At 43.8% G+C, this 922,746-nt stretch carries 796 protein-coding genes, 25 tRNA genes, 6 rRNA genes, 1 other RNA gene, 8 pseudogenes and 1 riboswitch (1 of these 837 only partly in view); of the genes and pseudogenes, 501 read left to right on the forward strand and 335 right to left on the reverse strand.

From position 1 onward, the window contains the following. Window positions 1-330: 330 nt before the first annotated feature. On the reverse strand, window positions 331-1,758 hold the full coding sequence (locus H9W84_RS00005) for a tyrosine-type recombinase/integrase (RefSeq protein WP_239741123.1): 1,428 nt from the start codon (window positions 1,756-1,758) through the stop codon (window positions 331-333). A 174-nt stretch (window positions 1,759-1,932) separates the two neighbouring features. Next, window positions 1,933-2,008: transfer RNA gene (locus H9W84_RS00010), tRNA-Gly, on the reverse strand. A 358-nt stretch (window positions 2,009-2,366) separates the two neighbouring features. On the opposite strand from H9W84_RS00010, the gene H9W84_RS00015 reads away from it, so the two are divergent. From H9W84_RS00015 to H9W84_RS00065, 11 genes are all read left to right on the forward strand, one after another. Then, window positions 2,367-3,191 carry a M48 family metallopeptidase gene (locus tag H9W84_RS00015; protein WP_420846640.1) on the forward strand — a complete coding sequence of 275 codons (825 nt, stop codon included), beginning with the start codon at window positions 2,367-2,369 and terminating at the stop codon, window positions 3,189-3,191. 277 nt (window positions 3,192-3,468) lie between these two features. After that, window positions 3,469-3,924 carry a DUF441 domain-containing protein gene (locus tag H9W84_RS00020; RefSeq protein WP_128681148.1) on the forward strand — a complete coding sequence of 152 codons (456 nt, stop codon included), beginning with the start codon at window positions 3,469-3,471 and terminating at the stop codon, window positions 3,922-3,924. Between the two features lie 203 nt (window positions 3,925-4,127). Then, window positions 4,128-4,463 (forward strand): BolA family protein, encoded by a 336-nt coding sequence (locus tag H9W84_RS00025; protein WP_239741124.1) that lies wholly within the window; start codon window positions 4,128-4,130, stop codon window positions 4,461-4,463. Window positions 4,464-4,552: 89 nt separating this feature from the next. Beyond that, the gene (locus H9W84_RS00030; protein ID WP_050325259.1) at window positions 4,553-4,918 is read left to right on the forward strand and encodes a SirB2 family protein; all 366 of its coding nucleotides are present in this window, start codon (window positions 4,553-4,555) and stop codon (window positions 4,916-4,918) included. A 32-nt stretch (window positions 4,919-4,950) separates the two neighbouring features. Then, a complete protein-coding gene (locus H9W84_RS00035) occupies window positions 4,951-5,343 on the forward strand; it encodes a hypothetical protein (RefSeq protein ID WP_239741125.1) in 393 nt (130 codons plus the stop codon). Window positions 5,344-5,786: 443 nt separating this feature from the next. Further along, window positions 5,787-7,523, forward strand: coding sequence for an AMP-binding protein (locus H9W84_RS00040; RefSeq protein WP_275579702.1), 1,737 nt, complete (start codon window positions 5,787-5,789; stop codon window positions 7,521-7,523). A gap of 88 nt (window positions 7,524-7,611) precedes the next feature. Then, window positions 7,612-9,228 (forward strand): carboxyl transferase domain-containing protein, encoded by a 1,617-nt coding sequence (locus H9W84_RS00045; protein WP_239741126.1) that lies wholly within the window; start codon window positions 7,612-7,614, stop codon window positions 9,226-9,228. Between the two features lie 103 nt (window positions 9,229-9,331). Further along, on the forward strand, window positions 9,332-10,126 hold the full coding sequence (locus H9W84_RS00050) for an enoyl-CoA hydratase/isomerase family protein (RefSeq protein WP_239741127.1): 795 nt from the start codon (window positions 9,332-9,334) through the stop codon (window positions 10,124-10,126). A gap of 109 nt (window positions 10,127-10,235) precedes the next feature. Further along, window positions 10,236-12,344, forward strand: a complete 2,109-nt coding sequence (locus H9W84_RS00055) for an acetyl/propionyl/methylcrotonyl-CoA carboxylase subunit alpha (RefSeq protein ID WP_239741128.1) — start codon at window positions 10,236-10,238, stop codon at window positions 12,342-12,344. Then, a complete protein-coding gene (locus H9W84_RS00060; protein ID WP_239741129.1) occupies window positions 12,341-13,273 on the forward strand; it encodes a hydroxymethylglutaryl-CoA lyase in 933 nt (310 codons plus the stop codon). The genes H9W84_RS00055 and H9W84_RS00060 overlap by 4 nt, the downstream gene beginning before the upstream one ends. A gap of 16 nt (window positions 13,274-13,289) precedes the next feature. Continuing rightward, on the forward strand, window positions 13,290-14,465 hold the full coding sequence (locus H9W84_RS00065) for an isovaleryl-CoA dehydrogenase (protein WP_239741130.1): 1,176 nt from the start codon (window positions 13,290-13,292) through the stop codon (window positions 14,463-14,465). 96 nt (window positions 14,466-14,561) lie between these two features. Here the strand turns inward: H9W84_RS00065 and H9W84_RS00070 are convergent, their stop codons facing one another. Continuing rightward, on the reverse strand, window positions 14,562-15,575 hold the full coding sequence (locus H9W84_RS00070; RefSeq protein ID WP_138018192.1) for an adenosine kinase: 1,014 nt from the start codon (window positions 15,573-15,575) through the stop codon (window positions 14,562-14,564). 284 nt (window positions 15,576-15,859) lie between these two features. Between H9W84_RS00070 and H9W84_RS00075 the strand changes: the two genes are divergently transcribed. Beyond that, the gene (locus H9W84_RS00075) at window positions 15,860-18,826 is read left to right on the forward strand and encodes an insulinase family protein (protein WP_239741131.1); all 2,967 of its coding nucleotides are present in this window, start codon (window positions 15,860-15,862) and stop codon (window positions 18,824-18,826) included. A gap of 82 nt (window positions 18,827-18,908) precedes the next feature. On the opposite strand, the gene H9W84_RS00080 is transcribed toward H9W84_RS00075, so the two are convergent. From H9W84_RS00080 to cysM, 3 genes are read right to left on the reverse strand one after another with little or no spacing between them, the layout of a single operon-like run. Continuing rightward, window positions 18,909-19,613 carry a fumarylacetoacetate hydrolase family protein gene (locus tag H9W84_RS00080; protein ID WP_239741132.1) on the reverse strand — a complete coding sequence of 235 codons (705 nt, stop codon included), beginning with the start codon at window positions 19,611-19,613 and terminating at the stop codon, window positions 18,909-18,911. Beyond that, window positions 19,610-20,479, reverse strand: coding sequence for a 3'-5' exonuclease (locus tag H9W84_RS00085; protein ID WP_239741133.1), 870 nt, complete (start codon window positions 20,477-20,479; stop codon window positions 19,610-19,612). The genes H9W84_RS00080 and H9W84_RS00085 overlap by 4 nt, the downstream gene beginning before the upstream one ends. 39 nt (window positions 20,480-20,518) lie before the next feature. Beyond that, on the reverse strand, window positions 20,519-21,442 hold the full coding sequence (gene cysM / locus H9W84_RS00090) for a cysteine synthase CysM (RefSeq protein WP_239741134.1): 924 nt from the start codon (window positions 21,440-21,442) through the stop codon (window positions 20,519-20,521). Between the two features lie 378 nt (window positions 21,443-21,820). On the opposite strand from cysM, the gene H9W84_RS00095 reads away from it, so the two are divergent. From H9W84_RS00095 to H9W84_RS00105, 3 genes are all read left to right on the forward strand, one after another. Then, window positions 21,821-25,117 (forward strand): ATP-binding protein, encoded by a 3,297-nt coding sequence (locus H9W84_RS00095; RefSeq protein WP_239741135.1) that lies wholly within the window; start codon window positions 21,821-21,823, stop codon window positions 25,115-25,117. A gap of 192 nt (window positions 25,118-25,309) precedes the next feature. Further along, window positions 25,310-26,215: a crotonase/enoyl-CoA hydratase family protein gene (locus H9W84_RS00100; protein ID WP_239741136.1), complete on the forward strand. Its 906-nt coding sequence runs from the start codon at window positions 25,310-25,312 to the stop codon at window positions 26,213-26,215. A gap of 38 nt (window positions 26,216-26,253) precedes the next feature. After that, a complete protein-coding gene (locus H9W84_RS00105) occupies window positions 26,254-27,912 on the forward strand; it encodes a phospholipase D family protein (protein ID WP_239741137.1) in 1,659 nt (552 codons plus the stop codon). 38 nt (window positions 27,913-27,950) lie between these two features. Here H9W84_RS00105 and H9W84_RS00110 read toward each other — a convergent pair whose 3' ends face one another. The 4 genes from H9W84_RS00110 to ubiG form a co-directional block, all read right to left on the reverse strand. Continuing rightward, a complete protein-coding gene (locus H9W84_RS00110) occupies window positions 27,951-28,217 on the reverse strand; it encodes a DksA/TraR family C4-type zinc finger protein (protein ID WP_065253892.1) in 267 nt (88 codons plus the stop codon). An 89-nt stretch (window positions 28,218-28,306) separates the two neighbouring features. Then, window positions 28,307-29,077, reverse strand: a complete 771-nt coding sequence (locus tag H9W84_RS00115) for a YciK family oxidoreductase (RefSeq protein WP_239741138.1) — start codon at window positions 29,075-29,077, stop codon at window positions 28,307-28,309. Window positions 29,078-29,189: 112 nt separating this feature from the next. Further along, on the reverse strand, window positions 29,190-29,900 hold the full coding sequence (locus H9W84_RS00120) for an HAD family hydrolase (RefSeq protein ID WP_239741139.1): 711 nt from the start codon (window positions 29,898-29,900) through the stop codon (window positions 29,190-29,192). Between the two features lie 40 nt (window positions 29,901-29,940). After that, window positions 29,941-30,675 (reverse strand): bifunctional 2-polyprenyl-6-hydroxyphenol methylase/3-demethylubiquinol 3-O-methyltransferase UbiG, encoded by a 735-nt coding sequence (ubiG, locus tag H9W84_RS00125; protein ID WP_239741140.1) that lies wholly within the window; start codon window positions 30,673-30,675, stop codon window positions 29,941-29,943. A gap of 529 nt (window positions 30,676-31,204) precedes the next feature. Here ubiG and H9W84_RS00130 point away from each other — a divergent pair. Beyond that, window positions 31,205-31,828: a thiol:disulfide interchange protein DsbA/DsbL gene (locus H9W84_RS00130; RefSeq protein WP_239741141.1), complete on the forward strand. Its 624-nt coding sequence runs from the start codon at window positions 31,205-31,207 to the stop codon at window positions 31,826-31,828. A gap of 137 nt (window positions 31,829-31,965) precedes the next feature. Here H9W84_RS00130 and H9W84_RS00135 read toward each other — a convergent pair whose 3' ends face one another. Next, complete coding sequence (locus H9W84_RS00135; RefSeq protein WP_239741142.1) at window positions 31,966-33,420, reverse strand: phosphohexomutase domain-containing protein; 1,455 nt, start codon at window positions 33,418-33,420, stop codon at window positions 31,966-31,968. An 83-nt stretch (window positions 33,421-33,503) separates the two neighbouring features. Then, a complete protein-coding gene (locus H9W84_RS00140) occupies window positions 33,504-34,703 on the reverse strand; it encodes a nucleotide sugar dehydrogenase (protein WP_239741143.1) in 1,200 nt (399 codons plus the stop codon). A gap of 327 nt (window positions 34,704-35,030) precedes the next feature. Between H9W84_RS00140 and mazG the strand changes: the two genes are divergently transcribed. The 10 genes from mazG to H9W84_RS00190 all read left to right on the forward strand — a co-directional run bounded on the left by mazG (window position 35,031) and on the right by H9W84_RS00190 (window position 44,860). Then, the gene (gene mazG, locus H9W84_RS00145; protein WP_076775558.1) at window positions 35,031-35,855 is read left to right on the forward strand and encodes a nucleoside triphosphate pyrophosphohydrolase; all 825 of its coding nucleotides are present in this window, start codon (window positions 35,031-35,033) and stop codon (window positions 35,853-35,855) included. A 307-nt stretch (window positions 35,856-36,162) separates the two neighbouring features. After that, window positions 36,163-36,477, forward strand: a complete 315-nt coding sequence (locus tag H9W84_RS00150; protein ID WP_239741144.1) for a hypothetical protein — start codon at window positions 36,163-36,165, stop codon at window positions 36,475-36,477. 142 nt (window positions 36,478-36,619) lie between these two features. Beyond that, window positions 36,620-37,018, forward strand: a complete 399-nt coding sequence (locus H9W84_RS00155) for a ComEA family DNA-binding protein (protein WP_239741145.1) — start codon at window positions 36,620-36,622, stop codon at window positions 37,016-37,018. Window positions 37,019-37,255: 237 nt separating this feature from the next. Further along, complete coding sequence (pcnB, locus tag H9W84_RS00160) at window positions 37,256-39,478, forward strand: polynucleotide adenylyltransferase PcnB (RefSeq protein WP_239741146.1); 2,223 nt, start codon at window positions 37,256-37,258, stop codon at window positions 39,476-39,478. Next, on the forward strand, window positions 39,475-39,969 hold the full coding sequence (gene folK, locus H9W84_RS00165) for a 2-amino-4-hydroxy-6-hydroxymethyldihydropteridine diphosphokinase (RefSeq protein WP_239741147.1): 495 nt from the start codon (window positions 39,475-39,477) through the stop codon (window positions 39,967-39,969). Before pcnB ends, folK begins: the two co-directional genes overlap by 4 nt. A 206-nt stretch (window positions 39,970-40,175) precedes the next feature. Beyond that, window positions 40,176-41,045, forward strand: coding sequence for a 3-methyl-2-oxobutanoate hydroxymethyltransferase (gene panB / locus H9W84_RS00170; protein ID WP_239741148.1), 870 nt, complete (start codon window positions 40,176-40,178; stop codon window positions 41,043-41,045). A 19-nt stretch (window positions 41,046-41,064) separates the two neighbouring features. Then, window positions 41,065-42,009, forward strand: a complete 945-nt coding sequence (gene panC, locus H9W84_RS00175; protein ID WP_239741149.1) for a pantoate--beta-alanine ligase — start codon at window positions 41,065-41,067, stop codon at window positions 42,007-42,009. A gap of 2 nt (window positions 42,010-42,011) precedes the next feature. Beyond that, entirely contained in the window at window positions 42,012-42,887 is an 876-nt protein-coding gene (rapZ, locus tag H9W84_RS00180) for an RNase adapter RapZ (protein ID WP_128681119.1), read from the forward strand. Window positions 42,888-42,938: 51 nt separating this feature from the next. Further along, the gene (gene yjgA / locus H9W84_RS00185; RefSeq protein ID WP_065253902.1) at window positions 42,939-43,448 is read left to right on the forward strand and encodes a ribosome biogenesis factor YjgA; all 510 of its coding nucleotides are present in this window, start codon (window positions 42,939-42,941) and stop codon (window positions 43,446-43,448) included. 179 nt (window positions 43,449-43,627) lie between these two features. Beyond that, entirely contained in the window at window positions 43,628-44,860 is a 1,233-nt protein-coding gene (locus tag H9W84_RS00190; RefSeq protein ID WP_007116565.1) for a sugar transporter, read from the forward strand. A gap of 84 nt (window positions 44,861-44,944) precedes the next feature. On the opposite strand, the gene glnD is transcribed toward H9W84_RS00190, so the two are convergent. Both glnD and hemA read right to left on the reverse strand, forming a co-directional pair. Then, a complete protein-coding gene (glnD, locus tag H9W84_RS00195; protein WP_239741150.1) occupies window positions 44,945-47,623 on the reverse strand; it encodes a [protein-PII] uridylyltransferase in 2,679 nt (892 codons plus the stop codon). Window positions 47,624-47,779: 156 nt separating this feature from the next. Further along, the gene (gene hemA, locus H9W84_RS00200; RefSeq protein ID WP_239741151.1) at window positions 47,780-49,138 is read right to left on the reverse strand and encodes a glutamyl-tRNA reductase; all 1,359 of its coding nucleotides are present in this window, start codon (window positions 49,136-49,138) and stop codon (window positions 47,780-47,782) included. Window positions 49,139-49,676: 538 nt separating this feature from the next. Between hemA and H9W84_RS00205 the strand changes: the two genes are divergently transcribed. Further along, the gene (locus tag H9W84_RS00205) at window positions 49,677-51,572 is read left to right on the forward strand and encodes a tetratricopeptide repeat protein (protein ID WP_239741152.1); all 1,896 of its coding nucleotides are present in this window, start codon (window positions 49,677-49,679) and stop codon (window positions 51,570-51,572) included. A 306-nt stretch (window positions 51,573-51,878) separates the two neighbouring features. Continuing rightward, window positions 51,879-52,490, forward strand: a complete 612-nt coding sequence (gene lolB, locus H9W84_RS00210; protein ID WP_420846662.1) for a lipoprotein insertase outer membrane protein LolB — start codon at window positions 51,879-51,881, stop codon at window positions 52,488-52,490. Window positions 52,491-52,554: 64 nt separating this feature from the next. On the opposite strand, the gene H9W84_RS00215 is transcribed toward lolB, so the two are convergent. From H9W84_RS00215 to H9W84_RS00225, 3 genes are all read right to left on the reverse strand, one after another. Further along, window positions 52,555-53,316 carry a PAP2 family lipid A phosphatase gene (locus H9W84_RS00215; RefSeq protein WP_239741154.1) on the reverse strand — a complete coding sequence of 254 codons (762 nt, stop codon included), beginning with the start codon at window positions 53,314-53,316 and terminating at the stop codon, window positions 52,555-52,557. Window positions 53,317-53,426: 110 nt separating this feature from the next. After that, window positions 53,427-55,103 carry a phosphoethanolamine transferase gene (locus H9W84_RS00220; RefSeq protein ID WP_275579703.1) on the reverse strand — a complete coding sequence of 559 codons (1,677 nt, stop codon included), beginning with the start codon at window positions 55,101-55,103 and terminating at the stop codon, window positions 53,427-53,429. Window positions 55,104-55,294: 191 nt separating this feature from the next. Further along, entirely contained in the window at window positions 55,295-55,759 is a 465-nt protein-coding gene (locus H9W84_RS00225; protein ID WP_239741157.1) for a type IV secretion protein Rhs, read from the reverse strand. Between the two features lie 183 nt (window positions 55,760-55,942). Between H9W84_RS00225 and H9W84_RS00230 the strand changes: the two genes are divergently transcribed. After that, on the forward strand, window positions 55,943-56,341 hold the full coding sequence (locus H9W84_RS00230) for a hypothetical protein (protein ID WP_007116574.1): 399 nt from the start codon (window positions 55,943-55,945) through the stop codon (window positions 56,339-56,341). Between the two features lie 112 nt (window positions 56,342-56,453). After that, a tRNA-Phe gene (locus tag H9W84_RS00235) sits at window positions 56,454-56,529 on the forward strand. Between the two features lie 104 nt (window positions 56,530-56,633). Here H9W84_RS00235 and H9W84_RS00240 read toward each other — a convergent pair. The 6 genes from H9W84_RS00240 to tyrS form a co-directional block, all read right to left on the reverse strand. After that, window positions 56,634-56,855: a DUF1653 domain-containing protein gene (locus tag H9W84_RS00240; protein WP_100285376.1), complete on the reverse strand. Its 222-nt coding sequence runs from the start codon at window positions 56,853-56,855 to the stop codon at window positions 56,634-56,636. Then, window positions 56,851-57,249 carry an FKBP-type peptidyl-prolyl cis-trans isomerase gene (locus tag H9W84_RS00245; RefSeq protein WP_239741158.1) on the reverse strand — a complete coding sequence of 133 codons (399 nt, stop codon included), beginning with the start codon at window positions 57,247-57,249 and terminating at the stop codon, window positions 56,851-56,853. Before H9W84_RS00245 ends, H9W84_RS00240 begins: the two co-directional genes overlap by 5 nt. 22 nt (window positions 57,250-57,271) lie before the next feature. Further along, window positions 57,272-58,225, reverse strand: coding sequence for a D-2-hydroxyacid dehydrogenase (locus H9W84_RS00250; RefSeq protein WP_239741160.1), 954 nt, complete (start codon window positions 58,223-58,225; stop codon window positions 57,272-57,274). Window positions 58,226-58,239: 14 nt separating this feature from the next. Further along, window positions 58,240-58,569: a type II toxin-antitoxin system YafQ family toxin gene (locus tag H9W84_RS00255; protein WP_062333171.1), complete on the reverse strand. Its 330-nt coding sequence runs from the start codon at window positions 58,567-58,569 to the stop codon at window positions 58,240-58,242. Next, window positions 58,547-58,819, reverse strand: coding sequence for a type II toxin-antitoxin system RelB/DinJ family antitoxin (locus H9W84_RS00260; RefSeq protein WP_239741162.1), 273 nt, complete (start codon window positions 58,817-58,819; stop codon window positions 58,547-58,549). Before H9W84_RS00260 ends, H9W84_RS00255 begins: the two co-directional genes overlap by 23 nt. Before the next feature lie 83 nt (window positions 58,820-58,902). Beyond that, window positions 58,903-60,123, reverse strand: coding sequence for a tyrosine--tRNA ligase (gene tyrS, locus H9W84_RS00265; protein WP_239741163.1), 1,221 nt, complete (start codon window positions 60,121-60,123; stop codon window positions 58,903-58,905). Window positions 60,124-60,347: 224 nt separating this feature from the next. Between tyrS and H9W84_RS00270 the strand changes: the two genes are divergently transcribed. Continuing rightward, window positions 60,348-61,577, forward strand: coding sequence for an anhydro-N-acetylmuramic acid kinase (locus H9W84_RS00270; protein ID WP_239743569.1), 1,230 nt, complete (start codon window positions 60,348-60,350; stop codon window positions 61,575-61,577). Between the two features lie 170 nt (window positions 61,578-61,747). On the opposite strand, the gene H9W84_RS00275 is transcribed toward H9W84_RS00270, so the two are convergent. Continuing rightward, window positions 61,748-62,503: a DUF3800 domain-containing protein gene (locus tag H9W84_RS00275; protein ID WP_239741165.1), complete on the reverse strand. Its 756-nt coding sequence runs from the start codon at window positions 62,501-62,503 to the stop codon at window positions 61,748-61,750. Window positions 62,504-62,656: 153 nt separating this feature from the next. Here H9W84_RS00275 and fabF point away from each other — a divergent pair, with 153 nt between their 5' ends. Continuing rightward, a complete protein-coding gene (fabF, locus tag H9W84_RS00280) occupies window positions 62,657-63,964 on the forward strand; it encodes a beta-ketoacyl-ACP synthase II (protein ID WP_239741167.1) in 1,308 nt (435 codons plus the stop codon). 128 nt (window positions 63,965-64,092) lie between these two features. Then, complete coding sequence (locus H9W84_RS00285; RefSeq protein ID WP_239741169.1) at window positions 64,093-65,052, forward strand: hypothetical protein; 960 nt, start codon at window positions 64,093-64,095, stop codon at window positions 65,050-65,052. Here the strand turns inward: H9W84_RS00285 and H9W84_RS00290 are convergent. Beyond that, entirely contained in the window at window positions 65,049-65,405 is a 357-nt protein-coding gene (locus H9W84_RS00290) for a YkgJ family cysteine cluster protein (RefSeq protein ID WP_239741171.1), read from the reverse strand. The two genes, H9W84_RS00285 and H9W84_RS00290, sit on opposite strands and share 4 nt — an antisense overlap. 67 nt (window positions 65,406-65,472) lie before the next feature. Beyond that, the gene (uvrC, locus tag H9W84_RS00295) at window positions 65,473-67,350 is read right to left on the reverse strand and encodes an excinuclease ABC subunit UvrC (RefSeq protein WP_239741172.1); all 1,878 of its coding nucleotides are present in this window, start codon (window positions 67,348-67,350) and stop codon (window positions 65,473-65,475) included. Between the two features lie 410 nt (window positions 67,351-67,760). Between uvrC and H9W84_RS00300 the strand changes: the two genes are divergently transcribed. Continuing rightward, a complete protein-coding gene (locus tag H9W84_RS00300; RefSeq protein WP_239741174.1) occupies window positions 67,761-68,366 on the forward strand; it encodes a putative antibiotic biosynthesis monooxygenase in 606 nt (201 codons plus the stop codon). On the opposite strand, the gene H9W84_RS00305 is transcribed toward H9W84_RS00300, so the two are convergent. Beyond that, a complete protein-coding gene (locus H9W84_RS00305) occupies window positions 68,363-68,746 on the reverse strand; it encodes an HNH endonuclease (protein ID WP_239741176.1) in 384 nt (127 codons plus the stop codon). The genes H9W84_RS00300 and H9W84_RS00305 overlap by 4 nt on opposite strands. 106 nt (window positions 68,747-68,852) lie before the next feature. Between H9W84_RS00305 and H9W84_RS00310 the strand changes: the two genes are divergently transcribed. Next, entirely contained in the window at window positions 68,853-69,416 is a 564-nt protein-coding gene (locus tag H9W84_RS00310; protein ID WP_239741178.1) for a DUF4442 domain-containing protein, read from the forward strand. A 10-nt stretch (window positions 69,417-69,426) separates the two neighbouring features. On the opposite strand, the gene H9W84_RS00315 is transcribed toward H9W84_RS00310, so the two are convergent. From H9W84_RS00315 to hemN, 3 genes are all read right to left on the reverse strand, one after another. Further along, window positions 69,427-70,032, reverse strand: a complete 606-nt coding sequence (locus H9W84_RS00315; RefSeq protein ID WP_239741180.1) for a class I SAM-dependent methyltransferase — start codon at window positions 70,030-70,032, stop codon at window positions 69,427-69,429. Between the two features lie 17 nt (window positions 70,033-70,049). After that, window positions 70,050-70,712 carry an Abi family protein gene (locus H9W84_RS00320; protein ID WP_239741181.1) on the reverse strand — a complete coding sequence of 221 codons (663 nt, stop codon included), beginning with the start codon at window positions 70,710-70,712 and terminating at the stop codon, window positions 70,050-70,052. A gap of 113 nt (window positions 70,713-70,825) precedes the next feature. After that, on the reverse strand, window positions 70,826-72,304 hold the full coding sequence (gene hemN, locus H9W84_RS00325) for an oxygen-independent coproporphyrinogen III oxidase (protein WP_239741183.1): 1,479 nt from the start codon (window positions 72,302-72,304) through the stop codon (window positions 70,826-70,828). 207 nt (window positions 72,305-72,511) lie between these two features. Between hemN and H9W84_RS00330 the strand changes: the two genes are divergently transcribed. Then, a complete protein-coding gene (locus tag H9W84_RS00330; RefSeq protein WP_239741185.1) occupies window positions 72,512-74,005 on the forward strand; it encodes a YifB family Mg chelatase-like AAA ATPase in 1,494 nt (497 codons plus the stop codon). A gap of 29 nt (window positions 74,006-74,034) precedes the next feature. Here H9W84_RS00330 and H9W84_RS00335 read toward each other — a convergent pair whose 3' ends face one another. The 3 genes from H9W84_RS00335 to phoU form a co-directional block, all read right to left on the reverse strand. Further along, window positions 74,035-74,595, reverse strand: coding sequence for a DUF4385 domain-containing protein (locus tag H9W84_RS00335; RefSeq protein ID WP_239741186.1), 561 nt, complete (start codon window positions 74,593-74,595; stop codon window positions 74,035-74,037). After that, window positions 74,582-75,316 (reverse strand): phosphoglycolate phosphatase, encoded by a 735-nt coding sequence (locus H9W84_RS00340; RefSeq protein WP_239741188.1) that lies wholly within the window; start codon window positions 75,314-75,316, stop codon window positions 74,582-74,584. Before H9W84_RS00340 ends, H9W84_RS00335 begins: the two co-directional genes overlap by 14 nt. A 140-nt stretch (window positions 75,317-75,456) precedes the next feature. Then, on the reverse strand, window positions 75,457-76,227 hold the full coding sequence (gene phoU, locus H9W84_RS00345; RefSeq protein WP_239741190.1) for a phosphate signaling complex protein PhoU: 771 nt from the start codon (window positions 76,225-76,227) through the stop codon (window positions 75,457-75,459). 347 nt (window positions 76,228-76,574) lie between these two features. Between phoU and pstS the strand changes: the two genes are divergently transcribed. Beyond that, window positions 76,575-77,579, forward strand: a complete 1,005-nt coding sequence (gene pstS / locus H9W84_RS00350) for a phosphate ABC transporter substrate-binding protein PstS (RefSeq protein WP_239741192.1) — start codon at window positions 76,575-76,577, stop codon at window positions 77,577-77,579. Between the two features lie 80 nt (window positions 77,580-77,659). On the opposite strand, the gene H9W84_RS00355 is transcribed toward pstS, so the two are convergent. After that, window positions 77,660-79,000 carry a TolC family protein gene (locus H9W84_RS00355; RefSeq protein WP_239741193.1) on the reverse strand — a complete coding sequence of 447 codons (1,341 nt, stop codon included), beginning with the start codon at window positions 78,998-79,000 and terminating at the stop codon, window positions 77,660-77,662. A 161-nt stretch (window positions 79,001-79,161) separates the two neighbouring features. Next, a riboswitch (TPP riboswitch) is annotated at window positions 79,162-79,264 on the forward strand. Window positions 79,265-79,386: 122 nt separating this feature from the next. On the opposite strand from H9W84_RS00355, the gene thiC reads away from it, so the two are divergent. Continuing rightward, window positions 79,387-81,405 carry a phosphomethylpyrimidine synthase ThiC gene (gene thiC, locus H9W84_RS00360; RefSeq protein WP_239741194.1) on the forward strand — a complete coding sequence of 673 codons (2,019 nt, stop codon included), beginning with the start codon at window positions 79,387-79,389 and terminating at the stop codon, window positions 81,403-81,405. Between the two features lie 42 nt (window positions 81,406-81,447). Here thiC and H9W84_RS00365 read toward each other — a convergent pair whose 3' ends face one another. The 3 genes from H9W84_RS00365 to dnaJ all read right to left on the reverse strand — a co-directional run bounded on the left by H9W84_RS00365 (window position 81,448) and on the right by dnaJ (window position 84,840). Next, window positions 81,448-82,587, reverse strand: a complete 1,140-nt coding sequence (locus H9W84_RS00365; RefSeq protein ID WP_007116600.1) for a restriction endonuclease — start codon at window positions 82,585-82,587, stop codon at window positions 81,448-81,450. 59 nt (window positions 82,588-82,646) lie between these two features. Further along, window positions 82,647-83,453 carry a 4-hydroxy-tetrahydrodipicolinate reductase gene (dapB, locus tag H9W84_RS00370; RefSeq protein ID WP_239741196.1) on the reverse strand — a complete coding sequence of 269 codons (807 nt, stop codon included), beginning with the start codon at window positions 83,451-83,453 and terminating at the stop codon, window positions 82,647-82,649. Window positions 83,454-83,673: 220 nt separating this feature from the next. Beyond that, window positions 83,674-84,840: a molecular chaperone DnaJ gene (dnaJ, locus tag H9W84_RS00375; RefSeq protein WP_239741198.1), complete on the reverse strand. Its 1,167-nt coding sequence runs from the start codon at window positions 84,838-84,840 to the stop codon at window positions 83,674-83,676. 253 nt (window positions 84,841-85,093) lie between these two features. On the opposite strand from dnaJ, the gene H9W84_RS00380 reads away from it, so the two are divergent. After that, a complete protein-coding gene (locus tag H9W84_RS00380) occupies window positions 85,094-85,753 on the forward strand; it encodes a DUF2939 domain-containing protein (RefSeq protein ID WP_095356262.1) in 660 nt (219 codons plus the stop codon). On the opposite strand, the gene H9W84_RS00385 is transcribed toward H9W84_RS00380, so the two are convergent. Beyond that, complete coding sequence (locus H9W84_RS00385; RefSeq protein ID WP_095356261.1) at window positions 85,750-86,454, reverse strand: pseudouridine synthase; 705 nt, start codon at window positions 86,452-86,454, stop codon at window positions 85,750-85,752. The two genes, H9W84_RS00380 and H9W84_RS00385, sit on opposite strands and share 4 nt — an antisense overlap. A gap of 49 nt (window positions 86,455-86,503) precedes the next feature. Here H9W84_RS00385 and H9W84_RS00390 point away from each other — a divergent pair, with 49 nt between their 5' ends. Both H9W84_RS00390 and H9W84_RS00395 read left to right on the forward strand, forming a co-directional pair. Continuing rightward, window positions 86,504-87,100, forward strand: coding sequence for a YigZ family protein (locus tag H9W84_RS00390; RefSeq protein WP_239741199.1), 597 nt, complete (start codon window positions 86,504-86,506; stop codon window positions 87,098-87,100). A 162-nt stretch (window positions 87,101-87,262) separates the two neighbouring features. Next, window positions 87,263-88,246 carry a YheT family hydrolase gene (locus H9W84_RS00395; protein WP_239741202.1) on the forward strand — a complete coding sequence of 328 codons (984 nt, stop codon included), beginning with the start codon at window positions 87,263-87,265 and terminating at the stop codon, window positions 88,244-88,246. A gap of 79 nt (window positions 88,247-88,325) precedes the next feature. Here the strand turns inward: H9W84_RS00395 and gdhA are convergent, their stop codons facing one another. Then, a complete protein-coding gene (gdhA, locus tag H9W84_RS00400; protein WP_239741204.1) occupies window positions 88,326-89,660 on the reverse strand; it encodes an NADP-specific glutamate dehydrogenase in 1,335 nt (444 codons plus the stop codon). Window positions 89,661-89,942: 282 nt separating this feature from the next. Here gdhA and mpl point away from each other — a divergent pair, with 282 nt between their 5' ends. The 4 genes from mpl to H9W84_RS00420 all read left to right on the forward strand — a co-directional run bounded on the left by mpl (window position 89,943) and on the right by H9W84_RS00420 (window position 93,847). Beyond that, window positions 89,943-91,376, forward strand: a complete 1,434-nt coding sequence (gene mpl / locus H9W84_RS00405; RefSeq protein WP_239741206.1) for a UDP-N-acetylmuramate:L-alanyl-gamma-D-glutamyl-meso-diaminopimelate ligase — start codon at window positions 89,943-89,945, stop codon at window positions 91,374-91,376. A gap of 84 nt (window positions 91,377-91,460) precedes the next feature. Then, window positions 91,461-92,303, forward strand: coding sequence for a ParA family protein (locus H9W84_RS00410; protein ID WP_239741208.1), 843 nt, complete (start codon window positions 91,461-91,463; stop codon window positions 92,301-92,303). Window positions 92,304-92,562: 259 nt separating this feature from the next. Further along, complete coding sequence (locus H9W84_RS00415; protein WP_036601338.1) at window positions 92,563-92,820, forward strand: GlsB/YeaQ/YmgE family stress response membrane protein; 258 nt, start codon at window positions 92,563-92,565, stop codon at window positions 92,818-92,820. Between the two features lie 280 nt (window positions 92,821-93,100). Then, complete coding sequence (locus H9W84_RS00420; RefSeq protein ID WP_239741210.1) at window positions 93,101-93,847, forward strand: enoyl-CoA hydratase-related protein; 747 nt, start codon at window positions 93,101-93,103, stop codon at window positions 93,845-93,847. A 65-nt stretch (window positions 93,848-93,912) separates the two neighbouring features. On the opposite strand, the gene thrC is transcribed toward H9W84_RS00420, so the two are convergent. From thrC to fmt, 3 genes are all read right to left on the reverse strand, one after another. Next, a complete protein-coding gene (gene thrC / locus H9W84_RS00425) occupies window positions 93,913-95,328 on the reverse strand; it encodes a threonine synthase (protein ID WP_239741211.1) in 1,416 nt (471 codons plus the stop codon). A gap of 68 nt (window positions 95,329-95,396) precedes the next feature. After that, window positions 95,397-96,749, reverse strand: a complete 1,353-nt coding sequence (gene rsmB, locus H9W84_RS00430; RefSeq protein WP_239741213.1) for a 16S rRNA (cytosine(967)-C(5))-methyltransferase RsmB — start codon at window positions 96,747-96,749, stop codon at window positions 95,397-95,399. A gap of 15 nt (window positions 96,750-96,764) precedes the next feature. Next, window positions 96,765-97,781, reverse strand: coding sequence for a methionyl-tRNA formyltransferase (gene fmt, locus H9W84_RS00435; RefSeq protein WP_239741215.1), 1,017 nt, complete (start codon window positions 97,779-97,781; stop codon window positions 96,765-96,767). A gap of 136 nt (window positions 97,782-97,917) precedes the next feature. Here fmt and H9W84_RS12170 point away from each other — a divergent pair, with 136 nt between their 5' ends. Then, window positions 97,918-100,740 carry a response regulator gene (locus tag H9W84_RS12170; RefSeq protein ID WP_239741217.1) on the forward strand — a complete coding sequence of 941 codons (2,823 nt, stop codon included), beginning with the start codon at window positions 97,918-97,920 and terminating at the stop codon, window positions 100,738-100,740. Window positions 100,741-100,863: 123 nt separating this feature from the next. Here the strand turns inward: H9W84_RS12170 and H9W84_RS00445 are convergent, their stop codons facing one another. The 8 genes from H9W84_RS00445 to rpmH form a co-directional block, all read right to left on the reverse strand. After that, window positions 100,864-101,532, reverse strand: coding sequence for a riboflavin synthase (locus tag H9W84_RS00445; protein WP_239741218.1), 669 nt, complete (start codon window positions 101,530-101,532; stop codon window positions 100,864-100,866). A 466-nt stretch (window positions 101,533-101,998) separates the two neighbouring features. Beyond that, a complete protein-coding gene (gene ribD, locus H9W84_RS00450; protein ID WP_239741220.1) occupies window positions 101,999-103,078 on the reverse strand; it encodes a bifunctional diaminohydroxyphosphoribosylaminopyrimidine deaminase/5-amino-6-(5-phosphoribosylamino)uracil reductase RibD in 1,080 nt (359 codons plus the stop codon). 8 nt (window positions 103,079-103,086) lie between these two features. Next, a complete protein-coding gene (gene nrdR, locus H9W84_RS00455) occupies window positions 103,087-103,611 on the reverse strand; it encodes a transcriptional regulator NrdR (RefSeq protein WP_007116619.1) in 525 nt (174 codons plus the stop codon). 32 nt (window positions 103,612-103,643) lie between these two features. Further along, window positions 103,644-105,035, reverse strand: coding sequence for a tRNA uridine-5-carboxymethylaminomethyl(34) synthesis GTPase MnmE (gene mnmE, locus H9W84_RS00460; RefSeq protein ID WP_239741221.1), 1,392 nt, complete (start codon window positions 105,033-105,035; stop codon window positions 103,644-103,646). Window positions 105,036-105,187: 152 nt separating this feature from the next. Further along, window positions 105,188-106,879: a membrane protein insertase YidC gene (gene yidC / locus H9W84_RS00465; RefSeq protein WP_219299866.1), complete on the reverse strand. Its 1,692-nt coding sequence runs from the start codon at window positions 106,877-106,879 to the stop codon at window positions 105,188-105,190. Between the two features lie 181 nt (window positions 106,880-107,060). Beyond that, window positions 107,061-107,360: a membrane protein insertion efficiency factor YidD gene (gene yidD / locus H9W84_RS00470; RefSeq protein ID WP_219299868.1), complete on the reverse strand. Its 300-nt coding sequence runs from the start codon at window positions 107,358-107,360 to the stop codon at window positions 107,061-107,063. Between the two features lie 63 nt (window positions 107,361-107,423). Further along, window positions 107,424-107,861, reverse strand: coding sequence for a ribonuclease P protein component (gene rnpA, locus H9W84_RS00475; protein ID WP_239741223.1), 438 nt, complete (start codon window positions 107,859-107,861; stop codon window positions 107,424-107,426). Window positions 107,862-108,085: 224 nt separating this feature from the next. Beyond that, a complete protein-coding gene (rpmH, locus tag H9W84_RS00480) occupies window positions 108,086-108,220 on the reverse strand; it encodes a 50S ribosomal protein L34 (protein ID WP_050326012.1) in 135 nt (44 codons plus the stop codon). Window positions 108,221-108,722: 502 nt separating this feature from the next. On the opposite strand from rpmH, the gene dnaA reads away from it, so the two are divergent. The 5 genes from dnaA to H9W84_RS00505 all read left to right on the forward strand — a co-directional run bounded on the left by dnaA (window position 108,723) and on the right by H9W84_RS00505 (window position 116,007). Then, window positions 108,723-110,063, forward strand: a complete 1,341-nt coding sequence (gene dnaA, locus H9W84_RS00485; RefSeq protein ID WP_239741225.1) for a chromosomal replication initiator protein DnaA — start codon at window positions 108,723-108,725, stop codon at window positions 110,061-110,063. Between the two features lie 103 nt (window positions 110,064-110,166). Beyond that, window positions 110,167-111,342, forward strand: coding sequence for a DNA polymerase III subunit beta (dnaN, locus tag H9W84_RS00490; protein ID WP_065253946.1), 1,176 nt, complete (start codon window positions 110,167-110,169; stop codon window positions 111,340-111,342). Between the two features lie 52 nt (window positions 111,343-111,394). Then, window positions 111,395-112,567 carry a DNA replication/repair protein RecF gene (gene recF, locus H9W84_RS00495; RefSeq protein ID WP_239741227.1) on the forward strand — a complete coding sequence of 391 codons (1,173 nt, stop codon included), beginning with the start codon at window positions 111,395-111,397 and terminating at the stop codon, window positions 112,565-112,567. 261 nt (window positions 112,568-112,828) lie between these two features. Beyond that, complete coding sequence (gene gyrB, locus H9W84_RS00500) at window positions 112,829-115,321, forward strand: DNA topoisomerase (ATP-hydrolyzing) subunit B (RefSeq protein WP_239741230.1); 2,493 nt, start codon at window positions 112,829-112,831, stop codon at window positions 115,319-115,321. A gap of 95 nt (window positions 115,322-115,416) precedes the next feature. Then, window positions 115,417-116,007 (forward strand): manganese efflux pump MntP, encoded by a 591-nt coding sequence (locus tag H9W84_RS00505; protein WP_239741232.1) that lies wholly within the window; start codon window positions 115,417-115,419, stop codon window positions 116,005-116,007. Between the two features lie 540 nt (window positions 116,008-116,547). On the opposite strand, the pseudogene H9W84_RS12185 reads toward H9W84_RS00505, so the two are convergent. After that, window positions 116,548-116,910: pseudogene (locus tag H9W84_RS12185) on the reverse strand (glycine zipper domain-containing protein); the annotation flags it as partial. A 66-nt stretch (window positions 116,911-116,976) separates the two neighbouring features. Then, window positions 116,977-117,441 (reverse strand): annotated as a pseudogene (locus tag H9W84_RS12190) (hypothetical protein); the annotation flags it as partial. Window positions 117,442-117,933: 492 nt separating this feature from the next. Here H9W84_RS12190 and guaA point away from each other — a divergent pair. Next, window positions 117,934-119,517, forward strand: a complete 1,584-nt coding sequence (gene guaA / locus H9W84_RS00520; RefSeq protein WP_239741234.1) for a glutamine-hydrolyzing GMP synthase — start codon at window positions 117,934-117,936, stop codon at window positions 119,515-119,517. A 75-nt stretch (window positions 119,518-119,592) separates the two neighbouring features. Here guaA and H9W84_RS00525 read toward each other — a convergent pair whose 3' ends face one another. From H9W84_RS00525 to erpA, 4 genes are all read right to left on the reverse strand, one after another. Next, window positions 119,593-120,117 carry a disulfide bond formation protein B gene (locus H9W84_RS00525; RefSeq protein ID WP_239741236.1) on the reverse strand — a complete coding sequence of 175 codons (525 nt, stop codon included), beginning with the start codon at window positions 120,115-120,117 and terminating at the stop codon, window positions 119,593-119,595. A 119-nt stretch (window positions 120,118-120,236) separates the two neighbouring features. After that, entirely contained in the window at window positions 120,237-121,802 is a 1,566-nt protein-coding gene (gshA, locus tag H9W84_RS00530) for a glutamate--cysteine ligase (RefSeq protein ID WP_239741238.1), read from the reverse strand. Window positions 121,803-122,019: 217 nt separating this feature from the next. Then, window positions 122,020-122,376, reverse strand: coding sequence for a roadblock/LC7 domain-containing protein (locus H9W84_RS00535; RefSeq protein ID WP_050326054.1), 357 nt, complete (start codon window positions 122,374-122,376; stop codon window positions 122,020-122,022). Window positions 122,377-122,759: 383 nt separating this feature from the next. Then, window positions 122,760-123,092, reverse strand: a complete 333-nt coding sequence (gene erpA / locus H9W84_RS00540; protein WP_050326059.1) for an iron-sulfur cluster insertion protein ErpA — start codon at window positions 123,090-123,092, stop codon at window positions 122,760-122,762. A 132-nt stretch (window positions 123,093-123,224) separates the two neighbouring features. On the opposite strand from erpA, the gene H9W84_RS00545 reads away from it, so the two are divergent. After that, entirely contained in the window at window positions 123,225-125,198 is a 1,974-nt protein-coding gene (locus tag H9W84_RS00545) for an ATP-binding cassette domain-containing protein (RefSeq protein WP_239741239.1), read from the forward strand. A 49-nt stretch (window positions 125,199-125,247) separates the two neighbouring features. Here the strand turns inward: H9W84_RS00545 and H9W84_RS00550 are convergent, their stop codons facing one another. Continuing rightward, window positions 125,248-125,994 (reverse strand): glutathione peroxidase, encoded by a 747-nt coding sequence (locus H9W84_RS00550; protein ID WP_144918610.1) that lies wholly within the window; start codon window positions 125,992-125,994, stop codon window positions 125,248-125,250. A 279-nt stretch (window positions 125,995-126,273) separates the two neighbouring features. Here H9W84_RS00550 and H9W84_RS00555 point away from each other — a divergent pair, with 279 nt between their 5' ends. After that, a complete protein-coding gene (locus H9W84_RS00555) occupies window positions 126,274-126,762 on the forward strand; it encodes a YajQ family cyclic di-GMP-binding protein (RefSeq protein WP_036591734.1) in 489 nt (162 codons plus the stop codon). A gap of 79 nt (window positions 126,763-126,841) precedes the next feature. On the opposite strand, the gene hisB is transcribed toward H9W84_RS00555, so the two are convergent. Both hisB and def read right to left on the reverse strand, forming a co-directional pair. Continuing rightward, window positions 126,842-127,444 carry an imidazoleglycerol-phosphate dehydratase HisB gene (gene hisB / locus H9W84_RS00560; protein WP_007117432.1) on the reverse strand — a complete coding sequence of 201 codons (603 nt, stop codon included), beginning with the start codon at window positions 127,442-127,444 and terminating at the stop codon, window positions 126,842-126,844. A 22-nt stretch (window positions 127,445-127,466) separates the two neighbouring features. Then, a complete protein-coding gene (def, locus tag H9W84_RS00565; RefSeq protein WP_050326050.1) occupies window positions 127,467-127,997 on the reverse strand; it encodes a peptide deformylase in 531 nt (176 codons plus the stop codon). A 383-nt stretch (window positions 127,998-128,380) separates the two neighbouring features. On the opposite strand from def, the gene H9W84_RS00570 reads away from it, so the two are divergent. The 11 genes from H9W84_RS00570 (at window position 128,381) to H9W84_RS00620 (ending at window position 142,518) form a co-directional block, all read left to right on the forward strand. Next, window positions 128,381-129,484 (forward strand): LysM peptidoglycan-binding domain-containing protein, encoded by a 1,104-nt coding sequence (locus tag H9W84_RS00570; RefSeq protein ID WP_239741241.1) that lies wholly within the window; start codon window positions 128,381-128,383, stop codon window positions 129,482-129,484. Window positions 129,485-129,653: 169 nt separating this feature from the next. Beyond that, window positions 129,654-130,883, forward strand: a complete 1,230-nt coding sequence (gene dprA / locus H9W84_RS00575) for a DNA-processing protein DprA (RefSeq protein ID WP_096488247.1) — start codon at window positions 129,654-129,656, stop codon at window positions 130,881-130,883. A 49-nt stretch (window positions 130,884-130,932) separates the two neighbouring features. Then, window positions 130,933-131,538, forward strand: coding sequence for an L-threonylcarbamoyladenylate synthase (locus tag H9W84_RS00580; RefSeq protein WP_096488249.1), 606 nt, complete (start codon window positions 130,933-130,935; stop codon window positions 131,536-131,538). Window positions 131,539-131,777: 239 nt separating this feature from the next. Then, window positions 131,778-132,359: a nucleotide exchange factor GrpE gene (gene grpE / locus H9W84_RS00585; RefSeq protein WP_096488251.1), complete on the forward strand. Its 582-nt coding sequence runs from the start codon at window positions 131,778-131,780 to the stop codon at window positions 132,357-132,359. Between the two features lie 161 nt (window positions 132,360-132,520). After that, window positions 132,521-134,443 (forward strand): molecular chaperone DnaK, encoded by a 1,923-nt coding sequence (dnaK, locus tag H9W84_RS00590; RefSeq protein WP_203171263.1) that lies wholly within the window; start codon window positions 132,521-132,523, stop codon window positions 134,441-134,443. Window positions 134,444-134,889: 446 nt separating this feature from the next. Next, window positions 134,890-136,421, forward strand: a 16S ribosomal RNA gene (locus tag H9W84_RS00595). 136 nt (window positions 136,422-136,557) lie between these two features. Beyond that, a tRNA-Ile gene (locus tag H9W84_RS00600) sits at window positions 136,558-136,634 on the forward strand. An 85-nt stretch (window positions 136,635-136,719) separates the two neighbouring features. Then, window positions 136,720-136,795: transfer RNA gene (locus H9W84_RS00605), tRNA-Ala, on the forward strand. A gap of 298 nt (window positions 136,796-137,093) precedes the next feature. Further along, window positions 137,094-139,952: ribosomal RNA gene (locus H9W84_RS00610) — 23S ribosomal RNA — on the forward strand. Between the two features lie 96 nt (window positions 139,953-140,048). Further along, window positions 140,049-140,162: ribosomal RNA gene (gene rrf / locus H9W84_RS00615) — 5S ribosomal RNA — on the forward strand. The 16S, 23S and 5S rRNA genes sit together here with 2 tRNA genes alongside, the layout of an rRNA operon. A 259-nt stretch (window positions 140,163-140,421) precedes the next feature. Continuing rightward, window positions 140,422-142,518, forward strand: coding sequence for a catalase (locus tag H9W84_RS00620; protein WP_239741243.1), 2,097 nt, complete (start codon window positions 140,422-140,424; stop codon window positions 142,516-142,518). Window positions 142,519-142,575: 57 nt separating this feature from the next. On the opposite strand, the gene H9W84_RS00625 is transcribed toward H9W84_RS00620, so the two are convergent. Next, a tRNA-Ser gene (locus H9W84_RS00625) sits at window positions 142,576-142,666 on the reverse strand. A 126-nt stretch (window positions 142,667-142,792) separates the two neighbouring features. On the opposite strand from H9W84_RS00625, the gene H9W84_RS00630 reads away from it, so the two are divergent. Then, window positions 142,793-143,728, forward strand: coding sequence for a DNA/RNA non-specific endonuclease (locus tag H9W84_RS00630; protein WP_239741244.1), 936 nt, complete (start codon window positions 142,793-142,795; stop codon window positions 143,726-143,728). 256 nt (window positions 143,729-143,984) lie between these two features. Then, window positions 143,985-144,359 (forward strand): DUF2147 domain-containing protein, encoded by a 375-nt coding sequence (locus H9W84_RS00635; protein ID WP_007115807.1) that lies wholly within the window; start codon window positions 143,985-143,987, stop codon window positions 144,357-144,359. Window positions 144,360-144,503: 144 nt separating this feature from the next. Here H9W84_RS00635 and H9W84_RS00640 read toward each other — a convergent pair whose 3' ends face one another. Both H9W84_RS00640 and H9W84_RS00645 read right to left on the reverse strand, forming a co-directional pair. Next, the gene (locus tag H9W84_RS00640; RefSeq protein ID WP_099833311.1) at window positions 144,504-145,829 is read right to left on the reverse strand and encodes an ammonium transporter; all 1,326 of its coding nucleotides are present in this window, start codon (window positions 145,827-145,829) and stop codon (window positions 144,504-144,506) included. A gap of 122 nt (window positions 145,830-145,951) precedes the next feature. Beyond that, window positions 145,952-146,290 (reverse strand): P-II family nitrogen regulator, encoded by a 339-nt coding sequence (locus H9W84_RS00645; RefSeq protein ID WP_007115809.1) that lies wholly within the window; start codon window positions 146,288-146,290, stop codon window positions 145,952-145,954. A gap of 742 nt (window positions 146,291-147,032) precedes the next feature. On the opposite strand from H9W84_RS00645, the gene murD reads away from it, so the two are divergent. Beyond that, complete coding sequence (murD, locus tag H9W84_RS00650; protein WP_239743574.1) at window positions 147,033-148,418, forward strand: UDP-N-acetylmuramoyl-L-alanine--D-glutamate ligase; 1,386 nt, start codon at window positions 147,033-147,035, stop codon at window positions 148,416-148,418. Between the two features lie 37 nt (window positions 148,419-148,455). After that, window positions 148,456-149,664, forward strand: coding sequence for a putative lipid II flippase FtsW (ftsW, locus tag H9W84_RS00655; protein ID WP_007115813.1), 1,209 nt, complete (start codon window positions 148,456-148,458; stop codon window positions 149,662-149,664). Here the strand turns inward: ftsW and gluQRS are convergent. The 4 genes from gluQRS to H9W84_RS00675 form a co-directional block, all read right to left on the reverse strand. Then, entirely contained in the window at window positions 149,661-150,623 is a 963-nt protein-coding gene (gene gluQRS / locus H9W84_RS00660; RefSeq protein WP_095356430.1) for a tRNA glutamyl-Q(34) synthetase GluQRS, read from the reverse strand. The genes ftsW and gluQRS overlap by 4 nt on opposite strands. Further along, window positions 150,616-151,053, reverse strand: a complete 438-nt coding sequence (gene dksA, locus H9W84_RS00665; RefSeq protein ID WP_007115815.1) for an RNA polymerase-binding protein DksA — start codon at window positions 151,051-151,053, stop codon at window positions 150,616-150,618. The genes gluQRS and dksA overlap by 8 nt, the downstream gene beginning before the upstream one ends. A gap of 225 nt (window positions 151,054-151,278) precedes the next feature. Further along, complete coding sequence (locus H9W84_RS00670; RefSeq protein ID WP_219300288.1) at window positions 151,279-152,106, reverse strand: metallophosphoesterase; 828 nt, start codon at window positions 152,104-152,106, stop codon at window positions 151,279-151,281. Window positions 152,107-152,272: 166 nt separating this feature from the next. After that, complete coding sequence (locus H9W84_RS00675) at window positions 152,273-152,725, reverse strand: Fur family transcriptional regulator (RefSeq protein ID WP_239741246.1); 453 nt, start codon at window positions 152,723-152,725, stop codon at window positions 152,273-152,275. Window positions 152,726-153,068: 343 nt separating this feature from the next. Here H9W84_RS00675 and H9W84_RS00680 point away from each other — a divergent pair, with 343 nt between their 5' ends. From H9W84_RS00680 to H9W84_RS00735, 12 genes are all read left to right on the forward strand, one after another. Further along, window positions 153,069-153,470 (forward strand): ATP synthase subunit I, encoded by a 402-nt coding sequence (locus tag H9W84_RS00680; protein ID WP_007115818.1) that lies wholly within the window; start codon window positions 153,069-153,071, stop codon window positions 153,468-153,470. Window positions 153,471-153,937: 467 nt separating this feature from the next. Beyond that, window positions 153,938-154,813, forward strand: a complete 876-nt coding sequence (atpB, locus tag H9W84_RS00685) for a F0F1 ATP synthase subunit A (protein WP_219300284.1) — start codon at window positions 153,938-153,940, stop codon at window positions 154,811-154,813. 27 nt (window positions 154,814-154,840) lie between these two features. After that, a complete protein-coding gene (atpE, locus tag H9W84_RS00690) occupies window positions 154,841-155,083 on the forward strand; it encodes a F0F1 ATP synthase subunit C (protein WP_007115820.1) in 243 nt (80 codons plus the stop codon). A gap of 79 nt (window positions 155,084-155,162) precedes the next feature. Continuing rightward, window positions 155,163-155,633 carry a F0F1 ATP synthase subunit B gene (locus tag H9W84_RS00695; protein ID WP_239741248.1) on the forward strand — a complete coding sequence of 157 codons (471 nt, stop codon included), beginning with the start codon at window positions 155,163-155,165 and terminating at the stop codon, window positions 155,631-155,633. Between the two features lie 25 nt (window positions 155,634-155,658). Continuing rightward, a complete protein-coding gene (locus tag H9W84_RS00700) occupies window positions 155,659-156,261 on the forward strand; it encodes a F0F1 ATP synthase subunit delta (RefSeq protein WP_007115822.1) in 603 nt (200 codons plus the stop codon). Between the two features lie 47 nt (window positions 156,262-156,308). Further along, entirely contained in the window at window positions 156,309-157,853 is a 1,545-nt protein-coding gene (gene atpA / locus H9W84_RS00705; RefSeq protein WP_144918688.1) for a F0F1 ATP synthase subunit alpha, read from the forward strand. 141 nt (window positions 157,854-157,994) lie between these two features. Continuing rightward, window positions 157,995-158,873, forward strand: a complete 879-nt coding sequence (gene atpG, locus H9W84_RS00710; RefSeq protein ID WP_239741250.1) for a F0F1 ATP synthase subunit gamma — start codon at window positions 157,995-157,997, stop codon at window positions 158,871-158,873. A gap of 25 nt (window positions 158,874-158,898) precedes the next feature. After that, window positions 158,899-160,299 (forward strand): F0F1 ATP synthase subunit beta, encoded by a 1,401-nt coding sequence (gene atpD, locus H9W84_RS00715; protein ID WP_007115825.1) that lies wholly within the window; start codon window positions 158,899-158,901, stop codon window positions 160,297-160,299. Window positions 160,300-160,380: 81 nt separating this feature from the next. Further along, window positions 160,381-160,797 carry a F0F1 ATP synthase subunit epsilon gene (locus tag H9W84_RS00720; protein ID WP_050325149.1) on the forward strand — a complete coding sequence of 139 codons (417 nt, stop codon included), beginning with the start codon at window positions 160,381-160,383 and terminating at the stop codon, window positions 160,795-160,797. Between the two features lie 368 nt (window positions 160,798-161,165). After that, complete coding sequence (locus H9W84_RS00725) at window positions 161,166-161,873, forward strand: response regulator (RefSeq protein ID WP_007115827.1); 708 nt, start codon at window positions 161,166-161,168, stop codon at window positions 161,871-161,873. A gap of 209 nt (window positions 161,874-162,082) precedes the next feature. Continuing rightward, window positions 162,083-163,777, forward strand: coding sequence for an ATP-binding protein (locus H9W84_RS00730; protein WP_239741252.1), 1,695 nt, complete (start codon window positions 162,083-162,085; stop codon window positions 163,775-163,777). Window positions 163,778-163,904: 127 nt separating this feature from the next. Beyond that, window positions 163,905-164,084: a hypothetical protein gene (locus tag H9W84_RS00735; RefSeq protein ID WP_159373956.1), complete on the forward strand. Its 180-nt coding sequence runs from the start codon at window positions 163,905-163,907 to the stop codon at window positions 164,082-164,084. 109 nt (window positions 164,085-164,193) lie between these two features. On the opposite strand, the gene H9W84_RS00740 is transcribed toward H9W84_RS00735, so the two are convergent. Next, window positions 164,194-165,570, reverse strand: coding sequence for an ATP-binding protein (locus H9W84_RS00740; protein ID WP_239741254.1), 1,377 nt, complete (start codon window positions 165,568-165,570; stop codon window positions 164,194-164,196). Window positions 165,571-165,674: 104 nt separating this feature from the next. Between H9W84_RS00740 and H9W84_RS00745 the strand changes: the two genes are divergently transcribed. The 3 genes from H9W84_RS00745 (at window position 165,675) to H9W84_RS00755 (ending at window position 168,786) form a co-directional block, all read left to right on the forward strand. Beyond that, window positions 165,675-166,985: a valine--pyruvate transaminase gene (locus tag H9W84_RS00745; protein WP_239741256.1), complete on the forward strand. Its 1,311-nt coding sequence runs from the start codon at window positions 165,675-165,677 to the stop codon at window positions 166,983-166,985. Between the two features lie 67 nt (window positions 166,986-167,052). Further along, a complete protein-coding gene (locus H9W84_RS00750; RefSeq protein ID WP_060995378.1) occupies window positions 167,053-168,264 on the forward strand; it encodes an AAA family ATPase in 1,212 nt (403 codons plus the stop codon). Between the two features lie 9 nt (window positions 168,265-168,273). After that, window positions 168,274-168,786, forward strand: a complete 513-nt coding sequence (locus H9W84_RS00755; RefSeq protein ID WP_060995377.1) for an OLD family protein — start codon at window positions 168,274-168,276, stop codon at window positions 168,784-168,786. Here H9W84_RS00755 and hisH read toward each other — a convergent pair. Beyond that, complete coding sequence (gene hisH / locus H9W84_RS00760) at window positions 168,783-169,418, reverse strand: imidazole glycerol phosphate synthase subunit HisH (RefSeq protein ID WP_065253555.1); 636 nt, start codon at window positions 169,416-169,418, stop codon at window positions 168,783-168,785. The genes H9W84_RS00755 and hisH overlap by 4 nt on opposite strands. Window positions 169,419-169,593: 175 nt before the next feature. On the opposite strand from hisH, the gene H9W84_RS00765 reads away from it, so the two are divergent. Both H9W84_RS00765 and H9W84_RS00770 read left to right on the forward strand, forming a co-directional pair. Next, complete coding sequence (locus tag H9W84_RS00765) at window positions 169,594-170,610, forward strand: DnaJ C-terminal domain-containing protein (protein ID WP_239741258.1); 1,017 nt, start codon at window positions 169,594-169,596, stop codon at window positions 170,608-170,610. Window positions 170,611-170,722: 112 nt separating this feature from the next. Further along, window positions 170,723-171,049, forward strand: a complete 327-nt coding sequence (locus H9W84_RS00770) for a chaperone modulator CbpM (RefSeq protein WP_050325155.1) — start codon at window positions 170,723-170,725, stop codon at window positions 171,047-171,049. A 101-nt stretch (window positions 171,050-171,150) separates the two neighbouring features. Here the strand turns inward: H9W84_RS00770 and H9W84_RS00775 are convergent, their stop codons facing one another. The 4 genes from H9W84_RS00775 to lptF all read right to left on the reverse strand — a co-directional run bounded on the left by H9W84_RS00775 (window position 171,151) and on the right by lptF (window position 175,028). After that, window positions 171,151-171,972 (reverse strand): DUF305 domain-containing protein, encoded by an 822-nt coding sequence (locus tag H9W84_RS00775; RefSeq protein ID WP_239741259.1) that lies wholly within the window; start codon window positions 171,970-171,972, stop codon window positions 171,151-171,153. Window positions 171,973-172,175: 203 nt separating this feature from the next. Next, the gene (locus H9W84_RS00780) at window positions 172,176-172,841 is read right to left on the reverse strand and encodes a hypothetical protein (RefSeq protein WP_007115837.1); all 666 of its coding nucleotides are present in this window, start codon (window positions 172,839-172,841) and stop codon (window positions 172,176-172,178) included. 1 nt (window position 172,842) lies between these two features. Beyond that, the gene (gene lptG / locus H9W84_RS00785) at window positions 172,843-173,916 is read right to left on the reverse strand and encodes an LPS export ABC transporter permease LptG (RefSeq protein WP_239741261.1); all 1,074 of its coding nucleotides are present in this window, start codon (window positions 173,914-173,916) and stop codon (window positions 172,843-172,845) included. Further along, on the reverse strand, window positions 173,913-175,028 hold the full coding sequence (gene lptF, locus H9W84_RS00790; protein ID WP_239741263.1) for an LPS export ABC transporter permease LptF: 1,116 nt from the start codon (window positions 175,026-175,028) through the stop codon (window positions 173,913-173,915). The genes lptG and lptF overlap by 4 nt, the downstream gene beginning before the upstream one ends. Window positions 175,029-175,407: 379 nt before the next feature. Between lptF and H9W84_RS00795 the strand changes: the two genes are divergently transcribed. The 3 genes from H9W84_RS00795 to sstT all read left to right on the forward strand — a co-directional run bounded on the left by H9W84_RS00795 (window position 175,408) and on the right by sstT (window position 178,772). Next, complete coding sequence (locus H9W84_RS00795) at window positions 175,408-176,922, forward strand: leucyl aminopeptidase (protein WP_239741265.1); 1,515 nt, start codon at window positions 175,408-175,410, stop codon at window positions 176,920-176,922. 21 nt (window positions 176,923-176,943) lie between these two features. Beyond that, window positions 176,944-177,411 carry a DNA polymerase III subunit chi gene (locus tag H9W84_RS00800; protein WP_239741268.1) on the forward strand — a complete coding sequence of 156 codons (468 nt, stop codon included), beginning with the start codon at window positions 176,944-176,946 and terminating at the stop codon, window positions 177,409-177,411. A gap of 125 nt (window positions 177,412-177,536) precedes the next feature. Further along, the gene (gene sstT / locus H9W84_RS00805) at window positions 177,537-178,772 is read left to right on the forward strand and encodes a serine/threonine transporter SstT (protein WP_239741270.1); all 1,236 of its coding nucleotides are present in this window, start codon (window positions 177,537-177,539) and stop codon (window positions 178,770-178,772) included. Between the two features lie 163 nt (window positions 178,773-178,935). Here the strand turns inward: sstT and H9W84_RS00810 are convergent, their stop codons facing one another. Continuing rightward, a complete protein-coding gene (locus H9W84_RS00810; protein WP_239741272.1) occupies window positions 178,936-179,427 on the reverse strand; it encodes a hypothetical protein in 492 nt (163 codons plus the stop codon). A 565-nt stretch (window positions 179,428-179,992) separates the two neighbouring features. On the opposite strand from H9W84_RS00810, the gene H9W84_RS00815 reads away from it, so the two are divergent. Continuing rightward, window positions 179,993-180,148 (forward strand): DUF1328 domain-containing protein, encoded by a 156-nt coding sequence (locus H9W84_RS00815; protein ID WP_065253562.1) that lies wholly within the window; start codon window positions 179,993-179,995, stop codon window positions 180,146-180,148. Window positions 180,149-180,300: 152 nt separating this feature from the next. Here the strand turns inward: H9W84_RS00815 and H9W84_RS00820 are convergent, their stop codons facing one another. Beyond that, window positions 180,301-181,287, reverse strand: coding sequence for a putative bifunctional lysylphosphatidylglycerol flippase/synthetase (locus H9W84_RS00820; RefSeq protein ID WP_239741275.1), 987 nt, complete (start codon window positions 181,285-181,287; stop codon window positions 180,301-180,303). Between the two features lie 47 nt (window positions 181,288-181,334). Then, window positions 181,335-181,640: a DUF1289 domain-containing protein gene (locus tag H9W84_RS00825; protein WP_227716709.1), complete on the reverse strand. Its 306-nt coding sequence runs from the start codon at window positions 181,638-181,640 to the stop codon at window positions 181,335-181,337. A 234-nt stretch (window positions 181,641-181,874) separates the two neighbouring features. Here H9W84_RS00825 and H9W84_RS00830 point away from each other — a divergent pair, with 234 nt between their 5' ends. The 8 genes from H9W84_RS00830 to H9W84_RS00865 all read left to right on the forward strand — a co-directional run bounded on the left by H9W84_RS00830 (window position 181,875) and on the right by H9W84_RS00865 (window position 188,596). Beyond that, complete coding sequence (locus H9W84_RS00830; protein WP_239741277.1) at window positions 181,875-182,504, forward strand: YqiA/YcfP family alpha/beta fold hydrolase; 630 nt, start codon at window positions 181,875-181,877, stop codon at window positions 182,502-182,504. Continuing rightward, entirely contained in the window at window positions 182,501-182,977 is a 477-nt protein-coding gene (locus H9W84_RS00835; RefSeq protein WP_239741280.1) for a GNAT family N-acetyltransferase, read from the forward strand. Before H9W84_RS00830 ends, H9W84_RS00835 begins: the two co-directional genes overlap by 4 nt. An 11-nt stretch (window positions 182,978-182,988) precedes the next feature. After that, window positions 182,989-183,276, forward strand: coding sequence for a barstar family protein (locus H9W84_RS00840; RefSeq protein WP_204155144.1), 288 nt, complete (start codon window positions 182,989-182,991; stop codon window positions 183,274-183,276). Window positions 183,277-183,343: 67 nt separating this feature from the next. Continuing rightward, window positions 183,344-185,230: a DNA topoisomerase IV subunit B gene (gene parE / locus H9W84_RS00845; protein WP_239741282.1), complete on the forward strand. Its 1,887-nt coding sequence runs from the start codon at window positions 183,344-183,346 to the stop codon at window positions 185,228-185,230. 202 nt (window positions 185,231-185,432) lie between these two features. Next, window positions 185,433-185,771, forward strand: coding sequence for a YnfA family protein (locus H9W84_RS00850; protein ID WP_201665105.1), 339 nt, complete (start codon window positions 185,433-185,435; stop codon window positions 185,769-185,771). Window positions 185,772-185,868: 97 nt separating this feature from the next. Next, window positions 185,869-186,504 (forward strand): lysophospholipid acyltransferase family protein, encoded by a 636-nt coding sequence (locus tag H9W84_RS00855; RefSeq protein WP_138017853.1) that lies wholly within the window; start codon window positions 185,869-185,871, stop codon window positions 186,502-186,504. Window positions 186,505-186,855: 351 nt separating this feature from the next. Then, on the forward strand, window positions 186,856-187,701 hold the full coding sequence (locus tag H9W84_RS00860; protein ID WP_239741284.1) for a BamJ family beta-barrel-assembly machinery protein: 846 nt from the start codon (window positions 186,856-186,858) through the stop codon (window positions 187,699-187,701). 100 nt (window positions 187,702-187,801) lie between these two features. Then, on the forward strand, window positions 187,802-188,596 hold the full coding sequence (locus H9W84_RS00865; protein ID WP_239741286.1) for a BamJ family beta-barrel-assembly machinery protein: 795 nt from the start codon (window positions 187,802-187,804) through the stop codon (window positions 188,594-188,596). Window positions 188,597-188,677: 81 nt separating this feature from the next. Here H9W84_RS00865 and argA read toward each other — a convergent pair whose 3' ends face one another. Continuing rightward, a complete protein-coding gene (gene argA / locus H9W84_RS00870; protein WP_065262875.1) occupies window positions 188,678-190,036 on the reverse strand; it encodes an amino-acid N-acetyltransferase in 1,359 nt (452 codons plus the stop codon). Between the two features lie 502 nt (window positions 190,037-190,538). On the opposite strand from argA, the gene H9W84_RS00875 reads away from it, so the two are divergent. Next, the gene (locus H9W84_RS00875; protein ID WP_239741288.1) at window positions 190,539-191,072 is read left to right on the forward strand and encodes a hypothetical protein; all 534 of its coding nucleotides are present in this window, start codon (window positions 190,539-190,541) and stop codon (window positions 191,070-191,072) included. 95 nt (window positions 191,073-191,167) lie between these two features. On the opposite strand, the gene H9W84_RS00880 is transcribed toward H9W84_RS00875, so the two are convergent. Then, entirely contained in the window at window positions 191,168-192,064 is an 897-nt protein-coding gene (locus tag H9W84_RS00880) for a patatin-like phospholipase family protein (protein WP_239741290.1), read from the reverse strand. Between the two features lie 155 nt (window positions 192,065-192,219). On the opposite strand from H9W84_RS00880, the gene recG reads away from it, so the two are divergent. The 3 genes from recG (at window position 192,220) to H9W84_RS00895 (ending at window position 196,807) form a co-directional block, all read left to right on the forward strand. Continuing rightward, window positions 192,220-194,373, forward strand: a complete 2,154-nt coding sequence (gene recG / locus H9W84_RS00885; RefSeq protein ID WP_239741292.1) for an ATP-dependent DNA helicase RecG — start codon at window positions 192,220-192,222, stop codon at window positions 194,371-194,373. Between the two features lie 208 nt (window positions 194,374-194,581). Beyond that, window positions 194,582-194,761, forward strand: a complete 180-nt coding sequence (locus H9W84_RS00890) for a hypothetical protein (protein WP_095356461.1) — start codon at window positions 194,582-194,584, stop codon at window positions 194,759-194,761. A 228-nt stretch (window positions 194,762-194,989) separates the two neighbouring features. Beyond that, window positions 194,990-196,807, forward strand: coding sequence for an alkaline phosphatase D family protein (locus H9W84_RS00895; protein ID WP_239741294.1), 1,818 nt, complete (start codon window positions 194,990-194,992; stop codon window positions 196,805-196,807). Between the two features lie 62 nt (window positions 196,808-196,869). Here the strand turns inward: H9W84_RS00895 and H9W84_RS00900 are convergent, their stop codons facing one another. After that, the gene (locus H9W84_RS00900; protein WP_050325177.1) at window positions 196,870-198,531 is read right to left on the reverse strand and encodes an electron transfer flavoprotein-ubiquinone oxidoreductase; all 1,662 of its coding nucleotides are present in this window, start codon (window positions 198,529-198,531) and stop codon (window positions 196,870-196,872) included. Window positions 198,532-199,078: 547 nt separating this feature from the next. Here H9W84_RS00900 and H9W84_RS00905 point away from each other — a divergent pair. From H9W84_RS00905 to H9W84_RS00920, 4 genes are all read left to right on the forward strand, one after another. After that, window positions 199,079-199,792, forward strand: a complete 714-nt coding sequence (locus H9W84_RS00905; protein WP_239741296.1) for a DUF1285 domain-containing protein — start codon at window positions 199,079-199,081, stop codon at window positions 199,790-199,792. Between the two features lie 187 nt (window positions 199,793-199,979). Next, window positions 199,980-200,849, forward strand: a complete 870-nt coding sequence (gene murI, locus H9W84_RS00910; protein WP_239741297.1) for a glutamate racemase — start codon at window positions 199,980-199,982, stop codon at window positions 200,847-200,849. Window positions 200,850-200,978: 129 nt separating this feature from the next. Continuing rightward, complete coding sequence (locus tag H9W84_RS00915; RefSeq protein WP_239741299.1) at window positions 200,979-201,986, forward strand: DUF4062 domain-containing protein; 1,008 nt, start codon at window positions 200,979-200,981, stop codon at window positions 201,984-201,986. Between the two features lie 199 nt (window positions 201,987-202,185). Then, the gene (locus H9W84_RS00920) at window positions 202,186-202,446 is read left to right on the forward strand and encodes a hypothetical protein (RefSeq protein ID WP_099833334.1); all 261 of its coding nucleotides are present in this window, start codon (window positions 202,186-202,188) and stop codon (window positions 202,444-202,446) included. A 189-nt stretch (window positions 202,447-202,635) separates the two neighbouring features. On the opposite strand, the gene H9W84_RS00925 is transcribed toward H9W84_RS00920, so the two are convergent. Together H9W84_RS00925 and msrA are read right to left on the reverse strand one after the other, a co-directional pair. Beyond that, complete coding sequence (locus tag H9W84_RS00925) at window positions 202,636-204,021, reverse strand: lytic murein transglycosylase (protein ID WP_239741301.1); 1,386 nt, start codon at window positions 204,019-204,021, stop codon at window positions 202,636-202,638. Between the two features lie 253 nt (window positions 204,022-204,274). After that, window positions 204,275-204,805, reverse strand: a complete 531-nt coding sequence (gene msrA, locus H9W84_RS00930) for a peptide-methionine (S)-S-oxide reductase MsrA (protein ID WP_065262829.1) — start codon at window positions 204,803-204,805, stop codon at window positions 204,275-204,277. Between the two features lie 268 nt (window positions 204,806-205,073). Between msrA and cmoA the strand changes: the two genes are divergently transcribed. After that, entirely contained in the window at window positions 205,074-205,847 is a 774-nt protein-coding gene (gene cmoA, locus H9W84_RS00935) for a carboxy-S-adenosyl-L-methionine synthase CmoA (RefSeq protein WP_050325184.1), read from the forward strand. Between the two features lie 48 nt (window positions 205,848-205,895). Beyond that, a complete protein-coding gene (cmoB, locus tag H9W84_RS00940; RefSeq protein ID WP_239741303.1) occupies window positions 205,896-206,948 on the forward strand; it encodes a tRNA 5-methoxyuridine(34)/uridine 5-oxyacetic acid(34) synthase CmoB in 1,053 nt (350 codons plus the stop codon). A gap of 79 nt (window positions 206,949-207,027) precedes the next feature. Here the strand turns inward: cmoB and H9W84_RS00945 are convergent, their stop codons facing one another. After that, window positions 207,028-207,246: a DUF2788 domain-containing protein gene (locus H9W84_RS00945; protein WP_007117392.1), complete on the reverse strand. Its 219-nt coding sequence runs from the start codon at window positions 207,244-207,246 to the stop codon at window positions 207,028-207,030. 266 nt (window positions 207,247-207,512) lie between these two features. Here H9W84_RS00945 and argS point away from each other — a divergent pair, with 266 nt between their 5' ends. Continuing rightward, the gene (gene argS, locus H9W84_RS00950) at window positions 207,513-209,330 is read left to right on the forward strand and encodes an arginine--tRNA ligase (protein ID WP_239741305.1); all 1,818 of its coding nucleotides are present in this window, start codon (window positions 207,513-207,515) and stop codon (window positions 209,328-209,330) included. A 62-nt stretch (window positions 209,331-209,392) separates the two neighbouring features. Beyond that, a complete protein-coding gene (locus H9W84_RS00955) occupies window positions 209,393-210,118 on the forward strand; it encodes an SPOR domain-containing protein (RefSeq protein WP_096488321.1) in 726 nt (241 codons plus the stop codon). A 60-nt stretch (window positions 210,119-210,178) separates the two neighbouring features. Here H9W84_RS00955 and plsB read toward each other — a convergent pair whose 3' ends face one another. Then, window positions 210,179-212,944 (reverse strand): glycerol-3-phosphate 1-O-acyltransferase PlsB, encoded by a 2,766-nt coding sequence (gene plsB, locus H9W84_RS00960; protein WP_239741307.1) that lies wholly within the window; start codon window positions 212,942-212,944, stop codon window positions 210,179-210,181. A gap of 183 nt (window positions 212,945-213,127) precedes the next feature. Here plsB and H9W84_RS00965 point away from each other — a divergent pair, with 183 nt between their 5' ends. Both H9W84_RS00965 and H9W84_RS00970 read left to right on the forward strand, forming a co-directional pair. Then, on the forward strand, window positions 213,128-214,102 hold the full coding sequence (locus H9W84_RS00965; protein WP_239741309.1) for an acyl-CoA thioesterase: 975 nt from the start codon (window positions 213,128-213,130) through the stop codon (window positions 214,100-214,102). A 53-nt stretch (window positions 214,103-214,155) separates the two neighbouring features. Beyond that, the gene (locus H9W84_RS00970) at window positions 214,156-214,629 is read left to right on the forward strand and encodes an acyl-CoA thioesterase (protein ID WP_239741310.1); all 474 of its coding nucleotides are present in this window, start codon (window positions 214,156-214,158) and stop codon (window positions 214,627-214,629) included. Window positions 214,630-214,696: 67 nt separating this feature from the next. Here H9W84_RS00970 and ribBA read toward each other — a convergent pair whose 3' ends face one another. After that, complete coding sequence (ribBA, locus tag H9W84_RS00975; RefSeq protein ID WP_239741312.1) at window positions 214,697-215,809, reverse strand: bifunctional 3,4-dihydroxy-2-butanone-4-phosphate synthase/GTP cyclohydrolase II; 1,113 nt, start codon at window positions 215,807-215,809, stop codon at window positions 214,697-214,699. A gap of 450 nt (window positions 215,810-216,259) precedes the next feature. Between ribBA and H9W84_RS00980 the strand changes: the two genes are divergently transcribed. Next, window positions 216,260-216,913: a BLUF domain-containing protein gene (locus H9W84_RS00980; RefSeq protein ID WP_239741314.1), complete on the forward strand. Its 654-nt coding sequence runs from the start codon at window positions 216,260-216,262 to the stop codon at window positions 216,911-216,913. 10 nt (window positions 216,914-216,923) lie between these two features. Here the strand turns inward: H9W84_RS00980 and H9W84_RS00985 are convergent, their stop codons facing one another. After that, the gene (locus H9W84_RS00985; protein WP_239743578.1) at window positions 216,924-218,207 is read right to left on the reverse strand and encodes a replication-associated recombination protein A; all 1,284 of its coding nucleotides are present in this window, start codon (window positions 218,205-218,207) and stop codon (window positions 216,924-216,926) included. 580 nt (window positions 218,208-218,787) lie between these two features. On the opposite strand from H9W84_RS00985, the gene H9W84_RS00990 reads away from it, so the two are divergent. The 5 genes from H9W84_RS00990 to H9W84_RS01010 all read left to right on the forward strand — a co-directional run bounded on the left by H9W84_RS00990 (window position 218,788) and on the right by H9W84_RS01010 (window position 226,363). Next, window positions 218,788-220,779, forward strand: a complete 1,992-nt coding sequence (locus tag H9W84_RS00990) for a TolC family protein (protein ID WP_095356477.1) — start codon at window positions 218,788-218,790, stop codon at window positions 220,777-220,779. 46 nt (window positions 220,780-220,825) lie between these two features. Further along, a complete protein-coding gene (locus H9W84_RS00995) occupies window positions 220,826-222,043 on the forward strand; it encodes an HlyD family secretion protein (protein WP_239741316.1) in 1,218 nt (405 codons plus the stop codon). 8 nt (window positions 222,044-222,051) lie between these two features. Continuing rightward, the gene (locus tag H9W84_RS01000; RefSeq protein ID WP_239741318.1) at window positions 222,052-223,518 is read left to right on the forward strand and encodes an ABC transporter permease; all 1,467 of its coding nucleotides are present in this window, start codon (window positions 222,052-222,054) and stop codon (window positions 223,516-223,518) included. After that, on the forward strand, window positions 223,518-224,705 hold the full coding sequence (locus H9W84_RS01005; RefSeq protein WP_239741319.1) for an ABC transporter permease: 1,188 nt from the start codon (window positions 223,518-223,520) through the stop codon (window positions 224,703-224,705). Before H9W84_RS01000 ends, H9W84_RS01005 begins: the two co-directional genes overlap by 1 nt. 212 nt (window positions 224,706-224,917) lie before the next feature. Then, window positions 224,918-226,363 (forward strand): L-serine ammonia-lyase, encoded by a 1,446-nt coding sequence (locus tag H9W84_RS01010; RefSeq protein WP_239741321.1) that lies wholly within the window; start codon window positions 224,918-224,920, stop codon window positions 226,361-226,363. 51 nt (window positions 226,364-226,414) lie between these two features. On the opposite strand, the gene H9W84_RS01015 is transcribed toward H9W84_RS01010, so the two are convergent. Then, window positions 226,415-227,974, reverse strand: coding sequence for a pyridoxal phosphate-dependent decarboxylase family protein (locus H9W84_RS01015; RefSeq protein WP_239741323.1), 1,560 nt, complete (start codon window positions 227,972-227,974; stop codon window positions 226,415-226,417). Window positions 227,975-228,209: 235 nt separating this feature from the next. Then, entirely contained in the window at window positions 228,210-229,574 is a 1,365-nt protein-coding gene (locus H9W84_RS01020) for a diaminobutyrate--2-oxoglutarate transaminase (RefSeq protein ID WP_239741325.1), read from the reverse strand. Window positions 229,575-230,373: 799 nt separating this feature from the next. Between H9W84_RS01020 and H9W84_RS01025 the strand changes: the two genes are divergently transcribed. The 21 genes from H9W84_RS01025 to pgsA all read left to right on the forward strand — a co-directional run bounded on the left by H9W84_RS01025 (window position 230,374) and on the right by pgsA (window position 251,557). Then, window positions 230,374-230,988 (forward strand): 2Fe-2S iron-sulfur cluster-binding protein, encoded by a 615-nt coding sequence (locus tag H9W84_RS01025; protein WP_099807437.1) that lies wholly within the window; start codon window positions 230,374-230,376, stop codon window positions 230,986-230,988. Continuing rightward, entirely contained in the window at window positions 230,985-232,028 is a 1,044-nt protein-coding gene (locus H9W84_RS01030) for an FAD binding domain-containing protein (protein WP_239741327.1), read from the forward strand. Before H9W84_RS01025 ends, H9W84_RS01030 begins: the two co-directional genes overlap by 4 nt. Continuing rightward, window positions 232,025-234,448, forward strand: coding sequence for a xanthine dehydrogenase family protein molybdopterin-binding subunit (locus H9W84_RS01035; RefSeq protein WP_239741329.1), 2,424 nt, complete (start codon window positions 232,025-232,027; stop codon window positions 234,446-234,448). Before H9W84_RS01030 ends, H9W84_RS01035 begins: the two co-directional genes overlap by 4 nt. A 21-nt stretch (window positions 234,449-234,469) precedes the next feature. Further along, on the forward strand, window positions 234,470-235,564 hold the full coding sequence (locus H9W84_RS01040) for an XdhC family protein (RefSeq protein ID WP_239741331.1): 1,095 nt from the start codon (window positions 234,470-234,472) through the stop codon (window positions 235,562-235,564). Next, window positions 235,548-236,237: a nucleotidyltransferase family protein gene (locus H9W84_RS01045; protein WP_239741334.1), complete on the forward strand. Its 690-nt coding sequence runs from the start codon at window positions 235,548-235,550 to the stop codon at window positions 236,235-236,237. The genes H9W84_RS01040 and H9W84_RS01045 overlap by 17 nt, the downstream gene beginning before the upstream one ends. Before the next feature lie 7 nt (window positions 236,238-236,244). Continuing rightward, a complete protein-coding gene (locus tag H9W84_RS01050) occupies window positions 236,245-237,531 on the forward strand; it encodes a molybdopterin molybdotransferase MoeA (protein WP_239743580.1) in 1,287 nt (428 codons plus the stop codon). A 2-nt stretch (window positions 237,532-237,533) separates the two neighbouring features. After that, window positions 237,534-238,538 (forward strand): GTP 3',8-cyclase MoaA, encoded by a 1,005-nt coding sequence (gene moaA, locus H9W84_RS01055; RefSeq protein WP_239741336.1) that lies wholly within the window; start codon window positions 237,534-237,536, stop codon window positions 238,536-238,538. 129 nt (window positions 238,539-238,667) lie between these two features. Continuing rightward, on the forward strand, window positions 238,668-239,165 hold the full coding sequence (moaC, locus tag H9W84_RS01060) for a cyclic pyranopterin monophosphate synthase MoaC (RefSeq protein ID WP_095356491.1): 498 nt from the start codon (window positions 238,668-238,670) through the stop codon (window positions 239,163-239,165). Next, entirely contained in the window at window positions 239,152-239,415 is a 264-nt protein-coding gene (gene moaD / locus H9W84_RS01065) for a molybdopterin converting factor subunit 1 (protein WP_050325208.1), read from the forward strand. The genes moaC and moaD overlap by 14 nt, the downstream gene beginning before the upstream one ends. Before the next feature lie 37 nt (window positions 239,416-239,452). Then, the gene (locus H9W84_RS01070; protein WP_239741338.1) at window positions 239,453-239,944 is read left to right on the forward strand and encodes a molybdenum cofactor biosynthesis protein MoaE; all 492 of its coding nucleotides are present in this window, start codon (window positions 239,453-239,455) and stop codon (window positions 239,942-239,944) included. 24 nt (window positions 239,945-239,968) lie between these two features. Continuing rightward, window positions 239,969-240,706 carry a sulfite exporter TauE/SafE family protein gene (locus H9W84_RS01075; RefSeq protein ID WP_096488345.1) on the forward strand — a complete coding sequence of 246 codons (738 nt, stop codon included), beginning with the start codon at window positions 239,969-239,971 and terminating at the stop codon, window positions 240,704-240,706. Between the two features lie 295 nt (window positions 240,707-241,001). Beyond that, window positions 241,002-242,372 (forward strand): tyrosine-type recombinase/integrase, encoded by a 1,371-nt coding sequence (locus H9W84_RS01080; protein WP_239741340.1) that lies wholly within the window; start codon window positions 241,002-241,004, stop codon window positions 242,370-242,372. A gap of 159 nt (window positions 242,373-242,531) precedes the next feature. Next, window positions 242,532-243,500, forward strand: a complete 969-nt coding sequence (locus H9W84_RS01085; protein WP_239741343.1) for a cell division protein ZapB — start codon at window positions 242,532-242,534, stop codon at window positions 243,498-243,500. A gap of 170 nt (window positions 243,501-243,670) precedes the next feature. Next, window positions 243,671-243,910, forward strand: a complete 240-nt coding sequence (locus tag H9W84_RS01090) for a helix-turn-helix transcriptional regulator (protein ID WP_239741345.1) — start codon at window positions 243,671-243,673, stop codon at window positions 243,908-243,910. 9 nt (window positions 243,911-243,919) lie between these two features. After that, window positions 243,920-244,138, forward strand: a complete 219-nt coding sequence (locus H9W84_RS01095) for a helix-turn-helix domain-containing protein (RefSeq protein WP_138017888.1) — start codon at window positions 243,920-243,922, stop codon at window positions 244,136-244,138. Between the two features lie 10 nt (window positions 244,139-244,148). Beyond that, window positions 244,149-244,487, forward strand: a complete 339-nt coding sequence (locus H9W84_RS01100) for a hypothetical protein (protein WP_239741347.1) — start codon at window positions 244,149-244,151, stop codon at window positions 244,485-244,487. Between the two features lie 8 nt (window positions 244,488-244,495). Beyond that, window positions 244,496-244,708 carry a hypothetical protein gene (locus H9W84_RS01105; RefSeq protein WP_239741350.1) on the forward strand — a complete coding sequence of 71 codons (213 nt, stop codon included), beginning with the start codon at window positions 244,496-244,498 and terminating at the stop codon, window positions 244,706-244,708. Between the two features lie 235 nt (window positions 244,709-244,943). Further along, window positions 244,944-245,228: a hypothetical protein gene (locus H9W84_RS01110; protein WP_239741352.1), complete on the forward strand. Its 285-nt coding sequence runs from the start codon at window positions 244,944-244,946 to the stop codon at window positions 245,226-245,228. A 132-nt stretch (window positions 245,229-245,360) separates the two neighbouring features. Then, on the forward strand, window positions 245,361-247,460 hold the full coding sequence (locus H9W84_RS01115; RefSeq protein WP_239741354.1) for a DUF3987 domain-containing protein: 2,100 nt from the start codon (window positions 245,361-245,363) through the stop codon (window positions 247,458-247,460). A 293-nt stretch (window positions 247,461-247,753) separates the two neighbouring features. Next, window positions 247,754-248,416 (forward strand): hypothetical protein, encoded by a 663-nt coding sequence (locus H9W84_RS01120; protein WP_239741356.1) that lies wholly within the window; start codon window positions 247,754-247,756, stop codon window positions 248,414-248,416. Between the two features lie 2,466 nt (window positions 248,417-250,882). Continuing rightward, window positions 250,883-251,557 (forward strand): CDP-diacylglycerol--glycerol-3-phosphate 3-phosphatidyltransferase, encoded by a 675-nt coding sequence (gene pgsA, locus H9W84_RS01125; protein WP_239741359.1) that lies wholly within the window; start codon window positions 250,883-250,885, stop codon window positions 251,555-251,557. 125 nt (window positions 251,558-251,682) lie between these two features. Here pgsA and H9W84_RS01130 read toward each other — a convergent pair whose 3' ends face one another. After that, window positions 251,683-252,189 (reverse strand): pyridoxamine 5'-phosphate oxidase family protein, encoded by a 507-nt coding sequence (locus tag H9W84_RS01130; protein ID WP_239741360.1) that lies wholly within the window; start codon window positions 252,187-252,189, stop codon window positions 251,683-251,685. A 350-nt stretch (window positions 252,190-252,539) separates the two neighbouring features. Here H9W84_RS01130 and purL point away from each other — a divergent pair, with 350 nt between their 5' ends. From purL to H9W84_RS01170, 8 genes are all read left to right on the forward strand, one after another. Further along, window positions 252,540-256,523: a phosphoribosylformylglycinamidine synthase gene (purL, locus tag H9W84_RS01135; protein ID WP_239741362.1), complete on the forward strand. Its 3,984-nt coding sequence runs from the start codon at window positions 252,540-252,542 to the stop codon at window positions 256,521-256,523. A 263-nt stretch (window positions 256,524-256,786) separates the two neighbouring features. Further along, window positions 256,787-257,482, forward strand: coding sequence for a YceI family protein (locus H9W84_RS01140; RefSeq protein ID WP_239741363.1), 696 nt, complete (start codon window positions 256,787-256,789; stop codon window positions 257,480-257,482). Between the two features lie 176 nt (window positions 257,483-257,658). Then, window positions 257,659-258,309, forward strand: a complete 651-nt coding sequence (locus tag H9W84_RS01145) for a YceI family protein (protein ID WP_239741364.1) — start codon at window positions 257,659-257,661, stop codon at window positions 258,307-258,309. A gap of 266 nt (window positions 258,310-258,575) precedes the next feature. Beyond that, window positions 258,576-259,301 (forward strand): LemA family protein, encoded by a 726-nt coding sequence (locus tag H9W84_RS01150; RefSeq protein ID WP_239741365.1) that lies wholly within the window; start codon window positions 258,576-258,578, stop codon window positions 259,299-259,301. Between the two features lie 192 nt (window positions 259,302-259,493). Next, window positions 259,494-260,789, forward strand: coding sequence for a TPM domain-containing protein (locus tag H9W84_RS01155; RefSeq protein ID WP_239741366.1), 1,296 nt, complete (start codon window positions 259,494-259,496; stop codon window positions 260,787-260,789). A gap of 92 nt (window positions 260,790-260,881) precedes the next feature. Then, entirely contained in the window at window positions 260,882-261,475 is a 594-nt protein-coding gene (locus tag H9W84_RS01160; protein WP_227715528.1) for a TPM domain-containing protein, read from the forward strand. A 337-nt stretch (window positions 261,476-261,812) separates the two neighbouring features. Next, a complete protein-coding gene (locus H9W84_RS01165; RefSeq protein WP_239741367.1) occupies window positions 261,813-264,206 on the forward strand; it encodes an ATP-binding protein in 2,394 nt (797 codons plus the stop codon). 390 nt (window positions 264,207-264,596) lie between these two features. Beyond that, complete coding sequence (locus tag H9W84_RS01170; protein ID WP_239741368.1) at window positions 264,597-265,247, forward strand: LOG family protein; 651 nt, start codon at window positions 264,597-264,599, stop codon at window positions 265,245-265,247. 70 nt (window positions 265,248-265,317) lie between these two features. On the opposite strand, the gene H9W84_RS01175 is transcribed toward H9W84_RS01170, so the two are convergent. Then, entirely contained in the window at window positions 265,318-266,727 is a 1,410-nt protein-coding gene (locus tag H9W84_RS01175; RefSeq protein WP_198510965.1) for an FAD-binding oxidoreductase, read from the reverse strand. A gap of 220 nt (window positions 266,728-266,947) precedes the next feature. Between H9W84_RS01175 and serA the strand changes: the two genes are divergently transcribed. After that, window positions 266,948-268,180, forward strand: coding sequence for a phosphoglycerate dehydrogenase (gene serA / locus H9W84_RS01180; protein ID WP_239741369.1), 1,233 nt, complete (start codon window positions 266,948-266,950; stop codon window positions 268,178-268,180). 63 nt (window positions 268,181-268,243) lie between these two features. On the opposite strand, the gene H9W84_RS01185 is transcribed toward serA, so the two are convergent. The 3 genes from H9W84_RS01185 to ettA all read right to left on the reverse strand — a co-directional run bounded on the left by H9W84_RS01185 (window position 268,244) and on the right by ettA (window position 271,830). Further along, the gene (locus H9W84_RS01185; RefSeq protein WP_239741370.1) at window positions 268,244-269,347 is read right to left on the reverse strand and encodes a DNA cytosine methyltransferase; all 1,104 of its coding nucleotides are present in this window, start codon (window positions 269,345-269,347) and stop codon (window positions 268,244-268,246) included. Continuing rightward, window positions 269,341-270,096 (reverse strand): Eco47II family restriction endonuclease, encoded by a 756-nt coding sequence (locus tag H9W84_RS01190; protein WP_239741371.1) that lies wholly within the window; start codon window positions 270,094-270,096, stop codon window positions 269,341-269,343. Before H9W84_RS01190 ends, H9W84_RS01185 begins: the two co-directional genes overlap by 7 nt. Before the next feature lie 72 nt (window positions 270,097-270,168). Further along, complete coding sequence (ettA, locus tag H9W84_RS01195; protein ID WP_060995255.1) at window positions 270,169-271,830, reverse strand: energy-dependent translational throttle protein EttA; 1,662 nt, start codon at window positions 271,828-271,830, stop codon at window positions 270,169-270,171. 286 nt (window positions 271,831-272,116) lie between these two features. Here ettA and H9W84_RS01200 point away from each other — a divergent pair, with 286 nt between their 5' ends. Further along, entirely contained in the window at window positions 272,117-272,401 is a 285-nt protein-coding gene (locus tag H9W84_RS01200) for a GNAT family N-acetyltransferase (RefSeq protein WP_239741372.1), read from the forward strand. Window positions 272,402-272,480: 79 nt separating this feature from the next. Here H9W84_RS01200 and infC read toward each other — a convergent pair whose 3' ends face one another. Both infC and thrS read right to left on the reverse strand, forming a co-directional pair. Further along, the gene (infC, locus tag H9W84_RS01205) at window positions 272,481-272,978 is read right to left on the reverse strand and encodes a translation initiation factor IF-3 (protein WP_172460503.1); all 498 of its coding nucleotides are present in this window, start codon (window positions 272,976-272,978) and stop codon (window positions 272,481-272,483) included. 35 nt (window positions 272,979-273,013) lie between these two features. Then, complete coding sequence (thrS, locus tag H9W84_RS01210; protein WP_239741373.1) at window positions 273,014-274,942, reverse strand: threonine--tRNA ligase; 1,929 nt, start codon at window positions 274,940-274,942, stop codon at window positions 273,014-273,016. Between the two features lie 130 nt (window positions 274,943-275,072). Between thrS and H9W84_RS01215 the strand changes: the two genes are divergently transcribed. Together H9W84_RS01215 and H9W84_RS01220 are read left to right on the forward strand one after the other, a co-directional pair. Then, window positions 275,073-275,396, forward strand: coding sequence for a hypothetical protein (locus tag H9W84_RS01215; RefSeq protein WP_239741374.1), 324 nt, complete (start codon window positions 275,073-275,075; stop codon window positions 275,394-275,396). Window positions 275,397-275,406: 10 nt separating this feature from the next. Further along, window positions 275,407-276,426: a 5'-nucleotidase gene (locus H9W84_RS01220; protein WP_239741375.1), complete on the forward strand. Its 1,020-nt coding sequence runs from the start codon at window positions 275,407-275,409 to the stop codon at window positions 276,424-276,426. A gap of 77 nt (window positions 276,427-276,503) precedes the next feature. Here H9W84_RS01220 and H9W84_RS01225 read toward each other — a convergent pair whose 3' ends face one another. From H9W84_RS01225 to H9W84_RS01250, 6 genes are all read right to left on the reverse strand, one after another. Then, on the reverse strand, window positions 276,504-278,147 hold the full coding sequence (locus H9W84_RS01225) for a cation acetate symporter (RefSeq protein WP_275579735.1): 1,644 nt from the start codon (window positions 278,145-278,147) through the stop codon (window positions 276,504-276,506). A 184-nt stretch (window positions 278,148-278,331) separates the two neighbouring features. Continuing rightward, window positions 278,332-278,652, reverse strand: a complete 321-nt coding sequence (locus tag H9W84_RS01230) for a DUF485 domain-containing protein (RefSeq protein WP_099807461.1) — start codon at window positions 278,650-278,652, stop codon at window positions 278,332-278,334. A 468-nt stretch (window positions 278,653-279,120) separates the two neighbouring features. After that, the gene (locus tag H9W84_RS01235) at window positions 279,121-279,525 is read right to left on the reverse strand and encodes a thiol-disulfide oxidoreductase DCC family protein (protein WP_239741376.1); all 405 of its coding nucleotides are present in this window, start codon (window positions 279,523-279,525) and stop codon (window positions 279,121-279,123) included. Between the two features lie 18 nt (window positions 279,526-279,543). Next, window positions 279,544-280,491 carry a TIGR01777 family oxidoreductase gene (locus H9W84_RS01240; protein WP_239741377.1) on the reverse strand — a complete coding sequence of 316 codons (948 nt, stop codon included), beginning with the start codon at window positions 280,489-280,491 and terminating at the stop codon, window positions 279,544-279,546. A gap of 48 nt (window positions 280,492-280,539) precedes the next feature. Then, on the reverse strand, window positions 280,540-280,779 hold the full coding sequence (locus tag H9W84_RS01245) for a hypothetical protein (protein WP_239741378.1): 240 nt from the start codon (window positions 280,777-280,779) through the stop codon (window positions 280,540-280,542). A gap of 12 nt (window positions 280,780-280,791) precedes the next feature. Further along, window positions 280,792-281,310 carry a MarR family transcriptional regulator gene (locus H9W84_RS01250; RefSeq protein ID WP_239741379.1) on the reverse strand — a complete coding sequence of 173 codons (519 nt, stop codon included), beginning with the start codon at window positions 281,308-281,310 and terminating at the stop codon, window positions 280,792-280,794. A 239-nt stretch (window positions 281,311-281,549) separates the two neighbouring features. On the opposite strand from H9W84_RS01250, the gene H9W84_RS01255 reads away from it, so the two are divergent. After that, on the forward strand, window positions 281,550-282,371 hold the full coding sequence (locus H9W84_RS01255; protein ID WP_007117335.1) for an enoyl-CoA hydratase/isomerase family protein: 822 nt from the start codon (window positions 281,550-281,552) through the stop codon (window positions 282,369-282,371). A 51-nt stretch (window positions 282,372-282,422) separates the two neighbouring features. Here H9W84_RS01255 and H9W84_RS01260 read toward each other — a convergent pair whose 3' ends face one another. Next, on the reverse strand, window positions 282,423-283,157 hold the full coding sequence (locus tag H9W84_RS01260) for a glycosyltransferase (protein ID WP_239741380.1): 735 nt from the start codon (window positions 283,155-283,157) through the stop codon (window positions 282,423-282,425). A 185-nt stretch (window positions 283,158-283,342) separates the two neighbouring features. On the opposite strand from H9W84_RS01260, the gene H9W84_RS01265 reads away from it, so the two are divergent. After that, complete coding sequence (locus H9W84_RS01265) at window positions 283,343-284,155, forward strand: NRDE family protein (protein ID WP_239741381.1); 813 nt, start codon at window positions 283,343-283,345, stop codon at window positions 284,153-284,155. Window positions 284,156-284,223: 68 nt separating this feature from the next. Here H9W84_RS01265 and H9W84_RS01270 read toward each other — a convergent pair whose 3' ends face one another. Next, the gene (locus tag H9W84_RS01270; RefSeq protein WP_239741382.1) at window positions 284,224-285,306 is read right to left on the reverse strand and encodes a CobW family GTP-binding protein; all 1,083 of its coding nucleotides are present in this window, start codon (window positions 285,304-285,306) and stop codon (window positions 284,224-284,226) included. A 60-nt stretch (window positions 285,307-285,366) separates the two neighbouring features. Further along, on the reverse strand, window positions 285,367-286,140 hold the full coding sequence (gene ompR, locus H9W84_RS01275) for an osmolarity response regulator transcription factor OmpR (RefSeq protein ID WP_239741383.1): 774 nt from the start codon (window positions 286,138-286,140) through the stop codon (window positions 285,367-285,369). 584 nt (window positions 286,141-286,724) lie between these two features. Between ompR and H9W84_RS01280 the strand changes: the two genes are divergently transcribed. The 7 genes from H9W84_RS01280 to rrf (H9W84_RS01310) all read left to right on the forward strand — a co-directional run bounded on the left by H9W84_RS01280 (window position 286,725) and on the right by rrf (H9W84_RS01310) (window position 295,988). Continuing rightward, complete coding sequence (locus tag H9W84_RS01280) at window positions 286,725-289,274, forward strand: Tex family protein (RefSeq protein WP_275579706.1); 2,550 nt, start codon at window positions 286,725-286,727, stop codon at window positions 289,272-289,274. Between the two features lie 77 nt (window positions 289,275-289,351). Further along, window positions 289,352-290,290, forward strand: coding sequence for a 1,4-dihydroxy-2-naphthoate octaprenyltransferase (gene menA / locus H9W84_RS01285; RefSeq protein WP_239741384.1), 939 nt, complete (start codon window positions 289,352-289,354; stop codon window positions 290,288-290,290). A 423-nt stretch (window positions 290,291-290,713) separates the two neighbouring features. Next, a 16S ribosomal RNA gene (locus H9W84_RS01290) occupies window positions 290,714-292,245 on the forward strand. Window positions 292,246-292,381: 136 nt separating this feature from the next. Continuing rightward, a tRNA-Ile gene (locus tag H9W84_RS01295) sits at window positions 292,382-292,458 on the forward strand. Between the two features lie 85 nt (window positions 292,459-292,543). Next, window positions 292,544-292,619, forward strand: a tRNA-Ala gene (locus tag H9W84_RS01300). A 298-nt stretch (window positions 292,620-292,917) separates the two neighbouring features. Then, window positions 292,918-295,776 (forward strand): 23S ribosomal RNA (locus H9W84_RS01305). Between the two features lie 98 nt (window positions 295,777-295,874). Beyond that, a 5S ribosomal RNA gene (rrf, locus tag H9W84_RS01310) occupies window positions 295,875-295,988 on the forward strand. Between the two features lie 295 nt (window positions 295,989-296,283). Here rrf (H9W84_RS01310) and H9W84_RS01315 read toward each other — a convergent pair. The 8 genes from H9W84_RS01315 to H9W84_RS01350 form a co-directional block, all read right to left on the reverse strand. Further along, complete coding sequence (locus tag H9W84_RS01315; protein ID WP_239741385.1) at window positions 296,284-298,350, reverse strand: bifunctional 2',3'-cyclic-nucleotide 2'-phosphodiesterase/3'-nucleotidase; 2,067 nt, start codon at window positions 298,348-298,350, stop codon at window positions 296,284-296,286. Between the two features lie 206 nt (window positions 298,351-298,556). Next, complete coding sequence (locus tag H9W84_RS01320) at window positions 298,557-299,651, reverse strand: SIP domain-containing protein (protein WP_239741386.1); 1,095 nt, start codon at window positions 299,649-299,651, stop codon at window positions 298,557-298,559. Window positions 299,652-299,728: 77 nt separating this feature from the next. Further along, window positions 299,729-301,879 carry a TonB-dependent siderophore receptor gene (locus H9W84_RS01325; RefSeq protein ID WP_239741387.1) on the reverse strand — a complete coding sequence of 717 codons (2,151 nt, stop codon included), beginning with the start codon at window positions 301,877-301,879 and terminating at the stop codon, window positions 299,729-299,731. 138 nt (window positions 301,880-302,017) lie between these two features. Then, a complete protein-coding gene (locus H9W84_RS01330) occupies window positions 302,018-303,712 on the reverse strand; it encodes a multidrug ABC transporter permease/ATP-binding protein (protein ID WP_275579707.1) in 1,695 nt (564 codons plus the stop codon). 95 nt (window positions 303,713-303,807) lie between these two features. Continuing rightward, window positions 303,808-306,054, reverse strand: coding sequence for a TonB-dependent receptor (locus H9W84_RS01335; protein WP_239741388.1), 2,247 nt, complete (start codon window positions 306,052-306,054; stop codon window positions 303,808-303,810). Between the two features lie 105 nt (window positions 306,055-306,159). Beyond that, the gene (gene fhuB, locus H9W84_RS01340; RefSeq protein ID WP_239741389.1) at window positions 306,160-308,235 is read right to left on the reverse strand and encodes a Fe(3+)-hydroxamate ABC transporter permease FhuB; all 2,076 of its coding nucleotides are present in this window, start codon (window positions 308,233-308,235) and stop codon (window positions 306,160-306,162) included. Further along, window positions 308,228-309,172, reverse strand: coding sequence for an ABC transporter substrate-binding protein (locus H9W84_RS01345; protein WP_239741390.1), 945 nt, complete (start codon window positions 309,170-309,172; stop codon window positions 308,228-308,230). Before H9W84_RS01345 ends, fhuB begins: the two co-directional genes overlap by 8 nt. Further along, the gene (locus tag H9W84_RS01350; RefSeq protein ID WP_007117267.1) at window positions 309,172-309,945 is read right to left on the reverse strand and encodes an ABC transporter ATP-binding protein; all 774 of its coding nucleotides are present in this window, start codon (window positions 309,943-309,945) and stop codon (window positions 309,172-309,174) included. The genes H9W84_RS01345 and H9W84_RS01350 overlap by 1 nt, the downstream gene beginning before the upstream one ends. Window positions 309,946-310,116: 171 nt before the next feature. On the opposite strand from H9W84_RS01350, the gene H9W84_RS01355 reads away from it, so the two are divergent. Continuing rightward, complete coding sequence (locus H9W84_RS01355) at window positions 310,117-311,208, forward strand: TonB family protein (protein WP_239741391.1); 1,092 nt, start codon at window positions 310,117-310,119, stop codon at window positions 311,206-311,208. A 150-nt stretch (window positions 311,209-311,358) separates the two neighbouring features. Here the strand turns inward: H9W84_RS01355 and H9W84_RS01360 are convergent, their stop codons facing one another. The 3 genes from H9W84_RS01360 to H9W84_RS01370 all read right to left on the reverse strand — a co-directional run bounded on the left by H9W84_RS01360 (window position 311,359) and on the right by H9W84_RS01370 (window position 313,384). Next, on the reverse strand, window positions 311,359-311,994 hold the full coding sequence (locus H9W84_RS01360) for a nitroreductase family protein (protein ID WP_239741392.1): 636 nt from the start codon (window positions 311,992-311,994) through the stop codon (window positions 311,359-311,361). 227 nt (window positions 311,995-312,221) lie between these two features. Next, window positions 312,222-312,638 carry an Ohr family peroxiredoxin gene (locus tag H9W84_RS01365; protein WP_007117263.1) on the reverse strand — a complete coding sequence of 139 codons (417 nt, stop codon included), beginning with the start codon at window positions 312,636-312,638 and terminating at the stop codon, window positions 312,222-312,224. Window positions 312,639-312,919: 281 nt separating this feature from the next. Continuing rightward, a complete protein-coding gene (locus tag H9W84_RS01370) occupies window positions 312,920-313,384 on the reverse strand; it encodes a MarR family winged helix-turn-helix transcriptional regulator (protein ID WP_239741393.1) in 465 nt (154 codons plus the stop codon). A gap of 223 nt (window positions 313,385-313,607) precedes the next feature. On the opposite strand from H9W84_RS01370, the gene H9W84_RS01375 reads away from it, so the two are divergent. The 8 genes from H9W84_RS01375 to H9W84_RS01410 all read left to right on the forward strand — a co-directional run bounded on the left by H9W84_RS01375 (window position 313,608) and on the right by H9W84_RS01410 (window position 319,478). Next, complete coding sequence (locus H9W84_RS01375; protein WP_239741394.1) at window positions 313,608-314,066, forward strand: NfeD family protein; 459 nt, start codon at window positions 313,608-313,610, stop codon at window positions 314,064-314,066. A 30-nt stretch (window positions 314,067-314,096) separates the two neighbouring features. After that, a complete protein-coding gene (locus H9W84_RS01380) occupies window positions 314,097-314,969 on the forward strand; it encodes an SPFH domain-containing protein (RefSeq protein ID WP_036603224.1) in 873 nt (290 codons plus the stop codon). 120 nt (window positions 314,970-315,089) lie between these two features. Beyond that, a complete protein-coding gene (locus H9W84_RS01385; protein ID WP_239741395.1) occupies window positions 315,090-315,560 on the forward strand; it encodes a flavodoxin family protein in 471 nt (156 codons plus the stop codon). A gap of 110 nt (window positions 315,561-315,670) precedes the next feature. Beyond that, on the forward strand, window positions 315,671-317,116 hold the full coding sequence (gene trhP, locus H9W84_RS01390; RefSeq protein ID WP_239741396.1) for a prephenate-dependent tRNA uridine(34) hydroxylase TrhP: 1,446 nt from the start codon (window positions 315,671-315,673) through the stop codon (window positions 317,114-317,116). Window positions 317,117-317,260: 144 nt separating this feature from the next. Then, window positions 317,261-317,518, forward strand: coding sequence for a YfhL family 4Fe-4S dicluster ferredoxin (locus H9W84_RS01395; protein WP_050324926.1), 258 nt, complete (start codon window positions 317,261-317,263; stop codon window positions 317,516-317,518). Window positions 317,519-317,645: 127 nt separating this feature from the next. Next, window positions 317,646-318,188: a hypothetical protein gene (locus H9W84_RS01400; RefSeq protein ID WP_239741397.1), complete on the forward strand. Its 543-nt coding sequence runs from the start codon at window positions 317,646-317,648 to the stop codon at window positions 318,186-318,188. Window positions 318,189-318,278: 90 nt separating this feature from the next. Further along, a complete protein-coding gene (locus H9W84_RS01405) occupies window positions 318,279-318,854 on the forward strand; it encodes a hydrolase (protein WP_239741398.1) in 576 nt (191 codons plus the stop codon). Window positions 318,855-318,890: 36 nt separating this feature from the next. Beyond that, entirely contained in the window at window positions 318,891-319,478 is a 588-nt protein-coding gene (locus tag H9W84_RS01410; protein WP_096488391.1) for an HD domain-containing protein, read from the forward strand. Between the two features lie 63 nt (window positions 319,479-319,541). Here the strand turns inward: H9W84_RS01410 and clpX are convergent, their stop codons facing one another. The 4 genes from clpX to rdgB form a co-directional block, all read right to left on the reverse strand. After that, window positions 319,542-320,825 carry an ATP-dependent protease ATP-binding subunit ClpX gene (clpX, locus tag H9W84_RS01415; RefSeq protein WP_096488392.1) on the reverse strand — a complete coding sequence of 428 codons (1,284 nt, stop codon included), beginning with the start codon at window positions 320,823-320,825 and terminating at the stop codon, window positions 319,542-319,544. 56 nt (window positions 320,826-320,881) lie between these two features. After that, the gene (gene clpP, locus H9W84_RS01420) at window positions 320,882-321,556 is read right to left on the reverse strand and encodes an ATP-dependent Clp endopeptidase proteolytic subunit ClpP (RefSeq protein WP_256999118.1); all 675 of its coding nucleotides are present in this window, start codon (window positions 321,554-321,556) and stop codon (window positions 320,882-320,884) included. Window positions 321,557-321,693: 137 nt separating this feature from the next. Beyond that, window positions 321,694-323,058: a trigger factor gene (tig, locus tag H9W84_RS01425; protein WP_007117250.1), complete on the reverse strand. Its 1,365-nt coding sequence runs from the start codon at window positions 323,056-323,058 to the stop codon at window positions 321,694-321,696. 303 nt (window positions 323,059-323,361) lie between these two features. Then, window positions 323,362-324,012, reverse strand: a complete 651-nt coding sequence (gene rdgB / locus H9W84_RS01430) for an RdgB/HAM1 family non-canonical purine NTP pyrophosphatase (RefSeq protein WP_239741399.1) — start codon at window positions 324,010-324,012, stop codon at window positions 323,362-323,364. A gap of 539 nt (window positions 324,013-324,551) precedes the next feature. Here rdgB and H9W84_RS01435 point away from each other — a divergent pair. Then, a complete protein-coding gene (locus tag H9W84_RS01435) occupies window positions 324,552-325,178 on the forward strand; it encodes a superoxide dismutase (protein ID WP_060994448.1) in 627 nt (208 codons plus the stop codon). A gap of 323 nt (window positions 325,179-325,501) precedes the next feature. On the opposite strand, the gene panD is transcribed toward H9W84_RS01435, so the two are convergent. From panD to ispE, 7 genes are all read right to left on the reverse strand, one after another. After that, window positions 325,502-325,882: an aspartate 1-decarboxylase gene (panD, locus tag H9W84_RS01440; protein ID WP_036589204.1), complete on the reverse strand. Its 381-nt coding sequence runs from the start codon at window positions 325,880-325,882 to the stop codon at window positions 325,502-325,504. 214 nt (window positions 325,883-326,096) lie between these two features. After that, entirely contained in the window at window positions 326,097-326,684 is a 588-nt protein-coding gene (gene pth / locus H9W84_RS01445; RefSeq protein WP_095356732.1) for an aminoacyl-tRNA hydrolase, read from the reverse strand. Window positions 326,685-326,721: 37 nt separating this feature from the next. Further along, on the reverse strand, window positions 326,722-327,447 hold the full coding sequence (locus H9W84_RS01450; protein ID WP_239741401.1) for a 50S ribosomal protein L25/general stress protein Ctc: 726 nt from the start codon (window positions 327,445-327,447) through the stop codon (window positions 326,722-326,724). Window positions 327,448-327,636: 189 nt separating this feature from the next. Then, window positions 327,637-328,587 (reverse strand): ribose-phosphate pyrophosphokinase, encoded by a 951-nt coding sequence (locus H9W84_RS01455; protein WP_095356733.1) that lies wholly within the window; start codon window positions 328,585-328,587, stop codon window positions 327,637-327,639. Between the two features lie 128 nt (window positions 328,588-328,715). Beyond that, window positions 328,716-328,791 (reverse strand) — tRNA-Gln (locus H9W84_RS01460). 123 nt (window positions 328,792-328,914) lie between these two features. Then, a tRNA-Gln gene (locus tag H9W84_RS01465) sits at window positions 328,915-328,990 on the reverse strand. A gap of 99 nt (window positions 328,991-329,089) precedes the next feature. Beyond that, on the reverse strand, window positions 329,090-329,995 hold the full coding sequence (ispE, locus tag H9W84_RS01470) for a 4-(cytidine 5'-diphospho)-2-C-methyl-D-erythritol kinase (RefSeq protein WP_275579739.1): 906 nt from the start codon (window positions 329,993-329,995) through the stop codon (window positions 329,090-329,092). A gap of 129 nt (window positions 329,996-330,124) precedes the next feature. Here ispE and H9W84_RS01475 point away from each other — a divergent pair, with 129 nt between their 5' ends. Continuing rightward, window positions 330,125-331,015 carry a DNA adenine methylase gene (locus H9W84_RS01475; protein WP_144918227.1) on the forward strand — a complete coding sequence of 297 codons (891 nt, stop codon included), beginning with the start codon at window positions 330,125-330,127 and terminating at the stop codon, window positions 331,013-331,015. 2 nt (window positions 331,016-331,017) lie between these two features. Next, window positions 331,018-331,905 (forward strand): type II restriction endonuclease, encoded by an 888-nt coding sequence (locus tag H9W84_RS01480; RefSeq protein WP_239741405.1) that lies wholly within the window; start codon window positions 331,018-331,020, stop codon window positions 331,903-331,905. On the opposite strand, the gene H9W84_RS01485 is transcribed toward H9W84_RS01480, so the two are convergent. Then, window positions 331,897-332,445 (reverse strand): hypothetical protein, encoded by a 549-nt coding sequence (locus tag H9W84_RS01485; protein WP_099833400.1) that lies wholly within the window; start codon window positions 332,443-332,445, stop codon window positions 331,897-331,899. The two genes, H9W84_RS01480 and H9W84_RS01485, sit on opposite strands and share 9 nt — an antisense overlap. A gap of 9 nt (window positions 332,446-332,454) precedes the next feature. Then, a complete protein-coding gene (locus H9W84_RS01490) occupies window positions 332,455-332,667 on the reverse strand; it encodes a helix-turn-helix domain-containing protein (protein WP_239741408.1) in 213 nt (70 codons plus the stop codon). A gap of 66 nt (window positions 332,668-332,733) precedes the next feature. On the opposite strand from H9W84_RS01490, the gene H9W84_RS01495 reads away from it, so the two are divergent. Continuing rightward, entirely contained in the window at window positions 332,734-332,949 is a 216-nt protein-coding gene (locus H9W84_RS01495; RefSeq protein ID WP_007117237.1) for a hypothetical protein, read from the forward strand. Next, window positions 332,946-333,755, forward strand: coding sequence for a DNA-methyltransferase (locus tag H9W84_RS01500; RefSeq protein ID WP_239741409.1), 810 nt, complete (start codon window positions 332,946-332,948; stop codon window positions 333,753-333,755). The genes H9W84_RS01495 and H9W84_RS01500 overlap by 4 nt, the downstream gene beginning before the upstream one ends. Here H9W84_RS01500 and H9W84_RS01505 read toward each other — a convergent pair. The 4 genes from H9W84_RS01505 to metX all read right to left on the reverse strand — a co-directional run bounded on the left by H9W84_RS01505 (window position 333,745) and on the right by metX (window position 337,992). Next, a complete protein-coding gene (locus H9W84_RS01505) occupies window positions 333,745-334,992 on the reverse strand; it encodes an MFS transporter (RefSeq protein ID WP_062332628.1) in 1,248 nt (415 codons plus the stop codon). The two genes, H9W84_RS01500 and H9W84_RS01505, sit on opposite strands and share 11 nt — an antisense overlap. Window positions 334,993-335,231: 239 nt before the next feature. Next, window positions 335,232-335,813, reverse strand: coding sequence for a tetratricopeptide repeat protein (locus H9W84_RS01510; RefSeq protein WP_050324939.1), 582 nt, complete (start codon window positions 335,811-335,813; stop codon window positions 335,232-335,234). A 358-nt stretch (window positions 335,814-336,171) separates the two neighbouring features. After that, window positions 336,172-336,780 carry a methionine biosynthesis protein MetW gene (gene metW, locus H9W84_RS01515; RefSeq protein ID WP_062332622.1) on the reverse strand — a complete coding sequence of 203 codons (609 nt, stop codon included), beginning with the start codon at window positions 336,778-336,780 and terminating at the stop codon, window positions 336,172-336,174. A gap of 45 nt (window positions 336,781-336,825) precedes the next feature. Beyond that, the gene (gene metX / locus H9W84_RS01520; protein ID WP_239743588.1) at window positions 336,826-337,992 is read right to left on the reverse strand and encodes a homoserine O-succinyltransferase MetX; all 1,167 of its coding nucleotides are present in this window, start codon (window positions 337,990-337,992) and stop codon (window positions 336,826-336,828) included. Window positions 337,993-338,167: 175 nt separating this feature from the next. Here metX and H9W84_RS01525 point away from each other — a divergent pair, with 175 nt between their 5' ends. Both H9W84_RS01525 and hemH read left to right on the forward strand, forming a co-directional pair. Further along, complete coding sequence (locus H9W84_RS01525; RefSeq protein ID WP_239741410.1) at window positions 338,168-338,551, forward strand: hypothetical protein; 384 nt, start codon at window positions 338,168-338,170, stop codon at window positions 338,549-338,551. Window positions 338,552-338,676: 125 nt separating this feature from the next. Further along, window positions 338,677-339,696 (forward strand): ferrochelatase, encoded by a 1,020-nt coding sequence (hemH, locus tag H9W84_RS01530; protein WP_239741411.1) that lies wholly within the window; start codon window positions 338,677-338,679, stop codon window positions 339,694-339,696. Window positions 339,697-339,849: 153 nt separating this feature from the next. Here hemH and H9W84_RS01535 read toward each other — a convergent pair whose 3' ends face one another. Further along, on the reverse strand, window positions 339,850-340,104 hold the full coding sequence (locus tag H9W84_RS01535; protein ID WP_239741413.1) for a hypothetical protein: 255 nt from the start codon (window positions 340,102-340,104) through the stop codon (window positions 339,850-339,852). 173 nt (window positions 340,105-340,277) lie between these two features. Here H9W84_RS01535 and H9W84_RS01540 point away from each other — a divergent pair, with 173 nt between their 5' ends. Both H9W84_RS01540 and H9W84_RS01545 read left to right on the forward strand, forming a co-directional pair. Continuing rightward, entirely contained in the window at window positions 340,278-340,901 is a 624-nt protein-coding gene (locus H9W84_RS01540) for a PH domain-containing protein (protein WP_203171379.1), read from the forward strand. 12 nt (window positions 340,902-340,913) lie between these two features. After that, window positions 340,914-341,630 (forward strand): M48 family metallopeptidase, encoded by a 717-nt coding sequence (locus H9W84_RS01545; RefSeq protein ID WP_239741416.1) that lies wholly within the window; start codon window positions 340,914-340,916, stop codon window positions 341,628-341,630. 302 nt (window positions 341,631-341,932) lie between these two features. On the opposite strand, the gene H9W84_RS01550 is transcribed toward H9W84_RS01545, so the two are convergent. Then, the gene (locus tag H9W84_RS01550; RefSeq protein ID WP_007117225.1) at window positions 341,933-342,298 is read right to left on the reverse strand and encodes a hypothetical protein; all 366 of its coding nucleotides are present in this window, start codon (window positions 342,296-342,298) and stop codon (window positions 341,933-341,935) included. Window positions 342,299-342,460: 162 nt separating this feature from the next. Between H9W84_RS01550 and H9W84_RS01555 the strand changes: the two genes are divergently transcribed. Both H9W84_RS01555 and H9W84_RS01560 read left to right on the forward strand, forming a co-directional pair. Further along, window positions 342,461-344,257 carry a M61 family metallopeptidase gene (locus tag H9W84_RS01555; RefSeq protein ID WP_239741418.1) on the forward strand — a complete coding sequence of 599 codons (1,797 nt, stop codon included), beginning with the start codon at window positions 342,461-342,463 and terminating at the stop codon, window positions 344,255-344,257. A 169-nt stretch (window positions 344,258-344,426) separates the two neighbouring features. Next, window positions 344,427-344,687, forward strand: a complete 261-nt coding sequence (locus tag H9W84_RS01560) for a type B 50S ribosomal protein L31 (protein WP_007117222.1) — start codon at window positions 344,427-344,429, stop codon at window positions 344,685-344,687. A gap of 141 nt (window positions 344,688-344,828) precedes the next feature. Here the strand turns inward: H9W84_RS01560 and H9W84_RS01565 are convergent, their stop codons facing one another. Continuing rightward, a complete protein-coding gene (locus H9W84_RS01565; RefSeq protein WP_036596083.1) occupies window positions 344,829-345,347 on the reverse strand; it encodes an RNA pyrophosphohydrolase in 519 nt (172 codons plus the stop codon). Window positions 345,348-345,692: 345 nt separating this feature from the next. Between H9W84_RS01565 and H9W84_RS01570 the strand changes: the two genes are divergently transcribed. Beyond that, entirely contained in the window at window positions 345,693-346,139 is a 447-nt protein-coding gene (locus H9W84_RS01570) for an OsmC family protein (RefSeq protein WP_239741420.1), read from the forward strand. 11 nt (window positions 346,140-346,150) lie between these two features. Continuing rightward, complete coding sequence (locus tag H9W84_RS01575; protein WP_239741422.1) at window positions 346,151-346,573, forward strand: MAPEG family protein; 423 nt, start codon at window positions 346,151-346,153, stop codon at window positions 346,571-346,573. 4 nt (window positions 346,574-346,577) lie between these two features. Here H9W84_RS01575 and H9W84_RS01580 read toward each other — a convergent pair whose 3' ends face one another. From H9W84_RS01580 to H9W84_RS01610, 7 genes are all read right to left on the reverse strand, one after another. Then, the gene (locus tag H9W84_RS01580) at window positions 346,578-347,591 is read right to left on the reverse strand and encodes a tRNA dihydrouridine synthase (protein ID WP_239741424.1); all 1,014 of its coding nucleotides are present in this window, start codon (window positions 347,589-347,591) and stop codon (window positions 346,578-346,580) included. Continuing rightward, window positions 347,584-349,098 carry a UvrD-helicase domain-containing protein gene (locus H9W84_RS01585; RefSeq protein ID WP_239741425.1) on the reverse strand — a complete coding sequence of 505 codons (1,515 nt, stop codon included), beginning with the start codon at window positions 349,096-349,098 and terminating at the stop codon, window positions 347,584-347,586. Before H9W84_RS01585 ends, H9W84_RS01580 begins: the two co-directional genes overlap by 8 nt. Before the next feature lie 153 nt (window positions 349,099-349,251). Then, window positions 349,252-349,977 (reverse strand): twin-arginine translocase subunit TatC, encoded by a 726-nt coding sequence (gene tatC, locus H9W84_RS01590; protein ID WP_275579741.1) that lies wholly within the window; start codon window positions 349,975-349,977, stop codon window positions 349,252-349,254. A 92-nt stretch (window positions 349,978-350,069) separates the two neighbouring features. Further along, on the reverse strand, window positions 350,070-350,807 hold the full coding sequence (tatB, locus tag H9W84_RS01595; protein WP_239741427.1) for a Sec-independent protein translocase protein TatB: 738 nt from the start codon (window positions 350,805-350,807) through the stop codon (window positions 350,070-350,072). A 54-nt stretch (window positions 350,808-350,861) separates the two neighbouring features. Then, window positions 350,862-351,092 carry a Sec-independent protein translocase subunit TatA gene (gene tatA / locus H9W84_RS01600; protein WP_007117213.1) on the reverse strand — a complete coding sequence of 77 codons (231 nt, stop codon included), beginning with the start codon at window positions 351,090-351,092 and terminating at the stop codon, window positions 350,862-350,864. 202 nt (window positions 351,093-351,294) lie between these two features. After that, the gene (gene hisIE / locus H9W84_RS01605; protein ID WP_239741428.1) at window positions 351,295-352,152 is read right to left on the reverse strand and encodes a bifunctional phosphoribosyl-AMP cyclohydrolase/phosphoribosyl-ATP diphosphatase HisIE; all 858 of its coding nucleotides are present in this window, start codon (window positions 352,150-352,152) and stop codon (window positions 351,295-351,297) included. 88 nt (window positions 352,153-352,240) lie between these two features. Continuing rightward, window positions 352,241-352,684 carry an acyl-CoA thioesterase gene (locus H9W84_RS01610; RefSeq protein WP_099807506.1) on the reverse strand — a complete coding sequence of 148 codons (444 nt, stop codon included), beginning with the start codon at window positions 352,682-352,684 and terminating at the stop codon, window positions 352,241-352,243. Between the two features lie 498 nt (window positions 352,685-353,182). Between H9W84_RS01610 and rpmI the strand changes: the two genes are divergently transcribed. The 5 genes from rpmI to H9W84_RS01635 all read left to right on the forward strand — a co-directional run bounded on the left by rpmI (window position 353,183) and on the right by H9W84_RS01635 (window position 357,835). Beyond that, complete coding sequence (rpmI, locus tag H9W84_RS01615) at window positions 353,183-353,377, forward strand: 50S ribosomal protein L35 (protein WP_036604595.1); 195 nt, start codon at window positions 353,183-353,185, stop codon at window positions 353,375-353,377. Between the two features lie 48 nt (window positions 353,378-353,425). Then, window positions 353,426-353,785 (forward strand): 50S ribosomal protein L20, encoded by a 360-nt coding sequence (gene rplT, locus H9W84_RS01620; protein ID WP_239741429.1) that lies wholly within the window; start codon window positions 353,426-353,428, stop codon window positions 353,783-353,785. A 114-nt stretch (window positions 353,786-353,899) separates the two neighbouring features. After that, window positions 353,900-354,970, forward strand: a complete 1,071-nt coding sequence (gene pheS, locus H9W84_RS01625) for a phenylalanine--tRNA ligase subunit alpha (RefSeq protein ID WP_065262705.1) — start codon at window positions 353,900-353,902, stop codon at window positions 354,968-354,970. 9 nt (window positions 354,971-354,979) lie between these two features. Further along, window positions 354,980-357,394, forward strand: coding sequence for a phenylalanine--tRNA ligase subunit beta (gene pheT, locus H9W84_RS01630; RefSeq protein ID WP_239741430.1), 2,415 nt, complete (start codon window positions 354,980-354,982; stop codon window positions 357,392-357,394). Between the two features lie 129 nt (window positions 357,395-357,523). Continuing rightward, entirely contained in the window at window positions 357,524-357,835 is a 312-nt protein-coding gene (locus H9W84_RS01635) for an integration host factor subunit alpha (RefSeq protein WP_036598711.1), read from the forward strand. A gap of 146 nt (window positions 357,836-357,981) precedes the next feature. Here H9W84_RS01635 and H9W84_RS01640 read toward each other — a convergent pair whose 3' ends face one another. The 7 genes from H9W84_RS01640 to H9W84_RS01670 all read right to left on the reverse strand — a co-directional run bounded on the left by H9W84_RS01640 (window position 357,982) and on the right by H9W84_RS01670 (window position 368,118). Next, window positions 357,982-358,959: a MetQ/NlpA family ABC transporter substrate-binding protein gene (locus H9W84_RS01640; protein ID WP_050324972.1), complete on the reverse strand. Its 978-nt coding sequence runs from the start codon at window positions 358,957-358,959 to the stop codon at window positions 357,982-357,984. 162 nt (window positions 358,960-359,121) lie between these two features. Next, the gene (locus H9W84_RS01645) at window positions 359,122-359,811 is read right to left on the reverse strand and encodes a methionine ABC transporter permease (protein ID WP_239741431.1); all 690 of its coding nucleotides are present in this window, start codon (window positions 359,809-359,811) and stop codon (window positions 359,122-359,124) included. A gap of 67 nt (window positions 359,812-359,878) precedes the next feature. Beyond that, window positions 359,879-360,616: a methionine ABC transporter ATP-binding protein gene (locus H9W84_RS01650; protein ID WP_239741432.1), complete on the reverse strand. Its 738-nt coding sequence runs from the start codon at window positions 360,614-360,616 to the stop codon at window positions 359,879-359,881. 170 nt (window positions 360,617-360,786) lie between these two features. Further along, window positions 360,787-362,418, reverse strand: coding sequence for a sensor histidine kinase (locus H9W84_RS01655; RefSeq protein ID WP_239741433.1), 1,632 nt, complete (start codon window positions 362,416-362,418; stop codon window positions 360,787-360,789). A 169-nt stretch (window positions 362,419-362,587) separates the two neighbouring features. Beyond that, the gene (locus H9W84_RS01660; RefSeq protein WP_007115400.1) at window positions 362,588-363,325 is read right to left on the reverse strand and encodes a response regulator transcription factor; all 738 of its coding nucleotides are present in this window, start codon (window positions 363,323-363,325) and stop codon (window positions 362,588-362,590) included. Between the two features lie 310 nt (window positions 363,326-363,635). Beyond that, complete coding sequence (locus H9W84_RS01665; protein ID WP_239741434.1) at window positions 363,636-366,818, reverse strand: efflux RND transporter permease subunit; 3,183 nt, start codon at window positions 366,816-366,818, stop codon at window positions 363,636-363,638. A 79-nt stretch (window positions 366,819-366,897) separates the two neighbouring features. Then, on the reverse strand, window positions 366,898-368,118 hold the full coding sequence (locus H9W84_RS01670; protein ID WP_239741435.1) for an efflux RND transporter periplasmic adaptor subunit: 1,221 nt from the start codon (window positions 368,116-368,118) through the stop codon (window positions 366,898-366,900). 489 nt (window positions 368,119-368,607) lie between these two features. Between H9W84_RS01670 and pilG the strand changes: the two genes are divergently transcribed. The 9 genes and pseudogenes from pilG to H9W84_RS01715 all read left to right on the forward strand — a co-directional run bounded on the left by pilG (window position 368,608) and on the right by H9W84_RS01715 (window position 381,105). Beyond that, on the forward strand, window positions 368,608-368,994 hold the full coding sequence (pilG, locus tag H9W84_RS01675; RefSeq protein ID WP_050324978.1) for a twitching motility response regulator PilG: 387 nt from the start codon (window positions 368,608-368,610) through the stop codon (window positions 368,992-368,994). Between the two features lie 246 nt (window positions 368,995-369,240). Next, the gene (locus H9W84_RS01680) at window positions 369,241-369,603 is read left to right on the forward strand and encodes a response regulator (RefSeq protein ID WP_076775056.1); all 363 of its coding nucleotides are present in this window, start codon (window positions 369,241-369,243) and stop codon (window positions 369,601-369,603) included. 5 nt (window positions 369,604-369,608) lie between these two features. Beyond that, the gene (locus H9W84_RS01685; protein WP_239741436.1) at window positions 369,609-370,145 is read left to right on the forward strand and encodes a chemotaxis protein CheW; all 537 of its coding nucleotides are present in this window, start codon (window positions 369,609-369,611) and stop codon (window positions 370,143-370,145) included. A gap of 419 nt (window positions 370,146-370,564) precedes the next feature. Beyond that, window positions 370,565-371,599 (forward strand): annotated as a pseudogene (locus H9W84_RS01690) (methyl-accepting chemotaxis protein); the annotation flags it as partial. An 89-nt stretch (window positions 371,600-371,688) separates the two neighbouring features. Next, the gene (locus H9W84_RS01695; protein ID WP_239741437.1) at window positions 371,689-372,054 is read left to right on the forward strand and encodes a CheR family methyltransferase; all 366 of its coding nucleotides are present in this window, start codon (window positions 371,689-371,691) and stop codon (window positions 372,052-372,054) included. Between the two features lie 105 nt (window positions 372,055-372,159). Beyond that, window positions 372,160-378,840: an Hpt domain-containing protein gene (locus H9W84_RS01700; RefSeq protein WP_239741438.1), complete on the forward strand. Its 6,681-nt coding sequence runs from the start codon at window positions 372,160-372,162 to the stop codon at window positions 378,838-378,840. 32 nt (window positions 378,841-378,872) lie between these two features. Next, on the forward strand, window positions 378,873-379,823 hold the full coding sequence (locus H9W84_RS01705; protein WP_239741439.1) for a chemotaxis protein CheB: 951 nt from the start codon (window positions 378,873-378,875) through the stop codon (window positions 379,821-379,823). A gap of 56 nt (window positions 379,824-379,879) precedes the next feature. Then, window positions 379,880-380,443 (forward strand): hypothetical protein, encoded by a 564-nt coding sequence (locus H9W84_RS01710; RefSeq protein WP_239741440.1) that lies wholly within the window; start codon window positions 379,880-379,882, stop codon window positions 380,441-380,443. 104 nt (window positions 380,444-380,547) lie between these two features. Next, window positions 380,548-381,105, forward strand: a complete 558-nt coding sequence (locus tag H9W84_RS01715) for a cytochrome b (RefSeq protein WP_062332532.1) — start codon at window positions 380,548-380,550, stop codon at window positions 381,103-381,105. A gap of 88 nt (window positions 381,106-381,193) precedes the next feature. Here H9W84_RS01715 and minE read toward each other — a convergent pair whose 3' ends face one another. The 5 genes from minE to H9W84_RS01740 form a co-directional block, all read right to left on the reverse strand. Then, a complete protein-coding gene (minE, locus tag H9W84_RS01720) occupies window positions 381,194-381,469 on the reverse strand; it encodes a cell division topological specificity factor MinE (protein ID WP_007115412.1) in 276 nt (91 codons plus the stop codon). 3 nt (window positions 381,470-381,472) lie between these two features. Beyond that, window positions 381,473-382,285 (reverse strand): septum site-determining protein MinD, encoded by an 813-nt coding sequence (gene minD / locus H9W84_RS01725; protein ID WP_036592750.1) that lies wholly within the window; start codon window positions 382,283-382,285, stop codon window positions 381,473-381,475. A 257-nt stretch (window positions 382,286-382,542) separates the two neighbouring features. Next, a complete protein-coding gene (gene minC / locus H9W84_RS01730) occupies window positions 382,543-383,550 on the reverse strand; it encodes a septum site-determining protein MinC (protein WP_239741441.1) in 1,008 nt (335 codons plus the stop codon). Window positions 383,551-383,731: 181 nt separating this feature from the next. After that, on the reverse strand, window positions 383,732-384,793 hold the full coding sequence (locus tag H9W84_RS01735; protein ID WP_239741442.1) for a hypothetical protein: 1,062 nt from the start codon (window positions 384,791-384,793) through the stop codon (window positions 383,732-383,734). Window positions 384,794-384,941: 148 nt separating this feature from the next. Next, window positions 384,942-385,910, reverse strand: coding sequence for an acyltransferase (locus tag H9W84_RS01740; RefSeq protein WP_007115416.1), 969 nt, complete (start codon window positions 385,908-385,910; stop codon window positions 384,942-384,944). A 568-nt stretch (window positions 385,911-386,478) separates the two neighbouring features. Between H9W84_RS01740 and H9W84_RS01745 the strand changes: the two genes are divergently transcribed. Then, the gene (locus H9W84_RS01745; RefSeq protein WP_239741443.1) at window positions 386,479-387,129 is read left to right on the forward strand and encodes an OmpA family protein; all 651 of its coding nucleotides are present in this window, start codon (window positions 386,479-386,481) and stop codon (window positions 387,127-387,129) included. 119 nt (window positions 387,130-387,248) lie between these two features. On the opposite strand, the gene H9W84_RS01750 is transcribed toward H9W84_RS01745, so the two are convergent. The 3 genes from H9W84_RS01750 to H9W84_RS01760 form a co-directional block, all read right to left on the reverse strand. Further along, the gene (locus H9W84_RS01750) at window positions 387,249-387,749 is read right to left on the reverse strand and encodes a YfbM family protein (protein WP_007115418.1); all 501 of its coding nucleotides are present in this window, start codon (window positions 387,747-387,749) and stop codon (window positions 387,249-387,251) included. Window positions 387,750-387,933: 184 nt separating this feature from the next. Next, window positions 387,934-388,641 (reverse strand): DUF1345 domain-containing protein, encoded by a 708-nt coding sequence (locus H9W84_RS01755; RefSeq protein WP_239741444.1) that lies wholly within the window; start codon window positions 388,639-388,641, stop codon window positions 387,934-387,936. A 10-nt stretch (window positions 388,642-388,651) separates the two neighbouring features. Further along, window positions 388,652-389,359 (reverse strand): pseudouridine synthase, encoded by a 708-nt coding sequence (locus H9W84_RS01760; RefSeq protein ID WP_188874683.1) that lies wholly within the window; start codon window positions 389,357-389,359, stop codon window positions 388,652-388,654. 251 nt (window positions 389,360-389,610) lie between these two features. On the opposite strand from H9W84_RS01760, the gene H9W84_RS01765 reads away from it, so the two are divergent. The 3 genes from H9W84_RS01765 to glyA all read left to right on the forward strand — a co-directional run bounded on the left by H9W84_RS01765 (window position 389,611) and on the right by glyA (window position 393,029). Beyond that, window positions 389,611-390,837: a GNAT family N-acetyltransferase gene (locus H9W84_RS01765; RefSeq protein ID WP_239741445.1), complete on the forward strand. Its 1,227-nt coding sequence runs from the start codon at window positions 389,611-389,613 to the stop codon at window positions 390,835-390,837. Next, window positions 390,837-391,442: a chorismate--pyruvate lyase family protein gene (locus H9W84_RS01770; protein WP_239741446.1), complete on the forward strand. Its 606-nt coding sequence runs from the start codon at window positions 390,837-390,839 to the stop codon at window positions 391,440-391,442. Before H9W84_RS01765 ends, H9W84_RS01770 begins: the two co-directional genes overlap by 1 nt. A 327-nt stretch (window positions 391,443-391,769) precedes the next feature. Continuing rightward, window positions 391,770-393,029: a serine hydroxymethyltransferase gene (gene glyA / locus H9W84_RS01775; protein WP_239741447.1), complete on the forward strand. Its 1,260-nt coding sequence runs from the start codon at window positions 391,770-391,772 to the stop codon at window positions 393,027-393,029. A gap of 124 nt (window positions 393,030-393,153) precedes the next feature. On the opposite strand, the gene H9W84_RS01780 is transcribed toward glyA, so the two are convergent. From H9W84_RS01780 to H9W84_RS01795, 4 genes are all read right to left on the reverse strand, one after another. Continuing rightward, window positions 393,154-394,083 carry a response regulator gene (locus H9W84_RS01780; protein ID WP_239741448.1) on the reverse strand — a complete coding sequence of 310 codons (930 nt, stop codon included), beginning with the start codon at window positions 394,081-394,083 and terminating at the stop codon, window positions 393,154-393,156. Window positions 394,084-394,222: 139 nt separating this feature from the next. After that, a complete protein-coding gene (locus H9W84_RS01785; RefSeq protein WP_239741449.1) occupies window positions 394,223-396,628 on the reverse strand; it encodes a sensor histidine kinase in 2,406 nt (801 codons plus the stop codon). 887 nt (window positions 396,629-397,515) lie between these two features. Continuing rightward, the gene (locus H9W84_RS01790) at window positions 397,516-397,986 is read right to left on the reverse strand and encodes a hypothetical protein (RefSeq protein WP_239741450.1); all 471 of its coding nucleotides are present in this window, start codon (window positions 397,984-397,986) and stop codon (window positions 397,516-397,518) included. Between the two features lie 338 nt (window positions 397,987-398,324). Further along, the gene (locus H9W84_RS01795; protein ID WP_239741451.1) at window positions 398,325-399,029 is read right to left on the reverse strand and encodes a DUF4230 domain-containing protein; all 705 of its coding nucleotides are present in this window, start codon (window positions 399,027-399,029) and stop codon (window positions 398,325-398,327) included. Between the two features lie 283 nt (window positions 399,030-399,312). Between H9W84_RS01795 and H9W84_RS01800 the strand changes: the two genes are divergently transcribed. Continuing rightward, window positions 399,313-401,085 (forward strand): proline--tRNA ligase, encoded by a 1,773-nt coding sequence (locus H9W84_RS01800; protein WP_239741452.1) that lies wholly within the window; start codon window positions 399,313-399,315, stop codon window positions 401,083-401,085. Between the two features lie 155 nt (window positions 401,086-401,240). Continuing rightward, complete coding sequence (locus H9W84_RS01805) at window positions 401,241-403,424, forward strand: carboxy terminal-processing peptidase (RefSeq protein ID WP_239741453.1); 2,184 nt, start codon at window positions 401,241-401,243, stop codon at window positions 403,422-403,424. 328 nt (window positions 403,425-403,752) lie between these two features. Here the strand turns inward: H9W84_RS01805 and H9W84_RS01810 are convergent, their stop codons facing one another. From H9W84_RS01810 to H9W84_RS01820, 3 genes are all read right to left on the reverse strand, one after another. Continuing rightward, window positions 403,753-403,962 (reverse strand): CsbD family protein, encoded by a 210-nt coding sequence (locus tag H9W84_RS01810; RefSeq protein ID WP_036593367.1) that lies wholly within the window; start codon window positions 403,960-403,962, stop codon window positions 403,753-403,755. Between the two features lie 317 nt (window positions 403,963-404,279). Beyond that, window positions 404,280-404,768, reverse strand: coding sequence for an FKBP-type peptidyl-prolyl cis-trans isomerase (locus tag H9W84_RS01815; protein WP_239741454.1), 489 nt, complete (start codon window positions 404,766-404,768; stop codon window positions 404,280-404,282). A 331-nt stretch (window positions 404,769-405,099) separates the two neighbouring features. Next, the gene (locus H9W84_RS01820; protein WP_227522668.1) at window positions 405,100-406,182 is read right to left on the reverse strand and encodes an AI-2E family transporter; all 1,083 of its coding nucleotides are present in this window, start codon (window positions 406,180-406,182) and stop codon (window positions 405,100-405,102) included. A gap of 287 nt (window positions 406,183-406,469) precedes the next feature. Here H9W84_RS01820 and H9W84_RS01825 point away from each other — a divergent pair, with 287 nt between their 5' ends. The 7 genes from H9W84_RS01825 to H9W84_RS01855 all read left to right on the forward strand — a co-directional run bounded on the left by H9W84_RS01825 (window position 406,470) and on the right by H9W84_RS01855 (window position 414,137). Next, window positions 406,470-408,050 carry a peptide chain release factor 3 gene (locus H9W84_RS01825; RefSeq protein WP_239741455.1) on the forward strand — a complete coding sequence of 527 codons (1,581 nt, stop codon included), beginning with the start codon at window positions 406,470-406,472 and terminating at the stop codon, window positions 408,048-408,050. A gap of 224 nt (window positions 408,051-408,274) precedes the next feature. Further along, window positions 408,275-408,526, forward strand: a complete 252-nt coding sequence (locus H9W84_RS01830) for a hypothetical protein (protein WP_159675832.1) — start codon at window positions 408,275-408,277, stop codon at window positions 408,524-408,526. Between the two features lie 169 nt (window positions 408,527-408,695). After that, entirely contained in the window at window positions 408,696-408,884 is a 189-nt protein-coding gene (locus tag H9W84_RS01835; protein ID WP_239741456.1) for a hypothetical protein, read from the forward strand. 125 nt (window positions 408,885-409,009) lie between these two features. Beyond that, on the forward strand, window positions 409,010-409,924 hold the full coding sequence (locus tag H9W84_RS01840) for a TatD family hydrolase (RefSeq protein WP_239741457.1): 915 nt from the start codon (window positions 409,010-409,012) through the stop codon (window positions 409,922-409,924). A 20-nt stretch (window positions 409,925-409,944) separates the two neighbouring features. Next, window positions 409,945-410,745 (forward strand): tRNA threonylcarbamoyladenosine dehydratase, encoded by an 801-nt coding sequence (locus H9W84_RS01845; RefSeq protein ID WP_420846641.1) that lies wholly within the window; start codon window positions 409,945-409,947, stop codon window positions 410,743-410,745. Between the two features lie 45 nt (window positions 410,746-410,790). After that, the gene (locus tag H9W84_RS01850; protein ID WP_239741458.1) at window positions 410,791-412,458 is read left to right on the forward strand and encodes a GAF domain-containing hybrid sensor histidine kinase/response regulator; all 1,668 of its coding nucleotides are present in this window, start codon (window positions 410,791-410,793) and stop codon (window positions 412,456-412,458) included. Window positions 412,459-412,628: 170 nt separating this feature from the next. Then, on the forward strand, window positions 412,629-414,137 hold the full coding sequence (locus tag H9W84_RS01855; protein ID WP_099833439.1) for a cation:proton antiporter: 1,509 nt from the start codon (window positions 412,629-412,631) through the stop codon (window positions 414,135-414,137). Between the two features lie 57 nt (window positions 414,138-414,194). Here the strand turns inward: H9W84_RS01855 and H9W84_RS01860 are convergent, their stop codons facing one another. Further along, window positions 414,195-415,373, reverse strand: a complete 1,179-nt coding sequence (locus H9W84_RS01860; protein WP_239741459.1) for an iron-containing alcohol dehydrogenase — start codon at window positions 415,371-415,373, stop codon at window positions 414,195-414,197. A 394-nt stretch (window positions 415,374-415,767) separates the two neighbouring features. Between H9W84_RS01860 and nemA the strand changes: the two genes are divergently transcribed. Beyond that, a complete protein-coding gene (gene nemA / locus H9W84_RS01865; protein WP_239741460.1) occupies window positions 415,768-416,892 on the forward strand; it encodes an N-ethylmaleimide reductase in 1,125 nt (374 codons plus the stop codon). Window positions 416,893-417,087: 195 nt separating this feature from the next. Here the strand turns inward: nemA and H9W84_RS01870 are convergent, their stop codons facing one another. Further along, window positions 417,088-417,999 (reverse strand): LysO family transporter, encoded by a 912-nt coding sequence (locus tag H9W84_RS01870; RefSeq protein ID WP_239741461.1) that lies wholly within the window; start codon window positions 417,997-417,999, stop codon window positions 417,088-417,090. A gap of 274 nt (window positions 418,000-418,273) precedes the next feature. Between H9W84_RS01870 and H9W84_RS01875 the strand changes: the two genes are divergently transcribed. From H9W84_RS01875 to H9W84_RS01900, 6 genes are all read left to right on the forward strand, one after another. After that, window positions 418,274-419,347, forward strand: a complete 1,074-nt coding sequence (locus H9W84_RS01875) for a DUF475 domain-containing protein (protein ID WP_050325434.1) — start codon at window positions 418,274-418,276, stop codon at window positions 419,345-419,347. Window positions 419,348-419,677: 330 nt separating this feature from the next. Beyond that, window positions 419,678-420,253 carry a TerD family protein gene (locus H9W84_RS01880; protein WP_239741462.1) on the forward strand — a complete coding sequence of 192 codons (576 nt, stop codon included), beginning with the start codon at window positions 419,678-419,680 and terminating at the stop codon, window positions 420,251-420,253. A gap of 185 nt (window positions 420,254-420,438) precedes the next feature. Beyond that, complete coding sequence (locus tag H9W84_RS01885; RefSeq protein ID WP_100270627.1) at window positions 420,439-421,191, forward strand: TIGR00266 family protein; 753 nt, start codon at window positions 420,439-420,441, stop codon at window positions 421,189-421,191. Between the two features lie 79 nt (window positions 421,192-421,270). Next, window positions 421,271-421,879: a TerD family protein gene (locus H9W84_RS01890; RefSeq protein ID WP_007115781.1), complete on the forward strand. Its 609-nt coding sequence runs from the start codon at window positions 421,271-421,273 to the stop codon at window positions 421,877-421,879. Between the two features lie 264 nt (window positions 421,880-422,143). Next, the gene (locus tag H9W84_RS01895) at window positions 422,144-423,235 is read left to right on the forward strand and encodes a hypothetical protein (protein WP_239741463.1); all 1,092 of its coding nucleotides are present in this window, start codon (window positions 422,144-422,146) and stop codon (window positions 423,233-423,235) included. Further along, window positions 423,232-423,507 carry an RnfH family protein gene (locus H9W84_RS01900; protein WP_050325438.1) on the forward strand — a complete coding sequence of 92 codons (276 nt, stop codon included), beginning with the start codon at window positions 423,232-423,234 and terminating at the stop codon, window positions 423,505-423,507. The genes H9W84_RS01895 and H9W84_RS01900 overlap by 4 nt, the downstream gene beginning before the upstream one ends. Before the next feature lie 85 nt (window positions 423,508-423,592). Here H9W84_RS01900 and H9W84_RS01905 read toward each other — a convergent pair whose 3' ends face one another. Continuing rightward, window positions 423,593-423,976, reverse strand: a complete 384-nt coding sequence (locus H9W84_RS01905; RefSeq protein WP_007115778.1) for an outer membrane protein assembly factor BamE — start codon at window positions 423,974-423,976, stop codon at window positions 423,593-423,595. Window positions 423,977-424,298: 322 nt separating this feature from the next. Between H9W84_RS01905 and fur the strand changes: the two genes are divergently transcribed. Further along, on the forward strand, window positions 424,299-424,736 hold the full coding sequence (gene fur, locus H9W84_RS01910; RefSeq protein ID WP_050325439.1) for a ferric iron uptake transcriptional regulator: 438 nt from the start codon (window positions 424,299-424,301) through the stop codon (window positions 424,734-424,736). Between the two features lie 152 nt (window positions 424,737-424,888). Here fur and murJ read toward each other — a convergent pair whose 3' ends face one another. Next, window positions 424,889-426,475, reverse strand: a complete 1,587-nt coding sequence (gene murJ, locus H9W84_RS01915; protein WP_239741464.1) for a murein biosynthesis integral membrane protein MurJ — start codon at window positions 426,473-426,475, stop codon at window positions 424,889-424,891. Between the two features lie 161 nt (window positions 426,476-426,636). Beyond that, entirely contained in the window at window positions 426,637-427,242 is a 606-nt protein-coding gene (gene ampD, locus H9W84_RS01920; RefSeq protein ID WP_420846642.1) for a 1,6-anhydro-N-acetylmuramyl-L-alanine amidase AmpD, read from the reverse strand. Window positions 427,243-427,422: 180 nt separating this feature from the next. Here ampD and H9W84_RS01925 point away from each other — a divergent pair, with 180 nt between their 5' ends. The 8 genes from H9W84_RS01925 to gshB all read left to right on the forward strand — a co-directional run bounded on the left by H9W84_RS01925 (window position 427,423) and on the right by gshB (window position 438,157). After that, a complete protein-coding gene (locus tag H9W84_RS01925) occupies window positions 427,423-430,539 on the forward strand; it encodes a DUF2339 domain-containing protein (protein ID WP_239741466.1) in 3,117 nt (1,038 codons plus the stop codon). Window positions 430,540-431,100: 561 nt separating this feature from the next. Continuing rightward, window positions 431,101-432,795, forward strand: coding sequence for a DUF3999 family protein (locus H9W84_RS01930; RefSeq protein WP_239741467.1), 1,695 nt, complete (start codon window positions 431,101-431,103; stop codon window positions 432,793-432,795). Window positions 432,796-432,857: 62 nt separating this feature from the next. Beyond that, window positions 432,858-433,751, forward strand: a complete 894-nt coding sequence (gene nadC, locus H9W84_RS01935; protein ID WP_239741468.1) for a carboxylating nicotinate-nucleotide diphosphorylase — start codon at window positions 432,858-432,860, stop codon at window positions 433,749-433,751. Window positions 433,752-433,817: 66 nt separating this feature from the next. Continuing rightward, on the forward strand, window positions 433,818-434,729 hold the full coding sequence (locus H9W84_RS01940) for an NAD-dependent epimerase/dehydratase family protein (protein ID WP_239741469.1): 912 nt from the start codon (window positions 433,818-433,820) through the stop codon (window positions 434,727-434,729). Window positions 434,730-434,799: 70 nt separating this feature from the next. After that, window positions 434,800-435,732, forward strand: coding sequence for a hypothetical protein (locus tag H9W84_RS01945; RefSeq protein WP_239741470.1), 933 nt, complete (start codon window positions 434,800-434,802; stop codon window positions 435,730-435,732). A 36-nt stretch (window positions 435,733-435,768) separates the two neighbouring features. Continuing rightward, window positions 435,769-436,491, forward strand: coding sequence for an orotate phosphoribosyltransferase (gene pyrE, locus H9W84_RS01950; protein WP_239741471.1), 723 nt, complete (start codon window positions 435,769-435,771; stop codon window positions 436,489-436,491). Window positions 436,492-436,558: 67 nt separating this feature from the next. Beyond that, window positions 436,559-437,140, forward strand: a complete 582-nt coding sequence (locus H9W84_RS01955; RefSeq protein ID WP_239741472.1) for a hypothetical protein — start codon at window positions 436,559-436,561, stop codon at window positions 437,138-437,140. Between the two features lie 54 nt (window positions 437,141-437,194). Beyond that, entirely contained in the window at window positions 437,195-438,157 is a 963-nt protein-coding gene (gshB, locus tag H9W84_RS01960; RefSeq protein WP_239741473.1) for a glutathione synthase, read from the forward strand. A gap of 71 nt (window positions 438,158-438,228) precedes the next feature. Here the strand turns inward: gshB and H9W84_RS01965 are convergent, their stop codons facing one another. Together H9W84_RS01965 and H9W84_RS01970 are read right to left on the reverse strand one after the other, a co-directional pair. After that, the gene (locus tag H9W84_RS01965) at window positions 438,229-440,202 is read right to left on the reverse strand and encodes a PhoX family protein (RefSeq protein WP_239741474.1); all 1,974 of its coding nucleotides are present in this window, start codon (window positions 440,200-440,202) and stop codon (window positions 438,229-438,231) included. Window positions 440,203-440,490: 288 nt separating this feature from the next. After that, on the reverse strand, window positions 440,491-441,744 hold the full coding sequence (locus tag H9W84_RS01970; protein ID WP_239741475.1) for an IS256 family transposase: 1,254 nt from the start codon (window positions 441,742-441,744) through the stop codon (window positions 440,491-440,493). A gap of 481 nt (window positions 441,745-442,225) precedes the next feature. On the opposite strand from H9W84_RS01970, the gene H9W84_RS01975 reads away from it, so the two are divergent. From H9W84_RS01975 to lpxC, 15 genes and pseudogenes are all read left to right on the forward strand, one after another. After that, a complete protein-coding gene (locus tag H9W84_RS01975; RefSeq protein ID WP_197931452.1) occupies window positions 442,226-442,636 on the forward strand; it encodes a cation efflux protein, CzcI-like in 411 nt (136 codons plus the stop codon). Window positions 442,637-442,759: 123 nt separating this feature from the next. Continuing rightward, window positions 442,760-443,351: pseudogene (locus H9W84_RS01980) on the forward strand (transposase family protein). A 32-nt stretch (window positions 443,352-443,383) separates the two neighbouring features. Then, window positions 443,384-444,709, forward strand: a complete 1,326-nt coding sequence (locus H9W84_RS01985; RefSeq protein WP_040403790.1) for a TolC family protein — start codon at window positions 443,384-443,386, stop codon at window positions 444,707-444,709. A 1-nt stretch (window position 444,710) separates the two neighbouring features. Then, complete coding sequence (locus H9W84_RS01990) at window positions 444,711-445,940, forward strand: efflux RND transporter periplasmic adaptor subunit (RefSeq protein ID WP_219298948.1); 1,230 nt, start codon at window positions 444,711-444,713, stop codon at window positions 445,938-445,940. Next, a complete protein-coding gene (locus tag H9W84_RS01995; RefSeq protein WP_007116547.1) occupies window positions 445,930-449,070 on the forward strand; it encodes an efflux RND transporter permease subunit in 3,141 nt (1,046 codons plus the stop codon). The genes H9W84_RS01990 and H9W84_RS01995 overlap by 11 nt, the downstream gene beginning before the upstream one ends. A gap of 86 nt (window positions 449,071-449,156) precedes the next feature. Then, window positions 449,157-450,059, forward strand: coding sequence for a cation diffusion facilitator family transporter (locus H9W84_RS02000; RefSeq protein WP_065263189.1), 903 nt, complete (start codon window positions 449,157-449,159; stop codon window positions 450,057-450,059). A gap of 32 nt (window positions 450,060-450,091) precedes the next feature. Then, window positions 450,092-450,592, forward strand: a pseudogene (locus H9W84_RS02005) (transposase); the annotation flags it as partial. 4 nt (window positions 450,593-450,596) lie between these two features. Beyond that, a pseudogene (locus H9W84_RS02010) lies at window positions 450,597-451,466 on the forward strand (PhoX family protein); the annotation flags it as partial. Window positions 451,467-451,663: 197 nt separating this feature from the next. Then, complete coding sequence (murG, locus tag H9W84_RS02015) at window positions 451,664-452,782, forward strand: undecaprenyldiphospho-muramoylpentapeptide beta-N-acetylglucosaminyltransferase (protein WP_239741476.1); 1,119 nt, start codon at window positions 451,664-451,666, stop codon at window positions 452,780-452,782. Window positions 452,783-452,938: 156 nt separating this feature from the next. Beyond that, a complete protein-coding gene (gene murC / locus H9W84_RS02020; RefSeq protein WP_060995614.1) occupies window positions 452,939-454,348 on the forward strand; it encodes a UDP-N-acetylmuramate--L-alanine ligase in 1,410 nt (469 codons plus the stop codon). A 213-nt stretch (window positions 454,349-454,561) separates the two neighbouring features. Continuing rightward, window positions 454,562-455,485 carry a D-alanine--D-alanine ligase gene (locus H9W84_RS02025; RefSeq protein ID WP_160002520.1) on the forward strand — a complete coding sequence of 308 codons (924 nt, stop codon included), beginning with the start codon at window positions 454,562-454,564 and terminating at the stop codon, window positions 455,483-455,485. A 197-nt stretch (window positions 455,486-455,682) separates the two neighbouring features. Beyond that, complete coding sequence (locus H9W84_RS02030) at window positions 455,683-456,561, forward strand: cell division protein FtsQ/DivIB (RefSeq protein ID WP_239741477.1); 879 nt, start codon at window positions 455,683-455,685, stop codon at window positions 456,559-456,561. A 25-nt stretch (window positions 456,562-456,586) separates the two neighbouring features. Next, window positions 456,587-457,867: a cell division protein FtsA gene (ftsA, locus tag H9W84_RS02035; RefSeq protein ID WP_060995575.1), complete on the forward strand. Its 1,281-nt coding sequence runs from the start codon at window positions 456,587-456,589 to the stop codon at window positions 457,865-457,867. Window positions 457,868-458,016: 149 nt separating this feature from the next. Further along, window positions 458,017-459,234: a cell division protein FtsZ gene (gene ftsZ / locus H9W84_RS02040; protein WP_201664829.1), complete on the forward strand. Its 1,218-nt coding sequence runs from the start codon at window positions 458,017-458,019 to the stop codon at window positions 459,232-459,234. A gap of 195 nt (window positions 459,235-459,429) precedes the next feature. Further along, window positions 459,430-460,308 carry a UDP-3-O-acyl-N-acetylglucosamine deacetylase gene (lpxC, locus tag H9W84_RS02045; RefSeq protein WP_239743593.1) on the forward strand — a complete coding sequence of 293 codons (879 nt, stop codon included), beginning with the start codon at window positions 459,430-459,432 and terminating at the stop codon, window positions 460,306-460,308. Window positions 460,309-460,646: 338 nt separating this feature from the next. On the opposite strand, the gene H9W84_RS02050 is transcribed toward lpxC, so the two are convergent. After that, window positions 460,647-461,135 carry a DciA family protein gene (locus tag H9W84_RS02050; RefSeq protein WP_050325457.1) on the reverse strand — a complete coding sequence of 163 codons (489 nt, stop codon included), beginning with the start codon at window positions 461,133-461,135 and terminating at the stop codon, window positions 460,647-460,649. Between the two features lie 185 nt (window positions 461,136-461,320). On the opposite strand from H9W84_RS02050, the gene H9W84_RS02055 reads away from it, so the two are divergent. Next, window positions 461,321-462,016 carry a M23 family metallopeptidase gene (locus H9W84_RS02055; RefSeq protein WP_159675855.1) on the forward strand — a complete coding sequence of 232 codons (696 nt, stop codon included), beginning with the start codon at window positions 461,321-461,323 and terminating at the stop codon, window positions 462,014-462,016. A gap of 96 nt (window positions 462,017-462,112) precedes the next feature. Here H9W84_RS02055 and H9W84_RS02060 read toward each other — a convergent pair whose 3' ends face one another. Together H9W84_RS02060 and H9W84_RS02065 are read right to left on the reverse strand one after the other, a co-directional pair. Further along, entirely contained in the window at window positions 462,113-462,883 is a 771-nt protein-coding gene (locus H9W84_RS02060; RefSeq protein ID WP_060995234.1) for a DOMON domain-containing protein, read from the reverse strand. A 7-nt stretch (window positions 462,884-462,890) separates the two neighbouring features. Then, a complete protein-coding gene (locus H9W84_RS02065) occupies window positions 462,891-463,208 on the reverse strand; it encodes a YhbY family RNA-binding protein (protein WP_239741478.1) in 318 nt (105 codons plus the stop codon). A 330-nt stretch (window positions 463,209-463,538) separates the two neighbouring features. On the opposite strand from H9W84_RS02065, the gene rlmE reads away from it, so the two are divergent. The 6 genes from rlmE to H9W84_RS02095 all read left to right on the forward strand — a co-directional run bounded on the left by rlmE (window position 463,539) and on the right by H9W84_RS02095 (window position 469,032). After that, the gene (gene rlmE / locus H9W84_RS02070; RefSeq protein ID WP_239741479.1) at window positions 463,539-464,171 is read left to right on the forward strand and encodes a 23S rRNA (uridine(2552)-2'-O)-methyltransferase RlmE; all 633 of its coding nucleotides are present in this window, start codon (window positions 463,539-463,541) and stop codon (window positions 464,169-464,171) included. A 243-nt stretch (window positions 464,172-464,414) separates the two neighbouring features. Further along, the gene (ftsH, locus tag H9W84_RS02075) at window positions 464,415-466,316 is read left to right on the forward strand and encodes an ATP-dependent zinc metalloprotease FtsH (RefSeq protein ID WP_065262657.1); all 1,902 of its coding nucleotides are present in this window, start codon (window positions 464,415-464,417) and stop codon (window positions 466,314-466,316) included. A 104-nt stretch (window positions 466,317-466,420) separates the two neighbouring features. After that, a complete protein-coding gene (folP, locus tag H9W84_RS02080) occupies window positions 466,421-467,299 on the forward strand; it encodes a dihydropteroate synthase (RefSeq protein WP_239741480.1) in 879 nt (292 codons plus the stop codon). Window positions 467,300-467,349: 50 nt separating this feature from the next. Further along, window positions 467,350-467,616 (forward strand): FAD assembly factor SdhE, encoded by a 267-nt coding sequence (locus tag H9W84_RS02085; protein ID WP_065253600.1) that lies wholly within the window; start codon window positions 467,350-467,352, stop codon window positions 467,614-467,616. Window positions 467,617-467,640: 24 nt separating this feature from the next. Continuing rightward, on the forward strand, window positions 467,641-468,147 hold the full coding sequence (locus tag H9W84_RS02090) for a hypothetical protein (protein WP_239741481.1): 507 nt from the start codon (window positions 467,641-467,643) through the stop codon (window positions 468,145-468,147). A 162-nt stretch (window positions 468,148-468,309) separates the two neighbouring features. Next, window positions 468,310-469,032, forward strand: a complete 723-nt coding sequence (locus H9W84_RS02095) for a YidB family protein (protein ID WP_239741482.1) — start codon at window positions 468,310-468,312, stop codon at window positions 469,030-469,032. 135 nt (window positions 469,033-469,167) lie between these two features. Here H9W84_RS02095 and aroE read toward each other — a convergent pair whose 3' ends face one another. Beyond that, a complete protein-coding gene (gene aroE, locus H9W84_RS02100) occupies window positions 469,168-469,986 on the reverse strand; it encodes a shikimate dehydrogenase (RefSeq protein ID WP_007116164.1) in 819 nt (272 codons plus the stop codon). A 254-nt stretch (window positions 469,987-470,240) separates the two neighbouring features. On the opposite strand from aroE, the gene H9W84_RS02105 reads away from it, so the two are divergent. The 4 genes from H9W84_RS02105 (at window position 470,241) to tmk (ending at window position 474,055) form a co-directional block, all read left to right on the forward strand. Continuing rightward, on the forward strand, window positions 470,241-471,002 hold the full coding sequence (locus H9W84_RS02105; protein WP_239741483.1) for a hypothetical protein: 762 nt from the start codon (window positions 470,241-470,243) through the stop codon (window positions 471,000-471,002). A 60-nt stretch (window positions 471,003-471,062) separates the two neighbouring features. After that, window positions 471,063-472,013, forward strand: coding sequence for an aminotransferase class IV (locus H9W84_RS02110; protein WP_239741484.1), 951 nt, complete (start codon window positions 471,063-471,065; stop codon window positions 472,011-472,013). An 86-nt stretch (window positions 472,014-472,099) separates the two neighbouring features. After that, on the forward strand, window positions 472,100-473,401 hold the full coding sequence (gene mltG / locus H9W84_RS02115) for an endolytic transglycosylase MltG (protein WP_239741485.1): 1,302 nt from the start codon (window positions 472,100-472,102) through the stop codon (window positions 473,399-473,401). A 12-nt stretch (window positions 473,402-473,413) separates the two neighbouring features. Beyond that, window positions 473,414-474,055 carry a dTMP kinase gene (gene tmk, locus H9W84_RS02120; protein WP_239741486.1) on the forward strand — a complete coding sequence of 214 codons (642 nt, stop codon included), beginning with the start codon at window positions 473,414-473,416 and terminating at the stop codon, window positions 474,053-474,055. A gap of 83 nt (window positions 474,056-474,138) precedes the next feature. On the opposite strand, the gene nadB is transcribed toward tmk, so the two are convergent. After that, window positions 474,139-475,836, reverse strand: a complete 1,698-nt coding sequence (gene nadB / locus H9W84_RS02125) for an L-aspartate oxidase (protein WP_007116158.1) — start codon at window positions 475,834-475,836, stop codon at window positions 474,139-474,141. A gap of 507 nt (window positions 475,837-476,343) precedes the next feature. Between nadB and H9W84_RS02130 the strand changes: the two genes are divergently transcribed. The 5 genes from H9W84_RS02130 (at window position 476,344) to H9W84_RS02150 (ending at window position 481,048) form a co-directional block, all read left to right on the forward strand. Beyond that, window positions 476,344-477,504 (forward strand): metallophosphoesterase, encoded by a 1,161-nt coding sequence (locus tag H9W84_RS02130; protein WP_099833475.1) that lies wholly within the window; start codon window positions 476,344-476,346, stop codon window positions 477,502-477,504. A 225-nt stretch (window positions 477,505-477,729) separates the two neighbouring features. After that, on the forward strand, window positions 477,730-478,623 hold the full coding sequence (gene dapA / locus H9W84_RS02135; RefSeq protein WP_239741487.1) for a 4-hydroxy-tetrahydrodipicolinate synthase: 894 nt from the start codon (window positions 477,730-477,732) through the stop codon (window positions 478,621-478,623). After that, a complete protein-coding gene (locus H9W84_RS02140) occupies window positions 478,620-478,919 on the forward strand; it encodes a hypothetical protein (RefSeq protein ID WP_007116155.1) in 300 nt (99 codons plus the stop codon). The genes dapA and H9W84_RS02140 overlap by 4 nt, the downstream gene beginning before the upstream one ends. A gap of 134 nt (window positions 478,920-479,053) precedes the next feature. After that, entirely contained in the window at window positions 479,054-479,782 is a 729-nt protein-coding gene (purC, locus tag H9W84_RS02145; protein ID WP_076774876.1) for a phosphoribosylaminoimidazolesuccinocarboxamide synthase, read from the forward strand. 165 nt (window positions 479,783-479,947) lie between these two features. Beyond that, on the forward strand, window positions 479,948-481,048 hold the full coding sequence (locus H9W84_RS02150; RefSeq protein ID WP_076774878.1) for an FUSC family protein: 1,101 nt from the start codon (window positions 479,948-479,950) through the stop codon (window positions 481,046-481,048). Window positions 481,049-481,147: 99 nt separating this feature from the next. On the opposite strand, the gene serB is transcribed toward H9W84_RS02150, so the two are convergent. Next, a complete protein-coding gene (gene serB, locus H9W84_RS02155) occupies window positions 481,148-482,149 on the reverse strand; it encodes a phosphoserine phosphatase SerB (RefSeq protein WP_239741488.1) in 1,002 nt (333 codons plus the stop codon). A gap of 81 nt (window positions 482,150-482,230) precedes the next feature. On the opposite strand from serB, the gene H9W84_RS02160 reads away from it, so the two are divergent. The 3 genes from H9W84_RS02160 to H9W84_RS02170 all read left to right on the forward strand — a co-directional run bounded on the left by H9W84_RS02160 (window position 482,231) and on the right by H9W84_RS02170 (window position 484,580). Continuing rightward, a complete protein-coding gene (locus H9W84_RS02160) occupies window positions 482,231-483,613 on the forward strand; it encodes a hypothetical protein (RefSeq protein WP_239741489.1) in 1,383 nt (460 codons plus the stop codon). 109 nt (window positions 483,614-483,722) lie between these two features. Further along, window positions 483,723-483,959: a PA3496 family putative envelope integrity protein gene (locus H9W84_RS02165; protein ID WP_007116151.1), complete on the forward strand. Its 237-nt coding sequence runs from the start codon at window positions 483,723-483,725 to the stop codon at window positions 483,957-483,959. Window positions 483,960-484,040: 81 nt separating this feature from the next. Then, entirely contained in the window at window positions 484,041-484,580 is a 540-nt protein-coding gene (locus H9W84_RS02170; RefSeq protein ID WP_065253615.1) for a YecA/YgfB family protein, read from the forward strand. Window positions 484,581-484,634: 54 nt separating this feature from the next. Here H9W84_RS02170 and argG read toward each other — a convergent pair whose 3' ends face one another. The 8 genes from argG to H9W84_RS02210 form a co-directional block, all read right to left on the reverse strand. After that, complete coding sequence (gene argG, locus H9W84_RS02175; RefSeq protein ID WP_128680969.1) at window positions 484,635-485,999, reverse strand: argininosuccinate synthase; 1,365 nt, start codon at window positions 485,997-485,999, stop codon at window positions 484,635-484,637. Between the two features lie 162 nt (window positions 486,000-486,161). Beyond that, window positions 486,162-486,638 carry a transcription elongation factor GreA gene (greA, locus tag H9W84_RS02180; RefSeq protein WP_007116148.1) on the reverse strand — a complete coding sequence of 159 codons (477 nt, stop codon included), beginning with the start codon at window positions 486,636-486,638 and terminating at the stop codon, window positions 486,162-486,164. A gap of 261 nt (window positions 486,639-486,899) precedes the next feature. Beyond that, entirely contained in the window at window positions 486,900-487,451 is a 552-nt protein-coding gene (locus H9W84_RS02185; protein ID WP_239741490.1) for a phosphatase PAP2 family protein, read from the reverse strand. A gap of 154 nt (window positions 487,452-487,605) precedes the next feature. Beyond that, on the reverse strand, window positions 487,606-490,845 hold the full coding sequence (gene carB / locus H9W84_RS02190) for a carbamoyl-phosphate synthase large subunit (protein ID WP_239741491.1): 3,240 nt from the start codon (window positions 490,843-490,845) through the stop codon (window positions 487,606-487,608). A 39-nt stretch (window positions 490,846-490,884) separates the two neighbouring features. After that, the gene (locus tag H9W84_RS02195; protein ID WP_050325490.1) at window positions 490,885-491,289 is read right to left on the reverse strand and encodes a PIN domain-containing protein; all 405 of its coding nucleotides are present in this window, start codon (window positions 491,287-491,289) and stop codon (window positions 490,885-490,887) included. Then, entirely contained in the window at window positions 491,289-492,395 is a 1,107-nt protein-coding gene (locus tag H9W84_RS02200; protein ID WP_239741492.1) for an AAA family ATPase, read from the reverse strand. Before H9W84_RS02200 ends, H9W84_RS02195 begins: the two co-directional genes overlap by 1 nt. A gap of 50 nt (window positions 492,396-492,445) precedes the next feature. Beyond that, window positions 492,446-493,639 (reverse strand): glutamine-hydrolyzing carbamoyl-phosphate synthase small subunit, encoded by a 1,194-nt coding sequence (gene carA / locus H9W84_RS02205; RefSeq protein ID WP_239741493.1) that lies wholly within the window; start codon window positions 493,637-493,639, stop codon window positions 492,446-492,448. 256 nt (window positions 493,640-493,895) lie between these two features. Next, the gene (locus tag H9W84_RS02210) at window positions 493,896-494,129 is read right to left on the reverse strand and encodes a hypothetical protein (RefSeq protein ID WP_101964885.1); all 234 of its coding nucleotides are present in this window, start codon (window positions 494,127-494,129) and stop codon (window positions 493,896-493,898) included. 134 nt (window positions 494,130-494,263) lie between these two features. On the opposite strand from H9W84_RS02210, the gene H9W84_RS02215 reads away from it, so the two are divergent. Both H9W84_RS02215 and H9W84_RS02220 read left to right on the forward strand, forming a co-directional pair. After that, window positions 494,264-495,535, forward strand: a complete 1,272-nt coding sequence (locus H9W84_RS02215; protein WP_239741494.1) for an FAD-dependent monooxygenase — start codon at window positions 494,264-494,266, stop codon at window positions 495,533-495,535. Further along, window positions 495,532-496,779, forward strand: a complete 1,248-nt coding sequence (locus tag H9W84_RS02220; protein WP_239741495.1) for an FAD-dependent monooxygenase — start codon at window positions 495,532-495,534, stop codon at window positions 496,777-496,779. The genes H9W84_RS02215 and H9W84_RS02220 overlap by 4 nt, the downstream gene beginning before the upstream one ends. Before the next feature lie 74 nt (window positions 496,780-496,853). Here H9W84_RS02220 and H9W84_RS02225 read toward each other — a convergent pair whose 3' ends face one another. Beyond that, window positions 496,854-498,068: an OmpA family protein gene (locus H9W84_RS02225; RefSeq protein WP_239741496.1), complete on the reverse strand. Its 1,215-nt coding sequence runs from the start codon at window positions 498,066-498,068 to the stop codon at window positions 496,854-496,856. A 518-nt stretch (window positions 498,069-498,586) separates the two neighbouring features. On the opposite strand from H9W84_RS02225, the gene H9W84_RS02230 reads away from it, so the two are divergent. The 4 genes from H9W84_RS02230 (at window position 498,587) to purE (ending at window position 501,986) form a co-directional block, all read left to right on the forward strand. Next, window positions 498,587-499,216 carry a rhomboid family intramembrane serine protease gene (locus H9W84_RS02230; RefSeq protein WP_060995078.1) on the forward strand — a complete coding sequence of 210 codons (630 nt, stop codon included), beginning with the start codon at window positions 498,587-498,589 and terminating at the stop codon, window positions 499,214-499,216. A 143-nt stretch (window positions 499,217-499,359) separates the two neighbouring features. Beyond that, window positions 499,360-500,295, forward strand: a complete 936-nt coding sequence (locus tag H9W84_RS02235) for a metallophosphoesterase (protein WP_239741497.1) — start codon at window positions 499,360-499,362, stop codon at window positions 500,293-500,295. Window positions 500,296-500,393: 98 nt separating this feature from the next. Beyond that, window positions 500,394-501,308 (forward strand): bestrophin family protein, encoded by a 915-nt coding sequence (locus H9W84_RS02240; protein WP_239741498.1) that lies wholly within the window; start codon window positions 500,394-500,396, stop codon window positions 501,306-501,308. Between the two features lie 120 nt (window positions 501,309-501,428). Beyond that, a complete protein-coding gene (purE, locus tag H9W84_RS02245) occupies window positions 501,429-501,986 on the forward strand; it encodes a 5-(carboxyamino)imidazole ribonucleotide mutase (protein WP_095356172.1) in 558 nt (185 codons plus the stop codon). Window positions 501,987-502,026: 40 nt separating this feature from the next. Here the strand turns inward: purE and H9W84_RS02250 are convergent, their stop codons facing one another. Both H9W84_RS02250 and H9W84_RS02255 read right to left on the reverse strand, forming a co-directional pair. Then, a complete protein-coding gene (locus tag H9W84_RS02250) occupies window positions 502,027-502,689 on the reverse strand; it encodes a DUF3226 domain-containing protein (RefSeq protein WP_060995081.1) in 663 nt (220 codons plus the stop codon). Further along, window positions 502,689-503,762, reverse strand: coding sequence for an AAA family ATPase (locus H9W84_RS02255; protein ID WP_050325498.1), 1,074 nt, complete (start codon window positions 503,760-503,762; stop codon window positions 502,689-502,691). The genes H9W84_RS02250 and H9W84_RS02255 overlap by 1 nt, the downstream gene beginning before the upstream one ends. A gap of 151 nt (window positions 503,763-503,913) precedes the next feature. Between H9W84_RS02255 and H9W84_RS02260 the strand changes: the two genes are divergently transcribed. The 4 genes from H9W84_RS02260 (at window position 503,914) to H9W84_RS02275 (ending at window position 508,715) form a co-directional block, all read left to right on the forward strand. Continuing rightward, complete coding sequence (locus H9W84_RS02260) at window positions 503,914-506,979, forward strand: valine--tRNA ligase (RefSeq protein ID WP_239741499.1); 3,066 nt, start codon at window positions 503,914-503,916, stop codon at window positions 506,977-506,979. Window positions 506,980-507,050: 71 nt separating this feature from the next. Further along, the gene (locus H9W84_RS02265; RefSeq protein ID WP_099807589.1) at window positions 507,051-507,803 is read left to right on the forward strand and encodes a hypothetical protein; all 753 of its coding nucleotides are present in this window, start codon (window positions 507,051-507,053) and stop codon (window positions 507,801-507,803) included. A 171-nt stretch (window positions 507,804-507,974) separates the two neighbouring features. Continuing rightward, a complete protein-coding gene (locus H9W84_RS02270; protein WP_157819353.1) occupies window positions 507,975-508,430 on the forward strand; it encodes a hypothetical protein in 456 nt (151 codons plus the stop codon). Between the two features lie 30 nt (window positions 508,431-508,460). Further along, on the forward strand, window positions 508,461-508,715 hold the full coding sequence (locus H9W84_RS02275) for a hypothetical protein (protein ID WP_099807591.1): 255 nt from the start codon (window positions 508,461-508,463) through the stop codon (window positions 508,713-508,715). A gap of 59 nt (window positions 508,716-508,774) precedes the next feature. Here the strand turns inward: H9W84_RS02275 and H9W84_RS02280 are convergent, their stop codons facing one another. Next, window positions 508,775-509,005 (reverse strand): hypothetical protein, encoded by a 231-nt coding sequence (locus H9W84_RS02280; RefSeq protein WP_099807592.1) that lies wholly within the window; start codon window positions 509,003-509,005, stop codon window positions 508,775-508,777. 83 nt (window positions 509,006-509,088) lie between these two features. Continuing rightward, window positions 509,089-511,935: a DNA polymerase I gene (gene polA, locus H9W84_RS02285; protein WP_239741500.1), complete on the reverse strand. Its 2,847-nt coding sequence runs from the start codon at window positions 511,933-511,935 to the stop codon at window positions 509,089-509,091. A gap of 390 nt (window positions 511,936-512,325) precedes the next feature. On the opposite strand from polA, the gene H9W84_RS02290 reads away from it, so the two are divergent. Both H9W84_RS02290 and H9W84_RS02295 read left to right on the forward strand, forming a co-directional pair. Continuing rightward, window positions 512,326-513,105 carry a thioesterase family protein gene (locus H9W84_RS02290; RefSeq protein WP_409418191.1) on the forward strand — a complete coding sequence of 260 codons (780 nt, stop codon included), beginning with the start codon at window positions 512,326-512,328 and terminating at the stop codon, window positions 513,103-513,105. A gap of 22 nt (window positions 513,106-513,127) precedes the next feature. After that, window positions 513,128-513,781: a methyltransferase domain-containing protein gene (locus H9W84_RS02295; protein ID WP_239741501.1), complete on the forward strand. Its 654-nt coding sequence runs from the start codon at window positions 513,128-513,130 to the stop codon at window positions 513,779-513,781. Between the two features lie 245 nt (window positions 513,782-514,026). Here H9W84_RS02295 and H9W84_RS02300 read toward each other — a convergent pair whose 3' ends face one another. After that, window positions 514,027-514,314 (reverse strand): glutaredoxin family protein, encoded by a 288-nt coding sequence (locus H9W84_RS02300; RefSeq protein ID WP_239741502.1) that lies wholly within the window; start codon window positions 514,312-514,314, stop codon window positions 514,027-514,029. A gap of 129 nt (window positions 514,315-514,443) precedes the next feature. Here H9W84_RS02300 and mtgA point away from each other — a divergent pair, with 129 nt between their 5' ends. The 5 genes from mtgA to H9W84_RS02325 all read left to right on the forward strand — a co-directional run bounded on the left by mtgA (window position 514,444) and on the right by H9W84_RS02325 (window position 518,809). Beyond that, window positions 514,444-515,184: a monofunctional biosynthetic peptidoglycan transglycosylase gene (gene mtgA / locus H9W84_RS02305; protein WP_275579744.1), complete on the forward strand. Its 741-nt coding sequence runs from the start codon at window positions 514,444-514,446 to the stop codon at window positions 515,182-515,184. Window positions 515,185-515,259: 75 nt separating this feature from the next. Then, a complete protein-coding gene (gene ppk1 / locus H9W84_RS02310; RefSeq protein WP_239741504.1) occupies window positions 515,260-517,458 on the forward strand; it encodes a polyphosphate kinase 1 in 2,199 nt (732 codons plus the stop codon). Between the two features lie 351 nt (window positions 517,459-517,809). Further along, window positions 517,810-518,013 (forward strand): hypothetical protein, encoded by a 204-nt coding sequence (locus tag H9W84_RS02315; RefSeq protein WP_076774916.1) that lies wholly within the window; start codon window positions 517,810-517,812, stop codon window positions 518,011-518,013. A gap of 127 nt (window positions 518,014-518,140) precedes the next feature. Continuing rightward, complete coding sequence (locus H9W84_RS02320) at window positions 518,141-518,491, forward strand: hypothetical protein (RefSeq protein WP_096488495.1); 351 nt, start codon at window positions 518,141-518,143, stop codon at window positions 518,489-518,491. Between the two features lie 63 nt (window positions 518,492-518,554). Further along, on the forward strand, window positions 518,555-518,809 hold the full coding sequence (locus H9W84_RS02325) for a hypothetical protein (RefSeq protein ID WP_007116118.1): 255 nt from the start codon (window positions 518,555-518,557) through the stop codon (window positions 518,807-518,809). 129 nt (window positions 518,810-518,938) lie between these two features. Here H9W84_RS02325 and H9W84_RS02330 read toward each other — a convergent pair whose 3' ends face one another. Next, the gene (locus H9W84_RS02330) at window positions 518,939-519,586 is read right to left on the reverse strand and encodes a MiaE family protein (protein ID WP_275579745.1); all 648 of its coding nucleotides are present in this window, start codon (window positions 519,584-519,586) and stop codon (window positions 518,939-518,941) included. Window positions 519,587-519,855: 269 nt separating this feature from the next. Here H9W84_RS02330 and H9W84_RS02335 point away from each other — a divergent pair, with 269 nt between their 5' ends. The 7 genes from H9W84_RS02335 (at window position 519,856) to H9W84_RS02365 (ending at window position 529,475) form a co-directional block, all read left to right on the forward strand. After that, on the forward strand, window positions 519,856-522,033 hold the full coding sequence (locus tag H9W84_RS02335; protein ID WP_239741505.1) for a malate synthase G: 2,178 nt from the start codon (window positions 519,856-519,858) through the stop codon (window positions 522,031-522,033). A gap of 240 nt (window positions 522,034-522,273) precedes the next feature. Beyond that, complete coding sequence (locus H9W84_RS02340; RefSeq protein WP_239741506.1) at window positions 522,274-523,359, forward strand: porin; 1,086 nt, start codon at window positions 522,274-522,276, stop codon at window positions 523,357-523,359. 400 nt (window positions 523,360-523,759) lie between these two features. Beyond that, on the forward strand, window positions 523,760-524,791 hold the full coding sequence (locus tag H9W84_RS02345; protein WP_239741507.1) for a porin: 1,032 nt from the start codon (window positions 523,760-523,762) through the stop codon (window positions 524,789-524,791). A gap of 394 nt (window positions 524,792-525,185) precedes the next feature. Continuing rightward, entirely contained in the window at window positions 525,186-526,271 is a 1,086-nt protein-coding gene (locus H9W84_RS02350) for a porin (RefSeq protein ID WP_239741508.1), read from the forward strand. A 147-nt stretch (window positions 526,272-526,418) separates the two neighbouring features. Further along, window positions 526,419-528,047, forward strand: a complete 1,629-nt coding sequence (locus H9W84_RS02355; RefSeq protein ID WP_239741509.1) for a CTP synthase — start codon at window positions 526,419-526,421, stop codon at window positions 528,045-528,047. 120 nt (window positions 528,048-528,167) lie between these two features. Continuing rightward, the gene (gene kdsA, locus H9W84_RS02360; RefSeq protein WP_007116110.1) at window positions 528,168-529,031 is read left to right on the forward strand and encodes a 3-deoxy-8-phosphooctulonate synthase; all 864 of its coding nucleotides are present in this window, start codon (window positions 528,168-528,170) and stop codon (window positions 529,029-529,031) included. Window positions 529,032-529,181: 150 nt separating this feature from the next. After that, window positions 529,182-529,475 (forward strand): heavy-metal-associated domain-containing protein, encoded by a 294-nt coding sequence (locus tag H9W84_RS02365; RefSeq protein WP_007116109.1) that lies wholly within the window; start codon window positions 529,182-529,184, stop codon window positions 529,473-529,475. Window positions 529,476-529,484: 9 nt separating this feature from the next. On the opposite strand, the gene H9W84_RS02370 is transcribed toward H9W84_RS02365, so the two are convergent. After that, entirely contained in the window at window positions 529,485-529,937 is a 453-nt protein-coding gene (locus H9W84_RS02370) for a MerR family DNA-binding protein (protein ID WP_065253197.1), read from the reverse strand. 106 nt (window positions 529,938-530,043) lie between these two features. Between H9W84_RS02370 and copM the strand changes: the two genes are divergently transcribed. The 6 genes from copM to H9W84_RS02400 all read left to right on the forward strand — a co-directional run bounded on the left by copM (window position 530,044) and on the right by H9W84_RS02400 (window position 536,322). Further along, a complete protein-coding gene (gene copM / locus H9W84_RS02375) occupies window positions 530,044-530,787 on the forward strand; it encodes a CopM family metallochaperone (protein ID WP_239741510.1) in 744 nt (247 codons plus the stop codon). 44 nt (window positions 530,788-530,831) lie between these two features. Further along, the gene (locus tag H9W84_RS02380; protein WP_007116106.1) at window positions 530,832-531,044 is read left to right on the forward strand and encodes a heavy-metal-associated domain-containing protein; all 213 of its coding nucleotides are present in this window, start codon (window positions 530,832-530,834) and stop codon (window positions 531,042-531,044) included. Between the two features lie 52 nt (window positions 531,045-531,096). After that, window positions 531,097-533,391, forward strand: a complete 2,295-nt coding sequence (locus tag H9W84_RS02385) for a heavy metal translocating P-type ATPase (protein ID WP_239741511.1) — start codon at window positions 531,097-531,099, stop codon at window positions 533,389-533,391. A gap of 179 nt (window positions 533,392-533,570) precedes the next feature. After that, window positions 533,571-534,911, forward strand: a complete 1,341-nt coding sequence (gene eno, locus H9W84_RS02390; protein WP_159675890.1) for a phosphopyruvate hydratase — start codon at window positions 533,571-533,573, stop codon at window positions 534,909-534,911. A 174-nt stretch (window positions 534,912-535,085) separates the two neighbouring features. After that, the gene (locus H9W84_RS02395; protein WP_239741512.1) at window positions 535,086-535,436 is read left to right on the forward strand and encodes a septum formation initiator family protein; all 351 of its coding nucleotides are present in this window, start codon (window positions 535,086-535,088) and stop codon (window positions 535,434-535,436) included. A 76-nt stretch (window positions 535,437-535,512) separates the two neighbouring features. Then, window positions 535,513-536,322 carry an IspD/TarI family cytidylyltransferase gene (locus H9W84_RS02400; protein WP_239741513.1) on the forward strand — a complete coding sequence of 270 codons (810 nt, stop codon included), beginning with the start codon at window positions 535,513-535,515 and terminating at the stop codon, window positions 536,320-536,322. Window positions 536,323-536,506: 184 nt separating this feature from the next. Here H9W84_RS02400 and H9W84_RS02405 read toward each other — a convergent pair. The 3 genes from H9W84_RS02405 to H9W84_RS02415 all read right to left on the reverse strand — a co-directional run bounded on the left by H9W84_RS02405 (window position 536,507) and on the right by H9W84_RS02415 (window position 537,231). Further along, a tRNA-Glu gene (locus H9W84_RS02405) sits at window positions 536,507-536,582 on the reverse strand. A gap of 248 nt (window positions 536,583-536,830) precedes the next feature. Continuing rightward, complete coding sequence (locus tag H9W84_RS02410) at window positions 536,831-537,016, reverse strand: hypothetical protein (protein WP_062333798.1); 186 nt, start codon at window positions 537,014-537,016, stop codon at window positions 536,831-536,833. A gap of 26 nt (window positions 537,017-537,042) precedes the next feature. Further along, entirely contained in the window at window positions 537,043-537,231 is a 189-nt protein-coding gene (locus H9W84_RS02415) for a hypothetical protein (protein WP_007116099.1), read from the reverse strand. Window positions 537,232-537,454: 223 nt separating this feature from the next. Here H9W84_RS02415 and speC point away from each other — a divergent pair, with 223 nt between their 5' ends. Further along, window positions 537,455-539,608 carry an ornithine decarboxylase gene (gene speC, locus H9W84_RS02420; RefSeq protein WP_239741514.1) on the forward strand — a complete coding sequence of 718 codons (2,154 nt, stop codon included), beginning with the start codon at window positions 537,455-537,457 and terminating at the stop codon, window positions 539,606-539,608. A gap of 199 nt (window positions 539,609-539,807) precedes the next feature. After that, window positions 539,808-540,320: a hypothetical protein gene (locus H9W84_RS02425; protein WP_239741515.1), complete on the forward strand. Its 513-nt coding sequence runs from the start codon at window positions 539,808-539,810 to the stop codon at window positions 540,318-540,320. Between the two features lies 1 nt (window position 540,321). Here the strand turns inward: H9W84_RS02425 and H9W84_RS02430 are convergent, their stop codons facing one another. The 3 genes from H9W84_RS02430 to H9W84_RS02440 all read right to left on the reverse strand — a co-directional run bounded on the left by H9W84_RS02430 (window position 540,322) and on the right by H9W84_RS02440 (window position 543,063). Continuing rightward, window positions 540,322-540,960 carry an anthranilate synthase component II gene (locus tag H9W84_RS02430; protein ID WP_239741516.1) on the reverse strand — a complete coding sequence of 213 codons (639 nt, stop codon included), beginning with the start codon at window positions 540,958-540,960 and terminating at the stop codon, window positions 540,322-540,324. 110 nt (window positions 540,961-541,070) lie between these two features. After that, a complete protein-coding gene (locus tag H9W84_RS02435; RefSeq protein ID WP_404935900.1) occupies window positions 541,071-542,483 on the reverse strand; it encodes an anthranilate synthase component I family protein in 1,413 nt (470 codons plus the stop codon). 283 nt (window positions 542,484-542,766) lie between these two features. Further along, window positions 542,767-543,063, reverse strand: coding sequence for a Trp family transcriptional regulator (locus H9W84_RS02440; protein ID WP_060996241.1), 297 nt, complete (start codon window positions 543,061-543,063; stop codon window positions 542,767-542,769). A 459-nt stretch (window positions 543,064-543,522) separates the two neighbouring features. Here H9W84_RS02440 and H9W84_RS02445 point away from each other — a divergent pair, with 459 nt between their 5' ends. Then, window positions 543,523-545,523 (forward strand): oleate hydratase, encoded by a 2,001-nt coding sequence (locus tag H9W84_RS02445; RefSeq protein WP_239741517.1) that lies wholly within the window; start codon window positions 543,523-543,525, stop codon window positions 545,521-545,523. A 155-nt stretch (window positions 545,524-545,678) separates the two neighbouring features. Further along, window positions 545,679-546,317 carry a glutathione S-transferase family protein gene (locus H9W84_RS02450; protein ID WP_239741518.1) on the forward strand — a complete coding sequence of 213 codons (639 nt, stop codon included), beginning with the start codon at window positions 545,679-545,681 and terminating at the stop codon, window positions 546,315-546,317. Between the two features lie 129 nt (window positions 546,318-546,446). On the opposite strand, the gene H9W84_RS02455 is transcribed toward H9W84_RS02450, so the two are convergent. Continuing rightward, window positions 546,447-547,403 carry a ketopantoate reductase family protein gene (locus tag H9W84_RS02455; protein WP_239741519.1) on the reverse strand — a complete coding sequence of 319 codons (957 nt, stop codon included), beginning with the start codon at window positions 547,401-547,403 and terminating at the stop codon, window positions 546,447-546,449. 134 nt (window positions 547,404-547,537) lie between these two features. On the opposite strand from H9W84_RS02455, the gene H9W84_RS12095 reads away from it, so the two are divergent. The 4 genes from H9W84_RS12095 to rpmG all read left to right on the forward strand — a co-directional run bounded on the left by H9W84_RS12095 (window position 547,538) and on the right by rpmG (window position 549,090). Next, window positions 547,538-547,660, forward strand: coding sequence for a hypothetical protein (locus tag H9W84_RS12095; RefSeq protein WP_257621660.1), 123 nt, complete (start codon window positions 547,538-547,540; stop codon window positions 547,658-547,660). Beyond that, the gene (gene bioD / locus H9W84_RS02460) at window positions 547,660-548,361 is read left to right on the forward strand and encodes a dethiobiotin synthase (RefSeq protein ID WP_239741520.1); all 702 of its coding nucleotides are present in this window, start codon (window positions 547,660-547,662) and stop codon (window positions 548,359-548,361) included. The genes H9W84_RS12095 and bioD overlap by 1 nt, the downstream gene beginning before the upstream one ends. Before the next feature lie 301 nt (window positions 548,362-548,662). Continuing rightward, a complete protein-coding gene (gene rpmB, locus H9W84_RS02465; RefSeq protein WP_007116088.1) occupies window positions 548,663-548,899 on the forward strand; it encodes a 50S ribosomal protein L28 in 237 nt (78 codons plus the stop codon). A gap of 35 nt (window positions 548,900-548,934) precedes the next feature. Beyond that, window positions 548,935-549,090, forward strand: a complete 156-nt coding sequence (rpmG, locus tag H9W84_RS02470; protein ID WP_007116087.1) for a 50S ribosomal protein L33 — start codon at window positions 548,935-548,937, stop codon at window positions 549,088-549,090. 198 nt (window positions 549,091-549,288) lie between these two features. Here rpmG and H9W84_RS02475 read toward each other — a convergent pair whose 3' ends face one another. Next, window positions 549,289-550,746 carry a C13 family peptidase gene (locus H9W84_RS02475; RefSeq protein ID WP_239741521.1) on the reverse strand — a complete coding sequence of 486 codons (1,458 nt, stop codon included), beginning with the start codon at window positions 550,744-550,746 and terminating at the stop codon, window positions 549,289-549,291. A gap of 346 nt (window positions 550,747-551,092) precedes the next feature. On the opposite strand from H9W84_RS02475, the gene nhaA reads away from it, so the two are divergent. Next, window positions 551,093-552,310 (forward strand): Na+/H+ antiporter NhaA, encoded by a 1,218-nt coding sequence (gene nhaA, locus H9W84_RS02480; RefSeq protein WP_420846663.1) that lies wholly within the window; start codon window positions 551,093-551,095, stop codon window positions 552,308-552,310. A gap of 113 nt (window positions 552,311-552,423) precedes the next feature. Further along, window positions 552,424-552,828 (forward strand): tellurite resistance TerB family protein, encoded by a 405-nt coding sequence (locus H9W84_RS02485; RefSeq protein WP_007116084.1) that lies wholly within the window; start codon window positions 552,424-552,426, stop codon window positions 552,826-552,828. Window positions 552,829-552,863: 35 nt separating this feature from the next. Here H9W84_RS02485 and H9W84_RS02490 read toward each other — a convergent pair whose 3' ends face one another. Continuing rightward, the gene (locus H9W84_RS02490; protein ID WP_007116083.1) at window positions 552,864-553,901 is read right to left on the reverse strand and encodes a LysR family transcriptional regulator; all 1,038 of its coding nucleotides are present in this window, start codon (window positions 553,899-553,901) and stop codon (window positions 552,864-552,866) included. Window positions 553,902-554,352: 451 nt separating this feature from the next. Here H9W84_RS02490 and H9W84_RS02495 point away from each other — a divergent pair, with 451 nt between their 5' ends. Continuing rightward, window positions 554,353-555,942, forward strand: a complete 1,590-nt coding sequence (locus tag H9W84_RS02495) for an isocitrate lyase (RefSeq protein WP_239741523.1) — start codon at window positions 554,353-554,355, stop codon at window positions 555,940-555,942. A 74-nt stretch (window positions 555,943-556,016) separates the two neighbouring features. Here the strand turns inward: H9W84_RS02495 and H9W84_RS02500 are convergent, their stop codons facing one another. From H9W84_RS02500 to uvrA, 3 genes are all read right to left on the reverse strand, one after another. Beyond that, complete coding sequence (locus H9W84_RS02500; RefSeq protein ID WP_239741524.1) at window positions 556,017-557,117, reverse strand: potassium channel family protein; 1,101 nt, start codon at window positions 557,115-557,117, stop codon at window positions 556,017-556,019. A 396-nt stretch (window positions 557,118-557,513) separates the two neighbouring features. Beyond that, complete coding sequence (locus H9W84_RS02505; RefSeq protein ID WP_219330816.1) at window positions 557,514-558,047, reverse strand: chalcone isomerase family protein; 534 nt, start codon at window positions 558,045-558,047, stop codon at window positions 557,514-557,516. Between the two features lie 216 nt (window positions 558,048-558,263). Continuing rightward, window positions 558,264-561,218 (reverse strand): excinuclease ABC subunit UvrA, encoded by a 2,955-nt coding sequence (gene uvrA / locus H9W84_RS02510; RefSeq protein ID WP_239741525.1) that lies wholly within the window; start codon window positions 561,216-561,218, stop codon window positions 558,264-558,266. Between the two features lie 198 nt (window positions 561,219-561,416). On the opposite strand from uvrA, the gene H9W84_RS02515 reads away from it, so the two are divergent. From H9W84_RS02515 to ssb, 5 genes are all read left to right on the forward strand, one after another. Next, window positions 561,417-562,727 (forward strand): nucleotide-binding domain-containing protein, encoded by a 1,311-nt coding sequence (locus tag H9W84_RS02515; protein WP_239741526.1) that lies wholly within the window; start codon window positions 561,417-561,419, stop codon window positions 562,725-562,727. Beyond that, entirely contained in the window at window positions 562,727-563,320 is a 594-nt protein-coding gene (locus H9W84_RS02520; protein WP_239741527.1) for an SLATT domain-containing protein, read from the forward strand. Before H9W84_RS02515 ends, H9W84_RS02520 begins: the two co-directional genes overlap by 1 nt. A gap of 72 nt (window positions 563,321-563,392) precedes the next feature. Next, window positions 563,393-564,382, forward strand: a complete 990-nt coding sequence (locus tag H9W84_RS02525) for a hypothetical protein (protein ID WP_239741528.1) — start codon at window positions 563,393-563,395, stop codon at window positions 564,380-564,382. A 180-nt stretch (window positions 564,383-564,562) separates the two neighbouring features. Then, window positions 564,563-565,927, forward strand: coding sequence for an MFS transporter (locus H9W84_RS02530; RefSeq protein ID WP_239741529.1), 1,365 nt, complete (start codon window positions 564,563-564,565; stop codon window positions 565,925-565,927). Between the two features lie 125 nt (window positions 565,928-566,052). After that, entirely contained in the window at window positions 566,053-566,745 is a 693-nt protein-coding gene (gene ssb / locus H9W84_RS02535) for a single-stranded DNA-binding protein (RefSeq protein ID WP_239741530.1), read from the forward strand. A 112-nt stretch (window positions 566,746-566,857) separates the two neighbouring features. Here ssb and H9W84_RS02540 read toward each other — a convergent pair whose 3' ends face one another. Continuing rightward, complete coding sequence (locus H9W84_RS02540) at window positions 566,858-567,898, reverse strand: NADP(H)-dependent aldo-keto reductase (protein WP_239741531.1); 1,041 nt, start codon at window positions 567,896-567,898, stop codon at window positions 566,858-566,860. Window positions 567,899-568,267: 369 nt separating this feature from the next. Between H9W84_RS02540 and gspN the strand changes: the two genes are divergently transcribed. The 10 genes from gspN to rimI all read left to right on the forward strand — a co-directional run bounded on the left by gspN (window position 568,268) and on the right by rimI (window position 576,228). After that, window positions 568,268-569,089 carry a type II secretion system protein N gene (gene gspN / locus H9W84_RS02545; RefSeq protein ID WP_239741532.1) on the forward strand — a complete coding sequence of 274 codons (822 nt, stop codon included), beginning with the start codon at window positions 568,268-568,270 and terminating at the stop codon, window positions 569,087-569,089. A gap of 10 nt (window positions 569,090-569,099) precedes the next feature. After that, complete coding sequence (locus H9W84_RS02550) at window positions 569,100-570,125, forward strand: type II secretion system protein N (RefSeq protein ID WP_239741533.1); 1,026 nt, start codon at window positions 569,100-569,102, stop codon at window positions 570,123-570,125. Window positions 570,126-570,208: 83 nt separating this feature from the next. Continuing rightward, window positions 570,209-572,650, forward strand: a complete 2,442-nt coding sequence (gspD, locus tag H9W84_RS02555) for a type II secretion system secretin GspD (RefSeq protein WP_239741534.1) — start codon at window positions 570,209-570,211, stop codon at window positions 572,648-572,650. Between the two features lie 63 nt (window positions 572,651-572,713). Then, window positions 572,714-573,604 (forward strand): FHA domain-containing protein, encoded by an 891-nt coding sequence (locus H9W84_RS02560; RefSeq protein WP_239741535.1) that lies wholly within the window; start codon window positions 572,714-572,716, stop codon window positions 573,602-573,604. A gap of 151 nt (window positions 573,605-573,755) precedes the next feature. After that, window positions 573,756-573,831: transfer RNA gene (locus tag H9W84_RS02565), tRNA-Thr, on the forward strand. A gap of 43 nt (window positions 573,832-573,874) precedes the next feature. Beyond that, window positions 573,875-573,958: transfer RNA gene (locus tag H9W84_RS02570), tRNA-Tyr, on the forward strand. A gap of 75 nt (window positions 573,959-574,033) precedes the next feature. After that, window positions 574,034-574,107, forward strand: a tRNA-Gly gene (locus tag H9W84_RS02575). A gap of 20 nt (window positions 574,108-574,127) precedes the next feature. Then, window positions 574,128-574,202 (forward strand) — tRNA-Thr (locus H9W84_RS02580). A 267-nt stretch (window positions 574,203-574,469) separates the two neighbouring features. After that, window positions 574,470-575,660, forward strand: coding sequence for an elongation factor Tu (tuf, locus tag H9W84_RS02585; protein ID WP_007117403.1), 1,191 nt, complete (start codon window positions 574,470-574,472; stop codon window positions 575,658-575,660). 58 nt (window positions 575,661-575,718) lie between these two features. Beyond that, entirely contained in the window at window positions 575,719-576,228 is a 510-nt protein-coding gene (rimI, locus tag H9W84_RS02590) for a ribosomal protein S18-alanine N-acetyltransferase (protein WP_239741536.1), read from the forward strand. Here rimI and H9W84_RS02595 read toward each other — a convergent pair. The 3 genes from H9W84_RS02595 to trxB are packed head-to-tail and all read right to left on the reverse strand — an operon-like array spanning window position 576,221 to window position 578,872. Further along, window positions 576,221-577,039 carry an arginyltransferase gene (locus H9W84_RS02595; RefSeq protein ID WP_239741537.1) on the reverse strand — a complete coding sequence of 273 codons (819 nt, stop codon included), beginning with the start codon at window positions 577,037-577,039 and terminating at the stop codon, window positions 576,221-576,223. The genes rimI and H9W84_RS02595 overlap by 8 nt on opposite strands. A 27-nt stretch (window positions 577,040-577,066) precedes the next feature. After that, the gene (gene aat / locus H9W84_RS02600; protein ID WP_239741538.1) at window positions 577,067-577,858 is read right to left on the reverse strand and encodes a leucyl/phenylalanyl-tRNA--protein transferase; all 792 of its coding nucleotides are present in this window, start codon (window positions 577,856-577,858) and stop codon (window positions 577,067-577,069) included. A 15-nt stretch (window positions 577,859-577,873) separates the two neighbouring features. Then, window positions 577,874-578,872: a thioredoxin-disulfide reductase gene (gene trxB, locus H9W84_RS02605; protein WP_007115964.1), complete on the reverse strand. Its 999-nt coding sequence runs from the start codon at window positions 578,870-578,872 to the stop codon at window positions 577,874-577,876. Between the two features lie 430 nt (window positions 578,873-579,302). On the opposite strand from trxB, the gene H9W84_RS02610 reads away from it, so the two are divergent. Then, a complete protein-coding gene (locus H9W84_RS02610; RefSeq protein ID WP_275579709.1) occupies window positions 579,303-582,401 on the forward strand; it encodes a DNA translocase FtsK in 3,099 nt (1,032 codons plus the stop codon). Window positions 582,402-582,474: 73 nt separating this feature from the next. On the opposite strand, the gene H9W84_RS02615 is transcribed toward H9W84_RS02610, so the two are convergent. Both H9W84_RS02615 and H9W84_RS02620 read right to left on the reverse strand, forming a co-directional pair. Further along, window positions 582,475-582,840, reverse strand: a complete 366-nt coding sequence (locus H9W84_RS02615) for a RidA family protein (RefSeq protein ID WP_239741539.1) — start codon at window positions 582,838-582,840, stop codon at window positions 582,475-582,477. A gap of 73 nt (window positions 582,841-582,913) precedes the next feature. Next, window positions 582,914-584,167: a D-amino acid dehydrogenase gene (locus H9W84_RS02620; protein ID WP_239741540.1), complete on the reverse strand. Its 1,254-nt coding sequence runs from the start codon at window positions 584,165-584,167 to the stop codon at window positions 582,914-582,916. A 150-nt stretch (window positions 584,168-584,317) separates the two neighbouring features. Between H9W84_RS02620 and H9W84_RS02625 the strand changes: the two genes are divergently transcribed. After that, window positions 584,318-584,788, forward strand: a complete 471-nt coding sequence (locus tag H9W84_RS02625) for a winged helix-turn-helix transcriptional regulator (RefSeq protein ID WP_076775290.1) — start codon at window positions 584,318-584,320, stop codon at window positions 584,786-584,788. Window positions 584,789-584,901: 113 nt separating this feature from the next. Here the strand turns inward: H9W84_RS02625 and H9W84_RS02630 are convergent, their stop codons facing one another. Beyond that, on the reverse strand, window positions 584,902-586,548 hold the full coding sequence (locus H9W84_RS02630) for an NAD+ synthase (RefSeq protein ID WP_239743601.1): 1,647 nt from the start codon (window positions 586,546-586,548) through the stop codon (window positions 584,902-584,904). Between the two features lie 595 nt (window positions 586,549-587,143). On the opposite strand from H9W84_RS02630, the gene H9W84_RS02635 reads away from it, so the two are divergent. Then, a complete protein-coding gene (locus tag H9W84_RS02635) occupies window positions 587,144-587,398 on the forward strand; it encodes a hypothetical protein (RefSeq protein WP_065264155.1) in 255 nt (84 codons plus the stop codon). A 26-nt stretch (window positions 587,399-587,424) separates the two neighbouring features. On the opposite strand, the gene H9W84_RS02640 is transcribed toward H9W84_RS02635, so the two are convergent. Both H9W84_RS02640 and H9W84_RS02645 read right to left on the reverse strand, forming a co-directional pair. Next, window positions 587,425-587,718, reverse strand: a complete 294-nt coding sequence (locus H9W84_RS02640) for a cell division protein ZapA (protein WP_007115956.1) — start codon at window positions 587,716-587,718, stop codon at window positions 587,425-587,427. A gap of 68 nt (window positions 587,719-587,786) precedes the next feature. After that, entirely contained in the window at window positions 587,787-588,191 is a 405-nt protein-coding gene (locus H9W84_RS02645; RefSeq protein ID WP_060996064.1) for a hypothetical protein, read from the reverse strand. 236 nt (window positions 588,192-588,427) lie between these two features. Between H9W84_RS02645 and H9W84_RS02650 the strand changes: the two genes are divergently transcribed. The 3 genes from H9W84_RS02650 to H9W84_RS02660 all read left to right on the forward strand — a co-directional run bounded on the left by H9W84_RS02650 (window position 588,428) and on the right by H9W84_RS02660 (window position 591,807). Then, on the forward strand, window positions 588,428-589,168 hold the full coding sequence (locus H9W84_RS02650; RefSeq protein WP_239741541.1) for a UPF0149 family protein: 741 nt from the start codon (window positions 588,428-588,430) through the stop codon (window positions 589,166-589,168). 78 nt (window positions 589,169-589,246) lie between these two features. Beyond that, on the forward strand, window positions 589,247-590,440 hold the full coding sequence (gene argE / locus H9W84_RS02655) for an acetylornithine deacetylase (RefSeq protein WP_239741542.1): 1,194 nt from the start codon (window positions 589,247-589,249) through the stop codon (window positions 590,438-590,440). 17 nt (window positions 590,441-590,457) lie between these two features. Beyond that, the gene (locus H9W84_RS02660; RefSeq protein WP_239741543.1) at window positions 590,458-591,807 is read left to right on the forward strand and encodes an aminopeptidase P N-terminal domain-containing protein; all 1,350 of its coding nucleotides are present in this window, start codon (window positions 590,458-590,460) and stop codon (window positions 591,805-591,807) included. Window positions 591,808-591,896: 89 nt separating this feature from the next. On the opposite strand, the gene H9W84_RS02665 is transcribed toward H9W84_RS02660, so the two are convergent. Next, window positions 591,897-592,370, reverse strand: a complete 474-nt coding sequence (locus H9W84_RS02665; protein ID WP_239741544.1) for an arsenate reductase ArsC — start codon at window positions 592,368-592,370, stop codon at window positions 591,897-591,899. 436 nt (window positions 592,371-592,806) lie between these two features. On the opposite strand from H9W84_RS02665, the gene H9W84_RS02670 reads away from it, so the two are divergent. Beyond that, window positions 592,807-594,201, forward strand: coding sequence for a sodium-dependent transporter (locus H9W84_RS02670; RefSeq protein ID WP_095356904.1), 1,395 nt, complete (start codon window positions 592,807-592,809; stop codon window positions 594,199-594,201). A 91-nt stretch (window positions 594,202-594,292) separates the two neighbouring features. Here the strand turns inward: H9W84_RS02670 and H9W84_RS02675 are convergent, their stop codons facing one another. Beyond that, a complete protein-coding gene (locus H9W84_RS02675; protein ID WP_275579710.1) occupies window positions 594,293-595,978 on the reverse strand; it encodes an aminotransferase class I/II-fold pyridoxal phosphate-dependent enzyme in 1,686 nt (561 codons plus the stop codon). 188 nt (window positions 595,979-596,166) lie between these two features. Here H9W84_RS02675 and H9W84_RS02685 point away from each other — a divergent pair, with 188 nt between their 5' ends. The 7 genes from H9W84_RS02685 (at window position 596,167) to cobA (ending at window position 601,879) form a co-directional block, all read left to right on the forward strand. Then, complete coding sequence (locus tag H9W84_RS02685; RefSeq protein ID WP_239741545.1) at window positions 596,167-596,658, forward strand: glutathione peroxidase; 492 nt, start codon at window positions 596,167-596,169, stop codon at window positions 596,656-596,658. A gap of 263 nt (window positions 596,659-596,921) precedes the next feature. Continuing rightward, window positions 596,922-596,997 (forward strand) — tRNA-Val (locus H9W84_RS02690). A gap of 36 nt (window positions 596,998-597,033) precedes the next feature. Then, a tRNA-Asp gene (locus H9W84_RS02695) sits at window positions 597,034-597,110 on the forward strand. Window positions 597,111-597,907: 797 nt separating this feature from the next. Further along, window positions 597,908-599,536 carry a BCCT family transporter gene (locus H9W84_RS02700; protein WP_239741546.1) on the forward strand — a complete coding sequence of 543 codons (1,629 nt, stop codon included), beginning with the start codon at window positions 597,908-597,910 and terminating at the stop codon, window positions 599,534-599,536. Window positions 599,537-599,743: 207 nt separating this feature from the next. Further along, entirely contained in the window at window positions 599,744-600,277 is a 534-nt protein-coding gene (moaB, locus tag H9W84_RS02705) for a molybdenum cofactor biosynthesis protein B (RefSeq protein ID WP_007115945.1), read from the forward strand. Beyond that, entirely contained in the window at window positions 600,267-600,878 is a 612-nt protein-coding gene (gene mobA / locus H9W84_RS02710; RefSeq protein WP_239741547.1) for a molybdenum cofactor guanylyltransferase, read from the forward strand. Before moaB ends, mobA begins: the two co-directional genes overlap by 11 nt. A 134-nt stretch (window positions 600,879-601,012) precedes the next feature. Beyond that, window positions 601,013-601,879: a uroporphyrinogen-III C-methyltransferase gene (gene cobA / locus H9W84_RS02715; RefSeq protein WP_239741548.1), complete on the forward strand. Its 867-nt coding sequence runs from the start codon at window positions 601,013-601,015 to the stop codon at window positions 601,877-601,879. Between the two features lie 64 nt (window positions 601,880-601,943). Here the strand turns inward: cobA and nirD are convergent, their stop codons facing one another. The 4 genes from nirD to H9W84_RS02735 all read right to left on the reverse strand — a co-directional run bounded on the left by nirD (window position 601,944) and on the right by H9W84_RS02735 (window position 608,641). Beyond that, entirely contained in the window at window positions 601,944-602,264 is a 321-nt protein-coding gene (gene nirD / locus H9W84_RS02720) for a nitrite reductase small subunit NirD (protein WP_239741549.1), read from the reverse strand. 70 nt (window positions 602,265-602,334) lie between these two features. Then, window positions 602,335-604,902 carry a nitrite reductase large subunit NirB gene (gene nirB / locus H9W84_RS02725; RefSeq protein ID WP_239741550.1) on the reverse strand — a complete coding sequence of 856 codons (2,568 nt, stop codon included), beginning with the start codon at window positions 604,900-604,902 and terminating at the stop codon, window positions 602,335-602,337. Between the two features lie 190 nt (window positions 604,903-605,092). Further along, the gene (locus H9W84_RS02730; protein WP_239741551.1) at window positions 605,093-607,036 is read right to left on the reverse strand and encodes a bifunctional protein-serine/threonine kinase/phosphatase; all 1,944 of its coding nucleotides are present in this window, start codon (window positions 607,034-607,036) and stop codon (window positions 605,093-605,095) included. A gap of 132 nt (window positions 607,037-607,168) precedes the next feature. Then, a complete protein-coding gene (locus H9W84_RS02735; RefSeq protein ID WP_188874491.1) occupies window positions 607,169-608,641 on the reverse strand; it encodes an MFS transporter in 1,473 nt (490 codons plus the stop codon). 494 nt (window positions 608,642-609,135) lie between these two features. On the opposite strand from H9W84_RS02735, the gene H9W84_RS02740 reads away from it, so the two are divergent. The 8 genes from H9W84_RS02740 to bfr (H9W84_RS02775) all read left to right on the forward strand — a co-directional run bounded on the left by H9W84_RS02740 (window position 609,136) and on the right by bfr (H9W84_RS02775) (window position 618,583). After that, window positions 609,136-610,461, forward strand: a complete 1,326-nt coding sequence (locus tag H9W84_RS02740; protein ID WP_239741552.1) for an NAD(P)/FAD-dependent oxidoreductase — start codon at window positions 609,136-609,138, stop codon at window positions 610,459-610,461. A gap of 39 nt (window positions 610,462-610,500) precedes the next feature. Continuing rightward, window positions 610,501-613,272, forward strand: coding sequence for a molybdopterin-dependent oxidoreductase (locus tag H9W84_RS02745; protein ID WP_239741553.1), 2,772 nt, complete (start codon window positions 610,501-610,503; stop codon window positions 613,270-613,272). 220 nt (window positions 613,273-613,492) lie between these two features. After that, window positions 613,493-615,517 (forward strand): TonB-dependent receptor domain-containing protein, encoded by a 2,025-nt coding sequence (locus tag H9W84_RS02750; protein WP_239741554.1) that lies wholly within the window; start codon window positions 613,493-613,495, stop codon window positions 615,515-615,517. A gap of 470 nt (window positions 615,518-615,987) precedes the next feature. After that, entirely contained in the window at window positions 615,988-616,653 is a 666-nt protein-coding gene (locus H9W84_RS02755) for a MotA/TolQ/ExbB proton channel family protein (RefSeq protein WP_239741555.1), read from the forward strand. 60 nt (window positions 616,654-616,713) lie between these two features. Further along, window positions 616,714-617,115, forward strand: a complete 402-nt coding sequence (locus H9W84_RS02760) for an ExbD/TolR family protein (RefSeq protein ID WP_007116453.1) — start codon at window positions 616,714-616,716, stop codon at window positions 617,113-617,115. A gap of 76 nt (window positions 617,116-617,191) precedes the next feature. After that, window positions 617,192-617,395: a (2Fe-2S)-binding protein gene (locus H9W84_RS02765; RefSeq protein WP_007116452.1), complete on the forward strand. Its 204-nt coding sequence runs from the start codon at window positions 617,192-617,194 to the stop codon at window positions 617,393-617,395. Between the two features lie 202 nt (window positions 617,396-617,597). Continuing rightward, window positions 617,598-618,077: a bacterioferritin gene (gene bfr, locus H9W84_RS02770; RefSeq protein ID WP_007116451.1), complete on the forward strand. Its 480-nt coding sequence runs from the start codon at window positions 617,598-617,600 to the stop codon at window positions 618,075-618,077. Window positions 618,078-618,112: 35 nt separating this feature from the next. Further along, entirely contained in the window at window positions 618,113-618,583 is a 471-nt protein-coding gene (gene bfr / locus H9W84_RS02775) for a bacterioferritin (RefSeq protein ID WP_239741556.1), read from the forward strand. A 262-nt stretch (window positions 618,584-618,845) separates the two neighbouring features. Here bfr (H9W84_RS02775) and H9W84_RS02780 read toward each other — a convergent pair whose 3' ends face one another. Next, window positions 618,846-619,844: a zinc-binding alcohol dehydrogenase family protein gene (locus tag H9W84_RS02780; RefSeq protein ID WP_239741557.1), complete on the reverse strand. Its 999-nt coding sequence runs from the start codon at window positions 619,842-619,844 to the stop codon at window positions 618,846-618,848. A 583-nt stretch (window positions 619,845-620,427) separates the two neighbouring features. Here H9W84_RS02780 and H9W84_RS02785 point away from each other — a divergent pair. The 3 genes from H9W84_RS02785 to H9W84_RS02795 all read left to right on the forward strand — a co-directional run bounded on the left by H9W84_RS02785 (window position 620,428) and on the right by H9W84_RS02795 (window position 622,121). Further along, window positions 620,428-620,730 carry a putative quinol monooxygenase gene (locus H9W84_RS02785; RefSeq protein ID WP_065253682.1) on the forward strand — a complete coding sequence of 101 codons (303 nt, stop codon included), beginning with the start codon at window positions 620,428-620,430 and terminating at the stop codon, window positions 620,728-620,730. 404 nt (window positions 620,731-621,134) lie between these two features. Then, window positions 621,135-621,818, forward strand: coding sequence for a type 1 glutamine amidotransferase domain-containing protein (locus tag H9W84_RS02790; protein ID WP_065253683.1), 684 nt, complete (start codon window positions 621,135-621,137; stop codon window positions 621,816-621,818). Window positions 621,819-621,821: 3 nt separating this feature from the next. Then, window positions 621,822-622,121, forward strand: a complete 300-nt coding sequence (locus H9W84_RS02795) for a DUF1330 domain-containing protein (RefSeq protein ID WP_239741558.1) — start codon at window positions 621,822-621,824, stop codon at window positions 622,119-622,121. Between the two features lie 237 nt (window positions 622,122-622,358). Here the strand turns inward: H9W84_RS02795 and H9W84_RS02800 are convergent. Both H9W84_RS02800 and H9W84_RS02805 read right to left on the reverse strand, forming a co-directional pair. After that, window positions 622,359-622,435, reverse strand: a tRNA-Ile gene (locus tag H9W84_RS02800). Between the two features lie 150 nt (window positions 622,436-622,585). After that, a complete protein-coding gene (locus H9W84_RS02805) occupies window positions 622,586-623,401 on the reverse strand; it encodes a phosphodiester glycosidase family protein (protein ID WP_239741559.1) in 816 nt (271 codons plus the stop codon). 301 nt (window positions 623,402-623,702) lie between these two features. On the opposite strand from H9W84_RS02805, the gene ndk reads away from it, so the two are divergent. From ndk to H9W84_RS02830, 5 genes are all read left to right on the forward strand, one after another. Further along, entirely contained in the window at window positions 623,703-624,134 is a 432-nt protein-coding gene (ndk, locus tag H9W84_RS02810) for a nucleoside-diphosphate kinase (protein ID WP_007116442.1), read from the forward strand. Between the two features lie 742 nt (window positions 624,135-624,876). Beyond that, window positions 624,877-625,377, forward strand: a complete 501-nt coding sequence (gene ispF, locus H9W84_RS02815) for a 2-C-methyl-D-erythritol 2,4-cyclodiphosphate synthase (RefSeq protein ID WP_239741560.1) — start codon at window positions 624,877-624,879, stop codon at window positions 625,375-625,377. Window positions 625,378-625,548: 171 nt separating this feature from the next. Beyond that, window positions 625,549-625,887, forward strand: coding sequence for a Grx4 family monothiol glutaredoxin (grxD, locus tag H9W84_RS02820; RefSeq protein ID WP_239741561.1), 339 nt, complete (start codon window positions 625,549-625,551; stop codon window positions 625,885-625,887). Between the two features lie 65 nt (window positions 625,888-625,952). Continuing rightward, window positions 625,953-628,043 carry a DNA polymerase III subunit gamma/tau gene (gene dnaX, locus H9W84_RS02825; protein ID WP_239741562.1) on the forward strand — a complete coding sequence of 697 codons (2,091 nt, stop codon included), beginning with the start codon at window positions 625,953-625,955 and terminating at the stop codon, window positions 628,041-628,043. A gap of 227 nt (window positions 628,044-628,270) precedes the next feature. After that, window positions 628,271-629,170, forward strand: coding sequence for a LysR family transcriptional regulator (locus tag H9W84_RS02830; protein WP_007116438.1), 900 nt, complete (start codon window positions 628,271-628,273; stop codon window positions 629,168-629,170). 122 nt (window positions 629,171-629,292) lie between these two features. Here H9W84_RS02830 and H9W84_RS02835 read toward each other — a convergent pair whose 3' ends face one another. The 10 genes from H9W84_RS02835 to H9W84_RS02880 form a co-directional block, all read right to left on the reverse strand. Beyond that, on the reverse strand, window positions 629,293-631,608 hold the full coding sequence (locus tag H9W84_RS02835; protein WP_239741563.1) for a lipase family alpha/beta hydrolase: 2,316 nt from the start codon (window positions 631,606-631,608) through the stop codon (window positions 629,293-629,295). A gap of 171 nt (window positions 631,609-631,779) precedes the next feature. After that, on the reverse strand, window positions 631,780-632,820 hold the full coding sequence (locus tag H9W84_RS02840) for a tetratricopeptide repeat protein (RefSeq protein ID WP_239741564.1): 1,041 nt from the start codon (window positions 632,818-632,820) through the stop codon (window positions 631,780-631,782). A gap of 231 nt (window positions 632,821-633,051) precedes the next feature. Beyond that, window positions 633,052-633,714 (reverse strand): 2-polyprenyl-3-methyl-6-methoxy-1,4-benzoquinone monooxygenase, encoded by a 663-nt coding sequence (coq7, locus tag H9W84_RS02845; protein ID WP_239741565.1) that lies wholly within the window; start codon window positions 633,712-633,714, stop codon window positions 633,052-633,054. 175 nt (window positions 633,715-633,889) lie between these two features. Continuing rightward, entirely contained in the window at window positions 633,890-636,028 is a 2,139-nt protein-coding gene (phaC, locus tag H9W84_RS02850; RefSeq protein ID WP_239741566.1) for a class I poly(R)-hydroxyalkanoic acid synthase, read from the reverse strand. A gap of 201 nt (window positions 636,029-636,229) precedes the next feature. Then, window positions 636,230-636,826, reverse strand: coding sequence for a phasin family protein (locus tag H9W84_RS02855; protein ID WP_239741567.1), 597 nt, complete (start codon window positions 636,824-636,826; stop codon window positions 636,230-636,232). Between the two features lie 311 nt (window positions 636,827-637,137). After that, window positions 637,138-638,352 carry an acetate/propionate family kinase gene (locus tag H9W84_RS02860; protein WP_239741568.1) on the reverse strand — a complete coding sequence of 405 codons (1,215 nt, stop codon included), beginning with the start codon at window positions 638,350-638,352 and terminating at the stop codon, window positions 637,138-637,140. Between the two features lie 55 nt (window positions 638,353-638,407). Beyond that, window positions 638,408-639,322: a bifunctional enoyl-CoA hydratase/phosphate acetyltransferase gene (locus H9W84_RS02865; protein ID WP_239741569.1), complete on the reverse strand. Its 915-nt coding sequence runs from the start codon at window positions 639,320-639,322 to the stop codon at window positions 638,408-638,410. Between the two features lie 314 nt (window positions 639,323-639,636). Then, window positions 639,637-643,422, reverse strand: coding sequence for an AAA family ATPase (locus H9W84_RS02870; RefSeq protein ID WP_239741570.1), 3,786 nt, complete (start codon window positions 643,420-643,422; stop codon window positions 639,637-639,639). Next, a complete protein-coding gene (locus tag H9W84_RS02875; protein WP_239741571.1) occupies window positions 643,419-644,942 on the reverse strand; it encodes an exonuclease SbcCD subunit D C-terminal domain-containing protein in 1,524 nt (507 codons plus the stop codon). Before H9W84_RS02875 ends, H9W84_RS02870 begins: the two co-directional genes overlap by 4 nt. 6 nt (window positions 644,943-644,948) lie before the next feature. Then, window positions 644,949-645,914 (reverse strand): hydrogen peroxide-inducible genes activator, encoded by a 966-nt coding sequence (locus H9W84_RS02880; protein ID WP_239741572.1) that lies wholly within the window; start codon window positions 645,912-645,914, stop codon window positions 644,949-644,951. A gap of 571 nt (window positions 645,915-646,485) precedes the next feature. Between H9W84_RS02880 and ahpC the strand changes: the two genes are divergently transcribed. After that, entirely contained in the window at window positions 646,486-647,052 is a 567-nt protein-coding gene (gene ahpC, locus H9W84_RS02885) for an alkyl hydroperoxide reductase subunit C (RefSeq protein ID WP_239741573.1), read from the forward strand. 53 nt (window positions 647,053-647,105) lie between these two features. On the opposite strand, the gene H9W84_RS02890 is transcribed toward ahpC, so the two are convergent. Beyond that, window positions 647,106-648,212 (reverse strand): RNA-guided endonuclease InsQ/TnpB family protein, encoded by a 1,107-nt coding sequence (locus H9W84_RS02890; RefSeq protein WP_239741574.1) that lies wholly within the window; start codon window positions 648,210-648,212, stop codon window positions 647,106-647,108. 206 nt (window positions 648,213-648,418) lie between these two features. Between H9W84_RS02890 and H9W84_RS02895 the strand changes: the two genes are divergently transcribed. Then, entirely contained in the window at window positions 648,419-648,772 is a 354-nt protein-coding gene (locus H9W84_RS02895) for a purine-cytosine permease family protein (protein ID WP_239741575.1), read from the forward strand. A gap of 153 nt (window positions 648,773-648,925) precedes the next feature. Here the strand turns inward: H9W84_RS02895 and H9W84_RS02900 are convergent, their stop codons facing one another. Further along, window positions 648,926-649,150, reverse strand: a complete 225-nt coding sequence (locus H9W84_RS02900) for an HP1242/YdcH family protein (RefSeq protein WP_007116424.1) — start codon at window positions 649,148-649,150, stop codon at window positions 648,926-648,928. A gap of 336 nt (window positions 649,151-649,486) precedes the next feature. On the opposite strand from H9W84_RS02900, the gene ahpF reads away from it, so the two are divergent. From ahpF to H9W84_RS02935, 7 genes are all read left to right on the forward strand, one after another. Beyond that, complete coding sequence (gene ahpF / locus H9W84_RS02905; RefSeq protein WP_239741576.1) at window positions 649,487-651,070, forward strand: alkyl hydroperoxide reductase subunit F; 1,584 nt, start codon at window positions 649,487-649,489, stop codon at window positions 651,068-651,070. Between the two features lie 162 nt (window positions 651,071-651,232). Then, on the forward strand, window positions 651,233-652,135 hold the full coding sequence (locus H9W84_RS02910) for a 3-hydroxyacyl-CoA dehydrogenase (protein ID WP_239741577.1): 903 nt from the start codon (window positions 651,233-651,235) through the stop codon (window positions 652,133-652,135). Between the two features lie 172 nt (window positions 652,136-652,307). After that, a complete protein-coding gene (locus tag H9W84_RS02915) occupies window positions 652,308-655,232 on the forward strand; it encodes a hypothetical protein (RefSeq protein WP_239741578.1) in 2,925 nt (974 codons plus the stop codon). Between the two features lie 108 nt (window positions 655,233-655,340). After that, a complete protein-coding gene (locus tag H9W84_RS02920; RefSeq protein ID WP_239741579.1) occupies window positions 655,341-656,444 on the forward strand; it encodes an RNA-guided endonuclease InsQ/TnpB family protein in 1,104 nt (367 codons plus the stop codon). Window positions 656,445-656,562: 118 nt separating this feature from the next. Beyond that, a complete protein-coding gene (locus tag H9W84_RS02925; protein WP_159769057.1) occupies window positions 656,563-657,666 on the forward strand; it encodes a 4-phosphoerythronate dehydrogenase in 1,104 nt (367 codons plus the stop codon). A gap of 108 nt (window positions 657,667-657,774) precedes the next feature. Further along, entirely contained in the window at window positions 657,775-658,740 is a 966-nt protein-coding gene (gene epmA, locus H9W84_RS02930) for an EF-P lysine aminoacylase EpmA (protein ID WP_239741580.1), read from the forward strand. A 30-nt stretch (window positions 658,741-658,770) separates the two neighbouring features. Further along, on the forward strand, window positions 658,771-659,250 hold the full coding sequence (locus H9W84_RS02935; RefSeq protein WP_239741581.1) for a DMT family transporter: 480 nt from the start codon (window positions 658,771-658,773) through the stop codon (window positions 659,248-659,250). 13 nt (window positions 659,251-659,263) lie between these two features. Here H9W84_RS02935 and H9W84_RS02940 read toward each other — a convergent pair whose 3' ends face one another. The 5 genes from H9W84_RS02940 to H9W84_RS02960 form a co-directional block, all read right to left on the reverse strand. After that, window positions 659,264-659,938, reverse strand: a complete 675-nt coding sequence (locus tag H9W84_RS02940) for a hypothetical protein (RefSeq protein WP_239741582.1) — start codon at window positions 659,936-659,938, stop codon at window positions 659,264-659,266. A gap of 6 nt (window positions 659,939-659,944) precedes the next feature. Continuing rightward, window positions 659,945-660,394: a YaiI/YqxD family protein gene (locus tag H9W84_RS02945; protein WP_239743605.1), complete on the reverse strand. Its 450-nt coding sequence runs from the start codon at window positions 660,392-660,394 to the stop codon at window positions 659,945-659,947. Window positions 660,395-660,424: 30 nt separating this feature from the next. Beyond that, window positions 660,425-660,757, reverse strand: coding sequence for a protein tyrosine phosphatase family protein (locus tag H9W84_RS02950; protein WP_128680659.1), 333 nt, complete (start codon window positions 660,755-660,757; stop codon window positions 660,425-660,427). A 67-nt stretch (window positions 660,758-660,824) separates the two neighbouring features. Then, window positions 660,825-662,633 (reverse strand): SulP family inorganic anion transporter, encoded by a 1,809-nt coding sequence (locus H9W84_RS02955; protein ID WP_239741583.1) that lies wholly within the window; start codon window positions 662,631-662,633, stop codon window positions 660,825-660,827. Further along, window positions 662,618-662,926: an ArsR/SmtB family transcription factor gene (locus tag H9W84_RS02960; RefSeq protein WP_218833445.1), complete on the reverse strand. Its 309-nt coding sequence runs from the start codon at window positions 662,924-662,926 to the stop codon at window positions 662,618-662,620. Before H9W84_RS02960 ends, H9W84_RS02955 begins: the two co-directional genes overlap by 16 nt. Before the next feature lie 299 nt (window positions 662,927-663,225). Between H9W84_RS02960 and H9W84_RS02965 the strand changes: the two genes are divergently transcribed. The 22 genes from H9W84_RS02965 to H9W84_RS03070 all read left to right on the forward strand — a co-directional run bounded on the left by H9W84_RS02965 (window position 663,226) and on the right by H9W84_RS03070 (window position 687,599). Then, a complete protein-coding gene (locus tag H9W84_RS02965; protein WP_239741584.1) occupies window positions 663,226-664,107 on the forward strand; it encodes an MBL fold metallo-hydrolase in 882 nt (293 codons plus the stop codon). Window positions 664,108-664,125: 18 nt separating this feature from the next. Then, complete coding sequence (locus tag H9W84_RS02970) at window positions 664,126-664,569, forward strand: YgaP family membrane protein (RefSeq protein WP_239741585.1); 444 nt, start codon at window positions 664,126-664,128, stop codon at window positions 664,567-664,569. Between the two features lie 129 nt (window positions 664,570-664,698). Next, on the forward strand, window positions 664,699-665,343 hold the full coding sequence (locus H9W84_RS02975) for a phosphoribosylanthranilate isomerase (protein ID WP_239741586.1): 645 nt from the start codon (window positions 664,699-664,701) through the stop codon (window positions 665,341-665,343). Next, window positions 665,344-665,997, forward strand: coding sequence for a cold shock domain-containing protein (locus H9W84_RS02980; RefSeq protein WP_239741587.1), 654 nt, complete (start codon window positions 665,344-665,346; stop codon window positions 665,995-665,997). Window positions 665,998-666,091: 94 nt separating this feature from the next. Further along, window positions 666,092-666,844: an SDR family NAD(P)-dependent oxidoreductase gene (locus tag H9W84_RS02985; protein ID WP_239741588.1), complete on the forward strand. Its 753-nt coding sequence runs from the start codon at window positions 666,092-666,094 to the stop codon at window positions 666,842-666,844. Window positions 666,845-666,860: 16 nt separating this feature from the next. Next, window positions 666,861-668,090 carry a tryptophan synthase subunit beta gene (gene trpB, locus H9W84_RS02990; RefSeq protein ID WP_239741589.1) on the forward strand — a complete coding sequence of 410 codons (1,230 nt, stop codon included), beginning with the start codon at window positions 666,861-666,863 and terminating at the stop codon, window positions 668,088-668,090. A 6-nt stretch (window positions 668,091-668,096) separates the two neighbouring features. Further along, complete coding sequence (locus H9W84_RS02995; RefSeq protein ID WP_239741590.1) at window positions 668,097-668,588, forward strand: HNH endonuclease; 492 nt, start codon at window positions 668,097-668,099, stop codon at window positions 668,586-668,588. A 12-nt stretch (window positions 668,589-668,600) separates the two neighbouring features. Further along, the gene (gene trpA / locus H9W84_RS03000) at window positions 668,601-669,422 is read left to right on the forward strand and encodes a tryptophan synthase subunit alpha (protein ID WP_239741591.1); all 822 of its coding nucleotides are present in this window, start codon (window positions 668,601-668,603) and stop codon (window positions 669,420-669,422) included. A 148-nt stretch (window positions 669,423-669,570) separates the two neighbouring features. Beyond that, the gene (gene accD, locus H9W84_RS03005) at window positions 669,571-670,476 is read left to right on the forward strand and encodes an acetyl-CoA carboxylase, carboxyltransferase subunit beta (protein ID WP_239741592.1); all 906 of its coding nucleotides are present in this window, start codon (window positions 669,571-669,573) and stop codon (window positions 670,474-670,476) included. Between the two features lie 24 nt (window positions 670,477-670,500). Further along, on the forward strand, window positions 670,501-671,850 hold the full coding sequence (gene folC / locus H9W84_RS03010; RefSeq protein WP_239741593.1) for a bifunctional tetrahydrofolate synthase/dihydrofolate synthase: 1,350 nt from the start codon (window positions 670,501-670,503) through the stop codon (window positions 671,848-671,850). Between the two features lie 162 nt (window positions 671,851-672,012). Further along, window positions 672,013-673,353, forward strand: coding sequence for an SPOR and LysM peptidoglycan-binding domain-containing protein (locus tag H9W84_RS03015; RefSeq protein ID WP_239741594.1), 1,341 nt, complete (start codon window positions 672,013-672,015; stop codon window positions 673,351-673,353). Between the two features lie 165 nt (window positions 673,354-673,518). Then, complete coding sequence (locus H9W84_RS03020) at window positions 673,519-674,031, forward strand: DUF2726 domain-containing protein (RefSeq protein ID WP_239741595.1); 513 nt, start codon at window positions 673,519-673,521, stop codon at window positions 674,029-674,031. 73 nt (window positions 674,032-674,104) lie between these two features. Then, window positions 674,105-674,180 (forward strand) — tRNA-Trp (locus H9W84_RS03025). A gap of 73 nt (window positions 674,181-674,253) precedes the next feature. Continuing rightward, a complete protein-coding gene (gene secE, locus H9W84_RS03030) occupies window positions 674,254-674,721 on the forward strand; it encodes a preprotein translocase subunit SecE (protein ID WP_239741596.1) in 468 nt (155 codons plus the stop codon). Between the two features lie 139 nt (window positions 674,722-674,860). Beyond that, window positions 674,861-675,391, forward strand: coding sequence for a transcription termination/antitermination protein NusG (gene nusG, locus H9W84_RS03035; RefSeq protein WP_007116399.1), 531 nt, complete (start codon window positions 674,861-674,863; stop codon window positions 675,389-675,391). Window positions 675,392-675,605: 214 nt separating this feature from the next. After that, window positions 675,606-676,037, forward strand: coding sequence for a 50S ribosomal protein L11 (gene rplK / locus H9W84_RS03040; protein WP_007116398.1), 432 nt, complete (start codon window positions 675,606-675,608; stop codon window positions 676,035-676,037). Further along, on the forward strand, window positions 676,038-676,736 hold the full coding sequence (gene rplA, locus H9W84_RS03045; RefSeq protein ID WP_065253715.1) for a 50S ribosomal protein L1: 699 nt from the start codon (window positions 676,038-676,040) through the stop codon (window positions 676,734-676,736). Between the two features lie 278 nt (window positions 676,737-677,014). Next, window positions 677,015-677,518: a 50S ribosomal protein L10 gene (gene rplJ, locus H9W84_RS03050; RefSeq protein WP_065253716.1), complete on the forward strand. Its 504-nt coding sequence runs from the start codon at window positions 677,015-677,017 to the stop codon at window positions 677,516-677,518. Window positions 677,519-677,587: 69 nt separating this feature from the next. Beyond that, window positions 677,588-677,959, forward strand: coding sequence for a 50S ribosomal protein L7/L12 (gene rplL, locus H9W84_RS03055; RefSeq protein WP_007116395.1), 372 nt, complete (start codon window positions 677,588-677,590; stop codon window positions 677,957-677,959). A 538-nt stretch (window positions 677,960-678,497) separates the two neighbouring features. Beyond that, on the forward strand, window positions 678,498-682,616 hold the full coding sequence (gene rpoB, locus H9W84_RS03060) for a DNA-directed RNA polymerase subunit beta (RefSeq protein ID WP_239741597.1): 4,119 nt from the start codon (window positions 678,498-678,500) through the stop codon (window positions 682,614-682,616). Window positions 682,617-682,761: 145 nt separating this feature from the next. After that, a complete protein-coding gene (gene rpoC, locus H9W84_RS03065) occupies window positions 682,762-686,994 on the forward strand; it encodes a DNA-directed RNA polymerase subunit beta' (protein WP_239741598.1) in 4,233 nt (1,410 codons plus the stop codon). Between the two features lie 86 nt (window positions 686,995-687,080). Beyond that, the gene (locus H9W84_RS03070; RefSeq protein WP_096488583.1) at window positions 687,081-687,599 is read left to right on the forward strand and encodes a DUF6586 family protein; all 519 of its coding nucleotides are present in this window, start codon (window positions 687,081-687,083) and stop codon (window positions 687,597-687,599) included. 105 nt (window positions 687,600-687,704) lie between these two features. Here the strand turns inward: H9W84_RS03070 and H9W84_RS03075 are convergent, their stop codons facing one another. Beyond that, entirely contained in the window at window positions 687,705-690,434 is a 2,730-nt protein-coding gene (locus H9W84_RS03075) for a penicillin-binding protein 1A (protein WP_239741599.1), read from the reverse strand. A 201-nt stretch (window positions 690,435-690,635) separates the two neighbouring features. Here H9W84_RS03075 and H9W84_RS03080 point away from each other — a divergent pair, with 201 nt between their 5' ends. From H9W84_RS03080 to H9W84_RS03155, 16 genes are all read left to right on the forward strand, one after another. Then, a complete protein-coding gene (locus H9W84_RS03080) occupies window positions 690,636-691,688 on the forward strand; it encodes a type IV pilus assembly protein PilM (RefSeq protein WP_239741600.1) in 1,053 nt (350 codons plus the stop codon). Beyond that, entirely contained in the window at window positions 691,688-692,359 is a 672-nt protein-coding gene (locus H9W84_RS03085) for a PilN domain-containing protein (RefSeq protein ID WP_239741601.1), read from the forward strand. The genes H9W84_RS03080 and H9W84_RS03085 overlap by 1 nt, the downstream gene beginning before the upstream one ends. Before the next feature lie 2 nt (window positions 692,360-692,361). Then, a complete protein-coding gene (locus H9W84_RS03090; RefSeq protein WP_007116388.1) occupies window positions 692,362-693,120 on the forward strand; it encodes a type IV pilus inner membrane component PilO in 759 nt (252 codons plus the stop codon). Further along, window positions 693,110-693,643, forward strand: coding sequence for a pilus assembly protein PilP (locus H9W84_RS03095; protein ID WP_239741602.1), 534 nt, complete (start codon window positions 693,110-693,112; stop codon window positions 693,641-693,643). The genes H9W84_RS03090 and H9W84_RS03095 overlap by 11 nt, the downstream gene beginning before the upstream one ends. A 17-nt stretch (window positions 693,644-693,660) precedes the next feature. After that, complete coding sequence (locus tag H9W84_RS03100) at window positions 693,661-695,991, forward strand: type IV pilus secretin PilQ (protein WP_239741603.1); 2,331 nt, start codon at window positions 693,661-693,663, stop codon at window positions 695,989-695,991. Window positions 695,992-696,098: 107 nt separating this feature from the next. Next, window positions 696,099-696,635, forward strand: coding sequence for a shikimate kinase (locus tag H9W84_RS03105; protein WP_062334134.1), 537 nt, complete (start codon window positions 696,099-696,101; stop codon window positions 696,633-696,635). Between the two features lie 68 nt (window positions 696,636-696,703). Continuing rightward, a complete protein-coding gene (gene aroB, locus H9W84_RS03110) occupies window positions 696,704-697,801 on the forward strand; it encodes a 3-dehydroquinate synthase (RefSeq protein WP_239741604.1) in 1,098 nt (365 codons plus the stop codon). 69 nt (window positions 697,802-697,870) lie between these two features. After that, window positions 697,871-698,854: a hypothetical protein gene (locus H9W84_RS03115; protein ID WP_239741605.1), complete on the forward strand. Its 984-nt coding sequence runs from the start codon at window positions 697,871-697,873 to the stop codon at window positions 698,852-698,854. A gap of 222 nt (window positions 698,855-699,076) precedes the next feature. Beyond that, window positions 699,077-703,546, forward strand: a complete 4,470-nt coding sequence (gltB, locus tag H9W84_RS03120; protein ID WP_239741606.1) for a glutamate synthase large subunit — start codon at window positions 699,077-699,079, stop codon at window positions 703,544-703,546. Between the two features lie 150 nt (window positions 703,547-703,696). Next, window positions 703,697-705,118, forward strand: a complete 1,422-nt coding sequence (locus H9W84_RS03125; protein WP_201664564.1) for an FAD-dependent oxidoreductase — start codon at window positions 703,697-703,699, stop codon at window positions 705,116-705,118. A gap of 149 nt (window positions 705,119-705,267) precedes the next feature. After that, window positions 705,268-705,816, forward strand: a complete 549-nt coding sequence (locus tag H9W84_RS03130; protein WP_239741607.1) for a tyrosine-protein phosphatase — start codon at window positions 705,268-705,270, stop codon at window positions 705,814-705,816. A 33-nt stretch (window positions 705,817-705,849) separates the two neighbouring features. Next, window positions 705,850-707,292, forward strand: coding sequence for a lipopolysaccharide biosynthesis protein (locus H9W84_RS03135; RefSeq protein ID WP_179286577.1), 1,443 nt, complete (start codon window positions 705,850-705,852; stop codon window positions 707,290-707,292). A gap of 187 nt (window positions 707,293-707,479) precedes the next feature. Next, window positions 707,480-708,616, forward strand: a complete 1,137-nt coding sequence (nadA, locus tag H9W84_RS03140) for a quinolinate synthase NadA (RefSeq protein WP_239741608.1) — start codon at window positions 707,480-707,482, stop codon at window positions 708,614-708,616. A gap of 153 nt (window positions 708,617-708,769) precedes the next feature. Continuing rightward, window positions 708,770-708,846 (forward strand) — tRNA-Pro (locus H9W84_RS03145). A gap of 62 nt (window positions 708,847-708,908) precedes the next feature. After that, window positions 708,909-708,982, forward strand: a tRNA-Arg gene (locus H9W84_RS03150). Between the two features lie 31 nt (window positions 708,983-709,013). Beyond that, window positions 709,014-709,089: transfer RNA gene (locus H9W84_RS03155), tRNA-His, on the forward strand. Window positions 709,090-709,283: 194 nt separating this feature from the next. Here H9W84_RS03155 and H9W84_RS03160 read toward each other — a convergent pair. Then, a complete protein-coding gene (locus H9W84_RS03160; protein ID WP_100274270.1) occupies window positions 709,284-709,838 on the reverse strand; it encodes an IS630 family transposase in 555 nt (184 codons plus the stop codon). Continuing rightward, a complete protein-coding gene (locus tag H9W84_RS03165) occupies window positions 709,835-710,326 on the reverse strand; it encodes a winged helix-turn-helix domain-containing protein (protein WP_100274271.1) in 492 nt (163 codons plus the stop codon). The genes H9W84_RS03160 and H9W84_RS03165 overlap by 4 nt, the downstream gene beginning before the upstream one ends. Window positions 710,327-710,425: 99 nt before the next feature. On the opposite strand from H9W84_RS03165, the gene H9W84_RS03170 reads away from it, so the two are divergent. After that, window positions 710,426-710,986 carry a hypothetical protein gene (locus H9W84_RS03170; protein WP_239741609.1) on the forward strand — a complete coding sequence of 187 codons (561 nt, stop codon included), beginning with the start codon at window positions 710,426-710,428 and terminating at the stop codon, window positions 710,984-710,986. Between the two features lie 143 nt (window positions 710,987-711,129). On the opposite strand, the gene nagZ is transcribed toward H9W84_RS03170, so the two are convergent. The 5 genes from nagZ to H9W84_RS03195 form a co-directional block, all read right to left on the reverse strand. Beyond that, on the reverse strand, window positions 711,130-712,170 hold the full coding sequence (nagZ, locus tag H9W84_RS03175; RefSeq protein WP_239741610.1) for a beta-N-acetylhexosaminidase: 1,041 nt from the start codon (window positions 712,168-712,170) through the stop codon (window positions 711,130-711,132). A 135-nt stretch (window positions 712,171-712,305) separates the two neighbouring features. Beyond that, window positions 712,306-713,157, reverse strand: a complete 852-nt coding sequence (gene queF / locus H9W84_RS03180) for an NADPH-dependent 7-cyano-7-deazaguanine reductase QueF (protein WP_239741611.1) — start codon at window positions 713,155-713,157, stop codon at window positions 712,306-712,308. A 29-nt stretch (window positions 713,158-713,186) separates the two neighbouring features. After that, the gene (locus H9W84_RS03185; protein WP_050324015.1) at window positions 713,187-713,960 is read right to left on the reverse strand and encodes an ABC transporter permease; all 774 of its coding nucleotides are present in this window, start codon (window positions 713,958-713,960) and stop codon (window positions 713,187-713,189) included. Between the two features lies 1 nt (window position 713,961). Continuing rightward, window positions 713,962-714,921 carry an ABC transporter ATP-binding protein gene (locus H9W84_RS03190; protein WP_050324016.1) on the reverse strand — a complete coding sequence of 320 codons (960 nt, stop codon included), beginning with the start codon at window positions 714,919-714,921 and terminating at the stop codon, window positions 713,962-713,964. A gap of 149 nt (window positions 714,922-715,070) precedes the next feature. Further along, window positions 715,071-715,664: a c-type cytochrome gene (locus H9W84_RS03195; RefSeq protein ID WP_007116371.1), complete on the reverse strand. Its 594-nt coding sequence runs from the start codon at window positions 715,662-715,664 to the stop codon at window positions 715,071-715,073. A 290-nt stretch (window positions 715,665-715,954) separates the two neighbouring features. Between H9W84_RS03195 and H9W84_RS03200 the strand changes: the two genes are divergently transcribed. Further along, window positions 715,955-716,030 (forward strand) — tRNA-Arg (locus H9W84_RS03200). A gap of 126 nt (window positions 716,031-716,156) precedes the next feature. Here the strand turns inward: H9W84_RS03200 and H9W84_RS03205 are convergent. Next, window positions 716,157-716,666 carry a hypothetical protein gene (locus tag H9W84_RS03205; protein ID WP_239741612.1) on the reverse strand — a complete coding sequence of 170 codons (510 nt, stop codon included), beginning with the start codon at window positions 716,664-716,666 and terminating at the stop codon, window positions 716,157-716,159. Between the two features lie 519 nt (window positions 716,667-717,185). Between H9W84_RS03205 and H9W84_RS03210 the strand changes: the two genes are divergently transcribed. Together H9W84_RS03210 and H9W84_RS03215 are read left to right on the forward strand one after the other, a co-directional pair. Beyond that, a complete protein-coding gene (locus tag H9W84_RS03210) occupies window positions 717,186-717,488 on the forward strand; it encodes an IS630 transposase-related protein (protein ID WP_065253243.1) in 303 nt (100 codons plus the stop codon). Between the two features lie 37 nt (window positions 717,489-717,525). Next, the gene (locus H9W84_RS03215; RefSeq protein WP_239743609.1) at window positions 717,526-718,023 is read left to right on the forward strand and encodes an IS630 family transposase; all 498 of its coding nucleotides are present in this window, start codon (window positions 717,526-717,528) and stop codon (window positions 718,021-718,023) included. Here the strand turns inward: H9W84_RS03215 and H9W84_RS03220 are convergent. Continuing rightward, on the reverse strand, window positions 717,998-718,321 hold the full coding sequence (locus tag H9W84_RS03220) for a hypothetical protein (protein ID WP_239741613.1): 324 nt from the start codon (window positions 718,319-718,321) through the stop codon (window positions 717,998-718,000). The genes H9W84_RS03215 and H9W84_RS03220 overlap by 26 nt on opposite strands. Window positions 718,322-719,043: 722 nt before the next feature. Here H9W84_RS03220 and H9W84_RS03225 point away from each other — a divergent pair. The 21 genes from H9W84_RS03225 to H9W84_RS03320 all read left to right on the forward strand — a co-directional run bounded on the left by H9W84_RS03225 (window position 719,044) and on the right by H9W84_RS03320 (window position 743,764). Continuing rightward, on the forward strand, window positions 719,044-719,949 hold the full coding sequence (locus tag H9W84_RS03225; RefSeq protein WP_239741614.1) for a YagK/YfjJ domain-containing protein: 906 nt from the start codon (window positions 719,044-719,046) through the stop codon (window positions 719,947-719,949). Between the two features lie 75 nt (window positions 719,950-720,024). After that, window positions 720,025-720,672: a hypothetical protein gene (locus H9W84_RS03230; protein WP_239741615.1), complete on the forward strand. Its 648-nt coding sequence runs from the start codon at window positions 720,025-720,027 to the stop codon at window positions 720,670-720,672. A gap of 364 nt (window positions 720,673-721,036) precedes the next feature. After that, on the forward strand, window positions 721,037-721,375 hold the full coding sequence (locus H9W84_RS03235) for a hypothetical protein (protein ID WP_239741616.1): 339 nt from the start codon (window positions 721,037-721,039) through the stop codon (window positions 721,373-721,375). Window positions 721,376-721,410: 35 nt separating this feature from the next. Next, window positions 721,411-722,403 (forward strand): DUF932 domain-containing protein, encoded by a 993-nt coding sequence (locus tag H9W84_RS03240; protein ID WP_239741617.1) that lies wholly within the window; start codon window positions 721,411-721,413, stop codon window positions 722,401-722,403. 130 nt (window positions 722,404-722,533) lie between these two features. Next, complete coding sequence (locus H9W84_RS03245) at window positions 722,534-723,583, forward strand: YqaJ viral recombinase family nuclease (RefSeq protein ID WP_239741618.1); 1,050 nt, start codon at window positions 722,534-722,536, stop codon at window positions 723,581-723,583. A gap of 111 nt (window positions 723,584-723,694) precedes the next feature. Further along, complete coding sequence (locus tag H9W84_RS03250) at window positions 723,695-724,597, forward strand: recombination directionality factor (RefSeq protein WP_239741619.1); 903 nt, start codon at window positions 723,695-723,697, stop codon at window positions 724,595-724,597. 80 nt (window positions 724,598-724,677) lie between these two features. Continuing rightward, window positions 724,678-724,926, forward strand: a complete 249-nt coding sequence (locus H9W84_RS03255) for a helix-turn-helix transcriptional regulator (RefSeq protein ID WP_239741620.1) — start codon at window positions 724,678-724,680, stop codon at window positions 724,924-724,926. Window positions 724,927-725,056: 130 nt separating this feature from the next. After that, window positions 725,057-726,325, forward strand: coding sequence for a type I restriction endonuclease (locus tag H9W84_RS12100; protein WP_275579712.1), 1,269 nt, complete (start codon window positions 725,057-725,059; stop codon window positions 726,323-726,325). After that, window positions 726,303-728,135 (forward strand): type I restriction enzyme subunit R domain-containing protein, encoded by a 1,833-nt coding sequence (locus H9W84_RS12105; RefSeq protein WP_275579713.1) that lies wholly within the window; start codon window positions 726,303-726,305, stop codon window positions 728,133-728,135. Before H9W84_RS12100 ends, H9W84_RS12105 begins: the two co-directional genes overlap by 23 nt. A gap of 18 nt (window positions 728,136-728,153) precedes the next feature. After that, window positions 728,154-729,407, forward strand: coding sequence for a restriction endonuclease subunit S (locus H9W84_RS03265; protein WP_239741621.1), 1,254 nt, complete (start codon window positions 728,154-728,156; stop codon window positions 729,405-729,407). Window positions 729,408-729,427: 20 nt separating this feature from the next. Then, on the forward strand, window positions 729,428-729,718 hold the full coding sequence (locus H9W84_RS03270) for a nucleotidyltransferase family protein (RefSeq protein WP_239741622.1): 291 nt from the start codon (window positions 729,428-729,430) through the stop codon (window positions 729,716-729,718). A gap of 14 nt (window positions 729,719-729,732) precedes the next feature. Continuing rightward, window positions 729,733-730,077 carry a HepT-like ribonuclease domain-containing protein gene (locus tag H9W84_RS03275; RefSeq protein ID WP_065252302.1) on the forward strand — a complete coding sequence of 115 codons (345 nt, stop codon included), beginning with the start codon at window positions 729,733-729,735 and terminating at the stop codon, window positions 730,075-730,077. Between the two features lie 8 nt (window positions 730,078-730,085). Then, window positions 730,086-731,717: an HsdM family class I SAM-dependent methyltransferase gene (locus H9W84_RS03280; protein WP_239741623.1), complete on the forward strand. Its 1,632-nt coding sequence runs from the start codon at window positions 730,086-730,088 to the stop codon at window positions 731,715-731,717. A gap of 65 nt (window positions 731,718-731,782) precedes the next feature. Further along, entirely contained in the window at window positions 731,783-733,564 is a 1,782-nt protein-coding gene (locus tag H9W84_RS03285; protein ID WP_239741624.1) for a GmrSD restriction endonuclease domain-containing protein, read from the forward strand. 824 nt (window positions 733,565-734,388) lie between these two features. Next, window positions 734,389-735,036 carry a hypothetical protein gene (locus H9W84_RS03290; protein ID WP_239741625.1) on the forward strand — a complete coding sequence of 216 codons (648 nt, stop codon included), beginning with the start codon at window positions 734,389-734,391 and terminating at the stop codon, window positions 735,034-735,036. A 31-nt stretch (window positions 735,037-735,067) separates the two neighbouring features. Then, window positions 735,068-736,744, forward strand: coding sequence for a dynamin family protein (locus tag H9W84_RS03295; RefSeq protein WP_239741626.1), 1,677 nt, complete (start codon window positions 735,068-735,070; stop codon window positions 736,742-736,744). A 26-nt stretch (window positions 736,745-736,770) separates the two neighbouring features. Beyond that, window positions 736,771-738,255, forward strand: a complete 1,485-nt coding sequence (locus tag H9W84_RS03300; protein ID WP_239741629.1) for a dynamin family protein — start codon at window positions 736,771-736,773, stop codon at window positions 738,253-738,255. Between the two features lie 26 nt (window positions 738,256-738,281). After that, window positions 738,282-739,892 (forward strand): hypothetical protein, encoded by a 1,611-nt coding sequence (locus H9W84_RS03305; RefSeq protein WP_239741630.1) that lies wholly within the window; start codon window positions 738,282-738,284, stop codon window positions 739,890-739,892. Window positions 739,893-739,894: 2 nt separating this feature from the next. Next, window positions 739,895-740,752: an MAGE domain-containing protein gene (locus H9W84_RS03310; RefSeq protein ID WP_239741632.1), complete on the forward strand. Its 858-nt coding sequence runs from the start codon at window positions 739,895-739,897 to the stop codon at window positions 740,750-740,752. Window positions 740,753-740,764: 12 nt separating this feature from the next. After that, window positions 740,765-741,616 carry a hypothetical protein gene (locus H9W84_RS03315; RefSeq protein ID WP_239741634.1) on the forward strand — a complete coding sequence of 284 codons (852 nt, stop codon included), beginning with the start codon at window positions 740,765-740,767 and terminating at the stop codon, window positions 741,614-741,616. A gap of 33 nt (window positions 741,617-741,649) precedes the next feature. Then, window positions 741,650-743,764: a dynamin family protein gene (locus H9W84_RS03320; RefSeq protein ID WP_239741636.1), complete on the forward strand. Its 2,115-nt coding sequence runs from the start codon at window positions 741,650-741,652 to the stop codon at window positions 743,762-743,764. Between the two features lie 97 nt (window positions 743,765-743,861). Here H9W84_RS03320 and H9W84_RS03325 read toward each other — a convergent pair whose 3' ends face one another. From H9W84_RS03325 to H9W84_RS03335, 3 genes are all read right to left on the reverse strand, one after another. Next, on the reverse strand, window positions 743,862-745,214 hold the full coding sequence (locus H9W84_RS03325) for a tyrosine-type recombinase/integrase (protein ID WP_239741638.1): 1,353 nt from the start codon (window positions 745,212-745,214) through the stop codon (window positions 743,862-743,864). Window positions 745,215-745,718: 504 nt separating this feature from the next. After that, a complete protein-coding gene (locus H9W84_RS03330) occupies window positions 745,719-746,795 on the reverse strand; it encodes an ABC transporter ATP-binding protein (RefSeq protein ID WP_239741640.1) in 1,077 nt (358 codons plus the stop codon). Then, window positions 746,792-748,393, reverse strand: a complete 1,602-nt coding sequence (locus H9W84_RS03335; protein WP_239741642.1) for an ABC transporter permease — start codon at window positions 748,391-748,393, stop codon at window positions 746,792-746,794. The genes H9W84_RS03330 and H9W84_RS03335 overlap by 4 nt, the downstream gene beginning before the upstream one ends. 182 nt (window positions 748,394-748,575) lie before the next feature. Here H9W84_RS03335 and H9W84_RS03340 point away from each other — a divergent pair, with 182 nt between their 5' ends. Beyond that, window positions 748,576-749,565 carry an extracellular solute-binding protein gene (locus H9W84_RS03340; RefSeq protein WP_144917243.1) on the forward strand — a complete coding sequence of 330 codons (990 nt, stop codon included), beginning with the start codon at window positions 748,576-748,578 and terminating at the stop codon, window positions 749,563-749,565. Here H9W84_RS03340 and H9W84_RS03345 read toward each other — a convergent pair. Continuing rightward, window positions 749,534-749,716: a hypothetical protein gene (locus H9W84_RS03345; RefSeq protein ID WP_239741645.1), complete on the reverse strand. Its 183-nt coding sequence runs from the start codon at window positions 749,714-749,716 to the stop codon at window positions 749,534-749,536. The two genes, H9W84_RS03340 and H9W84_RS03345, sit on opposite strands and share 32 nt — an antisense overlap. A gap of 228 nt (window positions 749,717-749,944) precedes the next feature. On the opposite strand from H9W84_RS03345, the gene H9W84_RS03350 reads away from it, so the two are divergent. Next, window positions 749,945-751,459 (forward strand): aminoacyl-histidine dipeptidase, encoded by a 1,515-nt coding sequence (locus tag H9W84_RS03350; RefSeq protein ID WP_239741647.1) that lies wholly within the window; start codon window positions 749,945-749,947, stop codon window positions 751,457-751,459. Between the two features lie 195 nt (window positions 751,460-751,654). Here the strand turns inward: H9W84_RS03350 and H9W84_RS03355 are convergent, their stop codons facing one another. Further along, window positions 751,655-753,706, reverse strand: a complete 2,052-nt coding sequence (locus H9W84_RS03355; protein ID WP_239741649.1) for an OPT family oligopeptide transporter — start codon at window positions 753,704-753,706, stop codon at window positions 751,655-751,657. Window positions 753,707-754,158: 452 nt separating this feature from the next. On the opposite strand from H9W84_RS03355, the gene H9W84_RS03360 reads away from it, so the two are divergent. The 6 genes from H9W84_RS03360 (at window position 754,159) to H9W84_RS03385 (ending at window position 760,809) form a co-directional block, all read left to right on the forward strand. Then, window positions 754,159-755,241, forward strand: a complete 1,083-nt coding sequence (locus H9W84_RS03360; RefSeq protein ID WP_239741651.1) for an ATP-grasp domain-containing protein — start codon at window positions 754,159-754,161, stop codon at window positions 755,239-755,241. Between the two features lie 27 nt (window positions 755,242-755,268). After that, window positions 755,269-756,456, forward strand: coding sequence for a phosphoribosyltransferase domain-containing protein (locus tag H9W84_RS03365; RefSeq protein WP_239741653.1), 1,188 nt, complete (start codon window positions 755,269-755,271; stop codon window positions 756,454-756,456). Between the two features lie 96 nt (window positions 756,457-756,552). Then, complete coding sequence (locus H9W84_RS03370) at window positions 756,553-757,383, forward strand: HAD family hydrolase (protein ID WP_239741655.1); 831 nt, start codon at window positions 756,553-756,555, stop codon at window positions 757,381-757,383. Window positions 757,384-757,385: 2 nt separating this feature from the next. Next, the gene (locus tag H9W84_RS03375) at window positions 757,386-758,522 is read left to right on the forward strand and encodes a cysteine protease StiP domain-containing protein (RefSeq protein WP_239741657.1); all 1,137 of its coding nucleotides are present in this window, start codon (window positions 757,386-757,388) and stop codon (window positions 758,520-758,522) included. A 78-nt stretch (window positions 758,523-758,600) separates the two neighbouring features. Next, window positions 758,601-759,572 (forward strand): HpcH/HpaI aldolase/citrate lyase family protein, encoded by a 972-nt coding sequence (locus tag H9W84_RS03380; protein WP_275579714.1) that lies wholly within the window; start codon window positions 758,601-758,603, stop codon window positions 759,570-759,572. A gap of 160 nt (window positions 759,573-759,732) precedes the next feature. After that, entirely contained in the window at window positions 759,733-760,809 is a 1,077-nt protein-coding gene (locus H9W84_RS03385) for a WavE lipopolysaccharide synthesis family protein (RefSeq protein ID WP_239741660.1), read from the forward strand. A 101-nt stretch (window positions 760,810-760,910) separates the two neighbouring features. Here the strand turns inward: H9W84_RS03385 and H9W84_RS03390 are convergent, their stop codons facing one another. From H9W84_RS03390 to nadR, 7 genes are all read right to left on the reverse strand, one after another. After that, complete coding sequence (locus H9W84_RS03390; protein ID WP_203171586.1) at window positions 760,911-761,666, reverse strand: glycosyltransferase family 2 protein; 756 nt, start codon at window positions 761,664-761,666, stop codon at window positions 760,911-760,913. After that, window positions 761,657-763,231, reverse strand: coding sequence for an aminoglycoside phosphotransferase family protein (locus H9W84_RS03395; protein ID WP_239741662.1), 1,575 nt, complete (start codon window positions 763,229-763,231; stop codon window positions 761,657-761,659). The genes H9W84_RS03390 and H9W84_RS03395 overlap by 10 nt, the downstream gene beginning before the upstream one ends. Window positions 763,232-763,274: 43 nt before the next feature. Further along, window positions 763,275-763,646 (reverse strand): HAD-IIIC family phosphatase, encoded by a 372-nt coding sequence (locus H9W84_RS03400; RefSeq protein WP_062334198.1) that lies wholly within the window; start codon window positions 763,644-763,646, stop codon window positions 763,275-763,277. Between the two features lie 432 nt (window positions 763,647-764,078). Further along, on the reverse strand, window positions 764,079-765,269 hold the full coding sequence (locus H9W84_RS03405; RefSeq protein WP_239741664.1) for a hypothetical protein: 1,191 nt from the start codon (window positions 765,267-765,269) through the stop codon (window positions 764,079-764,081). A gap of 153 nt (window positions 765,270-765,422) precedes the next feature. Beyond that, the gene (locus H9W84_RS03410) at window positions 765,423-765,878 is read right to left on the reverse strand and encodes an Mpo1 family 2-hydroxy fatty acid dioxygenase (protein ID WP_239741665.1); all 456 of its coding nucleotides are present in this window, start codon (window positions 765,876-765,878) and stop codon (window positions 765,423-765,425) included. Between the two features lie 183 nt (window positions 765,879-766,061). Beyond that, window positions 766,062-766,808 (reverse strand): nicotinamide riboside transporter PnuC, encoded by a 747-nt coding sequence (gene pnuC, locus H9W84_RS03415; protein ID WP_239741668.1) that lies wholly within the window; start codon window positions 766,806-766,808, stop codon window positions 766,062-766,064. A 121-nt stretch (window positions 766,809-766,929) separates the two neighbouring features. Next, window positions 766,930-768,003, reverse strand: coding sequence for a multifunctional transcriptional regulator/nicotinamide-nucleotide adenylyltransferase/ribosylnicotinamide kinase NadR (nadR, locus tag H9W84_RS03420; protein ID WP_338106427.1), 1,074 nt, complete (start codon window positions 768,001-768,003; stop codon window positions 766,930-766,932). A gap of 448 nt (window positions 768,004-768,451) precedes the next feature. Here nadR and H9W84_RS03425 point away from each other — a divergent pair. Then, window positions 768,452-768,672, forward strand: a pseudogene (locus H9W84_RS03425) (PspC domain-containing protein). A 208-nt stretch (window positions 768,673-768,880) separates the two neighbouring features. Here the strand turns inward: H9W84_RS03425 and H9W84_RS03430 are convergent. Together H9W84_RS03430 and H9W84_RS03435 are read right to left on the reverse strand one after the other, a co-directional pair. Continuing rightward, a complete protein-coding gene (locus tag H9W84_RS03430; RefSeq protein WP_239741670.1) occupies window positions 768,881-770,419 on the reverse strand; it encodes a fumarate hydratase in 1,539 nt (512 codons plus the stop codon). Between the two features lie 150 nt (window positions 770,420-770,569). Continuing rightward, window positions 770,570-771,442 (reverse strand): rhomboid family intramembrane serine protease, encoded by an 873-nt coding sequence (locus tag H9W84_RS03435; protein WP_239741673.1) that lies wholly within the window; start codon window positions 771,440-771,442, stop codon window positions 770,570-770,572. Between the two features lie 228 nt (window positions 771,443-771,670). On the opposite strand from H9W84_RS03435, the gene H9W84_RS03440 reads away from it, so the two are divergent. After that, window positions 771,671-772,351: an alpha/beta fold hydrolase gene (locus H9W84_RS03440; RefSeq protein WP_239741674.1), complete on the forward strand. Its 681-nt coding sequence runs from the start codon at window positions 771,671-771,673 to the stop codon at window positions 772,349-772,351. A 167-nt stretch (window positions 772,352-772,518) separates the two neighbouring features. Then, the gene (locus H9W84_RS03445; protein ID WP_239741676.1) at window positions 772,519-773,721 is read left to right on the forward strand and encodes an extracellular solute-binding protein; all 1,203 of its coding nucleotides are present in this window, start codon (window positions 772,519-772,521) and stop codon (window positions 773,719-773,721) included. On the opposite strand, the gene H9W84_RS03450 is transcribed toward H9W84_RS03445, so the two are convergent. Both H9W84_RS03450 and smpB read right to left on the reverse strand, forming a co-directional pair. Continuing rightward, window positions 773,718-774,509, reverse strand: coding sequence for a methyltransferase domain-containing protein (locus H9W84_RS03450; RefSeq protein ID WP_239741678.1), 792 nt, complete (start codon window positions 774,507-774,509; stop codon window positions 773,718-773,720). The genes H9W84_RS03445 and H9W84_RS03450 overlap by 4 nt on opposite strands. Continuing rightward, window positions 774,506-774,976: an SsrA-binding protein SmpB gene (smpB, locus tag H9W84_RS03455; RefSeq protein ID WP_007115442.1), complete on the reverse strand. Its 471-nt coding sequence runs from the start codon at window positions 774,974-774,976 to the stop codon at window positions 774,506-774,508. Before smpB ends, H9W84_RS03450 begins: the two co-directional genes overlap by 4 nt. A gap of 435 nt (window positions 774,977-775,411) precedes the next feature. On the opposite strand from smpB, the gene coaD reads away from it, so the two are divergent. From coaD to rnpB, 4 genes are all read left to right on the forward strand, one after another. Then, window positions 775,412-775,936, forward strand: coding sequence for a pantetheine-phosphate adenylyltransferase (coaD, locus tag H9W84_RS03460; protein WP_219298921.1), 525 nt, complete (start codon window positions 775,412-775,414; stop codon window positions 775,934-775,936). A gap of 43 nt (window positions 775,937-775,979) precedes the next feature. Beyond that, window positions 775,980-776,243: a YfhL family 4Fe-4S dicluster ferredoxin gene (locus H9W84_RS03465; protein ID WP_095356403.1), complete on the forward strand. Its 264-nt coding sequence runs from the start codon at window positions 775,980-775,982 to the stop codon at window positions 776,241-776,243. 82 nt (window positions 776,244-776,325) lie between these two features. Next, complete coding sequence (locus H9W84_RS03470) at window positions 776,326-776,739, forward strand: PaaI family thioesterase (RefSeq protein ID WP_007115445.1); 414 nt, start codon at window positions 776,326-776,328, stop codon at window positions 776,737-776,739. Between the two features lie 28 nt (window positions 776,740-776,767). Next, window positions 776,768-777,122, forward strand: an RNA gene (rnpB, locus tag H9W84_RS03475) — RNase P RNA component class A. Window positions 777,123-777,384: 262 nt separating this feature from the next. Here the strand turns inward: rnpB and H9W84_RS03480 are convergent. The 13 genes from H9W84_RS03480 to hemB all read right to left on the reverse strand — a co-directional run bounded on the left by H9W84_RS03480 (window position 777,385) and on the right by hemB (window position 791,558). Then, complete coding sequence (locus H9W84_RS03480) at window positions 777,385-778,419, reverse strand: hypothetical protein (protein WP_239741680.1); 1,035 nt, start codon at window positions 778,417-778,419, stop codon at window positions 777,385-777,387. After that, the gene (locus H9W84_RS03485) at window positions 778,388-779,023 is read right to left on the reverse strand and encodes a hypothetical protein (protein ID WP_239741682.1); all 636 of its coding nucleotides are present in this window, start codon (window positions 779,021-779,023) and stop codon (window positions 778,388-778,390) included. Before H9W84_RS03485 ends, H9W84_RS03480 begins: the two co-directional genes overlap by 32 nt. A gap of 362 nt (window positions 779,024-779,385) precedes the next feature. Continuing rightward, window positions 779,386-780,321, reverse strand: coding sequence for a phage/plasmid replication protein, II/X family (locus tag H9W84_RS03490; protein WP_239741684.1), 936 nt, complete (start codon window positions 780,319-780,321; stop codon window positions 779,386-779,388). Window positions 780,322-780,456: 135 nt separating this feature from the next. After that, entirely contained in the window at window positions 780,457-780,711 is a 255-nt protein-coding gene (locus H9W84_RS03495) for a helix-turn-helix transcriptional regulator (protein ID WP_239741686.1), read from the reverse strand. Between the two features lie 293 nt (window positions 780,712-781,004). Continuing rightward, window positions 781,005-782,276 carry a tyrosine-type recombinase/integrase gene (locus H9W84_RS03500; protein WP_239741688.1) on the reverse strand — a complete coding sequence of 424 codons (1,272 nt, stop codon included), beginning with the start codon at window positions 782,274-782,276 and terminating at the stop codon, window positions 781,005-781,007. 320 nt (window positions 782,277-782,596) lie between these two features. Then, entirely contained in the window at window positions 782,597-783,103 is a 507-nt protein-coding gene (locus H9W84_RS03505) for a BLUF domain-containing protein (protein WP_158523498.1), read from the reverse strand. Window positions 783,104-783,371: 268 nt separating this feature from the next. Next, a complete protein-coding gene (gene argB / locus H9W84_RS03510; RefSeq protein WP_239741691.1) occupies window positions 783,372-784,268 on the reverse strand; it encodes an acetylglutamate kinase in 897 nt (298 codons plus the stop codon). Window positions 784,269-784,329: 61 nt separating this feature from the next. Further along, window positions 784,330-785,898, reverse strand: a complete 1,569-nt coding sequence (locus tag H9W84_RS03515; RefSeq protein ID WP_239741693.1) for a phosphomannomutase/phosphoglucomutase — start codon at window positions 785,896-785,898, stop codon at window positions 784,330-784,332. Window positions 785,899-786,008: 110 nt separating this feature from the next. Next, a complete protein-coding gene (gene dut, locus H9W84_RS03520; protein ID WP_239741695.1) occupies window positions 786,009-786,473 on the reverse strand; it encodes a dUTP diphosphatase in 465 nt (154 codons plus the stop codon). 194 nt (window positions 786,474-786,667) lie between these two features. Next, window positions 786,668-787,237: a porin family protein gene (locus H9W84_RS03525; protein WP_099833662.1), complete on the reverse strand. Its 570-nt coding sequence runs from the start codon at window positions 787,235-787,237 to the stop codon at window positions 786,668-786,670. A 399-nt stretch (window positions 787,238-787,636) separates the two neighbouring features. Next, window positions 787,637-789,676: a UvrD-helicase domain-containing protein gene (locus H9W84_RS03530; protein ID WP_239741697.1), complete on the reverse strand. Its 2,040-nt coding sequence runs from the start codon at window positions 789,674-789,676 to the stop codon at window positions 787,637-787,639. Window positions 789,677-789,883: 207 nt separating this feature from the next. Further along, window positions 789,884-790,096, reverse strand: coding sequence for a hypothetical protein (locus H9W84_RS03535; RefSeq protein ID WP_239741699.1), 213 nt, complete (start codon window positions 790,094-790,096; stop codon window positions 789,884-789,886). Between the two features lie 457 nt (window positions 790,097-790,553). Then, window positions 790,554-791,558: a porphobilinogen synthase gene (gene hemB, locus H9W84_RS03540; protein ID WP_239741701.1), complete on the reverse strand. Its 1,005-nt coding sequence runs from the start codon at window positions 791,556-791,558 to the stop codon at window positions 790,554-790,556. Between the two features lie 150 nt (window positions 791,559-791,708). On the opposite strand from hemB, the gene H9W84_RS03545 reads away from it, so the two are divergent. Continuing rightward, window positions 791,709-792,317 (forward strand): thioesterase family protein, encoded by a 609-nt coding sequence (locus H9W84_RS03545; protein WP_239741703.1) that lies wholly within the window; start codon window positions 791,709-791,711, stop codon window positions 792,315-792,317. A gap of 91 nt (window positions 792,318-792,408) precedes the next feature. Here H9W84_RS03545 and H9W84_RS03550 read toward each other — a convergent pair whose 3' ends face one another. The 3 genes from H9W84_RS03550 to H9W84_RS03560 all read right to left on the reverse strand — a co-directional run bounded on the left by H9W84_RS03550 (window position 792,409) and on the right by H9W84_RS03560 (window position 798,741). Then, window positions 792,409-794,001, reverse strand: a complete 1,593-nt coding sequence (locus H9W84_RS03550; protein WP_239741705.1) for an efflux transporter outer membrane subunit — start codon at window positions 793,999-794,001, stop codon at window positions 792,409-792,411. A gap of 76 nt (window positions 794,002-794,077) precedes the next feature. Further along, entirely contained in the window at window positions 794,078-797,341 is a 3,264-nt protein-coding gene (locus H9W84_RS03555) for an efflux RND transporter permease subunit (protein ID WP_239741707.1), read from the reverse strand. A gap of 14 nt (window positions 797,342-797,355) precedes the next feature. Continuing rightward, on the reverse strand, window positions 797,356-798,741 hold the full coding sequence (locus H9W84_RS03560) for an efflux RND transporter periplasmic adaptor subunit (RefSeq protein WP_239741708.1): 1,386 nt from the start codon (window positions 798,739-798,741) through the stop codon (window positions 797,356-797,358). A gap of 287 nt (window positions 798,742-799,028) precedes the next feature. Between H9W84_RS03560 and H9W84_RS03565 the strand changes: the two genes are divergently transcribed. After that, window positions 799,029-799,607, forward strand: a complete 579-nt coding sequence (locus H9W84_RS03565) for a TetR/AcrR family transcriptional regulator (RefSeq protein WP_239741710.1) — start codon at window positions 799,029-799,031, stop codon at window positions 799,605-799,607. A gap of 14 nt (window positions 799,608-799,621) precedes the next feature. On the opposite strand, the gene H9W84_RS03570 is transcribed toward H9W84_RS03565, so the two are convergent. Then, on the reverse strand, window positions 799,622-800,602 hold the full coding sequence (locus H9W84_RS03570) for an alpha/beta fold hydrolase (protein ID WP_239741712.1): 981 nt from the start codon (window positions 800,600-800,602) through the stop codon (window positions 799,622-799,624). A 57-nt stretch (window positions 800,603-800,659) separates the two neighbouring features. After that, entirely contained in the window at window positions 800,660-801,580 is a 921-nt protein-coding gene (locus H9W84_RS03575; protein ID WP_239743617.1) for a polyprenyl synthetase family protein, read from the reverse strand. Between the two features lie 440 nt (window positions 801,581-802,020). Between H9W84_RS03575 and rplU the strand changes: the two genes are divergently transcribed. From rplU to H9W84_RS03660, 17 genes are all read left to right on the forward strand, one after another. Then, window positions 802,021-802,332: a 50S ribosomal protein L21 gene (gene rplU / locus H9W84_RS03580; protein ID WP_062334263.1), complete on the forward strand. Its 312-nt coding sequence runs from the start codon at window positions 802,021-802,023 to the stop codon at window positions 802,330-802,332. 40 nt (window positions 802,333-802,372) lie between these two features. Next, window positions 802,373-802,636, forward strand: coding sequence for a 50S ribosomal protein L27 (gene rpmA, locus H9W84_RS03585; protein ID WP_036591251.1), 264 nt, complete (start codon window positions 802,373-802,375; stop codon window positions 802,634-802,636). Between the two features lie 372 nt (window positions 802,637-803,008). After that, on the forward strand, window positions 803,009-803,698 hold the full coding sequence (gene lolA, locus H9W84_RS03590) for an outer membrane lipoprotein periplasmic chaperone LolA (protein ID WP_239741714.1): 690 nt from the start codon (window positions 803,009-803,011) through the stop codon (window positions 803,696-803,698). Between the two features lie 529 nt (window positions 803,699-804,227). Next, entirely contained in the window at window positions 804,228-804,761 is a 534-nt protein-coding gene (gene ndhC, locus H9W84_RS03595) for an NADH-quinone oxidoreductase subunit A (RefSeq protein WP_275579715.1), read from the forward strand. A 93-nt stretch (window positions 804,762-804,854) separates the two neighbouring features. Then, window positions 804,855-805,517 carry a NuoB/complex I 20 kDa subunit family protein gene (locus tag H9W84_RS03600; protein WP_239741716.1) on the forward strand — a complete coding sequence of 221 codons (663 nt, stop codon included), beginning with the start codon at window positions 804,855-804,857 and terminating at the stop codon, window positions 805,515-805,517. Between the two features lie 127 nt (window positions 805,518-805,644). Then, entirely contained in the window at window positions 805,645-807,447 is a 1,803-nt protein-coding gene (gene nuoC, locus H9W84_RS03605) for an NADH-quinone oxidoreductase subunit C/D (RefSeq protein WP_404935798.1), read from the forward strand. Window positions 807,448-807,460: 13 nt separating this feature from the next. Then, window positions 807,461-807,970 (forward strand): NADH-quinone oxidoreductase subunit NuoE, encoded by a 510-nt coding sequence (nuoE, locus tag H9W84_RS03610; RefSeq protein WP_138019186.1) that lies wholly within the window; start codon window positions 807,461-807,463, stop codon window positions 807,968-807,970. Next, window positions 807,967-809,439 carry an NADH-quinone oxidoreductase subunit NuoF gene (gene nuoF / locus H9W84_RS03615; protein WP_239741718.1) on the forward strand — a complete coding sequence of 491 codons (1,473 nt, stop codon included), beginning with the start codon at window positions 807,967-807,969 and terminating at the stop codon, window positions 809,437-809,439. Before nuoE ends, nuoF begins: the two co-directional genes overlap by 4 nt. Window positions 809,440-809,448: 9 nt before the next feature. Beyond that, complete coding sequence (nuoG, locus tag H9W84_RS03620; RefSeq protein WP_239741721.1) at window positions 809,449-812,451, forward strand: NADH-quinone oxidoreductase subunit NuoG; 3,003 nt, start codon at window positions 809,449-809,451, stop codon at window positions 812,449-812,451. Continuing rightward, on the forward strand, window positions 812,451-813,506 hold the full coding sequence (nuoH, locus tag H9W84_RS03625) for an NADH-quinone oxidoreductase subunit NuoH (RefSeq protein WP_007115473.1): 1,056 nt from the start codon (window positions 812,451-812,453) through the stop codon (window positions 813,504-813,506). The genes nuoG and nuoH overlap by 1 nt, the downstream gene beginning before the upstream one ends. 15 nt (window positions 813,507-813,521) lie before the next feature. Beyond that, complete coding sequence (gene nuoI / locus H9W84_RS03630) at window positions 813,522-814,073, forward strand: NADH-quinone oxidoreductase subunit NuoI (RefSeq protein ID WP_007115474.1); 552 nt, start codon at window positions 813,522-813,524, stop codon at window positions 814,071-814,073. Continuing rightward, on the forward strand, window positions 814,070-814,714 hold the full coding sequence (nuoJ, locus tag H9W84_RS03635; protein WP_239741723.1) for an NADH-quinone oxidoreductase subunit J: 645 nt from the start codon (window positions 814,070-814,072) through the stop codon (window positions 814,712-814,714). Before nuoI ends, nuoJ begins: the two co-directional genes overlap by 4 nt. Further along, window positions 814,714-815,037, forward strand: coding sequence for an NADH-quinone oxidoreductase subunit NuoK (nuoK, locus tag H9W84_RS03640; protein WP_007115476.1), 324 nt, complete (start codon window positions 814,714-814,716; stop codon window positions 815,035-815,037). Before nuoJ ends, nuoK begins: the two co-directional genes overlap by 1 nt. 7 nt (window positions 815,038-815,044) lie before the next feature. Beyond that, window positions 815,045-816,946: an NADH-quinone oxidoreductase subunit L gene (gene nuoL, locus H9W84_RS03645; RefSeq protein WP_239741725.1), complete on the forward strand. Its 1,902-nt coding sequence runs from the start codon at window positions 815,045-815,047 to the stop codon at window positions 816,944-816,946. Window positions 816,947-816,951: 5 nt separating this feature from the next. Next, window positions 816,952-818,538 (forward strand): NADH-quinone oxidoreductase subunit M, encoded by a 1,587-nt coding sequence (nuoM, locus tag H9W84_RS03650; protein WP_239741727.1) that lies wholly within the window; start codon window positions 816,952-816,954, stop codon window positions 818,536-818,538. Further along, a complete protein-coding gene (locus H9W84_RS03655; protein WP_239741729.1) occupies window positions 818,539-820,059 on the forward strand; it encodes an NADH-quinone oxidoreductase subunit N in 1,521 nt (506 codons plus the stop codon). Between the two features lie 94 nt (window positions 820,060-820,153). Next, window positions 820,154-821,023: a ferredoxin--NADP reductase gene (locus tag H9W84_RS03660; RefSeq protein ID WP_239741730.1), complete on the forward strand. Its 870-nt coding sequence runs from the start codon at window positions 820,154-820,156 to the stop codon at window positions 821,021-821,023. Between the two features lie 87 nt (window positions 821,024-821,110). Here the strand turns inward: H9W84_RS03660 and H9W84_RS03665 are convergent, their stop codons facing one another. Beyond that, on the reverse strand, window positions 821,111-821,827 hold the full coding sequence (locus H9W84_RS03665) for a hypothetical protein (protein WP_239741733.1): 717 nt from the start codon (window positions 821,825-821,827) through the stop codon (window positions 821,111-821,113). Window positions 821,828-822,194: 367 nt separating this feature from the next. Between H9W84_RS03665 and H9W84_RS03670 the strand changes: the two genes are divergently transcribed. From H9W84_RS03670 to H9W84_RS03685, 4 genes are all read left to right on the forward strand, one after another. Further along, a complete protein-coding gene (locus H9W84_RS03670; RefSeq protein WP_239741735.1) occupies window positions 822,195-823,064 on the forward strand; it encodes an energy transducer TonB in 870 nt (289 codons plus the stop codon). A gap of 30 nt (window positions 823,065-823,094) precedes the next feature. Then, window positions 823,095-823,802 (forward strand): HAD family hydrolase, encoded by a 708-nt coding sequence (locus tag H9W84_RS03675; protein WP_239741736.1) that lies wholly within the window; start codon window positions 823,095-823,097, stop codon window positions 823,800-823,802. Window positions 823,803-823,881: 79 nt separating this feature from the next. Next, a protein-coding gene (gene prfB, locus H9W84_RS03680; protein WP_159374384.1) for a peptide chain release factor 2 occupies window positions 823,882-824,977 on the forward strand; the annotation gives its coding sequence in 2 pieces (ribosomal slippage) (window positions 823,882-823,953 and window positions 823,955-824,977; 1,095 coding nt in all). Between the two features lie 106 nt (window positions 824,978-825,083). Beyond that, the gene (locus tag H9W84_RS03685) at window positions 825,084-825,620 is read left to right on the forward strand and encodes a gamma carbonic anhydrase family protein (protein ID WP_239741738.1); all 537 of its coding nucleotides are present in this window, start codon (window positions 825,084-825,086) and stop codon (window positions 825,618-825,620) included. Between the two features lie 97 nt (window positions 825,621-825,717). Here H9W84_RS03685 and H9W84_RS03690 read toward each other — a convergent pair whose 3' ends face one another. From H9W84_RS03690 to asd, 4 genes are all read right to left on the reverse strand, one after another. Further along, complete coding sequence (locus tag H9W84_RS03690; RefSeq protein WP_239741740.1) at window positions 825,718-827,436, reverse strand: tetratricopeptide repeat protein; 1,719 nt, start codon at window positions 827,434-827,436, stop codon at window positions 825,718-825,720. Between the two features lie 157 nt (window positions 827,437-827,593). Next, complete coding sequence (locus tag H9W84_RS03695; protein WP_239741743.1) at window positions 827,594-829,036, reverse strand: type IV pilus assembly protein FimV; 1,443 nt, start codon at window positions 829,034-829,036, stop codon at window positions 827,594-827,596. 186 nt (window positions 829,037-829,222) lie between these two features. After that, window positions 829,223-829,375 carry a hypothetical protein gene (locus tag H9W84_RS03700; protein WP_239741744.1) on the reverse strand — a complete coding sequence of 51 codons (153 nt, stop codon included), beginning with the start codon at window positions 829,373-829,375 and terminating at the stop codon, window positions 829,223-829,225. Window positions 829,376-829,477: 102 nt separating this feature from the next. Further along, complete coding sequence (gene asd, locus H9W84_RS03705; RefSeq protein ID WP_239741746.1) at window positions 829,478-830,620, reverse strand: aspartate-semialdehyde dehydrogenase; 1,143 nt, start codon at window positions 830,618-830,620, stop codon at window positions 829,478-829,480. A 317-nt stretch (window positions 830,621-830,937) separates the two neighbouring features. Between asd and H9W84_RS03710 the strand changes: the two genes are divergently transcribed. The 5 genes from H9W84_RS03710 to H9W84_RS03730 all read left to right on the forward strand — a co-directional run bounded on the left by H9W84_RS03710 (window position 830,938) and on the right by H9W84_RS03730 (window position 835,024). Continuing rightward, the gene (locus tag H9W84_RS03710) at window positions 830,938-832,068 is read left to right on the forward strand and encodes an endonuclease/exonuclease/phosphatase family protein (RefSeq protein WP_239741748.1); all 1,131 of its coding nucleotides are present in this window, start codon (window positions 830,938-830,940) and stop codon (window positions 832,066-832,068) included. 496 nt (window positions 832,069-832,564) lie between these two features. Then, window positions 832,565-833,323: a ribulose-phosphate 3-epimerase gene (rpe, locus tag H9W84_RS03715; protein ID WP_420846643.1), complete on the forward strand. Its 759-nt coding sequence runs from the start codon at window positions 832,565-832,567 to the stop codon at window positions 833,321-833,323. A 35-nt stretch (window positions 833,324-833,358) separates the two neighbouring features. Continuing rightward, on the forward strand, window positions 833,359-833,667 hold the full coding sequence (locus H9W84_RS03720) for a hypothetical protein (protein WP_239741750.1): 309 nt from the start codon (window positions 833,359-833,361) through the stop codon (window positions 833,665-833,667). A gap of 109 nt (window positions 833,668-833,776) precedes the next feature. Further along, the gene (locus tag H9W84_RS03725) at window positions 833,777-834,097 is read left to right on the forward strand and encodes a hypothetical protein (RefSeq protein WP_007115494.1); all 321 of its coding nucleotides are present in this window, start codon (window positions 833,777-833,779) and stop codon (window positions 834,095-834,097) included. Window positions 834,098-834,301: 204 nt separating this feature from the next. Further along, the gene (locus H9W84_RS03730) at window positions 834,302-835,024 is read left to right on the forward strand and encodes a hypothetical protein (protein WP_239741752.1); all 723 of its coding nucleotides are present in this window, start codon (window positions 834,302-834,304) and stop codon (window positions 835,022-835,024) included. Between the two features lie 96 nt (window positions 835,025-835,120). Here the strand turns inward: H9W84_RS03730 and rluB are convergent, their stop codons facing one another. Next, window positions 835,121-835,984, reverse strand: coding sequence for a 23S rRNA pseudouridine(2605) synthase RluB (gene rluB / locus H9W84_RS03735; protein ID WP_036591148.1), 864 nt, complete (start codon window positions 835,982-835,984; stop codon window positions 835,121-835,123). A gap of 234 nt (window positions 835,985-836,218) precedes the next feature. Here rluB and H9W84_RS03740 point away from each other — a divergent pair, with 234 nt between their 5' ends. Then, window positions 836,219-836,917 (forward strand): DUF805 domain-containing protein, encoded by a 699-nt coding sequence (locus H9W84_RS03740; protein ID WP_239741754.1) that lies wholly within the window; start codon window positions 836,219-836,221, stop codon window positions 836,915-836,917. Window positions 836,918-836,979: 62 nt separating this feature from the next. On the opposite strand, the gene scpB is transcribed toward H9W84_RS03740, so the two are convergent. From scpB to H9W84_RS03770, 6 genes are all read right to left on the reverse strand, one after another. Continuing rightward, the gene (scpB, locus tag H9W84_RS03745) at window positions 836,980-837,525 is read right to left on the reverse strand and encodes an SMC-Scp complex subunit ScpB (protein WP_060994756.1); all 546 of its coding nucleotides are present in this window, start codon (window positions 837,523-837,525) and stop codon (window positions 836,980-836,982) included. Further along, window positions 837,522-838,310, reverse strand: coding sequence for a segregation and condensation protein A (locus H9W84_RS03750; RefSeq protein ID WP_239741756.1), 789 nt, complete (start codon window positions 838,308-838,310; stop codon window positions 837,522-837,524). Before H9W84_RS03750 ends, scpB begins: the two co-directional genes overlap by 4 nt. Further along, a complete protein-coding gene (locus H9W84_RS03755) occupies window positions 838,307-838,933 on the reverse strand; it encodes a nuclease-related domain-containing protein (protein ID WP_275579716.1) in 627 nt (208 codons plus the stop codon). Before H9W84_RS03755 ends, H9W84_RS03750 begins: the two co-directional genes overlap by 4 nt. 7 nt (window positions 838,934-838,940) lie before the next feature. Further along, the gene (locus H9W84_RS03760; RefSeq protein WP_239741760.1) at window positions 838,941-839,555 is read right to left on the reverse strand and encodes an O-methyltransferase; all 615 of its coding nucleotides are present in this window, start codon (window positions 839,553-839,555) and stop codon (window positions 838,941-838,943) included. A gap of 10 nt (window positions 839,556-839,565) precedes the next feature. Next, window positions 839,566-840,657, reverse strand: coding sequence for a tryptophan--tRNA ligase (gene trpS, locus H9W84_RS03765; protein ID WP_239741762.1), 1,092 nt, complete (start codon window positions 840,655-840,657; stop codon window positions 839,566-839,568). A 127-nt stretch (window positions 840,658-840,784) separates the two neighbouring features. Beyond that, entirely contained in the window at window positions 840,785-841,774 is a 990-nt protein-coding gene (locus tag H9W84_RS03770; RefSeq protein ID WP_239743624.1) for an LpxL/LpxP family acyltransferase, read from the reverse strand. Between the two features lie 511 nt (window positions 841,775-842,285). Here H9W84_RS03770 and H9W84_RS03775 point away from each other — a divergent pair. From H9W84_RS03775 to H9W84_RS03785, 3 genes and pseudogenes are all read left to right on the forward strand, one after another. Further along, window positions 842,286-844,376 (forward strand): carbon starvation CstA family protein, encoded by a 2,091-nt coding sequence (locus H9W84_RS03775; protein WP_413816270.1) that lies wholly within the window; start codon window positions 842,286-842,288, stop codon window positions 844,374-844,376. Between the two features lie 89 nt (window positions 844,377-844,465). Further along, window positions 844,466-844,750, forward strand: coding sequence for a YbdD/YjiX family protein (locus tag H9W84_RS03780; RefSeq protein ID WP_239741764.1), 285 nt, complete (start codon window positions 844,466-844,468; stop codon window positions 844,748-844,750). Window positions 844,751-844,836: 86 nt separating this feature from the next. Next, a pseudogene (locus tag H9W84_RS03785) lies at window positions 844,837-844,923 on the forward strand (hypothetical protein); the annotation flags it as partial. 124 nt (window positions 844,924-845,047) lie between these two features. On the opposite strand, the gene H9W84_RS03790 reads toward H9W84_RS03785, so the two are convergent. The 16 genes from H9W84_RS03790 to ychF form a co-directional block, all read right to left on the reverse strand. Further along, a complete protein-coding gene (locus H9W84_RS03790) occupies window positions 845,048-845,575 on the reverse strand; it encodes an O-acetyl-ADP-ribose deacetylase (protein WP_095355714.1) in 528 nt (175 codons plus the stop codon). Window positions 845,576-845,637: 62 nt separating this feature from the next. Then, window positions 845,638-847,506, reverse strand: a complete 1,869-nt coding sequence (locus H9W84_RS03795; protein WP_239741766.1) for a monovalent cation:proton antiporter-2 (CPA2) family protein — start codon at window positions 847,504-847,506, stop codon at window positions 845,638-845,640. Window positions 847,507-847,524: 18 nt separating this feature from the next. Continuing rightward, complete coding sequence (locus H9W84_RS03800) at window positions 847,525-848,280, reverse strand: hypothetical protein (RefSeq protein WP_239741768.1); 756 nt, start codon at window positions 848,278-848,280, stop codon at window positions 847,525-847,527. Between the two features lie 292 nt (window positions 848,281-848,572). Next, on the reverse strand, window positions 848,573-849,649 hold the full coding sequence (locus tag H9W84_RS03805; protein ID WP_239741770.1) for a cation diffusion facilitator family transporter: 1,077 nt from the start codon (window positions 849,647-849,649) through the stop codon (window positions 848,573-848,575). 131 nt (window positions 849,650-849,780) lie between these two features. After that, window positions 849,781-852,021, reverse strand: coding sequence for a primosomal protein N' (locus H9W84_RS03810; RefSeq protein ID WP_239741772.1), 2,241 nt, complete (start codon window positions 852,019-852,021; stop codon window positions 849,781-849,783). Window positions 852,022-852,169: 148 nt separating this feature from the next. Beyond that, on the reverse strand, window positions 852,170-852,550 hold the full coding sequence (locus H9W84_RS03815) for a Rid family detoxifying hydrolase (protein WP_239741774.1): 381 nt from the start codon (window positions 852,548-852,550) through the stop codon (window positions 852,170-852,172). 27 nt (window positions 852,551-852,577) lie between these two features. Further along, the gene (locus tag H9W84_RS03820) at window positions 852,578-854,743 is read right to left on the reverse strand and encodes an HD domain-containing protein (RefSeq protein WP_239743627.1); all 2,166 of its coding nucleotides are present in this window, start codon (window positions 854,741-854,743) and stop codon (window positions 852,578-852,580) included. A gap of 368 nt (window positions 854,744-855,111) precedes the next feature. Further along, entirely contained in the window at window positions 855,112-855,378 is a 267-nt protein-coding gene (rpoZ, locus tag H9W84_RS03825; RefSeq protein WP_036601878.1) for a DNA-directed RNA polymerase subunit omega, read from the reverse strand. Window positions 855,379-855,459: 81 nt separating this feature from the next. Next, window positions 855,460-855,897 (reverse strand): ClpXP protease specificity-enhancing factor, encoded by a 438-nt coding sequence (locus tag H9W84_RS03830; RefSeq protein ID WP_476739039.1) that lies wholly within the window; start codon window positions 855,895-855,897, stop codon window positions 855,460-855,462. Window positions 855,898-855,919: 22 nt separating this feature from the next. Continuing rightward, window positions 855,920-856,531, reverse strand: coding sequence for a glutathione S-transferase N-terminal domain-containing protein (locus H9W84_RS03835; RefSeq protein WP_239741778.1), 612 nt, complete (start codon window positions 856,529-856,531; stop codon window positions 855,920-855,922). A gap of 148 nt (window positions 856,532-856,679) precedes the next feature. Continuing rightward, the gene (locus H9W84_RS03840) at window positions 856,680-857,393 is read right to left on the reverse strand and encodes a cytochrome c1 (protein WP_007116514.1); all 714 of its coding nucleotides are present in this window, start codon (window positions 857,391-857,393) and stop codon (window positions 856,680-856,682) included. Continuing rightward, on the reverse strand, window positions 857,393-858,610 hold the full coding sequence (locus H9W84_RS03845; RefSeq protein ID WP_239743629.1) for a cytochrome b: 1,218 nt from the start codon (window positions 858,608-858,610) through the stop codon (window positions 857,393-857,395). Before H9W84_RS03845 ends, H9W84_RS03840 begins: the two co-directional genes overlap by 1 nt. A 19-nt stretch (window positions 858,611-858,629) precedes the next feature. Then, window positions 858,630-859,214 (reverse strand): ubiquinol-cytochrome c reductase iron-sulfur subunit, encoded by a 585-nt coding sequence (gene petA, locus H9W84_RS03850; protein ID WP_007116512.1) that lies wholly within the window; start codon window positions 859,212-859,214, stop codon window positions 858,630-858,632. A gap of 250 nt (window positions 859,215-859,464) precedes the next feature. Continuing rightward, entirely contained in the window at window positions 859,465-859,851 is a 387-nt protein-coding gene (gene rpsI / locus H9W84_RS03855; protein ID WP_007116510.1) for a 30S ribosomal protein S9, read from the reverse strand. A 10-nt stretch (window positions 859,852-859,861) separates the two neighbouring features. Beyond that, the gene (gene rplM, locus H9W84_RS03860; RefSeq protein ID WP_007116509.1) at window positions 859,862-860,290 is read right to left on the reverse strand and encodes a 50S ribosomal protein L13; all 429 of its coding nucleotides are present in this window, start codon (window positions 860,288-860,290) and stop codon (window positions 859,862-859,864) included. 193 nt (window positions 860,291-860,483) lie between these two features. After that, the gene (gene ychF, locus H9W84_RS03865; RefSeq protein WP_062334373.1) at window positions 860,484-861,575 is read right to left on the reverse strand and encodes a redox-regulated ATPase YchF; all 1,092 of its coding nucleotides are present in this window, start codon (window positions 861,573-861,575) and stop codon (window positions 860,484-860,486) included. A 336-nt stretch (window positions 861,576-861,911) separates the two neighbouring features. Between ychF and rsmA the strand changes: the two genes are divergently transcribed. Together rsmA and H9W84_RS03875 are read left to right on the forward strand one after the other, a co-directional pair. Next, entirely contained in the window at window positions 861,912-862,781 is an 870-nt protein-coding gene (gene rsmA / locus H9W84_RS03870) for a 16S rRNA (adenine(1518)-N(6)/adenine(1519)-N(6))-dimethyltransferase RsmA (RefSeq protein WP_239741780.1), read from the forward strand. A gap of 48 nt (window positions 862,782-862,829) precedes the next feature. Next, window positions 862,830-863,660: a symmetrical bis(5'-nucleosyl)-tetraphosphatase gene (locus H9W84_RS03875; RefSeq protein WP_239741782.1), complete on the forward strand. Its 831-nt coding sequence runs from the start codon at window positions 862,830-862,832 to the stop codon at window positions 863,658-863,660. Between the two features lie 8 nt (window positions 863,661-863,668). On the opposite strand, the gene H9W84_RS03880 is transcribed toward H9W84_RS03875, so the two are convergent. The 4 genes from H9W84_RS03880 to H9W84_RS03895 form a co-directional block, all read right to left on the reverse strand. Then, complete coding sequence (locus H9W84_RS03880; RefSeq protein WP_239741784.1) at window positions 863,669-864,190, reverse strand: thioesterase family protein; 522 nt, start codon at window positions 864,188-864,190, stop codon at window positions 863,669-863,671. 132 nt (window positions 864,191-864,322) lie between these two features. Beyond that, complete coding sequence (locus H9W84_RS03885; protein WP_239741787.1) at window positions 864,323-865,786, reverse strand: transglycosylase SLT domain-containing protein; 1,464 nt, start codon at window positions 865,784-865,786, stop codon at window positions 864,323-864,325. 665 nt (window positions 865,787-866,451) lie between these two features. Next, window positions 866,452-867,228, reverse strand: a complete 777-nt coding sequence (locus H9W84_RS03890; RefSeq protein WP_420846644.1) for a Nif3-like dinuclear metal center hexameric protein — start codon at window positions 867,226-867,228, stop codon at window positions 866,452-866,454. A 148-nt stretch (window positions 867,229-867,376) separates the two neighbouring features. Then, window positions 867,377-869,764 (reverse strand): site-specific recombinase, encoded by a 2,388-nt coding sequence (locus tag H9W84_RS03895; RefSeq protein WP_239741789.1) that lies wholly within the window; start codon window positions 869,762-869,764, stop codon window positions 867,377-867,379. A 299-nt stretch (window positions 869,765-870,063) separates the two neighbouring features. Between H9W84_RS03895 and H9W84_RS03900 the strand changes: the two genes are divergently transcribed. From H9W84_RS03900 to H9W84_RS03940, 9 genes are all read left to right on the forward strand, one after another. After that, complete coding sequence (locus H9W84_RS03900) at window positions 870,064-871,227, forward strand: DNA polymerase III subunit delta' (protein WP_239741792.1); 1,164 nt, start codon at window positions 870,064-870,066, stop codon at window positions 871,225-871,227. 93 nt (window positions 871,228-871,320) lie between these two features. Continuing rightward, a complete protein-coding gene (locus H9W84_RS03905) occupies window positions 871,321-871,668 on the forward strand; it encodes a PilZ domain-containing protein (RefSeq protein WP_007116499.1) in 348 nt (115 codons plus the stop codon). A 298-nt stretch (window positions 871,669-871,966) separates the two neighbouring features. Further along, entirely contained in the window at window positions 871,967-872,716 is a 750-nt protein-coding gene (gene cmk / locus H9W84_RS03910) for a (d)CMP kinase (protein ID WP_239741794.1), read from the forward strand. 137 nt (window positions 872,717-872,853) lie between these two features. Then, complete coding sequence (gene rpsA / locus H9W84_RS03915) at window positions 872,854-874,524, forward strand: 30S ribosomal protein S1 (protein WP_239743634.1); 1,671 nt, start codon at window positions 872,854-872,856, stop codon at window positions 874,522-874,524. A gap of 270 nt (window positions 874,525-874,794) precedes the next feature. Beyond that, window positions 874,795-875,091 (forward strand): integration host factor subunit beta, encoded by a 297-nt coding sequence (locus H9W84_RS03920; protein WP_036603685.1) that lies wholly within the window; start codon window positions 874,795-874,797, stop codon window positions 875,089-875,091. 161 nt (window positions 875,092-875,252) lie between these two features. After that, complete coding sequence (locus H9W84_RS03925) at window positions 875,253-875,612, forward strand: lipopolysaccharide assembly protein LapA domain-containing protein (protein ID WP_007116364.1); 360 nt, start codon at window positions 875,253-875,255, stop codon at window positions 875,610-875,612. Window positions 875,613-875,689: 77 nt separating this feature from the next. Further along, window positions 875,690-876,391, forward strand: coding sequence for an orotidine-5'-phosphate decarboxylase (pyrF, locus tag H9W84_RS03930; protein WP_239743637.1), 702 nt, complete (start codon window positions 875,690-875,692; stop codon window positions 876,389-876,391). A 17-nt stretch (window positions 876,392-876,408) separates the two neighbouring features. Beyond that, window positions 876,409-877,200 carry a metallophosphoesterase gene (locus H9W84_RS03935; RefSeq protein ID WP_239741796.1) on the forward strand — a complete coding sequence of 264 codons (792 nt, stop codon included), beginning with the start codon at window positions 876,409-876,411 and terminating at the stop codon, window positions 877,198-877,200. Window positions 877,201-877,314: 114 nt separating this feature from the next. Then, complete coding sequence (locus H9W84_RS03940) at window positions 877,315-878,064, forward strand: histidine phosphatase family protein (protein ID WP_239741798.1); 750 nt, start codon at window positions 877,315-877,317, stop codon at window positions 878,062-878,064. An 89-nt stretch (window positions 878,065-878,153) separates the two neighbouring features. Here the strand turns inward: H9W84_RS03940 and H9W84_RS03945 are convergent, their stop codons facing one another. From H9W84_RS03945 to H9W84_RS03955, 3 genes are all read right to left on the reverse strand, one after another. Further along, window positions 878,154-879,320 carry an acyl-CoA desaturase gene (locus tag H9W84_RS03945; protein WP_007116360.1) on the reverse strand — a complete coding sequence of 389 codons (1,167 nt, stop codon included), beginning with the start codon at window positions 879,318-879,320 and terminating at the stop codon, window positions 878,154-878,156. A 204-nt stretch (window positions 879,321-879,524) separates the two neighbouring features. Further along, complete coding sequence (locus H9W84_RS03950; RefSeq protein WP_239741801.1) at window positions 879,525-881,168, reverse strand: sensor histidine kinase; 1,644 nt, start codon at window positions 881,166-881,168, stop codon at window positions 879,525-879,527. 3 nt (window positions 881,169-881,171) lie between these two features. Next, complete coding sequence (locus H9W84_RS03955; protein ID WP_040403691.1) at window positions 881,172-881,807, reverse strand: response regulator; 636 nt, start codon at window positions 881,805-881,807, stop codon at window positions 881,172-881,174. 325 nt (window positions 881,808-882,132) lie between these two features. On the opposite strand from H9W84_RS03955, the gene H9W84_RS03960 reads away from it, so the two are divergent. The 12 genes from H9W84_RS03960 to radA all read left to right on the forward strand — a co-directional run bounded on the left by H9W84_RS03960 (window position 882,133) and on the right by radA (window position 892,679). Continuing rightward, window positions 882,133-882,726 carry a 6-pyruvoyl trahydropterin synthase family protein gene (locus tag H9W84_RS03960; RefSeq protein ID WP_203171646.1) on the forward strand — a complete coding sequence of 198 codons (594 nt, stop codon included), beginning with the start codon at window positions 882,133-882,135 and terminating at the stop codon, window positions 882,724-882,726. 75 nt (window positions 882,727-882,801) lie between these two features. Beyond that, a complete protein-coding gene (gene tsaE, locus H9W84_RS03965) occupies window positions 882,802-883,239 on the forward strand; it encodes a tRNA (adenosine(37)-N6)-threonylcarbamoyltransferase complex ATPase subunit type 1 TsaE (RefSeq protein ID WP_239741803.1) in 438 nt (145 codons plus the stop codon). Continuing rightward, window positions 883,232-884,809 carry a DNA mismatch repair endonuclease MutL gene (mutL, locus tag H9W84_RS03970; protein WP_239741805.1) on the forward strand — a complete coding sequence of 526 codons (1,578 nt, stop codon included), beginning with the start codon at window positions 883,232-883,234 and terminating at the stop codon, window positions 884,807-884,809. The genes tsaE and mutL overlap by 8 nt, the downstream gene beginning before the upstream one ends. A gap of 39 nt (window positions 884,810-884,848) precedes the next feature. Continuing rightward, window positions 884,849-885,901: a tRNA (adenosine(37)-N6)-dimethylallyltransferase MiaA gene (gene miaA / locus H9W84_RS03975; RefSeq protein WP_060994786.1), complete on the forward strand. Its 1,053-nt coding sequence runs from the start codon at window positions 884,849-884,851 to the stop codon at window positions 885,899-885,901. 148 nt (window positions 885,902-886,049) lie between these two features. After that, window positions 886,050-886,595: an RNA chaperone Hfq gene (gene hfq / locus H9W84_RS03980; RefSeq protein ID WP_065252404.1), complete on the forward strand. Its 546-nt coding sequence runs from the start codon at window positions 886,050-886,052 to the stop codon at window positions 886,593-886,595. A gap of 290 nt (window positions 886,596-886,885) precedes the next feature. Next, entirely contained in the window at window positions 886,886-887,854 is a 969-nt protein-coding gene (locus H9W84_RS03985; RefSeq protein WP_239741807.1) for a KpsF/GutQ family sugar-phosphate isomerase, read from the forward strand. A 42-nt stretch (window positions 887,855-887,896) separates the two neighbouring features. Beyond that, window positions 887,897-888,421, forward strand: coding sequence for a KdsC family phosphatase (locus H9W84_RS03990; protein ID WP_239741809.1), 525 nt, complete (start codon window positions 887,897-887,899; stop codon window positions 888,419-888,421). 135 nt (window positions 888,422-888,556) lie between these two features. Continuing rightward, window positions 888,557-889,129, forward strand: coding sequence for an LPS export ABC transporter periplasmic protein LptC (lptC, locus tag H9W84_RS03995; protein WP_050324506.1), 573 nt, complete (start codon window positions 888,557-888,559; stop codon window positions 889,127-889,129). Window positions 889,130-889,312: 183 nt separating this feature from the next. Further along, window positions 889,313-889,822 (forward strand): lipopolysaccharide transport periplasmic protein LptA, encoded by a 510-nt coding sequence (lptA, locus tag H9W84_RS04000; RefSeq protein WP_239743641.1) that lies wholly within the window; start codon window positions 889,313-889,315, stop codon window positions 889,820-889,822. A gap of 57 nt (window positions 889,823-889,879) precedes the next feature. Next, complete coding sequence (lptB, locus tag H9W84_RS04005) at window positions 889,880-890,623, forward strand: LPS export ABC transporter ATP-binding protein (RefSeq protein ID WP_135889063.1); 744 nt, start codon at window positions 889,880-889,882, stop codon at window positions 890,621-890,623. A gap of 38 nt (window positions 890,624-890,661) precedes the next feature. Continuing rightward, a complete protein-coding gene (locus tag H9W84_RS04010) occupies window positions 890,662-891,096 on the forward strand; it encodes a PACE efflux transporter (RefSeq protein ID WP_239741811.1) in 435 nt (144 codons plus the stop codon). A gap of 185 nt (window positions 891,097-891,281) precedes the next feature. Beyond that, complete coding sequence (radA, locus tag H9W84_RS04015) at window positions 891,282-892,679, forward strand: DNA repair protein RadA (protein ID WP_065252407.1); 1,398 nt, start codon at window positions 891,282-891,284, stop codon at window positions 892,677-892,679. 58 nt (window positions 892,680-892,737) lie between these two features. Here radA and H9W84_RS04020 read toward each other — a convergent pair whose 3' ends face one another. The 4 genes from H9W84_RS04020 to H9W84_RS04035 form a co-directional block, all read right to left on the reverse strand. Further along, on the reverse strand, window positions 892,738-893,070 hold the full coding sequence (locus H9W84_RS04020; RefSeq protein WP_007116343.1) for a hypothetical protein: 333 nt from the start codon (window positions 893,068-893,070) through the stop codon (window positions 892,738-892,740). A gap of 228 nt (window positions 893,071-893,298) precedes the next feature. Beyond that, window positions 893,299-894,093: an ABC transporter ATP-binding protein gene (locus H9W84_RS04025; protein WP_036593505.1), complete on the reverse strand. Its 795-nt coding sequence runs from the start codon at window positions 894,091-894,093 to the stop codon at window positions 893,299-893,301. Window positions 894,094-894,165: 72 nt separating this feature from the next. Beyond that, window positions 894,166-895,071: an ABC transporter permease gene (locus H9W84_RS04030; protein ID WP_159676072.1), complete on the reverse strand. Its 906-nt coding sequence runs from the start codon at window positions 895,069-895,071 to the stop codon at window positions 894,166-894,168. 180 nt (window positions 895,072-895,251) lie between these two features. Beyond that, a complete protein-coding gene (locus tag H9W84_RS04035; RefSeq protein WP_409520104.1) occupies window positions 895,252-896,280 on the reverse strand; it encodes an ABC transporter substrate-binding protein in 1,029 nt (342 codons plus the stop codon). A gap of 485 nt (window positions 896,281-896,765) precedes the next feature. Here H9W84_RS04035 and H9W84_RS04040 point away from each other — a divergent pair, with 485 nt between their 5' ends. Continuing rightward, the gene (locus tag H9W84_RS04040) at window positions 896,766-897,275 is read left to right on the forward strand and encodes a hypothetical protein (RefSeq protein WP_239741813.1); all 510 of its coding nucleotides are present in this window, start codon (window positions 896,766-896,768) and stop codon (window positions 897,273-897,275) included. Window positions 897,276-897,348: 73 nt separating this feature from the next. On the opposite strand, the gene H9W84_RS04045 is transcribed toward H9W84_RS04040, so the two are convergent. After that, window positions 897,349-898,407, reverse strand: a complete 1,059-nt coding sequence (locus H9W84_RS04045; RefSeq protein ID WP_239741815.1) for an ABC transporter substrate-binding protein — start codon at window positions 898,405-898,407, stop codon at window positions 897,349-897,351. Between the two features lie 454 nt (window positions 898,408-898,861). Between H9W84_RS04045 and H9W84_RS04050 the strand changes: the two genes are divergently transcribed. Continuing rightward, a complete protein-coding gene (locus tag H9W84_RS04050; RefSeq protein ID WP_007116336.1) occupies window positions 898,862-899,023 on the forward strand; it encodes a hypothetical protein in 162 nt (53 codons plus the stop codon). A gap of 158 nt (window positions 899,024-899,181) precedes the next feature. Here H9W84_RS04050 and metG read toward each other — a convergent pair whose 3' ends face one another. Further along, the gene (metG, locus tag H9W84_RS04055; RefSeq protein ID WP_239741816.1) at window positions 899,182-901,272 is read right to left on the reverse strand and encodes a methionine--tRNA ligase; all 2,091 of its coding nucleotides are present in this window, start codon (window positions 901,270-901,272) and stop codon (window positions 899,182-899,184) included. A 212-nt stretch (window positions 901,273-901,484) separates the two neighbouring features. On the opposite strand from metG, the gene apbC reads away from it, so the two are divergent. After that, the gene (gene apbC / locus H9W84_RS04060) at window positions 901,485-902,711 is read left to right on the forward strand and encodes an iron-sulfur cluster carrier protein ApbC (RefSeq protein ID WP_239741818.1); all 1,227 of its coding nucleotides are present in this window, start codon (window positions 901,485-901,487) and stop codon (window positions 902,709-902,711) included. 123 nt (window positions 902,712-902,834) lie between these two features. Next, window positions 902,835-903,644 (forward strand): cation efflux transmembrane domain-containing protein, encoded by an 810-nt coding sequence (locus tag H9W84_RS04065; RefSeq protein WP_219331000.1) that lies wholly within the window; start codon window positions 902,835-902,837, stop codon window positions 903,642-903,644. A 39-nt stretch (window positions 903,645-903,683) separates the two neighbouring features. Here H9W84_RS04065 and H9W84_RS04070 read toward each other — a convergent pair whose 3' ends face one another. The 3 genes from H9W84_RS04070 to H9W84_RS04080 all read right to left on the reverse strand — a co-directional run bounded on the left by H9W84_RS04070 (window position 903,684) and on the right by H9W84_RS04080 (window position 906,014). Next, window positions 903,684-905,009 (reverse strand): LD-carboxypeptidase, encoded by a 1,326-nt coding sequence (locus H9W84_RS04070; protein ID WP_239741820.1) that lies wholly within the window; start codon window positions 905,007-905,009, stop codon window positions 903,684-903,686. 61 nt (window positions 905,010-905,070) lie between these two features. Then, window positions 905,071-905,358 carry a hypothetical protein gene (locus H9W84_RS04075; RefSeq protein WP_095355681.1) on the reverse strand — a complete coding sequence of 96 codons (288 nt, stop codon included), beginning with the start codon at window positions 905,356-905,358 and terminating at the stop codon, window positions 905,071-905,073. 110 nt (window positions 905,359-905,468) lie between these two features. Continuing rightward, the gene (locus H9W84_RS04080) at window positions 905,469-906,014 is read right to left on the reverse strand and encodes a hypothetical protein (protein WP_239741822.1); all 546 of its coding nucleotides are present in this window, start codon (window positions 906,012-906,014) and stop codon (window positions 905,469-905,471) included. Window positions 906,015-906,149: 135 nt separating this feature from the next. Here H9W84_RS04080 and dnaQ point away from each other — a divergent pair, with 135 nt between their 5' ends. The 5 genes from dnaQ (at window position 906,150) to nth (ending at window position 912,237) form a co-directional block, all read left to right on the forward strand. Beyond that, entirely contained in the window at window positions 906,150-907,862 is a 1,713-nt protein-coding gene (dnaQ, locus tag H9W84_RS04085; RefSeq protein WP_239741824.1) for a DNA polymerase III subunit epsilon, read from the forward strand. Window positions 907,863-908,055: 193 nt separating this feature from the next. After that, a complete protein-coding gene (locus tag H9W84_RS04090; RefSeq protein ID WP_239741827.1) occupies window positions 908,056-909,747 on the forward strand; it encodes a hypothetical protein in 1,692 nt (563 codons plus the stop codon). A gap of 18 nt (window positions 909,748-909,765) precedes the next feature. Beyond that, window positions 909,766-910,575 (forward strand): NAD(+) diphosphatase, encoded by an 810-nt coding sequence (gene nudC / locus H9W84_RS04095; RefSeq protein WP_239741829.1) that lies wholly within the window; start codon window positions 909,766-909,768, stop codon window positions 910,573-910,575. A 126-nt stretch (window positions 910,576-910,701) separates the two neighbouring features. Beyond that, window positions 910,702-911,511: an RnfABCDGE type electron transport complex subunit B gene (locus tag H9W84_RS04100; protein WP_239741831.1), complete on the forward strand. Its 810-nt coding sequence runs from the start codon at window positions 910,702-910,704 to the stop codon at window positions 911,509-911,511. An 81-nt stretch (window positions 911,512-911,592) separates the two neighbouring features. Next, on the forward strand, window positions 911,593-912,237 hold the full coding sequence (gene nth / locus H9W84_RS04105) for an endonuclease III (protein WP_239743646.1): 645 nt from the start codon (window positions 911,593-911,595) through the stop codon (window positions 912,235-912,237). A gap of 1 nt (window position 912,238) precedes the next feature. Here nth and H9W84_RS04110 read toward each other — a convergent pair whose 3' ends face one another. Next, complete coding sequence (locus tag H9W84_RS04110) at window positions 912,239-912,721, reverse strand: hypothetical protein (protein ID WP_239741832.1); 483 nt, start codon at window positions 912,719-912,721, stop codon at window positions 912,239-912,241. Between the two features lie 274 nt (window positions 912,722-912,995). On the opposite strand from H9W84_RS04110, the gene H9W84_RS04115 reads away from it, so the two are divergent. Both H9W84_RS04115 and H9W84_RS04120 read left to right on the forward strand, forming a co-directional pair. Next, window positions 912,996-913,529 carry an inorganic diphosphatase gene (locus H9W84_RS04115; RefSeq protein ID WP_096488682.1) on the forward strand — a complete coding sequence of 178 codons (534 nt, stop codon included), beginning with the start codon at window positions 912,996-912,998 and terminating at the stop codon, window positions 913,527-913,529. A gap of 131 nt (window positions 913,530-913,660) precedes the next feature. Beyond that, window positions 913,661-915,034: a 3-deoxy-D-manno-octulosonic acid transferase gene (locus H9W84_RS04120; RefSeq protein ID WP_239741834.1), complete on the forward strand. Its 1,374-nt coding sequence runs from the start codon at window positions 913,661-913,663 to the stop codon at window positions 915,032-915,034. 143 nt (window positions 915,035-915,177) lie between these two features. Here the strand turns inward: H9W84_RS04120 and H9W84_RS04125 are convergent, their stop codons facing one another. From H9W84_RS04125 to H9W84_RS04140, 4 genes are all read right to left on the reverse strand, one after another. Beyond that, window positions 915,178-915,978 carry a 3-hydroxybutyrate dehydrogenase gene (locus tag H9W84_RS04125; protein WP_036589350.1) on the reverse strand — a complete coding sequence of 267 codons (801 nt, stop codon included), beginning with the start codon at window positions 915,976-915,978 and terminating at the stop codon, window positions 915,178-915,180. Window positions 915,979-916,058: 80 nt separating this feature from the next. Beyond that, entirely contained in the window at window positions 916,059-916,841 is a 783-nt protein-coding gene (locus tag H9W84_RS04130) for an acetoacetate decarboxylase (protein ID WP_239741836.1), read from the reverse strand. Window positions 916,842-917,072: 231 nt separating this feature from the next. Further along, the gene (locus tag H9W84_RS04135) at window positions 917,073-917,789 is read right to left on the reverse strand and encodes a 16S rRNA (uracil(1498)-N(3))-methyltransferase (protein ID WP_239741838.1); all 717 of its coding nucleotides are present in this window, start codon (window positions 917,787-917,789) and stop codon (window positions 917,073-917,075) included. A gap of 63 nt (window positions 917,790-917,852) precedes the next feature. After that, window positions 917,853-917,942, reverse strand: a tRNA-Ser gene (locus H9W84_RS04140). 466 nt (window positions 917,943-918,408) lie between these two features. Between H9W84_RS04140 and H9W84_RS04145 the strand changes: the two genes are divergently transcribed. After that, window positions 918,409-919,746: a dicarboxylate/amino acid:cation symporter gene (locus tag H9W84_RS04145; RefSeq protein WP_007116316.1), complete on the forward strand. Its 1,338-nt coding sequence runs from the start codon at window positions 918,409-918,411 to the stop codon at window positions 919,744-919,746. A 106-nt stretch (window positions 919,747-919,852) separates the two neighbouring features. On the opposite strand, the gene H9W84_RS04150 is transcribed toward H9W84_RS04145, so the two are convergent. The 4 genes from H9W84_RS04150 to H9W84_RS04165 form a co-directional block, all read right to left on the reverse strand. Beyond that, a complete protein-coding gene (locus tag H9W84_RS04150) occupies window positions 919,853-920,158 on the reverse strand; it encodes a CopG family transcriptional regulator (RefSeq protein ID WP_144917390.1) in 306 nt (101 codons plus the stop codon). A 223-nt stretch (window positions 920,159-920,381) separates the two neighbouring features. Further along, window positions 920,382-920,870 carry a hypothetical protein gene (locus H9W84_RS04155; RefSeq protein WP_239741841.1) on the reverse strand — a complete coding sequence of 163 codons (489 nt, stop codon included), beginning with the start codon at window positions 920,868-920,870 and terminating at the stop codon, window positions 920,382-920,384. Between the two features lie 158 nt (window positions 920,871-921,028). Further along, window positions 921,029-921,104: transfer RNA gene (locus H9W84_RS04160), tRNA-Asn, on the reverse strand. 193 nt (window positions 921,105-921,297) lie between these two features. Then, window positions 921,298-921,373: transfer RNA gene (locus tag H9W84_RS04165), tRNA-Asn, on the reverse strand. A 428-nt stretch (window positions 921,374-921,801) separates the two neighbouring features. Between H9W84_RS04165 and H9W84_RS04170 the strand changes: the two genes are divergently transcribed. Then, complete coding sequence (locus H9W84_RS04170; RefSeq protein WP_050772869.1) at window positions 921,802-922,251, forward strand: acyl-CoA thioesterase; 450 nt, start codon at window positions 921,802-921,804, stop codon at window positions 922,249-922,251. 8 nt (window positions 922,252-922,259) lie between these two features. Next, on the forward strand, window positions 922,260-922,746 hold the 5' portion of the coding sequence (locus H9W84_RS04175) for a DUF2059 domain-containing protein (RefSeq protein ID WP_239741843.1). 188 nt of this gene lie beyond the right edge of the window; 487 of the gene's 675 nt are visible here — the first part of the coding sequence; it begins with the start codon at window positions 922,260-922,262; its stop codon lies beyond the right edge, outside the window.

Genomic DNA, 922,746 nt, shown 5'->3' on the forward strand with positions numbered 1-922,746 from the left:
CATTAAGTAATTGTTGGACTTGCATCTCTGTCCAACGATAACCACGCTGATAATTGGGTATAAAAAATTGTTTGTCATTAATATCTTGGATTGGCAAAGGTTTTAGGATGGATGTTATCGTCATGAATAATACCTTTATTTATTAGAAATAATTTAATAAGATTGATGCGGCTAATAAGCCTTGTACAGCCAAAATTTTAGATAACTTCCCATTGTTCCCAATTATAAGAAAAGTTGGGATATATCCAATAACACTTATATTATCTCTATTCCCCAGTTTCCCATAGTTCCCCATCATTTTTTTGAACAATTTATTTCATAAATTATTTTCTATATTTTAACCAATAAATCTTCAAGTAACCCTTCTGATTTTAACTGTCTTAATCTTACAATGAGACTTGCTTCATTGCGGTCTGATTTAAGCTTGATTAACTCATCAGGTGTCATTAAATCAAATGATTTAGTTTTTCCTTGTCTTAACTCATCGAGGTAGTTTGCCCATTCATTCATCATTAGCTGTCGTTCAGCAAGCATACTAGATGTGTCATAGCGACGTTTTACACTAGTCTCGTCAAGGTGAGCAAGCTGTAGCTCAATCATATCGCTATCAAATCTCAATTCATTCAAGCCTGTACTAGCGAGTTGCCGAAAGCCATGACCTGTCATATTAGACGATTGTTTGCCATTATAGCCCATTAGATTTAATGCTTGGTTCAGCCAAGCTTCACTAAAAACCTTTTTACGGCTAAAGTTATAGAAAACATAATTCAAATGACCGGTCAGAGGTTTTAGGCTTTCAATGATGCTCATTGCTTGTGGAGAGAGCGGAATAATATGCTCACGACCCATTTTCATTTTATGAGCGGGGATTCGCCACACATGGTGAATATAATCAATTTCTGACCATTCAAAATGCCGTAGTTCTTTAGTACGGACAAAACAAAGGGCTATAAGCTTCATGCCAGCCATTGTTTGTACATCTGCATTCGGATGGTCAATACAATAATTATCTATTCTATTCAGTAGCTCGGGAAAATGTTGTTGTTCAATGACGGGCATCCTTTTTGGTTTATGCTTTTCTAGTGCAGATGTCCGTCCTTGTGCAACATTAGTTATATTAAAGTTTAGCTTGTTGATTGCATAGTCGAATACACTTTTTAAAAATCCACCACAATCATGAGCAGTACTGCTTGAAGCTTTACCTTGGTCAATAGCTTTTTTTTCAATAGCTTGTAGCGTGAGATTTATGTCTTGGACAGTAATAGATTGAATTGGATAATTACCAATTAGTGGAGCAATATGGTTATTGAGAAAATTTTTAAGTTTTCCAATGTTTTTCGGCGTGGTTTTACTTCGGCTCTCGATGTATTTTTCTGCAATCGTGATAAATCTATCACCCTCATTAAAACTAAGTTTATTTTCTTTTTTTTGTTCGCTAGGATCAATCCCTTGTTTAACTAATGTTTTTAAACGATCTCTTTCCTGTCGAGCTTCTTTAATACTCATTTCAGGTTTAAAAGTTTGGGAAAAGAGAGTACTAGTAGATTTATAGATACCAATGCGATAATCTTTGTCTTTTTTGCGGATATCTTTAGCAGTTTGGAAGCGATACTTGAATACCCAATAAATACCATCATTAGGCATATGAATAAGATATAGGCTATCACCGTCGCCGTGACGAGTGGTTTTAGCTGGCGTTTCACTACACAGTGATTTGATCAACCTATCACTAAGCTTATAATTTTGTCTTTCTGCCATAAAAATCCCCCTTAAAATCAGTAACACCAAAAATAACACCTTTTTTGTGGTGCTTTCGGGTAATAATAGGGGTAATTTAGGGTAATGACAAGTAACAAAAAACCCTTGAAAGCTTTAGCTTCAAGGGTTCAATTTGTGGCTTGGTAATTAAAGGTAATTACTAAAACCGATATTTGGAGCGGGAAACGAGATTCGAACTCGCGACCCCGACCTTGGCAAGGTCGTGCTCTACCAACTGAGCTATTCCCGCATTAGGTGGTCAACTAGCAATTTTGAATGTTTGTTGCGTCGTTGTGGATGCGTATTATAAGGATTTTTGACACTGCGTCAAGCATTTTTGCAAAAAAAATTCAAAAAAATGCGTTTTTTTTAATTTTAACTATTTTTTATTGCAAAGTAGCTTTTTTAGCTGCCTATTCTCGTATGACCTTTTTTCTTTCTACCCATAGTTATTAGCTTGTTTTATCACACTCTGAAACACACCACGTATCTATCGTTACGCAATTACTGCAAATCTCAGCAGATTGTTTTTTAGCGACTTCGCTATAATGCGTCTAAACCTCATATTTCTCTTGGTTCTTTTTGCTGTATTTGGAGATAACAATAAGATGAAAATTTCAAAAAAACTCATGATGTCAAGTTTGGCGGCATCGGTCATTGCGGTAGGTGCCACAGGTTGCTCAACCACCACTGATACGGGGGCGATTGGCGTTGACCGTAATCAGTTGTTGGTAGTATCCGACCAACAAGTGCAACAACTTTCCAAGCAAGCTTTTCAACAAGAAATTGCCGCTGCCCGTGCCAAAGGTCTGCTTGATACCAATCCTGCCCAGTTGGCGCGTTTACAGAAAATTTCTCAGCGTTTGATTGCACAGACAGGTGCCTATCGCAGCGATGCAAGACAATGGCCGTGGGAAGTGCATGTCATTAAGAGTAATGAGCTCAATGCGCACGTATTACCCGGCGGTAAAATTGTCTTTTACTCAGGTATTATCGATCGCTTGAGTCTAACCGATGCTGAGATTGCTGCGATTATGGGTCATGAGATGGCGCACGCATTGCGTGAGCATACCCGTGAGCGCCTATCGCGTGATGTGGCGACCCAAACAGGGATTGGTATTGCCGCGAGCGTCTTAGGCTTATCTCAAGGTCAGGCACAGTTAGCAGGCTTAGCTGGAGATTTGGGTATTTCTCGTCCCAATAGCCGTACCCAAGAAACGGAAGCTGATTTGATGGGGCTAGAGTTGATGGCACGGGCAGGTTACGACCCTAATGCAGCAGTTAGCCTATGGCGTAAAATGCAGAGTGCGGGCGGTCGCGGCGAGCCACCTCAGTTTTTAAGTACCCACCCGGTGAGCTCAACACGTATTGCCACTATTCAATCATTATTGCCACGTGTGATGCCATTGTACCAACAAAGCCGTTACCGTTAATGTTAACTTCGTATGTCATAAGCCAATATTGAGTTGATATTGGCTTTTTTAGTGAGCAAATTTAGTAATCAAAATAAGGGGTTGATTAAAAATTTGCTGATACCTAATAATCCACCGCCCATCAATTTACTCAACAATCTACCTACCCATCAATTTATCTAGCAAGCCTAACAAGTTGTCAAAAAACCGATTGATTGAAGTTTTTTAAATATCTCAACAGCACAGCGGCATTGTCAGTGGCATAATAAGCGTTTGGTCACAGTTATAGGGTAAATTCATGAATCAGCTTGATATTAATTTGCTAGTCTTGTTCGTCATTTTGGGCTGCGGTATTTTTGTGCACAATCCCACGATTTGGGTCAGTGCGACTGCGCTAATTATCATCAAGTTTTTACCCCATAACCAACCTATTTTTTCTTATATCCAGCAATATGGACTCAACTTGGGTATTTTGCTGCTCACCATTGCCGTCATTGCGCCCATCGCCTCCGAGCAAGTCAGTAGCAAAGCCTTGATGACATCTTTTGCCAGTTGGCGCTCATTATTGGCCATCGCCGTGGGATTGCTGGTGACTTGGCTGGGCGCAAGAGGGGTGAATTTAATGAAAATTGACCCCAATGTAGTCACCGGGCTGATGATTGGCACAGTAGCCGGGGTGGTATTGTTTCGCGGGGTGGCGGTGGGTCCGTTAATTGCCGCGGGGATTTTATCCTTGCTATATTGGTCGAAGTGAATCATATAAGCTAGTAAGCCATCAAAGATAGAGAAAATTTGAGCGGTATTGACACAAGATTATTTTTGCCAGTCGAGCCAATTTGATAGATTAGGCTACCTTAAAACTATGCTAAAATGGCTAAAATGCGGTAAGTGGTGACCAGTTAGGTTTGTCATTGGCTACCCATTTTTGATGAATAAAATCAGTGAACCGAGGACGACATGAGTCAACTTGCTACCCCGATTGCCGATGCCGTGACAGCGCGTTTGCAAACGTTACAGCCCAGTGTCTATCAGCTAGAAAATGAGTCGATGCGCCATGCTGGCTATTTTGAGGGCAAAGAAACCCATTTTAAGCTGACCATTGTCAGTGAGGCATTTGTAGGCAAACGCTTGTTACAGCGTCATCAGTTGGTGTATGGACTCATTCATACGTTACTGTCACAAGGCGATGGGCAAATTCACGCGTTTTCAATTCATGCTTATACACAAGCAGAATGGCAAGCGGTTGGACAATCTCCCGAAAGTCCCAATTGCGCAGGACAAAACGCAGGGTAATATACAGATAAAAAAGAGTGTCAACATAAGCTAAAACCACAGACCTCTTGAGTTAATTTACGCTATATTATTATAAAAAAGGTTGATGTATGAAACACGCACATATGCTGATGGCATTGATTTTAATTGCCTTATTCTTGTGGCAAGCCGTGTTGGTATTTACCGCACCAAAAGGACAAGGCTTGCCAAAATCTGCCAAAATCGGCGCACACCTGATGTATGCCTTGGTGATTTTAACAGGCGCGGTGACGGCGATGCCATTGTTTGGCGCAGGTATAGTGCCGCACTGGTTGATTGCCAAGATGGTATTACTCATTGTTGCCATTTCGGCGACTGTCAAAGCCACGCGCCAGACGACTACGCCCAATCAAGCCAAAATAGGTATGTTGATTGCTTTTATTGCCTATATAGGTATTTTGACATTGGCATTTGTTAAGCCGCTCAATCTATTTTAAGGCTAAAGCAGTGAACATAAGGGAGTAGGATAATGAAAAAATTAGCTATCTCAATACTTTTAGCGACGGCCGCCACGGCAGGTTTGACAGGGTGTATGACCACGCCTACCCCTGAATACGTATCTGCCAACAATTACCAAAGCTATGACTGTGTTGCGCTTGCCAATGAGTACACGCGCGTCAATCAATACATTGATGCCAATGCCAATCAGCGCACCGGTTTGCAAGCTTCAGGCATTGGGATTGGCGTATCGGGCAATCGCCATGGTATTTATCCTACCGTGAGTGTCGGCTTAGGCTCAATCAATGGCGGCAACCGTCATAATCTATCGATTGCTATGGGACAACGTGATGCGATGGTACAAGCCGCGCGCTTAAAACAATGCTCCTTTGCTACCGGCATCAAACTCTATAGCGAAAAATAATTTATCCCATTTTACCCTGTTAAGTGTAGAACCCATCTTTACATAGTGAGATGGGTTTTTTTATGGTCAGCCAAATCAGTGGCTGGGTTAGGGGTATTCAGTGTCATTGAATACCTATTGAATATGTATCGAATATTTTTTTAGCCTAAAGATAATTTTTATTTCGATAAAGATTGTCTCGTTTTAGATTGACAAGTCCATAATTTATTGATTAATATGTCACATATTGATGGTTAAACACGGTAAAAATTTTAAAAAAATGAATTAAAATGAGCGTTATAACAATACTTTAAGTCAAGGAATACTTGGGTATTAATCAGTGGGTAAAAATTTTTACTCAGGTAAGCACGAAGTTTTCACTAGCTTTCGTATAAACCCTTAGTAAACACCCCCAAAAAACGATAGAAAAACACGATAAAAAACACGATAGTAAGGATGCTACCATGACCAAAGACGTGCTAACCCTGCCACGCATCGTAATGGGTGCGAAATCTGCCAACGCCCCACTCACCCAAAGCTATGATAAAGGACCGGTCACGCCACTGATAGAACTGACCATTGGTGATTTTTTTGATCAGATGGTGGAACAAAATCCCGATAAAGACGCCTTAATTTCCGCGCACCAAAACATTCGTCTCACCTACCGCGAGCTACAGCGTAAAGTCAATCAGCTAGCCAGCAGCATGATTCGTATGGGTCTGCAAAAAGGTGATCGCGTGGGTATTTGGTCACACAACAACGTTGAATGGGTCATCATGCAATTGGCGACAGCCAAAGCCGGTATCATACTGGTCAACATCAACCCAGCGTATCGTATCTTTGAGCTTGAATACGCCATCAACAAAGTCGACTGCCAAGTGCTGGTATTGATGCGTCACTTCAGATCTAGCGACTATGCGGTGATGCTGCAAGAACTTGCCCCTGAAGCGCGTCACCAAAGCTACCAAAATTTAGAGCTCGTGCAATTACCCAATCTCAAACGGGTCATCTGGATTGACAGCCCAGAGTCCACTGAGGATTTTAGCTATATGCAAAAATTCTCCGCATGGATTGCCGAAGGCGATGCCGATGATCCGGCAGTGGCGGAACGTGCCAAAAAGCTCAACCCCAATAACCCGATCAATATCCAATTTACCAGTGGCACCACAGGCACGCCCAAAGGCGCGACGCTTACCCACCGCAATATTTTAAACAACGGTTATTTCATCGGTGAAGCCATGAGCCTCACTGCCGATGACCGTCTGTGTATCCCTGTCCCGCTTTACCACTGTTTTGGAATGGTACTGGGCAACCTTGCCATCTTGACCCACGGTGGCACGATTGTGTATCCCAATGATGGCTTCGACCCCATCACCGTACTTGAAACCGTGCAAAAAGAACAATGTACAGGTCTGCATGGTGTCCCGACCATGTTTATCGCCGAGCTTGACCATCCAGACTTTGCTAATTATGACTTATCGACTTTGCGTACCGGCATCATGGCAGGCTCAAGCTGTCCGATTGAGGTCATGCGCCGCGTGATTGACCAAATGCACATGAAAGAAGTCACCATTGCCTATGGCATGACCGAAACATCGCCCGTATCTTGTCAAACCAACCAGCACACACCACTTGAAAAACAAGTCTCAACCGTAGGTCTAGTACAGCCTAACCTAGAAGTCAAAATCGTCAACCCAGAGACAGGCGAAACGCTTGGCATCGGTGAGACAGGTGAGCTGTGTACCAAAGGTTACTCAATCATGCTCGGCTATTGGAATGACACCAATAAAACGGCGGAAGCCATTGTCGATGGCTGGATGTATACCGGTGACTTGGCAACCATGGACGAAGAAGGCTATGTCAAAATCGTCGGACGTAGTAAAGACATGGTGATTCGCGGTGGTGAAAACATTTACCCTGTTGAAATCGAAAACTACCTATATCGCCACCCAAAAATCCGTGACGTCCAAATCGTGGGCGTACCTGACAAGAAATTTGGTGAAGTCCTTGCCGCTTGGATTATCCCCAAAAAAGACAGCAACTTAACCGAACAAGACATTCGCGATTTCTGTAAAGATCATATTGCACACTATAAAGTGCCAACTTACATGAAGTTTGTCGACGAGTTCCCAATGACCGTCACGGGTAAAATTCAAAAATTCAAAATCGTGGAAGCGATGACACAAGAATTGGGACTCTAAATTTTCAACTTCAGCAAAAACTTAACATAAATACAGAGGGCATCTAATAGCAATTTAGCTGCACCCTTTGACAGAATTAGGATTTACAATGACGGTTATCCAAAGTAAATTAAGCCCAAATGGCGCGGAATTTCAAGCCAATGCCGCTGCCATGCAAACTATCGTTGATGACCTTAAAGCCAAACTTGCGGTCATTGCTCAGGGCGGCTCTAAGTCTGCTCGCGCCAAACATGTGGCTCGGGGTAAGCTATTGCCGCGTGAGCGTGTCGAGCGCTTGCTAGATGCCGGTACGCCATTTTTGGAAGTCTCACCGATGGCAGCGTATGGCATGTATGATGCCGATATCCCTGCCGCAGGCGTGATTGCTGGCATCGGTCGTGTCGCTGGCATTGATTGTATGATTGTGTGTAACGATGCCACCGTCAAAGGCGGCACTTACTATCCGATGACGGTCAAAAAACATTTACGGGCGCAAGAAATCGCGCGAGAAAACCGCTTGCCATGTATCTATTTGGTCGACTCTGGCGGCGCGAACTTGCCCAACCAAGATGAAGTATTCCCAGATAAAGACCACTTTGGTCGTATCTTTTTTAACCAAGCCAATATGAGCGCCGAAGGCATTCCCCAAATCGCCGTCGTGATGGGTAGCTGTACCGCAGGTGGTGCCTATGTACCCGCCATGAGTGATGAGTCGATTATCGTCAAAGATCAAGGGACGATTTTTTTGGGTGGACCGCCGCTGGTCAAAGCTGCCACAGGTGAAGAAGTGACCGCCGAAGACTTAGGCGGTGGCGATGTACATACCCGTCTGTCAGGCGTGGTTGACCACCTTGCCCAAAATGATTTACACGCGTTATCACTGGCGCGCAACATCATCGGCAATTTAAACCAACAAAAAACACCCATCCACCACGCTACCGCGCAAATAACCCCGCGCCCCCCCAAATACGACGCCAAAGAATTGTACGGCATCATCCCAACTGACACCCGTAAGCCCTTTGATATCCGTGAAATCATCGCGCGTATCGTCGATGGCAGTGAGTTTGATGAGTTTAAAGCCCGTTTTGGCACGACGCTGGTGTGTGGTTTTGCGCATATTGAAGGTATGCCAGTGGGTATTATCGCTAACAACGGTATTTTATTTAGCGAATCAGCCCAAAAAGCCACCCATTTTATCGAGCTATGCTGCAAACGTAAAATTCCGCTGGTGTTTTTGCAAAATATCACAGGCTTTATGGTGGGGCGCAAATACGAAAATGAAGGGATTGCCCGTCATGGTGCCAAAATGGTGATGGCGGTTGCCAATGCCAAAGTGCCGAAGTTTACTGTGATTGTCGGCGGTTCATTCGGCGCGGGTAACTACGGTATGTGTGGTCGTGCGTACAGTCCACGTTTCTTGTGGATGTGGCCTAATGCACGTATCTCGGTGATGGGTGGCGAGCAAGCGGCGTCGGTATTAGCAACGGTCAAACGCAGCCAGTACCATGCCAAAGGTGAGCACTGGTCAAGCGAGGACGAAGAAGCGTTCAAAGCGCCAGTGCGTCAGCAATTTGATGAGCAAGGTCATCCGTATTATGCCTCGGCTAGACTGTGGGATGATGGCGTGATTGACCCAGCCGATACCCGTCAAGTATTGGCACTCGGCTTAAGTGCGGCCTACAACGCACCGATTGAAGACACCACCTTTGGTGTATTTAGAATGTAATTTTCAGCGTGTAAAATCGGAAGTCTTGGTTGGTTGTTCTATCACCATTGAGCAAGCATCAAAAATACTCCCACATTACCCAATAAAAAAAAGGAAAAACACGATGAAATTACCGACTTATGATAGTTTACTGTTAGACATTGACCAGCACGTGGCGACCATTACCCTCAATCACCCCGACAAACGCAATGCCTTTAATGACGATGTCATCCAAGAACTGACCGATGTGTTTCAATTTTGCGCTGAGCAAGACGAAGTACGTGTGGTGGTATTGACTGCCAATGGCAAAGCCTTCTGTGCCGGTGCAGACTTGAACTGGATGCGCGCGATGGCGGATTATAGCCACGATGAAAACTTGGCAGACGCTGGCAAGCTTGCGCAAATGCTAGCCACCATCTACCACTGTCCAAAACCCACCGTCGCTGCCATTCAAGGCGATGTATATGCAGGCGGTATGGGTCTAGTCGCCGCTTGTGATATCGCCATTAGCGTAAAAAACGCCAATTTTTGCTTAAGTGAGGTCAAACTTGGCTTGATTCCTGCGACCATTAGCCCGTATGTGATTCGTGCGATGGGTGCACGAGCCGCGCATCGGTACTTCTTAACCGCTGAAATATTTGATGCCAAAGAAGCCAAAAAAATCGGTTTTATCCATGAGCGGGTGGATGAAGAAGAGTTTTCACAAACCCTTGATAATTTGGTCAAACACTTGGTCAACGCCAGCCCAAATGCCGTTAAGGTGTGTAAAAAACTGGTGCAAGATGTGGCGTATACCGAGATTAATGAGCAGTTAATCAAAGATACCGTTGCAGGCATTGCCGATATTCGTGCATCTGCCGAGGGTAAAGAAGGCGTACAGTCATTTTTGCAAAAACGTAAACCAAGCTGGCTTGAATGACCTAGGTAAAATAACTGAGGTAAAAAGCTGGATTTTATAAGCCAAATTTTATAAGTATGCCAAGTTAGATCCGCGGTGATGCGGTCTTGAAAAATAAAAAGGGACGATTATGTTTTCAAAAATCTTAATAGCCAACCGTGGTGAGATTGCTTGCCGCGTGGCAGCCACCGCCAAAAAACTGGGTGTGCGCACCGTTGCGGTATATTCAGACGCTGACCGCTTTGCCAAGCACGTAGCCGTGTGTGATGAAGCCGTTTATATAGGCGGCTCTGCGCCCAAAGACAGCTACCTGCGTTGGGAGCGCATCTTGGAGGCTGCCAAGCAGACAGGCGCACAAGCGATTCACCCAGGCTATGGGTTTTTGAGTGAAAACGACGAATTTGCCCAAGCGTGCGTGGATGCGGGTTTGGTGTTCATTGGCCCCCCTGCGTCTGCCATTACCGCGATGGGGCTTAAAGCCGAGTCCAAACGCTTGATGGAAGCTGCCAATGTACCGCTCATTCCAGGGTATCATGGCACCAACCAAGACCCCGAATTTTTGCATAGCGAAGCCGACAAAATTGGCTACCCTGTGCTAATCAAAGCCAGCTCTGGTGGTGGCGGCAAAGGGATGCGGTTAGTTGAAAAAACCGAAGACTTTATTGACGCCTTGGGCTCATGTCAACGTGAAGCCATTAGCAGCTTTGGCAATGACAGCGTATTGATTGAAAAATACGCCCTGCGTCCCCGCCATATCGAAATTCAAGTCTTTGGCGACAGCCACGGCAACTATGTGTATTTATTTGAGCGTGATTGTTCGGTACAGCGCCGCCACCAAAAAGTGCTCGAAGAAGCCCCTGCCCCCGATGTCAGCGTGGCAATGCGTGAAGCGATGGGCGAGGCGGCGATCGCGGCGGCAAAAGCGGTCAATTATGTGGGGGCGGGTACGGTTGAATTTATCGTAGAGCAACGTGACCCTTCACCCGAAGATAAATTTGGCGGCATGAATTTCTACTTTATGGAAATGAACACCCGCCTGCAAGTAGAACACCCCGTCACTGAAGCGATTACCGGCACTGACCTGGTCGAGTGGCAACTGCGTGTTGCTAGCGGTGAGCCGTTACCCAAACAACAAGCAGACTTGACCATCAACGGTCATGCGATTGAAGCACGTATCAATGCTGAAAACCCAGACAACAATTTCTTGCCCGCCACAGGTACGCTAAATATTTACCGCACGCCAACTCACAGCGAGTTTAGGGTGTCAGATGTGCGTATAGATGATGGGGTACGCGAAGGCGATGTCATTAGTCCTTACTATGACTCGATGATTGCCAAACTCATCGTCCATGCGCCAACCCGTGAGCAGGCGCTTGCCAAATTAGACAAAGCACTTGCAGAAACCCGTATTGTCGGTCTGCCCAACAACGTGGCGTTTTTACGTCACGTGGTGCAATCAGATTCGTTCAAATATGCCAATCTTGATACCGCATTGATTGAACGTGAAAAAGACGTACTGTTTGGACAGCAGCGTGGTGAATTGCCTTGGCTGGTGGCGACCGCAATTGTCAACGAGCTTGCCCAAGAAGCGCAAACCCAAAACCACGACCCTTTTAGCAAAACCGATGCATGGCGCGCGTATAGCCATTATGAGCGTCCGTTTGATTTGGTGTATCACGATAAGCCATTGCGGGCGGTTATCAGCCAAATTCAGGGGCAAGTTCAGGGGCAAGCCAAGGAACAAGCATTTCATCTAACGATTAACGCCATTGTCAAAGCCGAAAAACAAGGCGCGGACGTTGTCACGCCCATCTATCAAGGCGATGTTCGTTATTTGCCCACTGCCGATGATACTTTTACCCTATGGCTAAGTGGCGGAGAAACAGCCGGTAAGCGCCAACAGATGCAGGCATGGCGACACAATGAGCAAGTATATGTGTTCTCAAATCATGCCAGTGATGTCATCACCTTGGTGGATAGCATGGCGCATGTGGGCATCGAGCCTCAAGATGGCGGCAGTTTAAAATCGCCCATGCCGGGTCAAGTGGTGGCGTTTCGGGTCAATGTGGGCGATGAAGTGAAAAAAGGTCAAGCTTTGGCAGTGATTGAAGCGATGAAAATTGAGCATACCATCAATGCCCCTACTGATGGTACGGTGGCAGAGTTGCTGTTTAAGGCAGGGGATTTGGTATCCGATGGCGATGAGCTATTAAAACTTGATACGGGCAGCCAATCATGAACTATCCAAATTTTGTCAAAATCATCGACGTGGGCGCAAGAGACGGACTACAAAACGAAAAACAAACCGTACCCAGCGACGTCAAAATTGAGTTGATTAACGGCTTGATTGATGCAGGGGTGCGCAAGCTTGAAGCCACCAGTTTTGTGTCGCCAAAGTGGGTACCACAAATGGCAGACAATGATGCGGTATTAGATGGCATTAGCAAGCGCGATGACGTGGTCTATTCGGTGCTCACACCTAATATGAAAGGCTTTGATGCCGCCCTTGCCCACCGTGACCAATTTGCCAATTATGAAGTGGTGATTTTTGGCTCAGCGAGTGAAGCCTTTAGCCAAAAAAACATCAACTGTAGCATCGCTGAGAGTATCGAGCGTTTTGCCCCGGTTGCTGACGCCGCCAAAGCACATGGCATCAAAGTGCGCGGTGTCATCTCTTGCACCGTGGGCTGTCCGTATGAAGGGGATATTTCAACCGATAAAGTCGCCTATGTGACAGAAAAACTCGTTGCCATTGGCGCTGAACATATTGGCATTGCTGAAACCATCGGCGTGGGCACGCCTATCAAGGTACAAAAAGCGTTGGATGCTGCCTTGCGTTATATTGATATCGACAATATCTCTGGGCATTTTCATGACACCTATGGTCAAGCGCTTAGCAATACCTTAGCAGCATTACAAATGGGGGTATGGCAGTTTGATACCTCGGTGGCAGGGCTTGGCGGCTGTCCGTATGCCAAAGGCGCAACCGGCAATGTCGCCACCGAAGATGTGGTATATCTGCTACATGGCATGGGTATTGAAACGGGTATTGATCTCGACAAACTGGTCGATGTCGGACAAAAAATTAGCGCGTTTTTGGGCAGACAAAATGGCTCAAAGGTGGCAACAGCGATTTTAAATAAACGTAAAGCTTTAACAGTCAGTTAATCAACAAGGAATGACTATGAACTTAGGACTCGATTACCAACTTGGCGATGACATCAACGCCCTACGCGAAACCGTCAAAGCCTTTGCCGATGCTGAAATCGCCCCACGCGCTGCTGAGCTTGACCGCACCGACCAATTCCCGATGGACTTGTGGCAAAAAATGGGTGAGCTTGGGCTACACGGCATCACCGTACCCGAAACTTACGGCGGCGTGGACATGGGCTATGTGGCGCACATGGTCGCCATGGAAGAAATCAGCCGCGCATCAGGCTCAGTGGCGCTAAGCTATGGGGCACACTCCAACTTATGTATCAACCAAATCAAACGCAACGGCACAGAAGCCCAAAAACAAAAATACTTGCCAAAGCTCATCAGCGGTGAATTCATTGGTGCCTTAGCCATGAGTGAGCCCGGTGCAGGCTCAGACGTGACCAGCATGAAACTACGTGCCGAAGACAAAGGTGGCGTGTATGTATTAAACGGCTCAAAAATGTGGATTACCAATGGACCGGATGCCGATGTGATGGTGGTGTATGCCAAAACCAACCCAGAGCTTGGGGCAAAAGGCATCACCGCTTTTTTGGTAGAAAAAGGCATGAAAGGCTTTTACACCGCGCAAAAACTCGACAAGCTCGGTATGCGCGGCAGTCACACAGGCGAGATGGTGTTTGACAATGTCGAAGTGCCAAGCGACAACATTCTGGGTGGTCTTAACAACGGCGTCAAAGTCTTGATGAGTGGCTTGGACTACGAGCGTGCGGTACTCGCTGCAGGTCCCATCGGGCTTATGCAAGCAGTCATGGACAACGTCATTCCCTACATCCACGATCGCAAGCAATTTGGTCAAGCCATCGGTGAATTCCAGTTGATTCAAGGTAAAGTGGCGGACATGTATACCACCTTACAGGCAGGGCGCAGCTTTCTTTACACCGTGGGCAAAAACTTGGATATGTTAGGCTCAGACCATGTGCGCCAAGTACGCAAAGATTGCGCCAGCGTGATTTTGTGGACAGCGGAAAAAGCCACTTGGATGGCAGGGGAAGGTATTCAAATCTTTGGCGGCAATGGCTATACCAATGAGTACCCACTGGGGCGTATTTGGCGTGATGCCAAGCTATATGAGATTGGCGCAGGTACTAGCGAAGTACGGCGTATGCTGATTGGTCGTGAGCTGTTCAGCGAAACCGCTTAATTGATTAGCTTTATCAGCACAAGCCCTAGCTAAAACTAGGGCTTTTTTATTAGATTGTCAAAATAGGTTGTCAAAATCCGCCTTATTAGCTGTGCGCTATGTTAAGGTTGATTGTAAAATCGCTTGGTATTGCGCCGGTTTGAGACGGGGTCCGAACTGCTGAATGATTTGGCTTGCGACGCTACTGGCTAATTTGCCACAATCTGCCAACGCATGACCATGCGATAGCGCGTATAAAAAACTGCCCGCAAAATTATCGCCTGCCCCATTGGTATCTAGCACTTGGTCAACGGGTAGCGATGCCACGTCAATCAATTTTGTTTCACGTGAAACATCGTCCCGTACCGCAATGATTGACCCTGCTGCACCATTGGTCACCACTGCCATATTGGCAACTGACAATAACGCTGCTGCGGCTTGCGAATGACTGGTTTGGTTGGTAAATAGCTGCGCTTCATCACAGTTACAAAACACCGCATCCACGCCACCTTCTAGCATTGCATCAAGTCCTTCGCGACCAAACTTGACCACGGCAGGGTCGGCAAAACTGACCGCGATTTTAGCCCCTTTGTCTTTGGCTTGTTGTTTTAGCTGAGCAATTGCCTGTTGTACCGATGGTGACATAGCAAGATAACCTTCAAGATACAACCAATCAGCATCATTGAGCGCATCAAACTCAATATCCGCTTCACTGATTTCTGCTGAAGTGCCCAAATGTGTTTGCATGGTGCGCTCGCCATCTGGGGTCACCATCACCATACAGCTACCTGTGGTACCATCAGCAAATGACTTGGTAGATGTTTTGATACCTGCGGCGTTTAAATCCGCCAAATAAAAACGCCCTGCCTCGTCTTCACCCACTCGGCAAGCGTAAAAAGTATCGCCGCCAAGGCTTGCTGCGGCATAAATACTGTTGGCAGCCGAGCCGCCGCCGGCTTGTTTGGTCGCGGTGATGTTTTGCGTGGTGAGCGAGGCGATGAGGTCAGCTTGCTCACTGTGACTGGCTAGGGTCATGTTACCTTTGGTCAGGCCTGTGGCGTTAAGCTGTGCATCGGTGACGACAAATTCACTGTCAACTAACGCATTGCCGATGGCGACGATTTTTGCCATTGTGATTCCTTTTTAACGATTTTGGAAAAAATAGGTGAGTTAAATTCAATGTGGTGTCATTGTAAATTAAAACCGTCAAAGTTAATATCTGAAAATTGGCTGACACGGGCAAATGATTGGCACTGTGTTATCTGTGGTATCTGTGTTTTTTTGCCTTTATAAAGCAGGTTTTGACCCCATTTAACTCAAAATAAATCCGACAAAACTGCTATACTTTCTGTTTTTTTACAGTTAGTTTTGCTGATAAATTCTGACAAATATTATTATGACACACAGGTAACTTCATGCCCGCAACTTCTCACGACTCTACTTTAGATTTGACCCTACACCCTGATTTTACCCTACGCTCACATGAGCGCATCGATGCGTTATCGCTTGATGTGCTGGTGAGCGAACATAACGCCACTGGGTTGATTCATTATCACCTCGCCCACCCCAGTGATGAAAATGCCTTTATGATTGGCTTTCGCACCCAGCCGATGACCGACCGCGGCGAAGCGCATATTTTGGAGCATACCAGTCTATGTGGCTCTGAAAAATACCCCGTGCGCGACCCGTTTTTTAGCATGATTAAGCGCTCGCTCAATACTTTTATGAATGCGTTTACTGCGGCAGATTGGACGGCGTATCCGTTTGCCACCCAAAACCGTCAAGATTATTTTAATTTGTTGTCGGTGTACCTAGATGCGACATTTTTCCCAAGTTTAAATCCGCTCGATTTTGCCCAAGAAGGGATTCGTGTGGAGCTTGATGAAGACGGCAAACCCCAGTATAAAGGCATTGTGTTTAATGAAATGAAAGGCGCGATGAGTGGCGAGATTGACCAGTTGTATCATACGCTAGCGCGTCATTTATTCCCCACAACCACTTATCACTACAATTCTGGTGGTGAGCCTGCTGCCATTACTGAGCTTAACCACGCTGATTTGGTCAATTTTCATCAAAGTCACTATCATCCAAGCAATGCGATGGTAATGAGCTTTGGCAATATCCCTGTGGCAGAGACCCAAGCCCGTATCCATGAGGATGCATTGGCGGTGGCAGGCAAAGCGTTTGCTAAAGGGCAAAAACACGCCTCACGACTCGAAAAATCATTGACCGCGCCAATCAGCGTGACGGACACTTACAGTGTCGATACGGTGAAACCCAAACAAACCCATCACGTCATGGCATGGTTATTACCATCGATTTTAGACGGTAAGCAGCGTCTGGCTATGCGACTTCTTGAAGGCGTATTGGTTGAGCATGCCGGTTCGCCGCTGCGGGCGTATCTTGATAGCCATCCGCTGGCATCTGCCCCAACGCCGCTACTGGGCTTGGATGACAGCCATTATCAGATGGTGTTTTATGCGGGTGTCCGTGGCTCCGAGCCTGAGCATGGCGATGCCATTGAGCAAGGGATTTTGGACTTACTCAAACAAGTGGCAGACCAGCCTGTGGACAGTGAAGCGATTGAAACCATTTTGCACCAAATTGAAATCGACCAACGTCATATCGGTGGCGATAGTATGCCATATGGTCTAAATTTGATGCTTGAAGGCTTTAGTACTGCTATCCACGACGGCGACCCCATGCATGTGTGGGACATCGATGAAAACCTAAACTGGCTACGTGAGCAAGTACAAAACCCTGATTTTATCGCCGATTTGATTCGCAGCTTTTTGCTCGACAATCCGCATCGCGTGCGCTTGACACTCATCCCTGATGCGAGCAAATCTGAGCAACAAGCCAAGGATGAGCAAGCCAAACTTGACACCATTGAAGCGGCACTGACCGATGACACCCGTAATGCGCTCGTCACCCAAGCCAAAGCCCTTGCCGAACGCCAAGCTACGCCTGATGATGTGGATTTGCTACCCAAAGTGGGATTGGCGGATATTCCTGCCCAAATTCAATTTAAAACAGGTACAAAACGCGATATCACTTTAAGTGGTGTGCCAAGTACGTTGTATGAATATGAAGCAGGCACCAACGGTCTGTACTATTATCAAGTGATTATGCCCCTAGAGGGTCATGAAGCGCTCATCAATCACCCAGACTTACCAACGTATCTGAGCTTGATCAGCGAAGTGGGCACGCGCAAACATGATGCCTTGGCATTTCAAGCGCGACAAGCACGCCATTCAAGCGGTGTGACTGTCAGAATCAGCCAGCGCACGTCACCTGATAATCCCGAAAAAATGGATAGCTTCTTGGTGGTCGCTACCCGCTCATTGTCACGTAAATTTGAAGCGATTGAGCTGCTTAAAGAAGTGCTCAACGACACTATTTTTACTGAATATGCGCGGATGGAAGAGCTACTGACCCAAAAACAAATGGGCTGGCAATCGCGCCTTGCCAATGCAGGTCATGCGTATGCCATGCAAACAGCGAGCCGTAACACCAGTAAAATCGCCCGTCTTGAATATGTACGCGGTGGTTTGCCTGCATTAAATAGCTTAACTGAATTTTTGCAGCAAGCGGAGCAAGATAGCAATGCGTGGCAAAAGCTGGGAGAGCGATTAGCCAATTTACATAGCTACATCAAAGCCCTGCCAAAACAAGCGCTCATCATCGCCGAAGCAGAGATATTACCGACGCTGCAGCAAGCGATTAGTGAGAGCTGGCAAGCGCCTGTTGACGAGCCTACCGCTACCTTAATCGAATCGCCCATTACCACTGACGGTAGCGATATCGCGTGGCTTGCGCAAACCAATGTGTTTCATCATGCGCTTGTCTTTGATGCCGTGCCGACCAACCATCCCGATGCCCCTGCCTTGATGGTGCTCTCAAGCGTGCTACGCAACAACTATCTGCATCGTACCATTCGTGAGCAAGGCGGTGCGTATGGCGGCGGCGCGAGCTATGATAGCAATGCTTGCTCTTTCAAGTTTTATAGCTACCGCGACCCACGTGACCAAGCCACGTTTGATGATTTTTTGGGTAGTATTGATTGGTTACTCGCGCAAACTACAGGCGAAAAAACCGATGCTTGGATTGAAGAAGCGATTTTAGGATTGATGGCAGGCATGGATAAGCCCGCAAGTCCTGCGGGTGAAGCGGTCAAGGCACTGTTTGCTGAGTTACATGGTCGCGGCAAAGAGTGGCAACAAGCGATGCGTGCCAAAATCTTGTCGGTCAGCCTTGATGACTTACAGCGGGTGACAAGAACTTATCTTAAAGACAAGCCTTACACACGCGCAAGCCTTGCGCCGTTTGATAAAGCTGAACTCATGCAAAAAATGGGTTTTCAGATTGAAAAAGTGCTATAACAAACGTAACAATAAAATTAATCATTTTAATAATTAAGGCGCTATTATTAGCGCCTTTTTTTCATCTTTTACACTACCCGTTTTACACAACCAGCAATTCAATTTTACCCAGTCCGTCAATTTGCGCCAGTATGGTATCGCCTTTGACCACCGCACCGACGCCCGCTGGCGTGCCTGTAAAAATCAAATCCCCTGCTTTGAGCTCAAAAAACTCAGATAAATTGGCAATGGTCTCTGCCACATTCCAGATTAACTGATTGATATTGCCTTGTTGTTTGGGCTCGCCATTCACCGCCAGTGAAATATTCGCTTGTTGTATCTCAGCAACGCTAGCAACGGGATAAATTTCGCCAATGGGTGCCGAATAGTCAAACGCTTTGCCAATCTCCCACGGGCGACCCGATTTTTTCATTTCGTTTTGCAAGTCGCGGCGCGTCATATCGAGCCCCACGGCATAGCCAAAAATCAGCTCGTGAGCCTGTGCTACACTCACATTGGCACCTTCTTTGCCAATCGCAACCACCAATTCTACTTCATAATGTAGCGCTTGCGTTTTAGTCGGATAAGGCAATTGGGCAACGCTATCGGGTCGAACTGCAATAATCGACTCACTGTCACCGGCTTTACAAAAGAAAAATGGCGGCTCACGGTCTGGGTCACTGCCCATTTCTCGGGCGTGGTCGGCATAGTTGCGCCCCACGCAATATACACGGCGGACAGGAAAGGTTTGCTCGAATTGATGGATGGGCAGTGCCACCACTTGGCTGGGTGGAAAAATGGTATTCATGGTGATTCTACTTGGTTGGTTGGGGTATCAGATGGCGGCTGGGTGATGGCGATATCAGTGACATGTTGGTCAGCGGCTAAATTGCTAGCAGGTTGCCACGCTTGCAAAAACTTATCATGGCGCAGGCTATTGTCTTGATTGGTGAACGATTGCAGATAGTCTCGGGTGGTGGACTCCCATTGCTCACTTTGCTCAGCTGAAAACTGTCCCGTCAGTCGTTGATAGCGCAAAAAAATCAGCCAAGTATTGAGCACATCACTTTCACAATAAGTGGTGAGCTTATCCCATGCTTCTGCTTGCACCATAGGCACCACATCATAGCCGTCCAACGCTTGCTTGCCTGCAAAGCCGCATAAGGATGCCACGACATCGAGTTTTTGCGACGTGCTATTCATGGCAAGCTTCACCATCAAATCGGTATGACGGTCATGATAGCGGTTGATATAGTTGTTGTATCTCATCTCACCGGTTTGGCTAAACAGCTTGGGCGCGGTTAAACCATGCTGTAACGCCCGATATACCATGACGGGTATATCAAAGCCCTTGCCATTCCAGCTCACCAACAACGGATTTTTTTCGATGGCATTAAAAAAGGTTTGAATCATTTGCGCTTCGCTATGGTCAGCCAGCGACAGCGATTTGAGGGTCATTTTGCCACCCGCCACCCACAACACCGAAAGACAGGCGATTTGGTGCAAAGGCAGTGGCATAAAAGGATGCCCAACATCTTGCTCACGCAGTGCCATAAGCTTGGTCATGGCATCGTTATCCGATAACCCAGCCAACTCAGAGTATAGCCGCTTGCCTGTGGCAACATCGGGTATGGTTTCGATATCAAATACTAAAATCGGCGCTAGCGTAGCCATAATACTTCCTTGTTAGTTTCTGCTTTAGGTTATTGGGTATTAAGCATCATCTTTAACACCAAACAACCCTGTTGATAGATAACGATCGCCACGGTCACAGACGATAAATGCAATCACCGCATCCGGGTGTTCTTTAGCGATTTGGTACGCTGCCCACGCCGCACCACCTGATGATACCCCCGCAAAAATCCCTTCTTCGCGGGCAAGCTTACGCATAAACACTTCCGCATCGTGCTGATCGATGTCCATCACCCTATCCACCAAACTTGGCTCAAAAATCTTTGGCAAATAGGCGGCTGGCCATCGGCGAATCCCTGCGATATTAGCGCCTTCAGCAGGTTGTAAACCAATAATTTGCACTTTTGGGTTTTGTTCTTTTAGGTATTTGGACACGCCCATGATGGTGCCTGTGGTACCCATTGAGCTAATAAAATGGGTAATCGTGCCATTCGTTTGCTGCCAAATCTCAGGACCTGTGGTCAGATAATGCGCTTGTTTGTTGTCAGGGTTGTTAAACTGGTCGAGTACGATGCCTTTGCCTTCTGCCTGCATTTGCTGGGCGAGGTCGCGTGCCGACTCCATGTTATCGACTTCAATCAATGTCGCCCCATAGGCTGCCATCGCGTCTTTACGCTCTTGGGTAGAGTTGCTAGGCATAATCAGCGTCATGGCATAGCCGCGCATTGCTGCGACCATGGCTAGGGCGATGCCTGTATTGCCACTGGTGGCCTCAATGATGGTGTCGCCTGGCTTGATAGTGCCACGCTTTTCTGCTTGATAAAACATATTGTAGGCAGGGCGGTCTTTCACTGAGCCCGCTGGATTGTTACCTTCAAGTTTGGCAAGCAGAGTAGCTGTGCCTTGGTCAGTTTGCGGTGCAAATCGCGCCAGCTTGACCAGTGGGGTATGTCCAATGCAGTCATTGAGCGTGCTGTTTTCAGTGATGAAATTATTATGGGTCATAAGACAACCTTAGTTTTTGGCCATGAACTTTTGATAATACGAGTTTTGAGCAGACGCATTTAGTCTAGCTTATAGATTAGCTAGCGTTGATTAGTTCTTTTAACAGTAAATTTTTTGGATTGCGCGCGTAGTTTAGCAAAATTCGTATCACCCGTCAGTGGTGAATCATGATTATTGTGCAAGTCATTTTCCCACCGCTACCCCATCTGATTTTATCTCGGTTGTTTGCTGGGGTATAGACTTGTCAAAAATTTACTTGCGACAAAAACCCCAGCGACACAAGCAAAATTGGCTAAAATCCTATAAAATGAAACGCTATACCCCAAAACCCTGATAAAAAATCTGATGCCTAAATTAGGCTGATGCAAGGCTAGCAATGTGAGCAAACGATTTCACTTGGATTTTTCCACCGCTTATGGACAGTTGATACTGTTGGTGTTTTTGCCGATTAGCGCACTCGCCTTGACGGGTGGTTTTTTGGTGTTATCAGATACCAGCCGTGCTGCGCGTACCATTCAGCAATCAACCGCCGATAATTTGCTGGTGACTCTGCAGCCAGTCGTCGCTTCCATGCAGACGAATCTGATTAAAATCAACCAAGCGCTATCTACAACTACCACTCAGCCTAATAGCAATAATGGCTCAAATAAAGGCAGCGCAAATAAAGCTGAACTATCGCCCAAAGAATTGGCGACACTGCAAGCCAATGTGAAATTTGCCCTACAAAATGCCATCAACGACAAACACTTGCAAGGTGTGGCGATTGTCAACGAACAAAGCAAAGTGTTGGTCAGTTTTGGTGATTTGTCACAACAGCCCAATCCGCGCTTGTTGCCTTTTTTGGGACGACACCTTGAAGCGCAAAGCAATACGCAGCAAACTTATTTATTGACGCAGCTTAACACCCAATCCAACAGCCTGTTTAATAGCAAGGGTAGTAGTTTATTTGGTCGAAAATTGGTACTCAGCCCGCCCGCAAATACGACTGCCCCACTACCGACGTTGTGGCTTATTGTCAATATTGATAATGAGCCGCTACAAGTGGCTCGGTATCAAGTGATGTTGGCGTTAGCGATTACTGGACTCTTTACCATTTTGCTGCTACTATTGACCACCCACATATATGCTAGACGCTGGATTGCGCCGATTTATGAGATGCGGTTACATTTGCAGCGCACCAACGCCAACAACCTGTATAAACCGATGACCATCAACGCCAGTGGTGAAATCAACCAACTGCAACAGGACTTGGTCAAGACCTTAAGACGTCTGCATAAAAGTTTCCAAGAACTCAAAAATCACGCCGAGCAAACCGAAGATGATTTGCGCTTGGCTTTTGACGAGATGGAAATGCAAAACATCTCAATTCGCAATGCGCGTGATGCCGCGGTTTCAGCCAGTCAAACCAAATCGGCATTTTTAGCCAATATCAGTCACGAATTACGCACCCCACTTAACAGTATTGATGGGTTTATCAACCTATTATCCCGTCATGGCGGCTTAAACGCCGAGCAAGACTTGTACGTGCAAACGATTCGTAAGTCTTCAGCGCACCTATTAGCATTGGTCAATGACGTGCTTGATTTTTCTAAGATTGAAGCCGGTAAACTGGTACTAGATAGTCATGAATTTGACCTGTATGCCAGTATCTACGATGTGGTGGATATGCTATCGCCACTGGCGGCAGAGAAAGATTTACGCCTGGCGGTGTTCTTCTATGACGATGTGCCACATTATCTAGTAGGGGATGCGTTACGCACCAAGCAGGTTTTGACCAATCTTGTTAACAACGCCATCAAATTTACCGATGATGGCGAGGTCATTGTGCGGGTCAGTTTGGATGATGACATCGATGATTTAATTCATATCAGTGTGCAAGACACAGGGCGCGGGATTTCACCTGAGCATCAAAAAGTGCTGTTTCAAAGTTTTTCCCAAGGCGATCCTTCGATTACTCGCCAGTACGGTGGTACAGGGTTGGGATTGGTGATTTCAAAACAGCTTACCTATCTGATGGGCGGCAATATTGGTTTTTATGACAACGCCACTGAGCAAGTGGGTGATGCGAGCCAATCGCACAAAATCAAAGGCACGACGTTTTGGTTTACCTTGCCGATGACCATCAGTAACCAAGAGCAGCAGCGGCTGCTTATCCATGAGCCCATTTGGCAGTTACCTGCCATCATCGCGCCAAAAACTGATGCCGGTTATGTGGCGGCTGATGCTATCGCTGTGGTAAATATCTTGGTATGGATTGACCATCCTGCAAGCTTACAAGTGTTAAAAGGCTCGCTGCGCGAATTGCCGATTGCCATTACTACCGCAAGCACGCTAGCCAGCCTACTTGAATCGCTCAAAGAAACAGGCAATCATTGGGATTGGGTCATCGTGGACAATGGTACCACTGAGGATACCACGTCGCTGCTCAAACAAGTACGCTTACATTATGCCGGTAAGTTGCTACTATTTGGCTATCAAGTCAATCTTGAGCCAGAATTGTTGTCGCGTTACCAAGCACAAGCCTTGTATCAGCCGCTCGATCGTCGCCAACTTTATCAGCTGCTCGATAGCAATTCTGCCAGTAGCCAAGAGCCCACACTGCCGCAGTGGCATGGCTTTACTGTGCTTGCCGTGGATGACCATCTACCCAATTTATTGGTACTAGAAGCCTTATTAGCTGAGCTGAGCATTAATGTGGTGACGGTTAATAGTGGGTTTGATGCCATTGAATACATCACTACCCACCAGTCACAAAGCGATACTGCCGTGGATTTGATCTTTATGGACATTCAAATGCCAAGAATGTCAGGCAGTGAAGCCGCCATCCAAATCCGTAAGGTTGAAACGCAAGCAGGACATCAACATATTCCGATTATTGCCCTGACCGCACATAGTCTATCGGATGAACGCGATACATTATTGGCATCTGGGATTGATGACTATGTGGGCAAGCCAATCAGCCAAGCCCAGTTATTGCAAATCCTGCAACGCTGGTTGGGTAAACACAGCACGTCCGTATCCGCTGATGTGACTTTTGACTCAACCGCTGATGTGGCTTCTGACAAATCGGCTATCAACTCACCCATCTCGGCGCGGTCGATAACGTCTGTGGCAAATAACCTGCGTACTGCATCTATAGCCCCCAAAGAGAGTGCCGTATTTGCTCATACGCCATTAGCCGTCTCAGCGACTACTACCGATGACAACACTAATCTACCAAGCCTACCATCAGTCAGCAGTCAGCATAGCGCTGAGTCACTAGCAAGTCTTGCTGTCATTGATTGGGATGATGCGGTGATGCGGGTAGCAGGTAAGCCTGATTTGGCAGCCAACTTGATTACCTTGCTGATTGAGTCGATTGAGCAGGAAAAAAGTGACTTGCAGCAGGCTTGGCAGCGCCACGACAGGCAAGCCTTGTCCCACGCGGCGCATCGCATTTTAGGGGCGAGTCGTTATACGGGCGTACCACAGCTCCGCCAAGCCAGTCAAAATCTTGAAGACAAGTGCTTGCTAAATATCAACAATAGCTCGCCTGCGCAATTTGCCATTTTGGCACCTTATTATGAGCAAATGCTACAAGCGCTCGATAACTTGGCACAGGCTGATTTGAGCCAATTCCCTGCACTCAAATATGCCCAGCTCAAAGAAAACGACATGACTTGGAAGATGATTTGACACCCATCAGCACAATGTCTCCTAGGTTTGGCATACTTGCTATCCCACGTTACCTTTCTTAAACGTATCGTCCGATATCGCCTCTTGTGCCTAACCAACAAAATCAGTAAAGTGAGATTAATGATTGCAAATCTTCGCGTTCTTGCAACATTTTTTTAAGTTTATTGGGTTGGTCAAATTTTAAGGATGCGTATGTCGGTTTTGTCGGTATCAAAAATATTGCCGGGTGTAGGGTTTTTGCCATTTTCTCAGCGTGCTACTGCTTCATCTTTAGCGCAGCGTATCAAAGCGGCAAACGATAACCTTGCGCCCGATGTGCGGTTGGAACTTAGCGGTGATGATAGCGTCATTGTTTGGCTGACACGGATTGACAAGCGCAATGCGTTAAGTTTTGCGTTGATGGATAAACTCATTGATTTAGCCCACCTGCTCACCACATGGACGGACGTGCGGGCGGTGATTTTGGCAGGTGAAGGTAAAAGCTTTTCTACCGGCATCGATTTGGCGGATTTAAACAACCCAAAAAATCTAAAGCAGGTCGCTTGGGAGCTTATCAAACCGTTCCAAAGTAAATTTCAAAAAGTGTGCCTTGTGTGGCGAGAACTGCCGATGCCTGTCATCAGTATACTGCATGGACATTGCCTTGGCGCAGGACTACAGTTGGCACTGGCGACCGATATCCGTATCGCCACAGCGGATTGCCAATTTGCCATTATGGAAGCCAAATGGGGACTGGTAGCGGATATGGGACTGACCCAGTCTGCGATAGGGGTGCTACGCGCCGATATCGTCAAGGAATTAGCGATGACGGCACGGGTTTTTGACGGTCAGCAAGCCTTTGACTACGGTGTGGTCAGCCATCTAAGCGATACACCGATGGAAGTTGCGAAGAATTTGGTCACAGAATTAAGCAGTCGCTCCCCAGATGCCGTGCTGGCGAGCAAACGCATCATCAATGCCATGTATCACACGCCTGCAACAACCTTGTATCAAGAAAAACTGTGGCAAATCAAATTACTGCTGGGACAAAACCGCAAGCTTGCCGTCAAAAAAGCCAAGGATGAAACCGTCAAATTTATTGGGCGTCAATTTAACTAATTTAACCCATGGCTTAATTGACCTTGGTGAGTGCCATCATGCTAAGACCCCTGTTCAAACGTCGTCTTATTTTTTTAGCCAGCCTATTTTTGGTATGTATGGCGATTTTGTTTTTTATCGCCTGGTGGGGTCGCCTGCCTGCCAACACGAGCAAATCCAGCACCTATCAAACTGCCGTCATTACCAAAGACCATCAAAAAACGGTGGCAACCGATATGCCACCTGATGAGCCCTCCAGTCGTTTTCGCCAATTTGGCTCGCAAAGCATGGCTGATGGCATCGCAGAGTTGGTTAAAAGCAATCCACAAAAAACGGGCGTTTATCCCTTGCCCGATGGCATGGATGCGTTTGCCGCACGTATGCTGCTCATTAGCACCGCAGAAAAAACGCTAGATGTGCAGTATTATATTTGGAATAACGACATCACTGGCAATCTGATGTTCCAAGCCATTAAAGAAGCGGCAGAGCGCGGTGTGCGCGTGCGATTGTTAATAGATGACAACAATACCCGTGGTCTCGACCCAACACTGTGGGTACTTAATGAGCACCCCAATATTGAAGTAAGATTGATGAACCCCAATCGTTTTCGCTCGTGGCGCTGGCTAGGGTTTGTGGGCGATTTTGAGCGGCTCAATCATCGTATGCACAACAAATCCATCACCGCTGATAGCCAAATCACCATCACAGGCGGGCGCAATATCGGGGATGAGTATTTTTCTTTAAACCAAGAGATGGTATTTTCTGACCTAGATGTGCTGATGGTTGGGCATATTGTGCCGCAGATGTCACAAGCATTTGACCAATATTGGAACCATAAACTGGCTTTTCCTATCACCGATTTGGTCAAAAAACCTGAGCCATCCGCCCTGAACCAAGTGTTTATTCCAAAAACCCAAAAAGCCGATAAACCCGCGTCACAACAACTCGACCCTGTGCTAAAGCTGAAAAACGACTATCTAAAGCGCTTGGTGGCAATCGACTTTGTCAACCAAATCAAACAACAAAAATTGCCGCTCTACTGGGCAAGCGTGCAGCTATTGACGGACAATCCCGACAAACTGGGCAGCAAAGCCAATACCCAAGGGTTAGACATCAACCAAAGCTTAGGTAAAATCAGCCGTGAACTCAATTTAATCTCTGCGTATTTTGTCCCCACGGAGCAAGGCAAAGACTATTTTATCAACCTTGCAAAAAAAGGCGTAGCGGTGAATATTTTGACCAATGCCATGAGCGCCACCGATGTCAAGCTTGTGCATTCTGGCTATGCCAAACACCGCAAAGACTTACTCAAAGCTGGGGTCAAGCTATATGAACTAAAACCCAACGCCATCAAAGACAATCTGCGTGATTCATACTTGACGGGAAGCTCTGCCACCAGCTTGCATGCCAAAACGTTTGAAAGCGATGGTGAAAAGGTGTATATCGGCTCGTTCAACTTTGATCCGCGTTCAGCCTTGACCAATACCGAACTCGGCGTTGCCATCGCCCACCCTGTACTTGCCAACAAAATCCGCAATGAATTTTTGCAGGCCTTGCCAACAACTAGCTACACCTTGTCGCTCAAAGATGACAATATTCAGTGGTCAACGCTCGAGAACGGTCAAATCGTCACGTATGATGAAGAGCCACAAACCAAGGCTTGGCAGCGTACGCTAGTATGGATGCTATCGCACCTACCGCTTGAAAAATTTTTATAAGCTGTAATTATTATGAACTACAGCATTCACCAATACGCTTAGCGCAATTGGCTATCTTTACTACCACGGCGATTAAATAGCTCAACTTTTTTCTGATGCTGTTCTAGCGATTGTTGACAACGCACGCACAAGTGCACCCCTGGCATCGCAAGACGCCGTGCTTCGGGGATTGGGGCATCGCACTCCTCACAATGCGTTAGGCTCTCGCCCTGTGGCAATGCCCGTTTTGCCCGTTCAATCGCATCATTAATAGTCGCTTCAATTTGCTCGTTTTCTGCGCCATCCGCAGCCCAACCACTTGCCATATTTTTCCTTAGGTTTTAATAGGTTAACCATAATATGGTAGTGATTTTGTCAAATTTCAATAGCGTATTAAAGCCGTCATCGCGCCATTTTATTGTGGCTGTAAATCAATTACCTGACCTTTGATACCTGCCGCCTCATCACTCATCAAGGCAACATACGCACTCATCAAGTCTTCGGGCGCAAGCAAGGTGTTGGGATTTTCGCTCGGATAGGCAGCAGCCCGCATTTGGGTACGCGTGGCACCGGGATTGATGCAGTTAAAGCGCAGGGTGGTGGTTTTTTGGGTTTCTTGGGTGAAAATATCGCTCATCCCCTCTACCGCCAATTTTGACAGCGCATATGCCCCCCAAAACGCGCGTGGACGGCTGCCGACACTACTAGAGGTAAACACCACTGAGCCACTTTGCGCAGATTTGAGTAGCGGTAGCAAAGCTTGGGTAAGGGTAAAGGTAGCATTAAAATTGACTTTCATCACTTGCTCAAAAATAATCGGGTCATACATTTCAAGTGGGGTCAATACACCGAGCAACCCTGCATTGTGTAAAACACCGTCCAAATGCCCGACTTCACGCTCAATCAAAATCGCCAATTGCTGCATTTCTGTGTAGCTGGCGCTCTCTAAATTCATCAGTAACATGGCAGGCTGTGCACCGCCTTCTGCTTCAATTAGGTCATACACGGCTTCAAGCTTGCTCGCGGTTTTGCCAAGTAGTAGCACGGTCGCGCCATATTTTGCATAGCTTAGCGCTGCTGCTTTGCCGATGCCATCACCTGCCCCTGTGACCAAAATATTTTTACCTTTTAGACAATCGGTAGGTGGGATAAAGTTACGGATATCATCATGCGTTGCTAAAGTCATAGTTTCCTCAAAATTTTTCTCAAAAGCTTGCTAAAAAATTCCCTAAAAATTGGGCAAATTGTTAACACCTTGTCTATGCATCAAGCGCCTAGTCGCTTGTTCAGGTATCCACTCAAGCATCCGTCCAATCGCTAAGCAAAGCGGTCAATTCAGCGACGCTATGGATTATGTTATCTGCACCCCAACTGCCCAAATCCGCTTGGTCTTCAGGGGGAATGTAGCCATAAGCTGCCAAAATCGTGCGCATATTCGCCGCATTGCCCGCTTGAATGTCACGGATATGGTCACCGACATACACACAATTTTCAGGCTGTAGCTGACGCCCGAGTTGTTCGTTCAACCGCGCGACTGCCAAATACATGGGCTCTGGGTCAGGTTTGGTGTGTTTCACATCATCAGGGCATACCAGAACCGCACAGCGCTCAGTTAGCTGCAGCTTGTCTAACAAATTTTCCGCCAAATAACGCGGCTTATTGGTGACAATGCCCCATACAATGCCACGTGATTCCAAGTGTGTTAACAGCGAATCAAGCCCATCAAACAAGCGACTATCGACACAGATATCGGCCTCATAGGTGTCCAAAAACTCTTGCCGATAAGCGAGCAAGGTTGGGTCATCCTCAGTCACATCGGCAAGCTCGCCAAACATCAGCTTGACCATCGCTCTGGCGCCCGCAGAAACTTGCTCACGAATCGCTGCATCGCTAGGCGCAGGATGATTGTGTCTGGCGCACATCACCTTAATAATCCGGATAAAATCAGGCGCTGTATCTATCAAGGTACCATCAAGGTCAAACAATACAGCTTGGCATTTTTCAGTCATTTTTTGCTCAAATCAACGATTAATATTTTAGTAAAGCCAACTACTGAGGTTTGTAGACTGCCATCATGTAGTTAACGTCAACATTTTGTGCTAGCCAATAGTGCTTGATAAGTGGATTGTAATGTAAACCAATTAAATCTTGGCGCTTGCAGCCTGCACGCTGAGCAAAACGATCTAGCTCGGCTGGGGTGATGAATTTTTCATAATCATGTGTGCCGCGTGGCAGCAAGCGTAATAGGTATTCAGCGCCAATCACCGCAAACAGGTAGGATTTTGGGTTGCGATTGATGGTCGATAGTACCAATACGCCATTGGGTTTGAGCAGGGTAAAACAAGCATTGATAATGGATTGCGGGTCTGGCACGTGCTCGAGCATTTCCATACAAGTCACCACATCAAACTCACCAGCGTGCGCTTTGGCAAAATCTTCTACAGCAACACAAGCAAAATTAATCGCTTGGCTAGTTTGCTCGGCATGGATCTGTGCTGCCTTGATGTTCGCCTCTCCCAAATCAATACCCGTCACTGTGGCGCCGCGCACCGCCATGCTATACGACAAAATACCACCACCACAGCCGACATCTAATACTTTTTTGCCCGTTAATCCTGATTGCTGGCGGGCGATGGTTTGCTGTTCAATCCAGTTTAAGCGTAGCGGATTGATTTGGTGCAAGGTGGCAAACGCGCCTGATTTGTCCCACCATTCATTGGCAAGGTCGGTGAATTTTTGTACTTCTTGTAAGTCGACGTTTTGCTGTAAGTTCGGTTGTGTCATGATGATAGTTCCGTTTGATTTTTACTTCGCTATTTTTTTAATTCGATACTTTTTACTTTAATAGCGTTACTTCAATAGCGTGTTATCGCGTTTTTTGAAATACGGTTGCTTGCTAACCACAATTGCTATCAAAAATAGCCTTATTCTAACAGTTTTTAGCCCATGCGCTGTAGAATTTATGTGGCAGGCTGATAGCGTAAAATTGTAGGATAAATTTGTAGGGTAAAATAGCTTATCACTACCCAGCCGCATAACCACCTAATTTTGGGCATTACTGATAAAATAAACTTAAAAATTATACTTTGTAATTTAGAAAATTTAATTAACATATTGCTTATGTTTTTCACCACTGTAGTTTTTTTTAGTTTACAAAGGATTACACTTAGGCGCTTCTTCAATTTATGATAGTATAACGCGCAGGTATTTTCGTATTTTGAGCCCTGCTAGCAAGCGATTTTCTATAAGATACTATTCTTTATAAGATATTAGCCGTGCTAGACCCTATGATTTGACTGTTAATGAGGCAACCATGAAAAAATTAGCAATGACCGCAATCGCCGCCGCTATCGGCTTGACCAGTTTACCAACCCAAGCTGCAGATTTTGTAGCGGGTCAAGACTATAAGGTGCTTGCAAACCCAGAGAAAATTGAAGGCAATAAAATCATTGTTCGCGAATTTTTTTGGTATGGTTGCCCTCACTGCTACAAATTAGAACCTTACATGGCACAGTGGTCAAAAAAATTGCCAGCTGATGTGGTGTTTATGCAGACGCCAGCTGCGATGAACCCTGTGTGGGAACAAAACGCGCGCGGTTTTTATGCCGCACAGTTGTTAGGTTATCAAGGCAAAACCCACCAAGCGATGTTTGACGCCATTCAAAAAGACCGCCAAAAATTGTTTGACCAAGCCTCTATCGGCCAATGGTACGCATCAAAAGGCGTGGATATCAATAAATTTAACAGCATGTACAATTCTTTTGCGGTGAATACCCGTATCGCGCGTTCAAAAGATGCGGCGCAGCGCTTCCAACTGTCAGGGGTACCTGCGGTTGTCGTTGATGGCAAATACGTTGTTGAGGGTGAGGATGGTAAAGTGCCACAAGTGGTTAATTATCTTATCAATAAAGCCCGTGCTGAGCGTGGTGGTAAATAATCTGACAGCCATTTGCTGAGCATCAATGGTTTTAGCCTAGAGGGTTTTAGCTTAAATAATAAAAAAGCCGCTTTAATGATAATTCATTGAAACGGCTTTTTTGTAGCAGCGGCTTTTTGTATGTTAGTTAATAAAACCTAGTGGTCGGCTGGCGTGCCGCCTTTTGCCACAATCCAATTTTCTAGCTGTTTGGTTTTTTCATCCAGTAGCGTTTTATCACCGCTTGCTTCAACATTGAGACGAATCAGTGGCTCAGTGTTAGAGGCGCGAACATTAAAGCGCCAGCGTGGAAAATTGACCGACAAGCCATCGAGTTTATCGAGGGTCGCCGTTTGGCTATCAAATTGTTGGTAGCTTTCTTCAAGTTTTGCCAATACCGCAGGCGCAGTGATACCGTCTAATTTAAAGTTAATCTCGCCTGAGATAGGAAAAGCGGCAATCATCTCATCAACCAGTTGCGACAGTTTTTTTGGCGCTTCTGTTTTGCCTGATTTTGATAGCAATTCAATCACCAATAACCAAGGAATCATGCCACTATCGCAGTAGTTAAAATCGCGGAAATAATGATGCGCAGACATCTCGCCGCCATACACTGCATTGTTTTCACGCATGACTTGTTTGATAAAAGAATGCCCTGACTTACTGATGGTCGCTTTGCCACCGGCCGCCGCGATGACGCTTTCGGTATTTAAGATATTGCGCGGGTCATAAACAATCGCCTCGGCAGGGTTTTTATCCAAGAAAGCTTTGGCAAGCACCCCCACTACATAAGTGCCTTCTAAAAATCGAGCGTTTTCATCAAAGAAAAAACAGCGGTCAAAATCGCCATCAAACGCAATCGCTAAGTCCGCTTTCTCTGCCAACAGCTTGTCTGCTGTCACTTTACGGTTGGCAATAATCATGGGATTGGGAATACCATTGGGAAAACTGCCATCAGGCGCATGATTGATTTTGATAAAATTAATAGGCGCGTTGGCAGCTTGTAGACGCTGCTCAAGCAAATCAATTGTTGGCGCGGCACTACCGTTGCCACAGTTGACGACCACTGTCAAAGGTCGTAACGCGTTGACGTCAATATAGCTTATGAGATGGTCGATATAGGCGGTTTTGTCTTCTTTTAACTGATACTCGCCCTTACTGGCTGCCGCTTTGAACGCGCCTTTTTCTGCGATTTGTTGAATGTCTGCCAAGCCGGTATCTGCGCTAATGGGTTTGGACTGTTCACGCACCAATTTTAGCCCGTTATAATTAATGGGGTTGTGACTGGCGGTCACTTCAATACCGCCAATCGCGCCATAGTGGCTGGTGGCAAAATACACTTCTTCAGTGCCTGTCATGCCCAAATCAATCACATCAATACCTGCATCTAATATGCCTTGTATGGCGGCTTTTTTAAGGGCTTCACTACTGGGGCGGATATCACAGCCAATCACAATCGCTGGTTTTTGCTGATTTGATAGCGGTGCACTCAAAAATTGGGCGAAAGCACGTCCGATACGGTAGGCAATGTCCTCGTCAAGATTTTTACCGAGTTCGCCGCGGATGTCATAGGCTTTAAAAGACGAAATTGTGATGGGAGAAAAATCATTCATATACGTGGCTCATGGGATTAAGAATTAAGAATGTCATTCAATTAACTGTTAATTACTCAAAATCAGTTATTCACTAGCAATGATCAGCTATCACCAAATACATCGCGGCTATACACTTTTGCCTTGACGTGCGCTAATTCGGGATGTAATCGGTTCGCGACAATCACGTCGCTGGTTTGTAAAAAACTTGCTAAATCATTGACTACGGGACAATCCATAAACTGCGCTGACGACAGACTGGGCTCATAGATTTGTACATCAATGGCATGTTGTTTGAGCAGTTCAATAATGTCCAAAATTGCAGAATCTCTAAAGTTATCGGCATCTTTTTTCATGCTCAAGCGGTACACACCCACGGTATTAGGCTGCTTGGCGATAATTTGACGGGCGATAAAGCGTTTGCGGGTATTGTTGGCATCCACCACCGCATGAATCACATTGGCAGGAATCCCTTCATAATTGGCTTTAAGCTGTTGGGTGTCTTTGGGTAGACAGTAACCACCATAGCCAAATGATGGGTTGTTGTAATGCATGCCAATCCGCGGGTCTAAGCTCACACCGGTGATAATCGACTCACTATCAAGCCCCATGCTTTCGGCAAAGCTATCTAACTCGTTAAAAAATGCAATGCGTGTGGCAAGGTAGCTATTGGCAAATAGTTTGACCGCCTCTGCCTCAGTAGGCGGCATGATTTGGCTTGGGGTGTGGGTTTGTTCGCTGGCGGTTTGGTATTGGACGATTAGTTGGTGACAAACATCTTGCAGCGCTGGCACATGGTTTATATCACAGCCAACGATAATACGTGACGGATGCAGGTTGTCATATAACGCTTTGCCTTCCCGCAAAAACTCCGGCATAAATAAAATACGCGTATCAAATTTTGCCTGCATGTCACGGGTAAATCCAATCGGCACAGTCGATTTGATCACAATCGGTACTTGTGCGTTATGAGTGCGTACCGTTTGGATACTGGTCTCCACCGATGAGGTATCAAATTTACCCGTGGCGACATCGTAATTGGTCGGTGTGGCAATAATCACCAAATCTGCGGTTGAAAAATCCGCCTCACTCACCAACTGCGCTGCTAAATTCAAGGACTGGGTTACCAAGAACTGCGCAATCAACGCATCGTCAATCGGCGACGCTTGCTGTTGTAATTGGACAATTTTTTGGGCATCGATATCGACCAAGGTGACTTGGTTAGCAAGTTTAGGCTGGGCTAATAAGACAGCATTGGACAGGCCGACATAGCCTGCCCCAATGACAAAGATGGTTGTAATCATGGGTGATGGAACCTTACAAATCGCAGCAAAAATTGGCGACACCGTCGCGTATTTTTAGCCTTGATATTTCTTGTATTTTTAAATTAGGTAAGTTTTTGCCAATATCACTATAGTTTGACAAAATGGCATAGCAATGACAACGATTATTTTGCAGCCTCTGTGTTTTAGGTATTTGTATTTGAAGCCTCTGTATTTTAGGCATCTAGACTGTCAAGGTAAATACTCACCAATGGGCTTAGATTGCCATGTCAAATGCGCTAAAATAGCTAGGTCAATTATATTGTGAATTTTTCATCATTTACTATCAATCACCCTTCAGAGATAACGATGCAACCGACTTCCAATTTTGCCGACCTCATTGCCTTAATGGCACGACTGCGCCAAGACTGCCCTTGGGATAAAAAACAAACCAACGACAGCCTCATTCCCTACGCCCTAGAAGAAACCTATGAGCTTGTCGAAGCCATACAATCGGGTGACATTGACGACATCAAGGGTGAGCTTGGCGATGTGCTGTTACAAGTGGTTTTTCACGCTTGTCTATATGAAGAACAGCAGCAGTTTGATATCAGCGAGGTGATTTTCACCTTGCAACAAAAACTCATTCGCCGTCACCCGCATGTGTTCGACAAAGAAAATCTAAAAACCGATGAAGATGTCAAAAAACGCTGGGATGAAATCAAAGCCTTGGAAAATGCCGAAAAAGCCAAACAGGGTAAACTGATAAACCATCGCCGCACCCTTGATGCGGTCAAGGCAGGCTCAGCGTTAATGCAAGCGCAAGAACTACAAAAAACTGCCAATAAAGTCGGTTTTGATTGGGATGTGGTGTCAGGTGCGGTGGACAAATTGGATGAAGAAGTGGCAGAGCTCAAAGAAATCTTACCAATCGATGGTCAAAAACCGACGCCTGAGCAAAAAGCGCTGCTAGAAAAAGAACTGGGGGATTGTTTTTTTGCCCTAGTCAATATTGCCCGCAAATTGGGCATTGATAGCGAAAAAGCGACTTTGACCACCGTGCATAAATTTCGCTCTCGTTTTGGCTTTATTGAAGATGAGCTCGCCAAAATGGGTAAAACCCCTGAAACTGCTAGCTTAGCCGAAATGGATAACTTGTGGGATTTGGCAAAACAGCATGAAAAACTTATATAAGGGGTTTTGAGCACGAGCTAGGTTTTAGGGTCTAGTATTATTGACAGCTAATACCCTGTTTACATGCCATGTACATTTTTTTGGTAAAACAGTTTTTTAGCTAAGTTTGTACTAAGTTTGGGGTGGCATAATAGCTCACATCAACTCATTAAACCTATGTATTAAACCAATTTGGTTAATAGCATTGATTTAATAGCTTTGATTTAACACAAGGTTTGATTCGTTTGTCATTGAATCTATCTTGTTTATTCAATCTTGTTGATCCATTACATAAATCGGTATAACAATAATATTTTAAGAGACGACTATGAAAAAAACACTATTTGCATCCGCCCTAGCTTTGGTATTTGCTTCAACAACCGCTTTTGCAGCACCGGCTGTACCACCTGTACCTGCCCATAACGCACCTAGCCAAAACGTAACTCACAAAAAAGTGACTCATAAAAACGTGCGTCATAAAAAAGAGGCTCACAAAAATGAGTTACGCCATAAACCTGTTAAAAAAATTGTCAAAAAACCTGTTAGAAAACAGGTGAAAAAACATTATGTCAAAAAACAGGTCAAAGTAAACCGTGGTCACCCTCATATAAAAGGAGAGCATGCAAAAGGTCAGCCAAGATAATTTCTCGTTATCGCCACAAGACTTTAGTGCATAGCAAAAGCCGAAACCTGACTGGGTTTTGGCTTTTTTATTGCCCAAGATTTATTGTTCCAAAGGCGTTGGCAAGGTATACTGAGTCAACAGGGATTTGACCGTTAAAGCAATGATTTTTCGATTATTAGTTGGCTCAATTTTTGCCATTTTAGTTCTAGCCATTTTATTTCTAGCCCTGTGGGCAATGCCCGCACAGGCGCAAGTATGTACCCCAACCATGACGCCCGAGCAGGCTTTTTTGGCAGTGACAAATTTGACGGGGACTAACGGTAATACCAAAAAATCCTCTGCAAATATCCTTGCCAATTCGCCCAAAGTGATTAATATCAATACCGCCAGTGAAGCACAGCTTACACAGCTTGATGGTATCGGCGCCAAAAAAGCCCAGCAAATTATTTTATACCGGCAAATGATAGCGCCGTTTGCCACAGCGGATGACCTAGCCAACGTCAAAGGTATCGGTAAAGCGACTGTCGATAAAAATCGCCACCGCATTACCACCCAATAGTGATAGCAAAGCATGGGCAATTATCACAAGCCTATTCTCATCTTTTATATATTCTGTACTAGCAAGCAAACCGTCTCATCCTGTAGCGCTCACGTCCTACAGATAATCAATCAGTAGACAATATTTTCGCTCACTGGATTTTTTGTAACCGTGAATTAATATCCCTAGTTAGGCAGAAATTTGGTACACTAACCGCTAATAAATTTCTGCCGTTTTCATGGATTTTGGTTACTATACATGGCAAAAAAAACTCGCAAATCACCTAGCACGGCAACCGCTGCTGGCAATATCCCAACCGATTATATTTTAGATAGACAGTCGGCTCGGCGTGATGCCAAAAAACTGGGCTTAAACAAAGCTGATTTACCTAACTCCATCAAAGAAGTGATTAGCACACTGACGCAGGCGGGTTTTGAAGCCTACATCGTCGGTGGTGGGGTGCGTGATGCCTTGTTAGGCTTAAAGCCCAAAGACTTTGATGCTGTGACCAACGCCACCCCCAACCAAATCAAAGAAGTATTTGGCAAACGCTGCCGCATCATCGGAAGGCGTTTTCAGCTGTGTCATGTGTATTCTGGTCGCGATATGATTGAAGTTGCCACCTTTCGCGCGCCGCCTAAGGACAACAATCATCTCACCGAAGACGGCATGATCATGCGTGACAATGTGTGGGGTGATATCTATCAAGATGTGGTGCGCCGCGATTTTAGTATCAATGCCCTGTACTATCAGCCATTTGACGACATCGTTTATGATTTTTGTGGTGGGCTAAAAGATGTTGAAAACCGCACCATTCGTCTGCTCGGTGACACCCAAAAACGGGTGGAAGAAGACCCTGTACGTCTACTACGAGCGCTGCGTTTTAAAGCAAAATTGCAGTTTGATTTTGACAATGCCTTAAACCAACAATTCAACGCGCAAAACTGGGCATTATTGGCGCAAGTATCCCCTCACCGCTTGTACGATGAAACGCAAAAAATGTTTACAGGCGGCTACTTGGTGCCGATGTTACCACTGCTATTTGATTATGGTGCGTTTTCCCAGTTGTTGTTTTACCCACCGACAAGCGTGACACCGCTACTCAATCAAGTCACCATCAATACCGATAGGCGCATAGGTAGTGGTAAAAGCATTAACCCTGCGTTCTTTTATGCGACTATTTTGTGGGAAAACTATCTGTATCTATTGGATAAGTTTAAAAAGAACACACCGTTTAGCGATGCGCAAAACCAAGCCGCCAATAAAGTGTTGGACAAGCAGCGCCAGCACACGGCGATGCCCAAGTTTGCCGAGCAGTTTATTAAAGATATTTGGCTCATGCAGCCAAGACTTGCCCAGCCGCGCAAAAAAAATCTACAAAAGCTGTTTGAAAATCCGCGTTTTCGGGCTGCCTATGACTTTTTGATGATGCGTGAGCAAGTGGAAGCCAAAAACCAAGCACTTGCCAAACAACATGGCGCAGCGATTACGTTGGATGATGAAAGCACCAATGGCATGGGACATTGGTGGGCGTGGTTTCAAACCCTAGGTGCCAAACAGCAGCAACAAGCGATTGATGAATTTGACCTTGAATCAGTACGTTTGCGCTTTGCCAATATTGTCAATCAAACCAGTTTTGAGGATGACAGTGTTGCTTACCAAACTAGCGATGCGGTGCATGATAATGAAGTAGAGATGGGTAGCGATTTTAGTCATGGAAAGCACCGCAGTGAACGACGCCGCTTGCCGTTTGCAGCAAGCAGCCAAATCGAACGTGAACTGTTACCAGATACGGCACTATCTACCAAAGCGCACAAACTAACGCAGCAGCAGCAACTTGAAAAAGCCCAACTGCAGCAGTTATCGCTTGCCAGTCACACCAACTCAGCACCGGCTAAGTCACTTATCGTAGCGCCAATCACAGCGCAAAAAGATGATGACCAACCTTATCAGCCGACAGTTTCTAATTCAGCATCAGCTTATGCTGAGACAAGTGCACACCCAAATAGTTCACACCCAAATAATTCACAACTAAGTCGCTCACGCAAACGCGACAAAGCTTATTTATCGGTAGCCAGTGTACCTGCCAAACGTGCGCGACGTACCCCTAGCTCAAACTGGTCGATTTTGGAGCAACGTCAGCAAGCGGATATCACGACATCCGCTAGTGATTTGCGTGGCGAATCTGTCAGCCCAACACCCGTCAGACAAAGCATTGACAATCAGGCGGTGACTCATACCGATATTGATATTGGCTCTAGCACTGACATTGGCACTGGCACGGTCAATCATTCGGCACTCAATGAATCAATGATTGATGGTGGCGTGGTACAGCCAAAGCCAAAGCGAGCGCCACGGACGCGTAAAAAAGCGGTTGCTGATAGCAAAGTCTCAGCAGAAGGGGTGACTAAGGACGAGGCACCGGCAGCGCCAAAACGCACTCGCAAACGCGCGGTCAAAATCGACGGTCATCTGCCATGATTACGTGCTATATCGGTTTGGGTGGCAATATCGCAAACGCGCTTGGTACGCCAAGGCAGCATATAGCCAACGCCATTGCGGCGTTTTACGCATCGCCGCATTTTGCCAATGTTACAGCATCATCATTGTATCAATCCAAAGCCTTTGGGGTCACCGACCAGCCCGATTTTTTTAATGCGGCCGTAAAAGCTGATACCGATTTGGCACCCTTAGCGCTGTTGGATTTTTGCCAAAGTTTGGAGAGCGCTGCCAAGCGCACACGTTTGCGCCACTGGGGTGAACGTAGTTTGGATGTCGATGTACTGTTGTATGGCGATGACACAATCAACCATGCGCGTTTAACAGTGCCACATGAGGGCTTATTTGCGCGTAATTTTGTGCTGATTCCGATGCTAGAGCTTGACCCAACCCTAATGGTAAATGGGCAAAAATTGGCAGACTTACCGACCAGTCAACAGTGGCAGGGCTTGGAAAAATTAACCGTGCTTTAACTTATATCGGTTAACATTGGTTTTTGTAAAAATTAACAAATTATTGGTGCTATGGGTTTGAAATCGCAGAAAATTAAACCATTGATAAAGTAACGTTTTTTGTTTTTCCTATTTCTTGTTTTTGCCTGTTTCTTTTGCCCTTGCTTCTTTTAGCTTTACTTCTTTTACCCTTGATTCTTTTAACCTTGCTTTTTAAAGGAAACCGCATGAGCTACGTTAGCAACCTAGAATCTAACTCTGATTCAACAACTGCCGCAGCGACGACCAAGCCTAAATTACCTGTGACTTTGTCCACCTTAAACAAACTCAAAGCCAATGGCGAGACGTTCTCGTGCTTGACATGTTATGACGCCAGTTTTGCCGCAGCCATGCAAGTTGCAGGGATTGATACGATTTTGATTGGCGACAGCCTTGGCATGGTGGTGCAAGGACAAACCTCAACCTTGCCGGTGACAATCGCAGACATGGTGTATCATACCCAAAACGTGGCTCGTGCCAACAGTCATGCACTGATTTTATGTGATTTACCTTTTATGAGTGTCGCCACGCTTGAGCGCGCACTCGATGCCAGCCAAGCGGTGATGCAAGCAGGCGCGCATGTGGTCAAAATCGAAGGCGGTGCCGAGCTTGCCGAAATCGTGTCAGTGCTTGCCAACAACGGCGTGCCGACCTGCGTGCATTTAGGTTTGACGCCGCAATCCGTGAATGTGTTTGGTGGCTACAAAGTACAAGGCAAAACCGATGCCCAAGCGGAAAAACTCATGGCTGACTGTCAAGCAGTGGTAGAGGCGGGCGCCGCCATTTTACTACTCGAATGCGTCCCTGCTGAGCTTGCCAAAAAAGTGCGTGACACTTTCCCAGTGCCTGTGATTGGTATCGGTGCGGGCGTGGATTGTGATGGTCAAGTGCTGGTCATGCACGATATGCTTGGGGTATATACCCGTAAACCTGCCAAATTTGTCAAAGACTTTTTGACCGACGAGCATAACGAAACCAAAGATATCACGGGGGCGTTTAAAGCCTATCATAAAGCGGTTAAAGAGCGTACGTTCCCAACGCCAGCGCATAGTTTTTAGTAATCATAAAGGCAAAAAAATGCAAGTATTTCATACCATCAGCGCATTACGTGACACCTTAAAACCTTTACGCCATCAAGCGGCTGCGCCAAAGATAGCGCTGGTTCCCACGATGGGTAATTTGCACAGTGGTCACGTGACCCTCGTCAAAAAAGCCAAGGAACTTGCCGATATCGTAGTGGTCAGTGTGTTTGTTAACCCAACCCAATTTGGCGTGGGTGAAGACTTTGATACCTACCCACGCACGCTAGAGGCTGATGTGGCAAAACTTACCGAAGCAGGGGCAAATTTTGTATTTGCCCCAAGCGTGGAAGAAATGTATCCAACCTACCCTAACAACGTGCAAGTGCTGTCAGGCGATATTAGCAAAATCTTGTGTGCCAACACTCGCCCCACCCACTTTGATGGTGTCGGCTTGGTGGTGAGTAAACTGTTTAATATCGTCCAACCTGACATCGCTGTTTTTGGAAAAAAAGACTATCAACAACTTGCGATTATCCGCCAGTTGGTGGCTGAGCTAAATTTCCCGATTGAGATTGTCGGGGTGGATATCGTGCGGGCTTATGACGGGTTGGCATTATCGTCTCGTAATCAATACCTAAGCGAAGCAGAACGTCAACTCGCCCCCACCTTACAAAAAAGCTTGCAACAGCTTGCCAATGAGTTAACAACTGCCAATTTTGCCGATTTTGACAAGATTATTGCCGGCGCAATCGATAAGTTAAATCGCGTAATGGTGGCTGATTCAGGCTTTAAAGTGGATTATTTGGAAGTTAAAAATCGCTTCTTACAACCGCCGAAGCCCACTGATAAAGACTTGGTAATTTTGACCGCCGCTTTTTTGGGCAAGAAAACACGGCTTTTAGATAACCTAGAGTTTAGCCGGGAGGTGAATCAGGAACTGAATCAAGAATTGGGTAGCGATTTTAATCAACAACCTACTACCGCATCTGTAAAGGATTAACTATGTCAACGCTACAAGTTATCATTGTGTCAGGACGTTCAGGCTCGGGTAAGACATCGGTTCTCAATATCATGGAAGACTTCGGCTATTATCCAATTGATAATTTGCCACTCTCGCTAGTCCCTAGCGCCATTGATAAACTTGTACATGACAGCCAAATTTATAAAATCGCCATTGGTGTCGATGTACGCTCGCCACAAGCGGACTTATCGCGGTTTGCTGAGGTCTATCATAAGCTTATAGAAACTTATAGCAAACCGGCGATTAAAATACTGTATGTGACTGCCCAAGAAAGCGTCCTGGTGGCACGGTTTGACGCCACGCGCCGTCTGCATCCGTTAATGGCGGTTTCGGGTAATCTACCCAATGCCATCAAAAAAGAAATCGATATTTTAGAGCCGATTGCTATTCGCGCTGATATCAAAATTGACACCAGCCTACTTAATATCCACCAACTCAAAGAAGTCATCCGCGATCACTTGGGTGTGGATAATGCGGTAACCGTTAATATTTTATCCTTTGGGTTTAAATATGGGGCACCGATTGATGCCGATTTTATTTTTGATGTGCGTACCCTACCAAACCCCCATTGGAAGATTGAACTGCGCAACCAGACAGGGCTAGATGATGATGTCAAAGCATTTTTTGATGACTATAGCGAAGTAGATGACATGGCGAATGATATTATCGCTTTTTTTAAAAAATGGCTGCCGCCTTTTTTGCACAACAATCGCCATACCGTGACCATCGCTATCGGCTGTACTGGGGGCAAACACCGCTCTGTGTATATCGCAGAGAAATTGGGCGAATCACTGACCCAGTCGCTACCCAAAGAGATGGTAGTACGTATCAAGCACCGTGAAAAAAATCGCTGGTAGTGCGTTCTGAATCAACTTTATACTTATGATTGATAACTTTGAGATTGATAAATGATTAATTTTGCTGAAATGGATATGGCAGTTAGCCGTACCGAACTAAAAAAAGCCCATGAACGCCTACAGCGACTGGCTGAGCCGCTTGCCAATTTGTCAAAAAAACAGATGAAGGCACTGCCTGCCAGTGAGTTTTTTTTGGATGACTTGCTGCAGCTTGCCGATATCACCAGCCATGAAGCACGTAAACGTCACATTAAGCGTTTGGGCAAATTGCTGGCTGAAGAAGAACCGCATGCGATTGTCGAATTTTTATTTCGCCATACCTTTAGCCCTGAGCAACAAGCCAAAATTGAAAGTTGGCAAACGCGCCTAAATTTGCAAGATGACAATACCTTAAAACAATTTACCAAAACTTTTTTTGACAGTGAATTCAACACCATCAAGCAGCTGCTGATTTGGATTGCCTATGCTGAATACACCCAAGATGATGAATTGATGGAAGAAAGCGTGGCTGATTTACACACTTATATCCGCCAAGTGGCGATTTTGTCCAAAGGTAAATAGTTGGACTGACTGCCAGTTTTCTAACCCCTTATCCCTATGTGGCTTGGCTAGTGAGTATTGCTTTTTTGGTGAGTTGGGGTTGGCGCGCTAGCCTATGAGTCGATTTTTTACTACCAAAGCTATTTTCATCATAAAATAACGTAAAATTGCTTTTATTTTATAGAGTGAGCCGCTAAGGTATGCCATCAGCCTTAGCCATCCTGTCCGCAATGAGTCATTTTCACCAGTTACGTCAACACACCCAGTCCAATCCCAACTATCCCAACCAAATTCGCCAGTGGCGCGTGATTGTCATGGCGATTTCGGCATTTATTTTTAATACCACCGAATTTGTGCCGATTGCGCTGCTGTCTGACATTGGTCATAGCTTTGCCATGCCGGTAGAAACGGTGGGGCATATGATAACCATTTATGCTTGGATTGTGGCTATTTTGTCGCTCCCTGCGATGCTTGTCACTGCCCGTATCGAACGCCGTAAGCTATTGATAGCATTATTTGTTATTTTTATCGGGGGGCATGCGGTGTCGGTGATGGCGCAAAGTTTTGCCATGCTGCTGGTTGGGCGGGCATTGATTGCGCTAGCGCATGCGGTGTTTTGGTCAATTACCGCAAGCCTTGTGGTGCGTGTGGCGCCCAAAGATCGTCAAACCAAAGCCTTGGGGCTATTGTCGATGGGTAGCGCGCTGGCGACGGTGCTTGGGCTGCCGTTGGGTCGGATGATTGGGCAGTGGCTTGGGTGGCGGATGACGTTTGGTACGATTGGCGCGGCTGCGCTCTTGGCAATGATTATGGTGTGGTGGATTTTACCAAAACTGCCGAGCAAAGATGTCGGCTCAGCCGCAAGTCTACCCAGTATTTTTAATAATATTCCCTTGCTCACTGTCTATACACTCACTGTGCTATGTGTGACGGCACACTTTACAGCATACAGTTATATTGAGCCTTATATGCTGACGATTAGTCAGTTTAGTCAGCAATTTGCCACAGTGATTTTGCTGAGTTTTGGGGTGGCAGGGTTGCTAGCGAGCTGGCTATTTGGGCACTTTTACGACCGTTTCCCACGGGCGTTTTTGATTAGCGCGATGGCAACGCTGCTGTTTTCGTTGTTGGCATCCGCTTGGCTGCCCCATGTGCCAATCTTGTGGCTTGCCCTAGCCTTGCTGTGGGGCTTAGCAATTACGGCGATTAGCCTTGCTTTGCAGCTACGCGTATTGCAGCTTGCGCCCAATGCCACTGATGTAGCGATGTCAATTTTTTCAGGAATTTATAACATCGGTATCGGCGGCGGCGCGTTCGTCGGTGGACTGGTGATTGCAAGCTTAGGACTGGCTATGGTGGGTTATGTGGGGGCAGGTATCGCGCTCATTGCCATGGTTTGTTTAATGGTGTATTTGGCGCGCACCCAAAAGTAATCAAACCCGGAGCTTACTTGTAATTAGGCTTGCGCTTAGACTTACGATTGGGTTTGCTTGCAGCCGACTTTTCCCACTGACAAATTAACTGATATTCAGCGTTTCTACCAATGCCTGTTTGAGTTTTTCGAGGCGCTCATCCGATAGCGGTTTGTCCTCATGGTCAGTGATAAAGAACATATCTTCGGCGCGCTCACCCAATGTGGTAATGCGGGCAAAATGCACTTCAATATCATGCGCCAAAAACACCTGCCCCACACGCGCAAGCAAGGCTGGCTGGTCAAGGGTTTCCAAAATCATCATATGCTGATTGGATTGCGGGTTAAAATTAAAAGACACTTTGGTGGGCACATGAAAATGCTTGAGCTGTCTGGGCATGCGTCGCTGCGCTACCTCAGGCAACGTTGGACTAATAAAGGCTTGTTTTAGACGCTCAACGAGCTCTGTTTGGCGCTCGGTATCGGTGAGTAGCGTGCCATGTCGGTCAAGCAGTACGTAAGAATCTAGAGCAAAATCTCGCGAAGCGGTGATGACGCGCGCATCGAGTACGTCCAAATCCATTTGGTCAAACACGGTCATGGTCACCGCAAATAAATTGGATTGGTCATGAGTGTAGATAAATACTTGCACGGCATCGAGTGCCAACTCGCGATGTTCACGCAAAATAATCAGTGGCTCAGGTTGCTCGCTCTCTGTGCGTTGTTTTTGTACCTCATCATGCGCCATGATGGCTTTGGAATGCCAAACAATATCGCTTGGGACTTCACGCAAAAAATACTCTTCCCCTAGCCCATCCCACAGGCTTTCAATGTCAGCCAAGCCATTATCACCCGCTAGCAAATCACGGGCACTTTGCTTGTTACTGGCAATCATGTCTTGGCGGTTCATCGGCGCATCGATATCAGCTCGCAGGATACGGCGGGTTTGGGTATATAGTTGACGCATCAAGGTTGCGCGCCAACTGTTCCAAAGCTGCGGGTTGGTGGCATTCATATCGGCAACGGTGAGCACATACAAATAATTCAAATAAGTCACATTCCCGACTTTATCGGCAAATTCTGCGACAACTTCGGGGTCAGAGATGTCTTTTTTCTGCGCGGTCATCGACATCAATAAATGCTGAGACACCAACCAGCCGACAAGTTCAGCATCGGCTTGGCTTAAACCATGTGACAAGCAAAACTTGATGGCATCTTGCTCGCCAAGTTCACTGTGGTCACCGCCCCGACCTTTGGCAATATCATGGAAAATCGCTGCTAACACCAGCATTTCTTTACGGTCAATACGGCGGTAGATACCACTGACAAGCGGATAGGTATCAACATAATTGTCATCGGTAAAGCGGTGCAACATACGTATCAACATCAAAATATGGGCATCTACCGTATAACGGTGGAATAAGTCATATTGCATCAACCCAGTAATTTGCCCAAAAGCAGGCAAATAGCTACCTAGCACGCCATAACGCTTCATGACTCGCAGTCGCCAAAATAGCAGATTTTGCTCTTTGATATTGTCCATAAACATGGCTTTGTTGGCGGGGTCATTGCGAAAATGCTCATCAATGCCGCGCGCGGCGATTTTCAAAATCCGTAGCGTGCGGGTACGAATATGGCGAATATTTTGCTGACCCATCAACAAAAACATTTCTAAAATCGCGGTCGGATGTTGGGCAAACACACGGCTATGCGTCACCGCAATGCGATCACCGACCAGTTTAAAACGCTCATTAATCACCTTTCTCACGGGGCGCTGTTCATCGGGTAGACGCGCCTCAATCAAGGTTTCATAGTAGTGCTGGGTGAGCATTTCAGACAATGTTGAGTTTGACATGGCATAACGGTAATAATCGCGCATAAACTGCTCAACTGCGGCATTGGGATGCGAATTGTCACGGTAACCGATACGCTCAGCAATTAGGCGCTGATAGTCAAATAAAACACGGTTTTCATTGCGTTTGGCAATTTTGTGCAAATGATGGCGAATCAACCACAAAAAATCTTCCGCTTGTTGCAGCTCATCAAATTCTTTTTCGGTAATAAATTCTTGCTGCACCAGTCCAAACAAGTTTGTCACGCGAAAATAGCGCTTACTAATCCAGCCGACAGTATGAATATCTCGCAAGCCCCCAGGCGCGTTTTTCAGGTCAGGCTCTAGGTTATACTCCGTCGAATTATGTTTAACATAGCGCTCTTTGGCTTCTGCCATTTTGGCCTCATAAAACTTGGTTTGTGACCAGTTTTTATTGAGTAGCTGCATCGGCAACCCAGCTTGGGCAACGTTGCCCGCCAAAATTCGTGCTTCTAACAGACTTGTTGCGACCGTGATATCATCGTGACAAGCCTTATCACATTCTTCAACGGAGCGCACCACCAAAGCAGGATCAATCCCAATATCCCAGAGCTTAGCGACGAACGGGGAAATTTTTTGGTTCAAGGCCTCATCAATCGGGTTTGGACTTAACAGCAATAAATCCACATCGGAAAACGGGTGTAACTCCCCACGCCCATACCCCCCTGTGGCAAACAGCGTCAAATCGGTTTGATCAAGTTCATACAACTCAAATAAGGCTTCCATCATGCTATCAATCGCACAGCAGCGCCCCATGACGACTTGGCGAATCGGTATGCCAGATGCCAGCGCCTTATCCAAGTCCGCTTCCACTGCGGCTAACCAAGCGGGTATGCCAAGATTGGCTTCGCCTTGCAGGCTAAGCGCAGGCAGTGGGGTAAAATACGGTAGTATCGGTGGGCAAGTAAACATAGCAAATCCTAATCGACGCCATTGTTATCAGAGTTAGCAGAGCAATTTAAGTATTACAAATTTGATGCAAAAAAGCTAGCCGCCGCTTGTAGCGAAAACTTGCGCTTAAAAACTTGGGCTTAAAAGCTTAGCAATAGGAAAATTATTGCTTGTTAATTATTGATTGTCAAAAGACGGTGACGCTGGCTCATCATCAAGCAGGGTGTTGTTATGGGTGAGATAGGGACATTTGTCTTTGCGAAAGGCATGGGTCAGATGTTGTGCCACAAAATTGACAGTTTCTACGGGCTGTTCGCTAGCCGTTTCTCGCAATAGTTTGGACGGTGCATGGGTTAACGTTTGGGTGAGTTTACGGGTCAGTTCGGTTAACACGGCTTCGGCTGCATGACCGTCGGCAAGCTGCTGTAAGGATTGGCTTAAAATCATATCCGCATGGTGTTTGGCTTGCTCACGGTACTGCTGAATATCCTGACCCACTTGGCGTACCAAGTATTTGCGCTCAATCGCCACCACGATTTGGCTCACCAATAATTCTGCTTCTACGGCAGCTTGGCGACGCTGTTCAAGGTTGCCTGCAATCACATGTTGTAAGTCATCGATTGAGTATAAATACACGTCATCTAGCTCACTGACGATAGGGTCAATATCGCGAGGCACGGCCAAATCAATCATTAACATGGGCTGATGACGGCGCTGTTTTAACGCCTGTTTCACCATGGTTTTATCAATCAAGGTATATAAGCTACCGCTACAGCTGGTCACAATATCCGCTTGCGGCAACACGCTAGGTAATTGATCAAGCGGGGTAATCTCAATCTGCGGTACAATCGTTTCAAGCTCAGAGGCAAGCAGCGCGGCACGCTCAGGACTGCGATTACAGATGATGACTTTGCCGACACCAAGACCTGCGATATTGGTCGCAACCAGCCGATTCATCTCACCTGCCGCGACCACCAGCAAAGTGTTGTTGCTAGGTTTTTGAAAAATTTGGGTAACCAATTTGGCAGCGGCAAAGCCTAACGATACCGCTTGTGAGCCTACCCGCGTTTCGTTACGCACTTGTTTGGCGGCAGCAAATACCTGCTGAATCACCCAGCTAAGCTTACTCGAGATACCTTCTTTGGCACGGGATTGGCGCACCGCCTGTTTGATTTGTCCCAAAATCTGCGGCTCGCCTAAAATCATCGAGTCTAGCCCAGACGCTACCCGCACCCAATGTAGCAGTGCGTGGTTATTTTGATATTGATACAGGTGTGGCACGATTTTTTGCATGGGCGTGTTTTTAAAAGCCGCTAGCCATTCAATCACTTGTGACATCGTGCTAGTAAGGGTCTGTCCTTCGGGGGCTAGCGCATAGATTTCAGTGCGGTTGCAGGTCGATAAAATCACCGCGCCTTGGGTGATCGCTTTGAGCGAATCTAGGGCAATCGGCAAATCTTCAGCAGCAAACGCCAATTGCTCACGCATGGCAACTGGCGCTGTTTTATGATTTAACCCAATAACCAGAAGCTGCATATAACGTACTGACCTTAAAAATGACCGCGTTTATCAAAGCCGATTTTTGTGAACCTAACTGGTGCTAGCTAAGCGACATCCAGCCCATATCAGCCTATCGACATTTGTCATGTTTGATAACACAGGGGGAAAAGTGGCAATATAAAGAAACCTAAAGCAACTTAATAATAAACACTTAATAAAAGTAAAGTAGAAAAGTGGATTATTATACCATTGCTAATAACAAATGAAAAACATCCGGCTTTTTTGATTCAGGAAAATTCTTTAACCACGTTTTAAAGCATTACAATCTAAGGCATTAACATGCCTAGCATTTTGGACAGTCATTCGAGCTATCATCATATTTTTTTACTTAACTCTGCCACATCTGCTCGTTTGGTTGCTATTTACCCATACGATTTAACCATAATTCTACATAGTTTAATCCGTCGCAGCCTTATAATTCAATTTTATTTATGAACATTTTGTTACATCTTACTTGTCATTGACTGTAATACTGACTGTAATTTTTAGGTACGTTACTGTCCAAGCGAGCTAAATGCGAAAGTTGTTTCCAGCGGTTATTTCATCGGCTTGTTGCGCTGTGCGTGGTTGTCCCCTCAATCCACGCTTTTTTGCATCGAAATATGTCAAGCCTTATTGTTTATCGATTTATTTGCCGATGCAGTTATCCACGCCGCAGCAACTTTTTGTCAATCTAAAGCCCAATCTGAAATCTAACCTAAAACCGCTTGATGTATTTAAGCCTTTTACCGCTTTAGGTAAAAATGTAGTCGCGACTACGCTCACGTTGGCAAGTTTATTGTTTAGCCCAGCGGTTTTTAGTGCCGGGGCAAATTTTGCATCCGCTAGTCAGTCTGTTAATCAGCCGAGCGCTGTGGTCAGCACCCAGCCCAGCCTGTATGCGATTTTGATGGCAGAGTTTGCCGCAGATCGGGGTCGTATCGATCAGGCGTTAGCGACCTACAAGCAGCAGTCTTTTTTGGCGGATGCGGCCCCCGTATTTGAACGCGCACTGGGTTTATCTTTACAAAATGAACCGCCACAGTTGTCGCTCGCTTTTGCCAATGCGTGGCAGCAGCAAAACCCTGACCATGTGCCGGCAATTTTTTATGTGACCCATTTGGCACTCAAAGCGCACGAGTATGAATTAGCCGGTGAAAAGCTCAATCAAATTTTGCAGTACGACCCTGACGCTGATTTAAGTCAGATTTTGATTGGGATTTATCCCACCGAAACCCGTGACCAAGCTGAATTGCTTGCTACGCTCAATCGATTAGATATCAAAAACAACCCTTCACTACTGGTGATGAAAGCAGGTCTGCTGCTACAGTTTCAACAGCCCAAAGCCGCGTTAGTGGCGATTAATCGGGCGCTTAAAACCAACCCAAAAAGCCCGGCTTTTTTGACGTTAAAAGCAGATATCTTACAAGCCTTATCGCCTAGTAATCAAGTGATTGCGTTTATTGCGCAGGCGCGTAAAACCGTCCCTGACAATAAAGCGCTATTTGTCTATCAAATTCGCTATATGCTCAAACAAGGCAAAAGCACGCAAGTATGGCAACAGCTTAATGCCCGTGCTAATCAGCAGTTTTTGGCAGATGAAGAAATCAAACTGCTGGCCGCTTTGGTGGGTATTGATTTAAAAAAATACGCCGCAGCAGATCGCTTGCTCAAAGCGTTGATTGCCAGCCCCAACTTTAAGGACCAAGCCAATTATTATTTGGCTGTCAGTGCCGAACGCCAGAACCTAATTAATGATGCGATTGGCTACTATGGCAAAGTGATGCAACCTGACTTGGTGCTCAAAGCCAGACAGCAACAGATTGATTTGTTAATCTCGCAAAGTCGTTTTGATGAAGCGATTGCCAGTAGCATCAAATTACGGGAGCAATTTGACAGTTTTGCGCCGCAAAGCTACATCATGCAAGCCAATATTTTGCAAAAAAACAACCAAACCGCGCAAGCGTTAGCCTTGCTTAATAGCGCACAAACCAATTTACCCAATAATACCGATATCTTATTTGCCAAAGTGTTGTTACTGCCCGATGATGATGACGCCAGTAAACTGCGACTGTTAAAAGAGTTGATTCGCCTTGCACCGGCAAACGTGGATTATCAACTCGAATATGCGCAAACCTTGGTCAATTTAAAACAAAATAATGAAGAAGTGACCGCCCTACTGACGGCATTAATCAATGACAAAGAAGTCGGTTTAAAGGCGCGGCAAATATTGTCGCAACAAGCGCTGCATCAGGCTAATAACGCCACCGTCATTAGTCTGTTATCAGATAATTTTGATATCGTACCCGATGTGATTAGTGGCCTGCTGCTGCAACAAGCCTACTTAAATTTGGGCAACCAAAAAGAAGCGGCTCGCATCAACCAAATCTTGGTCCATGAACTCGGTTATCAACCCAAAAATCTGCAATAGCGCTGCCTAAAATCGTCTCTAAGCGTGACGACTAGCAAGTAATGACGGTTGTAAGGCAGATAAACAACAGATAAATAATAACCGCTTTTTCACCAATTTGAGCAGTTAAGCAAAACAGGCTTAACAATGGCTATTTATAGTTTACCCATCAGTTTTTTAAACCATTATACTTGAGCGCAACCAGTTAACATTTGATGAAAACTTGATTAACAAATTTGATTAACATTTGAGGATATTATGCATTTATTACCAGCGGTCACCAGCAAAGTCACGGTGTTAAGTATTGCCTGTTTGGGCATCAGTAGCATGCTGCTAACAGGCTGTCAGTCCGTACAGGCAACAACTAAGCCCATCGCAGCCAAGCCTGTCGCAACAGTGATGACAACTCCTGTGGTCAATACCCAAACAACCACGGCGCCATCGACCACATCTACTGAGCAAGCGGCTGCAAGTACGCTACCAAGCGCGCAATTTACCATCAATGGTAAAATTGGCATGACCACGCCGCAGCAGGCAGGCAGCGCGTTTTATATTTGGACACAGCAAGGACAAAACTTTGCCATTGAGATTGCCGGTGCGATGAATGCAGGTCAAACCAAAATCAGCTACAATGGTCAATCTGCGACGTTAACTAATGAAAAAGGCACCATTAATGCCGCTACCCCTGAAGAATTGCTATTACGTGCAACCGGTTGGCAAGCGCCCATTTCACAGCTGCCTTACTGGATTCAAGGTCAGCCAGCACCGAGTGATGCCAATGGTAAAAAAGACAGCACTAATCGCCTAGTGAGTGCCCAAAATGGCGATTGGACAGCCACCTTTAGCTATAGCAACAGTAACGATAAACTGCCTTCTCGCTTAACTGCCAGTCATCCGGGTGGCTATAAAGTGGTGATGACCATCAATCGGTTAAGCTAGTCATGCAACCGAAAAGAGGCGTGAGGTGTTCCTCAACGCTTTTTTATACCATTAACTGTTAGCATTATGAATTTTTTGCGGACGCAGCTTTGGCATACAACCGACACCAAGCCCATGCCACCGCCGCGCAAATCCCCCATGCCAAGTTCATAGATACCAGGGTATGACTGAAAAAATGGTCACCTATCAACATTTTGTACCCACCCATTAGCCAAGCTATCACCGTCACCATCGCTGCGATTTGCCAGCGCTTGTGCCAAAGACTTGGGATAAACGCCCAAGCATACAGGGCGAACCCAGCACTGGCATGCGCTGCAGGGAAGCATTTTGAGCGGGTGCCGGCTTGGATGTCTTCTAGTATCGTGAGATAGGGATATTCACCGCCAAAAATTTGCAAGTGATTGGGACACACCACATGCGTCACCCCTTTAAGCGATGCGATAATCAAAGGTACCAACACCATCACGACGAATAGATAGCCCATTTCGGTCAGTGATAGTCGCTTAAAAGGCTTAAACCATGCCTGTTGCTTGGCAAGCCAGTGACTTGATGGGCGGCGTTGTAATAAGTAGCGTTGTAGCCATGCGATTGCTATATACACTTCAAACGCAATTAATAATCTTTTGGGAATGGTATAAAAAATTAAGTTAGGGAGTAGTGATTCTTTGGCAAGCAGCCAGCCATCTGTGGGGGAATAAAAATACTGGCTGATAGCTACATCGATGGCACTGTGCTCCAGCGTTAGCGTAAAGATAATCGCCAGCACCAGTCCGAGCACGGTCTGCCTACTGGCAAAATTTTTTAATTTAGCGATCTGTATACTCATCTATTTTGAACCATCTATCTTGCCGTCACTGTCGCTGGAGTTGGACGCACTTGTTAGGTCTAACATTACTTAAATGGCTCTAATTACCCAAATAGCTTTACTGGATAACTTTACTTGATAAATAATGGTTTGCCTTGTACGGTTTGCGCACGCACATCAAACAGTTTTAACAAAGTTGGGGTAATAGCATCATGGGTAAGCTCAGTATTAGATGGCACTGCTTGAATGCCTGAGTGCTTACCTGCCCAAAACATCGATGCGACGTGTTTTTGCGCTTTAGGCGCGATTTTATAAGGCATGCCATGTAAATAGATGCCGTTTTCGCCCAGACTTTCACCGTGGTCACTGACATACAGCATCGCTACTTGGTGGGTGCTGTCGTATTTGTCTAACCAGTTCACCGTTTTTGCCAAAAAGTCATCGGTGGCAAGTAGCGCATTGTCAAAGGCATTAATCACGCTTTGTGGGTCGCATTTGGCAAGTTCATTGGTTTGGCAGACTGGGGTGAATTTTTCAAATTGCTTATCATATCGTTTAAAATACGCAGGTCCGTGATTACCCATTTGGTGCAGCACAATTAGGGTGTCCTGGTTAAGCGTATTCTGGTTAGCTAGTTGTTTGACGTAGTCATCTAAGCCTACTAGCATACCCACATCGCGGCACTCGCCATAGGGGTTGGTATTACACATCGTATTGTTGCGCGCGGTTTTATAATCGACAAAATCTGCCGCGGGCAAACGATTAGTGACGCCTTTTGAGCTTGAGTTGTTATCACGCCACAAGATATTGACCTTTAGGCGATGTAAGGTATCAAGTACGTTTTCTTGGTAGTTGGCGGTATCCACATCGTAGTCTTTCATACCGACATAACTAAACATACAGGGCACCGAATAAGCGGTTGAGGTACCGCAGGCGATGACTTGGTTAAAATTAGTTACCCCAGCCGTCGCTGCCATCTGCGGGAAGGTGGTTCGGTTATACCCATTTAGCTGCACATGGTCGCCGCGCGCGGTTTCCCCGACTACAAATACCACCAGTTTTGGCTTACGGGTGGTGGGGTTGCTCACCTGCACCGCATCGGTTGCATGCATGATTTGGGTTTTGGGTGCCTGTGCTTGTTTGAGCTGGATACTGGCAAGTTTACCCAGTGCATATACAGGGGTTGCAGGATTGGTATAGCTACGAAGCTGTTTATGTTCACGGAAAAAACTGGCGTAATTTTTACTCATCGCCAAAATCGGTAACACCACCAAGCCAATGCTGACCAAATACGTCAAGCCGCGCTGCAATATGCTGCGCTTGATGGGGGGAAATGTGACCTTTTGCCACGCCACCCATACACTAGGCAATACCCCAAGCAATAAAATGCGTAAGATAAAATTGACGTTAAACAAATCAGCGCTTTCTGCTTTATCGGTTTGTAGCGCATTTTGTAGCATATTGACATCATAGACAGTGCCATAGGTATCTGTAAAATACGCCGTGACTGCCGCGGTCAATAGCAAAAAAATCAATACCACTTTAAGGGTATAACGATAGCTAAGCAGCACAATAACCAGTAGCATCACACCGCATAGCACCAACGGCAATGAGCCTATAAAGCCAATATGCTGGGCAAACGGATAGACTGCCGTGGCTTTATCAAAGAAAGTAATATTGGCGGTTAGGGTCAAAAATAGCGCGACAATACCCATCATCACATAAGCATTGACACCTTGAGTACTAACACCTTTAGTATTAATACCTTGTTGACGCCATGCTAACCATCGAGAGTTATTCACTGACATACGATTACTTACCTTATCTAAATGCACCAAAAAATAGCCATTATATAATAACCAAATTTAGGATGAGGCTATCATACAGATTTAGCTTAACTGAACCTTAAGACACCCATCTATCAAGCAATTATGCTAAAAAAACCACCGCAATCGCTACAAACATTGGGTGGTGACAGCGACACAGAGAGTTGATAACGCTAAGCGGTGGCAGACTGTAAACTGGCAAACGGAATAAAGGCGAGTAATGGCTCATAATCCTGTTTGAGCTCACGTTTTCGATAATAATCTTCCACCATATGTGCTTGCTGCTCTATGCCATAACGACCAAATGGCTTATTGGCTTGCAGCTCGTAGCTATAGCGCCGATTGAGCAGGGCGCGGCGAAACACCTTAACGCCTTGTTGGATTTGCCAGACATGGGTCAATTCATGCACAAGCCACGCGCGCAGATAGACATTTTGCTGACTAAAATCATCACAAAAATCTGCTGGATGAAAATACACATGACCATTGGGACTGACCGCATAACCTTTGAGTACCCACCATGCGGTTTTTAGGCGTATACTATCAAGCTGTAACGTATCACCAAAGACGCTACCCGCGATGGCCTTTTCGCCCTCGGTTAGTGGACGGCATCGAGCAGGTTGTTTTGAAAAACACATCATCATTTCACAGAGTTTGTCCAAGATTTGGTTAAGCCAAAAAAGCCATCGTGCCTTACCAGCTTTTATTTGTAGCAAAAAATACGGGATAACAAATACAAGTTTGTTGTTATCCTAGTGACTATTTTATACTAAATCAACATGCGCTAATTAAAACGTGAGCTAATTAACAAGGAGGGCTTTATGCCATTAGAATCTGTTGCCATCAATAACTTTGAAAACAATAGCATTGACGATCCTGAACTCAAATTGCGGGTGGAAAAATTGTACGACAGCTCGCCTGAGTTTGCGACAGGTCGTGATGCTGTGGCGTTTTTTGAAAAGGCCTTTGCCAAGGGTGATATCCTGTATTTGGGGATGTTTAATGAAAAACCGATTGCCGCGATGGGCTGCTTCAATGAAGGCATCGAGTCTAGCCGCTTGCTACAGTACATTGTACTACATCCCGCCAATCGCGGGCGCGGTCTTGCCCCCAAATTCGTCAAACAAGTCACTGACATTGAGCGCAAAAAAGGCAATACCAAATTTGTACCTGGCTGCGGTGCCATTCATCGTATTTTAGCCATGTACGAGTTGATATAAATTCAGATTTTGCCAGTTACTAGCAACTTTTTGCAAAAATTTTGAAATAGTGCTTGACACCTTTGGCGATTTTTAGTTTAATAGCCGCTCAAATACTGATGCTGACAAACATGGCGCGGTAGCTCAGTCGGTAGAGCAACGGATTGAAAATCCGTGTGTCGGCAGTTCGATCCTGCCCCACGCCACCATCATTTGTCTTAGGTATAAATCGATTAACCCCAAGCTTATTAGTTTGGGGTTTTTTGTTGTCAGTCATTTTTATATCACTGCCCCCTATCAACTACCGCCAGACTTAACTGTCTAGCGGTTTTATCAGCTTAAATCTTGGCACAGCTTCGCCATTGACTTCCACCGTTTCGGCAAACATCGCAAGCGGTCGCACCCACACCCCATAATCGCCATAAAGGGCACGATAGACAATCAGTTCTTCTTCAGTCTCGCTATGCTTGGCAAGATGTAATACTTGATACAAATTGCCTTTGTAATGCTGATAAATACCCAATTTAATCTCAATCACGAGTTTTGACATCCAATAATTCAATTTCAAAGGTTAAGTCTGAATTTGGCGGGATTTTCCCGATTTGGCGCTCACCATAAGCCAAGTGACTTGGCACGATGAGTTTGCGCTTACCACCAACTTGCATGGCTATGAGATTGGCAGGGTCTTCAATTTGGCTGTCGTAGCCAATTTTTTGGGCATATTCGCCACCCAAAACGCCCACGTCCCAACCTTTAATCACCCGCCCTGTGCCAATCACGGCTTCAAACGGTTGCCCACGATGATGCGATGAGTCAAATACCGTGCCATCTGGCAAATAGCCTGTATAATGGGCAGTAATCAGCGCCCCACGCTCGGCAGTTTTACCTGTGCCGATAATTAGGTCTTGGAATTGCAGTTTACTTGTCATATTTATTTTCCGTTATTTTTCATTATTTTCCCTTATGGGATAGTTGGGTAAACTCTTGTACTTGCTGACACAGTATATCCCATAGGTTAATCTGGGCATTGACGCTGCCCCACGCATTATGGGGGGTAAAAATCACTCTTGGGTGGTCTTTAAGTGTGAGTAATGGGTCGTTGTCTTTAATCGGTTCATGTTCAAACACATCTGCCCCATAGCCTAATAATTTACCTTGTGTAACGGCATCAGCCACCGCCTGACTATCGACCACGCCACCGCGCGCGACATTGATAATCAATGGTTTTTTTGTCATCTTGGCAATGCTATCGGCATTCACTAAATGCTGCGTTTGCTCCGTCAATGGACAATGCAAGGTAATGACATCGGACTGAGCAAGCACATCATCAAACGCACTATAGTCGCTATTTCTTGGCGGTTTGTTTTGGTGTTCGGCTATCAATACCGTCATACCAAAGACTTTGGCAATTTCCCCAACCCGTTTGCCAATCGTGCCATAGCCAATAATGCCCAGCGTTTTGCTTTCAAGGTCAATGAGTGGTGTATCGAGCAGACAAAAGCGACCATCTTTTTGCCAGTCACCCTTGACCACTTCATGATGATAGTGGCGAGCCGCTCGCATGGCTGAGAGTATCAGCATAAAGGTATGCTCGGGGACGCTTTTGACCGCATAGCCTGCCACGTTTTTAACAGTAATGCCGTGCTTGTCACAAGCGTCTTTATCGACGTTGTTCATCCCTGTGGCGGTCAGTTGGATGAGTTTGAGCTTTGGGAGCTGCGCGATAATTTCGGCGGTAAGCTCAACTTTATTGGTGATGACAATATCCGCGTCTTGGCAACGCTCAATGATGATTTTGGGGTCATTGGGCGTTTGCGCATAGACTTGATAGTCGCTCAGTCCGTGTGGGGTTGTTAATTCTAAATCAGCGGAAAAGGTGGCTCGGTCGAGGAAGATGGCTTTCATTTTTAAATCCCTTTTTATTCAAATAGTTCGCTATGTGTTCCTGCACGAGTAAAATAAACTGTTTCAAATTTTGTGATGGTTTGAATTTTGTAGATTAATAAAAAATCGCCACCCACATGTAACTCTCGAAATCCTGCCCAATTTCCTTTTAGTTCATGGTCTTTCCACTCTGCCCCTAACGGCTCATTATTGGCAATTAATAACAGCATGACTTCTTTGAGCCTGACCATGTCATAACGTCCTGTTTTCACTAGCCTTTGCCAATCATTCAAAAAATCTTTGGTAAAATCTGAGGCTCTTGGTAAATTCGTGCGTTTTGAATTAATCGGCTTTTTCGAGGGCATCAAACAATTCCTTGTCACTGCTAAATCGGGCTTGCTTGTCTGCAATCATGGCGTCAACGTCTTGCATCGCACGTTGCGTGGTGGCGTTAGGAATTGCGACGTCAAACGGAATAGACTTTGTTGCCGTAACTTGACGTAAAAATAGACGAATCGCTTGCGCAGGCTTAATACCTAGTTCGTCAAACACTTCAAAGGCTTGGCGCTTTTCATTGGCATCAAGTCGAAATTGATACATAGTTGATTGTGTCATAGCTACTGACCTCTATAAAAAGCAAAAATGTAGTGATATTATCACTACATTTTAAAATAAAACCATTGGTTAAGCAATAGACTTTAGGAAATCATCACTTTGGCATAAGCTTTTTTACCTGCTTGAATCACCACAGTTTGTCCTGCAGTGAGGGCAAATCCTGCATCCACGACCTGCCCATCCACTTTCACCGATTGGTTTTTCAAAAAGTCTTTGGCTTGCGCTGAGTTTTTTACCAAATTGGCTTGGTTTAACACTTGGGTGATAAATAACTGCGCTTGCCCATCAAGGCTAATCGTCACCTCTGGCAAATCCACTGGCAACTCACCATCTACCAAGCGATTGCCCGCTGATTTGTGCGCGTTTTCGGCGGCTTCTTTGTCATGGAAACGCTCAATCAGCTCTAGTGCCAAAATACGTTTGACTTCTTGCGGATTGCGCCCGTTTTCGATGTCCTTTAGCAAGGCTTCGACTTCATCCATAGGTTTGAAGCTAAGTAGCTCAAAATAACGCGCAATCAAAGTGTCTGGCATGGACAAGATTTTTTGGTACATTGAGCCTGCGCTGTCATAAATGCCGATATAATTGCCAAGCGATTTACTCATTTTTTGTACGCCGTCTAAACCTTCCAAAATCGGCACGGTGATACAGACTTGTGGTACTTGACCGTAGCGAGATTGCAGGGTACGACCCATGAGTAGGTTAAAGGTTTGGTCAGTACCACCTAGCTCAACATCGGCTTGCATGGCGACTGAGTCATAACCTTGCACCAGTGGATACAAAAATTCGTGAATCGAAATCGGCGTTTGTGAGGCATAGCGTTTTGAGAAGTCATCGCGCTCGAGCATACGAGACACGGTTTGCTGGCTTGCCAAACCAATCATGTCGCCTGCCGACATTTTGCTAAACCAATCGGAGTTAAACATCACTTGGGTTTTGGCGGGGTCAAGGATTTTAAATACTTGCTCTTTATAAGTTTGGGCATTCTCCAAGATTTTTTCTTCAGACAACGGCGGACGAGTGGTATTTTTACCCGTTGGGTCGCCAATGCGAGCGGTGTAATCCCCAATCAAAAACAACACTTGGTGTCCCAAATCCTGAAAATGCTTGAGTTTATTGATTAAAACCGTATGACCCAAGTGCAAATCGGGTGCGGTCGGGTCAAACCCTGCTTTGACTCGCAGTGGGCGGTTTTCTTTAAGTTTTTTAATTAAATCGTCTTGCGAAATAATTTCGTGCGTACCACGTTGGATGAGTTTGAGTTGTTCTTCTGCTGCTAAAAATCCATGAGTAGAATCGGTCATGCTTACCTCGAAAAAAGCGCGGGTTAAAACGGCTAAAAAAAAGTGAAGTTTAGCCATTATAGCAAATTTGCAGATAAAATAAGGCAGGCTTTTAGTATGCTATAATCAAGGCACTCTCTACTTTGACAGCCCGAACGAGAATAATTATGAGCCAAATGTTGCCGACTGGACTACCTGCCAACCTGCCTTTTGATGAAGGATTTTTTAGCCATTTTACCGACATCATGGATGATATGATGACAACCAAAGAAAACCCGCTTGCCGACTCGCCGTATGTGATTGGCATGATGAGTGGCACCAGCCTTGATGGACTCGATGCGGTGCTGTGCCAGTTTTATGAGATTGATGAGGACAATGATGAGCCTGTCGAGATTTTGGCGACGGTAAGCGAGCCGTTTCCCGATGATTTACGCGCCGTGTTGTTAGCGCTCACCCAACCAAACGGGGTGGCACAACTCATCGCTGATGATAATTTGGCGTTCGAGAGCGAACTTGATGTATATGGTTGGGCGAGTGTGTTTTATGCTGAATTTGCCGCAAATTTGGTCAATCAATTGCTCGAGAAAGCGCAGGTCACCCCTGATGAAGTAACCGCGATTGGTTGTCATGGGCAAACCGTGCGTCATCGCCCACAGTGGTCATTTAGCTTGCAACTGCTTGACCCGAATGTACTCGCTGAGCGCACAGGCATTGCAGTGGTGAGTGATTTTCGGCGCCGTGATATGGCAGTGGGTGGGCAAGGCGCGCCACTCGTGCCTGCGTTTCACCAAGCCATGTTTGCCACACCGCCTTATCATGCCGATAAAGTTATGCCAAAAGTGATTTTAAATTTAGGCGGTATCGCCAATATCACGGTACTTGATGGCAGCGATGATGTGATTGGATTTGATACAGGGGTGGCAAATTTGCTCATTGATGCTTGGTGTCAACGTCATACTGAGCAAAGCTATGATCACAATGGGGACTGGGGAAAATCGGGGCAAGTGATTGAGCCGTTATTAAATTTGCTTTTGACCCACCCATTTTTTGCCAAGCCATTCCCAAAAAGCACCGGGCGAGAGGAGTTTAATTTGGCTTGGCTTGACGCTATGCTAGAACAATTGAGTCAGCAATTCCCCAATTTGGCGTATTCACCTGCCGATGTGCAAGCGACGTTGGTGGCGCTTACTGCTAAATCCGTCAGCGATGCCATTGTGTCCGTCACTGATGGGGCACAAGGCGAGTTGTTTGTCTGTGGTGGTGGGGCGTTAAATGCCTATTTAATGAGCCGTTTACAAGATAATTTAGTCACTTGGACCATACAAACTACCGACAAAATTGGGTTGTCGCCGTTGTGGGTCGAAGCCGTAGCGTTTGCGTGGCTGGCTCAGCAGACGATTTTGAACGTACCGAGTAACTTGCCAAGCGTGACCGGGGCAAATAAAAAAGTGGTGCTTGGGCAGGTGTGTTTCTAGAACAATTGGTTTTAAGTTGAAAGTTAAATCAATTGTTTTAAAGCGATAATTATGTTATAGTTTTAGCTATAAATGGATTGGGGGTGCCCAGTCGGCGTTATAGTCTCGGTGGATTCATCGGGACTTTTCGCTTTTTAGGAGTATGGGTTTTTAGTTTACTATCTCTCTACTTATGGAAAATGCTTTAACCCCACTTGGTCAAATTCTCTGCCAACTTGGTTTCGCCCACCTTTACAATAAAATTTTGCTTTCAAAATTTCAAATGCACGATTAGCTTGATCTGGTTGATACACATAACGACCAATCGGGCGAGCTACCAAATCCACCAATTGTAAACCCACAGAGTTAGTCATTTTTGAAACGAATTTGACCTTGAAAGGCAAAGGGATTTTAAAACGATTTTCACCATTGCAAATTCGCAAAAATTCCAACTCTAATTCGTTATCTTCTTTTGCACCACGACTCTCTACTGCCACAAACGTGATTTTATCCTGTTGAGATTTTTCAATCATCAATTCATAAAGTGTTTCGATACAATGCTTTAGGGAATAGTGATAAGCGTGTAATTCTTTGATTTGCTCAGCTTTAATTTTATGCTTTTCAATTACATGAGCGATTAAAATAAAGTTACTTTCACTCATGATTTGATTCAACTTTTCTAAAAATTGACGCTTTTCTTCAGCTGATTTAAAAATATTGAAATCGCCTTTTTCTTTTCGAATTTCATGTTCATGTAAAACCACGAAATCATGTCCAAAAGTATCAAACTTTAAACGTTGGACTTTGGGTACAACTTTATTTAAGTAATGCGATTTATAAAACACACAGAAAGCGAGAGCGAAAATTGGATAACTCTTATCAATAGACGTTAAGCTATGGTCGCCACTTTCGTCCACATACACCATAAAATCGCTAAATTGTGGCATTTATAACCCTTAAAAACATTGTTTAATTTATCAGATATTATATACAATCAACCTAAAGACGTTAAAGTTATTGTGTTTACACTCGTACACTATTTTTGCTAAACTTTCATAAAATGTTATTCAAAAAATATTATTCAAAAATTCGAGCATAAAATGACCACAAAATTTAGCCCAAAAAAGCCCCGCTACGACGAACGCCCCGACCATGAGCGTATTGTCATCACAGGCATGGGAGCCATTACCCCGCTAGGACTGGATGTAGAGAGCACTTGGCAACGGCTCATTAATGGCGAAAGCGGTATCAAAGCGATTAGCCATTTTGACGCCACTGACTACCGCGCACAAATCGCAGGCACAGTGGATGGGTTTGATATCGGCTTGTACATGAATGCCAAAGACGCGCGGCGGTATGACACCTTTGTGCAATATGGCGTTGCCGCAGCAGCGCAAGCCTTGAAGCAAGCAGGCTTTATCAGTGAGTTGCAAGCCGCGCCTGTACAGCAGGTTGACCCCGACCGTATCGGAGTGATTATCGGCTCAGGGATTGGCGGTATCACCACCATTGAAGATACAGCGGTAAAACTTAATAGCGAAGGTCCGCGTAAAATCTCGCCGTTTTTTGTGCCCTCAGCCATTGTGAATATGGCAGCTGGGCAAGTGGCGATTCGTCATGGGATTAAAGGGTTAAATCTTGCCACTTCTACCGCTTGTACCACAGCGACTCATGCGATTGGCTTGGCTGCAAGGTTGATTGCGTATGGCGATGCCGATGTGATTGTAGCGGGCGGCTGTGAAAAAGCCTCAAGCCAGCTCGGTATCGGTGGCTTCTCAGCAATGCAAGCATTATCAACGCGCAACGATGCACCGACCAAAGCCAGTCGTCCATTTGACAAAGACCGTGATGGTTTTGTGCTGGGTGATGGTGCAGGCGTGCTAGTAATGGAAAGCCTTGCCCACGCCAAAGCACGCGGTGCGACGATTCTGGCAGAGTTTGTCGGCTTTGGCATGAGTGATGATGCTAGTCACATCACTGCGCCACCGGAAAATGGCGAAGGTGCGGCTATGGCGATGCGTCACGCCTTGAGTGATGCTGGCATTGCACCCAGTGACGTTGGCTACATCAATACCCATGGCACCAGTACCCCAGCGGGTGATGTGGCAGAGAGCCGCGCGATTGCGGGTATCTTTGGTGAGAACATGGTAGCAAGTTCTACCAAATCGATGACCGGTCATCTACTGGGCGCTGCAGGCGGTATCGAAGCGATTTTCACTGTTAAGGCGCTGCAACAACAAATATTGCCACCGACCATCAATTTGGATCATCAAGACCCTGAGTGCAAGCTTGACTATGTACCGCATACTGCCCGTAAAGTTGACCACTTAACCCATGCGATTTCTAATAGTTTTGGGTTTGGTGGTACCAACGGCTCGCTGCTGTTTGCCAAATGGCAGTCACGATAAATAGCAATCACTGTGATGATAGCATTAATCTTTTAACGGTGTGAATTTTGAAAACGGCTATTGAAATTGTAGCCGTTTTTTCGTTAAATGAAGCTATCCTATTTCATCCTTAACGCTGGACACCATTCATGTCAGGATTTGCCTTTTCCCACCAATTTTCAAAGCGCTGGCTTGCCACCCCTACCCCTGTCAAACACGCCATTATTCAAGAACTCGATGATATCGTTACCTTGCTTTATCCCGATACCGACCTTGATGGGTATCAGTTTAGCGTGCCTAATCTGCATGATAAAGTCGAGGAATTACTGGCTATCGAGCGTGACCACCAAGAAAAATTACAAGCGCAGCTACGTGAGCGCGAGCTTGAAGAACAACGCCTAGAACAAGAAAGATTGGAACAACACAGACTGGAACAAGAGCGGTTAGAAACTGAACGCTTAGAAATCGAGCGCTTGGAAAAAGAGCGCCTTGAGCAACAACGACTTGAACAACAGCGCCTTGAACAAGCACAGTTAACACAAGAAAACGAAAAAGCACGCCAAGCGCAAAAAGAACGTCTACAACGCGAACGCCAAGCACAAGATGACGCAGCCATTGCGCTACTCGAGCAAGAACGCGCCATTGCCAAACAAGCGCATCTGGCAAAACAAAGCAATCCTCCCCAACCAGCGACGCAACTATCAACTGGCTCAATCGAGGGTGCAAATCACCAGCTAGATGAACAAGCTAAATCCACGAATGCCGCAACTAGCGATGTCACGATTGAGCGCCATCGCAGTGAGATGGTCTATGCCATTGATCACACTGATACCGCTGATAACACTGCTGAGCCGTTAGCTGATGACCCAACAGCGGCCGTGGTGACCTATGAAACGCGCGTTACTGACCCACTTGCCGATACTGACAACCCATCTATCGCCACCACGCCCGCTATTGAACAAATCAAACAAGATATCGTCAAACAGCTACAAGGCTATATCGACAACTATTTGCTCGAATCAATGACGCTGATGAATGAGGATTTGAATCAATGGCTCAAAACCGAAGTGGAAAAACAGCTGACTGTTCGTTTATCACAAAGCCATTAAACAGGCACTTGACTAAAGATATCGTTAGATAACCCATAGTGATGACGGGCTTTGATACATTGTTCGTCACCTACTTGCACCGATTGGCAGGTGCTTGAGCGTTTATCATAGATTTGGCAGGCCACCGAGTTACCGACTTCGCCCGCTAATGCAATACATCTGACCGGCTTTGTTTCGGTACCTTTCATACAGGTATAAAAATCATTGACTTTGACCGTCATCTCCTCGGGGATACCGAGTGCCTCGCCTTCTGCCCAATAAAAAGACACCCGATAGTTAGCGCAACATGCACCACAGTGCATGCAGATATCGCTATCTGCATTTGCGCTTGATTTAAAAAAAATTTCTGTCATTGTTACAATGCCATGTCATTACCATTGTTAATTACCCGTTTCATCCAAAACGGCTAAAAATTTAATATCAGCCATGCAACACTTTATAAATGGTATTGGCCATCACCTTGCCAATACCATTTACTTGCCCAATTTCATCTTGTGATGCGCCAAGCAGCTGCTGCAAGCCGCCAAAATGATTGAGTAATTCCCGGCGGCGTTTTTCCCCCAACCCAGGGATGGCTTCTAGCACTGAGCTTGAGCGGCGTTTATCGCGTTTTTTGCGGTGTGCGGTAATCGCAAAGCGGTGCGCTTCATCACGGATATGCATAATCAAATGCAGTGCTTTGCTATCAGCCGGCAAATCGAGTGGCTCACGGTCAATAAAATGCAGTACCTCAAGCCCAGCCTTGCGACCTTCGCCTTTTGCCACCCCGACGAGCAAGGTTTGGGGTAAAATCCCCAGCTCGCTCAGTACGTCTTTTGCCATATTGAGCTGCCCTTTACCGCCATCAATCAGCAATAAATCTGGCAGCGGCTGTTTGCTATAGCGGCGGTTTAATACTTGCTTCATGGCGGCATAGTCGTCACCACCCGTGATGCCATGAATGGCATATTGGCGATAGTCGCGTTTGCGCAGTCCGCCTTGGTCAGCGACCACACAGCTGGCGATGGTGGCTTCGCCCATGGTGTGCGAGATATCAAAACATTCGATACGGTCGAGCGATTTGCCTTGTAGCGCCTCTTTTAATACTACATTGAGTGCGTTAAAGCGAGATTTGACTTCCAAATAATCGCCCAATTTGGTTTGCAGGGCGTTGTTGGCATTCATTTGGGCAAGGGTGAGCCATTCGCTCCGCTGCTCTCGAACTTTGGTTTTTATCGTCACCTTTTTGCCAAAGGTTTCAGTTAAGGCTTCTGTCATCGCGGTTTGGTCGGACAACTCATGACTTATAATCAGCTCTTCGGGCAAATCATCACTGACTTGAAAATAAAACGAGCTGACAAACTCAGACAAGTTATCCGCTATGTCATTTTCACTATCCACATCAGGAAAATAATTGTTGCCACCCAAAACCTGCCCATTACGCACATTCATGACATGCACACAGGTAATACCCGCTTGACTGGCGATGGCGATGATATCGGCTTCACCTTTGACGGTATACACCGCTTGCTTGGCTTGTACTTCGCGTAGCATCGAGAGTTGGTCGCGATACAAGGCGGCTTGCTCAAAGTTCATGTCTTCAGCCGCTTGCTCCATTTTACCCACCAATTTGACTTGCAAATCCGTGCCTTCACCTTTTAAAAATCGAATGGTGTTATTGACGTCATCGGCATAATCTTCGGGTGATACCAGCCCGACACACGGCGCTTTACAGCGTTTGATTTGGTACTCTAGGCAAGGGCGTTGACGCTGGGCAAAAAATGCATTCGTACATTGGCGCACCATAAACATTTTTTGCATCATTAACAAGGTTTGCTTGGCGGCATGCGCCGAAGGAAAAGGTCCAAAAAATCTGCCTTTTTGGTGTTGCCCTTTGCCGCGCCCATAGGCAAGTCTTGGATAAGGTTTATCGGCTGAGATAAACACGTATAGATAGGATTTATCATCACGCAGTAGCACGTTATAAGGCGGGCGATGCAGCTTGATGAGGTTTTGCTCAAGCAGCAGCGCTTCGGTCTCTGAGCGGGTTATGATGGTTTCGATGTTGTCGATACGTTGCACCAGCGCCCGCGTTTTGGGGTGGTCGATGGTTTTGGCAAAGTAGCTATTGACGCGGCTTTTGAGCGATTTGGCTTTGCCCACATAGATGATGTCGCCATTTTTGCCCAGCATTTTGTACACGCCTGGCAAGTTAGGCAGGCGCTTAATCAAGTGATCCAATCGCGCTTTGCGGTCGGCAGTCGCTGCAGCAATTTCAATGGTTGCAGGGTCGATACTGGGCGTTTTGTTTTTGGGCATTGCTTGTTTACTATTTCACGATTTTTATACTATATTAAGTTAATTCAATCACTTTTCAATCTTTAAAGTAACTAAACTTTTGCATTGAACATTAAACTTTATCCACTTTATGAATCATAGAAATTTAAAGGATATTATGTCCGCGCTGTCAGCAAAGTAAAATACTTAAAGTCTGGATAAAAAAATTGTCGAAACAAGCTTTTTTATGTGATGAATGCAAAGCTTTATGGTTTGAAAAAGATAACATCAATAAACTTACCTTGATTGACTATGGTAGCTATATGATGACTGTAAATTTACTGCCAATATTTGATGAAATAGATATACTGTCAGAGAAATTATAAACATAAACTAGTTAGAATTTCTGAATCGCAATTTTACAATTAACTCAATTTATCAAGGCAAAATTTATGTCGTCGACCGCGAACGCATTACATTCTGTCCACCAAGGCGCGACGGCAATCATTAGTCATCGGGTCAAGCCTGAGCACCATGTGCATTATCAAATGTGGCTCGAAAAGGTTGATACTCTTTCAAAGCCGTTTGCAGGGTTTATCGATCGCCATGTCATCACCCCGATAGCGGGCAAGACCCAAACCTTTACCGTGATTTTGCGATTTGATACGGCTGAGCATTTGCACACATGGCTGACTTCATCTGAACGCCGCCAGTTGATTGATGAGGTCAAACCTTATTTGCTAGATGATGACAACTATCACGTGCAAAGCGGGTTAGAATTTTTATTTCAGCCACTGCCGACACAAAACCCACACTTGGTCAACGTTTCGCCCCCACCCACGCCAAAACTTTGGAAACAGTTTTTACTGACTTGGTCAGCGATTTTTCCACTGGTCACGGTAATTTTTTGGCTGTATGAACAAGTTGTTAACGCTTTAAATGTTCACCCTACACCGTTACTTGCCAAACTGATTATCACCGGACTTGTAGTGTTTATGATGGTGTATGTGGTGATGCCGCGCTATACTAAGTTGGTTAAAAAGTGGTTATTGTCTTAATCCGAACCGCCACTTTTGACACGAATAGTTTGTCCTGCAGGGCGTTTTTTTACCCAATTGATAAATTTTTGCATCTCGGTATGTTCTTTTAGCCGCTCAACCGTATGGTAGTAGCTGGATAATTCTTGGTTGCTAAACACTTCATGCACCTGCGCATGACAAGCAGGACACAGCATGGCGATGTCGTTTTTCATTTCCTCACGGCTAAATTCGCGTTTGGTACGGGCTTTGTCGTGGCGGGATTTGGGAATCAGATGATGTTGCGTTAGTTCAACTTCATCACGTCCACACAATTCACACGGTGGCGATGGCGCTTTTTCAGCCAAAATCGCCTCCCAGAATGCTGCATCTTCGTTATTTTTTGCTTTACCTTTTGCCATTAGTTTGTCACGCTTTGCTATTAGTTGTATCCATCATACAATAGCATTGTTGCTTTGCCAATGGCGTGTTTTGCAATGCTTTTTTCATATTAAAAACGAGTCTGCCATGTTATCCAATTTACCCAATTTATCCAAGCTATCTAAGCTAAGCCAAACCTTTCAATCTCAAGCCAAAGACTACCTTAATCCGTTTCATAACCCGAAGCTGTTAAAGCAGTTTTTTAACCTTTATCCGCCATATTTTGGGGCGGGTATCCGTGTTGAAAGCCTTGATTTCGCCAACCATCATATTCGGGTGCGTTTACCCTTAAACAAACTCAATCAAAACATCGTCGGCACCCAGTTTGGGGGCAGTTTGTATTCGATGACTGACCCATTTTTGATGATTTTGTTGATGCAAGCGTTGGGCAATGCGTACGTGGTATGGGATAAGTCGGCGAGCATTGATTTTGTTAAAGCGGGCAAAAGCGATGTGTTTGCCGATTTTCACCTGGATGACACCGAAATCGATACCATCAAAGCCTTAGCAAAGGCTGGTAAAGCGGTATTCCGCAACTATGAGGTACAGGTGGTTGATGACCAAAATGAGGTGGTCGCCACTGTCACCAAGACCCTATACATCCGGTTACGAGCCTACAGTAAATCAAAAACCCAAACGGTGAGAATTTAGCTGAAGGGCGTTAGTCTTTGACCGCCATGGTGATGGTATAAGTTTTACCTTGCTTGATTTTATCTGAGTTACCAAAAACTTCGGTAAATGAGCGTTTCATAAAGTCTCGCAAGCCGTTGATGGTTACCACGTAAAACCGTGCGCCACTCTCCATCGCATTGTAGGCATCGAGCAAATACAGATAATGCTGTTCTTTACTGGCTTTGGCAGGTAAGTTACTCATCACTAGGCTAAATTTTTTGTCTTTTTCAACATCCCGAAAGCCATTGGATAGCTGAACTTGGGCATTATTTAAATGATTTTTTTGGCAGTTTATTTTGGCATATTCTACCGCCACAAAGTCTTTGTCGATGAGCAAATGCTGTCCGTTTGGGCATTCACGGGCGGCCGTCATACCCAGTACGCCATAGCCACAGCCTAGGTCGATTGAGTGGTCATCGTCTTTGAACTCGATATAATCAAGCAGCATCAGGCTACCCTCGTCGAGTTTTTCGGGCGAGAAAATTCCCCAAGTGCTGGTAAAGTGAAACGGCTTACCGAGTACGTCTTGGGAGAACTGGATGTCTTCGCGCCAGTGGGCAGATTTTTTGAGTAAGTCGGCGGGGATTTGATGCATGGGGTTTCCTTTAAAGGTTATATTTTAGGCTTTTGAGTAATAAGTGTGGTAACGGTTTGATGACTAGCAACCCAGTTGGCAGTTTCTTGACAACGATAACCAATAATTTTGATAATTTTGTTATAAATGCTTAATAGTTTTTCATCAAAAATCGGCTCATGATGGGCAATGCGATTGCGTAATCGGCGAACGATATCTAAATCATTATGCAAATGCTCACGATTTTTTTGCACAGATCTTGATAGATTAGCATGGGGAAAAATAAGTTGGAATTGGCTATTCCAAAGCCTAGTATCGTGGCGCTGTGTAAGCATGGCTTGCCAAAATACAAAGTTTAATTCGGGTATAATTTTTGGGATATAATTAAGGGTATGTTGTTTCGTTGCTTTATCTAAATCTGTTCTTTGATTATATTTTGGTTTTGGATGATTAGGTAAACTATTAATAAACACATGATTATTGACCCAATTACTACCGTATTGCGCATAGAGTATTTCAGCAATGGCATTGCGAATCGTGACTTCACAAATATGTAATGGAAACAAAAATGCCCCCGAAATTTGAGCATTCCAAAGGTACAATTCAACGGCTTGCTCTCTTGTTTTGGTCTTATTTTCATAAGTTTGCATTCTTTCAAAAGAAAGCGTCTGGAAAATTTGATTAAGCTGTGTTGAATTCATTCAATAAAATCCGTATAATACGTACTATGTGAGCTAGAGGATACGTGAGCGAAAGCTTCCACCTTTAGTATAGTAAAACACCTGTCATTTTGGCAGGTGTTTTGCTTTTTAGGCTATATCACCTTACTAAAGCGATTGCCTTCTTTACTCGCCAAATAAGTATCAAACACCATCGCCACATTGCGTCCAAGCAGTCGCCCTTTTGGTAGCACCCGAATCCCTTTGGCATCCATATCAACGAGTTTATCCGCCTGCATCTCGCCCAGTTGGCGGATTTCATCAATAAAATAGGTCATCGGGTCAATGCTAAATCGCGCATTCACATCTTTAAAGTCAATATAATCATGGCATAGCAGATTCATAATCACATAACGGCGCAGCAAGTCAGGCAAGCGCGCAGAAATCACCTTCACCGCAGGCAATTTTCCCGCATTGATGAGATTCTGGTAATCGCTCAAATCCGTTGGATTTTGCAAAATATGCAGACCGATTTGGCTAATCGACGACACCCCAAATCCCAGTAAATCACAATTGCCATGCGTGGTATAGCCTTGAAAATTGCGGTGCAATTTGCCCTCACGTTGCGCAATCGCCAGCTCATCATCAGGCTTGGCAAAGTGGTCAATGCCGATATATTGATAGCCTGCGTCAGTCAGCGCATGGATGGTATTACCGAGCATGGTCAATTTGTCGGCAGGGCTTGGCAAATCCGCTTCATTAATCTGACGCTGACCTTTAAATCGCTCTGGCAAATGGGCATAGTTAAAAACAGACAGACGGTCTGGCGAGATAGCGATGATGCGCTCAACCGTATTGCGCATGCTATCCACCGTTTGGTGCGGCAACCCATAAATCAAGTCAATATTGATAGAATGAAACCCAAGGCGGCGAGCTTCCGTCATCACGCCTCGAATCATTTCTTCTGACTGCACGCGATTGACGGCAATTTGTACTTTTTCTTGCAAATCCTGCACACCAAAACTCACCCGATTAAACCCAAGTCCACGCAATATCTCAAGCGTGGTCGGGCGCAATTCGCGTGGGTCAATTTCAATCGAATAATCAGCGGTAGGTTTATCGCTAAAAGTAAATTGGGTTTGCAAAAAGTTCCACAATTTGACCAGCTCATCATCGGTCAAAAAGGTGGGTGTGCCGCCGCCAAAATGCACTTGTTCGACGATAGGGTCCCCTTGCATCAAGCTGCGTTTATGCCGAATTTCAGCAAAAAGATACGCTAAATAGTCGCCTGAATCACTGTTTTTCTTAGTGATGATTTTATTGCAGCCGCAGTAATAGCACAGATGGCGGCAAAACGGGATATGAAAATATAAGGACACTGGCACCCGTGGGTCTTTTTCTGCCAAAACGCGGGCTTCCATGCCTTCAGTAATGGGGGCAAATTCTAGTGCGGTTGGGTACGAGGTATAACGGGGACCTGAGCGGTTATATTTATTGATGATAGCTTCATTAAACAAATGGGTTTGGGTCGTGTAGCTACGATTGGCATTGGCATACGGATTTTCGATGATTTCGACAGGACGATCAAAGGTGGGCAGTTCGCTGTCAGATAAAGGGCGAGTTTGGTCTGTCATAATAGCCTCGTATAGCGTGTAGCGTAAAATTCTCGGAATATGGGTTGTGATTATACCATAGTCGTCATAGATAGCCGATTATGAGAAAATAGATGAATTATGCTATGATTTAGCCGTTTTTTATCAAAAATTGTCTAGTTGCTGCCATAAAAAACTGCCTGTCTTGTGTCAAGGTAGCCGCCAAGTGGTTGGAAAAGGATTTTAAGAATGTCGTTTGCTCAAGTATATACACGCTCGGTGGTGGGTTTAAACGCGCCAAGCGTGATGGTTGAAGTACATTTATCGCAAGGATTGCCTGCAGTCACCATGGTCGGCTTACCCGAAGCAGCGGTACGCGAGAGTAAAGATAGGGTGCGCTCTGCCATTATCAACTCGGGTTTTCAATTTCCCAATCGCAGATTAACTATCAACCTTGCGCCCGCGGATTTACCCAAAGATGGCGCACGGCTTGATTTACCCATTGCTATAGGTATCTTGGCAGCGAGTGGTCAAATTGATGAAACCGTGCTTGCGCAGTACGAGTTTATTGGCGAATTGGCGCTCAATGGGGATTTACGAGGCATTGCTGGGGCGTTGGCAGTGTCACGTGCACTCAAGGCGGAGCAGCGCACCTTGATTGTTCCCAAAGACAATGCCGATGAAGCGGTGAAAGTCGATGGCGTGAAGGTGTTGCAAGCCGATACCCTCAAAGCTGTGTGCCAACACTTGATGAACGAGCAACAACTCAGCCAAGCCGAGCATAAGACATCTTACCAATCAGCCAATTATCAGCTAGATTTAGCCGATGTCAAAGGACAACACCAAGCCAGACGTGCGCTAGAGATTGCGGCAGCAGGCGGACATTCCCTACTATTTTGTGGCTCACCTGGGACAGGCAAAACCTTGATGGCATCTCGCCTACCCACCATTTTGCCACCGCTCAACGACCATGAAGCACTCGAAGTTGCCAGTATTTACTCGATTGCCAACAGTGATTATGACTACGGTACACGCCCCTTTCGCCAAGTCCATCATACTACTTCAGCGGTGGCGCTAGTGGGCGGCGGCTCATCGCCCAAACCTGGTGAAATCACGCTCGCCAATCGGGGGGTGTTATTTTTGGATGAGATTCCAGAGTTTGATCGCAAGGTGCTTGAGGTACTCAGACAGCCCATTGAGAACAAAGAAATTGTCATCAGCCGTGCCAACTCTCAAGTACGCTTTCCCGCCAATTTTCAGCTGGTAGCAGCGATGAATCCCTGCCCCTGCGGCTACTATGGGGATAAATCAGGTCGCTGCCAGTGCCGACCCGAGCAAATCAAACGCTACCAAGAAAAGCTATCAGGACCTTTGCTGGACCGTATTGATTTGCATATTACCGTGCCTGCCCTGCCTGCCAGTGATTTGCAGTCAGCACAGAGGGGTGAGTCTTCTGCGGTAGTGCGTGAGCGGGTGATACAAGCCTATCAGCGTCAGCAAGCCAGACAGGGCAAAGCCAATAATGAACTCTCCCCCAGTGAACTTGACCAATTTGCGCCGCTTGGCGATGCAGAAAGTCGTATTTTGGCAATGGCACAAAGTCGGTTGAATCTGTCCGCGCGCGGCTATCATCGCGTCCTTCGCGTCGCCCGCACGATTGCGGACTTGGCAGGTAGTGAAGCAATCCAAACCGCGCATTTAACTGAGGCATTAAGTTATCGTAGTCAATTAACGAATGCTTAATTTTCGTGCTAACTCACCATCCAACTAGCCTATAAAAACGGATGCTCGCGGAAAAACGTGGGCGGCAGGTTATCGTATTGGGTATCGTTGACGTATTTGGCTTCAAACTGTTTTTTTAGCGCTTTATAATCCGCATTGGCTCGGCATTCATCCCACTTTTGCTTAAAAATTTGCGCGGATTGGGCTTTGATTTGGGCGGATTCAAGCTGCTGTGATTGCTGTGGCAATTGATCACGCCCATGCGCGCCACTTTGTCCTTTTTTAGCGTCAGGGACAGCGCCGTCATATTTTTTGCCCCCTTTGTGATTGGCATAACGACGTGAGCGCGTATAACCCATTTGGATAAATTTACGCGCCATATCAGCACCGACAAAATCCCCTTGGGCAAGGTAGTCCAAAAACATCGCATAGATGGTATCACTGCTCTCACGCGCAAGTTCCGGCGTAGCAAATCGCCAATGCGGCAAAATCTCGGATTTATACGGCTCTACCAATAACACGCCTTGCTCACCGCGCCCCACCCGATACAACCCTGGATGCTCGCGAAAATTCAGCGTGTCAAAGTTGAGATGATAGTTAAACTCGTGCATGACTCAAAAACTCAGTCAGCGTGGCAAAGTCATCAAAAGTATGGGTCGGATGATAATCACGAATATCCTGCCCATAGTTATAGCCATACGATAACCCTAAGGTATCCATGCCCGCATTTTGCCCTGCCAAAATATCGTTTTTGGAATCACCAATCATATAGCTTTGAGCGATGCTAAAGCCTAATTGGTCACAGACGTGCAGTAGCGGCATCGGGTCAGGTTTTTTGGCAGGCAAGCTATCGCCACCCAAAATATAAGCAAAAAGGGCTTGCCAACCCAATTTTTCAACAATCGCAGGAACAAAATCAATGGGTTTATTGGTGGCGATAGCGAGGGTATAGCCTTGCTCTTTAAGCTCACGCAACCCCTCGCTCACCCCTGCGTAAGGCTGGGTTCTGACGCAGGTTTTTTGATGGTAGTAGTCAAAAAAGAGGGCAAGCGCCTGATTGGTATCGTCTTCAGTGAGATTGGGGTCAATGGTTTGTGAGCCGGATAAGGCACGTTGCACCAGTACTTTGCCCCCATTGCCCACCCAGTTGCGGATGACATCTTCGCTAAAGTTGGCTTTGCCAAGCGTGGTTAGCATCGCATTGACGGCGTCCGCCAAATCTGGGACGCTATCAATCAACGTACCGTCCAAGTCAAAAATAAGTAATGATTTTTGGGTGATATTTTCCCCAGTGGATGTGGGGATTGGGGTGTTAAGTGATTCGCTAGACATGGTGTTTCCTATCGTTTTTTCACCAAAAGTTGATAGGCTACAGTGTAGCAGAATCACTTAAAAATACCATGCAACCGTCCATTAAAATAACCTAACCCTGACAACCAATTCCGCCTAAGAGCAGGTTTGACTAAAAAACGTTAGTTTTCGCCATTGCTCGGTTGATAATCTAGTGAGGCATCGGTAATTTCATGGCTAGCTGCCGGATTCAGCGCGCTGTCCTTTTTGGCACCCAGTTTTTGATAACGCACATCTTCACCGGTAATACAAAAAATCAATTGCTCAGCGATATTACGCGCATGCGCACCAATACGCTCTATCGAACGCAGCACCCATAAAATATCAATGACTTTTGCTACATAGCGACCATCTTCCATGATGTATGTCATCATCGCGCGTGACGCAGATTTGTACATCGCATCAATTTCACTATCCTGCTCTATCACTTGGTAAGCACCTGTTGCATCAAACTTGGCAAAGGCTTCTAGCGCATTTTTTAGCATCATCTGCACAAAATTACCCATTTGATGCGCTTCATGATACCCAATCGGTGATTGACCTTCACGGGTGGCACGGCGCGCCATCTTGGCGATTTTTTTGGCTTCATCACCAATACGCTCAATGTCAGCACTGCATTTGCTCACTGCCATGATTAGGCGTAAGTCGGTAGCAGCAGGTTGACGACGTGCCAATACTTTGACCACCGAATCATCAAGCTGCTGCTCAGTAAAGTTGATTTCTTTGTCACCATCAATGACATCTTCGGCAAGCGCCACATCACTTTTTACCAAAGATTCAATTGCTTTGGTGAGATTGGCTTCTGCCATGCCACCCATTTTTAAAAATAAATTGACCAAGTTTTGTAAATCTTGGTCATAACTTTTTGATAAATGCTCACCAATTAAATTCATATTTCCCTTCCTAACTCATGGATTGTGACTCATGGACTGTGCAAAATTGTGATTAAAAAAGACGTTAAAGAAAAGCTAACTATAACTAAAAATTACGACAAAATGATGAAAAGTACGCCCCATGTCCGCCGATACGCCATCATGTAGGTCTAGTCAATACCAAACAAAATTTTTAATGTCATCAAACTTTAACATAACCGTAACAGATTTGACATTTTGTTACATTAACATGGTAACAATTTTTCAAGCTTTGGGTGATTTAAAACGCGACACATTAGTTGGCGACATCCTAAGCTAATTTACCATCTTCCCTGACAATCACCTCATTTGTCCATCAAGGAAACATTATGAAATTATCACATTTAATCGTCAGTGTGGCATTCGCTGCTGTAGGCGTACAAGCCAATGCTGTCAACATCACAGGTGCTGGTGCAACTTTCCCACAACCTGTTTACTCAAAATGGGCAAGCGACTACCAAAAAGCAACGGGTAACCAAGTAAACTATCAAGGTATCGGTTCTTCAGGCGGTATCAAACAAATCCAAGCAAAAACGGTTGATTTTGGTGCCACTGATGCGCCCATGAGCCCAGCAGAGCTAAATGCCAGCGGCTTAATCCAATTCCCCGCAGTCATTGGCGGTATCGTACCTGTGGTCAACATCGCTGGCGTCAAACCCGGTCAATTAAAACTATCAGGCCCCGTCCTTGCTGACATCTATATGGGCAAAATCACTACTTGGAACGATGCACGTATCCAAGCATTAAACCCAGGTGTTGCCCTACCTGCCGCTAAGATTACCACCGTTAACCGCTCAGACGGTTCAGGTACTACTTTCGTATTTACTAACTACCTAAGCCAAGTATCAAGCGATTGGAAAGCAAAAGTAGGCGCGGACAAAACCGTTAAATGGCCCAATGCTTCAGCAAGCGTAGGCGGTAAAGGTAACGAAGGCGTATCAAGCAACGTACAACGTGTTGCAAACTCCATCGGTTATGTTGAGTATGCTTACGCAAAACAAAACCGTTTAGCTTATACCCAACTTCAAAACCGCGCCGGTAAATTTGTACTACCAGACGATTCAACGTTTGCAGCCGCATCAAACATTAACTGGGCACAATACCCTGGTTTTGCGGTGACGATTACTAACATGCCAGCAGCCAACGCTTGGCCAATCTCTGCAGCGACGTTCATCCTCGTACCTCGTACGGGCGGTGCAAAAGCCAAAGAAGCGCTTAAATTCTTTGACTGGGCATTTACTAACGGCAATGCACAAGCAACCGCTCTTGACTACGTTCCGCTACCTGCCGACACCAAAGCTGCGGTTCGTAAAGAATGGACGAAAGTTAAATAGTCATTTGCGTCAGCTTACTAGATTAACCAACCCTGCCGATTGGCGGGGTTTTTTAGCTTAAAATTTTGCCAAAAAAAGCATCAAATCAGCTGATTATCTAGCACTTTGACCGTGTCATCGGTCAGATTGCCCGCAGCTTTTTGTAGGTCAATGTAGGCATTTAAATAATCAAAATACGCATTAATCAAATCGCGTTTGGCAGCGTGATATTGGCGTTCTGCCAGTAGTGTATCTACCATCGAGCGCACCCCCAAATCATAGCCTGTTTTTGACGCTTGGGCGACGCGGCGATTAGCCTCCACGGCAACTTGCTGGGCTTTAATCGTGGCACGCTGTGCGATCAAATTTAGATACGCTTGGCTAGTCTGAGTCATCGCGGCTTGGTACACATAGGCGAGGCGACTTTTTGCCGCTTGCGCCTGCAAATTGCCTTGCTCAACGCCTGCGCGTGTCCGCCCACCGGTATAAAACGGAAAATCCACTTCCACCCCAAAGCTATAATTGGTGCCATCAATAGCGCTAACATTATTATGGGTATAGTCTTGCCACCCCACATTGCCTACCAAATCGACACGGGGATAGGTATTGGCTTTGAGATAATCGACTTGTTTGTTAGCAATCGCCACTTGGGTTTGTGCTAGCTGAATATCGAGATTATTATTTTGTGACTGCTGCATCCAGTTGTCGATACTTTGACTTGCCACAAGATTCAAATCAGGCGGTAACTTGATACTGTCTAGCTGATTGATTGGTTGACCGGTGAGCAGTGATAACTGCTGTTTGGCATTTACGATTGCCACGTCATTGTTGGCGATAGAGGCGCTGACGCTTTCAAGCCTTGCACGGCTTTCTTCGGTATCTACCCGCGCCGCTACCCCTTGTGCGAGTCTCGCTTGCATCATGTCATTTTGTGCTTTGAGTGCGGTGAACTCGGCATTAAGGCTATCTGTCATCGCTTCAGCGCGCAATACATTGAGATAGGCTTTGCTGATTTGCTCGATGAGTTGTTGATGCTGCTGTAATAGCTGGATGTCATTGGCTTGACTGGCGAGCACGGCTTTTTCATAGTTTGCCCATTTATCAGCACGAAACAAGGCTTGGCGCAGTCCGATACCAATTTGGCTTGCGGTATTGCCCGTGTCAGGGATGTTATCGTCTTTGGGATAAAACTGGTTATGTTTGACACTGCCTTGCAGCCCCACTTGCGGCAGCATATCGCCAAACGCTAGCTGCACATTTTTTTGCGTTGCCAAATAGTCATATTGCTGCCCTGCCCAATTGCCATTGGTGCGCTGGGCTGCACTATACAATTCCCACAAATCTTTTGCCATCGCGGCTGGGCTGAGGGACATCGACCCTATCAATGACACTACCATCGCCCCTAACCGCCATCGGGCGCCAGTTGTTTTACGATTCCACAAACAGATGCATTCCATATCAATAATTACAACATTTTCAACAACCAAGGAGCCTCTATCATACCGATAGTTGTCAAAAAAATCAGTAATTTAGTTGAGTAAATCATCGGTACAAAATGGCTAAAAATCTATTAGGTAAAGCTGTGAGTTTTTGTTAATATGGAGGTATTGACTCGGGGTGCAGTTGGATGACATACCAACGGCTGAGACATACCCGTCGAACCTGACACGGTTAATACCGTCGTAGGGAAGTCGTCTATTAGGTTAGTTAGACCAGTATTTTTCTAGAATTAGTTTTTTCTAGAATCAGTTTTTTAGAAACAGTCATACTCACCTATCTTCGCCCGAGTCCAGCAAACCATAACTTCATAACATAACATGGACTCGCTATGAACCAACTTACCAACGCTACTCACAAAACCCCTGCCCACCGTGACCCTACCGACGACCGCTTTGAAGAAGAAGCGCGTGATTTGACGCGCGCCTTGCCGGCATCTCGCAAAGTCTACATCCAAGGCTCACGCCCTGACATTCAAGTGCCGATGCGGGAAATCACCTTGACCGATACCCCGGTGGGCGGTTTTGGCAAGGCAGAAGGCGAAAAAAACCCACCGTTTTATGTGTATGACACCTCAGGGGTATATACTGACCCCAATGTCGAGATTGACTTGACTAAAGGCTTACCAAAACTGCGTCAAGCTTGGATAGAAGCGCGCGGCGACACCGAGCAGCTTGCTAAACTTTCAAGCCAATACGGCAATGAACGTGCCAATGACATCGCCACGGCTAACCTGCGCTTTGGGCATATCGACAAGCCAAGACGGGCGATCAATGGCAAAAACGTCACCCAAATGCACTACGCCAAACAAGGCATCATCACCCCAGAGATGGAATACATCGCCATCCGTGAAACCCAAAAGCAGCATGAACTGACAGATTTGCGTCAGCACGCTGGTAACAACTTTGGTGCCAATACCCCCAAAATTATCACCCCAGAATTTGTGCGTGCCGAAGTCGCTGCGGGACGGGCGATTATTCCCAATAATATCAACCACCCCGAATCAGAGCCGATGATTATTGGGCGCAATTTTTTGGTTAAAATCAATGCCAATATCGGTAATTCAGCGCTGGGCTCTAGCATTGATGAAGAAGTTGCCAAGATGACCTGGGCTACCCGTTGGGGCGCCGACACCATCATGGACTTATCAACCGGTAAGCATATCCATGAAACCCGTGAATGGATTATCCGTAACTCCCCCGTGCCCATCGGTACCGTACCGATTTATCAAGCGCTAGAAAAAGTGGATGGCGTTGCCGAAGATTTGACATGGGACATCTTTAAAGACACCTTGATTGAACAAGCCGAGCAAGGTGTTGATTACTTTACCATTCACGCGGGCGTACTACTGCGCTACGTACCGGTGACCGCCAATCGTTTGACAGGCATCGTCAGCCGTGGCGGCTCGATTATGGCGCAGTGGTGTCTTGCCCATCATAAAGAGAATTTTCTTTATACCCACTTTGAAGAAATTTGCGAGATTATGAAAGCCTACGATGTGGCGTTTAGTCTGGGTGATGGTTTGCGCCCCGGTTGCCTACAAGACGCCAACGATGATGCGCAGTTTGGTGAGCTCAAAACCTTGGGCGAGCTGACCCAAGTGGCATGGCAACATGACGTGCAGGTCATGATTGAAGGTCCAGGGCATGTTGCCATGAACCGTATCAAAGAAAACATGGATTTACAGCTTGAAGTCTGTAAAGAAGCGCCTTTTTATACACTTGGACCTTTGACGACGGATATCGCGCCAGGCTACGACCATATCACATCCGCCATTGGTGCGGCGATGATTGGTTGGTATGGTACGGCCATGCTGTGCTATGTCACGCCAAAAGAGCATTTAGGTCTGCCCAATAAAAAGGATGTCAAAGACGGTATCATCACTTACAAAATCGCCGCACATGCAGCAGATTTGGCAAAAGGACACCCAGGTGCCCAAGCGCGGGATAACGCCTTGTCAAAAGCACGTTTTGAGTTTCGCTGGGATGACCAGTTTAATCTGAGCCTAGACCCAGACACGGCTCGTGAATTCCATGATGAAACCTTGCCAAAAGAAGCGCATAAATCAGCGCATTTTTGCTCGATGTGCGGTCCAAAATTCTGCTCGATGAAAATCACCCAAAACGTGCGGGATTATGCAGCAGGACTTGAATTTAATAAACCACAGCTTGGGCAAGACATCACCCCTGATACAGGTGAGTTATCGGATGCCAGCCACGCTATCAAGCAGGTGGATACTGAATTGGTCGGTCAAGTGGGTGAAGCGTCTGCCGATGAAGTCCGCCTGGGCATGGAGCAGATGAAGCAAAAATTCATTGAAGAAGGTAAACAGCTGTATAAAGAAGTTTAAATTTTTTGGTAAAAAATAGGGTAGTTAATCTACCTTATTTTTTTAATACCGCTTAATTTTTTCAAAAAAATCATTGTCCAGTACAAGCTTTGGCTTAGAATCTACTTGCTTTAACCCCACTTCATGCTCCATCATCAGCTCAATTAGTGCCATTTGGTCAATCAAGATTAAACTATGCGACTCAAGGTTTTCGAAATAATCGAGCGCGGGTTTGGTAAAGCTAGTTGTGGTAATAAAAATACCATGATGGCTGTCTTTCTGCGGTGGATAGCCGCCCACAAAGTTTCTTAATTCGCGATTTGAAATATTATTACCTTGGGAGTAAAGTTTTGCTTGAATATAGTACGTATGCCGTTCTTCATTAGAAAATATTTGAGTAATCATACCGTCAATACCGCCGTCATTGGCTTTTCCTGTATGGTGCGAACTTAAGTTACTTTCTGGACTTTCATTCTCTAGTGAACGCTCTACCAATTTCACGCAAAACCATTCAAATTGTAATGGTGTTAAATTATCAAGTTGGGTCAATATCATGTCTGGGGTAACTTTTACATTGCCATCGCTGACCATGGCATCTTGATAGTTATTCATAAATAATGACGTGCGGCGCGTTGTCTCATTGATAAAATAGTTAATCAATGGGTCACCACGTTTGCCATATGCCACTTGATTAACTTTTTTAAGATCTTGAAAAGACTTTTCATCAAAGCGTTTTAAGTTTGCGATATAATCATTATTTGGGATACCTTTCATAAGATATTGTGAAAAATTTTCATTGGCTAACCAAAAAAATATCTTGCCAAGTGGATCTATCCTAACGAGATTTTTTATGGTTACTTTTTCATCAAAGGTAATTAAGCTTGCAAACTCTTTACCAATATTTGGCTGCAAACTAAAACAGTTCTCTTTGATAACACCCATGGCAGATAAGCACATTAATATCAAATTAGTCAGTGGCTCGTAACAAGGTGTCCCTTCCTCATATTCATTTTGAATGTCAAATTGGCTTAAGTAGCTAATACTTTTTTGATCGTCACTTAATTGGGCAACCTTATCAAACTCACGAAAAAATAAGTTTTGACTAATACTGCTACGCCCACTAAGATTCTTTAGCGTTTGAATCCCTGAATTTAGTAAATCACCAAATGGGGGTAATTTGGTGATATTTGCTGTTTCGCCCATTATTGTTTCCTTCAATACATTAGCCTTATCTAGTAAGCATCGAACCCATATGCGTTAATTTAGTCTTTCAGCCCAAGCACATCTTGCATATCAAACTGTCCTGTTTGCTGCTCATTGACCCACACCGCAGCACGCACCGCCCCTGCGGCAAAGGTCATGCGCTCACGGGCTTTATGGGTGATTTCAACTATCTCGCCATCGGCGATAAACATCACGGTATGGTCGCCGACAATCTCGCCACCACGAATGGCATGGATACCAATCTCGCCTGCTTTGCGCGCCCCAGTTTGACCTTCGCGGCCATAAATCGCCACGTCTTTTAGGTTTTGACCGCGTCCTTTGGCAACCGCTTCAGCCATCATATAAGCGGTGCCCGATGGCGCATCAATTTTGTGTTTATGATGGGCTTCGATGACTTCGACATCGGCGCTGTCGCCAAATGCTTTGGCAGCCATTTCAAGCAGTTTAAGGGTTAAATTCACCCCAGTTGAGTAGTTGCCTGCATATACGATGGCGATTTTTTCACTTGCCTGTTTTAAGATGGCGTTTTGCTCATCATTTAGGCCTGTTGTCCCAATGACCATATTGACGCCTTGATCAGCACAAAGCTGTAAGTTTTTGGCAGTCGACTCAGGCAAGCTAAAATCTATGAGTACATCAATATCATGAATGACCCCTGCCAAGTCATCGACCAAAGCGACATTAGTTTTGTCGAGATTAACTAGCTCGCCCGCATCCACGCCCAACAAGCTTGAGCCTTGACGCTCTATCGCCCCTGCAAGGGTAGTTTGTGGATTTTGTGCCACTGCTTGAATCAGCATACGTCCCATGCGCCCACCTGCGCCTATGACCCCGATTTTTACCATTTGCTTATCCTTTATCTCGCCCAATTACCTAGTGTAACTTGCTAATCTGATTTTCTAGCCTGATTTTCTAGTATAACTTTCTAAGTTCAAATCATAACAGCTTGTCTCGCTGAATCCTAGCTTAGCTCAATATTGCCTTATACAAAAAAACCCTTGCAATCATTACAAGGGTTTAATGTTTCACGTGAAACATCTATACAACACTATAAACCAATAAAACCTAGTCAAACAAATCTTTGACATCTTCTTTGAGTTTATCAAAGAAGGATTTTTTTTGGGGCGATTGTTGATGATCACCCATGGATGATTGTAGCTGACGAAGTAGCTCTTTTTGTTCATTGTTGAGATTGGTCGGTGTCTCCACCACCACACGGCATAACAAGTCACCTTTCATCGTCGTGCGCACAGGGGTAACGCCTTTGCCTTTGATACGGAATACTTTGTGGCTTTGGGTGCCTTCGGGAATGCGTAAATTGATACGTCCTTCAAGTGTTGGTACTTCCACCTCACGGCCTAAGGCTGCATCCGCAAAGCTGATTGGCACATCCATGTATAAGTCAGCGCCTTCACGGGTAAAAATAGGGTGCTGTGCCACACGGATTTCAACATACAAGTCACCGCTTTCACCGCCTGTAATCGCCTCACCTTCGCCCGTTAAACGTACCCGATCGCCATTGTCGATACCCGCAGGGATGGTGACTTCAAGGGTGCGTGATTTTTCTTTAACACCCGAGCCATGACAGTCACTGCAAGGATTTTTGATTTGTTTACCTGAGCCGCCACAGTTGGGGCAGGTTTGTTGCACAGCAAAAAATCCTTGCTGCATACGTACCACACCCGCACCACCACAAGTTGCACAGGTGACGATATCGCTGCTGTCTTTGGCGCCCTTACCATCACAAGTTTCACAAGGGGCAGGTGCGGTAAAGGTAATTTCTTTTTTTGTCCCTTGCACCGCTTCTTCAAGCGTCAAATCAAGCATATAGCGTAAATCCGAGCCGCGTCTGCTACGTCCACCCCCTGTGCGACCCCCAAAAATGTCGCCAAAAATGTCTTGGAAGCCGCCCGCACTGCCACCACGACCGCCGCCCATGCCGCCAAAAATATCGCCAAAAATGTCTTGGAAGTTTCCACCGCCAAAGCCGCCACCGCCCATGCCATTCTCAAACGCGGCATGCCCCATACGGTCATACACTGAACGTTTGCTGTCATCACTTAGCACTTCGTATGCCATTGAGGCTTCTTTGAATTTTTCTTCGGCGGCAGGGTCATCAGGGTTACGGTCTGGATGATATTTCATTGCAAGTTTGCGGTAGGCTTTTTTGATTTCTTGCTCATTAGCGGTTTTATCTACCCCTAATACTTCATAAAAATCGCGTTTTGACATAGTAACTCCTTTGGCAGCATAGTTTTGACAGTACGGAAGAGTGGATTCGACCGGTAGCAACGTTTAACAGCTGCCAAACCTTTGAAAGACTAAAATTTAAAAATATGCAATATAGTGGCGATTTTTGTTAAATAATCAAGCGAATAATCGGCAATCAGCGTAAAAATATTTTCCTTTTTTTGCAAGAAAAATACGCAACAGCCTAGCCCATTGTTTTAAACTAATTAGCAAACTATAACTCTAATCGTGATTTATGAAAAAAGTATTATCTTTGCTAATCATCCTTGCACTGATTGTCGTCGCATGGGTATTTGCATCCCCTTATTGGGCAGTGTATCAACTGAAAAAAGCCTATGATGCACAACAAGCAGACACCATCAGTGCAGCGATTGAATTTACGCAACTGCAGCAAAGTATCAAATCGCAGCTAAGCCCTGTATTAATAGAAAAAGCCAATCATGTGGCAAAATCCCCTATTTTGCAGATGCTCAATATCGCGCTAAACCCTGATGACCTAGTGAATAAAATGGTCAATCAAGCCGTAGATAATACCGTCACGCCAGAGGGCGTACAGTATGCGCTGACAGGACAAGCGACCACCGAGCTGCTCAAAACAAATGTCAAACTGCTAGGAGGCTTGGTGGCAGTAGCGATGGATAAGATTGATATCAAAGACTTGATTTTGGCGCGCAATTCAGCTGAGCTTAATCAAAAAATTAAACAACAACTACAATCGCCTAATCCCAACGCCACCACAGCAACGTCACAGACCCAACCGACCACACACTATTGTGGTTTTAACTGTTTTGAAGTCAGCGGACAGGTGCGTGGCTACCCGTTAACGCTCCACTTGCAGCGCCAAGGGCTTATTCATTGGAAAATCGTGGGTGTGACGCTGCCGCTAAATGATTAAAACTGGTCAATTTCTTCAGCGGTCAAAAATCGGCTTTCGCCTTTTTCTAATCCTTCCAAGGTAATGTTACCGATGCTGGCACGGTGTAACTCAATGACTTTATTGCCAAAGTAGCCCATCATGCGTTTGACTTGGTGATATTTGCCTTCCGTGAGTACCAACTTGGCATGGGTAGCATCAGAAAAACTTAACTCAGCGGGTTTGGTTTTATCATACTCGTCCTCAAGCATGATGCCTTTTGCCAATTCTTGGATAGCAAATGCCTGTTGTGCTTCAGTCATTGGGTCGGCAAGGGTCAACTCATACACCTTTGCCACATGATGTTTGGGGCTGGTGACGCGGTGCAAAAAGCCCCCATCATCACTAAGCAGCAGCGCACCTGTGGTGTCGACATCGAGTCGCCCTGCAATCCGCAAACTACCTAGCTGGGGTACATCAATCAAGTCTGTGACAATCGGCCACTCTTTTGGCTTTAGGGTGCACTCAAAGCCTTCTGGCTTATATAGCAGTAAGTAGCGATTGCCCATCGCAACTGATAATGGCTCACCCGCCCATTCGATATCGTCATCCACTTCATCAATATGTAGGCTTGAATCTTTGACCACCTCGCCATTGACAGTGACTTCGCCTGCGTGCAAGATTTTTTTGCAGTCTTTACGCGATAGCTCGGTGGCTTTGCTTAAAAATTTGTCTAAACGCATTTTTTTGTTATCCTAGTGCTTGTTTTGTTTATTGTAACATAGATTAACCATGACCTATTACACGCTTAGCGACCCATGTACTGCCACACTTGAGATTAAAAAAAGCCAATTTTTGGGCTTTGGCTTTGCCATTGATAGCCGCGAGCAATTAATGTTTCACGTGGAACAATTACGCAACCAATATCCCGATGCGCGCCATGTCTGCTATGGCTATATTATTGGCGACCCGCACAACACCACCTCGGCAGGTTTTGATGATGATGGTGAGCCCAGTGGTACAGCAGGTAAGCCGATTTTAAACGTGTTACAACACAAGGGCATTGGTAACTGCGTGGTCATTGTGGTGCGTTACTTTGGCGGTATCAAACTTGGTGCAGGTGGGCTGACACGTGCCTATAGTAGCACCGCACAAGCCGTGGTTGATAATATGAATTTGCACGAGTTTGTGCCGTTAAGCGTGATAATAATTGAAACCGATTTTGCCAATGAATCCTTTGTCAGACATACATTAGATGGCTTTAATGCCACGATTTTAAAGGTTGATTATGGTAAAAATGTCGTTTTGACCGTAGAGGCTGAGCAAAAGTCGGTTCAAGTCCTCAGCGAAAAAATCGGCTTTTACGGGACTGTGAAAGCCAGTGAATAACCAAAAGCAAATAACCACAGCAGTAGCGTAAAAGTGATAGCCTAGGAAAATTGTTCTCAAAAAAACCTACAAAATACCCCAAACTTAGCTCATAAGTCGCCATGAAAAAACTGTCAAAAAGCCGTAAAATAGTCAAAAATCATAACAATCACTAGGTATATTATGAACATTCATCAACTACCCCTAACGCCATTTCGCACCCCGTTTTTCTTAGCCAACCCCCACGTTCAAACCATTTTACCCAAGTTTATCAAACTGCCAAAACCCAATTATCAGCGTCACCTTCACCCTGACCGTACCGGCACCACCCAAGTGGCTTATGACTTTGTGTTTGCCAATACCGATAATCAGCCAACCCTTGATAAGCCATTGGCGGTGATGTTTCATGGGCTTGAAGGCAGCAGTGATAGCCATTATGCCATTGCCTTTGCCCACCAAGCGCACCGATTGGGGTATGATGCGGTTATCGTCCATTTTCGCGGCTGCGGCGGGGTGGATAATACCTCAGAATTGGACTATAACGCGGGTGATACTGCCGAAGCGGTGCATATGTTTGACCTGCTAAAAACTCAGTACGGTTATACCCAAATTGTAGCCAGTGGCGTGTCGCTCGGCGCCAATATGCTGGCTCGTTATATGGGTGAGCAAGGCGATGCAGCTGCCTGTGAAGCAGCGGTGGTGATTTCTGCGCCTGTCGATTTGACGACTTCGGCAAAAGCCATGCATCGTTTTGTCGCCAAACGCGTGTATACGCCTTATTTGCTCAATCCTTTATTGCAAAAAGCCTTAAAAAAGGTCGATGAGCCAGCACTAATCAACGCATTAAAAAATATCAAGATGATTGATGAGTTTGATGAGTTATATACCGCGCCGCGCCATGGTTTTGGTACGGGGGCGAATTATTATATCCAAGCCTCTGCCCTACCTGTACTCAAAAACATTACTAAACCTACGCTGATTATCACTGCCAAAGACGACCCATTTTTGGGCATTCTTGCCACCCAAGCCGATGTGTCACCTTGCGTGCGCTTACTGTACAGCCAGCATGGTGGACATGTGGGCTTTGTACAATTACAAAACAAGAAACTCAATGTAAATTGGCTGCCTAGCACCAGCTTTAAATTTTTTCAGGCTTGTGCTGACTGATTGCTATGGCTTCAATAAAAAACGCCATCACAATGACGGCGCTTTTTATTTATTAAAGTTAATGAGGGGTTTTTTAACATTATAAAATGCCGTAATTCACCATGGCCTTAGCAATCTTGTTAAAACCTGCTAGGTTGGCGCCTTTTTTATAATCAATGCGCCCATCCGCTTGTTTACCATGGTTAAAACAATCGTCATGGATATTTTTCATGATGGTTTTTAATTGCTCATCAAGCACCGCAAAGGTTGCGTATTGACGTACCGAGTTTTGCGACATCTCAAGACCTGACACCGCGACCCCACCGGCATTCGAGGCTTTTCCCGGCGCATAGATGACGCCATTACTTTGGAAGATGGCGATGGCATCGGCATCACTGGGCATGTTGGCACCTTCTGCCACGTATTTAACGCCATGATTGACCAGATTTTGCGCATCTTGCCCGTTGATTTCGTTTTGGGTGGCGCAAGGTAGGGCAATATCGGCTTTGATATGCCATGGACGGCTACCGTCGATCCATTCTGCGTCATCACTGGTGCCGACGAAGTCTTTTAAACGTTTGTCTTGCGCTTTATAAGTTTTGAGCGCTTCAATTTGCTCTAAGGTAAAGCCATGCTTGAGATATAAGGTACCTTTTGAGTCTGATAATGTCAGTACCTGTGCGCCAAGCTCAATACATTTTTGTGCCGCATGTAGCGATACATTGCCCGCACCTGAGACCAAGACAGTCTTAGCCATCAAATCGTCATGATGGGCTTCTAGCATGTTTTGTAAAAAATACACAAGACCAAACCCCGTTGCCTCGGTACGAATCAAGCTACCACCTTGTCCCACCGTCTTACCGGTTAATACCCCGGTAAACTCACGATTAAGCGTCTTATACATGGCGAACATATAATTAATTTCACGGCCACCGACACCGATATCACCCGCAGGTACGTCTATATCTGCACCAATATAAGGCGCTAATTCGCGCATAAAGGCATAGCAAAATCGACGGATTTCGGCGTCTGATTTACCTTTTGGGTCAAAGTCTGAACCGCCTTTACCCCCACCCATGGGCAGACCGGTCAATGCGTTTTTAAAGATTTGTTCAAACCCTAAAAATTTTAGTACCGAAAGATTCACACTGGGATGAAAACGGATACCGCCTTTGTAAGGCCCTAATGCATTGTTAAATTGCACACGCCAACCGCGGTTGACTTGAACATTGCCTTGGTCATCTTCCCAGTTGATACGAAATTGAATAACACGGTCAGGGTTGGTTAAGCGGTCAAATAGATTAAGGTGTTGATAAACAGTGGATTGGTCATAAACCGCTGCGATATCTTCCCAGAATTCTTCGACCGCTTGGATAAACTCTGGCTCATTACTATGACACTGCTTTAAAATGCTTAATAACTCACTGCTTTTCATACCACTCCTCAATTCTTTAACTTCATAAAAATAGTGCAAAAACACTATTTTGGTGAATTTATAGTAACTTAGCACTGTCATAGTAATTTGTAAAACTATTTTTCTGTACCCCTTTGGCATGATGCGTTGCCAAAAACTAGACATGGGTGTTTGTGAGCAAGTTAACTTGCAACTGGATTTAATAGCTGACAAAGCATGATTTGTCCTTTAAAATTGTTAATTTTTAGCAAGGTTTAGCGGCTTTGGTTAGCCGCTAATGCGTATTTGACCTAAGGCAAACTTATGCACATTCATATTCTTGGTATTTGTGGTACCTTCATGGGTTCGTTGGCGCTGCTTGCGCGTGACCTAGGACATACCGTGACAGGCTCAGACGCCAATGTCTATCCACCAATGTCCACCCAACTTGAAAATGCGGGTGTTGAGATTATGCAAGGGTACGCCGCTAGTCATTTACGACCTGCACCTGACTTGGTGATTGTCGGCAATGCCATGAAGCGCGGCATCGAAGCGGTTGAATATATGCTCAATGAGCGTATTCCTTATACCTCAGGCCCGCAGTTTTTGGCAGAGCAGGTATTGCAATACCGTCATGTATTAGCCGTCGCAGGGACGCATGGCAAAACCACCACTACCACGATGCTAGCGTGGATTTTACACTATGCAGGCATTGATGCCGGCTTTTTGATTGGTGGTGTGCCACTTGTTAATACCCAAGATGAACGCCTAAAAAAAGCGTTTGCCCACAGTAGTTATTTGGGGAGTGATAAAACTGCGGATCATGAAGGTTACTTTGTCATCGAAGCGGATGAATATGACAGTGCTTTTTTTGATAAACGCTCTAAGTTTGTCCACTATCGCCCAACCACCGCAATTTTAAACAACCTTGAATACGACCACGCCGATATTTTCCCCAACCTTGCCGCCATCCAAACCCAGTTTCATCACATGGTACGCATGATACCGTCACATGGCAAAATCATCATGCCAGCAGATACCGAAAGCTTGGAGGAAACCCTTAAAAAAGGCTGTTGGACACCGATTTGGCGGACAGCGATTGCTGGCACTAATTCCCACGCCGATTGGCGAGCCAAGCTAGTGAAACAAGACGGAAGCCAATATGAAGTCATGTTTGATGGTCACAAAGGACAAGTCAATTGGCAGATGAGCGGGCTACATAGCGTCAATAATGGTTTAGTGGCAATTGCGGCAGCCTACAATGTTGGCGTATCGGTTGCACAAGCCTGTGAAGCCTTATCCAATTTTGCGGGTATCAAACGCCGTATGGAGCTGGTCGGCACAATTGATGACAACGGCAAACAGATAGAAGTTTATGACGACTTTGCCCACCACCCAACCGCCATTGAAACCACGCTTGATGGTGCCAAAAAACGTTTTGCGGATAACCCAAAGCGTAAAATCTGGGCAGTGATTGAACCGCGTTCAAACACCATGAAACTCGGTACCCACCAAGGTTTGCTTGCGCCGTCAGCGAGTATCGCCGACCAAGTCATTTGGTATCAACCTGCCAATCTAGATTGGTCAGTCGCCGATGCGATTGGCAATGCTGCCAACCAACAAGTAATGACATCGACCGATGCGATTATTGAGCATATTGCAGCGCACATTGGCGATGACGATGCGGTGATTGTGATGTCAAATGGCGGCTTTGAAGGTATTCATGGTCGACTGGTGAAGGCACTGCAGCAAGCCTAACTGTTTTAACCTTGTAAATTTGCTAGCAAAAGTCGTGATTTTTTAGCATACTCATGATTACTTGTACAAATATTAGGTTACACAATGCTTACCCGAGTCATTTTTAATCAAAAAGGCGGTGTTGGTAAATCCAGCATTGCTGTCAATCTTGCCGCGATGAGTGCCCATCAAGGTTTGCGTACCTTACTCATTGACCTTGATCCACAGTGCAACGCTACCCAATATATCATCGGCGATGCTGCCACAGATATTCATCCCGCGCATATCACAGAGCCCAATATTGAAAATTTCTTTTCGCAAACCCTGCAAGCGACGTCTAGCCCCATGCCGATGATGTTTGCATTTCCATTTGGCGGTATGACGGGTAGTCGCAATCAGGGGTTGGAGCACTGTATTCACACTACCCGATTTGATAATTTATCACTGATTCCAGCCAGCCCGATGCTTGCCGATATTTTGCAGCCCCTTGAAAGCAAACATAAAATTTATAAATTAAAAGACGGCTTAAACCTTTTAAGTCAGCAGTTTGATCGGGTGTACATTGATACACCACCGGCGTTTAACTTTTTTACTTTGTCGGCATTGATCGCGGCTGATCGTGTCATCGTCCCGTTTGATTGTGATATTTTCTCTAAACGCGCGCTGCAAACCTTGGTGCAAAACATCTTAGAGACGCGCCAAGACCATAATAGTGACTTGTTAATTGAAGGCATTATCGTCAATCAGTTTGACCCACGTGCCAATTTACCCAAAGAAGTGGTACAAACGTTGGTCAATGAAGGCTATCCTGTGTATGATACCAAACTTAGCCCTTCAATTATCATGAAACAATCCCACCATCAAAGCTTACCGCTGATTTATTTGGACGCTAAACATAAACTCACCCAACAATATGCTGCGCTGTATCAAGAAATCGAATCCAGATAACGGAACTTACATTTAATCGTGTCTACTGACATAGCATTACATTAAATAAAAAATCCTCTTAATACTTCAAAGAGAACTTACATAATTAACAAACCAACATTTTAACTGCTGATAGCTTGGCTATAAAATGACAGTCATCAGAGAGGCAGTTATTAGTTAAAACCATAAATATAATAATTTAGCCCTGTAACGCCTGCCAATCGATTAGGCAACAAAATAAGTTAAAAATTAGACAAGTTAAAAAATTAGGAGTGTTAAAATGAGCTTTATTTATATGATTATCATGGGTCTTATCGTTGGTGTTATCGCACGTGCTATTAAGCCAGGTGCCGACGCAATGGGTTGGATTCTTACCATTGTACTGGGCATCATTGGTGCATTAGTGGGCGGTTTCTTAGCAGGTATGCTAGGCATGAATGCCAATGGTGGCTTTACTGGTCTAATTTTCTCAGTAATTGGTGCCATTATTGTGCTATTCGTTTATGAACTAGCCACTGGTAAACGCCGTATTGGTTAATGTTGTATGAGTTAATTAAGCAATCAATTTAGAAAATCAATTTATAAAAGGCATTTAATTTAAATGCCTTTTTTATTGGCTAAAATTTTCTGAACGTATGGTAGCTAACACTTGGCATTTTGGCTTTAAATTTTTTCAGTTTCATTTTTTTTGCCGTCATTGTCTTACTAATTTTAGAATCTCAGCTTAGAATAATGCTATATTGTTGACTTGGTTTTTAGCACTAGATATCTACTAGACCCCTATTAGACACTGATGAGATACTAAGGTAAACACTTTCATGGAACAACTTGTCAATTTTCACACGCAAAATGGCGTTTTAGAAATCCAATTTAATCGTGCCGATAAAAAAAATGCCCTAACCAATGCCATGTACCAATCCGTACAAACCGCGATGGAACAGGCAAAAAGTGACGATAATATTCGAGTGATTTTGTTTACGTCAACCGGTGATTTTTTTACCGCAGGTAATGATCTTGTCGATTTTTTAACCAAAGCAGAAAATGATGATGCTGAGCTTAATGCGTTAGATTTCGTGCAGTTTTTGGGCGATTATCCTAAACCCATCGTGGCAGCGGTGACAGGCTCAGGCATTGGCATTGGCTTGACGCTGCTACTTCATTGTGATTTGGTGTATATCGTAGAAAACGCTAAATTATTAGCCCCCTTTGTGGATTTATCTTTGGTGCCAGAAGCAGGTTCGACGCTTTTGCTAACGCATAGAATTGGTTATCAGCGTGCCTTTGAGGTGTTTGTGATGGGTGAAAAAATCACAGGCAAACAGGCAGTTGAATTGGGCTTAGCCAACCAAGCTTTTGCTAGTAGCGATGAAGTACTAAGCACGGCGCGCCAAAAAGCAGAAATACTCGCCAAAAAATCGGTGCCATCGGTAAGACAAACCAAAGACTTGATGCGTAATGCCACGGAAATCCTAGCGCGTATCCAACAAGAAAACATTCACTTTAGTAACCGTCTACAGACGGATGAAGTCAAAGCGATACTGCGCAAATTTGTCCATAAACAGTAAAGCAAAAAAGCCTTTTAACTAGCAAATTAAAAGGCTTTTATTTGAGTCAATTTATTAGATAGCTATTATTTGGCTACCACAAACTGTTCAATTTGCGCCCGCACCAAATTTGCATCGTTATCAAGCACAGTCACATACTGTGCCAAGCTTTCGATATTATCGGTATGTTTGGGACGGGGAATGTCAAGTTGACCAACAGCTTCGGTGATGGTCTCGGCAAATTTGGCTGGCAATGCGGTTTCGGCGCAGACAATGACCTCACCCTCTTTGCGTACTTCACGAGCCACTTTTATCCCATCAGCGGTATGCGGGTCAATTAGCTGGTTGTCTTCGGCATACACTTGTTTGATCGTGGCGATACGGTCGGCATGCGTTGATTTACCCGATGCAAAGCCATATTTGCCATTGATATTTGCCATCAAATCCGACATATCAAAGCCTTTACCTGCGTTGACATCCTGCCAAAGCGTATTAATTTTTTCGCCATTTTTCTCAGCGAGCAGGTACACAAAACGCTCAAAATTCGACGCTTTTGAAATATCCATCGATGGACTTGATGTCACATAAGTCTTGTCAGCAGTACGGGGGCTATATTTGCCAGTAGTAAAAAAGTCGTGCAGAACGTCGTTTTCGTTGGTGGCAACGATTAACCGCTCGATGGGTAATCCCATTTCACGGGCAATATGTCCCGCGCAGATATTACCAAAGTTACCCGATGGCACGCAGAAACTCACCTTTTGGCTGTTGTCGGTGGTGCTGGCAAAGTAACCTTTAAAATAGTAGACGATTTGCGCGAGGATACGACCCCAGTTAATGGAGTTGACAGTCCCAAGGCTGTATTTGGCTTTAAATTCGGCATCTTGCTGCAGGGCTTTTACGATGTCTTGGCAGTCATCGAACATACCTTTGATGGCGATGTTATGGATATTTTTGTCATCAAGGCTATACATTTGTGCGCGCTGGAATTCACTCATTTTGCCATGGGGTGACATCATGAACACTTCGATATTGTCTTTGCCACGCAGCGCATATTCAGCAGCTGAGCCTGTATCGCCTGATGTGGCACCGATGATGGTCAGACGCTCATTTTTTTTCTTTAACACATATTCAAAAGCATTGCCCAAAAACTGCATGGCAATATCTTTAAATGCCAGTGTTGGGCCGTTTGATAACTCGATGATTTTGATGCCATCTTTGAGTGTACGAACAGGGGTGATATCGGGATTGCCAAATGCCTGCACGGTGTAAGTTTTATCAATCAATGTTTTTAAATCATCTTTTGGGATATCGGTGGCGAATAATTGCATGATTTCAAAGGCAAGCTCAGGGTAGCTTAAAGTGCGCCATTGGGTGAGGGTTGCTTCATCAATTTGTGGATATTCTTCAGGTAGCATTAAGCCGCCGTCTGGGGCAAGTCCCATTAGTAACACATCACTAAATTGCATAGGGGCTGTTTTGCCACGGGTGCTGATATAGTTCATCTTTCCATCCATTTAATCAATTTGATGCAGTTTAGCATAAACCTAGCATTGCGATGAATGCCAATTTTTTAACCACGTTTTTGCAGTAAGGCATAATAAAAGCCATCGCCATCGTTTTGATGAAGCGGCAAGCATTGATAACCGATGTCCCGTTTGATTTGGTTAGGTAAATTAAGGCTAAAATCCACGATTTGCGCCTCTTTGTGTGTGGCTAAAAACGCTTGTAATTGGTCTTCATTCTCTGCTTTTAACATCGAGCAGGTAATGTAGAGTAGATAACCATTATCGGCTAAATTATGCCAACAGTTGGCTAAAATATTGGCTTGTAACGCGGCAGTTTGCCCCACATCTTCTTCGGTGCGTAGCAGTGCGATATCAGGATGGCGGCGAATTACACCCGTTGCGGTACAAGGTGCGTCAAGCACTATCACATCAAATTGGGTATCTACTTGAAACGTTGTGGCATTCTCACATACTAATTGTACATTCTCTTGGTTTAACTGCAAACGCTCAAGGTTTTGGCTTACCCGTTGTAAACGTTTTTCATCGTTGTCCAAAGCGATTACATGCGCGATATTTTGATGTTTCACGTGAAACGTTTTTGACTCATCAAGCTCCAATAAATGCGCCAGTTTACCCCCAGGCGCAGTACAAGCATCTAGTACCGTCAATGATTTATCCAAGGCGAGGCTTGCCAAAATATGCGCTGATAACTGGGCATGTCTGTCTTGCACACTGACCCATCCTTCGGCAAATTTAGGCAAATCGGTGATTCTTATAGCGTCAGTGAGTTGAATGGTTTGCACCTTCTCAATGCCAATTGACACTAGGTCAAAACCGATGCCTTGTTGGGTTAATATATCGGCATAATCCTCTACACTACAAAATTTGCGATTGACGCGTAAGAATATGGGCGCAGGTTGGCGAAGCGCTTGTCCAAGCTCGGCATAGTATTCACCCCAATCCTGTTTGAGCTGTTTGGCAAGCCAATTGGGTAGACTGTGATTTTTCTCAATTTTTTTGGCAAATTTGGCAGGGTTTTTTTGCACCTTTCGCAGTATGGCATTGATGAGTCCAGCACCGTAACCTTTATCCAGTTGTTTGACTGCTTCGACCGTTTCACCAATTGCCGCGTAATCTGGCGTGTCCATGTACAGCAGTTGGTACAGTCCGATATTGAGGGCTGCCCATACGCCTTTGTCAGTGACTTCATGCTCAATCAAGCTTTCACCAATACGAGCGAGTGCCCACCATTGACGCAGCGTGCCAAGCAATAATTCATGGGCAAAGCCTTTGTCTTTGTCGCTCACTTGGTTGAGTAGTGGCTCAAGCAAGCTAGCTAAGGACTCACCTTGTTGGATACGCTCGAGGGTGGCGACAACTTTGGCGCGAGTGTTAAGCTGAGAATGTAATTGGGTCATGATGTGCCTAATTGATTATGAGTGAAAAATATCACCATCGTTGAGTTTATCTCCATTGGCAATTTGCTCAGCGGTTAACGGCTTACCCCCTGGCCACTGCATTTGGGTGATATTAATCAAATGTTGTGCACCCTGATGTTGGTGGTTGGTCGCGTTTTTACCACAGGCGACCAAAATCGCGTTACGACCCACACTGACGATTTTACCTGCGGGTTCATGGGTTTGTTGATCAAGTTTAATGGGGGCTGCTTCTATTATTTTGATACGCTGATTGGGGTCTTTGTTTTCATCAAGATAGGTAAAGGCATTTAACGCACGGATTTGACGTTGAATACTGATAGCATCATTTTGCCAGTTAATTTCACCCTCTGCTGTGGTGATTTTCTCGGCATAATTAGCTAAAGCGTCGTCTTGTTTTTCGGCTTTTTGTTGATAATTTTCTAAATCAGACAACACCGTCACAATGGCTTCACCGCCTAATTTGGCTAATTTATCATGCAATAGTTGGGTGGTATCTGTGTCAGTGATTGGGCACGCTATTTTATACAGCATATTGCCCGTATCGAGTCCCTGCGCCATTTGCATAATGGTAATGCCTGTAGTGTCGTCACCTGCTAAAATCGCACGCTGAATGGGTGCTGCACCGCGCCAGCGTGGCAATAATGAGCCATGAATATTGATACAGCCAAATTTTGGGGTATGTAGCACGCCAAGTGGTAAAATCAATCCATAAGCCGCCACCACCATAACATCGGGTCGATAGTGTTTAAGTGTTTCACGTGAAACACTCCCATTGGTTGATTTTAAGCTAAAGCTTTCGGGTTGTTCCACCGCAATGTTATTTGCTAAGGCAAGGGCTTTCACGGGCGATGCGCTAATTTTTTGTCCACGACCAGATTTGCGGTCAGGTTGTGTATAGACTGCCACAACGTCAATATTAAGGGCTTTTTGGTGACTGATGAGCGCTTGTAAGGCGACTTTAGCAAATTCGGGCGTACCAGCAAATACGACCCTAAGCGGGGTTTGAGACATGATAAATTTCGTCTTAAATACAATAAATTTCTGCTATTATAATATGAATTGGCACAATACTTAAATCTAGCATTGTGATGATGGGTTTTTTTCTTCTACCTTCATTGACCGTTTTCTTTATTGGGTATATCACGCTGTGTCAAACCAGTTTTCTCTCTACAATCGCCCAGCAGCTCGGCGACTCATCATAACCTTAGTGGCTATCGAACTGATACTGATAGTGGCAGGTTATGGGTTGCTAGGTTTTTATGCGTTGCATCAGCAACAGCAGCTTGGTGAAAGTTGCCTCGTTGAGCTGGTTGATAAACTCAATCATAAAATTAGCTATCATGAGTACGATTGGAGCCAAATCACTTTAGATCACCATGCGGTGATTAAAAATTATCAGTTGATTATCGTTGAGCCAACGGGTGCTACTACCGTTGTCAAAAACAACCATGACGATTTTTCTGTCCCCTTACCCAATTGGACGCTATCTAACAAACAAAGCAATAAAATGTTTTATGATATTCATGGCTTTGAAGTTTGGCAGAATCTGGCAGAGGGTTACCGCTTATACGTTAAAGTACAATATTTGCCACTTTGGCGTAATTTTGCCAACCCTATCTATTTGCTGCCGCTGCTATTGGGGTTTTGCCTATTTTTATATATGATGATTCAGCTGCGAAAAGTTTATGATGTTTGGGATAAATTTCTCGATAATGCCCAAAATTTGCAATTGCAAATTAGTCAAGGTTATCAGCCTGCCAAGCTTCATGAGTTTCGTGACCACCCTGAATTACGCTATTTATCTCAGCTGTTTAATCGTCATGCTTATAAGATGGGGCAATATTATGATAAGGTTCGCGAGTTAACCTATCGACAAAATATTTTGATTGATACTTCACCAATTTTGCTATTTATCATGAGCAGAAATGGTCGGATTGTTTACTTTAATCATAAATTTTCACAAGTGTTTTATACCCCGTTTCAACCGGGGTCGATGTATATTCTCAGTGACTTTATCACCGGTGCCAATAAAACCACGCAGCAGTTACTAAATTCGCTCGAGAATATTCAGACTTATGCGACCTTACCCGTGACCAATCTACAGCGAAATCTGTATTTTGATTTACGCATTACCCCGTATTATAACCGTTTTGGTCAACTACAAGGTTATAGCTGCGGCTTACAAGATACCACCGATTATCACGATAAGCTGCAAAAAGCGTGGGTCGAGGATAAATTTACTACTGATAAACTAACCAATTTTAATAAAATGTGGGCGGTAGTGGGGCATGAATTGCGTACTCCACTCAGTGGTCTAGTCGGCATGATAGATCTACTTGCTGAAGATAAAGCACAGTTTAATAGCGAGCAACAAGAAACCATCGCTACCCTACAACAATCTAGCTATACTATGATTCAACTGCTCAATGATATGCTTGATGTGGCCAAATTAGACGCAGGCAGGCTACAAACCAATGTCACGTCTATTGATCTCTTGCAGTTACTACGCCAAACCACTGGACTGATGGTTGGTAACGCCCGACGCCAAAAAATTAGTCTGTATATTTTTGTGGACCCCTTTACCCCACGTTTTATTGATTGTGATGAGGGCAAATTACGCCAAATTATTTTAAACTTATTGACCAATGCGGTAAAATTTACCAAAGAGGGCTACGTGGCTATCACGGTTGATAAAACCGATAGCCGTCACCCATTAATCGCGGCTAAAACCAGCCAAAATACGACTGTCAGCAAAGATTGGTTAAAAATAACGGTAAAAGATACCGGTTTAGGTATTAGCGAAAAAGACCAACAAAAATTATTTTCCTACTTTGAACAAGCCAATGATTCCATTAGTCGGCAGTTTGGCGGTACAGGACTTGGTTTAGCTATTTCCAATAGTTTTTCACATTTATTGGGTGGCTTTATTCATTTAGAAAGTCAATTTGGTCAAGGCAGTGAATTCCAACTATTTTTACCGATTCCAAAGTTTAGTCTGCAACCTGTTTACCAACATAAAACCAGGAATTTAAGGGTAACACTGATTCTTATCTCGCCATTTTCTATCTTTGAGCGAGCGAATAAAGTTTTAAGTTATGTGGAATTATCGCACCATATCTTCACAACTATTGATGAAACCGTTATCAATACGATTAATAACCTTAATTTGCAAGGCTTGATGCCTGTCTTTGTGATTGATGATGCAGCACTCAAAGCCAACAACCATTTATTAAATAATATTCATTTTTATAATGATGCGATTAAAATTATTTTAAGTATTGAATCACCTAAAACTCTGCCACCCGAGCTGCAATTACAATTTGATGGGTATTTGCAAAAACCTGCGTCTTTAAGCCTGTTGATTGCTGAGGTGAATCATCTATATGAGTTAAAAATCAAAAAAGAAAAAACCAATACCCATCTGCCCGTACAACTAGCCTTTAAGCAATTTTTGCAGCAGTACCCCCGCCCCTCTAATTCTAGCGTTAACGTAGCATCCACAACGCCCCCCGTTAATAATTCTAATCTGTTATTGGATGGACCAATTCAAGTGGTTGATGAGGGCCACACCAATCTTGAGAGCCCAAACGATGCGCATCCTTCTAGCCAAAAATTGATATTGATAGCAGAAGACAACCCGGTTAATCAAAAAATTGCCAAAAAGCATTTGGAAGCCTTGGGTTATCGCTATCTTGTAGCATCCGATGGCGAGCAAGCAGTTAAGTTACTCAGTGAAAATCGTCAGCAAATCGGACTTGTGTTGATGGACTGTCGCATGCCAATTCTAGATGGTATTGAAGCGACGCGTATTATTCGCCTCAATAAAGATAGTGTGCCGATTGTTGCCTTAACCGCCAACGATTCTGATGATGATAGAAATATCTGTTTAGAAGCGGGGATGGACAGTTTTTTGACCAAACCTATCAACAAGCAAAAACTCATCGAAGCCATCAATCATTACATGGTCTGAGACAATAAAAAAAGACCAGGTTAACTTGGTCTTTTTTTGTTTGAAGTAAAACGTTATGAGGGTCGAGTTTTAAAAGTAAATTGGTTGGTGGTTCTTTGTCCATCATTATAAAGCAGTTGCGCTCTATTTGCTAAACCCATTTTGTTGTAGGAAGCTTAGTGTAATGCCTTCATGATTAGAATTTGACATGTTGTCGGGTGTTGACATAAGAAGTTTTTCTAAATATCTGGCTACCACATCCACCTCGATGTTGACTTTTGTTGCTACTTTCCAATGTCTGCTTATGTTGGTGACCTGCGCTGTATGCGGGATGATATTTAAACTAATCACATTACCTTCCACCAAATTACTGGTCAGGCTAATACCATCGACTGTTACAGAACCCTTGGTAGCGACATATTTGGTAAACTCGCTTGGAATCTCAATTTCTATATAAATCGAGCGCGAATCATTTTTTATCAGTTTAACCGTACCCGTGGTATCAACATGACCGGTGACAATGTGCCCGCCAAATCGTGTAGTAGGCAACATGGCTTTTTCAAGGTTTACTACATCGCCAACTTGCCATTGTTGCATCGCTGTTTTATTGAGTGTTTCACGTGAAACATCAACAGCGTACCAGTCTTTACCTTGTTCTACAACAGTGAGACAAATCCCATTACTTGCTATCGAGTCACCCAATTTAACATCAGCAAAGTCTAAATAGTCAGATTGAATTTTTAAGCGCACATCACCTTGCGTCGGCGTAATGGCAACAATTTTTCCAGTCGCTTCAATAATACCTGTGAACATTGTTTATCCTTGTTTTTTATGATATCAATGCATTTTAATGTACTTTTACGACTATCACAAATATAAAATATTATTTAGAATAATTAAATTATAATTGCTGCTCAACTCTAACTCAAATCGAGCATCAAGCGTTCAAAAAATTAACATGATAGAGGTAGCTTTTGGTGGATAACTTACCATCATAGACTACTTATGACCTTGTTTATCTACTTATCCACTGGTCTTAATTGTGATAGATTACGGGTGTTTTGTGCTATGTTTCATGTGAAACACCGCTTATATTCTAGTAGTGCAGTAAAATATAGCTTTAATGACTGTTTCATGTGAAACACTTATCCACAAAGAAAATCTACTTTCAACGCTTTCATTAAATTTAGCTAACGATGTGGATAAGTTTTAAAAAGCGAAAAATATAATAATTTAACTATTTATTTTCAGCGAGATTTATCCAACCCATTATGTGGATTTACTTATCAAAACGATAGGTTAATTTGATATCAGTTCCCATTGTTTCATGTGAAACTAACGAAGCGATAATTTGCTGGTGGATATGCTGTGCATTAAAGTTAATCATGGGCTTAGCACTGTTACCCAAAAAGCATGGCGCTTGATACACGACTAATTTATCTACCAAACCTTGTTGTAAGAAACTAGCAGCGACCGTTGCACCTGCTTCAACCAACACATCATTGATTTGGTAATTGTCTTTTAGACTGGTGAGTAGTTGGGTTAAGCTCATAGTTGAATCTTGGATAAGCAAAACAGGACGCTTGTTGATTTGACTTTGATACCATGCATCCGTCATTTTGATGCGTTGACGACGGTCAAGCACGACCAGTAACGGCTGGGGTATATCGTCTAAATTTATCCCTAATTGCTGACTACGGATATTTAGCGCAGGATGGTCTTGCAGGATGGTTTCGCTACCCGTGATAATCGCCCCTGCTTGCGCTCGTAAACGCTGTACATCCTCGCGTGATTGGTCGCTGGTTATCCATTTTGACTCACCATTTGCCATCGCGGTGCGTCCATCTAGACTTGTCGCTATCTTTAAGCGCACAAAAGGCAAGCCGCCACGCATGACCTTAAAAAAGCCTTCATTTAATTGATAAGCCGCTTGCTCACAAATGCCAGTAATGACTTCGACACCCGCTCGCTGCAGTTTGGCAATACCACCACCATCGACTTTAGGATTAGGATCGACAACAGCAATCACCACACGGCTAATACCCGCTTGGATTAGCGCATCAGCACAGGGCGGGGTACGTCCATGATGGCTACAAGGTTCAAGCGTGACATAAGCTGTTGCCCCTTGCAAATGCTTAGCATAACGCTCATACGCTTGGCGAAGGGCAAACACTTCGGCGTGGGGTTGTCCTGCTTGATAGTGAAAACCTTCGCCAATGATTTGATTATCTTTGACAATGACGCAGCCGACATTAGGATTGGGACGGGTGGTGAAACGTCCTTTTTTAGCCAGCTGAATGGCGCGTGACATGTAGTATTGGTGCTGATAGCGCTCAGCGGATGATAAAGTTGCCGTCATAATAAAACTTAGGATTGTAGATGTTTGAGCTTGTGTGGGTGAGTCAAATCTTCGATACGTTGATTGATTTCTTGTTTGTTGGTGTCCGTGGTGAGGTTTGACACCATGTGTTTAAACGCTTCAATATCTTGAAAATCTCGATACACGCTAGCAAATCGAACGTAGGCGACATCATCAATTTGGCTCAACTCTTTCATGACGATTTCACCTAAAATTTTACTTGGCACCTCACGCTCCCCGAGCTGTCTGAGCTGTTTTTCAATCCGGCTAATCATGGCTTCAATGTTATCGGTCGATATTGGACGTTTTTGTAATGGTAGCTGCACTGAGCGACGCAGTTTTTGCCCATCATAGGGCTCAATACGACCATTGGATTTGATGATACGAGGCATGACCGCTTCGATAATTTCAAAGGTGGTAAATCGCTCTTGGCACGCGGCACACTGACGACGACGTCGTACTTGCGCACCTTCTGCCGCGAGTCTTGAATCAATGACTTTAGTATCTTCAGCATTACAAAATGGACAGTGCATGCGATTTCCTAGCTAAGTTTAAACCTATTACGTTATTTACCAATACAAAAACTGCCAAAAATCTTGCCCAATAAATCATCGGCGGTAAATTCACCGGTGATTTCGTTGAGGCTAATCTGTGCTTGGCGTAGGCTTTCCGCCACCAATTCACCGGCATGAAATAAATGCAGTTGCTCATCGGCTTCATGCAGCGCCATTTGGGTACGGCGCAGCGCATCAAGATGGCGGGTTCGTGCAATCAAGCTATTTTCAGGGGGATGAAAACCGACTTTATCACAGATTTGATTGACCAATTCCTCAAGCCCGGTATCATATTTACAAGACACATAGACGGGGTGGTAAATCTGATCTTGTGATTGAAATTGCTTGGGTAAATTTTGGTGATTGTCGGATAAATCAATTTTGTTGGCAATCATTAATATTGAATTGGCATTGGGCAGGCTACCAAATAATTCGGTCGCCAATCGTAACGGCTCATGCTCACGGTGCGCATCATACACCATAAGCAGTAAATCAGCTTGGGTAATGGCTTGTCGTGCTCGCTCAATACCGGCCTGTTCCACAATATCATCAGTCTGACGCAGCCCCGCGGTATCGGTCAAATTTAGCGTTAGACCGTTTAACACAATGGTTTCTTGCAAAATATCGCGGGTGGTCCCGGCAATATCGGTCACAATGGCACGCTCTTGCCCTGCTAAGCGATTGAGCAAGCTAGATTTTCCCGCATTGGGTCGCCCGGCAATCACAACTGAGACACCATCTCGCAGCAGCTGCCCTTGTTTGGCAGTGGCTAACACATTGTTTAATTGCTCACAAACTTGGCGTAATTGCTTGGCGATATGCTCATCTGCCAAAAAATCAACCCCTTCTTCATCTGGGAAATCAATAGCGGCTTCAACATACAGCCGTAGCTGAATTAACTGCTCAAGCAGCGCATTAATTTTTTGTGAAAACTCACCGGTCAATGAGCGCATGGCACTTTTTGCGGCAGCCACACTGGTGGCATCAATGGCATCAGCAATCGCTTCTGCTTGTACCAAATCAAGCTTATCATTATCAAAAGCCCGCGCCGAAAACTCGCCGGCTACCGCTTGATTTGCACCCAATTCAAACACACGGGTCAAAAGCTGCTGCTGCAAAATCATGCCACCGTGACCTTGCAACTCAATCACATCTTCACCGGTAAAAGAATGGGGGGCAGGGAAATATAACACCAATCCTTCATCAATCACCGTATTATCACTATCATAAAATCGGCAAAAATGGGCAAATCGCGGTTTGAAAGCTTGACGACCGGTTAACGCCAAGGCAATTTGGTAACTGTTTGGACCTGATAGGCGTATCACGCCAACCCCGCCACGACCCATTGGCGTTGCAATGGCGGCAATGGTTGAAGTAAGCGCTGTTTGAGAGTTATTTAACATAATTTTTTACAATCTAACATTTTGGGTAGTCAGCATTGACTTAATGCTGATATTTTAACATCCGTTCACTGATTACAACATGATTATTTTTTGCCAATAAAAAACCCTTTAAACAACTGTTTAAAGGGCGGTTAACTTACTGATTGATGAATTTAGACTACGTTGCGTGCTGCCTCTTTTGCTGCTTGCTCACGCTCAACTTTTTTATTGATAAAGTATTGCTGCGCCATACTAAACAAGTTGTTGACTGTCCAATAAAGCACTAGACCCGCTGGGAAGAATAGCATAAACACGGTGAAAATAATCGGCATAAATTTCATCACACGAGCCTGCATAGGATCTTGCGGCTGCGGGTTTAGCATCTGCTGGAAAAACATCGCCGCGCCCATAATCAGTGGCAAGATAAACAATGGATCCATAGATGATAAGTCGCGAATCCAACCAATCCAAGGGGCATGGCGTAATTGTACTGATTCCACCAGTACCCAATACAACGCCAAGAAAATCGGCATTTGCAGTAATACAGGTAAACAACCTGCCATTGGGTTGACTTTTTCTTCTTTGTAGATGCGCATCATCTCTTGTGACATACGCATACGGTCATCACCATATTCTTCTTTTAAGGCTTGCAACCTTGGGGCAACTGCGCGCATTTTTGCCATCGAGTGATAGCTTTTATTGGCAATTGGCATTAACGCGATTTTAACCAATAAAGTAAGTACAATAATTGACCAACCCCAGTTGCCCAAGACTTTATGTACATTATCCAAAATCCAAAATAGCACTTTTGAAATCGGCCATAAAATACCGTAATCAACAGTTTTATCTAACCCCTCTGCCAAAGGTTTTAAGTTGGTTTGAATTTTTGGACCGGCATACAAGGCAGACGTTAATGTCACTTGTTTGTTGGGAGCAACTGACACAGGGTTACTGGTAAACCCGATGATGTGATCTTTGCCAGCTTCACGGCTATAAAAATTTGCTGTGTAATCCTTTGGCATCCAAGCGGTGACAAAATAGTGCTGTACCATGCCAATCCAGCCTTTATCACTGCTGGCTTTTAAACCCTCATTGAAATTACCAAACTTGAGTTTGTTATAAGGCTGATCTGGTGTACCCCATGCGCCCCCTAGGTAAGTCGATAGGCTAATTGCGCCTTTGTCACCTTTACCCGGGTCTTCACTATTATCACGTTTTAACTGCGCATACATTTGTCCTTGCCAAGGCTGCGTGCCGTTATTGGTGATGTTATAGCTAACGTTGATAGGATATTGACCTTTGGTAAACTTATACGATTTGATGATAGTTACACCATCTTTTTGATAAGTTAAAGGAACGACCAATTCGGCTTGATTGGGCTGCATGACAAATTGGTTACTAGGTGCGGTAAAAGTCGCACGACCATTGCTATTATCAATACCATTGGCGCCAATCAACCCTGACTGAGCCACATATACGCGATTACTATCTTCTTCAAGGAGTACAAATGGCTGGTTGCTATCTAATGTTTGAGTCTGCTCTCGAAGCGCGGCGTACACCACATCGCCACCGACTGGATTAATACGAATATCGTATTTATCCGTCATCACGCTAATGAGCTGTGCGCCCGTTTGCTGGGTAGTAGCAGCTGGGGTTGACGTGGTTGCTGTTGCGGTTGGAACATCGCCCGTTGGCGTACTTGAAGTCCCCGCCACTGGCACATCATTGCTACTGACCGCTGTGGTTGTTGGGGTTATCGCCACGGGTTTATTTACATTGGTATAATCATCCCGCCATGCCAGAATCAGCAAATAACCCGTAATCAACATTGCGATAATAATCAATGTCCGTAAAATTTTTTGCATATATAGCTATCCTATCTAATGATATTGCTTGAAATCACTAGTTGCTAATAAAGGAAAAACAATTAAAAAATAGAAGACATTCTACTAAAAAAAAGTTAAAAAAGATATTCCATAAATAGTTGACTCAATTACGCTATTTAAGACTCGCAACAAGTTTTTATAATTTCATCAACCCAATAAATTAATGATAGTGATAAGCATATACCAAAAAGTAAGACGGCAATGTGTCAATATAATGATAACGGTAGCGATATAATGGCTTAGGGACAAAATCAATGCCATGCCCACCCCAAGGATGACAACGTGCGATACGCTTGGCTGTTAATAATCCCCCTCGATACCCGCCATGTAATCTTATCGCCTCTAAACCATAACTAGAACACGTTGGATAAAAGCGGCAACGAGGTGCCAACCATGGACTAATCAAACGCTGATAAAATATAATCATAAACAGCAAAAATTTTGCTAATAATTTATCCATGGATTAAACCCAGATTTTTTATCACCTTCATTTGAGTAAAGATATTACGAACTGCCGCTAAAATTAATTCCGCTTCAACTTTCCAATCTTATCATTGATTAAGTTAAAGCCCATCGCTAATTGCTGGACAATTGCTTGATTTTGCATATCATCGGAAAACTGCTTGATAGTTAATAAAATATCAACTTGGGCATTTAGCTGGTGCTGATGCAACCGAAAATACTCTCGCGTTAATCGCTTAATACGATTTCGTTCATGGGCACGTTTGACTTTCTTTTTAGTAATCGCAAGACCCAACCGATTTACTGCAGCTTGTCTTTGGCTATCAGCTAAAACCACTTTGATGAATAACAACAGATTAGGTTGATGAATTTTAAAAACGACAACATGCTGTGACTGATCTTCACCAGTTTTGGTATGACGACCCGACATCGCTTTAAAATCTTTGGGCGTTAGCAGCCGCTGTGATTTATCAAATTTAAAAGGTTTGTCTGCAGTCATGAGGATAAGTCCAAATCAATACCAAAGCACCATTAAAAGCTATCAAGATTTGATGGATAGGGTAAAAATAGGCTGAAATAATAGAGTAGAGGAGTACGCTAAGCGTAGGTTACGAACGGACTTCGGGTATAACAATAAAAAAAGCGATATAAGAAGTATATCGCTTTTTACTATAACCTGTTTTAATGTCAACATTATCATTAAATCAAGTTAAGAAATAGACATTACACCGTTAAACGATGACGGCCTTTAGCGCGACGACGAGCTAAAACTTGACGGCCATTCTTAGTAGCCATACGAGCACGGAAACCGTGAGTACGTTTACGTTTGATTACGCTTGGTTGGAAAGTGCGTTTCATGCGATTCACCTTGGCTAAATTTACGTGATATTTAACCGATAGCGGTTAAAATACAAAATTTCAAAACAGTTAATCTAGTATTATCCTTAATTTTAACCAATAGGTCAAGGATAACTAAGACTATTGGTTAATTTCTTTCTTTAAATCACAGACACAATCAATTATTTTGTTTATTTAAAATAACATTTTTGTATAACAAATACCATTCAATAAAAAGTTATCCACAAAAAATTATTTTATTATTATATATTTAATAAGTATTATTTATTATTATTAAGCAGGTCTATTTCTGTGGATATTTAACTAAAAATCCTAAAAAAACAAATATTTGCCATGTTGATAAGTATGTATATAAACCGTTGATAGCTTGTTAGTAATTTCCTGTTTTTACTTATCAACAATTATATCCACATTGTTATCCACAATAATTTTATTTGTAAAATCGCTGTTTTATGATACATTACACCAATTTTGAAGATGCTTGGATTAGGAAAGCAAAGTTATGGCTGATGCATTATGGCTTAAGTGCGTTGACGAATTAAAATATCAAGTACCTGATAATATTTTTAGCATGTGGATTCGCCCATTATCCGCCTCGATGCATAATAACACGATGGTTGTCAATGTACCTAACCAGTACTTTGCCAGTTATGTTGAAAAAAATCATTTAAGTCAAATTCAAACGATTTTACAACAGCTTGAGCCCACCTTACCGATTCAGGTGCAAATTCAAATTGATAAGGGTAACGCAATCACCGACGCCGTTAGTAAACAAGAGTTTGGTGAGCAAAAAGTGACACTGGTAAAAACTGAGCAGCAACGCTCCTTTCAGTATATCGATCCGCATTTTACGTTTGACCAATTCGTAACCGCAAAATCCAATCAAATTGCTTATAGTATTTGCCGAGAGACTGCTAACAACTTGGGTCAATCTAAAAATAATCCGCTGTTTATTTATGGTGCGACAGGTTTGGGAAAAACCCATTTGATGCAAGCAATTGCCCATGAGATTTTAAAGCAAGGCAAAAGTTTTTATTACTTTACTTCCGATAAGTTTGTCAACCAGCTGGTGCATTCATTAAGAACACAAAAAATCGATGAGTTCAAAGATAAAATTAAAAAAGCCGATTTGTTGATTATTGATGATATTCATGTGATTGCGGGCAAACAAAAAAGTAGCGAGCAGTTTTTGCTATTGCTCAATGACTTTATGAGCAAAAATAAACAGGTGATTTTGGCATCCGATAAACACCCGAGTGCACTGACTGATTTTGACGAGCGTTTAAAGTCACGTCTAGCTTGGGGGGTGGCCGTGGCGTTAGAGCCGCCAGAGCTAGAAACCCGTATTCAAATTTTGCAAAAAAAATCCAAGGCGCAAGAGGTGATTTTGCCAAAAGAGTGCGCTATTTTTATCGCTCAGCATATCATCGCCAATGTGCGAGAATTGGAAGGCGCGCTCAACAAAGTTTTAGCCATTTCCCGTCTGCTCAATCAGCCTATCCATTTAGAACTGGTACAAATGGCGTTAAAAGATTTGATTGCCATGCGTGTACAAGCGGTCAGTATGGATAATATTCGTAAAGTTGTTGCTGAGTTTTATGATATCTCAGTCAAAGACTTAATGGGTAAAAAGCGTTTACGTCATATCGCTCGTCCGCGGCAAGTGGCTATGAGTTTAGCACGTGAACTAACCAACAACAGCTTTACAGAAATTGGTCAATCATTTGGCGGTCGCGACCATACCACGGTGATGCACGCCTGTGAGAAAGTTCAAGAACTTTGTGTCAGCGATCTGATGTTTGATAAGGATTATCGCTCATTAAAATTAATGTTACAGACCTAGTATTTTGTTAACTCGATTAAAAAGATTTTTAGTTAATTACCCCGTATAATAGATTGTAATTTTTCCATTTGTTAAACCATTCATTTTGATTTGAGGCGGTGCCATGCAATTAGTAATCTCTCGCGATTTGTTACTACAAGCGATTAATTTAATTTCAAAAGCCGCTGACAAACGCCATAACATGGTGATTTTGGGGAATATGAAATTGGCGTTAACCGACTCTCAATTGGTGATGGTAGCGTCAGATTTGGAGCTTGAATTACAAGCCACCCTTAATTTGCCAGCATCGGCGTGCAAACAACCAGGTGAAATCACCGTTCCTGCCAACAAATTCAAAGATATCGTAAAATTATTGCCCGACGGTTTACCGGTCTCTATCACTGTCGCTAACGACAATCAGTGTTTAATTGTCTGCGGTAGTAGTCGTTTTAAACTCAGCACTTTGCCTGCCCAAGACTTTCCCCTATTGGGTGAGCCCGAGCAAGTCACGCCTATCCAATTGGGCCGTGAAGACCTAGTCGATTTGCTCGATAAAACGCATTTTGCGATGGCAGTGCAAGACGTGCGTTACTATCTCACCGGTATGCTGTTTGAGGTTAAAGAGCGGCAATTGGCGACAGTATCGACCGATGGTCACCGTTTGGCATTGGCACGTACTGTGATAGCGTGTGATGAGAGCGTGGCACTTGATGCAATTTTACCAAGAAAAGCTGTACTTGAATTACAACGTTTGTTAGCAGAGCTTAAACGCATGCTACCGAATCAAGACAATAAAATCACCCTCAATGTTGGCCGTGAATTTTTACAAGTCTTACTACCCTTTGGGGAAGTCGATAGCACAGGTCAGCTAAAAAATGCCATCATGGTGGCTTTTACCGCACGCTTAATTGATGGTAAGTTTCCCGATTATCGCCGCGTCATGCCGTCGTCAACCAACAAACTTGCCCGTATCAGCCAAGAGCAGCTGGCGAATGTGCTTCGCCGCGTGGCTATTTTGAGTAATGAGAAATCGCGTGGCGTGATTTTTGATTTTTCAGGTGATAACAATTTGATGGTGCGTGCTAGCAATGCTGAGCAAGATGAAGCGAGTGAGCAGCTTGAGGTTAAGTATCAAGGTGAGCCATTAGAAATATCATTCAATGTGGCTTATTTGCTAGATGTACTTAATGTATTGCAAGGGGAAATTGACTTTCATATGAGCCAAGCCAATGCTTCGGTATTGGTACAGCAAGTCAACGATAGCAAACACGAGTTTGTAGTTATGCCAATGCGTATTTAGTCAGCGGGCAAATTTTTTTCAATTTAGTGATGAGTAGTCAAGTAGATAAATCATGCAAATTATTGAATTAGCTATTCATCATTTTCGCAATCTTCACACGATTGAATTACAACCCAGCAGTTGTAATGTGTTCTTGGGTCAAAATGGCAGCGGGAAAACGTCGCTATTAGAAAGCATCTATTTATTATCGCGCGGCAAAAGTTTTCGCCATCATCAACCGAGGCATTATATTGAGCATGGTTTTAGCGATACGACGGTTTTTGCTAGGCTCAATCATGATCAAACAGTCGCTATTGCCAAATCCCAAGACGCTACCACGCAATTGCGACTCAATGGGCAGTCGCTTGTCACCCAAAGCCCACTTGCGCAGCTGCTACCCACACTATTACTCGAGCCTGTGAGCCTTGCCCAACTAGAGGACGGTAGTCAAGCAAGGCGTGAAATGTTAGATTGGTTAGGGTTTCACGTGGAACCATCGTTTCATCCCAATTGGCTGTCTTATCAGCGTCTATTAAAACAGCGCAATAGCTTATTAAAGCAAAATTTTGGTAATGCCTCATTGACTAGCCTGCAACAGCAAGAACTGTCAGCTTGGGACTATCAGCTAAGCCAACATGCAGAAAAAATTCACCAAGCAAGGGCCGACATCATTGAACAATGGCAGCCCCATTTTTTGGCGCAAGTACAAAAATTTTTACCCCAGTATGCCGAAAAATTACGATTGCGTTATATACCGGGGTTTGATATTGAAGTTGGCTTAGCAACGACCTTAGCCAATCGTTTAGCGTCTGACATTGAGCTGGGCTATACGCGTATGGGATGCCATCGGGCTGATATCAATGTCGTGCTAGATTTAGTGCATACTGATGCAGCAGGGCATAAACACAAGCAGACATTGCTTGCCACCGATATGCTGTCACGGGGTGAAAAAAAATTATTGGTCATGGCGCTTCGCTTATCGCAGTTGCCGTTACTTAACCAGGTCGATAAAGTACCTTTGGTATTGGTGGACGATATCACAGCAGAATTGGATAGTGACGCACTTATGCTGTTATTAACTGGCTTAAAACAAGTGAATTCACAGCTGTTTGTCACCAGTCTTACCCAAGATATCGTAGAGAGTATTCAAAAGATTTGGCAGGATAAGGTCAAACTGTTTCACGTGGAACAGGGAAGCGTTAGACAATTATCCCTTGAAGCACAAGGTATTCAAAATGGCTTATAAAAACCAATAATATTTTTAGGTGACTAAGTTTAAATGATTAAGTATTTTTTCAAACTGATGTAACTTAAACTCCCTCTTTTTTAGCTCTGCTAAATCACTATTTTGCCTCTCATAAGCAGGGATATTCAGTGACTTTTCCCCTAAAATTTGCTACAATAAACCCTTTATTTTCGCCAAAAAACTAAGAAAAAAATCAACGATTTTGACCATAAAATCGAGTATATTCTGACGTTTTTGCCATGCAAAACTTATGGAGTCATCATGACTGATACATCTGCGAATGTAGCCGATCAGACACAACAATCTATTACCCAATCAAGTCATCAAGAAAATAAAGCCTATGGTTCTGACAGTATCCGCGTACTTCGTGGCTTAGAAGCCGTGCGTGTACGCCCTGGTATGTACATTGGCGATACCGACGATGGCACAGGTTTGCATCATATGGTGTTTGAAGTGGTAGATAACGCCATTGATGAAGCCTTGGCGGGTCACTGTGATCAAATTGACATCATCATCCATGAAGATGAATCGGTCAGCGTTAAAGACAATGGACGCGGTATTCCTGTCGATATTCACCCAGAAGAGGGGGTGTCAGCCGCGCAGGTTATCATGACAGTACTGCATGCGGGCGGTAAATTTGACGACAACAGTTATAAAGTCTCAGGTGGTTTGCACGGTGTCGGTGTGTCAGTGGTTAATGCGTTATCAAAAAAACTGGTGCTCGATATTTGGCGTGACGGTTACCACTATAGCCAAACGTATGCTGATGGTGAGCCCGTATCGCCTATCGAGCAGCTTGAAGCCACCCAGCAAACAGGCACCCAAGTGCGTTTTTATCCAAGCGATGATATTTTTACAGGCACGATTTTTGATTTTGAAATTCTCGCCAAGCGTTTACGCGAATTGTCGTTTTTAAACTCGGGTGTACGCATCGTATTGACGGATGAGCGCGATGACAAACGCCATGAGTTTGAGCACGTTGGCGGTCTATCTGAGTTCGTCCATTACATCAATGCGGGCAAAACTGGGCTAAATGAGGTGTTTCATTTTACCAGTGAAGAAAATGACGGTATCAGCGTCGAAGTGGCATTGCAATGGACAGATAGCTACAACGAAAAAGTATTATGCTTCACCAATAATATCCCGCAAAAAGATGGCGGTACCCATCTTTCTGGTTTTCGTTCGGCGTTAACACGCTGCCTAAATAGCTATATGGATAGCGAAAACTTGATGAAAAAAGAAAAAGTTGCGGTAACAGGTGACGATGCGCGGGAAGGTTTAACCGCGATTATTTCTGTCAAAGTACCTGACCCAAAATTCTCAAGCCAAACCAAAGACAAACTGGTATCAAGTGAAGTCAAACCCGCGGTTGAATCAGCCATGCACGATAAGTTTAGCGCTTACTTGCTTGAAAATCCCAATGCTGCCAAAGGGATTGCTAGTAAAATCATCGATGCCGCCCGTGCAAGAGAAGCGGCGCGTAAAGCTCGTGAAATGACTCGCCGTAAAACCACCCTGGATATCGCAGGTCTGCCAGGCAAACTTGCTGATTGCCAAGAAAAAGACCCTGCGATGTCAGAGCTGTACATTGTGGAAGGGGACTCGGCAGGCGGTTCTGCCAAACAAGGTCGTAACCGTAAGATGCAGGCGATTTTGCCGCTGAAAGGTAAAATTCTAAACGTAGAACGTGCGCGTTTTGATAAGATGCTATCGTCGCAGGAAGTAGGTACCTTGATTACCGCATTGGGTACAGGCATCGGACCTGATGAGTACAATCCTGATAAATTACGCTATCACAAAATTATCATCATGACCGATGCGGACGTGGATGGTTCACATATTCGCACCTTGCTCCTGACGTTCTTTTTCCGTCAAACCCCAGAGCTATTAGAACGTGGTCATATTTATATTGCGCAGCCACCGCTGTATAAAGTGAAAAAAGGTCGTCAAGAATTGTATGTCAAAGACGATGAAGCGTTAAAGGCCTATTTGTTGTCGTCAACCATTGACGATACCCAGTTGCATTTGAGTGAAGGTACGCCTGCGGTCACAGGCCAAGCGCTAGAAACCTTGCTCAATGATTATAACCAAACTCAGACCATCAAAAACCGTTTGCAAATCAAATATCCAAGCGCCGTATTGGATGCGTTGGCAATCACCAGTAAGCTTAGCATGCCAATGATTGAAGATGAAGCGCAAATGCGAAATTGGGTAGAAGCGTTAGCGCAGAATCTAGCCGTGACGGCAGACGGATTACACCCACAAATTGAATTAGAGCCCTTTAGCAAACAAGAAGGTGATCATCAAAAAACCTATTATCTACCGCGCGTGACGATTTTTATCCATCAGTTGCCACACGCATACTTGTTAGATACCGCATTTATTGGTTCAGGTGAGTATAGCCGTTTGCATCGCTTGACCAGCCAGTGGAAAGATATGTTGTCAGATACCGCTTATGTCGCTAAAGGCGATAAAAAACTGCCGATCAAAGACATGGGTTATCTATGGCAATTTATCATGAGTGATGCGCGCCGTGGTTTAGCGATTCAGCGTTACAAAGGGTTAGGAGAGATGAACGCTGATCAATTGTGGGAAACCACGATGGATCCAGAAAACCGCCATATGCTAAAAGTCACCATTGAAGATGCGATTGCTGCTGACCATTTATTCTCGTGTCTGATGGGGGATGATGTAGAGCCGCGTCGTGCCTTCATTGAGGAGAATGCGTTAACGGTGACCAACTTGGATATTTAACCCAATTTTAGAGTCGTGTTTTAATACAATGGAAACCACCTTATGTTGTAATAAGGTGGTTTTATTTCAGCTTGAATTTTTAAAAGAGATATCACATGATTGCTTTATTACTGCTAGCGATAGCCTTATCAATGGATGCCTTTGCTGTAGCGATTGGATTGGGTGCCAAACATCGCCAAGATACGACCAAAATTGCGGTTATGGCAGGCGTATATTTTGGCGTCTTTCAAGGTTTGATGCCTTTGATTGGTTATCTCGGTGGACGTTCAATCTTAGGATTTATCGCAAATTGGGCGCCTTGGATCGCGTGCATTATTTTAGTCGGGCTTGGTGGAAAAATGCTGTATGAAGCCTTATCTAGCGATGATGAAGATGCCACATCACAAGAAACAACGCCTCATAATGTTGCTTTAGACATCGCTAATGATGCCAATGTCGCTATCACCCATAAAACCATGACTACTTTAGCGATTGCAACCAGTATTGATGCAATGGCAGCCGGATTTACCTTAAATTTAATCCCAGTCAATCCTTATGTATCCTGTGCAGTAATTGCGATAGTAACAGGGATTTTTAGCTTTATTGGCGTATTTATGGGCAAGCAATCAGGCACGTGGCTAGAGAGTAAGGCTGAAATTTTTGGTGGGCTAGTGTTAATCGGTATTGGCATCAAAATGGTAATTTAATAGACCAGCTTATTTGTCTTTGATTTTAATGGTTTAAATAAAAAAGACTTTCAAATTAATGAAAGTCTTTTTTTATGTTAAGCTAACTTAATCGAAAGATTAACGTTCAATACGATACCAGGCATCACGTGCTGCTAGGCGAGCTTGGTCCCAAGTCAAACGTGAATTACCTTTGAATTGTTCCCAATCATTGCGTAAATCATTTTCAACACTTTCAAACTCATTAGCAGTATTAAAATGATGACGTGCACGGTAACCATAATCATACGCTGAGCGATAGTCAGTATCGTAATCATAGCCTTGGCTATAGTAAGTCGTCGTATTGTAGTTATTGCGCCAGTAGGTATCTTCTTCAGTATTACCTTCAAGCGTATTTGCTACAGCGTTACCCGTGGCTGCGCCTGCTACAGCACCAATTGCACCACCCACCACTGAACCTACGGGACCACCTACTGCACCAATTGCTGCGCCTGTAGCAGCACCGGCTGCCATACCTGTACCACTGGCAACAGGGTTAGCTTCTTTACGCTGTTCACCTGCTTCAGTTGGATTAACTGCTTCACCGACTTCATGACCTGCTGCACCGCCGGCTACAGCGCCAATCGCGCCACCCACTAAGGTACCAACAGGACCCGCTACTGAACCAACGGCTGCACCGGCTGCGGCGCCACCTAGTGCTCCAGAACCACTGGCAACTGGATGAGGTTTTTCGTAAGCATCTTCAGCGGTGGTAGGGTTGACTGCTTCACCGACTTCATGACCTGCTGCGCTACCCGCTACAGCGCCGATAGCGCCACCCACTAAGGTACCAACAGGACCGGCTACTGAACCAACGGCTGCACCTGCTGCGGCCCCACCTAATGCACCTGTACCAGTAGCAACAGGATGGCCTTTTTCTTCACCTTCTGCATAGCCATCCACCGTACGAAGACGTGGTGAATATTCCTGACCAGCAATACGCGCGTCTGTTCTATCCCAACCATCACGAATGGCTTCTTTGGCATCTTCCCATGCAAGACGCGAATTACCTTTTACTTCATGCCAGCTACGTTCAAGGTCTGATTCAACACTGTCAAACGTTGTACCGGCTGGGTATTTTGCACGATTGGCATAACCGACGGCATAAGCTGGTTGATAGTCAGTGGTATAATCATAACCATCTTTATAGTAGGTTGTTTGTGAATAGGTATCGTTCCAATAAGTATCTTCAATAGTTGGGTCAATCGCTTCACCTGCAGCGTGACCTGCAGCACCACCCGCGATTGCACCAATTGCGCCACCGATTAACATACCTAATGGACCACCAATAGCACCAATAGCTGCACCCGCAGCTGCACCACCCATACCGCCTACTGCAGTACCGATTGGATGTGAGCCTGGTTCACCAGTGATAGGGTCGCGGTTTAAATCTGAATTATTAATATTATCTACCATGATTGTATCCTCAGTTGAAGTTTTTTTATCCAAGCCATACTAGTATTTAGAAAAAATTTTTAATATGACTGTTATTTTTATTGTCGAAAAACGATTAAACGTGACATTAACTTAAAATGCCTAAATTAAAATCAATTTTTTCGTAAAACCGTTTTCGGTTATTACTGTTTCATAATAATAAATTTTTGCGGCCAGTCTGTAGCAGTATGAGCAATTTTTTCGTAGAGTTTGGTAAATCTAAAGCCTATTAGATGATGTTTGTGTAACAAAGATAATCAATTGGTGAAAGCGATACAAAAAAACGTAATTAAAGACCGTTTATTATAGAAATTTTCTAGGAAAAATTTCTACTTAAAACATTCATATAGCTATTTTCACCCTATAAAAATCAGCAGATAAAGCCATTAATTGATACAATAACCAACCATGAATTTTTGAAACCTGTTAGCATCGGTTCAGTTAAGCTATTTACCTAAATTTAAAGAGGCTTGTATGTCAACATCCAACAACTCAATCAAACAAGACCGTATCTTGGTATTGGATTATGGTTCACAGTACAGTCAACTGATTGCGCGCCGCGTGCGTGAAGCAGGGGTATTCTGTGAAATGTACCCATACGATATTGACGCACAGCGCATTCACGACTTTGGTGCAAAAGGGGTTATTTTATCGGGCGGTCCAGAGAGCGTGTATGCAGAAAATAGCCCAAAAATTAATGACGCCGTATTTGATATCAATGTGCCTGTACTAGGCATTTGCTATGGTATGCAGGTGATGGCAGATCGGTTTGGTGGCAAAATTGAAGCCAGCAGTCACCAAGAGTTTGGCGCTGCTATCATTGAAAAAACCGCTCAAGATAGCTTCTTTAAAGGCATTGAAGATGAGCCTAACAAATTACAAGTTTGGATGAGTCATGGCGATAAAGTCGTTGAGTTACCTGCAGGCTTTGAAGTGACTGCCAGAACCCCAAGCTGCCCAATTGCTGCAATGGCAAATGAAAGCAAGCATTATTATGGGGTGCAGTTTCATCCAGAAGTGACCCATACGCTGCAAGGTGAAGCATTGATTAGCCGATTTGTGCACCAAATCTGTGGCTGTGCCAATGCGTGGACGCCGGATAACATCATTGAGATGCGTGTGGCGCAGTTAAAAGAAAAAATTGGCGATGAGCAAGTGTTGTTGGGACTTTCGGGCGGCGTTGATAGCTCGGTGGTAGCCGCACTGCTTCACAAAGCGATTGGCGAGCAGCTAACTTGCGTGTTTGTTGATAATGGTTTGTTACGCCTACATGAAGGCGACCAAGTGATGCGAATCTTTGCTGAAAACATGGGCGTTAAAGTCATTCGCGTGGATGCTGAGGAACGTTTTTTGACCGCATTAGCCGGTGTTAGCGATCCAGAAGCCAAACGTAAAATCATTGGCAAAACCTTCATCGATGTGTTTGCAGATACCGCACGTGAACTGTCGGGTGAGGGCAGAGGCATTCAATTCTTGGCACAAGGGACCATTTATCCCGATGTCATTGAATCTGCAAAAAGTCACCAAGGCAAAGCGCATGTAATCAAGTCGCACCACAATGTGGGTGGCTTGCCAGACGATTTGCAGTTCAAACTCGTTGAACCCTTACGTGATTTGTTTAAAGATGAAGTGCGTAAGCTCGGTGTGACATTAGGGCTACCTGAAAAAATGATTTATCGTCATCCTTTTCCAGGTCCAGGTCTAGGCGTGCGTATCTTGGGTGAAGTGAAAAAAGAATATGCCGATATTTTGCGTCAAGCCGATGCCATCTTTATGCAAGAGTTGGAAAAATCTGGTTGGTATGAGAAAACCGCACAAGCGTTTGCCGTGTTCCAACCGGTAAAATCAGTGGGCGTGGTCGGTGATGGTCGCCGCTATGCGTGGGTGATTGCGTTACGGGCGGTTGAAACCATCGACTTTATGACAGCGCGTTTTGCCCATTTACCGTATGATTTGATTGAAACAGTGTCCAATCGCATCATGAATGAAATCAAAGAAGTATCACGAGTGACCTACGATATCTCAAGTAAGCCACCAGCGACCATTGAATGGGAATAAAGCGACTAAAAAAGCTAATAAAAAAAGGCGATTAATTATCGCCTTTTTTATGGTTTTAAACCACGACCGATAGTGTTATCGAGTATTGCTTTTACGGATCGCCAAAACAATCATTACCAATAAAATGCTAAAAAACCCCAATGATAATTCTGGGATACTAAAGCCTAAAAACGTCCAGTCAATCACCGCGCACTCGCCAGAACCTTTAAATACTTCTTTCAACACTTGGGCAATCGGCAGCGTATCCATCCAATAGTCTAACCCAGGACCACACGACGGGACTTGGTCAGGTGGCAAATGTTGAATCCATACATGGCGAATCGCCACAGCAATTGACCACAAAATGCCGAGCAGCGCGCCGAACATCAACAAAATCTTTGACCAAGCTTGTTTCGGATTGAGCAAAAAGGCGATAAACGCAAAAATCCCCATCACAATCAAACCCACTCGCTGAAAAATACATAGCGGACATGGGTCTAATTTTACCACCCCTTGCAAATAAAAATAGGCGAAACTCATGCCAATAATGCTGGCTAACGTCAATAGTCCTGCCAGTCCCCGATAACTTAACAAGCTGTGGGTCAATGAAGCATCACGCATAAAAAAACCATCAAACAATTTATGAAAAAGAATAAACCAAACAATAGCGCTTAGAATTTTAGAAATTTAACCCTACAAAATAATTAGCCCAACAGTACCTGATTACTAGCACTTGCTAACTAGCGAAATTGACTCACATAGGCATAAAAATCTTGTGTGTCATTCTGCTCGATATCGGCTTGCTCACGCACAGAGTCTTTGGCAAGCTGCTCAAAGTAAGCCATTTGCTCAGGGACTAATCCTTGATGTCTTAAGCGATTAGCATGCATTTGCGCCAGTGACTTACCAAACTGCCAGCTACTATCAAAGCGTTCGGTATCGGCTAACACTTGCGCTGATAGGGTATTGTCTGGATTTTGCGCTTTTGCCATCATCGATTGCCACGCGTTGCGGTAGTCATTGCTACCATAGGTGACATCCATGAGTTCAGATAGCTTACGCATACCTAGCAAATGCTGTAGTAGCCAGTCTTTAAATGCGACTTGCCCCGACATTGTATCAATCATTAAGTTTGGCTCGCGCCCTTGATTGACAATTTTTTCTTGGTTTTGAGCAAGCAGGGCATCTTCATCGGGCAATAAGTCAGGACTATCCAGCAATAGGCAGTACAATGCCAAAATTTCCATAAAACAGGCGGTATTTAAGCTGATACCGATTTCGCTGTACGGATCTAAGTCAATCGCTCGCAGTTCCACATAAGCGATACCGCGCTTGGCTAACGCATCACTGGGGTTTTCGCCAGGTTGGGTAATTTGTTTGGGGCGAATCGGGCTGTAGTATTCGTTTTCAATCTGCAAAATATGGTCATTGATTTGAATGGGATAGCCATTGTCGTCATCGAGTCCCAACGCGGTAAAATTAGGATGCGGCGTGTGAATGGCATTACGCAAACCTGCGACATATTCATCGAGACTGTTATAGCGGATATCTAAATTATCTTGTACGCTATTTTGGTAACCTAGTTTGCCCATACGCAGAGAGGTAGCATTGGGTAAATAGTAAGTTGATGCGTTCATTGGCTGTAGCGGATGCTCGCGACCCTTTAAAAAACACGCGCACACGGCAGGACTTGCACCAACCAAGTACAGCACCATACCACTTAGACGCTTGAAGTTACGAATCAGACCCAAGTATTTTTCATTTTTAAATTCAGTTAATGACTGGGTATCACCTAACTGCTGTTGCCAAGCGGTGAATAAATTATCACCAAATGATAAATTATAATGTAATCCAGCAATGGTCTGCATACGGCGACCATAGCGGATGCCTAGACCGTGACGATATAGGGTTTTTAGTCTACCTGAGTTTGAGGTGCCATAGTCGGCCAGCAAAATATCTTCATCACCCGAAATCATACAAGGCATGGACATCGACCAAAACAGCTCGTCATCGGTCAAAGCATTTTGTAACACAATATGCAAATCACGCAGCATATCAAGCGCTTCTTTCACCGTGGGTTTTGGCTCAGTAATCAGCTCTAACAAGCTTTCGGCGTAGTCAGTAGTGATAAAAGGATGAGTGAGTTTTGAGCCAAGCTTTGCCGGGTGTGGGGTAGTGGCGATATATCCCTCAGGGCTCATACGTAAGCCTTCTTTTTCAATACCCCGAAGCATGCCATGAATGTTTTCAGCGGTCAGCCAAGTAGGTAGCTGCAAAGAAGTACAAGTTTGAGGCGCTTGAGTCATAGTTATCCTAATATTATTTTTAATTGTGTGAAATTATGCCACCAAATTTAGGCAAACACTATCAAAATATCGTGATGACGAAATTACCCATTGCGATATTCGCCAAACGTAAAAAACCCACAGTAATAATACCGTGGGTATGATAAAAACTATCGTATTACTCGATTAACTGGTAATTTTTACTTGACATCTGTCACTTGTAATTAGAAGCAAGGCATTAAGAGAAATCCAATTCAGTCTCAAACCCTTTTAATTCATGACGTGCCATGGCTAAGTTTGATTTTTGGCGATCAAGTACTAGGTACAAGAATAGGTTTTCGTTACGGACTAGCGGACGGATTAAGTGATATTGTTTACTTAATGTGATTAGGATGTCTTCGATATTATCATTAAGGTTTAAAGCTTTAGAAGCTTTACGTTTTGCACGTACTACTTCAGTGTTTCCCGCTGCTGCAACTTCAAGGTCGATACCATTACCCGTTGTGGCAAGGGCTAGACCTGATTCGCTGTCAACCAATGCAGCTGCAATAAAACCATCGATGTTATTGAGTGAATCTAAAGATAATTTAGCCATGATAAGCTCCTTGGTATTATTAAATTAATAATAAAGATTGCTTAATAATCATTGCTTAGCTAACAAACTTAAATCATTAACACATTTAACATTAAGTAATTAACAAGAATAAATTAATGTCAACCTATATTAGGGTACTTGATGATAACACTTAGGTGTTATTACGCTGTAGATCACACCATTATTATGGATAAAGGCTGACAACACAAATAAAATCTGATAAACGCTGAAAAAATGTAGATGATTTTGTTCAAAGGTAACAAATACAGGATAAACGAAAATTAAAAGGCTAAACTTAACAGTTACTGGCTATATTTAAGCTAAAGCCTTTTAATCATTCAAATAAACTAGGTAAAGAATCCCAGTAAAATTAGCCAGTAAAGCTAGATAGAAAATGACGAACCACAACCACAAGTCGTGGTGGCGTTTGGATTGTTGACGGTAAAACGCGAGCCTTCCAAGCCTTCCACATAATCAATGGTTGAGCCATGTAAATATTGGTAGCTCAAACTATCAACGACCAATGCTACGTCATCGTTGCTAAAGGTAGCATCATCATCGCCCAAGTTTTCTTCAAAATTAAAACCATACGAAAAACCCGAGCAGCCACCACCCGTCACATATACGCGTAGCATCAAGTCGTTATTGCCTTCTGAATCACGTAGGCTACGCACTTTTTTAGCAGCATTGTCGGTCAAGGTCATGCCATCAACCATACTATCAGTTACGGTATCGCTCATCGGAGTATTCCTTATAAAAACTTTTTTCTTATTATGGGGTGCTTGCTTTATACTATCAAGAATTTTCCCATTTAATTTTAGTCAAATTTTTTGAGTTTTGAGCCGATTATGATAGAACTAAAAGATGCCAGTATTCGCCGTGATGGGCGGGTATTATTCAAAGATGTTAATTTGCAAATCCATCCAGGTTGGAAAATCGGGTTAACAGGCAACAATGGCACAGGTAAATCCAGTTTTTTTGCGACGCTATTGAGCCAAAAGGGCGAAGGCGAATTGGCACTCGATACAGGCAGTCTATCGGTTCCAAGCAGTTGGCAAATCGGTCATATGGCGCAAGAGATTGAAAGCACTGACCAGTCGGCAATAGATTTTGTGTTGAGTGGCGACAAAGAATACTTTGAGCTGCAAGATAAGATTAACCATCCAGATACTTTGTCAGAAGATGAGCTTGCCCATGTGCACGCGCGCTTCGATGATATCCATGGTTATAGTACCCCTGCAAAAGCCTCCCAAACCATGACAGGACTTGGATTTAATGTCGCCCAAGAAAGCCAACCTGTGAGTAGTTTTTCAGGGGGCTGGCGTATGCGCCTAAACCTTGCCAAAACCTTAATGAGCCGAGCAGATTTATTGCTGCTTGATGAACCGACCAATCACTTGGATTTGGATGCCATCTTGTGGCTTGAAGAATGGCTCAAAGCCTATGACGGCACGCTACTCATGATTTCGCATGACCAAGCGTTTTTGGATAATGTGGTGAGCAATATCTTGCACATTGAAAACCAGCAAATGACCCTTTATACAGGCAATTACAGCACCTTTGTGCGTACCCGCAGTGAGCGCTTAGCCCAGCAACAGCAACAGTTTGAAAAACAACAAGAAACCCGCGCCCACCTTGAAGATTTTATCCGCCGTTTTAAAGCCAAGGCCTCCAAAGCCAAACAAGCGCAAGCCCGTGTCAAACAGCTGGAACGGATGACTGAATTGGCGCCCATCATGGCCGACAATCCGTTTCAATTTCGGTTCAAATCCCCTGTGCAATTAACATCGCCATTATTGGTGCTAGATAATGCCAGTGTCGGCTACAACGGTGTAGCACTCATCGAGAACATTCGCCTACAAATTACCCCTGACAGCCGCATCGGTCTGCTAGGGATGAATGGCGCAGGCAAATCAACGGTTATTAAAGGCTTGGTGGGTGAGTTGCCTACCTTGTCTGGGACGCGTAAAGCCGCGGATAGTTTGGTACTAGGGTATTTTAACCAACACCAAATGGATAGCCTCGATGGCGAAGCATCACCCATGTTGATGCTACAGCGTCTCGCAGGCAAAACCTCAGACGCTGATTTACGCGCGTTTTTAGGGAGTTTTGACTTTCGCGGTGAGCGCATTGATACCAAAAGCAAGTTGTTCTCTGGCGGCGAGCGGGCAAGACTCACCCTTGCGCTCATCGTATGGCAGCGTCCCAATGTTTTGGTATTAGACGAGCCGACCAACCACCTAGATTTGGAGATGCGGCAAGCATTGAGCATGGCCTTACAAGAATTTGAAGGGGCAGTCATTCTGGTGTCACATGACCGAGAAATGATAGCCAATGTTTGCGATGAGCTATATTTGGTGCATGACGGGCAATGTAATATCTTTGACAATGACATCGCTCATTATAGTCAGTGGTTATCACAGACCCGTAAACAGCAAGCCAAACAAGCGAACGACAATAAAAAGCTCGAAGACAAAAAATTAGCCGACCATAAAACAGATGTTTCACGTGAAACGTCTAGCGTAACTAATGCATTATCCAAAGAAGAACAACGCAAAAAATCCGCTGAACAGCGTAAACTCACCGCGCCCATCCGTAAAAAAATCGAAAACGAGGAAAAGCAACTAGAAAAATTGGGCGAAAAACTGGCGAAAATTGAAGAACAGTTAGGCGATACCAGTCTGTACGAGGATAGCCGAAAAGCCGATTTACTGAAACTACTCGATGAACAAACCCATCTAAAAGGACAAATTGAAGCAGTCGAAGAGCAGGTGATAAATTTGATGATGGCACTCGAAGACATCGAAAATAATTTTAACTAGACAATAAAAAAAGACAGCCTAGACTGTCTTTTTTTTATTTAATCAAACATTATTTTGCATCAGCAAAGTATTGTTGCAAGTCATCATTACCACCGATGTGCTTGCCACCGATAAATACTTGCGGGGTAGTTTCACGACCCGTAATGGCTCGCACTGAGGTAATACTCGCATCTTTACCAAGTACAATTTCTTCAAACTGAAAGCCTTTTTGTGTTAACGTTTCTTTGGCTTTGGTACAATGTGGGCAACCAGGTTTGGTAAAAATAGAGACAGAGGGCTTGTCTTGCCAGTTTGGGTCAATATATTTAATCATGGTATCGGCATCTGATACTTCGTATGGGTCATCACTGCCGCTGTCTTGGGGTTCGTCAAAGATTTTGACGATTTTACCATCATCGACCAGCATTGAATAACGCCATGAACGTTTGCCAAACCCAATTGCTGAGTCATCAATTAAGCGTCCCATCGCTTCAGTAAACTCACCGTTACCATCTGGAATCACGGTTACATTGCTACAGTCTTGGTCTTTTGCCCAAGCATTCATAACAAACGTATCGTTGACCGAGACACACACGATGTCATCAACGCCTAGTTTAGCAAATTCAGTTGCCAATTCATTATAGCGCGGTAAATGCAGTGATGAACACGTTGGTGTAAATGCCCCGGGTAAGGCGAATAATACTACTTTTTTGCCTTTAAATAATTCATCCGTACTAATATCTACCCATTTACCTTGCTGTTGGGTATGAAAAGTCACGCTTGGCACTTGTTTGCCAATCATATCGCTAAACGCCATGTCCTACTCCTTATTATCGTAAATTGTTATACTACATTTTTTAGTAAATCACCTATTTGCTGACTCATTATACAAACAAATAAGGTAAAAAACTGTAATCAGCATTATTAAAAAGTTAATTATTTTAATCAGTATTTTAAATCATTATATAATTTATGATTTATTTTATATTATTAACTGTGGTGATAACAGTCCGCGAATTGTTAAAAATTGACAAAATCAGTTATGATAGGGCAGATTTTTTAGATTTTATTCAACAAATTTGATAAGGAAAACCTCATGCCATCATTTGACGTGGTTTCAGAATTACAGTTATTTGAAGTTAAACATGCCGTGCAAAACACCGAGAAAGAAATCGCCACCCGTTTTGACTTTAAGGGCAGTGATATTAAAGTAGAACTCAATGAGAAAGACAAAAAAATCACCATCACCGCAGACAATGAGTTGCAGATGGAAAACGTGTATGCCATGCTTGAGAAAAACATGATTAAACGTGGGGTGGATTTGCAGTCGCTCGACCCACAGGATAATCAAGGTTCGGGCAAACAAATGAAAAAGGTGGTCAATCTCAAAGATGGACTTGATGGCGATACCGCCAAAAAAATCAGTAAGGCATTAAAAGAGTCGGATTTGAAAGTATCGGCAGCGATTCAAGGCGATAAAGTACGAGTCAATGATAAGAAAAAAGACACGCTACAGCAAGCGATGGCGTTTTTGAAAGAAAAGCAATTTGGTGTGCCCCTGCAATTTAATAATTTTAAGGACTAACACCCGAAAATTAGTACAAAACAACTAGCATAAAAAAAGCCCTCGTCTCAAACAGGGCTTTTATTTTTACAGTTTGCTATTAAAGACTTTCTTTTGTACTCGGCAATCTATCGAGTGCGCGTTCATCATATTCCACCGCCATCCGCAGCGCACGAGCAAAGGCTTTAAACGTACTTTCAATTTGGTGATGGCTGTTTTTGCCTTTCAAGTTATCCAAATGAATAGTTATCATGGCATGATTGACAAAGCCATAAAAAAATTCACTGAACAAATCCACATCAAACCCACCAATCATCGCACGAGTAAACGGGATATCCATGTGCAGTCCAGGGCGACCTGAAATATCCACTACCGCACGGCTAAGGCTTTCATCAAGTGGGGCATAAAAATGTCCATAACGCACGATGCCTTTTTTATCGCCAATCGCTTGTTTGAAGGCTTGACCTAGCGTAATACCGACATCTTCGACGCTATGATGGTCGTCAATGTGGGTGTCGCCGTTACAGGTAATATCCATGTCAATTAAGCCATGACGTTTGATTTGGTCAAGCATATGGTCAAGAAATGGCACACCCGTGTCAATGCTGCCTTGACCGGTACCGTCAAGGTTGATAGACACGGTGATTTGGGTTTCGGCAGTATTTCGTGTTACGGTGGCGATACGCGATGGGCGAGTGGTCATGGTTTTCCCTTACAGTTAAAAATCACAATCTTTTATGTTCAGCATCTTTTTCACGTTGTTTGACAACTTTACGCACCTTATCACGTGCACGGTCTTGTTTGAGCTTGGATAAATAATCCACAAAAATTTTACCATTTAAGTGGTCAATTTCATGTTGGATACATACGGCAAGTAGGCCTTGTGCTTCTTCAACAAACGGGTTGCCCTGCGCGTCGACAGCCTCAATTCTGACATGTTTGGGTCTATCGACTTTGTCATAATACTCGGGCACAGACAAACACCCTTCTTCGTAGCTATATAATTCATCGGCTAACGGGGTCACAATGGGATTGATAAACACCCGAGGCTGGCTGCCATCTTCAGATAAGTCCATCACTACCAATTGAATGTGCTCATCCACTTGCGTTGCCGCCAGACCTATACCTTTGGCGGCATACATGGTTTCGAACATATCATCAATCAAGGTTTTTAGGTCATCATCAAAGTGGGTAACAGGCTTGGCAAGGGTACGAAGCCTCGGGTCTGGGTAGTTTAAAATAGTACGTAAGGCCATAATGGGTCAACTTTTAATTTGGTTAATCTGGCAAAAATTCTCTAAAAAAATTGGCATAGGGTAACGCAAACGCTAAAGTTTGGCTACTATAACCTATATATAGGTGCAATCCAATCGCTTCACAATAGCAAATAATCAATGATAATTATTGAGTGATTAAAATCTACCAAAAACCAATTATTTAAAAAAACTATTTAAAGAGAATTAAAGAGAAAATTTATGAAGCCCCAATTATTTTATGCTATGCTAACCAAAATTTACATAGTGCAAATTATGGGTGATTTTGCGACACATAACACAACATTCGGCTATGATTTTTTATAAGTGATGGTAAAGCGTATGCCATTTTAAAGCGTTAAGCCGTTGACCTTGAGTATTGGGCTATGACAAACTATAACACCACGACAATGAAAAAATTATCCTTCGCTTTGTTGGCAACCCTTGGTATGACAGTGAGTTCGCTAGCCGCTGCTAATAATCCGCCACCTCGTATCAAAGCCGATGCGCCCAACCGTTATGTGGTGAAAAAAGGTGATACGCTTTGGGATATCTCCGGTAAATTCTTAGAAAGTCCGTGGCGCTGGAAAGAAATTTGGGCGACCAATAAGCAGATTCGTAATCCGCATCTGATTTATCCAAAAGATGTGATTATCTTATGTGTGATTAAAGGGCAAAAATTGGTCGGTGTAGACACGGGGGAAGGCTGTGCAGGCATTGAAAAAGCCATGAGCGCGCCAACCACTACGACCACGGTGGTGAGTGCCGCAGGTAGTATCCCTGCGATTCCTTTGACTGCCATTGAAACATGGCTTGAACGCAATATCATCGTATCGCCTGATGACTTTAAAACTACCCCCTATGTGCTGGCTTCAAAAGATAAAAACATTATCACAGGTGTCGGTAACAAAATATATGCTAAAGGCGTGCCACTCATTGTGGGACAACGCTATGGCGTGTATCGTGAGGGCGAACCGTATGTTGACCCAACCACCCGTAAAGTCATCGGTCTTGAAGTCACCCAAGTTGCCGCAGGTATCGTCACTAGCGTAGCATCAAACGGTGTTTCTAGTATCGAGCTTAAAAAATCGTATGGTCAAGAAGTGCGCGAAGGGGACCGTGTGTTTGTCGAAGTCGGTCAGTACTTGCCACCCGCGTTTTATCCAAAACCTGCCAGCGTTACTCGTGGCGGTCGCGTGATTCGTATTTTAAATTCCATTAGTAGTGCGGGTCGAGATGGGGTGATTGCCATTAATTTGGGTACCAGCCAAGGCGCTGAGCCAGGCGATGTGTTGACGGTTTATCAAAAAGGCGCCTTAGTCTTGGACGACTATTCATCCGTGAAAGGTGGGGCAGTACGGTTGCCAAGTGAGCAAATCGGTCATGTGATGGTATTTAAAGCATTTAACGATATTAGCTACGCTTATGTACTCGATGCTGAATCACCAATTCATGAGCAAGATTTTTTATTGCCTGCGGTCGGCAACTAACGCTTTCGCTTACCTTTGCTTGCTTGCCCTTGGTTATGCTTGATTGGTAAGCGATTGTTCAAAAGCCAGTCACCTTGACTGGCTTTGCTGTCTTTAAAGTTTTTATCGTGAGAAAAATTTATAATAGCAAACATTTATAAGCCCTATACATGCCTAAGGAATATACGTGATGCAGGACTATCAGCCTAACCTAAACCCGGCGCAGCAGGCTGCCTTATTGTTATGGCATTTAGTGAACTTATCGGTGCCTGTTTATAATAAGCTTGTAGCGCGTTTTGGTAGCGCTGAACAAGCGATTCAAGCCACGCTGGCAGATTGGCAAGCACTGGGCTTGCATGATAATCACCATAAACGCTTTGCTGAGTTTATCAGCGCCAGTCGAACCAGCCAATTTTTGAATGATACGCTATTAGAACTATCACAAGGGCAGTATGGTGTGGTGTTTGATAATGACCCTTTATATCCGAGTCAGTTAAAAAACATCTATGACCCACCCCCTTTGCTATTGTACCAAGGCAACTTATCTGCCTTAAGCCAACCACAATTGGCGATCGTTGGAAGTCGTAAACCTAGCCCACATGCCGAAAAAATTGCCTTTGATATGGCGCAATATTTGGCGCACGAAGGCTTATGGATCACCAGTGGCATGGCAGAAGGAATTGACAAACAAGCACATTTAGGTGCGTTAAGTTTACAGATGACGGCCACACAAGGTGGTACTATTGCGGTACTGGGCAATGGTATTAAACACTGTTACCCAAAAAATCACGCCAGCCTTAAAGCCCATATTATTGCGTCAGGTGGCTGCGTCATTAGTGAATTATTGCCTGATATGCCGAGCAATCGCTACCATTTTCCAAGGCGCAATCGTCTCGTCGCTGGGCTAAGTTTAGCAACTTTGGTTGTAGAAGCGGCTGCAAAAAGTGGCTCGCTCATCACGGCCAGAGAAGCCAACGAGCAAGGCAAACAAGTTTTTGCTATTCCTAGTCATATTGATAACCTCAACGCCAAAGGTTGCCACCAATTGATTCGTGAAGGTGCGACCTTGGTCGATCATCCATCACAAATTTTGGAAGATTTATCAATTTTTAAATCACCGATTGTCAAAGCCACCGAGGTTGAAACAGCGCCGATAGTTGCACAGGCAGTGAGCAATAGCCCTCAATTACCGTCCGAATCAGCACCAAAAACCCAGCCGCACCAAGCGACATTGGCGATGGATGTGCCCCCGCATTTGCAGACACTACTTAATCAACTCGATTGGGTCGGGCAAGATTTAGACAGCTTGGTCGATAAGACCCGCACCGATATTGCGACACTTATGGGCTGGCTGATTGAGCTTGAGCTAATGGGATTGGTGATGCAGCGCGGCGGTCTGTATATGCGCTGCCGCCCTTAATTTTGATAAGCGATAAGCAAAAAAAACTACAAAATAATCGAGGTATATAATGCAATTTAATGACACCCAGCTCGATGCAGTTCAGCAATTTCTACAAGCCGGCAATCTGCTCGCTTATCCAACCGAAGCGGTGTGGGGAATCGGCTGTGACCCATTTAACGAAACCGCAGTGAAACAGATTTTAGCGATTAAACAACGTCCAATCGAAAAAGGTATGATTGTTATCACAGGCGATATCGCCCATATTCAGCCATTCTTACAGCCGTTACCACAGCAAGTAGTCGATAGCATTGCGGCAAGTTGGCAGTCTAGCGATGCACAAGCCACCACTTGGTTGTTACCGATTCCTGCATCATTGCAAGGCAAAATCCCCGAGTGGGTCACAGGTGGGCGAGATAGCTTAGCCATACGAGTGATTAGCCATCCGATGATTGCCGAACTTTGCAATCACATCGCACACGCAGACAACAATAACCCGTTTGGATTTTTGGTATCCACAAGTTGTAACCTATCGGGGCTAACACCTGCTACTGATTTCGCGGCTGCTTATCATTACTTTGGTGATGCCATCGGTTATTTACTTGGCGACACCCTTGGATTTGTTCGACCTAGCCAGATTTTTGATGCATTAACCCAACAACAAGTACGCGCTTAATGCCTTGTTTTTAGCAATGTTGTTTTTAACCATGTTTCTAGCGATTTTTAATCCCTAATTTCATAAATACGCAAATTTAGTGTGGATTTCATAGGAAAAACGTCATTTTGACCCGCAAATAATGCGAATCACTCTTGAAATCAAAGAGATTCACCATTATCAAAGCCAATAACTTTAACTGTTTTAATGTGTAACTGTTACCTTGGTGACGGTTACTTTGATAATAGGAGTGATGATTGATGAATTCAGCTGATAACAACCAAAATACGCAACCGCAAAATCAAACTGACGCCGTCTCAACGGAGTTAAAAGATGCCATGGAACAGTTTGAGCCAAGTAACGAGCAAAAAACCATTCCTAGCGACATTAATTTGAGCACTTACGAGCAGCGTATTGCCGAGCTTGAAGGTCAAGTCAAAGAAGCCAAAGAAGCCCATGCCCGTGCCAATGCTGAAGCCTACAATGCGCGCAACCGCATGGAGCAAGAAACCGAAAAAACCAAAAAATTTGCCTTAGAAAAGTTTGCCAAAGACCTATTAGAAACCGTGGATAACCTTGAACGTGCAATTGAAAGTAGCCAATCTGACAATGATCCCGTGCTTGAAGGCGTCAAACTTACCCACAAATCGCTGCTTACGGTGCTAGAAAGATACGGCGTAAAAGTGGTCGATCCACAAGGCGAAACATTCAATGCTGACCTGCATGAAGCCGTGGGTATCGACCCAGAGGCAAGCGCCAACCAAGTCGGTCAAGTACTACAAAAAGGTTATACGCTAAATGAGCGTTTATTGCGCCCAGCCATGGTTCGCGTGGGCAGCTAGTAGGCAAGCAGTCAACAACGGATTGACCGATTGGTAACAAGTGTAGCAAAAAACTTTTGCTAACTGCTTGAAAAAAACCATCGTTAAACCGATATAAAAATACAAGACAACGTGGTGCTCATCACCACTTACCATCAAAATAAAAATTGGAGAATTTAATCATGGCTAAAATTATTGGTATTGACTTAGGTACAACCAACTCATGTGTTGCAGTGATGGAAGGTGACAAAGTTAAAGTTATCGACAATGCTGAAGGTGCACGCACTACCCCATCTATCGTTGCTTATAAAGATGACGGCGAAATCCTAGTCGGTCAATCAGCCAAACGCCAAGCGGTAACCAACCCACAAAATACCTTATTTGCTATCAAGCGTTTAATTGGTCGTAAGTTTGAAGACAAAGTCGTGCAAAAAGACATCGGCATGGTGCCATACAAAATTGTCAAAGCTGACAATGGCGATGCCTGGGTTGATATCAACAATAAAAAATTAGCACCACCTCAAATTTCTGCTGAAGTTTTGAAAAAAATGAAAAAAACTGCAGAAGATTATCTGGGTGAAAACGTCACCGAAGCGGTAGTAACGGTACCTGCTTATTTTAATGATAGCCAACGTCAAGCCACTAAAGACGCAGGTAAAATCGCCGGTCTTGATGTCAAACGTATCATCAACGAACCTACAGCGGCAGCCTTAGCTTACGGCATGGACAAAAAAGGCGGGGCAGACCGTAAGATTGCAGTTTATGACTTAGGTGGTGGTACTTTCGATATTTCAATCATCGAAATCGCAGACGTTGATGGCGAGCAACAATTTGAAGTGCTTTCAACCAATGGTGACACCTTCTTAGGCGGTGAAGACTTTGACTTAACCTTAATCGACTATTTGGTTGAAGAATTCAAAAAAGAAAACAGTGTGAACCTAAAAGGTGACCCGCTAGCAATGCAGCGCCTAAAAGAAGCGGCAGAGAAAGCGAAAATCGAACTTTCAAGCTCGCAAAGCACCGATATTAACTTACCGTATATCACTGCCGATGCCACAGGTCCAAAACACTTAGTGGTAAACGTAACCCGTGCCAAGTTAGAAAGCTTAACTGAAGCGCTTGTCAACCGTACCATTGAGCCTTGTAAAATCGCACTGAGCGACGCGGGCTTAAAAGCGTCTGATATTGATGACGTTATCTTGGTGGGTGGTCAAAGCCGTATGCCACTGGTGCAACAGCGTGTTCAAGAATTCTTTGGTAAAGAACCTCGTAAAGATGTGAACCCTGATGAAGCCGTAGCGATGGGTGCAGCGATTCAAGGTGCGGTACTGTCTGGTGACAAAACTGACGTACTACTGCTTGATGTGACACCGTTAACCCTAGGCATCGAAACCATGGGCGGTGTGTTGACGCCAATCATCGAGAAAAACACCATGATTCCAACCAAGAAATCACAAGTGTTCTCTACAGCGGATGACAACCAACCAGCAGTAACTATTCAGGTCTACCAAGGTGAGCGTAAAATTGCCGCACAAAACAAATTGCTTGGACGTTTCGATTTGACCGATATTCCACCCGCACCGCGTGGCGTACCGCAAATTGAAGTTACCTTTGACATCAACGCTGATGGCATCATGAATATCTCAGCTAAAGACAAAGGGACTGGTAAAGCACAAAGTATCCAAATTAAAGCCGATTCAGGTCTATCAGATGCTGAAATTGAGCAGATGATTCGTGATGCTGAAGCTAATGCCGCTGAAGATGCCAAATTTGCTGAACTTGCGCAAGTACGTAACGAAGCAGATGGTCGTATTCATGGCGTGCAAAAAGCCATGAAAGATGCGGCTGACAAAGTAACCGATAGCGACAAAACCGCAGTAGAAGAAGCTATCAAAGCGCTAGAATTGGCTGTCAAAGAAGATAATCTAGAAGACATCAAGTCAAAACTTGAAGCCCTAGACAATGCCTTCTTACCGGTTAGTCAAAAAATCTACGCTGACGCAGGCGCTACTGCAGAAACGGGTGATGCACAGCCACAACAAACCCAGCAAGATGATGGGGTTGTCGATGCAGAATTCACCGAAGTAAAAGATGACAACAAATAATCAATTTACTGATTAGAGCATCAATAAAAATACCGCCGCAAGGCGGTATTTTTATTTTATTTAAAAATTTTAAGAAAAAGGTGTTGACACCCATTTAGATTCACGTATAATACGCCACCACTGAGCGACGAAGAGTTTACAAACAAGTAAAACAAATTACGAAGCTTAGCAAGAATTAAATAAAGCTTGACAGCGTAAAACAAAACGTATTACAATATCAAGCTCACTATATGATAGACGATATCTTTGGTACACTAAATAACAACGAACACAAGAACAACTTGTGTGGATTTTCACTTAGGGCGATAAAATTAAGACTTTAATTAATTGTATTGTCACAGTGAAGATACTCGTAAGTTTATTTGAGCAAAGACAGTATAAATAATTGAGTCAACAAATTAATAACTTAATAACTGCGCAAGTGGATATTAAGATATAGAAAGATTAAACTGAAGAGTTTGATCATGGCTCAGATTGAACGCTGGCGGCAGGCTTAACACATGCAAGTCGAACGATGATTATCTAGCTTGCTAGATATGATTAGTGGCGGACGGGTGAGTAACATTTAGGAATCTGCCTAGTAGTGGGGGATAGCTCGGGGAAACTCGAATTAATACCGCATACGACCTACGGGTGAAAGGGGGCGCAAGCTCTTGCTATTAGATGAGCCTAAATCAGATTAGCTAGTTGGTGGGGTAAAGGCCCACCAAGGCGACGATCTGTAACTGGTCTGAGAGGATGATCAGTCACACCGGAACTGAGACACGGTCCGGACTCCTACGGGAGGCAGCAGTGGGGAATATTGGACAATGGGGGCAACCCTGATCCAGCCATGCCGCGTGTGTGAAGAAGGCCTTTTGGTTGTAAAGCACTTTAAGCAGGGAGGAGAGGCTAATGGTTAATACCCATTAGATTAGACGTTACCTGCAGAATAAGCACCGGCTAACTCTGTGCCAGCAGCCGCGGTAATACAGAGGGTGCGAGCGTTAATCGGAATTACTGGGCGTAAAGCGAGTGTAGGTGGCTCATTAAGTCACATGTGAAATCCCCGGGCTTAACCTGGGAACTGCATGTGATACTGGTGGTGCTAGAATATGTGAGAGGGAAGTAGAATTCCAGGTGTAGCGGTGAAATGCGTAGAGATCTGGAGGAATACCGATGGCGAAGGCAGCTTCCTGGCATAATATTGACACTGAGATTCGAAAGCGTGGGTAGCAAACAGGATTAGATACCCTGGTAGTCCACGCCGTAAACGATGTCTACTAGCCGTTGGGGTCCTTGAGACTTTAGTGGCGCAGTTAACGCGATAAGTAGACCGCCTGGGGAGTACGGCCGCAAGGTTAAAACTCAAATGAATTGACGGGGGCCCGCACAAGCGGTGGAGCATGTGGTTTAATTCGATGCAACGCGAAGAACCTTACCTGGTCTTGACATAGTGAGAATCCTGCAGAGATGCGGGAGTGCCTTCGGGAATTCACATACAGGTGCTGCATGGCTGTCGTCAGCTCGTGTCGTGAGATGTTGGGTTAAGTCCCGCAACGAGCGCAACCCTTTTCCTTATTTGCCAGCGGGTTAAGCCGGGAACTTTAAGGATACTGCCAGTGACAAACTGGAGGAAGGCGGGGACGACGTCAAGTCATCATGGCCCTTACGACCAGGGCTACACACGTGCTACAATGGTAGGTACAGAGGGTTGCTACACAGCGATGTGATGCTAATCTCAAAAAGCCTATCGTAGTCCGGATTGGAGTCTGCAACTCGACTCCATGAAGTCGGAATCGCTAGTAATCGCAGATCAGAATGCTGCGGTGAATACGTTCCCGGGCCTTGTACACACCGCCCGTCACACCATGGGAGTCTATTGCACCAGAAGTAGGTAGCCTAACGCAAGAGGGCGCTTACCACGGTGTGGTCGATGACTGGGGTGAAGTCGTAACAAGGTAGCCGTAGGGGAACCTGCGGCTGGATCACCTCCTTAACTAAAGCACTAAGTGAGAATTCACAGCAAGTTGTTCTTGTGTATAAATAAGCTAATTCGAGGGTTACGGCTTTAGAATTTACTTCGTAAATTCTCTTGCACTCGGGCAAAGCGATGCTTTGCTAATCCTCGTTCAGGGTCTATAGCTCAGTTGGTTAGAGCACTGCCTTGATAAGGCAGGGGTCATAAGTTCAAGTCTTATTAGACCCACCATTTAACCAGAGGTTAAATGCTTTAGAATTTACTTCGTAAATTCTCTTGCGCTCGGGCAAAGCGATGCTTTGCTGATCCTTGCTCAGGGGCCATAGCTCAGTTGGTAGAGCGCCTGCCTTGCACGCAGGAGGTCAGGAGTTCGACTCTCCTTGGCTCCACCATAATTAGCTTAACGTAATAAAGCAGACAGAGTAATTTAGTAAGTATTAAGAGATTACTTCAATCTGTTTTATCAGAAATCACGACCTGACGAGGGTCTGATAATTCAATAACAACATAGAGAAATGAGTCTGGGTTAATTATCAAGTTCCAACGAAGATAATTAACCTTAGTAATCAGCCAATCAGACCCAAAGAAATGATTGGAATAACTGATTACTTAAAAGTAAAGAGAACTGAATCAAGCGTAAACATAGGTGAAGATCGTTACCATTACCTATACGACCCTTTAGGGTTGTATAGTCAAGTAATGAAGTGCACATGGTGGATGCCTTGGCAGTCAGAGGCGATGAAAGACGTGACAGCCTGCGAAAAGCGTCGGGGAGGCGGCAATATCCTGTGATCCGGCGATATCTGAATGGGGAAACCCACTTGTCATAAGACAGGTATCGTAAATTTATTTACGAGGCAAACCGGGAGAAGTGAAACATCTCAGTAACCCGAGGAAAAGACATCAATAGAGATTCCCCTAGTAGCGGCGAGCGAACGGGGAGGAGCCGACTGATTATAATTTAGAGGAATGACTTGGAAAGGTCAATCGTAGAGGGTGATAATCCCGTACTCGAAAGGTTATAAGAAGCATATTAAGTAGGGCGGAACACGAGAAATTCTGTCTGAAGATGGGGGGACCATCCTCCAAGGCTAAATACTCCTGACTGACCGATAGTGAACCAGTACCGTGAGGGAAAGGCGAAAAGAACCCCTGTGAGGGGAGTGAAATAGAACCTGAAACCGTGTGCATACAAGCAGTCGGAGCGGACATGTTCCGTGACGGCGTACCTTTTGTATAATGGGTCAGCGACTTATATTCTGTAGCAAGGTTAACCGAATAGGGGAGCCGTAGGGAAACCGAGTCTTAATAGGGCGTCTAGTTGCAGGGTATAGACCCGAAACCGAGTGATCTATCCATGAGCAGGTTGAAAGTGACGTAACAGTTACCGGAGGACCGAACCCACTGTCGTTGAAAAGCCAGGGGATGACTTGTGGATAGGGGTGAAAGGCTAATCAAACTCGGTGATAGCTGGTTCTCCCCGAAAGCTATTTAGGTAGCGCCTCGGACGAACACCATTGGGGGTAGAGCACTGTTTCGGCTAGGGGGTCATCCCGACTTACCAAACCGATGCAAACTCCGAATACCGATGAGTGATATCCGGGAGACAGACGGCGGGTGCTAACGTCCGTCGTCAAGAGGGAAACAACCCAGACCGCCAGCTAAGGCCCCAAATTCCTAGTTAAGTGGGAAACGATGTGGGAAGGCACAGACAGCTAGGAGGTTGGCTTAGAAGCAGCCATCCTTTAAAGAAAGCGTAATAGCTCACTAGTCGAGTCGGCCTGCGCGGAAGATGTAACGGGGCTCAAACTAGGAGCCGAAGCTGCGGATTTAATTGTTTCAATTAAGTGGTAGGGGAGCATTGTGTAAGCCTGTGAAGGTGTGTTGTAAAGCATGCTGGAGGTATCACAAGAGCGAATGCTGACGTGAGTAACGACAAAACGGGTGAAAAGCCCGTTCGCCGGAAGACCAAGGGTTCCAGTCCAACGTTAATCGGGGCTGGGTGAGTCGACCCCTAAGGCGAGGCCGAAAGGCGTAGTCGATGGGAAATCGGTTAATATTCCGATACTTGTTTATGATGCGATGGAGGGACGGAGAAGGTTATGCCAGCTTGGCGATGGTTGTCCAAGTGGAAGGATGTAGTTAGGTTTAGTAGGCAAATCCGCTAGACTATTAATGAGATCTGATAGCAAGCTGTACTTGTACAGCGAAGTGGCAAATACCCTGCTTCCAGGAAAAGCTTCTAAGCGATAGTCATAAAGAAATCGTACCCGAAACCGACACAGGTGGTCAGGTAGAGAATACCAAGGCGCTTGAGAGAACTCTGCTGAAGGAACTAGGCAAAATGGTACCGTAACTTCGGGAGAAGGTACGCTGCCGATGGTGAGTAGTCACGCACTACAAAGCTATTGGCAGTCGCAGATACCAGGCCGCTGCAACTGTTTATTAAAAACACAGCACTCTGCAAACACGAAAGTGGACGTATAGGGTGTGATGCCTGCCCGGTGCTGGAAGGTTAATTGATGGGGTTAGCGTAAGCGAAGCTCTTGATCGAAGCCCCAGTAAACGGCGGCCGTAACTATAACGGTCCTAAGGTAGCGAAATTCCTTGTCGGGTAAGTTCCGACCTGCACGAATGGCATAATGATGGCGGCGCTGTCTCCAGCAGAGACTCAGTGAAATCGAAATCGCAGTGAAGATGCTGTGTACCCGCGGCTAGACGGAAAGACCCCGTGAACCTTTACTACAGCTTTACATTGAACTTTGACCTTACCTGTGTAGGATAGGTGGGAGGCTTTGAAGCAGGCACGCCAGTGTCTGTGGAGCCATCCTTGAAATACCACCCTGGTAATGTTGGGGTTCTAACTCAAGCTTAACAGAGCTGAGGACAATGTATGGTGGGTAGTTTGACTGGGGCGGTCTCCTCCTAAAGAGTAACGGAGGAGTACGAAGGTGCGCTCAGAACGGTCGGAAATCGTTCGAAGAGTATAAAGGCAAAAGCGCGCTTAACTGCGAGACCCACAAGTCGAGCAGATACGAAAGTAGGTCTTAGTGATCCGGTGGTTCTGTATGGAAGGGCCATCGCTCAACGGATAAAAGGTACTCTGGGGATAACAGGCTGATACCGCCCAAGAGTTCATATCGACGGCGGTGTTTGGCACCTCGATGTCGGCTCATCTCATCCTGGGGCTGAAGCAGGTCCCAAGGGTATGGCTGTTCGCCATTTAAAGAGGTACGCGAGCTGGGTTTAGAACGTCGTGAGACAGTTCGGTCCCTATCTACCGTGGGCGTTGGAAATTTGAGAGGATCTGCTCCTAGTACGAGAGGACCAGAGTGGACGAACCTCTGGTGTTTCGGTTGTGACGCCAGTCGCATTGCCGAGTAGCTATGTTCGGATGGGATAACCGCTGAAAGCATCTAAGCGGGAAGCCCACCTTAAGATTAGATTTCCCTAAAGAGCCGTTGTAGACTACGACGTTGATAGGTTGGGTGTGGAAGCATAGTGATATGTGTAGCTAACCAATACTAATTGCTCGTTTGGCTTGACTATACAACGCCTAAATGGCTTTGTAGGTAATAACGATATTCACCTCGCTTGATATAGCTGATACTTTACTTTTAATAACTCATTCCTCTATCCCCCTTTGCTGACGATAATAGCTTGGAGGTCCCACCTGATCCCTTCCCGAACTCAGAAGTGAAACTCCAATGCGCCAATGGTAGTGTGGTTCGCCCATGTGAGAGTAGGTCATCGTCAGCTCCCTATTCCAAAACACCCCCTTACATTAGTAAGGGGGTGTTTTTATTGTCAAAATAACATGCAGTATTATGATGTTAGTTTTATTCTTTTTATATGCTGCATTAATAACCTATTTGTTACATAGCTTTACGCATTTTCACACTGTAAATTTTTGAATCCTATATACTGATTACATCAATGTCGATCCTTTTTTAACCTTAGGTGAACATTTGATGTTTTCTAAAAAATTACAAATATAATTAAATATCTAGGATAAAAAATGACACAAAAGCCCGTTAAACCAGAGCCAAATATGAATGTTCAGCAAGGCAATGCTGGTGAAACTCATCAGCAGGCTGATAATAATTCAACCAATTTAACTACGCAGCAAGGTATTGTTATTGCAGATAATCAGAATTCGCTAAAGGCAGGTCGCCGGGGGCCTGTATTGCTGGAAGATTTTATTTTACGCGAGAAAATTACCCATTTTGACCATGAACGTATTCCTGAGCGTGTTGTACATGCTCGTGGTACGGCAGCCCATGGTTATTTTGAATTAACTAAATCATTAGAGCAATTTACTACAGCTAAGGTATTAACAGAGGTGGGCAAACAAACCCCATTATTTGCTCGTTTTTCAACGGTAGCCGGTGGTGCGGGATCGATTGATACGCCGCGTGATATTCGCGGTTTTGCCGTCAAAATCTATACAGAGGAAGGTAACTGGGATTTAGTGGGTAATAATACCCCTGTGTTCTTTATTCAAGATGCGATTAAATTTCCCGATATTATTCATGCTGTAAAAATGGAGCCTGATCGTGGTTTCCCACAAGCGGCATCAGCGCATGATACCTTTTATGATTTTATCTCGTTAAACCCTGAAACCCTACATAACTACCTATGGGCGATGAGTGATCGCGCTATTCCTCGCAGTTTACGCATGATTGAAGGCTTTGGTATCCATAGCTATCGCTTTATTAATGCCCAAGGCGAAAGTGTATTCTTCCGTTATCACTGGCGTCCACGTTTGCAGCTTCAATCACATGTGTGGGATGAGGCCGTGAAAGTTGCCGGTGCTGATCCAGACTATCATCGTCGTGATCTATTTGAAACTTTGTTTGAAAATGGTGACGAAGTTGTTTGGGACTTTGGTGTGCAGATCTTTACCCAAGAACAAGCAGAAAAATTCCCATTTGATCATTTGGATGCAACCAAATTAATTCCAGAAGAATTAGTTCCTGTTGAAATCGTAGGTAAAATGGTATTAAACCGTTATCCCGATAACTTCTTTGCGGAAACAGAGCAAGTGGCTTTCTGCCCAGCAAACATCGTACCAGGTATCGACTTTAGTAATGATCCGTTGCTACAAGGTCGTTTATTTAGTTACCTAGATACCCAGTTGTCACGTTTGGGCTCACCAAATTTTGCCCAGCTACCAATTAATGCGCCAAAATGTCCATTCCATAATATGCAGCGTGATGGCCATATGCAGATGCAAATTCCTAAAGGTCGCGTCGCTTATGAACCACAAAGTTTGGAACCAGAAAAACCGCGTGAAAATCCGTCAATTGGGTTTAAATCATTTACAGATGATTTAACTCAAAATAACGATGCGGTTAAAGGTCGTATCCGTGCAGAAAGCTTTGCAGACTTTTATAGTCAGCCGCGTATGTTCTATCGTAGTCAAACCCCTATTGAGCAGGCGCATATCGCTTCAGCGATTGTGTTTGAGCTTTCTAAAGTTGAGACACCCTATATCCGTGAGCGCATGGTTGCCCAGCTGCTAACGGTTGATGAAACATTGGGTAAACGCGTTGCTGATGGTTTAGGGATGAAATCAGTGCCAAAACCGATTGAGCCAACGGTTCCAGTGCAAGATTTGCCATTATCGCCGGCTTTGCAGTTGATTGGCAAAGCCAAGCCAACGCTTGAAGGTCGTAAAGTGGCTATTTTAGTTGCAGATGATTCAAATGCAGAAATGCTTGAAAAATATAAAGCAGCGATTACAGCAGCAAAGGCAACCCCCTTTATTGTAGCGCCAAAAATTAGTATTACGTTAAACAATGGTGAAACCATTGCGGCTGACGGTCAATTGGCGGGTTCACCTTCTGTCTTGTTTGATGCAATCGTTAGTATCATTATGCCAGAGCAAGCGAAAAAACTAGCCAAAGTGAGTGAGGCGATTGCGTGGTTTAAAGACGCGCACGCCCATCTAAAAGCGATTGCTTATTGTGGTGCGACGGATGAATTTATTCTGATTCCCCAGCATATTGAGAAAGATGCCAGTGTGGTGGCTTTAAAGGAAATAGAGACCTTTATCGAGAAGGCCAAATCGCGTGAATGGGATCGTGAACCTAATGTGCGTGATTTAGCGTAATTCATCAACCCCGCAACAAAAAAGCTAGCTTAATAATAAGCTAGCTTTTTGTTTATTTGGCGGAAACGGAGGGATTCGAACCCTCGATACGCTATTAACGTATACACACTTTCCAGGCGTGCGCTTTCGACCACTCAGCCACGTTTCCAATCGAGTTGCAACTCCAAAATATAGGTAATCGCAAAACGGACGCCTATTTTACCCAAAATAATGCCAAATGTCATGTATAATTAATCAATTTTCATCAATGGCTAGAGTTGGTATTTTATAGCGTATGAGTGGTTATCAGCGTTTTTCACACAAATCACTGTCACAGAGCTTGGTAGTGATAGCTTTATCCTTATTGCCCTTATGGGCACATTCAAGCAGCTCTTTAGATTATCGCAAACAGCACCTCAATCAATGTGGCAATACCTATGCTAACCAACAAAGTCCACAGCCACTCTCAAATCAACCAATTGAGATTTATTATCTATGTCTAAATGGCTTTGCTGTGGGGTATTCGTCACTGAGTAAAACCGCCTTGTGGTCAGCGGAGTATTTGACGCGAGCGCGTATTGAAAAAGCGAGTGAACTATCTAGGGTTGATAATTTTCACGAAGAAAGTCAGCTGCCTAATCGGCTTAAAGGCTATTTAGCTGATTATCGTAACGTACCTTATGATCGTGGACATTTGGCGCCCAATGCAGATATGAGTACGCTTGAATCACAATATGACAGCTTTAGCCTTGCCAACATTGTACCGCAAAATCCCGTCAATAATCGTAGCACTTGGCGAGACATTGAGTCCCGTACTCGTTACCTAGCGATCAAACACAATCGTATCTATGTGGTGACAGGGGTAGCTTTTATCAGTAACCGGGTTAAGAAAATTAATAATAATATATTAGTACCCAGTCATCTATATAAAGCGATTTATATTCCAAGTCTACAACAAGCAGGGGTCTATTTTGCACCTAATGATGATAGTCAGCGAGTGGAAATCATTAGTCTAGATGAACTTGCGGTAAGAATAGGCGTGGATGCTATGCCAGGGTTGTCAGGGAAGGTACAAAAAACGGCAATGACGCTGCCTATCGATGACTATTCGAGCACTACAGAAAACAAAAACCCCAAAAAATCAGAACCTGATAACCAGCAAATTTTATTAGTCTTAGTTAATTTAGTCTTGACTATTTTTGAATGGATAATCAGCCTATTTAAGTCCTAAAAATGGTAATTATACACAAATGACTGATTAGTCAGTTTAAGCTTTTGGGATTTTTGAAAAAAATAATTATTTATAAATCAATTATTTATTATATAAAAAACTAGAAATTTTGCCCTGTAACGATATAGAAAACTATTAGTAACTTTTGTGTATTAAAAAATATCTTTACCTCAAAACCATTTTGGCTATAATGATTGTCAATGGCACTGCATCTCACTTCCCTTACTTTTTGCAGTGCGCTACAGAAGGAACTGTTATGAAAATTTCTCTTAAATCAATCAGCGTTGGTGTTGCTCTTTCTACTTTAAGTGTTGCTGCTATGGCTGCCGATCCAATCGTGGGTACCTGGCAAACTTATGAAGACAATCAACCAAAAGCGCAAGTTCAAATCTCACAAACAGGTGCTACTTTCACCGGTAAAATCGTTGCGGGCAATACTGAAAAAGCAAAATCTTTTGTTGGTAAAACTGTGTTAACAGGCGTTAAAGCAGCGGGTAATGGCAAATATTCAGGTAAAGCCAAAGACCCACGTTGGGGCTTTGGGTTAGGTGCAGATATTTCATTAAGCGGTTCAACCTTGACTTTATCTGTTCCAGTCAAAGGCAGCCAAACTTGGAAAAAAATTAAATAATCGTTACTGATTTGAAATCTCAAAAAAGCTAGATATGACTATCTAGCTTTTTTATTTGTCCAATCGCAAGTTTTGTAGAGTCTTTTAGTATGCTTATATAAAAAAATAGGCTGATTGAATCAGCCTATGTTTATCATTCTTTGTCTATTCGATACGTTCGCCATGTACGGCTAAGTCAAGACCGGTGTATTCATCTTCATCAGTGACACGTAAGCCCATGGTTAATTGAATCACTTTGGCAATAATGAAAGTCACAATCGCGCAGTAGATGATAACCGCGAACACGCCTTCTAATTGCACCCACACTTGACCCATAGTCGATAAAGCCAGTGGTTTGCCAGTGATAGCAGGACTCACAAAGACACCTGTCAATATGGCACCGACGATGCCACCAACGCCATGCAATCCAAACGCATCCAAGCTATCATCGATTTTTAACAGACGTTTGAGATAGTTGACTGCATAAAAGCAAACCAATGAGGTGATGATACCAATCGCTAATGCGCCTGCTACCGTCACAAAACCTGCCGCTGGGGTAATACCGACTAGACCTGCTACTGCACCTGATGCACCGCCCAGTACAGAGGCTTTACCACGGACTAATTTTTCGATGGCAAACCAAGTTAATGCCCCTGCCGCTGCCGCTACTTGCGTGACGAGTAGGGCATTACCTGCCAATGCATTTGCCGCTAACGCACTACCGCCATTGAAGCCAAACCAACCTACCCAAATCAAACCCGTACCAATTAAGGTTAAAGCCAAGTTTGAAGGTGCCATTGGGTCACGGTTATAGCCATTACGTTTACCTAGAACAGCCGCCAACACAATACCTGCCACACCGGCATTAATGTGCACGACCGTACCGCCTGCAAAGTCTAGCGCACCATCTGCCATCAACCAGCCGCCGCCCCAAACCCAGTGGCAAATCGGTGCATACACCAATAATACCCAAAGGGCAGTAAACACCATAAAGCTACTGAATTTAATACGTTCAGCAATTGAGCCTGCTAAGATTGCCACAGTGATAATGGCAAAGGTCATTTGAAAAGTGACAAATAACAGGGTTGGTACGGTACCGGTTAAATCACCTAGCCCAATATTAGATAACAATGCATTATCAAAACCGCCAACAAATTGATTAAAATCGCTGCTACCAAACGCCAGCGAATAACCCAACACAATCCAAACAATAGATACTAATGCTGTGGCACCATAACTGTGTGCCATTGTCCCTAAAATATTCTTTTTGCGCACCATGCCTGAGTAAAACAATGCCAACCCTGGAATAGTCATTAGTAGCACTAATGCAGTCGAAATTAATACCCAAGCGGTGTCGCCCGCATTTAGCGTAGGCGTGTCAGCAGCATGAGCCACCAATGGAGATAACAACAATAACGATAAAATTGATTTAGTAGATACTAGTGGCTGTAAAAATTTGGCAAAAGCTGCCCTTGTAATGACGGCATTCATCGTAACCCCCTTAAAATTATTTGAGATAGTCGTTAAGCTGCTTGATAGGTCTACGTTAATGTTTAAAGGATGGTCGACTTTAAAATTTAACAAGCCCTGCCACAACGACAGTCATGATAGTGTTAGATAGCATTAGCGCCTGTTTCACCAGTACGGATACGAATCACTTGTTCTAATGGTGATACAAAGATTTTGCCATCACCGATTTTGCCCGTGCTAGCCACGCGAGTGATAGCTTCAATCGCTGCATCAACCATTTCGTCAGTCACCGCAATTTCTAACTTAACCTTCGGTAAGAAATCAACCACATACTCAGCACCACGATACAATTCAGTATGACCTTTTTGACGGCCAAAACCTTTTACTTCGGTAACAGTGATACCTTGAACACCAATCTCAGAGAGTGACTCACGTACATCATCTAGTTTGAACGGTTTTAAAATAGCCGTAATTAATTTCATAATAATTTCCTTTTAAGTGCCGCTTATGGTTGGGTTAGTTACTATCTGCTGTAGTGGCTTAATAGCGATTACCCTAAACAGCATTCGTAAAGCATGTTGAAAATGGTAGTTTCGATAATTCAAAAGCTATGCCAACTTTCATAAATGTCCTATTTTTAAGGGGGTAAAAAATACAACCTATTGAAAATAAAGCAAAAACTTTTTGGTGGTTTCAATGCGACCATCACACAGAAAGCGTAATTTTATTATAACCAAAAAATAAAAATTCCTCTAATGTAAATCAGTTATTGCACCAAAAAGGTTATTTGGGCGCCATTAACGATTTTGTAGATAATTTTTAGAGTTATTTTAATAATTGGCGATAAAAACAAAATAATTGCACCAAAAAAGTGCATTTTACTGCCTAAAATCGTTAAATTTGTTGAGTAATACAGATCAAAAGTATATCTTCATCGCAAAAATCGTAGCATTTAAACCGCCTTTTATTGCGGTCACTACAAAACATGAAAACTCACATTTAATCGCAAAACTTTTTGTCATAAAATGGTATGATAGAAAACGTTTTTTAGCTTATGCGGCAAGTATTGTTATTGCCTTAGTTAGCGGTACCCTTATTTAAGTGCTACAAGTTTAAGTATTATAAGTTTAAGTGTTACAAGGAATTCTCGTGAGCCAACTCTCTGCCACTCAATCAGCCGTTTCACCTGCTTCAACCAACCAAAGCATGCCATCAGCATCGAGCATGATTCAACGTGGCAATGGCTTACAAGTGGTGGTTGGACTTGGCAAATCAGGCTTGTCGGCAGTCAACTATTTACACGCGCTTGGCTACCCCGTAGCTGTCACCGATGCCGGTCTGCCCAAACTTGCCGAGCATTTGCCAACTGATATAGTGACCAAGTTTGGGGCAATAGATGGCGAACTGTTAGCAGTGGCAGATCGCATTATCATCAGTCCTGGTATCGACCCTTATTTGCCGGTGTTTGATGGCGCACGTGCGAAAAAAATCGCGATTGTCAGTGATATTCAATTGTTCCATGAGGTAGCTAAACAGCGAGATATTCCGATTATTGCGATTACCGGCTCTAATGCCAAAAGCACTGTCACCACCCTGGTTGGCCAGATGGTCAAAAATGCGGGGTTTAAAGTCGGTGTCGGTGGTAACTTAGGAACGCCCGCGCTTGATTTGTTACTTGAGCCCATACAGATGGCGGTGCTTGAGTTATCCAGTTTTCAACTACAGACCACTACCAATTTAGCCGCCAAAGTAGCCACCGTGCTTAACATGTCGCCTGACCATCTAGATCGCCATGGCAATATGCTCGGCTATCACCAAGCCAAACACCGAATTTTCCAAGGCGTGCAATCCATTGTGGTTAACCGCGAGGACTTGCTTAGTCGCCCGTTGGTAGCCGATGATATGCCCACCATTAGCTTTGGTAGTAACGCACCTGATATGAATCAGTACGGATTGATAAAAGATAGCGATGGTAAAATCTGGTTAGCACGGGGTCGTGAGCGGTTGCTCAATGAAAAAGACGTGCCGATCAAAGGTGAGCATAACTTGATGAATGCGCTGTCAGCCTTAGCAATTGGCGAACTAGCAGGTCTGCCGCTAGAGAGTATGTTAACAACATTAAAAAACTTTGTCGGGCTGCCACATCGCTGTGAATTTATCACAACTACCCATCAGCTTGATTGTTTTGACGACTCTAAAGGCACTAACATTGGCTCGACCATCGCCGCAATTTTGGGGCTAGGTAAAGTATATGCGCCCAAAGGCAAAAAACTCGCTGTGATTTTGGGCGGGCAAGGTAAAGGTCAAAACTTTGCTGAACTGGCAAAACCCTTGATGGATTATGCGCAAGTGGTATACTTTATTGGAGAAGATGCCGATAAAATCGCGGCTGATTTGGCATCAGCGGGTTTAGATGCTCACAATCCTGCAGGGATTGTGTTAACCAAATGCCAAACCCTAGAACAAGCGGTCAATCAAGCTTGGCAAGACCAGCCAACATTCCCCGCTTTAGGCGTATTATTGCTATCACCTGCTTGTGCAAGTTTTGATCAGTTTAGTGGCTATGTGGAACGTGGACAAGTTTTTCAACGCTTAGTCAAACCCCAATAATCATTCGCTAGTGTATTTTTAATATTTAGGTTGTGTTATGCCCGCGCCCCATTCGACTTCTTCGTCACTTTCTTCATCCCTCTCAGCTAACAGTGTTTCTGCTAAGAAAAGCCGCCAGTGGATTCCGCCCATTAATTCGGTGCTATTGACCACGGTAGCAACCATCATGGTATTTAGTCTGTTGATGGTGGCGTCCGCGTCAATACCTTTTGCACAAACCAAAAAACTGGGTGATTTCTACTTTTTTTACCACCAATTGGCGTACATGGGAATCGGTGCAGTTCTTGGTTTACTGGTATATTTTATCCCGCTTCGCAAGACGTTTCGCTTAGATTTTATTATGTATGCGCTGCTGGCTTGTCTTTTGCTGATTATTTATACCCTAATCGGTGGGTCAGTGATTAACGGCAGTAAACGCTGGATTGAATTGGGTGGTATCAATTTTCAGCCCTCTGAACTGGCAAAATTGTTGATGATTTTGTACACCTCAGATTATCTAGTGCGCCGATCGGAAGAGATTCGTAACCATTGGAAAGGCTTTTTGCGGCTAACACTGATAGCCATGGGGCTGATCTTATTTATCATGTTGCAGCCTGACTTTGGCTCGGTGGTGATTATTGCGACCTGTATTGCGGCGATGATTTTTGTCGGCGGCTTACCCATGCGCCAGTTTTTTATCATCATGGGGGCCATGTTTTTGGCGGGCACCATGGCGATTATGGGGGCAAGTTACCGACTAAAACGGGTAACCTCGTTTTTAGATCCGTTTGATGACTTGAAAAATAGTGACTATCAGCTAGGTCGCAGTATTGTAGCCTTTGCCCGCGGTGAGTGGTTTGGTGTCGGTTATGGGGAAAGTATCCAAAAACTCTCCCATTTGCCGGAGGCGCATACCGACTTTTTACTGGCGATTACCGGTGAAGAGTTAGGCTTAGTGGGTGTGTCGTTTTTACTGGTGTTACAAATTATTTTGGTCACTACGGTTATGCGCATTAGCTACCAAGCGCTAGCACGGCACCAAACACGCTTAAGCTACTTTGCGTTTGGGGTTGGGATTTTGTTCTTTGGGCAAATTTTCGTCAACGCCGGCATGACCATGGGGATGCTACCTACCAAAGGATTGACCATGCCATTTTTTAGCTATGGGGGTTCTTCTATGGTAGTTAATCTGATTATCGTCGGATTGTTGATGCGAATTATTAAAGAAAGCCCAACGATTCCTGCCAATCAATGTCGTTATTATTAATGGGTTGCCAAAAGATTTTGTAAACTATCGACTTTTATACGCTGTTTGCCTTGCAGCGGCGTATGATTCCATTGGCAAACCGCCTGCTCAAGCATCGTGGTTGGTTTATCCATATCAACCGGTGGCTGTTGTAATAATTGCAGTGCGGTCTTAATAAGTTGTGGTGCAGGGTAGGATTGAATCGGCTCTGCTAGCGTTTGTTTAGACAGCTTTTGCCCGTGTGCATTCACCAAAATGGGTAAGTGATAGTAGTGTTGGTTAGGGGGAAAATTTAAATAATCCGCAATCACCATTTGCGGTATCGTCAATGGCAATATATCCAAACCCCGCACGATTTGATTGACACTTTGTTGCGCGTCATCAATTACCACTGCAAGCATGTAATTAATCATGCCTTTGTTGGCGGTTGGCGTATTTGAGCAAGACCGCACAATGCGCCGTCTTCTGACCACAATATCACCCTGTTCTCGTTGCGGATTGCCTGAAATCACCCCTTGCAGCTGATCGAAAAAAAGCATTGGGTTATCTGGCATCACTAAGCGAATGGCATGATCGCGCGATAGCCGCTTATGGACACAGATTCTAGGATAAGGGTATTGGGTATTGGGGTGGGCGAGTTGATAAGTTTGCAGGGATTTACGACTGCAATCACAGCCATAACTGACTGCTTTTAGTTGCTCATCCAATAACGCGTGATACGTGTCTAGGTTTTGTGACTGGTAGCGAACGTTACCATCCCAGTGCAAGCCTAATCGATCCAAATCTGCTAAAATCAAATCGCTAAATTTTGGATGACAGCGCTCCGTATCAGTATCTTCAATGCGTACTAGCCACTTGCCTTGCGCCTGCTTAGCGATACAGTAACTGGCAATAGCCGTCACCAGTGACCCCAAATGCAAAGCTCCCGTCGGAGAGGGAGCAAAGCGACCAATAACAGGAGACGTTGATAAATTAAGCATGACCCCATGCTTGTTTTTCTTTAATCTCTGATAAGGTTTTGCAGTCGATACATTGGGTCGCGGTTGGACGGGCTTCTAAACGACGCACACCAATCTCTACACCGCAAGTCTCACAAAAACCGTAGTCGCCACTGTCAATCTCGGCAATCGATTTATCAATCTTGCGAATCAGTTTACGCTCACGGTCACGCGTGCGTAGTGCCAACGCAAACTCTTCTTCTTGGGTGGCGCGGTCATTAATATCAGGCATCGCCGTTGATTCATCTTGAATATAAGATTTGGTTGATTCAGCTTCGCTAATTAACTGCTCTTTCCAATCTAATAAAATTTTTCTAAAATGCGCAAGTTGTGCGTCATTCATATATTCTTCTTCAGCCGCTGGCTGATATGGGGTAAAGCTTAATTCACGTTCATTTTGGGCAGATGCCATAGCTAATTCCTTTAAAAACCGATAGTGATACAATTTTAAGTTTACAATTTCATTACGAGTTCAGCACTTAAGCCAATGACATCGCGTTATTAACGCTTTAAACACTGCAATTCGCCAGTATATGAAATCAAACTAAAATAAACGCTAAAACCTTAATAAACAAGCTAATCAAACTTTCACGACATTAAGTTTATGAACATAAGTTCAACAACCATGAAAAATTAGTCAGATAGTATCTGTTCTTTTGATACCAGTTGCAAGTAACCCATTGTTATATAAATTTATCCAACGTAAACCAGGCGCAATTTCATCAATGGTATAATCTTTACACAAGGGTTTAAACTGTAGGCTGGTCGATGGGCAGCCAAACACAGATGTCCCATAAGTAATCTTATGCATTTCTTGGTGAATATGACCGACAAATATAGCCTTAATACGGTCTAGATACGGCATTACCACTTCCCAAAAACGCTCAGAATTTATTATAGTGTACTTATCAAGCCATGCTGAATCGATTAATACCATCGGATGATGACAAAAAATTGCACAAGGCCGATCGGCATTCGCTAACTGCTGCGCTAGCCACCGCAATGACTGCTCATCAAACTCCCCATGACTGTGCCCCTCACAAGAAGAGTCTAATAACAATAAGTCCCAATAATCGGTGGCAATACTATAGCGGGTTTGCAGGCGAGAATCTGCTTTGACTGGCAAATGACGGCGTTGGGCAAAAGGTAGATGATGATCAAGCTCTAGGGTCACATCATGATTGCCCGGGATAGCTACAAAAGGAATATTGATGTCGTCTAAGGCTGCAAATAAACGGTCATAATTTTGCTGAGTAGGTTCTTGACATAAATCCCCCGTCAGTACCAACAAATCAACATTATCGCGCTGTTGTCGAACCAAGGATAATACCGATTCAAATGTGTCTGCGGTATTAACACCATTCATTAACTTATTAGGGTCATCAAAGAGATGCAGATCACTTAATTCAATAATTGAAAAATAATCGGCATGGTGTTGTGATATCGAACTTGGCAGTAACGTCACTCAGTTATCCTTAGAATAATGACGGTAATCGTGGCAGTACAACTTTATCAAACAACGGTTAATTAAATAAGGCATGTTTTATATCACAAATACTCATAATTGACAAACACAATAGCAAAATAATTTTTAGCCTATCTTCATTCAAATAATTGGATAAAATAGGGAACTATTGGCAGCGCTCACAAACACCTGAAAGCTCAATAATACTCGATTGGGTGGCAAAATTGGTCGATTGCTCAACCTCAGTTAGCATGGTCTGGATAGATGGATGGCTAAACTCTTGTACCTCACCACAGCATCGACAGACCAAAAAAGCGGCAACATGGCGATCGGTGGGCTGAGAGCAGGCAAAAAATGCCTTGCTGGAATTTAATTGATGAACCAAGCCATGCCTGAGCAAAAACTCTAAACTACGATATACAGTTGGCGGTGCGACGACTTTTTCGCTCGCTGATTGCAGTAAATCCAATAATTCATACGCCCCAATGGGCTGAGCGGCAAGTAGAATCAAACGATACACCTGCTCTCGCAGCGCAGTAAAACGTAAACCTTGCGCTTGGCAATCTTGTTTTATCTGAGTAATCTGTGCTTCAATCTGCTCGGCGGTCATTTGTTGCATACACATGGACATAGATATAGATAGGTGGTGACAATTTGCGTCATAATTATTAGCTGACTGAATAGAACTTCCAGCTGATTGAATAGAACGTTGGGTCATATCACATAAAATCATTAATAACTCTCAACTTACTTTAGCATGAAAACCGCATAATTTGTCTGAGAAATTAGCGATTCAGCTATAAACATACCCGACAATATAACAAGTCTAACAATACACTATTCATAATGACTGGCGATTAACGTCAGCATAGATAAAACAACCTTTAGCCAAATTTTTAATCAAGATTCTGCTATACTGCTTTTATTATTCCTGCCCACAATCAGCTAGCCCTTATTTTGCTATGTCAAAACCAGCCAAGCCATTTGACCCACAATCTATCCAACAATCCATCAACAAGCAGTCTTGGCTGATACTTGGGCTAGTTGCCATCGGTATTGTATTAGATGTTTGGCAAGGCAATAGCCAGTATGTGGTGAGTAAAAATTTGCTAGCCGGTAGTGTGTTAGGGTGGGTGAGCCAAATCATCTTTGCTAAAATTTCCTTGAGCAAATCGGGCTATCAGCAGCGTCGTCAAATTGTTCATCGTTTTTACCAAGCGCATATGGCAAAGTGGGTATTGACCATTATTGGATTTGCACTGATTTTTCTGCTGTTAAAACCGCTAAACGCCATTGCGGTATTCGCGGGCTACTTAATTTTGCAAATGAGTTACCTCATTATCACTTACCGAAATCCTTGGTAAAAAAAGGCTATTTACATTTATCTCGTAATCCTGGAAATAACCTAAACTAAATCACAAATAAATCTATTTAATCCTTTACAAAAAGGTAACAGTTGAATTAATATAGTGAAAATTTTTTGAAGGTGCGATTGCTCAGCGCTAATTGGCTAAAAAGAATTAGTTTTCAAGCAATTGCATATATGTTTTACTGATGACCCACTTATTTGAGTCAAGCAAAACACAGTAGGTCGATAGCCTATATTATTACGTTGATAAACAAGTTGTTTATTCACGGTTCATCACCTTAGTTAAGCAGATTGCTTAAACGCCTCGATGTGCCTTTGACGTCATGTTTGCACTTCTCATTGAGTATCATCAGCTCAGTTAGATACGATTATAGTGTTAAGTTACAAATTTTTGTGATTAGACAAAATATCTGACGCTAACTCCCTCTATTATCGGCTCAATATAAAAAAGAAGTTAAGATTATGGCAGAAGCAAACGCAGAAATTACTTCAAATGAGTATATCAATCACCACTTGACAAACTGGACTTTCGGTAATCACCCAACAGAAGGTTGGATAGTTGCCGAAACCAAACAGCAAGCTTCTGAAATGGGTTTTAATGCGATTCATTTAGACTCAATGCTGTGGTCGATTGGTTTAGGGGTTCTTTTTTGTGCCATTTTTTATATGGTGGCAAAAAAAGCAACCTCGGGTGTACCCGGCAAAATGCAAGCTTTTATTGAAATGATTGTGGAGTTTGTTGATAGTAACGTTCGTGATACTTATCATGGCACATCAAAAGTTATTGCGCCATTGGCATTGACAATTTTTGTGTGGATTTTCTTGATGAACTTCATGGATCTTCTGCCAGTTGATTATTTGCCTGTAATTGCACAAAAAATTGGTGGTTTGCTAGGACATAACCCACACCATGTTTACATGAAAGTCGTACCAAGTACTGACCCAAATGTGACGCTTGGTATGTCGTTCTCAGTATTTGCACTGATCATTTTTTATAGTATTAAAGAAAAAGGTTTTGGCGGTTTTATTGGTGAATTAACCCTTCATCCATTTAGCGCAAAAAACCCAATCGCTAAAATCTTATTGATTCCAGTGAACTTTATCCTAGAGTTTGTAACTCTAATCGCAAAACCTATCTCACTTGGCTTACGACTTTTTGGTAACATGTATGCAGGTGAATTAATTTTTGTGTTAATCGCCCTTATGCCATTTTGGATTCAATGGGTGTTATCAGTACCGTGGGCAATCTTCCACATTTTAGTAATCACTTTGCAAGCGTTCGTTTTCATGATGCTAACCATTGTCTATCTTAGCCTTGCATCACAAACTGAACATTAATTTCAAAACAGTAATGAGGATACATCAATGACTCTAGAAGGTATGACCGTTCTTGCCGTTGCTTTGCTAATCGGTTTAGGTGCACTAGGCACAGGTATTGGCTTTGCAATCTTAGGTGGCAAATTCTTAGAGGGCGTCGCTCGTCAACCAGAACTAGGTTCACAATTGCAAACTCGTATGTTCATCGTGGCAGGTCTTCTTGACGCCGTACCGATGATCGGTGTTGGTATTGCAATGTTATTGTTATTCGCAAATCCTTTAGCAGGTTAATAGGTACACTATCAGTACAATGTCCACATCATCTTATGTGGACAAGGATTGAAGAAACTTAATTAACGAGGGATTCTAAGTGAATATCAATGCAACCCTAATTGGACAATCGATTGCATTCGCCATCTTCGTGATGTTTTGCATGAAGTTTGTGTGGCCGCCTTTGGTTGCTGCTATTTCGGATCGCCAACGTAAAATCGCAGATGGCCTAAATGCTGCCGAAAAAGCCAAAGCAGACTTAGCAACTGCATCACAAGCTGCAGAGCAAGAGCTTATCGCAGCAAAAGCAAAAGCCGCTTCACTCATTGAGCAAGCGAACAAAAGCGCCAATCAAATGATTGAAGATGCCAGAGTGCAAGCACAAGTGGAAGGCGAACGTATTCGTCAGCAAGCGCGTGAAGCAATTGATCAAGAAATTAATAAAGCCCGTGAAGGTTTACGCGCGCAGGTTGCAGAACTTGCCGTACTCGGTGCCGAAAAAATCTTACAAGAAAAGGTCAATCCAGAAACTCATGCCAATATGTTAAACCAATTGGCAGCCAAGTTATAAGTAGCAACCGTACAGTGAGGATATGATGGCTGATTTATCAACCTTAGCAAGACCCTATGCAAAAGCAGCATTTGATTATGCTAAAGAGCACACGTCAGTCAATGAGTGGCAAGATTACTTAAACGTGATGAATGCCATCGTTAGTGATAAAGCATTTGCCGATTATATCAATAATCCAGCAGTTGCTGCACAAGCTAAAGTCGCTACTTTAAAAGACCTTTATAACCAAAGTTCACCTGAAGATAGCAATACCGTGTTTAAAACTTTAAGCACCGCTATTGAGGGTGGGGCACAAGCAGATTCCAATGCTTTTGTTAATTTTTTGACGCAACTTGCAGAGCAAGATCGTTTGGCATTATTACCCAGTATCAATGAGCGTTTTGGTTTATTAAAAGCCGCTGATGCAAAAGAAGTTCATGCATATGTCACGTCGGCATATCCATTAACGCAAGTGCAAGAGCAACTCATTGAACACCGACTTGCTACCTCCCTAGGCGCGAAGGTCGTACTACATGTCAATGTAGACCCTGCCCTAATTGCAGGTGTGACGATCAAGGTCGGTGACAAAGTAATCGATGACTCTGTACGTGGCAAATTAAAACAGTTAAAAACACAGCTGACGGCATAAATTTCAACAAAATTGATTCTAGTCAGTAAAAATTAAGGAACAGTGCAATGCAACAATTGAATCCAGCGGAAATCAGTAATCTGATTAAGCAGCGAATTCAAGACCTGACTGCGGGTGCCACAGCAAAGAACGAAGGCACTATTGTCATGGTATCTGACGGTATCGTACAGATTCATGGTCTTGAAGATGCCATGTACGGCGAAATGATTGAGTTTGAAGGTGGCGTATATGGTATGGCGCTAAACCTTGAACAAGACTCAGTCGGCGCGGTTGTTCTAGGTGAATACTTGAATCTCCAAGAAGGACAAAAAGCTTACTGTACTGGTCGTATTTTAGAAGTACCAGTGGGTCCTGAGCTTTTAGGTCGTGTGGTAGATGCACTGGGTAATCCTATCGATGGTAAAGGCCCAATTAACGCCAAATTAACGGATAAAGTTGAAAAAATCGCCCCAGGCGTTATCGACCGTCAATCAGTTGATGAGCCAGTAATGACAGGTTATAAAGCTGTTGATACTATGATTCCAATCGGACGTGGTCAACGTGAGCTTATTATTGGTGACCGCCAAACTGGTAAAACAGCCATGGCAATCGATGCGATCATCGCGCAAAAACACTCGGGCATTAAATGTGTATACGTAGCCGTTGGTCAAAAACGTTCAACAATCGCAAACGTGGTACGTAAACTAGAAGAAACGGGCGCATTAGCTTATACAACGGTTGTGGTTGCATCTGCTTCTGAACCAGCAGCACTGCAGTACATCGCGCCATACTCTGGTTGTACTATGGGTGAATACTTCCGTGACCGCGGTGAAGATGCGCTTATCATTTATGATGATTTATCAAAACAAGCCGTAGCCTATCGTCAAATTTCATTGCTTTTACGTCGTCCACCAGGACGTGAAGCTTACCCAGGTGACGTATTCTACCTTCACTCACGTCTATTAGAGCGCGCTTCACGTGTAAGCGCTGAGTATGTAGAAAAATTCACCAACGGTGCGGTAACAGGTAAAACAGGTTCGTTAACTGCCTTACCAATTATCGAAACCCAAGCAGGTGACGTATCAGCATTCGTACCAACCAACGTGATTTCAATCACCGACGGTCAGATATTCCTAGAGTCAAGCTTGTTTAACTCAGGTATCCGTCCAGCGGTGAATGCGGGTATTTCAGTTTCTCGTGTGGGTGGTGCAGCGCAAACTAAAATCATCAAAAAATTGTCAGGTGGTATCCGTACCGCATTGGCACAGTATCGTGAATTGGCAGCTTTTGCACAGTTTGCTTCTGACTTAGATGACGCGACCCGTAAACAGCTTGACCATGGTCAACGTGTGACTGAATTGATGAAACAAAATCAATACGCACCAATGAGCATCGCTGAACAAGCTGCGGTAATTTATGCTTCTAACGAAGGTTATCTAGCTGATGTCCCAGTGAACAAAGTGGGTGCATTTGAAGCAGGTTTGTTACGTTACCTACGTGACCAACATGGTGATTTTATGGCAGACATTGATAACACTGCCAACTATAATGATGATATCGCAAACCAATTCAAATCAGCGATTGAAAACTATAAGCAAAATCATTCATTCTAAGATTTACTGAAATTTTAGAACTGCATTGTCATAGAACAAATGAACAAAGGGGTTATGATTACTTTGTTCATTTTTCCAAATTTCGTCCATGTTACATCAATGGGCGTGGACTGAAACTAAACATGGCTGTATGGATTATTTATGGCAAGTTTAAAAGAAATTCGAGCAAAAGTTGCTAGTATTAAAAGTACCCAGAAAATTACTCGCGCCATGCAAATGGTTGCAGCGAGTAAGATGCGACGTGCCCAAGAACGTATGCAACTAGGTCGTCCTTATGCTGATAGCATGCGTCGAGTGGTTTCTCATCTAGTTAAAGCTTCACCAGACTACAAACATCCTTACCTAGTACCTCGTCCGGTTAATCGTGTTGGCTATATTGTAGTCAGTTCTGACCGTGGTCTTGCAGGTGGTTTGAATATCAACTTATTCAAAAGATTGATGCAGCACGTTAAACAACAAAAGAGCCAAGCGGTTGAAACGCGTTTTGCGGTGATTGGTCAAAAAGGCGTGAGCTTCTTTAAAACATTCGGTGGTACGGTGATTGCTGCGGAAACTCACTATGGTGATAACCCAAGCTTTGAGCAACTTAGTGTGCCAGTTCAAGTAATGCTTGATGCGTATAATCGTGGCGAAATTGATGAGATTTACCTGGTATATAACGAATTCGTTAATGCCATGACCCAAAATCCTAGTGTGCAACGCTTATTACCGATTGCGGCTGAGCCTTTGGTTGATGAAACCATGGAAAATCGTGAATACAGCTGGGACTACATCTATGAGCCAACTACCAAAGAGCTGCTTGATGGTTTGATGGGACGTTATGTTGAATCAATCGTCTATCAAGGTGTGGTAGAAAATATTGCTTCTGAACAGTCTGCACGTATGGTTGCTATGAAAGCAGCAACGGATAACGCAGGTAACTTAATTAACGAATTACAATTGGTTTACAACAAGCTGCGTCAAGCGGCGATTACCCGAGAAATTTCGGAAATCGTTGGCGGTGCTGCTGCTGTTTCATAATTGACCTACATTCAAGGAGAGCGTAATGAGTAGCGGTCGTATTGTACAGATTATTGGCGCGGTTATTGACGTTGAATTTGACCGTCAAAGCGTACCAAGAATTTATGATGCCTTAAAAGTTGAAGGCACAGAAACTACATTAGAAGTACAACAACAATTGGGTGATGGTATCGTACGTACTATTGCCATGGGTTCTACTGAAGGTCTAAAACGTGGTCTACCAGTTAGCAATACTGGCGCACCAATCTCTGTACCTGTGGGTAAAGGTACCCTAGGTCGTATCATGGACGTTTTAGGACGTCCAATCGACGAAGCAGGGCCGGTAGAGCATAGCAACACTTGGGCGATTCACCGTGAAGCGCCAAGCTACGACGAACAATCAAACTCTACTGAACTTTTAGAAACCGGTATTAAAGTAATTGACTTATTATGCCCATTTGCTAAAGGCGGTAAAGTCGGTCTGTTCGGTGGCGCAGGTGTTGGTAAAACCGTTAACATGATGGAACTTATCAATAACATCGCAAAAGCACACTCAGGTTTATCGGTATTTGCTGGTGTAGGTGAGCGTACCCGTGAAGGTAATGACTTCTACCACGAGATGAAAGATTCAAACGTACTTGATAAAGTTGCGATGGTGTATGGTCAGATGAATGAGCCACCAGGAAACCGTTTACGTGTTGCCTTGACCGGTTTGACCATGGCGGAATACTTCCGTGACGAAAAAGATGAGAACGGTAAGGGTCGTGACGTATTATTGTTTGTTGATAATATTTATCGTTATACACTAGCGGGTACCGAAGTATCAGCATTATTAGGTCGTATGCCATCTGCGGTAGGTTATCAGCCAACGCTTGCAGAAGAGATGGGTGTATTACAAGAACGTATTACTTCAACCCAATCAGGCTCTATTACTTCTGTTCAAGCGGTATACGTTCCTGCCGATGACTTGACTGACCCATCACCCGCGACAACCTTTGCTCACTTAGACGCAACAGTGGTATTGAGCCGTGATATTGCCTCACAAGGTATTTACCCAGCGGTTGACCCACTCGACTCAACGTCGCGTCAGTTAGACCCACTGGTCATTGGTGAAGAGCACTATGCCGTTGCTCGCGGTGTTCAAGAAGTGTTACAACGCTTTAAAGAGTTGAAAGACATTATTGCGATTTTGGGTATGGACGAATTATCAGAAGATGATAAATTAGTGGTGTACCGTGCACGTAAAATCCAACGTTTCTTGTCACAACCTTTCCATGTTGCAGAGGTATTCACCGGCTCACCAGGTAAATACGTACCAATCCGTGAAACTATTCAAAGTTTTAAAGCAATCTTAAATGGTGAGTATGATGACTTACCAGAACAAGCATTCTACATGAAAGGTGGTATTGAAGAAGTGGTTGCTGCAGCAGAAAAACTACGCGGCTAATTTCTCAATCAAACCCTGTTAATTTAAACTATATTAACAGGGTTTTATCAACCTAATTTTGCGATACCATAGGAGAGAACTGTGGCAACTTTACAATGTAATGTCGTCAGTACGAAAGAAACTATCTACTCTGGTGAGATTAGTATGTTAATTGCTACTGGTGTAGAAGGTGAAGTCGGTATTTTGCCAGGACATATTCCTTTTATTACGCTATTAAAACCAGGTACCATGCAGATCAAAACCAGCAATGGCAATGATGAAATGGTGTATGTATCAGGTGGTGTTTTAGAAGTACAACCGCATTTAGTGACGGTATTGGCAGATACGGCAGTGCGTGCAAATGACTTAGATGAAGCCAAAATTTTGGAAGCACGTCGTCATGCAGAACAAACTTTGCAAAATCAAAAAGCTGATATTGACACCTCTGCGGCTTCGGCAGCATTGGCAGAATCTTTGGCACAATTGCAAACCTTACAGAAATTCAAAAACCGTGCCTAATTTTGATGTGGACGTGTTTAAAGACAGTGGCTATGACCACTGTTTTTTTTATGGGTGCTTAAAAAAAGAGTGCTTAAAAATTTGCTAACTACCTTTTAAACAAAAGTTAACAAAAAATTTTATCAGTTATTGAACAGACAACATTATATCGTATGCTTTTGCATCTTATTAAATGTGGTATTTATACTTTTTTATGTTTAGTTACGTTTTAACAATATTAAATTGGCTATTTTTTCGCTAAATTAATTCAATTATATTGTAGTAGTACAGGCAATGCGTAAACTTTCATTACCTATTGCTGATAGATAAATAAAGATATATTCTGATATAAGTATTAAGAGTATGTATAAAATTTTTTGGAGGAAATTATGTCAGAAGAAGAGTTGATACCCCGCGTATTGATTGTAGAGGATGATGAGCGTCTTGCCACCTTGACCCAAGATTATTTGCGTAAAAATGGTCTAGATGTGGCAATTGAAACTGACGGTAACCGTGCCATTCGTCGTATCGTGGCTGAGCAGCCTGACATGGTGGTGCTTGATGTGATGCTGCCAGGTAGTGACGGTCTGACGGTATGCCGTGAAGTACGTCCTCATTTTCATAACCCTATCTTAATGCTAACCGCGCGTACTGAAGATATGGACCAAGTATTAGGTCTAGAAATGGGTGCGGATGACTATGTGGCAAAACCGGTTCAACCGCGTGTGTTATTAGCGCGTATTCGTGCGCTATTGCGCCGCTCTGATACCGCTCCAACTGATGAAGTGCCGCAGCGTCTTGAGTTTGGCGATTTAGTTATTGATAACGGCGGTCGTTCGGTTACTTTGAACGATGAGCTTGTTGACTTCACCAGTGCGGAATATGATTTGTTGTGGTTGTTGGCCTCGAATGCGGGTCGTATCTTATCGCGTGAAGACATTTTCGAACGTCTGCGTGGTATCGAGTATGATGGTCAAGACCGCTCGATTGATGTACGTATTTCTCGTATCCGTCCAAAAATTGGTGATGATCCAGAAAACCCAAAACGTATCAAAACCGTTCGCAGTAAAGGCTATCTGTTTGTCAAAGAAAACTAACATAGTATTGATAAACACAGTATCGATAAAAAAGTCAGCATCAAGCTGGCTTTTTTTGTCGCTGTGTATTTTGCTACTTAGCGATTGAAAAGTTTTGGACAACAATTTACTACGTTACTAGACAGTCGCTTCATGAATTTTACATTGTAATATTAATTTTGCTAGGTAATAATACGGCTATTATCTATTGAACTTAACCCTAGATTTTTATGCCGCTATTATCGTCCTTAAACCAGTCTATTTTTCTGCGAATTTATGCAGGTCTGTTACTTATTTGTTTGTTGGTTGCATTTTTTGCGCAACTGCTTATCACCACTATCAATGCAGAGCGGGTACAGACTTATCGCGAGGATATGGCATCAGCGGCATTTTATCTCATTGATTCAGGCTTATCGCGCCAAGTCACTGCCCAAGAGCGTAATTTTTGGCTCTCTGATGTCAGTACTTTATTTGATACCAAGTTTAATATCGAACCGACCTCAAAAGCGGATTTTAGAACCAGCGAAATCAATCGACTCAATAAACAACAAGCCGTAGTACGTTTTAATAGCGATACCAATACGGCTGAGATTTATCATAAAGTCTCGGGCGAGAACAACGTCTTGCATGTAAGTTTTAATAAACTCAATGAGCAACAAATCAAAGGGGTAGGCGTGTTGCTGCTCGATGATTTGTCTTACTATCGCACCTTGGCAGAAAAACAGCAACGCTTGCAACAAATTCAAAAATTTTTCCCTTTTAAGCTCACCTTGCAATCCGTTAATAAACTGCAACTTGATACCGACCAAAAAGCGCGACTGTATCGCAAAGATATCGTGATTATGTTCCGTGACAATACCAGTGTAGAGAATTCATCGATTCGGGTACTAGCGCCGACTGAACTCCAAGATACTGTGGTGGATTTGGGACCCATTCCACTGTTTAACTGGTTTCCGCTTAATCTGATTATTAGTATCACGCTCATTAGTATGTTCTTAATCAGTCTAGGGGTGTATGCGCTGATTTTCCCATTAGAGCGTAAACTGCAGCTCATTCAAAGCGGTATCACCAAAGTGCGCGAAGGTAAGCTCAATACCAAAGTAAAAGTCGTGGGCGAAGATGAAATTGCCCATCTAGCGGCAACCTTTAATAGTATGACTGAGCACATCCGCCGTTTGATTGAATCCCAGCGCGAGTTGACCCGTGCCGTATCCCATGAGCTGCGTACCCCAGTAGCACGTATTCGCTTTGCTGTGGATATGCTGGCTGATACGGATGATTATGACGATCGGATGAGTCAGCGTGATTATATCGACCAAGATATCGAATCGCTCAATGGCTTGATTGATGAAATTTTGACCTATGCCAAGCTTGAAGAAGGCTCACCTAAAATGGACTGGGAAGATGTCGATTTGCAAGAACTCGTTTCGCAGATTGTCCGCGAGACCAATGCGCTTGGTAAACCTGTCACCGTCAAAGTAGGTAAGGTGCAAAAAGGTGCGTTTGCACAAGCCGATAGACGCTATTTACACCGCGTGTTGCAAAACTTGGCAGGTAATGCCACCCGGTATGCCGAAAGCACCATTATCATCTCAGCCGGCTTAGAAAAAAACGAAGCTTTTATCAGTGTGGAAGATGATGGACAGGGTATTCCAGAAAAAGACCGTGAAAAAGTCTTTATCCCGTTTGCGCGTCTGGATGATAGTCGTACCCGTGCCTCGGGTGGTTATGGTCTCGGCTTATCAATCGTGTCTCGAATTGCGTTTTGGTTTAATGGTCGCATGTCAGTGGATGAAAGCCCTACCTTGGGTGGGGCGCGATTTATCATGACTTGGCCGAAAAGCCAGCTAGCGTCAAGTATTGAAGCCGATGAAATTACCCAAAAAAGTAGCGAGAAAAAATACACGCAAGTGCAAGGGTCATAAGCTCGTTACCAGTGATGCTTGCAAATTTGCTCAGACTGGGCTAAATTTTAGTGAGTAACTCAATGGTTTAGCGAAATTTGCGCACATCAATTAACCGATGAGCGAAATCATCACAAGCGAGGATGGCATGCGTTACTTATTTTTAGCCTTGGTGGCACTCAACATGGCGGTTTTTGGTTATTATAGTTTTTTGCGCAAACCTACTGAAAGCCAGTCCGTCTCACAGGCGCGTGCAGCATTGGTTCACCCTGTCACAGCCACCAATGTGTCAAATGAATTACCCCCCATGATTGGTACTAAAAAGTAAAAATTGGTATCAAAAATCAAGGCTACCAAAACCAAAGCTACCAAAGAATCAGGGCTAGCACTCACCTATAAAATAACCAATCCGTATGTTATCTTTACTCTATAATCATTCATTCTATAATCGGAATATTCACCACCACTACTAAACCGCCGCCATTGGGCTGATTGCGAGCGATGACGCTACCATTGTGTAGGTGAGTAATTCGGCTTACAATCGCAAGCCCAAGTCCACTCCCTTGCGTGGTACGTGCCGTTTCGCCCCGCTCAAACGGCTGCATAATCCGCTCAAGCTGATCTTCGGCAACGCCTTGCCCTTCATCGCTAACTTTGATGGTTAAGTATTTTTGTCTAGAGGTTATCTCTGGCGTTAGACTTTCATTAGTGACCACTTGCTCGGTAGGCTGTAGAGCATTATCAATGCTAATCTCAATATGAATGGGCGGCTGACCATAGCGACAAGCATTATTGACCAAATTAACAATGAGACGTTTAATGGATAAAGGTCGCAATGGCACACTGGGCAAATCGTCTTGGATATCGATAATAAATGGGGTGGGGGCAAACTGCACCACAATCTCGTTAATGATGGGGCGCAGGTTGGTCAATCTTACCGCTTCATCTGAGCCATCTTTCATAAATGAAATAAACTGCTCTAAAATCGCGTCCATGTCCTCAATGTCATACACTAGCCCTTCCCGCAAAAACTCATCGGGTAGCATCTCAGCTGTGAGTCGCATCCGCGTCAGTGGCGTGCGCAAATCATGGGAAATACCAGCGAGCATAATATTGCGTTCTTTTTGGGTTTGGGTCAGGTTATGAAACAGTCGGTTAAATGCCAAATTCACCTGACGAATCTCTGTTGAGCCTTCATTGGTTGCCAAATTGTTGGCGTGCCCAAGGGTGATGTAATCAATCGCCACTTTTTGTAAGCGTTTGAGCGGGCGATTTAATTGTCTGACCAAAAACAAAATAGTCAGCAACGTGGCAAGCGGAATCCCCAATAAGAAAAAATAAATCGACGTTGGGCTATATTTGGCATAAAACTTGACAGGCTCTTGCAGCCAAACATCCGGATGCGCGCTGTCTTGAATATACAAAATCGGTATGGGTTTGAATTTAAAATTGACCGATACAGGACGCTGCATCACGCTTTCCATCTGTGTTGCCATTCGCTGGGTAAAGTAATCTACCAAGGTTTTTTCTTGAAAAGAGGGTATCTGTTGTGGGTCAGTAATCACGTTAATATGTGAGGCGTCAATAATCCAATTTTTAAGCTCGGGATTGTTTTTAAAATCTTTATCCGCTTTATCAATCATCAACAGCTGATTGGCAAGATAAGTCGCATGGTTTTGTAGCTCTGGTAAATACAGACTGCGCCAAAAAAACCACAGCGACAATGCCACGCTCACCAGCACCATCAACATCACCATCAAGGTGGTTTGCCAAGTGTGGCTATAGCCTTTGAGTTTGGGTAAATGCGGTTTCATGCTGGGGTATCCTGATGGTGGCTGTACAGCTGAGTCAAAACGGGCAACGGCACTGGCATCCTGTTATAATACGCAGATAGCTTGGCAAAATTAAAGGGGCAATCATGCAGTTTTCAAAGTTTGGTGAAAAGTTTATCAAAAACAGCGGTATTTTGCAGTTAATGGATGATTTGGGCAACGCGCTTAACAGCGAACAACCGATTAATATGCTCGGCGGTGGCAATCCAGCACGTATTGATACAGTTAACCAAACCTATTGGTCGGTGTTTAAAACCCTAGCCGAAGGTGAGATGGGCTCAATGGCCATCGAAAATATCGGAAACTACTCAACGCCGCAGGGCGATGCCAAGTTTATTGCAGCATTGGTAGATTTTTTTAATCGCCATTATAACTGGGGACTTACCACAGACAATATCGCCCTGACCAATGGCTCACAAAACGCATTTTTTTATTTATTTAATTTGTTTGGTGGGCAGTTTGACGATACCACACAAGGCAGCCTGGATAAGAAAATTCTATTACCACTTGCTCCAGAATATGTGGGTTATGCCGATGCCCATGTGGATGGGCAGCATTTTATCGCAGTGCCACCCAGCATCGAATTTGTGCAACATCAAGGTGAAGACGGCTTTTTTAAATACCGAGTCGATTTTGATACGCTAGAAAATTTGGCTGAATTGCACAACGGCGAAATCGGGGCAATTTGTTGCTCACGCCCCACCAACCCAACAGGCAACGTGCTGACCGATGACGAAATGGCGCGCCTTGAAGCGATTGCCAAGCGCTTTGATATCCCACTGATTATCGATAATGCGTATGGGATGCCGTTTCCCAATATCATCTATAGCCAAGCCACACTCAATTGGAATGAGCAAATTATTTTGTGCTTCAGCCTATCAAAAATCGGTTTGCCTGGGGTGCGTACAGGGATTGTGGTCGCCAATCCGCAGGTGGTCAAAGCGATTAGCAGCCTAAACGCCATTGTCAATCTAGCGCCGACCCGTTTTGGTGCGGCGATTGCAACGCCACTACTACAAGATGATCGTCTAAAAGATTTGTCAGACAATCATATTCGTCCGTTTTATCAAGGACAAGCCAAATTAGCGGTGCAGCTGCTAAAACAAGAACTGGGCGACTTGCCAAATGATGCGATGAAAATCCACAAGCCTGAAGGCGCGATTTTCTTGTGGGTATGGTTTAAAGATTTGCCGATAACCACGGTGGAATTGTATGAGCGATTAAAAGCTAAAGGCACATTGATTATCCCCAGTGAGCATTTCTTTGTTGGCGTGGATACTGAAAACTTTAAACACGCCCATGAGTGCATCCGCTTAAGCATCGCCCAAGATGATGACACGCTGAAAAAAGGGATTGCCACGATTGGGGAAGTGGTGAGGGCAGTTTACAATTCTTAAATTGCTACGGAAAAAATTGTGCTATATTAATCAATAAATCACAAATTTATGTGACATTTGGAATTTTATGATTAAATATATCCGATTTAATAATTTTTATTCGTATCTTGATGAGACAGACTTGTCGTTTGAACTCGGCAAACAGGCGACAGCTTCTGCCTATGATTTTACCGTCAAAACAACCCAAGATAACATTCGCTTAAATAAAATTATGGCGGTAGTTGGAGCCAATGGGTCGGGGAAAACTCAATTCCTTAAACCATTGTCTTTTTTGACTTGGTATATATGTACTTCTGCTAAAACATTTGATAGTGATAAACAAATAGTTATACAAACCCATATATTAAGTGAGTCTGAAGATGCCACATTTCATATGGGTTTTTTGCTAAAAAACTTAGAAAATAATTTTGAAGAATACAGGTATGAACTAGTTATTAATAGGGAACAAATTGTAAAAGAAAATCTTTACAAAAAATCTAGTAGTCAATTCAGTTACATTTTCAAACGTTCATACGTTAACGGTGTTCTAGATTACAGGCATAATGGTTTCATTAGACCCTCTTTAGCAAATGATGCTCAAAAAAATGTTTCATTAATTAGTTACGCAGAAATTTTTGAAAATGAAATTGCTAAGAAAATTATTAATTCCTTAATGAATAATGAGTCAAATGTTGTCGCTGGCGGTAGACTAAGTCAAAATGCGAATTCTATTGTTAAAGCTACTAAATTGTTTAACGAGAATGAAAAGCTTAAGAAAACAGCAGAGGATTTGCTATGCAAATTTGATACAGGGATACAGGAAATAGTTATCAAGGAAATCACTGCTTTGGCAAAAGACTCGTCAGAAACACAAGAAATATTATTGCCTTTTGGTATACATAGAACTATAGACGGGAAAACTTTTGAACTTAATTTTTTCCAAGAGTCTAATGGTACACAGTCAGCTTTTAACTTACTAAGTTTAATCTTACCTGTCTTACAAAATGGCGGTATTGCTATTATTGACGAACTCGACAACGACTTACATCCGCATTTACTTCCAGAGATTTTTAATTTATTCCGTTCCGAACACACCAATCCCCACAATGCCCAACTTATCTTTACTTGCCATACGCCTGAAGTATTTAATATTCTCAACAAGCATCAAATTTATTTGGTAGAAAAAATCGACCAAAAATCAGAAGCATGGCGATTAGATGAAGTGGAAGGTATACGCAATGACGATAACCTTTATGCCAAATACATGGCAGGGGCTTTTTCTGCCGTACCGAATTTGTAAGGGATAGGCATGGCGAAGAAAAAAATACGCAATCAACAACAAACCACCTTAATTATCGTGGGTGAAGGCGAGCATGAGCAAGCATTCTTGCAACACATGAAGTCGATTTATGATAATCGGTTGTCAGGTAAAAAAGTTACGCTAGACTTTGCAGGAGGTGGCTCACCGCATGACGTCATCAAATATACAGTCAAACAGACCCAACACCGAGCGTTTGATTATATCTATATTTTGATGGATTCAGATGTAGCGATTGAAGCAAAAGACACCAAAACCGCTAAAGAGAAAAATTTTATCCTACTGCAATCTGAGCCATTGTGCCTTGAAGGAATGTTGTTAGAGGTGTTAAAACAGGCAGCACTACCGACATCCCAAGCTTGCAAAAATAAATTACATCCGCAACTATCAGGCAGTCCAACTGAAGCCAGTAGCTATTCACCGTTATTTGATAAACCTGTTTTGGATAAGACAACCAAAATGACCATTGTCACGTTGCGAGAAATCTTGAAAAAAAGCTACTAGATTCTCCACTCCACAAAATTCTTCAATAGCTGCAATCCTGCAGTATGGCTTTTTTCGGGGTGAAACTGGGTCGCAAACAAATTATCTTTAATCACACTGGCACAAAATTCGACGCCATAATCACAGGTTGCCGCTACAATCGAAGTATCAGACGGCACACAATAAAAACTATGCACAAAATAAAAATGGGTATTATCTTCAATCCCTTGCCATAGCGGATGCGCCAAATCCATATGGGTGATAGTATTCCAGCCCATATGCGGCACTTTAATGCGTTCGTTTTTGTCATCTAGCCAATGATCATCAAAGCGTTTGACGTCACCACCCAGTACCCCTAGACAGTCTACCCCGTCATTTTCTTCTGAGCGCTCAAACAACGCCTGCATCCCGACACAAATCGCCATCACAGGTTTATTAAATACAGCCGTTTTGACAGCATCAGCAATACCTGCTGCCTGCATCTCTGCCATACAGTCGCGCATTGCCCCTACGCCAGGAAAGACAATTTTGTCCGCTGCCGCAATCACCGCCGGGTCACGCGTGATCGACACATCAGCGCCCACTGCCGTCAAGGCTTTACCTGCCGAATGTAAATTACCCATGCCATAATCTAACAATGCAACCTTTGTCATCTGTCATCCTGTTGTCAAAAAAAGCCCAAAACCGCGATTAAACGCTGATATCACTTGGCGCTCATCATCGTCAATTACCAAAGAAGTTTTGAAAAATGCCAAAATAGCCATTATATTAATATCATCACATTGCTGCGCAAATAGCACTATTCGCAAAATTGTAAGGACAATAATAATGGCAGAAAAAAACTATTATGACATTTTAGGCGTCGATAAAAAAGCCAGTGAAGCAGATATTAAAAAAGCCTATCGCAAACTGGTGCGACAATATCACCCTGATATCAACGACTCACCCGATGCCGACGCCAAAATGGGTGAAATCAATAACGCCTATGAAACGCTCAAGGACGCTGAAAAACGCGCCCAATACGACATGATGCTCGACAACCCTTATATGGGTCAAGGCTTTGGCGGTATGGGGGGCGGCATGAGCGGCGGTCAGGGCTTTAATGCCAATATGAGCCAAGCGGATTTGGATGAAATCCTCCGTCAGTTTGGTGGTGCCGGTGGGTTTGGCGGTCGTCAATCGCAAGGCGGAGGTGCGGGTGGCTTTAGATTTGATGATATTTTCTCGACATTCGGGGGCGGGGCAGGCGGGTTTTCAGACGGATTTGGTGGCAGACAGTCGCAACGCTCGACCAAAGGCGACGATCAGCATGCCGAGTTATCAATTGATTTGAAAGCCACTTATGAAGGCGATACCCGTAAAATCAGCCTAAATTTACCCGTACAAACCGCGACAGGGCTGGATTATCAAACCAAAACCATTGAAGTCAAAATCCCTAAAGGTATTGCTGAAGGGCAACAAATTCGCTTGGCAAAACAAGGTAATCCAAGCCCGTATGGCGGTGATAATGGCGATTTGTACCTAAAAATTAAATTTAATCACCCAGACAATATCCGTGTAGAAGGCAAAGACGTTTTTCAAACGGTAGACGTTGCGCCTTGGGAAGCAGCTATGGGCGGTCAAATCACGGTCAACACGCCTGCTGGCAAGGTCAATGTCAATGTCCCAAAAAATAGCCGTACTGGTACCAACCTGCGCCTTAAAGGTAAAGGTATCCCAGCCAAAGAAGCTGGTGATTTATATTTAAGTTTAAATATCGTGTTGCCAAAAATCGATACAGACGCAGATATCCAAGCGTTTGAAGCGTTCAAATCGGCATTTGCCTCATTTGTCCCAACGCGCTAATCTATTGATAATTAAGCTCTATTGATAACTAAGCAAAAAAAATAGGCAGTACAATAAAAAAAATGACAAACAAGCACCAAACATAACTATAGAGACACTACAGGAGTGCAACATGGCTCAAACCACCAATACGGATTTATCATTACGGTTAACCTTAGATGATTTGATTATGGCGAGTAGTTGGGATAAAAGCTGGGTATTAGCGCTAATGGATGAAGATATTATTTATGCTGAAACACCTGCTATCGACAGCCAGCCCTATTTTAATAGCGCACAATTGACAACAGTGCGCCTTGCCTCACGCCTACGCCGCGATTTTGATGCCAGTCCACAAGCGATTGGCTTGATACTATCGCTGCTTGATGAGCTAAGACCGCTTCGACAGTTACAGCGGCAAATCACGCTCACGCGAATGGTTCATGATGTGGATGACAGCTAGCAAACATCAAGTTAACCAACATCAATTTGGGTGAATTTAATGCTAAAAAAGGGCGGGTTATGGCGCGATAACCTGCCCTTTTTATTTGCTACAGCAAACGATTATTGGGCATAACCGTGGTTACGGAGCCAATTTTGTAGAAGTTGAATTTCGGCTTGTTGGGTATCGATTAGGGTATTGGTAAGGCTACGCACTTTGTCATCGTTACCATATTTGGCAACCACTTGTGAGAACGCAATCGCGCCTTTATGATGAATCAGCACGGTTTGGGCAAATGCTTGGTCGGCATTTTTAGTCATGACCGTGTCCACCATTTCTTGCTGCATATCATCGATAATGCTATCGATTTCTTGCTGTGCTGCTACACTATCTGCCATCGGCTGATTAGGGTCCGCGGTGTTTTGAATCAGTTGCATGGCAAGCCAATTCTGTAATATTTGTGATTCATTTTGGCGTGAGCTGATAATGTCTCGGGCTAAACCTAGCAGTTCAGGGTTTTTGCCGTATCGCTGCTCAATACTGGCAAGTGCGATGGTTTCATCAAAATGACTCAGCATAGCTTTGACAAAAATCATATCAGGCGAGATGGGTATATAGTCAAATTGATTGAGGGCAGTTGGGTCACTCGCTGCAGCCGCATCTATGCTTGGCTGCTTGATGACAGTAAAATACGCTTCTTGATAGTCGTTGATGGTACTTGATGCCGGCATCACGTAGCCTTGCGCCAATTGACTGACGGTAAGCATGTTGTTATTGATTGCCTGGGTGTCTAATACCTGGGGCAATGGTTTATCATCAAATTCTTGGGGCGCGCTCACGGTGGCAGCCATCGGGGGTACTGGCTGCTGAGAATCAGATTGCTCACAACCAATCATGCTGATAACTGCGATGACAAGCAAGATTGATGGTGCGGTGTTGGCCATGCATCGGCTCCCATGCCTTGATTTTATACGGTGTGTTTTGAAATGATGATTGTAAGCATTAACGGTAAGCGTTGACTGTCAGCATTGATTAGGCGTCATTAGGCAAGAGTATAAAGTAGGGTCATCACAGTGACTATATCAATTGTGTCATGGCAGCTTGCTTATCATTTGCTAACTGCTGATTGTGCTAACTGGCGATTGTGCTAACTGCCGCTTGCGAGCAATATCCCCGCCAAAGTAAAAAACGCGCGATAAGCGGCTACTTTTTTCTCCAAGCTTTGCGGGTAAGCGCGCGAGGTCGATGGCAACCGATAAATACCAAATACTCGCCCAAAAGCGTTAACTTCAAGAAACTGATTGGTTTTTGGCAGTTTATAGGGTGTTTGGCTGGGATTAAAATAGGGTGACGCGGGGTCACTGATACTTTGGTTCACCAGCGCTATCAGCACTTCTGTGGCTTTGCCACCGGTGGTGTAAATCCACTTGACCTGCTCAAGCTGTGCCAAAACTTTACCCAAATCAACCGTCGCAACCACGGTCAAATGTTCGTCAGCCGCATTGCCTTTTTCGCGGATGACGTGAGTGACTGAAGGACATTCACCGATGTTATAAGCCTGTAAAAATGCTTTGATTTTTTCGGCATCAAAGCGTTTTTCATCACCGACTCGAAAATAATCAATATCATCAAAAAACACCTTACCCATGATACGCCACATATCATTATAAAAATTGGGATAATGAAATGCCATGCACCATTTATCAGGTGTGGGCGGCATTGTACCCATCATCAAGACTTTGGTATCAGCAAAAAAGAAGTTACCAAACGGATGGGCTTCGACACGCGGGTCAGTCAATAAATCAGCAGACATATCAGTTTTTATTTCTAATTAAATACACGCCAAGCGCGGCACTGGCAATAATCGGTAATAACACCATAAAAAAAGGTGAAAATCCCGTGCTTAGACTGACAAACCCGACCAAATCTTGCAGATAACTAAATACCAAGCCAAATAAAAGAGCGATCACAATACGATAGCCCAAGCTTTGGTTACGCAAGGAGCCAAATACAAATGAACAAGCAACCAACACTAGCGATAGCATGGCAAGAGGCGCCAATAGCTTTTTCCAAAAGGCAACTTCATGCTCCAGTGAGCGGCGTTTGTCTTTGGCTAAGAGCTGTTGGTGTTGCCATAATTCGGTCACTGACATGTTATCAGGGCTGCGTGTTAACAGATAAATCGCTGACGGCTCAATGGGTAATTGCAGCGTCATAGTCGGTATGGTAGTCAATTGACTGTGCCCATCGGCGGCGATGGTTAATTGTTTGATTTGTTGCAGCTGCCAGCCCGATGTCTTATCAGCGGTATTTTGACTGACAAAGCTGCCGGTATCGGCCTGCAGCACTTGCTGGATATGGGCAGTGTCGTCTAGCTGCCAAACTTTGATATTTTTGAGCTCGCCTTTGGTATTGGCATGGTCAATATTGATGATGCGGTTGGCTTGTTTGTCCCAATAACCGTTGATGGCACTTGATAGCAAAGGTTTGTCATGCTTGACTTGGTGCGCTAACTGATTGCTAGTTGGCACTACATACTGCCCAAGCAACAAACGGATAATGACAAAAATAATCGCTGGTTGCATCACCCAACCGACTATTTTAAAGCGGCTGATGCCTGCTGCTTGAATCACCGTCAACTCACTGGTGTTGGCAAGCAAGCCTAGCCCTACCACTGCGCCTAATAGTGTGCCAAATGGCATATAGTCGAGTAAATCACGGGGTGCACTATAGGCAATAAAACGCAAGGCATCTAAATAATTGTAATGGTCATTGAGATCCTGCAACTCTGCCAGATAATCAAAGACGACTTTAAGTAGCCAAAGACCAATGATAGCCCCTGTCATGGCAAAAAGCGCTTGTTTTTTAACGTAACGAGATAAAATCATGGCTGACCGCCTGCGGACAACTGACGACTTTGGCGACGATAGCGGACACGATGTACCACGCGGCTTTGCCAATTTAACAACAATGCAAATGCGATAAAACCAACGATTAGCCAAATATACGCGTACTCACTAATGCGCTCTTTACCAATGGCAGTGCGTAGCGAAATGATACTAATCGCACAGCTAGCAAATATGAGCACTGAAGGTAACAGACGAAGCCAGCGTCCTTGACGGGGGCGTACTTGTGCAAGCGGGGTAGCAAGCATCGCCGCAATGATAATCAGCCACGGCATGGTAAAGCGATAGCCAAGCTCGGCTTTGACTTCGGGTTTTTGGGTATGGGCGAGCAGTTTGGCAGTGGTTTGGGTTTCAACATTGGTTTCGGTAATTTTTTCGCTAGCAGGTTTTTCTAGGGTAATGCGATATTTTTCAAAACTGGCTTGGTTGTATTTGGCGTTGTTGGTGCCAAGCTCATAGCGACGACCCTGAAACAAATCCAGCTGCATTGAGCTATCCGTGTCTTTACTGGGTACTTGATAGGCGCGCGTGGCGGTGATGATAACATCGTTTTTGGCGATTTTGCCGCTTTTGTCGGTTTGCTGTTGCACCACGTATAGGTTTTTGAGTTCACGTTTTTCTTTATTAAACTCATCGACATACAGGTGATAGTTGCCACTGCTGATAAAGGTTTTTGGACGCACTAAATCAAGCAAACTACCGAGCGACTGGGTTTGCCAAATCTGCTTACTGTTAGACAGTCCCCATGGTTTTGCCAAAAGACTAATTCCCATTTGAAATATAAATAACCCAGTAATCAGCGGAATCATCAAACGCGTCAGACGACCGCGACTGATACCACTGGCAAACAGGACGCTCATCTCCTGATCCACGTACATACGACCGAGCACGAGCATCAGTGCGATAAAAAATGACAGCGGTAAAATTAGCTCAAGAAAGGTTGGAATGTTATAGCCAATAATGGCAAATAGCAAACCCACATCCAGCCTGCCTTCTGCAGCGATACCAAAATAGCGTATTAAGCGACCGCCAAGCATCAGCGCCATCAGAAATAACAGCACAATCGCAGTATTAGCGGCGACTTGTTGCGTCATATAGCGTCGTAATATCACAAGTAACCACCTAATATTACTCAAAAATTAATCAATTCAAACAGCTAGGGAAGTAAATGCCAATATTGTACGACATCATACCATTGAGCGCATCTGTTAATCGGCTATTTTAGCGCGTTGCCGAGAGATTATGAATATGAATACTGTAAGGTAACATTTCACAATGACTTTTCACCACCACTTTTTACAGCCGCTTTATCAAAGCCAATTTTTACAAAGACTTTTTACAACCGCATTTTACCCTACACAATGACGCCTGCTATTCCATCACGCAGTGATAACCCAATGCTATAACCCAAATACCATAATAGGTATGCTATGATAATAGTTATTTCTTGATAACAATAATTAAGGAGCTTAAATGAGTTTGACATTGACACTAGCGACCGCGCTTAAAAAAACGGTCAAGAACAGCTATCACGTGGTATTGGTAGATGACAATAGCCAAACTATGGGGCAACTAACGAGCGAACTACAAACCGCTGTCAGTCGCTTGATTGAAGCGAGTCGTTTTAAGGGTAAGCTTGCCGATACCGCAATCAATTATGGTACTGACAACAATGTGGGTTTATTGTTGGTTGGCGTGGGCAGTCAAGATAAATTAAACGGCGGTAGCTTGCAAAAAATTGCCAAAGCAATTTATGCAAGTTTGAGTCGTCTTACCAAATCTGCGGTGATTAGTTTAGGCGATAGTATGGATGAAGTGAGTTTTGGTCAGTTGGCATTAGCCCTGTTAAATCAAAGCTATACCTTTGATATTTATAAATCGCAAAAAGCGGATAAACCGACGCTAAAAGACGTGACCTTATTGGTCAGCGCAGACAACCAAGCCGCGTTTGACGCCCTGCTACAGCTGCAACAGGCAACTGCCCAAGGTCAATCACTCACCAAAGATTTGGCAAATCAGCCACCGAATGTATGTTTCCCTGCCTATCTTGCAGAGCAAGCGCAAAACTTGGCAAATCAATACCCAGAGCTATTGACGGTCAAAGTACTGGGTGAAAAAGACATGCAGCAATTAGGGATGAACTGCTTTTTGGCAGTCGCTCGCGGCTCCGCGCATGAAGCTAAGCTAGTATTACTTGAGTACAATGGCAAAGCCGCCAAAAAAGACAAAACCAGCAAAACCAAAGGCAAAAAATCAAGCCTAGAGCAACCGATTGTACTTGTAGGTAAAGGCATCACCTTTGACAGTGGTGGTATCTCACTCAAACCAGGTCTGGGCATGGGTGAGATGAAATACGACATGGGCGGTGCAGCGGCAGTCATGGGCATGATTAAAGCGCTATGTGAAGCGCGTCTACCGCTGCAAGTCGTTGGCGCACTCGCTTGTGCGGAGAATATGCCATCAGGAACAGCGACTCGCCCTGGCGATATCGTCACCGCCATGAATGGTAAAACCGTCGAAATCCTCAATACTGATGCCGAAGGTCGTTTGGTACTATGCGACACCTTGGTATATGTACAGCGCTATCAGCCAAAAGTGATTATCGACATGGCAACCTTGACTGGGGCATGTATCGTGGCGCTGGGTTATGTGCGCTCAGGTTTATACAGTAACAATGAAGATGTGATTTTTGAGCTTGAACAAGCTAGCGAATCAGCGTATGACCGTGTTTGGCACATGCCACTGGATGATGACTACCAAGAGCAGCTTAAATCCAACATGGCAGATATGCAAAACATTGGCGGTATGCCGGCAGGGTCAGTCACAGCGGCGTGTTTTTTATCGAAGTTTGTCGAAGATATCCCTTGGGCGCACTTGGATATTGCAGGGACAGCGTGGCAGTCGGGCAAAGAGCCAACCGCAACGGGTCGTCCAGTACCGCTATTGATGCATTATCTTTATCGCCAAGCTGCCCAAGATGCGGTCTAGGTGATAGGACGCTGACCCCTAATGATGGCATCACAAATTAGTTTTTATATTTTGTCCCCGCAAAAAAAACAGCTGGCGTTCGTCTGCCAGCTGATTTCAACTGTGCTGACCAAAAGCGAGGATAGCATTATCGTGGTGGCAGCGTCCGAGCTACTACCCACACTTGATGACCGATTATGGTCATTGAGTGATGTGGCGTTTATTCCCCATCAAATTATCCAGCAACTTGATGCCTTTTATCACCAAAAACTCCCTGCCAGTGTGGTACTTACTGATAATATCGAACTTGTCACCCAATTTGATGGCGTCGTCATCAATCTCACTAACGAAGCAATTGTAGATACCCAAGCTAGCCGCCTGCTAGAAGTCATCGACGCCGCCCCCGAACAGGTTGAAAGTGGTCGTCACAAATACCGCGTTTATCAAGCGAAATTACAAGCCCTAGCAACCAGCAGCCAGGCTACCATCCAAGTTTTTCAAATCCGATAACTTCTCTACCCAACACTTTGATAGCTTTAAATTAACAAGTTGACGATTTTAAAAATCATTTATGCAAATTGTTAAAAAATGTTAATATATCAGCCATTTTTGCGGTGAAATATTAAGAGGTTATTATGTTAAAACTTATCCAAGCGTATCAGCGCGTGGGGTTGGTGCCTTTGATTGTGATTGGATTGATACTTGGTATCTTAGTCGGTTCACTAGCCAATCCAACTATCATCGGCGGTTTATCGATGAGTGTGGCGCAAACCATCTCAATTTTGGGTGCGTTGTTTGTCGGTGCGTTAAAAGCGATTGCACCGTTGTTGGTGTTTATCTTAATCATTGCCGCTATCAGTCAGCATAAATCAGGCACTCAGGTCAATGTCCGCTCAACCTTGGTACTGTATATGGCAGGTACGTTCTTGGCAGCTTTGACGGCGGTAGTAGCAAGCTTTTTATTCCCAACCGAATTGATTTTAAAAGCCGGTGAAGTTGGTCAGACGCCACCGTCATCTTTAGCAGAAGTGATAAAAGCACTATTGACCAACATGGTGGAAAATCCTGTCAAATCGATCGTCAATGCCAACTACATGGGCGTGCTTTCTTGGGCGGCGATTTTGGGTCTTGCCTTGCGCCATGCCTCAGACCATACCAAGCAAATGATTAACGATTTGGCAGAAGCGGTCTCAAGCGTGGTCAAATGGGTAATTTGGTTTGCGCCATTTGGCGTTTTTGGCTTGGTGACACAAACCATCGCTGAAACGGGTCTGTCGGTGTTATTAAGTTATGCCCGTTTGTTAGCGGTGTTGGTCGGCTCTATGGTGTTTATCGCTTTAGTTGTAAACCCATTAATTGTATTTGTCAAAACCCGCAAAAATCCTTATCCACTGGTATTTACCTGTCTTAAAGAAAGTGGCATTACCGCCTTCTTTACTCGCAGTTCAGCCGCCAATATTCCTGTGAATCTAAACCTTGCGCATAAGTTGGGTTTGCATGAAGATACCTATTCAATCACTATTCCGTTAGGTGCCACCATTAATATGGCAGGGGCGGCGATTACCATCAATGTCATGACATTGGCAGCGGCACATACGTTAGGTATTCATGTGGACTTCGGGTCTGCGCTGTTGTTAGCGGTGGTATCTACCTTAGCTGCGGCGGGGGCATCGGGTGTTGCAGGGGGTTCATTGCTATTGATACCATTGGCCTGTAGTTTCTTTAATATTCCTGATACCATTGCCATGCAGGTAGTCGCGATTGGCTTTATTATTGGGGTGGTACAAGACTCGGTTGAGACAGCACTCAACTCGTCAACGGACGTGTTATTCACCGCGGCCGCGGATCCTAAATACGCTTATCATCGTTAACGGTTGCTAAAGATTTTGAGCCATATAACGATAAAAAAGGAACAATAACAAAGGGTATCAAGCGTGTCTTTTTTATTGACCAAATAATCAATCCACTAATTAGCCACAAAAAAAGATGCCACGCAGGCATCTTTTTTTATAAAAATTGTTTAACAATTAGCGATTATGGGTTTACTACAACGGGTACAGTTTGTACGTCAACAGGTACAGTTGTCGTTGTTGAGGCAATCGCTGTATTGTCATCAACCGGTTGCACGGTGACCGATTGAACCGCAGGACCTGTTTGGGTAACTTGCGCTACAGGCACCACCCTAGGATTTGACTGGGCATTTCTAGGCGCAGCGGGCGCAACAGATTTGTTGCTGCTTTCGTCGATTTTTAGTTCAGCTGGGATATCAATGTTTACTTCGCTCGTTCTTTTAGTCGCTTTGGTGCCTTTTTTAGCCGTGGCTGAAGCTTTTGCGCTGTGAGTATTTTTCGATGCTTTTGTTGATTTTTGAGTGGTGGCTTTTTGTGGTTTTGCTTTTGCCGTGGCTACATTTTTGTGTGTGGTCGTCGATTTGGTCGTAGTCGTTACTTTGGTCGCTGCTTGGGCACTCACGGTAAGACCTGTTGCTATGACTAATGCAGTAAGTGTTGTGGCTAACTTTTTCATAATTTTTTCCTCATTGTTGATTGCTATACTTGTGTCTATAGTTATTCTATAGTTATATAGGTAGTTAGTATAATTCCCAAATATGACAGTATTATAAAGAGAATCACTGTTAAGGGAATACTAAAAGCCTAGATGCCATTATAAAACAATCATCGGCCGCAACAATGTAAGGATTAGGGACAAAATGTTGAGAATACGTAAACAAATCCTAATGCCATTAAGGAAGTCATTCGGTGGCGTTAACAATCAGTGAGATTGTCAATGCAAGCTACAGCTACATTAACACAGCATTGCAATACTTACTAATGCTTACCAGAAGCATGAACATCATTAACCATGCATGGTTTTTTTTGCACTTTGTTATACACAGGCTATGAGAAAGCCACAAACCTTACAAAAGTGCTCGTTACAACGCTATAGAATTATTTTAATATGTACTCATGCAATAAAGCATAGGTTAACAGGCTTTAACTAAAACTAAAATGTAAAGTGTTAAAGTATCTAAATGCAAAATGTCTAACTGCAGCGCATGACATTTAAAACAATAAAAAAAAGGAGAGTTATCATGTTTCGTTGGGCTATTATTTTTGCGGTAATCGCACTCATTGCGAGTTTCTTAGGGTTTGGTGGTGTCGCAGGACTATCAGCAAACTTGGCATATGTATTCTTGGCAGTGGCGGTGATTTTATTCATTGTCGCCTTTATTAGCCGAAAAGTTTAAATCCGACGTTGCAAAATCGCAAAGTTTCACAACGTTTTAATAAGTTAAGATAGGTCGATTTAACTGGGTATGGTTTTATCGAATACGCTTAAAATAACCTTTTAATAGATAAAAACACGTTTGTTTGATGCAACGTGTTAAAAATTAAAAGGTTATTTTTTTTTATCAGAATTTTCATTCAAATATAGCTTTGCCTCGTACGCCAGCAATGCCAGTAAGGCAACCAAAAATGGCATGATGTAATACAGTAATCTAAAAATCAATAATACCGCCAGCATCTGCGTCCGATCGACTTTTGGCAAAGCCGTAATCATGACCACTTCAAATACGCCCAATCCCCCAGGGACATGACTTAAGATGCCGATTGCCATTGATTGAATAAACGCAGAAAAGGTCGCCCAATAGCTGATATGCTCAGAAGGTGGCAACAGTAAGTACAGTACCAACGCCACGGTACTTAAATCTAAAATGGCAATCGCAATCTGTTGCAGCACAATTTTGGCGGGCGGTAAGTCAAAGCGCCAACCGCGAATCACCACATGTTTGCCTTGCCTGCCAGCATATACAATAATCGCAGCAATCATACTTAACATGGTGATGCCAAGCACCCGTACATAAAAAGTATGCTCAAAGATGCCAAGGGATTTATCCAGTTCAGATAATAGTTGAATGGTAATCTCTGGATGGCTAGTCAAAGACGCCCCAATCAACGTGGTAATACCAAAGGTAAATGCCATTGACACCATCCAGACGATGTTGGCAATTTCATTATGAGTCAGATTAAAACGGCGATAGTTACGATAACGGATACCACTCGCGGTGACAAGATTGAGTCCAATGGTGTGACTAATGGCATAAGCGGTAAAAGAGGTGAGGGCGACATGGCGGTAATCAAGTTTTTTGCCGATTTGGCGGAGCGCAATAAAATCATAAATGGTGAGTACTAAATAACCAAAAGCCACCACGATGGCGGCGATAATAAGATGGAAGGTAGGAATATGCGCGATAGCGTCTAGAACGTCTTGATAGTGCACAGTTTTGGTCAAATGATAAAGCGCACGAATTGCCATAAAGAAAATCAATACCGTAATCGCTGTTAATGCAAGTCGCCAAACCTGCTTAAACCAAGAGCTATTCATGCATTCAACCTAATTTTTTTTAGTAGACATTACAATCATTTAATCAATTAATCGTCAACATTACTTTCATTATCTTCAAACAATGTTAAATTCAGCTCGTCATCTTGCGCAGTAGGGGTTTGGTGCGCCAAACGCTCGGCACGCAGTCGTTTGAGTCTTCGAATAGTCAATAACTTAAGTACTTGCCGCTTTTGCGAGTCATTCATCATTAGCCAAAGGTCACGCTCGGTACGATTGCGCAAACAGCCTTTACAATACCCTTGTTTATCTAGCTCGCAGACTTGAATACAAGGACTGGCAATCTCAAATAACTCTTGCTGCTCCATCGCGGTGATAACTCCTGACGACGCCATGCAAATGGACGAGTAATCCACCTATGCAGAGATAGGGTTAACTGGGCTGAAAATCAAATAACACAGACAAAAAAGTACCACCAAACACGGCTATCTAACTAACACGACAAATTTTAACGTGTTGAAACCTCGCATCATGGCTATTTTAGCCAAGCAATGCTAAGATTAAATGTTAGCCAAACCAACAACAGTCGATATGATAATTTACTATAATTAAAAAATAGCGAGAAAACCATGCAAATTGTGTATATTCACGGACTTGATAGCAATCCAAATGCCGAAAAAGCGCAAAAACTCAAAGATTTTTGTGCCAAAAATTTCCCACAAATCAAAGTTGTTGCGCCCGATTTGAATCGTTCACCCAATGAGTCGATTGCTTTAATCCAAGAAATTATTGCCAAAGACCCCAATACAGGTTTGGTCGGTAGTTCGCTCGGTGGATTTTATGGCAATATTTTGGCAAATTTGACAGGTAAAAAAACGGTATTGCTCAATCCAAGTGTGCACAGTGGCACAAGTCTCAAGCGTTTTTTTGGGGAAGATTTTGACGGTTTGCCCGATGATTATATCGGTCACGTGACCCCCGATGGTTGGCATATTAGTAAAAAAGATATTGAGTGGCTGGTAGCAAATCGCCCCGAACAATCGCTCAATCCGCAGAATTTATTGGTAATCTTGAAAAAAGGCGATGAGTTGCTCAATTTCCAAGATGCGGTCAATTATTTTAGTCAAAGCGCTTTGGAAAAAAGCAATGCCCAAAGCCATATCATTGTGGAAGAGGGTGGCGACCATGTGATGAGTGATTTTGAAACCAAACTACCGCAAATCATACTGTTCTTGTTCGGCTTGCCGCTGATTAAATGATAATTATTCGAGATTATCATCCACAAGATAGTAAAGCATTAGCCAAAATTTTTGAAAATGCGATTTTGGCAATCGATAATCGTATTTATTCAACCAGTCAAAAACAATCATGGATTGGCAATCATTCAGATGAGTTTTGGCAACATCGATTTGAAAAGACGTTGCCATTTATGGCTGTGATTGGCGATAGGGTAGTAGGGTTTATTGAGTTTGGTTTTGATGATGGGATTGGTGAGATTGATTGTTTTTATATCGAGCCAAAATTTCAACAGCAAGGTGTCGGGCAAGCGTTGTTTGAAAAGGTTTTAAGCGTTGCCAAAGGAAATAATGTCTATCAGATTAACGTGAGTGCTTCACATATCGCTAAGCCGTTTTTTGAGAAACAAGGGTTTAAAACGGTTCAAAAAAATTCGGTCGAAAGGTCAGGCGTTATCCTAGAAAATTGGTTGATGGTTTTACAGTTTCTTGATTAAAAGGTTAGTCGATGGAAATAGAAATTCGTGGTAATGAAATTTTTTCAGATAAAGATTTTCACAATCAATTAGCTAAAGCATTAAATGTTGAACAGTATTATGGTAAAAATTTAGATGCACTCTGGGATTTATTAAGTTTTAATATTGAAAGACCACTAATTATTATTTGGCAAAATTCTGATATATCCAAACACAATATAGGCGAAGATTTTGAAAAAATTACTGATGTTTTACAAAGAGTTAAAGACCATGATGAAAAGTTAGATTGGCAACAAAAATTTGATTTTATTTTGCAGTAAGTCATTTAATTAATTGATTTTTTTAATAGATTAAAAATCTAAATCTGAAATTTTATAAGAGTAAAAGATGTCATACACCAGCCAAAGTTTAGAAGTATTAGAAGGTCTTGACCCGGTACGCCGCCGCCCCGGCATGTACACTGACACCACCCGCCCCAACCACTTGGCACAAGAAGTCATCGACAATTCGGTGGACGAAGCGCTTGCAGGTCACGCCAAAAACATTACTGTCATTCTACACACCGACGGCTCTCTGTCAGTCGAAGATGACGGACGTGGCATGCCGACCGACATTCACCCCGAATTTAACCAATCGGGCATTGAATTGATTCTGACACGCCTACACGCAGGCGGTAAATTTTCTACCGACAACTACCAAGTCTCAGGCGGTCTGCATGGCGTGGGGATTTCAGTCGTCAATGCCTTATCGCACAAAGTCGATGTCACGGTGTGGCGAAATGGCGAAGCATTCACCATGCAATTTGTTGATGGTAATGCGGTTGCTCCGCTTGCCATTGCTCAAGCTAGCAACAAGAAAAAACGTGGCACACTCGTGCGGTTTTGGGTCAATGAAACATACTTTGATTCACCAAAATTCAACATCAAACAACTCAAACACCATCTTAAAGCCAAAGCCGTGTTATCGGCAGGGCTGACCATCACTTTTATCAATGACATTGACGGCGACAAAGACGTTTGGCAATTTACCGATGGGCTATCGCAATATCTCACCGAGCAACTGTTCGAAGAAATCACCCTGCCAGAACAGCCATTCGTGTTTAATTACGACGCCAAAAAAGGCGAGCGAGCAGGCTTAAGTTTTGCCATTTGTTGGCTTAGCGAGGGTGGTACGCCTGTACAAGAAAGCTACGTTAACTTGATTCCTACAGCACAAGGTGGCACCCACGTCAATGGACTACGCACAGGCATTACTGACGCGTTAAAAGAATTTTGTGAACTGCACAATCTACTGCCGCGCAATGTCAAACTCGCTCCTGAAGATGTGTGGGATGGGGTCAATTATATTTTATCGCTAAAATTCTCCGAACCGCAATTTAGCGGACAGACCAAAGAGCGCTTATCGAGCCGAGAAGCGGCGGGCGTGGTACAAGCCTTTGCCAAAGATGGCTTTAGCTTGTGGCTCAATCAAAACTCAGAGATTGCCAAACAAATCGCTGAATTGGCGATTAACAAAGCGGGCAAACGGCTAAAATCTGCCAAAAAAGTTGAGCGTAAAAAAATCACCCAAGGACCGGCACTGCCAGGCAAATTGGCGGATTGTCGCGGTGATTTGCGAGATGGCGCAGAGCTGTTTTTGGTGGAAGGGGACTCGGCAGGTGGCTCGGCAAAACAAGCCCGTGACCGTCACTTCCAAGCGATTATGCCCCTGCGAGGCAAGATTTTAAACACGTGGGAAGTGTCGCCCGATACGGTGCTTGCCAGTGAAGAAATCCACAACATCGCCATTGCCATTGGCGTTGATCCTGATTCGGACGATTTGAGCGAACTGCGTTATGATAAAATCTGTATTTTGGCAGATGCCGATTCGGATGGACTGCATATTGCTACGCTGCTGTGTGCGCTGTTTGTCAAACACTTTAAAGCAGTCGTTGATGCTGGGCATTTGTATGTCGCTATGCCACCACTATACCGCATTGATATTGGTAAAGAGGTGGAGTACGCCCTTGATAATGACGAGCTTGAGCAAATCTTGAAAAAAGTGGCAAAAAATAAAAAGCCGCAAATTACCCGTTTTAAAGGGTTGGGCGAGATGAGTGCCGAACAGCTACGTGAAACCACGATGAATCCTGATACGCGACGTTTGGTGCAGCTAGACCTTGATGACCCAACTGCGACCGATAGCGTGATGGATATGCTGCTTGCCAAAAAACGCGCCAGCGACCGTAAAACATGGCTTGAGCAAAAAGGCGATTTGGCGGAAATTGGGGTTTAATGGCTAGGCAAAAATGATTGATGTTAAGCCTACAATGATAGCGCGTACATTTGAAGGTGTATGGCTATAAGCTACATTTGCACATTATCAAGTAGATAAATCCTATGACGCTTTAGACTTTTCAAAAGAAAATGACGCTCGTGATGCGATTTATCAACTTTCTCCTTCAGCCTAACATCTAACATGGGGCAAATCCGCGAATATGACTAAACTGTTGATTACCCTGCTTTTATTCTTTATCACCGCCATTGCCGAGATTGTCAGTTGTTATCTTGGCTATCTGATGCTCAAACAGCACAAACCGCTTTGGCTCATTGTACCTATGACCATCACGCTTGCTCTGTTCGTATGGTTACTGACCCTTCATCCCACCGCGACAGGACGAGTGTATGCCGCATATGGTGGCATCTATATCGCGACGGCTTTGATATGGCTAAAATTTGTCGATGGCGTTTCTCTGACACACTGGGACAGCATTGGCGGTTTAGTAATATTGTTGGGCGCAACTGTTATTATCCTGCAGCCCAAAAGTTTATTATAAATTCCTCCAATCAACAAATTTGCTAATTTCAGTGAACTAATGTAAACTGAAAATTTTAGCCTAGTATCTTAATTTTAGTATCTCAAAGAGTATATTCATGGATATCAACCAAACGCCAGTAGACCCTAGCCAATTTGGGTCTAACGTGCCGCGCCGTCATGACCCCAAAATTGCCAAACTTGCCGCAAAATACTTACAAATAACAGGTTGGCAAGTGGTCGGTGACGTACCTGATGTCAAACAACTGGTGATGCTCGCTGCCCCGCACACCTCCAATGAAGATGGCTGGAATGCGGTCATGGGTATTTTATCGGTTGGCATTGATTTTAAATTGATGGGTAAAAAAGAGCTGTTTCGTCTCCCCCTCATCGGGTCTTTCTTAAAATGGGGTGGGATGATTTCGATTGACCGTCAGAAAAAAGGTTCAACTTTGCAGGCGGCCATTGAGCAATTTAACCAACAAGAGCAGCTTTGGTTAGGGTTGGCACCTGAAGGGACACGCAGTTATACCGAAAAATGGAAAACAGGGTTTTATCATATTGCTGTAGGGGCGGGCGTACCCATTTTACCGATTGCGATGGACTATAACACCAAGCAAATGCGCTTTATGCCCTTGTTTTACCCAACAGGCGACTATGACGCCGATTTACCCAAAATTTTAGAAAATTATCGCGGCGTCAAAGGCAAATACTTTGAGAAAATGTCACAGCCGTTACAAGATTTGCATGGCTAACTGTCTTAGCTACCCCATAAATTTCTCATGCTGTTTTTATGTTGAGCTACTTTTAGTTAAGGTAGCTTTATGCCAACGGCTTAACAAGCCTGCTGTCACATTCATCCCATTTATCATTAGCGGGCTGATAGGGTAAAAAAAGGGTAAAAATGCGGTATGAAAGTCCTTCTGCTGCCGATACGGTCAATAAAAGGGTATCGAGGTAAAGACCGTTTTGCTATCGCCGCTATTTGCCCACAAAAAAACCTAAACCTGACGATGCCATAGGTTTTACAAACTATTTCTGCTATGATAGATACAATTTTTTAGTAGTTATTAGACCTTAATTGGACATATCAGATAGGAAATTTTATGAGCAATAATACAGTTCCCGTATTGGCAGCAGTTGTGTTAGGTGCTTTGGCATTATCACCCGTTTTTATCAAAAGTTTTGGCAATGACCCACAAGTAGCCGCCATTGGTAGCCGTCAGTTGGCGGGTAATTCAGCCGCTATCAATGCCCAAAGCAGTGAAGTGGCAAAAGTAGGTTATAGCCTAGGTTATATGATGGGTCAAAACGTCAAAAAAGACGCCAAAGACCTCAATCCTGCTGATATCAATCAAGGTATCAATGACGGTTTCAATGGCAAAACATCGACCATGACCCGTGAAGAAATGATTAAAGTGGTACAAACCTATGAGCAAAACCAAATCCAAAAACGCCTACAAGACAACCAAAGCAAAGGTGAGGCTTTCTTAGCGCAAAATGCTAAAAAAGCGGGTGTCAAAACTACCGCGTCTGGCTTGCAGTATGAAGTGCTTAAAGAAGGTACCGGCGCGCAGCCAAAAGCCACAGATATCGTAGCAGTACAATATGAAGGTAAATTGCTAGACGGTAACGTGTTTGATAGCACCGCTCAGCATGGCGGTCAACCTGCGGTATTCCCGCTTAACCAAGTTATCCCGGGTTGGACTGAAGGCTTACAATTGATGAAAGAAGGCGGCAAATATCGCTTCTACATTCCATCAAAACTCGCTTACGGTGAGCAAGGTGCCCCCCAAGGTGGGATTGAGCCAAATAGTGTGCTCATCTTTGATGTTGATTTGCTAAAAGTCAATCCACCGGCTGATGCCGCACAGCCTGCCGCAGCAGATATCCAAGCCCAATTACAACAACAAATTGAATCCATGCAGTCAGCTTCTCAACCTGCTCAATAGGTGGGGTTGGTATCAGATAGGTGATCTCAATCAGCTGGGCAAGCGCAACTATCGAATTCGCTCGCCCTACTCATCGGCACGATGGCAAAGGAACATCACAATGATTTTAGGATATAAAAAAGTAAGTTTAGAGACTGGCATCGCTACTGGCATGCTGTTAGCGGTTACGTCAATCAGTGCAAATGCCGCACCGGCCAGCACTGGTACAAACAAAGTTGCGTCCTCTGTTTATGTACCAAAATCAACAGTAACGGCAACTAGCCCAGCATTGGCACAAGTCGGCTATAGCTTTGGCTATCTGATGGGTGAGAGCAACAAAGACAGTATTGATGACTTAAATCTTGATGCGTTTTTTCAGGGATTTCGAGATGCCTACTCAGCGCAGTCGCCCAATCTTGACAAAAAGCAAATGCAAAAAGTATTGCTAGACTATCAAAAAAACAAAGAAATTGCCTATGCCAAAGAAGTACAAGCGTTAGCAGCTAGCAATGCGGCAAAAGGCAAACAGTTCTTGTTAGAAAACGGCAAAAAATCAGGCGTGAAGACTACCGCGTCGGGTCTACAATACCAAGTGCTAACACAAGGGAAGGGCAAATCGCCTAAAGCGACGGACAAAGTCAAAGTCCACTATGAAGGTCGCTTGATTGACGGTACAATTTTTGACAGCTCTTATAAACGCGGCGAACCTGTGACTTTCCCACTCAACCAAGTGATTAAAGGTTGGACAGAAGGGCTACAGTTGATGAAAGAAGGGGGTAAATACCGTCTGTTTGTCCCCGCTAATTTGGGGTATGGCGAAGCAGGTAATGCTGATATTGAACCCAACAGCGTGTTGATTTTTGATATTGAGCTGTTACAAGTCAACCCAACTGTGACCCAACCCGTCAAACTTTAAGAAGTTTTCTCCAGTTGGCTATAAAAAAACGCTCATATTTCTATTGAGCGTTTTTTATGGGATGGCTTGAAAAGCGTACCTTTAAAGTACCTTTTTTAATACTTTAGAATTGCGAGTATTGTCATAAAAGGCATAGCGGTCAGCCGGTAGCGATTCAGCAGGGACTTCCATAAACCCATGCTCGACAAACCAATGCGCGGTGCGAGTAGTCAAGACATAGAGTTCATGAATGCCGCGGCTACGCGCTTGTTGCTCTAAGAATGCGATCAAATCTGCGCCACGGCTACCATTGCGATAATCGGGATGGACAGCCACACAAGCCACTTCCGCGGCTTGGTCGTTGAGTGGGTATAAAGCCGCGCAGCCTAATACCATGCCATCACGCTCAATCACGCTAAAGTTTTCGATATCGCTCTCTAAACGCTCACGTGAACGACGGACCAAAATACCTTGTTCTTCGAGTGGCTCTAGCAGTTCAATCAAACCTACCACATCATCGATATCGGCACGGCGAATTTCTTCATACGGGTCATGGGATATCAGCGTCCCTGAGCCATCACGGGTAAATAACTCTTCAAGCAGTGCGCCATCTTTGGCATAGGAGATGATATGGGTACGGTGGATACCGTATTGACAAGCATCGCTGGCTGCCCGTAAGAAACGCGCGATTTCTGAGCTTTCAGGAACATCACGTAAGAAGCGTGTCACTTCATGCGGAATCATCTCTTTAAGCAGGTGAGTGCCATCTTTATAGATACCTGTTTGCTCACCCAAGAAAATTAATTTATCCGCTTTTAGGCTAATCGCCGCTTGTAGCGCCACATCTTCAGCTAACAGGTTAAATACTTCGCCTGTCGCAGAATAGCCCATACTGCCCAAAATCACCACATGGTCATGGATTAAATTATTGTGGATGGCTTCGGCATCAATCGCGCGGACTTCTCCAGTAAATTGATAATCGATGCCATTACGGATACCGTAAGGACGGGCGGTGACGAAGTTGCCTGAGATTGCATCAATACGAGAGCCATACATCGGCGAGTTGGCAAGTCCCATCGATAGCTGCGCTTCAATTTGCAGGCGAATTGAGCCAACGGCTTTTAGGATGTACGGCATGGCTTCTTTTGTGGTGATGCGCACATCATCTGCCATCGGTGTTTCGATATGGTTCTCGGCAAGATTGGCGTCAATTTGCGGACGCGCACCGTGGACGAGTACGAGCTTAATACCAAGACTATGCAGCAGCGCAAAATCATGAATCAAATGGCTAAAATTGTCGTGATTAACTGCTTCGCCATTGAACATAATGACAAAGGTCTTGCCACGATGGGTGTTGATATAGGGCGCAAAGTTACGAAACCATAATACATAAGGCGGGGTAACATAAGCAGGGGTTGTGGCAGCGGCATTTTGTTGGGCAGTATTGGGTAAATCAATCATAGCGTGATAGGCAAGTATAGGGTTATTATCAGTCATGGTTTCGCCATCGGCAAGCGGTGCATTGCCATGGGTAAAACTTGCTGAAGTATCGGTTGAAGTTGGCATGATAACAGTAGACATGATAAAAAAAAGTAGACGTACAAACAGCGCACGATAAAGTTTTTGTCTCTTTTAATTAAACATACATGTAAGTTTAACAGCGTGATTGCGATACATCGCTCAGAGACTAACGATAAGGCTATCAATAAACCTTACAAAATACAATAGTTAATCTTACTGATTTTGGCTGCGCTGTTTGTATTTAGTAAATTCATCGCGCAACTTTCAACTTGCTAGTGAGTTAAATTGTAAAGTTTGTTATGCTAATCTATAGTCGAGCCTTAACCTATTTGACCACCCAATCAGCGGTGTATGCCAACCTGCCAAAAAAAGAGAATACGCTAGCACCCGCTGACACAACAATTTTGAACATTTGAAAATCATGATTTAATGGAGAATATTCATGCAAAAGCTTTCAGTATTCGCGCTAATGACCGCCTCACTTGGCGCATCAGCCACCGCAATGGCTGTGCTACCAACGGTGGCATTAGACCCTGTTGATAGTAGTCAAGCAGCGCCTATCTCAGCGTCAGTTGCTGGTCAAGTTCAAACCCGCATTTTAGCCTCTGTTGTTGGTCAGGATCCACAAGGTCAAGAAGTATTAAGCCCCGTCAATGCACAAACGCGCCTTGCATCTGGCAACGTCGTAGAGTATCGCGGCTACTTAACCAATAACAGCCCTGACCGTATCCGCAACATGAAAGTAACCATGAACATCCCAGCCAATATGGAATTAGTGAGCACGAGCGATGTGGAGCCAACCCGTGCGTTTGGTAGTATGGACGGTGCCAATTTTCAATATATGCCACTAAAGACCAACATGAATGGCGTGCTACAGAACCTACCGATGGCTTACTATAAAGCCATACAATGGGATGTACCAGGTTTGGGTCTTAATGAGGTAGCGATGGTAAAGTATCGTTTAAAAGTAAAATAATAAGCGCTCAATACCTAGAAGCAATGCCTAGAAGGGCTCAACGCATAAAACCGCTCGAAGCGTAGCACTGCTCAATGAATGAGCGGTTTTTTTATTTACAATTTTTGAAACTTGCCGATTTTTTGCTCAATATCGCTGAGCTTTGCTAAGGTTGCAATTTCCCCTGCTTTTATCGTCGCCTCTCTGGCTACGGTATTGGTCGTGCCAATATCACCAACGGCTGGGCGTATCACCACGTCCGCCAATTTGATTTCAGCAGCATTTGCTTGATTGGGGATGACGGCAAATGTCTTATCCAGTAGCGCCCAAAAATCTTGTGGATGGCTGTTTTTTGGCGGGCTTGAAACATCTACCGCGATGATAATATCTGCGCCCATTTGTTTGGCAGTTTGCACAGGCACAAGGCTTGTCAGACCGCCATCGCCATAGCGTTTATTGTTGATACGTGGCGGTACAAAAACGCCATACACGCTACTGGACGCACGCACAGCAAGACCGGTATTGCCTTTATCAAAGACGGCTTTTTGCTTGGTGGTTAAATCGGTGGCGACACTGGCAAAACGGATGGGGAGTTTTTCAATCGGTTTATTATCGACTTGGGTATTGACCCAGTTTTGTAATTTGATGCCTTCGATAAAGCCTTGTTTGCTCCAGCTATAATCGAGCAATTCATTATTGCTAACATGGGTCGCGATGTCTTCAAGTTCGCTAGCGGACTTGCCACTGGCGTATAAACTACCGACTAGACTGCCGCTACTGGTACCGACAATTAAGTCGGGGGTGATGCCATTTTTTTCCAGTACCTTGATGACGCCGACATGAGCAAAACCTTTGGCACCGCCACCGCCTAATACAAGGGCGATTTTGGGTTTTGTTGATGGTTGAACGGGTGGTTTTATAGGTTGAGTGGGTATCACTGGCGTTTGGGTGCAGGCGGGGAGTGTAAAGTAAATGCTAGTAGTTATCAGGGCAAAAAAAGAAAGCGGTTTCATAGCAAGCCTAATCAATCAAAACAGCAATATTATTAAATGATAAATTTGTTGAGTTCATCGGTTATAAAGCGTAAATTGTGTCGCTATGTATTCTAACTTAATTTGGTGTTTTTTCATGCTATTTTTATTATAGGCAGATAAGCTAACTTTATAATATGACGCTAAAACCTGACATCTTTAACCTCCCTGTCACTGCGCTTGCTGGCGTGGGTAGCAAAATCGCTGAACAGCTTAACCAACTTGGTATTGAGCGCGTGTTTGATTTGTTGCTACATTTGCCGCGTGATTATGAAGATCGCAGCCGACTGGTCAACATGTGTGATGTCGTCGATGGACAATCGGCATTGCTACAAGGCACCGTTGTCCGCGTCGACAACAAAAAGATGGGCCTCAGCGTGACATTGCAAGATAGGACAGCGCAAACAACATTACGCTTTTTCAAAGTCTATCGTGGACTGACCGAAACCATGGCGGTGGGCAATACCTTGCGTGTCTTTGGTGAAATCAGTATCAGTAAGTATGGCACCCAAATCAGCCACCCTGAATATGAAATTATTACTGGACATCAACCCTTGACTAATACAGGGCTGATACCTGTTTATCCAACGGTCAAAAACTTGCATCAAAATAAACTGCGTAGCTTGATTCGACTTGCGCTGCAGACGGTTAAACAAGCCGATCCTGTGATGGCTACTATCAGTGATGCTGAGTGGCAAATCGTACAAAGTGCGCTGAGCCAACAGTTTCCGTTACTGGCAGGTAGCCACAACCCATTTGGGGAATTTAGCTTACTAGAAGCCATTAGCTTTATCCATCAGCCACCGATTTATACCGATTTGAACAAGCAAATTTTGGTATTAGAGGCGTTAAAAAATCGCAGTCATCCGACGTGTCAGCGGCTCATTATCGAAGAAATGCTCGCGCACCAGCTGAGTCTACTGTACCGCAAACAACAACTTTATCAGCACAAAGCACCGCGCTGCGATGCCACAAGCGCGCTTGCCAATCGGCTGTTAGCCAATTTACCTTTTACCCCGACCCATGCCCAAAATCGGGTCGTGGCGGAAATCGTCAAAGATTTGTCAACGTCAGTGCCCATGCTGCGACTCGTGCAAGGCGATGTTGGTGCAGGCAAAACCTTGGTGGCAGCTTTGGCGGCGTGCTATGCGCTTGATAGCGGCTGGCAAGTGGCGGTAATGGCACCGACAGAGATTTTGGCGGAGCAACATCTTAATAACTTTAAAAACTGGTTTGAACCGCTTGGCATCGGTGTGGGTTGGCTGGCGGGCAAACAAACAGCCAAAGCGCGTGAAAAAGCCTTGCAACAAGTACAAGACAACGAGGTGCAAATCGTGGTCGGTACGCATGCGCTATTTCAAGAACATGTCAGTTTTGCCAAGTTGGGCTTGGTGATTATCGATGAGCAGCACCGTTTTGGGGTGGAGCAGCGAATGGCACTGGTCGATAAAGGCTTGGCGCATACCACACCGCATCAGCTGATTATGACAGCTACACCCATACCGCGTACCCTTGCCATGAGTGCATTTGGTGATATGGATACGTCCATTATTGATGAACTGCCGCCCAACCGTACCCCCATCACCACCGTCACCATAAGCCGTGACCGACGTGATGAAGTGATTGAGCGTATCGCTGCCAACTGCGAGCAAGGCAAACAAGCTTACTGGGTGTGCCCACTGGTCGAAGAGTCAACCATGCTTGATGCGCAAGCCGCTGAAGCGACTTATGCCGATTTGAATGACAGGCTCAATCTGAACATTGGTTTGGTGCATGGCAAAATGAAACCGAATGACAAACAAGCGGTCATGGCGGATTTTAAAGCGGGTAAAACCGCTTTGCTAGTGGCTACCACCGTGATTGAAGTCGGGGTCGATGTGCCCAATGCTTCGCTGATGGTGATTGAAAATGCTGAGCGATTAGGGTTATCGCAATTGCACCAACTACGCGGACGCGTGGGGCGTGGCACCCAAAAAAGCTTTTGCGTATTGCTTTATCAAACGCCACTGTCAGAAACGGGTATCGAGCGGCTCAATGTGCTGCGAGATAGCAATGATGGCTTTGTGATTGCGCAAAAAGATTTGGAACTACGCGGTGCAGGCGAGCTTTTGGGTAAACGGCAGACAGGGTTTGATAGCTACTATGTCAGTGACCTAGCGAGGGATGAAAGCTTGCTAATCGTGGCGCAAGCGATTGCTAAATGCCTAATTGCTGATGAAAATCGCAAATCACAAGTGCAGCAATATATCAGTCATTGGACACCCGATGCCATCAAATACATTAACGCATGATAGCCCATAGTAGAGGCTTAAATTCTGATAGAGCGCTATTTTTACAGATAAAGCGCCTATTCACATCTGCAATTTTTTGTTATTTTATGCCATATGACTGATGGATGAATGGACACTTGCATGGCTATTGGTTTTAGTTGATTTTTTATACATGGGGCAATATCACAGTTATTAATTTAGAATTATCAATATTTTAAGGATATATGTTATGCCACAAACCAAATATGATGTACCTATCGCAGACAAAGCGCATGCGGATGAAATCATCAAAAAAACCGAAGACATCAAAGGGGTCAAGTTTGTCAATGTTAACCCTAATGGTACCATCGTTGTGACCCATGGTGACGATTTTGATGAGGCTGCATTTAAAGCGGCTGCAGGTATTTAGCTACTATTCTTGATAAGCGACTAGGTTTTATGCCTAGTTTCATTAAAGCTGACTTCGGTCAGCTTTTTTATTGGCTAAAATTTGCCGTAAATTGTTCATTCAATCGTCATACGGTTGTCACCTTCGTCAGCTAATGTTTCCTAGCGATAGCGTATCTTTTTATTACAATTTGACTTATCACAATTTGACTTTTCATATTGTGGCTTTGCCTAACCTTGAGGAAATCCCATGACTGACCAACCCGCTGAGCAAACTTCTCCTATCCACAATTTGATTAAAGACACCCAGCCATCAACCCCAAGTATCAACCGTCGCCGTTTTTTACAATCAACATCGCTTGCGACTGTCGCAGGTGCATCGATGATGCTAGCGGGCTGTAATAATGACAACGATGATAATGATAACACAGCGCAGGTTAGCTTTTTACATGGCGTGGCCAGTGGCGACCCGCTTGCTGACAAAGTGATTTTATGGACTCGCGTGACACCGGTGAGCAGTGGCAGCAGCCTTGATGTCGATTGGCAAATTGCCAGTGATAATACGTTTAACACCATCATCAATAAAGGCACGAGCAAAACAAACGGTGGGCAAGATTATACGGTCAAGGTGGATGCCACGGGTTTACAGCCAAACACCCCTTACTTTTATCGATTTATATGTGGTGGTGTCACCAGTCCGATTGGCAAAACCAAAACCCTACCTGTCACGAATGTCAATCAAGTGAAACTTGCGGTGGTGAGCTGTTCAAACTATCCTGCAGGGTATTTTCATGCGTATGCCGATATTGCCAAGCGCAGCGACGTTGATGTGCTGCTGCATTTAGGCGATTATATCTACGAATATGGTCGTCATACCATCGATGACCAAGGTAAAACGGTACCTGCCTATGCTTCAAGCCAGGCCGCACAGCTCAAGCGCGAAGTCATCCCAGTTGAGGAGTTACTCACCATTACTGGCTATCGCTTGCGCTATGCCCAATATCGTACCGATAAAGATTTGCAAGCGGTACATGCCGCCATGCCAATGATTGCGGTGTGGGACGACCACGAGATTAGTAATGACACCTACAAAGAAGGTGCCGAAAATCACCAATCTAATGAAGGCGACTGGAATCAGCGCAAGATGGACGCGATGAAAGCCTATCATGAATGGATGCCCACGCGTAATAGTGTGATGACGCAAATTTATCGTAGTTTTGATTTTGGTAATTTACTCAGTCTACATATGCTAGACACCCGTGTCATTGCCCGGGACAAACAGCTAGATTACAATAAATTTTTAATTAAAGACGCCAATGGTCAGCTCACTTTAGATAGCGCAAAATTCACCGCAGCAATGCAAGATACCAGCCGCCAAATGATCGGTTTGCCACAACAAAACTGGCTAGCAGGTCAATTGCAAGCGTCAAAGTCGACTTGGCAAATTTTGGGTCAGCAAGTGGTGATGGGGCAGATGTTTATTCCTGCACCCGTACTGCTCAATTTTATGAATCCTGCCTTGGGCGTAGATGCCGTCACTTATCTGACCCTAATGCAAAAAGCGCAGACCGCCCCCACGACCTTGACGCCGCAAGAGCAGAGTATGGTACAACAGTTGCAGCAAGCCCCATTCATCCCTTATAACCTGGATGCGTGGGATGGTTATTCGGTGGCACGCGAGATGATTTATGGTATTGCCAACGCGATGCAAAAAAACTTAGTGGTATTGGCAGGCGATACCCATAACGCTTGGGCGAATAATCTAGTCAATGTCAAAGGCGAACCCGTTGGGGTGGAGTTTGCGGTACAGTCAGTGACATCGCCAGGTTTTGAAGAATACTTAGCAACAGTTGACCCAAAACAGTTAGCACTGGGGTTACCTATGCTGGTCAAAGGTGGTACGTTAAAATGGTGTGACACCTCTCAGCGCGGTTATATGATTGTGACAGTGACCCCTGAGCAATGCACCAGCGAGTGGGTATTTGTCAGCGATATCACCAAGCCCACTTATTCAAGTAGTGTTGGTAAAACCATGCGTGTCAAAGTGGGTGAGCCTTATTTGGTTTAAACAACTTTGACAAAACCCAATAAAAAAGCCGCTAACGTTAGCGGCTTTTTTTTGATACATCATTACATATTTGGGTAGTTTGGACCACCACCGCCTTCTGGCGTGACCCACGTGATGTTTTGTGAGGGGTCTTTGATATCACAAGTTTTACAGTGCACACAGTTTTGTGAGTTGATGACAAATTTTGCGCCGCTGTCACTTTGTACCACTTCATATACCCCTGCTGGGCAGTAACGCTGGGCAGGCTCAGCAAAGATTTTGAGGTTACGCTTAATTGGCACGTCTGGATCGGTTAATTTTAGGTGACAAGGTTGATCTTCAGCGTGGTTGGTATTGGAGATAAACACGGAAGATAATTTATCAAAGGTCAGCTTACCATCGGGCTTTGGATACTCAGGGATATAAGCGTGGTCTGCGCGCTCAAGCACATCGTAGTCTGGCATTCTGTCACGAATAGTCAGAGGCATTTTACCCTTAAATATATTTTGCTCTAGGAAGTTGAAGGCACCGCCCATCCAGATACCCATGCGGTGCATCGCATTTGCGAAGTTACGCGCTTGGTACATGTCGTTGTAGAGCCATGATGCTTTGAATTTTTGCTCATAGGTTGGCACTTCGTCATGTTGACGACCAGCCGCAATCGCTTCATACACGGCTTCAGCGGCTAACATACCTGATTTGATGGCGGTATGAGTACCTTTGATTTTTGCTGGGTTTAGGAAACCTGCATCGTCACCCACTAATACACCACCGGCAAAATACAGTTTTGGTAATGAGTTTAAACCACCTTTGGTCAAGGCACGCGCACCGTAAGATAAGCGTTTACCGCCTTCTAAAATATTGCGAATGAGCGGGTGGGTTTTTAAGCGTTGTAACTCATCAAATGGCGATAGGTAAGGGTTGTGATAAGACAAGTCAATCACCATACCAAATGACACTTGGTTGTTTTCATCAAAGTATAACCACCAACCACCGTTACTATGCGTCTCGCTAAGTGGCCAACCTGAACCGTGCAGCACCATGCCTTCTTGGTGTTTGGCAGGGTCAATTTCCCAAAGCTCTTTTAAGCCAATACCGTAGTGCTGCGGGTCTTTGCCTTCTGATAGGTTAAAACGGCTGATTAAGCGTTTACCTAAGTGACCACGGCAACCTTCAGCAAAAATGGTGTATTTCGCCAGTAGCTCATAGCCTGGCTCATAGCCTGATTTTGGTTGACCTTCGGCATTGACGCCCATGTCACCCGTCAATACGCCACGAACAGAACCATCTTCGTTATAGAGAATTTCAGCGGCAGAAAAACCTGGGAACATCATCACTTCAAGCTCTTCGGCTTGGGTGGCTAACCAACGTACAAGGTTACCCAACGAGATAATGTAGTTGCCGTGGTTGTGCATCAAGCTTGGGACGATTTTTTCTGGCAATTCGCGGTATTTGGTCTCATTTTTGAGCATGTAGACGCGGTCACCTTTGGTTTGCACGCGAACGGGCGCACCTTTTTCTTTCCAATCAGGAATCAGTTCAGTCAGTGCGTTAGGCTCCATAACCGCACCTGATAAGATATGGGCACCAAATTCTGACCCTTTTTCAACGATACACACGCTAAAATCAGGATTGCCAGCAGCAATGGCAAGTTGACGTAGACGAATTGCCGCAGATAGACCTGAAGGTCCGCCACCTACGATAACTACGTCAAACTCCATTTGCTCGCGTTCGATGTCTTGCATACAAACTCCTTAGAAAAATAAAATTCAGTGATGATAACTTGCTTAACCTTGTGTGCATTGTTTAATCCAATGCGCTTCTTCAGCTTACATCTGACAATACACATAAGTTGCATCACGATGATTTTTGCAAGGCTAGTGATTGGGAAGGTTAGCCTTTGATTATCAGTTCATCAAATAATTGCTGGCACAGGCTGGCAATGTTATCAATGGTTTTCTTGATTTTAACATATAATGAATCGTTATATGAATTCAGAAAAAATACTACTTAGTATAATAGATTAACCGTTTAACCACCTAATAATTTTGCAGGAGAAAATGACTGCCGGGCTTAATTTATCGCATCCAATTTGGCTTGTCTTATGCTATCTGTCACCTTTATATACAATAAATCGACACAGGTACTAACAGCGACTATTTGAAACCCAGCGTTGAATTGACTACTATGTACCACAAAGTGATGTCAACACAGCGCATCATGGCATTCATAAACCCATACAATACTCTAAATCCTAATCTAAATAAAAACTACCATAATACGAGCTATAAAATGACTAATACTGATACTAATAATGTAGCATCTAAACCCAATTTTGATAATAGCTTTGATATAGGCGAGCTAAGCCAACAAATCGAGCAATCGGTCGCTTCGCAAGCAGTAGCAACCGCAAACCATCCGACACGCCAAATTCCACCGCTTGAAAAATGGCAACCCAAACTCAGCGGTGCGATGGATATGGTGGTCAAAGCCAATGGCGAGTGGTGGCATGAAGGCAGTCAAATCACCCGTCCACTGCTCATTGATCTGTTTGCCAAAGTGTTATGGTCAGAGGTTGATGACAACCACCACGTTCAGTATTTTTTAAAAACCCCTGTTGAGAAATGGCAAATTCAAGTAGAAGACGCGCCACTGCTAGTCAATCAAGTGGACGTCATTAACGAGCAATTTGGTGGTACTAGCAAACCTGTGTTGCAGTTCACCACCACGCAAGGCGATGTGGTGATTGCTGACGAGCAGCATCCGATTTGCTTGGGTCTGCCATTTACCCATGCTAGCCAGCATGATGCTGGCTTACAGCAAAAACAAGCCAGCCAGCCTTATCTGTTGGTGCGCCAAAACGGTGACTCAGCATTATACGCACTCATTCATCGCAATGTGTTTTACCATTTGATTAAGTTGGGTGAGTTGGCAGAGGGTGAAGAGGGGACGTCATTGATTTTGCACAGTGGTGATAGCACTTTTACCTTGACGATGACCCTCTAACCAGCCGCTTTAGCCAAATTTTGATAGCTTGTGAACCAGCAAGGTGACGAATTTGCTGTCAAATTCGGCAACTGCATTTTTTTGTAGTGAGCGTCTAAAAATTGGTATAAGATAGTGGTCTATTTTATGGGTACAGTTATTTTGCGGTTTAAAATAGCAACACCCTGCGAGTTGGACTGATTAGGCTATGGTAGATTTGGCAAGCGCGCCGATAGGCGTATTTGATTCTGGGTTGGGCGGATTGTCGGTATTGACCCATTTGCAGCGACGCTTGCCATTTGAACGTTATATCTATCTTGCCGATACCCTGCATGTACCCTATGGCTCACGCAGTGAAGTACAGATTCGTGAACTTACCTTGCAGGCCGTGGCATGGCTACATTCGCAAGGCTGTAAACTTATTGTGATAGCTTGCAATAGTGCCTCTGCGCATGGATTACAGGCGGCAAGGCGGCAGTATCCTCAAGTGCCGATTGTCGGCTTAGTCCCCGCATTAAAACCTGCGGTGATGCAGTCGGTCACCAAGCAAGTTGCGGTGTTGGCAACCCCAGCGACCTTGCACGGATATTTACTCAATGAAGTCATTGAACAAGTCGCCAAACCGCAGCAAGTGACTGTCCACAAATATAGCTTTAACAGCCTAGTGCCTTGGGTAGAATTGGGTATGCCAAGCCATCACCCAGCCGTGACTGATTTAGATCACTTGCTAAGTGAGTTACAGGCTAAAAAGGTAGACCAATTGGTACTGGGCTGTACCCATTTTCCTTTTTTTAAAGTCTATTTGGCACAGCGTATCGATGAGCTTATAACCCATCAAGGTATGGGGCAAGTGGCATTGATTGATTCGGGGGATGCCATTGCCAAACGGGTGCATGATTTGCTTGAGCAAGCCCATCAGCTTGCCTCTCATAAAGAGCGACCACGGTTACAGTTTTATGCCACTGCCAACTTACCCACTACTGAGCAGACGGCAACGCGTTTGTTGCAGCGGTTTTTGCCAGAGTTGGGGATTGATTTTTTTACCTTGTGTGTGACTCAACATGGTGCAGTGTATTGAGCTTGTTGGTTAGTCAGCATGGCTTTTTACCCTTTTAGTTTTTAACGATTTAGCTTTTAACGATTGAGCTTTTAATCCTTTATTTTTTTTAATTAATTGCGTTCATTAGAGCGTTATGGAGAAGATAGCATGTCTCAAAAGAAACGTTATCATATTCATATCTCTTTGGTGAGAAATGAAAATCTCTACCTAGAGAACGCGCTAGAGTACGCGTTATCGACGGATTATTTTTTGACTTGGGATTTGCTTGCCACCAATACCAATTTTGTTGAGTACAGCCGCCAACAAATCGACCAATGCGATTATATGATTTTTATTTTGGGCAATGATTACGGTCATTTAAGCCTATCTGGTGTCAGTTATCTGCACTTATCTTATATCTATGCGTCTTCAAAACGCGTCCCGATGATTGCGCTAGTCAATACCCAGCTGAACCAAAATGAGCTATTACGCCAACGGTTGGATTTGTTTAATTTGGTGATTAAAGAACAGGGTTTGCGGGTAATTCACTTCGGTCAGACCCATGATGGCGTGTCAGACTGTGTGCGTATGCTTGGGGAAATCAAAGAGAAATTTCCGCGATTAGGTTGGGTCAAAGACACCCGTTCATTGAGCACGCTACCGGCAGCTGCTAGTGGCGATTTAAAGTCGATGTTTGTCTCGGATAGATTTCATATCCGTAATGGCGTGCAACCCGCCTTAACTGATAGCAGTCTAGATGGCACTCAACAGTCCCCTGAAGCTGAAGCCAGACCGACCCAGGTTACGCCAAAAGAGCTCAATGAGGCGTTATTGGTCAACTATACTGCACACGCGTTTGAAGGCGGCAATTTGCAAGAAATCAGCGCAACTTACACCTTTAGCTGGGGTAATATTGTGCAAACGCTACAAGCATTACCACAGCCCTTTACCAGTAATATGATGTTGACCCAAATTAATGATTCCCTCAAAGATGCTGCAATGGCAGAAGCGCTCAAAATCTCACCCAATATCCATGCGGTCTCGCGCTGTCAAATCAGTAGTATCGATTATCAATGGATAAAAAGCCAACTGGTGAAAAAACGATGGTTGTTCTCGGTCAAAGAAGAGCGAAGTATCCGCGAGCTGTGGCAGATTAACATCATTGTACACGCCTAATCGGCCGTTTCTAACACGCATTTTTTATGGTTTTATGCGCGTTTTATCCCAGCATTTTATACCAGCTTTGACCAAACCATGATTTACTCATGTCATGACAATATTATACAGACCTGCTATCTAGCGTCACATTTGTTTGTGTTATGATAATCTCACAACATACATAACGATAACATTGAGAATAAAAGAGGATAAAATTATGAGCAATCATGTGACCCAACAAGCGGACGATCTTGAAAACAACATCAACCAACTTGAAGATACCATGCACGAAGCGCAGCAGTTTCGCACCCTCGAAGAGCAAGTCGAAGACATGAAACGCCGTGGCATCAACCCACGCGATAACTTCAAAAAATGGGATGAAGACGAAGAGGACAATTGGGGCAGCAATTCAAAAGGCGAAGTCAAACCGATCCAAATGGATGATGGTGAAGAGCCCACCCCGCCACCTTTTGTATAAGGTTGTCCCATGTGGGGATATTAACAAAACCCTGTCACTATCAACAAAAAACCCTTAATCTCAGCATTAAGGGTTTTTTATTGGGTAATGAAAAATTGATGAACATTGTAGATGACTACGGCTTAAATAACTCAGGTTTAAATCATTTAAGGTTTAATGCCTAACACTGAAACACTAAGGTTTCAATGACTAGGGCGTTGTCACCCCACCTTGCCCATTGTCGATACGATAGTAACTCGTGCGCCCATTGGCGTCGCGTATCACTTTAGTCGGCGTGGCAGTAATCGTTGAATTCGGTACAGACTGGTATCGAACGGGCGTTTGGGTCGGGTATTGGGTTGGATACTGAGCATTGCCTGTTGGCTGAGTCATTAGCATACGGTAGAGTTTCATACCCGCACGACCATCAGGGTTGACACCTTGCTGCCGCTGAAAGTCTTGAATCGCATAGCGCGTTTTATCGCCAATCATGCCGTCAGCTTGACCAATATCATAACCACGATTAAGCAGTGCTTGCTGAATTTCACGGGCTTGACGGCGACTAATACCGGCATCATCCGTGGGCCAAGGCGTGACAAAGCCGACATTGCTAGTACGGTTTTGGCTAATCATATCGGACAAATGCGCAATCGCTAGCGCGTAGTTCTCTGACGCATTGTAACTATAAAACGCATCGAAGTTTTTACCCACTAAGAACGCAGGGCCTTTAATACCTGCCGGTAATAGCAAACCTGCACTATCAAGGCTAAAGGGTAGCGGCTGACCATTAGCAAGGGTCAGACCTTGGCTGCGCCAGTAGCTCATCGGTTTTTTGGCTTTGCGGTTGCTATCTGCCCAAAACCCTGCGGGCAGCTTGACCTCAAATCCCCAAGGCTCGCCCGTGCGATAACCGGCTTTATCCAAGAAATTGGCCGTTGACGCGAGCGCATCAGCTTGGCTGTTGACCAAATCTTTACGTCCATCGCCATCAAAATCTTGCGCCAAGCGTAAAAAGGTACTTGGCATAAACTGGGTTTGCCCAAACGCCCCTGCCCATGAGCCAGTCATATCATCACGGCGGATGTCACCATTTTGTAAGATACGCAGCGCGTTGGCGTATTCCGTGCGAAAGTACGACTGACGACGGTCAAAGCAAGACAAGGTCGCTAATGACTGGATTAAGTCTTTTTTACCCAGCTGCTTACCAAAGTTCGACTCTACTCCCCAGACGCCCAGTACATCCGTTCCTTTCACGCCGTAGCGCTGCTCGATACGGTTTAGCGTGCTTTGCAGTTGGTTTTTGGCATTGATACCGTCTTGCACACGTTCTTCATCGACCAGACCTGAGAGATAGTCCCACACTTCTTTTTGAAACTCAGGTTGATAGTTGAGTGAGACAATCACGCTAGGGTCAGGCTCACTTGGGCGATATTGTTCTAAAGTGCTGGCTACACCGCGAAAGGTGCTGCTATTTTTGAGATTGGATAAACACTGTTGAAATTGGGCATTGCTAAGATTAGGCGGTGTCGGTGCGGCATTGGCTTGGCTAATCATTGCCACGCCTGCCAGCGCCATAAAAATCGGAAGTAAACGCATAACAAACCTTGAATAGTGACAGAAAAAACATCAACAAACGGGGTGAATTTTGACTAATTCAAGGGTATAAAAAAAGCTTGCTTAGTGAAAGGAGTAAATGCATTTAATTACATTTTTTCACATTGGGTGATAAAGCGTTAATTTTTGCACTTCTATGGTAAGTCCAATTATTTAACGCGAAAAAATTGGGCATTAACGCGGTAAAGCCCAATTTTGGAAAGACTAATAAGTATCAATAAAATCACAATACGCGTTATTGTTCGATCATAAAACCACTAAAATATTGTTTAAGCTTAGCAAGCTTGGGCGGAATCACAAAGTTGCAATAGCTTTGGGTCGGGTTGTTGGCGTAATAATCTTGGTGGTAGTCTTCGGCAACGAAAAACTGCGCAGCAGGGTGAACTTCGGTCACCACTTTGATGCCTTGCTCATCACGAAGCTCACCAATCACACGGTCAATGGTCGGTTTTTGCTGTGCTTCATCGGTGTAAAACACCACAGAGGCATATTGTCTGCCGACATCATTACCTTGACGGTCTTGTGTCGTTGGATCATGGGTGGCAAAGAAAATATCCAATACCGTCTCAAGCGGAATAATGGTCTCATCAAAATCGACTTTAATCACTTCGATATGACCGGTATCGCCGCCACAGACGGCTTTGTAGTTGGCGGTTACTTCATCACCGCCCATATACCCTGATGTGACATCGGTCACACCTTTGACATGGCTAAATACTGATTCGGTACACCAAAAACAGCCACCGCCTAAAATAATCGTTTGCATACTAATACCTTTTTATGGTTATCTCATTGGTTTTATATAAGGGTTAAAATAAATTATTAAAAGTAAAACGGGTGAAAATGTTAGAATAGCAAAGTTTACTCGCCATTCAAGTTAGGCAATGTAAACCAAGTTTCCGCTATCTAAAAACCTGACAGTTTAAGCGTTCCTTAAGCGTTTCCTCATTGAAGCGAGCATAAAACTGTCAGCGATACTAAGTCAGCGATACTGAGTCTTAGTAACGCTCAATCAGCCATAGTGAGTCAGCCGCATGAGTCAGCCCCAAGCCAAACCACCCCACGATACTTTATTTACCACGCCGCTAGATGCCAATGCGCGGTTTAGCTTTGATGAGCAAGTGGTGGCTTGTTTTCCCGATATGATTCGCCGCAGTGTGCCTGGGTATGGGCAGATGCTCGCCATGTTGCCGATTTTTGCCAAACGCCATTGCCAGTTTCGCCAAACCAATAGCGACGGCAATAAAGTCAGCCGCGTCTATGACTTGGGCTGTTCACTCGGGGCGGTGAGTTTTGCGCTCGCAGGCGAGTTTGCGCCGCAAGATTTGCAAATCAAAGCCATTGATATCTCAGAGCCGATGATCGCCAAAGCGCAAAGTGTACTGATGCAGCATTATCCTGAGCATGATATTGAGCTGATTTGCGCTGATGTGTGTGAGGTAGCGTTTGAGCGGTGCGATATGATTGTGCTTAATTTAACCTTGCAGTTTTTATCTCCTGACAAGCGCGAGCAGTTACTCAAACGCTGTTATGATGCGTTGGTTGAAGGCGGTATTTTGATTTTGACCGAAAAAACCCATTTGCTCGATGAAGCGGACGATGCCTGGCGCGTTGAGCGGTATTATGATTTTAAACGCGCCAATGGCTATAGTGAGATGGAAATCAGTGGTAAACGCAATGCACTGGAGAATGTACTTATCACCGATACCCTCGATTTTCATCATCAGCGTTTAGCAACGGTGGGGTTTGACCGCCATTTGACGTGGTTTCAGTTTTTAAACTTTGCGTCGATTATTGCGTTTAAGTGATGATTGCCCTTAAACAATGAAAACCTGTCAATCCTAAAAGAGTCAACCATGAATGCTACCATCAAAACTGCCGAAACCGACGTCTATCTTACCTTGCTGCAATTGGCGGAAAAATACCCAGTTGCCAATGAATGGCTTGCCCAGTTGCCTAATTGGCTGGCTACCATCAAAGACAAATCACGCTACGCCCATGCGCCATTTTATCAATCGCTCATTGAGCGCTTGCCCGTAGTTGACAACGCGCAAGTAGAGTTGAATCAACCCTGTATCACCGCAGCATTTGATTGGCAAGAGAATGAATACAAGCAAACCCATGCGCTACTCAAACGTTTGATGCCGTGGCGCAAAGGCGGTTTTTTACTGGGTCGAGATGACCTGCAAATCCATATTGATACCGAATGGCGCAGTGACTGGAAATGGGATAGGGTACTGCCGCATATCAGCCCACTTTACGGCAAACGCGTGCTAGACGTGGGTGGCGGTTCGGGTTATCACGGCTGGCGTATGGCGGGCGCAGGGGCAAGCACGGTGATTGTGATTGACCCATCGTGTCTGTTTTATCACCAGTTTATGGCGATTCGGCATTTCGTCAGAGACGCTGACCGTAACGATTTTGGACGCAACAGGGTGCACTATGTGCCCGTACCGCTTGAAGCTTTGCCCAATCCTAGCTTGACTAGCGGGCAAGCAGGGCTGTTTCATACCGTGTTTAGTATGGGCGTGCTATATCACCGCGCATCACCGTTTGAGCATCTTGAGCAACTATACAATCAGCTAGCAAAAGGCGGAGAATTGGTACTAGAAACCCTGGTGATTGAAGGGGATGCAACATCCGTGCTAGTGCCAAGTGAGCGTTATGCACAGATGAATAACGTGTATTTTATTCCATCGGTTGCGGCACTGTCGCTATGGCTATACAAAGTAGGCTTTGTGGCGGTGCGCTGTGTCGATGTGGATGTGACATCGACGGATGAACAACGCAAAACCGACTGGATGGATTATCAATCTTTAAGCGATTTTCTTGACCCCAATGATAGCAGCAAAACCATCGAGGGCTATCAACGCCCGACCCGTGCAGTGATGATAGCCAAACGACCGTAACGGTACATGAACAAGTAACAAGGGTAATGCAGTTTGAGGTAATGGCGTTTTAGGCTAGTAAGGTTTAGAGTAGGAGACTTTAAAGCGTCCTACTAAAATACCACTCCAAGACCATTTTGATGAGAAAGCCAAAAAAACCGCCGCCCAGTGCCAAAAAAATCCAAAATGTGCCTTGTTTGCCTGCATTGTTTTTCTTGGAAATATCGTACATGATAAAAAATAAAAACGCGATAAAGATAGGCAGCAGCACATACATGCCAAGTTTGGTGATTAACTCACTAGAGACTAAAACAAACATGTTATTATCCTATGATTGTCATCAGACATTAAAAAATTTTAGCACATATTATACGCCAAAAAACCGCGTTTCCTTGTAATGGCATGTATCTTTTGACAGGATTATAATGAAAAAACCATCAAAAATTGGTATATTGAACGCCAAAATCAATGCCCATCGATTGTGAGCGAGTGATAGCGTCAAATCGATGGTGATTCATTGATTTATCGTGCTTTTTTAGCTATCAATCCTGCAACAAAACCTGTGAGCCAACAAAGAGAATTTCCATGTCAGAACAACAACCCGTCATTTCGCAAGCCTTAGCATTAGTGGTGGAATCACTAAAACAACAGCAAATTTTGCCAATCGATTGGGTTGATAACAGTACCATCAGCCGCACCAAAGACCAAGCGCACGGCGATTTTGCTAGTAACCTTGCCATGATAGCTGCCAAGACTGCCAAGAAAAACCCGCGTGAACTGGCGCAAACCATCGTGGCGATGTTGCCTGCCTCGGACATGATTAGCAAAGTTGAGATTGCAGGACCGGGGTTTATTAACTTTTTCTTAGATGATAACGCGCGTTTTGCTATCTTAGACACCATCATGCAGCAAAAAGGCGACTTTGGTACATCCGAAGAATTTGCCGGTCAAAAAATCCAAGTTGAGTTTGTCTCTGCCAACCCAACCTCAAGCCTACACGTGGGTCACGGTCGAGGCGCTGCGTTTGGCATGAGCGTGGCCAATTTACTAGAGGCGGTTGGCTACCAAGTCGGGCGGGAATATTATGTCAATGATGCGGGTCGTCAGATGGATATTTTGGCAACCAGTACCTATTTGCGCTACCTTGAGCTGTGCGGTGAGCCAATTGTATTTCCCACCAATGCGTACCAAGGCGATTATGTCAAAGATATTGCCAAACCCATCAAAAAACAGCATGGCGATAGCCTAAAAACCGCCTGGGAACATATGCTACTCAATGTACCTGCCGATGCCCAGTACCAAATCGATGCCAACGGCGAAAAAGTATGTGTGTCAGGTGATAAAGAAGCCCATATTGACGGGCTGATTGCCAATGCCAAAGCCAATTTGGGCGATAACTATCAGATTTTTCATGAAGCCGCACTTAGTACCATCTTGGCAGATATCCAAGATGATTTGGCGGATTTTAATGTCCATTTTGACCAATGGTTTAGCGAAAAATCAATCCAAGATGCCATTGTGCCTGCTTTGGAATTATTAGAGCAGCGGGGTTTTTTATACCAAAAAGATGGCAATTTGTGGTTTAAATCCACCGAATTTGGCGATGAAAAAGACCGTGTCGTCCGCCGTGCCAATGGTCAATTTACTTATTTTGCCTCGGATATCGCCTACCACAAAGACAAGCTTGACCGCGGCTATGATAAGATTATTGATGTGTGGGGCTCAGACCACCACGGTTACATCAAACGCGTGAAAGCGGCATTGACGGCGATGGGCTACGATGCCCAGCGTATGGATGTGATTTTGGTGCAGTTTGTCACCCTATGGCGCGGTACAGAGCAAATCCAGATGTCATCACGCTCAGGTCAGTTTGTGACCTTACGTGAACTGCGTCAAGAAGTCGGCAATGATGCCGCGCGCTTTTATTATGTTGCGCGTAAACCAGAACAGCACATTGACTTTGACTTAGAACTTGCCAAATCCCATACCAAAGATAATGCAGTGTATTATATTCAATATGCGCATGCGCGTATTTGCCGTGTGCTTGAGCGTACTGAAGAGCGCGGTATTAAGGTCGATGACAAAGCCGGCAAAGCACACCAGCATCTGCTGACCCAACCGGTTGAAACGGATTTATTGAGCTTACTGGCTTCTTACCCTGAAGTGCTACGCCGTGCTGCGGTCAACTATGAGCCGCATTTATTGACCAATTACCTCAAAGATTTGGCAAGCTTGTTCCACGGTTGGTACAACGACAACCGTATCTTACCCAAAGATGGCGAAACCCCGACCCAAGACGAACTCAACTTGATGCAGGCGCGTCTGCGTTTATCAAAGTCGGTACGCCAAGTGATTCAAAACGGCTTAATTTTGCTCGGATTAACGGCACCAACCAGTATGTGATATGATTAAGATACGCTAAAAACGCTGTAATATTACCGTATCCCATGTCGTAGGAGATGATGATGGCAAGACCCAAAGGAGCGACCCCGCGTAAAGCGCCAAGCACGATGTCGTTTTTTGCTGCCATGTTGGTGGGCATGATATTGACCGTGGGGATTGGTCTGTTTGTTTATTTGTGGAATCCATTTAACCAAGGCAAAACCACGAGCAGCGATGAAACGCCGATGGTGCAGCCAAAGGTGCAAGACAAACCCAAAACCAATAACTACGAGTTCTATGACTTACTCAAAGAACAGCAGGTCAGTGCCGTCCCCGACGAGGCCGCTGCCAGTCAGCCAGTCTCGGCGCAGCCTGATGTGGTGTTGACCCAAGCTGACAGCACCAGTGCGTCCAAATCAGCGAATGTCAGTGTGGTCGATAATCCGTTGTTGTCTGATGATAATGGTACCAAACCACGCACTTCAGCCAACAATAGTACGATAGACACCAGCACCGCTGCCGATGACAAAAGCAGTGCCGATGCCATTGTCATTGGCAATGAAGAGCCTACGCGGACATATATCTTGCAAATCAATAGCTTTGATAATGCTGATGATGCCGATAGACGCCGTGCTGAAGTGCTAATGGCGGGGGTGGATGCCCAAATCGTCAAAAAACGCTTAAGCAATGACCAAACTGTCTATCAAGTTATCTCTCGCGCCATGAGTAGCCCAGAGATGGCGGCACAAGCCCAGCGCCAACTACAAAATAGCCGCATTGATTCACTGATTGTCGAGCAGCGTCGCTAGGCTGATTTGCATGCAAAAAAACCGTGTTGTGATAACACGGTTTTTTATTTTTTGGTGGCATTAAGCTTTTTTACGGCTAAATTTGCGTTGCTTTTTATTTTGCAGTTCAGTCAAGGTGCGTTTGATTTCCTCATCAGTCAGTTGTGAGATTTGCTGTAAGATATGCATCACGTCCATATTAAGAATAAATCGCGCGCTTTTTGCCATGGTATGAATGCGAGCATCAAACTCAATCACCCCGCTGGCCGACACCGTAATATAACCAAGACGCTCTAGCGCATCCATAAAGCTAGTAAACAAGGCACGGTCAAAAAAATCTGGCATGTCATCTTCATATAGCACGGATAGACGCTGACCGAGCAGATGACCCAAATCAATCACTTGATCTTTGGTGAGTTTGCCTGAGCCTTGCTGACTCAGCAGCGCAAGTACCATAAAGTAGCGCTCTAGACTTTGCTCAACTGAGTTGGCAAGTACTGTCAACTGCTGATAGCTACGGGTATTCGGCTCTGGCGTGGTCAGCATGCGATGACCGTCCGCATTCACTCCTTTATCCACGATGATGTTTTCTTCGACCAACGTATCGATATGCTCTCGCAAAGTGTCATTTAGGGTGCGCAGTGGGTATTTCAAAAACAACTCTGCTTGCAAGAAGGGGTACATGATACCTACCACCCGCTCAATGGTGTTTAGGCTCATGGTGCCATTACGCTGTATCAATGATGCGCACAGTGACGCGATGATATAAATATGCAAAATATTGTTGCGAAAATAGCTCAGTAGCGGCGCTTGACCGTCCGCAATACGAATCAAATCACCGAGCACATGTGGGGTGCGCTCGATGAGTTTAAGCTTGACACCATAATTGATAATGGCTTCTGGGCTTTGCTGGGTGATTGACACATCATCATCATACGGGATTTTTTCTGCAATACGTTGATACAGTGCCAACTGTTCACGACAGCTTTGCTCATCGAGCGCGCCATGGGGCGTGTCGAGCAGTACCAAAGCTAGCAAAGTGACTGGGTTAAGCACCGCAGAGCGGTTGATACGCTGCATGATTTTGATGCCCAAATTGTCAATCATGTGAGTGACATTGGCGGGCATATCACTATCAGTACGATCTTTGGGTAGGGTGTTTGGGGCAACGTCAAATTTTTTCATAAAATCAGCTAGATACAGCGGCTGACCAAAACTGACGTGCACATGACCAAAGATACGCTCGATTTTTCGGCTAGCTTTTAACAGACCGAGTAGCGACTCAGATTCTTTGGGCTTACCTTTAAGCTCACCGACATAAGTGCCGCCTTCCATAATACGTTCATAACCGATGTAGGTCGGGATAAAGACAATCGGTTTGCCTGCTTGGCGCAGATGGCTTTGTACCGTCATCGCTAGCATCCCTTTTTTGGGCGGTAACAAGCGACCTGAGCGCGAGCGACCGCCTTCGATGAAGTACTCAATCGGCGTGTTGCGCATCAACATACTATGCACGTATTCACGAAACACCGCAGAGTACAGCGGATTGCCTTTAAAACTGCGACGCATAAAGAAAGCGCCGCCATTGCGTAGTATTTGACCTAGCACGGGGATGTTTAGGTTCTCGCCTGCGGCAACGTAGGGCACACGCAGCCCACGTTTATAAATCACGTATGACAGCAACAGATAGTCCATGTGACTGCGGTGGCAAGGCACATAGATGATTTCATGGTCGGATGCCAGTTCGCGTACCCGCTCAAAGTGCGCCACCTCAACCCCGTCATACAACTGTGTCCACAGCCAGGTCAAAAACCGGTCAAAAAAGCGCACGGTTGCAGACGAATAGTCACTGGCAATCTCGTTCAAATAGCCACGTGCCAATTTTCGGCTTTTGGCGAGTTCACGCGAGTTTTCTTTGCTATCGATATTGATGGCGTGCTGAATGGCAGGCGTATACAGAATTTTATCGACCACATTGCGACGGTCTGATAAGTCAGGGCCCAAGATGGCTTCTTGTTGTTTATCCAGATAACCTTCTAAACGCTGCTGTACCCGTGCAGTGATGGTGTGTAAATGCTGGCGGTCTTCACTAGCATCATCAGTGGATGCTAGGCTACCTGATTGCAGCGCAGGGTTTTTGCTAATCTCATCTTCGATGATGCCACGCAGGTCTTTGGGCGCGTGAAACTGCACATAGGTATCTCGCCCTTTGACCCCGATATTAAATAGCTGTTTGCTGATGGTGGGTACTTGCCATTCATCAGCGGTGAGGAGGTTAAACAGCGAATCTTCTTTTTCTGGGGCGCGCCCCCACAAGATAGTGACAGGAATAAAATCAATGTGTAGCGTTGAGTATTTCTCGACGGCTTCAATCAAGCGTAATAGGCGAGGTGAAAATACGGCGCTGTCATGAGACAGTTTTTCTGTTTTATGGTGATGCAAAAAAATCATTGCGGTATTTTCATCAATACCATGCGCCCGATCGATGACATTGGCTAGGGCAGGGGGTAAGTCGTATTGTTTGGTTTCTAGGTCAATTAAAATACTGTTGCTACGAGAATACTCTTTGAGCACATAAAAGGTGAGGCGCTGGCTTGAGGTGTCGCTATCCATATTGTTATTGGCGCTTGCTAAGCTATCGCTAGCTGGCGGTAGCTTATCATCGCTAACATGGGTGCTAGCTTGGCTAATATTGGGGATGTCGCCGATAAGTTTGGATTTGACGGCGAGCCCCAATAATTTGCCAGAGACTTGTCGGTATAGATTTTTTAACAGCGGGGTCGCAGCAGGATGGGTACCTTTGTTATTCGCTTCGGTAGTGCCTGAATTTTTCCCTACGTGATTCATAGTATGCCTAGTGATTGCGTGATTTTTTCGTGAGTTTTTAAAGATAAATACAAGGTTTAAAATATGTCTTATCATGCCATAGATTGATGAATTTCTAAACCTTATCACGCAAAAATTCTTGTATAATGAGTGACTTTAATCCATTTTATCTACCCAAAAATAACGTTAATCATAAGAGTGTCTATGGCAAACCAGCAAGATATAAACCATACCCATACCATTGATATCACTCACCAACCACAGGTGCCGGTAACAGCCGTAACGCAGCAGCTTGAGCAGCAAGCGAGTTGGCAGCAATTGGTCTCGCAGTTATTAGAAACCTTAACCCTCGTGCCGTATCAAGACAATGTATTTATTGGGCAAAGCCACGATTATGTCGGCGCGCGTATTTTTGGTGGGCAAGTACTGGGACAAGCATTGATGGCCGCCAGCCATACCGTGGAGCATGCAAAACCTTGCCACTCATTTCATGGCTATTTTTTGCGCGGTGGCGATATCAATAAGCCTGTATATTACCAAGTCGAGAAATTACGTGATGGTCGTAGCCTTGCTTCACGTCAAGTGACAGCACGCCAATATGATGACGATAATCAACCGAGCATTATTTTTACCATGATGGCGTCTTTTTCACCGTTTGAAGAAGGGCTTGAGTATCAACAAGCGATGCCAACGTATCCTGCGCCAGATGTGTTGCTGACCGAGCAGCAGCTCAAAGACCAAGTGGTAGGCAAAATCCCCGATGCGCTCAAAGCGCGCTTTATGCGCCAGCGTCATATCGAAATCAAGCCAGTACAGCCGCGTGACCCGATTCATCCAAAAATCATGCAACCTAGCCAAGCTAATTGGCTACGTATTCCGCAGCTGGGTAAACAGTCAATTCAAGTGCAACAAGCACTGCTCGCATTTTCTTCTGATTTTTATTTGATTGGTACAGGGCTGATGCCACACGGGATTAGCTTTATGACCAAAGGATTGCAAGCGGCAAGTATCGACCATAGTATGCATTTTCACCGCCCATTTGATATGAATGATTGGTTACTCTACAACATGTGGTGCGATACCACGTCACAGTCAAAAAGCCTAAACCACGGTCAATTTTGGCAAAATGGTAAATTGGTCGCCACAACCCAGCAGCAAGGGCTAATGCGACTGCGCTAGTGATTCAATAATTTTACCTTGTATTAAATAGTAGCCGTATAAGAGAGAGAAATATGTCCAATCCCCCAATGAGTGATGCCGTTCGCCAGAACATCGCCCAACAAGACAATCACCCATTAAAAGGCTTTGCTGTTATCTATGAGCAAAAAGTCGAATGGGGCGATATGGACGCGTTCAATCACGTCAATAACGTGGTGTATTACAACTATGCCCAGCGCGCACGTATCCACTACCTTGAACAAGTCGATATGTTTAACTTACAAACTTATACCGTGCTCGCTTCGTCATCTTGCCAGTATTTAAATTCGGTCACTTTCCCCGATGTGCTTTGGATTGGTATTCGTGCCAAAAAAATAGGCAATACCAGTCTGACCCATGACTATGTTTACTTTAGCACGGCCCAGCAAAAAGTCGTCGCTACCGCCTCCTCAGTCATTGTATTTTTTGACCAATCCGGTAAAAACAAGCAACCGATTTCTGATGGTCAACGCCAACAATTTGCCGAGTTAGAAAGTCATACGGTTTAACTGTTACTAAAATTGTTAAAAAAGCCACAAGCTGCAATGCTCGTGGCTTTTTTTGTCTAGTGAATTGCTATTTGTGGTCTGGGTTGGCAACGGTTTCGACCAAGTTTAGGTCAAATCCTGATAACGCGTTGAATTTGAGCGGTGATGACAGCAAACGCATATCACGCACGCCCAGATAACGTAAAATCTGTGAACCAACCCCAATGCTGCGGTAGGGTTGGTGTTTAAGCGGTGAGTTGGGTTTGTCAGCCACAAAGTTATCGAGCGCTTCGCCCATATCAATCGCTTGCTGATGCCCAATCCAGACAAACACGCCACGCTCGGATTGGCTAATTTCTTTGAGTGAGGCATGGATATCCCAGTTACTCTTACCGCTGTTGGGTAGCTGCACGGTGAATAAATCGCGCAATGGCTGGAAGCTATGCACCCGCACAGTGCTCACGCCTTCTTGTGGGTTGCCCTTGACCAGTGCCAAATGGGTATCCTCTGAATTTTTTTCTTTAAAACGATAAGCAGTAAACTCACCAAACTCAGTTTGCATAGGATAATTGGCAATGGTTTCTACCGTTTGCTCATTGGCAATACGGTAATTAATCAAATCGGCGATGGTACCGATTTTTAAGCCATGTTCTTTGGCAAAAATCTCTAGGTCATCACGGCGCGCCATTTCGCCATCTTCTTTGATAATTTCACAAATCACCGCCGCAGGTTCAAGTCCTGCCAAGCGTGTTAGGTCACAGCCGGCTTCAGTATGACCGGCACGGTGTAGCACACCGCCATTTTGTGCCACGATCGGGAATACATGTCCCGGTTGTACGATGTCTTCGGGTTTGGCAGTCGAAGACACCGCTGTTTGGATGGTTCTGGCGCGATCCGCTGCTGAGATACCTGTGGTGACCCCTTCTGCCGCTTCAATCGATACCGTGAAGTTGGTGCTAAATTTAGCGCCATTTTTATCCGACATAAGCGGTAAATTGAGCTGTTCACTGCGGTCAGCGGTGATGGTCAAACACACCAAGCCACGCGCATGGGTAATCATAAAGTTAATATCTTCTGGGCGTACATGGGTGGCGGCCATCACCAAGTCGCCTTCGTTCTCACGGTCTTCATCATCCATCAAAACGACCATTTTGCCTGCACGGATGTCATCGATAATTTCTGCCGTTGTATTAAATGCCATAAAAGTGCCTTTGTTAGCGATTTATTAAAATAACATTGATTAAAAAACTGATTGAAAAATAGGGACAGAAAATAAGCGCTATCAGCTAGTATGTATTGTTCAAACTATTGTCTAAATTAATCTTAACAATCACTTCATTAAATTGGGTGAAGCTAGCACAGGCGCTCATTTTTTATTAGATCGCTATTATAGCATTAACTCAGTTAGTCTAAGCAGCGAAATATTGATAGCCATAGACGTTGGTAGCGCATTCAGATAAAACATGCGGATAAATTAGTTGAAAAATTTAACAAAAAGTGCTGATTTTGTATAATTTTTGAGCAAAAATTAAAAAAAACTGATATATTATTACTTAATAATTAATAAAAATTACATTCTTAATACGTTTGAAGAAAACGTTATTAAAAAGTCATAGACGTCTAACCGATTTATTTATCTAAGGATCCTGTGATGTCAGTCTTTTATCTTATTTATACGAGCAAAATTACCTTGCAAGCAAGTCTGCATACGATGACGTTGCCTGATATCTATCGTCAGTCATTCGCGCGCAACACTCAGGCAAATGTCAATAGCGTACTATTTCTCAAGCAAGGCAACTTTCTACACTATATGGAAGGTAGTGAGCGCACTATCACCCAACTATTTGACAAAATCAAAGCCGATAAAAGACACAAAAATATTCACGTCATTGCGCAGGGACAGGCGCCCAATGCGCTATTTGGACACTGGAAAATGCACTGCATCAATTTAGATAGCGTCAGTGATATGGATGATGTCGATGATATCAGCCCCCTGCTAGATTATTTTGAAACTGCGCAATTTGATAGCGCCAGTGTCCCAAGGTTACTTGCGGATGTAGAAAACTATTATCGTTCGGGCAAATGGCAAAGGCATCAACATACCAACTTTGATAAGGGCAGTTATAGCCATGCCACGCTGCGCCGATTGGGCTTTAAGCATCGCTATTTTTTGTGGATTCAGCTTGGGTTTTTATTGGTGTTTTTATTGCTGGTGATATACTGGGTATTACAGAATAGGGTTCATTGGGCTGCGCTAAATCATCCATTGTCTGCTTTGACGGGTTTTTTAGCCGCCGCGCTTTAATCACCGCTGTTCAATGATTGCCCTTTAACCACTGTATAAAGGCATAGGTTTGCTGTTCTTTGGCATTATCAGCAAAGTCAAACAACCGCGTGCCCAGCAAATTATCAGGCAGATACTGCTGTGGGTGGTAATGGTTAGGGTAGTCATGCGGATAGATATAATTGGCGCCATAACCTTCGGCGCGCATCAGTTTGGTGACGCCATTACGCAAATGTAGCGGTACGGGCGATTGGTCATTTTCGGCCAGTCGCATCGCTTTATTGATCGCCTGATAACTAGAATTGGACTTCGGCGATGTCGCCAAATACACCACCGCTTGCCCCAAAATAATCCGCGCTTCAGGCATACCGATGCTCTGCACGCTTCGCAGGGCGGTATCGGCAAGGAGTAACGCATTGGGATTGGCAAGTCCGATATCTTCACTTGCCAAAATCACCAACCGCCGCGCAATAAAGGCAGGGTCTTCGCCCGCTGTCAGCATCCGCGCCATCCAATACAGTGCCGCATCAGCGTCGCTACCACGGACTGACTTAATCATCGCTGACACTAGGTCATAATGGCCATCACCTGATTTGTCGTAGCGTACCAGGCTTGCACCTGCCACCGCGATGACATTGTCATCAGTCACCACAATCGCTGACTGGCTGCCTTGCTTAAAATTGGGGCTTGATTGAATGGCGAGTTCAAGTAAATTTAACGCCTTACGCGCATCGCCTTGCGATAGCGCAAAAATCGCTTGGCTTGATTGTATTTCAATCTTAAATTTTTTAAAAACTGCATCATCGCCAATGGCACGTTGTAGTACTTGGCTGATTTCATCTTCGCTCAAGGGGTTGAGCCGATACACTTGGCAACGAGACAATAGCGCATTGTTGACACTAAACGAGGGGTTTTCGGTGGTCGCACCAATTAAAGTAATGTCCCCTGACTCAACCGCGCCGAGGAGTGCATCTTGCTGGGCTTTGTTAAACCGATGAATCTCATCGACAAATACCACCGGCGGCTCGCCAAACAAGCCGTCATCTTTTGCCAGTACTTCACGCAGTTCTTTGACCCCTGCATTGATAGCAGAGAGCGGGCGAAAAGGACGACCCACTGCATCGGCTAATAGCATGGCTAGGGTGGTTTTGCCAATGCCTGCTTCCCCATGCAAAATAATCGAGGGCAAGTAACTTTGCTCAACAATACGGCGAATCGGTGCGTTGGCATCGAGCAAATGGGTTTGTCCGATTACCTCGTCAAGCGATTTTGGGCGGACACGTTGGGCAAGGGGGATTTGAGCGAGTTGATTCATCATTAAGGTATAAGTTTAACTGGATTACTTAGTCGAAGGTCTTCAGCGATTTCACTATTTTTTAAATTGGAATTGTAGCTAAGTGCGGTACTTATTTGGTAAAAGTAATTTAGTGAAAGTAGCTTGGCAAAAATAACTTGGTAAAAGTAACTGCATTAAAAACAACGAGGGTTTTTTAAGAATTTTAGCATGCCTAAACGATAGCGGTAGGCTAACTTGTTTGATTTGTGTGACTACTTGGATTGAGAAATATTTTTACTTTGTTAAATAAAAATAAACAGTAATGATGTGAGGCTTAATGAGCCATATTATTAAAAAAACTACAATATTGTTAATATGACAAGTGTAGATTGACGGGTCATTTTTTTCTTTTTACAATCTTATACTTTAGTTAATATACAAAATGACAGTTAGTGCTCACTTTGGTATTTCATTATTATTTAATTAGGCATTATTTAATAAGACAGTTTTTTGGTAATACGGGCATCATAACAGCGACCGCATCAATTACTAGGGTAATTGACGGCTTGCGGGGTTGTTATGTTGCGGCAAAGCCATAGGCAAGTTATTAGCGAGTCGTATGAAATTACATCAATCCATCAAACCATCGACTTACTCAGTAAGCCATCATCCACAGCCACTATCACGCGTGCTTACCCTGTCTGCGTTTACGATGGCAATGGTTTCGTTGAATTTGTCCTTATCTTTGGCAGCGACGGCTGCGACCACGGTCACCAAACCTAGCACTACCAAAACGACCCCAACAAAAACTACAACAAAAACCACCACCACGACCACGACAAAAACCACCAAAACGACCAGTAGTCCCACTAAAAATGCTAACAAGCCGCCTGTTAAAACATCAGCTAAAACATCGGCTAAAAATTCTGTTAAAACATTGGCTAAAACCACACCAGCAGCGCCAACCACAAAGCCCACTAGCAGATTGCAGCCCAGTACCAGTGGCGATACCGCGGAGTTTACGCCGATAATCAATACCCCGCCCAATCCTGAGCCTGTACTCAATGCTAGCCCTGCCACCGACGCACCATCAGCAGACACGCCATCGAAAAAAACCGCGACCCGCGCCAATGAAGTCAAAGGGGGGAAAGCAGCTGGGCTCAGCTACGATCCTACTATCAATAATGGGGTGCCTTATCCGCCAAGTTATGGCCTAGATGTGCCCAGTAATTTGACACTGGCACAAGCGCAGCAGTACCTAGTCAAAGTATCACCCAAAGTCGCGGCTGACAATGCGGCAATCGTGAGTAATGAGCTGCGAGCTGAGTCGACCAAAGGCTTAAACAAACCGATTGTGTATCTGGGTGCCAGTGCCACGCATGTACATGTGGATAACAATATAGATACCACGGGCATTAAAAACAACCTAGCCATTGACAACGCAGTCAATAACAATATTGGCAATTTGCCCATCACTTTGCCACTGCCTACTACGGCAGTAGATATCGGTGGTTTAATCACCGACCCGATTCCCAATAGCATCCCTGCCAATGTCGACAAAAATAGAACAGGCGCAAATGTCACCGTGCTGTGGTCTGCTTATAACGGACATAAAACCGAAGCAGTGACCAGTTTGCTCAATGGTATGACCGATGAAAGCCGTGCCGATGCTGACTTGTCACTGGATGAACAATACACCACGCTTACCAAACGCTATTTTCAAACCCAGCTTGCCATCATGGCAGCGTATCTACGCGCCGATGCGCTCAATGCGATTCGTGCCACCGACCATGCCGCACAGCGCGCACTCGATGTGGGGCTGATTTCAAAAGTCGAGCGTTTGGAAGCCAAAAAAGCCTTAGCCGATGCCGAATACGAAAATAGCAAAGCGCTGAACGATGCTGAGCTTGCCATGACCGCGCTACAGCGGTTACTGCGCACGCCGTATTTTATCAAACCAACATCGCCTTTATTTGTATCCACCAAGCCGTTGCCGCCGCTGAGTTATTTTCAGCAGCAGGCTAAAATGCATCACCCAGGTTTTGATAAGGTCGCCGCCAAGTACAACCAAGCCAAAGCGCTGCATGAATTTAGTGAATCCGCCTACAAACCCAATGTCACCGTCTTTGGTCGCTCTGAAATCGACGCTGACCCAAATTGGATTGCTGGGGTGTCTGCCAACTGGAAATTGTGGGGTGGGGTAGATCGCCGTACTAGCACCCAATCGAGCCTTGCCAAGCTGCACCAAGCCGAATTTAGCCAAGTGGATGTCAATGATAATATTATGTTATTGGTAGAAAAAAATTGGCAAACAGTCAACAATGCACGCGATAATTTTATTGCCTTAAATACCAATATTGAGCTTGCCAGTGAGATGCTACGCTTTCGTCAGCTTGGATTTAAAGAAGGCGTCAACACGGCCGTAGAAGTGATGCAAGCCGAAGCCAATTTGGAAAAAGCCAAAACCGAGCAGGCCAAAGCGGCAAATGATTATGTACAGGCAATGGCAGACTTGATGCAAAGCTGCGGTACGCCGCTAGAGTTTAACCGTTATATGCAGGCAGCGGACGTCAAGCTACCCGCGATTTATTTTGAACATCGTAAGAACTAATCAATTATTTTAACCCGTGTCTTTATTTCACCAGTAGGCTTACCGTATGGCTGATCCACAAAACCCAACACCAGACAATGCGATGGACAACGCTAAAGACAACGACAACACTTTGGACAGCGCTGCGGATAATGCTAATGCAGCGATGAACGCCCAAGCTGCCGATGAGCCGCACGCAGAGGACAGCCTGTCAGCCGCTGCGACGGATAGCCGCTACGTGCCGCCTACCAAAAAACCCAATAAAATCCGCACCATCATTATTGCTTTGATTATCCTTGGGCTGATTGGACTGGTCGCATGGGGGCTAATCAAAGACAAGCGCGAAACGCGCAGCGCGCCTGTGACCATCCAAGGGCATATGGAAGTAGAGCAAACGCCTGTCGCTGCCAAAGTTGCCGGTCGTATTGCCAATATTTATGTCAAAGAAGGCGATGAAATTAGCGTGGGCACACGCTTGATTGATATGGATAGCCCAGAAATCAATGCCAAGGTCGAAGAAGCACAAGCAGGCAAAGAATTAGCCCAAAGCCAACTGGACAAAGCCAACAATGGCGCAAGACCGCAAGAGATTGAAATGGCAAAATATCAGTACAATTCTGCCCAATCCGCGGCTGACCTTGCCAAAGTCACCTACGAGCGTATCAACCGACTCGCGGCAGAAGGCTTGATGTCACGGCAAAAACGTGACGAAGCCTATACCAACTATGTCGCCAGTGTCGATAAAGCTAAAATCGCCAAAGCGCAATATGAGTTAGCCAAAACAGGCGCGCGCAGTGAAGATAAAACCGCTGCCCAAGCACAAGTCAGCCAAGTAGAAGGCAAGCTTAAAGAAGCGATGGTTGCCAAAGAAGAAGCCAATCTTAAAAGCCCGATTGCGGGTATCGTGGACAACGTGATTGTCAAACCAGGTCAAGTGGTGGGACAGGGCGTACCACTGATGACCATTGTCGACCCCAAAGACCAATGGGTCGTGCTTAACGTTACCGAAAACAATCTAAACCATTTTGCAGTCGGTAGTGAATTTAGCGGTACGGTTCCTGCATTATCGGTCAACAATCAGCCTTACCGCCAAGTGTTTAAAGTTTACGCAAGTTCCGTACTATCAGATTTTGCCACGTGGCGCCCCACCAATAGCAAAGACGGCTTTGATATGCGTACCTTTGAGATTCGTGCGCGCCCGAGCCAGTCAGATACACGCCTAAGACAGGGCATGACCGTATTGGTTGATATACCGGCAAGCCAGCAGCCAACCCAAACAAAATGAAGTCAATTATGACATCAAAACTGACATCAAAATTGACCTCAAACAAGGGCTCTAAACCGTCACCGATATCGTCCACTGTGCCAAATGCTAGTGACAGTGACAGTGTCAGTGCTAGTGACAGCGCTAGGGCTAGTGATAATGACCATGAGCGTCATGCGTATTCGCAGTTTGATAACCGCTCAGGCTTTGTGCAATTCTTTGCGGCGTTTTGGTACAGTGCGCGCCGTGAATGGGATTTTTTGGTGCAAAATCGCTGGGATTTTTCCTTGATGTTTTGGATGCCCATTGTGCTGATATTTTTGGTTTGGTGGATTTTTAGCAAAGGCATGGCAGTCGGGATTCCGATTGCGGTCATAGACAATGACCACTCCGCGCAATCTGCGACGATTATCCGGTATATTGATGCGACGCCTGAAGTTGCGGTGGTTAAAAGTCTTCATAGTGCCGCTGCCGCTCAGCAAGCCATCGAGACTACCGATGTCATGGCGGTGGTTGAAATCCCAGAGAATTTTTCAACCAATCTACTGGCTGGCAAAACCTCGCGCTTGCTACTCAATGTCAATGCCCAATATGGCACGCATTCAGGCATGATACAAAAAGCGGTACAGACAGCAGTTAGTACATTTTCGGCAGGCGCAGAGATGCAGCGGCGAGTCGCCATTGGCGAAGATGTCACGCTGACCAAAACCAGTTATGCACCGATACAATCGCAAAGTGTGGCACTGTTTAATACTGCCAATAATTATCAGCAATTTTTGGCGGTCACGGTGGTACCAGCCTTACTACATATTTTGTCGATGGTGATTGGGGCTTCAACTGTCGGGCGAGAGTTGGTCGACAAGACGTTAGGTGAGTGGTATCAGTCGCTAACATCCCCCAAATTTGCCAGTAACCATGCCAGTAATCATGCCAGTAACTATGCCTTTAACCGCCTCTCTAACCCCAGCCATCCTGTGACCCTGGGGCACGAAAAACCCAAACTATCGCTGATTATCGCAGGGCTCAATGGCAAACTAATTTGGGCGATGTTTGCCTATACGCTTTGGGCGGCGGTGGCATTGACCTTGGTGATGCAAATTTTCCCCATTCGTTTGGCATCCGTAGCGATTACTTATCTGATATTTTTAATGTTTATGATGGTGTCGTTCTGGCTTGGGGTGATTGTCACGGTCGGTACGTTTTCGTATCGTCAAGGCTTGTCATTTACCGGATTTATCTCCGCGCCGTCATTTGCTTTTTCAGGGGTGACATTTCCATTTTTGGCGATGAGTCCTGCCGCGCAGCGTTGGGCAAATGCCCTGCCATTAACCCATTATCTCAACTTGCAAACCGCCCAATTACAAATGGGTGCACCGCCATCGTTTGCCTATAGCAGCTTTATCGGATTTTTTATTGCCGTCATGATTACCTTGTTGTTAGCCGCCTTGTTGACCAAAAAGGCCTTGCTGAAGCCTGAAAAATGGGGGCAACGCTGATGCCCACCCAGACAACGCCCGGCAAAATCGACGTAAGCAAATCTGCAAACATTTGGGAGCGCGGTTTTTTGCTGCAAGTTTTGCATGTATGGCGCAGCGTGTTTCAAGATAAAGGGGTGCTCACTATGCTACTGATTGCCCCGATTATTTATGGCTTTTTTTATCCTTGGCCGTATTCAAAAGAAGTGGTGCGTCATGTCCCTGTGGCAGTGGTGGATTATGACCATTCAAGTCTATCGCAGACCATTATCAGCTACGCCCAAGCCAATCCACGCATCCAAAGCACCATTGTAAACGATGAAAACAGTGCCAAGCAGCTGATGTGGCAAGGCAAGATTGCAGGCTACATGGTGATACCCTCAGGGCTGTATCAAAAAGTGACCACAGGACAACCTGCCAAGGTGAGTATCCTTGCCAACGGTAACTATTTTTTGCTCAATAAACAAGTACAATCTGGGTTTTTAGAAGTCATCGGCACCGTGTCCGCCGGGGCGAAAGTACAAAAAAATGTTGCCATCGGGCAAGACATCACGGTTGCCAAAAACAATATTTCCCCTGTTGTGCTGACGATTAATCCGTTATACAACCGTACCGAAGGCTATGGTAGCTACATTGTCCCTGCGGTTGCGATATTGATTCTGCAGCAGATGTTTTTGATGGGCACGGCAATGCTAGTGGGTACTTGGGCAGAGCAAGACATGCACCGCGCTTCGATGAAAACGTGGCTTGCGCGAATATTGGGCTTAGCGTGTTTTGGTTTTGTGCTCGGCTGTTTTTATTATGGCTGGGTATTTTCCAACAATGACTATATCCGTAACCAAAATCTGACGGGTTCACTGGTACTGCTTGCCCTGTTTTTCCCCGCGGTAACGGCACTGGGCTGTCTACTTGGGGTGTGGTTTGGGGCGCGAGAACGGGCGATGCAAATCTTGGTCGCAAGTTCAATGCCGATGCTGTTTGTCTCAGGGATTTCATGGCCGTATCAAATGCTGCCTGAGCCCCTGCAATATTTGCGCTGGGTATTGCCTAGCACCTCGGGGATGAATGCCTCTGTGATGCTGAACCAAATGGGCGTGCCACTGGCGTATGTCAACGTGTATCTCATGGCACTCATAATGATTTTCTTGGTTTGTTTATTGCTGTTACTTTTATTAGCGAGTAAAGAAAGTGAATCGTTAGCAGATTAATCCTTGCCAACGGTTATTTTCTTCCTCATGCGCTTACACAGGTGGTTATTTGCCAAATTTGCGATGCGTGTAGCGAGCATCTATCATCCATCATCTGTCATTTGATAAACTTTTCGATAGCACATTGACACAGATGGGCAATCCGTGTTTATCTAGCACAATGAATACAACATAATTGAATTTTTCAACTGATTGGCATATAGGATTTATCAGTGATCAGTATTTTTGATTTATTTAAAATTGGGATTGGACCTTCAAGTTCGCATACCGTCGGACCGATGAAAGCGGCGAATCTGTTCGTTAGCGCATTATCACAGCAGCAGCTACTGACGCAGGTGGATAGGGTGCAAGTCGAGCTGTTTGGTTCGCTTGGTGCGACGGGTAAAGGGCACGGTAGTGATATAGCGGTGATGCTAGGTTTGATGGGAGAGCAACCACAGACGACGGATGTCGCCGCTATTTCACAAAAAATTGCCGATATCCAAGCGCAAAACACGCTATATCTAAATCAGCAGCATAAGATTAACTTTGTTGCTGACAAGGATTTAATCCTAAATGGTAGGGTATCGCTGCCCCATCATCCCAATGCCCTGACTATTACTGCTTTTACAGGCAATGACATTGTTTACCAAAATACGTATTATTCAATCGGCGGCGGGTTCGTGCAGACCGAGCAAGAAGCCCAAGCAAAAGAACCGGTGATTGAAAGCGTTAAAAAACCGGTACCTTATCCGTTTAACAACGCCAAAGAATTATTACAAATTTGCCAACACAATCAACTGTCAATCGCCCAGGTCGTTCGAGCCAATGAACTGGCTAACTTGGGTGAAGATGAGCTGCTGGGTGGACTTAACGATATTTGGCAAGTCATGCAAGACTGTGTCAATGATGGTTGTCGCCACGATGGTATTTTGCCAGGGGGCTTACAAGTACAGCGCCGCGCCAAGGCGATTTATCAGCAGTTATCCGCTGCCGATAGCCGAAAAGCATTTAATGATGCTCTTGCCGTGATGGATTGGGTGAATCTGTATGCGTTGGCAGTTAATGAAGAAAACGCCAGTGGCGGACGTGTGGTGACTGCACCCACCAATGGTGCGGCAGGCGTGATACCTGCAGTTATGCATTATTATCGAGATTTTTGTCCAAGTTATACGCTGCAAGGTTTACATGATTTTCTGCTAACCGCTGCGGCGATTGGTATCATTATCAAAGAAAACGCCAGCATCTCAGGCGCCGAAGTGGGCTGTCAAGGGGAGGTCGGCTCGGCATGTGCGATGGCGGCGGCAGGGTTAACCTATGTGCTTGGTGGTAGTCCTGCCCAATGTGCCAACGCTGCCGAAATTGGCATCGAACATCACCTTGGCATGACGTGTGACCCGATTGCGGGGTTGGTCCAAGTACCTTGTATCGAACGCAATGCCATGGCGGCAGTAAAAGCGATTAATGCCTCAAGGCTTGCGCTTAAAGGCAATGGGCAACATGTGGTATCACTTGATAAAGCCATCAAGACCATGAAAGAGACAGGCAGAGATATGATGTCAAAATATAAAGAAACCGCAATGGGCGGGCTTGCTATCAATGTCCTAGACGAGGATGTTGCCGCCCAGTCAAATCTGATTCCGACGCTAGATGTGACGGTCAATTACAGTCAATGTTAGTGCTACAGTAAAAAAAACCGATTCGCCAAGGAATCGGTTTTTTTGTGCTTATCAATCAATCGCAGGCTGATAATCCCCTGTAATAATACCGTCTTTGATGTCATCGGCTTGCGCCAACACTTGCGCCAATAAGGCTTTGACATTGTCAAGCGTGGCGATGGGGCTTAACGTGGTCATTTTAAGCGATTGCATATCTTGGTGAGCATCCCCTTGCTTTTGGTAACTGACGCGCGTCACGCCGATATTGGCTTCACCTTTGGCAAATAGCTCATCGGCGACATTTTGGTTCAAGCTATCAATCAACTCAGCCGGGTAATCTTTGGGTACCACGCGAAATAGTACGGAGGCAAACTGTGGCTCTACCAACAATTCAAGCCCATCAGTGGCTTTGATGTAATCAGCAACTTCGCGGGTCAAATCAACGCCATGGTCAATCATCGAGCCGTATAATTCTTCGCCCAAGGCTTCCACCGTCAGCCATAATTTTAGCGCATCAAAACGGCGCGTGGTTTGTAGCGACTTAGAGACTAGGTTGGGTACGCCATGTTCTTCGTCATACGCAGAGTTTAAATACTCAGCTTCATAATGCATGAAGCGATAGTTAGCTTCATCTTTGAGCAAAAATGCCCCGCAAGAGATGCTTTGGAAGTAGTGTTTGTGGAAGTCGAGGGTGATAGAGTCGGCTTGCTCAATGCCTGCAAGTTTATCGCGGTAGTTATTCGATAAAATCAGCGCACCGCCCCAAGCGGCATCAATATGAAGCCATGCACCGTACTCATGGGTAAGCTTACGAATCGCAGGGATTGGGTCAATCGCGCCCGCGTCGGTAGTGCCTGCGGTAGCGACCACACAGGCGATGATTTTGCCTTCAGCTTGCAATTGCGCCATGGTGTTTTCAAGTGCGGCAACATCCATCTGCGCTTGGTCATTGACTGGCACAGTGACCACTGATTGAAAACCCATGCCCATCATTGCCATGTTTTTTTGCACGCTAAAATGCGCGTTTTCTGAGCAGATGACTTTCACTTTTTGCATGGCATCGGCTGGGATACCGTCACGCTGTACTGACCATTCAGACCCATCGTCATTTTTATAGTTTTTAGCGATACACCAATCACGGGCGAGTAACACGCCCATCAAGTTGGATTGGGTGCCCCCTGAGGTGAATACGCCCGCTTGTCCGCTACCAAAACCGACTTTTTGACGTAGCCAATCAATCAGTTGTACTTCCATCAGTGACCCTGCTGGGCTTTGATCCCAAGAGTCCATCGATTGGTTGGTGGCATTAATCAGCACTTCGGCGATTTGGCTTGTGACCATCGTTGGGCAATGCAAATGCGCAAGCGAGTGGGGGTGATGCACCTTTAAGCTTTTATTAAGGAATAATTCGACTGAACGTTTTAATGCGTCTTCCAAGCCAAGTCCTTCTTTAGAAGGTTGAAAGGCAATCTCAGCGCGCAGCTGCTTGATACTACCGCCGGTGTACATTTTGTCATTTTTGAGCCAATCGGTGACGGCTTGTACAGCGGTGTGCATATTTTTTTGGTAATCGGCAATGGATTGGCTGTCATTACAAAATAACGCTTGGCGGTGCTGTGATAAGTTTGACATTATGGTTCCTTTTAAATTTTTACGGTCAATTATTTGACGCACTCACGTTTATAGCATGGATTTTATAGCATAGATGACGGCGACTATGGGCGTGAGTAGGGTTAATCTCACGGATTAGCCGTTCGGTTTTGGCGATATTATTTTGTCTATTTTATCCAAAACGGGCTGATTAAAATGACACAAAAAACGGCAAAGCCACGTCAGTAACTTTACCGTCTTGATAGGCAATAATCAATTACCCACGCACTTTTTGCACGGCTTCAGCCACTGCCTTTTTAAAGCGTTCAAGCACCGCATCACATTCTTCTTGAGTGATGTTAATCGGGCAAAGCAAGCGAATCACTGTACCGCCACGACCGCCTTTTTCCAGCAGTAACTTGTTGTCAAAACACGCTCTTTGAATCGCATTTGCCATGTCAATGTCAGCAGGATACGAGCCGATACGGTCAGCAGGTTTACGCTCATCGACAATCTCAATACCGGTCATCAAGCCGCGACCGCGCACGTTACCGATACAAGGAAATTCTTGGGCGATTTTTTTGAGTTCATCACGCAAAAATTCACCACGGATGCGCGCATTTTCCGCCAAGTTTTTGCTGCGGATTTCATCCAATACTTGAATCGATGCCGCCATCGCAAGCTGATTGCCACGGAAAGTACCGGTGTGACCGGCTGGTGCCCATGCGTCGAATTTTTTGTTGATGGCAAGTACGCATAGTGGCAAACCACCCCCGACCGCTTTACTCATCACCACCACGTCAGGCACGATGTCGGCATGTTCGAAGGCAAACATTTTGCCTGAGCGCGCAAACCCAGCTTGCACTTCATCCAAAATCAATACGATATCATGCTTAGCGGTCACTTCACGGATTTTTTGTAGCCATTTTTTGGGCGCAGGGACGACACCGCCTTCCCCTTGAATCGCTTCTAGGATGACCGCAGCAGGTTTGACCACGCCGCTTTCAACATCCTCAATAAAGTTTTCAAAGTAGTAAGTCAGCGCATCAACACCCGCTTCACCACCAAGCCCAAGTGGGCAGCGGTATTCATGCGGATAGGGCATAAACTGTACCCCTGGCATCAAATTGCCCACTTTTTCTTTGGCAGACAGATTGCCAGTCATGGCAAGCGCGCCATGGGTCATACCGTGATAACCACCGCTAAATGCGATAACGTTGTCACGCCCTGTATAAGTTTTTGCTAATTTAATTGCCGCTTCTGTACCGTCAGCACCGGTCGGACCGCAAAATTGCAATACAAAATCTTTTGGGAAAAAAGACAGCAAGGATTCGGTAAATGCATCTTTGACAGGTGTAGTGATATCTAGGGTGTGCAGTGGCAGACCACTTTGTAACACATCATATAAGGCTTGTTTGACGGCTGGGTGGTTGTGACCCAAAGCTAATGTACCAGCACCGGCTAGGCAATCAAGGTAATCATTGCCTTCAACATCGGTGACCCAAATACCTTGGGCTTTAGCTATAGCTAGCGGTAGTTTGCGGGGATAACTACGAACATTAGATTCCATCGTGCTTTGACGAGTTAAGTAATATTCGTTAGTGGCATGAGAAATAGGGTGTACAGGGGTTTGAACGCTCATATCGGATTACCATCTCAGATAAGGGTTTAAGAAAATTTGCTTGTGGCTATCTTTCTCGAACTTGTGAATAACATATCAGTCAGGATGACTGACACCAAAACAAAAACGTTATACCGCAGAACCCCAAAATGCCATAACACTGCACCCAAGACCTAACAATATAACGTTCAAAATTTATGGGGGCATAATACCCTTTTTTTGTGAAAAATACAGTCTTTTTTGCAAAAAATCGCCTCAATCTTTCAAATTGATAACACAGGCTATATTTTGCGATGGCAAAGGCAAAAAATCACGGTAAGCGGTGAGCAATGAGCGGCACAACACTACGAAGCAGGGTGGAAATTCTAACAATCGTTGACAGTCAATGCAGTTTATCAAAACGATTCAATCACTATCTCAATAAAAAATTACTTAGTTAATACCATATTAATGAATTATTTGGTACAAAATAGCCAAGTGTCAGCACGCCTAATAATATCCAAGCTTACACCATCAAAATTTTATAAAAGCTAAATACGGCTTAGTATTGAGACCTTTACATGAATAAACATACAAAAGCTTATTAAAAAATATAATAAAATCAATTAAATAGAAAAATAGACTGGCAAAAAAACTAGTAAAAAAATTACCAAAAAAAAGGATGGCTACATACGCAAAAATAACAAACCCTCCTAATGTTAGCATCATCCTTGCGTAGGCAAGGCATAGCGAATTTTTAGAAATAAGTTTGATAACAGGCGTCAATCCTAGATAACACACTTACCAATAAACCCATAACAACTAGACGAGAAGCAACTTTATGCCACAATCCTTAACACTTACTATCAATCAGCAACAACACACGTTGACGAATCTAGATGTACGTACCACGGTGCTAGATGTCTGTCGCAATCATCTTGGCTTGACAGGCAGCAAAAAAGGCTGTGACCACGGTCAGTGTGGCGCGTGCACCATGCTGATTAACGGTCAGCGGGTCAACAGCTGTCTAACCCTGGCAGTCATGCACGAAGGCGATAGCATCGAAACCATTGAAGGCATTGGCTCACCTGAGGCGCTTGACCCGATTCAACAAGCATTTTTGGAACATGACGCCTTTCAATGTGGTTATTGTACGCCTGGGCAGATTTGCTCGACCAAAGCGATGATTGAAGAACTCCGCCAAAACTGGGCAAGTCATGTGTCGGATGATTTGATGCAGCCTTTATCAAACGATACAGCACAATTTAAACAACAATTAGATAAAGAAATCTCTGAGCGTATGAGTGGCAATATTTGTCGCTGCTCGGCATACCCCAACATCGTGCGAGCTATTAAACAGGTATTACAAGAAACCGATTTTTCGGCAGAGACAGATAAGGTAACTACTCAGACAGCTCAAACAGCAGCTACTCAGGCTACAGGAGTGTCGCTATGAAAACTTTTGATTATCAGCGCGCCAACTCGGTGGATGACGCCATCAAAATAGCCACGTTAACTGAGGGGGATTTAGCTGAGGCGCAGCGCCCGTTTTTTATCGCTGGGGGTACCAATTTACTTGACTTGATGAAACTCGAAATCGAACAGCCAACACAGCTGATTGATATTTCACGTTTGCCGCTTAATACAATTGAAGCCACGCCAGAAGGTGGGTTAAAAATTGGCGCTATGGTCAGTAATAGTGAATTAGCGGCTCACCCTGTTATTCGTCAAGATTATGCAGTGCTTGCCCGTGCCTTGTTGTCGGGTGCATCGCCGCAACTGCGTAATAAAGCCAGTACCGGTGGCAATCTGCTACAGCGTACCCGTTGTTACTATTTTTATCAGCCTGATAGTCCGTGTAATAAGCGTGAGCCTAATTCTGGCTGCGGGGCAAAGGCAGGTCTTCATCAGAACTTAGCAATTTTAGGCACAAGCGAGCAGTGTATTGCCACCCATCCATCGGATATGGCGGTGGCAATGCGATTGCTCGATGCCGTCATTGTTATCCAGCAAGCGGACGGGCAAACCCGCCAAGTGCCTATCGCTGAATTTTATCGCTTACCTGAGCAAACCCCTCATATTGAAACTTGTTTGAATCTAGGTGATTTGATTACCCATATTATTTTACCGCCACCCTTAAAAGGCGTGCATAGCTATGACAAAGTGCGTGACCGTGCGTCGTATGCCTTTGCTTTAGTGTCCGTCGCTGCCGTGATTGAGCATGATAATGATACACTCACCAATGTGCGACTTGCATTTGGCGGTATTGGCAGTCAGCCTTGGCGAAATGACGAAATTGAAAAAATACTGATCGGTAGCACAGGCGATGCCGTGAGTATTGAGCTTGCGGTGGCGACCTTATTCAAAGAAGCAAAAACCGATGAACAAACTGAGTACAAGACCGTGCTAGTACAACGTCTTTTACACCATATTGTGCAGCGGGCGTTACAACAACCCAATCAATCAAGTCCTTTAAGTAGTGGAGTGAGTGCATGAGCCTAACACAAATTTTTGGCGAATCGCCCCTTGAAAAAAAACTGACCATGGACAAGCCTGTCGAGTCACGACTAGATACGACCGATAGCAAACTCGTTGGCAAACCACTGAGCCGTATCGAAGGACACCTAAAAGTCGCAGGCAAAGCCACCTATACTGCTGAGCACCAATTTGACGACTTGTGTCACGGTGTCATGGTCGGCGCTACCATCGGTAAAGGCAAGGTAAAAAAAGTACATAAAGATACCGCCTTACAAGTTGCGGGTGTGATTGGGGTGTTTCATGACCCGCTGTTTTTACGCAACCCGCAACAAGGCGGTGTCAAAATGGCGCCTGTACAAGGGGCAAGCGAAGTTTTTTATCATGGACAGCCGATTGCTTTGGTGGTCGCAGAAACCCTAGAGGCAGCTCAAGAAGGCGCGAAGGCGTTACAAATTGACTATGAAAATGATGAAAAACACGGGCATTTTGACTTTAACAAGCAAAAAAAGCATACCCAGTTTATTGATTGGGTAACCGATAAAAGTGACGACATTGGCAAGCCTGAAAAAACGCTTGAGCAAGCAGAAGTCAAAGTCGATGTGACTTATACCACACCTAGCCAAAGTAACATGCCGATGGAACCGCACAGTTCGTTGGCGCGTTGGTTTGAGGGTAAGCTAACCCTTCATACTTCTAACCAAATGCTTGCCTCTTCCAAAATACAACTTGCCAGAGCCTTAGATATACCGGAAGACGATGTCCGTTTGCTATCGCCCTATGTTGGTGGCGGGTTTGGCTCAAAACTGGGTATTTCGCCAGAGTCAGTGATGGCAGCCATTGCGGCTAAAGACTTAAAACGCCCCGTACTGGTGAACATGACCCGACCGCAAGTCATGGAAACTACCGTGAGACGCACCAACACCGAACAACGAGTAGCATTGGGGGCGGATAAAGATGGCAAAATCCATACCATTATTCATAATAGCATTGTCACCAATTTACCTTCAGAAACGTTTTTTGAGCCAGTGGCGGTCTCTACCCACTTTTTGTATGGCGGTGACAATCGCCAAATCAAATACGAAATGGCGCGCATGAATTTTACCTTAACAGGTTCTATGCGTGCCCCTGGCGAAGCAGTGGGTCAGTTGGCACTCGAATGTGCCATGGACGAACTGGCGCATGCGTTAAAGCTGTGCCCAATCGAACTGCGAAAACGCAATGAACCGAGCGAAGACCCAAGCAAAAAAATTCCCTACAGCACCCGAAAATTGCTGGCGTGTATGGAGCAGGGGGCAAAAGCCTTTGGATGGGATGAACGCCCACAAACGCCCGCAAGTCGCCTTGAAGGCGATTGGCTGATTGGCTATGGGATGGCGTGCGCCGCGCGTAGCAACGAATTAAAACCCTCACAAGCCCGTGTGAGCCTGTTGCCCTCTGACAAACCGCTTGGGGTCATGGCTCGTATCGAAACTGACATGACTGATATCGGTACAGGTAGCTATACTATTTTTGCGCAAGTGGTTGCCGATATGCTGGGCTTACCGATTGACCATGTCGAGGTCAAACTTGGCGATACCGATCTGCCCCCTGCTGCAGGGTCAGGCGGTAGCTGGGGAGCTTCAAGCGCTGGTAGTTCAATTTATCTGGCATGTGAAGCGCTACGAGAAAAGATTGCCCAGAGTGTGGGGCTGCATGCCGATAGCATTGGCTTTAAACAAGGCAATCTATATAGACAATTTGAGCATGACCCTAGCCTAGCTGAAAAAATTGGCGAAAAAATTAACCATACGTTAACCGATACGTTGGATAAACTAGCAGAAAAAACAGGGCTTAATTCTGAGGTCTCTGTAGACTACCAAGATAATGTACTCGATTGGGAACAAGTCGATACCCAGTTATCGCTGAGCAGTTTTTTGCAGCAATATGCCCCTCATGGCTTGGTAGCTAATGGTGAAATCGAACCTGGTAAAACCAAAAAAGAGTACCGCCACGCAGGCTATGGCGCACAGTTCGCTGAAGTCGCGGTACATCGGGTAACCGGTGAAATTCGGGTTCGCCGTATGCAAGGCACATTTGCCGCAGGGCGTATCTTAAACGAAAAAACAGCGCGCTCGCAGTGCTTTGGTGGTATGGTATTTGGTATAGGGGCTGCCTTGATGGAGCAAATTCACCATGACAAACGTGACGGTCGTCTATGTAATCACGATTTAGCCGAATATCAAGTGTGTGTGAATGCCGATGTGCCTGACTTAGAGGTAATAATGTTACCCGAAACTGACCCTTATGCCAATCCGCTCCACAGCAAAGGTATAGGTGAATTGGCGTTATCAGGGGCAGGGGCAGCCATTGCCAATGCGATCTTTAATGCCACAGGCGTTAGAGTACGAGACTACCCCATTACCCTGGATAAACTGCTGTACCAGTTGCCATTACTATAATCGGGTACGCTGTCATTTGCTATGAACCACTTGTTTGATATCTTAGATACCCTTGAGCAGTTACCGCCCAACAGTGAAGCGGTACTAGCCACGGTGGTGAGTGTCGAAGGGTCAGCCTATCGGCAACCTGGTGCTAGAATGTTGATTTTAGCCGATGGTCAATCCATAGGCATGGTGAGTGGCGGTTGTCTTGAAAAGCACTTGGTACAGCGAGCCTTCTGGCTCACGCGAGATGGGGCAACGCTCAAAACCTATCATACCGCAACCGATAGTCAGTTATCACAAGATGGGGTAGCTGATGACAGTGATGAGCAGGAAGGCTTTGGGCTCGGCTGTCAAGGCGTCATTCAAGTATTATTTGAACGTCTGGTTTTGAATGAGCAATCTGTATTATTTGCCTGTTTTCAGCAATTAAAACAGACAAAACAGCCACAAATACTGGCTACAGTTATCACCTCAAACTCAGATGAGTTTGTGGTTGGACAGCATCTGCCTTTGACACAGTTGTCGCAATTGGGTCAACAAGACTGGCAATTGGTTAATCAAAGCGCTGCCAGCCGTAAAAGTCGCTTTATGCTGCATGTTTATCAAAAACAAGCGCAACAACTGAGCATCTTTGTAGAAACGCTACAACCACCGCTACAATTATTAATTTTTGGCGCGGGGCAAGATTGTTTACCTTTGATGACCATGGCAAATTTGCAAGGTTGGCAGGTGACGGTGATTGATAGTCGTTTGGATGTGATTACCCGTTATCGCGGGCAGGCTCACGCCAATTTTGTGCAGATTGCCCTTGAAAAAGCCGAGTCTGTGCAGACTTTTTTTGAGTCACCGCAGCCGACCGCTGTGGTGATAATGACCCATAGTCTGAGTCAAGATAGAGTATGGCTCAGCCAAGCCTTTAAAGCCCAAAACTCGCCTTTTTTTATTGGGCAATTAGGGCCCACATATCGCACTGAGCAGTTGCTTGGTGAGATTGAGGATGGTTATCAACTGGTGAAATCTGCTAATTTGTTCTATCCTGTGGGTTTAGCGCTCGGTGGGGATACGCCCGAAGCGGTGGCTTTATCTATCACTGCCCAAATTCAACAGGTATATCATGACCGTCACGCCTAGCAATTTAACCGTGGTGATTTTGGCGGCAGGATTGAGCCAGCGTCTTGGTTTTGCCAAACAGCTGATTGTAAAAAATCATCAAACCTTGCTGGCTGAAAAAATTCAACTGGCACGCCAATTGCAGCCTTATCAAGTGTTGGTGGTTTTGCCAAAACTTGATAACCCAATATCTAAAGCGTTATACAACGAAGTTGCACCATTTGCCGTCACAGTCGTTGATAATCCAACGCCGCAAACAGGGATGGCGCAATCGATTCAGTATGCAATGAAAACATTACAACAACAGCAATTAAGTGCTACGATGCGGATTTTGTTTTTGACTATTGACCAAGTGGCGGTAACCCTCGATGATTTGAGGCTATTAAGCCAAAACGTTGAAGACCACCAGCTGATTGTGAGTGAGTATGGTAACAACAATCGACCAATTTGGGGGATTCCCGTCAATTTACCTTGGGGTTTTTTGCGAGCATTTGGTCATCAGTTGCAAGGCGATAAAGGTTTTCGGGCGTTATGGCAACATCAAACCGCTATCGTTTCACCCACCGACGGTACGGTTTATCAGCTTTATCCGATACCGCTGCCACATTTAAGCCAAGATATTGATACCTTAAAACAATTTGAGCAGCTAAAAACAGCCTATCACCTTTTGCCGCCGACCCAACATTTTAATTGAGATAATGATGATTTCTGTCAATGAACTAAAACAAGCGATTAATGAGCGCCTAGAGAACTATTTAACGTCGCGTCTGGGCGAAATAAAGACGACAACAGTGGGTTTGTTAGAGGCGCAAAACCACATTTTAGCCCAAGATATTGCCGCATCCTTTGATATTCCCCGCCAAAATCTATCATCCATGGACGGTTTTGCGATTGCTATGAGTAGCTATCTTGACCACGATAGCCAACTTGAAATCATCGGTGAATCGGGGGCAGGTAAACCTTTTAACGGTCGTTTGCGACCCAATCAAGGCGTGCGAATTTTTACCGGCGCGGTGGTGCCAAATGACTGCGACACGGTGGTAATGCAGGAAGACACCAACCTTAGCGACATTCAGCACAGCTTGGATAATAGCCACGCCTATCACATTCGCTTGATCCAAACCGCTAAAGTGGGCGCAAATATTCGCAGCCAAGGCGAGGAAGTGCAAGCAGGCGAAACTGTTTTAACGATTGGTAAACGCCTAAACCCCAGTGATATCAGCTTACTTGCCAATTTAGGCGTGGATAGCGTGCAGGTATTTCAGCCACTCACGGTTGGCATTATTGCCACCGGCGATGAGCTGGTTGAGGTGGGGCAGCCGCTGGCAACGCTCGCCCAAATTTATAATTCCAACACGCCCACGCTAAAAGCGTTATTAAAACAGTTGCCGATTGCGATTCAAGATTATGGCATTGTCCCTGACAACCTTGAGACCACTCGCCGCACTGTTCAGCAAGCGATAGCCGAATGTGATGTGATTATTTCTACTGCGGGTGTATCGGTGGGCGATTATGATTTTTTAACCCAAGTTATTCAGGCGCTTGGCAAAATTCACCATTACAAAGTGGCGATGAAACCAGGTAAACCTTTTATATTTGGGGAATTTGAGCAAGATAAAAAAACGGTCATGTATTTTGGGTTACCCGGCAATCCGCTATCTACCGTGGTGTGCTGCCTTAATTTTGTCCAACCTGCGCTGTGGCAACTATCGGGCGTGATACAATCAGATATCCCAAAACCGCTGCAATTGTTTGCTAAAACCACCCACGACATCAAAAAGCGAGCAGGACGCCAAGATTATCAGCGAGCGGTTTTTTGCCAAAATGAAGACGGCAGTTTTAGCGTCACCCCTTTATCTGCCCAAGACTCCCACCGTGTAAAACAGCTTAGCCACGCCAATTGCTTGCTTGTATTACCCAAAGATAATGCAGGGGTAAAAGCAGGCGAAATAGTGACAGTGCAGCCGTTTAGTTGGAATTTTAGCTGACGATGACTCCGCAACCTTCTTCATTAAATTTGGTGGACAATTTCCATCGCCAGTTAAGCTATTTACGCCTGTCGATTACCGATTTTTGTAACTTTCGCTGTCACTACTGTCTGCCCGATGGCTATACTGCCAACGCGGGTAAACGCCCTGACAACGAGCTTTCTGTATCCGAAATCGATGTTTTAATACAAGCCTTTGCCAAACTAGGTACCACCAAAGTGCGGCTGACGGGGGGTGAGCCATCGATTCGACAAGATTTACCGCGCATCATCGAACTTGCCAAACAGACCCAAGGCATCCAAACAGTGGCGGTTAGCTCCAATGGCTATCGCCTTGCCAAGCATTTATCCGATTGGCAAACGGCAGGGCTAAATCAGCTTAACATCAGTATCGACAGCTTTGACCCCACCATTTTTAAACAAATCACCGGCTTTGATATATTGCCAACGCTGTTACAAGACATCGATACATTGCTAGCAACCACCGATATTAAGCTAAAACTCAACGGTATTTTGATGGCAGACACCGCTTTTGATAACTTGCAATCCGTGTTAAGTTTTGTCAAAAATCGCCCTGTCACTTACCGTTTTATTGAGTTTATGCAAACCTCGGATAATAAAGCTTTGTTTTTTGCCCAACATAGCAGTGGTCAGCGTATCAAAGATTTTTTGCTAGAAAATGGTTGGCAATCCCAACGCCGAGCAAGCGATGCAGGCCCTGCGATTGAATATCGCCATGCCGATTATGTCGGTGGCATTGGGCTGATTGAGCCTTACGCCCCGCAGTTCTGCGACAGTTGCAATCGCCTGAGAGTGAGTAGCCAAGGCAAAGTACATTTGTGTTTGTTTGATAATGGCAGTTATGATGTGCGAGCGTTTTTGGCAAATGGCGATGTCGATGGATTGGTTCATGCCTTGCAAAGCTTAATGCCGATTAAGCCCGAGCATCATTTACTTAAGCAAAACGACAGTGGTATCATGGCGAATTTGTCGATGATTGGCGGCTAATCGATGACGAGTGATTTTTAAAATATAAAATAGGCAAATTTAAGAAAAATTGACTCATTCAAGCGCCGCTTGATAAGCGTATATGTTGATGTAATTTTGTGCCACATTTGAGGGGTGAAAATCCAAAACATGACAACACAATTAACTCCCTTAGACCTGACACATTTAGACGCACACGGCGATATCGCCATGGTCGATGTGTCGGGCAAAGCGATAACCCAACGCACCGCCACCGCCGTAGGGCAAGTCATTTTCCCTAGCTACAGTTACCAAGTGATAAAATCCGCCGATGGTATCACCAAAAAAGGTTCAATCACCCAGACCGCGCATATCGCAGGGATCATGGCAAGCAAACGCACCCACGAGCTGATTCCGCTTTGCCACCAGCTGCCACTCGATGGGGTAAAAATCGGCTTTGAGTATGATGATAACAACTGCTCAATCCACGTCACTGCCACTGTCAAAGTCACCCACAAAACAGGCGTGGAAATGGAAGCCTTAACCGCTGTGTCGGTGGCTTGCCTAACGATTTACGACATGACCAAAGCATTATCTCACGACATCACCATCAGCGATATCAAGCTACTCACCAAAACAGGGGGCAAATCCGACTATGCCAACACCTAGCGCGTCTGAGAAAAATTTAGCCATCTTATACTTTGCAAGCCTTGCTGAACAAGCAGGGAAAGACGAAGAAACGATCCGCTTTGACGGTGATAACTTGACCGAGCTTTACCAAACGTTAAGCGCACACTACGGGTTTAAACTCGCCCAAACCAAACTTGCTGTGGCAATCAATCACCATATTACCAACTGGCAAACGCCGCTTCAAGATGGTGATATCGTCGCCTTTATTCCGCCTGTAGCAGGTGGTTGAATATCACGTACGCCCTTTAAACAATATAGAGAAAACCATGAATGCATTGCATAAAGGCTCAGCCACCATTAGCATCAGTGAAGACCAAGCCTACCACACCGTGATTACTAGCGGCTTTGCATTGACTGACCGAGCCATTGACGACAGACGGCTTAAACACGCTTTAATGAGCGATACTTGCGGGGCGTTAGCGACATTTGAAGGCTGGGTACGTAATCATAATAATGCTCGCCCTGTTAGCAAACTCACTTACTACGGCTACGATCAGCTAGCACTCAATCAAGGCAAAAAACTGATTGAACAAGCCAAAGCCCAGTTTGACATCGAAAACGCCATTGCCATCCACCGTATTGGCGACCTTGCGATTGGTGAGATGGCGGTGTGGATTGGGGTAGTGGCTGCCCACCGTTATCCTGCATTTGATGCGTGTCGTTGGCTACTAGATGCGATTAAAGCAGATATTCCTGTGTGGAAACAAGAATTTTATGCCGACAGCACTGAGAGTCTGTGGCTTTCTAATAATGGTTAATACTCTAATAATGGTTAACAAGCAATGACAACTACCCTATTAAGCGTGCTGTTTTTTATTTCTGCCTTGCTCTATTCATCAGTCGGGCATGGGGGCGCATCGGGCTATCTAGCGATGATGGGATTAGTCGGCGTTGCGCCAAGTATGATGAAACCTACTGCGCTATGTCTTAATATTTTGGTGTCCATCATTGCGTTTTGGCGATTTTATTCTGCAAAAAACTTTTCTTGGCAAATTTTTATTCCCCTTGCTATTGCCGCGGTACCGATGGCGTTTATCGGGGGAATGACCCATTTACCCAGTCATTTATATAAGCCGATTGTTGGGACGGTACTGATTTTTTCGGCTATTTATTCATTTATCTTTGCCAAAAAACTCACCAGCGAGCAACCATTAAAACAGGTGTCAAAATGGCTTTTGGCAATCGTGGGGGCGGTTTTAGGGTTGCTTTCGGGATTGACGGGGGTGGGTGGTGGTGTGTTTTTAAGTCCAATTCTATTGTTTAACCGTTGGGCAAGCCCTAAAGTTGTCGCAGGCGTAGCGTCGGGGTTTATTTTGGTGAATTCAATTTCAGGCTTGTTTGGTGTGTTATCGACAGGGGCAAAACTGCCAAATCAACTACCAATCTGGCTTGTGGCGGTGTGTGTAGGGGGTTTTATTGGCGCAACTTATGGTAGCAAACGCCTTGCCGACCCCATGCTCAATAAATTATTATCTCTGGTATTAGTCATTGCAGGGCTGAAAATGCTGGCAAATTTTTAATGCTTAGGTAGATACCAACCGCTGCCTCTAGTACCAACCTAAAAAATGTGATGAATTGCAACATCTAATCATTTCAAAGCTTAAGCTATAAAAAAAACCCATTGCAGGCGAACATTTATAAATAACAACAGAAAACATAAAATTACTTTAGATTGCTAAAACCCTTGATACAAGCCTATTTCATGCTATTATACTAACTATAGTTATGCAAAGTTATTTATTGTTAGCATCAAAAAATGGCTACCAAAATGGCTACCAAAAATTATAGGTTAAATTGGGTATCAAGGGTTAAATTATGGCTAAAGTATCAATTGCAAATGTTAGTCAGATAGAACGGCATATCAAAGAAAGTATTGCTACTAATCAAGAGTTAATCTTACCGATTGCAGGTTTTAAGGGTTTAGAGATTAGAATAAGACCCTCACAGAAAACCGATAAAGCAACCACAGATTTTAGACACCGTTACACGCACCCTATCACAGGCAAACGCCCTTATTTATCATTAGGCAATTATCCAGCCTTCTCACTTGCCCAAGCCAAACAAGCCTATACCGATAATCTAGTGTTATTAGAGCAGGGCATTGACCCTAAAGAACATAGAGAGCAGGAACGAGAGCAAAAAGCCCATTCATTAGATAGTACATTCAAAGCAGTAGCAGATGATTGGTTGGCAGAGCAAACTAATAACCCCGACCACGTTTTAGCAGAGCAAACTTTGAAAAATTGGGGATTTTTACTTGAGCCTTTACTAAATGAATTTGCAGAAACGCCAATAGATACTATTACCACTCCTCAAGTATTAAGGCTATTCAAACAGGTACAAAAAACGCATATCCAAAAGGGCAACCGAGTAAAAGGCATTGCAAGCCGAATTTTTGCCCATGCGGTAATTAATGGATTGATAGAACACAATCCAGTTACTGCAGTAAAAGAGGCTAGAGCCTTAAAACCAACCCGCCAAAAACATCACCCCGCTATTATTGAGCCTCAAGAATTAGCCTTGTTATTGAATGAGATTGATAGCTTACCTAGTGGGAGTGGCAACTTTAACAAAGAGATTCTACAGTTATTAGCCCTGACCTTTGCCCGAATTGGTGATATTTGTACTATGAAATGGGCAGAGATAGATATGAGCGCAAAGCAATGGGAATTTGAGCCACAAAAAGGCGTTAATCGTAATGATATGGTAGATAGCTTAGTGATTCCACTAGCACCGCAAACAATCGCTATATTAGAGCGTATGCGAGAAATAACAGGCAGTATGGAATACGTTTTTTACAATGGCAGACGAAAAGCCAAACCTTATGCAGATGGGCAACAGGTTAATAAATTGCTCAATAGTCAGTCTATGAACAAGGCAAAGATTGGCAAAGATTTTTGCAATAGGGGTTATTTTGGTGTACATAGCCCGCATGGATTTAGAGCAACAGCTAGAACCATATTAGAGGAACGCCTTAATTATGATTATCGCCTTATCGAGATGCAGTTAGGACACAATGTAAGAGATAGTAACGGCAGGGCATACAACCGCGTTAAGTGGCTTGATAAACGCCATAAAATGATGACAGATTGGGCTAGTTATTTAGACAAGCTGAAAGCGGGCAAGGTGGATAATGTTATTTACTTTGATAAGGTCAAAGACAAATTGCAGGCAAATGAAAAATAACCATTAAGGAAAATTGCTAAAGTTGCTAAAGTTAGCCCAAACCTAGACAGAGCAAGGACTAGAGATTAGCAAGCAGTTGCTAAAGCATTGCTAAAGTTGCTAAAGAACTGCTAAAGATAAAAAATTGATGTAATAACAGTTTTGCAAGGCTAGGAAGTCATGAGCCGAAAGGCGGGAATAATCGCACCAAGCCCGCCACCGCCTTGCACCCTCTTTGAATTGGTGCGTATGGTGCGAGTGATGGAACTTATTAAGGAATATTTATCCATAGATGAAACGATATCTTATTTAAAAGGTAATGGGGTTATACAAGCTGATTTTGACTTTTTGCAAGATTTAGAGCGTGAGAGAAAATTAACACCTTTAATTTACTTACAAACAAATTTTTTAACAAACGAAAATTTATTTCTTAGTAATGGCAAACCCAAATATTACCGATTAACAGGATATTTTAAACCTACAGATTTCATCTTATTAGATTGTTATGGTTATGATGAAAGATATTGTGAAAATCGCTTATTCTTATACGGTATGGGTGGAAGTTTTAAAGTTGAAAAAATAATATTTTCAGATACAACGGATTATTTGATGGATAAAACAGGTCAATTATGCGGATTTAGTCGAGATGAAAAAGCCCCTGATTTTTTTGTGAGCATATATGAGTTTGATTTAAACTGTATTAGGTTTAAAAAGACGGATTTAGAAAATTTATTTTACCTACAATCTCAAACTGATAACAATGAAATACTGGAAACTCTAAAAAAGCAAGATAGGCATATAAAAGCATTAATTGATAAAGGCGAAGATTATGATTTACTAGTAGGCAGATTAGAAAGCCTAACCCAACAGCTACAACAGCTAAAGGCAGAAAATAAGAAACTTCAAGAACAGCTTGAGCAACAGGCAACCCAGCCAAGCGACACGGCAGCAGATGATGAAATTTTAAATTATGATGAAGTCAAAGCAATACAAGCAATCAAAAATGAATTTTGGTTAGATTATGACCCGAAAAATAAGCCAGTTTTAAAACTTGTCGTAACAGAATGGATAACCCAAAATTATCCATCAATTAACCCTAGTATGGCGTCATGGTTAGATAAAATAGTACGTCAAAAATATATAAAATAAACTTTTTGCGTTACGCTTTAAGCCCTTATTAATTAAGGGCTTTTTTATTGTTTCAGCTACCGTAATGCCTTTGTCGTTACGCATTATGATATTTTCGTAACGGTATATAAGCCTATTTAATACGCATTAACGAACTTTACGTTACTTTCATAACTAAGGAGTTAATGCAAATGTCATTAAACAACACACCACCCACCACCAGTGACAAACTTGTCACCTTTACCGATTTAGCGAATGACCCCGCAGGCATTACCCCACGCCTGACCCTTGCCCGCCTCACAAATAAGCACCCCATCACAATCACAAGATGGGTGAGAAAGGGCTTATTGCCTAAACCCTTGACTATCAACAAAACCCAGTATTTTAGAAATTCTGACATATTGGCGTTTATCAACAGTCAATCAGAATAAGGGGCAGGCATGAACAACAAGCAATCAAACCAAATTACCCACGCTGATGCAGTCATGGCAGAACTAGCCAAAGGCAGACATATAAGCTATCGAGAAATGATTATCGAGTTAGGTATCAATCACCCTAAAGATATCATTTTGAAATTACGCAAAGCAGGGCAACCCATTGAGCGTTACCGAGTTAATCACGCCAACGGCAAACACCACTACAATTTTTATTTAGCATAGGAAAAACTGTATGAATGAGCCAATAAACCCAGCGTTTTTCACTGAATTTGATAAGTATAAAAGTATCGTAGAAAAGCATGGCGAGGACAGCGACCAAGCCATTAAACAGTTTATGAAAGTATTTGAGATATCACCCGAGTATATCAAGCAAGAAGCCCACGCAAAGGCTAAAGAATTGGACTTGATACCACCCACAAGCGGTTACAGTGATGATGGTGAACCGCTTTATAGTGTCGCTGATGTTGCTAATCATTTTGGGGTAAGTGAAAGCGAAGTTATCGCCCATTTAGATAAGTTAGAACATGGCAGCGATTACATTTATCACGGCAATATTAACCGCATACAGTGAGCCAAGCTATGAAACAACATAACGATAACCAAAACGATTTTTATGCCATTTTTGCAGATGGTGAATTAATCGTTAGCAAAGAATTAGGGTTTTTGCATACGTTAGATTTTGCAGAAAACGCAGCCGAACTACTTAGAGCCGTTAACCCTAATAAATTCATTCTAATTCAACGAGCCATTATTGCGGGTGATACCGTAACAGGCTATGAAAACGTGATGTAAGGGGCTTTACTATGAACCAGTATAAAGACACTACCCACAAACCAAACACGCTAAAAACGCAAAATAAACGGCATAGCGAGCGTTTTATAAATGCTTTATTAGATTGTTTGTTAGTGGCGGGCATGATGTTGTTTTCATTGTTGGTAGTAACAAGTTATCAACCAGCATAAAGAAAGGCTTGCCAAGTTATTACACCTCACAAGCCAAAATCACCCATTTAAAAGAGTATCTTATCATGAAAAATCAAAACAATACCCAAGCCGACCTACAAAATCAGATTGATAGCTTAAACGGTGATATTTACGACAATCTAACCTTGCATAGTAGCCATTTAGAAATGCTATTCAAAATGGTAAGAACTGCTATTGATGATTTAACCAACGATAACGCACCCCATCACGCCATTTCACAGGCTAAACAATCGTTACTCATTGCCCAATACTTAATTGATGAATTTGATTATTGTATTCAAAGCATGATTGAAGCCCACCCATTGTATAAAGCGGAGGGCAAAGTTTGAATAAAACCAACGATAACAGCAGTAAAAATAAGGCGCGTCATGCGCTTTATTTGCTTAAGTGGTGCAGATATGTACCAGCCACGACACAGAACGCTCACAGCGCAAAATTAAAGCCATTAGCAAGGGGATTTTATGAGTATTGAAACATCAACCGCACTACAAAACGAAAAAGCCCAAACCGAGCAGGAAATGGGCTTTTTTGAGTTTTTAGCCAGTGACTTGCTGACTAAGAACGTATTTGACAATGAGCAACTAGCAAACAATCAAACAGCCGATATTTTAACCGAATTTTTTAAACCTGAACAGTTAAGCCTAGTAACGGATAATTTAACGATTGGGGATAGTGACAAAGCAACTGCAGGCGAGTTGGCAATAAGGTTATATGATAGTAATTTCGAGCCTTCAAACCTTGCTATCATGCCAGCAGATGGCAAACCCTACCTAACAGAGCAATATAAACATGATGCCTTTATTATTGGTGACGGTAGCGAATTTATCGCAGTAAATAAATTTAATGATGCTTTGCGCTTAAAAGCCGTTTTAGGGCTTGATTCAGACAATTACACCATACTTGCAACCCTTGACGATTGGCAATTTGAACGCATGGCAAAAGCCCACGCCAAGCAAAGAACATTAACCATATTTTGCACCTATACCGAACGGCAAAAGTATAGTGATATGTTTAATGACTATCATGTTAGATTGATTGTGACCATTGAGCCTATCACCGATATGCTACTTGATTATAGGCTAGATGAGATTATCAGCGATAAGCCAAACGATACAAAGATATACCAGCTAGGGGCAATCGAATGGGCAAAGCCTGAAACGATTAGCACCGCACCCGCTACCCCTTATCCTATCCACGCATGGCAAGGCGTTTTAAGAGATGCAGTAGAGGCTATTGCTTATCATGCGCAGGTACCGCAGGCAATCGCAGGACAAGTAATTTTAGGCGCATTATCGACCATATTACAGGGTAGCATAAACGCCCCTTATGCTGATGGCGTTAAATTCATGCCAGTGGCTTTATTTCTACTTAGTATTTATCCAAGTGGCGAAGGCAAAACATTAGCTAACTCAATCGCCTATCAACAAATTGATTTTTACCAAGATGAGTTAGACAGACAATTTACCCAACTTAAACATGAATGGCAATTAGCCAAAGCCAGCGTAAAGCGAAGTGAACTAGAAACCTTTTTATTAGAAAATCCACCACCAACCGAAAAAACGCTATATATGAGCAGTGGAACACTGCAAGGCATTTTAGACAGAATGTTAATGAACAACCTTAAAAATATTACATGGGTAACGGCAGATTGTGGGCAATTTTTTGGCGGGCATAGTATGAAAGCCGATAATATGCTTTTTGTTATTTCATGCCTTAGCGATATATGGAGTAAAGGCGTTTTTGACCGCATATTATCGCCAAGAGCCAAGAATGCTATTGAGCAGACACGAACCAAAGGCGTTAGATTCACCGTAGATTTAGCAGGGCAAGATGAAGTAATAAGACCCGCTTTAAATGATGCTACTATGAACGGACAAGGATTTTTACCACGCTTTTTATTTACCGCGCCTGATGTGATAAATAGAGTATATAACACGCCTGAACGTATGAATAATTATTCAGATAGTGACCCTAGATTATTGAAATTTTGGGATAGATGCAGGGATTTACTTGACCCCTTGCCAAACCCTGAAAACCAACAGCCAAGCGACAATAACGCACCGCATGAGCGTATTAATATAAATTTTGCAGACCAACAAGCCCGCCAAGCCTTAGCCGATTATCAACAGTATGCTCAAGATAGAAAAGCTAAGGGCAGAGAATTGGAACATTACCCAGCGTATGCCAACCGATTAGCCGAAAATGCGAGCCGTATCGCCTCATTGATGGCATTTTTTGAAGGCAGAACCTTATTAAATGCTGATGATATCCAAAGGGCTAGTATGCTCACTGAATATTCAATTCATGAACGTATGCGATACACCGATACACCGCAGGCAAGTATGAATGACAGTGATAAGCTATTGAATTGGTTAATTGAGCAGACAAGCAACAAGCAACCGCCACTAATTAATGAAGGACTAATAGGACAATACGCACCGAATGCCCTAAGAAGGCAAAAGGATAGCCTACTTGATGACTTAGAAAGCATAGGACTAGTGATGCGAAAAAAACAGGGCAAGCAAAAACTTGTTTATATCAATGAATACTTATTCAAATAGTGCAAAATTGCCAAGCTATGCCTCTGTGATGCAGAGGCTTTTTTACTTTAGCAGGTTTAGCAACTTTAGCAGAACTTTAGCAGGTAGTTGCTAAGTCACAAACTAGACAGGGCAAGGGATAGAGCTAACTTTAGCAACTTTAGCAGGTTTATATATAGTGATTTTGATTAATTCAATTATGCAAAAATATATCATCAAATTAGCTAACATGAGAATATTTTAAGAAACACAAATTAACATAACTGTAACTTTGTTTGATTTATAGTTAGAATTTTACAAACAAAGGAGTGGTTATGAGAAAACTATTGTTAGGTTGCGTGTTGGCTTTGGTTGCGGTTAGTGCGAGTGCTGAAAATGGCAAAATAAGTAATGAAATAATGACAACACCAAATATAGGTGAAATTAATACAAGTAGCATTGGGGATAGCATACTTGAACAAATGCCAGCTACAAAAGCAGAAGCTATTTACTTTAGTGAGCCACAGAGTATTAATAAGACTACTATAACAAGGGGTTTTTATAGAAAGTCTATTGATAGTGGTGATTACGTCCAGTATGACAGTTATAGAGCACCAAACGGAGGGCAAATAGGCTCGCTTGGGTCGTTACCTTGGTTTTTTGTTAGAAAATCTGATAACTTTGTCTGTCTAAGCTCAGAGTGGAAAGTAAAACCTAATGAAAAAACATGTACGCCTTTAAAATTTGAAGCTAAGGATTGGGTGTATCCAGCGAGAGATGCCATTGAGCAACGCTTAATATATAATGGCAAATCTGGAAGTAAAATAAAAATTGGCTATCGTGAGTTCATTAACGGCATGGCTAGACCGTCATTTAGCAATGATATTGAGTATGATTTATCTGATTCTAAACAAATTGGATATAAAGGCGCGTTGATTGAGGTTACTGATGCTAACAATCAAGATATTAAATATAAGGTTTTGAAGGGCTTTAAATAATAAATTACGCCACAAGAAAACCCACTCAAATAGTGGGTTTTTAATTTCTAAGCACTTAAAAGGAAAGTATTATTAAAGTAGTGATTTTTAGTAACGCCCTTTTCTTTGGTCACCACTTAAAAGCCAGTATTATCAAGGGTTTAAGCCTAAAAACACCCCAAAAAAGGCTAATATTGGTCAACACCTCATTAAGCACACCACCACGCCCACCGATTGCCACATATCGCTATATTAAGCCATTGGACAGGCAAACCTACCACCGACACCACAGGAAAGCTAGAGAAACCGCCCACGCCAAAAATGGCGAAAGGATATTTTGCCTTTCGTTATCAACCATAGGCGCATAGGTAGTTTTTCATAAATTTGTGAAAAACCTAAATATAGGACTATCGAAAATTCGACATTCATAGAGGCATAGTCATTTTCACCATACCCAAAACTGAACACTACCGCCAACAGCAAGCCAGCAATAACAAGCCATTGGCAAAAAGTGAACAGCGAATTGAACGCTTAACCGCTTTATATTTAACTTAAAAGCGGAGCAGTTAGACAAACTCAAATATAGGATATTCAAAGCGTTATGATGTTTCACAGGTAAAGTGGAGCAGTTAACGGAGTAGGCAAAAACCGAACACCCAGCAACACGCCAAACCGCTAATTATGGGGTATTGGTGAGAACCGAACACCAAACCGAACAGCAAAGCCGAACGATAGGCGGGCATGATTGATTTTATTTATTGTAATTGGTTCACATTAGATAGGTTCACACTATAACCCCATTGTTAGGCATGACCCAAAACGCAACACCTAGCTAAACATAATGCCAGTCATATCAAGCTTTGAGAATAGAAAGCAACACTAAACGCAACAGCAAAAAGCAACAAGTAATTACCACCCAAAGATTTTTTAGGAATCACTAGCCTAGTGAAACTTAGTTTTCTGCACAGTACGAGCAAGGACTTTTTAGGCACGTTAGGCGGGCATGATTTTTCGGAAGTCAAAAACAGGTGAAAACGCTTGTAAAACAGCCATGCAAGCATAATACACAACCACAGGCGATTATAGAACCAAGCCCGCCTATATTGAGATGATAATGGCTAGATTATGGCAAGGTTTTCTTGGAATCAGTAACGGTAAGATTACGGTAAGGAATTGGACAAGGATAGCTATGGCAATACCATGATTTAACTTTACTTAGCTTTACTGAATACAAAATCTAAAAATGCGCCTAACCCTTGCCAGTCATTGAATAAGACCATTTTTGCATTGGTAGGTTGTAAAGAAAAAAGAAGTTTTCGGACAACTTAGAAAGTAGTTTTTGAGCACGTTAGAAAATGACTTTTGCGATAAGTGAATCCTACTTTTTACACACGTTAGGCGGGCATTTAATCCAGTAAGCAAAATTATTGACCACATAAGACAGATTAAAAAAGTCAAAACCCACCAAAGCCACACAGGGCAAAGCATAAGGCTATTTTTGCATTGTGGCTTGTCTATATTTTTTTCATTGGTGAAATTAAAGGGAGGTATGAACCATTTAGTAAAATTTGAGTTTTGCGGACTGCTATAAAAAGATTGTACCAGTAGGAAAAACTTAGTTTTTTGGCATTATAAAAAAGAGTTTTCCGCCCAATATGAGCAGGAATTTTTGCATACGTTAGGCAAGAAAAGGCAAAAGCAGAATTTGAGCAGATAGCCAAAGAAGTTTTAGCTATGGTTTAACTTGTCGCTTTTTCGATTGGTTAAAACAACAAGATTGCAACAAGATAAACCCCAAGATTACCCCAAGATTTTTTTACCCTTGCCCATTTTCGGACAGGGGCATTTTTTAGCAGTTACAAAAAATATTTTTGTTGAGAAATAAGGGGGATTTTGAATAAATGGCTACCAAAACGGCTACCAATTTTATATTAATAACTATTAACTTTAATAGAATCAATAATTTGAGAGAATAAAAAAAACCCATTGCAGGAGGTGAGCAATGGGCTGAGGAAAAGCACAAGTAAGTGTTAAAGGTCTGAAAATTTTTGACAATAAACGCGATTTATCAAAATTGTCCAAGTACTATATTAATAAAAAATTGATAAAAAAATACGCAAGTTGATACGCTATGATTAATAAATTGGGTGCAAAATAATCAACTTTCAAGAAACCTAACAATAGCAAAATTTGCTAATAGTGAAATAATTCTTATTATTGTTGTCGGACGTTATGATAACAATAAAGGTCTAAATTTTTGACTAGCTAATTACACCCTGTTACTTTTGAAGTGTTTTCTATACAATGACATATTTAGTAAAAAATACCATAAAATCAATACGGTAAAGTGGCTTAATTGTTGAAAAATATGACAAAAACAAGCACTATTGGCAAAAAATAATGACATTGCTTTGAGAACCGTTATAATTATTTCAACTAAAATTAGCGTTACGCCGCGCCCTACAACAAGAATGAATGAAAAATCCCATGACTGATAAGCCAGTGACTGACGAGACAGCCCATCCCCCTGTTGCCTCGGGCAGTATTTTTAACTTGCCTAACAACTTGACCATTGCGCGCATCGTGATGATTCCGCTGTTTGTGGCGATTGCTTATTGGCCGCCTGCGATGGGGATTGGGCAGAGCGCCATTAGTGACAATGTGATTGCCAACATCGGTATGTATCAGTTTAGCGATAGTTTACTGCGCCACTTTTTATTGACGGCTGTATTTATTTTGGCGGCAATTACCGATTGGTTAGATGGCTACTTTGCCCGCAAGCTTAATATGACATCGGCATTTGGGCGGTTTCTTGACCCTGTGGCGGATAAACTGATGGTTGCTGCCGCGCTAATTATTTTGGTGCAGTGGCACCCTGATATTGTCATGGCGATTTCAGCGATTGTTATCATCTCACGTGAGATTGCCGTCTCAGCCTTGCGTGAGTGGATGGCAGAGCTGGGCAATCGTACGAGCGTTGCAGTGTCATATGTGGGCAAGATGAAAACCACTTTTCAAATGGTGGCAATTACGGTGTTACTGCTCAATTGGGAATCACTTGAAATGACGGGGTATTTACTATTAGTGATTTCAGTGGTGTTGACGTTATGGTCAATGTTTATTTATCTAAAAGCGGCATGGCCCTATTTAAAACAGCCTTAATCAATAACTTTAAAAAAAGCTGATAACGTTAAAATAATGGATTATTCTAAAAAATTGTTAGTTAAAGATTTACCATAAAAAACCCCAGTTAAAAAACTGGGGTGATATTTTTTTAAAGCCAATAATTAAAACGTCACTGAATGGTTTTCACCCATATTTTCTGCAGTTTTACCTTCTTGGACAGCCGCGGATACCATTTTAAACATATCCACCACCGTGTTACCGCTTAACCAATACTGCGCACCGTTACATTCAATACAAATCACTTGCACGTTAGGATCTTCTTTACCTTTTTCATAGAACGCTGCATAGATTGGGCTCCAAAGCTCATCTAGTTTGGCTTTGTCATTAACCAGTTTAGCCGTACCATTAATAGATACAAAGTCTTTTTGGTCGCTTGAGGTATAAGATAAGTTGACTTGTGAGTTTTTTTCCAAGTCTTTGATAGTTTCTGATTTGCGATCGCCGATGAACCAAATTTTACCATTTTCTAATTCATTTTTATTGGTGGTCATTGGGCACGCATGTAAATGTTTCTCGTCTGCAGTAATGGTGGTCATCATTGCATATTTGACGCCTTCAATCACTTTATTAATATTTTCAATATGTTGCGCTTTGGTGAGATCTTCCATGAGAATGTCCTTGTTATTATATGGTTCTTATACGTCTCAAAGTTAATGCTAAAAAATTTATTGCTAACTGGTTAAAAAGTTACGTTAAAACTGGGTTAAAGTCACTAACTTGGATGATAATATCGGCTTTTGTTGTTTAAGTCTGTCGAAAAGCTGCAAATAAATGGTATAAAACCGTTAACGATGTTATCGCAAGGTAACGCAATTGAAAGGCACTTTAGAAAAAACACATTGTGAAATGACAGTCTATCGCCATCAAGACAAGTGATAAGCCCGTGGGTTTAATGTTATAATAGCCGCAAATTTTTCTGTTATTTTCCCAACTTTTCCCGAAGCAAGCGGAACTTTCTATGACTATCATCGCTGGACACCCATTTTTAACCGATTTTCAAACCACCAAACTGCTAAATTCCCTTAGCCAAAAAACCAATCTCAAAATCACTCACTTAAAAAGCCAGCAAGTTTATATTTTTTCTAAGGATTTGGCAGAACACGATTATAAGAAAGCGGTAGATTTGCTCAATCACGGTGACGAAATCGCGCTCAATCAAGCAAGCCCAGATGACAATAAAGAGGTGCTGCAAATCATCGTCAGCCCACGTTTTGGTACGATTAGCCCTTGGGCAAGTAAAGCGACGGATATTTTTAACAATTGTGAGATAGCGATTGAGCGTGTTGAGCGCTTGGTGGTGTATACGCTCATCGGCGAAAATTTGCCTGAAAAGCTCCCGCATGATATCGAGATGATGTTGTACGACCGTATGACCCAAAGCCTATTTTATGACTTGGCAAAGGCTCAGCACTTATTCGATGACCACGAGCCAGCACCGCTCAACCATGTCGATGTGATGGGCAAAGGGCGTGAAGCGTTAGAATCTGCCAACCGTGAGTTTGGTTTTGCGTTATCGAGCCAAGATATTGACTACTTGATGGATGCCTACGTTCATGTGCTGAAGCGCAATCCGACCGATGTTGAGCTCATGATGTTTGCCCAAGCCAACTCCGAGCATTGCCGCCACAAGATTTTTAATGCCCAATGGACGATTGATGGCGAAGTACAGCCAAAATCCTTGTTTGGCATGATTAAAAATACCTTCGAGCAAAATCCCAACGACATTTTATCCGCCTATAAAGACAATGCCGCGGTGGTAAAAGGGCATGAAGGACAGCGTTTTTATCCGCTATTAAACAGCGACAACAATCATTTAGCCTACGATTTTCACCAAGAGCCGATTGATATCTTGATGAAAGTCGAAACCCACAATCACCCAACGGCGATTGCACCGTATGCAGGCGCGGCAACAGGCTCTGGCGGCGAAATCCGTGACGAAGGCGCGACAGGTCGTGGCGGTAAACCCAAAGCAGGCTTGGCAGGATTCCATGTGTCGCATTTGCAGCTGCCTGATATGCCAGAAAAATGGGAGCACAGCGGAAAAATCTCGACGGCTGACTACGGCAAGCCAGCGCGTATGGCGTCCGCATTAGAAATCATGACCCAAGCACCGCTTGGTAGTGCGGCGTTTTCCAATGAATTTGGTCGTCCAAATCTGGTCGGTTATTTTCGCTCATTTCAATTGGACACCTCAAAAGACCAAGATGGCAGCCAAATGCGGGGCTATCACAAACCCATTATGATTGCCGGTGGTTACGGTAATATCAAACGCAACTTGGTCGAAAAAAATCCGATTCAGCAAGGCGATTTGCTGATTGTGCTAGGGGGTCCTGCCATGCAAATCGGCTTGGGCGGTGGCGCAGCAAGTTCGGTGGATAGTGGTGAGCTTGATGAAGGCCTGGATTTTGCGTCAGTGCAACGTGACAATGCCGAGATGGAACGCCGCTGTCAAGAAGTCATTGACCGCTGTTGGGCGATGGCAGGAAATCAGCCAGATGAAGATAACAATCCGATTGTGTCGATTCATGACGTGGGGGCAGGGGGTTTGTCAAACGCCATGCCCGAGCTTGTGAATGACCATGAACTTGGTGCTGTGTTAAATTTGCGTAAAGTGCCGTCGCTTGAGCATGGCATGTCGCCAATGGCGATTTGGTCAAATGAAGCCCAAGAGCGCTATGTGTTGGCAATCCGTCCACAAAGCCGTGAGCTATTTGATAGTATCTGTGAGCGTGAGCGTTGTCCGTATGCGATTTTGGGTGAAGCGACTGACGTGCGTGAATTGGTGGTTAATGACCCACTACTCAACACCAAAGGCGACCAACAACCGGTGGATATGCCCCTACAAGTGCTACTTGGTGGCACGCCAAAAATGCAGCGTAGCTTTAGCCGTAGCACGCCAGATTTGACAGCGTTAAATCTTGATAAAGTCGATTTGGCTGAAGCGGTCAAAGACGTCCTGCGTCACCCAACGGTTGCCAGCAAATCTTTCTTAATCAGCATTGGCGATCGTTCCATTACGGGTATGGTAGTACGTGACCAATATGTTGGACGTTACCAAGTGCCAGTGGCGGACTGTGCTGTTACTGCTTCTGCTCTCATCCCTGTCGATGGCAAGCCGATGACAGGCGAGGCCATGAGTATGGGCGAGCGTACCCCAGTTGCTTTGATTAATCCTGCCGCATCTGCTCGCCTTGCCGTTGCCGAAGCCATTACCAATATCGCAGGGGCAAATATCGCCAAGCTATCAGACATTACCTTGTCGGCGAACTGGATGGCAGCCTGTGGTGAAGATAAAGAAGACCAAGCCTTGTTTGATGCGGTGTATGCCGTGGGCGAAGCGCTTTGTCCGGCACTTGGCATTGCCATTCCTGTGGGTAAAGACAGCTTGTCGATGCGGGCGAATTGGTCAGATGAGCAAGCAAACAAGTCTGTGGTGTCACCGATGTCGCTCATTATCACTGCCTTTGCCCCTGTGCAAGATGTCACCAAAACCCTAACCCCAGAATTGCTAACCAGCTCGGCGCTTGGCGAAACTGCCTTTTATCGCTTAGACTTATCAAAAGGTCAGTTCCGCTTGGGTGGCTCAATCCTTGCCCAAACCCTAAGCCAACTTGGTGATACTTGCCCAGACCTGGATAATCCGCAAGATTTAATCAACTTTTTTGACTTTATCCAGCAAGCCAACAACCAAGGCTTAATCACCGCATATCATGACATTGGTGATGGGGGTTTGCTTGCCACCATCGCTGAGATGCAATTCACCAGTCGCCAAGGCGTGAAATTGGTGTTAACTGATGACAATTTACTCGGTCAATTGTTTGCTGAGGAACTCGGTGCGGTGATTCAAGTTAAAAGCCATCAGGTGGCTCAATTGCTTGAATTAGCCGAAACCACAGGCGTCAGCGAGTTGTTAAGCCTAGTCGGTCAAAGCACCGATGAAGACAGTTTACTCATCCAAACAGCCACGCAAAATTTACGTTTTGAGCGTAGCGAGCTTGAGCAAGAATGGAGCAAAGTGGGCTACCATATCGCTAAAAACCGTGACAATCCCGAATGCGTACAACAGGCCTTTGATTTGATTGGCGATAACTCACATCAAGGCTTAATCGCCCAAGCCAATTATGATCTCAACCAAGCGATTGAAGCCCCATACATTAACAGTCGCACGGTGCAGCCGAAGGTGGCGGTACTACGTGAACAAGGCGTCAATGGTCAGCTAGAAATGGCCGCAGGCTTTAAACGCGCAGGGCTAGAAGCCGTCGATGTGCATATGAGTGACTTGCTCAAAGGGCGTGTCAACTTGCGTGACTTTGATGGGCTCGTGGCTTGCGGCGGCTTTAGTTATGGCGATGTGCTTGGCGCTGGCGCTGGCTGGGCAAAATCGGTACTGTTCCATGATGAACTACGCATGCAATTTGTGCGATTCTTTAACCGACCAGAAACCTTCTCGCTTGGCGTGTGTAACGGCTGTCAGATGATGAGCCAGCTTAAAGACTTGATACCGGGCGCAGAGAATTTCCCCCGTTTTATCGCCAATAAATCGGCACGCTTTGAAGCGCGCACGGTGAATGTGAAAATTGAACGTACCAAGTCGGTGCTGTTAAAAGGCATGCAAGAGAGCATTCTACCGATTGCGGTGGCACATGGCGAAGGCTTTGCGACGTTGAGCGATACCGATATCGCAGGGATGAGCGCACATGGGCAAATCGTGATGCGTTATGTGGACAGTCTCGGCACAGCAACCGAGCATTATCCGCTCAATCCAAATGGCTCACCGCAAGGGGTGACAGGGATTTGTAGTACCGATGGGCGTGTGACCTTGATGATGCCACACCCAGAGCGCAATTTGATGGCATATAACCACAGCTGGAAGCCTGAAGCTTGGGACAATGACGGGGCGTGGATGCGGATGTTTAGAAATGCTCGGGCATTCTTAAGATAAAAGTTAATATAGATGATTTTTTTATAAAAGGATGGCAAAAGCTGTCCTTTTTTAATAACGTAACTTAACCAGACTAAGGCAATAAAGGCTGTCACGGTGAAAGTTTTGGCTCGGTCAAAAACTAGCAACAATTTACAAACAATACACGATAACAAGGGAAAGGTATATGTTATAATAACTTAATCCTACATAGACTAAGTTAAGTTTCATTAACAATTTTTTGTAAGCCCACACAGCTCTTATAATGTATCGAGGAAAATCCCATGAATAGCAAACTTTTAGCCACTGCCGCTATCACAGCGTTGTTAGCCACACAATTTGCCAATGCAGAATTGGTTATCTCGCAAAACGGTGAAACGCAAAAAGTTGGTGAAACCGCGGCTCAACCTGCAGCGGTCACAAAAGCGCCTAAAACCGCCAAAGTAGAAAAAGTTAAGCCAAGCAACAGCACCAGCTACAAACTAGACCCAAACCACGCCAATGTACGTTTTGCGATTGATCACTTCGGTACAACGACCAACCAAGGTGGTTTCTACGGCGTAACGGGTGACTTGAACTACAACCCCGCCAAAAATACAGGCAGCATCAACGTTGACATTCCTGTCAATAGTCTTGACACGGGTAACGAACATTTTACCAACCATTTAAAATCAGCTGAATTCTTTAACGCTGAAAAATACCCAACGGCTAATTTCAAATCAACCAAATTCCATTTCAAAAATGGCAAAGTAACGAAAGTTGACGGTAACTTGACGCTATTGGGCAAAACCAACCCAGTCAGCCTAAAAGCCACTAAATTTAATTGCTACAACAGCCCAATGCTGAAAAATGCGCAAGTATGTGGCGGTGATTTTGAGACTACCATTGACCGCACCAAATGGGGCATGGATACCTATGTCAAAATGGGTTTTGCTAAAGACGTGAAACTCAACATCCAAGTTGAAGCCGTACAACAATAAGCTTGCTTAGCGTTACCTAGAAGCCAATGTTAACGCATTGGCTTTTTTACGTTTCTACGATAGATAATTTCACAAACACTGAACTTTGCCAACACTCTTTGCACAGCTTGATTCAATTGATAAGTTAAAATGTTCAAACTCATGCAATTTTTAACGACTAATAATAAGGAAAGTTCATGACAGATAAAACTAACAACTTAGGGACACTTGCCAAACTTGCAGGCATGGCAACCACTGCCATTTTGACCAAAAAAGCCTTGGCTAAAACTTTCAGCTTAGGCGCAAAAGCAGTAAGCAAAGAAATCGTCAAATCTGATTCAATCAACTATAAACTCGACCCGATGCACACCAATGTGCGATTTAGTATTGACCATTTTGGTACCTCAACCAATCATGGTGGGTTTTATGGCTTGGAAGGCGACATGGTATTTGACCCCGACAATCAAACAGGGCAAATTGATCTTGATATTCCGTTGGAAAAATTGCAAACAGGTCATAAGAAATTTGATGAAGACTTAAAAAGTAAAGACTTTTTTAATGCAGATAAATATCCAACTGCCCACTTTACCTCTACCAAATTTATCTTTAAAAAGGGTAAATTACACCAAATTAAAGGCAATTTAACTTTGCTCAAAAAAACTCGCCCTATTACATTGACAGCGAGCAAATTTAATAGCTATCCAAGTCCGTTACTCATGGCATATGTGTACGGTGGTGATTTTGAAACCACGATTGACCGTACCGATTGGGGGATTGATGGTTATGTCAAAATGGGTGTGAGTAAAAAAGTGAAGTTAGTCATTCAAATTGAAGCTGCCCAGCAATAATTTTTTAGCAGATAATGAAGGTAATCAAAAAGATCAGCGTTGGCTGGTCTTTTTTTGGTAAGCTGATTGCAAATTTTTAACTATTCAATTTTTAGCTATTCGATATTTAACTATTCTAAGCCGTTAAGCCGGCTTTAATAAGTCTGCAGTTTGATACAAAACCATACAGCACTATACAAAACGTAAATTTACAGTATACGCACATAGCTTCATAATTTTCAAAAACCTAGACATCGCTTTATTTAATTTATTTTTGAGGAAAACTTATGAAACCATTCAATACGACAGTAAAAAACACCTTATTAGCCGCAGCCTTGGTGGTAGGTTCTGCTAATCTGACCGGTTGTGGCTATAACTCTATGCAAGCGCAAGATGAGCAAATCAACGCCTCATGGTCAGAAGTGGTCAACCAGTATCAGCGCCGTGCTGACTTGATTCCAAACTTGGTCAAAGTCGTTGAGCGTTATGCCCAGCACGAACAAGCGACCTTAACCCAAGTCACACAAGCGCGTTCACAAGCGACGACTATCAATGTGAGTGCCGATGTACTCAATGACCCAGCGGCTTTCCAACGCTATCAACAAGCGCAAGATCAATTGGGCGGTGCGTTATCGCGCTTGATGGCAGTCTCAGAGCGCTATCCTGATCTAAAAGCGGACAAACAATTCCAAGAGTTACAAGCACAGCTTGAAGGTACCGAAAACCGCATTACCGTGGCACGGGGTCGTTATATCCAAGACGTTCAAACTTATAACACTACCGTACGCCAATTCCCAACTAATGTCACCGCAAAAGTGTTTGGTATGCATACCCGTCCAAATTTTACCGTGGCCAATGAGGCGCAAATCTCCACTGCACCAACTGTTGATTTTGGCAATAACAATACCAATACCGCAAATGCCGGCGGTCAGCCAGTGCAAAACAATGGGAACACTGCCAATGCCGGTGGTCAGCCTGTAAATAATTCGGCTACCGCGGCAGCGAAACCTTAATTCACCATTGTTAATGTTAACTGTATAGTTAAAGTTTGAGAGTTAAGAAGATTTTTTTAAATAGTCTGCCATCAGTCGGTGGCAGGCTCATTAGATAAAATTTGAATAAATTGTGAGACTGATTGTTTAAATTAGTTTTAGAATTGACTACATCATCATAATAAAAAAATTGCATACTTTGAGGAAACACAGGTGTCATTGAATATTGTACAGACACAGCCCAATTTACAGCGCTCGCATAAACAGCCGCATAAATTGTCGTCTCGTTTATTAGCCAAGCGGTTGGTAGTGAGTACGTTTACTGCACTGACCATGGGCATTGGGCTTGCGATGCCTATGGCAGCCGTTGCAGAAACTGCCACAGCGACAGCCAATTCCGCAACCGTTACCGCTAAGCCCACACTACAAGATCATAGTGTTGAGGACATGGTTGCGATTGCCAAAACCGCACAAACCAATGAAGCGCTTAATGATGCTGTACTCAATAATGATGCAATTAAAGAGACGTTGGGCAATGATGCACTGCCGATACCAGGTGTCAATACTCAAGCAACTGGCAATCAGGCCAATAACAATCAGGCAACAGCTACCGCCAATACCCAGACTACTAAGACGCCTAAACAGTCAACCCAAGCCCCTGTTGCCGCTGATAAACTAATCCTAAATAACCCTGTCATTGATGAAGCAAAAATTCTATCGGCTAGTGATAAACAGGCGATTGAAACCAAACTGCGTAGTCTTAATGACCGCGGCTTGGCGCAAGCAGCCGTGGTCATTGTGCCAACCACCAATGGCGAGGATATTTTTGACTATTCAATGAAAGTTGCTGATCGCTGGAAACTGGGCAAAAAAGACACCGATCAAGGTCTGTTGATGGTTGTTGCTGTCAATGACCGTAAAATGTACATTTTAACGGGCTATGGTCTTGAAGGTACCATTCCTGATGCCGTCGCTAAACGCATTATTAGCGATGACATAACCCCAAGATTTAAACAAGGCGATTATGCCGGTGGTATCACGGCGGGAATTAATCGCATTGAAGAACGCTTGACAACCGATCCGGCTATTTTAAAGCAAGCAGATGCCAATCGAGTCAATACCAATGCCAATAGCAATGCTCAGTCAAATCAAGAGGGCGGAATACCGCTTATCTTCCTAGGCTTTTTTGGCTTTGTCGCTGGTATGATTTTGACCAGTATATTAGGGCGCTTTTTTGGTTCGATTGCTACGGCAGGTGGCATTGTAACGCTTGGTACAATCTTTGGTGCAGGGTTACTAGGCAGTATATTTGTGGCATTTATTGTCTTTTTATTTTTGCTATTTCGAGGTGGCGGTGGTGGTCGCGGTGGCAGAGGCGGCGGTGGGGTTGTCTTCCTACCGGGTGGCGGATTTGGTGGAGGCGGTTTTGGCGGCGGTGGATTTGGTGGTGGTGGCTTTGGTGGCGGCGGTGGTGGCTTTGGCGGTGGTGGCGCTGGGGGCGATTGGTAATCAATAGTCAGTAATCGGCTAGTTATTAAAAATTATTTTAAATTTACCCCTTATCATCAACTATATACTTCATTATTTTTTATGGAATTTTCATGAGCACAAATGACCCAATAACTGCAACGAATGGTGCCAACGAAGAAACCATTGCTTACACCTCACCGATGGCGACAGTGACTTCCACTGTGCCAAGTTGGGCTAGATGGTGGCGTCAAGTTGCGTTTATACCTAGCCTGCACAATCGCTGGTTAACGCCCAGCGCCCAACAGCAGTTAAATCAAGCAATTACCGAAGCTGAGCAAGGGCATCGCGGTGAAGTGGTGCTAGTGATTGAGAATCATTTGCCCATTTCGTCCGCACGGCTACAAAACAGCCGAGACAGAGCGATCGAAGTTTTTGGAGATTATCGCGTCTGGGATACGCAGGATAATACCGGGGTGTTGGTGTATCTTAATATCTGTGAGCGGCGTCTGGAGATTGTCGCGGATAGAGGCATCAATAGCCATGTGATGCCAACCATGTGGCAAGCGATGTGCGACAAGGCTATCGAAGGTATTAAAGCTAATCGACACATTGATAGCTTGGTTGCGCTATTGGGTGATGTGGGGCAATTGCTTCGTCAATATTACCAATTAGACAATGACCCAAGCGGCAACGAAATCGCTGACAGGATGATTTTTATAAAGTAGTTTTAAACTTAATTAGTATAGTGCGATGATGCAATCCCACCAAAAGCGATGTCACCCATCGCTTTTTTTATTGCTCAGCTTTTAATACCCAACAGTAAGCGGGTAAACTTCAAAATTTGGTAGCAAGCATTATCTTTTTGGCGCTAAAAAATTGTGTTAAGTCTCGACAAAAGAATCGACAAATTTTGCTAGGCGAAATGATAAAATTTTACCTATAATGAAACCGACATACCGCCACTCAGTTTGTTAGACAATTAGGCAGTTAAACAATTAGGCAATTAGACCAGTCGTCATGTTGGCGATAAATCATTACTTATAAAAATTTTGAGGGAATTCCATGCTAACGCTCACCAATAATATTGCTGATAGTATCGGTCAATTTTATCTCGGTCAAGACGTGTACCCAGAGTCTACACAAGGTCAAGCAACCCTGTATGATGCAGCTGACTTAACAACCCATGCGGTGATTATCGGGATGACAGGCTCGGGTAAGACGGGTTTGGGGATTAGCTTACTGGAAGAAGCTGCGCTGGATAATATTCCGGTGATTGCGATTGACCCCAAAGGTGACTTGGGCAATTTGGCATTGACGTTCCCAAATTTGGCAGCCAGTGACTTTGAGCCATGGATTGATAGCGGCATGGCAAATCAAGCGGGTATGAGCGTGGCAGAGTTTGCCAAGCAAACCGCAGACAACTGGCAACAAGGGCTTGGCAACAGTTTTCAAACCCCGGAGCGTGTGCAAGCACTCAAAGCCGCCAATCGTGTCAGTGTCTATACCCCAGGTAGCGAGAATGGCTTACCGATTGCCCTGCTTGGCAATCTCGTCCCGCCGCCCGAGAGTGTCAAAAATGATGGCGAAGGTTATGCTGAGTATATCGATGCGACAGTGTCGGCACTGTTGGTGCTATTAAAAGTCGATGGGGATAACCTTGCTCCAGAGCATGTGTTTTTAGCACAGCTACTTAAAAACGCCTGGGACAATAACCAAACTTTAACCTTAGTGGATTTGATTACCCAAATCCAAACGCCAGCGTTTGACAAAATCGGCATCCTGCCGCTGTCACAAGTATTTGCGGATAAAGACCGTAGCGCACTGGCGATGAAGCTCAATACGCTTTTGGCATCACCGAGTTTTGCTAGCTGGCTTAAAGGCATGCCGCTGGATGCTGGCGCACTGTTTTATGATAAAAACGGCAAAGCGCAAACCAGTGTGCTCAATATTGCCCATCTATCTGATGACGAGCGTTTATTTTTTGTTACCTTGTTACTCACCAATTTATTGGGCTGGATGCGCCGTCAGCAAGGCACCTCAACCTTGCGGGCAATTTTGTACATGGATGAAGTGTTTGGCTATTTACCGCCAATTGGCAATCCACCGACCAAAGTATTGCTGTTGACCCTGCTAAAACAAGCACGTGCATTTGGTTTGGGGATTGTATTATCAACCCAAAACCCAGTGGACTTGGACTACAAAGCATTATCCAACGCGGGTACTTGGTTTATCGGACGGTTGCAGACTGCGCAAGACCGTGAACGGGTGATGGATGGCTTGCTCTCTGCCAGCGGCAGCAGTGGACTGGACAAAGCGGCGCTCAATGCGTGGTTTGATAAACTCGGTAAACGCCAATTTTTGCTGCAAAATGTGCATGACGCCAGCCCTGTGATTTTTAGCACCCGCTTCACGCTCAACTACTTATCAGGACCGCTTAGCAAACAGGCCATAGCACAGCTCAAAGCCAATAGCCAAGCCGCTGCCCCTACCGACCCAGCGCAAGCTCAAGCCACCACCCCTGCCATCAATCCATTAGCAAGTACCATGAGTCAGCCGCCTGCCTTGCCCAAGGATGTGGGCTTGTATTATGCACCCAAAGACATGGCGGGCGATGGGCAAACCTTCTATGAGCCTACTGCCTTTGCCTATGCGCGGGTATTTTTTAATGACAAAAAATCAGGCGCCCAAAGTCAGCAGCAGCTATTATTAACCACAGCATTTGGTGAGCCGCCGTTGGTGGTAGATTGGCATCAAGCGATTTTAAGTGATTTGACCTTTGAGCAGTTACAATCGGCTCCGCACCAACCCGCTGTGCTCAAACAACTGCCTACCCAAGCGCTCGACAAGGCATCATGGAAAACTTGGGAAAAAGCGGTGAAAGAAGCCATCCGTCAGCAGCAAGTGTTAAATCTGTGGTATGTCGATAGTTTAAAGCTGTATAGCGAAGTGGCAGAGAGCGAAGACGCCTTCCGCAATCGGCTCATCGTACCGCTGCATGAACAGCGTGATATCGCCATTGCCCAACTGCGTGATAGCTTTGCTAAAAAACAAGACGCGCTAGCCAAAAAACTGCAAGCCGCCAATGAAAAATACCAACAACAAGCCGCTGAATCGAGCAAAGGCTGGCTTGATGCAGGGGTCAGTATTGGCTCTGCGGTCTTAGGCGCGTTTATGGGGCGTAAAGCGTTGTCACAGACCAATATCAATAACGTCAAACGTGCCATGAACTCGGTGGGCGATATCAATGCCAACAAACAAACCGTCGCAGAGCTTGATGTGATTCGTCAGCAGCTGCAGCAGAAGTTAGACAGCATTGGGCAGCAGTTACAAAGCCAAATCGACACCTTAGCAACCACGTATGATGCTCAGTCAATAGCACTTGATACGGTACAGATTGCCCCAGCAGCGAAGGATATCACGGTGTTGTTGGTCGGCGTGTTGTATCAGCCGCTATAAACAGACGCAATGTAAACCTTTTGACTCTATCAAATTTCGCGGAATGCGGTATGACCTTAACGTCTGAATACCAACAGCAAGCCCAATATTTTCTCGCCAACATCTATGCCAGTGGCAATGGCATCGCTGATGCCCATCATACTTATTAGGATATCTACTTGATGGTTTTTGATAGCCTTATTTTATTATCAAGCCTTTCTTATCAAAGCTATCTTGTGCAGCCTTTCATTGATGGCTTTTTAACAGCCATTGCTTTATTTTTCGCCAACTGCACCAATTATAATGCCTATGCGCCAAATGTAGCCAAAATGAGATACGCTGCGCCTAGGATGCGTTCACGAATTTGTAGGATGATTGACCTATAATGACAACACATTAAAAGGAAAATGCATGACACCCGTAGATATTATTACTAGTAAAGAAATGAGCGATATTGCACAAATTGTCAAACTTCATGATATTGATGTTCCCTTAGTCGCTGTGTATTGCGGCTCTCGCAAAGGCAATGACCCTGTCTATGTCCAATCGGCGCATGAACTGGGCAGGGCATTGGTTGAAGCGGGATTAGGTCTGGTATATGGTGGTGCGGTGATTGGCTGTATGGGCGCGGTTGCCGATGGTGTAATTGAAAAAAACGGCATTGCCGTGGGCGTGATTCCTGAATTTATGATGGATAGAGAAGTGGCGCATGGTGGGCTGACGCGTCTGCATTTGACCGATACCATGCATACCCGTAAAGCCATCATGGCAGAGTACGCCAGTGCCTTTATCACCTTGCCAGGTGGGCTTGGCACCCTTGAGGAAATCATGGAAATTGCCACTTGGCGACAGCTATATCAACATGAAAAACCGATGATTATTCTCAATATCAATGGTTTTTATGACAAATTGGTTGAACATTTACACTTTACCGCTGAGCAAGGTTTTATGAAACCAGAAGATTTACAGCGATTAATCGTTTGTAATACTGTCGCCGAGGCCATTGAACTACTCAAACCGATTGTCAATATGCCGGACACGCTGAATGTGAATAAAATCTAACCTTGTTAGCGACAAAAAAAAGACCTCAATTAAAGGTCTTTTTTTGTATCTTTTTTTTTATCAATCTTGTCTAGTCGAAAATCTTACCACGATTCATAATCCCATTGGGGTCAAAGACTTGCTTGATGGCGCGTAAATAATCAATTTCTTCATCAGGACGAGTGTAATTAAGATACGGCTTTTTGGTCATACCCACGCCATGCTCCGCTGAGATAGAGCCGTTGTATTTTTGCACCGTTTCAAACACGTACTTGTTGACCACTTGGCATTTTTCAAAAAATTCGTCTTTGCTAAGGTTCTCTGGTTTTAAAATATTTAAGTGTAAATTACCATCGCCGATATGCCCAAACCAGCACACTTGAAAATCCGGATAGTTTTGGCTAACAATGGCATCGATATCGGCGATAAACTCTGGCACGCGGCTGATGAGCACAGAGATGTCATTTTTGTATGGGGTAAATACCGAGATGGTCTCAGAGATATACTCGCGCAGTTTCCATAGCTCTTGGGCTTGGTGAATCGATTGGCTCATCACCCCATCAAGCACCCAGCCTTCGCTCATACAGTCTTCAAAAATCTGCATCGCCATGTCCATAATCGGCTCGTAGGGCGCTTCAAATTCGAGTAGCGCATAAAACGGCGCATCGGTTTCAAACGGTTTTTGCACATGCCCTGTAGCAAGTAACTTGTCAACCGCGACATCATCAAAAAATTCAAACGCGGTCAAATCCATTTTGCTTTGAAAGGCTGACAGGATTTGCATGATATTGGCAAACTCTGGCACACCAAGCACCATGACGGTTAGGTTCTTGGGCTGACGCTCTAGCTTGACTTGCACTTCAGTGACAATCCCAAGCGTACCTTCTGCCCCGATAAACAAATGACGCAGGTCATAACCTGTGGCGTTTTTTATCATGCCTTTATTGAGGTGCAAAATATCGCCTTTACCTGTCACCACGGTAAGACCTAATATCCAGTTGCGGGTCATGCCGTATTTGATGACTTTGATGCCGCCGGCATTGGTGCCAATATTGCCACCAAGCTGGCTAGAACCGGCTGACGCAAAGTCCACGGGATAGTATAACCCTTGCTGCTGGGCAAAGTCTTGCAGCGCTTTGGTGACGATACCGGCTTCCACTTCCACCATACGGTCAGCAGGGTAGAAGCCCAATACCTGGTGCATTTTATCCAGGCTAATCACTACCTCGCCATTGGCGGCAACCGCCCCTGCAGATAGCCCTGTCCGTCCACCGCTTGGGGTAATGACGATGTTAAGCTCATTACATAGCTTGACGATGGCTTGCACTTGCTGGGTGGATTTTGGGAAGACAATGGCGCTGGCATTGGGCTCAAAATGCTTGGTCCAATCTTTGCCCCAAAAGCCCAAACTGTCCGCGTCGGTTTTGATTTGGTGTTCGTCAAATCCTTGCTGGCGTAGTTGTTCAATGAGCGTATTGATGGCGGTCTGATTAGCAGTCATGGTGTGGCTTTTACCCATATGTTTATACAGATTGAAAAGGTTTTTGAGGCTCTATCATAGCATAACTAACGGCATAAATTTTGACAAAAACACTGGCGATTGATGAAGAATTTTTTACCCATAAGACAAAAAAATCATGCCATCTTGCTGGAATTTCACCACAAAAAACCCAGCAAGTGTGATAGGATAATTGACTAAAAATACTGACTAGGGGTTTGTTATGGCACAAAATCTATCACTTGAGAAAGACAAAATCCGCTTTTTGATGCTTGAAGGCTTGCATGACAATGCCTTTAAAGTGCTGTCAGAGGCGGGCTATCACAATGTTGAGAATATCAAAACCGCCTTAGACCCCGAAGAGCTTAGCGAAAAAATCAAAGACGCCCATTTTATCGGCATTCGTTCTCGCACCCATTTGACCCGCGATATTTTAGAAAAAGCTGAAAAGCTCATCGCCATTGGCTGTTTTTGTATTGGCACCAACCAAGTGGACTTGGAAGCTGCCCGTGAGTTGGGTATCCCTGTCTTTAATGCCCCTTACTCTAACACCCGCTCTGTGGCAGAATTGGTACTTGCCGAAATCATTATGCTGATGCGCGGTATTCCTGAAAAAAACGCAGTGGTACATCGTGGCGGCTGGAACAAATCTGCCAAAGACAGCTATGAAGTGCGCGGCAAAACTTTGGGTATCGTGGGTTATGGCTCTATTGGTACTCAGTTATCGGTACTCGCTGAAAGCCTTGGTATGAAAGTCATCTATCATGATGTGGTCACCAAATTGCCATTGGGCAACGCCACCCAAGTGGGTAGCCTAGAAGAACTGCTTGGTAAAGCCGATGTGGTCACCCTGCATGTGCCAGATTTGCCAAGTACGCGTAATATGATTACCGCCACAGAATTGGCGGCCATGAAGCCAGGCGCGCATCTTATTAATGCGGCGCGTGGCAAATGTGTGGATATTGATGCGCTGGCAGCAGCCCTGCAAAGCGGTCATATCTTGGGCGCGGCGATTGACGTGTTCCCCAAAGAGCCAAAATCAGCGGATGACGAGTTTGAATCACCACTGCGCGCCTTTGACAATGTGATTTTGACACCGCATATCGGCGGCTCAACCCAAGAAGCCCAAGCCAATATCGGTCTTGAAGTGGCAGAAAAATTTGTGCGTTACTCTGATATGGGTGATACCGCAACCTCAGTGAACTTCCCAAATGTTAGTATGCCGCAAAAAGAAGGCACGCATCGTCTGCTACATATTCACCAAAACGTGCCTGGTGTGTTGTCACAGATTAACAAATCGTTTGCAGATGCCAATATCAATATTTTTGCCCAAAGTCTGATGACGGAAGAAGATGTGGGCTATTTGGTGATGGATGTGGGTAGCGGCGATTCTGCGCAAGCGGTTGATGCCTTAAAAAACATCCCAGAAACTATCCGTGTGCGGGTGTTGTTTTAATTTTTAAATCTGAATAAAAAAACCAACTTTAAGAGTTGGTTTTTTTCTGTGTAAACATAAAGGTCAGTTAATTAAGCTAAAAAGCGATTGATATAACGAATCACCCAACGCTTTTGCTAAGTTAACAGGCACAGCATTACCAATTTGCTTATATTGTTGATTCATACTACCACAAAACTCCCACTCATCGGGAAAGGTTTGGATTCGTGCATATTCACGCACGGTCAAAGGGCGTGTTTCATCGGGATGACAACGTTCTGTTTGGTTTTGAGCAGGTGAACAGGTTAAAGTAAGGCTTGGCTCATCCCATGATAAACGCCTTGCAAGTCCCGTTTTTCCGCCACCTAAGAAATAGCTACCTTTCATATATTCTCTTGCTATATGGTCGGGTAAATCACGCCAATAGCCACCTGCTGGCACTAAGTCAAGCACCGCTTTTTTCTTGGCAGGATACACTTGCCCTTGTGATTTGGGCACATTACAACCAAATAAACGCCCTTTTTTTAACGCATCTTTTAGTACATATTCTTGGCTTTCAGGAGTGGGCCAATGAAAATCTATTTTACCCACTAAATCATTTCTAATAGCTATTAGAATTAGACGCTCTCTTTTTTGCGGTACTCGATAAAATTTAGCGTGTAAAACTTTGGGTTCAAGCAGATGATAGCCTAAATCTGCAATTGCTTGTTTAATGGTAGCCAGCGTTTTACCTTTATCGTGGTTTAATAAGCCACGCACATTTTCACCAACCATGATTTTTGGCTGTATTTCTTTAACCGCTCTTGCAAATTCAAAAAATAATGTACCACGAGTATCTTCAAAACCGCCTTTATTGCCTGCATACGAGAATGCTTGACATGGAAAGCCACCAGTTACAATATCAACTTTATCTTTATAAGCAGTAAAATCAACTTCGGTAATTGATTGTTCTAACACTTTCCAATTTGGGCGGTTATGCCGTAACGTTTGACATGCCCATTTATCCACTTCGTTAAGCAAGATATGGTCAAAACCTGCTTGCTCCAAGCCTAAAGCTAAACCACCTGCCCCTGCAAATAGCTCAATCGTTGTGAATTGTCGTCTAGAATGATTTGACGTAGAATTTTGTGCTTTGTGGATGCTATCATCAGATTCTAGCCCACCAAATAAAGAGGGTTGCATTAACATGGCTTTCCCCAAGAAAAATTTGAAAAGCCTTGATACGTTGTAAAAGACGTTTTGAAAATACTTTTTAGAATATCATCGCCTGCAATATCTGATAATTCTTTTAATACGGTGTTTTGAATAATATTATCTAAGTCAGTAGAAGTTAATACATCATCAATGATTTGTGGTAACTGTTGGCATAGTCGATAAAAACTATCGGATTGACCTGTTGCAATTTCATAAAATTTATCAATAGATACCCTGCGGATTTGTTCATTTTTGAAATTTTGACCATTAACATTGACTTGCCATGCGATGTTCTGGCTGCGTTTGGCAATGACTTCCACTAACATGCAAGTAGCCATTGGATTGCTAATAATTTTTGCCTGCATATTCATGTAGGTTTTTTGTGAAGATGAAGAATTCATCGTATTGTGTTTGTTTTTCATTTCAACAAATACGCTTTCATCATCGTTAATGATATCAAAACCATGGACTGGCACAAGCCAGCCGTTAATATAATGGAAAATATTTTGATGAAAATAGCCAATATGATTGTTATTTGATTTATCTAACTGACGAATGACTTCACCTTCAATAATTTCTTTCCAATCTTGACGATAGATTTTGGCATCAAACGTGAGTTTTATAGGGTCAATAATATTTTTTTGAAATTCTTTTAGCGTGATTAAAGAACGGTATTTTTCGACCGTATCTTTAACATGATTAAAAATATCCTCATCGCTGATAAAACCAAGATTATAGCCCATTAACTTCCCCCATAAAAAACCCACCGCAACTTAGGTCACGATGGGCTATTTTAACAAAGTTTAGCCATTAAATCATTTCGCAATCTTTTTATATTTCATGCGTTTTGGCTCGGCATCTGCGCCCAACTGTTTCTTGCGATATGTTTCAAACTCTGAGTAGTTACCATCAAACCAAATCGGACCCTCATCCTCAAACGCCAAAATATGGGTGGCAATACGGTCTAAGAACCAGCGGTCATGCGATACCACCATCACCGTACCGGGAAACACTTCCACCGCATCTTCAAGCGCGCGCAACGTCTCAACATCAAGGTCATTCGATGGCTCATCGAGTAATAGCACGTTTGCCCCTTGTTTTAAGGTTTTGGCAAGTTGCAGACGGTTACGCTCACCACCCGACAGGCTGCCGACCAGTTTTTGTTGGTCTTGACCTTTAAAGTTAAAGCGTCCGATATAGGCACGGCTAGGCGTGGTGTATTCGCCCACGGTAATCATATCAAGACCGTCGGAGACTTCTTCCCATACGGTTTTTTTGTCGTCCAGCTCATCACGTACCTGTCCGACATACGCCACTTTTACCGATTCACCGACTTCAACCGTGCCCGTGTCTGGCTTGTCTTTACCCGTAATCATATTAAATAGCGTGGTTTTACCCGCACCGTTGGGTCCGATAATCCCCACAATCGCCATCGGTGGCACAGTGAAGGATAGGTTTTCGTATAGCAAACGGTCACCAAATGATTTTGAGATATTGTTGACTTCAATCACTTTATTACCAAGACGTGGTCCTGGTGGAATGTAGATTTCAGCGGTTTCGTTACGCTGTTGGAACTCTTTGGAGTTTAATTCCTCAAAACGTTGCAAGCGAGATTTTGATTTGGCTTGCTGGCCTTTTTGGTTTTTACGCACCCATTCAAGCTCTTGTTTCAGCGCTTTGGCAAAGGCTTCTTCTTGTTTTTGCTCTTGCTCTAGGCGTTTATTTTTTTGCTCAAGCCATTCTGTGTAGTTACCTTGGTAAGGGTAGCCATAACCACGGTCAAGCTCCAAAATCCACTCGGCAACGTTATCAAGGAAATAGCGGTCATGGGTAATCGCCACGATGGTGCCGCTATAGTCTTTTAGGAAATGCTCAAGCCAAGCGACTGATTCAGCGTCCAAATGGTTGGTCGGTTCGTCCAATAGCAACATATCGGGTTTGGATAGCAATAGACGGCAAAGGGCGACGCGGCGTTTTTCACCACCCGATAATTTACTCACATCGGCATCCCACGCGGGTAGGCGCAGCGCATCGGCGGCTTTTTCTAGTTGGTTGTTGAGGTTATGGGCATCCCACGCTTGGATGATGTCTTCCATTTTGCCTTGTTCGGCGGCAAGTTTGTCAAAGTCGGCATCGGGTAGCGCATATTCACCGTAAATTTCATCAAGGCGGGCAAGGGCATCTAGGGCTTCACGCACACCATCTTCCACATTGCCACGCACATCTTTGGCAGGGTCTAGCTGCGGTTCTTGGGCAAGGTAGCCAATCTTGATACCCGCTTGCGCGCGCGCTTCACCGTTATACTCGGTGTCCACGCCTGCCATGATTTTAAGAAGTGTTGATTTACCGGCACCGTTGAGACCCAGTACACCGATTTTTGCACCGGGGAAAAAAGACAAGCTAATGTCTTTTAGGATTTCCCGTTTGGGTGGAACAATTTTTGATACCTTGTTCATGGTATAAATATATTGAGCCATGTTTTTCCTGTTTAAGTTAGCTAATAGCAAGTGAAGGTAAGGCGTATCATCCACGCCAAAAAATTTGAAAAATGGTAAGATTTAACCGCTTATTATCGCATTGTTAACAGGGTGGGGCAAGGCAAAAGCCTAGCTAAAAATCATTTGCAAACCCCATACCGAATAGGCAAAAACTTTTACAAGTCATGGATAGTGGTTGTGCTACTATCTAACGGCAAATAACCAAGCGACAAATAACCAAGTCACAGATAGCATAGTAAAAAAAAGAATACACAAGGAGACAACCATGTCGGATTTACAATTATCGATTCACCATAACGAACAATCACAACGCTTTGAAACCACCGTTGATGGCACTACTGCCTATATAAGCTATGTGGATAATGGTGATGTCATCGTATATGACCATACCATTGTGCCAGACGCGATTGGCGGGCGCGGCATTGCAGGGGAGCTCACCAAGCATGCGTTAGACTATGCGCGTGAACAAGGTAAAAAAGTAGTCCCAGCCTGCTCTTACGTGGCAAGCTATCTGCAAAAGCACCCCGAATACAATGATTTAAAAGCTTAAAATTTTATCAATGCGTCATTACGCCAATAAAAAAACCACATAGGTTGATGTGGTTTTTTTATCGATTAGGGTTTGCTGATTATTTTTTCTTGGTAGGTCCAAGTAGCATACCCATTTGACGACCTTCAACTTTCGGTTGTTGTTCAACATTGGCAACATCGGTTGTATCGGCAATGACTTTTTCAAGTTGCTGCAAGCCAATTTGTTGGTGAGCCATCTCACGACCACGGAAGCGAATGGTGACTTTGACTTTGTCTTGGTCTTCCAAAAACTCACGGATTTTACGAAGTTTGACTTGATAGTCGGCTTCTTCCGTACCAGGACGCAATTTGATTTCTTTAAGCTGCGTTTGTTTTTGGTTCTTTTTGGCTTCTTTGGCTTTTTGTTTTTGGTCGTACAGATATTTTCTGTAGTCCATCACTTTGGCAACAGGAGGCTGAGCGTCTGGTACTATCTCGACCAAATCCAACTCAGCATCACGGGCGGCCTGCAAAGCCGTTTTTATATCCACAACACCAACTTGTTCGCCGTCTTCTTTGACTAAGCGTACCTCTTTGGCACGAATTTCCTCGTTGATGTCTAATCGGTTTGAACTCTTAATAATACTTACTCCTACGCTGTTTTTGATTTGACGCGCCCTTTTTGGGCGGTCGCTTGGTTAACCAAGTCAATAAAGGCATCGATACTCATCACGCCAAGGTTGTCACCTTCACGAGTACGGACGTTAACTTGGTTGCTTTCTACTTCTTTATCACCCATGACAATCATATAAGGAATGCGTTCAAGGGTGCGTTCTCTAATTTTAAAGCCAATTTTCTCATTACGCAAATCGGTGATGACACGAAGTCCGGCTTGATTCAATTGTTCGGCGACTTTTTGACAGGCTGCCGCTTGGTTGTCGGTAATATTCATCACCACGACTTGCTGCGGTGCAAGCCAGACTGGCATCCAGCCGGCGTAATGCTCAATGAGCATCCCAATAAAGCGTTCAAATGACCCCAAAATCGCACGGTGTAGCATCACAGGGCGCTCACGTTCGCCTTGCTCATTGACAAACTCCGCACCTAGTCGCTCTGGCAGGTTAAAGTCAAGCTGCAGTGTACCGCATTGCCATACGCGGCCAAGACAGTCTTTAAGGCTAAATTCGATTTTGGGTCCATAAAATGCGCCTTCCCCTGGCAGATACTGCCAGTCAAGCCCGGCATTATCCAACGCGTCTGCTAAGTCTTTTTCTGCCAAGTCCCACAGTTCATCAGCACCGACCCGTTTTTCTGGACGAGTCGAGAGTTTCATTTGCACGTCATCAAAACCAAAGTCTTTATACACATCAAGGGTAAGCTTGATAAAGTCTTGGGCTTCTTGTTTGATTTGCTCATTACTACAAAAAATATGGGCGTCATCTTGGGTAAAGCCACGCACCCGCATGATGCCATGGAGTGAACCTGACGGCTCATTACGGTGGCATGAGCCAAACTCAGCAAGACGCAATGGCAAGTCACGGTAAGATTTTAACCCTTGATTGAACACTTGCACATGACACGGGCAGTTCATCGGCTTGATGGCATAGTCACGTTTTTCACTGTGGGTGGTGAACATCATGTCGCCATAATTTTCCCAGTGACCTGATTTTTCCCATAGGCTTCTATCGACGATTTGCGGGGTTTTGATTTCAAGATAGCCGTTATCTTTTTGTACTTTGCGCATATACTGCTCAAGCACTTGCCACATCGTCCAGCCATTGGGATGCCAAAACACCATACCAGGCGCTTCTTCTTGCATGTGAAATAAATCAAGCGCTTTACCGATTTTACGATGGTCGCGTTTCTCCGCTTCTTCGATGCGCTGGATATAGGCTTTTAGGTCTTTTTTATCTGCCCAAGCGGTACCGTAGATACGTTGTAGTTGCTCGTTTTTGGCATCACCGCGCCAGTAGGCACCACTCATTTTGGTGAGTTTAAAGGCTTTTAAGAAACGGGTATTGGGCACGTGAGGTCCACGGCACATATCAACATATTCTTGGTGATAGTATAAACCCATTTGAGTTTCATTCGGCATATCTTCGATAAGACGTAATTTATAAGTCTCGCCACGGTCTTGGAATACTTTGATAACCTCGTCACGTGGTGTCATTTTTTTGATAACATCGTAATCTTGGTTAATCAATTGCGTCATGCGCGCTTCGATTTTTTCCATGTCTTCTGGCGTAAATGGGCGCTCGCTATAGATATCGTAATAAAAACCCTCTTCAATCACAGGACCGATAACCATCTTCACTTCAGGATACAGCTGTTTGACAGCATGACCCAGTAAGTGAGCGGTCGAGTGGCGAATGATTTCCACACCTTCCTCGTCTTTTGGCGTGATGATTTGAACGGTCGCGTCTTCGCTAATCGGGTCACACGCATCCACTAATTTGCCGTTGACACGTCCTGCAACGGTGGCTTTGGCAAGCCCTGCGCCGATGCTTTGCGCCACTTCCATGACTGACGTTTGCCCATCAAATTGTTTAATATCGCCGTTTGGTAAGGTAATGGCTACCATAATTGCTCCTGTTGTCCTTTGGCAGTGATGACCGTTACTATCGGTCATGTAACCGTGAGAGATGGGAATAAAAAAAGGGAAAAACTTTGCCCATCCAGACTTACCGTGTCTCGATAGGCATTACAATCCCATGAATTCGTCGCTTTGCAAAAAGCGTAAACGAGATATTATAGCAAATTGCGGTGATGAAACCAACTTGCTGATAGAATTGCTTGCATTTATGACAGAAAATGAGGCAGCTCATGATAGCCGTGTAAAAAACACTGCAATAGACGACAGCCAATGCTTGGTATCTACAATTTGGCTGGGCGTCCTTAATTCGACTGGGTGTCTTGACACTAAGCTGTTTGTCTTTACACCAACAAGTTACAGGAATAATCTAGATTACCCGTGGCAAAACTTATATAACTACAGCATAGTGAGTGCTATGCTTCATAACAACACGATTGATTAAGGGCATTTTTATGTCAGTTGATTTTTCCAATACATTAATTGTGGCGGTCTCTGCCACGGCATTGTTTGACCTATCGGAGTCTGAGCGGTTTTTTCAACAAGCGTTAACCGAAGATCCAGAAACGGCGATTGATAAATTTCGCAGCTATATGATTGAACGCGAAAATGATCCCTTGCAAACCGGGACGGGTTATCCGCTTATCAAAGCCTTACTCAATCTCAATCAGCATTGTGCAACCGATGACAAGGGCGAGGGCATAGCTGCGCCCATGGTTGAAGTGGTGATTATGTCAAAAAACAGCCCAGATACTGGTATTCAAGTATTAAATGCGCTGCGTAGTCATGGACTACCGATTAGTCGCTCGGCATTTACCTCAGGCGAAGGGGTGGCAGATTATGTGGCAGATTTTAAGGTGGATTTGTTTTTGACCACCAATCATGAAGATGCCCAGCAAGTCACCGATGCAGGCGTGTGTGCCTGCGCGATTTTGGATGCGCCGCCCATTGATATGAAAGAGCTAGACACCAATCAGCTACGCATTGCATTTGATGGCGATGCTGTGTTATTTGATGAAGCAGGGGAACTATTGTCGCGCCAGCAAGGACTCAAAGCGTTTCATGATTATGAAGCCAAAATGAGTGATGTGCCGATGAATAAAGGCCCGTATGCGGATTTTTTAATTAAACTCTCTAAACTACAAAAACGCCTGCCTGCTAAAATCAAGCATCCACCGATTCAAATTGCACTGGTGACCGCGCGCAATGCGCCTGCTGATTTGCGCGCGATTAAGACATTGCGTGATTGGGGCGTCAATGTGGATTTGGCGTTTTTTTTAGGTGGCTTAGATAAACGCCATGTACTGCAAACCTTTGCCCCACATATTTTCTTCGATGACTCCATTCATAATTACGAATCTGCTAAAGGCGTAGTACCCTCAGGGCTAGTGCCTTATAGCTCAAAATCAAAATTGTATGTCAAACAAACTGATGCCACGGCAACCCAAAACCTTGTTGAGATTCATCAAGGATAAAATTAATAGGTTTTATAAAAAATCCCATATAAAAAAATACCGCTTATTGCAAGCGGTATTTGTTATTGAACATTGGATTAGTGGTCAGATGCACCTGACGCACCGATACCGGTTAATGAACGTACATACTGTGCATCAAAGCCTTTTCTATCTAACTCAGCGCGTGGTGAGTTATCAGTGATAGATGCGATCCACGCTAGAATGAAGGTCACAGGCATACTAAATAACGCCACGTTTTTGTAGGGGAAAGCGGGTGATTCGTGTTTCATGATATCTACCCAAACCGCAGGTCCTAAGATAATCAGTAACACTGCGACTGCTAAGCCTGCAAACCCACCGATTACCGCACCACGCGTGGTTAGACCACGCCAGAACATCGCTAAGAAAAGAATCGGGAAGTTGGCGGATGCCGCGACCGCAAATACCAAACTTGCAATGAACGCAAGGTTTTGGTTTTCAAAGATAATACCGGTCACGATTGACAATAGACTTAACGCAACCACGGTAATTTTTGATGCACGCATCTCTTCTTCAGGTCTCGCTTGACCTTTTCTGATAACACTAGCATACAAGTCATGGCTGACCGCTGAGGCGCCTGATAACGTCAAACCTGCCACAACCGCTAGGATAGTCGCAAAAGCAACCGCCGAGATAAAGCCTAAGAATAGGTTACCACCCACGGCATGGGACAAGTGAATCGCTGCCATGTTGGCACCACCGATGAGTGCTTGTGAGCTTACGCCATCTTTAACCACTGTCGTGAAATAATCTGGATGTTCAGCTAAGATAACGATGGCACCCAAGCCAATAATGACAATTAAGAAGAATACGTATGAAATACAGCTTGCTGCCACCAACACTGATTTACGCGCAGCTTTGGCATCTGGCACCGTAAAGAAACGCATCAATACGTGTGGTAAACCTGCTGTACCAAACAATAGACCCAAACCTAATGAGATAGATTCAATGGGGTTATTGACCAACTTACCAGGCGACAAAATTGATTCGTGTTTGCTATGGGCAGCGACGGCTGACTTGAATAAATTTTCAAAACTAAAGCCAACATGGTTCATTACCATAAGGGCCATGAAAGTCGCACCCGACATCAATAAAACTGCTTTGATAATCTGCACCCAAGTGGTGGCTAGCATACCGCCAAACAATACATAAACCATCATTAACACACCAACGATGATTACTGCGTAAATATAATCTAATCCAAATAATAATTGAACCAATTTACCCGCACCAACCATCTGCGCAACCAAGTATAGCGCGACGACGACCAAGGTACCGGATGCCGCAAAAATACGTACTGGGGTTTGGGAAAAACGATAAGATGCCACATCTGCGAAGGTAAATTTACCCAAGTTACGTAGCCGCTCAGCGATTAAGAATAAAATAATTGGCCAGCCAATCAAGAAGGCTAGCGTATAAATCATGCCATCATAACCGACGGTAAAAACCATACTCGATAACCCCAAAAAGGTTACCGCTGACATATAGTCCCCTGCAATAGCAATCCCGTTTTTGGTACCTGAGATACCGCCGCCCGCGGTATAGAAGTCGCTAGCGGTTTTGTTTTGTTTTGATGCCCAGTAAGTAATACCGAGTGTTGCAAAAACGAAAATCAAGAACATGATAATGGCTGAGATATTCAGCGGTTGTTTTTTTACTTCGCCTTCTAGGGCGCCCGCTGCCCATGCTGGCATCTGTGCCATCAGACCCACTAGCGTCAAGCTTACGGCAGTTGAAACCTTGCCGATACGCTTGTGCAAGCCTTTAACAGCCAGGCCGTTATATTGTTGTTGTAACATGCCACCCTCCATGGTGTCAAAAATGATGTCAAAATTGTTATAAAAAGCACAATTTTAAAATTGAAAACCCAACACAATCCCTGTGAGGTTATACTTTACCACTGTTGATATCATCGATTACTTTACGAGTCATCGTGTCAAATTCGCCGTTTGCTTTGCTGACATATATCCAAGTGATGACTGGTACAAAAATCATAATGGCAACAACAATGTAAAAGCCAACAGGGACAGTCGAGCCTGCTGACAGTGGCGCAGCAAACATTTCAGGATCAAAGCCCACGAGTAACAGATAGCCAAACCACACAATTAAAGTAATGATAGAAAAAGTAAGTCCTAGGCTTGTTTTTCTCTTTGCCATGCTTTGGAACTCAGAATGATTAATGATACGCTGAATTTGTGCCTCATCCATGATAACGCTCCTTGTAAATGAATGAAAAAGACAACTCATTGATGATTAATTCAACAATCAGTGTCAAAACCGACAAGGAAGATAGCGATTGGGTGACAATAACAGTAGACAAAATATGGTGAAGCAAATCCGCTATGCTAAACGTAATAGATTGTCTTAAATGATACAAACAATCTCATCTTCCTGATTAGTTGCTATTATTAAATGAAAATTGTTAAAAAATCTAGCTGTTTTTTCTCAAACTGTAAAAAAATTGTAGAATGTTAGTTGAAAATTAGTGACAAGGTTATCAACGTACCCAAAATTATTAGATATAACTTGATACTCATAAGCGTGACTAATAATCATTGTGCCTAATCATGATTGCACCATCATGACTGTAACGCCCAATGACCATTAAAAATTATCAAGCTATCCATGATAAATAAATCATTGAGCGTACATACCGCCATTTAAACCAAACGGCATTTATTTGCCTCGTGTTCTACACATACCGTCTTTGCAGTCTTCTGCGACTTTACCATAGGCAAGTTGTGTCATCCAGTTGGGTACACGGTTGCGATGTCGCGCAAAAATAGGGTAAATCATATCGCTGGCTTGTTTCACCACAGGCCATTCAAACACGTTTGCAAACGGCAGTTGTGCGGTTTTGTACAGCAGTCGTACAGCATCCATGCCTTTTTGCATGTTCCCTTGTTTATCTTGCACACACAGATAAGTCATCGCCTCATCTTCGCTAATACCAAATTTGGCAAGTTCGTCCCGTGCGTCATCAATCGGAACGATGCGAATGGCGTCAGGTTTTTTCTCTGCCATATGCAAGGCTTCGGTACGGCAGACAGGGCAGGTATCATCATAGTACATGGTAATCATATTAACAGTCTCCGAAGATTAGCTTTTTAGGGCATCTAATACGGTCAAGTCGTTAAATTCAAAACCTTTATCCAGTAGCGCTGTGGGCACAACGCGCTGCCCATCCAACAGTAACGTCGACATTTCACCAAACATGGTCTTGACCACAAAGGCGGGCAGGGTCATCACAGTAGGGCGGTGCAACCAAGTGCCCATCGCATCGGTAAATGCAGCATTGCTAATAGGCGTTGGATTGGTCAAATTGTAAATTTGCTGAGTGGGCAGAATGTGAGTCAGGTTTTGTTCAATGATAAAAATCACCGCACGCACCCAATCAGTACGGCTAATCCAGCTCATGATTTGCTGACCATTGCCAAGCTTACCACCTGTGCCCATTTTAAATGGGGTAATCAGTCGCCCAACCATACCCCCCTCAGGCGCAATCACCACCCCTGTGCGCACAATCGCAACTGGCACAGCGTCTGTTACGGCATCTGTTACAGCATCTTGGGCAGTCAAAGCTAGCTGCTCCCACGCCTGACAAATTTCGTGAGCGAAGTCGGTTTTTGTCATGGGGCTGGTTTCATCAAGCGCGGTTGGGTCGTTTTCCTTTTGGATACCGTACCAACCGATGGCTGAGCCGCTAATCAATAGTTTTGGTTTGTTGCCGATTCGCTCAATATAATTAATTACCGCTTGTGTGGGTTTTAGTCGGCTATCGAACAATTCTTGCTTACGTGCCTCCGTCCAACGGCTGTCGGCAATACCCGCACCTGCTAGATTGATGATGACATCATACGTCTCATTGGTGCTGGCAAGATCGTCATAGCTAATAACGTCATCTGCGATATTTTTGGTTTTCTCTTTTTCTACAGAACGAGATACCCAAGTGACTGACGCAGTGTCACCTTTTACGCCATAGGTTTTTAACGATTGTGTTAATGCTGTGCCTAAAAATCCTGAACCGCCTGTGATAAGTATTTTCATTATTTATTTCCTTTTTTCTGTCAAAACTGAAATTTATGGGTAAAATTTTTAGCTTTTTGGTAAAACCAATTTGCCAACGATTACACTATTTAAACCGCCAAATATTGCAAGTCTGCCGTTAAACACCAAGATGCCTAACCATGTTAATAAAGTATTAGAACTAAATAATCTATTAATATCATGAAAGGCTATTACAAAGATAAAAAATGTCACAACACAGCCAATGAGAAATAATTTAAAATATTGCCAAACGCTAGAAAGTACTGTTTTTCTCAATGTTGCAGTCATTATCCCAATCCATCATTTCAAAAACTTCTGAATCGTCGCCCCAAGTTTTAAGATACGATTGAGCGTAGTGGAAGAAAGTTTTAGCATCTCGTTCGCCCAACTCGTCAGCGTATCGACAAATTGGTGGGTGTCTTTGATACGTTGTTGTATGTCTTTGCTTTCTGCGGCAAATTCTGGCTCATTGATTAAATCCGCCAAGAATCCAACCGTCGGCGCAAGCTCTCGGCGATAGCGTTCTTCGACAATCACCTTAGCCAATTCCCACACATCCGTGCCCGTGGTGAAATAATCGCGCCTATCACCGAGCGTATGGACCGTTTGTACCAGATTTAAGCTCTGCAATTCCTTGATACTATTGCTCACATTTGACCGCGCCACGCCTAAGGTCTCTTGGATTTCTTCGGCATTCATCGGCTTGGCTGCCAAAAATAACAAGGCATGAATCTGGGCAACGGTACGGTTTACGCCCCATTTATTGCCCATTTCGCCCCAATGTAAGACAAATTTTTCCATGGTAGGTGTGAGTTGCACTTTTTAGCCCTGTATGTAAGTCAATGGATATAAATTAATCAATTTTTAATTATTTTGAGATTTTTATATATTTCTGTCAATACAGAAATTTTGAAAATTGTAAAAATTTTGTGGTTGGGTTTGGATTGTTGACCTTACAAGTCGCGTTTTATTTCCCAAAAAAAAATAATTTCGGTAAGATGAAGGGGTTCATTATTTTTATTTTTTTGGTATTTATTTCTTTGGTAAAAGGATGACCCATGACGGCAACCCAAACACAACAACCCACCTTTCAAAAAGTCACGTATGATGTTGCAGATAGTGTTGCGACGATTACCCTCAATGATCCAGCATCACTCAATGCGCTAAATAGCGTGATGAAATCCGAGCTTTATCAAGCCCTTGATTACGCCCAATACGACACAGCCGCCAAAGTGATTGTCATCACAGGCGCGGGCAAGGGATTTTCTAGCGGTGGTGATATTCGCGAGATGCTATCAGGCGCAGATAACCGCGAAAACCTACTAAAAATGTCGCATAGTCTGACCATTGGGATTGCGGATATCACGCGGCGTATCCGCAAAATCAGCAAGCCGATTATCGCGCGTATTAATGGCGCGTGTGCGGGCGCAGGCATGAATATCGCGTTAGCGTGTGATTTTCGCGTCGCAAGTGATAATGCTAAATTTTTACAAGCCTTTGTCAATATCGGGCTAGTGCCTGATGGTGGTGGTATTTATCTGTTATCGCAGTTGATTGGTGCCGCCAAAACCACTGAGCTTGTGATGTTGGGTGAGCAAATCACCGCGCAAAAAGCAGAAGATTTGGGACTGGTGAATGCGCTGGTGAGTCAAGATGCGCTTGATGCGGCAGTGAAAAAACTGACCGACCGCCTCACAAGCTTGCCAACCCTAGCACTGGCGGCAATGAAGCAATCGATTAATCAAGTGGCATTTGCAGGATTGGATATCGCGCTAGACCAAGAGGTAATTTACCAAATGCAAATGGCGACCAGTGAAGACTTTAAAGAAGGGATTACCGCCTTTATGCAAAAGCGTCCTGCTGAGTTTAAAGGGCGATAAAGCATAGGGCAAGCTCCTAAAACCTTGCAAAAAATAGCGTCACCACCGACGCTATTTTTTTTGCGTACCATAATGCCCAAACTGGTAACGGATTTTGTTATCGCGGATTTCACCAACAAAGAAACGATATAAATTGGCGTGAAGATATTTCCAGCCTGTATTAAAATAGCCATCTTGCTGCAAGCGGCGTGGGTCAAAGCGAAAGGTGAGCGGTAGCATCTGATAACGGGTGATTTTTTTGGCGCGATTGACATAGTCACAATCTTCACACAAAGTTATAGACTCATCAAAGCCGCCCAATTGGTCATGCACGGATTTACTGGAAAAAATACACGCACCGACCGCCGTTGGCGATAAAAATTGGCTAACAAAAATACCTATGTTAAATAGCAGATAACCCACTGTAAACCAAGGTTTTAGGTGGTCAGCATTCATGTACACGCCGGCTACTTTTAGGGATTTTTTATCCAATAATTGACTGGCTTTTTGCAAAAAGTCTGCATCCAACCGCACATCGGCATCTAAGAACAGTATTCGTTCATTTTTGGCTAGGTTTGCCCCTGTATTACGACCCAAGCTGACGCCACGCTTTGGCATTTTATGTACGCTTATCGCGGGCAATTGATGGCGAAAACTGGCTGCAATTTGACAGGTGTCATCTTCGCTGTTGGAATCCACCACAATGACTTCAAAATTTTGGTAGCTTTGCTGAGCTAAGTCACGCAAAATATTGCCGATACGTTCGGCTTCGTTTAGGGTAATAATCACGATGCTAATTGGCGTCATAAGCTTATTCACAAGGGCAACAATCGTTTAAAACGGCAGTTTTTTAGATTTTTTATCATAAATGAACAATATGACGATTTGGTGATTGCCAAAAAAGTTTTGGCTGCTAAGCTATTGAATGAGCAATCGAGCTGATGCAGAATTCAATGGGCGATGGCATGGTAACCAGTTAGAAGGAATAAAGTATGTGCATTGTGGCGTTGGCTTGGCAGCTGTTTGAGGATAAACCCTTGGTGCTATTATCCAATCGCGATGAATTTTTGCAGCGTCCTACGCGCGCACTACATGAATGGCAATTGCCGAATGGAAAAAAAATCATCGCGGGGCAAGATGCGCAAGCAGGGGGCACTTGGTTGGGTATCGATCCTGTGCATGGGCGCTGGGGGGTGATTTTAAACTACCGAGAGATTATCAAAGATAAGCCTGTCTTTGCCACGTCCCGCGGTCAGTTAATCCTTGATTATTTAAGTGGTGAGTGGTCGCCGCTAGCTTTCGCAAGGCAAATTGATTTGCCCTGCTACGATGGGTTCAATCTAGTCATCGGCGATCGGCAGCAAGCGGTGCTGCTTAATAATAAAGGGTATGGCATCGAGGTATTGGCAAAAGGCTTATACGTATTATCCAATGGTCAACCAAATACGGCATGGTTTAAAACGCAGAAACTGCGCAAGCGAGTACGACAAAAGTTGTTGCCGCTGCTTGCTGGGCATGAGGATTGGCAAACAGCCAATTGGAAAAACGTGGCATTTGAGATATTGCAAGACCGTGAACAAGCGCCTATCACCCAGCTACCTGATACAGGTTTAGGTATCAAGACAGAGTTGGCGTTGTCTTCCGTCTTTATTCCTGCCAACCGCCTCGATAATTTGCTAGGAAGTAGCTATGGGACACGCGTGAGTACCTTGCTCACCATCACGCATACAGGGTTTGATATGCAAGAAAAAAACCTGGAAAATGACACTATCATCCGTATCACGCCCGATGTTAACGCCACATAATCAATGAAAAAAACAGCCGAAAAATCAAAAAAATAGACAATAAAATGGGCTATCCATCAACCGCAAGCTTAATGGATATGCCCAAACATCATCATCAGCTCAGTATCGAGCCTATCAAAATCCAATTCGATAGTGTTATCCAAAAAAATCACTTCAATACGGTTATCGGTTTGTGGCTCACAGGCCACCAAATCGAGCGAATCAGGGGTAAAATTCATGGTTTGCCATTGCTCATCATGCGTATGTTTGATATGAACCACCGATTTAATACGTTGCCAGTTGGGCAGTGTCAACAGCCATTCCATCAGCACAGTCATATCAATGGTCCAGTCGGCTGACAGCCGCCAGCCGATGATTTGATAGCCGTTTTGTACATCATGATAGCGAAATGGCAAGTCATCATTGGCAGCTGTTGGTGATTGGGTCGGGTCGGCTTGGGTGGTGGATAGAGCGGGGGACTGAGCAAAACTTGTTAAGCTAATTTTTTGGTAATGGCTACGCTCGGCAAGCACTTGGCTTGATTGCTTGAGCGCTTGTTGCAATTGCCGCAGATTGTCTTCGCTCAGCGTTTGTTCTGCTTGCCAAATCAATTTTGCTTTAGGGTTTAAGCCTTTTACCCATGCGGTTAGTTGGGTTTTTTGGCTGTCATCCAACCCATGAAAGCGATTAATCACCACCACATCACAAAATCGCACATGCGCTTGGTAGCCTTCATTGTCACGATAACGGGCATCTTGCCAATGACGCGCATTGACGATACTGATGGCAGATTTTAGCGACAGCGCAGTTTGCCAATGCGGTGCAGATAGTTGCTCAATCAGCTCTCGCGGGTGTGCAAGCCCTGTTGGCTCAATCCATAATCGGTCAGGTCTATATTCAGACGTCAAGCGAGCGAGTGCAATTTGTAGCGGCAGTTGCGACGTACAGCAGATACAGCCACCAGATACTTGGCGAATCGCTAAATCATGGCTAGAACTACCCGTCAATAGCTTTTCATCAATACCGATTTGACCCGCTTCATTGACCAAAATCGCCCACTTTTCTTGGTGCTGAAAATGTGTGATACAGGCATTGATAAAACTGGTTTTTCCAGAACCTAAAAAGCCCATCACCAGGTGACAGGCTGTATTTACAATCAACGGTTTTATCATAACAATTTCTTAACTCTGTTAACTTGGCTTTTTTAATCCGCTCTGTTAAATAGCGCTTGTTTAGCTTTCTGCCCCATCGGGTACAAACACGTACCCCACGCCCCAAACGGTTTGGATATAGCGCGCTTGCGAAGGGTTATCTTCGATGAGACGGCGTAAACGCGATACTTGCACATCAATTGAGCGCTCCATTGCGCCCCATTCACGGCCGCGTGCCAGATTCATCAGTTTATCACGGGTTAAGGGCTCACGGGGATGTTGTACCAAAGCCTTTAATACACTAAATTCACCTGTGGTTAAGGTCACGATATTGCCATCACGTTTTAGGGTACGTGTTGATAAATCTAATGTCCATGAGCCAAATTCGACCACTTCCATTTGCTGACTGGGTGCACCTGGCAATTCACGCGTTTGCCGACGCAACACGGCTTTAATACGTGCCAATAATTCTTTGGGGTTAAAGGGTTTTGGCAGATAATCATCCGCGCCTGCTTCAAGTCCTGCGATACGATCGGCATCGGAACCTTTAGCGGTCAACATAATAATCGGGATATCGGAGTTTTCTGCGCGTAAGCGATGGCAAATACTGATACCGTCTTCGTTAGGTAGCATCAAATCAAGCACAATCAGCGAAAATAACTCGCGCTGCATCAATTTGTCCATTTGGCTACCATCATGCGCAGTACGTACGATATAACCATCGTCTTCTAAGAAACGTTGCAGCAAAGTGCGAAGGCGCGCATCATCATCAACGACCAAAATGCGCTGATTCATATCGCCGGCGGCTGATGGATTGGGGGTAGATTCTACAGTGGGGTTAATGTCATCACTCATTGATTATTTTCCTCATTTTTATCGTCGATATTCCTATCACCAATATTCCTATCATTAATGTTATTTTCACTCGAATGTTATTTTCACTCGAATGTTATTTTCACTACACAGTTTTTATAAATACCCAATTGTTTTTATAAACGCTAAATATCTTCCATTAGCGTGCTGAACTGAACCTTATAATTAATAGTTAGGACAGGTAATGTTATAAAATATATGGGTATAAAAATTTTTATTAGGGACTGATAAGGGTATTTTGAAACGATTGGTTACAACTTGCAAGCATTATCAATCTTATTATTTAGCTAAATTTGCTTGGTTATGCGGTTATTAAAGCAAAAAAATGTGTCGATTGCTGTAGTGATTTTGCTAAAAATGCGACGTTAGCTTGTAGGGTGGCCACCTATTATATAGTCATCAGTTAGCAAAATTTTAGTTTAACAACAGGGGTATCGATGGTAAGGTAAAAATTCACTAAAGATTTTTGTTAAAATAGCGTTTACCTATTATCTTTGTGTATTGTTTTGTTATAATGCGTGAACTCTGAAGTTATGAGTTCATCCTTATAAGTGTTAGGCAAAAATATGACTACAAACGTTACTGCCATTGCGGCTAATCCAGCGGTAGATGTACTCTCTGAGCAAGTCCAGCAAGCCATTTATCAAAAATTAGCTGCCAATCTTGGTATCAAACTCAACCAAATGATGGCATTCGTCAAACTCTATGATGATGGGGCGACGATTCCGTTTATTGCCCGCTATCGTAAAGACCAAACCGGCGGGCTCGATGACGTACAATTGCGTAGTCTGGAAAAATCGCTCAGCTATGAACGAGATATGGCCATTCGCCGCCAAAAAATCATTGAGCTGTTGACCTCACAAAATAAGCTAACCGATGAATTGAGTGAACGCATTAATCAGGCGGCATCCAAACTTGAGCTAGAAGACATTTATTTGCCGTATCGTCCGCGTCGCCGCTCACTGGCAACCCAAGCGCGTGAAGCAGGACTTGAGCCAATTGCCTTGGCGGTTTTAAATGAGTCGGTAAGCCCAGAGACAGCCTTATCAGATTATCAAGCGCCAGCGCCTGTTCAAGATGACAACGGCGAAGCCGAAGCGTCAATTTTTGAAGATAAAGAAAAACAGTTATCAGGTATCGGTGCCATTATTATCGATGAGTGGACACAGCAGCTTGATCTACTCGACAAACTGCGCGTCGGCTTTGGTAAAATTGCCCAAATTCATAGCCGTCTAGTGGGCGAAGAAAAACGGGAAGTCGGCGAAAAATACAAAGACTATTTTGACCACGCTGAAAGCTTGGCACGTCTACCCAATCATCGATTATTAGCGATGCTACGCGGCCGCCAAGACAACGTACTGACGATTGCGATTGAAGGCGATGATGCACCATTTACCCAGCAAATTAATCAGGCATTTAACTTAACGGCTGCTGAGCCTAGTGAGCGTCAACAATTTTTATTGTCACTGGGCAAAAAACTGTGGTTGGATAAATGGCGTCCGCATATTGAGCATCGTTTGCTCACAGAAAAACGCTTAACGGCTGAATCAGCAGCAATTGACGTGTTTGCAAACAATTTACAGCATTTATTAATGGCAGCGCCAGCGGGTCAAAAAACGATTCTAGGCGTCGATCCGGGTATCCGTCATGGGGTTAAAATGGCCGTGGTTGATAGCCTAGGTCATGTTGCCAAAAATAGCGATGATAGTTTTGCGATTGCAACAGTGTATCCATTTGCCCCAGACAATAAGGTCGATGAAGCCAAACAAACCATTGCAGATTTACTCAAAAATCACCATGTGCATTTAATCGCCATTGGTAATGGTACGGCTAGCCGTGAGACAGATGCTTTAATCAAAGAAATTTTGGCAGAAAACAGCGCTCAAGGAAACGGCGATATCAAAGCCGTGCCTGTGGTAGTCAATGAGTCTGGTGCGTCTGTGTACTCAGCCAGCGAACTGGCATCGCAAGAATTACAAGAGCTTGATGTATCCATTCGTGGGGCAGTATCGATTGCCCGTCGTTTGCAAGATCCCTTGTCTGAGCTGGTTAAAGTCGATCCCAAAGCCATTGGCGTGGGTCAATATCAGCATGACGTCAACCAAACGCAGCTGGCTGATAGTTTAACCAAAGTCACGCAAGACTGTGTGAATGCGGTGGGCGTAGATGTCAATACTGCAAGTCCTGCGATTTTATCTTATATTGCAGGTCTCAATGTCAATGTAGCACAGCAAATTGTCAACTACCGCAACGAACATGGCGCCTTTGCCAACCGTGAACAGCTCAAAAATGTGCCAAGATTGGGTGCCAAAACTTTTGAACAAGCGGCAGGTTTTTTACGCATTCGTGGCGGTGATGAGCCGTTAGATGCAACAGGCTTACACCCAGAAAACTACGAGATGGTCAAACAATGGCTGGCCTCAACCGACAACAACCTCAACGATGTGCTAGGTGACGAGTCAGCGCTTAACAATCTGACCGCTTCACTTATCGCTGCCGCAAACGATGAGGTTAATGATGCCGAGCAAGCAACGCTGAAAGCCGCTGCCATCAAACAAGAATTAGCCAAACCTGCCCACGATCCAAGACCGAGCTTTAAAACAGCGCAGTTTCGTGACGATGTCAATAGCCTCAACGATTTAACCGAAGGCATGACGCTTGAAGGCGTGGTCACCAATGTGACAAGTTTTGGTTGTTTTGTTGATGTTGGCGTACATCAAGATGGCTTGGTACATATCTCAGAGATGGGTAACGAGTTTATCGCCGATCCGTTAAATCATGTCAAACCAGGTGATATCGTCACCGTTCGCGTGATTTCAGTGGATGCAGAGCGTAAACGCGTGGGCTTTAGCATGAAGTCAGATACCCCAATGGCAGCCAAACCTGCTGAAAAAGCACCCGCTAGTAAAGCAAAAAATACCAACCAATCAATGGCTGGTACGGCGAAAAAATACGCAGACCCTACCGAGCGCAGCAGCAAATCAGCCAAACATTCGGGCAAAGCCCAACGTAGTGACAAAGCCGCTAAACCGCAAAACCAAGGAGCCGACAAACCGCAAAAAATTGGTAGCTTAGGTGCATTGTTGGCGCAAGCAGGTCTAAAAAAATCAACATAAACCCCGCATCATTGGTAAACGTGCATCCAAATGGCTAAATCCATTTAGATGTTGCGATTGGTGATACAAGGTTTCGAGTGAGTGATGGTCAAATTTTTACAAGCATTTTGGCAAGCGACTCGCCCACGCACTTATCCACTAGCGGTGGCTGGCATATAGTAGCCAATGCGTTGGCATACTCGCGTATTGGCAGCTTTACCAGCAAAAATTGGCAAATCTTTTTGCTAAGCCTTTGGGTTGCCTTAGGCTTACAAATTTTATCCAATTTAGCCAACGACTACGGCGATGGCATACGGGGCACTGATGCCCATCGACTCGACAGACAGACTGCCCAAGGGACAATCAACCCCAAGACCCTCAAGAACTTAATCATAAGTTGGGCACTGTTTATTTTTGGCTGTGGTATTGGCTTACTTTGGCTGAGCTTTAACAGTCTGACCGATTTCTTCACCTTCTTAGCATTGGGCATCATCGCCATTATCGCCGCAGTGACCTATACCATGGGTAAAAACCCCTATGGGTACAATGCGAAAGGCGAAATAGCAGTATTTTTATTCTTCGGCTTAGTTAATGTACTAGGGGGCGTGTACCTACAAACACAATTTATCCGTGTGAGGGATATTATTGCTGCCGTGGTGATCGGCCTGCTATGCACTTGCGTATTGATGATTAACAATATGCGGGATTTTGACACAGATACAAGCGCTGGAAAAAATACCCTTACCACCACCTTAGGCAAAGAAAGCATGAGCCACCTGTATCGGTTTATATTGTTGGGTGCTTACTTTTTACTAATTACCTTTGTGACCTTGCGACAAAATTTTTATCTATTAAGTCTACTTATTCTAGTCTCTCCGATTGCCAAGCATCTAAAAATGATTCGCCATTATAGTGATGAAAATATCCCCTCAAACGCACTAGCGCCAGAACTAGCCAAAATTGTCTTAATCACTCTGGCAACCATTATATTGATGAGTGTAAGTATTCTTATCTTTAACTATAAAAAACTAATTTGAAAATAAATCAAAAAACTTTTCCCATTAGTATTGACAGGTAAAAAGAAAAGCGTATAATACGCACTCACTGGCAGCGACTACAGCCACAAACTGTAGTAAAAACAACAACTTAAATTAATATAGATATAAGTTGAGCGGTCATAAAAAATTAAAGAAAAAAGTTATTGACAACACAAAATAAGCTGTTAAAATAGCGACCTTCTTAACGACATCAGCCGATGATGTTGTGAACTAAATAACAACGAACACAAGAACAACTTGTGTGGATTTTCACTTAGGGCGATAAAATTAAGACTTTAATTAATTGTATTGTCACAGTGAAGATACTCGTAAGTTTATTTGAGCAAAGACAGTATAAATAATTGAGTCAACAAATTAATAACTTAATAACTGCGCAAGTGGATATTAAGATATAGAAAGATTAAACTGAAGAGTTTGATCATGGCTCAGATTGAACGCTGGCGGCAGGCTTAACACATGCAAGTCGAACGATGATTATCTAGCTTGCTAGATATGATTAGTGGCGGACGGGTGAGTAACATTTAGGAATCTGCCTAGTAGTGGGGGATAGCTCGGGGAAACTCGAATTAATACCGCATACGACCTACGGGTGAAAGGGGGCGCAAGCTCTTGCTATTAGATGAGCCTAAATCAGATTAGCTAGTTGGTGGGGTAAAGGCCCACCAAGGCGACGATCTGTAACTGGTCTGAGAGGATGATCAGTCACACCGGAACTGAGACACGGTCCGGACTCCTACGGGAGGCAGCAGTGGGGAATATTGGACAATGGGGGCAACCCTGATCCAGCCATGCCGCGTGTGTGAAGAAGGCCTTTTGGTTGTAAAGCACTTTAAGCAGGGAGGAGAGGCTAATGGTTAATACCCATTAGATTAGACGTTACCTGCAGAATAAGCACCGGCTAACTCTGTGCCAGCAGCCGCGGTAATACAGAGGGTGCGAGCGTTAATCGGAATTACTGGGCGTAAAGCGAGTGTAGGTGGCTCATTAAGTCACATGTGAAATCCCCGGGCTTAACCTGGGAACTGCATGTGATACTGGTGGTGCTAGAATATGTGAGAGGGAAGTAGAATTCCAGGTGTAGCGGTGAAATGCGTAGAGATCTGGAGGAATACCGATGGCGAAGGCAGCTTCCTGGCATAATATTGACACTGAGATTCGAAAGCGTGGGTAGCAAACAGGATTAGATACCCTGGTAGTCCACGCCGTAAACGATGTCTACTAGCCGTTGGGGTCCTTGAGACTTTAGTGGCGCAGTTAACGCGATAAGTAGACCGCCTGGGGAGTACGGCCGCAAGGTTAAAACTCAAATGAATTGACGGGGGCCCGCACAAGCGGTGGAGCATGTGGTTTAATTCGATGCAACGCGAAGAACCTTACCTGGTCTTGACATAGTGAGAATCCTGCAGAGATGCGGGAGTGCCTTCGGGAATTCACATACAGGTGCTGCATGGCTGTCGTCAGCTCGTGTCGTGAGATGTTGGGTTAAGTCCCGCAACGAGCGCAACCCTTTTCCTTATTTGCCAGCGGGTTAAGCCGGGAACTTTAAGGATACTGCCAGTGACAAACTGGAGGAAGGCGGGGACGACGTCAAGTCATCATGGCCCTTACGACCAGGGCTACACACGTGCTACAATGGTAGGTACAGAGGGTTGCTACACAGCGATGTGATGCTAATCTCAAAAAGCCTATCGTAGTCCGGATTGGAGTCTGCAACTCGACTCCATGAAGTCGGAATCGCTAGTAATCGCAGATCAGAATGCTGCGGTGAATACGTTCCCGGGCCTTGTACACACCGCCCGTCACACCATGGGAGTCTATTGCACCAGAAGTAGGTAGCCTAACGCAAGAGGGCGCTTACCACGGTGTGGTCGATGACTGGGGTGAAGTCGTAACAAGGTAGCCGTAGGGGAACCTGCGGCTGGATCACCTCCTTAACTAAAGCACTAAGTGAGAATTCACAGCAAGTTGTTCTTGTGTATAAATAAGCTAATTCGAGGGTTACGGCTTTAGAATTTACTTCGTAAATTCTCTTGCACTCGGGCAAAGCGATGCTTTGCTAATCCTCGTTCAGGGTCTATAGCTCAGTTGGTTAGAGCACTGCCTTGATAAGGCAGGGGTCATAAGTTCAAGTCTTATTAGACCCACCATTTAACCAGAGGTTAAATGCTTTAGAATTTACTTCGTAAATTCTCTTGCGCTCGGGCAAAGCGATGCTTTGCTGATCCTTGCTCAGGGGCCATAGCTCAGTTGGTAGAGCGCCTGCCTTGCACGCAGGAGGTCAGGAGTTCGACTCTCCTTGGCTCCACCATAATTAGCTTAACGTAATAAAGCAGACAGAGTAATTTAGTAAGTATTAAGAGATTACTTCAATCTGTTTTATCAGAAATCACGACCTGACGAGGGTCTGATAATTCAATAACAACATAGAGAAATGAGTCTGGGTTAATTATCAAGTTCCAACGAAGATAATTAACCTTAGTAATCAGCCAATCAGACCCAAAGAAATGATTGGAATAACTGATTACTTAAAAGTAAAGAGAACTGAATCAAGCGTAAACATAGGTGAAGATCGTTACCATTACCTATACGACCCTTTAGGGTTGTATAGTCAAGTAATGAAGTGCACATGGTGGATGCCTTGGCAGTCAGAGGCGATGAAAGACGTGACAGCCTGCGAAAAGCGTCGGGGAGGCGGCAATATCCTGTGATCCGGCGATATCTGAATGGGGAAACCCACTTGTCATAAGACAGGTATCGTAAATTTATTTACGAGGCAAACCGGGAGAAGTGAAACATCTCAGTAACCCGAGGAAAAGACATCAATAGAGATTCCCCTAGTAGCGGCGAGCGAACGGGGAGGAGCCGACTGATTATAATTTAGAGGAATGACTTGGAAAGGTCAATCGTAGAGGGTGATAATCCCGTACTCGAAAGGTTATAAGAAGCATATTAAGTAGGGCGGAACACGAGAAATTCTGTCTGAAGATGGGGGGACCATCCTCCAAGGCTAAATACTCCTGACTGACCGATAGTGAACCAGTACCGTGAGGGAAAGGCGAAAAGAACCCCTGTGAGGGGAGTGAAATAGAACCTGAAACCGTGTGCATACAAGCAGTCGGAGCGGACATGTTCCGTGACGGCGTACCTTTTGTATAATGGGTCAGCGACTTATATTCTGTAGCAAGGTTAACCGAATAGGGGAGCCGTAGGGAAACCGAGTCTTAATAGGGCGTCTAGTTGCAGGGTATAGACCCGAAACCGAGTGATCTATCCATGAGCAGGTTGAAAGTGACGTAACAGTTACCGGAGGACCGAACCCACTGTCGTTGAAAAGCCAGGGGATGACTTGTGGATAGGGGTGAAAGGCTAATCAAACTCGGTGATAGCTGGTTCTCCCCGAAAGCTATTTAGGTAGCGCCTCGGACGAACACCATTGGGGGTAGAGCACTGTTTCGGCTAGGGGGTCATCCCGACTTACCAAACCGATGCAAACTCCGAATACCGATGAGTGATATCCGGGAGACAGACGGCGGGTGCTAACGTCCGTCGTCAAGAGGGAAACAACCCAGACCGCCAGCTAAGGCCCCAAATTCCTAGTTAAGTGGGAAACGATGTGGGAAGGCACAGACAGCTAGGAGGTTGGCTTAGAAGCAGCCATCCTTTAAAGAAAGCGTAATAGCTCACTAGTCGAGTCGGCCTGCGCGGAAGATGTAACGGGGCTCAAACTAGGAGCCGAAGCTGCGGATTTAATTGTTTCAATTAAGTGGTAGGGGAGCATTGTGTAAGCCTGTGAAGGTGTGTTGTAAAGCATGCTGGAGGTATCACAAGAGCGAATGCTGACGTGAGTAACGACAAAACGGGTGAAAAGCCCGTTCGCCGGAAGACCAAGGGTTCCAGTCCAACGTTAATCGGGGCTGGGTGAGTCGACCCCTAAGGCGAGGCCGAAAGGCGTAGTCGATGGGAAATCGGTTAATATTCCGATACTTGTTTATGATGCGATGGAGGGACGGAGAAGGTTATGCCAGCTTGGCGATGGTTGTCCAAGTGGAAGGATGTAGTTAGGTTTAGTAGGCAAATCCGCTAGACTATTAATGAGATCTGATAGCAAGCTGTACTTGTACAGCGAAGTGGCAAATACCCTGCTTCCAGGAAAAGCTTCTAAGCGATAGTCATAAAGAAATCGTACCCGAAACCGACACAGGTGGTCAGGTAGAGAATACCAAGGCGCTTGAGAGAACTCTGCTGAAGGAACTAGGCAAAATGGTACCGTAACTTCGGGAGAAGGTACGCTGCCGATGGTGAGTAGTCACGCACTACAAAGCTATTGGCAGTCGCAGATACCAGGCCGCTGCAACTGTTTATTAAAAACACAGCACTCTGCAAACACGAAAGTGGACGTATAGGGTGTGATGCCTGCCCGGTGCTGGAAGGTTAATTGATGGGGTTAGCGTAAGCGAAGCTCTTGATCGAAGCCCCAGTAAACGGCGGCCGTAACTATAACGGTCCTAAGGTAGCGAAATTCCTTGTCGGGTAAGTTCCGACCTGCACGAATGGCATAATGATGGCGGCGCTGTCTCCAGCAGAGACTCAGTGAAATCGAAATCGCAGTGAAGATGCTGTGTACCCGCGGCTAGACGGAAAGACCCCGTGAACCTTTACTACAGCTTTACATTGAACTTTGACCTTACCTGTGTAGGATAGGTGGGAGGCTTTGAAGCAGGCACGCCAGTGTCTGTGGAGCCATCCTTGAAATACCACCCTGGTAATGTTGGGGTTCTAACTCAAGCTTAACAGAGCTGAGGACAATGTATGGTGGGTAGTTTGACTGGGGCGGTCTCCTCCTAAAGAGTAACGGAGGAGTACGAAGGTGCGCTCAGAACGGTCGGAAATCGTTCGAAGAGTATAAAGGCAAAAGCGCGCTTAACTGCGAGACCCACAAGTCGAGCAGATACGAAAGTAGGTCTTAGTGATCCGGTGGTTCTGTATGGAAGGGCCATCGCTCAACGGATAAAAGGTACTCTGGGGATAACAGGCTGATACCGCCCAAGAGTTCATATCGACGGCGGTGTTTGGCACCTCGATGTCGGCTCATCTCATCCTGGGGCTGAAGCAGGTCCCAAGGGTATGGCTGTTCGCCATTTAAAGAGGTACGCGAGCTGGGTTTAGAACGTCGTGAGACAGTTCGGTCCCTATCTACCGTGGGCGTTGGAAATTTGAGAGGATCTGCTCCTAGTACGAGAGGACCAGAGTGGACGAACCTCTGGTGTTTCGGTTGTGACGCCAGTCGCATTGCCGAGTAGCTATGTTCGGATGGGATAACCGCTGAAAGCATCTAAGCGGGAAGCCCACCTTAAGATTAGATTTCCCTAAAGAGCCGTTGTAGACTACGACGTTGATAGGTTGGGTGTGGAAGCATAGTGATATGTGTAGCTAACCAATACTAATTGCTCGTTTGGCTTGACTATACAACGCCTAAATGGCTTTGTAGGTAATAACGATTATCACCTCGCTTGATATAGCTGATACTTTACTTCTAAAATAACTCATTCCTCTATCCCCCTTTGCTGACGATAATAGCTTGGAGGTCCCACCTGATCCCTTCCCGAACTCAGAAGTGAAACTCCAATGCGCCAATGGTAGTGTGGTTCGCCCATGTGAGAGTAGGTCATCGTCAGCTCCCTATTCCAAATCACCCTCTTTATTCGTTTAAAGGGGGTGTTTTTTTGCTTTGTAGTTTCTCAAGATGTTTTATATTTGGTATTATCAGAAACTTAAAATGCTAAGACACTACCTTTATGAAAACCAAACCACAAAACAGAAGTGTCGTAAAATCCGGTATAAACGTAAGAAGGATGGCATGTCAAAGCTTGTCCGCCGTACCTTTTAAATTAAAGCTTAATAAAATAGAAAAAGAAAAAGTGTGGCAACTACCACACTTTTTAACGATAAATAAAATACAAGTTTTTTGGCGATTATTTTGATAAATCTATCGCATAATCTGCCAAGCCTTTATTTGAACCGTCGTCATTATTTACGATGCTAATATTGGTTAATCCTGCTTTTTGGGCAAAGTCAATTTTGTTTGCACTCGATTTAAAGGTTACAGGACCCGCTGTTTTTACTTTGACAAACCGCCAGCTACGACTGCTACCATTATTGGTTAATGATAAATTCTTAGCCGCTTTGATGTAATTAATCAGCACATCACGATTGGCATCCGGTGATTCAACTACATTGGTACTATTGATGCTGTAGTACTCCTTTAGACCTGATGCACGATAGTTATTGGTTGCGATGATAAATGGTGCGTTGTCTTCAATCGGCTTGCCTTTGTAGGTTAAGTTTTGGATACGGCTACCGATAGGTTTAGTCACATCAATTTCATATTGCACATCGGGTGAGGTAAACATATCAAAGTTATACCCAGGAAAAGTGCTGATTAACGCTTGTGGCGTAGTAAGGCTTGGGTTTATTTGATTAAAGCGTTTGGCAGAATTCTCTAGCCATTTTTTGATATCACTGCCTTGTATTTTTACTGCAAACACGGTATTTGGATACAGGTACAAATCAGCCGCATTGTTAATGGCGATATTGCCTTGCGCGACATCCGTATAATCTGAACCCCCTGCAAATCCGCTTTTAAATGGGGCACTCACCGATAAGACAGGGATATCTTTATATTGTGGCAAATTGGCGTTAATGTAATCGCTGATATAATTGGCTTGGGCTTGGTTGACCACTTGAATCGCTGACACATCACCCACATCAGCAAAGTAAGAAGTCATTGAGAAATCGGATGTACCGATTGGGGTTTTGACATAATTAATAGTGGCATTATGTTCTGCCTGAATTAATTGAGCCACTCGCGGGTTGGCTGCTACAAAAGTTTTATCAGCATTTTGGATAGTACGCACTTCCACTTTGGTATTGTTTTTATTGACGACCCATTTTTTGCCATCAAAGGTTAAATTCAATTTGATGACCCCTAACCCTTTGCCCCAAAAACTTGGCATGACAGCAGGTACGTTGTTTAATAAGCCATTAACTTTATCAATACCTGCCTGGTCTAAGCGGGTGTCTTTGCTACTAGCATCAGGAAACACTTGATGTGTGTGTCCCATCAAAATCGCATCAATACCTGCCACTTGCGATAGATGCCAACTGGCGTTTTCCATCGTTGGGCTGTATGGGGATGTATCAATCCCACCATGCGACAAGGCGACAATGACATCTGCACCTTCAGTTTTCATTTGTGGCACGTATTTTTCTGCCATTTCTTTCGCACCGGCGGTGGTGACTTTGCCGTCTAGCCATTTTTTGTCCCATTGCATAATACCGGGTGTGGTAAAGCCAATGATGCCAATTTTTAGCGGTACGGTAACCGTCTTACCCTCTGGTGTGGTTGCCGTAAAGGTTTTGGTAATGATTTTATAAGGCTTAAACAGTGGCTGATTATTGCGAGCGCTAATGACATTGGATAAAACCAAGGGGAAGTTAGGTCCTTTACAAGCACTAGCACTTGCGGTTATGCCATCAACATTAAACTGACTGCCTGTAATTTGATTAAGATAGTTCAACCCATAGTTAAATTCATGGTTACCAATCGTACCTGCATCATATTTTAGGTCATTCATAACCTTATAAATGCCTAGTGTTTCGTTGCATTTGACAGGGTTCACCGTTGCTTGATAGTCACCTAAAGCACTACCTTGAATGGTATCACCGTTGTCTAGCAAGATATTATTGGCAGATTCACTACGAGCGTTATTGATAAGCGTTGCCGTTCGCTCAAGCCCAAAACTTTTGTCTTCTGTCAACTTGTAATAATCATAACTCATGACATTATTATGCAAATCTGACGTTTCAAGAATAGTAAAGTTAAGGTTCGTATTGGTAGCGATTTGCTGTGGTTTAGGGTCATTACTATCATTATCATTGTTATTACAAGCAACAAGTGACATGCTTGCTACAATCATGGATGTGGTAAGACAAATGCGCTTGATTTGCGTATTTTTATAATGATGGTTTTTATAGTTCATGATCGCTCACTAAATTAGGCTCAAATAAGAGCGTTGATAAATTTGTGAAATATCATAGAAAGGTTGCGTGACAAAATGATGAATAGTGAGGGGCTAATAAAATTCGCTACCCACTCCCTAGTCTTAAGCGACCCTGCAAACAACCAATTGTTACGACTAAGCAGCCAAAGACGCATCTGATTGTTTGCCCAATTCTGGGATAACCCTTAGCTTGCTCGCCAATACACTTTTAGTACGCTATTATCGCGACTTAACTGTAATAACTCATCCAATAGCAAACGCAGCTTTTTCGTTGTTGTCGCTTCAAGACCACCCCAGATGTGTTCAATTTGGCAAGGATGTTGTTGTAAAAAATCTTGTAGGGTCGTAAAAATCTGCGTATGGGGCAGTTGGTTATCATTCGCCACAATTGGCAACACCGTTGCAGGATACTGGGTTAAAACGTCTTCTAAATAAGCCAAATCTTGCTGGCTTTGCAAAAAGGTCAGTATAATCGGCGGTGTTGTCTGCTCGGTCATTGGCCACTGCTCTAACAGGCTGGCTACGGTTGGTAGTGAGGTTTCATCAGCGATTAATAGATTTTGTCCCTGTGGCTGATTAACATCGAGATGGTCGATTTTTTCGGGGAATTCTCGCTCACTGGTAAAAATATCGCCTATTTTTAACGATTTTACCCAAGTTTCGCCAAGACTGATTTCGCCGTTTTTTTCTCCATGACAATAGATATCTATCCAAGCCAAGTTTTGCGTTTCACCGTTTTCATCCACGGTTTGCCATGCCTTGCGAAGCGTATAATAACGGTAGGGGCGGGGGTATTTTTTTAGGTCGGTGTCGGGCAGTTTGACATCAAACAAAAACGCATAACCTGCCGGTAAATCGGATAAATCGCTATCGGTTTGCACTGTCAAACGATACATATGGTGACTGACCGTTTCCACGCTTTGTAGACAAAATTGACGCTGCTTGATGTCAATGGTTTTTTTACCTTGTTTGCGGTCGCTGCGCTGCAATAAGGCGACATATTGGTCGTTAAATTTTTCAAGGGTTTGGGCCGGCTCACTAAATGCCAAAAGCTGATTGTCTAAGTGCTGCTCGCTTTGCGCAAATTTCAAATCCAACAGTAAGCCTTGTTGATAGATTTGGCGCAAGGTCACATTTTGCAAGGTTTTTTGCTGAACCTTGGTTAAGTTTAGCAAGCCTAACGCCATGTGCTTCATATCATCGCTGTGGTCTTCGTTGATGTGATCGATGATGTCGGCAATTTCGGGGTCATCAAATAAAGTCAGATTTTCTGGGTGCATAGAATGTAATTTTTGTTAAAGGGTGATAAGAAAAGGACTTGGGGTAACAAGTCCTTTGTTTAAATTTATGAACCTGATTAAAACTTCGCGGTTAAGCTAACACTGGCTTGTCGCTCTGCGCCCATCCAGCAATTATTGCGGTCATAACAACTACCCACGTAGGTTTTGTCAAAAAGATTGCTGACATTTAGCCCTGCAGTCAAGGTCGGGGAAATTTGGTAACTGCCCGATACATCCACTAAGGTCACGCTAGGCAAGGTGTCAGAATTTGCCTGATTGATTTGCATGCCTGACTGATAGCGAACGCCTAGATTGAGTATGGTCTTGTTATTTGGGGTGATGCCTGCCCAGAGACTGGCTTTGTGCTTGGCGACTTGTTGTGGCATCTTACCGACATATTCTGGGTGAAATTCGTCTTTGGTAATTTCGGCATCGACATAGCCGTAGCCTAGCCCGACATTAAGCCATTTGTTAAAGCGATGGTCGGCTGAGATTTCAAAGCCTTTTGAGGTGATTTCGCCGGTTTGGGTGACGGTGAGCCAGTCGCTAGAATTGAGAGGTTCGTTCTTTTTCTTGATGTCATAGGCGGCAAAGGTGGCTTTGGTCGCTTTATCGGGCGAAACGTATTTAACCCCTGCTTCGATTTGGTTGGCGGTGGTGGGTTTTAGCGGTTCATTTGTGTTATAAAACATACTTACCACAGGCTGAAATGATTGCGAAAAGCTGGCATATGGGGCAAAGCCATTGTCAAATTGGTACATGCTCGACAACCGTCCTGATGTGTGTTTGGCGGTGTAGTCAATAGTATTGTCGGCCACACCTGGACTTTTGGCAATAGTGGTATTTTTATAGTTATCATGGCGTAATCCTGCGACCACCGTCCATTTTTTCCATTGTATTTCGTCTTGTAAATACACACCTAACTGAGATTGTTCGATATCGTTGCTGAGTTGGTAGCCTGTGAGATTGAGGTCAATCTTACTAAATTGGTCGTAGTCGGGGTCAGCAAGGTCAATCGTTGGCACGCCACTATAAATCGCATCCGCATATTTGGCGGTACTATCTGTTTTTTGATAATCCACACCCAATAGCAAGTTGTGTGAACTATTCTTGGTAAACAGGCTATACGCCAACTGGTTATCCGTCGCCCAGTTGGTCATTTTTTCATCGGTGGTGTAAGCAGTACGGGTGAGAATGCTGTCCGAACCATCGATAAAAGGCGAATCTGTGTCAGTTTTGGGATGATAGGTGTTTTTTTGTTGAGCATCGGCATCGGTATAACGCAAGCTGTGTTTAAACTTTAAAAAGTCGTTGATTTTCCAGTTAATCGTTTCACTCGGCATAAAGACTTTTTTGCTAAAATCGTTCCATTTATCGCCGGCATAGGCGTCGGCTTTCAGCTTGCCATAACTGGCGTTATACACCGTACCCACCCCAGGTAGCGGCGTAGAAGGGACTTGGTGTGGGTCATCTTGGTAATAAATGTTGGCAAGTACCGAAACATTTTTGTTAGGTTTCCATACGATAGAAGGATTGATTAATACCCGTTTTTCTTCGGTCGTTTGCATTTGTCCGTCTTTTTCACGGGCTAATGCCACCATGCGATAATTGGTGGTATCGTTAATAGGACCTGTGCTGTCAATGGCGATTTCTTTAAGATTATTGGTGCCCGCCCGTAGTCTAATTTCGTTTTCGGGGGTGTTTTTTGGGGTTTTGGCGATTTGATTGACCATGCCACCCGGCTCATTATAGCCATATAGTGATGAAGCAGGTCCCTTGAGTACTTCCACAGCTTCGGTGGCATAGGCATCGACTTGGGGCATTAAATTCCAAGTTCCATCATACGGCAGCCGCATCCCGTCATAAAAGTTGGAATAATTCTTAAAACCACGCAGGGTGTATTCATCAAAAATGCCAACCGTCCCACGACTTTCGCTACTGACACCTGGTTCATAACGCAGCGCACTCGCCACACTGTCTGCTTGGCGTTGCTGCAATGTCTCTTGCTCGATACGAGAATAACTCATGGGGGTTTTTTCGGGGTCAAGGGCGGTCTTGGTAGCGGTGGTGCGGTAAGCATCACTACGAATGACCAAGGTATCTAATGTGGTTTCAGGTGCTTCTTCGCTATTGGCTGCAACGTCTGCCAGCACTTGACTCGCAAAAACATGGCTAATACCCACCGCTAAACTAGCCCGTATTGCTACTGATAAAAAAGATAAACGCATAAGTGACCCCGTCACAATAAATGATTACAGAAATTTACAGTATGGTAAAATTAATGAAAATAATAACAATAATCATTCTTATTTGCAATTATATTTAATCAGCTGTTACGAGGTTTTAGCGCAGTCCATGTCGACTGTTTAATGCTCACCAATCACTGTAATGGCATCTAGACTGGCTTTTTCGCGTTGCAAACCGGTCAGCTCGCTGAGTTCGCCATTTTTCATCATCAACAATCTATCCGCTTTTTCAAAATAGCTGTCATCATGACTGATAATAAACAGCGTTTTGCCCATTTTTTGCAACATGGGAATAATAGTGTGATAAAACACACGGCGATAGGCAGGGTCTTGGTCGGCAGCCCATTCATCAAGCAATAAAATAGACTTTTCTTCGGCGACAGCAAGCAGCATGGCAAGGCGTTTACGCTGCCCTTGCGAAAGTTCGGTGGCGCTCAGTTGGTTATCGGTGACGCTGACTTTTTCTTTGATGGCTAAGATATCAAGCCAATTGTCGATTAACTCAGCATTGGGCGTATTTTGCGCGCTTCCCATCACAGTGTTAAACAGATAAAAATCGCTATAAATCGCTGAAAATAACTGGCGATAATGGGGGTAATGTTCTGAGGCGACAGGCTGGTTATCGATAAAAATACCGGAATTTTCCGCAAATTTAGGCTGATATAACCCTGTGATGAGCTTGGCAAGTGTGGATTTTCCGCTACCATTGGCGCCAATTAAGAACACCACTTCGCCCCGTTTTAACGTAAAGTTGATATGTTTTAAGCCAAAATTTGCGCTATTGTCATAGTGATAATTTATATTTTTAAAAGTAATGACTTGCCAATTTGGGGTTAAAATTTGGGTATCAAAATCGGGGCTATAGTCGGCAAGCTGTAATGACTGTATTTTTTCCAAGGCAACTTTAGCCGTTTGCACGGTGGGAAATGCCCCAATCGCCATCAGTAAAGGCGACTGGATAAACAGTACGGTGAGGGCAAACGTGGTAGCGGTTGCAGTATCTACCCAATGATAAATATTGGCTAAGGCATAAATCACCCCAATTACGGCAAACATCATAATATTTGACCAGCTTACGGCTGATAAATGAAAAGTATCGGCTTTGACAATATGGTTGAAATAGTCGCTTGCATGGCGTTGATAATCATGGGTAAATAGACGGTTGGCACGTTCACGATTTAACGCAAGTTCTTTTCGTCCATCAATCACCGCTTGATAATCTTGATACAGTGCATCATTGATCTCTCGTAATGTGGCTAAATGGGCATATACATGACCAACGAGTTTACTGCTGATAAAAATGGTCAGCGTAATACACCCCATGACCACAAGCAGCATTGGCAGAGATAAAAACCCCAAATAAACCGCAGTTGCTGTACAGATAATCACCCCTTGCACCAGCTCAGGCAAGCGTACAAACGCCACGGTAATCGACTGTACATCGGTAGTTAGGCTGGCTAACAGCTTGGCACTACCGATTTTCTCGATTTGAGCGATTGCAGTGTCTAAGATACGTTTTATCAGTTGCGAACGTAATTCAAATACAAAGCGATGCCCTAACTTGGTCAAGGCAAGCTGTGACATAAACGTTGTCGCTAATAAACCCATAATCGCTACCAAAAATACCGCTAATATCTGCCAACTGCCTAAGAGGGGATTATCAGTGCCGACTGCTGCGATTAAAAAACGGTTAATAAAGGCGATAATAGCGACATTCACCAAGGCATTAAGCAGATTGAGCAAGATGACTTTGATAAAGGCAAAGCGGTGCTGTTGCCAGATAAGGGTCATAAGGGGCATGGTAGTGGGGAACATGTATTTCCTGTTTAGTTTTTATTTTTTAGGCAGTCTCAAATAAAAATCGGACAAAGCAAGCTTCATCCGATGGCAAACGTTAACAATGGGTAAAATTAAAAATCAAAGGTCGCTGACAGCTTCAATGTGCGTGGCTCACCTAAGGTAAGATAGCCTGCACCGTTGTCACCTGCCGTATTTTCATAACCGCCCACCGATGACCAGTAGTCTTTATCGGTGACGTTAGCAATCACCCCTTTGAGCGTGACTGCTTTACCAGCAAGTTGGGTTTTATATCTTGCGCCCAAATCCACAGTGGTGTAGCCATCGACTGTTAGGGTGTTGGCATCATTGGCGTAACGTTTGCCGGTATGGATGACATCGCCTGTTAAGGTTAAGCCATCTACTTGTGGTAAATCATATTCTAGCCCTAGGTTCAACAGGTGTTTTGCCGCACCGATAACTTGCTTCCCTTCAGTGGCATCGCTACCGGTGTCTTTTTGTTGGGTATCAAGGAAAGTCACGCCGCCTAGCACTCGCATATTGGCGGTGGGTTGTCCATATACATTGAGTTCAACGCCTTTATGTTGGTTTTTGCCGTGCGCTTCAAAGGTGGTATCAACGGTAGTATAACGCGGCTTGTTGGTTTGAAAAGCGGTGAGACCTGCACCGATAACGCCGCGGTCGTATTTCACGCCGATTTCGCTTTGTTTGGTGACGTACGGTGACATGGCTTGATCTGCATTGGTCAGCTCAGTTGTTACGCCATCGATGGTGGTGGTGAGAGGGGCAGTTTCGCCTTTGCTAAGGCTTTGCATATAGTTAGCAAAGACTGACCATTCATTGCTAGGGCGATATAATAGGGCAAACGCAGGCGTGGTTTTACTTTCTTTATATTTGCCATTACTGGCTTGGGTGGTGGGGTCAAAACTTTCATCTTCAATGGTTTGGTGTCTTGCCCCCAAGGTCACTTGAAGTTTATCATCCATGAAGGCTAGGGTGTCTGCCAATGCCATACTGGTGAGCGTGGTTTCGCCTGTCTTAGTAGGATGGTCGATATCGCCACCTGCCAACGCCGCTGCTGACCAGCTGGGTTTGGCGTACGAGGTTGGGTGATATAGATTGGTCGTTAGTGTGTTTTGCCAATCAAATTGATAAGGCGCTTTTATCTGTGATTTATAGATATTGCCAGACACTACCCAGTTATGGTTGATTTTGCCTGAGGTCAGTTTGCCACGAATACCGATTTCACCTGTGTTGATGTCGTCTTCACGGGCATTGTCAAAGCGGTAGGTGGTGCCATCGCCATTTAAATTGGTGACCGTCAAGTTAGCGAGCGAGTTCTCTTCTTCGCCATGACGAAAGCCATACGCGCCATACGCAGTCAAATTTGGGCTAAGGTCATATTCAGCCCGTAATGTACCAAACACATCTTTTTCATTTGAATAACTCCACGGTTGCGACCAGTTGCTTTTGGCATCAGCGGCCTTGGGTACACGGGTCAAACCTGACAAGGTGACATTGGTGCGCGTTTTTTGCAGTTCGTTATTTTGATAGCCCAAATCTGCCGATAACCGCATGTTATCTTGGCGATAATCTAAGCCCAAACCGACCAAACCCAATTTGGCTTTTTCATCATCGACTGCTGTACCGCCATCTTGATAAGCGACATTGGCACGCACACCGTACGCTTGATTTGCGCCAAACCGTTGTCCGACGTCTAGGGCAATTTTACCATTTTCGGCATTTTCGCTGCTGATAGTGACTTTACGAATCGGCGTTTGAGTGGCACGCTTTGGCAGTAAATTGACTGTGCCCCCTTTATTACTACCCCCGGGTGCCATGCCATTTAGGAAGGTGCTAGCGCCACGTTGTACTTCGACCCGCTCAAATAGCTCACTTGCGATAAATTGACGAGGCATAATGCCGTATAAGCCATTCATCATGGTATCGTCAGAGTTGGTGACAAATCCGCGAATCAGATAAGCTTCTTGAAAGTTACCAAAGCCACGAGCCACACGCACCGTTGAATCTTTTTTTAGGATATCGCCAACAGAATCCGCTTGTTTATTTAAAATAAAGTCATTGGTATAGGCCGTGGTCGAAAAAGGCGTTTCCATGGTCGATTTATTACCCAACATACCGATACGGCTACCGGTGGCGACTTGCCCACCTTGATAGGCGGGCGGCAAACCAGTTTTTGACGCATCCGCACTTGCAGTCACCACGATTTCATCGAGTAGGGTTTCTGTGGCAGCATCCGTGGTATTTGCTTCTTCTGCCATCGCCACGGTTGATAATAAGCCAACCGTACTTGCTGCCAAAGACGAACGCACGGCTAAAGATAATAGGGATAAACGCATATTCAATCACTCAAAAGACAATAGATAAAACATTTTTGCGAATGATAACAATTATTATTTCTATTTACAATAAGTAATGATAGCGTAACCAAAGAAGTTATGTTTTTAATTTTTCATACCTTTCATCAACCATAAAAAATATAAACCGCCTACGATGGAAGCGATGGTGCCCGCAGGTATTTCATAGGGAAAAATCGCATAACGTCCCACCCAATCAGCAATCAACATCAGTCCTGCGCCCAGTAGCGCTGACAAGGCTAATTGGTGGGGTAACTGCACTGCCCCAAGTGTCTTGGCTAAATGCGGCGTCATCAATCCAATAAAGCTTAGCGGTCCAACCGCCAGTGTCGAAACAGTGCTTAACACTGCTACAAGACTAAAAATCAGTATTTCGCTACGTTTTACTGATACGCCCAAACTGCGAGCCATCGTTTCATCTAGGCTAATCACCCTAAGTGGCTTTAGTAGCAAAAAACTGAGCAAAAATAACACTGTACCAATGACCATTAATGCCCACGCCGTCACAGGATAAGCATGGTATGTTGTACCCGATAGCCAATTAAGCATCGCTTGTAAGCGAGGGTCGCCTGACAGTTTGATTAAAGTTAACATACCACCCATTAATGCAGAAATCGCCACACCCACGAGTAACAAATAACTGGAGGATAGCCGACGAGCAAGCCACAAAACCAACAGTAACACCAAACCCGCACCTAACAGCCCACCCAATAAAGGCAATCCCAATGCCCAAAAAGAATCGGTTGCCAGTCCCAGTGTGCCTAATATTACTGGACTGAACACGAACACCAATACCACCCCCAATGCCGCACCTGAACTGATGCCCATCACTTCAGGACTTGCCATCGGATTTCGAGTCAAGTTTTGTAATAGTACCCCTGCCGTAGCCAGCATCAGACCTGTTGCCATTGCCGATAGCGTACGCGGTAGGCGAAAATTTTCGATAAAACTTGCCTCGGTATGCCACCCAAAACTGCCCATCGCATCAGGGGAAACACCTAATACACCTACTGTCACAAGCAGCAACAACCCGACCGCAACCGCCCAAAAACCGCCACCAAAATATCGGCGTTTGCTGACCAACAGGCTAGGGCTTTGTTCGGCAATCATGGGCTGTTTACTTTGTCGAATGACCAACCAAATAATCAACCCGGCACCTAATATCCCTGTGACCGACCCCACAGGCAGCGTTATGTTAAGTAATGGTTTGAACCAGGGTGACAGCAGCGTCACAATGTTATTAGTGAGCCATAACAACATCGCCCCAAAGGCAAATCCTGCCAGTAATCGTTGTCCAATCGGGCGAATCGCTACTACATTAACGACACTTGCCGCAGCCAAACCGACAAAACTTAAAACGCCCACGCGGCTTACCACGCTTGCCGTGACTACTGCAACAAGGATTACTACCAACATACGCACGGCAGCCACAGGTACTCCCAAGGCTTTGGCTTGGCGTTCATCAAGGCTCATGATGGTTAAAGGTTTGACCAAAAACAACAAGATAACGGGCAAGATTAGGCTTATTAGCACAAAAAACTGGCTGTTTTGCCAACTGGTTTGGGTTAAGTTACCGCTTTCCCATGCCATAACGCCCATTACCCTTTCTGAGAAAAAAATCATCAACAGTGAGGATATAGCAGAAAACAAAATATTGACCACCAAACCACCCAAAATGAGCACCACAGGATTCATCCGACTGTTGGCAGCAATTGCAAACACCAAGCCCATACTCAGCAATGCGCCAACAAATGCCACCCAAAAGCTACCATACAAGCCAAAACTGGGAAAAAACAGCGTCACAATTAATAAAGCCAATTGTGCCCCTGTCCCTACCGCAAGCGTACTATCTGAAGCAAGGGTATTTTTGACCAATTGCTGTAGCAAGACACTGACTACGCCCAGTAATCCCCCGGCAAATATCGCCACTAGCATAGTCGGCAAAATTTGTAACTGCGCCACCATTTGCGCTAAGGTTAGCGACTGTGAACTGGCAAATAATAACCCCAATGAATCATGCCAAGTGGTTTTAACAACCAAAGCCGTGGTCATTAAAACTAGCGACAATAAGCCACTAAAAAGCCAAAGGGCAGGGGCATTAAAGGGTTTGGTAATTCGCTGGTTATCTCGCTGGTTATGTTGTAGCCTAGTTTTATTACCCATGCGCCTTGCCCCCTAACCAATGAGCCTGATTTAATCGCTCGCCAAATACCACCATAGAAGACACACCGCCATACAGCCAAATCGGCGGTAAGACTGCCATACAGCGGCTATTGTTAGCCGTTGCGCCATAGCCTAGACGCTGCCACAGCAAATTTTTGGCTAATTCTTGACGTAGCATAGGACTAAACGGCTCAACCACTACCAAACAGGTATCATCATCAAGTTTTGCCAAATCACTCAATGCCAGCGAATTAAATCCCCAAAGATTGCCTTTACCCATCTGATCTTCAAGGGTAATCAAATTTAACCCCATCACCTCAAAGGTCGGTCGAAACAGGCTATTGTTGGTATAAATCCGCAAATTATTGCTATCGGCAAACTGCACCACCGCAATTTTTTTGATGTGGGGATACTTTTGGCGAAATGTGGCACCAAGCTCGCCAAGCTGTTTTTTTGACTGGGTTAAAAATTGCTGGGCGCGCTGCGGCTGATGAATAATTTCACCCAGCTGAAGAGTCGGTTCAGCATAGTCCTGCCAAGTCGCTACCGCGTTTTTTGACATAAAACTCACCGACTTATGGGGTGTGTTGCCGTAAGCAGGTCTTAGATGGGCATAAAAATCATTATCAATAATCACAATATTGTTAGAAGATGAGGTGAGTTGGGCAAGCCGTTCAAAGTTTGGGGTGAATCGCTCGCCAATATCGATGATATCACTTGGCAGCGAGGGTGTACCCACCCATTCACGGTAGCTTTTGGTATCGCCTGTGGCAATCGGTGGATAGCCTAGGGCGGTGAGTGTCGAAGCCACCGCCCAATCAGGGGTGATGACTTTGACGCTGTGAGCATCTGCAGGCGGTGCTTCAAGCTTTAAAGCCCCCTGAGGCTGGCAAGCTGTCAAAAAAAACAAAACAATCAGCAAGCAAAAAGCTCTCATCACACCACCGCCACTTTATTTCCGGTGACTGGGTGACTTAATAAATGCAAATTGATACCAAAAATCTGGTCAAGCACTTGCGGTTGCATGGTACTGGCGATATCACCCACATGACAAAGCTTGCCGTTTTTTAACGCAATAAACTCATCACAAAACTGTGCCGCAAGATTAATATCATGAATAATAATCACAATCGCCTTGTTTTTCTGCCGTGCCAAATCACGAATGAGACGCAGTATTTCAACTTGATAGACGATGTCGAGCGGGGCAAGTGGTTCATCAAGTAGCAAATAGGGCGTATCTTGGGCGATACACATGGCAAGCCATGCCCTGGCGCGCTCCCCTCCGGATAGCGTTGCCACTGATTGCTCGGCAAACGGCGTGACTTGGGTCAGCGCCATTGCTTCACGCACCTTAGTATGGTCTTGTGGCGTAGGCTTTTGTAGCCATTTTTGATAAGGGTATCGCCCTAACATCACCAGTTCGGCAACGGTAAATTGACTGGCATCAGGCAATTTTTGCGGTAAATAGGCGACTTGTTGGGCGAGGGTTTTTGGCGGTAAATCAAAGATTGATTTGTCAGCAAAATCCGGTAATAAAATCTGTCCGCTAGTGGGGGTGGTTTCCCCTGCCAAAGCTTTAATCAATGTCGATTTACCCGAACCGTTATGCCCAATTAAGGCATAGATTTTTCCCTTCTCAATGGTAACATTGATGTTGTTTAAGAGGGTTTTTTGTTGGCGCATGACGGTAAGCGATTGGGTGGTTAGCATGAGTTGACCCGGGTCAAAGTTTTAAAATAGCAAATCATAGCATTGATGATAATAATTATCATTAATTTTTATAAATAAGAATTAATATCATTTAAGATATTGATAACGATTATCATTCACACTATAATACAGCGATTTCAAAAGTTTCCCTAAACATACAGCGCTATAACTATGTCTATCCAACGTCACGCTAACTTTAGTCCAGCCCATTTCTCAAATGATATTAGCAGCATATTCGATAAAAAGTCGGGCACGTTGGCACTGATTGGTGTATTGAGCTTACATGGTATCGTAGCGATTAGCTTGGCAAATATGGCAACGCCTGATATCAAACCGCCCAAAGTCACGCCACCGTTAGAAATTAGCTTTATCGCGCCACCACCTGCGCCAACCAAGCCTGAAGAGATGACGGTAACAGCCGAGCAACAACCGATAAAACAACTACCTAAAACCGTAGAAAAACTAGCAGAAAAGCCAAAAGAAAAGCCGATAGAAAAACCCATCAGCAAGCCTGTTGAGAAAACAGTCGAAAAACCGATTGCTAAGAAACCTGTAGAACAACCGATTAAACCATTACCCGAACCGTCGAAACCAGCTGAAAAAACTATCGTCAAGCCGCCACAGGTTGACCAAAACATTGTCATGGCAAGGCAACTAGCCCTCGCCAATGAGCGAGCCGAACAGGCGCAAAAACAACAATTTGAGCGCCAACAAGCACTCGCCAGACAGCAAGACTTAAAACAACAACAAGAATTGGAACGGCAACAAGAATTGGAACGCCAACAAGCGCTTGCACGGCAAAAAGCGTTGGACAACCAATTAATTGAACAACAAGAGCGTGAGCGCAAACAAGCAGAAATAGATCGTCAAAAAGCGCTAGCTGATGCCAAAGCCAGACAAGCAGATGAAGCTAGGGCGAAAGCCGAAAAGGCAAAACAACAACAAGCCGACAAGGATAAAGAAGCCCAACAAGCGCAAAATAATTCACCTGTGAGCTTTTCGGCAGGGCAAGCAAGTTGGCGGCGGCAACCTAGCTTTAGCTGTCATAGTGAAGACCTGGAAAACGGCGCATTGACGGCGATTATTCGCTACACAGTGGACAAACAAGGCAATCCAACCAGCGTCACTTTAGCCAAATCGACCGGCAATGTCAGAGTCGATAGACAACTGTCTATGCAGGCTAAGAGCGGCAAATTTAACCCCTTTACCAAAAATGGCGTACCGGTGGTAGGTATTGTCAATCTACCGGTTCGCTGCCAATAACTATGATTATTAAAAAAATCCGTTTTTCATAAAGCTTATCCCCGTACAAATTGCTTTAACCAATATCACTTGCCCATTGTAGATATAAAAAACCCTCTAAATAAGCTATTTAGAGGGTTTTTCTTAGAGATTTTTTTGCTAGCTAATGAATTAGTTGTATTCAATAACAAAATCTTCTGTGGCTACGCGTACTTTTGCCATAGGCGCAATCCAATCACGTGCTGGATCTGAGACACCCACGTACATGATTACGATACTTTTTAGCCCAAATTTCTCTAAACCTAATACCTCGTCAATCAGCTTAGGATCAAAGCCTTCGGCAGGGCAACTGTCTACTTTAAGCTCTGCTGCTTGTGCCAACGCAAGTCCCAAGCCAATGTAAGCTTGGCGAGCGATATGTTCAAAGTTTTCGTCTGCACTTTTTTTGGCCACACTTGCTTTGAGCATGGAAGTATAACTATCAAAACGTCCTCTAGGTAAGCCACGCTCATCTGTGGTCATGTCATACACGGTATCAATTTTTTCGGCGCTATAATCCTGCCAACCTGCAAAAACAAGCACGTGAGAACATTCTTTCATGCAGTCAGGATTGAGCGCACCGGCGACTAGCTGCGCTTTGATGGCTTGGTTTTTTACCACGATAACTTTAAATGGTTGCAATCCCGATGAGGTGGGCGCCAGTCGAGCGGCTTCGATGATTTTGTCGATATTTTCTTGACTCACGCTTTGGTTTGGATCAAAGGCTTTGACGGCATGGCGCCATTGTAAGTTTTCAATCAGTGACATGAAATATTCCTAATCTAGTGATAAAACTATAATGATAATAGTAGAGCGATAAAAGTTATTGTCCGAGCCTTTAAACAAAGCTAAAGAAAGCTCGATGTTACCAATTTTGTCATTGGCTGTTAGAACGCTTGAAAGGCTTTCAACTTGCTCAACAAAACGGTAAATGTGCCCAAATGAGTCTTTGACATTTGAGCACGCCGCTTGCAATGGAAATTATGTTAAATTGATTATGCCACTACTTGGGTATGCAGACGTACGTCAACATTGCCACGCACCGCATTGGAATACGGGCAGACTTTGTCCGTCGTTTCCACCAAGTCTTTCGCTTGTTCTTCGCTGACGCCGCTAAGTTCAATATACAAATCGATGTCAAGCGCATAACCGCCTTGGGTATTCATGCCAAGCCCAACCACTGCTGAGGTTTTTGAGCTGACCCCTTCTAGCTTCATGCGCTGTGCCACATGAGTCAACGCATTGTCAAAACAAGCGGCATAACCCATGGCAAATAATTTTTCTGGGTTGACGCCTGTGCTATTTTGCTCAGGGGATTGTAAATCAAAGCCCAGTGAACCATCTTCTAGTGCAACGTGACCTGAGCGGCCGCCTGTTGAGGTAGCAGTTGGGGTTTTATAAAAAATTTTCATAAGAGTACCTTTTTTTGAATAATTAACTTGCGTGAATAAATGAAAAAATCGGCGATAGGCGTTATAACATTCGCCACAGTATTTAGGTTTTAATGTTTAGTTTGAAACAATTATATTTTACACAATATAATTTTCAGTGCCTAGACAAGGTAATAAAATTCTCACACGCTGCATACAAACTAATAACAAATGACTAAAAATGCTAAATCTAACGATACCCTAACAAGACGCATGATAATAGATAAGATATAGGCACATAGCGCTTAAAGATGAAAATTTGTTTAATGGTTTTTAGGTGAAATATTGTGGCGGCACTCGCCTGTATGAGTCGGGCAGAGTTTCTGTGCTAGTCGTTGTAGCAGATCTATGGCTTCATCATCTAATTGCATGGCAGCTAACATAGCACTAGGAATGGACGCAGCTTGAACTTTTAGGGCATCCCCTTTGGCAGTGAGCGATATCTGTACCACCCGTTCGTCTTGCGTGGCACGCTCACGATGCACGAAGCCTTTGGCTTCAAGTCTTTTAAGTAAAGGGGTTAGGGTGCCGGTATCAAGGTCTAAAAAATCGCCCAAAGTGCCGACAGTTTGTGGACTTTTTTCCCATAGCACCAGCATGACAAGGTACTGTGGATAGGTCAAATCCAAGGCTTTTAGCAGGGGACGATAGTGGTTAGTGATACTTTTTGACAGTGAATAAATAGGAAAACATAACTGGTTACTCAGTTTGAGGGCATCAAGGCTCATCGTATTTTTTGGGACTCTAGAGATGAAAGGGTCATTGACCACTATAGGAAAAAACGCATCTTTGTGCAATCATTAACCACAATTAGCGGTCTGTGCGGTCAAGCAGTTGATAGCCGATGAGAGTGCATAATGTGACAAAGATAGCGGGTTAAATGACGGCATTTGTTTTTAAATTCATAATCTTGCATAATGGGTTTGGTATACTAAAAATCAAGGTGGGGATATGCTAATTGAGCCTTGGCACTGGCTAATTTTGGGGTTAGTGCTGATTATTCTTGAACTATTCTTGACCAGTTTTGTGAGTTTATCGATTGGTATGGCGGCGATTGTGGTGGCGGCTTTGTCATGGTTATTACCGTTTAGCTGGTTTTTTTGGCTGATGGTATGGCTGATGCTGTCGGTGATTTTTACTATCATTGGCTTTAAATTTATCAAGCCGTATATGCAAAATCGTACCACAGCAGGATTGGGTTCGGGGGTTATCATTGGGGAAACAGGCATGATTGTTCAAAGTCCGCAAGCAGATAAATTGGGCAAGATTCGTTTTAGTGTGCCAATTTTTGGGGCGGATGAATGGGTGTGTCGTAGCTACCAAAGCGCACCGCTGGCAGTTGGCGATAGAGCCATTGTCGTGGATGTCATTGGAAATGAGTTGCTTGTAGAATCCACCAAGCATCAATAAGTATTAATAAGCATCTATAAAGGAATTGTCATGGAAGCGTTGAGCGGTATTGGTATTTTTTTGGTCGCCTTTGTGCTATTTACCCTTTATAAAGGGGTAAAAATCGTACCACAAGGGTTTAAATGGATTGTACAGCGTTTGGGTAAGTACCATCAGACCTTAGAGCCTGGGTTGAATTTTATCATTCCTTATGTCGATAACGTGGCATATAAAGTAACCACCAAAGACATAGTGCTTGATATTCCATCGCAAGAGGTCATCACCCGTGATAACGTCGTGATTATCGCCAATGCGGTGGCGTATATCAATATCGTGCATCCAGAGCGTGCCGTGTATGGTATTGAGAATTATGAGCAGGGCATTCGTAATTTGGTACAAACCTCACTACGTTCTATCATTGGTGACATGGATTTTGACAGTGCGTTATCATCGCGTGACCAAATCAAAGCCGCGCTAAAAATGTCAATTTCTGATGATATTGCCGATTGGGGAATTACCCTAAAAACCGTGGAAATTCAAGATATTAGCCCATCACCTACCATGCAAATGGCGATGGAAGAACAGGCGGCTGCAGAGCGTCAACGCCGTGCTACAGTGACCAAAGCGGACGGTCAGCGCCAAGCGGCGATTGCAGAAGCCGATGGACGTCTTGAGGCTTCACGGCGTGATGCCGAAGCGCAAGTGGTACTGGCGCGAGGCAGTGAGCAATCAATTCGCTTGATTAGTGAAGCGGTGGGCGAGCGCGAGATTCCGTTGCTATATCTACTAGGTGAGCAGTACATCAAAGCCATGACTGATATGTCAAAATCACCCAATGCCAAAACCGTGGTACTGCCTGCTGATATCTTAAATACGGTGCGCGGTATGATGGGGGAAGTGGGCGATAAAATCCACCGTCCTTAACATTGGGCGTGACTCACCTGCTGATTAAAACGCTGACTGAAGCCGCTGACTGAAACCGCATCACCTTGCGGTTTTTTATTCGCCAAAATTGGGTAATCATGACATTTTAGGATGTAAAATATGCGTGAAATGAAAAATTTACTATTGGTATTACATACCCCATCAGATAATACCCAGCGATTAGCAGAAGTTGCAAAATCCGCCACACAGCTAGCGGATATTGATAACGTCACTGTGATTGTTAAAACACCGTTACAAACCCAAGTGGAAGATGTGTTAAAAGCCGATGCCATTATCATTGGCACAACCGAAAATTTTGGTTATATGGCGGGGCTGACCAAGGATTTTTTTGAGCGAATTTATTACCCGGTCCTTGAGCAAAAACAAGGACTGCCTGTGGCGTGTTATATCCGTGCTGGGCTCGACGGTACAGGTAGCAAGCGCGCGGTAGAGAGTATCGTCACGGGATTGCGTTGGCGCTGGATACAACCGCCCTTGGTATTAAAAGGTGAATGGTCAAGCGCATTTGATGAGCAAGTCGGAGAGCTTACCATGGCAGTCTGTGCAGGTTTATCATTGAATATTTTATAACCGCTTTATCATGATTTCCGAGTAAATTACTCAAGTTTTTTTCCGCGTGATTAGCAAGTTTGTTATAATATCAACAATTTCACATTGTATGACACGCTGTAAGGATAGTTATGACCCGTAAGCCTGAACTTTTATGCCCTGCTGGCACTTTTCGTAATATGCAATATGCGTTTGCCTATGGCGCAGATGCCGTATATGCGGGACAAGCACGCTATAGCTTGCGGGTGCGCAATAATGATTTTGATGAGGAAAATCTTGCCAAAGGAATTGCCTACGCCCATTCACTCGGCAAGCAGTTTTATGTCGTGGTCAATATCCAAGCGCATAATGCCAAACTTAAAACCTTTATCGAAGACATCCGCCCTGTGATTGAGATGAAACCCGATGCGCTGATTATGTCAGATGCTGGGATGATTATGATGGTGCGTGAAGCCTTTCCAGAGCAGGTAATTCACCTATCGGTGCAGGCGAATGCGGTAAACTGGGCAACGGTCAAGTTTTGGAAACAAATGGGCGTCAGCCGCGTGATTTTGAGTCGCGAGTTGTCACTCAAAGAAATCGAGCAAATCATCGCTGAAGTGCCTGATATGGAAATTGAGGTATTTGTGCATGGGGCACTTTGTATGGCCTATTCGGGTCGTTGCTTGCTCTCTGGCTATATCAATAAACGTGATGCCAACCAAGGCACTTGTACCAATGCCTGTCGCTGGTCATACAACACCTATAAAGCAGAAGAAAACGAAACAGGCGATATCGTGCCAACACAGCCTATCAGCCAACCTATCAGCCAACCTATCAATAGCCCCGAAGTTTTTGTTCCTACTCAAGCCACGCAAGAAGATGCTATTCAAACTGTCAATCTAAATGGTGATGTGGTGATGGGCGATGACTATGTACAGCAGCCATCGGATGAAGTGGTACTGATTGAAGAACAAGGTCGACCAGGCGAATTGATGGCGATGTTTGAAGATGAACATGGCACTTATATTATGAATTCTAAAGACTTACGTGCCGTTGAGCTAGTGCCTGAGCTAACCCATATGGGGGTGCACTCACTCAAAATCGAAGGCCGTACCAAGTCGCATTATTATGTGGCGCGCACCGCGCAAGTGTACCGCCAAGCGATTGATGATGCCGCCGCTGGCAAACCATTTGATACAGGTTTAATCACCGCACTCGATGGGCTAGCCAATCGCGGCTATACCGAAGGCTTTTTACGTCGCCACGTGCATAGTGATTACCAAAACTATGAATATGGGTCATCAAAAACTGATCATCAGCAGTTTGTTGCCGAGATTAGCGACATTACCCCAACGCGCTTAACCTTAATAATTAAGAATAAATTGATGGTGGGTGATACCATCGAAATCATGACACCGCAGGGTAATTTGAGTTACCTACTCAAAGAAATGTGGAATAAACAAGGTGAGCCGATTGATGGCGCTTTAGGCTCTGGCTGGGTGTGTCAAATCGCCAATCCGTTTAAAGAGATGCAAGATGATGTGTTGCAATTTGCGCTAATCATGAAAAGCGTCAGCGAGCCGATTTTCACCTAAGGTGATTTTGCTGTCGCGGTATCAGGCAGGAATTGTGGATGCAAGATGACAGTGTATGGTATATGAGGTATGGCGCCTAAGTGCGGTGTCAATCGTTAATCGCTAAAGGTATTAATTGCTAAAGGTAAAAACAGACTACAAGACATGGCATTAAAAATCACTTCCGACTGTATCAATTGCGACATTTGTGAGCCTGAATGCCCAAATGAAGCCATTAGCTACGACAATAAAGTACAAAAAACTTACGTCATCAATCCTGACTTGTGCACCGAATGCATCGGGTTCTATGATGAGCCAACCTGCGATAAGGTCTGTCCGATTGATTGCATCATCAAAGACGATGAGCATCCTGAATCGCCCGAACAGCTACTTGCAAAATATAAGCAAATTTGGCAAAAATAATACTAACAAAAAGTTGCGGTAAATGTTGCCAAAACATTTTACTATAAGTTAATCAATTTTTTTTGAAGTGATTACTGGCATTTTTTATCAAAAAACAACATTCAAAGTAACATTTAAAGTGACATTCATGGTTAAAAAAAATAACAAAGCGACTGAGCCTCAAGCACAGCAATCGAAGTGCTCAGCACAGCCTCGCAAACAAAAAAACAAAGCTAAAAAGCGTCACGTTGTCGCGAAACTCATTGGCGTCGGTGTGACAGCCACAGCGGCAACAGGGGTAACTGCTGTCCTAGGTAGTTATGGCGCATGGCAATATGTCAAGCAGCAATATAGGGCGCGCCGTTTGTATACCCCTGCATTTAGTGGGGTTGTTACCAATCAGCATTTTAAAGGTAAGGTGCACAAGGTCGGTGAGTATTTGACCTTTGTCACCGATGGCGCTACCTATGCGCTCAATGACCCATTACTGCGTATCCAATCACTGTATCAGTCCAATAAAACACCTACTGACAATCAAGCCAGTCATCAAACCAAGCTTATGGATCAGGTGCATTGTGATGATGTCACTATTGTTGCGGAACTCAGTGAAAAAGGACATTATGGTTATTTAGGACATTTGGACTACCAGTTAACCGTGGTGGACACCGCAGATGATGCCATGAATTTTTAATGGCATTTTTTTAATAGAGTATAGTATAGCTTTCGTGACATACGAATGATTATAACCACCCAAGTTGAACCATCATCAAAGGAGCTGAAGATGACAACAAAATTTATCCCAAAACCTTATCGTATCGAGCGCAATGACTGCCAAGCCATGCTGATTGATATACAAGAAAAACTTGCGCCCCATATTGCCGAACATCGAAAATTACTCAAAAAAACAGCGATTTTGATTCAAGGTCTACAAACGCTCAATATTCCCATTATGGTTAATGAGCAATATCCCAAAGGACTGGGGCATACTTTGCCAGAGTTGACGCAGTTACTATCTGAAAAAAATACGCCAGTTTTTGAAAAAACAACCTTTAGCGCCTGTGATACGCCAACCTCTTGGCATCATATCGCCCAGCAAAATCGCAACAATGTGATTTTATTTGGTACAGAAGCTCATGTCTGTGTCATGCAGACGGCGTTAGATTTACTCGATAACGGTATGCAGCCCATCATTATCACCGATGCGGTGGGCTCGCGAGACCTGTATGACCGTAAAATTGCGATTCGTCGTATGCGCCGTGCCGGTGCCGTCGTCACCACCACCGAAGCGATTTTATTTGAGCTGTGTCGTAGCTCAGAAGATCCCGCGTTTAAAACGATTTCAGCGCTAGTCAAGTGAATACGACTCAGACCATGCATGATTAAGAGGTATTTGATGCAACCACTTATTGATTATCTGTTGGCATTGGATGCCTTAAAATCAGTCAACCGCCGCAACTATACCACCCAACTGTCTAAAGACACGCCACGACGTCTTGAAAATTCTGCCGAGCATTCATGGCATTTGGCGATGGCGTGTTGGGCAGTCGCGCAGCATTTCAAACTGGATGTCAATCATGAAAAACTGCTCAAACTGGCACTGGTTCATGACTTGGGCGAAATTGAGGCGGGTGACACGTTCTTATACGCTGATAAACGCTCGCAGGCGCATGTTGATGAGCGTATCGGCGTTGAAAAAATGGCAGCGATGATGGGCAACCCCGTTTCAGAATTGTTAACGCTGTGGGATGAGCAAGAAATAGGTCATAGTGCTGAAAGCAAACTACTTAAAGTAGTGGATAGGCTATTGCCCTTTATGCTTAATATGGTGACAGATGGCGGTGCGTGGACAGACCATCAGGTCAAGCGCTCCCAAGTCGAAGCCGCCCAAGCCTTTATCAGACAGGATTTTCCCATCATTCACGACTGGATAACCGAGCAAATTGCCATTGCGGTACAACAGGGTTGGTTGATTGAAGATTAAACATAAAAAAACGTGCGACATAGGCACGTTTTTTTAACTCGCTATTTTTAAAATCACTAACAGTTAAACAATCTCTGGCGATTGGTTATTATCAATAACCGCCTCATTGACTGTGACGGTTTTGCCGGGTGTCATCGAGGGTAATTCATACATGGTATCGAGCAGGGCATTTTCAATAATGGAGCGTAGGCCACGCGCGCCGGTACGACGCTTTAAGGCTTGTTTGGCAATCGCAACTAGCGCATCATCGGTAAACGATAACGTCGCATTTTCCATCTCAAACAAGTATTCGTATTGTTTGACCAGCGCATTTTTTGGCTCGGTTAAGATTTGTACCAATGCTTCTTCGTCCAGTTCTTCCAGTGTCGCGACCACAGGCAGACGACCAATTAACTCTGGAATCAGACCAAATTTAATCAAATCTTCTGGCTCGACTTGCTTGAATAATTCACCGGTTTTCTTGCCGCTGTCTTTGGCTTTTACCTCAGCGTTAAAACCGATACCGGTTTTTTCGGTACGCTGTTGAATGACATTGTCTAGACCAGCAAACGCACCGCCACAAATCACCAAGATATTACTGGTATCGACCTGAATCATCTCTTGGTTTGGGTGCTTACGACCACCTTGCGGTGGGATATTGGCAACCGTACCTTCAATCAATTTCAACAGCGCTTGCTGTACGCCTTCACCCGACACATCACGGGTAATCGAAGGGTTTTCGCTTTTACGGCTGATTTTATCAATTTCATCGATATAAATAATGCCTTTTTGCGCTCTCTCGACATCAAACTCTGCCGCTTGTAACAGTTTTTGTACGATGTTTTCCACGTCTTCACCGACATAACCCGCTTCGGTCAAGGTAGTGGCATCGGCGAGCGCAAATGGGACATCAAGTAGGCGTGCCAGGGTCTGCGCCAGTAAGGTTTTGCCCGAGCCCGTTGGACCAATCAGCAAAATATTACTTTTTGATAGCTCAACCATCGCATCTTCAGCGCCAAGTGTCGTCAGCGCCTTATCTTCACTCAGCTTTTCACTGACCTTTAAGCGTTTGTAATGGTTGTAAACCGCTACTGCCAAAGTTTTTTTGGCTTTATCTTGACCGATGACATACTCATCTAAGTGGCTGCGGATTTCTTTGGGCGTTGGCAATTTGCGCGCTGCCCAGTTTTCACGCTCATTGGTATCACTACCGTCGCTGCCCGATGACTTTGATTCGGCGATTAAATCATCGCACAGTTCAATACACTCATTACAGATATTGGCGTCTTGACCTGCAATTAGCTTTTTGACTTCGTGTTTGGCTTTACCACAAAACGAGCAGTGTGGCTCAATGTCATTTTTTGACATAAAAAAACGCTCCTAAAATTATGCTTGTTTTAATTGCTTTGTGATTGTGTAACCTATTAAGCAATGCTTGGACGTTTTTCTAATACTTCATCAATCAGACCGTATTCTTTGGCTTCTTGGGCATCTAGCCAATAGTCACGCTCGACATCACGGGCGATTTTTTCAAGTGGCTGACCGGTACGTTCTGCCAAGATTCTATTTAAGCGTTCACGGATTTTTAGGATTTCACGCGCATTGATTTCAATATCGGTCGCTTGACCTTGTGCCCCACCTGACGGTTGGTGAATCATCACACGCGCATTGGCTAAGGCATAGCGTTTACCTTTTTCACCCGCAGCCAATAAGAATGAACCCATACTATAAGCACCGCCCATACAAATCGTTGACACTTGTGGCTGGATAAAGTTCATGGTGTCAAACACCGCAAGACCCGCACTCACAGAGCCACCTGGTGAATTGATGTACAAGTTAATGTCTTTTTCTGGATTTTCCGCTTCTAGGAACAACAACTGGGCGACAATTAAATTCGCCATGTGGTCTTCAACTTGACCGGCTAAGAACACCACACGCTCACGCAATAAGCGAGAATAGATGTCAAATGAGCGCTCACCGCGAGCCGATTGCTCGACCACCATAGGTACTAAAGCACTTTGTGGTGACAACACGTCACGGGTTACGGTATTTTGGATTTGACTCGTCGCGAAAGGCGAGTCCAAGAATTTTTCTAACATGTTATTGTCCTTTTTAAATATGCAAAAGCCCTTATCGTTTATAAGGGCAATTGGCATAAAAACAAGTTACTAAGCTGACTAAAAATACATTCTTAAATGCTTAAGCTTAAATGCCTAAGAATGGATTAAGCCAATTATTACATCATCGCTTGTTGTTGGCTAGCCAGTAAATCTTGGTAAGATACTTCAGTATCAGTCACTTTACCTTGAGACAAGATATGATCGACCACTTGATCTTCTAACACTACCGCTTCGATGTTGGCACGTTCTTGCGCATTGTTGGTGTAATAGTCGATAACTTCGTTTGGATCTTCGTAGTTTTCTGCCATTTCGTTGATGTATGTGGTCACACGTTCTTGGTCAACTTCAAGTTTGTTTGACTCAATCAGGCTTGAGACGATGATACCAAGGCGGGCAGCGCGCAGGGCTTGCTCTTCAAATAATTCGTTTGGTAGCATATCTTTGTTAAAAGTTTTAGGATCTGCACCAAATTGCTGGGCAAAACGGTTTAACATCATGCTGCGTTGGCGATCGATTTCTTGCTCAAGCATCGATGCAGGTACGTCGATTTCATTTTTTTCAAGTAGGGCGTTAAATGCCGCTTCTTTCACTTGGTTACGGGCAGCGCTTTTTACTTCGCGCTCCATGTTTTTACGCACGTCTGCTTTAAGTTTGTCTAAGCCGCCTTCTGTTACCCCAAATGCTTCAAGGAACTCATCGTTTAATTCTGGTAATTGTGATTGCTCAACTGATTTGACGTTGATTTTGAACTGTGCTTGTTTGCCTTGTAGGTTTTCAGCTTGGTAATCTTCTGGGAACGTCACGTCGATGGTTTTTTCTTCGCCTGCTTTCATGCCTTTGATACCATCTTCAAAGCCTGGAATCATACGACCACTGCCTAAGACTAGGCTAAAGTCTTGTGCGCTACCACCTTCAAATTTTTCACCGTCGATTGAACCTTCAAAGTCAAACTTGACTTGGTCGCCTTCATCTGCGGCATCATCTTTGGCAACGTAAGTTTGGCGTTGCTTTTGTAGGTTTTCAATCATGGTGTCAACATCTGCGTCGCCCACGTTGGCAACTTGACGCTCAACTTCGATGTCTGATAACCCTTGAACTTCTACTTCTGGGAATACTTCAACCGTTGCTTGATAAACCAAAAAGTCGTTTTCAAGTTTCACGTCATCAATGTTTGGCATACCCACAGCGCGGATGTTTTCTTGACGAATCGCATCAAATACGGTATCGCGAATCACATCATTGATGACTTCTTGTTGGATACCTGCGCCATATTGGGCGCGAATGTGTGATACGGGCACTTTACCTTTACGGAAACCGTCGATTTTAGCGGTTTTTGCCACTTGGTTGATGCGTTTTTCCACGCGACCTTGAATGGTTGACACAGGTACTTTAACCGTGAGTTGGGTTTCAAGATTTGATTTTTTGTTGGTAGTTACTTCTAAGTTAGTAACTGTTGAATCTGACACATTTGAATTTGACATAACAAAACCTTCCATAAAATATCAAAAAAGAGCAGCGTGGGTGCCACTCATAAGGGTAAATAGCGATAAGTTATCAGGCTTTTAAGGTGATTGAAAAAAGCCTATAAAATACGCAATCCAAAATCTGTTGGTTAACGCATGCTAAAAGGCAAAAATTAACCGAAAGTGGTATAGTATAAATTAATCATCTAGTAAAGTAAAAAAATTGTTGCTGTAAAATCTCTGTATCGGCTACCTTAGCAGTCACACCCTGTCTATCTGCAAGAGTGTGAGTTGAAAACCTTTACTTTACCAATTGCACTTTTACTTCATCAATTGCATTAGCAGTTGCTGCATCGCTTGCCCGCGATGACTAATGCGGTTTTTATCGCTCTTTTGCATCTCGGCAGCGCTTTTTTGTACGCTTGGCACCCAAAATAGCGGGTCATAACCAAAACCAAGCTCACCTTGCGGGGCGGGCAAGATTTCACCTTGCCAAATCCCTTGTGCAATGATGGGTAGTGGGTCATCGGCATGGCGCACGAGTGCCAACACGCAAACAAACTGCCCGATAATCGGTTCATTCGCGTGTCTGTGGGGTTCAAGCAGCCGCAATAATTTTTGGTTATTGGCTAAGTCTTTATGCTCGCTAAAGCTGGCTTCATCTTGGGCAAAACGCGCAGAATAAATCCCAGGTTGACCGCCTAGTATGGGTACACATAAACCCGAATCATCAGCAATCGCAGGCAGTCCGCTAATACGGCTGGCATGCCGGGCTTTAATCAGCGCATTTTCAATAAAGCTCAGTCCATCTTCGACTGCGTCCTCGATGCCCAATTGCCCTTGCGGGATGAGGGTTATCTCAAGATTGGCTTGTTCAAATAATTGCTTGAATTCCGCGAGTTTGCCTTGGTTATTACTGGCGAGGACTAACTGGCGGGTAGGAAATAGTTGATTAAGGATAGAAACTGACATACAGACCCACTGTGTGTATTTTGCATAAAAAACTTGACCTTATCATAGCATAGTTAACAGTGGCTCGCGCTGCAAATACTCACATTGTAAAAGCCTTATACCAAACCACTACAGTTTTTTTTGAATAATTTGCTATCATCAAATAGCAAGTAACGGGTTAAAAATCAGCTTATTAGCATGCACTCATTGATTTTTACCCCACAAGATAATAAATCCCCACTATAGAAACGGTTAAATTCTGCCAATTTTTATGGCAAAATAACCCATGTGTTATGAGGATATTATCAAGGCTAATGATAGCAAGGTTAATAAACAAAGCTAACGATAGCAAAGTTAGTGAGGGGTTTTAACCCTTGATAAAGCTTGATGAAGCATAGATAAATAATATAAACTAAATAACATCAACCCAGCCAACTTGCCATTTCGGATATGGTTTTGATATATGCGCTTTTAATACAAAGCTTTTATCACACAAATGGCATGTGGTTACTTTTATTATAAAGTCATCACAACAATAGCGAAGGAAAAAGGAAAATAATATGTCACACATTACATTACCAGATTTACCATACGCCAAAAACGCGCTTGAGCCACATATCAGCGCAGAAACCCTAGAATTTCACCATGACAAACACCATGCAGCGTATGTCAACAAACTAAATGAGCTACTACCAGGTTCAGGTCTTGAAGGTAAAGAGCTAGATGAAATCATCAAAGCCACCGCAGGTGATAGCAGCAAAGCGACCATCTTTAACCAAGCGGCGCAGGTTTGGAACCACACTTTCTATTGGAACTGCTTGACAGCCAATGGTGGCGGTGAGCCAACAGGCGATCTAAAAGCCAAAATCGAAGAAGCGTTTGGTTCGTATGCAAAATTCCGTGAAGAATTCAAAAACGCGGCTGTAAGCCAATTTGGTTCAGGTTGGGCATGGTTAGTGGCTGACAGCGTGGGTGGTCAATTATCAATCACCAAAACGGCAAACGCAGACACCCCATTAGCCCATAACCAAGTTGCAGTATTAACATGTGACGTGTGGGAGCATGCTTACTACATCGACTATCGTAATCGTCGTCCAGATTACGTTGACACTTTCCTAGACAAACTGGTCAACTGGGATTACGCAAACGCCAAATACAAAGGTCAAGAAGCTGGCGTAGAAAAATAATCGCCTATTTTTGCTTCTTTAAGCCTTTTAATTTTTTAAAAAAGCCGAATCAACTTCGGCTTTTTTTATTATTTTTTTTTATTAATAGGCACTAAAAGTAAAATGTTATTAATCCTATATCAAGCCTTTCGTTATCTGCCACATTGGTGCTAATTAACCTATCGCAAGCAGATTACCAACGTGCAATTTACGGTTGACCCGCTCATTCATTTACGCATCAGCCAAACGCATTGTCTTAAAGGTAAAAATGCAGACAACAAAAAGGCGAGTATTCAATGACTCGCCTAATTTATTTGCACATTTGTGGTAAAGATAAAGCAGTGTTAAGAAACTTGTACAGGAATCACGTTGGCAGTGTCTTTAACGATATTACCTTCATCAAGGTAAACCAAGCGTGGATGATGGTTGTCGGCTTCTTTCTCATCCATTTGCGCGTAAGCAGCGATAATTACCACATCGCCTAAATCCGCCATGTGAGCGGCTGCCCCGTTTAGCGAAATCATTTTTGAGCCTGCTTCTGCACGAATCGCATAGGTGCGAAAACGTTTACCGTTGTTGACATTGTAAATGTCGATTGATTCGTTCTCACGGATGCCCGCCAAGTCGAGTAACTCGCTATCAATGCCACATGAACCTTCGTAGTGAAGCTCACAATGGGTCACACGCGCGCGGTGAAGTTTGGCTTTTAATAGGGTTAATAACATGATCGTTCCTTACCTTGTCAGGTTAACGCGATGCGCGTCATTGTGGTAAAAGTGAGCAGGCTAGTCATGAGAGGCTATTAACCAACTCGATAAAAGTTAAACATGATTGAAATATCAGGTGAGAAATTCATCCATCTTGCAATCAATATATGGAAGGAAAATAAAAGTTCAAGGATAGACCCTAAGATTTATCAATCTTGTCCTTTGGTTAACGTTAGGCATTGGGTAGTTTAAAACTATTGATGGCTTGCTGGGCTTTGGCTAAGTCACCTGTCACCAAATCGGGCAGGGTACGCATGGCAGCATCTAGCATACTGTCAAATGCGATTTGCTCATCAGCGGTCGGTTTGCCAAGCACATAACCCGATACTTTGGACTTATGTCCTGGATGACCAATCCCCAAACGTAAACGATGAAAATCTGCACCGATATGCGGCACGATATCACGCAGTCCATTATGACCGCCATGACCACCGCCTGTTTTTAAGCGCATACGACCCACATCAAGGTCAAGCTCATCATGAACAATCAGCAGTTCGTCATTGTGGATGCCATAAAAATTCACCATCGGCACCACCGCTTCCCCTGATTTATTCATAAAAGTATGCGGTAACAATAAGCGTATATCCATGCCATACACTACGCCACGTCCAACCAAACCATGAAATTTTTTATCCAACGTCATGGTGATGTTAAACGTCTCGCTCATACGCTCCACAAACCAAAAGCCAGCATTATGCCGTGTTTGGGCATACTGCTGACCTGGGTTGCCAAGTCCGACAATCAGTTTCAGTTTTGACACGCTGATTATTCCAACTTAAGCGGCAAATGACAAATGATTATTCATCATCAGATTTTGGGGCATCATGGGTGTCATCTTGTGCTTGAAGCTTACGTGCTTCTTCGTCACCTTCAGGATCACGAGTACCGGCAGCTTCTTCATTTGCTTCTGGCTCGATTGGCTCTTCAACTTCTACTGTTGGCGCTTGCATAGTAGCCACAGTACGGTTAAACGGTTCAGTCACTTCAAGCTCACGAATGGCAACGCCTTCAGGTAACTGGATATCTAACAAGTGAATCGAATCACCGACGTTCATGCCAGATACATCGACTGTCAAGTATTCTGGGATTTTTGAAGGAATGGCAGTGATTTCAAGTTCAGTGGCATTTGATACAAAGATACCGCCTGCTTTATGACCTGGTGCATCTTCAGCGCCTACATAGTGTACAGGAACAGTGATGTGCATCGCTTGACCACGGACGATACGTTGGAAGTCAGCGTGCATTGGGGTGTTTTTGGCTGGATGACGTTGTAATGCTTTAATCACCACTTCTTCCGTACCTTGACCTTCTACGTTGATGGTCAAAATGTGAGAGAAGAAACTTTCTGTTTCAAGTGATTTAATCAATTCATTGTAACGAATAGCAATAGAGGCTGGCTCTTTGTCTGCACCGTATACGATTGCTGGTACTAGGTTTTGTTTACGAAGGCGGCGGCTCGCACCTTTACCTTGTAACTCGTCGCCACGTAAGACAGCGTTTAATTCAAAAGTTTGGTTACTCATAGGAGTTTCCTTGGGTTAGGCTAGTTAAGGATACCTTGTCAGTATGACTTGGCTTTTTGCCTTTACTTACAAAGCTCTACTTACAAAGCTTTAGTTAAAAAGATTGGCAAGTGACTAGCGAGTGAAAAAAAGCATAAATTTGCGACCAATTTATGCGTTATGCGCCACTTTTTTAAAAAATGGCAAAACTTATATAATATCAAACATCGCACTCAATGATTCTTCATTGTTGATACGACGTAGCGCTTCAGCCAGCATAGGGGCAATGGTCACTTGGCGAATTTTGCCCGTGTTTTTTGCGGCATCTGACAGTGGAATGGTATCGGTTACGACAAGCTCATCAAGCACTGACGCTGCAATTGTTTGGATTGCTTTACCTGACAATACTGGGTGAGTGATGTAACCCACCACCCGGCGCGCGCCACGTTCTTTTAATGCGGCAGCGGCTTTGCACAGGGTACCTGCGGTATCCACCATATCATCGATAATCACGCAATCACGGTCTTTAACATCACCGATGATATGCATCACTTCTGATTCGTTGGCTTTGGCGCGGCGTTTATCGATAATTGCCATGTCGGCATCGCCTAACTGTTTTGCCATTGCACGGGCACGCACCACACCGCCCACGTCAGGGGATACCACCATCAAGTTATCGTATTTTTGCTCACGCAAATCTTTAAATAAAACCGGCGTACCGTAAATATTGTCTACAGGGATATCAAAGAAACCTTGAATCTGGTCTGAGTGCAAATCCACGGTAACCACACGGTCAATGCTCACAATATTGAGCATATCAGCGACCACTTTTGCTGAGATAGGCACACGCGCTGAGCGAGGACGACGGTCTTGACGCGCATAACCAAAATAGGGCATCACTGCCGTAATACGACCTGCACTGGCACGGCGCAAGGCATCTGCCATTACCATGATTTCCATCAAATTGTCATTGGTCGGTGAGCAAGTTGATTGTAGGATAAAGACGTCTTTACCACGTACATTCTCTTGGATTTCAACCGCGACTTCACCATCCGAAAAACGCGTCACATCGGCACGTCCTAGCGGAATATGTAAGTGATTGGTGACATTTTTTGCCAATTCTGGATGGGCATTTCCGGTAAAAATTGCCAAATAAGGCATATGCGAGTCCTATTTTTCTAGACCAACGACGGTTTCATCAAACAAAAAAAACCCATCAACTAACTTTTACAATTAGGATGAGAAAAACGTCATTACGTCAACTACTAAAAATGGGTTAGTAAAGAAAATGGCAGGGGTAGCTGGACTCGAACCAACGAATGCCAGGATCAAAACCTGGTGCCTTACCAACTTGGCGATACCCCTGTGACGGTGCGAACTATACCGATTTTAGGCAATTTTGTCAATGTAAAATGTCTTGAACAGCGCAGATTTTATGACAAAATTTTTACTACGTGATGCACAAAAAAATCTGTACATCTTTGAATATGGCAGGGGTAGCTGGACTCGAACCAACGGATGCCAGGATCAAAACCTGGTGCCTTACCAACTTGGCGATACCCCTATATTGGAAGCGATATTTTAACCAAAAAACATAAAATTGCAAGCTTTTTTTGGGCATAAACATCAAAATTTTTGCAATTGTTGATTTTCCAAAATTTTGTTACAGCGTATGCACCCAATACGCCTGAAAAGGTGAGGATTGTAACCAGTGTTTGATGCTATTTTTATCAAAATCGCTGGGTACTGGCAAAAACACACAACTGCCTGAGCCCGTCATGCGCGGTGTGGTGTGGGTGTTGGCGGCAAGCGTCATTAAAACATTCATCGCGGCGTTGACGTCTGCAGATAAGGCACATACTACAGGTTCAAAAACATTGGTAAAGCCATCGGTTAACTCATTGGTAAAGGCATGACAATGGCTTTGCAAATAGTCATGAGAAAGGCTTGCGCAATCCCGTTTTAACAGCGGATGGACGAAAAGTTCAGCCGTGCTGATATGGGCATCGGGTTTTAGCAATAAAAATTGCTGCGCAGGCAAGTCAATCGGCGTTAAAATCTCGCCAATGCCTTCAGCAATGGCATCTTTGCCAAAAATAAATATCGGTACATCCGCGCCCAGTTTTGCGCCAATGAGGCGTAGCTGCTCATTTCTCAATCCCAGTCGCCATAAGGTATTGAGCGTCATCAGGGCTGTCGCACAATTAGACGAACCCCCGCCCAAGCCTGCCCCCATCGGAATGTGTTTATCGAGGTGAATATCAACAATCGGTAATTGGGCGATTTGCGAGTCACTCAAAATTTGATGATTTTTGGCAAAGGCTAATAAGGCAATGGCCGCTTTAATAATCAGATTGTCGGCAGGGGTGTCGGTGACGTGCTCGGCATTGGACAGGGTGACGGGTAAATTATCGCCAATGGTTTTATCTGTATGGCTAAAAGTGAGCGTATCGTACAAATCTATCAGCCGAAATACGGTTTGTAGATTGTGATAGCCGTCGGGGCGTTTACCGGTAATATGTAAAAATAAATTGATTTTGGCAGGGGATTGTTGGGTAAGGGTCGGCATATTTTTATAATGAGTCACAGGTTTGCTTAAAATTCTAACACATCAATTTGCATTGAAGTTCATTGAAAGGATAAAAATCGGCTGTGCTATAATGCCTATCCTTTTTGATTCGATGTTCAAATTTAAAAAATGTCTCAACTTAAACCTTTTCTAAAATGGGCTGGCGGTAAATCACAACTCATCGGTGATATACAAGCACGTTTGCCAAATTATACAGCCAATCAAGATTTCTGTATGATTGAGCCATTTCTGGGCGGGGGTGCGGTCAGTTTTTGGGCATTATCTAACTTAAAGTATCTAAAAAAACTTATTATTAATGACTTTAATGAAGATCTAATAAATGTCTATCAGGTTATCAAGGCAGATGTTCAACAATTAATGATTGAGTTAGATAACTTGCAAAGAGATTATGATAAGTTGTTAGATAAAGATGCAAAAACGCCTTATTTTTATGCTAAACGTGCAAGTTTCAATCAAAGAAATCTTGATCCAGTGAAGCAAGCCAGTTTATTTATATTTTTGAATAAATCCAGTTTTAATGGGCTATATCGAGTTAATAAAAAAAATCAGTTTAATGTGCCAATAGGTAGTTATAAAAGACCGATTTTTTTGGATAAAGCATTATTACTTGCAGTCTCTGACGCGTTGCAAAAAGTCGTGATTTTACAGGGTGACTACGAGCAAACGATTAAAGCGCTACCAAACGACTTACCTTGCTGGTTTTATCTTGATCCACCTTATCGCCCGATTAGCGAAACAGCAAGTTTTACTGCTTATTCTCATCAAGTTTTTGATGACAGTGAGCAACGTCGGCTGCATGGGTTTTGCCAAAAAATTGATAAATTGGGACATCAGTTTTTATTAAGTAATTCCGACCCAACGACGCACAGCAAGTATGATGATTTTTTTGATAATCTTTATCAAGATTTTAATATAGAGCGAGTAACCGCTAATCGTGCTATTGGGGCAAAATCAACCAGTCGTCAAGCCGTCAATGAATTGTTAATACGGAATTATTAATTATGGATAGTCAATTGTTTGCAGATGAACATTTTGAGAAGTTCATTGAGACACTAAATTTAAAAGGTATCACTCAGTTTGATTATTTTGTGAACTGGGGAAAGGTGTTTAAAAATATTACCCCAATCGAAAAAGAGCTGAATTTGTTAAACACTGCCATTGGTAAAGAAGATATCGAAGCGGCATTGTTCGATATTCTTAAGACTTATCCGAAGACAATTAAGACAGTACCCACTCTTTTGGCAATTCGAGATAAATCAGTTGAAGTTTTGATTGATAGCACGGCTTTTATTTATAAAAATTTTGACTTCAATTTAAAAGAAGTCACAGATGAAAAAATTCACGATGTGGTAAATCTCTTGATTGAGAGTGGTTTTGCGGAATTGATCAAAACCAAGCAAATTAAAAGTATCCCTGACTATTGTATTGGTGTAGAAGTTGGACTTGATTCCAACGGTCGAAAAAATCGTGGTGGTACATCGATGGAAAAACTCGTTGAATCCTTTGTCGCCATATTTTGTCATGAGCACAATTTAGCTTATTTGGCTCAAGCCAATGCCAAAAAGATTAAAGAAGTTTGGGACATGGATATTGCTGTTGATAAATCTTCGAGAATCATTGATTTTGTAATCAAAAAAGGTGAACAGTTATTTTTTATTGAGTGCAATTTTTATGGCGGTGGTGGCTCAAAGCTCAAATCGACTGCTACTGAGTACATTGAAATGAGCCGTTTTTGGCAGGCTCAAAATATTACGTTTATTTGGGTGACCGATGGCAAGGGTTGGCTCACCACCAAAAATCCACTACAAGATTATTTTGACCGCAACAATATTTTGCTTAATATCGAAATGTTAAAAGATGATTTTCTTGAAAAAATAGTTCTAAGCTAAACCTTGATTTACAAGTGCATTGAATAACTTAGCTCTACCTGAATACCCCCAATAAGTTATATCTTGCTCTATGAACAACCACTTCAAGGCTAAACAAGTTTCTTCAATAGTTAATAGTCCAACGTTGACGTTAATAGTTCTTAGAAACGACTGTATATGGGTAGAGGGTACACAATTATAGATGTTGTGGATTGCAGGAATAATATTTGTATTATAAACATTAGGATCTGAGTTTTTTTTCATTAAAAGCTCATGAAAAATATGTTCGTGTGAAGGATTTCGAGTTCTTCTATTAGCACCTTGAAAATAAATATCCTTAAACATTACTCTAAAATCCATACCTTTATTTAAATTAGTTTGTCTAGCAATATAGATATTTCTAGAAACACATTCTTCAACAAAATATTCATATCTTTCTATTCGTGTTTCATCCCCTGCTAGCTCTTCAAGAAAAGTCATTACTACAAAATCTCTAATTTCCTTACGTGTATTCAAATTATCTGGTATAACCAAACGTGGTTGATGAAGATTAACGGGCACTAAATACTCCTAAAAATCAAATAATTCACTAAGCGACAAATCAAACGCTTTGGCAAAAATCTCAATATTGTTTAGTGCAGGATTTCGCTCGCCACGTTCGACCATCCCAATATAGTTACGATGAAACCCTGTCAGTTCTGCTAACTGCTCTTGACTGAGATTTTTAGCTTTGCGCAGTTGGCGAATTTTTTGCCCAAACTTGATTAAAATGTCATTTTCCATTGCGTTATTCTCACTGATTGATTAAAATTAACCACACACAATAAGTGTTATTTTGGAATTATTGACATGCATGTTGCTTACAAGTTCAATGATGATTGTGAATGGCTAGCGGATGAAGGCATCAAAGGCAAAATTGTGAATACCTTGCGAATGCTTAGCTTGGATAGTCGGTTAGAAAACCAGACGGTTTTCATTCCTGATGGTTGTGAAGAAATGGGGTTTTTAGAAGGGAGTTATGATATCGCGTCAATGTTGCACTTTATTGCGGATATGATGGAATGATTTTTTATCAATCAGAACTACAAGATTTCACGCTGCTGCAAGGTGATTGCTTACACATTTTGCCGACAATCGATGATAAATCTATCAATATGATTCTTGCCGATCCGCCTTATTTTTTATCCAATGACGGATTAACGGTAAAAAATGGCATGGTGCAATCTGTTAATAAGGGCGAATGGGATAAATTTAGTGATGATAATGAAGTCTATATTTTTACTTATGATTGGCTAAGCCAAGCAAAGCGAATGTTGGCAGATAATGGCACGATTTGGATGAGTGGAACCCACCACAATATTTTTACGCTAGGGCGAGTATTATCACAACTCAATTTTAAAATCTTAAACATGATAACTTGGGAAAAACCCAATCCACCGCCAAATTTTTCTTGTCGCTATTTCACCTATTCAACTGAATGGATAATCTGGGCAAGAAAAAACCCAAAAATTCCGCATTACTTTGATTATGAATTAATGAAGTCGCTCAATGGTGACAAACAAATGAAAGATGTTTGGCGTCTGCCTGCGGTATCAAGCTGGGAAAAGCAATTTGGCAAACATCCTACGCAAAAACCGTTAGGATTGTTGTCAAGGATTGTTTTGGCGTCTACCAAAGCCAATGATCTCGTGCTTGACCCATTTACAGGCTCATCGACAACAGGTATTGCTGCCAATTTATTTGGTAGAAAATTTATCGGAGTTGACCAAGATAGTAATTTTTTAACCTTAAGCAAAAATCGCTATCTTGGGTTGGATGAAAAATCACGCCAATATTTTAAAGAGAGAGTAAAGCAACAGATTAGCTTGTAGCTTTCATTATTTTCGGCTCTTGAATCGGCAGATTGAGCACAGCAGCTAAGGCAGCCAGTGCCATATCGGCATACCACATATACTGATAATTACCAAATTTATCGACCACAATTCCCCCCAAGTAGGCGCCCAAAAACCCACCAACTTGGTGACTAAATAACACCAATCCAAACAAGGTCGCCAAATATTTGACCCCATACAACTTGCCGACGGTTGCCGCAGTCGGGGGTACCGTGGCAAGCCAAGTTAGACCCAAGCTAACCGCAAATATAAAAAAAGTCGTTGCGGTTTTGGGTGCCATCAAGAAAATCGCAATCAAGATAGTACGGCTCAAATACATCCAAAACAAAATATATTTACTGCGAAAATGACCCACACACCAGCCGACAAACAAACTGCCGACCACATTTGATAAGCCAATCAACGCGAGCGACCAAGAGGCAACATTGCTACCGAGACCCGCCAACGTTACTTCCATCGGCAAATGAGTGACCAAAAACGCAATATGAAAACCACAGGTAAAAAAGCCGATATGCAGCAGCCAATAGTTACGATCGCTAAGCGCGCGTCGGATGGCTTGTGATAGCGTTTCGTGGACTTGGTCATGAGCAACCGCCGACGAAGCGGCAGGCGCATGTTTACCAACATTTTTACCGTGCGTGAGATAATAGGCCAACGGCAAACACAGCAAACTTGTCCCTGCCATAAAATACATTGCCCCTGTCCAACCTATCAATGGCAGAGCAATTAACCCTTGTAAAATCGGCGCAAATAAAAATTGTCCAAACGAGCTACCTGCATTAATAATACCCGATGCAGTGCCGCGCATATGGGGTGGGGTTTGATTCGCCACTTGTCCCATCAGCACTGAAAAACTACCCGCCCCTGTCCCAAATGCGACCAAAATCCCAAGCGTGACCACCAAACCAGCGGCACTGACAAAATAGGGCACACTAAAACAGCCAATCGCCAGTAGCAAGGTACCGAACAATAGTACCTGCCATGCGCCAAACTTATCCGCCAGTGCCCCTGTCACAGGCTGTGACACGCCCCACATCAGCTGTGTCACCGCTAAGGCAAAACTGATTTGCACAATGCCGATATGCGCGCTAGCATCAATCGGTTTGATAAATAACCCAAGCGATAGGCGAATCCCAGACGTTATCAATAAAATAGCCGCAGCGGCGGCAACTAACAGCCAAAGCTGATTTTTTGACGGTAGGGCAGGGCTTGACATAGGGCATATCCAAAAAAAGGTAGCAAAAACTGGGGTGGCAACTACTTGGCTAACGCGCTAGTATCTGACGCATAAAACTGTTCAAAAAAATCCATGAATGCGCGATTTCATACAATCAATGTGCGCCGAGCAATCTTGATTAATTTAACCCATAAAAACAAAAAACCCTAGTAAATACTAGGGTCTCAGGGATTTTAATGGTTAGGTTAACACTTAACCAAACATTCGTTGTATTAAATTTACTTGCTTTGGAACCAAGAATCCGCACGGCTACGTGCAGTGGCAATATCTTGTGATGACAAGTTTAATGCCAATTGACCGATTTTGCTTTGCGCGCGGGTGCGTACTTGGTCTGATAGCATGCCGTCACGAGCCGCTAGGTCATACCATTTGTAGGCATCGACCAATTTTTTTTCTTTTTCATCTAGCATGGCTAGGGTATAGCTGGCACGGTTATCACCCAGTTTTGCCGCTTTTTCTAACCAATAACGCGCTTGCCCAGCATTAGGCTGCACGCCTTCGCCACGAATATACATCATGGCAAGATTTAATTGTGCAGGTGCAATGTCTTGTTTGGCGGCGGTGGTGTACCACTGGATGGCTTGTTGGAAGTTTTGCTGAATGCCGAGACCTTTTTGGTAGCGTTTGGCTAGGAAGAATTGGGCTTGTTGATTGCCAGTTTTAGCTTGGCTTAGTAATGCCATCGGTTCCATGCTGTCATAGCGTGAGCCATTGAGTGGAATATTGGCAACCAGTTCAGCGCTTGCAACGCCTGATAAGCTTAAAAATGCAGTTAATACGGTGACTTTTAATAATTTCATAACCAACTCCGAGTATCAAGCTGCAGCCATCGCAAGCTTGCCTAGGTTTAGATAAAATAAACTTAATAAATAGGTAAACGAATTAACAGAAAATCTTAAATTTTACAATGATTTAGCCATTCGTTATGTTTTAATAGGATAACGCAATCTTTTGATTGTTTTAGGTTAACACTGTTTGCTTTGCGTTTCAAATATTTAAGTGAAAATGTAAACAGTTGTTACAATATTTCACAGGGGAAACAAGGCTTGCGATACTTGGTGTCGTGTAGGGCTTTACTTTTGTGACATATTGTTAGATTAGACGATAATTTATCGGCTCACCAAATCTTCATAGGCATAGAATCAGCGATAAAATAGCTTAGTTTTTGGTAACCCGATAGATTGCCACATCGGCAAGTAAGTTGGGGTTTTTGCGGATAATTTGTGCAAGTGCCCAAGGATAGGGCTTTTCACTTTCTTGTACCGCAAAACGATTGATGATACGGATGTCATTGTCATCACACAGCTTTTCAAAGTCTTTAAAGGTACACAAGTGAATATTGGGCGTGTTGTACCAAGCAAACGGCAGGGCTTCAGACATTGGCATCATGCCTTTGATACCCAAGTGAATACGGTTTTGCCAATGCGCAAAATTAGGGAAAGTGACAATCACTTCTTTGCCAACCCGTACCATATCGAGAAGTAGTTGGTCGGGCTCTTTGACCGCTTGTAGGGCGCGCGCCATCACCACCGTGTCAAAGCTTGCGTCGGCAAACCGCGCTAACCCATCATTTAAGTCTTGCTCAATGACGTTGACGCCTTTGGTAATACAGTCATTGATTTTAGTTTGGTCGATTTCGATACCATAGCCAAACACGCCCAATTTGTTTTGTAAATGCGCGAGTAAATCACCGTTACCACAGCCTAAATCCAAGACTTTGGCATTGGGTTTGATCCAGCGTTCAGCAAGTTGATGGTCAATTTTCATTCAATTCTCGTTAAATCTAAAGTTAAATCCAAAATTAAATCTAAATTAAGCGGTTAAAAAATTAAATACCGATTGACGATAGGTCGGGATATCAAACAAAAACGAATCATGCCCATAGGCGGCATCGATATTGATATAGCTTACGGGCTTACCATTGGCAATTAGCGCATCCACAATTTCTTGTGAGCGCTCTGGGCTAAACCGCCAATCGGTGGTAAAGGATATAATTAAAAACTTACACTGGGTATTTGCCAATGCCAACCGTAGCGCATCGGTATCACTCAAACTATCATTGAGACTGTCATCCTCAATCGCGCCGCGCGCCGGGTCAAAATAATCTAAGGCTTTGGTCATCAGCAAATAGGTATTGGCATCAAAACGTTCACTAAACTGCTCACCTTGATAGCGTAAATAACTTTCCACTTGAAATTCTACATCGTAGTTGAACATCAGCTTGCCGGCTTTCAAATCGCGTCCAAATTTTACCCGCATCGCTTCATCGGTGAGATAAGTGATATGACCGACCATACGCGCCAAAATCAAGCCGCGTTTGGGAATTTTGCCTTGCTCGATATAGCGTCCTTCACAAAAATCAGGATCGGATAAAATCGATTGGCGTGCCACTTCGTTAAAGGCAATATTTTGCGCAGACAGCTTCGGCGTGCTGGCAATGACCACACATTTTTTTAGCCGACTCGGATAGTCAATTGACCACTGCATGGCTTGCATGCCACCCATTGAGCCACCAACAATCGCATGCCAAATATCAATGCCGAGATAGTCAGAGAGCATGACTTGGGTTTTTACCCAGTCTTTGATGGTGACCAAGGGAAAATCTGGACCATATGGCTTGCCGGTTTCTGGATTGGTACTGGTTGGACCCGTCGAGCCGTAGCAGCTGCCAATGTTATTAAGACATACCACAAAAAAACGCGTGGTATCGATTGCTTTGCCAGGACCGATAAATGTATCCCACCAGCCTGCTTTTTTATCATCGCTGCTATGATAGCCAGCCGCATGATGACTGCCCGATAGCGCATGACAAATCAATATCGCATTGGATTTATCGGCGTTGAGCTCGCCATAAGTTTCCACCATTAAATCAAAAAATGGCAGCGTGCGATTGCATTCTAACGTCAGTGGGGTATCAAAATGAATTTTTTGCGGTGTGACGATACCCACAGATTTGCCACCAGATTTGGCAAAACTAATAGGATGATCGTCGTCAAAATTTTTGGGGACAGTCAATTCAGCTTCAGGTAAAATCTTGGTATGTGGTTTGTGTTGCTGTGTACTCACCCGCTTTCTCACTAATTTTTGATTGATAACGCATTAAAAGTATAGCTATTGTAAGGGTTTATATGGGTTATCACAACTTGGAATTCAAATGCCAAATTTAGCATCATCACCACACCATACACTCCTATCGCTCACAGGATTGTCGCTCACGGGGTTTTTGGCATTGACGTATTTAGCATTTCATCAGCCAATATCGGTTTTGGCTGCCAATGCTATTACAGTCACAAGCGCCACGATGGTCAGCCATCATCAAAGCCATCACTCCGTCAGTCATCTAAACAGCCACCAAAACCACTATCAAAACCAACAGCCCAAACAGCATAACCACCAAGCAGACGGTGAATTGGCTAACACTCCATCACAAAACGCAATCTTTAAAAGTAAAAGTCCTGCTAAAAGCCCCGTACCCTCTGAACAAAATTCCCGCCTAGTGGATGCGCTATTGGTCATGGGTGGGATAGGTTGTCATTGATTCAAATATAGCTTAAAAAATGCAATAATTGAGCAATTTCAGATAATTATCCAGTACGCGCACCCTAGTAAATATGCTAATCTTAACCCCACTTTTTTTATGATTTTTTGGATTAAAGATAAATTATGAAGCCAAGCAATCCACCTGAAATTGCCGTTGTTCTTGTGAATTTGGGAACACCCGATGCACCAACTGAAGCAGCGGTGCGCCGCTATCTCAAACAATTTTTGTCCGATCCGCGCGTGATTGAAATTCCGCAGTTTATTTGGCAAATCATTTTAAACTTGTTTGTGCTACGCAGTCGCCCCAAACGGGTTGCCCACGCCTATGCTAGCGTGTGGGACGGTGATTCTCCGCTGCGTAAAATCACGCTTGCCCAAGTGGACTTGTTGCAGCAGCGTTTTGACCAACATCAACTACCTTGCAAAGTAAGCGTCCATGCTGCCATGACCTATGGCAAACCTGCGTTAACGGATGTGCTATCGGCATTAACTGCCAGAAAAGTAGAGCAAATCGTGATGTTGCCAGCTTATCCACAGTATTCTGGTTCCACCACTGGCGCGGTGTTTGACGTAGTCGCCAAATGGGGGCTTAAGCAGCGTAATTTACCCAGCATTAGCTTTGTTAAAGATTATTTTGCTCATCCGCAATACATCCACGCCTTGGCCCAGAGCGTCAAACGCTTCCAAGCTGAACATGGCAAACCTGAAAAATTGCTATTGAGTTTTCACGGGATTCCAGAGCCGTATGAGCAAAAAGGCGATCCGTATGCCAGACGTTGTCGCTGTACCGCAGCGCATTTGGCGCAAGTGCTGGGACTTGAGCGTCATGAGTGGGAATGTAGTTTTCAATCACGCTTTGGTAAGCAAGAATGGGTCAAACCTTATACCGATGCCACCTTAACCGAGTGGGGCAAGCAAGGCATCAAGTCAGTACAGGTACTGAGTCCAGCATTTTCGGCAGATTGCTTAGAGACGCTAGAAGAGTTGGCAGTCGAAAATCGACAGACATTCCAGTCCAATGGCGGTGGGGACTATCATTATATCCCTGCACTCAATGTGGATGCTGCGCATATTGATTTGTTTGAGTCACTGGCATTGCCACATGTGCAAGCGTGGCAACAAAATCTGCAAGGATGGTATTAACATTTATTGTTAAAGCTTGGGCTTAAAGTAGGTTATTAAGCGCATTAATAGCAAGCCTTATTAACTGCAAGCCGATAAAAAAGGTTGGTAACTTACCAACCTTTTTGGCGTTTCTTTTTGACATTTAAATACAAAAAATTTCAGAACAGAAAATCAGTCTTTATAACTTTCATCTGCGGCATCAGGGTCAGCGATATCACCAATAGTCGGATAGTCGTCTTCGCTAAAGCTATCCTCAACCAATAATTCATCAATCCGCTGCTCATCAATATTTTGGCGATGAATCGGGGTCAAACCACTTTCACCCGCTTCAATATGGCTTGATGACAAGGATTCATCATCCAATTGCACAGTAAAACTATCCGAATCAATATCGGTCAAATTGCTAGATGTTGGTTTGGCTTTCATTGTTGTTCCTTCATTTTCATTTATTGTTTATTATCAGTGTTATGTCGGTATCATAGCCAGTAATCAGCATGACATCTATGTTGCCAATGTGATATTTGTGTTATGTTATCGAAAACAGTTTTTCGCACAGACAGCGTTTTTAACAATTTTTATGGATAAAACAGGAAGTGACTATGTTTAAAAATCTTGCCTCAGATGCATTGGGTTTAAGTGACATCGGTAAAATCATCCCAGCCAGTCAGTTTAACCAAACCGATATTGATGACTATATTTTTCATGAAGATAACGAGCGCATTTATTTTGTGATTAAGTCAAAAATGGACGAATATTGCTTTACCAATGTCGCCTTTATCCACCTTGATGGGCAGTCGGCGACCAGTAAAAAACGCTTGCTAAAACGCTATCCGTACCGCAATTTTCAGCCCGCCAATATCATGATTGAGACCGCAGGCACGATGGATATGGATGCTGAGCTAAAATTTAGCTTGGGCGGTGTGGCGTTTTCGATTGATATCGACAAAAATCAAATCGAGCAAATCCGTGATATCTATAAGGCGCTGACTGCGATTAGCGAGCAGTGCAAACGCATTGCCCATGAAGAAACGGTGCTAGAAAAATCCTTTAATACCGTCACCAATATGTTTAGCTTACGCGAACTGTCAGAAAACGTGGTGCTCAACTTGCCTGATGTCATCAACCAAACTGTCGCACAAGTAGAAAATGCCTATGGCGAGCGTTTAAAGACCATTCGTAATTATGACTTTGGCGCGATTTTTGAGCATTATTTGCGTCAATAATTGCTAAAACTTATGCAAACTGTACTCACCGCCTACGCTGAGCAAGGGATTAAACTTGCGATTGAAAGCAAACGAGTCAAACATATCAACTTTCGTATCAAATCGATTGATGAAGCACCGTTTACCAGCTTGCTCAGCGTGTCTTATCCCATGCGTATGCCACAACATCTGCTGAGGCAATCGCTCGAGCATCGCCTTGCATGGGCAATCGACTGCCAGCAAAAACAACGAAAACTCAAAGAACTTCAAGCCAAAAAACCTGCCTATATCAATGATGTTAAAGATTTGGCAAATTTGACCCTTGAAAGCAATATTTACTTTGAAGGGCAAAAAATGACAGTGCAAGCCTTATTTGAACGCCACTTTGACAACTCGGATTTTTCAAAAACGGATATTCCACGCACCTTAACGATTCTTTATAAAGCTTGGCTCACTCAATTTATTCAAAACCGCCAAGCGTTTTGGCAAGACAAAGTGGGTCAATTTGCCAGCAAAATCACGCCCTACACCATGAAGACCCGATGGGGCAGTTGTAGCACCCAAGCCAAAACCATTCGCTTGTCCGTTTGGCTGGCGCAATTCCCGCCAGACTGCGCGGATTATGGGTTGGTGCATGAGCTGTGTCATCTGATTGAGCCCAATCATTCGGCACGATTTTGGGCGCAGGTGGCACGAGTCATGCCCGATTACAAACATTGGCATGATAAGTTGAAATTTGGGGATTTATAAATGAAAAAAGCCATATCGCTTTGATATGGCTTTTTTGCAAGCATAAAAATATAATAGCAGAGTTTGGCGTGACGTTATGCTAAACGAGCCGTTAAGCTTGGACTTAACACTTAACGGAGTAAAGAACGATGAAACGCTGTTTAATCATCATCGTTCTTGTTGTCCTAATGCTGTTAAGCAGTAACGCTTATTAGACGGACGCAAGACAGCGTGGCAGTTGCTGGAACAACTAAAACGCTGGGGCTTTCGGGAAACCGTTAGCCCACTCCTTGTCTTTATTATAAAGTTGCAAATCCTCAAAATCAATCTGTTAAAATGTAATCAGATTGCATTTTTTCACGAAACCCATCTTTTTCACGATACCATTGATGACGGCGTTTAGAATTGTGTTTCCAACTTTTTGCATATTTGAACGCATAAGTTGGTTTGTCATCCCAAATATGCGGTAAATGCTTACCACGCTTGGGGCGTAGCTTGATGTTATAGTCCCAATATTCCGCTTTGTGCAAATAATGAAATGAGCGTTCTTGTTGCGTTCTAAAGTAGCTATAAATCTGATTGCGTAAATTTGGATAACGACAACTTTCCCACGGAAAATAGATTTTCTTACGCCCAGAACTGCGATATTGAACTTTGGTTTTTTTGTGAGTTTTTTCAAGTTTTTGCATAATAGATTTTTCCTAAGTTAAAAAACTTAGAAAAAATCCAATTTGTAATAATTCATCGTTGATTGCCTGTAGAAAATTCGGTCTAAAAACAAAATTTGGGTTAAAATTTTGTTTTATCCTAGCATCTATTTAAAATTTCGTAAAATTGAAAAAGAAAATATCATGAACAAAATTCATTATCAATTCGACTTTAAACGCTTCCGCGAACACCTTGTCGATGTCACGCTTACGTTTACTGCGGACAACGACAACCCAATCGTTTGGCTACCTGCTTGGATTGCGGGTAGTTATATGATTCGAGAATTTAGCAAACACATTACGGCAGTCACTGCCACCATCCATGACCCCAACGCCAAGAACAATCAACGCCTTAAAAAACTTGATAAAAACCACTGGCAAATCCACGCCAAACAAGGCGACCGCATTAGCGTCACTTATGAAGTCTATGCTTATGACTTATCCGTGCGTGGGGCATATGTCGATGAAACTCGCCTGTACGGCAACTTCACCTCCCTAGCATTAGCGGTACAAGGGCAAGAAAACCAAGCGATTAAAGCCGAACTCATTTGCCCGCAAGACTTTTATGAGGTAAACGGCGTGGAAGTCAGCCTAGCCACTGTTTTACCCGAAAAAATGCACCAACAAGCCGAACAAACCATCTATCAGCTAACTGCCGACAACTACGAGCAACTCACCGACAGCCCGTTTGAAATCGCTGAGCAAGATGAATTTTGGTTCGATGTAAAAAGTGGCGAAAACACCATTCCCCACCGATTTGTGATTTCTGGCGTACACCACAGCGACCTTGAACGGCTAGAAACTGACCTTAGCAAAATTTGTCAAAGCTATGTCGATTGGCTCGGTGATACGCCGTTTGATGATTATCTGTTTATGACCATAGCAACTTCAAGCGACTATGGCGGGCTTGAGCACCTTGCCAGTACCAGTTTGATTACCCCACGAGATGACCTACCCACATTTTTTGAACAAGCTGAGCCAAGCGAGAGTTATCAACGCTTTTTGGGCTTGTGTAGCCATGAATATTTTCATGCGTGGTGGGTTAAAACCGTGCGTCCCGAAGTCTTTTTAACCGCCAATTTTAACCAAGAGACTTACACCACCTTGCTATGGGTGTTTGAAGGCTTTACCAGTTATGTGGATGATTTTATGCTACAAAAAAGCGGGGTTATTTCGCAACATAGCTATCTGAAGCTGCTTGCTGAACAAATCAATCGCTACTATCAAACCCACGGGCGCGCCTTGCAAAGCGTGGCAGAATCAAGCTTTGATGCGTGGATAAAACTATATCGTAGCGATGAGAACACCGCCAATGCCGGGATTAGCTACTACAACAAAGGCGCGCTGGTGGCGTTATGTTTAGACTTGACTTTGATAAACCATGGCAAACGTATTTTTGATGTGATAAAAGTTTTTTATGATAAAGCCAAAGCCCAAGATAATCGCCGTTTTGGTATGACGGACGCCAATCTAGATGACGTCATGAATGAATGTTTACCCAAAGAGGTTTGGCAAGATTTTAGAGCCAATTATATCGACGGCACCACAGAATTACCGCTATTTGAACTGTTGTCAGAACAGGGTGTGAGTATTGAGCAAAAAGACGATGATATTACTTGGGGCATGAAATATATGAGCGAGCCTACTGGGTTAAAAGTGCAACGTGTTGTGCGAAATAGCCAAGCCGCCGCTGCAGGGATTTCTGCTAATGACGTCATCGTGGCAATTGATGGGTTAAAGGCGAGCGAAAAATGGCTAAAATCTACGGCTAAAACCCAAACAATTAGTGAAGACCCTGCCGTGTGTCATGTATTTCGCCGTGATGAGCTGCTGGTGCTTGAAGTGCCACCCGTGAGCGACTCGCATGTTAAACAACCGCTAATATGGACGCTGTTAGCGGGTGAAAATACAAGCCTCACCAAATGGCTGCAGTGGAAATAACTTGCAAAAATAAAGCAAATCTAGTAAAATTCGGCTTCCAATTTTATCAATCCATCCTGTGTTGGCTTTAATCGGTTGGGTGTTTGGGTGAATTTTTAGCAAAATAAAGATTCATGCCACGCATACTAACTGCAGACCAAAGGGCAGGATAATGACTAGAGACCTAACCATGCGCGCAGATATCCATCCAGCTTATCAAGAAGTTCTATTCCACGACACCAACGCTGACGTTTACTTTTTAACTCGCTCGACTATCAAATCAAAAGTAACTCGCGAATACGAAGGTAAAGAATACCCATACGTCGCACTCGATATTTCAAGTGCCTCACACCCATTCTATACCGGCGAACAACGTAAAACCCAAAACGAAGGTCGTGTGGCAAGCTTCAACAAACGTTTCGGTGCATTTGCAGGTCGTAACAAAAAATAAGTTTAATCGCTTATTATCAAAAACCCTTTGCAACTGCGAAGGGTTTTTTATTGGCTGGAATGGGACATACTAGACAGTCACTAACAATACGCCAAAAAAAGCCCACCGAAGTGAGCTTTTTTTGGGTTTATTTGTTTAGGTTTAATAGGAATGAATTTTTACGTTTTTCGGTAGTAACAATTCTTTTTTGAGTGGCAACTGCGGTGATAACTCAAACAAGGCGCGGCGATATACATTACGTTTAAATGCCACCACTTGGTTAAGTGGATACCAGTAACTGACCCATTCCCAGCGGTCAAATTCAGGTTTTGCCGTATCAAAACGGATATGTTCTACATTGTTCTCATCTAGCTGGAGCAAAAACCATTTTTGTTTTTGCCCAATACACAAAGGATATTGTCCTTGTCGTACAAAACGTTTTGGCAACCGATAACGCAGCCAATTTTGGGTTTGTGACAACACTTTGACATGCTGAGGGTACAATCCGACTTCTTCCCACAATTCCCGATACATTGCATCAAGCGGCGTTTCACCAAAATCAATGCCGCCTTGTGGAAATTGCCAAGCATCGTGACCCACGCGTTTTGCCCACAGTACTTGTCCGTGTGTATTTGCCAAGATGATACCTACGTTGGCTCGAAAGCCGTCTGCATCAATCATGACGATTACCTTCAATTTAATGGTTAAAATTGGCAGGCAATCACATTATCAAGTTTTTTGGGTCGCAAGGTTTACACACATCCTTGCAGACCATTATTAAAGTTTTGGTCAATCAAATCATCGGGCATAAACCCATCTCATACCAACAGACGCTTATTTTATTATTATTGCTAAAAAACATGGACAATGTAATCACTGCCTTTATTACCCACTATTAAACCAGTTTTTATGTCAAAAGTGTAATGTTTATTTGCTATAAATTGTTTCACGGACATAAAAAGCGCATAATATCGCTTGATTTTATACAAAATATTTTTTTAAAAATTATAAGCATCTGGGGATAGTATGAAAGCAACAGTAAATTGGTTAAAAAACGAAGACATTAATTTTGAAGCCGTGACCGAAAACGGCAATAAAATTATCATGGATTCAACGGAAAAATTGGGTGCCAAACCCATGGAAATGGTTTTGATGGGGCTTGGCGGCTGTGCCAGTTATGATGTGGTCAGTATCCTGCAAAAAGCCCGTCAAGCTGTAAGCGATGTTGAGTGTCAGCTATCGGCTAAGCGTGCCGACACGATTCCTGCGGTATTTACTGATATTCATTTGCATTTTGTGGTCAAAGGCAGCGCCATCAAAGAAGCGCAGGTTAAAAAAGCCATCGAGTTATCGGCAGAAAAATACTGCTCAGCCAGTCGTATGCTAGAAAATGGCGGTGTCAAAATCACCCATGATTACGAAATCATTGATGAAACATTTGATGAAATTACTAATGAAACGGTTAAAGGGTAGGGAATAACGGCATGTTTCCCTATCTAAGTGCTGTCCCTGCCACCAATAGCAGCGTGGTGCTGGCAATGATGGTTGCCAGTTTATTGCCCTTGGTGTTTGCGATATTGGCAAAGCTCTTTGGCGGATTTAAAAGCAAAGACAATGCCAATCCGCGCGAGTTTTTGGGTAAACAAACGGGCGCGGCAGCGCGTGCCAATGCCGCGCAGCAAAATAGCTATGAAACCTTGCCGGTATTTTTGGCAGCGGTGATTGTGGCGTTGTTATTTTTTGTACCGCTGTCAGTGGTGACCCAGTTGGCATGGTTGTATGTGATATTACGGATTATTTATGGGTTGGCGTATATTGCCAATTGGGCAACTTTTCGCTCAATTATTTGGTCGCTTAGCCTCGCCTGTCCACTGATGTTGTTTTATTTAGCGATACGATTGAGCTAATTTGCTATGAGCAATCGCCAGCTTGGGATTGTGCTTGTAACATCGCAACAATGGTCTTAAGCTGTTTTTGTCTTTTTACGTTTTGCCAAAGCTCGCTGGCTTCTTCATAGCCTTGGGTCAACATTCCCAGCCATTGTTTGTAACGTCCCACCAGCATATTGTCGCTACGGGCATGTCCTTGCAAAAACGCAATTTGTAGCTTAAGTAGCGCTTGCCAAGCCATGTTTTTTACCGTGTCATTTTTATCCATCGCTTTGATTTGATTGACTAAGTCAGGATGAGTAACTGCACCACGTCCGAGCATGATATGTGGGGTGTTTGCTTGTTTGCGGCAACGCATGGCTTGTTCAGTCTGCCAAATTTCGCCATTGGCAATAATCGGTAAGCTTAACCGCTGCGTCAGGGGTGCGATTAACTCCCAATAGGCAGGGGGTTTATAGCCTTGGGTTTTGGTACGGGCGTGGATAGTCAGCCAACTGGCATTGGCTGATTGCACCGCATCGCCGATTTCTTGGGTTAGAGAGGTATCTTCATAGCCGAGTCGGATTTTTGCTGATACAGGCGTATCCGATGGCACGGCTTGGCGTACTGCATGGATGATTTGATACAAGGTTTCAGGTTCGGTGAGCAACACCGAGCCACCGCGGTGACTATTGACAGTTTTAGCAGGGCAACCAAAGTTAATATCAATGGCTAACGCACCAAGCTCGACCGCCCTGACGGCATTACCTGCCATCAGGTCGGGCTCACTGCCCAGTAACTGTACATGTACTGGCGTGCCGTGAATGGTTTTGCCTTTTAAACCATCTTTATGCAAAAGTTCGGGTACGAATTTATAAAACACATGCGCGGGTAGGACGTGCTGGGTGACGCGAATAAACTCACTCACCGTCCAGTCGTAATGTCCGATACTGGTTAAAATATCCCGCATCAATGGGTCGGTCAGTCCTTCCATCGGCGCAAGGACAATTTGCGGCTGGGTAAAATCGGGGCTAAACTGCGATAAGTGACTAGCCATAAATCACCTTTTTATCTTTGAGTCCGTGAATCAAATCTTGAATATTAAAAATATCCAAATTTACCTTGGCGCGCGTACAGGCAACATACAGCAGTCGCAACTCTTCGGGGGAGATTTTTACCGCCTGAGAAGTCACATCATAATAAAAATCATTGTCAATTTGCACCCGTGACCATTCCAACCCTTTGGCTTTATGTGCGGTAGAAATGATGTAGTCGGCTTTATCCAGTGTGGTCAAGCTGTTAATTGCTTGGTTTAGCGTTTCGGTGCCATGTTCATCGACCAATTTGACGAGGGTTTTTAAATCGCTGCCTTCGTTCGTCTCGCTATAATCCTGCACGTCGCGCCAATTGTTAAAGTAGGCAAGCTCAGGCACGCCATATGCCGCTTGTCCTTTTTTTAGGCGTTCGGCAGATTGACTAAATTTGAGCAAACGCTCTGTATCGGCTTGTAGCGCAACTTTATGTCCCATTTTAAGCCCAGATAACAGATTGACCATCGCACTGGCATTGGTACGGCAAAGAATGGCATCTTTTTGACCATGCACCATACTTTTGCCTAAGGTAGACGCCATCGCAGGATTGCCGCGCAGTGGTACCTCTTCTTGTAGCGCTTTTAAAAACCCATTCGCCACATCAGCAATTTGGTCGCCAAATCGAAACGATTGGGTGAGCAAGGTTTGTGGTAGCGGCAGGCGCTTCATGGCATTGACAGCGCCGCGCCATTCATAAATTTGCTGATGCGCGTCACCCACATAGATAACTTGGTTGGGCTGATTGGACAAAATCCCCATCATCAAGGGGTCGGCATCTTGCGCTTCATCAAATAAGATAAAATCCGCAGGAATTACCGGTTTGGATAGCGCCCAAAGTTTAAGGTAAATATCATGCCCAATCCCCGCAGGGTGGCGCGGGTCAATCGACTGTTGCCAGCGGCGCTCTACATACGGGTATAAGGTGTCGCGCAGCTGCTCAGCTTCACTGGCAACCAACCAGTCAGGAAACTGCAAATGGCGCGGCGCGGGGTAACTGGCATGGGTACTACAAAACGTGCTCACGGCATCGGAGACAAATCGTGCCTGTCGCTCTGGCGTTAAGGTCACAAACTGGCTTTTGCCTTCAATTTGGCGTTTGACTTGCACAGGGGTCAACCCCAAATCTGAGGCGAGGCGACTGGGAGAAAAACGCGGTAGTTGCAGCTTTGCGGTGATATCGCGAGCAGTATGACGAAATGCCAATGAGTGAAAAGTGCGACAGTCGACATGGTGGGGGAATTTGCGCTGCGCTTCTGAAGCAATCGCTTTGTTAAATGCCAAATAAATCCCGCGACCACGTAGCTGATTGCCAATCAGGTTAAGCGTGGTGGTCTTACCTGCGCCGGCATACGCTACCACCTTAAACGACTGGCGCGTGAGTGCCATATCGACAGCCTGCTGCTGCTCACCCGTTGGGCGTTGGGTCGGGCTGTTGACAAGGGGTTGGGTGGGGATAACGCTGGGGTTTGACATAAGGCCATTGCTAACAGAAAAGTGAGCTATTTTAGCAAAATTTGGCAAGTTTTGCTCAGTTTCCTTTATTTACTCAACCTGTATTTACTAGCCTTTATTTACTAAGTGGGGATGAATGAGAGGTTGACTAGGCTTTAGCTTTATCCAGCTAGATTAGCGGTCTTTCTGTAATAACGCTTTTTCTTTAACCAATACCCGTGCCATGACCAGACCGAGTTCAAACAATAACCACATCGGGATAGCCAGCATAATCATGGATAGCCCATCTGGCGGTGTCACCAATGCCGCAATAGCAAAACAACCCACGATGATGTAACGGCGTTTTTGCGCCAAGCTATCCACTGTCACCACCCCAGCCAACACCAGTAGCAGCGTCAACACAGGAATCTCAAAGGTTGCCCCAAACACCAAAAATAGCTTGAGTACAAAATTTAGATAGCTTTCGATATCGGTCATCGGTAGCACATTGTCGGGCGAGAATTTGATAAAAAAAGCTAGCACGCTTTTGAGCACGACATAATAGGCAAACGCAATCCCCAGATAAAACAATATCACCGATGACAATAGCACGGGTAGGGCGATACGTTTTTCATGCTTATATAGCCCTGGTGCAATAAAGGACCAAATCTGGTACAAAATATACGGCATCGCCAAGATAACAGCCAGATACAGCGTCAATTTAATCGGTGCCAAAAATGATGAGGTGATATCCGTTGCAATCATAGAAGAATTGACTGGCAACAATGCTGTTAACGGCGCTGAAAAAATATCGTAGATTTCTCGCGAAAAGCCCGCCAATGCCAAAAAAATCACCAACACCGCCGCAAAACCGTGAATCAAATGACGGCGCAGTTCAATCAAATGCTCAGTGATGGGCATATCTACCAAAGTATCGTTTTGCGATGGTTTATCATCTTTAGCTTGTTCAATGGCTAATTGTTCAGGCGTTTTTTTGGTTTTGATAAGCTTAATCACTGGGCACCTCCACCCAAACTTGGCAATTGGTGCAGTAGCGGATCGGCTTGATAATTGGGTAAAAAAGGCGGATTGGGAAGACGTCTGACACGGTCATAATCACTGAGTAAAAACCAACGATAATACATTGGCTCAGTGGCAGCGAATAGCGCTTCATGTAAGTCTTTAGCCACTGCATCGGCTTCGACATCAGCCTCTAGACTCAGCAAATAATCGTCTGCTTTGGTTTCTACCAGAGAAGACTCGTCAGATGGCTTGTCTAGTAAAAGCGCGGTGCTATCATTTGTTGGCTCAGCTAAATGATTGGGTGCTTCACGACTGGATGGTTCATGACTGGGTGGTTCAAGGCTGAGTGGTTCAGTAGGCAGACTAACTGCGTTAGTATCATGACCAAGATTAGGGGTTGTATCAGCCGACTGGGTATTGTGAGCTTGCATCGAAGGTGCTTTGCCATGTTGCTGTAATTCGCTCACACTGCTGCGAAGGGCTTCCATCTCGCGCTTCATATCAACTTCAGCTTGGCGGATTTTTTCCAGCTCAAGCTGCATTTGCTTGCGCGTTTCGGCAAGGTCAAGCTCAGCTTCAATTTCTGACTGCAGCGTTGCAACCGTACGGCGGAATTTGGCATACCACTGACCTGCAGTACGCGCCGCTTGGGGGAGTTTTTCAGGGCCCAGCACAATCAGTGCAATCGCCCCAAATAACAGTAGTTCGGAGAAACCTATATCAAACATAACAACCGTGGCAGTTAAGGATTAAAAAACCAAAGAAAAAGTAACGACTAGGGTTTAAACGTTATGTTTATCTTGTTGGGTCTGCGTGGTATTGAGCTCAGCTTTTTCGTGTTCAAGGACACGGTTTTTGTTCAGATGCTGTTCGTTTTCATCTTTGACCGCATCTTTAAAGCCTTTAACGGCACCACCCAAATCTTTACCGGCATTTTTCAGTTTTGAGGTGCCAAAAATGACCACAACAACAACCAGTAAAATTAACCAATGTGTGATTGAGAAACTACCCATGAGAATATCCTTTGATTAACCTTGACAATAGGGGTGAGGACAATATGAATTTGCAGTGTAACACATAACCATTGCGTTGACATAACTGTGCAAAAAACTGTGTAAAACACGGCGAATTTTTCGCAATTTTAGCCAGCAATATTCAGGAATTATCGACTGTTTAGTGGCGTTTACTTAAGGGCGCTCACTTAAGGGCTATTACTTAAGAGATTTGACGTGCGGCTTTTTCGTCGATACCCGATAAGCCAAAACGTCTTGCCAATTCATTGGTGACAGCCCAAGACGGTATATTAAACCATGCCAATGTGACCATTGTGTGAAACCAAACATCAGCAATTTCATACACCAAATCTTTCACTGCGGTATCATCGGCGACGGCCTCATAGGGGGTATCATTGGCAATGTTGATATCTTTGGCAGCGATAATGGCTTCGGTGGTTTCTTCACCGACTTTTTCTAAGATTTTGTTGATACCTTTATGGTATAAGCTTGCCACGTATGAGCTATTAGGATTGGCATTTTTACGCCCAATCAATACTTCATCTAACGCGGTTAAAATATCCGCTGACGTCGTAGCGGTTGGTGTTGGATTGCTTGTTGGTGTCGGATTGCTTGTTTGTGTCGCATGGCTTGCAAGCGGCGAGTGTTCATGAGTCGGTTTGGCGTTGTCACCATAAATCGCATCAGGATCTTTGATGACCGCATCAGTAATTTGCCATTGTAGCTGTCCGTGGTCATCGGCAAGCAGACGGTAAAAACAAGACTGCCGACCCGTATGGCAAGCAATCCCACCCACTTGGGTGACTGACAGCACAATCACATCAGCATCGCAGTCTAAGCGGATTTCATGGACTTGCTGAAAATGCCCAGAGCTTTCGCCTTTGTGCCATAATTTACCGCGAGAGCGTGACCAATACACTGCTTGCATTTTTTCGGCAGTCAGGCGTAATGACTCGCGATTCATCCATGCCATCATCAAAATGCGCCCTGTATGAAAATCTTGAGCGACTGCAGGCATGAGCCCATTGTCATCAAATTTTAGTGTATCTAGCCAATTCATATTCACGCCCTGTATCATACTATGCAAGCCCTAACCAAAAAAAAGCACCCATCAAGCGATGCGTGCATTTATCATAATTCATCAAGCCCTAAATCTCAAAGGGTTTCACATCTAAGGCTTCTTTAATGGTAGCTGATAACGCGATTTCTTGGCTTTGACGATAGTCATACGCCACAAAGCCCATTTTGGCATACGCTACCAATGACCCATCAAACATTCGCGAGACTTTAAACACAAAATCACCACCTAAATCGGTTAAATGCTGTACGCCAACCTCAAACAATAGTTCTTCACGCGCCCGTGCCCGATCAAGGATTTGGGTCTCGATATGATTAATGACCAAGCCTTGGTACTCAGCATTAACCTCCTTAATGCTTTTTGAATATAAAAAACGAAAACGGGCTTCGGTAAGCAATGCCACCAAATTTTCAACCGTTAAGTGTTGTCCTAATCCAATTTCGGTATTGCGCACGCGCATGACGGTCTCAAACACGAAATGGGCAACTTCAATATTTGTGCTTAACGTTGACAAGAATTCTAACCTCATGATGTTGATGTTGATAAGAGAGTATTACACATTAAACTTTTCAGAAGCTTAAGAGCCCGATAAATACCTTAAGGCTAAACAAACTAACGCGAACTGTGTTCAAAATAGGGCTTACTTATCACTTTTAGCCAATTTAACCGCAGTTTTCATAAACTCAGTTGTTAACTTAATTAATGTAATTCCGTGATAGATTTACCAAGTATTTATGCTAAGTAATTGATATAATTTATTTTTTAAAAATTCTACAAACAGCCCTTAATAATAATTTATCTATTATAGTAGAGAAATATTAAAGTAACATCAATAAAATGGATGTCAAAGAAAAATTAGTGATAACATTAGCGTGCATTCACGAATGATTTTTGATAAAATACCGCCTCCCACCTCAAGGCAAAAAATCCAGTGTGATGAGGATTTTTTGACAAACAGGTTAACTTCACTTGATAAAGATTTTTAATCTCTGTCAAAAACGAACAAGAGGCTATCATGAAATTAAAAACTCGCCGTGGTGCTGCCAAGCGTTTTAAAAAAACTGGTAACGGTATCAAACGCAAACAAGCATTCAAACGCCACATTTTGACCAAAAAATCTCCTAAGCGTATCCGTCAATTACGTGGATGCAAATTGGTACACGTGTCTGATGAGAAACGTGTTTACCGTATGTGTCCTTACCTATAATTTATAGGTATTCAATCAACTGATATTACAAAACTTTAGGAGTAAATTATGGCTCGTGTAAAACGTGGTGTACAGGCAAATCGCCGTCATAAAAAAGTATTGGCTCGTGCAAAAGGTTATTACGGTGCGCGTTCTCGTGTGTTCCGTGTTGCTGTACAAGCAGTTACCAAAGCTGGTCAATATGCGTATCGTGACCGTCGTAACAAAAAACGTTCATTCCGCCGTCTGTGGATTGCACGTATCAACGCGGGTGCGCGCTTAAATGGCTTAAGCTACAGCCGTATGATTAACGGTCTGAAAAAAGCCAGCATCGAAATCGACCGCCGTGTATTAGCAGACATCGCTATGCATGATGCGCAAGGTTTTACGGCATTGGCAGAAAAAGCAAAACAAGCACTGGTTGCTTAGTTTGTTTTAAAGCGATTTTTCAAAAAGCCATTAAGTGCAAGCTTAATGGCTTTTTTTATCGCCATATTTTAGTTAAAATGCCTATCACTATTGATAACCAAGATTGCAACGCTCATGACAGAAATAACGACTGACAAACTTATCCAATATTCTGAAAATTTAACCGATATCACCCAAGACCAATTCACCCAATTTGTTCAAGATGCCAAAGCTTTAATCAGCACCGCACAAAACCCCCAAGACCTACAAAACATCCGCGTGACTTTAACCGGCAAAAAAAGCCATTTGACCACCTGGTCAAAACAGCTGGGCGGACTCGATGCCGACGGCAAAAAGACCATCGGTGGCATGCTGCATCAAGTACGCACCCAAATCAATGACAGCCTACAACAAGCGCAAAGCGATTTAGAAGCCAAAGCTTTGGCTGCCAAACTTGCCAGTGAATCCATTGACATCACCTTGCCAGCACGTGGACAACAAGCAGGTAATTTGCACCCTGTCACCATGACCGCTGAGCGTATGCAAGGGTTTTTTCGTCAAGCAGGCTTTGAAGTCGCAACAGGTCCGGAAGTTGAGAGCGACTACTATAACTTTGAAGCGCTAAACATTCCAAGCCATCACCCAGCACGCGCCATGCACGATACCTTTTATTTTGAAAAGCAGCATTTTAATGCCAATTATGTGCTACGCACCCATACCAGCTCGGTGCAAATTCGCACGATGGAAAAAGGCAACCTGCCGATTCGTATCATCTGTCCAGGACGTGTGTATCGTAACGATAGCGACCAAACTCACTCACCTATGTTCCACCAGCTTGAAGGTTTGTATGTCAGTGAATCGACCAATTTTGCTGAGCTAAAAGGCTTGATTCATGAGTTTTTGCAGGCGTTTTTTGGTCGCAAGCTCACGGTGCGTTTTCGCCCGTCGTATTTTCCATTTACTGAGCCGTCTGCAGAAGTGGATATCCTTGCCGATACTTATGCAGGTGGGGGCAAGTGGCTAGAAGTGATGGGCTGCGGTATGGTGCATCCAAAAGTGTTGTCCGATAGCGGTATTGACCCGACCAAATACCAAGGCTTTGCATTTGGGATGGGGATTGAGCGCTTTGCCATGCTGTATTATGGGGTGAATGATTTACGCTTGTTCTATCAAAATGATGTCAGATTTTTAAAGCAGTTTGCTTAGGGGAAAACAATGAAAATTAGCGAAAACTGGTTACGCCAATGGGCAAACCCAAACTTAAGCGCTGAGCAAATTGGCGAACAACTGACGATGGCAGGCTTAGAGCTTGATAGCTTGGATAAAGTCGCCAAAGACTTTAGTGGTGTGGTGGTCGGTGAAGTGATTGACGTCACCCAACACCCCGATGCCGATAAACTGCGCGTTGCCAAAGTGAATGTCGGTGAGCATAGCGAAGCACCGCTACAAATCGTTTGCGGTGCACCCAATGTCGCCGTTGGCGTGCGTGTACCTGTGGCACTGGTGGGCGCCAAACTGCCACCTGCGCAAGGGGATGAACCCTTTAACATTAAAAAAGGTAAACTGCGCGGCGTAGAATCGCACGGTATGCTGTGTGGTGGTAGTGAGATTGACTGTGATGATGGTGTTGATGGCTTGTTAATTTTGCCACAAGACGCCCCGATTGGCATGGATATCCGAGCGTATCTTGGCTTAGATAATCATGTGCTAGATATTTCAATCACCCCAAACCGGGGGGATTGTTTTAGTGTGCGCGGTATCGCCCGTGAGCTTGCAGTACTCAATGATTTAACATTTCAACTGCCCTTTGACAACATCACCGCAGCTGTGACTGACAACGATAGCCAAGCGGTTAGCGTGGAGACCACGGACTGCCCGCGTTATTACGCGCAATTGGTCAGTGGGCTGACAGGCACCACGCCATCACCTGATTGGATGAAACAAGCCCTGAATGCCTCAGGCGTCAAGCCACGTAATCTACTGGTGGATGTTACCAATTACGTATTACTTGAGCTCGGTCAGCCGCTGCATGCGTTTGATGCCGACAAGTTGGTGGGCGCAATTATTGTGCGCCATGCCCAACAAGGCGAAACCCTTGAGCTTTTAAATGAGCAAACCATTACCTTACAAGGTGATGAGCTGGTGATTGCCGATGAACAAGGTGTCATTGCGTTAGCAGGGATTATGGGTGGGCTTCGCACCGCAGTGACCGATAGCACGACCCGAGTGGTAATCGAGAGCGCATTTTTCAAACAGTTGGCGATTGCAGGTAAAGCACGCCGTTTCGGCTTGCATACCGATGCGTCACAGCGTTTTGAGCGGGGTGTTGATTTTGAATTGCCAAAATTGGCACTCGACCGCGCGGTCAATCTATTGGCAACATTTGGCAAGGGCTCAAGTGAGGTTAAGGTCGGTCAAATCACGCTAGTTGAAAACACCGCTGAACTGCCAAAACGTACGCCAGTGACGCTACCGATTGTCAGTATCAACAAATTGTTAGGCGCGGATATCGCCACCGACAAAGCCATTGAGATTTTAGAGAGTCTACAAATCAGCACCGAGGTACAAGGCGAAAATCTGGTTGCCACGCCGCCGAGCCATCGTTTTGATATCAGCTTACCCGAAGATTTGATTGAAGAAATCGCCCGCATTTATGGCTATAACAATATTGCCAACAAACTGCCGGCGTTTACCAGTAACTTGTTTGACAATAAACGCCAAAATGATCTGCATAACTTAAAAATGAGCTTGGTCAATCAAGGTTATTTTGAAGCGGTGAGTTTTAGTTTTAGTGATGCCAAAGTCGAAGCTTTGTTTGATGGGGCGCATTTTGCTGCACCACTCGCGCTTGCCAATCCAATCTCAAGTGACTTAGCGGTCATGCGTCGTACCTTGCTGTCTAGTTTGTTGCCTTGTGTGCAATATAACTTAAACCGTCAACAAAACCGCGTGCGTCTGTTTGAGACGGGTCTGCGTTTTGATGGCAGTGATATCGCAAGCTTAAACCAAGTTGAGACATTGGCGATGGTGGCAGTCGGCAGCACTCATCCAGAGCAGCATCATGACAGCCGTGTGATGGATTTTTACGACCTAAAAAATGACGTCGAATCGGTTTTTCCGCGGTTTGCCCAGTCTGCTATCAGTTATCAACGTAGCCAGCAGCCGTTTTTACACCCTGGTCAAAGTGCCGATGTACACTATCAAGGCAAGGTGATTGGCTGGTTAGGTCAGTTGCACCCACAGATTGCCAAAGCCTTGGATTTGCCGACCACTTGGGTGGCGCAGCTGAATTTACAGGCAGTGATTGACATGCACCAACAGGCATTGACCATTCTGACGCCAAGTAAATTCCCACAAGTACGCCGTGATATCGCTGTGGTGGTAGACAAGTCGATTGCTATGCAATCCATGCGAGATACTATCAAACAAGTCGGGGGCGAGTTATTAAAAGAGGTGTGGTTATTTGATGTATATGCTGGCAGCAACTTACCTGAAAACCAACAATCGCTTGCTTTTGCACTGGTGTGGCAAGACCTCGATGCCACGCTTTCTGACGAGCGTATCAATGCGCAAATGGAAGCTGTTATCGCTGCGCTACATGAGCAGTATCACGCAACGCTACGTATGTAATCTTGGACTAGCAAATTATACCAGTCGATACAATGTTTTTCTTTGATTTTAAAGTAAAAATAACTATCGACTGTATTTGCTAGAATCGCTAGAATAGGAACATTTAGTAGGGTGGGTATGATAATGAATATGCAAGTTGAAGGAAAAACCTTAACCAAATTAGAAATGATCAATCATTTGATGGAAAATTTGGGCATGACGCGCCAAGACAGCCGCGCATTTGTAGAGAATTTTTTTTCAGAGTTGTCAGAAACGTTGACCAAAGGTCACCAAGTCAAGCTATCGGGTTTTGGTAACTTTGAGATTAAGGATAAAAGCCAGCGTCCAGGTCGCAACCCAAAGACTGGCGAGATGGTTCATGTCACAGCGCGCCGCGTTGTTACCTTTAAAGCGGGGCAAAAAATGCGTCGCAGTATTGAAGATAAACTGTTCACAGAATAACGCCTTTATTATTTTTAGATTATTTCCAGTTAATTTAGGCGTTTTAAAATCAGTTGCTGCATTTTGACCGTAAAACATTCTGTCCATAAATTTTAACCATAAAAAAAAGAAGCTTAATGCTTCTTTTTTTTATACCAATGATGCCACTATTTGGCAGCAGAGGCGGCTGCACTGGCAGCTGCTGGTGTCGCAGGGTTTTCACCCCAGATAGCTGGGTATTTATAACCTGGGAAAGTTTTGTGGGCGTATTGTTTAAATTCTTCTGAATTATACGCATTGGTCACGTCTTTTACCCATTGTGTGTCTTTGTCTTTGGTGCGAATCGCTGACCAGTTGACATACGCATAGCTGGGTTCTTGGAACAGCGCTTCAGTCAATTTGATACCTGAGCTGGTCGCATAGTTACCGTTGATGACTGCAAAGTCAACGTCAGAACGCGCACGTGGTAATTGTGCGGCTTCTAGCTCTACTAGTTTGATATTTTTTGGGTTTTCTGCGATATCATTTTTTGATGCGGTCAATGGGTCGATATTGTCTTTAAGTTTTACCCAGCCTAGTTCGTTGAGCATTACTAGCGCACGCGCAAAGTTGCTTGGATCGTTGGGTGCAGCCACGGTGGTACCGTCTTTGACTTGTTTTAGGTCATTTAATTTACCAGGATAGATGCCAAGCGGTGCGGTAGGCACTTGGAAGGCTTCAACGATATCTAAGTTGTTGTCTTTTTTGAAGGTGTCGAGATAAGGTTTGTGTTGGAACACGTTGATATCAATATCGCCATCGGCTAAGGCTTTATTTGGGCGCACATAGTCAGAGAATTCAACCAGTCTGACTTTATAGCCTTGTTTTTCTAACTGCGGTTTGACGGAGTTTTTGACCATGTCACCAAAGTCGCCCACAGTAGTACCAATCACAATTTCAGATTTATTCGGGTCGATACCTGTACTTGCCGCTGCCGTGGTCGTTGTTGAGCTTGCGGTAGTCGTGGTCGTAGTTGTGGTGGTGCTGGCTTGTGCTGTGGTTTCGGTTTTGCTTTCAGGTTTGCTACAACCGACTAGGGCAATCCCTGCCACCCCTACGGTTGCTAGCAGCTGCGCAATATGGCTTGATAAATGCGTTAATTTCATACCTTCCTCCAAAAATGAAAAAATAAACGGACAAAACAATCAGTTTACCTTAACATATTCATAAAAAAAATGTTATTGAGAGTTAACCTATGGATATGAAATTTTTTCATAATTCCTAGAAAAACCATCAATAACAATTTTTTAAACAGCCATCAGCTAAAATTAACGTTTATCCAGACGGTGCGCCAAAATATTACCGACTGATTGGATGATAATCACCATCACCACCAATAAAATCACCATAAAAATCATCACGTCATTTTGGTAGCGGTTATAACCATAGCGAATCGCCAAATCACCGAGACCGCCACCCCCAATCATACCCGCTGCCGCACTATAAGAGAGTAAACTAATCATCAAGGTAGTGATACTTAAAATCAAACTTGAGCGTGATTCGACTAATAACACGTTACGAATAATCGTCCCTGTACTTGCACCCATTGATAACGCCGCTTCGATGATACCTTTTGGCACATCACGCAGATTTTGCTCAACGAGCCTAGCAAAGTAGAAAATACCGGCGACACTCAAAGCAAGCGATGCCGCGATTGGACCAATGGTGGTACCGACAATGAGGCGCGTGACAGGAATAATCACAATCATCAAAATCACAAACGGAAAAGCACGCATGATATTGGTAAAGTTACCAAGCCCTGCATACAGCGATTTGTTGTCGGCGAGCTGATTTTTACTGGTCAAAAATAGCGCGACGCCGAGCAATGTACCAAAGATGACGGACGCAATCGTTGAGATACCCACCATAATCAGCGTTTCCCAAAACGCTTGCCAAATTTCTGCTTTCATCCCCAAAAGATTATCAACCGCGCTTTGCCAAGTTAATGTATTTGCCATGAAATTACCCAACGATTCAATTTAAAACTTAAAAAATTATCCAGTCGTCAACGATGTTTTTGCGCCGTTAATCATCACTAATCAGCAGTTGCCCAATCGGCGTGGTGGCATGAATTTGCCCCGAATGTACGTCAGCGACCTCCAGCAATCTGCCCTTATCAAGTAGGGCGACGCGGTTACACAGCTTGCGAATCACAGACATTTCATGGGTCACAATCACGATAGTGACGTTAAACTTGTCATTAATATCCTTGAGACAGGCTAACACCGATTTTGTTGTTGCAGGGTCGAGTGCAGAGGTAGGCTCATCGGCGAGCATTACATGAGGCTTGGGTGCTAACGCCCGTGCGATACCTGCCCGCTGTTTTTGACCACCAGAGAGCTGGGCGGGATAGTGGTTGGCGCGATTGACCAAATCAACAATTTCAAGACATTCCATCACCCGCGGCATGATGGTCGCTTTTTCCCACCCGGCAATCTCTAGGGCAAAGGCAATGTTTTGTGCCACCGTGCGATTTGCCATCAGATTAAACTGCTGAAAAATCATACCGATATTTTGACGGGCATGGCGCAAATCGTGGGTGGACAGCGAGGTCAGCTCCTTGCCATCAATGGTGACAGTGCCGCTATCTGGGCGTTCAAGTAAATTAATCAAGCGTAGCAAAGTAGATTTGCCTGCGCCCGAATAACCCATCAAGCCAAAAATCTCGCCTTGTTGGATTGAGAGCGATGTCGGCTCTACCGCGGTAAACCAGTTGCCATCTTGGGTTTGGAAGCGTTTGGTAACGTTATCAATGGTAATCATGATAATAAAAAATTTTGCAGTGGCTAAAAGAAGGTAATTTTAGCACAGCTCGTCGTCAGCGTTTAGTCGCTTTAACGAATAAATAAATGCCGAATGGTATGTTTAATTAAATAATAGAGGAGAAAAGCAAAAAAAATTTGTGATAAAACTATAGGCAGAGATAAAAGCGGTTACGATTGGGTGATAGGTAATGTGACCAAAAAGCGGGTATGACCATGCACTGTGTCGGTGATGATACTACCGCCATGGGCTTTGACAATCTGCGCGACCAAAGATAGCCCGAGACCTGAACCTTTTTTCTCTTGTTGTAGCCGTACAAATGGACTGAAAATATCGGTGCGTTTGTCTTCAGGAATGCCTGTGCCTTGGTCGATAACCGCAATACATACCTGATGAAATTCTGGCAGGTGCACAATGTCAGATTTTTTACGTGAAAAAATAGACGATTTATTTTTTGGTTTGTTAGCCAGTTTGCTCGAAGTTGCTTCGCTATCTAATGTGACCGTTGCGGCGGGACTATTTGTCGATGACATTTCAGCGTCAACGGTGATGTTATCGCCGTTTGTGGGATCACTGGTGGTATCTTTTATAGAGGAGGGCATGGCGGGCAAAGCCACTTTATCTTTTTGAACATCGGTATGTTTTTGAGTATCGGTATCTTTTGTACTCTCTTGGATGGTAGGTAGAGCATCAATTGCCAGCTGATTACCCGCATCATCAATGGCATATAACTGTACGCTCACAGGTGGGACGCCATGAAGATGGGCATTGTCGAGCAAATTACGCACGAGGTGGGTGAGAAGTTTGGCTTGCCCTTGGATGATAATATGACCACCCGCAAAGCTAGCTTGTGGGTAGTGCTGAATCTCGTTTTTAATTAACTCATATAAATCGACATCTTCTACTTTTTCTATCGCATGACCGGCATCCATACGACTGACCAGCAAAATACTTTCCACCAAATCATTAAGACCCGTTAAATCACGGTTGATGGCATCAGCACGTTTTTGTACTTTATCTTGTATCGTTTTGTCAAACTGACTTGCCAGCATCGTCATCATTTCAACTTGTAGACGAATACGGGTAATCGGTGTACGAATCTCATGTGAGGCATGGGCTAACAGCAGTTTATTGGCATTCATCAAGGTTTCGATGCGTTCGGCGGTTTGGTTAAAACCACGTGCCAAAATGGTAATTTCATCATTGCCTACAGGCGTGACACGGGCAGAGAAATCGCCATCACCCAGTTGGGTGATTTGCCGACTTAGCTGATTAATACGCCATGTCATGGTGCGCGCAATCATCCATAACATGCCCGACATGATGAGCAGCAGTAGCAAGGTGCCTGTCAATAAATTAATCGCGGGCGAAATCGCACGGCGGTTACTAAGTTTTGATTGGTATAATAGCACATAACCTGATTGGCTATTAACTTGAATTTCGGTCGGGTGTTTTGGATCATCTCTAGGAAATAGAGATAAAAAAAATGGCGGATTTGGCGGTAAGGTGGCAGGCAGCCCACGCATGATCATAATCGCTTCGCCACTTTTGCCATCATATAGACCAAATTTGGCGTTGAGTGAATCGCTATAAATATTAAAACTACGCCGTACGAGGGCAAGTAGATAACGGGTTTCGAGATTTTTTTGTTGGTCTTGAGCGGTACGCAGTTCAACTAGTAACGGGTCTAACTGCTGGGTGACTTGGCTGGCAATGACTTGATGACGAGTATTGGCAGAGGTATCGTGTACCAAATGGCTTAAAACTACCATTGCCCCAGCAAAAATGACCAATGCCAGCATAACGCTGGCAAATAACTTGCTAAATACACTGTTAAATTTTATGCCGCTCAATCGCACACAGAATCCAGAAATCGTGGGTCATCACAGGGTATTATAATAGCTTTGCTAACATAAATGACCAAGTATGATGACCTTTTGCGTGTTAAATTTGTCAACTAAGCTTACACTGTTACACTTGGTCAGTGGCAAACTGATAGCCGACACCACGCACCGTGATAATGCGTTTTGGCTGGCGAGGATTGTCTTCAATCAGCGCACGCAGACGTGAAATATGCACATCAATGGCACGGTCGATGTTATCACTGCTGTCATCGTTTGGCATCGCATGCCACAGCTGTTCACGGCTCAGTACTTTACCTGAGTGGGTAGCAAAGTAATGTAATAACTGAAACTGATGAGTAGTCAAACGCACCGGCTCATCATCAATCGTCACTTCATGGCTGTCTGGATAAACCTTTAAGCGACCAAATACTAAGTTATCTTCTTTTTGCTGGTGAAGCGGCAGGTCGTGACGGCGCATCACCGCACGGATACGCGCCAATAGTTCACGCGGTTCAAATGGTTTTGAGACATAATCATCCGCGCCCATCTCAAGACCCAACACACGGTCAGTGGTGTCACCCTTAGCAGTGAGCATGATAATCGCCGTTTGCGCCAGACGGCTATCTTTGTGCTGACGAATACGTTGACACACTTGCATGCCATCCATATCCGGCAACATCAAATCTAAAATCACCAAATCAATGGATTTGGCAGGGTTAAATAGCGTCTCTAACCCTTCTGTCGCGGTTGGGGCATGCTGAACTTCATAGTAGTTCATGCCCAAATATTCGCTAATTAACTCGGCTAAATCTGGATCATCCTCAATTAATAGTACGGTTTTAGTACCACTATTATTATCTTCCATCACCAACTCCAAAAAATCTCTAAAAATAAATCAGTTGTTATTATTGCTTTTGCTCATCAAAGCTAGGCTTCTATCTTTAATCAAGAACCTATTATCGTAAAGTAAGATACTATTATCATAAAGCAAGAGAGTGCCAATATGATAGTGTCTTATACAGATTTATAAAACTTCTTAGCTGCCAATCATACAGCTATCAATCATACAGCTATCAATCACACAGCCCAATTAATGCATAGCCCAATTTAAAATTGTACTGGGCTACTCATTCTTAAGTTTCTTTACACTGTATAAAATTGTAATGAATTATTGCTTAAAGTGAGTCGTGGCGCTCTATCGCAGGGGTTTTTGCTTTCTTTTTAGCAAATAACCGAAAAAACCGCTGTTTGCCATCATCTAAATAGGTATAAATCACAGGCACCACAATCAAGGTCAATAAGGTTGAAGTAATCACCCCGCCAATAATAGCGTGTGCCATCGGTGCTTGTTGCTCCGACCCTTCACCAATGCCCAGTGCCAGCGGTATCATCCCCATCACCATGGCAGCGGTAGTCATCAAAATTGGGCGCAGGCGCGTTTGACCCGCGAGCATAATAGCTTCATTTCGGCTCAAACCGTTTGATAAAGATTCTTTAATAAAATCAATGAGCAAAATCGCATTTTTACATACCAATCCCATTAACATGATAATGCCGATGATAGAAAACATATTAAGACTAGAGCCGAATAAAAATAACGCAAAGAACACCCCAATTAGCGATAACGGCAGCGATGCCATAATCGCCACAGGGTATAAAAAGCTATTAAACTGTGACCCTAACAACATATAAATAAACACAATTGCCAGTCCAAGTGCGGTTGTTGCGTAGCCAATGGATTCGGCCATGTCCTTGTTAGAGCCTTGTACCGCAAAGCTGTAACCAGGTGGCAGTTTCATTTCGTTTTGGATTTTTGTGATATCCGCGCCGATATCACCTGCCGGTCTGCCGTCTGTGTTGGCTTGGACTACCACCTCACGAAACAGCGAACGGCGGTTGATTTGCGGTGCACCCAAGGTTTCACTAAAATTCGCCACTTGCGATAGCGGCACTAGCACTGGCTGACCATTTTGATCCATACGGCTTGATGACAAGTACATGGATTGTAGCTGCGAGATGGTCTGGCGGTTGTCATCATTTAGGCGCACGTTGACATCGATATTGTTGCCATTGTCATCTTTAAAGGTGCTCACATTATCACCGGCCAGCAGTGGGCGTAATGCTTGTCCGATTTGTCCAATCGAAAGACCGGCATCATTTGCTGCTTCCCGGTTAATGGTGACATTGACCATTGATTTGGGCTGTTTAAGGGTACTTTCCAAATCTACCAAGCCATTGACGTTTGAGAGTTTTTGCATAAACTCATTGGATAAACGTTGCAGCTCAGTTAAATCATTGCCTTTGATGGATATCATAATCGGCTTAAGACCACCGCTGACCGCCATGGCAGCGGCTGCCACTGAGGTAACTTTAATACCGCCTACCTGCTGCAATTGCTCACGCATGGCACGGTTTAAGGCATCTAGTCCGCGCGTGCGCTCATCTTTAGGTACTAACGACACATTCACTTGTACCCGATTGTTACCGCTATAGGACATCGCATTAACCGTGGCATAAGTATTGGTAACTTCAGGAAAACTTTGTAATACCGCGTTGACTTGTGCTGCTTTTTGTTGGGTGTAGTCAAGATTGGCATTGACAGGTGTTTCAAATTTGACTTTGATTTCATTCATATCCGCTTGCGGGACAAATTCTTTGCCCACCAACCCCACGGCAAAAAACGCTGCAACCAGTGAGCCAATTGCGATGAGCACAGTTATCAAACGATGGCGTAAACTCCATGCAAGAATATGGCTATATAGATTGGTCAGCCGATCTAACAGGCGCTGAAACCCATCTAATAGCCAAGCAATCGGTCGCTTGCGAAATGAAACCCGTTCATTGACGCGGTCATGTTGGTGCGCGGCATCTGGGTCTGGCCAAATCGAAGACAACATCGGGTCAAGCGTGAAGCTAACAAATAACGACAGCAATACAGCGGTAGAAACAGTCACACCAAACTGATAAAAAAAGCGTCCGATAATCCCGCCCATAAAAGCCACAGGTAAAAATACCGCCACAATCACCAGCGTCGTCGCTAGCACGGCAAGCCCGATTTCTTGGGTGCCATCAAGCGCCGCTTGGCGGTGATGTTTGCCCATACCCACATGGCGCACGATGTTTTCCCGCACCACAATCGCATCATCAATCAGCAGTCCGATACATAATGCCAGCGCTAGTAGGGTCATCATGTTGATGGAAAAACCAAACGTCCAAATCGCCGCTAAAGTACCGAGCAGCGAAATGGGCAGCGTCAATCCTGTGATAATGGTCGAGCGCCACGACCCTAAGAACAACCAAACAATAAACACCGCCAATATCGCCCCTTCAATCAAGGTACGCACCACATTATTTAACGAGCCACGAATACTTTTGGAGCTATCAGCGACCACCGTCATGGTGACACCTGGGGGTAGGGTCGCTTGGATTTCTGCCAGACGCTGCTGGGTTTTATCAACCACATCAATCACATTGGCGTCCGACATTTTGATAATATCCATTGCCACCGCAGGTTGACCATTTTGTAGCGACGCTGACTCAGCCTCGGCTTGTCCATCAACGACTTGGGCAACTTGCGATAAATACACAGGCACGGTAGCACCCGTGCTTGAACGATTTTGGGCGACAATGATTTGGTTAAACTCATTGGGTGTTTTGACCAACCCGTTAACTTGAATCACCATTTCTTGATTTTGATTATTGATAGTGCCGACAGGTAATTCGACGTTCTCTGAGCGTAGTGCATTGCTAATTTGATTGACTGAGACTTTATAGGCATTCATTTGGGTGGGATTGAGCAGCACACGGATTTGACGCTGCCGACCCCCCAAGATATCAACACGACCCACCCCTGTGACTGTTTGTAGCTGTTTTTTGACCGTGTTGTCTAAGTAAGTGGATAACTCCCGAAGCGACATTTTGTCAGAGCGAAACGTGACGGACACCACAGGCGCATCGGCAGGATTGTACTGCGCAACGATAGGCGTGGTGACTTCATCCCGAAAGGTGGGGGTCACCAGTGCCAATTTATCACGCACATTTTGTGCGGCAACATCGGAAGGGATATTTAAATCAAACTGCACGATGACTTGTGACAGGCCTTGTTGGGTGACGGAGGTCACTTCTTTGACACCGGCGATGGTATTGACTTGGTCTTCAATTTTTTTGGTAATGTCGGTTTCGATGACTTCAGGCGAAGCACCACTATAAACGGTATTGACCACCACAAAAGGGAATTCAATATTAGGAAATTCCTCAACTTTCATGCGAAATGTTGCCAGCAATCCAATGACCATCAGCGCGAGCATGATCATGGCAGCAAACACAGGATTGTTGATACTGACGCGGGTGAGCCACATAGCAAATTCCTAATACCAAAATTTTTAACAGTGAAATTTTTAACAATATTGAATGATTGAATGAAACACTATCAGTAGGTTATTTGAGCACGACTTTTTTACCCACATCATTGGCATTGAGATTTGCCACAATCACTGTGGTGTTAGGCTCGATGCCAGCAATTAAATACTGACTGGTATCGTCAAGGTGTTTGAGTACCTTGATAGGCTGTTTGGTAATCACATTGTCTTTACTGACCACCAAAATCGTGCCAGCTTCTAAGGTTGGATTTGTGGCGGATTGGTCGGTGGGTTTATTGGCTGCGCCTTTTGCTCTAGATTCTAGAACCACCGCTGACATAGGCACCAATACCCCAACTTGTGCAACCCCATAATTAAGCTTGCCTGTGGCATACATGCCCGGGCGAAGTCCAAGATTACGCTGAGAAGGTTTCACCGCGATATAAATGGTCAGCTGGCGAGTGGCGGCATCGACTTGGGGCGAAATGCGGCTAATTTGTCCAATGTACTGATTGGTTTGATTACTAATAGTAAAAGGCACTTGTTGACCAAGTTGTAGCTGTGTTTGTGCTTCACTAGGGACATTGGCGGCAAACTCAAGTTTATTGGGGTCAATGATTTCCATCAAGGCTTGGTTTTGCGTGACTACCTGTCCGACATTGACGCTGCGACTGCTGACAATTCCAGTGGTAGGCGCATAAATCGTGGTATCGCCAAACATTTTTTGTGCGCTACTTAATTGGGCTTGTTTGGCTTTGATGGATTCACGCTGCGCAATGCTGTCTGCCACACTGCGCTCATACTCTATTTGTGAGACAAAGCCTTGCTCGAGCAAAATTTTGTTGCGTTCAGCAAGTTTATTGGCAACGATAGCTTGTGCCTGGGCGGCGGCAACGTCGGCTTGCGCTTGAGCGAGTTGGTTTTTACTATCACTGATATCAAGTCGCACCAGTGGCTCACCTTTTGCCACTGTTTTACCCACATCGGCCAGCACTTGCTGCACTTGTGCATTCACGGTTGATTGTACCACTGTGTGGTCTGAAGGCTGCAGTGTCCCTGTCACGGTGACGCTCGGTTCAAATCGGTCTGCTTTGGCAGTGATGACATCAGCGGCTAATAGCTGAATCTCATTATTGGCGATTTGCGTGGTGGCTGACGCCGTGGTGACTTGAGTGTTTTGGGGTGACAGCGGGCTTTTGCTGTCGTTTTGCTGTTTTTGGCAGCCACTCAAACTCATAACAGCGCTAGCCACGGCTAGGCCTAATGGTAGAACTTTGGTGATAAACTTCGGTGTTATCATGAATGAGACGTCCTCAGCGCAAACAATCAACTTAAAAAAATATAAAACGATGTAGAAATAGCCAGTGCAATAAACTTTTCTAAGCTTATCTCAAGATGTGTCACTAGCATCATGGAATCCGTGTATATTAACATGGGTGTATGGGCAATCTACAAAGCAGTCAATAGATCAAACCTGAATCATCATAGGATGTTAAAAATGAACGGTAAGTGCATCGATTTAAGCATACTTTGCAGCAAAAAAGTATGGTAGTATTTTAAAAATATCACCATACAGTTGGTTTGTAACTATACTGTGTGAAATATTTGTTATATCTTATAAAAATTATTTAGAATAGCTTTGTTTAATTGTCAAAAATTGTACCAGTTGCTTTTGAGGGTTGAGGCATCATTTGATAGTTGCCCCAACGCCTATAACTTAAAGTTTTGAGCAATCGCTATAGGACAATGGGTAGCAAAATCATAGCGAAACAACCATTAGGAAAATATTATGGATGCAAATTTTGAAGGCCTAAAAGTCATGATTATTGACGATTCAAAAACCATTCGTCGTACCGCAGAGACGTTACTTGCCAAAGCAGGCTGTGAGGTGACTACTGCCGTTGATGGCTTTGATGCGTTGGCAAAAATTGCGGATACCAACCCAGATTTGATTTTTGTCGATATCATGATGCCACGCCTCGACGGTTATCAGACTTGTTCACTAATCAAAAACAACGCAGATTTTGCTGCCACGCCCGTGATTATGCTGTCATCAAAAGATGGCTTGTTTGATAAAGCGCGCGGTCGTATCGTCGGCTCAGATGAGTACTTGACCAAACCATTTAGTAAAGAAGAGCTATTTGATACCATTGAACGTCATCGTCCTGCGTCTTAATGCGCTGTGCTTCTTCATGCGCTGGGTTGAAGCTAAACAGCATGCCATTGCTTGCAACTGTTGTTAACCCCTAAAATCTGCAATCACTCGATATGACTGAAATATAAGCCCAGATTGCAACCTAGCTAGACGTAGATTTGGGATGCGTGTTTAGTTTAACCGTTGTGCTGTTGGGTTTTTATTCCCACCGACATACAAAACAGTAAAATATTAATGCAATCAATAATTAGGTAAAAGGGTAAGTGTATGGCCAAAATCTTAGTAGTTGATGATTCACCATCAGAAATGGCAAAATTTCGAGATATTTTGACTCGTCATCAGCACGAAGTCATTGAAGCGCATACAGGCGAGGATGGAATTCAAAAAGCCAATGAGTTTTTCCCAGATGTGATTTTGATGGATGTGGTCATGCCAGAGATGAACGGCTTCCAAGCAACCCGCAAACTTACCCGTGACCCAAAAACCAGTCATATCCCTATCATCATCATCAGTACTAAAAATCAAGAAGCTGACCGTGTCTGGGGCAAGCGCCAAGGCGCACGGGATTATCTCAGTAAGCCGATTACAGAAGAAGCCTTAATCACTGTAATCTGCGCCGTGATGGAGTAGGTTTCGTGTCCTCAAACGGCTTTATCGAGCTTTTACGACTCGCTAACCGCGGTATCAAACGACAAAAAGGTACCCACTTTGACCAAAGAAATCAGTGGCTAGGGGTCGCGTTTTCGCTCGGTGGCCACTACTTGGTAGCCCCACTCGGTGATGTGGCTGAGGTACTATCTTTGCCTGCCTATACCTCGGTGCCTTTGTCAAAACCTTGGCTGCTAGGGATTGCCAATGTTCGGGGACGGTTATTACCGATTACCAATTTGTCGAACTTCTTAGGTTTACATCCATCAGGCTCAAACTATCAATCAGGCAATCAAAAGATTTTGGTGATTGATCAACCCAAGCTGTTTAGTGGCTTACAAGTTGATGAGGTATTGGGTATCCAAACCTTTAGTCGTGGGCAATATCAGCCTATCGAGATGCCGAACGATTCGCCGCTCGCGCAGTATACGCATGGTCGTTTTAGACAAAACGAGCAGATTTGGTATGTGTTTATGCCAAGCTTATTGGCGCAAGACACGCGTTATTTAGAAGCAGCGTTATAACCTAATTTTCTAACTCATTAAAACAATTGAGGGTTTACCATATCATGGATACTAAAACTTCGACCCTAAGTACCAATACCAACTCCCCTGTCGCGGTCGGGCCTGGCAAGAGTAATTATCGTTTGAATAGAGGGGGCTCAACCAACTGGATTATTTGGGCAAGTATTTGTGGTGGTGTGGCTAGTTTGGCATTTATTTATCGACTCTACCAATTGCTGATTTTGGTACGTCAACAGAATAGTGTTGCCCATAATTTTTTGACGATTTGGTTGCCCTCTATTTTGATTGTATTAGGCGTCATTGGGGCGATTTACTTTTTGACCCGCCAGATTAGTGCCAAAACCCATCGCGAAATGGTAGAAGGTGAACGTGAAACGTTGCGTCAGCGTCATGAGATGGAGATTGAATCTGAACGTGCCCGCAGAATCCAAGAAGAAAACGAACGTAACCAAATGGCGATTTTGCGTTTGCTTGATGAGTTAGGTGACTTGGCGGAAGGTGACTTGACCGTGAACGCAACGGTATCAGAAGACTTTACAGGTGCGATTGCAGACTCGGTCAACTTTGCGATTGACCAATTGCGTCAACTGGTTTCTGCGATTAACGTCACCGCAGAGCGAGTCGCTCGCGCCTCTGACCAAACCCAGGCAACGGCAGTGAAACTGGCTGAAGCCTCTGAAAGCCAAGCGCAAGAGATCGCAGGAGCTTCTGCAGCGATTAATGAGATGGCGGTGTCTATTGACCAAGTATCGTCAAATGCCGCCGAATCTGCTGCGGTTGCGGACCGTTCGGTTGCGATTGCCTATAACGGGGCAGAAGTGGTACAACGTACCATCGATGGTATGAATACCATTCGTGACCAGATTCAAGAAACATCAAAACGTATTAAGCGCCTCGGTGAATCATCGCAAGAGATTGGTGATATCGTTGGACTGATTAATGACATTGCTGACCAAACCAACATCCTTGCGTTGAATGCGGCGATTCAGGCATCGATGGCGGGTGAAGCAGGGCGTGGTTTTGCGGTTGTTGCTGACGAGGTACAGCGCCTAGCAGAGCGTTCAGCCACAGCGACCAAACAGATTGAAACCCTGGTTAAAACCATTCAGGCAGATACGAACGAAGCCGTGATGTCGATGGAATCAACCACGGCAGAAGTTGTACGCGGTGCAAAACTTGCAAAAGATGCGGGTGAGGCGCTTGAAGAAGTACAAACTGTATCTAATAACTTGGCATCATTGATTCAGAGTATCTCGAATGCGGCGCGTCTGCAGGCAGCCTCAGCGGGACATATTTCAAACACCATGAACGTCATTCAAGATATTACCTCGCAAACCACCTCAGGTACCATGGCGGCCGCTCGTTCAATCGGTCAGCTTAATGAAATGGCGGCGGCGCTTCAAGAATCAGTATCGGGCTTTAAATTGCCAGATGATGCTTTAGCAAGCGCTTAATGGCTAATGCTTAATTAGGCTTAGTAATCAACAGTTAGAAAAGTAAGGGGTGGTTTTTACCACCTTTCTTTTTATGCGTGTTAGCTCTTATGTGTGTTAGATCAGGGGTTGCACGCTGTGGTTTTAATCACTACCTTAAAGACGTTGGCAGGGATAAATTTTCGCTAATCCCTACAAAAAAATCACAATGGCAGTTTTTTAGCAAAAATTTAGTCGATGCTCAGCAATCGATTCCTTTAGAGGCAGGTCAATGCCAACTGATTGTCTGCAACAATGTGTTAATTTATTTTCGGCAATTTGAGCAGCGTGACATCGTGCGTTATTTAGCCCGTTATTTGATTGCAAAACGGTTGCCCCAGATTGGCTCAAAGCATTGGCAAATATCGCAGCGCGAATGGGTGAACATTATAACTTATAAAAGGTATCAACCTGAGTTGACGCCAGACAGCGGGTAAGTTATTTTAAGTGATATAAGAAATTAATAAACGACTGCGTTACAGCTACTTAAAATCGAGAAAAATCGTCATCGTTTTTGACAGTCGTTGTACTAGGAATATGGTATGAGTAAACAACGTAATTTGATCGCCTTAGACTGGTTGATGCCTGTTTTAAAAGACGTATTTGGTGAACTTAACCAGTTGCTACAACGACATGACGCGCAGCCAGCGTGGCAGTTAATCGGTCAACATTTGCACCAAATCACCGGTGCGCTCGCGCTTGCCAACCAGCCCGCCTTATCAAAACTGGCGAAAACGCTTGATAAAACCACTATCGCCATTCAGCAAGAGACTTTATCCCCGCAGTATTTTAGTCAAATCAGCCATGCGGTGAGATTGCTGCAATTTGATATTGAACAAGTACAAGCTAAACAGCAGATTCATACTGACTGGGTCAATGACCGAATCGCTTATTTTGAGCAGCTGCTTAGCATAGCATCAACTTATGAGCCCATCCCACCTGTCACAGACAATGCTTTATTATTTTTAAGCCAATTAGCCACGCCAGACATCAAACACCCATGGGACAGTGCCCAAGCCGATGAATTACTTAAAGTCTGGCGTTATAACAGTTTACAACTACTACAAAACGCGACTAACGACAGCAAACATTTAGATGCACTGACCAAGGTTGCTGGCTATTTATCCCAGGCTTCTATCAATCCTGCTTGGCGTCAATTTTGGCAGTTGGTAGCGGTGTGGTGCAATAACCTAATCCTCAATGAGCAGCCTGCACCAACCGCTTATGCTTCGCTGTTAAACAGTCTGTCATTGATGCTGACGCATGATTTGACTCTCACCCCTGATATTACGGCATCTCGTTTAGCAGTTGATGTATTATTAGCGCTCAATGCGTTAACCCATAAATCGCATGACGCTAAAGCCCTGTTATCAAGCTTGGATATCAATAGTAGTGACACGCTTGATAATTTATTTAGTCAAGCATTGGAAAAACTTGAAAAAATTATTTATCAAGTGCATGAGCCCCTCACCATTTTGCCGATGCTTGAATCGGTCAAAAACAGTTTGGCAAATCGCGGTTGGGTGTTTTATGAAAACCAAATGGCGCAAATTATCGATGATGTGCGCTTAATGACGCAAGATACCTTTATGGCGTCATCTCTCAGTTGGCAGGTAGAACGCCAGCTGCAAGATGTTCATAGCCAGTTGTTGTCAACGGTTGAAATCCTTGATAGCCAAATTGGCTTACAGCATTTTGCCTATGCCAGCAATCCGCAAAATGAAGCGGTGCGCCAAACGCGCGTGCATATTGAACATATCAAACAGTCGTTTAATCAATATATCCAAACCCGTGATTTAAATAAATTAACTGTCAATGACGAATTGATTGCCACTATTCAAGTTTTTGGGGCATTAGGATTAACACGTCCCAAAGAATTGGTCGAGCAAATTCGCTTATTATTTAGTCGTATGCATAAAAATTCGGTACAGGTATTAAGCGCGGAAGCCAGTGATGCCATCGCCGACATGCTTGCCCGCTTTGAGCTATTTTTGGATTATTTATCCAATCAGTCTGTTAATGAAGAATTTTTGGATCAAACCCAAACTCAGCTTAACCATGCCAATTTATTGCTTAATGGCTTAATCGAAATGCCATTAACCGCCGCCGAAGTGATAGCGCCAACCAAGCACTTTGGCAGAGATACGGTGATTTACGATGATGGAGGCGAATATATTGCCAGTGATATGAAAGCACCAACACAAGTGCTAGCTACGGCTTCAGAAGCGCCTATCAAGCAAACGGCTGTCACGCAAACGCCTATGATGCAAATGACTGGCGTGCAAGAATCGCAAGCGCTAGCGGCTGCGAGGCAAGCCCTCAAAGCTGATGACTATAGTATGGATGAAGATATCCGAGATATTTTCATTGAAGAGGCGCAAGAAGTCCTTGCTGAGTTGGGTGAGCAAATTCTGGTATGGGAAGTGGACACTCGTGAATTAGTCGCGCTCAAAGATATCCGCCGAGGTTTTCATACCTTAAAAGGCTCAGGTCGTATGGTGGGCGCTCATCAAATTGGTGAGATGTGCTGGGCAGTAGAAAACATGCTCAACCGTGTGCTAGATGGTACTTTAGCGGTTAGTGATGCGTTAGTTGGCTTTATCAAAGATACCCATCGCAAACTGCCGATATTGGTTGAAGATTTTCAGCAGCAGCGGGCGCCAAGTATCGACCCTGCGGTTACCGTGTTGCAAGCGACTAATCTATTACAGCAGCAGCCGATTAACACAGGTCTGCCAGAAACCAATGGCTTAGATAGCCTTGTACCAGTCAGTGCTAGTGTGGCTGAAGACAGTGATAATATGGCTCAAGGCATTGAGGTTGCGAGTGACACTGCGCCATCAACCACAGCGGATATTCATGCCTTACCTGAGGTGGTGGCTCGCGAATATGAGCAGCTAACGACGGTCACAGATGCGGTCAGCGATGCCGATATTCAAGAAATTTATATCGAAGAAGCCAATGAAGTGATTGAAACGATTGCCCCGCTTAACGCAGCTTGGCAAGCCAAGCCCGATGATTTTGATACCTTAAAAGAAATCCGCCGAGGCTTTCATACCTTAAAAGGCTCAGGTCGTATGGTTGGCGCCAATCAGCTAGGGGAGCTTGCTTGGTCGATTGAAAACATGCTCAATCGCGTGCTTGATCATACCATAGCGGTTGATGAGGGGGTTTCACATCTAGTTGCTGATGTCATTGACGCATTTGCTGGGCTCATCACGATTTTTGCCCAAAATCGTACAGACTATCCCGCAGTGATTAAACTGTGGCAAGCTGTCGCTAATAGCTATGCCAAAAAACATGGCGACAGCTTTAGCTACCCTCAAGTCTTGTCCGCCTTTATGGGGCAGGGGGCCGACTTGCCGAGTGCGTCACACACAGATGCGGCACTCTCGTCTGGTCACGCCACCGCACAAACGCAAGCGCTACAGGATGTCAGTGGCATTAGTGACATCAGTAGTGAAATGGATGTCGCTGATGACGTATTTATTGAAGAAGCAGACGAGTTATTGGTCAATATTGATAACTTTATCACCCACCATTTGGGTGAGCCCGCAACGCATGTGCCTGATGCCATGTTACGCGCATTCCATACCTTGCGTGGTGGGGCAGCCCTGATTGAACTTAACAATGTCTATCACTTAAGCGCAGCGGTAGAAAAAGTATTGGGCGACTTATTACATAATGAAATGCCGCTGACGGCTCGCCAGTTATTGACCCTGCAAGAGGCCACAGATCTACTGCGAACCTACATTGATGAGCATAAAATCCATCATGATGTAACGGTTATAGAAGATAACAATGACATTGTTGCCGACTTGATTGAGCGTCTAACCGATGCCAATGCTGAGCCTCATGAAAGCACAAAACTGACAGTCAAAGACCTGATGGCGCTTGGGATTGATGACTTACTCGATGCCGATCAGCAAGCGCAAGCTAAGTTTGCTGGCGAGAATGAACAAGTGATTGCCTATGCCCAGCAGCTTGAACAACAGGCAGCAAGGCTTGCGCAGGCGTCTGAAGGTTTGAGCTATTTTATCATTCCAAGCACCTTACAGTTTGCCTATAAAAAACTGACTGATTATCCGCAATTTGCCAAAAATGAAGCCATTTATGATGCCTTAATGGGCTTACATAATCAGCTCATCAATATGTTTGACGCCATTGCAGCAGGCCTGCGCGTCAATATCGATGAAGAGGCGATTGAAACCTTAAGAAAATTATTGGCAAAAAATCAGTACCAAGCCGAGATGGATGCTATCGAGTACCAACCAGTTGCTACAGATGATGAACTATTGCAAATTTTCTTGGATGAAGTGCAAACCATTCAGCCCGACGTGCAAAATTACTACGACCAATGGCTCAATAACCTTAGCAATTTAGCGGTCACCAAAGAACTAGCTAATTATATGCACATGTTAAAAGGGGGTGCAGAGCTACTCGGGGTAACGAGTATTGCCGAGATGGCGCTACGTGGTGAGCAAGTGTATGATGCCATTGATAAAGGTATTTTAGCGAGTGATGCCGATACCGCTTCATTGGTGCAAAAGCTGCATGAAACCATTGCCTCGCAGCTCAAGCAAGTTCGACAATTTAGTCGCTCTTTTGAAGCCACAGATTTTGCCCAGCAAATTGATGAGGTTATCGCTGGTACAGTGCAAAGTCGAGACTTGGTATTTGCAGTGCCGATGATTGTTGAAGCCAATCCTGAAGAGTTGATGGAGCAAAAACAACTTGCCCAAGAGGGTGATAGCGCGATTGCAAAAAATGACCCACTCTACATCGAAGAAATTATTAATAACTTTGAAGGGCGTCGTTTAGAGACTTGGAAAGGTCAAGAGCCTGACGAAGATATCTTAAAAATTTATCTTGAAGAAGCCAAAGAACTGATCGATAGCAGCAGCCAGCATCTACAAGAATTCCGTAGTAATAACAGTGATCTTGCAGCCTTACAAGCCTTGCAACGTGAATTGCACACCATCAAAGGTGGCGCAAGAATGGTCGGAGCTGAAGGGATTGCCACGTTGGCTCACGAAATGGAAACCATCTACGAAGAGCTAGGCAGCCGCCGCAAACCTGCGACGCGTATGATTGGCAACCTATTGGCGGTGTGTCATGACTGGTTAGCAAATGCGATTTATGTATTAGAGAATAAATTTAACCCACAAACGCCTGTGGCGTTGGTTGCTGCGCTGCAACAATTCTCGCGAAAACCTGATAGCTTAAAAGAAATCCCCAATGCTAACCTAGCCAGCCAAATTGAGCAAATTGATATCTATCGCAGTAGTTTGGGACAAAACACGTTAGAAGTCAAACAGCGCGACCTAAGCGTCATGCCGCTGATGACGGGTAACTTTGAATCTGAGCAAGATCAATCGAACCTTCATGCTGAGACACTTAGGATTTCTGCAAGTGCTATGGAGCGCATGATTAACCTATCAGGTGAGTCCGCGATTAACCGCTCGCGAATCGAGATGGGTATATCAAGTCTATCGAACAATATCGAAGAGATGGGCGCAACTGTACAGCGTCTAGCAGATCAGCTACGCCGTATGGAAACAGAGCTTGAGATTCAAATCTTGTCACAAATTGGTGATGAGCATGCGTTAGAAAGTGACTTTGACCCGTTAGAGATGGACCAATATTCATCGCTCAACCAATTGTCAAAATCGCTCTCGGAATCAGCATCGGACTTGTTAGACATCAAAACGACCATGCTCGATAAAACCCGTGAAACCGAAAACTTGCTACTGCAGTTATCACGCACCCAGTCCGATTTGCAAGAGGGGTTGATGGATTCACGTACTGTGCCATTCTCGCGTATCACGCCACGTCTGCAACGGGTCGTCCGTCAAATAGCAACCGAACTGGGTAAATCTGTTGAACTGCGAATCCTAAATGATGAAGGTGAAATTGACCGTAATATCCTTGAGCGTATTACCTCGCCGCTTGAGCATATGCTACGTAACGCCGTTGACCATGGTATTGAAAAATCGCAAGAACGTATTGAAAGTGGTAAATCAAGAACAGGCTTAATCACGCTTGAAGTGCTGCGTGAAGGCGGTGAAATCGTTATCAACTTAACCGATGATGGACGCGGTATTAATGTCAATGCCGTACGCGAAAAAGCGATTGAGCAAGGCTTGATTTCTGCCAAAGATACCAGTCTAAAGACACTGGATATCATGCAATATATCTTTAACGCGGGTCTATCCACCGCCAAATCCGTATCACAAATCTCGGGTCGTGGTGTCGGTATGGACGTGGTACAAAGCGAAGTCAAGCAGCTGGGTGGTGTAGTAACCGTCGACTCTGAGCCTGGCAGAGGCTCACGCTTTACCATGCGTCTACCATTGACAGTTGCGGTGTCTGATGCCTTGATGGTGAGGGCAGGGGATAAATACTTTGCTGTACCATTGGTGCAAATTGAACGTGTGATGCGGGTCAATATCGATGCGATTGCTAACTTTTATACCACGAATGCCGATACTATCAATATCGATGGACAAGCCTATCGTTTGCGCTATCTTAATCAGATTTTGTACGGCAGTGACCCGGTGGATGCACTAGCGCACCAGTCAAGCAGTGTGCCAGTGATTATTATTCGTACTGACTTAGGTCAGCGCATGGCGCTACAAGTGGATATGATTGCAGGCTCTCGTATTGAAGTGGTCGTCAAACCGCTCGGTCGTCAGCTCTCCCATATCGATGGAATTTCTTCTGCCACCATCATGGGTGATGGCTCGGTCATGCTCATTCTTGACTTGGTGGCATTGATGCGTAATGTCAGCAACATTACCAAAGTCGAGCTGCAAAAAGCCAATAAAGCGGCTAAACGAGCGCACAAACCGCTGGTATTGATTGTGGATGACTCAGTAACAGTGCGCAAAGTCACCTCGCGCTTACTAGAACGTCACGGCTATGAGGCCCAAGTGGCAACAGATGGTATTGATGCGCTAGAAAAACTGCAAGAAATGCTACCGGAAGTCATTGTATTGGATATTGAGATGCCACGTATGGACGGCTTTGAAGTCGCCAATCATATTCGCCATAACCCACGGCTCCAGCATATCCCTATTGTCATGATTACATCGCGTACCGGTGAAAAACACCGTGAACGCGCGTTTGATATCGGGGTGAATGAATACATGGGTAAACCATTCCAAGAACAAATGCTGTTAGACACGTTAGCGCGCTTTACCCAACAAGCAAAAACTGACTAAGCCGACTGGCCAGGTAAAGGATACAATCATTCATGCTGTCAAAGTACCCACCGCTGCGATTTTTTATCGTTGCTGAGGAAAATCAGCAACGGCTCGCCTTTAGCGATACCATTCGTTCTTGGGGATTTGAAATCGTGGCATGCTTGGCAGCATCACAGCTGTTCGAAAAACATTTTCAGCAAAAAGTTGATGTGTGGCTAATCGATACCCCAGACGATTACGCAGTCATTCAAAATGTTGAAAAACAACAGAATGTCAATTTGACTAAGGTTGTGCTGCTGGGCTTTGTCACTGCGCCTTATATCAATGAAAGTCTGCTATATGCCAAATGGCAACGCCAACTCAAGCGAAAAATTGCCAACATGCTAGAACGTAGCGATTTGTTAGAGCCCTATGATGCTGCCAAGAGCGAAATCAAACCCTGGAAATATGTGGTGTTGCTCGCAGCCTCGATGGGCGGACCGCTCGCCATTAAGGAATTTTTAGATAATTTGCCCGAAGATTTACCAGTGGCGCTGTTACTAGCGCAGCACTTTAACCAAAATACGCTAAACACCTTGCCAAGAATTTTAAATCGTCACAATGAGTGGCGCTGTGACATAGTGACCAATACCCAGCAATTATTGACAGGACGTTGTTTGATTTTACCGATTGAACACAGCGTGGTGTGTGATTCCAATGGACGGGTAATTTTGCAGCGTAAACCTTGGCAAGGCAGTTACAAACCGCCAATCAGTGAGGTCATGCGTAATTGTAGCGAAGCGTTTGGCAATAATTTAATCACTATCGTGTTCTCTGGTATGGGCGATGATGGTAGTGATGCGGCAGCGACGGTCAAAAAAAATGGCAGTATTATTTGGGCGCAATCCCCTGACAGTAGCACCTGCGCGAGCCAGCCACAAAGCATGATTGAAAGCAACCAAGTCACTTTTGTTGGCACCCCTAAGCAGTTAGCTCAGCAGCTAATCGCCTTGTGTGGCTAATACGGCAGGCTAGCAGCGATCCCTAAATTTCTTATTAATCAGTAAATGAGCAGGCTATGGCAAACGATTTAAACCGTTATTTTAAGCAAGATGAGGATGTAGGCGTCCTAAGTATCACCACAGGTCAATTAACCATTGCTCGAATTCCTTCTAGCAGTTCGCCTGACTGGATTGTGCCGCAAGCTTTGATTTTGAGCATTGATAACTATGATGAGCGCATTTGGAATTATATTTGGCGCGGTCAAGAAGTGCCGGTGTATCACTTGTTGCCAAAAGATGATAAGCCCACCCACTTGGTGGTGTTAGAAAGCGTCACCGATATCCATCGGATTGCCTTGCAGATTCATGGCGAAGTGACTTTCCATTCTGTGCGTATTGCCGATCTCAAAGACGCTGATGACGCCACTTACCAAGCTGAATTAGCGACTCACTACCCTGACTTATTAGCCGCCTTAAACGCGCCAGATGATGAGGTCGTCGAGAGCTCACGCGCACCGAATTTGGCAGACTACAGCTTACAGCACGCTTATATTTTTCAGCCAGTCATGTTGGCAGGTGAGCTATGTGTGGTGCCAGATTTGGACAAGCTCTCGCATTTCTTGGTGGATTTAGATAGTTAGACGCAGTCCGCCTTTGTGCTATTTTGCCAACAGTCTGTTACTTTTATTTTGCCCAAACATTGCTAGAATAACCCAAAACAAATCATGATAAGGTAAAATCCATTATGGCATTATTTCCTGCAAATGAAGCGCCACAGCCGATTGCCCCACACGGTATCAACAAATGGTCGCTATCGTCACGTATTTTCCATTGGATTAGTGTGGTATTGTTGATTGCGACTTGGGCAATGATTGAGCTTAATGAAGATGCAACTGACTTTACCTATTTTGATTTGCATAAAGCGTTTGGACTCAGTGTGTTATTTTGGACAGTAGGTCGGATTATCAATCGTTTTGTCACCAAAGCACCTGCCGATGTGCCGATGCCAAAATGGCAAAATAAACTATCGCATTTAACGCATTTGGCACTGTACTTGATTTTACTTGCCATGCCTTTGGCGGGCTGGTTTTCTGTTATGTTTGATGGGGAAGGGGTGAGTATGTTTGGGCTGTTTGATATCCCAGCCTTTGTCAGTGAAAACAGTGATTTGTCAGGCACGTTAGAAAAAATTCATAAAAATCTGTTGTGGACGTTGCTGCTGGTGTTCACGGCCTTGCACATCATCGGCGCGCTGTATCACCAATTTATCCAAAAAGACCATTTAATTCGCCGTATGCGCTAAGTCAGCCCATAGTATAAAAAAGCCCATGTCATCATGGGCTTTTTAGTCACAATTTTTTAAATGCAGCCTAGATTAAGCGCAACATGAATTATTGGCGTGTACTATCAGGCAAGCTGATATTCATCTCCAGCACTTCCATGTTTGCTTCATTGTGATGTTGAATATTGACGTCATCAATGTTGACACCTGACACGTAGGTATTGACCACTGCCAAAATCTCACGTTTCATTTTTTCGATACGCTCTGGGGTTAACCGATTGTGCAAGCGGTTTTCGCTAGCAACGATGACCTTTAGGCGCTCTGCGGCAGTATTGGCACTGTTTGACTTTTGCTCACCGCCAAATAAATTACTCCAAAATCCCATAGCCTAACCCCCAAACCAGCGTTGTAGGAAACTTTTCTTCTTCACCTCGATATGGCGATAGGGACGTTCTTCCCCCAAGAAACGAGCGACCATGTCATCATAAGTTTGACCGGCTTTTGAATTTTGATCTAGCACCACAGGCACACCTTGGTTTGATGCCTCAAGTACGCTATTGCTTTCAGGAATCACGCCAAGTAGCGGCACTTTTAGGATATCATTAGAGATGCTGTTGATATCCATCATCTCGCCGCGCTCAGCACGCTCAGCGTTGTAGCGGTTGATGACCAAGTGCTCACGTACCACGCCTGTACCTTCTTCAACTTTTTTAGTACGGCTTTGCAAAATACCGATGATACGGTCTGAGTCACGCACCGACGAGATTTCTGGGTTGGTCACGATGATGGCTTCATCGGCATGGTACATAGCTAGCTGGGCACCGCGCTCGATACCAGCGGGCGAGTCACACACGATGTAGTCAAATTGTTTGGCTAACTCATTAATGACTTCGGCGACTCCTTCATCTGTCAAGGCGTCTTTGTCGCGGGTTTGGCTGGCAGGTAAGATAAACAAATTATTGAGCTGTTTGTCTTTTACCAAAGCTTGTGACAGGCGCGCGTTCCCTGAGATAACATCAACAAAGTCATACACGATACGGTTTTCGCAGCCCATAATGAGGTCAAGATTTCTAAGACCCACGTCAAAGTCAATCACTACAGTTTTAAAGCCGCGAAGGGCTAGACCTGTAGCGAAAGAGGCGCTAGTGGTGGTTTTGCCTACCCCGCCTTTTCCTGAAGTTACAACAACGATTTTTGCCACTTTGGCATACTCCTATTCATAGCACGGTGTCAGTGAGGCTGTATTGGTTAATCATCAAGCCATACACACATTCACGCTAAACTGGTTTGAAAAATATGGATATAAATTAACGTAAATCGTTAAAAGTTAAGGCTTAAATTTTAGTTAGCCCAAATTTGGTTAATTGGACTAGTTTAGCATAAAAAACTTTTCGAAGTTAATCGAGAGATTGGCGATTTTTGCATAGATTATGGTATAAGTGGTTGTTTAGGTGATTGTTATTCCATCAATTCAAAGACCAACCCTTGACCATCAAGGTAGCTGACTTGTACCGCTTTATCCAAATACTCAATGGGAATATTTTCTTTTAGGCAATAAGTGCCCGCAACTGACACCAGTGACGGGTTAAAACGTAAACAGAATATTTTAGCGTTGGTGTCGCCCGTCGCCCCTGCGACCAATCGCCCTTCGGCTTTTCCATACACGTGTAGGCTATAATCGGTAATCGCTTCCGCGCCGGCATTGATGCCTTTGGTCAAAATCACGTCACCGCCTACATGATTGATACTTTGACCTGAGCGCAAAATTTGACTATGCACCAAATCGCCTTCAAGCTGTGATTGGTGATGCGGTAAGGCGACAAATTTTTCAGGTGCAGCTGCAGTATCATTACTTGCGGTATTATTGGTTACCATATCATTGGCGGTTTGGTGGAGAGTAGCAGCATTGGTGGGTCGTTCAGTCAATTGACTGTCGGATGTGAGTGATTGGGTAGGGGACTGCGCAACGTGTTGAGAGGATGGCGTATTGGCTGTGCTGTTTGATTTTTGCTCACTACCCATCGCCACGTTTTTTGGTGCTTTGCCGTCAATGCGCTGCCCATCCGCTGGAAAAATGGCAATGCGAAGCGCATTGGCTTGGGTGTCATTGGCGCCTGTGACTAACCCAATCGGCTGTAACCCTAGCACCCATAAGCCGCCCCAAAGCTGGGCTAAATTTAATGGCTGTTGACAGCTGACAATCACCGGTAAGTTGGACTGGCGTTGACGACCTAGCTTTTGTGCAATTTTTGTCAAAATTACTTTGATATCATTGCCTTCAATATTTAGGCGGGTAAAGTTCAGTAGCCTGCCAGTGAGTTTCACGCTAGTGGCTACAGGGTCGGTAGGTAATAGGTTGGCTGGCTGCTGACTTTGCGGTGAACCCTGCTCTGATAGGTTAGGTAGGTTTTGTAAGTTTTGTGATGAACTATCTTGGGTCAAGTCAAGGGCAGCGGGCTGTGTCATGAAAAACCTTTTTATAATAACTTTTTATACATCAAAATCGATTCATACCGCATATTAGCAAGTATTATTTAAAACAACAACCATTCACCGCGCTATTTATTGTTTGGCAACCAAAGCCGTAATAGGGCGATAAAAAAAGCGTTGCACAGCCGCTAGATCCCAGCCAAACTCGTGGATGCAATCAGCGTATTTGGTGCTTCCATTGTTGAATGCGAACTTGGTTGGCAAGTGATGTCAAACTATCATCAATAATATCGCTAATTAATTTTTCTAGCGCAGGGCTAGTGACGTCAATTTGCACCAAGCTTTTGGCGATTTCTTCATACATCAGCGTGAGCGTTTGCGGCTTGGTAAGGTTGGTGGTCAAGCTTAATGTCAGATTTTCCCCAATGTGTTGCCCGATGCTGTGCATTTGGTTTTCTATCAGACTACCTGCAATCGGTATCAAGCGTAATATGCGGTGCAGCTCGGGCGTATCGGTCAGCGCTTGCTGAATGGCAATGCCCACTTGTTCTGCCAAAGGTTTGGCAAAGATGGCAGGATTGGCGGGCGTGGATTGTAATAACGGTGTGGCCTCTTGCTGCAGCACATCGACAATGACCTTTTGGATGTCATCCCGATGCTTGTCGATGATGTTTTTGACCAAATGCCCATCGGTGTTGCTTATTTCGGTGCGGATATTGTCAATCGCAGTTAAAATCACCCGATCAGAAATCTCTTCCATAATCATTTGGTAATAAAATTTGATCGTGGCAAGCCAACTGGCGGGCAAAACTTTGTAGCCAAGTTCGTGCAGCCGATAGCCAATCACGCCAACGCGCAGCAGTCGCAATGCGCGCAGCTGCGGTGCACAGCCCAACACTTCATACCAATGCACGAATGGAAAGAAAAACCAGCGGTAATAGCGTTTTTGGGCGATGGCAATCAACCAGCGAACCACAAGCTCTGCTACCAAAAAGATGGTAAACAGACCCCCTGCCACTTTGAGCGGCTCGTGCCATCCTTGCTGATAACTGATGATACTGTCAACAAACCCCATCCAACTTGCTATTTTTGCCATAAAGCTACTTAGCATCAAAGCGTCAAACCCCATGAGCAGCAAGTCCAACACAATGGCAATCATCATGATGGTATCGTAGGCTAACTGCCAACGACTGGGTTTGGCAGGGTGAGCAGCGAGCGGTTGGCTAATATTCGAGCTTGGCGTTGGGCTGGATTTTGGGTCTAAATTAGCAGTTGGCATAAAAAAGTGCTCAAAATGGGGTCAATACCGCAAAAAATGTGAATGAGGACAAGGCAGGTAAGTCATACCTTGCATGACTCACCTGAGATTTTAACTAGCAGTGTCACTAGTGATATGTCATTAGTCATGTGTCGCTAATAATGTGTTGCTAGGGATGACGGGTAAAATCATCGAGCATGGCTTGGATACGTTGATCTTTTTGCTGCCACACATCATCAAGCCAACGGTACATATCTATTTTGGTTTGCTCATCCTGCTGGTATTTGCCATCCATGAGCCGCTGTAGCAAATCATCTGGCAATGCAATTTTTTGAATATCCACCCCGATGCGTTTGATATTACCTTGCCACAAATCCTGATAGGTAGGAATACCGTCAGGATACACAATCGTCATGTCAAGCACCGCGTCTAAATCGTCACCTAACGCACCCAATGCAAGCGCAATGCCGCCCGCTTTGGGTTTTAGCAAATGTTGATACGGTGATTGTTGCAAGTCATGTTTTTTTTGGGTAAACCGCGTGCCTTCGATAAAGTTAAGTAAGGTAAAAGGCTTGTCGAGTAAGTTTTGACAAGCGCGTTTGGCTTCGATGATATCGCGGTCTTCTAGCGCTGGATTTTTAGCAATCGCTGCCTTCGAGTAGCGTTTCATCATCGGAAAGTCTAAAAAATAAAACGCTTGTCCCACAATTGGGATATACAGTAGCTCGTATTTGGCAAAAAATCGCGTTAATGGCAGTCGGTTTTCACTGATATATTGAATGACAGTGGTATCGACCCAAGATTGGTGATTACTCAGCAAAATATATTTGCCATCGACCGATAAGTCATCAGGCAGGTTGACGCGAAAATCAATATCGGGCAGGATGTTGTCAATCAAACGATTGTTGGTATTGATCCAGTGATTGGCTATTTTTAACACGGATTTATCTGCCAATGTATGACCCGTTAATGTTTTTACCGCGCCCATCGCCCAAAGCGGTAGACTAAACAGCACTGAATTGCCGGTAATGGTGCCTGCCGCCACCGCTAAGCTGGCGTTTTGCGCCAAAGGTAATGATGTTTTACGCAGTTTGTTGAACGTGTTTTTGAGCAATGATGGTTTATTGTTATTTGTCATATTTGGCTCCCACAAAGCTTATTCAAAAAAGCTTATTTGAATGAGACATAAGAAAAAATACTTGGCTTCATTAATTTGGCTTCGTTAATTGTAAAAATAAGTGTTAGTTTAGCAAACGTCAAAAATGTTCACTAATAAATTTTTATACACTGGCAAGCACAAATCTTGCAGGTTTATTGGTGCTGTGCTATACACCCCAGTAAAGTTAATTGTCAAAAAATTTTTTTAAAAATTAACAAGTTATTGAATAAGCTATGGATAATAGATTGACTATCCAGCACAGTTTTCATCAAAATCACGAAGCATTTAATATATAAAAATAAATAATATAGATAATGAATACTTGAAAATATTTTGTAACAAATTATGCCATCTTACAACATCCTTAAGACAAATCATTACATATAAAGAAAAAGTTTATTGCATAATGAGCTCAATCACAAAGCAACTGAGTGTTGTCAGGTTTATCTGGCAAATGAGATAAAAACAACAAGTTGGTGCGTGACAATTATAACTAAGTAATTATAACTAAGTAATTATAACTAGAGGAATTCAAAGGAGATTACTCATGCGTACTAAATTATTAGCAGCTACTTTAGCATCAGGTGTTATCTTAACAGGTTGTGCAACAACGCCAACTGGTACGACAACAACAGGCATTACCGACAATAAAGCGCTTATGGGGGGTCTATTAGGGGCAGCCGCAGGTGCGGGTGTCTCAAAGGCAACGGGCGGTGAAAAAACCGGTCGTGATGCGGCAATCGGTGGTGTACTAGGTGCAGGCGTGGGTTACTACATGCAGCAACAAGAAGCAAAACTTCGTGCAGAAACCGCAGGTTCTGGCGTGACGGTAACGCGTGACCCAGTGACTAATAACATTAACTTGTCTATCCCAGAAGCGATAACTTTCCGCGTTGGTGATTCTACTATTCTACCTAACTTCTATAATACGTTAGACAAAGTAGCTACCACACTACGTGACTATAACCAAACTAACATTCAAGTAAATGGTTACGCCTCAGTGGAAGGTGATGCAAATAGAAACCAAGCGTTATCACAACGCCGTGCATCAGCAGTCGCTAATTACTTAGTCAATCGTGGCATCTCTGGTAACCGTATCAGCGCTATTGGTCGCGGTGCGACAACACAATTTGGCTCAAGCTATGAACCAAACCGCCGTGTAGAGATGACTATTCTTGCACCCCAGTCAGTTAACTAATCAGTCAGTTAACTAATCAAGTCAAGCTAGCTGATATTTTCATCCGCGAATTGATAAAAAAAGCACCTTTTATAAGGTGCTTTTTTGGTTCAAAAAATGAAAAAAGGACTATATCGGCGTTATAAAATACTCACCACAATATTATTGCCATTGTCTAAGGCGTCATTATAAAACGCCAATAACTCATCATACGAAGCCAGTAATTCTTTATCCAAGTTTTCCTTTTTGTCTTGCCAAATATTGGGTGGAAAAATAGCCTGCTCACGTAGTGACTTCATCGAGACTTTTTCTAAGCGTTTTTTAAAGTTAATTTGTTCTAGTGCATCGACGATTTCGACAATATGTGCCCACGGGGTAAAAGCAATGAAATCGGCGTCTTCACTGTCACTAAAGGTTTCCACACCCACCACAAACTCACTAACAGGCTCATCAGGTACAGGTTGGGTGGCACTGTGTTTGGTTAACACAAAATGGATAATGTCCCACAGTTTGCCCAAATCTACCAATTGCGCTTGAGGCTGCTCACTCATACTTTCAAGTAACGCCGTTCGCGCTGTATCAGTGGCATTTTGCAGTTGCTCGAGCAGGGCGTTATCGACCATCAAATATTGTGCGATCATACAATTTCCTAGTTATAAAGTAGCGAGATATTAGCGTAGTGGGATATGACAGTCCTATCACTTTATGTTAAAACGAGGATAGTATACCTCATACAGCAAGCGATTTTGACGATGTATTCACTTGAATTGACCGACTCATTTAGCTGACTTATTGGACTGATTTATTTAGCAGACTTATTTAACTTTAACCCATTAGACCCGCTGACATATTGATTAATGAGGCTAAAATTGCGGTATTAAAGAAAAATGATAACACACAATGGATGGTACCGATGATCCGACTTTGCTGGGTGTTGAAGGCGACATCCGCTGTTTGACCAGATGTACCAATGATGTAGGAAAAATATAAAAAATCCCAGTAGGCAGGGTCATCATCGTTAGGAAAATCTAGCATTTCTGCGTTTTTTTCTTCTTTAAGCAAGAAATACTCGTGGGTGTAATGAATAGCAAACATGGTATGAATAAACAGCCAGGCCGTCAAAATCGTCATGGCGGTGAGCGCGATATGAAACAGCATCAAAGCGCCTTTGGCGTCCTTGCTCGCGCCCAACTCTACGACAATCGCGAGCATACTGACAATGGCTGTGACAAAAACCAAAATCAGCATTAACACCGTGCCTTCGTCTTCAGCATGGGCTTTATCCAAAATTGCATTTTGATCGGCTTTATACATCATCCGAAAAATAGCCAGTAAATACACCCAAAGCCCGATATTCCAAGCCAGCAAAAATTGCGTCACAAACTTTAATTTATCGTAGGCTACCGCCAACGTCCAATCTTTGGGTAATAGACCAACTAGCGCTGATAGTCCAAAATACACCACCAACATCGTGGCAAATCCTAACAGTAGACGAGGGCGGCTTTGAAAAAAACGATAGATGTAACCAATCATGGCTGTTTCCTTATGGCTGCCTACGTCGTCGGCTTGTGGGGTGCTTTGATTGTGGCGATTTAGGCGTTAACAGGCGAGGTTTTTTGCGCGATTGTGGCGTTGTCGTTGCCGCGGATAAAGGTTGGACACCCAGTCGCTTTAAATCGGCAGGTGATAGCGGTATTTGTGTGGATGCGCCAACCTCTAAATTTCCCAAGCTAAAGCCACTCGATGCCATGCGAATCAGCCGCAAACAGGGCAGCCCCACATGGGCAGCCATGCGACGTACTTGACGATTTTTACCTTCAAAAATAGTAATGGCGAGCCACGTGGTGACTTTGCGTTTGGCAATCTTGTCAGGCGCTTGCCAAATATGCTCGGCAATTTGTGCTTCGCTTAGTCTTACAACTTCGGCAGGTAAGGTGATACCGTCTTTGAGTGGCACCCCTGTTTGTAGTTGTTGTAACTGGGCATCGCTTGCATCGCCTTCCACCTGTATCCAGTAGGTTTTGCCTTGTTGTTTGCCTGCATTGGCTTTGGGTGGATGGGTCAAGGCTTTATTAACCTGCCCATCAGCGGTTAGCAGTAGCAATCCTTCGGAAGTGGCATCTAATCGCCCCGCCACGCGTAGGCTTTTATCGCTAAAATAATCGCTGAGCGTCGCAAAATTGTTATTGTCATCGCTGCGAAATTGGCTGAGTACGCCATAAGGTTTGTTAAATAAAATCAGTGTCGGCATGGTAGAGGATGACAAGTGAGTGAAAAAGCTTAAAACACATCGAGCAGTTGGCTGCTAAGTTGTTCAGTGTAAACGCTAATCTTGGCTATTGCAATTTGGTTATTGCAACAAAGTCACCGTTATAAACCACACCGCCCAACGCCATACATATTTTGCAAAATTGTGCCAAATTGTGCAAAAGGATAAGCCCGTATTTTTGGCTAAAAACAAGGTATAATAATCCCTTCATACAACTACAATAATACTAACATATGTCCTATCACTATCAATTTACCAGCGAGTTTGACTGGCGCTCACAGACACAGTGGCAGACGCCTGATACGCCCTTTATGCACTTTGATTTTTGGCAAGCGCTCATAGATGCAAAGCTGATTGGTGGGCGCAGCGATTGGTGGGTGCAGTATGCGCAGATTGTCGATGACAGTGCTCAACTGATTGCCGTGATGCCTGTGTTTATCAAAAAGCATCACCAAGGCGAATATGTGTTTGATTTTAGCTGGGCAGAAGCCTTTGAGCGCTATGGTAGAAATTATTATCCAAGATTGGTGACAAGCGTGCCTTTTACACCCGTCACCGGCGAGCGGATTTGGGTGGCACAAGGTAAGTCATTAACCGCGCCACTGTATCAGACCTTACTACAAGCGATTGATGAATTGGCAAGTCGCTATCAAGCATCCACTTGGCACGGACTGTTTTTCTCCCCAAAAGATGTCCAAGCCTTGCACAATATGCCCAATCTTTGCGAGCGGCTAAGCTGTCAGTTTTTATGGCAAAATCGCAATCTACAGGATAAAAAATTCGCCAATTTTGATGAGTTTTTGGCAACATTAACTGCCAAAAAACGCAAATCAATCAAGGTGGAACGCCAAAAGGTGCTCAAACAAAATTTAAGCTGTCAGGTTAAACTCGGTGACGATATCACCGAGGCGGATTGGGCAGTTTTTTATCAATGCTATGCCATGACCTATCTGGTCAGAGGGCGGCAGCCGTATTTGAATTTAGCATTTTTTAAGCAGCTTGGGCAGACTATGGCAGACAAGTTGATGCTCGCTCAAGCGCATAACGCGCACGGTGATATCTTGGCTTGTAGTTTGTTCTTCTTTAATCACGAGACGCTATATGGTCGCTATTGGGGCTGCCTAGAAGAGTATGATTGTTTACATTTTGAACTGTGTTATTACCAAGGCATTGAGTTTGCTATCAAGCATGGCCTTCACTACTTTGACCCTGGTACCCAAGGGGAGCACAAGTTGATTCGCGGCTTTTATCCGGTGTTGACTCATTCGCTACACCGTGTCTACGACAAGGTGTTTGCCCCTGCGATTGCCCAGTTTTGCCAAGACGAACAGCACGCTATATTGGCGTACCAAGCCGATGCGATGACCGCACTACCTTTTAATGACATCTATAAAAGCCAATTTTTTGGTGATGTTGCCGCGCGCGGCACAATACCTGATAATGAGTTTTTGAAAAAATAATGATAAATGTTGGTCTAAACCTAAACTTAGCTTTCGCGCATTTGAGTGCGGCACATAAACAGCAGATACCGCCGAAACTCATCCCTTGGCTGACGTCAACAGGGTCGCTCACTGCCAAATTTGAAGCCTTATCTCAGCATAAACTCATCGTACAGCCGACGTTTGAAGGGCGGCAAACCTTGTCCCTGAGCGAAAAGCGCCAACTGCAGTTACCGCTTGGGGTGAACCAATCGGCATGGGTGCGCGAAGCCTTATTATTTGGCAAGCCTAATCAAGATGCGTGGGTGGTGGCGCGGTCAGTATTTCCGTTTGCTAGCCTTATTGGTAATGCGCGAAAACTGGCGAATTTGGGCACAACACCGATTGGCTATATACTGTTTCGTCGGCATGGCGCCACAATGACCAATCGCTGGATTGATGTGACAGCGCAAGGCTGGCGACGCACCACCCTTTACCAGTGGCAGGGCAGGCATTTTTTGATTAGTGAGACTTTTTTACCGGCATTTGAACATAGCCTTATGGGTGAAGAAGAAAGCGGTATGATTTATGTCAGTAGTGATAAAGGCGAAGGCTGGGTACAAAAACCATTGGTTGCTGTGCGCTAACTTTACCCAGCCAAAAAAAATAGCCAAATAAACATCGCTAAAAAATATAGCAAAATAAACACAGCCAAGCAAAAATCGACAGTCGCAGCGGCTGTCTTTTTTACGGTGACTTTTTAATATCGTGTTAATCGCAGTATCGAATGATTTTTTGAGCCGCTTTGGTTAGCCCAATGCTTGATAAATAACCTCAAAAATCGCAGGCGAATGATGAGACAAATTCAGCCAAACCTGTGGATTATGCTAACCCAAACAACCAAACCATGCTAAACTAAGCCATATTTTCGGTTTTATCCGCCCATTTTTTGACTCACTTAAAAGGAAATTGCCATGTTTAAAAATGTCACTATTCACCAGTTTGACGCTGAACTTGCCCAAGCGATGGACAATGAAGCCAAACGTCAAGAAGACCATATTGAACTGATTGCTTCAGAAAACTACTGTTCACCAGCGGTGATGGAAGCGCAAGGTAGCCAATTGACCAATAAATACGCTGAAGGCTATCCAGGCAAACGTTATTACGGTGGCTGTGAGTATGTTGACGTGGTTGAGCAATTAGCGATTGACCGTGCCAAAGCGCTATTTGGGGCGGATTATGCTAACGTACAGCCACACGCCGGTAGCCAAGCCAACAGCGCGGTATTTTTAGCCTTATTAAAAGCGGGTGACACGGTACTTGGCATGAGCCTTGCCGATGGCGGTCACTTGACGCATGGTGCGCATGTGAACTTTTCTGGTATCAACTATAAAGCTGTACAATATGGCTTAAACAAAGAAACGGGCCTCATCGACTATGATGAAGTCGAACGCCTAGCCAAAGAACACCAACCCAAAATGATTATCGCGGGTTTTTCTGCTTATAGCCAAGTGGTTGATTGGCAAAAATTCCGTGACATCGCAGACAGCGTTGGCGCATACTTGATGGTCGACATGGCACACGTAGCCGGACTGGTTGCCGCAGGTGTTTATCCAAGCCCTGTGCAAATCGCTGACGTTACTACCACCACCACCCACAAAACCCTACGCGGTCCACGTTCCGGCTTAATCTTGGCAAAAGCCAACCCAGAGATTGAGAAAAAACTCAACTCTGCCGTGTTCCCTGGCAACCAAGGTGGTCCATTGATGCACGCGATTGCGGGTAAAGCTGTGTGTTTTAAAGAAGCGTTAAGCGAAGATTTCAAAGCCTACCAACAACAAGTGGTTAAAAATGCCAAAGCCATGGCAGACGTCATCATGTCTCGTGGTTATGACATCGTCTCAGGCGGCACAGAAAATCACTTAATGCTGATTAGCTTAATCAAACAAGAAATCACCGGTAAAGAAGCGGATAAATGGTTGGGCGATGCCCACATCACCGTCAACAAAAACGCGGTACCAAATGACCCTAAATCACCGTTTGTAACGTCTGGGGTGCGTATTGGTACGCCCGCAGTCACTACCCGTGGGTTTGGTGAAGCGGAAGTAAGAGAATTGGCTGGCTGGATTTGTGATGTGCTCGATAGCCGCGGTGATGAAAACGTTATCGGCGAAGTGCGTGAAAAAGTCCAAGCAATTTGCGCCAAACACCCAGTGTACGAGCAAACAGCTTAATCATCGGCTATTAAAAACCGCCTAAGTCTTGAATTTGGGTGGTTTTTTTATGGCTAGCATTCATGGATTGAGACGGCTCAAATGCGACGCTTTGAACCTGTTATCTTACCCACTAGATTTTAAGCTAGGCAAAGCGCGATTTACCAATACCAAAGCGTGATAAGAATTTTTTGACTTTATTACCAAAACTACGCGTTTCAACTTCGGTTACGGCATCAACGACATGTCGCGCTTGTAATTTTGGTTGATTGACTAAGGTCTGGTGATAATCATAAGCGCGCTGAATACTGATTTCGAGTAACAACAAATTACTGGGACGCGGCAGGTAGCGATAGACTTGCCCTTTATTGATCAAGTCGATTAAGGTGTGGCTATCGTTGAGTGAGGTGAGTACCAATACCGCTAAATCTGGAAAGCTTTGTTTTAATGCATAGATTACGGGTGAAATATTCTCGCCACCCAAGGACACATCGGTGATTGCCACGCCAAAACGGTCGTTTTCTAGTAGCTCAATCGCTTTTTCTAATGAATTTGCCCAGTGAGTTTCAAACTGGGTGAATTTTTGCTGCATCTGTAAATATACCATTTCACTGTCATCGATCACCAACACTTTGCGTTTGGCGATGGTTGGCTGAGCGACATGCAGATTTTCTTTGAATACATCTTTGGTTTGCAGCGCGATTTGGGTGGCTTGATTGACGATACTTTTAAGTTCATCCGTCTGCCAAGGTTTGGTGATATAGCGAAAAATCTCCCCTTCGTTGATGGAATCAATTACCGCAGTTAAGTCTGCATAGCCGGTCAATAAGATGCGGATAGTATGGGGTGATACGTCTTTGACCTCTTTTAGTACTTCGACACCCAGTTTTTTTGGCATGCGTTGGTCGCTAATCACCACTTGGACCTCGTTATTATGTACATAGCTTAGTAGCTCATCGGGCTCGGTAGTGGTAAACACATCATGGGTGGCGCGAAAATGCATTTTTAGGCTGCGTAGAATGCGGTCTTCATCATCGATAAAGGCGATTTTGGGTTTGGTTACAGTCGTTATCATGGTCATGTCACTTAGGTATGTTGACTAAAATCAAGGTTGACTACAATTAAGGTTGACCACAATCAAGTGTGGCTCGTGTATGGCTGAGCAGATTGCCTGTCAGCCATCGGTTATTGGTTATCTAACATTAGCATTAGTATTAGCTTTCTTCTGCGATTAAAAGCTTGGGTGATTGCTCGCTGCTAATCGCTGTTTTGGGCAATCTAATGGTAAATGTCGTGCCTTCGCCAAGTTGTGATTGCACATGAATATCGCCGTTATGCTGTTCCATGATTTGGGTCGAAATGGCAAGACCCAGTCCCGTACCTTCGCCTGCCGCTTTGGTGGTAAAAAATGGTTCAAAAATCTTGGCTTGGGTCTCAGCGCTCATCCCAGTACCGTTGTCCGCCACGCTGATATACACATTAGCGCCGTCTTCTGTGCTAGTAATGTGTAATGTGGGGTGCTGAGTTTGCCCCATCGCTTGTGCCGCGTTATTAAATAGATTTAGCAGCACTTGGTTAATCTGGGATGGGTTACAACTAACCGGTTCGATAGCAGTTAACTCAGTTATCACCTCTAAATGCTTGATATTGTTACGGGCAATGACTAGGGAGTTTTTGATACAGTCGTTGATATCGACGGCTTTGATTTTGGCTTGGTCGATGCGAGAAAAATCACGTAAATTGACGACCAATTCTGAGATTTGGCTTACCCCAAATTTGGCATCATCCACCAATCCATGCAAATCATCACTCACCGCATCGGCGACCAATTCATCACTGCAAGCAATGGTTTGTTCAATGGTTTGGTTGATGGTTGCTGTATCAGTCGGCGACGCTTGCATCAGTTGTTTGAGCTGCTGGGTATGGTCAATCAATTCGTCATAACGTACGATATTTTCATCAATCAACTCTAAGTTACTACCCACATAGCCCAATGGCGTGTTCACTTCATGGGCAACACCTGCGACCATTTGACCGATGGTTGCCATTTTCTCTGATTGTACCAACTGCACTTGAGAGGCTTTTAAATCTTTTAACGCTTGGTGTAAGTTTTCGGTACGCTCCACCACTTGCTGCTCTAAGCGTTCATTGACTTTTGCTAATGCGCCTTCGTTCTCGACCACCCGATCAACCAGCTGGTTCATCGAGTCAGTAATCACGCCAATTTCTTGAATGTTTGCCGGTGGCAATTTGTGCTCACGCAGTGACAGATATTTTTTTTGTGCAATCAACTGACCGATTTCACGGACGTTACGAGCGACTTGGTGCAGCGGTACCGCCAAAATACGGTGGAAAATATAACCACTTAATAGCAGTACCGGTAAGAAACCCAATAGCATATACCATTGCAGCTGTTTACCTAGTTGATTGGCAAATAACATCAGTTCTTGATTGGGTTTGACTATGACCATTTTCCAGTTGGTCATTGGCATGGCAAAAATAAACGCTGTGGAGGGGGTTTTGAGCAATAAATCGTTGTCTAAGCTGACTTGTTCGACAAAATGGGTGGCATTGAGATTTTCATTTTGCGCGTTTTGGGTCATTAGCATGGCTGAAATGATGCGTGCCTCTGAGGGAGAAATTTTTTGTAGGTTGGTACTACTCACTAGCGTATTGGTCGTAAAATCAAATTTACCACCATCTAGTTTTTGCGCTTGTTTGATGATGTTGTCATTGATGTTGTCTAAGCTTTTGGCAATGGGGGCAAAATCAGGGTTTTTCTTGGCAAAACTATTAACGTCAATCATTTCGCCTTGCGGGTTAGTAGCAGTCACTTGTTTGACTTGGGCTTCATTGGGGAAGGTCAAAAAGTTGTTGTTCATATCGACCAAAAACACATAACCGCCTGTTTTGCGTTGCCATTCTTTGACCATCGACTGCATACGCCCGAGCAGCACATCAAAACTCACCACACCTTCAAAGCCATTGTTTTGGGCATTAAAAATCGCCTTGGCACAGGTCATGACGGGCTGTTTGGTGGTCGGGTGAATATAAGCACGGCTCCACACACAGTGGTCATGATTGGCATATACGGCGGGCACATACCACCAATCACGGTAATAGGGCATGGCAAGCTGTGGTTGGGTTTTTTGGTCGGCTACCCGATTTGCGGTAAGTTTGCTTGGTGCTTGATAGCCAGGATTGATGGCTTGATATTGGCTGGCAGATTGCATGACACCCTGCATATCGCGTTGCCAAACAAACGCGGCTTCATCGACGTTAGGTTTGTACATCAGAGGATCATACCACACACCGCCACCGACAATGCCTTTATCCATATTTGCCATTAAATTGCCAACACTGGTGTTGATGATATCGGCATTCTTGGGCAAACTGCCGGTCATACGGCTCGCTGTCACTGCCATGCCATCAATTTGACTCACACGCGACAAAATACCATTCACCGCCTCATTGCCAGTTTCAATGATAGTCTGAGAGGTCAGTTTGGCGACTTCAGGCTTGGCTTGCTGGTCAATGATCCAATACACCATCGCCAAAAACACCAAAAAAACCAGCAATAATACGCATAACAAGCGTGTGGTAAGGTTGGAAAAATTCATCATTGTCACTTATCTGTTGGCAAATTGATTGGCTAATTAAATGACCCGTTGCATCGCTTAGCCCAAGTAAAAAAGCTTACAAACTCTTAAAGCCGCCGTTAACGCAAAATAAAAACGATGGTTTATCTCAATTTCTCAAATTGCGTTATCCTGTTGAGAAAATCGATTGCACCATCGTCCGTCGGTGACGGTAGTGTAGTCAGGTTATATGACAAAATGATGAATTATACCGATGAAAGGTAATGGGGCAATCCATAGCAATTTTTAAATCACATTTTGCTAAATTATTAAACTTAAGTTGTATAAAAAGTCGGATGAAATGCAGAAAAATGTTACGAATTCATTGTGTGATAGGATGGTGTGATAGGATGGTGTGATAGGATGGACATGAAAAAAGCCCTGAATACTGTTGAGCGCTTTTCCATGGCTAATAGTTAATGGTGAATGGTTACCGTGTAAACTAACGCTACATTAATGAGATGCTTTATCGTGCTCTGTCAAACGATTAGCTGCTTTATTCATAGCCACTTATGGTATGGATTAATTCGTGCAATCCTTTATTAGATAGCACAATAAATGGCTCACTGGGCTTAATACGGCTGTCCATTTGAAACAACTAATCATTCATATTTGTATCCAAATATTTACTAGCGTAACGGTTTTAAAAATGCCCATCGCTTTGCGATAACATCGGCCAAATAAAGCTAAAGCGTTCCTGCCCAGGTGTGCCATATAGACCGATATTAATGCCCCCTCTAGCGCCAATTCACCGACTGACTAGTTTTGGTAAGAGGGTTAGGGGCATTATGGTATCACTGGTTATAACAGCTAAAACTTGCGTAAGCTGGGTAACACCAGATGATGGATTGCCAACTCGAGCAGGCGCATTAAAGACTAAGCGCTAGTGTTAATGTATTGTCTGTCGCTGATTGATAAGCGTGAGCGACATCAGCGGTGAGTTTAGCGGTAGTAGATGCCTTATTGCTAACAGGTAAGCCAGATAAAAACGGCAAATGTGAAAACAACCACTCACTGAGCGGCTCCAAATCTTTGAGCGGCAACATCAATAAATCTTGCGATAAATAGCCATTTTCCGTCTCACTACGAGCGGTATAAATAGTGGCGGTATTGGGTTTGTCACTAATTAACTGTTGAACACTTTCAGCATGACGAAAATCATGATTGACCATAAATAAATCAATTTGCTGATTGTTCGCTGATACCCATTCAAGGTCTGCTTCGAGTCTAAGCAAGAGGCGTAGATAGCCTTTTAGCATCACTTGGTCGCCAGGCTTGATGCCAACCAAAGCAATCCGCATCACTTTTTTTAGACGATCTGAGGCAGATGTGACATTCATTGAGTAAACTCTCCAACAGCTAGCGAATTAATCTTTTACACGACTAAAACGCCATCAAGCATCCCTGCAATAAATTATCGTAACCCTTGGTTAGGGATACGTTAACTGGCTATGATGATTACAATTTTTGATGATGTAGCAAATACATGTCGTCTAAAACTAGCGGACTATCTAGCGGGCTATAAAGTTGAGATTTTAGCAACATTCCTTTGATTAAGGTAGGTTACATATCTATTATTTATGCCTTTCATACCAATTCTGACAGCGCACTAAAATAACATAAAACAAAAAAACGCTTTTATCCTTGGATTGGTTTTATTGATAGGCAAACAATCGGTTTAACGACAATTTTTAGTAGGCGCGGTGACTTTCACAGTGACTTGTACATTTGCCAGTGCAAATAGCGATTGCACTTGCTTTTGGGCATTATCATTGGCAGTTTGTAGAATGCCCGAGCGGCAAGCGGATGTCAGCACTTGGTTTTTGCCAGCCACTTGCGCTTGGTTAAATATTTGCGGGTCGGCTTGCACCATGCCAAATACCCCTGTTTGAATATCATACACTTCAATGTTATCTAAATAACTATCCAAAATCTGCGCAGCGGGCAAGGTGATACTGACATGGCTACCATCTGGGGTCACTTGTACATCAGTGGGTTTTAATTGATTTAAGTCAATGCCCGCGGTCACCCGCCCATGAGCGACAAAAAGCCCCTTTTGCTCATCTTGCCACAGGGCGTACCAATTGCCTTGTTTTTGGCTGGTGATAACGGTATCGACATTATATGCCACGGTTTGTAGTCGATTGAGGCTTTGAATCTTAGTGACCACCCCTTCGCGGGTTAATACCTCAACTTTTTTAGGCACATTTGCTTGTTGCCACTGCAAAAATAACCAACCTGCCACCGCAATCACAGCCAGTAAAAATAAACTCACCCAAAAAGAAACCGGCTTTTTGTTGCCCGATGCGGGCGGTTCTGGCAAGTTCGTAGTCGGTTTTGCCTCAGGTGATGGCGTGGAAGATGAAGTGGGGAGTTGGGTCATGTATCCATTCCTAATCTTTTATTTAATAGTGGATGCTATTTTGTATGGTTATGACTTGCCATAATTTCAATGTGGCGGGTTTAAATAGCCAATGGGTATAACCAAATTGTCATAATTATTGTCCTAATTTATAAAAATGCTAAGACCAAAAATACTGCATCGATTTGGCAAAAATTAAAAAAACTATTGCACCACCCAGTGGCATAAAATAAGATAATCGGTTTACCAAATAGTCTATCCATTCTCGTTTTTCTTATTTCAAGCCGTACAAACAAGGTGTGCCATGCGAGCCAGTCAATTTACTTTTGCAACGTTAAAAGAAACCCCAAGTGATGCCGATATCATCTCCAGCCAATTAATGCTCCGTGCAGGGATGATTCGTAAATCTGCGTCGGGTCTCTACACGTGGCTACCGATGGGTCTAAAAACCTTACAAAAAGTCAAAAAAATCATCCGTGAAGAGATGGATGCCATCAACTGCCAAGAGCTGCTCATGCCTGTGGTGCAATCTGCCGAGCTTTGGCAAGAATCAGGTCGTTGGGAAGCTTATGGCCCTGAACTGCTGCGGTTTAAAGACCGTCACCAACGCGACTTTGTGTTAGGCCCAACGCATGAAGAAGTGATTACCGATATCGCGCGTAACTTGTTAAAAAGCTATAAACAGCTCCCTGTGAGCTACTACCAAGTACAAACCAAATTTCGTGATGAAATTCGCCCACGCTTTGGGGTGATGCGTTCACGTGAATTTATCATGAAAGATGCTTATTCGTTTCATATCGACCAACCGTCACTACAGCGCACCTATGATGATATGTACCGCGCTTATCATAATATCTTTACCCGTCTTGGGTTAGACTTTCGTGCGGTGCAAGCCGATACTGGCTCGATTGGTGGATTTGCGTCGCATGAGTTTCAAGTCCTAGCTGGCAGTGGTGAAGACGATATTGTATTTTCAGACAGCTCAGCTTATGCTGCCAATATTGAGCTGGCTGAAGCGGTGGCGGTCGGTGAACGTGCTGCCCCAACGCAGGACAAAGCCGATGTCAGTACGCCGAATATGCCAACCTGTGAGCAAGTGGCTGAGCATTTAGGCTTGCCATTGTCACAGACGGTCAAAACTTTAATCGTCGAAGGTGAAGCTACCGAAGAAGGTAAAGCTCCCTTAGTCGCGTTAGTGTTACGGGGCGATCATACCCTAAATGAAATCAAAGCCGAAAAATTGGCGCAAGTCAAAGCCCCACTCACCATGGCGAGCGAAGAGGCGATGCAAGCAGCGGGGCTGCACAAAGGGTTTATCGGGGTGTTTGATTTGAATATGCCAGTGATTGTAGATCGTGCTGCTGCGGTGTTATCAGATTTTGTTAGCGGTGCCAACAAGCCAGATTTTCATACCACGGGCGTCAACTGGGAGCGTGATGCGTCCATCACCGAAATTGCCGATATTCGCAACGTGGTAGCAGGCGACCCAAGCCCAGATGGACAAGGTACTTTACAAATCCGCCGCGGTATCGAAGTCGGTCATATTTTCCAATTGGGTGACAAGTACGCCAAAGCATTAAACTGTGCGGTGATGGGCGAGCAAGGCAAACCTGTCATTACTATGATGGGTTGTTATGGTATCGGCGTGACCCGTATCGTCGCCGCCGCAATTGAACAAAACCACGATGACAATGGCATCATTTGGAAAACCAGTAGCACAGGTGAGAGCCTTGCGCCATTCACTGTGGCGATTGTGCCGATGATTAAAGGCAAAATGAAAGACGCTCTAGACCCAGCGAAAGGGGACAAAGCAATGCAACTTGCCGAAGCGCTTTACACAGAGCTAAAAGCCCAAGGTGTTGATGTGCTACTTGATGACCGAGACGAGCGCGCAGGGGTAAAATTCGCCGATTTAGAGCTCGTTGGCATTCCCCATCGAATTGTTATCTCAGAGAAAAATATCAGTGAAACAGGCGAGGTGAAATACGAATATGTCAATCGCCAAGACGGTGAAAAACAATTGCTCACTGCCGCGCAATTAAACCAACTGTTTAAAGACAATCAATTGATTGGCTAACACAACAACTTACCGCTACAAACGATTAGGTTTGATAGAGGATTTGAGTCGAACATTTACACGTTTTGTATGGTGTGGAAAAACTGACAGTGCTAAGATGGGCTGTCAGTTTTTTCTGTTTATCGCTTCATTTAGTTAGTAGAGTAAGGAAAGTCATGCAATACAAACAACTTACCGCCAGTGTATTTGCCCTGTTGATGGGTGGGGCGATACTGGGACAAAGTTACCAAACCGCCATTGCAGCATCGACGAGCGTCGGACAGATCAATAACGAGCAGCGGCAGGTGACTCGGCAAGTCGCAGCGTTGTTGGATCGTAGCCATTATCTAGATAAAAAAATGGACGCTGCAACGGGCAAGCAAATTTTAGGCGACTATTTTGATGCGCTTGACCCCAATCATAGCGTGTTTTTGCAGTCCGATATCGATGAATTTACCCAAAAATATGGCAATAGTTTTGCCGATTATCTCAAACGCGGTGATTTAAAAGCGGGTTTTGACATCTATCAGCGTTTTATTGAGCGCTCAAAAGCGTATTACAGCTTTGCCGATAGCTTGTTAAAATCGCCTGTGAACTTACAGAGCAATGAAACGGTCATTATGAACCGTGAAAAATTGCCACGTTTTAAAACCGTTGCCGAGCAACGCGATTTTTGGCGCAAACAGCTGACCTACCAGCTAATTGGTATGACCATCAATCAAGATGAAGACAAAAACAAAGACAAGTTTTTGCAAGAAAATGCCGATAAATACAACGCCAGTGATTTAGTCAAAAACGAAACGCGCTCACCAAGCCAAGTGCTAGACCAGCGTTTAAAGCGCCAATATGCGCAGCTACAGCGTATCGATAGCGACCAAATCGTTGAAACCCTGTTAAATGCAGCGATGGCAGCCTATGACCCGCACAGTAATTACTTTGCCCCCGTGCAAGCCAATGAGATGCAAATCCAATCAACACTTGAATTGGTCGGTATTGGTGTCTCGATTCAGCCCGATCGCAAAAATCCTGACTACACCCGTATTATCAGCTTAGTTGATGGCGGGCCTGCCGCTCGTTCGGGTCAAATCAAACCCAATGACTTAATCATCGGCGTATCCACTGAAGATAAAGGCATGGTCGATACCGTCGGTTATTCGACACGGGAAGTAGTGAACCTCATTCGCGGTAAAAAAGGTTCATCCGTCACCGTGCGCGTCAAAGCGCCTAACACCCCAGACAGTAGCGCGCGTAATGTCACCCTCATACGTGACGTGATTAAGCAAGAAGAATCGGGCGTCAATCATCGGGTGATTAGTATCAAAGATAAAAACGGACAAGCCAAAAAAATCGGTGTGCTAGAAATCCCAAGTTTTTATCTCAACTATAAAGCCCGCCGTGCGGGAGAAGATTATCGTAGTGTCAGCATTGATACGGAAAACGCGTTAAAAGCTTTAAACCAGCAAAATATCGATGGCTTAGTGGTAGACCTACGTGATGACCCCGGTGGCTCACTCGATGAAGTCGCCAAAATGATTGGCTTGTTCGTCAAGTCAGGTCCGCTGGTACAAATTCGTGATAACCGCGGCAATATCCAAGTGTATGAAGACGAAGACAAAGGTAAACAGCTGTATACAGGCCCGATGACCGTACTCATTAACCAAGGGTCGGCGTCAGCCAGCGAGATTTTTGCGGCAGCGATTCAAGATTATGGCCGCGGTCTGATTGTCGGCAGCACGACCACAGGTAAAGGCTCAGCACAAATTCAGCTTGATAACCTTGCCTTAGGGTCAGCAACGTTAACCCAGCGCAAGTTCTATCGTATCACTGGCGGCAGTACCCAAAATAAAGGCGTTGTACCCGATGTGCGCTTAGTCAATATCTATGAAGGCATGGAGTTTGGTGAACGTAGCATGAAAAACCCACTGGCATGGGATACCATTCGTGCCGCGCCGTACCAACCTGCGGGCAACTATTCCGGTGAGACCTTGCAATCACTCAATGCCTTGTCACAGCAGCGTCAAGCAGCCAATGCCCAGTTCGCTTATCTAAGCCAACTCAACAGAATCCGTAATGAGGAAGATGATAAGAAACCTGTCAAATTAGACATCAATGACCGCCGTACTTTCCGCAAAAACATTGAGGCAAAAATGTTGGCGGCAGAAAATGCGAGACGCCAAGCCAATGGGGAGAGCCCCTATAGCACGTGGACAGCGTACCAAGCTGCACAAGATGCAGAGTTAGAAGTCCGTAGCCGTCTAAAACAAGCCGAACGTCCAAAGCTGCCTGAAAGTGAAGCATTTGTGATTGAAGCGGCTAATGTCATGCTTGATGCACAGGCAGCCAACAACCAGCGCCCCTAATGCCAAAATGCGTGTAAGCAAAAGCTTACATGCATTGACGTTTGTACGACTGTTACCGAATGGTAAATTTTGTAATAATACATTCAACGGCACAGGGATGATTCTCAAGGATTGAGATAAGGACAGAATTGCCAATAAGGGAATGGTTTATCGTAGTATTAAGAAATGATGCTTGATAAACACGTGGAGTGAGACTTAGGATGAGTCAAGAAATTCACTACCAGTTAGTAAGGACTTTAAGGATGAGGTCAGTGATGCTAGGATAGCAGGTAAAAAAGCCATATCAAAGGATATGGCTTTTTTACTTTGGAGGAGGGGTTAATCTATTCTAGAAACGATAGTTGTGACGGGTTGACCAGTCATCGATTTCTTTTTCTACCACATCTTCGGCGCGACCATAACGCTCTTGGATTTTACCTGATAGTTTTTGGCGATTACCTTCCAACTGGGTAATTTCATCATCAGTTAAGTCACCCCAAGTTTCTTTTACAGCGCCTTTAACTTGTTCCCATTGACCTTTAATTGTATTCTCGTTCATGATTAGTATCCTTTTTTGTAATTAATTTAATGCTATATAAATAACTAAAAATATATACCCAATCATGGGTCTTTATTATTGCTTGGATTGTTTGTTGGGTATACAGCTAGTATGCCAAAATTTAGCGCACAGTGTGTGGTAAAAACTGTAGTAAAGCATCAAAAAAAGTAACTAAATCAATGATTTTGTAAATAATATTAGGCTTTTCTTACACGGCAGACAATAACTTTACAGCCTAACCAATCTAAAATTTTGCCCAAAAAAAGAAGGCTATAAATATAGCCTTCCATTTAATCTTTCTAAGCTTTAATGACGACTTAGTGGTGATGACCGCCTGCACCGTGTACGTGACCGTGTTGTAACTCTTCATCGGATGCGTCACGAATGTTTGCCACTTCTACATCAAAATGAAGTTTTTTGCCGGCTAAAGGATGGTTCGCATCAACAATCACTTTGTCCTCTTGTACATCTTTTACAGTGACTAACATCACATGACCGTCTTCAGTTTGTGATTGGAACTGCATACCTGGTTGGATATCTTCGACACCTTGGAAGTTTTCGCGTGGAACTTCTTGTACTGCAGCATCATCGAATTCGCCATAAGCGTCTGCAGGTTCAATGCTTGCAGTAAATTTATCACCCACTGATTTGCCCGCTAATTGTGATTCAAGACCTGGAATAATGTTTTGGTAGCCATGTAAATACGCTAAAGGTTGACCTTCTGGTGATTGGTCAATGACGTTACCTTCGTCGTCTTTTAAAGTGTAATGAAAATGTACAACGTTGTTATTATTGATAGTAGACATCGCTAAAATTCCTTATGAATCAATGAATGGATTGGCAAATCGCTTTTTTGGCACAATAAATTAAAAATTGCTAGGATTTTTCACTATAATTACCGTGGAAATCTCTCAACTTTTGGTTAAACCTCAAAATACGCCAAAAAATGTTAGTGTAAATTGTAACATCAATCATTAAAAGTTTGGCAGTTATAGACTTTAAAACACATTTTTAATCATTCAACCATACAACACTGTAACAATAAAGCCGTGTTCTGTTATTAATGGCGATAAGATTTAAAAATTCAATTTATTGGGCAAATTATTTATTAATGAGTCCTGTAGCCAGTAGGGGCGTTTATATAATCCAGCCCCTATCTGCCAAAATGCGTTTGATTTGGGCGTAAATAATCGGCGCAGCTAACAAGCCTGCCAGTCCAAAGGTGGCTTCTAATACCAACATAAATAGCAAAAGCTCCCAGGCGGTCGATCGGATTTTGCTACCAATAATCTGCGCATTTAAAAAATACTCAAGTTTGTGAATGGTCACTAGCCACAGTAATGATGAAATACTAACGATGAGTCCATGGGTCAGACTGAGTGACACAATAATGGTATTTGAGATTAAATTCCCAATCACAGGCAGCAAACCTGCGATAAAAGTAATAAGCACCACAGTCCATGCCATGGGCAGGGGATGACCTACCAAAGGTAAAATACCCAATAAATAAATAGCGGTGAGAATCGTGTTAATTGATGAGATTTTGACTTGGGCAAAAAATACATCGGTAAAACCTGCCATCAGCTCATCAAATTTTTGACGAAAGTGACGCGTTAGGGGTTTAGTATGTAAATGCGCATGGGCAGGGACTTGTATGGCAATAATGCCACCAATCACCGCACCAATGATAGCATAGCCAAACCCTTTGAGCGTGTGAATACCTGCAACCTGCAACTGTGGCGCATAGTCTTTGATAGTTTGGGCAAAAATACGTTTGATGGAACTGACCGATTCAGGCAAATGCTGTGACACAGAATCGGGCAATAAACGATGCAGTTGGTCAATCACCAGCATAACCTGAGCAAGCAGGCTGTTAAATCGCTCGACGCTGGCTTTTTCTGCCACCCAATCACCAAACAAATAAATACCGATACTGGTGAGTAATACCAACAAGAAGATAGCAATCCCTTCGGCGCGTTGGTCTAGCTTGATACGTTCTGAAAATTGCGGCTTGGGTGCCACCACATGACGCCGTATCCAATTGGCGATGCCGCGTGTCAGCGCATAGACAATCAGCCCCGAGAACATCACCATGCCAAGCTTTAAAACCAGTACAGGCAGCCAAACAATAATCACACTACTGATGGCAAAAAAGAAGGTTTTTAAATCAGGTAAATTTGACCGAGAGGTTGGCATCGTCGGTACAACAGAATCCGTCATTACAGGCTCGATAAGTTGAGGTGAGCTAGGTCGTAAGGGTTTTGTTGAAGCTGATTCAAGGGTCATAGCGGATATCATAAGTCGGTAAAAAAAGATGAGATAAAACTAACACAATTTTAGTGATTAAAGTATTAGATTTATGACAAAATTTTGTCAAAATCGCGCGCGCTATGCGTAATAATAACCCGTGAAAATCGCAATCAAACGTAAAATCGGCTACAATATGCCATCTTTTTTATTCTTTCTTTTATCGGTTATCAAGCCTCGCTACTTTTAAGTCAAACACTATGTCACTACATTCTGAAATCGCCAAACGCCGCACTTTTGCTATTATCTCGCACCCCGATGCGGGTAAAACCACCATGACCGAAAAATTACTGCTGTGGGGGCAAGCAATTCAGCGCGCAGGTGAAGTCAAATCACGCAAAACCGACAAACACGCGACATCTGACTGGATGAGCATGGAGCAAGAGCGTGGTATCTCGATTACCACTTCTGTGATGCAGTTTCCCTATGCCGACAACATGGTCAATCTGCTAGACACCCCAGGTCACGCCGACTTTTCAGAAGATACCTATCGTACCTTAACCGCAGTAGACAGCGCACTGATGGTGATTGATGGGGCAAAAGGGGTTGAAGAGCGAACCATCAAGCTGATGGAAGTATGTCGGATGCGTGACACGCCGATTATCTCGTTTGTCAACAAGCTTGACCGCGAAATCCGTGATCCGTTATCACTGCTTGATGAAATTGAAAATGTCCTAAAAATCCAATGTGTGCCGATGACGTGGCCGATTGGTACTGGTCAGCATTTTGTTGGGGTGTACAACATCAGCGAGGATAAAACCTACTTTTACCAAAAAGGTCATGGCACTGAGATTGTCGAGATTGAGAGCCGTGACGGCTATGACTATCCAGATGTCCGCGAGAGAATCGGTGAAATTGCCTTCCGTGAATTTGAAGAAAGCCTAGAGCTTGCAAAAATGGCACATGAAGATTGGGATGTCGATGAATTTTTGACGGGTAAACAAACGCCCGTGCTGTTTGGTACGGCGTTGGGTAACTTTGGCATTAACATGGTGCTTGATGTACTGACCCAATATGCCCCAGCGCCTAAAGACCATGACGCCGTTGAACGCACTGTCAAAGCCGATGAAGAAAAATTCTCCGGCTTTGTCTTTAAAATCCAAGCCAACATGGACCCAAAACACCGTGACCGTATTGCCTTTATGCGGGTGTGTTCAGGCAAGTACGAAAAAGGCATGAAAATGAAACATGTGCGCTTGGGTAAAGAAGTACGCATTTCAGATGCCTTGACCTTTTTGGCAGGGGACCGCGAAGCGCTGGAAGAAGCGTATTCGGGCGATATCATCGGCTTACATAATCACGGCACCATCCAAATTGGCGATAGCTTTACCGAAGGCGAAACTTTAAACTTCACCGGCATTCCCCACTTTGCGCCAGAATTGTTTCGCCGTGTGGTACTCAAAGACCCACTTAAGTCAAAACAACTGCAAAAAGGCCTACAGCAGCTATCAGAAGAAGGCGCCACCCAAGTATTTATGCCGCAAATCAACAATGATTTAATTTTGGGCGCGGTAGGGGTGCTACAATTTGAAGTGGTCGCGCATCGCCTGCTTGAGGAATATAAAGTGCAATGTACCTTTGAGCCTGTGTCGATTGCGACGGTGCGCTGGGTGCATTGTGATGATAAAGTGGCGTTTGAGAAGTTTAAGAAAAAAGCCCACGACCAGTTATCGGTCGACGGTGGTGGGTATTTGACCTATCTTGCCCCAAGCCGGGTTAATCTTAAATTGATGGAAGAACGTTATCCAGAAATTACCTTTAGCGCCACCCGTGAGCATTGATACATTCATCTTGATAAATGCAGAAAAGCTGACAAACCCTGTCAGCTTTTTTCAATATTAAAAGGATTTTACCCAATTTACCAAACGATAACCTAATGATGGCAAACAATAAATATTGGTAACCTAATTACTTTAGTAAACCGCTTAAATTTTGGTTACAATGGATCCATTAGCGATAACTACTAATTTAAAATTTTAACAACTACAACAAAAGCGAGGATACTATGCAATTTCCAAATGGCGTAACCAAATCAAACCTTATTAAACTTGGCGTACTCGGTGCCGCTTACTATATGTTAAAAGGTCGTAATAAAACCCAGCCAACTATTGAAAACAAAGCAAATAATCCGGCACCGGTTGATAATGAGCCTGCTGACAATACTGCGGCAAATTCAAATGGCACGAAACCTGCCAAGACTACCGCATTTACCATGGGTAAAGAGCTGGCTGCTAAAGTGTTGGGTAAAAAATTCTAATAGTTATCGAATACTTATCAAATTACGTTATTATATAACAGCTATATCCATAACGGCATTTGAAAACAGCCCATTAGTCCACCATTAAACGGGTATCGACTGATGGGTTTTTTTATGGCAATACTGTTAAAAGCTAAGGTTTAAAAACTAAGGCAGGGAAAGGAAAGGTATGAGCATATCGAGGGTGATTAAACTAGGGATTGCTGCGACAGCTTTATTGTTGCTACCTAGACGCAGTAGTAGTCAACGGGCTGATAAAGTAGCCGATTGCCGTAACAGTCTATCCGCCAAACATACACTTGAGCCGCCTATCAATAAAAATACTGAGCAGGATAACCATAACTTAAACAATGGCTAAAAATTTTATGTTAGGGGCAAATAACAAATAAAGGATAAATAGATGACGTGCGTGGGCTGCCCCGCAATTGACCGTGCCATACAGCCAGTTAAACGGCATTGTCAAACCACAGTATTTAAAATGATATGACTATATTAAATGATACGGCTTGCTCGTTTGATTTGCCATTAATTGATACGCATACCCATTTTGATGTGGATAGCTTCGATCATGACCGTGAAATCCAATCCCAATTGGCATGGGATAATGGCGTTCATCATCTGGTTTTGATAGGCTTTTTAGCAAAGTATTTTGCACAAATGGTGGCGTGCCAACAGCAAATGCAAGGTTATGGGCAGCAAGGCAAAGCCACACCTTTGGCGCATTTAGCTTTTGGGTTGCATCCTTTTTATATCACTGAGCATAAAGACAGCGATTTGCAGCGGCTAGAGCAGTTTATTCAGCAATATTCTCCCATTGCGATTGGGGAAATCGGGCTTGATACTTTTACTGCGCCGATGAAAACTGCGGAGAATTACGCTAGGCAGCAAGATTTTTTTGCTCAGCAACTTGAATTGGCAAAACAATACCAACTGCCTGCGCTGCTACATATTCGCCGCGCGCATGGCGATGTGATTAAGATGTTAAAAGCACAAAAATTCACCCAAGGCGGGATTGCCCATAGCTTTAGTGGTGGCATCCAAGAAGCCAAAGCGTTGGTTAATCTGGGCTTTAAAATCGGCATCACCGGGCAAGTGACCAATCCGAATGCCAAAAAACTGCGCCATACCCTTACAGAACTTGTCAAAATTGTCGGGCTTGATGCTATTGTGATTGAGACGGACTGCCCAGACTTTACGCCGCTACCCTGTCATGGGACGCACGGCAGGCGCAATGTACCTGCCAATCTGCCGTACGTACTGGCAGCGTTATCAGACTTATTAAAAAAAGATCAATCACGGCTCGCCGAACAGTTGTGGCAAAATAGCTGCGCTGCGCTGCAAGTCAGCTGGGAGTATCCTATCCCAAACAAATTGAATATAAACCCTGACCAAGACTAAGATTAAGATTAAGATAAACCATGACAATGACAGCTGAGATGACGCCTGATATGACATTAACTGACGCGCAATACCAACGCCGTTTTGCAGGCACCCAAAAATTGTATGGTGCTGCGCAATTTAGTAAGTTTGAGAATCTGCATGCGTACGTGGTGGGCGTGGGTGGGGTGGGCTCGTGGGCAACTGAGGGGCTGGCTCGTACAGGTGTGGGCGAGATGACATTAATTGACATGGATGTGCTAGTAGCCTCCAATGTCAATCGACAATTACCCGCTACCGATAGCAATTTTGGTAAAAGCAAAATTGAAGCCATGGCAGAACGTATCAAAGAAATCAATCCCCATATCAAATTACATTTGATTGACGATTTTTTGAGCAAAGATAACGTACAATTATTAATACCTAATCGTGCTTTGCAATCACAGCTTAAACAGTCAGGTAAACAGCTTGTGGTATTAGATTGTGTCGATGATATGAATGCCAAGCTTGCGCTTGCGCTGCATTGCCGATTCAATAAATTAAAGTTAATTATGGCGGGCGGGGCAGGTGGCAAGACGGATCCGACCCAAATTCAGGTGGCAGATCTTAAGGATACTTACCAAGATCCGCTACTGGCTAAAGTCAGACAGCGACTTCGTCAAGATTATGGCATCAATCGTGCGATGAAAGAAAAATTCGGTATTCGTTGTGTGTTTTCATCACAGCCGCCGATTGTTGATAAGTCTTGTCAAGCAGGTGGTTTGCATTGTGGCGGCTATGGATCGGCCGTTGCAGTGACCTCAGTTGTGGGGATGATGTTGGTTGCTGAAGCGTTAAAATAACCTCAGCGTTTAAATTTTATCACGTAGTAGGAAGCTGTTAACGAGATGATATCATATCCTATAGCAAGCAATGAAAAACAGCGTCTAGCGGTATTGGATGAATACCATATTATCCGAACAAATAAAGAATGCGAATTTGAGCGTATTAGCGCTTTGGCTAAGGCGTTTTTTGGTACTAAGATTGTCGCTATTACTTTTTTGGATGCTGATATCCAGTTTTTTAAGTCAAGAATTGGTCTAAAAGAACCTTCAACCAGCCGTGATGTTGCTTTTTGCAATTACACTATTACACAAAATGACACCTTCGTCACCCTTGATACTCACCAAGATACCCGATTTAAAAACAATCCTTTGGTCACCGGTTACCCATATATTCGGTTTTATGCTGGCGCGCCCATCGTGGTTCACGATAGTCAAGGTAGGGAATTTGCTTTGGGCGCGCTGTGTGTGATTGACGATCAGCCGCATCAAGATTTTGACGCCCATCAACAACGCGTGTTAGCAGATTTGGCGGCGATGGTGAGTGATACCTTAAAATTACGTCAGCAGCGTTACCAAGCTGAACGCGCCGATGAGGTAAAGACCGCATTTTTGGCCAATATGAGCCATGAAATTCGCACGCCGATGAATGGTATCATGGGTATGCTTGAATTACTTGAGCAGACACCGCTTGATAAGCAGCAGCAACACTATATCAAATCGATTAAATCGTCCAATGAGCATCTGCTTACCATCGTCAACGACATTTTGGATTTATCCAAAGTAGAATCAGGTAAGATACGTTTTGAGAGTATCCCCGTTGATTTAGCCCAGCTATGCCAAGACGTGTATCAATGCTTTTTAGCCACTGCGCAAGAAAACAGCGTGGAACTCGTACTCGACTACCCTGACAACTTGCCCAAATATGTCAACACCGATCCTGTGCGCCTGCGACAGATTTTAATCAATCTAGTCAATAACGCCATCAAATTTACCCCAAAACAGGGTAAAGTGACCATTCAAGCCATGAAGGGCTGTGATAAGCACCAAATCAAATTCAATGTGATTGATACAGGTGTTGGTATCAAGCCTAAATCATTGGCAGTGATTTTTGATGCGTATAATCAAGCTGATAAGTTTACTCATCGTGTATATGGTGGTACAGGGCTAGGGCTATCTGTGTGCAAAGCGTTGGCAGAAGGGATGGGTGGTACGATTAAGGTAACCAGTGAAAAAAATAAAGGCGCAACCTTTACCCTAACTTTACCAATGATAGCAACCGATGAAATCAGCTATCAGCAGTGGCACCAACGTCATGATGAAACCGCAATACAACCGCGAGAACATCTACCTGCCCATATTCTACTAGCAGAAGACAATGAGCTAAATGCCATGGTCGCGGTCAAAAGCCTAAAAAAATATGGCTATGAAGTCACCCGAGCCAAAGATGGGCTTGAAGCCGTCAATTTTTATAAAGCTGACCCTAGCAAATATCACATCATTTTGATGGATCATCAAATGCCCATCATGGATGGGGTGGAAGCCACCAAGATGCTCAAACAGTCGTTCAATCAGTTGCCGCCTATTATTGCAGTGACGGCACACGCCATGCATGGGGACAAAGAAGTATATCTTAATGCGGGTATGCAAGATTACTGTACCAAGCCCTATAAGCCTGAAGCGCTTGATGTGATGATTCAGCGCTGGCTGCATCATGTCGCCAACACGGTTTAAGAGATATTAATCACAAAATTTGCTTGCATTTGCGCAAACAATTGCTTACGGTAAAACCCTACCACAGTTTGTAGTAGGGTTTTATTTTTGTTGAAGTATTTTTGCTTTGTCACGGCTAAAAATGGCTTTGGCGACAGTGTTTTATAGAATTAAGAGCTAAAAAAACGCCTATGGGAAATTTTATTTTTTTACAAATTTTGGCAGCTGTCTGTGCTTTGTCCATCATTACCACGCTATTTAACAAGCGGATTTTGGACTTCCCACAAGCCATTGGGGTGCCTATTGTGTCAGCGGTACTGGTTTTTATTTTGCAGTGGAGTGCAAGCCTGCTCAATGGCAACGAGTTTATTACCATCAATATCACCAGTATCCAAAATGCGGTGCGTGATATCGATTTTTACGATTTTTTAATCAATGGGGTGATTTGTTTTATTTTGACGGCATCGGCGCTGACGTTTAAGGTGTCCGATCTCAAAAACTATTGGAAACCAATTGGGATTTTGGCAAGTATCGCATTGGCACTATGTGCGCTGTTTTTTGCAAGCCTTATGTTTGGCTTTCAGTGGCTTATAGGGGCAAGTATTCCGTTTGCGGTATTGTTGTTACTGGGTGCAGCACTGGGCGCGACTGACCCGATTGGCATCAAAGGCGTGCTTAGCTCTATCAAAGCGCCGCGCCATCTGATGATTAAGCTAGAAGGCGAGTCGCTGTTCAATGATGCGGTGTGTATTGCGCTATTTATGACTATTTTGCATGGTCTGCAAGGTAATGGCTTTAGCATCGTGACCACAGTAGAAGTGTTGTTGTATGAAATCGTGGTCGCCGGGATTATTGGTTGGTTTTTTGGGCAGATGACGCTGCGTATTTTAAGCGGTAAACACGAGATGGAATCACTGATTTTGACCACAGCATTTTTGGCGTGTGGGTCGTATTTAGTAGCATTGTATGCGCATGCTTCCGCGCCCATTGCTTGTGTGGTCGGGGGCTTGATTGTTGGTAACCGTTGGCACCAGATTTTAGAAGAAAGGGAAATCACCTATGTGAATCACTTTTGGCACGCCATTGAGGGGATTATCAATTCATTCTTATTCACCCTTATCGGTCTGGAGCTATTTATTTTAGAGCTGAACACCTCGTTGATTTTGGGCGGTGTGGTGGCATTTATTTGTCTGCATTTATCCCGTTTTTTGGCAAATTTTGCGTCTTTTAGCCTTCTATCCGATGTCCGAAAAACCAGTTATAACGGCAGTTTGACGATTTTGTCATGGGGCGGGGTACGCGGGGCGATTTCTTTGGCGTTGATTTTATCAGTTTCTAACGTCCCAGAATTGCAGCCTTATAGCAGCTTTTTGGTAGGTTATACCTTTATCGTGGTATTGATGTCGGGCGTGGTATGTGGTCTTGGGCTACCTGCGGTGATGAATGCGTTTTATCATAACCCTAACGAACCCACGACAGGTTTTGCAGGGTGGTATCAAAGGCTAGTTAAACGCTTTAATCGCAAAGGCTACCAGTATGTGCTCAGCGAGGATGAGCAGGGTAACGAAGTCATTACCCGTTATCAGCCGCCGCCTGTGGTGATTCAAGAGACACCTAGTAGTGTCGGTATGGCGTTGCCACTGCCAAAAGTGATTGATAAAGATGGGCATGATGAATTGGCCCATCCCAATGGTTTTTAACTGTTGGTATAAAAAAACCTAGCAAATCGCTAGGTCTTTTTTTATAGCGTTAGATGATTAGATGACTGCGCGCAAAATCCGCTCAGACACTGCCAAATCATTGCTACGATGTTCACCAAGTTTGACCATATTATGTTCTTCTAATTGGCTTAAAATTGGCGCAATTGCAGACGCATCGAGGTCAGCATCTGACAATCTCACTGGTAAGCCAAGCTCGCGGAAGAAGTTTTCGGTGTTAACAATCGCTTGTTCGATTTTATCCGCATCGCTACCTTCAGTGATATGCCAAACGTTTTTGGCGTACTGTAGCAGCTTGTCTTTTTTGCTATCCTTGAGCTCACGCATCACTCCAGGCAACACAATGGTCAAGGTGCGGGCGTGGTCAATGCCGTGTAGGGACGTGAGTTCATGCCCAATCATATGGGTGGTCCAGTCTTGTGGTACGCCAGTGCCAATGAGACCATTGAGAGCCATTGTCGCTGTCCACATGATGTTTTTACGCGTTTCCATGTCGTTAGGGTTGGCTTTAACGGCACGGCCTTCTTCAATCAAGATTTTGAGCAGACTTTCAGAGAAACTATCTTGGACTTTGGCATTGACTGGGTAAGTCAGATACTGCTCCATCACATGCACAAACGCATCGCCTACACCATTCATCACTTGACGCTCAGGTAGCGTTAAGGTTTTGGCAGGGTCAAGAATCGAAAACTGCGGGAATACTAGCGGATTACCAAAAGGCAATTTGGCATGACGCTCACTATGATTGATAACGCCGCCTGAATTCATCTCTGAACCTGTTGCAGGAATAGTCAATACAGTACCGAGCGGTAGCGCATTTTGAATATCACGGGTATATCCTTTTAATGCTTCCCACGCTTTTTCATGGTCTTTGTCGTCATCTAAGGTGGCAGTCAATGCAACAAATTTGGTGCCATCCAGTACTGAACCACCACCGACAGCGAGCAAAAAATCAATGTTGTTGGCATGTACCATATCGACGGCTTTCATCAAGGTATTAAATTCTGGATTTGGCTCAATACCGCCAAATTCAAAGATTTCACGCTGTTTACCTTGTAGCGCGGTTTTCACCTCATCGAGTGTGCCGGTTTTTTTGGCAGAGCTACCACCATAGGTGATAAGTACGCGGGCATTATCAGGGACAAGATTGGCGAGTTCTTTGATTTGACCTTCGCCAAATACGATACGCACAGGGTTGTAATATTGGAAATTATTCATGCCGATCCTTAAGAATTTGTTATTGTTAATACATTGCCACTTGTAAAAATGCACCATGGCACTTATTAAGTAAACGTTACGCTCAAACACAGCGCTATCATAGAATAAAATAGTGAAAGCAATTGCAATAATTTGTCTAAAACTCGCAAAAGCTTTTTAAAAACAAATGATTTTTAAAACAAATGCTTGCTAAAACGTAGTCTTTGCTCAAGCTTCTAACAGCAGATTAACCTGTGAAAATTACGCTGTGACGAAGTTTGATAGCAACGTATATAGGTCTAAAATCCTTATAAACAAGGATGCTGCAACAATTTTTTTATCAAGTTTGTCATGACGTGAAACTAGCAGCGTCCAATAACTCAACGAAAGATGAATCAACAATCACGAGGAATGTATGTCTTACTCCGCTCTTCTATCACCGATTAACGTGGGCGCGATGCGCTTGCCAAACCGCGTCTTTATGGCGCCATTGACCCGTCTGCGTAGTGCTGATTTACCTAATGGAACAAAAAATATTGGTGGCTTGCCAACGCCACTCATGGCAACCTATTATACCCAGCGCGCTAGCAGTGGTTTGATTATCACAGAAGCCACTGATATCTCAGCCGATGCCAAAGGCTACGCAGGTGCGCCCGGTGTTTTTAGTGACGCACAAATTGCAGGCTGGAAAATGATTGCTGATAGCGTACACCAAGCAGGCGGTCATATCGCTATGCAGCTATGGCACACGGGGCTAGTATCGCATTATAGCTTACGCCCACAAGGTCAGCCGCCTGTATCAGCATCGACCGTGGATTTGGGTGATGCGGTACGCACCTCGTTAAAAGATGACGAAGGCAAAGTATACCGTGTGACTGCCACGCCAGCGCGTGAGATGACCACCGCAGAAATCAAACAAACCGTCGATGATTTTGCCAGCGCCGCGCGTAATGCGATTGAAGCGGGCATGGATGTTATTGAAATCCACGGTGCACACGGCTATTTGATTCATCAATTCTTGTATGAGAGCGTCAACCAACGCAGCGATGAATACGGTGGTAGCTTAGAGAACCGTATGCGCTTTTTGACAGAAATTTTAACCGCAGTCACTAACGCCATTGGCAGTGATAAAGTGGGTATCCGTATCTCGCCACTGGGTCAATTCAATGGTGTGGATGCCGGTAGCGAAGACGATGCGTTAGCAATCATCAAACTGATTGATAGCTTTAACCTAGCCTATTTACATATTTCTGAGCCAGACTGGGCAGGTGGAAAACCCTTTACGGCAGAATTCCGTCGTCAAATTCGTGATACTTATCACGGCGTGCTTATCGGTGCAGGTGGCTATACCGCAGAAAAAGCAGACACGCTAATTCGTGATGGCTTAATTGATGCGGTCGCATTTGGTCGCAGTTATATCGCAAATCCAGATTTGGTTGAGCGTTTTCACCAAAATGCGCCGCTTAATCAACCAAACCCCGCCACTTTTTATGGTGGTGATCAAGAAGGCTATACCGATTATCCTGCGTTAGCCCAATAATCGTACTAGCAAAAATAATCGTATTAGCGAATATAAAAACCCCGATCGTGTGATGACATGAGCGGGGTTTTTTATGGTGAGTGAAAAACAAACAAATTTTTTTACTGAACTTATCATGAAAGGTCTGCATTATGTGACAGTACGCAGCCCATATGGCGACCAACAAGTTGAGTTTTGCGCGTATTGATTGTGTGATTAGCCAAAACTTGAAAATACCACCATCAACACCGGTGAGATGATATTGACCAAAAATCCAAAGCTCATCGCAAGCGGTACCACTTCATTCCCCCCTGAGCTTTGGATGACCGGTAAGGTAAAATCCATGGTGGTCACCCCGCCCAAACCCACCGCCGTGGTGGGGTATTTGCCAATCAGCATAGGGATAAACAGTAGCGCCATAAATTCACGCAATAAATCATTGAGCAATGCCACACTCCCCCAAACTGCGCCATACGCATCAGTCATGATAATTCCCGACAACGAATACCAGCCATAGCCAGAAGATAGCGCTAAGCCTTGGGTGAATGTCACATCAGGCATTATCAATGCGTACAGTAAACCACCGACTGCCACACTCAGACAAAAAATCACACAGGCTTGTACGCCGCGTTTATTGACCAATACCTGCCGTAACGTCATCCCCGAATGCGACAACTGAAAACCCACCAATAAAATCAGCAAAATCAACAAGCCCTTGATGATGCCATCAATCGGCAAATCCGTTATTGGCAATAATTTGCCCAGTACAAAACCCAACACCACACAGCACAACTGAACGAGGCTTCCTGTGATGCTAAAACTTGCTTGGCTATGCTCATGGGGAAGGGTACGTTGCCAAGGATGCAGCCTGTCAAACATCAGCAAACTGATAAAACCTGCACCTAGGGTACAAATCGCCAATACCGCCACATTGGTGCCAATAAACCCAATCTGTGCGCCTAAGTCAGGAATCTGCGACAACGAGAGACCAATAAAGGTTAAAATCACAAACACCAAGTTAGTCAGCAGCTTGTCTACCAGTGGCATGAATCGTTGCGGTAATGGTAGCAAAAACCCGACCACCAAAGGGGTAAGAATCAGAACAAGGGTGATAAAGTTTTCTAACATACCGCGACGCTTCCAAACAGGGTTTAAACACAGGCTAATCGCAATATTTTGCAGTTAGCACTTGGTTTAAAAAATTAAAAGTGGCTATTGTACCCATAAATGCATCAAGTTGGCGAATATTTGCCATAATGCGTGGTTTAAGCGTGCAATCAATTGTTTGGTAACACATTTGTAGTATGATTGAACAAATAGTTGTGTAAGATAGGCACATCCAATCATCTTACGCGTTAGATGACTTTATTAGCCGTTAATTTTTTCAATTTGTAGGATTGTTATGAGACATTTTTATTTTGATATTGTCTTTACCACGATTGCGCTGGCAATTGCAGCGTGGTGGGGTTTTTCACATGGTGGTGTTGGCACTATGATGTCGGCGCTGTTTGTCACGCTGATTTTGGCAGTGATGGAGATTTCGCTGTCGTTTGATAATGCGGTGGTCAATGCCTCGGTACTCAAAACCTGGGATAAGTTTTGGAAAATGATTTTCTTAACTGTGGGTATACTCATCGCGGTATTTGGTATGCGTCTGGTATTCCCGATTGTCATCGTCGCAGTGACTGCCGATATGGGCATGATGGATGTCATCAATATGGCGCTCAACAACCCGAAAGAATACTCTGCCAAACTGATGGAGCATCATGCAGAGATTGCCGCATTTGGTGGGATGTTCTTGTTGCTCGTCTTTTTAAACTTCATCTTTGATGAAAAAGAAGTGATGTGGTTTGAATGGTTAGAGCGTAAATTGGCACGATTTGGCAAGGTCGATGCCATGAGCGTGTTTGTGGCATTGGTACTACTAATGACCGCTTTATACTGGGTGGAAGACGCCAAAAAATCGGTGGTGTTAACCGCAGGGGTATTTGGTATTTTGATTTATCTAGCCACCAATGTGTTATCAAGCCTGTTAGAAGGGGCGAGTGATGATGATGAATCAACCCCCGATGTGATTGAAGGCAAAGAAGTAGCGGGCGCGATTGCCAAAGGCGGTATCGCAGGCTTTTTATACCTTGAAGTACTCGATGCATCGTTTAGTTTTGATGGGGTGATTGGCGCGTTTGCCATTACCAATGACGTGATTATCATCATGCTAGGCCTTGCCATTGGTGCGATGTTTGTGCGCTCCATGACCATTTTCTTGGTAGAAAAAGGCACGCTCGATGAGTTTGTTTATCTAGAGCATGGTGCGCATTATGCGATTGGCGCGTTGGCGGTCATCATGCTATTGGCAACTGTGCATATCGAAGTGCCAGAAATCGTGACGGGTTTGATTGGGATTGCCTTTATCGTATGGGCAGTGATTAACTCTATCAGCTACCGTAAGCGCCAAGCAGCCTTGGCTAAACACTAAAAGATGCTAAAAAGACTGGGGCTCATGCGTAACCGTAGCGGTATGTAGGATGCTGACTTGAGCTTAATATCCCTTAAGCTTTTGACACATAAATATAACAGCTTAATGTAGCCGAATGGTGGACAAATTCTATCACCAAAGGTATAGTTAAAACGTGGGTTTCGGCTCACGTTTTGTTTTTTTAGGCGATTTTTTATGGTGTTTGAGCCTTTTATTTTGGGCGCGCTTTTGTTCTAGGCACTTGTAGTCTGAGCGTGAAAGGTGCAGCGCACGACAAAGGACATCGATTTTCTTATTTGATTTCAAAAATTTATTACAAAGGATAAAACAATGGCAATTAGCTTAACCAAAGGTGGTAATGTTAATTTATCAAAAGAAGCACCGAATTTAACCAACATGGCCGTTGGTCTAGGCTGGAACCCACGTGCCACTGACGGACAAGCCTTTGACTTAGACGCGGTCGCGTTTTTGGTCAATGAATCGGGTAAAGTACGGGCAGATACAGATTTTATTTTCTTTAACAACCTAAAATCATCTGATGGTTCGGTAGAGCATACCGGTGATAACCGCACCGGTGAAGGCGATGGCGATGATGAAGTCATCAAAGTAGATTTGACTAAAGTCCCAGCCGATGTGAGCAAAGTGGTATTTTGTGCGGTGATTTATGATGGTCAAGCGCGTAACCAAAACTTTGGTCAAGTAGCAAACGCTTATATTCGTGTGGTGAATACCCAAGGCGACGCTGAAGTGGCTCGTTATGATTTGTCAGAAGACAGCAGCACTGAGACAGCGATGATTTTTGGTGAGCTTTATAAGAACAATGGCGAGTGGAAATTCCGCGCGGTTGGACAAGGTTTTGCTGGCGGTTTAGGGCCATTGGCTGCGTCATATGGCGTTGCTGTTTAGTTTTTTGGCTAAAATTTTTTAACATTTTTTTAACAATGGGGTGGCATCGGCTTGCCCCTTTTTTTCAACATAACCATTTTTTCAGCCTGAGCGCTTTTTTGAGCCTAAGCGCTTTTTCAAACTTAGCTACTTTTATCATCATTTTTGCCACCTAGTTTATAAGGTTTATAAGGATACATTAATTTATGGCAGCGACGTTTAGTATGATTGGGACGATTGAGCCATTTTTGCATTGTAATCTCAAAAAAGGCGATTCGATTTATTGCGAATCTAATGCCATGGTCATGATGGAGTCAAATCTTGAGCTCAAAGGTCAGATGCGTGGCGGCATCATGCAAGCTTTGATGCGCCGATTTGCCAATGACGAGTCGATTTTTCAGCAGCAAATTGAAGCGGTAAATGGTGAGGGTGACTGCTTACTCGCGCCCACACTTGATGGTGATATGCAAATCTTAGACGTCGGTGCCAATCAGTATACGCTTAGTGACGGTGCTTTTGTGGCAGCAACCAATGGCGTTGATTTGCGTGCCAATATCCAGCGCAATTTAGGCGGCGCTGTATTTGGGGATACGGGTGGCTTTATGGTCATGCAAACGCAAGGCCAAGGTCAGCTCGTGGTATCGGGGTTTGGTTCTTTGTTTGAGATTGATATCACGCCTGATAAAGATGTGATTATTGATAACGGTCACGTGGTATGCTGGGATAGCCGATTGCAATACAGCCTGTCAATGGCAACCAGCCAGAAAAAAGGCTTTTTGGGCAATATCATCAATTCAGTCACGAGCGGCGAAGGCATGGTACTCAAGTTCTCAGGTCAAGGCAAAGTAGTGATTTGCTCGCGCAACCGTGATACCTACCAAGGCTGGATTCAAAGTTTACTGGGGTCAAACTCAGGCGGACGCGGTGGCAATGAAGGTATTTTGGGCGGTTTGTTATAGTCAGTTTGTGCTAAACCGTTATTAACCTGTTAAAACATAGCTAGATAGAATAGTAAAAACATAAAATAAGGAAACCAACATGGCAGTGAATTTATCGAAAGGTCAAAAAATCTCGTTAGAAAAAGAAGCAGGTGGCGCACTCAGCCAAATCAAAATGGGTCTGGGTTGGGATGTCGGTGCTGCGCCGCAAAAATCAGGTGGATTTTTGGGTGGCTTGTTCGGCGGTGGCGGCAGTGCAGGCGGCAGCATTGACTTGGATGCGTCGTGTATCATGCTTGATGCCAACAAACAAATGGTGGATGCGATTTGGTTTGGACAACTGCAGTCAAAAGACAGTAGTATACAACACACAGGCGACAACCGCACCGGTGCTGGCGATGGTGATGACGAAGTGATTAATGTCAATTTATCTCGTATCCCTGACCATGTGCAAGCCTTGGTTTTTACTGTCAATAGCTTTACGGGTCAAACTTTTGCTACGGTCAATAATGCGTTTTGTCGTTTGGTGAATGCCAGCAATAATAGTGAAGTTGCCCGTTATGATTTGTCAGCCCAAGGCAGTCATACTGCGCTGATTTTGGCAAAAATTTATCGCCATAACGGTGAGTGGAAAATGCATGCCATTGGTGAAACCGCGTCAGGTCGTACCTTTCATGATTTGATGCCTGCGATTTTACCGCATGTGTAACTGCGCTTTTTAATCTGAAGCTATAAAGAAAGCCCTGTGATACGCAGGGTTTTTTATTTTGACTACTATTTTTGATAAGTTTGTGTGGATTTTGCGTTGGTGGGTTTTGCATACGGTGTGGGTTTGCTAAAATAGCGGCGATTTAGTTTTGCACTGTTGAATTTTACAGTCATTTTTTTAAAATCACTTTCTTAAAATCACTTTAGCGAAGCGAATCAAATAATTTTGTGACAATAAACCACCGCTACAAAGGAATCCAACACCATGCCATTTAATCGTTTACAGCCGATTTTGATAGCAAGCTTGCTGCCGCTGCTGGTTTTTACTTGGTTTAGCCGTGACTACATTGGGCAGATTGATTTTTGGTTGTTGTGGCTGGTGGCGATGACCTTGGTCGGGTTGCCATTGGTGTTTGCAGAAATTGGTTTGGCGCATCGTAGTGGTACGTCGCCGCTGGTCGGTTTGCCCGTACTGACCCGTGAAGCTGACGTGTCAACGGTTTGGCGCGGGTTTGGTTGGTTGACTATTGTGTTGTTGCTGGCGGTTGTGGGGCATTTACTGGCGAGTAGTGGCGAGATTATCCATCCGCTGGTGAGCAATATTGCTCTGCCTGCCTTGTTAGCCATCATGGTGCTGATAGTGATTGGTTTGAGTTTTATCAAGCATTTGGCAGGTTGGTTGGCGGTCGGTTTTGCCGTTGCCGCGTTGGTTGTCAATGTCATGCAGGGTGGGTTTGTGGCGTGGCAGGTGACAGCGACGTCCTTGACGGAGTGGGCAGGGGCGGTAGTGTTGGCGCTAGTCTGTGTGGGCGCAGGTACGGGATTATACTGGCATGCGCGCACCCACCAAATGCTCACGATGAGCAATACGGCGACAGATCAAGCACGCGAATCCGCGAGTCGTTATGTGTTACCTGTGTGGAGTTTTCAGTTATTAGTGGGTGCGCTGATTGCCATGACTTTATCGCCAAACAGCACGATGGCGGCAGTGCTGAATGCATTGGCAATGCTGGCAGGGGCGGCTTATTTACTGCATATCTTGACCCATCAAGTGTCATTACGTTGGCAACAACAGCAATTTAATTTTTTGGCATTGGTGGTATTGGCAGTGCTTAGTCTTGCGCTAGCCATGGTACCAACTGCTTGGCTCAATCAGCTGATTATCGTGATAAGTTTAGTCACGGCGGTATGGCTAGCCGTATTTGCAGGCTGGCAAATGAAAATCAGCCATTTGCGCAAATCATTGAATTTTAGCTCAGAAGGCTTATATAACCTTTGGCGCATTGCGGTGCGTATTATTGTGCCATTGGCGGTGATTTTGGCGATGGTGGGGTGGGTGCTAGGATTGGCAAAATGATTACTGTAGATATAGCCTTTGCGCCCGATAGCCAAACACAATTGCGGTTAACCCTGCAACTTGCCGATAATAGCCGGGTGATTGATGCAGTCAATGCCACAGGCTGGCAACAGCAGTATCCGCAGATTTTTAGCTATAGTGTCGGTGTGTTTTCCCATAAACTAGACTGGCAAAGTGCTATCAACACAGGCGATAGAATCGAAATCTATCGCCCTTTGACCATCGACCCGCAAAACAAACGCAAATTACTGTCTAAAAAATTCAACCGATAAGGGCGTGACCCGGTATTATTGTGTAGTGCATAAAAAAAGCCAATCATTGCCGTGATGCTGTGATTGGCTTTTTAGTCAAAAAAGCTTACTGAGTCACCGCTGGGCGCTCAATACTGGTGACAATACCATTTTGGTCAAAATAAATTTTGGCGTATTGTTGGGCGTTATGAATCGCTGGCTTGTTGGCGCGTTTGGCGTTAGTACCTGGGGTAAAATCGTACAGATAATCCCAACGTACCGGATTTAGGGTGTCTCTAAAGGTTGGGCTACCTAGTATATACAGCACTTGATTGGCATTCATACCTACTTGCACTTGGCTTAATTTGTCTTCATGAATCGGCTTGCCTTGTGGGATATCGATTTTGTACACGCTAAACCATGAGCAACCTGGTAATACGCTGACGCTGCTAATTACGGCAACCAAAGGCAGGACTGCCAGTTTTTTTGATAGTGTTGTGATAGATGTCATTTGTCAAACCGCTTTGAGATGGTGAACGATAAAATTTACGACTTATCATACGTGATTTGGGTTTTTTTGCCTACCTATTGACCGCAAAATTTAAATTATTTTACATACAGTTAATGTTTGGGTGTAAAACACCGCGGTGGTTTGGTATTTGGCGTTCTAGTGGTTAGCCTACTTTATCTCTAGTCTGCATTCGCCCGTTATTTGTCAACGCGCGCTTTTGCCAGTGGTGTCACGTTTTTTTACTGTGGGATTTCATCGAATTTGTTATTATAGTCATAATGTTCAGTTTATAAGCGACACCTGATAGGGTGTAAGGATTTTTATGTCGTCTTTTACCAACCAAGATTTGCGTCGTGCCGGTTTGAAAGTCACGTTACCGCGTTTGAAAATTTTAGAATTGCTAGAAAAAGCCGAATCCCATCACATGAGCGCAGAAGATGTATATAAAGCCTTGATGGAGCACGGTGAAGACGTGGGGCTTGCGACTGTTTACCGGGTGTTGACCCAGTTTGAACAAGCGGGGATTGTCGAGCGTCACAATTTTGAAAACAACTTGTCGGTGTTTGAAATCGCCAAGGATGAGCACCATGACCACTTGGTATGCGACCAATGCGGCAAAATCATTGAATTTCACAATGAAGAAATCGAAGCGTTGCAAGAAAAAGTCGCCAAAGACTTTGGCTTTACCCTAGCAGGGCACTCGCTGGTACTGTATGGAATTTGTGATAATAAAGACTGCCAAAATTCGATAAAGCGCTAAAACATTGTAATGCATTGATAGGTTAATGCGCTAATGTTTTGCTGCGTTAAAAAAAGCTCAGTCACAAAACTCAATTACAAACTTCAGTTAGAAAAAGCGGCTAGATAAATGTTATTTAGCCGTTTTTTTGTCTGTTTTCCGTTGTCTATTGTTTATTGAACGCTATGATGCGGTCTTAGTTCTGATAGCCTAAAGCCAGCGATTAATAGCGCTGCGCCATACACCATAGCGCCCACCACACACAGCGCCAATAGCGCAACAATACGAATACCTTGATGCGCGGTAATCGGGAAAAAATGAATACCAGCGGCAAGTGCCAACCCCATTGCCCCATTTGCCATGGCAAAGATAATCGCTAATCGTCGCCAAGCCGCACCAAACCGGTAAATACCTTGGGTATGTAAATAAAAATATAACAGCGCCGCATTGATAAAAGACGCCAGTGTATTGGCAAGCCCTAGCCCGGCGTGGGGTGCGATTTGCCACTTTTTAAATAACCCAGCCAGTATTAGGCTTAACACGACATTGGCAATCACGCTAATCACACCGACTTTGACAGGGGTGCGACTGTCATGACGGGCAAAAAAAGCTGGGGCAAATATTTTAATCAGCATAAATGCCAAAATCCCACCCGCTAAGCACTGTAGCGCAAGCCCACTCATCATGGCATCTTGCCGTACAAATTCCCCATGTTCAAACAGGGATATCATAAGCACATTACTAATCATGCCAAGCGCGATGGATGCGGGTACGCCGACCAACACCGTCAGCCGCGTCGCCCAATCTAGGGTGTGTCCAAATTGTTGATGGTCATCGCTTGCGATACTTTTGGATAGACTGGGCAAAATCACCGTGCCAATCGCCACCCCAATCAGCCCTAGCGGCAGCTCACTCATCCGCTCGGCGGTATATAGCCAAGAGACCGAGCCATCGACCATGGTTGAAGCCAGTACCGTGTTGACCAGCATATTGATTTGGGTAACCGATACCCCAAACAGCGCAGGGAGCATGAGTTTTAAAATCCGTCGCACGCCAGGATGACGAAAGCTAACCTTTGGCATCACGAGCAGCTGATGGCTATGCAATTGCGGTAACTGAATCAATAGCTGCAGCAAACCTGCCACCGCAACGGCATAACCGACCGCCAAAATTGGCTTGGCAAGCAGCGGCGCTACCCAAATCGCGCCCACAATCATACACACATTTAAAATTACCGGTGCAAAGGCAGGCAAGGCAAACCGCCCCACGCTTTGCAAAATACTACTAGCAAACGCGGTCATGGCGATAAATAACAAATAAGGAAAAGTGATACGAAGTAGCTCAACTGCCGTTACAAATTTGCTAGGCTCATGCAGATAACCGACCGCAAACACAGCAATCACGGCGGGCGCGAAAATGACTATCACGGCGGTAAGACCTGATAAAATCAACAATAACGTACCTGCCACCCGACTGATAAGAATTTGAATGCCAAGCAAGGCTTTTTTGCTATCGGTCATGTCGTTATTTTGGGCTTGGTGTTGATAATCGGATAGTACAGGGACAAAAGCTTGGGCAAATGCGCCTTCAGCGAACAGCCGCCGCAAAAAATTGGGCAATTTGAATGCCACCAAAAACGCATCCATCATGCCCCCTGTACCAAACACGCTCATCAATACCATGTCGCGAATCATACCCAAGATACGTGAAAATAAGGTAAAAAAACTAACAATAGCGGTGGATTTGATAAGTTTTGACATGAAAGAATCGCTGCAAGTTCTGCCGAGAAGTGGGTGTGCTAATTGGATTTTATAGCTTGATTTGGGCACTATTATCTTGCAAAATCGTTATTTTGCAAAATTGTCATCTTACAAAATCGTTATCCTAAAAAATTGCCATACAATAAATTTTTGAAAATCATCTAATGGCTGATGTCATTTTTATTGACCATGTTTCTATTGACCATGCTTCTTAATTTCACCCAATCAAAATAGAGCCCCGGGTCGGATTTGCGGCCGCGCGCGATATCGCTGTGACCGGCTAGATGATTGATGGTTTTGGGATAAGCTTGATAAATCGCGGCAATCACGCCACTTAAAGCTTGGTATTGCCTATCATCAAACTCGCTATAATCATCACCTTCTAGCTCAATCCCAATCGAATAGTCATTGCAGTTTGGCACGCCCAAATAACTAGATTTGCCAGCATGCCAAGCCCGCTCATCAAAGCTCACAAACTGCGTGACCCTACCATCGCGCTCAATAAACAAATGCGCGGAGACCTGCTGCTGATAGATGGTTGCAAAATACGGATGGGCTTTGGGGTCTAACTGATTTTGAAAAAATGCACGAACAAAATGCTCGCCTTGGTCATCTTTTAGACCAAATTCACTGGGCGGCAAGCTGATGTTATGAATCACAATCAGGTGAATATCGTTAGGGTCGGGGCGTTGTCCAAAATTGGGTGACGCCACAAACTCGCATGGGCTTAATAAACCCTGCTCAATGCTAAATCCCGACATAACCATACCCCGCCCAATCATCAAAATGGTGTTTCAAATAGTTGGTAAAACGCTACTCAATGCTATGGCTAATTTAGCATAAAATGGGCTTATCATCACCTTAACCGAAAGACACAGTTAAAAAAAAGCAATTTTGCAAAAAAATGGTATGCTATCGCTAAGCTGACAACAAGGGTAGGACATCTGATGGATACGATTATAGCGGCGTTGATTCTGGCAGTGGTGGGGGCGCTTTATAAAATTTTTGCCCAACAAAAAGCAATTACCCGGCTTGAATCCAAGCTCGACAACCTGCAAAAACAACTCGCTGACGTTATGGCAACTGTGTATATCCTAAGCAGCGAGGCAAAGCCATCATCTACCCAGCAATCGGCAAGCGATATTCGCCAAAATCAGCCTGTCACTGAACCTGTTACTGACCCCATCACGCAGCCCATCGGTCAAAACCCTGTCTCAGCGCCCTTTCCAGCGCCCCTCCTAGTGCCCCTCCCAGACTTAGACTCTTTGCCAATGGCGAATACGCTTGACGCTTCGGTTAGCTCAAATGCGCCAACGGCAACGCAGCCGTCAATGAATGACGCAGCCCCACCGCATAAACCTATCGTATCACAGCCATCATCTCATTCTTTAAAAGATGATGAAAGCGCTACCAATATTGTGACATCGCTTTGGGCAAGTGCCACTCAATGGTTTTTTGGGGAAAACTTGGTGGTGCGTGTCGGGGCACTGGTGCTGCTAGTGGGCGTGGTGCTATTACTCAAACTTGCCAGCCAATATATTGAGGTATCGATGCCCGTGCGCATGGCGCTGGTAGCGTTAGGTGGCTTGGTGATAACGGTAGTCGGCTATCGCACCACTGCCAAAAAACGCAGTTATGGGTTGACTTTGCAAGGTGTCGGCTTTGCGGTGATTTATTTGACAGTGTTTGCAAGTTTTAAATTGTATGGACTACTGCCATCAACCTTAACCTTCGGCGTGCTCGCGTTACTGGCAGGGTTAACAGTGATGTTTTCGGTGTGGCAAAATGCGCTGCCGCTTGCGGTCTTGGCGTTCGGTGGGGCGTTTTTTGCGCCAATACTGGTCAGCCGACCTGACGGTAGTGTGGTGATGTTATTTAGTTATTATTTATTACTCAATATAGCGGTTGCGGTGATTGCCCATTATCGCACTTGGAAATTGCTCAATGCGCTCAGTCTAGCGGTGACTTTTGGGCTTGCTTATGCGTGGGGATTTCGTGCATTTAGTGGCAATAGTGCAGGTGCAGGCTGGCTGTCATTACGCTGGCAACTGCTGGGGTTATTGGTTGGGCACATGGCGCTGTATTTGTTTATTGCGGTTAGATACTCTCAGCAGGTCGTGAGTTATAACCAAACGCTACTGCAAATGAACACGGGGGTAGCCAAACGCCCGATTATATCGATAGATTCAGGCTTGTTGTTTGGTACAGCGTTACTGGGGTTTGGGCTGATGGCAAGCTTGCTCAATGATTTGCCTTATCATCTGGCTTTTGCTAGCAGTGCATTATCAGCTATTTATTTGAGTCTAGGATTGTGGCTGCTCAAACATCATCGTCGTAGCATCGCAGGCGACCCACAAGCCAACAATCAATTTGATAACAGCTTTGAGCTGCTCATTGAAGCCAGCCTTGCGCTCGGCTGTGGGTTTTTGGCTTTGGTGATACCACTGGCGCTATCAGCCAAATGGATTAGTATCGGTTGGGCAGTGCAGGGTGCTGCATTGGTGTGGCTCGGTGCGCGTACCCAAAGACGCTGGACGGTATATTTTGGGTTGGCATTGCAAGCCTTTAGTATCGTGTTATTGGTGGGCTTTGATACCCTCATGCGGCATTGGTATGGGCTACTGGATCAATTATCTATTCCGCACCAAACATCTATAGTAGCGGCTTCATCCACTTTGCCACTGACCGTATTGACAGCGTGTGTGCTGCTGTCTGCTTTTATTTTGCGTCACGGTAGAGCCAATATCGCGGCAGCCACATCCCAAGCTAAAGGTCAGCCTCAAACTCAACCTGCGACAGTCAAAACGACGCATAAACGGGTTCAACAAATCGCTGATAATGCCAGTCACAGCTTTGTTGCCACCGCGCTTGTGGTTGTCGGGTTTGTGCTGTATCTGTCGGCGATTTTATCCGCTGACCCCTTTTGGAACAACGGTGGCAAAACCACCACTATCAAACTTGCCGTGGGTATGGCGGTATTTTTAATTGTGGGACAACTGATACATCAGCGTTTTGTTTGGCGCAGTATGCGTAAGGTGAGCCGCTTTATTTTACCGTTTGCGATGATGAGCTGGGTGCTAGTCTGTCTCACTCATGTTAAGGTCGAGACGGTTGTAGACCTAAACGATTATCACATCAAAGCATTTAGCGGGTTGGGGCGTTATTTGCTCGCCATGCTTGGCTGTTTAGCCATCGCAAAATTGCTAGGCGCGTGGCTGCTTAGTCGCTGGCACCGCGACCGACTGGATACAAGCGTTGACGCGCTCGTTTGGTTTTTGACACTGATTGCCATGCTAACTTGGATGCTGCAACAAGTGCCATTTAACTATTGGCAGCATGCCCAAGAGCTTCGAGCCATTATCACTATTTTACCGACCGTGCTCGCTGTGATTGGGCTGATGAGTTTGTTGTTGCTGCCAAAACTTCAGGCGCTTGGTGGTCGTTTGCTTGGTTGGTTAGAGGTTGATACTCTACTGAAACACAGCGCTTATATTTTGGTACCTATAACCTTTATTTGGAGTTTATCTGCCAATTTCTCGTTAGACGGTCAGCTATTGGGCGTTTATCTGCCCCTGCTCAATCCGCTGGATTTGACCTTAATCAGCATTTTACTGTACCAATCTTATGTGGCACTCAAAGTTGATAGCAACTATCGTACTATCGTTTTGGTGGTTTGCGGTCTAGGGGCATTTTTGACGGTCAGCAGTATGTTGGTGCGTGGGTTTGCCAGCGTTTGGGGCACACCGACGTGGGAAAATGGTGCTTGGTCAGTCAGTATGGTACAGACGGGGCTGACTATCTTATGGACCGTCATTGCGATGGTATTGATGTTCTTGGCAAACAAAAAAGCCATTCGCTTGGTATGGTTTGCCGGTATCGCATTATTGACCATTGTGGTTGCCAAGTTGGTATTGATTGATATGTCGAATACCAGTGCGGTACTGCGTGTGGTGTCTTTTATTGGGGCAGGCTTGTTGATGCTAGTCATTGGCTATCTTGCACCCTTACCGCCTAAGTCAAGTAAACCTAAGGCAGGTAAACTCAAGTCAGATAAACTTAAGTAAGACAAACCCAATGCAGCCAAAAAAAGATAAGTAGACCCCTGCTAAAGCTCGTGAATAACGTGGGTTATTTTTCGTATTTACGGCAGGCGGGCTTAGCTAAATGCACAAAGACTTGCTGCCTAATTGTCTTTAAATTGTAACATCTAGCTAGAATTTATCCAAAATATCGGTTCTCTTGTTAGAGGTTTGTAGCACGGTATAGAAGTTTTGAGTGGGTATTGTTAATATCCTTATAGGGCAAAGTGCAACAGCAATTAAAGTATAAATCTAATTACTATCAATAAGTTAGAAAAACACTTATCGCGTTTCTAACATAAAAAATTAATGTTGTTACTGTCTACTGATGCTTACAATGCGAGGCCATGGTTTTTTTAAATTTTTTTAGATTAACTGCAACTGACGGCTTTATGTTGATACCCAAACACATGCTACGCTGTTTTTTGGGATGATTAATCTGGTAGGTCGGGGTTTTGTCAATGGGCTTCGCAATTTGCTAAGTTATAAAGCAACATAAATTATCAAGTAGCTATGCAGCTAAAATGAAGTAACAATGAAGCTAAAATGAAAAACAATAAGCACTGTCACGTAAGATTAGCCAAACACCGCGCCTGTATTTTATCGGCAACTTTAGTTTCGCCGCTATTGTTAGTAGCTATCATTTACACGCAAGCAGATGCCCAAAACCCCACGCAAACGGCATCCGTCACTGTTGCCTCGCAAACACAAACCACCACGACCACGGTAGCGCCTGCCATCGTTGACAACTTAGAGCAAGAGCAAGAGCAAGAGCATGACACTGACAGTATCAGCTATGGCTTTGAGGCATTGCAAAATAGCTTTGCAATCGATATTGATTTACCGGGAGAAAATCAAGCGGACAACCCCAACTACGCCCAACTGGTAAAATTTTCGTCGTTAACGCCCAGTTTGTTGGCTTTAATCATGCAGCAAAATGGGGCAACTATTAGTGATAAACAAAATTACCGCTTGATTGATGCCAAAGGTCATATTATGCCGATGGCGATTCGCCCGGTCAGCAAACAATCATCTGTCAATCAAGTATTGCAAGTAGTTAGCGTGGAGACGGATAACCCCAATGCGGTGGAAAAATTACGCCATGCGTTGACCGTACAGCTTGATAACCCAGACAACCAACAATCGATTAACATTGACCTTAGTAATTTACCTTCAAACCCAGTCGCCGCTGTTACCAATAGTCCGGTCAGAACTTGGTGGTTAACCAATCCCAACTTTGCCAAAAACCAATCTACTTTATCAACCGAGCAAGCAGTCAATCTTTGGCTAAAATTTTTACCAGTGAATTCAGCCCAGCCCAGCAAGCGCCCACTGCAACTGCAAATTTATGGCAGTGATGACTTGCAAAGCTGGCAGATGGTCAGCCAAACGGTGGTCAGCCCCTTTGACCCTAGCCAACGTGGTCAACCTAGCCAGGCTACTCAACATAGCCAAATGGTAGCGCCGCAAGCTGACGGCAGCAATCAGCCGATAGCGACAGGCAATGCGATTGCCATCGAGCCACAGCAAGCCAATTATCGGTATTGGCAAGTGGTGGCAAATCAGCCTATCAATCTTGAGGCAGCAAGCTTAAATCGCATGGTGAGTGAGGCAAGTTTCTTCTTGACCCGTGCCAGTTTTTCAAAAACCAAAGATGACGCCAACCAATGGCGGCTTAGCCTTGCTCAGCCCATGTTGACCACAGGGGTAAGTTTTTTTGTCCCCGAAAATCAGCTGTGGCAAGTGAGCATCAACGTACCTGAACAAGAAGCCAATCAATTAGCTAAAATCAACAAGACCGCTAATGTAAGTAATGATAAAACTTTAGCCAATTCACAAATTGATAAAAACCATACCACGGTCAGTTGGCAACCCACATTGACCAAGTCGCTGCAATTGGGTGGTCAAATGCAGCAAGACGATTTACCGGTCAATCTGTTAACGCCCATGTATGAGATGTACTTTTTAGCACAAGGCACAGCGCCTTATAGACTGGTGATTAACGAGCCAGGCGTATTACAACAATCCAATATCACGCTATCCAACCAACAACTCGCCAGCCTTGGCAATACCGTTGAAGGACAAATGCAAAATATCGAGGCATTGAACAATCCCAACGCGTCGTTTGAACGCTACAAAACATGGGCACTGTGGGGTGTACTCGCTGCGATTGTAGCCGCTTTGGCGTTGATTGCCCTGCGTTTATATCAACAAACTACTACCCAAGCCCCCAAAGAATAAGCGATAATACAATCAAACATACTTCATCGAAAATACCCCATCAAAAATAAGGGATTATTTGCATGCCTGCTGCTAGCCAAACCATTAGTGACACCTCGACCACCGCGCCGCACATTAGCTCACTACTACGTATTGAAATCGCCAAACAAGTCGCACTTGCGCTGCAAGAAGACATCGCGACTGGGGATATTAATGCCCAGTTAATACCTGACACACAGCGCGATACGGCAACGATTATTTGTCGTGAACCGATGGTAGTCGCGGGCAAGGCATGGGTGGATGAAGTATTTCGCCAGCTTGACCCCAATATGCAGCTTGATTGGGCAGTCAAAGATGGTGACGCTGTGGCAGCCAATCAAGTTTTGGTGACGCTCATCGGTAACACCCGGGCGCTACTGACGGGTGAGCGTACCGCGCTCAATTTTTTACAGACTTTATCATCTACTGCCACTGTGGTTGCCAACCATGTGGCGGTCATCGCAGAACTACCGACCAAATTGTTAGACACCCGTAAAACCCTCCCAATGCTACGCCATGCGCAAAAATACGCCATGCTGTGTGGCGGCGGCAATAATCACCGTATCGGGCTATACGATGCCTTTTTAATAAAAGAAAACCATATCATGGCGTGTGGCGGTATCGCCCAAGCAGTCAGTCAGGCGCGTCAGATTGCCAATAAGCCAGTGGAAGTTGAAGTGGAAAATTTTGATGAGTTGCATCAAGCCATCGCTGCCAATGCTGATATCGTGATGCTCGATAATTTTACCATTGAAGATACCCAAAAAGCGGTCGAGTTGGTTGCTAGTCTTGGCAAGCCTTGCCAGCTTGAAGCTTCAGGTGATATTAGCCTTACCAATCTACGCCAAGTGGCAGAAACAGGGGTGGATTTTATCTCAATGGGTGCGTTGACGAAGCATATCAAAGCCATTGATTTATCGATGCGTTTTCAACAATAAATCGGTTAAAAATACATCGATTAAAAATAGTCGGCTTTTTTAATGCCATTCTCGATAGGTCATAGCATGATGCAAACCATTTTAATGATTGGACTGGGCAAAATTGGTTTACCAGTTGCTAAGCAATTAGCGCTGCAGGGGCATTGCGTGATTGGTGTTAGCCGCTCCACGCCGACAGATTTGGTTTTCTGCAGCCCCAGAACACCCAAGCTACCGCCCGATAATGACCATCTATATCAGGAAAATCTACATTTTGTTGCCAGTGATGCGCGCACGTTAGACGTTGCGCAGCTAAGTCAATGGACCAGCCAAATTAGCCAAATCTGTATCATTGTCAGTCCAGATACCCTGTCGCTACAAGGCTACCGTGACAGTTATTATGCGATTGCCGAGCATGTGGTGCGATTGGGTGACCATCTGCCAAACCTCAAACGTGTGGTATTTATTTCTTCGACAGGCGTTTACGGACAAAACGCGGGCGAAATCATTGATATCGATACCCCTGTGTTCGCGCCAGCGAGCGCCACTTCTCAAGTGATTTTGCAAACTGAGCAGTTGTTGCAGCAGCACTTTGAAGATAAGAGCGTCATCATTCGCCCAAGTGGGATTTATGGGCAGTCACGGCTACGTCTACTGACCATGGCAAGACAGTTAGCAGCGCAGTCGACAAATATGGCGAGTGATTATCCGAGTAACACATGGACTAATCGTATTATGGATACAGATTTAGTCAGCATCATTGTCACTGTCATCAATGCGGGTCAAACCGTGCCAGTTTACTTGGCGACAGATAACGCGCCAGTCCCGCTCTATACTGTGCTAAACTATTTGGCGACTGCACAGGGCTTGAGCTTATCGCTGCCCTGTATGGAGCCAACAACGGGCAAACGCATTATCACTAACTTGCCAGCTACTTGGCTCAACTACCCAGATTGGCAGTCAGGCTATCAGTATATTTTGTCGAGTTTAGGCGAATAGTGATGGGTGGTGGGTTTCAACAAAAATTTTTCAGCATTTACCTATCAGTGATTTTATAGCCGTGTATGCCATGACTTATTCCAACACCGAGCGCCACGCCGCAAAAAACCAAGTGGTTAAAGACAAACACCAGCTACGCCATCCCAATGTGATGACAGAAACAGAAAGATTGGCTTTACCCGATCCTTGTCGCCCGATTGATAAGCGCGTCATACCGGCGCGTCATACCCTTGACGTCTATATGCAAAAACCGCTTTCATTGCCAGTGGCGGATACCAACAACCTCACCGCTAGTGTAAAAGAGGTTGCCAAGCCCTACCCAATGAAGGACAACACAACAAAAACCCTTAAAAAAAGTCCGCAAAGTCATCAATCTGACATGCTAGAGCAGTTACTATCTGAGCAAACCATTGAGATGCGGCACTTTATTAAGCAACAGCAACAGCACGCCAATAGCAGCCAAAGCAAACACCCGTCATTGCATTTACCGCTGTCTTTGTTGCCGCAGCTCGTCAATGACAGCAGTGTTTCACTGATGAAAGAGGTGATGGGTCGATACCCACATTTAGCGATCATGGATATGCTTACAACATCCTTCTCACAGCAGACAGTGCAAAATTCCTGCGCACATCAAGCCAACGATGCCCCCAGCACACAGTCTGACGCCACCTATAACCAAGCGCTACTTAATATCGAAACCAAACTGTATCTGATGGGACAAATGTACCATATTATGCTTTGTGTGTTTTTGCTATGCCAGTGCAAATCACGCAAATCACTCAACCCCCAAATCACCTTGCAAGACTTGGCTGATGCTATCAATCAATACATCGAGGCGCATCGCACCCAATTGCATTTTTTGACCCGGCATGACGATTTATATATCGAACCGACGCATGTTGCGCTCGCCGCCATTGCCATCGACTGGCAAGTGGGTAAGCAAACAGCCATCAGCAAACGTACTATCACCATTAGCTCGCAAAACCCAATCACAGGCGGCTAATGGTATTTTTTAACTTGTTCTTTTTTGGAGTCGCGTATGTCGCAATTATCTCAAGCCCAAGCATCTCAAACCCCATCCTCTCAAACCCAAGCCGCTCACGCACCGCAGTTTATTCCCCAGCATTTTATTGAAGTGGCACTCAAAAACAATGTATTAAAATTTGGCGAATTTACCCTAAAATCAGGTCGTATAAGCCCGTATTTTTTTAACGCAGGTTTGTTATCAACAGGTGAGCTATTGTCGGTGTTGGCAAATGGGTATGCTGATGCGCTTGCCAAGCAGCTACAATCTAGCGACAGTAAGGATTTGGTAATTTTTGGGGCAGCATACAAGGGTATTCCGTTTGTGGCGGCGACCGCGCAAGCACTGTGGAACAATCACCAAATCAATGCCGATTGGGGCTACAACCGTAAAGAAGCCAAAGACCACGGTGAAGGCGGTATGCTGGTTGGCGCCGATCTCAAAGGCAAATCAGTTTGGGTGATTGATGATGTGATGACCGCGGGTACGGCGATGCGTGAAGTAGTGGCGCTATTAGAAAAATCAGAGGCCAAAGTCGCGGGGATTATCGTTGCGCTGGATCGTAAAGAAAAAGGTCAAAGCGAACAATCTGCCATTCAAGAATTGGCACAAAGCCTCAATGTACCGGTACTTGCCTTGGTCACGATGGATGACATTACCGAGTATGTCGCCAAAAATGGCACGCAGGAGGAACTTGCTAAAATGCAAGCTTACCGCGAGCAATACGGCGTTCAATAAGCGGCTGCTATCACCCAACCCCGCGAATTATAGATTGTTTTTAAATTAACCATTGAAGAGGACGGCTATGTTGACAAAAGCCTTGCCCACCACACTAACAACGGCACACCTTTTGCGTATTGGCACTGCACTCACCTTATCGGCAATATTATTTGCGCTTGCAGGTTGTAGTAGTATCAATGAAATGATGGCGGAGGGTAGCAAACCGCCTGCGATTGTCAATGTGGCAACTGACCAACAGCCGTTTTATGATGCTTTAAATAGCCTTATCTTGCCGCCAAAATCACCGCAAGCTGCGCCACAAGGCATTGCCGATGGTCCTTATAATGGCGTGATGCCAGAAGGGGAGCAATTTACCACCTTTGTGAAGAACGGTTACTTCGATGAATTTTTGGTGGTGTACTATCCAAATTTTGTGACCCAGCTTCGCACCGACTTGGTTAACGGCTTATATGATGGTTGGGTGACGTATCGATTGTCCGATAGCCGTATCAAACAAAAAGTATTGTTCCGTCAGGGTGTGGTACAAGAAGCGATTGTTTATAGCCAAGCGGGAAATCCTGAATACCATTTTTGGTTTACCAATGAACAACCGACCAGCGGTATGCGCTACGATAGTAATGGCAATGCGGTCGAATCGATGTTTTAATAGCAAAATGAACAATTGATAAAAATTGAACAAGCATACTAATAAGGATACTAAATGAAACCATTGAATTTTCTGATCGTCATGGACGATATCCACACCATTAACTACAAAAAAGACACCACGCTCGCGATGCTGTGGGCGATTGCAGATCGTGGTCACACGGCGCATTATTGCCAAATTCACGATTTGTGGCTCGATAATGGCGCATTGCAAATTGATAGCCAATCGCTCAAAACGTTGAAAGACCCTGCACGTTTTTATGAACTGGGGGAAAAAACCACGCAGCCTGCTAGCGCATTTGACGTCATCTTGATGCGTAAAGACCCGCCGTTTGATATGCAGTTTTTGTATAGCCTGTACTTGCTAGAATATGCTCAGCGAGCAGGTGTATTGGTGGTCAACAACCCAGCAAGCGTACGTGACTGTAACGAAAAACTGTTTGCGACACAATTCCCTGAGCTGATGACACCGACGATTGTCACCAACAAACAGACCCATATCCGTGATTTTATCAATACCCACCAAGATGTTATCGTCAAACCGCTTGATGGTATGGGGGGAATGGGTATTTTTCGACTGACCGCCGATAGCCCTAATATTGGCTCAACCCTTGAAATGCTAACCCAGCTTGAAAGCTTGCCTGTGATGGCGCAAAAATACTTGCCCGAAATCAAGGACGGCGATAAACGCATTTTAATTGTCGGTGGTAAGCCCGTGGATTATTGCTTGGCGCGTATCCCAAGCCAAGGCGAAACGCGCGGTAATCTAGCCGCAGGTGGTCGTGGTGTCGCCATGCCATTGTCAGCGCAAGAGCGCCAAGTTGCTGAGCAAGTGGCGCCTGTGCTACTGCAAAAAGGCTTGTACTTTGTCGGACTCGATGTGATTGGTGGCAAAGTGACAGAGATTAACGTGACTAGCCCCACCTGCGTGCGTGAGATTGACGACCAATGCGGCACGCATATCGCAGAGGACTTTATTGCGTTTATTGAATCGCATATTGAAACGCAAATTCACTAGCTGTCATTGTCAAAGCAAAATAAAAAACCCAGTCATTGACTGGGTTTTTTATATCATCGCTTGGCAGGGTATTAAGCTTTAAACGCCAAATAACCCACCGCAGCACTGTAGCCATCTTTGAAGTTTTGGTTAATGAGCGGGCGAACTGCTGTCTCAACGGCGGGGACAAATGTCATATCACCTGGGTGTTGGAAGTTTGACATGATATAAGTATAGCCATTGACTTCATCAACCGCGTGTAGACCTGTTGACTCAGCCCCTGCTGGTGTTGACAAGATACGCGCTAATTTTTTGGTATCAACATTGTATGCCCAAAGATAGTTGTTAACGTGGTAACCAGAGTCTTCACCGATAAATAAGGTACGCATTTTTTCAGAGAATTTTAGGTTATCGGGGCAAGAGATTTTGTCAATGTTTGACGTGTTACCGAGCGCGTCTTTGGCAATGTCTTCCCCTGCTAAGCCTTCAGGTACATACATACGGGTAGAGACCCACTCAGAGTTAATCGCTTTACCATTGTTATCAAGCTGACCGCCTTTAAGCTCATGGGCATACACTGCGCCTGATTTTAGCTGAGCCACTTTGACATCGTACTCGTCCGTGGTCATCGATTTTTCAATGCGCGACATGGCAGAGTAGGCGATTTTATCTTTGATATTGACCGTGGTGCCTTCCATTTTGGTAAACGCCATTGACGCACCTTGCAGCGCTGCGTAGCGGTGGGTTTCTAAAAATGCCGCCGCTTGGGTGAGTTTGTCTGCCGGTAATTTGCTATTTGGCGCAAGTTTTACCCAGTTACTTGCTCCGTCATAGCCGATTTTTTTGTAAGAGGTATCATTGGGGTCAGTGTACTTGACATCCATGATATCGGTTGGTACTACCATATTGGCTAGGGCTTCGATTTCAGCACTGGTCGCATGTCCCAGATGCATCCATTTGATGCTAAAATCACTGGCAGCCGCAGGGCCACCTTTTGCTGACGTTTGGCTGATTTTGGCGACATAGAGGTTACCTGCAGACAGGTCAGCTGCTTTATCGGCAACAAACATGAATAAACCACTGTTAGTGAAGTCATCACCCATCAACGCAGTACGTTGGTCAGGCATCACCTGAATCAGTTCGTGAGAGATACGGCCTAGATTGAAATGTTTTTTCGCGATACCAGAACCATCCGCATTGACTACGATTTCTGGTAAATGACCATAATGGTATGGGTTTGCTTTGGTTTCATCACCGTATAAGTTTTTGCTAAATGCTTTAAATTGGGCGCTGCTTTTAGCCATGAAAGCGTCTGGTTCATACTCTTCTGATGACAAATGCGTATTCCATGGTGAGAGGGATGCACCACAAGTAATCCATAACCCATACACTTTTGACATATCCACATTGTGGTATTTGACGACTTTGAGTTCGCCTGTTTGTGGGTTTTGGTCAAGTGTCACTACCGCAATGGGTGAAGGTAGTGTACCGTAAGTATTGCTGCCTGCTTGGTCTTTACTTGTATATTCAAACTGCACCACCGCAAATACGGTATTACCTGTTACCCCTGCCACGCGCGCGCCTTTAACTGTCAATAATGAAGAACCATCGGGACAATCAGAGAAAAACTGGCGCGTAGATGCCAGTACTGAACTATCCATGATGGGCTTGTTATAGATATCAAAATAGCCGCCTGCAATGATGTCATTACCCTTTAAGTCTTTTAATTTATCGCCTGTTATAAAAAAAGGTTGATACTGTAGCTTATAGTCAGTCGTGGTATTGTCATCAAAGGTTGCTTTTAGCTTTGAATCGACATACACCGTTGCCATATTGGCGGGATTTGATAAATTTGGTGCAGCCATACCGACAAATTCAGTCGCTTTAATGGTTTTTTGTGTATTATTGAGTATACCTGCTGTGGTATTAGTATCACTATCACTATCACAACCTGTTAATAAGGTGGCAACAGAGCCTGTGGCAAGTGGCAACGCAGGCACCCCTGCCAAAAAACGAATGACATTACGGCGGCTAATGGTTTGGTCTAATTGATTAATTTCAGTCATGAGTGAATTCCTTGCTGATAGCAGTTAGCAGTTGGCTACGAAATAAATTTTATTGAAATAATGCAGAAACAATTATGCTGAGTATGTTAGAGGGGATATGTGACAGTGGCTTGACTGATTCGTGACAGAACGGTGACAACTAATCATCCGGTTTGAATATAAAGCGATACCATGGCTGCAAAATCTTGATGCTACTTAGCAATTAAAGTGATTTACTTTATTATTGAGTGAAATAATGCTATGATTTTGCCATTTTTATGGTGATTGTTTTTCCCGATAAAGGGTCAGTCATGCGGGGTTTTTAATCCCCACCTCACCTAGATTGGATTGGTCAAGGATAATAAGATGAGTGAGCCAACGATGCAAAAACCGCGCGTGCTGATGATGGCAGCAGGCACGGGTGGGCATCGACCACTTTTTGGATGCCTGCTGGGTTGCCAGATATACTACCTTGAATGCTGCCTGATCAGATGGGAACACCTTACGCTTATTCACCGCTGTCCGAATCACGCTGTTTAGCGACTCTATCGCATTGGTGGTATAGATCACTCTTCTGATGTCTTTAGGATAACCAAAGAACACCGTTAAGCCCTCCCAGTTATTGCGCCAAGACTTGATGACATGCGGGTACTCTTTGCCCCATACTTCATCAAAGTGCTCAAGGTTGGCCTCTGCCATCTCAAGCGTATCAGCACCGTAGATGGCCTTTAAATCAGCTGCTACGGCCTTCTTGTCCGTCCAAGGTACGAACTTCATCGAATAGCGCACCATATGCACGATACACAGCTGAACCTGAGCGTTAGGGTAGACCGTATTAATGGCATCAGGGAAGCCTTTTAGGCCGTCTACACAGGCAATAAGAATATCTTGAACCCCGCGGTTTTGTAGCTCAGTGAGAACACCAAGCCAGAATTTAGCGCCCTCGTTCTCTGATAGCCACATGCCAAGCAGCTCTTTTTTACCATCAAGAGCAACGCCTAAGGCCAGATAGATAGCTTTGTTGATGATCTGCTTGTCCTGACGAACTTTGACGACAATGCAGTCTAAGTAGACGATAGGATAGACGCTGCTCAGTGGCCGGTTCTGCCAAGCGGTGATGTCATCCAAGATGTTGTCAGTGACTCTGGAAACCAAGCTGCTTGAGATGTCGACGTCGTAGATGTCCTTGATGGTTTCGACAATCTCAGTAGTGGTTTGACCTTTGGCGTAAAAGCTGATGATTTTGTCATCAAGACCTGAAATACGGGTTTGGTGCTTACTGACAAGTACAGGCTCAAAGCTACTGTCGCGGTCTCTTGGGGTGGAGATCTCAAGCTCGCCTGTGTCGCTACGGACTCTCTTTTTAGTGTGCCCATTGCGCTTATTAGGCCTGTCTGCCTTTTCATGCTTGGGGTAGCCGAGATGCTCTTCCATTTCTGCTTCTAGGGCAGTGTCGATGAAGGACTGCATGAGCTGCTTTTGAAAGTCTTTGATGTCATCGAAGCTTTTCATGCTGCTGGCCATTTGCTCAGCCAGTTTCTTGATGTCAGATTGGTTAGTCATTGCTTATTCTCCTGTTAGTGGATTATAAGCAGTTACACAAAGTTTGGGAAACTCTCATGGAAATTGCCTTTTGAGTTTGAAGCAATGTACAATGATAAGATTAACCCGTTAGGTCAGGTGGCCTAACTTAAATAAATTGCCTTTTGAGTTTGAAGCAATGTACAATGATAAGATTAACCCGTTAGGTCAGGTGGCCTAACTTAAATAAATTGCCTTTTGAGTTTGAAGCAATGTACAATGATAAGATTAACCCGTTAGGTCAGGTGGCCTAACTTAAATAAAAAGTCTCCGACAAACCCGGTACGGTTCACTATCTATTGTTATTCTTACCTGAAATTGATGTGAGCTTATAGAGACAAGGTAAATTTGCAAAAGTGCCGGCTATTCAGTGTTCATTGAATGTTTAATTTAATTTATTAAGCTTGACCTTGGAGTGGCTCTAAGCCTTATACTTGGTACAAATTTTTCGATTGTTATGATGATGCGTTCTACTACATGGATTACAGTCTTGGTTGGATTGTTCATGTTCCAAAGCTTTTGGAATGTGGCGGCGGCCTTTTGTGTCCATGAACAACAGCCTCAATCACAGCAGAGTTATCATTTTGGTCATCACCAAAATACCTTGTGTGCCAGCGATAGTCGTCAACACGATCATAATGGACAGTCAGAAAACATAAAAACATTCAGTAGCGATTTAGAAATCGGTGAAGATCATCAAGATCATCTACCATCGATGATGCATGTGATTGTACAAAATGAAAAAGTAGATGTGTTTCATCCAAGCTCTGAAGTTAAAGTGAATCCACAATTTCATTGGAAAAACAGCTATCAGGCTCCTGACCTGTTTCAACAAAGCCCACCTCCCGAATTTTCCCCGCTCATGGTGGGGTAGCCTAAAACATTCCCACCACTTTTATTATTTAAACCCCACTCTCAACACTTTTAGAGGGGGTTGAAACAAAAAAGGCATGAACTTAAACTTTAATCAATGACCAAAAAGATTAGAGGATAAGCCATGCCCATCGACGAATTTATCATTAAAATCTATCTAATGGTAGATGACTACTACAAAAAGATTGTAACAAACCGGCTAAGGCAAGGCGGATATGCACCAAAGCTAACCGACAGTGAAATTATCACCATGGAGATAGTGGGTGAGTTTTTACAGATGGACACCGACTCACAAATCCATCAGTATTTTAAACAGCATTGGCAAACATGGTTTCCACAAATAGGCTCATATCCCAACTTTGCCAAGCAGTGCGTCAATTTGTTACAGGTAAAAACTTTGATACAACAGCATATCGTTAAACAGTATGGGCAAGACAACATTCATTTTATTGATGGCTTTCCCATTCCTGTGTGTCAATATGCCCGATAAACGACCACTCAGTGTACTTAATCGTCTTAAAAATGCTCGTCGCAATATTGAGACGGTGATTGGTCAGTTATCACAGCGATTTAACATGCAAAAGGTGAGAGCGAGAGATTTATGGCATTTGTCTCACAGATTTATGCGTAAAATCTTGGCTCATAACGTTTGCTTTGTAATCAACAAACAGTTAGGTAATCCCCCACTTCAGTTTGAATTGCTTATTTCAAGTTGAGAGTGGGGTTATTTAAATAAGTGGGAAAAATCATGTCTTCACAATCAATTATACTCTTGCGTCATAGCTTGGTTGCTTGTATATGTGCAGCGGCTATGCAATATAGCTATGCTGAAAACGTTACCAGCTTTGAATCCGCTTTAGCAAAAGTACAAAGTTACCAGACTCAAGACAAGCCGTGGCAACAAGTTCAGCAAATATCTGAATTGAATATTCAGCAAAGTCGGTTATGGCAGAATCCAAGTATAAGTTTAGAACAGTCTGGCTTTGGCTCAGGTCAAGAACAGGAATTCAATGTTGGCGTTAGTCAACCTCTAGATCTATTTGGTCAGCGTAAGCTGAACCAGGTGATTGCCAATACCTCGAATCAACAAATCCAATTGCAACAGCAATTATGGAAGGCACAAAGCCAACTGATTGTTAAATTTGCATGGTCGCAATTTGTACTTGCTGAGGTTGAGCAGTCTGTTTATTCAGTACTGTTAAAAACAAGTAAAGCCAATCTGGACAGTGCCCAGAAACGCTATCAGGCAGGCAGTATTGCCCTGGTTGATTTTGAGCGTGCCCAAATTGAAGCGCTAGAAATCCAACGACTTTATGAGCAAGCGATGCTGAATAAACAAGCTGCCGGTCGTCAGCTGTCTAATTTGTGGGGGGGAGAAACATCTTCACATCTTCAATTGAATAAAACCGCTATCCCTTGGCCAGAGCAAAGTCTCCAAACTGTGCAACGGTATATTGCTGAAGGGTGGCTAGAAAAATTCTATGCCTTGAACATTCAGCAATCGGATCATCAAATTGAAAATTTAAGAATTCAGGCACGTCCCAATCCGACTTTAAATGTAGGCATGAAACGTAGCAAAACCCCTAATAAAAGCAACGATACGACTTTAGCAATCGGCGTGGCTATTCCACTGAATATTTTCAATCGCCAGCAATATGCGATCCCGATGGTCCAGCAACAGCAAATATTGCTGAACCAACAGCAGCAGCGTGAGCTGAAGCAACAAATACTCGATATTGCCAACAGCATGCATCAGCTCAAAGGTTTACGTAGCCAGTTCGATGCCACAACAGCACAAGTTACTTTGGCGACCAAAGTTCAGAGCCGTACTTTACAAGGGTTTCAGGCAGGGAAACTGTCCATTACCGACGTTCAGCAAGCAACCACCCAACTGCAGAATCTTCGATTGGGTCAATTACAAATTCTACGTCAAGCTTGGCAAACTGCCCTAGCAGCTGAGGCACTCAGTATTGGCACAAGTTATGAAGAAATTAGCCGTTCGGATGCCTATACACAACTGAATAAAAAGGCAGTCGAAGCATCGCAAAATTTAATCAATGGGGGAGCACGATAAAATGAACGCCAAGCAAAACGGAAAAATATCCCAGTCTCTCATGATTGTAGTTTTGATTCTGATTACGGTCTTGGTCAGTCTGGCTATTTGGTTAAGTTCAAAAAAAACTGAATCTGAGGGGCGTGGTTATGATGAGGGAAATGCCGAACAGTCTGATAAAGATAGTTCTGAAGAAGGACATGCTGAAGAAGGCGAAATACAACTGACCAGCCAACAAATGGTTGAACAAGGTTTAAAAGTTGCTGTTGCATCCACAGGATTGGTTGAAAAGCTGACAACCCTGCCAGGTAAATTGGTGGTGAATACCGATCAACAAGCGCATATATCGCCTAATTTTAGTGGTTATATCGAGCAGGTCAATGTGGCTTTAGGACAGAGCGTGCAAAAAGGACAAACGCTGGCTGTACTAATCGTGCCTGAACTGATCGACCAACAGGCAAATCTGCGTATGGCACAGGTGAATCTGGATTTGGCCCGTAAAGATTACCAGCGCGAACAGCAACTCTGGTCACAGGGGATTTCTGCCAAACAGGATTACCAGCGTGCCGAAAATGCCTACCGTCAAGCGCAGATTACTGTCCAGTCCTCACAAGCACGTTTAAATGCATTAAGTGCAAGTGGCAATAACAATGGGCGTTTTCTGATTAAAGCACCGATCTCTGGGGTGATCAGTAAAAAAGATATTGTGGTCGGTGAAAATGTCCAACTGGCGGATCAGCTTTTTGTGATTGAAAATCTAAAAGACCTTTGGTTGGAATTTAATCTACCAAATACCTCAAATATTCACCTTCAAGTAGGGCAAATTTTAAACTTTAAAACCAATGGTTCTGATCAAAATTACCAAGCAAAAGTACAAACGCTGAATTCACAGGCAGATTTACAAACTGGACGTTTACAAGTGCGTGCCAAAGTCACCACACAAGCGGATGTACTGCGTCCAAATGTTTTGGTAAATGTTTTTGTGACTGATGCACAAGCAAAAACAGCGTTAAGAGTCCAGAAAAAAGCCTTACAGCAGGTTGAAGGAAAACCTGTGGTATTTGTGATTGAGTCTGAAGAAAAGGGACTGGTTCATCTTAAAGCACAGCCAATAGAAGTGGGCGTGAGCAGTCAGGATGGGCAATGGCTAGAAGTCATTTCTGGATTAACTGAAGGGCAGAAATACATTGCGGATGGCAGTTTTCTATTAAAGTCTGAATTAGAAAAAGACGAGGCAGGCCATGGACATTAATTCTGATCTGCCAAAACCAGAAGGTTTATTCGAACGAATCATTCAGTTTTCCATACAAAATGCGATTTGGGTGTTGCTCTTTGTCTGTACCTGGATTGCGGTCGGGGTGTATAGCTATCAGAAACTCCCGATTGATGCTGTACCCGATATTACCAATACCCAAGTCCAGATTAATACTCAAGCCAAGGGTTTTACTGCGCTTGAAGTCGAACAGCGGATTACCTATCCCATTGAAAATGCCATGGCTGGCATTCCGAATCTGGAGCTTACCCGTTCCATATCCCGTTATGGACTCTCTCAAGTCACCATTGTCTTTAAAGATGGGACTGATATTTATTGGGCCCGTCAGCAGATTAACCAACGGGTACAGGAGGCGCAATCTGAGTTGCCTGCACAAATCGCACCGACGATGTCCCCCGTTTCTACGGGTCTCGGTGAGATTTATCAATGGGTACTGAAGGCAGATCCGAATGCGAAAAAGCCGGATGGAACTGCATACACGCCGATGGATTTACGTGAGATTCAGGACTGGATTGTGCGTCCTCAACTGCAACGTGTTAAGGGAGTTGCAGAGGTCAACAGTATTGGTGGTTTTGAAAAAACCTATGTGGTCTCTCCCGATTTAAACCGGATGCAGCAACTGAATATCTCATTAGAACAACTGCAACAGGCTTTAGCGCAAAATAATGAGAACCGAGGTGCAGGTTATATTGAAGACAATGGTCAGCAACTGACGGTACGTGTACCGGGTGCATTCAATGGGCTTTCTGATATTGAGAACACCATGCTGGGTAGCCCAAATGGCAGCCCAATTCGGGTTGGTGATATTGCGCAAGTCTCTATTGGGCATGATTTAAGAACCGGTGGGGCAACCTATAACGGCAAAGAAACCGTTTTAGGGGTTGCCATGATGGCGATGGGTGGAAATAGCCGGACTGTTTCTAAAGCTGTGGATGCCAAGCTTCAAGATATTCAGAATAGTTTGCCTAAAGGGGTAGTGATTGAAACGGTGTACGACCGTACTACCTTGGTTGAGAAGGCGATTAAAACCGTTCAGAAAAACTTGGTAGAGGGAGCAATCCTGGTCATCATCATTCTGTTCCTGTTTTTAGGGAATATCCGTGCTGCCTTGATTACTGCCTGTGTCATTCCACTCTCTATGCTGTTTACCTTAACCGGGATGGCACAGAAAAATATCAGTGCCAATCTGATGAGTTTAGGTGCACTCGATTTCGGCATCATTGTCGATGGTGCTGTGGTGATTGTCGAAAACTGTATCCGGCGTTTAGCCCATACACAGCAACTGTTAAAACGACCTCTCACACAAAGTGAACGCTTTAAGGAAGTTTTTCTGGCTGCCCGCCAAGCACGTCGTCCTCTTATTTTTGGTCAGCTTATTATTTTGGTGGTGTATTTGCCGATTTTTGCTTTAAGTGGTGTGGAAGCAAAAATGTTCCATCCGATGGCATTGGCAGTGGTACTCGCCCTTGTTGCAGCCATTATTTTATCGATCACCTTTGTGCCTGCTGCTGTGGCATTGTGGGTCAAAGGCGATATTCAAGAAAAAGAAAGTCGTTGGATGTTATGGCTAAAAGCTAAATATCAGCAAACTCTTGATATTTCGTATCAATACAAAGCAGTTGTGCTGACTTTTGCACTGTGTGTATTAGTGATTACGGGATTTATCAGTACCAAACTCGGCAGTGAATTTGCACCACAGCTCAGTGAAGGAGACTTTGCGATACAACAGTTACGTTCACCAAGTACAGGCTTAGAAGAGTCTTTACGTATTCAGAAGAATACTGAAAAACTTCTTTTAAAGAGTTTCCCTGAAATTAAGGCAGTATTTGCCAGAACGGGTACAGCCGAGGTTGCAACAGATGTCATGCCACCCAATATTTCAGATGGCTATATCATGTTAAAGCCTCGTTCAGAATGGCCAAATCCTAAAGAAAGTTTAGATGAATTACGTGGCCGTATGGTGACGTATTTAGCCACGATTCCAGGCAATAATAGTGAATTTTCACAACCGATTGAACTCCGATTTAATGAATTGATCTCAGGTGTGCGTAGTGATGTTGGTGTGAAAATCTTCGGTGATGATATGAATGTCCTCAATACTGAGGCGACTAAAATCTCCAAAATCATTCAGCAAATATCGGGTAGCAGTGCCGTGAAAGTTGAGCAGACCTCAGGTTTGCCATTACTGAATGTCGAGGTAAATAAAACTTTGGCTGCACAATATGGTTTGAGTGTGCGTTCAATTCAAGACCTTGTGGCAACCAGTATTGGTGGACAAAGCGTGGGAGAGATTTTAGAAGGCGATCGTCGTTTTGATTTTGTTATCCGTCTTGGAGAGCAAGACCGTAGTGTCGCATCTGTTTCCCAGTTACCTATTCAGCTTCCAAATGGTGGCAGTATTTTATTGTCGGATGTCGCGCAAGTCTCGACCATTGAAGGAATCAACCAAGTCAGTCGAGAAAATGGTAAACGCCGAGTTGTGGTTACAACGAATGTTGAAGGGCGTGATTTAGGGTCTTTTGTTTCTGATGTACAGACACAGCTCAAAGCATACACTTTGCCAAGTGGTTATTGGATAGAATATGGCGGTCAGTTTGAAAATTTGGCTTCAGCCAAAGCACGGATGCAAATCGTGATTCCACTGGCTTTAATCACTATCTTTATTTTACTGATGGCGGTCTTTCACAATGTCAAAGAAAGTCTATTGGTCTTTACCGGGGTACCTTTTGCCTTGACCGGTGGTGTGCTGTTCCTTTGGCTAAGGGATATTCCATTATCGATGTCAGCTGGAATTGGCTTTATTGCCTTATCTGGTGTTGCAGTCCTCAATGGACTGGTAATGCTGACCTTTATTAAGGAATTAAGGGACAAATATCCAGTGCATAAAGCCGTGTGGCAAGGGGCTATTTTGCGCTTAAGACCAGTGTTGATGACAGCTTGTGTGGCTTCACTGGGTTTTGTACCAATGGCGCTGGCAACCGGAACAGGGGCTGAGGTTCAACGGCCACTGGCAACCGTAGTGATTGGCGGGATTATCTCTTCAACATTACTAACTTTGGTGCTGTTACCCGTGCTTTATCGTTGGATAAATGAAAAAAAAGTTTCTTAATCCAATAGATTAGTCGATTTACAGCAGAGATATTGGCTGTTATCCAATATCTCTGCTCATCATAAATAGAATAAGGAAAATATTTTATGTCAGAACATCATGATCATAGCCATGCGGTTGTTACTGAAGAAAATAGTAAGAAGTTAATGGTTGCCTTAGGTTTAACGACTACTTTTTTAATAGTAGAAGTTGTCGCTGCTTTTATTACCCAAAGTTTGGCTTTGTTATCTGATGCAGCTCATATGTTTACTGATGTAGCCGCTTTAGCTATTGCTCTTGCCGCTATCAAAATTGGTAAAAAAGCCGCAGATGATAAAAGAACTTTTGGCTATCAGCGATTTGAAATTTTAGCGGCTCTGTTTAATGCGGTGATGCTTTTTGTGGTAGCAATATATATTGTATATGAAGCTTATCAACGTTTTACGAACCCTGCTGAAATTCAAAGTGTTGAAATGATGATTGTCGCGGTCATTGGTTTGGTCGTAAATTTGATTTCAATGAAAATCCTTTCTGCTAGTGCTGAAGGAAGTCTAAATATAAAAGGTGCATATTTAGAAGTTCTTAGTGATGCTCTAGGATCGATAGGCGTGATTATCGGAGGAATAGTTATTTATTTTACCCAGTGGATGTGGGTTGATACCGTAATCGCTGTGTTAATTGGCTTCTGGGTCTTACCTCGAACTTGGATTTTATTAAAACAAAGTATTAATATTCTGCTTGAAGGAGTTCCTGATGAGATTGATATTGAGTCGTTAAGAAATGATTTATTGAAGCTAGAGGGCGTTGAAGGGATTCATCAGTTGAAAGTCTGGGCTATATCCTCAAAAAATATTCATTTAACTGCTCATTTGGTTGCTCCGAATAGCAATACAGATCAACTCTATCAAAAGGCCTTAGAAGTTCTAAAACATAATCATAATATTACTGAAATTACGTTACAAATAGAAAATACGAAATGTAAGGCAGAGAGTTTCCCAAACTTTGTGTAACTGCTTATAATCCACTAACAGGAGAATAAGCAATGACTAACCAATCTGACATCAAGAAACTGGCTGAGCAAATGGCCAGCAGCATGAAAAGCTTCGATGACATCAAAGACTTTCAAAAGCAGCTCATGCAGTCCTTCATCGACACTGCCCTAGAAGCAGAAATGGAAGAGCATCTCGGCTACCCCAAGCATGAAAAGGCAGACAGGCCTAATAAGCGCAATGGGCACACTAAAAAGAGAGTCCGTAGCGACACAGGCGAGCTTGAGATCTCCACCCCAAGAGACCGCGACAGTAGCTTTGAGCCTGTACTTGTCAGTAAGCACCAAACCCGTATTTCAGGTCTTGATGACAAAATCATCAGCTTTTACGCCAAAGGTCAAACCACTACTGAGATTGTCGAAACCATCAAGGACATCTACGACGTCGACATCTCAAGCAGCTTGGTTTCCAGAGTCACTGACAACATCTTGGATGACATCACCGCTTGGCAGAACCGGCCACTGAGCAGCGTCTATCCTAACATATTTTTTAATCGTGAACAGGTTCTTAGATAAAGGTACTTTGTACGTTGCAGTATTTAAAGATGATGGTACAGGTGAATGGAAACCATTAACGTTTGGTACAGGCGCATTAACTGCGTCTTATGCAAAATACGCGTTTGCTAACCAAGCTGATGTGTTGGTACATGCTCGTATTGCGGGTGACGCACTAGGTGCAACTAGAATGGATCGTCCAGAATGGGTATCGGTCAGCCCTGTGACGGGTGAAGTTTATGTCACATTAACCAACAATTCTAATCGTGGCGTTTCATATCCGGTAGATGCAGCTAACCCACGTAACTATGCTACCAACAAGGGTAACCGTAACGGACATATCATTCGTTGGGCTGAAAAAGGTAACGACCATACAGCTACCAGCTTTAACTGGGATATCTACCTATTTGCAGCGCCAAATGATTTAACCGCAGAAAATTTGTCTGGTTTAAATGCCAATAACGATTTGTCTTCACCAGATGGCTTATACTTCGACCCACGTGGCGTATTATGGATTCAAACCGATGACGGTGCTTACACTAGCAGAACCAACTGTATGCTACTAGCTGCGTTGCCAGGTAAAGTCAATGATGGTAAAGAAGTAACCACATCAGCGGGTATCAAAACCCGCGTTGGTATGCAAGCTACAGAACAAAATATCAAACGTTTCTTTGTGGGTCCAAAAGGTTGTGAAGTAACGGGTATCACCTTAACGCCAGACTTTAAAACACTCTTCATCAATATCCAACATCCAGGCGAAGATCAACCAGGGGTCACATGGGGCGCGATTACTGGTGGTACTACACCACGTTCAGCGACGGTGATGATTACCAAAAAAGACGGCGGTGTGATTTTAGGTGAGTCATTAACATAAGTTAAACACGCAACAAAGTTATCAAAAACCCTTGAACAGTGATTCAAGGGTTTTTTTATAAAATAACCTTTTATCTTTTAAAGGTATAAAAAAAATGCTATGATTTTGCCATTTTTATGGTGATTGTTTTTCCAAATAATCGGTCTTTTATGATGGGATAATCCCAATGAATATATCGATTGAATAAGGATTTTGTAATGAGTGAGCCAACGATGCAAAAACCGCGCGTGCTGATGATGGCAGCAGGCACGGGTGGGCATGTGTTTCCAGCGATTGCGGTGGCTCAAGCGTTACAACAATCAGGCGCCCAAGTGCATTGGCTCGGCACCCTAATCGGTATGGAAAATGAGTTGCTACAACATTACGACTTTACCTACCATGCGATCAATATGCAGGGACTGCGCGGTAACGGTATCAAACGATTATTTAAAGCCCCGTCAACCTTACTCAAAGCAACATTAGCGGCTATCAAAATCATCAAAACCAATAAAATCGACATCGTGGTAGGGTTTGGTGGTTATGTAACCGCACCCGGCGGATTGGCCGCCAAATTTTGTAAAATACCAATTTTAATTCATGAACAAAATGCCATCGCAGGCATGAGTAATAACTATCTATCTAAGCTTGCTAATCAAGTGTTAGAAGCCTTTCCAAATACCTTCACCGAACTACCTTCTAATAAAGTAATGACAGTTGGCAACCCTGTACGTGAGGCTATCGTACAAGTACCGCCACCAAAAGCCCGTATCGATGTCAATGATACCAGTCCTTTAAAGCTATTGGTCATTGGCGGTTCTCTGGGTGCTCAGGCATTAAATAATCATATCGCGCCCACGCTAAAAAAATTAGAAAGTATGCCAGACTCCAAGCCATGGCAAGTGCGGCATCAATGTGGTAAAAACAACCAAGAGGCTACCCAAGCGGTATATAGCGAAGCACAACTCCAATCAACCCAGTATGAGATTTTGCCATTTGTCAAAGATATGGCAGAAGCATACAGCTGGGCAGATGTGATTGTCTGCCGTGCTGGGGCGCTGACGGTCACAGAAGTTGCCACGGTTGGATTGCCTGCGGTATTTGTGCCGTTGCCCCATGCAGTCGATGATCACCAAACGGCCAATGCCAAAACCCTATCAGAACATGGCGCCGCGTTTTTAATGCCGCAAAAAGAATTAACGGCAGAGAGTTTAAGTGCCATTTTAGCCAAGCTCGACCGTCATCAAATCTTAGCGATGGCAGAAAAAGCACGTGAATTTGCCAAACCCAATGCCACACAGCTGGCTGCCGATGCCATTTTATCCCAGTTAAAACCTTAATTATTTTTACAACTTATAAGTCATTTATCATTGAGCCTGTCTATGTCAAAATCAGCCAAAACTGCCACTGCCCAATCTACTGAAAAACCTGAAAAACCTGAAAAAACCAACCGTGTCACCAAAAAAATTGCCAAGCGCGTGGTCGAAATCCCAGAGATGCGCCGTATACGCCACGTGCATTTTGTCGGTATTGGTGGGGCAGGGATGTGCGGTATTGCCGAAGTCGTCCATAATCATGGCTATATGGTTAGCGGTTCAGACATCAAACAAAGCCCAGTGACCGACCGTTTGACCCAAATGGGCATTCAAGTGTTTATCGGGCATGATTCCAAAAACATCAGTGAAGCCGATGTGGTCGTGGTGTCATCAGCCATTGATCATACCAATCCAGAAATCCAAGCCGCCTTGTCAGGACGTATTCCTGTGGTACGCCGCGCCGATATGCTCGGTGAGCTCATGCGTTACCGTCATGGTATTGCGGTAGCGGGTGCGCATGGCAAGACTACCACCACTAGCCTGCTTACCATGATTTTAACCGAAGCGGGTTTGGATCCTACTTACGTGATTGGTGGTAAACTTAACGCGTCAGGCAAAAACGCGTCATTAGGTCAAAGCCGTTATTTGGTGGCGGAAGCGGATGAGTCAGATGCGTCGTTTTTATCGCTGCGTCCGATGGCAGCGATTGTCACCAATATCGACCAAGACCATATGGAAACCTATGGCGGCAGTTTTGACAAACTAAAAGCCGCGTATGTGCAGTTTTTACAAAATATGCCGTTTTATGGGTTGGCGGTATTGTGCGGTGATGACAAAGAGTTGTACGGACTGATTGATAAAATCGCGCGCCCTGTGTTGACTTATGGGTTGGAAAAACATAACGATGTACAAGCCATTGATGTGGTGGCAGACGGCACCAAAACCCATTTTACCGTACTGCGTAAAGACCGTGAGCCACTGCCGATTACTTTGAACATTCCCGGTATTCATAATGTCTATAACGCCTTAGCGGCTATTACCATCTCCACCGATGAAGGTGTCAGTGATGAAGCCATTTGTCAGGCGGTCAAAAAATTTGCCGGCGTGGGCAGACGTTTTGAAAACAATGGTAACTACCCTGTCAAAGATGGCGCAGGCGATGTGCTATTGATTGACGACTATGGTCACCACCCAACCGAAGTGGCAATGACCATCAAAGCGGCTCGCCAAAGCTATCCCGATCGCCGCTTGGTGATGATTTTCCAACCCCACCGTTTTACCCGTACCCGTGATTGCTTCGATGACTTCGTGGACGTGTTGTCACAAGTCGATGTGTTGATGCTACTCGATGTGTATAGCGCAGGTGAAGCGGTGATTGAAGGCGCGGATAGTCGCAGTCTTGCCCGTACCATCCGTACTCGCGGACAAGTTGAGCCGATTATGCTGAACATCAATGACATGGATCAAATCCGTCAGGTGTTAGGTAGTATGTTAAAAGGCAATGATTTGCTGATTACCCAAGGGGCGGGTAATGTGGGTCAACTCTGTCTGGATTTGGCAAAAAACAATTTATTTCTCGCGGACAAATAACCGTTTGATTGAACAACCGCTTGATTGAAAACCAGGCGGTAAACGGTTATGAAACTAAGCTATTGAAAAGCTGTTGTAGCTTGCCCATGTTGCCAGCAGGCGATTATTTTATGGGTGAAAAAAATTGCCAAGTCATAGCCAAGCGATAGTTTAAAAAATTTGTGTGAAATAATTATAGCAATAAATTCGGTTAACAAAAGATTAGGAATCAATATGTCAGAGCTTATCGATGTCAAACAATTTGGTAAAGTGGCGGTTGTCTGTGGCGGCTGGAGTGCCGAGCGTGAAGTGTCGCTAACTAGCGGTAAAGCTGTGCTTGATGCGCTACTCGCTAAAGGCGTGGACGCCCATCACTTTGACCCCAAAGAAACAGATATCTCAAAACTGCGCGACTATGACCGCGTATTTAATGTGCTGCATGGCACTTTTGGTGAAGATGGTAGCCTACAAGGGGTGCTAGACGGTTTTAATATTCCGTATACCGGTTGTGGCGTGTTAGCCTCTGCAATTGCCATGGATAAGTTTCGCAATCGCCTAGTTTGGCAAGCGTTAGATTTACCAAACGTGCCTTATGTCGTGCTTGATGACAATACCGATTTTACTGCTATTGAACAGCAGCTAGGTTTGCCACTGTTTGTCAAACCCGCCGCCGAAGGCAGTAGTGTCGGCGTCTTTAAAATTAAAGAAGTGGGCGAGCTTGCCAAGACCTACCCACAGCTCAAACAATACCACGGCGCTATTTTGGCAGAAAAAGCCATCACAGGCGGTGAGTATGCTTGCTCAATCCTCGGTGATGAGGTGTTGCCCAGTATTCGTATCATCCCAACCACTGAGTTTTATGACTACGAAGCCAAATACAATCGTGATGATACGGTCTACCAATGCCCATCAGATTTGAGCGAGGCGCAAGAACAAACCATGCAACAAATCGCAAGAAAAGCGTTTGCCGCCATTGGGGGCAAAGGTTGGTCACGCGTGGATTTTTTACGAGATGACGAAGGCACGCTATATCTACTTGAACTCAATACGGTGCCAGGTATGACCAGTCATAGTCTGGTGCCGATGGCAGCAAAAGCGCGTGGCATGGATTTTGCGACGCTATGCGTGCGTATCTTAGAACAAACGTTGAGCGAATAAGTCGTTTTCGTTTATATTTGTTTACAAAAAAAGTACTTGAATTGTCTAGAAGCGTATTATCTATTTACCATTCATTTCATTGAATTTGCTATGATATGCTTCTAAGCATAAATCCTTGTAATATTTTTAGTTATTTTGATTTTTGTTGTTGAGATTTTAGTAATTAATAATTTTAGACCGAGTTATGATTGGTCAATATGGCAAATTCATTTGTGGCAACTGCTTCTCTAGATACTACGCTCCCCAATCGCTTTCATCAGCTGCTGCCAAAGTTGTTAATGCTTGGCGTTGTGTTATTGTTGCTGATATTAGCGGCTTTGGCGATTAATGTGTTCAACAAATTACCCAATGCCGCGATTAGTTTGCAGCATAAAGGGTTAAATACCCAGCAAACCCTGCAGCTTCAGCAATTATTGGGCGAAAAAGCAGACACAAATCTGCTCAAAGCTGATTTACAAAGCTATCTAGCAAAACTTGAGACGGTAGATTGGGTAGGGCAAGCCGATGTGCGCCGTGATTGGCAACAAGGTATTGTGGTCAATGTAGTACCGCGCCAAGCCGTTGCCAAGTTTGGTAGTGAACGTTTAGTCGATGCCAATGGCATGGTATTTAAACCTGCCGATAGCAATGACCTAAATAATACCAGCCTAATGCAGCTACAAGGCGATAGCCAAAATGCCGTTGTCATGATGCAGCAAATCAAGCAAGTCAGTGATTGGTTTATGCCACTGGGTATAAAAATTGAAGAAGTCATTGTAACGCCCAGAATGGCATGGCTATTTCGCTTTGATAACGGACTTCGGGTACTGGTTGATAATGACAATACGTCAGAAAAACTGTATCGACTGAGCATCATGTTACAAAATCAGCTTAAACCACAGCTTAAAACGCTGCAAACGGTGGATCTACGCTATAAAAATGGCATGGCAATTACCAAACGACCTTTGATACAGCAAGCAAGTGATACAACTGCCGTCAATGCCAAATCCGCTGATACTAAACCGGTGACCGATGCCAACTCAGCAACCGATTCAAAAACTAACGCCTTAAAAACCACCGCCAACCCCAGCCATTAGGTGAAACATAATTTTGTAGTGTTCTATGAAAAAGCCAGATCTGATCGTCGTCGTCCACCTAAGTGCTACTGCTATTCATACTGTGATTGGGCAAATCCACAGTGCGCAAGATATTCGTATTATCGGTTTATCTACTGTCAAAAATCATGATTTCTCGCAAGGTACCATTCGCCACCGCGAACGTCTAAAATCTGCCATCAAACAATCTATTCAAAACGCTGAAGACATGGCAAATTGCCGTGTCAACAGTGTTTGGCTGAGCTTTTCTACCCCAGATTTGCAAAGCGTCAATAGTGTGGGCGAAGTCAAAATCAAACATGACATCGTACAAGCCAAAGACGTGGTTGCCGCGCTAACCCAAGCCAAAAATAAACATCTTACAGATGATTTGTATTTGATGCATTATGCCCAGCAAGGTATTGCTTTAGATGGCAATGCTGAGATGATTGATGATGCGATTGGCATGCAAGCAAGTGACTTGATGGTGCTCTATCATCTGATGATGATGCCCGTCAAAGGTCGCCAAAATTTACAGCAACTGCTGCAAGAATGTGATGTCAGTATCGACCAAATGCTATTTGATGCGGTATCTACCGCCGAATACGGCCTATTGCCTGAAGAAAAATACCATGGCGTATGTCTGATTGATATTGGGGCATCGACCACCAGTGTCTGCGTTTACCGTGAGGATAAGCTGATTTATACCCATTGTTTTGCCGAAGGCGGACATCACGCAACGCTGGATATCTCTATGTTGCTAGACGTCACCATTGCTGAAGCGGAAAATATGAAAAAATCCCAAGCCAGTGTCGATCGTCATGGGATTGACTCAAGCCAATTTTTTACCATCAAGCGCTCACAGCATGACGATGAAAAAACCATTAATATGCTTGAGCTACTTGAAGTCACTGAAGCTCGCTATATCAGTATTTTAGGCAATATTAAAAGAGAGCTGGATAAAGAGGGGCTAAGTGATTTTTTACAGCAAGGGTATGTGATCACGGGCGGTGGTGCTGAAATGCGCGGATTATTGCCATTGGCCAAAAAAATCTTTGCCAATAAAGTCAATAAGGTCAATCAACACGCAGCGATTTCTGCCTACACCCAATATGGTGATGATGACAAGCTTCGCACCATTGCGACGATGATTGGTGAGCGTAAATACCAAACCGCGTTTGGCACACTGTTATATAGTCAAAGTGAGGCATTTCATCATAGCGAGAAAAGCTCACCCGACTCTTTGCAGGTTCAGCCCATGCGAGAAAAACTCAAAATTGTGAATAAATTTTTTGGTAAATTTTTCTAAAAAAGAGATGTTTAGTATTTTAAGAGTGCTCATGTTATGATTGACTCTAAAATCCACTAATTGTGTAATGATTTATTTGATATTTAATTTAATATGTTTGCTATTTATGCTGCTCAAGCCTACTTGACAGTATACGGAGATTTTCAATTATGGAAGCGAAGTTTAGTATTGTACAAGATCACACTGATACATTTGCCGATTCAGCCCGTTTAACCGTCATCGGTGTCGGCGGTGGCGGTGGCAATGCCGTTGAAACCATGGTACAAAATGGTGTAAAAGGCATTACCTTTGTCTGTGCCAACACTGATAGACAAGCGCTTGACCGCCTGTCAGCGCCCAATAAAATCCAGCTCGGTATCAAAAATAACAACCGCGGCTTGGGGGCAGGTGCCAATCCAGAAGTGGGTCGTGAAGCAGCTGAGAGCGATGAAGAACAAATTCGCCAATTGCTAGAAAATTCTGACATGGTATTTATTACCGCAGGTATGGGCGGTGGTACAGGTACAGGCGCTGCGCCAGTCATCGCCAGACTAGCCAAAGAGCTGGGCGTGTTGACCGTTGCGGTGGTGACCATGCCATTTACCTTTGAAGGTGGCAGACGCAATAAAGTGGCTAGAGAAGGTATTGAGCAGCTTTCTAACTTTGTCGACTCCATCATCACTATCCCCAACGATAAATTGATGACAGTGTATGGCAAAATCTCTATGAAAGATGCCTTTAAAAAAGCCGATGAAGTCTTACTTCAAGCGGTGCAAGGTATCTCTAACATGATTTCAAAAGATGGTTTTATTAACATCGATTTTAACGATATTCGCACGGCAATGACCTCACGGGGTCATGCGATGATGGGTATCGGGAAAGGCAGTGGGGAAGACCGCGCTGAGATCGCTGCTGAAAAAGCCATCAAAAGCCCATTACTTGACAACTTATTGCTTAAAAATGCCAAAGGTCTATTGGTCAACGTAGTGGCAAGCTCAGACTTTAACTTTGAAGAGCAAGAGCGCATCACCCAAAAAGTGCATAGCTTGGTAGATATTGACGAAGCCAACATCTTCTACGGCGTGGTATTTGATGAAGACATGGGCGATGAAATCCAAGTAACCGTGGTGGCAACGGGTCTTACGCTAGATAATACCCCAAAGCACCCAGCTAGAGATTTTGTTTCAGATGCCTCTAGCACCCACAAAGTGGAAGCAGGTACGCATGAACCTGCGTATGCGGCACGCCGTGATATACCACAATCCATCCCTGCACCTCAGCCACCTGTACAGCAAACTATCGAGCCTGCGCCAGCACCGCAATCATCACAGCCACAACGCACAGGCAACAGTATTCAAGATTATCTACGTCGTCAGCAAAATCGCTAAGATACTGTATGATTTTTTAAAAGCCCCACAGCTTAATCGTTGTGGGGTTTTTTTATCACTGTAGCCAATCGTAAAGGTCGATAAAATCAATCAAGCATCACTATGATGTAGAAAGGGACAATGGTAGAATAGCCAAATGTAACAAATTATATCAACCTAGCTTTGGCTAAGGATGAATGCAATCTACTAGGGGGCATTATGCAGCAGCGTACTATTCAACAACCCATCAATCTTGAAGGCATCGGCTTACATAGCGGTAACCCTGTACACCTGCGATTTTCTCCTGCACCCATTGACTATGGGATTCAATTTTTACGTAGTGATGTGGCACAGGCAAAGCCCATTCCCGCTATCTATCATGCGGTAACCGATACCATGATGTCCTCAAATCTCACCAATGAGCTAGGTCAGCGCATTGGGACAGTCGAGCATTTGATGAGTGCAATTGCTGCGCTTCAAATTGATAATTTACAAATCGAAGTGTCCGCCCCTGAGATTCCAATCATGGATGGTAGTGCCATCGAATTTGTACAAGTATTGCAGCAAGCGGGTATTGCCGAGCAAACGTCTGCCAAACGCTATATTCAAGTGTTACAACCGATTGAGGTTCGCGTGGAGGATAAAGTCGCAGGATTTCGTCCCTACAATGGATTTGTGTTAGATTTCCAAATTGACTTTAATCACCCTGCGTTTAATGGCTCACATCAAAAGTTTAAATTGGATTTTAATGAAGGCAATTTTATCGAGCATATTGCCAAAGCGCGCACATTCGGCTTTTTAAAAGATATTGAGTACCTAAAAAGCAATAACTTAGGGCTGGGGGGCAGTATGCAGAACGCCATTGTTTTAGATGATAGCGGCGTACTTAATCCTGAAGGGTTACGCTTTGACGATGAATTTGTACGCCATAAAGTACTAGATGCGATTGGTGACTTATACCTTGCCGGGCACCAAATTTTGGGTGAATTTTACGCTTATAAATCAGGTCATGCGCTCAATAATAAATTGTTACAGGCTTTATTTAGCGATGAAAATAACTATAAAGTTGTAACAAATAATGACAATGTTAACTAGATTTATTTAAATTTATTAATTTTATTGTGTATTTTTATTAATCAAAAAATTTTACCTATTGTTTGGTTAGTAACATTTTTTCATCAACAAGTTATCATTTTATTACACTAAATAAAACTAACCAACCAACTTTAACATTTCATTTTTGGATATCTTTTTTTAGCCATTGGCTACTATAAGCGCAGTAAAAATAAAAAAAAAGATATCTTTATCTACGAGGATGATTGTAAATTTATTCCTATATCTTTACTTTCACTTGCATAAGCCATTAATCTATTGATAAATCTTGCGATATCAGCAACATAATTTACATAAAGTTACATTGTAAATTGGCTGCTTTAGTCTTTTATCAGTTTTTGTAACGCCGTTCTAAGTGGCTCGTTGTCCGTGACAAGGTCACATAGCTGTGTTATATTTCGCTTCGTAGATTCGCTTAGCTCACAATTCTTTACATTGCTAACATTGTGATTACACTGTAAATCTGGCATTTGCGAGCCATTAAAAGGTTTGACAATCACCACGCGAAATCGTAACTGATTAAATTGATAAAAATTGTTATCGAACGCTTGTAGTGTTGACAGTAGGTGCTGCTGGTTGTAATTGAGGTGATTGGCAAGGGTATGACTATTTGTACTAACCACAAGTATAAACGATTCACAAGCAATTACTTGTAAGCTTGCTAAGACTTCCTCAGTCAATACGTTTTGCCAAGCACTGCGAACATCGTCCGTCAATTGCTGTAATTGATGCAGCTTTTTTTGAAACGGTAATTGATAGTTGGCAAGACGCTCAGTGCGAGAAGCAAGATGATTGGTTGGTTTTTTCATAGTCAATGAGCAGTGTGGTGGGTAGTTAAGCGACAAAAAATTTGATTTAGTCTTAGTATTGGGTCTTAGTGTAGGTGATTTTAAGACCAAATTATAGTGAATTAAATCTTGCCAATGCGCGGTAGTAGCGTTCACAGGACATTGGCACAGGGTTTAATAGCATAAGGTTTAACAAAGGATAAAAGATGAAGTTAGCTCTAATCGCATTGCCAGTTGTTGCTTTAACCACAATGAGTGTTGCACAAGCTCAAATTCTATCGATTACCAATGCCGGTAAAACCAGTCAAGTTATTGTCCGTGAAGACGATGGTGAAGATTATTATCTGCCTTCAGACGCCGTCAATGCCGCTATCAAAAACCTAAGCCAGCAAACCCAGCAAAAAGAAGACCGCCTTGCAAGTTTAGCACAAAAGCTATCGACTCAGCCAACCACCATTATCAACATGCCTGCAATGGGCAGCTATGCGGGTAATGGTATGTTGACCGTACGTCCGATTGCTTCATCTGCGCGTATGAGTTCAGGTTTTGGCTATCGTATCCACCCGGTCACTGGTAAATCAAAGTTTCATAAAGGGATGGACTTTGCTGCTCCCATTGGCACCCCTATTTATGCCACCGGTAATGGTGTGGTGACTTTCTCAGGTTGGGGTACAGGGTATGGTCGTTATGTTGAAGTAGATCATGGCAACGGTACTGTCACGCGTTACACACATACCTCTGCAAACTATGTTAACGTTGGCGATACGGTGTATGCAAACCAGCAAATCGCGGCAGTAGGCAACACGGGTCGTTCAACAGGCGCCCACTTACATTATGAAGTGCGCCAAAATGGTCAAGCCATCAATCCACAAACTTACTTGGCAATGGCGCCAGCGCGTTAATCGTGACACTATCTCGGTATATAAAAAAACTGGCTTAAAGCCAGTTTTTTATTTTTCGCTGTGCTATGGTTTAAAACGGTTTAAAACCATCATAATTTAGATGTTTATCCAGTGTGCCTTATTATGAAAGTCCGCTGGGTGTGCATGCTGTATGGCCCAATAACTCATTTCATCGACGGTTGGAGCTAAGCTATTTGCTAATCCACTGTCTGGCGGTCGCTGAATCACACGCGTTGGATTTAGCGCATAATTACCATTTGCACCCACTAACTTGTCCAAGGCTGATTTGGCAAATGTCATACCGACACGAAAAGTACCAGTACTAAACGCATATTGCTGCTGTACCGCTCGTACATGGGTGAGGAGCACTGGACTTGCAGAACACCAAAAAACAAGCGCAAGCTCAGTATCTTGTGTAACCGCCTGGCTAAAAAAATTGATATCCTCACCATAAGTCAGCGCTGTGATAGGCACGCGCCGAGGGGGTAATGCATTCGGTGTCCGATAGCTGTCAAAATAATAAAGATTAAACTCACCATTGGTCGCCAAATTGACCTCAAGATAAGGGCTATCCGCTTGGCTATCTTTGGCAATAAAACACTCAAAACAATCTGCTTGCCATAAATAATCTTGGCGCATCACACGTTCAAGTACCAATGGGCTAAATGTCGGAAAATTTGCCCATAGACCAGCTTGTAGAGCGGTTTGACTATCATCAATCTTGGGATGGGCAGCATCAAATAAGATAGTTAAAAATTTACTATCAGCGACCACCTGTACTGAGAGCCGGTAGTCCAGTGTTGCCGATACGGTGAGTGGTTCAGCCGCGCTCGTCAGTGCGAATGTCACACCCTGTAACGTATCCATTGTAGCCTTAGCCAAAACGTGCCAAGTTTGATAACTTAGGATTGGCGTCTGGATTGCGACGTAGTAATAACACCATACGACCGATACTGGTGACCAAAATCGCATCAGTGGCTTCAGCAATCGCATTTGCCACAGCGTCACGATCTGCTTTGCTACCGGCTGGGATTTTTACTTTAATCAGCTCATGATCGGTCAGTGCGCGCCCAATTTCTTCAATAACGGTTGGGGTAACGCCTTGACCCCCAATCATTACCACCGGGTTCAGCTGGTGACCGATGCCTTTTAAATGTTTGATATCCGCATTTGATAAGCTTGAATTTGCCATAACTGTCAATTGACCTATAAAAAAATTAGCTAGCATTATACCATATTAATCATTTTGCCTAATAAATTATGGGCAATACATAGGCAAAAACACATAGGCAAAACGCTGCCATGACTTATCAATCTACAAAAATCACTGGATTAAAAAAAATCAATAGCCAATCCATGAGTTAACACAAGCTAACTGGGTGAAATATGCTAAAATAACAGCCTTAACCCTTGAGATTGTCAAAATTTACCAATGGTCATTCTAGGATGGCTTTGGGTTTTTTAGCCAAATCCCAAGTGAAGAATTTTTAAACTATATATAAAGGGTAGTTTGTAGAGAATTATGGCAACGCGTATTACCAACAAAAAATTGTCCAAAAGTAGCCGTGCGTGGATGAAAGAGCACATTGACGACCACTATGTCAAACTCGCCCAGCGCGATGGCTATCGGGCAAGAGCAGCTTACAAATTGCTAGAAATCAACGAAAAACTGCAGCTGATCAAAAAAGGCATGACGGTGGTCGATTTGGGTTCTGCTCCAGGCAGCTGGTCGCAAGTTGCTGGCAAACTAGTCGGTGACAATGGCAAGCTCATTGCCTCAGACATCTTGCCGATGGATACGCTAGAGAATGTGACCTTTATCCAAGGTGATTTTCGTGAGCAAGCAGTGTTTGACAACATCATGGCAGAAGTCGCCGATAAAAAAGTGGAAGTGGTGCTATCTGATATGGCGCCTAATACCTCAGGGTTTTCTGCAGTCGATCAGCCACGAATGATTTATTTGTGTGAGCTTGCCATGGACTTTGCCGAGCAAGTGCTCCCTGAAGGTGGCACCTTAGTGATTAAGGTATTCCAAGGCGAAGGCTCTGATGCTTTACGAAAAAATATGCAGCAGCGTTTTAGTAAAGTGCGCAGTATCAAGCCTGCAGCGTCACGCGCGCGCTCAAAAGAAATGTATTGGATTGCCACCAAATAAGGTAATTTGCTTTAGTCTATCCATGAAGTTAACTGGATAAAAATTGGTAATATGTTTTTACTAGAAAATAACAGAGAATTCGCTTGATAATGTTAAGGTAAATCCATATATCATGCTATATTGAAAGATTAATATAACGTCTATTTTTGGTGAAAAATCTATCTATCTTTGGTAAACATTTTGATTTAACCCCACTTTTTAATCAACCCCCTAACGCGAAGGATGAAAAACAACGTGAGCGACATGGTAAAAAATACCTTATTGTGGTTAGTTGTGATAGGGGTATTAGTGCTAGTCTTTAGCAATTTTGATACCCGCAATGAACCTGATAAGCTCAATTACTCCCAATTTGTCACTGCAGTGGCAACTGACCAGGTCAAAAGTGTCAAAATTGATGGTGAGCAAATTTCTGGCGAAAAGAAAAACGGCTCAACCTTTGAGACAGTGCGTCCTGCGGTCACTGACACTGAGCTAATGCCAAAGCTTATCAAGCATAATGTTGAAGTTCAAGGCGCCACCCCTGAACGTCAAGGCGTAATGATGCAATTACTGATTGCAAGTTTCCCAGTGCTATTGATCATTGGTTTGTTCTTGTTCATCATGCGTAACATGAGCGGTGGTGGTGCCGGTGGTGGTCGCGGCATGGGTCCGATGAGTTTTGGTAAATCTAAAGCCAAAATGTTATCAGAAGACCAAATTAAAGTGACATTTGCGGATGTGGCAGGGTGTGATGAAGCCAAGCAAGAAGTGACAGAAATTGTCGACTTTTTACGTGACCCAGAAAAATTTACCAAACTTGGTGCGACTATTCCACGTGGTGTGTTGATGGTAGGTCCGCCTGGTACTGGTAAAACTTTGCTTGCCAAAGCGATTGCAGGGGAAGCCAAAGTACCATTTTTCTCAATTTCAGGTTCTGACTTTGTTGAGATGTTTGTGGGTGTCGGTGCAAGCCGTGTGCGTGATATGTTTGAACAAGCCAAGAAAAATGCCCCTTGTATCATCTTTATTGACGAGATTGATGCTGTCGGTCGTCATCGTGGCGCAGGCATGGGCGGTGGTCATGACGAACGTGAACAAACTTTAAACCAGTTATTGGTTGAGATGGATGGTTTTGAAGGCAATGATGGGGTGATCGTGATTGCTGCAACCAACCGCGTCGATGTACTCGATAAAGCATTGTTGCGCCCAGGTCGTTTCGATCGTCAAGTGCAAGTCGGGTTGCCTGATATCAAAGGCCGTGAGCAAATTCTTCGTGTACACATGAAAAAATTGCCCTCAACAATTGGCGTCGATATTCGTTCATTGGCACGTGGCACCCCAGGTTTTAGTGGTGCGCAATTAGCGAATTTGGTGAACGAGGCAGCGCTATTTGCTGCACGTAACAACAAAGCGTCAGTCGATATGAATGACTTTGAAGAAGCCAAAGACAAGCTTTATATGGGTCCAGAACGTAAATCGATGGTACTTCGTGAAGAAGAGCGCCGTGCAACGGCTTATCATGAAGCAGGGCATGCCTTAGTAGCTGAAATGCTACCGGGTACTGACCCTGTGCATAAGGTGACTATTATGCCTCGTGGCTGGGCATTGGGTGTCACTTGGCAATTGCCAGAGCATGATCAGACCAGTGTTTACAAATCAAAAATGCTAAATGACATTGCGATTTTATTTGGTGGTCGTATCGCTGAAGAAGTCTTTATCAATCAGCAATCGACTGGTGCGTCAAATGACTTTGAACGTGCTACCAAAATGGCACGTGCCATGGTTACTAAGTACGGTATGTCAGATGCCATGGGTGTGATGGTGTATGAAGAAGATGAAAACCAAGGTTACTTTGGTGCCTCATCTCGCACTATCTCAGAAGCGACTCAGCAAAAAGTAGATGATGAAGTTCGTCGTATCCTAGAAGCGCAGTATGATATCGCACGTGCATTAATTGAAGGTAATGCGGATAAAATGCATGCCATGGTCGATGCGTTAATGAAATGGGAAACTATTGACCGTGACCAATTGCAAGACATTATGGCAGGTATTCCACCACGCGAGCCTAAAGTTTATCAAGAGCCTGTTAGAGTAAATTTTGATAAACCAGCTAATCCACCGTCAAGTGGGTCGGGCTTGACGCCGCCTCCGTTACCTGCAATGTAAATTATCCATGATATAGGCTAGGCAAAAACCGCTACCAACTTGATAGCGGTTTTTTTGTTTTTCACTTAAAATAGTAAAAAATTTTAGCCATCATTGCGGACATCATGCAGTTACAGCCCATTCCCAACTTTGCCATTCATTATCATAATCAAACGCTCGATTTATCTTATCCCCGTATCATGGGCATCTTAAATGTCACCCCAGACTCATTTTCTGATGGTGGTCGATATAATCATATCGACCAAGGCTTGCGTCATACCGAGCAGATGATCAAAGACGGGGCGACGATTATCGATGTGGGTGGTGAATCTACTCGCCCAAATGCCAGCCCTGTGAGTGAGCAAGAAGAAGTTGACCGCGTCATCAAAGTGGTTGAAGCGATTAATCATAACTTTGGTGAGCAAGTGTGGGTGTCGGTCGATACCAGTAGCCCGACCGTGATGACACTCGCCAGTCAAGTCGGCGCCAAAATTTGGAATGATGTACGAGCCTTGACGCGCCCCGATGCCATTGCTACCGCTGCCAAACTCGATATCCCTGTCATGCTCATGCACATGCGCGGTGAGCCAACGACCATGAATCAGCTAGATAATTATCAAGATTTATATACCGATGTTATTAGCGAGTTACAGCAGCGCATTGATGAGGTTATGGAGGGTGGGGTCAGACGTGACAATCTTATCATTGACCCAGGGTTTGGCTTTGCCAAAAACGCCCAGCAAAATCTGGCATGGCTGAATGAATTTTATCGGTTGCATACGTTTAACTTACCTGTCATGGTGGCATTATCCCGTAAACGCTTTGTTGGGGAAGTCCTCAAGTCAGCCAATCTACCCCATGACCCTACCGATAGAGATGTTGCTAGTATGGTTGCAGGGCTATTTGCTGTGCAGCAAGGGGCGTGTATCTTGCGCACCCATAATGTAGCAGCGACTAAAGCAGGGCTTGCGATGTGGCAAGCGACGCAACAGGCAAAAGCTTAATAACAGGTAAAAAAATACATGAATTTAACGCGCAACGACAAGGATTTATCATGAGTGACAATCAGCCAGAACCTACATTAGAGCAGCGCAAAGTCATCTATCGTGCCAGACGCGGTCTAAAAGAACTCGATTATTATTTTGACCCGTATGTGAGAGCGCACTATCTAAAAGCCGACTCACGAGAGCAGCAAATTTTTGCAGAATTGGTGAAAGAAGAAGATCCTGATTTGCTGGATTGGTTTTTACACAATCATCCGACCAAGCCAGAATTTGCTGATTTGATAGCCAAGCTCAAATCATTAAAAGCTTCTTCTTAATTGATTTAGATGAACGAGCGCTACTTGTCGCGTCATAACACCGCATTTATTGATATTGATGCCACGCTCAAACCCAGTGTGGATAAAAAACTGCTTTGGGGAGCTTGTTTATGGGTGGTTGTTGGCATTTTGGCACTCGTACCTTTGGCGCTTACCTATAAACTTTTACTAGGTATGGTCGCTATAGCCAGTCTTTGGTTCGGGCAAGTCTCTAGTTGTCACTTATTGGCTATTTCATCGTTACACGCCAAACCGCAAAGTAACAATCAAACCTTACCTTATGACAACTTTGATTTTTTAACTTGGCAAATCCAGTGGGTACGTGGGGTTGTCAAAGTACCTAAACAGGGTAAGCAAGCGGTTTGGCAGGCAAATTTGCTGGGCATCGCTGATATGGGGTGCCTAATGATTTTAACGTTTGGGTTGATAGAATCAGTGCCAGCTAAAATCAGCGTAACCATTTGGCAAGATCAAGTGGATAGCGATACCTGGCGGCAATTTAAGGTGCTAGCGAACACAGTAGGGCGATAACAAAAATGGTGTATAAGTTATAGTCAATATTGCTACAATTAAATCAACCAAGTGTTGAGGCGACTGCGCATTTTAGTTTGAAATTAAGCGCAATTGGCATGCGTCAGCGCGGTATTATTGGTGATATACAACAATCATTGAAAAAGATAAAAGGGAATGACCATGGGTCTATTAACAAGTCTAGTAACACAAGTAGCGCAAAGTGCCATTCAAAGCAAAATGGGCCAAAGCAGAATGGGCGGTCAAAGCCAAGCGGATATGGGCGGTCTAGGGAATATTTTTGGTAATGTTTTAGGCGGCGGGGTGCAGCAGCCACAAATGCAGTCAAACGGTTTCGGGTTGGATGATATCATCGGTATGGCGATGAACCAAAATCAAGGCATGTCCCAAGGTGGCGTGCTAGGACAAGTGCTGGGTAGCGTGCTAGGGGGAGGCATGGGCGGCGGTCTAGGTAGTGGTATGGGCAATAACGTGGGTATGAACCAATTTCCACAAAACCAAAGTGGTTTTGGGGGTAAGGGTATGTTAATGGCGGCTTTGTTGCCAATCGCGTTGATGTTTATTCAGCGTAATGGGGGTCTATCAGGGGCTTTTAATAAAATCCAAAATATGGGATTTGGGCATCAAGCCAATTCTTGGATGAGTGCGCATCAATCAAACCAACCGCTGGATGCTAATGATATCAATCAGCTATTTGATAATGATGAGTTGGCGCAAGTTGCGTCACAAACTGGTGTCGACCAAAGTGAAGTCCGTCAAAGTATGGCGGAGCTTTTGCCACAGTTATTTGATAGTTTGACGCCAAATGGCGATACCCAAACTGAGAGCCAGGCCAACAAAGAAATCAGTGATATTTTATCGCAATTAGGAAATGCGAATCGCTAAATTAGTATGACTAAAAAAAGCTAGTGACAAACTGGCTTTTTTTATTGGGTTTTCCTGCGCTCTCTTGGGCAAATTTTGGTTTTGTCTATTTTATCTAAAGCGTAGGCGAGTGCGTAGTGCTTTTTTATGAGAAAGCTAAAACTGAAAATTCGTCAAATCGACTTGTTTACCCGTCCAAAGCGCAAAACTTAATGCCCCTTGATTGACCAGCATTCCCAAGCCATCCGAGGTTTTGGCATGTTTCGCTTTAAAAAAGTCCAAAAACGCGGATGGTTTGCCATACATCATGTCATAGGCAAAATCGACCGTCATATCCTTAGCGAACGGCAAGGTGTCACCGCTTAGACCTATCGACGTTGCATTAATAATCACCTCAATATCATTGGGTAAATCCGTCAAATTTGAAAAGGTGAGCTTATCGGTATCAAATAATCGGGTTAAATTCTCTGCTTTTTCTACTGTGCGATTGGCAATATGTAGCGATTTTACTTGCGCATCTAGCAACGGCAAAATCGCGCCACGAGTCGCCCCACCTGCCCCTAAAATAGCAACGTTTGCGTCTTTTAACCTGACGCCTTGCGACAATAAATCTGCCACCAAACCGCGACCATCGGTATTGTCGCCATACAGTTTGCCCGCTTTGATGGCAAGGGTATTGACTGCACCCGCCAAGCGCGCGTATTCAGATAGCTCACCGCGCTGCTGGCACAGCGCAAATGCCATCTCTTTAAAAGGTACGGTCACATTTGCCCCTGTGCCACCGCCTGCAAAAAATGCTTCGATGACAGCGGTAAAGCTGTCGACATCGTTGGGACAATATTGGCGTTGGTAAGACAAGGTGATGCCAGTTTGTTTGGCAAAGGCTTGGTGCAAATCAGGCGATTTGCTATGGGCAATCGGATTGCCGATTACCATGCAATGATAACGGACGTTTGAATCAGGAATTGATGACATGGGAAAACCTATAATACGATGAGTAAAATTACCAATTGCCACCACTTTACAATAACTATGGCTGCGACATCAATGCTGGGTTTTGATTGGCTAGGTTTTGATTGGCTAGGTTATGATTGGGTGGATGTAAAGCGTAGCAATTCATCGATTCGGCTAAAAATAACAACAAAAGCGTACTGTTAACCGCTATCAATGCCTTGTTACAATGCGCTATTCACACCAACCCGTTATACAATATACGTTTACAAAACACAATGAAGCTAATTGCCCGCAAACCGCTTTTTTTACCGCGTCAAAACCGCTCAGAACATCCGATAAGCGCTACCCAAAAAGGCATTACCCAAAAAAGCGTTACCCAAAATAAACCCACTTGGCTAAAAAATCTTGGCTGGGGGTGGGTTATCTTAGCAATCACCTTAACTGGCTGTGATAAGGTCAAGCAAATCGCCTCACAACGCAATGCCAGTGTGACCGCTAGCACTACCGCATCGACCACAGCCGCCAATCCGTCTATCAACCCTACCTCGCAGCCAACACCTGTGGTCTATCCAATCAATGAATGGCAGCAACAAACGTTGGCAAACAAAGTCAGTATCCACGATACCGAAGCCATGACGTTATTATTAGGTCAACCCATTACCATTGATAAGCAAAGTTTGGACTACCGAAGCAATGTGGCAAGTAAATATAGTTTTGCCAAAATCGGTGAGCCGTATTTTGATTTACTTGATTCGCCTATGTATATCGAGTTACAGTGGTATTATGCCAGTGCCTATGACAATGCCAGCGTTAAAAACATCAGTATCCAGCATGCCAAAACAGCGTTTCATCTGACCCAAAATTGGTTTGGGCAAGATGGCTCAGACATTGTTACCCATATGGTACAAGGACAGCCGATTAAAAATGCGAGCTACCACGGAATTTTGGTAGAATTAGCACGCTGTGACAATTATCATTGTGATTTGGTGGTCAGAAAACCCACTGTCACCCCCAAAACCGCTAAAAAAAGCGGCTAATTGATGCGGCTTTCACTGTAACACAGTTAACTATCAATTTAATCAAGTAGCCAAATGACCATGTGGTATTCATTATCTGATGCTCAGTATGCCAAGCCAATCACCTGTATCGATATTGATTCACGGGTCATAGCGTATGGCGATGGTTTCTTTACCACCATGGCGGTGGTGGCAGGACAAATCAATTGGCTGAGTTACCACTTAGATAGAATCGACGAGAGTGCCCAGGCGTTACAACTCAATTTAACCAACGCTGACTTAGACGCAGCCAGTTTAGACGCCTCCAATTTAGACGCCTTCAATTTAGATGCCGCCAATTTAGAATCCCCCAATCATACTATCCGCGCATACTTTAATAGCCAATTAGCCAATTTTGCTAAAACCCTCAATCACGGTATGCTCAAGCTGATAGTTTGCCGAAAAAACCAACCTATCAAAGGCTATGGATTTTGCAACTGTCAATTTGACGCTTTTATTAAGCTTATGCCCACCGATAAGCCATTAGCACAGCAAGCCAATCAAGTCATCATCCAACCTGCCGCTACCGCGATTTGTCTTACGCAGCAAATTGCGTGTCTACCCAAACCCTTGGTAGGACTTAAGCTACTAAACGCTCAAGATAAAGTGATGGCAAGTCACGAGCTGTGGCAGCACCAAACCCAACATGCGCAAATGATTGATGGGCTGGTACAAGATGTGATGGGGCATTGGGTAGAAGGTACCTTTTGCAATGTGTTTTATCAGCTTAATTATGAAAACGTGTGGTACACACCGCCCATCAACCGCTCAGGGGTAAAAGGGGTGATGCGGCAGGTGTTATTGGCTAAGTTTGCCAAGTACAATAGGGCGCATGAAGAGCGATATTTAACCAGCGAGGAGTTAGCCAATATCACAAGCTTGTTCTTTTGCAATGCGGTACGCGGAATTTTGCCCATTCAAGCATTGATGCTACCCAATGGGCAGTCAACAGCGCTTGATTTGGCCCCAATCTATACGCAAAAATTAACTTAAATCGTGTTGCTGGTAACCAAAAAAAATTGCTATTTTTGTCATTAATTGTTAAATTCTCGCTAATTGAGTCAATATAAGCTTTCTCTATGAACGACCAATCTAATAATAATATGTCTAATAACTCAGAAGGTTCTGAGCATCATCCTACTCAGCACAGTGACGCACCTCACGCAGTGGATATTCCAGATTCTCAATTGCAGGACAATCATAGCAAAGATAAGGATATCAAGGATAAGGATGACGAAGACCCTCATAGCAAAAACGTCAATATTAACGATGCTTGTCTGATTAATCGTTCAACGCGAGAATTCAATGACAACATCACCGGTAGAAACAAAAAAAATAAATACCGTCTACTGGGGCTAGTGGGGTTTATTGTATTGGTGCTAGGCTGGTTGTTATTTGCGTGGTATAACACCTTATATGGCACTATCACCCAACCAAAGCAGATGGTGACTATCAATAAAGGTCAAACCTACTATGCGCTGGTAGACGACTGGGATAAAAAGAAAAAGCTGTTCGTCGCGCCACTTGCCAAACTATATATCAAAATGACGGTGGATAAACCGCTTCATTCAGGGGTCTATCAACTGCCTGAAAATCCAAGTTTTGCCAATTATTTAGCCATGCTACAACAAGGTGAGAAAGTCGCTTTTATTAAAGTGCAAATCATTGAAGGCAAAACAGCTAAAGAGTTGTATCAACATTTGATGGACAATAAAGGGATTAAAAACGAAGTTATCCATGGTAGCAAAGTTGACGTTGACAAACTTGGGCTCAATATCCCTGCTGACTATCATCCAAATGACAACCTTGAAGGTTGGTTCTCACCGGACACCTATTATTTTAATGAAGGCAGCAGCGATAAAAAAGTGCTAACGGATTTATTTACCCGTCAACACACGGCGTTGATGGAAAATTGGAACAATCGCCAAGCCAATCTCCCGTACAACACACCGTATGAAGCGCTAATTATGGCATCCATTATTGAAAAAGAAACCAGTGTCGAAAGTGAGCGGGGTGAAGTGGCAGGCGTGTTCGTCAATCGTCTGAAGAATAATATGCGCCTACAAACCGACCCCACCGTGATTTATGGCATGGGCGATCGTTACGATGGCAATATTCGCAAATCTGACCTTGAAGAAAAAACCGCTTATAACACCTACCAAATTGACGGCTTACCACCGACACCGATTGCCTTGCCAAGTATTGCATCCATTAAAGCGGCACTCCACCCAAATCAAACCGATTCGCTATATTTTGTGGCAACGGGCAATGGCGGTCATAAATTTACCAGTAATTTAGAAGACCATAACCAAGCGGTGCAAGATTATCTGCGGGTGATGCGTGAAAAACGCGCCAGCCAAAACAGCCAATCAGGTCAGTAAAAAACGATACCCATGCAAACAGCTGCGAAAGCCCCCATTAGCGAAAAATTTATCTCATTTGAAGGTACCGAAGGGGTGGGTAAGTCCACCTTGATTGCCAATGTCGCAGCGCATTTGACCGCGCAAGGCATCGACTTTATCCAGACCCGTGAACCGGGCGGCAGTCCGTTTGCTGAGCAGTTACGCGCCATGTTACTTGACCCTGCAACCACCATGACAGAGGACAGTGAACTCTTATTGATGTTTGCGGCACGTGCCGATCATGTGGCGCAAGTGATTTTACCAGCGCTCGCTCAGGGTAAATGGGTGCTGTGCGACCGCTTTACCGATTCCACCATTGCCTATCAAGGGTTTGGGCGCAAACAGGGCGATAGGGCAGAACTTAGCAAAATTGAATTACTGATTAGGCAGTTTGTGGCAAAAATGCCAGATATGACCATTTGGCTAGATTTACCGGTGACAGAAGGGATGAGCCGTGCCAAAAATCGCGGCAAACTAGACCGCTTTGAGCAAAATCAGCTAGCGTTTTTTGAGCGGGTGCATCAAGGGTTTGCTTATCAAGCACAGCAAGAACCACAGCGCGTCAAACGCATTGATGCGCAGGGTACACCTGATGAAGTGTTGGCAAAAGTGCTAACGCAGCTGGGTATTTAATGTCGTTATTTAGTGTTATAAAGCTTTTACAATTATTTTGAAAAAAGGGGATGATAAACATTCCCTTTTTTATTTAACCCAAACTATGGCATAGATGGGGTTAAAATCACGTCTGCCGCGACTGGCAAAGTTTGCGGAAAGTCTTTGTTGTAATGCAGTCCGCGCGATTCGTGGCGACGTAGCGCCGAGCGCACAATGAGCTCAGAGACTAGCAGCAAATTACGCAATTCAATCAGATTTTTGCTGACCACAAAGTTGGCGTAGTAATCATTTACTTCTTGTTTTAACAACAAAATGCGGTTGAGTGCGCGATGTAGGCGTTTGTCTGAGCGCACAATACCAACGTAGTGCCACATGCTTTGGCGCAATTCATCCCAGTTTTGTAGTAGGATGACTTCTTCGTCAGGGTCGGTTACATGTTGGCTGTCCCAATCAGGAATAGCAGGAATGGGGGGGACGCGATTTTCTGCAAATGCGGCGGCAATATGGCGCGCTGCAGTCATCCCATACACAAAACATTCTAATAGCGAGTTGCTCGCCATGCGATTGGCGCCATGCAGACCCGTAAATGACGTTTCGCCCATGGCATATAGATTGAACACATCGGTTTGGGCGTTTTCATTGACCATCACCCCACCACAGGTGTAGTGAGCGGCGGGTACCACGGGGATTTTATCTTGGGTCATGTCAATGCCCAGCTCTAGTAGCCGCTCATATAACATAGGGAAATGACCTTTAATAAACGCTGGGTCTCTATGAGTAATATCTAACCAAACATGACGTATTCCCAAACGCTTCATCTCAAAATCGATGGTGCGAGCCACGATGTCACGCGGTGCCAGCTCACCCCGTTCATCGAAGCGAAGCATAAAGCGCTCACCTTCTGGATGTTCTTTGGTTGCTGGCAGGCGCAGGTAGGCACCTTCACCGCGCATGGCTTCGGTGATTAAAAACGAACGCGCTTCTGGATGATATAGACAAGTAGGATGGAACTGATTAAATTCCAAATTCGCAACGCGGCAACCTGCGCGCCATGCCATCGCGATACCATCGCCCGTGGCAATATCTGGGTTAGATGTATACAAATACGCTTTTGATGCCCCGCCGCATGCTAAGGCGATAAAGGGCGCGGTAAAGGTAATGACTTGATTGGTGGCCAAATCAAGGGCGTACAGCCCCACGGCACGATTGGGCTCGCTAATCGGACTGTAGTTGTGTTTGCTAAGTTTGTTGGTGGTGATGACATCAATGGCAGCGACATACTCAAACAGTTTGACATTCGGACATTGTTTGACACGTTTGACTAACGTGGTAGAAATGGCCACCCCAGTGGCATCTGCCGCATGGATGATACGACGTTTGGTATGACCACCTTCACGGGTCAGGTGCAAGGTTTCGTTCTCATCCAAGGTAAACTTGACACCTTGTTTGAGCAAAAACTCCACCGCTTCTCGGCTATGCTCTACCGTAAAACGTACCGCATCTTCATGGCAAAGACCTGCCCCTGCAATCAAGGTATCATCGACATGCTCATCAACCGAGTCATCATCCGATAGTACTGCTGCCACGCCGCCTTGGGCATAAAAAGTGCTGGCTTCGGTGAGCTTGTCTTTTGCCAAAACCGCAATCGATAGATGGCTTGGCAAGGATAAAGCTAACGATAAACCTGCACCGCCACTGCCAACAATTACCACATCAAACGCGTGGCGATGGTTAGCCTGTGCTTGCGGCTGGAGAGTTTCTTTGATAGGGGAGTTTGACACATTAACGCTTGCTGTCATAACGCTGACGTCCTTCAAATTAATGAGTTAAAGAGCCAAAAAATCTAAGCAAGCGCTGAGCAAATTGGGTCACCGTGCTACATTTAAAAGGCTGTGTTTAAAAGGCTATTTTAAAAGCTATGGTTAAAAGGCTATGGTTAAAAAGCCATGGGAAAATAAGCTATCATATCAGCTTTTATAAATGATGGCGGATTTTTTCTATGGTTTGTTTTTTAAGTAGCTAGCCCATCTAAATAGCCCATGGTTAAGGCTAAACAGGGTACGACGTATGCAAACGCGCTCGTCTTTGTTTTGCCGTCGCTGACAGACAATGGGGGAAAATGCAAAGTCAGGCGTTTTTTAAAGCAATTTAATACAAAAAACTCGCCTAGCTGTTAATCCATTTTTTGCGATATGATGATAGTTTAAATTGTCATATTCATCATTGCCATTTATAATGGGCGCTTTTTTTATACGTATTTGTCATGCAAATTATTGATTATTCAGTAAATTTAGGTAACGCTTGATATGGGTGGTAGCATGATTGGCAGTTGGCTAGGTCATCTTGGAGCGCTCATTGCCGTTTTGGTAATCCTATGGTCGTGCCTAAAAACCGTGCAACTCAAAGCGCGAACAGATAATCTGCAAATCCTGCTGCAACTGGTCAGTTTCTACGCGCGCTATTGGTTTGTTTGGTTGTTGGTGTGGGCAAACGTGCAACTGCTGTATGACAACCAAATTATTTACTGGCTGCTTATCGCGTTATCCTTGTTGTATATCTATATGAGCTGGGTTGAGCCCAATCGGCTGCGCGTTTCGCATTTTTCAATCAATTTGACCGTATCTGCGACCTATCAACCTGCGACCGATATTTCACTGGCTGCGCCATTATCACAATCTATCAAACGACAAGCTGCAAAAATTGCGGTGCTGAGTGATATCCACATTGGTATATTTTCTAACCCCCATCAGTTAGCGCGTTTGGTGAAATGCCTTAACCGCTTAGATGTTGATGCGGTGCTGATTTTGGGTGATTGGTTATATCAAGCGACAACTTTGGATGCCCATCTAAGCCCATTTAAAACGCTGAACAAGCCTTGCTATACCGTCCTTAGCGATGCCGATACCCAGCAGGTTGTCGATGATGCACAAAATAGCGAACCTGCTAGCAATATGCAGTTAATGAATATTTTGCCAACCTTCGGTATTCAATTATTGCCTGAGCAAGGCTTGCGCATTGCCGGGATAAAAATCATAGGCATTCATAATGGCAGTACAATGGATTTACCGCGCGTGATTGAACAGCAGCGCGGCGCGGGGCAGCCATTAGTGATTGCCACCCATGATATCAAGCAGTTAGAAGCCAATCCGCGAACGTTAAGTGACGCCAACAACGATACTTTGGTGATTGCGGGGCAAACCCATGGTGGGCAGGTCAATATACCTATACTGACACCGCTGATGGTGAGAGCATTGACAGGTAATAAACTGGCGGCAGGGTTACGTCAACCCGATATACCCAAACAATCCGACTATCATCCCAAAGCACTCAATGCGGCTAACAAACCCAGCAAACGCTACCAAGTATGGGTGAATACTGGGATTGGCATGACAGGGTTGCCGTTTCGGTTTAACTGCCCGCCCACCATTGATGTGCTAACTATCCAGGTTCAAACGGTTGATGCTTAACCCATACCATTCGCCACTGTAAGCCAGCGACTATAAACCAGCTGCTGCCTTATTATCTGGTTGAGTGGGGTCTATAACCTGATTTGCTACAGCGGTGGAGAAACTTGCGTTTGCTATCAAAGCGCTTAAACTTCGCCCCAAATGTATGCTACACTAGACAAAAATTTTCAAAAAATTGTCGCAGCTGTTACATATTCTACTTAAGGTTTTGTCCAAGGTATTGTTATGACCCCCATTTTAGATAAACTACAAGGCTCTATGGTCGCGTTGATTACACCTATGCATAGCAATGGTGACGTCGATTGGCAATCATTGGCAAATCTCATTGATTGGCAAATCGAGCAAGGTACGGACGTACTGGTGTCGGTTGGTACGACGGGTGAATCCGCAACCTTATCCATGCAAGAGCATGTGGATGTCATTGAATTTACCATGAAGCAAGTGGGTGGTCGTATTCCCGTCATCGCGGGTACCGGCGCTAACAATACAGTTGAAGCCATTGAGCTGACCCAGCACGCCAAACAGGCGGGCGCTGATGCCGTGCTGTTGGTTGTCCCCTACTACAACAAACCGACCCAAGAAGGGCTATACTTACACTATAAAGCCATTGCTGAAGCCGTGGACATTCCCCAAGTGCTGTACAACGTACCCGGGCGCACTGTTGTTGATATGCAGCAAGCCACTGTCGAGCGCTTAGCGGACATCGAAAATATCATCGCGATTAAAGATGCGACGGGTGACGTGGCGCGTGGTGCCAAACTGATTGAAGCAGTAAAAGGTCGCATGATTGTATTGTCAGGGGATGATGAAAGCGCGTTAGCACTGATGCGTCATGGGGCAAAAGGCAATATCTCAGTGACCGCCAATGTCGCACCAAAAATCATGAGCCAAATTTTTGGCTTGGCACTCAAAGGTGAGTTTGAACAAGCCGAAGCATTAAACCAAAAAATAGCCCATTTACACCAAGATTTATTTATCGAGTCAAGTCCAATTCCTGCAAAATATGCGTTACACAAAATGGGTCATATTGAGCAAGGTATCCGTTTACCATTAACTTGGCTTACCCCAGAACACCAACAAGTGATGGATGAAGCACTTGCCAAAGCAGGTTTACTATGAAAAAAACACGCAGCACCAACCGCAATCGATTCAACGCCCAGCTAGCCCTAGCGATTATTGCCTCTGCTAGCATTGCTATGACAGGCTGTACTACTTTTAAACGTAAAGTTGGCGACAATTCTTTGGACTATACAAAGACCAAAAAACTTGAACCCATCCAATTACCGGCAGATGCACAAACGCTACCTTTTACGCCAGTTTATGCAGTGCCGCAATCGGGTGAAAATACGTTAAAAATCACAAAAGAAGGCAGTAAGCGTTTTGAGCTACCGCGTCCAATTAGTACCGTAAAATAAAGAGTGGCTGATAGCATCTATGATAGTTGGCAGCTTGTGTTGCTAACCGCGTATCAGCCAATCAATGCAACTGTCATAAATTAGCTACTCTGAGCCAACCTTAGCCAATCTTAAACAGCCATTTGGGAATTACCATGCAAAAACTCGATTTACTTTATAAAGGCAAAGCAAAATCAGTCTTCGAAACTGACAATCCAGATTATCTGATTTTAGAATTTCGTGATGATACCTCTGCTTTCAACGGCGAGCGTATCGAACAGTTAGCGCGTAAAGGCAAAGTCAATAACCGCTTTAATGCCTTTATCATGCAAAAACTCAGCGAAGCAGGCATCGAAACCCATTTTGAACAGCAATTATCGGATGAAGAAGTGCTGGTCAAACGCCTAACAATGATTCCCGTCGAGTGTGTGGTACGTAACTATGCGGCAGGTAGCCTAGTACGTCGCTTAGGATTGCAAGAAGGTCAAGCGTTGACACCACCTACCTTTGAATTATTCTATAAAGATGACGGTCTGGGCGACCCAATGGTAAATGATTCATTAGCGGTATCACTCGGCTGGGCAACGCAAGCTCAACTGGATGAAATGAAAGCCTTAACCTTTAAAGTCAATGACGTGTTATCAAAAGTGTTTGATGACGGTGGTTTGATGTTGGTGGATTTCAAACTAGAATTTGGGGTATTCAAAGACCGTATCGTACTGGGCGATGAGTTCTCACCCGATGGTTGCCGCGTCTGGGACAAACAAACCAAGAAAAAACTGGATAAAGACCGTTTCCGTCAAAGCCTAGGTGATGTGGTCGAAGGTTATGAAGAAGTTGCCCAGCGTATTGGCGTGTCTTTGGTTGATGAGTCAGGTCGATAAATCGGATTCATTCATCAAGCTAGCTAATCGCTACAGCGAATCTAATTAAGTCCAATTAAATTTGGATGAAATGTAAAATAGATAAACATCTAAAACTGGGGCTTGCTCCAGTTTTGTATTTTTAGCAGGTTATTTAAGTTTAAGTTTAAATTTTTATCCCTCAGTATGATTAACAAAAGAGTCTTTCATTTGGACAACCCTATCACTCATCAATATATCAAGCACCCGCTCACCACCTTGACCCAATTCAATCGCAATCCTAGACCTTGGCATATGCCGTTGTTTGTGGCATTTGCGATTAGTTTTCCAGTGATGATAGGCGCGTATCTGAGTGATTTGCGCATGGGGCTACTCGCGTCACTCGGTGCGATGGTGATTTTAAACTTACCCTATACTGGGTCGTTATTGTCTCGCATGACCACGGTATTGGCGTGTAGTTTTGGGATGGTCGCGTGTTTTGCCGTTGGCTTGGTCGCCCACAACGTGCCCATTCTGACGATTCCCTTGATGTTTTTTGTGACCTTTTGGTGTACGCTGTTTAGCCGTTATTATAAGTTACCACCGCCTGCTGGGCTGTTTATCATCATGGCTTCAGCGATTGCGCTGTTTATGCCTGCACCCGTGTCACAAATCCCACAGCTGATTGGCGTGGTGGTATTGGGCACGTTGTTTGCGGGGATGGTGGCATGTTTTTATGCGTTACTGCTGATTTATAACAAGCCTGTCTTACCGGTAAACACATCGATGCCCGTGCGGGAGATTTTGGGTGATACGCTCATTGTATCGGCGTTTATCGCTTTATCATTGCTGCTCGCGCTGTGGCTAGAGATGCCCAAACCATATTGGGTGCCGATGAGCTGCTATGTCATCATGCAAGGGATGAATTTTCAAAGCATGTGGGGCAAGCAGATACATCGGATTGTGGGTACGGCGATTGGTATGCTGCTAGCTTGGCTATTGCTATCGGTGCATTTGAGCGATATGGGTGTGGCGCTAGGCATTTTTGGCATGATGTTTTGTATTGAAACTTTTGTGGTACGCCATTATGGGGTGGCGGTTATTTTTATTACCCCACTGACCATCTTTTTGGCAGAGTACAGCGCGGTGCAGCCTACCGCAATCAGTGAGATTATCGTCACGCGGTTTTGGGATACCGTGCTCGGCTGTCTCATGGGTGTGCTAGGCGGTATTGTCATTTTATCACCGATAGTGAGGCAAAAATTACAAGTCATCGTCGATAAAGTCGTGGCGAAATTGCCAATTTAGCTTTTTTATCCAAAAAAACAAAAAAGCCACTCGATAATCTGGGTGGCTTTTTTATAATCTTTAAAATTCATTGTTAAAAATAATCTTTAAAACTAACCGCTAACATGAATCGCTCAATCCCAAAACAGTCATCACACCATCGAGTCCTGCGACTGTTACCGCATAATCTGCTTGGGCGCGCACAATCGGTTTGGCACGATAGGCAATACCGATATCAGCTAGCCCTAGCATTGGCAAGTCATTAGCGCCATCGCCGACAGCAACAGTCTCTGACAGCTTAATGCCTAGGCGCTGTGCCACGGCTTGCAGAATTTCGGCTTTACGCTTGCCATCTACAATCGCTGAGGTGATTTCACCTGTCACTAAATTATCGACGATATCTAGGTCATTGGCATAACTCTCGTCCATGCCTAAGCTGTTTTTCACGTATTCGGCAAAATAGTTAAAGCCGCCTGAGACCAATACCACATAGTAACCATGATTTTTCAGTGCGCTAATCAAGCGTTTTGCCCCTGGGCTAAAGGTAATGTGATTGGCAATAATATCTTCGAGCACCTCACTTGATAACCCTTTAAGCAAAGCCACACGGCGAGTAAAGCTTTCGGCAAAATCAATTTCGCCGCGCATGGCAGATTCGGTGATCGTATCGACTTGCTCACCAATCCCGGCTTTTTTTGCCAATTCCACAATCACTTCTTGCTCAATCAACGTCGAATCCATATCAAACAACGCCAATTTATGCGGGCGCACCAATGTTGCAAGGGGCATGACATTGATATCTACGTGATAGAGGTTGTTGGCGGCGATTTGTTTGACACGGTGCGGTAAGTCTTGGATATCGGTATCTGATTCAAGTGTCACAATCCAGCGAATCGTCGTCACAGGGCTGGTTTGCTCAGCTTGGGCGAGTGTGTCATTGGCTTGCCAATCAAGCTCATTGACTAAGGTGTCTTGATGTAAGAGGCGAATGGCAGAATGAAGGCTTGCAAGGGTTTGGCTGATTTGGCTCAATAGCCCCAATTCAAACTTGGCAGCGCTTAGGGTAATCGCGTAACTATGGGGAAAATGCTGATTAAGTTGATACAAAAAATTCGTCGTCATGGTAGTTTACCCCTTGTATGCCAAAAAAATAAACATGATAATGTAGCATTTAATCGCTCCTAAAGAAAGTTTAATCTACCCATGAATCATCTAGCCCCCCGTCAAGGCAAATTCGCTATTGTGCTACTTATTAGTTTTTGTTTACATTTTTTGATGCTTACTTTTAGTAGTGAAAAATCCCAATACGAGCAGCGTACCCAAAAGGGTGAAAAAATTGTTGAACAGTTAGCCAAAGAAGCCATGGTGGGCATCACGAGCCAAGATAGAATTAGCCTGAGCGTCTTGGCAAACCGCTACCAAGTTGATCAGGAAGTCGCCAAGCTTGTCATCAGTGACCAAAACAATCAGCCGCTGGTGCAAACGGGACAAGCACAAAACGAAGTGGGGCAAGTGATTGACAAACCCATTATCCAAAACAACCAAGTTCTCGGTCACGCCACTATCATTATGAAAGCGGTCTCTAAAGGCGAGATTGTCAGTAGTCAATGGTTGTTTGTATTAGGGTCAGCAATTTTGCATGGGTTTTTATGGCTGATTTATGGCTATATGGCGCGCCCAACGCAGGAACAGCTTGCGCAATTGGGTGAAAAAGTCCAGCAGCATATCGCGCTTGCGCGTGGCAGCCTAGCACCCACCAACCCTGCATTGACAGCCGATAGTGAATTGCAATTATACGAAGACACCTTGTACAATAAAGCAGGGGATAGCAGCGCAACCGCGCAACCTACCGCCACTGGCAAAACCATCAATGATTTTTTAAATCGAGAAAAATCAAAATCTGCTAAAGACATGCCCCAAGCCCAGCCCACAGCGACTGAAGCGACTGACAATCTGGCTCAAGAAACGACGGTAGACAGCCAAAAACAGCCTGAAATTGAATTACAAATTCATTTTTACGACCAGTACCATCTGCTAAAACGGGTGGCACCTGAAGTTGCAAAACCGTATTTCCAATTGTGTAATCAGCTATTGATGCGCGCATCAAACAGCTTATTTAACTCGTCAAACAATGTGTTAAATCGCTATATCAAAGACGTGTATATCAAAGACAACTCGCATTTTAATGCCAACGGCGCGGTCATTCATCTCGCAGGTAAAGCCGAGCAATTGCCACTGGCAGCGGTGTTGTTGTCAAAATTGTTGATTATCCTCAACCAAGTGGTATATGAAAAACACCGTGAGCTATCGCGTTTTGCCTTGCCATTAACCATCGGTACCAGTATCAGTCATCAATTCGATGACGTACAAAAACTGATGGCAAACCACGCCAAAGAAGATGGTTTATTGCTTCTGTATCCGCTGGATTTACTTAAAACTTTAGATGGTAAAGTGCAGTTTAAAAACCTGCAACATCCGACCACTATCACAGAGCGTGAGATGGTTTGGTACAACGGTTTATCAGAAACTTTGATGACCGAACTCATTGCCAAACGCGATGATATTTTGACCGCCACAGAAAAATAAAAGAATCATAGCTATTTTTTCTTTCGCCACTTGACTTGACTGACAAAACCCATTATAAGGCTTTATGAAATTGCAAATTTATCGAATCGACCAGCGAAAGGAGCACTAAATGGCTGATCCAGATATTGATGATAGCTTTGAAGATGACAATTTTGATGATGACGATGACGCGCGACTCGTGGATGACGACGCATCGGGTCGAAGTCGGGCAAGTAGTCTTGAAAAACGTCGTTTGATTGATAATCTATTGGAAGAAAAGCGTCTAGAGCGCTCACTCAAAGACAGTTTTGATGACGATCTTGATGACTTAGACGATGACGACGATTTTGACGATGATGAGTTGTAAGTCAAGCAAAAGGTTAATACACTAGGTATTAACCTTTCTTTTTTCAATCCGCTTTTTTGATAGCATACTAGGATAACTACCATGGATTTTGATGATTTAATCGATTTTTTAGACAGTGATGACAATGAATTTGGGCTATCGAGCATCGCTACACACGGCTTTTTAACCGCCTCTATTGTCGGCAAACCTTTAGACAATTGGCAAACCTATCTTTTTGAAGGGCATGAAAAACAAGTCAAGCCAGATGTGCTAGCAGCCATTGAACAATGGCGTGATGAGCTGCAAGCCATGCTGCAAGATGAGCGTGAAATTGAGCTGCCTTTTGATGTCGAAGAAACTGACTATCTCGATATTGAAAACTCAGAAATTAGCGAATGGTCGGTGGGTTTTGTTGATGCCATGTATGCCAGCGATGACGAAGAAGATGATTGGTTTGATGATGACGACAGCGAAGAAGATGTGGCAATGCTGACGTTACCGATGATTTTGTTTAGTGGCATTGATGAAGACCAACCTGATATGCAAGAGCTACTCAAAGACCCAGAAACCATGAGTCAAATGGCACAAGCCATAGAAAAAAATATCGTTGAGCTGTTCTTACTCTTTCATACCAATGATTAATGGTAGTCACAAAAAAGGGCAATCGCATCGATTGCCCTTTTTTTATTTACCGCATTATTTTTGCTCTAGTTGCGGTACGTCTGAGCCATGGGCATTGGATAACAAACCTGATTGGCTATATAACGCCAATTTAGCCCGGGTATCTGAAATATCTAGATTGCGCATGGTGAGCTGACCGATACGGTCCATTGGCGTGAACGCCGCATCTTCAACTTTTTCCATCGATAGGCGTTCTGGTTGGTAGGTCAAGTTGTCAGATTTAGTATTTAAGATGGTATAGTCATTACCGCGGCGTAGCTCGATGGTGACTTCACCCGTGATAGCTTTGGCGACCCAGCGCTGGGCGGTTTCACGAAGCATCAAGGCTTGTGAGTCAAACCAGCGACCTTGGTACAACAAGCGACCTAGGCGTAAACCATTGATACGGTACTGCTCGATGGTGTCTTCGTTATGAATCCCAGTGACCAAACGCTCATAGGCAATGTGCAACAGCGCCATAGCAGGGGCTTCATAGATACCCCGTGATTTGGCTTCGATGATACGGTTTTCAATTTGGTCACTCATACCAAGACCATGACGACCCCCGATTTCGTTGGCTTTTAAAATCAAATCCACTGGGCTATCAAAGGTTTCGTCATTGATTGCCACGGGCATGCCTTGTTCAAAGCGTACTGTCACTGTTTCTTTGTCGATTTTGACATTTTCATCCCAAAATGCCACACCCATAATCGGCTCGACGATGTGCATGCTGGCATCCAAAAACTCCAAGTCTTTGGCTTCATGCGTCGCGCCGAGCATATTTGAGTCGGTTGAGTAGGCTTTTTCTTTGGACATTTTGTAGTCAAAGCCATTGTCGATTAAGAACTGTGACATCTCGCTACGACCGCCCAATTCATCAATGAAGGTTTGGTCAAGCCACGGCTTATAGATTTTAAGGGCAGGGTTGGTGAGTAAACCGTAACGGTAAAAACGCTCAATATCATTGCCTTTATAAGTTGAGCCATCGCCCCAAATGTTGACATCATCTTCTTTCATGGCAGTGACTAGCATGGTGCCTGTAACCGCACGACCCAGTGGCGTGGTGTTAAAGTAGGGCATACCACCGGTGCTGACATGAAACGCACCGCATTGAATTGCGGCAATACCTTCAAGCGCCAATTGCAAACGGCAATCAATTAAACGTGCTTTGACCGCACCGTATTGGTCGGCTTTTTTGGGAATGGCGTTGTAATCGTCTTCGTCAGGTTGACCTAAGTTCGCGGTATAAGCGTATGGCAGCGCGCCTTTTTGCTTCATCCAAAGTAGCGCAGCTGAGGTATCAAGTCCGCCTGAAAACGCGATACCGACTTTTTGCCCGACGGGGACAGATTGTAAAATGGTGGCGTTATTGGTGGCATCGTTTGTGGTATCGTGGCTCATAACCTTTCCTATCAAGTCATCAAAAAATAATGTGCAAAATCAACCTATCGAATTATTGTAACATTTTTGTCAACGTGTTTTTCGCCATTTTTTGACAATTACCCATAATTTGTCACAATAAAAAAGCCAATCATTTGATTGGCTTTATCGGCTAAATAGCGGTTATTGGTACAAAACTTCGACGATTTCGTATTCGACTTCACCGCTTGGGGTTTGGATTTTGGCTTCATCGCCTTCTGATTTGCCAATCAGACCGCGCGCGATGGGTGAGTTGATGGAGATTTTATTGGCTTTAAAATCTGCTTCGTCATCACCCACAATTTTATAGCGTTTTTGCTCTTCGGTATCGAGATTTTCAATCACTACCGTGACGCCAAACACCACGCGACCTTCTTGCGGTAGTTTGAGCGGATCAATGACTTCAGCGCCGCCCAATTTGGCTTCAATATCGCGAATACGGGCTTCACAAAATCCTTGCTGCTCACGGGCAGCATGGTACTCGGCATTTTCTTTTAAGTCGCCATGTTCGCGCGCTTCGGCAATCGCCGCGGTAATACGTGGACGGTCAACGGTTTTGAGCTGTTTGAGCTCTTCTTCTAAAGCCGCGTGACCTTGAGGCGTCATTGGATAACGTTGCATAGGGGATTCCTTTTGTCACAAATAGGGATTCAAACGGCAAGATTGCCAAAGTAACAAGTCACAAAAAATGGTCATCAACGCTCGTGATTGACCACTATCTATTTTGTATAGATGAAAAAAACCATGCTAGACAGGGCTACTGCCTAACAAGGTTCTAGTAAAAAATTTGCTGTGCTGCGTCAATCACCGCAATAACGGTATTTTACTTGATAACGGCTTGTGATGCAAAGCATTCACTTAATTGACTGCATGAGCCTGACATTACCAAGCTGAGCTGATGGTAACACCCACGGCTTTATTTTCATACCAAGGTAAAATAGTGGCATTGTCAAACGGTTGCGTCATCACCAAACCACTGATGACACCCAGCGCACAGCCAGCAACCACATCACGGGTATGGTGCTTGTCGGCATCCACACGTGACCAGCCCACATAGGCGGCAGGAAGCATTGCCATCGAGCCATAGCGCCAGCCATAGCGTTGACCGATGAAAGTCGCGCCCGCGCAAGAATCACTAGCATGCCCTGATGGAAATGAGTAATCTTCGCCATTGGGACGTTCACCCCACGCGGTGTCATTGGTGGCGTATTTGAGCGCATAGGTAGCCGCCAAATTGGTTGCCATGGTTTTGCCTAGTTGATACACGCCTTCTTGGTCATGTTTGGCAAGTGCCATGCCTAAGCCTGCTACCGGGATAGCAATATGCAATATATCGCCCGCTTTTTCGCTATCGCTTTTGGCATATACCGTTGTCGTCGGCGCTAATATAGCAGCGAGCAGTATGACGTTAAAGGTCTTAGAAGGTTGTCTCATGGCATTCACACCCTGATTGTGGTTAGTGGTCAAAACATTGATAAACGTGACTGTACTTAGGGCAAACCCAGTCTACACCCCAAGCCTTAGGATTATCTTAACCCATAAAAAAATACTGACAGTGCTGGCTATCAGTATTTTAAAATAGCGGTGGTTAGCCCTGTGTATGTAGCGCTTGGAGCTTATACACATCAAATGGTAGCTGCACTTTATACGCTTGGGTAACTGCTGCTGCGGCATTTAAGGTGGTCACATTAAATACTTTATGCTGTAAGGCTGAGCGGCGAATCGAGAACGAGTCTTCATGCGCTTGTTTGCCTTCAGTGGTATTGACCACAATCGCGATTTCACCGTTTTTGATGGCATCGACGATATGTGGGCGACCCTCGGTAACTTTGTTGATGCGCTCACAGGGGATACCTGCTTCGGTCAAGATTTTTTGTGTACCTGAGGTTGCCACGAGTTTAAAGCCATAGTCGGCAAATTGTTTTGCCACTGGTACTAGATTGGCTTTGTCGCTTTCACGCACTGATAAGAACACTTTTTTAACTTCATTTTCTACTGGCAAACCGGGCAATCTATCATTACTGCCGATGATGGCTTTGTAGTAAGCCTCACCAAAGGTCTGACCCACACCCATGACTTCACCCGTTGATTTCATCTCAGGGCTTAAGATGGGGTCAACGCCTGGGAATTTGGCAAAAGGGAAGACCGCTTCTTTGACCGCAAAAAAGGTTGGAATCACCTCAGTAGTAAAGTTTTGTTCCACTAAGGTTGTGCCCGCCATACAACGCGCGGCGACTTGCGCAAGTGAAGTGCCGATGCATTTTGATACGAAAGGCACCGTACGTGAGGCACGCGGATTGACTTCAAGAATATAAACCACACCATCTTTGACCGCGTATTGGACGTTCATCAAGCCTACTACACCCAGCTCTTTTGCCATCGCCACGGTTTGTTCGCGCATCACATCGCAAATCTCTTGGCTAAGTGAATACGGAGGGATTGAACACGCTGAATCGCCTGAATGCACGCCCGCTTGTTCGATGTGCTGCATGATACCACCAATCACCACATTGGTGCCGTCAGAGATACAATCGACATCCACTTCAATCGCATCATCCAAGAAGCGGTCAAGTAACACAGGGGCTTCGTTGGACGCTTGTACGGCTTCACGCAAATAACGACGCAGTTCGTTTTCGTTATAAACGATTTCCATCGCGCGACCGCCCAACACGTAAGAGGGACGGACAACTAGGGGATAGCCCACTTGCGTCGCTTTGACGATACCGTCTTCAGTACTGGTCGCCAAGGCATTGGGCGGCTGAGTAAAGCCTAATTGCTGAATCATGTGTTGGAAACGTTCACGGTCTTCTGCACGGTCAATCGCATCTGGGCTGGTACCAATGATATGCACGCCTGCAGCTTCCAGTGCGCGCGCTAATTTTAATGGCGTTTGTCCACCGTACTGCACAATCACGCCTTCGGGTTTTTCGATGCGCACGATTTCAAGCACATCTTCTAAGGTAATAGGCTCAAAGTATAGACGGTCAGAGGTGTCATAGTCAGTTGAAACCGTTTCAGGGTTACAGTTGACCATGATGGTCTCATAACCATCTTCACGCATTGCCAAGGCGGCGTGCACACAGCAATAGTCAAATTCAATACCTTGACCAATGCGGTTGGGACCACCACCGATAACCATGATTTTTTTGTTGTTGGTTGGATTGGCTTCACATTCGTCATCATAGCTTGAATACATGTAAGCGGTTGAAGTCGAAAACTCCGCGGCACAGGTATCCACGCGTTTGTACACAGGATACACGCCCAAATCCCAACGTTTCTTACGCAGTTGTTTTTGTGAAATACCCAGAAGCGTTGCCAAGCGTAAATCTGATAACCCTTTACGTTTAAATTGACGCAAGTTGTCACTGTTCAAACCGCCAAAGCCAGTTTCTTTGACCAATTTTTCCGTTTTGACGATGTCTTCAATTTGCACTAAAAACCAAGGGTCAATACGAGTAAACTCAAACACCTCATCCACGCTCATGCCAAAACGGAAGGCATCAGCAATGTAGAAAATACGGTCAGGTGTAGGGGTTTTTAACTTAACTTTTAAGGTACTACGAATGGTATCCTCGTCTTGATTGAAATCAAGATACTCATCAAAACCATTCACCCCAATCTCAAGACCGCGTAACGCTTTTTGCATCGACTCTTGGAAGTTACGACCAATCGCCATCACTTCACCCACCGATTTCATTTGGGTAGATAAGGTGCTGTCAGCTTGGGGGAATTTTTCAAAGTTAAAGCGCGGTACTTTGGTCACCACATAATCAATGGCAGGCTCAAAGCTGGCTGGGGTCAAGCCGCCTGTAATGTCATTGCTGAGTTCATCGAGGGTGTAACCGACGGCAAGTTTTGCCGCGATTTTGGCAATTGGGAACCCCGTGGCTTTAGATGCCAAGGCAGATGAACGGCTGACACGTGGGTTCATCTCGATGACCACCATACGACCTGTTTTTGGGTCAATACCAAATTGTACGTTTGAACCACCGGTCTCCACGCCAATCTCACGCAGCACCGCCAATGACGCATTACGCATGATTTGGTATTCTTTATCCGTCAAAGTCTGAGCAGGTGCCACAGTGATAGAGTCACCTGTATGCACACCCATAGGGTCAAAGTTTTCAATCGAACAGACGATGATACAGTTGTCTTTTTTGTCACGGACAACTTCCATCTCGTACTCTTTCCAACCGATTAGGCTTTCGTCAATCAATAGTTGGTGAGTGGGCGATAAGTCAAAACCGCGCTCACAAATCTCGACAAATTCGTCACGGTTGTAAGCGATACCGCCACCCGAACCCCCCATGGTAAACGACGGGCGAATGATGCAGGGAAAGCCGACTTTGGCTTGAATGGCGAAGGCTTGTTCCATGGTTTCGGCCACTTCGGCGCGCGGGCACTCTAAGCCGATTTTTTTCATCGCTTGGTCAAACAGGTTACGGTCTTCGGCTTTTTCGATCGCGTCTTTGGTCGCGCCAATCAGCTCACAGCCATATTTTTCCAGTACGCCATGCTTGTCCAAGTCTAACGCACAGTTGAGCGCGGTTTGTCCGCCCATGGTGGGCAAGATGGCATCAGGGCGTTCTTTATCAATGATACGCTCTACCGTTTGCCAGGTGATGGGCTCGATGTAGGTGGCATCTGCCATGACGGGGTCGGTCATGATGGTGGCTGGATTTGAGTTAACCAGAATGACGCGGTAGCCTTCTTCACGTAAGGCTTTACAGGCTTGTGCGCCTGAATAGTCAAATTCACAGGCTTGTCCGATGACGATAGGACCTGCGCCGATGATAAGAATGGATTTGATGTCGGTACGTTTTGGCATTGCTTTACACCCTTACTTTAAAGTACATTTAAAACAAAATTACGAATGATTTAAGGCATTTTCGAGTGTACTAAAATCGCTGTCTAAGCTTTGCCATTCAAGCTGACGGATTTTTGACACAGCATAATGAAAAATATCAAAATTGTGCTTATTGGTTTGTTTCTTGGCTAATCGATAAATCTGTGATGCAAAATTACCTTCTTTGTCAGTGATTTCAAATTCTTGAAAATCATCCAAAATTGCTTGCATCTCGTTAACCGCTATCCGTTTTACTCCTCGTAACACTTCATAGCGAATCAGCGGCGTGATAGCAATTTTTACTTTATCATCATTTAATAGTTCAGTGACTATCGATTTAGCTTCAATATGTTTTGGATTGTCTTTGTCATGGTCAAACGCCCCAATTAGCAAATTGGCATCCAGTAAAATAAAGCGCTCTGACATTATGGCTGTGCCTCACTATTAAGCAAGTCTAATAGTCGTTGTTTAGCTTGGCTTTGGTCGATATTCGCCATATTGTCACGTTTCAAGGTATTTAAATCTACACCGAAGGTGTCTTGTAACACATTGGCTAAAAGGCGAGTATTCGGCGAATTAATTTTTTCACTTCTTACCACATTATCATTATCACGTTTAAGCAAATAAGCTTCACCTTCAGCCAGTTGTGATAATACTAAGGGTGAATGAGTAGCGATATAAAAGGTGGTGTTAGGAAATAAATTTTTCAGCGTTGGCACGATTTTGGTTTGCCATTCGATGTGCAAATGGCTTTCGATTTCATCAATCAACACCACGCCTTTGACGTTTAACAAATCGGTGGCGTTGGTAAATGCTGAATACGCAGAGATAATGGATTGAATGATTTTTACCACTGAAATAAAACCAGAGCTTAATTCACTTAACTCTCGTTCTTGTCCTTCGATGGTGAGAAATACATTGCCGTCACCATCGATTTTTAGCGTTTTTTCAATACGGCTGTCTAAAATATGTAGGGCATTTAAAACCGTATCAATATCAACTTTACGATTGTCTTCTTCTTTTTGGTAGGGGTTGACAGATTTGGCACGCTCCGTGAACCATCTATGAATATCAGTTTTCATATTAAAGTTTGATAATAACTGATTGTTAATAGAATGCTGTATTAGAACACTTATCTGTTCATGATTTAAGGTAGCATTGCTATCATTTCTATAAATAGCACTACGTTCACTTGCACCCAAAAATGCAATTGCATCAATATCTTGGGAATTTATTTGTTTAAAAAGTTGATTGTAGTCAATACTATCATCTGTTAATAAAACGCCTTTACCTTTGAAATCTAAAAATTCTTTTTCTACTTCAATTTTTTCAGCAATTCGCTTTTGTGGGATATATTGAAAGAACCTTATGAAGTTTGAGGTTTTAGCCAGTAAAAATATGAACAAAGATTCTAAAGTTTTGGTTTTGCCTACTCCATTTGACCCAAAAAAAACAAAAACTCGCTTAGTATCGTCAAGATTTAGCTCAACGTCACCCACCCCTCGCAAGTCTTTGATTTTAATTTCGGTCATATAAATCTCAAATTTTATCTTTAAAAAAGTGCAAATGATGCACTTTAAAATTAACCTTTCGCTTTTGCCATCATATCCGCAAATTTATCAAACAATGGCGCACAGTCATGGGGTCCTGGGCTTGCCTCTGGATGTCCTTGAAAACTAAACGCAGGCTTATCGGTCAGCTCAATGCCTTGATTTGAGCCATCAAACAACGAGCGATGCGTCACTTTAATGTTGCTTGGCAGGGTGGCTTCATCCACCGCAAAACCGTGGTTTTGTGAGGTAATCATCACCGTACCTTGCTCGATATCTTGCACAGGGTGGTTGGCACCATGGTGACCAAATTTCATTTTCAAGGTTTGCGCGCCGCTAGCCAGTGCCAATAGCTGATGACCTAGACAAATCCCAAACAGCGGAATATCAGTCTCGGTGATGATGTGTTTGATGGCATCAATGGCGTAATCACATGGGGCAGGGTCGCCAGGACCATTGGATAAGAAAATACCGTCTGGGTTATGTTTGAGTACCTCGCTGATAGGCGTTTGGGCAGGAACAACGGTGACATGACAGCCGAGGTCAACGAGCATGCGCAAGATGTTGGTTTTGACGCCAAAGTCATACGCCACGATGTTAAATTTTTGCTCGATGTCAGTGCCCAATTCTTTAAAGCGACCACAAGTTGGGCTCACTTCTGGACTCACCAATTGCCATGAGCCTTGCGTCCAGGTAAAACCCGCTTGGTCACAGCAGACTTTCGCCAAGTCCATGCCTTTGATACCGGCAAAGCTTTTGGCAAGTTCGATTGCTTTGGCTTCATCGAGCTGACCGTCACTATCGGCAGTCATGATACAACCGTTTTGTGCGCCTTTTTCACGTAGTAGGCGAGTAAGTTTTCGGGTGTCGATATCAGCGATGGCAACGGTGTTATGGTTAATCAGATACTCGCTTAGTGATTGGCTTGAGCGAAAGTTACTGGTCGCCATGGTCAAATCACGGATAATCAATCCATTTGCCCACACTTTATGGATGCGACCTGACTCTGTGTCTTCATCGTTGGTGCCAGTGTTACCGATATGCGGATAGGTTAACGTGACGATTTGCTGGGCATAGCTTGGGTCGGTCAAGATTTCTTGGTAACCTGTCATCGCTGTATTAAACACGACTTCACCAACGGTATGTCCGCTAGCACCGATGCTGCGACCATAAAAAACCGTACCATCTGCCAATGCCAAAATTGCTTTTGCGTAATTCGTGTTCACCTAGTGCCTCCGCTCGTATCCTGTGTTCTACCCATGTGTGCGACGGTATACGATGCCCAGTCAATGCACATACCGTAAAAAGTATCGCCCACAAAAAAGCGAGAAGACATTGATTTTAAAGAAAATAGCTAACTGGTTTTAATGCGTTACCAGTCTGTGCCATTAACTTTATCATGCCAACTCGCTAAGGTTTGATTTTGCCTATTTTAACAGAACATCACAAAAAAAGGTAGCCAAAATTTTTGTCGAAATCAGTCTAAAAAGTACGTAAACTTGGTTGAAACAAACCGACCACAAACCAAATCGTTTCAATAATCCAAATGATCAGTACATACAAGCGGATTTGCTCGGCGGTCCAATCTAGCGAAAACCAGCCAATTAGCCACCACGATTGCCAACCTTCTAGCCATTTTGCGCCATTTCCCAGCAGCACCCAACCATAAAATATACTGCTAAGCAAAAACAGCAACAACCACTGCAGCACTGGCATTTTGCTTATTCCTTCAACATTTGCTTTATGGATTTTACCCAATTGCCGCCACAAAGCGCGTAAGGATTTGTGCTAAACTGGTAAAAAATTCTGATAAGGTGCGCTTTAACCGCCCTTTAAAAAAGAGAACAATCATGAATATTCTTACCCCTCAAACTGTGGTGATTATCGGCGGCGGCAATGTTGGTTTATCCTTTGCTTTACTGCTTGCCGACAAAGGCATCTCAAGCACGCTACTAGAAAAAGCCAATTATCCGACCATTAGCCCTGATGATGACTTAGGCCGTGAGCAATTTGACAGCCGTAACATCGCGCTGTCACGCCGTACGGTACAAATTTATCGTGGTATCACCTTTAATGGCAAAGCGCTATGGGATGATTTGCAAAGCCATGCCTGCCGCATCGATGAAGTTAGTATCAGTGAAGAAGGTAGTTTTGGTAAAGCCACCCTCAATAAACACGCTGAAGGGGTGGAAAGTTTTGGACAAGTAATGGAAAACGCATGGCTTGGCAAAAAATTACTGCTCGCCGTGCAAAACAATCCGCTGATAACCTTGCTAGACGGTGCCACCTTGACAGATATACAACAGACGGCAACCGATGTCACCATTCGCTTTGACCAAGCCCACCAAGCTCGCCAAACTTTAACGGCTGATTTATTGGTGGCTTGTGATGGACAAAATTCCCCATCTCGCAAACTACTGGGCATTGGCGCAACTGCGCACGACTATCACCAAGTAGGTGTTGTGGGCGTGGTCATGACGGACAAACCGCACCAGCATCAAGCGATTGAACGCTTTAATAAAATGGGCGCAGTTGCCGTGTTGCCTTTAGTTGATGCGTTTGATATCGGTCAAGGGGATGGACGACAAGCGCAGCAAGGCTACCGCCGCTCTGTGGTGTGGGTGTGCCCAAAAGGCGAAGAACAGCGCTATTTGGATGACGACCAATACTTTCTTGACACCATTCAACAAGCCTTTGGCAACCTAGCAGGCAAGTTTGTCAAAGCGGGTAAACGCGGCGCGTATCCACTGGTGAAAATATTGGCAGATAGTCAAGTCAAAGGTCGCTGCGTCATCATGGGCAATGCCGCCCATACCTTGCACCCTGTGGCAGGACAAGGCTTTAACCTATGTATGCGCGATGCTGATACGCTCGCCAAAATGCTGGCACAGCAAGTGATGCGCGGCGAAGATATTGGCGATAGTCGCATGCTACAAACTTACGCCAAACGCCGTAAAGCTGACCAAAAACGGGTAGAAATTTTCTGCGATACGGTGGTGTATGGTTTTATGCACCAAAATCCCTTGCTCAAAATCGCGCGTAACGTCGGACTCATTGCTTTTGATAAAGTGCCATTTGTGAAACCAGCTGTGGCTACCTTTGCGATGGGGCTGAAATCATGAAAAACACTACATTAATCATCGGCGGTGGTGTTGTTGGCGCGACATTGGCGTTAAAGCTCGCCCAAGCGCGCCACCCTGTCACCTTAATCGATGCTCGCCCAAAACTTTTAGCAGCCGATTGGCGCGACAAACTCACCCAGCGTGATGCTCGTGTCTATGCGCTAAGTGTTGCCAGTATCAACCTACTCAAAGAGGTTGGTGCATGGCAGCGTATCGAACAAAGCAAACGCAAAGCCGACTATACCCAAATGCAGGTATGGCAGACCAATGGCGTGGGCGAGCTAAATTTTGGTGATGCTCAAATACCGCAATTATTGGGTAGTATGGTTGAGCCCTTTATCATCGAAAAAGCGCTGTATGACGGTTTTGACGATGAGCGTCTTGTCCATCAAGGTCAATCCTATTTGCACCATATTGCAGGGCATAAGGTCACTGATATTGCTTGGCAAGGTGAAGATTTGGGGTATCAAGTTAGCTTAGATAATGGCACCACGCATCAAGGTAAGCTATTAATCGGTGCTGATGGGCGCGGCTCTATGGTACGCCAAGCGGCAGGGATTGGGTTAGATACTTTGGCGTATCAGCAAACGGCAATCTGCTGCGCCATCAAAACCGAGCAGCCACACAAGGCGACAGCCAGACAAGTGTTTTTGCCGACAGGGCCTTTGGCACTTTTACCGCTGGCAGATGTGACGGCTGACGATCAGGCAAATCCGCAACATTGGCAATCGGTGGTATGGACATTGCCGACCAATGCGGCACTTGATTTACTCACACTCACGCCAAAAGAGCTTGCCAAAGAACTCGCCTTTGCCAGTGGCTATGCCTTAGGGGATATCACTGAGATTGAATCAATCGCCAGTTTCCCACTGGGTGCCCAACATGCCAAAAATTATGTCAAAGCCAACTTGGCGTTGCTTGGCGATGCCGCACATGGGGTGCATCCTTTGGCGGGACAAGGGTTAAACTTGGGTATGCTCGATATTATTGCCTTAAGCGATATTTTACAAAAAGATTACCAGCGTTCAGGCAACAAGCTATGGGCAAGTTTCGCCACCTTACAGCATTATGAGCGTCAACGCTACGCTAATAACGCGATGATGATGCACAGTTTTTCAGGGATTAATTGGATTTTTGCTACACAGTTGCGTCCGATTCAGCAGTTACGCAGTGAAGGCGTGAGCATGGTTAGCAAAATCACACCCTTGATGAAATTCTTTACCCAAAAAGCCAGTGGCATCTAAAAATTTTTAACAGCAAAAAAATCCTCGATAACTTATCGAGGATTTTTAACGATGAATCAACCGTGAAAGGTGGTTTAATTCGCTGGGCTTGCAACGGTTGTAACGGTTGTGGTACCGGTTGCAGGAATTGCATTGTCATCAACAATGTATGCATCGACACGGCGGCCTTCTTGGTCTTTACCTGCAGCACCTGTCGTGTCTTGTGGTTTGATCAATTCAAGTTGTGATTGTGGCACACCATTAGCTACTAAGAATGATCTAACCGCTTGGGCACGCTCTTTTGCTAATTTTTCATTGGCAGCGGCATTACCCGTGCTGTCTGTATAACCACTGATACCGATTTTTTTACCTTGTTTAGCGGCTTCAAGGATATCATTGGCTTTTTCTTTGGCATTACCAGCAACTTGTGCTTTACCCGTAGCAAAGTAGAAGCTTAAGCGACCATTTTCAAATACCACTGAAGGCTCAGTGCTAGAGATAGTTGTCGCAGTGGTTTCAGTGGTCGTCATCGTTGTGCCAGAAGCCATTGGCATACTTGCAACAGCGGTATCAGTAGCGGACGCCACAGCTAGGGCTGAGGTATCTGTTGCACTTGCCGCAGAGACTTCAGTCGTGGTAGTGGTTGTCGTTGTTGACGCAGTGGTAGAAGCCACAACTGGCGTCGCGACTGGCTCAGTTTTGTTACATGATTTTAACAATGCCCAAGCAAGTGCGCCTAAAATTAATAAACCAATGATTGGCAGTAACATTTTCATCAAGCCACCTTCATCGCGTTTAGGCGTAGCAACCAAATGCTCCTCTGTACGAGTGGTCGTTTGGACAGTAGGCGTGGTGGCTGCATGCGCAGGCGACAAATTCAACATGGTCAAAATGCCCGCTGGGATAAATGCATATGCCCAAGCAGGAATCACAGAAGCCACAGACGCAATATTGTTTGATAAGAAAGTATTGAGCGGTGTCGTACCTGCAAGTGAGCGTAATTCACGCAGTACCAGCGGCGCAGCACGGCTTACCAACGAACTAGTTTCTTGCTCTGGTACACTGTAATGACGTGAGAGCTGTTGGACTAGCTCTGTACGGTGGGTAGTATCTGGTAGTACACGGTCAAAAAAGCCATGGTCATCATCAGCGATGGTTGCATTAGCAAAGCTGTTGGAGATGGTACCGTCAGCAAGACGGGCAACCATAATAGCGTATAATTTTTCTAATAAAGATGAGCGGTTTTCGTCAGTTGCATTATTTAAAAGAACGGGTGTTACTGTACGGGTTAAATGTTCAATGATATTCATAATTCAATCCTCAAAAAAATAAAGGGTTATCAACCACCATAAAACCAATGTATTATTGTTATATCCAGCACACTAGCCAATAATTCTATTATATGTTTTCAAAAATTATTATTTATGGTTGTTGGGTTTGTTATTGCATTGCTATTTAGTTTACGCTTAACAATACTGAGAAAGACTGCCGCAATTCAACAGATTTTGTTAAGTCTTTTGCAGTATTACTCAAATATAGCTAATAAATTAAAGCAAAATCGGCACGCCTTCAGTTATGTTAAGGTAACTATTGCGTAAATATTGTGTTAAAAATTCAAATCTTCCCCATTTTGGGTAAACTTGGGTAAAGGTGTGTTGCTAAAATTTGAAGGGTTTGTCATTAGTTTCATACGGCAAATTGAACGTTATACTGCAAGGCAGATTTATGTATTACCTATCATCAATAAATTCACATTTGGCTTATTGAGATAATACGCTATCTTTATCATAATCCTACTTATCATTATTTATTGCTATTTTGAGGTGCTATGTCACTTTTTTCTAACCATACTTTATTTATCATTATCATTACGGTGGTTGTCAGTTTATTAGCTTGGCAATCACCCCAACTGATGCAAAGGTTAATTTTTTATCCGCCTGCGGTGAAGCGAGGGCAAGTCGATCGCTTTGTCACCCATGGTTTTATCCATGCCGATGGGATGCACTTATTTTTTAATATGTTTACCCTGTATTCGTTTGGACAAGCGGTGCAGGGATTGTTCATGTCCAAACTCGGCAGTCTAGGATTTGTGCTGTTTTATCTTGCCGCTTTGGTGGTGGCGATTGTGCCAACCTATCTAAAACAAAAGAACAATCCTCGCTATAGCAGTCTAGGCGCATCGGGCGCTGTTTCAGCAGTAATTTTTAGCTATATCTTGATGAATCCGTGGTCGACATTGTTGCTGTTTGTGATTCCTGTACCTGCGATTGTGTTCGCGGTGGCGTATGTGGCGTATAGTGTGTGGGCGGATGGGCAAGGTCGCGGTAGTATCAATCATTCGGCACATTTGGTGGGTGGTATTTTTGGTATGTTAGCCACGATTGCCATTGAGCCCGGTATTGTGGCGCATTTTTTTAACCAATTAATGCACCCAAGATTTTTAGGCTTTGGTGGCTAACATTTGGGGGCAAAAAATTGCGTGGCGCCGCTTGCCTGATTACAGCTTGCCCATTCATAGGTTGTACAGCCACAGGTTGCCTAGTTAACAGTCGCTTGGCTGGTTAACGGTAAAGTCGTAAAAAGCAGTAAAAGGTAAAAAATATGATTTATGATGTGATTGGTGATGTGCATGGTCAGGCAGATAAACTCATTGGGTTACTGACGCAGTTGGGCTATCAACATGATGGTCAGTGTTTTCAAGCGCCTCCTAATCACCAAGCGATTTTTATAGGCGACTTGATTGATAGGGGCAGTCAACAGCTGCAAACCTTATCTATCGTATTTGCGATGATTGACCACGGGCAAGCGCTCGCGATCATGGGTAATCACGAGTATAATGCGTTAGCTTACGCAACACCCGATGCCCGCGATGCAAGCCAATATTTACGACAACATAATGATAAAAATACCTCGCAGCATCAAGCGTTTCTTGATGAAGTAGGGTTTGGTAGTGAGTTGCACCAGTTTTGGCTCAAGCGGTTTTATGAATTACCGCTGTGGCTAGCATTGGATGATGCGTGTTTTGTGCATGCTTGTTGGGACAGTGATGCGATGGCGATGTTAAAGCCGCTGTTAACGATAGACAATCGCTTGACGCCCGTTGCGCTACAAAAAACCAGTGAGGAAGGCACGCCACCTTTTGAGGCACTGGAAAGAGTGCTTAAAGGTGTGGAAGCACCGCTACCTGAAGGCATTCATTTGGTCGATAAAGAAGGTCATCAACGTAAAAATGTACGCGTGCAGTGGTGGCAGCCTAGTTTGTCGTTTCAGCCGATTCACCAGATTGCGCGCGCCAGTCAAGAGGATTTGATTCATATCCCTAAAGATACCTTGACTGCTGAGATTTTGTTTGGGCTTGACCATGATAAACCTATTTTTGTCGGGCATTATTGGCTCAATGGCACGCCTGAGCTGCTTAGTCATCAAGTGGTCTGTGTGGATTATTCTGCTGCCAAAGATGGTTTTTTGACGGCTTATCAATTTGATACCGATCATCCGGCTTTGACCTCAGCGAATTTTATTCAATATCAGCATTAACCCAAAGCTAAACTGGGTATAACATAAATTAAAACATTTGTTTAAAGCTTACGGCTAAAAATGATAGCCAGTGAGCAAACGATTAAGATGAGTTAGGTATGATTCGACGTCCGATTGAGCCGCTAAAGATGCTATTTGTGGTGCAAGGCTCGTATTTTAAACGGCTGATTGTGCCACAAGTTTTGTTGTTTATTTTCTCCTTTTTCATCTATTTTTATCAAACCCATATCGCCACCGAGCCTGTACCGCTCAATCCTTCGGTGTTTGCGATACTCGGTATCTCTCTTGCGATTTTCCACGGGTTTTGTAATAACGCAGCGTATGACAGGTTTTGGGAAGGGCGCAAGCTGTGGGGCACGCTGGTTTGGCTAAGCCGCAATATTGCACGCCAAGTGCTGACACTGCCGAATGTCAGCATGGCGGAAAAACAAGCCTTTATCCGTCATCAAATCGCTTTTGTGCACAGTCTACGCCAACAGCTACGGGCTGAGGATAATACAGCAAATCTGCAGCGGCTATTAACGGTTGAAGAACAGCAAGCCGTGGTTGGGCAAAACTTTATTGCGTTACGCTTGACCCAAATCATGGGGCAGATGCTCGCCAACTGGCAAGCCGAGCAAAAAATCGATGTTTGGCAATGGCAAAGCTTGGATAACACCTTGGGGGAGATTGCCCATATCCAAGCGGGCTGTGAACGCATTAATAACACACCGATTCCCTATGCCTATTTTGTGCTGCTGCATCGTACTGTGTATCTGTATTGCTTTATGCTACCGTTTGGACTGGGCAATGCGATTGGCTGGGTAACGCCATTTGTAGTTAGCTTTGTTGGCTACACCTTTATGGCGCTCAATGAAATCGTCGATGAAATCAGCGAGCCGTTTGGTACGGGGGAAAACGAATTGCCGCTAGGGATGATGTGCGATACGATTGAGACGCAGCTAGCCATGCTCAGTCACCAACAATTTGCTCCTGAACAAAAGCCGCGAGTACCCGCCAATGTGGTGATATAGTTACCTCATAGATTTTGATTTTCAAGGGTAAAAAATCATGCTATATTAAGTTTTAACCGTGCATTTCATGCACGTTTTTTTATTTTAAGTCCGTCAATTTTTTGGCAAAAGGAATTTTCCATGTCAGCAAGTCAGCCAAACGCCCAGACACACCAGCTACCACCTCCCATCCCATCGCCACAAGGTCAAGCCAAAGTGGGTATCATCATGGGTAGTCAATCTGACTGGGAAACCATGCAAAACGCCGCGCAAATGTTAGCGGATTTTGGGGTGCCCTTTGAGTGTGAAGTGGTATCGGCACATCGCACCCCTGATAGATTGTTTGACTATGCCAAAACTGCCAAAGCTCGCGGCCTGTCTGTGATTATCGCAGGGGCAGGCGGCGCGGCGCATCTGCCCGGGATGTGTGCGTCTCAGACAGATTTGCCTGTGCTTGGCGTGCCTGTCAAGTCCTCCATCCTAAGCGGTTGGGACAGTTTGCTATCCATCGTGCAAATGCCCAAAGGGGTGGCGGTGGGTACGCTTGCCATCGGGGCAGCGGGTGCGGCAAATGCAGGGCTACTGGCAGCGCAAATTTTGGCGATTGGTGATAGCACGCTTGCGCAAAAAATCAGTGATTTTCGCGCCAAACAAACCCAAACAATTTTGGATAATCCTGTGCCTGGTAAAATGGATTGATTTTAATAAAAACCGCCCTTTAAAATGGCGGTTTTTTGCTTTATCCAAATGTGGTAATAAGCCAGTTTTTAAAATTTTGGTAGGTAGCGGTGTTTGGGTCAGCTAGTGCCAAGGCTTTTGATAAATCTTGGGTGGGTTTTGATTGGGTGGCAAGCCATGTATAAATCCGTGCTTTATCCAGTGATGTGGTAGGATTTTTAAAATGGCTTGTTCCAAGGCTATGGATAAAGTTTTCGATTTGTCCAAAATGATTTTGTTCATTCGTTGGCATCGTCATTTTTATCCAAGTTTCGAGATAGCCTTCATCTTGATTATTTGGCATTAGCCAAACGCCAATTGGGTTATCGTAATCTAAATTTTCAAAATAAATACCTAATTCATCATTTTGTTGTGGGAATTGATAAAATCCTAATGGGTTTAATCGCTCGCTAATTTGCCGTAGATTTTGGGTTTTAATATCGGTTTTATCAGTAAAATCCATGTCAACCAAAATACCAATATGGCTTACTTGTCCTGTTTCTAAAAGTTTTACTAACCTTGGCAGCTGTTGCAATACTGCTTGTTTTGTCGTGTAGGCGGTTGGCTCAAGGTCTTGGGGTGTTGCTACGTCAATGTTTAATTGAAGGTTTAGATTTTCATGACGCAAAAAAGTTTGGATAAATAATTTATCTGATTCTGCTTCAACAATAAGGTGCTTTATCATTATCTAACCTCAATATTCATTTTGGTTAGATTGTATAAGTCATCTTCATCAAATACGGTAGCGATAAGTTTGCCTTTATCAGATTTGCGGACGCTGTGACCCATGCGAAATAATACGCCTTCCATGTCGGTGCGGTCTTTGGCGACTTGGGAAAAACTTTCGATACAGTCCCAACTGTGGGTAGTGGCAAATACTTGGATGTTAAAGCGGTGGGCGAGTTCAAAGATAAGTTCCCAAACTTTGGGCTGAACGCTGTAATGTAGTCCGTTTTCAAATTCATCTATTAAAAGGATACTATTTTTTGACTTTGGAATTTCTAAAATAATCTGTAATAGTCTGAAAATTCCATCACCCATTTGATGTAATGGTATTCTTGTTTCAATATTTTTAAGTCTAACAAATGGTATTCTTGTTTCAGAATCCACCAAACTTAGAAAAGCCAAGTTAGTTATATCGCTATCAATCAACTTAAGCATTTCCAAAACTAAATTTTCATCATCTGTTAATGCAATTTTATCCCATGAAGAAGCAAACAAATTTAAGTCAATGTTATTAGTAGTGATATAACCAAAATTAAAAGCTTTCTTTTTCATATGATGTGAATTTTCGGACATATCCATAAATAAAGCTCTATTACTCATAGCTTTGACTTCAAAGTTCATAAAATTTCTATCATCAATAAAATAGGTAAATGAATATCCTCTTTCTCTATCTATGTCCAAATTATTATTTTTACCATTCTTAACATAACCAAAAGTTAAATAATGGCTTTGATTTCCAATATAAGTCCAATTCAAAAAAGGGTTCTCATTAGATTTACTTATGATATTTTCAATTGAAAATACCTTAGATTCTGTGTCTTTTGTATTTAGATGACGATATACATTTCTATTATTTGAAATAAATAGCATTACTTCAGGATTAAACCCACTTGCTAACAAAGCTAAGGCTTCAAGAACGGTACTTTTCCCCGAATTATTTTTTCCCACAATCAAATTCACATGACCCAATTTCTCAATTGTCACATCTTCCAAAATCCGAAAGTTCTTAATCTTTAGAGATTCTAAGTGCATAACGCAAACCTTACGAGTTATTAACCCATTTATTATTTTATCAACCGCTATCTTACCCACAAAATACTCTACAATCTAGGCAATTTACGGTAAAATCCGTTAATTACCTTTTTGACATTCCTTTCTTTTTTATTGCAAAAGTTGACCATCTATGAGCACGCAACATCAAATCGCCCAAGCCTTAACGTCTTTAGAAAACGCTTACAACCCAAGCGACGTCGAAAACGGCATGTACCAAGTGTGGGAAGACAAAGGCTACTTTCAGCCAAGCTATGATAAACAACAATCGTTTTCTATTGCCCTGCCACCGCCGAATGTCACAGGCTCACTGCACATGGGGCACGGCTTTAACAATGCCATCATGGACACGCTCACCCGCTATCACCGAATGCTGGGCGAAAATACCCTCTGGCAACCAGGTACCGACCACGCAGGGATTGCCACGCAAATGGTTGTTGAGCGTCAATTGAACGCCCAAGGCATCAAACGCCATGATTTAGGTCGTGAAAAATTCCTTGAAAAGATTTGGGAGTGGAAAGCCGAGAGTGGTGGCAACATCACCCGCCAAATCCGCCGTCTAGGTAGCTCGGTGGACTGGAGCCGTGAGCGTTTTACCATGGATGATGGCTTGTCCAATGCCGTCAAAGAAGTGTTCGTGCGTCTGTACGAAGATGGACTGATTTATCGCGGTAAACGTCTAGTCAACTGGGATGTTAAATTACAAACAGCTTTATCAGATTTGGAAGTTGAAAAAACTGATGAGAAAGGATTTTTATGGCATTTTAGATATTATTTTTCTAATGAAAATGCTAAAACTAAAGATGGGAAAAACTATCTTGTTGTAGCAACTACAAGACCAGAAACAATGTTTGGTGACATTGCAGTTGCTGTTAATCCTAAAGATGAAAGATATAGTGATTTAATTGGGCAAACATTAAAGTTACCAATTACAGGAAGATTAATTCCAGTTATTGCCGATGACTATGTGGAATCAGACTTTGGAACAGGTTGTGTAAAAATTACTCCTGCTCATGATTTTAATGATTATGAGGTTTGGAAACGTCATAAAGATTCTGGCGTATTTATTATTAGAGAAAATGAACTTGCAGATGATGGCTTGATTAATATCTTTGATAGTTATGCAAACTTATTGTCTAATCCGATGTTTGATTTAGAACAATCAAGTCAAAGAAATAGTCAATCGCATAGACCTGATGAATTTGAATCCAAAGAAATAAATGGGGTAAAAACTAATTTTACTCAACATGGATATAATGGTTATGACTGTATTGCAGAAGAATACAGGGGATTATATCGGTTCGATGCAAGAAAAAAATTAGTTGAGCAAGCTGAAAAAGAAGGGTGGCTTGATAAAGTTGAAGATTATACTATCAAAGCTCATAGAGGTGACCGCAGTGGTGAAATCGTTGAGCCGTGGCTCACTGACCAATGGTATGTGTCCATCGAAAAACTGGCAAAACCTGCCATCGAGGCGGTGGAAGACGGGCGCACCGAGTTCGTCCCTGCCCAATATAAAAATATGTATATGGCGTGGATGCGCGATATCCAAGACTGGTGTATCAGCCGTCAGCTTTGGTGGGGACACCGTATCCCTGCGTGGTACGATGACGAGGGCAATATCTACGTCGGGCGTGATGAAGCGGAAGTCCGCCAAAAATACCACCTTGCTGATAGCCTAGCGCTGCGCCAAGATAGTGATGTACTAGACACTTGGTTTAGCTCGGCATTGTGGACGTTTAGCACCCTGGATTGGACAGGTGAGCTAAACTTTGACGACTACAGCCAAGCACTCAAAACCTTCCACCCAACCAGCGTGTTGGTCACAGGTTTTGATATCATTTTCTTCTGGGTTGCCCGTATGATGATGATGACCCTATACTTTATCAAAGACAAAGACGGCAACCCGCAAGTGCCGTTTAAGACGGTGTATGTGCATGGCTTGGTGCGTGATGGACAAGGGCAAAAAATGTCCAAATCCAAAGGCAACGTACTTGACCCGATTGACCTGATTGACGGCATTGATTTAGAAACCCTAGTCGCCAAACGCACCACAGGTCTCATGAACCCCAAAGACGCGCAAAAAATTGAAAAAGCCACGCGCAAAGAATTTGCCGACGGTATCCCTGCGTTTGGCACGGACGCGCTGCGCTTTACTTTTACCTCCTTGGCAAGTACGGGACGTGACATCAATTTTGACCTCAAGCGCATTGAAGGCAACCGCAATTTTTGTAATAAAATTTGGAACGCCACCCGTTTTGTGCTGATGAACTGTGTCGATAAAGAAGGCAATGCGCTAAACATCGACAAAACTGCCAATACTGAGTTGTGGGAATTGCCAGAGCAGTGGATTATGAGCCGTCTAAACTCCACGGTGAAAGCCATCCATGAGCACATGAGCCAGTACCGTTTTGACTTGGTGAGCCAAGATATTTATGAGTTTATCTGGAATGAATACTGCGACTGGTATGTCGAGCTTGCCAAATCGAGCCTAAACGATGAGTCGGTGAGTGCCGAGCGTAAAGCCCAAATCCGCTATGTGCTGCTCAACTGTCTTGAAGTCGCCATGCGCTTTACCCATCCGATTATGCCGTATATCACCGAGAGCATTTGGCAAACCATTGCCCCTATCATCGATAAAAAAGCGACTGACAGTATCATGACGGCTGCCTTCCCAACAGCGGATGACAGCCTAATCAGCCTACAGACCGAGCATGACATGACGTGGCTACAAGCGCTGATTGGGGCGATTCGTAACATCCGCGGTGAAATGAAGCTTGGCAATGCGGTGCGTCTGCCTGTGCTACTTGATAACATCAGCGATGAGGAAACCGCCCGTCTTAGCCGTATTGAAAATCAGTTCAAATCGCTTGCCAAAGTCGATACGCTGACTATTGTGAATGCGGGTGACGGCTCTGATAAAGAGTTACCGTTGTCGTCATCGAGTATGGTCGGGCAGTTAAAAGTGCTCGTGCCGATGAAAGGCTTGATTGACCCAACGGCGGAGCTTAATCGCCTTGCCAAAGCGCAAGAAAAGCTTACTAAACAAGCAGAAAGTCTGCGTAGTAAGCTTTCTAATGAAAGTTTTGTGAGCAAAGCGCCTGCCAATGTGGTGGAAAGCGAGAAAGCGAAACTAGCTGAGATGGATAGCCAACTTGCCGAAATGCATAAACAAATTGAGCAGTTAAGAAGTTTGTAATTTAAGTCTATTTGAAAAAATTAGGCATAATTGAGTCTTGTTATGCCTTTTTTTGCAATTAAGGTAAAGTTATGAATGTCTATCTACCACTATTTAATATTTTTGAAGAAAACCTTGTTTTACAAAAATATAGGAATGCCACACAAGATGAAATAAGGCAATCAAATTACGATTTAAACTTAGTTACTCGTGGTATTCCAATTTATCAAATTATTTTAGAAAACCATTTGCAATCTGCTATGTATATGGCGAATAAAGGTGAAGATAATCAATTGGAATTTGCCATTGATGACATAATTGAAAAAAGTAAAGTTTTCAAGGTATGGCGAAGTTATATGCCATCTAAAATACCCCAATTTTTATGGAATTATCAAAATCGGTATGCTCGTTGTAATGTTTTTAATGTTGATAAAGAAATTAATAACATTGGTATTAAATTAAGTGTAGGGCAGACTCTAATTCATGGTGGTTATTGGTATAATCATTCAACTGACACAATAATTACTGATAGACCTTTATCTACAACTTTTTGTCCGCAAGTAGCCTTACGTAATGCTGAGTGGTGTGGTAAAGCTTATGATAATGAAAGAATAGATATAATGGTTTTAAGAGTTTTAAGCCCAAGAACGAATGTTTATGTATTTAAACAGAAAGGAACTGATAAAGGACATGAAAAAGAAGTAGTTTTTGCTTCTGGTGCCAAATTGACCAAAGTAAAGGAGCATTACATTACCCATAGAACAGCTTACAAATCTGATAATAACAGCCAGCAACTGTTAGAAAAGTTAGTACCAATTTATGTTTTGGAAGTTAATATTTCTTAAAACGCAAAGTAGGATAAATAAATCTTTACCTTTGAAATTAGAAGCGAGAATTTAATTCGATTTATTTAAACATAGTATTTTATGAAAGAGATATAAAAATTGCTCATACTAAAAGGCATTCACGCTACAACCGCATACCATGCGAAAAATATCAATAAAAATGGATTTATTGTGCCACAAGAAAATTCTGGTAAAGCGGGCAGTGGATTATATTTTTGGAACTATGAAAGTAATCGAAAAAACGCTTTAGAATTATCAAAACAATGGTGGGATTTTGCTTTAAATAAAGCCAATATATACGACAGAAAGCAAGATTGTTCATTAGTACAATTTGATTGCGAAATACATATTCCTGAAGAAGAATTACTAGATTTTGTGGGAGATATCGCGTTATATGAAGCGTTTTTAGACGCTTATCCAATCGGTTTATATGATGAAGCCACTTATGGTGCAAAGTTGGACGATTTTATTAACATATTAGAACGAGTATCGAATCAACAATTCACTGTTTGTCGCATGAATTTATCAGTACCAAATTTAAGAAAAGTACCGTTTGCAAATGCCTTTCCTGCGTTCATTATCAAAAAGCCTATTGATATTTTTATCAAAGAATGTCTTAATAGTTAAATCAATTGGCATAAATTACAGGATATCATGATGATTAATCAAGAAATCTTAAATGCCGTTGTTCAAGAGATTAAATCGACACCAGCAGATGAGTTAGAAAGACGACTTCAACAGTCAGAACAATCTGCTTTTGCTCAATCAATTAATGAACTTTCGGCATTTTCAAGCTCAACTCCAACCGCCAAAAAGCCAAAACGTTTAGCTTTGCGTACCTTTTCGGTATATCGAGCAGAAGCGTTAAATCGTCGAAATAGAGTAAAGCACCGTTTAAGTTTTAGTAGATAATTTGTAACGTAATAAAAAACCCACAAAATCTGTGGGTTTTCATATGAACTTTAAAAAACTTATTTAAAAAGGCGAATGTCTTCCAAAGTTGGAAAATCCTGCCACGCTCCTGCTAGTTCTTGCACGTCAGACGACCAGTGAGAATTGACTTTATTAGGCTGATTAAACATACCAACACGTTGTTTGATTAGCTTATCAAGCCAACTAGTAGACGACAAGTTTTCCGCTTTGGCTTGGTGCAAAACTTGCTCAAGTACCTCATCATCAAGGGTTAAAACAATTTGCGCCATGTCTCTCTCCTTATTCGCTTTTCTCAAAGTATAACTGACAAATTCGGATTGAGCCAATCGGTTTACTCAACTACTAATAAAGCTTAATGCGCCTCATCCCAATTATCACCAATGCCCACTTCAACCACAAGCGGCACCGCAAAATCCACATCCCAGCCTTTATCTTTGGCTGTCTTAGATAGCACCTCTTGCATGGCGTTTTTTATCAACTCGGCAATCGCCTCGGCTTTATCCTCATCCGCTTCAAACACCAGCTCATCATGCACCTGTAATAGCATTTTGGCATGGTCTTGGGGCAATACCTCATTCACCGCAATCATGGCAAGTTTGATGATATCGGCAGCACTGCCCTGTAGTGGCGCATTAATCGCCGCGCGTTCTGCCGCTTGGCGCACGCCGCGGTTGGGGTGCTGCATATCGGGGGTAAATAGCTTACGCCCCAAAATCGTGGTGATATAGCCTTGATTTTGGGCAGCCGTGCGGGTGGCTTGCATATAGGCACGTACCGTAGGGTAGCGGGCAAAGTACAGCTTGATATAGTCTTGCGCTTGCTGGCGAGTAAAGCCCAACTGCTTGGCAAGCCCAAATTCACTCATGCCGTAGAGTAGCCCAAAGTTGACCGCTTTGGCTTGGCGGCGTTCTTCGCTCGTCACATCATCAAACGCCTTGCCCAAAATCTCAGCGGCGGTGGCGCGGTGAATGTCATGCCCTTCCTGAAACGCGCGGATTAGCACAGGATCATTGGCAAAGTGTGCCATCAGCCGAAGCTCGATTTGCGAATAGTCGGCTGATAGCACTTTGCGACCTTTGGGGGCAATAAACGCGCCACGAATGAGCCGCCCAGTATCGGTGCGAATCGGGATGTTTTGCAAATTCGGCTCAGTCGATGACAACCGTCCTGTGGTCGTCAACGCTTGATGATAACTGGTATGTACACGGTCGTTGCTGTCCGCCACGTTTGCCAACGCGTCTGTGTAGGTGCTTTTAAGCTTGGACAGACTGCGATGCTCAAGCACGGTTTCAATCAGCGGATGGTCGATGGTGGCAAGCACCGCTTCACTGGTGGAGTATTGCCCTGTTTTGGTTTTTTTACCGCCTGCAATGCCTAAGCGGTCAAACAGCACTTCACCCAACTGCTTTGGACTGGCAAGGTTAAAGGTTTCGCCCGCTTGCGTAAAGGCGACTGTTTCAAGTGCTTGGATTTTTTCATCAAAGCGCGCGGATAGTTCTCCCAAAAACGCTTTATTGAGCAAAATCCCATCATGCTCCATTTGGCACAGGATTTGGGCAACAGGGATTTCTAGTTCATGGAGCAGCTTGGCGTTGTTCGGTTCGGCTTTGAGTTTTTCGCTAAACAGTTCAAATAACTGATAGGTGATATCAGCGTCTTCACAGGCGTAGTCACTTGCCACGTTTAAAGGGACTTTGTCAAAGGTGATTTGCTTGGCGCCTTTGCCTGCCACATCTTCAAAGGTGATGGTTTGGGTATGTAGATAGTGACGTGCCAAGTCGTCCATACCGTGACGGGTAGCAACGGCGTTAATCACATAGCTGGCAAGCATGGTATCCATTGCCCAGTTGCTCGGCTCGTTGATTAAGTCGATATCATAATTTGCCAAAATATGCGCGTCGTATTTTAAGTGCTGACCGATTTTGCCGATTTGTGGATTTTGCAAAATCGGTTTTAACTGGGCTAAAACATCGTCGCGGGCAAGTTGTTCAATCCGATTGCCCATCTCATCAACGTGGGCAACAGGCACATAATAGGCTTCATGCGATTGCAGCGCAAACGACAAGCCGACAAGCTCGGCATGTTGCCAATTCACATCGGTGGTTTCGGTATCAATGACAAAATGCTTTGATGCGCCAAGGCGTTGGATTAACGTATCAAAATCGGCTTGGCTGGTGACAGTGTGCCACTGCTTGTTGGCAGGGTTTTTGCTATCTTGGCTCGCTTTAATCGCTTCCACCACAGCATTTTGAGCAGACTCAGCGGCTTTAAAATTGCCGTTATTGGATGGGTGAAACGGATGATTGAGCGACGCTATTTCGCTTTTAAATTCTAATTCGGTAAAAATTGCGCGTTTTTCTTCTATGTTAAAACTTGGGTCAGTCGGTAGTCGCAAAGTCTCCCAGTCAGGCACGATATCAAGGTCGGTGATAATGGTCGCCAAGCGTTTATCCAGCGCAATGCTGTCGGTGCTTTGCAAAAAGGTTTGTTGTTGCTTGCCTTTTAATTGGTCGACATTGGTAAGGATATTGTCAATGCTGTCGTATTGCTCAAGCAGTTTTTGCGCGGTTTTTGCGCCGATGCCTGCGACACCCTTGATACCATCCGACGCGTCGCCCATGAGGGTGAGATAGTCGATGATTTGACGGGGCTCAACGCCAAATTTTTCTTTGACCCCTGCGATGTCGTAACGCTTGTCATCAAAGCTGTTTTCCACGATGACGCAAGGATTGACCAGTTGGCACATATCTTTGTCGCCTGTGGAGATGATGACATGATGACCTTCTAGGCAAGCACGGTGGGCGAGTGTACCGATGATGTCGTCAGCCTCTACGCCTTCAATGGCGAGGAGGGGTATGCCCATCGCTTGTATCATCTTGTGAATATAAGGGATTTGCTCGGCAAGTTCGGCGGGCATTTCTGGGCGGTCGCCTTTATAAATGGGGGAAAGCTTGTGGCGAAAGGTGGGCGCTTTGGTATCAAACGCTACCGCCATGTGGGTTGGGCGGTATTTTTCCATCAGTTTTTTGAGGGCGTTGAGCGTGCCGCGGATGGAGTTGGTGTGCAAGCCTTGGGTGGTTTGCATGGTGACAGGTAAGGCGTGAAAATTGCGGAACATATAATACGAGCCGTCCACCAAGATAAACGGCGGCTTGTCGGTGTTGATGTGATCGGTATCAAGTAGGGCAGTTGCAGTCATAGGATTACTTATCTTTATGTTGTTAAAATATGCTGTCAAAATACAGGCTAGTATCAAAATATAAGACAGTGTCAAAATACAGAAAAAATTTTATATTATCCGCGTATTATACTGGCTTTTTGCGGCTAATCGTTAAGCATTTCAAACTCATTTATTGGCAGAAGCTGGATAGATGTTGGCGGATGCCAATCGGGTGTATGCTAAGCAAGTTCGAAGTTTGGCGAGTCGTCATGGCGGGAACTTTGCAAAAATTCCACCAATAGCCGATAGCCAATGTGCTACAATTTTTTAGCAATTTTAGGCGGTTTACCAATTTTTAGGCACAACCAATTTTTAAGCAAAAAAGGGAACTTTATGGGCAATACCTATTACACACTGCTTGACCGCACCATGACCGATGATATCACCACATCAAACTACCGCTGCAATATCCACTGCCAAGGCGCATGGAATGACAACGAACAACACATGGCGGCAGCGACCGGACTGTTGGCTTACGAGCTTGAACAATTCAAACCGCGCAGTGATATGCGTATCGGGCGCATCAGTCTGGATATTTTTGGGCTGATTCATTTTGGCGATGTTAGCGTGACCACCCACATCATCCGTCCGGGTCGCACTATCGAACTGATCGAAACCACCATGGCGGCCAATGGCAAAACCTGTATCGTTGCCCGCGCGTGGCGTATGCAAACCAGCGACACATCAGAGATTGCTGGGCTGGAAGATGAGCGAATCGGTCATCCAGAAAGCTATCCGAACTGGGACGGCATGAAGCATTGGGGTGGTGGCTATATCGACAGTATTTATCTTAAAGCTGACCCCGACAACCGCCAAGGCGACGGCATCGTGTGGATCAATACCGATATCGACATGGTCGAAGAAAACGGTCAAGTACCGCCCACATCCGACTTTGTGCATTTGATGGGTATGGTCGATACCGCCAATGGCGTGGTACCGCGTATTCACCAACCCAATACCATTGAATGGTTTTTCCCCAATTTAGATTTGCAAATCCATCTGCACCGTATGCCCGTTGGGCGTTGGCTGGGGCTTGAGACCGTGCAACAATTTGGGGGCGATGGCGTAGGTCTGACCAGTAGCGTGCTGCATGACGCACACGGCGCATTTGGTCGAAGCGAGCAAATTTTAACCATTCGAAAAGCCTAAAAAACTATCAGGAGCAGCAATCATGGAAGATAACAACACGCTAACTGAACACTCGGTCAACGACGCCGAATTTTGGCAAAAACGCTATGATAATGGCTATACTGGGTGGGACATCGGTAAAATTTCGCCACCCCTGCAAGCCTATATCGAGCATTTACTCGACAACGGCGTGAGTAAATCGGTGCAGATTTTAATCCCTGGGGCGGGCAACGCCTACGAAGCAGGCTATCTTCACGAACAAGGTTTTAGCCATGTTTATGTGGTGGATTTTGCCAATCTCCCTTTGGATAATTTTGCCAAGCGCTATCCCAGTTTTCCCAAAACGCACTTGCTACAAGCGGATTTTTTTGGCTTAGACCCTGCGCAGTATCAGTTTGATTATATTATTGAGCAGACGTTTTTTTGCGCGATTGACCCCAGTAGACGCAGCGATTATGCCAAGCAAATGCAAAAGCTCCTCAAACCCACGGGTAAATTGGTGGGCTTGTTGCTAGATAAGCATTTTGAAAGCAATCCACCGTTTGGTGGCGACAAGCAAGAATATGAAACATTGTTTCAGCAGTTTTTCACCATTGATAAACTGGCGCCTTGCTATAATTCAATTAAGCCTAGACAGGGTAGCGAATTATTTTTTATCCTAAGCCAAAAGAAGGTAGAGAACGCACGTGTCCTCTAAGGTTTATACTACTAATCGTTAAACTACTAATCATTACCTTACCATTTCTTTGACGATGAAGCAGGTGGGAAAGAAACCGTGTTTTGAATTGCGGAAAATTAATGGCTTTGAGCGCATCCTGACCTCAGCGCGCGTCACTGCCCAAGAAAATCCGCAGCTAGGGGCATGGCGCTGATGATAAAAAAATTTGCCAAGACATAATGAATTAAATTTTTAATATTATGCCAATAATCTATATTGGCTTTTCAGCTTAACGCCATAATATCCATGATGGAAAAAGGATAATATAACGTCTTGTTAGCGGTGACCAACACAGGTATTTTATCAGCAAATTCCAGCATCTCTTGTTCTGGTAACTCGGCAATATCAATCGACTGCCAGCGTATATCGGCAACGGCTTGTGCTTGCAGCAATAAGCTTTCAGCGATTTCACACAGATGACAGCCCACTGTGCCATATAATCGCCAAGTAGTTGGGTCAACCATAATGTAATCGTGCGGATTTGTCATGTTTTGCGCGTCGAAGTCGGACATATTCTGCCTTAGCATATAGCCAAAAATGCCATAATACGTTATATTTTTAGCTTAAGCCATCGCTGCTTTTGCCCCCGCCGCTAGGAATACACCGTGACCAAACTCGCTACCAAGAAACCTGCTACCAAAATGTCGATAAAGCCCAAAACTGTCAACACAGCTTTACCACCCACCAACCGCGGTATCGGGTTTGAGGGGTGGTTTAAGCGTATTTTGCTTATCGTTATTGCCTGCTTTGTTGCGTTTCATGTAATAGTTGCAGCCTTATTGGTTGTTTGGAAAACCCAGCCTATCAACAACAGCATGTTCATGATACTGTATCGCTTGGGCAATTTTGCCCCTGTCAGTCAGACCTGGGTGGATGATAATCAAATTTCGGTGAATGTAAAACGGGCGGCGATTGCCAGCGAAGATGCCAACTTTGTCAATCACGCTGGCTTTGATGTGCAGGGCATTGAGAATGCGATTAAGAAAAATGAAAAAGCGGGGGCTATCAGCGCGGGCGGCTCAACCATTAGCCAACAGCTTGCCAAGAATTTATTTTTATACCCCAATCGCTCGTATTTTCGCAAAGGCGAAGAAGCGTTAATTACCTTGATGATTGAAAACATGTGGACCAAAGAGCGGATTTTGCTTGCTTATCTCAATGTCGCAGAGTTTGGCAAAGGCGTCTATGGCATTGAAGCAGCCGCTCAGCACTACTACCATAAGTCGGCAGCGCATTTGACAAAGCGACAAGCCGCATCTTTGATTGCTATGCTACCTAATCCCAAATATTTTGAAGACAACCGTAATGACCGCCGTCTGCTTAACAAAACCCAAATCATTCTACGGCGCATGGGTGCGGCAGATTTGCCTGACACTGAGTAGTCAAAAAACGCATCTATCGCTAAGCGGTTAAAACATTACACTGTTAAAAATGATTTTTTATAGAAGGACTGTGCTATGCCAAACACTGCCAAACACGACCAAACTAGCGAAGAGTATGAACCACAAATCAATCCGATACTAGGATTTAACAGCATTTGCTACCCAAACGTGTTTGAATACCAACAAAACGATAATGAGCTGTACTTTAATCGTGAATTGTCACTGTTACAGTTTCATCAGCGGGTACTCGCCCAAGCCACCAATCCCCGCCACCCACTGCTTGAACGACTGTTTTTCTTGATCATTTTTTCATCCAATTTAGATGAATTCTTTGAAATCCGTGTCGCAGGCTTGATGCAAAAAGTACAAATGGGCGATGTGGTGAGCAGTATCGATGGTATGCGTCCCAGTAAGGTTTTGTCATATATCTCTGAAATCGCCCATCATGCGGTGGATAAGCAATACCGCATTTTAAATGATGAAATTCTGCCTGCACTAGCGGAGCAAGACATTCGCTACCTAAAACGTGATGAATTGACCCCAGAGCAAGCCGCCTGGGTAAAAAAATACTTTGCTGAGCAAGTCGCGCCCGTGCTGACGCCGATTAGTATTGACCCTGCACATCCTTTTCCTAGATTGGTCAATAAAAGCTTGAATTTTATGGTGGGCTTAGAGGGCAAAGATGGCTTTGGTCGCGATATTAACATGGCGATTGTCCCTGCACCTCGAAGCTTACCGCGGGTTATTCGCTTACCCAATGAACTGACAGGTGGTAAAGAACATCACATCATGCTCACCGCAGTGATTCATGGGCATATCGAAGACTTATTCCCTGGCATGACGGTCACAGGCTGCCACCAATTTCGTTTGACCCGTAACGCCGATTTAGATTTATCCGATGATGTCGAAGACTTGGCGAAAGCGTTGGAAGGTGAATTGGAAAACCGTCGATTTGGTGCCAAAGTGCGCTTAGAAGTGACCACCTATTGCCCACAACCGATGGTGGATTATCTACTTGATGAGTTTGGTTTAAGCCAAGAGCAACTATACCGTGTCAATGGTCCTGTCAATCTGACGCGTTTGTTGTTTGATTTTAAAATCCCAAATTTGCGTTATCAGTCGTTTAATCATGCCATTCCCAAAGCGTTTCGCCGTGATAGCTTGGATAAAAATGAAAACGTATTTCATGCCATTCGTAAGCAAGATGTATTGGTGCATCACCCGTTTCATTCGTTTTCACCTGTGGTCAACATTTTGCGCCAAGCCGCCAATGACCCCCATGTATTAGCCATCAAACAGACCCTTTATCGCTCAGGGACAAACTCTGAAATTGTCCAAGCGTTGGCTGAAGCTGCGCGTAAAGGCAAAGAAGTCACTGCCGTGATTGAGCTGCGTGCGCGCTTTGATGAAAAATCCAACATTGAAGTAGCAAACTTTCTGCAGCAGGCTGGGGCAGTGGTGGTGTATGGCATCGTAGGCTACAAGACCCACGCCAAGCTGATGATGATTGTGCGCCGTGAGGAAGATAAAATTCGCCGCTATGTGCATTTGGGTACAGGCAACTACCATGCGGGCAATGCCAAAGCTTATACCGACTATGGTCTATTTACCGCCAATGAAGCAATCACCGAAGATGTGCATAAAATATTTAACGAACTCACAGGCATGGGCAAGCCAGCCAAAGTGCAAAAACTACTGCACGCCCCCTTCACCTTGCATGACAGACTCATGGGTTTTATCGACAACGAAATTGCCCATGCCAAAGCAGGCAAAGAGGCGCATATCATTATCAAGGTCAATGCGATGACCGAAAAACTATTGATTGACAAGCTATATGAAGCATCGCAAGCAGGCGTTAAAGTCAATCTGATTATTCGTTCGATGTGTTGTATTCGTCCGCAATTACCCGGCGTATCCGACAACATCACCGTGCGCTCTATCGTTGGGCGTTTTTTGGAGCATACCCGCGTGTATTATTTTGCCAATGGGCATCAAAATCCCAATGCTAATGGCAAACGTACTCACCGTTTATATTGCGCCAGTGCAGACTGGATGGATCGCAATTTATTTAGCCGTGTTGAAGTGGCTTTCCCCATTGAAGACCCCGTCGTCTTCAAACGCATTATGGAAGATTTGCACAATTACCTAAAAGACAATGTCAATGCATGGGAGCTTGATGCCAAAGGTACATGGCGAGCGATTACCCCTCGTGAAGGTGAAGCAGCATTCTCGGCGCAAGATTATTTATTGATCAAAATCACCAGAAAAAGCTAATTTTCCTAATCACGAGTTTTGAGTTAATTGCACCGCTATCTATAGAAGATGGCGGTTTTTTTGTTGATTATTGCGCTGATTTACACGCAGCGTTCAAAATTTACCGAATAGTAATAAATCTGCCAAAATTTCACACAGCTAAACACTTATCACATAGTGATAACAGCTTGTTACGCGAATACTTATCACAAACTGGCTTTATTTGCTACTATCAAACTTATAAAAGCAAAAGTGTGAAAGCGATTGAATTGGCTATTTTTTTACATAAATTTAATCGCGCTCTATTTAAAAGTCTTTGATTAAAATCTTTGACTTGAATTGATACTAATAAAAAACATAAGGAAAATTACCATGTCACAGAATCAAGCACAAAATCAATCACAGAATCAGTCAAGCAACCAAACCGAGATTCAAAAAGCGACAGAAAATGTAGATCCCAGTCAATTATCAGAAAACTTGGATAAACAAAATAGCGTGAAAGGTGAGCCACAAGACTTAGAAAAAAGTGAAAATACCCCTTTTATTGACGGGTCATTGCGTACTGACAACCACTAGAATTTTAATTGTTAGACTTTTGAATACCAAGCTTTTAATCATTCAATTTTGATTGACTAATTTATGCAGATCAACTGATAAAAATAATAACTTATTGAGCGATAACAATTAATTAAAGGAATAAAAAATGCAAAATCAAAATAACGTAGAAATTGTAGACCCAAAAACGGGTGTTGCTGTGACCCCGCAAGCCGTCACAGTAGAAGACAGTGTCACCCACCAATCAGGGGATGGTGTGACTACAGGCATGTCACCCTCAATGGAAACGCCCGATATTTTTGACAATACCCCACAAGCGGCGGTAAAAGTCCAATCCGCAGAAGACGTGGCGAATGGCGAATTATCGGATGAGAATGTGGCACGTATTTCTGATGAAGAAGCGCAGAGATTGCAGCAAACTGCCCAAGCCAATCTTAATGCAGAAAATTCACTGCATACGTTATCAGATGGTAGCGTAGATATTGACCGAGATCACTAATTTTCGATGTGACTAAGTTAGGTCTAAGCATTTTATTGCGTTGATACCCAAAAAGGAATGACCATGAATTCACCAGAAGCACAAACCAAACACGTTAACTTAGGCGATAAGTCTGCCGAGTTCGTCGATCGTCGTAACCAACCGGGACAAGCGTTTGACGATAATGTCAATGAACATACCCTTGGTAGGGACGCGGTTGGTAATGAACAGCTAAAAAGCGATACCATTAACGAGCGCAATCTTTATACTACCCCAGAAAATGCCCAAAAACGCACTATAAATCCTGATGGCTCTATTCCAAGCGTTGGTAGTGAGTGAGAGTAAGTGGCAGTGAGTCAGTTTAAGGATTAAATTCTAATAGCTAACCATAACAGCTAACCATCCACCCCATTTGATGGTTAGCTTTTTTTATCGTTACAGTCTACAAAAACCTCACGCAATCCAACCTCACGCAACCCAACTGGGTACCCCACTATGAAAGCGTAATTCATCATCGGGTTCATTGATGAGCTGCGCTTCTACTTGACGAAAAAACGCCACCCGCGCATCAATGGGCTCGTCACTGATACTTTGCGCCAATGCCAAATAATCTTCAAAATGGCGACTTTCTGATTTTAGCAAATAGCGATAATATTTTGCCAAACGCTCATCCTCAATCACTTGTGATAGTGCCCAGAAACGTTCACACGATCGGGCTTCGATGAAAGCACCAATAATTAAAGTGTCTATCATCGCCTGCGGCTCATAAGTGCGTTTATGTTTGAGCATACCTGCAGCGTAGCGACCTGCAGCAATATGTTGCCATGCTTGTCCACGCTCTGCCATCAATCCCATCACTTGCTCATAATGGAGCATTTCTTCTCGAATCAGCTGAGCAAGCTTTAACTGCAGCTCGGTATGCGACATATAGCGAAAAATCAAATTCATCGCGGTGCCTGCGGCTTTTTTTTCACAATTGGCATGATCTTGGATGATGGTCGACAAATCTGCCATCGCAGCTTTTAGCCATTTATCCGACGTCGTACAACCCAAAAAAGCCAAAACAGGGGTGATATCAATGGGTTTTGGCTGATAGACAGAGTTATCGTTATCCAAGTCAATGACGGCTAAGTCATCAAAACTGCTGTCCGTTTGTACTGGATTATTGATAAGAGCGGAATTTGACAAGGGGTTACTCACTTATTCACAAGTTAATAAAGTGATATTTTACCAAAAATCAGCGATAAAACCCTTAGCACAAAAATTTATATATAACGATTATTTAAAAAATAAATAGTTTTTATTTCTTTATTTTTATAAATGATGTTCGTATAATCAAATGTGAATTTTTTGCTATTTTAGGTCAAAACATAAGGAAAAATGCCATGTCAGAACGCGTTCAAAAGGGTAGTCTAGCGATTGATACACAGCTTTATAACTTCATTGCCAATGAAGTTACACCAGTCGTAGGCATCGATAACGAAAAATATTGGCAAGATTTTGAAAAAATTGTCCAAACATTCCAACCCCGTAATAAAGCATTGTTGGCAAAACGTGACGAGATTCAAACCCAAATCGATGACTGGCATGACAACAACCCCGCTAGCAACGGTCAAATCGACAAAGCGGCTTATACCCAATTTTTAAAAGACATCAACTACATCGTCCCAGAAGGCGATGACTTTTTGGTTGAGACCCAAAACGTGGATGACGAAATCGCCCATATCGCAGGCCCACAGTTGGTGGTACCTGTACGCAATGCCCGTTATGCGCTAAACGCAGCAAATGCGCGTTGGGGCAGCTTGTATGATGCGCTATATGGTACCGATGTCATCGATGAAACCAATGGTGCAGAAAAAGGCAAAGGCTACAACCCTGTTCGTGGTGCCGAAGTCGTAAAATACGCCAAAAACTTCTTGGATGCCAACTTTGCCTTAGCTGAGGGTCAATATGCTGACGTCACCGGTTTTAAAGTTGAAGACGGTAAATTAGTGATACGCCAAGGTGACAAAACCACCTCACTAGCCCAGCCAGAAAAATTTGCAGGTTTCCTAGGCGACGCGGCCAATCCAACGGGTATTTTACTGAAAAATAACGGCCTACATGCCGAAATCCAAATCGACCCATCAAGCCATGTGGGTAAAGATGACCCTGCAGGCATCAAAGATGTCTTGATGGAAGCCGCGGTTACCACTATTCAAGACTGTGAAGACTCAGTCGCTGCCGTTGACGCTGAAGAGAAAGTAGAAGTATATCGCAACTGGTTTGGCTTGATGAAAGGCGACCTGAAAGACAGCTTTGAAAAAAATGGCAAACAAACCACACGTACCATGAACCCCGACCGTGAATACACCGCACCAGATGGTGGTAAAGTTACCTTGCACGGCCGTTCAGTGATGCTGATTCGTAACGTCGGTCACTTGATGACCAACCCCGCGATTTTAGTCGATTTTGACGGCAAACAAGAAGAAATTTATGAAGGTATCATGGATGCGCTAATCACACCACTGTGTAGCCTGCCAGATATCTTGGGTAAAAACAGCTTAAGCAATTCACGCACAGGTTCAATGTATATCGTAAAACCAAAAATGCACGGTCCAGAAGAAGTGCAATTTACGGTGGATTTATTCTCTGCAGTAGAAAAAGCGTTAGACCTACCCGAGAATACCTTAAAAGTCGGTATCATGGATGAAGAGCGCCGTACTACCGTTAACTTAAAAGAATGTATCCGCGTTGCTAAAAATCGCGTTATCTTTATTAACACAGGCTTTATGGATCGTACCGGTGATGAGATGCACACTAGTATGAAAGCGGGTCCCTTTGTCCGTAAAAACGACATGAAAAATACCGATTGGCTCAATGCTTATGAGCGTTGGAACGTAGACATGGGCGTCAAATTAGGCTTACCTGGTAAAGCGCAAATAGGTAAAGGTATGTGGGCAAAACCTGACAACATGAAAGAAATGGTTGCCACCAAGTCCAATCATCCAAAGTCAGGCGCGACTTGTGCCTGGGTACCATCACCAACAGGCGCGACGCTTCATGCCATGCACTACCATGAAACCAACGTCATGGACGTGTTAGATAATATCAAAGACCGCGAGCCTGCCAAACTAGATGACATTTTGACCGTGCCACTTGCTACGGATACCAACTGGACAGACGAGCAAAAAACTGCCGAGCTGGAAAACAACATTCAAGGTATTTTAGGATATGTAGCGCGCTGGGTTGACCAAGGCGTTGGTTGTTCTAAGGTACTAGATATTGACGACGTTGCCTTGATGGAAGACCGTGCTACCTTACGTATTTCAAGTCAACACGTCGCCAACTGGTTAGAGCACGGTATTGTCACGCCTGAGCAAGTCGATGATGTGTTAAAGCGTATGGCAAAAATGGTCGATGAGCAAAGCAAAGACGATCCAGCCTATATCCCAATGGCAAATGACTACAATACTTGGGCATACAATGCGGCTCGCGATCTTATCTTCAAAGGAACTGTACAACCCAGCGGATATACTGAGCCATTGTTACATCAAGCCCGCCTTAATCTCAAAGCTAACTAGATTTTAGCTATTCAAACATATCAATCATTCAAAAAACCATCAGATTTGTAACTGGTGGTTTTTTTATGGCATAGAAATATTGCAAAATTTTTCAGAGTGAATTACTCCAATTTCACAATTAAATTTAGATTCTGTTAACTGTTTCATTGTTTTGTAACAAATTGTTGGCAAAATCTATCTATACAAAAGAATTGCTACGCATCTGTGTAGTTTCACCTAGGATACTGTGGAGAAATCCTTATGAAAAAAATCGCTCTAGCTTCTGCTATCGCTCTAGCTTCAATCACTGCTGCCCATGCTGCGCCAACTGTATATGGTAAAGCATTTTTAACCTTAGATTATGTTAGTACAGACTACGATGCAGCTAACAAGACAGATGAAGATACATTTAAACTTACCTCTAATCAATCACGTATCGGTTTTAAGGGTGACGACGATTTAACTGACACCACTAAACTTATTTATCAATTAGAATATCAAATCAACCCTGATGACGATAGCCAACAGTTTAGATCACGTAATACTTATGTAGGCTTAGCCCACAACACTTTAGGTACTGTACTAGCGGGACGTCATGATACCCCATTGAAACTTGTACAAAACAAAGTTGACGTATTTAATGACACCTTATTTGATATGGGAAATGCGGGCGTATCAGGGGAATACCGCGCTAACAACGTATTAGCATATCAGTCACCTGCACTGGTGGGAATGCCAATTACTTTTATGGCAGCCACTGCATTATCTGAAACTGATACAGATGGTGATATTCTCGTTTCCGCAGCATCTGGTACGAAGCCTGCGGTCTATCGTGATAGAAAAGTAAAAGATAACGGTTATTCTGCATCATTAGCCTATGACCAAAATGGTCTTTATCTAGGTGGTGCCTATGATAAAGACATGGGTGCTAATAATGTAAATACAGGCACTATCGATAATACTTGGCGTTTGGTTGCTGGTGTAGACATGGGCAAAATGAATATGGTGCAGGGCTTAACTTTAGGTGCTCTATACCAACAAAGCCAATACTACGATAATTATAGCATCGTTAACAACAACCGCGTTAACAAAGCCAGTGAAGATGAAAAATCTTGGCTAATTAGTGGTAAATATAAAGTTGGTGCAACACCTTGGGCAGTTAAAGCACAATATGTTAATACCACTGACGAAAAAGGCGTAAAAGATGCTGATGTAAATGAAATCGCAGTTGGTGGAGAATATGCATTCAACAAAGCCACAACCGGTCACATCTATGCAGGGCAAATCAGCCGTGACAATAACAAAGATGACTTGATTGTAGGTACAGGTATTGAATACAAGTTCTAATATATCTAGCTCTTAGTTTATCGTAAAAGCTAACTAATTTTTTAGTTAGCTTTTTTATTTTCATTAACGCTAAAAAATTAATTAAAAAAAATATGATTTAATACTAGAAAGAATATTATGTCACTAAGATTAAAAATAAACTTACAATCACGTAAAAATTAAAAAAACTATTGCAAAATATTTCAGAATTGATATTCTATAAGGTAGAAGTATGAATTTAGTAACAAAAATGATGGTAATGTAATTTATTGCTAGGATTGTTGCTAGATTTATACAATTAATAGTTGACGCTATTAATAGTAATCAAAGTAATAGTTTTCTTGCTTTGGTTATTCGGAGAGATAGTGGTGCTGACAAGTCACCAGTTATCTAAAATTTGTTTTTACTGATAGAGGGACCTATGAAAAAATTACTTTTAGCCACAGCCGTCGCTGCACTTTCAGTTTCTGCTGCCCATGCTGCACCTACTGTATATGGTAAAGTATTTTTGACAGCTGACTACACTGATACGAATTACGATGATAACTACCGTGCCAATGCTACTGCAACTTCAGCACCTAGTGACGAAAGTACAGTCAAACTAAACTCAAATGCATCACGTATTGGGTTTAAAGGTAGCGAGGAGTTAACTGACACTGTTAACTTGGTTTATCAATTAGAATACGGTGTAAGCCCAGATGATGACCGTACCCAGTTTACTTCACGTAATACCTATATCGGCTTAGCCCACAACACTTTAGGTACTTTAATTGCGGGTCGTCATGACACCCCATTTAAATTGGCTAAAGGCAATGCCGACGTATTCAATGCTAATTCTGCTACTTTGAGTATTGATACTACCGGTCCACGTGGGTATACCAACCTAGGTGAAAACCGTGTTAACAATGTCGTGGCTTATAAATCACCAACTATCGTTGGTATGCCAGTGACTTTTACAGCGGCTGTTAACTTGTCTGAAGTTGACAAAGATACTGACAGTCCTACTACCGAAAAAGATGAAGGTGCGAACGGTTATTCTGCTTCATTGGTTTATGATCAAAATGGTGTTTATTTAGCCGCAGGTTATGACAATAACATAAATGTTGAAGATACAGCATGGCGTTTAGCGGGCACCGTAGACATGGGCAAAATGAACATGGTGCAGGGTCTGACCTTGGGTGCGTTATACCAAAATGCTGATTTATTCAACGAGAATGATGATGCTAAAACTTGGTTAATCTCTGGTAAATATGCTATTGCTAATACACCATGGACTGCGAAAGCCCAATATATCGACACTGATTTTGGTGACAATGATAGCTCAGAAGTTGCTGTAGGTGGCGAGTATGCCTTCAATAAATCAACTACTGGTCACATCTATGCTGGACAAGTTAAAGCAGATAACTTCAAAGATGTAACTATCGTTGGTACGGGTATCGAATACAAATTCTAATATATCTAACTTTTAGATTGCTGTAAAAGCTAACTAATTCTTTAGTTAGCTTTTTTATTGGAAAAATGACGTTCGCTATTATCTTGACAAAAATCAACAATTATCAATTTGATTAAAAATAAATCACAAATGATATAAAAATTGTAAAAACTATTGCAAAATATTGCAAAATATTTCAAAATTGTTATCCTAGTAGTTAGAAGTATGTTTTTAGTAATTAGTAAGAAGAAATTGTAAATATATTCAAACTTTATTGCTAGATTTATACAATTAATAGTTGACGCTATTAAGAGTAATCAAAGTAATAGTTTTCTTGCTTTGGTTATTCGGAGAGGTAGTGGTGCTGACAAGTCACCAGTTATCTAAAATTTGTTTTTACTGATAGAGATGACCTATGAAAAAATTACTTTTAGCCACAGCCGTCGCTGCACTTTCAGTTTCTGCTGCCCATGCTGCTCCAACAGTTTACGGTAAAATTCTGTTAACTACTGACTATGTTGATGGTAACTTAACAGTAAAGAAAGATGGTGATAAATTAATCGATAAAGATTATAGTACCACTCAACTAAATTCTTCAGGTTCAAGTAATGTGACAGGTTCACGTATCGGTTTTAAAGGTGCGGAAGCATTAACAGCCAATACTGACCTAGTGTATCAATTAGAATATGGTATTGATGTTGATGCGGACAAAGGTCGAAACTTCCGTTCACGCGATACTTATATTGGTCTATCAAACAAACAATATGGTACTTTAGTTGCTGGTAGTTTGTATGCAATCGATGATAATATCAATTACGCAGGTCAAACCGTTAGTCTATATGACACCTATAGCACAGGTTTCAGCGTCGAAGCTGCTGATGAAGAAACAGCAGATATTTTAGGTGTTGACGAAGGCGAGACAGTAAAATTCTTGGCATTTTGGGACGGTAATCGCGCTAACAATTCCCTTGCTTACTTCTCTCCATCATACAATGGTCTTCAGTTCATGGGCATGTATGTTATGGAAGAAAAAAATTCAACTGATTTATGGACTAAATCAGAAGCATTCGGTGCAGGCTTAAAATATGAGCCAACTAACCAACCTTTCCGTGCAGGTGCAACCTATATCAAATCTAGCGACTTCAGCACTGCGCGCGTAAGTGGAGCATTTGATGTAAATGCTGCTACTACATTAGGCGCACTATATCAAGTTACAGATTTAGATAAAGATAAAAATGAGAACTTATTTACTCTAAGCGGTTCATACGCGATTCCTGCTACAAAATGGAAAGCTTACGCACAAGGCGATATAGTAAAAAACATTAGTGGTCGTGATGGCTTAGATGGTTCACGTTTTGTAGTTGGTGGTAAATATGGTTTTAATGCTGCAACAACTGGTCACCTATATACCGGTTACAGCAAAATTGAATTTAGCGAAGATGGTTCTGATCTAGATGCAAGTGGTTTTGGTCTAGGTGCAGGTTTAGAATACAAATTCTAATATTTACTAGAATTTGCTATCAAAAAATCCACTCAGCGATGAGTGGATTTTTTTATGAGTGAGCGATTTATTGATAAAAATAATTTTTTGCTAAACCTAGGCATTTTCGAGTAAAATTCTTTTTTACCAACGAGCGAAATAGATAACATGACAAAATTCATCTTTGTAACTGGCGGTGTCGTTTCTTCACTTGGCAAAGGTATCACCGCTGCATCGGTAGCCGCGATTCTTGAGGCACGTGGTCTGAAAGTCACCATGACCAAAATGGACCCTTATATCAATATTGATCCAGGTACAATGAGCCCATTTCAACATGGTGAAGTATTTGTTACCGAAGATGGCGCAGAGACTGACCTTGATTTGGGCTATTACGAGCGTTTTTTGCGCCACTCAAAAATGACCCAGCGCAACAACTTTACCAGTGGGCGTATTTATTCGGCAGTGATTGAAAAAGAACGTCGCGGTGATTATTTGGGCGGTACGATACAGGTCATTCCGCATATTACCGATGAAATCAAAGCGCGTATCCGTGCCAGTGGCGAAGGCTACGATATTGCCATGATTGAAATCGGTGGTACTGTCGGTGATATTGAAAGCTTGCCATTCATGGAAGCGGTGCGTCAAATGCAAGTTGAACTTGGTCGCAACAATGCCATGCTGATGCATTTAACCCTCGTGCCTTATATCGCGAGTGCAGGCGAGAGCAAAACCAAACCAACCCAGCACTCAGTCAAAGAATTACGCAGCATTGGCTTGCAGCCTGATGTGCTAATTTGTCGTAGTGAGCACGCGATTAGCGATGATAATCGCCTAAAAATTGCATCGTTTACCAATGTTGAGCAACGTGCCGTTATCCTTTGCCCAGATGCCAAATCCATTTATCAAATTCCAAGTATCCTACATGCCCAGCATTTAGATGATTTGATTTGTGAACGCTTTGGTTTAGATACCCCAGAGGCGGACTTAAGTGATTGGCACCAGTTTACCCAAGCTTTGTTAAATACCCAAGAAACCGTAACTGTGGCAATGGTGGGTAAATACGTCGAACTGCCTGATGCTTATAAGTCAATCAATGAAGCCTTGCTACATGCGGGTGTGGCAAACAATGTCAAAGTCAATATTGACTATGTCGATGCCGAAAAACTTGAAAACGATGATAGCCTGTTTGAGCATATTAAATCTGCTGATGCCGTGCTTGTGCCTGGTGGATTCGGTGAGCGCGGCACCTTGGGTAAAATGAAAGCAATTCGCTATGCCCGCGAAAACAATGTGCCTTATTTGGGGATTTGTTTGGGAATGCAATTAGCCGTCATTGAGTTTGCGCGCAATGTATTGGGTTTAGATGCCAACTCAACAGAGTTTGATAAAAAAACCAAAGCGCCATTGATTGGTTTGATTACAGAATGGTTTGATGAAAAAGGTGAACTACAAGTGCGTAGTGATGCCTCGGACTTGGGCGGTACCATGCGTTTGGGCGCCCAAAAAGCCGAGCTTGTGGAAGACAGCAAACTGCGTCAAATCTATGGCAGCCCTGTGATTACTGAGCGTCATCGTCACCGCTATGAAATGAATGGTCGCTATATCGAACAGCTGGAAAATGCCGGCATGAAAATTTCTGGTTATTCAGCCAAACAGCATTTGGTCGAGTCAGTAGAAATTGCCAATCATCCTTGGTATGTGGCGGTACAATTCCATCCAGAATTTACCAGCCAGCCACGCGGTGGTCATCCATTGTTCAATAGCTTTGTTGCAGCGGCGAAACAAACCAAAAAATAGTATTTATGATGCACAACAAAACCATCTGTTACAGGTGGTTTTTTGTTTTTAGCCATTGCCTATAGCCAATTATGCTATAGTGACAATCAATAAAAAATTTGACAACATACTGAGAGCCCTATGACCACTAACTTACCGACACCACAATCCCATATTCAGCTCAATGATATCACCATCGGCAATGATCAACCGTTTGTGCTGTTTGGCGGCATGAATGTACTAGAAAGCAAAGATTTGGCATTTGAAATTGCTGAAAGTTATATTGACATCTGTAAGCGCTTAAATATCGGCTATGTGTTTAAGGCAAGTTTTGATAAAGCCAATCGCTCAAGCTTGTATTCATTTCGTGGTCCAGGTCTGGAAAAAGGTATCGACTGGCTAAGCGATATCAAAAAAGCGTTCAATGTGCCCATTATCACTGACGTACACGAGCCGTACCAAGCTGAGCCTGTGGCAGCAGTGGCGGATATTATCCAGTTGCCCGCGTTTTTGAGCCGACAAACCGACTTGGTAGCAGCGATGGCAAAAACCGGTGCGATTATTAACGTCAAAAAAGCGCAGTTTTTGGCACCTCATGAGATGAAGCATATCATCAATAAATGCCTTGAAGCTGGTAATGATAAAATCATCTTGTGCGAGCGTGGCAGTGCGTTTGGTTATAACAATCTCGTTGTCGATATGCTTGGCTTTGACACCATGAAAAAAATGCAGGTTCCCGTGTTTTTTGATGTGACCCATAGCTTGCAGCAGCCGGGTGCAAGAGCAGACAGTGCAGGCGGTCGCCGAGAACAGATTACCACGTTAGCACGCGCTGGCATGGCAACAGGATTGGCAGGGTTATTTTTGGAAGCGCATCCAAATCCTGATGTTGCCAAATGCGATGGTCCTTGTGCGCTGCGGCTGAGCCAGCTTGAGCCGTTCTTAGCCCAGTTAAAACAGCTTGATACCTTAGTCAAAGGGTTTGAGGTGTTAGATACCCACTAATTTTTACTCGACCTTTTAACACAAATTTGCAACGCCTCGTTATTAAAATGTTATCAATCGATAACGAGGCTTTTTTTGGCTACGTTATAGTGCTAGGTTATAGAACTAGAACAATATTTTATAACCCACAGCATAAATACAGGAATAACCATGGCAATTCAAACAGTCGCGTACGATTTAAAAGGCATTCATGACCCTGCAGGCTATGAGGAAGTCATGAAAGCTTTAACCACCATCGGCGGGGTGCAGGCAGTACATCTTGAGCCTGAAAATCATCGCGTGATTGTCAGCTTTGATGATACACAGACGTCAGTTTTTGCCTTCAAAGCTGCGCTGACCAATGTGGACTATATCACCGAGCCGTTCCCGATTGAAGCACCTGCCAACCCTGCCAACAATCGCACTTTAGCGGGTGATTTGGCAAAAGATGGTAGACTTTCCTAAATCGCTTGTTCAGTGGCTACGCTCGATGTGGCAAGCGTGCTTGGTCACTGAACCATCTTGTACGCCATCTTGTACGCCATCTTGTAAGCCCTCTAGAATACTACAGGTAGGCGAGCCATCTCCCAAACAACTATCATGCCATCCTTGCAGGGTGGTTTTCATTGATTGTAACCGCTGTATTTTATCGCTTAGTTCATCGATGTGATTGCGGGTTAATGCTTTGACTTGGGCATTGCTACGCTGCTTGTTGTCTTGTAGAGCCAATAACGCTTCAATTTGCGCTAACGAAAATCCCACATCACGGGCATGTTTGATAAATTTTAGACGCTGTAATTGGGTATCGCTAAAGACACGGTAACCACTGTCCGTGCGCTGGATGGTCTGTAATAAACCGAGTTTTTCGTACTCACGAATTTGTCTGGGCGATAACTCAGTCAATTTAGCGACTTCATTAATATTCATTTTTTGCTTGACCTTGACCTAATGTTAAGGTTTATAGTAATACCACAGTGTGATAAATCAATATTTTTTTCAAAGAAAGTAAAAAATCAACCTGAAGGATATTAATATGAATAACATCATGGGTTTGTCATGGGTGGTGGCATTGGCGCTAGGTATGACGGCTTGTACAAAAAATGACACTACCCAAACTGCAACGACAGCATCAAGTACCGATTCAATGAGTACCGATGCTAGAAGTACTGATGCGAGCATGACCCAAGCGCAGTCAATGCATCATATGGCTTCGGCAGCGGATACGCAGTCACAATCACAGCCGCCGCATATCATGGCTTATATGGATATCATGAATAAAATGCACCAAGCCATGTCAGCAGGGGTGCAAGCTAAGAATGCCGATGTCGGGTTTGCCAAAGGCATGATACCGCATCATGAAGGCGCAATTGCGATGGCAAAAGTGGAGCTGCAATATGGCAAAGATGCCGAGATGAAAGCCCTTGCGCAAAAAATCGTCGATGCCCAGCAAAGTGAAATCAGCGTGATGCAAAACTGGTTGGACAAGAACGAATCAAGTCAGCTAGCAGCGAGTAATGCCAAAGAAATAACGCAAGCCTATCAGCAAAAAGACATGAGCAACCACGATGCCATGATGCAGGGGACTATGGACGCCAATCCTGATATTGCCTTTGCCAAGGGTATGATACCGCATCACCAAGGCGCGATTGATATGGCAACGATAGAGCAAACCTATGGTAAAAATCCAGCGATGCTAACACTCGCCAAGCAGATTAAACAAGCGCAAACGCCAGAAATCAAACAAATGCAAGATTGGCTTAGCAAACAAGCCCATTAATTAAAAAAATAGCCACCTAAAACCACCTAAAAAAGGAGCGTAGTATGACAACCCAAACCATCACATTAAATATCGAAGGCATGACTTGTGGCGGCTGCGTCAAAAGCGTAACCAATGCCCTCAATCAAGTGGCAGGGGTGCAATCTGTCGATGTCAGTCTTGACCATAACAACGCAACCATCAACTTTGATGACGGCCAAGTACAACAAAGCACGCTTAAAGAAGCGATTGAAGACGCTGGCTTTGACGTAGTATAAAGACGCCACATAAAGACACCATACAAGGACTCCATACAAGACAGACACTATCATGACTACCCAATCGATACACGCGTCAGACAACGCCCATACTGAGCAAATCATTCTTGATATCGATGGCATGACTTGTCAAGCCTGTGCCAGCCGCATCGAAAAAGTGCTTAATAAAAAGCCTGCGATTGTGCAAGCTGATGTCAATTATGCCAATGAAGTGGCGCAGGTGCAGTTTGATGCCTCACAAACCAACGCTGAGCAGATTGTAGCATGGGTGAAAAAGACGGGCTATGAGGCAAAAGTACAGCGGCAGAACGCGCTATTTGCGCATGAAGCCTATGAGCAGAAAGTGCCCTATACCTTGATTGCGGTCTGGATTTGCTTGCTGCCTTTTTTGATTGGCATGGCAGGCATGATGATAGGCAGTCACGCACTGATGCCGCCGCTGTGGCTACAATTTGTGTTGGCAACTATCGTACAGTTTGGCTTGGCGATACCGTTTTACAAAAGTGCCTGGGCGAGTATCAAAGGCGGTCTTGCCAATATGGACGTGCTGGTGGTGCTCGGCACACTGACAATTTGGGCGTATTCAACCTATAGTTGGTTAAGCTATCTGCACACCACAGCCCAAATGGGGCATGATGGGATGGCGCATAGCATGCCCCATGTGTATTTTGAAGCCAGCGTGATGGTGATTGCCTTTGTCAAAATGGGCAAGTACCTAGAAGCCCGTACCAAAAAACATAGCCTAAATAGCATCAATTTACTATTAGCGCTCACCCCTGAGCAAGTGGAAGTTAAAAACCCCAATCCGCAAAGCCAAGATGCGCAGTGGCAAATCCTGCCCCTTGAGCAAGTCACAGCTGGTCAAATTTTACGTGCTAAAGCAGGTACTCGCATTGCCACGGATGGCATCGTCACCGCTGGCGAAGGCTGGTGTGATGAGAGCCATTTAACGGGTGAATCTGTGCCACTGAGCAAAAAAGTGGGTAGTCCCGTGCTGGCAGGTGCCATGGTAGAAAACGGCAGCTTTGAATACCAAGTCACCGCCAAAGGCAGTCAAACACGGCTTGGCGATATGATACAAGCGCTCAACGACGCCCAAGGCAGTAAAGCCCATATCGCCCGTATCGCCGATAAAGTCGCGGGGATTTTTGTGCCGGTGGTGGTTGCCATCGCTTTGTTGACTTTTTTTGCCAATTATTGGTTCTTAGGCGCGTTTGACACGGCACTCATGCGCGCGGTGGCGGTGCTCGTGATTGCTTGCCCCTGTGCATTGGGACTGGCGACGCCGGCAGCCATCATGGCGGGCATGGGTGTGGCAGCACGCTCAGGGGTTTGGTTTAAAGATGCGCAAGCCTTAGAAGCGGCAGGTGCAATTGATACGGTAGTATTCGATAAGACAGGCACCATCACCCAAGGTAAACCCCAATTATCTGCATCGTACCTGATAGATGACAATCTAAAGCTGTTTAACTTAGATAAAGCAGCTCTGCTGCAGCTCGTTGCCAGTGTCGAACGTCATGCGAACCACCCGCTTGCGACCACGCTAGTGAACTATGCCAAATCCTACACTAAGCAAACTGATACGCCTCAAAGTCCAGCAGCATTTACCATAAGCCATGTAGAGACAGTGCTCGGGCAGGGGATACAGGCACAGGTAGCCACGATTGGGCGGGTGAAAATCGGCACGCCAAGTTTTGCCAATCTTCAGTTACCTGCAGCGATTATCCAAGCCAATCCTGTTTGGCAGATTGCCAGTCAAGTGGCGGTAAGTATCAATGACACCCCTGTGGCAGCCTTTGCGCTAGCCGATGAGATCAAACCAGACAGTGTTAAGGTGATTGCGTCGCTGCAAGCCCATCATCTAGATGTGATAGTGATGAGTGGTGACAAGCAGTCGGTAGTTGACTTTATCGCCCAACAAGTCAAAGCAAACCAAGCCTTTGGTGAGCTGTCACCCCGTGATAAAGCGCAAAAAATTGATAGCCTACAACAACAAGGTAAAAAAGTAGCAATGGTGGGCGATGGGGTGAATGATGCGCCCGCAATGGCAACGGCGACTGCAAGTTTTGCGGTAGAAGGCGCAACCGATATTGCCAAACATAGCGCTACGGCAAGGCTAATGGGCGAGTCGCTCAAACATGTCGATTATGCGGTCACAATTGCCCGTGCAACCCTGCGTAATATCAAGCAAAACCTATTTTTTGCATTTATCTATAATTGTCTTGGTATACCGTTAGCGGCGTTTGGGCTACTCAATCCGATGATTGCGGCAGCGGCGATGGCGCTGAGCTCGATTTCTGTACTACTCAATGCCTTGCGACTCACCCGCATGAAGGTTATTTCCTAACGGCTTATGGTTGTTTTGACAACCTATTGGGGCTGATTTTACTTGGCTGCGTATGACTATGCATGACCTATAGGCGATAGTGATAAGCTGCTAAAACCTGTTAAAATATGCTATGATAATCCCACCCCATTTGTATTTTAACAATCCCATTGTTGATTGTGACAGCCAAGGAAAACGCCATGTACGCTGAAGAAACCACCACCAATAACCAAATCAAAGATATCATTGCCCGCGAAATTTTGGACTCACGCGGCAACCCAACCATTGAAGCCGATGTGATTTTAGCGGATGGTACTATCGGTCGTGCAGCCGCGCCATCGGGTGCATCGACAGGCTCACGTGAAGCGCTTGAGCTGCGTGATGGTGACGCATCACGCTATCTGGGTAAAGGGGTCAAAAAAGCCGTTGCCAACGTCAATAGTGAAATTCGTTCATCACTCGTTGATATGGACGTATCAAAACAACAAGACATTGACAACAAATTATTAGCGCTTGATGGCACAGAAAACAAAGAAAAATTGGGCGCCAATGCCACCTTAGCAGTATCTTTAGCAGCAGCCCGTGCCGCCGCACAATCACAAAAACTGCCACTTCACCAGTACATTGCCAACCTACGTGGGCAAACATCACTGTCGATGCCTGTGCCGATGATGAACATCCTAAATGGGGGTGCCCACGCGGACAACACCGTTGATATCCAAGAGTTTATGATTGAGCCTGTTAATTTCACCAGCTTCGGTGAAGCGTTGCGTGCGGGTACAGAAGTATTCCATAGCCTAAAATCTGTGCTAAAAAAACAAGGCTTAAACACCGCAGTCGGTGATGAAGGTGGCTTTGCACCAAACTTACGCTCAAACGAAGAGGCGATTACTGTCATCATGCAAGCGATTGAGCAAGCAGGGTATACCGCAGGTAAAGACATTTACTTAGCGCTTGATTGTGCCTCATCAGAGTTCTACCATAAAAATGAGCAAGGGAACGGTCAATACGTACTTGAAGGCGAAGGCAATAAAGCCTTTAGTTCAGAAGGTTTTGCGGATTATTTAGCCAGTCTTGTCAGCCAATACCCAATTATCTCGATTGAAGATGGTCTAGATGAAAGCGATTGGGATGGCTGGGCGTACTTAACGCAAAAATTGGGCGACAAAGTACAGCTCGTGGGTGACGATTTGTTTGTGACCAACCCAAAAATCCTACAAGAAGGTATCGACAAACACATTGCCAATGCGATTTTGATTAAATTTAACCAAATCGGTACTTTATCAGAAACCTTAGATGCCATTTATCTAGCGAAGAAAAACGGTTATGCCACCGTCATCTCACACCGCTCAGGTGAAACTGAAGACAGCACCATCGCTGACTTAGCCGTGGGGACAGCTGCAGGTCAAATCAAAACAGGCTCACTGTGCCGTTCTGACCGTGTTGCCAAATACAACCAACTACTTCGTATCGAGCAGATGGTCACTGCAAGCTACCACGGTGCTGACGAGTTTATCGGTTTACGCAACCCAAAAGCCTAACTTTAAAAGCCTAAATTTAAAAGCTTGGCGCCAAAAGATTAACTTCAAAAGCTTAAATTTTAAAGCTTGATAAAGCATTGAAGTGATAAAAACCTTAACCCATGACATTGAATTTGCTACAATGCGTGGGGTAAGGTTTTTTTATGCCAAAAGTTTTTATTATTGAGTGCTGTCATGACTTATTTGCGTCAACTGTTTATGATTATTTTTGCGGTGATTGTGTTGGTATGTCTACAATACCAGTATTGGTTTGGCACCAATGGTCGGGGCGATTTGGCAGCGTTAAATAAACAAATCAGCGAACAGCAATCCATCAATAGTGATCAGCAAAAAACCAATGAAGTATTGCTTGCCGATGTTAAAGACTTAAAAAACGGACTTGAAGCGGTGGAAGAACATGCTCGCTCCGATTTAGGTTTAATCAAACAAGGCGAAACCTTTGTGCAAATGTCGACCGCTAGCAGTGTGTACAGTACCGATGTGGTCACACCGAATGCCCACAATACCGCCACGTCTCACCCATAAAAGCATAAGAACTGCCAAAGTTATATTTGTCTCAATTTTTACTGTCAACTGTTTACTTTATTGTTGAAAAGACGCCATGTCAGAACTTAACGCAATACCTGCCAATTTATCTAACAACTTTACGATTGACACCGTGGTCGTCGCTGCAGGCGTTGGCAAACGCTTTGGTAATCAGATGCCAAAACAGTACACCCATATTGGCGGTCAGACGGTGCTCCAACACAGCATAGCGGCGCTAAGCAAAGTCCACCAGCTAAGCACTTGCTATTTGGTGATTTCTGAAGAAGATACGATTGCCAAAACACTTAACTTTAGCATGCCAATCGAGTGGGTGATAGGTGGCAAAGAGCGGATGAATTCGGTGTTTAACGCCGTGCAAACGATTTGGCGACAATATCAAAATCCGTTGAGTAATAAGACGTTCAATGAACAAGCCTTCAATGATAAGGATAGTCATCATGCGTATGATAATCATTGGGTGCTGATTCATGATGCTGCGCGTCCTTGTGTCAATCCGAGCGATATAGAAAAATTGATCACACAGACCACACAGCAATTTTCGCAACAGTCGGCGGGTGGCTTATTAGCAGTACCGGTGCGTGATACGGTCAAACAAATCATCCATTCACAAGACCAAGTGTTGGCACAAAAAACGCTTGATCGCAGTCAGTTGTGGCTAGCACAAACCCCGCAGATTTTTCCATTGCCAACACTGTATGATTATCTAATCCAAGCCATTGAGCAAACGATTGCGTTTACCGATGAAGCCAGTTTATTTGAGCATTTTGGCAAACAGCCGTTATTGGTGGAAGGCAGTCATAGCAATATCAAATTGACGTTTCCAGAGGATTTGCAGTTTGCGCAGGTGTATTTGGCAAAACCTTAGCAAAAATGGCTTTGCAACAAATTGAGGTTACCGCTAAAAACCGCATAAGAAAAGAAGCCCATAACAAAAAAAGCGCACGAGCAAAAAACGGCAATGAGAATTTATAAAGCCACAAAAACAAAAAAGCCATACTAAATTAGTATGGCTTTTTAACTGTATTTTCTAGTGGTAACACTAAAAAAATTGGCGTCCCCACGGGGATTCGAACCCCGGTTACCGCCGTGAAAGGGCGATGTCCTAGGCCTCTAGACGATGGGGACACTAGCACGCTTAGTTTATAGCGTGACCTCGACCGCTTTCACCGTTAATGTCGAAGTGGAGCGTATAATATATATTTTTATTTTTGCCGTCAACTGTTTTTTATGTATTTTTTTATATTTTTAACAATTAGCCCATCATACGTTGACCCATGATACTTGGTAAAGCGGCATGAAAAGCGCATTAGCCAACTAATGCGCTTAATTACAGTGTTTTCTAAAAAGTGTTGTCTAAAAATTTCACACCGTGCTTATGAGTGATTTTTCTGATGCGACTTAGGTGTTGTATGAGCACGCGTCGTATGAGATTGCGGCGGCAGCTTAGCGGCTTTATTTTTTAAGTGATAGCGAATCCAAAAATGGGTTACGATGCTAATCACAATCGATAAACTGATAAAACCTAAAATGGTCATCCAGATTTGACTATCTACTTGCATACTTGATCCTTGTGAGACAATCTAAGTTAACGCTGATTATCGATGCGCTGGCTATCAATACTTTGATTAGCTCCCATTGTTTGATTACGAATCGCATCATCGCGCTGTTTTTTCTTGAGTCGGAACGTTAGCCATAAATATGTTAATATGCCTAAGATTACGGCAGCAATCATATACATAATAATAGTAGTCCAAATACTGTTATCTACGCCCATGAAAGATTCCTTTTTATTATTGTTAGCATTAGTGTAACAGGTTTTAACAGCTATTTTACGTCATTCACGTAATGATGTGTGGTAGCGATGTTACTGGCTATTTTCAAACACTGTAATAAGCGTCTACAAAAGTACTTTTTTTCACTTTTTCATATTTTTACGTTAAGATAATTGTCTAAAAAACGCTTTGGCAACTGACACGGTTGCAGCAAGGAAAATAATTATGAAAGTAGTCATCAGTGACGGCATCGAATACGCCCTAAATCTTAATTATCGTACCATCGATATTGAATCGACCGACTATACCAATATTGCAGCAATTGTGGTCACGATGACAGACTTGCCTCGTGTGTATCAAGATATTGAAGATTTGGGGTTTGCTATTCCGATATTTGTGGCGATTGAATATGGTGATGTAGTGCCTGATGAATGGCTACCCAATGTGTATGGTGTGCTAGAGCTGGCAGATGATCAAAAGTTTTATAACGGACAATTGGTCAATGCGGCGGCGGCGGATTACATCGCCACGCTCGATCCGCCTTTTTTCCAAGCCTTGATGGACTATACCGACTATGGCAATGCGGCGTTTGACTGTCCTGGGCACCAAGGCGGACAGTTTTTTCGTAAGCATCCTTCGGGCAGACGTTTTTATTTATACTTTGGGGAAACGCTGTTTCGTGCCGATTCCTGTAATGCCGATGTCCGTCTTGGCGATTTGCTAATTCATGAAGGCCCAGCGTTTGAGGCACAAGCGCATGCGGCGAAAGTTTTTAATGCGGATAAAACCTACTTTGTGCTCAACGGTACTTCCTCTTCCAATAAAATTGCGATTGGTGCCTTAGTGGCGCATGGTGATTTGGTGCTGTTTGACCGTAACAATCACAAATCTGTGTACCAAGGTGCCTTAACCATGGCAGGTGGTACGCCTGTGTATTTAGAGACCGACCGCAATGCTTATGGTTTGATTGGCGGCATTCCCGCCCATTGTTTTGAGGAAGCCGAAATCCGTGAGCGTATTTGTGAAGTTGCGCCCGATAAAGCGGATGATGCCCGCCCATTTCGCTTGGCGGTAATTCAGCTAGGCACGTACGATGGCACTATTTATAACGCCCGCCAAGTGGTGGATCGCATCGGGCATCTGTGTGACTATATTTTGTTTGACAGTGCTTGGGTGGGTTATGAGCAGTTTATCCCGATGATGCGTGATTGCTCGCCACTGCTGCTTGAGCTGGGTGAAAATGATCCTGGAATTTTGGTGACCCAATCGGTACACAAGCAACAAGCTGGCTTTTCTCAAGCCTCACAAATCCATAAAAAAGATAACCATATCAGCGGGCAAGCCCGTTATGTCAATCATAAACGCTTTAACAACTCGTTTATGATGCACGTGTCGACCTCGCCGTTTTACCCGTTGTTTGCCTCACTTGATGTCAATGCCAAAATGCATGAAGGTAAAGCCGGTCAGCGCATGTGGCATGAGTGTGTCATCGGCGGTATCGAAGCTCGTAAAATGCTGCTAGACACTTGTAGCATGATTTTGCCGTTTGTTCCGCCTACAGTAGATGGGCAAGCTTGGCAAGACTACGATACTGAAACCATTGCCCATGATATTCGTTTTTTCCGCTTTGAGGCAGGGGCGCGTTGGCATGATTTTCAGCATTATGCCGATGACCAATACTTTATTGACCCCTGTAAATTGCTACTGACGACACCCGGCATTGATATGCAAACCGGTGAGTATGAAGCAACAGGGATTCCTGCTGCGATTTTGGCACATTATCTGCGTGAAAGCTCGGTCATTCCAGAAAAAGCCGATTTAAACTCGATTTTATTCTTACTGACGCCTGCCGAAACCTTGGCAAAATTCCAGCACTTGGTCGCCCGTATCGTCAGTTTTGAAAAGCACATTCGCGAAAACAGCCCCGTCACCCAAGTGCTGCCGACACTGGCTAAGGCATATCCGCAGTACCGCAAACTCACTATTAATGAACTGTGCCAACTGATGCATAACTTCTATGCCAAGCATCAGCTAAACAAACGACAAAAACAAATGTTTGAGCGCGAACATCGTCCCAAGGTTGCTATAAGCGCGTTTGATGCCCATAACGCCTTTATCCGTAATGATGTTGAGTTGGTATCACTGCATGACATTAAAGGCAGAATCGCCATGGAAGGGGCGCTACCATATCCACCAGGGGTGTACTGTATCGTACCCGGTGAAGTGTGGGATGGGGCGGTGCTTGATTACTTCTTGGCATTGCAAGAAGGCGTTAATCGCTTGCCAGGCTTTGAGCCAGAAGTGCAGGGCGTGTACTGGGAGTATGACGACCAAGGTAAAAAGATTGCCTACGCCTATGTGTTAAAACAGTCTCACTAAATTTGATTGACGGTTTTTGATTCATAGGCTTTCTCTTTGAGGTCTATATTTGGCGCGTTTGCAGCAGTAACCAATGGCGCAAAAATTGGTCTGTGTAGATGGGTGCGATGCTATCTAATTAAATGATAATCATTATTATTTACATTATCAATCTATTATTGGATAATGACGGCTCAATTTTTTAAGAGGCAGTCAAACAATGACAATGAAAGATTTTCGTATCTACATGAGGCTTGGGCACCGCTATGTTGGATTCTTTATGGTTGGCATTATGCTGGTCTATTCGCTAAGTGGCATGTTGCTGGTATTTCGCGACACTGATTTTTTAAAATCTTCAAAAACTGTCAAGCAAGTCGTGGCAAGCAATCTTGATGAGAAAAATTTAGCCAAAACCCTAAAAATGAAAAACATCGATTTTAGGGAGCAGCAGGGTGATATACAGCTTTTTAAAGACGGACAGTACAATGTTAAAACCGGTGAGGTGACTTATACCAGCAAAAAGCTGCCTGTGGTATTAGATAAAATGGTGAATTTTCATAAAGCGCCCTCTAAAGGTAGCATGGGTGGGCTCAATGTATTGTTTGGCTTGAGTTTATTGTTTTTTGTGGTGTCGAGTTTGTTTTTATTCACGCCAAGTTCCAAAATTTTTAAGCGTGGCTTGGCATTTGTGGCGGTGGGAGCGATTATGTCGGTGATTTTGTTGATGTTGTAAATTACCCTAACAAAAAGTTTTTCAGCAGCATTTTGGCGCCTTCGGTGGCGAAGGATTCTGGGTGATATTGCACCCCTTGAATCGGATAGTCACGGTGGCGAATGCCCATGATTTCATCGCCTGCTAGACTGGCATCTTTGAGGTTTTTATCACTATGTTGCTCACTAGATACCACGCTGGTCACTACCAAACAATCGGGGAGTGAAGCGGCGTCGACCATCAGTGAATGATAACGCATGATGTCAAGCTGCTGTGGCAAACCTTGATACACGCCTTGACCATCGTGACGAATCGGTGATGTCTTGCCATGCATTGGCACATTGGCTCGCACCACTTGACCACCAAAAAAATGTGCAATCCCTTGCATGCCAAGACACACGCCTAGCAGCGGTATGGTTTTGCCAAGCTCAGTAATGACCTCACCACACACACCAAAATACGCAGGGTCATCGGGCGAACCTGGACCGGGGGAGATGATAATGCGGTCAGGATTCATGGCTTTGATATCCGCTAAGCTAATCTCATTATTGCGTTTGACAACCACGTTGAAAGGCTGATTGTCTGCGGCTAAAATCTCACCAATATATTGGTATAGGTTAAAGGTAAAAGAATCGTAGTTATCAATAATTAACACTTGCATAGTCAACTCTAAAAATAGGTTATGGCTGTTGTTCTAAACGTCCAAAATACTGCTGATATACATCGCTATCATACGTATCTAGTTGGCGTATCGTCATGATGGAGCAGACTTTACTGCACTGGCGCAAAATTGGACAGTACAACTTTCATCGCAGACAGTTTTCGCACGATTTCTTCATATTCATCTTCAGGATTGGAGTCATACACATTGCCGCCGCAAGTTTGCGCATACGCTTTTTCGCCATTGATAAACAGCGAGCGAATCGGAATAGCAAAAATACAATCCCCATTAAAACAAAACTGACCGAGTGCGCCACCGTAAGCGCCGCGACCATCGGGCTCTAGCGTATTTATAATTTTCATCGCTTCAATTTTGGGTGCGCCCGATAGCGTGCCTGCGGGAAAATTACTGGCAAGCGCGGTGAACATATCATGATTAGGGTCAAGAATACCGACGATTTCACTGGAGATATGCTGGACATGTGAAAAGCGCTTGATATCCATTAAGTTACGCACTTTTACCGTCCCAAAGCGTGCCACCCGCCCGATATCATTACGATGTAAGTCCACCAACATATTATGTTCGGCGATTTCTTTGGGGTCATTGAGCAAGGCGCGCGCTAATTGGCGATCTTCGGTCTCATCCTTGCCGCGCTTGGTGGTGCCCGCCAGTGGGAAGGTCTCCATCTCACCATTGCGCAATCGGAACAACAACTCAGGCGATGCGCCGATAATTTTTTGGGCGCCAAATTTGACATAGTACATATGCGGTGACGGGTTGACTTCGCGCAGTTTACTATAAATTGGCATGGTATCGCCTTGGATGCGATAATGCGATTTGAAACCCACTTCACATTGAAAAATCAGCCCAGCTTTAATGTCTTCTTTGACTTTCATCACCGCTGCCGCATGTTGCTCGCGGTTCATCCCATCGCCCAAATGCTCAGCAGTGGGCTGCGTATAGTCAGGCGAAATAGCGGTCAATAATGACTTGATTTCGTCAATACGATTGCTTTGGTGGTCGGTATCGTAATAATAATAAAAAATTTCACCGGTCATCTTATCAAGGCTTAACCCATCTAAGTACACCCCGAATTTGAACGGCTCGAAATCATCACTGGTCTGAATATTCAGGGTCGGCTCAAAAAAATTGACACTATCAAATCCCAAAAAACCGACCAATCCGCCGGTATGGCTACGCGAAATCACATGTTGTGGGGTGATTTCGCGCAGTAGTTGGTAAGGATTGTCACAGGTATAATCCGTGCTTTCCCCCGTGCGATTGTTGGTGATAGTCAAGGTATGGCGGTCTTTTGCCAACACCGTCATCGCAGGGTCAAAGCCAATGGCATGATGACGTGAGATATAGCTTTCTTCGCCCAACGATTCCAGTAAAAAACAGGTAGCGTATTTGGCTTCGATGCGTTTAAAGAGTTCAAAAAAATCAATGTCTTGTGCAAGTTTAATCAGGCTTGGTTTGCTGGCAAGGTCGATTTTAGGCGGTTTGGCGTGTGTAGTCATCATAGTGTCTTAGATTTATAGTGTCTTAAATTTATAGTGTCCTAAATTTACCGTATCTTAAATTTATAGCGGCTTAAATTTACCCTATCTTAAATTTTAATCAATGTTTCAGTGTTCTAGTATGGTGATACATTGTAATCAGATTAACCCTTGCTTGCAACTCTTTTATGGCATGCCAGTTATTTTCACACGGATTTTCATTGCCCTTCTACTCACCCCAAAGTATGTCACCCCAAAGTATGCTACTGTGATGGGCTTATTTACGCTTGAAGCCATTATCACAAATTTATAGGTTCAAATGACTCAGATTTGGCAGTAATTGGTTGATATCATGTTGACCATACGCTTTGGCGCCCCGTGATACGGTCGCAATGCCTACCCCCAAGCGCTCAGCGATTTCGCGTTGTGGCAACGCTTGCTGAAACAAGGCAAAAATCTGAATGCGATTGGCGATTTCTTTTTGTTCTTTTTCAGTCAGTAGCGCTGCCAAAATTTCGCGGATAAAGTCACTATCATCGGTTTGGCTCAGTAGCTCAACCAAATAATCATAGGCGGGTAGGGATGATGGCGAAGTGTGCGGCATAGTAGTTTTTTTGAGTAGAAGATAACAAGTAAAGCATTTCAATGTTCTAGTATAGTGATACATTTTACGAAGTTTAGCCAGTGAACTCAATCGATTTTTATCCCTTTAGAAAACTAAAGAGAGGCGAGGAATGGTTACTTTTGATTACAAAAGCGCAAATAACTGAATATTTAATCAAAGCTTAATCGACACAAAGTCGCTTTAGCGTGGTTATACAATGTGGTTATAATAAAATTGCTTAGTTAAAAATCTAAGTGAGTTTATTAATTATAAATAATGACTATCAGTCATAGTTACTATAACCGCGCCGTTGTCTTTGGTTATATTGTGTAGCAGTCTTAATGGGCAATTAAGAATGGGCAGTTAAGGTCAATGTCAAAGGGTAGCAACGCGGTTTAAAGAGTTAGTTAACGCTAATGTTATTCAACACTTATCTTATTCAAAATAGGGCACTTCATTATGACAACCAACGCTAAGAACAACAGTGAATTTTTGAACAATCTGGTTTTTAAAAAGGTCGATCACCAACCACAGCGGGCGGATTATCAATCCAACCAACCTGGCAATTCGATGCCGTTTAGCGATGCCCGTGGTAACTATCAACGTAATATCGGTTTTGATACCGGACGTTTTAAAGACAGTAAAGTCTATATTGTCGGTGGCGGTATTGGCGGGTTGGCAGCGGCGTATTATTTTATCCGAGATGCCCATATCCCAGGCGAGAATATTACCTTTTTAGAAGAATTAGCGGTGCAAGGCGGCTCACTCGATGGCGCTGGTAATGCCAAAGACGGGTATATCATGCGGGGCGGTCGTGAGATGATTACCACCTACGAGAATTTTTGGGATATGTTCCAAGATATACCTGCGCTAGAGCTACCAGAGCCTTATTCAGTGCTTGATGAATACCGCCTGATCAATGACAATGACCCCAACTATTCCAAAGCACGGTTGATTCATAACAAAGGCGAAATCAAAGATTTTCACAAGTTTAATCTCAACAAAGCCGACCAGCTTGCCATCGTCCGCTTATTACTAAAAAATCAAGACGAACTCGATAATCTCACCATCGAAGATTACTTTAGCCAAAGTTTTTTGGACAGTAATTTTTGGACGCTATGGCGTAGTATGTTTGCTTTTGAAAACTGGCACAGCTTACTTGAGTGCAAGCTTTATATGCACCGGTTTTTGGAAGCCTTAGATGGTATCAAAGATATGTCGACCCTGTTATTTTCTAAATACAACCAATATGACAGCTTTGTGGTACCTGCGCAAAAATTTTTAATCAATAAAGGCGTCAACCTACAAAGTGACACGTTAGTGACAGCGGTTGATTTTGAACAGCAAGGCGACAAAAAAGTGGTGAAAGGGCTGACAACCACCCAGCATGGTCAACAAGTCTATATCCCTGTACGGGACAATGATTTTGTGATTATTACCACAGGGTCAATGACGGAAGATACGCGCTATGGCACCAGTGACACTGCGCCTGATATCCGTCTAACTGATGATAACATGGGAAAAACGAAAGGCTGGGTACTGTGGAATGACCTTGCCAAACAATCAGCTATGTTTGGTCGTCCAGAAAAATTTAACCGCCATGTACCCAAATCTGCCTGGATGTCAGCAACCTTAACCTGTAAAGACTCCGCACTTTTACGCAAAATCAGCGAAAAATACTGCGTCAATCCGCCGCTATCAGGCAAAACAGTCACAGGCGGTATTGTTACCATCACCGATTCCAACTGGCTTATGAGCTTTACTATTAACCGCCAACCGCAATTTCCTGACCAACCCAAAGACGTGGTGGTGATATGGGTGTATGGGCTATTGATGGATAAAAAAGGCAACTATGTGCCAAAAACCATGCCAGAATGTACGGGGCATGAAATTGTGACGGAGCTGCTATACCACCTAGATTTGCTCGAGCAAAAAGATGATATTTTAGCCAATACCATCGCTAACACCGCCTATATGCCCTATATCACTTCGATGTTTATGCCACGTGCCAAAGGCGACCGTCCACAAATTGTACCCGAAGGCTGCACCAATTTAGGTCTCATTGGTCAATTTGTTGAAACCAACAATGATGTGGTGTTCACCGTTGAAACTTCGGTACGCTCGGCGCGGATCGCGGTGTACACCTTAACAGATTGTAATAAGCAAGTGCCTGATATCGTGCCAACCCAATACGATATTCGCAACATGCTCCGCTCTGCCAGTACACTCAACGATGACCAAGGCTTCATCGGCGAAGGCATACTGCGCCGAGTGCTCGCCAATACCTATTATGAGCACATCTTGCCACCCGTCGCCAAAAAAGCGCCCAAAGACAGCTCGTTGATGCAGACGCTTACCGAGCAATTTGAAGTAGTCAAAGCCTTTTGGCATAAAGAAGGCCATAAAAATGAGCAAAAAGATGAGCAAAAAGATAAGCAAAAAGCGCAGGATAAAAAATAAGCTTTGATAAACATTTGTCATTAAACCGAAAAATCCTCCTGCCGCTAGGGGGATTTTTTATCAGCAAAATTTCCTTTGCGCCTAAAAACCCTATTTCGTAAAGCGATGGTTTCAAGTATATTAAAGATAAAATTACACATCATAAGGAACAAGTGATGAAACTATATACCATGAATGCCCCGCCAAATCCTCGCAAGGTCGACTTATTGTTAAAAGTCAAAGAGCTTGATATCAATGATATTCATAATTTACAAGTCATCAACGTGGATATTGGCAAAAATGAGCAAAACTCGCCGGAGTTTTTGGCGGTCAATCCACTGGGGCTTTTGCCTGTATTAGTGCTTGATGATGGCACTGTGCTCAACGATTCACACGCCATTTGTGAATACCTTGATATTAGACTCGCAGGCAATGGTAAGCAAGTGATGGGCTCAGACCCTATACAGCGCGCCAAAATCACCGCAATGTCACGCAATGCGGAGTTTCACGTGCTGTATAACATGATGCTGGCTTTCCAGCATGGGCATCCATCTCGTGCGTCGGTGGGCAGCCAAGTGCCCGGTATGGCAGAAGAGAGCATCAACCGCGTCAAAAAAGCCTTGCCGTACTTTGACAAGCTATTATCGAGTCATAAATATTTGCTCGGTGATCGACTCACCTTCGCTGATATCGTGTTGTATGTTGGCTTGGATTTTGGGCGAGTGATGAAGTTTAATCCCAAAGATGCCAGTGTGGTGGGTGATAATGTGGCACGTTTTTATGCGCAAATGAATGAGCGTTTTGGTAAAAAATAACGGTTGTTGAGATAAAAAAGGGCAAGGCAGATGCCCTTTTTTTATTTGTAGTGGTTATTCATCACTTCTATTCATCGCTTCTATGCAGCGTTTTTTGCAGCACTTTTTTCAATAGCGCTAGGGTTGTCATCACGACTGATTGTTTATCATTAATGCACTGATACCATCATATAGGGTATCATTGACCGGTGTGTCAATGCCATGCTTATCCCCCAATTCGCGAATCGTCCCTGCAAACAAATCAAGCTCACAGCGTCGCCCTGCTTTTAAATCCTGCCGCATCGAGGGCATGCCTTTAGGATCCAGCGCATCCATGATTCCCAACCATTTTTTGAAATCTTCCTCGGTCAAGGTTACGCCTTCAGCGTGTGCCACTGCCATCACTTCACGCATGGCGGCTTTGAACATTTCACGCGCTTCACCCGCTTGTTGCACGGTATCAAAGGTGCCTTGATACAATGCCACGGTTTGATTGACGCCGGTATTTAACATCAATTTGCCCCACAGTTGGCGCGGCATGTCATCGCTCACTGAGTGCGGGAAATTGACTTGGTTAAAGAGGGCATCGACTTGTTGCACGCGTGCGCGTTCAGCGCTATCAGTTGTCATCGCGCCAATGACCAATTGTCCATGATCGCGATAAATGAGTTGGCTACCATTTTGCCCATTTTTTTCATGCGGCTCATTTTTCATGGCGTCCATTTGCTGCGCCACACAATATACAATGCGCTCGTCACCAAAGGCGTTTGCCAATACTTTTTCGCTAGCGATACCGTTGAGGGCAGAAACAATCAGCGTATTGTCGCCAAGTTGACTTTTAATGAGCGGTAACACCTCATTTAACTGATAAAATTTGGTACAGACAATGACCAAGTCGGCGGGCGTGGTGATGGCGTTGGGCGTGACATAGTTGAGTGTTAATGGCTCGCCATTCACCAATAAACCTTGCTGTTGGTAGCGGTTGACACGGTTACTATCGGCGACGATACGCAGGTTTTCAAAAGGCATATTTGGGGCTAATAGACTTGCAAATAACGCCCCTAATGAGCCAAATCCAACAATGGCAATGATCGGTGAATCGTTCATCTTTTTTCCTGTTATTTTGCGACATTGATTAGAGTTGTGATAAAGTTTAGCAGATTTTTGCACGTATTTTAAAAAAGGAATCACAATGAAATTATTAAAAATGGCTGTGTTCATGGGTTGTTTATAGACTGCTTATGAAAAATCAGCAACAAACTTTGCAAGAACTAATGCCAGCGTTTGAGCAAAAAATTGAAAAAATTACCCAATCAGCTCAAAAAACCACCCAAATCATTAACCATAAAGCAAGTAAGAAATAATGAATCTATCCAATGTTAACGATGCTTCATGTGCACTAAACGGCGCGTACTTTGTCACAGGTACCGACACCGAAATCGGTAAAACCACCACCACCGCGCAATTGGTCAAGAATATAGCTCAGCAAGGCAAAAGTGTCTATGCCATCAAGCCAGTCACCGCAGGCATGGAAACCGATGACAACGGGCAAACATATAGCGATGATGCAAGGCGCATTAATCAATTTGCCAATGTCAAACCACCGCTGTCTGCCATTGCGCCTATCCAGCTAGTGACTCCTTGCTCACCACATATCGCCGCGCAGCTTGATAACGTGACACTCACCAAAACCCAATTAGTCGATACCATCCATAAGTCCATCGCAGCCTATCCTGCCGATGTGATTTTAGTTGAAGGGGCAGGCGGCTGGTTTACCCCTATTAATGAGCAAGAAACGCTTGCTGATGTAGCAGCCGCGCTCAAATACCCTGTGATTATTGTCGTCGGTATCAAGCTTGGCAGCCTTAATCATGCCATGCTAACCCTACAAGCAATTTGGCAAGCAGGGCTAAAAGTCGCTTTGGTTGTTTTTAACCAATTACAGACAGACACGCCGTTTGTCGATGCGCAAATTGACTGGTTAAGTCAGCAAATTTTACGCCAGTCTACTGGGTATCAAAACCAGCCACCCTTGATGGTCAAACAAGGCGTTTTAACCCATTAAATTTTTATCCAATCACATTGCATTTTGGCATAAGTTATGGTATAAATAGCGGCTTTAAATTTACTAGCGATTTTTTGACGCTTGCTTAAAATGGTTTTGATTGACGCAAGTCAAATAACTACCCATGAGTAGCTAATTTTAAGTACGCCGCCAAAAGATTAATTATTGATTCAAACTGAGATACTCAACACTAGAATCGTTGAAACCCTAGCTTTTTTTAGCTTCAATGATATGCGAGATGTGCGAGTATCAGTTGTGACAGGCATGAGCAGCCCTCATGCACACCGATTAGGAGTAAGCCATGTCTCGAGTATGCCAAGTGACTGGAAAACGCCCAGCGGTAGGTAACAATGTTTCTCACGCAAACAACAAAACCCGCCGTCGTTTTCTACCAAATCTACACACCCATCGTTTTTGGGTAGAGAGCGAAAACCGCTTTGTTAAGCTTCGCTTGACTACCAAAGGTATGCGTATCATTGATAAAGTTGGTATTGACCAAGTTTTAACTGATATGCGTGCTCGTGGCGAAAAAATCTAATTTTTGCCTTTTCATATTCTTAGGGAGCAATTGCGATGCGTGATAAAATCAAATTAGTTTCAACTGCAGGTACGGGTTATTTTTACACCACGACCAAAAATAAACGTACCATGCCAAACAAAATGGAAATCAAAAAATTTGATCCAGTGGTACGTCAACATGTTGTATTCAAAGAAGCTAAAATCAAATAATTGACTGACACAGTCTATTTGACGCGCTATTTGATAAAAAGTGGGTAACTTAGGTTAACCCACTTTTTTTATGTGCAAAAATTATAAAATCGCTAAAAAATTGGCAGAAAATATCAGTTGCTCCCAATCGCTACCATGATGGATGGTAAGGCGAGTTGCAAGGCCTATTGGCAGCTGAAACAGCCAAACCGGTTTATGTTACTTGTGCAGTTGGTGGCTACTTAAAGTATGGGCATCGCTAGTAGCACTGGCGGTAGTCGTTGGCGCTATCACAACCGCAGGTAAGGGTTTAAGACTGTTTTCAAACTCTGGCAATATCGCTTTAATAGCCTCACCCATCACCAATTGCGGCTCAGACGGTTCAAAGCCCATCATTTTTTCCCGTTCAGCAATGCGTTTGCTGGCGGCTTCAAACGCAGGTTGAAAACGGCGAAGCTTGGGTAAGCTTTCAGCAAAAAATGCTTGTCCAAAGTATGTATATTCGGCTTCATTAGAACAGCCAAACGATGATTTGTTCGCCGCTGAGGCAGTAATGACTAGGGTGTATGGTGATTTTAACTCATTGATAAATGAGCCAGAATAACAGGCGGATACCACAATAACGCGCCATTTAATGCCAGATTTATCCAATGATTGGCGTAGCCATTTGGCATCGACATTATCGAGCGCTAGCGGTGGGTTCGACATCTCAATCACCTTGTCACCCCCATGCGAGGTCAAGGTCAAAAATAGCACGTCTTCATTGACATCCATTTTTTTGGCGATACTTTGCAAAGTGCGTTCAATACTGGTTTTACTGGCAATCGGCAGCGCAGACAGGGTATTGGCGTTGTTAATGAGTTCCACCGAGCGTCCTGCTGTGCCAAATTGATGGTCAAAGTAATCTTTGGTCAGCTCAATTTCTGACCGGAACACATCTTGCTCGCCATGACCTGCGACACCCATAAAGTACCAATCATGTATGGTCGGGCGTTGCGGCTGCACATTATTTAGCATATCAGCCAGAAGCTCAGGCTGCGCATAAAATGCCGCTTCAGTGACCACGGGTTCGACAGGGTCAGATTGAAAAATCGGCTCAGATTGCACGTTTTTTTGCCACACACTGAGTACGGCAAACGCACCCAGCATAATCAGGACACGCTCAATCCATGACCAGCGTAATTGATTGCCAAAAATCCATAGCAGCGATAATGACTGCCAGACAAACGCCAATACGAACACAATACCAATCGTATCAAACGTCCATTCAGGTAGCCAGCCTAGGTCTGATATAAACTGAATCAAGCTTTGCACCAGCATCATGAAAGTATCAGCACACAGCCATAAAATCGCCGGCACAAAAATTAGCATGGCATTAAAATGCCGTTTGGCAAGAATCAATCCTGCCACCAACATCACCATCGGCCAAACCAAATAACTAATCAGCCCTTGTGGATTAAAATGGGTGGCATCTTCAGCAACGAGCCACGAAAACAGCAAATTACTCGCCAGTGCCGTCAATCCAAACAACAAAAACTGCCATACAGTGGGCTTGACCCAATAAAACGCGCGTTTTGAACCTATTAGCATGTGACCCGTGGCACGGATATTGGCGATAACGTTATGAGAAAAACGTTTGAGCGGGGTTAAATCAAGATCGGTAAGAGAAGTTGGCAAAATATCCACACTATTGAAAGGCTGATTCTAAATCGGTAGGCAAGTAGCGATAAAATAATAATACAAAATAGCGATGGGGTGTTAACAACTTTCTCAATCATTCGTGTTTAGAATGTTAACTATCAACCCTAGTAAATCATACGCCTAAAAATTAATTTATCTAAAATAGCGATTAAATGAATAAAATTTTCTATTAAATTAAAATTATGAAATTATTTATCATAATAATAGATTATATGATATAATAAAATATATGGTATGATGGTATTGTAGGCTATTTTGCTTGGTTTAAGTGTGGTATGTTTCATAAATAAAAGATGGTATTAAAAAGAGTTTTAGACAGATGATAGTATTTAACCAATTTAAAAAATTTTTGGCACACGATATGGCGGCGGGTATAGTGTTAGCGTTTTCCGCTGTGTTGGCGATGGTAGTAGCAAACTCTCCGATGAGTGACATATACGAGCACTTTTTGCATCTGCCTATTTCGATAAAAATCGGCTCTTTTAGTATCGATCATCATTTACTACATTGGATCAACGATGGCTTGATGGTGGTGTTTTTCTTTTTAGTGGGGCTTGAGCTCAAGCGCGAAATGCTAGTGGGCGAACTATCAGAGGTCAAAAAAGTCGTCCTACCTGCGATTGCTGCAGTCGGTGGCATGATGGTACCGGCGATTTTTTATGCCGCATTCAATTATCAGCACGCAGATTTGATGAAAGGTTGGGCGATTCCGGCGGCGACAGATATTGCGTTTGCCTTAGGTGTGCTGACTTTACTGGGCAATCGTGTGCCTGCCGCACTCAAAGTATTCTTGGCATCGATTGCTATTTTTGATGATATTGGCGCGATTATCATTATTGCGTTATTTTACTCATCGGGGCTGTCCATGGCGGCACTGGCTTGGGTTGGGGTATGTTTGGTGATATTGTGGCTGATGAATCGCTTTAACGTCACACGTACCACCGCTTATATGATGATTGGCGTTTTGCTATGGGCAGCGATGCTCAAGTCGGGCATACATGCGACGCTTGCCGGTGTGCTACTTGCGCTGTTTATCCCAATGACAGACAACAAGCACCCTGAGCATTCACCGCTCGAATCGGTTGAACATGACTTGCAAGACACAGTCAGTTTTATTATTTTACCGATTTTTGCGTTTGCCAATGCGGGCATTTATCTCGGTGGTACGGGGCTGTCCTCACTGTTTCATACGGTACCGCTCGGCATTGCCCTAGGGCTGCTGCTAGGCAAACCGATTGGGGTGATGTTATTTAGTTGGCTTGGCGTCAAGCTTGGGTTAGCCAGCTTGCCTACCAATGTTGATTGGCGACAAGTATTTGGTGTGGCGATTTTATGTGGTATTGGCTTTACTATGAGTTTGTTTATTGGTGGGCTTGCCTTTGCAGGGCTTGCCTTTAAGCCATTTGACGAGCGGCTCGGCATTATTTTAGGGTCATTACTCGCAGGTATATTGGGGTATTTTTATCTTAAGAAAGTCTTACCAACCCAAGCGCTGACACAGCCGTTGACTAATCCTGAAGACCATACCTATATTCGCTAAGCTATTTACCCAAGGGTAGTGTAACGATAAATAAAATCTACAAATGATAGCAACGAATATTGCTATCATTTTTTTATCCCAATAATTTTGTGATCAATAATAAGGAAAACACCATGCTAACTAACAAGATAAAGGGTAAAAAAGCCGCATGGTTGGGCGGTGGTGTGGCGATAATTGGTCTATTGGCGAGTTGCGCCAGCGTGGCGTACCAATCGCTGCAAAATGGTAAGTTAAGCGATATCAAAGAAAGCATTGATAGTGTACCCAAAAAAACGCTGACGTTAAAAGGCACATTTACCCAAAGCTTAGAGCAATCTGAATTTAATGACGGTACCACCAAATACCATGTATTTGACCCAAACAACCTGTTAGCCGACTATGCCAAAGCGCAAGGTCAAACGGGCGTGTCGATTAGTTTACCTGTCTGCATTGAAGGGCGGGTGACTGAAAAAGGACGTTACGGACATTTAGGAAAATATCCGTATGAGCTGTGGGTTGATAAAATTTGCCAGTCCTAGACCAGTCCTAGATAAGCAGCTTGTCTGACCATCCTTCATTGACGATCAGGGTCAATTTCAACCAAATCAATGGGCTGGGTATGCAGCGAACCGTCTTGAATCGCAGTTTGTAGCGGATACTTGATGCGCTCTTCGGCGATGATTTGTCGCGACACATGCTGAATCAACTGACGTAACCAACGATGCGCAGGGTGATGCTGTAATAGCGGCGACCACGCCATCGTCAATTCAAACTCTGGAATAAAAAATGGCGGCTCTTTAATCACGATATCATCATTATTTGCTTGCATGCGCGCCACCCGAGTCGGTAGTGTAGCAATTAAGTCTTTATTGGCGGTGAGCATCGCAGGCATCTGATAATGACGGGTAAAGACACTGATTTGACGTTTCTGACCGAGACGTTGTAACGCCGCATCAATTGAGCCAAGTCCACCAGATTTTTCGGGATTCACCCCAAAACCCACGCCCATGCCTGTTTTAGAGACCCAAACGTGCTGAGCTTTAAGATAATTTTTTAGGTTAAAGCGATTGACATACGGACTATCAGCCGACAACAAACAACTAAAAGTATCACGCCAAATCAGCACTTGGTGAAAGCTTTGCGGTACCTCGTTAAAACGATTAATCGCCAAATCAACCCGACCTTGCTCCATATCTCGATACGACACATCCGAGGGCGTTAAGAAGTCCAAAATCACGTTTGGGGCTTCACTGCGTAGCGCTTTAACTAGCCTAGGCACCAGCGTTGCTTCGGCATAATCTGACGTCATAATCCGAAACACACGACTTGAGGTATAAGGACGAAACTCAGTACGCGGCTCTAATAACTGAGTTAAATCCGCTAACAATTCGCGTACGCGCGGCTGTAATTCAAGCGCCCGCTCTGTCGGCGTCATACCTTCAGATGAGCGAATCAACAAGGGATCATTAAACAACTTACGCAAACGACGTAAAATATTACTCATGGCGGGCTGGGTAATGCCGAGTTGCTCAGAGGCTCTGGTGACGTTTTTTTCTCGAAGTAACACATCAAGATGCACCAAAAGGTTCAAATCCACACGTTGTAAATCCATAAATTACTGTTTGTCTAGTTAAAAGTTAAGAAAAAAAGGCTAAAACCGCTAGTTTTAATAGGACTAAAACCTAGCAATAAAATTTAAGTTATTGATTGTATTATACTATATTTTAAATAAATACTAAAGATACGAATCATTAAATAGCTAAATTATGAATTAAAGGGTATAGTGCATTCATTCCATTATTTAAGCCAACTTAAAGCTTTATTAGTGCCAAAATAGAATTCTTAATTTTAACAGACTATTTAATATCACTGTAAGAAATATCACGTATTTTGTTAAAAAAATTGTTAGCCTATTTTGGATATGTAGTTTGTGTCTTAAACATTATTCATATTTTCGGTGTTTAACACTTGCTAAAGACTGGCTTATTTAAGACTTTTGCTATTATCACAATACAACAATCATCCTAAGTTTTTTATCCCACCGTCCTCAATAGGAGACTGCTATGTCAACTTACGTTTCAGCGATTGACCATATCCGCGAACTAAAAGCCAAATATGGTAACTGGAAAAACATCAGCGAAAATGATGCTGCGCGTTTGGTTATCCAAAACCGTTTCAAAACAGGTTTAGAAATCGCTCAATACACTGCCGACATCATGCGTCGCGATATGGCAGCTTATGATGCTGACAAATCAAAATACACCCAATCTCTTGGTGCATGGCATGGCTTTATTGGTCAACAAACCATGTATGCGGTTAAAAAATACTTCGGTACTACTGAACGTAAATATATCTACCTTTCAGGTTGGATGGTTGCTGCGCTTCGCTCAGAATTTGGTCCATTACCTGACCAATCTATGCACGAAAAAACCGCTGTGCCAAAATTAATCGAAGAAATCTACACTTTCTTACGTCAAGCGGACGAAAAAGTATTAAACGATTACTTCCGTGAATTAAATGCGGCGCAAGAAGCAGGTCAAGACACTAAAGCCATCTTAGACAAAATCAACAACTTTGAATCACACATCGTACCAATCATCGCTGACATCGACGCAGGTTTTGGTAACGAAGAAGCGACTTACTTGCTCACCAAACAAATGATTCAAGCAGGTGCTTGTGCTATCCAAGTTGAAAACCAAGTATCCGATGCTAAACAATGTGGTCACCAAGATGGTAAAGTTACCGTACCACACGAAGACTTCATCGCAAAACTTAACGCGATTCGTTATGCGTTCTTAGAGCTTGGCATTGACAACGGTGTAATCGTTGCCCGTACTGACTCTGAAGGTGCATCATTAACGCAAAAACTTCCTGTATCACGTGAGCCAGGCGACCTTGCTTCACAATACTTAGACTTCTTAGAAGTTGAAGAAGTGACTTTAGAAAATGCAAGCGAGTACGATGTTCTATTAAAACGTGATGGCAAATTGGTTCGCCCAACTCGTATGCCAAACGGCTTGTACTCATTCCGCGAAGGCACCAACATTGACCGCGTGGTACTTGACTGTGTGACTGCCCTTGAAAACGGTGCTGATCTACTATGGATTGAAACACCAACGCCAGACGTTGCTCACATCAAATCAATGACTGACCGTATCGTTGCGCAAGTGCCAGATGCTAAACTTGTTTACAACAACAGCCCATCATTCAACTGGACGCTGAACTTCCGTAAACAAGTCATCGCAAAATGGGAAAAAGAAGGCAAAGACATCTCAGCTTATGACAAAGCAAACTTAATGTCTGCTGACTACGACAACACTGAGTTGAATACCGCTGCTGATGAACTAGCGCGTACTTTCCAAGCTGATGCGTCACGTGAAGCCTGTGTATTCCACCACTTGATCACCCTACCTACTTTCCACACGGCGGCATTAAGTACGCACCAGTTGGCAAAAGGTTACTTCGGTGATAAAGGTATGCTAGCTTACGTTGAAGAAGTACAACGTAAAGAACTTCGCGAAGGCGTTGCTGCGGTTAAACACCAAGCCATGGCAGGTTCTGACATCGGTGATGATCACAAAGAAATCTTCTCAGGTGAAATGGCACTTAAAGCGGGCGGCGCCAAAAACACTGCCAACCAATTTGGTCACTAATGTTTCATTGACTGACTCGTTGAGTAAAAAAACACCCCACGGCATGTGGGGTGTTTTTTTTTGAGCGGATAAAATTAAATGGTTTGCATAATTTCTTGGTAGCGAAGTTGGAATTTTTTGATAAAATCAATGGTGGTTTGAATACCCATAAACAAAATAATATACGGGTTTAAACTATTTTCGTTCGACAGCTCAACCGCTTTATCACTTGGATATTCACTGATAAGTAACATGTCTTGCTGGCGCTGGGCTTGGATATCCGCAAGTTGTTGCTCAAAGTTTGGCTCTGCTAGTACATAACTACTGGAGTCATAGGATTTGATATCACTTAAATATTGAATACAAATCGACTCCAAATCTGCCCAGCGATAAGTTTCGGTTTCACGCACCAAATTCTCAATACTATTGACCAATTCATCCAAGGCTTGATAATAGTACCAAATCAACGGCTTGCGCGGGTCATCGGTCAAGCGTGCCGAGGCATTAAATAAGTGCTGTAAATTAGTAAATGCTAGCGTTTCGGGAATAGGCTCATGAATACCGATGAGCTGCTGAGGGACTTTGGCGTCAGGCGCCGCGGGCAAATCAGGTGAGCGGTTTAAATTAGCGCGACCCTCACGGTCAGATTGCGCCACTGGGGTTTGCTCTGATTCTATGCCCAGCAGTTGATTAACCCGGTTTAGATAAGTATTCATGTTAAGCGTAATCAAACTATCATGACTGTGCAGGCGCGCGAAGGCATAAGAGATTTCTTTTCTTGCTTCATAGGCGTCCATCAGATTACTCATGTTTTCTTCACGCTGATAAGTAATCGCATTTAAAAACAAACCTGCAGACACCACCCCAATGGTCGCTTCAATCATCACAAACGCCCGCGTAAAGGTATTGGTTGGGGTAATATCGCCAAACCCTGTGGTAGTGACCGTGATAGTACTAAAATACATGGCTTCCAAAAAACCCACGTTTTCATGGTTAAACTGCATATTTGGCAAGGTACTGTACAAAAAGCCAAATAGCGGAATCAGCGTCAAATAGATAGTGCCATACACAGCAGGCGGCAACGAAAAAATATCATCGCGCACGATAGGTTTGGCAAGCTTATTGAGGGTAAAGGTTTGGGGGGTGTTACGGGTTGATATGATTGGTTTAGTGGGCTTTTGCGCAAGTGGTTTCATAAGCTGCCTAATTTTTTTTGCTTTAGACTAGCATACCCATTTAAAAAGAAACATAGTATTGTAGTAACCCCTGATGGACGACAGGATAAAGGGCTCAAAGCAAAAGTGCCACTATTGGGATAAAAATGAAAAAAGCCAACTTGCTTGTTATCGAATAAAAGAAAACAAAGAAAGTAAAGAAAGCTAGGCAGGTAAGGGATGAATGCCCATTTATGGGGTTGAATGACGCCAAGTATATCAATAATGCCGCTATTCATCTTTAAAATAGGGTTGTAATACATATAACCCTATTAAACCTAGCAAAAAAGTTACTGGCACTATCAACTAGCTAGATTCACTTCCCATACTTGATGGGAAGTCTAAAAATATGGGAAGTATAAAAATAGGCAGTCAATATTAGTGTTGACCGAGCAAATCCTTTTTCATCTCAAGTGAGATGGGATTATCGCCTAGCCAAGCACGAAGAATAGCTTGGTCAAAGCCTTCTTCTTTGATATAAGGAAGATCGCCAACCTCATCATAATTTAAGCGAACGCCATGCTCTGGCGAAAATTCAATCGTAAACATTGCCCCTTCTTTGATGGTGTTGGTTTTGAACAACTCACCAAACACGTCATCAATCACTGAGGCGATTTTTTGATATTCTTTTGCGCTACTATTCGCTCTGATGCCGTCTTTGAAGGCACTTTCCAGTAACGAGCCTTTGATATTGCGGCGAGACACCATGCGCAATTGCTTGGCATAACGTGAAGTAATGGCTGTTTCGGCATCTTCAGTCATTTCACCCAAGTATAGGGCAATATCATAGATACCAATCATAAATTTACTACGAATGCTCATACCATTTCGCACGCAGATTTGACCATCTAGTTTTAGGGTAGGGGGAAATAGGGTTTCAAGATCGTTGGTTTTTCCTTTAAATAAAATCATCCTAGCATCCTTATCGTTCCTTGACGTTTTTTGTCCCTGGATAATGTCGCAATATCCTTATCTCGTTTCATTGTGTGAATATTGGGGCGAAATGTAAAGTATTATCAATGAACAGCAAGTCATAGAGCAATGATTGGTTAAAAAAGGGTTAGACGACAACGTACTAACCCTTATTGCTAAATTTATGCCTCCAACAAACCTACGCTGGTAACAAACTTAGGCTTGCAACATCGGCTTTAGAAAACGCCCTGTGTGTGAGCGCGCGTTTTGCGCTACCTCCTCAGGCGTGCCCTCAGCAATAATCTCACCACCGCCCGAACCGCCTTCAGGACCCAAATCCACAATCCAGTCGGCTGTCTTAATCACATCGAGATTATGCTCAATCACCACCACGGTATTGCCTCGGTCACGTAGCGTATGCAAGATGTCTAAGAGCTTGGCAATATCGTGGAAATGCAAACCTGTCGTCGGCTCATCGAGCACATACAAAGTCTGACCGGTATCACGTTTGGACAGCTCTTTGGCAAGTTTCACCCGTTGCGCCTCACCACCCGATAAGGTTGGTGCAGACTGACCCAGGCGAATATAACCCAAGCCGACTTCTTGTAGGGCTTGCAAACGCCGGTAAATTGCCGGAATCGCCTCAAAAAATTCTGCCGCATCTTCCACCGTCATATTGAGCACGTCATTGATGTTTTTGCCCTTGTAGGTGATTTCAAGGGTTTCACGGTTGTAGCGTTTGCCTTGACACGCATCGCAAGGCACATACATATCAGGCAAAAAGTGCATCTCAACCTTAATCAAGCCATCGCCTTGGCAGGTTTCACAGCGGCCGCCTTTCACGTTAAAGCTAAAGCGTCCTGCTTGATAGCCACGAGCTTTGGACTCGGGCACTTGGGCGAATAGGTCACGAATCGGACTAAATACGCCTGTATAGGTTGCAGGATTGGAGCGTGGGGTACGCCCAATCGGGCTTTGGTCGATATCGACGACTTTATCTAAATGTTCTAGCCCAGTAATACTGTCAAACTCTTCGGCAACATGGGTGGTAGCGTTATTGAGCTGCGTGGTCGCTAGTGGCAATAAGGTGCGGTTGATTAAGGTCGATTTACCTGAACCCGACACGCCTGTAATAGCGGTAAACACACCAATCGGCAAGTTTAAGGTCACGTTTTTAAGGTTATTACCTTTTGCCCCTGTCAAGGTCAGCATCAAAGGTTTGGCTTCGACTTTACCCTTTTTGGCTTTTTCTTTCTTCTCGCTTTCCGCTTTTTTCGCTTGGTTTTTGGTTAAGGGAATGGCGGAGTCTTGCATTTTTTCATATTTATCGTCATTGGCGATTTTGGCTCGGTGACGCACGGTTGGCACGGCGATTTTCTTTTTGCCTGATAAATATTGACCCGTTAATGATTCAGGATTTTTGGCAATGTCTTTTGCCGTCCCTTCTGCAATGATACTGCCACCATGTACACCAGCGCCCACGCCCACATCGATGATATGGTCGGCTAGACGAATGGCATCTTCGTCATGCTCGACGACAATCACGGTATTGCCCAAATCACGCAAGCGAGTCAACGTTTGCAGCAAGCGATCATTGTCACGTTGGTGCAAGCCGATTGATGGCTCATCGAGTACATACATCACGCCCATCAAGCCCGCCCCGATTTGGCTAGCAAGGCGTATGCGCTGAGCTTCACCGCCCGATAGGGTTTCGGCAGAGCGGGCAAGGGTGAGATAATCCAAGCCCACACTCACCAAAAATTCCAACCGCTCACGGATCTCTTTGATGATTTTGGCGGCGATTTCGCCTTTTGCGCCCTCGAGTTTTAATTGCTCGTAATACGCCATTGCTTCGCCAATCGATAGCTTGACCATTTCGGCAACGGTACGGTCGCTGACTTCGACATGGCGAGCGATTTCGTTCAAGCGTGAGCCGTGACAGGCATCGCAGGTGGCATCGGCAAGGTATTTGGCAAGCTCGTCTCGCACGATGTTGCTTTGCGTAGTGCGGTAACGACGCTCCATATACGGCAACACCCCTTCAAATGGCACGGTTTTGGTGGACTTGCGCCCGCGTTCATCGACAAAGTTAAAAGTCATTTTGTCTTTACCAGAGCCATGTAAAATGACATCTTTGTGCTTTTTATCCAGTTGTTGCCACGGCGCTTCCATATCAATACCGTAATGCTCGGCAACGGTAGTCAGCAAGCCAAAATAATAGGCGTGGCGTTTATCCCAGCCTTGAATCGCCCCTTGGTTGAGCGATTTTTCAGGATGCCCGATGATTTTTTCAGCAGCGAAATATTGGCGTTTGCCCAAGCCATCACACACGGGGCACGCGCCATAGGGGTTATTAAAACTAAACAATTTTGGTTCAAGCTCAGCAACCGAGCGATCACAGACAGGGCAGCTATGTTTGGCGGACAAAATTTTATCTTCAAACTCAGCGTCCATGTCATGCAAGATGGCAATGTCGCTACCGAGTCGTAAGGCGGTCTCCAAGCTTTCGGCAACCCGATTACCCAAGTCATCCCGCACTTTGAAGCGGTCAACCACCACATCAATGGTGTGTTTAAAGGTTTTGGCAAGCGGTGGCACATCGTCAATGTCATAAATCTCACCATCGACCCGCAGCCGCACAAAGCCTTGCCCTTTTAGCTGTTCCATCAACTGGATATGCTCGCCTTTGCGGTCATCGACGACGCGCGCGAGAATCATCAACTTGGTATCTTCGGGCAATGCCATGACGGTATCGACCATTTCGGTGACGGTTTGCGCGACCATCGGCAGGTGGTGTTCTGGGCACATGGGCGTACCGACACGGGCGTACAGCAGACGCAAATAGTCATAAATCTCGGTAATGGTACCTACCGTGGAGCGGGGATTATGGTTGGTGGATTTTTGCTCGATGGCGATGGCAGGTGACAGCCCTTCGATGCTATCGACTTCAGGCTTTTCCATTTGTGATAAAAACTGGCGAGCGTAAGCCGATAAGCTTTCGACGTAGCGGCGTTGTCCTTCGGCGTATAGGGTGTCAAAGGCTAGGCTAGACTTGCCCGAACCTGATAAGCCTGTGATGACGACCAGTTTGTCGCGGGGGATGTCGATGTCGATGTTTTTGAGATTGTGGGTGCGTGCGCCACGGATTTTGATTGCGTCGTGCTGTGCCATATTGAGCTTCTTATTGTGTGTTTTTGAGTGGGAAATTTGGGTAAAAAGATGGGGTTTTAATGGGGGAATTGGGTGGGGGTTTCAATATAAGTTCGATAAATTAAGTAGAAAATTAATTTGATAAGAAATTGTTGAAATTAAATTTTTTATTCTATATATTGTGTTTTTTTATAATTTTTATTCAATATATGGTTAATTATGACTACAACTACTATTTTTGATGAATTTCTATTAAAACTAAAAGTAAGTAATGCTGAAAATATAAGCTTGCGATATGGGGAAGTTACACGAGCCCTAAACTTACAATTTAGGGATAATGACAATCGTGATTCAAATAGACTTCAAGTTGGTTCTTATGGCAGATACACCGCTATTAAAGGAGTTTCTGATTTAGATATGCTATATATTATGCCTGCAAGTAAGAAAAACGAATACTATAATGGAGGTCAGTTGCAGCTACTTAAAGATGCGAAGCAAGCTATTCAGAATAGGTATCCATCAACAAATATTTTTGTGGATAGCCCTGTCGTTTGTGTAAAATATACTGACTTCGATATTGAGCTACAACCTGTATTTGAAATTGAAAATGGTTTTGAATATCCAGATGTAAACTCTAGTTCTTGGAAAATAACTAAACCACGCCAAGAAATATCAGCAATGAAAGAGGCAAATGATACTAAGAATAACAATTTAAGAAATTTATGCCGAATGACAAGAGCCTGGAAAAACAAGCATGGTGTTGCTATGGGTGGTTTGTTAATTGATACTCTTGCACACAACTTTTTGAAAAGTACTGATAAATACGATTATGCAAATACTAGTCATTATGACGAAATGGTTAAAGATTTCTTTTACTATTTATCTAATTTGAATAAAGACCAATTAGAGTATAGGGCTTTAGGTAGCAATCAAGTTGTAAAAGTTAAGAAACCGTTTGTGAGAAAAGCAAAGAAGACTTATGAACTTGTGCTTAAAGCGATAAATGCGAAAGGTCAAAAGAATGAATTTCAAAAATGGCGTGATATTTTCGGATATTATATTCCAAAAATTGAACATAATATTGCTAATGAGAGTTTGAGCGTTTATGATTCTGTCGCTAAAACTTTTAATAATACTGAAGAATTTATTGAAGACATATATCCTGTGGATATTAGATACAATTTGGAAATTGACTGTGAAGTGACTCAAGCAGGTTATAGACCATCATCCTTAAGGAATATGTTAAAACAAAAGCTAAAACTATCCGTTAAAAAGGATTTAAAATTCTTTATTTTAGAAATTGATATACCGCAACCCTACCAAGTTAAATGGAAAGTACTAAATCGAGGAGTAAAAGCCGAAGAAAAAAACTGTATTAGAGGTTCAGTTGAGAATGATGAAGGGTATCAGAGGAAGATAGAAAGAACTGACTTTGAGGGTGAGCATCTTGTGGAATGTTACATTATTAAAGATAACAAGGTAGTGGCAAGAGATTTTATCGAAGTTCCAATTTCAAAAGGATTTTTTTAGTGGAAAAGAACTACTTGTTGAAGTTAATTGCTGAAAAAGCCTATGATGTTGGTTTTGGGGCAAAAAAACATTTTGCTACTTATGATATAGTAGAGAAAGCTCCAGGTTGGATAAGTTTTATTTCTACTGCCATAGGCATATTAGGTTTAGTTATTGATTCTTTATCTACAAAGTTAGTTTCAGCTATTTTTTTGATTGTTGGAATAATGACTTTTTATTTTAATACTTATGACAGCAAAAAGGGTGACTACGAAAAGGTAGGAGGGAAACTTACTTCACTTTTTAGTCAGTTGAAAACTTTGTACTTTGATGTTAAAGGTGATAATAGCAGTTCTGATTTTCAATTATATAAAGATAGGCTATCAGATATTGAAAATGAATTTTATCAAAATTCAATTAGTAAGCAAATTTTGTTCAGCAATTGGTATGCACATTATAAATTTTTTTGGGAAATGCAAATCGATTGGATAACTGAACAACGTAAATTTAGTTTATTTAGAGATAAAATCCCTTTATCTTTTACTGTTTTTTTTACCTTGGTGATTATAGCATTAGGCTATTTTTTTAAAATTAAACAATTCTGCCTGCAGTAAGATTTTTTATAAAACCCTCAAACCTTGCTATACTTCATTGAATCAAGGAAAAAGAAAATTTGAGACAATAACATGGCAACGTTAACCCAAGAACAAACCGACTTCTTAAAAAGCCACCATATCCCAATGGACAAAACCTTTGACGCCAGCGGACTATCGAGCAAAGAATACAAAGCCAAAATGAAAGAAAACGGCGCGCTCGTTGCTTACGGTGTACCGCCCTGCCCAAAAGGTCATACCCTCAAAAACAAACAAGCCAACTGCCTGCAATGCAACCCCCAAGCCATCGCATCGCTCAAACGCCAAGCCACCCCAGGGGAGGTCTATATCGCCGTCTCACCCAGTCAGCTGCTTGCCAAAATCAGCCTCGTTGAAAACGCAAGCGATATCATCCAGCAATTAAATAGCGAAAATCATGCCGAAATCAACGACTGGGCATTAGCGATGACAGGTCGCACCGACTCCATCGGACAAATGGAAAACCACTTGCAGCAGCGCCTTGCCGATTACCAAGTACCCAGAAAACTCACTGCCGATGGCAAAACCACCAAAGCCTCGGGCGTGTACGACGTCGATGTGCATGACGCGCTTGAAGTGATAAATGAAATGCCTTTTACCTTAAACGAAATTGATAACGCCGTGATGGATGATTTCCACGCGCGCTATAGCGATAAACAGCTCCGCGAGCAGCAACAAACTGAGCAGTTAGCCATCGAAGAGGCGGCGCGTAAACAAGCAGAACTTGCCGAACAAGCACGACAAAAACAGGCTAAGCTTGAAGAACAGCGCCAACGACAACAACAAGCCAAAGAGCAAAAATTGGCACAAAAACAACAACGCCAACAGCAACTTGACGCCAAAAAAGCGCAAAAACAGCAAAAAATCGCCACCCAAGTGAAGCATAGCCCGTTAGAGGGCGCGCTAGTGGCTACCCCAAAAGCATCATCTATCAGGCAATCACCGCAAGGATTTTTTGACAACCAAAAAAATGTGATGTGGCTGATGATTGCTATCGCAGTGATTTTAGCCATCATGGTAACCGCTTATGCAATGCTAAAATAATGGGGCTGAAACGATAAAGCCAAAATAATAGGGCTAAAATAATTTTTATTGCCAATAAATTCTCTGTGATAAAAATTAGGCATATAATAAGCCGTTTTTGGCAAAATTTTGTGAGCCACCATGTCAGTAAAACCCACGTCAGTAAAACCAACGTCGAGAAATATAAGTCACAACGCCTCCATGAATACATCCGAAAAGAAAGCGATTGCCGGGTTGGGCGGTATCTTTGCCTTGCGCATGCTCGGACTATTTATGATTGTGCCTGTGTTTGCAGTATATGGCACGCAATATGCACACGCCACGCCGTTTTTGATTGGATTGGCGATTGGTATCTATGGCTTAGGGCAGGCGATTTTTCAGATTCCCATGAGTTTTTTGGCGGACAAATATCCGCGTAAACCGATTATCATTGCAGGGTTATTGGTATTTGCGCTTGGGGGAGCGATTTGCGCCTTATCAACAGACATCTATATGGTGATACTGGGACGTTTGATTGCAGGCAGTGGGGCAGTTTCAGCGGTGGTGATGGCACTACTCGCGGATGTGACCCGTGAAGAGCATCGCACCAAAGCGATGGCAACCATGGGGCTGACCATTGCCATGTCGGTAATGGTCGCATTTGGGCTTGGTCCGATTTTGACGCATGTGCTCGATATTTCAGGCTTGTTCTGGGTGACAGTGGCGTCCGCTATTTTCGCCATTGGCTTACTGTGGATCGTGCCCACCCCAAATCGGGTACTAAAGCACAATCTCAATAATCACTCAGTTAAAGCACAGTTTGCTGAAGTATTAAAAATTGCCGATATTAACCGGTTGCATTTGGCGATTTTTGCGCTGCATTTGTCAATGACAGCGATGTTTACCTTATTGCCACACCAGTTTCATGATGTGCTTGGCTTGACGGTGGCGCAGCAAGGTTTTGTGTATTTGCCGTTACTATTATTGGGCTTTATCATTGCGGTTCCGCTGATTATCATTGCAGAAAAAAAACGCCAAATGCGCGCCGTGTTTTTGGCATCCTTAGCGACCTTGGTGGCGGGATTGGTATTTTTGGCGGTGGCTAGTCAAACTATTGTAGGTTTAATTATTGGGCTTGCAGTTTATTACATTGGCTTTAACAGCCTTGAGGCGACCATTCCGTCTTGGATTTCCAAACGCGCGCCCGTTGCCAACAAAGCGACGGCAATGGGTATTAACTCATCTGCACAGTTTTTGGGTGCTTTTGTGGGCGGTGCCATGGGCGGTATTTTGCTGACCAAACCGATGTGGTTGTCGTGGACGGTACTCGCTATCGTGACTGTTATTGCGTTATTGTTTATCCTGCCGATTGCATCCCCACCGTATTTGACCAGCCTAACGATTACCCTGCCAACAGGTATTGACACGACTGCATGGTCACAGCAAATTTTGGCGATTGACGGCGTGGATGAGATAGTGATGATGCCAAAAGAAAACATTGCTTATCTCAAACTGGATAAAGAAAAATTGACCGATGACACGCGACAGCATTTGTCACATCTTACCGGTCAGACGCTAGCAATTTGATGCAAAGTTTAGTAAAGTAATGGCATTGTACTTGCGCTAAATCCGCAAAGGTTTGGCTAAAAACACTATAGCGTTATTGAGAAATTCATTAAGAAAGTTATCAAAAAAATCATCAAGGAAATTCTATGCGCGGCGTAAATAAAGTAATTATTGTAGGCAACCTTGGTTCAGATCCTGAAGTCAAACAATTTGCCAACGGCGGTAGCGTGACGCGTATCGCCGTGGCAACAAGTGAGCAGTGGAATGACAAACAAACAGGTGAGCGCCGTGAGCAAACCGAATGGCACCGTATTTCATTGTTTAATAAACTCGGTGAAATTGCGGCGCAATACCTGCGTAAAGGTAGCCAAGTCTATATCGAAGGTAGCCTTCGCACCAATAAATACACCGACCAAAATGGCGTAGAGCGTTATGCCACAGAAATTCGTGCCGACCAAATGCAAATGCTTGGCACCGCAGGCGGCGTTCAAGGCGGTATTGCTAATAACAATACTGCAAGCACAACCTACCAAAACCAGCCCCAAGGTGGTTATAATCAAGTTGGCTACAACCAAGGTGGCAACCAAGCGCCCAATCATTTTGGCGGCTATCCAAACCAAAATAATGCCCAGGCTGCGCCACAAGCGGGTCAAAATGCAGGATTTGGCAATAACCCATTTATGAATGGCAATCAAGCGCCACAAGGGGCAAATACAGGAAATAATCAGCCTGCCCAAAATCCCCAACAAAATCCAGCCATGGCAATGCCAAAACCAGGCGCAGTTGATGATGATATCCCGTTCATCTATATATCAAATGAACTAGTTGGAATTATATAACTTAAATATTTAAATTTTTACTAGGTTTAAAAAAATCCTTGCACAGTCACACTGTTGCAAGGATTTTTTATGCCGTTTTGTCTGATCGTAGTCTGCTAGTAAAGTGCAGAGTTTAAGGTGCAGGGTTCGGGTATAAGGTCTGCACCGCTTCGATATCAGCCAATACCTCCTGGGATAATACCAAGTCTACGGACGCGATATTGCTGGCTAGCTGCTCAATGGTGGTTGCCCCAATAATGTTGGCAGTCACAAACGAGCGGCTATTGACAAACGCCAGTGCCATTTGTGCCATATCTAGATTATGTTTTTTAGCGACTTCGGCATAGGCTTGGGTGGCTTGTTGCGCTTGCTCATTCAAATAACGGGTAAAATGGCTATAAAGGCTCAAGCGACTGTTAGCAGGCTTGTTACCGCCCAAATATTTGCCTGATAACACCCCAAATGCTAGCGGTGAATAGGCAAGTAGCCCAATTTGCTCGCGGTGACTGATTTCTGCCAGTCCCACTTCATACAAGCGATTGAGTAGACTATATGGATTTTGTATGGTGATAGGTCTAGCAAGACCATGTTTATCGGCTTCTGCTAAGTAGCGCATGACGCCCCAGGGGGTATCATTGGATAGCCCATAAGCACGGATTCGACCTTTGGTGATTTCATCATTGAGTGCTTCGATGGTTTCCAAAAATGGCGTCAATTCTTTGGTGTCTTGCTGCGCCATACTTTCTGTATAGCCGCGTTGACCAAAAAAGTTGGTCTGACGCTCTGGCCAGTGTAGCTGATAAATATCGATATGGTCGGTTTGCAAGCGCTGCAGGTTGCTATCTAATGCCGCACGAATGGTTTTTTTATCAAACTTGGTATTGCCATCACGCAAAAAATCATTGCGAGAAATTTTACTCGCCAATATCACATCATTTCGCTTGCCTGTCTTGGCAAACCAGCTACCCATAAAGCGCTCGGTATCACCCTGTTTGTCTTTATCAGGGGGTGACGGATACATCTCTGCGGTATCCCAAAAGTTCACACCTTGGGCAAGGGCATAATCCATTTGTTCATGGGCATTCTGCTCGCTGTTTTGCTGTCCCCAGGTCATGGTGCCTAAGCAAATTTTGGAGACGCTATCGCCCAGTTGTGGCAATGTATCAAATTGCATGCTATTTTCCTTGTATTTTGCATTATAGTTTTAACCAGCTTGGTGAGGTGATTGTAGCAAACTCATGGTGATAAAGTCGGTTGCAAATTGTAGTGAGTGCGGCAGGCAGCCACAATAAACAGTGTGCCCAAAACAAGCCTGACAAAATTTTGATTTTTTATGGATTGACATTACAACGCAATAAAAATCAGTTATGATAAAGCGTTTCATTCTAGTTAGAAAAATATTCGAGTGTTGGCGCAGAGTGAATTCAAAATTTTGCGCTAATGGCAATTTTTATCCTGCATGAATTATTTGATTGTTGATTAATCTGCTTGTGGATTGCGTCACTTTATCGGTGTCAAAAATCATTGTAAAAGGTATTCAAGTTTGGCAACTGTCAATTCATTACGTCCGACAAAACTATGGTGGCTGGTAGGTCTGGTTTTGCTTTGCTTAAGCTTGTTGATTCAGCTACCTGCAGCGTGGTTGCTACAAAAATTTGCCCCAAACAACCCGTACTTGCAGCAAATATCCGGCAATCTTTGGCAAGGTCAAGCCAATTGGCAAATCAATGCGCGCCCCAATACGCCGCTAGCGGGTAGTGTCGATTGGCGCTGGCAGCCGTGGCATTTATTGATGGGCAAACTGGGTATGGCGGTCGATATCCGCTCTGGTAAAACCGACTTGCAAGGCGTGGTCAAATTCAATAAAACCAGCTGGCAAGCCAATGATTTCAACGGCAAAATCAGCCATGACACATTGGCGCAGTTGGTCAGTTGGCAATTACCCGACACACCGATTACCATCAAAGAAGTGTCGATTGAAAAAAATAAGCAAGGCTATCAAACCGCCAAAGGCAACATGAATTGGGCAGGCGGTGATTTGGGGTATCCCACAGGCGGCAAAACCTACCTCATCAAACTCCCCACCATGCAAGGCAACTTAAGCGCGGATAAAGCAAGTGTCCAGCCAATAGCCAACAATGGTGCCAATAGTAGCAACAAGGCAGCGCAAGGTAAAAGCTTGCATTTAGCCCTTACTACACCGCAAGCCGAGCGTCTAGGGGATTTTTATCTTGACCAAGATAATATGATAGATGTGTCATTGACTCAGCGGCTGCTCAAAAATATGCCAGCGTACCAAGGCAAAGGGGCTGATGACAGTGTAGTGGTGTCCATTCGCCAACCTTTGACCAGTATGGGTAATTAGAGACGTAGCGATGATAGCAGATATGATAAAAGCCACCCAGCGCACCTCGTTGAGCCGTAAAACAACGACTGGTAAATTAGTGCCGATGGCGGTGGTAGAAAAACTGTATCCTTGGTTGCTATTGGCAGCTATTTTTTGGTTGGTGTGGCAATTAAGCCAAGCAATTTGGCTGGTGGTTGCACCGCCCAAAGCCCCTGTACTCACCCCAGTCCCCCTGCAGCCAAACTTGGTCGCGCAATCTGCCAATACCAATGCGTTAGATTTTTTTGCGCAGCCAACTGCCCCGCAAGCGCCGGCAGCGACACCCCCAGATATTAAAGTGGTGGGCGTGACCATTGCCACCCCAGAGAGTCAATCGTATGCAATTTTGACCGCCAATGGTAAAACCTTAAGCTATCGTATCAACGACATGATTGATGGCAGTGGTTATAAATTGGTCAAAGTCGCAGCCGATTTTGTAATGGTGGCAGATGCCAGTGGTCAAACCAGTAAAGTGCCATTTGGGCAACCGTTTTTTCTTGACCAAAGCGAGGCTATCAGAGCCAAAGCGCAAGCCAACGGTGCAGCCGGCGTGGGTAACGGCTCAAATATGGGACAGACCCCCACACCGAGCTTAGGCGGCGCTGCGACACAAGCGATTGGCGGCGCGCCAGTGGCTACAAGCGATCCGCATGATCGAGAGGATTCTGCGCCCAATATTGCGCCGTCAAATGCTGCTAATACCTCGCCAAGCGGTGCATCGTCAGCTATTGGTGGCGCGATTCAAGGGCTACAGCAAAATGCCTCGGGGTATCTAAGCCAAATGGGTGTGGCAGCAACAGGGCAAGGCTATTTGGTGACCGATGCGATGTCCGCAGGACTAAAAAACCGATTGGGGTTACAAACAGGGGATAAAGTCCTCTCCGTTAATGGACAAAACGTGGGTCAAAACCCAACGCAAGATGCCCAGCTACTACGTCAAGTGCAACAAGCAGGACAAGCGCAAATTCAAGTTCAGCGCGGCGACCAAGTCGTGACAGTACGCCAGTCATTTTGACAAAAGATAGTAAAAAGTTACAGACGTCATCGCTACGTGAGACACAAGTCGGTGACATGCGTTAAAAATTGATAAGGTAAATTATGAAATACCCAACCATGCTAAAGCCACTATTTTTGAGTACGACACTGGCTATGAGTATCAGTTTGCTTAGCAGTGGTCTGTCAGCTGCGCATGCAGCCACTGGCTATAAAGTGCATTTGCAAGACGCTGATATCAAGGCGTTTATCGACCAAATTGCCACCATCACACAAAAGAACTTTGTGCTAGACCCACGCATTAATGGCAATGTGACGGTGATTTCAAACAAACCCTTATCCCGTCAAGAAGTGTATGACCTGTTTTTAGCCGTGATGAAAGTCAATGGCATTGTCGCGATTGATCGCGGGCTGACCACAGAGCTGGTCCCTGATACCGTTGCCAAGCAAGCAGGGGTAGATGTGGACTTGCGGGGTAATACCGCAGGTAGCCAAATGGCGACCCGCATCTATTATCTCACCAACACCAATGCCAATGATATCTTAAACGTCATCCGTCCGATGATGCCGCCGTATGCTAATGCTGCTGTGGTGCCAAATGTCAATGCCATTATCCTCTCTGACCGCGCCGACAGCCTCAATCAATACGCAAAATTGATTAGCGATCTTGATAGCAATATGAATGACAAGCTGACCATTATTCCGCTGCGTCATGTCGATGCCAAGCGCATGATGGATTTATTAAGCTCACTGACAGGTACGGGCGGTGGTACAGCGCCAGCTGCTGCGGGTCAATCAGGGCAACCTGCTGTGGCATCAACCGGTGGCAGCCTGATCAATATCATTGCCGACCCGATTTCTGATAGGCTGCTCGTCAAAGGTAGTGCCGAGATGACAGCCAAAGTACAGCGAATGGTAGAGCAGTTAGACACCGTGCCAACGCAACGTCTCAGTGGTCTTCGCGTGTTTCGTTTAAAATATGCCAGTGCCACCCATATTGCAGAAATGCTACGCGGACTGCTTGCCTATCAATCTATCAATAGCTCAGGTGACCAAACCACCTTGCAAGCAAGCTCAATGTTTCAATCTAGTAGCGATACCAGTAATAATAGCGCAGCGACCACCACCAATACCGCAGTGTCACCGACAGGCTCACCGCTAAATACCTCCTCCACTAGCAACACAACGACTACGCAAAACAGCGGCTATCAAGGTAGACCTTTTAGCATTATCGCTGACCAAACCCAAAACTCCGTCATCGTCAATGCCAACCCAGAGTTAATGGTAGAAATCGAAAACGCTATTAATGAGCTAGATACCCGCCGTGACCAAGTGTTGATTCAAGCAGCGATCATGGAAATCTCCGGCAATGATACCCAACAACTTGGCGTACAATGGGCAATGGGCAATGCCAATAGCGGCGTAGGGGTAATTAACTTCAATAACATCGGTGCATCCGCAGTAGGACTGGCATCTGAGATATTAAGCAAAACCCCAGGTACGGCAGCAGCTTCTGTGGCAGGCGCGCTATTGGGGATTGGTACGAGTAAAACCGATAGTAACGGGAATCGTGAGTTTTATGGCGCGATTTTGCAAGCCATCAATAAAACCAACAATGCCAATCTGTTATCTATGCCCTCTATTTTGACGTTGGATAACGAAAAAGCCAATATTTTGGTAGGGCAGAACGTGCCATTTGTGACCGGCTCTTATACCACGGCAAGTAACTCATCAACCACACCGTTTCAAACCGTCAGCCGTCAAGATGTCGGTATCAATCTCAATGTCATTCCGCATATTGGTGATAATGGTTCAGTGCGACTTGAGATTTCGCAGGAAGTGTCCTCCATTGTCGACGGTACCCTCAATAACGTGAGCGGTGTCGTCACCAACAAGAATTTAATCAAAACCACCATTTTAGCGGATGACCAACAAACCGTGGCATTGGGTGGGTTGATGCGTGATAACAGCACCTATGGTCAGCAAAAAGTCCCAGGATTGGGTGATGCGCCGATTCTTGGTAATTTATTTCGCTCAAAAAGCAAAAACTCGGACAAAACCAATCTGATTGTATTTTTACAGCCGACCATTTTGCGTAATGGTAGCGCGGTGGCAAGCGTGACCGAAAAAAGCTTAGACGGTATTCGTACCATGCAACTGGTAATTGATAAAAACGGTACGCTCAAACAAATCCCACTTAATATAAATGCCATGTTCCCCAATACCAATAGGGTGCAAAATGGCGTCAAATTGCCAACAGACGACCTGGTTACCCCAGCCGAGCAGAGCTTATCAAACACGCCAAGAGTGTATGCCAATGGTGTCGATATCGTCACGCCCGTGTCATCAAATGTGTCTCGCACAGGCAGTTCATCGACCACAACCGTGAGTCGCCCAGCGAGCAACGCCATCACCCAAGCGCCCGTCACCCAATCTACCGTTACCCAATCTACAGGGCAGACAGGGCAGGGCGCAAAGATGGCTCAAACGCCTGTGGTGATTGCGACCCCGCCTGCGGTGCAGACCATCACCGTGACAAATCCCTAAAAATGTCCCATAATGCCAAGCATAATGATACTATTAAATACCCCTTAGGAGTAGGAGACTTGCATGGATAATCATCAAACTAATGCAGTGAATACGATGAACCTTACCGACAACTCGCAAAGCACTTTATGGCAACTCATTGGACTGTCACCAGCGCTGGTGGATTTAACCATAGATATTGATAAAAGCTTAAGCATCGGACGCAGTGATAGCAATGATTTGGTATTAGCAACCTCACAAATCTCTCGCCAACACGCCAAGATTAACCGTATTGGTGAGCAGTTGTATGTGCAAGACTTGGGCTCAAGCAATGGTACCTTTATCAATGGTGAGCGCATCAGTACAGACGCGCATGCTTTGCAAGCTACCGATGAACTTGCCTTTGCTGACTTGGTATTTTTGGTGGTAAATGCCCCAGTCGATGCACTGGATGGTGCTAGTTTTCTCGATAGTTTACAAGACATTGAGAACTTCACACCCACCACTGACATTCATACCCAAACTGAATCGACTGCATCGGTTGAGCACATATCACCGAACGCTGCAGCCAACGCCGCGCCTGTGATTGATGTCGTTACCACGCAAGATTTTTTACCTAGCGAGCAGATGAGCAACACTCACGTCCAACAATCCGTACCCTCTACACCGACAACAACAGTTGACGTAGCAAGCGTTGATAATTCACCATCGCCGATAGTCAATACACCGTCTCAGCCGCCTGTCGTCACTGAGACAGTAGCAGTACCATTGCAGCCCGTTGTCCCATCCGTTCAGGTCTCAGCCGTTCAGCCAGCGCAACCATCGCCAGTTAGCACAGTAGACACTGATGCAATGAAGCCTACGCCAATGAAAAGTGAGCCAACAAAACCTGCGGCAAAGAAAAACGCCACAGTCGCAATCATGATTGTGGTAATCATTGCGCTGATTATTGCATCAGTGTTGTTGATGTATTAGGGTTTAGGTAGCAAATAAGCGGTGCAAAGAGCCTAAAATGCGGATTTGAATCATTAAATTTACGTTTTGGCAAAAAAAATGAAAAAAAACTAAAAAAACGCTTGCAAGATTAAAAATATTTGCTAAAATGCTCACCACTTTCAAGCGATACGCCGGCTTAGCTCAGTTGGTAGAGCAACTGACTTGTAATCAGTAGGTCGCCAGTTCGACTCCGGCAGCCGGCACCATCCTTTAACACATCGTGTTAAGCGTACCTTGAAAGACAACTATGGTGGGGTTCCCGAGCGGTCAAAGGGGACGGACTGTAAATCCGTTGCGAGAGCTTCGAAGGTTCGAATCCTTCCCCCACCACCATTTACCTGCTATTGTTATCTGAATATTCCCTAATCACGTTAACAGTAAGTCCAGTATGCTTGGGCGGGTCGCATTGCGGGTGTAGTTTAGTGGTAGAACCTCAGCCTTCCAAGCTGATGGTGCGGGTTCGATTCCCGCCACCCGCTCCATTATTCTAAACCAAAGTTTTGCTCATATAGCTCAGAGGTAGAGCACTCCCTTGGTAAGGGAGAGGTCCCGAGTTCAACTCTCGGTATGAGCTCCAGTTTTATAGAAAATACATTGATAGAAACCAAAAAATAGTTGAGGCAGCACAGATGTGTTGCCTTTTGTTTTAGCAATAACAAAAAAGTTTACCCATAAAGATGAAGGCTATGGAAAAAACTTGAAATTTATGTTAAATTTGCTATTTTAGTGACCTAGCAACACTCAAATTGGCAACACCAGCACTGGCAATACAGATACACCAGTTGGTTTATAGCTTTGAGCTAGGGTATTGCTAACAGTTTAACAATGATCAGAGGATTAAATTATGGCAAAGGCCAAGTTTGAACGTACTAAACCACACGTTAACGTAGGCACCATTGGACACGTTGACCATGGTAAAACAACCCTTACAGCTGCGATTGCGACCGTAGCAGCAAAACACAACGGTGGTGAAGCCAAAGACTACGCGTCAATTGACTCAGCCCCTGAAGAAAAAGCCCGTGGTATCACCATCAACACCTCACACATTGAATATGACACCCAAGCACGTCACTACGCACACGTAGACTGTCCTGGCCACGCTGACTATGTTAAAAACATGATCACTGGTGCTGCACAGATGGACGGCGCTATCCTAGTTGTATCAGCCACTGACGGCCCAATGCCACAAACCCGTGAACACATCCTACTATCACGCCAAGTAGGTGTACCATACATCATGGTATTCATGAACAAATGTGACATGGTTGATGACGAAGAACTACTAGAACTCGTAGAAATGGAAGTACGTGAACTACTATCAAGCTACGACTTCCCTGGCGATGACACCCCGATCATCAAAGGTTCTGCCCTAGAAGCCCTAAACGGCGGCGAAGGCAAATACGGTGAACCAGCCGTACTAGAACTACTTGACACCCTAGACAGCTACATCCCAGAACCAGAACGTGCGATTGACAAACCATTCTTGATGCCAATCGAAGACGTATTCTCAATCTCTGGTCGTGGTACAGTCGTAACAGGTCGTGTAGAATCAGGCGTCATCAAAGTTGGTGAAGAAATTGAAATCGTTGGTATCAAACCAACCGCAAAAACCACCTGTACTGGCGTTGAAATGTTCCGTAAACTGCTAGACGAAGGTCGTGCAGGCGAGAACTGTGGTGTACTACTACGTGGTACCAAACGTGAAGACGTACAACGTGGTCAAGTATTGGCTAAACCAGGTTCAATCAAACCACACACCAAATTTGACGCAGAAGTATACGTACTATCAAAAGAAGAAGGTGGTCGACACACCCCATTCTTAAATGGTTACCGTCCACAATTCTATTTCCGTACCACTGACGTAACTGGCGCAATCCAATTACCAGAAGGTACAGAAATGGTAATGCCTGGCGATAACGTTGAAATGAACGTAGAGCTAATCCACCCAATCGCAATGGACCAAGGCTTACGCTTTGCAATCCGTGAAGGTGGCCGTACTGTAGGTGCGGGTGTTGTTGCTAAAGTTAACGACTAATCGTTAGTAAGCATACAAAAGAGTCACTTCGGTGGCTCTTTTTTTATGGAAATAAATTATGACTGCCATACAGATATATAAGTTAGATAAAACGAGTACACAAGATAATGCTTTGCAGCAAGTACTGGCGCAGCTGGCACAAATTGAATCCGAGCTATTTGTCCACGATGCTTGGTCGGCTGCGCAAATCAATTCCCTGCTCGCGCAGCCATTTAACCATATAATTTATGCGACAGACGAGCTGAATCAGCGGTTGGTCGGCTATTGTTTTTATAGCCACATATTTGAAGATGCAGAGATTTTAAAAATTGGAACTTGTCTTGATTATCAACAGCAAGGTATTGCAAGCCAATTGTTAACAGCTATGGCGCAAATGTGCCAAGTAGCGGGTGCTGAGCGGATGCTATTAGAGGTAAGAGAAGATAATCATACTGCCCTTGCATTTTATCAAAAACATGGGTTTGAACAGATTGCCGTTCGCAAAAATTACTACGATAATCATGACATGACTAAAACCCATGCGTTAATTATGCAGCGCAAATTCAATGCTAAATTAAATGCTAAGTAGTATTCCACATGTTTAGATAATGTGCTTTTATCGCCTGTTGAAGCAGTGGCTCAACTTGCGCGGCTGTGACAGCCTCATCGAAACGATGCCACTGTTGATTGATTAATAATTCAGTGGGATAAAAACGCGATTTATACGCCATCTTATCCGAATCTGGTACCCAAAAACCTAAATATAAATAAGGTAATCCAAGACGTTTAACATAGTCAATTTGGGTAAGTATCGCAAGGGTGCCCAAACTGTTTATGGCTGCGTCGGGATCATAGAAAGTATAGACCGCTGATATGCCGTCATCTAATTGGTCGCAAACTGCCACCATGACTAATTCATCGTGAAGCCAAAACTCCATAAAAAATGACTGGGTAAAGCTATATTGTAAAAACTGTTTAAACCCTTGTAAATTGGGTGGATACATATCGCCATCACTATGGCGAGCGCAGATATAGCGAGCATATAGCGTAAAATGCGATTCATCGGCATCATCACAAGTCGTAATTACTACATCCATCTCGTGCGATTTTTGCCACAGTTTGCGCTGGGTACGATTGGGTTCAAACTCGTTAACTACTAAACGTGTAGAGATACAGCGTTGACAATGAAAGCATACAGGGCGGTATAGATGTTGTCCACTACGCCGATACCCAAGCCGTGAAAACTGAGAAAAAATAGGCGTATCTAAACGTTCATCCTTTGCTAATTCAATCAGCTCTAAACGTGCTGCACGATCCGGCAAATAACTACATTGATGCAGCGGCGTCAATTGGCTGGTCAATGCTAGACTGGTCGGGGGGTGGGGTGGTTTTAACGTCATTGGTGCTTTTAAATACCCTTAACTTACCTAAGCTTGCATAGTTGGAGGTAGGTAATAAGTCATCAAATCCTCATTTAACAGTTGATTAAGTGGCAATTTTTGACCGCAAATCGATGACCAATCAATGCTCGGTAGCGATAATTGTTGCGCGAGCTTATCTAAAAATTCCGCTCTGGGCAGAATGGTGGCACCTAAACGCATCAAATGTGGGTTAGGCAACTGACAATCCACCCAAGCAAATTGGGAATGTGCACACAGCTGCATTAACACAAAAAAAGCCGCTTTAGACGCATCTGTCACTCGGTGAAACATACTTTCACCAAAAAAAGCTTGTCCTAGCTTTAGCCCATAGAGACCACCAATCAGCTCATCATCATCCCAAATCTCGACACTGTAAGCGACTTGCTCGGCATGGAGCGCTGTATACGCTTCAATCATAGCGGGGCTGATCCAAGTGGCTGATGCAGAAGCTTGGGCATAGGTGCGGGTATCAGCACAGGCGGCAATGACCTCAGCAAAGGCAAGATTAATGGAAAACGTCCAACCTGCATTTTTGATACGCCGTTTTAGGGTTTTACTGGCGCGAAAATCGCTAGGATAAATAATACAGCGCGGGTCAGGCGACCACCAAGCGATGGGCTCGCCTTCATTAAACCACGGGAACATCCCTTGGCGATAAGCACACACTAAGGTATCAGCTGCCAAATCACCCCCCAACGCAATCAAGCCTTCACCGTCAGGGTCTGCCGCCATCGGGTCGGGAAATTGATAACGGCAAACGAAAGGGCTTTGTAATGGATGGTGATTTGGCAATGGCATCGTTGAAAGTATTAGCTAAATAGCAGAGGTGTTGGCTGATACCGTGGTATTGGCATTCGCTAGATTGACAATATCTAAATATTTTTCTGCATCCAACGCCGCCATACAACCCGTGCCTGCTGAGGTAATCGCTTGGCGATAAATATGGTCTGCCACATCCCCACAGGCAAACACGCCTTCGACACTTGTCGCTGTCGCATTACCATCCAGACCGCTTTTGACCACGATATAGCCATTATTCATCTCAAGCTGATCTTGGAAAATATCGGTATTGGGTTTGTGCCCAATCGCCACGAACATACCAGGCGCGTTGATGGTTTTGGTAGACTGGTCTTGGAGATTTTCAATCACCACACCCGTCACGCCTGCGTCATCACCCACCACTTCTTTGACTTGGCTGTTCCATTCGATGGTCACATTGCCATTTTTTTGTTTTTCAAATAATTGGTCTTGCAGAATTTTTTCTGATTTTAATTTATCACGTCGATGCACTAGGGTGACGTGGCTTGCGATGTTTGATAGATATAAGGCTTCTTCAACCGCCGTGTTGCCACCGCCAATCACCACCACAGGTTTGCCGCGATAGAAGAACCCATCACAGGTCGCACAGGCAGAGACACCAAGCCCCATAAATTTTTGTTCAGAGGCGAGACCCAAGTATTGGGCTGAAGCCCCTGTCGCTACAATGAGTGCATCACACGTGTAAGTGGCACTATTGCCGACTAAGGTGAAGGGTCGCTGAGTTAGGTTCACTTGGTTGATATGGTCATACACCAATTGGGTACCAAAACGCTCGGCATGGGCTTGCATGCGTACCATCAAGTCAGGTCCCGTCAAGCCTTGTGGATCACCTGGCCAGTTATCAACTTCCGTGGTGGTAGTCAACTGCCCGCCAGTCTGCATACCTGTGATAATGACCGGTTTTAAATTGGCGCGCGCTGCATACACGGCGGCAGAATAACCCGCTGGACCTGAACCCAAAATAATAAGCTGGTGATGGATAATTTCTGACATACGTCTTTCCTAACAATCGCTGAATAATAAACTAAATAATAAAACAGGCTAATTTTTGATTCATAAGTAAGATAGGGGCTAACATCGAAAATAGCAAGTAAATGTTATTTTTATAACAGATTCATCGGGCAATCAACGCTCAAAAATGGCGTAAGCTTGTTATCAAAAAATACCCTACTATCCGGCTTTGTTGGCTCAAACTGCATTTATCATATCGCTTGAATTGACTGATTTAACAAAGCAATTTTTCGCAAAAAAAGCTCAGCAACGCACCACTGAGATTTGATATGATAGTCGATTAAAAGGGTGATTTTAATCAACGTTTTTCCAAAATCATTGTTTTTCACAATCATTATCAGTCAGTCATGGCGCAGCAAAGCGTTGGCTTACGGCTTATCCAAAGCGGGTTCAAATTCAAAGGTAAATTGCGTTGTCTTATTATATTCGTCAAAGTGTGCTTACGATTATCTGGCTAATCGTGGCATTGTTGTTAGTCATGTCCCTCATCAGTTATTCTGCCAATGATCCTAGTTGGTCGCATATCAGTAGTGCGGCAAATGAAGTCAGTAACTTGGCAGGCACGGGTGGTGCTTGGCTGGCTGATATTTTGTATGCGTTTTTGGGTGCGGCAAGCTGGTGGCTCATTGTCATTGCCTGTTATGAAGCTTGGAATGTATGGCGCCATGATGTAGAGCCTAATGGCTTATTGCGTTTTTTGGGTTATATCTTTTTAATCATTGCCACCGCAGGGCTGACAGGGGTGTTATCGTTTGGCTGGTTAGCGCAAGGCATGATCGGGCAAATCGTTGGCAACGGGCTTAGTAGTTTATTAACCTACTGGGGGACTTTGCTGTTTTTATTGGTGTTTATTGCCATCACCGTGACGTTTACCTTTGATTTACATTGGCATGAGATTTTATCAGGTCAAGCCATTCGCAGCCGCCTACAAGCGAAAGCCGCAGATGAAGAAGAAACCAATACTGAGCTGAAGGCGACTGCTCAAGAAGCAAGCCAAGCAAAACCAAACGACACCGCACAACTGCCTTTGCCTTTAGCCTCCCATGACACAGAACAAGCAGCTTATGACAGTAGTCATCTAGCGGATGATGAGGCGTTTGTCGGTAGTCCACTCGATGCGTTTTTGGATGAAACGGGTTTTAGTGAAATCAAAGATTATGAATGGCTCGAAGAAAACGATGCCACTAATCCATTTAAACCCGTCAGCTCAACCTATGTGGCAAATACCAAGCTGACCAAAAAACTGGATGAAAAACTGCAAAGTGAAATCATTAAAAAACCGTTTAAAATGCCTACCTTAAACAGACCCCATTCGATACAGGTAGACTCGCAAATCCCTCAACCAACTCAGACAATTCAGCCTAGTGTAGATAGTGTAGATGTATCGCAAGCTATGCCAACTATGGATGAAGCATCTAGGATGTCTGCTATGTCTGCCGCAGGCACAGGGGAACTAGCGGATAAACGAATCTCTGAGCCTATGACGAGTGTAGAGAGGGCTGAACAGGACGAGACTATTGGGTTGTCAGATTTGGATCATTTAGCAGATAGCGTAGATGCTGGATATGACTTATCACAAAATCCTGTGCTAGAGCCACCATTCGAGGGCATTAAAACAGAGGGCTTTGAAGCAGAAAGTATTGAAGTAGAAGGTATTGAAACACCACCCACCTCAGTCGCATCGTTATTGGGTATGCGACAAGTCCCAGCGCAAGCTAGGGCTAACGCCTCAAATAACAGTGCCACCGCACCTGTGGGAGCGGAATTTTCAACCCCTGCAGCAAGTCCGACGCCAACCCAAATAGCACGTCCAGCGCAAGCCGTTAGCCAAATTACTGGCAACGAGATTGATACCGACCAGATAACGTCTTCAATACCGACTCACAGCCGTTTGGTGGAATCTGAGCTACTCGACCAAATCGAACAGCCCGCAGCGACTCAGGTGAACCAGCCGCTCGATATCAATGATGATAGCCTGTTTAGTCAGAAATCGCGTGCCATGCAAACCGCAGCTTATCGTGCCAATTTAAGCCCGTTACCTGAGCTATCGCTGCTTGATTTGCCTGACCCTGACCGCAAGCCAAGCTACAGCCGTGAACAGTTGCAGCAGCTATCAGCGCTGTTAGAAATCAAGCTACAAGAATTTAATATCAAAGCAGAAGTGGTCAATGCGCAAATGGGTCCAGTGGTGACACGCTTTGAAGTGTCGCTGGCACCAGGACTTAAAGCAAGTAAGGTGACAGGTATTGCCAAAGACTTGGCTCGGTCGCTATCCATGGCATCGGTGCGTGTGGTAGAAGTCATTCCAGGCAAACCTTATATCGGTATCGAAGTGCCCAATCCGCAGCGCCAAATGGTACGACTCATTGAACTGCTAAAAACAGAAGCTTATCAAGACCCCGATGGCTTAATTAGTATGGCAATGGGTAAGGATATTGCCGGTAGACCGATTATTGCGGATTTGGCGAAAGCGCCACACATGCTAGTAGCAGGTACCACAGGCTCGGGTAAATCAGTGTTGGTGAATTCGCTGTTATTGTCAATGCTGCTCAAATACACACCAGAGCAGCTGCGATTGATTTTGATTGACCCCAAACAGCTCGAGCTTGCCAACTATGGCGATATTCCGCATCTGCTCACCCCCGTAGTCACCGATATGACCGAAGCAGCCAGTGCTTTGGCGTGGAGCGTGGCGGAGATGGAGCGTCGTTATCAGCTGATGTCATTATTCAAAGTGCGTAAACTGGATGAATTCAACAAAAAAGTCATGGCAGCCGAACAAAATGGTGAGCCGTTACTAGATCCGCTTTGGCGACCCAATGACAGTGTCAGCCAAGATAGAGCGCCAAAATTAAAACCGTTACCACAAATTGTGATTGTGGCGGATGAGTTTGCTGACATGATTATGCAGGTGGGTAAACAAGCCGAGGAGTTGATTACGCGTTTGGCACAAAAATCGCGCGCCGCAGGGATTCATTTGATTTTAGCGACCCAGCGCCCCTCAGTGGATGTGATTACTGGCTTGATTAAAGCCAATATTCCCGTCCGTGCCGCGCTTCGTGTCAACTCAAAAGTCGACTCGCGTACCATTTTGGATGCCGGTGGCGCAGAGGATATGCTTGGGCATGGGGATATGCTGTTTTTAGGACCTGGTCAAATCGAGCCTAACCGTGTACATGGTGCTTTTATCAGCGATGCGGAAGTCAACCGTGTGTGTGATGCATGGCGCGAGCGAGGCGCACCTAATTATATTGATAATATGTTTGATAATTTTGAGCTAAGCTCAGCGCCAAGTGGTGGCGATGCTAGTGGGTCTAGCAATGGCGAAGAAGACCCGCTATATGATGATGTGGTGGCGTTTTTGCTCGAAACCCGTAAGGTCTCTGCATCAAGCATCCAGCGCAAATTTAGTATTGGCTATAACCGCGCAGCACGAATCGTTGATGCCATGGAAGAGGCGGGCTTGGTGAGCGGCATGACCAAAAGCGGTAAACGTGAGCTATTAATGTAGAGGTTAGACAAAATAAAAAAGGTGCGATTTATGCACCTTTTTTATTTAACGTTTTGAGCGGTTATGGGTTTATTTAGTCTATGGTATTTTGCGCTGCGACTACCACAATTTCTAATTTCCACAATGGATTAACCAACTCAGCTTTGACTGTCGCACGGGTAGGCTTTGGGCAATCGGCTAACCAGTCGCCCCACATGCTATTCACCACCGCAAAATCCGCCAAATCCTTGATAAAAATCTGAGCGGTTAGCAGACGTGATTTGTCGCTATTGGCTTTTGCGAGCATGGCGTCGATATTGTCTAGCACTTCTTTGGTTTGTGTTTGGATATCGGCAGTGTCGGTATTTGGCACTTGTCCTGCGAGATACACAACTTGGTTAAAAATGGTAATTTCACTTAGATAGTCATTGCTATCAAATCGTTGAATGTGGGCGGTCATGGTGTTTTCCTTGTGAACGGATAAATGTTATTTATGCATAGTCTTTACAACTATTTCTGATAGAGAATAGATACTAGGCATAACGCTGTAATGATAAGCCATCAATGCGAATGTCAGGCGTTTTGCGGAGCACCAAATCGCTGATTAATTTGCCAGAGCCACACGACATTGTCCAACCCAATGTGCCATGTCCTGTGTTCAAAAATAAATTGCGATACCGAGTCGCGCCAATGATGGGTGTGCTATCTGGGGTCATCGGACGTAGCCCTGTCCAAAAACTTGCGTTTGGCAAATCACGGCCTGCGAATAAGTCCTGCGTGACCATTTCGAGTGTAGCACGGCGCTGGGGGTTTAGCGTTACATCAAAACCACTTAATTCTGCCATACCGCCCACGCGAATGCGGTTGTCAAAGCGAGTAATGGCGATTTTATAGGTTTCATCAAGCACCGTTGATTGGGGCGCTAAATCAGCATTGATAATCGGCACAGTCAATGAATAGCCTTTGACAGGGTATACAGGCAGATTAAGCTGTAGCGGTTGCAAAAGCGCCCGCGAATAACTGCCCAACGCCAATACATACTGGTCTGCCGTTAATAACTCACCATTTACTATCACCCCTTTAATCGCCCCAGCGTCGACTACCAGTTTTTCGATGGTTTGATTGTATAAAAAATTCACCCCTAGCGCTTTGGCTTGTTGCGCTAATGCTTGGCAAAACAAAAAGCAATCGCCTGTTTCATCATGCGGCAAATGCAATCCACCAACCAGCTTATCAGTGGCATTTGCCAACGCGGGCTCAATATCAGCCAACGCCTTGCTGTTGTCAATCAGCTTAAAAGGCACGCCTGAATCTTGCAACACCTTAATATCTTGCTGTACAGCCTCTAGTTGGGCGGGTTTACGAAAAACTTGTAAGGTACCTTGTGAGCGGTTTTCGTAGCTAATGCCGGTGTCTTGACGCAACTGCTGCAGACAGTCGCGGCTGTATTCTGCCACTCGTACCATACGCTCTTTGTTGATGGCATAGCGCTTGGCATTACAGTTTTTGAGCATTTGTAGCATCCATTGTAACTGCCACAGACTACCATCTAATTTGATGGCTAAAGGGGCGTGTTGTTGGAATAACCATTTAACCGCCTTCAATGGGATACCAGGGGCTGCCCAAGGGGTAGAGTAGCCTGGGGAGATTTGCCCAGCATTGCCAAAACTGGTTTCTTGTGCGGCACCTGCTTGGCGGTCAATCACCGTGACTTCTACACCTTGCCTGGCTAAATAATAGGCACTTGTCACCCCAATCACGCCACTACCCAGTACCAATACGCGCATACCCACCCCCAAATATCTGCTTAATTATCAGTTAATTTCGCTAGTATAAGCAAAGTTTTGCAGTGAATTTTGCTGTTTTTATGCTAGAATTTTGCTGATATTATCGGTTTTATCATGTCAATCATCAAAAAACAGGGTTTTCATTTTGCTATGCGTACTTTAGACCGTACCGACCGTTTAATCCTTGAAATCTTGCAACAGCAAGCCAGAATTTCTATCAGCGAATTGGCCGCCAAAGTTAACCTATCAACCACGCCTTGCTCAGACAGGGTTAAGCGCTTGGAGCGTGAAGGTATTATTACAGGTTATCATGCGCGGTTAAATCCAAATTTGGTCAATAAAAGCTTGTTGGTGTTTTTAGAGATAAAGTTATCCACCAAGTCAGGCGATGTCTTTGAGCAAGTGAGCAAAAAACTGTCAGAAATTCCCGAGATACTGGAATGTCATTTGATTTCGGGTGAGTTTGATTTTTTGGTCAAAGCGCGGCTAAAAGAGATGAGTTCTTACCGCAAGTTACTGGGCAATATCTTAAAGCAATTGCCAGCGGCGGTGGAAACCCACAGTTTGATTGTGATGGAAGAGATTAAAGAAAGCTTGCATTTGGATGTGACAATGACCTAACTGTCGCGCAAGCTTTACGATATATGCTTTGTGATAAATGCTTTGCGACAGATGAAAAAAAAGACTGCCAAATTGCAGTCTTTTTATGTTGTCTCGCCTTAGATCTTTGGAAATTAGAGTTTTGGAAACTCTAGCGACCAGTGATTGACGAGTGGGTAACGACGCTCACGCCCAAAGGCGCGGTGGGTAATCTTGGTGCCAATCGCCGCTTGACGACGTTTGTACTCATTGCGGTCTACCATACTGAGTACTTTTTTCACCACATCTTTATCATAACCGGCTTCTACAATCGCATCATACCCAAAGTCGCGATCGATATACAGCTCCAGCATTTTATCGAGGGTATCATAATCAGGCAGACTGTCTTGGTCTTTTTGGTCAGGGCGAAGCTCGGCAGAAGGCGGACGCGTAATCACACGCTCAGGAATCACCGGCGTTTCTTCTAGGCGGTTGCGATAGTTGGCGAGGGCGTATACTTGGGTTTTATACACATCTTTTAAGACATCAAATCCGCCTGCCATATCTCCATATAGTGTCGCATAGCCCACGGCCATCTCTGACTTGTTGCCAGTGGTGATGACCAGATGACCAAATTTGTTGGACAATGCCATCAAAATCATGCCACGCGCACGGGCTTGGATATTTTCTTCCGTGGTGTCGGCGCTGGTGTTGCTAAACATCGGCTCTAGCGTATGACGCATGCCTTCAACAGCGGCATGAATCGGGCACACGGTATAAGACACGTTGAGTCGGTGTGCCTGCGCCTGCGCATCTTGCAGGCTGATTTGCGAGGTGTATTCATAGGGCATCATGACTGCATAAACTTTATCTGCACCCAGTGCATCAACGGCGATGCATAGCGTGAGCGCCGAATCTATCCCGCCTGACAACCCAACCAATACGCCTTTAAAGCCAGAATGATTGACATAATCACGCAAGCCGACAACCAGCGCTTGATAAGTTTCAGCGATTTGGCTGAGTGCAAGCGGTGATTTGCGCTGTTCTGATAATATCACTTGACCGCTTTGGGCATCGTGACGAGCAACCACATACAGGGTATGCTGCAAAAATCTTGGCGCTTCTTGCACGATTTTACCTTGAGCGTTGACGACCATCGAGCCGCCATCAAACACCAAGTCATCTTGACCGCCCACGCTATTGGCATACACAATCGGGATATTGTGCTCAGTGGCACGACTTTTTAATAAAGCCTTACGTTGTTCTTGCTTGTTTTGCTCAAAGGGCGAGGCATTGAGGCTGATGATGATTTCCGCACCTTTTTCTTTGAGTGCGCGAATGGGCGCGTCTTGCCATAAGTCTTCACAGATAAGTAGTCCGATGGTGAGTCCTTGATAGTCAAATAACACTTGGTTGTGACCGGTATTAAAATAGCGGCGTTCATCAAATACGCCATAGTTTGGCAAACATTGTTTGTGATAAAAGCCTTTTTGCTGACCATTGTGAATGATAGCCACTGAGTTAAACGTGCCATTGGGGTCAATGTGCGGATAGCCCACTAGCATCACGATGTCTTTGACCGTGTAGAGCAATTCAAAAGCAAGTTTCACGCGTGAGGCAAGACTTGGACGTAATAACAAATCTTCAGGCGGATAACCCAGCAGTGATAACTCAGGAAAGACAATGATATTGGCACCCTTGTCACGGGCGTCTTTAGCCAGTTCTACCATTTTTTTGGCATTGTTGATGACATCGCCGACAATAAATTGCTGCTGTGCCACCGCAATTTTTAGCCCCACCATAGAATCTGCTTGGCTAGTCGGTTGGTTTGATGACTGACTTGATGATGGAGAGGTTGACTGAGAAACTGATTGAGAAGTTGGCTGAGCAGGTTTTTGAGAAACTGGCTGTGGGTTTGCGGGTTGGCTTGGTGCATTGCTAGTATCAGCCGTGGGCGCATGGTTTGGCGTAGTAGCTTTGGCAGTCATTGACTCACTCGGTAGCTGCGTTGGTACGCTATCATCTGGGGTTAAATCAAGGTGTGACATGAAAAATCCTTCAGTAAAAATTTATTATGGGGTCATCCCTTTAGTCATAGCCGTCTAGAACGGTAGGCAAGCATGATGCCGCTATTATAATTATGGGTGGCAACAGCGATGGCATTACAAGATAAAATTATTCTACATTATATCGCTTTATGATATGTTTACAATTGCAATCTTTAGATGCTACAACCGAAAAATGCTACAACTGGTAAAATTAGCCTAAACATAGCACGAATAACCCATCAATGCGCGATTTTTTGCAGTATAATCAAACCTTACAATGCTAATTAACAGGCAGTCATAACGCTTAATTGGCAACAATAATTCGTTCATGAGACAATGAGGTGAAGCGATGTTTACCGCAATTTTTGTGGTTTTGGTAATTATGGGGCTTAGCTGGGTTGGGATGAAATGGATGTATCCGCGACCACCGCAAGGCTACTTGCGACCGCAGCCAGGCGAGAGTACCGAGCTGCGAGCGTGTGATTTTTGCCATCATACCTTGGCAGAGTGGCGAGGGATTGTAGAAGGGGATAAGTTCTTTTGTAATCAAGAACACCAAGCGGATTTTCATGCTGGCAAACACTACCAGCGCGCTCAAAATTAGTCGAATTTTATTTTATATTACAGACGTTAGGCAAAACGGGCAACGTCTTCTAACATTTTACCCACCAGGTCTTGCGCTTGGCTTTCGTTTTCTTGATAGCGTTGTAAGTTTTCTGATTTTTCAAACAAGGTCAACGCGCACAGTACCAATAATTCTTCTTGGGGTAGCTGAGGCGCTTGGCGGCGTACCTCTTGCATAAACTGGTTAATATAGCTTGCCGCACGCTGCAACGCAGGCTCTTCCGATTCTGGGCAGTTGATGGTATAGCTACGACCATTGATCAGGATATCAACTTTTTTAATGCTTTGGGCAGATGCCATAAAATTTTCCTAACGTATTCAAATGTTTTAAACATCACTAAGGCTGGCTTAAATAGGGGCGAGGCGGGTTAGTTTTCGCTGTCAATTTTTGCCAAGCGCTCTAACACAAGCTTGGTATGCTCTGCCGCAACGCGATTTTTTTCAATCAGTTTTTGATTTCGTGCGGTAAAAATCTGTAATTGGTTTTGGGTTTGTTCGTATTCGGTACTTAGCATGTTGTGAGATTCGGCAAGTGACTGATAGCGCTGCTCGAGGGCTTGATACTCTTCGGCTTGTCTGGCAAGTTGTTGTTCCAAATTTTGCTGAAGTTCTTTGCTGCTATCGAGCTCAGCTTGTACCGCTTGCAGTTGGTCTGCGGTAATGGTTGGCTGCGCTTTAATACGGGTTAGCTCGCTACTGGCGAATTGATATTTATCGCGAAGCTTAGTCAATGCGGTTTGTAGCTGGGTCAGTTGGTCAATTAGGGTGCTCATGATATGATGTCTAGTCAGTAATCGAGTGAATAATCAAGTAAATCATCAAGAGCGATATGATGGGCGCTCAGTGACATGAATAGCAAAAGGTTTTTTTGGTATAACTATAGCGTGAAGGCTTAAAATTTGAGTGATACTTATATTATTTTACCACTTTAATAATGCCATAGTTGACCGCATTAAGGCTAGTATTATCTCAATGTCGATATAATTTTTTGTGAGAAAAGGGTAAAGCGATGGATGATTATATTTCGGGTTGGCAAGATTGGACACAAGCATTTGAGGATTGGCATGACGTCACCATTAGTGAGTTACATGGGCTAATCTCAGGGGTGCTCAGTGTGTGTGATGCGCCAACCGAGCAAGAGTGGCAACTGCTACTGACTGAGCTGAGCTTTACCGAGCTTGAGCCAAAAGCGTTAGAGATAGTGACCGAAGAGGGCGAGGATATGGTGGCGGTGTTAACCGATGATGCTGATAGCTACCAGTTTATGCCGTTGTTGCCTGATGACGACCATCCACTCTATGAGCGTTTGATGGCACTTAAGAACTGGGCAAATGGCTTTTTGACAGGCTTTGGTGTCACCGATAGTGCGCTACGTCCGGAAGAAAATAGCCTATTTAATGACTTGGCAAAAATCGGCGCGCTGCGGGTTGATGAGTATGATGAGGCACTGCAAGGGACAGACAATGCTGAAGGTGAAGTTGAATATATGGAGCTACTTGAGTTTGTGCGCATGATTCCTGTGAGTGTGTCACAAGGGCGGGTGCGTAAATCAGTCGCCAAATTGCCGCTTATCGCAGGATTTGCCATGAATCGCCCTGTGGGCAAAGCCCAAGAGATTGATGAGGAGCATTTGGATTTTATTGAGCAGCTACGTGATGATGAACTTGATTGGGAAGCAGAAAAAGATACCAATGATGATTTTGTTACCCATATGGTCATAGATGCCATGACCGGTAAAAAGCCGAATTGATGCTAATACCCTATTTCGACTAGATTTACCCTGATAGGGTGTTGTAATGGTTTAAAATTTGAGAAAAATGGAACGACTATGGGCTATCCATCCAACGCAGTAGACTGGTTAACAAAGCTGATTGGTTTTAACACTGTCAGTCGCGACTCCAATTTGCAATTGATTGAGTATGTGGCGGGCTATTGTGAGCAGTTGGGATTGTCGCCACGTTTGACCTTTAATGCCGATAATACCAAAGCCAACCTCTTTGTGACTGTCCCTGTGATGGGTAAGGGTGATACCGTAACGACAGGGGGTTTTGTGTTTTCGGGGCATACCGATGTGGTGCCCGTTGATGGGCAGGCATGGAATACCGATCCGTTTGTGGCGACTATTGTGGAAGATAAGCTATACGGGCGTGGGGCTTGTGATATGAAAGGCTTTATTGCTTGTGCCTTAACCCTGTTACCCACTGTGGTGCAAGTAAGCCGCGATAAGAGGCTCGGCAAACCCATTCATCTGGCACTGTCGTATGACGAAGAAGTGGGTTGTTTGGGTGCGCCATTACTGCTTGCAGATTTAAAAGCGCAAGGGATTAAGCCCGACTACTGTATCGTCGGTGAGCCGACCATGATGAAAATGGTCACCGCGCATAAAGGCATCCAAGTGTATCGCTGCCGTGTGCATGGCAAATCAGTGCATTCATCGCTGACCCCGCAAGGCGTCAATGCCATCAGCTATGCCAGCAAAATTATCAATTTTATTGATGAACTAGCCGAACAATTGCAACAACGTAACGACCAAGACATGGCGTTTGACGTACCATTTTCGACCTTGTCAGTGGGCACTATTACCGGCGGTACGGCAACCAATATCGTGCCCAACCTGTGCGAATTCACCTTTGATTATCGCAATTTGCCGCACATGAATGAAAGCCAAGTGATTGAGCCGATTCGCGCCTTTATCAAAACCCTTGAGCCTAAGATGCACGCCATTGGCAGCGACACGAGCATTGAGCTAACTCGCAACGAAAATGTCCCTGCGATGACCGATAAAGATAGCCAAGCCTTGCAACAGCTCATAGAAAATTTGGTAGATGAACAGCAGCGCCATAAAGTGGCGTATGCCACCGAAGGCGGGCAGTTTACCAATGCAGGCATTCCGACGGTGATCTGTGGACCTGGCGATATTGGCAATGCCCATAAAGCCAATGAGTTTGTCAGTCTAAACCAACTAGCAAAATGCGAAAGTTTCTTACAGCAAATTCTTCAACAATGCTGTGACAGCCATTAAAAATTTTTGGAAATATCATGTCAAATCAATTAACTATAGAGTTGTTGCCAAAGCTTCCCCAAAGTCAATTTGCCAAACGCCGTGCCAAACTTGCTGAAGCCTTGCCAGACAATAGCATTGCGATTTTGCAAACCGCACCCGCGCATATCCGCAATAACGATGCTGAGTACAAATACCGCGCCGACAGCAGTTTTTTCTACCTGACAGGCTTTACCGAGCCAGAATCCGTCATGGTTTTGGAAAAAACTGACCATACCGTCAACTACACGTTATTTTTACGTGAGAAAGACAAACTACGTGAGATTTGGGATGGTAAACGGGTGGGGATTGAGGGTGCAACCGCAGATTTTGGCGCGGATAAAGCGATTGCCATTGGCAGAATTGATGAGGTGATGCCAACCTTGATTTATGGTAAAAAACACGTGTTTGCCCGCTTTAATAATGAGCTGATTGGCTGGCTTAATCAAGCCAAGCAACTGCAGCGCGGCGAAGGTTTGGTCGATACCATCACCAATATTGATGGCCTTATCAATGAAATGCGGCTGATAAAAGATGAGTGTGAAATTGCACGCATGAAAGTCGCCGCCCAAATCAGTGCTTACGGGCATATTCGTGCCATGCAAAGTGTGGCACCCTTGATGCAGAAAAATCAGGGGAACGAAAGCAGACTGGAAGCTGAGGTCAACTATGCTTTTGCCCAATACGGCTGCGTACCCTCTTACAATAGTATCGTGGCGGGCGGCGATAATGCCAATATTTTGCACTATGTCGAAAACGACCAACCGCTGCACGATGGCGACTTGGTGATGATAGATGCGGGCGCCGAATACCAACATTATGCCGGTGATATCAGCCGTACTTTTCCTGTGAGTGGCAAGTTCAGTGACGTGCAAAAACAGGTGTATGATATTGTGCTAAATGCCAATATCGCCGCCATCAACAGCCTAAAAGTAGGTGAACATGGCAAAATCCATCATGAAACTGCGCTCAAAGTACTGACCCAAGGCTTAATTGATTTGGGGATTTTGACAGGCGATGTCGATGAGTTGATTGCTGATAAAGCCTACTTACCGTTTTATATGCACGGCACAGGGCATTGGCTTGGCTTAGATGTCCACGATGCAGGGCGCTATACTGGCGACGACGGCAAACCCAGAAAGCTTGAAAAAGGCATGGTAATTACCGTAGAGCCAGGCTTGTATTTTGCGCATGACAATGCATTAGTACCCAAGAAATATCGGGGTATAGGCATTCGAATTGAGGATGATGTGGTCATTACCGAGGGTGAGCCGCTGGTTCTCACCCGTGACGTACCAAAAACAACGGACGCGATTGAAGCGCTAATGCAGCAAAAAGTTGATTCATAGATAGATTGATAGAGGCAAAGAAAAAAAATAGAAAAAAGAAAAGCCCAAGACAGTTGGGCTTTTTTTGTGGTCAATCGCTAATAGGTGTTTTAGGCATCAGCTTGCGGATGTGCTAAATGTTCGATTTTATCTTCTGGCAAGTTTGTCAATAAATGGATGCGCTGAGAGAGTTGGCGTAATACTTGGCTAAATGCGGCTTTTTCCACATCACTATCGACTGATACACTGTCGGTATCATTGATATGCCAATGTGCGGTCAGCGGGAATTTGCCATCAATGTCCGCATGTTGCTGTAAAGAAGTGCACAGCCCAATCACCAAATCAATCTTTGGCGCGTTATCTTGTAAAAACTGATTGACGGATTTGGGTGCTAAGCTTGCGATATCGTAACCTTCTTGTTTTAATACCTCAAGCGTGAATGGATGCGCGCTAGGGGATGGCTCAACGCCTGCGCTATAGGCTACAAAACGGTCACCGCCAATTTTATTCAAAATGGCTTCTGCCATTAGGCTACGGCTAGCATTGTGCTTGCACAAGAATAACACGTTATAAGGCTGCGTCATCAATAAGTCCCTTGTCATCATTCTGCGAACGGTCAGCACGTTTGGGCGTGCAATTTTTAAAAATGAAATTTTACCTTCAATGGCAAAAAATTGCTATCCATATCCCCACAATTGTGCAAGTTTAAACCATTGACATTAACCGCTTGGTTTTGCTAGAAATTCGCCATCAAATAGGTGAAAGAATTATTTATTCCAAAAAGTAATATTTAGTATAAAAATAATTTGCGTTTAATAAATTTTAAAAATAACCATTTTAAATATTTGATTTTATTATATTTTATGTAACTGTAAAAAAATAATGACTTGCTTGTATAACTTTTGGTTGGGTTTTGTGAAAAGAAAGTTTGACATTAACTATTGATTCATGAAAAATCTACATACTGCAAGATTCTCGTTGCAATTTTTTCATTTATTTACATTCGATTAGGGAGGGATTATGAGCACTAATCACAAGTCGTCTCATTCCCAGTGGAGCTCAAAGATTGGGTTTTTAATGGCTGCCGTGGGTTCTGCGGTCGGTCTCGGTAGTATTTGGAAGTTTCCTTACATGACAGGCGATAGCGGTGGCTCGGCATTTGTTATCGTGTTTATCATCAGTATCGCGCTTATTGGTTTTCCAGTGTTGGTCACTGAATGGCTGATTGGTCGCCGTGGACAAAGTAACCCAGCGGCAAGTTTCCGCAAAGCGGCAGTTGCCAATAACACCTCACCTGCTTGGAGTCTGCTTGGCTACTTTGGTATTTTAGCCGCTTTTATGATTTTGTCATTTTATAGTGTGATTGGCGGCTGGTCGCTTAATTACACCTTAAAAGCTGGTATCAATGCATTTGGTGGTCTCAATGCCGATGCCACTGGCAAAATTTTTGAGACAATGTTAGCTAATCCAACCGAAATGACGTTGTGGCACACGGCGTTTATGGGCTTGACGGCGCTAATTGTTGCAGGTGGTGTATCAGCCGGTATTGAGAAAGCATCAAAAATCATGATGCCTGCGTTGGCTTTTATCCTATTATTTATCGTGGGATATAACGCGATTAATATGGATTTTGCCAAAGGCGCAGAGTTCTTGTTTAAGTTTGATTTGCAGCGTATGCAGGAAGTGGGTGTGGGTAAAGTGCTGATGGCAGCGCTAGGACATGCGTTCTTCTGTCTGTCACTGGGTATGGCGATCATGGTGAGTTATGGTTCATACCTAAAACAAGATGTGGATTTATTGGCAACCGCGCGTACGGTGATTATTTGGGATATTATCTTCTCATTGGCGGCAGGTCTTGCGATTTTCCCGATTTTATTTAGCAATCATCTTGATCCAGCGGCAGGTCCCGGTTTGGTGTTTGTGACCTTGCCAATCGCCTTTGGTCAAATGAGCCTAGGTGTGGTGGTGGGTACTTTATTCTTCTTGTTATTGACTTTTGCGGCATTGACGTCGTCGATTTCAATTCTTGAGCCCATTGTCGAATTCTTGGAAGAAAAAACCCCAATGAGCCGTAAAATCTGCACGATAGTAGGGGCAGTAGCAACGTGGGCAGTGGGTGTACTTGCGTTATTGTCATTCAATAAATTGTCTGATTTTGCGGTATTTACTATCCACAAAAACGGTAAAGACATCCCACAAGGTATCTTTGACGCGCTAGATTATACGTCCAGTAAAATCATGCTACCTTTGATTGGTTTGGGTACCATTATCCTTATCGGCTGGTTTATCAACCAAGAATCGGTAAAACGTGAATTGGGGCTCGATGGCATGAAATGGACTATTTGGCAAATTGTGGTAAAATTTGTCGCACCGATTGGTATCATCGCCGTATTTTTAACGGAGTTACTGGGTTAATCCCAACGGCTTTATCTCAATAGCTTGATGTAATTAATTGCTGACAATAAAAAACCCCGATGATTCGGGGTTTTTTTCTTTCACTGAAACATTAATCAGTGCCATATTCTTGGCGTTTTGTGGCAAAAAAGCGCTCAAGTCGATCCATCGCTTCATGCAAATCTGATGCATTGGGCAAAAATACCACGCGAAAATGGTCAGGTGCATGCCAGTTAAAACCCGTACCTTGTACCATCAAGACTTTTTCTTGTAGTAATAATTCCATCATAAACTGCATGTCATCTTCGATTGGATAAATGTCACGGTCAATTTTTGGGAAACAATAAAACGCCCCCTGTGGCATGGTACATGAGATACCTTTAATGGCGTTTAGGCGCTCGATAGCGATGTTACGCTGCTGATACAGGCGACCGGTTGGTGCGGTCAAGGCTTGCATACTTTGATAGCCACCCATCGCCGTTTGAATCGCGTATTGTGAGGGGACGTTGGCACACAGCCGCATCGATGATAGCATGGTTAACCCTTCAATAAAATCAGCGGCATGGTGTTTTTTACCCGATAACATCATCCAGCCTGAGCGAAAACCTGCGATACGGTGCGACTTTGACAACCCATTATAGGAGATAACCAAGCAGTTTTTGGCAAGGGTGCACAACGGTACATGCACGGCATCATCATACAGCACGCGGTCATAAATCTCATCCGCCATCAGTACAAGCCCGTGTTTTTCTGCCAGTGCCACGATTTTTTTTAAATTTTCGGTAGAGTAAAGCGCGCCTGTTGGGTTGTTTGGGTTGATGACCACAATGCCTTTGGTGCGTTCATTGATCTTGCTTTCGATATCGGCAATATCTGGCTGCCAGTTGTCTGCTTCATTACACAAATAATGAACCGCTTTACCCCCTGCCAAATTCGTCGCCGCTGTCCAAAGCGGGTAGTCAGGCATAGGAATCAGCACTTCATCGCCATCATCCAGTAACGCTTGCATGGTCATCACAATCAGTTCAGAAACGCCATTGCCCAAATACACATCGGCAACGTCTACCGCTTCTAACAATCCTTTGGCTTGGTAATACTGCAAAATCGCTTTACGCGCGGCAAAAATCCCTTGAGAGTCTGAATAGCCAATCGCATTGGGCAAATTCATCGCCACATCTGATAAAATCTCTTGCGGCGCTTCAAACCCAAATGGGGCAGGGTTGCCGACATTGAGTTTGATAATTTTATGACCTTGTGTCTCCATGCGGTTGGCAGTTTGTAGCAAAGGACCGCGAATGTCATAGCACACGTTTTGCAGTTTGTTGGATTTGTTCAAAGTTTTCATGGTAGATACATCACTACTAGGTTTGGGATTGGGTTCGGGATTCGGTGTGGAATGGTTGGGTTGAAAATTGGTAGCAGCCGTAGCGGTAGATTGAGCCGTTTGACCCTGCCACGGGTTCGCTTGATTGGCATCGCTTAATGCTTGTGCTACAGTAGTATCATTGAGCGTATGCGCTGCTAATGCTTGCGTGCTGACACTGACGTTATGACTATGACTTTCCACCCTAGTACCTGATAGCAAATAGCTTTCGCTGCAGCCTAACAGACTGGCAAGCACAGGCAGTTTATTGGACACGATGCCATTGGAGCCGCGCTCCCAATTAGAAATCGCGGCACGGCTAACTTTAGCACCAGCTTGGGTCATTAAATCGGCAAGTTCAGCAGTGGTCAAACCTTTGCTTTTACGCAGCTGCGTCAAGCGTTGTCCAGCCGATAGTTTAGCGTCAGTGAGCATAGCGGGGGAATTCCATTTGAATATCAATGAATTTTATCAATATTTTGTCAGAAATACTGACAAAATTAAAGTATAAATATTGGCGGATAACTGCCAATAGATAAACTACGCTTGTCAGAAAAATAATGCAAGAAAAACTTACAATTTTTTAATTAACAACTTTTTAACTAACGACAAGGAGATTTACTATGGAAGATTTTTACCAATTGTCCGCGACCGATATTCGAGGTCAGCTATTTGATTTTGACACCCTTAGAGGTAAAGTCGTATTGATTGTGAATACCGCGAGCAAATGCGGCTTTACCCCACAGTTTGAGGGGTTAGAAAAGCTATACCAAGCTTACAAAGACCAAGGATTGGTGGTGTTGGGTTTTCCCTGCAACCAATTTGGTCAGCAAGATCCTGGCAGTGAAGCGCAAATTAGTGAGTTTTGCCAAATCAATTATGGCGTGACCTTTCCGATGATGGCGAAAGTTGACGTCAATGGTAAAGACACCCATCCTGTTTATCAGTTTTTAAAATCACAGCCACAAGGCAAGGGTATGTTGGGTGACGCTATCAAATGGAACTTTACCAAGTTTTTAGTTGATGCACACGGCAGAGTCGTAGATCGTTTTGCACCGACCAAAGCCCCTCAAGATCTTGAAGCGGATATCAAAGCACTACTGGAGCAGAAGTGAGAAAAGGGGTGATAGAAAAAAATAAAAAGGATTTAATTGGGGGAATTAAATCCTTTGGGTGACAAGCGATAGAGACATTGTTATTATTGTTATCTTATTATTCTTATTGTTAGCTATGACCTTGCTGGCCATGTAGGTATGATAAGGTTTTTATGTGACAACCACATGACATGCTCAGCAAAATTTTTTAAAAATTTTAATATTTGCCAAAAAAAATCGTTGACAGCAAAAATAAATTCTCTATAATACCCACCACAGACGACGGGTCGTTAGCTCAGTTGGTAGAGCGTCTGCCTTACACGCAGAATGTCGGCGGTTCGAATCCGTCACGACCCACCAATTTGACAAGTTTGGGTCATCGTCACCAGCTACCGTGCAGTGGTAGTTCAGTTGGTTAGAATACCGGCCTGTCACGCCGGGGGTCGCGGGTTCGAGTCCCGTCCGCTGCGCCACTTATTTTAGTGGAACTAAAAACGAAATTTTTAAAGTTTTATGCCTCAAATCTCCCCTGATTTGAGGTTTTTTTTGGCTTAAATTTTATACTAAGTTATTGATTTTAAAAAATATATTATTTTATACATTTTTCTCTTGATGTAATTAAGAAAATTGATTTTGATTGTTAAGTTGAAAAGATATCTATTTTTAATATTTAAGTAAAAATAACGTGACCAAACGCTTGTGACCAAAACGTGACCATTTTGTGACCAAAAATTTTGGCTTATGGTCTGTAGAGTCATCCGCCAATTATTAAAACCAATTGTTAAAATACAAAAAGTACAGTAAAAATTAAAAGGCGGATTTCATTACAAGCTGTCAGGCAACCAAAATTCATGCAATCGAACAACAAAGTCTCGCATTTTATCGCATGAGCTATACCGCAAGATCCCCATCGCCTCACTACCAAATTGCCAATGCGTTTTCCTTAAGCCCATCATTGAAATCATCCGATTATCCAACGGGGTCGTAGCATAGATCAGGCGTCATTTAGTCAAATTAAAGCAGATATATAGGTAACGAATGTTAAATCATAAACTTTATAATTATACTATATTGTTAAATAGAATTAACTAATCCCATTTTCTCTCCTCTACTAAAATGTTACAGTATGTTAAGATATATACCCTTTATAATCAAAAACTTAGTTCTGTTTTTGTGGTATATAAGCCCTGTGAAATCTTGCTGTAATTTGAAATATTGTAAATAATTTGTTAAGGTTGCTTTCCAGTTAATCTAATGAAAAGATATCTTTATGAGTTTTGTGAAAGTCGAAAAATTCGGCCCTTTCCCTCGGGTTAATCGTCCTGTTTTTATTGCCTCCGCATTGCTGATTGTCGGATTTATTATTTTTGGTTCGTTATTTGGTGAGTTGGCAGGTGAGGTTTTTAACCAACTGCAATCTTTTATTACCCACCGTTTTCGTTGGCTTTTTATCATTTTGATGAATGTCGCGGTGGTGTTTAGCCTATATATTGCCTTGAATCGTTATGGCGATATTCGGCTTGGGCATCAGACAGAGCATCCTGAGTATAGCTTACTGTCATGGTTTGGGATGCTGTTTAGTGCGGGGATTGGGATTGGTCTGTTGTATTGGGGGACGGCAGAGCCCTTGTATCATTTTATGTCGCCTCCGACGGGGCAAGCCGAAACCGTAGAAACAGCTAAACAAGCGATGAGTATTTCGTTTTTGCATTGGGGAATTCATGCGTGGGCGTTGTATTGTGTCGTGGCATTGTCATTAGCGTATTTTCATTATCGCCGTGGCTTGCCGTTGTCGATTCGCTCGGTACTGTACCCATTGATTGGTCAAAAAATCTATGGCAAATGGGGGCATGTGGTTGATACCCTTGCGGTGTTTGGCACGATGTTTGGGGTGGTGACATCCTTGGGGCTGGGTGCGATGCAAATCAACGCAGGCTTTAGCAATGTGTTTGGTATTCCCAACAATGTCCCGGTACAGCTTTGTTTGATTGCAATTATTACCGCGATGGCAACGCTGTCAGTGATGATGGGGCTGGATAAAGGGATTAAACGCTTAAGCGATATCAATATTGTGCTGACTGTGTTGCTGCTTGGCTTTATGTTATTTTTTGGCCCGACGCAGTTTATCATCGATAGTTTTATTGAAAATATCGGCAATTATGTCAGTCAACTTATTCCACTAGGATTTTGGAGTGAGGCGTATAGAAATACGGACTGGCAGGCAAATTGGACGATTTTTTATTGGGCATGGTGGGTGAGTTGGTCGCCATTTGTGGGAATTTTTGTGGCGCGTATTTCTCGGGGTCGGACTATCAGAGAGTTTATTTTTGGGGTGTTATTTATCCCGATGCTGCTGTTGTTCTTTTGGTTTACCACCTTTGGCGGCAGCGCGGTACATATGGAATTGATGGGCAATTATGGGCTGATAGAAGCAGTCAAAGCCGATTATGGTAGTGCGATTTTTAAACTGATTGAATATTATCCTTTAACCAAGCCTTTGACGCTGGTGATTGTGGTGATGATTATGTTGTGGTTTGTCACTTCGTCAGATTCGGCAAGCCTTGTGATTGATATGCTCACCGCAGGCGGCGATACCAATCCGCCAAAAATTCAGCGGTTATTTTGGGCATTGAGCCAAGGGGTGATTGCTGCAGTATTATTGGTGGCAGGTGGGTTATCTGCGTTGCAAGCGGTCGCAATTATTGCAGGCTTTCCGTTTGCCATCGTGGTGTTTGTAATGATGTATTGTTTATGGCGAGGGCTAACACGCGATAGATTGACCCTGTACCGTAATCAACAGTGGTATATCACGACAGAGTCTGCTGAACATAATTCAGCAAATGAGTTTATTGATGAGCACTTATTGCTCGGTCCGCCCGTGGTGGCTAAAGATGACTAATATTGTTTTTCTTGATTAACATAAATGGACGGGTGCAAGCGTCGCAAAGCTGATGCCTGTCTAGGCAGTCAACCAATGGGCATTAATTGACAGAGTGACAGCCTAGACATGCGTTACAAACAAAAACGCTATAACAAATGCCTAATGTATGGCAATATCTGATATGCCGGTAAAATTGTATGCCCATAAAATAATGAGGAAACCCCAATGAGCAAGCCTGAAAAACCTTTTATTGCGCTTAATATCGCAATCTTAACTGTATCAGACACCCGCAGTTTAGAAGAAGATACCTCTGGTAAATACCTAGCCGATAGCCTTGTCGAATCAGGGCATACCCTGGCAGAGCGAGCCATACGCACCGATGATATTTATCAAATCCGTGCTATCGTGAGTCAATGGATTGCCGACCCTGCGATTCACGCTATCATTACCACAGGCGGGACAGGTTTTTATATCCGTGACCAAATCCCTGAAGCCCTAAGCCCGCTGTTTGATAAAGAAGTACAAGGTTTTGGTGAGATGTTTCGCGCGTTATCTCGTGATGAAATCGGCATGTCAACCTTGCAATCTCGTGCCCTAGCAGGCATGGCGAATAATACGGTGATTTTTTGTTTACCTGGCTCTTCGGGTGCCTGTCGCACAGGCTGGGAAGGCATTATCAAAGAACAGCTCGACAACCGTACCCGTCCATGTAACTTTGTGCCGCATCTGATGCGTGAAAATCCAAAACATGACCATTAAATTGGCAGGGGTGGTGATTTTGGCGGGGGGTGAATCATCTCGGATGGGTTCGCCCAAGGCGTTATTAAGCTTGCCAAATGGCGAAACTTTGCTTGATTTTCATATTCGTCATGCCAAACGCTTAAATGTCCCTGTCATGGTGGCGGATAATGGTAAGCGCTTATGTCATGATGCAACCGTCAAAATCATTGATGATTATCTGCCAAATCAACAAGATGGCAAAGGAGCAGGGGCGTTATCAGCCATGGCAAGTGCCATGAATCAAGTCATGTCTCCTTACCATTATTTACTGGTGATAAGCTGTGATAGTTTGGTTCATGCCCATCAAGTTTTTGATAAGTTGCATTATGCGGTAACCGATAATGAAGCGGTGATTTATTTAAAAGCTGAAAAGGATTATCCATTGTTGGGTTTGTATCGTACGGATTTATTAATAAAATTATACGATTATTTGGATAAGGGGCAGCGCGCAGTGATGAAGTTTTTGGCGGATAAAAAAATACAAACCGCTGCATTGCCGAATGAATGGATAACTTTAGCAAATTTTAATACCAAAAATGAATTTGATTTGGCGTTGAACTCACTCAATGAAATAGGATAAATAAGTCAAATTTTGGGAAATTATTCACATTAACAGGATAAAAAATAATTTCATCAATTAAGGGTATGGGTTAAAATTTAGGCATGCTAATTGCATTTTTAAATTACCTTGTTTGATTATGTTGGAAAACTGCTATGCCTTCAATCAGTAGCCCTGTGAGTGTTGAACTTTTTCCCCATGACAGCGTGAAAGAAAATCGTTTTGACCTTCTTACAACCCCCAGACATGCAAAAGCTGTACAAAATCAGGGCAAAGTGTATCTTGTTGGTGCAGGTACAGGTGACCCTGAACTCTTGACCATCAAAGCCTATAAAACCATCTTGCAAGCGGATGTGATTTGTTATGACAATCTGGTGAGTGATGAGATTTTGGCGATTAACCCAACAGCAGAGAAAATTTACGTTGGAAAAAAATGCCACAAGCACAGCATGCCCCAGCAAGACATCAATAGCTTATTGGTCACCCTAGCGCAACAAGGCAAAACTATTGTACGCTTAAAGTCGGGCGACCCATTTATCTTTGGACGGGGCGGTGAAGAAATGCAAACCGTGATTAGCGCTGGTGTAGCCTGTGAGTCGATTGCAGGCATTACCACCGCGCTAGCAGTCGCCAATAGCGTCAATATTCCGCTCACTCATCGTGACCATGCCCAGTCGGTGAAGTTTGTTACTGGGTTTTTAAAGACTGATACGCCTAACGAGCAATTCGCTGAACTACTTACTGATAATCAAACGGTGGTATTTTATATGGGATTAAATACTTTGCCAAATTTAACCCAAGGTCTGTTGCAAGCGGGTAAATCAGCCAATACTCCGTTTGCAATTATCTCCAATGTCAGCCGAGAGAATGAACAGGTATTAATCGGGACACTTGATACCATTCAAACGCTACAAAATATTGCCAAACTGCCTTCCCCTGCAGTGATGATCATGGGCGAAGTCGTATCACTATATAATGAGTTAAATGCCAGTCGGCAATATTATCAACAATTAGTGGTGTAGTTTGATTGGGGTAAAGATAAAGGGGCATGATTTCTATACCCCTTTATATATTGTCGGCATTTAGTTAAATAAACACCACGCCATTGGTCACGCTCACAGGATACGATCTTAACGAAACTCGCTCATCATCAAGACACTTACCTGTTGCCAAGTCAAAACGTTGTTTATACATAGGTGATGCGACATATCGTACCTTTTGTCCGTCAATTTCACAGCTACCAAGTAGCCCCCTAGAAATGACGTTAGCCTTGCTAAATGGGTCAAAGTTATGCATGGCATATACTTCGTCATGATGGGTCCGAAAGATGGCAACTTGTTCGCCGTTGACTAGCGCACAAACGCCAGTTTCAGGGATGATATCGTCTAGTTTACAGATTTCATTCATGATTTGATTCCGTATTTTTTACCCGATGAGATGCCCATGGGACATCCCAGTTTGGTGAATGTTATTAACGTTAGGCAGGTGATGCAGTGTCGGCTGAGAATTTAGTTGCATCATAGCCAAGCACTAACTTTTCTTCCGCAGTCGCAGGGCGAATTTGGCTCCGCTCTTCGACAAACACTACGTTGTCATCGACTTTGTCACTGTTGATAAAGTGCTTAAAGCGTTTAAGGCGCTCGGGGTCAGAGAGGGTGGTTTTCCATTCGCACTGGTAAGCGTCAATGTCCGCTTGCATTTGGGCTTCGAGCTCTTCGGCAATACCCAAGCTATCATTGATGACCACGTCTTGAATATACTCAAGACCACCTTCCATTTTTTCACGCCAGACTGACGTGCGTTGTAAGCGGTCGCCAGTTTTGATATAAAACATTAAGAAACGATCGATATATTTAATTAACGTTGCTTTGTCTAAATCACTGGCAAACAGCTCAGCGTGACGAGGCCGCATACCGCCATTGCCACAGACATATAGATTCCAGCCATTTTCAGTGGCAATAATACCAACGTCTTTGCCTTGGGCTTCGGCGCATTCACGGGTACACCCCGATACCCCAAATTTGATTTTATGCGGTGAGCGTAAGCCTTTGTAGCGGTTTTCCAGTTTAATTGCTAGTCCCACACTATCATCAACCCCATAGCGACACCATGTGCTACCGACGCAAGATTTGACGGTACGCAAAGACTTGCCATAGGCATGCCCTGTTTCAAAACCTGCATTTATTAAACGTTCCCAAATATCGGGCAATTGGTCACTACGAGCACCAAATAAATCCACACGTTGCCCACCAGTGATTTTGGTGTAAAGTCCAAAATCCCGAGCCACTTCGCCCAGTACGATGAGTTTTTCGGCGGTAATTTCACCCCCTGCAATCCTTGGTACGACAGAGTAAGTACCATCTTTTTGGATATTCCCCAAGAAAGCATCATTGGTATCTTGCAGCGCAACCAGTGGTTTATCAAGAATATAGTCATTCCAGCAAGACGCCAAAATCGAGCCAATCGTTGGTTTACAGATTTCACAGCCATCGCCGTGTCCGTGTCTTTCAATCATCTCTTCAAAGGTGTGGATATTGCTGACGCGCACCAAGTGATACAACTCTTGGCGAGAGTAAGCAAAATGCTCGCAGATATGATTTTTGACTTCGATACCGCGCTTTTTGAGTTCTGACACTAAGGTATCTTTGACGATTTGGGCACAACCGCCACAGCCTGTACTGGCCTTGGTGCAGCTCTTGATGTCTTCATAAGTCATGGCACCATTGTCCACTGCTGCGCAGATTTGACCTTTATTAACGTTATAGCATGAGCATAGGGTAGCGGTATCAGGCAGATTTTCAACGCCCATAACGGGCTTTTCGACATTTGGTAAAATCAAGCTTTCAGGTTGTAGGGGTAAATCAATACCATTTAAAAATAACTGGAGCAAGTTGCTGTAATCTTCGGTATCACCCACAAGTACCGCACCGAGCAAGCGTTTGCCATCATCCGAGGTGACTAATTTTTTATACACGCCTGTTTTTGGGTTTTGGTAGACAAAGCTTAAACTGTCTTTGATTTTGCCATGGGCATCGCCAATACTGCCGACATCGACGCCCATGAGTTTAAGTTTGGTACTCATGTCCGCACCGTCAAATAGGCTGTCATGCTCACCTGCTATTTGTGACGCACACACGCTTGCCATGGTGTAGCCTGGAGCAACCAGCCCATAAATTTTGTTGTCCCATAACGCACATTCACCAATGGCATAAATATCTGGCTCGCTCGTTTGACATGTGTCATCAATGACGATACCGCCACGTTCGCCAAGTTTTAGCCCAGAATCTCGTGCAATGGTATCTTCAGGGCGAATCCCTGCACTAAATAAAATCAAGTCGGTATCGAGCAAAGTGCCGTCAGCAAACTGCATGGTTAAAAAACTGGCATCATCATCATGGTTGTCGATGATTTGTTGGGTGTTTTTGCCTGTCAAAACGGTGACGCCCAAGTCTTCGATTTTTTTCTTTAGCAACTCTCCGCCTGCGGCATCTAGCTGTACGCCCATAAGTTGGGGGGCGAACTCGACTACATACGTGGTTAAACCCAGTGTTACCAAGGCTTTGGCGGCTTCTAATCCCAATAAGCCACCGCCAACCACTACACCACGTTGGACACGTGGATTGTCCGCAGTTGCTAAAATCGCATCTAAGTCTTCAATGGTGCGATAGACATGACAGTGCGCATGTTGATTGCCTTTAACAGGTGGGACAAAAGGATAAGAACCAGTGGCGAGTACCAATTTGTCAAACTCAAGCGCATTACCCTTGATTGTTGTGACGATTTTACTTTGCGCATCAATGTGGTTAACCGCTTCGCCTAAATGCAAGGTAATCCTAGCTTGCTTATAGTGCGCCAAATCCACCAAGTTTAATTGACTGGCGTCTTTGTGTTCAAAGTAACTGGATAAATAGACACGGTCATAGGCTGGGCGACTCTCAGCACTAAACACATGGATTTGGTAAGTTTGGTGTAGGCGTTTTTCAATCGCTTTTTCGATAAAGTGATGACCGACCATACCGTTACCGATGACAATGAGATTTTTCATGTATTTACCCCTTCTAACGAAACATTGGCTTTTTGACTAGGATAATGATTGGCTTTTGGCGTGTATTATCCCAAGTTTTTCTATACTGTTATATAAGCAAAATTTATGCCAATATTTAAATTAACTATAAATTTCAATGGGTTAAAAAATATAGGTTAATTGTCTATCAAGCATAACCTAAATTACATTGTTAGTAATTTAACGCAACCAGTAGCCAAGTGATGAGCAACAGCACCGTTAATATGCCACTGACCAGTTGCCAAAATAGCACAGGATGTTTGTCAATCAGCGGCTGCTTGGCTTTATCGTCGGCATGGCTTTTGGGGTCAAGGTCGGTGAGAAAATCACCAATGCTCTGATAGCGGCGGTTGCTATCTGCTTGCAGCGCACGAATAAGCACGTCATTGACCCAAAATGGCAAATCCGTGCGCACTTGTCGCACGTTTTTGAACGCCAGTTTTTGGTTGGTTTGGGCGGTCATCGCAGTGGTCAAGGTGTCGACATCGAATGGTTGTAGCCCCGTCAGCATCTCATAAGTCACTACACCCAGCGAGAAAATATCGGAATACACCCCTTTTGGTGCATCGCTAAAATATTCGGGGGCAATATAATGCAAATCGCCCACAGGCGGTGTATGCGCTGTTTTTAGGAGTAACGAGCCAACCGAACCAAAGTCAATGAGCTTGATATGACCCGATGGCAGCAGCATGATATTTTCGGGCTTGATATCTTGATGGAGAAGATAATTACGGTGCATGGCTCGCAGCGCCATGCCGATTTGATTGACAATAGCAAAGGTTTGGGCAACCGATAACGGCGGCTGGGTGTCGATAAATTCACGCAAGCTCATGCCTTGCAAAAATTCGGTGACATGGTACAGATACTGGCTATTCATCGGTTTAGGGTAAAATTTTAGTAAGCTTGGGTGATTGAGGCTTAACCCTATTTTTTCTTCTTTTAAAAACAGCCGTAAAAATCCGCTATCGTCTTCATAATAGGCAGATGGCACTTTGATAATACGCTGATTATCGGCTGTGTCAGCGGTGCTGTCGGTTGCCAAATACACGCTACTGCGTGGCGTGTTTTGCACCACTTTGTCAATGGTAAAATGATCAAGCTTGTCGCCGACAGTCAGCACAGGCGGAATGCGTAAACGGGTAACGGCATGACGACTGTCTGTATGTTCAGCAAGGTCAGCTTTGTCAAAATCTGCATTCGCCAAAATTCTCGCAACTTTTGGTAAGACGGCTATCATCACGCAACTGACATTGTCATTACTGCCATTTTCCAATGCCACTTGGCACAAGGTTTCTGGCAAATTTTCTAAGTCTAGGGTAGTGGAATTATCCAGCGCCAACAATTTGCCCAATGCCGATTGGGTGAGTAACAATAATTCATCATCACCGATAAATTCATACACCCCATCGGTCATTATCAAAAACACATCTTCGGGCAACACATCAATTTGGGCAAGTTGTAATTCTACATGGGCATCTGCGCCAAGTGCAGCGGCTAACGCGCCTTTGTCTCTCCCTCGTTTGTGTCTGTGGTCTTGGGTGAGTATGCGCAGTTTGTTGTGTCGTAGCCGATAGATACGGCTATCGCCCGTGTGAAATAACACTGCCGAGTGCTCGGATAATAAAGGCTCGGTAAACAGCAGCCCCGATAAGGTTGAAAGTAATTTGGGCAAATACCGCTGCGAGGCTGAATCAAAGCTGTCATGGTGATCACTAAAATACAAAAAATCATTGATAATATGCACGCTTTTGGTGAGCATTTGGGCCAGCGTTTCGGCACTGTTGTTATTCAATGAATCGCTAGTAACAGGGCTAGTAACAGGGTTTGTTACCATGTCAGCTTGGTGCATGGTCAATTGGTCGATCAGCGTATCAATCACCCATTGGCTGGCGAGCTTTGGTTGTCCGCAGCTGCTGACGCCGTCAGCTAAAGCGGTGACTTGCCATGCAAGCTGAGCGGCGCTGCTATCCCTTGTCGGCACCAGCGTTTGCACCGTCAAGGTGTCTTGGTTTTCCGCTTTGCGCCCTGCATGACTAGCAGCACGGGTCAGCAGTTGCGGCAAGGATTGTGGTAAGGATTGAGAACTGGGGGGATTTTGCTGAATGGCTTTTGACATGAGTTTTTCCTTACTAGCACGGTTGCTACGCATTGTGCAAAAATGAAAAAAGGGCATACACCCTTTTTTGCCTTACTAACTAGACTTCCTTGTCCGCTGGTCGACTGTTTTTTGGTTGGATTTAAAGAGCGATTACGCTATCGCAATTCGCTCAATCGTGCCATCTTCGTGCACCTCGACCATATGTCCTTGTGGCTCGCTCAGGAAGGTCGCGCCAATAAAGGCAATCCCTGCAAAAATCGCGAGGGTAATAAAGAATCCTGTTGGCGATACCATAGAGAAAATAGTCAAAAACAACACCCCACCTACGTTACCATACGCACCCGCCATACCAGCAATTTGCCCTGTCATACGGCGTTGAATGAGCGGAACCACTGAATACACTGCACCGCATGCTGCTTGCACAAATACAGAAGTAAGCAGCACGATTGCCACTGCACCCGCCAATGGTAACTTGGTCATTTGCGTCATTAGCAGATAACCCACCGTTTGCCCTGCCAATGCAATCATCAATACTTTACGACGACCGACCGCATCGGACATAAAACCACCGCCAGGACGAGCAAATAAATTCATCACCGCAAAACAGCCTGCAGTCAACCCTGCTAAAGTATGCGATACACCATAGTTGGTAATAAAAAATTGCGGCAACATCGACACCACTGCCAACTCAGAGCCAAAACATGCCAAATACGCCATGTCCAAAATCGCCACTTGTTTAAACTGATAACCATATTCTGGATTTACCGCAGGGCGAGATGTATCAAATAAATGCTTATTGACTGACCAGATTTTGATATATTGATAGACTACAAGCACCGCCACCACCGCATATGCCAGCATGGTTTGATTAGCGGTTAATAATTTTAATCCGCTAGGTGACAAACGCCACGCCAACAAAAACAAAATCGCATAAACCGGTAAAATCATCACCGCATAAAAGTAAAAGTCTGCCTTGTTTGATACTTCCAAGCCGCCTGATTTTTTTGGTTTAAAATAAGTCGCGCCTTTGGGTGTATCACTGACGCCACGATAAAAAATGACCGAATAAACAATCGCAATCACGCCTGTGGTAGCAATCGCATACCGCCAACCGTCTGCACCGCCATACATTAAGGCAAGAATCGGCATCGACATCGACGCTACTGCCGCCCCAAAATTGCCCCAACCACCGTACACCCCTTCTGCCGAGCCGACTTCATTGACAGGAAACCATTCTGAAATCAAACGAATCCCAACCACAAATCCTGCACCGACAAAACCTAGCAAAAATCGCCCAATCGCCAGCATTTGGAAACTTTGAGCAAAAGCAAACACAAAACACAAAAAACCGCTAATCAACAACACAGCACTATATGAACGCTTGGGGCCGTATCTATCGACCATCGCGCCGATTAGCAAACGAGCAGGAATGGTCAAAGCCACATTGAGCATCAAGATCGCTTTGACTTGTCCATCGCTCAAATGAAAATATTGTTTGATGGTGGGCATCAATGCCACATGAGCAAACCAAATTAAAAAGGTGACGAAAAAAGCAAACCAGGTGTAATGTAACACCTTGATACGGGGTAATTTCATAGCAAACAGCGGTAAACGTTGGGACATCTGCTTCTCCTTTAAGTAAGCCTGTACGGTTCACGGTAACAAGGTAAAAGCAATATTTATGCCATTGTCATAAACTTTTGTTTTTGCAATACTTTTTTTGAATGACCCATCAATTAGCTATTTTGCTGTGATAAAGCTTTTACCGATTAGCATGAGTGGTGAAAATTTGATGCTGTACTGCACTATTTTGGTAAGTAATCGATAAGGTAAAAGAATAATGCAAATAAATAAGCAAAAAAATGTCTAAAAATATTTTAAAAACCCTCAAACAGTTATCTACAGTTAAAGAGGTTAAATTCAAAGAGTGGTCAACATCCATCACACTGTCCGACAAATAATAGCCAAAATTTAAAACACCATAAAAAACAGTAAAAAACAACGGTTTAAAACGGTTGGCATAGATTTTGAATTATTAAATTTTAAAGTGCTAGATTCTAAAGTGCTAAAGTTTAAAGTATTGAATATCGGGTCGGATAAGCAAGGTCAGCCAAATAATGCAACACACACACATTCTTATCATAGGGGCAGGGATGGCAGGGACACGCTTTGCCATGCAGTATGCCAAAAGCAGACTGAGTACCCACAGCGGACTGGGGATTGACAGCCAAGGCGAACAAAGTCGAGATGAGTTTGCCATCACGCTTATCAACAGCGAGCCATATGCAGGCTATAACCGTATTATGCTATCGCCTGTATTGGCAGGGGAAAAACGCTTCGCTGAGATTTATCTATTTTCTCAAGAGGAGTACGCCAACCATAACATCACTGTAAAGACAGGTTGCACTGTTAGCGATATCAATCTTGCTGCTCATCAGGTCATCACCGACAGTGGCGAAACTATCGGCTATGACAAATTGGTGTTTGCCACAGGTTCAACGCCATTTATTTTGCCATTGCCCAACCATACCGCAAAAGGCGTCATGGGCTTTCGTACCAAAGCCGATGTGGATGCTATGCTAGATATCGCAAAAAACAATCATAATGGCAAAAAATCTCCAAAATGTCTGGTTATCGGCGGTGGATTACTCGGTCTTGAGGCTGCTAATGCTTTGGTACAACAGGGAGCGAAAGTCACTGTGGTGCATGGGGCAGGCTATTTACTCAATCGCCAACTGGATAAAACCGCTGCCGATTTACTGCAAACTTACTTTGAAAACAAAGGTATTGAGTTTGTGCTCAATGCCAACTCCCAAGCGATTTGTGTAGATAAGGATAACCAGGTTACTGGACTAACTTACACGGATAATGTCGACACATCCATCCCTGCCAAAACCATTGACAGCGATTGCATTATCATGACCGTCGGCGTGCGACCCAATATTGCCCTTGCGCAACAGGTCGGTATCAGTTGCGAGCGGGGGATTTTGGTTGATAACCAAATGCGAACCCATACCCCAGACGTGTATGCGATTGGCGAGTGTGTACAGTTTGACAACCAGCTATTTGGGCTCGTCGCACCTGTGTATGAGCAAGCCAATATTCTGCTACATACCTTAAACGAGCAGCCAGGCAGCACCTCGCCCGTGTTTAGCATACAACCAACAGCAACCAAACTAAAGGTCTCGGGCGTGGCACTATTTTCGGCAGGTGATATCGATGTAAGTCACGACTGCGAGCAATTGATTTATCAAGACCCTAGCCATAGCATCTACCAAAAAATCACCGTAAAAGACGACCGTATTTTATCTGCAGTACTATATGGTGATGTACAAGAGGGCGGTTGGTTTTTTGAACTGATTCAAAATCAACAAGATATTTCAGCCATCAAAGATAAATTACTGTTTGGCAAAGCGTTTTGTGAAGAGTTGCTGGCGGGCTGATCTGACTGGTAGAAATCAAAAATAGTAAAAGGTTAACGTGTGACAACAACTATACAACATTTAGCACCACAAAAATCTCCCCTGACACAAGTCAAGACTACCTGTGCCTATTGCGGTGTTGGCTGTGGCGTGTTAGCGACGATTGATGAGAATACCCAACACGTCAGCATTGACGGTGATCCAAACCATCCTGCCAACTTTGGCAAATTATGCTCCAAAGGCAAAGCGTTGGGCGATACGCTCGATCGTGACCGCCGTTTGGCACATCCGATGATTCATGGCGAGCCAGTCGATTGGGATACCGCCACCGATTTTGTTGCTAAATCATTGCAACAGACCATTGATGAATACGGCGCCGACAGCGTTATGCTATATGTATCGGGACAACTGCTCACCGAAGATTATTACGTGGCAAACAAATTTACCAAAGGTTTTTTGGGTACCAATAATTTGGACTCCAATTCTCGACTGTGTATGTCATCAGCGGTGGCTGGCTACAAGCGAGCATTTGGCTCGGACACTGTGCCTTGTAATTATGAAGACATCGAAAACAGCGACCTATTTATCATTATCGGTTCGAATATGGCGTGGTGTCATCCGATTTTATTTGGTCGGTTAAAATCCAGCAAACAAGCCAATGCCAACAAAAAAATCGTGGTAATTGACCCGCGAGCCACTGACAGCACCGCGATTGCTGACTTGCATTTGCCGATTCGCTCCGGCACAGATACCCATTTATTTGTCGGACTACTCAATTACTTGCACCAAAACGGCTATGCCAATCACGATTATCTCAGGCATTGTGACAATCTTGCTGATGCGCTTGCAGCCAGTGACAGTTGGACGATTAAAAAAGTTGCCAAAATCTGCGGTGTCAACGAAAGTGATTTAACCGAGTTTTACCAATTGTTTGCCACTACCACGAAAACCGTGAGTTTTTACTCCATGGGTGTCAATCAAGCCAGTAATGGCACCGATAAGGTGAATAGCATTATCAATTGCCACCTTTATACAGGCAAACTGGGTTTTGAAGGGGCAGGGGCATTCTCAATTACAGGACAGCCCAATGCCATGGGTGGGCGAGAGGTCGGGGCGTTAGCCAATCTGCTTGCCAGTCATTTTGAGCTCAAAAACAGCGACCATCGTCAAACAGTAGCCAACTTTTGGCAAGCACCGACTAGTATTAGTGGTAAAGATGGTATCAAGGCAACCCAATGTGCCGATGCTATTTTGGAGGGGCAAATTAAAGCGATTTGGATTATGGCGACCAATCCTGTAGTCAGTCTACCAGAAGCAGACAAATTTGCCATGGCGTTACAGCAATGCCCACTGGTCATCGTGTCTGACTGCTCAAAAGACAGCGACACGCTCGACTTTGCTCATGTGGTTTTGCCCGCGCAAGGCTGGAGTGAAAAATCAGGCACGGTCACCAACAGCGAACGCCGTATCTCTCGCCAGCGCCGCTTAGTCACCCCATTTGCTGATGCCAAGCCCGACTGGTGGATAGTCAGCCAAGTGGCACAGAAAATGGGTTTTGTGGGTTTTGATTACACCCACGACTACCAAGTGTTTGCCGAACACGCTCGGCTTAGTGGCGAGAAGAATGGCGGTGAAAAAAATACAGATAGTCGAAGTTTTAATATCAGTCATTTAGCCAATATTAGCCAAAACGAGTATGATAATTTGGCACCGTTTCAATGGGGTCAACCGCATTATTTTGGACTACAAAAACAAGACGCACACACCACTATCGGCACAACTTATACTGATACCCAAAAACTGCATTTTGTCACCGTTAATCCTGCGGTACCCAAGTCATTGCCTGATGAGCAATATCCACTAGTGCTTAACACAGGTCGCTCGCGTGACCAATGGCATACCATGACCCGTACAGGGATTGCCCCACAGCTCAATCAGCATTTACCGCACCCACTGGTTGCGATTCACCCGAGTGACGCCAAACCTTTGGGTGTACAAAATAACGATTTTGTGCAAATTAACAGTCCCAATGGTACTATCTTAGTGCGGGCGGATGTGACTGAAAAGCAACGCCAAGGCGATGTGTTTATACCTATGCACTGGAATCAGCACTTTGCCGCCAATGCGCGTGTCGGTAAGCTTATCAGCAATCATTATGACCCCTTTTCACAGCAACCGCAGCTCAAGCACCAACCTGTCAGGCTGCAAAAGCTAACCATGCAAGCATTTGGATGGTTATTGATTGATAAACATTGTGATGAAAACCTGCTAACTTGGCTCGAATCGCCAGATATGACTTATTGGGTGCGTAATCGCCAGTCAAACAGTAGCCAGTATTTTTTTGCCATTGATAATCAGTCTGCGGTCATGACCACTTGGTTTGATAAGCAATATTGGCAACAGCAGTTAAGTGTATGGCTCAATCAACAGGCGCAAGCCTACAACTTTGATATTATCCATTATCAACATATTGATACCGATAACACCAGCCAAGATTTACGACTTGCGATATTGCAAAACGGGCAAGTCCATGCGCTAGTATTTTTGAGCACCCACGAGCATAAACTACCTACCCATAACTGGCTAGATAGCCAATTTGGCACAACGCTCGATAGCCATACGCGTAAATGGCTACTAATGGGCAAACCTGCCACGGGTTTTATTGATACAGGGCGGATAGTTTGCTCTTGTATGTCCGTGGGTGAAAATACCATTGTTGAGACGATAAAAAAATATCACTGCAAAACCGTCGTTGAGGTTGGTAAACATTGCAAAGCAGGCACCAATTGTGGCTCCTGTATAGGAGAGATTAGCAAAATTTTGGCGTGGTGAAATGGTTATAACTTGTTGAAAGGATTATTGGGCGAACTTTAAGCTACTTTATAATTTCGCTTAATGTTGCCTGATTTTACTTGGTGACTCATTGATAACTAGCTTTAGACATTCAAAAAAAGGGAAATAATTGGAAAAATTAATTGATAATGATTATCATTTATATTATTATTCTTGCTGCTTTGTAACGCTTCTTTTTTTTATATATCTGAGTGATTTTATGAATACTGCCAATACTAGTTTACCGCCGCGTGGTGCTTTGCGCTATTTAAGTTTGTGTGTATTAACCACCCTTTATTCACCGTTGGCAACAGCGAGTGAGCCAGAACCCGTCATTACTTTGCAGACCATTACTTTTAATGCCCGTCAATATATCCCAGCAAAACAGACTGAGAATGTCCGCCATGAGACCTCAGTTAAGGTACAGCAAGCTGATTTACTCAATCAATATTTACCGACGGTTGCTGGGGTGAATGTCGGTGGCACTTCGGGGATGGATCAGCATATTTATATTCGCGGTTTGGGCTCAGACAATGCAGGCAGTGCCTTAAAAATTACCGTGGATGGGGTGCGCCAACCGGAAACGCGCGGCTTTCACCATGCCGGGATTAGTGGACTTGACCCAGATTTGTATAAAACAACAGAAGTGTCAGTGGGTAATAACTCGGTGACTTTGGGCAACAATGCCATCGGTGGCGGTGTGGCGTTTACCACTGTGGATGCACAGGACTTGCTACTACCTGATCAAAAAATGGGGGCAAAGGTTAAGCTTGGCTATGCCAGTAACGATCAGCAATTTCAGCGAAGCCTAACGACCTATGCCAAACCCAATGAGCAATTGGACATGATTGTGTCTTATAGTGAGCGTGATAGCGATGGCGGCGAAGATGGCAAAGGCAACCACATCCAAGGTGATGATATTACTATCAAAAGTATACTAGCCAAAGTCAATGTGATGCCGGCAGAAGGTCACAAAATTACTGCCAGTTACCAAAGCTATGACAATGACGGCAACTATCCGTTTCGCCCCAATATCGGCTACCAAGCCAATTTACCCGCTAATATTCACCCTGGTTACACCAATAATGAAACCTATGCACTCGGCTATGAGTATAAACCGCATAGCAATTTTGAGCTAAACAGCAAAATTTATCATTTAACCAATGAAGCGCTGTCGCAAGGACTGCGCGGAACGACCCCCATGCGTATAGCCACGTCAGGCAAAACCGATGGCATGACGGCAAGTATCAAACAGCAACTGACGCAACATCATGGTGACCATGCTTTGACACATACGCTCAACTATGGGGTAGAAGGCTATAAAAAATCAGCGACGTTAGAGAGTAGTGATATCACAGAAGACGCTACCAGTGTAGGGGTGTACTTACAAGACCGAATCGAATTGGGACGATTTGCGCTGACGCCTGGCGTGCGCTTTGATCATTATAAGCCGTCAGAGCGTTTAAGCAGTGACGACTATAATCAACTGTCGGGCGCATTGGCAGGGGAGTTTAAACTGACGCCAAACCACAGCTTATTTGCTAGTTATACGCAATTGTTTAATGGACCACCCTTGCCAGAAACCATTCACCAATCTGGGCAAACCTTCGTCAATAAAGACATCGAAGCAGAAACAGGCGCAAACGCAGAGCTGGGTATCAGTAGCCGTTTTCAAGGGGTGTTTGACAGTCAAGACAGTATGTCACTGACAGCCAAAGTCTTTGATACCCAATATGACAATAAAATCGACCGATTAACAGGCATTGACTGTGCCACAGGCAACACAGTGACAGGCGGGCAATGTGCCAGCTACATCAATGCAGGCGAGACTACCGTTAAAGGCTATGAGCTGAGCGCAAAATATCGGCTAAATAATATGCGCTTGAATGCAGGCTATGCCCATGCCAAAAGTGACACCGAGCAAGGATACCAACTCAACAAAGACTCTGGCGATCAGTTAAACCTTGGCTTTAATTATGACATCAATGACCGATTTAGCCTTGGAAGCGCCATCCGCCATGTCAAAGGTTTAACGCGTCGCACCAGCGCTACTGATATGGCTGATTTGCCAAGTTTTACCACCTATGATGTATTTGGTAGCTATCGTACAAGCGCGTTACCGCAATTAACCGTGGATGCTGGCGTGTATAACCTTACGGATGCCTACTACTATGAGCACGTATCCAATACGGGTGATAAAGCCATGGGACGCAATGTCAAAGTAGTGCTAAGTTATCAGTTTTAAACTCAATGGGTGATAACCATCAGCATGATGGATTGCCCATTGCTGTTTAGCATTTTCACAAAATATTGCAGAAAAATTTTGCTTATGTCCAAAATCCAATTTTTTATTCGTCCTACTATCACAAGGTTTGGTGGGGTATCAAAACAATTGCCTAGGGTATTCATCGGTGTAACCGAAAACTGCATTTTGCGCAAGGTATTCATCCTAGTCGATACTGTAAGTTATTAATAGCTTTGTGTTAGTTTTGCCCAAGATAAAGATAACACAAAGCGAAGATAAAAAAGTAACTTGAGGTTTTAAAGCCATTTGATATCAAAGTTGCTTAATATTTTAAACTCGCTTAATTAAAGTGGTTTAATACAGTCGCTGGTTAAATTGAACCTAATTTTTAATATTTTTGTTGATAATGATTATCATTTATACTAACATTTAAAGTTAGTTTTTATATTTATCGTGTTAGAGGAATGATTATGGATTTTGCAAATTACTGGCAATATACAGATGTAGTGACCAAGACGTTATTTTTTGTGTTAATTGCTTTATCGATGCTGTCTTGGATTACAGGCATTTTACGTATCTTAAATAGCCAAAAAATTGCCAAAACAGTGTCGCAAGATTTGACCCAGAAAATTCACCAACAGCAAGCTCAACTTACTACCTTATCTCTAGACAATCAAAAATTGGTCACTGAGCAGCAGCTACTGCAACAGCTCAATCGCTACCGTTTTGCCAGTGAGCAGGGCTTAAATATCCTTGGTACGACTGCTGCCATTGCCCCTTTTATTGGGCTATTTGGTACCGTGTGGGGGATTTTTCATGCCTTAGATAGCATCGCTAAATCAGGTCAAGCAGGACTTGGTCAAGTCGCAGGACCGGTTGGGGAGGCTTTGATTATGACTGGGCTTGGGCTTGCGGTAGCGATTCCTGCAGTGATTATGTACAATGTCGTAGTACGAATCAATCGCAAAGCCATGCACCAAGCGAATGACACGGCGCATACCTTGCTTGCCAACGTGTTGATGAATTCTTCCAGCCAAATTACGCAAACTAGTGTAGCCACCCAGCCCCATTTGCAAACCAGCTCGCAGCCCAAGCAACAAACTAACGCCGCTGACTTAATGCTGAAAAAAGCCTAACCTTGACCCAACGCTAAACAGATAAGCTAAACAGATAAATAGATAAACAGGGAATAACTTATGGCATTTCAACTCGGTGATGACGCGTCGACGGGCATGAATGAAATCAATCTGATTCCACTGATTGATATCATGCTGGTCTTGATGATTATTTTTTTGGTGACGGCAACGGTAATCAATCCCAGTGTGCCGCTAAATTTGCCCAAAACCTCAGCACAAGTCAATGAAGCCCCGCCCAAAGTGATACAAGTAAGCATTGATAAAGATGGCAAGATTTTTTGGGATGATGCCAGTATCAGTTTGGCGCAATTAAACACGCGCTTTGCCGAACAAGGCAAATTAAGCGAGACCCCAAGCATTCAGCTGCGCGTTGATAAAGACAGCCGATATGATACCGTCGCGCAAATCCTAGCAACAGCAAGCGAAAACAAGCTAACCAAAATTGCGTTTGTCAGTGAATAACCTGATTGATAAAATTTTTATTGATAATAAGAATAATTATCATTATTATATAAGAAAATTTATCAACGAGGTGCGTATGTTTGTGTGTATCTGTAATGCGGTCAAAGAAAGTCAAATCAAAACAGCCATTGAACAAGGTCATGACAGCTTAGAGGCATTACAAGCTGAGCTTGATGTGGCTACTTGCTGTGGTGGCTGTCAGCCAATGATTGAAGGTTATCTTGAAGAGTACGCGCAGAGTATCAATAACTATACGCACCTATTTATTGAAGTTGCCTAATGTATTAACGTTGGCTAGTTTATTAAGTTGCCTAATGCGCTGTTAGCGTACACACCCAAACTTATTCATTAATCTCAATGAATGAGCGTCTGGTAAATAATGTAAATTATTTGCTGCGATGAATTGTTTTTAACGTCACTTTAATTTAGTATTTCAGATAATACCCAACCTTTGTTTCTGTTCATTTTTCAAGGATATACCCATGAAAGGCAGCCAAGCTGTTATTGATTATCTAAATTTCTTAATTAGTGGTGAACTGGGGGCTCGTGACCAGTACTTTATTCATGCGCAAATGTATCATGAATGGCATTATCCAAAACTTCATACGCGTATGCATCATGAAATGGAAGAAGAAAGCGATCATGCGCGTGCCTTAATCAATCGGGTGTTGATGCTAGAAGGCACACCCAACATGAAAGTTGCCGATATCAACATCGGTCATGATGTGCCAAGTATGCTAAAAGCCGATCTGCAGCTTGAATATGCGGTTCGTCAACATCTCAAAGACGGCATTGCGCTTTGTGAGCAAGAGCAAGACTATGTAACCCGTGAGATTTTGGTCGCCCAATTGGTCGATACCGAAGAAGACCATGCGCATTGGTTAGAGCAGCAGCTAAGACTGATTGATATGATGGGACTACCTAATTATCTGCAATCTCAGCTCGGTGACATCTCTGAATAAGGCGACAAAGCAATAAGGCAACTAAGGTAAACATTATGCAAGTCGATAAAGAAATTCTAAGAGCGCTAAACCAAGTTTTGGGTCAGGCATTAATTGCTATTAATCAATACTTCTTACACGCGCGTATCGCCAAAAACTGGGGACTGAGTGAACTCAATGAAAAATTGTATCATCAGTCGATTCATGAGATGAAATGGGCAGATGACCTCATTGAGCGTATCTTAATGCTAGATGGTCTGCCAAACTTGCAAGAGCTTGGCAAAATTTTAATCGGTGAAAATGTTGGTGAAATTTTGCGTTGTGATTTGCAATTAGAGTATCAAAAAACTGACATCATCAAAAATGCGATTGCTTTATGTGAGCAGCAGCGTGATTTTGTCTCTCGCAAATTATTGATCAAACTCAAAGACGGGAGTGAAGAGCACATTGATTGGCTAGAAACGCAAATGGAACTAATGACCTCGATGGGTATCGAAAATTATACGCAAAGTTTATTAGATTCATAAAGCGTATCAATGTGTTGGAATAACTGTATGAACCATCAATATACCCAAGCTGCGTTGATTTCTGTCATCTCTATACTGATGGCATCGCTTATCATCATCTTAGTGGCAGTAATTTATTGATTATCGTTTTAGTTTTCGAGTTTGGCATATTGGCATAGCCAAGATGATGAGTGATTTCGGCTGGCAGTTTTCGTTCTGCCAGCCTTTTGGTGAGTTATTTTAAGAGTCTGTATTGCCCAAGATATGTTCTACAAAATGCGTGTTAGAAACCTTCTAGTACAATTTTGCCTTTTGACTTACCTGATTCAAGCAACTTATGCGCCTTCTCCAAGTTTGCAGCGTTAATTTTGCCTAGATTTTGGTTGAGGGTACTTCTAATTTTTTGCTGGTCAACTAATTGGGCAACCTGTTGCAGCAATTCACCTTGCTTTTCAATATCATCGGTTTCATACATTGAACGGGTGAACATCAGTTCCCAATGGATAGAAATAGATTTAGTCTTAAACGGCATAATATCAAAGGTTTGTGGATCATCGATCAATCCAAGCTTGCCTTGTGGTGCAATCAGAGAAACTATTTGCTTGATATAGGTGTCTGTATGATTGGTAGAGAATACATACTTTGGTTTTTCAATACCTAGTGTCTCGATTTGTTCGTTTAAATCTTTGCTATGGTCGATGACATGGTCGGCACCCAATGATTTTACCCAAGATTTAGTTTCTTCACGTGACGCTGTGGTTATCACGGTCAGATTGGTTTTTGCTTTTAGGAGTTGGATAGCGATTGACCCTACACCGCCTGCACCACCAATAATTAAAATACTGCCAACTTCTGTTTCTGAAATTTGAAACCGATCAAACAGCATTTCCCATGCGGTGATAGCAGTTAATGGCAATGCTGCGGCTTCTGCATTAGACACTGTAATTGGTTTAAGACTGATGATGCGCTCATCAACTGCTTGAAACTCAGCATTACTACCATCTCGGGTTAAATCGCCTGCATACCAAACACAATCTCCGACTTTAAACGAGGTAACTTTTGAGCCAATTTCAATAATTTCTCCAACGGCATCCCAACCTAAAATACGATTATTTGCTTCAGACGAATTTTTTCTCACTTTGGTATCAACGGGGTTTACAGAGATTGCCTGAACTTTTACCAGTACATCACGCTCCTTAAGCGTAGGCTTCGCTTTTTCAATATCTACCAATGAATTTTTAAAATCATCCTGGTTATTGATAACATACGATACGGCTTTCATGGATTTATCCTTTTGTAATAGTGAGTGGGTTTAATAGCGGGTTAGTTTAATTAAATGCAGTGTTTTTAGTGTATTGCAGACAGGCTGGCTTGGGTCAGTCAGTCTAATCTGATAGAATTAATGAAAGATAGTCGATATTCTGAGTCTATGCTAAAGGTGTGAGGTCAAGGGCGTAACGTTAAGGGTGCAAGGTTAAGGATACAAGCTAAGCTCACATTTTGCGTCTGTGTTTTCGCCAAAAATAGCCCTTGGTAAAATGCCGTCATTTATTGTTGTACCAGTGTACCCAATCAAGGGTAGCGAGTGCAACATCATTTACACCTTATCACTTATGCTTGTTTCTTTGTTATGGTTAAAGCAAGGTTATGGTTAAAGCAAGCATAAAGGAAGTAATATCAACCTCAAATTTAAGCTGATACAGACACTCCCCACGACTTAAAGCATAAATGTTTATGTAACCTTTATACAACAAAGCTATGCGCTAAAGCCGTTTGACATGAATATAACAGTGGTTTAGACTCAATTTTGATGCTAGTCAATGTCGGCTAGTCAATGTCGGCTAGTCAATATTGGAGTATTAGTGATGGTTAAAACCGCTTTATATGTCCGTCTTGAAGCTAAACCAGGTAAAGAACAACAAGTAGAAGATTTCCTAAAAGCTGGTCTGCCTATCGTCAATGAAGAACCTGCCACAGTTGCATGGTTTGGTCTACGCCTTGGCCCTTCAACCTTTGGTATTTTTGATGCATTCCCTGATGAAGCAGGTCGCGAGGCTCATTTATCGGGCAAGGTTGCCGCCGCTTTGATGGCTCAAGCAGATGAACTATTTTCAGAACCGCCTTCTATTGAAAAAGTAGATGTGTTGGCGAGTAAACTACCAGGTTAGACTGATGCTTAAATTCTCTAAAGCGCTGCCTGTCATTTGATATTCTAGATGATACGCTAGGTAGCGTTTTATTGCATCAGTCTAGTTAAATCAGTCAACTAGCTAGTCGTTGATGCCGTTTTTTACCTATTTTTTATCATCACGCCTCGCTGACTAAATATACGTCAGAACGCTATTTTCTAAACTAGCCAATATCAAGCAGCCTGTAGGCTTAATTTCACACGTTTTGTCAATGCTATCAAGAATGCAAGGCTATTAAATAACAGCTACTCAATAATGGCTACCAGATAACAGCTATCAAATAACGGGTTAATTTGCTCGGTATTTTGCATTTTGCACATACGAACTATCGCTGTGCTCATGTAGCAATAACCCAAATTCTAAAAACTATCAGAGAAAATAACATGAAAATTTTACTTGTTCTGACCTCACATGACAAACTCGGCAATACTGGTAAGAAAACAGGTTTTTGGCTAGAAGAACTTGCGGCGCCGTATTACACCTTTATTGATGCGGGTGTTGAAGTTACCCTAGCATCACCTCAAGGGGGGCAGCCACCGCTAGACCCAAAAAGTAACTTAGCCGATGCACAAACTGAAACCACGCATCGCTTTGAAGCAGATCCCGTGGCAATGCAAGCGTTGGCACAGACCCATAAACTTAGCGAAATTTCTATCGCTGATTATGATGCCGTGTTTTACCCAGGCGGGCATGGTCCATTGTGGGATTTGGCAGAAGATCCGATTTCAATTGCTCTGATTGAACAAGCGATTGAGTCAGGAAAATCCGTTGCTACAGTTTGTCACGCCCCAGGTGTTCTTCGTCATGTAAAAACCAGTGATGGCAAGCCTTTGGTCAGCGGTAAATCCGTGACGGGTTTTACCAATACTGAAGAAGAAGCAGTAGGATTGACCGAAGTTGTACCGTTCTTAGTCGAAGATATGCTCAAAGAAAAAGGTGGTCATTATTCTAAAGCAGGTGACTGGCAAGTGTATGTCCAAGTAGATGGCTTACTAATTACTGGACAAAATCCTGCTTCTTCTGCTGCAACCGCCAGTGCACTCCTTGAATTGTTAAATAAGGAGTAGCCCATGTCTGCGTATGTGGTATTTACCCGTGAGCAAACTACGGACGCTGAGGAACTGGCGCAATATGCACAAAAGGCGCCGCTTGCTCTTGAAGGTCGTGAGCTAACACCCTTGGCTTTTTATGGTCAATTAGAAGTGCTTGAAGGCAATGAGATTGAAGGCGCTGTTATTTTACGCTTTCCTGATATGGCAGCCGCGCGAGACTGGTATCACAGTCCCATATATCAAGAAGCATTACAACATCGCCTAAAAGGGGCAAATTATCGTGCCTTTATCATTGAAGGTGCCGAAGAAACACTATAAAAAGCACCACTGTCAAATGCTAAACTACGAGTTAGTTGATGGGAATAATCGTTGGGGGATTCATTCAGACTATCAAAACCGAATAGCAGTCAAAAATAAGTAATAATCAAAAATAACTAACATCAGTACGGATTTAAAATAGTGATTCATATCGACGTAATCTGCTTGCTATTTAATCACTAAAATTTAAAAAATAAAAAACCACTGAGGATTAATGCACCTAAGTGGTTGTTTATATGGTGGGCCCACACAGACTTGAACTGTGGACCAAAGGATTATGAGTCCTCTGCTCTAACCAACTGAGCTATAGGCCCGAAAGGGTAGTGTCGCAAATATTGCTAAGCAAATTTGTCAAAACTAGGCTGATTATAATACCTTAAAAAATTATTTTTGCAATGTGGAAATGGATAATTTTATGCAAAACGCTGATTAAATCAGCATAAACTTGTCTCACCGAATACGCATTATTTGTCTTGTGTCACCGCAATCATTACACCCATATATTTATTGTCATTGCGTGACAGCGTCTGACTATACAATGCCGAGGCACTACCGCCATCCAAAAACAACGCATTGTCACAACCCAATTGCGATTTGAAAAAATCCGCAAACTCATAAAAGCTGACAGGGGTATCGCTTATCACAAATTTGACGCGGCTAGGATTGCGACCACACACGCCAACACCATTGCGGTATTTTCTCGAGGTACTATTGGCATCAAATGCCGGATGGATGTTACCATCGATGACCAGCATGGGTCCAGATTGGGTGGCGAAGGTCGGTTTTGCTCCGCTTGCCAGTTTTTTTGCCATGCTTTGACTTTCAGTGATATAAAAACCTTGATGGTCTTGCCAAAATACCCCGTTAGGCATTAGGTGAAAGTTGCCGCCGCCCTGCTTGAGATTTAGGGCTCGGATTTGTTTGCCATTGATGACCGTATACCCAATCGGCGCAAAATTGCCATCGTACATCCCGGCATTCATCGCAAACAACAAGGTTTTGGCAGGTTGCTGGCTTGCCAAATAATCGCGAAGGGTAGTAAAGGTGAGTAATAATGGGTGGCTCGCGGACGAGGGATTTTGCCAATGTAGTGAAAAATTCGCCGCATTTTTAGCATCAAGCTCGCAGATACTATAGTCGAACGGCTGGCTTTTTCGCTGACAATCTGGCATGGTTTTGACAGTAAACTGACGTGCCAAACCGATACTTGCCACCAATAATAGCGCCAAGCATAGGCTGACAACAACCGCTTGTGTTTTTGTGATATTTGAGAGCGTCATACCATTGAGAGAAAATTTAAGCTATTGGCTACTATATCATAGTTGCGTATCACAGAATATATCCGCCATTTATTACAAAAAACTCGTTCAACTTGATATTCTAGCAATTTCGACTTAACAGTGATGAATTAAACTAGTTTTTGCCCTCAATATCATTATAATAGGCAACTAAGAACAGCACCCCGCGTTTATTCAAATCTTCAAATCACGATTTGACAGAGCCATCGGGCAGGGTATGGGCTGTTTTTACAGTTTCTAGCACTTAAAATCATAATCCCCTTCAATTTTAAAGGAATTTAACATGGCCATTGAACGTACGTTATCAATTATCAAACCTGACGCAGTTGCAGGCAACCACATTGGCGAAATCTACAGTCGTTTTGAAAAAGCAGGCTTAAAAATTGTGGCAGCAAAAATGTTGCATTTAGACAACGAAAAGGCGGGCGGTTTCTACGCTGAGCACAAAGAGCGTCCGTTTTACAACGATTTAGTCTCTTTCATGACTTCAGGTCCAGTGGTTGTATCAGTACTTGAAGGCGAGAATGCAGTGGCTCACCACCGTGAAATCATGGGCGCTACCAACCCAAAAGACGCCGCTGAAGGCACTATCCGTCGTGACTTTGCTAACAGCATTGATGAGAACGCGGTTCACGGTTCAGACTCAACCACATCTGCAGCCCGTGAAATCAGCTATTTTTTCAATGACAATGAAGTTTGCCCACGTACGCGTTAATCTTAACACAACAAAAAACGGCTTAAATTTTAAGCCGTTTTTTTATTGCCTATCACTCAGATGGTTTATCATTAAAAAGTAGCAATGCAACAACAAGGATGCAAAATTAATATTAATAGTTTTATTAAGGAAACTAAAGAAACTTAATTTAACAATTCATAACAAAGAGCACATAGAGCGTAGGTGCAAATCCGCTAAAATAAATTCATCACGACATAAATACAAGCTTTGTTGACTACGATATTACTAAGACAGAATCACTAAAACAAAAAATAAAATAAAAAACGATAAAAATAAAAAAGCCATAATTTGGCATTATGGCTAACATCAGTAAAACAAAGAAGAAGAAAGAAACAATAAAAATAAAAACAAGTAGTGCATTACCCACTCCCATCAAGTTCCCCACTTGATGGGTTTATTTTTATATTATATAACGTTATATAATAAAATACCATAGCAATTTACTAGGATTTATCAATTTTTTTTAAATAATATAGGCTAACTTGTTTAATAGCCGATTTTTATGCTATGTAGCGGTAGCGCCAGCAATGGGGTATTAAAAGTTGCTATTCACAAGTTGTTTTTCCCAATTTGCTATTCCTAAGTTACTAGTCTAAGCTGCCTAGCTACTTGTAAATCATGCTTTAACCGTTAAAATAGAGACCGATAAAATAGACACCATTAAACCAAACAGAATAGCCTACCAAAATCACGACAGTAAGATAAAAAAATAGGATTAACCATGATAAGAATCGGTCAGGGTATTGACGTCCATGCCTTTGTTAATGACGGCACAGAAAACCAATTCATAACATTAGGCGGGGTGCAAATTCCTCATACCCACAGTTTGCTTGCCCATTCTGATGGCGATGTGGTGCTACATGCGTTGTGTGATGCGCTGCTTGGTGCATTGGCACTGGGCGATATTGGGCAGTTTTTCCCAGATACCGATGAGCGTTTTCGCAATATAGATTCAACCATTTTGCTGAACCAAGTGTACCAATTTATCCAATCAAAAGGCTTTGCGCTGATCAATGCCGACATCACTATCATGGCGGAGCGTCCAAAACTATTGCCTTATCGTACCGAGATTCAATCGCGTATTGCCGGTGTCATGGGCTGCGCGGTTGACCAAATCAGCGTCAAAGCCACCACGACTGAAAAGCTTGGGTTTACCGGTCGTCAAGAAGGGATCATGGTAAGCTGTGTGGTGTTGCTTGAACAAGTGACTTCATCAGATTAATGGAATTTTTGGGTAGTTTTGCTGCTGACTTTTTTGGGATGGGCATCTTGAATGTTTACTTTCGATAACCATTATAGCGTATAATAGCAACCCTGCACTCATCATTAGTGAGTCAAATTCTAGCTGTGAAGATAGCGCTCTACTTTAAAGGGCTTGATAAAGGAATTTCATATGACTGATATGAACCAAACTGAGATCGAACAAACCATCCGTGACCAAATCGCTCAACACAGCGTATTGCTTTACATGAAAGGCACGCCACAGTTCCCACAATGCGGTTTTTCTGCGCGTGCGGTGGATGTATTAACCCAAATTGGTCGCCCATTTGCGTTTGTTAATATTCTTGAAAACCCAGAAATCCGTGCAACTTTGCCACAGATTGCTAACTGGCCAACTTTCCCACAATTATGGGTGGCAGGTGAGCTGATCGGCGGCAGTGATATTATCTATCAAATGTTCCAAGACGGTGAATTACAACCCCTAATTGAAGCCAATAGCCCAGCGGTTTAGTTTTACTACGAGTGGGTTAAGGTTATTTCTTTTTTTAACGTTTTTGTTGTCATGTATCCATAACCATGTATCAAGTCCTAGCACGTAAATATCGTCCAAAAAACTTCCATGAGCTGCTGGGACAAGAACATGTGTCTAAAGCATTAATCAATGCCATCCATAACCAGCGCTTGCATCATGCGTATCTATTTACGGGTACGCGCGGCGTCGGCAAGACCACCATTGCGCGTATTTTGGCAAAATGCCTTAACTGTGAGACAGGGGTGACAAGCGAGCCTTGTGGCGTCTGTGGTGTATGCCAATCCATCGATAGCGGTCGCTTTATTGACTTGATTGAGATTGATGCAGCATCACGCACCAAAGTTGAAGATACCCGTGAATTACTCGACAACGTACCGTATGCACCGACCCAAGGTCGCTACAAAGTCTATCTAATTGATGAAGTGCATATGCTGTCGACGCATAGTTTTAATGCGCTACTAAAAACCCTCGAAGAGCCGCCAGCGCATGTGAAGTTTCTGCTTGCGACCACAGACCCACAAAAACTGCCCATTACCATCATCTCCCGTTGTCTGCAATTTGTACTCAGACCTTTGCCGCAAGTGGCGTTAGCTGAATATCTTGGTACGATTCTTAACAAAGAGCAAATCAGCTACGAGCCTGATGCCTTATGGCAGCTATCGAGCAGTGCCAAAGGCTCCGTGCGCGATGCGTTGTCACTCACTGATCAAGCCATTGCGTTTGGCAATGGCAATGTCACAGATGAAGTGATTCGCCAGATGCTTGGCTTAATTGACCAAGCCGATGTCATCGCTATCCTTACCAATATTTACCAGCAAAATACCCAGCAGTTGACGCAGGCCATTCAGCTTCTGCGTGAGCAGGTGGTGGATGCCAAAGCCGTATTTGACAGATTGGCTGAGACGCTGCATCAGTTGGCCATTTTGCAGGCGTTGCCAAATTTTGATTTGCAACTCAATCGCCAGCAAAGCGAGCAATTGCAACAACTGGCTCAGCAGTTACCCGCAGAGCTATTACAACTATATTATGACATTGTGGTAAAAAGCCGTGAAAACTTGGCATTAGCCAATACGCCGATGCAAGCGTTAGAGATGTGTTTACTCCGCTTGATGGCGTTCAAGCCACTGCATCGTAATCAAATCCCGCTTCGTCCGCCAATCGCTAATAACCCTGATTCTCAAAGTCCTGATTCTCAACTTGTCGACACAACGCCTAGCGAAGCCATACAAGGTGCAAAGTCTTCAGTGCTGGCTGAAGATAGCTTACAAGTAACCTCCGAGCAGAGTGATAACAACTTATCGGATAACAATCTGCTCAAATCTGTGCCAAACGTTGATAGCATTCAACAAATCATTGAAGAAAGCATTGAACAAGGCATTGAACAACAGACATTTGATGATACCCATTTAATATCTAATGATACAACCGCGGCAAGTACCACCGCAGGGCAAACTCCAACCAGACTAGACGATGCCAATCGCTTATCTGATTTGCAATCAAGCGATAGTCATCATGAAATTACTGCGCCAGACATCGTTGCAGAGTCTGGCAACACGCCTAGCATTGTCACAGAAGATAGCGCATTGATAAAAAACAATGCGCCAGCGCCAGTCACCGTAGCTACCAATGTCAATGTTAATGTTGACCATTCCCACCACACTATGGCGGCAGAGGGGAGTGATATTGCTAATGTATCGCCCCTGGCATTACTCAAACCCACTCATGTAACCCTTGAAGGCGAGTGGACACCTGCCAAATGGGATTATTGGGTGTTTAATGCCCGTGAGCAAGGCTGGCTCGATGAGGATGAATTAGTGCTTGCCAAACGCGGGGTTATGACCGGCGAGATTCATGGGGTAAGCCAATTTGTCACCGAACAAAACTTTTTGACCCATACCGCAACTTTTGATAATTTTTGCCAAAAACTGCAACAGCGTTTTGAGGGTATTGATATTCGTTTGGCGGAGTCGGCAAGTAATTTTCAAGCGCTAGATGGATTAAAACCAGAAGCGCTACAAGAAGCCCGCGAAAAACTAGCGTTACAACAAGCTACCCACCAGCTTGAACAACAAGCAGTTACGCAGGCACTTTTGCAGCAACAGGCATCAATTAGCTCTGTTAAGTTAATTCAATAAGTGAATTTAATTTATATAAATTCTAATTTTTACTTTTTTAACAGATGAATGATTGAAGAAAACCAATGTTTGTTAAAAAAATCAATAAAATACAAAATTAAATAGTTGAAAAAATATTAATAATTTTAGTTAATAAATCCCGATGTCGTTTAATTTATCTTGCTAATGGCGTATAATACATCAGCTTTTAAAAGTGACTTTGATTAAGTGATAAAATTGGGTGAAATATGCTTGATAATTTAAGAGGCATGGCGGTTTTTGCAAGTGTTGTACGTCATGGTTCATTTAGTGGTGCTGCAAAAGAACTGGGCATAACAACAAGTGCGGTCAGTCAACAAATCCGCTCGTTAGAAAACGATATGGGTGTGGTGTTATTGCATCGCTCAACTCGTAAGTTAAGCTTAACAGAAGCAGGTACTAGTTTTTATGAGAGTGCCAAAGATGTGGTTGCGGCAGCCGAACAAGGTCGTATCCGTGTCAATCAATTACGCGATGAGTTAGCAGGGAACTTGCGCATTGCGACCACGCCAGAATTGGGTGTGAATCATATTTTGCCCGCGTTATCGACTTGGATTTCGGCGCATGATGATTTAACCATCCATTTTGAAGCGGATAATCAGTACGTTGACTTGATTGAAGAGCGTATCGATATCGCCCTTCGGATGTCACCAAACCTTAATGATAGTAGTTTATCGGCGTTTCCTTTGACCGAGATACGTCAGTTGCTCGTCGCTTCCCCGCATTTTTTACGTCAAAATGAAAAATTGACCGAGCCAAAAGATTTGGCCAAACTCAATATGATTGGTATTAGCCTTATCAAAGATCCCAATCAAGTCGATATGATCAATGTGGAAACAGGTAAAAAATCACGCGTGCGTATGCCAACGCGTATTCAAACCAACAATATTATGCTTGCCACGACCCTTGCCAAAGAAGGGCATGGCGTTGCCCGTATCATGTCACTCGATATCCAAAAAGAATTGGCAAATGGCGATTTGGTGGAAGTATTGCCAGGTTACCAATTACCAAGTTATATGCTATATGCGGTAACACCCAGACATGAACAACAACCTGCGAAGGTGACGCGCTGTCTTGAAGTGTTGACCAAGTATTTTGCTAAAGTTTAGCGGTTGGACTGTCAGTAGTACCAATAATTAGTAGCAATAAACAGTTAAATAAAAAACAGTGTAATAAAAAGCGAATAGTGAAGGCTATTCGCTTTTTTATTGAGGCTGAGGCGGGATAGCCACTAAGGCTGTCTGTCAGGTGGCGCTTGGGTGACGCCATAGCGAGCGAGTTGTTGATGCAGGATGCGACGCAACTCCAAAATCGCCTGCGGGCTAGTATGGACATTGTGACGACCGGTAAGCACTTTTTCAGATTCTACGCCTTCTAAATGCGAGCTATTGTACGGCACAATACCATCGGAGACACGGTCGGTTGCGCCATATTTCACCGATTCTAAGAGTTGCTTTTTCTCATCCAGACTTTGTTTGGCTTGCGCCAGACTCGTGGTGTTATACAGCTTGGTCTCTGTGGCGGGTCTAACGCTCGACGTCGTATTGTCATTTTTCAAAGATGTTATGGATGCCGATACATCATCAGTAGGGCTATTGGCTGCCTTAGCGGTAAGCTGATTGAGCGCATTGGACAAATCCTTATCATCAGTGGCGATCATGTTATTGACTGCAACATTGGGCGCGATTGTGACATCTGCCGTCAATTGGTTAAAGTAAGAGTGGCTGCTCAACTGGCTGGCGCCATTTTCCAAAAATAGCTGTGCCAGCGGATTGCTTGAAACCACGCCTTCAGTAAATAGCGAATTTAAATTGTCATACACGGTGCGGATAAATCCTGCCGGTAGTGAGATGATACGGCGCAAACTGCGAGTAAACCAGCGATCGGCATAATCGGTACCGCGAAATGGCGAAGAGATAAAAATCGCGCGATCGACTTGCGGCAGGGCTTGAAGTTTGAAGCGGTCACTGAGCGTTTTGTTTTGCGCATGACGGACAAATGCGGCGTAGTCCGCTGAAAAATTATTCATCTGTGAGTAATTGGCAACCAGCGATTCGACTTTGGGCGTTAAGTCATCATTTGATACCAACAAACGCCCAATCACCCCACCCATACTATGACCAATCAGCACCGCATGTTGACTGGCAACGTCCTGCTGCTTAGGATCGACAATTTTAAAAGTGCGTTCAATCAAGTCATAAATTTGGTGGCGGTTTTCTAGCATCGGGATATTGGTTGGATAAAAAATCTGCCAAACTTGGAAGTTTTCACGAAGTTTTGGGTCATTAAAAATGTCATTGGTCAGTCCAATCCAAGTTTCAGGACTCGATGCCAACCCATGCATCATGATAATCACGCGTTTATTAGGATTGTAAGGCTCAAGCATAAATAAATGCGGCTGGGTTTGCTGATACGGCGAGGAAAACATACTAAAATAACTGATATTGCCTAGGCGATTGTCCTGTGACCATAAGCCATAGGCTGCCGAAAAATTCGCCGATAGTGCAAAATCTTTGTTGAGTATAGAGACACTTTTAAACTGATAGGGATCATAAATATTGAGCGAAAAATCGGTGGTTTTTTGCAACTCATCAATGCTATTGCCTTTGGGCACCAACACCGCGGTCATAGGCAAATGCCCTGATTGGTGGATACGTTCTTCTAACGGTGTATCATTGGCATAGTGTTGCAACAAGTCAATAATCACCGCCGTATTGATGCGACTATTGAGTAGCGCCACATAATTGATACCAAAGCCATCGCGGCGACTGATGGTATTAAATTTTGATAAATTAATCTGGTAGCTTGAAATCAGTTTCATCGATGCCGATTTGTCAGTAAACGGCTGTCCATTGATACTGACACGCAGGTTGTTGCGAGTGATTTGATAATTTTCTGCCATTTTTTGATGATACAAGCGATCACCTAACGCATCGATGGCAGCGTAATACAAGTCCTGAATTTGGGTATCGCGTTGTTTTGGCAGATAATACAATTGTGACGGTTGTTGATTGACGACGGTTGGATTGAGGATATCGTACATCAAATAAATGTAAGAAAACCGAATCGATTGCAGCATATCGTCTTGAAAGGCGATAGTACAAGAAATTTCATCGGGTTTGGGCGCTACAATGTCGGTCTTGCCAACCAAATCTTTGGCATAGTCTGTGGCCAAATCTTTTGGCGGATTGGTACAAGTTTTGGCTTGCTGGCGCTGCTGGGCAGAGGCGTAAAACAGCTCACTAATTACGCCATAAATCCCTTTATCGGTATTAAGATCCGCTTGCTTGAGCGTCACTACACAGGCAGGCATATTTGCCAAGCATTTTTCTTCATCTAAACCTGCCTGCACTAAACGGCTTTTGGTGTCAGAACTCAAGCGGCTGCCCGATAACACGCTGACGCGCTGATCCATGATGGCTCTTGCAGTATCGCGGCTACCGATTTTGGTGGTGGCGCAGCCAGTAAGAGTGATGATAGCAACCAATGTCGTTGCAGTGATTAGAGGCGTTTGACAAAATCTATTAGATTGGTTTGTTAGCGGCATGGTGATTTACTCGGCTAAAATAGAGCAAAAAGGGATACAGCAAAAAAGGTTAGCGCAAAAAAGTTACATATCGTTGAATGACAGCATGAAAAAAATCACCATGCTAAAACGCAATTAGCATGGTGACTTAGCAGTGATATTAAGCCATTGCTAGGGTGTTAACGCAAAAAATTATTGAACGACTTTTGCAGGGATATCCCAAATATAGTATTTACCGCTATTGACGATGCGTAACTGCTCATCGATATACGGATTGTCTGGGTTTTTGGCCTTAAATTCCGTTAACCGTTGAATGGCGCGGTCTTTTTTGTCATCCAATAAATCTGCTTGCGCCAAACTTTGCGTAGCTTCTAGATAGCCCATTTTTTCGGCTTTTTCTAAGTATTTGGCACCTTCTTTAAAACCGCCACCTTCAGCGAGCATTGCGCCATATAAGAAGTTGGCTTCTGCCGTGTCATTGAGCCTCACGGCACGGGCGATATAATTGCCTGCACGCACGGCATAATCAGAACCTAAATCCAGATTGCGACCCATCGCATTGAGTTTTGCTGCACGCAGTAGCACCTCATAAGAGGCATTTGGATTTTGTGCGTAGGTCTCAATCCATGCGGTCAAGGATTTGAGTCGCTCAGTGGTATTGTAACGCTCAGTACGGCTCGAAAAAACTGGGGGATAGTGACGTGCCATTGGGGTAGCATAAGTAATAAAATCGTCTAACACGCTGACATCTAACTGTGTAATGTTATCCGTGGTTCGTGGAACCAAAACGGTTTTTATTGTTGAGATATTACTAAGCGTTAAAGTCGGCAGTGGGATATTGGCAAGATTTTGCGCTGAAATATCCGTGCCTACCAATTGTACGCTGTTGGTAGATGGATACATCACGTTGGCAACCGTGGGGGCGGTCAAGACAGGCACTATCATTGAACCTGTATTTGAGGTGGCTGACGGCGGTGTCGTTTGCGGGGTAGTATCCTTCACGCTATTGACCATATCAGCTGATTTTTCGGTTGATTTGTTGGTAGTCTTGGCTTTGGTCACCGTGGTTTTTTTAGTTGCTGTTGTCTGGGTAGCGGGTTTTGCCGTGGTGGTTTTGGTGGTGGTCGTCTTGGTCGTTGTTTTTGCGGTTGCAGTTGCAGCCATCGCTACAGTGGCATTGGTTGCCATCAAAATAGCTAAAGTATAGGCTAGGGGTTTTACCATGTGAGTCATTGAAATTTCCTTAAAAAATTGGGTGGGATAGATTGCATAAATCAATCAGCTTATCCCATAGCAACAATGTAAAGCAACAATCTAAAAATACTATCAAAAAATAATAAAGTTATTGTTATATTTTTACGCGAAAACAGCGCGCTTAAGCAAGGTTATAGCAATAAACACGCCAGCCAACGATTGAGTGTATTAGTCATGTCCAGTTAAACACGCTCGGTTAAACACGCTTGGTTAAATATGATACGCCACCGTTTTCATGCAATTAGCCAAAAAACGCATCGTGGTTTTAATGGATAGTGGCAATGGGCTGGCACCTGATTCGACTGCTTTATCACGGTGATGTAATTCTTCTTTATCCATTTGGCTTAAAATCTCAGCGCTGCGTTTATCTTGTGCAGGCAGCTTACCAAGATGGCTGTGCAAATGCTCGCTGACTTGGGTTTCCGTCTCTGCGACAAACCCCAAACTAAACTCATCAGAAATCAATCCCGCTACCGCACCCATGCCAAACGATAGCCCATACCAAAGCGGACTAAAAATACTGGGATGGCTACCCAATTCATTTAACCGCGTCTCACACCACACCAAGTGGTCAATCTCCTCTAGCGCAGATTGGTGCATGGCTTTTTTGACCGTTGCTTGTTTGGCGGTAAATGCTTGACCGTGATACAGTCCTTGCGCGCACACTTCGCCAGTATGATTGATACGCATGAGACCCGCGACATGACGCGCTTCTTCCACGGATAGTTTTGGTACATCGGGGGTAGAGACAGGCAAAGGACGGGTGCTAAGATTGCTGTTTGGAATAAACGAGCGAATCGCCCGATCAAAGAAGACAATATTGCGGTCTAGCTTACTGAGTGATAGGTCATTTTGTACTGGTTCAATCGACATAGGCGCTCTATTCAAAGTGTTTCCAATCGCTATTATGCGCAGAATATGGTGTTAATTCTACTCAATATCACAACTTTTGACTAGCAAATCTATGTAGCTGATGGGCGATTTGGCTATTTTATAAAAATCCCGTGACAGGCTAGGCAATTACGGGATGTTGTGTGATAACGATATATTATACGGGTGGTAATTGTGAACGGTAAGCTTCTGCAAAGTTATGACCGGTTAAGGCTTCAGTCGCTTTGACCGTGACATAGCTACCTGGGGCATCGCCATAAGTTGGGATTTCTTTACCTTGGCTATTTTGACCGACAATACGGGCATTGATTTCGTTGCCCTCAAATGGTTTGATCCAGTCATGCCATCTTGTCCACCATGTGTCTTTAACATAGGTGGCGTCTTTGTACCATTGGTCAGCGTCCGCAGGGTAGTTGTCGTTGGTGTAATAACCATATTTACTACCTGGGGGGTTCATGATACCCGCAATATGACCGGATTCTCCCAACACAAATACTTTTTCACCGCCAAATACTTGCGTACCTGGATAACAGCTTTTCCATTTTGCGATATGGTCTTGCAAGGTTGCGACCATAAACACAGGGGTTTTAACTTTTGATAAGTCAATTTTCACGCCGTCAATTTCAACCCCACCCGGTTTACGCAGCAAGTTGTTGATATAGAACTCACGCAGTAGAAAATGGTGCAGCGCAGCGGTCACGTTGGTACAGTCTGAATTCCAGTATAACAAGTCAAAAGGTACGGGCCGCTCGCCTTTTAGGTAGTTTTGTACGTAGTAGTTCCAGTATAGGCTGTTCTCACGGAGTAGGCTAAATGACACGCCCATCATTCGCCCATCAAACACGCCTTTGTCAGCGTTTTGCTTGTCAATCGCCGCAACGATTTTGTCATCGATAAAGACGCCGATATCACCTGGATCTGAGAAGTCAATAATAGTCGCCCAAAGTGTCGCACTGGCAATGCGGCTTTCTTGCTTGGTCGCGGCAAGATAGCCTAACGTCAATGCGGTCAACATACCTCCAATACAATAACCTGTAATATTGATGGTTTTTTCACCCGTGATGGCTTCAATTTGATCCATCGCTGCAAGCACGCCGTCTTTCATGTAAGTGCTCATGCCAACATTTTTGTACTCAGGCGTCGGGTTCGCCCAAGAGATGACATAAACCGTATGGCCTTCGTTGACTGCCCAATGCACAAACGAGTTGTTCTCACGTAAGTCCATGATGTAGAATTTGTTGATCCAAGGCGGCACCATCAACAACGGACGTTGTTTTACTTTTTCGGTTGAAGGGTCATACTGGATGAGCTGCATCATGTGGTTTTCAAATACCACTTTACCTTTTGAGGTGGCGATGTTGTCACCCACCCGAAACGCACTCTGGTCAGTCATACGGATATTGAGTGTATCAGCGCTGTTACCCATGTCCTCAGCCAACTGCTTCATCCCTTGAACGAGATTTTGCCCCCGACTTTCGATGGTCAAACGTAGTACCTCTGGGTTGGTCAATAAGAAGTTGGTTGGGGCCACCGCATTGATCCATTGGCGGGTAAAAAAAGCCAAGCGTTGACGGGTTTTTTCATCAATGCCTTCAACGCCATCAATCGCATCCATCATCGCTTGGGTAGTTAATAAATAATACTGTTTTAGGAAGTTAAAAATAGGATTGTCTTCCCATTCTTCATCACTAAACCGTTTGTCGCCTTTTTCCGGGCTTACCACTGGGTCGATTTTTTTACCGGCAAATTGTTGTAGCGTGTTTTGCCACAAGTGCATTTGGTCTTTAAACAACTGCAATTGGTCTTCAACCATCGTGCCTGGGTGGTTGGTCACCATCTGACCCATTTTACGCCAGCCATCCATTAAGTCCATCATGATGGAGGTATTGGTGTACTGCGGCGCTTGGTTGGCACGCATCGATTGCTGTGCAATCTGTTGGCTCAGTTTGGTCATATTGCCAAAAAATTCGCTATAGAATTCACCAACCGCAGGATTGTAAGGCGGAATACTAGAGGCCATGTGAGCAAATGGATTGGTTTTGCTCAAAAAATCCAGCGGATTCTGCGGCAGATCAAAGGCGTTGGTTCCAAAGTTGTTAAAAGGATTGCTACCAAAACCAAAGGCATTATTGCCAAATGGAAAATTGGCAAATGGCGTGTAGCCAAAAGCATTGGTAGTGGTATTCTCTGCGCCTTGGGTGTTGGAAGTATTGCTATTTGAAGCGCTATTTGAAGCATTGTCGCTTGAGGAATGGGCGTTCGTTCCTTGATATTGTGTGTCTTTATTGTCTGCCATGATAAGTCCCGTTATTATGCTGTGCTTGATAAGAATTCGCTGTGAATATGCGCATGCTTACTTAAAAATAAGGTGGATTAGGCATCTGTCTAATCCACCACTTTTATAGATTCATAAGCCGCTATTCATCTATCAGGTAAAACATAAATAGCGGTTTATAAATGATACAGTCTTAAGAATGACTACGATGCATCAAACCAATTATTTTGCCGCAGGGTTTGTTTTCGCTGCAGGTTTTGCCGCTTCGCTATTTTGTGTTTGTGCTACATCATCAGCGGTGCGGGTTGCCGCAGCATTCACGTTAGTCGCAGCTTTATTCATGTTTTGGGTGGTTTGTTTAACTGCTTCTGACATTTGGTTTGCCGCTTTGTGCATGTTTTCGTTCACTTTGCGGTTAAAGTCTTCTGCCGTTTTTGATGCGTTGCTAGCAGCGCTTTGCATGGCATCTTGCATGCTGGATGCATTTTGGCTATAGATTTCGTTCATCGCTGACATAACTTCATTACGGATTTCTTTGCCAAGCTCAGTCAAACGCTGTGCATCTGACAACATTTTTTGACCCAATTGGTTGAGCAGCTCAGTTTGTTTTTGGTTGAAGCTTGAAGCCGCTTCTGGAGAGTCAACAGAAGAAACATTGCGAAGTTGCTCAAGACCCATTTCTGAGTAATGACGCATTGTTTCTAAAGAAAAGTCAGTCATTTTTTCCGCATTTCGTAACATCGCTTGGTTGAAGCGCGACCATGGTGCGTACATTTGACGTGAACCATCTTTCATTTTATCCATAAAATCGTTGTTCATAATTGACCTCATTAGGCTACCAGAAAAAACAAGAAGGGTATTGGACAATACCAAGTTGCGATACATTTTCTAATCAAAAATATGACTAAAATGAATGCGATAAGATTTAAGCATAGTCTATTTGCTTGATATTACAATATCATGAAAAAATGCTAAATTAAACCTTATTACTCGCTTAAAAGTAAAAAACAATCATAATTTATGTTAATATTTGTAACAACATAATCAAACCTACAATGAAAGTAGGGAATAGATAAAAATCGGTTATATCTTACCATCCATCCTAAAAATAGTTGACAGGTTTGTCACTTTTACTTATCAGTTTCTATCGTGATGGCATGCTCAAGCGATAAAGCTAATTCAAGTTGCTCATCGGTCAATACGACATAAATTTGTTTGTCATCATCTGAGTTGATTCGTAAAATCGGAACGTCAATACGGCCATCGAGATTTTTATCCGCATCCAAACTAAAACCTAAAAAATCGAGTTGTTCGACAATCATCTGACGGATAATCGCCGACTGCTCGCCTATCCCTGCGGTAAAGATAAGCGCATCACAGCCTTTCATACTAACCATCAGGCTTGCGATTTCTTTGGCGGCATGCGTGGCAAAATACGCCAGTGCAAATTTGGCGCGTGGGTCATCGCTAGCGAGCAAATCACGCACGTCATTGCTAATTTCAGATAAACCGAGCAAACCCGACTCTTTATATAGGCATTGGTTCATTTGCTCGAGCGTCCAACCTTGCTCAACCATATATAAAATCACCCCAGAATCCAAATGACCCGGACGGGTACCCATTGGCACGCCATCTAATCCACTAAAGCCAAAGGTACTGTCTTTTGACTTGCCGTTTTCGACCGCGGTGATACTACAGCCACTACCCAAATGCGCGATAATTAAGCGTTTTTTGGCAATCTTTGGGAGATAGGTTTTAAGTTTGCGCATAATCGCCTGATACGATAAACCATGAAAGCCATAACAGCGCACGCCTTGATCACGCAGCGATTTTGGCAGCGCATAGCTAGACCAAATCTCTGGGCGATGGTAGTGGAAAGCGGTATCAAAGGCAGCAATGTGCACCAGTTTTTTATCAATGGCTTGCAGCGCGTTGACCACAGATAGGGCAGGAGGCTGATGTAGCGGGCAAATCGGTGACAGCTCCACCAAATGCGCCATCACTGTCTCGTTAATCACCACAGGAACATGATAGCGTTTGCCACCATGAACCACTCGGTGGATACAGACAATCTCACGCGCGGGAAAGGCATGTTTGACACGAGTAAACAAGCTTACCGCGGTTTCTGTCAGGCTATCTTGGGGTTCCCAGTCAGACAAAGATTGTGGCATGGAGTGCCAGACTTTGTTTTTGGTTTTTAGGTTGATATTGACATCAAACAAGGGGGACCACGCAAGCGGGGATGAGTCGACTGCTTTAGCGGTGTCATACGCCGCCATTTTGATAGTCGCTGAACCCACGTTGAAAGTCACCGCGATCGGGTGAGTTAAGTCAATATGCCTCATGACAGAATCCTTCATGCTAGTAATCTCAATTAATCTCAAGTAACCTGAATTAACATCAAGCTTGTTTACGCTTTTGCGCAACGTAGGCGCCAAGGGCAATAGAATAAAGGCGGTCGAGTTCGTCATCCGAGCGGCTGGTCAACACAATCGGCACTTTTGAACCCATAACAATGCCCGCGGCTTTGGCTTCGCCCAAATAAATTAACTGTTTACCTAGCATATTGCCCGCTTCTAAGTCAGGTACCAGTAAAATATCGACATCGCCCGTGACAGGTGAGTGGATATGTTTGATATCCGCAGACTGTTGGCTAATCGCATTGTCAAACGCTAGGGGTCCATCAAGCAAGGCGCCGGTGATTTGACCCCGGTCTGCCATTTTGCATAACGCCGCAGCATCGATGGTCGATTGCATTTGCGGTTTAACTTCTTCAACCGCTGCCAAGATGGCTACTTTAGGCTGCTCAATGTCCAGCGCGTGCGCAAAATCAATCGCATTTTGCAAAATGTCTTTTTTGGTGAGCAAATCTGGCACCACGTTGAGTGCACAATCGGTCAAGGTCAAAAGTTTGTGGTACGTGGGACTTTCCATTAACCACACGTGGCTCATACGGCGCTCGGTGCGTAGATTTTGGGTTTTATCGACCAGAACACCCATTAACTCATCGGTATGCACTGAGCCTTTGATGATAAAGTCGGCTTGCTGTTCACGAACCATTTTTGCGGCGATTTCAACCGCGTCATGGCTATGCTCAGCATCCACTAACGTAAAGCCTGAAATATCTAAATTGGCGTCAGTAGCGGCTTTTTCGATTTTGTGTTTTGGACCGACCAAAATCGGGGTGATGATGTGGTGCTGATGGGCTTGGATACAAGATTGCAAAATGATATCGGTAGTAGGGTGCACCACCACGGCAGGGACAGGGGAAACAAAGCGCCCTTGCGCTAAAAGCTGCGAAAGTTTGGTTAACATCGTGTTGCCCTTATGAGTTGACATAAATAACACTGCGCACTTAGGTTTTGATTAAGCGAGCGGTAAACATTGACATAAACAGTAGTATGAACCCATGACATGACAGCAAGATGAATCGGTTGTTATGATGGTTTTGCCGCGCCGCTTAGCTTATAGTGAATCTGACATTATAATAACCGTTGTTCGCCCTGAGCCTATCTCTTCAGGTATCATTTTTTATAGGTTCAATAAGCTTACCACGAACGTCCTTGTTAACTATAATTTAGTTTTCACTATATTAGCTTCTAATTTAGCTTAACCAAACCTAGACTGCGTCAACTAATCTTGGTAATACCGGCACCGATAATTTTACTGATGCCCCCTGTTTGCGGCACTACTTGGATTTGACTGCTGATTCTATCTTTGAGCGCCTGAATATGGGAAATCACGCCAATTAGCTTGCCCGATTGCTGTAGGTTGGTTAGGGTGTCGAGCGCTACATCGAGTGCTTCTTCATCGAGCGTACCAAAGCCTTCATCCAAAAACAGCGAATCTACTTGCATGCGGTGACTGGCCATATTTGACAGTCCCAATGCAAGCGATAAGCTAATAATAAAACTCTCACCGCCTGATAGATTTTTACTGGTGCGGATTTGCCCGCCTTGGTAATTGTCCATCACGTTGAGCATCAAGGGCTGCTCGCTATCAGCTATCAGCAAATAACGGTCGCTCATTTTTTTGAGCTGTTCATTGGCATGGGCAACCATGATATTAAAGGTCAAGCCTTGGGCAAAGTTACGGAATTTTTTGCCATCGCTTGAACCAATCAACTGATGCAATACCTTCCATTCTTCGGTATGGTTGCGCTGTTGGTTGATGGCATCTAATAGTTGCTGTTGGTTTTGTTTAAGGGCTTCATTGGCTGCTAGCTGCTGTTCAACGGCGCCCAATTGTTTTTGCTGCTCGCTAAATTGCTGTTGCAATTGCCCAAGCGCATCAAGCAATTGCTCAAGTGACAACGCAGTTTGGGGGTGATCAAGTAACTGCTGCTGTATGCGTTTGGCTTCAGACAGTAGGTTATGATTGCGCTGCTGGCTGTCATGGAGTTGACTGGCAAGCTGTTGTAAGCGTTCCCGCTCAGTATCGACTAGCACCGCAGCGCGATAATCCGCGTCATCCACAAAACCCAATGTCGCAAAACGCTGCTGGATATCGGCTTGTAGCGTTTGCTGGGCAGTTTTTAGTTGGGTGGTGCTAGTGGTCAAAGATGCGATTTGTTGTTGCAAAATCTGCAGCTGACTTAGCTGCTCATGAAAGGCGGTTTGGCTGGCTTGATAGTCCTGCAAAGCCTGATTTTTTGCTTGGATTAACGCGTGAGAGACGATGTCTACCGCTTGTTCGCCAAACAAAGCATATCGCTGCGCCTGTAGCTCGCTAATCTCCTGCGCCAATGCTTGCTGTCGCTGACGGACTTGGTGTTGATTTTGGGTTAAATGTTGCTGATCTGCCACCAATCGGGTGAGCGCTTGCTCAATTCCTGTGATGGTGTCATTGATATGGCTAAGCTTAGTTTCTAATCCCTGATAGCGCTGCAAAAGTTGCGCAAGGGTATCGATATGCTGATTTAATTGGGTATTCACATCCTGTGTGGTAGCAAAACTAAAAGTGCGCTCGCGCGTTGCAAACGGCATCAGCAACTTGTCGATGCGCTGCATTACTTGATGTTGTTTCTCGGCGATAACCAATTGCTGGGCATCAATATCGCGGATTCTGTCTTGGCGATGTTGCTGCTGATTTTGTAGCACGGTTTGTTGCTGCAAAACATCATGGTATTGCTCGCTCAGTTTTGCTAATCGCTGCTGGGTTTGCTGCTGCTCGGATTGTACAGCTTCGATTTGCGTCAGTGAATCTTGCAGCGCTGCCAAAGATTGCTGATTGTTGGTTTGTTCAGCCTTGATTATCGTCGCCAATGTTTGAAGGACTTTGTGGTCTATATTGTTATCGGTGCTGGGGGCTGTAATGGATGCTAATGCTTCAATTGCCTGTTGTACAAGCTGAGCATGTGTAAGGTGTTGGCTGGTAAGCTGTAATTGATTTAATAAGCGTTGGTTGTGTGCCTGTAAGTGCTGTAAATGCTCATTGAACTGTTGCTGGTTATTTGTGAGTGCATGCTCTTCAAGCAATAACTGCTGTAATTGGCGATTGATGTCATCAAGCCGTTGTTTGGCAATCGCTAATTGTTGCTCGGTATCATCGGGCGTGTAGGGCTGATGGGTGGCGAAAGGATGCGCAGTTGACCCACACAGCGGACAAGGTTCGCCGTGGCGTAATTTATCGCGCTCCTCGGTCAAATCTTGAATTTTTGCCAATAAAATCAAGTTGCGGTTTAACAATTCAAAGGTTTGCTCGGCGGCTTGTTGCTGCTGCTCGCTAGTTAGTCGTTGGCTAGCAATCTGAGCCAGTTGATTTTGACCCTCGGCTAACTGCTGCACAAATTGCTGATAGTGTTGTAGGTTGGTTTGCCAAGTCTGCACATCGCCTTGCATGGCGATAAGCTGCTGGTCGGTTTGCCAATAAGTTTCAACCTGCTGGCGCAATGCTGCTGCTGACTGCCCTTGTGTCAGATGATGTAAGTGACTGGTTTGGCTTTCTAAGTTTTGTCGATGGTGAGAAATTTGTGATTGCAACTGCGTGAGCTGTGATTGCAGAGCGCAAGCTTGCTGCCCATTGTGCTGAAAATCACCTTGTAACCGCTGCTGTTCGGTGACTAAAGCCTGCACTTGTTCACTGAGTGCTTGGCTAGATTCCTGTAGTTGGGTAAGGGAGGCCAATGTTTGAGGCAAGGTTGTTGCATGGGGGATTTGCTGCTGCGCTTGGGTAAGCTGTTCACGCTCTACTTGCTGGCTAACAAGCTGCTGCTGCTGACTATCAATGCTTTGGGAATTATGAGCCAATTGCTCACTAAGCTGTGACAACTGCTGCGCAATCTCTTGAGCGTACTGATTTTTTTGCCCAAGGGTAGTGTCAAGCTTGCGCACTTGGTTCAATAACGGTTGGGCTTGTTGCCAGTCGTTTTCGGTTTGCTGGGCTTGTGCTTGACGCTCATCTTGGTTTTTTTGAGCAAGTTGGTAATTGTGTTCGGCGGTGGGTAGCTGGTGTTGATAACTGGCAAGATCACTGAGCTGTGCGCTCAATAAATCGCGCTGATAATCAAGTTTTTTAATATCACCCGACACTTCAAGGGCTTTTAGTGCGCGCTGTAGTCGGGTTTTTTGTGGGGCAAATTGGCTTTCTTGCTCGGCAAGGTCGTGTGCTTCATGCTCAAGCTTATGGATTTGGTGCATGTATGCATCAAGGTTTTGTCGCCATAGCTTATCAGACTCGATTTTAGTCAAGGCGGTTTTGGTGTCATTGACGATATCAACCAGGGCGTTTTTTTGTGAGGTTAGGCTTTGTATTTCTTCATCAGATAACACCGTCATGCCTGATAAGCGATCCGTGAGCGTCTTAAGTTCAGCGTCTGATTGGGTTTTAAACTCGTGTACTTTTTTTGAGATATCGCCATAGATTTCGGTGCCGGTGATTTCCTCGAGCAGATTGGAGCGCTCATCGCTATTAGCTTGCAAAAAAGCAGCAAAACTGCCTTGCGCCAGTAGCATGGCACGGGTAAAACGGTCAAAATCCATGCCGGTGAATTCAGCGACCAGTTTTCTAGTTTTTCTGGTTTGGGTTTCAAGCGGTGGTAAATCTGCAGCATCATCGGTAAAAGGGGCGATTTCGTGCGTCGGGGATTGCAAGTTGCCTTCGGGGTTTTTTCTGGCGCGCTTTTGTAGCCAAGTACAGCGATAGCTGCCACTTTTGGTGGCAAAAATTACTTCGCTTCGACATTCGCCGGTATGGCGTGACATGAGGTCATTTTTGCTTTGGGTAATCTCGCCCAAGCGTGGCGTCGCACCGTATAAGGCAAGACAAATGGCATCTAAAATGGTGCTTTTACCCGCACCTGTCGAGCCTGTGATGGCAAAAATACCTTCATCGGCATACGCGGCATGACGAAAGTCAATTTCCCATTCGCCTTGCAATGAATTAAGGTTTTGAAAGCGTAGCTTTAAGATTCTCATTGCTGCCCCCCTTGCAAGCTTTCAAGCACTTCAGTATATCTTGACCATAACATGGGTTTTTGTTCTTCTAGCACTTGATGGGCAATTAGGCAGCGTTCAAACACTTGTGTTGGGTTTAACTCTTCAAGCGACTCATCCATGCGCTGGCTTTGCATCACCTGATCGCGTTTTTGCTGATTTTTGATGCGTAGTACTTCAAGCCTAGCGTCTTTAACCAGTTCTGCAATTTTTTCTGATAAATCACCCACGACTTCTTGCCCGTCATACACCACTTCAAGCCAAACCGATTGTTGGGCTTTTTTTAGGCTGTGTAAGCTAGTTTTGATGGTTTGCCAATCGCCTTTGAGCGTTTGTATGGGTTGGAACACAGGAACAGGCAGTGATTGCAGGAGGGTAGTATCGCTAAGCTTGGCTATATTGTAAGGCTGTCCACTAAGTTGCCCACTTAGATAATAACTGGGTGTATCATATCCTGCTTTATGGCTCGCTTGAGCATCAACCTCTGCGTTAATATCAGCCTCTGTATTTATCGCGCCAAGCATGGATGGTTCAGGCAACTCTTCATCCGCAAATAAATCCATCGACGTATGGCTCACACTTTTGCGTTTTTTGACAGGGGTTGGTGCAGAGACAAGCGGTTTTTTTTGAATGGTTAAAGTCTGTAATGGCTGTGACAGTAAGTCAGGCTTGGCATCAAATCGCAGCAAATGCACTTGTTTTTGCTGGCGACTTTCACCAAAACCCATGGCAATGGGTGAGCCAGCGTAACGGATGTGTGGTTGTCCGCCAACCACTTGCGGGATATGCAAATGCCCAAGCGCCACATAGTCAATCTGTGGGTGAAAAATCTCGGCACCGATACTACCCAGTGAGCCGACATACAAATCACGCACCCCATCGCCCTCCATCGTTTGCCCGCCGACGGTAAATAAATGCCCCGTTGCCACAATCGGAATCGTACGCTTATATTTGGCTTTGAGCTGCGCTTGTTGCGCAATCGCAATATCGGCAATCTGTGCATAATGGGCTTTGATGCCTTGGGCAAGTTTTCGTTCTTTATCATCAAGGCGTTCGCCATGCCCGACAGTTCGCACATCACGGTCACGCAAGTAGGGCACTGCCATGACAATGAGCTCAGGTTGCCCTAATTTATCTGATAACGTAATCACTTCATCAGTCGGCGTATCTGTCATACTACCGATGATATGGATGTTAAAGGCTTTGAGTAGCTGTTTGGGTGCCTCCAAAAAACTGGCTGAATCATGGTTGCCCGCTACGATAATCACATGGCGGCAATCGGTATGGCAAACTTGACTTAAAAAATCATAATATAAATTTTGCGCTTGGTTACTGGGGGCGGTGGTATCAAAAATATCCCCTGCAATCAATAGCACATCGACTTTTTGCTCACGCAGCGTCTGTAGCTGCCAGTCTAAAAACTGCTTAAATTCATCGTAGCGTGGCTTACCATAAAGCCTACGCCCCAAATGCCAATCTGATGTATGTAATAAAGTGAGCATAAAAAATTATGCCTCTGTGGCGGGGTTCGCTGAAGTCATGGACTCAGAGTCTGCGATGGCTGGCGCAGACGCCAATTCACTATCGTGTAACCCTTGGGCAAACAAGCGACCCAATAGATTAACATCATCGACCCGCGCATAGTTGAGACGGGTGACAAACGCCAAGCGGCGATGCGGACCGGCTTCATTGAGCGGCACTAACGACACATTGTCAGTCTGCTGGCGCACTTGCCCAGCTGCCATTTGCGGGACTAGCGTGGTGCCCATACCGCTGATAGCCATTTGAATTAACGTATGCAGGCTTGCTTCACTAAAGGCGTGTTTGACGCGGCTTTTATCGAGGTGACACACCGATAGCGCATGATCGGTCAAACAATGTCCTTCGCCTAGCAGCATCAAGTTACTGTTGGCTAACTCATCGGCATTGATGCTAGGTAAGTTGGCATGTTTACTGTCTTTAGCAAATACCGCCAAAAACGTCTCTGACCAAAACTCAAATGATAGCATGCCGTCAGTATTGTAAGGCAGCGCAATAATGGCGGTATCAATCGCGCCATAACGGACTTTTTCAAGCAATCGCTCGGTTTGTTCTTCTACCACATTGAGCTGAAACTGTGGGAATTGTTGGCGCAGTAGCGGCAATACCTTGGGCAGCAAAAACGGCGCAATGGTTGGGATGATACCAATCGTCATCGGATAGGCGAGTGGGGTTTGGTGCGTCTGGGCGCGGGTCACCAAATCATTGACTTCGGCAAATACCCGCGCAGCTCGCTCAAGAATTTCTTCCCCAATCGGGGTGATTAGCACTTGTTTGTTGTTACGCTCAAAAATTTGGGTATCAAGCTGCTTTTCCAGCTCTGCAATCCCTAAGCTTAAAGCAGATTGTGAGATATTACACTCTTCTGCTGCCCGTTTAAAATGCTTGTATTTGGCAACTGCCAATGCAAATTCTAATTGTCGTAATGTAATCATGGTTTGAATTTTAACCTTTAAAATAGCGTAAAATTTTCGCTAACGCGTTTTAGTTAAAGATAAATAAAAAGATAAAAAGGTAAAAAAACTGACGGCTACCCTAGCAAACAACACGCAAAAGATGCATGCTAAAAACTTCAATGAACCGAATCATTTCAAATTTAGTTTACCATTTTTGTGTGCTTTTACGAGTGGAATCTTTTTTAATCTATCATTAATTTGGTCTTGACAGTAAACTCATTATCGAGCCTTTCAAAATAATTACAAGATAGCCTAAAGATTGAAACTATAAGGCAAAACTATCAAGGTTAATTTAAAAAATTAATCAATAAATTAAAAACTTTAAACTAGACTGAATCTTAAATTGTACTAAGATAGACCCATCGATAACAACGTTTGATGAGTAGAAAACAGCAACCGACTATAGCCTAAAAAGCTAGAAGCCTAAAAAGCTAGGTTGCCAATGACATCAAATTTGTGTTATCAATATAGCACTCACTGATTTGGCTTTGTCAAATGGTGATGTTGCTAAATTTTTAACCACAACAATAGCTTATATAAGGAAAAATCCATGGCTGCAATTATTAACCAAACCATTCCAGAATTCAAAACCCAAGCATATGTGAATGGTGAATTCAAAGAAATATCATCAGATGACGTTAAAGGCAAATGGGCAGTGTTTTTCTTCTACCCACATGACTTTACCTTTGTTTGCCCAACTGAACTTGAAGACATGGCAGACCATTATGAAGAAATCAAAGGTCTAGGCGCGGAAGTGTATGCGGTATCGACAGACACCCATTTTGTACACAAAGCATGGGCAGATGCGTCACCTGCAATCGCTAAAGTAAAATACCCAATGCTTGGCGACGGTACTGGTAAAATCACTCGCGGCTTTAACGTGATGATTGAAGAAGACAACGCTGCCCTTCGTGGTACTTTCTTGGTAGACCCAGACGGTAAAATCAAAGTGGCAGAAATTCATGACCTAGGTATCGGTCGTTCTGCCAAAGACTTAATCCGTAAAATCGAAGCGGCTCAATACGTGCGTGACAACGACGGTGAAGTATGTCCAGCGGCATGGGAAAAAGGTAAAGAAACCTTAAAACCAAGCCTAGATTTGGTCGGTAAAATCTAATATTGATAGTCTAATGTTTCATTGACTGACAATTAGTTGACTTCCTCCCCTTGCTAAAGCAAGGGGATTCCTTCTACAAGACGGTCAAGCCCGACCGCAAGAATGTTCTTACTGGCATTGATATCTCTATCATGCCATGTGCCACACGAAGCACATATCCATTCTCTTATTCCAAGCGATTTTCTACCTTTCGGACTATTGGCGGTGATTTCACCGCAACACGAACATCGCTGGGTCGTGTATCTCTCATTCACGATTTCAAAACGGCAACCTGCGTTCTCGCATTTGTAGGTCAGTTGTCGTTTTAGTTCAAACCAGCCTGCATCGTAAACCGATTTGGCGAGTTTGCCTTTTTTACTGTTAAATTGGGTAGTTCTAACGTCACCTACCACGATTAGCGCATTATCTTTAACTAATTGGGTGGTGAATTTATGGATGAGGTCTTGGCGTGTATTTTTGATTTTGGCATGAATCGCTTTGACACGCTGTTTGTTTTTGGCACGTTGGGCAGTGGCTAACGCTTTGGCATATTTGAGCGTTTGTTTGATTTGTAATTTATTGCCATTTGAGGCGGTGGCACTGTCTTTTAAACCTAAATCAATCCCAACGCTACCCGTTCCGCATTGTGTTTTAGGGTAGTCTTTGACGGTAATACAGGCATACCAATGACTGCGTGCGTCTTGCACCAACTCGCAAGTGTTGATTTGATATAACGATAGATTGTAGCTGTCCCATAGGTCGATGACTAGTTTTTGTCCTTTGGCTAGGCTTAGTTGCAAAGTGGATTTTAAGCCTTTTTTGCCTGTTTGGTGCGTGGCAATATGCTTAATGGCAGATTGTTTAAATGGTAGCCAACCTAATGATTTACGTTTTGAATTTGGGTTATTGGTTCGCCATGATAGTTTGGCTTTTTTGAATTGTTTTCTAGCTTTGGCATGGGTTTCATTGATGGCTTGAATGGTTTGCGAGTGTAAGCCAACCAGTTCACCGCTACCTTTGGTATATTCGTTTAAATCATACGCACTAAAGAACTTGCCAGTACGCTTAAGATGCTCATAGCTTAACGCATTAACGTAGTTCCATACGAAATTAACCAAACCACTTAGGCGGTTAAGCTTTGCTGTGTGTTTATCTCGTATGCGTAGCTTGAGTGTTTTCATGCAAATTATTTTAGCAAAATTTATGCAAGCGTTATAGTGTACAAGTTGCCTTATATCCACCGCCTAAAGTCGGTGGTTTTACGGCAACGGCTGATAAAATCAGCTTCTTTGAAGCTTGAGAAAATAACCATGGATAGCGCACCAACCACCCACCAAACTGGCAGTCAGACCACAAGTAGCCATTACGCCTTGCTATGGGCAGGGGCGTGTCGGGTGTTTCGCTGTGGCAAAAACTTCCAGAAAAAGGCTTGGCAATTGGCGTTACCCTCATCTGTACTATCGCAGCGATGTTGTTTCCCATGGATGATATCACTGAATTTTTATACTTTTTAGGCTCAGTGTTTGCGCCAATGGCAGCCATTCAAATTGTGGACTTTTTTATTTTAAAAAATACCGATATTAAACAGCGTTTTAATGTCAAAAATTTGATTGTCTGGGCGATTGGTTTTTGCTTGTATCGTTATTGGCTTGCCCATCCACTCGATATCGGCAATACCTTGCCGGTGATTATGGTGACGATGCTATTATGCTTCTTGGTTAATGTATTCACAAAAAAATAATGCCGTCAGCCACGCTTAAACCAATTTTTTTACAGTCCAATTTTCTTAAAGTAGGGTTAATTGGTTGATTTAAGCCTTACACTTGCTATCAATAGCAAAAGCCCTGTCACAACGAACAGGGCTTAGTCAATAAAATCGAACTTAGCTTAGAACTTATTTATTTTTATTGTCTTCTAAGATTTTGTAGATTTCATCTTTTAATTGTAGTTTTTGTTTTTTTAATGCTTCAATTTCGTCATCACGGCTGCCTGCTGCAACAGGATCTTTTTCTAGGTTAATGATTTGAGCATCTAATTCGTTGTGTTTATCAAATAATTTTTCAAAGTGTTTATCAGAAGTTTTTAGTTTGCTAATAAGTTCGCGATGTTCTGGAAACATAGTCCTTTCCTTTTTTGGTTGTATGTGAAAAATAATGCAAAGGGGTCAACATATAAGACAAATTTGATTGAGTTGGTATATTGTATTTGTCTTATTAGCATTGTAACGAAAAATTGTAGGGTTGACTATACGCTAATCGGTAACAATTGGTGAGGGGGAAAAGCCACGTTATCAATGCACTTAAGTAATTTATGTATTAATATTTTGTTATATAAAATAATAAACGTTTTGTTTTTTAAAACATAGCTATCAACTTTCTTAGATTGTCAAAGCCCACAAAAATCACAATAATAAGGTTAACACAATGACTTACCCAATGACTAGAAGGAAGATACCATGTTAGATCAAGGTTTATTAGATGCAGTAAAAAGTTATAGCGAACGTATGACTCGCCCGATTGAGTTTGTGTTGGGTGAGGGTGAGCATGAACAGCGCGCTGAACTGGTGGATTTTTTGACCCAAATTGCAGGCACTACTGACAAGATTCGTTTGAGTCAACAATTCGATGCCAATCTATCACCGATGAGTTTTAAAATCCGTAGCCAAGACAAAGATACGGGTATCATTTTTAGTGGTATTCCCGGTGGTCACGAGTTTACCTCATTGATTTTGGCTATTTTACAATCAGGTGGCAGTGAGCTCAAACTTGACCCAGGTATTCAAAATATCATTAAGGCGATTAAACAGCCGCTAAAATTTGAAACGTTCGTCTCATTGTCTTGCCACAACTGTCCAGACGTGGTGCAAGCGCTGAACCAATTTGCGTTACTCAATGACAACATCAGCAATGAAATGATTGATGGTGGTGTGTTCCAAGACATGATTAACGAGCGCAATATCCAAGGCGTACCTGCGGTATATTTAAATGGCAAACCTTTTGCCAATGGTAAAATTGACACTGCCAAACTCATCGAGAAACTGCAACAGCAATATCCAGATTTGATGAGTGCTGCAGCAGCAGCCGAACAGCTTGAGGAGCAAGATGTGACCATCATCGGTGGCGGACCTGCGGGTGTGGCGGCAGCCATTTATGTGGCACGTAAAGGCTTAAAAGTGACCATGGTGGCTGATCGTATCGGTGGGCAAGTGAAAGATACCCAAGATATCGAAAACTTGATTTCAATCCCATTGACCAATGGTAATGAATTATCTGCCAATTTTGTCAAACATATCACCGCTTATAGTATAACGGTCAAAGAAATGGTAAGCGTGACATCCATCACCGAAAATTCTGCACAAATGAATGAGCAAGGCGAGGATAAGCTAACCTACCAAATCACGCTTAATACCGGTGAAAGTTTCGCCACTCGTGCGATTATCGTAGCGACGGGGGCAAAATGGCGTAAGCTTAACATCAAAGGTGAAGACGAAAATATCGGTAGTGGCGTTGCGTATTGTCCGCACTGTGATGGTCCGTTCTTTAAAGGCAAAGACGTGGCAGTTGTGGGCGGCGGTAACTCAGGGATTGAAGCGGCAATTGACCTAGCAGGCATTGTCAAACACGTGACAGTGTTAGAATTTGCTGACACGCTCAAAGCAGACCAAGTATTGATTAATAAAGCCAAAGAGCGCGATAATATTGATATCATGACGAGTGTAGCGAGCCAAGAGGTTAAAGCAACTGATGGTAAAGTCAGTTCGCTAATTTACCAAGACCGTACCACCGGTGAAAACAAAGAATTGCCATTATCTGCTATCTTTGTGCAAATCGGACTGGTGCCAAACTCGGAAGTGGTCAAAGATTTGGTACAGGTGACCAAATTTGGTGAAATTGAAATCAATGAGAAATGCCAAACCAACAAACCCGGAATTTTTGCCTGTGGTGATGTGACTACTGTACCGTTTAAGCAAATTAATATTGCGATGGGCGAAGGTAGTAAAGCGGCACTCAGCGCGTTTGAATACCTCATGTTGCAATAATTTTTTAGTTATTTTTCAAAAAAAGCCAAACCTCAGGGTTTGGCTTTTTTTTGGCGGGTAATATTGTGTTGCCTTGTCAGTCTATATTGGCGAGATAGGCATACCACCCAAAATACGCTACAATAACTTGTAAACTATCATAGCGATTTAAAGGAATAAATCATGACAACAGCAAATACTTCATCCATCAAGCAGGTTACGGTAGCCGGCGGCGGCGTACTGGGTTCTCAAATCGCCATGCAAAACGCCTTTTTTGGCTTTAACGTCACAATCTTTGATAAAGAACCTGAAAAGGTCAAAGGGCGCATCGCAAAACTCATGCCCATCTACGCCAAATTCTATGACAAAAGCCCAGCACAAGCCCAAGTAATCACCGATGCGATTCGCTATGTGACTGACTTAGGCGAAGCAGTGGCAGAGGCTGATTTGGTCATCGAAGCTTTACCAGAAGTCCTTGATATCAAAAATGAATTTTATAAGGCGCTGGCAAAGGTAGCCCCAAGCCACACGATTTTTGCCAGTAACAGCTCAACGTTGATTCCTAGCCAAATGGTCGAGGCTACAGGTCGCCCCGATAAATTTTTGGCGTTACACTTTGCCAACCATATCTGGGTGAACAACACCGCAGAAGTCATGGGCTCAGCGCATACCGACCCAGCAGTATTTGACAGCATTGTTGCTTATGCCAAAGCCATTGGCATGGTGGCGTTACCACTCAATAAAGAACAACCTGGTTATATCTTAAATACCCTATTGGTGCCTTTCTTAAATGCCGGTATGCACTTGTATGCCAATGACATTGCCGATCCCCACACAGTCGATAAAACTTGGATGATTGGCACAGGTGCACCGATGGGACCGTTTGCCATCATGGATATCATAGGGGTTAATACCATTGTTAATGTCAGCCAGCAAAAAGCCAAAACAGGCTCAAAAACTGCCGAGCGATTTATCCAAAAACTGCAAACCGAACTGATTGATAAAGGTCGCACAGGGTTTGAAGTGGGGAAGGGTTTTTACGATTATCCAAACCCGGCTTATAAAGACCCTGATTTTTTAAAATAAGCGTCAAAAAAGTTTAAAAGTCAGTGTTTAAAAGCTTGTGGATGACAAAAGCCCATTCACCCAAAGTGGGCTTTGGTTTTTTATCTTTTATTGCGGCAGCACACACGGCTAGCACTTGCCAAAGCCAACAATTTACCCCAAAATGATAAAAAATTGTTGCCAAAACCCCCCGATGAAGCCGACCATAGCCCAACAAGTCAACACCTTATTATATTATTTGCAGACCAAGCAGACACCGCCGTTTAAGATCCTGTTTTGGGAAAACTTGCAAAAGATTGACTTTGATTATTCAGCCAACAGCCTACAACAACTCAGTCGGTTTTTTGCGGCAATGGCAAAACGCCACATTCAATTGCCACAATTATTGGCAAACCAAAGCGGGCAAGCACTTGTAGTAGCGCTCGCCGCTTATATTGCAGACTATTTAGCCAAAACCACCGGGCAAGCGATTGCTTGGTATGACTATGACACGATGTCAGCGCAACTGGCACGGCAAAATAAGCACCCCACCCACTCACAGTTACCTGCCAATTTTTACAGCTCACTCACCGCGCGCATCGGGCACAAGTTATATTGCCAACCGCTTAAGCTATTACCAGATTTGCTGCAGGGTAAAGATGTGTTGCCACAGTTTATTGCCCAGATGACGCAGACCGTGTATCAGCAATCGCAAGTCAACTTATTGCAATCGCCTGAGGCAGTGTGTCAGGGCTACTTGGCAAAAGTGAAAACAGGCAAACTACAAGACGACGCTATCGCATTTTCTACGTTTTTGGCAGGGGTGAATTTTGATCATAGCCGTGATAGCTTAGTGCAAATTGATGAGGCATTATCGGCTATTCAGCAGGCGTTTGGGTTTACGCAAGCGGATTATCTTGATTTTTTGCAAGATGCCTCACGTCAAGCATTTTGCTATTTGCTGGGGTTTTATATTGGCGTGACTAGCAGTCGCTTGGCCAATGCGCCCGTGCGCTGGGTATCTTTTGCGCAGATGTATGATAGCTTGGGCGAGGCGTTTGCTGAATGCCTTGAGCATAGTTTTGTGCTGCTGTTTGAGGACTGCTATCGCACGCCGATGCTGGTAGTGACCAATCGGTTATTTGGACTTGCTAGCAATTTTCCGACCACCGCTGCTGAGTTTGCGGATATTGTGCAACGGCAAAATGCAGGTCACCTAGCGGTTTATCCTTATCAAGACGCTGTGAGCGCTACCGCTGACTTGCTAGCGTCTTGGACGTCAGCCATGCAGGCGGCGGGTGGATTGGTGGCGTCTGTGCTATCAAGGCTATCACAAGGTCAGCCGATTGTACCTTGTGTCTATCAAGCGCATCGCAGCGATAATACAGGGGGTGACTTAACCGCATTTAATCCATTCAATATTAAGCTGTTATCACCTAGCGATACGGATTTAGACACAGTTACAGCCACAGATACAGATACAGATACAGATATAGACACGCTAATTGATAGCCTCTACCAAACGCTGCATCAAAACCCACAGTTAGCCCCCATAATCGTTGGCTGTTTTGATAGCTATACCAATTTGCCGATGGGGCGTACTGAAGGGATCGTGATTGAGATATGGGTGTATGAAAACCCTCGCTTACAGCTGCAGCTTGTGTTGCCGTATCAGTCTGCCAATGATTGGCACAGTCTAAAAATTTATCCGTTAGTCAGTCATCAAAACGGCGCACAAACAGCGATTACGTCAGAACAACTAACCGCATTAACCACTCACTTTTACCAAGCACTGCTAAGCGCACCTTCAACACAACATACCGCGGTCAAAACGCTGTGGCAAGATGCCTATGTCAATCAACTTGATAGCTGGGTATTGCCGCCCAAAGATCAGCGTATCCAGCAACAAAACGCGCAGCTGGTGACGCATTTTGATTTTACGCTATTGCCGATACTCGATAATCAACCCAATGGGAATATGGCAACTTTTGACTATACCAGCATTGATTGGCGCGGGTTTGATTTGGCAAAACATATTTTGCAAGCCAGCCACCACGAACAAAGCTATTTGCAGGTATACGTTAGTGATAATTTGATTAAAGATGAACTGTATCGGCAAGTAGAAGCGACCGAGGATTTATATCGCTATGGCAAAGTGGTGTGGGGCGTGGTGATAAAATCTGATGCGGCGTTAACCGAGCCTATGTCAGAAGAGGAGCGAGACACGCCTTTTGCCAACCATCGGGTGAGTTGTGCCGACATTTTGTTTGATCCAAGCGGGCAAGCAAGGGTAGAAGATTTGCAAGCCAAGGCAAGTCAATTAATGGATGCGGTTGGTACAGTCAATCAGCCGCCAAATCAGCCGCCAAATGCTCCACCCGATGTGGCGTTTTATCAATTACATTGCCAAGACGACACATCTAGGGTATTTAATTTGGCTTATCCAGCCAGTATCGCAGCGACAAACTATCGGATAACTACCAGTTGGATTTGGCGGCGTCATTTGCCCAATGGCATGTTATCAAATAGCGTAGTGCCCATTATCATTCATACTCATGCTTACCAAAATAAACCCGAGCAGGGTGAAATTATGGTATTGCCTAGCCAATTATGGGATAAAGCCTATTATCACTATTGGCTAAGCTTGGCTTATGAGCAGTTTGGGCAAGATTATGATTTACTTCCTTATATTCACTGGCAGCAAAAATACGCACAGGATAGCACCGATGCCGCGACCCAAAAGCGGCTATGGCCAAAATTTAAACCCAATCGAGCAACCAATCGAGCACCCAGCCGAGAACAAAGTTCAGCTATCGGATTGATGTCAGACAAGCTAGAAAATCCAATGTCAGCTACTGCTCAGCAACAAGTCGCTATTCAACAAACGACTGGGCAAAAGCTTGCTGATGTAAAGCCAACTTTACAACCACAGACATCACAGACAGCACAGACCCCAAAACCGACGCCACCATCCTCACTATCCAATGAGTTGACGCAGCAACTTAGGAATGACAGGCTGCGCTTACAAACCCAATTATCCACCAAAGATACAGCCAAAGATAAAAAACTTCTAGTGATTGCTATCGGTGGGGTGTTTGTTTTGATTATCATGGTGATACTGGTCAAATTGATGCGATAAATTTCCCCAATTTTTATCACCGTTGCCGTAAAACCACCGACTTGAAGCAGTGGGTATAAGGAAGCTCATGCAGTATAATACTTGCATAAATTTTGTTAAAATAATCCAATGAAAACACTCAAGTTACGCATACGAGATAAACATATAGACCAACTGAACCGCCTAAGCGGTTCGGTCAATTTCGTGTGGAATTATGTCAATGATTTGAGTTACAGACACCTACAAAAAACTGGCAAATTCTTTAGTGCTTATGACCTAAACGACTACACCAAAGGTAGCGGTGAGTTACTAGACTTGCATAGTCAGACTATTCAGGCAATCAATGAAACCCATGCCAAAGCTAGAAAACAATTCAAAAAGGCTAAACTGTCATGGCGAACCAACAACCCAAACTCTAAGCGTAAGTCATTAGGTTGGCTACCATTCAAGCAATCTGCCATCAAGCATATTGCCACGCACCAAACAGGCAAAAAGGGCTTAAAATCCACCTTGCAACTATCCCTAGCCAAAGGGCAAAAACTAGTCATTGACCTATGGGACAGCTACAACCTTAGCCTATATCAAATCAACACGCTGGAAATTGTCCAAGACAGCCGTAACCGTTGGTATGCCTGTATTACCGTCAAACAATACCCTAAAACCACTTGTGGAACTGGTAGCGTCGGTATTGACTTAGGTTTAAAAGACAGTGCTACAGCCTCAAATGGCGATAAACTACAAATCAAGCAAACGCTCAAATATGCCAAAGCATTAGCCACCGCCCAACGTGCCAAAAACAAACAGCGTGTCAAAGCGATTCATGCCAAAATCAAAAATACACGCCAAGACCTAATCCACAAATTCACTACCCAATTAGTCAAAGACAATGCCCTAATCGTGGTAGGTGATGTTAGAACTACCCAATTTAACAGTAAAAAAGGCAAACTAGCCAAATCGGTTTACGATGCAGGTTGGTTTGAACTCAAAAGGCAACTGACCTACAAATGCGAGAACGCAGGTTGCCGTTTTGAAATCGTAAATGAGAAATACACTACCCAAACTTGTTCGTGCTGTGGTGATATGTCCAGCAGCTTGAGCGGTAGAGCAGGTTTGCGAATAAGAGAATGGACTTGTGCGAAGTGTGACACACGGCATGATAGAGATATTAATGCCAGTCGGAACATTCTTGCGGTCGGGCTTGACCGTCTTGTAGAAGGAATCCCCTCACTTTAGAGAGGGGAGGAAGTCAATTGAAAAAAGTCAGCATACACATCAAAAGGTCATAAAAATTTGTTATGCTAACGGTCTGTAAGTTGGATGATGACAACAAAAAGAAAGATAGGGATACAATATGAAAATTATTGCTGATGGCAATATTGCTCATTTAAGCGATTTTTTTAATGAACACACTTTAGGGCGACCCATCGAATTGATTGCGATGGCAGGGCGTGAGATTGACGCGGCTGTGATAGATGAGCATCAGCCTGATATTTTGTTAGTACGTTCCGTCACGCCTGTCAACAAGCTGTTATTAGACAACAATAAAAGCGTCAAATTTGTCGGTAGTGCCACCATCGGCATCGACCATGTCGATGTGGAGTATCTCGCCAAGCGCGGTATCATTTTTGCCCATGCCGCTGGCTGTAGTAAACACTCGGTTGCACAATATGTGGTGGCAGCGATTGCCAATTTGCGCCCTGATTATTTATTCAAACCCATCAACCTTGGGATTATTGGGGTGGGTAATATCGGTAATACCCTCGCGCAATATGCGATTTCCTATGGTTGGAATGTGCTGGGCTATGACCCACTCAAACCACCATCGGTGGTGAACAACGCCAAACTTGAAACTGTGCTGCAAGAAAGCAATGTGATTAGCTTTCACGTGCCACTAACGCATGCGCACAACAGCTCATATCCCACCCATCACGACTATCTAATGACCCAAGCACGCTGGCAAACCGTATCCGACACTGCCATCATCATCAATACCTCACGCGGTGAAGTGCTCGGTCGTGATGATATTGTCGCAAGCCCGAATGTGTGTGTGCTCGATGTGTTTGAGCACGAGCCCAATATCGATGCAGAGCTGCTCAAAGCCTGTAGTATCGTTACCCCGCATATCGCAGGTTATACCCTAGAAGGCAAACTTAGGGGTACACAGTTTGTCTACAATGCCTTATGCAACTATTTACAGGTTGCCCCAACGGTTGATTTTCATACCTTGATGCCAGCTGAAGTGCCGCTGTTTCAAGAAGTGCATAACCCACTCAAAGACCACGAGCGCCACCAACTGCTCAATAAAATTCCTGTGATGTATGATATCAAAGCCGATGACAAGCGTTTACGTAGTGTGGCAAATGCAAACGGTGATATTGAAGGCAAAGACTTTGATAACCTGCGTAAGAATTATCCGCTGCGCCGTGAATGGCAATCATACGTGTTCAAAATTTGATAAAAAATGTTCACCATGACATAAAGCAAAAATAGCCAGTATGGGAAAATACTAGCTATTTTTTTTGGGTCTGCTAATATTGTCGCAAATCCACCTATCCAAACTGCTATGTCAACCACTTATCAACCTACTTGCACCCTACAAACCGCCCAAGCCCGTGCTGCGATGTACGCCACCATCCGCCAATTTTTTGCCGAGCGACAGGTGCTAGAAGTACAAACCCCGGTGATGTCACAGGCGGGTAATACCGATATATTTTTGCAATCCGTCTCTAGCAATGTCACTGTGAGTGACCATCCAACAACCTACTATCTGCACACCTCACCCGAATTTGCCATGAAGCGTCTATTGGCAGCCTGGCAAGTGCCGATGTACCAGATTTGCCCCGTGTTTCGCGACAACGAAATTGGCAGCCGTCACAACATTGAATTTACCATGCTTGAATGGTATCGTCCCAATTTTAGCTTGGATGAACTGGCAAAAGAAACCAATGATTTGGTGTCCGCGGTACTCGGCTATCCGGTGATTTTTGACCATTATCGCTATGTCGATGCCTTTATGGATTTTGTTAAAATTCATCCCTTCAATGCCAGTTGCGATACCCTCAAAGCCATCGCCAAAGATAATGGTCTTAACATTGATTTGGGGGACGATCACCAAGGCTGGTTAGATTTGTTATTTAGTCATTTGGTGGAGCCTAATTTAGGAAAAGCGCTACCGACACTCATCTACGATTATCCTGTCGCCACTGCCGCGCTTGCCAAGACAGTCACAGACAAAGATGGTAATCGGGTAGCTAGACGCTTTGAGCTGTATATCAATGGTCTTGAAATCGCCAATGCGTATGATGAGCTGGCTGATGGACAAGCGCTGCGTCTGCGCTTTGATGAAGATAATGTGGCGCGTAAAAAACGCGGGCTACCTGTGATGCCAATTGACGAGAACCTGCTGGCAGCTTGTGATGCCTTGCCAGCTTGTAGTGGCATTGCGCTTGGTATTGACAGGCTGCTGATGATTAAAACGGGCAAAACCCATATCCGCGATGTCATCGCTTTACCCACCCCTCACGCCTAATAGCGATGAACTCAAAAAATAGGAATTGATATGAAAATTTGGCATTTATTTTTGGGGCTGGTGGCAGGCTTGGGCATCCCGATTCAAGCAGCGATTAATACCCGATTGGGCGCAATGTTTGGTGGTCAACCGCTAATGGCAGCATTTGTATCGTTTACGGTTGGCGCGCTATTATTGTTCTTGGTGTCTTTGCTATTTGTCGATTGGCAAGCGGTACAATCGGGTCTATCAGACATGCAAATCAGTGATTGGTGGAAATGGCTTGGCGGTGCGCTGGGCGCGTTTTTTGTTTTTGCGTCGATTTTTTTAGCGCCAAAAATCGGTGTTACCAATACGGTGTTTTTGTTTATTTTAGGTCAGCTGGTCATGGGCATGGTGGTGGATAGTTTGGGTTTATTTGGTATGCCTGTGAAAACCCTGCATTGGAGTAAATTTTTGGGGATTGTATTGATGCTGGTGGGCGTATCGTTTTTTATGTTTGGACAAAAATGGTTTGCTAAGTCGTCATAATGCTACGGCTGGGTTAATATACAAATCCAATCGCTAATTGCTGGATATAGTCATTGAATTTGTGCTCATCTTGCGAAGCAATCATAAAGGCATTGGGAATAGACTCATCCATACCCAATAACATCACCACGCCAAAATCCTCAGCTTGAAAATAGCGCTCATGCGGCTGTTGCAGTTCGGTGATTTCACTGGCTAAACTTTGTAGTTTTTGTTCCAAATCCTGTGGGATTGTGATGCCATCAAAATCATAAATTTGTGCATGGTGTTTCAATCCCCCATTGACGCCATTAATAATCGCTTGCGCCAGCAAAAACTCAGCCAGTGGCAATTCATCAAACCAATGAATCTCGCTTTGTTCAATCGCATCAAAGTTGCGGCTCATTTGCACCATGGGATTGAGTTGTTTTAGGTCATCGACATGAATACCCCAAACGCCGTCATTATCGCAGGTTTTGCCAATGACAAGATGGTCGCCCAAGCGTTCTAACGGCAATAAGCCAAGGTGATTAAAGCCACTATTGAGACTAGCAATATTGCCTAAAGCCAATAAATAATGATACAAACCTGCAGGTAATTGAACGCCCAAGGCCTGCTCATTTTGCTCAATCATCGCCTGACTGACACCCAGTGGTTCGGGGTGATTTTCCAGTTGATACAATAACTTAATAGCACGAATAGGGTTTAGCATAATCAACTAGCGAATCCAAGCATTTAAAATATTGGCAAAGGCTTGTTTGTCTTTGTCGCTATAGGGGGCTTGTCCGCCTTGCTGATTTGGCTCAAGTACCCCTGTACTACGCATGGTATCCATAAAATCGCGCATATTAAGCTTTTGCTTGATGTTGTCTTTGTCATACACAAAACCGCGAGAAGTGACTACCTTGGCGCCTTTTTCAATGCAGTCATTGGCGAGGGGGATATCGCTGGTGATGACCACATCACCCGCCACACAGTGCGCTGCGATATAGTCATCGGCTTTATCAAAACCGCCTTCGACCACTGTCATCTGCAAAACTGGCAACCGCGGCAAAGCAATGGCACGATTGGCGACAAAAATCGTGGTTGTCTGCGTGCGCTCCGCGGTTTTGATGATGATTTGCTTGGCAATATTGGGAATTGCGTCAGCGTCTATCCACAGGGTTATTTTTGCTGTCATGGCTTTCACTAAAAAGGTTTAGTCGTCTAGCAAATCAAGCTGTTTGGCAGACTGAAATAACACGTTTGAGCGGTTGCCCGAACGGCAGAACATAAACACGGGTTTTTCTGCTTGATTAAAAATCTCGGCAAACTGCTCAACTTGCTCACGGGTTAATTGACCACCAACGACCGGTAGATAATGATAGGCGAGCCCTGCTTGCTGTGCTTTAGTAGCGATATCCGTTTGCAGCGGTTGGTTGGGTTCTTCACCATCTGGGCGGTTGTTGATGATGGTTTTAAAACCTTGCGCTTGAATTTGAGCAACTTGCTGTGGCTCAATTTGACCATAAAAAACAGTATTGTTTGGCATGTTGTGTTTCCTTATTTATAAAGTTAGCGTTGATTATTCATGTTTTTACTGACTGCGACAAGTATATTTATTGGGTTAATTGTTTAACCGCTTGTTGCGTACTTAAAAATACCTTGCCTGTTAATTTTTGAATTACATCGGTTTTTTCAATCACATCCATCACCGGCCCTTTGACTTCCGAAAAATGTAGGGTGATAGCCCGAGCCGCTAAATTTTGGTTTAGATTGATGAGCATATCTTGTGCGGTCAAATCGATGTGATTGACTGCCGACAACATCAGTACCAGATTTTTAGTCTGTGAATGACTGGCAATCGCCTTCTCAATAAACTGTAGCACGGACTGGGCATTGCCATAAAACAGACTTTCATCAATGCGAATGATCAACAAATCATCAAACTGGGTCACTGGATGGCGTGCAACATTACGAAAATGCCCGGTATCACCAATTTGACCCACAATCGCGATATGCGGGTGGCTGGTTTGCCAAATCAAGCCTGCAAAGGAAGCAAACAGCCCCAGCACCAAGCCAATATTTAGCCCAAACAATAACACACCCGCGAGCGCCACGCCAAATGCCAGCGCATCGAGTTTGTCATAGCGCAGCGCTTGCTTGAGTGTCTGTACATCAATCATACTGATAATCGCAGCCATAATAGTGGCACCCAATATGGCATAGGGGAGTGGCTCTAAAGTCTGGCTAAAAAACAGCAGCACCAATGCCATTACCAGTACCGATAACATACTGGCAAGCGGACTTTGCGCGCCCGCATCGACATTTACCGCGGTGCGTGAGAAGCCACCGACAATGGTAAACGACTGAAAAAACGCACCTGCGATATTGGCAACGCCCAAGCCTTTAAGTTCTAGATTAGCATCGTAAGCTTCATGGCGTTGTCGGGCAAATGAGCTGGCAACCGAGTTGCTAGAGACAAACGCAATCAGCGCCATCAATCCGGCTGCAGGTAATAAATTGATGAGTTCAACGGGCGAAATCTGATAAAACGGCAGCACAAAATGCGGCAAACCACTGGGTACATCCGCCACCGTGCGAATACCAATATCGGCAAAATTACCAACTTGACTGGCGATAATACCGATTGCCAGTACCGCAAGGGGTAACATACGCGTGATGACCTCAATGACTTTGGCAGCCAATAAAGGCTTGAGCCAAGTTTTAAGATAATAGCGGTTGATAATTAGTACGGTGAATGCCGCAACACCGACCATCAAGGTGGGCACGTGCAACTCACGGCGATGAAACAAAAAGGTTTCAACATTCTCTAGCAGTGAATTGCCACTGATCGCGATACCCGTCACATATTTGATTTGCCCAACCAAAATCAAAATCGCCGCGCCACTAATAAACCCTGCCGTCACGCCACGGCTAATAAACTGGGTAATCCAGCCGAGCCGAAACACGCTTGCTAGCCACAATAGTGCCCCTGTTATCAGCGCCAAAAACGATGCCATAATGGCGTAATGCATCGGCGGTAACTCGTTATAGGGCTGCAGCGCTTGTGCGGTCATAATCGCCGTAATTGCCACAGGACCAACGGCATTGACCGAGCTTGCGCCAATCCACGCATACACCAGTACCGGCACAATCGCTGAATATAACCCATATACAGGGGGCAACCCTGACAGCATGGCATAACCCAAACTTTGCGGAATCACCAAGATACCCACAATAATGCCCGCCAACAAATCTTGACTGAGATTTGCCTTGTTATAGTGCGTTACCCAGTGGGGCAAGCGTCGCAAGTAGGCTGCATGTAATGGCAAGGTGGTTATCCCGATACAGTGGTTATCTGATAAATTAGCCTCCGATAAATTGGCAGACTGGTCAGTTATAGATTTAATTATTTCGTCTGACAAAACCGATCATACAGTACATTGAGGATTGCTAAGGCATCGTCACTGGTAACTGAATAATAGATTTGTTTGCCTTCGCGGCGGGTGTTGACCAAACCATCTTTACGCAAAATCCCCAATTGCTGCGACAGACTTGGTTGACCCAGTCCCACTTTCTCTTCAAGCTGGCTCACACAATGCTCACCTTGCGTCAATTGACACAGCAGCATCAAGCGGTCAGGATGAGATAATGACTTTAACAACTGGCTGGCTTTTCCTGCAGCAGCGTGCATTTGATCGAGCATGGTTGCATCCATCGACACAGGCGCATCGGACTGCGGTTCGGCAATTTCAGACATGACTTTTCCCCCAAGGTGTTTTGATGGCTGATACGCAATCGCTGATACTAACTGGTGCTACCATCAAACGTCTTACATAATTTTAAAATCAATAAACGTTTGCGCCAATACAATATATTGAAAAACATATTATAAAATAATATAATGAATTGAGCAACGCCTTACAATGCGGCTATTATACAAAAGTATAAAGTGTTTTTTCAGTTGAAATTGCCATAAAGATATGCCAAAAGCGTTTTTAGATAACAGGAAAATTTATGAACATTCATTCTTTTTTAGACAAAGACACTGAAACTTTTACCCACGTCCTAGTCGATACAGCTAGCAAACACTGTGCCATCATCGACCCAGTATTGGATTTTGACCCCGCAGCCGGCAAAATTAGCTATGACAATGCCAATAAAGTCATTGGGTTTGTCAAATCACAAGGGTTGACCCTTGACTATATCATCGAAACCCACGCCCATGCCGATCATTTATCGTCCGCGCCTTATATCAAAGCGCAATTAGGCGGTAAAATAGTGATGGGTAAATATATCGATAAGGTGCAAAAAACCTTTAAAACCATTTTTAACTTTGACGACCTAGACACCGATGCCAGTCAATTTGATATTTTGACTGAGGAAGGCAGCAAGTTAACACTGGGTGATTTGAGCATTACAGCCATGCATGTACCGGGTCATACCCCAGCCGATATGGCTTATAAAGTGACGGATAAAAGCGGGGACAAAGAAAAAATTGCGGTATTCGTCGGTGATACTATTTTTGCCCCTGATGTCGGCTCTGCACGCTGTGACTTTCCCCATGGTAGTGCCGAGGAGTTGTATGAATCGATTCAGCGTTTATTAGCTTTGCCCGATGATACCCTGCTGTATCTTTGCCATGATTATCCACCCAAGGGTAGGCGTGAGCATATCGCAACGGTTTATGTCGGTGAGCAAAAATTACGCAACATTCATGTCAAACAAGGCACGCCTAAAGCAGAATTTGTACGAATGCGTAACCAACGTGACAAAACACTTGCAATGCCACGTTTGATTTTGCCATCGGTACAAGTTAACATCAATGCAGGTGAATTGCCAAAACCAGAAAACAATGGCGTTCGCTACCTTAAAATTCCCTTAAATCAATTATCATAAAATAAGGAAGAATAATAAATGAAAACCAATGTGGGCAACAAAGAACGAGTCGTGCGTGTTGTGGCAGGTCTAGCTTTACTAAAATCAGCGAAAAGCAAAAAGATGAAAATGCTTGGCTTAATACCCTTAGTATCGGGTGCGACAGGTCATTGTTTTTGTTATAGCATGCTAGGTATCAACACCGCCAAATCAGCAGCAGATAGCAAAAAGCACGCTAAAGCGCAATCCAAAGACCATGCGAAAGATAGCGCTGATGACAAAAGCACAGTGATTGACAGTGTCATGCAAACAGCTGAAACCTTAAAAGAAACAGTTCAAGAAAAAAAAGAAACAGTTCAAGAAAAAGCAGCCACGCTTAAAGAGACTGCTCAAGAAAAAATAGAAGAACTTGCAGAAGCCAAGAAAGCTGACGATGCAGACAAGGCGGAAAAGTCAGAACAATCAGAAAAAAAAGAGGCTTAATCTAGGCGGCTTTAATTTAAGCGAATGTGACATTCGTTATAGCCTAATAAAAGACTGAGAAAAGGCATCCGTTTGGGTGTCTTTTTTCGTTATACTAGCTTTTATCATTCTCAAGACAAACACAACGCAATGAAAAATACAGCGGTCAAATTTTGCGGCTTTACCCAACTTGAAGATATTACAAATGCGGTCAATCTTGGCGTCGATGCGGTGGGTTTTGTATTTTATGAGCCAAGCCCGCGAGCAGTGACCGCCGAGCAAGCCTGTGAGCTTGCTAAAGCTGTGCCTGCGTTTATCACGGTGGTGGCATTGGTGGTCAATATGCCCGAGCAAGAACTGGTTTATCTATCGCATCACGTGCCGTTTGATATCGTGCAGTTTCACGGAGATGAATCGCCGCGAGAATGCAAGCTGATGGCGGATAGAATCAATAAACGCTGGATAAAGGCATTACGTATCAGCCATGATGACACCACGGAGACGATTGTCAGCCAAATCCAAGCGCTTAAAGACTTTGGGGCGTGTAGCGTGCTACTTGACGCCTATCATCCCGATAAATTTGGCGGTACAGGTGATAGCTTTGATTGGGAAAAAATCCCCAACTACTCGCCGTTACCGATTATTTTGGCGGGGGGTTTAACGGCGGATAACGTGGGCGAAGCGATTGCTAAAACCAATGTCTATGGCGTGGATGTGAGTGGCGGCATTGAGTCAGCAAAAGGGGTGAAAAGTTTGGCGAAAATGACAGGTTTTTTAGATAAAGTGAGGAATTAAATGAGTATCGGTAAAATTGTACGCTGGCACGATGACAAAGGTTTTGGCTTTGTAAAATCTCATGATTTGGACAAAGATGTATTTGTGCATATTTCGGCTTTTCCGCCTAATTCACTTCGTCCAAAAGTTGGTGATGATGTCGTTTTTCAAGTTGAAAATACGCCAAAAGGGTTACAGGTGACTAGAGCAAGATATAAAGATCAACTAAATGATAATGTTTCGACAAATGCTCAAAAAGGAAACCTTTACTTAGAATTAGAGCGAGATGACAATATTTCTCGACGTAAAGATAGTGATATGTCTTTCCCAAAAAAATCCCATAGGCATAGACAATCAAAATTACCAAATAATAAGCCAAAAGGTTTGTTTAGTTCTCTATTTGGTCTTTTAGCAATTGCTTGCCTTATCTATTACGGCTATCAGAATTTGTCAAATCGTTCAGAATATACTAATTCGCAAGTATCTAAGCAAACACTTGCTAATATAGAGCAACAAAAATCGGTTAATAATACCAATTTCAAATGTGATGGTAGACAACATTGTAGCCAAATGAATTCACGTGAAGAAGCTGAATGGTTTTCACAAAATTGCCCTGATACTAAAATGGATGGTGATAAAGATGGTGATGTCTGTGAAAACGATAGTCGTTGGTAACATTTTAAGTAAGTCAAACATTAACATTGCAATTTCAGCAAAATACTTTATACTAGCGTTCTAGTACGATAGAACAAAAAACTACAGGTGAAAAATGAATATCTTGGTCACAGGCGTAACCGCAGGGTTTGGCAAAGCGATTGCCGAATTACTCATCTCAAAAGGTCATACCGTCATCGGCACTGGTAGACGCCAAGAAAAACTGGACGAACTACAGACCCAATTAGGCGGTAACTTTATCCCGCTAAACTTTGACGTATCGGACTTGCCCGCCACCAAAACCGCGCTACAAACTTTGCCAAACGATGTACTCAATAACCTAGATGTGCTAGTCAATAACGCAGGATTGGCACTGGGACTTGAACCCGCGGATAAAACAGACTTTGCCGATTGGCAACAAATGGTCAATACCAATATTCTAGGCTTGATTCATTTAACCCATGAAATTTTACCTCTCATGGTCGCCAACAACGACGGCTACATTATTAATTTAAGCTCAACTGCAGGCAGTTATCCGTATTTTGGTGGTAATGTGTATGGCGCGACCAAAGCCTTTGTGACCCAGTTTAGCCTAAACTTGCGTGCCGATTTAGTCGGTAAAAATATCCGTGTCAGTAATATCGAGCCAGGACTATGCGGTGGCACGGAGTTTAGCAATATTCGTTTTCACGGCGATGAAGCCAAAGCCGCCCAAGTTTATGACAGCGTGCAATATGTCACCCCACAAGATATCGCCAATATGGTGGCATGGCTGATTGAACAGCCCAAACACGTTAATATCAACCGTATCGAAGTCATGCCTACCGCACAGACCTTTGCAGGTTTAAAAGTCGTTAAAGATTTATAAAATTAGAGAGAAAATAATGAACATTCAAAATCCAACTGAAGTAAAAGACTTTAATCAATACCCAGATGCCAGCGGACATTTTGGCATTCATGGGGGACGCTTTGTCTCTGAAACCCTGATGGCGGCACTGGAACAACTTGAGCATATCTATAACACTGCCAAAGCTGATCCCGAATTTTGGAAAGCTTTTCAAGACGACTTGGTCAATTATGTCGGCAGACCAACGCCACTTTATCATGCCAAGCGCCTAAGTGATGATATCGGTGGCGCGCAGATTTATCTTAAACGTGAAGACTTAAACCACACAGGCGCTCACAAAGTCAACAACACCATCGGTCAAGCCTTGCTTGCCAAAATGGTCGGCAAAAAACGCATCATTGCCGAGACAGGCGCAGGGCAACATGGCGTAGCAACTGCCACCATCGCGGCGCGTCTGGGCTTAGAGTGCGTGGTGTATATGGGCGCAGATGATGTCGAACGCCAAGCCATGAACGTGTATCGTATGCGTTTGCTTGGGGCGACAGTCGTACCTGTCACCTCGGGCACTCGCACGCTCAAAGACGCCATGAATGAAGCCATGCGCGACTGGGTCACCAATGTCGATAGCACTTATTATGTCATTGGCACTGTCGCAGGTCCGCACCCATACCCCATGCTGGTGCGTGACTTTCAAGCCATTATCGGCAAAGAAGCCAAACTACAACACTACCAAAAAACAGGCAAACTGCCCGATGCGTTGGTCGCTTGTGTCGGTGGCGGTAGTAATGCCATCGGACTGTTTTATGACTTTTTAAATGATAAAGACGTCAAAATGTATGGTATCGAAGCCGGCGGTGATGGGGTCGAGACAGGCAACCATGCTGCACCGCTTACCGTCGGTCGAGTGGGGGTATTACACGGCAACCGCACGTATTTGATGGCGGATGATGATGGGCAGATTTTGGGCACCCATTCGATTTCGGCAGGGCTTGATTACCCTGGTGTGGGTCCTGAGCATAGTTTCTTAAAAGATATCGACCGTGTGCAGTACGTACCTTGTACCGATGAAGAAGCGATGGTTGGCTTTCGTGAATGTACCCAAAAAGAAGGCATTATTCCTGCACTAGAAAGCTCGCACGCCATTGCGTATGCATTGAAACTTGCCAAAACCATGAGCAAAGACCAGTCGATTATTGTCAATCTGTCGGGTCGTGGGGATAAAGATTTGCATACCGTCATGAAACGTGATGGAATTGAGATTGACTGATTATTAATGGCAAAAGATACTGTTCCTATGGCAAAAAACCAAATGCAACGTAGCTTGCTTAAAATCATTTATGACTATCCTAAAGAAAAGGATAAGCAAAAAATTTGGCAATATTTTGAAAGTCATTGTGCTTACTGTGACTGCGAAATCGAACAGGGTAGTCGTAAAGGTCATTTAGACCACCTGATTGCGATTAGCAATGGTGGCACAAACGATATTCACAACTTTGTACTAGCTTGTAGTATCTGTAATGGTGATGAAAAAAGAGAGCAACATTGGTTAGGGTTTCTGCAATTGAAATGTAAAAATCTTTCTCAAGCAGTTTTTGAACAACGTTATCAGAAAATTATTGATGGGCAAAGGCAAGCCGAAATACTCAAAATTGATAATGAAGTACAAATTGAGATAGAAAAAATCATTTCACAAGCAAAGCAAGATTTTGATCATGCTGTCGTTAAAATGCGAGCCTTAAAACAAAAAATTAGCAGTAAAAATTAAAGCGAGAAAAGTATGCAAACCCGAATTGAAACCACATTTAACACGTTACGAGAGCAAAACAAAAAAGCTTTAATTCCTTATGTGATGGCAGGCGACCCAAACCCAACTGTTACCGTCAGCTTACTGCATGAACTCGTTGACCACGGCGCAGACATCATCGAAGTTGGCTTGCCATTTTCCGACCCCATGGCAGACGGTGAGACCATCGCACTTGCAGGCGAGCGAGCATTGGCAGGCGGCACCAGTACCCGCCAAGCGATTGAGATGGTAAAAGCGTTTCGCAAAACCAATACCACCACGCCAGTGCTAGTCATGGGCTATCTGAATCCGATTGAAATCATCGGTTATGACAAGTTTATCAGCCTTTGTCAAGATGCAGGGATTGACGGTGTTTTAATGGTCGATTTACCGCCGCAAGAAGCGGGCGATTTTACCCAAAAAATCGCCGCATCGAGTATGAACGAAATCTTCTTACTTGCGCCAACCACCTTGCCAGAACGCCGTGAGCAAGTGTTAAAACATGGCGGAGGTTTTATCTATTATGTATCGGTCAAAGGCGTAACAGGCTCAAAAGCATTGGATGCCCAAGATGTGGGCGAGCACGTGCAAGCGATTAAAGCACAAACTGCTTTGCCTGTGTGTGTTGGTTTTGGTATTCGTGATGGTGCATCGGCAAAAGCAGTCGGACAATATGCGGATGGTGTGATTGTGGGTAGTGAGCTAGTGAAAAACTTTGCGGATGTGGGCAATGATGAACAGAAAATTGCCCATGCCAAAAAAGCCATCTTAGATAAAATGGATGAGCTAAGAGAAGCGATTGATAGTCTTGAGTGATAGAATGGTTTGAGGTACTTGAGGTTAATCATTTCATTTATTGCTAAAATCAGTTAGCATACGCATTATAAAATGAGTTTGTACTTGTACACTCAAAAAACTACTATTCATTGGCACTCTTAAATTGCACTGTTAATAGGGACTTATTATGAGCACTGATATGAAGCCTCAACCGATGGGACAGACACTGGAAGAAACTTGGTTAAAACGCCCATTACCCACCATCAAGCCGCGTGCCAAGCAAATACTGACGGCGGTTGAGACCGAACCATCGACTCAATGTCCCAACTGTAATTCAATCATCACCAATACGGCGCTGATTTTTAATAATTATGTCTGCCCATCGTGTGATGAACATCTTAGCATGACCGCCCGCACGCGTCTGAACTGGTTTTTTGACCAAGTAGATGATGAGCTAGGGCAGCAGTACCAAGCAGGCAATCCATTAGACTTTGTCGATAGCAAGCCTTACCCAACACGAATGAGCGAAGCGCAAGCCAAGACAGGCGAAACCGAAGCGCTTATCGTCATGAAAGGCAAACTTCAGCGGCTATCCGTGGTGGCTTGTGCGTTTGATTTTGCTTTTATGGGTGGCTCAATGGGTTCTGTGGTAGGTGATCGATTTGTGCTCGCTGCCGAGACGGCGCTCAAAGAACAAATCCCGCTGGTATGTTTTGCCGCATCGGGTGGCGCCCGTATGCAAGAGGGCTTGTTATCACTCATGCAAATGGCGCGTACTGCTGCAGCGATTGAGAAACTCAAACACGCCAATATTCCTTATATTGTGGTACTGACCAATCCTGTGTATGGCGGTGTGACGGCATCACTTGCGATGTTAGGCGATATCCATTTGGCAGAGCCCAAAGCCATGATTGGTTTTGCCGGCAAACGGGTGATCGAACAAACCGTTCGCGAGGTGCTGGGCGAGCCTTTCCAGCGCGCTGAGTTTTTGGCAGAGCATGGTGTGGTCGATCAGGTCGTCCATCGTCTACAAATGAAAGAAACGATTCATCGCTTACTCAAAAAAATGACCTATTTTCGTCAGGCTCACTAATTCATTATTATCACGGTTTTATCCATGCAACAGTCAAGCTCACCAGCCGCACTCTCACCATCCCCATTACCGCCTAGCGTTTCAAGCTCGTTAACCGAGTGGCTAAACTATATGCAAGGCATCCATGTGTCCGCGATTGATATGGGGCTTGAGCGGGTGATACCCGTATTTCAAGCATTGGGTATAAAGCAAACCGATGCCTTTGTGTTTACCGTGGCAGGCACCAATGGCAAAGGCTCAACCACCGCCACTATTGCTGAGATTTGTCAACAAGCGGGCTATAAAACCGCTTTATATCAATCGCCGCATTTACTGGTGTTTAACGAGCGTGTCAGAATCAATGGAGAAATGGTCGATGACCAAACTTTGATTAATGCATTTGCCAAAATCGAGCAGGCGAGAGTGGATTGTGGGTTGACGCTGTCATTTTTTGAAATGACGACGCTTGCCGCGTTTTTAATTTTTGCCCAAAACCACTGTGATGTCTGGGTATTGGAGGTGGGGTTAGGCGGTCGCCTCGATGTCGTCAATGTCATCGAGCCAAACCTTGCGGTGATTACCAATGTGGGTATCGACCATGTCGAATGGCTCGGCGACACCCGTGAAAAAATCGCCGTAGAAAAAGCCGGTATTTTGCGTGATATCCTCACATTGGTGTATGGCGAAACCGATATGCCATCGACCATCCCACCCTTGATTGCACAGCACCATGCCCATTTGCTACAGTATGGCAAAGATTATGGCTACCGCCATACTGACGATGCAGTGACATGGCAATATAGCAATAACGCGGTGACTCTATCGTTGCCTATCCCCAATTTGTCTTTGCACAATACCGCAACGGCTATCACCGCCCTCTTAGCCAGCCCATTAACCATCACCCAAGACCACATCCAAGCTGCGTTACCGAAGGTAAAATTGGCTGGGCGTTTTGACAGCAGACGCATGTCAGCTCGCCAATGGGTGTTTGACGTTGCCCACAATGACCATGGGATGCAGTTTTTGCTCAAACAGTTGACGCCGTATGTGCATGCCTACCAACGCCAGCATCCAACTGCCAAATTGCATTTGGTGATATCCATGCTCGCTGATAAAGACATCGAGCCAGTGCTCGCCCATCTACAGCAATTCTCCCAGACGGTGATGCCGATTGACAGTGTTCACAGCGGCGTTATATCTCACCCTAGAGCCAGTAGCCAAGAACGCTTAACTGAGTTGTTACCAAGCTATTTTAATGCTGTGTCTATTTTTGAGGATTTGAATTTGGCAACCCAATCGGTGATTGACCACAGCCAAGATAATGACCTAATTTTGGTGTGTGGTTCTTTTTATACCATCAGCGGTGTACTGACCAGCCAATCACTGAGTGAATAACGAATTTGTGCGTCAAATGATTTTACTTTTCAAAATTTTCAGTTAATATCTCAACAATGGTAAAAACTGCTAACGCGAATTTTGCTATGATTAGTCAAAATTCGTTGATTTTTATAGGTTGAAAAAATCATTTATCAAGACACATAAACTAGGGTATTTGGCATGAAATTTTCTAAGCAAGCATTATTGGGTACAACGGTATTGTTAGGCGGTAGCGTGTTGTTATATGCCACTATGCACCAAGTCTTGAACGCGCCTGCCAAACCTGCAGCCAATAGCCAACAAGTTATCGCTAAACCCACGACAGAGAAACAATCAGCAATCAGCAACGAACCACTCACCGCCGATATCGCAACCGAAAAAAATTTACTGGCGCAAAAACAAAAAGAACGCGAGCAACGGGTCGCTGCGCAAGAACAACAAGCCCAGCAATATATGACCGAGCAACAGCGGATTGAAGCCGAAGCTTTAGCGCGTAGCCGTGCTGAAAATCAACTGTATGCCAACAAAAATGCCGCCAATACCAATTCGGTGGTTGCCAGCTCAGTGACCGTGATTACCCAACCTGTAGTAAAGCCCCGACCCGTTGACACGGTCGCCGCGCCGCCACAAACGCAAGCTGCAGTACCCAATAGCGTGCAAAATACCGCACAGTCCCAAAGTGCTGCGCAAACTCGAAGCGCTACGCAAACTAAAGAACAAGCAGCTACGCCAAAGCCCACAGTGGCAGCACCCGTCGTCGCACAGCCGCAGCCCGCGGCAAAAACCATCCCTAACAATCCTGGCACCTATCAAGTTAAGGCAGGCGATGGGTTGATAGGGTTATCACGTCGCTACAATGTGCCAGTCGACGTATTGGCAAGCGTCAATAATCTCAACACAACCAGCAATTTACGTGTCGGGCAAACTATTAACATCCCGACTGCGGCACAAGTCAACCGTATCACCCAGCAAGCCCAAGCGCGAGAGCAACAACGTCAAAATGAGATGGCCCGCAAAAAGCAAGAAGCTGAACAAAAAAAGCAACAGGCGCTACTGCAGCAGCAGCAAGAAGTCGCCCGTAAAAAACAAGAAGCCGCGCAAAAAGAGCAGCAAAAACAGCAAGAAATCGCTCGCAAAAAGCAAGAAGCCCAGTTAAAAGAGCAAAAACGTCAACAAGAAATCGCCCAGAAAAAACTAGAAGCTCAGCAACAAGCACAGAAAAAACAAGCATTCCAAGCGGCACAAGACAATTTAAGGCAGGCGCGTCAGACAGTGAAACAAACGGATGCCAAAGGTACGTTTGGGGTACAAGTCGCATTGGCAACCGACGAGAAAAAAGCCAATGAAATCACCCAAAAATTACAAGCGGCAGGCTACAAAGTCAAAACCACCCAAACGAGCAAAGGGGTACGTATTGTCGTAGGTCCAGAAAAAGGCAAAGTCGCTGCCTTGGCGCTCAAAGACAAGCTCAATAACGATAGCCGCGTGGATGTCAATAGTGGCTGGGTGCTTTACTGGTAAGCCTATTTAACCTTTTGAAGCCAAACTATGCAAACAAGGCCAAACAACCCAAACAATGCGACATTTTGTGTCGCATTGTTTGTCTATGTGCTTGTGAAAATCACCCAATAGAGGAATAATGCTCCCTTGTGGTAATTATCCTATAGATATGAGTGTGTGGTTAGTGTGACAATTTTTTTAGTGTTAGCGTTTGTGGTGTTTATCCTGTTAGTATTTGCATTTCGTAGTAGTGGTAGTAGCCGTGAAGAGGTTATTAAGCCAGTTCGGGGAGATGAATTAGCGGTATGGCCGTTTGAGCCGATGCCAATCATGACGCCCACCGAAGTGATATTTTTTAATCGCTTGCAGCAAGCCGTGCCTGAGCTGATTATTTTTGGGCAAGTACAGCTATCACGTATTATCATGCCAAATGACGATGACGATACTGACCAAGGCTTTTGGTTTAATCGTATTTGCCGTATGAGTGTTGACTATGTGCTGGTCGATCAAGACAAGCAAACCGTACTATTGGCAATTGAATTAGACGACTGGACGCACAACACTCGCCGCCGTCAGCAGCAAGATGAAAAAAAAGACAAAGCGCTATTGAGTGCAGGTATTCCGATACTACGAATCAATGGGGAAGCCATGCCGGACGCTGCGCTTTTACGCCGTAAAATCTTAGCAGTGATAGGGTAAGATTAAAATCGCAAAAAACTATAGAAAGTGTTGCATTCAAAAAAAAACTCGCTATAATACTCAAACTCAACATAGGCGATTAGTTCAATTGGTAGAGCGTCGGTCTCCAAAACCGAATGTTGGGGGTTCGAGTCCCTCATCGCCTGCCACATTTTAGTTAGGTTAGCGTGTACGCTGTATTCTAATAATAAAATACGTTTTAATGATAGACAGGGCAGCCTTATGAAACAAATGCTAGAGAACAAACTAGCAGAGCTCAATGGCAAAAGGATGTCTGGTGAAAAAGTGGTTGTCCACCAACCTGCTGCTATTGAGATTGCCAAACGACACTCCCCTAAAGATTTTGCCCTGTGGATTTTTGCTTTTGTCGCATTAATCAGCGCAACTTTAGTCAATCAATATTTACCCGCATATTGGCAACCCGCTAGCAATTTATGGACGCGCGTGGCTGTTATTGCTGGACTAATCATTGCTGCATTATTGGCACTGGCATTGACCAACCAAGGCAGTGCTTTTAAAACACTGTTGCAAGATTCTCGCGTTGAATTACGCCGTGTGACTTGGCCGAGCAAACAAGAAACCCTTGAATACACTTGGCAAGTTGCAGTAGTGGCTGGGATATTAGCCTTTATTGTGTGGTTATTAGATACCGTATTTAGCCAGTTGATTCAATACGTCATTGGTCAATAGCAAAAATTTGGCCAAACCCTTTTATTTGACCCACATCTGTGGGTTTTTATCTATCTAGCAATATCAATATTTTACCTGCATTGCTCATATTTGGTATAGTAGGCGATGTGTTTAGCAATGAATTAGAGGAAGATTATCCATGCGTTGGTATATCGTACAAGCATTTTCAGGCTTTGAAAAACAAGTGCAGCGTTCATTGATTGAACGTATCAATCGCAGCGAATACAAAGAATCGTTTGGTCAAGTACTTGTCCCAACCGAAGAAGTTATCGAAATGCGGGATGGCAAAAAACGCAAATCCGAGCGTAAATTCTTCCCAGGTTACGTATTGATTGAAATGGATATGAACGACAATACATGGCACTTAGTTAAAGACTGTCCACGTGTGATGGGCTTTATTGGCGGTACGCCAGAAAATCCTGCGCCGATTACCCCAAAAGAAGCCGATACCATTTTAAATCGTTTAAATACCAACGAAAACAAACCACGTCCAAAAACCTTATTTGAACCAGGTGAAGAGGTGTTGGTCATCGATGGTCCGTTTACCGAGTTTAGAGGCTTGGTGGAAAAAGTAGATTACGAAAAATCACGCTTACAGTTGACCGTCAATGTCTTTAACCGTCCAACCCCGGTTGAGCTAGAGTTTAAACAAGTAGAAAAAATTAACTAGTATTTGATAGTTTGTCTTTTTCATGGGTTTTAGCCCTAAAATTGTAACTAAGTGCCAAATTTAGCAATTTTTGCTTTACCTAAGTAAAAATTCGCTTATAATATGGCACTTTATTTTTTTCTGTTGTCTGTTAGATTGACAATATCACCCGGGGAGCCGGATTACCATTTGATGAATGGGAGTCTAGCGCTATTACCCATAACAGGAGTCTATCATGGCTAAAAAGATTGATGGTTACATCAAACTACAAGTGCCAGCTGGTAAAGCTAATCCATCACCACCTATTGGTCCAGCATTGGGTCAAAAAGGTGTGAACATCATGGCATTCTGTAAAGAGTTCAACGCAGCTACTTCTAGCATGGAACCAGGTCTACCTGTTCCTGTTGAAATCACTGTTTACAACGACAAATCGTTCACCTTCATCATGAAGTCACCACCAGCGGCGTTCTTAATTCGCAAAGCTGCAGGTGCTGCCAAAGGTTCAGGCGTACCGAACAAAACTAAAGTGGGTAAAGTCAACCGCGCACAGTTAGAAGAAATTGCTAACACCAAAAACGCTGACTTAACTGCTGCTGACTTAGAATCTGCGGTTCGCACATTGGCGGGTACTGCTCGCTCAATGGGTATTGACGTGGAGGGTGTGTAAATGGCTAAATTAACTAAACGTCAAAAAGCAATCGCTGAAAGTTATGATGCGAACAAACAATACACATTGGCTGAAGCGGTGGAAATTCTAAATAAATTGCCACCAGCAAAATTCAAAGAGTCAATCGATATTGCTATCAATCTAGGCGTTGACCCACGTAAATCTGACCAAGTGGTTCGTGGTGCTACTAACCTGCCTGCAGGTACCGGTAAAACCAAACGCGTTGCCGTGTTTGCACAAGGTGCAGCAGCGGATGCAGCAAAAGAAGCGGGTGCTGATATCGTAGGTTTTGAAGACCTAGCAGACAGCATCAAAGCGGGTAACATGGACTTTGATGTTGTGATTGCGTCGCCTGATGCAATGCGCGTTGTTGGTCAATTAGGTACAATTTTAGGTCCACGTGGCTTAATGCCAAACCCTAAAGTAGGTACAGTTACCCCTAACGTTGCTGAAGCGGTTAAAAATACCAAAGCGGGTCAGGCAACTTACCGTGTTGATAAAGCGGGTATTATCCATACCACGATTGGTCAAGTAGGTTTTAGTGCTGAACAAATCGAGCAAAATGCGTCTGCATTAATCGCTGATTTGAAAAAAGCAAAACCTGCGACCTCAAAAGGTATTTATATCAAAAAAATCACCCTATCAAGCACGATGGGTCCTGGTATCAACTTAGATCCAGTACCTTATCGTAATGCTTAAGCTATCACGCTTGATGGTAGATTTTTAATATATTTTAAATTTAGTTCAGCACAAACGGGTTGTGCTGTCTAAGACCGTAGGTTCTATTGGTTTAATCGTAAATAGTTTAATTGTGAAAGTTTTTCACAGCCTACGCAGACGGGATGGCAGTTTAATTTATCATTGACTGCCACCGTATCGGAGTGATAATAAGTTGTACTTTAACTTATTATATTAACTAGGTTTATTGGTGCCCTAAGTTAATCATAACTAGGAAACTGATAATATGGAGACAACCCATGGCATTAAATCTTCAAGACAAACAAGCGATTGTTGCTGAAGTAAGTGAATCTGCCAAAGGTGCCCTTTCTGCTGTTGTTGCCGATGCTCGTGGTGTAACAGTAGGTAAAATGACCCAACTGCGTAAAGAAGCTCGTGCAGCGGGTGTTGATATGCGTATCGTGCGTAATACTTTATTACGTCGTGCGTTAGAAGACACTAACTACTCTGTGTTAAATGACGTATTTGTAGGTCCAACACTTATCGCATTCTCAACTGAACATCCAGGTGCTGCGGCACGTTTGTTCAAAGAATTTGCTAAAACAAACGATAAGTTTGAAATTAAAGGCGCAGCTTTTGAAGGCGAGTTTATCGCTGCTAAAGATATCGATCGTTTAGCAAGCTTACCAACTTACGACGAAGCGATTGCGCGCTTAATGGGTACGATGAAAGAAGCCGCTGCAGGCAAATTTGTTCGTACTTTGGCAGCATTACGCGACAAAATGCAAGGCGAAGCCGCTTAATTTATTTAAGCAAATTTAGCTACGCTTAGGATTTTTTAAACCAAATTCACTTATTTAGGAATACACATCATGGCATTAACTAACCAAGAAATTCTTGATGCAATCGCTGAAAAATCAGTAATGGAAATTGTAGATCTTATCTCTGCAATGGAAGAAAAATTTGGCGTATCAGCCGCTGCACTAGCAGCAGCACCTGCAGCTGCCGGTGACGCGCCTGCAGCAGAAGAAAAAGACGACTTCACCGTTGTATTAACTGGCGCTGGCGACAAGAAAGTAGCTGTTATTAAAGCAGTTCGCGAAATCACTGGCTTGGGCTTAAAAGAAGCTAAAGACCTAGTTGAAGGCGCACCACAAACTGTTAAAGAAGGCGTAGCGAAAGCTGAAGCTGAAGAATTGAAGAAAAAATTAGAAGAAGCAGGCGCATCAGTAGAATTGAAATAATTCTCGCACCTAAGTTTTCTAACCTTCAAAAAGCCATTATTGCACTTGCAATAATGGCTTTTTTTTATTATAATCATTCTCTTGACCTTTCGTGTCTGATTGAATATAAGATGGCACACGCACCAAGGACAGAATTGTTCCATGCAAGTTAGAAAGTCTGGTAATGCGTAAAAAAACTTGAGCTAAATACCCCAAAGGTGTTTGGCTTTTTGTCGTCTCTACAGTTTTTGTTTGTATCGATTTTATATTATAGCGCTGATTGGGTTATGCATCCTGTGATGATTAACTTATCCGCTGATTGAGCAAGGTTTTAAGATTTCCGTTAGGAAATTGGATTTAAGTTGGTGACCTAAGACTGTAGGGATTGGGTCATCAAATCTTTTAAAAATAGATTCCATCGTTAATAAATGCGCAAAAAACTTAATTTCCTAACAGGAAATGTGGTGATTTGTGGCTTTATCAGTGCACAGCAGTATCAGTGCACTGAAGTATTGATAGATGGGTAGGCATTAACGCTTTGAATGTTTAAGGACTTTTAATGGCATACTCGTATACTGAAAAAAAACGCATTCGTAAAAGTTTTGCAAAGTTGCCCACCGTCATGGACGTGCCATACTTATTGGCCATCCAAGTTGACTCGTATGAGCAATTTTTGCAAGAAAATAAAAAGCCAAAAGGTCGGGAAAACATTGGTTTACAAGCCGCTTTTAATTCTATTTTCCCTATTGAAAGCCATACTGGCAATGCCGAGCTACAATTTGTTGAATACTATCTAGGTGCACCAGAGTTTGATGTGCGCGAATGTATTTTACGTGGTTCAACCTATGCAGCGCCATTACGTGTCAAAATCCGTTTGGTCATCAAAGACAAAGATGTCAAAGACAAAGATGCCAAAGCGGCAATTAAAGATATCCGTGAACAAAGCGTCTATATGGGTGAAATCCCATTGATGACCGAAAACGGTACTTTTGTGATTAATGGTACTGAGCGTGTCATCGTATCGCAGTTACACCGTTCACCAGGGGTATTCTTTGACCATGACAAAGGCAAATCACATTCAAGTGGTAAAGTGTTGTATAACGCCCGTATTATTCCTTACCGTGGTTCATGGTTAGACTTTGAATTTGATGCCAAAGACTTGGTGTTTGCTCGTATTGACCGTCGTCGTAAATTATTGGCAACAGTGATTTTGCATGCCATTGGGATGAATACACAGCAAATTTTAGATGCGTTTTATGAAAAAACCCACGTCTATAAAGGTGATGAGCAATTTGAAATCGATCTTGTCACTGACCGTTTACGCGGTGAAATGGCGCAGTTTGAAATCGTTTCACCTGATGGCGAAGTGATTGTCGAACAGGGCAAACGTATCAACGCGCGCGCGATTCGTAAAATCGAACAAGCCGGTATGACTAAATTGCCTGTGCCTGATGAATACCTGTATGAACGTATTTTGGCACAAGATATCGTTGTGGATGATGAAGTCATTGCACGCGCTAACCAATTGCTTGACCACGAGACTTTGGTCAAAATCAGCAATAACGGTATTAAAGAATTTGATATCTTATTCACTAACGATATCGATCATGGTTCATACATCGCCGATACACTGCGCGCGGATACTGCGATGAGCCGTGAAGAAGCGTTGATTGAAATATACAAAGTGATGCGTCCAGGTGAACCACCAACACTCGATACGGCTGAAAAACTGTTTGAATCGATGTTTTTTAACGCAGACCGCTATGATTTATCAAACGTCGGTCGCATGAAGTTCAACCGTCGTTTGGGCCGTGCCTATGAGCCAACCAATGACCCTGATGTGCAGCGTGAACGCAGTGTGTTGACCAACGAAGATATTATTGACGTATTAAAAATGTTGATTGAAATTCGTGATGGTCGTGGGGTAGTGGACGATATTGACCATTTAGGTAACCGCCGTGTCCGTTCAGTCGGTGAGATGACAGAAAATCAATTTCGCGTGGGTCTAGTCCGTGTTGAGCGTGCTGTTAAAGAGCGTTTAAGCTCAGCTGAAACAGATAACTTATCACCACAAGATTTGATCAACTCAAAACCTGTGGCAGCCGCCATTAAAGAGTTCTTTGGTTCATCACAATTGTCACAATTCATGGACCAAAACAACCCGTTGTCAGAAATCACCCATAAGCGTCGTGTTTCTGCATTAGGTCCAGGTGGTTTAACACGTGAACGTGCAGGCTTTGAAGTCCGTGACGTACACCAAACCCATTATGGTCGTGTGTGTCCGATTGAAACCCCTGAGGGTCCAAACATCGGTCTAATCAACTCACTAGCTGTTTATGCTAAAACCAATGAATTTGGTTTCTTAGAAACTCCGTATCGTAAAGTAGTCGACGGTAAAGTAACGGATGAAATCGAGTATTTATCAGCGATTGAAGAAGTGGGTACTGTGATTGCACAAGCGGATTCGCCGATTGATGAAAGCGGTCAATTGACAGAAGATTATGTCTCTGTGCGTAACTATGGTGAATTTGTGCGTATGGCACCAGAGAAAGTGACTCATATGGACGTATCACCGCGTCAGGTTGTGTCTGTGGCAGCAAGTTTGATTCCATTCTTGGAACATGACGATGCCAACCGTGCCTTGATGGGTTCAAACATGCAGCGTCAAGCGGTACCTACTTTACGTTCTGACAAACCACTGGTTGGTACGGGTATGGAGCGTCACGTTGCCCGTGACTCAGGTGTGTGTGTGACTGCCAAACGTGGCGGCGTCATTATGGACGTGGATGCGAGCCGTGTCGTTGTAAAAGTGAATGAAGATGAAATGCAAGCGGGTGAAGCGGGTATTGATATCTACAACTTAATCAAATACACCCGTTCAAACCAAAACACCTGTATTAACCAACGCATTATCGTCAACCAAGGTGATGTTATTGCGCGTGGGGATATCTTGGCAGATGGTCCATCAACCGATTTGGGTGAGTTGGCATTGGGTCAAAACATGCGTGTGGCGTTCATGCCTTGGAACGGTTACAACTTCGAAGACTCGATTTTGTTATCTGAGCGTGTGGTTAAAGAAGATCGTTTTACCACCATTCACATCCAAGAATTAACCTGTGTGGCGCGTGATACTAAATTGGGTACGGAAGAAATTACTGCTGATATTCCAAACGTGGGTGAGGCAGCCCTAGCTAATCTAGATGACGCAGGTATTGTCTATATTGGTGCAGAAGTACAAGGTGGCGATATCTTAGTAGGTAAAGTGACACCAAAAGGTGAAACGCAGCTCACCCCTGAAGAAAAACTACTTCGTGCAATTTTTGGTGAAAAAGCCGCGGACGTTAAAGATACGTCGTTGCGAGTGCCTTCTTCTACCAAAGGTACGGTGATTGACGTCCAAGTCTTTACCCGTGATGGTGTAGAAAAAGACAGCCGTGCGCAAGCTATCGAAAAAGCCCAGCTTGATAGCTATCGTAAAGACTTAAAAGAAGAATTGCGTATCTTTGAAAACGCCGCACGCGGTCGCATTATTTCATTGCTTGACGGTCAGACTGTCAGTGGTGGCGCGGGCTTAAAATCAGGTACGGTATTGAGTGAAGACTCAATGCAAGACATGTCACTTGAAACATTGCTGGATATTCAGCCAACCCAAGAAGATACCGCAGAGCGTTTATCACAAATTGGTGACTTTTTAACCGATAAACAAAAAGAAATCGATGAAAAATTCACTGAGAAAAAACGCAAATTAACGGCAGGTGATGACTTAACGCATGGTGTGCAAAAAATCGTCAAAGTGTATTTGGCAGTAAAACGTCGTATTCAGCCAGGTGACAAAATGGCGGGTCGTCATGGTAACAAAGGGGTGGTATCACGTATCATGCCGATTGAAGACATGCCATATGATGAAAACGGCAACCCAGTGGATGTGGTACTAAACCCACTCGGTGTACCATCGCGGATGAACGTCGGTCAGATTCTAGAAACTCACTTAGGCGGTGCAGCACGTGGTTTGGGCATCAAGATTGATGAGATGATCAAACAACAAGCGGCAGTTGCTGAGTTACGTGATTTCTTAGACAAAATTTATAACCAAATTGGCGGCGAGCAAGTGGATTTAGGCAGCATCAGTGATGAAGAAATCATTGCGATGTCAAAAAATCTACGTGCAGGCGTACCAATGGGTACCGCAGTATTTGATGGCGCTAAAGAACAGCAAATCAAAGGCTTGCTAGAATTAGCGGGTATGCCAACCTCAGGTCAGCAAGTATTGTTTGATGGTCGTACCGGTCAACAGTTTGATCGTCCTGTGACCGTGGGTTATATGTACATGCTCAAACTCAACCACTTGGTTGATGACAAAATGCACGCACGTTCAACGGGTTCTTACTCACTGGTTACCCAGCAGCCATTGGGTGGTAAAGCCCAGTTTGGTGGTCAGCGCTTCGGTGAGATGGAAGTTTGGGCACTTGAAGCTTACGGTGCTGCTTATACATTGCAAGAGATGTTGACGGTGAAATCCGATGACGTCGAAGGTCGTACCCGTATGTATAAAAACATCGTTGATGGTGAACAGAACATGTCAGCCGGTATGCCAGAATCGTTCAACGTATTGACCAAAGAGATTAAGTCATTGGGTATCAATATTGAGTTAAAAGATCATAGCAAAAGTAAAAACTAAGTCATGATTGTGAGTATGGCGGCTTTAATAACGTCGTCATACTCAAACTCAATAGTTTACCTTTTTAATGACAAACGAATAAAAATTAACCTTAAATTGAAAGTCAATCTGTAGCGACCTTCAATTTAATCGATGGAGAAGCAGTTTGAAAGACTTATTAGACATCATGAAAAGCCCTGCCGACTCTGGTAACCAAGAGTTCGACAGCATTCAAATTTCTCTTGCCTCACCTGACACCATCAAATCTTGGTCGCATGGGGAAGTTAAAAAGCCTGAAACCATCAACTATCGTACTTTCAAACCAGAACGTGATGGTCTTTTTTGTGCCAAAATTTTTGGACCTGTTAAAGACTACGAATGCTTGTGTGGTAAATACAAACGCCGTAAATTCCAAGGCGTGATCTGTGAAAAATGTGGTGTTGAAGTGACCGCCGCCAAAGTACGCCGCGAGCGTATGGGTCACATTGAGCTGGCAAGCCCAGTTGCCCATATTTGGTTCTTAAAATCATTACCAAGCCGTATTGGTCTATTACTTGATATGACTTTGCGTGATATCGAGCGCGTATTGTATTTTGAAAGCTATGTCGTCACTGACGCAGGTTTAACTACCCTTGAAAAATATCAGTTGCTCGATGATGAAGATTACTTCAAAGCACTTGAAGAGTTTGGTGATGAATTCACTGCAAAAATGGGTGCTGAAGCCGTTCAAGACTTGCTGCGCGATATTGATGTGGATTTGGAAATCGACCAGTTACGTGAAGAAATTCCTAACACAGGTTCAGAAACCAAACTTAAAAAAATGTCAAAACGCCTAAAATTGCTTGAGTCATTCCGTGATTCAAACAACAAGCCTGAGTGGATGGTAATGACCGTATTGCCTGTATTGCCACCTGATTTGCGTCCATTGGTACCGCTTGAAGGGGGTCGTTTTGCCACTTCAGACCTAAATGACTTATACCGCCGCGTCATTAACCGTAACAACCGTTTAAAACGCTTGTTAGAGCTCAATGCGCCTGACATCATCGTGCGTAATGAAAAACGTATGTTACAAGAGTCAGTGGATGCGCTGCTTGACAATGGTCGCCGCGGTCGTGCGATTACAGGTAGCAACAAACGTCCTTTGAAATCTTTAGCTGACATGATTAAAGGTAAACAAGGCCGTTTCCGTCAAAACCTTCTTGGTAAACGTGTTGACTATTCAGGTCGTTCGGTAATTACCGTGGGTCCATACCTGCGTCTACACCAATGTGGCTTGCCTAAAAAAATGGCACTTGAACTGTTCAAGCCCTTTACTTATGCCAAACTTTTACAAAATGGCATTGCGACCACTATCAAAGCTGCTAAGAAAATGGTTGAGCGTGAAGAACCGGCAGTGTGGGATATGCTTGCCAGCGTGATTCGTGAACACCCAGTGCTACTAAACCGTGCACCGACCCTCCATCGTTTGGGTTTACAAGCATTTGAGCCTGTACTGATTGAAGGTAAAGCGATTCAGCTACATCCGCTAGTTTGTAGCGCGTTCAACGCCGACTTTGATGGTGACCAAATGGCGGTACACGTACCGTTAACTTTGGAGGCCCAACTTGAAGCCCGTGCCTTGATGATGTCAACCAACAACATCTTGTCACCTGCCAATGGTGAGCCAATCATCACACCATCACAAGACGTTGTATTGGGGTTATATTACATCAGCCGTTCGCATATCAATGCCAAAGGCGAAAACATGACTTTCTCCAACGTGAAAGAAGTGTATCGTGCGCTAGGTACTGGTGATTTAAGCGTCAATGCCAAAATTAAAGTACGCATTGAAGAAATCACGTATGACGATGAAGGTAATGCCAATAGCGTTACTAAAATGGTTGACACCGTTGCCGGCCGCTGTTTGATTTGGAATATCACCCCAAAAGGTATGAGCTTTGACGAAGTCAACAAAGAGATGACCAAGAAAAACATCGCTCGCCTTATCAATTCTTGCTACCGCAAAATGGGCGTGAAAGACAGCGTCATGTTTGCTGACCAATTGATGTATTTGGGTTTTGCCCAAGCAACGTTGTCAGGCGTATCGATTGGTATGGAAGATATGCTCATTCCACCTACCAAAAACAAAATCATCGAAGCGGCGGATGCGGAAGTTCGTGAGATTGAAAGCCAGTTTGAACAAGGTTTCGTGACCGCGGGTGAACGTTATAACAAAGTCATTGATATTTGGTCACGTACCAATGACCAAATCGCCAAAGCGATGATGGATAACCTATCACAAGATACCGTTATCAATAGCCAAGGTGAAGCGGAAAAAGAAAAATCGTTTAACTCGATTTATATCATGTCGGATTCAGGTGCGCGTGGTAGTGCGGCGCAGATTCGTCAGTTGGCAGGTATGCGTGGTCTGATGGCAAAACCAGACGGCTCGATTATTGAAACCCCAATTAAAGCTAACTTCCGTGAAGGCTTAAGCGTTTTACAGTACTTTATCTCGACGCACGGTGCCCGTAAAGGTCTAGCGGATACGGCACTCAAAACAGCAAACTCAGGTTACTTAACCCGTCGCTTGGTTGACGTTGCGCAAGATTTGGTTATCACCCAGCCTGATTGTGGTACCGATAAAGGTATCTTGATGAAGCCACACATTGAGGGTGGTGAAATCATTGAACAATTGGCTGACCGCGTGCTAGGCCGAGTCACCGCCAAAGATGTGATGTCAAATAAAACAGGCGAACTAGCCATCCCATCAGGTACCTTGCTGGATGAGCATTGGGTAAAAGTACTTGATGAACATGGTATTGACGAAGTTTGGGTACGTTCTGTGATTACTTGTGAAGTGCCACATGGTGTCTGTTCACAATGTTATGGTCGTGACTTAGCACGTGGTCACCGCGTCAATATTGGTGAGTCTGTGGGTGTTATGGCGGCGCAATCAATCGGTGAGCCGGGTACCCAGCTAACCATGCGTACCTTCCACGTGGGGGGTGCCGCGAGCGCCGCAGCCGTGGAAAACAGTATTCAGGTTAATAAAGGCGGTACTGTTCGCTTCCAAAACTTGAAATCTGTAAGCCATGCCGATGGTCATTTGGTAGTGGTCTCTCGCTCTGCAGAAATTAGTATTACCGATGAATTGGGCCGTGAGCGTGAGCGCTATAAAGCACCGTATGGTTCGTCAATTTTAGTGGCGGATGGCACTGAAGTTACCCCAGGTCAAACCATTGGTAAATGGGACCCCCACACCCATCCAATCATTACCGAGGTATCAGGTACCGCACGCTTTAGCGAAATCACCGATGGTTTAACAGCCACCATGAAAATCGATGAAGCAACGGGCATGAGCTCATACGAAATCTTGGCAACCAAAGACCGCCCAAGCTCAGGTAAAGATTTACGTCCTGCGATTATCCTTGATACCAAAGAGGGTAAAGAAGTGGTGTATTTCTTACCACAGCAAACCATCATTCGTGTGCGTGAAGGCGATGAGGTAACAACAGGTTCGATTTTAGGTCGTGTACCACAAGAATCATCAGGTACCAAAGATATTACCGGTGGTCTACCGCGTGTTGCTGACTTATTTGAAGCGCGTCGTCCAAAAGATCATGCGATTATGGCGGAAATGAGTGGTACAGTAAGCTTTGGTAAAGACACCAAAGGTAAAAACCGCTTTATCATTACCAATGATGATGGCGAAGTGCATGAAGAGTTGATTCCAAAATGGCGTCAAATCAACGTGTTTGAGGGTGAACGTGTTGAGCGTGGCGAGGTGATTGCCGATGGTCCGCAAAACCCACACGATATTTTACGCTTAAAAGGTGAAACTGAGCTTGCCAACTACATCGTCAATGAAGTACAAGACGTTTACCGCTTACAAGGGGTAAAAATCAACGACAAGCATATTGAAGTGATTATTCGTCAGATGCTACGTAAAGTTGAAGTTACCGATGGCGGTGACTCAAGCTACTTCAAAGGTGACCAAGCTGAATACGCTGATATCGTCGCCATGAACAAAAAACTCGACGAAGAAAACAAATTCCCAGTCAAGTTTGACCGTTTATTACTGGGTATCACCAAAGCCTCATTGGCAACTGAAAGCTTTATTTCCGCGGCGTCATTCCAAGAGACAACGCGCGTATTGACGGCGGCAGCAGTTACTGGCAAGATTGATGACTTACGTGGTCTAAAAGAAAACGTGGTTGTCGGTCGCTTGGTCCCATCAGGTACTGGTTTAGCTTACCATGCCCAGCGTCTAGAGAGCGGTAAAACCACCGCCACAGAAGCTACTGAAAATCAGCAGCTAGAAGCACTAGACACCTTGTTTCCCGAAAACATGGAGCCTGCGTCAATGTCATTTGAAGACAAATTTGCTGAAGAGTTTAATAGCCAAGATGCAAAATAATCGTTAATTAGTCATAAAAAGGCCGGTGCTTGCAACTGGCCTTTTTTTTCATCAAAATATCCGTATCAAATGTCTAAGGAAACAATATGGCAGGTCGTGTTGCACGTTATCAAGCAGATAGAACCAATCAAAAAATGTATTTTTGCCGAATTTATTGTCAGCAAGCTGAGCAGACCCAGAAGGGTCAGTTGCAAGAGGCGCATATTGAAAGCGCTCTTATGCATTTGTACGGCGGGTATTTGGCGTTTTTACAAGAAGTAGCGCGCTATTATAATTTAACTATGCCAAACCCGAGTCTGCAATCAATTAGTGATGCATTGGAGGCTAAAACCCAAGTATCACCTGAAGTCATGCGGTTAAAGCAACTATTAGCTAATGATTATTTAGGTGATATCGAAAAAGCATGGCAGCAAATTATCTATAAACCTGTGCCCCAAAACCTCGGCAATGAGAGTGATGAAAGCAACAAAAATGCCAAATTGCCGGTGATTGATGTTATGGCAAGTCCATCAAGTACCAATATTTCAGTCGATATGATTCGCCAATGGCGTGGCGATTTGGTGGATACCATTGATAGTTTGCGAGAAGGGATGATTGAGTTTTAATCGTTTAATCAATTTTGGTATTTATCACCTTGTTACTTATCCCATTAATACTTATCAAAGACCATAAAAAAGCTCGATAATTAATCGAGCTTTTTTATTAACGACTCATTCGTTTAGTGGTTTATTGTTATTTAATTGAGCGTAGTTGATATTGTTACCCGTCGTGGGCATCGGCACGGATGCTTGTTCCTCAGGGCGTTTTCGGGTAACCGCTTGCGGGGGTTTACTGTCATCACGGGTGATTTCATTGCCCTTGCTATCGACGCGTCTAGTACCATTGTCAGTAAGCTCAATGGTTTCCTGCTCTTGTTTTTTGGATTTGGCGCGATTATTCACTGATACCCATTCCACAGGTTGACCTTTGAGCATTTTAGAGGTGAAATCCATCCAAATAGGTAGCGCCGCCACGCCACCAAATTCTTTTTTACCCATACCGATGGGTTGGTCAAAACCGACCCAAACTGTCGTCACCATTCTGGGGTTGATACCGGCAAACCACGCATCTTTGGCATCATTGGTAGTACCTGTTTTGCCACCCAAATCTGAGCGACCTAACGCCCGTGCCTTAACCGCGGTACCGCGCTGGATGACATCACGTAAGATATTGGCCATTTGGAATGCCACATTAGAAGAAAGAATACGGGGCGCTTGCTGCGCTGGAATATACTGAATAGGCATGGGTTTTAGCTTATCAGTGTCGGGACCGGCATCATATAGTTGCGCTTCAAGGGACGCTTGGCGTGCTAGCATTTGCTGAGTGCTGGCTTCTAATGCCGCTTCTTCTTTGCTAAGTTTTTTCTTATCTTGTTTGTTTAAACTGTCTTTTTCGTTGGTTTTAGCCAGTGGGTTTGCGTTGAATAAATCAGATTTTTCAGTCGCTTTATCGCCTGCTTGCGTGTCTTTACTTTGGCCACTTAACAAAGCAGTTTGTTGTTCTTGGAAGGCGGTTAAGTTATCTTCATTGGTTTGCTGTAAATCATTGTTAAAACATACCGCACAGGCTTGTTTTGGATTGGCTTGGTATTGCAGCTTACCGTTGTAGTCAAAAATTTGCTGAATAAAATAAGGTTGAATACGGTGACCACCGTTGGCAAAGGTCGCATAGCCCGTAGCCATCTGTAATGGGGTCGCTTCACCAGAACCTAGTGCCAATGATAAGGTGTTTGGCATGCGTTCTTTTTCCAACCCAAATTCATTGAGTAGCTCACGCGTATCAGAGATACCCGCTGAACGTAGTACCCGAATTGATACTAGGTTACGTGATAGGTATAAACCTTTACGCAGTGGAATCATCCCCAAATTGCGCCCATCTGAGTTCTTGGGTTTCCAAGAACCGACGGTCAATGGATCATCAGATATCATGGTGTCTGGGCTAAAGCCTTTTTCTAAGGCGGTGGCGTAAACTAATGGTTTGATGGTTGAGCCAGGCTGACGATAGCCTTGAATGGCACGGTTAAATTTACTTTTATTAAAATCAAATCCACCAACGACAGCAAGTAACGCGCCAGTTTCTGGATTGACAGATACCAGGCTGCCTTCAACGGCTGGAATTTGCACCAAACTCCAGCTGGTGTTGTCAGCATTTGATGTGACATACACAATATCATGCAGATTGACGATGTTGTTGGAGATAAATGCTGAGTTTGGATTACGGTAGTGCAGCGTCGCCCAGCGCATGTTTGACCAAGGCACTTTAATCTGAGTGCCGTCTTTCATGACCGCATCAAAGCCATTGCCAGGATAAACTTTGGTGACTTCAACCGGATAAAAAGAATGGATAACCGGGAAATTGGCAAGCTTACCAAGTTTTTCTTTATCTTTTGTATTAGCAGGGGCGCCACGCCAACCGTGGCGGCGATCATACGCAAATAAACCGCGTTTAATGGCGTTTTCTGCAATTTCTTGTGCTTCGCTATTAATGGTAAGCTTCACGCGCCAGCCCGAATTGATGACAGCTTCGCCATATTGTTCCACCAATGAGGCACGGGTCATTTCCGCCAAATACGGTAAGTTTTTATCAAGTTTAGCTTGGTATAGGCGCAGTCCAATGGGTGCAGCAACCGCTTCGTCGTGTTGCGCTTGGCTAATTGCGCCATTTTTAAGCATCTGACCCAAAATCCAGTTGCGCCGCTCTAACGCGCGCTCAGGGTTGGCAACAGGATTGTATTTTGAGGGTGCTTTTGGCAGACCGGCAATCATTGCCATTTCTGCAATGGTTAGGTTATTTAATGATTTACTATAGTATTGCTTAGCGGCGGCTTTAATCCCATACGCACCTTGACCCAAATAGATTTTATTAACATATAAGGTCATGATGTCTTGTTTAGACAGCTTTTCTTCAATTTTACGGGCTAAAAATAACTCCGTTAATTTACGATTAAGGGTACGTTCGGAGGATAAAAAATAATTTTTGGCAACCTGTTGGGTAATCGTCGACCCACCTGTTTGGCTATCGTCGTCGCTAACCGCTTCGGTCAGTGCGCGCCCAATGCCCTTAATACTGATACCACTGTGCTGAAAAAATGACGAATCTTCGGCTGCTAAAAAAGCATTCACCATATTTTTGGGAATTTGCTCATAACTCACTGGCAAAGACATATCATTACCGTATTGACCAATTAATTGGTTGTCCTCGGTATAGATTTGTAGTGGCATTGACAGCTTGGCTTTTTTAAGATCATCTAAGCTTGGTAGGCTAGGTGATATATACATCGCCATACCATAAAAACCGATGGGGAAAGCTAATACCAAAATAAAAAGAAACGCTAAAATTGCAACCAAAAGATTGAGTAAAAATTTCATCCAAGTAAAGGTAGCAGCAGTCGACTGGGTCATAAAGTCATTAGCTCAAAGCAAAATAAAGCTTTATTATACCTAAAAAAATTTGAGTTCTGTGAAAAATCTATTTTGCTTTTCGCTTGTTTTTAAACCAGCTAATAAATTAGTCATAACTAAAGGTTGAATCAAATAAATTTCTAAAGTATTGTAGCGTAGTAAAAATCACGTTACTGAACTTAGTATACAAGGAACAAACTTGTGAGGTTATTTACAAAAAACAACAAGCTAGTCGTTGGGGTAGATATCACCACCACTGCGATCAAAATGGTTGAAATAACACGGCAGCAAGGTCTATTTCATTTAAGAAATTACGGCATTGAACCGTTACCCCGCGGTGCTGTTGTTGATAAAAATATTGTAGATATTGAAGCGGTCAGTGACGCCCTCGCAAGATTATCCCGTGGTAGAGGTTTTTCCAGCAAAAATATTGCGACAGCCGTAGCAGGCTCTTCGGTTATTAGCAAAATCATTGAGATGGAAGCGGATCTCACAGAGCTTGAACGAGAATCCCTTATACGTCTAGATGCTGACCAATATATTCCCTATCCTTTATCAGAAGTTAATTTAGATTTTGAAGTGATTGGCCCTTCAGCTACGCCTGATATGTGTAAGGTATTATTAGTTGCCTCTCGCACTGAAAACGTTGACCAACGTGTCGACGCGGGTGCTTTGGCTGGGCTGGATACTAAAATTGTGGATGTGGAGTCTTACGCAGTTGAACGCGCCTTTCAATTGATGGTCGATAGCTTGCCAGGTCAACCTCAGCATATAGCCCTTATTGATATCGGGCACAGCCAAACCACGCTTTATATTGCAAAAGACGGGGAGTTTGTATACAGCCGTGAACAGCTTTTTGGCGGTGCCCAGTTAACTGAAAGTATTCAAAATCGTTATGGTTTGACGTTCGAGGAGGCGATGATTAATAAGCGCACCCTGTCATTGCCGGATGATTACTATACGGATGTGTTACTGCCATTTTTAGATGCTATTGTGCAGCAAATCACCCGTTCGCTGCAGTTTTATTTTTCATCCAGCCAAAATAGCCAAGTAGAGTATATCTTGTTGGGCGGTGGTAGTGCCAGCATTGCGGGTCTAGCGAGCATGGTTGAACAAAAACTTGGTACTCGCACAGGTATTGCCAATGCATTTTCAAATATGACGATTAATAACCATATCAACACTGAATTACTGATTATGGACGCGCCAAGCTTGATGGCGGCTTGTGGCTTGGCGTTACGGAGTTTTGATTAATGGCAAAGATTAACTTACTTCCTTGGCGTCAGGAACTTCGTGAACAAAGAAACCGTGAGTTTATGACTTTAGTGGTTGCGGTATTATTATTATCACTACTTGGTGCCTTTGCGGCATGGAGTTACTATAAAAATACCCTAGAAAACCAGCAGCTTGCTAATGAACGCATCAAACAAGAAAACGCTAATTTAGACAAGGCGTTAAAAGAAATCGCAACCCTCGAGCAGCAGCGTGATGATATCATTGCGCGTATGAAAGTGATTCAAGACTTGCAAGGCCGTCGCCCTGTCCCTGTCCGTATTTGGGAAGATATTGCCAGAATTATCCCCGCACAAATGTATTTAACCAGTATGAAGCGTGAAGCTGATATCATCACCTTTACCGGTCAAGCCGACAACCCGAATGTGATTTCAACATTTATGCGCAGTCTTGATGGGACGCAGTGGTTAGAAAAATCGGCTGTGGTCAGTATACAGCAGCCCAATGCGGTGGCTTATCAAGCCCCCACACCCGCACCTGCTGCTGGTAACATCAGTGCTAGCAGTACCAGCGCAACATTACCAGAAGCCAATTACGTGACTTTTGTGGTAACAACCATGGTTAAGCAAACCGACATCGCCAGTGCCACCGCTGCAAGTGGCGTTGCGGCAAGTGCGAGTAAGGAGAAATAACGGTGAAATTAACCAATCCGCTAAAAAGACCGAAACTCGTCAAAAAACCCGTTCACATTACCGCAAAAAAATCGTTTGATGTTAAAGCCTTTACCGAAAGCTTTAAATCCCTAGACCAAAATAATTATGGTAGCTGGCCTGTGCCTGTTAAGGTTACCGTATTGCTATTTATGGTTGCTGTTATCGCCTTTTTAACTTGGTTTTTGCCGATTAGTACCAAACGTGATGAGATTGCCGCTGCCGAAGCCGAGCAGCAAACCTTGTTAGATGAATATCGCCAAAAAGAATCCAAAGCACGTCATTTAAAAGAATATCAGGCGCAAGTATCAAAAATGCAGTCTGATTTTAAAGAACTGCTCAATCAATTACCCAAAGACACCCGTATTTCTGACTTGGTGGATGGCATTAATATGGTTGGTGTGGGCAGTAATATTAAATTTCAGGATATCAAAGTTGAACCTGAAGTGTCCCAAGAGTTCTTTATTGAGCAGCCAATTCGTATTGCCGCTTTAGGAGATTATCACCAATTTGGCTCATTCATTAGTGGGCTTGCTAAACTACCTCGGATTATTACCCTGCATGACTTTGAGGTCACCAACCCTAGTCCTAGCCTAGACAAGCTACCAGAAACCAATCTTGTTTTGAACGTTAAAACTTATCGTTCAAAAGAGTTAACTGAAGAAGAATTAAAGAAGGCACAAAAAGATAATCAAAAAAATTCGGCGGGACCTGACAATAAGGAAGCGAATAATGGCAATTAATAAAAAACCGCTCTCTATTTGCTTAGCCCTATTAGCCCTGTTATCTGGCTGTACCGACCGTGTCGGTTTGGCAGAGCAAAAAATGCAGGACATCCGTAACCAGCCTGCGCAACCGGTAAAGCCACCGCCGACACCCGAAGTGGTACAGGAGTTTAATTATAGCGCTTCACAGCTGCGTAGCCCATTTATGCCGCCAAGTTTAATGCTGCAAGCCAATCAAGTACAGCAAATGAAAGGGGTGAGACCGGATGTGTCCCGACTCAAAGAGCCACTTGAACAATTTGAGTTGAATGAGCTTACCTATAAAGGTACGATGGTGTCATCATCTGGCGAGGTGTATGGTCTTGTGCAACGCCCAGATGGGGGGATCGCCAGTGTCAAAGTGGGTAATTATATGGGTAAAAATGAGGGGCGTATTGCAGAGATTACGCCAACCCAAATTAACTTAATTGAAATCATACCAGACAGTCGTGTCGGCTATGTCGAAAAACCAAACTCAATTGTTGCCGCAGTTAGTCAATAAAACAAAGGGATAATTCAATGAATTTTAATGCCTATCCATTTCGAACTTCAACGTCTAAGCTTGCGGTAGCGATGAGTGCGATGTTAGTATCTAGCAGTGTGTTTGCAGCTGATACCATTAGAAATATCTCGGTTACCACGCCGAGCGCTGTGCTAACAGAACTCAATATCGACTTCGCTAACAGTGCTGTGACGCCGACGGCTTATGAACTTGCCTCACCCACACGATTGGTGTTGGATTTCCCCAATGTGAATAATCAAATTGCATCACGGATGCAAACTTATAACCAAGGCTATGTCAAAAATATCACCACGCTGACCAATGACAGTATGACACGTATGATTATTGAGTTGTCAAATCAAGCGACCTTTAGTACACGTGTGATTAATAATCGCCTGGTAGTATCAATGCAGCCGAAAACCACAGCAGCTACCAATCCAGCTATCGTTACACCTGTGGTGACTACAGCGGCCGTTGTGAGTCAGCCCGCGGTGGTAACGCCTGCTGCCGTAGTGACTGAAGCTGCGCCTGTGATTGCTACACCGCCACCTGTGGTCGTGCAAACGCCGCCACCTGTTGCCGTCGTGACCCAAACACCAAAAGTCGCCCCACCCGCCAATACCATGGTAGTCAAAGTCAATCCTTTATTAAATCCTGCTGCCGCCGTTGTTCAACAATACAACTATGATGGCCTAGCGGCGATTAATTTTAATGGCACCTCGAACGGCGGCGGTAATGTTAGCATTAATTTGGTGAATGACAGCATCCCTGTGGATGTACAGCGCATGGGTGATGAGTTAGTCATTCGTCTGACAGGCGCTACCATTCCCAGTCGCCTGCAAAAACAAATGACCGTAGGTAACGGCTTGGTGCGTGATGTTATCGCAACCAACCAAGGACGCAATGGCGTGATTCGTATTACCATGACAGGCGATTATGACTATAGAGCCTTTCAAACAGGTAATCAGCTAAATATCAATATCGATCCCCCCAAACGTCTGCGCGAGCCGACCCTTGAGGAGCGTACCTATAGCGGGGCGCCTTTATCACTAGAGTTTCAAGATGTCAGCGTGCGTACGATTTTAGAAGTGTTGGCACAACATACCAATACCAATATTGTTGCCAGTGACAGCGTCAGTGGTAATATTACCTTGCGTCTGATTAACGTGCCTTGGGATCAAGCCCTAGATATTATCCTAAAAAGTAAAAATTTGGATAAACGGGTTAATGGTAATGTAATTTGGGTGGCACCCGCGGCAGAACTTGCCAAACAAGAAGCCGATGAGTTAAAAGCGCAACAAGAGAAAAAAGTATTAGACCCACTGCGTACCGAATATATCCGACTTAACTACGCGAAAGCAGAAAATGTACGAACATTGATTGAAGCAGGCAGAGCAACATCCGATCGTTCGAGCAGCAATACCTCACTGTTAACAGACAGAGGTACAGTTACAATCGATGCCAGAACCAATACCTTGATTGTTAAAGATACCGCTGAAACCATCAGCAACATCCGTGATTTGATTAGTAAAATCGATATCGCTGTCAAACAAGTGATGATTGAAGCCCGTATTGTGAGTGCGACAGACACCTTTAGTAAAGAACTTGGGGTAAAATGGGGCATTTTATCACAAGGCGCGGCAAGTAATCGTAACCTGCTGGTGGGCGGTAATTTAAGTACCATTGATAGCCTTAAGACTTATACCACAGCTACAAATCCCGATGGTACCACTTATCCAGTCTATAGCGGTATCACTGCCGCTAATAACCTCAGTGTCAATTTGGGGGCAACCAACGCCGCAGGCTCGATTGCTTTTGGCTTGTTGAGCATTTCAGATTTACTATTAGATTTAGAGTTGTCAGCCATGCAAGCGGATAACAAAGGTGAAGTCATCTCCAGTCCAAAAGTGCTAACCGCCGACAAACAAACCGCCAGAATCATGTCAGGCACGCAAATCCCTTATCAAGAAGCCTCTGCCAGTGGGGCGACCTCAACGAGCTTTGTCGAAGCGGCATTGAGTCTTGAAGTAACCCCTAATATCACCCCTGAAGGTCGTATTGGCATGGATTTGAGTATTGAAAATGGTTCACCAACTATCGTCAATGGTGCGACAGCGGTTTCTAAAGATTCGATTAAAACCAACGTGGTCGTCGATGATGGTCAAACGGTTGTGCTCGGTGGCGTGTTTAAAAATACCTTAGGTAACGATGTGACTAAAATCCCTTTCTTAGGCGATTTACCTTATGTTGATCGCTTCTTTAAACGCACCTCAAAAACCAACAACAAGCAAGAATTATTGATTTTTGTGACCCCAAAATTGGTGAATGACACGGGCCGTGTTAATTAATTTACTCCCTAATAGAGCTGTTGTATAACAAAATAGTCTTATAGCACATTGCCACAAATCACAGTATAATGTTTTCAATATATTATAGAGTGATTTGTGGTTTTTTTATGGAGTGTAATCAACCTAAGCCGTTAATTATTTTGATTGGTCCGATGGGTGCGGGTAAGACCACAATTGGTAAACTGTTGGCGCAGCAACTTGGATTTACGTTTTATGACAGTGATCAGGAAATAGAACGCGTCTCGGGCGCGAGTATTAGCTGGATTTTTGAAAAAGAGGGTGAAGTAGGATTTCGTCAACGCGAAACACGTGTACTTGATAAACTAACCCAGCTGGATCATGTCGTACTAGCCACAGGCGGTGGGGCAGTAACGATCGCTGAAAATCACCATTTTTTAAAACGTGGTATAATCATCTATCTGCGGGCAGAAGTTGACATTCAATATGAACGCACTTGTCGTGACCGTAACCGTCCGTTATTACAAATAGACAATCCTAAGCAAAAGCTAACCGAGCTTTTTTGTAAACGTGACCCAATTTATCAGCAGCTTGCCGACATCACCATTGTTACCGGTCACAGTTCCCCAAAAAAAATGGTGCATGACATTTTGCTGCAATTGCAAGACGCCAATATAACTGTCTAAACGTAGCACTGTAGATATCACAAGCTAATTGATGAAAACCTGCTAGATGCCAAAAAGATAACATTGATATGAGTACTGCCATGCGCCGTGAGTTAATTGTCCATACACGTTCACACGACTATCCCATTTTTATTGGGGAAAATCTCATCGAAACCTTTGATTTTGCTGACTATATTAGCGGCAAACAAGTATTGGTTGTCACCAATGAGACAGTTGCACCCTTATATCTTGATAAACTCGTCGCACGTCTGCCTGCCGATAAACTCATTAAGACTTGTATTTTACCTGATGGTGAGCAGTATAAAACCCAGCAAAGCATTGATAGTATCTATGATCAGTTGATGGAAAATCACTTTAACCGTGACTGTACGCTGATAGCCCTTGGTGGTGGCGTTATTGGTGATATGGTGGGTTTTGCGGCAGCAAGTTTTATGCGCGGTGTGAATTTTATCCAAATTCCCACAACTTTGTTATCGCAAGTGGATTCTAGCGTGGGCGGCAAAACAGGCATCAATCATCGCTTGGGCAAAAATATGATTGGCGCGTTTTGGCAGCCGCGTCTTGTTTTGGCAGATATGACCACGTTAAAGACCTTGCCACCGCGTGAACTATCAGCAGGGTTAGCGGAAGTCATTAAATACGCATTAATCGGCGATGTGGCGTTTTTGGCCTGGCTTGAAACCCATATGACGTCGTTACGCACGCTCGATTTGAATTTGTTAGCCCAAGCTGTACTGATTTCTTGCCAGCATAAAGCGGATATTGTGGCGCTAGATGAGTTTGAAGCCAATACGCGTGCGCTGCTTAATTTTGGTCATACCTTTGGTCATGTGATTGAAACGCATGAAGGTTATGGCAATTGGCTGCACGGTGAAGCAGTCGCGGTAGGCATGATTCAAGCGATGCAGTTATCACAAAAACAAGGGTGGCTTAGCGCGGATGATGTTGACAGAGCCAGCTCTTTAATCGCTCGTGCTGATTTACCCACCCATCCGCCAGCCATTGAGGTGGACACCGCACTGGATTTGATGGGTCATGATAAAAAAGTCAAATCCGGCAAAATTCGTCTAGTATTACTAGAAAAATTGGGACAAGCGGTATTGACGTCAGCGTATGATCCAGCGTTACTGACAGACGTGCTGGCTTTGACTGACAAACCTAATTGATATAAATTTTATAGATGGGTTAAAGCGTCATATCGGGCGTTAACCTTACCTCAGACAGAAGGTTGTTTTATGGTGCATTCTTTATCTACGCTGTATCGTTCATGGGCATTTAAAGTGACCACTTGGCTGATTTTAGCGGCGATTGCAGGCGGCTTGACGGTCATGGTGTGGATTGCTTCTGCAGTAAAGCCTGCCAAAAGTGCGGTGAAAGCGGCGAGTAATGCCAATCAAAATCAAGATCCCACCGCGCTACTATTGGCCAAAACACCTGAAGAGCTTAATACTGAAGTTAGACCCATCAAATTTGATGCGGTGATTCGTGATATGCGCAACTATCCCAAAGAATTTAAGGACAGTCGCTTTATCAAGGCCAATAACGGTAAATGGACAGTTCAAGTCATGAACGTGGTGGAGCACGAAGTGGTCACCGATTACCTAAATAGCCGTGACGATCGTGACAAATTTAATTATTTTCGTATCGTTGATGCGCATAACCAAAAACGCTTTGTTGTCACCTATGGCGTATTTGGCTCAGTACAAGAAGCGGTTGGCGCGGCTAAAGTAGTGAATTTTAATTTACCAAAAGAGGTTAAAGCATTTCCTGAAGAATTTAAAATGTATGCCCCACAAATGGATGAGTATGAAGTCGCGCCGCCCCTTCGTGATGTCGGTAAGACAGCCGCGCGAGAAGTCAAACTAACCTCCACACCAAAATTATTGCCCGCGCCAAAAGCCAAAGTTGAACGGCAACCACAAGCTGCGACCCCTAGAGCAGCAGAACCAAAACGCATGGCGCCAAAAACCAGCATTGAAAAGTCAACTAATCCTCAAGAGACTCTTTCTATCCAAGAAGGTAAAGTGATTGCTGAAAGCAACAGTAACGACTCAAATACTACTCGTTCAGAACCAAAAGTTATCAATAGCAAGAATGATAATGCTGATGTCAAACTTAAACAAACCCACAGTAAGCCGTCTGAAGAAAAGCCAAAATCCAAAGATGCCTCAAAGGATAGCATGGGCGAGTTAATCAAGCAGAAGTCCCAAGCTAACTAGTGAGGTTAGACGGGTTGGTTAGTTTTGGGATTCAAATAACAGTGGATTTTTTCACCCTTTTTCGTTAATATAACGAAGGGTATCATTTTGATTTCTTATGGTACATATAGATAACGAACATGACGGTTATCTATTCCAATCTTTTATGATTCAATAGCAAATATTGCACATATTTATAGTATGCCCATTTCTTTGCTACCAGCTTGTTAAGGGAACACGCTTATGTCTTTAAATCAGTATTCAGATCAGCATAATCTTTACCAACCCGATGTGTTCAAAGACAACTGTGGGTTTGGTTTGATTGCGCATACCCATGGTGAAGCTAGTCATGACTTAGTGCAAACAGCGATTCATAGTTTAAGCTGTATGACCCACCGCGGTGGCGTGGCAGCTGATGGTAAGACAGGCGATGGTTGTGGTTTATTGATTGCGACACCCAAGGTATTCTTTAAAAAAATCGCATCAGACAATGGCTTTACCCTAAACGAAATTTTTGCCGTCGGCACGGTATTTGTTAACCTCGACAAAGCATTAGCACAGCATAGCCAAGATACACTAAGCCAAGCGATTGAAGCACAAGGTTTGCTAGTCGCTGGCTGGCGTGATGTGCCGGTTGATTTAAGTATCGTCGGTGACATTGCCCGTGAATCACTCCCGGGTTTTAAACAAATTTTAGTCAATTGCCCAATCAATATGGACGAGGCAACCTTTAACCGTAAATTATTCGTTGCACGCCGCAAAGCAGAAATCGAACTGAAAGATGACCCATTATTTTATATGACGTCATTGACCTCACAAGTGGTTATCTATAAAGGCTTGGTTATGCCTGCCGATTTACCCGCGTTCTTCTTGGATTTGCAAGACGAACGTTTGGCGTCACACATTGTGGTATTTCACCAACGTTTCTCAACCAATACCCTGCCAAGATGGCCATTAGCCCAGCCTTTTCGCTATCTTGCCCACAATGGTGAATTAAACACGATTGACGGTAACCGTGACTGGGCAGTCGCTCGTACGCCAAAATTTGTCACCGATTTGATTCCAGAGCTGCAACAATTACAGCCACTAGTCAACCGTGTGGGCTCTGACTCATCAAGCTTAGACAATATGCTTGAAGTACTGGTGTCAGGGGGCATGGATTTATTCCGTGCGCTTTCTATCCTCGTGCCGCCAGCATGGCAAAATGTTGACACGATGGACATGGATTTACGCGCGTTTTATGAGTTTTACTCGCAGCATATGGAAGCGTGGGATGGTCCAGCCGGTCTAGTCATCCAAGATGGTCGCTATGCAGTTTGTATGCTTGACCGCAATGGTTTACGTCCATCACGTTGGGTGACTACCAAAAATGGCTATATCACCGTCGCTTCAGAAATCGGTACTTGGGATTATCAGCCTGAAGACGTGATTGCTAAAGGTCGCGTGGGACCGGGTCAAATGCTAGTGATTGACACTGAAACTGGTAACATCATGGACACCAAAGCAGTGGGTCGTCAGCTGAAAAAAGCCCACCCATATCGCCTATGGTTGCGGGAAAATGCGGTACGTCTACGGGATGATGAACAGCTAGAAGAAAAAGCTTATGAGCAACGTGAAACGGGCGAGAATCTACTAGCGCTGCAAAAAATGTTTCATATCACCAATGAAGAACGCACAGAAATCATCCGTCCTTCAGCCGAAAACGGTCAAGAAGCGGTTGGTTCAATGGGGGATGATACCCCGATGGCGGTACTGTCAAAACAAGTTCGTCACGTGGCTGATTTCTTCCGTCAACAATTTGCTCAGGTTACCAACCCACCAATCGATCCTCTGCGCGAAGCGATTGTCATGTCATTGGAAACTTGTTTGGGTAGCGAAAAGAATATTTTTGAACCCACGCCAGACCACGCCAACCGTATCGTGTTGTCATCGCCTGTGTTGTCATCGAGCAAAATGATGCAACTACGCAGCGTCACAAAACCAGGTTTTGAAATTGAAACCATTGATTTGAATTATGATGAATCAATGGCATTAGACGATGCCATCAAACACATCTGTGAGCAAGCTGCCCAAGCGGTACGCGCAGGTAAAGTATTGATTGTATTATCTGACCGCAATATCGAAAAAGGTAAGGTACCTGCCAATGCCATTATGGTGACGGGTGCGGTGCATCATCACTTGATTAATGTGGGTTTACGCGCAGATGCCAACTTAATCATCGAAACAGGTTTGGTACGTGATTCTCACCAATTAGCGGTCTTGTTAGGGTTTGGTGCTACCGCGGTTTATCCATACTTGGCTTACAATGTGATTGCAGACTTGGTCGATAAAGGCGACTTGCTTGGTGACCCGTTGTACGCCAAAAACAACTTCCGCAAAAGCTTGGATAAAGGCTTGTTAAAAATCCTTTCAAAAATGGGTATTTCGACCGTTTCTTCTTATCGCGGCGCGCAATTGTTTGAAGCTGTGGGTTTATCAGAAGAAGTGGTTGAGCTTTGCTTTACTGGGGTTGAAAGCCGTATCTCAGGTGCCACGTTTGACGATTTGGCGATTGACCAACAAATCTTGGCAAAAAATGCCTTTACCAAACGTGTACCGCTTGACCAAGGCGGCTTGTTAAAATTCGTCTTTAACAAAGAATACCACGCCTTCAACCCAGATGTGATTCAAGCACTACATAAAGCGGTACGCACGGGCGACTACGATAACTACAAAGAATATGCGTCGATTGTCAACAGCCGACCCGTAGCGACGTTACGTGATTTGCTGCAGTTAGATACCAGTAAATCCATCAGTGTTGATGATGTTGAGCCCATTGAACAAATCCTAAAACGCTTTGACTCAGCAGGTATGTCATTAGGCGCCTTGTCGCCAGAGGCACACGAGGCGATTGCAACCGCGATGAACACGATTGGCGGACGTTCAAACTCGGGTGAGGGCGGTGAAGATCCCACGCGTTATGGCACGATTCGTAATTCAAAAATCAAACAAGTCGCCTCAGGTCGTTTTGGGGTCACACCCGCTTACTTGCGTTCTGCAGAAGTCATGCAGATTAAAATCGCGCAGGGGGCAAAACCCGGTGAAGGCGGTCAGTTACCCGGTGGTAAAGTAAATAGCTTAATTGCGCGTTTGCGTTACTCAGTGCCAGGTGTGACCTTGATTTCACCGCCACCGCATCATGATATTTATTCGATTGAAGACTTGGCGCAGCTAATTTTTGACTTAAAACAAGTCAATCCAAACGCGCTTGTATCAGTCAAATTGGTGTCGCGCCCAGGTGTGGGTACCATTGCAACGGGTGTGGCAAAAGCGTATGCCGATTTGATTACCATTTCAGGGTATGATGGTGGTACCGCAGCGTCACCCTTGTCGTCAATTCACTACGCAGGTTCGCCTTGGGAACTAGGTTTATCTGAAGCGCACCAATCGCTTCGTGTCAACGGGTTACGTCATAAAGTACGCGTGCAAACGGATGGTGGTTTAAAAACGGGTTTAGACGTAGTTAAAGCGGCAATATTGGGGGCGGAAAGCTTTGGTTTTGGTACCACGCCAATGATTGCCGTGGGCTGTAAATACCTGCGTATCTGTCACTTAAACAACTGCCCAACGGGTGTGGCAACCCAAAAATCAGAACTGCGCGATGAACATTTCATCGGTGAAGCCGAAATGCTGATTAATTTCTTTAGATTTGTCGCACAAGAAACCCGTGAATGGTTGGCGGCATTGGGCGTGCGTTCAATGGAAGAGCTTGTGGGTCGCACCGACTTGCTATCAGTCATGTCAGGCACGACCAACAAGCAACAACACCTAAACTTAGCGCCGCTATTATTTACCCATAGCAAAGGCGATGGCAAACCACAAACTTGCCAAGTTGAGCGCAATGAGCCATTTGACAAAGGCTTACTCGCTGAACAAATGGTTATCGATATGATGGATACCATCAAATCAGCCAAAGGCGGTGACTTTAGCTATCGTATTGGCAACTGTGACCGTTCTATCGGTGCGCGTATCTCAGGGGAGATTGCTGCGCTGCATGGTAATAATGGTATGGCAAGCGCGCCAATCAACTTACACTTAACCGGCACTGCGGGTCAAAGTTTAGGTGTGTGGAATGCAGGCGGCTTAAACATTAAGCTTGAAGGGGATGCCAACGACTACGTGGGTAAAGGCATGGCAGGGGGTGAAATCGTGATTTACCCACCAAAAGGTTCGACGTTTGCCAGCCAGCAAACTGCTATCATCGGTAACACCTGTTTGTATGGTGCCACAAGCGGTCATCTGTATGCGGCAGGTACTGCAGGTGAACGTTTTGCGGTGCGTAATTCAGGTTGTTTTGCGGTGGTTGAAGGTACCGGCGACCACTGCTGTGAATACATGACAGGCGGTGTGGTGACAGTGTTGGGTAAAACAGGGCTAAACTTCGGTGCTGGTATGACAGGCGGTTTTGCTTACGTGCTTGACTTAGATGGCGATTTCTTTGACCGTTGTAACCATGAGCTTATCGATATGCATCGTATCTCAAGTGAGCAAACAGAAAATCACCGTATCAACTTGATGTCGATTATCAAAACACACGTGGCAAAAACAGGTAGCCAATGGGGTCAAACCATCCTTGACGACTTTGAGCATTATGTTCGTAAGTTCTATTTGGTCAAACCAAAAGCCGCGAACATTACTTCGCTACTAAAAACGACCATGGCAGACCCACAATAAGCGATTGTGTAGCATAATTTGATGATATTGGATTGCTAAAGGTAGCGCGTGACCAGCGCTCTACCTTTAACTTAAATTTTAAAAGTTCGCTGTCAAGCAGGTCGGTATACAGTGAATCGCTGGATACCACTCACTTAGGAGCATTGTGGCATGGCAAAACGATTACACAACGATTTTCAGTTTTTAGACGTCGCACGTGTCGACCCTTCAAAAAAAGACATTAATACCCGTACTCACGAGTTTGTTGAGATTTACTATCCCTTTGAGCAAGACAAGGTAACTGACCAAGCGCACCGCTGTCTTGAATGTGGTAACCCTTATTGTGAATGGAAATGTCCCGTTCACAACTACATTCCAAACTGGTTAAAACTGGCTACCGAAGGTCATATTTTCCAAGCGGCAGATTTATGCCACCAAACCAACACGTTGCCAGAAGTCTGTGGGCGAGTATGTCCTCAAGACCGTCTGTGTGAAGGGGCTTGTACTCTGAATGACGGCTTTGGGGCAGTCACCATTGGGAACGTGGAAAAATACATCACCGATACTGCGTTTGCGCTAGGCTGGCGTCCAGATATGAGCGGTGTGACTTGGACGGATAAAAAAGTTGCGGTGATTGGCGCAGGTCCTGCCGGTCTTGGCTGTGCTGACATATTGGTCCGTAATGGCGTCAAACCTGTGGTATTTGATAAACGCCCTGAAATTGGTGGACTACTGACCTTTGGTATTCCAGAATTTAAAATGGAAAAAAATGTCATGCGTCGCCGCCGCGAAGTCTTCGAGAGCATGGGCATTGAATTTCGTTTAAATACCGAGATCGGTAAAGATGTCACTATTGATGAGTTACTCTCTGAGTATGACGCGGTGTTTATGGGTATGGGTACCTATACCTATATGCGTGGCGGTTATGCCGGCGAAGAGTTATCCGGCGTGTATGATGCGCTTGATTTTTTAATCGCAAACGTCAACCGCTGCCAAGGTTGGGAAACGAACCCACAAGAGTACATCGACTTACAAGGCAAAAAAGTGGTCGTCCTTGGCGGTGGTGATACCGCGATGGACTGTAACCGTACCAGTATCCGCCAAGGTGCAACTTCTGTGACTTGTGCCTACCGCCGTGATGAAGAGAATATGCCAGGCTCACGCCGTGAAGTGCGTAACGCGCGTGAAGAAGGCGTGCAGTTTTTATTTAACCGTCAGCCGATTGAAATTATCGGTTTAAACGGTAAAGTAACCGGTGTTAAAGTAGTGACCACTAAACTTGGCGAACCTGACAACCGTGGTCGCCGCAGCCCAGAGCCTATTCCCAATTCAGAAGAAATCTTGCCAGCCGATGCGGTGATTATGGCATTTGGTTTCCGTACTAGCCCGGCTGAGTGGTTTACCACCCAAGGCATCGAAATGGATAATAGTGGACGGGTGATTGCGCCTGAATTACAAACCTATAAGTACCAAACTAAGAATCCAAAAATCTTCGCAGGTGGCGATATGGTTCGGGGTTCAGACTTGGTGGTAACCGCGATTTGGGAAGGTCGTGAGGCCGCTAAAGGTATCCTAGATTACCTAGATGTTTAAGCATAAACCTTTTCTAGCTAAGAATTGCTGTTAATTACGCCAAAAAAACCCAATATTGATTGGGTTTTTTTACAGGTAAATTTCGGTGCGTTTTTGTCCACTTTGGGCTATTATGTCGCATAAATTCATCATACTACTAGGTCAATGACATGCCATTTGCACAGCATTTTCGTCCCGCTACTTGGGCAAAATTACGGTGTCAACATGCCAATCTTTATCAAATCGATGAGCAGCTGTTTCGTAGTGAGCAGCTGACGCCCGATGATATCGGTATTATCCAGCAATACGGCATCAATACACTTATCAATTTACGATTTTTTGATCGCGATGATAACGAAGAAAATTTAGCCAATTTACCGCTGACCTTTATCAATCACCCATTGATGACTTGGGCAATCAAGCCGCAGCAACTTGCTGAAATTTTGTATGATATTTTGTGGCACCAAGCGCGTGGCGACAAGGTGCTCGTGCATTGTTATCATGGCTCAGATCGCACGGGTATTACTATTGCTATGTATCGCATTTTGGTACAAAACTGGACGATTGAACATGCCAAAATTGAAATGCAGGACGGTGGGTATGGCTTTCACTGGATTTGGATTAATATCAGCAATTTATTGACCGAGAAAAAAGTGGAAGAAGTGCAACATGCCTTATTAGCACTACAACGCCAAAAGCCTATTATTAGCCAACCTTAAAACCCATCAAGCGACATTAACTTTGGATAGCCTGTGAATATCAAACGACTGTTAGGTGAAACCATTATCTATGGTATCGGTGCGATTTTACCCCGTGTCATTACCTTTTTACTCAATCCGTTGTATATCAATTACATCGATAAAGAAGCCTTTGCTATTTTTATCAGCCTATATGCCTGGATTGCTTTTATCAATATTGTGCTCACTTTTGGTTTTGAAACATCTTATTTTCGCTTTTCAGGAGAGGATAAAACAGGCGCCGCCGAAAAAAATGTGTTTAGCACGGCGTTTTGGTTTATTGCCATGTTAGCAGGCGGTTTTTTGGTCATGGTGTTGCTGTTTAGCAATCCGCTATCAATTCTGATGGATTATGGCAATCATCCTGAATTTTTGCGTTGGTTTGCTTGGATTGCGTTTTTTGATGCGATTTGTACCATTCCGTTTGCTTGGCTACGTTATCACAACCAGCCTGTGAAGTATTCGGTGGTGCGGGTGGTGTCGATTTTGATACAGACGGTGGTGGTTATTGCGCTATTTCGCTTTGTGCCTATTGAGGCTGCCAAAAGTTTCGGCTTGACCGAGCAAGTGGCGTATCCGTTTTTTGCCAATTTAGTTGCCAGCCTCGCCACTTTTATGATGCTGTTTCCAATTATCAAAAAAGTACGCTTACATTTTGATAAAGCCTTGTTCAAACGTATGATTCGTTATTCTTATCCGGTTATGCTGGCAGGTTTGGCGTTTATGGTGAATGAAAACTTCGATAAAATCATTCAATATTATATGATTGATAAAGGCGATGCGGGGGCATACGGTGGCTGCTACAAATTGGCGGTGTTAATGACTTTGTTTGTGACCGCGTATCGGATGGGGATTGAGCCGTTTTTATTCAAACAAATGCACCACGCCAATGCCAAACATACTTATGCCATGATGACGGAGTACTTTGCTTTATTTGCATCGGTGGTGGCGCTTGGGATTATTGCCAATATTTCATGGCTCAAACGGTTATTTATCACCGATCCCAGTTATTGGACAGCGATTAATATCGTGCCGATTATCGTCATTGCGAACCTATGTTTTGGGATTTATTACAACCTATCAACTTGGTATAAGGTAACTGACCGTACTGGGATTGGCTCAGCCATCTCGTGGCTTGGGGCGGGACTGACTATTTTGCTCCATATGCTGTTTTTAAAACAATATGGCTTTATGGTGTCGGCGTGGGTGACGCTTTTTGTTTACTTCCTCATGATGATAGTATCGTACGCGCTTGGACAGCATTTTTATCCGATACCTTACCAAACCAAAAAAATCGTTTTCTTTTTGGGCACGCTGATGCTGTTTAGCGTGATAATCGTCAGTGCTTTTCAAATGAATTTTTGGTTATCCAATACCTTATTACTGGTCTATATTGGCTTAATCGGCTATAGCGAGCGCGCGTTGTTAAAACGTTTGGTAAAAGCAAAAGCGTCATGATTGAGCCTTAATAAGATTTTAATGGGTGTAAGTATTTAATTTAGCCAAATTACCCTTATATCATTTACTAGTCGCAATTGATTCACCTTGCGCAAAAAAGTTTGCTATAGTAACAGCAGGAGAATCAATGAATTGCTACTTACCTGTGATAGACATGGGTAAGTCATCTCATGAGAAGGAGTTTTTCATGCAACAATCAAGTACGCCACAAGCAACTACCCATCTAGCCAATCCTCTATTAGCGAATGATGAGCAACTGGTAGCAGTGTCTGCCAAAGACCTTGTCAAACAACATCTCGATAAACTCGGTATACCCCAAGATATTCAGATTGACGATGCCGAATTTGCAGAAAAAAAACAGCGCATTGCCGATTTGTTAAAACAGCATAATGCCACGTTAATTGCTCACTATTATACCGACCCAAAAATCCAAGCAATTGCCGAAGCCACAGGCGGTATCGTGTCGGATAGTTTAGAGATGGCGCGGTTTGGGCGTGATAGTGATGCTGATGTACTGATTGTTGCAGGCGTCAAATTCATGGGTGAGACCGCCAAAATCCTAAGCCCTGCAAAAACGGTATTAATGCCAACGCTAGAAGCCACTTGCTCACTAGATTTGGGTTGTCCGATTGAAGACTTTAACGCGTTTTGTGACCAGCATCCTGACCGTACTGTGGTGGTGTATGCCAACACCTCAGCAGCTGTTAAAGCGCGGGCAGATTGGGTGGTGACATCGAGTATCGCGGTTGAGCTCATTGACCATCTAGACAGCCAAGGTGAAAAAATCATTTGGGCACCTGACCAGCATTTGGGGCGTTATATCCAGCAAAAAGTGGGCGCAGATATGCTGCTGTGGGATGGCGCTTGTATCGTGCATGAAGAGTTCCGTAGCCGCAGCCTAAAAACCATGAAAGAGATGTACCCCGATGCCGCCGTATTGGTACACCCAGAATCACCGATTGAGATGACCCAAATGGCAGATGCCGTCGGTAGCACCAGTCAGCTGATTAAAGCGGCGCAAAACATGCCGCACAAGATGTTCATCGTCGCCACGGATCGCGGTATTTTTTATAAAATGCAGCAAGCGGCACCAGATAAGGTGTTTATCGAAGCGCCAACGCGTGGGGAAGGTGCAACCTGTCGTTCATGTGCGCACTGCCCGTGGATGGCGATGAATGATTTAGACCAAATCATCCATGCACTGGAGAAAGTAGGCACGCCTGATGCCGTACCGCACGAGATTTTTGTTGATGCGCAGCTAATCGAACAAGCTAAAAAACCCCTAGATCGAATGCTCGCGTTTGGCGCCACGCTCAAAAAATAGGCATCAACAACCATAATCTGTTTTTAAAATATTGAAAAAAGTCGTTGACAGCCTAACTAACTTGCTTTAATATACGCACCACTTAGCGATGATAGCCTTTAAGCTTACCATTGTTAAGGTGTTGAAGTAACAATTAAAGCCTAGTTAGGCAATCGGAGTGTAGCACAGCTTGGTAGTGCACCTGGTTTGGGACCAGGGGGTCGAAGGTTCGAATCCTTTCACTCCGACCATTTATCTTTTACACTTACCCAAGTTGAAAAGATGAATCAAGAGCCGAGCAGGCTTTTTTTATGCGCCTGTAGCTCAGTTGGATAGAGCACCCGCCTTCTAAGTGGGTGGTCACAGGTTCGAATCCTGTCAGGCGCGCATTTTGCTAGTCTGTAAAACCTACCTTATGGCGGATGTAGCTCAGTTGGTAGAGCCCCGGGTTGTGATCTCGGTTGTCGTGGGTTCGAGTCCCATCATTCGCCCCATATTCTAAAAAAGCCCCTAATTCATTGAATTAGGGGTTTTTTATGCCTGATTTATTTCTTTCATTTGCAAATTTGTTATACAAAAACAACGGTTTTGCCACATCTTTTTATGATGAACCATTATCTATTTTATATACTAGGGTCATAGAGTGTACTAAAAGATAAGCTGGTAAAGGTAATACCAAACCCAATAATTAAACCACTGCCCAATGACGAGCAGTGAGCGACTTAACTGTAGCCACCTGTTTAGCAAAGTTACACCAAGCCTGACAAGCGGCATCTACAATAGCTTCATAACTATCAAAACAGCGATTTGATAGCCAGTGTTGCTTAATATACTGCCAAACCTGTTCAATCGGATTTAATTCAGGCGAATAAGGCGGTAGCTTCAAGATAGTCAGGTTTGGTAAATTATAGCGCTCTTTATGCCATACCGCCCCATCCATCACCACAACCGCATGGCGACCTTTGGGTATCGTTTGGCTGATTGCTTGTAAATGCCGCTTCATACACTCGCCATTAGCATAAGGCATGATGAGTCCCACACTTTGACCTGTGGAAGGACATACTGCCCCATAAAGGTAAGTCGAGATAAACTGCTGTTGACGGACTACTCTGGGTCTTTTACCACGGTAATGCCATATTCGGGTGATTGAACCTTGCTGGCCAATGCGGGTTTCATCTTGAAACCAGATGTCAACATCGCTTAGCTTAGTATCTTCGGGCAGTATGGCAGTTACCTGTTCTATGAAGTTTTTTTAAAGGCTTCTTGGGTGTTAATGTCAGCCTGCGGATGCTGGCTTCTGGCACTTATCCAACTCATACCAATTCGAGCCAGTAGTTCGTAGATGCCATTGACGCTATAGCTTGCTTGGAAATGCTCGTAAGCAAGCTTTTGGATGTCTTGTCCTGTCAGTCTGCCGCCACCCCGTTTTGCTTGGCTGTCAATAATCAGTTGTTTAAAGCTTTCAATGTGCTTGGCAGCCAATTTGCTGTTTCTGCCGCTTCTTGGTTTGTCATAGAGGCTATCAAGCCCTGATGCTTGGTAGCGTCTACGAGTACGTCGTACAGTCTCAATGTTGATGCTTAGATTTTCTGCAATCTCAAAGCTGTGTTTGCCAATGCGATATTGGTGGAGGATGTAAAGGCGTGTTCTGGCTCTGGCGTTACTTTCAGTCTTGGCCAGTTCGCCAAAGTCATAATCATCTAGGCGGTATTTTGGGTTTGATTCTTTCATATAGCTATAATACTATATTTTATGGGTTTGGTATAAATTGCCAATAGCGTAACTTTACCTGATAACAAACCTAAAATAAAATCGCGTGAGGCCCGTAATATGATACGAAGTACAACGATGTTTTATCAACTTGCTATGACCTGTGTTGCGATAATTGGCTGCATAGTTGTCAATACTGCCCAAGCGGCTACTAGGCTGCCAAAATCACCTTGGCAGTCGCATGCGTCACTCAAAAGTAGCCAAGTTAGCCCAATTTATCAACAGCAATGGCGACAATCTGATTATAAATATTGTCCAATTTTAGCCATTGCCAGTCATTCATCAGTCAATGTCAAAACTGCGCAATCACGCGCTGCCAATTTTTCAGGTGGCTTTGCGGTGGCGTATGACTTAAAGAATTTTAAAGGCAGGCCTTTGCGCAGTGCTTACGGCGTAGCGAATGCAGGTACCACATCTAAGCATGACTTGTATCAGGGCTGGGCATATCGTAAAAACTATGCCGATGGCAGTTATGTGACGCTTGGGCGAGAGGGCAATAACCCACAGGGTAAAATGCTGGCTTATATAGTGCTGAACAATGGCTGTTTTTATAACATTTGGAGTCAGTTAAGTAGTGAGCATTTGCAAAAAATGATTGGCCAATTACGCTATGTCAATTGATGAATCAAAATATAGCTAAAAAAATAGCTATGAAAAAGTAGCCATAAAAAAAGCAACGTTGCCGCGTTGCTTTTTTAAAAGGTGCTTTTTTTCGAATTTGTTTTTAAAGTTGCTCGTTTCAAATTTTCTTGTTTTAAGCAAATTCATGCAAAGAAATTTTCTAGCACCTTACGCTGACTACTTTGCCAATGTGACCAGTCTTTGGCTGAGTCGGCCAGTGAGCCCCGCCAGCCTTTGATATTACCTTTCATGGTAGATAACCGATGTTGGCTGGTGGTATTGAGCAGTGTCGGCTCTTTTTGCAAACGCTCAAGCGCGACCAACGCGGCAGGGCGGTCATTACACAATAATCCCATGTCGCAACCTGCTATTAAAGCAGCCGCAATACGGTCACCTGCATCACCTGCAACATGTGCCGCTTTCATCGACAGGTCATCGGAGAACAATACCCCATTAAATCCTAGCTTGCCACGAATAATCTGTTGCAGCCAAATCGATGAAAACCCTGCAGGTTTGTTATCAACTGTGCTAAATACCACATGAGCGGGCATGAGTGCATCCAGTAGCGGCTTGTTGCGAATAAATGGCTGCATATCGTATTGGCGAATCTCATCATAACTGCGCTCATCGGTGGCATCATCCACATGAGAATCAGGGGCAACTGAGCCGTGACCAGGAAAATGCTTGCCCGTGGTTGCCATGCCGGCAAGCTTCATGCCGCGCATGAATTCAGCAGATAAGGCGGTAATTGCAATCGGATGGGCGTGAAACGCGCGATCACCAATCACGCGGCTCACCCCATTGATATCGAGTACAGGCGCAAAACTAAAATCAATCCCAACCGCTAAGACTTCGCTTGCCATCAAATAGCCTGCGCAATAAGCGAGATCAAGCGCAGTGATAGGGTCATGCTCAAACCTTTCACCGAGTTTACCCATCGCAGGTAGCGGCGAAAAACCGGCGCGTAAGCGTGCGACACGTCCACCTTCTTGGTCAACCGCAATTAAAATATTGGGCTTGATGGCACGCATACTATCGGTCAGTTCGCGCACTTGCTCAGGGCTTTCTACATTGCGCCCAAACAAAATCACGCCGCCAACTTCCGGTTGGCGTAGCAGTGCTTCATCTGCTAGGCTAAGCGCTGTGCCTTCAATATCGAGCATGAGTTGACCGACTGCTTGCATGCGGTAATCCTTCTGGGTATTGCTTGCCGTCAACGGTTAGATATAGTTGGCGGCAGAAAAATTTTGAAAAAACATAGCATACGCTTTTTTTGATAAAAATGCGAATAGCTGACGGGCGATTATTATTAGTGAATATTACTGACGGTTAAGCCGTGACGGTGGCGGCAACAAACTGATATCACTCACCCGACAAGGATTGATATCAATCCCGCCACGGCGTGTGTACCATGCGCGTACCATGAGCGTTTTTGGCGCAAAGGCTTGGGTTAAATCACTAAAAATCTGCTCCACGCATTGTTCATGAAAGCCATTATGCTGACGAAAGCTCAAAATATACTCAAGCAGTCCTGCTTGGTCAATCGGTTGGCTATCTATCTGAATCTCCAGTGTTCCCCAATCTGGCTGATTGGTGACAGGGCAGTTTGAACGCAGCAGATGCGAATGCAAAATTTGTAACTGGCTATCAGAGGCGCCTTGATGGGCAACGGTCAAACTTGAAGGATTGACATCACTGACAATGGCGATTTTTTTATCGCTACTATCCAACGCGTTATCAATGCAATCACCCTGTGGCGCGCTGATAGGTAAGCTATTTGCGATGTTTACCTCAAAAATCTCAAGCGTCACATCGGTTTTTAGACAAGCCGATAAGTCTTTTTCCACCGCTGCTTTAACAGCTTGTTGATTGTCAAATTCAGTGAAATTTAGGCTATTAAAATAAAGTTTGAGCGATTTTGATTCGACAATGTAGTCTGAGGTGGCAGGGATGGCAAGGCGCGCCATTGCCACCTGTGATATGCCGTGTAAGTTAAGCCAAGACATTTCAAAAACCTGCCACCAGTCCATGCCGATACTCAAGGCGTCAGTAGGCAGCGCCAGCTTTGCCCGTCCTAATGCGCGCGGAATGGGGTAGAGTATATCGGGGGCGTAGGTTTTTGGATAGCTGGTGGATTGACCCAAAATACCGTGAGTTTCAAGTGGTTTCATATTTTTTTAATTTAACTAAGTTATCTAAGTTATAAACGAACGCGTGAGCCATCTGCTAAAAGATAATACGCAATGCCATAAAATATCGCGGTAAAAATCCCAATCGCCACCAAAGATGACCATACGTTGACATCTGAATGACCCAAAATACCATAGCGAAAAGCATTGACCATATAAACAATGGGGTTTAGTAGCGATATGTTTTGCCAAAATCCCGATAAATCTTTAAGTGAATAAAACACGCCGCCCAAATACGTCAAGGGTGTCAACACAAAACTGGGTACGATGGAAATATCATCAAACGAGCGCGCAAATACCGCATTAATCATACCGCCCAGCGAAAACAATGCCGAGGTCATCACCACAGTAAAAATCGTGACAAACGCGTGTACCAGTGATAACTGAGTAAAAAACAACGCGAGCATCGTCACAATCGCGCCAATGGTCAACCCCCGAAACAAACCGCCCGCGATAAAGCCCAGTAAAATGGTATGTTTAGAAATCGGACTGACCAGCATTTCTTCGATATTACCATGAAACTTGGTGGCAAAAAAACTCGATACCACATTGGAGTAGCTATTGGTAATCACCGACATCATAATCAAGCCAGGCACAATAAACTGCATGTAGGAAACACCGCCCATATCGCCAACGCGCGCGCCAATCATTTTACCAAAGATGATAAAATACAAACTCATGGTGATGGCAGGGGGCAACAGCGTTTGCGGCCAAATGCGAAGAATTCGGCGGATTTCTTTGACTAACAAGGTGTTAAATGCAACCAACTGGTGCTGAAAATCCATGTTAATTCTCCAATTTTTCAGTCAAATTATTTTCAACAATCCCTAAAAACAACTCTTCAAGGCGATTGGCTTTGTTACGCATACTCGCTACCTGAATATTTTGAGCAGTTAACTGGGCAAAGACATCATTTAAACTATCGCCTTTTTTGAGCGTGACTTCAAGGGTCAACGGGTCTGGCTGCTTGGTTTTTACCACATTGGTTAACGCAATGCGTGCGGGATAAGGTTGCGCCAAATCAAACACAAAGCTTTCCACATCAAGACTGGTAAGCAAACTTTTCATATCGGTATTGATACGAATTTCACCCTGGTCAAGGATAGCAATGTTTTTACACAGCTGCTCAGCTTCTTCTAAATAATGGGTGGTTAAAATAATGGTCGTGCCTTCTTCCGTATTAATTTGCTGCATAAAATCCCACATCGAGCGGCGCAGTTCAATATCTACCCCTGCAGTCGGCTCATCCAAAATCAGCAGTTTGGGACGGTGCATTAAAGCACGCGCAATCATCAAACGGCGTTTCATACCGCCAGAGAGCATACGCGCTTTGTCATCGCGTTTTTCCCAAAGACCCAATGCTTTAAGGAGTTTTTCGGCACGCGGGCGAGCTTCCTTGGTAGGTATACCGAAATAGCCCGCTTGGGCAATCAAAATATCTTCGACTTTTTCAAACTGCATAAAGTTAAATTCTTGCGGCACCACGCCTAAAAACTGCTTGGCTTTGGCAGGCTGTTTAAGCAAATCTACCCCAAAAATTTCTACCGAGCCTGAGGTGGGTTTAAATAGCGAGCTGATAATACCAATGGTGGTGGATTTACCCGCACCATTGGGACCGAGTAGGGCAAAAAATCCACCTTGGGGTACAGTCAAATCAATGCCTTTGAGTGCGGCAAAACCATTTGGGTAGGTTTTGGTAAGCTGGGTGATTTTTAGAGCAGGGATGGTAGTGTCAAAGTTTGCCATAGCAATGCAGGTTCTGGTTAAAGGTGAGACCTTAATGGGGATGGGTTGGACAGTTTAAAGATTTGAATGCACTAAGTTAAGTTAAATTATATCAATGATACAATTAAAAAAGCCTATCAGTTGATAGGCTTCATCTGGACTAAAAATGACTATTTGGATTGAGACACCATATAATCAACCGCATTGGTCACTTCCACATCTAGCAAATCAGCGTTACCGCCTTTGGCTGGCATGGCATTAAAGCCTTGTAGCGCGTGTTGGTGAAGGGTAGCGGTACCTTTAGCGATACGGGGACCCCAAGCGCCTTTATCACCAAATTTTGGTGCACCTAACAGACCTGCAGTATGACAAGTATGGCAAACACCTTCATAAATTACTTTGCCTTCACGTGGTTTATCTGGATCAGCGGCACCCAATGCAGCGGCAATAGTGATATCACACTCTTTACCTTCAAAACAAACTTTACCTTGGGGGGCAATACGTGCGATTAGATTTGGGTATAATGCAACCAATTTTGCAACTTGAGGTGGGTCTTCAGGTGCTTTTTCTGCTTCCTTTTTTGCGGGAGCAGCAGAGGATGCAGGGGCTGAAGCAGTGGCAGTACTTGAGGCTGTCGCGGTACTTGAAGCGCTAGCGGTAGCTGATGCCGCTGCGGGGGCACTGGCTTTATCCTCAGCTTGGCTGACAGCGATACCCGCAAGACTTAGCATAGTAACCGCTGATAACATCACTACTTTTTTCATTCGTCACGTTCTCTCAAACAGGTGAATTAAATTATCGTAATACTTTTAAAACGGACAACATTAGCCATTAGATTGCTCGATTGTATCCGTTGGTGCAATATTGATGCGATAAATGTTACATAGATTTATTTTCCATACTATTATAAGGGAAAATTATCTGAAAAAGCTATGCTTATTTGACATGTGCTATCAACTTTGCCGAGCAGTTTTTGGCAGTAATTTTGAGGATTTGCTTATTACACGAAAAGTTTGCTAAAATAGCCCACTGCTTTTTTTCAATGCCAATCAAAGCGTTCGTAGCTCAACTGGATAGAGTACAGGTCTCCGAAGCCTGTGGCGTGGGTTCGAGTCCCGCCGAGCGCACCATTTCTATGAACTAAACATTTGATTTATATCATAAAAAATATTATTAGAATCAATTGATGTACATGTCAGTGTACATTGAATGAAATGTTTAATTTAATCTAATCTCCCTAAAGGATATATCTTTCCTTACCTTTTATCGTACTCTTGAGCTATTAAAGACTGTAACACTTCTAAAGGCGGCACACCATATATTTCAGAGAGTTTATCAAGCTTCTTTAGATAACTCTTCGATAACAAGTATTGTAATGCTGATTCACCATCCTTATTATCACGATACCTTTTCTGATACCAAGCTTGTCGCATTTTCTTAATAAAGTTTTCGACATTAATTCTCGAAAAAGTCATAGCGTTTTCAAAACCCATAAATGTAATACTTACGACTATTGCATCATATATTTCTTGATTACTATTAGGCAAAAATAACCTTGGATATACTGGTATTTTCATCTTATCCAAATATTCAAGAGCCCAAATCAATTGTGATTCATTACTCGATTTAAACCAATCAAAATAACTTAGTATATTTCTTGTAGATATATAGCTTTGCCTTGTATTCGTATACATGCTTATTTTTGAGTTTAATTGAGTGTATTGTTTCAGTTCATTATATATAGCCGTAAATCTATTTTCTGGCATTCCCTTAACTCCTTCAACATTAAATATGAGTGGAGATGGTTGTCGTACAGTTTCATATGGAAATTGTTGTACAGGTTGATATGGAGGTTGTTGTACGGGTTCATATGGAAATTGTTGTACAGGTTCATATGGAAATTGTTGTACAGGTTGATATGGAGGTTGTTGTACAGGTTCATATGGAAATTGTTGTATAGGTTGATATGGGTATGGATGTACAGGTTGAAATGGAGGCTGTTGTATAGGTTGATATGGGTATGGATGTACAGGTTGAAATGGAGGTTGTTGTCCTTGTATGACTTCTGAATTTCCTGATGGGTTAGGCGACGCAAAGCTTTGGTATATGCTTAAGTTTTGAGGATTATTATTGTGCAAAGATAAATGAGATGTATTACTTACTGGTTGGATTTGATTAATAAAAAAACAAACATCATTACTTAAAACTATATCATCAAAAAAATTTATTAAAGGATTTCTAGGAATGCTATAGTTAAAGAAATCTAGAAGTGCTACAATAACAAAATGGCATACTCAACCGACTACCGACAAATGATACTGGACAAGCACGAAGCAGGAAGAAGCATTCGTAGCCTTGCCCAAGAATTTAATATCAGCACACGCACTTTACAAAACTGGAAAAAACAACCAGAACGCAAAGTGGTTAAAACTCGTAAAGGCAAAATCGACATGGCTTTACTCAAGCAAGATGTCGAAAAATACCCTGACAGCTATCAACGAGAGCGAGCCGTACGTTTCAACTGCACTCAAAGAGCGATTGGGATAGCCTTAAAGCGGCTTAAAATCACTCAAAAAAAAGATACTTAAACACCCACAGGCAGATGAAATAAAACGCCAGACATTCATCCAGCAACTGGCAGACTATCAAAGCAGTAACCGACCTATTATCTACCTTGATGAATGTGGCTTTAAAACTAGTAGCTATCGCCCTTATGCTTATGCACCAAGGGGGCAAAAATGCTTTGATAGCTACAACTGGCAGCTAAAAAGTACCACCAATGCGATTGGGGCTATTCATGGTAATCAGCTGTTTGCTGTAGGGCTATACGATTTTAATATTAACGCTGATGTCTTTTATCATTGGATAAAAAATCTGTTATTACCTGCATTGTCACCACATAGCTTGATTGTAATGGATAACGCTAGATTTCACATTCGAGAAGATATTAAAAATCTTATCGAGCAAGCAGGTCATACAATTCTTTGGTTGCCGCCTTACAGTCCTGACCTCAATCCTATTGAACATATTTGGGCTTGGGTTAAAAGGTTAAGACAAGATTGGCGACTTGATGATATCGATAAGCTATTCTTCTACTTTATGTGGATTTGTGGTAGTTTTTAATTTCTTTTACTATATGAGTATAAGGGCAGTAAAATTTTAAAAACATAAGTGAGCAGAATATTTTATAGGATAAACTGCCATCTCCATAAACTATTTCATCATTAATCAAAAAATTATCTATCGTGTTTTTAATTGTCTCTAGTTCATCACTATTTAAATTTAGTTCCTTTAATTTTGATATTAAATATTCTTGATCAGCTTGGATTATTATTTGAGGATTGATAAGTTTTAAAAGATATAAAGTGTAAACAATTTTTCGATTATTTAATTGTTTAAAATAATTTAATAAAATAGACATAATAGAGCCCTATTAATTTAAATATTATTTAAGTAAAAATAAATAATAATGTTTCAATTTTAACGATATTTTTATATTTTTATCATATAATGATAGAGCAATTTTTATGAGAATTCGTCGTGCATTAAATAAAATTTACGTTAGATTTTCATAAAATTTAATTAAAAATATCGTATAATAATTCAGAATTATCGCTATGTTAAGGTTAATTATAATGATAACACTGTTAATTTTTCAATAAATTTATTAAATTTATAGTAATCTTTATCAAATAATATAATTATGAAATTTTAATAATTAGAATATTGCTAATATCTGTAATAATGGATAATTATTTAATAAATTATTATGGTAAAAGTTAAGTAATTATCTTATGAAAACTAACATATGGAAGTTTAATTAACATAACACTAGATAATGTAAAAAATTAATTGAGTGAAAGTGGGTAACTTCATTTTCTAAAATTCGGAAATTTCATTAATCCTCATTGCTGAAATGTGTGCAAGTTGTAGTTTATTTCTAATGGATATAAAAAACTTTTAATTGAAATAAAGCTAATTGAATTTTGCTATTAGAACATTTGTTGATGGGATATATATATTATTAGAGGTAATAAGGTCATGCTGTTTAATTAACCAACAGAATATGTAGTCATGAAATAGGGCATAAAAAAATACTAACTTAACTTTTTGTTATGTGAATAACAAAAGGAGTTAGTAAAGATGTCATCGGTTAATTTATCAAATATTAATATTTTTCATGAAATAGACAGTTTTATCAGAGTATTAATAAACTATCAAGCTACCCCTAACTGGGTAGCTAATCATCTAAATCAATACTATTTACCCTTCTGTCTTGCATACGATGATGATTATGATTTTAGCGAAAGTATCAAAGCATTTCTTGGCTCAAGCAAGGCAGTCGTAGGTGAATTTCTGCCTAATGAAGTGATTTGGAATGAGCAGTTAGCCTATCAATTTTTGACTATGCTCAATGGCTATCGAGAAAGAGTGATAACGAGTATTACTTTACAGCGATCTCAAGAAATGGACAATCAACGTCAATTAGTTGAGTATGTGAGTCAGTTAATCAATCACTATTCACGGCTGTTATTTGTGCGTGTCGATTTAAGCTACCTTGTCGATAGTCTAGAGAATGTAACGTTGGATGATTTTTACGAACATATTAGCAAGCTACGTGAATTGATATCTAATAAGCAGACCTGCTTTGAAAACCTGCAAGGATATGCTTGGGCATTAGAGCAAGGGATTGATAAGAGTCTACATTGTCACTTACTCTTGATATATGACGGGTCTAAACGTCAAAATGATGGGTTTATTGGTCAAGAGGTAGGTAAGAAATGGATATCCATTACGGATAATCTTGGCAATTATTACAACTGCAATAATCCTGACTATAAGACATTCTATCAGCAACGTCAGTTACTAGGCATTGGTATGATTCATCGAGATAACCCACTAGAAGTACGAAATGCTATTCGAGTAGCAAGCTATTTGGTTGAGCCAGAGAAAATTAGTCAACACCCAGTTATCAAATTGCCAAATATGCGTACCTTTGGTAAGGGACAGTTTAACGTGTCATGGCGACGTGGGATTAAATCAATATAACAATAAAAAAATACCGACCTTCCTTAGGTTATGTACAGACAACCGTTTGTACATCAACCTAACGGAGAATAACCAATGAGACAATTTAATTTAGCCGATATTCAAACATTGCAAGATATTTCTAGGATTTGCTATGTAGCATCACTCGACAATCAAGACGTTACCAAAGTCACCAAATTATTGAACCAGTATCATCAAAGCTTTTGGGAAGTTCATCAGCAAGAGCTGTTTACATATGAGTCTACCCTTGAATCTTACTTGGCGGCAGTAGCAAATATCTTAGGCGATAACAATAGTATTTATCATGTATGGACTGAAGAAGAGGCAGTAAAATTTATCGAGCAAATTAAAGCCTGTAGACCCATTGTTAACCGACTAAATGCCAAACTAGTCGCTGCGGATATTGACTTTTACTCTCAAAGTACTAAACACCTAGCAAATTTAGTATTCCAACAGCCAAATTCGCATTTTGCTGAGTTAGACTTTTATTATCCAGTGTCTGCTCACAGTCAAGTCGATTTGATAAAATTTAGCAATAATCTTAACTCTTTGATGATGTATTTAGATGAAAGGAATTACGGTTTCGAGCCCGTTAATGGCTTTGTATGGCAAGTAGTATCAGATAGTCAGCACGAATACATGCTAAAGTTATTAATTTGCTATAGTCTAAATGATGATGAAGCGGATGATATAAGCGAGAGACTTATCGCTATGTGGCAATAAATTACTGATGGTTTAGGACAGTATCATCAGCATGAAACAAAGCATTACGCACGTTGGTTATCGCAATTTCCTGTATCAAAAGATACTTGTAAGTTTGCACTGAGTACAGTCATTAGCGATATATTCGAGCGCTTTGAAAAAGATAGTTACGATAGATTACGACCATATATAGACCTACCATTTACTAAACGGCTAGGGACTTCTTGTGTTACTTCAAGAAATTATGAGAAATCATAGTAAAAACAAAACATTTTCAAATACATACCATCTCCTTGACCAAGCCAATCTCAGTCATTGGCTGTATCACAAGGCTTACTTCGGTAAGCCTTTTTTATGCCCTAAAAATCATCAAAGGAGAAACACAATGAAAACCCTATGCCCCAACTGCTATAGCAGTGCCGTATTGCCAGTCACCACGGCAAGCCTTAACTTCCCACAATCACTAGAACCGACGTTGCTGTCACCTGCCGTATTAGCAAGCGTAGGTGCAACTGTCTGTAAACAAGTCGCTATACCACCAAGCCTAGGCATGGTCATTGGTACACTCATTGGCATTGGTCTAGCCAACCTTAACCATAAACCGCTTAACTGTTATAGCTACTATTGTCGTAACTGCAACAAAGTCTTTGACGTTGACAATCCCAAACCACATCAGGCTGATTTGGACACAACTCGTCCAACCAGCTTAGTACAATCAAACTAAATTTATTCAATCAACTTATCTTAAGGAGAACTAACATGGCACACGAAGTACAAACAATGGCATACGTTGGTGATGAACCTTGGCATGGCTTAGGTAATAAACTCTCACCCAATCAACCCATCGAAGTCTGGGCAGAGCAAGCGGGTATGAACTGGCGTATCGAATCATCGGATGTCAGCTATTACGCCCAACATGCCGCAGGCGGTCAGCTTATTATGCCGTTTAGTGACAACAAAGTACTGTATCGCTCAGATACGCTAGAACCGCTCTCAGTCGTTAGCCAACGCTACCAAGAAGTACAGCCAAGTGAAATCCTAGAGTTCTATCGGGATTTAACTGAGCAGGCTGACTTTGAGCTAGAAACGGCTGGGGTATTAAAAGGCGGTCGTAAGTTCTGGGCATTGGCGAAAACGGGACAATCCACTGCGTTAAAGGGTAAAGATGTCAGTAATGGCTATATCTTACTTGCTACCGCCTGTGATGGTACGCTTGCGACTACTGCGCAATTTACGTCTATCCGTGTGGTGTGTAATAACACCCTAGCTATTAGCTTAGCTGATAAAAGCGGTAGTGTAGTTAAAGTACCACACTCAACCGTGTTTGATGCGGCAAAGGTGAAAAACCAATTGGGGATTTCCATTAACCAATGGAATGAGCATATGTACCAAATGAAGCAATTAACCGAACGGCGGGTAACACAGGCAGAAGCCACCAATTACTTGAACCGCTTGTTTAACGATGTAGACGATACTTTAATTATGTTCCCCACCAATAAGAAAACCCAAAAGGCAGTGCCTAATGCTAAAGCGATGAACCAAATTATGACCATGTTTAACGGACAGGGTCGTGGTGCTGATTTAGACTCCGCCCGTGATACCGCATACGGTTTGCTATGTGCGGTTACCGAGTTTGTTGACCATGAACGCAGAGCCATGTCCACAGACCACCGCCTAGACTCTGCTTGGTTTGGTACAGGGGCAAACTTAAAGCAAAAAGGCTTGGAAGAAGCGATGCGGCTTATTGCTTAAAATCAGTTGCCTAAAATCAGTTACTTAAACCAATTTATCCAATCACAGTACAACCAACCACGCTAATGAGCGTGGTTTTTTTATGCCCTAAATTTCATTTATTCATTCAATTAATCTAAGGAGATAACCCATGAATGATTTAGTAATCCCAACCACAACAAACGACACCAATACGGTACGTCCAGCAGGACTTAAACTCAAGTCAGCTAAACGTCTAGTGAACACCAAAGACCTATCTCATGCCGATTGGTTAGCGGTACGTAATACAGGCATTGGGGGTAGCGATGCCGCAGCCGCTTGTGGATTAAACCCCTATATGTCGATGCTTGAGTTGTGGCTAATCAAAACAGGTCGCATGAATCCCGATTTATCTGATGGACTCATGGAAAATGCCTATTCCCCCTTGTATTGGGGTAAAGAGCTAGAACCACTGGTCGCTAAGTTTTATACCGCTAAGACAGGCAATAAAGTACGTCGTGTCAATGCCGTGCTTCAACATCCCGATGCTGATAAAAGCTTTATGCTTGCCAATTTGGACTATGCGGTTAACAAGTCTGAAATTGGTGTACTAGAAATCAAAACCGCAGGTGAGCATGGAGCCAAGCTTTGGAAGAACGGTGTACCCTTGTATGTCACTTGCCAAGTCCAGCATCAATTAGCAGTCACAGGCAAACAATTGGCACATGTCTGTGTGCTGATTTGCGGTCATGAATCACGGGTGTATGAAATTAAGCGTGATGACATTCTCATCGAACAGCTGATTAAACAAGAACGTCGGTTTTGGGACTATGTGCAAAACGACATTGCCCCACCGACTGATGGCTCGGAATCATCGGCTAAAGCGATTACCCAGTTATACGCTAAATCCACTGCGGATAAAACCCTCGACTTTAGCCAAAACACCGACATGAATCAGCTATTTGGTCAGCTCTTGGCTGAAAAGAACTTAATGGAGGTACATGAGGAAAACTATGAAACCCTAAAACAACGGATACAAATGCACATTAAAGATGCCGAAAAAGCGGTATTTAGTCTTGGCTCGATTAGTTGGAAGAAAGCCAAAGACAGTGTGAGCCTAGACACCAAAGCACTGCTTAAAGATAAGCCTGACCTTTTAGAGCAATACCCACAGGTACGAACAGGCAGTCGCCGATTTTTAGTGAGCACCAATAACGCTTAAACAAATCCATCCAACAATCAACTCACAACATCACCCATGTTTGTCAGTCAAGCATGGGCTTTTTATTTGTCTTAAAAAATTTAGTCAATCAACTATGAAAGGAGCAATACCATGATTAAAGGGTTAACCATCACACCGCCTATTTTAGGCAGAATTACCATTGGTAAAGTTGTAGAAAAAAATGGTAAGCGTTTACCTGAAAAGGATGACCAATTCACTATCACAAGCCAAGTGCAAGGCAAAGACGGTTGGATAAAGCATCCCATCGATGACAAGCTACGTCAGAACATCGCCAGTGGCAAACTTCGTCAAATCCCTGTACGCATGCTATTTAACACCCCTGAGTTAAACCTTCGAGCGGAATATACGCTGTTTGACCGACAAACAGGCAGACCTATCTGTGTGGGTAATGGTGAGCTGTGCCAACGACGTACCCAAAACGGCGTTGAGCAATTGCCTTGCCCGAGTCCAGAGCTGTGCCCAATCGGGCAAAACGGTAACTGTAAGGTATTTGGACGTTTATACGCCAACTTAGATGATGTCGATGAGTTAGGCTCATTTATCTTTCGTACCACGGGCTACAATTCAATCAGAACACTGATGGCGCGGCTCAGCTACTTTAATGCCGTGTCAGGTGGCTTACTGTCAAACTTACCGCTACAGCTAACCATTCGTGGCAAAAGTACGACGCAAAGTTATCGCACGCCCATTTATTACGTGGATTTGACCTTACAGGATAATGTGAGCTTAAAGGATGCGGTGGAAAATGCTCAGGCGATTCATGCACAGCAACTACAGTCAGGCTTTAATCAGCAGGCGTTAGAGGAAGTGGCTAAGCTAGGCTACGCCAATTCAGCGTTTGAAGTCGATAGCGATGAAGGGTTAGCAATTGTGGAGGAGTTTTACAATGCCGATGTGGATAATGATGGGATTCTCCAAACAACTGATTCATCCAATGGGCAATGGCATTCGATTGAAGAGGGGCTTCGGCAGAGTGTGCGAAAGGTGAGCTGATATGAGATGACGTAAAAAAATATGAGACAGCGAATTGATATGAAAGGAATTTCCCTTTCGTATCATTGCAGGAACGAATCATGGAAACAATTAATCTTAATCAGCCAACCTTAGCAACAATCGTGATGCCACAACTTATCTCAATTCAAGATGTTATTAAATGCACAGGTCTCAGCCGAGCAACAATCTATCGAATGATTGATGAAAAGTCTGATCACTACGACCCAACTTTCCCAAAAAAGGTACAGCTTTCTCAAGTGCGGGTCGCGTGGGTGGCTAGTGAAGTAGCGGAATGGATTCATCAAAAAATTGCTAGTCGGTCTGCATGACTGAGAGCATAAATAAAGCCATGTTTTAATGGCTTTATTTTTTTATTTGGTTTAATTGCACAAATTTTGTATAGTAGTTCGATTCCCAAAATAAATTTGCAAAACCATTTTATTGAATAAGAATAGAACAATGAACCGTCAAACCGAAGATACTCGTGTAAAAATCCCCACTATCCTACATCTCATGCGACTAGGTTATGAGTATCTTTCGATTAAGGAATACAAGGACGATTTTGATGGGGAATGTAACATTTTAGTCCCCATTTTTGTTAAATCACTTAAACGAATTAACCCAAGCCTAAAAGACGATGATATTAATCGCTTGCTCACCGATATCAAGCTTGAGCTAAAAAATAATGATTTAGGGCAAGTTTTTTTTGAGCGACTGCAAAACCAGTCTGGCACTAAGCTCATTGATTTTACTAACTTCAATAATAATAGCTTTCATGTCGTCACAGAGCTACCCTGTATCACTCAAACCGCAGGGGGTGATGAGGAGTTTCGACCAGACATTACCTTACTGGTTAATGGTATGCCACTGGTGTTTATTGAAGTGAAAAAACCCAATAACCGAGACGGTGTCATAGCGGAGCGTAAACGTATCAATACGCGATTTGCCAATCCAAATTTTAGAGGCTTTGTAAATATCACCCAGTTAATGATTTTTTCTAATAACATGGAGTATGACATTGCCGACCCAGAGCCAATCACAGGGGCATTCTATGCCACCACGTCATACAGCGAAGTTAAATTCAATTATTTTCGTGAAGAGCAACCGCAAAATACCGCCACGTTGTTAAAAGATATTAGCGAAGAAGAAGAAAAGTTTGTTTTAAAAGATACCAACAACCCGTCAATTTATACCAGCCCAGAGTTTCAAAGCAACAAACATCCAGACCGCCCGACTAATCGTATTTGTACGTCTCTACTTAGTCGGGAGCGGTTAGCCTTTATGCTCCGTTATGCATTGGTGTATGTCAAAAAAGACCGCGGAACCATTCAAAAACACGTCATGCGATACCCGCAGATGTTTGCTACGTTTGCTATCAAACATACGCTTGATAACGGTATCAAAAAGGGTGTGGTTTGGCATACACAAGGGAGCGGCAAAACTGCTTTAACGTTTTACAATGTGCAGTTTTTAACCGATTACTTTGCCAAACGTGGGGTGATTCCCAAGTTTTATTTTATTGTCGATAGGCTCGACTTGTTGCAACAAGCCGACCGTGAATTCAAAGCTCGTGGTTTGATTGTGCATTTGATTAGTTCTCGTGAAGCCTTTAGCAAGGATATCAAATCCACCCAAGCGCTGCATAACCATTCAGGCAAGCCTGAAATTACTGTGGTCAATATCCATAAGTTTAAAGATGACCCCCATGTCATCTCGACCAGACTATAATGTGAATATCCAACGGGTTTATTTTTTGGATGAAGTCCACCGTAGTTATGACCCGAAAGGCTCATTCCTTGCCAACCTTGAAGAATCCGACCGACAGGCAATCAAAATTGGTTTGACAGGTACACCGTTAATTGGCAGTTTTAGCAAAAAAGACGATACCGCTGAACAAAAAAATAAACAGCACAAAACCACTGAGACCTTTGGCAATTATATTCATAAATACTATTATAACGCTTCGATTGCAGACGGCTATACACTTCGCCTGATGCGTGAAGCAATTGAGTCAAATTATCAAATCCAACTAAACGAAATCCTAAAAAAACTCAAAGTGGAAAAGGGTAGTATTGACCGAAAAGCAATTTACAGTGACAAAAAATTTGTCGAACCCATGCTTGACTATATCATCAATGACTTTGAGACCAGTCGTGGCACAATGCAAGATGATACGATTGGGGCAATGGTGATTTGTGACAGCTCGGAGCAAGCCAAGCTGATGCATCAGCTATTTGTCGAAAAGTACCAAACTGAGCCAAGGCGATTTATCCCCCGTCATGCCACATCATCTGCCCTTATCCTGCACGATATCGGCACAAAAGAGGAGCGTAAAGACTGGGTTGAAGACTTTAAAGCTGGTAAAATAGACATTCTATTTGTGTACAATATGCTACTCACTGGCTTTGATGCCCCAAGGCTTAAAAAGCTGTATCTTGGTCGCTTGATTAAAGCCCACAATCTATTGCAAGCTTTAACGCGAGTCAATCGCCCATACAAAGATTTCCGTTTTGGCTATGTGGTCGATTTTGCCGATATTAGCAAAGAGTTTGATAAAACCAATAAAGCCTATTTTGATGAGTTACAAGGTGAGCTAGGCGACGATATTGAAGGCTATTCTCAGTTATTTAAGACCAGCGAAGAAATCAATCAAGACATTACCATCATCAAAAATGCGTTATTTCAGTATTCGACCGAGAATGCTGAACAGTTTAGCGATGAAATTAGCCAAATCAATGATAAGGCAATTATCCTTGAGTTAAATAAAGCATTAAGTCTTGCGCGTGAGTTGTATAACGTGGCACGTTTCCAAGGTGATTATGACGTGTTAAAGCGTCTGGATTTTGAAAAGCTTAATTTGTTGTATCGCTACACCAATGACCGTCTTGCCATGCTAAACCTGCAAGAGTCTTTGCAACAAGGCGACACGACCAATTTACTTAATCAAGCCCTTGAAGACATTGTGTTTCAGTTTAAAAAGGTGAGCGAAGCGGAGCTAAAACTTGCCGATGATTTGAAGGATAGTTTGCGTAAAACTCGAGAAGGGCTACTCAGTAATTTTGATAAAGACGACCCAGAGTTTATCGCGTTACGTGAAGAGCTTGAGCGGATTTTTAAGAAAAAGAATTTGGGCGAAGTGTCACAAGTAGAAATGCGAGAGAATATGGCGTTGCTTGATAGGATTTATGTCAAGGTCAAAGAGCTAAATCGCAAGAATGAATTGATACGCAATAAGTATCAAGGCGATGCGAAGTTTGCACGGATTCATAAACGCTTGATGGCTAAGTCTGAGATGAGTAGAGAGCAAGCAAAAATTCATGAAGCGTTAACTGGGGTGAAAGCGGATGCGGATGAAAAGGTGTTGAATTTGTCGCAGATTTTGGAGAATGTGAGTTTCTTTGAAAATCAGATGATGCCGTCGGTGATTAAACGGTTTAAGATGGAACAGAAATTGCCGTTGGATGTGCAAACGATTAAATCAATCAATCAAATGATTTTAAAAGAGTATTTGGAAGAGACTAAAGTCGAATTTAATTAAAGGTTAAGGTATTTATTTGTGATATTGAATCAATCCGAATTTAATCAGAATTGGAATTTGAAAAGTTTATCAGAGCTTGGAACTTTTAGCAGAGGGAAATCAAAACATAGACCTAGAAATGACCCAAAACTATTTGAAAATGGGACTTACCCATTTATTCAGACTGGGGATATTAAAGATGCAAATTTATTTATTGAGCAACATTCTGAATGTTACAGCGAATTAGGTCTTCAGCAAAGTAAAATTTGGGAAGCTAATACTCTTTGCATTACCATAGCTGCTAACATTGCTGAGACAGCACTACTAAGATATCCAATGTGTTTTCCAGATAGTGTTGTAGGTTTCCGAGCCTATGAGAATGAATCATCTGAACTATTCATGCACTACGTTTTTACATTTATTAAGCGAGCCATTCAGTCAGCAGCAAGCGGTAGCATTCAAGATAATATCAATATAGATTTTTTAACAAACTTAAAATTCAAAGTCCCTGATAAGCCAAACCAAGATAAAATTGCATCCGTTTTATCAACGCTTGATGAAAAAATCGCTTTAAACAATGAAACCAACGCTACGTTAGAGCAAATGGCAAAAATGCTATACGATTATTGGTTTGTGCAATTTGACTTCCCCGACGACAACGGCAAGCCCTACAAATCATCTGGCGGTGAAATGGTCTATAACGAAACCCTTAAACGAGACATTCCGAAAGGGTGGGAAGTTAAATCATTATGGCAAATCGCAAATTATTTCAATGGATTAGCCTTGCAGAAGTATAGACCTACTGATGAAGAGTATTTGCCAGTTATCAAAATACGTGAGATGAATGAAGGCATTTCGAGCAATACTGAAAAAGCAAGTCCAGATATTCCCCAAAATGCCATTATCGATGATGGAGATATTTTATTTTCATGGTCAGCTAGTTTAGATGTGATGATTTGGAATCAAGGTAAAGGAGCTTTGAATCAACATATTTTTAAGGTAACGTCTGAACAATATCCAAAAAGTTTTTATTATTTTGAGCTATTAAACTATCTTAAACATTTTAAAATGATGGCAGAGTTGCGTAAAACAACTATGGGACATATTACCCAAGATCATTTAAAACAAGCTTATATTTGTATACCTAAAATTGAATTGCTCGAAGTAATGGAAAATAAATTGAAACCAATTTTTGATAAAAATTTGATTTTGCATAAAGAAAATCGTCAACTTGCTAAACTCCGAGACTGGCTATTACCCATGCTGATGAACGGACAAGTCACCGTACAATAAAACCCATAAAGGGGCTACCTATGAAACCATCCCAAAAAATACAACAACACCAACAAACTATCAAAGACCTAGCCCAACAATTCGGTATAAAAAACTTACGCGTATTTGGCTCAATCGCAAAAGGACAGGACAACGAAAACAGCGACCTAGACCTACTTGTCGAAGCTAGCCCAACCACCACACTCTTTGACATTTGCGGACTACAAATTGAACTTGAAGAACTGCTCAATCTCAAGGTCGATGTCGTCACCGACAACAGCCTACCGCCAAAATTTAAAGAAGAAGTCATGCAATATGCCATTCCATTGTAACTAGGTAATCAGCAATGTATGAAAGAACCCCAGATTACCTAAATAAAATGATTGAGCTATGCCAAGATATCGCCTTGTTTATCGAAGGCATACCTCACGATGAATTTATGAGCGACAAACGCACCCAAAATGCCGTTGCCATGAGTTTGATTGCCTTGGGTGAAATAGCCAACACTATCTACCAAAAAGACCCAGAGTTCATCGAGAATAACGCACAAATCCCATGGAAATATATGCGTGGTATGCGTAACATCATCGCCCACGGCTATTTTGAGCTTGATTTTAATATCATCTATCAAACTGCCGAACGCTCAATCCCAGAACTTTTGACACAGCTAAAAGACATTACTAAACAGTAAGAGTGACCATGACCCCAGATTACAAAGCCCAAACCCTAGCCATGATTGACAGCCTAAAAACCATCTGTGCCAACTATGGACTAGGCAATGACGGCAACGAATTTAAAATCATCAGCCAAGTATTCTTATACAAATACCTAAACGACAAATACGCCTACACCGTCAAACAACTCGACGAGCGCCTAGCCAATAACCCACAATGGGAAAAAGCCCTAGCTGACATGAGCGAAAATGAGCGAGAAATGCTCAACATGATGGTCGTGGACACCGCCAAGCTTGAGCCACATCATCTCATCAACTACTTATATGCCCGACAAAATGATGATGACTTCGCCAAACTGTTTGACGATACCTTAATCGACATCGCAGTTAAAAATGCCGACATCTACTCTGTTCAAACCAATAGCGGAGCAAAGGTTGTTCTATTTGACCGACTAAGCCAATTTATCACCGATGAAGGCAAGCGTGACGACTTCTGCCGAGCCATTATCAACAAACTAGGCGACTTTAGCTTTGAGCGTATCTTTGATCAGAAATTTGATTTTTATGCCCAAATTTTTGAATACCTTATCAAAGACTACAACAGCAACGCAGGCGGTAAATATGCCGAATATTACACGCCACACGCTGTGGCTCGTATCATGGCAAATATCCTAGTACCAACAAGCGAACGTGGCACTGTCAAAAACGTCTCTGTGTATGACCCATCCGCAGGCTCTGGCACGCTACTCATGAATGTCGCTCATGCCATTGGTGAGGATAAATGTATGATTTACACGCAGGATATCTCGCAAAAATCATCGAACCTTCTACGCCTAAACCTAATCTTAAATAACCTAGTCCACTCAATCCCCAATGTCATTCAAGGCAATACCGTTGAATCACCGTTTCATCTTGAGAAATCAGGCAATCTAAAACAATTTGACTATATTGTGTCAAATCCACCGTTCAAACTCGACTTTAGCGACTTCCGAAACAATCTCGACACCAAAGAAAACAAAGAGCGTTTTTTTGCAGGGATACCGACCATTCCCAAAGCTAAAAAAGAAAGCATGGCGATTTATCAGCTATTTTTACAGCATATCATCACCAGTCTAAAAGATAAGGGTAAAGCGGCAGTAGTATTGCCCACAGGCTTTATCACCGCCCAAAGTGGCATAGATAGAAAAATCCGCGAACATTTAGTCGATAATAAAATGCTCGCTGGTGTCGTCTCTATGCCGTCAAATATTTTTGCTACTACAGGTACAAACGTTTCGATACTATTCATTGACAAGGATAACAAAGGCGACGTGGTGCTTATCGATGCGTCTAATCTTGGCAAAAAAATCAAAGAGGGCAAAAGCCAAAAAACGGTTTTGAGTGATGATGAAGAAGCCCAAATTTGCCATACCTTTACCGCCAAGCAAGCGGTTGAGGATTTTAGCGTTGTGGTCAGCTATGATGACATTAAAGCCAAAAACTACTCTTTAAGTGCAGGGCAATATTTTGATGTAAAAATTGATTATGTCGATATCACGGCGGATGAGTTTAATGCCAAGATGACCGAATTTAGCGACACGCTCAATACTCTGTTCAAACAGTCGCATGAGTTGGAGGGGAGAATAGGGGAACAATTGAAGGGGTTAAATTTTAACTAATTTCTATACTTTTACAAAATTTATCTAATGTCAGATTAACAAAAAAATGGATTGGGAGTACTTGAATGAACTATACAGATAGAATAAAGCCTGTGGATAAAGGATTAGTCACATATTTAGAGGAACTAAAAAGTTGTAATTATCAAATCCCTACCTTTCAACGAGATGTAGTTTGGCAACAAGAGAACGTAAAAAAATTATGGGATAGTATTTACAAATTTTATCCTTTGGGTAGCATCTTAGTCTGGAAAACTGATGTCCAATTAAGTAATCATCGTCAAATTGGTGGACATGTTATTGAGAATAAAGACTTTCACAGAGCCGAGTATCAATATTTATTAGATGGACAACAACGCACTACATCTCTACTAACCTCCTTATATGGTGGGAAAATCGAAGGAAGAGATGATTTTGACCCTGCACTTTATGTTGATTTAACAATTACTAATGATGAAGATACAGACGATGAAAGCTACAAAAGAAGATTTTTGTATTGGACTGAAATCGATGACAAGGATGGAAAATATCTGCGAAATACATCTCAAATGCGTAAATTTAAAGAAGGACTGATTGTAAAATTATCTGACATCAAAAATAACTTTGAAAAAGTACAAGAAGCTATCGTTAATCACCCTGACGTAGCTCAACAATATAATCATAATTATTGGGTTGAACTTAGAAAGCTACAACAAGTGTTGTTAAACTATCGAGTTTCATTCATCGAATTGAAAGGAATTAAAGTTTCTGAAGTCTGCCAAATTTTTGAGCGAATCAATCAAGCGGGTAAACCGTTAGAAATTTTTGATATTGTAGTTGCTAAGACTTTTAGACCGCAGTCTGAAAATGATAATGGATTTTATCTTAGAGAATTGATTGATAATTTCAAGGCTAAAAGTAAAAGCCGCTTTATGGATATTGACTATTTTGATTATTTACAAATTATTGCCATTATTATTCGTGAAAATATTCAAGATTCAGGGATAAGAAATATTACACCCACATATCTTAATAATATTAAATCAGAGCAAATTGAAACTGTTTGGACTGACACGCAACATGCAATTTTGAAGACATTTGATTTTTTTGAAAACACACTAAATATTAAAAGTCCAAGCTTAATCCCATACCGATATTTTTATCTGACTATTGTTGTTTATTTCTATCAAAATAAAAATCCAAACTATAGTTTACTAAAAAAATACTTTTGGTATATGTCGTTTCACAACGAAGATTTACTAAGTAATACAAGTAATATCAACGAACACATAGCCTTACTAAATGCAGAAAAGGTTAATGGTGAAATTAATTTTGGTCGATTCTTAATAGATAAAGACAAGCTAAGACAAGCATCTTATAGTTCAAAAGGTAGACTATCAAGAGCGATTCTATCGCTTTACTCTTACAAACTTCCGAAAGATTGGAAGTTTATAGATAGAAATGTCAACGTTGACAATATCTTCATATCAACAGATAAGCCTAATCTCCATCACATTTTTCCAATTAATTATATTGGTAAAAATAAAGGAGAAAATAAACTTGATGAAAATAGCTTAATGAACATTGCTTATTTAACTCAAATCACAAATTTAGAAATAAGTGACAAAAATCCATTGCTTTACATGCAAGATTACATTTCAGAAGATGGATTTCAAAATGTTATGGCATCTCACTTATTGCCCGATAATCTTTTGAAATGGGTTGAACTGGAAGATATGCCTAACACCGCATTGGATGAGTTTATTGAAGAAAGAGTGAATGTAATTTTGAATGAGCTAGAAAATCAGCTTGAAGGTATTGTATTTGACGTTATCGATACTAAAAATACTGATAGTAAAGCTATAGACTAACAACTTTAATTACAGGTTATATATAAATTTAATGGTTTACACAAATAGGCTGCTTAATAATTAAGCAGCCTATCTAATAAATAAATTTGAGTAATTTCAAATAGTTTGATCATTATGTAGTAAGTTTTTTATAAGTTCCAAATTATTAAAAGTCAGAGATATTCGTGATGACCGTGAGAGCTTTTATTGCAACTGCCACTTGTAGCAGATGGAGACTTGTGTCCACAAAACTTACAGACGAAGTTTCCACTATGGTTGCCAATGTAAATATGTTTTTTTAATGGACTGCTATTGCAATTACCTGCTGTAGCAGAAGGTGATTGATGACCACAATATTGGCATCTATATCCAGTATTAGATTCATTTATATAAATATGCGTTTTCGAAGGACTGTTGCTACAGTTTCCACTTGTTGCTGAAGGAGATTTGTGCCCACAACATGAACATATATAACTCATTATTTAATTCCTTTTAAAAATACTTTATACCTAAACTACTTTATTTCCATAACACGCTAAAATAAATTTTAGTATAAGCCTAAGAGAAGTCAAGGAGATCTTAGATTATATAAATAAAAATTTGGCGAGCACTTGAGCACGAGCTTCTAAAAATTTTTGTCGTAGAGAAATCTGTAACAAATTTGGTGGATCTTCTGATTTAACCATTCAATTTAAAAAATATAATATTTCTTACTGTAATTATCACAGATGCTGCGTCAATATAAGACTGAAGATTGCATTCGCCTATGTTCAAAAAAATAAATATTTGATACGCTGTTTACAAGCTAGAAACAAATTCGTAGTATTACAAGTTAGGCAATAACAATGAATAACTCTTCAGCAAATATTATAAAACGTCAATTGCTCATTATCCAATTTTTACTAGAGAGTAATTTTGTATCAGCCGTTGATATTCAAGAATTTTTAGCAAGTAAAGGATTTGATACTCAGCTTCGTACAATTCAAAGGGACATGGTCACCCTAGAAGAAATTTTACCATTAGATTGTCGCAAGGATGATAAACCATATAGTTGGCGGTGGAAACGTCTAACACAAACCCATAACCATCAAATGACTATATCACAGGCACTTGCACTAAGACTGGTAGAAACCGAATTACAAGATGTATTACCAACCGATATGTACGCTAGATTAAACCCTTTATTTGTTAAAGCTAAATATATTCATGGTTTATCCGCTTTGGACAGCAATAATAATAACTTGGAAGATAACAAAACTAGCAAACTGCCACTTCATCAACCAAATGGCATTATTCCATCTACTCCATCAACAATACTTATTTTTAAACTTCGCAGCATATTAACTAAAGCTAAGGCTAAAAGTACAAAAACACATGAAAAAACAATGGTAATTGAAAAAAGTGAACAGGTGGAAATCAATAACTTAATAAAAATTTTACAGCAAAAAGACTTGCAAATTTTGGCAGAAATGTTGAAGGAAGAGTCGCACTAGTTATAAATCACATTTATTTGAGGTAATAGAGATGTTTAAGAATCAAACTATTTTGCAAAATAATTGGCAACAGTTAAACCAAGTATTTGACAACTATCAAGCCAAAGAGCAGCTACCGCCTTATCAATCACAAGTTGACAGTTTTATTATGCGCGTACCACTGGTGGGGCTATTTAGTGCAGGTAAATCTACACTGTTAAATAAACTGCTTAATGACAATTTGTTATCAGTTGAGATTACTCCAGAAACAGCAATGGCTACTGAACTGTACTATACCGAGAGTGATGAGAAATTTTACGGACATAAGTCAAATGGGGAAGTAATTGAGTTAAGCCGCAGTGATGTGTTTGAACAAAATTTTCAGAAGTTACTTGACCATAGTAATGAAGGGTCTCACAGTTGGGTATCAGCTTATCTTAATGCCCCAGTATTAAAAAAATTCCCACATATTAGCCTTGTGGATTTACCTGGATTAGAGTCTAATCTTGCTAGTCATAGCCAGATGATTGATAATTATATTCAAAAAAGTTTGGCGTATGCCATAGTGGTTTCTATTGAAGATGGTGAATTAAAATCGTCCACCCAACAATTTTTAAAAGAGTTAAAACTTAACCAAACACCTGTAATCTTAATTGTCACTAAAAGTGATACCAAAACGCCTTCAGATGCACAAGCCATATTAGCAAAAATCGAAGCTTCAATTACTAATGTATTGGGTGAGAGACCGCTCAAAACTGTGTTAGTTTCTCGAAAAAGTAAGAATTATGATGAATTGGTAGATGCGTTAACTGCTATCGAAAGTAAAGCAGAAAACCGTTTTGACCAAGTCGTCGTTTTACCAATTGTACAGCGAATGGATTTTCTAAGCCAAAATCTTGATAAGCTCATCAATACTGATGACACCAATATAGAACAATTACAGGCAGAAAAAGAATTATTAGAATCAGAAATTACTGCCTTTAAACAAAAAGTTGCCAAAGATACTGAGCGTTTAGAGAGTAAAGTACAGGGTATAGTCAATCAAGTTTCAGGCATGGTGGAAAGTAACTTAACATCACAGCTAGAAACGCTTGCTAGTTGCGTACTTAGTCAACAGGACATTAGTCCATTGATTGAAAGCACTGTGAGAATGACTGTAACTGAGGGAATGCAAAACGAATTAGTGCCCGTTATTCAAGATTATATCAAAAATGTCAATGCTGAAATGCCTGATAGCCTTAAAGTAGATACACCAAGTATCAGTGTTGATAAATTCGAAGATGACGGTTGGAATTTTACCGATATTGTAACCACACTTGCGCCAGTTTTAGCCTTGCTAAAAATCCATCCCATTATTGCGGTTGTTTCGACTATTGTCCTACCTGTTATTGCAAAGCTGGCTGATATGTTTCGCTCAAACAGTAAACGTGATGCAGAACGAGAAGCCCAACGCGAATCGGCTCGTCAAGCAGTTCTCAATCAAGTAATTCCAAAAGTAAAAATTGATGTGGGTCAAGCCCTAAATACCATTGTACGAGATAACATTAATAAAGCAAAATCAACAATGGAAAGTTTAATGGATGAGCGAGCTAAACAGGTACAGGTTCAGCTTGACCAAAAACAGCAAGATATTCAACAAAGTCTAGCGGAGCAGGAAAGACGTAAACAAGTCTATCAAGCTGACCAATCCTATCTTAAGAAATTAACAGCACAATTAACGGCACACTAGTTATATAAATTCAAGGAAATCTCAACATGCTAGAAACTATAGATTATCAGTCACGCTATGAGTTTATCTGTCGTGCAATTGCCAAGGATAACGATAGTCAAACTATCTCTACGACGCTCAATGATAGCTTAAATCAATTAAGTAAGTATTTGTCTAAAGATTTAGCAGAGCTAGCAAGACGTGGTTCACCAGATAATTTTGCTGATATCTATGCTGAATTACAAACTGAGATGGTACGTTTTCGGGAGTTTTGTGAGTTCCCTGATTTGGCACAAAAAGTAGTAATCGGTATTGGCGGGAAGTTTAGCGCTGGTAAATCGACGCTTATCAATACGTTATTGGGGAAAAAACAACTTGTTACCGAAATTGACCCAACTACGTCATTGCCAACCTATCTACTACTAGGAAATGAAGCAAAAGTAACTGCGTTAAACTTATTTAATAAGAAAGTCGAATTATCGATGGAAGAGTTCCAGACACTCACCCATGATGAAAAGAAAAAATATGGCAGTCAAATCGGTAGTTTATTTACATCATCATTTATCAGTGACCCAGAATTCAATTGGCAAAATATTGCTATCTTAGATACACCCGGTTATACCAAACCTGAAGATGCGGATTATAGCGAGCGTACTGATGAAAAAGTGGCGCGTTCTCAATTGAATGCAGCACAGTTTATCATTTGGTTGGTATCGGCAGAAGACGGTACGATTAAAGAAGATGATTTGCAATTTTTGGCTAGTTTAAATGCAGATATCCCAAGACTGGTATTAATCAATAAATCCGACACCAAAACGCCTGACGATGTCGTCAATATTGTCGCTTTGGTTAAAAAGACCTTAGCGGATAGAAACTTGCCAGCGGTAGATGTAATTCCTGTGTCACGCAAAAAACGCGACTATCCAATTGAGCCAGTTTTGACTTGGTTTGATAAATGGAATGAAGCACCCAAAGAAGTGACATTTGCCAAAAATTTTAAACGTAAATTCCGTATTTACGAGCAGTTCTTGGACAGCGAAGAGCGCAAAGCTCATATGCAGCTTAACCGTCTGAATCGTATTCTAACCTTATCAAAAGATGAAGATATTTCTGCAAATGCAAAAGAATTGCAGAATGATGTTAAATCTCAATTGGAATACTTCACCGCTATTAAGAATGATTTGACAGCATTGCAGCAGTTATTTTTTGACAAGTTACGTCAAGTTGGTGAGCAAGTGGGTATTGCTATTCCGACGTTGTCAGCGATTGAAGACTTTGATTTTTCTGGCGTGAATCTCCTTGATTTATTGGTAGAAGTGCGAGAAAGTCAAGGTAAACAGTTGATTGATTATACACACATCTTACGAGAGCTGACCAAACCTGCGGTTGCTAAAAATGTCGATTTATTACTAAGACGTACTAGTCATAATTATTTTGAGATTATTCATGAATTAACTGGAGCGGCAGATTCACAAACTTTGGACAAGTTGCTACGTCAAGATAGTAATACCAAGTTTTTTATGAATCTTTAATAAGCGATAGATATGAAGGGAAAACAATGAATACCACTACCAACCAACCCAGTAGTATTTTAAATCGCTTGATGAGCGATATGGACGAAATGCAAATTAAACGCCATCCATTACAACCACATGGCATAGTAAATCTGCAAGATGATGAAAAACGCTTATATGCAACGTTTTTGGTGACGTTACTAATTGACCAACCCATCAGCACAGCTCAATCACGATTATTGATAATGCTGTTAGACAGTATGAATTTGTCAATTCAGTTGCCCAACTTGTACGCTGGTATAGCAGAGATTAATAAAACACAATTACAGTCATTTTTGAAATTAGCCGATGATAAAGGATTTAAATCAGCTTTTTTGATGGATGCGTTGGTGCTATGTCGTTTGGATAAGTCATTGACGGAGAATCAAGCCAAGAGCTTGGCAGAATTTGTGAACTTATTATCGATTGATGAAGTCATGCTTACGGACGTGGTGCATTTATCCAATAAGGTATTAAGTTATCAAGAAAATACTAACAATGCGGTAGGAGAAGCGCTTAAAGACAATACATCTTTAACAATTGATTTTGATTATAATTTGCTCAAGCATTGGCACGATTTTACTTATCGTGTCGTGTCAGTCGAAGCTTTAAAAGCAGGAATTGACGGCAATAGTTGGCTAGTTGTTGATACACTTGAAATTAATTGCGATTGTCATATTAAAAATGCTTACTTTGCTTTTATACAGAATGGTTCTATTAAAGCAACTGGCAATAGTTTTGTTTTATCTAACTGTATTGTGTATGGTGCAAATCTAGAACTACGCCAAAATAAAGCCTTATTTGAGGGGAATGATTTACTTAGATTTAATGCTCAAATACACTCTAATGATGAAATTTTATTTAAAGAAAATAATTTAATCGATTTTAGTTGTAACGTTACTTACACAAATAATATCTACTTTAATGACTCAAAACTTTTCAATGCTACTCTACAAATAGCTAGCCAAAAACAAGCAGTTTTTGTAAATTCTACTTTTGAAAATGATAGTTATCAAAAAAATAATGTATGTCTACTATTTAATAATAGAAGCGATTTTATAAAGTTCGATAATTGTAATTTCTTTACACCTAACCGTATAGCTTTAATGTTTAAGGGTGAAACTCCATTTTTAGAGATTTTTGATTGCCATTTTGAAAATTGTGGGAATGATTATTCAGATAATTTTAACTCTGCTATTGTATTCACTGAGCTAAGTGAGTTTTTAATTAAAAATACTATATTTAAAAATAATCTATCTAAAAAAGGTAAGGATATTTATATAGCTGTAACGGGTTATAAAGGTAAAAAGTCTATTGAAAAATGTCAGTTTATTCAATCTATCAAACCCACATCTTCATGGGAAGAATTTGGTAAAAATGAAAACTCTATATATTTTTCAAAAGTTAATGATAGTAGGGATTTGAAATTTAAAGATAATATTTTTATTAATAGTGGCATATGTATTATGCATTTGGATAGATGGATTCCTCAAGAAATTTTCTCAAATTGTATTTTTAAATACAGTCCTATATACACTAAAACTCAAATATCTGCTGAGGCATTTTGTAATTGCAACTTTGAAAATAGCAGTAATCCCAACATAATCAAGGATTAAACATGGCTAAATCAATTCACCCACCCAAAAATCTAGTCACCACCTTAAAAAATAAAATAGCGAATGTCAAACCCTTACTTGACCCTTTGCCTGCCAGCTATTTAACAAATAAGCTAGACGACCATAACAAAAACATCTATGCCACTTTGCTCAGTGCAGTAATACTGAGTAAAGGCTCAATCACCGATAACGAAAGCCGTATGTTAACGATGCTATTGCAACGGCTTAACATTGAAGGCGATATCAGTCGCTATTTTAGTCAAATTGATAACCTTAGCGAACAGCAGATTTTAGAATTTGCTAAAACGCTGGATAACGATGAGAAACGATTAAGTTTTATTTTTGATTGTCTATTGGCTTCACGCTGTCATAATCCACTCACGAAAGAGCAGATTGAAGTTATTAACGAAATCTGTAACTGGTGGAAAATTTCAGACCATGAAATTCATTTAATGGTTTTTTGGGTAAGTGAAGTCTTGGGGATTACAAACAACTTATCTGGAGATAGAGATGAGATTATTGATTCGCCAGTAGCTAGCTATACTGAATTTCCAGAACAGCCATTAAGTAATATTAAATTTAAGGTCAGTATTGGAGATTTTTGCTTAAAAAATACTAAATTAGCGACTGGGGTTAAACAACCAAAGCATAAAACAGGTATTAGTCTAGGTCAAGTAATGATTCAAAGGCGTGAATATGAGCTTGAAGATAAGAATCAAGAAATTAAACTTTCTCAAACAGGTTTAATTACAGACTATGGCGTAATCAATAAAAAATATATTTACTATTATTTAATTCCTTTACCAGATTATTTATCGGTTTGGCAAGATTATTTTATCAAGTTGCAAAAAGAATCATAAAAAAGGATGTGTATGAATACCAACCATTCAGCGAACAACAATCTTGCTCGTATCTTAAACGAAGTACGAGTAAAAACCAATCCACTACCAACAAGCTTTATCGCTGATAAAGTGGATAATCATATCAAGACCACTTACGCCACGCTAATGGCTTCAATCTTGCTACACAATCCTGTCGGAGATACTGAAAGCCGGCTGTACGCCATGCAATTGACCGCATTAGGGCTAGACGATGATATCAGCAAATATTTTAACTTGGTGCAAGGGCTAAATACCGAGCAAGTTTTAGAGTGTTGCCAAGCGTTAAATACAGCAGAGAAACAACTGACATTTTTATTCGATGTTCTGATGTTGTGTCGTGCAGGGTCACCACTTAATGAGCAACAGATTTATCTTGTCAATGAATTTGTAAGTATTTGGGATTTACCAGAAAAATATATCGCATCATTAACTTTTTGGGTCAAAATCATACTAGGAATTAATATTGATTATTACAATCTACCGTCTAATTTAGAAATAATCAAAATAAAAGGGGATGATTCAAAAACTTTTTATAATTTTGAGCGACTAGTGGAAAATAATAAATTTGTTATAAGTAAATCAACAAAAATAGCTAGCTATAGAGTTGTTGGAAATAGTAATCCAAATACTAAACCAAGTGGCGTTTGGGGGTCAATTTCAATTCATGGTAGTAAGAATATTTCAAATAACCAGTATAATGAAATAGTGCTTTCAAATTGTACTGGCATACTATTTGATGTTCAAGTTATCAACGGAAATTATGAATACTATATTATTGTTCTACCTAGTTATTTAGAAAAATGGACTGATTTAATTGACTCATTGACAATTCATAACCACTAACTGTAACAAACTTAAAAATTAAAGAGCATCAAAATGACTAGCCCAGCCCAAATTCACCTAACCAAACTAGACCAACTCATTAACAACCTTGAGCCTTGGCAAGATAAATTTACCATCGAAATTGACCAACTCAAACACATCAAAAATCTGTACAGTGATAAGCTTGAACGTTTTTCTAAGGAAGAACAAACGCTCAATATCGCCATTATGGGACAAGTGAAAGCAGGTAAAAGTAGCTTTCTGAATGCGTTACTATTTGATGGAAAACCTATTCTACCCGAAGCTGCCACCCCAAAAACTGCTAATCTAACGCGTATTAGCTATGATACAACGCATCGACTAGAAGTCGAATTTTACAACCAGTCAGATTGGCAACGTATCACTGACCTTGCCAATAGCGACGGTCAGCACCAAGAAGCTAAGGTCGCTCGAGAGCAAGTTGACATGGTACGCCAAGCAGGTATTGACCCTATTGCTACGATTGAACAAGGCATCTATACCAAACAAGCTGAAACCACTGATGAAATCATGCAGATTCTAAATGATTATGCAGGGAACGATGGCAAATATACAGGTTTAGTGAAGATGATACGCCTTTTTCTTCCTATGCCAGAACTGCAAGGCTTTAATGTCATTGACACCCCAGGTATGAATGACCCAGTTCTGAGCCGTACCCAGCGTACTAAAGAAGAAATGGCAAATAGTGACGTGGTATTTTTCCTGTCTCGTGCTAGTAACTTCTTAGATGCTTCAGACATTGACCTTCTGGGTCAACAACTGCCAGAAGCAGGTATCAAACGTCTAGTACTTGTTGCAGGACAATATGATTCAGCAATTGAGCAAGACGGTTATAACCGGGACAGTTTAGAAGCTACCGAAAAGAATCTAAAAAAACGTATCGGTGAAAGAGCAAATACCGATTTATCTAAACTTGCTAAACAAAAGGAACTTGCAGGACAGCAACAAGTTGGTGCATTACTACGTAGTATGACTGAACCTGTATTTTCAAGCACTTATGCCTACGGTTTTGCTAACTGGGATGAACACAAATGGAATCCTAGTATGAAACATACCTACACTCAACTTACTGAGATGGCAGAGGATGAGTGGGGGTCTTATGAGTTTACTCAAGCAGATTGGCAACGTATTGCAGGATTTGATCCACTTATTCAATCCTATGAAAATGCTAAAGCTGACAAAATCAATATTATTGAAGAGCAAAAACAAGGGTTATTGCCTGAAGCTCAAACTAATTTAAAAAATTGGTTGAACAGTTTTTCCGAACAGGTTCATCAACGTATCATTACTCTTGAGAAAGGCGATATGGCTGAGCTTGAAAAACGTCAAAAGCAGTATCAAGTTCGCATTAATAACGTGGCTAGTCGACTTGAAGATGTAATTGAACAAGCCATACAAAACGCTAGTGACCGTCAACGTGAGATTAGCCGTGACCTTAAAAAAGGCATTCAAGAAAATAGTCAGTTAAAAACTCGCACAGGTACAGAAACTCACGAAGAGTCTTATACTGTCAGTACTTCTAAGTGGTATAAACCGTGGACATGGGGTAGTACAGAGACGCGTTATCGTACAATCAGCGTGAACTATGAGTATGTATCACCTGCTGATGCAGTAGACCAAGTGACAAACTTTGCATATCAATGTGTTAGTGACATTGAATACCACTTTTCACAAATGGTTAATCCCAATGATATCAAAGCTAAACTGCGTAAGTCATTGCTTGATGTACTTGATACACAAAGTAGTGATTTTGACCCGACACAGTTCCGCACAATTCTCAACCAAAGTATTAGCCGGATTGAGATACCGCAATTAAAATTTGATATCGGTGATGCAGGCAGCCAAATTAGCCGTAATTTTACAGGCGAAGTAAGGGCAGATAGTGACAGAGCTAAATTGCAATCTCAACTAAGAGATGCGTTACATCAAGTATTTAATACCCTAAATACTGAATTTACCCATGCAGTGAGCCAACTGAGTGAATCGCTAAACAAAATTAAGGCGAATCTTGAAGTTACCTTAACTGACAACATTCAGAACGAGCTGTCCCAGTTAAAACAAGACATGGCAAATAAACAACAGTCACTTAAAGATTACCAACAGCTTGAACACATTATTCAAGAGGCTTAAAATTGATATTGGATTCAAAACAGCCTTGAAAGTATGAGTGCTGTTTTAACGAAAAAGGTTTTTTAATAATATTATATATTTTATTTAAAATTAAATGTTATTTTAATAATTCTAATATATTTTCCTTTCCTAATAATGCGACAAGCTGCTTAAGTTGTTGGCTTGCATCGGTAATATTACCATTTTTAAATTTGGATGTATCCTCATTGGTTCGAAGTGCATCCAAGTAATCTGCCCACATTTGCATCATTTCTTTTCTATCATCAAAAAATTCAAAACGCCCATAAGCCGAACCGTTTTGGTCTTTAGTGATATGACCAAGTCCCATTTCAACAATTAGAGCAGGATATTTCAATTGCTCTTGAAGCATTGTTTTGGCACTTGCTCGAAAGCCGTGAACACAATGGATATTTTGATAGCCTAATTCTTTAAGATGCTTATTTGCAGTATTATCGGAAATAATGCCATTCTTTTTGGCGGAAGGGCTATAAAAGACAAATTCCGTATGCCCGTTAATAGCGTATTGTTGTTTTAAAATCCCTATTGCTTGGTGGGGTAGAGGTACAACCATATCTCGCACCATATGTTCTTTGCCTTCACCTTTAAGTGGTTGAAATCGCCATTTGGCTTCGTTAAAGTCTAAATCTGCCCAACGCATACGACGTAAATCGCCATTGCGTACAAAAAGCATCGGCAATAGCCTAAGTGAGCTAATTGTATTTGAATCAACTTTATCTTTTAAAGAATCGATATCCTGCAACAGTTTAGCAAATTTATCGGGTTGAATAATTGCGGGACGGTGACCATATACGGGCTTAATCAATTGGCTTTTTACCATACTGGCTGGGTCTGTACTACAAAAACCACGAGCGCTAGCATATTTGAAAATATCACTAGCGATGCTGGCACAGCGTTCTGCCTTTTCTGTAGGTTTACCGTCTGCCTTAACAAACTGGTTTTGGACATCAATCAACATTGACAGTATTTGCGGCGGCGTTATTTCATCGATAGGCGTTTCACCAAGTCTGTCTTTAAGTAGTTTTAGGCAGTTTAGTTTACGTTGTAAGGTATTAGGCTTGAGCGTTGATTTGAGCGTTTCAAAATACTCGTCAGCAAATCTGCCAAACGACTTGTTATTGTTTACGAGTAGAGATTGCTTGACATGCTCACGATTTTCCTTGGGGTCAATATTTTTGCTCAGTAGATCTTGGTATTCTTGCCAAATTTCATGGGCACGAGCAAGCGTAATACTTGGATAAACGCCAAGCGAAATACGTTGACTTTTACCACTGGTGGGTGACGTATAACGAAAGAGCCATGATTTCGTTTCGTTAGGGCGTACCATTAAATATAACTTAGGACGCCCTTTAACTGGCACTAGATATTCTTTCGCTTCGGCTTTGTGTGAGCTGATACTGCGGTCAGATATGATAGGCTTACGTTTTTCCATGAGTAACCCAATAATGTATTGTCTTAGTGTACATTCTAGTGTACATTAAATGCAGATATTAGGGTAATAATTATGTAATAGCATGAGACATACTATTAGTTAAACTATTGAATTTATTAAAATATCTGTATTTTATGAGATGGTATGGTTAACAAGTTCGACACCCGCCGAGCGCACCATTCTTAATGCCTAAATTATTGATTTCATGAGGATTCTGATTTATTCATGTTTTTATGGGTATATAATAGGCGATATATATCCATTGGTAGAATGCAATTGCTTTTATGACTGCCCATAGAGAAGGATAGTCTTTTGCAATTCGATCAGCAACTCGACGGCTCTATTTTTAACTTCTGTTGAGTGTTTTTTAGTTTTCATAAGGGTATTGTTCCAGAGTTTTAGGTCTCCGACAATTCCGGGGCAGTTCAGAATATCAAAATAGACTATAAAACACTTAATTTTACTCGCTAGCCCTGTAAAATTATTTGACAAGGCTCTTAGCCTTTATTGACGGCTTTCAGGCAGGTGAGCGATCAGCAGCCCCACAGTTTCGCCCAATATGGCAACATCTGTGGGTGAGTAGACCAACACACGCTCTTGACTAGCAAGCTGCACTTCATAAACCACATGACTGCCTTTAAACTGCTTGGCGGTAATCAATCCATTAACCGCGCTGTTTGTTTGGGGTACCACCGATAGCCATTCTGGTCGAATCAGCACTTGGCGACTGTCTGCAAAATAAGGATAATTGCTCATTGGCAACGCACCGATTGCAGTCACCAACTCATTGCCATGTTGCTGCGCCTGTAGAAAGCTGCCTTTGCCGACAAATTTTGCCACCGTGGCGGTGCTAGGGGCTTGATACAATTGAATTGGCGTGTCCCATTGCTGCAATCGACCATCTGCCAACATACCGATTTTATCCGCTATCATAAAGGCTTCTTGCTGGTCATGGGTCACCACAATGGCGCTAATTTGTTTGGCTTTAAGTAGCTGCTGAATGCTCATCGCCAACGCTTCTCGCATATCGGCATCGAGACTTGAGAATGGCTCATCAAACAAAATCAGCTGCGGATTGGGGGCAATCGCCCGTGCCAATGCCACCCGCTGCTGCTGCCCGCCAGATAATTCATGCGGGTAGCGACATGCTAACTGTTCCAGTCTTATCAAGGTAAGTAAAGCATCAATGCTGCTCTGTCTATCAGTTTTCGACAAGTGTTGAAGCCCAAAACCAATGTTGTCTGCCACCGTCAAATGCGGAAACAGCGCATAATCCTGAAACACAATGCCAATCTGGCGCTGATAAGCAGGGATATTGATATGGGTGCGGCTATCAAATAGCGTCCGCTTGCCAAATTGAATTGAGCCTGCTGTCGGGGTTTCAAAACCTGCAATGCAGCGTAGCAGGCTGGTTTTACCACAGCCAGATTGACCGACCAAACACGCAATTTGCCCTTGCGGCAACTCAAAACTAATCTGATCGAGGACGGTTTTGCTAGACGCGTGATAACTGAGCGATAACTCATTCACAGTCAAATGCGCATCCGATACCGCGTTCTGCGATAAATCATTGAAGTTCATGTTACGTTACTTTCCTTGGAAAACAAAATCACGGGCAACAGTCCCGCTAGTATAATGACCAGTGCAGGCAATGCGGCTTGCTGAAACTGCCCTTCCATGGTAAAGGCATAAATTCGCACCGCGAGTGTGTCCCAATCACTAGGTCGGGTCATCAGCGTGATGGGCATCTCTTTCATCAAATCGACAAACACCATGAGTACGGCAACGCCTAGCGAGCTTTTGACCAAAGGGATATACAAACGGCGAATCAACGCAACACCGCGCACATTGAGGATGACTGCCGACTCCACAAGACTTGGACGGACACGCTCAAAACCTGCCTCAATGCTCGACACTGCCAGCGCCAAAAAGCGAATAATATAGGCTAAAAGCATCACAATTAACGAGCCTTTAATGACAGCGGTCGTACCATCACTGACGGGCAAAAATTGTAATAACAGATTGTCCATCGCTGCAATTGGGATAAAAATACCAATCGCCAATACCGAACCAGGGATGGCATAGCCGAGCGTGGTAATACGCATCAAAATCGTGGCAAACAATGACTTATCACTGCGCTTGGCAATCACAAGTAGCAATGCCACAACCATAACCAATACCGCACCAACAAGCCCAATCACTAATGAATTGCCCATCGGCTGGAGCAACGCGCTCACATCGCCCTGCTGCCAATGTGCAACCACCCAAACAATCAACTGGATGACAGGTAGCACAAAGCTGACCAGCAAAATCACACCGCAATAGACCGTTGTCAGCCAACCCAAACCACTAGGTAGCGGCTTTGGCTGAATTGCCGTTGATTTTTTGGTGGCAAATTGACGGCGGCCGCGACTCAGCTGCTCTAGCACAATCATGACAAATACAAATAGCACCAGTAAAGAAGCCAGTTGTTTGGCAGTATCAATGGAAAAAAAGCCAAACCAAGCTTGATAAATAGCAGTAGTAAAGGTTTCTACCCCAAAGACAGATACCGCACCAAAATCTGCGAGGACTTCCATCATCGCCAGCAGCAAGCCACCCATGAGCCATGGACGCGCCATCGGTAGGGCAATTTTGAGTAACGATTCGCGCGGCGTCAAGCCAAGCGATGCGCCCATCTCCAGCGCCTGTTGTCCCATACTGGTAAAGGCGTTGCGAGCGAGAAGATACACATAGGGATAAAAAGCTAGTATCAGCACAATCGATAATCCCCAAATATTGCGGATATCGGGCAGACCTTGTGCAAACCCCTGCTGCTCTCGCAAATAGGTACTAATTGCACCTGTATAGTCAAACATACCCAATTGCACAAACGCCAATACGTAGGCAGGTACAGTAAGTGGCAGCATCATCGCCCAAAAAAATAGCTTACGTCCTGGAAACTGGTACATCGCCGTTAGCCATGCGGTGGTCACGCCAAGTAGCAAAATCCCGACGGACGTCGTGATTAGCAATATCAGGGTGTTTTTAAGTAGTAACCCCAACTGATAATCAAGCAAAAACTGCCAAATCTCTTGGTCAATCTCACCAAAGCTAGTAAGTACCACCAAAAGCGGCAGCAATACTAGAGTCGAACATAGCACTAGCCAAAACCGAGCCAAACCAATACCCTTATTCATGTGCACCCAAATCGTTAACCTTAATGTAAATAATAATTATTATTGTTTAAATAAATATTCTATATTATACTACGAAACCACTACGTTTGGCGGCGATTTTAACTTGCACCGTCGCATCGTTAAGGTCTGCTTTTTAGTAGGGTGTTCGGTATAATTTTTTAGGACGAATAAAAGGGTAAATTATGAAACGCTTGATGACTTTTGGTATGTTGATGGGCGCGGTAACACCTGCGCTAGCAAGTGATTTGGTGATTTATTCAGCGCGTGCTGATAATTTGTTGAAGCCGATTGTGGCAAAATACGAGCAGCAAACAGGCGTAAAAATCAAGCTGGTCAACGATAAAGCAGGCGTACTGATCGAAAAAATTAAAGCAGAAGGTGCTAATACCCCAGCTGACTTACTCATCACCGTCGATGGCGGTAACTTATGGCAAGCGGCGCAAGAAAACATCTTAAGACCTGTCAATTCAAAAGTACTCGAAACCAATATCCCGCCGCAATTCCAAGACCCACAAAATCGTTGGTTTGGTATGTCAGTGCGCGCCCGTACCATTTTTTACAACCCAACCAAAATCAATCCAAGCCAGCTATCAACTTACGCAGATTTATCTACCCCCAAGTGGAAAGGCAAGCTGTGTTTAAGAACGTCGGACAATGTCTATAACCAATCTTTGGTTGCCACCATGATTCAGCACAACGGCTTACCACAAATGGAGCGTATTTTAAAAGGTTGGGTCAGTAATCTAGCCACCGCGCCATTTGCTAATGATACAGCGCTGCTTGAAGCAATTGACGCAGGTCGCTGTGATGTCGGTATCGCCAATACTTACTACTATGGTCGGCTGCTTGATACCAAGCCAAACATTAAGGTCAAACCCTATTTTGCCAACCAAAAATGGCAAGGCACCCATGTCAATGTATCGGGTATTGGCGTAGTTAAACACAGCAAAAACGCGGCACAAGCACAAAAATTTATGGAATGGCTCAGTGGCGCAGAGGCGCAAAATTTATTTGCTGACTTGAACAGTGAATACCCAGCCAACCCACGCATCGCACCAGATCCAAAAGTCGCCAGATGGGGCAGCTTTAAGCAGGACATTATCAATGTATCCGTGGCTGGTAAAAACCAACGCCATGCGATTATGCTAATGAAAAAAGCGGGTTATAAATAAACACGGTATTCACAGGCGGGTTGTCAATTTGGGCTTGTTGCCACTGGGCAAAGCCCTCGGTTATATTGCCAAATCGCTGTTGCGCAAAGGATTGAATAATATTGTGCGTTGCCGTCAATCCTTCGGCGAATAATTTTTTTTTCTTAGTCATTTTTACATTTTAATTCATCATAGATATTCTGTATGTGAATTATTATGTAAAAACCTGTATATTCTGTAAAATAATATTAACAATATTTCATTTTCTAAAATGGAATATTACTGTGCATTTGCCAATCGCGCTATAACTAAGCTAACCAGAAATAAGCTGACCATTCGTATGTAAAATTCGCTACAATATTGCCTTTGATAGTTAATACACTAAAAATCAGGCAATACCATGACAACCAACCTCTCTCAACTGTCACCCACTGCTGTTTGGCAATGGTTTGATCAAATTTGTGCTATTCCACATCCTACTTTTCATGAACACGCATTGGGTGACTTTATTGTTCAAGCAGTCCAAACCCGCGGACAGCAATACGGGTTAACGGTCAAAAAAGATGAAAAAGGCAATATTTTTATCTATAAACCAGCAAGCGTACAGCTTGATAGCAATATGGCAAACCATCCTGCGGTGGCTATCCAAGCGCATTTTGACATGGTGGCACAAAAAGGGGAAACCACCAACCATGATTTTATCACTGATCCTATCAAGCCTGTCATTAAAGACGATTGGGTCTGGGCAAGCGATACGACGCTTGGGGCAGATAATGGTATTGGGCTTGCTATGGCATTGGCGGTGGCGTTTAGTGATGATATTGTCCATCCACCGCTTGAGTTGATTTTGACTTGTGAAGAAGAAATCGGCATGGGCGGCGTCCAAGCCATTCACCCAGAGTGGCTGACCGCACCTGCGATGATTAACCTTGACTCAGAAGATGAAGGTGAACTGTTTATTGGCTGTGCTGGCGGGCGTGATGCAACATTCCAGTTAACTTGTCCGCTTATTACCGTAACCGAGGATGTCACGCCGATGGTGATTAAGGTAAGCGGTTTACAAGGTGGGCACTCTGGTATTGATATTCATAAAGGCTTAGCCAATGCTAACTTATTACTGGCGCGCGTGCTGGCAAGCCTGTTTGGCTCATCGCCTTTTTATCTACAACACTGGACAGGTGGGGTACTGCGAAATGTGATTACGCGTGAAGCCTCTGCGGCGGTGTTGGGTGATTTTGAGCGTATCAGCCAGTTGCTTCCCACTATCTTGCAAACGCTACAAGCTGAATATAAAATCACGGAACCCAACCTGACCGTGACTGTTGAAAAACTAGTAGCCTCGGATGCGCTGTCACCGGCATCTAGCAACCTTTCCGCCCTTAGTATAGCCGACAGTCAGCGTGTGCTTAACTTGCTGCGTAGCCTACCCAATGGCGTGATACGCATGAGCGATAGTTTTGCCGGCGTGGTAGATACATCAATTAGCACGGGCGTGGTTAAGCTTGGCCAAACTCACGACAATAATCACACCGCCACCCTTGAGATACGTTGTCTGATGCGATCTTTGGGTGAAACCCCAAAAGATGACATCGCCCAGCGCCTACAAGCTTTAGCAGATTTGGCAGGCGCAGCGCTAGAGTTAAGCGATGATTATCCAGGCTGGCAACCTGACCCAGATTCCAAGCTATTGGCAGTGGCAAAATCTGTGATGGCGAGTCATTTTGCAGGCGAGCCAAAACTGCAGGTGATTCATGCCGGTCTTGAATGCGGCATATTTAAAGGTAAAGCGCCAAACATGGACATGATTTCTTTTGGTCCAAATATCCGTGCGGCGCACTCACCCAAAGAGCGCGTAGAAATCGCCAGCGTGGCAAAAACTTGGCAGGTGTTATTAGACTTATTAAAAGTCTTGTAATGGCTAATGATTGCCTATGCTGCTATCACAGTTGTGAAAAAATGTCGTCGCCAAGGTTTTGAATTTAAGGTTTTAAACCTATGGTGTTGAGCCTATTTTCTTACACCGCGATACATAAAAAACCCTTGAAAATATTGATTTTCAAGGGTTTACTGATTGTCAAGGATGTATAGGGATATTAGATTTTAATGCTTGTTATGCTGATGTTTTGGCACTGCTCAACACGCGTCTGGCTAGTATTACGATAGCCAATACAAATGCCAATAATCCTAGCCATTGGGCAATGTTGTCCCAATTGGCAAGTTTAAGCGCCAGCGGTGCATCTGAGCCGCCCGTCGTGACTGACGCGGCAATAATAAACGCCATAATAACGCCAATCAAGCTCTCGCCCACAATTAACCCTGCAGCAAATAACGTACCTTTGCGCTCTGCAAACTTTAAGTTGCGCTCACGCTGCGCCGCCGCACTGTTTTTGGTGATACGGTTTTTAATCCACCATGCCAACACCGAGCCTATAAAAATCGGCATATTAATGGTAGGTGGCAAATAAATACCCATACCCACTGCCAGTACTGGCAAGCTGTATTTACCCGCTGAAGTTTTGCGTAATAAAGTATCAGCGACAATCAGTACCGCACCAATCAGCACACCGATAAGGATAAAGTCCCAGTTCAAATTATGCGCAAAAATCCCTTTGGCAATTGTGGTCATCAAGGTTGCTTGCGGTGCACCCAAGGCTTGCGAGGCATCCATATCAGGGCGAGGCAATGCCCCAGTAAAGCCGTAAGCTTTGTACAGTAGTTCTAAAATAGGGGAGATTACCAATGCACCTACCACGACACCAATCATTAACGCAACTTGCTGACGCCAAGGTGTGGCTTTTACCAAGTAACCCGTTTTTAAGTCTTGCAAATTGTCATTTGAAATTGTCGCTACACATAATACCGCCGAACCACAGAATAACGCCAACGCGGTGACAAATTTGCCATCGCCCGTGGTTAACAATTGCGGATAGGCATTGGCAACAAGCAATAAAATGAGCGAAATCACCACAATCGAGATAATGCCAATCCCTGAAATTGGGCTAGACGACGATCCAACCAAGCCCGCCATATAACCACACGCTGCCGCTACCAAGAAACCAATGATAAAGGTGACGGCAGTACAAACCAATACTAGCAACCATGCCAGACCCGCTGGCAAGCTTGTATCTGCCACAAACTGATAGAAACTAACCGCCAATAACAACGTCATTACCACCGTCCAGCCGATCATAACCTTGGGCGATAAATCCTGCTCCATACGACTGAGGTTTGATGAATTGCCACCTTTGAGCGCCTGCATGGAAATTTTTAATCCCTCAATCATTGGCTTCATAAGCGTGAGTAGCGTCCAAATCGCGGCAACACCAATGGTACCTGCACCGATAAAACGGACATTTTCCTTCCAGATTTTCATGGCAAATGCCGACATTTCCACGTCACTGGGCTGAGGCGTCATGCTCGTCAATATCGGCACCGCTGCACCCCAAGCAATAAAGATACCCAGCAAAATAGCAATACCGCCCGCTACGCCAACTAGGTAGCCTGCGCCAAGTAGCGCCAAAGAAAACCCCATGGGTAATTGGGTAATTGCCGACCCTGCTTTAAACCAGTAGCCTGCCGAATCTGCCAATACCCTAAGTCCACCGGTCAAAAACGCTACAATGCCTGATAACGCGCCACCAATCACAATATCCTTGGCGCCTGTTGAGGCATCTGACTGAGCGGGGGTATCATCTGATGTGTCCTGTTCGCCTGCCCGCAAAATTTCAGCAGCGGCAACGCCTTCAGGGTAGGGCAAATCACTGTTAACGACCATCGCATAGCGAAGCGGAATAGTAAAAATCACCCCTAAGATACCGCCAGCGATACATAAAATAGTGGTTTGCCAAAACGGAAACCCTGTCCAGTAACCGAGCATTAATAACGCTGGCAACACAAAGATAATAGACGATAAAGTACCTGCCGCAGAAGCTTGGGTTTGTACAATATTATTTTCAAGAATATTGCTATCTTTGGCAAATTTTAAAACTGCCATTGATATCACCGCCGCCGGAATGGACGAGGCAAACGTTAAACCGACTTTAAGTCCAAGATATACATTGGACGCGGTAAAGATGACAGTGATTAATGCCCCAAGAATAATGCCCCTTAGCGTCAATTCTTTGTGATTGGCATACATATCACCGATAGGCTGAACTTGCATGGGCAAATCTCCATGTAAAAGCAAAAGTTAATGGTGAGTAAAAAAAAGCTTATGGATTATACTGCGTTTTATGGCTAAAACAATAATTTTTATCTAGTACCCTAACCCTTGAAACATCGTAACACTACGGGTCTGAATAGGGCTATCATTGTGTAGCAAACGTTGTTTGGCAAATATTGTTTGGCAAAGCACGCCAATAATAGTTGCGCCTCATGCGTATAGATATAAGATACCTATGTGATTGGTAAAATAATAAGTCTTACCTACTAAGCAAAGAAAAGTTAAGCAAAGACAAGTAGTCAAGCATATCCTGCAGTGGCAGCCACGATTTATTTAGCAAGATACATTAAAATTTTGCACCACCTGCTATATAATTCTTGCTACACACTCAGCATGTTATATCTCAATGACAATCGATTACAGTTGTATGAAGATTTGCTAATGGAAATTGAATGATTTTAAACCCCAGTAATACCCCGTTTTCAATTTGGTTGGCAGAAGGGCAGTCAAGCCAGCGTGAGATGCTACTTGCCATGCAAGCCATGAAATGCCAATATAACTTACCCATGACCATCGTGGCATCCCATCGACAATCACGACCAGAAATCTTAAACTGTGCCGATATAGCGTACCAAGAGCCATCCGAGCCAAGTGAGCGGGTTGAGTTTGTACTTGCACAGGCCAAAAAGCACAATAGCAAAGTGGTATTGACAGGACGCAATAGCCAAGATTATGAAGCCAGACGTCAAGACTTCAAAGCAGCCGGTATTCGATTGTTGACAGGCGCAACTGACACAGCCACGCTTGAATTAATGGATGATAAAGCCGCTTTTACAGCTTTTTGCCAGCAACATGATATCCCTGTGGCAAGTGGCTGGCAGTTCGATAATACAGATGAGTTAATGGCACTGCTCGCGTTGCATGGTGAGCAGCCGTTATGTGTAAAACCCGTTAAAGGCATATTTGCGCAAGGGTTTTGGCGACTCGATACGGCAGCGGTCGATGCGTGGGATAGTTTTGAGCATTTATACTTCACCGATGCTAAAAAAATTCATCTTGCAGAATTTTTGCACGCCTATAACCATAGCCAACTGGTAAAAGAACAACCCATTGCTATGCTGCTGATGCCCTATCTAGCAGGCAAAGAATATTCGATTGATGTGGTATGTGAGACAGGGGAAGTGTTAGCCGCAGTGACGCGCTATAAAGAAGGCAGTGAGCAGCATGTGGGCTATGACGAGGCAGTGATGGCACTTGTCAAGCGTCTGGTGGCAGCCCTAAAAGCCGATGGTATTGTGAGCATCCAAACCAAAGCGGATGAAAATGGGACGCACAAGGTACTGGAAATCAATAGCCGCGCCTCTGGTGGGATTGGTTACACCGATCATGCCTTTGATAACGGCACAATGAATTTAACCCAATTAGCTTTTGCCTATTGGTCAGGCTGTATTACCAAACCGCAGTTAGCAGCAGTACGTGATACCATCACCCCTTGCATCGTGCGTCCGCTCATGACCAGTGTCAAAATCGGTTAACGCAAAAATAACAGGACAACAGACGGCATGACCGAGCAAAAAACTATTTCGTTATCGCGTGGCGAGCTTACTTTACGTTATCAAACCACTGCTGATTATCAGCTTGATGATTTGTTGGGATTTGCTGAGCGTATCAATCCCAAGCGCGCGTTTTTGTTTGTATCCAAAGTATTGGGGCGACATATTCCGGTATCTCCCGATAAGATGCGACAAGCCTTCACCCAGTTGGCAACTCTCATACCCGATGATTTGCCCGAGCCAATTGTGGTAATTGGTATGGCGGAGACCGCTGTTGGACTGTCTGCAGGGGTGCATCAAGTGCTGCAGGCGCGTTATCCACAAGCTATTTTGCTCAACTCGACGCGGCATGCACAGGCAGCAGAGCTGCTTACCACGTTTAGCGAAGATCATAGTCATGCAAGCGTGCATTTGATTTACCAAAGTGATGACAGCGAGCTACAAGCGAACGTTGAAAACGCCAAAACCTTGATTATAGTCGATGACGAAGCCTCCACAGGCAATACCTGTCAAAATGTGGTCAACGCCCTGCGTCAAGCAGGAATGAGTAAGCTTGAGCAAGTGCATTTGGCGACGTTGGTTGATTGGTCACTGGACAAAAAACTGGGCAAAACGGATAGTAATATTTTTAATGACATCGCCTTTTTTCGCCATCATTTGCTGGCAGGAGATTGGACGTGGAAAGATAGGGTAAATGCGCCCGCGGTTACCATGCCAAATGTGTCAACCACAAAGGCAGGCAGTCAGCCACTGCTGCCTACCGGCAATTGGGGTAGGCAACCGACACGCGATAGTACATCGGGATTGGATTTTTTGCTGCAAGGTTTGCAGCATATGCTGAGACAAAGACAATTGACCTTAGCGTCATTTGCTCATCAAAAAATCTTGGTGCTAGGCAGTAATGAGTTTGTTTGGTTGCCGTTGCTGCTTGCCGAAAGTCTGGCGCAGCATCAAGCGGATGTCAAGTTTTCCGCCTTGACGCGGTCACCCATCGCCATCCATGCTGATAGCGCCGTAACTAGCGTTATCAAGTTCTTTGATCATTATGGCTTGGGCATGACCAATTTTGTTTATAACGTGACGCCTGATGCGTGGGATTGGGTGCTGTTGTGCGTGGAAACCCCCCAAGATAGCGTGGATGAGTTTTGGCAGCGCTTTGATAATGTCATGGTAATTTCACCAAGACCCAAAATCTGACATTCTAAACCCGACAACCGGAGTCCGATACCTGAAGTCCGAAAGCTAATTAAGCACAAGAACGATAAAAGTTAAGTTTGATAAAAGTGAGTGTGAATGACCGATTTTTTTAAACCCGAAGCCCGTTTTTTTGAATCAAAAGTCGCTCTAGTCAAGCCTTATGCTTTGATGGATTTGGATGATACCTTGTTTCAAACCCAGCGAAAAATTGCAGCTTGGCAATTGCCAATGGATGGGTTAGTGGCGGCGACCGTCGATAAGCAGAATGCGCCATTGAGCTTTTTGACCCCAAAGCAGCGCCATTTTTTTAATTGGTTATCCCAATCAACAGAGCTCATCCCTGTCACCGCAAGAGATACCACTGAGATTATGCGCGTGAAACTGCCGTTTGATAGTTGGCAAGTTTTGACCCACGGTGCAGTGATTGTAGCGCCATCGGGGCAGCTTTGTGCGCGTTGGCAGCGGCTAATGGCAGGGCAATTGGTGGCGCTACAAGCCAAACTGACCCAGCTTATGGCGCGATTGGCAGGGTTTGAAGCACTACGCATAACCCCACATTATGAACACTTTATAGTAGACAATAACGCGACGGATTTGATGGTATATGTCGCCATCAAACATCAGCATAAAGACCACGATGCTTTGCTACAGTTTGCAGCACAGCTGCCGAGTGTGCTAAATGAGGCGGCTGATTTGGGCGATGAGTTTTATATCCATGTCAATGCCAATAACTTGGCAATCTTGCCGCACGTCGTCAACAAGCATCACGCGATGCGTTTTTTGCTCGACTATCATTTGGATAAAAACCGGCCTTGTTTTGGTTTTGGTGATAGTTTGGCAGATTTGCCGTTTTTACAATTATTGGACTGGTATGGCACGCCCAATCGAGGGCAACTGCATGATGCTATCAGTCAAGGGTGTGTATAATCATGACGACTCAGGCAAATTTTTCGGGTAGTTATTTATCTTCTGAGGTTACCTTGCTGCTCGATATCGTCAGTGCTGATAGCGTCAATGATATCAGCCCAACCCAAAAAGAAGCGTTAATCCAATCAGGTCAGCGCCATTATTCAGATATGTTGACGCTTGAAAAACCGCCAAGCGCCATGCATGAAGCCTTGTACAATCAAGCATTGGCGGCAGGCAAACAGCGCATGGCAAATGATGTCACAAGCCTTGCCTTTAGCTTATATCAGCTATTTCATGCTTGTGTGAATGCCTCGCAGCCGCTGATATTGGTCAGTCTCGTGCGGGCAGGATTGCCGATTGGGGTCTTGCTACAAAAAGCGCTTAGTGATGCATCTGCCAGTTATGCGTTAGCCAGTCAGCATTATGGGGTGAGTATCATCCGTGACCGCGGGCTTGACCCTGTTGCCTTGCAATATATTTTGCAGCAGCATCCCCATAGCCCGATTGTGTTTGTCGATGGTTGGACGGGTAAAGGGGCTATCTATGGTGAGTTGCAACGAAGTTTAGCCCAAATCACTGATAAGCGGCAACAAGCGCAACTGTTTCACCAAGGTGACGGGGTGATTCCACTGGTGACGTTGGCAGATCCTGCTGGGGTGGCTTGGCTATCGGCAAGTGATGATGATTGGCTAATGCCCGCAAGTTTGCTCAATAGCACTGTCTCTGGGCTGATATCGCGTACCCTGTATCGTGAGCCCAGTGATGGACTGCACCAAGCAGTGTATTATGACAAGTTACAGCCTTGGGATCGCAGTGGCGAGTTTATCCAAACCATTGATGCGCTGCGTCAGCAAACGCCCTTATCAACACCGCTAACGGGCAAGTTATTGCCGATTTTTGCCACCCAGTCTGTGATAGATGACTTAGCGGCGCGCTTTGCCATCAGCAATCGCAACCGTATTAAACCCACCATCGCCGAGGCGACCCGCGCGATATTACGGCGCGACCCTGAGTGTGTATTGGTCAATGAGATGGCAGACGGACAAGATACAGCATTACTGCGTCATCTTTGTGAGGAAAAAAATATTCAATTAATTGCAGATACCAGTATTGCACCTTACCAAGCTGTCACCATTATTAAGGACAGAAGCCAATGATAACCGCATCTTTGCGCTCATCGACCTTGTTAACCGCCCATTTATCCTAACCGCTCTTTTACGCACATTGTACTTTTTATGACACTATTACACCCTGTAAATCATTTTTTACCTGCGTCTGTTGCACCGACTATCAATCCCTACCAGCTGGGTGCGACGCTTTATATGCCAGCCACGCGCCAAGATATTTGGCAAATTATTAGCCAGCAAAAATTGGCTCAGATTGATAGTATCGTGATTTGTTTGGAAGATGCGGTAAGTGAAAGCGAGATTCCTGCCGCGCTCGCAAACTTAAAGCAGCTGCTTGCGACATGGGCTCAGCACGCCCAGAGGCATGGTTTTGGTGACGAATCGCGCCCAATTTCACCGCGAGCCTCACGCCCGATGGTGTTTATCCGACCGCGCAACGCCTTGATGCTCAGCGAGCTTGCCAGTTGGCAGGCGATTGGCTTGGTGGATGGCTTTGTGTTACCAAAAATCGATATGCAAAGCCTTGCTGATTGGCGCTTGGCTTGTCAGGCATTGCCATCGACACAGCTATTGATGCCGACGCTTGAGACTCGGCTCATCTTTAACCCGATACACAACCAAGAACTGGCGCTAGCGTTTAGCGAAGGGTTTAGTCAGTCGATTTTGGCGCTGCGTATTGGCGGCAATGATTTATTTGCCTCGCTGCGCTTGCGTCGCCCGTCCGATGTGACGATCTATCAAACCCCAGTCGGTATACTTATCTATCAGTTAATTGCGTGTTTTGTGCCGCAGGGTTTTTATTTGACCGCGCCGGTGTTTGAGTATTTGGATAAACCTGCCTTGTTTGCTGAAGAATTGCGGCAAGATGTCGCCTTGGGACTGGTGGGCAAAACCGTCATTCACCCTGAGCAAATTGCCGCAGTCAAGCAAGCTTTTTATGTCAACGATGTAGAGCGCAGTCAAGCCACCGCCATTCTTGCCGCCGATGCCAAGGCGGTGTTCAAGCAAGACAACAGTATGCTTGAGCCAGCCACGCATCGCGCGTGGGCGACCAGTGTGATGCTTCGCGCCAATGTCTAAAAGCTAATGTTTAACAGCCAATGTCTAACAGTTTGGCGCATCAAAGTCAGATAACAAATCACTGACCGATAATTGAACAAAATTGCGCTATAATGACGGGTTAGCAGATAACAATAATTAATGATAACAATTTAACTGATAACCAGCATCATGGAAACCTATGCAAGCAAATACTCTCCCCAGTCAGTCAGTGACGGTTATTTTTCAAGGCGGCATCAACGTTCACCAGCTAGGGCAGGGCGGCGATGACGGCAGTGATTTTATCGCTAACGTCGCTAAAACCCGAGCAGCTTTGCCCCATGCAACCATTGTGTTATCGACTTGGGATACGCTTGCGTTGCCCACCGAGTTTGACAGCGCCGACAAATTGGGTATCGATCAGCTGATTTTAAACCCAGATCCTGGTGGGCTACCCAATATCAAATTTGGCTACGACGCCCCTAACAACGTCAATCGACAAATCATCTCAACGCAAGCGGGTCTCAACCAAGTCAGCACCGAATATGCGCTCAAACTGCGCACCGATAGCTACTTGCTCAATGACAATCTGCTACAATTTTATCGCTATTATACCCAGCAAGTAACATTACATTCCCAGCGCCATTTATCCTCAAAAAGTAAAGGAACTGACTATTCGCCGATTGTAGTGCCGTCATTTTTTACCATCGACCCCAGCATGTTTGAGCATATGGCGTTTCATATTAGCGATTGGGCGCAATTTGGCAAGACCGATCGACTGCAGGCGTTTTGGTCGGCACCTCTGATGAGTCGTGACAATGCCACTTATTTTGAATCGCATGCACAAGATATCGATGCCAAATTTGCGGACAATACCTTTCGCACGCGGTTGGCTGTCGAGCAGCATATTGCCAGTCATTATGCTAATCAAATCGGCTACGCTGCCACGCCAAGCTACTATAATGAACTCAACGAGCAGATTCTAGACGCGCATAAGGCATTTTTGGCGAGTGAAGTGATTGTGCTTGATATGACAGACTACGGACTACGGTTACCCAAATACGAGTGGACATTGACCGATGCTTTTATGGCAATGAACTGCATCAGCCATGATGACTGGTATCAGCTGTTTTATCAATATTGGTACCCCAACCAAGTTGACGAAACCCGCTTGGCGCATGCGGATGAACGAGCGGTGATGAAAAGTATTGCCGCGGCAGAGTTTTATCAAAATAGCCCAGTGGATCAACACCAGATTTTCTCGCGTCTTTATCCCTAAATCCGCTAAATAAAAAAGCTTACCCAACAGATGGTAAGCTTTTTTTCAACAGTTAAACAATTAAACGCCAATTTTAAAAATCAATCTTTAAACATGAGCCTTTAAACATCAATCTTTAAACCGTGGGCTTTAAGCGCTTGGTATTCATCCGGCGTACCGCAAAAATCAATGTCGTCATCCGTGATTTTGACATAGCCAACCCTGCCGCCTTGTCCGATTAATAAATTATACATCGGGGCGATATAATATTCGTTGTTAACCGTCAACTGTTGGGCAACCGCTTGTTGAAACAACGATAGATACTGCTGCTTGGATTTAAAATAATACAAGCCATCACTGCAAAGATTGGAGATACGCTGTTTTTCGGTGGTTTTAATTACCTTATCATCGTCATCGACAGCGATAAATGACCAATGGTCGCCTTCGCCTTCAAATACTTCTAAATAGCCATCAACAGACTCTACCCAGTCAGGTTTTTCAAAACCATAGCGAAAGGTATCGATGTTAAAAATATAAATCGGCTCATCGTCATCAATACTAGGATTACCGAGTCCCAGTTCAAGTCCTAGCCCCAGTCCAAGCGCTACTGTTTCAGCTTGCCCCGCTGTCTCGCCATCAAGCGTATGAATCATAAAATTGCGCACACCCAAGCGTGTTAATCGCTCAGCAACAAATCGCGGGGTATCATACACATCGCGCACGATAAGCAAAAATAAATCGGTACTAAAATAGCGCTCAAACGACTTGATTGCCAAATCAAATACAATGGTATCGGCAATCGACAATTGATACTTAGGCACCTCAAAGCCCGCCTTAAAAAAACGACTGCTTAAGCCTGCCATCGGAATTACGAACATGTCACTGCCTCCATCACATACATTTTGTATAAACGATACGCATTAAGCAGCATGGCGCGCTGGCGATCGGGTCTGTCTGCGTGCAAGGGTAGCATGGATAAAAACAATAACACCACGGCTGGCATGATAGATTCTGTGGTCATGTCATTGACCCAGGTGCCGGCAAAAAATTCTTGCTGGATTTGCTCCAAACGCTTATCAATATCAAATCGTATATCGCTACCGCTAGCGCTATCGATAATTTCATAACGCCCTGCGATGATAAAATCATACATACCAATCACAGAATGGGTGAGCTTGGCTAAATCATAGCTTGCGTTGCCAAAAATACTAAAATTACCGTTAGAATCCGTGCCGCGTGGGTCAAAAACTTTTACCCGGCGACCGCGCATGTCATACATGATATTGCTAAAACATAAATCGCCATGCATGACACTCACGGTGTTTGGCAGTGCCAAGGCTTTGTCGATACAGTCCTGCGCAATCTCTAGCGTACTGCCAAGCATCGTTTCATCATATATCACAGCTTTATTCAAATCGACATCGGCATCATCGGCATACGCATACAGCCGCTTTAAGGTTTTTTTATGGTACAAATCTTCGGCATACGATTTGGCAAACCCGGTTTCGATATGACGATGCACGTCGGACTGATTGGCCATACTAAAAAATTCTTTTAATAACTGAAAAATATGTTGCCAAAATTCAGTGGTATTTAACCCATGCACATACAACTCATTGAGTGGTAACAATGGCAAGAACTCTAAGCTATAACTAAATTGCCCGTCCACTTGCTGATAATCAATCAACTGCGGGGTAAAACGTCTAAGTGGCGCAGGAATATGGGTGTACCAATAAATTTCCGCTTCAATTTTGGTGTTGTCGTCACTGCTTTTGGTGACAATGCCTTCACGAATCTGCAGTGAATTAAAGGCTCGTTCGGTGGTCATATTGGCACGGGCATGAATATAATGGACAAAATTACTGCAGTCATAATACGACTCAATGTTGACCGATTTCATTGGCATCGTCTGTTGGTACAAATAAATCGCCCGCACAAAATTTTTCTTACTAATCGCTAGGGCTTTAATCAACTCCAATCGTGAGGAAAAGGCAAAATAGCCAATCCAATCGGTGGGGTTTTCTTTCATTTTTTTGGTTTGTTGCCAGTCGTATTGGCGCGTTTTATCCGACACGCCAATACAATCTGAGTAATCAACTAACTGGGGTAAAAATACATCCCCTTGGATGATACGAATATGCTGGTATGATTTATCAATGGCTAGATTAAGCACATATAAAATGGTCTCAGCCAATGCCAAATTTTCAGGGATTGTCACCACTTCAATGGGCAGAGACTCAATCACTGCTTTTTCATTGAGGGTCAAGGTATAAGCTTCGGGTAGTGACAATAGAATTTTTTCATTGGGAAAGTGTTTGCGTACCACATCGACTTGGAGTTGTAACAGTTTTTTATTGCCGATGGGCAGCATGCAAGGTGGAATGCGCCCAATTTCTGCTTCAAATTCAGCATTGACATAGGAAGAGGCATTAATGAGTATCATGGCGTTAAATTACCTTAAATGTCGTTATTGTTTTTATTTTTTATTAAGGTGTTAAATCAAGCAGCTGGCAAATCTCTGCATAGCTTAACTTGACCAATTCGTCGGGTCGAATAGCTTTGTCATCTACATAAAACCCTTCAAAGCCGCACCAAGGCTTACCCACGTATAATTCATCATACGGGATATCATGTTGTGCCAGCCAATTGATGATAATTGGCAACGTGTTTTTATTAATAGCGCCAATATTGCCTTGATAGGTGCGCATATTGCGACTGGTATTGATGACAATGGTAAACCCTTGTCGATGGTATTCTTTAAGTTTTTCGACAACTTCGGTGATGGGTTGGGCATTGGCATAGTCGCCGTTTTGGGTGGTGCATAGGGTATCATCTAGGTCAAAGATTAGCCGCTTCATTGTTATTATGTTCCTAATATTGCAGTGATAGACTTAAACTAAAATTTTTTGTATTTTTAATAAAATCAAGTATTTGATTGTTATTTTAATTTCAATACCTTAAAACGAATCCCTACCAAATGATATTACTTATTCATTACTTATTGTAAATTTAGGTAAGAATGCGAGAAAAAAATCGATTATAGGGCTTAATCACAATGCTTAACATTGGCTGGAACGCTTTTAACCAATCGATCAATCGATGTTGACAATTTTTGAGAATAAGCCATAGCACCAAAAATGCGGGAAAAAGCGGGTGAGAGCCTGACGAATCTAAATAATATAGGCTGTGATTTAATGAAAGATTGGCTTTTATTAACGATAAGCTAACAGGCTAAAAGATTAAAAGGCGAAACAACAGTAAGCAAAAAACCGCGGCAAGGCGTGGAAAATTTATTTGATAGCGACGTAACTATGGACTTTATACATACGACCCAGCGCGTTTTTCCAGCCACGGGCATTGGGCATAAAGGCTTGGCAATGATCTAAGTGATAGCCATAGCCTGCATTGCCATAGGCCATCAAAAAACTGCCATCCAAAAAGCCTGACTGCCCTATAACAAAGCCGTTACCTTGATTAAATCGCGCTTCAGCACCGTTACCGAGCAAGGTAGCATTGATTGCGGTATAGCCGTGGCCTTGATTGTGGTTGGCATTGGCGTGGGTGATATCGATACTGGCGTGATGACGGGCAAAATAGCCACCGATCACGTTTTCATTGCCAAGACTGCGATTGGCTAAAATACGCCCGCCATTGTCGGCAAAATAGCCATAGCCATAATTGCGATAGGCATTGGTACGTCGGTTGATGCTGTTGCAGCTTAGCATACCATTGTGCAGCGCCAAAAAGCCATGTTTGTTTTCGCTGGCACTGGTATCATGACACCACATCGAGCCATTGGTGAGTGCATAAAACCCTGCGATATGGTTGTGGGCAGACACGCTGTTGTCGGCATTGACAAAGCCGCTAGATTCCGCGCAAAATCCAAAACCCAACTCTTCATCCAAATGCGCACAGTGATACGCCTCGCATTGCTGGGCATCTATCGAGCCCCCATACGCAAAAAACCCGACGTCCCCCGCAAACTGTACAATCACCCCAGGCTCACAGCGGATACTTGAGCCAAAGCGGGCAGCAACCCCATAATAAAACTTATTGATACGGACCTTTGACCCCACGAGCACTTGGCTATTGTAATTGCACATGATACCGGCACCATAGCCTTCATCTTGCCACTGTCCATAGCCCAAAAACGCCTTAGTGCCATTGATAGTCATGCCATCGATTTTAAAAATACCGTTGCCCCGCTGCATCAAAAAGCCACAGCGGTTATGGGCATCATCAAAATGTAGCTGTACCTTATCAGGATTGTCCAAATTGCCAACAATCTCTACCCGATCACTAAAAAAATCAATTTCAACTTGGCTTAAATAATACTCGCCATCGGCAATTTTGATTTGGATAAAGCCTTTATCACCCAAGTTATTTAATTGGCTTTTACAATAAGCCAAAGCCGCGTGAATAGTCGGTAATGTTTGCGGCACGTCAATACGTTGCCAGCGGTTGGATACTTTTTTAATCATAATAACGGCAAGCTAACAAGTGATATGGCACTCAAAATGAGTAGGTCGACCATACATCGCCAAAAAACCTAGCGATAGTCAAAGCCATTGCAGTTATTATCTAGGAAATAGCCGCTGTAATATGTTGGGTTTTCTTAGTGAATATGAAGTTTTTTATGACGATTTAGGTTTTGCCAATTTTTCACTCAACGAATTCGCGACCCAGGCAGGCCCAATCAACAAAAATTGTAAGTCTTCAAAAAATGACGGTTTTTTGCCCTCAATTTTGTGACCGACAAATTGCCCAATCCACGCGACCACAAATACGCCAAACCAAAACTTAAACCCAAATGGCAAGATAGCAATCGCTGCCAAGCAAAACAGCACAAACATGCCCATGGCAATAAATAATTGCGTAGACAAGCGTAGATAAAACAGCATTACCAAAGCAATCAATACCAACGTAAACGCCGCCTGCCATGACATTCCCATGCCTAAGATACTGGCAAAAATCGTGGGTACGCACAGCCAATGAATTTTTTTATTGATAGGATGTTGGTGGCTCACAGCGTAGTCAGCCAGCCAGCTTTGTAGGGATTTTTTTGAATGAAGCAGGGTCACGGTTGCCATAATCTTCTTCCTTAAAGATAATAAAAACAATGAAAAAAATTGCTGATAAAAAATGGGTGTGAAGCCCATCAGTTACCCCTGAATCGTATCACACCCTAGTCGTTTTTCAAATCAGCGAATTTACACTGATAGGTTTTGATATCAGTGGCTTTTAATAACAATGGCTTTTGATATCAGTGGCTACTAGGCTAAGCCTTTGGCTTTTTGCTCACTGCGATACCATTCATACAGCCCCACAAACGCATTGATTTGGTACACCATGGTTTGAATGGCAAAAATATAATTTTGCGACATCAAGTTGACAATCAGCCAGACAAAATTCACCACAATCCATAACCACCAGTTAAATGAATAGCGTAAAATCATCGTGGCTTGCGCTGTGATAGATAGCACAAATGCCAACACATTAATCCAAAAAAAATCAATTACGCCCAAAAATTTACTGCCATCGTTGGCGACCACGCCATAACCCATCGACGCTAGCCAATTATTGACAGTTGGAAATAATGCCAAGCCAATCGCGATAAAGGCAATGGTTACCAACCACACAATTTTATTGGCTGATTTGGGAATCATATTGCCATCGCCATCGGTATTTTTTGACCAATAAAAAATGCCATATAAATGGGTAAAAAAGTTAAACAGCGGCGCAAGCATCAAACCCACCGCACCTGCGGTTCCCTGTACAATGGTTTCGCCCGCCGTTGCCAACATACCAAAGCCATTACCTGCTATATTGCGGCGAAAACTCAGCGACACCACACACAATAGCCCGATAAAAGACACCCCCAAATAAAACCAGTCTAACGCTCGATGTTCTGTGGTCAACCAAAAGCCCGTAGCCAATGCCACCACCCCAAAAAAGAACCATACCACCGTCCATTCTTGTGCCCATTCACCGGTAATTTTATCCAAAATTGCAATTCGCATTTCGCCTCCAACAGTCATTACAACCATAACAACATTTTTTTAACTAAGTTTTAAAAAATAAAACCAAAAATTTTTAGCATATTTACCAAGCATGTCTAGCAAGTATGTCTACAAAATTATTTTATGCCTCGATATCTTGGTAGTGGTGAAAAACGTGTGCATCAATGAGCGCAATCGCATCCAAGAACCGCTGGTGATAGTCTGGACTATCAATAAACAGCGGGGCAATATGATGGCGGGCAAAGATTTGTTTTAAACGATTTTCAAAACGCTCACGCTGGGACTCGCTGCCTAAAGAGCGCATCCCATCGGCGACCCAAGGGGTGTTATTGGCAAGCATCAGGGTGTAATCTAAGCGAAACTCATCGATACAAGCGGTCAAAAACGGGTGGGTACGCCCTTCATATTCTTCACAGAATGCTTGCGTGGTGACAAAATCTGTATCCACCAAAGTGATTGGGGCAGGGGCAAAGCGTTTGGCGACGCGTATCGCTTGCTCATGGTCAGTTGCCATGAGCGGATAGTCATCGTATTGCATACCAAGCTCAGTACCCCCCAAATCAGTTTGCACAAACAGCCGTCCCATTTCTAAGCCATAGCTTGCACCATAATAGTTGGCTAATTTATGCAGTAGTGTGGTTTTACCTGAGCTTTCACCACCCACCAATGCCACAGTTTTGGTGTAGTCACCTCGCGCTTGCGGGTGAATGGCTGACCAATACAGCGCGGGATTATTGTGAATCTTGCGGCTATCAAAGCCGTGCTGGCGTGGCGTGGTCACTACAGGTAAATGTAAATCATAATCGACAAACGGATGGGTTTCATCCATAAACACAACCGGGGTTACTACCTCTGCCTCATCGCTAGACGCGCTCAACTTAGGGTAGCGTTGTTGCAAATCCGCTAATACCGCATTGACCTGATCAACGCTCAAATCTTGATAATTGTCTTCATACGAGGGCGTTACCAAATCAGGTAAAATCTCTATATGTACAAATGGCAAATCAGCAAATGCCATCGTCATCCAGCGCGCTTTATCTTTCAAATCAATGGAAAAATTTGGATTGGGCGCAGGGTGGGGAGTAATAAAAATATATAAATCTTTGACTTGCCCAGACGCATGTAAAATCGTTCTTACATGCCCCAAATGCAGCGGCTCAAAATGTCCAATAATGATACCCACATCTTGCATCATGCTTTCCTCAATACTTCATCACGGTTTTTTAACTATTTTTTAGCGACTTGATTTTTTGATTACTTGGATACATCTTGTTAGTAACGCTATGATAATCGATTAGCTTCTACGAAGTTACAATCGTTTGTAACGCTAGTATCACAATTTGTAAGAAACAGTGCACACACGCTACTAAACACGCTATATAGATAGCCGCGATAACACTGCTTGTTATAATCGCTCATGATAATAATGCTGTAGAAAAAGTTACTAAAAGAAACATCATTCTACGTTTTGTCACCCAACTACACCCTGCATTTGCTTATAATAAATCGTAACCAAAACATAGCGTCTTTAACCAATAATTTTAGCTGATGGCATTAAGTTTTAAAGGCATTAAATTTCAAAGATGTTAGGTTTTAACTAAGTCGTAAGTGGTTTTTTTTGTTTTTAACAGGTAAAAAATTGAATGGCAAATAAACTGGTAAAACTTCATCGCTCTCAGAATCATCGTATGATTGCCGGTGTGATGGGGGTATTGCAGAGTATTTAGGCTGGAATGCAACATTGGTGCGTTTGTTGTTTGTGATTATCTCAACTGCAAGTGTCGCAGTACCAGGCATTTTGATATATATCGTGTTATGGATTGTCATGCCAAATGCTACCCAAAGCTCCTATCGTACGGTTTGATGGGTGTATTGGTTTATTTGTAGCAAAGCTAAACAGTTAAAAAAAGAAATATTATAAATAATAACAATTAGCTATAACAATAACTATAAACTTCTCCACTTTTCCTCCTGCCCAGATATTACATTATCTGGGTATTTTTTTAACCTAAAAAAAGCCTTAAGGGAATGCTTAAGGCTTTTGTTTATATTAAAAATCTTGAAAAAATTGACTAAGGCACAAAACGTACAGGCTCGGCAATCACTTGCTGGGCGCGTTCTGCGACTTTATCAAAGCGGTGGATACTGTTACCTTGGTTGTCAACAGCGACCGTCACCGGCATATCTTCTACTTCAAACTCATAAATCGCTTCCATACCTAGCTCTGGGAAGGCAAGCACTTTAGCGCCTTTGATAGCTTTTGATACCAGATAAGCGGCACCGCCCACGGCAATCAGATAAATTGCGCCATGTTTGGCGATGACTTCACAGGTCGCAGGGCTACGCTCGGATTTACCGATCATCCCAATCAAGCCTTGATCCAAGATTGTGTCGGTGAATTTATCCATACGCGTTGAGGTGGTGGGACCCGCCGGACCGACCACTTCATCGCCCACGGCATCGACAGGACCGACATAATAAATAAAGCGATTTTGTAAATCAACGGGTAGCGCTTCACCTTTGGCAAGCATATCGACCATGCGTTTATGGGCGGCATCACGACCCGTTAAGATTTTACCACTAAGTAGTAAGGTATCACCGATGTTAAACTGACCTAAGGTTTCTTTGGTTAAGTCGTTAACATTGATTTTAATCACATCATCGGAGCCAAATGACACTTCTGGCCAATCTGATAGTGAAGGTACCGGCAAGGCTGCTTCACCTTGACCGTCTAGGGTAAAGTGAATATGACGAGTCGCCGCACAGTTTGGAATCATGGCAACGGCTTTGCTTGCGGCATGGGTAGGAAAGTCTAGTACTTTCACATCGAGTACCGTAGTCAAGCCGCCAAGACCTTGAGCGCCAACGCCAAGCTCGTTCACTTTGTCGTACATATTAAGACGTAAGCGCTCAACGCTATCAAGCTCGGCACCGCTTTGGGCTTTGGCTTGTAAATCATGGATATCGATGTGTTCCATGAGCGAGCGCTTGGCAAGCATCATGGCTTTTTCTGGCGTGCCGCCGACACCGATACCTAAAATACCAGGTGGGCACCAACCGGCCCCCATTTGAGGAACGGTTTTTAACACCCATTCTTCAATCGAATCTGAGGGGTTTAGCATCGCAAATTTTGCTTTGTTTTCTGAACCGCCACCTTTTGCGGCACAAATCACATTAACTTTGTCACCCGGTACCACGCTCATGTGCACCACCGCTGGCGTGTTGTCTTTGGTGTTTTGACGTTTACTAATTGGGTCTACTAGGATGGATGCCCGTAGTGGGTTATCTGGATTGTTGTAAGCACGGCGTACCCCTTCATTAACCATGTCTTCAACGCTCATCGCTGAGCCTTGCAAGTCCCATTGCACGTTCATACCGATATCAAGGAACACCACCGCACTACCGGTATCTTGGCAAATCGGACGATGACCCATCGCTGACATACGACTATTGGTGAGGATTTGCCCCATGGCGTTTTTGGCAGATTGGTTGGTTTCTTTTTGCCATGCTCCATATACAGCATCAACGAAGTCTTTTGGGTGATAATAACTGATGTATTGAAAGGCGTTGGCGATAGAATTGATAAAGTCGTCTTTCTTGATGACGGTCATTGGCTGGTCCTTTTCACTGGCTAAATAGTGGCGCTATTATAGCATTGTCACTTGCTAGATTGGCAAACAAGATTGGCAAAAGGGCGCAGGAATAAGCGTTTTAGACGGTTAACTCCTAAAATTTTTATCCCGTTAAAAAATTATTAACAGTTAGTGGATAATACTTGGCAATGCATGATTGAGTAATTGCATAAAACTGATATGTAGCCAGCCATACATCGCCACAAATCCCACTATCAACACTACATAGCTTGCGGTGATAATTTTACCCTTTAACACCACTAAAGAAGGCGGTATGAATGGGGCAGTACTGCCAGAGATTGGTCCATTGCCAAGATGATGGGGTGGCCAAGGTGTGCTACTAGCTTGATGGGCGAATATCTGCTGCTGGCGGATAACGCGATACTGCATGACGTACACTATACCCAGCAAGCCACCTATAATTGCACCGCCTACATGACTGGCATTATCGATACCACCCACCAAAAAACCATAGCCTAAATTAATCACCATGACTATCAGTAACGAGCGAAAATTTAATGCAAAATTATTGAATGATGTTTTGGTTAGCGCTGTCACCAATAGCGCCATCCCAATGCCCATGATACCACCTGACGCACCGGCACTAATAATCGGCGGCTCACCTGCCATCACGCTATGCAAGCCCAAAAAGTTATTGAGCAGATTGCCGCCAACCCCTGATAACAAAAACAACGCTAAAAAATTGACAGCGCCAAACATCCGCTCAGCCACTTGTCCAAAATAATATAAAGCAAACATATTAAACAGCAAATGCATAAAACCAATATGCAAAAACAAGCTGGTCACCAATCGCCACGGCGCTTTACCTAGCGAAAAGGGTAAAAAATTGGCACCCCAAGCAATTAACGATTGATTAGTAGGATTGGTCGGATTGACGCCAAAAAATAGCTGTAATGCAAACACCCCAATGCAAATTACTACCAACGCCAACGTGATAGGGTAGTATTGTAAAGCTTGTTGGATTGGGGATTCAAATGCCATAGCGCGCCTTATGTAAACCAATTTAAGCCAAAATTTCAAAGCAAAAAGCCTGTATAAAATCATTATTATCAATTCACAAACCGCAATTATAGTATGAAATGGTAACAATGTTTTGCAAATCCGTCGCGGTAACCGAGAAAATGATAAGCTAAGCGGGAGGCATTCTTTCCAAATTTTTAGCATCATAAATACAAATCATAGATAAAAATTGTAGATACAAAAGGCTTTATGATAAAACGCCAATCCAAACCGCTTGTCATTCTCATTCATGGCTTGCACATGCATGCCTGGGCGATGCGACCGCTTGCCAAAAAACTCAGCAAACTCGGCTACGAATGTCACAGGTTCGGGTATTTTAGCGTCGCGCATAATCTTGCCAATCATAGCCGCCGTTTGCACCGCTGGCTCACCAAACATGAAAAAGCGGGTGTGCCTATTTATTTGGTCGGTCATAGTCTTGGTGGTCTGGTCATTCGAGACTTTTTGCAGCGCTATCCACAGTGGCAGATTACGCGCTGTGTGACACTTGGAACGCCGCATAATGGTAGCATCAGTGCCAATAATATCGTCAAAATCCTGCCCAAATTCGTCGGTCGCTCGTATCTGCAGGGACTAGATGGCAATGCGCCGGCACTCAACGATGAAGTACAGCTAGGGATTATTGCGGGGGTTCGTTCGGTGGGGCTTGGCAAAGTGGTATTACCCCGTAACCGTGAACTCGCCAAGCTTGAGCCGCATCTGCAGCCCAATGACGGCACGGTATTTGTTCATGAAACCCAGCTTGCCGCTGCCAAAGACCATATCATCGTCAATGCGTCCCATACGGGATTACTGATAAATGATGAAGTAGCGATGCAAATCCATCACTTTTTGCAACAAGGGCATTTTTTGCATACAAAAAATTGTTGAGACCACCTAGGGTTAAAAACCCATCAATTCAAAGTTTTTTTAAGAATTATGTTGGGGCAAAATGCTATAATCATCCAAAGTTTTTTAGGCGCTCTATTGAGCGATGATGTATTTAGCCATCATCCATTGAGCGATGGTCAGGCAAAGCTGTTGAAGAAGGTTAAGCTGTGTTGAAAGCAAGTGATGTGATGGGTTGTATGATGGGTCATAAGGTGCGTACCAATGTCAATGCGCAATCATCAGCCATCAGCGCTTTGTTAATTGCCTTGGTGAGTATATCGGGTGCGACCTTAACTGCCTGTAGCCCGTCATCGACGCCGCCATCCCCAACGTCGCAAGCGGCTTCGACCACCGCTTCGAGCGCTAATGGCAATAATGCCAGTAATACCAATGCAACGCCAAATGCCAGTATTGCGAGTACAACTGCTGCAGTGCCCAACCAACTCACGATTTACACTTCCATTGACAAAGCGGCGCTTGAGCCGTTATTAACCAGCTATGCTAGGCAAGTCAATGTGCCGATTCATATCGTGCAAGATGAACCAATGTCAATTTTGGCACGGTTAAAAGCAGAAGGTGCCAATAGCCCTGCGGATGTGATTTTGACTGAAGATGCGGGTATTTTTAGTACCGCAGTCGAAGAGGGGTTGTTACAACCCTTTAATGCCGAAAAAGCAGTGGCGCATGTCCCAGAGCGTTACCGCGATCCTGATGGCAATTGGATTGCGTTATCGAGCTACGCACGTACTGCGGTGTATGATAGTCGTGTACTCCATAGCAATGATATCTCAAGCTATGCCGACTTGGCCAAAGTCAAATGGTCACAAAAACTGTGCCTAAGCCAAGGCAAATACATCCCTAATCAATCACTGGTGGTCAATCTCATCAATAATCTGGGCGATAAACGCACCCAAGAAGTGATGCAAGGTTGGCTTGCCAATCTGAGTGTACCCCTGCTGCTGGATGACAGTGAAGTGCTAAAGGCCATAGAAAGCGGTAAATGCCAAATCGGTCTGGTCAACAGTAACCACTACGGACGCTATCTACAAGCGCATCCCGATACCCCGATTAAAATCAAATGGATCAATAAGGGCTACGGCGGCGTCAGTACCAACATCACAGGGGTTGCCATTCCCCATGCCGCCAAGCATACCGAGCTAGCTTTAGGGCTGATTGAATGGCTGGCTGCCAAAGATCAGCAATCGCTGTATGCCAGTTTAAGTAACACCTTTCCGATTGACCCCAATGCCGAAGCCTCGGTATTACTCAAATCTTGGGGGGATATTGAAGTCAGCCCGATACCTGTGAGGTTTTATGGCGAAAGACAAGCGCTGGCAGTCGATTCAATGCAGCAAGCGGGTTATTACTAATTAGCTTTGCTCACCAAAAAATGCAAATAACGCCCTAGCCATTTATAAGGGTCTTGTCCGCTATAGGCGACTTCCATATCAATTACCGCTTGTGGATTGGTATGTCCACCACGCTTGAGCGGTGAATAATCATGAAACACCCGTAACCCTGAGGTATGAAAGATTTGGTAATGATGGTCACCAATCCAAGCAATCACCTCATCTTTTGCCACCGGGTGATTGGGCGTCAAACTGCCATTATCGGCTTTAAAATCTTTGTTATTTAGTAGATTAAAATTGCCCATCACCAAGTTACGGTACACAAAGCTGGCAGGGTTATAAAAACACAGCGATAGCACCCCTTTTTCAGCGCCATCATCGACAAGCCACCGATCAAAAAAATCCATAATCAGTTTTGGCTCAGCCAACCACTCAAGCACCGCATGACACAGGATTAAATCATATTTGCCGGTTAATTTATCATCCAATTGCTGATAAGGGCAGGTATGCCAGGTGATATTTTGTGCCGCCTCGCCTGCGTTTTGTTTGGCAATCTCAAGCATATTGGCAGAGATGTCATTGATGGTGACGTCATGCCCGTCTTTGGCAAGTTCGATACTGATTTGCGCCAAACCTGCACCAACATCCAACACGCGAAGGGGTCGGTTGTGTGTCTGTTGCCATGACTTTACCCAGCCAAAAATATCATGGCGCAGCACAGCAAGGCGAATTTCACCTTTTAAGCCGCCGTATATTTTTTTCTCAAAATGCGCGCTGATGTCATCAAAATTGCGGTCTTGGTTCATCATACAAGATTTTTCAGTCCGCGTTGTTTTTCGCGTTGATAATCACGCTCTTTTAAAGTGGCGCGTTTATCGTGCAGTTTTTTACCCTTCGCAAGGGCAATTTCGCATTTGACGCGTCCATGACTCCAGTACACTTTAAGCGCCACACAGGTATGACCTTTTTGGTTAACCATGCCAAAGAGCTTATCAATCTCGCGGCGGTGCAGCAGTAGTTTACGGGTGCGAAGGGGGTCAGCGACAATGTGAGTCGATGCCGATAACAGCGGCTGAATATGCGCGCCAAACAAAAAGGCTTCACCATCTCTAAAAATCACATAGCTTTCGGTGATACGCATTTTACCGGCACGGATGGATTTGACTTCCCAGCCGAGTAGCTCAAGCCCCGCTTCAAAGCTTTCTTCAATAAAATACTCGTGACGCGCTTTTTTGTTGCTAGCAATCAGGCTAGGCATTTTTGGTTTTTTAGTCATTTAGGTTTCCTTGCTGCAACATCGCGGACATACCCAATGCTGCACAGCATGTTTTAATCATCTTATTGCCATAATCTTATTACAAGAATCGGGTTGCCATAAATCAGTATGACAAGCCGTTTAATATGGCGATAAATCCCAATAAATCAATTCATAGATTTTGATTACTAAGTTTAAGTTGTTGATTATTGGGCTTTGGATTACTAAGTTTTTAATTGCTAGGTTTTTCATTATTACGCTTTACCCTAAATTTTAATTAAGCTTTGGGTAAAATGCTGCAAAGCTGTCATGATAACACGCTACACACAAATTGATAGTGAGATTTAATTGTTAATTGGCGTCAAATTTTGCTAGGATTAGCAACAAACTAGCAATCTTTGTTTTAGCCGTATTGTTAGCGCCAAATAGCGCATTATTTATCATAAAGAGACAGCCATGTCAGCAGCCAGCCAGCCAATTGCAACCCCTTATACTAAAATTATCTATCCGGGTACATTTGACCCGATTACCAAAGGGCACCTTGATTTGATTAAGCGCGCTTGCCGCCTGTTTGATGAGGTGATTGTCGCAGTGGCGATTGGGCATCATAAAAAACCGCTATTTACTTTAGAGGAACGGATTGGACTGGTAGAAAAAGCCTGTCATGATAAAGATTTGAGCAATATATCTGTGATTGGCTTTGATGGGTTATTGGTGGATTTGGCAAAAAATCAACAAGCCACAGGTGTACTGCGTGGATTGCGGGCGATGTCAGATTTTGAGTATGAATTTCAGCTCGCCAATCTCAATCGTGAACTAGACCCAAATTTTGAAGCGGTGTTTTTGACCCCATCGCAGCAATATTCTTTTATCTCCTCGACACTGGTGCGCGAAATTGGCAAATTAGACGGTGATGTGAGTAAATTTGTACCGCCGTGTGTCGAAGAAGCATTTGAACGAAAAAAACAACAGGGTTGGTAAGTCGTGGTAAAATAACCGTTTCTTAGTAAACGTTTTAAAAGCTATGGCATTAATAATCACTGATGAATGTATCAACTGCGATGTCTGCGAGCCACTTTGCCCCAACGATGCGATTTATGTGGGCGAGTTGATTTATGAAATTGACCCTGCGCTGTGTACCGAGTGTGTCGGTCATTTTGATGAGCCGCAGTGTTCGCTGTTTTGTCCTGTACCTGATTGCATCCCAAGAGATCCGAACTATCTGGAGACGCCAGCGCAGTTGCTGCTCAAATTTGAGCGCATCACCCAAACTAAAACCAGTCAATAAATTTTCACAACCACTATTTTTCAAAACGTCGATTTTTAACAACGTCGATTTTTAACAAAAATATTGTAGATAAGGAATGTCTATGCCCGCCAATAAAGCAGAACTGAGTGCTTTTCTGAAGCAATCTTTCCCCCAAGCCAACTGCCACATCGAATCGGTGGGTAACGGTCAAGCCATTGTATCCCATCCTATCGGTGATGATGAGTTACGACCGGGTGGCACGGTATCAGGGCCTGTGATGATGAAAGTGGCTGATGTTGCGCTATATGTGGCTATTTTGGGCGAAATTGGTATCGTCCCATTGGCAGTGACCACCAATCTTAATGTGTCTTTTCTGCGAAAACCCTCTGCACAAGCCAACCTTATCGCCAAATGCCAGCTTATCAAAGTGGGGCGCACGCTTGCAGTAGGCGATGTATTGATTTATTCAGAAGGTGATGACAGACCTGTGGCGCATGCAGTCGGTACGTATGCGTTGCCTGCTGACCGTGACTAAATAGATAAAGCCTGTTATAATGCTTGCCTTGGCAGACCAGACGAACGCTGCTTGCCCTTGTTTACAGTGGGTAAGGGGAGGAAAGTCCGGGCTACACAGGGCAGAGTGCCAGCTAACGGCTGGGGGGCGTAAGCCTACGACAAGTGCAGCAGAGAGTAGACCGCCTTAGCAATAAGGTAAGGGTGAAAGGGTGGGGTAAGAGCCCACCGCATGACTGGTAACAGTTCATGGCAAGGTAAACTCCACTCGTAGCAAGACCAAATAGGTGTCCGTATGGCGTTGCCCGCGTTGGACACGGGTAGGTTGCTTGAGCGTATTGGTAACGATACGCCTAGATGAATGTTCGTCCTAGACAGAACCCGGCTTATCGGTTTGCCATATTATTTATGATTAAGTTATTGATAATAAAATATTTTTTATTTTAAATATTGGATTTAGTAGCCACTTTAGTAGCCGATTAAATTATCTAAGTTATCAAATAAAGAAGTTAATAATAAGGTGATAAATAAATTTTTCACACCATACCTACATTATTAATTTGATAGGCATTTTTGTATAGCTTGCTCAACTGTATATTGATATTCATTAACATGCGTCTCATTATTTCTGTGGAGTTGCACTTGTTACTGATAGAGTTAGCTAAAGCTATTGATTATATGTGATAGGAATTTTTATTTCCCTTAATTCATTATTGACTAATCTTAATAAAGTATATTCTAAAGTATTTCCTTTTTTTAATTCTGATTCCTTCGCTATATAAAAATCATTGTCTGATTTTATATCAATATTATTAATTTTTATTATTACATCGCCTACTAACATATTAGCGTTATATGCCCTGCCATCTTGAAAAATCGTTTTTATATACATTCCTGTATTTCTTTGATATAGAGTCCTTTTATCTAAAGGAATTTCACTAATTTCCAAACCTGATGATTCACCTAAGTTGTTGTAATTATATTTACTTAAAAATACAGCGTTATAGTGATAAATATAATCCAAATTATTGGGGTCTTCTCCTGAGTTCATAGCATTTTCTGAAACCCCTTGTTTTTCAATTACTACTATACTTGCGCCTATTTCTCTTGCTTTTTTTTCAAAAGCCTGCTCGGGTAAATCTCTATCAAAGAACGTACTATAACCCAACGCAATATAACTCTTAGCTTTTAAATTTAAATAAGTTTGCTCATTATCATAATATATAATCTCAACTTTTTGATTTGGTTTAAGTGACTCAATTCCTTTTTTAATCTTTTGAAAATCTTTTGTATTTTCTGATGTGGCATAAGGTTTGTAATACTTAGATATATTGTCGGAACTATATCTATATATACTATCAGTTGCAATGGCATCTCTTGAGTTTATATTAGCTTGTTTTTTTATTTTATTATAGTTGTCAGTAATAGCCTTGCAGGTATTAGAGGCTAATTTTTCATATTCTTTTACTGTCGTAGTAGCTTTTGAACAATACAAATTATCTAAATTTATGCCCCTTAACGAATTAGATAACCCTATAAATCCTTTCCCATCGTTAAGCACATAAGTAATACTGTTTGTTTGTGGATAATTAATAGCTAAAGCTTTGATAGTCAAACTTAATCCTAATGAAGCAATTCCAATTTTCAAGCCTTTCATACCTTCTGTAACCTCAATACTGTCTTTTAATAGGATTAATTTCAATTTTATTTTCAGTCGTTACTAAACATCTTACTGCTAAATTATTTGTCTTTTGACCTTGAACGGAATAAGGCAAAATAATCTCTATGTTTCCAATAGGTGCTTTTCTCATAGTCATTCCATCTGTCTCAAATGAAACGGGGTAATCTAACGATTTCCTAAGTTTATCTTGGCAAGTTTTAATATATTGAGACGGTTTACCAAGTACGTCTGTTTGAGCTTTTACAGGTTTATCATTCTGTAGCTCTTTTTGACTAACATAAAATCTCTCACGATTAATACAATCAACAATAAATATTGCTTCTTTTCTTACTCTGCTTTTTTGTTCAGATAATATTACGCTTTCAGGAGCATCACATTTAGGATTGCCTTTAATTTTTTCTACTGCTTGGGGCATCATTTGATTTATCCTTTCTACCCATTTACTACCCCACTGTTTGTAAACTTTTGGTGTTTCTTCTTTTGAATATGGAACTATTATCAACTCATTATTTGTTTGTTGACTATTAGTGTTTTCTAAATGACTCGATTCAGATGAATTACTATCACAACCTATAATTAAAAAGGGAATGATAAGAATACTCAGTCCAATTAAATTAAATTTCATACTTTCCCCAAATTATAAATATTAAAAAATAAGTCTATATATGTTTACTTTGTTTAACAATTATATCCTGCAACCCTTGATTTTACTAGGTTTATGTCAGCTAATATTCTGAAAATGCTTAATTTATCTAGCATTATATTGTTACATAATTTTACATTTACAATTTAAATCTAGTATGTTGAAAACATTTCTTTTCAAGCTTGACTCATATTGTTAGGTAAGAAACGCAATATAGGTATCCATTTAAAATATCGAGCAACTGTTTAAAGCTTTCCATTTAACTGTATTTAAATAAAAAAAGCTAAGTAATGCCTTAGCACCACCTAGCCTTTATAATCAAAAATAACCCTGTTTTATAAGCATTACGCTATATTATCTAACTCAATGCCATACAATCTAATCATATCTCTTTTCATTCGTTTAATTGAACTAGATTTATAGCAGTCTATCAACGTTCCTGATTTATAACATGATAGAAATTTTAAATAGTTTTTAGGCAATTCTAACTCACATACTGGCTTTGGCAAATTAAGTCTTGCATAATCTTTACCTAGAATATACTGGATTGTTTCATCATCCCAATCATAACCATGTTGTAATCTAAGTTCATTTAACTCTATAGGTTTTAATCGTATTTCTAACCGTACCATTCTATCTGCTAAAGCCTTCAATTCTTCTGTTAAACAAGCTTGATAGTGTTTGTTGGCTACGATTTCCTTGCCTTTATGATAGTATTTAATTTCTTTTCTATCACTACCTAAACCAAAATAAACGGTATTTCTCTTGATGTACTTTTGGCGTTTTGGATAACTACCATTTAGCTTGATACGTTCTAAATAAGTTAAAGCTTGCTCTTTTGTATTAAATAAAATTCCTCTGTTAATATCAATCAAATATATTTTAAAACATCCTTCCAATATAGCTTCTAATTGTTCTTCTGTAGGATTGATGTCATAGGATTCTGATAGTTTTACAACAACGTCATGCACTAACTTATTTATATTTGTTGAGCCTATTATATTCTGCCCATTTAACCATTTACCAAAGTTATTTTGTATTATCAATTTATTATCTGCTACAGATTTAATCTCTAAATGCGTATTAAAACTGCCTACTTTCATTTTCTTATAAGATAGAGTAGGGTTGTCATAATCATTTTTAGCACAATAAGCGATTAATCCATCGTTTATGCTATCCCTATTATGATTAACATTCACTTCTACTTTTAACCAATCTACTGCATATAAGTTCTTGTCCTCGTTGATAGTTGTTTGGTTTTCAATTAAATTTTTAGTCATATATATTTTACTTCCTTCTTTTTGTTAAAGTTTATTTTCTTCAATAATTTATCTAAGTTATTAATTTTAATTTCTCATCTAAACCTCCTAATTTTTCTACAATGTAACCATTACTATAAACACATAAATATCAAATTAACTGATAATCATAGGTTGATTGTTTATCCAAGCTTTTACATCTGCATTATTAAACAATAAAATGCCATTTCTTTTTTGAGGTTTTGGGAAGCTATCATTCTTCCACCATCTGCGTAAAGTTTGATGATGAATACCTAAGCGTTTTGATAAGGGCACTACTCTAATAAAACCTTCAGTTGGAAGCGTATCAAGTAATAAATCTGTGAATAGTTTCTTCTGCGTCTCAATATTTTTGCTAAATTCTACAATCATAAAAATCTCCTCTTTTAAATTGTTTTAAATGGCGTGTCTTGCTAGACGAAAAAATTATAGGTCATTGGAGTGAATGAGTATAGTTCAAAGTTTTGTATAAAGTTTTGTCTAAAGTTTTGTTAAAGTTTCTCGAATAAGATATTGATTTGCAATAGATTAAAGAAAAATTTAGTAAAGCCTTTAACAAGAAAATATGATTTTTTAGTGGTGATTTTTTGTAAACTTTGTTTTTTAAAAAAAATTATTTTTAATCGAGTGAATACATATCATTAATTGGGTTATAAACTATTAATTTAGGAGCAGTAAGTTTTATTAATCTCTTTTATTTTATCTAAATACTTCCCCCAGTCATTCATCATCTCTGTCCTTTGTTCTAACATCTCCATTCTGCTATACGCTCTACCGTAACGATTAAGCATTGCATGACCTAATTGCAATTCTGTTATAAGTTCATCATAGCCTAATACCTCCATTAACAAAGTTTTAGCAGTTGAACGAAAGCCATGAGGGGTATGTAATCTTAAATAGCCTTCACCTTCATTCATGAGCTTACTGTTCATTAACTTATTAACTCGTTGGGTGTCAGTATAAGGTTCAAGCTTTCTTTTAGGATGATAAAAAACATATTCCTCATTACCTGTTTTCTCTTTCATTTCCTCCAAAATAGCTATTGCTTGTGGTGCTAAAGGTGTAACCATATCAATCATATCATCACGCCTGCCAGCCTTTTGCGGTCTAAATTCCCAGCGTTTATTATCAAAATCTATATCTTTCCATTTCATAGAACAAACATCACCAATCCTTACGAAAGTTAAAGCCAATAACTGTAAAATTTCTTTTAAATAATCTTCAGTGGCTGGCAAGTTATCTATATCTATTAACAGTTTTGCAAAATCATTAGAATTAGTAATAGCATAATGATGTTGTGTTTTATGGGGTCTTAACGTACCTTCAAGATTAGTGGCTGGATTATATTCAATGACTCGATGAATTAAAGCTATTTGTAATATTGATTTTAAAACGCCTTTAATGGCTAATCCTTTGTAAGGTGTTGTTTTCTGAAGTTCAGTGATAAATTCTATAACTGTGGCTGGCTTGATATCGGTAACTCGCATTTTCCCTAAATGCTTTTCAATCGGTGCCAAGTTATCACGCTGTTTTCTATAGGTATCAGGTGCTAGATTTTTGCCTTTTTGAATATCTTTCCATTCTTCAATAAAAAACTGCAAAGTATTTTTACGGTCTGTTATTTGTTTTTGTTTTTGGTTTTGTCTGTTTTCGAGTGGGTCAATATTTTTTGCCAATAAAGCAAGATTGTCATTGTATAGCTGTCTAGCTTGCTCAAGCGTTAAAGCTGGATAACTACCTAATGTCATATAAGGTCGATTGCCAGTTATTGGATGCGTATAACGATGTCTAAAATCGGCTTTCTTTTTGCCTGTATCACTGACACGAACATTAACTTCTAAGCCACTATATCCAGCTATAGGGTAAGCAGTGGTTTTAGTAGTTTCTCTAATAGTTTTATCAAGCTGAGTAACAGTCTTAATAGCTTGCTTTTTCATTTAATCATCCCATATTATGTAGCCAATTTTATAGCCAAAAAGTGGCTACAAAACTGATAATTTCATGCTAAAACTAGATAAAGGATGATAATAATAATAAAGCTGAACCCTTGTCAAATCAAAGATTCAGCTTTTATAAGATTTTATTAGGTTTTATCAAAACATGGCTTATCGGTTTGCCATGCTTATTTTAATCAACCTATTGTTATCAATAGGTTTTTTATTTTTGTGGATGACAATAATACCGTTTTAACTTCCTGATTATCATAAAGCGTGATAGCTAACTTAATCTCCCGATTTAGTAGATTTGAGATTAGCCACTAACCTTGAAACGGCAGGGTGAAATTTCGGATACGCATAAAGCGTTTACTAAACAGTGATTTGATAGGTTTTTGCGGCGTGATGTAAGTGATTCTTTGCTCTGACATGATATCAATCAGCTTAACGACTTCTTGCATGTCCCAACTATAGACATCAAATGATTCTATAAAAGCATGGTGTTTAAAGAGATAAGAATGCTTGGATAAATCAAAACAACCCATAAACCAGTTGTCAAATATGGTATTTGAAATATAGCCTTGACCAATGATTTTGATATGGGTGTGGCGATCATCTTGTTTTAACGCATGAAGTAAGTTTGCACACGCTAACTCATCGCCTTCATAATACTGAAAAAACTTACCCGCATCATACAACAAAAAACCGGTGATACCAGAGCGAGTATTATTTTTAATAGATTGGTTCAGAATGTGGGTAAAGGTATGTTGATTTAACGCTGCAGTCAGCGTTATCTCACTACAATAAGCCATAAAGTATTTTTGCGACATCTCAATATTCCTTGGTAAGTGGTACGTGAATATCAACTCCAAATAATTGCTACTATCGCCTAGAGCCGTTTGCAACATTATATAAATTTGCAAATTAAAATAGCCATAATAGTCAATATTAGAAAAAATACCAATTACATTTGTGTTGTAATTCTAAAATCTATCCTATATTTGACCTATATCATGAGCGAAAAAAAACCGCTTAAATCAGCGGTTTATTGACGCAAAAACGACTTAGAAATAATCCAGAAGTAACGAAAAAGTTACTTCAAGGATGGCGGCTGATGAGGGTGCCAACGCCTTTATCGGTAAAGACCTCTAGCAGGGTTGCATGCGGGACACGACCATCGACAATCACCGCACTTTTTACCCCGTTTTTTACTGCTTCTAGCGCATAGCTGATTTTTGGAATCATGCCGCCAGAGATAGTACCATCGGCAATCATCTCATCCACCTTGCTAGGGGTAAGCCCAGTGGCAACATTGCCTTCTTTATCAAGCACCCCTTTGATGTTGGTGAGTAAAATCAGTTTTTCCGCGAGCATGAACTCAGCGACTTTCCCCGCCACTACATCAGCATTGATATTGTAAGTATTGCCTTCATCATCCACGCCAAGCGGTGCAATGACAGGAATAAAGTTAGAGGCAATCATCAAACCAATTACATCGCGATTGATGCTGACCACATCACCCACAAATCCCAAGTCAATTTGTTGTTGGTTGCCTTGCTCATCTGTTTTGGTCATGGGTAATTTTTTAGCGCGAATGAGACTGGCATCTTTACCGGTTAAGCCAATAGCACGACCACCGTGTTTGTTGATGAGATTGACGATAGATTTGTTGACGCTACCACCAAGTACCATTTCCACCACATCCATGGTGGCTTTGTCGGTCACTCGCATGCCATCAATACGGTCAGAGCTGCGCCCCAATTCTTTAAGCAAGTTATCGACTTGTGGACCGCCGCCATGGACGACCACAGGATGAATGCCTACGGTTTTTAACATGACGATATCTCTGGCAAAAGAACTCTCTAATATCGGATCAGTCATGGCATTGCCGCCGTATTTGACTACCATTACTTTACCTTCAAAACGTTGGATGTAGGGTAGTGCTTCGGTCAATACGTCAGCGGTATGCATGGCTTGCTCAAGATCTAATGCCATTTCAAATCCTTATATAATTTTGCTAGAGACGTTTTTTAAAATGCGATTTTACAAGCGGTGTTTATACAGGCTGAATTTGTGCGACTTGTTCGGCAAGGTTGTCATCAATCGTACGACATAAGTCAACAAAAATAGATTGAATATGCCGCAGCTCGGCGACGTCATTGGCAGAAAAACGCACGGTCAAAAAACTGCCCGTATTTGACTTGCGTAAAATACCAAATCCCTCCGCAAAATCCAAGCGTAACCCATCAATCGTATTGACATTTTTGACCGCAAATGAGGATTTTAACCGTTTAAACGGCTTTTTCCCCAGTGCCGTGATACGAGCAATCACGGTTTGACCATAATGGTTATCCGCAATAGGTAAATACATATCCGCCGTACTAATGCAAGTGGGCAAACTCGCTAGGATATCGTTAAGGCTGATAGGTTGATGGCTTAACCAATTGAGCAAGCGGGCAGCCGCATACATGGCGTCGTCATGTAGCACAAAATAGCCATCGTTAAAAATAAAATGCCCTGATAACTCACCTGCAAAAATCGCGTTGTCTGATTTGTTTTGTAACGACTTTCGCATCAAGCTACTGCCAGTTTTGGTCATCATTGGGGTGGCGCCATGCGAAGTGATGAGATTGGGTACATGATGCGAGCATTTTACATCAAAAATGACTTTTTTATCAGTTGATGTATGCGCACTGGGCAATTCTTCAATGGCAATGCGAGAGAGTAGATAAAGCAAATTGTCAGGGCTAATCATCTGACCCTGTGCATCAATTACCATCACCCGATCGCCATCACCATCAAAAGCCAAGCCGATATCTGAGCCTGTAGCTTTGACTGTTTGAGCTAACTGTGTCAAGCGATTGGACTGCGTTGGGTCTGGGTTACCTTGGGGGAAATTGCCATCGGGGCAGGCGTTTAGCATGATGCAACAATAGCCAAGCTGGCTAAATAAAGTTTGGGCAAAGTCACTGGTCGCACCATGCATACAGTCGATGACAATTTGCTGGGGTGCATGAAAATAGGTGGTTTGAGTGAGTTTAGCTTGATTAATGTGAGTAAAAGCCTGCTCGATAGCCTGGATATAAGTTGCAAAAAAATCCTTGGGCGTTTTATAAGTAGTTTGCCTGATGGCATCAATGAGCCTGTCATCAGGCACGATGGCTTTGTAGCCAATTAAAGCCTCATAAAGCCGCTGCACATCATCACCGCTTGGCGACTCATGATTGATAAGCCATTTAATGCCATTGATATGTTTTTGCGAATGGCTGGCGGTGACCATCAGCCCATTACCCGAAAATTGCTGTGCCATAAATGCCATCATCGGCGTAGTTGTCAATCCCAACCACTGAACCACTAGACCTGCTTGCTGGCAAGCATACGCCATATATTTGGCAATTTCTTGGCTTTGGTGGCGAGCATCGTAGCCGATGACAACCGTAGGTTTGTTTGCCGCTAACGTTGGCGTTGTTGCTGTCGTTTGGTGAGCATATAAAAAAAGCTTGGCAAATGCCCTTGCCAATGACCAGACAAAATCATCGGTAAATAAGGTGACATCACCCCGAATATCGTAAGCTTTAAAAAGAGATTTTTGTGGGAGGAAAGGATGAATAAACAGAGTATTCATAAAAAAACATCTAACTGATTTTATACCACCAGAATCATAGCATTGAAATTTGGCAAAATAATCAAATACTCTGTTATAAATTGTTAAAAAAAATGAGAAAACAGTAACAATTAATGAGTACCTGTAGAACCAAAACCGCCTTCACCGCGTACGCTGATATCAGAAAACTCCGCTACAATTTCAAAAGTCGGACGTGCAATCGGCACCACCAAGTACTGCGCCATTTTTTCGCCAGGTTGTAACACATAATCGGTTTGACTACGGTTCCAGATAGAGACCATTAATTCGCCTTGGTAATCCGCATCAATCACACCCGTCAAATTACCGAGGACGATACCATGCTTATGCCCTAGCCCTGAGCGCGGCATGATAAACCCGACATAATCAGGGTCTTGAATATAAATGGCAAGTCCTGTACCAATCAACTGGCTTTCACCAGCTTTTAGAGTGATAGGCTCATCGATACAAGCGCGCAAATCTATGCCCGCCGAGCCGTCTGTTGCGCGATGAGGTAGGGGAAATTTATCATCATTACCAATTTTGGGGTTTAAAATCTTGACTTGTACTTGCTTCATGCTCACCAACTTATCTTAAATTTATAAAAAGATGTATAAAAACCACTCTATTATAAACCTAATTGGCACCATATTGAGCGAATACCAAAGTAAGTTTTCTTAACCAAAAAGAAGAAACCAAAAAAAGAGCAGCCATAAGCTACTCTTTTGTATTGATATCCAGTATTCATCTATTAATTCAATTAGCAATTCAATTAGAATTTATAGTGAGCACCGACAGTGACTAAGTCTGTATCAACTGAAACATTATTTGTTACGTCAACTGAAGGCAGACGCGTATATTCAGCTTCTACAGATGCATTTGGTGAAAGGTTATAACCTAAGCCGACACCACCTGCTACACCCGACTTGTCATATTTATCATCACCAAAATCAACTTGGGTTTGCGCAATACCTAGTTTACCTTTGGCATAAACATTCGATGCTGGGAATTGGTATTTATAAGTGCCATATAAACCTGCCGTGTTAGTGCTAATTTCACCTACTTTCGTACCGCGATATTTTAAATCTTCTTTTGAAGAATCTACATATTCAACTTCCGCACCAAAGTTAGGGGTAAAGTTATAACCTGCATACACACCATAAGCGGTTTGGTTGTCAGTATCAAGACGGTCAACATCAGTATTAAATTGACCCGCTTTAACACCTACATAGGGTTGACCTGCGTAACCCACAGTATTGGTTTGATAAAGGGCAGCGTTTGCACCTGCAGTCACAACTGTACCTGCAATTAAGGCTAAAAGGGTTTTATTTAAAGTTTTCATCGTCTTCTCCTTTAGAAGTTTTTTGAAAAGCATCATAACAAGCCATGTAAAATTATTAGTTAAGTTAATTTGAATCTTTGGAATTCAAATATTGCCCTGCTTGTTTTGTTAAAGCCATCATAGCAAAATAAATTTAGATTACTGTCTGTGTTTAACAGGTCGGACGTTAAGTTATGAAATGAAATTTGCCAAAAAGGTAACTAAGCTACTTATTTGAAATTTTTTGTTACATCTCCTGTCAAGCATCCTATTTCTAAGAAATATTTAGTTACATTTACTTGGATGCTTGGGTCAAATATTTGTCATACGGGCTGTTTTTGCATAAAAAAAGGACTTAAAGTCACCTTTTTTGCCCTTTCCTCTACGCCCTTTCTTTTATGCCGTTTTTTTATCAATTAATTATTTGGCGGCTTTGCTTTTGAGTAACGCTTGAATATTGGCCAAATAATCATCTGCGGTTTTTTTGGGTTGGTGCGCTGCCGCTGATTTTTTCATGCCAGGGGCATCGATATGTTCTGCCGGCAGTTCGTCGATAAATCGGCTAGGGGTGGTGGTTTTCATTTGCCCGCCTGCACGGCGCTGTGCAGCCATCGTCATGGTCAGCTCTTTACGGGCACGGGTAATCCCCACGTACATCAAACGTCGTTCTTCCTCGATGGATTCAGCAATAATGGAGTTTTTATGCGGTAATAGTTCTTCTTCAAGTCCCATGATATAGACATAATCAAACTCAAGCCCTTTAGCGGCGTGTAGCGTCATCAGATTGACTTTATTGGTATTTTCCTCTTCCTGCTGCTGCTCTAGCATATCAAGTAACACAAGCTTACGAATGACCGCATCGATAGTGCGATCATCGTCATCATCCGCGCGGTTAATCAGGTTTTGGATACTGGCGTAAAGGGTTTCGATATTATCAATACGAATTTTTTCTTGCTGTGGGGTTTTTGCTTCGCTTCGTACCAAATCAATATAGCCAGTTTCATCAATCATTTGCTTGACCAGCGGCACAGGGTCGGGATGCTGGTATAGCTCTTGGGTATAACGCTCGATAAAATCAGCAAATTCTTTAAGCTCGCCACTGGCTTTTTTGGGTAATACATGCGTCAGTCCACTATGACCACTTGCCATCAAGAGCGAGACTTGGTGTTCTTGGGCAAATAATCCGAGCTTTTCAAGGCTGGCAGGTCCAAGCCCACGTTTTGGGGTATTGATAATGCGTAAAAAGGCACTGTCATCTTCAGGATTTAGAATCAAGCGCAAATAGCTCATGATGTCTTTGATTTCACTACGGGCAAAGAACGACGTGCCGCCCGATAACTTATAAGGAATTTGCAGCTGACGTAGCTGAGCTTCTAACATACGCGCCTGAAAGTTACTACGATACAGTACCGCATAATCTTGCCATTCATTGGCATTGCGAAGTTTGTGGGTGATGATTTCTTTGGCAACGCGCTCTGCTTCATCATCATCGTTACGACAATTGATGATGCGAATCAGCTCGCCATGCCCTTTATCTGACCATAATTTTTTTTCAAATAAATGCTCATTATGGGTAATCACTGAGTTGGCAGCGTGCAAAATACGCGACGTAGAGCGATAGTTTTGCTCAAGCTTAACCACTTTTAATTTGGGAAAATCCTCTTGCAGCAGTGCCATGTTTTCAGGTTTTGCCCCACGCCATGCATAGATGGATTGGTCATCATCACCCACCACCGTAAATCGCGGCTGCACGCCCACTAGCAGTTTAATCAATTCATATTGCGCGGTATTGGTGTCTTGGTATTCATCTACCAGTAGATAGCGTATGCGATTTTGCCATTTGTCACGTACTTGGCTATTTTCTTGCAACAGCCGTGTCGGCATTACAATTAAGTCATCAAAATCCACCGCATTGTAGGCACGTAGGTTACGCTCATAGAGTTGATACAGCGTTGCAAATAGCATATCTTCAGGGTCAGTCAACGTATCCGCTGCCTTTTCAGGGGGGATGAGGTCGTTTTTCCAATCGGATATCATTTTGATAGCTTTACCAACCAATTCGCGGCTCTCAGCACCGCTCATGTTGTCACGTACCATCAAATCCATCAACAGCCGCTTGCTATCTTCGGCATCCATGATGGAAAAATTGCCTTTAAGCGGCGTATGCAATAACTCGTAACGTAAAAACTGCAAGCCAAATTGGTGAAACGTCGAGACAGTTAAACCTTTGGTTTTGTCACTTGGCAATAATTTTTGCACACGGGCTTTCATCTCGCGAGCCGCTTTGTTGGTAAAGGTGACCGCGGTGATACGCTCAGCGGGCATTTGGCACTCTTCAATCAGATAAGCGATTTTACGGGTAATCACAGATGTTTTACCCGAACCTGCACCTGCCAATACCAGCAAGGGTCCAGAGACATATTGCATGGCTTCTTGTTGGCGAGGGTTTAATTGGCTCATAGTCGCTTCCACCGTTAATAAAAGTTGCTCAGTAAAAAATGGACAATCGACTATTATAGTCTAAAGCGCAAAAGATAAGGGCATAGTTGACGGTAAAATTTTAAGAATTAATCCGTGCAATAATCCATAAGCCGGTGGTCGTCAATGACTGCCATAAAAAAAAGATGCGGCATCGCATCTTCTGTTAATTAAATTGATAACAATATATTAATTATGGGTAGACAATACCACCTGTTGGCTCGGCTGATTTAAGGTACTAACAACCGCATCAGTCGGACTTATCGATGGCTGAGTATCCGTTGTCAAATCGCTTGACAGTTTAAAGCTGAGTGCCAAAAATGACATCATAGCCACTGCCATCATGGCGTTTTTGAGTGGGCTATTAGAAATTGAACTACTAGAAATTGGTTCATTACTCATCATCTTATCCTCGATTAATCAGCTAGCAGATACCACTCTCGTCTTTTATTTGTTATTAACCCCATTATCTGCTTATTTTTTTCAAAAATTTAATGCCAAAAAGTAATCAATTATTACAAAACGCTAAAAATGACGCCAAAAAAGGCTCGTATAAAATTAGTAAGCTTAGTGAATACGGGTAAATAGATAAATAAGAATTAGTATTTTTGCTTTAGCTTCTTTACTTTCACTTATTGTGCATGAAATTGATTGATTAACTAAGTTTATATTTAGTAAATAAATGGATAAAAAAATAATAAAAGTTAGCAGATTTGTTATTCTGTATGACATTAGGTAACTTTTTATCAAACTCGTTAGCGTACTCGCTGGTTTTAAGTTAACGAGTGTAACATCACAAAAAAGGCGACACTGATGTAAAAACCAGTGTCGCCTTTAGTTTTAAACAAGTTTTATAACATTATTGATTGAGCTTTTGGGCGGCTGCCATTGCAAAATAAGTTAAGATACCGTCGGCACCTGCACGGCGAAACCCTAACAGCGATTCCAAAATAACGTCCTCGCTTAACCAGCCGTTTTGTATCGCTGCCATGTGCATGGCATATTCACCTGATACTTGATACGCATAAGTCGGTACACCAAACGTGTCTTTGACTTCGCGTACCAAATCAAGATAAGGCTGACCCGGTTTGACCATCACCATATCAGCGCCTTCTTGGATGTCGAGGGCGACTTCATGCAGAGCTTCGGCGCGATTACCAAAATCCATTTGGTATTGTTTTTTGTGTCCGCCTTTAAGGTTGCCTGCGCTGCCGACTGCATCCCGAAACGGTCCATAATACGCAGACGCGTATTTGGCAGAATACGCCATAATGGCGGTATTAATAAAATTTTCTCCATCTAATGCTTGACGAAGCGCGGCAATACGACCATCCATCATATCGCTTGGTGAGATGATGTCTGCGCCTGCACGGGCATGGCTCAGGGCTTGTTTGGCGAGGATGTCAACGGTGATGTCATTGAGCACGTAGCCATTGTCGTCGACAATACCGTCTTGACCATGGGTGGTATAGGGGTCGAGCGCCACATCAGTCATCACCACCATTTCAGGTAAGGCATCTTTAATTGCTTTGATAGCAGTGCAGGCAAGACCGTTCTCATCATAGGCGTGTTCAGCCTGTAGCGATTTGAGGCTTGGGCTAATGACAGGGAATAAATCAATGGTGGTGACACCTAGACTGAGTAGTTGCTTGGCATACTCGATTAGCAAGTCCACGCTCAAACGCTCAACGCCTGGCATGCTCGCCACAGCTTGGCGCTGCTGTTTACCCTCAATGATAAACACGGGCGCAATCAGATGCTTGGGTTCAATGCTAGTTTCTTGCACCATGGCACGGATATTGTCGTTGTAACGTAGGCGACGTAAGCGAGTATTGGGGAATGAACGGTTAAAAATATAACTCATGAAGACCTCTTGTTATCGAGTGACACTTATTATCAAATAACGTTATCAAGTAACGCAGAAATTGTATAAGGCTAAATAAGCAAAATTTGCTAGAATGATAATTTTTTAAAAAGCTATCTTACCACAATCTACTTACGCATGGAGGGCGCCGTGAGTTTAAACCCTGTAAATGCCAATCAATTAGCCGCTCAGTCATCGACTGACAGCACTAACATGACTGACATGACGTCTAAAGAAAATGACGAGCATTCTGATTTGGCAAACGAGTCGCAACTGCAGCTCAATGAAGACAGTGAGCATCATGCTATCAGCAAACCTAGTATTGATGTGCTAGGGCAGCAGCTCGCCAGCATCATGTCCCAAAGCCCATTTGTGGCGCATACCTTTACTACCTATCATTATGAAGATGGCAAAGTATATGGCAAGGTCAAGTCCAATCCCGACCTCATCGGCAATCCAAATTTTGAGATTTTGCATGGCGGTATGACGGCGACGCTATTAGATACCATAGGTGGGCTTGAAGGCATGCTGGAAATCTATCGTCGTGACCAAGGCACGTTTGAAGAGCAGACCAAAAAAATCAAACGCATGGCAACCGTCGATTTGCGTGTTGATTATCTAGCCCCTGGGCGCGGTCATGAGTTTATGGTCACAGCCGAAGTAATTCGTATGGGGCGCAAAGGCTGCACCACGCGGATGATGTTGGTCAATGATGAAGGAAAACCCATCGCGCATGGCATCGCCAGTTATGCATTTTAAAACCGCCATTTATAGTAAAAAACCCACAGTGATGTGGGTTTTTTACTATAACAGCTTATACCTAATCTAAGAAGGCGTGAGCTCTAATGTATTAGGGTTGGACGGTGGTTGTAGTGGTCGTTGTTGAGGTCGTTTTAGTAGTCACTTGGGCAGGCTGATGGGCTACATCAGTAATTTTTTGCTGGGCATTATTGGCAACCTGTGACAACTTGGTGCTGAAATTCGTATGTTTTTCTGTGGGTTTGTCAAGTGGCACATCGCGACTCACCCCACCACCTAAAACTTGGTAAAGCTGAATTTGACTGAGCAATTGCGACTGCTTGGTATTTAGAATACTTTGTTGGCTGCTATAAATCGAACGCTGTGCATCTAATACGCCCAAATAATTGTCCAGACCTGCCTTGAAGCGGGCTTGAACAATTTGATAGTATTTTTGGTTAGCAGCGAGCGACTGGTTGTACGCGGTCAACTGCTGATTTAACGTTGCGCGATTGGCAAATACGTCATTGACTTCTTTAAAAGCGGTTTGAATCGCTTTTTCATAAGTATTTAGCGCTTGTTGTTGCTCGATTTCACTCACTTGGTAGTTGGCCTTACGTAGACCTGCATCAAAAATCGGCAAGCTCACGCTCGGTCCAAAACCCCAGCTAAATGCGCCTGTTTTAAACAAATCGCCTAAGCTTGAGCTGGCAGCACCCACATTGCCCGATAGGCTAATGGTTGGATAAAACGCAGCGCGCGCGGCGTTAATATTTGCGCCTGCGGCTTTTAAGTTATATTCCGCTTGACGCAAATCAGGACGATACAATAACAAATCACTGGGTAAGCCCGTGCCAAAAATACGATTATTGGTGATGCTACTAATGCCCGCTGCAGGTAGTAGACTATTATCCACAGGGGCGCCTACTAGGTAGCGCAGGGCATTTTGGTTGGTCAACAAATTGGTTTGTGCTTGGGCGATAGACACTTTGGCGGCTTCAACTGCAGCTTGGGCTTGTACGGTACTTAGCTGCGAATCAAGACCTGCTTTAAAACGCAGCTGGTTAATGCGAAGTGAATCCTGGCGCGTGGCTAAGGTTTGTTTGGCAAGTTGCAGTTGTGCCAGACTATAGCTGTATGCCACATAGCTTTGCGCAATGTTACTAATCAAGCTAATTTGCGCGGCATCTTTGGCAGCAGTGGTGGCAAGATAATTTTGTAAGGCGGCATCTTTGAGGCTCGCAATACGTCCCCAAAAGTCAAACTCGTAACTTGACATTGCCAGACCGACATTGTAAGTACTACTAGGATTCGCATCTCTTGAGTTTGTCGCACCGTAAGAATATGAGCCAGAACTATTGATAGTGGGCACATCGGCGATGTCTTGGATTTGGTACTGTGCGCGGGCTTTTTGAATCGCCAAAATCGTGGCACTGATGTCTTTGTTGTTGTCTAACCCCAATTGAATCAGTTGTTTTAGCTTGGCATCACTATAAAAGTCCTGCCAACGCTGAGACGCGATGCTCGGCTGATTGGTGCCGCTGACGGTCTGACTGTCGTAGGTTTCATAAGGCTGATTAATTGCGATATGCGGCTGCGCCACGACAGGCTCAGTTTTGGCTTTTGGAATCGTTTGACAAGCGCTGAGCGATAGTAGAGTAGCTACTATAGCGGTCAGGGGTACTAGGCGAAAGGTAGAATCCATATAACTTACCTGTATAAACATAATGTGTTTGTTATTGTAAAAGATTAAATGGGTAAAATGTTTACCCATTTATGTCTTATTGATGGTTGGATTGTGAACTGTCATCAGGCTTGTAGATACTCACCTGCGTGGGCTGAGTGACAGCGACAGGTTCAGCAGGATTAGGCGAGTAAGGTGATACGGGTTGTAAGTCACCATCATTACCATCATTGGGGTCATGCGGTTTGCTACCTTTAATCAGTGAGCGTATCCACACATAGAACACTGGGATAAAGAATACCCCTAGGATAGTTGCACTGACCACGCCGCCTAACACACTCGTACCAATCGCATTTTGGCTACCTGAGCCTGCGCCCGTTGCCAAGAATAAGGGCACCACACCAACACCAAACGACAATGATGTCATAATAATCGGGCGTAATCGTTGGCGAGCAGCGACCGTAACCGAATCATATAGATTATGTCCCAAATCTTGTCGTTCTTTGGCAAATTCAATAATCAAAATCGCATTTTTGGCTGATAAACCGACAACGGTCAGCAGACCCACTTGCAAATAAATATCGTTTGAAAGGCCGCGTAAACCGGTAAACAGTGCAGCACCCAATACCCCAAGTGGCACAACAAGTAGCACTGCAAAGGGAATTGACCAGCTTTCATACAGCGCGGCTAAACATAAGAACACCACGAAAATCGAAATCGCGTACAGCATCGGTGCTTGAGCGCCAGATTTTTTCTCTTCTAAGGATAAACCTGTCCATTCATAACTGATGCCTTTTGGCAGTTTGGCAATCATTTGCTCCATTGCTGCCATCGCTTGACCGGTACTAAATCCCGGCGCTGCGTTACCTTGTAAGTTCATCGATGACAAGCTGTTATAACGCGTAAGGGTCGGCGAGCCATACTGCCATTCACCGGTAGCAAATGAGCTAAACGGAACCATCTGATTGTCACTGTTACGTACATACCATTTGTTGATATCCTCTGGGGTGGTACGGCTCTCAGCTTCACCTTGCATATAGACTTTTTTGATACGACCACGATCCATAAAGTCATTGACGTAGCTACTACCCCAAGCGGTACTAAGAACACTGTTAATCACGCTCGGTGCGACACCCATAGCCGCAGCAGCATCATAATTGACGTTGACTTTGTATTGGGGTGAATCTTCTTGTCCATTTGGACGCACACCCGTGACTTGTTTATTTTGCGCCGCCATGCCCAGTAGCATGTTACGGGCTTGCAGCAAGCCTTCATGACCTAAGTTGCCGGAGTCTTGTAGCTGCAGATCAAAACCGGTTGCCGTACCCAAACCTTGAATAGCAGGCGGTGAAATGGCATATACTTGGGCTTCATTGATTTGGGTCATAAAATAACCCATGGCACGTTTGGCAATCGATTGCGCGGTATTTTCTTTACCCGGGCGCTCATCCCAATCTTTTAAGCGCACAAATGCCAATCCCATGTTTTGCCCTTGACCGGCAAAACTAAAGCCATTGACCATAAATACAGATTCTACAAGGTCTTTTTCTTGGGTTTTATAATAGGCGTTGACCTTTTCCATAACCGCTTGCGTTTGATTTTGGGTACTACCGGCAGGCAGTTGCACCAATGTAAACAGCACACCTTGGTCTTCTTCGGGAATAAACGAACTTGGAATACGGGTAAATAAGAACACCAATGCCGCAATCACCAAGGCATAAGGAATCATATACAGCCAGCGCATTTTGATACTGCGACCCACGAAGCTTTCATAGCCTTTACTAAGACGCATAAACATACGGTTAAATGCGCCAAAGAAACCGGTCTGATGCCCGCTGTGTTTGTCATGGGCTTTAGTGCGTTTGAGGATAGTCACACATAGGGCAGGGGTGAAAATCAAGGCAACTAGGGCGGATAGTACCATACTGCTGATAAGCGTCACTGAGAACTGGCGATAAATCACCCCGGTTGAGCCGCCAAAGAATGCCATCGGTAAAAATACCGCCGACAAAACCAAGGAAATACCAATGACCACTTTACTGATTTCGCGCATCGATTCACGGGTGGCTTCCAGTGGCGTCATGTCTGGATTTTCTTCCAGCAAACGCTCAACGTTTTCGACCACGACAATCGCGTCATCGACTAACAGACCGATGGATAACACCATGGCAAACAGCGTCAACACATTGATGCTATAGCCAAATGCGTACAAAATACCAAACGTACCCAGTATTACCACAGGTACTGCCAACGTAGGAATAATCGTTGCGCGCCAGCTTTGTAAAAACAAGAACATCACTAAGAATACCAGTGCAATCGCTTCAACAAGGGTTCTGACCACTTCCTCAATCGACAAACGTACAAATGGCGTGGTGTCATAAGCAACCGAGGCTTTTAAGCCCGCAGGAAAATTAGGTTCAAGCTCTTTAAGTTTGGCTTCTACGGCATCACGTGTGCTTAAAGCATTGGCGCCAGATGACAGTGAGATACCGATACCTGCCGCATCCTTGCCATTGTAGCGGGCAATTTGGCTGTAGCTTTCACTACCAATTTCCACTTTGGCGACATCACCCAAGCGAATTTGCGCGCCATTTGTGTTACTTTTAAGCAAAATATTGCGAAATTGCTCTGGGGTTTGTAAGTAACTCTGCACAGTCACTGTCGCATTAATGACTTGACGGGCTTCGTCAGTGGGTGTTTGTCCTAGCTGACCGGCTGATACTTGCGCGTTTTGCGCTTGAATTGCGCTGGTGATATCCGAGGGTATTAAGCCATAGGTACGAAGTTTTTCAGGGTCTAACCAAATACGCATGGCATACGCAGAGCCAAACACATTGACGTTACCTACACCCTCGACACGGCTGAGCTGGTCAACCACGTTGGAGTTGAGATAATCGGCAATATCGGCACGATCCATACTGCCATCTTCAGATGTCATCGCCAGTACCATCAAGAAGCCACTCGTGGACTTATCGACGTTGACCCCCATGCGCTGCACCATCTCTGGCAGCGAACTCATGGCAGATTGCAGTTTGTTTTGGACTTGGACTTGTGCTGTATCGGGATCTGTCCCATTCTCAAAGGTCAAGGTAATTTGTGCAGCGCCACTTGATGATGAACTTGAGGACATATACATCAATCCATCAAGCCCTTTCATTTTTTGTTCAATCACCTGCGTGACGGAGTCTTCAATGGTTTGGGCAGCGGCACCTGGATAAGTTGCTGAGATACTAATGGTAGGTGGGGCAATACGTGGATACTGCTCAATCGGTAATTTAAAAATTGCTAAGATACCCATCAGCATGATGAGCATGGCAATCACCCAAGCAAAGATGGGTCTATCAATAAAAAAGCGTGACATGATATCTCCCGTGCTTATGGTTGCGCAGTTTTGGCGGTAGTTGAGCTATTTGTTACGGTCGTTTTGGTAGTCTTCGTGGTAGAAGCATTGGTCGGTACCGCGGTTGAGGCTGGCTGCGACGCCACATATGGCATGGCTTTGACTTGCTGATCTGGTTTGACTTTGGCGCCGCCAACCATCACCACTTGCTCACCTTGTTTTAGACCGCTAGTGACAATCCATTGACCTTGATGGGTACCTTGAACCGTAACTGGGCGTACTTGGATTTTATTATTAGCGTCAACCACATACACGGTTGATTCACCTTTGGCTGTACGATTAATGGCACTTTGTGGCAATAATACGGCATTATTGATAATACCTTGAATCAACTGGGCATTCACCATCATCCCGGGCAACAGCACAAAGTTATCATTGCTAAATACCGCGCGTAGATTGACCGTGCCTGTGGTACTATCCACTTTAGCTTCTTCAAAGCGAAGTTGCCCTACCATCGGGTAGGTTGAGCCATCAGCGAGCTTTAACTGAACCTGTGCGGTACGTGGTGTGCTAAGTTTACCAGCCGCAAACTGCTGACGAAGCGCCAATAACTCGGCAGATGATTGACTGATATCGACATAAATTGGATTAAGCTGCGAGACGGTTACCATCTGTGTCGTGCCCGCGGTGGCAAGCGCACCGACATTGACATTTGAGCGACTGGTGATACCACTAATAGGCGCTTTAACCACGGTACGGCTCATCGTGAGCTGGTTGCTATTCACTGATTGTTGTGCGCCGCGAGCCGCTGCTTGGGCGGCATCAATATTGGCTTGTGCCACCCCGACTTGCGCCTGCGCATTTTTAACCGCTGCTTGAGCGGTACGCACGGCGGTCACCCCTTGGTCATATTCTTGACTTGAGATAGCCTCAGTACCACGTAGCTGTTTTAGACGGTTTAAATTGGTTTGAGCCAGCGCCAGTTCGGCTTGGCGGGTTTCTAGCACCGCTAAGGCATTATTATAGTTGGCTTTTGCGGTATTGACACTGGCAAGGCTTTGGTCAAGGCTTGCGCGACTACCGGCAAGTACACTGGTGTAGCTATCGGTATTGATTTGATATAACGGCTGATTTTGTTTGACAAAAGTGCCTTCACGAAACAACTGGCGGTCAATAATACCTGACACTTGCGGCGTAACGGTGGCTTGTTGATAGGCGACAACTTTACCTGATAAATCTTTGGTAAGTGGAATCGTCTGGAATGTTACAGGTTGTACATTAACTATCGTGGGTGGCATTTGCGCCTGTGCACCTGCTGCACCGCCGCCACTTTGTTGCTGGGCTGCTGTGTCTGACTTATTACACCCGACTAATAAGCTACAACTCGCTAATGACACCATGAACAACACTGGGTATCTCATACCAACCTCATAAAAAGTAGGGGATTTTAAAAAAAATATTATAAAATAAATGCGACATTTTTGTCGCAATATTTACGATAAGATACAAAACTTTAGGATAACTAAAAGATAGCTAAATTACTACCAGTTATCGGCAGCGGTTATTTTAAAAAAAAATCTCCAATTGGGAAACCGACAATATTAAACAAAGTAAGTGTTTAAGCAACAATTATTAAATATTTGTATCGATAAAAATTTTAAAATTTCAAAGCCATTGATAGATTTTTTTAATAAGGAAGCATTTCCCCATGACTTTAAGTCGTAACAAGTCACCTGATTTACGTGTTGTCAAAACCCATAAAGCCATCCGTGAAGCCTTTATTATATTGTTGTCCGAGCAGGAGTACAACGATATCGCTATCCAAGCAATTTTGGAGCGTGCCAAAGTCAATCGTGCTACTTTTTATAAATATTACAGTGGGAAAGGTGATTTGGCAGGGCAGATGATTGATGATTTCAAGCAGGAAGTCAGCCAGCTATTTCAAGACAGGCTCAATGCCGATAGTCAAATGCTACAAATGATTATGGAAAATCATTCACAAAAACTGTTTGAACGCCGTCAACAGATGCTTGCCCTGTGGAAAATCCGTACCCAACACCACAATTTTTATCATGATATGTTTTTGATGGGTAAACAAAACTTTATTGAACTGGCTAAAAAACAAAAGGCGACAGATTATTTAACGGCGGAGGCGATTGATTACCAAGCCACCATGATGGCAACTATCTTGATGTCAAGTTTTAAATACTATTTTGAAAAAGATTTGCCAATCCCAGCCGATTTAAAGGTTGAATGGGAGCAAATGCTTATCATCACAATGAGTTAATTTTCGCATCACAATCAATTGATTGGCGCATTGTAACTAAAATGCGCGATAAACTGGCTTGCCAGTTGTTCTGTCAGCGCAAGTGGCATGTCGTGACCAAGCTCATCAATGAGTATCAAGTGACTGTGCGCAATATGCTTGGCAAGCGAATAGGCATGACTAAATGGAATGAGTTTGTCCTGTTTGCCATGAATGATGAGGGTGGGCTGGTGGATTTGTTTGTCAATATCGACCAGTGACCCCGTCGCCAAAATCGCCAGTAACTGCCGCTGCGTACCTTTTGGGTAAAAACGCCGTTTAAACAGTTTTTTAGCTTTGCTCAATGCCGCTTGTTCATCAAAGTAATCGGGGCTGGCGATGGTTTTGATGGTCTGCACGAACTGCTGGGTCAATGCGTCAGCATCTTGGCTTTTGGGTAGTGGCTGGGTAAAGGCCTTGATCGCTTCAATGGCGGGTGGGCGCGAAAAGGGTCGATTGTTACTGGTGGATAATAGTCCCAATTTTTCTACTTGGTGGGGATAACGCACCGCCATGATTTGCGCAATCATACCGCCCATCGATTGACCAATCACAAAGTATTTTTTGATGCCCAACATTTTGAGCAGTTGATAGGCATCTTCTGCCATGTCGTACAAATCATACGGTGTTTGCAGGTTTTTAAGCGGTAAACCCAGTCCAAATCTGCCCAGCAATTTGGCTTTATAAATGGGTGAATCATGAGCGGGAGTCAGTTTTTTGTGCTTAAGTTTGCTGGATTTGCCTATGTCGCGATTGTCAAATCGCACGACCCGAAATCCAGCAGTGATTAGCGCATAGCAGAATTCATTGGGCCATACCAAGCTTTGCGCGCCTAGACCCATGATCAGTACAATGGCAGGGTGAGTAGGGTCGCCACCGACTTCCACATAGAATTTATACTTTGGGGTGCGCACCTTAGCCGCTTGCATAAAATCCGCGTGTTTGGAAGGCTTAAATTTGATTGGGTGGTCAGTCATGGCAAATTTGGGATTTTTCGCCTCAATTTAGCAAAGGTTTATGAATGATTAATGACGTTAATATAACCTTTGGCTGGCAAGCGTCATCAAATCGAGTAAACCTTGGCGATATTTTGAATCTGGTAAGGTCAGCACGGCTTGTCTAGCAATTTCGCTTTCTTGCATCGCTTTGTCACGGCAATACGCCAGAGCACCACTGTTTTTGACTATCTCAATAATTTCGTGGGTATCTTTTACTTCACCCGTCTGAATGGCAATCCGCAATTTTTCATGCGTAGCGCCCGTGGTCATTTCAAGCGCTTTAATCAGCGGCAAGGTTGGCTTGCCTTCAGCGATATCATCACCCACGTTTTTGCCGAGCACCTCACTATCGCCGACAAAATCGAGCACGTCATCAATGATTTGAAAGGCATTACCAAAGTGCTGACCAAATTTGGCGAAGGCGTCATTGTATTCAGGGCGATTTTCCAAAATAGCCACACCTTGACTTGCCATCATAAATAGCCGAGAGGTTTTACCGTCAATGATTTTCATATAATCAGCTTCGGTGGCTTTGGGGTCATGCTGATGTTGTAGCTGCAATACTTCCCCTTCAGCGATATCACAGGTGCCATCTGAGAATAACTGCAATAACGGCAATGAGCCAAAACCCACCAAAAGATTAAATGAACGGGCAATCAGATAGTCACCGACCAGTACAGCCGTTGCATTATCCCACGTTGCATTCGCGGTCGGCTTACCGCGGCGCATACCTGACGCATCAATCACATCGTCATGTACTAACGTTGCGGTATGCAGCATCTCAGTGATTGCGCCCAAATGCATGGCAGCTTGTGATGGCTGATCGTTACAAATGCGTGAGCAAAGCAGCGAAATCAGCGGACGCATACGCTTACCGCCTGCGTTGATGACATGCTGACTCACCGACATGACCAGTTTGACTTTTGAGCTTAGACTGCCATACACCTGCTTATCCATAATCTCGAAATCGTCAGCGATAATAGATTGAATCTGCTGATAGGTGACAGGCGTGCTGTTACTGTCTTTGGTAACCGCATTGATAGCAGTGGATGTAGGATTTAATTGTTGATTGTCTAGCATAGGTTGGCTCAAAGCTCGGAGTGAAAATTCGTGAAATTTGGCTTGTGGTGAAAGTCGGCAAAATCATACCATACTGCCGTTTTTTGTGTAAGTTATAGCTGTGTATTTTTATTGGCGACTTGTATTACTGCGCGGGCACTGCGTTGAGAAACGCGCAATAATTTATTAGCCAAAATTGCACCCGCATCCGTGAAGTTTTACTTGATTTTAAACACTAAAAACGTTAAAATCGCGACCTTATATTTCCCTGTGTATCCGTCGTAGAAGTGTTATCGCCCTTGGTAGCCACGGTGTACGGGTTTATTGGAGCAATCAAGATGTATGCAGTAATCAAAAGTGGTGGTAAACAACATCGCGTCGTTCAAGATGAATTTTTAAAAGTTGAATTGCTAAAAGCTGAAAAAGGCGATACCATCAAAATTGAAGACGTTTTAATGGTCGTTGATGGCAGCGATATCAAAATTGGTCAACCTGTGGTTGCCGGTGCAGTGGTCGAAGCTGAAGTAGTAGAACATGGTCGTGGCGAGAAAGTACGTATTGTAAAACACAAACGTCGTAAACACTATCATAAAGAACAAGGTCACCGTCAATGGTATACTTTGTTAAAAATCAAAGCAATCACTGCTTAATTGACTATTTCAAACACATTAATCTCTAGGAGACATCGACATGGCACATAAGAAAGCCGCAGGTTCTACCCGTAACGGTCGTGATTCAAACCCAAAAATGCTTGGCGTAAAAATCTTTGGCGGTCAACAAGTTGTTGCTGGTAACATCATTGTACGTCAACGTGGTACAGAATTTCACGCAGGTGAAGGTGTAGGTATGGGTCGTGACCATACATTATTTGCTTTAACTGACGGCGTCGTAAAATTTGCTGTTAAAGGTAAATTCAATCGTCGCTACGTATTTGTTGAAGGCGCAGCTGAATAATCACTCAGCTTGTTGTTAAACAAATTAACCCAATAAGTCGCACTTATTGGGTTTTTTATTGCTTATAGTCAAGTCTCTTAACGGGTTTTAGATGGTTTTCAATATCTTGGCATTGCCCAGTCAGTGCTAAGCCAGTGCCTAGTCAAAACTTTCTTAGCACTCAGCTATTGTTACATTTGTTACAACTTCAACAACAATCATTGCATGGGGCGTCTAGTAGGGTAAGAAAAATTTAGCGACAATACCTGTCAGCAAATTTAGCTTAACTTGTTAATTTTTAATTTTTAATTTATTGATTAGCCTGTTAGGCTGATATATTTTTGAATACTTTTTCTAAACTTTTAACAATTTTTATTGAATGAGGAACCTACCATGACAACATCTACCAATAAAATTATCAATAAATTAGCCACCGGTACATTATCAGCATTATTGATTACCAGTATGCCGATGACAGTCGCCATGCAATCAGCCAACGCCGCTGTCGCCAACTCAGCAACTGCGGCAAAAAACTTAAACAACCTACTTAAAAATGTCAAAAGCATGACCGCTAATTTTAGTCAAACCACCTCTGGCGCAGGTGGCAAGGGCTTAAGTAAAGCATCAAAGAATTTCTCAGGTACCATGGCTGTGCAACGTCCAAACCAGTTTCGTTGGCAGATTGATGGTACGGCATCGCAACTGATTGTTGCCAATGGCAATACGCTTTGGGTGTATGATAAAGATTTAAATCAAGCGACCAAGCAAAGCGTGAGTAATCAAGTAGGGGATACACCAGCACTGATTTTATCAGGCGACCCTAGCAAAATCGCCAATAGTTTTAATGTGACCCAGCCGATTGCTTCAAAAAATTATTACGTGCTCTATCCAAAAAATGGCAATGCCAATTTTAAAAGCTTAGGCATCGCTTTTAATAGCGGTAATCCTGTCATGATGGTATTAAATGATAATTTGGGACAAACCACTACTATTCGATTCTCCAATGTAAAACGCAATACCTCAATTGCCAGTAATCAATTTAGCTTCACACCACCTAAAGGCGTTGATGTGATTAACCAATAAGGTATTTAACCATTTCATTAAATACCTTATTTAAATGATTTTTGGCTGATAAACCCTGCTTATGGCAGGGTTTTTTTGCTAAAGTGTTGCTATTTAATTAACGGTTAATTACCGGAAGATTGAAGCGTGCTACTAGCATTTTTTACATAAAATGAGTAAACTATCCGTGCTTTAGCCAGTTAACAGCAATATATAGTTACTTTTGTTAAAATACGCATTTTTATAAAGTGATGTAATGCTACTTTATATTAGGTTTTCATCGTGGTTTTAGCAATATATTTGACTAGCCTGTTTAGTAACTAGCCAATCACTCACCGATTACAATAATGATCAATGGATGTGCAGCGGGGCAGCTTGTTAGCTGGTACGAGGTAATCTTAAGGAAAATAGTTCTTAAGAAGTTATCTGCCATCGTCTTTGTGATATTGCGCTTGAGCCAGACGGGCTTGGTGGAAGTATCAAAAATATCGTCCCAACTTGAAGTGCATAACCCACGTAACGGTTAGTCGTATTGCCCAGGAGTATCCTCATGATTCCAGTCATTGATTGGTCTGCAATTGTATTTATTTTGGCAGCCATAGGACTTTGTATTTTCATGCTTGTTGTACCAAGATTGTTAGGTGGTACTTCTAAAGGCTTTCAAAAACAAGAAACATTCGAAGCAGGCGTGGTGTCAGCAGGTTCGGCACGCATCCGCCTATCTGCCAAGTTCTATTTGGTTGCAATTTTCTTTGTTATTTTCGATTTAGAAGCTGTATTCTTATACGCGTATGCAGTGAGTGTGCGTGAAGTCAACTGGCTTGGTTTTACCGCAGCTGCCATCTTCATTGCTATTTTATTTGTTGGCCTGGTCTATGAAATGCGTCTGGGCGCGATGAACTGGTCACCTGCAGACAAAAAGCCAAAACCAAAACGTTTGGCTGCAGCGCCTGCGGGCTTTAATCTGGCGGATATTACTCGCTTTAATGGTGTTGAAGAGTTAGAAATTGACCCTACTGGTAAAATTCCTGCCCAGTTGTCTGGCGCAATGAACCAAAACCCAAACAATAACGCGATAAAATAAGAACCCGACTTTGCAATCTATGTTGCAAGGTCTTTTGCATTTGTAGTGACATAGAGCGAAATCCTGCTTTAAAAATCAAGGTGATCGAGCATTATGAAATATACATTAACCAAAGCCAATCCAGATGCCGACAGATTTCCCGCCCAAACCCGTCAAATTATTGACGAAGAGGAAGTCAATAAAAACGTCGTCATGACACGATTAGAAGATTTGACCCATAGCCTTGCAAACTGGGGTCGTAAGCATTCATTGTGGCCATTTAACTTTGGCACCTCGTGCTGCTATGTGGAGTATGCAACGACATTAACAGGCGTGCATGACTTGTCGCGCTTTGGCGCTGAGGTTATTCGCGCGTCACCACGCCAAGCTGACGTGATGATTGTGGCAGGTACTTGCTTTATAAAAATGGCGCCTGTTATTCAGCGTCTCTACGAGCAAATGCTTGAGCCTAAATGGGTTATCTCAATGGGTGCCTGTGCCAATTCAGGCGGTATGTACGATGTATATTCAGTGGTGCAAGGCGTTGATAAAATCATTCCTGTCGATGTGTATATCCCTGGTTGCCCACCCCGTCCAGAAGCTTTGATTCAAGCCATCATGCTGCTGCAAGAATCGATTACTAAAGAACGTCGTCCACTCGGTATTCATGTCAATGACCAAGGTATCTACCAACCTGTCATGCAGCCAGAACGTGACCGTAAACAAGCCGAGCGCATCGCGGTGAAAAATCTACGCAGCCCAGATAATATTGATTAATGCTAGAGATTGATTAATGCTAGAATCAGTCTCTGGATAGATTTAGGATGAATTTTCGCTAAGTAACAGCTTATCGAATTGCGTTCAAAACAAAAAAGGTATTCAACTACCTTCTTAATAATTGTGAATGAGGAAAGTGCCACTCATGGTAACGGTAACTGATAATCAAGCACAAACTGATGTCCCAGCAGTGATTGCAGAATTAAATCGCAAGTTTGAGGGACAGTTTGTTGTACAAAAAACCTTTGACGCTTTTCCCACTATTTGGGTCAGCCGTGAACAGGTCATCGAAGTACTCCTGTACCTTCGTACCTTGCCACAGCCTTACGTGATGTTACTGGATATTTCAGCGATTGATGAGCGCTTACGCCAACATCGTAAAGACAGAGATGGCAATGCCTTGCCTGACAGTGATTTCACCGTGTTCTATCACTTAATGTCGTTAGAGCGCAACACAGATATCCGCATCAAAGTGGCGCTCAAAGAAGCTGATTTACACATCCCAACGGCAACCCGTATTTGGCCGAATGCCAACTGGTATGAGCGCGAAGCGTGGGATATGTTTGGTATTACCTTTGATGGTCACCCCCATTTAACCCGTATTTTGTTGCCAAAATACTGGGAAGGTCATCCATTGCGTAAAGAATACGCCTCTCGTGCGACTGAAGTACCGCCTTATTATCTCGATAAAGGCAAGCAGATGTTTGAGCAGGAGAACCTACGATTTGTCCCAGAAGAGTGGGGCATGAAACGTAGTGGCCGTGACGAAGACTTTATGTTCCTAAACTTGGGTCCTAACCACCCTTCTGCGCACGGTGCCTTTCGCGTTGTGCTTCAGCTAGACGGTGAAGAGGTCATCGACTGTATCCCAGATATTGGTTATCACCATCGCGGCGCTGAAAAAATCGCCGAACGCCAAACTTGGCATTCATTTATTCCTTACACTGACCGTATCGATTATCTTGGTGGGGTGATGAATGAATTACCCTATATCATGTCAGTGGAAAAACTGGCAGGTATTACGGTACCAGACCGCGCGAATACCATTCGTATCATGATGAGTGAGTTCTTCCGTATCACCAATAATTTGCTGTACTGGGGCACCTTCATTCAGGATGCGGGCGGTATGACGCCAGTATTTTATATGTTCGCCGACCGTCAAAAAGCGTATGATGTGATTGAAGCGGTAACCGGTTATCGTATGCACCCAGCATGGTTTCGTATCGGCGGTACCGCGATGGACCTGCCAAACGGCTGGCACAAACTGGTTCGTGAATTCTTAGATTGGATGCCAAAACGTATCGATGAATACGTCAAAGCCACCATGAAAAACAAGGTGCTACAACTGCGTACCCAAAACGTTGCCCAATACGATGCTAAATCTGCACTGGCTTGGGGCGTATCAGGTCATGGTCTACGTGCCACAGGTATCCCTTACGATGTGCGTAAAGCGCGCCCTTATCTTGGCTATGAAAATTTTGATTTTGAAGTGCCCATTGAGTTTAATGGCGATGCGTATGACCGCTGTTTGGTCAAAATTGAAGAGATTCGTCAGTCACTGCGTATCATTGAGCAATGTCTTAACAACATGCCAATGGGGGCATACAAAGCCGATCACCCACTGGCTGTCCCACCACCCAAAGACCGCACCTTAAATGACATTGAGACCTTAATTAACCACTTTATTTCAGTATCGTGGGGTCCTGTCATGCCAGAAGGCGAGTCCTCCTTTATGGTGGAAGCAGTGAAAGGTATTACCAACTATTATATTACGTCTGATCGCTCAACCATGAGTTACCGTACCCGTATTCGTACACCGACCTTTGCGCATTTACAGCAAATGCCGTCAGTCATTAATGGTAGCTTGGTTTCTGACTTAATTATTTATCTAGCGTCGATTGACGTTGTTATGGCAGACGTTGACCGTTAGGAGAAAACCACCGATGAAGATTGTAACTGATAAAACCCCAAAGGTGGATGTCGCAAGCATTCTAACCGAAGCAGAAATTCACGACATTCATGAATTTATGCATCATTACCCACAAAGCCGCGCGGCATCCCTTGATGCGCTAAAAATTGTCCAACGCCGTAACGGCTGGGTGGATGATGCACAAGTCAACGCGATTGCTAATATCTTAAAAATCCCAGTCACCGATGTGGAAGGGGTTGCAACGTTTTATAACCGTATCTACCGCTCACCGGTTGGTCGTCATGTGATTTTGGTCTGTGACTCAATTGGTTGTTATCTGGTAGGTGCAGAGAGTTTAGGTCAAGCTTTTGAGCGCACTTTAGGCATTAGTTTTGGTCAAACCACCCCAGACAATCGTTTTACCCTGTTACCCATTTGTTGTTTAGGCAACTGTGATAAGGGTCCAGCGGTTTTGATTGATGAAGATACCTACGGTCCTGTCCAAATTGAAGAGATTGCTGAATTGCTGGAGCAATACGCATGAATATAACCCGTCAAATTAATAATCGAAAAATTGGCAAATCACCCAGTCAATTGGGCGAGCAAAGCATTCCTATTTATGGTGATAAAGCGACAGCCACCAGTGAGACCAAGCCGCTGACTTGGCGTTTGGCGCATTATGACTCAGTGCTAGATTTGGCAACCTATGAAAGCCTAAAAGGGTTTGAAGGTCTAAAAAATGCCTTGGCTAAATCTGCCAAAGAAGTGGGCAACATGATTAAAGATGCCAACGTGCGTGGACGTGGTGGTGCAGGCTTTAATGCAGGTCTTAAATGGACCTTTATGACGCCACCGGATGGCGGACCCCGTTACTTGATTTGTAATGCAGATGAGATGGAGCCAGGCACGTTTAAAGACCGTCTATTGATGGAGCGCCTACCATTTCAGCTGATTGAAGGGATGATTATCTCAGGTTATGCCATTGGTGCAACCGCAGGGTATATTTTTATCCGTGGTGAGTACATTGAAGCCGCGAAACGCTTGAATAATGCATTGGATGAATGCCGTGCCAAAGGTTATTTGGGTGATAACATTCTAGGTTCAGGTTATAGCTTTGATATACATGTGCATACCGGTGCAGGTCGTTATATCTGTGGTGAAGAGACGGCGCTCATTAACTCGCTTGAGGGTCGCCGTGCCAATCCACGTACCAAGCCACCCTTCCCACAAGTATCAGGGGCATGGGGTCGTCCCACTGTGGTCAATAACGTAGAGTCTTTAAACAACATGCCGGGCATTATGCTGCATGGCGTAGAATGGTATAAAGGCTTGGCACAAGGCAAATCAGAAAACCCGGGCACCAAAATCATGGGTTGCTCAGGTCTAGTCAATGAGCCAGGGCTATGGGAACTGCCATTTGGTACTACCGCTCGCGAAATTATTTTTGATTATGCCAAAGGCATGAAAGACGGCCGTAAATTAAAAGCTTGGTTGCCAGGCGGTGCATCAACCGACTTTTTAACCGCCAGTGACGAGCATTTAGACCTGCCAATGGACTTTGAACCCATCATGAAAGCAGGTAGCCGTTTAGGTACCTGCTTGATTATGGTGGTAGATGAATCGCAAGATATGGTGTCATTGTCGCTCAATTTGCAAAAATTCTTTGCCCGTGAATCCTGCGGTTGGTGTACGCCTTGCCGTGATGGGTTGCCGTGGGGGGTCAAAACCTTGCATGCCATCGATACAGGCAATGGTCAACCTGTCGATATTGACGTGCTGCGCCAATTGACCAAAGATTTGTGGTTAGGTAAAACCTTCTGCGCCCACGCACCGGGTGCGGTTGAGCCATTACAAAGTGCGTTAAAATACTTTTTACCAGAATTTGAAGCCAAAATTGGTAACAATGTGGCGCCTGAAGAACAATTGTCCCCAACGGGCGTACCTTCATCTGCAAACAGCAGAAAAGTTGAAGTGTATCAACCGGTTAAGACCACCAATGGGCAATCAGTGTAAGGAATTAGCATGGCAATTATTCATATAGACGGTCAAGACGTCGAAGTTGATGGTGCCGATAACTTGCTACAAGCTTGTTTATCGCTTGGCATCGATATCCCTTATTTTTGTTATCACCCTGCATTGGGCTCGGTGGGTTCTTGCCGCCAGTGTGCTGTCAAGCAATATAATAACAAAGAAGATTATGAAGCGGGTCGTGGTCGTTTGGTCATGTCGTGTATGGTGAATCCGACACCGGACATGTGGATCTCAGTGACGGATGCAGAAGTGAAAAACTTCCGTAAAAGCTTGGTTGAGTTCTTAATGACTAACCATCCCCATGACTGTCCAACCTGTGAAGAGGGTGGTCATTGTCACTTGCAAGATATGACCTACATGTCAGGTCACAATCATCGTAAGTACCGCTTTACCAAACGTACTCACCAAAACCAAGACTTGGGTCCATTTATCAATCATGAGATGAACCGCTGTATCGCCTGTTATCGCTGCGTGCGTTATTACAAAGATTATGCAGGTGGTGAAGATTTAGGGGTTTACGCATCAGCAAGCCGTGTGTACTTTGGTCGTGATAAAGACGGTCAGTTTGAAAGTGAATTTTCAGGTAACCTCACCGAAGTTTGTCCAACTGGGGTATTTACCGACAAAACTCACTCAGAGCGCTACAATCGTAAATGGGACATGCAATATGCCCCAAGCATTTGTCATGGCTGTTCGGCAGGTTGTAATATCTCAGCGGGTGAGCGCTATGGTGAATTGCGCCGTATCGAAAACCGTTTTAATGGGGAAGTCAACGCTTACTTCCTGTGTGACCGTGGTCGTTTCGGCTATGGCTATGTCAACCGCCAAGACCGCCCAATTCAAGCCGTTGAAACACTAAACGGTAAACAAACCAATCTGAGCATTGACCATACTATCGATACCATCAAAAACCGTTTGCAAGGTAAAAAAGCCATCGGTATTGGTTCACCTGTTGCCAGCCTTGAATCAAATTATGCGCTCAAACGCTTAGTCGGTGCCGAAAACTTTAGCATTGGTATTACCAATCAAGAAAAAACCGTGGTACAAAAATGTATCGATGTGTTGACCACAGAAAATATCCATAATCCAAGCATGCGTGAGATTGAGGATTATGATGCGGTATTGATTTTGGGTGAAGATATTACCCAAACCAGTCCACGTATTGCACTGGCAGTACGCCAAGCGGCAAAAAATCGCGCCAAACAAATGGCAGATGCGCTAAAAACGCCAGATTTCTTGGCAGAGCCTGTGGCTCGTATCGGTCAAAAAGACTACAGCCCAATCTTTATTGTGGATGTCAAAGATACGCGCCTTGATGATATCGCCAAAGTAAGCTGCGTCGCTACACCAAGCGATATCGCTGAATTAGGCTTTAGCATCGCTGAGCACATGAAAACGTTGGCTACCTCACAATTACCAAAAGATTTGGTCATCGATGAAGACGATAATGCTGATATGCAAGCATTTGCTAAACATATCGCGCAGACGCTACTTAAAGCAACCAAACCCCTTATCATCTCAGGCTCATCACTGTACCACACTGCTATCATAGAAGCGGCGGCACAAATTGCCAATATCGCCGAACAAAAACGCGGTGAAGTGGTCATCTATGAAAAAGGCGTGGTTGACGCCCACAACGTCCAAGTGGATGCAGAGATTGCCAAAATCGATGCAGAGCAAGCCAAACTCAAACAAGAGATGGATGAAGCGGCATTTGCTGAACAAGCTAAGCAAGTTAAACGCCCAAGCCGTATGAACCCGACCAAAGGCTATCAAGAAAAAGCAGGTTTGTACTTGTCAGTACCTGCTGCCAATAGCATAGGCGTCAACTTACTCGGTGGTAAAGCGATTGATGAATTAGGTGATGATGCCGATGTGGTGATTGTCATGGAAAATGACATCAGCCGCCGTCTAACCGCTGAGCAAATGAACCAATTGGTAGCCAACAAATCACTGATTGTACTTGATCATGAAGCTTACCAATGGCATAACCATGCAGATGTGATGGTACCTGTAGCAACCTTTGCAGAAGCGGACGGTACACTAATCTCAGCAGAAGGTCGTGCACAGCGTTTCTTCCAAGTTTATGATCCTGTTTACTATCGCCCGCAAAGTATGGTCAAAGAAAGCTGGCGTTGGTTACATGCGGTAGAGTCTGAGCTCAATGGCCGTGCGATTGACTGGACGCAGCTTGATGATGTGATTACTGCGGTCGCAGATACCAATCCACAATTAGCCGCAATCAGACAAGCAGCGCCATCAGCCGATTACCGTATTACCGGTCTAAAAGTCGCGCGTGAGCCACGCCGTTATTCAGGTCGTACGGCGATGCGTGCACCGATTTCTGTGCATGAGCCAGAGCAGCCAAAAGATATCGATACTGGCCTAACCTTCTCCCAAGAAGGTTATGTGGGCACCCAAACGGATTCAGCAATGATTCCATTTGCTTGGTCAGCAGGTTGGAACTCACCGCAAGCTTGGAATAAATACCAAGATAAAGTGGGTGGTCATTTAAAACATGGCGATCCAGGCGTGCGTATTTTCGATGCGTTAACCGCATTGCCAAAACGTGAGTATATTGCGCCTGCGGCAGCTAGCCAACAAGGTTCAAGCCAGCTAGTGCCTGTGTATAATATTTTTGCTAGTGATGAATTAACCGCCCGTAGTGAAGTGGTCGCCTCACAATTGATGCCAGCTGCTTTTAGTGTATCAACGGATGATGCCGATAAATGGCAGCTGCAATCAGGTGATATGTTAACGGTCACAGTGAAGGGTGTAGCGACCACATTACCTGTGCAGCTTGTCGATTATTTAGCGGAAAGCTGTGTGGGGTATCCTGTGGGTCAGGCGGGTGAATTAGAAGCCTTGCTAGCGCAGCCTTATACGGACATCAGTATCGTAAAATCAGCAACTACCAACACTGTCACCCAAGCGGTATCACCAGCTAATAATGGTGTTGTGACAGCTCAAGTAACTCCAGGGGAGGGGGTATAATGGATTATTCTGTTAGACAGATGCCCGATTTGCCTGCATGGCTGGCTGGGGTAATGTCCCCTGAAGCTTGGTCAATTGTATTTTTGGCAGTGCAATCAATTGTTATTTTTTTGGCGGTGGTGATTTTTGCCGCATTGATGATTCCTTATGAACGTCGCATGTTGGCACTGTGGCAAGATCGTTATGGTCCAAACCGTGTGGGTTGGCAAGGTTCGCTACAAGTTGCTGCGGATATGCTCAAAATCTTCTTTAAAGAAGACTGGACCCCCAAATTTGCCGATAAATTTATCTTTGTCTTGGCGCCTGCGATTTCATTGTTTACCGCTTTAGCCGCTTATATCATTGTACCAGTTACGCCATCACTCGGTGGCGCAGACTGGAGTATCGGTATTTTGTTCTTTTTTGCGATGGCAGGGTTGGCGGTTTATGCCGTGATGTTTGGTGGCTGGGCATCAGCCAATAAATACGCCTTGCTCGGTGGTCTACGCTCTGCTGCCCAAACCATTAGTTATGAAGTCTTTCTCGGATTATCGCTAATGGGTGTGGTGGCATTGGCAGGGTCATTTAACTTACGCGATATCGTATATTCACAAGCCGGTGGTTTTTGGCACTGGAATGTATTTGGTCAAATTTTAGGGTTTTTAACCTTTATGGTAGCAGGTGTGGCAGTCACCCACCGTTTCCCATTTGACCAGCCAGAAGCAGAGCAAGAATTGGCAGAAGGTTACCATGTTGAATACTCAGGTATGAAATTTGGTATGTTCTTTGTCGGTGAGTATGTGAATATCGTGTTGGTATCATCGCTGATTACTATTTTATTCTTTGGTGGTTGGTTGCCATTATTTGATGGACTGAGTTTCATCCCGCCGATTATTTGGTTCATGTTAAAAACGCTATTTTTCATGACCATGTTCGTATTGGCGCGTGGGGCGTTGATGCGTCCACGTTATGACCAAGTAATGAACTTTGGCTGGAAAATTTGTCTACCCATTACCTTGATTAATTTACTCGCGACGGCGGCCTATGTATTATGGCGCACCCATGGTGTAGGGTAAGGTGGAGATTAACGTATGTATTTGACTATGGTAAAAAACACGATTACGGGTTTTGGCTCAATTCTGCGCACCCTAATCATGGTCGCAAGTCATGCGACCCGTAAACGTGATACGATTTTATACCCAGAACAACCTGTTCCTGTACCGCCGCGTTTTCGGGGGCGTATTGTATTGACACGTGACCCGGATGGGGATGAGCGCTGTGTGGCCTGTAACCTATGTGCTGTCGCTTGCCCAGTGGGTTGTATTTCACTACAAAAAGCGGAGCGTGAAGACGGACGCTGGTATCCAGAGTTTTTCCGTATTAATTTTTCGCGTTGTATCTTTTGTGGTATGTGTGAAGAAGCGTGCCCGACAACGGCTATTCAGATGACGCCAGATTTTGAGCTCGGTGAGTATAACCGTCAAAACTTGGTGTATGAAAAAGAGCATTTGTTAATTTCAGGTCCGGGTAAATTCCCTGACTACAATTATTACCGTGTCACTGGGATGGCGACCAAAGATAAACCTAAAGGGGCACACCAAAATGAGTCTGCACCGATTGATTTACGGAGTTTATTGCCATGATAACCGGAGCAACGATAGGGTTTTATTTATTAGCGATTGTCGCTATTTTGGCTAGTTTGCGCGTGATTACTCGTACCAATCCTGTACATGCGTTATTAAACATGATTGTCACGCTGCTGGCGTTATCAGGTATTTTCTTTGCCTTAGGTGCGCCATTTGCTGGTGCACTTGAAATCATCGTTTATGCCGGGGCGATTATGGTATTGTTCGTCTTTGTGGTGATGATGCTGAACTTAGGTACCCAAAGCACCTTAGAAGAAGAAAGCTGGTTGGCATCCTCAGCTTGGGCAGTGCCGGCAGGACTTGCATTTATTGTGGGTTTGACTCTGTTTAGTCTGATTGGCATGAAACATGGGTTTGAAGGAATCATGCCAGCGTTTATTGGGGTAGAGCCAGTTACGGCAAAAATGATCGGTGCCAAATTATTTACTGAATATTTATTGTTGGTCGAAATTGCAGGGTTTTTATTACTAGCGGGTTTGGTGGCGGCTTATCATTTGGCAAAATCTGCCTTGGATGATGAAAACGAAAGTCATAACAGTGAGCTTGGTAATACCATACACCCTGCCTTAACGAATTTTATTGATAAAGAGCCCAGCCAACCGGCTGTGTTACGCGAAGTTCAGGAGGAGAAGGCATAATGGGACACTTTCCATTAGAGCATGTGCCATTAGAGCACGGTCTAATCTTGTCAGCGATTTTGTTTGCCATTGGTTTTTGTGGTGTGATGGTAAGACGTAATTTTTTGTTCATGTTGATGAGTCTTGAGATTATGATGAATGCTGCTGCCTTAGCATTTGTAGTGGCAGGTAGTCGCTGGGTCAGTCCTGACGGACAAATTATGTTTATTTTGGTGCTAACTTTGGCAGCCGCTGAAGTTGCAATTGGGTTGGCTATTCTTTTACAGTTTTATCATAAGCGTGGTCATTTAGATGTCGATACGGCAAATGAGATGAAAGGGTGAAATCAAAATGAGTATGTTACCTTTAACCTTTATGCTGCCGCTGATTGGCTTTCTGATTCTAGCGACCATGCGTGACCGCTTAAGCGAAAACGCAGCCGCAGTGGTCGGTGTCGGCAGTATGGGTTTGGCTGCTTTGTGTGCCTTGATGGCAGGCAGTGATTTTTTAATGAACCACCCACAAGGCGCTGTCATTAATCAGCCGTTGTGGACGTGGATGCAAGTCGGTAGTTTTGCCCCAAAATTTGGTCTCATGCTGGATGGTTTGGGCGTGACCATGATGGGCGTGATTACCGGTGTCGGTTTTTTAATTCATATTTTCGCGTCATGGTATATGCGCGGTGAAACAGGCTACGCAAGATTTTTTAGCTATATGAACCTGTTTGTCGCAAGTATGTTGTTACTTGTGCTTGCTGACAATTTAGTGCTGTTGTACTTAGGTTGGGAAGGCGTTGGTATCTGTTCTTACTTATTGATTGGTTTTTATTATCACGAGCGCGCCAATGGCCGTGCTGCGATGAAAGCCTTTACCGTAACCCGTGTGGGTGATGTGTTTTTAGCGTTTGGCTTATTTTTATTGTTCCGTGAATTGGGTACGTTAAATATCTCAGATATCAATGCCAATGTATCGCAAATGCTCACGTCGGCAGGGTCAACGGTGACGATTTTTGGTCATAGCTATCCTACCATCAAAGTTGCGGCTGTGATGCTAGTGCTTGGTGCGATGGGTAAGTCTGCCCAAATCCCGCTACATTCTTGGCTTGCAGATGCGATGGCAGGTCCTACGCCTGTTTCAGCCTTGATTCATGCAGCAACGATGGTTACCGCAGGTGTGTATTTAATTGCCCGTTTACATCCTGTGTTCTTATTGACCCCTGATGTATTGGCAAGTTGGGTGGGTATCGTTGGGGCAACAACATTGTTGGTTGCTGGTTTCTGTGCGCTTGCACAAACCGATATCAAACGTATATTAGCTTATTCAACCATGAGTCAAATCGGTTATATGTTCTTGGCATTAGGGGTAGGCGCTTGGCAAGTTGCAATTTTCCACTTGATGACCCATGCGTTCTTTAAAGCTTTATTATTTCTAGGGTCGGGCGCTGTTATCTTGGCTTACCATCATGAGCAAAACATCTTTAAAATGGGTGGGTTGTTTTATAAAAATAAATTCCTATTTGCGGTGTTTGCGATCGGGGGTGGGGCACTTGCTGCGATTCCTTGGATTACGGTGGGTTATTACTCAAAAGATGAAATTATTTGGGAAGCCTTCGCATCAGGTCATATGAATTTATTTTGGATGGCAGTGGTGGGTGCGTTTTTAACCTCGATTTATACGTTTCGTATGATTTGGATTGTGTTCTTTGGGGAAGAAAAAACGCCTATTCATGATCTTAAGGGTTGGACATATTGGCTGCCGCTCGCGGTATTGCTAGTGTTATCAACTGCAGTGGGGGCGATGATTCATCCACCATTAGCAGGTGTATTGCCACAGAGTTTTAGCGTGATTCATCCTGAAGTAGAACATGGTAAGCACACGGCAGAAATGATTGTGATGGCTGCGATGTTGGCGGGTTTGATTGTTGGTGCTTTCTTGTTTGCCCTAGATAAAGGTCGCATCGTGAGTAAGTTTACCCAAACAGGTTTGGGCCGTGCGCTTAATTACTGGTGCTATCATGGTTTAGGCTTTGATGCTTTGTATGACATTGTATTTGTTAAACCATTCTTATTGATTGGTAAATTAATCAAAAATGACCCGATTGACCGTACTTGGAATATTTTACCAGCCCTATCGCTGGCAGGTAACCGAGTGGCGACATGGTTCCAATCTGGCTCGATTCGTGGGTATGCTGCAAGCTTCGGTCTTGGCATGGCAGTATTGTTGGTGTTGGTAATGATGATGATAGGGAAGTAACAGTTATGCAAAATAATCTCTTATTACCCGCCTTGATATTTATTCCAATCATTGCAGGTTTTCTGTGCTGGTTGGTTGAAAAAGTTGATGAACGTTTACCTCGTTGGATTGCGTTCCTTGGCATGCTATTAACGTTTTTGATTACGGTAGCTATTTGGCAAAACGGTAACTTTATTGGTTCAGCACAAACCATTGCTGAGGTGACTGCTAAACCGACTTGGTTGGCAGAGTTTCAATTACCTTGGATGCCCTCATTGGGGGTCAGTTTCCATCTAGCCATTGATGGGTTATCGCTGTTGATGGTGAGCCTAACAGCCTTCTTAGGTATGATGGCGGTGGCGTGTTCATGGGGTGAGATTACTCGCCGTGTGGGCTTCTTCCATCTTAATCTACTTTGGAGCTTGGGCGGTGTTATTGGTGTTTTCCTAGCAATCGATATGTTCTTGTTCTTCTTCTTTTGGGAGATGATGTTAGTTCCTATCTATTTCTTGATTGCAATCTGGGGACACAATGCGATTGGCGGTAAAACCAAAGAATATGCCGCAACCAAATTCTTTATTTATACCCAAGCATCGGGTCTGATTATGTTGATTGGTATTTTGATTTTGGTGATGATTCATGCATCAACCACAGGTCAAATAACTTTTAACTATATGGACTTGCTAGGTACAGATCTTGGTAAATGGCAATACCCAATCATGCTGATGTTCTTTATTGGCTTTGCGGTTAAATTACCAATTTTCCCACTGCATGGCTGGTTACCCGATGCGCACGCACAAGCACCGACGGCAGGCTCGGTGGATTTGGCTGGTATTTTGATTAAAACCGCGGCGTATGGTTTATTGCGGTTTGTCCTACCACTATTCCCAGAAGCCAGTGCTCAGTTTGCACCGATTGCGATTACTTTGGGGGGTATTGGTATTTTCTACGGGGCTTGGCTTGCGTTTATGCAGCAAGATATCAAGCGGTTACTGGCTTATACCAGTATTTCACATATGGGTTTTGTGGTACTTGCGTTGTATGCCGGTACGTTAATTAGTTTCCAAGGCTTGATGATTCAAATGTTGGCACATGGTCTTAGCTCAGCGGCATTATTTATCATGAGTGGTCAGCTTTATGAGCGTCTACATACCCGTGATTTGAGCCAAATGGGGGGTATGTGGGGTCAAATGCGTTATTACCCACCGTTACTTATGTTCTTTGCTGCGGCATTATTAGGTATTCCAGGTACCGGTAACTTTATTGGTGAGTTCTTAATTCTTTTAGGATCTTTTGCCTCGCATCCTGTGGCAGTGGTGTTTGCTACCTTTAGCTTAGTCGTTGCCGGTTTATACGCATTAATTATGATTTATAAAGCATTATTTGGTACGCCAACAGCGACGATTGAGAAAATGTCACCGATGCGTGATATCAATGCGCGTGAAGCGGCAATCTTGTTGGTGCTTGGGTTTGGTTTATTATGGTTAGGTCTATATCCCCAATTATTCTTAGATACCTCTGACCATAGTATGCACTGGATTAGTCAGGCATATCATGTCCAGCAAGTTGCACCTACTGCTCAAGAGCCATTTGCTCATATGGAGGTAAAATAGATGAATCCTATTATTCCATTTGCTAGCAATGTGCTCATGCCATTGTTTCCAATGATTTTAATTTCAATCACCACGGTGGTGGTGATGATTGCCATCGCCATGAAGCGTTCAAATTTTGTGGCAGGTACCATCAGTGTGATTGGCCTTAATGCCGCCTTGTTTGTTGTCCTTATACAATTATTGGGTGGCAATGCTGATAGCATATTGCATGGTCTGTATGAATTATTTACGCCATCGCAAGGCTTGATTGCTCCCTTATTTGTGGTGGATAGTTTTGCCCAGTTCAATATGGTGATTATTTTAATCAGCTCGCTTGCGTGCTTTACCTTGGCGTATGGTTACATTGGAGGCTATCGCGATAATAAAGAAGAGTTGTATTTGCTACTGCTTATCTCAACATTGGGCGCGCTGTTTATGGTATGCGCTGATAACTTAGCTTCTTTCTTTGTCAGCTTAGAGTTATTGTCGGTACCGCTATATGGTATGTTGGCTTATACTTATGCGCGTGGTAAATCGTTAGAAGCGGGTTTTAAATACCTCATTTTATCGGCGACAGCCTCTGCTACCATGTTGATGGGTATGGCATTAATCTACTCAAACACAGGTACTTTATCCTTCCGTCAAATTGGTATGGCAATCGTACCCATGTTTCAAAATGGTATCGTTATGCCGATTTTGGTGGTGGGGACTGCATTAATGTTATTTGGTATTGCCTTTAAACTCTCAGCAGTACCATTTCACACTTGGACGCCAGACGTTTACCAAGGTGCGCCTGCGCCTGTGGCGACTTTCTTAGGCAGTGTTTCCAAAGTAGCTATGATGGCGCTAGGATTACGTTTCTTATTGTCTACGGCGACCTTAGCCTTGCCAGCAATCAATACCTTGATTGTGGTGATTGCCAGTTTATCGATGATTATCGGTAACGTACTGGCGCTTCGTCAGCACAATATAAAACGTCTGTTAGCCTATTCATCTATTGCGCACATCGGCTATGTGTTAGCGATTATCAGCGCAGTGAAAGTTGAATCAGCAGGTTTTGTCAGCCTTTACATGGCAGTGTATGCGTTTACCACCATTGGTGCGTTCGGTGTCGTGACTATCATGTCAAGCCCGTACAAACGTCAAGGTGAAGCAGAGTTAGTTGAAAACTTCCAAGGGATTTTTTGGCAACGTCCTTTGCTAACTGCCGTATTGACTGTGATGCTATTATCATTGGCAGGTATTCCATTGACCGCCGGGTTTATCAGCAAATTCTTTGCGATTTTTGCTACGGTTTCAGCGCAAAGTTGGTGGCTCACTGCCATGATTATCGTGGGTAGTGCAATTAGCTTGTATTACTATCTAAATCTTATGGTCACCTTGTTTAGACGTCCCCAAGAAGTACAGCCGCACGATGCGGTCAATCATTGGGGTATTCAAGCAGGCGGCATCATGGTGTTGTTGGTGACGTTAGCGGTATTGTACTTCGGTATTTTCCCCGAAACATTATCAAAAATTATCACGCTAGTTCGCATATATTAATCCAATTTTAGTACTGCGACATAAAAAAGCGTATCTTAGTTCATTAAGGTACGCTTTTTTGTTTATAATGATGCAAAAAAATGGTCAAGATAATATGTCAGATGATAAAAGTATTCGCGTTAAAGTGATTGAAGTGACCCGTTGGGCGCCCACCTTGCTAAGTTTTAAAGTCACGCGCCCCGATGGCTTTAAATTTACTGCAGGGCAATTTGTTAGGCTCGGTATCCATGGCAAAGATTTGCAATATTTTGCAAACAACCATGAGACCAAGTTAATAACTTCTGAGACACAAGGTCATGAGGAGCAAGGTTATGAGGCGCAAGGTCAGCTCGTTGACCTTGAGGGCTATGTGTTTCGCGCCTATTCCGTTGCATCTTCGCTCTATGATGAGTTTATTGAATTTTTCTCGGTGGTCATTCCTGAGGGGGAATTTACCAGTAAGGTTAATCATATCCAAGTGGGCGATAGTTTATTGCTCAATACCACACCATTTGGCTATTTGACCTTAGCCCGCTACCAGTTACCTCTGCCTAATGATTTATGGTTACTGGCAACAGGCACAGGTTTAGCCCCATTTTTATCGATTTTAAAGACCATCGAGGTATGGCAGCAATATCAGCGCATTATTTTGGTGTACAGCGCACGCACCTCGCAAGAGCTTGCTTATCAAGCGGAAATTGGCTCGATTAAGTCAATCTATGGCGACAATGGAGCAGCGTTTGTATTTTTACCCATTGTCACGCGAGAAGCGGATTATGCCGGGGAAAAAGCGCGTATTCCCAACCTGATATTGTCGGGCAAGTTAACCCAGTTGGTAGGGCAAAAACTGGATAAAGAGCGCAGTCATGTGATGTTGTGTGGTAATCCACAAATGGTCGAAGATACCAAAGAAGCCTTAAAATCGATTGGATTGACCATGAATCGCCGCGGCGAAGGCAATATCGCCGTTGAAAACTATTGGTAATCATCTCTTTAATTGGCAAAACACAATCGGTAAAAAATCAGTAGAGCAAAAGCGGTAAAGGATGAGGGTTGATACCGATGAAAAATACTAAGCTGCTTTTGTGGCGTTATTAGTCACTGCAGGATTATCCGCTTCAGTAATTAATTGGTCACTACTACCTATATTGAGAATTTCACCGACGTTGGCATTGGCTCTCAGCAGTAGTTGCTGTTCAGCAAGATAGCCATGATTCACCTGCACCTTGCGCAGCGTTGCCATGATTTTTTCATTTTTCTTCAGCCAGCGACCAATATCGAGATACAAGATATCATCTTTTTGGTGTACCAAATTGATTTTCTCCAAAATCATGCCGAGCGGGTCTTTCTTTATCACCCGTTTAAAAAACCAAAGCGCCGCATGAATCGCTTTTGATTTAACATACGAATCTGAATAGAAGGCAATGACATCGGTGTCAGTCAGTTGCTGAAATACCAGGCGCTGGCGATAACGGTCAAATTGGGCATGTACCACACCTAAGTTGACAGCAAGGTCAGCGTAGATGCCTTTATAGTTTACCGTTGCATACAGTCGAAGCCAGCCTTCATGAATCTCTAGATGCATACTCAATATCGCTTTGACTTTTGCCACCACAAATTTTTGAATGGCATCGTTTAGCTGTTTTTCGGTGGCGGGTACGATAAACTCTTGACCGGCAAAATCTTCGATTTTTTCATACCACGTTTGTGATTTTTGCATCAGCTCACGTGCGATTTCTTCAGAATGGGTGGCAAAAAATTCATCCAGTTGCGTTTTGCTCGTTATCACGATCGTTTCTCAGTTTTTTTATATTTGTATTGAAAGCTATTATTGTAGTCAGTTTTTGGGCATTGTAAAGTTGCTAATCATAAAGTCACTAATCATAAAGTCGCTGACCCGTCTACAAAAAATCTTGTACCAGTAATTGGTAAGCATTGATTACTACTTATTAATTGCTCACCACTGATTGCTAATGGCGTATGAATTTAGCTTCAGCCAAGGTTTGATTTAATCTATACTATCTGCGCGTTATAATACATGAGTGATTTGTATTTTTTTAGCAAGGTTGTAGTTGTAGAGATAGCGTCGTCATCGTTCAAAGGGTTATATTTTGGTGTATAGCAAAGACAGTCACCGTGATGTTTTTCAAAAGTTAATGCCACATACTGCGCCTTGCAAAGACAGCGTCATGCTATTCGCTACCATTACGGCGGTGGCAATTCATGCGGCTGTTATTTTTGGTATCCAATTTGAAGATAAAAGCTCACCAACCGCAGCGGTACAAGAAGTCACCACAGTGTTGACCGAAAATCTGCAAAAGAATGAAAAAGCCGATTTTATCGCCAATGCCGGCCAGCAAGGTGGCGGTGAGTCCAACGAAAAGCTACGGCTTGAAAACAATACCATGAGTCCCTTAGAAGACGAAGCAATCAATGAAACCGATGATATCGTGAGTCAAGAACGCCAAACGCGTCAACAAGCGTTTCAAGAAAGTTATCTACGTACCACGTTAAGCTTTGAAAAAATCCGCAGAGAAAATAATAATAAAAAACAAGATGATAGCGAAAATCTAGCCGCGCAAGAACAGCGAGTACAGGCACAAATTGCCACCCTTGAAACTAAAATCAGCAGTAACCGCCAATTACTAGCCAAAAAATCTGCGGTCAAAACTATCAGCAGTAACTCCACCACCACGGGTGAAGCCGCGCGCTATATCGAGAATTTTCGCCAACAAGCCTATCATATTGGCAACCAGCAATATCCCCAAGAAGCCCGCGCCAAAGGCATCAAAGGCGATGTCATGCTGATGGTGATTATCGAGCCTAACGGGCAAGTCAAATCCATCAAGGTTTTACAGTCATCAGGCGCTACCATCTTGGATGAAGCAGCAAAAAATTCGGTGCGTAAAGCCGCGCCATTTGGTAAGTTCTCAAAGGAAATGCAAGATTATTTGGAGCTGCGCATTATCCGTACTTGGCGATTTGGTGATACCTTAACCGTCGATGACCAAAATCCCGCAATTTAACTTTTCACTAACCATGCTAAAGGCTGTCCTATGTCAACCGTACTACACAAAGAATTGGCGCTATTTGACCTCGATAACACCCTCATTGATACCGATAGTGATTATATGTGGGGTGAGTTTTTGGTCAAACATCATCTGGTAGAAGAATCGCTGTATCGTGCTAAAAATCGGGAGTTTTATGAGCACTATATCGCAGGGACGCTCGATGCGGTCGTCTATAATGAGTTTGTGGCAGGCTTTTTAAAACAGCATACTTTAGCGCAGTTGCACCAGTGGCGTGAGCAATATTTGCAAGATGAAATCGCGCCAAAAGTGCGTCCAAAAGCGGTTAACGCTATCCAATCACATTTACAAGCGGGGCACGATGTAGTAGTGATTTCCGCCACCAATGCCTTTGTGGTCAAAGCGATTGCTAACAAATTATTTTTGGTAGAGGAAGATAATATTTTAGCCACTGAACTAGAAGTCACCGAGCAGGGGTACACGGGTAAGGTCGCAGGGCAGCCAAACTTTAAAGAAGGCAAAATCATTCATTTAAAAAATTGGATTGCTCAAAAAAATGCGCAAGGCATAACATACACCAAAACTTATGCCTATTCGGATTCAAAAAATGATTTGCCGCTATTAGAATGGGCAGATGTGGCGATTGCGGTATGCCCCGATGATACTCTACACGCGCATGCCTTAGCGCATCATTGGGCAGTGGAAGATTGGTCGATAAAAGCACAGGCGGAGTAGGCAACAGCTAAGATGAATCCAGTGACAGATTCAGGTATAATGGCGCATTTTTCATAGAAACACGTTAAGGTAACCTCGCATGGAAATCAACCCGTATTTAGAGCATATCAAAGACTTAACTGACCGTGGCAACCAGCTTCGGGGGTATCTTTGACATCGAAGCCAAGCAAGAGCGCTTGGAAGAAGTCAATTTAGAGCTTGAAAATCCAGAATTGTGGAACGACCCAGAGCGTGCCACCAAAATCAGTAAAGAAAAATCGCAGCTTGATAATGTCATTGGCGTGATTACCGCTTTAGATGACAAGTTAGAAGACGCCAAAGCCATGATTGACTTAGCGGTGGAAGCCGATGATGCGACCCTATTAGCAGACGTACAAGCGGAACTCGATGAGGCCGAAGCCAAAGTCGCAGATTTAGAATTTAAACGTATGTTTAGCGGTGAGATGGATGGCAACAACTGCTATGTTGATATCCAGTCAGGCTCAGGCGGTACCGAAGCCCAAGACTGGGCAGAGATGCTGCTGCGGATGTATTTGCGTTGGTGTGAATCACATGGCTTTAAAGCCGAAATCATGGAACTATCAGCAGGTGGTGTCGCAGGGATTAAAAGCGCATCGATTCATGTCAAAGGTGACTATGCGTTCGGCTGGTTACGTACCGAAATCGGCGTGCATCGTTTGGTGAGAAAATCACCGTTTGATAGCAACAACGGTCGCCACACGTCGTTTGCAGCGGTGTTTGTATCGCCTGAAATTGATGATAATATCGAGATTGATATCAATCCTGCCGATTTACGCATCGATACTTATCGCTCAAGCGGTGCAGGCGGTCAGCACGTTAATACCACCGACTCTGCGGTACGTATCACTCACCAACCGACAGGGATTGTGGTTGCGTGTCAAAATGAACGTAGCCAACATGCCAACAAAGACACGGCAATGAAAATGTTACGTGCCAAACTGTACGAGCGTGAAATGATGCAGCGTATGGAAAAGCAACAAGCGCTAGAAGACACCAAATCGGATATCGGTTGGGGTAGTCAAATTCGCTCGTATGTGCTGGATGACTCGCGGATTAAGGACTTGCGTACAGGGGTGGAAACTTCCAATACCCAAGCGGTGCTAGATGGCGACCTTGATAAATTTATCGAAGCGAGCCTTAAGGCAGGGCTTTGATTTAACTGCGCTGCCTACAATAACCCATTGCTAATTTATCCGCACTTGCTAAAATTAGAGGGTCAGTTTTTTAATTGACGCTCTTTTTTTTTCATAAGGATTTGATATGCTGTACCAATGGCAAGACAAAACACCCACTTATCAGGCACCCTTCACAGGCTGGGTCGCAGACTCGGCTGAAGTCATCGGTGATGTGCATTTAGCTGATAACGTCAGTGTGTGGTTTGGCGCGGTGATACGCGCGGACAATGCACCGATTTATTTGGGCAAAAATAGTAATGTGCAAGAAAACAGTGTGATACACACCGATGAAGGTATCGCCGTCACCATTGGCGAAGGCGTGACGATTGGGCATTTGGCGATGCTTCACGGCTGCACCGTTGGTGATAATAGCTTGATTGGTATCGGTGCGATTGTGCTCAATAATGCCCAAATCGGCAAAAACTGCATTATCGGTGCCAATGCGCTTGTCACCGAAAATATGCAAATCCCAGATAATTCCATCGTGATGGGAAGCCCAGCTAAAGTTGTCAAAACCTTGCCGCAGGCGCGTGAAGTGATGCTTCAACAATCAGCTTTACATTATGTTGATAAAGCCCATGCTTTTAAAGCAGGGCTTAAACCCCTAGCGATTGAGTATTAAGTTTTTTGCGTATTAAGTTGTTATAAAGTAATTCAAGAAAAATTAGACCAAAAAAAAGGATAGTCACTTTACTATCCTTTTTTTATGCAATACATGATTAAGCAATACGTTGTCTTAACGCTGTAGCACGTTCTACCAATATCGTGTTGTTGCTGTCTTTGATTTCATCAAGCAAGCGTTTGGCACTGTCATATTCCCCTAAATTCAAATACTGTTCTGCTAAATCTACGTTTAGCGTATCCGTGTCGATATCCTTAATGACATCGAGAATCGCTGATAAATCTTCAACAACTGGCGCAGTCTTTAGGCTTGCCTTATCTGCAATCGATGTCGTTTCAGGACTAGCGATTGGGGTCGTAGTTGTTTGTGTATTTGCTGGAGTAGCTGCCTGAGTAGTTGAGTCATCAAAAGACAAATCAAACATGTCATCTGAGATAAGTAGCGAATCAGATGGTTTAGGGGCGTTGACTTCTGCCAAGTCAACGACAGGCTCAGCGACCGATGGGGTAGCAGGCTTGGCTAGTGAAGCCGCTTCTGCTTGGCGTAGTAATTCATCATCCAAATCAAACGATGCAATATCTGTGGCTTCATCACTTGCAACCGGTACAGAAGTCGCTGCATCGGAAGTTAGATTTCCAAATGCTTTGGTATCTGACGCGTCAAAGCTTAAGGCTGCTTCTGTAGTAGCGTCATTGGTTGGAGTAACCGCTGGCTCAGCGTTCAACTCAAAGTCGAAATCAAAATCATCTGCGAGCTTCTCAGCGCTTGGTGCAGCCGTTGGGGTCGTTATCATTGGTTCTATATCAGTAGCGGCAGGTGTTGATTGCGTCTCTGGTAAACTAAAGTCAAAATCAAAATCGCTGTCGCTAATAGCCTCGTTATTGACGTTACTTGCCGAAGTGGTGGTTACAGGTTCCTCTGTCATTGGGGCAACAATTTCGGTAGGCGATTCTAGGACAGGGGCAGGGACAGTCTCAGCGGTCGCGGGCTGTTTGCTAGGTAGATCAAAATCAAAATCGTCAAAAGTGAACTCATTTGATTGTGATGGCGCCGCTGTAGTTTCAGTGGGGAGAGGGGCTATTTTGGTTTCAGGTACATCGAGTGCAAAGTCAAAATCTAACTCGTTATCGGCTTTGCTGCTAATACCATCAACTGGGTTTGCTGGCTGTGCCACTTGAGTGACGGTCGGCCTGACAACATGTAAGGTGCTGTTGACGGCTGGCTTATCACTGTCTTGTTTAAACCCTGGCAAATCAAAATCAAGTCCATCAGGTTCAACCGCTTCAGCGGTATGGGTCATCGCTGTGCTGCGTGCATTTATCGATTGTTCTTCATCTACCAGCGTTTTTAGGTTATTGGCTTGGGTGGTGAGATCAATATCGTTTAGTGCCAATACCTCTAGGTAGAAGCTATTAAAGTGCTGATAATCTTTGGCTAAAGCATAGGTATTGAGCAAGGTAAAATTCAACTCACTATGTGAGGGGTGATTTTTTAGCGCACGGCGTAACGTCGTGATAGCGCCATCATAGTCTTGGTTTTGAATCAATTGCTCAGCCGCTTGTAACTCATGATGTACATTCTCTGCAGTCTTGAGGGTTTTAGCAGCCTGCAAAGTCGATTGCGGCAGGTTAGGCGCAGCATAGGGGCTTGGTTGCTGTGATTGACGTTGCAGTTCTAGTTCGCGTTGCTGTTCAGCCAACGTTTTTGGACGTTTGAATTGGGTCTGAGTATCAACCGTCGTTTGGCTTTTACCTTTCTTCATCAAAAAAACGCCAGCAATAACTACCAAAATCACTACTGCTGCGATACCTATCATTATCGGATCCATCTTTCACCTCATCGTTACGGTAGATAGTTATCATTAGGGCATAGCAAGATATGAGCTACCGCTTTATGCGACTAATGAATCACCACAAATTTGTTGTACGTTATGAAATGACACAGCACGCAGGCAATATCATCCATGCGCTATATTATTTTTTGTTTAACTCTTTTAAGCGTTTTTCTAATTGGGCAAGCTTGGTGTTTTGTATTTTCAAGCGATTTTCCGCGCCTACTAAGTCTTGATTGAGTTTGTTAACTTTAGTGGCTTGCTGGGCGGTGGCTTGGCGTTTTTGCTGCACTTGAGCCGCTACTTGGGATGACATCGCTTTGCCTAATTTGTTGTTGTTGGTACTTTGACCCTGCACTGAACCATTGCTATGATTAGGTGCGATGATGGTCATTTCAGATTTTTTAGTCGCTGCGTATGGCCGCGGTGTTTTTTGTGCTTTAAGTGTCTTTTTTTTCGTTTTTAGGGTGGCTGGTTGCTTAGCAGCAGATTTTTTGCTTGCGACACGTTTTTTGTTTTGACGATATTGTTGTCGCGCTTTATTGGCCGATTTTATCCCAATTTGTGAAGGGACTACTTTGTATTTTGGGATTTGTAATTGGGTATTGGCGACAAGTTTGCTTGGGTCATTATCGGGGAACGCGGCCGGGTTGGCTGCCATGATATCTGCCATCACTTGATCGACATCTTTGCGGTTTGCCGCTGCGATGTTACTGGCGATGGTCCAAAGGTTGTCATTGCGCTGTAGTGTATAAGTGGTTGTCTCGCCAATGAGTTGCGGGTTTTTGGCGCTATACTTAAATTTGGATTTGGATTTGTCTGAAGGTTGATTGCCATAACTAGCTGCTGGCCTTGGCAATTGATTATCTGCCGCGTTTGTTTGGATGGGGTTTTGCGTTTGTGGCACGGCTTGCGTATAGACAGTGCCATTTGGCTGAACAGATCGAACCGTTCGCGTCTCTTGAATACGCAGGTAGTCACTGTTTTCGCTAGCTTGCGTCACTGGGGCGGCGCCAGCGGGCATACCAGTCGTAGGTAAATTAGGCAGCTGATTGATGGTGGTTGATGGCAACGTTATCGGCTGCATGGGCATAGGGTCGGGCGACATAACAGGCAACTGCACAGGATTGGCCGAACCTATGACGATGTTTTGCGCAGGTGATTGCAAAGCCGTGGTATTGGCTTGCGTGGTGATTTTTTGTGCGCTGTCGATGGGCATCAACAAGGTCTTTGGCAGCGTTTTGGTCACGCCATTTTCCGTGATATTGAGCACCACATCGGTAAATGGGGCATTAATCGCACGGTTGGTGGTCAATATAATTTGACCGCCATTGCTACTGGTTGGGACAAATTTGATTTGAATATCGGCATCTTTTGATAAGCCTAGCTGGCGATACACATCAGCTTGGGCGACTGTGACAGAAAAAGTTCTTGGATTGACATCACTGACATTAATACTGGCGTTTAGTGGCTGATTTTGTTGGGTTTGTACATAAGTATCGCCAATATTGACGGCATAAGCGACAATGGGAAGCGATAAGGGAAAACCCAATACCAAGTGTACAGAGTATTTTTGCCAAGACATAAAAAATCCTTGCTGAAGGTATCATAGCCTAGTTAGGGGTGTTAAAAAATGCCTACTTGTGTGGTCGCATGGTAGTCAATATACCGACAGGCAATATTCAAACATCAAATTAATCGATAATCCAACAACTTGACAAAAGTTTCAGTCAAATTATCTGCTCAACTTTACACTTTTTGTCCAAAACTCTCAATAGTCTGACTCGCTTATTATTGGCACAAAGCTTGGGATAAAGCCCGCTGTTGATAGCAATTTACGCGCGGATTGATGCTTGGATAATGACGCTGTACTATCAATACCCTGACAATACCCTGATAATGGCAATCCCTGTTTACTGGTCATGGCGTTTTTTAGGGGTAAATAAGGGATTAACACTATCAGGTTTATCTACTCAGGCATAAAAAAACACGCCCTAGTCAGCGTGTTTTTTATAAAACCTTGGGTTTATAATTGATTGCGGATAATCGCAAGTGTGCGGCGTAGTGGCTCTGCCGCGCCCCATAACAACTGATCGCCTACGGTAAAGGCGGATAAATATTCGCCACCTAGATTCATCTTACGAAGACGACCTACGGCAACTTTAAGGGTGCCCGTGACCGCGACTGGGGTTAAACGCTCAACGCTTGCTGCTTTGTCATTTTCTACCACATCTAGCCACTCATTACCACTGTTACGAAGTGCAGCTTCAATTTCTTCTAGAGGGATGTCTTTTTTTAGTTTGATGGTCAAGCCTTGTGAGTGACAACGCATGGCACCGATACGCACGCAGATACCATCAATCGGCACAATGTTAGCATTATTTTTGTCTGCATCATTGCCTAAGATTTTGTTGGTTTCAACACAGCCTTTCCACTCTTCTTTTGATTGACCGTTTTCTAGTTGTACATCAATGTAAGGAATTAAGCTACCAGCAAGCGGCGCACCAAAGTATTGTTTTGGGAAGTCACTGTTACGTTGTAATTCGGCTACTTTACGGTCAATTTCTAAAATTGCGCCTGCCGGGTTATTAAGTTCGTCTGCAACGCCATCATGGATGTAGCCCATGCCTTTGATAAGCTCACGCATGTTGTTGGCGCCCGCACCACTTGCCGCTTGGTAAGTCATCGCAGATACCCATTCAACCCAATCGCGTTTGAACAACTCGCCAATCGCCATCAACATCAAAGATACCGTACAGTTACCACCGATAAAGTCTTTTTGACCATTTTTGATAGCGTCATCAATGACATTGCGGTTGACTGGGTCTAGAACGATGATGCTATTGTCAGTCATACGTAGGGTGCTTGCTGCATCAATCCAGTAACCTGTCCAACCTTTATCACGTAGCGGTTGATGGACTTCTTTAGTATAGTCACCGCCTTGACAAGTAATAATGACATCACAAGCCGCTAAAGCCGCTAAGTCATGCGCATCTTCAAGCTTGCTAGGGGCAATGCCATTTGGGGTAGGGGCATCGCCACCGGCATTACTGGTAGAGAAAAACACGGGGGTAATCCCTTCAAAGTCGTTTTCATCTATCATACGTTGCATTAATACCGAACCGACCATTCCACGCCATCCGACCAAACCTACGCGTAGCTGACTCATGATAACCCTTCCTTACTGTAAACAAAATAAAATAAATAGTGCAGAAAATTCACATTGATTTTTCAATTAGTAACCTGTTACCTTGCCTGTATTTGTAAGGTTTTGCAAGTGAATTTTTTTTTACATGGGGCATCTATTTAGCTATAGATGGTAGGCTGATAGCGATGTCAGGGTGAAAAATAGCGTTTGGCAACACAACTGCAATTTATCAGCATTATTTTTGCGGCTACTATATCGCCATACTGATGATCACAAGATAATGATAACAAGCTAATATTGACCAACGTAAACCGCAATATAACATGAAAGGATAGACAATGACGCTGTTGTTACAGTTGCTAGCAGGTTTTGTGGTTTTTGCAACTTTTTGGGCAACCATCCCTAGGTTTGAATGGTGGTTTAGGGTTGCCGATTTTCCCAGAAATCAATTGATTTTTTTGGGGGTGGTGGCGCTCATTGGCTTACTTTGGCTGGGCGCTTTTGACAGTCGTTGGCAGATGGGATTAATTTTACTGCTGGTTATTGCGCTGGCTATGCAAGCGTACATGGTGTTGCCTTATACGTTTTTGTGGAAGAAACAAGTGCAAACGGCAAAGCCAAAATCACGCGATTATCAAGTGAAATTATTGGTTGCCAATGTGTTGACGACCAATCCAAATAAACAAGCTTTGATTGACCTTATCCATACCCATCAACCCGATATTGTATTGACACTTGAAACTGACCAAGTGTGGCAAGACGCTTTAAGCCCCATTGAGGCTGACTATCCATTTAACGTCAAAGTACCACTCGATAACTTATATGGTATGCATTTGTACTCAAAGCTTGAGCTTATCAATCCCCAAGTAAAATATCTGGTGGTTGATGATATCCCGTCAATTCATACCCAAGTTCGCCTAGCCATAGGAAAGGTTATTTGGCTATACTGCTTGCATCCCATGCCACCGAGTCCAACCGAAGCGGATAAATCGGTGACACGGGATGCTGAGCTGTTAATGGTAGGCAAACATATAAACGCCAACGATTTGACGGTGATTGTTGCAGGGGATCTCAATGATGTGGCGTGGTCGCATACCACACGCATGTTCCAGCGTATCTCAGGGCTACTAGACCCTCGCATTGGGCGAAAATTCATCAATACCTTTCACGCCAGTTACCCATTTTTGCGCTGGGCGCTTGACCATGTTTTTCACAGCAATCACTTCACGCTGGTATCGATGGCGCGTATGCCGAACATTGGCTCTGACCATTTCCCCGTGCTGACTACTTTACAATATGAACCTGAAGTCATGGATGAGCAGCCTGAACCTTTGCCAAGCATCGCCGATCACCAAGAGGCAAAAGAAACCATCAAAGAAGGGATTAAAGAAGGCGAAAAGCTATCGGAAGCTCAGACTGATAGCGCTAGTGATGCTAGCAAATTATTGAAAGGCGCATTAGAAAGCTAGCAGCGGGCAAGCTAAAGCTGCATGTAAGCATTTGCTTACAACAGATTCCGCCTTTTGCGGCTAGTAACCAACCGTGCAACAAACTACAATGAACTCATCAACACAAGGATGATACCAAGGAATGGTAGTGTTGAGACACTCAGGATGAGTAATATCATGGAAAGCCAATAATAATAACATAGTTGACATGAAGTGCCCTAAAACCCAAGTCTATTGCCCTAAGACTTGGGTTTTATCTTTTTTGGTACTTATCAATCATAATCTAGCCTAATTTAGCATAGTCTAGCTACCTTGTTTTGACTACTTAAATACAAATGCTGCAAGGCTTGTGGCGGTATTTATTTTCACGGGCAGCAAATAGTCGCTGTCAATAGTCCTAGTCACCAAATATTAGCCACCAAATAATAGCCACCAAGTAATAGTCACCAAATAGTCGAAGTTTTTTAAAATAATCTTTGCTAAAATATCCGCAACTTTTAATCAAAGCTGACGGACAATGATGATGAACCAGTCTGAACTTCTTGAAGACTCACCTAAACAAGCCCCTAATAAATTTGCCCATCCCAACAATGATAGCCAATTTCTGATTGCTCCTTCGATTTTGTCGGCAGATTTCGCCCGTCTGGGCGAGGAGGTCGAGAAGGTAATCGCCGCGGGTGCGGATGTGGTGCATTTTGACGTGATGGACAATCATTATGTCCCAAATTTGACCTTTGGTAGCATGATTTGTCAGGCGCTGCGTGATTATGGGGTAACTGCGCCGATAGATGTGCATTTGATGGTATCACCGGTTGATAGTATGATTGAGCAGTTCTTAAAAGCGGGCGCTAGCATCATTACCTTTCATCCAGAAGCCACGCAACATGTCGATCGCTCTTTACAACTCATCAAAGATGGGGGCGCTGACTGTGGATTGGTGCTCAATCCCGCCACGCCGCTACACTATCTAGACTATGTGATGGATAAAGTTGACCAGATTTTATTGATGAGTGTTAACCCAGGGTTTGGTGGGCAAGCATTTATTGATGGTACTCTCAAAAAAATAGAAGCGGTGCGCGAAATGATTAGGCTATCGGGTCGCAATATTCGCCTTGAAGTCGATGGCGGTATCAAAGCCAGTAATATTCGTGCGGTTGCCGAAGCAGGGGCTGATATGTTTGTCGCAGGTTCAGCGATATTTAATCAACCTGATTATCGCCAAGCGATTGATGCGATGCGTGCCGAACTGGCTTTGGTCGGTCGCTTGCCAGCGTAAATGCTACACAAGCCATGATACACAAGGAAATTGGTATGGACGTTCAATCCCCGTCTTTAGTACCCAAAGGGCTGACAATTGGACTGGCAATATTTGCGGTGTTGCTAGGGTTGGCAGGTTTTGGGTTTAGGTTGATGTTTGGCGATAGTTTATCATCAATGCTGCCCTCACTGGTGAGTACCATTGCGATTTTTTGGCTCGGTATTCCACTGACTTTTGTCGTGGGCTCAAAGGTGTTAAATCGCTACTCAGGGCGTGCACCGATTCAAAATCGCAATGCGTTAACCTTGGGTTTGTTATTTAGCTGTGTGGCGATGCTATGGATGATGGCGGCATATTCGTAGAAGTTTGTTCGGCGAGTCGGCACTCCAAGACATTAACGCTAAAAATTGACGCTAGACATTGATGCTACACATAACACTAATACACAGCAATTATTTAGGAATTTATTGAATGGCATTGCCACATTATACTAAACAAGAATTATCGATTTATCCCAGTAATCTTCCAAAAGGTTTAATCAACACACTGATAGTTGCTTGCTTGCTGTTAGGGTTGGCGGCTTTACGCAGTAGCAAGGGAATGCAAGGCTGGCTCAATGTCATCGAAAATTGGGTGTTTATGCTATTGTGGATTCCGCTTGCCGTCACCCTTTGCGCATTACCTTTTAAGTTACGAGATGACAGTTTTGAGCTTAAACTGGCGTATTATCTCGGCATGTTTGTGGCATTCTTATTTGAAATCAATAAACTTCGCTATTGGCATACCATGTAAACTAAACATCACGATTTAGGGTAACAGTTAATATCTAAAAGTAATCGCTAAAAGTTCTGCGCAATACTTTTTTTTGACCGATGAATTTTTAGGCTTAGCCAACACTAACATGCTTGAATTTTTAAACAGTCGCAATCATAGTAATGCTATATTTGCTTTTTATAGGCAGGCTGTTATTGATAGACAAGCTGTTAGGGCGTATAGATGAATATTTTGCTCGGTATATTGTTGACTGTATTGATAAGCTTTTTGGTGTATCGATGGATAAGGCTGGCTTGGTATAAACTACATGACATGGCAGGTATTGAGGTCGGTATGTCTCAATATTCTGTGCCGCCCACAGCATCACTGGCAAAACCAAAAACCATGCGCTTGGCGTACCAATCAAACATGCCAATTCCCAATACCTTCGGTAGTGATAGCCGTTTTAACTTAATGCCACGTGCTAGCAAAAATGCAAGCAATAAAAAATGGTTTAAAGCAAAAAATCAACAACTGCGATTATCTTCATCTTCGATTTTAGGTATTGATGGCGCGTCAATTGAACGTATGCCAACAGCTGCCGTGATGCTGCTTGATACAATCCATGACAAACTCATTCGTTATCAGGAGTGGCAACTTGACCAAAGTCAGTCAGTCAACCAACCAGACCACCTGCAAACCCAATGGTTGACTGAAAATAAGTTTGTGGTCAATCGCTTGATTGAGCAGACGATTCCTGAAGCAGTACACCAGTATGACCAAATTGCCAAATATCATCCCAGTCAGCTCAATCAAAAAATTCAGGGGGATATGACCGCAGGCGATATGCTCATTGAGGTATTGGCTCGGGTCAATCTGCAATTAGATGAATTGCTCAATGAGATGTTTAATGAAGTCAGCCAGCAATTTGCGTCAACTTACCGCTATGTCAAAAATCGCACGTAGTTGATGGTAGATTAACATTGGTATATTAAAATGAAAAAAGCGTATCAATTTGATACGCTTTTTTTATAACTTTCTTTTTTGTGAGTTTTATAGCGGTTAGCTGCTTCTTTTTTCTTTATCGCGGCGTAAGTGATGACCCCCACGGCGCGCTTTTAGCGGTTTTTTCTCAAAGCGTTCTTGGCGGCGTTTGGCAATGCCGTAAAGCCCTGTGCCTTGGCGCGGGCGAATGTTGACAAGTCCTGCTAAGGTGTCAATCTCACGGCGATCTAGCTCAAGATAGCGACCGGTACGAAGCTCCCTTGGGAGACTGACAGAGCCGTAACGGATACGTAGTAATCGGCTTACTTTTAAGCCTTGCGATTCAAATAAGCGGCGTACTTCACGATTGCGACCTTCTTTGAGTTTGACTTGGTACCATTTGTTGATACCTTCACCGCCTTTTTCAACGATGTCATCAAACTGTGCCATACCATCTTCTAGCATGACGCCTCGTTTGAGATTTAAGATAATCTCAGGGGTGACTTCGCCCATCACACGCACCGCATATTCGCGCTCTATTTCATTTGATGGGTGCATCAGACGGTGAGCCAGTTCACCATCATTGGTAAATAGCAATAAACCTGTTGAGTTGATGTCCAACCGACCCACCATTACCCAGCGGTCATGGTTCAGTGGTGGCAGGCGCTCAAACACCGTAGGACGACCTTCTGGGTCATGGGCTGAGCAAATTTCGCCTTCTGGCTTGTAATACATCAATATACGGCGGCGTTTTTCGTTTTCTGCGGTATAGCGTAGCAAACGTCCATCGACTCGGATTTCATCGCCCTGTCCGACACGGTCACCAATGGTAGCGACAGTCCCGTTAACACTGACGCGACCTTCGCGAATCACATCTTCCATTTGGCGGCGCGAACCTAAGCCTAGACGGGCGAGCGCTTTTTGCAGTTTTTCGTCTTTCATTCAATAATCCTTTAATAGGTAGCAACATTTCACAATGTTGTGCTAGCATGAAACTTCATGCTTGTGCCTATTGTAGGACAAGCGATGGTTGAATGCTAGTATAAAGTCATGTGGCTAAATTTTAACCAGTATTTTAGCCAAAAAGTTAACATAAATAATGTCACATTGTAAAAATTATTTTAGGTTATAATCATCGACATAAGTAAATTAATACAACTATAAGGAATAATAACAATGAAAGGGCAAATAGCCAATTTCTCGCCGCAACATGGCCAAGGTATCATCATGGCGGAGGACGGCAAAAATTACCCATTTACTAGTCAACAATGGCAACAAGCCACGGCACCGATGGCAGGACAACAAGTAGAATTTAGTGTCGATGCGCAGGGTAATGCAGTGGCAGTTGTCGGTCTTGCCACAGGCAATGCTATTAATCTGAACAAACCGATAGATAGCACAATTGCGCCCATCCCTCACGGCTATACAGACAACCCTACAACTGCCAACTATGGTCAAGTTACTCACACAGCGGGCATGAATACTGTCAATCCAGCATGGGCAATTGAAGAAAATTATGGTTTTTTTGATTGGGTCAAAAAAAGTCTCAGCAATTATGCCAATTTTAAAGGGCGCGCTAGACGTAAAGAATATTGGTATTTTTATTTGGCGTGGCTCATGTTGTATCTGGGTGGGGCAATCATTGATTATATGATTGGCACCGATGGCATTGTGGCGGGGCTTATTGCTTTGGCGTTGGTGATTCCCAATATCGCAGTAGCTGTTCGCCGTTTACATGATGTTAATAAATCAGGTTGGTGGATGCTGATTGCCTTTATCCCCATCATTGGCGGAATTGTGCTGCTGGTGTGGTATTGCACAGATACCAAGCCAAATGTCAACCAGTGGGGCGTCCCTGCTCGCCGCTTGCCTTAATACATTCTTGATGCAGGGTCTTTAAACAGGTTCTTTAAAAAGCTGCCCAGTCGGTAGCTTTTTTATAGCTCAAGCTGTTGCACATCAGCTAGCTTTGGTAAATCTTGCAAACTTTCAAGCCCAAAGGCGGCTAAAAACGCTGGGGTAGTATGCAGTAGTGCAGGACGTCCCAGCGTATCGCGAAATCCTTGCTCAATAATCCAGCCTTTATCAAATAGTTGCCGTAAAATATTGCTCGATACAGTCACGCCACGAATTTGTTCAATATCGCCACGCGTCACCGGTTGTTTATAAGCAATCACACTTAACGTCTCTAATAACGCTTGGCTTAAGGTTTCTTGACGCTGGGGAAAAACTTGCTGAATAAGCGGGCTAAAGTCATTGGCGATTTGTAATCGGTAGCCGCTCGCGGTATCCGCTAAGGTTAACGCGCCTTGTGATAGACGCTGCTGCAAGACCGTGAGCGCCATGCTCAGTTGGTTTGGATTAATCGATAGCCAGTGACATAGCTGTTTGGCAGTAATCGGGGTTTCTGAGGCATGTAAAATCGCTTCGATAGATTTGCTATGCTGCTGGGCAAGCTGATGTTGTTGGTTAAAATCGGTCATGACGATGCCCATATCAAGGTTAGTTCGCTTACATCGGAAGATTCGTCATTTTGTTGTGCGACAAACTTTAGCATCCGTTGTTTTGCTAATTCTAAAATGGCGACAAAACTCACCACCACACCCAGTTTGCCTTGTGATTTATCTAATATGTCGTGGAAAGTGCCTTGACCACGACTTGTCAACATACGGCTAATACTTGCCATACGCTCTGCTAATGGCACGATATCGGCTTTGACATGGTGCATTTGGTAATCGGGTTTTAGCTGCATTTTGATTAAACTGTCGGCAAGCATGGTGGCAGGATAGGGTGCAATCTCTTTGGCTAGTATATCAGGGCTTGGCAAACTGGCGTATGCCAAAAATACATCGCGCTCAAGCCGCATTAATGCATCGATACGCTGACTGGCGTGTTTGATTTGGGCGTATTGTTCAAGTCTGTCAATCAGCTGCTTGGTGGGGTTTTTTTCATCCTCTGGCCGTTGCGGGCTTGGTAGTAACAATTCGCTTTTGATAGCAATCAAGGTACTTGCCATCAGCAAATAATCGCCTGCCAACTCAAAATGATTGTCATCCAATTCCTCAATATAAGTCAGGTACTGCTCGGTAATCGGCAAAATCGCTGTGGTGGTGATATCAAAGTTATTTTTTTTGACCAAGTACAACAAAAAATCCAGCGGACCTTCAAACTGCTCCAGCCAAATGGCAAAGGCTTCAGGCGGAATATAAAGGTCTTCGGGCAGACTTTGAACAGGCGTCTCAAAAATTCGAATGGCTAAATTGGTCATTTGTGATGTTGTTTTTTTAGGTTTTGAATATGCTGATGGCGAGTTTTGAGCGTATTATCAAGACGATTTTTAGCCAATAATTGGCAGATTTGCTGAACTTGTATGTCGCTGAGTTTTTGTTGGTCAAATGACAAAATATAATCTGTGAAGTTTCCCAAGCGACAGATATTGACTGGAAAATTACTTTTTAATTCACATTCACCTGTAAATACAATAACTGAATGAAAAACGTCATTCGGTAAATCTAATAAATTCTCTAATGTTTTGATATGTTTATAATTTTGTCGTAACGGATTTTGGAAAAGATGTTTTTTGCCATAAATATTTTGCGTCCATTTGGCATCTTTGACTTTACCATAAATCCACCCTTTATAGTTTTTAGTTTCAACCACGAAAATACCAAAACGCGACACATAAATATGGTCAATTTGCGTAGAACCTTCATCAGTTGCTAAAGTGACGTTTTGCAAATCATGGTAGCTATCATGTGGCAGCTTGCGATTAGCAGCTTTTTCAACCATTTTTTCGCCAAACCAACCTTTAAAAGTAGGCGATTTTAAAAAACTAATGATAAGGAAAAGAGGAATTAACCACCAAATTTGTTTTAATAATTCCCATAGCATTTTGTTTTTAATCCTTTGATTGTTTAACGGCTAAAAACAATCCTGCCCCAATTGATAGGGTAGAGCACAGATAGTTGCTGTCCTGTTCAAAGGCTGACAAAAACGCTGCTACTTCATCGGCATGAGAAATCACATTATCGACAATCAGCATATCACCAAAGGTCAGTAACCGCTTAAAGTCAGCCACATAGTCAACATAAAACCTACGCTCTGCGTCCAAGAAAATCACATCAAAATGGGCGGTTGACTGACGTAAAAAATCCTTCGCATCGACTTGTTGTAGCGTGATATTGTGGTCAAACTGCAAGGTACGCAGGTGATTGCGAGCAGTTAGTAATCGCCACTCGTCGATATCAATCGAGGTCAATGTGGCACTATCCGCGGTATTGGCGCGATTGATTTGGGCTAACGCATAGCCTAGCCATAGCGTAGAATAGCCTGTTGATGTGCCGATTTCTAATATATTTTTAGCCCGCTTACTGATAACCAGACTGGCAAGAAACTCGGCTGAATCAGGCTCAAGGTGGCGATGTCGGTTAAGACGGTTGGGCTGCGCATCGTCAAAGGCTTTATCGGTTTGATAAAGCCTATCGGTATAGGCTTTAAAGTGTGCAAATGACATGAGTGACTCGTTATTTTTTGAGTTTGGCAAGGGGTTTGATACCAATGGCTTTTCGTACTTTTTCAAGGCGTTTTCGCGCATCACGGCGGGCTTTTTCTGCGCCCATTTGTAGGATTTCTTCCAATTCTTTTGGATTCGCCATCAATTCATTGTAACGAGCACGGAAAGGGGCAATTTCGCTGTTAATTTTTTCAAACAACATTTCTTTGGCATCGCCCCAACCGATACCTTGCTCAAAACGTTGACGCAGTAGTTGTTGTTCTTCCGCGCTAGCGAATGCACGATAAATCTCAAAAATCGTGGATTCATCGGGGTTTTTGGGTTCTTCTGGTAACTGTGAATTAGTAACAATACGCATGATGGCTTTTCGCAGCGCTTTTTCACCGTCTACTTGCGACTGATTTGATGAAGGGTTGCCAAATAACGGAATGGTATTGCCATAGCTTTTTGACATTTTACGACCATCAAGCCCCGTCAGTAGCGGCGTGTCATCATCTACCATGGCTTCGGGCAATACAAAAATCGGTTTTTCCGGGTCACAATAGCGAAAATTAAAGGTACCTGCGATATCACGTGCCATCTCGATATGCTGGATTTGGTCTTTACCCACAGGCACATGGGTGGCATTGAACATCAAAATATCCGCAGCCATTAACACAGGATAACTAAATAACCCCATCGAAATGCCATAATCAGGGTCAGTGTCTGGCGTTTCACGGTTAGCATCTACGGCGGCTTTGTAGGCGTGCGCACGATTCATCAAACCTTTAGCACAGTTACAGTTGAGCACCCAAGTTAGCTCTGGAATTTCGATAATATCCGACTGGCGGTAAAACACCACGCGTTCAGGGTCGAGACCACACGCAAGCCATGTCGCGGCAATTGCCTTGGTAGAGGCATGAATCGCCTCAGGGTCGTGGCATTTGATAAGTGCATGCAAATCCGCCAAGAAAAAATAAGCGTCGCTTTCTCCCGTACTGGCGCCTTGTATCGCCGATTGTATGGCTGGGCGAATAGCACCGACGTAGTTGCCAAGATGGGGAATACCACTGGTAGTAATACCGGTTAAAATGCGGCGCGGCGCGGCTGTTTTATCATTCATATTCAAAATTCCAAACAAAAGCAAAAAAAGTACAAAATAGGCAAAAAAATTGTCCGCTAGTATAGCGGTTTTTGACTACAAATTCATGCCAAAAATTGGCTGAGCCCCTTGAGCCAAATGAGTAATATTAGCGGTAATAGCGGATACCAGTAGGCTGAGTTTTATAGCGCCGATGAAACCACATGTATTGGGTCGGGTCGATACGGATATAATTTTCTAATAGCTGATTGATGCGTTTGGCATCTGCTAACTCATCTTCGGTTGGGTAGTTGTCAATGACAGGCGAGAAGATGATGTGATAATGCGGTTTGCGACCTTTTGGCATCTCATCCGGGGTTTCCCGATAAAAATGCAACATCATCACGGCAGGTGGATTGGCTTTATTGCCCAGTTTTGCCATGCGACGTGGTGCGGTCAAGGTGGCAGCGGGCACCCCAAAAAAGTCTGCCATTACGCCTTGTTTTAGCCCAAAATCTTGGTCGGGGGTGATCCATACCACATGGTTGTCTTTGAGATTTTTGGCAAAATGGCGCATATCGCGATGACTGATTTGGTCGCTATAAACCTTGGAGCGAGCATTAAAAATAAACCAATCAAGCAGCGCATTGTTTTGCGGTCGATACACCACATCCAGCGGGGTGAACATGGTGGTCAGCCGTCCACCCAAATCGAGCAAAGTCGAATGGATACCGAGTAAAATCACCGCTTTACCTTGCGATTGGGCGTTTTTGACATGTTGCAGCCCTGATACAGTGACACAGCGGGTAAATACATCAGGTCGATACCACGCACACAGGCTTTCAAACACACCCACACCGGCATTGATAAAAATCTTCTCTGCCATCTCTAAACGCTGATCTTCGCTGAGCTCTGGAAACGCCAATGACAAATTGATCAAAGTATCGGCTCGGCGGCTTTTAATCAGTCCAAATAACGATTTTCCCAAAAAATGACCGATTTTAAATTGATAGCGCAACGGCAAATAAATCAATGGCAAAATTAGCGCAACCCCAAGCCAAATCCCCCAATATTGCGGCAACAAAAACTGCCATTGAAAAGGCTTACGCGCTGTACGGTTATTTGATTGCAGTTTTTGCAACTCGCTCACCTTTGGCATGCCTTCAAGTGTTACGGTTGACTGATGCAGCAGATTGGCATCGGCATTACTGCCACTATCCTTACTGGCAGTATCAACCGAGGTCATTTTGGCTGTTGGGTCAAACATTTGGGGCTTATGATTTTGGATTGGTTTCATATGGTATGTTTCATAAAAAAATACATAAAAAATGCAAAAATAAATGCCGTAGTAGTGACTTGGTAGATTAAGTTTGTAAAACTGGTCAAAAAATATACGCTAAAATATACAGGCTTTTAAGCTGATTGGCTCATTATATCAAACAACGGCGCAGGCTAAAGCCAGTAAATTTAGTATATATTGGGTAACAGTGATACATTGAATGACGAATAACCATTAATCCATGTTACAATTTGCAAAATATTACAAAAAACTAGCAATGATTATTTAACGTAATTACATGTTAATTTAGTTCAGTTGAAGATAATTGCTTTTATCTCTACCCCAGGATGACCTTATATAAAAAGGAGTTGACATGCAGACAAATTCCGCAATGACAAGTAACTCCCCCATGCTATCAAAGATAGTATGGTTACTTGTTGCAGTTATTGGCGCAGTGGCATTAGGGACAATCGCCCTGCACCGCGGCGAAAGTATCAATGCGGTGTGGCTCGTCGCCGCTGCCGTGTGTTCGTATAGCATTGCTTATCGCTACTATAGCTTATTTATCGCCAAAAAAGTCTTTGAACTCAATCCCCGCCGCGTGACACCCGCTCATCGCCTAAAAGATGGCTTAGATTATGTACCTACCAATAAATACGTCTTATTTGGTCACCACTTTGCTGCGATTGCTGGGGCAGGTCCTTTAGTCGGTCCTATCTTAGCGGCACAAATGGGTTATTTGCCAGGTACGCTATGGCTCATCATTGGTGTGGTATTTGCAGGTGCGGTACAAGATTTTACTGTACTATTTATCTCGACCCGCCGTGATGGCAAGTCACTGGGTGAAATGGCAAAAGACGAGCTGGGTACTTTTACGGGTATTACGGTGATGCTCGGTGCACTCGGCGTGATGGTCATTATTCTTGCAGTACTGGCACTGGTAGTCGTCAAAGCATTGGCACACAGTCCTTGGGGGCTATTTACCATCGCGGCAACGATTCCTATCGCGCTACTGATGGGCATCTACATGCGTTATTTACGCCCAGGTAAAATCATGGAAGTGTCTATCATCGGCTTTGTGTTGATGATGGCGGCGATTGTATTTGGTGGCGATATTGCCAAAGACCCTGCGATGGCTGAATTGTTTACCTTGACAGGTACCCAGCTGACTTGGGCTTTGATGATTTATGGTGTGGTGGCATCGGTATTGCCTGTGTGGCTGCTGCTTGCGCCGCGTGATTATTTATCTACTTTTTTAAAAATAGGGGTGATTGCGGGTTTGGCAGTGGCGATTGTCTTTACCATGCCAGAGTTAAAAATGCCTGCGGTTACCAAATTTATCGATGGTACAGGTCCGGTATTCAAAGGTGGGTTATTTCCGTTCTTGTTTATTACCATTGCTTGTGGTGCTATCTCTGGTTTTCACGCCTTGGTATCGAGTGGGACGACCCCAAAACTTGTGGACAATGAAGTAGATACTCGCGCCATTGGTTATGGTGGTATGCTCATGGAGTCGATGGTTGGTATCATGGCAATGATCTGTGCCACCATTCTTGACCCTGGTATGTATTTTGCGATTAATGCCCCAGCAGCGCTTTTAGGTACGACACCCGAGACAGCTGCAGCCGCTATCCAAAAATTGGGGTTTGTAATTACCCCCGATGCGCTTACGACACTAGCGCAGCAAGTGGGTGAGAGCTCCATTATCTCACGGACAGGCGGTGCACCGACCTTTGCAATTGGGATGGCACATATCCTATCGTCTATCTTTGGTAGTACCGCGATGATGGGGTTTTGGTATCATTTTGCGATTTTATTCGAAGCCTTGTTTATTTTGACTGCCGTGGATGCAGGGACGCGTGCTTGTCGTTTTATGGTACAAGACACGATTGGCATCGTGGTGCCATCGGTACGTGGCTCAACCAATCTCGGCGTGCATTTGCTTGCGACTTTGATTGCAGTAGCCGCTTGGGGATTCTTTGTCTACCAAGGCGTGATTGATCCGCTTGGGGGCATTAACTCATTGTGGCCGCTGTTTGGCATCGGTAACCAAATCTTGGCAGCCATGGCATTGACCCTAGGCACTGCAGTTTTATTTAAAATGAAAAAACAAAAGTATGCTTGGGTCACTGTGGCACCCACGGTTTTCTTATTGATTACCTGTCTGACAGCGGGTTGGCAAAAAATCTTCCATGAAAACCCAGCGATTGGTTTCTTGGCGCAAGCGCACAAATACAGCGCCGCGATTGCCAAAGGTGAAGTGTTAAAACCTGCCAAAACCTTGGATGAGATGCAAACCATCGTATTCTCAAACTATGTGGATGCCGTGCTTTGTGGCTTCTTTATGATTGTGATGATTGTCATGATTTTCGGTACGATTCGCGCATTAACAAAAGCCTTGGCAAGTGATAAACCTACTGTGGTTGAAGGTGAGGCGATTTATGAAGATCCAAAACCCTTGAATATTTCTGCACCGCATTAGTGAAAAATTACCAGCAATTGCACAATATTGTATTGTGCAATTGCTTTGATTTCACCAAAACCATGCTACGCAGATAGAAGGAGAGTCACATGAGTAATAACGCGTTAATCGCTAACTTGATTAAAATGACCTTAAAGGCGCAAAAGGAGGTAATTTTTAGCCCAAAAAATATGACCCGCCTAATCACGCTGGTCAAACGGATGCAACAAAGCTTTCGTTTGATGGTCGGTGTCCCTGATTATACGACCTACGTTAGCCATATGCAGGAGCAGCATCCTGACCTAGAGCCGATGGATGAAAAGACCTTTTTTCGCTACTGCGTCGATGCGCGCTACCCGAGTAATGGCGGTGGCATGAAGCGATGCCCTTGTTAATCAAAAAACATTAAAAAAACAGTCTAAAATTAGGCTGTTTTTTATCAAAATTGAATTGTTAATTTTTGTAAATATGGCCAATGATTGTCGGCAAAAATGACCCAAGATTTATACACAATCGCCCGTTGGCAGGTCTGGTGGCAGTGTGTGTAGGCTCTCATATCATGCACCCTTAAGGCGGTTTATTGTTTCATTTTTCATGATTGCAAGTTGGCAGTCGCCCATGGATTTGGACATTGCGTTCAGATACTGCTTTGCGATAGTTAAGGCTTCGCCATCATGTAAAATTTGCATATTTTAATTTTCGGGTTGGACTAAATTTAGATAAAGCTGATAATTTTCTGCATCAAAACAGACAAAGATAATGTCTTCAAATTCATGATTTTCGTTTTGCTTGACGAAATCTTTTACGGTGTTTACCGCAATTTGTGCGGCTTGTTGTTTTGGAAAACGATACACACCCGTTGAAATATTGGGAAAAGCAATGGTTTTAACGCCGTTTTGCTCAGCAAGTTTCAGCGATTCGGTGTAACAACTTGCTAGTAGCGCTGACTCATTTGACTGTCCGCCATGCCAAACAGGTCCGACGGTGTGAATCACATATTTGGCGGGTAAATTCCCTGCAGGGGTAATCACGGCTTTGCCAGTAGGACAACCGCCTTGCTCATCATGAATCACTCGACAAGCCGCAAGCAGTGACGTGCCTGCTTTACGGTGAATAGCGCCATCAACCCCGCCGCCACCGAGCAATGAATTGTTGGCAGCGTTGACAATCGCATCAACAGCTAGGGTCGTAATATCTTGTTGTACGACACGGATTTGCATGCTTGTACTCCTTATGATTTTTAACATTTTAAATGTTCGTTTCTTTTGATGGTTTTTTTGGGTTATTTTTTTGTTTGCGAGTAGGATTCCTCGGCCAATTTTTCAAACCGCTCTTTGTCTTTATGGAGTTCATGTTTCGCGGTGGTCATATCGCTATCAAATAAGCTTTCGAGTTCTTGAATCGCCGATTGTGCTGAGGCAATCATCTCGGCTTCATCTTCATAGATGGCGCGCTGCCGTTCAATCAACGCGTCATCATAATCGCGGAACATTTGCACGGTTTTTCGGGCAGTTTGTGGTGCCATGCCCAATACTTCCAAGGTTTCGCGTGACATATCCAGCGAAGATAGGTAGGTTTCTCGCCAAATATACTTAACCCCCGCATCGCGCAAACGATAATAATGCTCACGGTTTTTGGCACGTGCCAAGATGGTCAGATGCGGATAATTGCGTACCACATAATCGGCCACCGTAGCAGACAGCTCGATATCACCAATGGCAATAATAAAAACTTTGGCTCGTTGAAGCCCTGCTGCGCGTAGGATTTCAGGATTTTGGGGATTGCCATAGTATACTTGGTTACCAAATTTGCGGACGAAATCGACTTGGTTGGCAGATTTTTCAATCGCGGTAAATTCAATATTGTGCATGCGTAGCACACGACCGATGATTTGCCCGACACGTCCAAATCCTGCAATCACCACTGCGTGCTCATGATTGGGTATTTTGTCGTATTCTTTACTGGGCTTAGCTTTAGCAAATATCGGATTGCCAATTTTTTCCAGTAATAAAAATGCCAGTGGCGTCATGGCCATTGAGACAGTCACCACAAGGTTTAGAATATTTTGTTGTTCACGGGTTAACAGATGCTGGGCGGTCGCCACGCTAAACAGTACAAACGCAAATTCCCCGCCTTGCGCTAGCGTCACCCCAAGACGGATACTGCTTTCGTTTTTGTTGCCCATGAGCCGCGCAATGATTGTCAGCACCACAAACTTAATGAGCATCAGCAATACTGCCAAACCAATGATGAGAAAGGGCTTGGCGACAATTAATTTTACGTTGGTGAGCATACCGACTGACATAAAAAACAGCCCAAGCAGCAACCCCTTAAATGGCTCAATACTTGCCTCTAACTCGTGGCGGTATTCGGAGTCAGCCAGTAGCACCCCGGTTAAAAATGCCCCAAGTGCCATTGACAAGCCTATATAATTCATCAATAGCGACACACCCAGTACGATAAATAACGCCGTGGCGGTGAGCAGCTCGGTGGCGTTACTAGAAGCCACAAACTTAAAGAAAGGACGTACCACAAACCGACTGACAAATATCATGCCAGCAAAAATACTGATGACTTTGGCAAAATAAATCCAATCGTAATTTTGCTCTTGCGCGCCCGACAAAAATGGCAATGCGGCAAGTAAAGGAATAACCGCGATATCTTGAAACAATAAAATAGTAAAGGCTTGCTGACCATGCGTGGTGGCAAGCTGCTTTTTTTCACCCAATAACTGCAACACAAACGCCGTTGATGACAGCGCCAAGCCAAAACCGATGACAAAGCTATTTGATAGCCGAATATCTAAAAGATACCACGATAGCAGCATCAACACCACGCCCGTGACAATGACCTGCAGCCCGCCTAACACAAAAATCTGTTGCCGCAGTGCCCAAAGCCGAGAGGGCTGTAGCTCTAAGCCAATAATAAATAACAGTAGTACTACCCCAAATTCAGAAAAATGCAGCAAGTCATCGGGGTTACCCGCAACTTTTAAAAAACTTGGACCCAGCAATAAGCCTGTAAACAAATAACCCAAAACCGTTGCGATACCAAAACGCTTCGCAAGCGGTATCAAAATCACTGCCGCACCCAAGAAGATAGTTGCGTCAAGCATCATAGAACTATCAGCACTGGCAGCAAGCACAAACATACAAAACCTCAATTATTTTTAATTTTTGACAAAAATTTTCCAAATCCCGTTATCCGCAATCGCATTTTTATAGGCGTCATTGCGTTTTTTACGGGGAGTTTGCCGACTGTCCACCACTTTAAAGTCTGCTAATGTTTGAATCACCAAACCTGTGCGATAAAAACGAATCCGTTCAGGCTCTAGCAATTCACCTTTGGGATTGCGACAAAACACATAAGCGCGTAAATCAATAAATTCACGATGCGCCACCAGCCGCACGTCTTCGCCTTTGGCTAGGGCATTTTCCATCGCCATCAACTGGGCATCCTCATACGGACCGCATTTTTCAACCAGTGCACCCACTGACCCAAAATTTTTGGATTCTTTGGCTTTGGTACGGGTCAAATGCAGTTTTTGCACATGATAAATAAACTGCGGTATCTCAAGGCTTGCGGGTAATGGCAGATAATCAGGCGGCAGTCCTGCCGAGGGATAAAACCCTTTGGCGCGATCAATCAACCCTTGCCAAGTTTGCTCATAGCTTTGCACCTCTGCCAAATTGCCTGCATAAATAGGCAAGTCTTGAATTTGGGTGAGATAGGGCGGCGGAAAAAAATTATCCCGAAACTGGGCAATATCAGCTTGCAAGGTGGACAGCAATAACTTGACCTGTTTTTTATGCGCCTTTTCATCGACCAGCAATGCTGAGGGATTGCCATTATCTGAGTTGTCTGAGCCATCAGATTGGGTGAGATGCAAATTGGGTGCCACGAAAGGTGCAGAACGGTGTGTCATACGCGTTTACCTCCAGTAAGCTAATGATTTTTATATAGATTTAATAGAAATCTGATATAGATATTAAATACAGATGTTTAATTGTTTGGCAAACGTTTAGCAAGCGTTTAGCAAACAACGCTTGCCACAGCATGGTGCTGATTCATCCTAACATATTTAGCCTAAGTAATGCGCACTATTACGCAATTAATCGTAAGAAAAGTTAAGCAAGCAACCAGCAAACCCCACAAAACAAAAACTAAAAACGCTGAACGGCAACATCGACTTTTTGCACTTCGGGTCAAAAATTCGGTTAGTGCGCGTGCGCATGCGCATGGACAGGGGGTGTGCTGGTAATGTCACAATTAAACTGCGCGGAGTGCGCATGCAAATCACTCTCAAATTGAATGGTACTGTGCCCAATGCCTAAATGCTGTAACTCATGCTGTAAGTCTGATAATAGCGCATCAGTTTGCTGCAGGGTAAGCGAGCTTGGGACAATGATATGACAAGATAAACTATGTAAGCCGCTGGTAATCGTCCAGACGTGTAAATCATGAACAGATAACACGTTTGGGTGGGCAGAGAGGGTGTCTATAATAACGCTTTGGTCAATATGATTGGGCGCGCCTTCCATCAAAATATGGGCGGCATTTTTGACGACAGCATAGCCACTACGAACAATCAGTAGCGCCACCAAAATACTCACTGCCGCATCTGCCCACACCCAGCCAAACAGCATAATCACAATAGCAGCAATAATCGCAGCCACCGAGCCTAGTAAGTCACTTAATACATGTAAATAAGCGCTTTTCATATTGAGATTATCGGTATCACCACCGTGCATCAGTTTGGCGACCACCAAATTGACGATAAGCCCAATAGTACTGATAACTAGCATACCCGTGGTGGCGATTTGTGGCGGCTGCTGAAAACGCAGCACCGCTTCATAGATAATACCTGCACTGATAATCAGTAGCGTCAGACCATTGATGAGTGCAATCAAAATCTCAAAACGGCGATAGCCAAAAGTTTTATGGGAGGTAGCAGATTTTTTACCGATGATAAATGCAAACAAAGTCATGGCAAGTGACACCGCATCACTAAACATATGACCTGCATCTGATAACAACGCCAAACTGCCAGTAATATAACCGCCGATGACTTCAACAATCATATAGCTGGCAATGATGGCAAACGCTATCGTGACGATATGCTGATTATCCGTATGGCTGTGACTATGACTATGACTATGATTGTGGTCAGCGTTATCATGGCGGTGATTGTTGCCATGACCATGCGCATTAGGCTGCTCATGATGCGGGTCATGAGGGTCGTCAAGGTGCGCGCCAGTGGGCTGCTTTGAATCTTGAAGCGGTTTTGGGGTCATTGTTATTTACTTACCCTAATTAATGGTAAAAATTAGCTAAATTGTAGCCCAATCAGCGACTTGAAAAAAGCCCATTCAAACATCAGCGTGAAATAAGCGCTTTAGCAAAAGCAATGGTTTTGCAAGTCAGGTTAGGACCAGCTCATCGGATCAATGTCAATCGATACTCTGGCATACTTTGCCGATGGCAATGCAATCGTCTGTCGCCACCAGTCCGACAATAGCTGCTGGCGAACGTGGCGTGTTTTGGTCAAAATCAATAAATGCGAGTGATAGCGACTGTTCTTCTTTGCCATTGGCGCATCCACCGGGCCATTAATCGCAATACCCAAGGCTGTCATGTGCTGGCGTGATGGCAATAGCGCAATCGCTTGATGCAAAATTTGCTGATTGTTTTCTAACGATTTGCTTTCCACCCGTACCAAACAAGCGTAAGTAAATGGCGGCAATCCCAACATGCGCCGCTCAACCAATAATTGCTGGGCAAAACTCAGATATCCTTCACGTACCAAAGTCAGTAACGCAGGATTTTCAGGTTGCAGGGTTTGTATCAGTACCAGACCTGCTTTATCGGCACGACCTGCACGACCTGCCACTTGGATAATCAGCTGGGCGGTATGCTCAGGTGAGCGAAAATCTGAGGATAAAAAACCACGGTCAGCATTGGGGATTGCCACCAAGGTCACATTGGGGAAATGATGCCCTTTTGCCACCATTTGCGTGCCCACCAAAATGGCTTTGGGGTTATCAGCAATACGCTGATACACTTGCTCCCAACTGTTTTTTTTACGCGTGGTATCGCGGTCAATCTGAATCACAGGCACATCGGGGAAAAGCTCAGTTAACCCTTCAACCATCCGCGCCGTACCCATGCCCACAGGGTCAAGATTGCTACTACCACAGCTAGGGCAATGTGTCGGGATGGCTTGCTGCCAATCGCAGTGGTGGCATTTTAGCATTGCCACTGGCTGAAAATGCACTGTCAAATGCGCATCACAGCGCGGGCAGTCTGCTTGCCAGCCACAAGCATCACACAATAAGATGGGCGCGTAGCCACGACGGTTTAAAAATACCAATACTTGCTCATCTTTATCCAACGTTTGCCGAATGGCTTGAATTAAGCTTTGCGCCAAACCGTTTTGCCATGCCTGTTGGCGCGCATCAATCAACTGCATGATGGCAGGTTTGGCGTCACCTGCACGCTGGGTCAAAGTAAGCTCGGTGAGTTTACCTTGTTGGACCAAATACAGGCTTTCAAGCGATGGCGTCGCGGTGCCTAAAATTACCGGACAATTAAGCTGAAAACCACGATAGAGCGCCACGTCACTGGCGTGATAGCGCAGTGAGTCTTGCTGTTTGTAAGATTGGTCATGCGATTCATCGACAATAATCAGCCCTAAATTGGCAAATGGGTATAACACTGACGAACGGGTACCGATAATAATTTGCGCATAGCCCAGTCGGCATTGTTGCCAACCATCAAGCCGCACGGTGTCATTAAGTCCCGAATGTAGCATCAATACTTGGGCTTCAAATCGTTCGGCAAATCGCTGTCTGGTCTGTGGGGTAAGCCCAATTTCTGGCACTAAGATTAGCACTTGTTTGCCTTGCGCCAGTACCGTTTGCATCACTTGCAAATACACTTCGGTCTTGCCACTTCCCGTAATGCCATTGAGCAAAAAACCTTCATAGTGTGGCTGCTGGCAGGCGCGGCTGATTTTTTGCACCGCTTGTTGTTGCTGTAAATTTAAGGTGAGCGGCGTGGTGGCGAGCTTAGCAAGCTTGGGTAAAGATGGCATTTGGTAAACAGGCGCAATCAGACCTTTTTGCTCAAATTTTTTTAAATAAGCAGGTTCGACACCATTGTCTAATAGCGCAAACTCAGTTACAAGCTTTGTGTCATTGCTATGCGAATTACTATGCGAATTGCCATGCGAGTTGATGACCAATTCACATAAAGCAAATTGTTGGCGTTGTTTTTTTGCACTGGCGGAAAAATCCTCGTCAGTGGCATCGCGTAATTGTCGCCAACATAATTGTCGGTAGTCGAGCGTCATCCCTTGGCGAATTAAAGTCGGCAGCATGACAGAAAACACATCGCCAAGCGGATAGCAGTAATAAGCAGACAGCCAATAAGCGAGTTTTAGTAATGCCTCATCGACAATCGGCAGCTCATCAAGTATGTCCAATACAGGTTTAATCGCATTTTGCGTAAGCTGACTATGCTCAATATGCGCCACCACAATGCCGACCAATTTGCGCGCACCAAACGGTACTCGGACGCGGCAGCCAATCGCGGGCAACGCATCGCCCACAACGCGATAATCGAAAACCGAATCAATGGGGACAGGTAAGGCAACTTGGATTAGCAAAACACACCTTTAAAAATTGTTATAGGGTTGAATTATAGCCCAATTCTATACGTTAAACTGTGGTCAGATGGGCAAAAATTTGACATAAAAAAAGGCAAGTCTTGTAACTCACCTTCCATTTGAGCGGGTTAACATTATAAAACCAAAATCAATCTAAAACCAAAATCGCTTCAATTTCGACCACCGCACCTTTTGGCAAGGCAGCCACTTGCACCGCGGCACGGGCAGGGTAGGGGGCAGTTAGGCGCGTCGCAAAAATCTCATTTAAGGCAGTAAAATCTGCCAAATCGGTGAGGGATACATTAAATTTCACCACATTGGCTAACGAACCGCCTGCGGCTTGGCAGATAGCATTGATGTTTGACATGACTTGGTTGGCCTGATTGACAAAGCCATCGGCTAGGGTCATGGTATTTGGGTCGAGTCCGATTTGACCTGAAATATAGACAGTCTTATCAACCTTCACGGCTTGTGAATAAGTGCCTACCGCAGCAGGGGCATTGTCAGTATGAATGATGTCACGGCTCATATTATTTCCTATTACAGTATGATAAGTTTATAAAATATCTTTATTTTTTGGTGCAGACGTGTTTTGGCTCTGAGAAAGTAGCACTTCGTCATTCCATTGATACAGTCTTACAATATTGGGGTAGCCCAAGAAGGTACGTAGGCGCTGAATTAAGCTTGCGATCTGGTCACGGCTTTGCACCACTACAAACAGCAAAGTATAGCCATTACGCTGTTCGATATATTCAAAACCCGCCTGAGTATCACGTACAATAAAGATTAAATCACTGATTTGCTCATCGGTCAGGTTTTGATTAATTTTTAGCGCGGCATCAAAATAAATACGCTTGGATATCTCATCCTCACTGTTAGACACTCGCCAATGTAGCGGAATCACTTGGTATTCATTGACACGGCGAATTTCATCAATTGAAAAACATTTGTGTCGATGCACCACCAAACCATTTTTCGAAATATGCCCGACAATCGGGTCGCCATACACAGGATGACAACAACTGGAAAAATTCATCTCCATATTGGCGGCATCCGCAATTAAGCTTTGCGGTTGGTTAGCGGCATGGGCGCTGGCTTGGTTTTTGGCAAGCTGCTCTTGGGTCAATAAGCGCGAAACGGCAATCTGCGGTAGCAATTTACCTGTGGTAAACTCCGTAAAGAACGCACTTTTATCCTGTAAGCCACGCCAATCAAGTAGCAATTGCCATTGTTCATCACTCACATCAGCGAGTGAAAGATTTTGCGTTTTAAGCGCGCGCTCAAAGGCGGTTTTACCTTCGTGCTCTTTTTGCTCTGGATTTAAGCCTTTTAACCATTCAAACAAGGCACGCCGCGCTTTATTGGTTGCCACAAAACCCAGCCACTCCGCTTTTGGAATCGCATTGGGGTCGGTATGAATTTTGACCCTATTGCCGGTTTTCAAAATCGTACCCAGTTTGGCTTCTACGCCATTGATTTCAGCGCCGGTTGCACGGTTACCGATATGGGTACTGATAGTATAGGCGAAGTCAAGCGCTGTGGAGCCGCGCGGCAACTCATAAGCATCACCGTTTGGGGTATAGCAAATAATTTTACGTTCGTGAAGATAATCAATCAGTTTATCGACCACCGTCACCGCATCAGACGGCTGCTCTTCGATATCGCTTTCATTGTCGGCAATCAAGTTTTGCAGATTGCGTAGAGAGGCCTGAATTACCGACTGGCTAAGAGGCGATGCTGCTTCACCCATCAAAATCCCTAAACGGGTGGTTTTGAGCATAGTTTTCGTCAGAATGACCACTTTGATGGTGTCATGGTCGTTTTTATAGGTAATGGTAAACGATTGGTTGCCCCCGGCACGTGGATGGCGGATATTGTCTTCGATACATTCAGGCGCAATTTGGTATTTATTAATAAAATACTTGGCGATTTGGTCGCAGTCTTCTACTTTATCCATGACTAGCATAAATTCATAATGCCACAGCAAATCGGTGATTTCGCCGCGATTTTTAAAGAACTGGCGAAACAAAGTCACACGGTTATCGACATCTTTGACATAACCTTTAACATCCAGTCGGCTTAAAACGATATTTAAATAGTTATGAATAGCTTCTTGTTGAAAGGTGCGCCCCAAGCCATGCTGCATAAGCTTATCGGATAACTTGTTATACATAGGCGCATTCAAGCTGCGATAACATAAAATCTCGATATAGTCGGCTAAATCATTAAGCCCAAGCGTACGAGCAAACGGCACATAAAAATCCAACGTTTCTTGTGCGGTTGCCTGTTGTTTTTTTTCAGGCACCGCTTCGATGGTGGTCATATTGTGCAAGCGGTCCGCCAATTTGACAATCAACACCCGCGGGTCTTCTAGCGTTGCGGTAATAATGCGATAAAAAGTCGCGGCTTTATTGATGTGTTTTTCATTGGAGGATTTTAATTTGGTGACACCATTGACGATTTGGGCAACTGCCTTGCCAAACTCTCGGGTCAAATCTTCTTCAGTGGTAGGCGTATCTTCCACGGTATCATGCAAAATTGCCGCCACAATGGTATCGACATCCATGCGAAAACTACCCAAAATCTCCGCTACCGCCATAGGGTGGGTGATATAAGGCTCGCCAGATTTGCGTTTATCTTTGATATGGGCTTGGTCGCCAAAAGCACAGGCTTTGAGAACAATTTGCTGTTCGCCATCATTTAAATAATCCAATACACGCATTAGGTCAAACTGTGCAATATCCACATCAGGATGGCTTAATTTTGGTAAAGTTGATATATTCAAAAATGTGCCCTCAACGTACGATCGATAGGTTTAACCTGCTAAAAAACTCATATTGTCCTGGTCAGCAGTTAACTCTATCACAAAAAACGGTTGGATAAAAATAGCTGGCATCAAACCAGCTAAAGTTAGCAAAAACGTATTATAAAGATATCTTAATTATTCGCAAAATTACCGTGAATTGTCAAGCTAAGTTACATATAATTCCACGTTCCAGTCCACGTTTAATTCAACTAAAAAGTCACCTAAAAAAGGTGACTCTTTATAAAATAATAGTCGCTAACTATTAACAGTGGCTTAAGCTAGCGTTAGAATCCATGACCACTTGAAATGCTCAAATCGACATGGTGAAATTTGTTAGGCAATTCGCGCTCAGGTTGATTTAGAATCTCTTTAGTCACCAGTCCTTCAGCGATTTCGCGTAGGGCAAGTACGGTTGGTTTATCATTTTCACGCTCAACCATAGGTTCTGATACACCGCGTGCGATTTGGCGCGCACGTTTACTGGCAACAAGAATCAAATCAAAACGGTTGTGGATATTTTCTAGACAATCTTCTACAGTGACACGTGCCATGACTATGGTTATCCTATTCAAAACTAAAAAAGTAATTGATTATTTTAACAAAATTAAACCCATATTGCCAGTGACAATGCACTAATCCAAGATTTTTAACCCTGCTTTGTTCTCACGTTTTGGACGTTGTGCTTCGGTGGACTCGGCTGATTGACTGACATTGATTTCAGATTGCGGCGCATTATCGTATTCCGTTGGGTCAAAGAACATGCCTTGTGAATTTTCTCTGGCATAAATCCCCATCACCGCTTGCATTGGTACCCATAATTCTTGCGAAACACCGCCAAATCGCGCATGAAAATTAATAAAATCATTATTAATGACCAAATTACCTGTAGCACGGCTGGCGATATTAAGTACGATACGACCATCTTGCACATATTCGACAGGCACTGTGACATTGGGCTGCGTCGTATCGACCATGATATGTGGGGTTAGGTTATTGTCTTCAAGCCATTCAAAAATAGCGCGTACCATATAAGGGCGAGTCGGAGTTAGTTGAAAGTCGTTTTCCATGATAATTCTCTTATTTTAATGATTACTATTTTAAACTAGTTTTAAAGGTTGGGCGATTAAACATCCGCTCCATATATTGATATAAAGGACGGCACAGGTGCAGCGGCAATTCAATACCCATGGGTTTTAAGCGATATAAAATCGATGACAAAATACAATCACATACACCCATGGTATCTGAAAGAAAAAAAGCTTTATGGGCAAACAGCGGCGCTATGGTAACAAGAGATTCAGTCAGTTGCTTTCTTGCAATCTTTGCTTGATTGACATCTAAGGTATCCTTATGGGTCAATAGCGTATCTGCTAATTTAACCCAATCTTTCTCAATGCGCCACCATAATTGACGGTATTGTGCCTTTTCAATCGGATTTTCAGGTAGCAGTTTGTTCTGATGATAGCGCTCTTCAAGGTATTCAAAAATAATGCGATTGTTATATAAAATCAATTCACGATGAATGAATACCGGTAGCGTGTTGTAAGGATTGATATCAGGTAAATCTTCGGCAAAATCCTCATCATCACGAATGTTCGTCTCAGTAAATTCTATTTTTTTCTCAAGTAAAACCAGTCTTAATTGGTGACTTAGGTAGCCATCATCGGCATAAATCAATGGGGTGTTCGAAGTAGGGGTCAACATAGTTAAAAATAATAAGCTGTATCAGCGTAAAGGGTAAGCCTAGCTTAAAATGACTGAATTAGCAATAACTGTCAAAGTTATCGTATCAACCAAGCAATAAATGCGCATAAAAAAAGGCAGCCTAAGCTACCTTTTTTTGTATCAACCCTTATTTAACGTCTTTCCAAAATTCTTTATTGAGTAAGTACACTGGAATTAATAACGCAAGTAAGAATAAAATGACCCAAAAACCATATACTTTACGTTGGTGCGCTTGCGGCTCTGCCATCCACGCCATAAAGTTGACGATATCACCAATGTTACGACGATATTCTTCTTTTGAGGTATTCATTTGCATATCATGAAGGACGAACGGCATGGCAACATTCGGCAGTACGATATTGTTGGCACCCCAAGGACGACTTGGATCTTCATAGAAGGCTAACAAGTACGTATAAACCCAATCATTACCACGTAGACGGGTTTCAAGTGACAAGTCAGGTGGCTGTGCACCAAACCAAGCCTTTTGAAGCTCTGGGTCTACGCCTGCATTGATATGGTCACCGACTTGGTCAGTGGTCAGCATCAAGTATTTTTCCACCAACTCTTTTGGAATGTCCAAGTCTTTGTACATTTTTGAGTAGCGAACATACTGTGCTGAGTGACAGCCTGCACAGTAACTCATGAATAATGAGGCACCACGTTGAATAGACGCTTTATTAGTCAAATCCACAGGGGCGGTTTCACACGCCAAATGCGCTTCTTTACCATCAACTGTTTTATAAGTGCCACAGCCGCCTTCGCTAGCTTGTGCGGCTGTCGCGCCCAAACCTAATGCAACTGTCAAACCCAATCCAGCAACTAATTTTTTAACCGCTTTCATTAGTGACCTCCAGTTACACGTTCAGGTGGCTGTTTGCAAGTTTCAATCGATGTATAGATTGGCATTAGCAAGAAAAACAAGAAATACAAAATAGTACAAATACGTGCCACAATCGTTGCGGTATCACTTGATGGAATTACCCCTAAGTAGCCTAAGATCAAGAAACTAACAACAAAGATAGCAAGCGCAATTTTTGACAAAATACCTTTATAACGCATTGAACGCACAGGCGATTTGTCTAACCAAGGCAATACAAATAAAATAGCAATTGATGCTGCCATCACAATAACACCCGGCAGGGCTGAACCAAACATAGATGGGGTTGCACGTAACATCGCATAAAAAGGCGTATAGTACCAAACAGGGGCAATGTGAGCAGGTGTTTTAAGTGGGTTTGCTGCTTCAAAGTTTGGTGGCTCAAGGAAGAAACCGCCGCCTTCTGGGAAGAAGAATACCACGGTAAAGAAAACGATAAAGAATACCACGATACCAATCATATCATGTACGGTGTAGTATGGGTGGAAAGCCACACCATCAAGAGGTACACCATTTTTATCTTTAAGTTTTTTGATATCGATACCATCTGGGTTATTAGAACCAACATGGTGCAATGCTACCAAGTGAACAAATACCAGACCCACTAAAATCAAAGGAATCGCAACAACGTGCAAGGCGAAGAAGCGGTTTAGGGTAATACCAGAGATGATATAGTCACCTTTTACCCATTCTCCCAATGCATCACCAATAAATGGAATCGCGGCTGGTAAATTTAAAATAACCTGCGCACCCCAGAAAGACATATTACCCCAAGGTAATAAGTAACCGAAGAAACCTTCTGCCATTAAGCACAGATAGATACCCATACCGATGAGCCAAACCAGTTCACGGGGTTTTTGGTATGAACCATACAACAAGCCACGGAACATATGCAGATACACGACCACGAAGAATGCCGAGGCACCAGTGGAGTGCATATAACGGATTAACCAACCACCTTGTACATCACGCATAATGTATTCTACAGAAGCAAATGCGCCTTCTGCACTTGGGTTGAACATCATGGTGAGCCAAATACCCGTCACTAACTGATTGACCAATACCACCATTGATAATACGCCAAAGAAGTACCAAAAGTTGAAATTCTTTGGTGCGTAATACTTTGACATATGGTATTCATAAGTTTCTGTCGCTGGAAAGCGCGCATCCACCCAATGCATAAATTTCTTTGCACTCATATTATGCCCCCACCGTTAAGATAGTACCGCTGATGCTATACTCAGGAACTGGCAAATTACGAGGCGCAGGTTGACCCTTAAAAACACGTCCAGCTAAGTCATACTTTGAACCGTGACAGGGGCATAAAAATCCGCCAACCCAACTGCTGCCACCCAAATCTGCTGCGCCGACATCAGGACGATAACCTGGTGCACAACCTAAGTGAGTACAAACCCCTTCACACACTAGAACTTCACTATTGTCTTTTGAGCGGCTATTATTTTTGCAGTAGTCAGGTTGTAATGAACCTTCTGATTTTGGATCGGCAAGTGATGATTCTACTTTTGATAAATTATCCATCATCTCTTTGGTACGTTTGACAAGATAAATTGGTTTACCACGATATTTGATAACAATCATTTGTCCTGCTTCGAGTTTGCTTAGGTCTTGGCTAACAGGTGCGCCCGCAGCTTCTGCTTTTGCACTTGGATACCATGAACGCACAAACGGCGTAGCAATAGCAGCGACACCGACTGCGCCCATAGCGGCAGTGGATGCGATTAAAACTCTTCGACGCTTAACGTCGACGCCTTCGGCATGGCTCATTAAGAACTCCTCCAGATTAATGAAGTGGGTAACCATATTCCCACACTGGGTTTGTGGCTATTGTAAATCAGTTGTTACAGAATTGCCACCTTAGCTGTGCCTAAATTACGCTAATTTTGCTATTTTATGCTATTTTTGCAATAAAATAAATTACCTAAGGTAAATAAAAAAGACCCTTGCAGTAAACAAGAGTCTTTTTTGTAAACGCCAAAAAACGCGGTCGATACGAGAATTTCGACCACGAAAAATATTAACGTTTTGAGAATTGGGGACGTTTACGTGCTTTACGTAAGCCCAATTTTTTACGTTCAACTTCACGCGCGTCACGAGTCACAAAGCCCGCTTCTTTAAGCGCTGGTTTTAAGGTTTCGTCTGACTCGATCAATGCACGGGTAATACCGTGGCGAATCGCGCCCGCTTGACCATTGATACCGCCACCTTTTACAGTCACATAAATATCATATTTGCTAGCAGCATCCAGTAATTCTAAAGGTTGACGAACAACCATTACTGATGTTTCACGACCAAAGTATTGATCAAGTGGTTTACCGTTGACGACGATATTACCTGTACCCGCAGATAAGAACACACGAGCTGTTGAAGTTTTACGACGACCTGTACCGTAATTGCGTTCCATGTGTTACTCCTTAGATATCTAATACTTGAGGTTGTTGAGCAGTATGAGGATGCTCAGTACCTGAGTAAACTTTTAACTTTTTAATCATCGCATAGCCCAATGGACCTTTTGGCAACATACCTTTAACCGCTTTGTTAAGTACATCAGCGGGTTTGTGTGCGATAAGTTTGGTAAAGTTAGTCTCTCTGATACCACCTGGGTAACCGGTGTGACGGTAGTATTTTTTGTCTTGCGCTTTTTTACCAGTCACGGCAACTTTCTCAGCATTAATCACAACGATATAATCGCCTGTGTCAACGTGAGGGGTGTAAGAAGGCTTATGCTTGCCACGTAAGCGTGATGCGATTTCGCTCGCCAAGCGACCTAATGTTTTACCTTCAGCGTCGACGATGTACCAATCGTGTGTCACTTCATGTGGTTTAGCACTGATAGTTTTCATGTTTAAAAACCTTTTTGAGTTAATAGTTGAGAGTGAGTGTCTGGGAAACGAGGGCTCTCAAAATTACGAACGCATATTATAGGGATTAAGATAGTGACTTGCAATACAAGTCAAGCATTTTTAAAAAATAAACTTGCAAAAAATAGGCAACTAAAATTGCCTATTTGTATGAATCGGCATATCAGTGCAAAATTTAGACATTAAATCTAAAGTGCATCACATCGCCATCTTGCACGATGTAGGTTTTACCTTCGAGGCGAGATTTACCTGCCGCTGCCGCGCCTTTTTCACCGTTGTATTCAATAAAATCATCAAACGCAATCACTTCGGCACGGATAAAACCACGCTCAAAGTCGGTATGAATCACGCCTGCTGCTTCAGGGGCAGTCGCACCGACTTTGACCGTCCAAGCGCGCACTTCTTTGACCCCTGCAGTAAAATACGTTTGCATATTAAGCAGCTCATAACCTGCGCGAATCACACGGTCAAGCCCTGCCTCAGTCATACCCATACTTTCTAAAAACTCTTGTTTTTCATCGTCATCCAGTTGGGCGATTTCTGATTCGATTTGGTTGCATAGCGCGACGACCAACGCATCATCTTTTGCCGCAAATTCCCGTACTTGGTCAAGATAAGGATTGTTGTCAAAGCCATCCTCGCTCACGTTGGCAATATACATGGTGGGTTTTAGGGTGATTAAACCATAGCTGCGGATGATTTTTTTCTCATCCTCATCCAGATTTGCCATGCGCGCCGGCTTACCATCGGCTAAAAATGGCTCAATTTTGTTAAACACATCTAGCATGGCTTTGGCGTCTTTATCACCGCCTTTGGCTTTTTTACCGACATTGATAATCGCACGGCTCACTGCTTCAAGGTCAGCTAGCGCAAGTTCGGTGTTGATGGTTTCGATATCGGATAATGGGTTGACGCGTCCATCGACGTGAATCACGTTGTCATCATCAAAGCAGCGCACCACATGGGCAATCGCATCGGTTTCACGGATATTGGCTAAGAACTGATTACCCATGCCTTCGCCTTTGGAGGCGCCTGCCACTAGACCGGCAATATCCACAAATTCCATTGAGGTGGGCACAACGCGCTCAGGTTTGACGATATCGGCAAGTTGTTTGAGACGTGGGTCGGGTACAGGTACAATCCCAGTATTGGGATCTTTGGTACAAAACGGGAAGTTTTCTGCCGCAATCCCAGCTTTGGTCAATGCGTTAAACAGGGTTGATTTACCAACATTTGGCAGTCCGACGATACCACAATTAAAGCCCATACAATGCTCACTAAATAAAGGGTTAGTTAAATTTGTTGCATTATAACAACTTAGTCATCAGAATTCGACAGGCGATTGACGCATCAAAAAATTGAACAATCAAAAATTTGTAGCATGATATAAACTACAAAAATTCAAATTGAGCGATGGTGCAGATTCCTGCCATGCTATTGCTATCCTATTGCAATAGTCACGAGTTGTCATGAAATTGTCATAATGGAGCGTCAAGCTATGCTATAATGAGCGGTTTAATAATGATTTGTGTCTGATGACGGTGAAGATTATCGTATACTGCGCAACATTGATAATTATTTCATTTTTATAGGAATGTTTTGAGTGACGGTCTCTGCTTTTTTATCGCATCAGCCTAGAAAACGTTTTGGGCAAAATTTCTTACATGATCAGGTGATTATTGGGAGAATTATTGACAGTATTCATGCAGATCGCGATGATTTGATGGTTGAAATTGGTCCAGGCATGGGCGCGATTACTGAGCCGCTACTCAAGGAAGTCAATCGCTTGACTGTTGTCGAGCTTGATACCGATTTGGCAGACAGCCTGCGCATTCGCATTGGCGCCAATAGCAATGAGGGCTTAACCATTGTCAAAGCCAATGCCATGGAAGTGGATTACCGTGCGCTATTCCAGCAAATCATTGGCGATAACCCTAATGCTACCACCGACAAGAAAATGCGCATTGTCGGTAACTTGCCATACAATATTTCTACGCCGTTATTGTTTCATTTATTAAGTTTTGCCGATGTCATTGAAGACATGCATTTTATGCTACAAAAAGAAGTGGTGGATCGCATCACCGCAGATGTAGATAGCCGAGAATATGGTCGTTTATCCATCATGATGCAGTATTATTGTGAAACTGATTATTTACTGACGGTGCCAAATGGGGCATTCAACCCCCCACCCAAAGTGACGAGTGCGGTATTTCGACTCAGACCTTATCAACAAAAACCGATTGTGGCTGACGATGAAAAGCTGTTTGCCCTTGTGGTGCGTGAGGCATTTAATCATCGCCGTAAAACACTGCGCGCGATTTTTAAAAAGTCGCCGATTTTGCCTGCGGTCACAGAACCCCAGCTTGTGGCATGGGGACTTAATCCACTGGCGCGTCCCGAAACGTTATCAGTACAAGATTTTGTGACCTTGTCTAATGGCATCGCGGCAAACGGCATTGAGGCAAATGGTTAATTTTTTTGTAGCTGTTTAAAATTTTACTTTGAAGATATATGAGGTGTTATGGGTTTTCGACATCAATTTGTCATTGGCGATATTCAAGGCTGTTATGCCGATTTGCAGGCACTGCTCAAGCAGATTGGGTTTGATGAAAAGCAAGATAAATTATGGTTTGTCGGCGATATCGTGGCACGCGGTGAAGACTCGCTGAGCGCGCTGCGTTTGGTAAAACGTCTTTGCCAAGCCGGGGCTGCCGAAATGGTGTTGGGCAATCATGATATTAACTTAATCGCGGTATGGCGTGGTGTCATAAAGATCAAAAAAAAGGATAGAACCCAAGCGATTTTTGACGCCCCAGATTGTGATGAATTACTCAACTGGCTTCGTCGCCAGCCGCTGCTTGTCTATCCCAATGATAAAACCGTGATGGTGCATGCAGGCATCCCGCCAAACTGGAGTATCACCCAAGCAGCCATGCATGCATCAGAATTGCAAACTCAATTACAAAGTAGCTTATGGCAACTCGATAGACTGCTGCCAAACCTGTATAGCGATACCGCTGTTCCTTGGTCAAATATGCTGACAGGCTATGCACGTATGCGGGCGATTTGCAATTATTTTACCCGTATGCGCCTGTGTAAAATGGATGGCACGCTAGAGTTTAGTTTTAAATCCAGTCTGGATGATAAAATGCCAGAGGGGTTTCGTCCGTGGTTTGAATGGCAAGTGCCGCGCGAACGCAAAATTTTATTTGGTCATTGGGCGGCGCTAAAAGCCAAAGTAGATTTGGCAAATGCCAGAGCCACGGATGCAGGGTGTGTATGGGGCGGCAGTATGATGGCATACCGCCTAGAAGATGAGCAAGTTATCTGTCAAACTTGTAAAGCAAAATGACCCTAAAGTTACCGAGCGAGCTGCAGCAGCTGTACAAACGCTTTGGGCAAACGGGTAGGGCGAACTTGGGTTTGCCCTTTTTCATCTTTACTAGTAGCCACGCATACAATACTTATCTCCGCTTGGCTTAACAGCTGCTGATGGCTATCATAAATCCGCTGCTCAAGCTGTAATGACGCAGATTTACAGTCTGCCGTCTCAATCACAACGGTGACTTCGCTATCAAGCAGAATCGGACGCACATAACGGATGTTGGCTTGGTTCACTACAAATTGGATATCAGGTTTGCCACTATCGCTCTGGTGAGTAACGTCCTGACTCACAGCCTCGGCTGAATGCGCTTGATAAAAATAACTGGTCATTCCCAAGGCACGTAACCAATCACGGCGACAACGCTCAAACAGCTTTAAATGATTGGCGTGATATACAATCCCGCCTGCATCGGTATCTTCCAAATAAATACGGTATTGGTTGGCATAAACAGGCTGAGTGCTTGATTGAGTGTGGGGCTGATTCTGGAGCTGGGTCACGTGGTATCCTTAGGTTGGTAATGTTAACAATAAGTCAGTAATTTTTAAAAACCACAAAGTGATAGCATAAAAAAAAGAATGGCGTTAAACCATTCTTTTTTGAAAATTTGCCGTTTTTTATACACACACTCATCAAGTCAATTGACGATGATTGACTTTGTCTAATTTTAACGCCTCCAAATAACTGCGAATATGGGTGACGTAATCTAAGCATTGCACGTAACGGCTATTGCTTTGACTATTGACTTTCAAATACTGATACACGGCTGCCCAATTGTTGCCATCAATACCGCGCTTTTGCAAAATCTGCTGGATATCTTTAATCGCTTGGGGACCCATATTGTAAGCCGCTAGGGTAAACCATACCCGATCCGATGCTGGTACTTGGGCAAATTCATGTTGCAGCTGACTGAGATACTTAGCGCCGCCTTGGATGCTCTGCGTCGGGTCAGTCCTATTATCAACGCCCATCGCATTGGCAGTGGCATTGGTTAACATCATGATACCGCGCACACCCGTTGGCGAAGTGGCTTCTGCATCGAGATGCGATTCTTGGTACCCCATTGCCACAAGCAGTTCCCAATCAAGACGGTATTTGTTTGCTGTCTGCTTAAAAGATGGCTCATAGATGGGCAACACGCGTGTCATGGTATCGGCAAAATGTTGTTGATTAAACGGCTCTGCCAATGGTGTTTGACTATAAAACGCCGCTAAATGTTGATTACGGGTGAGCGATTGACCGCCACAAAGGAAGTTTTTTACATCATTGTTGAGTTTGATATCATTGGGGTTTAGCTGTATGGCAACATGTTCATTGAGACCCTGCTTTGATAAATAATCTTTGTCACAGCTTAGACTCAGCGATGATAACGCAGTGGCGGTGGCGTTTTGGTAATCCGACCCATTGGTCAAGGCGACATCGGCTTTGCCTGTTTTGACAGCCGCCATCGCGTCCGCATCAGTGGCAAACACTTGGGTGCTCAGGGTGACATCCAATCGCTTGGCATAATGGCGCATGACATCATAGCCAAAGCCGTGCTCAAAACCATCTTGAGCAAAATAGGTGGTATTACCATTGACGGTGGCAATACGTAGCTGCTTTTGAGACAGGATACTATCAAAGGTCGCCATTTTTGGTGTCGCAACCACGCTAGTAGGTGAGGCAAAAGTATGAACATTGTCGACTTTGTCAGTAATACCCGCCTGGGTGGCAACATAAGCTAAGGGCAAACCAATCCCCATCACAGCTGCCAGCTTTTTACTGGCGCCCAACCATTTTAACGGCTTGATAAAGCGATCAATGAGCCGAGCGGACGGATTAGGTAGTTGCCCCAAATTTTGAACATGGCTAGGCACCGCTGGCACATGAGACTGGGCAATTTTTGGCGACATCTCCCCACCCAAACAAGGTTTGAATTGAATAGGGAAGAATTGCAAGCGTTTAAATTGGGTCGCGTATTTACTAAAGCGTAATAAAGGGTGTTGAAACGGGTATAAAGTTAAAGGGCTTAAAAATGCTTTGACCGACATCGAAATCGACGCAGGATAGGTCAAAGCCAAATCATCACAATACTCAAATGATGAGTTTAGCGGCATGTGTCACTCCACGGTGCACATACGTTAGATACGTTAAATTAATAAAAAACAACTATGCCAAATGAAAACATTTTATGAAACTAAGAACCGAATCGATAGTTAAACCTAGTACCCGTTAAACCAAGCACCAGTTAACTAAGTACTAATTCACTAAGTACTAATCAGCCAAGCCAAATAAGTACATGGCTTCTAACTATCTAACTCTATCCTAAATCTCACCAAAAAAGCTTCCATCCAAAATAGGTCGTTATTAACTTAACGCTAAAAAAAGAGCCAAACAGGTTGGCTCCCCTTATACCTAGGACGGTGATAACTCCCTATCCATCGTAGAAAACTATCGAAATAAATAATAATCAAGTACAACCCGTAAAAGGGTTAAAATTTTTGTAAGTACTGGCAAATTAAAAATTGTTTAATAAGCCCAAGCATTTATAGACAGAATTTAACGTAGGGTAACGTATGGCACGCATAAAATAAATAAACAATAACAATATTTACTGCATGGCAATACAGTTAGTTATATAAAACAATGGGGGTATTGTATTGAAATTAAAGTTACGCGTCATGTTTTTGAACGTAACGAAAGGCAAATTTATGATAAAAAGCGTAAAAAACCCGCTAAAATGCAATTAACGGGTAATAATTAGTCAATAAATTGCCCAATTTTAGGCGGGATTATCGATATCGACAAAATCAACGGTCAAAGCAAGATTTTCTTTGACATAATCCCCCAATGCAAGCACACCACCTCGCTCAGTGGCATGATGTCCACAAGCAAAATAATCAATACCTAGCTCACGGGCTATGTGAGTGGTTCGCTCTGACACTTCACCGGAGATATAGGCTTGACAACCCATTTGTGCCGCTTGCTCAATCATATCCTGTGCGCCACCCGTACACAGACCGATGCGCGAAATGACTTGATTACCCCCGGATAGATGTAAGGGCGGACGGCTTAAGGTAGACGATAGTTTGTTGGTGAGAGCTGCAATCGACAACGGCGCTGCTAAATCCACGATATTACCAATCGGGTGTTTTTCGTCAGGGTATAGCGGCGACAAATCACTCCAGCCCAACGCTAGCGCCAATTGGGCGTTATTGCCCAATTGGGGATGGGCGTCTAACGGTAAATGATAAGCCAGTAAGGAAATACCGTGTTGCATCAACAAACGAATACGCTTGCCTTTCATGCCAATTAACGGCGCAGGTTCCCCTTTCCAAAAATAGCCATGATGCACCAAAATCGCTTGGGCATTGTGCGCAATCGCTTGTTCAATCAATGCCTCAGAGGCTGTGACACCGGTGAGGATGTGCTGTATCGGCTGTCCACCATCCACTTGCAGACCATTGGGACAATAATCTTGGAATTCATTAATTTTTAACAGCTCATTTAATCGATGCGCCAATTGAGTCGGACTCATTGAAGTTGCAGGCTGGTTCATTGTATTTTTCAAACTTGTATCTTTCAAAATTCTGTCTTCCAAACTTGTATCTCTTAAAAAATGCATCATGTTTTTACAGTGGTGCGTATTTTTACAGTCGTTCTGTGTTTCTAACGTCTGCAGTGTTTAACATACAGTATTTAATCGGTTATTTGGGTAGCTTGCTTGCCGTGTCATTTGGGGTGATATTGTCGACCGCCTTTTGCACCACTTTTTCTTTAATTGCCTGTTTTTTCTCTGCAATTTCTTCATCGGTCAGTTTTTCCGTATGACTGATATTGTCGATATGGGGCGTAGTAGCATGCGGATGTTCTTCTGGCTGTGATGTCAGGGCAGTTTTATGTCCCTTGTTATTTTTACCATCGTTTGCAATCGGTTTATCATCATAGATAATATTACCATCGCTATCGATGAGCGCATAGTTCATCGGCTGTTTACGCGGGATGAAAAAGTCAGAGGGTTGGGTCATCAAATGCGAGGCGACCAATTCAAATAAGAATTTCCACTCAAAGACTTTCACATCACGCGCGCGTAGGGCGGTTATTAACGCGAGTGAAAAACTCACCAACAAGTTAATCATACCGATGACCATCACCCCAAATAGACTGACCAAAATAATACCGATTTCTGGAAACTCGCCCGTGTTGGCATAAATGTTAAAAATCCCATGAATAAAGTTGGCAGATGCAAAGGCAATGTGGCGAATATCGAGCGGTAAGCCAAAAATATAGCCAATTGTCGCCGTACTACCCAAAAAGCAACCGAATAAAAAGTTACTCATAATCGCACCCAGATTGCGCTCAATAAAATCGCTAAAACGCAATAACGTTATAGGTGTCATCATCTGTTTGAGGGTAGGCTGGTTGCGGATACGCTCGCCAATTTTGTTGTGTACCGCAAGATTATCATAATAGCCTGCAATCAACCCTGAAATATACAAATACACCCCAGCAATCGCGGCATGAAAGATAGCCAGCGAGGTAAACGGGTTGAGATCATGCAGCAAGTGCTCGGCGGTAGCTGTCGATGTTAACGGATGACCCAACCCATACAACCACAGGGATGAAATCAGTAGCGCAATGGGCATTGCAATTGAAATATTACCCATAATGGCAATAAACTGGGTGCGCATGATATCAACGACCAATTCTGTCAATTTGGTAAATCGTGCCGCTTTGCGTCCTTTTACCTCTGAGATGGTTGAAGCAATCGCGGCAGCCGTCATGGCAGGCTGTTTGGTCGCCACTGTACCGCCAATGATATGAATCGCCACAAAGCCAAGACCGTAAATCATACTGTTTAAAAAAGCCACGCCAAAGGGTGCCAGCGGTAAGGATTTCCCTAGGATTTTAAGGGTTGCCATAAAGCCGATGAGTAGACCACCCAATGCTGCTTTTTTATACATACGGCGATAGCCCGCTTTATCGGTACTGATATAATGCTCGCCGACCTTACTGGCAGTCTCAGTCACACGGCGCGACAAGAGCGCGGTATTGATGCCAAATAAATATCTAAAACTACTGCGGTGGTATGAATCTTCATACAACGTGTTAATGAGCTCTATGATGGTTTTTTTCTTGATATGATCGTTGTCAGATAGCAGTGACACCAACAATTCAAGACGCTGCAGGCTCTGCTCAAGGCGCACCAACATATTGGTGGTACGCACAGTAATACCCGTTCGATGTATACGGCGACGGATGTTTTGCATCATAGTGCGGGCCTGGTCGGTCAACACTAAAATTTGACTGCTATCCACCTCAGGCTGGGGCATCGCTTGTTCATCCCCTGGCTGCATGCTGAGCTGGTATTGACTGACAAATTCAGCGACTTCGCGGTTCAGTGCAATGAAAGTATCTTGATTGTCAATCGGATTGGGAAACGCCTTTATTAAATCGGCATTGAGCCCGATGCCGTTGATACGCGCCGTTAAAATAGTAATGGCTTTGAGCACATTGGCTTCAAGCGCTTGCACCAATGCTTCTTTGCCTGGGGGTACTTTAAGAATAAGTATCAGTTCAATCCACCAGCGCTCATGGATTAAGCGCACCCAGTAGCGGGTTTTTGGAGTGGCAAAAAACGCATTAAATAACCCAATCAAATCGCGGTCATCGGGTACAGAGGGTAATAGCTTTTCACCGACCAAGTCAAAAAATTGCGAAGTAAAGCCAGCGTCTGACAAGATACCCAAATCCGTGTATAGCGACACCTGACGATAACGACTAATCAAGGTAAGCATAAACACACAAAACCCTTCTGCCCACACACGATTGCCGCGCAATAGTCGAACGAATAGTGCCATCTGTTCATTGGCGGTCGTAGCATCATTTGCACGGTTACGCAGGGTATCTAGCAGTTGTTTAAATAGCGCAACTTGCGGAAAATCACGCAGCGCATTAATTTCGTTTAAAATAGTAGTTAAACGCGCTTCTAAGGTTGGCATCACCTTTAATTGGTCTGCCATATCCGCCGCATCATAATGATGTTGGGCATTGGGTAACGTATCTTGATTATTAGGTTGCGATAAATTCGTCAAACTAACCTCGAAGTAAACAGAAAATTGAATCGTTTTTTTAAATAGGGTGAATCACAACTATAAGAAAAAATACGAAAATAGATATCTTAAGATGAAAATTTAATCGACTCATCAGAAAAAATCCATCATTTATTTGCAACAAAAATCTTATGGGCCAAGGTTTAAAGACAGTAAGGGATAAAATAACGCTACGTGTTACCGCATTTATGTATTCGAGAAAACAACCTAACGGATTATCCTAATTGATTATCTAGACGCAGCGATTATACTATAGTTACTCTGTTGACTGATTTTTTTCTATGGCATCGACTATAACTACCCAAGCAAAAAGCCCCAAACAACCCAATACCGAATCAACACCCAATGAGATAACCCAATACTACTATCCAGATCCCGTGAGCCAACAGGTGATACAGCAGTGGCTGTTTATGGATTTACTGCCGTGGCAACAGGCAACTTGGCAGTATTTGACCACCCATATAGACGCCTTGCCGCACGCGATGTTGTTTGCAGGCAATGCGGGGACTGGTAAACGTGCTTTTGTGTATCGGTTTGTCGCATGGGCATTGTGTGAGAATCAACGGGACAATGTACAAGGTGTCACAACTGCCTGTGGGCAATGCCAAAGTTGCCAATGGCTGATTGCCAATACCCACCCCGATCTTTATCAAATTCCCACACCCACCGTGGCGCGTGACGCGTCGCCCAAACCTAAAGTAAACAATGCTCTTGTGGCGCAAGCCCCAACCCATCAGTCAAGTTATAGCATCAAGATTGACGAAATTCGGGAATTACAGCCGTTTGTCACGCAATCGGGTGGCGGATTAAGAATTGTGGTTATTCACCAAGCGGATGCGATGACTCTAGCAGCCAGTAACGCGCTTCTTAAGACATTAGAAGAGCCTGCCGAAAATGTGCTGATGCTGTTAATTAGCGATAGTCCTTCGCAGCTACTGCCAACGATTCGCTCGCGGCTACAGGCATTTTCAGTGAGCCATATCACCCCCGCTCAATCAATGCAAGTGATGCAGCAATTAATGCCCAATACCGATACTGCAACGCTAAAACAAGTGAGTGAATTGTCTGGTTATGCGCCTTTTTTGGCACTGCAAATGTTAAACAGCGAATGGTATCAACACCGCCAAACTTGGATAAACAGCTTTCAAGCGGTTCGTAGTGGGCAACGTACGCCTGTACAAGCCAGCAACTATTGGCAAAAAACGCTGACATTGACGGACTTTTTGTACTTGTCGCAAGCTTTGTTAATACCATTGGGGCAATTTGCCGCCGGTATTTCAGCGTCATCCAATGACTTAGATTTTGGCAAGCTGCAGCCACCACCCACATTAAAGCAAATTAGCCAGTTACAACAGGTCATCGATCAAATCTGGCAAGATAGACAGCAACATATCCAAGATAAGTTATGCTATGATAAAATTTTTAGTACCATGCTTGATTGCTAATTTACTCAAGTATCTATATTACCCAATTATCTATATTACTTATCATTCACCATGCGTTGGTAACCCCATGCGTTAGTAAAAGGAATAGTGATTATGGCAATGCCATCTCGTGGCGGTATCACCACCATTAACTATGATACGATCGAAAAATTGTATGCTAGCTATTTGCCTTTTATTGAAAACGGTGCGTTATTTATTCCTACTAACCAGCAGCAACAACTAGGCAGTCAAACCTTTGTGGCAATTACTTTGCCAAATTCGAGTGAGAGAATGCCGCTACATGGTAAAGTGGTGTGGGTCAACCACCGCGCACAAGCCCAGCGCCCCGCAGGCTATGCGTTACAGCTTGGCAAAGATGAAGCAGGTTTACGCATCAAAAACGAAGTCGACCGCCTGTTAGCAGGTCATATCAGCTCAGATAAACCCACCTTCACGCTATAAATTATTGAAACTCCGGAAGCTCTGGCAGTTTTAGCCGGTGATTGTTAAAAGCCAGCGATTGTTAAAGGTGAGCTTATGCTTAATCCTGTAAGTCGCTAGCTTTTTTTCTTCTATCGCTCAATGGTTAATCATCACTCTGCGTCTTGATGCCTTTCTCATGTTTAGTCCCTTTTTTGCGTATTTTTCTATTGGTAGAAAATGAAATGCAATTTAGTCAATCCTTGTGTCAAATTACTTGTATAAAATAGCTTTCAGGCGTAAAATATACGACTATTTTTGCTTTGTTCCTAAGAATGGCATGTCACAAACGTTAACGCAACCGTCTTTTGATCTAACCGCAAGCCTGCCCGTCATCACCATTGATGGTTCAAGTGGTGCAGGTAAAGGTACATTGACGGCAAGACTGGCAAAGCTGCTGGATTATCAAATTTTGGATTCAGGAGCGCTGTATCGGATTGTGGGGCTTGCAGCCCACCAAGCGGGTTTGTTAACGGACAACATTGATGAAACTGCGCTAGCTGATTTAACCCAATCGTTAAAAATTGAGTTTGCAGCCGCAAAAGCGGGTTCTGAGCATGTGACAGTGCTCGTGAATGCCAACGATGTGAGCGAAGTGATTCGCACCGAAGAAGTGGGTAACTTTGCATCAAAAGTCGCGGTATTCCCGAAGGTGCGTCAAGCGCTATTAGAGTTACAAAAAAATATGGCAACGTCGCAAGGCAACCCAAAAAAGGGTTTGATTGCAGACGGGCGTGATATGGGCACAGTGGTTTTTCCCGATGCGGCGCTGAAAGTTTATCTGGTCGCATCCTCTGAGGCACGAGCCGAGCGCCGAGTCAGTCAGTTAACCCATGCTGGCAAACAGGCAGATTTTGACGAAATTTTGGCACAAATTATTGCCCGTGATGAGCGTGATAGTACACGCAGTGCCTCACCGGCTAAGCCTGCCGATGATGCGATAGTGATTGATAGCTCAGCGATCGATGCTGAGCAAGTGTTTAACCAAGTTTGGCAACTGTGTGTTGAGCGCGGTTTGACAATTAACTAACTATTTTTTAACTAACAGTTTTTAAAAGTTTTATCGATTTTTTATAGGCACTAAAACCAGCCTTATGTTTATAAAAAATCTTAATTTGAACCGTACTGTGCTGGACAGGCTACGGCTATACAAAGGTAAATTTTATGATGGAATCATTTGCTGAACTGTTTGAAGCAAGCCAAGTACTTGACGTAGAACGCGGTGCAGTTATCTCTGGTCAAGTAGTTGCGATTGATAGCGACTGGATTACCGTAGATACGGGTCTAAAATCAGAAGGTATCGTTGCGCGTTCAGAATTTTTGAATGAACAAGGCGAGCTTGAAGTAGCAGTTGGCGACCAAGTTCAAGTCGTTGTAGATGCGGTTGACAATGGCATGGGTCAAACCCTATTGTCACGTGAAAAAGCAAAACGTGCTGAAACTTGGAACGTACTTGAAAAACTTTACGAAAACAATGAGATCGTAACCGGTCTTATCTCTGGTAAAGTTAAAGGTGGTTTCACAGTTGATATCGGTTCAGTACGTGCGTTCTTACCAGGTTCATTGGTGGACACTCGCCCAGTACGCGATACTGCGCACTTAGAAGGCAAAGAGCTAGAATTTAAAGTCATCAAACTGGATCAAAAACGCAACAACGTCGTTGTTAGCCGCCGCGCTGTGATGGAATCTGAAAACTCAGCAGAGCGCGAAGCACTACTATCTAACCTTGAAGAAGGTCAAGAAGTGGTCGGCGTGGTGAAAAACTTAACTGATTACGGTGCATTCGTAGACCTAGGTGGTATCGATGGTCTATTACACATCACAGATATGGCATGGCGCCGTATCAAGCACCCATCAGAAGTGGTTGAAGTGGGTCAAGAATTAAAAGTTAAAGTATTAAAATTTGACCGTGAACGTAACCGTGTCAGCTTAGGTCTAAAACAACTAGGCACTGACCCATGGCAAGACGTTCTTAACAACTATCCAAAAGGTACTAACGTTAAAGCACGTGTAACTAACCTGACTGATTATGGTTGTTTTGCTGAAATCGCTGATGGTATCGAAGGCTTAGTACACGTTTCTGAAATGGATCATACCAACAAAAACATCCATCCTTCAAAAGTGGTACAAATCGGTGACGAGATCATGGTTCAAATCCTTGATATTGATGAAGACCGTCGTCGTATCAGCTTAGGTATCAAACAAACCATGCCAAACCCATGGGAAGAGTTTGATAAGAACCACCAAAAAGGTGACAAAGTATCTGGTACTATCAAATCAATCACTGACTTTGGTATCTTTATCGGTTTAGAAGGTGGTATTGATGGTCTAGTTCACTTATCAGACCTTTCTTGGACTGAAAGCGGTGAAGAAGCGATTCGTAACTACAATAAAGGTGATACCGTTGAAGCGGTCATCTTGTCTGTAGATGCAGAAGCTAACCGTATCAGCTTGGGTATCAAACAACTTAACAGCGACCCATTCAATGAATACCTAGTATCAAATGATCGTGGTGCGGTAGTGAAAGGGGTAGTGACTGACGTTGATGCCAAAGGCGCTAAAGTAAAACTGGCTGACGATGTAGAAGGCTACTTACGTGCTTCAGAAATCCAACAAGACAAAGTAGACGATGCGACCACTGTACTTAATGTCGGTGATGAAGTTGAAGCAAAAATTATCAGCGTTGACCGCAAAACTCGCGGTATCAACCTATCAGTTCGTGCAAAAGACGAAGCAGAGCAACGTGATGCTATCAAAGCATTAAGTTCAAATGCAGCAGCTGATACCCAACCAAAAACCATTGGTGACTTAATCAAAGAGCAACAACAAAACCAATAATCGGTTTTGCGAGCAATAAAAAAAGCGGCTAACTTAGTCGCTTTTTTTATTTTTACCTTTTAGGTAACAAAATGAAAGATTTAGTCTAAAAAAAGCCGACGAATTTAGTGCGATTTTGTTATAATATGCGAAGAAAAGTAATGAAATGTAATTTTTCATTATTAGAATTGTTAATAGATTGTTAGATGAAATTGGGCTGTAACGAAGTTTTTAAAACAATCATTCTATAATTTAGACTATGACAGTTACGTTTAGCGTGTTAGGGGTAGTATGGAAAAAGTGTTAAACAAATCTGATTTGATCACTAGATTATCAAGTGAATGTGAGAATATACCAGAAAAAACCATTGAGGATGCCACCAAGCAAATCATTGATTTGATGGTTGATACCTTATCTCAAAACGGACGTGTCGAAGTACGCGGTTTTGGTAGTTTTAGTTTACATCATCGTGAGCCACGTGTGGCGCGCAACCCTAAAACAGGCGAAAAAGTTACCGTAAAAGCAACGGCGATACCCCATTTTAAACCTGGCAAAGCATTGCGAGAGGCAGTCAATCATCATCGTTAGTTGCGGTTTTTGAGTCATTTAACGTTGTTGAACTTACGCTATGGTTTAATATATGATTGATCAAAAAGAGTGGACAAAAAATCCACTCTTTTTTTTGAATTATCTGTAATAATAGTGGCATTCAAAAATGTAGATTAATTAAAATAACCAAGGAGAAAAATATGCGTTATCTGTTAGCGATTTTGTTGTTCGTGGTCGTTGGTTATTCATTGATGCTGGTATTGGTGAATAACAACCAAGTCGAAGTAAATTTACTGTTTAGCCAAGTACCACAAATGAGTTTGGGGCTACTGCTGATTATTAGCATTGTTTTAGGGGTCATTGCGGGGCTATTGATAGGTGTGATTTTATTTCGTGTGTTACAAATGAAACTGGAAAATCAGCGTTTATCTAAAGAGTTAAAGCAAACCCAAGAAAAATTGATGCAAACGCAGCATAATTATGAACAGCATTTAGCGCAAACTAGCAATGCAACGATTGCACCTACCGCAGCCAACCCTAATTTACCACCCGTACGATAAGCAATCCATACTATCATGTTAAAAAAAAGAGTCAGTTTGTTATGAATCAAGTGGCAGTACCGCAAGCAACATCACTCATCAAATCAGCCATCAAGTCACCCATTATTGTGGCATTGGATAACATGGATGACCGTCAGGCATTAAGCTTGGCGGATAAGTTAGACCCTACCTTGTGCCGATTAAAAGTTGGTAAAGAGCTGTTTACCAAATATGGTAGTAGCTTAGTGACATCCTTACATCAGCGTGATTTTGAGGTGTTTTTGGATTTAAAATTTCATGATATCCCCAACACCACCGCGCAGGCGGTCTTAGCAGCGGCTGATTTGGGGGTGTGGATGGTCAATGTACATGCCAGTTCGGGGCGTACCGCCATGCAAACGGTGAAAGCGCGTTTATCAGCGCAACACTACCAAACCTTAGTGATTGCGGTGACGGTGCTGACCTCTATGTCACAGCAAGATTTGGCTGAAGTGGGCATCACCGACTCGGTAGAGAGTCATGTTAAGCGACTAGCATTATTGACGCAGCAGTCAGGGCTTGATGGGGTAGTTTGCTCTGCGCAAGAAGCCAATATGCTTAAACAGCTTTGCGGCAAGGATTTTCTGTTAGTCACGCCAGGTATCAGGCTGCCAGAAGATGCCAGTAATGACCAAACCCGCATTTGCACGCCCAAAGATGCTATAGCAAATGGGTCTGATTATTTGGTGATTGGGCGGTCAATCACGGCGGCAGCGAATCCCACCGCCAAACTGCACTATATCTTGGATACGTTAAAATAATCCATTTCGAGTCATGTATGCCAGTACGTTTTCAAGTGTTAAGTGATTTACATATTGATAGCTATGCAAAAAGGGATTTGCCCATTGGTAAAATCCCTTACACAAATGCCGATGCTATTTTAGTAGCGGGCGACACGTCCAATGGGCTTTTGGGCATCGAATGGCTCATCGGCGAATCAAAGCGACTTGAGAAACCAATTTTTGTGATTGTGGGCAATCATGAGTATTTTGGTCATAATATTCTTGAGTTAGATGCCCAAATAAAGGCATTGACGCAAGATACGCAAGTGCATTTTTTACAATGCGCGAGCTTTGAATTTATGGGTGTCAGAATTATTGGTACAACGCTTTGGACGGATTATCAATATCAACCACAAGATAATACGTTGGAGATTGCTCAGCAGTTTATGCGCGATTATCGCGAGATTTATTATGATAACCGACTGTTAACGCCCCAAGATACTGTATCTATTCATGAGCAGCAGAGGGCATGGTTGCAAAATGCCTTAAAACAAAGCCAAAAAGATGCTATGCCCACTGTGGTCATGACACATCACAGCATCAGCCCATTATCTATCGCGCCAAAATATGCCAATTTTCCCAGTAATGCGGGATTTGTCGTTGATTTGAGCGAATGGTTGAAGAGCGATTTTGCGCCTGATATTTGGCTGCATGGACATACCCATGAAGCATTTGATTATCAGCAAGGTCATACACGTGTCATTGTCAATCCCAGAGCCTACCCCAATGAAATCAGTAGTACGGGGATAGTTTTTGACTGGCACAAAGTCATTGAAGTCATGGTATGATTGATGCGTTTTCACAGTAACATCCCATTTAATCGCTTAAATTTTTTGACCTCATCAGTTTGTAGTATCAATTTATGGTGCAAAGATAAAAAGATATAAGGAATGCGTATTTAAATGTCTAATTCAATCAACACCATGCCTGCTCATTTACCACCCAGTATGATTGACTCGGTCAAGCTACTGCCGAAACATGAGCGATTAATCCTATTTACTCGCCATTCATTACGCGAGATGTCAGATAAGAATGGCTTTGCCAGTTATGCTCTGCCACTAACACCAAAAGGCAGAGTGTTGGCGGAATCTTGGGGACGTTGGTTGGCTGCCAACTTAGATTACTCAATGGATGTAGACAGCATTAGTAGCCCGATACAACGTTGTATTGATACCGCAGTTTTAATGCAAGCAGGTGCTGGCATCTCTAGAAATGTGTCGCACCAATCGCTGTTGGTAGAGCCGGGTAGTTTGGTGGTTGACCATGAAGAAGTGAGTAAGGTATTCAAACAAATTGGTGCGCTCAATTTTATCAATCGTTTTTTGGCGGGCGACATGGCAGGGATTAAAGCACCACATAAAGGCGGTTTGGATTTATTAGCGCTTTTATTTCAGCATCAGCCAAAACACGGGCATTTATTACTGGCGGTTAGTCATGATACGCTGTTATCAGCGTTCTTAGCGGTGATGATGGGCGTGGGTGAAATTAGCTGGGATGACTGGCCAAAAATGATGGAAGGGGTATTTTTGTGGTTTGATGATAAACCCTTTAGCGACGCAAAAGTACATTTTATTTGGCGCGGGCAGTGCTATGAACGCCGATTGATTGAATTGTTAGACCCATTTTCACCCTCTTATCCGTTACAAGACTAATCGATACCCAACAAAACAACAAAAATAAAGGTAGGACTTTATCCTACCTTTTTTGACACAGTCAACCTTTAAACATATTTATGTTTTAATCAAACATGCTTACCTTTTAAATGATTAACCAAATTTTCAATTTGCTGCGCATGATTGCGAAGTTTATCCTCAATGCCACTAAACTGGTCTTTTAGCTTATCATCGACTTCATGAATACGCTGGGCAAACTCATTTTTTTTCATCTCAATGGCTTGCGTTTTTAACGCTTGCCATTCTGCAATCGTTTGTTTGAAGGCTTGTTGTTCACTGTTTAAACGATCTTTTATTACTTGGAAATCGCTGGTTAAATTCCCTGAAAAAGTCGCAACTTTTTTCTCAGCACGTTTGAATGCCATTTCTGTTTGTGCATGCTGAATGGTGACGTCTGGGACACGTTTTAAATCCCAAGTCAAACCGATTTTTGACAAGCCATAAATAATCCATTTGCTAGGATCATATTGCCACCATTTTACCCCATTGCGATAGTCGTATTGGAAAAAGTGGTGGTAGTTATGATAGCCTTCGCCCCAAGTGAAAATCGCCAGAATCGGATTATCACGCGCGGTGTTGGTATCGGTATAAGGACGGGTACCAAACATATGGCAAAGCGAGTTGATAAAGAAAGTAAAATGATGGCTTAACACCAAACGCAGTAGCCCTGCAAGTACTAAGGTACCTGCAATATCACCCACCATCCAACCAAACAACGCTGGCAAGCCAATATTGGCCAATAAAATCCACAGGGCATAATATTTATCTTGCGCCACTAACACAGGATCAGCTTTTAAATCTGGGATATTTTTGTAGTCATAATGGCCGCTTGGGTAGTTTTTGAGCATCCACCCGATATGTGAGAACCAAAAGCCACGCTTGGCAGAGTAGGGGTCTTGATAGATATCATCGACATGGCGGTGGTGTAAACGGTGTCCTGCACACCAGTCAAATACCGAGCCTTGAACAGCTAAGGTGCCGCCAATCAGAAGGAACCATTTGACAATCGGATGCGCTTGGTAAGTACGATGTGACCATAAACGGTGATAACCAACTGTAATACTTAACCCATTCCAAGCCATAAAGAATGCGAAAATTGCCCAAACTTGCCAACTGACGCTATGTGTCCACAAGTAATAAGGTACAATCAATAAAGCCGCCAAAGGCGTGCTAATTAAGACAAACGCAGGGATCCAATTGATGGGCGCGTTTTCAAAAGATTGAGGTTGTGCCATAGAGATAAATGTCCTGAGGATGATCAAAATACGACATGTATTTTTTTAATCATTGACGCTATATTGTACCGAAAAAATGAAGAAAAGTGAACACATATACACTCAAATTCCCGACAATTTTGCTAAATTGATATCGATAAACTTACTGTAATATGAATGCTTTAGCCAAAAAATTCAATTAAAAATTTTAGCTACAAAGATATTTTAGACGGATGGTAAAGTTTTGGTTTGACAAATCATCCGAAAGCAAGTTTGCCCCTCACTTCGCACATATTCTAGATTGGCATAGTTTGCCTGACAAAAGGCCTGCGACAAATAAAGCCCCAGACCCGTGCCCTGACTATCGGTGGTAAAAAACGGATTAAATAAATACTGAATATTTTCTTTGGCAACGCCGTGACCTGTGTCTATCACATCGATATGGATAGATTTGCCAAACTCATACACTTCAAGGGTGACAAAGCCGTGGGGCTCGGTTTTGCTACTAAAACGCAGCCCGTTATTGATGAGGTTGACCAAAATCTGTGCTAGCTGATAGTTATCAAACATAAAGCCTTTATCAGTATGGCAGTGCAGAAAAATATCATGGCCGCTAAAGTTTTCTTGTATAAAATCGTTTAGCCAAGTTTTGGGTTCAATATAAACAAAATTAGGGCGCTGCTGACGAGATAATTTAAGCACATCTTCGATGATTTTATTGACCCGAATGGTTTGGTGATAAATCATCTCATATAGCAGGATATTATCACCCGATAAGCCACTGTCAGCCTCATTAACTTCCTCCATTAATAATTGACTGGCTTGGCTAATGGTTGCCAGCGGGTTACGAATCTCATGGGCAATACTGGCGGATAATTGCCCCAGCGACGCAAGTTTTAACTGCTGCGCGCGGCTAAACTCATCACGTAAATCTTCAATAAAAATAATGGCATATTGCTGTCTTAATTGGGTGATACGAAGTCGTAGGTCATTAAAGCTTTGGTGATTGGGCTCAATGCCAACGGCCAAAGGTGTGCTAGCAGTCGCTGCGCCGAGCCGCACTATTAAAGTTTCTTCAGGCTCTTGGATGATGGGTGCAAGTCTTGCGGCTAATAGAGGGGAAATATCTGGCAAATTAAAATTATCAAGGGCCTTGGGCAGATGTAGTTGTTCGAGTGCGGTATCATTGGCGATAAAAATTTCTAAATCGTGGGATAATACCACCACCCCTTGGTCAATGATTTGCACGATTTTATTGTTGATGGCATTTAGCGCATTGACTTCATTGACTTGGCGCTCAGAGAGCAGCTCAATTTGTTTAAGCCGTTTGGATAACGTATAACTTAAATAAGCCACTCCGATAAAGCTAATCGCCATCGAAGCCACGTTATTAACCAGCGCGTAGTTCACATCGTTTTTTAGGGTTTGATAAAACTGCTGATAAATAACCAACGTGATGGCAAAAATAGTCAGCAAAATAGCTTGGTTGGAGCGCACCAACATAAAGGCCGCCGCAACTTGCACCAAAAACAGCAAAATCACTTGTAAATCATTACCACCGCTAAAATACAACATGGTAGTGAGTACCAGCGCATCGACAGTTAGCCCGACCATCAACAGCGGATTTTTGGGATAAAAATAATACAAAATAAATAAAGCAATACTAAACAAAAAATAGAAAAAAGTGGGAAAAAGATTAATCAATACCCAATAGTCATGCTGGGCATTTTTTAGTGCCAACATAAAACTAAAGGAAAAAAAGATAGCAATAATAATACGGTAACCATTGTAGACGTTACCGATTTTTTTGGTTCTAGCTTGGGTGCTTGGCTTGTCAAATAGCGATGAAAACGCAGGATTGGTAATCATGGTTTAGGGTTGAACTAAACCATGACGCATAGCCAAATGGGTAAGTTTGACATCACTGTCGATATTAAGCTTTTCAAAAATACGATAGCGGTAGGTATTGACTGTTTTGACACTCACAAACAACTGATCGGCGATTTGCTGTGGACTTTTGCAATTGACCACCATCATCGCCACCTGCATTTCTCGCTCACTTAGCGCATCAAATGGCGACTCTGAATTGTCAGTGAATAAAATATCAGCAAGCTGCTCGGCAACATCGGCACTAAAATAACGCCCGCCTTGGTGGACTTTTTTGATGCCTTTAATCATCTCATCAAGCGGTGTCCCTTTGGTGATATAGCCACTCACTCCTGCTTTGATGAGCATGGATGGGTAGGGCTGCTGAACCAAAGAGCTGACCGCCAAAATTTTGGTGTTTTTATCGGTTTGCAGCAAGCGCTTGGTGACTTCTAACCCGCCAATGGTAGGCATATTGACATCAAGTAATACCACATCGGGTTTTAATTGTTTGGTTTTGATAATCGCGGTTTCACCATCGGCAGCCTCACCAATCACATCAATGTCAGGGCTATCTGACAGCATCCGTACGATGCCCATCCGGACTAAATCATGATCGTCAACGACCAATACTCTAATCATCATTTTTTATCTCCACCGCGCTTATCTTTGCTTATCTTTATGCCAACAAAGTTTTGTATCAACAAGACTTTATATAAAAAAGAGTCAGCTAAAAAAACTCATTTTTCAAAAATAACTGTCTATCCCCAAGTTTTTATATTAGCACAGTTAGCGATTTAAGACGTGAGTTACTGTCCTAAATGTGACGAGATTTTTTGTTGATGTTATGGGTAAATTTAGGTAGGCAAATTTGGGCACATGACTAAAATTCGCTTAACTTGCCCAATAGCTTTATAATAGTCAGCATTCAAACCTTTATTACTGCTAAAAAAATGCGAATCCCATTATGAGAATTAGAAAGCTGTTTAAATTTGAAAATGCCCATATCGTGCGCAATTGTAGCTCCGATCGCTGCAAGTACTCGATTCATGGGCATAGTTACCAAATCGAGCTGATTTTAGAAGCGCACCGCCTCGATCACGGGCAAATGGTGTATGATTTTGGGCTGTTAAAATCATCGATTAAAGACATCATTGATAGTTTTGATCATGCTATTTGTTTTTGGGATAAAGATGACCCCGACTATATTGACGCCTGCAAAAAATTTAGCGCGCGCTGGATTAGTTTGCCTGTTTCGCCCTCGGCAGAGCAGTTTAGCCGCGTGGTGTTTTTTTGGGCAAGAGAAATCTTAAAACAAACCCAAATGCAAAACGGCGAAACCGATGTCAAAGTGTATTCCGTCATCGCCCACGAAACAGCGACAGGTTATGCACAGTGCTTTGAAGACGATGTCGATAATGTCCAAATGGGCGCGTTGACGCTGGGTGATTTTGAATTTAGCGAGCAAGTAAAAGCCGAATGGCATGACCCAAACATGTATGACAAATTAAAAAAAGGCGAGAAATTTGTCAATCCGACAGTGGTTTTACAAGTTGACTAAGCTGTTAGTATCTGACGGGGTTGTTGTAACGATTTTTGATTCAGGACAAACATGGGGCAAGCTGGGAAAATCGAAATGAATAAAACTATCCTCTTAAAATCCGAAACCGACACCCAAGCCTTAGCTAAAGAGCTTGCCGAAATGAATTTAACAGGTAGCGTTTGGCTGTCAGGTGATTTGGGTGCGGGCAAGACCACGCTTACCCGCTATTGGCTACAGGCAATGGGGCATACAGGCGCGGTAAAAAGTCCGACTTTTACCCTGGTTGAACCTTATCGTATTACGCAGGACGATGGTACAATTAAGCCGGTTTACCATGCCGATTTATACCGTCTCAATGATCCTGAAGAATTGGAATTTATCGGTTTTTATGAATATCAAGATGAGCCAAATAGTTTGGTGATTATTGAGTGGGCGAGTCGTGCAGCAGGCTATTTGACGCCGCCCAATGCAAGCATTGATATCAAACGCCTGGATGACGAACAACGAGAAGTGACGATAAGTTTTGCCTGACAACCGTATTCATAAATTATCCCCACTGCTTATCAACCAAATCGCCGCTGGCGAGGTAGTGACGCGTCCTGCTTCTGTGGTCAAAGAACTGATTGAAAATGCTATCGATGCCAACGCTACTCATATTCGCATCGATATCGAACAAGGCGGGCTTGGGTTGATTCAAATTAGTGACAATGGCATGGGAATTCATCCTGATGACATGATGCTTGCGGTCACTCGCCATGCCACCAGTAAACTTGCTAATGTCAACGAGTTGGTTGGTATTCAGAGTTTAGGTTTTCGCGGCGAGGCACTAGCGAGCATTGCAGCAATATCGCATCTGACATTAACCAGTAGTCACAATGACAGCGGTGTAGGGCAGCAGCTGAGCGTGAGCGGTAGCGAGGTAAGCCAAGCTACTATTCGTCCTATCGTAAAACATCGCGGCACGTGTGTCAGCGTTCGCGATTTGTACTTCAATGTGCCAGGCAGACGCTCGCACCTAAAAAGTATTGCCACAGAATTTGCCCATATAGAACAAGTCGTGCAGCGATTAGCGATTAGTTTTGCCGATGTGCAGATTGAATTATATCATCAAGACAAATTGCGTTTTAGCTTAACGCAGTCAGCCCAAGCCCCTCACCAAAATTTAGAGGGTGCTGCATTGCCTTTTTTGCCGGCGTTTAGTTTGGCGCGGCTTGAACAAGCGTTAAATTTGCCCTTGACTGAGATTGCACAGCCATTTTATTTATCGCTGCAAGGTTTACAAGCACAGACAGAGGATTTAAGTGCCCAAGTCACCGGCTGGTTTTTTATCGCCCATAAAAATAATCTGCCAAAACTGATTTATATCAATCATCGTTTGGTCAGTGATTTGGCGATTAGTCAAGCCATACAAAAAGTGGGTCGCAAGCTGGGTATTGGCATCGACAATTCGCTACAAATGGGCTATGCGTTGTCTTTTGAGCTGCCTGCCGAGTGGATAAATGTCAATATTCACCCAAGTAAACAACAAGTCAAAATCCAACCATTGACCAATATATTAGCTTGGTTGTCTCAGCATATGCTAGAGCAATTGCCGCCTAAAATGACGGCGCTAAACACCCTGCAACAGCAAGCTTGCATGACAAAAACTGATGACAGTAACGTCGATAAATTTCAAAAATTGCCTACAGGTGAAGCTACGTCCATTCAGTATATAAAGACCGGTGAGAAACCCAACGCCACCCATGAGCTAACCCATGTTGCCGAAAATCAGTCGATTTATCAGGTGGCAAGAAAGGGTGCTGTTGATAGGTTAACGGATAGCGACGCGATACAGCTAGTAACCTTATTTGAAAACAAGCATGAATTTGAAAGACAGCATCAATGTGAAAACCAGCATCAAACTTTTGCTTTAATTTTTTGGCAAGGATATTTTTATCTGATTGATTTACAATATCATCATATAGACAGTGATGATAAAGCCTATGTTCAATCTTATTTGAATCAAGCTGATTTTACCCACATTGCCGATAATGCCATTCGAGTCAGTGAAGCTGACATGCTACAATGGCTGCTGTCGCAGTCGCATTTACCTAATCCCTAGTTACCTCCCTATTCACCTTAACAATCCCCAGAATAAGCTATGATAACAGCCGATAGACAAGACGTGATTTGCCTTATAGCACCTACTGCCAGCGGCAAGACAGCGTTGGCGTATGAACTCTACGAAACAGGCAAATATCGTCTTATTTCGGTAGATTCTGCCTTGATTTATCGGGATATGAATATCGGTACTGCCAAACCGACACGTGAAGAATTGGCACACTATCCACATGCCCTCGTTGACATCATCAGTCCTGAGCAAAGTTACAGCGTTGCGCAGTTTGTAAGCGATGTGGACTATCATATCAATCTTGCTCATCAGCAAAATAAAACACCTGTGCTGGTGGGTGGTACCATGATGTACTATATGGCACTGATTCAAGGTATCAATGATATCCCAGCAACCTTGCCTGAGATTCGCCAACAAGTCACCCAACTGATTGCCAAGCAGGGGATAGAACAGCTACATGCTTATTTAACCCGGGTAGATCCCATCCTTGCTAAGCAACTCAAAACCACAGACACCCAAAGAATTGGCAGAGCGGTGGAAATCTATCTACAAACAGGCAAGCCATTAAGCGCTTGGCAAAACCAGCCCGCTAGGGCGTTAGCCGACAATCCAAATCAGCGTTGGCAAGTTTTAGCCGTGATGCCAGATCGTGATTGGTTACACAAGCGCATCGCACTTCGGTTAGATATCATGTGGCAACAAGGCTTTTTGCAGGAAGTGATTGCCCTGCGACAACGATATCACCTCAGGGCTGATCTGCCATCCATGCGCTGCGTTGGCTACCGGCAAGCTTGGGATTTTTTAGAAAAAATACAAAATACAACATTGTTTACATATGATAATAATGAAGAAAATTTTCATGATGATGTGGCGCGTTTTTTACTAAACACGCACAGCTCCCCAATTCAAGATTATAGACAAACTATGCAAAATGAGGCATTATATGCTACAAGGCAGCTAGCAAAACGCCAATATACATGGATGCGTAAGCTGGTTAGCACACAACAATTGGTTGAGCGTTTTGATATCAGACCCTTGGCAACTATTGATCAAGCAAGAAATTTGCTAATAAAAACAAGTTAACAGCAGTGACATGCTTGGGTGATACTATTTGAGTGCTTATCTAATATGGTGATTCGACAATCCATATTAAGCTAATAAGGTATAATTAAAAATTCGTTTAAAAATATAATAATTTAACCAACTTTCTGTTTATTTCTGGGAGAAACCTATGTCAAAAGGTCAAACACTACAAGACCCTTTCTTAAACTCTTTACGTAAAGACCGTATTCCAGTGTCTATTTTTTTAGTCAATGGCATCAAACTTCAAGGTCAAATCGAATCTTTCGATCAATATGTGGTATTACTCAAAAACACCGTCAGTCAAATGGTCTATAAACACGCCATTTCAACGGTAGTACCAGCCCGCAATCCACGTTCAGCTACGCCAATGCCAGGGGCAAGTGGCTACGGTCAATCTAGCCAAATGGGCTTTGGTCAAGCAGGCGGTTTTGAACCACAGGGCTATGGCGCAAATCGCACAGGGTTTGCTAATCGTGGTGGTTTTGGTGACCGCGGTTTTGATGGCGGCGGTTATGACAATGACCCACGTGGCTATTCGCACGAGCGTCCAGGGTTTGCGCAAGCACCGTATGATCGTAGTGGTTTTGCTGACCGTGGTTTTGATAGCGGCTATGACACTATGAATTTTGAGCCTGCCAAAGATGATACTAATTTTGACGATGATGCCAACGGCAATGGTGAAGACAAGTTTTAATTTTTAAATTCTAAACATGATATTACGTGGCGAACATTATCAGTGTTCGCCATTTTTTATAGCTTATCTTCTATAGTGTATTTGAGGCTGATTGAGCAATGCATAGATTGTTAATATAAACTCGATGAAATGTTGTCAAAATATGTATTTTCGGACTTATCCCGTGAATATTGGCTTAAATTGCGCTATGATACAGTTTGAAAAAGTTTAAATTTTAGCTTTTAAGGTTGCTGATGGCTGAGCGATTAAGCGCACAAAAAGTGATTTTGAAAAATTAGTGAGGAATTATCTTGGATGTATCGGTTGATTATTTAAAGCATGCCAAAGACGCTATCAAAACAGAACAACATGCTTTAGATTTGCTGATTGAACAGCTAGATGAACGATTTGTGACTGCTTGTCATCTCATTGAAAGCTGCCAGGGGCGTGTGGTAGTGACAGGCATGGGTAAGTCAGGACTTATTGGTCGCAAAATTGCAGCGACTTTTGCCTCAACGGGAACGCCGTCTTTTTTTATGCATCCTGGTGAAGCGGGTCATGGCGACTTAGGCATGTTGGTCAAAGGCGATGTGTTAATTGGCATCTCAAACTCAGGTGAGTCAGATGAAATCCGCACGTTACTGCCTGTGGTAAAAAAACTGGGCATTCCGCTCATTAGTATCAGCCGCGACAAACGTGGTATTTTGCCAAGATCTGCCGATGTGGCTTTGACTTTAGGGGCGTCTGAAGAAGCTTGTCCCCTTGGATTAGCACCGACATCAAGTACCACAGCTACTTTGGCGCTAGGAGATGCGTTAGCGGTAGCACTAGTGCATAGTAAGCATTTTACCTCAGAAGATTTTGCTTTATCGCACCCTGCGGGGGCATTGGGTCGCAAATTATTAACCCAAGTGAAGGACTTGATGCATGTAAATAACCTGCCAACCATTGACGAGCATTCGACGCTTAACGAAGCCTTGTTCAGCATGACCGGTGGTAGACTGGGGATGACGGTGATTACCAATGAAAACAATCAAGTCGTGGGTGTATTCACCGATGGCGACTTGCGCCGTGGCTTAGCGCGCCAATTGGGGCTTGATACGCCGATTAGTGAGGTGATGTCAACCAATCCAAAGTCCGTCAATCCTGATATGCGTGCGTCTGATGCGCTGACATTAATGAATGAACAAAAGATAAATCAGCTATTAATCATTAATGATGATAAGACTTTAGCGGGTATTTTGACCTTGCATGAGCTACTGCATGCGGGTGTGAATTAATAGGCTTAAATTAACTAGGCTTACAATAATAAGGATAAGGTCATGCAAAGTCTGCTCACTAAAGCAAAAAACGTTAAACTATTGGTCATGGATGTGGATGGTGTGCTGTCTGATGGAAAAATTATCTATGACGCCAACAGTGTTGAAACCAAAGGCTTTAATGTTCAAGATGGCTTTGGTATTCAGCGTATTCACCAAGCAGGGATTCAAACTGCCATTATAACGGGTCGCACTAGTGACATTGTCACGCATCGTGCCAAAGAATTAAAAATCACCCATCTAGTGCAAGGGCGGGAAGACAAATTAACGGCGCTCAATGAATTGTTAGCGAAGATTGGTATCTCGCTAGCAGAATGTGCGTATATCGGTGATGATTGGCCAGATATCAAAGCCTTGCAATCGGTCGGATTTGCTGTAGCCGTGGCAAATGCCAATGGCGAAGTCATCAAACGGGTCGACATGGTTACCACGCGCTCAGGCGGAGAAGGGGCTGTTCGTGAGTTATGTGATTTGATATTAAAAGCAACGGGTCATTACGATGATATTTTGGCCAGTTATGTGCTTTAGGTCATATAACTTGGTTTAAGGAATTTATGCTAAGGGATTTGTTCTAAGTGATTTATTTTAAGTGATTTGGCGTATGCGGTTTAGTGTGGTAACGTCCGTTTTTATCAAATTTTTTGGCAATGTTAGGTGGCAATCGTGTCAACAAAAACGCTATTTATTTTAGGCTTATTATTTATTATCGTATCGGCCTATTTTTATGCGCAAAACGATGCTCGCTTGACCCAAGTATCCCTCAAACCGACCGATATTGATTACCAAGCAGAGCAAATCAAAGCGCTACAAACGACCGAAACAGGTAGTGTTGGCTATCAGTTAACAGCGGCGCAGGTAACCCATTACCAAAATGCCAATACCGCCGTGATGTCCAAGCCGCAGATTGTTATCCGTCCAAAAAACGAACGTGAAGTAACCTTGGTGGCAGACCAAGCGCAATTGGATGAAAATAAGCAGATTGCCAAACTGATAGGTAACGTGACCTTAACCAGCGTTCCGTTGCTCACCCAAAATACCAGTATGTCGAATTTGCCCGTTAAAATGATAGGTAAAAACTTTGTCGGTGATTTGGTCAATAATACAGTAATGACTAATGAACCGCTTACCTTTATCCATGGAAATAATCGGTTTGATGCCAAACAATTTAGTGGTGACCTGGCAACGGGTGATTACGGTTTTGGACAAGTGAGTGTGATGATTCAACCTGCACAGTAGCTAACCCTATCTTTATGGAGTAGAGTGGCTTCTGTTAAGACAGCAAATCAGTTGCGATGTTGACGGGATTCAAGTGAGTATCAAAAATCTTTAACTTCGGTGCTAATTTAATCTATATTGTTGATTTTAAAATTTTTATATAAAAGGTTTAACATGATTGTGGTGAAGACTCGACAATTAATAATGGCTGGCGGTGTGTCAATTGCTGGCATCCTTGCGGCATCGAACGTGGCAAACGCCTTGCCATCAGACGCCAATGAGCCGATTCGGTTGCTGGCAGATAAAGCGACGTACAGTGAGCGCTCTGGAGTGACAAGCTATACAGGCAATGTCACCATCAGCCAAGGCACGCTCAAAATGGCGGCGGATAATTTAACCGTCAATTTGACGCCAACCCGCGCCATCGAAAGTGCAGTCGCAACCGGGCGTCCTGCCACTATCCAACAAATTGTGACACAAGAGAAGGGCTTGGCGAAAGGTCAGGCGAATCGAATTGACTACAATGTCAAAACAGGGCTTGTTACCCTCACGGGTAATGCGCGCTTGACCCAAAATGGTGGTAGTTTTTCTGGGAATGTCATTCATTACAGTCTAAAAGTGGGTGATATTGAGGCAAAAGCAGGGAATAACCAACGAGTTGAATTGGTATTTCCGCCACAAGCGACCAACCGTGTGGGCGTTCGTAATCGCTAGTATTTTTTAACTTGCTTTCGCTTTGTTCATTGCCATTGTTTAGTTCTAGGATTTATTATGTCGCAACCGCAAGCCAACCAGACTCTAATCATGCAGCACCTTGCCAAACGCTATGGCAAGCGTTGGGTGGTTAAAGACGTGTCTTTTTCGGTAGAACAAGGACAAGTGGTTGGGTTACTCGGTCCAAATGGGGCGGGTAAGACTACCAGCTTTTATATGGTCGTTGGTCTGGTCAATATGGACAAAGGGCAAATACAGCTCGGTAATCGGGATTTGTCGGCATTGTCCATGCACGAGCGCGCCGCAGCAGGTATTGGCTACTTACCGCAGGAAGCGTCAATTTTTCGCAAATTAACCGTTGAAGAAAATATTTTATCGATTTTGCAGACTCGCACAGATTTGGATAAAGCGGGGCAGCAGCAGCAACTTGAGCAGCTGATTGGGGAATTTAATTTGGGTCACGTACGCCACTCACTAGGGATGAGCGTGTCTGGTGGTGAGCGCAGACGCTGTGAAATTGCCCGCAGCCTTGCCTCAAATCCCAAGTTTATTTTGCTTGACGAGCCTTTTGCGGGGGTTGACCCGATTTCGGTAGGCGATATCAAAGAGGTAATTATTAAGCTTAAACAGCGCGGCATCGGCGTGCTGATTACCGATCACAACGTGCGTGAGACTTTGGCTATTTGTGAACATGCCTATATTGTCAGTGAAGGACAAATTATTGCGGCAGGTACGCCAGAGCATATTTTAGACAATGAGTTGGTACGTAAGGTCTACTTGGGTGAAAACTTCATGGTCTAGAAAGCAGGGTTTAGTAAGATGGTTAGAAGCAAAACGTGATGACTACCAAAGCACGCATCTGGCAAGCGATGTTATTTGAGACAATCGCCATACTGCTATCATTAGGCTGGGTAAAATTACTCAGCTTTTTTGGCTTTACCGGTAGTGAATCGCAGCCTAACTCAAGTATATTGGCGCTACTGATTGGCATTTCGCTCATCGCCATGATTTGGACATTTATTTATAACTTATTGTTTGATAAATTTTTTACCGGTGAAAAACTGGCTCGACCGCTATGGCTAAGGGTACTGCATATAGTGGGGTTTGAAAGTGGCTTGTTGGGCTTTACCTTACCACTGGTAATGTGGGTGATGAATATTGGACTGTGGCAGGCGTTTATGCTCGATATTTCGTTGACCTTACTTATTTTGGTATATGGGTTTATTTTTTACTGGATTTATGACTTGGTCGCCCATAAATATAGTCGCAAATAACAGCAATCTTGCGGGTCAAAATTTGTGTGTCAAACATAGCTCGCTATCCCTAATTTCATTGCATTAATGTCATCGTATTAATTTCATTGCATAGTTTATACCTCTCACCACCACCAATACGCTTTAAGTTTTTTTATTCTTTAATTTTTCTTTATTTTTAAATTTTTCATTGCAAATTGGACTCTATGGCAAAATCAAAATCATCCTACGTGTGCCAACAATGTGGCGCAAACTTCGGTAAATGGTCGGGACAGTGTGCCGAATGTGGCGCATGGAATAGCCTTGTCGAAGCGCCGACGGTCAGCATGCCACATCATAAACCTGTCACCAAAAAAGCTAGTAATTATGCAGGCGAACAATCGAGCGTCATGCCACTTAATGCTGTGCCTATGTCACTTGATACTAGGCTACCAACGGGTGTTGGTGAGTTTGATCGGGTGTTAGGCGGTGGCTTAGTGGCAGGTTCTGTGGTGCTGATTGGGGGTGATCCTGGTATTGGCAAATCCACTATCTTGCTACAGACGGCGATTCACATGGCAGAAAATCACAGTCTAGCCGGCAGTGCGCTGTACATTACGGGTGAAGAATCGTTGTCACAGGTGGCGATGCGGGCTAGTCGTTTGGGGTTACCCAATAACAACTTAAAAGTATTGGCAGAAACCAATGTTGAAATGATCTGCCAAGCCTTGACCCAAGAGCAACCAGCCGTCGCTATTATTGACTCAATTCAGACTTTGTTTACCGAAGCCATCCAATCCGCGCCAGGCGGTGTCAGTCAAATCCGTGAATCAGCGGCGATTCTGACGCGCTATGCCAAGCAAACGGGTACGGCGTTATTCTTGGTCGGGCATGTGACTAAAGAAGGGGCGCTGGCAGGCCCTCGCGTGCTAGAACATATGGTGGATGCGGTACTGTATTTTGAAGGACAGTCGGACAGCCGTTTTCGAATGATTCGTGCGGTGAAAAATCGTTTTGGTGCCGTCAACGAGCTGGGGATTTTTGCCATGACGGACGCAGGACTCAAAGAAGTGGCAAATCCATCGGCGATATTTTTAAGTCGCTATGATAAACCGATTGCAGGCTCAGTGGTCATGGTTAGCCGTGAGGGTACCAGACCGCTACTGGTTGAAGTACAAGCGCTGGTCGATGAATCGCAAGGACAACCTAGGCGCATGGCATTAGGTTTAGATTATCAGCGCTTAGCCATGTTGCTAGCTGTCATGCACCGTCATGGCGGTATCCAAACCAATGGGCAAGATGTGTATGTCAATGTGGTAGGCGGGGTCAAGGTACTTGAAACCGGCTCCGATTTGGCGGTGTTATTAGCCTGTGCGTCTAGCATTAAAGAAAAGCCTTTACCTTATACCCTAGCAGTATTTGGTGAAGTAGGCTTGTCTGGTGAAATCAGACCTGTGCCCAATGGTCAAGAGCGACTAAAAGAAGCGGTGAAACATGGCTTTACCCATGCGATTGTACCCAAAGCCAATGCCCCCAAAACGCAATTAGAGCAATATCAAGGTCTCAAAATCATCCCGGTTGAGCGATTAGATGATGCGATTGACAGCGCCTTTAATCATCTATAAATAAAAGACATAAAAAAAGCTGAAAAGTAAGGTTTCAGCTTTTTTATGATTCACTTATTTATTCTGCATCTGCGGCAAAATTAAAGTATTTTGACTGACTGCCAATGATTTTTTCAACCGCTTCAATCACTTCATCCACCACATCATCATACACGCCATAGTGAAGTTCATTGCGAAACGAGGTAAATGGGCTTTTACGTAGACCTGAACGCACTTCGGTGATACCACTTTTATGGTAAATAAAATCAACTTTACCATTGGTGTTTAGTACACAGCTTAGCCGTCCATCTTTTACCATCATATCCACGCGCTCTGGCATAAAGATGTATTCATTGACATTTAACGTTTTGTCTTCGACAGCTTTCGTAACAAGTGATTTTAAATCAAACATAGTGACCTCAAAGTGTAATGTTTTTTATAATTAAAATTTAGAGAAAATAGCAATATTATCACTGCTTACTTATCAACTGTTATTATGAAGAATTAATCTATCACTGTGTGTAAAAAAATGGATAACTTATGTTATCCATCTTCATCTTGTTAAGCGCTAGCGCCTATTTAACTTATTCTATTAAACCCATGCTATTTAACTCACCGTATTTGATTGGGCGCAGTTAAGTTAGCTTAAAATTAAGCTGTCATCTTCTACTACTTCACCGCGGGTGCGTTCAAACATATTGAGTAAATCATGAACAGTCATGCCTTTACGTTCATCGCCTGATACGTCTAGCACCACTTGCCCTTGGTGTAGCATGACGGTGCGCGTGCCGTGATTGAGCGCTTGCTGCATGGAGTGAGTGACCATCATGGTGGTGAGATTGTTTTCTTGGACGATTTTATCGGTCAGTTCCAAGACGAAAGCGGCGGTTTTTGGGTCAAGGGCAGCCGTGTGTTCATCGAGTAGTAAAATTTTCGACGGCTGCAGGGATGCCATTAATAGGCTAACGGCTTGGCGTTGCCCGCCTGATAATAAACCCATACGGTCAGTGAGTCGATTCTCTAACCCTAATTTTAAAATCGCCAGTTTTTCACGGAAAATTTCACGGTTTTTGTGATTCAATGCGCCTTTTAAAAAACGCGATTCGCCACGCTTGTAAGCAAGTGCCATGTTTTCTTCAATGGTTAAGGCTTCACAAGTACCTGCCATTGGGTCTTGGAAAACGCGCGCTACCCAGTGTGCCCGTTGGTGGGCAGATTTTTTGGTCACGTCAATATTGTTTAGGGTAATTTTGCCGCTATCGACCCGAATAGTGCCAGCGACGGCATTTAAAAACGTCGACTTACCTGCGCCGTTGGTACCAATGACCGTGACAAATTCACCCGCCTCAATACGCAGGCTGATACCACGTAAGGCAGGGTTTTCAATGGGCGTACCAGGATTGAAGGTCAATCGTAGGTTGTCTGCGTTCATCATAAGGCATTGTCCTTTTACTTTACTTTATAAGTTGTTAAGTGCCAAAGTTAAAATCAACTCTTTGATACCAAGTTAAGCGGCATGCTTATGGCGATTGCTCAAAATTTTTGATTTGATTTTTGGCAGGATTAAAGCAATCACCACCAGTAGTGCGGTGACTAGGTTAACATCTTGAGGACCAAAACCAATCGCACGTAAGGTATCATTTGACAACGCAATTTGGATAAAGAATTTATAAAGAATCGCCCCGACAATAGCAGATAGGGTAATCCACAGCATTTTTTTGGCAGGGATAATGGTTTCACCAATGATAACGGCAGCAAGACCAATCACAATAGTACCAACACCAATGGAAATATCGGCACCCCCTTGAGTTTGCACAAAAATTGCACCCGCAAGCGCAATCAGCCCGTTAGAAATCGCCATCCCAAGCAAGATACTTCGAGAAGTGGCAATTCCTTGTGCTTGTGACATTTTAAGGTTAGAGCCAGTTGCCCGCATTGCCAAGCCCATCTCAGTGCTAAAGAACCAATCCAAGAAAAACTTGGCAGCAATCACCACACCACCAATGACCACACAGCGCATCCAATAGCCGTTACTATCAGTCACCAGTTCGCCAAATATCGTTGGCTCACCGAGCAATGGCAAGTTTGGCGCTTGCATAATACGCAAATTGACGGCATACAGCGCGACCATCACTAAAATACTGGAGAGTAGCTGTAAAATACCAAGTTTGACATGTAGCCAAGCCGTTACCAAACCTGCAACACCGCCAGCAAGCATACCAAAGATACACGCCAGCCAAGGGTTGACATCCGCAATGATTGCCACGCCTGCGACAGCACCGCCTAAGGGAAAACTACCATCCGCGGTCAAATCTGGAAAATCTAACACCCGAAATGAAATGTATACGCCCAAAGCCACTAACGCATAGATTAGACCGCTTTCTAGAGCACCAAATAAAGCAAGTAACGACATAACTGTTCACACAAAAAAGTAAAGACCGCTTGTTAATTTAACAAGCAGTCAGGTGTTAAGGTAAACCAAGTGGCATTAAGCGTAATGCGACTAAAGTACAAATACGCGCTTTGAAACTTTAGTTGCCACTGGGAAATTAAATTTGCAATCACATTAAAACAGCTAACATTAACGAATGATTTATTGTTTAGCTTTTGGCGCAGGTTCTACTTGGGCTGCCTGACTAATTAAATCTTGTGGCAGCGTAATACCGACTTCTTGCGCGTGTTTTGGGCTAAGGTATAAGTCAAGCTTATTCATCGTGATAGGCTTGATGGTACCTGGTTTCTCGCCTTTTAGGACGCGTCCAACGATTTTACCTGTTTCGATGCCTAAGTCTTTGTAGTTGATACCCATCGCCGCGACTGCACCACGGGCAACGGAGTCAGTATCGGACGCCACTAGAGGGACTTTGATTTCTTTAGCCGCTTGGTAAAGCGACTCATAAGCGGATACTACGTTGTTGTCAAGTGAGGTATAGATGAGCTGAACTTTACCTTGTAGACCGCGAGTTGCTTGCGGAATATCGGTAGTGCGCTGTGCAGGTGCCGCAACGATGCTAATACCCATAGGTTTAAATTTTGCTTCAAGCGCTTTCAGTACCACCGTTGAGTTGACTTCTCCGGGGCTGTATACATAGCCGACTGATTTGAGATTTGGTACCACTTTTTTCATCAGCTCAATCTGTGGCTCCAGTGGCAACATGTCTGATGCGCCTGTCACGTTGGTGCCAGAGGCTTCCCAAGATTTTATCAGTTTCGCTTCGACAGGGTCGGTAACCGCAGAGAAGATTACAGGAATTGAGTTGGTCGCTGCAATGACGGATTGCGCCGATGGGGTAGCAATGGCAACGATGGCATCGGGTTTATCCGCAGCAAATTGTTTGGCAATCTGACCGGCAGTCGCCGTATTGCCTTGGGCTGATTGGAAATTTACTTTAAGGTTTTGACCTTCTTTAAAGCCTTCGTTGCCAAGCTCTTCAATCACACCTTGACGAACGGCATCTAATGCGGGGTGCTCAACGATTGCTGTGATAGCAACAGACTTGGTATCGCCTGATGACGCAGCTGTCGTTGCGCTTGCTGTGCTTGCAGTACTGGCATCAGCTGTTTTATTGTTAGATTGGCTGCAGCCCAGCAGGCTTGCCATACAAATTCCACCTAGCATCATTGCTTTGGTTAAACGAGAAACACCAAATGTAGCGTTCAACATATATCACTCCAAAAATCCATCCATAGGGTAACAATTAAAAAGGTAATAAAAAGGTAAATATTAAAAAGGAAAATCTTACACTTCAATAACAATATCATACAGCATTGTTAAACATTATTTACATTTTATCAGCTAATTTTGCAGCCGCATAGCGTTATATACAGCGGTCAAGTTTGCCAACCATGATTAAAGCTTTGGGTAACTGCTTAAAAAGGCATTTTCTGATAAATTCCTATAACATAACAATCTGCCTCATTTCGCTAATGTATCATTTTTCAATAATAATTCGCTAAGTCATAAGCTAACTAATAAGTCATAGCGCATTGTTTTTAAGTAGAAAGAAAATTACCACAGCATTGTCATATTAAGTTACATTTTAATTTCATAATAATATAGCTTCATACAAAATTACTTATACAAGGTACAGATAAAGGTGTATGACAATGAAAAAATCGACATTATTAACTAGCTTACTTTTAGCGGGCTCGTTCGTGGCTTCACCCGTTGTTTTGGCAGACCCCGGTCATGGTAAAGCTCAATATAAACAAGAAAAAAACTGGAAACAGCAACAAAAACACTATAAAGATGACCGCAAAGAAAACCAACGCTACAACACGAACCATGATAGAGACCGCGACAGAGGTGATAATCGATACTACGATAGTCGTACGGGTCGCTACCTAACCCACGAGCAGTATCGCCAATTGCCCCCAGGTCTGCAAAAAAATGTTGCACATGGTAAAGCGGTACCACCAGGCTGGGCAAAAAAACTAGACAATCGTTACTACACAGTCAAGCGATATAATGACCGAAATGTCTATGTGTTAAATAACAATGCTTATCGCCAGGCAAAAGTTATCAGTCGCCCGCGCCCAGGTGAAGTTCGCCTACGTGTTGACAACCGCGTACTTGATGTCATTGAAGCGACACGTGTTATTTTAAATGTGCTTTAAATAACGCATCATTTCACTGCCCAGTTTGAAAAACCCGTCTATTTAGGCGGGTTTTTTTATTTACCCATAGCAATTATTTGTCAATTTTTCGCTCGGGTGTAGTATCAACGTTAATCGCACCTTTTAACAATTCAGGATTTAGTGTTAAGCCTTGGGCTTGGGCGTGTTTTGGGCTCACGTATAAAGTTAATTGGTTCATCACTTCGGGTTTAACTTGAGTGACAGGTGTACCATCCAAAATTTTGCCTACCATTTTGCCTGTGGTACGCCCAAAGTCATAATCATTGACACCGAGTGCTGCCGTAGCACCGCGGCGGACGCTAAACTCATCGGAGGCGATGATGGGAAGTTTTAGTGCATTGGCTGATTGCACCATTGATTCAAATGCCGATGCCACATTATTGTCCATTGAGGTATAAATCAGCTGGGCTTTGCCGCTAAGACTGTTAGTTGCCATGGCAATATCAGTCGGACGGTTGGCTGGGATATCCACTAAGTTCATGCCACGCTTTGGTAGCGCAATGTTGAGTTTATCTCGCAGCGCCACTGAATTCATTTCACCTGCACTAAACACATAGCCAATGGATTTGGCTGACGGCATGATTTTTTGTATAAAGTCAAGCTGCGGTGCTAGCGGTAATTGGCTGGATAAACCTGTGATGTTGGGCTGAGTCGGGGTGTTTTGTTGAGTAATGAGCTTGGCAGCGACAGGATCTGACACTGCTGTATAAACAATCGGTATCTCTTTGGTAGCGGCAGCCAACGACTGAGCGGTAGGGGTGGAGATTGCCACGATAGCATCAGGTTTGTCGGCGACAAATTGTTTGGATATTTGTCCTGCCGTTGCTGTATTGCCTTGTGCTGACTGAAAATTTACGGTCAGATTTTGCCCTTTGATATACCCTTCAGCAGCCAATTCATCAAGGATACCTTGGCGAATGGCGTCGAGCGATGGGTGTGCCACAATCGCAGAAATGGCGATGGTTTTATTGGGTTTTTGGCTGGCAGTGGCTGAGGGTTTGCTAGACGTGTCTGCAGCTTGCGCGGGTGGTTTCTGAGGTGAGCAGGCGGCTAAAGATAAACCAAGAAGGGCGCAGATAGCGGACAATTGACCGTGTGTGAATGACAACATAGTATTCCCCAATCATCAAAATTGTTTTGTAAGCAGAGTATATCATTTCAACGTACTAGTTTGCTATAACATAAATAAAAGTTTGCTATCCTCTATACATATCATACATAAGTTTTTTTATTGCTTAGCGGTTTTTATGAATATTGGTCTATTAAAAAAGTGTTGTAAATATTGCTGTCTGAGTAGGTTTAATTACATAAAGCGCTTAGTGGAAACAAAAAGACCTTAATTGAAACATAAAGTATCAAAATAATTGGATATTTCATGAAATTGTCATAATAAAATGGTATGAAAATCTTTCGATATCTTTTAGAATACAACTTCTACTCGCAGCATTATTTATCTTTTTTAAACGATTCGTTGCAGCGTTGATTAAGTTAAACATGTCTGTGCTTAGTAAAGGTAAATGATTCATAGATGGAATCATCGTACACTAACTCAACAAGGAGGCTATATGAACTCATCAAACTTGATGGCAGGCGTATTAGTAGTTGGTGCTATTCTACCTTCGGCTGAAGCACCCCATTATTGCCAATACAATAAGTCAGCTAATCCGGTTAGAGCCAATCGAAAATCTATACCCGTTCGCATTAGCGTTAGCAAAAGCGACCGTTAATCGGGCTACATTATCGATTTTTTGATATTTAGGATAGCTTAATAAAAAAACCGCTGGTAATTATCAGCGGTTTTTTGTTGTGATCAAAAAAATGATTAAGAATGTGTCAAAATGTTTCAGCTCATCGCAATCAATCACAGTTAAGCCAGTTAAGCCCATTAAGCAAGGGTCGCACCCGCAGGGATATGGTCATCTAGCGTAACCACGGTCAATTGACCCGCTTTTTCAGCCGATAAAATCATACCTTCAGAAATACCAAACTTCATTTTTCGTGGCGCAAGGTTGGTGACGCAGACCACGGTTTTGCCCACCAATTGTTCAGGGTTATAGAATTTGGCGATACCGCTAAACACATTGCGCGTTTTCACATTGCCCTGCGCATCTGTCTCACCCACATCTAGGGTAAATTGCAGCAATTTATCTGCACCTTCCACGTTATTGCAGGCTAGTACTTTTGCTACGGTCATTGTGACTTTGGCGAAGTCATCGATACCAATCAATGCTATATCGCCAGTGGATTGCTCGCTAGCGGCAGATTGTCCAGTTGAGGCTTGATTGGCGATAGCAGGCTGCTTGTTTAAATCTTCTTTTGAGGCGTCCACCATCGCAGCAACTTTATCTTTGTCAACCCGCTGCATCAATGGGGTAAAGGCGTTGATGGTATGCCCGACCAATAACGCATGACGGCTATCAAAATCTAGGCTGTCAACATTGAGAAAAATTCGTGCTTTTTCACACATCAATGGTAATACAGGGGCAAGATAAACCACCAATTGACGGAAGATATTAAGCGCGACGGTACACACCGCTTGTACTTCGGCTTGTTGACCTTCGACTTTGTTGAGTGCCCACGGTTTTTTGTCATCGATGTACTCATTGGCTTTGTCTGCGCACGCCATAATCAGACGCATGGCTTTGCTAAATTCGCGCGCTTCATAAGCGGCAGCGATGTCTTCGCCCGCATCAATGATTTGTTGCACCAAAGCAGGCTCGCTGATTGTCAGTGCCAGTTTACTGCCATGATTTTTATGGATAAACCCCGCGCAGCGACTAGCGATATTGACGACCTTACCCACCAAGTCTGAATTGACTTTTTGCATAAAGTCTTCGAGGTCAAGATTGATATCTTCAACACTGGCAGATAATTTACTAGCAAAGTAGTAACGCAAGTATTCAGGGTCAAGGTTTTGTAAATAGGTATCAGCTTTGATAAAGGTGCCGCGAGATTTACTCATTTTCTCGCCATTGACGGTCAAGAAGCCATGCGCATTGATGGCAGTTGGGGTTCTAAATCCTGCGCCTTCCAGCATCGCTGGCCAAAACAGGGCGTGGAAATACACGATATCTTTACCGATAAAGTGATAAACTTCGGTGTTGTTATGATTTTCTTTTGACCAATACTCATCAAAATTTAAGCCTAACTGCGCACCTTGTTGGTCACACAAGTTTTTGAAACTTGCCATATAACCGACAGGCGCATCGAGCCACACATAAAAATACTTGTCGGGTTCACTGGCTGGGGTGTTTGGGATTTTAAAGCCAAAATACGGCGCATCGCGGCTGATATCCCAGTTGGCAAGCCCTGCATCAAACCATTCTTGTAATTTGTTGGCGATAGAGGTCTGCAGGCGACCTTCTTTACGCGTCCAGTTTTGCAAAAATTCGCTAAAGTTTGGCAGGTTAAAGAAGTAATGGATGGATGATTTCAAAACAGGCGTTGCACCTGAAAGCGTTGAGTAGGGATTTTTGAGTTCGGTGGCATTGTAGGTCGTGCCGCAGACTTCGCAGTTATCGCCGTATTGGTCTTTTGCGCCACATTTTGGGCATTCGCCTTTGACAAAACGGTCTGCCAAAAACAAGCCTTTTTCTGGGTCATACAGCTGTTCAACTGCTTTGTGCGAGATATGACCGTTTTCATACAAGCGATTATAAATCAGCTGGGAGTAATGCTCATTTTCAGGGCTATGGGTCGAATAATAATTGTCAAAATCAACCAAAAAGCCCGCAAAATCTTTTTCATGGGAGGCTTTGACATCGGCAATTTGCTCTTCAGGGGTGACGCCGTTGGCTTCTGCTTTGAGCATAATCGCTGTGCCATGGGCATCATCGGCACATACATACGTCACTTGATGACCCAATGATTTCATGGCGCGTACCCAAATATCGGTTTGGATGTACTCAACCAAATGCCCCAAATGAATCGGACCATTGGCATAAGGTAGGGCGCTAGTAACTAAAATTTTTCTCACAATACACCTGTTATTGATTTGTTTAAAAAAATGTCATTATTGCTGTATGATAGCTTAAATCGCATCATTTCCCAACCAATGGGCATCAATCAAACAAGAAAAATTACTTTTCACACAGATATGTTCAATCTGTCTCTGTGAAAATTGGTAATAAACCCCACTTAACAGTGGTTAAAATCGTTAAAATAACAACATTGGGGTAAGCAACTATCATGTTCAACTTTATCAAACCAAAAACCGTGGCAACAGTGGATGAGTCCACGCTTAATCAGTTATTTGATGACTACCGTGTCAATCACCAGCCAATTAGCCAGTATGTCAAAGGGGTTAAACAGCAAGGTAATAGTCTAACATTGGATTTGCGCTTGCCCAATGACTGCAATCCTGAACAAATCCATCATGATTTGAGCCAAAAGCTGCATATCCATGGGGTCAGTGAAGTGAATATGAATATTACCTTGTTTGACAGCAATACTGCGCCAAAACCTACGACCAAAGGCAGTGGCTCAACCCTACCCAGAACCACCAATGCCATGCCACCTGTCACTCAGGTCGCGCCAAAAAGTGACAAATTACTCACAGATACCCCTGAACCTGCGATTGCCAAAAAAGCCACTACCCAAGCAGAATTAACACCGCATCCACGTATCGAGCATATTATTGTGGTGGCTTCGGGCAAAGGCGGCGTTGGTAAATCGACAACGACGGTAAATATCGCCTTGGCGTTGCAAAAACTGGGCAAACGCGTGGGCGTGCTGGATGCCGATATCTACGGCCCGAGTATTCCAAGTATGCTTGGCGTGCCAGGTCAGCAGCCGCAGCTCGAGCATGAGCAATTTGTACCGATTGCAGCGCAAGGTATGCCGATGCTATCCATCGGTAGCTTGTTGAGCGATGACACCACCCCGATTGCTTGGCGCGGTGCCAAAGCGACAGGCGCACTGATGCAGCTTTACAACCAAACCAACTGGCCAAATCTTGATTATTTGGTGATTGATATGCCACCTGGGACGGGAGATATTCAGTTGACGCTCGCCCAGCGTATTCCTGTGACCGGTGCGGTGATTGTGACCACACCGCAGCATATCGCCTTGCTAGATGCGCAAAAAGGCATTGAGATGTTCCGCAAGACCCATATCCCTGTGCTGGGCGTGGTAGAAAATATGGCACTGCATACTTGTAGCAGCTGTGGGCATACCGAAGCGATTTTTGGCGAAGGCGGCGGTGATAAAATGGCAGCACAGTATCAAGTGCCGCTGCTGGGGCAATTACCACTGGCGAAAGGCATCCGCGAGCAAGCCGATAAAGGAGAGCCGTCCGTCATTGCTAATCAAGGCGCAGGCGATGAATTTGCCGACTATTATCTCAATATCGCTAAAAATATCGAAGCTAATATCGCCAAATTTGCCAAGCCGCATGACAATAATCGGATTTTCTAAATTGAAATCTGATAGTCAATGCGAGCGTATTTGAAAAATTACAAGCCTGTTTGCATGTTAAAATTCAAACAGGTTTTAAAATAATATAAGCCCCAATTAACCATGTCTTCAATTAGATGAGTTATGCAAAAAACGCTATTTAAAATTGCTAAAATGGATTGCCCATCTGAAGAGCAAATGATTCGGATGGCATTAGCGCCCAATACCCGAATTCACTCGCTAGCCTTTGATATTGCCAATCGTCAGATGACAGTAATTCACGAAGGCGATGCTGCCGTGATATTGCAGCAACTACAGCCGCTAAATATTGACAGTTCTATCATTGGCTCGGAACTCACCCAAGTGACTGATGCAGCCAATAGCAAAACTAGCAACGATCACCAACAAAGCAAATTGTTATGGCAAGTGCTTGCTATTAACTTGCTGTTCTTTATCATAGAATCCGTGAGTGGTTGGCTAAGCGGCTCGATGGGATTAGTCGCTGATAGTCTAGATATGCTTGCCGATAGCTTCGTGTATGGGTTAGCGTTGTTTGCCGTGGGTCATTCGCTGCAAACCAAACAGCTGACTGCTAAGGTCGCAGGTGTGTTGCAGTTACTGCTTGCTGTAGCGGGATTGATGGAAGTGGTGCGTCGATTTTTAGGTGCAGAGACGATACCAAATTTTGCGATGATGATAGGTATCTCGATGTTGGCGTTACTCGGTAATGCTTTATGTCTATATCTACTTCAGAAAAGTAGAAGTAAAGACGTACATATGCAAGCCAGTATGATATTCACGTCCAATGATGTGATTGTCAACTTAGGTGTCATCTTGACTGGGGTGTTAACGTGGTTTACCCAGTCGCGCTATCCCGATCTGTTGATTGGGCTCTTGGTCTTTGCCTTGGTCGCCAGTGGCGCGGTTAAAATTTTACGTTTGTCTAACAATTAATCTTGCAAGTAAAAAGGCAAGCAATCTGCCGAAAATACGTTAGACGAATAATTTAGTTAAGTCCAAATTGCCAAAGTTTGCATCCGTTTTAAGATGATAAAACTGGTTGAATGTCGCTTGATAACCACTACCGACATTGTCAAGCGTGACAGGAACCCCCAACGGAAAATTAATGCGTCTTGCCACATGCCCAAAGGGAAAATCGGTGTAGATGGGTCGCCCTGTCGCTTGTTGGATAGTACGGATGACGGTATCAAAGGTGTAATCGCCATTATAAGCATCACTGATGCCGCTAAAATTAAATTTGCCCAGCACAATCGCTTGCTGTTTTGCCACAATGCCTGATAACACCAAGGTTTGTAGCATACGCTCAATACGGTATGGCTGCTCACCGGTATCTTCCAAAAATAAAATCCCATTGTCGACAGTTGGCATATACGGCGTGCCTACCATTGCAGATAACACACTAAGATTACCGCCCCATAAGATGCCTTTTATCGGCTTAGCCAAAGGACGCGCAGTGTCACGATACAGCTGAGTTTCTGGCACTTGGATACGTAGCTGGTTTTGGGTGCAAAGGTTGATAAAACTTTGGATGGTATCGGTATTCACCTCTGTTTTGCCAAAGTCACTACTGAGCATTGCCCCTGCTACATAAGGGAGATGACCTTTGGCGTACATAGCAAGTTGCAACGCAGTAAAATCACTAAATCCCATCAGCAGTGTGCCGCGATCTTTGAGTTTTTGTGTCAACGTTCGCCACTGATGATCACTTAGTTTGTTGAGCAAACGCATTGCACCATAGCCGCCACGCACGCCGAGTAATACCTTGGGCAATTGGTGTACAGGTCGATTGAGTAACGCGGTAATATCGCCCAAGCGCTCACTGTCTGAACCTGCAAAACGCAAATAACGTCGGCTAATCACTTCGGGATTGTCGATATAAAATCCCGCTTGGGTAAGTCGGTGAATCGCCAGTAAGCTACGCTGTTCATCACTGCCAAATCCCGATGGCGCTACCAGATGGAGGTGGACGCCGCGACCTTTGAGGGCTTCACAATTGGCTTTGATGGTCGCAAAGTCCCATTGGGGCCATTGGGGATTAATGGGCACTGTTTCCATGAGCGTATTGCCATTGGGCATAGCGCTTAGCTCGCCAAAAGCCATGTTATCAACATCGTTGTTTGACCCATACCGCTGTGAAGGTTGGCTAATCACTTGCCCGCCAATGGTCAAATCTGCTTTTGCACCCGTTACCGTTGCTGCCGATAGCGCTATCCCTGTCTTTAGCAGTCGACGCCGCGTCAAGCCAGCCAAGTGGGTGGTAGTCATGTGGGCGTGAGTATTCGCCATTTTTTGAGACATTGTATCATCCAAACAAATTCATCGACTTACAAAAAATCATGGTTCAACTAATCGGGTATGTTTAATCCGGTAGATTCATCTTATTGTTGGTATCTGCCGAAATACCATAGTAAAAGACCCCTGTCGCCACCAAACTCGATACCAACACAAACATCATATCAAGCGCAGCTTTGTGCATAACATATAAATTCAATAGCGCAAAGACCACGAGCGCGACCACAAAAAAAATCGCCGCGTATTGCCATTTTTTATCAGTTGGGATGGCGGCGTCTTTGTAGTGAAAATGACGGATACTAAAGCCACTAGTGTATGCCACTAAGCCTAGCACTAACCATGCAAAAAAATTCATCGCTTATTCTCTATTAATCGTTTGGGTTAAAATTTGGATGAGACGTATTAACTCAAGCATCAAATCAAGCAGCAAACCAAGCTCATCAAGTCAAGCAGCAACTCAGGTGATTACAGTTTGGTGGTTTGCTCGCATGCTACTTTATAGACAGTATTGCTACCTTTGTAGATATAACCCAGATAGGGACTGTCAAATTGCGGGTTTAGGCTTGCAAAACTATCGGTGATTTTGGCGAGCACGAACACGCGGTCGGGACGGGCAATGATTTTTTCTAAGTATTGATGTTCATCGGCTTTGATGTCAAAGTATTTTTGTATATCTGGGCTGTCAGTGGCGATGACTTGCATGGCTTCAGGCTTGTCCCAGTTTTTGCTGGGGTCGTTAAACTCGCGCATTTGCATGGCATAGTTGTCACCATTTTTGATGATTTTGATTTGGGCAGGTTCTGTATGGCTGACTGTGTAACAGCCCACAAACACATCATCGCTAGCGGCAGGTTGTGATAACGCTGGCGACTGTTTTGCGCCATCGCTGCTAGTCGTTGCAGGCGATTGGGGCTTGTTACAAGCCGCTAAATTTAGGCTTAGCGCATAGACCATAGCCATACCCACCTTGGTCAACACAGCTGACACGCGCGCACGAGATTTTTTTTGCATAGACGTCCTTTAAACCTGCAGATAGCAACTATAAGCGGTTATTATAGACGTTTTGGCATGGCTTTTTATGCTTTTTTTTCTTATACTGAGGGCTGTTTTTTTGATTGTTTTGCTGTTTCATATGGGTTGTTATCTATGTCAAATCATGCCTTAACGCCCCTTGTGGGTCGAACCCTTGCTTACACTGATGGCGCCTGTCGTGGCAATCCTGGTAAAGGCGGCTTTGGTGCTGTGGTGATTTTACCTACCGGTGAGCAAATTGATATTTGCGGGGGTGAGGCGCATACCACCAACAACCGCATGGAGCTGATGGGTGCGATTGCCGCACTGGAAAGCAGCCCAAAAACGTTACCGATTCAAATCTGGTCAGACTCTAGCTATGTCATCAAAGGCATCAGCGAATGGCTGGCAGGGTGGAAAAAGAAACATTGGAAAAATGTCAAAAATGTGGAATTATGGCAGCGACTTGATAAGCTGTGCGAGCAGCGACAAATTGACTGGCAATGGGTCAAAGGACATGCCGGTCATGATGGCAATGAGTATGCCGATAAGCTTGCAAACCAAGGCATTGACCAACTGCCCAAAACCTTTAACAAAGTGATTAAAAATCCACCCAATCCTATCACTGATTTAGATGTTAAATCGGATTTTAGTGATAAAAACCCTGATTTTGATGATAAAAAAAAAGACCCGCCCATGAACCCAATGTCAACCGATAACAACCCAGTCCTCAATCACTCAGAGTCAACCCGTGATTTTAGCGATACGTCTTTTGATGACGCGCAAGACCTAGAGTTTGCCGACAGTGAGATAATGGGGGATATCTTTTTGCAGGCACTTGACGGTGAGCCAGCCCCAAGCACTACTCACACAAACACTATTCAAATAAGCAAGGCTCAAACCAGCCATACTCAAGCTAGCCATACTCAAACCAGCATCGATGTATCAACTCAGTCATCGTTAGGGGGAAAGCCGACCCAATCGCCAACAAGTGCTAACCCACATTTTGCGGTGTTCACCAACCCACAAGGGCAATTTGTCGCGCAAGATGACAGCTTGATTGCTCAGCGTCCCGTGTTTAACGGTATTACCAGTCAGCCCAATCCGACCTTTATACCTTTATTACCCATCGCCAAACACAAAGGGACTGCCAATCGGCAGCTGATTCTCGATACTGAGACCACAGGGTTTGAAGCGCAAAATGGTGACCGTATCATTGAGGTCGGTATCGTTGAGATGATTAATCGACGTTTTACCGGTGAAAAACTGCATGTCTATATCAACCCAAAAATTGAGATGGGTGAGGAAGTCATTCGCGTTCATGGCATTCACAATGCGTTTTTAAATGATATGCCTGTATTTGAGCAAGTCGGTGAAGCGATTTATGATTTTTTGCAAGGCGCAGAACTCATCGCGCATAATGCAGGGTTTGACATGAGCTTTTTGCAAGCTGAGTTTGCGCGCCTTGGCTTGCCTGATATCAACCAAACCGTCACCGTGACAGACAGCCTTGCCATCGCCAAACGCATGTTCGCAGGGCAGCGTAATACCTTGGATGCGCTGGTTAAACGTCTCAATGTTGGTAAACAAGACCGTACCTTCCACGGGGCGTTACTCGATGCCGAGATTTTAGCGGAAGTGTATCTGGCGATGACTGGCGGACAGGTTGCGTTAGCCATCGATGATGAGGTCGGCGGCGGTGTCGGCGGCGCAACTGAGCATCAGCGTTTTAGCACGACTATCAAGCGCTTCTTGGCAAGTAGCGAGGCTGAGCAGGCGCATCTTGAATGGCTTAACGCCTTAAAAGATAACAACCCACAGCTGGCTGAAAACTGGGCGAGTGTTTAACAATAAACAATGCCTTATTAAATTTTGTAAAAGCATTTCTTTGATGGGCAAAATTTCATGATAGAGTGTAATTATTGTGCGGGTGTTAACACTTTGACATAGACACTGGCATAGGCACGTCTTACAATAATCAGCAATAAGCGTAGCTGTCATTTTACCTTTATCAACTTAAAATCATTTTGGATAAAAAAACATGAGTCTGCCAAGTCCTAACTCACAAAAACTAACGGCCACCAATTTTGATTTGCCTTCATTGCATTTATTAAGACCTGAGATTGCCGTGACGCTACACGATGCCGAGATGCATTTAAGTGAGTTTAATGACGACAGTAGTCAAGCGCCTTTGCTACTTGATTCCGTGGATACCTTGGCGCAATTGGCAAAAGTACTGCAGTTGATTCAATTAGAGGAAGGGTATGAACTTGCCAATAGTCTATCGGCAGGACTGCAAAAACTCTATGACGAGCGTGACCAAGCCAACCGTGACAAAGCTGGCAATGATATGATAATGGATGTGTCAGAAGGCATCATGACATTGGCGCGTTATATCGAGTTTGTATTACTTAAAGAGACCATTGAACCTTCGTTGTTGTTGCCGATTATCAATCAACTTCACAGCGATTTGAATCAGCCAGCGCTGCAGCTATCAGACTTAACTGGCCACAAAAACAGCAGCATCGCGATTGCCAACCCGGAACAAAATTACCAACCGTTAACATCACTCGGCATTGACCCAAAAAAATTAGTGGAAGCTTATCGCGCAGGCCTGAGCGTGGCGCTCACCGCACAAAGCAATCAATTATCGCCTAAAGAGCGAGACAAACTCAAAGCCATGCAAGCTGCGTGTGAAATGGTTTCAAAACGTACCGATAGTTTGTTTTGGCATGCTGCTGATGCGGCGGTATCAGATTTGGCAGGGGTGTTACCGCTTAGTAACCTGCAAAAGCGTGCGCTGATTTTTGTTGAACAACAATTTAATGACTATCTGCCTGTCAATGATTCTCGTTTTGCTGATTTGGTGCAGTTTGCCAGCTCAAGAGATAGCCAGCTTGCCTTGCAAGTTCAGCACAAATTCTCAGCCAATACCTTAAACGAAACCCAGTTAACAGCCATGCGCCGCTTCTTATTTGGCCCTGACTGTGAAGCGACTAGTACGCTCAACCACATCATCCAGCAAGAAATTGACTTGATTAAATCTGCCAGTGACAGTTATGCCCGCCAAGTTAACCTCAATTCAAGTACAGATGAGATTGATAGCATGGCCCAGCGTTTGCATGATTTAAGTAATGTGTTTAAAACCTTAAATTTAAATGAGGTTAGTGCGGCGCTGAATCAACAAACTGGCAAAGTAAAAACTTGGACGCAGCCAACGCCTAATGATTTTGATGAATTGCTTGGCACTTTAATGATGGCGGAAAATGCGGCGATTAACCTGGCAAAATCACATACCCCGGGTGCGGTGATATTGCCTGTGTACAACCAAACAATTTCGCTACATCAAATCGAAACGGCTCACAACACGCTCGTCCAAGAAAGCCGTACCGCGATTGCCACCATTGAAACTGCGCTCAATAATTATCTAAATGACGCCGACAAAGATATTCTACATATCACGCCTGTGCCTGATATGATGCGCGCTATCTCGGGTGCTTGCTTATTTTTAAACTTACCTCGACAAAGCCAACTGCTCAAACGCGCTGCCACAGTGCTACAAAACTTAATCGAGCAAAGTGATTGCAGGTTGTCAGAGTATCAGCTTGCTAGCATTGCCGATATTGTGATGTCAGCAGATTATTATCTAGAAAGTCTTGAAACGAACAAACCCGCAGGCAACCATGCAATGTATGTCGGCTATCGCAGCTTACAACACATGCTTGTGGCCTAGGGTAATTTGGTAACCAACATGACCACATTACACCATTATTTGCTTATTTGTGATAACGATAAGTTCGCTTGTATAGGCGGACTTCCTTTTTTTTATCCTTGTGAGGATATGCCCGCTCAGGCCGTTAAAGTGAGCACCGATGAGGTAGGCAACAGTATTTATGCCATTGCCCATCAAGATATCGACTTGTCACAATTGCCAGAAGAGATTACAGGACAGATTGAGTTTCTGCGCTTTCGACATCTGATTGGCAGCCTTGATGCGCTACAAACCAGCCAATTAGCCAAAGCCATGCAGTTGTTGCGCTGGCGTCAAGATCATCAATTTTGTAGCCGCTGTGGTACGCCCACGGAGTTACACCCCATTGAAAATGCCACCGTTTGCCCTAGCTGCCATTATCACCAATATCCCAGAGTACAGCCTTGTATCATCACCGCCATCATCAAAACCACCGAAGAAAAACCGCAGATTTTGTTGGCGCATCATCTACGGGCGACCGATAGCAAAATGTATACCGTGCTGGCAGGTTTTGTGGAAGTCGGTGAGAGCTTAGAGCAATGCGTGCATCGTGAAGTGATGGAAGAGGTAGGGTTATCTGTCAGCAATTTGCGCTATTTTGGCAGCCAACCGTGGCCTTTTCCCAGCAATTTAATGGTAGGCTTTATTGCAGAGTACCAAAGTGGCGATATCAGCATAGATAACAATGAGCTGATGGATGCACAATTTTTTGATATAGATAGTTTAGATGAAAACGGCCCTATCATCCCGCCAAAAGGCACGATTGCTTACCAACTGATCGAATGGGTCAAACAGCATTACCAATCTTAAACGGATTGATTAAATGATTTGTCTTCATTATTTGTCTTGATGATTTGTATTAATAGGTTATAGGCGAAATAGGCATGAGCTATGCTAAAATACACATTGATGATTATAGTGAATAAAAATTGAGCCATGTCTGATAGCCAACCTGTTTTCGAGGTACCCAATCTATTTAATAATTTAAACCTAAATAGCCTAAGTATCGAGCATCAACGATTAATACAACAAATTGACCAAGTCCTGCCGCAAACCCAATGCGGGCTATGCGGTCATCCTGAAGGCTGTCTGCCGTATGCCACATCCATTGTCACACTGGGCGAGTCACATAACCAATGCGTGCCCGGTGGACAATCAGTTACTGACCAAATCGGCAAGTTGCTTGGGCGTATACCGCTGACGGCTGAAGCCTCAAAATGGCAAACCGATCCCGCTACCAATCGTCCGATGGAAATGCGAGCCGTCATTCGAGAAGAAGATTGCATTGGCTGTACCAAATGTATCCCTGCGTGTCCTGTCGATGCCATTATTGGCTCAGGCAAGCGTATGCATACCATTTTTACTGACCTATGCACAGGTTGTGAGCTGTGTTTGCCACCCTGTCCAGTGGACTGCATCGAGCTGGTGCCCTTCCCACGGTTAATGGATGACGCGACAAGGCAAACCGAGCAAGACGGATTACGCGCGCGCTACTACGCCCACCTTGAGCGTATCGAACGCCAAGTCAATGACAACACCAATGCCAAACCTGTGGTCAGCATGGTACAAGCCAAACTCAATGATATCAAAGTCGATATCGATGAAGCAGCGGCTAAAAACGCCATTGAAGCGGCAAAACTACGCACCCAAATCAAAAAATTAGAAAAACAACTTGCCGTACGCGCTGATGATAACAAACAAGCCTTGGTGCAAGCGTTGCAGCAGCAACTTGCGACATTGCCATAATCTAAAGAGTGCATAATGGTTGCCAACATCAAACCAAAAATCCAAGTGCCCAAAACCGCAGAGACGCCGCCCTCACGGCGCATGCCCAATAAAAACGTGTTGCCGTTTTTCCAAAAACTAGCCGCAGCCATTGAAAAACCAGAGACGGAACTGGAATATCAGAGCAACTTTGAATTGTTGATCGCGGTCATACTGTCGGCACAAGCCACCGATGTCAGTGTCAATCTGGCTACCCGTAAACTATATGCCGTTGCCAATACCCCGCAAGCAATTTTGGATTTGGGTGAAGCAGGGCTAAAAAGCTATATCAAAACCATTGGGCTATACAATAGCAAAGCCAAAAATGTGATGAAATGCTGCCAAGACTTGGTGGATAAATTTGCTAGCGAAGTACCGCAAACCCGCCACGAGCTTGAAAGCCTAGCAGGGGTAGGGCGAAAAACTGCTAATGTGGTGCTTAACACCGCCTTTGGGCAGCCTACTATGGCAGTGGATACCCATATTTTTCGTGTCGGCAATCGCACAGGCTTGGCAACGGGTAAAAATGTGCGAGAAGTGGAAGATAAACTCATCGCGCGAATACCACAGGACTATATATTGGACGCGCACCATTATTTGATTTTGCATGGGCGTTATACTTGTAAAGCTAGAAGTCCCGAATGTGGCAAATGCCCGGTGTATGACGAATGCATGTTTAAAGACAAAGCCAAATTTGCAGAGAAATGAATTATATTTTCACCTCAAGTTTATGATTAAGACGATAATCTCTACTTATTTTAGAGTAGATAAACAGGATTATAGCTACTACTAAACTACCAAGTAGCCCACCAGTTATTGTAACTAATACATTGAGAAAATTTATATAATCCTTTAATGCATAAAAAACTAAAGGGATTAGAATAATTTTTTTAATAAAAATATATCCTATCAATACTTCCACTGTTTTAGGATGCTTGGCGGGTTTAGGAAACCATAGCAAAAACAAAATACATATATAAATGAAAATGGTTGGAATTGACATATCAGGAGTTTTAACAATTAATTCAGTTGATTTAGATTTAATTTCCATATCAATAGTGCTCAAAGAACCAAGATCGAGTATGCATCCCAGTACTAGTAAACCTTTAAAAGTATGGATAGATTTAGCACAGCCTTTTTTCCATAATGGGTTAATTTGGGCGGTATATAAATCGATTTTTTTCCAAGCCATATTATATCTCTGTTATTATAATTTTATGTAATCAAAAGTTACTGGGATTTTACAATAACTAATATATTATTACAAATTACAATCATTATTTTTTATGCAAAAAATGAGTTATTCTCTTAATTGCCAAATAAACATAAACTTATTCTATTTTAAATCGTACTCTTACTTATCATTAAATAGAGAAAACAAACAGACTTTGCTATAATCTAGCGACATTGAATGTTTAACTGGTTAAACAATTTTGACCTAACTTTTTAACAACAAGGAAATTCTCATGGCAGATTTTAACCAAATTCTTGATGCGGGCGATGTTGATGGCGGCGTGATTAACGTGGTTATCGAAATTCCAGCGGGTTCAAACAACAAAATCGAATGGAACCGTAAACTTGGCGTGATGCAACTTGACCGCGTAGAGCCACAATTATTTGCCAAACCTACCAACTATGGTTTTATCCCACAAACCCTTGATGAAGATGGCGATGAATTAGACGCACTGATCATCACTGACACTCCGCTACCAACAGGCATCTTTATGGAAGCCAAAGTCATTGGCGTGATGAAATTCGTCGATGATGGTGAAGTAGATGACAAAGTGGTTGTGGTACCTGCCGATGACCGCAACAACGGTAACGCTATCAATACCCTAGCAGATTTACCACAGCAACTGATTAAGCAAATCGAGTTCCATTTCAATCACTATAAAGATTTGAAAAAAGCGGGCACAACCAAAGTTGAAAGCTGGGGCGACATTGAAGAAGCCAAAGCGGTGATTAAAGAATCACAAAAACGCTGGACAGAACAATCCTAATGGCTGGTCTTGAATTTAGCTAACGCTTAAGTTTAAAAACCCTACTTACAAAGTAGGGTTTTTTATTGCTATTTAAGCCCTCGTTTTTTACAATAACGGCATTTTTTTATTAAGTTGTTTCAAGAGTCGTTATGCAAGCCACACCGTTATACTATCGTCTCGCCATGTCGCTGTTAAAGCCACTATACCAACTAAAACTTGCGAGCAAAACCACCTTGCCTAATGAAAAGCAGCAACGCTTTGGTCAAGTGTTTCCAAAGATTCATACCCGCCAGCCGATAATTTGGTGTCATGCGGTGTCACTGGGTGAAACCAATACCGCCGAACCGATTTTAAGAGATTTGCTCGCGCAAGGCTATGCCCTGTGGGTGACCAATACCACTCATACAGGCTTTAACCGCGTCGAGCAGCTGTTTGCGCCTGAGATAGCAGCCGGCAAGGTGTACCATAGTTTTGTACCGGTCGATAGTAAAGCAGTGATTGATAAATTTTTGGCACATGTCCAACCCGTTGCCGCGTTATTTATCGAGACTGAATTGTGGGGTACCACGCTTGCTGAATTGAACAATCGTCAAATTGCCACGATTTTGGTCAATGGCCGCTTGTCAGAAAAATCTTTTAAGGGGTATCAAAAAGCTGCCAAGCTGAGCCAAAGTATGATGGAGAATTTAAGCCTTATCATCGCCCAAGACAGCGATTCTGCCAAACGCTTTCGCCAATTAGGCGCTACCAGTGACAAAATCCGCATTGCCAGCTCGCTTAAATGGTCTAGTAAAACCAACCCGTTGATGCTAAGCCGTGCCGAAAAGTTACGAGAAACTTGGAGTTCGTCAGATCGCGCCGTGATTTTGGCAGCCAGCACCCATGAAGGCGAAGAATTGGCAATTTTAGACAGTTTTTTAACCGTGAAAGCCCAGTATGCCAACCGTCATCCGCTGCTCATTATCGTGCCTCGTCATCCCGAGCGGTTTGATGATGTCGCCAAATTGATTGATTCAAAAAATTTGCCGGTGATTCGGCGTAGTCAAGATGGCGAACCTGCCAAAAATGAGAGCGTCTATCTGGCAGATAGTATGGGTGAGCTTGGCGTGTGGTATGCACTCTCAGACATTGCCATTGTCGGTGGGTCTTTGGTGAATATCGGGGGGCATAATCCGATAGAAGCAGCCATTGTCGGCAAGCCGATTATTATGGGGCAATATACCCAATCTTGCCAACTGATTGTGGATCAGTTAAAACAATCCGGTGCATTGGTGCAAGTCAATGGTAGTGATGAATTAACGCAGCAACTGGCTCGCTGGCTTGCCAACCCAAAAGCCGCCCAAACCGCGGGTCACGTCGGGCAAATCTTAGCAGAAAAATATCAAGATGCGACCAAGCAACAACTTGCTATGATCATGCAATGTATCGCTGATAATAAGGAACAGCTTATAAAATCAGAGATTCAAAAAATTGACCATGAACCTGTGGCGAGCGATGGTCGAAAGCTCATTGACGATCTGTAATCTATGCATTAACCATTTATATAGATTGCAAATGCAAAAATAAAAAGGACTAGCTTAGCTAGTCCTTTTTTATCAGTCAGTTTTGTAATTTATTTTTGTACTTCAGATTTTCTTGTACTTTGGTTTTATAGGACAGCATTCAGCTATTTCATAAACCAGCCGTGACTTGCAATAAATGATTGACCTGTCATCGCATTGGTTGGGAAAGCCGTTAAAAATAAGGTTAATTGAGCGATATCATCGGTTGTGGTAAATTCACCGTCAACGGTTTGACCCAGCATTACATTTTTCACCACTTCTTCTTCAGAAATGCCTTTTTCTTTGGCTTGTTCTGGGATTTGTTTTTCAACCAGTGGGGTTTTGACAAAGCCTGGGCATACCACATATGAACGCACGTTGTGAGCTGCGCCTTCTTTAGCCAATACGCGGGCTAGACCTAATAGCGCGTGTTTGGCAGAGACGTACGGCGCTTTTAGGGCTGAGGCTTCATGCGAGTGTACCGAGCCCATATAAATAACAGTACCTACTTTATCATTTTGATACATGTATTTAAGTGCCGCTTTGGTAGTCAAAAAAGCACCGTCTAGATGAATAGCAATCATTTTTTTCCAATCTGCGTAGCTAAATTGGTCGATGGGGTTGATGATTTGGATACCGGCATTGGATACCAAAATATCAATATCCCCAAATTCTTGTACCAGCTTATCCACGCCAGCATTTACCGCGTCTTCATTGGTCACATCCATGGCAATGGCAACCGCTTTACCGCCTGCAGCTTTGATTGCATCCACGGTTGCTTGCGCCGCATCTGGGTTGATATCTGCAATACCTACCGCAGCGCCTGCTTTGGCGTAGGTTTCTGCGATATCGCGGCCGATACCACTTGCAGAGCCAGTGACGAGTGCGACTTTACCGGTTAAATCGGTAGTGAGTTGAGTAGCCATATTTTTCTCCTTAAGTTTTTATGACAAAGTGGTTTTATGATGACGGTTTTACTTATTGAAAATTAATTATTGAAAGTTAATTATTGAAAGTTACTATCGAGACGGGCTTGCGCATCGGCAATGTAGTCCACCGCTACTTCACCCAACGCAAGGGTGAGATTAGCAATAATATGAGAGGTTTTGACGATTTCTAGCACAGGTAATTTCGACACGGGTGCCATCACATGGTCAAATAACTGTAAGGTAGCAGGTCCTGTATAGGCTGCTTTAACTTCTACATCGGTCAAATAATAGCGCACCAACTCGCAAATCCGCGGCGTGCCATCGACATGGGGAATGAGTTTTAACAAATAATTGGGCGTTTTTTCCATATTGGCTTTGACGGTGGCTTTGTCCAGCTCATCATATTTATACGCCATAGTGCCTGTAGCTACGCGCACACTACCATAGTCGAGGGTGCCAAGTAGGGTGTCGGTGTTGTCGACGGTTAATACAGGCGATGCCATTTTTTTTGGAAAACCCCACAGCTCACGGCCGCCTGCGGTGGGTCCAAAGTCATCTAAAAACATACAATGGGTATAATTGGCATGACGACCTTCAGCATCAATCACTTCAATCACTTGTCCCGATTCGGTATAGTTGCCAAAACCTGTGCTGTTAGGCATGCGAATAAACTCGTAACTCACCAGCGCGTCATCAGTGATTTGGAGTGGCTCAGGTACGATAGCACGCAGTTTTTCGGGATCGGTGCGGTAGGTGATGATAAAGTATTCGCGGTCAAAAAATTCGTAAGGACCATTCGAACAAGGTGGGGCAGTAAAAGGCATAAACGTCGCGTTATCTAAGATATCACTCGCTTTCATGAGCTTTCCTTTTTATCTCGTTATATTATCTAGTCATGTTATCTAGTTATGCAATATTATTTAATTTTATCGTTATGACATGAAGCAGGAAATATCATACACCCTTATGCAAAATCAATCCCAAGACAAAATTGTTATGATGTTGTAATAATTTTTTCACACCTGAATCCGCTTAACTTTGGCGATAGCAGGTTATTTGACGGCAAGGTATGGCTGTTCTTATGGGCTATTTTATTGGCTAGTTAACAGTGCATGACCGCATAGCACACCCACGGCATTCTCAGTGCGTAAGATGCGATTGCCAATATGCGCCGCTTGGCAGCCAGCGGTTTTGAATAATTCGACTTCATAATCGATCCAACCGCCTTCAGCCCCAATCACTAGCACATGTGGCAGGGCATTGTCCCACACTTGGGTGAACTGCTCATTGGCATAAGGATGTGCCAAAATCGCCTGTTTACCTGCAATTAAAGCAGGTAGTTCATCTTCAACAAAAGGTTTTAAGCGTTTTTTGAGGCTCACGGTTGGGCTTACGGTATCACAGGCTTGTTGTAAGCCTTCATGGATATAGTTATCGAGTTGAGTTAAAAATGGGGTTTGCCAGTAGCTCTTTTCACTCCGGTAACCATTGACCAAGATAATATGCTGGGCGCCCATCGCCGTCATGTCCAAAAATAGACGACGCAATACCTTGGGGCGGGGAATTGCCAAAATAACAGTCAGTGGCAGTTTGGCAGGTGGCGCAATAGTACAGTGGATTTGCGATAATTCGATACTTGAATCGTGGATATTGCTCACAACCGCTGTGCCTAAATGACCATTTTTGATACCGACTTTCACCATATCGCCCAATGTCACTTTAAGCACCTGTTTTAAATGCATCACACTCGTTTTATCATCAATAATAGCGGTCGATGAGGTATTTTGCGGTAAAAGAATGATATTCATAAGGATAAATCTTAGGCAATAAAAAACCCCAAAACTTAATTAAGTCAGGGGTTTTTTTAAATATGGCGGAAGCTGAGAGATTCGAACTCTCGAAGGGCTCGCACCCTTGCCGGTTTTCAAGACCGGTGCATTCAACCGCTCTGCCAAGCTTCCAAATTGTGGTGGCTATTATATACAAGTGAAATAACAATGCAAGCACTTTTTTACGTTAATGCAAAAAATATTAGCGAAAGAAAGTTAAATAGAAAGTTAGATAACTATGCTAAACACCTTGGCTTTATATCTGGGCTTCATACCTTGCGCTGATGTTAAGCAAAGTATTGAAGCAAAAAACGCTCAAAAACCCACCAATCCTGCCTCTAAAAATATTGATACAACGGATTGTTTTAGTGCCTCCATGTGACCCATTACAGCTTAACAATAATGTTGAAAATTACCTTGCTGATATGTTATCACATTGTTAATATACGCAGCACTGCAATCCATTAGATTTTCTAATGATTGCTGATAAAATTCTAAAGGTTGTGCGACTATTTGGCTAAATTTGTTCTACAATTTTTATCGCAAATGTAACCTTATCTCAGTTTTAGGGTTCGTCAGATAAAGGAGTGTATCTGTCATGATACCTATCGATACCACGACACTCGTGGAACCACCCAAACCCCGTAAATGGTACCAAATTCTGTATGTACAAGTGATTATTGCCATTGTACTGGGTATCTTGCTTGGTGTATTTGCCCCAGAAGTGGGTGAGGCAATGAAACCACTGGGTGATGCATTTATTAAATTGGTTAAAATGATTATCGCCCCCGTTATTTTCTTGACAGTGGTGACGGGTATTGCTGGTATGAGCAATATGAAGCGAGTCGGTCGTGTTGCTGGTAAAGCGATGCTGTATTTCATTACCTTTTCAACCTTGGCATTGATCATCGGTCTTGTGGTTGCCAATGTGTTGCAACCTGGCGCGGGTCTCAATATCGATCCCGCTACTCTGGCAACAGGGAAAGATGCGGCTAAAGTGTCTGAGTATGTTAGCAAAGCGCACGATAGTACCATTACCGGTTTTTTGATGAATATCATTCCGGAAACCATGGTAAGCCCACTGACAGAAGGCAATATCCTGCAAGTGTTATTTGTTTCAGTGCTGTTTGGTGTTTCGTTAGCATCGGTGGGTGATCGTGCTCGTCCCGTGTTAAACTTCTTTCAAGAGTTATCTGCGCCTGTGTTTAAAGCGGTTGAAATCTTGATGAAAGCTGCGCCGATTGGTGCGTTTGGGGCGATGGCATTTACTATTGGTAAGTATGGGGTGCACTCACTGGGTAACTTAGCCTTTTTGATAGCCTGTTTTTATATCACTTCATTGCTATTTGTGCTGGTGGTGCTCGGTGCTGTGGCACGTTATAACGGCTTTTCAATCATCAAGATGATTAAATACATCAAAGATGAATTGCTATTGGTGTTAGGCACCAGTTCATCAGAAGCGGCACTACCAACCTTGATGCAAAAACTTGAACGCGCAGGCTGCGAAAAATCAGTGGTCGGTTTGGTGATTCCAACAGGGTATTCATTTAACCTAGATGGTACCAACATCTATATGACCATGGCAGCGTTATTCATCGCGCAAGCCTGTAATATTGATTTGACGTTGACCCAAGAGATTACGTTATTATTGGTTGCGATGTTAAGCTCAAAAGGCGCGGCAGGTATCACGGGCGCTGGTTTTATCACCTTGGCAGCCACCTTGGCGGTGGTGCCAACTGTGCCCATCGAAGGGATGGCGCTTATTTTAGGGATTGACCGCTTTATGTCAGAGTGCCGTGCATTGACCAACTTAACCGGTAATGCCTGTGCGACGATTGTCGTGTCGCGTTGGGAAAATGCACTAGACAAACAGCGTTTGGACGCAGCGCTCAATGGTCAGCCATTACCGCCTATTGAGCATCATCCCACTGTATAATTGTATAAAGAATAAGCCTAGAAAAGTTAAGCGTATAAAAGCGTTGATTAATCGTAAAAAACCCAAAACATTTGCGTTTTGGGTTTTTTTATGGGGCTAAAAATGCTTAAGTTTTTGCCGTATCAGTTGCTTTGGCTTCAGGCTCATTAGCTGTCTCCTCAATCGCTTCAAAAATCACCTCATCGGACACCCCTTGACGCTTAAGCTTTTCGATAAAACGGCTGTCTTTAGCGAGTGAGTAGCCGACATTCTCGGCATCGAGTCCCCGGCGAATATATAAGCGAATCAAGCCTTGAATACGTGGAAACCCATGGCTTTTGGCGACTTGGGTCAACAAATCCCGCATTTCTTCAGTGATTTTGATATGAATAGGAACCATGACTTGTTGATTTTTTTTGATTTTAGTAATCATTTGCATGCCTCGCGTGTGATCAATTTTTAGCAATCAAGCTAGATATAACCAAATTATCAATTAGACGAAAAATTTAGCGCAATGAGCGCAATTAGATATCTTTAACCTAGTGTAATTATTTCATTGGCGAGAAACAAGCAAGGCAAACGTAAAATTCCTACAAAAATCTTAGTCAAATGTTGCATTAGCTTAACGCTCGATGCGACCATCAAGCCAATTTTCTTTACAAAATTTGTTGTTCCCAATAGGCCTGTACCGATTTGTCGCATTGATAAACCTTCTCAACGATGCGATCGGCAGGGGCATTATTCACTTTTTTTACCAATTCAACCCACAGCTCGGGCGTACCGAATTCAATAATCACATTGAACAGCAGCGTCATATCGCGCTGCAACAGCGATTGGTCAATCATATATGCCGCAAACACACACGCTTTCGGATTTTTATCAGCCACGGCGCGATAAGCCATGCCATCAAGCAAGGCTGGCACGGTGATTTTGAATTCTGGTAAAAGCTGCATGGCTAAATGCGCGCTATCAGGCAGCTTGATTAACTCGATAAATTGGGTAATTAAGCTTTCATAGTAAGATTTATCATCTGACGACAGCTTACCTTGCTGATGATCGCTTACTAGCTGGGTGATGCGGTCTTTATTAATCGCTTGTTGTAGGGTCAAAAATTGAGATTGGGTAGGGGAAAACGACAGCGTCATAACTAGTACCTTATCAATAGTATCTTAAGTACTTTAGCAGGTGAGATAATAGGGTAGCAAGCAAAGGCGTGTTAAACAGCAAATTGCTAAACTTTGCTCATAAAAAAACCCATTCACAAGGGAACGGGTTCAAAATATACAACAGAATTTGGCTTGATTGGCTCTCCAACCTGGGCTCGAACCAGGGACACATGGATTAACAGTCCATTGCTCTACCGACTGAGCTATTGGAGAACAGATAATCAAGTGGTGCGTATATTACTGAGATTTAAAAAATGAGTCAAGCATTTTTTAGAAAAAAACATCAATAAACTTCATGATGCAAAATGACCCCTAGCAATCAAAATGACTCATAGCAATAACGATAGATAAAAAATACCACATAAAAAAAGACCCTTAACAAGCGTTGTTAAAGGTCTTCTTAATATGGCTCTCCAACCTGGGCTCGAACCAGGGACACATGGATTAACAGTCCATTGCTCTACCGACTGAGCTATTGGAGAATAAGCGGTAGAATTTTTTGTTAAACCTGCAAAAATCATCGCAGCGTTTAAGTGGTGCGTATTTTAGCAAATTAACCGTGACTGTCAAGCCCTATATCAAAAAATTCTTTGGAAATTTTTATTTTTGACCAGATTGTAGCTAGTAATCAGTCAGTTACTGATTGGCTATTGTGATGATAAGACGAATTTGCTAGTTTAGCGGTTAATGCATCGCTGTATTGGCCAAGTTGCCTCCCAGCTACGTTGCTTCCTAGCTACGTTCTCACCGCTCGCTATGTTGATTCACAGCTATGTTGGCTCACAGCTATGCTAAGGTTGATAATTTTTTATGATAGTTGTTATATGAATTAAGAAGGATCGTCATTGTGGCTAATTCCGTTGAATTACAGCAAAATTTGCAAGTTGCCCCTTTACAGAACGAACTTACCATGTCTGTGCTGATGACGCCTGATTTGGCAAATTTCACCGGCAATGTGCATGGCGGGGATTTATTAAAAATGCTTGACCAAGTGGCCTATGCCTGTGCCAGTCGCTATAGCGGTAGCTACGTGGTGACGCTATCGGTGGATCAAGTGATTTTTCGTGAGCCGATTCATGTAGGGGAGTTAGTCACCTTTTTGGCAAGCGTCAATTATGTGGGCAAAACTTCGATGGAAGTGGGTATTCGAGTGCAGGCAGAAAATATCCAAAACCGTACGATACGCCATACCAATAGTTGTTATTTCACCATGGTAGCGGTGGATAAATATGGCAAGCCCACCCGTGTACCACCCCTTGAAATCAAAGATAGCCCGCAAGAATGCCGCCAAAAAGCCGCACAGATGCGTAAAGCATTACGTTTTCAAAGTAACAACATTCCCCAATGTGATATCGAGTAGGCAGAAAAATGCGTCATAAATATCCCTCTATAAAATCCAACAAACCGTTACGCCTATTATGGTCATTAACCGCTAAAAAGTTAGCAGGGCTAGCCTTATTGGTATCATCTAGCGTGACTATGCTGGTTCATCCTGCTTACGCCGAATTAATCATTCAGAACAACCCAGTTAGTGCTCAACCACCAGTTACGACTATCAACGAATTGCAAACCCAGCCCACGGATGCATCGCTTGACAAGCTTATCAAGGTGCTACATATCGATAAAATGATTGATGAAATGATTGCCCAACGTCAGCAAGCGGCCAGTATGATGAAAGGGCTACCTCAAGAATTGCCTACAGATGAAAATGCGGGTATTTTTAGCCGTCATGCGCAAAAACAACTTAAAAATATCTTTGTTAAATATAGCACCATCTTGGGACAGCAATTAGACCAACCCATCTCTAAACAGCAACTGCAACAAGCTTATCAAGCAATTGCCAAAAGAACCTATA

It is taken from the genome of Moraxella tetraodonis, assembly GCF_022359095.1.
In the GTDB taxonomy this organism is placed as follows: Bacteria; Pseudomonadota; Gammaproteobacteria; order Pseudomonadales; family Moraxellaceae; genus Faucicola; species Faucicola tetraodonis.

What these genes read in the sequence shown, in the direction of transcription:
- pstS (WP_239741192.1), top strand. Translation starts at nt 76,575, where the DNA reads ATGAAATTATCACATTTAATCGTCAGTGTGGCATTCGCTGCTGTAGGC.
- H9W84_RS00700 (WP_007115822.1), top strand. Translation starts at nt 155,659, where the DNA reads ATGGCTGATTTATCAACCTTAGCAAGACCCTATGCAAAAGCAGCATTT.
- H9W84_RS01760 (WP_188874683.1), bottom strand. Translation starts at nt 389,359, where the DNA reads ATGCCGACACTGATTTTATTTAACAAACCTTATGGCGTACTCAGCCAA.
- H9W84_RS00365 (WP_007116600.1), bottom strand. Translation starts at nt 82,587, where the DNA reads ATGGGCGAAACAGCAAATATCACCAAATTACCCCCATTTGGTGATTTA.
- H9W84_RS00380 (WP_095356262.1), top strand. Translation starts at nt 85,094, where the DNA reads ATGAAAAAAGTATTATCTTTGCTAATCATCCTTGCACTGATTGTCGTC.
- H9W84_RS00570 (WP_239741241.1), top strand. Translation starts at nt 128,381, where the DNA reads ATGACAAACTATAACACCACGACAATGAAAAAATTATCCTTCGCTTTG.
- H9W84_RS00215 (WP_239741154.1), bottom strand. Translation starts at nt 53,316, where the DNA reads ATGAGTATACAGATCGCTAAATTAAAAAATTTTGCCAGTAGGCAGACC.
- H9W84_RS02495 (WP_239741523.1), top strand. Translation starts at nt 554,353, where the DNA reads ATGTCAACTTACGTTTCAGCGATTGACCATATCCGCGAACTAAAAGCC.
- H9W84_RS03185 (WP_050324015.1), bottom strand. Translation starts at nt 713,960, where the DNA reads ATGGATTTTCAGCACCAGTTGGTTGCATTTAACACCTTGTTAGTCAAA.
- H9W84_RS01845 (WP_420846641.1), top strand. Translation starts at nt 409,945, where the DNA reads ATGACAATGACAGCTGAGATGACGCCTGATATGACATTAACTGACGCG.
- H9W84_RS02170 (WP_065253615.1), top strand. Translation starts at nt 484,041, where the DNA reads ATGGATTTTGATGATTTAATCGATTTTTTAGACAGTGATGACAATGAA.
- H9W84_RS02805 (WP_239741559.1), bottom strand. Translation starts at nt 623,401, where the DNA reads ATGACGCTCTCAAATATCACAAAAACACAAGCGGTTGTTGTCAGCCTA.
- H9W84_RS03750 (WP_239741756.1), bottom strand. Translation starts at nt 838,310, where the DNA reads ATGACCAATTTAGCCATTCGAATTTTTGAGACGCCTGTTCAAAGTCTG.
- H9W84_RS00315 (WP_239741180.1), bottom strand. Translation starts at nt 70,032, where the DNA reads ATGCATCAAATCCCCGCCGACTTACTCAAAAAATCTGCCCACTGGCGC.
- H9W84_RS03070 (WP_096488583.1), top strand. Translation starts at nt 687,081, where the DNA reads ATGGCAGGTCGTGTTGCACGTTATCAAGCAGATAGAACCAATCAAAAA.
- H9W84_RS01745 (WP_239741443.1), top strand. Translation starts at nt 386,479, where the DNA reads ATGCGTACTAAATTATTAGCAGCTACTTTAGCATCAGGTGTTATCTTA.
- H9W84_RS04135 (WP_239741838.1), bottom strand. Translation starts at nt 917,789, where the DNA reads ATGAATATCATTCTTTTACCGCAAAATACCTCATCGACCGCTATTATT.
- smpB (WP_007115442.1), bottom strand. Translation starts at nt 774,976, where the DNA reads ATGACTAAAAAACCAAAAATGCCTAGCCTGATTGCTAGCAACAAAAAA.
- H9W84_RS02970 (WP_239741585.1), top strand. Translation starts at nt 664,126, where the DNA reads ATGAAAACCAATGTGGGCAACAAAGAACGAGTCGTGCGTGTTGTGGCA.
- H9W84_RS01040 (WP_239741331.1), top strand. Translation starts at nt 234,470, where the DNA reads ATGAACCACTTGTTTGATATCTTAGATACCCTTGAGCAGTTACCGCCC.
- H9W84_RS00135 (WP_239741142.1), bottom strand. Translation starts at nt 33,420, where the DNA reads ATGAATGATTTTTCTCCCATCACAATTTCGTCTTTTAAAGCCTATGAC.
- glnD (WP_239741150.1), bottom strand. Translation starts at nt 47,623, where the DNA reads ATGTTTACTTGCCCACCGATACTACCGTATTTTACCCCACTGCCTGCG.
- H9W84_RS03100 (WP_239741603.1), top strand. Translation starts at nt 693,661, where the DNA reads ATGAATTTTAATGCCTATCCATTTCGAACTTCAACGTCTAAGCTTGCG.
- H9W84_RS02595 (WP_239741537.1), bottom strand. Translation starts at nt 577,039, where the DNA reads ATGACGTTAAAACCACCCCACCCCCCGACCAGTCTAGCATTGACCAGC.
- H9W84_RS02445 (WP_239741517.1), top strand. Translation starts at nt 543,523, where the DNA reads ATGACAACCAACGCTAAGAACAACAGTGAATTTTTGAACAATCTGGTT.
- H9W84_RS00060 (WP_239741129.1), top strand. Translation starts at nt 12,341, where the DNA reads ATGAACTATCCAAATTTTGTCAAAATCATCGACGTGGGCGCAAGAGAC.
- H9W84_RS02255 (WP_050325498.1), bottom strand. Translation starts at nt 503,762, where the DNA reads ATGCACTTAGAATCTCTAAAGATTAAGAACTTTCGGATTTTGGAAGAT.
- H9W84_RS02985 (WP_239741588.1), top strand. Translation starts at nt 666,092, where the DNA reads ATGAATATCTTGGTCACAGGCGTAACCGCAGGGTTTGGCAAAGCGATT.
- fhuB (WP_239741389.1), bottom strand. Translation starts at nt 308,235, where the DNA reads ATGGGTAATAAAACTAGGCTACAACATAACCAGCGAGATAACCAGCGA.
- H9W84_RS03230 (WP_239741615.1), top strand. Translation starts at nt 720,025, where the DNA reads ATGAGACAATTTAATTTAGCCGATATTCAAACATTGCAAGATATTTCT.
- nuoL (WP_239741725.1), top strand. Translation starts at nt 815,045, where the DNA reads ATGAGTATGTTACCTTTAACCTTTATGCTGCCGCTGATTGGCTTTCTG.
- H9W84_RS00070 (WP_138018192.1), bottom strand. Translation starts at nt 15,575, where the DNA reads ATGGCAAAAATCGTCGCCATCGGCAATGCGTTAGTTGACAGTGAATTT.
- H9W84_RS01400 (WP_239741397.1), top strand. Translation starts at nt 317,646, where the DNA reads ATGGTTAAAAAAAATAACAAAGCGACTGAGCCTCAAGCACAGCAATCG.
- H9W84_RS03285 (WP_239741624.1), top strand. Translation starts at nt 731,783, where the DNA reads ATGAACTATACAGATAGAATAAAGCCTGTGGATAAAGGATTAGTCACA.
- H9W84_RS00290 (WP_239741171.1), bottom strand. Translation starts at nt 65,405, where the DNA reads ATGACAGAAATTTTTTTTAAATCAAGCGCAAATGCAGATAGCGATATC.
- H9W84_RS00815 (WP_065253562.1), top strand. Translation starts at nt 179,993, where the DNA reads ATGTTTCGTTGGGCTATTATTTTTGCGGTAATCGCACTCATTGCGAGT.
- H9W84_RS04130 (WP_239741836.1), bottom strand. Translation starts at nt 916,841, where the DNA reads ATGAAAGCGAGTGATATCTTAGATAACGCGACGTTTATGCCTTTTACT.
- pilG (WP_050324978.1), top strand. Translation starts at nt 368,608, where the DNA reads ATGGATGCAAATTTTGAAGGCCTAAAAGTCATGATTATTGACGATTCA.
- H9W84_RS01735 (WP_239741442.1), bottom strand. Translation starts at nt 384,793, where the DNA reads ATGCCAACTGCTAATTTAGACCCAAAATCCAGCCCAACGCCAAGCTCG.
- H9W84_RS02960 (WP_218833445.1), bottom strand. Translation starts at nt 662,926, where the DNA reads ATGGATGCAACCATGCTCGATCAAATGCACGCTGCTGCAGGAAAAGCC.
- H9W84_RS04050 (WP_007116336.1), top strand. Translation starts at nt 898,862, where the DNA reads ATGAACTCATCAAACTTGATGGCAGGCGTATTAGTAGTTGGTGCTATT.
- H9W84_RS02415 (WP_007116099.1), bottom strand. Translation starts at nt 537,231, where the DNA reads ATGGGCGTAGATAACAGTATTTGGACTACTATTATTATGTATATGATT.
- H9W84_RS03935 (WP_239741796.1), top strand. Translation starts at nt 876,409, where the DNA reads ATGCCAGTACGTTTTCAAGTGTTAAGTGATTTACATATTGATAGCTAT.
- nth (WP_239743646.1), top strand. Translation starts at nt 911,593, where the DNA reads ATGCCCAATAAAAACGTGTTGCCGTTTTTCCAAAAACTAGCCGCAGCC.
- lptG (WP_239741261.1), bottom strand. Translation starts at nt 173,916, where the DNA reads ATGATTTTATCTCGTTACGTTAAAAAACAAGCGCTTTTTGCCATGACA.
- H9W84_RS02095 (WP_239741482.1), top strand. Translation starts at nt 468,310, where the DNA reads ATGGGTCTATTAACAAGTCTAGTAACACAAGTAGCGCAAAGTGCCATT.
- H9W84_RS02200 (WP_239741492.1), bottom strand. Translation starts at nt 492,395, where the DNA reads ATGACCGAAATTAAAATCAAAGACTTGCGAGGGGTGGGTGACGTTGAG.
- H9W84_RS03570 (WP_239741712.1), bottom strand. Translation starts at nt 800,602, where the DNA reads ATGACTGACCACCCAATCAAATTTAAGCCTTCCAAACACGCGGATTTT.
- H9W84_RS01975 (WP_197931452.1), top strand. Translation starts at nt 442,226, where the DNA reads ATGCGTTCTACTACATGGATTACAGTCTTGGTTGGATTGTTCATGTTC.
- H9W84_RS00020 (WP_128681148.1), top strand. Translation starts at nt 3,469, where the DNA reads ATGAATCAGCTTGATATTAATTTGCTAGTCTTGTTCGTCATTTTGGGC.
- H9W84_RS01540 (WP_203171379.1), top strand. Translation starts at nt 340,278, where the DNA reads ATGTTTAAAAATCTTGCCTCAGATGCATTGGGTTTAAGTGACATCGGT.
- nusG (WP_007116399.1), top strand. Translation starts at nt 674,861, where the DNA reads ATGCGTTGGTATATCGTACAAGCATTTTCAGGCTTTGAAAAACAAGTG.
- nuoE (WP_138019186.1), top strand. Translation starts at nt 807,461, where the DNA reads ATGAAGATTGTAACTGATAAAACCCCAAAGGTGGATGTCGCAAGCATT.
- H9W84_RS03555 (WP_239741707.1), bottom strand. Translation starts at nt 797,341, where the DNA reads ATGTCACGCTTTTTTATTGATAGACCCATCTTTGCTTGGGTGATTGCC.
- H9W84_RS01770 (WP_239741446.1), top strand. Translation starts at nt 390,837, where the DNA reads ATGATAAATGTTGGTCTAAACCTAAACTTAGCTTTCGCGCATTTGAGT.
- H9W84_RS01455 (WP_095356733.1), bottom strand. Translation starts at nt 328,587, where the DNA reads ATGCCTTATTTGGCAATTTTTACCGGAAATGCCCATCCAGAATTGGCA.
- mazG (WP_076775558.1), top strand. Translation starts at nt 35,031, where the DNA reads ATGCAACCGACTTCCAATTTTGCCGACCTCATTGCCTTAATGGCACGA.
- H9W84_RS03195 (WP_007116371.1), bottom strand. Translation starts at nt 715,664, where the DNA reads ATGAAAAAAGTAGTGATGTTATCAGCGGTTACTATGCTAAGTCTTGCG.
- H9W84_RS01510 (WP_050324939.1), bottom strand. Translation starts at nt 335,813, where the DNA reads ATGAAATTATTAAAAGTCACCGTATTAACTGCATTTTTAAGCTTATCA.
- H9W84_RS03165 (WP_100274271.1), bottom strand. Translation starts at nt 710,326, where the DNA reads ATGAAAGAATCAAACCCAAAATACCGCCTAGATGATTATGACTTTGGC.
- H9W84_RS00580 (WP_096488249.1), top strand. Translation starts at nt 130,933, where the DNA reads ATGCAATTTAATGACACCCAGCTCGATGCAGTTCAGCAATTTCTACAA.
- H9W84_RS04125 (WP_036589350.1), bottom strand. Translation starts at nt 915,978, where the DNA reads ATGGCTACTCAACTCACTACCGATTTAACCGGTAAAGTCGCACTCGTC.
- H9W84_RS01900 (WP_050325438.1), top strand. Translation starts at nt 423,232, where the DNA reads ATGATTACTGTAGATATAGCCTTTGCGCCCGATAGCCAAACACAATTG.
- msrA (WP_065262829.1), bottom strand. Translation starts at nt 204,805, where the DNA reads ATGCAAACGATTATTTTAGGCGGTGGCTGTTTTTGGTGTACCGAATCA.
- H9W84_RS04065 (WP_219331000.1), top strand. Translation starts at nt 902,835, where the DNA reads ATGCAAAAAACGCTATTTAAAATTGCTAAAATGGATTGCCCATCTGAA.
- H9W84_RS01560 (WP_007117222.1), top strand. Translation starts at nt 344,427, where the DNA reads ATGCGCGCAGATATCCATCCAGCTTATCAAGAAGTTCTATTCCACGAC.
- murJ (WP_239741464.1), bottom strand. Translation starts at nt 426,475, where the DNA reads ATGTCAAAACTTATCAAATCCACCGCTATTGTTAGTTTTTTTACCTTA.
- rplU (WP_062334263.1), top strand. Translation starts at nt 802,021, where the DNA reads ATGTATGCAGTAATCAAAAGTGGTGGTAAACAACATCGCGTCGTTCAA.
- H9W84_RS02210 (WP_101964885.1), bottom strand. Translation starts at nt 494,129, where the DNA reads ATGCCAGTGCTGCAGTGGTTGTTGCTGTTTTTGCTTAGCAGTATATTT.
- H9W84_RS01880 (WP_239741462.1), top strand. Translation starts at nt 419,678, where the DNA reads ATGGCAATTAGCTTAACCAAAGGTGGTAATGTTAATTTATCAAAAGAA.
- phoU (WP_239741190.1), bottom strand. Translation starts at nt 76,227, where the DNA reads ATGAATTTAATTGGTGAGCATTTATCAAAAAGTTATGACCAAGATTTA.
- folC (WP_239741593.1), top strand. Translation starts at nt 670,501, where the DNA reads ATGCAACAGTCAAGCTCACCAGCCGCACTCTCACCATCCCCATTACCG.
- H9W84_RS03295 (WP_239741626.1), top strand. Translation starts at nt 735,068, where the DNA reads ATGTTTAAGAATCAAACTATTTTGCAAAATAATTGGCAACAGTTAAAC.
- H9W84_RS01480 (WP_239741405.1), top strand. Translation starts at nt 331,018, where the DNA reads ATGGATAGTCAATTGTTTGCAGATGAACATTTTGAGAAGTTCATTGAG.
- H9W84_RS02780 (WP_239741557.1), bottom strand. Translation starts at nt 619,844, where the DNA reads ATGAAAGCCGTATCGTATGTTATCAATAACCAGGATGATTTTAAAAAT.
- atpG (WP_239741250.1), top strand. Translation starts at nt 157,995, where the DNA reads ATGGCAAGTTTAAAAGAAATTCGAGCAAAAGTTGCTAGTATTAAAAGT.
- H9W84_RS03365 (WP_239741653.1), top strand. Translation starts at nt 755,269, where the DNA reads ATGACCGAGCAAAAAACTATTTCGTTATCGCGTGGCGAGCTTACTTTA.
- H9W84_RS00955 (WP_096488321.1), top strand. Translation starts at nt 209,393, where the DNA reads ATGGCAAGACCCAAAGGAGCGACCCCGCGTAAAGCGCCAAGCACGATG.
- H9W84_RS01925 (WP_239741466.1), top strand. Translation starts at nt 427,423, where the DNA reads ATGGATACGATTATAGCGGCGTTGATTCTGGCAGTGGTGGGGGCGCTT.
- H9W84_RS00680 (WP_007115818.1), top strand. Translation starts at nt 153,069, where the DNA reads ATGTCAAAACCAGCCAAGCCATTTGACCCACAATCTATCCAACAATCC.
- H9W84_RS01095 (WP_138017888.1), top strand. Translation starts at nt 243,920, where the DNA reads ATGAACAACAAGCAATCAAACCAAATTACCCACGCTGATGCAGTCATG.
- H9W84_RS04075 (WP_095355681.1), bottom strand. Translation starts at nt 905,358, where the DNA reads ATGAATTTTTTTGCATGGTTAGTGCTAGGCTTAGTGGCATACACTAGT.
- tuf (WP_007117403.1), top strand. Translation starts at nt 574,470, where the DNA reads ATGGCAAAGGCCAAGTTTGAACGTACTAAACCACACGTTAACGTAGGC.
- H9W84_RS04170 (WP_050772869.1), top strand. Translation starts at nt 921,802, where the DNA reads ATGTCTGTGCTGATGACGCCTGATTTGGCAAATTTCACCGGCAATGTG.
- nadR (WP_338106427.1), bottom strand. Translation starts at nt 768,003, where the DNA reads ATGATGCAAGATGTGGGTATCATTATTGGACATTTTGAGCCGCTGCAT.
- H9W84_RS02870 (WP_239741570.1), bottom strand. Translation starts at nt 643,422, where the DNA reads ATGAGAATCTTAAAGCTACGCTTTCAAAACCTTAATTCATTGCAAGGC.
- H9W84_RS03955 (WP_040403691.1), bottom strand. Translation starts at nt 881,807, where the DNA reads ATGATTAGAGTATTGGTCGTTGACGATCATGATTTAGTCCGGATGGGC.
- rimI (WP_239741536.1), top strand. Translation starts at nt 575,719, where the DNA reads ATGACTGCCATACAGATATATAAGTTAGATAAAACGAGTACACAAGAT.
- H9W84_RS00620 (WP_239741243.1), top strand. Translation starts at nt 140,422, where the DNA reads ATGACACAAAAGCCCGTTAAACCAGAGCCAAATATGAATGTTCAGCAA.
- argG (WP_128680969.1), bottom strand. Translation starts at nt 485,999, where the DNA reads ATGAGCCACGATACCACAAACGATGCCACCAATAACGCCACCATTTTA.
- H9W84_RS03740 (WP_239741754.1), top strand. Translation starts at nt 836,219, where the DNA reads ATGAAAGGGCAAATAGCCAATTTCTCGCCGCAACATGGCCAAGGTATC.
- kdsA (WP_007116110.1), top strand. Translation starts at nt 528,168, where the DNA reads ATGACCACTAACTTACCGACACCACAATCCCATATTCAGCTCAATGAT.
- H9W84_RS00800 (WP_239741268.1), top strand. Translation starts at nt 176,944, where the DNA reads ATGATGGCATCACAAATTAGTTTTTATATTTTGTCCCCGCAAAAAAAA.
- H9W84_RS01500 (WP_239741409.1), top strand. Translation starts at nt 332,946, where the DNA reads ATGATTTTTTATCAATCAGAACTACAAGATTTCACGCTGCTGCAAGGT.
- H9W84_RS00300 (WP_239741174.1), top strand. Translation starts at nt 67,761, where the DNA reads ATGTCGTCGACCGCGAACGCATTACATTCTGTCCACCAAGGCGCGACG.
- H9W84_RS00150 (WP_239741144.1), top strand. Translation starts at nt 36,163, where the DNA reads ATGAAAAAAACACTATTTGCATCCGCCCTAGCTTTGGTATTTGCTTCA.
- H9W84_RS03170 (WP_239741609.1), top strand. Translation starts at nt 710,426, where the DNA reads ATGATACGAAGTACAACGATGTTTTATCAACTTGCTATGACCTGTGTT.
- H9W84_RS00025 (WP_239741124.1), top strand. Translation starts at nt 4,128, where the DNA reads ATGAGTCAACTTGCTACCCCGATTGCCGATGCCGTGACAGCGCGTTTG.
- H9W84_RS01810 (WP_036593367.1), bottom strand. Translation starts at nt 403,962, where the DNA reads ATGAACGAGAATACAATTAAAGGTCAATGGGAACAAGTTAAAGGCGCT.
- H9W84_RS03310 (WP_239741632.1), top strand. Translation starts at nt 739,895, where the DNA reads ATGGCTAAATCAATTCACCCACCCAAAAATCTAGTCACCACCTTAAAA.
- nuoC (WP_404935798.1), top strand. Translation starts at nt 805,645, where the DNA reads ATGAGGAAAGTGCCACTCATGGTAACGGTAACTGATAATCAAGCACAA.
- H9W84_RS00075 (WP_239741131.1), top strand. Translation starts at nt 15,860, where the DNA reads ATGCCCGCAACTTCTCACGACTCTACTTTAGATTTGACCCTACACCCT.
- H9W84_RS03885 (WP_239741787.1), bottom strand. Translation starts at nt 865,786, where the DNA reads ATGCCGCTAAACTCATCATTTGAGTATTGTGATGATTTGGCTTTGACC.
- H9W84_RS02030 (WP_239741477.1), top strand. Translation starts at nt 455,683, where the DNA reads ATGGCAAATTCATTTGTGGCAACTGCTTCTCTAGATACTACGCTCCCC.
- murG (WP_239741476.1), top strand. Translation starts at nt 451,664, where the DNA reads ATGAGTGAGCCAACGATGCAAAAACCGCGCGTGCTGATGATGGCAGCA.
- H9W84_RS02380 (WP_007116106.1), top strand. Translation starts at nt 530,832, where the DNA reads ATGACAACCCAAACCATCACATTAAATATCGAAGGCATGACTTGTGGC.
- pheS (WP_065262705.1), top strand. Translation starts at nt 353,900, where the DNA reads ATGACAGAAATAACGACTGACAAACTTATCCAATATTCTGAAAATTTA.
- H9W84_RS01555 (WP_239741418.1), top strand. Translation starts at nt 342,461, where the DNA reads ATGAACAAAATTCATTATCAATTCGACTTTAAACGCTTCCGCGAACAC.
- H9W84_RS04025 (WP_036593505.1), bottom strand. Translation starts at nt 894,093, where the DNA reads ATGATGAACGCAGACAACCTACGATTGACCTTCAATCCTGGTACGCCC.
- bioD (WP_239741520.1), top strand. Translation starts at nt 547,660, where the DNA reads ATGAATCTATCCAATGTTAACGATGCTTCATGTGCACTAAACGGCGCG.
- H9W84_RS02880 (WP_239741572.1), bottom strand. Translation starts at nt 645,914, where the DNA reads ATGATTACATTACGACAATTAGAATTTGCATTGGCAGTTGCCAAATAC.
- H9W84_RS00205 (WP_239741152.1), top strand. Translation starts at nt 49,677, where the DNA reads ATGCGAAAGTTGTTTCCAGCGGTTATTTCATCGGCTTGTTGCGCTGTG.
- purC (WP_076774876.1), top strand. Translation starts at nt 479,054, where the DNA reads ATGCAAAAACTCGATTTACTTTATAAAGGCAAAGCAAAATCAGTCTTC.
- H9W84_RS02335 (WP_239741505.1), top strand. Translation starts at nt 519,856, where the DNA reads ATGTCAGAACGCGTTCAAAAGGGTAGTCTAGCGATTGATACACAGCTT.
- H9W84_RS01840 (WP_239741457.1), top strand. Translation starts at nt 409,010, where the DNA reads ATGACTATATTAAATGATACGGCTTGCTCGTTTGATTTGCCATTAATT.
- H9W84_RS03670 (WP_239741735.1), top strand. Translation starts at nt 822,195, where the DNA reads ATGCCACATACTGCGCCTTGCAAAGACAGCGTCATGCTATTCGCTACC.
- H9W84_RS02440 (WP_060996241.1), bottom strand. Translation starts at nt 543,063, where the DNA reads ATGCCGCACACTTCGCCATCATCCCTACCCGCCTATGATTATTTGGTT.
- aat (WP_239741538.1), bottom strand. Translation starts at nt 577,858, where the DNA reads ATGCCATTGCCAAATCACCATCCATTACAAAGCCCTTTCGTTTGCCGT.
- H9W84_RS01955 (WP_239741472.1), top strand. Translation starts at nt 436,559, where the DNA reads ATGTTGACAAAAGCCTTGCCCACCACACTAACAACGGCACACCTTTTG.
- H9W84_RS01580 (WP_239741424.1), bottom strand. Translation starts at nt 347,591, where the DNA reads ATGGCTAGTCACTTATCGCAGTTTAGCCCCGATTTTACCCAGCCGCAA.
- H9W84_RS00825 (WP_227716709.1), bottom strand. Translation starts at nt 181,640, where the DNA reads ATGGCGTCGTCAGGAGTTATCACCGCGATGGAGCAGCAAGAGTTATTT.
- H9W84_RS03465 (WP_095356403.1), top strand. Translation starts at nt 775,980, where the DNA reads ATGGCATTAATAATCACTGATGAATGTATCAACTGCGATGTCTGCGAG.
- dnaA (WP_239741225.1), top strand. Translation starts at nt 108,723, where the DNA reads ATGGCTGATGCATTATGGCTTAAGTGCGTTGACGAATTAAAATATCAA.
- H9W84_RS00260 (WP_239741162.1), bottom strand. Translation starts at nt 58,819, where the DNA reads ATGACACAATCAACTATGTATCAATTTCGACTTGATGCCAATGAAAAG.
- H9W84_RS01640 (WP_050324972.1), bottom strand. Translation starts at nt 358,959, where the DNA reads ATGAAATTAACGCATTTATCAAGCCATATTGCGCAGCTGCTAGCAACC.
- nrdR (WP_007116619.1), bottom strand. Translation starts at nt 103,611, where the DNA reads ATGCACTGTCCATTTTGTAATGCTGAAGATACTAAAGTCATTGATTCA.
- bfr (WP_007116451.1), top strand. Translation starts at nt 617,598, where the DNA reads ATGAAAGGCAGCCAAGCTGTTATTGATTATCTAAATTTCTTAATTAGT.
- H9W84_RS03245 (WP_239741618.1), top strand. Translation starts at nt 722,534, where the DNA reads ATGAATGATTTAGTAATCCCAACCACAACAAACGACACCAATACGGTA.
- H9W84_RS01740 (WP_007115416.1), bottom strand. Translation starts at nt 385,910, where the DNA reads ATGACAAATAACAATAAACCATCATTGCTCAAAAACACGTTCAACAAA.
- H9W84_RS01315 (WP_239741385.1), bottom strand. Translation starts at nt 298,350, where the DNA reads ATGAACTATAAAAACCATCATTATAAAAATACGCAAATCAAGCGCATT.
- H9W84_RS02490 (WP_007116083.1), bottom strand. Translation starts at nt 553,901, where the DNA reads ATGGATTTACAACGTGTGGATTTGAACCTTTTGGTGCATCTTGATGTG.
- H9W84_RS03125 (WP_201664564.1), top strand. Translation starts at nt 703,697, where the DNA reads ATGGCAAAACGATTACACAACGATTTTCAGTTTTTAGACGTCGCACGT.
- H9W84_RS02315 (WP_076774916.1), top strand. Translation starts at nt 517,810, where the DNA reads ATGTCACAGAATCAAGCACAAAATCAATCACAGAATCAGTCAAGCAAC.
- H9W84_RS01080 (WP_239741340.1), top strand. Translation starts at nt 241,002, where the DNA reads ATGGCTAAAGTATCAATTGCAAATGTTAGTCAGATAGAACGGCATATC.
- H9W84_RS02060 (WP_060995234.1), bottom strand. Translation starts at nt 462,883, where the DNA reads ATGGATACGTTACAGGGTGTGACATTCGCACTGACGAGCGCGGCTGAA.
- ettA (WP_060995255.1), bottom strand. Translation starts at nt 271,830, where the DNA reads ATGGCTCAATATATTTATACCATGAACAAGGTATCAAAAATTGTTCCA.
- H9W84_RS01220 (WP_239741375.1), top strand. Translation starts at nt 275,407, where the DNA reads ATGTCAGTTGATTTTTCCAATACATTAATTGTGGCGGTCTCTGCCACG.
- H9W84_RS00740 (WP_239741254.1), bottom strand. Translation starts at nt 165,570, where the DNA reads ATGAAACCGCATTTACCCAAACTCAAAGGCTATAGCCACACTTGGCAA.
- H9W84_RS02920 (WP_239741579.1), top strand. Translation starts at nt 655,341, where the DNA reads ATGAAAACACTCAAGTTACGCATACGAGATAAACATATAGACCAACTG.
- H9W84_RS03920 (WP_036603685.1), top strand. Translation starts at nt 874,795, where the DNA reads ATGGAAAAAGTGTTAAACAAATCTGATTTGATCACTAGATTATCAAGT.
- H9W84_RS02300 (WP_239741502.1), bottom strand. Translation starts at nt 514,314, where the DNA reads ATGTCCGACTTCGACGCGCAAAACATGACAAATCCGCACGATTACATT.
- H9W84_RS03115 (WP_239741605.1), top strand. Translation starts at nt 697,871, where the DNA reads ATGGTGCATTCTTTATCTACGCTGTATCGTTCATGGGCATTTAAAGTG.
- H9W84_RS03925 (WP_007116364.1), top strand. Translation starts at nt 875,253, where the DNA reads ATGCGTTATCTGTTAGCGATTTTGTTGTTCGTGGTCGTTGGTTATTCA.
- H9W84_RS04100 (WP_239741831.1), top strand. Translation starts at nt 910,702, where the DNA reads ATGTCTGATAGCCAACCTGTTTTCGAGGTACCCAATCTATTTAATAAT.
- gshB (WP_239741473.1), top strand. Translation starts at nt 437,195, where the DNA reads ATGAAACCATTGAATTTTCTGATCGTCATGGACGATATCCACACCATT.
- cobA (WP_239741548.1), top strand. Translation starts at nt 601,013, where the DNA reads ATGCCTTCAATCAGTAGCCCTGTGAGTGTTGAACTTTTTCCCCATGAC.
- H9W84_RS00755 (WP_060995377.1), top strand. Translation starts at nt 168,274, where the DNA reads ATGGCGAAGAAAAAAATACGCAATCAACAACAAACCACCTTAATTATC.
- H9W84_RS03395 (WP_239741662.1), bottom strand. Translation starts at nt 763,231, where the DNA reads ATGATACTCATTAATGCCTCTTCCTATGTCAATGCTGAATTTGAAGCA.
- miaA (WP_060994786.1), top strand. Translation starts at nt 884,849, where the DNA reads ATGATAACAGCCGATAGACAAGACGTGATTTGCCTTATAGCACCTACT.
- glyA (WP_239741447.1), top strand. Translation starts at nt 391,770, where the DNA reads ATGTTTAAAAATGTCACTATTCACCAGTTTGACGCTGAACTTGCCCAA.
- H9W84_RS02160 (WP_239741489.1), top strand. Translation starts at nt 482,231, where the DNA reads ATGAATCATCTAGCCCCCCGTCAAGGCAAATTCGCTATTGTGCTACTT.
- H9W84_RS01435 (WP_060994448.1), top strand. Translation starts at nt 324,552, where the DNA reads ATGTCACACATTACATTACCAGATTTACCATACGCCAAAAACGCGCTT.
- H9W84_RS00555 (WP_036591734.1), top strand. Translation starts at nt 126,274, where the DNA reads ATGCCATCATTTGACGTGGTTTCAGAATTACAGTTATTTGAAGTTAAA.
- H9W84_RS00390 (WP_239741199.1), top strand. Translation starts at nt 86,504, where the DNA reads ATGACCTATTACACGCTTAGCGACCCATGTACTGCCACACTTGAGATT.
- H9W84_RS02110 (WP_239741484.1), top strand. Translation starts at nt 471,063, where the DNA reads ATGTGGTATTCATTATCTGATGCTCAGTATGCCAAGCCAATCACCTGT.
- H9W84_RS03835 (WP_239741778.1), bottom strand. Translation starts at nt 856,531, where the DNA reads ATGTTGACCCCTACTTCGAACACCCCATTGATTTATGCCGATGATGGC.
- H9W84_RS02165 (WP_007116151.1), top strand. Translation starts at nt 483,723, where the DNA reads ATGGCTGATCCAGATATTGATGATAGCTTTGAAGATGACAATTTTGAT.
- H9W84_RS01280 (WP_275579706.1), top strand. Translation starts at nt 286,725, where the DNA reads ATGACTACAAACGTTACTGCCATTGCGGCTAATCCAGCGGTAGATGTA.
- H9W84_RS02625 (WP_076775290.1), top strand. Translation starts at nt 584,318, where the DNA reads ATGCGTACTTTAGACCGTACCGACCGTTTAATCCTTGAAATCTTGCAA.
- H9W84_RS00420 (WP_239741210.1), top strand. Translation starts at nt 93,101, where the DNA reads ATGGAACAACTTGTCAATTTTCACACGCAAAATGGCGTTTTAGAAATC.
- H9W84_RS00835 (WP_239741280.1), top strand. Translation starts at nt 182,501, where the DNA reads ATGATAATTATTCGAGATTATCATCCACAAGATAGTAAAGCATTAGCC.
- H9W84_RS02400 (WP_239741513.1), top strand. Translation starts at nt 535,513, where the DNA reads ATGTCAGAACTTAACGCAATACCTGCCAATTTATCTAACAACTTTACG.
- H9W84_RS02515 (WP_239741526.1), top strand. Translation starts at nt 561,417, where the DNA reads ATGACTACAACTACTATTTTTGATGAATTTCTATTAAAACTAAAAGTA.
- H9W84_RS00220 (WP_275579703.1), bottom strand. Translation starts at nt 55,103, where the DNA reads ATGTCAGTGAATAACTCTCGATGGTTAGCATGGCGTCAACAAGGTATT.
- H9W84_RS02875 (WP_239741571.1), bottom strand. Translation starts at nt 644,942, where the DNA reads ATGCTCACTTTATTACATACATCAGATTGGCATTTGGGGCGTAGGCTT.
- H9W84_RS01030 (WP_239741327.1), top strand. Translation starts at nt 230,985, where the DNA reads ATGAAAACTTTTGATTATCAGCGCGCCAACTCGGTGGATGACGCCATC.
- H9W84_RS00155 (WP_239741145.1), top strand. Translation starts at nt 36,620, where the DNA reads ATGATTTTTCGATTATTAGTTGGCTCAATTTTTGCCATTTTAGTTCTA.
- H9W84_RS01335 (WP_239741388.1), bottom strand. Translation starts at nt 306,054, where the DNA reads ATGCGTTTATCCCTATTATCTTTAGCCGTGCGTTCGTCTTTGGCAGCA.
- H9W84_RS03790 (WP_095355714.1), bottom strand. Translation starts at nt 845,575, where the DNA reads ATGCAAATCCGTGTCGTACAACAAGATATTACGACCCTAGCTGTTGAT.
- H9W84_RS01850 (WP_239741458.1), top strand. Translation starts at nt 410,791, where the DNA reads ATGATATCATATCCTATAGCAAGCAATGAAAAACAGCGTCTAGCGGTA.
- lptF (WP_239741263.1), bottom strand. Translation starts at nt 175,028, where the DNA reads ATGACGCAACAAGTCGCCGCTAATACTGCGATTGTGCTGTTATTTCTG.
- cmoA (WP_050325184.1), top strand. Translation starts at nt 205,074, where the DNA reads ATGAGTCAGCCCCAAGCCAAACCACCCCACGATACTTTATTTACCACG.
- greA (WP_007116148.1), bottom strand. Translation starts at nt 486,638, where the DNA reads ATGCAACGTTATCCAATGACGCCTCAAGGTCACGCGGCTTTAGAAGAA.
- H9W84_RS03320 (WP_239741636.1), top strand. Translation starts at nt 741,650, where the DNA reads ATGACTAGCCCAGCCCAAATTCACCTAACCAAACTAGACCAACTCATT.
- H9W84_RS01905 (WP_007115778.1), bottom strand. Translation starts at nt 423,976, where the DNA reads ATGACATCTATCACAACACTATCAAAAAAACTGGCAGTCCTGCCTTTG.
- H9W84_RS03330 (WP_239741640.1), bottom strand. Translation starts at nt 746,795, where the DNA reads ATGAACTTCAATGATTTATCGCAGAACGCGGTATCGGATGCGCATTTG.
- nirB (WP_239741550.1), bottom strand. Translation starts at nt 604,902, where the DNA reads ATGAAAAATCTCATTGTCATCGGTAACGGTATGGTCGGTCATCACTTT.
- mltG (WP_239741485.1), top strand. Translation starts at nt 472,100, where the DNA reads ATGAACGACCAATCTAATAATAATATGTCTAATAACTCAGAAGGTTCT.
- H9W84_RS02540 (WP_239741531.1), bottom strand. Translation starts at nt 567,898, where the DNA reads ATGCAATTTGATACATTGCCACAACTGGGCGATAGCGTCTCCAAAATT.
- H9W84_RS00055 (WP_239741128.1), top strand. Translation starts at nt 10,236, where the DNA reads ATGTTTTCAAAAATCTTAATAGCCAACCGTGGTGAGATTGCTTGCCGC.
- H9W84_RS03660 (WP_239741730.1), top strand. Translation starts at nt 820,154, where the DNA reads ATGTCAGATGATAAAAGTATTCGCGTTAAAGTGATTGAAGTGACCCGT.
- rplJ (WP_065253716.1), top strand. Translation starts at nt 677,015, where the DNA reads ATGGCATTAAATCTTCAAGACAAACAAGCGATTGTTGCTGAAGTAAGT.
- H9W84_RS02935 (WP_239741581.1), top strand. Translation starts at nt 658,771, where the DNA reads ATGAAAATTTGGCATTTATTTTTGGGGCTGGTGGCAGGCTTGGGCATC.
- H9W84_RS02670 (WP_095356904.1), top strand. Translation starts at nt 592,807, where the DNA reads ATGAGCACTAATCACAAGTCGTCTCATTCCCAGTGGAGCTCAAAGATT.
- H9W84_RS02025 (WP_160002520.1), top strand. Translation starts at nt 454,562, where the DNA reads ATGTCAGAGCTTATCGATGTCAAACAATTTGGTAAAGTGGCGGTTGTC.
- H9W84_RS01350 (WP_007117267.1), bottom strand. Translation starts at nt 309,945, where the DNA reads ATGCTAACCACCCAATCGCTTACCGTCATGCGCCAACAAAAAACCCTC.
- ribD (WP_239741220.1), bottom strand. Translation starts at nt 103,078, where the DNA reads ATGACGGCAACTTTATCATCCGCTGAGCGCTATCAGCACCAATACTAC.
- dprA (WP_096488247.1), top strand. Translation starts at nt 129,654, where the DNA reads ATGCAGGACTATCAGCCTAACCTAAACCCGGCGCAGCAGGCTGCCTTA.
- H9W84_RS03130 (WP_239741607.1), top strand. Translation starts at nt 705,268, where the DNA reads ATGCCATTTGCACAGCATTTTCGTCCCGCTACTTGGGCAAAATTACGG.
- H9W84_RS03710 (WP_239741748.1), top strand. Translation starts at nt 830,938, where the DNA reads ATGACGCTGTTGTTACAGTTGCTAGCAGGTTTTGTGGTTTTTGCAACT.
- H9W84_RS02295 (WP_239741501.1), top strand. Translation starts at nt 513,128, where the DNA reads ATGGAAGATAACAACACGCTAACTGAACACTCGGTCAACGACGCCGAA.
- H9W84_RS03370 (WP_239741655.1), top strand. Translation starts at nt 756,553, where the DNA reads ATGACCGATTTTTTTAAACCCGAAGCCCGTTTTTTTGAATCAAAAGTC.
- H9W84_RS00990 (WP_095356477.1), top strand. Translation starts at nt 218,788, where the DNA reads ATGAAATTACATCAATCCATCAAACCATCGACTTACTCAGTAAGCCAT.
- H9W84_RS01050 (WP_239743580.1), top strand. Translation starts at nt 236,245, where the DNA reads ATGATTTCTGTCAATGAACTAAAACAAGCGATTAATGAGCGCCTAGAG.
- hemN (WP_239741183.1), bottom strand. Translation starts at nt 72,304, where the DNA reads ATGACAGACCAAACTCGCCCTTTATCTGACAGCGAACTGCCCACCTTT.
- H9W84_RS00005 (WP_239741123.1), bottom strand. Translation starts at nt 1,758, where the DNA reads ATGGCAGAAAGACAAAATTATAAGCTTAGTGATAGGTTGATCAAATCA.
- H9W84_RS01670 (WP_239741435.1), bottom strand. Translation starts at nt 368,118, where the DNA reads ATGATAACACCGAAGTTTATCACCAAAGTTCTACCATTAGGCCTAGCC.
- H9W84_RS03840 (WP_007116514.1), bottom strand. Translation starts at nt 857,393, where the DNA reads ATGAAAGCGGTTAAAAAATTAGTTGCTGGATTGGGTTTGACAGTTGCA.
- aroB (WP_239741604.1), top strand. Translation starts at nt 696,704, where the DNA reads ATGAGTACTGCCATGCGCCGTGAGTTAATTGTCCATACACGTTCACAC.
- H9W84_RS01085 (WP_239741343.1), top strand. Translation starts at nt 242,532, where the DNA reads ATGAGCCGAAAGGCGGGAATAATCGCACCAAGCCCGCCACCGCCTTGC.
- H9W84_RS04045 (WP_239741815.1), bottom strand. Translation starts at nt 898,407, where the DNA reads ATGTTGTCATTCACACACGGTCAATTGTCCGCTATCTGCGCCCTTCTT.
- panD (WP_036589204.1), bottom strand. Translation starts at nt 325,882, where the DNA reads ATGTTATTAACCCTATTAAAAGCCAAACTTCACCGCGCGCGTGTGACC.
- coaD (WP_219298921.1), top strand. Translation starts at nt 775,412, where the DNA reads ATGTCAGCAGCCAGCCAGCCAATTGCAACCCCTTATACTAAAATTATC.
- H9W84_RS00880 (WP_239741290.1), bottom strand. Translation starts at nt 192,064, where the DNA reads ATGAAACCGCTTTCTTTTTTTGCCCTGATAACTACTAGCATTTACTTT.
- grpE (WP_096488251.1), top strand. Translation starts at nt 131,778, where the DNA reads ATGAATTCAGCTGATAACAACCAAAATACGCAACCGCAAAATCAAACT.
- H9W84_RS03535 (WP_239741699.1), bottom strand. Translation starts at nt 790,096, where the DNA reads ATGAGTAATGAACCAATTTCTAGTAGTTCAATTTCTAATAGCCCACTC.
- murC (WP_060995614.1), top strand. Translation starts at nt 452,939, where the DNA reads ATGCGCCGTATACGCCACGTGCATTTTGTCGGTATTGGTGGGGCAGGG.
- H9W84_RS03280 (WP_239741623.1), top strand. Translation starts at nt 730,086, where the DNA reads ATGACCCCAGATTACAAAGCCCAAACCCTAGCCATGATTGACAGCCTA.
- rpsA (WP_239743634.1), top strand. Translation starts at nt 872,854, where the DNA reads ATGGAATCATTTGCTGAACTGTTTGAAGCAAGCCAAGTACTTGACGTA.
- H9W84_RS03085 (WP_239741601.1), top strand. Translation starts at nt 691,688, where the DNA reads ATGGCAAAGATTAACTTACTTCCTTGGCGTCAGGAACTTCGTGAACAA.
- rpe (WP_420846643.1), top strand. Translation starts at nt 832,565, where the DNA reads ATGATGATGAACCAGTCTGAACTTCTTGAAGACTCACCTAAACAAGCC.
- H9W84_RS00410 (WP_239741208.1), top strand. Translation starts at nt 91,461, where the DNA reads ATGCTTACCCGAGTCATTTTTAATCAAAAAGGCGGTGTTGGTAAATCC.
- H9W84_RS01710 (WP_239741440.1), top strand. Translation starts at nt 379,880, where the DNA reads ATGGCAAACGATTTAAACCGTTATTTTAAGCAAGATGAGGATGTAGGC.
- ftsA (WP_060995575.1), top strand. Translation starts at nt 456,587, where the DNA reads ATGAAAAAGCCAGATCTGATCGTCGTCGTCCACCTAAGTGCTACTGCT.
- H9W84_RS00385 (WP_095356261.1), bottom strand. Translation starts at nt 86,454, where the DNA reads ATGCGTTTAGACAAATTTTTAAGCAAAGCCACCGAGCTATCGCGTAAA.
- H9W84_RS01570 (WP_239741420.1), top strand. Translation starts at nt 345,693, where the DNA reads ATGAAAGCAACAGTAAATTGGTTAAAAAACGAAGACATTAATTTTGAA.
- yidC (WP_219299866.1), bottom strand. Translation starts at nt 106,879, where the DNA reads ATGCAAAAAATTTTACGGACATTGATTATTATCGCAATGTTGATTACG.
- H9W84_RS01755 (WP_239741444.1), bottom strand. Translation starts at nt 388,641, where the DNA reads ATGATTGGTTACATCTATCGTTTTTTTCAAAGCCGCCCTCGTCTACTG.
- H9W84_RS03345 (WP_239741645.1), bottom strand. Translation starts at nt 749,716, where the DNA reads ATGACTAAGAAAAAAAAATTATTCGCCGAAGGATTGACGGCAACGCAC.
- H9W84_RS00535 (WP_050326054.1), bottom strand. Translation starts at nt 122,376, where the DNA reads ATGGCTAAATTATCTTTAGATTCACTCAATAACATCGATGGTTTTATT.
- H9W84_RS02750 (WP_239741554.1), top strand. Translation starts at nt 613,493, where the DNA reads ATGAATACTGCCAATACTAGTTTACCGCCGCGTGGTGCTTTGCGCTAT.
- H9W84_RS00505 (WP_239741232.1), top strand. Translation starts at nt 115,417, where the DNA reads ATGATTGCTTTATTACTGCTAGCGATAGCCTTATCAATGGATGCCTTT.
- H9W84_RS02185 (WP_239741490.1), bottom strand. Translation starts at nt 487,451, where the DNA reads ATGAGACAACCTTCTAAGACCTTTAACGTCATACTGCTCGCTGCTATA.
- H9W84_RS01855 (WP_099833439.1), top strand. Translation starts at nt 412,629, where the DNA reads ATGGGAAATTTTATTTTTTTACAAATTTTGGCAGCTGTCTGTGCTTTG.
- H9W84_RS04030 (WP_159676072.1), bottom strand. Translation starts at nt 895,071, where the DNA reads ATGTCGTTACTTGCTTTATTTGGTGCTCTAGAAAGCGGTCTAATCTAT.
- H9W84_RS01750 (WP_007115418.1), bottom strand. Translation starts at nt 387,749, where the DNA reads ATGATCGCACAATATTTGATGGTCGATAACGCCCTGCTCGAGCAACTG.
- nuoM (WP_239741727.1), top strand. Translation starts at nt 816,952, where the DNA reads ATGCAAAATAATCTCTTATTACCCGCCTTGATATTTATTCCAATCATT.
- H9W84_RS00640 (WP_099833311.1), bottom strand. Translation starts at nt 145,829, where the DNA reads ATGAATGCCGTCATTACAAGGGCAGCTTTTGCCAAATTTTTACAGCCA.
- H9W84_RS00765 (WP_239741258.1), top strand. Translation starts at nt 169,594, where the DNA reads ATGGCAGAAAAAAACTATTATGACATTTTAGGCGTCGATAAAAAAGCC.
- H9W84_RS03945 (WP_007116360.1), bottom strand. Translation starts at nt 879,320, where the DNA reads ATGGCACAACCTCAATCTTTTGAAAACGCGCCCATCAATTGGATCCCT.
- H9W84_RS02965 (WP_239741584.1), top strand. Translation starts at nt 663,226, where the DNA reads ATGAACATTCATTCTTTTTTAGACAAAGACACTGAAACTTTTACCCAC.
- tatA (WP_007117213.1), bottom strand. Translation starts at nt 351,092, where the DNA reads ATGGGTAGTTTCTCAATCACACATTGGTTAATTTTACTGGTTGTTGTT.
- H9W84_RS03405 (WP_239741664.1), bottom strand. Translation starts at nt 765,269, where the DNA reads ATGATTAAAAAAGTATCCAACCGCTGGCAACGTATTGACGTGCCGCAA.
- radA (WP_065252407.1), top strand. Translation starts at nt 891,282, where the DNA reads ATGGCAAAATCAAAATCATCCTACGTGTGCCAACAATGTGGCGCAAAC.
- H9W84_RS02635 (WP_065264155.1), top strand. Translation starts at nt 587,144, where the DNA reads ATGTTTACCGCAATTTTTGTGGTTTTGGTAATTATGGGGCTTAGCTGG.
- hisB (WP_007117432.1), bottom strand. Translation starts at nt 127,444, where the DNA reads ATGACCACTCGCCCATCGCGTATCGCCACCGTAACACGAAATACTGCC.
- H9W84_RS01015 (WP_239741323.1), bottom strand. Translation starts at nt 227,974, where the DNA reads ATGTCAAACTTATCACAGCACCGCCAAGCGTTATTTTGTAATGACAGC.
- thrS (WP_239741373.1), bottom strand. Translation starts at nt 274,942, where the DNA reads ATGGTAGCCATTACCTTACCAAACGGCGATATTAAACAATTTGATGGG.
- H9W84_RS04110 (WP_239741832.1), bottom strand. Translation starts at nt 912,721, where the DNA reads ATGGCTTGGAAAAAAATCGATTTATATACCGCCCAAATTAACCCATTA.
- H9W84_RS02195 (WP_050325490.1), bottom strand. Translation starts at nt 491,289, where the DNA reads ATGTCAGAGCGCTTTATTTTACTGGATGCCAATTTGCTAATTGGGGCG.
- nadC (WP_239741468.1), top strand. Translation starts at nt 432,858, where the DNA reads ATGCCTGCTGCTAGCCAAACCATTAGTGACACCTCGACCACCGCGCCG.
- ahpC (WP_239741573.1), top strand. Translation starts at nt 646,486, where the DNA reads ATGGCTGCAATTATTAACCAAACCATTCCAGAATTCAAAACCCAAGCA.
- hemA (WP_239741151.1), bottom strand. Translation starts at nt 49,138, where the DNA reads ATGCAGCTTCTGGTTATTGGGTTAAATCATAAAACAGCGCCAGTTGCC.
- H9W84_RS00545 (WP_239741239.1), top strand. Translation starts at nt 123,225, where the DNA reads ATGATAGAACTAAAAGATGCCAGTATTCGCCGTGATGGGCGGGTATTA.
- H9W84_RS04090 (WP_239741827.1), top strand. Translation starts at nt 908,056, where the DNA reads ATGAGTCTGCCAAGTCCTAACTCACAAAAACTAACGGCCACCAATTTT.
- H9W84_RS03450 (WP_239741678.1), bottom strand. Translation starts at nt 774,509, where the DNA reads ATGATGAACCAAGACCGCAATTTTGATGACATCAGCGCGCATTTTGAG.
- ftsH (WP_065262657.1), top strand. Translation starts at nt 464,415, where the DNA reads ATGGTAAAAAATACCTTATTGTGGTTAGTTGTGATAGGGGTATTAGTG.
- H9W84_RS01765 (WP_239741445.1), top strand. Translation starts at nt 389,611, where the DNA reads ATGTCCTATCACTATCAATTTACCAGCGAGTTTGACTGGCGCTCACAG.
- rpsI (WP_007116510.1), bottom strand. Translation starts at nt 859,851, where the DNA reads ATGGAACGCAATTACGGTACAGGTCGTCGTAAAACTTCAACAGCTCGT.
- H9W84_RS02485 (WP_007116084.1), top strand. Translation starts at nt 552,424, where the DNA reads ATGCTAACTAACAAGATAAAGGGTAAAAAAGCCGCATGGTTGGGCGGT.
- H9W84_RS03435 (WP_239741673.1), bottom strand. Translation starts at nt 771,442, where the DNA reads ATGGCATTTGAATCCCCAATCCAACAAGCTTTACAATACTACCCTATC.
- H9W84_RS01785 (WP_239741449.1), bottom strand. Translation starts at nt 396,628, where the DNA reads ATGAATTTTTCCAACCTTACCACACGCTTGTTATGCGTATTATTGCTG.
- rplT (WP_239741429.1), top strand. Translation starts at nt 353,426, where the DNA reads ATGGCTCGTGTAAAACGTGGTGTACAGGCAAATCGCCGTCATAAAAAA.
- H9W84_RS00770 (WP_050325155.1), top strand. Translation starts at nt 170,723, where the DNA reads ATGGCTCAAACCACCAATACGGATTTATCATTACGGTTAACCTTAGAT.
- dnaJ (WP_239741198.1), bottom strand. Translation starts at nt 84,840, where the DNA reads ATGTCAAAACGCGATTTTTATGAAGTATTAGGGGTAGATAAAACCGCT.
- H9W84_RS00745 (WP_239741256.1), top strand. Translation starts at nt 165,675, where the DNA reads ATGCAGTTTTCAAAGTTTGGTGAAAAGTTTATCAAAAACAGCGGTATT.
- carB (WP_239741491.1), bottom strand. Translation starts at nt 490,845, where the DNA reads ATGCCAAAACGTACCGACATCAAATCCATTCTTATCATCGGCGCAGGT.
- H9W84_RS04145 (WP_007116316.1), top strand. Translation starts at nt 918,409, where the DNA reads ATGATACCTATCGATACCACGACACTCGTGGAACCACCCAAACCCCGT.
- H9W84_RS01550 (WP_007117225.1), bottom strand. Translation starts at nt 342,298, where the DNA reads ATGCAAAAACTTGAAAAAACTCACAAAAAAACCAAAGTTCAATATCGC.
- H9W84_RS00035 (WP_239741125.1), top strand. Translation starts at nt 4,951, where the DNA reads ATGAAAAAATTAGCTATCTCAATACTTTTAGCGACGGCCGCCACGGCA.
- atpE (WP_007115820.1), top strand. Translation starts at nt 154,841, where the DNA reads ATGACTCTAGAAGGTATGACCGTTCTTGCCGTTGCTTTGCTAATCGGT.
- H9W84_RS02615 (WP_239741539.1), bottom strand. Translation starts at nt 582,840, where the DNA reads ATGACCGCCCACATTCAACGATTTGATAGCAATGACTATCTAAGTGAA.
- H9W84_RS02140 (WP_007116155.1), top strand. Translation starts at nt 478,620, where the DNA reads ATGAAAAAAACACGCAGCACCAACCGCAATCGATTCAACGCCCAGCTA.
- H9W84_RS00925 (WP_239741301.1), bottom strand. Translation starts at nt 204,021, where the DNA reads ATGCGTTTACTTCCGATTTTTATGGCGCTGGCAGGCGTGGCAATGATT.
- H9W84_RS03720 (WP_239741750.1), top strand. Translation starts at nt 833,359, where the DNA reads ATGGACGTTCAATCCCCGTCTTTAGTACCCAAAGGGCTGACAATTGGA.
- H9W84_RS02730 (WP_239741551.1), bottom strand. Translation starts at nt 607,036, where the DNA reads ATGTCAAAAGCCATTCAGCAAAATCCCCCCAGTTCTCAATCCTTACCA.
- H9W84_RS03220 (WP_239741613.1), bottom strand. Translation starts at nt 718,321, where the DNA reads ATGTCTATTTTATTAAATTATTTTAAACAATTAAATAATCGAAAAATT.
- rpmG (WP_007116087.1), top strand. Translation starts at nt 548,935, where the DNA reads ATGCGTGATAAAATCAAATTAGTTTCAACTGCAGGTACGGGTTATTTT.
- H9W84_RS02675 (WP_275579710.1), bottom strand. Translation starts at nt 595,978, where the DNA reads ATGCTCACTGACGCTAAACTATCGGCTGGACAACGCTTGACGCAGCTG.
- accD (WP_239741592.1), top strand. Translation starts at nt 669,571, where the DNA reads ATGAGCACTGATATGAAGCCTCAACCGATGGGACAGACACTGGAAGAA.
- H9W84_RS02525 (WP_239741528.1), top strand. Translation starts at nt 563,393, where the DNA reads ATGGCAACGTTAACCCAAGAACAAACCGACTTCTTAAAAAGCCACCAT.
- cmk (WP_239741794.1), top strand. Translation starts at nt 871,967, where the DNA reads ATGTCACAAACGTTAACGCAACCGTCTTTTGATCTAACCGCAAGCCTG.
- H9W84_RS02650 (WP_239741541.1), top strand. Translation starts at nt 588,428, where the DNA reads ATGGATGATTATATTTCGGGTTGGCAAGATTGGACACAAGCATTTGAG.
- H9W84_RS03360 (WP_239741651.1), top strand. Translation starts at nt 754,159, where the DNA reads ATGATTTTAAACCCCAGTAATACCCCGTTTTCAATTTGGTTGGCAGAA.
- H9W84_RS02835 (WP_239741563.1), bottom strand. Translation starts at nt 631,608, where the DNA reads ATGCCGCTAACAAACCAATCTAATAGATTTTGTCAAACGCCTCTAATC.
- H9W84_RS02910 (WP_239741577.1), top strand. Translation starts at nt 651,233, where the DNA reads ATGACAACAGCAAATACTTCATCCATCAAGCAGGTTACGGTAGCCGGC.
- tmk (WP_239741486.1), top strand. Translation starts at nt 473,414, where the DNA reads ATGCAAACAGCTGCGAAAGCCCCCATTAGCGAAAAATTTATCTCATTT.
- H9W84_RS01230 (WP_099807461.1), bottom strand. Translation starts at nt 278,652, where the DNA reads ATGGATGAGGCACAAATTCAGCGTATCATTAATCATTCTGAGTTCCAA.
- mtgA (WP_275579744.1), top strand. Translation starts at nt 514,444, where the DNA reads ATGTCGATAAAGCCCAAAACTGTCAACACAGCTTTACCACCCACCAAC.
- uvrA (WP_239741525.1), bottom strand. Translation starts at nt 561,218, where the DNA reads ATGGCACAGCACGACGCAATCAAAATCCGTGGCGCACGCACCCACAAT.
- nudC (WP_239741829.1), top strand. Translation starts at nt 909,766, where the DNA reads ATGACCACATTACACCATTATTTGCTTATTTGTGATAACGATAAGTTC.
- H9W84_RS01005 (WP_239741319.1), top strand. Translation starts at nt 223,518, where the DNA reads ATGCCCACCCAGACAACGCCCGGCAAAATCGACGTAAGCAAATCTGCA.
- H9W84_RS00065 (WP_239741130.1), top strand. Translation starts at nt 13,290, where the DNA reads ATGAACTTAGGACTCGATTACCAACTTGGCGATGACATCAACGCCCTA.
- H9W84_RS01075 (WP_096488345.1), top strand. Translation starts at nt 239,969, where the DNA reads ATGACAACTACCCTATTAAGCGTGCTGTTTTTTATTTCTGCCTTGCTC.
- H9W84_RS03900 (WP_239741792.1), top strand. Translation starts at nt 870,064, where the DNA reads ATGGCATCGACTATAACTACCCAAGCAAAAAGCCCCAAACAACCCAAT.
- eno (WP_159675890.1), top strand. Translation starts at nt 533,571, where the DNA reads ATGTACGCTGAAGAAACCACCACCAATAACCAAATCAAAGATATCATT.
- polA (WP_239741500.1), bottom strand. Translation starts at nt 511,935, where the DNA reads ATGACTGCAACTGCCCTACTTGATACCGATCACATCAACACCGACAAG.
- tatC (WP_275579741.1), bottom strand. Translation starts at nt 349,977, where the DNA reads ATGCCCATCACTGAGCATTTGATTGAACTGCGCCGTCATTTGATTCAC.
- H9W84_RS03815 (WP_239741774.1), bottom strand. Translation starts at nt 852,550, where the DNA reads ATGAGCCGTGACATCATTCATACTGACAATGCCCCTGCTGCGGTAGGC.
- folK (WP_239741147.1), top strand. Translation starts at nt 39,475, where the DNA reads ATGATTACGTGCTATATCGGTTTGGGTGGCAATATCGCAAACGCGCTT.
- H9W84_RS03800 (WP_239741768.1), bottom strand. Translation starts at nt 848,280, where the DNA reads ATGACACACCGTTCTGCACCTTTCGTGGCACCCAATTTGCATCTCACC.
- H9W84_RS00395 (WP_239741202.1), top strand. Translation starts at nt 87,263, where the DNA reads ATGAACATTCATCAACTACCCCTAACGCCATTTCGCACCCCGTTTTTC.
- H9W84_RS04115 (WP_096488682.1), top strand. Translation starts at nt 912,996, where the DNA reads ATGGCAGATTTTAACCAAATTCTTGATGCGGGCGATGTTGATGGCGGC.
- H9W84_RS02950 (WP_128680659.1), bottom strand. Translation starts at nt 660,757, where the DNA reads ATGCCAAACAATACTGTTTTTTATGGTCAAATTGAGCCACAGCAAGTT.
- nuoH (WP_007115473.1), top strand. Translation starts at nt 812,451, where the DNA reads ATGGATTATTCTGTTAGACAGATGCCCGATTTGCCTGCATGGCTGGCT.
- H9W84_RS03485 (WP_239741682.1), bottom strand. Translation starts at nt 779,023, where the DNA reads ATGAAATTTAATTTAATTGGACTGAGTATTCTTATCATTCCCTTTTTA.
- H9W84_RS03675 (WP_239741736.1), top strand. Translation starts at nt 823,095, where the DNA reads ATGTCAACCGTACTACACAAAGAATTGGCGCTATTTGACCTCGATAAC.
- H9W84_RS00850 (WP_201665105.1), top strand. Translation starts at nt 185,433, where the DNA reads ATGACTAAACTGTTGATTACCCTGCTTTTATTCTTTATCACCGCCATT.
- H9W84_RS03250 (WP_239741619.1), top strand. Translation starts at nt 723,695, where the DNA reads ATGATTAAAGGGTTAACCATCACACCGCCTATTTTAGGCAGAATTACC.
- H9W84_RS00110 (WP_065253892.1), bottom strand. Translation starts at nt 28,217, where the DNA reads ATGGCAAGTGGTTGGGCTGCGGATGGCGCAGAAAACGAGCAAATTGAA.
- H9W84_RS03495 (WP_239741686.1), bottom strand. Translation starts at nt 780,711, where the DNA reads ATGATTGTAGAATTTAGCAAAAATATTGAGACGCAGAAGAAACTATTC.
- H9W84_RS02925 (WP_159769057.1), top strand. Translation starts at nt 656,563, where the DNA reads ATGAAAATTATTGCTGATGGCAATATTGCTCATTTAAGCGATTTTTTT.
- dnaK (WP_203171263.1), top strand. Translation starts at nt 132,521, where the DNA reads ATGGCTAAAATTATTGGTATTGACTTAGGTACAACCAACTCATGTGTT.
- H9W84_RS03225 (WP_239741614.1), top strand. Translation starts at nt 719,044, where the DNA reads ATGTCATCGGTTAATTTATCAAATATTAATATTTTTCATGAAATAGAC.
- H9W84_RS01495 (WP_007117237.1), top strand. Translation starts at nt 332,734, where the DNA reads ATGCATGTTGCTTACAAGTTCAATGATGATTGTGAATGGCTAGCGGAT.
- H9W84_RS03500 (WP_239741688.1), bottom strand. Translation starts at nt 782,276, where the DNA reads ATGAAAAAGCAAGCTATTAAGACTGTTACTCAGCTTGATAAAACTATT.
- H9W84_RS03550 (WP_239741705.1), bottom strand. Translation starts at nt 794,001, where the DNA reads ATGGATTCTACCTTTCGCCTAGTACCCCTGACCGCTATAGTAGCTACT.
- H9W84_RS02550 (WP_239741533.1), top strand. Translation starts at nt 569,100, where the DNA reads ATGATAGCAGATATGATAAAAGCCACCCAGCGCACCTCGTTGAGCCGT.
- H9W84_RS03240 (WP_239741617.1), top strand. Translation starts at nt 721,411, where the DNA reads ATGGCACACGAAGTACAAACAATGGCATACGTTGGTGATGAACCTTGG.
- argB (WP_239741691.1), bottom strand. Translation starts at nt 784,268, where the DNA reads ATGGCATTAGATCTTGAGCAAGCCATGCATACCGCTGACGTATTGACC.
- atpB (WP_219300284.1), top strand. Translation starts at nt 153,938, where the DNA reads ATGGCAGAAGCAAACGCAGAAATTACTTCAAATGAGTATATCAATCAC.
- H9W84_RS01370 (WP_239741393.1), bottom strand. Translation starts at nt 313,384, where the DNA reads ATGAGCCTTGATGCCCTCAAACTGAGTAACCAGTTATGTTTTCCTATT.
- H9W84_RS02085 (WP_065253600.1), top strand. Translation starts at nt 467,350, where the DNA reads ATGAGTGACAATCAGCCAGAACCTACATTAGAGCAGCGCAAAGTCATC.
- H9W84_RS02660 (WP_239741543.1), top strand. Translation starts at nt 590,458, where the DNA reads ATGTCAAATCAATTAACTATAGAGTTGTTGCCAAAGCTTCCCCAAAGT.
- dapB (WP_239741196.1), bottom strand. Translation starts at nt 83,453, where the DNA reads ATGGTAAAAATCGGGGTCATAGGCGCAGGTGGGCGCATGGGACGTATG.
- asd (WP_239741746.1), bottom strand. Translation starts at nt 830,620, where the DNA reads ATGAGTCAGCTACGCGTAGGTTTGGTCGGATGGCGTGGAATGGTCGGT.
- H9W84_RS01405 (WP_239741398.1), top strand. Translation starts at nt 318,279, where the DNA reads ATGACAACAAAATTTATCCCAAAACCTTATCGTATCGAGCGCAATGAC.
- H9W84_RS01490 (WP_239741408.1), bottom strand. Translation starts at nt 332,667, where the DNA reads ATGGAAAATGACATTTTAATCAAGTTTGGGCAAAAAATTCGCCAACTG.
- tatB (WP_239741427.1), bottom strand. Translation starts at nt 350,807, where the DNA reads ATGTTTGATATAGGTTTCTCCGAACTACTGTTATTTGGGGCGATTGCA.
- H9W84_RS00645 (WP_007115809.1), bottom strand. Translation starts at nt 146,290, where the DNA reads ATGAAATTAATTACGGCTATTTTAAAACCGTTCAAACTAGATGATGTA.
- H9W84_RS00725 (WP_007115827.1), top strand. Translation starts at nt 161,166, where the DNA reads ATGTCAGAAGAAGAGTTGATACCCCGCGTATTGATTGTAGAGGATGAT.
- H9W84_RS01575 (WP_239741422.1), top strand. Translation starts at nt 346,151, where the DNA reads ATGTTTCCCTATCTAAGTGCTGTCCCTGCCACCAATAGCAGCGTGGTG.
- H9W84_RS00920 (WP_099833334.1), top strand. Translation starts at nt 202,186, where the DNA reads ATGAGCAATCATGTGACCCAACAAGCGGACGATCTTGAAAACAACATC.
- H9W84_RS01450 (WP_239741401.1), bottom strand. Translation starts at nt 327,447, where the DNA reads ATGAGTAACCAAACTTTTGAATTAAACGCTGTCTTACGTGGCGACGAG.
- nuoF (WP_239741718.1), top strand. Translation starts at nt 807,967, where the DNA reads ATGAATATAACCCGTCAAATTAATAATCGAAAAATTGGCAAATCACCC.
- rdgB (WP_239741399.1), bottom strand. Translation starts at nt 324,012, where the DNA reads ATGTCAGTTTCTATCCTTAATCAACTATTTCCTACCCGCCAGTTAGTC.
- H9W84_RS02995 (WP_239741590.1), top strand. Translation starts at nt 668,097, where the DNA reads ATGGCAAAAGATACTGTTCCTATGGCAAAAAACCAAATGCAACGTAGC.
- queF (WP_239741611.1), bottom strand. Translation starts at nt 713,157, where the DNA reads ATGAAACCACTTGAAACTCACGGTATTTTGGGTCAATCCACCAGCTAT.
- H9W84_RS02505 (WP_219330816.1), bottom strand. Translation starts at nt 558,047, where the DNA reads ATGATTTTATTTAAAGGAAAAACCAACGATCTTGAAACCCTATTTCCC.
- H9W84_RS01325 (WP_239741387.1), bottom strand. Translation starts at nt 301,879, where the DNA reads ATGCGTTTATCTTTTTTATCAGTAGCAATACGGGCTAGTTTAGCGGTG.
- H9W84_RS00905 (WP_239741296.1), top strand. Translation starts at nt 199,079, where the DNA reads ATGACTAATACTGATACTAATAATGTAGCATCTAAACCCAATTTTGAT.
- H9W84_RS00415 (WP_036601338.1), top strand. Translation starts at nt 92,563, where the DNA reads ATGAGCTTTATTTATATGATTATCATGGGTCTTATCGTTGGTGTTATC.
- H9W84_RS02250 (WP_060995081.1), bottom strand. Translation starts at nt 502,689, where the DNA reads ATGATAAAGCACCTTATTGTTGAAGCAGAATCAGATAAATTATTTATC.
- H9W84_RS01395 (WP_050324926.1), top strand. Translation starts at nt 317,261, where the DNA reads ATGGCATTAAAAATCACTTCCGACTGTATCAATTGCGACATTTGTGAG.
- H9W84_RS00775 (WP_239741259.1), bottom strand. Translation starts at nt 171,972, where the DNA reads ATGGCCAACACCGCACCATCAATCTTGCTTGTCATCGCAGTTATCAGC.
- H9W84_RS02225 (WP_239741496.1), bottom strand. Translation starts at nt 498,068, where the DNA reads ATGAATATCATTGAACATTTAACCCGTACAGTAACACCCGTTCTTTTA.
- nirD (WP_239741549.1), bottom strand. Translation starts at nt 602,264, where the DNA reads ATGAATGAAATCTGTAAACTAGACGATATCATCCCTGAAACTGGCGTT.
- H9W84_RS01175 (WP_198510965.1), bottom strand. Translation starts at nt 266,727, where the DNA reads ATGACTGCTAATCAGACCGCCATCAATACGCTCATTGAACAACTACGC.
- H9W84_RS00310 (WP_239741178.1), top strand. Translation starts at nt 68,853, where the DNA reads ATGTTATCCAATTTACCCAATTTATCCAAGCTATCTAAGCTAAGCCAA.
- apbC (WP_239741818.1), top strand. Translation starts at nt 901,485, where the DNA reads ATGTTCAACTTTATCAAACCAAAAACCGTGGCAACAGTGGATGAGTCC.
- H9W84_RS01660 (WP_007115400.1), bottom strand. Translation starts at nt 363,325, where the DNA reads ATGGAAGATAATAATAGTGGTACTAAAACCGTACTATTAATTGAGGAT.
- H9W84_RS01255 (WP_007117335.1), top strand. Translation starts at nt 281,550, where the DNA reads ATGACGGCAACCCAAACACAACAACCCACCTTTCAAAAAGTCACGTAT.
- H9W84_RS00820 (WP_239741275.1), bottom strand. Translation starts at nt 181,287, where the DNA reads ATGAATAGCTCTTGGTTTAAGCAGGTTTGGCGACTTGCATTAACAGCG.
- H9W84_RS01820 (WP_227522668.1), bottom strand. Translation starts at nt 406,182, where the DNA reads ATGACGGATTCTGTTGTACCGACGATGCCAACCTCTCGGTCAAATTTA.
- H9W84_RS01995 (WP_007116547.1), top strand. Translation starts at nt 445,930, where the DNA reads ATGGACATTAATTCTGATCTGCCAAAACCAGAAGGTTTATTCGAACGA.
- gluQRS (WP_095356430.1), bottom strand. Translation starts at nt 150,623, where the DNA reads ATGCTTAATTTATCAACGTCTCCTGTTATTGGTCGCTTTGCTCCCTCT.
- H9W84_RS02275 (WP_099807591.1), top strand. Translation starts at nt 508,461, where the DNA reads ATGATTAATCAAGAAATCTTAAATGCCGTTGTTCAAGAGATTAAATCG.
- H9W84_RS00120 (WP_239741139.1), bottom strand. Translation starts at nt 29,900, where the DNA reads ATGACTGAAAAATGCCAAGCTGTATTGTTTGACCTTGATGGTACCTTG.
- H9W84_RS01020 (WP_239741325.1), bottom strand. Translation starts at nt 229,574, where the DNA reads ATGAGCGTTCAAACCCCTGTACACCCTATTTCTCATGCCACTAACGAA.
- H9W84_RS04120 (WP_239741834.1), top strand. Translation starts at nt 913,661, where the DNA reads ATGCAAGCCACACCGTTATACTATCGTCTCGCCATGTCGCTGTTAAAG.
- H9W84_RS01360 (WP_239741392.1), bottom strand. Translation starts at nt 311,994, where the DNA reads ATGTCACTGATTGAAAACTTACAATGGCGCCATGCCGTCAAAGCCTTT.
- H9W84_RS03315 (WP_239741634.1), top strand. Translation starts at nt 740,765, where the DNA reads ATGAATACCAACCATTCAGCGAACAACAATCTTGCTCGTATCTTAAAC.
- rpmH (WP_050326012.1), bottom strand. Translation starts at nt 108,220, where the DNA reads ATGAAACGCACTTTCCAACCAAGCGTAATCAAACGTAAACGTACTCAC.
- H9W84_RS01535 (WP_239741413.1), bottom strand. Translation starts at nt 340,104, where the DNA reads ATGAAAGCCAAACCAACATCTAGCAATTTGACCGATATTGATTCGGAT.
- H9W84_RS00890 (WP_095356461.1), top strand. Translation starts at nt 194,582, where the DNA reads ATGCCACAAACCAAATATGATGTACCTATCGCAGACAAAGCGCATGCG.
- dksA (WP_007115815.1), bottom strand. Translation starts at nt 151,053, where the DNA reads ATGGCATCTGCCCAAAATGAACGTGAATTAAGCTTTACCCCATATCAG.
- H9W84_RS01890 (WP_007115781.1), top strand. Translation starts at nt 421,271, where the DNA reads ATGGCAGTGAATTTATCGAAAGGTCAAAAAATCTCGTTAGAAAAAGAA.
- H9W84_RS01070 (WP_239741338.1), top strand. Translation starts at nt 239,453, where the DNA reads ATGAATGCATTGCATAAAGGCTCAGCCACCATTAGCATCAGTGAAGAC.
- ndhC (WP_275579715.1), top strand. Translation starts at nt 804,228, where the DNA reads ATGATTCCAGTCATTGATTGGTCTGCAATTGTATTTATTTTGGCAGCC.
- H9W84_RS01565 (WP_036596083.1), bottom strand. Translation starts at nt 345,347, where the DNA reads ATGATTGATGCAGACGGCTTTCGAGCCAACGTAGGTATCATCTTGGCA.
- H9W84_RS00970 (WP_239741310.1), top strand. Translation starts at nt 214,156, where the DNA reads ATGTCCAATCCCCCAATGAGTGATGCCGTTCGCCAGAACATCGCCCAA.
- H9W84_RS02230 (WP_060995078.1), top strand. Translation starts at nt 498,587, where the DNA reads ATGTCACTTTTTTCTAACCATACTTTATTTATCATTATCATTACGGTG.
- H9W84_RS03780 (WP_239741764.1), top strand. Translation starts at nt 844,466, where the DNA reads ATGAGTAATAACGCGTTAATCGCTAACTTGATTAAAATGACCTTAAAG.
- H9W84_RS01800 (WP_239741452.1), top strand. Translation starts at nt 399,313, where the DNA reads ATGCGAGCCAGTCAATTTACTTTTGCAACGTTAAAAGAAACCCCAAGT.
- grxD (WP_239741561.1), top strand. Translation starts at nt 625,549, where the DNA reads ATGACTGATATGAACCAAACTGAGATCGAACAAACCATCCGTGACCAA.
- H9W84_RS01650 (WP_239741432.1), bottom strand. Translation starts at nt 360,616, where the DNA reads ATGATTACCATTGATAACGTTACCAAACGCTTCCAAACCCAAGATGGC.
- H9W84_RS03575 (WP_239743617.1), bottom strand. Translation starts at nt 801,580, where the DNA reads ATGGATAAGCAGGTGTATGGCAGTCTAAGCTCAAAAGTCAAACTGGTC.
- H9W84_RS00050 (WP_239741127.1), top strand. Translation starts at nt 9,332, where the DNA reads ATGAAATTACCGACTTATGATAGTTTACTGTTAGACATTGACCAGCAC.
- H9W84_RS01115 (WP_239741354.1), top strand. Translation starts at nt 245,361, where the DNA reads ATGAGTATTGAAACATCAACCGCACTACAAAACGAAAAAGCCCAAACC.
- H9W84_RS00635 (WP_007115807.1), top strand. Translation starts at nt 143,985, where the DNA reads ATGAAAATTTCTCTTAAATCAATCAGCGTTGGTGTTGCTCTTTCTACT.
- H9W84_RS03290 (WP_239741625.1), top strand. Translation starts at nt 734,389, where the DNA reads ATGAATAACTCTTCAGCAAATATTATAAAACGTCAATTGCTCATTATC.
- pgsA (WP_239741359.1), top strand. Translation starts at nt 250,883, where the DNA reads ATGACTGATAAGCCAGTGACTGACGAGACAGCCCATCCCCCTGTTGCC.
- H9W84_RS01025 (WP_099807437.1), top strand. Translation starts at nt 230,374, where the DNA reads ATGCCACAATCCTTAACACTTACTATCAATCAGCAACAACACACGTTG.
- plsB (WP_239741307.1), bottom strand. Translation starts at nt 212,944, where the DNA reads ATGAATCACGTAGGGAAAAATTCAGGCACTACCGAAGCGAATAACAAA.
- aroE (WP_007116164.1), bottom strand. Translation starts at nt 469,986, where the DNA reads ATGTCATCAATTCCTGATTCAAACGTCCGTTATCATTGCATGGTAATC.
- H9W84_RS02215 (WP_239741494.1), top strand. Translation starts at nt 494,264, where the DNA reads ATGAATATTCTTACCCCTCAAACTGTGGTGATTATCGGCGGCGGCAAT.
- H9W84_RS02430 (WP_239741516.1), bottom strand. Translation starts at nt 540,960, where the DNA reads ATGCAAGTGTTAATTATTGATAACTACGATTCTTTTACCTTTAACCTA.
- H9W84_RS00245 (WP_239741158.1), bottom strand. Translation starts at nt 57,249, where the DNA reads ATGACAAGTAAACTGCAATTCCAAGACCTAATTATCGGCACAGGTAAA.
- H9W84_RS01970 (WP_239741475.1), bottom strand. Translation starts at nt 441,744, where the DNA reads ATGACTAACCAATCTGACATCAAGAAACTGGCTGAGCAAATGGCCAGC.
- H9W84_RS02790 (WP_065253683.1), top strand. Translation starts at nt 621,135, where the DNA reads ATGAAAATTTTACTTGTTCTGACCTCACATGACAAACTCGGCAATACT.
- H9W84_RS00015 (WP_420846640.1), top strand. Translation starts at nt 2,367, where the DNA reads ATGAAAATTTCAAAAAAACTCATGATGTCAAGTTTGGCGGCATCGGTC.
- petA (WP_007116512.1), bottom strand. Translation starts at nt 859,214, where the DNA reads ATGAGCCATGCCGAAGGCGTCGACGTTAAGCGTCGAAGAGTTTTAATC.
- H9W84_RS02560 (WP_239741535.1), top strand. Translation starts at nt 572,714, where the DNA reads ATGGATAATCATCAAACTAATGCAGTGAATACGATGAACCTTACCGAC.
- dnaN (WP_065253946.1), top strand. Translation starts at nt 110,167, where the DNA reads ATGCAATTAGTAATCTCTCGCGATTTGTTACTACAAGCGATTAATTTA.
- H9W84_RS02410 (WP_062333798.1), bottom strand. Translation starts at nt 537,016, where the DNA reads ATGCAAGTAGATAGTCAAATCTGGATGACCATTTTAGGTTTTATCAGT.
- nadB (WP_007116158.1), bottom strand. Translation starts at nt 475,836, where the DNA reads ATGACAGCAAGCGTTAATGTGTCAAACTCCCCTATCAAAGAAACTCTC.
- gltB (WP_239741606.1), top strand. Translation starts at nt 699,077, where the DNA reads ATGTCTTTAAATCAGTATTCAGATCAGCATAATCTTTACCAACCCGAT.
- H9W84_RS00190 (WP_007116565.1), top strand. Translation starts at nt 43,628, where the DNA reads ATGCCATCAGCCTTAGCCATCCTGTCCGCAATGAGTCATTTTCACCAG.
- H9W84_RS01120 (WP_239741356.1), top strand. Translation starts at nt 247,754, where the DNA reads ATGAGAAAACTATTGTTAGGTTGCGTGTTGGCTTTGGTTGCGGTTAGT.
- rlmE (WP_239741479.1), top strand. Translation starts at nt 463,539, where the DNA reads ATGGCAACGCGTATTACCAACAAAAAATTGTCCAAAAGTAGCCGTGCG.
- H9W84_RS01225 (WP_275579735.1), bottom strand. Translation starts at nt 278,147, where the DNA reads ATGGCACAGATGCCAGCATGGGCAGCGGGCGCCCTAGAAGGCGAAGTA.
- H9W84_RS01805 (WP_239741453.1), top strand. Translation starts at nt 401,241, where the DNA reads ATGCAATACAAACAACTTACCGCCAGTGTATTTGCCCTGTTGATGGGT.
- H9W84_RS12095 (WP_257621660.1), top strand. Translation starts at nt 547,538, where the DNA reads ATGAAAAATCAGCAACAAACTTTGCAAGAACTAATGCCAGCGTTTGAG.
- H9W84_RS02760 (WP_007116453.1), top strand. Translation starts at nt 616,714, where the DNA reads ATGGCATTTCAACTCGGTGATGACGCGTCGACGGGCATGAATGAAATC.
- H9W84_RS03770 (WP_239743624.1), bottom strand. Translation starts at nt 841,774, where the DNA reads ATGCCAAAGGTGAGCGAGTTGCAAAAACTGCAATCAAATAACCGTACA.
- H9W84_RS00830 (WP_239741277.1), top strand. Translation starts at nt 181,875, where the DNA reads ATGCAAATTGTGTATATTCACGGACTTGATAGCAATCCAAATGCCGAA.
- H9W84_RS02000 (WP_065263189.1), top strand. Translation starts at nt 449,157, where the DNA reads ATGTCAGAACATCATGATCATAGCCATGCGGTTGTTACTGAAGAAAAT.
- panC (WP_239741149.1), top strand. Translation starts at nt 41,065, where the DNA reads ATGCAAGTATTTCATACCATCAGCGCATTACGTGACACCTTAAAACCT.
- H9W84_RS01860 (WP_239741459.1), bottom strand. Translation starts at nt 415,373, where the DNA reads ATGAATAATTTCCAATATTACAACCCTGTGCGTATCGTATTTGGCGAA.
- rpmA (WP_036591251.1), top strand. Translation starts at nt 802,373, where the DNA reads ATGGCACATAAGAAAGCCGCAGGTTCTACCCGTAACGGTCGTGATTCA.
- H9W84_RS03505 (WP_158523498.1), bottom strand. Translation starts at nt 783,103, where the DNA reads ATGTCGCAAAAATACTTTATGGCTTATTGTAGTGAGATAACGCTGACT.
- H9W84_RS01585 (WP_239741425.1), bottom strand. Translation starts at nt 349,098, where the DNA reads ATGTCAAACCCCAGCGTTATCCCCACCCAACCCCTTGTCAACAGCCCG.
- H9W84_RS03205 (WP_239741612.1), bottom strand. Translation starts at nt 716,666, where the DNA reads ATGCCAGAAAATAGATTTACGGCTATATATAATGAACTGAAACAATAC.
- H9W84_RS03690 (WP_239741740.1), bottom strand. Translation starts at nt 827,436, where the DNA reads ATGATAGGTATCGCAGCAGTAGTGATTTTGGTAGTTATTGCTGGCGTT.
- H9W84_RS03340 (WP_144917243.1), top strand. Translation starts at nt 748,576, where the DNA reads ATGAAACGCTTGATGACTTTTGGTATGTTGATGGGCGCGGTAACACCT.
- scpB (WP_060994756.1), bottom strand. Translation starts at nt 837,525, where the DNA reads ATGACCGATTTTAACCAACAACATCAGCTTGCCCAGCAGCATAGCAAA.
- H9W84_RS00080 (WP_239741132.1), bottom strand. Translation starts at nt 19,613, where the DNA reads ATGAATACCATTTTTCCACCCAGCCAAGTGGTGGCACTGCCCATCCAT.
- H9W84_RS00250 (WP_239741160.1), bottom strand. Translation starts at nt 58,225, where the DNA reads ATGAAAGCCATCTTCCTCGACCGAGCCACCTTTTCCGCTGATTTAGAA.
- H9W84_RS02055 (WP_159675855.1), top strand. Translation starts at nt 461,321, where the DNA reads ATGAAGTTAGCTCTAATCGCATTGCCAGTTGTTGCTTTAACCACAATG.
- H9W84_RS01110 (WP_239741352.1), top strand. Translation starts at nt 244,944, where the DNA reads ATGAAAAATCAAAACAATACCCAAGCCGACCTACAAAATCAGATTGAT.
- H9W84_RS00915 (WP_239741299.1), top strand. Translation starts at nt 200,979, where the DNA reads ATGTCTCAAAAGAAACGTTATCATATTCATATCTCTTTGGTGAGAAAT.
- pyrE (WP_239741471.1), top strand. Translation starts at nt 435,769, where the DNA reads ATGTCGCAATTATCTCAAGCCCAAGCATCTCAAACCCCATCCTCTCAA.
- H9W84_RS01145 (WP_239741364.1), top strand. Translation starts at nt 257,659, where the DNA reads ATGACAGATAAAACTAACAACTTAGGGACACTTGCCAAACTTGCAGGC.
- ndk (WP_007116442.1), top strand. Translation starts at nt 623,703, where the DNA reads ATGGCCATTGAACGTACGTTATCAATTATCAAACCTGACGCAGTTGCA.
- H9W84_RS01790 (WP_239741450.1), bottom strand. Translation starts at nt 397,986, where the DNA reads ATGAATGTCACATCTGCCTCAGATCGTCTAAAAAAAGTGATGCGGATT.
- H9W84_RS00230 (WP_007116574.1), top strand. Translation starts at nt 55,943, where the DNA reads ATGCCATTAGAATCTGTTGCCATCAATAACTTTGAAAACAATAGCATT.
- H9W84_RS04010 (WP_239741811.1), top strand. Translation starts at nt 890,662, where the DNA reads ATGACTACCAAAGCACGCATCTGGCAAGCGATGTTATTTGAGACAATC.
- H9W84_RS03530 (WP_239741697.1), bottom strand. Translation starts at nt 789,676, where the DNA reads ATGAGCCAATTAAACCCTCGCCAACAAGAAGCCATGCAATATGTCTCT.
- yjgA (WP_065253902.1), top strand. Translation starts at nt 42,939, where the DNA reads ATGATTAATTTTGCTGAAATGGATATGGCAGTTAGCCGTACCGAACTA.
- rsmB (WP_239741213.1), bottom strand. Translation starts at nt 96,749, where the DNA reads ATGACCCAATTACATTCTCAGCTTAACACTCGCGCCAAAGTTGTCGCC.
- tig (WP_007117250.1), bottom strand. Translation starts at nt 323,058, where the DNA reads ATGTCAAATTCAAATGTGTCAGATTCAACAGTTACTAACTTAGAAGTA.
- H9W84_RS00965 (WP_239741309.1), top strand. Translation starts at nt 213,128, where the DNA reads ATGGCAAACCAGCAAGATATAAACCATACCCATACCATTGATATCACT.
- H9W84_RS01795 (WP_239741451.1), bottom strand. Translation starts at nt 399,029, where the DNA reads ATGACCCAACTCCCCACTTCATCTTCCACGCCATCACCTGAGGCAAAA.
- H9W84_RS01160 (WP_227715528.1), top strand. Translation starts at nt 260,882, where the DNA reads ATGAGCACAAATGACCCAATAACTGCAACGAATGGTGCCAACGAAGAA.
- H9W84_RS01715 (WP_062332532.1), top strand. Translation starts at nt 380,548, where the DNA reads ATGGCATTATTTCCTGCAAATGAAGCGCCACAGCCGATTGCCCCACAC.
- erpA (WP_050326059.1), bottom strand. Translation starts at nt 123,092, where the DNA reads ATGGTTGATGGCATGACCTTGACCGACAATGCTGCTAAAAAAGTGCGT.
- H9W84_RS00445 (WP_239741218.1), bottom strand. Translation starts at nt 101,532, where the DNA reads ATGTTCACAGGTATTATTGAAGCGACTGGAAAAATTGTTGCCATTACG.
- H9W84_RS01870 (WP_239741461.1), bottom strand. Translation starts at nt 417,999, where the DNA reads ATGTTAGAAAACTTTATCACCCTTGTTCTGATTCTTACCCCTTTGGTG.
- fur (WP_050325439.1), top strand. Translation starts at nt 424,299, where the DNA reads ATGTCGTCTTTTACCAACCAAGATTTGCGTCGTGCCGGTTTGAAAGTC.
- H9W84_RS02940 (WP_239741582.1), bottom strand. Translation starts at nt 659,938, where the DNA reads ATGCTAAACCCTATTCGTGCTATTAAGTTATTGTATCAACTGGAAAAT.
- mpl (WP_239741206.1), top strand. Translation starts at nt 89,943, where the DNA reads ATGCACATTCATATTCTTGGTATTTGTGGTACCTTCATGGGTTCGTTG.
- H9W84_RS01990 (WP_219298948.1), top strand. Translation starts at nt 444,711, where the DNA reads ATGAACGCCAAGCAAAACGGAAAAATATCCCAGTCTCTCATGATTGTA.
- H9W84_RS03350 (WP_239741647.1), top strand. Translation starts at nt 749,945, where the DNA reads ATGACAACCAACCTCTCTCAACTGTCACCCACTGCTGTTTGGCAATGG.
- purE (WP_095356172.1), top strand. Translation starts at nt 501,429, where the DNA reads ATGTCAGCAAGTCAGCCAAACGCCCAGACACACCAGCTACCACCTCCC.
- H9W84_RS02765 (WP_007116452.1), top strand. Translation starts at nt 617,192, where the DNA reads ATGTTTGTGTGTATCTGTAATGCGGTCAAAGAAAGTCAAATCAAAACA.
- H9W84_RS02425 (WP_239741515.1), top strand. Translation starts at nt 539,808, where the DNA reads ATGACAATGAAAGATTTTCGTATCTACATGAGGCTTGGGCACCGCTAT.
- rapZ (WP_128681119.1), top strand. Translation starts at nt 42,012, where the DNA reads ATGTCAACGCTACAAGTTATCATTGTGTCAGGACGTTCAGGCTCGGGT.
- trhP (WP_239741396.1), top strand. Translation starts at nt 315,671, where the DNA reads ATGACCCGTAAGCCTGAACTTTTATGCCCTGCTGGCACTTTTCGTAAT.
- H9W84_RS02290 (WP_409418191.1), top strand. Translation starts at nt 512,326, where the DNA reads ATGACCGATGATATCACCACATCAAACTACCGCTGCAATATCCACTGC.
- H9W84_RS03725 (WP_007115494.1), top strand. Translation starts at nt 833,777, where the DNA reads ATGGCATTGCCACATTATACTAAACAAGAATTATCGATTTATCCCAGT.
- H9W84_RS01655 (WP_239741433.1), bottom strand. Translation starts at nt 362,418, where the DNA reads ATGCTGGCATTGGTCATTTTTGCTGGGGCAATGGTAGTTTTAAGCCAT.
- H9W84_RS01825 (WP_239741455.1), top strand. Translation starts at nt 406,470, where the DNA reads ATGTCACTACATTCTGAAATCGCCAAACGCCGCACTTTTGCTATTATC.
- H9W84_RS03255 (WP_239741620.1), top strand. Translation starts at nt 724,678, where the DNA reads ATGGAAACAATTAATCTTAATCAGCCAACCTTAGCAACAATCGTGATG.
- H9W84_RS02395 (WP_239741512.1), top strand. Translation starts at nt 535,086, where the DNA reads ATGACTTATTTGCGTCAACTGTTTATGATTATTTTTGCGGTGATTGTG.
- H9W84_RS00340 (WP_239741188.1), bottom strand. Translation starts at nt 75,316, where the DNA reads ATGTCTAGCGAATCACTTAACACCCCAATCCCCACATCCACTGGGGAA.
- H9W84_RS00750 (WP_060995378.1), top strand. Translation starts at nt 167,053, where the DNA reads ATGATTAAATATATCCGATTTAATAATTTTTATTCGTATCTTGATGAG.
- H9W84_RS03950 (WP_239741801.1), bottom strand. Translation starts at nt 881,168, where the DNA reads ATGATTACCAATCCTGCGTTTTCATCGCTATTTGACAAGCCAAGCACC.
- H9W84_RS01330 (WP_275579707.1), bottom strand. Translation starts at nt 303,712, where the DNA reads ATGTTCCCCACTACCATGCCCCTTATGACCCTTATCTGGCAACAGCAC.
- nadA (WP_239741608.1), top strand. Translation starts at nt 707,480, where the DNA reads ATGCAACAATCAAGTACGCCACAAGCAACTACCCATCTAGCCAATCCT.
- rpoZ (WP_036601878.1), bottom strand. Translation starts at nt 855,378, where the DNA reads ATGGCACGTGTCACTGTAGAAGATTGTCTAGAAAATATCCACAACCGT.
- H9W84_RS02975 (WP_239741586.1), top strand. Translation starts at nt 664,699, where the DNA reads ATGAAAAATACAGCGGTCAAATTTTGCGGCTTTACCCAACTTGAAGAT.
- H9W84_RS00875 (WP_239741288.1), top strand. Translation starts at nt 190,539, where the DNA reads ATGCAAAAGCTTTCAGTATTCGCGCTAATGACCGCCTCACTTGGCGCA.
- H9W84_RS02320 (WP_096488495.1), top strand. Translation starts at nt 518,141, where the DNA reads ATGCAAAATCAAAATAACGTAGAAATTGTAGACCCAAAAACGGGTGTT.
- H9W84_RS00995 (WP_239741316.1), top strand. Translation starts at nt 220,826, where the DNA reads ATGGCTGATCCACAAAACCCAACACCAGACAATGCGATGGACAACGCT.
- H9W84_RS01780 (WP_239741448.1), bottom strand. Translation starts at nt 394,083, where the DNA reads ATGATAACGACTGTAACCAAACCCAAAATCGCCTTTATCGATGATGAA.
- H9W84_RS03805 (WP_239741770.1), bottom strand. Translation starts at nt 849,649, where the DNA reads ATGACCCCAAAACCGCTTCAAGATTCAAAGCAGCCCACTGGCGCGCAC.
- H9W84_RS02130 (WP_099833475.1), top strand. Translation starts at nt 476,344, where the DNA reads ATGGGTGGTAGCATGATTGGCAGTTGGCTAGGTCATCTTGGAGCGCTC.
- trxB (WP_007115964.1), bottom strand. Translation starts at nt 578,872, where the DNA reads ATGTCAGAAATTATCCATCACCAGCTTATTATTTTGGGTTCAGGTCCA.
- ispE (WP_275579739.1), bottom strand. Translation starts at nt 329,995, where the DNA reads ATGCCGACCCTTACCCAACAATCCCCTGCCAAAATCAATTTATTTTTA.
- speC (WP_239741514.1), top strand. Translation starts at nt 537,455, where the DNA reads ATGAAAGTAGTCATCAGTGACGGCATCGAATACGCCCTAAATCTTAAT.
- H9W84_RS02265 (WP_099807589.1), top strand. Translation starts at nt 507,051, where the DNA reads ATGAATGTCTATCTACCACTATTTAATATTTTTGAAGAAAACCTTGTT.
- H9W84_RS00130 (WP_239741141.1), top strand. Translation starts at nt 31,205, where the DNA reads ATGAAAAAATTAGCAATGACCGCAATCGCCGCCGCTATCGGCTTGACC.
- cmoB (WP_239741303.1), top strand. Translation starts at nt 205,896, where the DNA reads ATGAATGCTACCATCAAAACTGCCGAAACCGACGTCTATCTTACCTTG.
- coq7 (WP_239741565.1), bottom strand. Translation starts at nt 633,714, where the DNA reads ATGTCGATTGAACCAGTACAAAATGACCTATCACTCAGTAAGCTAGAC.
- H9W84_RS03325 (WP_239741638.1), bottom strand. Translation starts at nt 745,214, where the DNA reads ATGGAAAAACGTAAGCCTATCATATCTGACCGCAGTATCAGCTCACAC.
- H9W84_RS03940 (WP_239741798.1), top strand. Translation starts at nt 877,315, where the DNA reads ATGTCTAATTCAATCAACACCATGCCTGCTCATTTACCACCCAGTATG.
- panB (WP_239741148.1), top strand. Translation starts at nt 40,176, where the DNA reads ATGAGCTACGTTAGCAACCTAGAATCTAACTCTGATTCAACAACTGCC.
- gyrB (WP_239741230.1), top strand. Translation starts at nt 112,829, where the DNA reads ATGACTGATACATCTGCGAATGTAGCCGATCAGACACAACAATCTATT.
- ftsW (WP_007115813.1), top strand. Translation starts at nt 148,456, where the DNA reads ATGCCCGCGCCCCATTCGACTTCTTCGTCACTTTCTTCATCCCTCTCA.
- H9W84_RS02685 (WP_239741545.1), top strand. Translation starts at nt 596,167, where the DNA reads ATGGAAGATTTTTACCAATTGTCCGCGACCGATATTCGAGGTCAGCTA.
- H9W84_RS03685 (WP_239741738.1), top strand. Translation starts at nt 825,084, where the DNA reads ATGCTGTACCAATGGCAAGACAAAACACCCACTTATCAGGCACCCTTC.
- H9W84_RS00320 (WP_239741181.1), bottom strand. Translation starts at nt 70,712, where the DNA reads ATGAATTCAACACAGCTTAATCAAATTTTCCAGACGCTTTCTTTTGAA.
- H9W84_RS01940 (WP_239741469.1), top strand. Translation starts at nt 433,818, where the DNA reads ATGATGCAAACCATTTTAATGATTGGACTGGGCAAAATTGGTTTACCA.
- clpX (WP_096488392.1), bottom strand. Translation starts at nt 320,825, where the DNA reads ATGTCAAAAAATGACATTGAGCCACACTGCTCGTTTTGTGGTAAAGCC.
- H9W84_RS02740 (WP_239741552.1), top strand. Translation starts at nt 609,136, where the DNA reads ATGCAACACACACACATTCTTATCATAGGGGCAGGGATGGCAGGGACA.
- H9W84_RS02700 (WP_239741546.1), top strand. Translation starts at nt 597,908, where the DNA reads ATGAGTTTTGTGAAAGTCGAAAAATTCGGCCCTTTCCCTCGGGTTAAT.
- H9W84_RS01895 (WP_239741463.1), top strand. Translation starts at nt 422,144, where the DNA reads ATGCCATTTAATCGTTTACAGCCGATTTTGATAGCAAGCTTGCTGCCG.
- H9W84_RS01525 (WP_239741410.1), top strand. Translation starts at nt 338,168, where the DNA reads ATGCCAAATTTAGCATCATCACCACACCATACACTCCTATCGCTCACA.
- ampD (WP_420846642.1), bottom strand. Translation starts at nt 427,242, where the DNA reads ATGGTTATGTCGGGATTTAGCATTGAGCAGGGTTTATTAAGCCCATGC.
- cysM (WP_239741134.1), bottom strand. Translation starts at nt 21,442, where the DNA reads ATGACCCATAATAATTTCATCACTGAAAACAGCACGCTCAATGACTGC.
- nuoG (WP_239741721.1), top strand. Translation starts at nt 809,449, where the DNA reads ATGGCAATTATTCATATAGACGGTCAAGACGTCGAAGTTGATGGTGCC.
- H9W84_RS02795 (WP_239741558.1), top strand. Translation starts at nt 621,822, where the DNA reads ATGTCTGCGTATGTGGTATTTACCCGTGAGCAAACTACGGACGCTGAG.
- argS (WP_239741305.1), top strand. Translation starts at nt 207,513, where the DNA reads ATGTCAGAACAACAACCCGTCATTTCGCAAGCCTTAGCATTAGTGGTG.
- H9W84_RS01345 (WP_239741390.1), bottom strand. Translation starts at nt 309,172, where the DNA reads ATGAGAGCTTTTTGCTTGCTGATTGTTTTGTTTTTTTTGACAGCTTGC.
- H9W84_RS01170 (WP_239741368.1), top strand. Translation starts at nt 264,597, where the DNA reads ATGACACCCGTAGATATTATTACTAGTAAAGAAATGAGCGATATTGCA.
- dnaQ (WP_239741824.1), top strand. Translation starts at nt 906,150, where the DNA reads ATGTCAAATCATGCCTTAACGCCCCTTGTGGGTCGAACCCTTGCTTAC.
- H9W84_RS03270 (WP_239741622.1), top strand. Translation starts at nt 729,428, where the DNA reads ATGAAACCATCCCAAAAAATACAACAACACCAACAAACTATCAAAGAC.
- H9W84_RS01945 (WP_239741470.1), top strand. Translation starts at nt 434,800, where the DNA reads ATGACTTATTCCAACACCGAGCGCCACGCCGCAAAAAACCAAGTGGTT.
- H9W84_RS00305 (WP_239741176.1), bottom strand. Translation starts at nt 68,746, where the DNA reads ATGGCAAAAGGTAAAGCAAAAAATAACGAAGATGCAGCATTCTGGGAG.
- minC (WP_239741441.1), bottom strand. Translation starts at nt 383,550, where the DNA reads ATGACACAGCCCGCTGCCCTTGACTTGACCCAAGATAGTTCATCACAA.
- rnpA (WP_239741223.1), bottom strand. Translation starts at nt 107,861, where the DNA reads ATGACTGCAGACAAACCTTTTAAATTTGATAAATCACAGCGGCTGCTA.
- moaA (WP_239741336.1), top strand. Translation starts at nt 237,534, where the DNA reads ATGACTCCGCAACCTTCTTCATTAAATTTGGTGGACAATTTCCATCGC.
- H9W84_RS02150 (WP_076774878.1), top strand. Translation starts at nt 479,948, where the DNA reads ATGATTAACAAAAGAGTCTTTCATTTGGACAACCCTATCACTCATCAA.
- tyrS (WP_239741163.1), bottom strand. Translation starts at nt 60,123, where the DNA reads ATGACCGATTCTACTCATGGATTTTTAGCAGCAGAAGAACAACTCAAA.
- argA (WP_065262875.1), bottom strand. Translation starts at nt 190,036, where the DNA reads ATGATTGATTTACCCAATACTGCCCAACAAAATGCCGCTGCCACAACC.
- H9W84_RS00335 (WP_239741186.1), bottom strand. Translation starts at nt 74,595, where the DNA reads ATGCACGAGTTTAACTATCATCTCAACTTTGACACGCTGAATTTTCGC.
- trpS (WP_239741762.1), bottom strand. Translation starts at nt 840,657, where the DNA reads ATGAATGATAAAACAGCCGCGCCGCGCCGCATTTTAACCGGTATTACT.
- lolB (WP_420846662.1), top strand. Translation starts at nt 51,879, where the DNA reads ATGCTGCTAACAGGCTGTCAGTCCGTACAGGCAACAACTAAGCCCATC.
- H9W84_RS02345 (WP_239741507.1), top strand. Translation starts at nt 523,760, where the DNA reads ATGAAAAAATTACTTTTAGCCACAGCCGTCGCTGCACTTTCAGTTTCT.
- fabF (WP_239741167.1), top strand. Translation starts at nt 62,657, where the DNA reads ATGACCACAAAATTTAGCCCAAAAAAGCCCCGCTACGACGAACGCCCC.
- H9W84_RS02235 (WP_239741497.1), top strand. Translation starts at nt 499,360, where the DNA reads ATGATTTATGATGTGATTGGTGATGTGCATGGTCAGGCAGATAAACTC.
- H9W84_RS02860 (WP_239741568.1), bottom strand. Translation starts at nt 638,352, where the DNA reads ATGAGGCATATTGACTTAACTCACCCGATCGCGGTGACTTTCAACGTG.
- H9W84_RS01375 (WP_239741394.1), top strand. Translation starts at nt 313,608, where the DNA reads ATGCTAATTGAGCCTTGGCACTGGCTAATTTTGGGGTTAGTGCTGATT.
- H9W84_RS01190 (WP_239741371.1), bottom strand. Translation starts at nt 270,096, where the DNA reads ATGGGCTATAATCTTGGTTTTATCAGCGATGAGGATATTTTTAATCAT.
- H9W84_RS03235 (WP_239741616.1), top strand. Translation starts at nt 721,037, where the DNA reads ATGAAAACCCTATGCCCCAACTGCTATAGCAGTGCCGTATTGCCAGTC.
- H9W84_RS01365 (WP_007117263.1), bottom strand. Translation starts at nt 312,638, where the DNA reads ATGAAAATTTTTTATAAAACCCCAACTGCTACCTCAACAGGCGGCCGC.
- H9W84_RS12105 (WP_275579713.1), top strand. Translation starts at nt 726,303, where the DNA reads ATGTCATCTCGACCAGACTATAATGTGAATATCCAACGGGTTTATTTT.
- H9W84_RS02105 (WP_239741483.1), top strand. Translation starts at nt 470,241, where the DNA reads ATGAAGCTAATTGCCCGCAAACCGCTTTTTTTACCGCGTCAAAACCGC.
- def (WP_050326050.1), bottom strand. Translation starts at nt 127,997, where the DNA reads ATGGCCTTACGTACTATTTTAAACTACCCAGACCCGAGGCTTCGTACC.
- yidD (WP_219299868.1), bottom strand. Translation starts at nt 107,360, where the DNA reads ATGGATAAATTATTAGCAAAATTTTTGCTGTTTATGATTATATTTTAT.
- H9W84_RS04020 (WP_007116343.1), bottom strand. Translation starts at nt 893,070, where the DNA reads ATGTTTGATTTAAAATCACTTGTTACGAAAGCTGTCGAAGACAAAACG.
- argE (WP_239741542.1), top strand. Translation starts at nt 589,247, where the DNA reads ATGGGCTATCCATCCAACGCAGTAGACTGGTTAACAAAGCTGATTGGT.
- parE (WP_239741282.1), top strand. Translation starts at nt 183,344, where the DNA reads ATGTCATACACCAGCCAAAGTTTAGAAGTATTAGAAGGTCTTGACCCG.
- H9W84_RS00550 (WP_144918610.1), bottom strand. Translation starts at nt 125,994, where the DNA reads ATGGCGTTTAGCGATATGATTGGCAAACAAGTGCCAAGCGTGACTTTT.
- H9W84_RS01680 (WP_076775056.1), top strand. Translation starts at nt 369,241, where the DNA reads ATGGCCAAAATCTTAGTAGTTGATGATTCACCATCAGAAATGGCAAAA.
- gdhA (WP_239741204.1), bottom strand. Translation starts at nt 89,660, where the DNA reads ATGAAAAGCAGTGAGTTATTAAGCATTTTAAAGCAGTGTCATAGTAAT.
- dut (WP_239741695.1), bottom strand. Translation starts at nt 786,473, where the DNA reads ATGAAGCAAGTACAAGTCAAGATTTTAAACCCCAAAATTGGTAATGAT.
- H9W84_RS01045 (WP_239741334.1), top strand. Translation starts at nt 235,548, where the DNA reads ATGACCGTCACGCCTAGCAATTTAACCGTGGTGATTTTGGCGGCAGGA.
- metW (WP_062332622.1), bottom strand. Translation starts at nt 336,780, where the DNA reads ATGAAAATTGACCATCAACTTGCTGAACGCTGGATCAAACCCAATGCC.
- gshA (WP_239741238.1), bottom strand. Translation starts at nt 121,802, where the DNA reads ATGACTCAAGCGCCTCAAACTTGTACTTCTTTGCAGCTACCTACTTGG.
- H9W84_RS01265 (WP_239741381.1), top strand. Translation starts at nt 283,343, where the DNA reads ATGTGCATTGTGGCGTTGGCTTGGCAGCTGTTTGAGGATAAACCCTTG.
- purL (WP_239741362.1), top strand. Translation starts at nt 252,540, where the DNA reads ATGACTATCATCGCTGGACACCCATTTTTAACCGATTTTCAAACCACC.
- H9W84_RS12100 (WP_275579712.1), top strand. Translation starts at nt 725,057, where the DNA reads ATGAACCGTCAAACCGAAGATACTCGTGTAAAAATCCCCACTATCCTA.
- H9W84_RS02435 (WP_404935900.1), bottom strand. Translation starts at nt 542,483, where the DNA reads ATGATGACTACACACGCCAAACCGCCTAAAATCGACCTTGCCAGCAAA.
- H9W84_RS00255 (WP_062333171.1), bottom strand. Translation starts at nt 58,569, where the DNA reads ATGCCCTCGAAAAAGCCGATTAATTCAAAACGCACGAATTTACCAAGA.
- H9W84_RS01165 (WP_239741367.1), top strand. Translation starts at nt 261,813, where the DNA reads ATGCTAACGCTCACCAATAATATTGCTGATAGTATCGGTCAATTTTAT.
- minE (WP_007115412.1), bottom strand. Translation starts at nt 381,469, where the DNA reads ATGGGATTTTGGAGTAATTTATTTGGCGGTGAGCAAAAGTCAAACAGT.
- H9W84_RS00860 (WP_239741284.1), top strand. Translation starts at nt 186,856, where the DNA reads ATGAGCAATAATACAGTTCCCGTATTGGCAGCAGTTGTGTTAGGTGCT.
- H9W84_RS02355 (WP_239741509.1), top strand. Translation starts at nt 526,419, where the DNA reads ATGACAAAATTCATCTTTGTAACTGGCGGTGTCGTTTCTTCACTTGGC.
- mobA (WP_239741547.1), top strand. Translation starts at nt 600,267, where the DNA reads ATGACCATTAAATTGGCAGGGGTGGTGATTTTGGCGGGGGGTGAATCA.
- hemB (WP_239741701.1), bottom strand. Translation starts at nt 791,558, where the DNA reads ATGAGTTATATTTTTAACCGTTCATTCCCCAATACTCGCTTACGTCGC.
- H9W84_RS01665 (WP_239741434.1), bottom strand. Translation starts at nt 366,818, where the DNA reads ATGTGGCTCACCCGCGTCAGTATCAACAATCCTGTGTTTGCTGCCATG.
- nuoJ (WP_239741723.1), top strand. Translation starts at nt 814,070, where the DNA reads ATGATAACCGGAGCAACGATAGGGTTTTATTTATTAGCGATTGTCGCT.
- H9W84_RS03755 (WP_275579716.1), bottom strand. Translation starts at nt 838,933, where the DNA reads ATGCTATGGGAATTATTAAAACAAATTTGGTGGTTAATTCCTCTTTTC.
- bfr (WP_239741556.1), top strand. Translation starts at nt 618,113, where the DNA reads ATGCAAGTCGATAAAGAAATTCTAAGAGCGCTAAACCAAGTTTTGGGT.
- H9W84_RS02240 (WP_239741498.1), top strand. Translation starts at nt 500,394, where the DNA reads ATGATTCGACGTCCGATTGAGCCGCTAAAGATGCTATTTGTGGTGCAA.
- H9W84_RS02735 (WP_188874491.1), bottom strand. Translation starts at nt 608,641, where the DNA reads ATGTCCCAACGTTTACCGCTGTTTGCTATGAAATTACCCCGTATCAAG.
- H9W84_RS01705 (WP_239741439.1), top strand. Translation starts at nt 378,873, where the DNA reads ATGCTGTCAAAGTACCCACCGCTGCGATTTTTTATCGTTGCTGAGGAA.
- H9W84_RS01035 (WP_239741329.1), top strand. Translation starts at nt 232,025, where the DNA reads ATGAGCCTAACACAAATTTTTGGCGAATCGCCCCTTGAAAAAAAACTG.
- H9W84_RS02260 (WP_239741499.1), top strand. Translation starts at nt 503,914, where the DNA reads ATGAGCACGCAACATCAAATCGCCCAAGCCTTAACGTCTTTAGAAAAC.
- H9W84_RS02500 (WP_239741524.1), bottom strand. Translation starts at nt 557,117, where the DNA reads ATGAAACCACTTGCGCAAAAGCCCACTAAACCAATCATATCAACCCGT.
- H9W84_RS03845 (WP_239743629.1), bottom strand. Translation starts at nt 858,610, where the DNA reads ATGCATTGGGTGGATGCGCGCTTTCCAGCGACAGAAACTTATGAATAC.
- H9W84_RS01320 (WP_239741386.1), bottom strand. Translation starts at nt 299,651, where the DNA reads ATGCACCCAGAAAATCTGACTTTATTTGATGACCCCGAAATTGCCGAC.
- H9W84_RS01245 (WP_239741378.1), bottom strand. Translation starts at nt 280,779, where the DNA reads ATGACTGCAACATTGAGAAAAACAGTACTTTCTAGCGTTTGGCAATAT.
- H9W84_RS00040 (WP_275579702.1), top strand. Translation starts at nt 5,787, where the DNA reads ATGACCAAAGACGTGCTAACCCTGCCACGCATCGTAATGGGTGCGAAA.
- H9W84_RS03490 (WP_239741684.1), bottom strand. Translation starts at nt 780,321, where the DNA reads ATGACTAAAAATTTAATTGAAAACCAAACAACTATCAACGAGGACAAG.
- H9W84_RS02915 (WP_239741578.1), top strand. Translation starts at nt 652,308, where the DNA reads ATGAAGCCGACCATAGCCCAACAAGTCAACACCTTATTATATTATTTG.
- H9W84_RS03385 (WP_239741660.1), top strand. Translation starts at nt 759,733, where the DNA reads ATGCAAGCAAATACTCTCCCCAGTCAGTCAGTGACGGTTATTTTTCAA.
- clpP (WP_256999118.1), bottom strand. Translation starts at nt 321,556, where the DNA reads ATGTTAGAAAAATTCTTGGACTCGCCTTTCGCGACGAGTCAAATCCAA.
- serB (WP_239741488.1), bottom strand. Translation starts at nt 482,149, where the DNA reads ATGACGACGAATTTTTTGTATCAACTTAATCAGCATTTTCCCCATAGT.
- H9W84_RS03355 (WP_239741649.1), bottom strand. Translation starts at nt 753,706, where the DNA reads ATGCAAGTTCAGCCTATCGGTGATATGTATGCCAATCACAAAGAATTG.
- ribBA (WP_239741312.1), bottom strand. Translation starts at nt 215,809, where the DNA reads ATGGCATTTAATACAACGGCAGAAATTATCGATGACATCCGTGCAGGC.
- thrC (WP_239741211.1), bottom strand. Translation starts at nt 95,328, where the DNA reads ATGAACTATATCAGCACCCGTGGCAAAACAGCCCCTATGCAATTTAGT.
- H9W84_RS03305 (WP_239741630.1), top strand. Translation starts at nt 738,282, where the DNA reads ATGAATACCACTACCAACCAACCCAGTAGTATTTTAAATCGCTTGATG.
- H9W84_RS01700 (WP_239741438.1), top strand. Translation starts at nt 372,160, where the DNA reads ATGAGTAAACAACGTAATTTGATCGCCTTAGACTGGTTGATGCCTGTT.
- H9W84_RS01835 (WP_239741456.1), top strand. Translation starts at nt 408,696, where the DNA reads ATGAGCATATCGAGGGTGATTAAACTAGGGATTGCTGCGACAGCTTTA.
- rluB (WP_036591148.1), bottom strand. Translation starts at nt 835,984, where the DNA reads ATGAAAGACGAAAAACTGCAAAAAGCGCTCGCCCGTCTAGGCTTAGGT.
- H9W84_RS01475 (WP_144918227.1), top strand. Translation starts at nt 330,125, where the DNA reads ATGTCTCAACTTAAACCTTTTCTAAAATGGGCTGGCGGTAAATCACAA.
- ubiG (WP_239741140.1), bottom strand. Translation starts at nt 30,675, where the DNA reads ATGACACAACCGAACTTACAGCAAAACGTCGACTTACAAGAAGTACAA.
- lptA (WP_239743641.1), top strand. Translation starts at nt 889,313, where the DNA reads ATGGCTGGCGGTGTGTCAATTGCTGGCATCCTTGCGGCATCGAACGTG.
- H9W84_RS03730 (WP_239741752.1), top strand. Translation starts at nt 834,302, where the DNA reads ATGAATATTTTGCTCGGTATATTGTTGACTGTATTGATAAGCTTTTTG.
- H9W84_RS03890 (WP_420846644.1), bottom strand. Translation starts at nt 867,228, where the DNA reads ATGAACCAGCCTGCAACTTCAATGAGTCCGACTCAATTGGCGCATCGA.
- H9W84_RS02830 (WP_007116438.1), top strand. Translation starts at nt 628,271, where the DNA reads ATGCTTGATAATTTAAGAGGCATGGCGGTTTTTGCAAGTGTTGTACGT.
- H9W84_RS02280 (WP_099807592.1), bottom strand. Translation starts at nt 509,005, where the DNA reads ATGGCGCAAATTGTTTTAACCCTTGATGATGAGGTACTTGAGCAAGTT.
- H9W84_RS03775 (WP_413816270.1), top strand. Translation starts at nt 842,286, where the DNA reads ATGACAAGTAACTCCCCCATGCTATCAAAGATAGTATGGTTACTTGTT.
- H9W84_RS00140 (WP_239741143.1), bottom strand. Translation starts at nt 34,703, where the DNA reads ATGATTACAACCATCTTTGTCATTGGGGCAGGCTATGTCGGCCTGTCC.
- H9W84_RS00945 (WP_007117392.1), bottom strand. Translation starts at nt 207,246, where the DNA reads ATGTTTGTTTTAGTCTCTAGTGAGTTAATCACCAAACTTGGCATGTAT.
- dapA (WP_239741487.1), top strand. Translation starts at nt 477,730, where the DNA reads ATGACCCCCATTTTAGATAAACTACAAGGCTCTATGGTCGCGTTGATT.
- H9W84_RS03105 (WP_062334134.1), top strand. Translation starts at nt 696,099, where the DNA reads ATGGAGTGTAATCAACCTAAGCCGTTAATTATTTTGATTGGTCCGATG.
- H9W84_RS03275 (WP_065252302.1), top strand. Translation starts at nt 729,733, where the DNA reads ATGTATGAAAGAACCCCAGATTACCTAAATAAAATGATTGAGCTATGC.
- H9W84_RS03410 (WP_239741665.1), bottom strand. Translation starts at nt 765,878, where the DNA reads ATGGCAACCGTGACCCTGCTTCATTCAAAAAAATCCCTACAAAGCTGG.
- H9W84_RS03600 (WP_239741716.1), top strand. Translation starts at nt 804,855, where the DNA reads ATGAAATATACATTAACCAAAGCCAATCCAGATGCCGACAGATTTCCC.
- H9W84_RS03400 (WP_062334198.1), bottom strand. Translation starts at nt 763,646, where the DNA reads ATGAAGCGGCTAATCTTTGACCTAGATGATACCCTATGCACCACCCAA.
- H9W84_RS00795 (WP_239741265.1), top strand. Translation starts at nt 175,408, where the DNA reads ATGAGTTTGACATTGACACTAGCGACCGCGCTTAAAAAAACGGTCAAG.
- H9W84_RS01130 (WP_239741360.1), bottom strand. Translation starts at nt 252,189, where the DNA reads ATGGAAGATCTCACCAAAGCGCAACATATTGAAAATATTAATAAAGTG.
- nuoK (WP_007115476.1), top strand. Translation starts at nt 814,714, where the DNA reads ATGGGACACTTTCCATTAGAGCATGTGCCATTAGAGCACGGTCTAATC.
- H9W84_RS02890 (WP_239741574.1), bottom strand. Translation starts at nt 648,212, where the DNA reads ATGAAAACACTCAAGCTACGCATACGAGATAAACACACAGCAAAGCTT.
- H9W84_RS00330 (WP_239741185.1), top strand. Translation starts at nt 72,512, where the DNA reads ATGTCGTTTGCTCAAGTATATACACGCTCGGTGGTGGGTTTAAACGCG.
- H9W84_RS02050 (WP_050325457.1), bottom strand. Translation starts at nt 461,135, where the DNA reads ATGAAAAAACCAACCAATCATCTTGCTTCTCGCACTGAGCGTCTTGCC.
- H9W84_RS01355 (WP_239741391.1), top strand. Translation starts at nt 310,117, where the DNA reads ATGTCTATCCAACGTCACGCTAACTTTAGTCCAGCCCATTTCTCAAAT.
- H9W84_RS03440 (WP_239741674.1), top strand. Translation starts at nt 771,671, where the DNA reads ATGATAAAACGCCAATCCAAACCGCTTGTCATTCTCATTCATGGCTTG.
- H9W84_RS01105 (WP_239741350.1), top strand. Translation starts at nt 244,496, where the DNA reads ATGAAACAACATAACGATAACCAAAACGATTTTTATGCCATTTTTGCA.
- H9W84_RS04040 (WP_239741813.1), top strand. Translation starts at nt 896,766, where the DNA reads ATGAAAAAATCGACATTATTAACTAGCTTACTTTTAGCGGGCTCGTTC.
- H9W84_RS01185 (WP_239741370.1), bottom strand. Translation starts at nt 269,347, where the DNA reads ATGTTAATGCAACCCTCTTTATTTGGTGGGCTAGAATCTGATGATAGC.
- H9W84_RS00900 (WP_050325177.1), bottom strand. Translation starts at nt 198,531, where the DNA reads ATGCAAGACATCGAACGCGAGCAAATGGAGTTTGACGTAGTTATCGTA.
- H9W84_RS00115 (WP_239741138.1), bottom strand. Translation starts at nt 29,077, where the DNA reads ATGACTTTAGCAACGCATGATGATATCCGTAACTTTATCCCACCTACC.
- H9W84_RS03525 (WP_099833662.1), bottom strand. Translation starts at nt 787,237, where the DNA reads ATGAAAACTTTAAATAAAACCCTTTTAGCCTTAATTGCAGGTACAGTT.
- H9W84_RS01885 (WP_100270627.1), top strand. Translation starts at nt 420,439, where the DNA reads ATGGCAGCGACGTTTAGTATGATTGGGACGATTGAGCCATTTTTGCAT.
- H9W84_RS00275 (WP_239741165.1), bottom strand. Translation starts at nt 62,503, where the DNA reads ATGCCACAATTTAGCGATTTTATGGTGTATGTGGACGAAAGTGGCGAC.
- H9W84_RS00270 (WP_239743569.1), top strand. Translation starts at nt 60,348, where the DNA reads ATGGATGATATGATGACAACCAAAGAAAACCCGCTTGCCGACTCGCCG.
- murD (WP_239743574.1), top strand. Translation starts at nt 147,033, where the DNA reads ATGATTCAACGTGGCAATGGCTTACAAGTGGTGGTTGGACTTGGCAAA.
- hisH (WP_065253555.1), bottom strand. Translation starts at nt 169,418, where the DNA reads ATGACAAAGGTTGCATTGTTAGATTATGGCATGGGTAATTTACATTCG.
- H9W84_RS03390 (WP_203171586.1), bottom strand. Translation starts at nt 761,666, where the DNA reads ATGTTCGTAATTCCGATGGCAGGCTTAAGCAGTCGTTTTTTTAAGGCG.
- H9W84_RS00675 (WP_239741246.1), bottom strand. Translation starts at nt 152,725, where the DNA reads ATGCAACAAATGACCGCCGAGCAGATTGAAGCACAGATTACTCAGATA.
- dnaX (WP_239741562.1), top strand. Translation starts at nt 625,953, where the DNA reads ATGTATCAAGTCCTAGCACGTAAATATCGTCCAAAAAACTTCCATGAG.
- H9W84_RS04080 (WP_239741822.1), bottom strand. Translation starts at nt 906,014, where the DNA reads ATGCAAAAAAAATCTCGTGCGCGCGTGTCAGCTGTGTTGACCAAGGTG.
- atpA (WP_144918688.1), top strand. Translation starts at nt 156,309, where the DNA reads ATGCAACAATTGAATCCAGCGGAAATCAGTAATCTGATTAAGCAGCGA.
- gspD (WP_239741534.1), top strand. Translation starts at nt 570,209, where the DNA reads ATGAAATACCCAACCATGCTAAAGCCACTATTTTTGAGTACGACACTG.
- H9W84_RS02630 (WP_239743601.1), bottom strand. Translation starts at nt 586,548, where the DNA reads ATGGTGGGGCTAAAAATTGCGGTGGCACAGCAGCAATTTATTGTCGGC.
- H9W84_RS04035 (WP_409520104.1), bottom strand. Translation starts at nt 896,280, where the DNA reads ATGATGCTAGGTGGAATTTGTATGGCAAGCCTGCTGGGCTGCAGCCAA.
- H9W84_RS02365 (WP_007116109.1), top strand. Translation starts at nt 529,182, where the DNA reads ATGGCAATTCAAACAGTCGCGTACGATTTAAAAGGCATTCATGACCCT.
- H9W84_RS01965 (WP_239741474.1), bottom strand. Translation starts at nt 440,202, where the DNA reads ATGACTGAAATTAATCAATTAGACCAAACCATTAGCCGCCGTAATGTC.
- hisIE (WP_239741428.1), bottom strand. Translation starts at nt 352,152, where the DNA reads ATGAATTGGCTAGATACACTAAAATTTGATGACAATGGGCTCATGCCT.
- ahpF (WP_239741576.1), top strand. Translation starts at nt 649,487, where the DNA reads ATGTTAGATCAAGGTTTATTAGATGCAGTAAAAAGTTATAGCGAACGT.
- H9W84_RS03380 (WP_275579714.1), top strand. Translation starts at nt 758,601, where the DNA reads ATGACACTATTACACCCTGTAAATCATTTTTTACCTGCGTCTGTTGCA.
- H9W84_RS01270 (WP_239741382.1), bottom strand. Translation starts at nt 285,306, where the DNA reads ATGATAAAACCGTTGATTGTAAATACAGCCTGTCACCTGGTGATGGGC.
- H9W84_RS00525 (WP_239741236.1), bottom strand. Translation starts at nt 120,117, where the DNA reads ATGCGTGATGCTTCATTGACCCACAGCTTGTTAAGTTATCGGGGACTG.
- H9W84_RS01985 (WP_040403790.1), top strand. Translation starts at nt 443,384, where the DNA reads ATGTCTTCACAATCAATTATACTCTTGCGTCATAGCTTGGTTGCTTGT.
- H9W84_RS02325 (WP_007116118.1), top strand. Translation starts at nt 518,555, where the DNA reads ATGAATTCACCAGAAGCACAAACCAAACACGTTAACTTAGGCGATAAG.
- H9W84_RS03820 (WP_239743627.1), bottom strand. Translation starts at nt 854,743, where the DNA reads ATGCGTGTATTGGATTATTTAAATGATGGCGAACAGCAAATTGTTCTC.
- H9W84_RS02755 (WP_239741555.1), top strand. Translation starts at nt 615,988, where the DNA reads ATGGATTTTGCAAATTACTGGCAATATACAGATGTAGTGACCAAGACG.
- pheT (WP_239741430.1), top strand. Translation starts at nt 354,980, where the DNA reads ATGAAAATTAGCGAAAACTGGTTACGCCAATGGGCAAACCCAAACTTA.
- H9W84_RS02385 (WP_239741511.1), top strand. Translation starts at nt 531,097, where the DNA reads ATGACTACCCAATCGATACACGCGTCAGACAACGCCCATACTGAGCAA.
- H9W84_RS01410 (WP_096488391.1), top strand. Translation starts at nt 318,891, where the DNA reads ATGCAACCACTTATTGATTATCTGTTGGCATTGGATGCCTTAAAATCA.
- H9W84_RS01380 (WP_036603224.1), top strand. Translation starts at nt 314,097, where the DNA reads ATGGAAGCGTTGAGCGGTATTGGTATTTTTTTGGTCGCCTTTGTGCTA.
- recG (WP_239741292.1), top strand. Translation starts at nt 192,220, where the DNA reads ATGACGCTAAAACCTGACATCTTTAACCTCCCTGTCACTGCGCTTGCT.
- ssb (WP_239741530.1), top strand. Translation starts at nt 566,053, where the DNA reads ATGCGCGGCGTAAATAAAGTAATTATTGTAGGCAACCTTGGTTCAGAT.
- H9W84_RS03300 (WP_239741629.1), top strand. Translation starts at nt 736,771, where the DNA reads ATGCTAGAAACTATAGATTATCAGTCACGCTATGAGTTTATCTGTCGT.
- H9W84_RS03795 (WP_239741766.1), bottom strand. Translation starts at nt 847,506, where the DNA reads ATGTTTGTGCTTGCTGCCAGTGCTGATAGTTCTATGATGCTTGACGCA.
- H9W84_RS03075 (WP_239741599.1), bottom strand. Translation starts at nt 690,434, where the DNA reads ATGACCCAGTCGACTGCTGCTACCTTTACTTGGATGAAATTTTTACTC.
- H9W84_RS03695 (WP_239741743.1), bottom strand. Translation starts at nt 829,036, where the DNA reads ATGTCTTGGCAAAAATACTCTGTACACTTGGTATTGGGTTTTCCCTTA.
- H9W84_RS00985 (WP_239743578.1), bottom strand. Translation starts at nt 218,207, where the DNA reads ATGAATCAACTCGCTCAAATCCCCCTTGCCCAACGTGTCCGCCCAAAA.
- folP (WP_239741480.1), top strand. Translation starts at nt 466,421, where the DNA reads ATGCAGTTACAGCCCATTCCCAACTTTGCCATTCATTATCATAATCAA.
- H9W84_RS00285 (WP_239741169.1), top strand. Translation starts at nt 64,093, where the DNA reads ATGTCAGGATTTGCCTTTTCCCACCAATTTTCAAAGCGCTGGCTTGCC.
- H9W84_RS02530 (WP_239741529.1), top strand. Translation starts at nt 564,563, where the DNA reads ATGAATACATCCGAAAAGAAAGCGATTGCCGGGTTGGGCGGTATCTTT.
- H9W84_RS02350 (WP_239741508.1), top strand. Translation starts at nt 525,186, where the DNA reads ATGAAAAAATTACTTTTAGCCACAGCCGTCGCTGCACTTTCAGTTTCT.
- H9W84_RS00045 (WP_239741126.1), top strand. Translation starts at nt 7,612, where the DNA reads ATGACGGTTATCCAAAGTAAATTAAGCCCAAATGGCGCGGAATTTCAA.
- H9W84_RS03565 (WP_239741710.1), top strand. Translation starts at nt 799,029, where the DNA reads ATGACTTTAAGTCGTAACAAGTCACCTGATTTACGTGTTGTCAAAACC.
- rpmB (WP_007116088.1), top strand. Translation starts at nt 548,663, where the DNA reads ATGTCTCGAGTATGCCAAGTGACTGGAAAACGCCCAGCGGTAGGTAAC.
- H9W84_RS03905 (WP_007116499.1), top strand. Translation starts at nt 871,321, where the DNA reads ATGGCAATGCCATCTCGTGGCGGTATCACCACCATTAACTATGATACG.
- sstT (WP_239741270.1), top strand. Translation starts at nt 177,537, where the DNA reads ATGTTAAAACTTATCCAAGCGTATCAGCGCGTGGGGTTGGTGCCTTTG.
- H9W84_RS03960 (WP_203171646.1), top strand. Translation starts at nt 882,133, where the DNA reads ATGAGAATTAGAAAGCTGTTTAAATTTGAAAATGCCCATATCGTGCGC.
- lolA (WP_239741714.1), top strand. Translation starts at nt 803,009, where the DNA reads ATGACAACATCTACCAATAAAATTATCAATAAATTAGCCACCGGTACA.
- H9W84_RS01830 (WP_159675832.1), top strand. Translation starts at nt 408,275, where the DNA reads ATGCAATTTCCAAATGGCGTAACCAAATCAAACCTTATTAAACTTGGC.
- hemH (WP_239741411.1), top strand. Translation starts at nt 338,677, where the DNA reads ATGAAGCCAAGCAATCCACCTGAAATTGCCGTTGTTCTTGTGAATTTG.
- H9W84_RS03375 (WP_239741657.1), top strand. Translation starts at nt 757,386, where the DNA reads ATGACGACTCAGGCAAATTTTTCGGGTAGTTATTTATCTTCTGAGGTT.
- H9W84_RS01235 (WP_239741376.1), bottom strand. Translation starts at nt 279,525, where the DNA reads ATGATTACCATGTACTATGATGATACCTGCCCTGTCTGCCGTACCGAA.
- H9W84_RS03015 (WP_239741594.1), top strand. Translation starts at nt 672,013, where the DNA reads ATGAAATTTTCTAAGCAAGCATTATTGGGTACAACGGTATTGTTAGGC.
- H9W84_RS01875 (WP_050325434.1), top strand. Translation starts at nt 418,274, where the DNA reads ATGAGACATTTTTATTTTGATATTGTCTTTACCACGATTGCGCTGGCA.
- H9W84_RS01505 (WP_062332628.1), bottom strand. Translation starts at nt 334,992, where the DNA reads ATGTCAAGCCCTGCCCTACCGTCAAAAAATCAGCTTTGGCTGTTAGTT.
- H9W84_RS03470 (WP_007115445.1), top strand. Translation starts at nt 776,326, where the DNA reads ATGCCCGCCAATAAAGCAGAACTGAGTGCTTTTCTGAAGCAATCTTTC.
- murI (WP_239741297.1), top strand. Translation starts at nt 199,980, where the DNA reads ATGGTAGATTTGGCAAGCGCGCCGATAGGCGTATTTGATTCTGGGTTG.
- moaD (WP_050325208.1), top strand. Translation starts at nt 239,152, where the DNA reads ATGCCAACACCTAGCGCGTCTGAGAAAAATTTAGCCATCTTATACTTT.
- fmt (WP_239741215.1), bottom strand. Translation starts at nt 97,781, where the DNA reads ATGTCTCAAACCCCGCTTAGGGTCGTATTTGCTGGTACGCCCGAATTT.
- pcnB (WP_239741146.1), top strand. Translation starts at nt 37,256, where the DNA reads ATGGCAAAAAAAACTCGCAAATCACCTAGCACGGCAACCGCTGCTGGC.
- ftsZ (WP_201664829.1), top strand. Translation starts at nt 458,017, where the DNA reads ATGGAAGCGAAGTTTAGTATTGTACAAGATCACACTGATACATTTGCC.
- epmA (WP_239741580.1), top strand. Translation starts at nt 657,775, where the DNA reads ATGTCAACCACTTATCAACCTACTTGCACCCTACAAACCGCCCAAGCC.
- H9W84_RS00105 (WP_239741137.1), top strand. Translation starts at nt 26,254, where the DNA reads ATGCTAAGACCCCTGTTCAAACGTCGTCTTATTTTTTTAGCCAGCCTA.
- H9W84_RS04070 (WP_239741820.1), bottom strand. Translation starts at nt 905,009, where the DNA reads ATGTCTCAAAAAATGGCGAATACTCACGCCCACATGACTACCACCCAC.
- H9W84_RS01090 (WP_239741345.1), top strand. Translation starts at nt 243,671, where the DNA reads ATGTCATTAAACAACACACCACCCACCACCAGTGACAAACTTGTCACC.
- H9W84_RS02855 (WP_239741567.1), bottom strand. Translation starts at nt 636,826, where the DNA reads ATGAACAACGATTTTATGGATAAAATGAAAGATGGTTCACGTCAAATG.
- guaA (WP_239741234.1), top strand. Translation starts at nt 117,934, where the DNA reads ATGTCAACATCCAACAACTCAATCAAACAAGACCGTATCTTGGTATTG.
- H9W84_RS03515 (WP_239741693.1), bottom strand. Translation starts at nt 785,898, where the DNA reads ATGAATACTCTGTTTATTCATCCTTTCCTCCCACAAAAATCTCTTTTT.
- H9W84_RS01200 (WP_239741372.1), top strand. Translation starts at nt 272,117, where the DNA reads ATGTCGGATTTACAATTATCGATTCACCATAACGAACAATCACAACGC.
- rplA (WP_065253715.1), top strand. Translation starts at nt 676,038, where the DNA reads ATGGCTAAATTAACTAAACGTCAAAAAGCAATCGCTGAAAGTTATGAT.
- H9W84_RS04155 (WP_239741841.1), bottom strand. Translation starts at nt 920,870, where the DNA reads ATGACGCTGTCGTTTTCCCCTACCCAATCTCAATTTTTGACCCTACAA.
- H9W84_RS01695 (WP_239741437.1), top strand. Translation starts at nt 371,689, where the DNA reads ATGTGTGTTAGATCAGGGGTTGCACGCTGTGGTTTTAATCACTACCTT.
- H9W84_RS03210 (WP_065253243.1), top strand. Translation starts at nt 717,186, where the DNA reads ATGGCATACTCAACCGACTACCGACAAATGATACTGGACAAGCACGAA.
- rplK (WP_007116398.1), top strand. Translation starts at nt 675,606, where the DNA reads ATGGCTAAAAAGATTGATGGTTACATCAAACTACAAGTGCCAGCTGGT.
- hfq (WP_065252404.1), top strand. Translation starts at nt 886,050, where the DNA reads ATGTCAAAAGGTCAAACACTACAAGACCCTTTCTTAAACTCTTTACGT.
- H9W84_RS03190 (WP_050324016.1), bottom strand. Translation starts at nt 714,921, where the DNA reads ATGGCAAACTTTGACACTACCATCCCTGCTCTAAAAATCACCCAGCTT.
- H9W84_RS01545 (WP_239741416.1), top strand. Translation starts at nt 340,914, where the DNA reads ATGCAAACTGTACTCACCGCCTACGCTGAGCAAGGGATTAAACTTGCG.
- H9W84_RS01140 (WP_239741363.1), top strand. Translation starts at nt 256,787, where the DNA reads ATGAATAGCAAACTTTTAGCCACTGCCGCTATCACAGCGTTGTTAGCC.
- H9W84_RS03560 (WP_239741708.1), bottom strand. Translation starts at nt 798,741, where the DNA reads ATGAGATACCCAGTGTTGTTCATGGTGTCATTAGCGAGTTGTAGCTTA.
- H9W84_RS00100 (WP_239741136.1), top strand. Translation starts at nt 25,310, where the DNA reads ATGTCGGTTTTGTCGGTATCAAAAATATTGCCGGGTGTAGGGTTTTTG.
- nemA (WP_239741460.1), top strand. Translation starts at nt 415,768, where the DNA reads ATGTCTTACTCCGCTCTTCTATCACCGATTAACGTGGGCGCGATGCGC.
- H9W84_RS03990 (WP_239741809.1), top strand. Translation starts at nt 887,897, where the DNA reads ATGCAAAGTCTGCTCACTAAAGCAAAAAACGTTAAACTATTGGTCATG.
- H9W84_RS00780 (WP_007115837.1), bottom strand. Translation starts at nt 172,841, where the DNA reads ATGTCTGCTGATTTATTGACTGACCCGCGTGTCGAAGCCCATCCGTTT.
- H9W84_RS01385 (WP_239741395.1), top strand. Translation starts at nt 315,090, where the DNA reads ATGCGTGAAATGAAAAATTTACTATTGGTATTACATACCCCATCAGAT.
- rplL (WP_007116395.1), top strand. Translation starts at nt 677,588, where the DNA reads ATGGCATTAACTAACCAAGAAATTCTTGATGCAATCGCTGAAAAATCA.
- ychF (WP_062334373.1), bottom strand. Translation starts at nt 861,575, where the DNA reads ATGGGCTTTAATTGTGGTATCGTCGGACTGCCAAATGTTGGTAAATCA.
- H9W84_RS00225 (WP_239741157.1), bottom strand. Translation starts at nt 55,759, where the DNA reads ATGTGTTTTTCAAAACAACCTGCTCGATGCCGTCCACTAACCGAGGGC.
- H9W84_RS00980 (WP_239741314.1), top strand. Translation starts at nt 216,260, where the DNA reads ATGTCAGTCTTTTATCTTATTTATACGAGCAAAATTACCTTGCAAGCA.
- H9W84_RS00855 (WP_138017853.1), top strand. Translation starts at nt 185,869, where the DNA reads ATGGATATCAACCAAACGCCAGTAGACCCTAGCCAATTTGGGTCTAAC.
- uvrC (WP_239741172.1), bottom strand. Translation starts at nt 67,350, where the DNA reads ATGCCCAAAAACAAAACGCCCAGTATCGACCCTGCAACCATTGAAATT.
- H9W84_RS02645 (WP_060996064.1), bottom strand. Translation starts at nt 588,191, where the DNA reads ATGAGCACCCTAATTGACCAACTGACCCAGCTACAAACCGCATTGACT.
- nagZ (WP_239741610.1), bottom strand. Translation starts at nt 712,170, where the DNA reads ATGCAAGCAGTCGGTCAACTCATGCTCGATATTGAAGGCACAGCGCTT.
- H9W84_RS01260 (WP_239741380.1), bottom strand. Translation starts at nt 283,157, where the DNA reads ATGACGCCAATTAGCATCGTGATTATTACCCTAAACGAAGCCGAACGT.
- H9W84_RS02640 (WP_007115956.1), bottom strand. Translation starts at nt 587,718, where the DNA reads ATGGCATCTGCCCAAAGCATTAAAAAAGTTGATATCCTGATCAATGGT.
- ispF (WP_239741560.1), top strand. Translation starts at nt 624,877, where the DNA reads ATGATAAGAATCGGTCAGGGTATTGACGTCCATGCCTTTGTTAATGAC.
- H9W84_RS04150 (WP_144917390.1), bottom strand. Translation starts at nt 920,158, where the DNA reads ATGATTACTAAAATCAAAAAAAATCAACAAGTCATGGTTCCTATTCAT.
- H9W84_RS02065 (WP_239741478.1), bottom strand. Translation starts at nt 463,208, where the DNA reads ATGGCAAATTCAAGCTTATCAAATGCGGATATCAAACATTTAAAAGGC.
- H9W84_RS00085 (WP_239741133.1), bottom strand. Translation starts at nt 20,479, where the DNA reads ATGGCTACGCTAGCGCCGATTTTAGTATTTGATATCGAAACCATACCC.
- H9W84_RS03335 (WP_239741642.1), bottom strand. Translation starts at nt 748,393, where the DNA reads ATGAATAAGGGTATTGGTTTGGCTCGGTTTTGGCTAGTGCTATGTTCG.
- H9W84_RS01215 (WP_239741374.1), top strand. Translation starts at nt 275,073, where the DNA reads ATGAATTCGTCGCTTTGCAAAAAGCGTAAACGAGATATTATAGCAAAT.
- tsaE (WP_239741803.1), top strand. Translation starts at nt 882,802, where the DNA reads ATGAATAAAACTATCCTCTTAAAATCCGAAACCGACACCCAAGCCTTA.
- H9W84_RS02840 (WP_239741564.1), bottom strand. Translation starts at nt 632,820, where the DNA reads ATGACTCACATGGTAAAACCCCTAGCCTATACTTTAGCTATTTTGATG.
- H9W84_RS02220 (WP_239741495.1), top strand. Translation starts at nt 495,532, where the DNA reads ATGAAAAACACTACATTAATCATCGGCGGTGGTGTTGTTGGCGCGACA.
- H9W84_RS02785 (WP_065253682.1), top strand. Translation starts at nt 620,428, where the DNA reads ATGGTTAAAACCGCTTTATATGTCCGTCTTGAAGCTAAACCAGGTAAA.
- H9W84_RS03095 (WP_239741602.1), top strand. Translation starts at nt 693,110, where the DNA reads ATGGCAATTAATAAAAAACCGCTCTCTATTTGCTTAGCCCTATTAGCC.
- H9W84_RS02620 (WP_239741540.1), bottom strand. Translation starts at nt 584,167, where the DNA reads ATGCGCGTATTGGTACTGGGTAGTGGCGTGATTGGGGTGACAAGTGCC.
- phaC (WP_239741566.1), bottom strand. Translation starts at nt 636,028, where the DNA reads ATGGCAGACAATAAAGACACACAATATCAAGGAACGAACGCCCATTCC.
- H9W84_RS01240 (WP_239741377.1), bottom strand. Translation starts at nt 280,491, where the DNA reads ATGAAAATACTTATCACAGGCGGTTCAGGATTTTTAGGCACAGCATTA.
- moaB (WP_007115945.1), top strand. Translation starts at nt 599,744, where the DNA reads ATGAGCAAGCCTGAAAAACCTTTTATTGCGCTTAATATCGCAATCTTA.
- H9W84_RS00730 (WP_239741252.1), top strand. Translation starts at nt 162,083, where the DNA reads ATGCCGCTATTATCGTCCTTAAACCAGTCTATTTTTCTGCGAATTTAT.
- H9W84_RS02900 (WP_007116424.1), bottom strand. Translation starts at nt 649,150, where the DNA reads ATGTTTCCAGAACATCGCGAACTTATTAGCAAACTAAAAACTTCTGAT.
- H9W84_RS00840 (WP_204155144.1), top strand. Translation starts at nt 182,989, where the DNA reads ATGGAAATAGAAATTCGTGGTAATGAAATTTTTTCAGATAAAGATTTT.
- H9W84_RS02665 (WP_239741544.1), bottom strand. Translation starts at nt 592,370, where the DNA reads ATGACGCAGCCTTATAACGTGTTATTCTTGTGCAAGCACAATGCTAGC.
- trpB (WP_239741589.1), top strand. Translation starts at nt 666,861, where the DNA reads ATGAACATTCAAAATCCAACTGAAGTAAAAGACTTTAATCAATACCCA.
- mnmE (WP_239741221.1), bottom strand. Translation starts at nt 105,035, where the DNA reads ATGTTAAATAACTCTCAAACAGCGCTTACTTCAACCATTGCCGCCATT.
- H9W84_RS02455 (WP_239741519.1), bottom strand. Translation starts at nt 547,403, where the DNA reads ATGAACGATTCACCGATCATTGCCATTGTTGGATTTGGCTCATTAGGG.
- H9W84_RS01635 (WP_036598711.1), top strand. Translation starts at nt 357,524, where the DNA reads ATGCAAGTTGAAGGAAAAACCTTAACCAAATTAGAAATGATCAATCAT.
- H9W84_RS01815 (WP_239741454.1), bottom strand. Translation starts at nt 404,768, where the DNA reads ATGTCTACTATCAATAATAACAACGTTGTACATTTTCATTACACTTTA.
- moaC (WP_095356491.1), top strand. Translation starts at nt 238,668, where the DNA reads ATGACAACACAATTAACTCCCTTAGACCTGACACATTTAGACGCACAC.
- H9W84_RS03430 (WP_239741670.1), bottom strand. Translation starts at nt 770,419, where the DNA reads ATGACCGTCATCAAGAAAGACGACTTTATCAATTCTATCGCCAACGCC.
- H9W84_RS02340 (WP_239741506.1), top strand. Translation starts at nt 522,274, where the DNA reads ATGAAAAAAATCGCTCTAGCTTCTGCTATCGCTCTAGCTTCAATCACT.
- H9W84_RS02980 (WP_239741587.1), top strand. Translation starts at nt 665,344, where the DNA reads ATGAGTATCGGTAAAATTGTACGCTGGCACGATGACAAAGGTTTTGGC.
- rplM (WP_007116509.1), bottom strand. Translation starts at nt 860,290, where the DNA reads ATGAAAACTATCAGTGCTAAACCACATGAAGTGACACACGATTGGTAC.
- ompR (WP_239741383.1), bottom strand. Translation starts at nt 286,140, where the DNA reads ATGAGTGATGACATTAACCCCACTGTAGAATCTACCCCCAATCCATCA.
- recF (WP_239741227.1), top strand. Translation starts at nt 111,395, where the DNA reads ATGCAAATTATTGAATTAGCTATTCATCATTTTCGCAATCTTCACACG.
- trpA (WP_239741591.1), top strand. Translation starts at nt 668,601, where the DNA reads ATGCAAACCCGAATTGAAACCACATTTAACACGTTACGAGAGCAAAAC.
- H9W84_RS03760 (WP_239741760.1), bottom strand. Translation starts at nt 839,555, where the DNA reads ATGTCATTTGCACACTTTAAAGCCTATACCGATAGGCTTTATCAAACC.
- H9W84_RS02450 (WP_239741518.1), top strand. Translation starts at nt 545,679, where the DNA reads ATGAAACTATATACCATGAATGCCCCGCCAAATCCTCGCAAGGTCGAC.
- pnuC (WP_239741668.1), bottom strand. Translation starts at nt 766,808, where the DNA reads ATGCGAATTGCAATTTTGGATAAAATTACCGGTGAATGGGCACAAGAA.
- lptB (WP_135889063.1), top strand. Translation starts at nt 889,880, where the DNA reads ATGTCGCAACCGCAAGCCAACCAGACTCTAATCATGCAGCACCTTGCC.
- H9W84_RS01000 (WP_239741318.1), top strand. Translation starts at nt 222,052, where the DNA reads ATGACATCAAAACTGACATCAAAATTGACCTCAAACAAGGGCTCTAAA.
- H9W84_RS03875 (WP_239741782.1), top strand. Translation starts at nt 862,830, where the DNA reads ATGGGTTTTCGACATCAATTTGTCATTGGCGATATTCAAGGCTGTTAT.
- H9W84_RS00030 (WP_050325259.1), top strand. Translation starts at nt 4,553, where the DNA reads ATGAAACACGCACATATGCTGATGGCATTGATTTTAATTGCCTTATTC.
- H9W84_RS03655 (WP_239741729.1), top strand. Translation starts at nt 818,539, where the DNA reads ATGAATCCTATTATTCCATTTGCTAGCAATGTGCTCATGCCATTGTTT.
- nuoI (WP_007115474.1), top strand. Translation starts at nt 813,522, where the DNA reads ATGTATTTGACTATGGTAAAAAACACGATTACGGGTTTTGGCTCAATT.
- H9W84_RS01930 (WP_239741467.1), top strand. Translation starts at nt 431,101, where the DNA reads ATGAAAAACAATAAGCACTGTCACGTAAGATTAGCCAAACACCGCGCC.
- H9W84_RS01150 (WP_239741365.1), top strand. Translation starts at nt 258,576, where the DNA reads ATGAAACCATTCAATACGACAGTAAAAAACACCTTATTAGCCGCAGCC.
- H9W84_RS00735 (WP_159373956.1), top strand. Translation starts at nt 163,905, where the DNA reads ATGCGTTACTTATTTTTAGCCTTGGTGGCACTCAACATGGCGGTTTTT.
- secE (WP_239741596.1), top strand. Translation starts at nt 674,254, where the DNA reads ATGAAACAAATGCTAGAGAACAAACTAGCAGAGCTCAATGGCAAAAGG.
- H9W84_RS00895 (WP_239741294.1), top strand. Translation starts at nt 194,990, where the DNA reads ATGACTGACCAACCCGCTGAGCAAACTTCTCCTATCCACAATTTGATT.
- copM (WP_239741510.1), top strand. Translation starts at nt 530,044, where the DNA reads ATGAATAACATCATGGGTTTGTCATGGGTGGTGGCATTGGCGCTAGGT.
- H9W84_RS00630 (WP_239741244.1), top strand. Translation starts at nt 142,793, where the DNA reads ATGAGTGGTTATCAGCGTTTTTCACACAAATCACTGTCACAGAGCTTG.
- H9W84_RS02865 (WP_239741569.1), bottom strand. Translation starts at nt 639,322, where the DNA reads ATGTTAACCAAACTTTCGCAGCTTTTAGCGCAAGGGCGCTTTGTTTCC.
- rpoB (WP_239741597.1), top strand. Translation starts at nt 678,498, where the DNA reads ATGGCATACTCGTATACTGAAAAAAAACGCATTCGTAAAAGTTTTGCA.
- H9W84_RS01100 (WP_239741347.1), top strand. Translation starts at nt 244,149, where the DNA reads ATGAATGAGCCAATAAACCCAGCGTTTTTCACTGAATTTGATAAGTAT.
- thiC (WP_239741194.1), top strand. Translation starts at nt 79,387, where the DNA reads ATGAACCAACTTACCAACGCTACTCACAAAACCCCTGCCCACCGTGAC.
- H9W84_RS02370 (WP_065253197.1), bottom strand. Translation starts at nt 529,937, where the DNA reads ATGAATATTAATGAAGTCGCTAAATTGACTGAGTTATCGCCCAGACAA.
- H9W84_RS03700 (WP_239741744.1), bottom strand. Translation starts at nt 829,375, where the DNA reads ATGACCAGTAAACAGGGATTGCCATTATCAGGGTATTGTCAGGGTATT.
- H9W84_RS00810 (WP_239741272.1), bottom strand. Translation starts at nt 179,427, where the DNA reads ATGAAAAAGTTAGCCACAACACTTACTGCATTAGTCATAGCAACAGGT.
- H9W84_RS00865 (WP_239741286.1), top strand. Translation starts at nt 187,802, where the DNA reads ATGATTTTAGGATATAAAAAAGTAAGTTTAGAGACTGGCATCGCTACT.
- serA (WP_239741369.1), top strand. Translation starts at nt 266,948, where the DNA reads ATGGCACAAAATCTATCACTTGAGAAAGACAAAATCCGCTTTTTGATG.
- atpD (WP_007115825.1), top strand. Translation starts at nt 158,899, where the DNA reads ATGAGTAGCGGTCGTATTGTACAGATTATTGGCGCGGTTATTGACGTT.
- H9W84_RS01645 (WP_239741431.1), bottom strand. Translation starts at nt 359,811, where the DNA reads ATGGCAAATACATTAACTTGGCAAAGCGCGGTTGATAATCTTTTGGGG.
- ppk1 (WP_239741504.1), top strand. Translation starts at nt 515,260, where the DNA reads ATGCCAAACACTGCCAAACACGACCAAACTAGCGAAGAGTATGAACCA.